Consider the following 922,746-nt stretch of genomic DNA (forward strand, 5'->3'; position numbering starts at 1 on the left):
AATAGTTCTTTTTCTTCATGATTATGTGTCATTTAATTGCCTTCCTTCATCATTTCAGTATATGCTCAATTATAGCGTGGAAAAGAATACATATGTGCGAATTTTTAGAATTTAAGGAGACGAGCATGAAAAAAAGATACAAACTACTTCTAGGCATTGTACTACCACTACTTATTCTGTATATCTCGACAATGCTGTTAACACGAGACACTGATTTTACAACAGAGGTAACAGAACGTCTCGACCTGGAGGAAATTCATGAGATTGAAATTATTCGTTCCTCAGATGAAAAAACAGTAACGATTACTGACGCAGCAGAAATCAATCAAATTATGCAGCCATTCAAGGACCTACCTTTAAAAAAGGTGTGGTTTTCGAATTCTGATTCTCATGAAGCATACTGGCTAACACTCTCAATTAATGACAACAGGGAAATTGGCTTGCGTTTAGATGATGACCAGCATTTATTTGTGTATTTATATGAGGAAAATTACATGAAAGATTATAAGCTCACTAAGGATATCGATACGACATTTATCAAACTATTGTTTCAGTAAACGTAAAAACCCGTGCATGTACGCACGGGTTTTTATATGTAACGATAATTTTGTTGCATAGCTTGTAAGGTCTCAATGATCTCTTCTCTCAGTTCAATTGGCTCTAATACCTCCATATCGGCTCCTTGACTTAACAACCACTCTTTCACGCCATATTCTAACACTTCTGCCTCAAAAACATATTCATGATTGTTTTGTGAAACTAGGTGGGCTGTTGGGAAACGATTGTAGACTATTTGAGGAGAACGGCCTTTATAGAGAAGACGGATATGAGTAAGGTCATTAGCGTCCTCTACTTGTAATGGATGGACAGATGGAAATTCAAAATGGATAGCCATTTCACGAAAATGCTGAATACGATCCATTCTGTAAACAGTTGGGGTGTCTTGATTATCTCCTATTAAATAAAAATAATGTGTTGAAAAGATAACAGCGAGCGGCTTTAAAATTTTTGCAGTTGGAATCGCTTCACCCTCCTGTAAATAATCAATTGTAATGACCTTTCTCTTTTGAATGGCTGTTGAAATTCCCCATATCAAGGACAATAATGACTTGTTTTGATGGATATCTTCATATACAATTTTTTCATTTAATAACAGTTGATCGTCTGCTACACGTGAGAGAAGTTGATAAACGATCTCACCGATATCCGATTTTACGAGAGCTTTTGAGGCAATGAGTATTTTAACGATGACTAGTACCTGTTCTTTAGATAAACGATTGTTTTTTGTATGCATTAATTTATACACTTTTTCTGTACGTACATATTGTAAATGGTAATCTTGCTTAGCCTTTTCCAGATACGTACGAATTTCATCGATATCCCGTTGTATGGTTTTTTCACCAACCTGATGTGTCAATGCTTCTTGCTTCTTGTTGATTCCTTGGCCATCCATCAATCGATCAAACATCGATAGAATGCGATAGCCTTTGCCTTGTTGTGAATCTACCATATATCCCACTCTTTCTTCTATCATGCCCAGCTCGCAATACATTGGACATAAATAGCCTTCCTGCTATTAATTACGCCTCAGCATAATTGCGTCCAGCTTGCTCGAAAAGCTCCATATGAGCGTTTTCTGCTGAATCAGGAAAAACTTCTACTTTATTGGTATAATTTGTACTATACGCATCCTATAAAAAATCACCATTCAAGCAGCACAATAGACCGTATTTTTGACATAATTAACTAAAATTTTACAACATTTTAGTTGAATGTGTCACTTTTTAACCATTGAAAAAGGACTTCCATTGAATGAATGAAAGTCCTTCTACTCTTTTATTTGAATTTTACAGCTGTTCCATATACCAATACTTCGGATGTACCATCCATGACAGATGAAGTAGCATAACGAACGCCTACAACTGCATCTGCCCCTAATTGTTTGGCTTCCTCTACCATTGCCTCTGTGGCAATTTCACGAGAGCGCACAAGCATTTCCGCATACTCCTTCATTTCTCCACCTACAATATTGCGAAGTCCTGCTATCATGTCACGACCAATATTTCTAGATTGAACAGAATTCCCTTTCACCAGCCCTAATGTTTCCGTGATATCTTTTCCTGCCACAATATCTGATGTAGCTAATAGCATCATGATGCCTCCCCGTTTTGTAGTTTTTGTATGGCTTCCACAGCCTCTTCAATAGAAGATGTAATCACGCCATTGCGTTTAATTAACCCCACAACAAATAAATTACGATAAACAAACTGATTCTCTAGCCCATCTCGGATCAGTGCCTCTATTTTTTGCATATTGTCCCGCCCCTGTTGACGAACATCTGTTAGCACACCAATAATGGGACGATTCAGCATAGAAAATGCACCTATCTCTGCGGCAACGCCTGAATCAATTTCCACCCCATCTAATACAGCTATCAGAACATCGCTACTTTGGAGCATCTCTAAATCTGCTTGGGCAATCGCTAAGCTATCTGCATAGGCAGATTTATCATTGATGGCCTCATTCTCCTGAGGTACGTATAATGCGATGCCTGGCACTGCCTCACGAATAGCTGCTGCCAATTGTTCATTTACAAAACGATCGCCTAACGAAAATAACCCATTTGCTAAATATGCTTTCATGTATAAAACTCCTTAACCAATTGTTTTTTCAAATATAATTTTATGTCTGCCTTTTTCATCAATAAATGTTGATCGTATATCGAAACCATGCTTGAGGTTGGTAATGAGCATGGCTTTGAATGTATTTCTACCGTATGTACGAACTTTGTGAAAGCCTAAAGTCTTGATATGTTCATGCTGTTGTTTCATTAATTGACTTGCAATTCCCTGACCTCGATATGCTACATGAACGCCACCCAACCAACTATAAAAAATACCATCTGGATGTGGGTAGCCTAATTTAAAGCCGATCAATGTGTCACCTTCCACTGCCAATATGCAAAGAAGGCCTTCTTTCTTTTCTAGCTTTTCGAGTGGCAAATTAGCTCCATCAAAAACGTGTGCGTGGATTTCCTGTAATTGCTCAAGCCAAGCATAGGGTATGCCTTCTATTGTCACAATATGCATATTCATCACCTCTGTCTGTCATTATAGCAGTTCTATAGCCTGAAGAAAAAGGTAGGCATCTGCTCCAAAAGCAATTATTATCACTGCATAAAAGTAACTATTTTCCATCTAAGCTATTTTCCACACCCATCAAATTCAGTATACTTGACCAAAATACAAAACAATAGCTAGGAGGAAATCCGATTGACACCATTTACTAGTTGGTTAACCAATTCATTGCGCCCCTATTTCGGCCTACATACTTTAGAAGCACATTGGGAAACAATTCAGATTCGAGAGGATTATTTTATTTGCCTTGAAGGTGATCTCATTAAAAAAAGAATTTTCGTGAATGAGCATAGCTACCAAGAAGCGGATGTCGACATTTTAACGCGTAAGCGTGAAGTCATCGTCCCTCAAACCGCGCGTGGAAAAGAAAAGAAATTGAATTACACCAATATCTCCGCTGTGAAAGCTGCAGGCGTTGTTTTTTCTGCTGGTCTAGGTAATGAAAACCATCCATCTAGCTATATCACGGCTCGTAACACTAAAACATATTATCAGCTACCATTAACAGGCTTTGAGCATTTAACGACTAAGTCCGCTCTCTTGAATTGGTTACAGCAATTTCCCTCCCAGCTACCTGCAGATTACACAGACAAGCTAGAAAAGCTAACTAAAATGAAAAGTCTACGCTATAAGACGGTACCAGGTGATATTTTTCGTGTAGAAATCGATTTATTTGTAGATGGCTATGTGCTTGTCATTGGCGACTTACGTCAAATGCAAAAGGATCATCTATTTGGAGAAGATAGTATTTGGCATAATGTAATGACAATGCCATTGTTTGTACGGCCCTATTTGTTGACAACGACAGAGCGCCTGCCTTCTCTTGAGGAAATCATATCTGCTCCATTGGCCCCTCAAACCCATATTGTGATGGATGACCATTTTATGCGAGGATGCTATGAAAAGATAGGCCATAAAATGTTAACAGAATCCGATATTGTATTTCCAATGGGCTATGGCGTGACACTAAACTATGGGAAAGAGCCTCGATATCGTCTATCCTGGGGGACAGGAACAATTAGTAAACCTGCACCTTCCACCTCCTATCAAACAGCTAGCCGTTTTACCAATCATGGTGTCTATGCAGGCGTTGCCAGTGATTGGTTGAAGCAAGAGGAAGGAATTGTAACAGAGTCGCTAGATCATCCACACTTCCGCGAAGATCGTCAGCGGGCACTCGCTGAATTTAGTTTTCCAGATGATATCTCCTACGATGACTTTAATCGCCAAACGGGTGGATTGACCCGCACCCAATATATTCATTACCTCAATAAAACCTATCATCGTACACAAAAAAAATAGAGGGAGCTTCTAGATGCTCCCCCTCCACTTTTTCATCGATGGTTGATTTCATCCAATAATTACTTATAATATAGAGATATCATTAACCAACTTCCATCACTAGAGATGCATTTTGTATGTATTTTGGCATTATTCCACTGATTCTTTTCATCGTTTTTCTTATTTCTTACTTTAAAGACCCAAGAAAAATGATCAACGGACTATTATTTAATCTATTTGTCTGTTCATTTCTGCTATTCTGCGTCATTCTATCTTTAGCATCTGACCATTACTTTTTAAGGCTTATTGTCATTATTCCACTGATTGCTCTTTTCATTTTAATTCCTTTTGGTATTGTTGCTTTAATGTTTGGTTTATTTTTAAATGCGAGAGTATTAATGAAGCGAGAAGGTAGACGTTTAGCCAATTCCTTAACATTACTTGTGGCGATTGGCATTTTACTTTTTATCCTATTACCGATTATCAATCCAGCGAGTTTGTTTTCAGTCCACCTCCAGCCCATTTTTGGTGGAATTTCACTCATTACGTTTTATTTTTTTATCCATTTATCCAATTTTTTATCTGCTTATTTTCTCTACCAATTCAATCGCCCTCGATTGAATCAAGACTTTATTATTGTACTAGGCAGTGGATTAATTAATGATAAGGTGCCTCCACTTTTAGCTAGTAGAATTCAAAAGGCAATTGACTTCTATCATAAGCAAGCAGCAGTGACTACTCCACCTACCATTATTTTCTCTGGTGGACAAGGTCCTGATGAAAATCTACCCGAAGCTGAAGCGATGCAACGATATGCAATAGAAAAAGGCATTCCCATTGAGCATACACTTCAGGAGAACCGCTCTGTGAATACCTATCAAAATATGTTATTTTCTAAGCAGCTCATGGATGATCGGAAACAGGGTGAGGCCTATAACAGTATTTTCACCACGAATAATTTCCATCTTTTTCGTGCGGGTATTTATGCAAGACTCGCAGGCTTAGATAGTCAGGGCATTGGCTCTAAGACAGCCTTTTATTATTGGCCTAATGCGATGATTCGTGAATATGTAGCGATTGTTGTAATGGCACGAAAACGACATATGAAAATGATTGGACCTATCGTGATCATTTCGATTGCGCTATCTCTATTCAGCTTTTTCTTTGTATAAGTTCTAGCAAAAGGATTCGTACACTTTTTATAGAAAGTGTTTCGAATCCTTTTGATGCTGTTATACCCAAAATTTCTTCATCTGTTGTTCATATAATGTCTCATAGTAAAATTTTCGAGGATAGCGTTGCTCTTGTAATACCTGATAGAGAATGGATTGACCTTCCTCATAGCGAATCCCCTCCTCACAATTATCAAACAGTTTTCGTGTTAGCTGTCTTACTAGGTGAACATCTTTCGTGTTCACTCTCCAGCCAAATTGAATTAAATCCAGTTGATCGAGCGGATCTCGTTAAGTATCAAGTACCACACAGACATGTGGCTGCTGCTTATTCGCAAATACTAAAACATGTCCTGTATGAATGGATTGACCAAAATAACGTTCGTAAATCTCCGCTATCGGTACTTGGATTTCAAGCACATTCATGATCGTCTGTAAAGTTGGTTGTGCTATATAGTCATCGCTTGTCTCATCTGGGTATTCAACCAACTCCATGATTGAAGCCATTATCCAAAAATCATAGGTCACTTCCAATCACTCCATCTATTTTTATTGTGGCAAACGGTTAATCGCTTGTTCCACGGTTTGAATAAGATAGGCTAAGTTGGACTGCCATTCAGGCCAACTCTTGGACTCTTGCCATAATTCTACAATCTCTCTACTACCATGTTGATCAGGTACTTCATCTCGAATGTCCTGTAAATACCGCAATATAAATGTCAAAGAGCTTTCATCTACTACCCATTGTATTTGTCTATCCTTATTTTCTTGACCATAAATGGTTCCCGTATTCAGATATTGACTATAAAGCTCTGCCAAAGCCAAGGCTTATATCGTAGAAAAAATCTATATCCTCCAATGTTTTACCAAAAAAGCCTTGCTGTTTCATTGCCTGTACAATACCCGATAATGGTAGCTGATTGGATTCCTTATGCTGTTCCATAAACTCCTGTAAAAACGCCACCACATCTAAACCTTCATCACTTTCCAATGCTTTGTATCCCCAAGCTCCCATCTCACTGCACCTCTCTTTTTTATTCTAGTAAAGCTCTGGTAAAAGTAAAATCTGTACATTATTAGTGCATGACCATGGCAGCAGTCCATTATGGTATGCGCTCTTAAAATGCCTTCGCTATATCAATAATCCTCAGCATCCTTTGGTCCATTTTTTGATCGAATACTGCTCCTTTTTATAGGTAGGAGCCAAAGTAAAACTTCATCTTTTCCTGTGAATAGCCATCCTGTCCTCTCCAAGTTGCCATTGACATAAAATCAGTTCCACGTCCACGCTCCTTGCGATAATCATCCTTTGATACGAGTAGTCCCGCATAACCCCAGATTTCCATGACCACATCTCGTTCATGTTGATTGGACTTGAAAACATCTTTCCAGCGCTTTTTTAGCTGTCTAGCTGCATCTGTGTCGTTACAGGATTCTATTGCTGCTACCATCTGTTGTAAGATGGCTACGTCATCCTCACTTACATTCAATGATTCTTGTTCTTTCACTAGGCATTCTAAGTCTAGTAAACAATAGATGAGCCAATTGAGCCGAACCCCTCCCCACTTGATGCGTTCAAAATTTAGCACATTTAAATCCTCATTGACATATGTAGCATTGGACATGATTTTCCGCTCATTACAGTAGCCACAGCCACTATAGGAGACCAATGCTACAGGTTGTTCGTAATACGTATGCTTCGGTAAATCCTGCGTAAGAGCCCAGCTCGATAAGGCACTGCGTAAATGTACTTTGCGCGTCGATAAGCTATGCAAAAATGCCTTTACCACAAGCTCCTTTGTTAAGTATTTCTCATGAAGCTGTTGCAATCTTTGTACACATTCATCATGGGAAATCGTTAATCGATCAAACATCAAGCCCTTACTTTTAGCATATTGAAAATCTACTTCTGTATAGGTATAACCACCTGAACGCCATCCACCAGATTGCCAATAGGTTTGCATTAATATTTTCTTTGCTTTTTGGTCCATTACTCTCTCCTCGCTAGCTAGCACTTTAATTTTTCTTGTAAGGTTAGTGCCATCTCTTTCCATGGTCGCTTCCAATCGGAACTCGCTATCTCTTCCTCTGTTAGTGCTAGCCAATATTCTCCTTCCATTAGCTCAAACATGTCTATCATGGTAATAGGGGCACAAACTGGATTAGCTAATGCTGCGAGCATCGGCTCGGGGCCATCATCCCAGTTATAGCTATTGACAATGGCATGTAAAATAACAGCTGATGATACATTGCTTATGCGCTGGCACATTGTATTGAGAGAATCCTCGTATAAAATGGCATCAGCTTGCTGTTGTTCTTCTGCATTCAAAGTTAGACGGATTGCACCTGGTGTATCTACCAATAAATCAGCTATTCTTGCATGCTCCCTTGCTGCAAACCAAGCTGTAGCGGTAATCCCCTCAGGCTCAGATAAATTTACACCCTTTGCAAGTAGTAAAGAAATCACTTCTTTCTGCTTAAACTTTACCGCTTTTTTAAGTGCTGTATCACCAAGCTTATCTCGTGCCTCCAAGTCTATATGCTGTGCCAAAAGAAGCTTGATTCCTTCATGTGGCATTCGATTTGTTATAAAAAGCATCAACGGTGTTCTCTCTCGTGCATCTCGCTCATTTACATCTAATTTACTGATGGCCTCCCGTACGACCTCTAAATCCTTGGATTTACTCACTTCCGTCCATTCCATTCATCTACCCCCTCTCAGGAATCCATCCATTGCAGTAATTTCTCAAGTTCTTCCCTTATTGGTGCTGATTCTTGCTTTAGTCGCTGAGCAAGCTTCTTGGAACTTCCAAATATTCGATATAAAACAAATGGACGCTGATAATCTGCTTTCTTTTCAAGCTCTTGTCCGAGTGCCACGAGCAAATCTAAATCCATGATGTCAATGTCCTTTATTGGCTTTGCTGATTCACTTGCACCAAGTAAAATAGCTACAAACACAGGCATCCTCTCTACTGATATGCCATGAGCTTCAAGAAAAGCTTCCGCATAAGCATCTTGCACGGATTGATGCTCTGTATCAACGAGTAACATATATCGTTGAACAAGCGGAAAATAATCCTTGCTATAAAGCCCTAATCCAAAAACCGCATAAGTGCTGGGCATAGCTGATTTTTCGCTCGGCTCAACATCCTGGTACCAAGCAAATTCCTCCATAGCGAGCTGGGCATAGTCCGCTAATAAAGGGAAAAGATTTGGATATTGTAGGCAATTGGCGAAAAATTGATGAAGCTTTGATTTTGCTACCTTTTTAATAGGAAGATAATTTTTCGCTTTACTCTTTAAAGTCAGCTTATAGCCCGTTGGAAAACCTTCTTCTAACAGTTGAATGATATAGTAAAGGGCTTCACGATAAGCGTTTTCCTCTTCCACCATCACTCGTATATCAATCGTTTGTAAAATATCATTTGCCTGTCCTTCGAATACATCCCGCTTTCTTATACTTTCAAAACTACCGCTTCCTTTTTCCAAATAATTAGCTGCCTGCTGCGAGCCAAGCTGCTTCGCAAGTTCCAAGTATTCTAATCGAGTGGCTGGCTCTTTTTGACCAATCTTCAACGCGATATAAAGAAAGAAATCTAGTTTTTCCTGCTCTAGTTGCTGTACCGAATCCTCTGTTTTCAATACCCACTCTTTTCTATAATCGCCTGCTTGTTCAAAATAGTGCGTTAAAAAATGCTCCTCTGCCCACTGCTTAAAAGCCATTGTATAATAATAAATCCATTTGTCTAAACGTTCTTTATTGGCCCGATGCTTTTCTTGAAGCCGATGAATAAGTGGTTCGACTTCCTCAGCTGTTTGATGGAAAAAATGTGGATTGACCAAATGCTGCGCAAGGAAAAATTCATCATTGTCACTTGGCCTAACTGGTAGCTCTGCCATCACCTTTGTTTCTATAAAGCTTGCCAGCACTTGTTTCATTGACGCTAGTTTACGATTATTCAACAGCTCCTTTTGATAATGAAGCACCGTTTTATCATGTTCAAATTCCAGCACAACCTCAAAGCGGTAATCAAAAAATCGGGGACCGTATTGCTCAGATTGAAATACTTCCTCTGTTTTAGTACATAAAGCACTAAAAAGCTCTTCAATATGCTGGACATCTGTAAATTCTTGTATGTATGAACCCGCTTCCACCTTATAGGAGCTATCACTCCAACTAAATGGCTCATAAACATCTATAAAGATTGTGCCATTAGAACTTTTTCCTTTTTTCCAGGCAACTTTCAAATATTGAAGGATGCCTGCTTGTAACCTACTTTGCTCTTTCAGCCCTGTTATTCGTTTACTCTCTTCTTGATAAACAGCCGTGATTTGCTCCCACACAGCCGCTAGAAAATGCTCTACACACTGCTTCACTGTACATCCTCCCTTTCTATTGTTAGAGAAAAATCTCCCGCTAAAGCCTTAGCGAGAGATCCATCTTATCCGATTGTTTTCACAACCGCTCCTTCTTGATTTTTAATATGTGTCTTCAAAATTTGAAAACTTACACCAGCTAAAGAAGAAATAGTGAATTGACTTTCTTGCGGTATCAGCCTCTGACTTAATTCTCCTACCGCTGCCTTGTTCAATGTGATCGTAATCTCTTGACCATTCTCTGAATAGCCTACCTGAGGGCCTGCTTTAAATATTATCGTTATTTGTTGACCGACTAAGGTAAGATCTTTATCTTTCAGAATACGTCCACGTAATAATTTACTAATGACAGCTGCTTGCTTTGCTCCAAGTTGAACAACATTAGACGGTTTGTTAAACCAGCTCTTTTTTTCTACTTCCCAAGCAAGTTGATCTACGAAAAGAAACCCCGTATTAGAGCCATCTTCCTCCATTCCTCGCACAACTGCCTCGGCAACTTCAGGATTTTGCAGGAGAGAAGTTCTTGTTAAATCCGTAGTATAGCTTGGTATTTGCTTCATGCCAGCCTGTAGTACACCAAGTGTATTCCATGTCTGCATCGCTTCTAACTCATCCTCTGAAATACCAACCATTTGGATAAACTCCATCTTGCCATTTGGTGTATCGATTTCAGCAAGCTCTGGATCATGTGTAAAGGCTAGTGCCGTTAATTGTGTGTCGGCATCGAGGCAAATCGGACCATTTGCATCCAAATAATCTCCCGCTCTAAATACATTACCACTATTAAACACATATCTGCCCATATTCTGTAGTAAATTCAATGCCCAAGCAGGTGGCTCTTCCTCATCTAGTTGACGTACTAGTCGAAATGTCAATTCAAATCCATATCCACTATAGTCCTTGTTTTCAAATTCCTTTTCATATAGTTCCGAGAAGCCATATGTAACAAAATGCCAATGTGGAATGGATGTTTCGCTTTTATAAACACTAATTCCATCTAAAGGATCTTGTCCTCCTAGTGAATAGGGAATCAAAGTTCCATAATGCTTTGGCTCCTGCTCACCATATACCTGTGCTAATGCCTGATCAATCGCATCCCAGCCAACTGCTGCTATTTCATCACTCATTTCAATATCCTCCTTGCTGATATCACTCGTAGAACGTACGTATCTATTATTTATGATAGCAATTTTATGGTGACTCTTTTAACAGGAATAGGACTCATTTTCCAGTTTCCAGCAACTAGGTTTATTGACATTCTATATGGGGTAAATATGACTAATATTGATGACGCCTTAGCTTGCTCGAAAAGTATTGGGACACCATTGAATCAAAAAGTACAATTTGTACATTCATCGCACCACTGATAAAGAAGGGCGTTTTCTGCTGAAAGATAAAAAGACAATCCTCTTGCAAAAGAGAAGATTGTCGCGTGAGTGTTTATTTTTCTATTTAAACGTCAGGTAGTGCATCTATTCATTAACCATATAGCATAGCTGGCTCACGAACTGTTTGTAAATAATCTGCCAGTTTCCCTGCAAATACTTTCTCTAAATACGGTAATTGCGCTAGGCAATGAGGCGTCATTAATGCTGGGTTTTGATATATTTTTAGCCCTCCCACCTTTAGTAGCGTCGCTACAAACTGGGAACAAAAATAAGCACGCTCACGTCTCACTTCCTTTTGCATCATCACACCAAAAAGTCCGATAAAATTATATTTATAGCGATCTCGATTCCAGTACATATAACGGACAATTTTCATCATGTCTAAATATTGATAATGTGATATACGACAGCGATAAATAACACAATCCGCACACTCAAATAGCCCTCTTTCTGCATCCTCTCGTAAAAAGCCCCCACTTAACGGATTGTTCAATTGCCTTCGACCAAAGCTATACATCTCAAATAGCCCCTCATCAAAGGCTATGGATGCATGATTCATCTCCTTGCCCGTATACATACCGATCGCTTTTGATAATAACGTCCCTGTTTTGGTTAATACTATGTAAATCGTATGTGCCATATCTTCACCTACTTCAATATTCTCTCCTACTACCAATACGTTTTAAATCTTCAAATGGTTTCGTAAATTTCCTTTTTTTATAATTATACATAGCGAATCTTAATTATTTCCTAGTAGAACCTGAAGATTTTCTTAAGATTTAATAGGCTGGAAGTGTTTTTAGTATTTGATTATGACGATGAAAGGATGTTGATTTTTTTACTACCTTTATTTATATGAGCTTACTTGTAGTGTTATGTGTGAGGGGATCGCGAAAATTTTTTCTAGGGGAAGGAATTCATTTATCCCTTTTATAATCAGAACCACCAGTATAACTGGTGGTTTGCTCTGCGCGTGAAACGCTGGGGTACTGGCCCATGTCTAAAGACATTCTGAATGGTCCGCCAACCGCACTCCGTTTTCACACAAACCGCTAAAGCGGCTTACTTATTTTTTCTTTCTCTTGATTTCTTCTCCTGTGAATGGGTCAATGAATTCTTTCATCGTCATTTGATCTTGCAGGATATCTTCTTGTAATTGATTTTTTATATACTCCTGTATCTTTTTCTTATTTCGGCCGACTGTGTCCACATAGTATCCTCGACACCAGAATTGACGATTACCGTATTTATACTTTAAATTTGCATGTCGGTCGAAAATCATTAGACTACTCTTCCCTTTTAAATAACCCATGAACGCAGATACACTCAATTTCGGTGGAATACTTACCAACATATGAATATGGTCAGGACAGGCTGTTGCCTCTATGATTTCTACATCTTTTCTTTCACATAATTGGCGCAATATTCTTCCAACATCCGCTTTAATTTGACCATAAATAATCTGCCTTCTATACTTTGGCGCAAAGACGATATGATACTTACAATTCCACGTTGTATGTGCTAAACTTTTATTATCCATTTATGGGGGCTCCTTTCGTACGAAGTCGGTTGACTAGACCTGACTTTATTGTACGTTTGGAGTTTTTTTATTGTCCATAGCTAAAAGCTTTCCGGAACCCCCTGCATAGCAGGGGGTTTTCAAAGCACACAAAAAGACGCTACTCAATATTGAGTAGCGTTCGCTGAGTAATCATGCATTTAAATCCGTTATGGCTGGGACATTAATTTCTTTTACACAGGAGACTGCTGATAGATTAATTACACATTGCACAAGAGATACAATATCCTGTACTGGGATTCGTGTACCTTCATATAAATGAATGGCTTTTTCTGCTCCCTCTTCATAGGGTACTTCTGCTGCCAGTTCACCAGGATTAATGCATGTGACAGAAATTTTATCTTTCCTTAAATGTTCACGCAGTGCATTTGTAATGCCCCTTACGCCGAATTTAGATGTGACAAAAGAAACTTGTGCATTGTTTGTGTGATCTAAGCCCGCTGTAGATCCAATTAAAATAACCTTTCCCTGCTTTGCTTGTCTTAGGTTAGGTAAAAGTGCCTGAATATATGTAATAGTAGAGGTTAGATTGATATTGATTAATTTTGAAATATCCTCTACTTCATCCCTATCAAATGTATAATTATCTTCAAAACCATGCTTTTCCCACACACCCACATTATAAATTAATACATCGAGCGGAATGCCTTGTAACACTTCTTTTAAAGTGGAAATTTGTTGTTGACTAGACAGATCAATGGATAGCCAATGACGATTTACTCCATCATTTAGTTCTAAACTATTAGGTCTCGTTCGTGCTACCATCCATACTGTATCTCCTTTGACAGGTAACCCCTTAACAAATGCATCTCCCAATCCTTGGCTAGCTCCAAATATAATAAAATTCCTACTCATATTATCACCCATTCTCATCACTAAAATGTAGTTAAACCTGTATCTTTTACTCTACCTAAAGCTTGGTATATCAATTATCTTTGAGTTAATGGAATTTCTGCCATTCAAACCTCTCATAACGGAAAAAATTCAATAACTTTCACCTTATTCGATCTTAACTTATTTAATGCTTTTAATCTCTTTTTATCACTTGTAAAGGTAACCTACAGTTAACCTTATTTTACTTTTTCACCACTCTCTATCTTACTTTATATTTAATCATAATTAATAAAATTTATAGGATTAAGCATGCTATCATTTTGTGGGTAGTGGTTAATACAGGTGAATGATGAAAAGAAACAATTACGTTCGTTTTATTTTGTTTTCATTTTTTTAGTGAATCACCTACCTGTCGTTGCAAATAGTTTTGAGAATATAAAAAAACTCCCAAATTAGCTGCAACAAGAAGCCATCGGATGTTGAAAAAATAACAACACCAGATGGCTTCCTCGTTTACAGGTTATTCATTAGCCCAAATCGGATAATATGACTCGTAGATTGGGTAGCTATAATAAGGTGGTCTTACGCCAATCGTTGGTGTTAACCAGGTGTCATTCAAATAATGGATCTCTAATGTAGACGCTTCATTTTCTAATAATCGTGTCACTTCTGGGAAAAATTCAACCTCCATTTTCAGTCCCCCTGTTTCCTTCACTGCTTGTTTGGATGTTTAACACAAAAAGCTAAGCTTTCATAGTATATGTTGAAAAGGAGGGATTGGTTATTACTAATCCGAATGACAAGGACTATCGTGAATTATTAGCACAAATCCACTTTTATCAAAAGTGGTTTGAGGACAATAAAAAGGAAGATCCGTACCCGCAATATCCTGTCTATGGGAAGATTACACAATATAAAGAAGTGCCACTTACTCAACCTGAACAAAGACAATTACGCCAACCGGGATTGGAAAGCTTAATGGTCCCTAAGCCCATCATTGAAAATCCTCATTATAAAGGGAGTGGTAAATTAAAGGGAAAAGTTGCGCTTATTACTGGGGGTGATAGCGGGATGGGTGCGGCTGCTGCCATTGCCTTTGCGAAAGAAGAGGCCGATGTGGCCATTGCTTATTTAGATGAGCATGAAGATGCGCTAAGAACGAAAAAAAGAATTGAAGAATTAGGACAAAAATGTCTGCTGCTTCCTGGAGATCTTCGCTTTAAAAAACAATGTGTAGACATTGTTTCCGAAACGATGAATACTTTTGGTCAATTGGATATTTTATGTAACCATGTTGGGATTCAATTTCAGCAAAATGAGCTGACAGACATCACGGATGAACAGTTTGATGAAACCTTTAAATTAAATGTATATGCTCACTTCTATACGACAAAAGCTGCTCTCCCTTATTTACGAGCAGGCAGCTCCATTATTGGCACTGCCTCCGTTGTTGCTTATGCAGGAGAACCTTTACTCATCGATTATTCCGCTACAAAGGCGGCAATCGTAGGCTGGACTCGTTCCCTAGCAAAAAGCGTTGCCAAAAAACAGATTCGTGTGAACGCGATAGCCCCTGGTCGTATTTGGACACCACTTATACCTTCTAGCTTCTCCTCTGATGAAAATGCCTTACATGGAACCAATTTATTTAACCGTATGGCTCAGCCCTTTGAAGTCGCCCCTACATTTGTTTATTTAGCATCAGATGATTCGAGACATGTTACAGGGCAAGTCTTGCATGTAGATGGTGGCGAATCAACCAATTCATAATTGACGTAATATGGTTTAATGGCAGGACTTTATAATGAAAATATAAATTCAACCATAGCAGACAAGGAAAAACCACCTGTTATTTATCCATGTGGCCTCGGATTATACCTTTAATTAAAAGCTTTACACCCTTATTTCAATTACTTTTCAATTTACTTACAGTGGTAATGTTCTTAAGTTCTTTCACATACATTAATGTCGGGATAGCACCTTTAACATCGCCCCCAAGATGTTTTTGTACAATGCTATCCCTTTTTACATACGCTGTTTAGTTGAAAATTTCCCCAAGATTTTATTCATTAATCAGCCGTTGCATTGTTCTTAAGAAGGTTCTCCTCATTCCATCAGGCTAATAGGACTGTGCGGCATTACTTAAGCCACTGCGATTTAAAACCGTAGTGACTTATTGTTTGTTTTTTCGATTGAGAAAGTCCTATCATTATGCTGCATGTTTTACTAGTTCATGTTGTAATTAGTAAAAGTGCTCTTTAATTTTGTACTCTCACAAATAAGTGTCATCAAAATAGTTATTGATAGTGTTCCAAGTATTTTCCTTCTTCGAAAATTTCTTGTGCACTTAAGGCTGTCCAATCCTCTGGTGTTTGATCAGGATGCAAGTCAAGATAGGATTTTACCATCTTATAGCCTTCACTGTAACCATAATTTTTCGGTAACCCTTTTCCACCATGGACAATCTCTAAGGAACGTTTTAAGTTAGACTTTTTTAAATCTGGTTCAATTTGAGTCCATAATTCCTTATTGTAGGTCAAGTTCACCGAAATCAGGTTGATGTCAGGAAATACAGACTTTTGGAACATGACGGCTTTTCCTTCGAAGACTATATTATCCAAAATCGAAAACGTGTTAACTTTATTTGTATGCTTCTCCGCCCAAACGCTGTGATGGTATTCATGGGCAATGGTTCCCTTTAAATATTCATCTGAACCACCTAGTGAATACGGAATGATGATTTTGCCCGCTCCAACTGCGAAGGGTATTCTATTATTGGTTGCTGAAGGGAATACACAAACGGCTACATCGCTTTGAGAGGGTAAGAGGTCTGCGGATTTCAAAAGCGATTCTTGAATGAGTTGATTGATTTCTGCTTTATGCGTCTCCATTTTTTCACTCACCACTTGTATTTCTGTTAGCCTGCTAGGAACCGTATTAAGCAGAGTTTCTGCCATATGATAGTATTCTCCATTTTCAAAACAATCCTGATAGATCGGTTGAATAACTTCCTTATTATACAAATCCAGAGTTTCCGAGCTTGAAAGATTCGGATTCTCTTTGACCTTTTCCATATACGGATAAAACAGTTGATTGGCATGAATGATTTTGTATTTTTGTTTGGTTTGAGGGTGCTCAAATGAGAACACCATCTCTTCATCATCTGTTATTTGCTTTTTCTCATGAAGTTGGCTCTCACTTTTTTCTGTTGGTGTACAGGCAGCAAGCATAAGTAGTAAGAGACCTAGAATAAAGGTGATTGCCTTTTTAAATTTCATCCATTCTCCTCCCGATCGTTAATAACTAAAAATTCTTTATAACCCCATATATAACTTATATTACCATAAAAATAATAATGAAAGAATGATTGATTTGTCAGTATTTAGTTAGCATCTCCAAAAACAGAGTGTACGATTTTGTGAAGATAAGAACCTCTAGCCACGCCTTTCATATATTATAGTGAAAGGAGTGGCTATTGTGCCTTGGCAACATAAAATTCCGTATTTAATCGGTCAGCCTGTTGGTGTTTCTTTTACAAATGGTCAAGGAACTTCTGGTGTTCTCTGTGGCGTATCAGGAGGAAAACTGCTTGTTCTTGAATATTTGTATCAAAGTCAATTTGCCTTAAAGCAGTACGACCTTCATATGATTCATGATGTGAACGGCTTTCCCCCTTGTCATACGCAGCAGCCGTTATACTAAAAAACATCCTAGAACGGATGTTTTTTTACATCGTGTTGAATTCCAAAACAATTAGTAGAATTTGTTTCATTATTCTTGATGCTATACAGGCTAACAACTAGCTCAAGCTACTATTCCATCATAATAATAAAGTAAAGCTTTCATCGCCTTATTCCGAATGAAGGGACAACTCAGTCATTTTTTCTAGTTGTAGCTTGGCTCACTAACGCTCCCCTTTTGTCCTATACATACTTTAGAAGAAGGAAAGGAGGTGTGTTTCATGAGTTACTGTAATTTCAATAGTTACTGTGGCGGGGACAATGGAGGCGGCAATAGCTCTACATTCGTGCTTATTGTTGTACTCTTCATCCTTCTTATTATCGTTGGTGCTAGCTTCATGTGTTAATTGATCGTCTCAGGCTTTAGCCTCTGTTCCATTACAGAAGCTAAAGCCTTTTTACCATGAATCGCTAACACAACTATTCAAATCTCCTCCCCTTTTCGTTTTTTTCTAGCTCATTTATTTTTACTCACAATTAAAAGTTAGTAATTTAGATAGATAACTATCTTAAACCGCTAGCTTCACATACTAATAGTAGTGTAAAGTTCTTGTAACTTTACTTTACACTCCTTTTGGTACTTGGGGTCACTTTCGTCCGAGTGACCCTATTCGAGCAACGACACATTTAGTTTCTCCTTTTCCCTATCAAGCGGAATCATCGGAACATTCCTACAACAAATTCGTTTTTATAGGAGGGAGGAAAACAATGGGAATTAATTTAAATCTCTGGTCATTTATCTTATCTTTGGGCTGTATCCTATTATTTTTTCTATCAGGTTCAATGAAAGACTTCTTTGACACATATCTTCATTTCCATCCATTACTATTGACACTGCTCTTGTCTATTGCCTGTTTCTACCTAAGCCTGGTCGGTATGAAAAATGTTAAAAATTTAACGACCTTGCTTCGAGGAATTTTAACAATGGTCATTACACTTATTGTGATGATTAGTATTTCTTTTATTTTACTTTTTGGGACCCTTTTAAGTTAAAATGACCTACCCCCAAATTATTTTAATACAAGCCTCCTTGACGAACGTTTGTTCTGTGGTTAAACTATTAGAAAAGGAGGCTTTTTTATGCAAGAAACAACGAATATTGAGTTAGTACATTTCTCTGAAAGCTATGTAGAGCAGTTAAATCGTTTTGAATTACCTGAAGAACAACACCAATTTACGGCACTTCCTAAAGAGATTTCAATCGAGAAGGTCGGACAGTATCCAATTGTGATTTTAAGTGGTGGCGTACCTGTTGGCTTTTTTGTTCTTCATGCAACGGACAGAGTACAAGAATATTCTAGTAATCCTCAGGCAATGTTACTAACTGCCCTGTCCATCGATCATCAACAGCAAGGTAGGGGCTATGCTAAAAGGGCTATGCTTGCACTTGCTGATTTTGTGAAGCAGGAATTTAAAGAATGTAATGAAGTAGTGTTAGTCGTCAATCAGAAAAATAGAGCGGCACAGAATTTATATATCAAAGTAGGCTTTGTGGATCATGGAGAAAGAAGAATGGGACCTATTGGTGAGCAAATCGTTATGAATTTGCCGCTATAAAGCAAGTATCACTCATTTCACCTACCATCTCTAAATTTCATTGTTACTCCTCCACGCTCTGGTATATAAGCTTTTCCTTCACGAATTGAACTGCTATGGGGCATGTTTGTACAGTATAATAAAGTCAATAAGCTATAGAAAAGGTGGCTCTCGACATTGAAAAAAGAGATGTGGCTATGGTTATTAGGAATTTCTCTACTAGCTGGATGTAGTGTTGCTGTTCCAAACGAGACAGTAAACACCCCTGCTGAACAGGTTTCATCACAGCTGGAGATACAGCATGAGGCTCCATTGATCGCTGTTTCCGAAGATGAGAAGGTGAAATTATTTGCACGGAATGAAGCACAAAATGAACTAACAGAGGTAACTTTAGATATTGATGGTAAGCGGAAAAATTTTGACTGGACAATCCCTGATACAGGAACTACGCCTCAGGTATTCTACACAGATCTGACAAATGATCATAAGGAAGAGGCTGTTATTATTATCCAAACTGGACGAGGGACAGGCCTCAATCACTATGAGATTCATGTTGTAAATGGAGAGGATTTATCGGAGATGAATGTCCAACATTATGAAGACATCGTTGCACATACTATTGAATCAACGATTACTAAAAAAAATGATGGCACATTAGCGATTACGATAAAAGCACAGGGAAAAGAATCTACATTTGATTATGACTTTGATCCAGCGCCAGATATCAAGCAAGCGCAACTTGCTTTCGGTGGTGTGGTCATTTATACAGTAGAAAATCAAAAAATAATGTTAAACATCCCTGGATCGATTGGCATCTCACCTATTTATGTAGCCGATGTTCGGATTGCCTATCAATTTAATCGTACTAACAATGAGTTTCTTGTTGAGCAAATTGATGTGAAACCTATCGAGAAATAAAGCCAGCCAAAAGCTGACCATTCCTGTCATCAGCTTTTGGCTTTTTCATCGTAGAGGTAAGCCTAGGCATTGTGTAAATGTTTATTTATTAGCTCTTCGACTTGGGTTTTTAACGCTTGATTGGCATAGCGTAGTACCTCATCATTACCTGCGGTAGCCACCTGCACATCACTAAAGTAGTCATCAATCCGATGCCAGCCAACTAATCGTATTTTTTGTTGGGCGAGCTGACGTTTTAATTGAAAATAATCTTTGTGTAGCTGCTTTAATAAGGCATCCATAGCAGGTAAAAATACACGCTTCATCTTAAAATGTTCCGCCACTGTTAGGTCGTGCTGCAAGGATTTCACAGCTAAATCAAGCAGCAAATATTGATGTAATAATCGCCGTTGCTCTCCATTAATCACATCCATCATCTTCTATACGAGCAGCATAAATGTATCTTAACGGGATGGGCTTCGTTGTGGTAATGGTTTCTAGTAACAGCTGCTCCTTGTTCATCGCTTGGATGGTACCTCCCCATTGCACATAGTTACCATGTTCCCATATAGTTAACATAATATAGTTATGCTGTGTGAATGCTTGTGTGATTGTTTGCTGTAATTCTTCAAGCTCCCATTCAGCATGTTCCCGTGGCAACTCTGTCAACATCTCTTGTTTCCATGCCTTCAAAAGCATTAAATGCTCTGGTAGCATCATCGCTGTCCATTTCATCGTTCCTCTATCTCTTATCATTTTTCCACTCCTTATGCTAAATGCCCGCCCACTAAGCGATTCCTTGAAATAGCGGTACCAGCGTTGGTATAGGAGGCTGCACGCAATAAGGCCACCACTCCATATTTTCTACGAATCGCATCCATGACATGACCAATGACCTGTCGCTGGTCCTTACGCTCATCAAATAAATCAAGCTGAATGCTACGCTCTGGCTCTAAGTTTGTCAGTCTAACAGATAATTGACGTGCTGGCTCACCCGCAAAATGCTCATCTAGTAAGGCCAGACAAGTCTGATACATAACAAGGGTCTCATTGGTTGGACTTTCGATGGTTCTTGAGCGATGGAACCCTTTCGTCATCGCATTGCGACTGTAAGAGAGCCCCAAGCTAACAGTCCGCCCGACATAGCCTGCTTCTCGTGTACGTCGCATCACATCCTCACACATTTCTAGGAGTACAACCGCAATATCCTTTCGTGTGTGATAATCCTTCATGAGCATTTGGCCCTTCCCAAAGCTTAACGCCGCATTGTTCACTAATGGCTCACCTAATGTGGAGAGATCAATGCCCCATGCATGGTAATAGTATTGATTACCCATAATACCAAAGCGCTTTTCTAATTCGGCTAAATCGGCATGGGCTAATCCACCGACTGTTTGAATGCCCATCGCATTTAAATTGGCTGCCATCTGTTTCCCAATCCCCCACATATCAGACAACGGACGTACTGGCCAAAGCTTTGTTGGCACATCGGCATAGGTCCATTTGGCAAAACCTGTTTTTTTTGCCTCTAAATCTAATGCTAATTTAGCCATCAGCATGTTTGGTCCCATGCCAATAGCGGACGGAATGCGGAACTTTTCATAGATGTCTTCCTGAATCAATTTGGCTACCTGCTCAGGCGAACCCCAAAGTTGCTCTGTGCCTGTTAGATCTACAAAGCTTTCATCCACACTATAAACATGGATCGCCTCTGGAGGGACATATTGTGCAATCAGACGCGTAATGGCCATGGACATCTCTAGAAAAAAGGACATTTTTGGTTCAAACAACTTAATGTCTGGATGTTTGGGAATTTCATAGCGCCGATTCCCTGTTTTAATGTTAAATTTTTCTTTCATCACTGGTGATGCAGCCAGTACAATACTGCCAGGTTGTTCAAAATTACCGATGACGGCAATTGGATCTGTCAGCACATCTAGCCCTTCTAGCATGGCAATACAGCTTGCATAAAAGCACTTCATATCAATACAAAAAATATCTTTCTGTGGGAAGTCGTTGTAATTCATATCACCTCAGACTCCCGTTGGAGAATGGGCAGAAGTGCTAGAACATTGTTAATACGAAACGTACGCTTCGCTAGCCTTGTAAAGCAAAAGGCGGTAAAGGAATCACCTTTAATATGGATGATTTTCACACGCCTTTTCGTAATGGCACCTGATTTCGCTATATACATCATGTGAACGATTTGGTGACGATGCATGGCTTTTATCAACTGTTCTTTCATGTTGAATGCTCCTTTACTGACTCTGTTTGCGTTCATGTTGAACAGAGTTTTTAATAACCAAGAACAAACGTTTGTGTTTTTATTATACGCACGTATGTTCTGAAATAGAAGTGGTAATTTTAGCTAATTTTCATCCTGACAGAGCTAGCTGTAGCTAGGCATTTGTGTAAGTCTAGGAGCACCTAAAACATAATCTATGATGATGAATAGCTCAATTACATGAGAAAGGATGTAAGTATCAGCTCAAATATCGATTATAGCTCCCCTTCTGCAGCGTTCACTTTTGATGTCAATAAAAGTACGCTTTTTAAAAAAGACTCCCGAAATTACATTAATATTCTCGGTGTGGAACAATTAAATACATTAGAAAATACATCTTTGCTTGATATTTTTTTAAGTAAGGACAATGTCATCGAGCCACATTACCATCAAAATGCAGCAGAGCTTGTCTATTGTATTGCAGGAGCAGCAACGGTTTCTCTATTGAATCCCTTTACCAAGAAAATTCAAAACTATCCCATCAAGCCTGGGCAGGTTGCCAATGTACCACAGGGCTGGTGGCATTATGAAGAAGCCACAGAAGATGACACGCATCTACTTGCTATTTTTGATGCGCCAACGCCAGAGGTCATTTTAGGCTCGGATATCTTAAAATTCACACCAGCCAATATTATGGCCCATACGTATTGTTTAGATGAAGAACAATGGAAGAAAACGATTGCACCGATTGTTCCTACGACTTATATCGGACCAGCAAAAGGCTGCAATCGTGTCCAATCAGCAACTGATCAAGCCCCTTATAAACCAACCATGCCACAGCAATATATGAAACCATGTCCATACCCTTCCCCATACCGCTACCCTTCTATGTATCCTTATGGCACCTACTATTAGCGACCTCTTATACATTTTTTATTGTAAAAGATGAATAGAATGTCATTTACTGCTCCATCCTAATCTTAAATCAACCTAAGAGTTAGGAAGTGTCAGGATGACAATGATAAATGAAAATCTAGCATCACTACGATTTAAGGAGATTTTTAAGCTTTGGTCACAGCTTGGGATCAATCAAGGCTATATTGCTTCAAGTCATGCTTTTTTTAAGCATACACGTGATAAAAACTTAAAAATCCTTACATTGGAATTTATTCAATGTTTAAAAGAGGAAAATAAACAGCTAACACTACTATTAAAGGAAAATGGTGTATTAGCACCAACAGCATCGATAGAATACGGTAAAATGAAAATAGCGGATATTCGCGGAAAATCTTTCATTAATGATGGCGAAATTAGTGCTATTTTATCGATGAATATTGCCTCCTCTTTAATTGCCGTAAGCCAAGCTTTAGAACTGGCAGTAAAGAAAACACATCTATCCAAATATGGTGAACTCCATATGCGTTATGCGCTACTTGGAGCGAAATTGATTGACCTAAGTAAGAGTAAAGGCTGGTTGTTAGCCTCTACACACTAAAAAGAAGCCTCCGTTTTATAACTAACGGAAGCTTCTTTTTTTAATCTTTATCGATTTCTCACGAACAATAGCTTATACCATTGATTGACTAGGAATGGTAACACCGATAGGCTATAAATAAAGCCTAGCTGTGCTAGTGTTAATGGAGCCACTTCAAAGACCGTTGTAAGCATCGGCATAAACAAAACAATGTGTAAACTTAGCACACCAATGATAAAGGCGAACCACGTATATTTATTCGAAAATACACCAATCGCAAAGATGGATTGTTTGGAGCGAGAATTAAAGCCATGCACTAACCTTGACAAGCATAGTGTTGTAAAGGCCATCGTGCTTGCTGTTAGCGTATCACCTGTCGATAAACCGATTTGAAACGCAATAATGGTGGAAATGGCGATTAATATCCCTTCAAGCACAACTTGTGTGGTAAATTTTTTATTTAATAAAGGGGTATGAATGTTTCTAGGCTTGTCCTTCATTGTTTTCTTATTATTTGGCTCTAAACCGATGGCAATAGCAGGCAGACTATCTGTTAATAAGTTGATGAATAGTAGATGGACAGGTGCGAAAGGAACAGGTAAGCCCAGAACCGTTGCATATAACACGACAAAAATAGCGCCTGCATTTCCAGATAATAAGAACAGAATAGCATTTTTAATATTTGTATAGATGCTACGACCATTGGCAATTGCCTTGACAATCGTTGAAAAATTATCATCCGTTAAAATCATGGATGAGGCATCTTTTGCAACCTCTGTGCCTGTCACGCCCATAGCCACCCCAATATCTGCTTGCTTCAAAGCAGGTCCATCATTGACACCATCTCCTGTCATGGCCACCACATGTCCTTTATCCTGCCATGCTTTAACAATTCGAATTTTTTGGGCTGGTGTAACACGGGCATACACAGAATAATCCTGTACTTTCTCTTGTAGCTCTTGATCAGTTAAGCCTTCGAGCGCATGTCCCTCTATAGCTTCAGCTGGATTTTTCAAAATACCAATTTGTTCGGCGATCGCGGTTGCTGTAATTTTATGGTCACCTGTAATCATGACGGGCTTAATGCCTGCCTTTATGCAGCTTTCCACAGCCTCTTTCGACTCTTTTCTTGGAGGGTCCATCATCGCTACTAAGCCGACAAAGATTAAATCTCGTTCCGCTCGTGGATCGACTTTTTGTAGAGGCAATACCTCCTTATAAGCAATGGCTAACACCCTTAAACCATTCATAGAAAAATCACGATTCACCGCCTCGATTTTCTGGCGATGCTGCGGGGTTATCTCAAAAATACCTGTTGATGTTTTGATTCGTGTCACTTTTGGTAAGAGTACATCCAGAGCCCCTTTGGTAATCATGATGGGCTGCTTGTCCATCTGATTGACAGTGCTCATAAGCTTCCTCGTCGAATCAAATGGAATTTCAGCCAATCGTGGATATTGCTCACGTATCTTCAATTCATCTAAACCATACTGTTTCCCCAATTTCACAAGCGCAATTTCTGTAGGATCACCAATTTCTTTGTGGTCACGCTCGACAGCATCACTACATAAAAGCGCTTTTACCATTAGCTCTTTTTCCACTGGGTTCGTTGGATTAAGCCAATCATGGGGAATCTTCTTCTGATCTACAAAAACTTCCTGTACCACCATTTTATTTTCTGTTAAAGTACCTGTTTTATCAGAGCAAATGACCGATACACTCCCCAAGCTTTCCACAGCATAAAGCTTGCGAATAATCGCATTTTCCTTCGCCATCTTTTGGGTGCCAAAAGCTAATACGATCGTCACGATGGAACTCAAAGCCTCTGGGATAGCCGCAACGGCAAGGGATACGGCAAACATAAAGGACTCTACTAAGGCTCGTCCTCGGATAAGATCAATCGTAAAGATTGCTAAACAAATCAGCGTAATCCCTAAGGCTAATTTTTCACCGAATTGATCGAGACTAATTTGTAATGGCGTTTTCTTTTCCTTGGCTGTATCGAGTAAGTTCGCAATTTTTCCGATTTCCGTCTGCATCCCAATTGCCGTAACCATCACGATGCCACGTCCATTGGTCACAAAGCTTCCTGAGTACACCATATTTTTCTTATCCGCAATGGTGATATTCTGCTTCCGAATGGGGTCGGTACTTTTTGCCACAGCAATCGATTCGCCTGTAAGAGAGCTTTCGTTGATGTGTAAATTATGGCTTTCTAGTAGTCTTCCATCCGCATTAATATAATCTCCCGCCTCCAACATCAGAAGGTCCCCTACTACAATTTCTTCAGAAGGAATTTCTACTAGTTGATTATGACGCATGACCTTGGCAATGGGAGAGGTCAATGCTTTTAGATTATCTAATGATTGTTCAGCCTTCACATGCTGCACTGTACCTAAAATGGCATTTAAAATAACCACGATCATGATCACAATGGTGCTTTCTACTTCTCCTAGTAGAAAGGAAACGAAGGCAGCAACGAGTAAAATGATGACCAATAAATCTTTGAATTGGCCCATAAAAACAGCCAACGTACTTGTCTTTTTCCCTTCCTCTAATACATTATAGCCATAGACTTGTTGCCTCTTTTGGACGTCATCATCAGTCAAACCTTGCGTGGTGACGTTCAATATCTTCATGACTTCAGCAGTTGATTGTTGATGATATTCAGTCATTGAGTTCTCCTTCCATTTACAAGATTTGAAAGTCTCCTACTATTTTTCTTAAAAATAATATTCGCTCTTAAAATCTCAAACTCCTCAAATCTGTAAATTCATTAACTACAACAATCTATTCCATAGGTAATTAGAGTATGCTAAGAAACCATAGAGAATTTAATTTTGGGAAGTGTACGAAAATAGATTCATGCAAACCAATTAAAAAGGTATTGGGATGGCTTTCCCAATACCTTTCAGGGCTATCGTTCGATTATGAATGATGATGTGCTGACTGATAATCTACGTGCTGCTCCTGTCCAAGAGGTGCCCTTTTAATAGAAAAGATCGCGCAGCCTAATGCACAAAGAACTAGAATCGTACCAAAGCTAGCTAGGTGCATAACAGAACCTGTCCAAGCAAACATTGCGCCACCAACTGCTGATCCGATAGAAATACCAATTTGCAGGGCAGCTGTATTTAAGCTTTGCTGAATATCCGATGATTGAGGATCCGCCTGAATTAAGTAATTTTGTAATGGCGGTGTCAGTGCCCAGCTCAACGCACCCCATAAAACCGTAAATACTAAAAACAGTGGAAGGGCAATAATTGTATAAGGAATACTAAATAAGACAATGGCAAAGGCTGAGACAATTAAAATAATGGCTTTACTTGTACCAATTTTATCACTCACCCAGCCACCTACAGCATTCCCACTAACAGAGGCAATACCAAAGATTAAGTAACAAATACTAACCCATGAAGCACTCATATCAAATGCCTCTACTAAAAATGGTGTTAAATAGGCGTACAGCATGTAATGACCAGCTAGCATAAACAGGGTAGTTAACTGTGCTGTCAGGATTTTCAAATTCGCCAGGGATTTGATTTGCGCCTTGAGTGGCACTACTTCTCCAATTGGCATTTTTTCAAGTAATAGGGCAATTAATATCATGGAAATCGTTGACAGTACACTAATACCTAAAAATACAGCCCGCCAGCCAAACGCTTCTGTAATAAAAATACCCATTGGCACACCGATCACAAGTGCAGAACTTACGCCCATAAAAACAAGCCCTAATGCTTTAGCACGATGGCGAGGCTCTACAATTTTAGTTGTAATCGTTAATGATAAAACAATTACTAACGCTGTACTCATAGCTGTGAAAATACGCGCAATTAGCACAATGATGAACGTTGTACTAAAGAAGGTCATTAGATTCCCTAACGTGAAAATAAATAAAGAAATAAGGAATAAGCGCTTCCGCTCCACCTTGGCTGTCAAGGACAGTAGAACAGGCGCAGAAATCGCATAAACAAGTGCAAAAATAGTAATTAATTGTCCCGCTGTCGCTAAAGATACATTTAAATCCTCTGCAATATTAGGCAGTATCCCACCAACAATTAATTCAACTAACCCTACTGCAAAGGTAGTCACAGCAAGAATATAAACTCTCCAATTCATCGTAATCTCCCCTTCGTTACACGCTCATTTTTGTAGGAGATTGTTTTAAAACAAAATAAAAAATCCTAACTACAAAAATGAAGCAAAGTTTTGTAGTCAGGATTTTATGGTTCCTGGTAGAGACCCTCAATCCATATTATTGAGGTTATACAGATCAAATATTTACTCTAGCTATAGTAGCACATCAAAATTTCATTGACAATAGCTTTTTTTCATAGAATTCATTGCATCTAAAAATCTTTTTGGCAAGAGAAAATTTCGATTTTCTGCTTATATTTCGACGAATTTGACCATATATATAAACATACAATAACTATTTTACGAGGTGATTGTTTGCGTATAGTAGGATTTGTCTGCTATTTTTTAATACTATTTTATGGCGTAGAATTAGTAGAAGAAGCGTTCACAAATGAAGAACCAGCAATGCAATCTCCCATGAAAAGTAAGCCATCGCCCATCAAGGAAACCGTTGAAAATTCAAGGATTTGTGTCTATTATCCCACTTATAAAAGCTGTACCGATTTACCCCAACAATAAAAAAGAGGCTACTCAATGGAGTGACCTCTTTTTTCATCATTTTGAGCCAATATGAAAATGACTAAATGGATATAGTATTAATTTCGATTCACCATATACAGCATCCTCTGAAATTAAACCATAATGGCGACTGTCACTACTTTTTAGGCGATTGTCACCAAGCACAAAATACATGCCCTCTGGCACTTCTTTTTCATTCACTAATTGTTCCAATGTAAAGTTTTCCGTAATGCGTAATTGATTAGGATCATCCGTTTGACGGTTCACATAATCTTCTTTATATGCTTTGCCATTGACGTACAATACATCATCTTTCATTTCCACTTTATCCCCTGGAAGACCGATAACACGTTTAATATATAACTCATCTTCGACAGGAGATTGGAAAACAATTTGATCAAAACGCTCGATTTTACTTGTTTTGCTTACAATAATAATATCCTTATCGTGATAAGTAGGATACATAGATGCTCCCTGTACTTTAATCGGCGCAAATAAGAATTGCTTACAGCCAAAAACAACAACAGCTGTAATGACAATAATTTTGATGTAGGATAATATTTCTTTTTTAAGATTGGATGTTTTTTCCGCTTGCATGCTCATTCCCCGATACTGTTTTTTTAATAGTATAACATTTTCTCACTATTATTGACGAATGAATCACACAAATTGTTTCCTATTCATAGAAAAATAGACAAGGCTACAAAGTAACATTGTCTAGAAATTGATATTTTACTGTTTCAACGTTATGAATGGTTAGTTTGTGTAGCAGAGTGATGCTGCTCGTTTAATAAATCTACTGCTAATACGATACCCACTGGTAATGCAAATGCTAATAAAATTGTGCCTACAATCATCACAATCACTCCTTTAACCATTTCTAATGTCAGTATACACTTAATTTTCTGATATTTCAAGAAATATCGAAAAATGATGAATAACAGCAAAAAAATCATTCAACTAGGCATGCACCCTACCTGAATGATTTTTTATCCCTTACATAAATAATTTTAAACATAATACTTGTAGGCCTCTAATTGTTGATTGGACTGGATTTTTTCGCACTTTACGTTTAGGTACATAGCTTTGCATGCAATGATTCAGCGCTGTATACCTCAGCACCTGGGTCCTCCCATTCATTCATCTCCCTCCCTTCGTGGCCAAAAAGTTTACAACTAGTATGCGACATTTGTAAGCAACTTGCTTACTTACTTTTGTAAATGGTTTTTTAAATCTGTTTGTATTTTTTGAAGCTCTGCCTCATTCGGAATATAGTACCAAATGCGGTTAATCCTTTCACCGTCTCCCTGTTCGAACGATAACTGCTCAATATCCTTATCCATTTTTTTATAAATACTTTGCAGCTGAATAAGATCCTTCACTGAAAAATTCATGCGAACATTGTCACCTAGTACATTCAACATATCGGTTGCTTTTAATAATGTTGATGGTGTGGAGGCTTTTTTCATCACCGCTTCAATGATTTGACGTTGTCGAATTTGGCGTCCAAAATCACCTCGAGGATCTTCATAACGAATACGAGAAAAAATAAGGGCCTCATTACCATCTAATGTGATTTCTCCCTTTGGATAATGGTAGTCGTCAAAGGTTAAATCCATATCATTATCGATTGTTACGCCACCCAGCGTATCAATAATTTGTAAAAAGCCCTCCATATTAATAAACACATAATAATCAATGGGTATATTTAAAAAATTTTCGACCGTATCCACAGCCATCGGGACGCCTCCAAAGGCATAGGCATGATTAATCTTATCTACTGTATCATGTCCAACGATTTCTGTTCGAGTATCACGGGGTATACTAAGCATTTTCATCGTCTGCTTTTCAGGATTCACAGTGATTACAATCATGGTATCGGAACGACCACTATCATCTTTTCGTTCATCGACCCCAAGCATTAGAACCGAAAAGGGATCTTTTTTAATCACTGTTTTTTCTTCTGGTTGTGCTGCATCTGTTGTTTGAATAAGTGGTGTATTTATTTTATTCATAGTTTTTTGGATGGTAAAGTAGGCAGTACCTATAAAAATTAAAAAAATTGCTAATAGGCTACCAACAATCCACAGCCATAATTTTTTCTTGCTCTTTTTCTCTTTTGAGCGTTTCATGTTTTTTTCCATACATAAGTCCTTTCTTGCTTAACAATTTTGCCCCTCTTTTTGACGTATTAAGTTGGAAAAAAGTTTATCTAGTCTACTTATATGCATAATGAACGAAAAAAAGACGTACACTAGTATTTACTAAATTTACAACATACTATTCCCTCATTTGTCAATTATCTTCCTTTTACATTCATTTCCCTCTATCAAAATGATGCTATCTTAATTTATTGAAAATTCATTATTGTTGATATATACTATTTTTCAGATACAACGTCTCTATAATAGAAACGTTTTTTTAGGAGGAATCACTCAATGTTTCAAAAAAGAAGAGAGCAGCTCGTTTCCCGTATGCAGCAACAGACAATTGATGTAGCAGTGCTAGTGCCAGGGTCAAACATGTATTATTTTACAGGTCTTCAGTTAAAGCAAAGTGAACGCCTAACAGTAGTCGCTATTACTGCTCATCATCAATTATACTTTCTCGTTCCACAAGTAGAATTAACAAAAGTTGACTTGGGTAATGGAGGGACAATCTTATCCTATTCGGATGAGGAAGGACCGTCACAGGCCATCCAGCAACTAAAAAAAGAGCTAGGAACAGCGCAGACACTTGCCGTTGAGTTTGAAACCATGCACGTGAAGGAACAGAAAGCTATCGAAAACCTTACATATGACACTTTATGTGATATCGGTGAAACCATTCGTGATATACGTATGGAAAAAGATGAACACGAAATAGCCCTCATGCGTCAGGCTGTACAGATTGTCGAAGAAAGTCTTGCAGCCACATTACCGATTATTCAAGCTGGTATTTCAGAGATGGAAGTCGCAGCCCAATTAGAATATGAAATGAGACGACGTGGATCAGAGGGAACACCTTTTGGAACCATTGTTGCTTCTGGTTATCGAGGTGCACTTCCTCATGGTAGAGCGAGCACAAAGAAAATAGAGACAGGTGAATTAATCGTCATAGATTTTGGCGCGATTTATAAGGGCTATGTGGCGGATATGACTAGAACAGTTGCTTTAGGAGAAGTTTCTCCAACGCTCAAAACAATTTATAGCATTGTGAAGCAAGCAAATGAAGCAGCCATAGCAGCCATAAAACCAGGTATGACAGCTCATGCCATTGATGATCTGGCAAGAGACATTATTCGCGATGCCGGCTATGGCAATTCTTTCACACACCGACTTGGCCACGGCATTGGTTTAAGTGCACATGAAGAGCCTTATATGATGCAGCGTAATCAGCTAGTGTTAAAGCCAGGCATGGCCTTTACCGTGGAGCCAGGTATCTATGTGCAGGATGTTGGTGGTGTTCGTATCGAGGATAATTTAATTGTTACAGAAGATGGTTACAAAAATTTAATGACCTATTCGAAAGAATTAATCATTTTATAAGGTTGGTGTGTACAATGATCGATATGAGGAAAATACAACAGGATATGCCGCTACTTGAACACTATATATATCTAAACACAGCTGCTGCATCTGCCATGCCACAGCCAGTCGTGGATGCAATGACTAGCTATCTCCAAAAACAAGCAAGTATTGGTCCCTACCTGCCCTCTTTTCGTCAAGAAACGTATGCGCAAGTAGAGCGTATTCGAGAAAAAGCCGCATTGTTCATCGGCGCAACAAAAGAGGAAATTGCCTTTGTGCCAAACGGTTCAGTGGCGATTAATTATGTCGCAGGGGGCTTGCAATGGAAACAGGGAGATGAGGTCATAGTGCTCGACACAGAAATGTTGAGTAACTATGTGCCTTGGCTTGCCCTTCAGCAGCAAGGGGTTCAGCTGAAAGTGTTAAAAACCAATGATGAATATATGGTAGATTTAAATGCACTTGAGCAACTCATCACACCACAAACAAAATTGATTGCCTTTGCCCATATGTCCAATGCTGCTGGGGCACTCCAGCCTGCCAAAGAAATATGTCAGCTAGCCCAGCAACACAATGTACTAACATTGATGAATGCCAATCAAACACTTGGTTTAACACCGATGAATGTTGCCGAGCTTGGCTGTGACTTTCTAGTTGCATGTGGACGAAAATGGCTACGCGGTCCTGAAGGATCAGGTATTTTATATGTACGAGAAGCACTCATTCCAACATTGACGCCTATTATGATTGGCTGGGGCAGCACCCAATGGGATTATCAGAACAATGCCTATTCATTTTTAGAAACAGCTAAACGTTTTGAGCCAGGTTGTCCGATCATTCCAAGTATTTTCGGATTAGGGGCAGCTATTGATTATGCGAACAATATTGGTATCCACCACATATATGATCGTGTAAAGCAGCTAACAAACTATTTAATTGAACAGCTTGCCACCATTCCAGGCATTGTCTTATATGGTCCTCAAAATAGTACTCATCGATTATCGATTACGCCGTTTAACATTGAAGGGCTGTCACCAGATGAGCTAACCAATGCTTTAGCAGAACAAGGGGTCATCATTGAAGCTGGCACATTTATGGCGAATACCATTATGGAACGCAATCAGATTACTAAAATGGCACGTTTTTCACCACACTATTTTAATACGTTTGAAGAAATCGACACAGCTGTATCCATCATGAGAGAAATCCAAGCAAAGGCTCAAGATAGACATTAACTATCTTGAGCCTCTTTTTCATGCTTATTCATGATATAATTTAAAGCTGTATTGATCGAAATACCGTTGAATATTCATCGCTCCATATTGAAGAACATTCACCATATCAGGTAACTTCTCCTCTGTTGGCTTACGATAAATAGGGCCAGCAATTGTTAAAGAGGCAATGACTTCTTTTTTACTGTTAAAAAGAGGTACACCGAGCCCAAATACGGAATGAGAGTACTCTCCCGTTGAAAAGCACCAGCCTTGCTGTTGTATTTTTTCTAAATCGGCTAACATTTTATCAGGGTCAGTAATGGTTTCAGGCGTTAACCTTTTCATCCCATGCTCCATGATTTCTTTTTTTCTCTCTTCAGGTAGATACGCCATGATGACTTTACAAGATGCCCCGATATGTAGTGGTGTCCGCGTGCCAATCGACACCGAAAACTTAATGGTTTGAGAGCTCTCAGCTATTTCCACTGTGACACCATCTGTTCCATCCAGCCATGTTAAAAATACGGATTCCTTGATGGTATCTGCAAGGTTGATCATAATTGGTAAAACAAAGTCAGAAAGATTTAATTTATCTTTAACCATCTGACCATATTCTAAAAAGCGAAGCCCTAATTCATATTTTTTTGACTCAGGATTTTGAATAAGAAAGCCTTGTTTTTCGAAGGTTGCTAAAATCCGATATATAATGGAGTGACTAATATCCATCTCTTTCGCTAGCTCACGAACACCCCATGTAGGATTTTCCTTATTAAAATATTTCAGTACCTCCAATGAGTTATCTAATGTTTTTAATGTCATTTCACACCTCAAATGTCTCTATAATAGAACCGTATTTTGATTATAAAATGAACACGGACAATTTTCAATAAATTCAACTATTTTACAATTAGATTTTAAATAAACTATTTAATTCAAGCAGTTCATATGAACATTCGGATTGTGCTGAGCATGGCTATCAAGCAAAAAAAGGAAGGCTATCCGCTAGAATCCTCTTTCTATCCGTCACATTTTGAGTTTTATCCGCCAGTTTGGACATTCTATCCACTTAGAGCCATTCTATCACGCAAAAAAGGAAGGCTATCCGCTAGAATCCCCTTTCTATCCGTCACATTTTGAGTTTTATCCACCAGTTTGGACATCCTATCCACTAAGAGCCATTCTATCACGCAAAAAAGGAAGGCTATCCGCTAGAATCCTCTTTCTATCCGTCACATTTTGAGTTTTATCCACCAGTTTGGACATCCTATCCATTTAGAGCCATTCTATCACGCAAAAAGGAAGGCTATCCGCTAAAATCCTCTTTCTATCCGTCACATTTTGAGTTTTATCCACCGGTTTGGACATTCTATCCACTTAGAGCCATTCTATCACGCAAAAAAGGAAGGCTATCCGCTAGATTCCTCTTTCTATCCGTCACATTTTGAGTTTTATCCACCAGTTTGGACATTCTATCCACTTAGAGCCATTCTATCACGCAAAAAAAGAAGGCTATCCGCTAGAATCCCCTTTCTATCCGTCACATTTTGAGTTTTATCCGCCAGTTTGGACATTCTATCCACTTAGAGCCATTCTATCACGCAAAAAAGGAAGGCTATCCGCTAGATTCCTCTTTCTATCCGTCACATTTTGAGTTTTATCCACCAGTTTGCGTACCTAATCCGCCTAAACAATGAAAAATCAACCCACCTCTTAAAAGGTAGGTTGATTTTTTACATGGCTATTTCTGCTGGATACCCTGTACTAATTTTTCTTGAATCCGCAAGTATTGGGCAATTTCCTCATCATCTAATACTTCAAAAAGCTGTACAAAGACCTCTTTCCCGATAGATTGAGCCTTTGCTAAAGCACTTTGACCCTCATCTGTAATTTGTAAGCGAATGGTGCGACGGTCGGATGGATCATATAGTCTTTCTGCTAATCCAAGCTTGACCAGCTTTTCAGCAATGCTCGTCATCGCACCTTTTGTATAGCCGATTGTTTCAGCTAATTCTGCCTGTTTTTGAGGGCCTTTGACATGTAGCTCATTTAAAACTAAAATTGGTGAAATTCCTAAAGGATATGGGAACGCTTTTGTAAAACGTATAATATTCGCATTGTTCACCTGTTCAATCATATGAATCAGTTTAAAAATATTTGTCTGTTTCAAAAAAATCCTCCTCAAACGCTGAGAATTAATGAAGCATTAGTGAGCCTCCATCCACCATAATCGTTTGACCCGTAATGTATTGAGAATCGTCAGAAGCTAAGAAAACAGCTACTCGACCGATATCTTGCTCAATATCACCAAAACGACCTAACGGAATTTTACTTCTCACCGCTTCATAATACTCTGGCTGTGCTTTTGCCCATGCTTGTACACCTGGTGAATCAGCAAGCGGACTAATGATATTGACATTAATACCAAAACGTCCCCATTCATTTGCGGCCACACGAGAAATACCACGAATGGCTTCCTTAGCAGCGGCATAAGCAGCCTGTGTTTCATGACCTTGAATGCCTGCTCCAGATGCAAAGTTAATAATATTACCCTTAGTTTCTTTTAAATGCGGTAGTGCTGCTTGCATTAAATAGAAGGTTGGATAAAAACCTGTCCCAAATGACAAGTCAAGATCTGCTTGTGTAGTTTCTTCTATTGTAACTTGTTTAGCAGCATGAGCGTTATTAACTAGCACATCTAGTTTACCGTATTTTTCTACGACTGTATCAATAATTTTTGGTAATTGGTCGCGTTCCATTAGATTAGCCTGTAAAAACCTAGACTTTGGCGACATTTCTTGTAATTCTTTTGCCATTGCCTCGCCTGCTTCTGCATTTAAGTCAACAATTGTAACAATCGCTCCTTCCTTTACCATAGCTTTTGCCATTCCACTACCAATACCACCTGCACCGCCAGTAATGATGACCACTTTGTTTTGTAGTTTACCCATTGCAACAACATCTCCTTCTTGTTTCTCTGTTAATAGTTTAACATTAAACTATTTATTTTTAAACTAAATTGCTTCAGATAAAAAAGCCTATTCTGGAGAAGGGTTCATCCAAAATAAGCTTTTTCTTAAATTGATCTTTCCTACATGATTGTGCCGATTACTCTTTTCCAGTGCTCTATTTCTGATTTGATATTACACCAAATATAGACCCTTTAATGTAGGTTTGTCCTTGTAATGACTGCAATTGCTCTTGAGTACCAGTGACTACAGCCCCAGTTATTTTCACATCGCTTTTCTCCAGGCTTCCATTTTCCCCTACTAAAGCTTGATAAACCTGGTTTGTTTCCCACTCAAAGTTCTTGCTTTTACGAAGAAGCTCAATGTTTCGAATAAAGGTCTCAACCTCGTCGTTTGAAGAGCGTCGGGGTTTTGGTTTGGATGACTCTGATTGGAAGCCGTAAATGTAAGGACCATTGGCTGCAATCGTATTCTGTCCTCGCTTAAAAAAATCTAGTGTATCATCTGTATAGGCATCCACCCACCACCAATCTACTTGTACTTCAGAAGGTAGCTTGCTTTTAATTTCATCTAAACTATAAGCATCATCAAAGGAAATAGCTATTTCTACTAAAGTATTTTTCTCCAATTGGCGCAGTTCACTAATCTTATCTTGATAATGGTCGTAGGAAATCTTTGGATGATAAAAAAACATTTCTCGGTCACCTGTGTAGTCATTAAACCGTTCGAATTGATATGTTTCTGCCAGTGATTCTGAACCTTCTATTTGGATGGGGCTAGAAATGGCAGTACGTGTAAGCGTTCCAAATAAATTATAATCGCTTTTGATAGGCTTCCAAATATAGGGCCGATGCTGCTCTCCAAGCACCTTATAGGTTGTTGTTGTTATTTTCCCTCCCAGCAAATGATCGTCATAAACCTGATTACTAATTTGGACATTGGGCCCACTTATTTCGTTAAATAAATGAATATCATCCATTACTTTTTGCGCACTATTTAACGATAAAGTTCTCAACCCATACCATAATGCTATTAGCACAATGGGGGTAACGATTAATGTAATCCCAATCATTTTGACTGTTGACCAAAACCTGGCCTTTCTCATTATTTTTTTCGTCTGTCTATCATCAAATACAAATTCATTTTCTTCTTTATTCATCATGAATATCCTCCTTAAATCGTTCAGTAAATTCTTCCCTAGCACGTCTGACATGCGTTTTGAGTGTGTTTTCATTCTTATTCATCAAGGCTGAAATTTCCTTATACGATAATCCCAGCTCATATTTCAGGATTAATAATTCCTGATGTAAAATGGATAGCGTTTCGAGCGTGTTTTGTATGTCCTTTAATTTTTCTTTTTTTAGCATTTGGATCTCAGGAATGTGAATCAATGATGTCAATTGAACTTCCTCTAATTCTGTTGTTGGATGACGTTTTTCTTGTCTCTTGAGATCATAAAATTGATTGGTTGCTACACGATATAACCAGCTCATTACTTTATCTGAATGAATTCCATTTTTATGTAATAAAAATTTATAACATGTATCTTGGACGATATCTTCTGCATCCTCATGGGCTAATCCACGTTTTCTCAAATAACGATATAGCAGCGTTCCTGCTTGCTGTAGAAACGCATTCATTGATTGTTGTACCATGTCTACCTCCCTTCTGCCTATACAACGCAGAACTCCATGAAAAGTTTACATATTACTAAAATTCACCATTAAATTTTTTAGTATAGTGAAAACCAACTACATTTATTTTCAAATACATACAAGCATCTTTTTAATTTGACAAGAATATACTGTAGCAGCTAGCTAAAATCACTTTCAAGAAAGGAGTTGTGGATAATGGGTGCTAAATGGATAAAGGTTTCAGTCTTTTATTTATTGATTGTTTTTGCTTTTGGCCTGTTTATGCATTATACGGTTCAACTTCAATGGAAAGCGACACATGCTCATATTGGTGTGGTAGGTTGGCTGACTACTGGATTCATTGGTTTAATTTATTCGATTTATAAAAATGCTGCGGAGACAGGTCTCGCTAAAGCACAATTCTGGCTTTACAATCTTGGTTTACCCTTCCTTTTTGTTGGCATGATGATGGTGTATTGGGATGTACCACGCTGGTTATTTGAGCTTTTTGTGTCCGGTGGTGGTATTGCTGTAGCGCTGTCTGTTCTGTTATTCTTTGTCAATGTCTTCAAATATGTAAGATAAATAGAAAAGCCCCGCTTCAGTTGAAGTGGGGCTTTTCTAGCTATTACTATTGTTGTAAGGAGTTCGCCTGCATTTGATACATCTTGTCATAAATTCCGCCAAGCGCTAGCAGTTCATCATGCGTGCCGTTTTCTACAATTTTTCCTCGATCAAGTACAAGGATACGATCTGCATTTTTAATCGTTGAAAGTCGATGGGCAATAATAAACGTTGTCCGTCCTTTTTTCAGGACATCCATTGCATGCTGAATAATTTCTTCCGTTTCCGTATCAATATTCGATGTCGCTTCATCCAATATTAAAATGGCTGGATCAAACGCCAGGGCACGTGCAAACGAAATCAACTGACGTTGTCCTGAAGATAAGGTACTGCCCTTCTCAATAACTGGCTCCTCATAGCCATTTGGTAAATTAGCTAAAACACGTTCTCCCCCGACAGCATTTAAGGAAGCTACTATTTTCTCATGAGAGATGCGCGGGTTGTTTAAGCTAACATTGGATGCAATCGTACCCGTAAATAAGTAAGGATCCTGTAGCACAATACCCATATGTTCACGCATCGTTTGACGTGGAACAGAGGTAATATCAATGCCATCAATGGTAATTTTGCCTTTTGACGGGTCGTAGAAGCGGAACAGCAAGTTCATAATGGAACTTTTCCCTGAACCTGTATGACCAACTAAGGCAATTGTTTCACCTTGATGTGCTTCAAATGACAGGTTTTTCAGCACATATTCATTATCTTTATAGGCAAAGGACACATCTTCGAAAACCACATTTCCTTTATATCGTGGGATACTCTTTTCAGAAACAGGTTCACCTTTCGTATCTAGCACCTCGAAGACACGCTTGCCTGCAATGAGTGAACGCTCAAGCTGTGAAAATTGATTTACAATATTTGTAATCGGATTAAATAGCTTTGTTAAGTAATCAACAAATGCATACAATGTCCCTGCTGTAATCACTTCAGTTGCTGTAAAGGAGCGTGTACCAAAGTAGAAGATAAAGACCGTAAACATGATAAGTCTTAGCGTATTCACAAGGTTAAAGGATGTAGCTGAATCAAGCACCAGCAGCTTACGCTCATACGCATAATGCTCATTATTCATGTCATCAAATTCCTTCGTCATTTGCTGCTCACGACGGAACGCCTGAATAATTGTCATGCCCTGAATGGATTCATTAATCATGGCATTAATATCTGCAATTTTTGTACGAATGACATCGTTGTATTTAGAGGCAAATTTTCGATATAAAATCATCCATACATAAACAATTGGAATCATGGTTAAAGCAAGCATTGCCATTTTCCAATTTAAAATAAAGAGCGCTATATACACCCCAAAAATAGAAATGAAGCTCGTCACAAAATTGGATAGAACCTGTACATATAAATTCCGAACTGCCTCTGTATCGTTTGTTACACGCGCAACAATTTTACCCGCTGGTAAATTGTCGAAGTATTGGATCGGTAAAGTTTGAATATGTTCAAAGACATCTTTACGTAATTTTTGGATGACACGGTTTGCCCCAATTTGCAAATAAATATACATAAAATATCGTAATATGGCTGTGGCAATGGCTAAAAGTAAATACACAATGAGCAACCATGTAATCGGTTTGATTTCTATATGACCGATTGTCATGTAATTATCAATAATATGTTTCGCAATAAACGGTCCAACAAGCTCCGTGAATACGGCAATTGTTAGGAAGAATAAGCCTAATAGTATCGGCTTTTTAAAATACATCGCATAGCGTGTTAAACGTTGACTCGTACTCATGAGGCACCTCCTTCTAGCTGCTGACGGTCAAATTGCTCTTTATACCATCCTTGTTGCGCAAGAAGTTCCTCATGTGTTCCCTGCTCTACAATTTGCCCATCATCCAGTACGATGATGACATCGGCATGCTGAATACCAGACAAGCGATGTGTCGTAATAATCGTCGTTTTACCTTGACGTTCACGCTGAATATTTTCAATAATTCTTGCCTCTGTCTTCGCGTCGACAGCGGAAAGCGAATCATCCAGCATTAAAATTTCAGGATCTTTAATTAAAGCACGAGCAATAGACACACGTTGCTTTTGACCGCCTGAAAGAGAGACACCCTTTTCTCCAACAAGTGTTTCAAGACCCATTGGTAGATTGTCTAAATCCTTTTCAAAATACGCGGCACGTATCGCCTGCTGCAACTCTGCTTGTGTTGCATCTTCTTTCCCAAATAATATATTTTCACGAATAGTGCGTGAGAATAGCACATGATCTTGTGGTACATAACCAATCCAGTCGAGGATCTGCTCCTTCGTTTGAGCCGTAATATCGATACCGTCAATGGAAAGCTGTCCCTGTCCGATTGGGTATTCTCGCAATAATTGGCGTAGGAAGGTTGTTTTACCTGCCCCCGTTTTACCAACAATGCCAAGGGTTTGACCTTTTTTCAAGGAAAGGGAAATCTGCTGTAGGTTTTTCACCTGACTCATCGGATATTGGAATGTTAAGGCATCAAAGCCAATCGCATTTGGTGTCGCAATCATTTGTGGATTCGGAATATTTCGAACATCCGCCTCGTAGTTCAAGGTTTCCTGCACACGATCTAGTGAGGCATTCCCCTGCTGCATAACATTGATGAGCTCACCAATCGCAAATATTGGCCAAACAGCCAAACCTAAATAAACATTAAACGTGACCAGTTGCCCAACCGTCATCGTCTCTGTTGCCACTAAATGAGCCCCGTAACCAAGTGCTACAACATAGCTAATGCCTGTTCCAACTTTTGTAATTGGGCCAAATAAAGCATTGATTTTTGCTGTATGAATATTTTTCGCATACACGACTTCACTCATCTCTGCAAAATTAGCCTCATCCTTTTTTTCCTGCACATAGGCACGCACTACTCGCACTCCTGCTACAGATTCCAGCACACTATCGTTTAGCTCCCCAAAAGCATCTTGTGCCTTCATATATCGCTCATGAACAATTTTTCCTAAATATTGAATGAGGATCGCCATAATAGGGACTGGTAACATGGCAAAAAATGTGAGCTTCCACGAAATCATATAGCCCATCGCAAAAATGATAAAGCCCATATAAATCGTTGAATCAATCAACGTCATAATACCAAAACCAGCTGTCATGGATACGGCATTTAAGTCATTTGTTGCACGTGCCATCAGGTCACCGGTACGGTTTTTCTCATAAAATGTTGGGGTCATGCGTAAAAAATGCTGCATTAAATTACGACGTAAAATTTTCTCAAGGTTGATAGCCCCTTCAAATAGTCGGAATTGCCACACAAAATTTAATAAATAGCCCCCAATAATAATTCCAATAAAAATCAAGACATACTTTGTTAAAATAGCTGGTGTCATTTCTCCTGCAGTCAATAGATCTATAATAGAACCGAGTAAATAGGGAGGGACAACCTCTAATCCACTGGCAATCATTAGTAAAACAATGGCCACCGTATATTGCTTCCAGTATTTTTTAAAGAACCAGCCTAATTTACTTAACACATCAAACATACATCATAACCTTCTTTCCTCCGTGCTGTTGTGGATAACTACCCACTTTCTAGAAATTCCTTTTTGAAAATCATTCGTCTAACTGTTTTTGTCATATACATACACTCCTTTTTTGTTTGCACTACAACCTTTTTTGCACAAAAAAAGACACATACCCTAAAAGAGTAAGTGTCTCTTATAAAAGGCAGGATAATTCCATACCTAGTTCTGCAATAGTAAATAAAGCGTTAGGCACGGACAATGTATGTAACTGTGATTGAATTTGATACTGATAAAATTAACATTGTCATGCCCTCCTTTAGTTTATTTGTTATAGTGTTCTTGAAGATTATCACACTATAGAAATATTTGTCAACTATCACCCTGTTATTTTTTATCATTTTCAGGAAATAGTTAGCGCTTTAAAGCATTAAAATGCTCTAAGGAAACAAAGGGAGAACATGCTTAAAATTACTGTGTTGTCTATAACCTTACAATAAATCTACGGCACAGACATTAACCTAAAGACTGAAATACAAGACTAGTGATTTTGATACCAAATAGCAGACAATAGAATATTCTCTTTGCGTCTGTTGCACTCCTTCAATATGCTTATCTCATCATCTTTATTTATTTAGTTAATTATTATTTAGTTAATTATTATTTAGTAGTGTCGGGTTTTCCGTTTATGGTTTAGCCGTCAGCGGGTTTTCCGTCAGCGGATTCACATAAGATGGATAAAGAAATGTCCATGTAATAAAATCTATTTCATTTTCCATATATAATATTTCGAAATATTATTTCGTGAGCATTTATACCTTTCTATACACTATATACATTTTAAAAGTCGATTTTGGGACATAACTTGAATTGAAATATTTCTAAAATTTTTGTCTCATGATACACTTTCTTTATAGTCATTTTCAGTAAGGGGTTTTTATGTTGAGGTCATTTCTAGCGGTGGGAATTGGTGGAATTCTTGGTGCCATCTGTCGATATAGCCTTAGTCTCGCCGTTCCAAATACAGAAGTATTTCCATTCACAACACTGTTTATAAATTTACTAGGCTGCTTTTGCCTAGCATGGCTTTTTACTTCTTTTATAAAACGCACACCTATTATACTAGGAATAGGTACAGGGTTTTGTGGAGCTTTTACTACCTTTTCGACATTTTCCTTAGAGACACTATTACTCCTAGAAAATAGCCAGTGGCTACAGGCTGTACTCTATGTTACAGTAAGTGTTTTAGGTGGATTAGCCTGCACATGGCTGGGAATACGATTTGCTAGGGGGCGTATTGCATGATGTTAGTCGGAATTGGTGGTTTTTTTGGCGCTCTTTCTAGATTTTATTTAGGAAAATTACTTGTACATCCCTATCCATGGGCCACTTTTATTATTAATTGTACAGGCTCCTTTGCGCTTGGTTTCTTATTTGCCCTACATCTTAGTGATTGGTTATGGCAATTAATTGGCATAGGTTTTTTAGGAGCCTACACAACTTTTTCTACTTTTGGATTTGAATGTCTACAGCTTATAGAACAACAAAAATGGAGACAAGCCATTAGCTATATTGCCAGTACCTTGCTAATTGGCATACTTTGTGCAGCTATTGGTTATCTAGTCGTATAAAAGAGGGTGAACTAGTGACACAGCCATCAAAGGAGTTACTACAGGAATTAGAAGTTGAAATAGAGCAAACGCTCTATTCATTGATTGACCTAGAATTAGAAGAAAATTACGCTACTATGAATACACAATTTGCCCAATTACTTGCCAAGGTTCAGGCTGCCCAGTTAATTGATTACAAGCTGGATGTTCTCGTTGAGCCTCAAGCTTTTGCAACTGAAACTTGTATTCTTTTACAGAGCCTCATAGAAGCAAAGGCGAGGCCAAATAAAAGACATAAGCTGTTAACACATCGCATGATTTTGAAAATATGGTTACGAAAAAATCAACGATTCATGAGGGAGTTTCTACCTCAAATGTTTTAGGCGCCACTTGAATTTGCAAGGGCGCCTTTTTTATATTTGTAGTTGTTGCAACACTTCTTTTATTTTTCCCTTCACTGTCAGATCAAATGGGGTGGTCTGCTGTGAAATATCTAAATTAATATAAACGGTTTTTCCTGTTGTCATCATAGGTAGTTGGTTGACGGGATATACCTCAAGGCTCGTTCCAATGACAAGGACAAGTTCAGCTGTTTTGATTGCCTCCATTGAACGGTGCCAACTTGCTTGTGGTAGGCTTTCTCCGAAGAGCACAACATTTGGACGAAGTTTCCCACCGCAATGGGCGCAACTAGCCTTATTCAAGAAGCTTGCCATGACAGCCGCCTGCTGGCAACGATGACAACGAATAGACCGGATCGAACCATGTAACTCCTCGACGGATTGACTTCCTGCCAATTGGTGAAAACCATCCACATTTTGAGTAGCGATTAGAGACACTAGACCTCTTCGTTCCCAATCAGCTAGTATATGATGTCCCTCATGGGGAGCCACCTTTTCTAGGTTTTCGATACGTGTTTTATAAAATTCATGAAATAATGAGTAATGATCTGTTAATGCTTCCGTTGTCGCGACAGTTCTTGGATCCATTTGTTTCCACCAACCAGATGCTGAACGGAAATCAGGAACCCCACTTTCCGTTGACATGCCCGCTCCTGTTAGAATCACTGTATTATTTGAGGATAGTAACCACTCACGTAAACGTTCTATTGCCATTTTACCCCTCCTTTTTCGAATTACAAAAGCTTCCTTCACCTATTTCGACAATCAACCTATTTTTCCTTTGCATCGTTATAGAAATGTTTAAAAGGAAGCTTCCATTTTAATTTATTATTCACCGATAACATGCGAATCACTACTATAAAAATAACTATGACCGACAATTCAAGCGGACTGTCCCACCCTAACCATATACAAAGGGCACATACAAATGTTAGGACAGCATGAATTTCTTCTCGTAATGCAAGCGGCGCTCTACCAGCTAACAAATCTCGCACCATACCTCCGCCAACACCAGTAAACATCGACGCTATAATAATAATGCCGAGGTCGTGATGCAAGCTTTTTGCTAACAATCCGCCTTGTATTGCGAAAGAAGCTAGGCCAATCGAATCAAAGAAATAGCCCCAGCGGTTCCAGTGATGAATCCAGTTCCTTTTGACAAATAAAATGGTCGTCAGCGTGACTAAAACGACTAATAAGGATTGCCGTTCCCATATATCTGACACAGGGATATCCAGTACAACGTTGCGGATAATGGAACCACCATAAGACGTTGTCAGACCAAGCACAAATATGCCAATAAAAGAATAGTTGGCCTGTAACGCTACAAATGCTCCACTAATGGCGTAGGCAATAATACCAATGATATGTAATACCGACCATGTCACATCATCCATCTCCTTTTTACTATACAAAAAAGCCCACCATAAAATAGTTGCGCATTGAGTACGCAAGCTATTTTATGGTGGGCTAATATCCTAGCAGTAGTACCTACTAATTTATCCATCTCACCATGTATCATAAAAAATATAGCGGCTGAGCCATACTAAATGACACAACGACCATAAAATTTCCTAGTTAGAATTGTAATTGATTTTTTTATTAAACTCAATATGAATTTTTGATTATAGCGTTTCATACATGACTTGGCCCATTAAAGAGACGTCATAATCTCCTAATGCAGCTACTTCAGCTTGGAAATCAGGTGTCTTTAAAATCTCCTTCACCATATCGATGAGTGGTTGATTTTCTGGTGTTTTTAATAAGACAATATCGTAACGTTCAGTGACCATTGGTATAAAATCTACCTGAATAAGCTTGGCAATTTTTTCAATGCCTATCCCAACATCTGCGCGTCCATTGGCAACAGCAGAGGCGACATCGAGGTGGCTCATTTCTTCATGGGCATAGCCTGCAATCGTGGATGGTGCGATACCGTGAATGCGCAATTGCTCATCTAACAGAGTACGAGCACCTGAGCCTTTCTCACGGTTGATGAATGTGAATGTCTTTGTTTGAAAATCTTCAAATGAACGAATTTCCAACGGATTCCCCTTTTGAACATAGAAACCCGCTTTACGTGATACAACATTGATGAGAACAAAGGCATGACTGACAAAGATTTTTTTTACATAAGGGGTATTATAATCTCCTGTATCCCCATCAAACATATGCAAGCTCGCAATATCACAGTCTCCATGATATAGTGCCATCACACCATTAAAACTACCTTCATGTGAGCGTAATACTTTTGAAGAACGCCGTTTCTCGATATATTTTGCTAAAATATCTAGCACTAAATCTTGCCCACTCACTATAATTTTCGCATGATTTTTAGTCGGAGTAGCTATGGAAGCCTGTGCAGCAGCTGGCGTACTACCTGTTTTCCGTTTTTGTATATAGGCTTGCAAGTCAGCACGATCTACCCGCATTTGCCGGCCTACGCGAAAAACTGGCAAATCACCCTTCTTCACTAAATCATAAATTGTTAATTTTGAAACCTTTAAAAATTGTGCAACCTCTTCAATCGTATAGGATTGTTCTTGTGACATGTAAAAGTTCTCCTCCTATAAGCCTCTATTTTCATGGTAACGTATTTATAGCCTTATGAACATCTTGACATTTTGTACCCTTACTAACTTTCTTTTTTATTTATATCTGATTATAATTAGTTATGTCTTGTTATAACGAGTTATAAAAGGAGTATATTTATAGTGAAAAAATTTTATCGTTTATTTGCGACACTGTTCGTACTAGTTGGTCTAGTAGCAGCCTGTGGTAACCAAGAAAAAGAGGCGGCAACAAACGAACCTGTGGAACTAACGATTTCTGCGGCAGCTAGTCTACAGGATGCCTTAGAAGAACTGAAAACAATTTATGAAAAACAACACGATACAATCAAAATCCTCTATAACTTTGGTGGTTCAGGTGCATTACAGCAACAAATTTTACAAGGGGCTCCTGCAGACCTTTTCTTTTCAGCGGCGGAGGATAAATTCGATGCGCTTGTAGAGAAAGAAATGATCGATCAAAAGCTAGGAACGGATCTTTTAGCCAATGACTTAGTATTAATCGTGCCTAAAAACAATGAAAAGCAAATTCAATCCTTTGAAGATTTACAACAAGCAGGAAAAATTGCACTTGGTACGCCCGAAACGGTTCCTGCTGGGCAATATGGTGTGGACACATTAAAAACGATGCAACTTTGGGATTCACTCGAATCAAAAGTAGTGTATACAAAAGATGTACGCCAAGTACTTACTTATACAGAAACAGAAAATGTGGATGCTGGGATGGTCTATAAAACAGATGCCCTTGTCTCTGATAAAGTCAATGTCGTGGCAACTGCCGATGAGGCGATGCACGCACCGATTATTTATCCTGTAGGTGTTCTAAAGGCAAGTAAGCATGCGCAAGAGGCGGAGGATTTTTATCACTTCTTACAAAGTAATGAAGCGATGGATGTCTTTGAAAAGTATGGATTTAAAGGGGCTCAATAAAAGATGAGTACCGATTTTTGGTCTCCACTTAGGCTTTCGATCGAAATTGCCTTTGTTGCAGGGATCATCGCTATTATAGCAGGGATTTTAATGGGTAAATGGATGGCAACTCATGATTTTAAAGGCAAGCTAGTGCTAGAAACGGTGCTGCTATTACCATTAGTATTACCTCCTACAGTAGTCGGTTTCCTGCTTATCGTCATGTTCGGGAAAAATAGTATGTTAGGAAATTTCATTATCTGGCTATTCGATCAACCTATCATGTTCACATGGTGGGCGGCCGTCATTGCTTCTACAATCGTTGCCTTTCCATTAATGTATCAATCGGCTAAAACTGGCTTTGCCTCTGTCGATCGAGATATTGAAAATGCGGCACGTGTGGATGGAGCAAATGAATGGCAGGTTTTTCTTTATGTATCCATTCCCCTTGCATCAAAGGCACTTGTTTCTGGTGGGATTCTAAGCTTCACACGAGCTTTGGGTGAATTTGGAGCGACTCTCATGTTTGCAGGGAATATTCCAGGGAAAACACAAACAACACCACTAGCAATATATATGGCCATCGATTCTGGAAACATGACCCTTGCCTGGGCATGGGTTTTGTGTATGATTGCTATTTCCTTCCTTTTGCTTCTTAGTATTCATATCCTGAAAGTATAAAAGAGGTAGTTGGCTCAAGCCAACTACCTCTTCTTGCTCATCCCCCACTGATCGGTGGAATAAAGGCGATTGTGTCGCCAGATTTGACAATCGTCGTATCCGTTGCAAATTCTTCATTAACCGCTGTCATGATCTGTTGTAATGATAGCTGAGGGTAGCGCTTTTCCATCCACTCTTTTAATTGCGCAACTGTCACATCTGACAGCTCTACTGATAGCTTTGATTCACCTAGTGCTTCCTGTAGGTGGGCAAATAATAAAATGTTAATCACAGGTTTTCCTCCTCCTGAATGGCTGGTTTCCCTTGCGGATAGGGAACATTTTCTAATTGATCACCAATCCACTCTGTCCCGTCCTCCCAATGTTCTTTTTTCCATATGGGCACGATTTGTTTTATGCGATCAATTGCATATTCATTCGCCATGTAAGCTATTTTACGATGCGGTGATGACACAGCAATCACTACGGCAATATCGGAAATAGCTAAATGACCGACACGATGGGTGATGGCCACTTTTGCTTCTGGCCACTCTTCTTGTATTTCCTTTGCAATCTGTTCAAACATTTTAATCGCCATTGCTGGATAGGCTTGATATTCCAAATGCATCGTTTTTTTACCATTTGTCATTTCGCGCACTGTGCCGATGAATAATGTAATGGCTCCAGCATTTCGACTAAGGACTTTTTGTCTTACTTCCTCCACATCTATTGGTTGATCGATAATTTCAAATAACGCTGTCGTCATCGTTTTCCCCTCATTTCTGCCAATAAAAATTCCATATATTGTGTTTCATCATGAATCGAAAAAGCAGGGATTGTTAGGAATGGATCGAGTGGATAGCTTGGCCAATAAATCACACAGAGGATATTGGTTACTTGCTGTAGCAGTATTTGGTCCTCAGGCGTGCGCAGCAATACAACCTTAGGATAATGTTCATTTTTATACCCTTCGATCAGCATGATGTCCATAGGAAGAGAATCATAGATCGCTAGTATTTCAGCCAATTGCCAGCTATTTTTGTGAATGCTCATACGTAAAGTACCCGCCCCCTCCACTGCTGTGACAACTGCGCCTGCTTGCTCATGACGACTGCTATCCTTCGAGGTTTCGATCATCGGTACACCGCCATGTCCGTGATGCTTTATGGTTCCTACTCTTAGCTCTTCCATTGTAGCCTGCTTGATCAATCGCTCCATCAATGTCGTTTTCCCACTATTTTGATAGCCAACTATCTGTAAGATTTTTCGATGTTGTCCCAAGGCCACTCACTTCCTTGCAAATCTTCTAGCAAAAGGACATCCACTTGCATACCCTTTTCATAGCCTCTAGAGCCGCCTGGTAAAACAATGAACGCATTGGCTGTCGCTAAAGATGAAACTGCACTCGATTTATCAAACCCAGATGGGACAGTTACAAGCTTCCCTTTTTCATAATCGATACGAGCTCGTACAAAGCGTGTAAAGGGATTTGGCTTTGTAAAATCAGCCCCTAAAATCGCTTGCTCTCTGCGTAAATGTGGTTGAGAATGCCCATATGCAGAACGTATAATCGGACGTACAAATAGCTCAAAGCCAACATAGCATGCTGAAGGATTACCAGAAAGGCCAAACAATAATTTGCCGTGGCGAGCAGCAACTGTTGTCACACTACCTGGACGCATCGCTATTTTATTAAACAATACCTTTGCATCAATCGCCTCGTAAATAGCTGGTAAATAATCATAATCACCTACAGAAACGCCACCCGTTGTAATTAAAATATCAACTTCCTGTAGGGCCTTTTCAACACGATCAATACATAACGCAAGATCGTCACTAAATTTGCCAAAATATTTTACTTCTGCGCCAGCACGCTCAATTTGCGCCATTATCATATAGGCATTACTATTGCGAATCTTACCTGGCTGTAAAGATTCACCTGGCTCTAGTAATTCGCTACCAGTGGCAAGCACACCAATAACTGTTTTACGATAAACAGGTACTTGCTCGTAGCCAAAAGTAGCAAGTAAGGCCATCACACCCGGGTTAATATATTGGCCTTGTTCAATGAGGACTGCGCCTTGCTGCACATCTTCCCCTTTATAGGAAATATTAGTACCTGCTTCAAAAGGTCGTTTAATCGACATATACTTTTGATGATTTTCTTCGAATGTTTGGGTTAATTCTAGCATGACCACTGCATCACATCCTTGTGGTATCGGCGCCCCGGTCATAATGCGGACTGCTTGATGATCGCCAACTACGTCTTCATAGACATAGCCTGCGCCAATTTCTCCAACAACTTGAAAGCGGACTGGTTGCTGTGATGAGGCTTCCTTACTATCGACGGAACGAATGGCATAGCCATCATACGGTGAACGATCAAAAGCAGGTACATCATGATCGGCTCTAATAGCTTGTGCTAGAAAACGTCCATGTGCTTGCGTTAATGGCACATGCTCCTTTTTTGCTTGAAAGGCATAGTCCATTACACGATGAACGGCTTCTGCCACAGGAATTGGTTGTCTTTTTTCTACCATTTGGCACACTCCCTTAACCTAATAAACGATAATAAATGCTTTTGGCTTTCTGAATATCTTGTATACCATGTATTACAACTCGCCCATCTTGGAAAATAACGATTCGGTAATCGTCCACTTGGCAAGATAGCAAATAAGGATTAACCTGGACTTCTCCGTAGGAACGGAGCTGATTTGCCAGCTGATCAAGCGAATAGTAAATGGGCTTTGGTGGTCGAATTTGTACCGCGTCTCGGCCACAAAGGATCTGTAATTTCGTTTGATTTTCATAGGAGAGATAAGGATAGGTCGGCTGATCACCACAAGATGGACAATCAGACTGCCTTATTTTCTCCACATTGATTTCATAGTGTTGATTTTGCCAAACATCAAACGTTAAGTAGCTTTTTCGTAAGGCTTTGTCATCTCCAACAAGCAATTTAAGGACCTCTGCCACTTGATAAGCTGCAACAATTTGAACTGCTGGACTAATAATGCCAACGGTATCACAAGTCATCGCTGTATGGGGCATCACCTTTAATAAGCAATGCAAACAGGGCGTTTTGCCTGGCACAACCGTGTAGGTCGCACCATAACTACCAACACAAGAGCCGTACACCCAAGGAATACGATACTTTTGGGCAAGGTCATTCATGACAAAGCGAACATCAAAATTATCGGTCGCATCGACCATCACATCTACATCTTCTAGTAATGGTAGCAAAGTCTCTGTGCAAGCATCCATAATGCCGACATGAATTTCTACCTCTGTGTTTATTTGTTGGAGGCGCTTTTTAGCTGCGATAACTTTGGGCATTTTTTCTTGTGCGTCTAGCTCTGTATATAATTGCTGTCTTTGTAAATTACTCCACTCTACATAATCACGATCAATGAGGGTCAGCCTGCCAATACCCGCTCGCACAAGCGCTTCTGCACTAGCACTCCCCAATGCCCCCGCACCTATGATAAGGACGTGTTTTTGTTGGAGGGATTGTTGCCCTGTTTGTCCGATAGGATGAAATAATTGTTGTCTAGAATATCTATTTTGCATACGTATGAGGCCTTTCTTTCTATGAATTTTCGTTTGACCTTTTCATTTATAGCATTATAATAAAAGCAATGTTTTTTAGCAAAAACGCATTTGAAGGAGGTCTTACTGTGCATCCAACACATCAGCAGCAACCAATTCAAGTTGCCATTTTAACGGTCAGTGATACACGCACAAAGACAGATGATCATGCTGGTCAGCGTATTCAGTCCTTTCTACAGGAAGCTGCATTTGAAGTTGTAGACTACCAACTAACAAAGGATGAACCGCTCGATATCGCTCGTCATGTTAAAAATTGGTGCAGCGATCCAACAATTAATACCATTATCGTTACGGGTGGAACAGGATTTACACCAAGAGACCAAACCTATGACACCATTCTGCCTCTGTTTGAAAAAGAAATGATGGGGTTTGGTGAATTATTTCGAATGCTCAGCTATGAAGAAATTGGTCCAAAGGCGATGTTTAGTCGTGCCACCGCTGGAAGTCTTCAGCAAACAGCCATTTATGTTTTACCAGGCTCCACAAATGCGGTGACTTTGGCTATGTCGAAGCTCATAGTACCTACTGTCCAACATTTTGTCGGAGAGCTGAAGCGCTTATGAAAATTGCTGGTATTGTGTTAGCTGGTGGTCAATCCTCTCGCTATGGTCAGCCAAAAATGTTTGAGATGTTTGCTGGACAGCCATTATATAAACATAGTCTCATAGCCCTGCAAAAAAATCAGCTAGATCCTCTTATTATCGCTACAAATGCGCACTTACAACATCAGTTTGGACAGGAAAATGTCCAATGGGTCATTGAAAAGCAGCCACATCAAGGCCCTCTTTTTGCTTTGCATCATATCATGACAGCCTATCCTGATGTGGAATGGTTTTTTGTCGTAGCAAGCGATATGCCTTATATGAATGCAGAATTTATCCAAAAAATGTTAGGGCTGATTAATGACACTTATGATGCCATTGTTCCGACGCAAGGGCTACGCGATCAGCCATTAGCTGCATTATATCGACGTACTGCTTTACCAAAGGCAACACAGCTAACGGCACAAAACAAACGGAGTATGAAAGTGCTGTTAGAGCAACTTCGTGTCTGTTATGTCCCTTTTGATGACGATAGCTCAACATTTATCAATATCAATGCACAACAAGACTGGTCACAAACAAGTAAAAAGGAGTTTAATAATGAATAATTTTACACACTGGAACGAAGAAGGTCGCCCTAAAATGGTCGATATCTCCGCAAAAGAAAGCACGACACGTACAGCCATTGCGCGCAGTACGATTCTTTTATCTGATGCGGTCTATGAAGCCATCCAACAAGGTGGCATTAAAAAAGGTGATCCGACGCAAGTTGCGCAAATTGCAGGGATTATGGGCGCTAAAAAAACAGCTGATATCATTCCCATGTGCCATCCCATCATGCTACAGGGCACGGATTTCCAGTTTGACTATGAAAAAGCAGAGAATGGCTATGAGCTCCATATTCAAGCCACTGTTAAATGCAGTGGAAAAACGGGTGTTGAAATGGAAGCGCTCACTGCTGTGTCTGTCGCTGCACTAACTTTTTATGATATGTGCAAAGCCGTTGATAAGACGATGGTCATCAAAGAAACTTATCTTGTTGAAAAAACGGGTGGGAAAAGTGGCACTTTTGTGCACAAATAAACAGAAAAAATTCGGCATTATTGTGCCGATTTTTTTCTGTTTTTTTACTCGCTACCCCCCAATATGAGACATTTCAATTTTTGAAGTTTTTCTTTTTGCCATCGTTTGTTCATTGCGTTCATCTGAATAACGATCATTTCTTGTTTCCCAAACGTTCGTAATGCACTTGATGATGGCAGCATCATCTTGCCCTGAACGTAACAATTCCCTTAAATCCGTGCCTTCTGTTGCAAATAAACAAGTGTATAATGACCCTTCTGCAGAGAGGCGAGCACGTGAGCAATTGGAGCAGAATGAATCCGTTACAGATGAAATTACACCAATCTCACCTTGAGCATCTTGATACTGATAACGCGTTGCCACTTCTCCTTTATAATTGGGCGCTACTGGTTGTAACGGCGTAAACTGATGGATTTGCTCAATGATCTCTTTTTTGGACACCACATCATCCAAGCGCCAGCCGTTCGAATTCCCTACATCCATATATTCAATAAAGCGTAGAATATGTTGCTTTTCTTTAAAAAACTGCGCCATGGTAACAATATCTTGTTCGTTTTTCCCTTTTTGAACAACCATATTAATTTTTACTTGTAAGCCCGCTTCTGCAGCTTTTTCAATTCCCTCTAACACTGGCAATACCTTGCCTCTATGACCATTCATCTCGAAAAATCGCTCATCATCAAGTGAATCTAAACTAACAGAAACTCGGGCTAAGCCTGCCTGTGCCAATGGCTGTGCGTATTTTTTTAATAGCGAGCCATTGGTTGTTAAAGCAATATCTTCTACCCCTTTTATGCGGTGAATACGGGCAATTAATTCGGGTAAATCACGACGTAGTAAGGGTTCCCCACCTGTAATCCGTATTTTTTTCACGCCCAATGAAACAAAGATTTTTACTAATCGTTCAATTTCATCAAAACTTAATATTTTATCAGACGGTAAAAATGCGTAATCTGGACCAAATACTTCTGCTGGCATACAATAGCGACAGCGAAAATTACAACGATCTGTCACGGATATTCTTAAATCTCTTAACGGTCTGTGTAATTGGTCTTGTAGATTCGTCATTTAATCTCCTTCTTTCAATTCATTAGCTGGTAATAGGATGCGTTGTGGGTGTGTATAAATATTCAATGTCTGTTGCCGAATAAAACCAACCGTCGTAATACCAAGCTGCTCTGCTAATTGCAATGCTAATTCGGTTGGTGCTGATTTAGATAGCACGATGGCACAGCCTATTTTGGAAACCTTTAGTAAAATCTCCGATGATATTCGTCCGCTAAAGACGATAATTTTATCTTCCATACGGATGTTGTTGCGTAGGCAAAAGCCGTAAATTTTATCCAAAGCATTATGACGCCCAATATCCATGCGACTTAGGACGATGCCATTTACATCACATAGTGCAGCATTATGCACGCCACCTGTTTTCTTAAAAATATCGGCACTCTCCTGCATCGCATGCATTAAACGGAAGCAATCCCCTGTCGTTATTTGCACATCGACTTGATCCATTTTTTTCGCTACTAATGCATCATTCGTAAACACAAACCCTTGTCGACTCATCCCACAGCAAGACGTAATATAGCGCTTGTTTTGCGTCTGTTGGTAATAAGGATTAATATGCTTTGTTTTAATATGCACAAAACCCTCTTTCTCTTGGTGCCAAATTTCCTCAATATCCTCAAAACTACGAATCACTCGTTCAGAAGCTAAGTAGCCAATCACCATATCTTCCACATACTCTGGTGTACATACCATCGTGACAAATTCTTGCTGATTAATTTTTACGGTCACAGCGTATTCTGAAACAATTAAATCATCCATTTCTGTCACTTGTTGTCCTTCAACACGCACAATTTTTCTTGTCATTGCTCGATCCATAAGGCATCCCCTTTATTCACTGATATGCTTTTCAAAAACAAAGACGGAAATCGCAAAATCCTCTTCAATTTTAATATCTGAAAATAAGTGAAGTAATTTGCTGCCCATCAGTTCTTCCATACCCTCTGGTGGCGATTGTCTATATAAATCTTGAATCATACTCGTCCTTGCAGCATGCACCATTTTTAGCCCTTCTGGTGTACTGGCAATAAATTTTTCTGTCGGAGTGATATTTCCGTATAAGGTAGATACAGCCATATTCTCGACAAAAACGGTATGAATACGTTCTGGACCTTTACCGAATACTTCCTTTCTTAACTTTCGAATCATGTCATTAAATTCATGGATTTTTTTAGACATAGCAACGATTCTCCCATCATAATTAAACTTTTTTAGGCAAATGGTTATGTAGGCCACCCTTACAGTTTGTTAATGATATAGCAACTTTTAAAAAAATAAAAGAGAAAATACTTTTTGATAATAATTCTCATTTAATAAATTTTATGATAAATATTGTTCATTTTGAAGGAAAGGGCTATAATATGCATATCAAATGGAATTAATTTATTTTGAACTCTATGTTACGATGTTGCATACTGTTTTTAATAGTTGAATTCTATTGTTATTAAAAAATAAAAGTAGATTGAGTTTTTAGCAAGACCTGCTAAGAATTTTATCCACCATGAATTATTAGCATGTCTAGGACATGTGATTTCATGGTGGATTTTTTTATTTTTTCAAAACCGAGACATGGATAACATGTTATGATCTAGCAATTTACCTATTTTGAGGTAGCTTCAAGAACCATTGGGAATTACAATGATAACAAGACAATCTTTTCAACAATCACCAACTCGATTTGTTATTCCCTTTTGTCTTAAGCTGTACCATGTTAGCCGTTTCGTCTCAAAGTGCAAAAGGAGGAAGTTACCTTGACTCAAATTAATATTAATGGCGTACCGTATGAAGTAAAAGAAGGAGCTACAATCCTTGATACCATTAATCAACATGACATTCCGCATCCACAGATTTGTCATGTGCCCGCTGTTGACCCAATTGAAACATGTGATACATGTATCGTGGAAGTGAATGGCCAATTAGTTCGTTCCTGCTCTACAAAGGCAGTAGACGGCATGAATGTATTCCTAACGTCTGACAAAGCAAAAGCGGCACAAACAGAAGCGATGGACCGTCTACTCGAAAATCATTTACTGTATTGTACAGTTTGTGATAACAACAATGGCAATTGTGCATTACACAACACAGCCGAAATGATGGAAATCGAGCATCAAAAATATCCCTATCAACCAAAAGTGGAACCTCATGAAGTGGACATGTCGCATCCGTTTTATCGATACGATCCTAACCAATGTATCGCTTGTGGTCAGTGCGTAGAGGTTTGTCAAAATCTACAGGTAAATGAAACATTATCCCTTGATTGGGAAGCAGAAAGACCACGTGTCATTTGGGATACAGGCGTTGCTATCAATGATTCTTCCTGTGTAAGTTGTGGTCAATGCGTAACCGTATGTCCATGTAATGCCTTAATGGAAAAATCCATGCTTGGAGAGGCTGGATTTATGACTGGCCTCAAACAGGATATGTTAGATCCGATGATCAGCTTGATTAAGGAAGTTGAACCAGGCTATAGCGGTATTTTTGCCGTTTCTGAAGTGGAAGCAGCCATGCGTAGTAAGCGCACCAAAAAAACAAAAACAGTATGTACTTTCTGTGGTGTAGGCTGCTCGTTCGAAGTTTGGACAAAGGGTCGTAAAATTTTAAAAGTACAGCCTTCCGATGGTCCAGTAAATGCGATTTCTACATGTGTCAAAGGGAAATTCGGCTGGGATTTTATCAATTCTGAGGAACGTATTACAAAACCACTCATTCGTAAAAATAATGAGTTTGTGGAATCATCGTGGGATGAAGCACTTGATTTAATTGCAACAAAACTAGGCGGCATTCAACAACAATATGGTCCAGGTTCTGTTGGCTTTATCTCCTCTTCTAAAATTACAAATGAAGAGAATTACTTAATTCAAAAAATGGCCCGTCAATTATTTGGCACAAACGATGTCGATAATTGTTCTCGTTATTGCCAATCTCCTGCAACTGATGGTTTATTACGTACAGTTGGCATGGGAGGAGATGCTGGTACGATCAAAGATATTGCTAAGGCTGGACTTGTCATTATTGTTGGGGCTAATCCAGCTGAGGGACATCCTGTTTTAGCAACACGTGTGAAACGTGCACATAAATTACATGGTCAGAAATTAATTGTTGCTGATATTCGTAAGCATGAAATGGCAGAGCGTTCCGACATCTTTATGCGTCCAAAGCAAGGTACTGACCAAGTTTGGTTAATGGCTGTTACCAAATATATCATTGAACAAGGTTGGCATGATGAAGCGTTTATTCAAGAAAACGTCCTTCATTATGATGATTTTAAACAAGTACTTGCAACCTATACACTTGATTATGCACAAGAAATGACTGGTATTAGTAAGGAAACATTGATCGAAGTAGCTGAAATGATTCGTGATGCAGATGGTACATGTGTTCTTTGGGGCATGGGTGTAACACAAAATACTGGTGGCTCCTATACATCCGCAGCGATTTCAAATTTACTTTTAGCAACTGGAAACTATCGTCGTCCAGGTGCTGGTGCCTACCCACTCCGCGGCCATAACAATGTGCAAGGTGCCTGCGATATGGGGACACTTCCAAATCTATTGCCAGGCTATCAAAGAGTCACAGATGACGAGGCACGTGCAAAATTCGAAAAAGCCTATGGTGTCCCTATTCAACCACAGCCTGGTCGAAATAATATGCAAATGTTAGATGCGATCATGGAAGGAAAAATGAAAGCGATGTATTTAGTGGGCGAAGATATGGCACTTGTTGACTGTAATGCCAACCATGTAGATGAGGTGCTTTCACAGCTTGACTTTTTCGTTGTCCAAGATTGTTTCCTATCACGCACAGCACAATATGCAGATGTGATTTTACCTGCTGCGCCTTCGCTTGAAAAAGAAGGTACATTTACGAATACGGAACGTCGTGTTCAACGCCTGTATCAAGTATTACCAACACTTGGTGAGTCGAAAGCAGATTGGGAAATATTGCAAGCGGTTGCTCGTCGTTTAGGGGCAGATTGGCATTATGATCACCCAAGCGACATTTTTGATGAAATGGCGAGCCTGTCTCCCCTCTTCTCACAAGCCAACTATGATGTTCTTGAAGGCTGGGGAAGCTTCTGTTGGGGTAGCCATGATGGTAAAGATACACCATTATTATATGAAGATGGCTTTAACTTCCCTGATAAGAAAGCTCGTTTTGCTTTAAATGATTGGGTGCAGCCTGTTGAGTTTGAAGCACAATACGATTGTCATATTAATAATGGCCGTATGCTTGAACACTTCCATGAAGGAAATCTAACAAATAAATCGAAAGGTATTCAATCGAAAGTACCTGAAATTTTCGTTGAAGTATCACCAGAATTGGCGAAAGAACGAGGCATTGCAGATGGAGCCCTACTTCGTTTAGTGTCTCCATATGGTGCCTTGAAGCTAAATGCTCTTGTTACAGATCGCGTACAAGGAAACGAATTATTCTTACCAATGAACTCTGTTAGCAAAGATTCAGCCATCAACTTCCTAACTGGCCCTGCAGCAGATGTGAATACGTCAACACCAGCTTATAAACAAACAAAAGTACGAGTAGAAGTGCTAAAAGCTAAAGGTAAATCACCACTTCCTCGCACAAACCCACGCTATAAAAAGCGTCATCCTCAAAATGGTGTTGAGGTACAACGAAAATGGAATCGTCCTGGCTACGTTCACTTAACAACCATAAACGAAAGAGAGTGAGAGCATGGCTGTACCCATTACAGGCATTAAAAAACAACAATTAACGGAAGAACAACTAAAGGAACAAAAATTAGACAATCTAAAAGAATTGCTTTCTGAAAATGAAGAAGCTGTCAATCAGGTGTTTAGTATTATGGCTGAATTAAATGAAATCGGTGCACTAGAAGCAGCAATGAAGCTACTTGAAGCCAAAGAGGAAGTAGCCCATATTGCACTAGGACAATTAACACGTAAGCCTGTAACCAATATCATTAACAATATAATGGGTGTTGCGGGAGCATTGACGGAGCTCAATCCTGAAACAACGACTAAGCTCATTGAAGGCTTAAATACAGGCGTAGATGAAGCAAGCAAAGCACTTGAATCGAATGAAAAAGTTAGTGCCTTTAAGCTCATGAAAATGTTAAATGATCCAGATGTCAATCGTGCGCTCAATTTTGGGGTTCATTTCTTAAAGGGACTCGGCAAAGGCTTAAAAGAATAAGGTGGTTCCTAAATGTTAACAAAAGAAAATGTTGTAAACGCATTGAAACAGGTGAATGATCCTGAACTTCATCAGAGTATTGTAGATTTGAATATGGTGCGAAACATCCAAATACATGACAACCATATAGCACTGGATATTATTTTGACCATACCTGGATGTCCGTTAAAGGCAAAAATACAGCAAGATGTGGAGGAGGCATTACAAGCGCTTGGTGCCTCCACTACCATTAGCTTTGGAGCTATGACAGATCAGGAGCGACGCACATTAACAGCCTCACTACAAGCAAAAAATGTAACTGAACAAGGAATGCCAAACATGCTACTGCCTAATTCTGGTGTTCAATTCATTGCCATTACAAGTGGTAAAGGCGGTGTTGGAAAGTCTACGGTGACCATTAATTTAGCGGTTGCACTTGCTCGTCTTGGCAAACGTGTAGGTATTTTAGATGCTGATATTTATGGTTTCAGTATCCCTGCCATGATGAAGATTGATCAAAAGCCTACCATGCTTGATCAAACGGCGATTCCAGTAGAACGTAACAGCGTAAAAATAATGTCGATGGGCTTTTTTACAAATGACAACCAGCCTGTTATGTGGCGTGGTCCTATGCTCAATAAGTGGATTCGCAATTTCCTTGTCAACACGCTATGGGGAGATTTAGATTACCTCCTCATCGATTTACCACCTGGTACAGGAGATGTTGCGATTGATATGGCTGCAATGATTCCACAAGCCCAAGAAATCATCGTGACAACACCGCATCTTGCCGCTTCTCATGTTGCATCTCGTGCAGGCTTGATGGCGCAACATACGAAACACAGGATTCTTGGTGTTGTTGAAAACATGGCCTATTTTGAAAGTGCTGACGGTCAAAAAAACTATCTATTTGGACAAGGTGGAGCCGAACAATTAGCAGATTTATTACAGACAGATGTAATCGCTCAAATTCCTTTTGCTCAACCTGAGGAAAATACAGGTTCCTCGGTCTATGATGAAGAGTCGATAATCGGTGAAGTGTTTACTCATTTAGCAGAAGATCTACTCTATAAATAATAGAAAGCCCTTGATTTGTTTTTACGCAAATCAAGGGTTTTTTCGATCACTTATAACCAGCTTTTTGTAACACCTGCATGAAATAAAAACGATACGTATTTTTTACAAATGTCTCGAGGGGTAGCCCTACATTCACTTGATATTTTGTAAATATAAAATAAAATCGTTTATCCCACTTTAGACGTAATAACTCGCCTGCTTCTTCGCCATACTTCATCGTAAATTCTTCAATCAACGGTTCGATCATCTCATAACAATAGTCTTTTAAATGGGCCGGTGCTTCAATATCCTTATCCCTTTGAAAGCGTATAATCCAATCCATTAATTGCTCATCCATATTTGCACGCCGTCCTTTTAATCAGAGTTTCTTCCTATTAAATTATACTCCTTTTTTGGCGAATCAAAAAAAGAACGATTTTTCCAATAGATTTCACTCATCAATAGGACGATTCCAACGTAGATGATAGTGAACAGACCTCTTATTCATTTTTTTGTCCAATACCAGTAATCTATCACCAGCTTGAATGACGTAGCTATTCTCTAATGTCCGAACAGTGGGCTGTTGTTGTTGGGAATTAATGATGCCAATATTGCGTTCCCACAATACCTGATGTTTGTTCATATCATAGAGCAATAACATGTGTTCAGCACTTTCTCGCTGTGTTTGTCGATATGAAACAAGAGCCGTTTTTTCTATGATATCTACATCCACCACTTTTGGTTGTAAATTTTCATAGGCTTGAATGGCTGGCTCGGTTAGGACAGCTTGACTAAAATCGCGAATGGTCTGATAATCCTCTACAGGCTGTGGATGTGTAGCAAAATAGCCCGGCAACTCTGTCTCGATGAAAAAACGGGCAGATAGGTAATCTGGAGCCTTCGCATCCTCACTTAATGTTTTACCATCAAAGCGATAGAATTTGCCATCAACCCCTTCCAAATATAAATGGTTCTCTAGGACAGCCATTTGATGTGCATTATTGCTCAATATCGCTATTAATGACGGATGTTGCGTTCGAAAATCTTTTTTAGAAAGTAGTTCTTTGCCTGTTTCCATATCTACCAAGGATAATTGACCAAACTCATCATCACGATGATGGACAAGAACACCCCCCATAAATTCCCCAAGCAGTGTTTCTTTATAGGAAGCTGATTTTGTCCATTGCTTTTCACCTGTTTGTAAATTCACAGCTACTAGGAGATGATGTGCAATTAAATGCGTAATCCCATTCGATGTCCCATTATTTTCTGAGCCTTGCACCATTTGAACAGCAATGCTTTGTGAATCATCTGTATAAATCGGCGAATCGGATTTGATGGGAAAGCCTCTCCCCGCTAAGCCAAAAACAATCATTAATAGATTACTGACCAATAAAAAAGCAATGAGCAAAATGCTAGAAGTAACGAGTCGTTTACGTTTCATGATGATAAACAAAACTAGTAGAAGTCCTATACCTAGCACGATGCAGAAAAAAATATCGTGGATAAACCAACCATTTAAACGCCATGAATCGATATATCGTTGTAGAAATTGTTCCACTTCCCTACCCCCTTAAACAACGATTAACTAAAATCTGAATAAAGCACATAACGGTCACATTCCAAGCATTGAAATAAATAGCCTTGATGATGACCTTTGTTCATTAAGGATGCAGAAAGTTCTTCTTTTGAAAAGCCGGTATAATTATCAAATTGATCCTCAATTCCTCGCTCTACTAAATCAGGCCAACCAACATAGCCGATAAACGCACAATAGTCGGAGCAATGTGCCACCCAATTATTGCCCTGCCAGCTTACATAGCCAGGCGTCCGAAAGAGCACTTCCTCGGCAAATGTGGGGTTCGTAACCTGGTCATCATCCATTAAGTCTTGCTGGAAAGAACCATCATATTTTTGAGCCGCTTCCCCACTATGGATGCAGGAAGGACAAAGATAATCTACTTCCTCAATTGCATAAATACCACCAGTATAATAGACATCCACTTCTTGCTCGCAACAATCACATACAACGATTTCATCTGTTTCAAAAATTTCAGCCTCTAGAGGGTTTGGTAGATATTTAAACGTTGGAATTTTCGTTTTAAGCTGATGATGGTCTCTAATTTTTCTTGGCAGCAGAGGATTCACCGCATTTGGTTGATCTATGTAGGTCTGGAGAACGCCATATTTTTTCCGATCCTTTTTATCGTCTTTATTCATAATGACAGTAAATAACTGATATGCCTCAGGATACATTCTAAGTAAACAGTAAACCTCTACTAAAATTCTTACTGTTTCTTCTGTTTGTTGAACCTGCTTTAATTGATCTTTAAAAATATGCATTTGATTAATGGTTATCGGATTGGAAGGATTAAATTTTTGTCTTAGTTCGTGCCATTCTTCCACAATCTTCATAAAAAATAGGCCTCCTTCTTGCTATTTGGCAAATGAATAATCCTTTATCATTTGGCAGATTTCCACTTTATAGTTTGTGTACCATTTGTCTTTACCCAATTGTTGTGCTGTTAAATGCTTGGCATTGTCTTTCCATGCTTGGATAGCCTCTAGTGATTCCCAATAAGACACCGTTATGCCCTTTCCTTCCTCGTTTCTAACACTTTCAACACGAATGAAACCAGGCTGGTGCTGTGCTAAGGCATCGATTAGGTCAGCCATCTTGCCATAGCCATCCCCATCTTGCTCAGTTCTTTGCGATGTAAAAATCACTGCATAATATGTTTCCATTTATTTCTCCTCCCTCTATTACTTTTATTGTAAACCATAATGACTTTGACTAAAATCTAAATATAGGAAACTGAAAGGATTGTGACAGAATGGGAATTAATCCAAACATGGCAGAAATAGCAGCACTTCTTGGTGAAACGTCAAGGGCAACCATACTTGCTAGTATGATGGACGGTCGTTTTCATACGGCTAGTGAACTAGCTTATATGGCTGCCATTAAACCGCAAACTGCTAGCTTTCATCTTGCTAAATTAGTAGAAGGAAAGCTGATAAAAGTTGAAAAACAGGGCCGTCATCGTTATTTTCAATTGGCTGGTGAGGACATTGCTCAATTTTTAGAATCATTCCTAGCCATCTCTCCACCACCTGAAGTACGTTCATTAAAGCAATCGAGCCAAATCAAGTTATTACAGGATGCTAGAACTTGCTACGATCACCTTGCTGGTAAATTGGGTGTCCAATTAACGGAATCGATGCTGAAGGCAGGCTATCTTACATTGGAGGGTAAACAATTTGTCCTGACAGATGAGGGCACATTATTTTTTACGACATTCGGAATCGATTTAACTGCTTTAAAGAGAAAACGGCGCTCCTTTTCCCATGCCTGTTTAGATTGGAGTGAACGGCGTTATCATTTAGCTGGTGCACTAGGCTGCGAGCTATTAAATCAATTTTTCAACCTTGGTTGGCTATTACGAGTTCCCTCTATTCGCGCCATTAAAGTGACGGAGAAAGGAAAATTAGGCTTTAAAGAGGTCTTTCATTTGGATTTATAAAAGAGGAAAGGGCACGGAGTTATCTCCTAGCCCTTTCTTCACTAAAAGTACGGTTTACTAAATAAATGCCCATGATGATGAGTAAGCCGCCAACCATTAGTGATGGTTTTAACGGTTCATCCAATAACACCCAGCCTGTTAATACGCCAAAAAAAGGAGCTAAAAATAAATAGGCACTTGTTTTTCCTGGATCACTATTTTGCAGAAGATAATACCACCCTGCAAATTGAATGATGGAGGAAAAAATACTAAGCCACAACAGAATCAATAACGATTGTGGATTCACAATAAAAAATGGCTGTTCTAACAATGCGCTTCCTAGTAATAAGAGTAAGCCACCAAATAGCATCTGATAAGCAGATAAAACCCACGTATCGAATAACACGCCCCATTTTTTCACTAATAGTGTGGCAGTAGCCCAAAAAACAGCTGATAGCAAGCCAAAAAGGATACCTACTTTCAATTCAACTTGTGCCCCCATTGTGTTGATCACGCCGATTAAGCCAAATAAAACCCCTATCCATTGATAGAAACGATAGCGTACTTTCATAAAAATGGTGGCAAAAATTACAACTAATAATGGGTTTGTAAATGTTAAAATAGAAGACTCACTTGCCATGATAGTGCGTAGACTTAAAAAAATACACCCCATCACACCTGCCGTTTGAAAGAGCCCGATCATGCATAACTTGAACCACTCCTTCCTCGTAATAGGATGAGGTCTCTTCAAGATGATAACAACGATAGCCATGATGATACCAGCCAATATAAAACGAAGTGCAGCCAATAATAAAGGAGAGGCATACGGTAAGCCTAATTTAACAATGGCAAATGATGAACCCATTAAAAAGGTCGTTACTACTAATAAAGCAATAAATTGATAGTTTTTCATATTCTGGCTCCTCATATAATTCATGTTATATGCTAATTATAAACGGAGAGTACTTCAATGCTTATCGAAATATGGATTACAATGTATAGCAAAGCCAAGCAACCTTGTAGCAGCTTATTACTACCCTTTTTTTAGTGTCGGGATCGAACTAAAAAAAATCTTACCTCTTTAAAAATGGAGAGATAAGATTTTATTTTTCATAAACGCCCTTAAGGTTTCAACAATTTTTGGTGATTTTGTATAGTGTAAATATTGTCCACTATCCAACGTGATTACTGTTCCATGAACTGAATGCTTGAAGGCCGTTTTGATTAAGCAATCAGTTTGGCAAACCACGCAACATAATGAGCACCTGGAATCAATAATAATTGTGCCATAATCGTTCCTAAAAATCTGGAAAACATCATCATAACAGACATTCTTTTCAGGTCTAGATAGCTTCCTCTCTTATTGATCACATCATCTGCTAGAATGGATATTTTCGGGTCAATAAATAAGATTAATAGTATTGTTGCAATGCCATTAATTAATCCAGATGCCATAACAGCAGTAGTCTTTAATTCTGGTACTAATAATGTGGCATACAAGGCTGATAAAACACCTATCGTATAAATAGCTGTAATAACAATATTGATGACAAATAATTTAATCGGTATATCCTGTAGACGAATGCCTTTTAAATAACTAAAATTTGGTGTATGAATATGCTTAATCCCTCGTCTTACATAGTCAAATGTAAAGCCCTTTTTCAATAAAGCCGGGATTGAACCTCTTTCCTCAGCCAAATGAACGATAGCTCTTGAAAAAATGGCTACAAAGGTAGGGATAAGTAAGATTCCTACTATTGTTCCAAGCGAAGCCGCTCCAATAATTAGTCGAAATTGATGTTCTACAAATGTCATCGCATTATCCGTAGGTGCTGTATCAACAAGGCTCCCAGTGAATGGTTGTTGCATCATATTTGCTAACCTCGACACCATGACCATTACATTAAAAAGAGATAAAGCCGAAGCTAGTAATTTGACACGTGCTCCTGATAAACGTACTGCATATGCAAGCGTTTCAATCGCATGAATGATTAAAATAAATAAAGCAATCATGATTAATTTTTCTGTTATTAAATCCATATAAGTACCTACTCTTCACTTTCTAACGATTTAATATTGTAACGCTTATTCAATAAAATTGTTCCAATTGAAAAAATGTGATGTCAACGGCAGAAAATACTATTTTAAAAGGTGAGGGGTTGATTTCCGTTCCGCCAGCGTCCGATGAGTCGCTAAATCCCCTAGGAGTGACGCTGGCTCCTCTCCAACCATTCTACAAAAGTAGCTTTTCCTCTTTCATACTGGCAGTAGTGATGAGTGACTACTCTAGCCATAAAGAGTAGTGAACACCTTTGTTTTATTTGATTTTCTAAAAAAGAAACATTTTAATGGATTGGAGTGGAAGCCTACTTGAATCTTCTGTGATAGCGATACAGGTAAACTCTAAACGGAGCTGTGTTCGCCCAGAGGAAAGCTGTAACCTGCACGGAAATTTTTCAACACTATGAAAAAACTTACCCTAAGAAAGGGTAAGTTTTTTGTTACTACAGTTGCTTTACCATTAATTTTAATAGATCATCCTTCCTCGGATAATAATTAGCTTAGCTTCCAATTTCCCCTTCGCCTTTTTAAACAGCTCTTCTAGACCAAATGACAACAGGAATCAATACTAACGACAATAGCCCTCCTGCTAAGGACAACGCTGCATAGCTTGAATTCGCCACTACCATACCTGATAGCGCACCACCTGATGCACCTGCCAATGCCACAAAGACATCCATTTTGCCCTGTGTTTTTGCACGGGTAGAAGGCTCCGTCGCATCAACAATTTGAGCAGTTCCACTAATTAAGCCGAAGTTCCAACCTAATCCCAGTAAAGAAAGTGCCACAATGAGTAACACCATGGAATCACTTGGTGCAAATGCAGCCACTACGCCAGCAAGAAGCAATGTAATACCTGAAGCTATACTCATTGCGGTACGGCCGATTTTATCAACAAGAATACCTGTGACGAGTGATGGCAGATACATAGCACCTACATGAAACCCTATCACAATACCAACCTCGGCTAATCCATGGCCATGATGTTTCATATGTACAGGTGTCATTGTCATGATGGCCACCATGACAATTTGTGTCAGGACCATAACTGTTGCTCCTACCGCTAGGCCCTTTTTATTGCCTGATGTTTGCATGGCTGGTGTTTTATTTGCTTTATTTTTGTGCTGGTGTGCTTCAATAGCTTTGGCAATTTCTAAAGGATCGGGACGTAACATGATAAATAGCACCAGTCCAGCGACCATAAAAGCAACTGCGGATAATATAAAGGGACCTGCAAGAGCTGGAATACCAATGGATAGTGCCACTGTGCCCATTACTTCGACTAAGTTTGGACCTAATACAGCACCAAACGTCGTCATAAGCATCGTCGTGCTAATCGCTGTAGCTCGTTGTTTCTCATTGGCTAAATCTGTACCAGCATAGCGGGCCTGTAAATTGGTCGCCGTGCCTGCACCATAGATTAATAGAGAAACAAACAATATAATTACACTATTAATCAATGCAGCTAGGACAACACCAATCGCTCCTAGTCCACCTACTATAAAGCCTGTTGATAAGCCTGTACGACGGCCATATCGCTGTGATATTTTTCCTACAATGAAAGCCGCTCCTGCCGATCCTAGCGTGAATAAGGCGGATGGTACGCCTGCATAGGCATCCGTTCCGAGCATTTGTTGAGCCAATAGGGCACCTACTGTAATACCTGCCGCAAGACCAGCCCCACCAAAAATTTGAGATAGACTGACAACTAGTAATACACGCCTATACAAGCTTTTCAGTTTTTCAGGTGAATCAATGTAGGACGATATTGTCTCTTGATCTTTTCCAACCATAATTTAACCTTCTTTCTCTCTATCACACACTCCACACATTAAAAGGTAACTATCTCGTCTCGATGTATCCAAAGTATATTCAAGGTACTTTATGCTTATCAGATTATTTTAATCTATGTGTATATGGTTTTTTACTAAGGTTCTCCATTCAATGAAGAAGGAACTGTCATATAGACAGCTCCTTTTATCTACCCTCACCGACATACCTCTATGGGGATTTCACCTAAGAAGCAGAGAATGAATGACATGAAATTATGTCGCATGCATAACGACTTTCTTTTTCTTTGAGAAAAACAAAAAGGTAGTTGTTAAACTTAAGCTAATAATCCCAAAAACAAGCCCCATGCCATTTAAGCCGATTAAATCGAGCATCATACCTGTCGACAACAAGACGATTTGAAAAACGACAGAATCAATCATATTTCGGAAAGAAAAAAAGCGTCCATGAAACTGTTTCGGTACTTGTTTTTGGAAAATAACCATCGTTGTCGGGAAAAAACAACCAACGGAAAAGCCAAAGACGCCAAAGGCTACTAGAGCAAAAAATTGAATATCTGCGAGTAACAACATGAGCTCCATTGAGCCGATAATAAAGGCTAATGAAAAGAGCAGTGTACCCATTTGTACACGTTCTGTTATGATTTTCAAGCCCGCTGCTCCTAGCATAAAGCCGATACCTTCTACTGTATATAACAATCCTGAAATGGTCGTCGATTGATGTATTTCTGAAATTTTCATAATGACTAAATTAAAAGAACCTAAAAATAAAGTAGGAATTAACATTAAGACTAGCGTCATCAGAACTATTGGATGCTCTTTCACCATCGGCAACACTTCTTTAAAATTCCCTTTTTCTTTGTTTGTCATTGTCTCATTCGACGTTTCATCTAGCTGCAGTAAGCTTGTAATGGCAAACATAATCACATAGACAATAAGTGAAATAATATATAACCATTTCAATTCAAAAAAGCTTAACATAAATCCAGCTGCTGCCGTGCCGACGATCCTTGAAATGGTTCTAGCATTCATTTGCCAAGCATTTAACGTAATTAAATCTTGTTCCTTCGCAATCATTGGAATAATAGATTGCAAGGCAGGCATATAAAATGCTGCTGCTATTTGTAAGGTAATTAAAAATAGAATCATCCATATAACTGAATTGCTATAAAGTGCAATAAACATAAATAATACACTGACGATTCGTCCAATACTGGCCATTTGGACAACTGTTTTTTTCCTAGATTGGTCAATGATTCGCCCTGCCATTGGACCGACAACCAAGCCCGCTAAAATTCCACAGGAAATAATTAATGATTTGTGAAAGTCTGACGGTACTACTTCTTGCATAAAGGCTAAATTGCCAATAATCCCTGCCCACAAGCCAAGACCAACGACAAATTCACCTAATAAAATAATCCATACGTTTCGATTTCTCCACATGCTGTTCTCCTTGTTGTTTCAATAAAATTTATCGTAACAAAATTTTAAATATTCGTACATATAAATATAGAAAACATTGTTAGTTTTTATGCCACTTCTTCCCTTCCTAGCATTACAACAAGTATACAGCCAAATGAGTAGAGATACCTTATATTATTATCTTATCACCCTTTGCGGCGAAAGGATGGTTTTGAGAATTGTCAAGCCTCCGATAACAACACTTAGTAGGACTAATGATGTTAGGATACTTCCAATAATCCAAAATTCCGGGAATTTCAATATAGTAAGGAATAAGAAGCCAGTTATGCTTCCTACGATCATTGTTATACCCGTCCATAAAAATACTTCCTTAAATAAATGCATCAAAATTTTAGCTCTCTTCCAGCCAATAATATGATACATTTCGAGCTCATTGCGCCTATTTTGAAATAAAGAATGTAAACATTCACTTAGCCCTAAAATTGATAAAATAAATGTAGAGAGTAAAATAGCTATTTGAAACCATAATGTTATATCTACAGTAAATTGTCCTAACGAGGATTTTTGAGCGTTAACAATCGTAGTTCCAATACTTGCAGTTTGAATAATTAAAAGTACCGTAGACATATATAAAACAACCATTGTAGGAATAAGAATTTTCCGATAATAAAGAAATGAATATGTTCTCTTATAAGCTATAAGCCTTTTCTTTTCCTGTTTATTGATTGCAAAAACAAAGCTAAGAATTATTATAAAAATAACAAAAATAATCGTTGCCATCCAATATGCACTTGTCTTTAAGGATAGGAATGGAATCAATAGAATGCTAAGGATATAAGCAACAAGTAGTAAAATATACTGTTCAATATAATTTCTTTGAATTATCTGTTTACGTTGCCAGCCTACTATACGCAACAAATCATCCTCATTTTGTAGTAGGTTCTTCTCAAATAAAAGTCGTGCCACAAACCACACAAAGGCAAAAACAATAAATAATATTGTGGTTATAAAGGTCAAGTGATTCCAATTCTCCTCCAACTCTTGTGCCACACCTAATGTAGTCCAAGGAGCTATCACCTTTCCAATCCCTTCAACATCTAACATTTGATTAACAAAAGACGAACCAGCTACAATATCCACTTCATAACCTAACTTAAGTAAATCGATTGCTACTTCTTCAATTTTTACTTGTGCCTCATTATTGTATTCATTAATGCCTGCTACTTTTATTCTAATTGCATCAATAGGCTTTGATCCCTTAATCATTTCAGCCGATTCTATCGAGATTAACGCACCTGCAGGCTGTGGAATAAAGCTACCTGGAATAGTCGTAGGTTTCAGTATATGGCCTTGCATTGTTTTAATGCTAGCTGTAGAATATATGCCTAAAGGACTGGAGGAAAGTTGATTGGATTCGGTTTTTGAAGGTAAAAATTTGCCTACTTGCTCCAATAGATAAGGTATTTCCTGGGATTCATATAAACTTCTTCCTTTTCGCTCTATTATCTTGTAGGATGGTGGACTTCCCTTTTCAACGATATTAATTTTGAAAATTTCATCTGAAAAGTCATATTCTAACTTTTGAGCTGTAAAGAACACAGGTATTTCTCCTCTACTTGCTACAAAATTATCTGTTTTTTCAGCCTTTAATTGATCATTTATTTTCACAGGAGTGCCATCAAATGGTTTTTGAAAAGAAGATAAGTCAATTTCCCGTTCAATAACCGTAACGGCTTCTTTTCTATTAAGTTCTGCTATAACTTGATGCTTAGCAGATGTGTCAGCAGCCATAAGCCAATCCTGCTGTGATAAGCCTAATTTTTGGCGATATTCTTCTATGTCAATCTCCAATGCCTCAGCTTTAAGCTTCAACGTTAATGGGACTTGTATATCCTCTCTTTGTATTACTTTTAAAATAGGTACATTACCAAAAGTATTATGAATGGCTTGTAGCTCCAATGGGTCTATTTCATTTTCCAATTGGGAAAAATCAATATTGGTTAACTTTTGTTCACTTTCAATATCAATTGCAGATAGTAAATGGTACGCTGTTGGTAACATAATTTCCATTGTAGCACCTGATGCTGATTCTCCTAAAGTCAAATCTTTTAAGTATTGGACATTGCCAGGCTGAGATTCTTTAAAATAAATAAGACTTCGAGGAGGGCTCAGAACGTAAGAATTAGAGCCATCCGTTGTATAAAACTCCCATGTAAACCTTGTTGATTGCTCTAGCTGCGGTAGCTCAACTGATAATTGTTTACCAGTGAAATAACCAATAGAGGCAACAGGTGCAGCAACTTCGATTTCAGGGTGCTCTTTTAAATTTTGCCATTCTTCAATTGAAATTCCACCTTGGCTATCGCCTATATAATTCTCTTCAACGATTCCTGCCTTCTGTTCTATAGTTGTTCTAGAATCCTTAGGTCGTACTAATAAATCATAGGAACCTCTTCCATGGACAGCAATTGAACTCTGAACAGCTAATTTAGTTTCCTTAGTGCTGTCAAGTCCTATAGGTATTAAAAGAAATACAGCCAGAAAAGCTAAAATAATTGTTATAGAGGCAAATTTTCTATTTTTTATACGATTCCAAGGAAAATGTATCATAGTTTATTTCCCCCGACTTCCTCCATTTGACCGTCGTTTAATCTATAAGTGACATCTCCTAGCTTTGCTACTTCCTCATCGTGCGTTACTAATAATATTGTCAAGCCTTTTTGCTTCAATTGTAAAAATATCTCCAACACTTTATTTCGATTTGCTACATCTAAGCTACCTGTTGGCTCATCGCAAATTAATACTTTTGGATTTGCCATTAAGGCTCGTGCGATGGCTACCCTTTGCTTTTCACCACCCGATAAACCCTCTGGTAATCTATTAAATAAATCTTCTGAAATACCTACTTGTGTTAAGAGATTTCTTGCCCTACTATATAATTCTCTTTTTGGCTCATCATAATATAGAGGAAGTATCACATTATCTAATACGGAATAATGCGGTAGCAATTTAAAATCTTGGAAAACAAATCCTATTTGAAATCTTCTATAATTATTTCGATCTTTTTCTTTCATGTTATATATGCTGACCTTTTCATAAAGAACCTCACCTTCATCAGGTTGTAGTAAACCAGCCACGCAATTTAAAAATGTTGTTTTTCCACTACCAGATGGACCGATAATCGAACACCATTGCCCATCATGAATTACTAAAGATATATCATCGAATACTCTGAACTTTTCAGAGGAAATAGTGGAATAGGTTTTCTTTAAATATTTAATCTCTATCATATATTTTCCCCCTAACACGTATGTACATTTTAAAAAAATAACATATAAAGTAATTGAATACTAATATGGTAATTCTAACCTATTTTATAATATAATCAACATCTAACAAACCCATAAAAATACTTTATATTCTATAATTAACAATATAAACCTTTTTATATATAACAAAAAATGACATCTAATATATTTATAGGATGTCATTTTACTATATCTTAAGGAGGGTTCATATTTATGAAGACAAAAAAGCTATTATTAGGTGCATTAACAGCAACATTCATTTTAGGAGCAGGTTATGCCACGGCTTCGGCTGAAGAAATCCCTGAATCTATTACACCACTTTGGGTTCCAGTAGATGCATATATTTCTCCTAGTAACACAACCTTAACAGCATCTAGCTCAAACGTAACTAAAACAATCGGTTGGGGGGGAGGTAATTCATCATACGATAATGTGTCATATAATGATGGATATACTACTCGAACTTTTACAGCTGATTTCTATAGCACTACTCATACTAGACTATATAGTTTGTCTATGAATGATAGTACGCGAACTTGGAATAACTATTTGTCGGTTACTAATGGTGATACTGCTTCGGCCACTGGATCAGTTACACTTAAAAGATAATAAAATATAGAATGGTCTAGATATATACCTTATTACTTTTAGGAGGGGATGATACTCCTCCTAAAATTTTGTATGCTATTGCAACAATGTACATTTTATGAACGGGTTGCAGCTGGCTTTCACGAATAATAGTATTTACGTATTTAATAGAAAATCTATTTCGAATCTATTTAACCTATCGACATAATTTTGCAAAACTCACTGTGCGTTGTGATTTTAATTTACCAAATTATTTGTCACCTTCAGATTGTACAGACGAAAAACCAAATGCTGTTTTTCCTACACTTTTCACTAACTGTTGAAAATTCATGAAAAACATCGCCTGAATTTATCAAACTATGTCTTTTACTCAATCTATTTTTAATTTATAGACAAGAAGTTTTTTCTATGTCCAACGATTTTTTGACAGATAAACGTCACGATAAAAATAAAGCCGACTGTTGTTGCCATCATACCTGCTATAGAGGTATCCCAGAATTTCGCTAAATAATAGCCAATGACGGAAGCAGCAGCTCCAAAGAGCATACTATAGACGAACATTTGCTTAATCGTCTTGCTGATTAAATAGGAGGTAGCAGCTGGCCCAATCAACATGGCAACCACTAAAATGGCCCCTACACTATCAAAAGCTGCCACTGTTGTAAACGAAATCGATGTCATAAAGCCATAATGAAGAAAGACAACGGGAATGCCAATGGTTGCTGCATACACAGGGTCAAACGTTGCAAGCTTCATTTCTTTAAAGAATAGGAGTAGGAACGCAATATTAATGACGAGGACGAGTAAGAGCATCCATACTGCCTTAGGCATTGCCAGCCCAAGCAATGTCCATTTATCCCAAGGAACAAAAGCAATTTCTCCCATTAAAACATGCTCAACATCTAAGTGCACATTGCCTGCAAATAAGGTGATGAGGAGAACACCTGCTGCAAACAGAGATGTAAACACTACGCCTATCGCTGCGTCTTCTTGAATACCAGAAGAATGTAATAATTGCACAAGATAGGCTGTTAAAATCCCTGCAAACGCAGCACCTACCAACATCCAAAAACCATTCAACGTTTGGGTAATAAGGTAAGCCATTACAATGCCAAAGAGCACTGTATGACTGATCGCATCTGCAATCATGGACATTCTACGCAAGATGAGGAAGACACCTGCAATTCCACAAGTTACCCCAACTAACAGTCCCGTGAATACAACCCAAAATTCGATCATCCTACATCACCCTGCTTTCGAAATTGCATTTTCCTACGATATTTACTAATTTGACCAGTTGGACTTATAAAATACGATAGAAAGAATATACCTGCTGCCACTAAGACAATTATCGGACCTGTCGATAACCCTGTTCGAATCGCACTAATAAAGGTTCCTGTTATGCCAGCGATACCTCCAATCGCAGCACTTAAAATGAGCATTGTGCTCAATTTTTTTGTCCATAACTTGGCACTGGCAGCAGGAATAATTAATAAAGCTGACATTAAAATAACGCCAACAGCTTGTATACCTGTAACAATTGTCATGACAATTAAAACCGTTAATGTTGCCTTTAAAGCCTCTATTGGTAAGCCAATCCCTTTTGCATAAACAGGATCAAAGATCAGTAGCTTCCATTCCTTATAAAGCAAGAGACTAACCACAATAATGATGGTTGCACTAATAAAGAGCCACATTAAATCTGCCTTGGTCATCGTCGCTGCTTTACCGAAAATAAAATTATTCAGACCACTCTGATTCCCCAGTGGGCTACGGTTAACCACTGTTAAAAATACAACACCAACACCAAAAAATACGGTGAGGACTAATCCAATGGCAGCGTCAGCCTTCATTTTTGAAAATGACACAATCCATTGAATACAATACACAGATAATGCAGATGTAATGCCTGCTCCTAGCATTAAAATTGGCAATTCCTTTTGACCTGTTAGCAGGAACGCAAGGGCAATACCTGGTAATGCTGCATGCGCAGCAGCATCCCCAACTAGACTTTGTTTCTGTAAGAAGGAGAACGTGCCTGTGATGCCTGCTGCAATGCCAAGTAACATCGTTCCACTCAGTACCCACAATAAGTTACCGCTTAACATTATGTCCCTCCTTACACATGCTGCATCATGAAAAGTTTACCACCATATGTTTTTTGTAATTGCTCTGGTGTAAAAACATCTTCCGTTGCGCCTGATGCTAAAATTGTTTTGTTTAATAGAATTGTATAGTCAAAGTATTCTTTGACGGTTTGAAGATCGTGATGCACAACAAAAATACTTTTTCCCTGTGCCTTTAAATCCTTTAAAATATCAATAATCGTTTTTTCTGTCGCAGCATCTACTCCTGCAAATGGTTCATCTAAAAAATATATATCTGCATTTTGTGCAAGGGCTCTAGCTAGGAATACACGTTGTTGCTGGCCTCCTGAAAGCTGCCCGATGGAACGCTCTGCAAAATCCTGCATCCCAACACTTGCTAAAGCTTGTCGAGCAACAATTTTATCCTGCTTAGACGGTCTTTTAAATAAGCCTGTATGGCCATAACGCCCCATGAGCACCACATCCAACGCATTTGTTGGGAAATCCCAATCCACCGCATTACGCTGAGGCACATAGCCTACGACTAAACTCTTTGGCTCAAACACCTTCCCTAAAATTTCTACCTTTCCCACTTTATTAGGAAGCTGATTTAAAATGGCCTTTAAAAATGTGGATTTCCCTGCACCATTTGGGCCAATAATGGCAGCTAGATGACCTGTAGGCACTGTTACACAGGCATTTTCTAATACTGTTTTTTTATCATACGCCACTGATAGATTTTCCACTGTTAATGCATACATATTCTTCACCTACTTTAATGCATCGACGATCGTGTCGATGTTATGTTGATACATACCTATATACGTACCTTCTGTTGTTCCTTCAGCTCCCATAGCATCTGAGAATAATTCCCCACCGATGACAATGTCGTGGCCTTTCTCCTTAGCCCCTTCAATGACAGCTTTCATCGCCTTATCGGACACACTGGATTCTATAAAAAGAGCCTTAATCTTATTTTCTACTAAGAAATCAACCATCTCCTGAACATCCTTCACACCATACTCTGAATCAGTACTCAGCCCTTGCAAGCCACGTACTTCAAATCCCTGACTTCTGCCAAAGTAATTGAATGCATCATGAGCCGTTACTAATATTCTTTGTTGCTGTGGTATTTCATTCACACGTTTTTCTGCGTAGCTTTGTAAATCATCCAGCTTTTTCAAGTAAGCTGCTTCATTTGTTTGAAAATCTTCTTTAAATTCAGGGTATTCTTCCTGAAGCTGCGTACTGATTGCCTTGACAACACCTTTCCAAAGCTCAACATCAAACCAAATATGTGGATCATGGAGCATGGCATCCGTATCACTGGCAAGCAGTTGCTTTTCATCTAATGTCTCGCCCACTGCCAAGACCGTTTTATCCTTCGCCATTTGTTCAAAGATATCGAGCATTTGTCCTTCTAAATGTAAGCCATTATAAAAAATGACTTCTGCTTTATCCAATTTCGATAAATCACTTTGAGTCGCCTTGTAGAGATGGGGATCTACGCCTGGACCCATCAATGCTGATACCTGTAAATGATCACCACTGATTTCTTTAATCGCATCTGCAATTTGTCCTGTGGTTGCAACCACAATGCCTTCTTTTTCACCCTCTGTTTCTGCTGAACAGCCAAATAATAGAAATGAGAGTGATAATACCATCACGCCTAACCATTGTTTCATTTTCCTACCTCGACTTTCTCATTTTTAAGCAATTGTTTGAAAAAAGTGCTAAACAACAACGTAACCAATCGGCGGACAAGCCGTATATTGTTTGTCATGCCCGCCCTCTAATGGTTTTGAACGCTAATCTCACAGCTTTTTTTCATACAATGCCTTAATTTATATTCATTTTCCTGATAAGCTGGCGCCAGCTCATCCAGAAAAGTATTAACATCATCCCTGCGCCTAATGAATCGGTCAGTTTCCATACGATTGCTAAAATAATTAAAATGACCATTGGAAGAATCGTCAGCTTGAAATCACCTAAATCTTTCATTCATGCACTCTTCTTTCTCCACAGATATTTTGTTTCCCTTAGGAAAAATATATGCTTAATGCAAAGAAAATTCAACTACTTTATGAAAATTTCTTTTAAAAAATTTTTTTCTTATGTAAAAATTAGTTTGGCCCAAACAAAAAATCCCCAATGCTAACATTAGAGATTTTTTAATACATAGATTTATGTGAATAAACGTTCATTCTTCTTTTTCTAACGGTTTCCCTATAAATTCAAATGCATAAATATGTGTTTTTGTTAATTCAATAATATCCTTGATTAAAGCTTCTTCTGATTTTTCATAGCCGCTTGCAATCCATTGCATCATCAATCCATAAAAGCCGTAGGAAGTATAATGCTTGAACATGTTCATGTTGACAGGCTGCTGATTGATCGTCTCAAATTTAAATTGCTCTTGATAAATTTTTGTGATCGTTAAGGGCATACGGGTGTGCAACCCAGGAATCGTATCTTCCACATTCAGCAGCTCGAAAAACAAACGGTGCTTATAAATGTAATGAATAATATTAAAGGATGGTGCTTTCAATTTTGTCGTGTATACCTTTTCTCCATATAGGTAGGGTTCACCTACTGCCACTTCCAGACCATTCAGCATTTGTTCTAGTAAATTCTCTGCCAGCTCAAATTTATCTTGAAAATGCACATAAAAGGTACTACGGTTATAGCCCGCTCGTTCTACAATATCCTTCACTGTAATGGCTTGAAAACCATGTTGTTTCATTAAATCGACAAACGCTTCATAAAAATGACGGCGGGTTCTTTCTTGTCTTTGTGTCCATTTTGGCAATTTTACTTCCCCCTTTTAGACATTCCAGGCACATATGTCTACTAGTTAGATATTTACTACGACATTAATGATTGTTTCCGTTTTCAGGCGTTTTACAATAAAAGTACACCGTGATTTACACAGTGTGCAAGAAAAAAGTTTGTTTAAGGGAGTGTCATGTATGGGGAAATTACAAGATAAAGTCGCAATTATTACAGGTGGTGCTTCTGGTATCGGTGCTGCAACAGCCAAATTATTTGTAGCAGAGGGAGCAAAAGTGGTGCTTGTGGACCTAAACGAGGAAAAAGGCCAAGCATTTGCAGCTGAACTACAGGCAACAGGAGCAAAAGCCATGTTTATCAAAGCAAACGTAACGGATGAACAGGAAGTAGCAGCTATTTATCAAACAACTATTGAGGCATTTGGCAAAGTCGATGTCCTTTTTAATAATGCAGGGATTGGTCGTGTTACGCCAACTGAGGAGCTTCCTTATGCGGAATGGCGTCAAACTGTAAATGTAGACTTAGATGGTGTATTTTTAATGGCGCAGGCTGCCATCAAAGAAATGCTAAAAGCGAATGGTGGTACAATCGTTAATACAGCTTCGATGTATGGCTGGGTTGGCTCGCCAGGATCAGCTGCTTATAATGCAGCAAAAGGAGGCGTGATTAATTTAACACGTTCATTAGCATTAGAATTTGCTACGCGAGGGATTCGTGTCAATGCCCTATGTCCAGGCTTTATTGATACACCAATTATCCCAGAAGAAAGTAAGGAGCCATTACGTCAGATCACACCTATGCAACGACTAGGACAACCAGAGGAAATGGCGAAAGCTGTTTTATTTATGGCATGTGACGATTCAACGTTTATGACAGGGAACACATTAACAGTAGATGGTGGCTACACAGCCCAATAACGACGTTTAAAATAATCGCTACCCGACAAAGGGCAGCGATTATTTTTTCACTAGAAAAATTTGCAGTTTTTATCCATTTCCTGCAAACTATTACTAAAGCGAGCAAGAAAGGATGAAGACAACAAATGAAAAAATTAATAGGTACATTATTATTTTCTATTCTGATTATAGCTAGTGCAGGCAATGTACAAGCTGCTGGCTTTCGGGACGTATCAAAGGATCATTATGCATATGAAGCTATTTTATGGGCAGAAGAATATGATATTGTTAATGGCTTTACAGACGGTACATTTAAACCGAATGCTACCATTACTGAACAGCAATTAGGAAAATTATTAGCCAATTTTTATGAGCTCGAAACGCCCATCGACGAATTAAAAAAGCAAACTCCTTCGGCAAACTGGTCGGATGATTTCTATAACCAGCTCGCAAGCTATGGGGTGCCTTTAAATGGCTATTTCGACAACCGAATCCGAGCGGCTACTGTGAAGCGTGGTGTAGTGGCACAGGCTATTGCTCATTTAGCTAGCGGTAAGAAGGGCTTAGATCAATCTATTCAATTTTTACTTGATACCTATATTTCTTCCGGGCTAAATCCACAGTATGAAGAGCGTAATTTACAAAAGTTTTATGGCGTGACAAGCAACATGACCCGTGCGCAAGTTGTCACGATGCTTTATCGTATGGACGAGCGAAATTATTATGAAATTTCAGCGGATGCACAAGCCATACACGAGAATGCCAACAATGTTTCATTAATGACAAGAGCTAAAAATGCCCAAAGTCAGCTCGATAAATCTTTGCAACAAGCAACACCTGGTAAAAGTGCTTGGGAAGGTGTCTATACGTATTATTACAAATGGGGTAAAGGTGCAAACGATTTTAACCGCCGCGATGCCGTCATTTCGAACGCTACAAGTAACAGCTTCTCTATTGCTTTAACAGCAAATGATGGGACAGCTTCAGGTAACGTCAATGGAACAGCCACGATAACAAGCAGCTCAAAAGCCTTAATGAATAAGTCCTCAAACGGCAATCGCTGTGTCGTTGAATTTGAACGTTTATCCAATAATGCCCTAAAGGTGTCCGAGATTGATTGTCGTGCTGAACGTAATGAAGGCACCAATTTTTCGGGTACCCTCAAGCAGCAATAATTTTAACAGAGTCTGATTCATTCAGGCTCCTTTTTTTAATTCCCCAGCGTTTGATACTTCTGCTTGGCAATAGCAATAAAATCGAGGAGGCATGGTTGCAAATGCTTATCTTTATGCCAAGCAATATCTGTATAAATAGGAGCTAGCTTTAATGTGGACGGTATCTCTGTTACATGTCCCAATGTCAGTTCTTTTTCTACGACCATTTTAGGTAAAAACGTCATACCTAGGCCTGCAATTACACATTGTTTAATCGCTTCAATACTGGCAAATTCAATCATTTGTAAAGGCCGAACCCCTTCTAGCTGAAGCAATGCTTCTAAATGATTACGATAAGAGCACCCTGTTTCAGTTAACAGCATCGTTTCATGTGCTAGCTGTTGAGCGGATAGCGGCTCCCTTCTTTCGATAGGTGCACTGACAAAAATAAGCTGCTCTTCAATCAATCGCTGTCGCTGTAACATCGATGTTTCCTGGTAGGTATCTGTAATAAAGGCAACATCTAGATCCCCTGCCTGTAATAGCTTTTTAGCAATGTCCGTTGTATGCACTGGCTTAAAAATGATTTTCACATGGGGGTGAACCTGTTGAAATTGCTGTAAAATGCTGGGCAATCGATAGACACACTGACTTTCCTGTGCCCCTATCTTCAATAGGACTTGCTCCTGCTCGTTGGATATAGCTTTTTTCATTTCACGGTCTAGCTCAAGCATTTTTTTTGCATAATGCTGTAGACGCTTGCCCTCTTCCGTGAGAATAATGCGCTTGCCAAGCCGCTCAAAAAGTTGAACACCCAACTCTTGTTCTAAAGTTTTGATTTGAGCTGTAATACTCGATTGAGCGTAGTCAAGAAGCTGGGCTGTCTGTGTAAAGCTTAATGTTTCAGCTGCTGTAAAAAACGTTTGAAGCTGCTTAATATCCATCACTTGAACCCCTTTATCTATTTCTTCGATAGTTTATTTTTAAACATTCATCCTTTTCGATAATAAAATCCAATATACACTAGTTTGTAACTGAAAGAAAGAAAGGGCTGCCAAATGTAGTGACTGGCATTTAATCCTTTTATCATATAAAAAGAAACGAATTTGGAGACTTCTTTCATCCAAATACGTTTCTGTGTATACTGCTATAAAAATAGTAAATAATCTAACAGCCAATAAGATCGTCTGATAGTTGGCTCGTTCTTTTCTATACCAGCACCTATTGCAATTCTTTTCTAAGATGGTCAGCTGCAGACAACGCTTTGAGATCTTTAACGATATCGCCTGGCTTGTTTCCTTCTCCTAGAATATACCCCTCAAAGGTTATCCCAACAAAATCAAAAATATGTTGAAATTGCTGAATCATTGGTAACCCCTTTATATAAGGCTCATCTCCACCAACTGCAATAACATATGCTTTTTTAGAAGACATTGAGGCTTTAAAATCAGGATAATTCGGGTCTCTTAAGGTTTGTGACCATCGATCTATAAAGTTCTTCATCGCTCCTGTCATACTATACCAATAAATAGGCGTAGAAAAAATAAGAATATCATGCGGAAGAATACGGTCAACGACGGCATTATAATCATCGCTGACATCTGAGAATCCTTCCTCAGCATGACGCTTATCGATTATTGGCTGAATGACACAATCCTTTAGATAAATTTCTTCAATCATTAGGCCTTGAGTGGCTAATTTTGTTAAAGTCTCTACATTCCCATTCGGACGATTGCCACCGTAAATAACTGCTATTGACATTTTGATGATCCCCGCTTCCTTGAAGTTTTTACTATTGTTCCCGGATACCTATATCTTATTATGTATTTACAATTCGATAAAGATGATTATTTCGATAAAATCAATCGAAAAAAGTGATTTTAAAGGAGATTGCTGTTTTGCCTTCCTTTGGCAAAATGTATAAAGCTATAAACACTTTTTTGGCTGTATTGAGATAGGCTGGGCGTGGCTAAAAATGTGGCCTCTATCCCCTATTCTGTATTAATTATCTTGAGGAAAATCAAAATATCTCTTGTAAGAGAGAAAAAAGAATACTGCCAATGCGCGTGATAAAGATGTGCTAAAGTTAAGGGAAGCAATAGTTGCTTTATTGATCCAAGCATTAAATTTGTTTAATTATTTGACGTATAATGATGCCTACTATTCTTGTTTTCTAAGAATTTGTCGTACATTGCAAGTTAGTAGTCACTGTTTGCTAGTTACAAGGCGTGATTGAAAAGATACTATATAAACTGTCCCGTTCAAACAAAGCAGGACAAAATTCACGATATGAACAATAAATATACATGATGAAGGAGCCTCATATTGATGATGTTACAGACCTCTAATCGCATTAAAATGCCGTTGGGATTTTGGGAAGGGTTACGTCAAGTAGGGATAGCCCCGCAAGACGTGGTTCGAAAAGCACGACTACCTATTACAATCATTAATGAACCTGTCGTCTCTATAACTCAATATTTTTCAATTTGGCAGGCTTATTCCGATATCATTGACGACACTGCTAAAGGAATCATCAAACTAGCGACTAGCTTTGAACCAAATCATTACCCCCCTACTGTCCTAGTAGCCTACCATGCACGTGATTATCGTGATGCCTTAAAGAGAATGGCACGGTACAAACAACTGTGTCCACCTGAAAGCTTGCGTATCACTGAGGAGGGTGAGGAATGTACAATCGAACTAGAATGGTCGTATACTGAGCAACCTGGTCCTCCTATGCTGGTTGGTATCACACTTGCATTTCTTCTTGAGCTTGGACGTCGGGGGACAGGTCAACCGATCGCAGCAAAGTTCGTTGAATTTTCACATGAAATGGGCGATGTACAGTCGCTTGAAGATTATTTCGGTTGCAGTATCCAAATTGGTGCAAAGTGTAACCGGTTGACGATACACCGCAGGGATCTGGATCGTCACTTTGCCTCATATAACTTGGAGTTGCTGGAAATGTTGACCCCTCTTCTGGATCAATCGTTGAATGTGCACCAACATAGCAGCTCCATCACTGAGATGGTTAAATGGATAATAAAACGTAGCTTAGCAGGAGGACGCCCTGACATACAGACAGTCGCGAGCGAGCTAGGAATGAGCGACCGTACCTTGCAGCGCAGGCTTACTAACGAATGCACGAGCTTTAAGTTTTTGTTAACACAAGTTCGACAGGATCAGGCCCGCGAGTATCTAGCAGACCCCTCGCTTGATATTAAAGATGTCGCCTTCTTGATTGGATACGAAGATCAAAACTCATTTTACCGTGCCTTCCACCTATGGGAAGGTGATACGCCTTCAAATTGGCGTTCTAAACATGTAGGAACAAATTAGATAAATATAAAATTTTGAAACACAAGACCAATAGTCAGACTTTCAAAAAAGTTGGCGTTTTTATTTTTACATCCAGAAAATCAAAATAGATAGAGGAGCAATGTAATATGGATATAGGATTGAACAATAAAACAGCTTTAGTGACCGGATCTACAAGAGGTATAGGGAAAGCAATCGCTATCGAACTAGCCAAAGAAGGTGTGAACGTACTAATAAATGGACGAAATGATGAAGAGGTACAACGCACTGTAAATGAAATTAAATTAACTTATCCATCTACTTTTCCACAAAATGCTACAGCCAATATTGCTGATTTACATCAAAGAGAAGCCTTATTTGAAAAATATCCCTGTATTGATATTTTAGTGAACAATATGGGTATCTATGAAATTATGCCTTATGAAGATGTTGATGATGATACATGGGAAAAATACTTTCGTACTAATGTTCTTGCGGCAAATGGATTATCTAAATTTTACTTGCCTAAAATGTTGGAAAATAATTTTGGTCGCATTATTTTTATTGCAAGTGAAGAAGCAATTATGCCCTCGGGACAAATGCCTCAATATTGCATGACAAAAACGATGCTATTATCTTTGTCAAAAAGCCTATCTAAATTAACAATAGGAAAAGAGGTTACAATTAATACAATCATGCCAGGACCAACACTCTCTGAGAATGTGTATCAAATAATTGATGGTATGTTTCCTAATAAAGACATGAGTTTTTCTGAGAAAGAGAGAGAATTTATGATGACAAACCTACCTCAATCAGAAATCCAAAGATTTATCAAACCAATCGAAATAGGGAGAATAACTACATTTGTATGTAGTCCATTTGCATCTGCATTTAAAGGTTCACCAATTCGTATGGATGGTGGTATGGTACCGACAATTTTTTAACATTCCCCTCGTCTCCATGACGATAAATCGCATGGCTGCATATTGCTCGATGAATGAGCAGAAGGAGCATCTGGGAAAATATATTTCCACGACGTAAAAAAAGATTTACCTTATTACGGTATACAGAATGATAATAAACGACCTAATTGCTTACCGCAATTAGGTCGTTCTACCGTCTATGCTTCTACTGAGATATGCTGGAAGGTTGTCACATCAAATAATCCTGTATCTGTTAGCTTTAAAGCAGGAATAACTGGTAATGCCACAAAAGAAAACGTCAGGAGAAAATGGAAATCTAATGTTGGATTAAGCGTCTTTAATGCACTGTGCAAGCCTGCTAGCTGCTCCTTTGCCTGTTGAGCTGGTACATCCGTCATCAAGCCACCAATGGTTAATGGCATCTCCGCTAGAATTTGGCCATCCGCAACGATCACAAAGCCCCCTTGGATTTCCTGAATGCGAGTAAGCGCCATGACCATATCCTCATCATTTGTTCCTACAACAAGGGCATTATGGGAATCATGAGCTACTGTTGTGGCTACTGCTCCTTTTTGTAAGCCAAAGCCTTTGACAATTCCTAAACCTGTCGTGTGTAACTGATGATGACGTTCGATTACGGCTAATTTTAATAGATCTTGTTCTACAGAAGGGACGAAAAAACCATCCTTTACAGGTACATCCATTATTACATGATTGGTAATTAGCTGATTCGGCACAATCTCCATTACATTCGCCTTTGTACCCTTTGTGAATGCTAGTTGTAGCCTATCCTTTGTAATGGTTGGTAAATGGACAGATTGATGGATATGAGCAGGCACAACTGGCTCTTGACGATTTGTCAGCATCTCACCATTTTCAGCCACTTTCTGCCCATTTTTCCATACAGCCTTTGCCTGCATCGTCGATAAATCCTCTATTAACACAAAATCTGCCTTATAGCCTGGTGCAAGTACACCTCGGTCCAATAAACGATAGCATTCTGCAGTGTTTACGGTTGCTAACTGGATTGCTTGCAATGGTTGCATCCCTTCAGCTATTGCCATGGCGATATCATAATTGATGCTGCCCTCATCGATTAACTCATCCACATATTTATCATCTGTACAAAATCCAAAGCGACGAGCATTGTGTGACTGGACAGCTGGCAATAAGTCACGTAAGTTTTTCGCGGCTGAGCCCTCTCGGATTAGTACATACATCCCCTGCTCTACACGGTCAATCGCTTCTTGAGCCGTTACACATTCATGATCTGTGTGAATACCCGCAGCTCGATAGCCTGTAATTTGTTTGCTTTGTAAGCCTGCACAATGCCCATCAATGACTAAATTTGCTTCCTGCGATAATAAAATTTTCTGAAGCATGTCCTCTTGCCCATTTAACACCGCTGGGAAATCCATCACCTCAGCTAATCCACGAACCTGTTCATGTTGTAGAAATGGTGCCAAATCCTTAGCTGTTAGTGTAGCGCCTGCATTTTCAAACTGTGTACCTGGCACACTTGATGGCAGCATCACAAAAATATCCATATCTGCCTTTTGTGCATCATCGAGCATAAATTGAATGCCTTCCGCTCCTGCGACATTGGCGATCTCATGTGGATCTGTCACCACGGTTGTGATACCATGAGGAAGTAAAACGCGACTAAATTCTCCAGGTGTCAACATAGAAGATTCAATATGTATATGACCATCAATTAATCCGGGAATGACATAGCCTCCTGCCGCATCCTCTTCCTGTTTAGCCTGAAACTTATTAGTGCGATCTAGAGCAACAATCATACCATTCTTCACAACGATATCTGCTTTTTGCCATGTTAACGAAAAAACATCCGCAATTTGCGCATTTCTCAGTATAAAATCTGCCTCTAATTTTCCTTGAGATGATAATACATTTTGTGTCAGCTGCTGTAATTTTATTGACATAACCTATACTCCTTTTTCTTTTAAGAACTATCATGCCAAAAAGCTACTAATCATTGCAACTATTTATCGTTACGTCAGTAAAAAAACGACCATTGATCAATGGTCGTTCGAAAATTCTAGCTCTTTGGGTGGTTGCCCTTTTTTATTCATCAAGCGCATACGAATAGGCTCAATTTTTAATGTCACCATTTCATCCTGATTGCCAACAAAGATACTTGTAAAAAATTCGGCTAGTTTATTTTTTATCCCTTCTTCATGTACTTCCGTAAGCTTGCCTTCTATTTCCACATACGTATCACCAAATCCACCATTTTCGTAGCCATATAAAATATGGGTATATGGATTTTTGCGTAGCTCTTCCATTTTTTCTGAATGTTTATTCGTCACTGTATACAACACAAAATCTTCATGCTGGAACGTCATGTAACGTGAGTACGGTTTGCCATTTTCTACAGTTGCCATTGTCCCAATCTTTTCTCGATTTAACACTTCTAAAATTTCATCACGTACAGAAGTCATTGTATCCCATCCTTTCATCTACATATCTATTTTGCCCTCTCCTAAGAAAGCTAACCGTCTTTTTTTGAAAAATGTGAAATGACAATCTTCGGGCATATTGAAAATCTATTGTTATAATAACTGGATGGACAACAGGAATTTTCGAATGAATGAGGGTTAAAAATGAAACAAGCTTTTTTTACGCGCTGTTTGTTTTTCATAACAGGCATTATCGTGCTTTCTTTTGGGATCACATTAACAATTAAAGGCCAACTTTTTGGTGTGGGCTCATGGGATGTACTACATATTGGCTTAACAAAAACATTGGGCTTATCAATCGGTTCATGGTCCATTATTTTGGGACTTGCTATTTTAGCGTTTGATATGCTGATTACGAAAAAGTTCCCTTTACCTGGAACGTTTATCGATATGTTTTTGGCAGGCATTTTTATTGATATTTTCAACTATTGGTTACCTGATATTGATGGTTTTTGGATGCAACTTATATCTTACCTTACAGGGTTAGTGTTACTAGGCTGGGGCTGTGGGATGTATATGGTGGCGAATTTAGGTATTGGACCACGTGATACACTTATGCTGATGATGGTCCATAAGCTTGGCTGGAGTGTGACCCGCTCTCGTACAACAATGGAAGTAACAGTTGCAATTATTGGCTTCCTACTTGGCGGTCCTATAGGCATCGGTACGGTGTTTATGGCATTTGGACTTGGACCAATCGTACAATTTGCCTTATCCTATAACGAAAAATTATTTATGCGATGGACAGGCGTGAAAAGCGCTGTTGTCTAAACTTTAATGACAATGCATTTTTGCATTGTCTTTTTTTACAGTTGAAATATACAGTGCAACTATATATAATCAAACTATATAGTCCAACTGTATATTTGAGGTGAAGATGTGAAAAAACATAAATTATTACCTTTATCCGAAACCATGCATTATATTCTACTCGCCTTACGTGAACCGCTACATGGCTATGCTATGATGCAAAAAATTGAGGAAATGAGTGCTGGTACAGTCCGAATTGCTGCAGGTACGATGTATGGAGCCATTGACAATTTATTGAAATATCATTGGATTACACCTGTTGAAACCCAGGATACAAGACGCAAGGTTTATCAAACGACAGAAGAGGGTCTAGAAATATTAGCCGCAGAGCAACAAAGATTGCAGCGCATTTTATCTTTATACGAGGGAGCTGGCGAACATGATAAAGTTTAAAATCTTTTTTGATATCGAAAAGGAAGAGCGTTGGTTAAACGAAATGTTAGCCAAGGGTTGGATATGCTCTAACATAAACTCAGCAGGTATTTATACATTTCAGCATACTGAAGATCTTGAACGAGTTATTCGGATTGATTGTCAGCAGGATCTTCGCAAAGAAAAGCAAGCGACCTATAAGCAATTACATGAGGATTTTGGCTGGCGTATAGTAAAAGAAAAAGCCTATGACGGCACCTACTATTGGTTAAAAAGAAAAGATGGCAATGATGAATTATTTTCAGATCATGATTCCCACATTGCGAAATATAAACGTTTAATGAAACAAGCAAGCAACTGGGCCATACTGTCATTTATCTTCTTAATGATTTTTTATGCCAACGATAGTTACTACTCCCTTTTCAGTATAAAAAATGCGTATTTTACACCTGATTTATGGGAGAAAGAAGGGTTTTCTTTCCTTTTTGCCTTTTTATTTGAAACACCCTTTGCCATCGGGCGCTTTATCCCACCATGGCTATTTTTAGTAACTTGTAGTATTTACATCACTTTATATTATCGTTACCGAAAATCGATACAGCAGTTTAACCAATAAACGGTAAGGAGCCACTTACGAAATGTAAGATGGCTCCCTCTTTCTCTATCCTCTTGTTTCATCCGTATTTTGGCCTGTCGCTTCAAGCACTTCAGGTGTATCGTCGACTGTATCATCTTCCTGTACATTTTCAGCAGCTGGTGGTGTGATGGTCACCAGTGTATAGTCATCCTCATGTAAAATTTCAAACGGAAACTGTTGGCGAATATCCCCTACATAAAGAGAAGTGCCAATCGCAACATTCGTGGCATCTATTTCAATGGTTTCTGGAATTTCAGTTGGCTTCACTTTAATGCGAACCTCACGATTAGGCTGAAGCAGGAAGCCTCCTTCTGCCACTCCTACAGCATCACCAATCACGGTTACCGGAATATCGACTTCTAGCTCCTCAGACATATTAATGGACTTGAAATCAACATGTTTTACATTACCCTTCAATGCACAGCGCTGCACTTCTGTTAAAACAGCATTGATGCGCTTTCCTTCCACATCGAGTTGAAAGACACTTTTCGTACCATGTGCAGCCAATATTTTCGCAAAAGCTCTAGCATCTAACGTAATGGCTGTCGGCTCCATTTGAAAACCGTAAACAACACCAGGAATAGCCCCATTTTGTCGAAGCTGTGTTAGTGACGAATGACGCCCTTTTTGACGTTTATTAGCAGTTAGAACCATATTCATCGAAGATTTCCCCTTTCATGGAAACTAGTCTCATAAAAGGTTTTGCCTTTTCCCCTATTTTTTATACCTTTGTCTATAATTAAAAATACCTCCTCGAAATGAACAATATACATTTGCACAGCAGATACATAGATGTTGTACGAAAAGGTAACAAACCTGACTCTGTGTCCGTTTTAGAAAGTGCTATTGTAGATTTAGAACGGTTCATGGATGTTAGAGAATCTAGATACCCAGGCGCTAAAAAATCCCCTTTCCTTTTTGTTAGCGTTTATGGTGGTGTTGTAAGACCTTTATATAGAAGAGCCATTCAAAACATCGTAAATAAATATACATCAGCTTTCTTTAGAAACGGTAAAAGTCCACATAAACTTAGATATTCATTTGCAGTAGATTTTACCCGGAGCGGTGGAGACATAATTTTATAAAGGGATCAATTAGGTCACTCAGCTATTAAAACTACTTCCTTATATACGAACATGTCTTCTAAAGATGGTGAAAAAGTGTTAAATGAGATGGATAAAAGAAGATAAATAATAAAAGCCCAAACCTCTGAACTATCAGTGGCTGGGCTTTATGTAAGAATCGCAGAGTAATTTAAATTTACTTGGTATTCTGGTGTAATTCAGTTTAGTCGTCCTACTGTTTTAACACTATTTCTCACACTAATATGTAAAGTAAACTAAATTAGAGCACTACTTGAACTCTATACCTATTAATTTATGTGTATTTTCCCCATATTGAATTGTACATTCATAATTGATTATTAATACTACCAGTCCATTTTTTGGGTTAGTCTGTTTGCAATATATAGTGCTATCACTGTAAATATAAAGGGAATAACTAAATGGACAAAAGGCACTGAGATTTATTTCTCATACCTTTTGTCATTTCTTATGCTTTATATTTATTAGTAATAAACCTTTTATTTTTTTAAATATTTATCCCATAATCTTATCCCTATTAAATATAATTATCACTGCTGTAAGAATAAAGAGGATTCGATATCCTAAAACTATATATTTACTTTCCTTCTTATATTCTTTTGAATTCAAGAAAACTTCTATCACCATAAAAAGAAAATATAAAGTTGCCAGAATATAAAAATTTAGTTTATGCCAACTCAATAATACTAGTAGAATAATACTATACAAAAGCATTCGTAGAAATTGATTTTTCATATTTAGTTCTCCATATATTAATTTAGATACTAATATCCATTAAAACTTGCATAGCGATAGGGATTAATAGTTGCTATATTACCTTTTTGGCTCATAATATTTCCCCACGTCCTAATACTTGTGATTTTTGAAACATTATCTATTATAGACAGACAATCACTATTAGGATGGTGCTAAACTAACCGTTTTAGGTAGTACATTATGGGAATTAATATATAAAAAGAACTATTTGTAAATACATATAAATGATTAAACCATAAATCCTATACCGCCTAAATTTTGATATTATGTATAGTTTGCTTCTAACTAAAAACCCCTTCATTCACACGAAATAGACTGCAAATAAATTGCACTATCGTGTAGATGAATGGGGAGTTCGGTTTTTTAAATTAACCAGGTTTTGTTCAAAATAAATACCTTAATTCTGATGCTTGTCTAAATATTCCTCTATCATCTTTTGTGCGAGCCTACTATCGGTTATGTTCTGGGTTTTCGCTAACTCGGATAGTTGTTGATGATATTCTTTTTCTAACACAAGTACAACACGTTTGTCATAGCTAATTACATGTAAGACATATCATTATTCGTTAAACAATATTTCAATTCGTCTCTGAACACCTGGGTTTCAATTTTTGATAATTAACTTTGAAATTGAATCTTTAAAAGTTTTGAGCACCTTATCACATATGTGTTTTTAGGCATATTAAAATAGTATCATGATGTTTCTTAGGAAAAGGCATAAAATAGCAAAGAATCCCATTAAAAATAAGTAGCAAGCATAAAAATTTGAGGCTTGTCGACTATAGAGACTGCTAGCAAGTGAACTCCCCTCTACAATTCTTATAATAAAATATGACATAATCATTAAGACTTGGATATTATTTTTTATGAAGTGATGTCATAATTGATGCCTTGATCAAAGCAGACAAAATTATGTAAAAGGATTTATTAGAAATGGCTATCTTTAAACCAGTGACAATGATAGAGGAATGATTAAAGAAACAGTTCAAATTTATGAAGTTTGGGTAAAAGTACAAGCATGAAATTGTAAAAAAACAATTTCATGCTTGTACTTAAATCTTTGTATTAATATAAAGTGGACATATCTTCCCAGCTATTTCATTCCATACATGGAAATAATTATCTTCTCTGTGCTCAATGATTTTTGATTTGGTCCAATAGTTCCACCTTGGTAGTACTAAACTAGCTGTTTATTCAATACTTCAAATAAGTCGTGTAATTTGTTAATTTCATAATGTGGCTTAATTTCACTTGTGTTTTCGATATTACGGATATTAAACCAGCATGTGTCGATACCTGATAGTAAACCGCCTTTAATATCGGATGTCAACGAGTCCCCAATAATCAGCGTTTTATCTTTATCAAAATCATCGATCCGTTCAAAAACATAATCGAAAAATGCTGGCATAGGCTTTTGATAGCCTGTTTGCTCCGAAATAAAAATGTCTTTAAAATGTGGCGCTAGCTTAGCATCCACAAGACGTTTATTTTGTGTAGCCGTGACACCATTTGACACCACATATAAATGATACTGGTCTGCAAGCTGTGCAATTACCTCATAGGCACCTTCTACATAATGGTGGGCCTCACACAAATATTTTTGGAACAGTGCTTCAAAGTAAGCTCCATCGACTTCTATGCCAAATTCCTTAAAGGCAACAGCAAATCGCGTATTATGTAATGTATTTTTTGTTAATTCCCCACGCTCAAAAGCACGCCACATGGACTCATTAATTTCTTTATATCGCGCAATCATCTCTGAAGTAACTGCTATATTTTCCTCTTTAAACATGCGGTCAAGTGCTGCGTTTTCAGCTAAATCAAAATCTAGTAATGTATCATCTACGTCAAACAATAATATCTCATATTTCGTCATGTTCATTCCCACTTTCTTCGATGCATTGTGACTATTTACTCTATATCATGATAACGTTTTTTATGAAAAATAACAGTAAAATGTCCTATGACAGAATATTAGAACATATAGGCGCTTTATACACATGCTTATCCGTCCATTGAAACTAGGGAACTTTTTCTATATTGGCAAAAAATGTTCGTCTAGCCCTAAAATAGCCCTTTCTGTAATTTCATATTTGAAATTATCGGTGAATATGAGACAATAGATTGCTAGAAAGGAAGATGTACGAAAGATGACGACCTTACAAAAAATAACACCTGTCTTTGATCCTTGGGAAGCTTATTTAGATGTGGAACAGCATGGACAAATGACACTATCAAATATTGAATTTACAACAACAACACTTTGTAATATGCGCTGTGCCCACTGTGCGGTAGGGTATACATTACAAAATAAAGATCCAGAGGCATTACCAATCGAATTAATTTTAAAGCGCCTAGAAGAAATTCCACATCTTAAAACGATTTCGATTACTGGTGGAGAACCGATGATGTCTAAGAAGTCCGTTCAAAACTATGTATTGCCTTTATTGAAATATGCACATGAACGAGGCGTGCGCACACAAATCAATTCCAACTTAACATTAGAACCTGAACGTTATTTACTGATTGCACCGTATTTAGATGTCCTACATATCTCACATAACTGGGGTACGATCGATGAATTCGTTGAAACAGGCTTTGCTATGATGGAACGCAAACCAACATACGACCAACGTGCAGCCTTATTCCAACGCATGATTGATAACTCAAAAATGCTAGCTGAACACGGCGTTATGGTATCTGCGGAAACTATGTTAAACAAAAAAACTTTACCATACTTAGAACATATCCATAACCAAATCATCCATGAGATGAAATGTGCACGCCATGAGGTGCACCCAATGTACCCATCCGACTTTGCAAGTGCACTCACTTCTTTATCACTAGAGGAAACACGTGAGGCCATTCATCACCTGTTAGATATTCGTGATGACAATACATGGATGTTGTTTGGTACACTCCCATTCTACCCATGTAGCCTGAATGAAGAGGATCAAAAGCTGTTACAACGTCTCCGCACAGCGAAGAATGTCACAATGCGTAATGACCCAGACGGTCGTTCACGATTGAATATCAATATCTTTACAGGTGATGTGATCGTTACCGACTTTGGTGATACACCAGCCCTCGGCAATATTGTACATGACGAACTACCATTGATTTTTGATAAATGGATGGCAACCGACTTGGCAAAATCGCTTAACTGCCATTGTCCCGCAGTCAAATGCTTAGGCCCAAATGTCCTTGTAAAAAATATGTATTATCAAAACACCGCTTTTGTGAGTGGCTCTGCTCGCGTATAGGTTAATGAGAGAAACACCATGTTGAACAACATGGTGTTTTCTTTTTACATATGGAGCTATAAAATGTAGGTTATCCGTATACCTGGTCTTTAATGCATCGTATATAATTGTTCGATCGTAAGTGAGGAATCCGCCTCTTGATTTTTCTTGTCTACGGAAATAATTATTTTCCCTTCATAAATCAATCCACCTGTACATAAATCAACGATAGACAACCACTGTCCATCAGAAACACGATATACTAAATAAAATTTTCCCTCTGCTATACGTAAATATGGAGCATCATTTTCATTCGCAATGCTTGAATATTGAAGGGTTAAGGGATCTTCCCACTGCTTCTTTTCAATATGATAACGATTCAATGTTAGACCATTGGCTGAATAAACAGGAATGTATATCGTTTCTTTATGAATCAGCATTGACTTCCGATAGGGTTTTAATTCTTCTGGCATAGTCCATTCCACTGCTTCATTCTTAGCATTATTATAGAGATATATTTGACTAGAGATAACTTCTGGCTCAGTATCTTCTTTTCGATCACTGTATTTTTCTACCATATATAAATAATAATTTTCGTTTTGAGTAGTAGTATTGTATTCATTAAAAATACGGATACTGGAAGTGCCTCTTTCTTCTGACACTAATTCTGCAAGGATGGCGTCCTTTACTAATTCCTTCTTGTTCTCATCAATCGAATAGACATGCAACTCTTCCCTACCTTCTATAAGATAATTGGCTGATAAATAGTTGGTTGTTAATATATTTATTTTTCCATTTCCCACGTAAACGTCATTCACATTAATCCAATCATAGCTTGCTTTAACTGGTATATCGATTTTAAAGGAAGAACTGTCATTTGTATTTTTATCAAGTGTATCAATTTGAAGCGTTACGACATTGCTAGCTTCTTTTCCACCCTCATCTAAAAACGTTGTGTAAATCAAACGTGATTTGTCTTCAAAATATTTTCTTGGATCAAATTCTTTCCCACGCATAAAATTACGGTGTTCCTCAATATATTTTCGAAGATTCATAGGTTCATTCGGTGCCATCAAATCTCTAAAAAAAGACTGATTATTGGGATTCGTGGAACCATCCTTTGATATGTACAACATATGATAAAGATTATTACTCTGATAACTTGTTTGAAGAATAAGATTTTCGATTTCTTCCTTATTTCCGCTGATCGTTTCAATTTTATAGGTTCTATCATTTTTAGAAGCCATTGCTGTTTTTTGGATATAGTAAGAACTGATAAACACCACGATGAAGAAACTAATACTGATTGTTTTCCAATATTTTTTCATTGTTATACCTCCTCTAGACTCTGATTTTATATTTTAGTAAATGATTCGCAATCCAAATGGCGATTCCTAAAACAATCATGCTCGTTACCAGTACCATCAAGAAAATTTCAAGTGGGTAAAAGTAATTTGTATAAACATTTACTAATAGGATTGGAGCAAAAAATACCCCCAGTGACAGTAAACAATAAAAAATAGCGTAAAAAACTCCTTTTAAACCATAACTTCGCTCAATTAAAATCGCGGTAAATATTACTGCCACGAAAAGTAACCCAAGTGCATAAACCAGGATAAACTCTGTAAAGCTAGTCGGATACAGCCACCTCCACATATTTAAAGTAGAACTAGCATAAATTGAGAAATTTGATTGGAGGTCTATTGGTATAATCTTATTCACTATTTGTTTTTCCATCAAAATTAGCAAGATTTGCAAAGCAATCAAGCCAAGAACTAAAAGCATAATCGTCGTTAATTTCGCAAAATAAATGGCGATTCTTTCAGTTGGTAACATGAATAATCTGTAAATAAACGTATTTTTACCAAACCAATCTCGATACCAAATAAAGAAAACATAAATCATCAACATGGCGATACAAAAAAAGATTGGCAGCAGAAACCATTCTGAATCAGTGAATCGATCGAAAGAAAAAGTCCCGTATTGCTCCACATACTGGCTCATGGATAACTGGTTTTCTGCCATCAACTGTTTAGCATTTTTCATATAGGTTTGTGAGATAATTCCCGCTCCTATAAGCTGGCTGAGCATGGTCAAGCCTATTAAAATCAAATACAATTTAAAAAATCGATTTACTTCAAAATTAACAAGTTTTAAATAGTTTTTCATGCTCGATATACCTCCCTCATCACATCAATCACTGATTTCCCTTCATTTTCACGTACTTCCTCCACGCTAAATTCCCTCAATACTGCACCGCCATCAATAAGGACTGCTTTATCAATCAAATGCTCAATATCACTAATTTCATGCGTTGTTATAATGACACCACGTTCTTCAATTAAATGGCTTGTAAACACCTCCGCAATCTGCTCACGAGAGAAAATATCAATGCCAGAGAATGGTTCATCCATCAGTAAATAATCGACATCAAGTGACAATCCCAGTAGCATATTCACTTTTGCTGTATTTCCTTTCGATAAGTTAGCAATACGTTCATTCGGATCAAGTTTAAAAAATTGTAGTAATTCTTCTGCCCTCTGAGGATTCCAGCTTTTATAAAAATCAGCCATGAACGCAAAAGCTTCATTGATTTTCATTTGTGGCAACATCGTTATTGTGTCTGGGATGAAGGTTATTTTTTCAAAACTTTCTTTTGTGATTTTTTCTCCATCCATTAAAATTTCACCACTATTAATTGGTGTGAGCGCCATAATAGCTTTCATAATGGTCGTCTTACCTACACCATTTATTCCTATTAAACAAGTAATCTCTCCTTTTTCTGCAGTAAAAGAAATGTCTTTTAAAACCTGTTTCCTGCCGTATTTCTTGTTAACATTTTTTACTTCTATCATTTCGATTCCTCCGCTTCTCCGCTTTCGGCATCATGTTTTTTCTTTACAAGTTCCAATACTTCGGCTAACGGCACATCGATAGATTTAATAGAGCCTAAAAATAAGTCAACCGCTTCGATAATCAATTCCTCACGGACATTTTTAAGGACTGCTTCATCTTTCGTAATGCAGCTAGGCATATTCCCCTCTGTAAAAATCAATCCTTGTTCCTCCATTTCCTTATAAGCTCGTTGCGCAGTATTTGGGTTAATCTTTAACTGATTGGCTAATTCCCTTCTGGATGGAATCTCCTGACCTGGCTCATAAAATCCCTTGGCAATTTGTTCTTTCAAATGCCGAATCACTTGGACATACACCGGGTCCCGATTATTAAAATTTATAGTCAAATAACTCAACTCCTCAAAAATTAATTCCGCGTATTAAACACTTAATACACAGTATGTAGAATGATGGGTTGCACCTATCAACATGAACATATTTTTTCTCTCGTTAACACCTCGGCGTATTAAGCGCTTAATACACCGACAATAAAAAAATGTATTAAACAGTTAATACACTTCTTGAAATGTATTATATGCTTAATACACATTTTAAGTCAACCACATTTATGGAAATATCTATCAATAATTAAAATCACAGCCATTTTTACAAGTAGCATACATCATGGATGCAAATATACTTTTCTTCAAACAGACGAGTGTTTTTATCTTCATTGTTAACTGGTAATGACTGTATGTTTTCTTGTAATTATTTTTTAGCACAAAAAATATTTTATGTTCCAAGAGGTATAAGAAATAGAAGTTGAGCTATACTATTAAAGATTTCACTTCAAATCCAATGACTAGGAGGGTTAACCCGATGAGTGCGATTGATCGATAACTCAGAAGGACCATCAAAACTGAATAAGCTAAAGTACAGATTTCTTAGGAATATCCTTAAGATCCTATGCGGAAGCGAGGCAGTGTGTCATGGAGCAAAAAATGTAAGTGGTAATCAGACCCGGAAATTAATTTCCGGGTTTTTCTCATTGTAAAGCCACTATTCGAATTAAATACACAAAAGCCATATTCAAATGATGAATATGGCTTTTCCACTTATCGAATTAATTCCTTTGCCAGGAATCTATAGGTATTTAAACGACTTTCTAATTCATATTGATTGCAATTTAGCATCACTTCATCAAAGCCATAGCGTTCTTGCTCAGCGCTTAAAAAAGAAGCAATGTCTTGTGGTGTTCCGACAAGATTCGCCTTGCGATTATTGTCAATCGTCAATTTATCCATTTCAGTTAATGGATAATCCTTCGCTTCTTCGGGTGACATTGTTTGAATGATTTGCCCCTTCATTAATTGAAGACGAGAAATATCAATCGGTTTAGCTAAATATTCCGCTTCTTCTAAGGTTGGGGCAACTGTTGCTGCATAGGTCACAATGATCTGTGGTTTATCCATATAATAGGAAGGCGTAAAATAGGCTTTATAGGCATCAAAGATATCCTTTGACATATTGCCCGTGAAAAATTGTGCATATGAATAGCCTACTCCCAGCTGACCAGCCTGCATTGCACTCTGACCACTAGAACCTAGTAACCAAGCCTCTGGTAATGAAATATGAGCAGGCGCTGCAACGACTTGATCATAGACATGTTCACCTGTTTTTTGATTATTCATTAGTTTTAATATGATTTCTAGCTTATCATACTGTTCTGTGAAGCGTTGTCGTCTTCCCTCTGCCAAGGCATAGATAGCGGCATGATCACCACCAGGAGCTCTCCCCACACCAAAATCAATACGATTGGGTGCCAGCCCCGATAATGTTTTAAAGACCTCTGCTAGCTTATAGGGTGAATAATGCATCATCATGACGCCACCCGTACCAATGCGAAGCCGCTGTGTTTTAGCAGCTAAAAAAGCAGCAGTTACTTCAGGAGCTGAACTCGCCAATGACTGGCTATTATGGTGTTCAGCAAGCCACATACGGTGATAGCCAAGCTCTTCACCTAGCAATGCCAGCTGTTCTGTACGTTGGAAGGCCTCTTCTGCAGAATGACCTTTTGGAATCGGCATTTGATCTAAAATACTTAATCTCATGTAAAACATCCTCTCTGTCTCTAGCTCCCCCTTTTACTGTAATACAGTTTGGATGATTTACAAAATAAAAAACCTTACTCATAAGCTAGTTGTTTCTTTTCCCAAGTGTGATAGACCATGCCAACAAGCTTTTGTTGTTGTTGCTGGTTTAATACGACATCTTTAAATTTCATTGCCTCTAGGGAAAATTGCTGCGTTTGTTCGTTCACGACAAATTGAAGAATAGCATGTCCTTTTTCGTCTTGAAACGTAATATCACCTGATAATTCTACAACTTGCTCCCCAGTTTTTGCTTCATAATAGCGCCAGTAAGGTTCAAAAAAAGCGTAATTAAACGCATTTCGAACTGTGACATCTGAAAAATTCTCCAAATAGCCTTCCTTTACGGTATCAATATACTCATGATCTGTTATATCTTTTTTTGCATTAAAGACATACCCTACAAGTACTCCCATAAACACAACACAGAGAAATACACGTATATGATTTCCTAAACTCATGTCATCACGTCCCCTTTACGTAAAAACATCATCACCTACATAATACATCAAAATAATGACTCCAAGTAGAATTATTTTGAATTATGCAGAAATTATCGTCATTTAGCATTGGATCACTTCATTTATTTCTATTAAAAAATAGCAGCTAGAGTATTTACAGCCTATTCTCAGTTCGCTACTATCAGATTATTATGATAGAAAAGAGATGACCTTTTGTGCCTTTTGATTTAGATATAAATATTTTATTAATTTTAATCCTCTTCGGTTTTTTAGCAGCCTTTATTGATTCAGTGGTTGGAGGAGGCGGGCTTATCTCATTACCAGCTCTTATGTTCGTTGGTCTTCCACCCTCTGCTGCAGTAGCAACCAATAAATTGGCAGGTACAATGGGTTCCCTTACTAGCACAGTGACATTTTATCGCTCTGGTAAACTAGATATTAAAGCCGTCTATAAGCTTTTCCCCTTCGTCTTTTTGGGCTCTATGCTGGGTGCTTGGATTGTTCACCTAATGGATCCAAGTGTACTAAAGCCATTAATGCTGATTATGCTTGCAGCCGTTGCCATCTATACCATCTTCAAAAAAGACTGGGGCAGTATGACCACCTATAAACAATTAACGCCAAAGCGTTCTATTATTTTTGTTTTCGTGATTACACTTATTGGCTTCTATGATGGCTTTTTAGGTCCTGGGACAGGCTCGTTTCTACTCTTTGCTTTTCTCATAGTTGGCTTTGATTTTTTACAAGCAGCAGGAAACGCCAAATTTTTAAATTTCGGCAGTAATGTAGCTGCCCTCCTTATGTTTATATACTTAGGACAAATCAATTATGCCTATGGACTACCAATGGGTCTTGCGCAAATTGCAGGAGCTATTGTTGGTTCAAAATTTGCCATTAAACGCGGCAGTGGCTATGTACGTAAATTATTTATCGTTGTGACCATTCTATTACTCTTGAAAAATACATATGACTATTTTTCATGATCAGTCGTTATACTAACGTATGCCAATACTATAGAAGGATCAAACTTATCTCAAATGGGGTAAGTTTTTTTCATGGCATCAACTTTTTCCCTCTCCTCGAACGTCTAGTAAATGTATACAATTTGATAATGTTAATAAAGGAGCTTCTTTGGACATGAGAACAAGAAATGCATTTCAACATGAAGAGGTGTTTGTCCAATTCATTCGAGAACAAAAAGAGCGTTTTTATTTGCTCGCGTATAGCTATACAAAAAATGAACAGGACGCACTAGATGTTGTACAAGACAGTATCCAAAAAGCCATGCTTTCATTAGATCGACTTGAAAATGTGACCTATATGAAAAGCTGGTTTTATAAAATAGTTGTCCGTACAGCCATAGATTTTTTACGTAAGCATAAACGCTTACAAGTGACAGATGATGATACATTACAATATTTGACGCCTGCTCAAGAGGATGTTTATGAGAACGTTGACTTGGAGCATGCGTTGGATGAACTCCCGCAAATGTATCGAGAGGTTGTCATTCTCCATTATTTCGAGGATTTAAAACTCGCTGACGTGGCGAACATCCTCGACATTAAGTTGAGTACAGCCAAATCGCGTCTTTATAAAGCATTAAAACTATTGAAAATACAATTGGAAGATGTGAAGGGAGAAACTGCACATGGATAAAAAATTACAGGAGTTAGAAAAACAATATATGAAAGTCCCGATTCCAAAAGAGCTAGACTTCGTGGTTGAAAAAGCACTTAAGCAAGGTCGAAAAAAGAAAAAAAATCGTACACCTCAATGGGTCCTTGGATCTGCCGCTGCAGCCATGCTATTTACAGCAGGTTTAAATGTAAGTCCTGCAATGGCACGCACACTCTCAGAAATTCCCGTGGTTGGTAGTGTGATAAAAGTATTGACTTGGACAGAATATGAAGTGGCTGAAGATAATTATGATGCCAACATTAAAGTACCTTCTATTGAAAACTTAGAAAATCAAGATCTGGCGAATACATTAAATGAAAAATATCGTGCAGAAGGTAAGACACTTTACGATGAATTTATGGCAGAAGTGGGCGATTTAAAATTAAATGGCGGTGGTCATTTAGGTATTGATAGTGGCTACGAAATCAAAACTGATAACGAACAAATTTTGTCGATTGGCCGCTATGTAGTGAATACCGTTGCTTCTTCTTCAACGGTGATGGAATACGATACGATCGATAAAGAAAACGAAATTTTAATTACTTTACCAATGCTCTTTAAAGATCAACACTATATTGAAACAATTAGTGAAAATATTAAAGAACAAATGCGTACACAAATAGCTGAATCGAATCAAGATAAAGTTTATTGGGTAAAGGGTGCTGGCCTTGCCGATGAAGAGTTAATGGAGGAATTTACAACTATTAAACCTGATCAGCAATTCTACATTTCTGATAAAGGCAAGCTTGTGATTTCCTTTGATAAATATGAAGTGGCACCTGGCTATATGGGCGTTGTAGAGTTTGAAATCCCAACAGATGTCTTAAAAGAAGATCTTGTAAGCACAAAATATATTCATTAATTTAGCTTACTTTTCCTATGACGAGGTATTGGATGATGGTGTCATCCAATACCTCTTTTTTTCATGAAACCATACCATTTTCTGCTTATAAAGCCGACTTTTTTTGTCAAAGCTAATATGTATCAATCAATGTTAGAGGGTTTTCAACATGAAAAGTGTAGGATCAATCAGTATTTTACATGTCATCTTCCTATCAATGACTGTTATTGGCTTAAAAAATCATGTAACCATTATTCCTCCACTACTAGATGTGGCCAAAAGAGATGGCTGGCTATCGGTATTGTTTGCTGGAGGAATTATTTTCTTTTGGCTATTTTTATTAGTATATATTCAATCAAAATCTAATCAGGAGCCCATCCGAGATTGGCTCGATTCAAAAATCGGGAAAATTGGCTCTACTATTGTTATTTATACAGTTGCTATTTTTTTAATGATTATCGCAGCTTTTACAATGGTTGAAACACTGCAATGGATTAATACTACATTTTTACCGCAAACCCCTGTAATTATCTTACTATTTATCTACGTCATTCTGTGTATTCTTCTTGTGACGACTAGCTTACAGACGCTCGTCATTTTAAACGTTTTTGTATTATTCGGAGTAGTTATCTTTGGCTTTTTCGTGGCCTTTACGAACATGCAGGTAAAAGATTATGAATTATTACGTCCATTTTTTGAACATGGATTCCAGCCTGTCTTGCGAGGTATGATTTTCCCTGCATCAGGGTTTATTGAGCTTTTAATGTTGCTATTTTTACAGCATCAATTTAAGGAACGTATTCGCTGGTACCACTTTGCTATTATGCTGGCCATTTTAGTAGGACTGACATTAGGACCTTTAATTGGAGCCATTACAGAATTTGGACCGAATGAAGCGACTAAGCAACGCTATCCTGCCTACGAAGAATGGGGATTAGTGACAATCGGTCGCTATATCGAGCATCTTGACTTTTTCTCCATTTATCAATGGCTGACAGGAACCTTTATTCGTGTTAGCTTCCTTTTGTACATTGTGGCCGATTTATTGAAGATGACAGGAGATCCCAAGCGTATATGGCAAATGCTTGCTCCACCCTTCTTTATTCTTTGTTTACCATTAATCATGCTAAATGAAAGCCTATTTTTAAAAGTAAAAGGACATTATATTCTTGCAGCCACTTTTATTTTTTTCTTTTTACTCTCAATATTTTTCGTAGTCGTAGCTTTCTTGTCGGATAAATCTTCTAAAAAGGGGAAAACTGAAAAACAAGATAGGAAAAGTGGTGAATCATAATGCCTCAGCAAGAACAGGCGCTAGATCTTAGTACGCTCAGAAAATTATTTCAAAAATCGGCAGATATTCAATTTCAGGAATATATGTTTAATCAGCAGAAAGTACACTTTATTACGTGTGATGCTATGATTGATCAACAAATGCTTAATGAAGTGATTATTCAACGTATTCAGTATTTATATGATCATTTGGATGAGGTCCCCTTTGAAGAGAATATCGCAAGGCATCTTCATGTTCCAAGTATGCAAAAAGTACAAGACAAGGAACAGCTGATAACTTTTGTCTATAGTGGCTTCTTGTTGTTGTATTTTGACGAAGACAATCTTTTATATGCAAGCAATATTGCCCAAAAGCCGAATCGCCAGCCTGAAGAAACGCGCATGGAGGTTCTTGTTAAAGGGCCCAGAGATAATTTCATTGAAGATATTCGCGTCAATATCGCACTCATAAGAAAACGTTTGCCGACCAATTCATTTTGTGTGGAAAAAGTGGAGCTTGGGAAACGATCAAAAACTACGGTAGCCATTCTTTATTTTGATGATATTGTGGATATGGATATTTTACATGGCATCAAAAAGCAGCTTGCTGCTGTTGATACAGATATTGTTTTTAGTGGCGATTTATTGATGGAACGGGTGAATAAAAATTCCAAGCTTTTTCCGAAGTTTGATTATACTGGACGACCTGATTATGCGGTTCAGGCCTTAGCAAGAGGACGTTTTATTATTTTTGTAGATGGCGTCGCCTATGCCATCATTACCCCTGTCAATTTGTTTCTCTTACTGAAATCAGCTGAGGATAATGAATATCCTATTATTTTCAGTTCACTCGAACGTTTATTGAGGATATTCGGTATTTTAATTGGATTACTACTCCCTGCATTCTGGCTTGCCCTAACAACCTATCATCAAAATCAATTACCCCTTCAACTACTCGCAACCGTGGTGCAAGCGAAGGTGGGCTTACCGCTCCCTTCTTCGCTTGAAATGTTGCTCATGTTACTGATGTTTGAATTGTTTCGTGAAGCCGGTTTGCGTCTACCCTCCGTTATTGGTGGGACCATCAGTGTTGTAGGCGGATTAATTATCGGGGATGCAGCCATTCGAGCAGGTGTAACGAGCCCTGAAATGATCGTTGTCATCGCTATTTCTACGATTGCCTCCTTTACATTGGTGAATCAGTCACTTGTTACTTCCGTCAGCATATTACGTGTTGCCTTTATCTTTGCTAGTGCCTTTTTCGGTTTGTTCGGTTTCTTTGTTTCTTTATATTTGACGCTGCTTTACTTAAGTAATATTCGAATTTATGGCTACTCTTACATGAACCTGGCAACAGATCTAAATTGGGCAACCATTAAAAAATCGATCTTTCGATTATCACCTAAGGGCTATACAGAACGTAATAAAGCACTTGCTCCACAGGATTATACACGAACATCAAAGGGGCATGAAAATAAGGATTCCCAAAATAAATAGCATCCCTTCAAAACTGAAAGGGGTGCTATTTTTGTCCGTTCAAATATTTTGTGCCCTTTCTTTAATAGCATCCAGTACCCTTTCCCAATGACCTTTCATTTCTTCTCGTACTGTCTGATCAGAAAGTTGTTCTTGATGAAAGCTAATGGTCGTTTTATTACGTTCTTTTGGTAAAATACGGATTTGTACGGTAGATGGTTTTGACCACTCTTCCTTTTGCCAAGTCAATCGAAGCTGCTCTAACGGTTTAACAATCCTGATTTCGCCTGTCCCTGTCTTTGAATGGTATTTGTACCCAGGTTCAAATATAACTGAAGTGCCTTCCCCCAGCCATGTACGTACCCCTTCTGTTGTCGTAATCAATGCCCATGCTTGCTCCTGCGAAATGGGTAACGTCCTTCTAACCCCGATTTGAAAACCCACACTTTTCGTTTGACCGATGATTTTTTCGTTATCCATTGCTTCACCTCTATTTTATGACCTTTATTGTGAACTGTAGTTCTATTCGATAAAATTGCTAAACATTCCTTCTATGTATTCATAAATGAATGTTCAATTTTCCCTATCCATGCCATAATGGATGATTTGATCTGGCACCCTTTGAATATTCGTTGGCATGAGCATTCAATCGTCCCCTCTTTCTACGTAACCTTTAATATGCATGTTAGTGTGCTTTGGCTACAATATGAGTACAGTAACTAAGGGAAACAACTAAAAAAAGGGAAATTGTTTAAAAACAATCTCCCTTTTCTTTATTTACGTCAATTCCACAAAATCTTTCTGAACGCTTTGTTCTGATTGTCCCTTGCGAAATTGAATATGATGAAGCTTTGCAAAAATCCCATTTTGAGCCACTAGCTCATCATAGGTACCATCCTCTTCAATGCCCTTTGGTGTCACAACTAATACACGATCAGCATTGCGAATAGTTGCCAAGCGATGGGCAATAACTAGCGTTGTACGATTTTCAGCAAGCTCTGTTAATGATTGCTGAATAATCATTTCTGTTTCTGTATCTAAGGCAGAGGTTGCCTCGTCTAAAATCAAGATCGGCGGGTTCTTTAGGAACATACGCGCAATCGCTAGTCGTTGCTTTTGGCCTCCTGATAATTTTAAGCCACGTTCACCTATTTGTGTATCATAGCCCTCGGGCAGCTCTGCAATAAATGCCTCTAGATGGGCTTTTTTCGCTGCCTCTTGAATTTCCGCTTCACTTGCATCTAATTTTCCATAGGCAATGTTTTCACGAATCGTACCTGTAAATAAAAAGACGTCCTGCTGTACGATACCAATTTGAGCACGTAATGACGCTTGTGTCATATTCCGTATATCGATACCATCAATCGTAATAGCGCCTTTTGTCACCTCATAAAAACGAGGAATCAATGAGCAGATTGTTGTTTTACCAGCACCCGAAGGCCCTACAAAGGCAATAGTTTGGCCAGCTTTTACATCAAAGGATATATCATGTAAAACCTGCTTGGATGCATCATAATTAAAATGAACATGATTGAAGGCAATATTTCCATCTAAATGTTTAATAGCCTTGGCATCCTCACGATCTTGAATTTCTGGCTCCTGTTCAATTAATTCACGGAAGCGCTTAAAGCCAGCCATTCCTTTCGGATAAAGCTCTAATAAAGCACTAATTTTATCAATTGGTTTAATCAGAACATTCGTATAGAGCACAAAGCTTACAAGCTCCCCATAAGATAGCTTTCCATTAAAGCTTAACCAAGCACCGACAACAAGCACAACTAGTGTTAAAAGACGCGTCATCATGTAGATACTGGAGTGTGTCCCTGCCATAATTTTATAGGCATATAATTTTGCCGCACGGAAAAATCCATTTTGTTCTTTAAATCGGCTAATTTCAAAAGCTTCATTAGTAAAGGATTTTACAACTCGTACACCAGATACACTATCCTCCACACGCCCATTGACATCAGCAATTTTGCCATACATCGTTTTCCAAGCATTGTTCATTTTTATATTACTAAATGTCACAAGCCATGTTAAAAATGGCACCATAATCGCTGCAATCAAGGCGAGTGTTGGATTGACATTAAACATAATGGCAAAGGCCCCAACAAAGGTCATGATCGCAATAAAGAGATCCTCTGGTCCATGATGGGCAAACTCACCTATATCAAACAAATCATTAGTAATGCGACTCATAATATGACCTGTTTTCGTATTATCAAAGAATCGGAATGATTGCCTTTGTACATGCGTAAATAATTCTTGACGCATATCCGTTTCGATATTTATGCCTAGTTTATGTCCTAAATAGTTAACGATAAAGTTCAATAATGTACTAATGGCATAAACAAGCAGTAATAGGACACTTATTTTCACGATCATGCCCCAATCCCCTGTTGGCAATAGCTCATCGATAAACCATTGAACAGCCAATGGAAACGCAAGCTCTAAGATTGCTACAATAATGGCACTCGAAAAATCGATGACAAACAATCGTTTATGTGGCTTGTAGTAGGAAAAAAATTTTCTATACATGTTTGTCTCCTCTCTAAGTTGTAAAAATTTTGCCTATCTTTTAATAGTACCATTTGTGCAAACGTAACGGAAAAGTATTTTTTCTCCATAGCAGTATATTTTTATTTACTTTTATATTGTTGCATGTTACTATGTTAGTAAGAATTGAATAGCTTTTGACTTTATTGTCAAAGGGGAGTAGCTAGCAGATGCGATCGATGCATCTGATTTCACATTCGTCATTACATGGTATATTACCATCGGGTGTGATGGCATTTCTTGTCACACAGAAACCTTTCTGTGCAACGAACAGTTAATTGCTTAGCAAGACCTTTGCCTATTTTTTAGGCAGGGGTCTTTTTCTTTTGCTTAAAATTAGGGAAAGAATAAGTTAGCAAGCCATTCATTTCTGTTCAACAATTAAAGGAGGCAATAAATTTGGAGGCAATATTTTTAGAATACGCATGGGTACTTGTCGTATTAATTGTACTAGAAGGTTTGTTAGCAGCAGATAACGCCGTCGTAATGGCTGTTATGGTTAAGCATTTACCAAAGGCACAACAACAAAAGGCTTTATTGTATGGATTGGTGGGGGCGTTTGTTTTCCGCTTTGCCGCATTATTCCTTATTACAACGCTTGTTAATTTCTGGCAGATCCAAGCGATAGGTGCAGCTTATCTTTTGTTTATGTCTATTAAGCATATTTATGATTCGCGGAAAGCATCCCAAAACTCCGAAGAAATCCAAGAGCCGAAAAAACAATCTGGCTTCTGGATGACGGTTGTAAAAGTAGAACTTGCTGATATCGCATTTGCTGTTGATTCTATTCTAGCGGCGGTTGCCATTGCTGTCACACTTCCACATATCGGTGATTTTGATATTGGCGGTATTAACGCAGGTCAGTTCGCAGTAATGTTCTTAGGTGGTATTATTGGTGTCATCATGATGCGTTTCGCAGCTCGTTGGTTTGTAAAGGTTCTCGACAAATTCCCATCACTTGAAACAGCTGCTTTCCTAATTGTCGGCTGGGTTGGTGTAAAATTAGCTGTATTAACATTAGCACATGAAAAATTAGGTGTGATTCCACACGAATTCCCCCACTCCACTCTTTGGAAAGCTATTTTCTGGATTGTCTTAATTGCTATCGCATTAGGTGGCTACCTAATCGGTGTCAAAAATCAAAAGAAACAAGAACAATAATAATGAAAAATCGCTTCGATTACGATCGGGGCGATTTTTTTATTTTCTTAAAAGTATAAAAGAAGGTATTTTCTAATTGAGAACGAATATCAATTATTTTTTGCATGAATTGCTTTAAAAATTAAATTTTTTGTATGTTACTGCCTCTAAGCTGTATACTAGTAAAGAAGTCATTTACTGCAAAAGGAGGAAAACTTTTATGTTATCTGAAAAACTACACACAGCTCTTAATGAACAAATGAATTTTGAATTCTACTCTGCGCATGCCTATATGGCAATGGCAGCCTATTGCACAGATCAAGATTATGATGGCTTCGCTAACTTCTTTTTAGTACAAGCAGAAGAAGAACGCTTCCATGCCATGAAATTTTATAATTTCTTAAGTGATATGGGCTACCGCGCAACAATTCAAGGTTTTGAAAGCCCAGGCAATCATTTCGAATCCATTTTAGATGCCTTTAAAACGGCTCTATCACACGAAAAAGAAGTAACACGCCGTATTTACAATTTATCAGACATTGCTTTAGATGAACGTGAGCATGCGACAATGGCCTTCTTAAAATGGTTTATCGACGAGCAAGTAGAAGAAGAATCTACATTTGATACATTAATTCGTAAAATCGAGCGTATCGAAACGGACTCAAACGCAATCTTTATGCTAGATGCAGAGTTGGCTACGCGTACATTTACACCAGATACAGAAGCATAATATTTCTTATAAAAAAATCTGCCATTAAGGCAGATTTTTTTAGGTATCTATCTTGCTTGTAGGATTTTCAAAAGATGCAATAAAAGAGAAACGTTGAAAAATCAACGTTTCTCAGGTTCTTTATGGTTCTCTTACCACTCCATCAAAGGCAGCTTGATAGATTTGATAGATATCTTCATGCTCTAATGGCATTGGACTTCGCGCTAAAATACGCGTTTGTTTTGTAGCATCCTCTGTTAGCTGTTCAAGTGCTGATGCAGGGATATTGAATCCTTGTAATGTTGAGGGAATTTTCACATCTTGAACGAGTTGTTGTAAGGCATCAACACATTTATAGGAAGCCTCTTCTTGCGATAAATAGGATGATGATATTCCCATGGCATCTAAAATATCTTTCATTCGTTTTTCACAGCTTTGACGAATATACCCCATGACATATGGTAATAGTACTGCATTGGAATCACCATGAGCTATATGGAACTGACCTCCCAGGGGATAGGCTAAAGCATGGACGCCTGCTACACCGGCATTGAAAAAGGCTAATCCTGCTAAATAGCTACCATAACTCATATCTGTGCGCGCTTGCTTGTCTTGTCCATTATGGACAGCTGTTCGGATTGACTGGCTAATTAATCGGATAGCTTGTAGTGCAAGTGCATCCGTTACTGCATTCGCATTTACTGATACGTAGGCTTCTATCGCATGAGTTAACGCGTCTACCCCAGTCGCCGCTGTCACCTTCGATGGTAAGGAAATCGTTAAGGCAGGATCTACAATCGCTACATCCGCTAATAAATAATCATGTGTCACAACATCCTTGGTTGTATCCAGTGATAGCACAGAAATATTTGTTACCTCCGAGCCTGTCCCAGAAGTGGTAGGAATTAAGATTTTAGGTAACCCTTTATTATCTAATGTTTTCGTTCCTGTTAGGTTTAAATAATCTGCAACTTTTCCATCATGTTTTGCTAATACGGCGGCAAGCTTTGCTAAATCCAGTGCACTGCCCCCACCTACACCAATCACCAAATCAAATGGATGCTTTCTCGTAAAATCAACCAGTTTTTCGCCAATTGCAAGCGGAGGCTCTGGTGCAATATCCGTATAAATGGTCGTTGTATAGCCTTTCTCAATCAAAGGCTTTTCAACATTGTCCGTTAGACCTATTTCTTTTAATAATGGATCTGTCACGATCAAAATATTGTGAGCGTTAAACTTCTTTACCTCTAGCAGAAGCTGACTCAAACAGCCCCAGCCAGTATAGCTAGCAGGCGTAAAGGTTAATTTATGCATGGCTTCTCTACTCCTATCTATTCATAATAGCCTTCCGTTGATTTTCTAAATGATTTAAATTGAATAGGATCATGGCCAAACCATACCTGTGAATTTGTTTCATGTGCTAGTCTTCGAATCCGTTCCACTGTTGAATTATAGCCTACAGAATCGTAGATAATGCCTGGTGGCTTGACAGGAGGCCCAAAGCTTTCTGCCGTATAAATGGCATCTGAGGCTAAAATAATACCACCTGTGTCAGGCATTTGAATATGCAAACCTAGCATTCCCCAAGCATGACCACTACCAAAATTTAATACTTGTATCCCTTCAGCTAGTTTTACATGATCCTCGCCACGTTTGATTAAGCGCCATTGTAGATTGTTTTTAATCCACATATCAATGTCACCCCAAACATAGGCACCGTCTTTCACGTTTCTAGCATATGTTTGTAATGTGCCATTAAACTCATCTTCCTGTACAATAATTGTGGCATTTGTAAAGAGTTCTAAGCACCCTGCATGGTCGAGATGCAAATGGGAAGCAACAACATATTTGATATCCTCTGGACGAACATTTAATTCTTCTAGACGATGATGTAAATAGCATTCTTCTGGCATATTAATAGGAAATGCTTTTTGCGTAAATTCACCCCATCGCCCTTCTGGACCCATCGAGTTTGGATTGCATGCAGTATCAAATAGAATTTTGCCTTCTGGATGATCAATCAATACTGTATAAACAGGGAATTCAACAAATTCATTTGGCTGGTTTGGATGATCGATGGTTGCGGGATTGTGCATCGCAATCATATAATTTTTATCCATTCGCATCGTACCATTGTCCATCACATACAATTTTGGATGTTGTTTAATCATTTTCATTTTCCCATCTCCATTCGTGATTATTAGTTATTGGTTATTCCAAATTACTAGCTTCATTTCCGTCATTTCTTCTAACGCATATTTAATGCCTTCACGGCCTGTGCCGCTTTCCTTTACACCACCATATGGCATGTGATCTACTCGATAAGTAGGTACATCATTAATGATGACTCCACCAACGTGCAATGCTTTTGTAGCCTGAAAAGCTGTCTGAATAGAAGGAGTGAAGATGCCTGCCTGTAGGCCATAGTGAGAATTATTGATAGCCGCTATCCCTTCATCAATGGTGGATACCGTATTAACGATAACAACAGGTGCAAAAATTTCTTCACAGGATACACGACTCTGTGGCTGAACATTATATAAAACAGTGGGCAATAAAATATGATTGTCAATGTGACCACCTGTAATTACTTGTGCCCCTTCAGCTACTGCCTCTTTAATCCATTGATAAGCACGCTGTTGTTCAGCTTGTGAAATCATCATAGCAAGATCTGTTTGATTATCCATTGGATCACCAATTGTAAGCTGCTCTATTTTTTCCTTCAGCCGAATTAAAAATTCCTCCACCATACTTTCCATGACATAGATACGTTGTAAAGAAATACAGACTTGACCTTGGTTGGAAAAGGCCCCCATCACAATGCGATCCATAATACGCTCTAGCTGTACCCCTTCATCGATAATTACGCCTGCATTGGAACCTAATTCTAAGGTTACTTTCTTCAAGCCTGCACGATTGCGTAGAGAAATCCCTACCGCTGGACTTCCTGTAAACGTTATCATCTTAACATTTGGATGTGCTAAAAATGCATCGCCTACTAATTTACCTTGTCCAGTTACAAGATTAAAGGCACCTGCTGGTAAATTTGTTTGCGCCAATAATTTTGCCAAAAAATGGGCGGATAATGCTGTTTGTGTGGCAGGTTTCAATACAATCGTATTGCCTGCAGCTAATGCTGGCCCAACTTTGTGTGCTACTAGATTTTGCGGAAAGTTAAATGGTGTAATCGCAGCCACAACACCGATTGGCTCTCTTAATGTATAAGCAAAGCGCCCCTCTCCATTTTTTGATGCATCCATTGGAACCATTTCACCAGTAAGTCGTTTTGCTTCTTCTGCCGCAAATTTATAGGTTTCAACTGTGCGATCAATTTCAGCGTAAGCATACTTTAACGGTTTGGCTGATTCCATTGCAATGATACTTGCTGCTTCATCTCTATTTTCTGCAAAAAGGGTGGATAACTGCTCTAAAATCTCTGCTCGTTGAAAAGCAGTTAATGCAGCCATTTGAGGAGCTGCAGCATGCGCACTTTCAATGGCCTCCTGTACATCTTTTTCAGTGGCCATCGCAAAGTGTGCCAATACCTCTTGTGAATAGGGAGATTGGATCTCCATCCATTCAGCAGTCATCTTCCATTCTCCATTAATCCATAAGCCCTTTTTCAATCGTAATTCACTCCTTTCTTTTTATGGTTACGTATTCATTTCAGAAAATAAAGAAATGAATACGTAACCATTTTGGTGTAAAAAATAAACTGATAGTCTATCAGTTTATTTTACACGTTGTATTTCTTGGGAAAATCTTAACAGACTCTGTTTGTCTAATGCAAGTACTTTTTTTCTCCATTACCTCAAATAATTTTTCGATAGCAATAAAACCTAAGTTCTCTTCTGATGTTAAACCTACAGTTGTTAAGGCAATAGAGTGATGTTTACTAAGCTCTACATTATCAATACCAATGATATTAAAATCTCTCGGAACCTGAAAACCTCTCTCTAAACAAAGATTCAATATTTCAATGGCAATGGCATCCGTAGCAGCACAAATAGCTGTTGGTCTTTTTTCGAGTTGTAAAAGCTCTGCAAACGCACGTTCAATATCCATTTTATTGGTGTTCGTTAAAAAAGTAGGCACTAATTTTGCATCTAGCCCATAATCCTGTAAAGCTTGTTCAAATCCCAGATAGCGTCCATAGAAGGTACTCATTTGATGTGGACCCCCTATCCAACATAAAGAGTCATGCCCTAATGATAGGACATGCTTGGTCGCAAGGTAACCTGCTTGAACATTATCAATTTCTACAAAATGTCTATTCTCTTTATGCTTACGGTTAAACATAATAAATGGAATAGCTAGTTTTTCTAGTTTATAAAATAAATCATCTTGATACAACATAGAAGACAATATAATTGCGTCTGCTTTCGTTTCTAAAACGGCATTGTAGATTGAATTAAGATTATCCTCTGTGCCAAAATAGACATTAACTTTATAGCCACGTGCATTAACATAATTCACGATGGCTGTAGTTGTATCAACAAAAAAAGGGTTGTGTAAGGGCCCCGAAATCAATGTAATAATACCTGTTTTTTTCTGAACAAGCGATCTTGCTATATCATTTGGCACATAGTTTAGTTCCTCTATCGCCTGCATTACTTTTTCAATTGTTTTTGGCTTTACAAGCTCTGGTGTATTCAATACTCTAGATACAGTTGTTTGTGAGACACCAGCATGCTTCGCCACATCTTTTGAAGATACCAAAAAAACCACCCATTTCATCATTGTGAAGCTATATTATATCATCTATAGAATAATGATTATAGTGATGATTCCTTCTCTACCTTAACGCTTTCGCTCATATGGCTTTGCAGCTTCACTCGCTTTAAAGTTATAAACAGGTTTAATAACTTTGACAATATCTACAGTTTCCCTAATCGCAGAAGTAATTTCTGTCATCGGCTTATAGGCCATTGGTGCCTCATCCAATGTTTCTTCATTGACTGATGTTGTCCAAATCCCCTGCATCGTATCTTTAAAATCGGCCATATTCAAAGCTTTTTTCGCTGCGCGTCGTGAAAACATGCGTCCTGCTCCATGGGGGGCTGAATAATTCCATTCCGCATTGCCTTTCCCTATACAAATCAGAGATCCATCCCGCATATTCATTGGAATAACTAGCTTTTCATCTTTATTTGCACGAACAGCCCCTTTGCGAAGCGTCATCGTTTCTGTATCGATATAGTTATGAATCGTATCAAACGTATCTGTAAAATGCCAATCCATCTGTTTAGCAATGGTTTCTGCAATGGTCCAACGATTCATCCGTGCAAATTGCTGTGCAATCTTCATATCATGGATATAATCATGGAAAGCTTCCCCCTCTAAATATGACAAGTCTTTCGGAACGAACGGTGTTTGTTCTTTATAGGCTTGTATCATGGATTGAATCTCTTGTTGTCGTCCTTGCTGTTTCATTGCCTCTATTTTTTCTGTCAAATCTTCTCGACGTAAATTTTCATAAGCTCTTTTTTGATGCCAATTAGCAACCTTTGCCCCTACATAGCGTGACCCCGTATGGATGAGCAAATAGTGCTGATCATCTTCATCTTTGGCAAGTTCAATAAAATGGTTGCCTCCCCCAAGTGTACCTAATGACAAGTTCGTATAGTCGTCTTTCAAGCCGCTTGCTCGAAATTGTTTACCTTCAAACTCTACAAAATGTCGGCTTGGCGATACTTCTTTATGAATATCCTGCCCACTTGGTACATATGTGCGAATGATGGCATCGAGTTGAGCAAAATCAACTGTTGTTACGTCAAGTTGTGCTACAAATACACCACACCCCACATCAATGCCGACAAGATTGGGTACAACACGGTCTTGCAATTGGATGGTCGTGCCAATGACACATCCTTTACCCGCATGATAATCTGGCATAATACGTACTTTAGTGCCTGCCATAAAAGCCTGGTCTGTTAATTCTTGAATCTGATCAACAGCTGTTTGTAATGCTGTTTGCGCAAAGATTTTTGCATTCGTGAAGCGTCCATTTATTTCAATCAAGTGTATCCCTCCTTACTACTTATACGTAAAACTGGAATGATTTGTTTCATATCATAAAGAAAACGTTCTAAAAGCATGCTACTTTTAGAACGTTTGGTGAAAACCTACTCTTCATATTGTACAACTAATTTTTTAGGTATTTCGGGTATATCATTTGATTTTACATCTTCTTCCCTTAAGTCAAGCATTTGCAGGGGATATTTTTCTTGCACCTCAAAAGGTATTGCAATACTTTCCATTTTATTATTCATTTGACTTCTTGCGAGTAAGCCATTGTTTGATAAATCAATGGCTAAAATAGCCTGCACAGATTCCTCAAGCATGGCAATATCCTTCGATTTCAACGGCATTTGCTCATTCATTAAAAATGGTTGAAGATGCTCTTTTATATAACCCTGTGCTTCGATTAAGCAAGAAAATTCATTTAATTTTTCAGCATAGCGCTTTAACTGACGCTTATCTTTTGCACGCTGTTGATTTAGTTTCTGTACCTTTTGTTCAATACGGCTCATGCGTACTTTCACTAAATCAATCAAAAAAGGCTGTGTATCTCGAATCGCCTGTAGCATTGAAACCTCTGCTTGTTGTACCTTGGCATATTGGGCGACACAAACCTCTTGCTGCTCATTGAGTTTTTGAACACGCTCTTTGAAAAATTCATTTTGCGTATGTTGGCCAAAAATAGCTTTCATAAGACCTTTCCCATGAATTTTTTTATGCTGTGCATCTAAACGCTCATATTCGCGTAAATACTCACTATGCATATTGCGGTATTCACGCAACATTTGTTGATAGTGCACAGCAATTTCAGTAAATTCTTCCACCTTGGAATCGTGTAAATAATCATGTTGCGCGATCGTTTGTAATAACTGATAGAGTGTTTGAACCTGTTTAAACGTATTCGCAACCTGTTCATATTCTTGCTCATATTCTTGGACAATCGCTAAGTCACGTTGATAGCGAGAATATTCATATTGGGTATCGCCTGCGTATTTTTCAATATTCTCGACAGCAGATTGAAAAGGATCTCGTTGTGGAATTACAGTTAATTCGAAGCGGAATCGTTCAAGCCATTGTAAGAAGCGGATTAGGATGGCATATGTTTTTTTATCACTATTTTCAGCTACACGATGAATGTGAGCAATTAATTGATCATACTGGCTTTTTTCCCAAAGCTCATGATTGTCTGTTTGTTTGGCTGCTAGTGCACTCCTTGCTGAAATTCCTATAAAATCACTCATCAAATGACCAATACGTTGTTGTTCAGAGTCCATAAATACTGCGGCATGCTCCTCATCATCGATGCCATTGATGACACATAAAGGTTCTACCCCTTTATTTTTTAATGTCTCGATCAATAGAAGTTCAGCATCCATTGCCATCGAACCAGCGCGTAACACCCAGAAAATTTCATCAACACGATTCATAAGTGCCTCTGAAAAATAAGCCATTTCTCCGCCGCCTGCCTCTAATGACACAGAATCAATAATAGTCACTGATTTTAATAAATCATTTTTCAAATAGACTTCTAGATAATCTAAATGTTCACGTAAAATCTGGGAAGCAAACGTATCGCCAGTTGTTAGTAGCTCTAATTTACTGAGATCAAATACAGCGACAACACCATCTAAAAAATAAGCTTTAATCTCTTCTTGCACGCCGTATCGTATAAACGTATTGACACTTGTTGGATGCTGATCATCTACCGATAATATTTCGCGTCCTAGAAGTCCATTCACAAGTGTTGTTTTGCCCACCCGCTCTTTTCCAACTATTAAAATCATCGTCTGGTTATTGGCATCTTGAATGATTCGATTTAAATGTTTTGCTGTATCTTTCACATATGTATTTTGGACAATGATGCCATGCAAGTGTCGTAATTGGTCAACAAATTGTGGCAAAATATTATTCGCTGAGGTTGTATTTTCGATTGGCGTATTGTCAATGTTCGTCATCCTCAAAACCTCTTTTCGTATGTATCTATAAGACCATTATAAATGAAACTATGGCTTTTCTAATACATGGATTGATGAAAAGAGGACAATATACTTATTCGTTTATACACTAAATAGGAATTCATCCTTACGCCTTTTTCCTAACTGCTAGATATGGGATTGTTACACAGACTAAAGGGAATGGTCCAAGCTATGAATTTAGAAGTATTAGGTTTGGTTATTTCTATTCAAGGTTGTCTAGTAGCCGACCTTTGTCCTATTCCTCCAAACCAGCCATACGAGCATAAACAGCTCCAAGTAATGGCATTCCACCTTGGGCACCTAATTTCTCTACAGATATTGAGGCAGCGATATTTGCAAAATATACAGCCTCATCCAACGATTGCCCTTCTACTAAAGCATAGGCTAAAGCCCCATTAAAGGTATCACCTGCCCCCGTTGTATCCACGGCTGTTGTCATATAACCTGGCACATGAATTGGGTAGGAGCCATCGAAATAACGTGCACCGTCACTTCCTAGCGTCACGATTAATTTATTAGGATATTTTTCTAAAACTTGTTCCACTGGCTCGTTAAAAATTTCAGCACATTCTGTCTCGTTCGGTGTTAAATAGGTAATATCCTCCATCCACTGCACATCAAAATTGGCTGCTGGAGCAGGATTTAATAGTACAGGGACACCTGCTTCTTTACATAATTGAATGGCATGGGCAGTCGTCTCTTTAGGGATTTCAAGCTGTATCATTACCAAATGGCTTTTTTGTATCAAGTCTTTTGAAGCTTCAAGATGTGATATGCTTAAGTCATAATTAGCTCCCGGTACGACAACAATTCGATTATCGTTATTGTAAATAAGTATATTAGCAATGCCTGTAGGAGCAGTGGTGCTTTTTACAAGGGCATCCGTCTGAATCTGCTCTTGCTGTAAAGCAGCATGTAATGTTTCACCAAAATGATCATTCCCTAAACAGCCAACCATCGCCACCTCACTGCCAAGACGAGCTGCGGCAACGGCTTGATTAGCCCCTTTTCCTCCTGGAACTGTTTGAAACGAGTTACCTAGAATGGTTTCCCCCTGCTTTGGAAAAGCATTCATTTGTACAACTAAATCCATATTTAAACTTCCTATAACTGTAATCATTGTATTCCTACCTTTCAGCTTTTGATCAAACAAAAAACAACTGAAATGAGCAGCATCATTTCAGTAGCTTAACAATTTAAAAATTCGTATAAACTTAAAAATTCCTAAATGTCTAAATTCTTTCACTTACTGCTTCTTTTAGTCGTTAAATGAAAACGATCTAGCCACTCAGGTTATCCTCCTGTACTTCATGCGAAGCAATGCTTAAGATGACGCTACCAAAAGCTGGATGGGCTTGCTCCTGTACTATACAAAAATTTTTACGATGGTCCCATAGTGCCACCTTTACATTTGATGTTTCCTTTATTATAAAGAATTTTATATGGGAAATGCACTACAAACACAAAAAAACTGAAGACAACATCAAGTTTGTCTTCAGTCATTTCAATTAATAGGCTACTCGCTTCGCCTCATATGCGGCGATATGGTCCTCATATTTAAAGGTTAAGGCGATTTCATCCCAACCATTCAGTAACGTTTCTTTATAGTACGGGTCAATTGTAAAATGATAGATTGTACCATCTTCCCCTGTTACGGTTTGCTCTGCAAGATTTACTTCCATCTTATAGGGCTGTGCTAAGCCTTTTGCTAAAATTTCATCACATTCCGATTCTGTTAGCTTAATCGGTAAGATACCGTTTTTATAGCAGTTATTATGGAAAATATCTGCAAAAGAAGGTGCAATCACAACGTTAAAGCCGTAATCTAAAATAGCCCATGGTGCATGTTCGCGTGAAGAGCCACAGCCGAAATTATCTTGTGCCACGAGAATTTTAGATTCTTTAAATTCAGGTTTATTTAATACAAAGTCAGCTATTTCGTTCCCTTGTGCATCGAAACGCCAATGGTAAAATAAAAACTGTCCAAAACCTGTACGCTCAATACGTTTTAGAAATTCTTTTGAAATAATTTGATCGGTATCAACATTTTTTCGATCAAGTGGTGTGATGACACTCTTTACGATATTAATTGGTTCCATTTTTCAATCATCCCTTCCCAGTAAAGCAAGACTTACACTGTTTCCTTCACAAATTCACGTACATCGACGAAGTGACCTGCAATCGCAGCGGCTGCTGCCATTGGTGGTGACACTAAATGTGTACGAGCTCCAGCGCCCTGACGTCCTTCAAAGTTGCGGTTTGAGGTAGAGGCACAGCGTTCTCCAGCTGGTACGACGTCATCATTCATCGCAAGACACATCGAGCAACCAGACTCTCGCCATTCAAAGCCTGCATCCATAAATATTTTATCTAAACCTTCTGCCTCTGCTTGTTTTTTCGTTGTATGTGAGCCTGGGACAACGATGGCTGTGACCTTGTCATGCACCTTACGCCCTTTGATGACATCAGCAGCTGCACGCAAATCACTAATGCGTGAGTTTGTGCAGGAGCCAATGAAGACATGCTGGATGTCAATGGATGTTAATGGCTGGCCTTCCTCTAAGCCCATATAGGCAAGTGCTTTTTGAAGTGCCGCCTTGTCTGATTCATCCTCATAATCTGCTTGTGTTGGAACATGCCCAGAAACACCAGTACCCATCGATGGGTTTGTTCCCCACGTAATGATTGGTTCAATTTCTTCAGCTTTTATAATACGAACCGTATCGTACGTTGCATCTTCGTCTGAAGCAAGACTTAACCAGTAAGCGGCTGCTTCTTCCAATTTTTCTCCCTGCGGTGCATATTTGCGTCCACGAATATAATCGACTGTTGTTTGGTCAGGTGAGATAAGCCCTGCTTTTGCGCCTGCCTCAATTGACATATTACAAATCGTCATGCGTTCTTCCATAGATAGTTTGTGGATAGCCTCTCCAGTGAATTCCACAATATGTCCTGTACCAACACCTATTCCGAACTTGGCAATGATGGCTAGAATAATATCCTTTGCCGCTACCCCAACTGGTAGCTCCCCTTCAACACGAATCTCCATCGTTTTCGGCTTATTTTGCCATAATGTTTGCGTCGATAATACATGCTCCACTTCAGATGTTCCAATACCAAATGCAATGGCCCCAAAGGCACCGTGAGTCGATGTATGAGAATCACCACAAACAATGGTTTTACCAGGCTGTGTTAATCCAAGCTCTGGCCCAATCACATGGACAATCCCTTGGTCAGGGTGACCCATGCCTGCTAACTCAACGCCAAATTCCTCAGCATTTTTAGCTAATGTTTCGATTTGATTGCGCGCAATGGGATCATGGATAGTTGGTAAATTTTTTGTTGGTACGTTATGATCCATTGTCGCAAAGCTTAAATCAGGACGACGCACTTTACGTCCGTTCATGCGTAACCCTTCAAAAGCTTGCGGAGATGTTACTTCATGAATTAAATGAAGATCAATATATAACAGGTCCGGTTTGCCCTCTTCCTGATAAACAACATGTTTATCCCAAATCTTTTCAATTATATTTTTACCCATTGTCTTCACCTATTTCTTTAAATATATGTTGTCATAATACTTTGTGATACAAAGCTAGTATCAATTTCGTTAATTACCTTATCTGTCCATTCATTAGTCGATAAAATACGACTGCCGTCACGAGCAAGATCTGCTGTAAAGTAGCCATCATCAAATACTGCACTTACCGCGCGTTCAATTTCTGCTGCTTCTTCTTTTAAGCCAAATGAATATTGCAGCATCATCGCTACGGATAAAATGGTTGCAGCAGGATTTGCTACACCTTGCCCTGCAATTTCTGGTGCGGAGCCATGTACTGGTTCATATAAGCCAAAATTATCACCACGAATGGATGCGGATGGTAAAACACCTAGAGAACCAGTAATAACAGATGCTTCATCACTTAAAATATCACCAAACATATTTTCAGTAACGACTACATCATAGTGTCCAGGATTTGTAATAAGTTTCATTGCGACAGAGTCTACTAGGTTATGTTCTACGATTACATCTGGATACTCTTTTTTCTTTGCTTCTACAACTTCACGCCATAAGCGACTTGTTTCAAGCACATTCGCCTTGTCAACAGAGCATAATTTGCCACCACGTAAACGTGCTAGTTCAAAGGCATTTTCAACGATACGCTCTACCTCTGCTTTAGAGTAAACCGTTGTATCAATTGCGCCATTTTCAGTACGCATACGTGGTTCCCCGAAGTATACGCCGCCTGTTAGTTCACGTACAATCATTAAATCAACGTTCTCAGCCACTTCACGCTTTAATGGTGAAGCATCTAGTAAACTCGGGAACGCCTTTACTGGACGTAGATTGGCAAATAAATCGAAGTGTTTCCGAATTCGCAGTAACCCTTTTTCTGGGCGCAATTCAGGAGGGTTTTGATCCCACTTTGGACCACCTACAGCTCCTAATAAAATCGCATCACTATTTTCACACATCTCGATTGTTTCATCAGGTAATGGATTATTGTGCTGGTCAATCGCAGCACCACCAATTGTTGCATATCCTAAATGAAATGTATGATTAAATCGTTTACCAATCACCTGTAATACACGTACAGCAGAAGCAACAACCTCTGGCCCAATTCCATCACCGGGAAGTACTGTAATTTTTCTCTCCATCGTCAAAACACCTTTCTTTGTATAGCGTATTCGCTAATTTAGTAAAGACGCTCACCTACCTTTTATCGAGGTGAGCGTAGTCATTACGTCTAAGCGTAATTTTTGGTTAATTGATACAATACGCCATGACATCATTGCATCCGACTTGTGAATGGTACTTCATACAATTCACTACCTCAGAAACCTATACAGGATGTGCGCGAAGGCTTGCTTGAATTAAATGACGGTTAATAGCATTTAAATAAGCTTTTGCCGATGCTTCTAAAACATCTTGAGAGGAATTACGGCCTGTAGTCGAAACCTCATCATAGCGAATATTAATAACCGCTTCACCCAGTGCATCTCGTCCTTTGCCAACCGATGTCACACGGTAATCAATGACATGTACAGCTCCAGGTACAAGTTGCTCCAGTGTATTAAAAATTGCTTCTACTGAACCCGAGCCAGTAGCTACAACGGTTTTTTCTAGTCCCTCAGGTGTAAGCACAATGGCTGTAGCTGTAGGAATATTTTCAGTACCATATTGCACCTGCACCATTTTCAACTCAAAGAGTGGTACATCTTCTACTTGAACTTGTTGCTCAGTAAGAAGAGTAAGTAAATCTTCCTCTGTAATTTCTTTTTTACGATCAGCCAATTTTTTAAATTCCACAAATGCTTTGTTCAACTTTTCATCAGAAAGATGGAAGCCCATTGTTTCCGCACGATCACGGAATGCTGCACGACCAGAATGTTTCCCGAGAACTAATGGAATCTCACCTTCGCCGATTAAAGCAGGTGAAATAATTTCATAGGTTTCTGGATTTTTTAAGACACCGTCTTGATGGATGCCCGATTCGTGTGCAAAAGCATTTCTTCCTACAATCGCTTTATTTGGCTGAATCACAACATTTGTCAATTTACTGACTAATTGAGACGTACGTTTAATTTCTTGCAACTGAATGCCCGTTTTCACCTGATAAATATCCTTGCGAATATGAAGTGCTACAGCAATTTCCTCGAGTGCTACATTACCTGCGCGTTCGCCGATACCATTGATTGTTCCTTCGACTTGTGCAGCACCATTTTCTATTGCGGCAATCGTGTTAGCTGTTGCCATCCCTAAATCATCATGACAATGGGCAGAGAATTTCACTTTGTCAGCACCTTTGACATTTTCCAGTAGGAACTTAAATAATGCACCATATTCTTGCGGGGATGCATACCCTACAGTGTCTGGAACATTAATCGTTGTTGCACCAGCAGCAACCACTTCGTTCATAATGCGCACTAAAAATTCACGATCAGAGCGGAATGCATCCTCAGCAGACCATTGTACAAGTGGGAAGAACTTTTTAGCGTATTTAACAGCCTCTACCGCTTGCTCCACCACTTGCTCAGGGGATTTTTTTAATTTGTATTCCATGTGGATAGGTGATGTGGCTAGAAAAATATGAATATGTGGCTGTTGTGCTACTTTTATCGCTTCCCATGTAGCATCAATATCCTTTTGGATACAGCGAGCTAGCCCCGTCACAATGGAATTTTTTACTGTACCTGCAATGCGATGGACCGCATCAAAGTCACCGGGTGACGAAGCAGGAAATCCTGCTTCTATAATTGTCACACCAAGGCGCTCTAACTGTTTGGCAATTTCAATCTTCTCGGCTGTGTTTAAGTTGATCCCAGCAGATTGTTCACCATCGCGAAGCGTAGTATCGAAAATATCAATTTTTCGCACTTGTCGCCACTTCTCTCACAACTTTTTCTTTACCTTCGTTGATGAATGGCATCATAGCACGTAGTTTTGCGCCTACTTCTTCGATTTGATGGTTCGCACCAGCTTCTTTGAATTTTGTATATTCTGGACGACCATTTTCATTTTCTTGAATCCAACGACGAGCAAATGTACCATCTTGGATATCTGTTAATACATCTTTCATACGAGCTTTTACAGACTCATCGATGATGCGTGGTCCTGCTACATAATCTCCCCACTCTGCTGTATCTGAAACTGAGTAGCGCATTGTTGCCATACCGCCCTCAAACATTAGGTCAACAATTAATTTAAGCTCATGTAGTGTTTCAAAGTAGGCTAATTCTGGTTGATAACCAGCTTCTACTAATGTTTCGAAGCCTGCTCTTACTAGCTGTGTTGCGCCACCACAAAGTACCGCTTGTTCACCGAATAAATCTGTCTCTGTTTCTTCTTTGAATGTTGTTTCAAGAAGCCCACCACGTGCAGCACCGATTCCTTTACCATACGCAAGCGCTAAATCTTTTGCTTGACCTGTAGCATCTTGGTGAATAGCGAATAGTCCTGGTACACCAGCACCTTCTTGGAATTGACGACGAACTAGATGTCCTGGTCCTTTTGGTGCTACTAAAAATACGTCAACGTCTGCTGGTGGTGTAATTTGACCAAAATGGATATTGAAGCCGTGTGCAAACATCAATGCTTTACCAGCTTGTAAATGTGGCGCAATTTCCGCTTCATAAACTGCTTTTTGGCGCTCATCTGGTAGTAGAATTTGGATAACATCTGCTTCTTGTGCTGCTTCAGCCACTGTTTTCACGTCAATACCATCTGCTTTTGCCGCATCGAAGGATCCACCTGGACGAACCCCTACTACTACGTCAAAACCTGATTCTTTAAGGTTTAACGCGTGTGCATGACCTTGTGAACCGTAACCGATAATTGCGATTTTCTTTCCTTTTAATACGTCCTCGTTGATATTTTGCTCATAGTACATTGTAGCCATAGTTAATTTCCTCCTAGAATATGTTTTGTTTTTATAGCTTTAGATACTTGCTCTGTCTATAAAGCTATTCATTTTTATATGCAAACTATTTTAAAATAGAGAGCTGCGGGTTTGAGACTTTTTGTGTTTCACGAACGGAGGCAGTTGCTCCTGTACGTGTAAGTTCTTTAATGCCATATGGTCGAATGAGTTCGATAAAGGCATCAATCTTCTCTGGATGTCCTACTACTTGATACGTCACAACATTTTTAGCTGTATCAATAATTTGGGCGCGGAACGGTTCAACAATTGAATTCATTTCCAAGCGTAAATTTGGTGGGGAAATCACCTTTACTAGTGCTAGCTCTCGCAGAACAATCGATTTATCGGTAATGTCATTGACCTTTAACACATCAATTTGCTTGGATAACTGTTTCACTAGCTGCTCAATTTTGCGTTCGTCCTCTATGTTGACAACGAAGGTCATCTTTGAAAAATTCGGTTGCTCCGTATGACCTACTGTAATCGATTCAATATTGAACTGACGCTTCATCAATAAACCTGTCAAACGGTTTAATACACCACTTTGGTTAATCACGGTTACGGTAATTACTCGCTTCAATTCTTTTTCACCCCAATCATTTCATGTAAGCCTGTGCCAGGTGCTACCATTGGGTAAACACATTCAAGCTGTTTCACTCGACAGTCAATTAATACTGGCTCATCAGACAGCAGTGCCTCACGGAAAATAGCCTCTGCTTCATCGATTGTGTTAATACGATAGCCTTTAATGTTATAAGCATCCGCTAACTTAACAAAATCTGGTTGGATCGGCATAAGTGATGATGAATAGCGCTCTTCATAGAATGTTTGCTGCCATTGACGCACCATACCTAGACAGCTATTATTCAAAATCACTATTTTTACTGGTAAGTTAAATTCCTGTAGGATGGATAGCTCCTGTGCCGTCATTTGGAATCCTGCATCTCCTACAATCGAAATAACTTTTTTGTCTGGCTTCGCAAATTGGGCGCCAATTGCGGCCGGGAAGCCGAAGCCCATCGTACCAAGTCCACCAGACGTTACCCATGCATGATCATTATTTAAATGATAATATTGCGCTGCCCACATTTGATGCTGCCCAACATCTGTCGTCACAATGGCATTCCCTTCAGTAATCTTGTGCACTAATTGCAATGCCTCTTGTGGTAGGATTTCTTGCGTATTTGTATCCTTGCAATACCATAATGGATATTCCATCGCATGATTCCTTAAATAAGCTAACCAATCAGCTGTATCAGGACCTTGGAAATCCTTTTTCAACAGTGCTTTTAAAGCCTCCTTGGCATCCGCAACAATTGGAATATCTGTCGGTACATTTTTGCCAATTTCAGCAGGATCAATATCGATATGGATAATCGTTGCATTTGGTGCAAATGTAGCTAGATTACCTGTTAGACGATCATCAAATCGTGCCCCAATATTGAGTAATAAATCCGATTTTGTGATCGCTGTATTTGCTGTAGCTGTACCATGCATCCCAGCCATTCCAAGGAATAAGTCATGTTCACCATGGATGGAGCCCAATCCTAGCAATGTGTTCGTTACTGGAATACGGTATTTTTCTGCGAAAGTCGTTAATTCCTCACGTGCATCCGCAAAAAGAACACCTGCACCTGCTAAGATGATTGGGTTCTTTGCCAATGAAATGGCTTGAATCGCCTTTTGAACTTGTAAATAATTTGGTTTATATGTTGGCTGATAGCCTGGTAAATAAATTTCATCAGGTGCTTGCGGTGGATTCTCTACATCAAACAACATTTGAGAAACGTTTTTTGGGAAATCCACGACAACTGGTCCCTTACGACCTGTGCTAGCGATATGGAAAGCTTCCTTCACAATACGAGGAATATCATTGACATCCTGCACCTGATAGTTGTGCTTTGTAATTGGTGTTGTAATCCCCATAATATCGGCTTCTTGGAAAGCATCTGTTCCGATCACAGATGTCGCAACCTGTCCTGTAAAAACAACCAATGGAATAGAGTCGATCATGGCATCCGCAATACCTGTTACAAGGTTTGTTGCACCAGGTCCACTTGTGGCGATAACAACGCCTGTTTTACCTGAAACACGAGCATAGCCTTCCGCCGCATGAATCGCACCCTGTTCATGTCTTGTTAAAATATGACGAATTGGGTTTTTATACATCGCATCGTAAATTTGTAATACGGCTCCTCCTGGATAGCCAAAGACGATTTCAACACCTTGATCGTGCAATGCCTGCACTAATACATCTGCACCGTCCTTCGCTTGATAGGTTTGGTCAGCTGTTGCTGTTGGAGCTAATTGTTCTTGTTCATTGATTGAAACATTTGCACTCATCAAATTTTGCCTCCTTCATTTCTTTCAAACTCACACATCAGTGTTGTAGATTAGTGAAGTGTCAATAGCTGGATTGACTATTCCTCTCATCCTTTTCGTTGAGAGGCTGTTCAATTGCATTGTGAAAATAATAAAAAGCCTTTTTCTCCACACGCAAAGAACTACCTTACGTAGGGATGAAAAAGACTTTCCATGGTACCACCCTTTTTTATAGCAAATAATTGCTACCTCGCGAATAAATGACAGCATTTATGCACCAATGCGAAAGACATCGCATCCAATATAGTGTCATAAAACATTTATTCATTAATAACGAGCACTTTCGATTATGCCCGGAGCTATCTAATGGTGTAAACACGTTTAATAGCCCACTCCGAGGGGATGTCGGACCTAGTTGTATCGCCGGCTTCCAGCACGACCGGCTCTCTGGTAGATACAAGGCTCTAGAACCTTTAACCTCATCAACGTTTTTATTTATCTAGTTGTTAAATTTTCATTACGCCGCCAGTGGAAGCGCTCGTCACTAATTTTGAATATCTTGCTAACCAACCACGTTTGATTTTTGGCTCAAAGACTGGTAATTTTGCACGACGTTCAGCTAAAACTTCATCTGAAACTTGTAAATTAATCGTACGATTTGGTAGATCAATTTCGATAATATCTCCGTTTTCTACTAAAGCGATTGGACCGCCTTCAGCAGCTTCTGGTGAAATATGGCCAATTGAAATACCACGAGATGCCCCTGAGAAACGACCATCTGTAATTAATGCAACCTTTGTACCAAGGCCTCGACCTTGAATTGCAGATGTTGGTGCAAGCATTTCTGGCATCCCTGGGCCACCCTTAGGTCCTTCATAGCGAATGACGACTACATGGCCCTCTTTCACCGTTCCATTATCAATGTTTTCCTGCGCTGCTTCTTGTGAATCAAAGACGATTGCCTCGCCCTTGAATACTTTAATAGAAGGATCAACTGCCCCTACTTTAATAACAGAGCCATCAGGTGCGATGTTACCGAATAAAACCGATAATCCACCTACAGCACTATATGGATTGTCTTTTGTTCGAATGACTTGATCATTCGTGATGTGATAATCTTTGACAAGCTCACCCATTGTAACGCCTGCTACGGTTGGACGGTCTGGATGAATAGCACCTGGAATAGATGTTAATTCATTGATAATGGCACTAACTCCACCCGCTTTATTAATATCATCCATTGAAATATCTGAAGCAGGCATGATTTTTGCTAAATAAGGCACTCTTTCTGCTACTTTATTAATATCTTCAATGTTGTAATCTATCTCGGCTTCATTGGCAATTGCTAATGTATGGAGAACTGTATTTGTGGAGCCCCCCATTGCCATATCAAGAGCAAAAGCATCATCAATTGCCTCTTTTGTAATAATATCGCGAGGTTTAATATCTTCCTTGACCATGCGGATTAATTGTTTAGCTGCTTCTTTAATCAGCTTGTGACGCTCTTCAGAAGTGGCAACGATCGTACCATTTCCTGGTAAAGCAACACCGAGCATTTCCATTAAGCAGTTCATAGAGTTTGCTGTAAACATCCCTGAACATGAGCCACATGTTGGACAAGCATTATTCTCAATATCCAGCAGCTCTTCCGCAGACATTTTTCCTGATTTGTGTGCTCCTACACCTTCAAACACAGATGTTAAGGAAAGCTGTTTCCCTGCTGCAGAAGTTCCCGCCTCCATTGGACCACCTGAAACAAAGATAGATGGTACATTCGTACGAACTGCTGCCATAAGCATTCCGGGTGTAATTTTGTCACAGTTTGGAATATAAAATACGCCATCAAACCAATGTGCATTAATAACTGTCTCAGCCGAGTCTGCTATAATTTCACGACTTGGTAAGGAATAACGCATACCTATATGCCCCATTGCAATACCATCATCGACGCCAATTGTATTAAATTCGAATGGAATACCACCCGCTTCAATAATAGCTTCTTTCACTACATCAGCGAACGTACGTAAATGAACGTGACCTGGTATTATGTCGATATAAGAGTTACAAACCCCAATAAATGGTTTGCCTAGATCTTTTGCTTTTACTTTGCCTGTTGCATATAAAAGACTTCGATGTGGCGCTCGATCTACGCCTACTTTAATCATGTCACTTCTCATTTTAAACGCCCCTCATTGCTATCCATACTATGTTCGTCGCTATAGACAAAATGTTCTGTCTTTTTAATTTTTGTTTATAGAGTAACAGTCTCTTAGATGATAACTGCTGTAACGAACGTGTTAAATTGTTGTTATCATAGTACGAAAAAAAGGTCTCGTCAACAGTATTTTTTGAATTGTTTAAACAATTCAAAAAATCTGTCAAAATTGAAATCGTTTACATGCTGATTAAGCATCAGTTTTATCTCGCTTTGATAAAAATTTTGACATTTCGTTCAAATTTTAATTTTTTAATAATAAACAAAAATGAGTAAATAAATATCTCCCATATATTTGAATAAGCTAAATCACAGAATCAGAGAGATAACGCTTACAATAGAAACAATTTTTTTAAGTATCCTGTAAAAAATACTTGTTCAGGATCATATTGGTGTCGAATGCTTAAAAACTTCTCAACCTCTGGATACAACGCATGAACCATTTGCGCTGTTAAATGATGTTGTTTTCCCCAGTGAGGACGACCTTCATATTTTTGCATCAATGTATGCACCCATTTAAAGTAAGGCTCTTCTGCCATTCCCTTATACATATGAAAGGCGATAAAAGCCGACTCACGCCCTTGTGTTGGACTAAAAAAACCTGCTTCACCTGCAGTTGTTCGACACTCTAAAGGAAAATGAACATTAAAAGTGCCTTTTTTAAAGGTTGCATGGATTTCCTCTAAACAAGCTTCAAATTGGGATAAAGGGATGGCATATTCACTCTCTTGGAACTTCACGCTTCGAGGTGAAGGATAAATTTCATAGCTTATCCCTACTTTTTCACTTTCTACCACATTGGCAGCCGCTATCTTGCTCATAGCACCACTTAAACGTGGTTTCCATTTACAAAGCTCTGACATCGCAAAGAAGGCTCCATTTTCTACTATTTGTAGCTTTAACGTTTCTATTCTTTTATTCCATTCACTTTGAAAGACAGGCGCGACTGCATTCATCCGTTTTACTTGTATTGTTTCACTACCAGGGAAATAAAACCACTCCACATGACGATGCTGACGAATATCCTCGGCAAATAGCGAGAGACCATTTGTCAATGTTTCTCTTGCCCCAATATAATGCAAACCATATAGTGGCATGACCTTAATCGTTACTTTGACAAGAACACCAAGCATTCCGAGAGATACATGCAGCGCTTCAGATAAATCATCCATCCCTCTCCTATGTTCCTGATAGGTCCCAGTGCCGTCTACAAACCCCCATGCCTCGACAGCTGACGAAAGAGAACCAAGTGTAACCCCTGTGCCATGTGTGCCAGTTGACACTGCACCTGCAATGGTTTGTTCCTGAATATCGCCCATATTGATTAACGCAAAGCCGTGTTTCGCTAGCATTGGTCCAATTTCATATAGGTAGGTCCCCGCCCATAATGTTGCCTCCTGTCTTTCCTCATTCACAGCGATTAATCCACGCAGATTATGTAAGGAAATAGCTATATGCTCAGGCATAGCTACAGCGCTAAAAGAATGTGCAGCACCTGTGACACGGATTGTCTTTCCTGATTGGCATGCATGCTTCACAATTGCTGAAACTTCATCAATAGAGTGTGGTAAATACATTTCACCCGGATAGGAAATGACATTACCAGCCCAATTTGTCCACTTTTCACCATTCCGCCAATTTTCTATAGAAAACATTGTCCATCCCCCCTATATGTTGTGTAAGGGCCTGCATACTTGTCCCCACGAATAGCATGCAGTACCTGAAAACGCTCACAAAGCTCTCCAGCCTTCGCATGTCGAAAATAAATGGTATCGCCAATATGGATACTTTTCCCTTTGACCTTAATTGGTGTTTGCACCTCTCCTGCGCCTTCTAGGCTAAGATATGCAAAAGTGGTAGGGTCATAGAATACAGGCAAACGATCCATCCCAATGGCTCCAGAAGCCGTATAGCCTCCCCCATGACAAACAACGATATTTTTTTCAGGCATTCTTGTTACACGTAAGGCAAATCCAGCAGCCTTTTCTAGCTGTAAATGTGTAAATTGATCGAACAATGCTGGCGCATAAAAAGCCGAGCCAACTGTCATTTCCGTTACTTCCTTTTGTTGATTGGTGTATGTCATACTTCCTGACCCACCGCCATTAACAAAGCGCAGATTTGGAAAATAGGCCTTGATATGGGCGATTGCTAATCGACGAAATTGTGTTACTTGCTTTTTGGCTTGTACCTGCATGGCTTCTATGACTCTACCTTTTAAAGCATTCGCTGGACGATTGCCAACACCTGCTATTTGAGCCTCATAGCCCATCGCTCCTACCACTTCAATCGCAGGAGTGTTTTGAATGGCTTTTAAAAAAGGTGTCAACGTTTCAAGAGAATACAATGAAGAACGTTTTGTTCCAAAATACAATACTTTAAAATCATTCGAAACATTAATATCAATACAAACCTGTACACGTACGCCAATCTCTTGTCCTAATTTTGCCAATAGTTCGATATGCTCTGGCCGATCTACCATAAAGGTGACGATTTTTCCTTCTTTCACAAAATGCAACAATCGACGAATCGGTGCTTCCTCCATTACTGGATAGCCGAGCAATAAATCATCAAACTGCTGCTCTAATAAAAAAAGGGTTTCTGCTGCAGTGAATGTCATAAACCCAACAACATTCTCAAGCTTTTTCTGGATATAACGAAGGACTTCAATAGAACGAATCGATTTTGTTGCAATACGAATTTGTTTTCCACCACAAGCCTCTTGAACCTTTTGTATATTTTTATCTAGTGCATCTAGGTCCAACCATGCAAATGGCCTTTCCAAATCACAAAATGCTTGATCCAATCTTGTCGTCATTTAATCACTCCCTTGTCTGTACTATGTATTTGACATTTAACAGAATAATTCCTTTTTTAATCACTTGAGCAAAATAAAACAACCGTGAGCCTGTTATTCAATAAGACTACACGGTTGTTTTAATATGGGATAAACATTTCATTCACCTTTCTATTTAATTGGTTACGATGCGTATAAAAAATCAGCTGCAAGATTTAGCATCACTAATAAATGCAAACCCGCAATTAAAAAGCCTTGACGATTTAAACGTTTCATAACAGCCATATTCATATGACCACGCTCCTTTTCTACATTATAATCCCTTTATACAGAATTTTCAAACTATTAAAAAGTGGAAATTTACCCATTTTTCTTTTTCGCAAAAAAAAATTTCACCCTCAGAAATATGTGACTGCACGGGGGATTGAAATTCTGCTTCAACAAATAGTGGACTTTTTTATGAATGAAAAGATGATTGTAGTAAATAATTTAGTTAAATGGCTAATTATTTTATTGCTGATGGAGATTGGGCATTGCAAGCATTTCTGGTACGAATTAAATGCATGAACATACTATAGAAGTAAGCGATAATTGGTCTATGTACAAAATAGAAGTAATTGTAGTTAATGTGGACATTTTCACAGTAATTTATGCAGTTGGATTAGCTATAAAGTGAGGACAGCAAAAGAGCCTGCATTCACTTGTCTACAGTCTCATTTACAACATGTAATAATTACTAAACAGCATCACAGTGTTTAATCTACTCCATTCAGGGTATAACTAAGTAATCGCCATTATATCTTAAATTTAAGGAGATGAAAGTAATGATTAGTTTCATTTGGTATTTAATTATCGGAGGAATTCTTGGATGGTTAGCTGGCGTCATTTTAGGTAAAGATGTACCTGGTGGCATCATCGGGAATATTATTGCAGGGATTGTCGGTTCTTGGATTGGTAGTATGGTTTTAGGGAACTGGGGCTGGAGAGTAAGTGATTTCTATGTGTTCCCAGCACTAATCGGTGCCATCGTGTTGATCTTTATCGTCAGCCTTATTTTAAAAGGTATGCGTAAAGCAACTTAAATATGTAATGAAGAGCCATCCATTGTGATGGCTCTTTATTTTTTTTCATTTAAAAGAACTGCTGCTTGGAGTTCATCGTGAAAATCATTATACAATTGGTAGTAATATAACACATCATCTACATATTTCTTGCTATGGTTGTATTGATAAACAGCTTTCTTAATATCCCCTGTCGCAGCACCGTATTTAGATAAGTAATTCGCAGCACTAAATACTGCATCCTCAATATCATAGGGGTCGGCTATTCCATCCCCATTGGCGTCAACGCCATATCCTCCGTATTTAGCAATTGTCTCAGGACTCATCAATTCAGTTTTCGTTATGCTTCCTTTTCCTAAACCTGAGCATGTGGGATGCTGCCAGCCAACGAATGTACAGGGCATGAAGTAGAGTAAGAACCCGGCGCCTTGGCATATTTCTATGCTAGGTTTCCAAGAACTCCTCTCCGAACCGTACGTACACCTCTCAGCGTATACGGCTCTCCACTTATCAATCTAGTTTACCGTTATGTAAGTCTAAGTGGCATTTCTTGCAAAGTGCCATTGTTTTACGGTTTCTTTCAATCATACGCTTTTCCCATCGTTTTTTGCCTTCGAGGTCTTTTAACTTCTTAATATGATGAATTTCTAAATCCACATTTGTGGCATAGCACCATTCACATACCTTTGCTACAAGTCTTTCAATAAGACCTGTTCGATTGTAAATAATGTTTCTTGTCTTAGAAATAACATCAACGTCGGCATGTGAAGATGGTAGTAGTTTCTTTTTAAATCCATCTTTATAGAAGAAGGCGATTTTACTGCCGTTGGCAGTTTCATATCTCACCGCAAATTCTCCGTTAATACTGTATTTTCTGTGGATTTTCCTCACGCTAGATTTATATTTGTTTGCGAAAGTTTTATACATACTATACTCCATGATGAATTTGAATCCATCCAGTTTATAGACATTATTCGCTAACTTGTAGTAATTATATAAACCTCTGATTTCTGCGTTGTAGATTGTCAATATTTCAAGGTCATCGTTTTGCAGAAGATGCGCTCGATGGATAGACTTCCATTTTTGTGTTTTTTCATCTATTTCTAACGCTTTGTACTCAATTAATTTATTTCGCCATGCTTCGTGTGGTAGAAGGAGTTCACAGCTCATTGTGCGTGTACGTTGTTTGTGTCCACTCGCTGTGTATTTTGTCGTTTTATTATCATGACTTATTTTAATATCATATCCCAGGAACCTCGCTCTTTTACTAGAATGTGTAATAAGTGTTTTTTCCTGTGATAGTTCAATTTTCAATTCTTCACTTAGGAATGTGCTAATGTCATGTTTTATTTGTTGACAATCTTCTTTGCTACCAATTACACCGATTAGGAAATCGTCGGCATAACGTACATACTGAATTCGCTTGTAGTTTTCGTCCATAGGGTCTTTATAGGGTAGTTCCATCATGTGATTTTTTAAATCGTCCAAGTGTTGAAGCGCTTGTTCTTTTTCTTCCTCGTTCATTTCTTCCCATTTTTCCTTGTACCTCGCATTCGCTCGGTATAGTCTGGCTTCTCTAGTGCGGTATTCTTTTAGGCGTTTTCTACCCTTACCTCTGTCAAATTTCTCTTTGTACGCTGATACGAAGTTGTCTAACTCATTGAGATAGATATTTGATAGGATAGGGCTGATAATTCCGCCTTGTGGAGTACCACTGTAAGTTTTGTGATATTGCCAATCTTCTAGGAAACCTGCTTTAAGGAATTTCCAAATTAAGTCAATGAATTTGTCATCATTAATTCTTCTTTTTAAAATCTCAATTAATTTGTGGTGGTCTATATTGTCAAAGAAACCTTTAATATCACCTTCCACAAACCATTTAGCTCCAGTAAATCTGTCTTTTACTTGCATCAATGCAGTGTGACAGCTTTTTTCTGGTCTAAAACCATGAGAGTATATTGAGAAAGTTTTTTCGTACATTGCTTCAAGTAGTGTTCTTACCACTTCTTGAACTAATTTATCTTCGAAAGATGGTATACCTAGAGGTCTTTTACCACCGTTCTTTTTTGGAATGTAAACCCTTTTGGACGGTTTAGGTTGATAGCTACAATCTTTTAGGCTTTCAATTAATCTTTCAATACGTTCTAGACTCATACCATCAATGGTTTGTCCATCGACACCTTGTGTCATATTGCCTTCCTTCGCATAAATCTTTGCGTAAGCCATTAAATAGAATTCCACATTGTACAGATTTCGATAGATTCGTTCGAATTTGTAATCTTCGCGTGTTGATTGTTTCGTTAGACTGTCTAACACAGTGTTTGGACTTCTCATAGAGCCTCACGCTCCTTTCCAATTTTAGTTAGACTTGATAAGCTGTTCTCCTTCGCCATGTGATGGGTTTTCCCCACCTCGGACTACTACGAGAACTCCGTTACCATATCAGATATTCAGATACATATTATCATAGCTTTTTGTTCAAAGCGTTCCGACGTAGGTAATCACCATTTAGCACATATAAGAACAAGCTCGATGTAATGTCGGATATGACGTTCGCCCTTTACTATTTATTATAGTTGGTCAGCGATAGACTACGCACTTTTGACATACAATTAATCAAAGTGTATTCAGAGATGGCTTCCAATTGACCATTCTGTTTCGCTGTATGACGTAAATAATCATCTTCCGTCATAGGTGGGCCAATAACCCCCTCGGACTGTCATTCAGGCAGTTTAGCTTTTATCCTCATTTACATCTTTTCATTTTGCTATTCAGTCGTATCGTGATGATTCGATAACTCATAGCTTTCCCAACATGCTACACTCCCCGATATTTGGTTTCCCTCACGGATAAGTTGGGTAATGATAGGCATTGTAGTCTCGCCTACTCCTTGCTAGTGGAGATTTCTCATATGACCTTATGGTCGCACTTGCATATGCCCCTCTGCCCCCGCAGATGATACCATTGATTTTACCGTAGAAAACCGCGTTTCAATACGATGATGCGCAGCAAGTAACGTCCATGGTACACCATATTTTTCTTCTGCAGCTACATATACGGGAATGTATTGCTCAGGAATATTCATATCGAAATGCTGTTGAATCTCCTCGATTGCCTTTTGCTGTACAAGCTTTTCAAAAATCGGTAATGTTTGAAGCTCCTTCCACGCAAAAAATGTGAGAACATACACGGTAATTGCAATGGGAATCAATAATGCTATCATACCCAATTTTGTCGCGGGTGATAACATGGGTTTCTTATTCTTTTTCTTAGCCATACGTCACACCTAATCTAGTATTCTTTTTCTATATTACCAAATTTTCCGTAATATGCAGTAGATCTTTTCAATTTTGAAAGATTGAAGTCATCCTCTTAGAAGAAACACATCATTTCCACCATGAAAGCAGTTGAAAGGTTTGGTAAAAATATAGTAAAATACAGATTGATTCATTTATTTGGATAATAATAGGGAGGAATTTATTTTGTGGAAAGACTTTAAAGAATTTGCGATGAAAGGCAATATTGTCGATCTAGCAGTAGCAGTAGTTATTGGTGGTGCTTTCGGTAAAATTGTTACCTCCTTAGTTGAAAATATCATTATGCCATTGGTCGGTGTTTTAACGGGTGGTATTGATTTAACAAAGAGTTTTGTTTTTGGCTCAGGTGAAGCCCAAATCAATTTTGGTGTATTTCTACAATCCATCATTGATTTTTTAATTATAGCATTTGCCATTTTTATGGCCTTACGAATTATGACGAAGCTCACACGTAAAAAAGAAGAGGCAGTCGTGGAAGAACCAACACCTGAACTCGATGCCAAAGAAGAGCTTCTCAAAGAAATTCGCGACTTGCTAAAAAAAGAACAAGCCTAACCTATTGTTAAAGCATCTGTCTCTCATCTGAAGGAGGCAGATGTTTTTATTTTGTTTCGTTCTATGCGCTGCTTCAGAACCTATCCCTCACTTTGCCTGCTCTATCCATCACTTTTCACGTTGTATCCGCTACTTTTCATGTTTTAACCGCTACTTCAGAATCTATCCCTCACTTTGCCTGCTCTATCCGCTACTTTTCACGTTGTATCCGCTACTTCAGAATCTATCCCTCACTTTGCCTGCTCTATCCGCTACTTTTCACGTTGTATCCGCTACTTTTCATGTTTTATCCGCTACTTTAGAGCCTATCCCTCACTTTGCCTGCTCTATCCATCACTTTTCACGTTGTATCCGCTGCTTTTCACGTTTTAACCGCTACTTCAGAACCTATCCCTCACTTTGCCTGCTCTATCCATCACTTTTCACGTTGTATCCGCTACTTTTCATGTTCTATCCGCTACTTTAGAACCTATCCCTCACTTTGCCTGCTCTATCCATCACTTTTCACGTTGTATCCGCTACTTTTTACGTTTTAACCGCTACTTCAGAGCCTATCCCTCACTTTGGCTGCTCTATCCATCAGTTTTCATGTTGTATCCGCTACTTTTTACGTTGTAACCGCTACTTCAGAATCTATCCCTCACTTTGGCTGCTCTATCCATCACTTTTCACGTTGTATCCGCTACTTTTTACGTTTTAACCGCTACTTCAGAGCCTATCCCTCACTTTGCCTGCTCTATCCATCACTTTTCACGTTGTATCCGCTACTTTTCATGTTTTATCCGCTACTTTAGAACCTATCCCTCACTTCGCCTGCTCTATCCATCACTTTTCACGCTCTATCCGCTACTTTTCATGTTTTAACCGCTACTTCAGAATCTATCCCTCACTTCGCCTGCTCTATCCATCAGTTTTCACCTTCTATCCGCTACTTTCTATCTTGTATCCGCTAACTAGAAACTATCCTCCACTTCTTTTAGCTCTATTTGAAACTGCTCATTCTTGCTAAGATCACTCCATTAGAAAATAACAGGAAGTAAATTAATCTCCTACTATTCCTAGGTGATTAACTTTAAATAATCTAGCTAATTTTCAGAAATCAACTTGTTCTTCTTTAGTATCCATGTTAAATTGGTAACAATTATTGAGAATACTATTAAATTGAAAGCAATATTAGTTGCTTTTAATAATATTGAAGAAAAGAGTGACGTCATGACATTAAACAGAAGTATTGAAACAAAGCTTGTACAACTTGGTAATTTAAGTGACCCAGCAACAGGAGCTGTGAGCCCACCCATTCATTTATCGACTGCTTATAAACATACTGGGATTGGTGAATCTACTGGTTTTGACTATACACGTACAAAAAATCCTACACGTGCTCTTTTAGAAGCAGGAATTGCTGATTTAGAGGGTGGCGATATGGGCTTTGCCTGTAGTTCCGGGATGGCTGCCATTCAATTGGTGTTATCCCTATTTAAACCAGGCGATGAATTAGTCGTGCCAGATGATTTATATGGTGGTACATATAGACTTTTTAATTTCTTCCAAGATACTTATAATATTAAGCCTGTTTATTCAAAATTTGAATCGGTTGAACAGGTGGAAGCATTAATGAATGAAAATACACGTGCAATATTTATTGAAACACCAACAAATCCACTTATGCAGGAGTTTGATTTACAAGTGTATGCGGAGTTAGCACATAAGCATGGGGCATGGCTAATTGTGGATAATACATTTTATACGCCATACTTCCAACGCCCTATTGAATTAGGCGCAGATATTGTGCTTCATTCTGCAACGAAGTATATTGGTGGTCATAATGATGTATTAGCTGGGCTAGTGGTTGCTAAAGGCACAGAATTAGCCGAACGCATTGGCTTTATTCATAATGGCAGTGGTATGGTGCTAGGAGCTATGGATTCATGGTTACTTATTCGCGGTTTAAAAACAATGCATCTTCGTCTAAAACAACATGATGCTAATGCGAAGGCGATTGCTGCTTACTTAGAGGAAGAAGAGTTAGTGACAGATGTCCTTTATACTGGAAAAGGTGGCATGCTGTCATTCCGCTTGCAAAAGCCTGAGTGGATTGACCCATTCCTTCGTAACTTAAAGTTAATTACTTTTGCAGAAAGTCTTGGCGGTGTCGAAAGCTTTATTACGTATCCTGCTACACAAACACATGCAGATATGCCGTATGAAGAGCGTGTGGAGCGTGGCGTTTGTGATCGTTTATTACGCTTCTCTGTTGGCATTGAGGAAGCTGAAGATTTAATTGCAGACTTACGACAAGTGTTTGATATCCTAAGAAAAGAGGCGTAATTGATGAAGCAACGTATTGAAACAAGCCTCATTCACGCAGGTGTTCGTGATGGCTATGGTAATAAAAAAGGGGCTGTTAACGTCCCAATGTATCTGTCCTCTACCTTCCATCAAGAAAGTATAGATGAATTTGGAGAATATGATTATGCTCGTTCAGGCAACCCTACAAGAGATGCGTTAGAAAAAGCTGTAGCAGAGCTTGAGGGTGGCGTTCGTGCCCATGCATTTTCATCTGGTATCGCTGCCGTGTCAGCAGCGTTAATGCTGTTATCGCAGGGAGATCATATCGTCATGACTGAGGATGTTTATGGTGGAACCTATCGTTTTGTCACAAAGGTGTTGCCTCGCTTTGGGATTTCCCATACATTTGTAGATTTTACGGATCTACAAGCTGTAGAAGCGGCAATTACGCCTGCTACAAAACTACTTTATATGGAAACACCATCAAATCCAACGTTAGGTATTACAGATATTCGTGGTGTAGTGGCGCTTGCCAAGCAACACCACTGCCTTACATTCTTGGATAATACCTTTATGACACCGTTACATCAACGCCCACTAGAACTTGGTGTGGATGTCGTTATTCATAGTGCAACGAAATTTTTATCTGGACATTCTGATATTATTGCTGGCTTAACGGTTACTGCAGATGAGAAACTTGGACAGGATCTCTACTTTATCCAAAATTCATTCGGTAATATTTTAGGTGTGCAGGATTCATTTACACTTCTACAAAACATTAAAACAACAGATGTACGTTTTAGTCGTTCTGCTGAATCTGCACAAAAAATTGCTGCCTATTTGGCTAGTAATCCACTAGTTGAGCAGGTCTACTATCCAGGACTTGCTTCACACCCTGGCTACGCTATTCATCAGCGTCAAAGCACGAGTCCTGGGGCTGTTTTATCCTTCCGACTACCAAGCTATGCTGCTGCAAAAGCATTGGTTGAGGCGATGACAATTCCAGTATTTGCGGTCTCTCTTGGAGGAGTAGAATCTATTCTGTCTTACCCTGCAAAAATGAGTCACGCTGCTATGGAGCCTGAGGAGCGTGCTAAACGTGGCATCACTGATGGCCTTTTACGTTTTTCTGTAGGACTTGAACATGTGGATGATTTAATTGCTGATTTTGCACAAGCCCTAGAGATTGCTGCCAAGGCTTAGTTGAATCAACGTAAAAACCGCGTCAACTAGACGCGGTTTAATTGTGATAGGTTCAATTTTTCACCTTTGCTAACAATCGGTATAAATAATCCCCATGCCCCTTTGCTAGCAAGGCATCTTGCTCAGCTGAAATCCAATAGAACGAAAAGAGTAAATCCCCTTCGTTTAAGCCAGTTGGATGATGCTGCCATGTATTTCGTGTTTCATCGGATGTTAAATGATAAAAATACCGTTTCTGTAAAACACCTGATGGATGATTAAAATAGTCCTGTGCTATTAACGCTTGAACGACAAGTGTGGTTAGACCTGTTTCTTCTAGCATTTCACGTTTCACAGCATCTAAAGGTGTTTCCCCTTCCTCTACCGTACCTTTGGGCACCTGGATACCTGCCCCAACTGAATTCTGTTCAAATACGAGTACCTGTAATTGATCCTCATGCGTTCTCGTGATATAGCCAAATGCTTTTTCAACTACTTGCATGAAAGTGACCCCCTTTGAATGATTAAATGTTACAATAAAGAAAAAAATTGGAATAGCAGGTGAAAAGTGTTGACACTTATTATACGACAGATGCAAGAAAATGACATTACTTTTGTACAAGAAATTGCTAGAATAAGCTGGCACTATACATATGAGGGAATCATTCCTCATGACATTCAAGATCGTTTTATACAACAAGCCTATAGTCGAGAACGTTTAATCGAACGTCTTATCAATAGTCCCTTTCTTGTTGCAATTTTTGATGAAAAGCTAGTAGGCTTTGCTAATTTTTCAAATGTAACACAAGGTGAGGCGGAGCTATATGCGATTTATTTACATCCTGATATGCATGGTAAGGGCATTGGTACTGCACTCTTACAGGAAGGCTTACGTATGCTCCCAAATCTATCGTCTTTATTTGTTTGTGTAGAGAAAGAAAATAAACTTGGTATGCATTTTTATCAAGCAAAGGGATTTGTATCGATAGAAGAATTTGATGAACAATTTGATGGTCATCTACTTAAGACAGTTAAATGGGTGAAGCAATACGAAAAAGTGTAACGGTTCTTGCAACTACCGTTACACTTTTATTTATGTAAGATTTATCTGCTCCGCTTGGATAACAAGTGCTGTTAGGCCAGTTATACTACCAGATTCATGTGCCTGTCCTTGTTGCCATAGCACGCCTTGCCCTGTTTTTAGCGTGATTTTTTCAGCATCTACACCACTAATCCATCCTTCTCCATTAATAACGATAAAGAGCTGTGGAACGGGGGCTTCATGCATACCAACCACTCCACCTGGCTCAATATAGATGAAACCGATCGTCGTAGGCATTTCCGTTTTCGTGATTTTTCTATAAAATGTATCGACGGATTTGTATTGATGTATTGGATTTGCTAAATCTTGTGTAAATTGTATGATTTGCATTTCGCGAAAATCCTTTCCTATTAGGCTAGCTCTTCTTCAGCAAATGCTAAAAGTGTTCCATCTTCTTTTTTGAAATAAAAAGCAAATGCATCATAGCCATTTCTTTTAATCGTTTCCCAGTTAGCGGTTTCTCCATTTATGAGCCGTACATTTTCTTGTTCATCTACCTCATAGTCGTCTATTTCTTCGTCATAGTCGATATTATAGAAAAATGATAATACCACTTCTGTTACAGGCAGAATATATTTCTCCAGTGGACGGTTGTCATGATGTGCCTCGGTATACGCCTCACAAAATAGCGCATTATAACCATGTAGCGTGGCATCAAAGAGCAAAATTTCCTCCGCTGTTAAAGGATCTTTGGCAACGATTTTAGCGGTTGAGCCTGTAATAAAAGGCATTTCCTCTCCTTCAATCATTAGCAAATCACCGTGATACCAAATTTCAAATTGTTTATTGCCTGCGCTAGATTGGAGCTGAAACTGTGATTCAACGCCATCTATAAACTGCACGTTTTCTGCAAATGGCTGTAGATAAATTGGAATAGGCGTAATCATAGCATTCCTCTCCTTTTCTGTTAGAAATTACTTATATTATACATCTTTCTCATTTTACTCATAAAGAAAAACCCAGAATTTTTTCTGGGCTTGATGACACTTACTTTTCTAGCATGATTAAAACTGACGGGCCTTTGCTTCACTTCGCAAGAGACGGTTATGGAGGGTAATCTCCGTTTCACCATTTACTTGCGATTTTGATCGCTTAATCCTTGACCAGTTGCGGTGGATTTTTTGAGATTTGGGGTCTAGTTGTTCGAACCTACTCATTTTTCATCCTCCTCATCATTATAGATTTCATAAGTGAAATCTTCTTTATTATGACCAGCTAAGGTGAATTTATACTAATTTCATAAGAAGCTTAGTTACTTCACTTTATTAGTTTTCGCTTAACCAAGTTAATGCATATTGTACATATAATTCGGCTCCAACGCGCAAACCATCTTCATCGATATTAAAATGACCGTTATGATGTGCCCAGCGTGTATCCTTTTCTGTATTGCCTGAGCCTACTAGGGCAAAGCAGCCAGGGACTTCATCTAAGTAAAAGCTAAAGTCTTCTCCACCCATTGTCGGATCATCAATATGATAAGCTTCTGCGCCAAAATGTTCAGCTGCAAGGCGCTCGACTAAGCTGGCACTCGCCACATCATTGTTGACGGCTTGTGTACCATATTCATAAACAACCTCTGCTGTGCCACCATAAAGTGAGGCAATCTGGTCAGCATAATGACGAATTTGCGCTTCGATATGTGAACGAACCTCTTTATCGAAGCAACGCACTGTCCCTTCTAAAATGGCATCTTCCGCAATTACATTAAAGCGTGTACCAACCTCCATTTTTCCAATTGTAAGAACGGCGGGTCGAAGTGGATTGACTGTACGTGCCACAACTGTTTGAACATTCAAAGCAAACGTTGAAGCAATCATCACGGCATCAATGGCATCATGTGGTACTGCGGCATGCCCGCCCTGCCCTTTAAAGCGTACTTTGAAAATATCAGCAGAGGCAAAGGCAGGACCTTTATTGCACTGAATTTTTCCTGTGTCAATTTGTGACCAAATATGAATACCAAAGACGTTATCTACACCTTTCATTGCTCCTTGCTCTACCATCGCTTTTGCGCCTGTAGCTACTTCTTCAGCTGGCTGGAAAATAAAACGAACTGTTCCCTCAATTTCTTCTTGTACCGTATGTAATGTCTTAGCTGCAATTAGCAACATGGCTGTATGTGCATCATGACCACAGGCATGCATCTTACCATCCGTTTTAGAGCGATACGGAATATCTTCTCGTATTTCATAAACTGACAATGCATCCATATCCGCACGTAAGGCAACGGTTTTTCCTTCCTTGCCCCCTTTTAACTCCGCAATAATGCCTGTTGGCTCTGTTCGTCTATACGGAATACCAAGGTTCTCTAAATACGCTGCTACATAATTCGTTGTTTCATACTCTTCCCAAGAAAGCTCTGGCTCGCTGTGCAATTTTTGACGAATCGTCACAAGCTCACTATTTAATTCTGCAATAATTTCTTTCATTTTATTCATGCTGACTCTCTCCTTCTTTATAGCCAATTGACAAAAATACCTGCTAGTATAACTGATGTTATCGTTACACTAATGAAACCTCCCACAAGCATCGGTGGCAACATATGACTTAACAGCATATCTCGTTCTTTTTGATCGATTGTGGACGATTTTACTACTTCATTCGTTAATATATAATCTGCCGGGAACCCATAGAGCGCTGTTAAGGATACAGCAAATGCTAAATTTGGGCTGACCTTTAAAACTTTCCCTGCGATGAAAGAGAAAATATACATACCAATGACCGCTAAGACAATTGACACAACTAATGGCACGATAATACGCATCAGCATTTCAGGGGATGCCTGTTTTAAGCCATCGAATATAAAGAGCATTAAGCCCATAATGGCAAAGCCGAAGCCATTTGCTTTTTGCAATGGTTGTCTTTCTAAAAAACCAAATGTCGATGCAAGCACACCAAACACTAGGCATAGCACTAATGCATTGACTGTCACTACAGGTGCTAATGCTGTAGATGTACCATACGCTAATAATCCAACAAGCGCTAAACGGAAAAATTTAAAGTATTCTGTATTGTACTTAGCAGGAATTTTCCTAAATAATTTCGGTTGCTCAGATAACTGTTCAGCATCTTCCTCTACCTCTGTAACCGATTGTAAATTCCCCTGATGGTGTTCCTTTAATAAACGTTTTGCTTCACGCTTCAATACAATGGACGTGATGGGGTATCCTGCAAAACCTTGAATGACGTAAATCACAATGGCAAAGACGGCTAAATCCTCTAAGCCAGCCGCAGAAGCGCCTTCTGACATCACTAGCGCTGCCACAACACCACCGACTAATGGTGGAACTGCAACAATCATCGTTTTTAAATCAAATAGCAAGGCGCCAATTGTAAATAATATGGCGATGATGCCTACAATACCAGCTAAAGAAATAACAATGGCTTTCCACTGGTTTTTCAATTCCTTAAGGGACAGAAGTGTACCCATGTTTGTAATTAGTAAATACATTAACATCGTGGCAACGACTGGACCAATCCCGGCAATACTCACAATATCTTTCGGGAAGAATGTCCAATAGCCGATTAAAAATAAAACCGCACAGACGAACACAGATGGAATCCACGCCTTCGTTCTTGTTGCTACAATATCTCCGATGTAAAGAATAGCAAGTACTATCGTCAGTGCTAACATTTGCGACATATCAAAGAATTCTCCTAACTTAGTAATTTTTTAATGTCATCTATAATAATACTAATTATTCTTAAAATTCTATTTTTACAGAAAAGAAGAAAAACAATGTAAGAACGAGCATATTCGCGACACTAAAATTACGGTTTTCCAAATATTTAGATTTTAAAGAATTTTCATAAAGCGCTTTCAAAAAAAATAGAACCATTATAAAATGGTTCTACCAGACTGTAGACAAAAGCCATCGAGAGGTTCACTCTCGATGGCTTTTGTCATTTTTCTTTCTATTTCTTTTTTAGATTTGGTCCTATACAACCAAATCTAGCATACTCTTCGAGCATAGTTGCTCTCTTAAGCTACTTGCCACGTCCAAGTAGCCAGTTTCTTTAAATTCATGGCAGCAAAAGTAAGCATCGCCTGCATGGACAATTTTTTTAGACCTCTTAAGGTTGTCCATCGCATACCATGCTTTTCTTTTGCATCTGCAAAGATACGCTCAATCGTTTCTTTGCGCTTTGCATAAATCTGTTTGATGTCATAGGAATGGCGTAAATGTTCAGCTTCCTCCACATACGACTCCCAAATATGGCGTTGAATGAGTTTTTGATGATGCTTACTTTCTGTACATTGGGAAAGGCTTGGACACTTCGCACAAATCAAAGGATTCGATTTATATTGACGATACCCTTCTTTAGTCGTTGTCGTATACTTCAATATCTGTCCTTGTGGACAAAGATAACAATTATAGTGCTCATCATATATATACTCATGCTTTCGGAAGAATCCATCTTTCGTTTTAGGACGTGTATAAGGAAGAACAGGCAACATTTGATTCTCTAATAAAAAATTCGTAATCGCTGGTGTTTTATAGGCTGCATCTGCCGCAACAGCTAATGGTTTTTGAACGTTTTCAATGACTTTTTCCACAAGTGGCTGTAATACATGACTATCGTGCACATTTCCCGGAGTTACAATGGCACCCAAGACAAAGCCCTTTTCATCTGACGCTGCATGAAAAGAATACGCAAACTGTTTCGTACGTTCATCCTTCACGTAATATCCACTTTCAGGATCTGTCGTGCTTTCCTTTATTTCTTTCCATTCTTCCTTTTCAAACTTCTCCGGGGGAAAGGGCTTTTTTCCGTGTTCCTCACGATCCATATTTAACTCTAATTGAAGTTTCTCTTCATAAGCCCGTGTTTCTTTTCGCACAACTTTTTTATCATACTTTCGTTTATTCGCACTCGCTTTCACATGCGTAGAATCGATAAATAAATGGTCTGCATGGAGGAGTCCTTGATGCATAATCTCCTTTAATATACGATAGAATATCTGCTCAAATATATCAGTGTCTTGAAAGCGACGGACATAATTTTTACCGAAGGTAGAGAAATGCGGGACTTCTGTATGGAAGCCAAATCCTAAAAACCAACGATACGCCATATTCGTTTCAATTTCTTTGATGGTTTGACGCATGGACCGTATACCAAAAACGTACTGAATAAACGTCATTTTAAAGAGAACAACAGGATCAATACTAGGGCGTCCTTTAGCAGAGTAGAGGTTTTCTACTAAAGGATAGATAAATGAAAAATCAATAGCCGCCTCTAGTTTTCGTACTAAATGATCTTGGGGAACTAATTGATCAATCGTTAGCATTTCTAATTGTTCACGTTCATTGATTTGATTTTTCGTCATCATGGTTAATCACCTCGAAAGTGTACTTTTTATCAATAGATGAATTAGGAATTCTTTATGTAGAAGTTGATTGGAACGAAGGGTGGCGACTCCTGCGGGAAAAGCGGGAAAGTCGAGATCCTGGACTGAGCGAAGCGAGGGAAGCAGCTCGACCCCGCCCGCGGAAAGCGTCCGCCCGTAGTGGAAATCAACGGCTTTACTTTATTTTATTGTAAAAGAAAAAAGACTGTAGTCAAACTCAAAATTTCATTGAGTTTGTCTACAGTCTGATAGAACCATTATAAAATGGTTCTACTTTGACTTACATGCTATTTTTTGAAACGATTACCTGTATTCGCATAGATCAATAAAAAAAGCGTGAGTGCGACAAAAAGCACAAGACCAACGTGAAATAACCATTGTGTATGGAATAATTCGTCTAGAATCCATAAAAGGACACAAAAACAGTAGCCATACATCATTTTTCCCATAAATCTTGCCAATGCCTTTTCATCATATTGTTCTTTATCTTCCTGTGCCATTGTATTAAAACCTGCAAGTAGAAAAGCTCCTTTACCTTGCGATAGAACAATGGCGAAGATGAGAAACGGCAGCATGATAATTAAATAGACAATAACTCCCAAGGTTAATCATCCTACTTTTCATTTTTAATAAATTGCTCAATTGCTGGTAATAATTCTTCATGCAGTGGCAGCGAAGGGTTTGCATAGGTTGCTAAGTTTTCTGCACGATCTGCTGGTGCCTTTTTCAATACGTGATTCATACCCTCTAGATAAAGTAATTTTGCCTCTTTTTTGCCTTTCTTTAACGCCTCGGCATCCGCTTCCTTCACTTGTAAATCTGTTGTTCCTTGTAACAGTAATACACGTCCTTTTACTTTGGCTAGCTCATCAGCAGGTTGATACTTTAGCAAGGAAATCAGGAAAGGCTGTACAGATGGACGGAAAAGGGCTTGTAGCTCTGGCGAAATGTTTTTCACTTGCTCCCCTTGCTTTAAAGCTGTCAAAATATTCGTGGATTCGTTGAAAAGCTTTGGTGCTAATTGACCCTTTAATTGCTCTAAAAGCACTTCATCCAATGGTCTACCTGCACCGGCAATGGAGACAAAGGATTCTACGCCTGTCTTTTGAGCCGCGAGCAAACCAATGAGTGAGCCTTCACTATGTCCAATCACATGGACACTTGTGTAGGTTTTATCAGCCATCAATGTTTGGATAATTTGCACAGCATCATCAACATATTGGTCAAACGTTCCATCCTCTTCCTTTGTTAAGAGCGCTTGATTATCTCCAAGTCCTCGCTTATCATAACGCACCGTCGCAATGCCCTGTTGTGCTAAACCTTCCGCTAACATTTTCAAGCTATTATTTTTTCCAGCTAAAGCGGAATTACCGTCTTTATCCGTTGGCCCCGATCCTGCTATTATCAGTGCCACTGGGGATGGAGATGGAGAAGCCTTTTGTACAGCTACTGTTAAGTTACCGTTTTGAACGGGAATTTTTAATGTGTCATAGGTAACAGGTTCCTCTTTATAAGCCTTTAGTGTTAAAGGATATTTTCCACCATTTTGTTGAAATGTAGCCTCTATTTGTTCATTTTTGATTGTGCCATTAATGGCAATAGCAGAGCCGTTTAAATTAATGGCCACTTTTACTTTATCACCTGTATACGTCACACTTTGGAATGGAAAATTAGATAAGCCCTGTGCTGGCACGGATAATGTACCACTTTCCTTCTTTAAATCGATTATAATCGGTAATGGTCCATTTGGCGTTTCAATAGTTCCTTCCCATTTTCCAATAAACTGTTCATTCATTGCATTTGTCCCCTTTGTTCCTTGATGTTGAGCAGTGACCTCTTTTTGCCCACAGGCAGCTAAAAGTAAAATTGTACAGCAAATCAATAACCATTTTTTCATCCAATCTTCCTTTCTATATGAAAATCACCAATAAAATTGGCAGTAAAGTAATAGCAATTAAGATATAGCACCATTTGTTCGCAAAATTAACAGTCCAACCGATCCCGAACTTTTTAGGCACTAATAAGGATGGATCATTTTTATTGCAATAAAAAACACCCCATTTCCAGTATTGATCATCTGTCACAGCTGTTTCATTTGTATGTACCTCATCAAAACGTTCATTACTTTTACTGAGCTTCCAAATGAACACTAGTAAACCACCCAACGTAACGACGTTAAAGACAAGAAAAAGTGGGAAAAAGTAGGGAGCCGTTTGATCTTGTAAAATAACGGTTGTATAGTGTAAAACAACAAATAGAATTGTCATACTAAAATTAATGGCAGCCAGATACCAGCTTCCGTATTTACGCTGAGTTAACTCCCGATGGATGGATGCTTCTTTGGCCTGTGCACTTAATTGGATTTTGGCACTTTTCATGCCTTGATTCATCATGAAAAAACTAATTTGAATTGCCAATAATATAAGCGGCATACTGATGACTGAGAGCCGTGATTTTTGAGTCCAACCATCGACCTCTCCAGCTCCATTCCAATGTGTCGCAAAAACCTCTGGGATTGACTCATAGTTCATGTACGTAAAAGCGATTAATGCAAGTGTGATGATGATGGGTACGCTAAAAAATATAGGTGACAATGTTTCTTCATTTTGGCGGATCGATAAATCTGTCACATATACTGCTTTAATTTGTGCCTCCCACTGCTCCTGCACCTTTAATTTTTTAGTTTTGACATGATAACTCATGTAAAGTCCTGATGATAAAAGAAGCATGACATACAATAGGATAAAGGATATTAAAGACGCCTTCTCCTCTTGTATAGGTGAAAGATAGAGAGCGATTTGACCTACTAAAAATAAGCCTGCAATCCCTGCGATGACTTGGCTATAATGCTTCTTCCACAGCTTTAATTGTGGATGTTTGACATAAGGTTCTGGGATGGAAACACCAAAGACAATCGTTTTTCTTGTTAAATGCGGTGTCATTGTTTCCAAAATCCCGACAATGATAAAGATGCCTAAGATTATAAGCATACTACCCCTACTTCCATTGTTTTAAAATTCGCTGGAACAAACTGGTCATTTGCTCTTTTTCGAGCCCTCGCGCAAAAGCCTCCGCCATAATAGGCTTCAAGGCATTTTCGACTTTTTCAACCTCCGTTTCTTCCAGCTCTCTCTTTTGACCACCAATAATGACCGCTTTTGCTTTCGGCTTTAATTCAATTAAGCCCTTCTCTTCAAGTTCATGATAACTCTTACTGACCGTGCTAACATTAATACCTAAATCGGTAGCCATCGCACGCACAGACGGTAAAGTATCACCATTTTTCAGCTCGCCACTTGCAATGCATTCAATTATTTGATTAGCCAATTGTTTATATAGCTGCAATTCACTGCTTGGATCTAATTGTATTTGCATAAAACCCCTCCAATCTGTATCGCTTATAGCCAAACAGAAATCTGTTATGTATAGAGTAATACAGATTTTCTCTGATGTCAAATGAAGGAATTTTTTATGGTGTTGAGTAGAGTTTTTTTCACAATAAGAGCGGGAGCCTTCCCTTAGTAGTGCTTTGAACTTCATTTAGAGCGGGTTCTCCTCCCCTAGGAGCACTTTGAACTCCATTTAGAGCGGATCCCCCTTCCTTAGGAGCGCTTTAATCTTCATTTAGAGCGGGTTCTCCTTCCTTAGGAGCGCTTTGAACTTCATTTAGAGCGGATCTTGTGAACTATAGAATAAGAAACAAAAAGGACCCAGAATAATTCTGGATCCATGGACACTTATTGCTTCTATTTGATTTTAACTGATATGGTTTACGCTTCTTCTTAATCTATAGCAAAACAGAATGTTCTGTTTCACCTTTAGGCTTAAGATTTAAAAAGCTTCAACCTTCAACAGTTGTGGCGGACTTTCCTGAGATTCTTGGTCTTTGGGTGTTTGACTATTACTACTCATTCTGCATCCTCCCCATCAGATTAGATTAATAAGTGGTTCCTCTCTTATTATGAGCCATTCCCTATTTTTTATACATGCTTCAGCTTTTTTCTGTAAAGACTTGTTGGGCTATCGTTAAAGCATTTTGCACTCTTGGAAAACCGATGTAGGGTACTAATTGTAAAAGTGCCTCGACCACTTCTGTCTGTGTCAAGCCTGCATGTAATCCACGCTGAATATGCGTTTTGGTTTGTGGTGCAGCACCTTGTGTAACAACTGCTGTGATTACGACGAGGGCTCGACTCTTTGCATCCAGCCCAGGTCGTGAATAGACATCACCGTAAGCAAATTCAATAATCATTTTGCGTAAATCGGGTGCTATATCGGCTAATGCATCGGATTCAATCATCCGTGCTGCTTCTTCCTCTGTCACATATTGTTTAATTGCTTCGAGCCCCTTTGTAAAACGTTCGTTCATTTCTTCATCCCTCCTACATTTACTTATACAAAAACCCCAATTCCGCGTCTCCAGAATTGGGGATTGTCCTTCACATATGTAAGGTTCTCTTCTTCACGTCACCCTCTGGCTCAGTTGAAAAAGGTTAAAGGTTTTCATAGTGCCTCACAGGACAGCTTTAATGAATATCTATGCAAAAAGTCACAAGGACATGCACGCAATAATTAAATGGCTACAAGACAGGCTTTCGCTTTCTCAATTTGGATTTTTACTTGTTCAAAGCCAGTACCACCTAAGGAGTGGCGGCGGCGAACAGCCGCTTCTGGCGCCAGTACATCATAAATATCCGCTTCAATTAACGCACTTTCTTGCTGCATTTCTTCCAATGGTAAGTCTAATAAATATATGCCCTTTTGAATACATGTAAAGACTAGCTTACCAGTCACCTCATGTGCCTCACGGAATGGCATCCCCTTTGTAGCAAGGTAATCTGCTAGCTCCGTTGCATTTGAAAAATCAGCGTGAACAGCCTGATGTAAACGTTCCGTGTTGACAGTCATTGTACGAACCATACCTTCAAAGATTTTAAGTGAACCAAGAATCGTATGAACTGTGTCGAACATGCCCTCTTTGTCCTCCTGCATATCTTTGTTATACGTTAATGGTGTACCCTTTAATACCGTTAATAAGCCCATTAGATTCCCATATACACGCCCTGTTTTACCACGAATAAGCTCTGCCATATCCGGGTTTTTCTTTTGTGGCATTATCGACGAACCTGTAGAAAAGGCATCATCCAATTCGATAAATTTAAATTCATCTGTAGACCAGATAATAATTTCCTCAGCAAAGCGCGATAAATGGGCCATAAGTAAGGAGGAATGACTTAAAAATTCCACGATAAAATCACGATCACTTACAGCATCCATGGAGTTTGCATAAACCTCGCTAAACCCTAATAGCTCTGCTGATTTTAAACGGTCAATCGGGAAAGTTGTCCCTGCCATTGCCCCAGCACCTAAAGGTAAAATATCAATACGTTTTATGGATTCTGTAAAGCGTTGTTTATCACGCTCTAGCATCCAAAAATAAGCCATTAGATGGTGTGCAAAGGATATTGGCTGTGCACGTTGTAGATGCGTATAACCTGGTGCAATCGTTTCAATATGCTCTTGTGCTTTATCTAATAGCGTTTGTTGGAACGTCACAATTAAATCAATGGCTTCCTGCACACGCTTTTTCAAGAAGAGATGCATATCCGTTGCTACTTGGTCATTTCGGCTACGCCCTGTATGTAGTTTGCCACCGACAGGACCAATTAAATCAATTAACATTTTTTCTAAATTTAAGTGTATATCTTCATTGGCAACGCTAAATTCAAGCTCACCTGCGATTGCCTTATCTTTTAACTGGGCAAGACCACCTAGTATGGCCTCTACGTCAGCTGCTGGTAAAATTCCTGTGGCACCAAGCATTGTGACATGTGCAACACTACCTTCAAGGTCCTCTAGCACAAGTTGCTGGTCAAAGCCAATGGATGCGCCAAATTCGTCTACCCATGCTTCTGCTGATTTTTGGAAACGTCCACCCCAAAGTTTTGTCATGTCAGCTCACCTTTTCCTCGATTACTTATCAAAAGGTGTAGTATAAGCACAAATGCCCCACCACACCTTGCTTGTTCAACATTACTTTTTATTCACAGATGAGTTCACTACAGTTGGTAGACCCCATAACTCGATAAAGCCTACAGCGGAAGCGTGATTGAATTGATCTTCCTTCGAGTATGTTGCTAGCTTTTCACTGTATAATGAATTTGGTGATTTACGTCCTTCTACAATCGCATGTCCTTTAAATAGTTTCACACGTACTGTACCATTCACATATTGTTGTGTTTGCGCAAGGAATGCTTCAAGAGCATCACGTAATGGTGAGAACCATAGACCGTCGTAAATTAATTCAGAAAGTTTTTTCTCAATTACTGGCTTGAAGTGTGCTAATTCTTTTACAAGCGTTAAATCCTCAAGTTCTTTATGCGCTGTTAACAGTACTTTAGCACCTGGAATTTCATAAACCTCACGAGATTTAATACCAACTAAACGATTTTCAACGTGATCGATACGTCCTACACCATGAGCACCTGCTACTGCATTTAATTCTTGAATTAAATCAGCAAGCTTCATTTCTTTTCCGTTTAATGCTACTGGTTTACCAGCTACAAACTCGATTTCCACATACTCTGCTTCATTCGGTGCATTTTCAACAGAGACAGTTAAGCCATAAGCTTCTTCTGGCGGCGACACCCATGGGTCTTCCATGATGCCAGCTTCATTCGCACGGCCCCATAGGTTTTGGTCGATTGAGAATGGTGAATCCAATGTCGCAGGAATCGGTACATTATGCTTCATTGCATATTCGATTTCCTCATCACGGCTCCAGCCCCACTCACGTACTGGTGCTAATACCTCTAAATCTGGATTTAATGCTTTAATCGATACTTCAAAACGAACTTGGTCATTCCCTTTACCTGTGCAACCATGCGCAACAGCATCTGCGCCTACTTGATTAGCAATCTCTACAAGTTTTTTCGAGATAAGCGGACGGGAAAGTGCTGATACTAATGGATACTTTTGCTCATACCAAGTATGTGCTTGTAAAGAAATTAATGCATACCCTTCAGCAAATTCGTCTTTCGCATCCACCATATAAGATTCAATCGCTCCTACTTGAAGAGCTTTATTTTTTACGAATTCAAGATCTTTCCCTTCGCCAACGTCAAGACATACTGCAATTACGTCCCAACCTTGTTCTTTTAACCATGGAATTGCTACCGAAGTATCAAGTCCACCTGAATAAGCTAATACCACTTTTTTATTTGCCATTAAAAATGCGCCTCCATTGCTCTATCGATATGTATGTTTATACATTCATTTAAAAGTTTATACACGAATAGTATCATGTTATAAAAATAAATACAAGTGTATTTTTATAAATTCATAGACTTTTATTTTTATTGTCAAAAGTAAGTCGTTCCTTGTATAAGGTTGACAAGAAATCCATGGCAATTCACTCGAAAAAACGTTTTTTTACTATATATATAAATGTATACTATATAAATTTAGCAACGGACGAAAAAAAGAATCCAATATACAAACTGGATTCTTTCTAGCTACTTGGCAGATTGTATCCTATACAATACTTTTTTAGGATTAATCAAAATAAGTAGAACGGCCACCGCCGAATATAAAATGGCATTATACATGATTAAATCAATTAGGTTTCCATTGATGGAGCCGATAAAAAAATTAAAGAGCTGATGAATAATAATAGGAATCATTAAATTCTGATTGATCGTATAAAATACTGTCATGATGATGGTCGTAGCTATAATCGATAACATAAAGAAGAAGCTATATTTGAGCAAATCCATTCCCATAAACCCTGTTGTTAGCCATATCGGTAAATGCCACATTCCCCACCAAAAGCCTATGATAATAGAAGCTAGTAATGGAGAATACTTCTTTTGAAGCTCCAGCAGTGCAAAGCCCCTCCATCCTAACTCCTCACCCAGTGGTCCTGACAAAAGCGTTTTAACAAAATAAAAACTGAGCATGCCCCATGAAGACAGCGTAAAAATAGAGTTTTCTTCATAATTATTCATGATTTGAAACAAAATCATGATAAAGATAGCTGTTTGTATCATCACGATTAAAACAATTACTGAAAGTGACAATTTGTTTTTGAATTTTTGTTTGACAAAGTGTATAAAACGTTGCCCAGGATAGATTCTTGGAAATAGTAACGCAAAGGCAAAGGTGGATGACCAAGCCGATAGACAGCGTACGGTATCAAATAGCCAAGTAGGATAGCCTAATAGCTTGACGGCTCCTACAACACAGAAAAGTGGCCAAAAAATAATATTGGTTAAAATAATAAAGCTTGCTACTGGTTTTTTTAATTTCTTTTTTCTACGCAAGTAGATCCCCCATTTCATCTGAATATCTTCAGCATAAACCTAGGGGTTGCTCACAGGTCAAACCCATTTTGCCTTTATTTTATCGGTACATACATTTCTAAAAAAATACGTTCAAGCCCTTCTTCATAAGTGGTAAGCAATAAGTTGATATAAACAAGCCCTAAAAGCTCATAGCCATTTTCCTTAGCTACTTTTCTTATACTAGCCTCTACTTTATTGTCTGTATTTTTGACCAACGCCCATCTTCAATAACTGTATAAAGACATTTGGGATGCGCTAAAACTTCACCTTTAATTGGATGATCGCTATTTTCTACTTTCCTGACAACCATAAATTTATTTTCTAGCATTCCGCTATCATTGAACCGAATAACTCTTCTTAAAGATGTGAGAATTACCGCTTTCTTTATACTGTCTGCATTTTCTTTTAACGAGTCATATTCATCATAGGCTGTATAATGATCTATTTCGCCCATTATTTCTAATGGTTTCATTTCCTTTATAGTATACGTTCCTAAAAATTGGCTAATTTTTTGACAATCCTCTTTTACAAGCTGGAGCTTTTTTAATTGGAGCTTTTTATAAGCTATTTCCTCTAATACTTCTTGTTCCTTTTCTACTAACATTGATTGGATGTCATCTATACGCTTGCCTTTTCTCAATTCCTGAATCTTTTTGATTTCAACATCAATTTCTCTATAAAAATTGATTGTTGTGATATCGTATATATCAAAATGATTGTATATTCTATAGCCATTCTCACTTTTTTGCTGGGGCTTTACTAATCCCTTTTCTTCGTAAAATTTTAAGGTATCTCTAGAAACTCCTAAAAATTTTGCAACTTGACCAATTGTATACATCAAAGTCTCCTTTTCATCGCTTCCTCTTCACTACTATATCTACACGTATGTATAAATATGAAAAAAACCGTAGACATGCCCTTGAAGCATGTTTACAGTTCGCTATTTCTTATGAAAAAATGATTTGCCCAACCATTCTATGGTCGCTGGGGCTAATGCATACAATTTACTCGATAATCCCATAATTCTAGGCAGATTAATCTCACGAACAGGACGATCAATCGCTTTCACTGTCTCTTGAGCTACTTCCTCCGCTGACAATAAAAAGCGCCCTAAGGATTCTCGGTAGCCACTTGTATCATTGGCTTTATCTAAAAATGGTGTATCAATGGGACCAGGATGGATGGCTGTCACTTTTACATTGTATGGAGCCAATTCCATACGCAATCCATTGGTAAAACCGACAATAGCATGTTTCGTCGCAGCATAGACACTCGCTTTTGGTGTGGCCACCTTCCCAGCCTGAGAACCAATGAATATTAAATGACCCTGTTTGCGCTCTATCATCTTAGAGGCTAATCGTTTGGCAAGATAAATCGGTACACTAACATTTAATTCGATCATTTGCGCAATATCCTCATCCTGTAAAGCAGGGGCTATAGCAAACTTTCCTACACCTGCTGAAAGAATCGCTACATCAATCGGTGGTAGTTGGGCACAAACATTATCAAGTGTATGTAGATTGGTTAAATCTGCTTGGATCACTTGAGCACCTAAACGCTCTAGCACCTTTAGTGCAACGGCATTGCGACCTGTGGCATAAACGGTATGCCCTTGAGCTACTAATAATTCAGTTATTTTTAAGCCAACCCCACTTGTAGCTCCTGTCACAAAGATCGTTTTGTTAGGATGTTTCATGTATAAACCTACTTCCTTTGAAATAAATAGATACCTGCTTCTGTCTTCGTTGACGTAATATACTCATTGGCCTCTAGATAATCTAAATGACCAAGTGTTTTAGATAAAGTTAAACCAAGCTGATGCTGGAAGATAGCCGGATACAAGCGTTTTGTTACTTGGACAACTGTTAATTGATCATCGCCTAACAATTCAAAAACCTTCATTGATTGTTGGTGCTGTCGCTCTAATCGTTTATCAATTAACGACGGAATATCCTCTAGCTCTGCTCCATGCCCTGTGTGCATCATTTTGACAGGTAATTGACGTAGAATTTCTAGGGATGCATTATATTGTAGTAAAGATTTTGTACGTCCTACAGTACGATCCAATGGTGGCTCTATTAATGGATTGGGCGTTATTTTTTCAAGCAATAAATCTCCACCAATCACATGATGAGTTTTTTCATCCCAAAAAATGAAATGACTTTGTGCGTGACCTAATGTTTCGATTGCCTTTAATCCTGGATGCCCAGGCACTTCATCTCCATCTGCCAAAATTTGCGTTAATGGTCGTTCCCCTACAAGCTCCAATTCACGACGAACATGGACACTTTTTGTAATATATTCTTGTGGTACTCCATGCTCCAATAAACGTTCACTGTAAAATTGTTCATGATAGCGTAAAAAGTCTTCATCGTGACGAAGCCATTTGTCATTATAGGCATGTCCTAAAATTTCTGCATGTGGAAAAGCATCGACCCATCCCGCATGATCTGGATGATGATGGGTTAACACAACCTGTTCAATATCATGCATGTCAAAGCCTGCTGCTCGAATCCCCCATTTTAAAGCATCATAGGCTTCCATTGTTTTTGGACCAACATCAAAAATGCTAAGTGCATCGCCTTTTACAATAAATGCATTGACATCTCCTACTGCATAGGGTGTTGGTATTTCTATTTTGTATATAGACAAAGTTGTTTCCCCCTTTTCACGCACTTGTGAATACTGATTCATTCTATTTTACAAGTTTTTTCTGTTTTCGTCATCCTCCTGTTGACAGGTTGCCTATTCCTCACTATAATTTTGAATAATCTAATTATTTATGTGCGTTGAAGAAGACGAGTACGTAACTGGTGAAGGTGTTAGAGAGTGTTACATTTGCTGAGAGTAACATCACCCGCTCCCATTACCGAACCTACTTCTGAGCAGTTATGCAAACATAACCGTTTCCCTTGCGATAAGAGGGCTAAGAGTTGTGCCAACAATTGGCAAACAAAGGTGGTACCGCGGAAACGAGAGCGTTTTCGTCCTTCTAGATAAGGACGAGAGCGCTTTTTTATTTTGAACTGGAGGTATTGTTCATGAAAAAAATTTTATTTATCGGTGCAGGCTCAATGGCGGAAGCATTGATGCAAGGCTGGATTAAACAAAAGGTGTTTACACCACAGGAAATTTATGTCACCAATCGCTCTGACAAAGAACGCTTACATTTCTTGCATGAAACATATGGTGTCCATTGTGTGTTTGATCATGCGATTTTTCAACAGGCAGATCTGGTTATTTTAGCAATGAAGCCGAAAGATGCTATTGCTGCTATGTGTGATTTAAAGCCTAAACTTACAGCGCACACGGCTGTATTATCTATTTTAGCTGGCATTGCGATTGATACGATCACAGAATTTTTAGGGAGTCGGCCAGTAGCAAGGGTGATGCCGAATACTTCCGCTACAATCGGTATGTCAGCAAGTGGCATTGCATTCAATAACGAGGTAGCTGCAGACCAGCGTATCCTTTTCCTCCAGTTATTAGAGGCTGTTGGCTCCGTTATTGAAGTTGATGAGGATCAGTTACATGCTGTCACAGCCCTTTCAGGTAGCGGCCCTGCTTATATCTATTATTTAATGGAAGCTTTTGAACGAGTAGGGACGAAGGTAGGCTTATCGAAAGATACGGTGCGCTTGCTAATGACTCAAACACTTGCGGGGACAGCTGAGATGCTCAAACAGTCATTAGATGAACCAGATGTCTTACGCAAAAAGGTGACGAGTCCTGGTGGCACGACGGAGGCAGGGATACAGGCATTAGAGCAATATCAATTTAATGAAGCCATCGAAGCTTGCATTAAAGAAGCCGAGGCACGATCTCGTTCACTTGCAAATGGGTAGCATTATGTGCAAAATAGAGTGTATCACTAGGAATTAGGAGGCTTTATTTTGAGTAAATTATTCGAACCATATACTTTGCAATCTATCACCTTAAAAAACCGTGTCGTGATGGCGCCGATGTGCATGTACTCAGCACAAGACGATGGCATGGTGACACCCTTTCATTTCGTCCATTATGCCACACGTGCAGCTGGTCAAGTAGGCTTAATCATTTTAGAGGCTACTGGTGTTGTACCAGAAGGTCGTATCTCAAATAAGGATTTAGGGATTTGGGATGATGCACATATCGAAGGATTAAGTCAATTAGTTGAAGGGATGAAAGCGTACGGCGCTAAAACAGGCATCCAGCTTGCACATGCTGGTCGCAAAGCAACAGTGGACGGTGAAATTTTTGCTCCATCAGCTATTGCCTTTAGTTCAGACTATAAAACCCCAACAGAAATGACGGAAGAGGACATTCACTATGTCATCGAGGCATTTAAACAAGCAGCTGTTCGAGCTGCAAAGGCTGGCTTTGATGTACTAGAAATTCATGGCGCACATGGCTATTTAATTAGCGAGTTTTTATCACCTGCTACGAATAAACGTCAAGATCAATATGGGGGCTCACAGGAAAATCGATATCGCATTCTACGTCAAGTCATCGATGCTGTTCGCAGTGTATGGGACGGTCCTTTATTGGTACGTGTCTCTGCGGAAGATTATGCGGAAGATGGTACAACAATGGATGACTTTATTGTTTTTAGCCGCTGGATGAAATCTCAGGGTGTTGATTTAGTTGATGTGTCAACAGGGGGCGTTGTACCAGCAGCCATCAATGTCTTTCCAGGCTATCAGGTACCACATGCAGAAGCGATTAAGCATGGGGCTGATCTACCTACTGGTGCAGTTGGTCTGATTACAACAGCCATTCAAGCCGAAGAGATACTCCAAAATAATCGTGCAGATTTAATATTCTTAGCGCGTGTTTTATTACGAGACCCTTACTGGGCACTACATGCAGCTAAAGAGCTTGGAGAAGACGTGCAGCCTCCCGTACAATACGTTCGTGGTTGGTAATTTCATTTCCATCAAAAAACAGCTTGTGATCCAGCAAGCTGTTTTTTCATTAGAAAAGTGGATTTTGTTTTAATTCTTCATCAATAGCCTGTACCAATGTCTCTGCGTCATCTGCTGTCACAACTTCTCCATTTACTATGGCAAAAATACCTTGCTCACAGATTTCACAATGGGATGTACAACCAGACTCCTCTATCTCAATATCATCCCGTTCTATTAATACATCATACGCATCCGCCGCACCAAGTGATAAATTAGTGATACAAAACTCCACTCTATTTTTTAGCTGCTGTGGTTCTTTCTTTTTTTTAAAAAGAGAAAATACCATGTTTATTACCCCCTACTCTCTAAAAACGATCATACCATAATTCGATAAACTCTATGAAAACCCTTACACAGAACACCATCATTTCATTATCATTTTTGACCATCTTGTGAATTATAAATAATTTCTAGTTTGTAATAAATCTAATAATCCATCTGGTACTTGTGTAGATTCCTTATAAAACAAGTATACGGGTACACTCGGTAATGGGAAATCTTCAAAAGGAACTATATTAAATCGGCCCTCCATGCGTTCTTTTCTTACAATCATACGAGGTAAAAACGACAACCCTAAACCATCCTTTATTAGCCTTTTCACCACATAGGATTGAGAAATGGATACTTGCTTCGTTAAAACATATTTTTCTCGTAATTTACGTAATAGCTCTCCCCAAATTGTTGGATGATGGTGCGTAAATAAAGTATACGTTTGAAATAACTCCTCATAATCAATATACGTGCCTGTTTCATCATCATAGGCATCAAGGGGAATTACTAACTCTAATGGGCTATCGATCAGAAGTTCTTGATGCCAATGTCGATAACGTGTTGGTAATAATGAAATGCCAATATGAGCTTGATCCTGATTGACTAAATCCTCTATTTTAGCTGAATCCTCTACTAAAATTGAGATCTCAATTGAAGGGTTATCATTGATAAATTGATAGATCACATGTGGTAGAATCGTTTCAACCATTAACGGGGTCATAGCAATTATAACCTTTTCTTGAATACCTTTACTTGCTAATCGAATCCGTTCAATGCTTAGTTCCCACTGTTTGACCATTTCCTGTGCCTCTACTTGAAAAAGCCTTCCAGTGTCTGTTAATTGCACACGATTTTTTTCACGCTTAAATAATTGTACATGTAGAAATTCCTCTAACTGCTGAATATGAACCGTTATACTTGGCTGGGATAAATGAAGTTGTTCCGCTGCTGTACGAAAATTACAGGTCTGGGCTGCGACGATAAAAGACTGTAACCATTTATATTCCAAAACCTCACCTCATTGATTAATAATCTTAATTAAATTTATTAAATATATTTAATTTACTAAATTATACAATAAGAATAGACTAATGATGAACTAGATTATGTATGCAAAAGGAGCGAAGCATATGCAGCACACGATATTAAGTCGTCAATTTCAGATGTTTGCACAACAGGAATGTCAAGGCTCAAGCCCGCTGTATGAACATTTAGCAAATAAAATTGCCGATGATGAAGATTTGTTAGATATTGCCTCCTTGATCCCACAGGGTCAGCCTGCACCCAATTTATTGTTAGCAGCAGTTCATTATTTATTAGCTACATCCAATGATCCTTTGACAAATTATTATGCATCTTTCACACCTTTCCCGCATCCAATACAGGAGGTGTTCCCTATTTTTAAAGCATTTGTACTGTCACATACAAATGAATTAACGACATTGTTTCAAGAAAAGCTGGTACAAACAAATGAAATTCGACGTTGTGCGTATCTCTACCCAATGATGACTGAAATCTATGCCAAACATCAACAACCATTGGCTTTCATCGAAATTGGCGCAAGTGCTGGGCTTCAGCTTGGCATGGATCACTACAATTATTGCTATAACCAACACGTAGCGATTACTAATACTAAGAATGATATCGTGTTGATCTCAGAAAATCGTGGTGAAACTTTGCCTGCCTCTTTGTCAAAGCCTCCTGTTGTTTGGCAGAGAATAGGGATCGATTTACACCCAATTGATCTTGGTAATAAAGAAGAAAGTCAATGGCTTCAAGCGTTAATTTGGCCTGAACATCATGAACGTAGAATGTTATTCAATCAGGCTCTTCCCATCATCAATCAATTAGATATTCAGTTGGTAAAAGGGGATGCGATTCAACTGATTAAAGAGCTCAGTCGAACAATAGAGCAAGAGGCGATGTTAGTGATTTATCATACACATGTCGCAAATCAAATACCAATTGAATTACGTCATACATTAATAGAGCAATTAAAAGAAATTAGCCTAGAGCGACCTCTTTATCATTGCTATAACAATTTATTTGATACAAAACTTCATCAAGATTTTATAGATCAAGGCACTATAGAATCCATTCGTACAATGGCGCGTCCAGATGGGCATGCACGATGGTTTGAATGGTCAAATAGCTAGCCTTGACACAAAAAGAAACGCTGTGTCAGACTACTTCACAGCGTTTCTTCTATTAATCTTTAAAAATCATATTCAGCATCTTTTTTGGCTCGAATTTCTGCAAAAGCCTCTGTAACCATCACGGTATCCTCCGCTAACCGTTCTAAACGAAAAAGGACATCATCATTGACAATTTCTTTACGTAAAAAATCCTTTTCTTCTATAAATACATAGGTCGGTACGATGTGCGCTTTCATATAAGCAAGGATCGGCTTTAGTTGCTGTTCCACCATTAAATAATGCTTGGATGTACCTGCTGTAACAATAACACTGACGACTTTATCGCGGAAGGCATTGACAGGTAAAAGGTCAAAGATGTTTTTTAATGTAGCTGGTATAGATGCTTGGAATGTTGGCGTCCCAATAACGATTGCATCTGCAGCCATAATGGTTTCCGTCACATATTTTGTATCGCCTTCATATTCAAAGTAATTACGTCCATCACTAAAAACTAGCTGATAGTCAGCAAGATCTAGTAATGTTACTTCATGCTGTGGGTATTTTTCTTGTAACATCTCGACCATTTTTTGCGTAGCTGTTCTTGTTTTTGAGCCGACAATAGAACCCGCAAGTGCGACAATTTTCATAATGAGCCACTCCTTATTTCGCTGTGTGTTTTTTTATCGCTGGAATTATATCATTACCAATGATTTCAATATTTTTCATCAATTTTTCGAATGGTACGCCACCAAAATCGATTTGTGCCATAAAGCGTTGCATGCCATATAGTTCGTATTGATAAAGTAGTTTTTCAATAATTTGCTCTTTACTGCCCACCATTAAAGCATCACGTGTATCAGGCGCTTGTGCAAATTGTTGCTTTGGATAGCCCCCACCACGAATAGCTTGGAAACCACCGTTTAAATGTGGATACATGCCCTGCAATGCCTCTTTTGTTGTGTCTGCTACATAAAACAAGCTTGTTGTGGCAATAGGTAATTCATTTGGGTCAAAACCTTTGCGCTCTGCCGCTTCGCGATAGGCATCCACAGATGGTTTAAAGTTGATAGCAGGGCCACCTAATGTTGTAAGCATCATCGGAATGCCCATATATCCTGCTTTAATGGCGCTGGCAGGTGGTCCACCCACCGCACGCCATATTGGCAACGAGCCGTTTTTTGGCTGCGGTAAAATTTGTGCATGGTGGAGTGGGGCTCTGAATTGCCCTTCCCAAGTCACAAGCTCCTCGTCATTGATTTTCATAAGAAGCTCTAATTTTTCCTCAAAAATTTCTTCATAATCTTGTAAATCAACACCTAGTAAGTGATAGGCACCGACACGGGAGCCACGTCCCGCTACAATTTCTGCACGACCATCTGATAATAAATCAATTGTGGCAAAATCCTCATATACTCGTACAGGGTCTGAAACACTTAATACCGTTGCGGAGCTAGACAATTTAATGGTCGAAGTTGCTTGTGCGATAGCACCTAACACGACCGTATGTGCCTGTGTTGTAAAATAAGACTGATGACTTTCACCTATACCAAATACATCAATTCCAGCTTGCTCTGCTAATTGACTTGCCTCGACTAGCTCTTTTAGTCGTTGTTGAGCAGAAATACGCTCGCCCGTTAGTGGATTAGGGATATGATCACCTAAAGAGTACAGTCCGAATTCGAGTCCTTGTGCTTGATCAATACGATATTTTTCCATCATGTGTTATCTCTCCTTATTCAAGCGGTTCTAAAATAGCTTCAATTTCTGAACGTCTCTCTTCTAAAAATGGCGGGAGGTCTAACTCTTTGCCAAGTTCTTCCACTGCTGAATCTACCGTAAACCCTGGCCCATCTGTCGCCATTTCAAATAAAATACCGTTACGATCTCTAAAATATAGACTTTGGAAATAATAACGATCAACCACACCAGTACTATCCAATCCAAGCTCCTTGATTTTGGTATCCCATTGCTGTAATTCTTCAACAGTTGCAACACGTAACGCAAGATGGTGAATACTGCCTTTACCAGGTTTCTCGCTTGGTCCTTCTAATTCTTTGACAACAATCTCGCCAAGTACTTCCCCTTCTATCGATTGTAGGACCGTTTCTTTGTCCTTTTCTGCAATAACTGTATAGTGAAATAAATCTTGTAATAAATTGACCGTTCTTGGTAAATATCGCACAGTGATTTCAATAGTCCCCATGCCTAAAATACGATGTTCCTTCGGTATATCATTTCCATCCCATGGTTGCCATTGAGCAGGCGTTTCTTGTCCTTGGTGGTTTAACAATACCATCCGTAAACCTTCATGATCTTCAAAAAATAAAGCCTCTTTGCCTGCATAAGTAGTGATATCGCTATGTTCTACCTCTAGCTGCTGAAAGCGTTCTTTCCAATATAGTAGGCTTTCGAAGCTAGGTACAAGTAAGCCAATACGTGTAATAACATTCGTCCCTCGCACTGTACGTCCTGCAACAGGCATTTCAAAAAATGTTAATTCTGTACCTGCTGCGCCTGTTAAGTCTCCATAAAATAAGTGATACATGGAAGGTGAGTCTTGATTCACCGTTTTTTTCACACGTCGTAACCCTAAAATAGTTGTGTAGAAATGATTATTCTGTTTACCATTTTTCGTTAGCATTGATATATGATGGTGTCCGCTTAATTTGTTCATCATAATTGTTCCTCCTCATTATTTTCACTTGACTAAGCAAGTGATTTCACAAAAAAAATTACACGGGCGGCAATTTTTTTTCTCGGCTATGTTTTTCAAGTTTTGTCATCGCAATATATAAAGATTTAATTTCTTCAGCTGATAATACTTCTTCAAAAAACGAAGACTGGAAGTGAAGTTGACTAGGTGTTGCTGCATCAATCATTTGCTCCCCTTTTGATGTCAATGAGATGGTTTTCGTCTTCCAATTTTGTTTACGCTCGATTAGTCCCTCTTTTTCTAGTCGGGCAAGCATGCGAGACATGCCACCTTGTGTTACAGTTACTTTTTCTGCTAATTGAGACTGTGTAATCGGGGCATATGTTTTAATCTGGATTAACACATCAAATTGTGCTGTCGTTAAGTCGAAACGTTTTAAAAATTCATTCGATAACTGATTACTTTGCGTTGTAAAGCGCATCATCCGAATCCACGTTAGGGTACCTAGTGTATGATTTCTCATGACTTCACCCTCCCTTCAGTTATCACTTTACCACGCAAGTGATACTTCCGCAAGAAAAATATCTCGAATTTAAGATATTTTTTTAACATAGGGAGACCCCCTATATGATGCCAGGTGTTGTAACAGGATATAAATTGCCCTTAAGAGCAAAAGATATTCTACCCGTTTCTTCTGATACAACCATTATCAGTGCATCACTTACTTCACTCAATCCCAGCGCAGCACGATGTCTTGTACCTAATTTCTTTTCCCCTGTATAACGCTCTGATAATGGCAGTACATTTGCTGCTGACTCAATTAGATTTTGATTGACAAGTACTGCGCCATCGTGAAGTGGATTACCAGGGAAGAAAATTGACTCTAATAAAGAATGGGTTAAATCTGCCCCAATATGAATACCAGGCTGAATCAGATTCTCTAAAGTATCCTGTCGTTGGATGACAATTAAACCACCATGTCTTCTCAAAGACATATTTTGCACACTGTGTGATAGCTCTGGATACTTTTCAGTAAACGGGGAAAGATAACAATTTAAATAGAACGTTGCAGCTTTCATTTCAATTGTCATAAACTTCTCTTTAATTTTCTCAAAATTACCGAGGAGACAATTTGTATCTGTATCCATTTCCTGCACACTGTGCTGTAAGGACAGGATCACTTGGAGAAGCTCATCTTTTAATGTTTCTTTCATTGGTGAAAAATCACAATTTGTTGGATTCACAAAAAGCACCTCTCTTTTTTCTTCTCTTAGTTTCTCTACATAGGTTATTTTTATGCATATTAGAAAAGAAGGTTATCGAGTTGGTTGTTCCTTCTTTACATACAGAGACAATAGTAGTCCAATGCTACTTAAAATCGTTGTGGCGATAAAAGCAGTTCGAATACCATTTAGCATCGCATCAGCTACTCCTAACTCATGTTGTAAAGTAGTCACAGTACTCATGATCGTTACAAGTAAGGCCGTTACTAATGCACCTCCAACCATACGCAATGTACTGTTCATCGCTGTTGCATGGGCCATTAAATGTGTAGGTAACGCATTCATGCCAGCCGTTGTCAGAGGCATCATAATCATTGATATTCCAAAGGAAATCATCGTAAACAGCCCTGCCAGTAGCCAAAGTTTCGTGTTCAATGAGATCGTTATCAGCAGACTTGTGCCAAGGAAAATACATGTGAATCCTACTACTGCTAAGCCTTTCCCTCCAACTTTATCAAAAATCTTACCCGTCACTGGAGACATAAAGCCCATCACTAGAGCACCAATTAATAAAACTAATCCTGTTTCAAGTGCAGAAAGTTGACGTACGTTTTGAATATAAAAGGTTAATAGTATTTGCGTACCAATCATAATGGCATAGACCAAACTTGATAGGAAGGTTGTGATCGAGAACATAGTAGATTGAAAGACACGAAATTCTAGCATGGGTTTGGGTAATCGTAGCTGACGCCTAATAAATAAAGCCAACATCGTCCCACCCATCCCTAATGTGACAGCAACCTGTATGGATTGGAAACCAGCTGTTCCTGCAATACTAAAGCCATATAACAAGCCTCCCCAACCTAATGAAGAGAACACGATAGAAAGAGTGTCTAACTGCTCTTCTTTTTTAGACGTTACATTTTTCATAAAAATCGTCGCTACTGTCAATACCACGACTGAAACAGGGAGGACAGTAAAAAATAAATGCCGCCATGTAAGATGTTCTAAAATCCAGCCAGATAATGTTGGGCCAACTGCTGGCGCAAAACCTGTGACTAGACCAGCTAGCCCCATAATCGAACCCCGCTTTTCTTTTGGATACATCGTTAATAAAATCGTTTGCATTAACGGCATAATCACCCCTGCTCCCGCTGCTTGAATAACTCTTGCGATAAGCAAAATTGTAAAGGTTGGTGCAAAGGCGCCTAAAAATGTACCGATACTAAATAAGGTGAGGGCAACGATTAGCAGCAATCGATTTGAAAAACGACCAATTAAAAAAGCTGTAATAGGTATGAGTATTCCATTCGTCAATAAATATACCGTCGTGAGCCATTGTGCTAAATTAGCATGAATCTTAAAATCTTCCATAATGGGCGGCATCGCTATGAGTAATAAAGTTTGGTTGAGAATAGACACAAATGCGGCGGATAGTAAAATTGCTACTATCACATTTCTTTTTTCCTTCATGTTGAATCCCCTTTAATTTGTTAGTTAGTTATAACTAACATTTTATTTAAAAAATATATAAAAGCTTTGAGAGTGGAGCATTAAATACAGACTCCACCCACAAAAGTAGCTACTAAATGATGAACAAAACTTTCCTTTTGTTTTTTTAAAAAATGTTCATCCCATAATGCATTGGATACAAAGAAACCAAAAAGGCTCGTTAAAAAAACAGTGGCCTGCCCATTTGTATCAATATCCTTCATCTTTCCCTGTTCGATTTGTGCTTGAAAATAACCTTCCAATAATTTTAGTAATTGTTTGGTTTGGTTATCCGAAATAAGATCCATTACTCCAGATAGTATACTTCTATCTTGTGTAGTAATGAGAAATATCGCTTTATTTTTTTCCATAAAAGCTAGATAAGCGTTAGCAATTTGCTGTAAGTCATTCACTAGATTTCCTGATAAATCTTGAGCAAATAACTGTTCAAAGTATGGAATATAAGAATGTCTATCGAGTACAGCTTGTAGAATCCCCATTTTTGTTTCAAAATGGCGAAAAACAGTCATTTCACTCACTCCAGCGGTTAAAGCAATGTCTTTCACAGAGACATTGGAGTAGCCCCTTTCAGTCATTAAGCTTGTTGCAGCAGCAAGAATTTTATCCTTTGTATCTTTTTTCATTTTACACGTCCTATAAATGTTAGTTATGACTAACAAAAATATAGAGGATTAAACCCAATTTGTCAAAAAAAATGTGTTGTTATTAGAACATCCTCTAATAACAACACTTGTGAGTTACATATGCCCTGCTCGAATTTTCTTTACGATGCTGAAAGTCGTGTAGGCAGCAGCGGGTGCTAATACGACAATAAAAATAATCCACACAGTTAAATTATTTGTCGCTTTTAATGTTTCATAATTTGTCATGACAAAAATAATTAGACCGAATAATAGTAAATAGCTCAGCACATTTGGAAAAATGACGATTAATCGCAATAATGCTGGCGGCATCTTTTGTTGATTCATTTAAACCACACCCCTTTTTTCAATTATACGGGAATCTAGTGATTTATCGTACTATATTTTTCCTTTTATACTTTATATTTGCCTGCTGATAGTTGGAGATTTTCCGCTGTTGTATTCAATTGATCGATAAATGCGGTCATACTTTCCATATTTTCCGCTTGATGCTTAGCCTTTTGGGCAACGGCATCAACACTTTGCGATGTTTGCTTAGCCAAGAGCGAAACATCTTCCATGGTAGCTGTTACTTCCTCTGTACTTGCAGCAATTTCTTCGGTGGAGCTTGATACTAAATCCACTTGTGTTGCTAACACCTGTACATCATTATGAATGCCTTCAAACGAGTGCTGTGCTTGTTGTACGATTGCACGTCCTGCATGTAGTACATCTGCTGTCGCTTGGATGGTTGCTACAATATTGGCTGTTTCCTTTTGGACATTTATCACCACCTGTGTAATTCTATCCGCCGCACTCTTAGAATCTTCTGCTAATTTACGAACTTCTTCAGCTACAACCGCAAAGCCTTTTCCCGCTTCACCTGCACGCGCCGCTTCGATAGATGCATTCAATGCCAGTAAATTCGTTTGATCAGAGATCCCCGTAATCACATTGGTAAATTCCCCAATCATAGTAGATAATTTTTCAAGTTCCTGTGTTCCAATCACCGCAAAATTTGTTTTCTCATGAATCGTCACTAATTGCTTTTGTAAGGACTGCATAATTTGTAATCCATTATCTGCGTTTTCCTCGGTATTACGCGAAATACTAGAAATTTCTGCTATAGATTCCGAAATATATTGAATACTGCGTGCCAATTCCTCCATTGAGTGTGCACTGTCAGCCGTATTATTTTGTTGGGCAAAGGAGGCCTGAGCGACCTGACTAGATTCTCCTTGGATAATTGTGGCTGATTCAAGTGTTTCATGAGCATTTTCTTGAATCGTATAGGTAGCTTCTTTTATTTGATTGGCCCCTTGCTTTAATTCATACATAATTTGTTGGAAATTATCCATCATCCCATTAAATGAAGTCACTAATTGGCCAATTTCATCCTTGGCATTGATCGGAATACGCTTTGTTAAATCCGCTTCACCTTTACTAATTTCCTCTAAAGAATTTCGCACGCTTAAAATACGAGCTACTTGTTTGGAAATAGATAGGCCTGTAGTGAAGAAAATCACACAAACTACGATCAACGAAGCCACAATTGTACCTACTAAAATATGCGATAGGACGGCATTGGATACAATAATCGCTAAGTATGTACCGTTCGATAATGGTTTCACATATTGCGTGACACGTGTGCCATCATAGCGCCCTGAAAATTCAGTCGACTTTTGTGCTGAAAATTGGGCTGGCTCAAAACCAATATCCGCTAAATTTTGTTTTGCTGTAGCGGCAATGGCTTGGCCTTTTTCATCTACAATAGCGGCGAATAATACGGTTGAGGATAAATAGTTGTTCAGTTGATCGATATAAGATTCACTGCCGATACTTGCTTCTAAATCTAGTAGCTGCTGTCCATGGCGAGCCACCTGTACAATTTGTGGAGTTGCTGGATTCCAGCTACCTACCCCGACAAATTTGAAAAATTGATCATCGACATCGCGAATTTGTGCTTTTTGGACAATTTCTTTCGCTCTTCCATCTAAAAGTTGCATATATTCGGCAGCTTGTCCGTTTGGATCAGCGCCAAAGTTAAAATCAACAGTTGGAGCTACTGATGTCACCGTTGTATTCCCTTTATTATCTGTACTCCAAATCTCATCGATGCCACCACGCTCAGCAATGGCCCTTAAATCCTCATATGTAGCACCTTTGTCAATGATGTAAGAAGCCATTACAGATTCGGCAATCATTTCTTTTTCCATAATTTCTTCTGCTTTTTCTCTAGATTGAATCGCTCCTTCCAACCCCATGACAATGGAGTTGGCGATTGCTTCTCCATTGCTTTTTTCACTTTTATATGTAGCTTGATAAACATAAATAGAAAATGCCGCTATAATGAACACCACAATGCCCATAATCTCCAGAAGCATTTTCCATTTCATTGACTTTCTCATGATGAGATCCCCCTAAAAATTACGATTATTTCCACTTCATCATACAATATGACTTCCATATATTTCATTAACTATTTATTAAATATAAAATAATAAGTTTTGAAGTAGTTTAAATTGTCATTAATTTGTAAAAATTTCGAAATAGCAGATCATTTAGGAAAAATTTAACTATTTTGTACGATTAGAGGCATGCAAAAAAGGATATTTCTCATGAGTGAACAGTAATATTTAAACAAAATTAGCTATAAACCTTTAGGACGATAAACTAAAAACATCTATTAGAAGAATCTCCTCTAATAGATGTTTTTTATTTTATAATTATATCAGAATAATTTATTGTGTTGCCATGTATAGACGGCTTGATCAGCTGTTAGGAATGTATTCGGAAAAATTTCCTGTGCTTCAGCTAAAAATTGAGGTAAGTCATATGGGAGAAAACGTGCGCTTAAATGATTTAATAATAAATAGTGTGCACCAGCTTGCTGTGCGACTTTTGCAGCCTCCACATTTGTTGCATGACCATAGCTTGCTGCTAAATCTGTTGTTGTACCATCAAAAGTCGCTTCATGGACAATGATATCAGCACCCATTGATAATTGGATCGCTTCTTCACAATATTTCGTATCACCTAAAACTGACAACGTAAAGCCCTTTTTGGCTGGTGCCACCACGTCTTTTGCTAGTACCACATCACCATTTTCAAGTACAATATCGTGGCCATTTTTTAATTGCCCTAGCAAAGGTCCCTTTGGAACGCCAAGTGCCTGCGCTTTGTCAATTAATAATTCGCCTGGTAAATCCTTTTGTTCAATACGATAACCATAGCAAGGTACAACATGGCGCAATTCCTTAGCATAAATTGTAAAATAAGCATCCTCATAAATAATGCCTTCTTGTACTTCTACAAAGCGCAAAGGATATGTTAAATGGGTTTTTGATAGGGCCAATGTTTGTTCAATCCACTGCTGTAAGCCAGATGGCCCGAAGATCGTTAGCGGCTCATCCCCACCCTGAAAGGAACGTGAGCTTAAAAAGCCTGGAAGTCCAAAAATATGATCCCCATGTAAATGTGTAATAAAAATTTTCGTCACTTTCCGTGGCTTTAACGACGTATGAAGGATTTGATGCTGTGTCGCCTCCCCACAGTCAAATAGCCACATTTCACTCACTTCATCTAATAGCTTTACCATCAGAGCACTTGTATTTCGTTCTTTTGAAGGCATGCCTGCGCCTGTCCCTAGAAAATGTAGCTGCACATATGCCACCTCACTTCTTATTTATATCGTTTTATTGTACCTTATCCATTCCCATAAGAAAAACCTTTGGTGTACAGTTTCTCCAAAGGTTTCTTAATCATTTTGGTTGCCATGACACAAGGGCTGCATGAAAATCATGACGATAATAATAACGTCCATCCTTTTTTTCGATAAAAGGTAGCAGTGATTCCTCTACATGGGCTCGCTGAAAATTCGTCGTTAGGATTTTTTTACTCTGTGTTGCCACAAGCTGCTCATAGCTTTCATATTCATAGACACGCTCGAGCGGGATAATCTGACAATCCGCGTAAATATCCATTTCATAGAGTAGATTCAAAAACTCGATATAATCTCTGCGCGGAAATTTAATGTCATAACCATATTTTTCATACAATTGTTCATAGTGTGGCTGGATGGGCCCTGTCGTCATCCCAATGATGGCCCGCTTCTTCGCCAGCCGATTCATGTGATATAAAGCTGCTTTGATTTCATACATGCGGTAAAAACAATTCACGCCCAGGACGATATCATGTGGTTCAATCTCATCATCCTCTAAGCTTTCCCACTTCGCATGAATATAGGAAACGTGCTCCTCCTGCGGCATACACTGTTGTAAGTAATTCAAAATGCTTTCAGAGCTATCCACACATGTAAGCTTGCTTACTTTATCAGCTAATGGAAATGTATAATTGCCCCATCCAGGACCAATTTCTAATACAGAATGCTGAGGTTCAATCTTTTTTTGAAGCTCCTGAAAAATCAATGCAGCATAAGGATCTGTTTGTCCCACTTTTTTACGTGCCACGGATTGCACCCAAAATTGCTCCTCTAGCTGATCATTCACCATTCGTTCAGGCATATTGCCATGCCAGTCCTTCATACCTTCCTGCCATAATGCCTCATAGTTAATGGCTAACGGCCCTTTTCTCGTCATATAGATACCTCTAAAGATAATAATTCATATATTTTTTTCATATCAAGATTTGCTCGTACATGGTCAGCTAACATATTATAGGCATCTTCTCTTCGTTCTGCGTCACTTTTTACATCACTTGGTAAAGCAGATAACCCTTTTTTCACTCGTATTTCATTGACAAGTTGACGGGTAAAAGTACGATTATGGAACAAGCCGTGAAAATACGTGCCAATCACTTGCTCATCTTGACTAACCGCACCATCTTCTCTTCCATCCTCTAACAGTAAAAACGGTGATACCGCATCACGTAAAATTTTCGTACGCCCTAGATGGATTTCATAGCCTGTCAATGTGTCCTGCCCTCTTACGCCTGTCATTTGCACCGTTTTTTTATTGCCTACAAAAATAGTTTCCATCGGCAATAGCCCAAGACCATCTGCAGATTCACCATTCCCCTCCACTGCTTCTGGATCAAGTAATGTTTCACCAAGCATTTGGAAACCGCCACAAATGCCAATAATTTTCGTACCGCATTCACGTAAATGTGTAATGGCTTGATCGAAGCCCTGTGCTTTTAGCCAAGCTAAATCATCCATTGTACTTTTCGTTCCTGGCAGAATGAGTAAATCGGGTGTACCTAGTTCATTGACATGACCAATTAAACGTACACCTACCTCTGGCTCATCAAAAAATGGATCAATATCGGTGAAGTTTGAAATACGTGGTAAACGAATCATGGCTACATCTACAGCAAATTCGCCTGGCTTTGGTTTTTTAAAACGAAGTGACGATAATGCAAGTGAATCCTCTGCTTCAATATTGACCTCGACATAAGGAATCACACCAAGTACTGGAATACCCGTTTCGCGCTCCACCCATGCCAAACCATCATCCAGTAACTCACGCATGCCTCTAAACTTATTAATAATTAATCCCTTAACACGTGCTCGTTCTTCCTCGTCTAACAATGCCAGTGTCCCAACAATCGAGGCAAAGACCCCGCCACGATCAATATCAGCAACGAGGACCACCGCTGCATCTGCTAAGTGAGCCATTCGCATATTAGCAATATCGCGATCCTTTAAGTTAATTTCTGCTGGGCTACCAGCGCCCTCTAGAACAATGACATCATATGTATTTTGTAGCGTGCGTACTGATTTTTCTACGATCGGCATCGCTTCTTGCACAAAATTATTGCGGTAGCTTTTGGCATCCATATTTAAAAAATGTTTACCATGAACGATAACCTCTGACATCATATCTTGCTTCGGTTTCAGCAGGATAGGATTCATATCAGTCGTTGCAACAACACGAGCCGCCTCGGCCTGTACCCCTTGGGCCCGGCCGATTTCACCGCCATCTTTCGTAACAAATGAATTAAGAGCCATATTTTGTGATTTAAATGGGACTACCTTCAGTCCATCATCTGAAAATATACGACATAGTGCGGTACAAATCATACTTTTTCCAACATCGGAAGCTGTTCCTTGTATCATGATTGATTTTGCTGGCATAGTCACTCTCCTCTGTAATGTTCGGCGTCGCTCCGCGGGTATATCATGGCAAAGCGCGGGTATTTCCCTTCACTCCGCGGGTATTCCATGGCGAAGCGCGGGTATTTCTCTTCACTCCGCGGGTATTCCATGGCAAAGCGCGGGTATTTCTCTTCACTCCGCGGGTATTCCATGGCGAAGCGCGGGTATTTTTCATTCAGCCTTGTAAAGGGCCTTAAAATTCGAGCCCTTTCACCGCTGGAATCCCTTCATCATAGTAATGCTTTGTCGCCTCAATGGTTGACACTAAATCAGCCATTGCTAGTAATGCTGGATTCGCACTTCGTCCTGTGACAACCAAATGCATTGTAGAAGGGCGGTGTTGGATTGCCTCGATGACTTCTGCTAGGGGAAGGACATCATCGATTGGAAACTTGGTGATCGCTAGGGCATTGTTCAGTTCATCTAAAACCAATAAATCAATGCTGGCATCCTGTAGAGCTGCCTTCGTTTTTTTCCAAGCCTTGGCTAATGCAGCTCGATGCTCCTCAGGTGTTTTTGTCCATGTAAAACCTATGCCCATTTGTTCCATTTCTACGCCTAGCTTACGAAGGGCAATTTGCTCTCCATAAGTACGTTCTGGGGATTTGATAAACTGCAGATAACGCACATGTAAGCCTCGACCAACTGCACGCAATGTAACGCCAAGAGATGCTGTCGTTTTGCCCTTACCCTCACCTGTATATACTAAAAACAAGCCTTTTCTTGCCATACTGATAGCCTCCTTACAGCCATGTTGTCTTTTCTGCAAACGGCGTTCGTTTCTTGTCGGTTTGTTCTTGCTCCTGTGGGTAGCCAATAAATATTGTACCAACTACTTTTTGAGCGTCGCTTGCACCAATAAACGTATGCATACGAGGATCATGTACGAGGCCAACACCACGTGTACGCCAAACAAAGCCAAGACCTAGCTCCTCTGCTGTCAACCACATAGACATAATGGCACTACATACAGCAAAGACATTATCTTCTGTCGCATCTGTGTCCCCTTCTACTATGTCAGCTGTCACCACAATGGCTACAGGGGTTGTTTGTACAACCTTTAATGAACTTTCCACTAAATTTGGCTTCGTGGGGAAGCGTTCTTGTAAATAAGCACTAGCCATTTCTTCATAACGCTTCATGGCTTCATCTTGAATGACATAAAAATGCCAGGGCTCACGCATCCGGTCATTCGGTGCATAGGTTGCTGCCTGTAAAATTTGTTCAATTTTTTCTTTCTCTACTGGTTGTGTCGTGTAATTACGAATTGCTCGACGTTTTTTTAATGCTTCAATGACAGTCATAGTGCTTCCTCCTTGTGACCTTATAAGAAATGATTATGAAAAGGTAAGTCCTTGCTCTTCAAACCATTGAATTTTTTCACGTACATTGACAACCTCGCCAACAACAATCATAGAAGGGTTATGGTACCCTTCACGCTCAATGATGCTGGCTATCTCATCTAGCGGCCCTGTAATTGTGCGTTGCTGAGCAGTTGTTCCCCACTCAATGACCGCTACTGGGGTTGTTGCCTTCCGTCCATTTTCGATTAATTTTCGAGCAATGTAGGCAATATTACCAACGCTCATATAAAAGGCAACGGTATCTATACCAGTAGCCAATGCGGGCCAATTCAAAAAATCTTGTCCTTTTTCTTCACGACCATGTCCAGTCACAAGGGCAAAGCTTGTGGCGAAGTCTCTATGTGTAACTGGAATTCCTGCGTATGCAGGAGCTGCAATTCCTGCTGTAATCCCCGGAACGATTTCATAGGCAATGCCATGATTTTTTACTATTTCAGCTTCCTCCGCGCCACGTCCAAAAACAAAGGGATCGCCACCTTTTAGGCGTGTAACAATTTTACCTTGTTGTGCTTTTTCAACGAGTAATGCATTTATTTCCTCTTGAATGAGATGATGCTTCCCAGGTAATTTGCCACAATAAACTAGCTCCGCATCCTTTTTTGCAAAATCAAGCAATTTAGGATTTACAAGACGGTCATAAGCAATTACATCAGCCTTTTGAATACATTCCAGTCCATACACAGTAATGAGCTTCGGATCGCCAGGACCTGCTCCCACGATATATACGATTCCATCCTTCATTGCGTTGCTCCCATCAATAGTTGTTGTAAATATGCTTCTCGTCGATCGATCTCACCATGACGTGTCCATTCAAGGATGTTTGGCTCTAGCAATGCTTGTAATGCCGCACGTCTTTGTGGACCTTTATCATACTTAGCAGCAATCATTAATCGAGCTTGCTGTAAAAAGCATACATAGTCATCATAAGCATCATCGAATTGCTCTTCTAAATCTGCTTTAATCTTGCGGGCTAGACTTGGGCTTGCTCCCGATGTCGAAACAGTTACCACCAACGGACCACGGCGAACAGTAGCAGGCGTAATAAAATCACTTTCACTTTGTTTATCTGTTCGGTTGATTAATTGCCAATGCTGTGCTGCTTCTTGAACGGCTTCGTTAACTGCTGTCACATTCGTTGCAGCGATAATGAGAATGGCGTCATCTAAATCACGAGGTTCAAATTCCTTTTGCTTCCAAGTAATTTGCCCTGACTCTGCAAGTGACTGTAATGTGTTATGTAAGGTTGGACTGACAATCACGATGTTTGCCTTTGCTGGTAACAGGGATGCTACCTTCTGCGTTGCCACGTGACCCCCGCCTACAATCACAACTGTTTTATATTCTAGATTGATATGAATAGGAAAATAATTAGTCATTACTTTTCACCTTCTTACAAGCTGTTAACCAATTGTCAACTAGCTTTGGGTTTGATACAAAATGGAAATGAGTATAGCCAGCCACTAAATTTCCTTCTTGATAGCCTTCTTTCTTTTTGCCAAAACGACCAATCGTTTCGTAGGCTGCTGTATTGTGAGAACCACTATATTTGGAGTAATGGAACTCATGGCCCTTCGCTTGTTCCTCAGCACCAATTAAGAAATTATCGGCTGTGCCAAAAATTTCACGATAACCAAGTGCTGCTAGTTTTGTTTGCATCGCCACTTCTCCAGGAATTACCCCTACCATGTCATAGCGGTCGCCATGGCTATTTGTAATGGCCTCTGTTAAATACATAAAGCCCCCACACTCAGCTAATGTTGGAAGACCTTTAGCAATGACTTGACGAATAGAGTCTTTAACGACGGTATTGGTAGCAAGTGACTCTGCAAATTCCTCAGGAAAGCCACCACCAATATACAAGCCATCTGCTTCAGCTGGTACAGGCTCATTCGCAAGCGGTGAGAAAAACTGTAGTGTCGCACCTTTCGCACGTAACAAAGCCAAGTTTTCTTCATAATAAAAATTAAAAGCTGCATCTCTTGCAACTGCTATACAAATATTTCGTGAAGGCTCCTCCCTAAATAAATGGCCTGATTCTTGCAAGATAGGAGCCTTTGTTAAATGTATTAATTGATCCAAATCAATCGTTTCCGCCATCAGGTTCCCTAGTTTATCAAAAAATGAATCTAGCTCTCCTCTTTCAATAGCAGGTACTAACCCTAAATGACGACTCGGGATATCGATCCCTTCCTCACGCTTTAGGTAGCCAATAACAGGTATGCCGCATTCTTGTTCAATAGCTGCCTTCGCAATTTCGTAATGACCGACACTACCAACCTGGTTCGCAATAACACCAACGATATTCGGCTTATCTGATAGTAATTGGAAGCCTTTCACAACTGCTGCTACGCTACGTGCCATGCTAGCACAATTGACAATTAAAATAACAGGACTCTCTGTCACTACGCTAATATCAGCAGCAGACCCAGCGTCAGATAAAGGGCTTTTACCGTCATAAAAGCCCATCACACCTTCAATAATAGATACATCTGCATCTATACTTGCACGTGCCACAATATCACGGACTGCTTCGTGTGAAAACATCCAGCTATCAATATTACGTGATACTCTGCCCGTTACAGCTGTATGATAGGTTGGGTCGATATAATCAGGACCGCATTTAAAGCCCTGCACCACGTTCCCTTTGTTTTGAAGTGCCTTCATCAGTCCAATGGTAAAAGTAGTTTTGCCTACACCACTACCCGTACCAGCTAGTACAAAGCGATTTGTTTGCATGGACTTCCTCCTTAAAATAGGTATCTAGCAACTGAAATCGTAGCATTACCCGATTTTTTCTTCTCTAATAGAAGTGATGGAACCTGTGCATAGCGCATAGCTGCTGGTTCACTCACTCCGTATGCACCTGTATATTTAAAGACTGTTTCAGAGGGTGATGGAAATTCGATTTCATTTAATTCATCCGGTGTATACGTAACGAACTCCCAATCATATTTCTTCGTAATCTCTAAGAAACATTGCTCATCTTTCTTCAAATCAATCGTGCATAAGGCTTTCACACTTTTTTTCGAAAGCTTTAGCTCTGCCAAGGTTTCATCGATTACTTGTTCAATTTCCTCTAAAGATGTACCACGGTTACAGCCCATTCCTAGCACAATGGATTTTGGGCGATAAATAACACCGTTTTCTAGAAGAACCTCTTCTTCAGGTTCAATGATTCGATCTGTTATTAATAATGTGGCATGGGGAGTAGCTTGGATGGCTGCCTGTGTTGATGGATAGATTTTAATTTGCTCTGGCATCGGTGTATCACGCATCCACCAATCACGTTCGCCTGTTTCCTGTACAATGGCTACATGTTCCTCATTTACAACAGATGCACTAACTGGTGTCAATTTATCCGCACTATCCCATACCCAGCCAAAGCGGGCTCCAAATAAATCAACTGGAATCGTCTTTTGTACATCAGAAGCCGTTGTAATAATCGGATTTGCACCAAGTGCAGCTGCCACCTCGTGTGTTAGCTCATTGGCACCACCTAAATGCCCTGATAATACGCTAATAACATTTTCCCCTCGATCATCAATCACCACAACACCTGGGTCTGTCTTTTTATCCTTTAAAATCGGCGCAATCATTCGTACAACTGCCCCTAGTGAAATAATTAAAATCAACCCTTTATATTGCTTAAAAAGTGTTGGCAATAGCAGGCGCACTGTTCCTGTAAATAGTTGAATATGCTTTTCTTCTTCATCGCCTTGTTCAAATTTACTCATATAATATAAATCACTTGCTGCAAAGGTTTGCTGCAGACGACGTCCTATTTGGACACCATGCTTCGTAATGGCTACAACGGCATAAGGATTACGTTGATCAACCTCTGGTAACACACCCTCTTGTAACTCAATCACTTGTCTTCACACCTTTTCTAAAGCCGTGTGTAAAGCTTGCATCATATAACTTCGAACGATATTGATCTTTATCATGAATGTTCGGGTCTAATGCCCAGCCCGCTAAAATCATCGCATGCTTACGAATACCATTCACACGCATCGCTTCATCTAATTCGATTAAAGTTGTTCGTACGATTTTTTGATCGGGCCATGAAGCTCGTTGAATAACTGCTACAGGCGTGTCATCAGCCCAACCAGCACTTTGTAGCTCTTTGACAATTTTTTTCGTCAGCGTTGCACTAAGGAATAAGGCAATTGTACAATGATGGCTCGCTAAATCACGCAGCTTTTCAAATTCTGGTACAGGTGTGCGCCCCTCTGCACGTGTTAGAATAAGGGTTTGTGTTAGATCAGGAATTGTTAGCTCAGCTCCGATTGCAGCGGCCGATGCAAATACAGAGCTAACTCCTGGAATGACTTCATACCCAATGCCTTCCTTTTTTAATAGCGCAACTTGCTCCATAATGGCACCATACATCGCTGGATCACCTGTATGCATACGTGCCACTGTTTTACCAGCATTGACTCGGTCCACCATCACAGCAACCATTTCCTCCAAATGCATACCAGCTGTACGAATGACCTCCGCATCTGGTCTAGCTTTCGCAATAAGGTCCTCACTCACTAAAGAATCTGTATACATGACAACGTCCGCTGTTTGTAACATATGTAAACCTTTGACTGTAATTAAATCCGGATCACCAGGACCAGCGCCGACAATATAGATTTTTTTCATTATTTACGCACCACCATTAATGTTAAATATTCTAAATCGACCCCATCCAACTCACGCACATCCCAAATGATTTCTTCATCAGATGTTACCTTTGTCACCACGGATGCTTTATCTAATAAATCTAAATCGCGTAGCACTTCAAGCATTAAATCAATCACTTTCGCCACTTTAATAAAAACAACAGCATCATGTGTTTCAATCGCTTCACGCATAGCTTCGTAATTGTCATACGCAGGAATAATCGCAACACGATCATCACCATCTGCTAACGCAATGCCTAAGCGTGATGCAGAGCCATTAAACGAAGAAATTCCTGGTACCGTTCGAATTTCGACATCTGGATGCTTGTCCTGCATTAACTTCATCATATGAATAAACGTACTATACAATAATGGATCGCCCTCTGTAACAAAGGCTACATCTTTGCCTGCTTGTAATTTTTCGTAGACAAGTTCTACTGACTTTGTCCATTCACGTTCTAGAACAGCCTCATCTTTTGTCATTGGGAATACAAGACCAAGCATATCTTTTTCTTCTGGATTAATATACACATCTACAATACGATGGGCATAGCTTTTACTGCCTTTTAGCTTTTTTGGGTAAGCAATAACAGGTGATTCCTGAATCACTCGAAATGCCTTTACTGTAATTAATTCTGGATCGCCAGGACCAACGCCCAAGCCATATAAAATTCCTAGATTACTCATGATTTTCTTCCTTTCGATAAGCGGAAATAATGTATATTGGATTTAATGGCACAAAGCGTGTCATATCTAAAATTGGTTTACTGCGTGCCAGCTGAGCCTGTAAAATGTCAACAGCAAAACCACAAGCTTTAAATGCCTCAACAGCTTTATATAAATTTTCAATAGTCGCCGCATTTAAGACAATGCGCCCATTGTGCTTTAAACGCTGACAGCATAACTGCAGTAACTCAACCATTTCACCACCAGTGCCACCGATGAAAATGGCATCAGGGTCTGGAAAGTTGTCTAAACCCTCTGGTGCTTTACTATGAATAGCTGTCATATCAACTCGGAATTTTTGTTGATTTTGAAGACAGTTTTCTAAATCATGGGCATTTTTTTCTACAGCAAAAACTTGTCCCTCAGGAGCAAGCTTACCTGCCTCAATAGCCATGGATCCCGTACATGTGCCAATATCCCAAATAACGCTATCCCGTTGAAGCTGCATGGCTTGCAAACTTAAAACTCGAATTTCTTTCTTTGTAATAAGTCCTTTATCTGGCTTTCGTTGTGAAAATTCCTCATCATCAATCCCGAGCGTGTAGCGTTTCGGTGCTATTGTTTGTTTTAAAATCACGACATTTAAAGGAGAAAAATGAGTAACTTCCATTTCATCGAGCGAGTACCAGCCACTTTTTTCGTTGTCGCCCTGTAAATTTTCGGCGACAAACGCACGATATTCCGTCATACCAAAATGCTTTAGATATTTAGCAAGAGCATTCGGACTATTCTCTGCATCGGTTAAAAGTGCCACTTTCTTTTTGCCATCAATTCGCTGTGCCAGGCCCTTCATTGGTCGTCCATGAATACTCGTTACGTAAGCATCCTGCCAGCTCTCTCCCATTTTCGCAAAGGCAAGCTGGACAGAGCTCATATATGGATAAACCTCTATTTGTAGCTTTTTTGCTAAATAGCCTCCGATGCCATAAAATAATGGATCTCCAGATGCAAGAATCACGGTATTTCTTGTTTCTTCAGACAATCTTTCAACAAGTGTTGAAAGACCTCCTTTTATCAGGATTTTTTCACCTTTAAAGTCTGGGAAAAAATCAAGTACTCGCTCACCACCAACAAGTACCTCACAGTCCTCAATCCACTGAAGGTATTGGGGTAATAAGCTTGCTAATCCGTTATCCCCGATCCCAATCAACTTCATCGATCGATGCAATGTCATCAGCCCTTCCTAATAATTGTCCCTGCATCGAATAGATCGATGTGGAAAGCGTTAAACCGCCCTTAATATGATGGATAGAGGAAAAGCAGCAGGCCTCACATAAACGATGGAAGAACGCATCATAGCCCTTCTCCATCATAATCTCACCCACTTGTGAAGCTGTATTTGCCTCCAGAACTTGTGCTATCGTTTCTTCATCTGCCCCTATATCCTCTGCCAATTGTGCTAAAAAATTAAAATCGATTGGTGCACTTTTGGAATGCACCATCATGACTCCTTGTGCGACTTTAGAAAATTTCCCCATCATCCCAACGAGTGAAACTTGTTTGATGCCTAGACGCTTACAATGCTTTAATGTAAAACCTACAAAGTCACCCATTTCAATAAACGCTTCTTCTGCTAGATGTGGGTATTGTTTCATCGCAAACTTCTCACTTCGCCCACCTGTTGTCACCACTAAATGCTCACAGCCAGCCTCTTTCGCTACACTGATGGCTTGGACAATACTAGCCATATAAGCAGAACTCGAAAAAGGCACGACGGTTCCCCTAGTGCCTAAGATTGAGATGCCCCCAAGTATACCGAGTCGTCCATTTAACGTTTTTTTAGCAATCTCCTCGCCCTTAGGGACAGAAATCACTACATTCACGCCTCGTGTAATGTGAAATTCGTCCAACACACCTTGGACCGTGCTATAAATCATTTTACGGGGTACAGGATTAATGGCTGCTTCTCCGACAGGCACTGGCAAGCCAGGCTTTGTGACACGCCCGACGCCAATACCTCCATCTAAATGAATCCCAGGTGTATCTGCCCAGCTCACTGTGCCAACGATGAGTGCCTGATGGGTCGCATCAGGATCATCACCAGCATCTTTAATCGTTTCACAGCTGACAGCATTTTCTTCAAATATGCATTTTTCAATTGTAAAGGTTGCATCTCGACCAATAGGTAAATGAATCGTGCTTGTCTCTTGCTCCTCCTTGGTAATAAGGGCAAGCAGTGCAGCCTTTGATACAGCAGTTGCACAGGCTCCCGTCGTATAACCGTGACGCATGTCCTTGGGGTCCTTTTTTGGCTTCCGCTCCATTATTTTTTCGCCTGTTCGTCCGCTAAAAGTGAGATGGCATTTAAAGCAGCAACCGTCACTGTACTACCGCCTTTACGACCAACATTTGTAATGTACGGAATCCCTTCTAGTTTAAGCAGCTCTTCTTTTGACTCAGCTGCTGACACAAAACCAACAGGCATACCGATAATTAAATCTGGTTTTGCTAGCCCTTCTTTAATTAAACGAATCAATTCCAGTAATGCGGTTGGTGCATTACCAATGGCATAAATACCACCTTCATGTAATTTTGAAGCCTTTTGCATCGAAATGATGGCACGTGTTGTATTTTGTTTTTTCGCTTCTATTGATACATCTTCATCCGCAATATAGCAATGCAAATCGCCACCATGTTTTTGGAAACGCTTTTTACCAGAGCCACTTTCAATCATTTGCACATCTGCAATGACATGACGTCCAGCAAGAATAGACTTGATACCCGCTTCAATAGCACCTGGTGTAATGATGACACTACGGCCTAGCTCGAAATCAGCGGATGCATGGATAATGCGACGTACAACTTTCCATTCATCTTCTGAGAAATCATGCTCGCCCATTTCCTCTGCAATTATCGAGAAACTGTAATCGTAAATTTTATCTGGGTCCACCGTTAATGGTTTGAAATCTGTTTTAAAATCCATGGAAAATGCCTCCTAAATTGTATGTTCAACAGCCTGTAATACTTCTTCAAATGTTGAATATTGTTGGCCGTATTGAATATTTGGTCGTGCAATAAGAATCGTTTCGATCTGGCATGCAAGGGCTGCCTCTAGCTTCTCATCAACTGAGCCAACTTTACCGCTTTCTTTGGTAATCATCAACGTCACTCCGTATTGACGAAATAGAGCTTCATTTAATTCCTTTGAAAACGGACCTTGAATGGCCACAATATCTCGCTGTGCCACGCCGAGCGCCTCACATTTTTCCATATTGTCCAGTCGTGGAAGCATACGAGCAATTACTCTCGTATTTTCTAAGCCGTGTAAAACCTTCGTAAATGTAGCGAGTGTTTTACTTCCAGTCGTTAGCATAATGACGCCACGTTTTTCTGCAGCTAGCTGAGCTGCCTCCTCATAATCCTTTACAACAGTAATTAAAGGATGGGCATAATGTTCATGAGCTCGCTCATAGCGAATATATGGAATCTGTGCCTGCTCTGCCGCTGCCATCGCATTTTTAGAGGCCTCTTCCGCAAATGGATGAGAGGCATCTACCACCAATTGATAGCCCTGCTCTGTCATGATGGTCGCCATTTCCTCAGCTGTCAGTCGACCGATTAAATGTGGCAGACCAACGTCAGCAAGACTAGAGGCTGCCGATTCAGTGACGACCGTAGCGGTTACCGCATGACCTGCACGTTGTAATGCAAGGGCTAGATCTCTTGCATCACTTGTCCCTGCTAACATGAAAATCATTTTACCGGCTCCTCTTCATGATGATGGTCATGGTCGTGATCATGGTGGTGGTGATGGTCATGCCCATGATCGTGCTCATGATGGTGATGATGATGCGCATGTCCATGTATTGCCGCATAGGCACGATAGTCTTCTAAATCTTGCATACCTGTAGATGTACCGTTGATCGCCTGTTCAATACGCTCTAATAAAACATTTTGTAAACGTTCATGGTAACCAAAATAGTTAGCAATTTGAATATCACACTCTGGATAAAGTTCCTTAAACTTCTCACACATGCCATGCATGCGTTCCATCAAAATGCCTGTGAATAAGAAGTATGGTAACATGATGATTTTTTTTGCACCTAATTTGACACAACGTTCAATTCCTTCTTCAACTCGTGGATCTGTGACACCCATAAAAGCACTTTCTACGTATTTCACAGGTAGTTTTTCCCATAAGAGTCGCGTGATTTTATAAAAATCACCATTAGCAGATGGGTCACTGCCACCTCGTGCAATCAATAAAATCGCTGTGTCTTCCTGCTCTTGTTCTGAATTAAAGCCAATTTCGGCTAGGCGATCTTGTAAAATGGCAAAGATTTCATCATGGATACCTATTGTTTGACCATATGTGAAGGTAATCGATGGATAATGCTCACGTGCATGCTCGATTTCCGCTGGAATATGCAGCTTTGAATGGCCTGCATGCAGTAAAATAATAGGAATTACATGTACCTCTGTTGCTCCCTTTTTCACACAGTTTGTAATACCTTCTTCGATGTTAGGTGAAGCAAATTCAAGGAAACAAGTTTCCACTAAAAATTGTTCATCAATACGGGGTGTCATTTGTTCGATAAATGTACGAACCTCATCATTTCCTGCTGCTAAACGGCTCCCATGGCCGACAAATAAAATAGCTTTCATCTCTCTACTCCTTACTAGTCGCCGCACGGAGCTGGCTCTACTTTTATTTTGGAAGACATATCTTGATACGTAAAATGCAGTATCTTTTTCACACGCTTAAAATATTTAAACAAACGTTCATTTGGATGAGCATTTGCTTTATATTCTTCAATAATATCTGTAATGAGTGGAATCAGTTGCTCAGGCTCCAGCCCTTCTACAACAGGCTGTGCCGCATGAGCTGTACGACCGACTGGCTTTGCTCCAATAAAGACATCGAATTTACTTTTGCGGTAGACGATGCCAATATCATCAAATACTGCCCGATAACAGGCCATCCCACAGCCATTAAAGCCAATATTTAATGTCTTCGGTAAGGATATACCGCCTAGTTTTTCTTGTATTTCCTCTGCATATGGTATCGAATCAGCCTTTTCACCGTAGCAAAAATCACAAGCCTTTAGTGATAACACATCACCAATCGGGGCTAATAAAAAGCCAACTTCCTGTAATTTCTCTGTAATCTGTTCAGGGACTGTCGTTGGTATTTTCAAGTGAATTTGATGATCTGGTGTATATTCCATCGTTCCCTCTTCCCCAACGACCTCTGCTAATGTCATCATTTGCTGGGGAGTAAAAAACTTATTAGCTACACCAGGACTAACTGCTAATTCAAAAATAGATTCTATTTTTTGCTGTACTAGCTTCGGTGTTACTTTGACTGCGCTTGTCCCTTTGACCATTGCGAGTGCCGCTGTAGCCATTTCAAGTGCTGTTTTTTTCGGCTTTGGCGTAGCGGCTATACTGGGTTTATTAAAACGCCCTGCATTAGGGTCAGCCGTAAAGTCATTTCGCGCTGTCCCTGTCTCTTGGTTCATTGCCCAAGGTTCATTTTCTTCGCGTAAACGTTGATGTGGACGTAATGGCTGTTTTTCTTCACCCAGGGTATATTTACGCTGGTAACCGCGGGGCGTAATCATCTTATTGTCATAGAAAAATGTTGATGAATTCCCGATAATGACAGTTGTCAGCATACCAATATCATGTTCTAGCATTTCTGCTAGTGTTGTCATGGTCACTTCTTGACGTTCCCGATAGGCACTTTTCACAAGCCCTACTGGTGTGTCTGGCGAACGATATTCTAAGAGAATTCGCTGAGCCTCGACAATTTGTCTTGTTCGACGCCCACTTTTAGGATTGTATAAAGCAATGACAAAATCCGCCATTGCAGCTGCCTCGACACGCTTTGCAATCAAATTCCAAGGTGTTAGATGGTCACTTAAACTGATTGTACAAGCATCGTGCATAATGGGTGCACCAAGTATACTAGCGCATGAATTAATCGCAGAAATACCAGGAACAATTTCTACCTCAATTCCTGTTGCTTCTGTCCAGCCTAGCTCAATTAACACCTCATATACTAATCCCGCCATGCCATAGACACCTGCATCACCACTCGAAATCACCGATACGATGCTCCCTGCCTCTGCTTGACGAACGGCTTCCTGTGCACGCGACACTTCTTCTGTCATGCCTGTACTAACAATTGATTTTGCACTTACTAAATCTTGAATCAGCTCTACATAGGTTTTGTAGCCTATAATCATCTCACTTTGTTGTAGTGCCTCTACTGCACGTGTCGTAATATGCTTAAAATCTCCAGGTCCAAAGCCTACTACGAAAATTTTTCCTTTTTGCGCCATGTTGTTACCCCTCTTTCACCTTTTCGATCCCTTTAATGGCAGTTGTTTGAGCAGTACGCTGTAATGTACCTTCACGAAGTGTAAAGACATGTTCGTTGTATAAGGATTCATGATGTAAATCTTGTACTAGTGTTCTAGCATGCTCTGTTGATGGCACACGATACCAATTCCCCTGGGGGTAGGCTATTACCACACAAGCATCCTTGCATCGTCCATTACAGCGCGTTCTTGTCGTATGTATTTCTTGATCGAGTGCTTGCCGTTGTATTTCATCTCGAATGGCTAAGGTAATTTCCTCACCATCCTTTTTCATACAGCTACTGCCATTGCAAATAAAGAGATGTGTTTTCATCCCCTCTAAATTCCAAGTTGTCATTTTCTGTCTCCCCTCATTTGCTTTTTGGAAAAAGAAAAACCTTTACTCTAGAACGAAGAGTAAAGGTTTTGTAGAAGCCAAATAAAAACGAATAGAATAAAATACAGGTACTCGCTTTCGCTTCAACTTCTCCCTCCGAAAAGTTTGCATGCACAATCAAATAAGCAGGTTTCCTGACTTAAGCTTCATTTTACTTTCGCGCCTTCCCAAGTTTGCCAGTGGCTTTGCGATTTCATCAGCTATTACAGTAGCGGGGGCTGTATTGGATTTTCACCAATTTCCCTATTATCTCGAGCTATTCGAGCACTTATTGACGTTTTATATGAAATTTTTATTAGAATTTTAAATAGAAAACTGTCTTTATCATATCTTATTATTTTAAAATTTCAATATTTCTTTAAAAATTTATGACAAATTTATCAATTATGAGGTGGACTAGGGTATAAAATTTATACAATCTACATAATTAGCACATGAAATATTATCAGAATATTCATCATTGACCTTTAATTAAAAAAATTTATAAAAGGTATAGCATATTTATGGAAATTCATGTTACACTTTGTCGTGAAATCTCACAATTTGAATGTTTTTCGGTGTAAAATGCTTGTCATTTTGCTTAAAAGGGAAGCCGGTTTGAGTCCGGCGCGGTCCCGCCACTGTAATAGGGAGCTTTATAGAAATGTCACTGTCCAACGGATGGGAAGACCTATAAAGCATTGAACTAGAGCCAGGAGACCTGCCGAAAAATAAGTGATCGTTTCAACCTACGAGGATAGGTGTGCGGCTTAGCAGATGAGAATGTTATTTGCTTTTTTAGCTATGCACTTTTCCACCACTGGAGAAGTGCTTTTTTTAATTACGCACGCAATATTCTAAAAATCTATAAATTAGTTAGGAGGAAAACTTTTGAAATTTTCTTGGTGGAAACTTAGTTATTTTTTACTGGCCTTTTTAATCGTGCCAAAACGTGCCTTTGCCATGCATATCATGGAAGGTTTTTTACCAATCGAATGGGCTATTTTTTGGTGGGTCATCTCTATTCCTTTTATCATTTTAGGATTGCGTTCTATTCGAAAAACCATTGAAGAAAATCCTGAAACAAAAATGCTTTTGGGACTTTCAGGTGCCTTTGCCTTTGTGCTATCCGCCTTAAAAATCCCTTCTGTTACAGGTAGCTGCTCTCATCCAACCGGTGTAGGTCTTGGAACAGTTCTCTTTGGCCCTCTAGCTATGAGTGTAATTGGAACAATCGTTTTATTATTCCAATCTTTATTATTAGCACATGGTGGAATCACAACTTTAGGGGCTAACGCCTTTTCTATGGCTATTGTAGGTCCTTTTATTGCTTACTTTGTCTTTAAAGGAGCACAAAAAATAGGCTTGTCATTTTCACTAGCCGTATTCTTTGCAGCCATGCTTGGTGATTTAGGTACATATGTTGTGACTTCTGTACAACTAGCACTAGCCTTCCCTTCTGAGGTTGGAGGCTTTATGGCATCCTTTACAAAGTTTGCAGGTATTTTTGCCTTAACTCAAATTCCTTTAGCCGTGAGTGAAGGCATTTTAACCGTCATTGTGATGAATTTCTTGAAAAAATACAATATTAGCGAATTAAAAACTTTACGTGTTTTCTCAACAAAGGAGGCACATTAAAGATGAAAAAAAATTTATTGCTGTTAGCCATTGTAGTGTTGTTAGCCATTATTCCCTTGTTCATACAAAAAGGTGCTGAATTTGGTGGTGCTGATGGTGAGGCAGAAGCAGCTATTGGTGAAATCAATGCGGAATATGAGCCATGGTTTGAGAGTCTATGGGAGCCACCTAGTGGTGAAATCGAAAGCTTATTATTCGTGCTACAGGCAGCTATAGGAGCTGGCTTTATTGGCTACTTCATCGGCTATATGCGTGGCAAACACAAAGAAGGTTAACCATTATGTTACTCATTGATAAGTATGCCTATCTGAATAAGCTAGCGTCCGTTCATCCGCTAGAAAAAATGATATTTTCACTTGGACTACTTCTCATAACGCTCATTATGAGAGATGAACGACTTTCACTCATTACATTTTTTGTAATGAGTGCTTTTATCATTGTAGGTGCAAAAATTCCGCTTACATACTATTTCAAATTATTATTGCTACCTGGCTTTTTCTTATTAACAAGCCTCGTTTCTATTTTACTTTCCTTTACATCATCAACGAATGCACTCCCTGCCCATATTTGGTCGTTTACCTGGAGCAATTGGACTGTCTTTATCGGGAACGCAAGTATGTTAGCAGCACAACAGCTGTTCTTTATAGTCCTTGGCAGTATTAGTTGTTTATACTTTTTAATTCTAACCACTTCTGTACAAGGCATATGTTATGTGCTACGACAATGGCGACTCCCCTCTTTATTGGTTGAGCTCGTCGAACTAACCTATCGTTTTATTTTTATGTTTTTAGCAAGTATGCAAAATATACATCTCGCGCAGCAAGCACGTCTCGGCTATCATTCACCGATACAATGGTTACGCTCTGTCTCCATGCTCATTGCGGCATTATTTGTGGAAATGTTTCAACATAGTCGGGAGCTCAACAATGCCATGCAATCACGAGGTGGCGAGGCCGTCTATTGGCAAGAGATGGGCTCCTATAGCAAGAAAAATTGGCTAGGCATGGCAGCTATATTACTAGTCCTCATCGTATACGGAGGGTATTTCACATGACAGCATTTTATTTTAAACTCAATCAATTATCATATGCCTATGCGGATGGTACGAAGGCGTTGTCTGATCTAACATTACACATTCCAAAAGGTAAAAAAATTGCCATACTCGGGCATAATGGCGCAGGAAAATCGACTTTATTTCAGCATCTTAATGGTATTTTGAAACCTACCACTGGAACAATTTTATTCGAAGGCAACAGGCTCGAATATAATCGAAAAGCTTTAAAGGCGCTACGTCAAAAAGTCGGCATTGTTTTCCAAAATGCAGATCATCAGCTTTTTTCTGGGACCGTCAAGCAAGATATAGCATTTGGCCCATTGAATCTCGGCTGGTCTCCTGAAAAAACGGAAGAAAAAATAGCATGGGCCGTTGCGCAAACCGAAGTGGAAGATTTGCTCGATAAGCCCATTCATTTTTTAAGCGTAGGTCAGAAAAAACGAGTAGCAATGGCAGGCGTTTTAGCCATGGAGCCCTCAGTCCTTTTGTTAGACGAACCAACAGCAGGTCTTGATAATTATTATGCTACACAAGTATTACAATACTTAGCCAAATTAGAAGATGGTGAGAGAACCATTTTACTAGCAACCCATGACATTCCTCTCGCCTATGAATGGGCCGATCTAATGATTGTGATGGAGGCTGGAAAAATTATTTATAACGGCGATCCAATCACCTTGTTTTATGAAGAAGAATTGTTAAATCGCGCGCACCTTGAGCGTCCATGGGTTTTTGAAATGGTCATAGCATTACAAAAAAAGAAGCTCTTGCCCGATAATATCAAAATCCCTCGTTCCAAGCAGGAGTTACAACAATTAATAGAACAGCTCTAAAGTCTTTGACAATACCAAGGTCACGAAAAACAGACAGTGTTTAACTGTATGGTTTTTCGTTCTACCCACCAAAAGTTAAATGAGGGAAGAAAAATTTTCCTTCATTACGAAACTTTTCTAATCTTTGTCCGTATTAATATAGTCGAGACTTAATTTATAACACCAAGGAGAGATAACAATTGAAAAGTTGGTATAAAAAATCAGTCGCTGTTGTAGCATCTGCTGCACTCATGGTTCCTGCTGCTTCTGCCTTTGCTGAGGCACCCCAGCATAAAGCGAAAAACATGCTGGCAAACAGTGCGAAGCAAACAGAGAAGAATGAAGAAAAATGGATGAGTAAGGATACAATTGTTATCAAGCATTCAGGTCTTGATAAAAACGTACATAAAAAAATTGGCTCCAAGGTCATCCGCTCCATTCCTTCATTAGGTTATGAGGTTGTACAACTAAATAAAGGCGTATCGATCGAAAAAGCCGTCTCTTACTATTTAAAGCAAAACGGAATATCAAGTGTATCTCCTAGTTACATCTATCATTCCTTTACTAAAGAAGCTGATCCTAAAAAACAAGAGATGTATCATTTAAACCTACTGCAAATGGATAAGGCACTAGAATTAGCAGGCAACCATGATGTTACAGTTGCTGTCATTGATTCTGGTGTAGATTTTAAACACCCCGATCTAAAGTCACAAGTACTCCCACCCTATAATGCAGCAGCACCCGCTAATACTACTTATTCAGGCGATCACGGAACACATGTGGCAGGTATTATCGCCGCAGCAAAAGATAATGGCGTAGGTGGGCACGGGATTAATCCGAATGCAAAGTTACTGCCAATTGATGTATTTAATGGCAATGAAGGTGCTAATGATTTCATCATTGCACAGGGTATTCTTTATGCAATTGAGCAGGGCGTAGACGTCATTAATATGAGTCTAGGAGGCTATGGTGAATCTCCCCTAATGAAGGAAGCCGTTCAGAAAGCGATTGATAGTGGTATTACAATTGTGGCGGCCGCAGGAAATGAATCGACAGATGAATATTCCTTCCCCGCTTCTTTTGAAGGTGTCATTAGTGTTGGTTCAACAAACGAACGCAACAAACTATCAAGCTACTCCAATTACGGTCCGTCTGTTGATATTGTTGCACCAGGTGAAGACATTTATAGCACCGTTCATGATGCGAAAAAAGGTTCATCCTTTGTCAAGTTTAGTGGTACATCCATGGCCTCTCCTGTCGTGGCAGGTATCGCCTCTCTTCTTAAATCAAAAGACCCATCTTTAAAACCGCATCAAATAGAAGCGATTTTAGAAATGACAGCACAAGATTTGGGCGAGAAAGGTTATGATCTTACTTATGGTCATGGATTAGTTGACCCTGTAAAAGCATTACAGTTTGATTTCAATAAATTGCCTAAGCATTATTCAGAAACAAAGGAAGATCGTATTAAAAACGCCAAGGTCCTTGCTAAAAATAAGCTAAATACTGAACAGGGTGCTTTTGAACAGCAAGACGAGAAGAAATGGTATAAAGTCGATTTAGAAGAAAATGAATATGCTCAATTAACATTAAAAGGCGCTGACAAATACGACTATGCCTTTGATTTATATTTCTACCCAAATAGTGGGATTGGTGATGTAGAGCCGATCCTTGTTAATGATGTTCGTGTAGGAAAAAAAGAAGGTTATTTATTTAAAGCAGATCAAAAGGGAACGCTTGTTATTGGTGTCAAAGATCATAATGGAAGCTATAGTTTAAAAGGCAAATCTACTTATATTTTCACAGCACAAACGACGAAGGACTTGCCAATAGATACAATAGACAAGTCTACGATGGAGCCTATTAAAAAGTTCCCATATAGTACAGCAGGTAAAAACTATACATTACTGTCAAAAGATCAACAACAAGATCAAGATTACTTCACGTTCTCTGTCAAAAAACCGACGACATTACAGTTTGATCTATCAGGAATTCCAGGTGTCACTGCCTCTATGGAGCTTTATCTAAAAGATAATTTTAATCCTGTACCACCAGAAGAAATCGATCAAGCTGAAAATGATGAAGGTGAAGAAGAGGAAGCCTATCCAATGCAGACCGCTTATGGTACAGCAAAAGGTGAACCTGTTCGTATGATTATCGATGCTGTTCCAGATCAAGAGTACGTTTTAAGTGTATCTAATGAAAGTAATAGCGAGTTTTCTATGGAGATGTTCTTTAGTGGCGGCATCGAAAAAGAAGAAACGATCAGTGAATCGATGATCCCTTACACATTAAAAGGTGAAGTAGTTACCCTTCCACCTGATGAGGATGGATTACCTGTAGATGAAGCCATGGCCGAAGAAAATGTTCCTGAGAGCCAATTACCGCTTATAGAAACTAACATAAAAAAACGTAATGCAATTGACAGCCTGATGAGTATGTTATTGAATTCTACAGGTGCAGGCAACCTAGAAAATGTTGATCCTATCATTAAGCAGGCGATCCGTTTTGAAATAGGCGAAGATCAAAAGGCTTATTTCCAAACAGATTATGATGAGGATTATTTCTTATTTAAAGCGAAGGAAGACGCCCTTTATAGCTTCAGCTTTTTGAAAGGCATGAACCAAATGCCAACAGGTACAGTGTTTGAATATGATGAAGAAACAAAAGAATTAATTCCCGTTTCATCCTTAACTAATGACCTTGGTATACTGGCACTACTACTTGGTTCTGCCGGTAACGAGGATGATGCAAAGGTCATACCATTGAAAAAGGACAAAACCTACGTGGTAGCCGTTGTCAATGCTGGAGAACGATCTGCCGAGCCTTATACATTGAAAACAAAGAAAATAGGCGATCTTCCAGCAGAGTACAATCCAGACAATCATGAGGAAGCAAAAGCGCTAAAAATTCAACCAGGTACTACTTATAGAGACCATCTGATTTATCAAGATGATGTAGATTATTATTACTATAAGCAACAAGGCAATGATGAGGTCATGAGTCTGCTTCTTTCTTCAGTTCCTTTTACAAATGAACAATTGGCTCAGCTACCTAAAGAACTGCAAAAAGACTTAAAATTTGCAGGAGCTATTATCGAAGATACGAACGGCAATATGAAGATTGATGCCAAAGAAATGGAAACAGAAATTCCATTTGGCTTAGGTGATAATATTCTTGAAATGTTACTTGGAATGATGGGTACAACAGATGTGAATACATCATTTAAGGCAAAGAAGGATCGAGGCTATTTTATCCTTGTTAACAGCATGGGGCTTGGCCAGGTATCTATTCAGCCCTATACATTAACATTGTTTGATCATAAGCATGTGGATGAAGATGCGGATTCAAAATTAGTAAATGGTGTACCTAGCAAGCCATCTGTTCTTGTGAAAAAGGACGAGAAATGGGTTGCAACGCAATATTTAAATGCAGGTATTCCATTTGGCGATAAAGACTATTTTGAATGGAATAACGACCAGAAGCGCGAAGTCTTCTTCTCTCTTCAAACAGAAAAAGCGTTGGATGGTGTTATTCGAGTGTTGGATGCAAACGGAAAAACCGTCAAAACATTCGATCTTTATGGAGCTGGTGACGCCGAGGTAGGTACGGTGGAGCTTGATGCAGGCAAATACTATATTGAAGTAAGTGAGTTTGATGGCAAAGCTAGCACACAACCCTATACGCTTGAAATTAAATAGATAGAATTAAACAAAATCCCCTAGACCATAACGTGAACTGCTCCCCAATTGTTAGACACATCTAACAATTGGAGGAGCAGTTTTTATATGGCTAAATATACATCAGAAGAAAAATTACAAGCAGTCCTACGCTACATAGAAGGTAAAGAAAGTTCACATGAAATTGCTAGATTAATTGGAACAGATCACAAAGCGATTCTTAATTGGGTGAAACAATATGAGTATAACGGCGTAGAAGCGTTTATAAAACGATATACAAATTATTCGGCACAGTTTAAACTAGACGTACTAAACTATATGATTGAAAACGGTACGTCCTTACTTGAAACGGCAGCTATCTTTAATATAGCTACTCCTTCTACACTTCGTTTTTGGAAAAAACAATTTGAAACAAAAGGATTCGATGCCCTTCAATCAAAGAAAAAGGGGCGTCCATCCATGAAAAAAGAAACAAATAAACAACCAAAACAAGCACCAGTAGAAGGCTCACCAGAAGCACTTCAAGCAGAAATCAATCGTCTACGTATGGAAAACGAATATTTAAAAAAGTTAAACGCCTTAGTTCAAGCCAAGGAAAAATCACCAAAGAAGACAAAGTAAACGTCATCTATGAATTAAGGCATAAATACTCGGTGAAGGCGCTTGTAGCGTTCGCAGAGATTCCACGTAGCACGTACTATGATTTAGTAAAGAAGATGAATTGTCCCGATCCAGATGCCGAGTTAAAGGCCGAAATTCAAGAAATCTATAAGGAACATGAAGGCCGTTATGGCTATCGTCGCATTCGTGATGAGCTAGCGAATCGTGGGCAAAAAGTGAATCATAAGAAAGTGCAACGCCTGATGAAAGCGCTAGGTTTAAAGTGCATCGTTCGTATGAAAAAATATAAGTCATATAAAGGGACAGTTGGCAAAATTGCGCCTAACATTTTAGATCGCCATTTTACAGCAAAAGCACCTAATGAGAAATGGGTAACAGATATTACGGAGTTTAAGTTATTTGGTGAAAAGCTTTATTTATCGCCTGTTTTAGACTTATTTAATGGCGAAATTATTACGTATACAATTGGCTCTAGACCTACATATTCGTTAGTTTCAGAGATGGTAGAAAAGGCTTTAGAGCGGTTGCCAGAAGAACACCAGCTCCTCATGCATTCCGATCAAGGCTGGCATTATCAAATGAAACAATATCGCCACGCCCTTCAATCAAGAGGGATTGTGCAAAGTATGTCGCGTAAAGGCAACTGTTACGACAATTCTGTCATGGAGAATTTCTTTGGCATCATGAAGTCGGAACTTCTCTATTTAAAGGAATTTGAAAGTGTCGAGCATTTTAAAAAGGAACTTGAAAACTATATAAACTATTACAACACGAAACGTATGAAGGCAAAATTAAAAATGAGTCCAGTGCAGTACCGAACTCATTTTACCCAAGCTGTCTAAACGAAATAACCGTGTCTAACTTTTAGGGGTCACTTCAACGATCTAGGGGATTTTTATGATAGGCAAGAAGCATTTTCATCCAACGATATGATGCTCACCAATTCAGATAAAATATTTAACATAATTACAATATTCATCTTGCTTCATTTGTAGCTTTTCATAAAGCTTGCGTGCATTTACATTATCAGCCGCCGTCTGTAACGTGACATAGCGAGCATATTGTTGCTCACAATAATGAAATACCTTTTCCATCAATGCCTTGCCCACCCCTAGGCCTCTAGCATCTTCTGTTACATAAATATCATTTAAAATATAGGCACGCTGTAAAGCAATGGACGAAAATGTTGGATATAATTGTGTAAATCCAATCATCTTGTTATCCACCAGTGCGATAAAAATGACGGATTCTTTCAAGGCTAATCGTAATTGTAAAAATGCCTTGGCACTGCTTATATCTGACTCAATTCCATAAAATTGACGATATTCATCAAACAGTTTTGATAAATCCTCTAGTTCATTCATTGTTGCTTGTCGTATTTCCATTCTAGTCTCCCCTTGTGTCTACCCATGATTGTCTAACTTTATAAAACTAGTTTTTATTATATAGGAAATACTGGTATAAAGAAAAGAATACTCCTCTCCATCCAGAAAAGGTTGATTTTTATTCACCTAAATAAGTGGCAATCTTCTTGACGATCTGCCTCCAATTTAATTCATTGCGGGCAAATGCTTGGAGCTGGACACAAGTATCTTCCAACAATGGTTCCTGTGCTGCAACTTGTTGCAATGTCCGACCCATTGCCTCCCAATCATGTGTAGGATGGATTGTTCCAAAACGCTGTTGTTGTGTAATATCAGCAGCACCATCCACATCTGTTGTCACGATATAGCAACCATTTTTAGCTGCCTCCGCAAAGACATGAGCATAGCATTCGACTAAAGACGTTAAGCAAAAAATTTTAGCCTTTCGATACTCCTCTTCTAGCTGGACCTTATCAAAAATAGGTCCTACCATCGTCACTTGAGCGGCAAACGGCTGACTATCTAGTAATAGTCTCAGCTCTTCTTGAAATGAGACTGACATCGGCCCTACTAAACGAAGCTCCCAATCTGGCAATTGTGCTGCTAGAAATGCCTTGACTGTCAAAATTGTTTGCTTCTCTGGTGCATCCAATCGCCCAACTGTTAGAATGCTATTTTTTTTCTCGTGAAACGGCACTGGCTCTGTGGGAAAATGTTCATAAAAACCATTGGGTATATGTTTCACATCCAATTGTGAAAAGTCTTTGATTGCTGTTTGAATAGATATACATTCAGAGGTTAGGAGATCACAAAGCTGCAACAACTCTAAAAAATAGGGATAGGTTTTTAATCGATTTAACCAAAATCGATTGACATCTAATTTCATATAAATTTTGCCATTTGGATTAAAGTGCTTATAGGCTTTCAAAATAGCTAAATAGGATGGATAGGGTCCAATAGCAAAGGCAATGTCGATGTCCTTTGCATGCTGGGCTAAATAGGCATTCATATTCGCCACATAATCATCTGCAAATGGTACAGACGCAAATTTTACAGTGGGAAAGACTTGTTGAAGAAGAGCTTCATTCATTTCTGTCGTGACAATAGTGACCTCATAGCCTAAATGTTCCCCCAGTAAAATAGGCACTAGACACAAATCTTTGAAAATATGAGCATCCGAAAGTTTGTAAGATTCCACGCTACAAATAAATGCGATCCTTTTTGTCATCATATCCCTCTTTCTAAAAAAGCGCTCTCGCTAGTTTATGACCTCCCCTGTTAAACGTGCTTATGTTAGTAAATTTTTGTCTTTCTTATGCCATTTTTCTAGTAAACATAAAATTCTATCTAAAAACGACTCTCTTAAAAACATCCTAAAATCAGCAATTGCCTACAGTAGCACTACGTCTACGCATATTGTATTAAAGGATCTACTCAGTCACATAGAACAACTCTACTAATGAACATAGAATGGAGGGATCAGATGAAGATTAGTTTTTTATCACCTGCATTTAATAGCGAAGAATGGATCGTAACGATGCTTGATAGTATTCCTAAAGAATATGCCTATGAAATTATCGTGGTGGATGATGGCTCTACAGACAATACGCTAGCCATTTTACAGGACTATCAGAAAAACTGTGCAGCTTTAAAAATCATCGTTCACCCAACGAATTTAGGTGCGAGTGTTGCCTACAATCGCTGCATTGCAGAAGCAACAGGAGATTATATAGCCATCATCGATAGTGATGACCACTATTTACCTGCTATTCGCAATGTACTAGCACAAGTGGATGGCACATTTGATATTTACTATTACAACATGATTATTAAAAATGGCTTTGCTTTTATTAAAGATGAATCCAACCGCTATTCCTTACCTGGACAATTTAAAATCATCAGAAGAAGTTTAATTGGAGATGCGAAATTTACAATACGCAAAGATATTGCAGGAGATTGGGATTTTAATTGCGCCCTAATGGATAAAAATCCGACAAGTAAATATACTAACGAATTTGCTTACTGGTACAACTACCCTAGAGAAAACTCTGAATGTGACCTACATCAAAGAGGATTGAAATAATAGCATGCAGGAGGTGAAACGAACTATACCATGTTTACAGATAAAATATTATTGATTACTGGAGGCACGGGCTCTTTTGGGAACGCCGTATTAAAGCGATTTTTAAATACGGATATCAAAGAAATTCGGATTTTTTCAAGGGATGAAAAAAAGCAAGATGATATGCGGAAACGCTATCAGCATACTAAAATCAAATTTTATATCGGGGATGTCCGCGATATTCAAAGCATTCACAATGCGATGTATAATGTTGACTATGTATTTCATGCCGCCGCTCTCAAGCAAGTTCCCTCCTGCGAATTTTTTCCCTTAGAAGCTGTGAAAACCAATATTTTAGGAACGGATCACGTCCTAACAGCCGCCATTCAAGCTGGCGTCAAGAAAATCATTTGTCTTTCAACAGATAAGGCGGCCTACCCTGTCAATGCGATGGGCATATCCAAGGCAATGATGGAAAAAACGTTTATTGCGAAGTCACGAATGGTTGATCCTCACCAAACCCTGATTTGCGGCACTAGATACGGCAATGTCATGGCTTCACGAGGCTCGGTCATCCCGTTATTCATCGAGCAAATAAAGGCTGGAAAACCTTTAACGATTACAGACCCTCATATGACACGTTTTATGATGAGCCTTGAGGAGGCGGTAGAATTGGTATTGTACGCATTCTCCCATGCTCAAAATGGGGATATTATGGTGCAAAAATCACCTGCTGCGACGATAGAAAATTTAGCACAGGCTTTACTTGAAATCTTTCAAGCGAACAATGCCCTACAAATTATTGGAACACGGCACGGAGAAAAAATGTATGAAGTATTATGTACAAAGGAAGAAGCGGCAAAAGCTATTGATATGGGCCATTTCTATCGAATCCCAGCGGATAATCGGGATTTAAATTATGGAAAATACCTTGATGAAGGCTCTCCAAAAATTACATTAACAGATGAATATAACTCTAATAATACAAAACAATTAAGTGTGGCTGACATCAAAGAAAAGCTATTAACATTGCCTCTTATACAAGAAGAGCTCCTACATTGGACAGGAGGAAAACCATGAAATTTTTAGTGCTCGGTGCTACAGGCATGGCTGGTCATACCATTGCCATCTATTTATGTGAACAAGGGCATGATGTCACAACATGCTCTAGAACCCCTTTTCCCTATGGCAATAATAGAACAGGTGATGTGACAGACGCCCATTTCTTAAGGTCGCTACTACTAGACAATGATGTAGATGTCGTTATTAATTGTATAGGTGTTTTAAACGATGCTTGTGAGGCTGATCCTGCCCAAAGTGTTTTACTAAATAGTTATTTACCGCATGCCATTGTTTCTCTCCTTGAAAATCAACAAACAAAGCTTATTCATCTAAGTACCGATTGCGTATTTTCGGGCAAAAGTGCTCCCTACTATGAAAAAAGTATCCGGGACGGTGAAACCTTTTATGACCGTACAAAAGGTTTAGGAGAAGTGAATCACAACAAGCACATCACATTTCGTAATTCGATTATTGGCCCTGATTTGAAAAAGGATGGCATCGGGCTCTTCAATTGGTTTATGCAACAAAAAGGCCCCGTCTTTGGCTATTTGGGTGCTATTTGGACGGGAGTTACAACGCTTACATTGGCTAAAGCCATTGAACGTGCTGCGCAAGAAGATTTAACAGGACTCTATCATCTCGTAAATACGACAAGTATTTCTAAACACGATCTATTGCATCTATTTAATAAACACTTCCTCAACAACAGCATTAAAATTCTTCCTCATCAGCTTGTTCATGTCAATAAAACATTAATAAATACAAGAAATGACTTCTCATTTAGTGTCCCTAGCTACGAGGAAATGATCATAGAAATGAAGGAATGGGTATTGCAGCATAAAGATTTATATCCTCACTATTTTCAATGATCCATACATCAACTCCATTATGGATGACGATTCGTAATGGGGTTCCCCTAAAGAATAACTGTCCCTTCAGGTAATTGACCATCCTTAATCCAATTCTCAACAAAGCGATTAAAAAATGCAGGCTGGGCTAATGATACGCCATGACCGATGTTCTTTAATAGCACGCCCTCACTATTTGGATGACTTCGCACAAGTGCTTTAGCGGACTTTTTCATGTTATTTTTCTCTTTGTCTCCCACTGTTATTAAAATCTTTCCTTGGGCTTTGTGAAAATCAGGGGGAATGGAAAACAACATATTTTCTCGCAAAATTTGAAGCAATGTATCTACTTTCATCGTGGCACTCTCTTGATAGTAACGCTCAAAATAGTCTTCTTGAATATATAGAGCTTTTGCTTGAAGTTTCGCAAATGTTTTATTTTTTATAAGCGGAAATGACAGCCGAATAAACGGTTGAAGCATCCTTTCTACAGTAGGAGAGGGTATCACGAGCGCACTATTGATAATCGTAAAATCGATTAAACTAGGCTGTAGACTTAGCATTTGAATAGCGATTTGCGCTCCTAAAGAGAAACCAATTACTATAACAGGCTTTCCATTGGCTTTTTTCTCAATAAGCAGAAGAAGCTCTTTAGCACTTTGTTCAATGGAAAATGGATTGTGTGACATTAGCTCAGGTATAACACAATGATAATGGGAAAAATGGTGAACTTGCTGATCCCACATCCACCCTCCAACGCCCCCTCCGTGAATAAACATCATGAAAGGATTGTTAGCATCCCCATACTCCTTGTATTGCATAGATACACCTACTTTCATTCTGTCTCATTCATGGTCATCTAAAAAATCTTTACTAAAGCTTGTTTGTGATTGATAGGAGGAACGTTTCCCTAAATCTACACCACGTTTGATAATCCCCTTGCCAAACCGTCCCTCAATTTCATCGACAAGCTTGAGAATCGGTTCATCTTTCGCATGCTCCTGAAAATCAAATATCGATAATTGCTGTGAATAATCTTTTCGATCCACCACATTGGAAACCGTTACACCAAGTAATCTTACAGGAGATTCATCCCAATGCTTATCAAATAAAGTACATGCAATGTCGTAAATGTCTTCATAACGATACAGGACATTGGACATTGTTTTTGAACGCGTATGATTATGCCAATCAGCATCACGAATTTGAATGCTCACAGTGGACCCTGCTAAGCGCTTGGCATCAAGACGCTCCACCACTTTCTTACATAGACCTTCGATTGTTTTATGAAGTGTACGAACATCTGTTACATCTTCTGGTAATGTTGTTGAATTCCCAACGCTTTTCGTATCAAAGATTGCCTCAGGATCGACCATGCGCTGATCCACCCCATTAGCTCTTGCTCGAAGCCGTACCCCATTCTTCCCTAAAATTTGCTTCATTTTAAATTCTTCTGTCTTAGCTAAATCACCTATTGTAAAGATGCCTTGTGCATTTAATTTTTTAGCAGTACTTGCGCCAATCCCATGCATGTTGACAACCTCACGATGCCATAATTGCTGTTCAATATCCCGTATTCGTAGTACGGTAATCCCCATTGGTTTCTTCATATCAGAGGCTGTTTTCGCTAAAAATTTATTCGGTGCAATACCGATGGAACAAGGTAAATCCAGCTCAGCTAAAATGCGCGCTTGTATTTCCTGGGCAATACTTAAGGCATGCCGTTCCTTGCTTAGCTCAGTCACATCCAAGTAGCCCTCATCAATCGAAACAGGCTCTACTAATGGTGTATAGCTGCGAAGAATGGTGAACATTTCTTTAGATGCTTGACGATACTTTTGAAAATCTGGAGGTAATAACAATAGCTCAGGACATTTACGCTTCGCTTCATGAACAGTCATCGTTGTATAAATGCCTAGCGCCCTTGCTTCATATGAACATGTTACTAAAATGCCACGCCGCTCCTTTGGGTTCCCTGCAATCGCGAGAGGCTTCCCCTTTAAACTTGGATCATGTGCTTGCTCCACTGAAGCATAGAAACTGTTCATATCCACATGCAAAATAACGCGCCCTTTATGCGCCATGTTCATCACCTCGTTTCTTTCTTAGCCTTATTATACGCCCCATAACCTCTAATCAACAAATGCATAATCACCATTACTTTCGAGGAGGTCCTTTAAAATAATTAACGCTTGCTCAAGTTGAGATTCTGGCGCTGCAATGGCTAAACGAACGGCATTGACAGGCTTAGCATTCCCTACTGCAAAGCGCTCTGCCGCATAGACTTGTACACCAGCCTTCGAAGCTAACAATTCAAATTGAACACCTGTAAACTTGTCAGGCAATTGGAGCCACCTAAAAATACATTCCTCATCCCCTAATATCTGATAATCCCCTAAATACTGATCGACAAGCGCATTTTGCTGCTTGGCATATGCTCGGTGTTTTTCTAAAATCGTTTGGGCAACACCTTCATGGATTAATCGTGCTGCAAGCTCCAGCATGATAGGAGAAACGGAAATGTTGATATTATAGAGTGTTTCCATTATTTTTTTTCGTAGCGCAGGAGGTGTCACAAGGAAGGATAATCGTAAACCAGGTGATAGTGTTTTAGATAGGCTAGCAATGTAAATAACCTTCTCGGGTGCATAAGAAGCAATCGGAGCAAGCGGTTGCTCCTTAAGAAAGCTATAGATAGCATCCTCGATCACAAGCAAATCCTTCTGTCTTGCCACGTCTGCAATCATTTTTCTTGTTTCTACTGACATCGTATGGGTTGTTGGGTTATGAAAATCAGGGATCACATAGATACCTTTGATATGCTCATTTTTACACGCATATAGTAATCCTTCTTTTGTCATTTCACCCTGACATTGTTGGATAGCCACAAGCTGGATACCAAGCATATTTGCAGCTGTTTTAATGCCAGCATAGGTAATTGGATCTGTACCAATGCGGTCGCCTGGCTGAAATAAAGCTGCAAGGGTTCCCACAATGGCATTTTGTCCGCCTGCTCCTAGAAGAATAGGCTGATCTGTTTGAAAATTTACTAGTTCGAGTAGCTTCATCACGGCTTCGTTTTGCCACGCATTGCCCTCAGGTCGTCCATATTGAAATAGCATGCTAAAACTAGGTTCGTTTATCATTTTCTTCATAAAGCGTGTAATATCATCATTAACAAAATTGTCTGGTAAAACAGAGCCCATTTCAATGATAGGTGTGGCATGGTTGGTTGGCAGTAACATTTTATTGCTAGCCGCATCTGTTGAAACGAATGTACCGCTGCCAATCGAGGCATAGATTAAGCCTTTTTGGCCACAAAGCTTAAAGGCTCTTGTAATCGTACTTAAATTCACATCTAAAAAATCAGCTAATTCGCGCTGCGGAGGCAATTTTGTGCCTGGTACTAGCTTTCCATCCTTGATATCTTGCTCTAGCTGTTGTGCGATGGCTATATATAACGGTGCAGAAATATTGCTAATATCCGGCTTCCAACTCATGGGATACTCGTCAAATGAATTAATAGGCATTCACTAGGCCCTTCTTTCTCTTAATTTGCATACAATAGTTTAATTGTCTTGCATACAATGATAATATTGTATGCACACGATGACAATGATATAATTTTTAAAAAATCAGAAAAAAAGGACCGATAATTATGCAATATTCTGAAAGAATCTTAAAAACACCATCCTCATTTATTCGAAATATTTTAAAAGTGACAGATGCAGAGGACGTTATTTCCTTTGCAGGTGGGCTTCCAAACCCTATCTCTTTCCCGATTGATGCATTGAGAGCATCCGTAGACCATGCTATTACAGTAAATGGCAGCAGGTTATTCCAATATTCATCCACACAGGGGTATGCACCATTGCGTGAATATATTGCCGCAAAATATCAACGTCTCCATGGACTTGATGTACATGCTGACGATGTCTTTATTACTACAGGCTCACAGCAAGCGCTTGAACTTATTGGTAAAGTACTTATTAATAAAGGCGATGGCATTATCATCGAAGAGCCGGGTTACCTAGGAGCCATCCAAGCCTTTACTTTAACAGAGCCAACTTTCCATGGTGTTACACTAGAAAATGATGGTCTTAACTTAGAAGAGTTAGAGCGTGCTCTACAACAACCAAATGTAAAATTCATTTATACGGTGCCGAACTTCCAAAACCCAACAGGACTCACATATTCGAAGGAAAAGCGTGAGCAAATTTGCGAAATAGTGGCAAAATACGATGTTGCTTTAATTGAGGATGATCCGTACGGGGAGCTACGTTTCCAAGGGGAGCCACTTCCATATATCGGTGCTGGTAAATTAGAAAATAGTATTTTACTAGGTTCTTTCTCTAAAACGGTCACACCAGGCATGCGTCTTGGCTTTATTATCACAAAAAACAAAGAGCTTTTACAGCATATTGAAACAGCGAAGCAAGCATCTGATCTTCATACGAATATTTTTTCACAATATGTTATCTACGATTACTTAGCAAGTAATGATTATACAGAACATGTAAAGAAAATTATTGCTTTATATAAAAATCAATCGGATGCGATGCTTGATGCGATGCAGGAGTTTTTCCCTGCCCATGTTGAATACACACGACCTGAGGGTGGCATGTTCATTTGGGCGACAATGAAGGACGGTACACCGGCCCTTGATGTATTCAATAAAGCGATGGAACAAAAGGTAGCCTTCGTGCCTGGCGATCCATTCTACACATCAAAAACGAATGTGAATACAATGCGCCTTAACTATACAAATGCAACACCTGAAGTCATCCGTGAGGGAATTAAACGTTTAGCTAGTATTTTATAAAACGAAAACGTATAAACGCTGTGAAAAGCGTTTATACGTTTTTTAATGTGGATAGTAAATAGTCATACTAAGTCGTGTTATTGTACTACCTGGATTGCTGTATGTGTGTGGACGGTCAGCCTTAAATCGTATGGCATCACCCTTTGTTAATCGATAATCCTGATCCTGTATATGGATGATTAATTCCCCATCAAAAACGGTTATATATTCCTCCGTTCCTTCTCTATGGGCCTCAGCGTCTAACGTTCCATTTGGTGTAATCATTACATTTAGTTGGGCGTTATGTGGTTCCGTTTTTCAAAAGGTTCTACAGCAATATCGAAAGCCGTTTAACATCATCATGGCACTATTATTACTGTACAGTGCTGTTTCCATTGTTGTACATTAAAAAAACAGCCCTCTGTCGGTAGAGGGCTGCTTTAGCAGCAACTTATTTTGTATACGTTAAAACGGCATTTTTCTTGAATTTTGCTAAAGCTTCTGTTGCCTCATTCTTGCTCGCATACTCAAAAATTCGAACGTCCTTTTTATCAAAAACTGTAATAACCCACATGTGAAAAGCTCCCTTCACTCATTATTTTTGTAATATAACAACCACTAAAATTTGTGATACGACTCATCAACTGTTTTATAACAATTCCTTACTTGATTCTTATTTTACGCTGATTTTTTCAAAAAGAAAGCTTTATGTGAAGGTCTTCACAAACTGTTCAATTTCAAAACGCTTTCATTGAACAATTTGTGAAAACCTTGATTTTATAGGTATATCAACAGCCAGTGATGTCAGGTCTATCCATCACTTTTCAATTTTTATCTACTACATTTCACAGCCTATCCGTCTCTTTTCATCTACAGCAAAAAACCGTACAAAAGTACGGTTTTTGCTGTAGTAGTAGATTTCTATTTCATAAGATTAACAAAATACTTCTTCTTGCTTATGTGTTAATTCAATTTCGAAGCCCAAATCCTCAAGCATGCGATAATCATTATTCGCTTCTTGTCCAGCTGTTGTTAAATAATCTCCTACAAAAATGCTATTAGCTGCATAGAGACCAAGTGGCTGAAGTGAGCCTAAATTAATTTCACGACCACCCGAAATACGGATTTCCTTTGTCGGATTGATGTAGCGGAACAACGCTAAAACCTTTAAACAATAGCGTGGGTTTAAATCCTTTGTCCCTTCTAGCTTTGTTCCATCAATTGCATTTAGAAAGTTTACAGGAATAGAATCAGCGTCCAATTGATGGAGAGCGCGTGCAATATTGACGACATCCTCTTTTGTTTCCTTCATCCCAATAATGGCACCTGAGCAAGGTGAAATGCCATGCCTTTTCACGATCTCTACCGTATTAACACGATCCTCATAAGTATGTGAGGTCGTGATGAAGGAATGATGACGTTCCGATGTATTTAAATTATGATTGTAGCGATCCACACCCGCTTCCTTTAATTGCTGTGCCTGTTCTTCTTTAAGTAAGCCAAGACAGGCACAAACCTTCAAGCCATACTTTTCTTTTATTTCAGCAACCGCCTCACTCACGACATTGACATCCTTACGTGTTGGCCCACGACCACTGGCTACAATACAATACGTCCCAATCTTATTGTCAAATGCTCGTTTTGCACCCGCTAAAATTTCCTCTTTTGTAATAAAGGGATATTTTTCAATAGGAGCCGTCGATTTAGAGGACTGGGAGCAATAACCACAATCCTCAGGGCAATAACCGCTTTTGGCGTTCATAATCATATTCAATTTTACTTTTTTACCATAATAATGACGACGAATTGCAAAAGCACCATCCATAAGCTGTAATAGCTCATCATCCTCACTATTTAATATGACGAGTGCCTCTTCATTGCTAATAACCTTCCCAGCAATTACTTCTTGTGCTAATTGGTAATAATTCATATTACATTCTCCCCCTCTACGTGTGAAAATTTCTCATTTCTTGCTGACTGAAATACTTTATACAAGCGCTCAGCTAATAGCGCAGATGTAATAGCTAAGCAAAAATCAGCGACAATACTACTTAAAAAGCCGACAACAAACACATGGGACCAGCTTGACTTCATATCTAACCAGAAATTTAATGCTACATACAAATAAGGTACAGCCACAGCATAAATAATAACCAGCCCAAAAATGGTTGCTGCGATAAAATGCTTTTTCGTCGGGGTCTCAATCCTTTCAATGATGAACCCAATCACATAGGCGGCTAGGGCAAAGCCAATCAAATAACCAAAAGTTGGCTGTAAGACATATGTGATACCACCACCCTGTGTAAAAACAGGTAAGCCTACTAAGCCCACACCGATATAGACAAGTTGACTATAAAAACCATTCCGACTACCCAATAAACAGCCTGCTAAAAATACAAAAACAATTTGTAATGTAAAGGGTACGACAGGCAATGGAATTTTAACAAAAGCACCGATTGCTGTTAGAGCAGCAAACATGGCAATCATAACAAGCGCTAATGTTTGATGTCGCTTACCCAACCTTAGCCCCCCTGTCCTGGAAAAATTGTTCGATTGTCTCTTTCGTTGTATGAATCATAAATGACATTTCCTCTTCAGAAATAATATAAGGTGGCATAAAATACAGAACATTGCCGAGCGGCCTGATGAGTAAGCCTTTCGTTAAAGCCCGTTGATAAATTTGATAGCCGATACGCTCCTCACTGGCGAACGCTTCCTTTGTCCGCCGGCTTTTCACTAGTTCAATCGCCCCCACTAAACCAACTTGTCGGTATTCACCCACATAAGGCATATCACAAAAAGCCTCCATGGCTAACGCTCGCATGTATTGTCCCTTGTGCTGAATCATCTCCATCACTTGTTCCTCTTGAAACATTGTTAACACTTCCAGTGCCACACGACAGGCCAATGTATTGCCTGAATAGCTATGCGAATGTAAAAAAGCCTTCATTGTTCCGTAATCATCATAAAAAGCGTCATAGATTTGCTGCGTCGTTAAGACAACAGATAAAGGTAAGTAACCACCAGTTAGCCCCTTTGATAAACACATAAAATCTGGCATGATATCCGCCTGTTCACAGGCAAACAATGTACCTGTCCGACCGAACCCTACAGCAATTTCATCTGCTATGAAGTGCACATCATAGTGTGAGCACAATGCCCGTAAGCGCTGTAAATAGACAGGCGGGTACATTTTCATACCTGCTGCAGCCTGAATTAATGGTTCAATAATAACTGCCGTGATTTCCTCATGATGAGCTTGAAGTTGTTCCTCGACAAATTGACTACATGGTGCCTTACAGCTTGCTGGGTCTTCCTGAAATGGACAGCGGAAGCAATCTGGCCCTTTGGCACGCACCGTATCTAATAACAGAGGCTGGTAAACTTCATTGTAAAGCCCTACCCCTCCCACAGATAAAGCACCAATGGTTTCTCCGTGATAGGCATCCGTCAAGGCTAGAAAGCGCTTTTTTGTTGGTTTCCCTGTCTGCATATGGTATTGAAAGCTCATTTTCAATGCGACTTCTATAGCAGATGAGCCATTATCGGCAAAAAAGACTTTATGTAATCCCTGTGGTGCTAGCGCGGTTAATTTTTCAGCCAATTGTATAGCTGGTTCATGTGTAAAATTAGCAAAGATCGTATGCTCCAATGTAAATGCTTGCTCACTTAAAGCCTGGCTAATACGCGGATTGGCATGCCCAAATAAATTAACCCACCAAGATGAGACAGCATCCAAATAACGCTGATCATGTTCGTCATAAAGCCACACACCTTGCCCCTTTTTTATGACGATTGGTGGAAATGCTTCATAGTCCTTCATTTGCGAGCATGGATGCCAAACATGACGTAAATCTCTTACCTGTAAATCAGTTAATGCTTGTTTCATAGTTAAATAGCCTTTCAAACAGTGTGGTGTGTGTGATGGCATAATCCATTAGCTGTGACAAATTTTGTAGCTGTGGAATAATTGCATAGGGTAAGGGATGGTACTGTAAAATCGTTTGTATATTATCTTGCTCCATACTGCTGCCCGTGTCCCCATTAAACACCATGCCAAGAACGTCAACTTGACGAGAGCGCAATGCCTCTATTGTTAATAATGTGTGATTGATCGTCCCTAGGGATGTCCTTGTAACAAGCACTACTGGCAGCTTGCTACTCACGATGACATCAAGCAGCGTCATTCCATTGGGGGCAGTAAGCGGAACAAAAAGCCCACCCGCTCCCTCACATATCACAACATCATAGGATGCTTGTAATAATTGAATACGCAATAATAGCTCATTGGCATCAATTTGCTGCCCCTCCAGTTGCGCAGCAAAATGTGGCGATGCAGCTTCTCTAAATGAATAGCTATTAAGATGCTCTTGTTGAAGCTTTTGTAAGGAATACTTTTCATACATGGCTGTATCATAATAATAGCCACGACCATTTTCGTATACCTCTCCTGTTTGCACAGGCTTGTATGGTGAAACTTTCAAGCCTTGTTTTTGTAAATGACACATCAACATGGTGGTGACAATTGTTTTCCCAACATCCGTATCTGTACCGACAACCCAAAAATGTTGCATTGTTAACCTCCCTCTTTTAAGTTAACCATTAACACTATTTAAGTTAACACATATATTTTTGTTTTGTAAATGCTATTTCTATATTTTTCTGAATACACTATTTTTGTTAATAAAAACAGCAAACTTTGTATTAAATTAAGAAAACGCTACACTCCCACCATTTAAGGCAAGAATCTAGCGTTCATTGATAGTTATGATAATAATCTCTCAAAATGATTTCATAGTCTGTTGGTTTCCCCTGTCCTTTATAAGCAATCGGCAATACTTGCACTAAGCGCCAACCTTGCTTAGCGTATTCTTCGATTGTTTTCCGATAGGTAGATTCCTGAAAAAAGCTACCTAATTGTGTTTGTACAAATTTATACGCATACATTGACTCACCCCCTGTAAATCTTTACGTAACTGCTGAGTCAAGGTTTCAATAATTAGTAGGTTCTCGCTTTTGAATATTATGATTATTTTAAAGGATTTTAATCTTCACTCGTAGTATTAAACTACATGGGGGTGGTAGTATGTTTGGCATTTTTAAAGAACCAGCGAAGATCATCGATACATATGAACAAGTGCATTCAATTTTAAAATCATTACTTACCTATGAACTAAGAGAATTACCAAATCGTTATGAATTTTGGTATCGTGTGGCCATTCGTCAGGAGGAGTTTCGAACATTACAGGCAGAGCATCGTGCAAAAATTTCAATGACTTCTGCCGTAGGACGTTTTCATCAAACACAATATGAAGTGTTGTCACAGAAATTAGCAAAGTTTGAACGCCTATCCGATATTTATAAACTATTTTGTATTGAAGAAGAACGAGAGCTATTAAACCATCGTCTCTCTTTTCATCAAGAAACGATTGCTGCTATCTATGACCATGTTCAACATAAAGAGCTTTATATGTACAGTGATAGTGTTCAACAGCAATTTTGGGAGGCCATCCGTGATGATCTACTCCATGCTATCGCACACCTAGATTAATTTTTTAGAGACTTCATTTTCTCATGGGAAATAGAAGTCTCTATTTATTTTGTAAACTCGCATGATTATTTTGACTAGGGCTATGAGGGATTCTAAAATCATTCGACTTCTAAGTCTTCTAATTCCCAACCTAGACAAAAGTTGGTATATTTGAAATAGGAAGGTGATAGATATGTCGAACGAGAAAATTTTAATAGTGGAAGATGATATAGATATTATGGAGGTTTTATCACTCACACTAGCAAATGCTAACTATAGTGTATTAAAGGCGTCATCTCTATCCAGTGGCTGGCACCTCGCTGTCACGCAGCAGCCAGATTTAATCTTGTTAGATGTTAATCTACCAGATGGAACAGGCTTCGAGTTAGCCAAAAGAATCCGGGATGTGTCGGATGTCATTATCATTTTTGTGACCGTCAATCATCTAATTGAACAGAAGCTTGAGGGCTTTGAGGTGGGGGCAGATGATTATTTGACAAAGCCATTTATTCCAAAAGAATTATTGGCCCGTATCCAAGCAAATTTAAAACGGAGAAACCCATCAAAGAAAAGTAATATTGTACATATTGATAATTTGTCCATACATTTAGATGAGAAAAATGTTTATAAGGATGGACAGCTTTTAAATTTATTTACGAAGGAGAAGCTGCTCCTCTTTTTTCTAATTGAGCATGCGAATCAAGTGATTAGTGTTGATCAACTCATTGATCATGTTTGGGGCTATGACGGTGTCACTGATTTGAAAACTGTATCTGTCCATATTAGTACGCTTCGTCGTAAAATTGAAGATATTCCCTCAAAGCCGAAATGGATTCAAACAGTGAGAGGTTTTGGCTACCAATTCGTCTATAAAAAAGAGAGTGGTGAGAAGTAAGAAAACACTCACCACCCCTTCTTAATTTTTTACCAATACCTTAACTAGTGGTAATGTAAAGCTAAATATGCTTCCTTCATTTTCAAGACTTTCAACAAAAATCTCACCATTATGCTGGTGAACAATATGTTTACAGATCGCTAAGCCAATGCCGTGCGAATGTGCTTCATGGATGTTAGTTGCACGATAATAGCTATCAAAAATAAAGGGAAGTTCACTCTCAGCAATTCCAATGCCACTATCTGCTATCGAACAAATCAAGTGCTTGTCCTCTACATGGATGGACACTTGAATTCCACCATTTGATGTATATTTCATTGCATTGGTCATGATATTTTCAATCACTTGATTGATTCGCGTTTTATCAATCAGTAACTGGGCTTCTTCATGACCATAAAAGTGCGCACTGTATGTTAATCCTGATTGTTTTACTTCATCCTCATAACGGGTTGCCATTTGTAAAAATTCCTTCGCCTTTACCTCTGTAAAAGAAAATTCTGCTCTACCAGCTTCTAGATTTGCTAAATCAAACAAATCTTGTATTAAGCTATTTAATGATAGTAGCCTTTCTTTGCTTCGTATTAAATATTTCTTTCTGGCTACTGGGTCAACTATCACGCCCTCTAGCATTAGTTCTATATACCCTAATGTAGAGGTTAGCGGTGAGCGTAATTCATGGGAAATACTATGCAAAAGTTTTTTACGTTCCAGTTCATTTTTTTCTAAACGTTCATTCATTTTTATCAAATGCCGATTCGTCTCATCTAGCTCCCTAGTACGCAACTGAACACGTTTTTCTAAATCTCCATATATTTTTGCATTTTCAAAAGAAACGGCAATTTGAGCAGCGATCACTTTCAATAGCTGAACATGAGATGGATGGAAGGCATTCGTCATTAAGGTATTTTCAAAATACAATATCGAAATAATTTTATTTTGATGGATAATTGGTAGGCAAAGAATAGATTTAGCCGTTGAATAGGAGAAAAAAGGATGCTGTGGTTTTTGTGCATTGTCGATAATCACATGCTCTTTACTATTATAAACATAGCGTATAATCGATTGCATATTCGCATTAAAATTCTCCATACTTTGTTGATCATACATCGTAAATGTTTTTTCCGCAGCTTCTGCCTTTGCTAACACCAATAATTCCTGCTGCTGTTTATGAATGAAATAGCCACTATTTGCCCCCACGTGCTTTAACAGGGAAAACAATATTTTATACAGTAATTCTTCCATACGGATGGCTGTTGCAAAAGATTGAGTCGTCTCAAAAACCGTCATCATATCAAACGAGAGTGATTCTCTGCTCTGATTTTCCAGTTTGCGATGCACTTGATAATCTCTCGCCCATCTTCTAGCAACTGTTTCTGCTCCCCAAGTTTCAATATTTTGAATACCATTTAGTATATAATGCCTTGCCGTTTTCTTTTGCTGTTTTGCGAGATAATAGTTTGCAGCTCGTTCATATGCTAGTGCTGAATCCTGGACAAAACCATTCATACTTGCTAATCGTATTGCTCGGTCATAATAGAGTTCTGCCTCATTGTCGTTGTTGTGTAAACGGTAATTCTCTGCCATTAATAAAGCATAGAGATGCTCATAGTTTTCTGGAGAATAAGCAGCCCATTTCTTAAATTTTTTGAGGCTTTGACGTATATCCGTTAAAAACAACCTCTGCTCTTGTACCTGACAATTTTGACTATGCAGAAAGTGAAATTGCCACATGGCTCGATAAAAATAATAGACCGTGGTGATTGGTAATGTATAAGTGTCCTTACTTAGCTTCTTTAATTCAACCAGAATCGCTTTCCCTTGTTTTTCATCAGCTAATAAAAAGGACATTTGTAAACGTACTGAATAATGCATGATTTTAATAGCTGGCTGATCCTGTATTGTGATAGGACAAGCCCAATGTACAGGATGGTGAGGATAGCGGAGGATATTCATCCATCTCCCCATTTCGGCTAAAAAGTCAATCGAAAGGGTACTTGCATGAATAGAAAATTCCTCTTGTTGTCGTCTAATTTCTTGTTGTAAATCCTCTAGGGCACCCCCCTGAATAAGTCGTATCGTGACAATAAAACATGAAGCTGAGGATACTAAATGATATAAGCCGAGCTCCTGGCTTTTTGCTTGAGCCTCGTTAATATATTGAATACTGGTTTCATAGGGCTCTGTCCAATGGCTGATAAACACGCCATACACATAATAAGTATGGCCCTTGATATATATGCTTTCTTGGTTATCGGCAACAATGATGGCAAGTTTGCCAAACCGAGTGGCTTCTTTTATATTGGTAAAGCCTGCATTTAAAAGCAAAGCATAGTTAATCAATACCATGCCGCTTTTCGATGTAGTGCCATACTTCAACTGTAAACGCAGCCCTTTCATTAAAAGAATACCTGTTAAGTTAGGGTTTAATAGGAAAGCACTTGCCGTCATATTAATAATTAAATGAATCAAAATATCAATTTCTTTACTATTCGTTGGTGGATGCTGCAACAAGTCTTGGTCAGACATATGTCGCAATGCCCATTTCAACAATAGATACTCTTTTAGAAGCTGTGACTTTTTAGGATAAGCTGAAATTTTAAGATTCGCAACTTGAAAACCTGCCAAGCCTGCTTCTAGACCAATAATAGGGTTATCGGACTCAATGTATAATACCGTTTTCAAATTGTTAATCATCAGTTTTTCTAATTTTGTCTCTGCATGATGCAAAGCCTCTGTTAAATGCCTTTCCGATTGTTCGTAGTGGCCAGTTAAATATTCACATTCACCTAAATTTGCATATAATTTAACCGACTGCTCTCTCCTAGTCTCCCAATGATCAGGCGTCAATAGTTCTTTACTAGTTGTAAAAAATTTTAGCGCATTATCAAAGAGCCCTATTCTTTTAGCCTCAATACCGAGTTGATAATTCCAGATAGCCAACTTTTGCTTTTCTTCCCCAGTCAATAAGTGTCGACTGTAATTGAAATGCATGACGATTTCGCTTAATCGATCATGATCTGCAGCTATTTGAGAGTCATCTGTTAAAAGCTGGCCAATTTGATAATGAAATTTTGCACGCAATTGCCCTGATAATTCCTGATAAGCTACTTGTTGAATACGATCATGGACAAATCGAAATTTGGTAGAAAATGTATGCAAAATACCTTCATGCTCTAATGTACTTGCCCATTTATAATGGGCATCTAATGGAATAATAAAGCCATTTTCAACAAGTGTTTCCAGGTGTTTTAATAACGCTTGAGCTGATAAGGACACCAGCTTTAAGACATCTGTAAATTCAAAGCGCTGACCAAAGCATGCAGCAATTCGTAAAATCTCATGGGCTTCTGCTGTTAAATTAGCCATTCTAGTTTCAATAAAGGCAAGTAGCTCGTTATTTAAACGCGATAAATTAAATTTCTTACGATTAAACTCCCATTCTTTTGTTGTTGCATTAAAATAAATCGTGTTATCTTGCTGGAGTGAACGAAACACTTCTTTCACAAATAACGGATTTCCTTTGGTCAAATTAAATAATTGCTTGGCGATGATCTGTATGGTATGTGGCTTTGCATGGAAAGACGCCTCTAACCATTGTTGAACATGTTGCTCCTGAAGCAAGGGTAAATGGATATGATGACCGTTCGAAAAACTAGGGGTTCTTTGTTGATTTTCCTCCTCAGCGCTGTCCTTATTCACCCGGAATGTACCAATCATCATAAAGTATCCTGCTCGGTGCTGCTCAAAAATTTGGGTCATAATTTCAATCGTACTTTGATTCGCCCAATGCAAATCATCTACAAACCATATAACTGGTTTCTTCTGCATAGCAAATGTTAATAAAATTTTTTGAATCGATATAAACGTATAGGAATGGAGCTGTTTTGTATTTTGGCGCACTTCTTTTTGAAAGTGTACTTCCTCCTTCACAAACCATTTGAGTTCAGGTAATAGATGGATAAGTTCATCTGTCACAACTAATTTAACCTCTTGAAATAATTTTTTCCATAAATGGACAGACCTTTCCCCTTCCATATAAATAAATTTCAATAAGCTCCTTAAAGGATGGATGACAATGGAATAATCATTTTCTAGTTGCAATTGCTCATACTTAGTCGTAATAAAATAGCCCTTTGCGGCCGCAATTTCACCCTTTAGTTCTTGAACTAACTTGGATTTTCCATACCCTGCTTGTCCTGATATAGTAACCATCTTTTTGTCACCTTTTGCAACCTGACGAAAAATAGAGGAAAGCTCTGCGAATTGCGATTCTCTCCCATACAGCTTAGTAGACAGTCCCATATTCAGATGCAAATCCTGTTCACCAAGCAGGAAATTTTCAAGCGGTTCGTTTACTAAAAGTTTCTGTTGGATATGTAGTAAATCCTCTCTCAAACCAATGGCACTTTGATAACGATCAGCTGGATTTTTAGCTAATAGCTTTTCAATAATTTCCCAAAGCAAAGAGTGATAGCGACTGTCTATACTCACCAATGCTTCTGGTTTTTTGGTGATGATTTCATAAATCAAATCGACGGCATCGTTTGCTTGAAAAGGCAATTGCCCCCCCAATATTTCGTAAAAAATGATGCCCAGTGCATATAAATCTGTCCGATAGTCTACCTCTAAATGAAGTCTGCCCGTTTGCTCAGGTGCATAATAGGGTAGCTGTTCTAGTCGTTCATAGGGATTTTCAATCACAACTGGAGATTCTACATCATATTTTGTACTAAATTCAGAGCTTAATAGTTTTATTTTTAAAGAATTAGGATTGATTAAGATTTGATTAGGATGTAGGTGTAGGTAAAGTAAACCACTTTGTTGCATTTTCATACAAATATTGACAAGGTCAATCGCAATCTGCAAAAATTGATGCAAAGAAATCAAGTTATTACTGAATTGCTTTAAGGGGACTCCATTAAAATTTTCATAGATGATCGCATATTGATCATCTATATAATCAATAGCAATTGGCTTTAATAACCAAGGATTTTGCTCATTCGAAAACAAAGAAAATTCATATTGTAGTTTGGCTCTTGTCTCTGCTGAATTATGATGAACACTTTTTACCAGTACCAGATTGTTAAATTTCTTCATATACATTCTTTGTAGATGCCAATCTTGACTAGACTGTAAAAGAATACAATCATTCACACACAAACCCTCCTCTTCAATGCTAGTTGTTTATTATCTTTGTAACCGCTTTATATTTTTGCAACGCTACCTTTATATTTATTTGTTTAATTGATTGTCCAGCAAAGCTAAAAACGAGACTCTCTAACTTCTTTGGTGTAATATGATAGAGCTCCAATTTTCGGTTTGTACCAATTAATGGGTTATATTCCTCTTCAAATGAACAGATGACAGTCGCTTCACAATAGTCTGCGATTCGCAATAACTCCTCTTTGCTTGTTGTAGTGTCTATCATAATAGGACAGATTCCCTTTACATAAAAAACACCTTCTAGTAAAAGTAAAGGAATACTTGCTCGTAGATTTTGATCGACTAGAAAGATGGCAGAGCTTTTTGTTTTCGTATCTTTTCGTAAATGGAATATAGCCTTGTTTAATAACCCTCTTAACTTTACTCGTACATTTTCTAACATTACTTGTTCTTTGAGCACATCAAAGATTTGGTATACGGGGATATAAATTTTTGTGATGCATTCAGAAATGGTGTGTTGCTCAACTAGCTTATTATAATATTTCTCCATTAAATGCGCTTCGCCTTTTATTAAATACTCAGAAAATTTTCGGAACAACTGATCCGGTGTTTCTACATAATATGTAATAAGCTTCTCAATTTTTATTTGAAGATTTACTGGTAACGCAAAAATTGTATTCGAATCTAATCTTCTAACCGTAGGAAGAAGCGGGAACATAAGATTGACATGTTCTACTAAAGCATGCGTTCCATCTGACAAAAGGACAATGGACTTTTCTGGATAGATACCAATAAAATCAACAAATTTAGCCAAAAGCTTTTCGTCTAATAAATGCTTTTCTTTATAGATAGTAGCTATAGCTTCTGCAGCCCCTATTTCCTGTTTATAGGGGCGATTCATCGTGATAGCCGAGTAGATATCAATCAGCTGTAGTAATAATACTACCTTTGGAATCTCTTTTCCTGCTAATCCATCTGGATAACCAGAGCCATCGATCCGTTCATGATGTAATTTTGCCAAAAAGGCAATGGATTCAAGTCCAAGTTCCTTTAATAGGTCATAGCCAAGCTGTGTATGCTTCTGCATGATAGTAAATTCTTCCACAGTTAGTTTCTCCTCTTTCGATAAAATTTCATGTGGAATATTTAATTTACCAATATCATGAAATAAAAAGCCTAATGCATAGTGCTCTAAATGAGAAATACCTTCTTTTTTCGCAAATAATGTACCAAGTGTAAATACGTCAAGCGCATGCATATAAGTATATTCATCATATTTTTTTAGTGTCTGCAATAGCCTTCGATAGCTTAGATTCTCCATATACGTTTCAAATAAATCTCGCACAAATACGATATCAGCCATATTTTTTAAAGCATGACCATATCGTCTCTCCGTACTCAATGCTGCTAGTGCTTGCAGAAATTTAGGCATTTCATCCCATTCACTACTTACCAAAGAATTTTGTTGCGGTTGTACTGTAATAGACTGTATTTGATTAACCTCTTTGTCTATTGGCACTTCAATATATACATGTTGAACATTACGGTTTTTTAATAATGTAATAATACGTGCTGTTAATACACTTCCCTTTTTCATTAGCATACGATTTTCAACATATAAATCTTTCCCTAAAACAAAGCCTTCCTGTAATTCAGCAATCTTTCTTGGAACTACCTTCAAAATAAACACTCCTTCTATTTTAGTACATTAAAACTATAAAATCCGAAGGTTAAAATTAGGTTAAATAGTATTCATCACTTTTACTAATACAGGATAAAATAATCATATTATAACGAATCACTAGGTCCTTTGTTGTTAAAATGCAATCTCCAAGCTAAGTAAATTGAATATTTTATTAAACTATAAGGAATGGATTTCTCCCTTTCCTAACAGATGAGATGATAATCAGAAGTAAAGACTTTTTATCCAGAAAGCATTGCTAAAAATCAATCAATAAAAAAATAGTCAATGTTTTGATCACAAAACATTGACTATTTCATGTTGTTAAATTAAGTTGATGTCAACGGCAGAAAAAGCAACTTTGCAAGGTGAGAGGTTGATTTCCTTTTCCGCAAGCGTCCGATATGCCGCTCCACTCACGTCCATTCGCTCCAAGGACTCCTCTGTGACGCTGGCTCCATTACAATCAGCCATTCTGCACAAGTGTTATTTTTATAGAGAAGTAATGCGTGACAAACCTCTCCATAAAGAGTCGCGAACACTTTACTTTATTTGAAAACCAGGGCAATATTTTTATGGGGTGAAGTGGAAGGCTACTTGACTCCCATAGGAAAACAAGTAGCCTGCAACGGAAATCCATTTCTACCTTTCAATTGACTATTTTGTTTTTTATCACTAAGAAATAGTCAATGATGTTGGCTCATTGCCATTCCTTGTACAAGCATTTGTCTAAATTCTTGAGCCTGGTCTGCTTTAATGGCTATGTGACTATAGCGCTTCTTGATTCCTAGCATAAACGTTACTTCCACAGGCTCTTTCATTTTCAAAATAAAATGCGGATAGGTCTCACCAAAATCACGTGCTATAAAGTCTATCGTATCTTTTGATAATTTTCCCTTTAGTTGCTCCTTGTCTTCGATGATTTCAGCAATATGATCAAAACGAATTTCAGTACGTTTCATTAATCCCAGAGATAAGTACAATGTATCATTTGTGACATAAACAGGATTTAGGCGAATAGCCTGCATATCCGCAAGAAAGAAGATTACTGAATAAATATTGAAAACAAGCAACACAACGGCAAGTATTATGGATTTTTCATGTAGCCACCAATGAATACCGATCGTTTCAATTGCAATCCCATGAATAATCATGAGCTGAAAAGCGATATAGCTGGAATTTTTATGCAAAGTTAAGCCTTGTCGTTCTTGTCTTTTCCAACTCGCGAAACCATAATAAAGCACTAATAAATCGGCACAGATCATCTGAATAACTGGGTGCTTGGGTGCATGTTTTTCTACAGCCTTAGAAAATGAAAAGAGGTCTGGTAAAGAGCTTTTACGCACTTCTCCTAGGATTTTTGGCAGGTATCGTACAAGTGTTGCCACTAGTATAATTTCTAATAGAATAATAGACCCTTCAATCGCAAATCCAGCCCATGTTACTGCCACATATGGCTGAAGGTGCTCCATAGGAATGATCAAACGTGCAGCAATACAGCCTGCTGCGGCTAATAGGATGGCTTGCTTGAACGAAAATTTACCTTTATAAAGCATAAATAGCACAGGCACCACCACAATACAATCAATCAATGAACCCATAACAACACCATTTGTTTCGATAGGTAAAATAGATGTGCCAAATCCTGTGTTATAGAGTGTATAGTTACTCGCTAACACCACTAATAATAAGGCCAGCCATATATTTTGCTTACTTTTTAAGACCACCATTCACTACGCCCCCTCTCTACTATTAATTTTACTTTATGCCAAATGGTTCATCTTGTATAGAATTTGCGTATAAAAGATGTTCCTATTTCCATTCACGTTCAATTATTTTTCACACTTAAAAACTTCTTACGATAAACATGTGGCGGGTAGCCAGTGTATTCTTTAAACTTTTCAATATAATAACTGACAGTACTAAAGCCTGTATCAACAGCTATTTCTGTTATCGATAGCTCATTACCTTTCAATAATTCTATGCTTTTGCGCAATCGATATTGGCATAAATAGGTAAATGGTGTCATGCCCACTATTTTCTTAAAAAAACGACTACATTCAGCGCGACTTATATACACATGGCTAGCTAAATCTTCTAATGCTATTTTCCGCTGATAATGTGCGTGTAAAAAATCTAGCATAGCCTTTGCTCGTTCATGCTGCACAATAGTGGCAGAATCCATTATTTGTTCTGTCAACAAGGATTGGGTTAGCATGGATTCCCAAATAAATAGAAGCTCTCTCCGTACCTTTAGCTCAAAAAAAGCAGCTTGCTCTCGCATTAATTCCGCAATCGTTGCTACCTTCTGTGCTAACTCTCCTGTTAGTTTGACATAAGGTATTCGATTTCTTGTAATATACGGTTCTACATATTTTGAGAAAAAGATACTGCCCTCATGCCCCCCCATTAACTTTGGATCTACATTCACACAATAAACGGTCGCTTGTTCAATTTGATAAGGCTTTGCTTCATGTAAACCTGAGGCATTAATAAAGAGTCCCTCGCCTTGCTTCAATACAAAAACGTCCGTCCCCACTCGATACTGTGCACATCCATTTTTTATAAAAACAAATTGTATTTCTTTATGCCAATGGAGAGGTAGAAAATCCATGCTTTCTAATCGCATAATCGTTTCATATAAGGCAACTGGAAATTCCTTTGTTCCATGCAATGTTAACTCCTGTAAATCCTTGGAAACTTTAATATGTGTTAGCGGCATCTATAACACCTCAATATATTGATATTTTATTGGATTAAATCGATATTTATTTCCACTTAATCACTTTATAATCATCTTATATTGATAGTTTAGGAGATGTAAACAGATGAATCAAATTATCCAAAATAAACGTACACGGGGCTTTCTACTAGTTATTCTTGGAGCAAGTTTCTGGGGAATCGGAGGGACCGTTGCCCAACGACTATTTCAGCAAGACAATTTAGAGGTCGGCTGGCTTGTTTCTAGTCGTTTACTTTTAGCAGGTCTGCTACTAATAGCTATTTATAAAATAACCCATCGGCATGAATCCATTTTCGTCATGTGGCGCACAAAGCAAAATGCTTTTAGACAAATTTTATTTAGCTTACTCGGCATGCTTGCTGTCCAATACACCTATATGATGTCAATCGCTATTGGTAATTCAGCTGTCGCCACATTATTGCAATATTTAGCACCACTGTTTATCATGGCTTATTATTTTCTAACGAGGCAAAGTCCATTGACAAAGCAGGATGGTATAGCTGTGTCACTTACACTTGTGGGGACCTTTTTATTATTAACAAACGGTTCTTTTTCAACATTGTCCGTTCCTTTTATGGCTGTGTTGTGGGGTATCTTATCTGGTCTCTCTGTTGCATTTTATACCATTTATGCCGTTCCACTTTTACAGCAATTCCATTCATTATTAGTTGTCGGCTGGTCAATGATCATCGGCGGTATAGTAATGAGTATAGCTCACCCACCATGGGCTATCGATCTATCAGATTGGACATTTTCAACCACTGCCTATTTTCTCTTTATTGTTATTTTTGGGACAATGCTCGCTTTTTGGTTTTATATTGCTAGCTTGCACTATCTTTCACCAAAGGAGTCGAGCCTACTAGGTAGTCTTGAACCATTAATGGCTGTCATCACAAGTGTTTGGTGGTTAAAAATTGCTTTTGGCGGCTATCAGTTTATTGGTACATTGCTAATTCTACTTATGATTTTATATCTCACAGTATTTCAGAAAAAGCAGCCTTGAAAACAGAAAATTAAGAGATTTATGATTTTAATAGTCAATACCTCCTATTACCGAGATAGTAATATATGAATTTATACATAAAATTTACATATTTCATCTATCTTTTCTCCTTATTTGTCTACTATACTGAACATAATAACAGATATAAGGAGGTATTTTATGGATAAAAAAGTTATTTTTTTCGAGGTGGAAGGCGGCACAGATAAAGGGCCAGATGGCTATCGCCCAGATACAATGCCAATGGTGGAAGCGCTAAAGCAACGTGGACAGGATGCAGAGGTACTCTTCTTTGATATCACAAAAAAGCAGGAAATCTTTCACTACGTGAAGGAACATGGTGTTGCCTATGTATCTCGCATTAACCCAGGCAACTTACAGCATGAGGAAGAGTACTTTGCTATGCTACGAGAGCTATGCCAAGCTGGCGTTATAGGCATGCCACATCCAGACGCGATGATTAGCTATGGCTCAAAAGATGTATTATCAAAACTGACGACAACAAATTTAGTACCTGACGATACATTTGCCTACTACACAATCGAAGCATTTAAAACACAATTCCCTACTTCCTTAGCCTTAACAGAGCGTGTTTTGAAGCAAAATCGTGGTTCAACGGGAGAAGGTATTTGGCGTGTAAAATTGGTGGAACCGCTAGCAGAGGGTATCACTGAAGTGCCACTTGATACACAAATCAAATGTACTGAAGCAAAAGATAATCATGTAGAATATTGGCAGCTTGGCGACTTTATGACATTTTGTGAGCAGTATATTACAGGAACGAATGGTATGTTAATCGATATGCGCTTTCTTCCAAGGATTACAGAAGGCGAAATCCGCTTATTCATGTTGCGCGATCATCCCGTACACGTCGTACATAAAAAACCAGCTGCTACCGAGGATGCCTTTAGTGCAACTCTATTCTCTGGCGCTCAATACCGCTATGACAAACCTGAAGACTGGCAAGAGCTGGTACAAAACTTTTTAAAGCAGCTCCCTCAAGTAACAAACCTACTAGGCAATTATGATTTACCGCTAATCTGGACGGCTGACTTTATGCTAGACACCAATGAAGTCGGAGAAGATTGCTATATTTTAGGTGAGATGAATTGTTCTTGTGTTGGCTTTACTTCAGAACTAGCATTAGCGCATGAAGTAGCAGAAGAAATTTTAGCCTGTATAAAAGAGCATACTGAGGCTATTGCGCAATAAAAAAAGTGCGATCTTTAGGGATCGCACTTTTCATATATAAATCTTAATTCCTTGTATAAATTCATAGATAAAATAACAAGCAAAACCAATTAATAAGAAGCCTGCGACAATTGTAAATGTCCGAATCATCTTCCGATTCATAGCTTTACGAGTAACCGAGACAATGGTGAGCAGACCGATATCGTGGAGTAAAATTCCACTTAATACACCAGCAGCAATAATTAAAAAGCTCGATGATTCCCCTTGTCCATATGATTTTGCTAGCACTACACCAAATACGTTGACCCAAAAAACAAGATTACCTGGGGAAACAGCCACTAGTAAGCCGTTAAAATAAGAGGCAAAAAACGATTTGGTTACTTTTTCTCCTGCCAATGTAATATCATGGTCAGCGTTCTTGATAGAATCATAGCCTAACAAGAATAAAAAGCCCGCTCCAATAATCCACATAGGTAGTTGAATCAAAGGCATAGCCAAGATGGAGGCTAGTCCCATATACAAAGCAAAAACCAATACAATATCAATGGTCATGCCACCAAGCCCAACTGCCCAGCCGTGCATAAAACCATTTTTGAGTCCTTGCTTTGTCATTTCTACTGTAATAGCTCCTACAGGCATGGCAATGGCAAGTCCTACCAATACATACGCTACATATAAACTCAAAAAAACACTTCTTTCATGTCATCGATAAGCTTCATACGTCCGTTTAGGGTTTCACTATAGCATAATTATACTTAAAAGGAAATAATTATTAATAGTTTCATGTCTTTTTACCTGTTAGAGCATTTGCTTTTTCCATTGCGCTAACAAATCTTTTGACTTCTCCAAATCCAATTTCAATGTGACTTGCTTAGCTGTACAACGTTTTTTAGCTTTCTCCCATGCTTCTTCCAAGGCAGGTAAATAGCTTAAATTTTTTGTCGCTGCTACTAGCTGGAAAAATATATTACCTTGTATATAGTGCCAACGAGGATTCATTCCATCTAGGAGAATTGCTTCTTCAATCAGTCTTAATGCCAAATAAGGGCTACCTTCGTGACGATTTAAAAACTGTGCAAATGCTCCCCAATACAATGCCTTATTAGGCTGCAATTTGATTGCCTCCGCATACTGCACTGATGCCTTGTCCTGTTCTTTTGCAAGGACATAATATTCCGCCATTGTATAATAGGCGTTAGCCTGCGCCTCTATAGGCCCTGCTAAAAGTTCATCGACCACTTTACCAAATTGCTCATCATCCTGACTACCTATATAAGCTGCAAGAACATCTCGTTCTGGATACGAGCCATCTGTACGTTCCACACTTTGCTTTACTTTGTCGTCAGTAGGCTGAGGCATATTTGCATACCCATTTGCCTCTAGCATTGCCACATGCTGCTGAATGACTTGATAAGCCTCTTCTTCGATCGCTGTATCATTGCCCAATATTTCTTTAGCTAGTTGATAACTTTCCTTTACTTGACCACTCAAAAATAGGTCATTGACTTGTTGTACTTGCTCGTTCATTTGTTTTACCACCATTAAAATCCTCACCTTCGCAAAAGAAAAATCTTATTGCTAGTTTACCATTTAAGAAGTATAAGCAAAAGCCAACATGTCCCAATCTTTTTATTATTCTTTTAATTTAAACGCTTTTACATGCTGTTCGAGTGTGTGTGCCATATGATTTGTTTCATTAGAGCCTTGTGCCACCTCATCAATGCTTGCAGTTGTTTGCTGTGCTGCGACGGTAATCATATTCATCGTTTCTTCTATATCACGAATAGATTCTGTTAATTGTTGAATCATTTGCACTATACGTGCAGATTTTTCGTTTTCAGCGGTCATAGCATTAGAAATGGTAATCATTTCTTCTACTGTTGCAGCCACTGCTGTCGAAATATTTCCTAAAGATTGTGCTGTTAGACGCACTGTCTCTGTTCCTTTTTCAATATATTGCGTATTATCATTCGTAGATGACATGACCTGCTGAACATGCTTCATTATATCCTGAATAAGCTGTTCAACTTGCAATACTTCTTGATTAGATTGTTCAGCAAGCTTCCGTACTTCCTCAGCGACAATAGCAAAGCCTTTGCCTTGCTCCCCTGCTCTAGCCGCTTCAATGGAAGCATTTAGTGCTAGCAAATTTGTTTGTGATGCGATGTTCGCAATAGACGTAGTAATCGTTTGAATTTTTGTTGCAGATGTAACCAAGTTTTCTACTGTTTGTTGTACCTCACCCGATCCGCTGTGGATTAATGCCATATCATTGCTTATATCTTTTGCTAGTCGCTCACCCTCTGTTGCTAATGCCATCGTTTGTCGAGCATTATCAGCACTGTTATTGGCATTACTTTGAATCAATTGAAGGTCCTGCGCTAAAGAAGTAAGAACATCTGTCGCATTTTCAGCATGGTGCATCCCTGCCGTTACGGCACTTGTTACCTCTTCGATATTATTGGCGACACCTTGAATGGTATTGCTCATATCGTTCAAGGTGGAAGCGGTTTCATCCGCGTTGTTTGTTAGCGTATTAGAAGTGGAACGCATCGTCATAATCATATTTTGTAAATTGGCTGTCATTCGATTTAATGTGTTCGCTAAATCCGCTACTTCATCTTTACTGTTAATTTTTGTTTCAGGTACAGCTAAATTACCATTGGCAATTTCTTTCGCCTGCTGAATCAGCACACTAATCGGTCTTACTTTACGACGGATTAAAAAGCCTGTAATGATGGAAGCGATTAGCATAGGGAAAATACTAATTAAAATCCCATTTCGTACAACATCCCATGTTCGCTCCTTAACAATATTGGCATCAAAGTCAATGACACTAATGGCAATAATTTCTTTACTGGAATCATGGTCTTTAAAAATAGGGGCATAGCCAGATAAACGGTCCATCCCTGCAAAGGTATAGGGCTGTGAGTATGTCGGATGCTTATGTGTAAGCAACATGTCAATAGCTTCTTCGTCTAAATAAAATTGATCACCAGGTGCATAGCCTTTCTCAGCCAAATGATCATCAAGTGCTATTAATGTGCCATCCAATGATAGTATATATTGTGTTTGGAAAATATCTTTATGACCGGTTGTCCAGTTCAAATCGTTCCCGATGCTTTCCTGTACAGCCTTGTCGCCTTGAATGGCCTTGTCCAATTGTTGAGGATTGATCAAACCTGTCGTAATATTGGCACAGCCATAGGCCTCAACACCAGCAGCATCATAAAGTTTATTGTAAGCAGTTATGTATGTAGCGAACGAAGTAATCCCTAGCATCACCACTAAAATACCAGCGATAATCGTCCCAAGTTGAAAAGTTAATGAATTGCGTAATTTCACGATCCATCCTCTCCCCTTTCTTGTAATAATCTATGAATATTCCTTTTGTTTTTCATCATACTACAAAAAGATGTATTAAAAAAGCATCTTTAATTATTCTAGTAAGATAAAACATTGGATAAAAGTTCTGAATTGTGCGATAATTGAAGTTAATTATCTTGAATCTTGAGCATTACCAATTCATCTAATAGGAGGGCTTGCTATGAACAAACGCTTTCATCTTATATCGATTGTGACAGGAAACTTGTTAACAATAGGGGCCATTTTTATTTATGCCATGCAAAGTCAAGTGGATGTAGCCCTCAGTACGTATGCTCTTGTGATGGGTTTTTTTAGTACTTTGCTTGTGGTTTTCTTCTATATATGGGGGGAAGAAAAACAACAAGTATCCAATCGTTTTCTGAAATAATATGTCTCATTTGCCATTACAAAGATAAAGGTAGCAAGTTTATTGTGGTTCCTTCCCTTTCTATATGCAAGGGATTTTTTTATGTAAAGGTCGGTAGAAATGATTTAGTAGCGTGGATCAAAAAGCAAATCGGAAGAGATACTAGAGTGTAGGAAGAATGGAGATTAAACCTTACAAATTATGTGGGTCTATACAACAGCTATTTCAAATATGGCTTCTTAGATTTATTCACGATTCCCTTCTTTTCCGAGGCATTCCCCTCCGTATACGTCTAATTGTTGTAGAAAAATAAAATTTTTTGTAGAAAATTTTAAAACAATGATTGAGTAGTATATCAATTTTCTGTATAATCAGCTTGTTTGACAATACTTTATATGAACTTGGGGGTAGACAATTGGGTAAAGCATTGATTATCGGAGCTGGCGGTGTTGCCAGTGTTGTGGTACACAAGTGTGTTCAAAATTCGGACGTATTTGAGGAAATTTGTATCGCAAGTAGAACTGTTTCAAAATGTGACGCTCTAAAAGAAAAACTAGACGGCGGAAAAACAAAAATTCATACTGCACAGGTAGACGCGGACAATACAGAAGAGGTGATTGAGCTTATTAAAGCTTTCGGCCCAGATGTAGTGATTAACGTAGCCCTACCTTATCAGGACTTAACGATTATGGATGCTTGCTTAGCGACAGGTGTGCACTATGTGGATACTGCAAACTACGAGCCACCTGAAACGGCAAAATTTGAATATAAATGGCAATGGGCTTATAAAGAGAAGTTTGAAAAAGCTGGCTTAACTGCATTACTTGGAAGCGGTTTTGACCCAGGTGTAACAGGCGTTTTCACAGCTCATGCACAAAAACATGAATTTGATGAAATCCACTATATCGATATCGTGGATGCCAATGCGGGAGATCATGGTTATCATTTCGCAACAAACTTCAACCCAGAAATTAACATTCGTGAAATTACAGCGAATGGTCGTTACTGGAAAGAAGGCGAGTGGATTGAAACAGCACCACTTGAGAAAAAAGAAGTGTATAACCTACCTGAAATCGGACCAAAAGATATTTACCTTCTATACCATGAAGAGCTTGAATCACTTGCAAAAAATATCAAAGGTTTAAAACAAATCCGCTTCTGGATGACGTTCTCTGAAAAATACTTAACACACTTAAAAGTATTAGAAAACGTAGGTATGACATCAATTGAGCCAATCGAATTTGAAGGACAAATGATTCAACCAATCCACTTCCTTAAAGCGGTATTACCAGACCCAGCTTCACTTGGACCACGTACAAAAGGTAAAACAAACATCGGTTGTATCATTCGCGGTCTAAAAGATGGCAAAGAAAAAACGTACTATGTGTACAATGTATGTGACCACGAAGAGTGCTACAACGAGGTTGGTTCACAAGCGATTTCATACACAACTGGCGTTCCAGCTATGATCGGTGCAATGCTTGTGATGAACGGTGAATGGCGTAAACCAGGTGTATGGAATGTGGAAGATTTCAATCCAGATCCATTCATGGATGCACTAAATAAATGGGGCCTACCATGGCAAGAAAGCCATAACCCAGAATTATTAGACCTTGATTTAGATGCAAAGGAAATAAGCCGATGAAACCAATTGATTTTTCAAAAGTTCCATCCCCTTCCTATGTAGTGGATGAGCGATTATTAACAAAGAATCTTGAGCTTTTAAAATCAATTCAAGAGCGTACAGGCTGCCGCATTTTATTAGCCCTTAAAGGCTTCTCAATGCATTCAACATTCCCTTTAGTCGGGGAATATTTAGCAGGCATTACAGCAAGCTCACTGCATGAGGCACGACTTGGCTATGAAAAAATGGGCAAGGAAGTGCATGTTTATGCTCCTGCTTATATTGAGCATGAAATGGACGAGCTTCTAGGCTATGTGGATCACATCGTCTTTAACTCATTTAACCAATGGGCACAGTACAAGGACAGAGTAAAATCTGCTGGTAAAACAATTGAATGTGGTATTCGTGTGAATCCTGAGTACTCTGAAATTGAAACAGCCCTTTATGATCCTTGCTACACAAACTCTCGCCTTGGTACAACATTGGCTAACTTTGATAAATCACAGCTTGACGGTATTGATGGCTTACACTTCCATGCGATGTGTGAACAAAATTCTGATACATTAGAGCGTATTATTGAAGTAGTTGAGGAAAAATTTGGTGATGTGTTACACCAAATGAAATGGTTAAACTTCGGTGGCGGTCACCATATTACGCGTGATGATTATGATGTAGAAAAACTTGTGAACATCATTAATTATATTCAAGAAAAGTATAACCTGCTTGTTTATCTTGAGCCTGGTGAAGCAGTAGCCCTTAATACAGGCTACTTAGTAGCAACCGTGCTTGATATTCAAGAAAATGGGATGGATCTTGCTATTTTAGATACATCAGCAACATGTCACATGCCTGATGTACTTGAAATGCCTTACCGTCCAATGATTATTGGTTCTGGACAAGCAAATGAATTAGCACACACATATCGCTTAGGCGGACTAACATGTCTAGCTGGTGATGTGATTGGTGATTATTCGTTTGAACAGCCATTAAAACCAGGTGATCGTCTTGTATTCACAGATATGGCTCATTATTCAATGGTGAAAAACCATATGTTTAACGGTGTCAACTTACCATCTATCGTTTCGTATAACGATGAAGAAGGCATTAAAGTGATCCGTGAGTTTAAATTTGAAGACTACAGTGGTCGTCTGTCTTAATAGCAATAGAAAAGCCCTTCCAGTTTTACACTGGAAGGACTTTTTTTATGGACGCATGGTCATCCAATTCTCCACATAATGAATGGCTACTCCATGAAAAGCATCGTTATTTGAAAAATGTTGCTGAACAAGTATAAGCTGTTCATTCATAAAGGCTTCTCCATTATCATAAAAAGTAATATTTTCCCCTTCCTCTGAAGCGCCTGTTTCTACACCAATTACGATTGATTTATTCACAGTGGAAGCATAAGCGATTTCATGTTCTACAATAGAGATAATATCTTTTGCAGCATCACGATAGGCCATGATCGTCACACTATCCACATGGTCAATGACCCAATCAGCTAATAACCCTTTTCCAAATTCGTTATTATACTGAACTTCATCAAACCAAAATGGCATGTCTACTTCTAAAGTAAGTTGTAACTGACTTGCTTTCTCACTTGCTTTCATTATTAGTGTTTGATAGGATTCTATCGTTTGTGCTTGATGTAAGCTCCATCCACTATTTAAATAAGGTTCTACATCAAGGTGCACTCCAGAAAATTGCTCAGATTCAGTTGAATTCTTATTATATATATGTAACCAATTAAACAATTCATCTTGGCTTCGGCTACCCTCAGCTGAAACCCAGCTTGCAGCACCATCCAATGCATAAATGCGAATACCTTTGTCAGAAGCGTTACTAATAAAATGCTTATAGTCATTGCTCGCTATGCCTTGATCGATTTGCAGATAAACTTTATTGACATCGTTATGTTCTAAAAATAATAATATTTTTTCTTGGTCATCCATGATGAGGGATGTATCCCACAGCCACGTAGCCTTTTCCTGTATAGACATTGCATCAACCTTTCCACTTGATAAAGCTAATGAACTAATCATGATGACGATTAGTGCGGTCCATACTTTTAATTGTCTCTTCATACGAACTAACTCCATTCTACTCGCCACGGCTCCTAGAACAGAACCTGGCAACCTGACAATCTTGCACTGAAATTATAGTGTTTAGACTCATGGCTTTGCGTCCCTCCCTTTCGGTGAAGTTTGCCTTTTTCAGTTTTTTCTTAATCATTATCATACGCGGTTAGCAATGGTTTGTCTGTAGGTATAATGCATAATTGTCACATGTATGATCAGGTAAAAACGACAAAATACAGGTTAAATTTACTATTCAAACATAAAAAAACGTAGAGTGTCTAAGACTCTACGTTTTCCTTTTCATTTTCAAGCATTTTGTGTAAATAATCGATAATTTCTCGAATGCCCTCTAATGAATTAACCAGTATTTTTGGATCAACATATGTTATCATTCGATTTTCAAGATTAGCTACCGCAGTAAAATAGCGTGTTTTACTATAATTGACTAGGCCCAATTGCTGAAGTACTGATTCATCGAAATCAAGAATTTCTCGTGCTTCTGTAACAAGTAATCCATAATTAACCACATCAGTATTCAACACAATGATACGTGCGGTTGATGGATTAGATGAGCGGTTATACAGTATGCGCTCAAAATCTAGAACAGGTACAAGCTCACCACGAATTCTTGTAAAGCCTAGAAGATAGTTAGGTAAATGAGGAATAGGTGTTACATGCTCTAATTTTTCAATTGAAATCGCTTGTTCCACAGGTACGGCGTATTCCTCTGTCCCACAAGCAAAAACGACTGCTTTGACACTTTCCATAGGGTTACACATCCTTACTCGACTGTTAATTTTTCGCCGATTCTTTGACGATTTCTACTAGTAAATCTGCTAATTTTTCAAGTTCTTCTACTGGTATCTTTTCATTCGTTGTATGAATATCCTCATAGCCAACAGATAAATTAACTGTAGGAATGCCAAAGCCTGCGATGACGTTTGCATCTGAGCCTCCACCAGAAATGCCTAGTGTCGGTGTACGATCAATATTGCGTGCAGCAGCCATAGCTACCTGAACTACTTTATCCGATTCCGTTACACGGAAGCCTGGATACATTAGCTTCACTTCTACCTCTGCACGTGCGCCTAAAGAAGCAGATACTTGTTCAAACGTATCTTGCATATGCTTTGTTTGCGCATCCAATTTAGCTTTGTCTATAGAACGTGCTTCTGCCAGGATTGTCACTTCGTCACAAACAATATTCGTCGCTTGTCCACCTTCAAAACGCCCAATATTCGCTGTCGTTTCTTCATCTAAACGGCCTAGCTTCATTTGAGCAATGCATTTTGATGCAACTGTTATGGCAGAAATACCCTTTTCAGGAGCAACCCCTGCATGTGCCGTTTTTCCAATAATCTTTGTAAAAATTTTCGCCTGGAAGGGTGCTGCTGTCACGATGCCACCAACTTTGCCATCGCTATCAACCGCAAAGCCATATTTTGCTTTAATGTTAGCTGGATCTAACTCTTTAGCGCCAACAAGGCCACTTTCTTCACCAGCCGTAATAATAAATTCAATATCGCCATGTGCAATATTTTGCTCTTTCAAACGTTTGACCATCTCAAATAGAGCTGCTAATCCTGCTTTATCGTCAGCACCTAAAATCGTCGTACCATCAGATACGATATAGCCATCCTCACGCAAAGACGGTTTGATGCCTTTTCCTGGCACAACGGTATCCATATGAGAAGTGAAATAGATTGGCTCCACATCCAATGTGCCTTTTAATGTGGCAATAATATTACCTGCCCCATGTCCATTACGCGTATGTGCATCGTCTTGAATCACTGAAAATCCAAGTGCAGTTAACTTCTCTACAAGAATGGGTGCTATTAGTTGTTCATGTTTTGTTTCTGAATCAATTTGTACGAGCTCAAAAAACTCTTCTACTAAACGACTTGTCATGTTGTAAAACTCCCTTAGTTTACGTGTTTTTCCACGTTATAGTATACGTATTATTTTAGCACAACGTCAGAAGAGTTGAAATCATTGAACAATACGACCAAAATAAAAAGTCTGAGAACAACTCAGACTTTCCTTAGTGATTGAAAATAAGCTCTTTTTCTTTTTCTAATGATTGTAGGTAGTTGACTGCTTTCTTATGTTTATCCTGTAAGCGCCAAATCGTATTATGTACATCATCCTGAACACGTGAGACCTGTTCCCTTGCTGTTGAAATTTTAGAATGAACAGACCATGCTGAAAAAATATCATCAAAAAAGTAGTCTGCAAACTTAACAAAGCCATCTGTTTCAACATGCAACGATTTCGTAGACATTTCTTGAACATCCAATAATTCATTATGAAAACGCTGTAACGCAATTTGAGCACTGTGTAAATAGTTTTCTGACTGATCGAGTGCATCATGCTTTAAGTGTGTTGCAATCAGCCCACCACCCAAAAACGTATCCCATGTGGAATACCCATTGGCCGAATGTAATGAAGCTGCTGCTTGCCCTAGCCTTGTAAGAGCTACTTCTCCCGCTTCCTCCGCCTCTTTAATTTCTCTAATGAGCTGCTTTGTTAGCATTTCCTCATGTGCTAAATGCTCTAGCCTTTCTGCTTGGGCAGCATCATGAATCTGTAAATACTTCTTCTTTTTAAGGTAGACCTGTTGAAGTGATTGCTGTAGTGCATTTTCATCAATCTGGGCAAGCTGATTCATCACTTGCACGTTATCCTCTGCTAAATCATTTTGCATTTTCTTTGCTTCATTCAGCTTTAATTCAAGTACTGCCGCCTTATCAATTTTTTCTGCCCTCAGTTCATCTTGTTGCCCTGTCCATGTACGAATCATATTCATAAACGAGAAACCATCCAATTTATCAAGTTTGGATCGAATTTGGTGGAGTGCTGCTGTATGAGTGTCTATTTCCTGTTGTGTATGTTTAATTTGCCCATCAATTAACTGATTTTGTTCGTTTAATCTAGATGCTTTTCTAAGTTGTGTATGAATCTTTTCTTGCTCTGTTTGTAATTGCTGCCATTCCATTCATCTCAACTCCTCATATCTATCAGTACGGATGACAAACAAAAATGTTTCACTTTTTGGCAATGAAAAACCTAGCAACTTTTGAGCTGCTAGGCTTGTATGACTATTATAGAGGAATATTACCGTGCTTTTTCTCTGGACGTGTTTCATGTTTGTTTGACAGCATATCAAGTCCTTGAATCAGCTTGATACGTGTATCTCGTGGATCGATTACGTCGTCTACCATACCGCGAGATGCTGCAACATATGGGTTAGCAAATTTCTCTTTATATTCTTCGATTTTTGCTGCACGAGTTGCTTCTGGGTCATCTGATTTTGCAATTTCACGGGCAAAAATGATGTTAGCTGCGCCAGCAGCACCCATAACAGCAATTTCAGCATTTGGCCATGCAAATACAAGGTCAGCACCAATTGATTTAGAGTTTAAGGCAACGTAAGCGCCTCCATAAGCTTTTCGTAAAATCACTGTAATTTTTGGAACAGTCGCTTCTGAATAAGCATAAAGAATTTTCGCACCATGACGAATAATACCACCATGTTCTTGTTTAACACCTGGGAAGAAGCCAGAAACGTCTTCAAATGTGATGATTGGGATATTGTATGCATCACAAGTACGAATGAAACGAGCAGCTTTATCAGAAGAATCGATATCTAAGCCACCAGCAAGAACTTTTGGTTGGTTACAAACAAGCCCAACTGATTCGCCAGCAATACGTGCAAAACCGACAACTACGTTTTTAGCAAACTCTGCATGTACTTCCATGAACGAACCTTCATCCACTACTTGCTCAACAACTTTACGTACATCATATGGACGTGTTGTTTCGATTGGTACTGTATCTACGATTTCTGGACGGTAGTCATCCCCTTCAGGTCTAGCTTGACGAGGTGCCTTTTCTTTATTGTTTTGTGGTAAGTAGCTTAATAGTTTTTTAATTTCATCAATCGCTGCCTCTTCAGAAGGAGCACGGAAATGAGCATTCCCACTGACCGCATTATTTACTTTCGAACCACCTAAATCTTCAGCAGAAATTTTCTCTCCTGTTACCGTTTCGATTACTTTAGGTCCTGTAATGAACATTTGAGATGTCTTATCCACCATTAGAATAAAGTCAGTAATAGCTGGAGAATAAACAGCTCCACCAGCACAAGGTCCCATAATCACAGAGATTTGTGGAATCACACCAGAATAAATGGCATTTCGGTAGAAGATATGACCATAGCCATCTAATGAAAGAACACCCTCTTGAATACGTGCACCGCCTGAGTCATTGATGCCGATAAATGGTGTACCATTTTTAGCAGCTAGATCCATCACTGTTGCCATTTTTTTCGCATGCATTTCTCCAAGCGCCCCACCAAACACTGTGAAATCTTGAGAGAATAAGTATACTGGACGTCCGTTAATTTTACCGAATCCAGTTACGACACCATCACCAGGTCCCTCCATTTTTTCCATGCCGAAGTCTACTGTACGATGTGTAATAAATGGATTGATTTCGAAAAATGTACCTTCGTCTAGCAACAAGTCTATACGCTCACGAGCAGTAAGTTTCCCCTTCTCATGCTGCTTATCGATGCGATCATAGCCACCACCAAGTTCAATTACCGTTTTACGGTCATACAAGTCATTGATTTTGTCGAACATATCCATACTAATCACTTATCCCCTTTTCCACTTTTATCACATAATTCATATAACACCCCAAATGAGGATTTAGGATGCATAAACGCAACCTCTGCCCCTCCAGCACCTGGCCCTGGCTCTTCGGATAAGAGACGTACACCTTTTTCACGAAGCTCTGCCATTCGTTCACGAATTCCCGTCACACCAAACGCAACATGATGAATTCCTTCTCCACGTTTTTCAATAAAACCATGGATGGCACTTTTATCACTCATTGGTTCTAATAGCTCGATTTTCACGTTCCCTGCATCGATAAATGCCACACGAACCTGTTGAGATTCTACTTCTTCCACTTTCATCAACTTTAAGCCCAAAGTTTCTGTATAATATGTAATGCGTTCATCAAGATCGCGCACTGCAATCCCAATATGGTCTACTTTCTCCATGGTGACATCTCCTTCTGTTATGGTACATACTCTATTTTACAGACTTTTTTGTCAAAACTCTACTACTTGAGAAATTTTTCAGATTTGCTAAACTATTTATAAGAAAAGAAGGAGCGAACGAGCATATGAGTAATAAAAAATTTCAAAAAGTCGTTATTTATAGTATGATCGCAATTATGCTAATCTCATCTCTAGCATTCGGATTATCTATGATAATTTAAGGCAAAGCACGAGGCGTCCACACTACTGTGGGCGCTCTTTTTTAACCTTTAACCCTTTAAATGACTGCTTTATTTCTAAATACCTGTCCATTTCCTCTATAAACTGATAGAGGGCTGCCTGAGCGATAAATTGCTCATGGCTTTGTGGTAAAGGAAGCTGAGAAAAATCGCGCTTAACATGTTCGAGCTTTTCGCGGTAATGACTAGCCGTATTCCCCGAATGAACATGCTCACCTAGGTCTTGTAAAAAATCTGCCACAATTTCAGCCTCTTGTACTATAACAGGTAATGTCGTCACTTTTGGTAGCACTCTTTCGATAATTTCTAGCTGCTGCTCTCGCATATCGAAATATACATAGTAATCATTTTTACGTCTTGTAAAATGGTTTTGAACATCTTTAAACGCCAATGATTTTGCCTCTTCTAGTGCTTTGATAGCATCGATAATTTCTTGACCGTTCCACAACGTATCTCCTTGCCGTAAATAGCTGGCAATTTCTAAAAAAATCTTACTATATAGCTCCTCTATTTTGACTCTGTAGTAATTTAATTCCTTTTGAATGTCTGGCATATACATATTAATGGCAATCCCTGTTCCATAACCGATAGCCATCAACGCTAATTCATTATAAACAAGTGTCAATGAGTACCCTTCAGCAGCGTAAATATGCATAATAATCACGACACTGGAGATAAATCCATCCGCAACCTTTAAAGATACAATGGTAGGAATAAAGAGTATAAGCATGCCTGCTAGTGTAAGTGGATGATAAGCAAATAACTCAAAGCTTACAAAGGCAAAAAGCATTGCTACAATACTTGCAATCAATCGTGTATAGGCTGCATAAATGGATTTCTTTTTTGTTGGTTGCACACATAATATGGTTAGAATACCAGCAGATGCATATGAGGCTAAATCAAAATACTGTGCAATGGCAATAGCGATGGCCGCACCAATTGCTGTTTTTAAAGTTCGATAGCCGATTGAAAACTTCTTCAGGCCGACTGCCTCCCATCCTTTAGTACTCTTCACGCATTCAGCTAATTATTTAGCCAATATTACAAAAATTTTAATAATAATGAAACTAGCTATACATGAGGATCAGTAGGAAGCCTACATAGATAGCATGATCTATGAGGCTTTTCTACTTGATTGAAAATGATTTTTCTTATGCAAGAATAGACTTAAAGCTCGTCACAATATTCTTCAAAGTTTGCTTGTAAATTTGTCACAACTGACATTGGGTCATGCCCTTCAATTTCATAGCGTCCCACTTCTGCGACAACTTGTCCGTCTTTTAATAGAACGAATGATGGTGATGAAGGTAGATGATCTTCTCCAAAATGGTAACGCGCTGCTGCAGTTGCTTCTTTATCTTGCCCTGCAAACACTGTTACTAAATGGTCTGGACGTTTATCATAATGAACGCATTGTGCTGCTGCTGGACGAGCGATACCACCCGCACAACCACACACTGAGTTCACCATTACTAATGTTGTACCTGGACGAGAAAACGCCTCTTCTACAGCTTCTGGTGTTGTTAATTGTTCATAACCAGCTGCCTCAATTTCAGCACGTGCTGTTTTTAAAATTTCCTGCATAAATAAATCGTAATCCATATTCATATAGCGATAGCTCCTTTCAAGTTCGCGCCAATTTAGTTATATTTCAGATAGTAGATTTTTGACGCTTATCCATCTCTTATCATAGCAGTTTGCAAGCAATTTGTGCACCTACTTGCTCAACACATTTCAGTTGAAATTACTACGATTTCAATAAGACTCGTTTACTTGTCTTCCTGCTCCTCGCTAAATAAACGATCCACACCTTGTGTAACTGTCAACTGTCCACTTAAAATTTGACGTTCAAGCTGTTGTACTTGTGCTTTACGTTGCGGGTTTCCATAAAAGAGATCTATTAAATGATCGGTAATCATCGATTGGAACCACTCTTTTGTTTGTTGCTGGCGTCGAGTAGCCCAATAGTGATTTGCTTCTACGATTTGCTTGAATTCCCCAATTGTTTCCCAAACCTTATCAAGTCCTCGATTTTCTAGTGAACTAACAGGCATGGCAGTTGACATCCAACCAGGTGTAGCAGGCTGTAAAAAGTGCAAAATTTGTTTGTACTCTGCAACCGTTTTTTTAGCTAGACGTACATTATCACCATCCGCCTTATGCACGACAATTGCATCTGCTAATTCCATAATGCCTTTTTTCATGCCCTGCAATTCATCCCCCGCTCCTGTTAAAACAAGAAGCAGGAAGAAGTCAACCATGCCACGGACATAGGTTTCACTTTGTCCAACACCCACTGTTTCAATTAAAATCACATCATAGCCTGCTGCCTCACAAACTAACATGGTTTCTCGTGTCTTTTTGTGAACACCCCCTAGGGTACCTGCCGATGGCGATGGACGCACAAATGCACTAGGCTTCTTAACGAGCTCTTCCATACGCGTTTTATCGCCAAGTATACTTCCTCCCGATAGAGAAGAACTTGGATCAATGGCAAGAACAGCAACTCGTTTCCCCATATCACAAAGCATAGTACCGAAAGCCTCTATGAATGAGCTTTTTCCTGCCCCAGGCACACCTGTTATGCCAATTCGGATACTATTGCCTGTATGTGGAAGAAGCTCCTGCAATAGTTCTTGTGCCTGTACTTTATGGGTAGCGTTTGAACTTTCAATGAGGGTAATGGCTTTTGATAAATGTGTGCGAGAGCCCGCACGTACTTGTTGTGCAAGCTCTCCTACATTTAGAGTGTCTGCCTTTTTCTTTCGGAACTTTTTGGGTGTACCATATTGCATCCCGTCGTGAGTCGCCTCTACTCCGTCCATGACAAATAGCGCACTTTCTTCCATTCCTTTATTTTTGTCCATTATTCAGACACTTCCTCATAGCCTAAACGTTTGTAGATTTCTTCAATAATTTTTTGTGCGGATACAGGAATCACTGTACCTGGTCCGAAAATAGCTACTGCACCGGCTTTATAAAGGAAATCATAATCTTGTGCTGGTATAACACCACCCACAATAATGATAATATCTTCACGACCTAGTTTTTCAAGCTCAGCTATCAATTCAGGCACCAATGTTTTATGTCCTGCTGCTAGTGAAGACACACCAATAACATGAACATCATTTTCAACAGCCATTTGAGCAGCCTCAGCAGGCGTCATAAATAATGGAGAAATATCTACGTCAAAGCCTAAATCTGCATAACCAGTTGCGACAACCTTTGCACCACGGTCATGTCCATCTTGTCCCATTTTAGCAACTAAAATACGCGGACGACGACCTTCATTTTCAAGGAATTCTTCTGTCATTTGTTTCACTTCCGCAATTTGCTCCTCATCAGAGAAGTTTGCAGAGTAAACACCTGAGATCGAACGAATGACCGCTTTATGACGACCAGAAACTGCTTCAATTGCATCAGATATTTCACCTAAAGAAGCACGAGCGCGCGCTGCATCCACTGCTACCGCTAGCAGGTTTTCTTCTCCATCTTGAGCCGCCTTCGTTAAGCGAGCTAAATGTTTTTGAACTTCCGCTTCATCACGAGCTGCCTTCATCGCTTCTAAACGTTCAATTTGTTTTTGACGAACAATGGTATTATCGATATCTAAAATATCAATTGGCTCTTCTTTTGCTAAGCGATACTTATTCACGCCAACAATCGTTTCTGTTTTAGAATCAATTTTCGCTTGACGTTTTGCTGCGGCTTCCTCAACCTTCATTTTTGGAAGTCCCGTTTCAATCGCTTTAGCCATACCACCAAGCGCTTCTATCTCTTCGATTAACGCCCAAGCAGATTTCGTAATTTCTTCTGTTAATTTCTCTACGTAGTACGAACCACCCCAAGGATCAATGACTTTTGTCATCGCTGTTTCCTCTTGTAAAAATAACTGTGTATTACGCGCGATACGTGCTGAGAAATCAGTTGGAAGTGCAATCGCTTCATCCAGTGCATTTGTATGAAGGGATTGTGTATGTCCCATCGAAGAGGCATTTGCTTCGATTAAAGTACGTGCAACATTGTTAAATGGATCTTGCTCAGTTAATGACCAGCCAGATGTTTGGGAGTGCGTACGTAATGCTAATGTCTTTGGATTTTTCGGGTTAAACGTAGACATCATTTGTGCCCAAATACGACGTGCTGCACGCATTTTAGCAACTTCCATGTAATAGTTCATACCAATTGCCCAGAAGAACGATAGGCGAGGTGCAAATGCATCAATATCAATGCCTGCTTTTAATCCTGTTCGAACATACTCCAAGCCATCTGCTAATGTATAGGCAAGCTCAATGTCATTTGTTGCGCCTGCTTCTTGAATATGGTAACCCGAAATTGAAATAGAGTTAAATTTTGGCATATACTTCGCTGTATATTCAAAAATATCTGCAATGATTTTCATTGACATAGCTGGTGGGTAAATATATGTATTACGCACCATGTATTCTTTTAAAATATCATTTTGAATGGTACCTGCTAATTGATCTGGCGTTACCCCTTGTTCTTCTGCTGCTACAATATAGAATGCAAGGACGGGTAATACGGCACCATTCATTGTCATTGAAACAGACATTTGGTCTAACGGGATTTGATCGAAAAGGATTTTCATATCCTCAACTGAGTCAATCGCAACCCCAGCTTTTCCTACGTCCCCTGTTACACGTGGATGATCAGAGTCATAGCCTCGGTGTGTTGCTAAATCAAACGCGACAGAAAGACCTTTTTGTCCCATGGCCAAATTTCGTTTGTAAAAGGCATTGGATTCTTCAGCAGTTGAGAAACCAGCGTATTGCCGAACCGTCCATGGACGTGCTACATACATAGTAGGGTATGGTCCACGTGTGTTGGGTGCAATCCCTGCCACATCATTTAGATGTTTAGCCTCTTTAATATCTTCTTTTGTGTAAATATCTTTAATTTCAATCCCCTCATTTGTCATGAACTTATCTTCAGACGCTTGAGGTGCTTCAGCTGTTAAAACCTTTTCTATTTCTACTGCATTAAAATTTGGCTTGCTCATCGTTGGACCTCCTTCATGCTCGCAAACACGGACTGTAATTTTTCAATGATGTTTTGTCCTGCGAAAATAAAGCCGTTTAAGCCATTTGCTAACCATGCTTCTTCTTCGTCTTTAAATTTGCCCGCTACATCTACAAGCACATTCGCTGGTTTTTCAGCTAAAATGGCCGATACAAATGCTTTTGTATCATCATCATTGCCTGCAATCACTACATACTTAGCCTCTGTCGCCTTCAGCCAAGCTACTGCCTCTTCTACAGTTGTCACTGGCTCACTTTTTTCTGGTACAAGACCAACTGTGTTTAAGAAGCCCGCTACAAAATCTGCGCGTGGTTTAGAGCTTTTTAATGATCCTAATGCTAAAATACCTGTTTTTACATCTGCTGCTGTCATGTCTGCACGTAAGTCCTCAAATGGAGCAGCGATACGCTTAATATCAGCAAATAATGGATTTGTATCCTGTTCAAGAATATCAGCTGGATTAGCATAAATATTCGTTCCAATTAATGATTGCTTACGTGTTTGGGCAGCTTTGATGCGTTTTTGATAGGATGCTTCCACTTCTTCTGCAAGCTTGCCAGAGGCTGTATATTCATCGATACCGCCGGCTGCCTGGATGTCTAAAAATAGTGCCCATGCTTCTTTCACAAAATCTGCTGTTAACGACTCGATAAAGTAAGAGCCCCCTGCTGGATCTTTTACTTTTAAGACATTTGTTTCTTCTCTTAAAATTAATGATACATTACGAGCGATACGAATGGATTGATCCGTAGGTTTTGTTAACACGTCATGTGGATGAACCGTAAAGAGATCAGCACCACCGATTAAACCAGAAAGCGCTTCATTTGAAGAGCGTAATAAATTTACATACACATCTAATTTAGAAAAGCTTCTTAATGATGTTTCAGCAACAGTAGGGATTTTGATATGATCTGTTACGCCATAAGCGGATGAGAACGCTTTCCAAAGTACTTTAAAAGCACGTAGCTTTGCAATCTCCGTAAAGAATTGTGTATCAATGGCAAATGATACAAAGAATTTCTTCGAGAACGCTTCAAAGCTTTCTTCTTGTTCTGCAAATTTGGCTGCTAATGCAAGTGCATAGGCTAATTCTTGTACAGCGTTAGCACCTTCATTATGATAAACTGTTGTGTCTGCACTGACTGAGCGCACGTTCGGAAATGCAGTCAAAGTGATAGGGTCTTTTGAAATAATGTAACCTTTAATGGCTTCTTGTTGATCTACTGGAATGTTGTCGAATACTGCTAATAATGGGTCTTTTGAATTTTCAATAGTAATTTTAAACGAATATTCTGAGAAATATGATGCTAATTTGACCAATACTTCTTCTGTCCAAGCAAAGCTCACTCGGCTATCAATTGTAATAACTTCATTGCCTCGAGCTAGACTATCCTCAAGCTGTGCAAAAAAAGCTTCGCTTGAATCAGCGTGAATTTGTTGTGCCACCTGAAATACTTGATCATTTTGTAGGGAACGGATTGTGGCAACTTGTAAATCAAGCTCTTCTCCAAGCTTAGCTACTAAACTTTCTTGCGTGTAAAGCGGCTGTAGTGTAACACCTTCATTTGTTTTTGTGAATAGTGACTCAAATGGTTTCCCTTTTAAAGCTTTGATTGCTGCATCTTGCCAGTCTGAATAGGCTGGTATTTCAAATTCAATATTTTTCATGTTGTTTGACATGCGGACGCTTAATCAGCTTCCCCCCTTAGTAGTTTCTATTTGTTATTCTACATGACAAATTGCGACTCGAAAAGCATAAAAAAAATCGGAAACCCTTATACAGCAGGTTTCCGACAAGTCATCAGTAGACTGACGTTGAAGATTTATTTGTATTTTCGAGTATTTCTTTTACTCTATTTAGGAATTTACCACAGACAAGTCCATCAAGCACACGATGATCTAATGATAAACATAAATTCACAATATCACGTGCAGCAAACATTCCACCTGGTAAAACAACAGGTTTTTTTACAATACTTTCCACTTGCAGGATCGCTGCTTGTGGGTAATTGATGATGCCCATTGATTGAACAGAGCCAAATGCACCTGTATTATTCACTGTAAATGTACCACCAGTAATGTCATCCATTGCTAATTTTCCTGTACGAACTTTGATAGCCAGTTCATTGATTTCTTTCGCAATTCCTTTAATGGATTTTTCATCTGCGTGTTTTATAACAGGTACAAATAAGGCATCATCCGTTGCTACTGCAATCGAAATATTGATGTCATGTTTTTGAATGATTTTATCTTCCGCCCACATCGAATTCAGCATTGGGAATTCCTTTAAAGCTTGAGCAACCGCTTTTACAAAGAAGGCGAAATATGTAAGATTAAAGCCTTCTTTTTGCTTAAATTCATTCTTTAAGCTATCACGATAAGTCACTAAATCTGTTACATCCACTTCCATCATCATCCAAGCATGTGGCGCTTCATGTACACTTTTCACCATATTATTCGCAATGGCACGACGGATCTTCGTCACTGGAATTTCGATATCTCCTGGATGAATAGGTTGTACAGGTGCAGCTGCTTTTTCCACTTGTTGCTGTGGTGCAGAAGCTGCTGTAGGTGCTGATGTCGTTTGAACGGTTGGAGCTGCTTGTGCTACATCATTTGCCGTTGGGATATTACCTGTTTCAATGAGCTTTAACAGGTCTTTTCGTGTAATACGACCACCCTCGCCAGTACCTGTTACAAGGTCTAAAGCTATATCATGCTCCTGTGCAAGTCGAAGAACAGCTGGTGAATAACGTACTTTACCCGTACGTGCCTCTTTTGGTGCAGATACTGGAGCTGCTACCTGCTGTGGTGCCTCCTGTTTCTTTTGAACACCTGCATTTAAAATAGCCGTACTTACCGTTGATTTTTTTTCAGGTGGCGGTGCTGGTAATTCACCTTCTCCCGCTATTTCAATCGAGCAAACGACTGCTCCAACTGGTAATGTCTGACCTTCTTGCGCAAGTAGCTCCGTGATAACCCCTTCAAATGATGACGGGATTTCAGCATTTACTTTATCTGTAACAACCTCTGCTAATGGATCATACTTTTTAACTGTATCTCCAGGCTTTACAAGCCATTTTTCAATTGTACCTTCTGTTACACTTTCGCCGAGCTGTGGCATTGTAATATTTTGAACCGACATCTTTTATTCCTCCCATCAATTAAGCCTAGGCGTCATTGTACCTGATGCAGCGCTAAAAACATTAAACGTAGACAGGCATTTAGACAGATTTTGACTTTCATATGTGCAAAGTCAAAATCTGTTGTTCCGTCTGAGGCTTTTATTTTTTCATTCAGCCTTGTTGTAATCTATTAGAACGCAGCAAGTTCTCGCATAGCACGTTCCACTTTATCAGGATTAATCATAAAATATTTCTCCATCGTTGGTGCATATGGCATGGCTGGCACATCAGGTCCCGCTAGACGTTGAATTGGTGCATCAAGCTCAAATAAACAATGTTCTGCAATAATTGCAGCAACCTCACTCATGATACTACCCTCTTTATTATCCTCTGTGACAAGCAATACTTTACCTGTCTTACTTGCAGCCTCAATAATCGCTTCTTTATCCAGAGGGTAAACTGTACGCAAGTCAAGGATATGAGCGGAAATACCATCCGCAGCTAGGCGTTCTGCCGCTTGTAAAGCAAAGTGGACTGCTAAACCATAGGTAATGACTGTCACGTCATCTCCTTCACGTTTTACATCTGCTTTACCAATTGGCAATGTGTAATCATCTAGTGGTACTTCCCCTTTAATTAAACGATAGGCACGTTTATGTTCGAAAAATAATACTGGATCTTCATCACGAATAGCAGCTTTCAATAAGCCTTTTGCATCATACGGTGTTGATGGAATGACAATTTTCAAACCAGGCGTACCAGCAAAAAGTGCTTCAACGGATTGTGAATGATAAAGTGCCCCGTGAATACCGCCGCCAAAAGGTGCACGGATGACCATTGGACACGTCCAGTCATTATTAGAACGGTAACGAATTTTGGCTGCCTCAGAGACGATTTGATTGACAGCTGGCATAATAAAATCAGCAAATTGCATTTCAGCAATCGGACGCATACCGTACATCGCAGCACCGATACCTACACCAGCTATCGCACTTTCTGCAAGAGGTGTATCGAGCACGCGGTATTCACCGAATTGATCGTATAGTCCAGTAGTGGCTTTGAATACACCGCCCTTACGACCAACGTCCTCTCCTAAAATGAAAACTCGTTCGTCACGTTCCATTTCTTCTTTCATTGCTAATGTAATCGCATCAATATAAGACATTACTGCCATTACATGTCACCTCCGTCCACTGGTGCATAAACATATTTAAGTGCATGCTCTGGTTGTGCATATGGAGCCGCTTCAGCATAATCAGTTGCTTCATTTACTTCTGCCATGACACGCTCTTCGATTTCAGTACGTATCGCATCTGTCATTACGCCAGCATCCATTAAATATTTTTCAAATAATACAATTGGATCCTTTGCTTTACCTTCTGCAATGTCTTCAGCCGTACGGTATTGACGGTCATCATCATCTGATGAATGGGCTGTTAAACGATAGGTTACCGTTTCGATTAAACTTGGACCTTCCCCATTACGTGCACGATCTGCGGCCTCTTTCACCACTTTATACACTTGTAACGGATTTTTCCCATCCACTGTTACCCCTGGCATTCCGTAGCCAATCCCACGATCAGATACTTTTGCACAGCCTAGTTGACGTTCTACTGGCACAGAAATCGCATATTGATTGTTTTCTACCATAATAATGACTGGTAGCTTATGCACACCTGCAAAGTTCGCTCCTTCATGGAAGTCTCCTTGGTTGGATGAACCTTCACCAAGCGTAACGAAAGAAACAAAATCTTCTTTTTGTAGACGTCCTGCAAGTGCAACACCCACTGCGTGTGGAACTTGAGTCGTAACAGGAGATGAACCTGTTAAAATACGGTTTTTCTTTTGGCCAAAGTGACCTGGCATTTGACGACCGCCAGAGTTTGGATCTTCTGCTTTAGCAAACGCAGATAACATCAGTTCTCTTGGTGTCATTCCAAAATGTAAAACAACACCCATATCGCGATAATATGGTGCAATATAATCCTTATTTTTATCAAGTGCAAAGGCTGCTCCAACCTGTGCTGCCTCCTGACCTTGACAGGAAATTACAAACGGAATTTTACCAGAACGGTTTAATAACCACATACGCTCATCTAATCTTCTGGCCATTAACATTGTTTCGAACATAGCAAGTACATCTTCATTTGACAAACCTAAATCTTCATGTTTGATTTGAACATCTTGCATACGAACACCCCTTTCGTATTATAGAGAAATAACTATCTTATCCTATATCCCCACTTTTGGATATGTTAGTTATGAAATTCAGAAAATTAAAAATGGATAGCGCGATCATCCACTGCGAGAGCAGATTCCACTAACACCTCATTTAAGGATGGATGTGGATGAATGGCCTGACTAATTTCCCATGGTGTTGCATCTAACACTTTTGCTAAGGATGCTTCACCAATTAAATCTGTTACATGAGGCCCTACCATATGAATACCCAAAATATCATCTGTTTCTTCATCAGCAATAATTTTGACAAAGCCTTCTGCTTCTCCATTTACTAATGCTTTACCAATGGCCTTAAACGGGAATTTACCAATCTTTAATGAAAAGCCTTGTTCTTTAGCAGCACTTTCTGTTAATCCAATGCTAGCAACCTCTGGATAGGAATAAACACATTTCGGTACTTTTAGTGCATCCAATGTCTCTGTTTTCCCTGTTGCTATATGCTCAATAGCTGAAAGCCCTTCATGAGAAGCGACATGTGCCAATTGTAAGCCGCCAATCACATCTCCTATGGCATACATATGAGACTCTTTCGTTTGATAGGAACCATTCACTTTAATAAAGCCGTTTTCCACTTCGATCTCTGTATTTTCTAAACCAATACCTTGCGTATTCGCCTCACGCCCTACACAAAGTAATAGTTTATCAGCCTCAAAAATTTCTTCTTTTTCATTCACTTTTGCAGAAATGAAAACGTTATCATTTTCGATTTTGAATGTATTTGTATCTAAGCGAGCATTCGTAACAATACGAACGCCTCGTTTTTCAAGCTGTTTCGTCACTTCTTTAACGATGTCCGCATCTTCTGCTGGTAAAATAGATGGACCATATTCTACTACTGTTACATATACACCAAAATCGCAAAGCATGGATGCCCACTCAATTCCGATTACACCGCCACCAACGATTAACAGTGACTTTGGTAAACTTTCTAACTGTAATGCGTGGTCTGAATTCAGCACATATTGCCCATCTATCGTTAACCCTGCCATACCACGAGGCTTTGAGCCCGTTGCAATGACAACATTCGTAGGCACAAGCATTTCATTTTCATCGCCATTGGACATTTCTACAGATATTGTACCTGGCATAGGTGAGAAAATAGATGGACCCAAAATTCGCCCTGTACCATGATAAACATCTATTTTTCCTTTTTTCATCAGTGTATTCACACCCTGACTTAATTGCTCAACGATTGCTTGTTTCCTAGCTTGAACTTTGTCAAATTGTAATGTCACACCTTCGATATCGACACCATATTCGCTAGCTGTTTTATTAGCCATACGATATACTTCGGCACTTCGTAGTAAGGCTTTACTTGGAATACAGCCTTTATGCAAGCAAGTACCACCTAAACGCTCACGCTCTACAATGGCTGTTTTCAAGCCTAGCTGAGCAGCTCGGATGGCTGCAACATAACCACCTGTACCTCCACCTAAAATGACAACATCATAATTTTGAGCCATGTTTATTCCCCCCTATTGAGAAAAGTGCTAAAGGATTCTATTAAACAATAACCAAGTGATTTTTTAACAGTCAGTGCTTTAGAAACTTTAGCTTTACTTCATGAAAGCCCTAATTTCTTGTTGAAAATTAGAAGAAGTCGACAATGCGACTTCTCTTCATGTATCAACCGTGTAAATTAGCGACCGTGTAAAATATTTTTTTCATTTTTTAAAAATTGGCTGCGAGATTTTGCTACGCGAGCGATACGTTCCTCTGCTAAGCGGTTCGCTGCCACATATGTTGGAATGCCATCTCGTTTTGAAATAGCAAAGATTTTTTCAATACTATCATAAATGCCATCTACGCGTTTCATTGCACGTTCACGATTATAGCCATATAATTCATCCGCAACGTTAATAACGCCACCAGCATTGATTACATAATCTGGTGCATAAACGATACCTAATTCATGTAGGTAGTCACCATGACGTGAATCTTTTAATTGGTTATTTGCAGATCCAGCAATCACTTTCGCTTTTAATTGTGGAATCGTTTCATCATTTAAAATTGCACCTAATGCACATGGTGAGAAAATATCAACTTCTTGCGCATAGATTTCATCTGGTGCCACTGCAATCGCGTCAAAGTCATTAACAACTCGATCAATTGCTGCCTGATTGATATCTGTTACAACAAGTTTTGCCCCTTCATTATGTAAATACTCGCAAAGCTTGTAGGCTACATTTCCTAGACCCTGTACAGAAATTTTTAATCCTTCTAGTGAGTCTGAACCGAATGCTTCTTTTGCAGCTGCCTTCATACCACGATAAACACCATAAGCCGTTACTGGAGATGGATTACCTGAAGAACCGAATGCAGGAGAAATTCCTGTTACATAATTTGTTTCCTCGTGGATTAAATCCATATCCGATACCGTTGTACCTACATCTTCAGCTGTAATATAGCGGCCATTTAATCCTTGGATGAAACGACCTAATGCACGGAACATCTCTTCGTTTTTATCTTTAAATGGGTCACCAATAATGACCGTTTTTCCACCGCCAAGGTTTAAACCAGCTGCAGCATTTTTGTAAGTCATTCCGCGTGCTAAACGTAATGCATCTTCAATTGCATTTTCTTCCGAAGCATACGTCCACATACGTGCTCCACCTAGTGCTGGTCCAAGTGTTGTATCATGGATAGCGATAACCGCTTTTAACCCTGATGCTTCATCTTGGCAAAATACCAATTGTTCGTAATCATACTTTTCCATATACTTGAAGATTTCCATGAAACTCGCCCCTTTGCTTTGGAAAGTGCATCCCCAAATGCCCATCCAATCAAGTTTTATCTAACAATCTAATCTTCGTAGCGTCCTCACTCAGCAAATTCTGAGCTCCTATTATTCAGTAGGTGTTTAGACCCTAATACTTAAAGAAGAAATTGTTTAGTAATGGATAATATTGCTCCACTTATTTTTACAATACTGACAAATTCACAATTTCGCAACTATTATTACATATTCTTATTTAAGTAAGAATTTTCTAAACATTCAGTTACAATTGCTACTTTCTGTCCTGCTACGTTTTTAGCTAAAAATATTATATTGGTTTATACCCTTCCTTGACATTCTACCATCCACAGGTAAAATTAATCATAGGAATAAGGAGGGGTATACATGGCCCGTTTAGCTGCATTTATTGTAATGCTTATTCCAGGTCTTATGGCTGCAGGTGGCATTAAATTTATGCGTGATACATTATTTGGTAAGCTCATTTCACCATTCCCATTTTTATGGCTGCAATTTATCGTTGGGGTCATTTTCTTCGTAATAGGCTTTGGGTTTTTCGCTGGATTTTTACTACATCGCGATCGAAAAAACGGAAAAGTAGCACCACGCTTCCAAAAAAAATAAAAAGAGCTATCCAAATAAGTCAGGAAAGACTTACTGGATAGCTCTTTTTATACCCGTTGCTGAGATCTAAGGACTTTATCAGGATAATCCGTAATCCAACCAATGACAGAAGGGTGCGGATTGGTTAAAAATGATTCTGTACCATCAATAGCATAAAAACGACATGCTTTTTCACTTGTAACACAGGCCTCCAAGTATCTTGGTTTGTAGTACCTTTTATGCATATGCACACTATCAGCCGCTTTATAATCAGCTAGAAGATCCCATTTTATTTTTTTCGTCGCAATAAGGGCCGTTTCAAATTCTGGTCTATGCTTTTTTACGATCTCTAAAAGCTCATAGTGAAAGGATGAAAAATGACTACCTTTTGGCAGAGCTAACCCACGAAGGAAATGAATTAGCCCACTCTTATTGTCCAAGATCGTTGATTTTAATTCAATATTCAACGGCATCTGCTGTGTATTTGCCCATGCTAAAACTGCCTCAAACGCTGGCATCTTATATGACGAAAATAAACGTCTCCAAGGCTTACCAAGTTTAAAGCGCAGAAGCTCCTCGATCGTACAATCGCTTACCAATTTATTGGTGCCTACTAACCTCGATAATTGTGGATCATGATACACTACAGGTAAACCATCTTTTGAGAATTGAATATCTAGTTCAATTCCATCAGCACCTAGCTCTAATGCCTTTTCAAAAGCTTTAAAGGTATTCTCTAATGCATAAGCAGAAGCACCACGATGTGCAAAAACAGGAATAAAAGCTGCCTTAGACATTTAACTCACCAAATTCTAGGATGAATTTACCATTCGTCATTTTGCTTAATAAAGATGATTTTCTGCCAATTTGAATATACGTTCCAGGATGGGCCTCTTTTGTCACAATAATCTCTTCTTTCCCTACATGACGCATTTCATCCATTAATAATTTGATTTCACGATCTAATGTAAGCGCTTCGCCCTTTAATTTAGTTAAGGCTTGCTTTGTCACTTCAAAGGACGCTGCTTGTTCTTTGGACATTTGATTGAGAAAAGGCAATAAATTTTTCATGCTACTCTCGTGTGCTGAAATCTCTGTTTGCAATTGTCTTAGCTGTGCTGCTTTTTCCTGCATCACGGTGTTATTCTCTTGCTTATTAATACTTTCTATTATCAAATCTGTTCGTCGCTCTAATCGGTTCCCAGAAATGGCCGTAACAATCGTATTTTTGGCTACTGCACGTCCCCCAATAATTTTACCTTTTCGTTCATCCACATAAATCGAATGAGCAGAAAGCTGTGATCCTAGTGCGTAAAAACCAATATGAATACTATTAGCTGCAAATAAATTTGCTTCATTCACATGTTTAACAAATATATTGCCACCTGCTTCTACCACTGTTGAACCAAGTCCAAAGATGCCACCACGAATATAGACATCACCCTCAATGGATTTAATAAGCTTGGCACCGCTTACACCCTCAGCTCCCTCAATGGAAATATCGCCAGTTGCAATAACCGTATAGCCACTTGTTACTGTACCTTTAATACTAAGTGAACCATTAAATTCAAGGTTACCTGTTTCCACTCCAACATCCCCATTTATAGGAAGGTGTCTGTTTACACCAATCATGCCTTTGACATCATCTAAAACACCAGCAATTTTCGAGCGAATGACGATTTTTCCGTCTTCTTCCACTTCATAGGCCGATTTTGTATCGTATTTGATTGGATAATCTCGACCAGGTACAGCAGCAACTTCTTGACCTAGCACATTTTTCCCCGGTTTACCTAATGTCGCAGGAATCTTTTCACCTAGCCAAGAGCCTTCTGAAATTTCCGAAATAAAATTCATATCATAGTAATCCGCTTTACCGTCTTCACGAATGACTGGCTTTCTCTCGGGTTTAGGTAAGTATGTAATTTGTGCATCTATTCCCGCTATAGGTTGCTCGCCTTGAGCAATTAAGAATGCTTTTCCTGGTTCAGCCTTCAATATATCAAAATCCAATATTCCGTGTACAATTCCATTTTCATTGAGTGTTTCTCGGATTTGTTGTGTTAATTTTTCTTTATTATTTTGAATATAATCATGCGTTTCATATATAAAAACAGAGGCTGACATCTTATCACGTGCCACTTCTGCTTCAATGTTCGGAAGCCAGCGTCCAATTTCAACAGGATTTGTATTCTGGGTTGATAACACATTTTTTAAAATTGAAAAATTAGATAATTTCAGTCGTGGATGACTACGTAGGATGCTGTCAAATTCTTTTAATGGGAAACCAGGGCTAAAAGTAAGCATAAATACCTTGCCATTTTCCTCAGAAATTTCGAAGTTTTCATTTCGAACTAGAATCAAGCTACCTCCTCCTTCCCTCTATATGTAAGTATATACAATCCACTTACATTTGTTTAGAGACCATTGTCACTACCGAGAAAGAAAATAGTACCACCTAATCATTAAAACATGAGCCAATATTTTATTTTTTATAAATAAAAATAGATAATTAATACCAATTAATTGTTTGTTTTTGAGTTTTTTTATTAAAATTACCGATAAATCCAAAGTAATTCCATTAGGCTATTTTAAATAAAACATCTCCCATTGACAGGTATTGAGGATTGCTTCTCACTAAACTATAGGTAATTTAGGTATTTTAGACTATTTTATTGATATTACTTTCGATTCGGAAAGTAGAACCTAGTTGTTTCAATTGCTGTCGATTCATATATTGCATACTTATTTTACCATCGAATACTAAACGCACCTCAAATAGCTCTTCCTCAATCTGAGTGATTTCGAGCGAATTCATTCCCTCTAATTGAATATTTACACTTTTTACTGTGATCACCTACCATGAGAATAATAACTCCATTGCCCTTCTTACATGTATTTCGTGTATTTTTATCTGATTTAGACGTTCTTTTAACGGTTTCAATGTTAAAGGACAGCCACAGAAATTTCCATAGTATTTGTTGAAGTAACAAAAAAAGCGCCCTTTAAACAATATGATTTAAAAAGGCGCTATACTATGCGAAGTATAATTGCTGTATATGTTAATGATTATATTGGTACTAGCTAGCCATCATATCAATGCGGATTTTGTCTGCGATCATGGCAATGAATTCGCTATTTGTAGGCTTGGATTTTAAGTGATGGACAGTATAACCAAACATTGACGAAATGGATTCATAATTGCCGCGATTCCATGCAACCTCAATGGCATGGCGAATCGCACGTTCCACACGAGATGGTGTCGTATTAAACTTTTTCGCGATTTCTGGATATAAAATTTTTGTTACAGATCCTAATAATTCAATATCCTCAAAGACCATTTGAATGGCTTCACGTAAATAGGAGTAGCCCTTAATATGTGCGGGTACACCGATTTCTTTAATGATAGCAGTAATCGTACTGTCTAATTGATGCTGATTTAATTTTTGAGGTACTGTCGGTTGTAGTACGCTTGTCTTTTTCGGAAGTGTCGCCTTCTGTCCAGCGCAATGTAAAATCTTTTGTACCAATTGGTCGAATTCAAAGGGCTTTAGCATGAAATAGGAAGCTCCTAAATCTACCGCTTGTTTCATGACATCCTCTTGGCCAAAAGCCGTTAGCATAATGACTTGAATTGATGACATTTTTTCATTTTGATACATGGACTCTAATACAGCTAAACCGTCAAGATGAGGCATTATTATATCTAGAAGTAAAATATCTGGTGTAAATTCCTCAAGCATTTGTAGACATACTTTTCCGTTTGAAGCAGTTGCAATAATTTCTATTTCGGCATGTCCTTGAAAATACTGCTCCATTGTTTTTAATAACTCACGATTATCATCTGCAATCGCTACTTTTACCTTTGTCATTTCAATTCCTCCTTCTGGACTTGCTTTGAACACCTCAAAGCGATAACCTAAACCCCTAAATGCCGTTTTTGGCACACTGTGGAATTTTCGACATTTTTGTTTTAAAAACCTTTTCTATTTCCAAAAATGAGTATGTAGTCCGATACTTTCTTTTAATATCGACAAGTTATGCTAAAGAACTGCGACCTGTCGAATGCTCTTATAACTTATTTTAGATAAATTTAGTAGATAAAACTACAGTTTTTTTAAATATCATGCCTTCTTCAGGAAATTATCGGAAATACATGTTGGATTCGATGAAATAAAGGTAAAAAATCCGTGTAGTTTCCCGCGGCTTTTGTCCTGCCTAGGGAAAATTAAACGGATTTTTACCTTTCATACCTTTTTATGAAGACCTTCTTAACATTTCCGCTACTGTTAGCGCTGCACCTTTTTTCGGCTCCTCCACAAACATATGTGTCACAGCACCGACAAAACGACCGTCTTGGATAATAGGACTGCCACTCATTCCCTGCAAAATGCCACCTGTTTTTTCAATGAGCTTCTCGTCAGATACTATAAATTCAAGGCGTTCATTTTCCACTTTGGTAATTTCTATTGAAAAGGTTTCCACCTTACTGCCTTCAATGGCTGTATAGATTTCAGCTTTCCCCGTTTTTATATCTTTTTCATGCATAATTTCTATCGCTTTGGGTAATCTTTGTTGATAACCGTCTTCCCAGCGGCCAAAAATACCATAAATAGTATTTTTATCTATACTGCCTAGGCGTTCTTGATGCTTTTCAATGGAGGAAATTTTATAGCCTGGTTGGCCTGGTGTGCTTTTTCGGATTTGCTGAATAGAAGCTAAAAAAATGGAGCCAGCTCTAAAAACAGGGGCTTCTTGTAGGGTTGAATCGACAATTTGATGACCTAGTGCACCGTAATTTTTTGTCTCTGGATCAATATAAGTCAGTGTTCCTACTCCATCTGTTTCATCTTTTAAAAAGGAAATGACATGCTCTGCTTCTTGGTTTTGTAATTCCAATGTAATTTGTTGGCCTTCACTATTGATCGTCCATTTTTGTTGGCCATCTTTTGCCACAGCCTGCTTGGCTTCAGCAAGGGATTTTACTGGTATATCGTTTATTTTTTCAATAACAGCGCCTCCTTTCATCCACTGATTGGAAGCTAATAGTACATCGTGTGCGACAAATACATGTGACAATTGAAGTTGAATTCCAATTGCTTCGCCCATTGGTATAAGCTTTTTGGCGGCTAAAGCTTGTATAGGCATTACTAATAAAAAGATGAGCATAGGCAAAATGACTAATTGACGCCAATGACGATTCATACGACACCTCCTTTTCATTTTTGTCTTTTTACTATGTGTTGTTGTGACGTTCTTATAAGCGGTAAATATTTGCGCAAAATGAAAAAAGCCAGAAACAGCTGAAACTGTTTCTGGAATAATGGTTAACGCATTTGTTTTTTTCGTTCATCTGCCATTTTTAAAAGCTCCGTCGCATGCTGAAGTGTCAAAGCTGTAATTTCCGTTCCAGACATCATACGGCTAACTTCCTCTATACGAGCATCTTGATCAATTTCTGATAAGGAAGTAAACGTTCGATCATGCTCGACTTCTTTTTTGATGAAGTAATGATGATCTGCCATCGCTGCAACTTGAGGTAAATGGGAAATACATAAAACTTGAGAATTAACAGAAATCGCAGCAATTTTCTCTGCAATTGCTTGCGCAACACGACCACTGACACCTGTATCCACCTCATCAAAGATAATGGAAGTAATGCCATTGGAAGAAGAGAAAATGGTTTTCAACGCTAGCATCATTCGTGATAATTCTCCACCGGATGCAATTTTCGGTAAAGACTTTGGTGGCTCCCCAACGTTTGTGGAAATGTAGAAGATAATTTGATCTTTCCCATTGGCGTCGAAATAGGGTAATTCATCGAAATTGACAATAAATTTTGCTTTTTCCATATGTAATTCACGTAGCTCTGCCATAATTGCTTCACTCAATTGTTGAGCCGCAGCTTTACGTACAGTTGAAAGTTCACTAGCCAGCTCATTGAGTACAGCTTCCATTTCTAACACACGCCGTTCTTTCACCTGCAAAATCTCATCACGGTTCAACAGCTCATTTAACTCGTTTTTAATTTTTTCATAATAAGCCAAGATCTCTTCCACTGTCGTACCATATTTGCGTTTTAAAGTTTGCAACAACGCTAAACGCTGCTCCACCTCGTTTAAACGTGCAGGGTCAAATTCCAATTCATCTAACACATTTTTAACCTGATAGGCTGCATCCTGTAATGCATAAAACGCACTTGTAACCGCCTCCGATGATTCTTTGAATTGCTCATCAACCATTGCAGCATCTTCTAAAGCACCCATTGCTGTTCCGATCCAATCAAGCCCTTTTGTTTCGCCCTGTATGGCCTCATAGGCTGCACTAGAACGTTCAAAAATTTTATTAAAATTCATCAGACGACGCCGTTCGTCTAGAAGCTCGTCTTCCTCACCTAACTTTAAATTAGCTTCGTCCAACTCTTTAATTTGAAATTGATACAAATCGATACGTTGTGCCATCAGCTGCTCATCAATGGATATAGAAGCTAAGTCTTTTTTGAGCAAACGGTATTCATCGTACTGGGCACGATACGTTTTTTGAATGGGCAATAGCTCTTCTTCTGCAAACTGGTCAAGCAAATTGATGTGTTGCTTTTCATCCATTAGCTCTTGATTTTCATGCTGACCATGAATATCAATGAGACTTGCCCCAATGTCTCTAAGCACCGATAAGGGCACAAGCTTTCCATTCACACGACAAATACTTTTACCAGTGTCATTTAAATCACGACGTAAAATAATCGTATCTTCTTCTATTTCAATGCCTGCTTCTTCTAACTTTTTCAGAACAGGATGAGCTGAACTCGAAATTTGAAATAAGCCACCCAATTCTGCTTTTCTTGCGCCATGTCGAATAAATTCAGTGTTGCCTCGTCCACCTGCAAGTAAATGCACCGCATCAATGATAATGGATTTTCCGGCACCTGTTTCCCCTGTGAGAACTGTTAAGCCTTCTAAGAAGCTGACAGTCAAATCCTCAATGATGGCAAAGTTTCGAATACTAAGCTCTCTTAACACAAAATGTCACCTCTAAATCAAATTAAAGCATATCTAATAAGCGATTTTTTGTATTTTCACGCTCATTTTCATTTCGACAAATAATTAAAATGGTATCATCTCCAGAAATCGTACCTAAAATTTCTGGCCAATCTAAATGGTCAAGTAGGGATGCAATCGCATTCGCATTCCCAGGAAGAGCTTTCATGACTAAAAAATGAGATGCTCCATCAATACTTACAAAAGCATCTGCTAATGCACGATGTAATTTTTGGACTGGGTTGAAACGCTGATCTGCGGGTAAGCTATATTTATAACGCCCATCCTGTAATGGTACTTTCACTAAATGAAGCTCTTTTATATCCCTTGATACTGTAGCTTGTGTCACATTATAGCCTGCATCTTTTAAAAAATCGACTAAATCATCTTGTGTTTCAATTTCATGATTGGCGATAATATCCCGAATCCGTATATGTCGTTGTCCCTTATTCAACGAAATCACCTCTTATAAATAATTGTATATGTGTATAATCACACTACCATTTTCAACAAAAAAGCACAAGAAAAAACACGGCTCTATAAGCGAGCACGTGTTATTTTAAAGAATTATGCGCTTCTTCAACGAGTGCATTAAAAGCTGTATATGCAGGTAGATCTTCTTGTCCAATAGGATTCACTAAATGGAATAAAAATTCAATATTTCCTTCTCCACCTGTGATTGGAGAGAAGGAAGCATCTTTCACTACAAAACCAATCTCTGTTGCCATTGCTGCCGTTTTTTCCAAAACTTCTAAATGGACTTTTTTATCACGAACAATTCCTTTTTTACCTACTTTATCTTTCCCAGCTTCAAACTGAGGTTTTACCAATGCCATAACATCCCCGCCTGGCAGCAATAATGTTTTTAATACTGGTAAAATCAGTGATAACGAAATAAAGCTGACATCGATTGTTGCAAAATCAGGTAAACCTTCCGATAAATCGGCTGCCGTTGTATAGCGAAAATTCGTTTTCTCCATTACTGTCACTCGTTCATCTGAGCGAATTTTCCATGCTAGTTGGTTCGAACCAACATCTAGTGCATAGCAATGTCTTGCACCATGCTGTAAGGCACAATCTGTAAAGCCACCTGTAGAGGAGCCAATGTCAAGCATCAGCTTCCCTTCTACAGACATATCAAAAATTTGTAGCGCCTTTTCTAATTTAAGGCCACCACGACTCACATATTTTAAATCTGAGCCCTTTACTTGTAGCGGTGCATCGATGGCAATTTTCTCGCCTGCCTTATCAATTCGTATTTCATTCGAAAAGACAAGGCCCGCCATAATGGAGCGTTTTGCTTTTTCTCTTGTTTCACATAGTCCACGCTCTACAAGTAAAATATCTACTCGTTCTTTTGGTTGTTTTGTCATTATTTATTTAAACCCACTTGCTGTTTTTGTTGAAGTAATACGTGCATACGTGCAACCGTATCCTCCGCTGTCATATGAATTTCTGCGAGTAGCTGATCTACGTTGCCATGCTCAATATATTGATCTGGGATACCCATTCGATCAATAAGCGCATTTAAATAGCCGTGGTCATGAGCAAATTCTAATACACCACTACCAAATCCACCTTGTAGAACAGCTTCTTCAATAGTTAAAATCGGTTTTTGGCTAGATAATATACGGTGGAGCATATCTTCATCCATCGGTTTGATAAAGCGTGCATTGACTACTTCAATATCGATCCCTTGTTGCGCAAGCATTTCTGCAGCAGCCATTGCCATTGGAATCGTTGTTCCAAATGTCAAGATAGAGGCGTCTTTCCCCTCACGTAAAACTTCCCAGCTACCAATTGGTAAAGCTACAAGCTCATCATCTAATGGTACACCAATTCCATTACCACGTGGATAACGAAGTGCAATTGGACCACCATCATAATCAATCGCTGTTTTTACCATATGTTGCCCTTCATTCTCATCCTTTGGCATCATGATTGTCATGTTTGGAATATGACGAAGGAAAGCAATATCAAATACACCTTGATGTGTTTCCCCATCTGCTCCCACTAAACCAGCACGATCAATACCAATAAAGACATTTAAATTCGGGCGAGCAATATCATGCAATACTTGGTCATATGCACGTTGCAGGAATGTGGAATAAATCGCTAAAAATGGTTTCATCTTTTGCGTCGCTAATCCTGCAGCCATCGTTGCCGCATGTTGCTCCGCAATCCCTACATCAAAGAAACGATTTGGGAAGTCCTTTTGAATACCTTGCAATTTTGAACCTACAGGCATGGCAGGTGTAATCGTTACCACTCGCTCATTTTCATGAGCAATTTTACGAACTGTCTCAGCAATTAAACTACTCCATGCTGGTCCAGTAGTCTCAGACTTCACAAAGGCACCATTTTCAATTTTATAAGGACCTGTTCCATGCCAATTCCCAATTGTATCATCCTCGGCTGGTTTATAGCCCTTTCCTTTTTTCGTAATAACATGAACAAGGACTGGCCCTTTTACTTTTTTCGCATGTGATAATGTCATTTCAAGCGCTTCAAAATCATGTCCATCAATTGGACCAAGGTATTTAAAGCCTAGCTCCTCAAAAAACACACCAGATACTACTAAATATTTTAAGCTATCCTTTACGCGTTCAACAGTAGAGGCAAGCTTTCCACCTAATACTGGAATCTTATTAATAAGTGATTCCAGCTCTTCCTTGGCTTTTGAGTATTCCTTGGCTGTACGTAGACGACCTAAAACATTGTGTAATGCGCCAACATTTGGTGCAATCGACATTTCATTATCATTGAGGATGACAATCATATTTGTTTTTGCATGGCCAATATGATTTAATGCCTCAAGTGCCATACCACCTGTTAAAGCCCCATCACCAATAATAGGGATAACAAAGTTGTTTTCTTTTTTTATATCACGTGCTGCTGCCATACCCATGGCTGCTGATAAAGATGTCGAGCTATGACCTGTTTCCCACTCATCATGTTCACTCTCCACGCGCTTTGGAAATCCACAAAGCCCTTTGAACTGACGTAGTGTGTCAAATTGACTCGCACGACCTGTTAAAATTTTATGCACGTAAGCTTGGTGGCCAACATCCCACAAAAACTTATCTTTAGGACTGTCAAACATTTTATGCAGCATCATCGTTAACTCAACTACGCCTAAATTCGGCCCGATATGCCCACCTGTGACAGAACATTTTTCGATTAAGAAGGTACGAATTTCTTGGGCAAGCTGCTCAAGCTCCTTCTTATTTAAGTTTTTTAAAAAGGATGGACTAGTTATTTTATTTAAATCCACCTTTCTCACACACCTTTTCAATAAAATATTCACCGCAATTGTGTTTCCACCATTATAGCAGTGTTATCAATATGCTAAAAGTACGAGCACTTCATTGTTTACATATTGCAAACGTTCCCACCTATTCTAGCATATTCTTTTCCTTCAACGCCTTGATTTTCTCTTAGTTTTTACGATGAACTATATAAGCAGCAAAGTCACGTAATAGGCTTACATCTATTGGTAATTGATCGAGTGCGTTAATGGCATGTTGATAATGCTCAGCAAGCTTTTCTTTTGCTCCCTCTAATGTTAGAAGTGCTGGATAGGTGCTTTTATCACTAGCGACATCTTTCCCAGCTGTTTTTCCTAGTTCTTCAGTCGTTCCCTCAATATCTAAAATATCGTCTTGAATTTGGAAAGCTAAACCAATATGATGCGCATACTCCTTCAATGTAGCACGGTCTTGTTCTGATACATCTGCAAGTACGGCTCCCGCTTCAATACTAAAACGCAATAAAGCACCTGTTTTATTGACATGGACTTGTTCCAATTCAGCTAAATTAAGCTGACGTTGCTCCCCTTCCATATCTAGTACTTGACCACCAACCATGCCTTCTGCACCTGCTGCAACGCTTAGCAACTGGACAAGCTCAATACGCTTTTCAGCAGAGATATCCATGCGTGCTAAAATGCCAAATGCCAGTGTGTTTAATGCATCACCAGCAAGCGTAGCCAGCGCTTCTCCATAAACTTTATGATTTGTTGGCTTGCCTCTTCTAAAATCATCATTATCCATGCTTGGTAGATCATCATGGATTAAAGAATATGTGTGAATGATTTCAATAACCGAACCGACAATCAAACCGTCCTGAAGATTTTCACGGTAAAGCTCTAGTACCGCTAACACAAAAAGCGGACGAATTCGTTTACCCCCTGCCTTTAATGAATAAAGCATGGATTCCTTTAAATCTGCTGGTGCATCAATTTGTTCAACAAGTGCAAACATCGTCTCTTCAATCTGTGGTGTATTGCTTTCAATAAAGTACTTTAATGGCTCATTCATTTCCTAATTCTCTCCCTTTAGTGGATCAAATGCTGTTGTTTCACCAGTCTCTTGGACAATTGATACAAGCTGCTCCTCAGCATGTTGCAGCTTACTATGGCAAAACTTTGATAGCTCCATTCCTTGCTTGTATAAATCAATCGCATTTTCCAATGGCACATCACCCTGTTCTAACTGGCGAACGATTTCTTCTAGTGCCGTCATGGCTTCTGCAAATGTTTGTTGTTTTTCAGTCACAACAATTCCCCCTCATTCTTTGGCAAGATATTCGTCACGTTAGCCACAACCTTTCCATCATGGAAAGTCAGTGTCAGTTGATCTTGCTTTTGCACCTCAGTGGATGATTTGATCATTTGCTGATCTTTATATGCTACTGTAAAGCCTCTTGTTAGAATGGACAGTGGATTTAAAGCTTCTAATGTTCTAACGTTTGACTCAAATTGTTGTTGCTGTTTCGCCACATAATACGTAGTCGCACGTGTTAATTGTTGGACGCGCGCTTCAAGCTCTCTCTGATGAAAAGCAAGTGCCTTTTTGGGTGAATGTTGCTCCACCGTACTATGTAATTGTTGAAGTTGGGCGGTTTTTTTCATCAAGCTTACTTGCATCGCTGTCTGCAATCCTGATTCAAGCTGTGCCAATCTTTCTGTAAAAGGGCGATAAAGTCTTTCTGGCATTGACAATGGATAAGACTGCTGGAGCTTATTTAGACGCTGTCGCTCTGCCATAAGTTGCGACCTAACCATTTGATGAAGCTGTGATTTCTGCGTAAGCACCCGTTGGTAGAGCTCCGCCTGATCTGGCACAGCCATCTCAGCAGCTGCTGTTGGAGTAGGTGCACGTAAATCAGCTACATAGTCGGCGATCGTCGTATCTGTTTCATGGCCAACCGCACTTATAATAGGGATTCGGCTTTCAAAAATAGCTCGTGCCACAATCTCTTCATTAAATGCCCATAAATCCTCGATGGAGCCTCCTCCTCGCCCAACAATCAACACATCACAGCTTGTCTCTTGATTAGCACGTTGAATATTTTGCACAATATTCGGTGCTGCTTGAGCTCCTTGCACAAGTGTTGGATAAATCAAAATTTCAGCAAGTGGGTAACGTCTCTTTAAGGTTGTACAAATATCCCGTATAGCTGCACCAGTAGTTGAAGTAAGCACACCAATCTTTTCAGGAAATTTTGGTATTGGTTGTTTCCATTCAGGTTTAAAAAGACCTTCTTTTTGTAATTGCTCTTTTAATTGATTAAAGGCAACAAACAGGCTGCCAATGCCATCTGGCTGCATTTCCTGTACATATAGCTGATAGGTTCCATAGCCTTCGTAAACGTTTACATCCCCACGGATAAATACTTGCATGCCTTCCTTTGGTTCAAACGCTAATTTGGTAGCTGCTGTTTTAAACATCGTAGCAGCTATTCGGGCACCATCATCCTTTAATGTAAAGTAAATATGACCGGATTGATGAATTTTCACATTCGATAATTCACCTTTTACATACACTTCACGCAAATGTGGATCTGCATCGAATTTTCGTTTAATATATTTCGTTAACGCTTTTACTGTTAAATAAGAAGCAGAGGACATGTTTTCGGCTCCTTTACTAAAATCAAGTTTTTCACAAAACTACACCTATCATAACATTTTTTACAGTCGTTGACGTGCTAAAATGCAGTTTCGCTAGAAAAAATGACTGTCTTTCTTCTATCGAAAAACAACTATAACACATTCCTACACGTTCTCACTATTAGAAACCGTATATTATGACAAATAACAAACAAAGCCTCATAACTTCATACGTTATGAGACTTTATATTTTAATAGAATAGTAATAAAAGAGTTCCGACAATAAAACAATAATACGTAAAGTAGCTAAGTTTGCCACTTTTCATAATGCCCATAAACCAACGCATTGCGAAATAAGTCATGATGAGTGTTGCCAAGAAAGTGGCGGCATAAGGAAGAGCTAAGGCACCTTTATTCGGCTCATCTAAAAAATCTGTAATGCCAAGGACTACCCCACCCAAACTTACAGGAATATAAAGCATAAAGGAAAAACGTAAGGCTGTATCCTGCTTCATCCCTACTGCTATGGCCGAAATAATCGTAGCACCTGAACGGCTAATTCCCGGCGTTAAAGCGACTGCTTGCCCCAACCCAACAATGATGGCATCTTTTGCACGCAAATCTGCATCTTTCTTCTTACCATGCATATTACGAATTAGCCATAACGCAGTCCCTGTCACAAATAGCATGAGCGCAATCGTCGTCATACTTACGTTATCTGCAATAACATCACTTAATAACACCCCTAAAATGCCAGCAGGGATTGAACCGATGACAATATAGAGAGCAAAGCGAAAATCCGCGTTATACCGCTTTTCTCTTGTTTTCAAGTAAAGAAAAAAATGGCTGATTAGACGAACAATATCCTTACGATAAATATACATAATAGCGAGTAACGAAGCTGTATTTGTTAAGATGGCAAAAGTAAAGCCTTGTTCACCTAGTCCCAGTATTTCGCTGGCAATCATCACATGTCCACTCGACGATACAGGAATTGGCTCTGTAAAGCCTTGTACAAGTCCAATAATGATATGCTTGACGATTAACATTATATCGATATTTTCCATAAAAACCTCCTTCTAAGTATGTATGTCCCAAACGTTACATTAGACGACCAAATCGAAGAAAAGTTCGGATTTTACACAACAAAAAAAGTCACCTCACACAATGTTGAGATGACTTATTTCAAAAGGTTTTTTTATTGTACAAGCGTATTTTCAGCTGCTTGCACTGTGTTGAATAGTAACATCGTGATGGTCATTGGTCCTACGCCACCTGGTACAGGCGTAATATGAGACGCAATTCCATCCACTTCTGCAAAGTTTACGTCGCCGCATAATTTATTGTTGTCATCGCGATTAATACCTACATCAATGACAACAGCCCCTTCTTTCACGTGCTCTTTCGTAATAAAATTTGCACGTCCAACAGCAGCAATTAAAATATCTGCTTGTCTTGTGAATGAAGGTAAATCTGGTGTTTTAGAGTGTGTATAGGTCACTGTTGCATCTTTTTGTAAAAGTAGTTGTCCCATTGGTTTACCAACGATATGACTGCGCCCAACGATTACAGCATGCTTTCCTGCGATTTCAATTCCTGAATACTCAAGAAGCTTCATCACGCCAAACGGTGTACAAGGTAAAAATGTTTCTTGGCCAAGCATCATTTTCCCAACGCTTACAGGTGAGAATCCATCGACATCCTTCTCGACAGCAATCGTTGCAATGACTGTATCCTCATCAATATGTTTTGGGAGTGGTAATTGAACTAAAATACCATGAATATCCTCACGCTGATTTAAAAGCTCAATTTGTGCTAGTAATTCCTCTTGTGTTGTTTCTTCTGGTAATTTAATGAGTTCTGAAAACATACCAATCGCTTCACAAGATTTTTGTTTATTTCTCACATATGTAGCTGATGCCTGGTTGTCTCCAACTAACACAACCGCTAAACCAGGTGTTAACCCTCGCTCTTTTAATCGAGTGACACGCTCTGCTACAGCATTACGAATTTCTTGACCAATCTCTTTACCATTAATAATTGCACTTGACATAAACCTTCGTTACTCCTTCCAATTCAACACATTATTCTTGTTCTGTAAATTTAGAAAGTACACCATTGACGAATTTAGATGAACTATCATCGCCAAATGTTTTACATAACTCGATTGCTTCGTTTAGTACTACTCTTTTTGGGGTTTCTGGCATGTATAACAATTCATATACAGCTAAACGTAAAACCGTTCTTTCAATTTTGGGTAGACGGGCAAGTGACCACTTTTCAAGATGCTGTTCTAAGGTAGCATCGATTTCCTCCAAATGTTCAGCTGTTCCATTCACGATCTTTTCGTAGAAGGCATTGGTAGGTTGACCTTTAATATGGCCCATTGCTTCTTCAACTGTTAGATCCGTATTGTCTAGCTGAAACAAAACTTGCAACGCTTTTTCGCGTGCTTCATGTCGTTTCATGTAAAGCTCTCCTTCTTAAGTGGCATTAAGGTTTATAATAGCATAAAATCACACGAGAATCACGATTTCAAGCAAGTTTTCAATAATCTGAACCTTTTTCAAGGAACTTTTTGTTTAAGCCTACTTCTCATCGAATAGTGGTATTCAAAAATGAATGTTTCCTGTTCGTAATGGTATAATAAAGAAAATGAAAAATCTTTAGAGGTGTTCACTATGCAACATGAAGCTACATGCCCTAGCTATAAAAAATTTAAATCAGTTGAAGGTGAAGAACAATGTAAACAAATGAAGGAACGCAAACCTCTCCTATTTTACTGGGAGGATTGCAAGCATAAAATTCGTTTTGATGCCTTTCAAAACGTCTTTAGCTTTTATTAGTGGAGGCCATTTATGAAGGAACATTATTATACGATAGGTGAGGTTGCCAAACTTTCAAACTTATCGGTTCAGACATTACGTTATTATGATCAAATTGATTTATTTAAGCCTGCTTATATCGATACCTTCACCAATTATCGGTATTATAAAGGCAATCAGCTCTTCTATTTAGACATTATAAAGTCCCTTAAATATATCGGCGTAACGCTTGATGATATAAAAAAAGCACTTAGATTAACCTCCGAGGAATTGCTTGATTTTTTAGCTCAGCAGGAGCTACGCATCAATGAAAAAATTTCACGTTTAAACGAAGCAAAAAATACTTTACTGAAAACAAAAAAGCAATTACAAGAGCAAATTGATATCCCAGTCTTCGGTGAGATTTATGTGCAGATTGAGGAAGCAATGCCTGTTCTTCAAGTAACCACTACTGAATTAACACCGACATCGAGCACGAGTACATACTATGCCACTTTAATTAAAATTATCGAAAAGGAAGGCAGTATCTTAAACAGTCGTTATGGCTGTATTTATCCACTAGAGCCTTATAAAGATGTCAATGACATCATTTATGATGCTATTTTTACTCCCCTATTAACGGAGCGCACATTTTCGCAGCTTTCACCAAACATACAACAAACCATTATTCCTGGTGGTAAATATGTATGCATTGCCTTTATTTACGACCCTGATACTTATTTTTTATACTATGAAAAATTGAGAAATCATGTATTGGCTCAGCAGGAGCTATTTGAGTCGCGAGTGTATGAGCTATATATGCCAGCAACGCTCACTATGGAGCAAGAAAAGAAATTTATAGTAGAATTAAAGATTAGGCAAAAACAAGAGACACAAAATTCCTCCGAAAAAGTAGTGGCGCATTCGTATAACTCTCAGCCAGAACTCCCACACTAAGAAAAATTTTAAAAAATAAAAACAAATCTTTTGACCCTATAGTTACTATAGGGTTTATCGTATTACATGGAAATATTCTAGTAGATTGAAAACATGTATCGCGAACCATTAGAAGGAGAAGTTTATGAGCAAGAAGCAAAATATAACCTTAGCTATTTTATTATCTAATCTTTTCATTGCCTTTTTAGGGATTGGTTTAGTCATCCCTGTTTTACCAACCATCATGAATGAGCTACATATTTCAGGCTCTGTTGTTGGTTATATGGTGGCAGCCTTTGCCATTACACAACTAATTGCATCACCAATTGCAGGTAAGCTTGTTGATAATATTGGCCGCAAAGTTATGATTGTTGCAGGTCTTTTTATTTTTGGACTTTCTGAGTTTTTATTTGGGTTTGGTCGTTCTGTTGAAATTCTTTTTGTCTCTCGTATGTTAGGTGGCGTGAGTGCAGCTTTCATTATGCCAGCCGTAACCGCCTATATAGCTGATATTACGACATTGGCACAGCGCCCTAAGGCACTTGGCTATATGAGTGCAGCCATTAGTACAGGTTTTATTATCGGCCCAGGGATCGGTGGATTTTTGGCTGAAATTGGTACACGTGTCCCATTTTATGCAGCTGGAGTACTTGGTCTGTTCGCAGCGATTCTGTCATTGCTGTTTTTAAAAGAGCCAACACGTGCTACAGACAATGAAGAGGCAACACCATCCATGTTAGGTAGTGTCAAGCGTGTGTTTAGTCCACTCTACTTCATACCATTCATTCTTATTTTCGTGTTATCATTTGGCCTCGCTGCATTCGAATCATTGTTTAGCTTATTCGTCGATCACAAATTTGCATTTACACCATCGGATATTGCCATTATTATTACAGGAAGTGGGATTGTAGGTGCACTAGCTCAATTAATACTATTTGATTGGCTGACAAAGAAAATGGGTGAGATTAATGTTATTCGTTACTCACTAATCCTTTCAGCAGTATTAACATTCGCCATGACGATTGTGAGTCATTATTTTGCCATCTTATTCGTTACATTCTTTATTTTCGTAGGCTTCGATTTAATTCGACCTGCTGTTACTTCGTATTTATCGAAAATTGCCGGAAATGAACAAGGATTTGTTGGTGGAATGAACTCTATGTTTACAAGTCTTGGTAATATTTTTGGCCCTATCCTAGGTGGTGTATTGTTCGATATCAATCTGAACTATCCATACTACTTTGCTACAATCGTATTGGTGCTTGGCGTCATACTTGCGTTATTCTGGAGAAAGCCAAAGCATATAGAATTATAAAAATAGCGATACACACATGAAACCTAGAGAAATCCATATAAAAAGGACTGCCCTTTGATGAACAAATCATCATCGGGCAATCCTTTTCTTTTTTATTCATGCACTACTGTTTCTTCTTTTTCAAAGTGAATACCTGTAATATGCACATTTACTTCTGCTGTTTCTAGTGCCGTCATATTAAAAATAGCCTGACGGATTTGCGTTTGAACTTCTTTTGCTACCTTAGGAATGGCATATCCATATTTCACAGAGCAAAATACATCAATCGCAATTTCACCAGTTTCCGTTACACCTGATTTAATGCCTTTATTGTGTACTTTTTTACCGAAACGTTCCACGACACCCGTCGCAATATTTCCACGAGTTGCAGCAATGCCTTCTACTTCATTGACAGCAATCCCAGCCACAACCTCGATCACCTCTGCCGCTACCTCAATTTTTCCAAGCTCTTCTTTCCCAGAAGGTGTTGGTTGTACGAAAGATTGTCCTACTTTCTCTGCCATACAAATATCATCCTTTCCCTTACACATCACAAACAAGTGCTGTACTTACATTTATTATACTATAAAAAGGAAGGTTTGGCTGTCGAAAGCCGTTTTAATTTAAAACCGACTTTACTGATCCACGACATCGATTAAATAAATTCCCTTTTCAAATCCCCCACGAGCTTTCTTCTTGTGTACACGGGTCGCTTCTAGCTCCTCAAAGCTTACACCTAGCACACCGATAGCCATATGAATGAGCTCCAGTATGTCTGCGAGCTCTTCAACACTATCTTCTTTATGCTGGGCTTCGTAAAATTCTGTAGCTTCTTCTATCATTTTAGCCTTTATTGCCTTTACCAGCTCACTAGGTTCTAAAATGCGTGCATGATAGGATAAACCCTTCGCTTCAATTACTTCTAAAATTTTATCCCTCACTAGCTTATTGTATATTGGCATCCATTGTTTCACTCCTTTTCAGGGGGATGACTATTTCTTTCTTCTATTATATAGTATTCTTTCTATAATATAGAATTGATTTGAGATAAAGTAGAGGTAGAGTATGTTACAAAAATGGTTGTTTGGCATCGGTGGGGTTGTCCTCATGTTTACAATGTTTTTTTTATTTTTTGGGAATAGTGCTAGTGAAGATACATTGCTTGCGAAAAATATAATGGAAAAAGCAAATAATGGTACAACTGTAGTTTCACTAAATAAATTAACGGATTTTGATTGGGAAAAAGCGCAAATTTTTGGACCTTATACAACGAAAGATGCGATTGAAGAAACAATGCACATACAGTTTAAAGGTAGTATTAGTGGATTAGATGTACGGGAAGATATTTTTCTTCTTGTATTTGCGAAAGAAGGCCATGCGATAAAGACAGCTGTGCTTTACAGAAACATAGGAGACTATTCAACAAAGAATGGTATGTTAACACCAGATAACGATCTTCTATCTATAAAATAGAACTTTTATACTCTTCACCACACTTCAATTATTAACGGTTTAAGCTTCTATAACGGTCAATCTTTCTTCTATGATTGATCTTCCTACCTGCAAGTAAGTCTTCTATCTAGTTATGCTTAGACATAAAAAACCTCCTAACTATAATAGCTAGGAGGTTTAAACTTGCGAACGCTTACTTCACTTTTTCTGCTACACCCAATACATCGTTCTCTTCAAGGAACTTCGTATTGAATTGTGCTGATTTGAAGACGTCATTGTTCATCAAGGCTTGGTGGAATGGAATAGTTGTATTGATTCCAGGACCAGATACTTCGAATTCACTTAAGGCGCGGTTCATTTTCGCAATCGCTTCTTCACGTGTATCCGCATGAACAATTAGTTTTGCTACCATTGAATCGTAATATGGTGGGATTGTATAGCCCGCATAGACAGCAGAATCAATACGTACACCATAGCCACCTGGTGTTATATACGTATCAACAGTTCCTGCTGAAGGCATGAAGTTTTTATAGGCATTTTCTGCGTTAATACGGCATTCAATCGCCCAACCATTTAATTTTATATCATCTTGTGTAAATGGAAGCTTCTCACCAGATGCAATTTTTAATTGTTGTTGTACAAGATCTACACCAGAAATCATTTCTGTTACTGGGTGCTCAACCTGAATACGAGTGTTCATTTCCATGAAGTAGAACTTGTCCTCTTGATAGTCATAGATAAACTCGATTGTGCCAGCACCTTCATAGTTACATGCTTGTGCCGCTTTTACTGCAGCTGCACCCATTTCAGCACGACGCTCAGAAGATAGGGCTGGAGATGGAGCTTCCTCTACTAACTTCTGCATACGACGTTGAACCGTACAGTCACGTTCGCCTAAATGCACCACGTTACCGTAGCCATCTGCTAAAACTTGGATTTCACAGTGACGGAAGTACTCGATAAATTTCTCTAAATATACGCCAGGGTTACCGAATGCTGCAGCAGCCTCTTTTTGCGTAATTTCAATACCTTTTACAAGATCTTCTTCTGTACGTGCTACACGGATCCCTTTACCACCGCCACCAGCAGTTGCTTTGATGATGACAGGGTAACCAATTTTAGCAGCCCATTCTTTACCTGTTTCGATATCTGGCACAATACCAGTACCTGGAACAAGTGGAACACCTGCTGCTTCCATTGTTGTACGTGCAACGTCCTTGATACCCATAATTTTAATAGAATCAGATGACGGACCGATGAATTTAATGCCAGCGTTTTCACACGCTTCAGCAAAATCAGCGTTTTCTGATACGAAGCCATAACCAGGATGGATGCCGTCAGCACCTGTTTTTTCAGCTACGCTAAGTAGTGCTGGGAAGCTAAGATAAGAATCTTTTGATAGCTTCGGTCCGATGCAATAAGCTTCGTCTGCTAACTTCACATGTAATGCGTCAGCATCTGCTTCAGAGTATACAGCAACCGATTGAATGCCTAACTCTTTACAAGCACGAATGATACGCACAGCGATTTCGCCGCGGTTTGCAATTAAAACTTTTTTCATTTGTTTTGCACTCCTTACTCAGCTTTTACAAGGAATAATGGTTGGCCGTACTCTACTAAGTCGCCATCTTTAACTAGAATTTCAACGATTTCCCCTTGCACTTCTGCTTCGATTTCGTTGAATAATTTCATTGCTTCTACGATACATACGATTGTTTCGTCCCCTACTTTGTCACCCACTTTTACGTAAGCAGGAGAATCTGGGTTTGGTGCTTGATAGAAAGTACCGACCATTGGAGATACAATTTTATGTAACGATGGGTCGTTAACTGATGGTGCCGCTGCAGCTGGTGCTGGCGCTTCTTCTTTCGCTGGTGCAGGTGTTACTGCTGGAGCTTCTGCTGGTGCAGATTGTTGTACAACAGGGGCTACTGCTTCTTTTTTAGGTGCTACAGTTTCTGTAACAACAACGTTATTCTTTTTAAGTTTTACTTTTGCGCCATCTACTTCATACACAAACTCGTCAATTGAAGAAGAATCCACTAATTTGATAATTTCACGAATTTCTTGAATTTTGAACATTTCTAACTCTCCTTATGAATTAAAATCTACTACAATAACTATTCTATATTTTTTCGTATCAATTTGAAATAGTTAAATGAAAATTAAGTAAATATGAACAAAATAAAAGGCTTTCCTTTACTAAGCGAAAGCCTTTTCATGAAGCTGATATATAACAACCTTTAATGAATTAACTAAAAATTTATTTTTTTCTCTATTTTTTAATAATTATTTGCACTGAACTTTACTTGCACATCATTTGCGCCTTCCATCTCTGTTTTTACCAAATAAATAATTTCGTTTGCTTGTGCTTTTGACAATTCCTCTGCCATCACTGTCACCGACACTTTTTCTCCCTCAGCACGAACAAACGCATCCGAGTAGCCTAATGATTTAACGAGCATCTCCAGCATAGCTTCCGCTGATTCTCGTTTAATCAGCCCATCCATTTCATTAAATGCCTCATTTTTTTCTTCAGCAGAAGCTTCCTGAGAAGCAATTTTTTGTGTTAACTGTTCACGAAGCTGGCTTCTCTCATCACTAACCTGCATACGCATTTCTTCGAATAAGTGACTTGGTGAAGATACTTCTTGTGTTATATCATTTGTTGCTTTCTGATCTGTAACACCTGTGACAGCTGTTTGTTGTAGTGTATCATCTGTAAAAATAGTAAGACCATTGAATTGCTTTGCTGGATCAACCAAATAATACACTGAAATGACTGCTACTAAACTTAATAATGTCATAAACCAAACTGTTCTTCTACGTACGCGCATTTACTTTTCCTCCTTATTTTCCATTGGAACGATAATAATTCGATGAATCGGTAATTGCATCACTTGACTGACGACAGCACGAATTTCATTTTTCACAAAGATATCGGAAGCACCTTCTGACACAACGAGCATTCCTGTTACGTTTTTCGTGCCTTGCTCAGTCCCTCGAAAATATTGGCTGAATAGTTTATTGGCATCCTGATCATCTGTCATCTCTCCATAATAAAAGTAGACTTTAACCTCCCCAACACCTTGCATTGCCTTCAGTGTTTGCTCAAGTTTTTCTTCATTCGTGAGCGGTGAACCATTGTCGCTTGTTGAATTCGTTTGATACATAGGTAAAATGATGAATATTCCCACGGAGGCAGCTATCAAAATTAAAACCATCAATGACGTTGTTTTTTTTCGTGTCTTTTCCACATCACTTGTACATTGCCTCCTTTCATCTTCTCTTTTTCAAGTGTATGTACGCTTGTTTCTTCCTATGAATTGATAAATGGAATCTTTAATAGCAATTGCAAAAATACTAACGTGATGACCAACTTTGTTAGAGAAATTATTTCCTTATCATCCGTTAGAAACACAAAAATCTGACAGACAAAGAGCAATGCCAATAAAAGAATCAATCTATCTACCCCCTGCCATAACTTGTACGAACACAATGAGGAAAAAACAAGAAAACATAAATGAAAAAGCAATTAAAAATGATACAGCACATAAAGTAAATAGCGATTTGCTAACTTGATCTAGTAGTCTACAAATATCATCAAAGGCAATCGGTTCTAAAATAGCAGCGAGCATTTTCAAAGAATAGGCACTAACTACAAGCTGCACGGTTGGGATAAAAGACACCGTAATGACGGCGATAAAAGCGCTAATACTTGTAAGAGAAGATGTAAATTGAGTCATATGCTGAAACATCGAAAAACTATCCACAATAAAAGAACCAACAACTGGAATATTTTCTTCAATTAATTTTTTGACGGGCTCTGCTACAGCCGCATTGACACTAAATGCTGCTACACCACTTGCGGTCATCAGTAAGACATAGCAAATAACTGAGGCCGAAACGATGCTCATAATTGTAAAGCGAATCAATTCAGCTATTCGAGTAAAGGATATTTCCTTTACGATCACACTGCATACATCAAAGACAATGGCCAAAAGCACTCCAGGAATAAGCCACTTACTACTGATAATGGTGAGGACTTGTACAAAAAACAGTAAAAAAGGCTGCCAGGAAGCAATCGCTGTAATACTACTGGATAATAAAAAGCTTGATGTAAGAATCGGATAAAATGCCGTAAATAGATGGGCTAGTCCTTGTGCAATTTCATCAATTAATGTAAAGGAGTTGACAACAACAGGACCGATTGTTGCTAAAACGATAAGAAAAAAAAGTATCCTTGTCCCTTTTTCAAACTCTGGTAATAGCATATTCACAATCAAAATGATGATGACGTAGCTGCAAAGCATGAGCGTCATCTTGAGCAAGAGAAAGAATGGGTCGATTAAAAACGATAATATTTGCTCCTGCAATGGCTTCGCTCCTTAGTTTAGCCTTTTTAAAATGGCCGACACCTCCTGTAGAACAGCCAGAAATTCTTTAAACCAATACAGCAAAATCACAATTTTCACCGCAGCAAAAACGATGTTCCCGAGCACTTTATAATTATGTTCTGCCAAAAGCAATGCCACCCACTGCCCGACATAGAACATACTTGCACTGATTAAAATAGCCTTCGCATAAGGTAAAAACGCAAGTGTTTCTAACAATTGTTTGGCGAAAGGCAATAAAAGTGTCGAGAACAACATGCCAAAAAGCAAAAAAGAAAACATCACACTGATTAGCGCATGGAGTGGCTGTATAACTTCTTTTATCAGCAATAATAAAAGCAGCATGACAACAGCGACGATGACAATTTCCATTCACATTACCCGGATGAGGTAAGCCATTGGAAGAAGGTTAAAATCTCATTAAAGAATAGACGTAAAAATCGAAGTAATTCTGCTGTCATATATAAATAAGCAATGAAAAAGAGGAAAAATGAAAACTCCTTCTTCCCTGTTTGATCAAAGAAAACATGAAGAAGCGCAACGACTAGTCCCACTCCAGCAACTCTTAATACGTCTTGTAATTCCATTCCTACGCCCCCTCGTGTACAGCAATATATGTCGCTCTTCAAAAAAAAAGACCTCTATACAGATGTATAGAGATCTTCTACGATAAAAAATTATAATAGTTTGCTCACAATGTTTTTCACCGTATCCGTTTGCTGTATGAGGTGACTATTTTCACCCATCCACATGGATAAATATTCTGCATTACCTTGCTCAGCACTTTCCTTACGAATGGTAGTCGTTAGATAATTTTGTAGTGGATAGGGTGCTACTGTCGCATCCTCCATACGTTTAGTGAAATCATTTGCTAAACCTCTTGCTGGTTTACCAGTAAATGCAAGCGTAATCGTCGTTTGTTGTTCTTTTGATGCCAATACAGCATTTTTATAGAGTGGCGAAATTTCGCATTCATCTGCCACTAGTAAAGCCGTCCCAATTTGAACTGCCTGTGCCCCACTTTCAAGTGCCTTTTGAATATCCTCTTTGGTTACAAGGCCTCCCGCAGCTATAATTGGAATCGCAACTTTTCCCACTACTTGTTGTAGTAAGTCATGCAATGGAATTAATTGCAGAGGGTCAGTAAAAGAGCCTCGATGACCGCCAGCCTCTCCCCCTTGTAATACAACCGCATCCATTCCTGCTTGCTCCACCAGTATGGCTTCCTCTAATGTGGTTGCAGTACCAATCGTATAGACGCCATGATCTTTTAATTGTTTAAGTACAGCCGGAGATGGCAGCCCAAATGTAAATGAACAAACTGCTACCTTTTCTTCAATCACAGCTTGAACCTGTCCCGCAAAAACTTCCTTTGATGTTACGCTCTGTACAGGGGATAATCCTAATTCATCATAAAAAGGTTGCAGTGCCATTCTGGCTTGTTGTAAAACTTCGACATCAATTTTGGGTTCTTCTTGCACAAATAAATTGACCGCAAAGGGCTTTGTCGTTAATTTCTTCACTTCTTGAATAAACTGCTTTGTTTGTTCACCATCTAAGTAACCTGCACCAATTGAACCTAATAGGCCTGCCTCAGCACAAGCCGCCACAAATTTAGGTGATGTCACGCCTGCCATTGGTGCTTGTATAATTGGATATCGCATATCAAATGTTGTTTGTAGCATACCTTTCACTCCTTACTCTGATTGTAAACAATTCTACCAGTAATGACCATCTATCTGATGATAGAAACTTGATAGTACCTCAATAAAAATTAAATAGTGCTTCTATCTATTATCACATTAAATGAACGATTTGACAGTATATGTATAAGAAAAAAATAAAAACCTACTCTTTAATGAAAAGAGTAGGCTGATCATTATGCACGTGAAACGTAAGAACCTTCATCCGTGTTAATGATTAAAACGTCACCTTGGTTAACGAAGAATGGTACTTGTACGATTAGACCTGTTTCAAGAGTAGCAGGTTTTGTACCGCCAGAAGCTGTATCACCTTTGATTCCTGGTTCTGTTTCTGTTACTTCTAATTGAACAGTGTTTGGTAATTCAACACCTAACATTTCACCTTGGTAAGATTGAATATGCACTTCCATGTTTTCTTTAAGGAATTTTAATTCATACTCAATAGCAGATGAAGCTAGTTCAGTTTGCTCATATGATTCCAAGTCCATAAATACATGCTCGTCACCTTGTGCATATAAATATTGCATTTTACGATTATCGATTTGTGCCTTTTCAACTTTTTCACCAGCGCGGAATGTTTTTTCATTCACTGAGCCGTTACGTAGGTTACGTAATTTAGAACGTACGAACGCAGCACCTTTACCTGGTTTTACGTGTTGGAAATCTAACACGCGGTATAATTGGCCATCAACAATAATTGTTAGACCTGTACGGAAATCGTTTACTGAGATCATTTGTGTTCCTCCAAAGTTTATAAAATAATGAGTTCTTTTGACGAATGTGTTAGTAGTTCATTACCCGTTTCTGTGATTAAAATATCATCCTCGATACGGACACCACCGATTTCAGGTAAGTAAACACCTGGTTCAATCGTCACGGCCATACCTGGCTCTAGCACTGTATCAGAACGCATCGATAAGCCAGGGCCTTCATGTACTTCAAGACCAATACCGTGTCCTAAAGAATGACCAAATGCTTCGCCATATCCTTTTTCTTTTAAGTAGTCACGTGCAATCGCGTCCGCTTGAATACCTGTTAATCCAGGACCCACTTTTTCAAGTGCTAACAGTTGAGAAGCAAGGACTGTATTGTACATATCTACCAATTTTTCAGATGGTTCTCCCACAGCCACAGTACGTGTAATATCCGAAATATAGCCATTATAAAGCGCACCAAAGTCTAATGTAACAAAGTCGCCTTTTTCAATCACTTTATTCGTTGCAACGCCGTGTGGTAATGCTGAACGAAGACCAGACGCAACAATCGTGTCAAACGAAGACTGAGTTGCTCCTTGTTTACGCATGAAAAATTCTAATTCATTCGAAACTTCAAGCTCGGTTTTACCAGGCTTGATGAAGCCTAAAATATGTGTAAATGCGTGATCTGCAATTTCACACGCAGCCTTAATAATATTAATCTCTTGTTCCGTCTTAATCAAGCGAATTTTTTCAATTAGCCCAGAAATCGGCACTAAATCTGCTTGAATCTTCGATTTATACAGTTCATAAGTGCCATAGCTTACAGTATCTTTCTCAAAGCCCAATAATTTGATACCCATATTATTTACTTGAGTAGCAATTTCTTCAATAATTGTGGCTTCATGCTTGACAATACGGAAGTCCTGAATTTGTGCAGCAGCCTGCTCTGTATAACGGAAATCTGTAATAAATACAGCATCATTTTGAGACACAATTGCTACGCCTGCTGTCCCTGTAAAACCTGTCATATAGCGACGGTTGTACCCATTCGTAATTAAAATACCATCGATGCTTTGTTCTTGAAGTGCTTTACGTAGCTTTTGTAATTTCAACATAATCAATTCTCCCTCTCGATAAATGTACGTAGTGCCAGTTCATAGCCTTTCGTACCTAGTCCACAAATTTGACCAAGGCAGGCCGGAGCAAGATAGGAATGATGTCGGAAAGCCTCACGTTTGTGGATATTGGAAATATGTACTTCGATAACTGGCACAGAAATACCTGCTATTGCATCATGCAATGCGATGCTTGTATGGGTATATGCACCAGGATTAAAGATAATACCATCATATTTTTCGTCCTCTGCTTCATGCACCCAATCTACTAGTACCCCTTCATGATTGGATTGACGAAATTCAACTGTAGCACCTAAAGAAGCCGCAAGATTTTGAACATTTTCTCGAACATCATCCAATGTTTCATGTCCATAAATATGTGGCTCTCGTTTACCAAGTCGATTTAAGTTCGGTCCATTCAAACATAATAACTTCACGCTTCTATTCGCCTCTTTCTATGTACTTGCCATTTATTTTATCATACACCGTGCATTCAGCAACTAATTTCAACTAGTGGTGCCATAAATATCCCCTTAAACGAAGGGGATATTTTGTACCTTCAACTTTGTTTTTGTGCTGTATGTTCCTTCTGATGGAAATTGGCGGTTTCAAGCAAGAAACGTAATAAACAAATAACGGTCACCATAAAGGGAATCGACAGTTTTTTAAAAGACGTAAGCTGTAATGGTAAATCTAAAGCAATCCATTCCAATGAGATGGTCACCAACAGACCTAATAAAAGGGAAGAAAAAACAGCTGGGATGATATATACATAGCGCATAGTCATGTATAAAAATAAGCCGATAATAAATAGTAGAAAAATAAAAAAGGTCCATTGAAATAATTTGGAGCTTTCTTCAAACCAATTCCATTTTTTATAAAACCCTATCGGATGCCATTTAATGAGATGGAAATAATGTAAACCTTTTAAGCACAGCGCTAAAACAAGCGCATTGACAAGTGCTGTAATTGTCGCTACTTTCACCCTATACCTCTCCTTTATGCACACTAATTATTTCCTAAAATGTACGATTAGTGTAGCCATATAGAAAATTTACTATGCGTAACGGTAGAGGTTTTTCACTAAATTTAGTACAATGGTACAGTTGAAATATATAAAGAGAGTGGTGTTAGCCTTGAGCAATTCACCTGTATACGGGGGACAAGCACAATTAGAGGGTGTGATGTTCGGAGGAAAGGAACATACTGTTACAGCCATTCGTCGTAACGATGATTCCATTGATTATTATCATTTCAAAAAAGTACAAAAACCTTTGTTACAAAAGCTTAAAAAAATCCCATTTGTACGAGGCGTTGTCGCGCTAATTGAATCCGCTGGCTTAGGTTCTCGTCACATGCAATTTGCTGGGGATCGCTATGATGTGACACCTGGTGAAGAGGAAGATCATAAAGAAGAAGGCTCTAAACTTCAAATGATACTGGGCGTTGCTGTAGTAGGTATTCTTTCCTTTCTATTTGGAAAATTTGCCTTTACATTAATTCCTGTTTTTATAGCTGATTTTTTCTCAAAATGGATTGAAGGAAAAACGGGACAAATTTTACTGGAAAGCGGTATTAAATTATTGTTACTGCTAGCCTATTTATATTTTATCTCGTTAACCCCCCTCATTAAACGAGTATTTCAGTACCATGGTGCAGAGCACAAGGTGATAAATTGCTATGAAGCTGGATTAGACATTACTGTAAAAAATGTTCAAGCTCAATCACGCCTACACTATCGTTGCGGCAGTAGCTTCATATTATTCACAGTGTTCGTTGGGATGTTTTTATATTTCTTTGTGCCTACAGATCCACTGTGGCTTCGTATTTTAGATCGCATTCTATTAATTCCTGTTGTTCTGGGGATCTCATTTGAAGTCTTACAAGCGACAAATGCCTGCCGTAATATTCCAGTGTTACGCTTCCTTGGCTACCCTGGCTTATGGCTCCAATTACTAACAACTCGTGAACCGAAGGACGATCAAGTAGAAGTAGCGATTGCTTCCTTTAATATGCTACGCCAAGTAGAGCAGCAACCTGAAATCGCTGCGACATTAAATCATGATTAATAAAAAAGGCAGCCCAACGTTGATATGCTCCCCATTAGGTAGACAGATTAAAAAATAAAATCTGTTTATCTAAGGGGAGTTTTTTCATGGCTCGAAGTAAGCATACAATTGAAGTGAAATTAAACGTTCTTCATTTATTAAATGAAGGCTATTATTCTATCAACGAATTATGTGAAAAATTCTTAGTAACTAAGCAAACTATTCAAATTTGGAAGATTAAATATGAAGTACACGGAGTAGAGGGACTTATCGAAGCAACCTCTTGGACGAAGTATTCCAAAGAATTAAAACTAGAAGCGGTAGAAGATTATCTTAAAGAAAGGTTAACTTTACTGGAGATTCTCGCTCAATATAAGATTAGCAGTATCTCTGTTTTAAAAAGCTGGGTGAAAAAGTATACTAGTCATAGTGAAATAAAAGATTCGGGTAAAGGAATGAGCCAAACTATGACTAAAGGAAGAAAGACAACGTTTGAGGAACGTATTCAAATTGTCAACTACTGTTTAAAGAGCCAGAAAAATTATCAATTAGCAGCACAAGCCTATGATGTTTCGTATCAACAGGTATACCATTGGGTGAAGAAATTTGAAGCGACTGGTGAAGAGGGATTACGTGATCATCGCGGTCGAACAAAAAATGAAGTTGAATTAACAGCCGAAGAAAAATTAAGGTTAGAAATCAAACGAATCGAGCGTGAAAATGAACATTTACGTGCTGAAAATCTATTTTTAAAAAAGTTAGAGGAAATCGAAAGGAGGAGTCACTAAGCCAAATTCGCTTACAACAACGCTATTTAGCAATTCAAGAATTACACCAAGAGGAGAAACTTGCGATTCTTTTATTATGTGAAATCGCGGGTGTTTCGCGCGCTGCTTACTATAAGTGGCTAAGTCGCAAGCCATCTAACAGAGAAGTTGAAAATGAAGCCATTTCAAAGGATATTGATCTCCTTTACCACCAAGTAGATGGCATTTACGGCTATCGTCGTATGACGTTGACAATCAATCGTCAACGAAAAGAAAATAATCAAGCGACGGTTAACGAAAAGCGTATTTATCGTTTAATGCAGGTGAGTGGATTGAAGTCCGTTATTAGGCGAAAGAGAAAGCCTTATCGTAAATCCCCAGCACATCATGTGGCGGAGAACGTATTAAATCGGGCATTTACCTCGGAAAAGCCAAATGAAAAATGGTGTACAGATGTCACAGAGTTTAAGTATGGAAACGGGAAAAAAGCTTATTTAAGTGCAATTATCGATTTATATGATGGTTCAATTGTAAGTTATGTGTTCGGTCATTCGAATAATAATTCCCTTGTTTTCAAAACAATAAAATCAGCTATTCAATCATTACAATCAGGCGAGCAGCCATTAATACATAGTGATCGAGGTTTTCAATATACATCGAAGGGATTTAAACGAATTGTGGAAACAGCCAATATGACACAAAGTATGTCCCGTGTTGGTCGATGTATTGATAACGGACCAATTGAATCATTTTGGGGCACATTGAAGTGTGAGAAGTATTATTTGCATAAGTTCGATTCATATGAAGAGTTAAAACTAGCGATTGATGATTATATTCATTTTTATAATTACTATCGTTATCAGAAACGATTAAACGGCTTGAGTCCTTTAGAATTCAGGGCTCAAGCCGCTTAATACATTTTTTATTATTTCCACTGTCTACTTGACAGGGAGCAGTTCACGTCGGAGCTGCCTTTTTTTCATTTTGTACTGCCTTGCATTTTCTGCTTAAACATAAAGATGGCGAGAATTGTCATAATTATTGTATAACCAATGACAATAATAAGTGAATAAAACACATTCGCATACTCTGCATGTAAGATAGCCCTAGCTGCATTGACTGCGTGCATGAAAGGTAAAAGTTGCGCAATCTTTTGAAATGTTCCACCAATCATATCTAATTCGAACCATGTTCCACTTAACCAAGTTGTCACATTAACAAAGATGGCAAATATCCCTCCTACCTGCTTATCTGTAAATAATGTCCCAAATAATAATCCACAACTAATATAGAGTGGTGAAATTATTAGAAGTACAAGAATCATAAAGAGGATAGACTTATTAAATGGCAACCCTAAAAACATGGCGGTAGCTAAACAAACAAAAATTTGTAGCAGAGCTATTGGTAGTAAAGGTATCATATACCCTAAAATGTAATCAGCGGCAGACAAAGGAGAAACAAAAATCCTCATTAAAAAGGATGAACTTTTATCTTTTCCTAGTAGCATTCCTGAAAACAGTGTGAGAAAAGAAAAACTAAATACAATGACGCCCGGTGTTAGGTTATTCATTTCATATAAAGCAAATGGCATATTTTTTTGCATAACAGAAAATAAGCCCAATAAAAGAATTGGTAAGCCTATACCAAATAATAAAGTGATTGGATCGCGGACAATCTCTTTATGATTCCTTGTTGCAAACGCAGCTACCCTCACAATAACGCCTCCTCTGTTTTTTCCAAGAATACCTCTTCTAAAGAATGCTTGCCTGTTTCACTGATCAATTGTTGGATCGTGCCTAGTGCACATATTTGCCCATGGTGCATAATTCCTACACGATCAGCTAAAGCCTCTATCTCTTCTAAATAATGGGAGGTCAAAATAATCGTGACATGTCCTTTTAAGTGCTTCAATATGTTCCATACATCATTCCTTGCCCGTATGTCCATCCCTAAAGTCGGTTCATCGAGGAACAATACCTTTGGGTTTGACATTAAAGCCATTGCTACACTTAAACGACGCTGGTAGCCGCCAGATAGTGTCTTAGCCTTGTCATGCTGATGTGGAGTCAGTCCGAATAAGGCCATTTTGTCATATACTTGTTGTTGTGCTTTTTCTTTTTCGTAGCCATAAATCTGACTGAATAATAATAGATTTTCATATACCGTTAAATTAGGCGCAACGGCCGTTTCTTGGGGAGAAATATTAATAACTTGTTTTACAGCCTGTGGATTTTGCACAATGCTTTTTCCATCTATTGTGGCATCCCCCTCTGTAGGTGAAAGGAGCCCACACAACATTTTGATTGTGGTTGTTTTGCCAGCGCCATTTTGTCCTAAAAGAGCAAAAAGTTCACCTTGATGGATTTGTAAATTTAATTGATTAACGACTACACGCTCTTTATAAAGCTTTGTTAAATCTCTTATGTTAATCATCCTGCTCTTCACCTCGATTGGTAAGAATCGCATTAATTTTTTCTATGTCACGTTGTGAAAATCGATATTGTAAAACCCATGTCACAATATAAGTTCCGAGAAAGCTGGCTACGAGAGAAAAAATATTAGCCATTGTTTTTGGCATCCATAGTAGCGTTACAATCGGTATCCAAATCATTGCCGTTATGAAAAAGTGGACCAAATATTGCTTCAACATTCCCCAGCTAGCCATTTCAAAAATAAGTGCTGCAAGAGCAAAGGTAATGCCAATGACACCCGTTAATAGAATTTGAGTAATTATTGCACTTATTTCATCTGTAAAGTAAGCACGAAATTCTGGCACCACCCAAACATATTTTCCTTGCCCTATGCCCATTGATACAAAGAATTGCACAATTTGTCCCATTACTATACCGATCAAAAATCCACCAATAATACGTGTTAAAATGTCTTTTCGCATATTTATCACCTCAGATTCCTAATTGCTTCTTAATTTTGCTTACATAACGCCTAGAAGCGTATGTTTTCGTGCCATTCTTCAATTCAACTCCGATTGTACCTGTTCTACTAATGTCCATATGCTTGATCATGTAGCGATTGACTATTTCAGCATTTGAAATACGGAGAAACATTTGAGGATTGAGCTTTTCCTCCAGCTCATAAAGACGCAAACGTACCGTATAAACACCGTGAATGCTCTGGACACAAACCTTTTTTTGCTCTGTATAAATACGCACGATCTCCTTACTATCGATCAATTCAACGCCTTTATGGGAGAAAGCTAATAAAGTGCTTTCTGCTGTCGTAGTAATAATTTGCATAAGATGCTCAATGTCATCAGTCATTTTATCTGTGAGAATGATTACTTTGGGTTCTTTATATGTAGGGTCAATCGATATTTCCACCTTCATATGATCACTGTCCTTTCTACGCCTCACTATAAATTTTTCCATACATGTTGTAAATGGATTATCGACAACTGGTCGTTATCAAGGAATAAGTGGTAATCTCAAAGATTCTGGCGAACAATAAAAACACCCTTTAGATAGGCCTATCCAAAGGGGTTAAACGTACAATTTAGCTTACTTAGAATCTTTTTTTACTTACGTAAAAACACCCATCATATTCAGGAGCTTTTAAAATATTGGAGGTAAGCTCTAATGATTGATTAAATTTTCCCAAATCAATTGCAATGATTGATTGTTTTGAGACACCAACTAATTTTGACAAATCCTTCTGCGATTTCTGCAATTCACAAATTTTATTTTTCAAACATCTACAGATAAATAAACCTTGCTAAAAATGTACATAGAAAAAAACGTGTTTTGAATGGAGCAAAACACGTTTTTCTGTGAATTATTTACTTAGGATATTGATAATCTTTTGTTGCGCATCCACTGCCTCAGGGATCGGCATCACAACAAACACATGATTCATCTTAGGATAAACAAAGGTATTGATTGCAACGCCTTGTTCTGTTAGCTTTTCATCAAACTGTATTGCATCTGGATATAAGCTTTCGTGGGACCCAATAAAATGAGTAATCTTGCCAACTCCTTGAAAATCGCCGTAAATTGGACTAATTATTGGATCCTTTAGAGCTTTATCAGCTGCCCATATTTTTGTTATGACTTCCATTCCTTCACTAGCTAACATGGGATCGTTTTCTTCATATTCCTGAATAAGTGGATTTTCTAAACTCATATCAACACATGCCGACAATAAAATAATATCTTGTGGTTGAGGCAGACCGTCTTGCTTCAACAGTTGAATTAGACCAAGTGCTATATTTCCACCTGCTGAATCTCCTATAATGGTTAATTGATTGGAGCTTTCAATAGATGCTAGAATCTCTTTATATAAGCTGAGCATCTTTGGGTACGTATCTTGATAGCTAAAATGAGGGACTTTTGGATAGATAGGCGCAATAACTTTTGCATTTAAGGCTTGTGCCATTTTATCCATGAACAACCAGTGTAAATTTAAAGGTTGATTCGTCCAAGCTCCACCATGAATATAAAGAATCACCATTTGTGATGAAGACTTTTGGTCATTTAAAATAAAAACCTGCATATCCTCGAATGTTTGCTCCTTCAAATCGCTTAAAAGATTGACATCCTCCCCAATCACATAGGGGTGAATATTTTCTGTTCCTCTTTGCTTAATAAATTGTTGAGCATTTTCAATACTAGAAAAGCTCTTTTTATTACTTTGTGAAAACAATAATTTTTCAAATTGCACACTCTCTACAGATCGTTCTCCATTAAAAATTTCTATACTCATGTTTTTCTCTCCTTTTATTGTTCATTCTGTTTCCAAACATGTAATGATTAATAAAGTGATGTGCCAAACCACTAAAACTGAGTATCGACGATGGTAAAATGCATCTTTTTAGCGAACTTTATTTTAATTCCACATTTTGAACAATACTCCTTCCAAAATCTATCATCAAATAAAAAGACCTTCCTGTTGTAATCCCTAAATGTAAAGAGCATTGATTGTGCTGTATATAAAAAGCTGCCATTTTGAAACGAAATGACAGCTTTCATGTTGTTGAAAAAAGATGATGTCAACAGCAGAAAAAGTAACTTTGCAAGGTGAGAGTTTGATTTCCGTTCCGCCAGCGTCCTTTCCAGGGGGCGTCCGATGAGCCGCTTCACTCACTTCCGTTCGCTGCAGGGTCTCATCTGTGACGCTAAATCCCCTAGGAGTGACGCTGGCTCCACTCCAATCAACTATTCTGCAAAATGTCTTTACTTTTTTCATAGTAGTGGAGCGATCAAATCGTCCATTATCTATATTCTTGGGTTATTTTCAATGTGGAGATGTGATGCTTGACAACACCACTTCATAAAGAGTAGTGAACACCTTCAATTTACTAAAAAACTTTCGCTAAAAAGGTAACACTTTGGTGGTTGGAGTGGAAGGCTACTTGACTCCCGTGGGATAGAGAGACAGGCGAGCCACTAAACGGAGCGGTAGCGGAGGAAGCGGCTTGGCGGTCGCCCACAGGAAAGCAAGTAGCTTGCAACGGAAATCCATTTCTACCTTTCAATTGACTGTTTTATTTTTCAACACTAAGAAAGCTGCCATTTTGAAACAAAATGACAGCTTTCGATTAGGTATCTGTTCCCTCCAACCTACCGCTATATTATTGGAGGTGGATTTGATAATGGCGAGTAACTATACCTATCCCATTTTCTAACCTCTTCCACTCTGTGAATGGGGCTAATCAATTTTGTCTTGCTAACATGTAGATAGTGAAGATTAATCATCCTGAAATAATTCATCTACTTCTTCTGATAAAATTTCTACCTCATCTTCTAAATTTGGAAATAGCGCTTGATTTGCCTCATCATCTATTGCTTTATGTTTTTGCTTGTCTATTATGTGGAGTTCCATCATTCAGAGGTAGCTATACAAAAGCGACACGTATGTATTCCTCGTTCTTTAAGCTTTCAAGGTGATGCAATTCAAGGTCTTCCATCGTGATACGACGGCTTTTTAGTTTTTTATCATAATCCCCTGCCCAGAACCTAATTAATTCAGCACCTTGCTCTGGTTGTATATGCTCCTTCAAATAACTTAAAAAATCTTCTAAAAATTGAGGACCCCAATTTCCCTCGATGCCGTATACAAAGGATTTTTCATTATAAAACTCTAAGTCGTAAGGTGGATTATTCCATTCGAATATATTCAAATTTCCAAAAGCCGATTCATCTGCTGCATGTAAAACTCGTGCATCATCATCCATCAAATGCCACGGCTGTGTTGGTGTACTCTCTGTAATTGGATATAATTTTTTTAATTCTCTTACTGTTATTTCAGCAATTCCTGTACAATCAACTGTTTGTAAAGCACTGTTCGCCACTAGGACAGAATATAACGTCATATGCTTGTCTCCTTAAGCTTTATTCTAATATTCGCTTCATAATGTTCTTCATTTAGTCTGACTACTTCAAGTTCTTTTTTATTGTCATTCAATTTTAATGCTAAACTTTGAATGCCAAAGAATTCTGTGAAGGTATGGCTTCCAATGATAAGATTTATTCCTTTAAATTGAGCATATTGAATTGTATATAAATTACATTCTCCTGTAATGTATACATCACATTTATTTTCAACTGCTTCCTTCAGGCAAACTGTTGTGCCTCCATTTCCACAGACTAAGCCTACTCGATTCACCATTTTGTCATTGAACTGCCAAAATCTAACGGGTTCTTCAAGTAAATATTCAAGTTTTGTTACGAAATCTTTAAATTCAATTTCTTCCTCATATTGAGCGATTCTACCGAAAAACAGCCCTTCCCATTCATGGGTTCTTTTAATAATCTCTAAATTCAATTTTTTTAATAAACTATCATTTGTGCCAAAGTTACAGTCATCAAGTGGTAAGTGATTATAGTAATGGCTTATACCATACGCTGCTAGTTTTTCAATGCATGCCTCTTTTAATCCGTATATTTCATCCCATGCATCATGGTGTGTTATCATCATGTCCACTCCATGAATTCTTGCTTCCTCTATCGTTTCAAGCGTTAGGTTAACACAGTATCCTATTTTCTTCACTTCTTTATCTGCATGGTATGTAACCCCGGATTCACTAGCATAGATTTCCTTATTTGTTACATTAAAAAGCTCATTAATTCTTTCAACTATTTGTGAAACATCCATACTTACATCCCCCTCAACATCTATTCTCAATTCAACACTTCGCATCCAAATTACTAGGTAAATATTTACATTTATACAAAAATACCCCTTTAGGTTATCTTATCTAAAGGGGTAAAATGTTACAACTGTTATTAAATTTAATTTATAGACCGCATTTCAACTGTGCGCCACAGTTTGTACATGTATTACAGCCGCCCATTTCTTCGACTGTGCCTTTACGGCATACTGGGCATGTATTCCCAACGTCTGAGCCAATAACAGTTGTTGACTCTAACGCTTGAATCGTATCTACTAATACGACAGGACGTTTTGTATGTTCTTCAACTAATTCCTCTTCAAATGAAAGTTGATCCATATCATTTTCTTCTGCTTTTAGTGTAAGTACTTGTGAATCACGGCTACCGTCAACATAGACCGTACCACCTTTAGCGCCACCTTTGTATAATCGCTCGTACACTTTTTCAACTTGCTGTACTGTATAGCCTTTTGGTGCGTTTACAGTTTTAGAAATAGATGAATCGATCCATTTTTGAATAATACATTGCACATCAGCATGCGCTTCTGGTTTTAGCTCCATTGCTGTAACGAACCATTCTGGAAGCTCTTGCTCATTTACCTCTGGATGACGGTTCAAATATTCTTGGACAATTTCGGCTTTTACTTCAATGAATTTACCTAGACGACCAGAACGATAGTACGTGAAGGAGAAGTATGGCTCAAGACCTGTTGCTACCCCTACCATTGTACCTGTTGACCCTGTTGGTGCAACCGTTAATAAATGTGAGTTTCGGATACCAGTCGCTAAAATTTGCTCTTTGATATGAGCAGGCATTTTTTGCATAAAGCCTGTCTCTGTAAAGGCTTTACGTAAACGAGCTGTTTCTTCGTCTGTAGCACCTACTAAGAATGGGAAGCTACCACGCTCTTTCGCAAGCTCTGTAGACGCCTCATACGCAGTTTCAGCGATTGTTTTAAAGATTTCATCGACTAACGCATTACCTGCTTCTGAACCGTATTCTTTTTCACAGTAAATCAGCAAATCGGCTAAGCCCATAACACCTAATCCGACACGACGTTCACCAAGAGCTTGTACACGGTTTTCTTCTAAGAAGTAAGGTGTCGCATCAATCACATTATCCTGCATACGAACACCAACACGAACTGTTTCACGTAGTGCTTCGTAATCAACTGATTGATTTTCTTTATTCGCAAACTGTGCTAAATTCACAGCAGCTAAGTTACACACAGAATATGGTGCAAGTGGTTGCTCGCCACATGGGTTCGTCGCTACAACACTTTGACCGTATGCCTTTGCATTTGTCATGTCATTGGCGTTGTCAATGAAGAAAATACCTGGCTCTGCTGAGTATGTTGCACATACATTAATTAAATTCCATAACTCTTTTGCTTTAATTGTACGGTATGTGCGGACTTTATAGCCCATTTTCTCCCATTCACGAACATCACCAACTTCATGCCATTTCGTGTTGTAAACGCTCATTTCTTCCTTTGTATATTCTTCAACAGCTGGGAAACGAAGCTCGAAGTCAGCATCTTTTTCAACTGCTTCCATAAATTCTTTTGTTAATGTCACAGAAATGTTGGCACCTGTTAAAAACTCTGGGTTATGAACAGTGTACGTGCCACCATCACGTAATTTATTTTCAGCCTCACGAATGATCGCTGTATCAAATCCACCTAAGCCTTCAATGTTTTTATAATTCACGATGCCTTGATACATCGCTTCTTCTTGCATAGAAAGTGGCTTGAAGTTTAATTTTTCTTTGGCTAGACGGATGATTGTTTCATCCGTTGTATTTTCGATCAGGTAACGCAGAATACGTGGATTTTGCATTTTGGAAATAATAAACTCCACAATATCTGGATGCCAATCTGCTAGCATAATCATTTGTGCGCCACGACGTGATCCACCTTGCTCCACTAGATGTGTCAATTTAGCAATGTCATCTAACCAGGAAACAGAACCAGATGATTTACCATTTACACCACGAGCTAATGTGTTGCGTGGACGTAATGTTGAACCATTTGTTCCTACACCGCCACCACGGCTCATAATCTCCATTACTTGCTTACGGTGATCACTGATACCTTCACGAGAGTCAGCGACAAATGGCATCACGTAACAGTTAAAGAAAGTTACATCTGTTTCAGAACCAGCTCCATAAATCACTCGTCCAGCTGGAATGAATTTCAAGGATACTAATTGCTCATAAAATTTTTCAAACCATTCTTGACGTTTTTCTGGTGTTTTTTCAACAGCGGCAAGGCCCGTTGCATTTCGTTTTGCAATTTGTTCATAAAATATCTCAAGAGGCTTTTCTAACACGTCAATTGAACGCGTAATCACACCCGTTTCTTGCTCTTGCGGATCGTCTAATGCGCTACGATAATCCTCTTCAATCAAAATCTCTGCTGTTTTTGTAGACATGTCCAATTTTTGAATTGTCCCTAAACCACGTGCAGGAAATTTCGGATCAGCTTTTACCGTTAATACAACAAAGTCGCCGGCTTTCAATGTTTTCTTTTCTGTGTCTTTAAACGAATAGCGATCGATCATGACAAGTCTTGATACACCTTTGTGTGTAATATGCATATCAGATGTTACGGGGTGTACCTGCGGGAATTGTTCAATATCTTTGTTTAACTGTTCAAATTGATTGTTTACTTCGGGTTGATGATTTGTGAGTACCATCGTTTAGCCTCCCTTGTTTTCTTCATTACAAAATAAATACACAATATCTTGTGTCGTTAAACACTACATATTGTGTATATGTCTTTAAAAAAGATACTATATATAGTTTTTTAATTCAACTCTTGCTTTTTTTAATAGATTCAGAACTACTTGTTATGACTAGGATTGAACGTTAAAAAATATTTTTTTCATACCATTTTTTACTTTTTAAAGTTCCACTCATCTGAAGCATATTTTTTTTCTTCTAAAGCTTGGACATATTCTAATTGCTCCTCAGAAAGTGTAAATGGTTTTAATTCAATTTGCAACGATTTTGCAAAGCCATCTCTAAAAGCTGTCACACATTGTTCAACTGTCACTGGCTCTTTTACAAGACTGTTGATGGCAACAGCCTTTTCTGGTAGCTTTCTACGCATACGATTCTTCGCTTCTTCACTGGAGAAATTAAATACGGATAATAATTTCTCTTGATCCAGATCTAATAAAATGGCGCCATGCTGTAAAATGACACCCTTTTGACGTGTTTGAGCACTTCCAGCTATTTTTTTCCCCTCTACGACAAGTTCATACCAACTTGGTGCATCAAAGCAAACAGCACTTTTTGGACTCTTCAGGTCCGCTCTTTTCTCCTCTGTATCAGGTACACTAAAATAGGCATCCATACCTAGGTTATGGAAACCTTGCAAAATTCCCTCACTTAACACACGATATGCCTCTGTCACAGATTCTGGCATATTCGGATAGCTTTCCGTCACAATGACACTATAAGTTAGCTCATGTTCATGTAGGACAGCTCGTCCACCAGTTGGTCGACGTACAAAACCTAAGCCTTGTTCACGCACAGCATCTAAATTAATATCTCTTTTAGCTTGTTGAAAATAACCAATGGATAATGTCGCAGGCTCCCACTCGTAGAAACGAATTACTGGTGGAATTAACCCCTCACTATGCCAATCAAGTAAGGCTTCATCTAGTGCCATATTAAAAGAAGGACTACATTTCCCTGAATTTAAAAAATACCAAGTTGTCATATGCTCATCTCCTACAAATATAAAATGATCCATCAGGCCCCACCTGTGGGTCAACTTTAACGAATATTATACTACAGTTCAAATTGCGAACGATTGCTTGTGTAACGAAAAAAGCGATTTCGCTACAACCTAGTTAATTTTATCAAACTCATTGGACTATCGCTAGCGCATCTTTTATAATAATAGAGAAGATAGAAAGGGGTAAGAAAATCTTGGACATACTTATCACAATCGGTGTCGTTTTAGTAGTCACAATTGCATATATCGGAATTAATGCACTACGACTCAAAAAAGCCGTAACCAACCTAACACAAGAGCAATTCATAGAAGGCTATCGTAAAGCCCAGCTGATCGATGTTCGTGAGCAAAAAGAATTTGATGCTGGTCACATTCTTGGTGCACGAAATGTGCCTTCGACAACACTACGTCAACGTTATAAAGAAATCCGCCCAGATTTACCAGTATATCTATACTGTCAAAATACAGGCCGTAGCTCACGTGCTGCACTATTTCTTAAAAAACGTGGGTACAACCAAATTTACCAACTTCAAGGTGGTTTCAAAACTTGGACAGGTAAAATAAAAGCAAAAAAATATTAATGCTCTCATCAAAAAAAGTCGTCTCAAAGTACTATGAGACGGCTTCTTTTTTAAAAAATTCAGAGTTTCTACTATATTATATCTATTTCAAATGATGCTGTTCGAGCTTCATGTCATTAAAATAAAAAAGTAAAGCAACAAAACGCATTATAGTCCCCTATTTGATACAAAATCTACTTTGAACGAGTTCGCTACTTGAGTCGGGTCCCATAAAAATGAGCGCTTTGATGTCTTTTTGGAGCGGTTTTCACTTATGTTTGAGCACTTCGAAAGCTACGTTGAACAATCTTCCAATAAACCACCTCATATTTAAAAACTCCTTCACGAAACACTTTGTATGACCAAAAATACTATTTTTCGTTAGAGATATGCCAGTTACGAACCCTATTCTTCTATTTTTCTGAAAATAGTTAAAATTTATTGTTGAATAATTTTAGAAGCACTGTTAGGATGTATAATATCTTACAATAATAATTGATTATCAAGTTAATAAGCTATGAATGCTATGGATCAAACTATAGCAGGAGCAGTTCTGGAGAGAGCGCACATTGCGTCGCCGAAGGGTTCACTATCTCAGGCAAAAGGACAGAGGAGTAATACAGCTTTTATAAGCGATGCTACACCATTTCATGTAGACATCTGCGAATAAATGGTATTTGTTATTCTGACGTTTTTCCGAGACTAGTGTCACAACTAGTCTCTTTTTATTTTTCCAGTCATAGTTTTTTATGCATCTTTGAGGGGGATTAACGTGGAACAGCAACAATTAAAACGAGATTTAAAAAATCGCCATGTACAGCTTATTGCCATTGGTGGAACAATTGGGACTGGTTTATTTTTAGGCTCTGGAAAAGCTATTGCCTTAGCAGGGCCTTCGATCATCCTAGCCTACTTAATTGTAGGGACAGCGCTATTTTTTGTGATGCGTGCCTTAGGTGAATTGTTACTATCCAATGCAGGCTACACTTCATTTACGGATTTTGCATCCGAATACATAGGGCCTTGGGCAGGTTATATCACAGGTTGGACATACTGGTTCTGTTGGATTATGACGGCGATGGCAGACATTATTGCGGTGGGGGTTTATACACAATATTGGTTTGATATCCCACAATGGGTGCCAGCCATTGGTTGCCTCGTATTGTTATTACTACTAAATCTATTAACTGTTAAGCTTTTTGGTGAGCTAGAATTTTGGTTCGCTATTATTAAAGTTATTACAATTGTAGCACTTATTATTATTGGTCTTATTATGCTAGTAACTGGCTTTCAAACTAGCTCAGGAACAGTATCAGTTGAAAACCTGTGGGCACATGGAGGCATGTTCCCAAATGGAATATACGGCTTTTTGATGGCCTTCCAAATGGTTGTCTTTGCATTTGTTGGTGTGGAATTAGTGGGGGTTTCAGCAGCTGAAACAGCAGATCCTCAAAAAAATATTCCTTCTGCCATTAATAAAATTCCATTTCGCATTTTACTTTTCTATGTAGGGGCATTATTTGTCATTTTATGTATTAACCCATGGTATGAGATGTCTGCTTCAAGCAGCCCCTTTGTCCAAGTGTTTACATTAGCAGGTATACCGATTGCTGCTGGTATTATAAATTTTGTTGTGCTTACTTCAGCGGCTTCAGCAGGTAACAGTGGGTTATTCTCCACAAGTCGGATGCTCTATAATCTTGGTAACAATAAACAGGCATCTCCAGCATTCTCCAAACTCAACAAAAACAGTGTACCAAGTAATGCACTCGTTATTTCTACTATTGTTGTATCAGCTGGTGCTCTGTTAAGTAAGTTGATGCCAGAGAACGCCTTTAGTGTTGTGACGACGATTAGTGCAATTTGTTTTATATGGGTGTGGAGCATTATCATCATTTCGCACATTATCTACAAACGAAAAAAACGTGCTTTACATGAAGCTTCAATCTTCAAAGCACCACTGACACCTTTTATCAACTACGTTGTGCTTGCGTTTTTCGCCTTTTTATTAATAGTGATGTTTATTTCTGAGGCTACGCGTACAGCACTGCTGTTAACACCAATTTGGTTTATCGTTTTATTTATTATTTATAAAATGAAAAAAAGATGACTTCAGACTAAGCGCTGAAATCATCTTCACTTATTAAAAAATAGTCATATCCCATTCTGTTGCTAGCTGTTTCAGCAACTGTACACCTGCAACACTGTTTCCTATTGGATCAATCGCTGGGCCGTAAATTCCGATACCACAGCCAGTAGGAAACGGCGAGTGTAGGCCTGCATGTCCTGGAACAGCCGCAAGAATCGCACCTGATACACCACTTTTGGCAGGGAGACCAATAAATGCTGCAAACTTCCCTGAGGCATTGTACATACCACACGTTACCATCAAAGCCTTCGCTAATTTTGCCACTTGTTTTGGGAATAGCTGTTTCTTTAACAGTGGGTGATAGCCATCATTCGCAATAACTAGGCCAATCATGGCTAAATCTGATACATTGACTTCAATTGCACATTGCTTCAAATAAACCTCAAGCGCCGCCTCTACTGGACAATCTAAAAACCCTGAATCCATTAAGTAATAGGCCAATGCTCGATTACGATTAGCCGTTTGCCACTCTGACTGGAATACTTCTTCATTGATACTCAATTGCTTGCCTATGATTTGCTCTAAAAATTGTAGAATCTTTGTGACCTTCTCTTGTGGAGAATGACCAGCCAACATGGAGGATACCGTAATAGCCCCAGCATTAATCATCGGGTTAAAGGGTTTACCTGGCTGATGACTTTCTAAGCGAATAATTGAGTTAAAGGTATCTCCTGTTGGTTCAACATCTACTCTTTCTAAAACATATGGTAAGCCTCGATCCATACAGGCTAAAATAAAGGTAATAACCTTGGAAACGCTTTGCAGGGTAAATAGTTCTTCGGTATCTCCCGCTTTGATTTCGTGGCCTTCAGTCCCAACAATCGCCACAGCTAATTGATTAGGATCTTTTTTGGCTAAAGCAGGGATATAATTAGCACATTGCCCTTCTTTGGTAGCTGCACGATACTGTGATACCCACTGTGCTAGAAGATGATGCTGATGATTGGGTTGTGTTGACATGTCGCGTTCTCCTTTCAAAATGAGGCAAAAACAGAGCCTTCATAGTTCTCCTATGAAGACTCTATCCTGTTAGCGCTTAGGTGGCTGTGTTCCCTCTGGAATTAAAGATTGATATGTTTCACCATCTAGACGTTCTTGCCATTCCTTTTTCGCTTTTTCAATGTATAGAGGATTATCCAGCAACGCTAAGGCTGTACAAGCCATAATTTTAGCAGCCTGTAGCATTCCTTTATGCGCTATTGGGGTCACTCCCTGAGACACTACCTGCCATGTATGTAATGGTGTCCCTAATGCCATGCATACAGTTGTACACTGTACGGTTGGTACGTTCCAGCTAACATCTCCAACATCTGTAGAGCCACCCATAATAAATTCAGGTAGCATGCCTGGAACATGATCAGCAATCACTTTTCCTTGTAATAGCTTGGCATCTTCTTTACGCAAGCCCACTAATGAAGCTGCTTGTACTTCTGGTGTAAACGTATTGAAAATAGCCTGCGCATACTGTTCATCCTCTATTGTATAGTCTGGCATACCAATTTCAAGTATTTGTTGATACATCACATCATAAAGTGTTTTATTTGTAATAAGATTCGAAGCAGCACCTTCAAACTCGATGTCCACTGACGTCCCTGTCATCATTGTGGCACCCTTTGCAATGTTCTCAACGCGTTGATAAATTTCCTGTACTTGCTGCTTTTTAGGTGCCCTAACTAGATACGTTACCTCTGCATATGGTTGAACTACATTTGGCGAAGTTCCACCAGAATTAGTAATGGCATAATGCACACGCGCTTCTGGAATGATGTGTTCTCGTAAGTAGTTTACCCCAACATTCATAAGCTCAACAGCATCTAAAGCACTTCGTCCAAGATGTGGTGCAGCTGCGGCATGAGCACTTTTGCCCGTAAACTTAAACGTTGCGGCATAGTTTGCTAGAGAACTACACGTCATCACAGTCGAAAACGTACCTGGATGCCAAGAGATCGCGATATCAACATCATCAAAAAGGCCAGCCTTTGCCATATAAGCTTTACCAGATCCATTCTCCTCTGCAGGGCAACCGTAAAAACGGATTGTTGCTGACCGATGATTTTGCTCTAAATAATCCTTTACAGCAACAGCAGCTGCGAATGCGCCAGTACCTAATAAGTTATGACCACAGCCATGTCCACTTCCACCATCCACAACAGGCTCATGTTGTGTCGCCCCACCTTTTTGACTCAAGCCTGGAAGCGCATCATATTCACCTAAAAAGGCAATTACAGGCTTGCCAGAACCATAAGTTCCAACAAGCGCTGTGTCAAGACCCGCAACACCGACTTCTGTTTGAAAACCCTCTTTTTCTAGTGCCTGTTTCATATATTCCATCGATTTCTTTTCTTGAAAATGAAGCTCAGGCACAGCCCAAATCGCATCGCTTAATGCTACTGTAGCTTGCTGTTTTGCTTCAATTAACGTTGAAATTTTCTCATGATAACTCATATTTGTCCCTCCAAATTCATTATGCTTTTAACAATGTTCCTTTTTGGTCGTTTAGTGTGACAAGCGACACAATACAGATAAGCGCAAAGCCAATTAACATCCAAAAGGCTGCATCAAAGGAGCCATTAAAGGCATCCACCATAAATCCAATTGCCATCGGTGTAACAAACCCTGCTAATTGTCCCCCTGTATTGGCAATTCCCATTGCAGAACCTGTAATAGAAGAAGGTAATTTCTTGAGTACAATAACAGGTAGTAATGTAATGACAAACGCAATAAATATCGAAACGACTGTTTGGTAACCAATAAATAACGTCACTGTTTTGGCAGTAAACATTAAATACAATAAAAGACCAATGACTGCGCAGGAGATGGAGCCTAACACTTTCTCCATACCTTTTGGTAGCTTATCAATGATATAGCCACTACCATATACACCAATTATCGTTGTAATGGCAGGTATTGTTTGCGCCCAACCAATGGACATTAAATCCAAGCCTCGATTTTTTTGAAGATATGTTGGAATCCAAGAAACTAATCCCCAGTTCACTGCATAAATACAAAAATAAGCAATGATTAAATTCCACATTAGGGGTGTTTTCAGTAACTCTTTAAAATTCACTTTGTTCGTAGTATTTTCTGTTCCAGCTGTAGCTGCCTCATCTTGCGGGAGTTGAATGTATTTCCAATATATAAAGGCAATTATTGCCCCTATTGCCCCAATGATGATAAACATCATGCGCCAGCCAATCGTTCCTAATAAATAAGCAGCTAGCAAAGGGACGATGAGTGAAACAATGCCACCAGAAGTAAGCATGATGGACATCGCTCTACCTCTTTCCTCTTTTGGGAAAATCGTAGCAATAATTTTAGAGCTTGATGGCTGAAAACCACCCTCACCAATGCCAAATAAAAAACGAATCACAATCATCGCTGTTAAAGACCAAGCAATGGCTGTTAGACCAGTAAAAATAGACCACGTGATAACAGCCATCAATAAAACTCGTTTTGCGCCAAACTTATCGGCAAGCCAGCCACCCGGTATTTGCATAATGGCATAGCCTAAAAAGAAAGCGCTTAAAATAATACCCGTTGAAGATGCATCCAGTTGCAAATCCCCTGTAATCGAAACTACTGCGTAGTTCATAATATAGCGATCTAAATTCCCTAAAGACCAGCCTAAAAATAAAAGTGCAAGGATGACATTTCTAGATTTCTTCGTTATTTCATTTGTTGTCATTCATATCCCTCCCATATATAGAAATCCTCTCTTTATTGCCACGACTATTCTTGAATATGCTTGCCCCCTTGTCCGTAAATCCCCTTTTATATACCGACATTTTCGTTATATATTCGTATAATAATCAAAGTTCAATAAAAAGACAATATTTTTTTGAAAATTTTTAATAGATAATCGTCTTCGTAAATCCATATTATTTACCTAAATAACCGCTAAATTCATTAATTTATCAGTATTTAAGGCTTCAAAAAGCATAAAAAAATGTCCCACACCATTTATTGGTTTGGGACATTTTTGTTTTTAGACAAGTTGATACATTTTAATAGGTCTGCCTCGAGTATGCTGTAATTCTTCCCCACAAATTCTCGCTAAATCTACATTACATAAATCAGCTACGATTCGTTGGGCATTTCTCTCGCTCATTTGCAGTTGTGACGCCAAATCCTTTGTCGTAAAATGCTTCCAATGCATTTTTTGTACAAGTGCATGGATTTTCATATAGGTTTTAATACTAATATTCCCTTTTTTTAGTTTTTCTAAAATATAAGGGTCTTCTGCTCGGTAGGAATAGGATAGCTCTTCTACATTCCCTACCGATTCAATAATGGTGCCATCATCCTGTATCATCACGATGTCAATAGCCTCGTTTTCCTTCGTCTGTCTTAGTCCTCGGTGAGCATGTAACTCAGCATTGAACACTGTTTGAGCAAAGCCAATGCCTGCTGTCACCTTCGTCTCCATTTCAATCGACAACTGATACATTTTTTCCTGTAAAAATCGTATTTGCCCTTCAATCGCACCTCTTGTACTAAAGATCGTATATTTACCATTCCCCTCTTCAATAAGAGAGCCATCAATCTGTTCACAGAGCTGTAGTAGATTTTCCTTCGTACGCAATTCTAAATATTGAATACGATAGCCTTGCTTCATGCGCTCTTTTAATGAATCAAAGTCCTTAATTTCAAGCATGACTGCACCAATTTGTGTCTCTTTATAGTAGGACGTTTTGATCTTCTCTGTAAAAAGCTGAACTGTATGATAAATTTCTGTTTTTGTCGGGGAAACCCAATAAGATGCAACGCCTCGTTTCTTCAGTTCTTCATCAACAGAGGGATAACAAGTAATCGCAAAATCAATTTTGCCCGCCTGCCAAAGACTATAGTGGAAATCAAATAGCTCTTGTGGATCAATAGCGACATCAAATTCCTTTAAATACATATGATGGACATTATGCTGAATCTCTGCAAGACTTTCTGAAGCCATTTGAGAAGGCGAAGGAATAATATCGATACTAACATTTTCTATAAACTTTTTTTGCTGATAGGATTGCTCTAAAAAACCCCGATAAATAGCCGCTTCGGAAAAAATAATATGGGTCAATTTATCTTTGGATACATTCGTTTGACTGGCAAGCTTATAAGGGATGTAACCAGAAAACAACCAGAAATCGACAGCCTGATTATGTGTCTCCACAAGATGCTTTGTTTCTGTCGCCACTTCATATATATACGGAATAAATTCCATATCCTGTTCGATTTCTCGTGCTAAGGCAATAATTCTTTCAACGGATTGAATGGGACCAACAACACCTATTTTATACATCTTTTGTTCCTACCTTCTTTGTGAAACTACAATCTTTATGTAAAAAATTTCTTCCTTTGTTGTACATAGTATAGCGGACAATCAAATTACTAGACAAATCTTATGTATAAAGAAAAGCCTCGAAAAATGTTCGAGGCCATCTGGAAGTAATAATTATTGCTCGGTTGGATACATGTTTGTATAGAGTAACTCTAATCTTTTAGAGAGCTTTCCATAGGCTGTTTGCCATGCTTTACGTGCAGCATTATTACTGCTCCCTGCTGGTTCGTATATAGCATGCACCTCTTCAACCTTCTTCAAATCACCCTCTGCTTGCGTGAGCTTCGAATAATTTTTAACAACCTTCTTATCAGCATCACTCAGAGCATCATAGGCTTTACGGATTTCACTTACTTTCTCCTGTAAACCATCGATATACTCACCTTTTACAAGAAGTGAATTGATGGATTCAATTAATGACAATGCATTTTCATTCGTTTGCTGTTGTCCTTTTTGCTTATCAATGATCAATTGTCTAGTTCCTGCATCAATCAGGCTCACTTGTTTAGATGTAAGCTTTTCATATGCCTTGATCACAGTGCTTGGATTTGAAGCAAAGGATTTCTCATAGGTCTTCATAAAGCTTTCCACTTTTTTCACGTCTGCAAGCGCAGTTTTTAAAATATCATAGTTCGTAATCAGTTTTTTCTCACTTGAACTAAGGCTACTATATTGTGTAGAAAGATTTTTAATACGTTCAATCGTTACGACATAGAGATTATTGGAAACAATTGTGGCAATATCATTATTTAGCTGTGTAATTTTCGATGCATTTTCATCTATATTTTGATTTTTTAATAAAGCTTCATATTGTTCTTTTGCTAAATGCTGCTGATTCGCAGGTAATTTCGCATAAGCTTTTTGCACTGTTTCAATTTTTTTAGCCTTTTTCGCAGCATCTGTTTCTTCTCTAGCAGTCTGTATTTTTTTATAGAATGATTTTACTCCTGTAATATCCTTATTTGCTGCTGTTAATAAATAATAATTTGTCACGTATTTTCTTGCAGCTGAAGACAATTTTTTATAGGATTCAGAAGCTGTATTAACAGCGGTTTCTAATTGATTGAATGAATATTTCGTAACATCCGCAAATTTGGCTATATCCGCCTTTAACGTCTCTGCTGCTGCTTTATCAGTAGGCACTTTACCATTGCCATCAACTGAAATCTTTGGCGTGTTTAGTAAAAATTCTTCAGCATTATATACAAGTGATTGCTGTAAATTTGTAAGATTATTATAAGCTTTTAAAGTACTTGTATAGCTTGAATTTAGTTTACTTTCCGTTACACCAGTTGTTGCAGATAATTTTTGATAGGCATCCATATCTTTAATTACTTTCTCAGCTGCTTTTAAATCTTTCTGTAAGGTAACAAGACTATCGTAGCCATTAATTTGTGCTGCGGAGGCTTTTGTTAAGCTCTTATATTCCTTGATCATTTGATTAACATTATTGACATGACTTTGCCATGAACCAGCAGACGGATTGAACGGATAAACATCATCGCTAATATAGCTATCTATAACATTATTTAAATTTATAATTTGACTTTCTTCTGCACGTTCTGCTGTAGTCAAACGCTGCACATACACATCTGGCACTAATTTTAATTGTTTATACGTTAATTTTTCATAGGCTGTACGGATTGATTTAGCAGTCGTCACTTGTTTATTAGGCGTACTATTTGTAGCTAATTTATCAAATGATTTAATGAATTGCTCGACCTTTTTAATATCCGATTTAGCCTCAGACAAAATTGCTTGGTTTTGAACAGCGGCTCGGTAGCTTTGTGATAATTTCTCAATATCCGCTTCGATTGTCTTCACGCTCGCTTGTAAGGAATCAACATCCGAAGCTACATATTTCACAAGTGAATTCTCATAGGATAATAAATTAATAATAGCTTGATTGAGTTTTCTGACTTCTTTTATCTCTTCAAGATCATTTGGCTCGTTTAATAGTTTTTTAATGCTCGTATATAGGGTCTCATCTACATCTAAGCTACGCTGTAACAGATCTAGCTTATTATAAGCCTCTTCTAGTTCCTTTATTTCTTTTTCATTACTAGTCTCTATTTTGCTCCATTTTTCATTTAACTTAGTTATTAATTCAACATCAGCAAGTGCTCGCTTTAAGACATCATAATTAGACACATTACCTTTAGCTGCCGCTGATAAGGATTGATAGTTTTTTTCTAGTTCCGCAACTTTAGCACTAAATTCTGCTAAGCTTGATACATTGTATTTATTATCATTGACCAGTAAAGCTTTAATCTCTTTCGTTAAAGTATCAGTGGGTTGTTTAGAGACTGTGATGGTATCAGATAGTTTAGATTCCGCAAAAGAAAGACCCACTTTTGCTTTGACAGTAACAGCAATATTTTTAATATCCTTTTCAATGGCATCCTTCGGAATCGTATATGTACTACCTGCAGCTCCCTCTATGATAGTAAAGGAGTTATCGCCTAATTTATAAAACCATTGATAACTATATGTAATTTGATCACTTTGCAATTTTGCACCATTCTTATCAGTTACAGTAATACCAGCTACTTTCACTGTTTCTCCAGGTGCTACAAAATCAGCGGATTGACCTTCTAACGTTGGAATGGTGATATCGAGCTCTAATGGCTGAATAGTGCGCGGTGCACTTTTAAATTTTTTACCATCTGTCGTCGTTGCTTCCACAAAAATGCTTTTTCCAGCTGCTTCAACAGGCACTTTTAAGGAAATAGATGTTGCTCCAGAGATGGGCTTATTTGTTGAACCCTCTTCACCAGTAATTTCCTCTAGATAATACCATTGATAGGCATTGACAATTGTATCATTCGGTAATTTATCCACTTTTAATGTTGCGTTAACAATATTATCTCCCGTGACTGAAACTGTTTCAGCCGCACTTGCTACAGTGGGAACAATAAGTGTAACAGGAATGGCTGCTGCTGTTAAAAATAATTTTTTATTCAAATCTATTGACCTCCTCAATCCTTCTCATGAATTATATCGGTCATATGGCCATAATTTCCTTGAATATTAGATAAATACTCCAAAAAGTGTATTTCTTCCTGATTTACTATTTATCAAATAATATACTTTTGATAATATTTTATTATTTTTGATTTATTCATATATATAAATAAACTCAATTTCAAACAAAAGCCTTCTAATCAACATTCGTAGCATCTACGAAGAGATTAAAAGGTGTTAAAAAAATGTATGCACTTATGCTTCCGCTTCATCTGGTTATCCTCGTATCATATAAGTTGGTCGGGTCAGGGTCTTATAGGTATAGGGATTCGTATGTTGGGTTTCACTTACTTGGATACGAATCGTCATCCCTTCTCCTACTTTGCTATCTAATGCGAATTTTCCATTAAAAGCTTGAACTCGTTCCTGCATTCCTTGTATGCCCATCGAATCAGCAAGTAGAATATCATCTATATTACAGCCTACACCATCATCGTTATACAAAATTTGGAACCCCTCTTCAGTACCCAGTAAATGGATTTCAACTGTATTAGCATAGGAATGTTTTAACGCATTGTTTAATAATTCTTGGAACAGTCGATAAATCATTAAATTTAAACGCTCATCCTCTAAATAGAGGCGGTCAATCGTATATATCAAAACAAAATTAGCTCGTTTATGAATTTTTTGGATTAATTTTTCAAGGGCTGCATTTAAGCCCAATGTATCTAATAGAGGTGGCTTTAAGTTTTCGCAGTAGCCCCTCAAGTCATTCAGTGAGATAATCATATGTTCATGAAGCTTTATAAGTTTAGATGGGATCTCCTCTTTTTCTTTGGTATGCATGAGGACATCCATTTCCCTTGCAATGTGCAGTTGTTCTTGCAAAATCGTATCATGAAGTTCCTGTGCTAACTGATATTTTTCTTCCTCGAACCGTAGCCAGAGTAATTTATTGAGCCATGGTAGCTGTCGATTATCGGCCTCTTTCATATGTTTTAACTGATTTAAAAGCTCCTCAACCATTTTTGTGTTTTCGATAAAATTATTTAAATAGAGCAGCAATAATTCTAGCCATAGCAGCTCCTCATCCTTGAGATAAATTGTTTTATTATGGTCCACAACAAGGATCCGTTTATAGTTCACATCCTGATGAATAAAGGCGATATAGAAATGATCTGTCTTTTTAATATCCCCTAAGCCTAATCGTTCGACTAGCACCTCATCTATTTGATGCTGTGTATATTCTTTGGATTTATTTGTTAAGGTAACTTGATGTGTTTGAAAATCGTAAGTGAGCACATACACACTTTCCATTTCAAGCTGAACCACAACCTCCTGTACAAATTTCTCCAATAAATCCTCAATCTTCACCACTCTACCAATACTCTCAACGGTCGTATACAAGCGGTGGATGTAGTCGCCTTTTGTAGAAAATAAAATTTTCCGCTTACGATAATCAATCCGCTCTTTAATGTAGAACAACGCCAATAACGACAGAAAGGCAAAAAAGAAAATCTCCGTCATGCGCGAAACTGATAAATCTGCAAATAAATATAAACCGATTAACAGCCATATCGTAAAGCCAAATGAGAAATTAAAATAATAACGTAATCGGGAAATGAAATATTCCATATCGAAAATACGTTCAGTGAGTTGAGTGAAAATGAAGCTATATGGGATAAGCATTAAAAATAAAGAACATATATCTGCAGAAATTACATATTGATTCAACAAAATTACGGGTATAGCATATAAAAAGAGAAATGGTAAAAAAGGTGTTATAACACTTATTAACAATATTTTCAATTGAGAGGATTTATATCTATAGTACCCTACAATCAAAATACTTAGATTGGAAATTAATAATACAAAAAACGTCCATAATATAACAGTAGAAAGTAATGGATTTATGTTGGGAGAAATTATGCTAATAACACTTAAAAAGATTGCTATTAAAGGAAAAATATAAATAATAGTAATATTTTCAATGAAAACCCATTTTAAATTCAAAAAGGAAAAATACTTTTTTAAAAAATGAATTAATATTACTAAACAAAGTAACATACTCCCACGATTTATAATCATACTTAGATTATCTAATCGTCCAGATGCCCCGCTACTTACATAAGCTAGTGAAATAACTAACATAAAATACATTAGTAAATTTAATAGAGTAGTCTTTTTTTGTGTTATTTTTAAATAAAAAGTAATCAATAACGTAAGAAAAAAAAAGCATGCAGGAAAAATAAAGAGATAATAAAATTGTTGGGGAATATCTAAGTGATTTATTTGAACATAAAGAATATCACCGTTTTGTTTTAAAATCTCCAATGTATTAGCTGCTCGAATTTTGGAATCATATGTAATATTTGAAACTTCGTCGACTTTGACTCCATCTACATTTATAACAATATCTCCAACAGATATTTTTTGATCAGTTGCCCATTCTTTATAATATGGCTCTTTAATAATCCAATGTCCATTTTCTTCTTGTATTTTTATACTTACAAAAGGCGTGCTGTAGGTAACATAAAGGACATAAATGCCTAGAGTTAAATAAATTCCTACAGCAAGCCAAAACCATTTCTCTTTAATTAATGTCAATACCAAATTCCATTTTCTAAACATACATCTTCATCAAACGAATCCAAAATTGCCTTTTGCTCTAATGCTGTTACACCAATGAGAGAAGCTTTTTTTTCTTTTAACAATGTCACCAACGTCGGATTTTGCTCTAAATATTGAATCATGTTAATCATTAAATCGCCTCATTTCTTCATTTTATAATTTTATAGTCACTATAAATTACCAATAAATCCTTCTATAAAGGAATTATTAACCATATATGTAACTATATTTTCATTATACTACCACTCTCCAATAATTCAACATTATTTTCTAAAAAATTCAAAAAATAATAGAATACGTAATAATTTTGCTTTATTTTCAATTATTTTTCTCCAAGAGTAGACATAAAAATCAAATGAAAAGCCTCTTCCTTATAGTAGGAAGAAGCTTTTCATTTATATCTCTTACTCATATTGGCATCCTTCTTGTAGCCACTTGCTTAAATCAGAAGTAATCAATGTTGCATGCTCCGGGGTCATATCTCCACTATCTACTGCAAAAACACGAAAATCCTCTGCCTTTATCGCCATTAAAAAGATCATTCCTCCACTATCATCCCCAATAGCAATATAGCCTTTTGCATATTCCGCCACTTCCCAAGTCTCGTTTCTTTCTACAATTTCCTCCGTGCCATAAATGAACACACCATTCGTAAACGATAAACCGTTACTTTCCTTTAATACAAGTGTATACGCACTCGGAAGTTGGCAATTCAACTTATTTTCTATGTGTAAAATTTGGCGATCTGTTGCTGGAGGATATGCCGTATAGCTATTATGTATAGGTAACATTTCGTCACCGTCCTTTCCTCTATATTTTTTTCACATCTGGGCTGTGCAAAATTCATAAAATGCTAGGATTAAGTCATCGACCTTTTGTTTATTGACAATTTTACCCAACCATTCTTCTGGAATTTCATCCAACTGTTTATACATACCCGCTATCGATCCTGTAATCGCTGCAACTGTGTCCGTATCTTCTCCTAAATTAACTGCCTTCAGAATGGCGTCTTTAAATGTTGTAGAATTACCTACACACCAAATGGCCGCCTCTAATGAATGAACAATATAGCCGCTTGATTGAATCTCGTCTTCAGGCGTATTGAAAAAATTTTCATGAAAAATCCGTGTGTAAGCATTTAACTCCGCTTTCATTTCATGTTGTAAATGATTTTGCAGTAAGTCAAAAACCTCTTTTAAGGCCACTTCTAGTGAATTATTTCGGTATAAGCTTAATAATAGCTCAATGTAAATAATGGATCCTACTATGGAACGTGGATGACCATGAGTAATCTCTGTATATTGATGTACTAATTCTTTTCTTTTAGCAAAATCTAACTCATGCATGACCACGAATACTAAAGGAGCTATCCTCATTAGTGTACCATTGCCATTATCAAACTCGCCCGTTTTACCACATTGTGCTGGCGGAACACCTTTTTTATAGTTCGAAACGGCTTCCGCTGTAGTAATTCCAATATCAAACATTTCGCCAAATGGTGTAAGATAGCCCTGCTCCATGTATTGTACAAATTTGTTCATTAATGTTTTGGTATTACCATTTTCAATAATGTTTTCTACCAAGCAGAGTGTTAGAGAAGTATCGTCAGACCAAGTGCCAGGTGGCTGATTATAAGTACCATACCCCATCACATCTTGCACATGGAAAGTCCCTCTTTGTTTAAACTCAACAGGTACGCCCATTAGATCACCAATAATCCCGCCGTATAAAGTGTCAAACACCCGCTCCCTCAATTTTGTATCTACCATTGATGCCACCCCTAACTTTTATTTAATTTATCACAATTCAAAAACAGTACATTTAATTTTATAATAAATCAATTCCTCATTTATTATTTTTTCAATCTCTCTCCAATCACCTCCAGCTAAACCTGAACCAATTTTAGGCATCTGTATCGATAATCGATTTTTTAATGCAAATCTCGCAACTTTTCTTAAACATAAACGAAGCGCATCATAATCAATATAGGTTGTACGATCTTTATCATTTTTCCTCAAACCGTGTTGTGCAAGCATATTGGCAACAAAAGTAGCTTTCTGCTGGTCTACACATACAAACTGAACTTCTCCTAACCCAAAAGTTTCTTTATCCTTCGACCATTTTATATATTCATTTTTGGCAAAAGGGAATTGCTTTGATAAAGATAAAACAAAGCCTTTTCCCCATTTTCCTAAAATATTAACAACATGAATGATGAGTGTATGTTCTTCGAAAGGAAGAGAAGCATCACCCTTTAAGTAGTTTATGTGAGAATTGTTAGCTACAATTCCTTCCTGCCATTTATTCTCAAATTCTAATTGAGTAATAGGTACACTCTCGCTTAAATCTAAACTCTCGATATGTCCGTCATACAATAAAGATCCAACATCTTCGTTCCAATCGTGCAATGATGAAGAACTATATATATCATTATTTATTATGTTGATCTGCCTAGTTGCAACGCCATCATCAAATTCTGTATATAATTGTCCATAACCTTTTAAAAATTCAATATTATCACATTTATAGTATAATAGACTATTACTAAACTTGATATCTTCTTCCACCACTTTAACCCCCTTTTTGGAATATTTAATAAAATTATATCTTCATTAAACTAAAAAATTACTATGCTTGAAAACTATACATTTTTCTTTTGGAATATTTCGGATTATCGTTAGATTAAAGGGCGATATATATTTTTCCAATGGGGAATCATTTCTTCTGCAAAAACATAAACAAAATCATTAGAAGAAAGGTTTCCTAAATTGTCTAATGCAATTCCAAATTTAAAATATATTTTATAGTTTCTGTTTATAAAATACTCTTCATTTTTTAAAATATCCAAATTAGACCCGAATTTTGATAACATTTTATTATCAATAAAAACATCCTCTTTACAATTTAAAGCTAGTTGAATTAACTGTCCTTTTTCATTATACATTGCTTGACTATTCGTCCTGTTTTCTGTAGTTATACCCTTTTTACTATTCGTGCTTATTTTTAATGGTGTTCCCCATATTTTCCTAACTTCACTTGATTGCATGCCGAATTTTAATAATCCTACAGATTGATACGGATTTATTTCATATTTTAAGTTTATTGGCTGATTTTCAATACTTCTGAATTGAAAACTGAATTTTATATTTTTCTCGTAAATATGTTTTTGGTTATCAGAATAAATTGTTAGTTGAATTCCCTCATCAGGAAAATCCAAACCGTAAATTGACATGTTATGCTGAGGGAATAAATAACATCCTTCTACAAAATACGGATTTTCTTTAAATAAAAATTGCTTTGTTTCATCTATTAAGTCATATTTTTTTTCACTTAAGAAAATAGTCTTTGGATTGTTCACAGAAATACTTACTAAAACATTATCTACTAGATGAAATACATAATCATCATGATAAAGATAAAATTCTTTTTCATTGATATTTTTCTTATTCAATTCACCTATAATATTGTTTAAGTCTGAAGATGTCATAGATAGCTTCACTTCGTTTATCCCGATTTTGGGTAATATTTTTAACTCTCTTCTCATAACTTCTACCTCATCTACAATATTTTATTGTTAATCTTTTTTGTTCTGCATTGGTTATATATTGTTTATTTATAAACGATTGCATGTTTTCGTAGTCTTGCTTTCTGATATCAAAAAGATTATCTAAGATTAAAATAGTAAAACAAATAAAACTCTGTCTATAATAAAAAAACATATGTAAAGAAAGAGCTTAAGACAATTTCTTTACATATGCTTTTAAACTTTAATACCTTTAAATCAAGCTAACGCTAAGATAATATACTGTTAATTATAGTTCTTTGGGGTATTATCTTATTCAAACTCTTATTTTAAAATTTTGGTTATATATTAGGTTTTGACATTAGGTTAATTTCTATATTTCGACAAAATCCGGTCTTTGCGTACTTCCTTCTTTAACAAACATTATTCCTTTTATCTTTTCTTCTTTACATGCTCTTATAAATATATCATCAACAATAATATTTACTGTATATTCTTTCATTCTTACAATATGATGCCCAATTAGAGAATTGGGTACATACTTTATAGACAATAGTTTGATTGGCCCATCAGGTAAGGATTTTATCAATGGTCTGTATTCCGATTTCTCCATATCTAAACAAGGAACTAAATTTAATACATTCATAACAAAAAAGGATTCGTTGATTTCACCAGTATTAGTTGATGTTATAACTGCAGGAATGAACTGACAATCTGTACCTAGTCTCTCTATCAACTTTTTTAGTTTTAAACTAACTAATTCTCCACCTATCGTAGGCAAAATATCATACTTGTCTAAATAACTATCAAATTTATCTATTGAATAATAAAGTTTCTCATTCGAAGGATACTCAATACCTTTTTCTAGGTCAAACCTTACAAACGTATTATTATCTGCATAAGAAAAAAAGACATCTCGTTCGTAAACGTTAGCTAACTTATAATAACTCATTATATCACCCTTCACAATGTAGTTTTGTTCTACCTTTTCTTAAATCTTGCCTTTGGTCATTTATTAATTCTTGTATAGCATCATGATATTGCTGAGTGGTCCATTTATTTTTATCTCCAACTTCTAATAAGATATCTAATTCTTGACGAATGTCCCGATTATATTGAGCATGGAAACTATTATATCCTCTATGAATAGACCTAGTTGGGTGATTATCTCTTCTAGTAGGTAAGTATATCGTATTTCTTATATTATCTATATCATATCCACTTAATTTAAAAATTTCATGCGGATTAGCACCTTTAGCTAAAGATTTTGGAATAATATGGTGTAGTTGATATCCATCAGGCTTCGGCATATTTCCGTAATTCCAACCACTTGCTGGCATTGACTTACCAAATGCTAACCCATATGGATCTGTTTCAATATGCGGATTATATACATACCCATAAAGCGTAGGATTCCCACCCGCAAGTCCAATCGGGTCAATTTGAGTATAATTCCCTTGCTCTGGGTCGTAGTATCGGAATCGGTTATAATACAATCCGATTTCTACATCCTCATACTGCCCCTGATATCTAAATGGAATAAAGTCTCTTCAGAACCAGATGGATCTCGCTCAAGCTTGAAGATTGCATGTATGTTTATTCTCAGTCTCTATTAACAGACTGTTTTCTCAAAACATTTCTTAAATGCAACTGAATGAAAACTGTTCGCTTACGCGATGATATGAAAAAAGAAGGCTTAAGCGCCTTCTTTTTTATATTTCTACTATTATTTATCTAACTATGATATTGCCAATATTATAATCTTTCTCTTATTATATTTTTAAAAATTACCACTTTACCCCCTATATTAAAGTTATACCTTCCATCTTCCCATAGATTATTAAGCCTTCTAATTCATTAATTGCACCAATATCTTCAATAGTCCTTATCTTCCCATTCAACTTCAGATAACTGTTTACAATTTTCATGTTTAAGGTAAAAAGGTAAATACTACTTTAAAACAAAAAAACGATTATGATTAACTTGAAATTTTTCTGAATTTTCCAACCTATCTATTTCGGGCTTTATAAGCCTCTTTTTCATAAATTAAATTCCTCTATATTTTAGTTTCTAATGAATACACTATAATGATTTATTTCTGCTCAATCCTCACTTTTGCACCTAAAGAAATAAAGTATTCAGCTAAAACTAAAATATTTTCTCCATATCCCGCAGCTATTAGAAATCCTTTATTATTTAAACCGTTTCGTATCTCATTTACATATTTCAGAATCAATACTTGCATTAATTTTTCTTGGTACATTTCAAACCAAGTAACAATTTTTCTAGCAAATATTAAAATCCTCTAAGTCGGCTAGTTTAATATCATATTCTTTCTTAATCGGTAGAAATAAATATTTAAGAGTTTTATGGTTCATTAAATTTTTTATTTTCCCATCCCCTATACTTGTTGTTCCAATAATACGAACTTCTTGTAAATTAGGTAGCTGATGAAGGAAATCTAATGAAGGAATTTCACCGCAGCTCTCAATTATTATTTTTTCTATGCTAGAGACATTTCCTATTGAACTCCAATCCTCAATGTTTTTACAATTTTGAAAACCTATTGAAGTTAATGATTTTCCCTCTTCAACCCACTTTAAAGAAGTCATTTTAGAATTATAACTTATTCCTAGGTGCTCTAAGGAAGGCATGTACTTAAGAGCTTCAAATTCTAATATTTTAGTTTTTACTAACCCTATTCTTTTAGCTTCTGTAAATATATTGAACTCTTCAGATGAATCGCCACTATAATTATCAATAAATAAGTACTCTATATTCTTGTTTTGAAAAATTGAACTACATGTTTTTTTATCGTAATTTAAGTATACACACCATAATGAATTTAATTCCGAAAAAGGAATTACTTCATCAGTTTTCCCCAAAAAATTAAAGTATTCTAATGAACTATAATTTTTAAGTTCATTTAAGGATTTATAATCATAAGAGTTTAATCTAAGCCCTCTAATATTTGATATGCCATTAAGATTTTTTATATTCTCAAACTTGTGTTTTATTGTATCATGTGACACTGACACACTGTCTATTTCTTGCCTTCTTATATCCTCGATATCAACTACCTCTATATCTGGATTTATGTTAATAAATCTAAAGCTCCTATTGAAATAAACTTTATCAAAAACCATAATATCCTCTCCTTGAACCCCTTATTTTGTACAACCGCGACTTTTTATTTTATTTGCAAGATCTTCGCCTGCATCTTCAAAAGCTTTTATTATATCAGCCTCTGTTTTGAAAAAGTCTGATTCTTTACCATATGGAACTACCAGTACTTGTAAGGATTCCAACTGTGAAGATGTTAATTTACCTGTACCTAAGTGTTGTCTTAATCTTGTATATAGGTTATTAGCTTTACCAACATACCATTTAGTAATACCATCCCTTACATCAATTGTTCTAAACATATATGCTCCACCAGATTTTTTACTTGCTCCCAGTATTTCTTTTAAATAAGCTCTATCTATCGGATTTGTAGGGGCTAATCCAAAAGCATCAAATAAAATATTTGGATCTTTTACGTACGCGTACAAAGTAGGATTTCCACCCGCAAGTCCAATTGGGTCAATTTGAGTATAATTCCCTTGTTCTGGGTCGTAGTATCGGAATCGGTTATAATACAATCCTGTTTCTACATCTTCATACTGCCCTTGATAACGGAATGGAATAAAGTCTTTCTCACCAGTGAACTCTTTCACTCGTCCATAAATATCAAGCTGAGCAGACCAAACCCTATTACCCTCTTCGTCATATGCCTCAACAGGTGTTCCAAGATAATCACTAATAATACTATAATGACCTTCACTCGTAATCTTTGCAGAAGGGACGAAGCCGTCATTGAACACCCATGTAACAAGATCATCTGCTATATCGGTATCAGTCTGTGAAGAATTCAGATTGTCTAAAGTATCTGCAACATTCTGTGTGGAGTACTCATGCAGAATCGTATTGCCATCCCATACAAAATGCGTTGCCTTATCCTCAGAACGCTTCTCTATTCGCCTACCTAATGAATCATACTTAAAAGTAACTTCCGTATGATCTGGCTTAATGGCCTTCGACATCATGCCATTGCCATAATACTCGTACTTCCACGTATCACCATTCTTTTCGACTTTCTCTATGAGATTTCCTTCTTCATCATAAGAGAATTGGGCATCTTGTGTTTCTAGTAATCTACTGCCAGCACCATAAACACGATCTTTTTTGTCTTTTGTTTCATATAGATTGCCGACATCATCGACGCTACGGTATAAGAAATCAAATTTACTGTCTTGATTGGCCCAGACGAGGTTACTGAATTCGTCGTATCCATACGTTACTTTTACACCAGTTAGCTCATTGACCATGCTGCGTAATTGGTGATTCACATCCCAAATAGTAATTCTATTTCAGATGTGTTATGTGAGGTGACATCAAGTCATTTCAATATCTTTCTTCAATAATTAACAATAAATTCTTTAAAATTAAAATTCTAGCGGTTTTTGCTTTTTTAAAGCTTCAGTGTTGACTATATTTACTGGAAACTGATGAGAGTCCTTGCACTATAATAAAAGAGTAGCAATAATCCAAATTCTATGGATTTATGCTACTCTCTTTTAATTAGGTTCGAAATATATTCAAGATACTTTTTGGTCAAATGCTCAATCTTCTAACCTTCTGAAGGAGAGTACCTTCAAATCATAAAGAATATTGCCTCTCTCGTTTCAAACAATTTCTAATCTTCTTTTGTCTTTATTTAATGCCCTTTTTATCTTTTTACTAATCCTGTTGGAAGTACTCAGGATCTTCAATGATCTTGGATAAAAATTCTTCAAGAGAGCTGGCAATCTTCTTTTTGTTTTCATAAATAGGACTTTATTCACTATCTGTTAATTCTATTGAAAAAGGCACAGACTCCCATCCATTAAAAAGATTAGTTTATTCTCTTCATCATAGGGTGGGTAAGCTTCAAAAAATCCTTGTCTTAATCGAAAGTCTCTTATTAATTCAGGACTTAACACACAAGTCTTCATAGCCATCATGATAAAACTTTTCTAAAAAACTCCCAAGTGCTCCAAGACACCAAAGGGCGTCTTTCATCTAATAGAAATATAGGTTCTAAATAATCAAATGCATTATCTAACGCTTCAATTTCATCCATTATTTCATATGATGGGTCTGGAATAAATATTTATCTTTTTTAATATCAGCTAGTTCTATTAATCGAGCTAATTTATCAATAAATCTTTAATTTTCTTTTCCATATAAAACCTCTCCTCATTAATTGATTTATCTATCCAAGTTTATTACAAGTTTCTTTACCTCTTGGAAGATCCCCTGCTTTTATTTTTCTTTTTGTACTCTTTTAATAGTTGCGTCATCATTTATTCCTGGTTTCCATCTACTTTTTATTTTATTCACTTCTTGCTTCTATCTTTGTGTTTGCTTCCTGTAAGTATCATTAACACAAAAAACATAGGTAAAGAAGTGTTAAAAATTCTTCTTACCTATGTTTCGATATTTTCCCAATTATCATCTATTATTACGATGTATGACTAAAATTTCTACTTCTACTTGAAGATATATTTTAATACAAAAAATTCCGGCCTTCGTACATTTCATCCCATTACCAACAGAACAACTTTAATTTATGCCATGAATTGTTTGCTTTCGGCAGGCGAATCATTCGTCTAAGTGATTAGAGCTATTGAAGCATCTTACAACGGAAAAATATATTTCTATTCAAGAAGTCTTAATGAGAAATAGGTATTGTCATTATTTAACTGTAATATTTATTCCTTTGTACTCATGTTGCTACCCCAACTTTATCAAAAGATAAACCTTTAATTTGATTATTTTCAATAAAGTCAATAAACTTTTGAGTACAATAATAAAAATTAATTTTAACATCTCTAAAGAGAATTTGATTGGATATTTCGTTTAATTTGAACTTAATTTCTTTATTTCTTAGTATACTAAGAGATTGTTGCGTATCTAAACCATCAAAATCAATAGCAGGAATTACTTTAAGTACATTTATATATATGAAATCCTCCGAAATATTTTTTATCCTTACAGGAAACATTTCAATTTCATTTGGCAGTAATTTTTTAAATTGATTTTCAAATTTCTTTTTCACAATTAAAGTAGAACCAAAACAACGTGCATCAAAATCTAAAAGCTCATTTTTTTGTAAATTATCTTTTGATATTGCAAAAATATCTTCTTTCCATTCTAAAGTAATTTTTTGTCCTTTAAAAGTTGAAAAAAGTCTCACGTCTTTTTCATCAAGAAAAGTCAAATCAAAATAGTCAAAATCATTTCCTATTTTAAATATATCCATATTAATCCCTCGCCTTGTTTTATTACCATATTTTTTTATTAAATAGTAAATCATTTCGTATTAATTCTAATTCAGCTTTTACTAACGCTCTTCCTCCTAACATCTCAGCAAATTCTAATCTTTGAGCAACATTTTCAAAATATTCTTTGGTATGAATTATTCTATGATAAGCCCCTGGTTGTTTACTATTTGGATCCATATGTTTTAAATAAATTCCATTATGAGCACTATTGATATCAATATCTACTCTTTTTAGTACATCTCTTGCCCTCTGAGCTGCTTGGTTTGAATGATCTCCCGCCACAATATGATGAGCTGCTGAACCTTTATATTTATGCCAAGCACGTTTCATGTACCCTTCATTCTTTCTTAACTCACGATTAGCTTTGTTCATATTTTTCTTTAACTCTTTAGTACAAGAAAGACCAAAAATATCTATTGAGTTATTTGTATCTTGTACATAGCCATATAAGACCAAACCTCCATTAAGCCCAATTGGATCCTTTTGCGTATACATACCCTCAATTGGTGAATAATATCTAAATCTGTTGTAGTAAAGGCCAGTTTCTTCATCCTCGTATTGCCCTTGATATCGGAATGGTATAAAATCCTTGTCACTGTTAAACTCTTTTGACTGGCCATAAATATCTAACTCATTGGACCAAACCTTATTACCATCAGTATCGTAGGCTTCAGAAGGTGTACCTAGATAATCACTAATAATACTATAGATCCCTTCTCTTGTAATTTTTGCAGAAGGAATAAATGTACCTTCATTGAAAATCCAAGTTATAAGACTATTATCAATGTTAGTTTTGCTTGAAGATATATTCTCAATATTAGTTTCACAAGCACTGCTACCTTCTAGCCACTCATGCAGAATCGTATTGCCATCCCATACAAAATGCGTTGCCTTATCCTCAGAACGCTTCTCTATTCGCCTACCTAATGAATCATACTTAAAAGTAACTTCCGTATGATCTGGCTTAATGGCCTTCGACATCATGCCATTGCCATAATACTCGTACTTCCACGTATCACCATTCTTTTCGACTTTCTCTATGAGATTTCCTTCTTCATCATAAGAGAATTGGGCATCTTGTGTTTCTAGTAATCTACTGCCAGCACCATAAACACGATCTTTTTTGTCTTTTGTTTCATATAGATTGCCGACATCATCGACGCTACGGTATAAGAAATCAAATTTACTGTCTTGATTGGCCCAGACGAGGTTACTGAATTCGTCGTATCCATACGTTACTTTTACACCAGTTAGCTCATTGACCATGCTGCGTAATTGGTGATTCACATCCCAATTATACACACGTCTTCGCGTATTTCGGCTTTGACTACTTACGCGATGGTGTGTTGGTCTACCTGTGATGTCATATTGCCATTTACTGATGACATCCCCTGGCAGGATTCGCTCAATCTCTTGCCCGAGTTCATTGTATTGCATCGAGGCTGTCCACTGGGCTTGCTCGGAGCGAGAGGCAGTCATTTGTAAGATATTGCCCAGCTCATTACGCATGACATCGATTTTGGCACCGAGGCTGCTTGTTATTTGGGAGCGATTGCCTAACTCGTCATAGCTACTGGCAATCCACTGGTCATTTTGCCACTCCTTGATGACTTGGCCGGATGGGTCTCGTTCTAGTTTGACGGTTACATGGTCGTTTTCCGTTTCTTTTAGCGAGCCGTTTTTGTCATAGGCAAACGTTTCCCATGTGCCATCATAGTAGTCTGATCGTATGACATTCCCTAGATCATCATGCTGATACGCTGTCCAACGATTTCCTGGACGTTGGATGCGCTGAACCAATCCTGCTGGACTTCGCTCATACGTTTTTTCCATATCATCAAAGCCGATTTCCTTGATGATATGGCCTTTCGTATCACGTTCAAACGTATATGCTTCGCCTCTTTCATTGATCACAGCGGTTAATTGCTCCTCTGTATCATAAGTGAATTGTACTTTCTTACCACCTTGTTTTCGAGACGTTAGGCTACCAAGAATCGTGTAATCAAAGGCAACTTGCGTATGGTTATCTTTCGCAAAAATAATATCGTCATAGGCATTGTACTGTAATTGCACATCGTTACCATCTGAAAGATTTGCGCGAACAAGGCGATTCAAGTGATCGTAACGGAACTTCTCTGTCGCCCCTAATGGATTGGTTGTAGTAATGCAGTTACCTCGGCGGTCATATGTCCAAGTGGAGCTTGTCCCGTCTGGTAATGTCACTTGGCTCAAGTTCAAATCTGCATCATACGCTAAGCTTACCATATGACCTTGCGCATTTGTCACTGTGTCAATTAAACGATGCTCATTATAGGAAAATTCAGTCTTTGTACCGTCTTCTAACATAATTGCCTGCAATGTACCGTCTTCATTATAGATCCACTGACGACTTCCGCCCTCTGCGTTAACTGCTTGAATGAGCCTATCCTTAGTATCATACTGTGAGGATAATGTACTGCCATCTGCAAGAGTGATGGTTACCAGATTTGCCCATTCATCATAGCTGAATGTTGTTGTGCGGCCATCTTCATCTACTTCTTGGAGTAATTCAAAGTCCTCATTATATTGATAGCTGACTTCACTGCCATCTGGATAGACAATTTTCGTACACAAGTTATCTTCATTAAAATAGTAATAGCTTGTATGTCCTAAACTATTAGTGATTTCATTATAGCCGTCGAAATAGGCAAGCTCACCTGCTAGAACATTGCCATCTCCCCATGTTTTGATTACTCGTGCCCCTGTTGTTGGGCCATCGTAGCGCCAGAAGAAGCTATTTTTATTGCGGTCGATTTTTTGCATCATTAAGTGATTCACATAGGTTATATGCGTGCTCTGACCTAATGCATCCTGAATTTCGATTAGATCCTGAACATCATTATAAACATAGCGCACCAATACTTCACGATTGTTCTGATTACGTAAGGCAACTTCTGTCATTCTTCCTGCCTCATTGGTCGTAACATCTAGAATTCTGCCAACGCTATCTGTTACTTGAGATAGGAAACCTTTATTGTTATAGGCGAATTGAAGATGGTGCTCTTGCTCATTTTTTACTTCTTTTAATCGGTATGTTGAGGTTGTTACTTGTTCGAATGCATAAATTAATCGTGTATCATGCTCAAACAAATGATACTCTTCCCCTGTATTCATCAGGGTCATTCTTTCTTTTTTATTAAAATATGGCAAATTTATTGGTAAAATTGGAAACCCAACTGCACGACCATCTGTTACTACAATCCCAATCAAGTCTTCTTCCTCAAATATCTCTAAGTCAAGATCGTAGATAAAGTGCATACCATGACCTGACAAGCCAACCCTGCTACTATCACTGTACCAAGCTCGTTCCCATGAAAGAGGGATTGGTCCAGGTAGCTCAAAGTCTACACCTTCATATATCATTCGTCCTGTAATTAAATCAACAGGTTCAAAGCCTTTTTTACAGAATTTATCACTTAACCCTTTTGTACAATTAAATTTCTTTAATACCCCATGGTTAAATTTCGTTAGCTCTGTTTTGGCCATTGCTTTCATACCGTCTACTGCCTTCGAAACAGCTAGCACTTCGTCCATCGAGGCGATGACTTTATCTGCTGCTGTCTTGACGCTCTTTGAGCCCTTGTTGGCTACCGCTGATACGGTATCTAGCGTCTTGGATACTTTTGTGTAAGCTGCTTTCATCCCTTTAACTGCTTTTGAGGCATCAACTGCCTTATCCGCAGCCTTTGCAGTTTTACTCGCTGCCTCTGCCACTTTTGCTGCTTTCTTGGCCTTGTATGCTGTTTTTGCTGCATCACCAACTATTGGAACCGCCCCCACTAAGTTCATGGCTGCGCCCATATAGTCTCCCCGAGCTAAACTAATACCTGCATTCGCAATATCTGCAATTGTCCCTATACCAGGAATGAATCCAGCTACATCCAGTGCCAAACTTACACCATCTAATAAACTACTAAAAAAGCCTTTTTTCTCTTTTTTCACCTCTGCCTTTTGGGGGAAAATGACGTCAACTTTCGACGTAGCTTCGATTGCTTCTTCATTTAACTTCGGAGGTTGGCTTTTCTTCTCTGTACCTTCCTGATCAATAAGTGTACTAATTAACTGTGTGTCAGCAGCAAGGATTACATGACTTTGCTCCTTTGCTGAAATGGCAATCCACTCTTCCGCCTCTACAGATAGCTCTTTCATACCGCTAATGTCAAGTGTTTCGTCCGCTGCAAGCATGATGGTACTGTTACTAAGAAATGTTACACCTTCTCCATCATCCATCTTTAAGTCCAATACCCCATCTACTGCACTAAAGGTAATATCCCCAACACCTAATGTCACATCTTTCCCAGCATTGGTCGCTAATGATTTAACGGTCGTGTCCGCCATTTTCTTCGTCTGCTTTTGACCACCCTCAGGTGTGACTGGGTCAACCCGGACAGAGCTAATAACGATAGCCTCTTCTTCCACTGCACTCGGAAAATGTAATTGGGCACGTGCTCCTATTTGAGGCATTAAATACATAACCCCATTCGCATCGGCAGAATAAGCAAACCAATGGGCCTTTGCTTTATCCTGTTTTTTATCGATATCCAAATGAATTTTCACCGTGTTCTGTGTGACATCGATGATCTTTCCTGTAAAAGCTGCCCCAATAAGATCTAAATTGCGTACCAATCGCTGGCGAATACTTTTCTCTGGTTGGGCAGTATAGTGAAACGTTAAGACACCACCCTCAAGACAGACTTCCCGAGCCGTAATAACATAGGATCTTCCTTTTAATTGGACTGTAGTGCCTAGCTCATAGGCCTCTGTGCTTTCAAACTCACAAAAAGTATAATCGATTTCGCTTACATCAGTGCCATCGTTTTCAGTAATCAGCCGATACGTATCGATATCCATTCGTAATGTGGAAGGTAAATGGTCGATTGATATGCTTTTCCTACTTTGCGGTGTACCCAACCAAAATCGCGGCCCTTTTCCTTTTAAATCTGGGAAAACAACCGCATTTAGATTTGAGGCCATTCTTTTAATAAATGCCCAATCTGTTTCTAAGTATTGAATGGAAATATGACCAATGGCTTGGCTATTAGAAGCATGGTCGATGTAATCACCATGAGGGTAGGCTCCCACAATATGATTCATTAACTCTACATACGTCATAGTCGCATCTTGGAAAGAACGGGAGCGTTTCTCAATATCCATGTTTGCTGTAAACGATACCGCTTCAACTAAGACATAATGCACCCCTTGAACAGCCTGTAACTCTGCATTTTCTATTCGTCCTGAAAACAAAATACCTTGCTCTCGTCCAAATTTCACAACCACTTCATCAGTATGACTGACCCTTTGAATATACTTTTGTGCTTGCTCTTCAGCAATCATTCCTGTAAAGTACAATCTCGCATGGTCATTGCCTTTATGTTTAATGGTTAGTTTATCTAAATGAATAAGAGGATAAGGCCATTCAAGCACAAGATCCTCATACGTACTAATCATGTGGACTTCCTTTTTTTCTAGCGTTGTCATTGCTTACCTCCTTTCAAGCAATTTATTTTTTTAAAAACCTTGTTTTGGTATTTCCAAATCCTCTTGTCCATCATGAACTATATCGATTTTGCCTCCGCCTGCAGAGCATTGCGTATGACAACGGTTTAATAATGCTTGCTTCCCCTCGATATTGACATTTTCCATCCCTTCCATCCAGTCGATGGAACATGCTGGCGTACACGGCTTTTTTAATTTCAAGCAAACACCAAAGGTTGGGATATTTTCAGGGTTTCGATCGCCTACATTCATAACGGCTTTGCCTTTTATATAAACGCCATGATCCTGTGGTAAATTTAAATAATTCAGATGGCTACCATGCTCACAGGAAATGATTGCTCCATGTACCACATAACTAAATTGCTCTTGTCCCGAACCCTCTGTCTCCAAATTTTCTACAACTTGAGCCATTTGCTATCCTTCCCTTCAGATTATTTGTGATCATTTTCGCGTTTACACTGTAGCTACAGTGTTTCATAATTTATCGTTTCTCTAGCTTTACTCGCTGTAGCTGAATTCCAAGAAATGATCGCCTTAAGAGACTTTCTGCCACATCCAAATTAACGATGGTAAAAGATTCCCTTTTGCCATCAACCTGAAAAATACAATCCAATTCCACACTTTTGGGGTTAATCACAAGCTCCTTTATGCGTCCGTCTGGATAATACGTCGTTTCATGTGAAATACAATGCTTTTTCACAATGTCCAAAAGCCAATAGATGCGCTGTGTTCCTTTCATAACATCCGTAAAAACAATGGCCGTAAATGCTAAGTTATCCTCGTATTTTACTAATAACTTTTTTAATTGTTCAGACACGATTCTCCGAGGCTTTTCTAAATAATCCAAATAGAGTGCATTCTCTTTTTCTATCACTTCTCCAAAAACAGACGAACAGACAAAATCATCATCGAGGTCTGTCTTCATAGGAATAATTGGATTAGTAATACTTTGATCTTGTCGAAGAATAAAATACTCCATCTTTTCCTCCTGTAACCACCATTGCTTCCCTTCATCACTTTTGTACAAAGTTAATGAATCCAATGAATGTCTTTTATCTGTTCTGGGCTGAATAGATACTTTTCTTGATCGCGTTTAAAGAAGGTTGCACCTTTTAGATTGGCACCTGTAAAATTGGCACCTGCCATCTGCGCAAACTCAAATCTTGCATTTTCTAAATTCGCATTACTGAAATCTGTGCCAAGATAGCTCGCAACTTCATAATTGGAAAGCCTTAGCGTTTTTCCCTGCGCATGAGTAAAATTCGCGCCTGCTAAATTAGCCTGTCGAAAATCAGCATCTTGAATGGCTGCATATGAAAAATCAGCATTGGCTAATCTACACTGTTGAAAACTAGTACCAATGCATACACTGTGTTTCCATAAGGAGCCTTCTAAATTACTCTCTTTGAAATTCGCATAGGAGAAGTCCAGCTGATTGAAATCTTTCTGCTGTAAGGGAAGGTTCGAGAAGTTTTCAAACGTATACGATTGGTCGGTCTCTTTGTTCTCTAACCATAAAAGAAGGTTCTTCTCCTCACGTTCCCGTTCGTCGATGATTGCAACATCTTCACTGAACCCTTTATATTCACCGACACGAAAACGTAAGCACGCTGTTCGTTGAAAATTGATTTTTGGTACGCATTCTTTTTGATAGCGAAAGAGATAGCGTATCAATTGAATGATAAAGTGATGAAATAGGATAACTGTCTGCTGAATAATGACTCGAACGTCCGCTGCTTGAATGCTGAGATAGGGTTTTCTTTCTTTTTCAAGTATTGTTTGTAACTCTGTAATTGCCTCACTCAGCCAATCCGCTTCATACTGTGCCGTGCATTCTGTCCATTCGTAATACCAAGCTTCTCCATAGGCTTCTAGCAAATACGTAAACTTGTTTTCTAGCAAAGACGTTCTTAGCAATGAAAAATGAATAAAAGCAACAGATGCTAATCTTCCCTGCCTTTGCTGCTCTCTAATATTCGCAAACAACTGTTCAAGGGAGTGAATGATTGGCTGTAGCAAAAGTTCCTTGTTTTGGCGAAACCGTCGAACAACTTTCTCTTGCAATCGGCTGACATGAACTGACACGCATTCATCCATAAAATGCTGTAATGCTTCTTCTCGTTTCATGCATCCACTTCCTCACTAATTTGCTCGTACTTCCGTTCCCTTAATTTCCATTTTGTCTTCCATCTTGATGGAATTATCTTTACACGTCATCTCAATTTTCTCATTTGCATTAATCATAATTTGCTTCGCATTGATGACGACTTTATCTGTTGCTTTTAAGTTAATATTTTTATCACTTATGATTGAAATACCATTATCATCCATAAGTGAAATCATTAATCCCCCACCAGAAATGACAATCCGATCAGGAGCTAGTAGAATTTGTTTCCCATGCTTCGTTCTCAGTGTTTTCACATCTGGGTCAGCCATTCGCATCGGGTCTTGGCGACTATCTTCTGGCGCTGTAGCACCTGATTGCCCACCACCATCTTGACTAGTAGGATTCGTTGCTGCTAACATTGCTCCAGATTGGGGAGGTGCTTTTGATACGGAGCTAATGGCAATCCCTTCATCCTCACGATTGCTTGGGAAATAAATTCTAACGTTGTCAGATAGCTCAGGCATAAAATACCATCCTGTATTATCTTCCGATGCATAGATTGTTGAATATGGAAACCAATAGGCCGTGTCCTTTTCTTGCCCCTCATCAAAATTGACATGAATACGAATTTTGTCCCCAGCCACATCAATTACTTTTCCTTGAATAGAGGCACCAATAATAGCTTGATTGTAAGTCGTGTGAACACTAAAGCCATTTTGTGGTGTTAACGTATAGATATGCTTTAATAAACCATTTTTTAGCTTTGAGACAATTTTATAAACATACAATTTCATTGATTGGAAAGTAACTTCATTACCTATTTTGAATGATTGAGTCGACTCCACCTCATAGTACATGTAGTCACTATCCGTAATGCTATCGAGATGATTTTTACTAGAGATTAGGAAGTTGCCGATTGCTTTTTTAACTCGGTAATTAAGGGCATCCATTTTTGGTGTGTTGCCCGGTTGAAACGGTACACCGAAGTAGAACTTTGCCGCCCCATGAATGGTATCTGGCACCAAGCCTGTATGAAATCTCGATGCCATTCGCTTAAGAAATTCCCAATCGGTCTCTAAATATTGCATCGTGAAGCTACCAAGACTAGCCCCCTTTGTGACATGGTCCATAAAGTCCGCGCCTGGTTGATCGGCAATACATACATTGATTAATTCACTATAGGGCATGCTTGCATTTTGATATGTTTGATTTTTCTTCTTCACATCTAACTTATACGTATGTGAAACGGCTTTAACCTCCAAATAATACGTACCCATAACCATTTTCACTTGGACATCTAACGCAAGCCCATTAAATATAGGTGTGGATTGTCCATAGCTACCAATTTGTAATACTTCAATGGCTGTTTCTGCATCTGTCATATAGACGTAGGAATCTTCAAGTTCATCTGGAATCACGCCTGTTAAACGCAATGTTGCATGCTCGTTCATTTGTTGTGTAATTTCGATTTCACTAACGCGGATATTATAGGGCATCACAACCATATCTTTATACGTTAAAGCTGTTTCCTTATTTACTCGCTCCATCAAACAACACCTTCTCCATCTAATGATTTGTTTTCGATTGAGATTGATTCCATCATGCCGTATGCAATGGGTTGCCAAATAGGCATTTCTGATTTCAAGCAATTGACCGAGCCTGTTGCTACATTATCGCCTACCATAAACAAAAACATTAAATTGTAAATTTTAGAATCTAGAGCCTTCGTAATGAAATCAAAATAGCCGATTTGACGACCATCCACTTCTTTTATGCCAATATCTAACATATCAGCATCTGGCTGTAATTTTTGAAGGATATTCATCATCGTATGTGTGAAATCTTCTAATTCCTCTTCTTGAATCTGTTGCTCCATCATTTTCATCGTGATGTTAATAGATGTACTTTCACTTGTGTAGATATAATCGGGTCTACGGCTTGATGGATATTTAATATCCATTAATTCAGGTTCCATCTCTTCAAAAGCTGTAGGGATAAACATCCGAATTTGGTCCTCATAAAAACTACTCTCTGCAAATTCAATCATTTCATCTTCAATCGTTAGCTGGCCTTCTTTAATGGCTTGAACGATGTCAGTATGTAACAATTGGTTTTCGATGTTCTCCAGTCGTTTCTTCTGCCTTGCATGCTTCGTCATCTCAATGACTTCTTCATCCATGAAATTCATTTTTTCCCCTCCTTTGTTATTCGTATTTCTTATCTTCCTCTAACTAGCCAACCTCTTAATTCACTAGTAGACTATTAATCAACTATCATGCGCTTAGGTCGCCCTTGACCGACCCCTTTCATCCGACTACTGCCCTTAGATTCCAACAAAATGCGATTTAAATATTTATGAATTTGGCTATTAGATAAAGATTGATAGTCCAACTCTAGCCGGTTGCAAATATAGAAATCAATTACATCTCGTTGCACTCTCTCCTGATTTAAGCACTCTAAGGCAAAGGCAATATCATACGGATTAGTGGGTCGATTTTTTAAAAGCTCTCGCGAAAAGTATTGCAAAATGAGTGGATGGTAGGTGCTTTTTTCTAGCCCTGCATACTGACAATGAAGATAATTAACAGTATTATATTCTGTCGCAAAGTCGAAAAAATCGGTATGCTGTGAGCGTAATTTGGCACCTAATTTTAATTTAAAGCGCGCTAATTCTAGTTCATTATGAGCAAGCTCTAACGAATCGTCTAAGACAATCTCTGTTCTGTAATTGCTAAAGTCTAAGTCATTTGCTTCTTCAGCAAATCGCACTTTTAAAATCGTTTCACTTCCTGTAGCTTCATAAGGAAGCTCATAGCTACTATCTAGCATATAGAGCCTTCCTTTATGCTTAATAATGCCTTTTGTAATGATAAGACGTGTATCCGCTACAATAATATGGACACCAGCAATGATGCCGTTTGAATAATCTTGAAAATATAAATCTAAAAAATCTCTTGGGTAATCTCGCAAATTCTCCAGCATTTCTCGCTTTAAAATGCGACCTTTATGAAAATGTGGATATTGATTAGCAAACAAGCTGTCACCCACCTCTTTTCTTTTTTATCACGTGAGCTTGCTCTACTTTAATCCGTCAAAGAAATCTAGTTCCGATAAATCAACTTCAAAGGCGAAGAATTCCTTCTTTCCAATAAACAGCTGTTCGTCTTTTCGTGCTACTGGCACCACATGGAAGCCCCAATGATCTTCGCCTGCAAAAACAAAGAATTTCACTTCGCCATTCATGATAGAATCCGTCTCGTCTTGTGGAATTTTATCGTAATAGTTTGCCGCAATATTTTCATAAAGAACAGGCTTAAAATTCTCAGGACGATTAAAGTAAGTGTATTTATAGGATGACTGATTGTCGCTGCCAGTTAGGAAAAACTCCACCTCTGTTACACCCCATGGACGGGAAATAGTACCATGAATTTGGTTTAGCCTTTCTAAGCTACTAATAAGTAATTTTTCCTGGCGATTATGTGTAAAGGCACTTACAGCATAAGGTACAACAGGAGCATGATTTGTCACTTTTGTTTCAATCATGCCTATCTTTTTCGCATTTAAATAGCGCAGTGCTCCTCTAAGGCAAGCAAGCTTTAATTCTGGCACTTTACCAATATTTTCAGCTTTTTGCCTAAATTCAATGCTTCGTCCGGGTACAAATTCTTTTAAGGCCTCACGAAATGCATCAATCTTACAGGACTGTCCAGTTAATTTAATAATAGAGTATTCGCCCAAAAGGCCACTCTCATAAAATTCCTCTAAAAACTCACGCACAATATCATAAATATCAGCCTTGATAAGATGATTAATTTCTTTTATGTTGAAAAAGACATTTGGATAATCATAAACTTCCTTAAATTGATTGTTTTCAAGCAGAGATAGGCACCATCGATCTACTGCTGTCACATTTAAATCGCTATCGTGCTGCATATCACTGTCCGAATAAAAGCGGCTTCTTAAAATGCCTGTTTTACGGAAAAATTCCTTCTTCATTTCCTCTGCCATTTCCCATAAGAAATAATAATTATTTCGGACACGTAAGTATTCATCACGTGTGCGATTTTCATATTCCTTAAAGCGAGTTGGAATGATATACTCAGCATCTGAAAAGGCTTTTTCAAATTGTTTGTATACCTCGTCAACCCCATGATCGTCTACATATCGATAAATATCCTTGCCTGGAATATCAATGAGTGCATCAATATCATAAGCACTTTTTCCCCGACTATAGTAATTGGCAAAGACAATCTTCATAAATTGGAAAATACGATAGGTAATATTGTTGCCACCAAAATTGGTATCTCCATTTTCATAGGTTGTATGAATATCAATTTTGTATGAAATATGTCCATCCTCTATTCGAAACTTACAGGAGGAAAGGTCGGTTGTTCCACCACCACAATCAATGACCAGTGCCTTATATTCCTTCCCATCCAAGAAGCTATTATTCTCTATTTGATTGGCGATTGTATTATAAAGAACCGCCATCCCTTCATCGAGAGCATGTTCTGTTTCGATGTTGTATTCAGGTAAAATTGTCTGAAACATATCTAAAAATTGATTTTTCAGCTTTACAGGACTGGAAATATGTAAATGCTTGAAGCGACATTTAAATTGATGCTCTGCCATTTGAATAATATAAAGCATAAACTCTCTTAATATCTGACTTCGCGGAACAAGTGCTGTATTTCCGTTCGCATCCATTATCTCTTCCAATTTGGCATAATTACTAACCCAGCGTTTAATGCCTTGGAATTTCGTTGCCAATGAAGTGTAGCTATTTTTTTTCATCATTTTTAACGCTTCATAGCCATAGTAATAGCTCACTTGATCTTGATTTGAGCAATCTGCCACTGTCATGACTGTCGGCACTACTTCGATCCATTCATTTTGGTGAAGCGAATCTGGAAACTGGACAAAATTAATGCTATTTAGCTGAATTCTGTCATTTAATAGGTCATGGCTACAAGGAGAAGAGACATAATCACTTTCTAAGTAAACACCAGCCGTTGTATTGGTAGTTCCAAAATCAATGGCAAGAATCGCATCGGTTGTTTCCAGCTGTTTAATCTCTAAATCTGGTATTGGAACCTTATAGTAGTGAAGGTTTGTAGGCGGAAGTGGGGTCTCCTGATAGTAAGTCTTATAGATATACTCAGAATCTTGCTTTCGTAAAAATATAAAGCTGTAGTTTTTATTGTTAGTCTTTCGAATTTCTAGTGCCTCATCTGCCGCAAAATAGTACTTGTTTGGCTGCTGATCGTCTTTTATAACATGAAGGATGCCGCAAAGATCTAGCTGCTCATTGACTAGCAGTACATTGGATTCAACTAGAAATCCTCCTGTTTCTACGAAATACTGATCTGGCTTATCAATTTTCATACCGCTATATAAGCTCATTTTGGCAGGAATTTTTATCTCACCATTGTCAGACAGTGGTGTTTTTAAATACTGCTGCACGGCCGCTTCTACTCTTTCGAATCCCCCATCCTTACTTTCTTTAATTAGAGGGTTTTCTTCAGCGCCACGATATCGTAAAATTTTGTCGATTAACTCGTCTCTGGTTAATGTATTAATAAGCCCTGTCACAAGTTTTTCCTTATAACAAATATTCCTCAGCTGGAAGGTTGTCATTTCCATTAATTCTACTCGTGTATAGGTCATAAACTTTTTTTCTGTATAACGCTTATTCGCATACAGTTTATATGAATATTTAGTCGTCATTACGAATCCCTCCTCTGCCCTGTTTAGTAAAGAGCTATTCGATCTAGCTTCATTGTTTCCTCTGCATCGATTATGCCGAAGTGATATTGCCAATAAACCTCTATATGGTAGCTGATAGGCAAAAATATTTCCTGTATGAGCTGTACCTTTTGCTCATTCTGCTCTGTCTTCTTCTGACGTATATATAAAAGCAACTCATCTTGCTCCTCTGATTTTACATAGATGAAACAACCTTTAAAGAGCCTTTTTAGCGTATCCTTTAATAAGTAAATTTCATCCCCGGTCTGGTACAGTCTCAGCATGTTCAGGACCACGATTTCTTGTTCCTTTTTTGAAAACGAACAAATATTATGACGTACTACATTGCCAAATACATTGGCTTCGATATCTTTTAAAATAAAGCGAATAAAAAACTCTTTTTTATTCATCCCCTGCATACGATCAATGTCAGCTAAGAAATGCAGTACGATGTCAAAAAAATATTCCCTAAACGCTCTATCAGATGTATTATCCGGGTGAAAAAGATGGTTAAAAATATCAAAGTAGCGATAGTACGGATTTACTTCGACGTGCTGCTCAACCAACTGTGTATTTAAAAACTGTGGACTAAGCTCCATATAGGGCGAATATGTCTCGGCAAGGTGAAAATTTATATCCTTTTTAGAAAGTCCTTCATCCTCGGCTTTAATGAGCAAATCCCAAATATAATTCATAGCCACACACCTACACATTTATATTCAAAGAAATGTCGCTGTACCTCGGATACTAAAAAGCTCAAAATATCATTTGCTATAAAATCTTTTTTCTCTTTTGCCTTAAACTTTAGTAGCATCGTTTTTTTATGACTATTTTCACCTATCATTTCTGTTAAGAAAGGGTTTACTGAATGCGTAAAACCTGCCCTTGAAAAAGAGTCCACTATCTCCACATCTACTAGCTCAACGCTAACAGCTGCCTCGAAGGAGTTAATCATCCTAGTAATCTCCCCCTTCGTTTTAACATTTGCAGTATACTTACTAGCAAATTTGTGCATAAAATGCTCTATTCGTCGATTGGAAACAAGCTCATAATGAAGCTTTCCAATTTTTTCATCTTCCATTTTTGCAATTTTGATTAACTGCCAAACCCCTGATTTGTCTTGTGGTGAAACAATGGTTAATTCATTATCTGAACGTTTAACGTAGCGAACATTCTCCTCATCCGCTTCAACAAGATACCCATGCTCGTTGCCAATTTTGCGGATTGAAAGGACATGCTCATAATTGACCTTATCGATAGCAGGAATGGGGAAGCCCACATTCTTGACCTCATGTCGCTCAATATTCCATAGTGGAACCATGTCCAGTCTCTTTTTTGGCTCGTATTCCTCTAAATCAACTATTATCTCAATGATTTCAGTATCTTCATTGAAAGGTGGACAATCCACTAAATGTACATCCAAAAATTTATAGGCGTATGGGTGATTAATGGTTTTCCATGGCAATCCATTAATTTGGAATATCGGATATAGCTGATCGATTTCTTGCAAATAGTCTGAATTTCTTGAAAGGCTTACCTTTATCTCTAGTTGTCCTTCAGTTGTGACGAGAGTTCCGTTAAAGCGTCGCTTCTCAACTAATAACTGCTGAATTTGTATCGAGTCACACTCTAGAAATAAAGTACACAGGACAGCTTGTTCTTTGTTTTTTAACGATTGAAGTAATTTGGCTGTATCGATTGCTTTCGTTTCTAAATCAGTTGGTCGCATCGGAAATAAACATTGATGAATCGGGTCAACATCCTCCTTTGAACTAAGCGTGACATAAATGTCAAACCTATTCTCAACATCTTCTATTTCGTTAAATACTCGCTCTTCAAGCTTTCTATTCATTTCATCCTGATAGTCAATTAAATTTACAAAAACGCCACTGACAATATCTTTTAGCAGTTGACGTTGCTCTAAATCCTCTATTTTGCGTAACCGTTCAAACATGAGCTCTTTTATCACTTTACTTTCCCTCTTTCATCACTTCAGCATCAGATGACTCATTAGCAGCTGCTCCTTCTTCAAATGGTATTGCCGCTTCGTAAGATGGGTCTATATCAGTAGCCGGTGCCTGAGGAGGTGGATTTAATTTATCATTGGCGTTCATAACCTTTCGCTCAAGACCTAAAACCTTTGACAGTAGCTCTGTCTCCTGATAAATTTCCTGTGCAAGTGTATAATATTCAATCGCTTTTCCGTACTCTTGACGTGCATAGCTCTGATCTCCACTTTTTTCTAAACCTTCTGCCTTCAATTCCTTCTGGGCCTTTTTCAATTCAGCAATTTTAGCCTCTGTCTCTTCTATTTTTGTCTTTATTTGAGGCTCGCCCGTATAGGAGATGGTGAGGGCCTTTTTCCTTGCCTTTTCATATGTTTCAAGTGCCCCATTGTAATCTTCTGCTTCAAATCGAAAATCTCCATCCTTCACAGCTTCAGCAATTTGAACAATCGTATCCATATTCGCTATTCTTTGCTCAGTAGCTTCCTTTCCAAAGTTCTTAATGAGCTTTCCTTCTTTTTTAGCCTTTTCATATTGCTCAAGAGCATCTGTAAATTTTCCTGCTTCAGCTGATTTATCTCCATTTAAGATGAGATCAGTAATTCTTAACTTTTTAGCCAGTAAATTTCTATGTATTGGATCCTTCAATTTTTTGGCTGCATTTCTGCCCTCACTATATTCCAGAAGCGCTTTTTCATAATTTCCATCTTGAAAATAAAGATTTCCGCTCTTTTCATGGTCCTTCATTTCAACGGTTAATTCTGCCATTTTTTTGGCTTGCTTCGCTTGATAAAAAATAGTACTGCCCCCAACGACTAACGCTACGATTAATGCGGCAGCAATCATTTTAATGTACTTCATTTTTTTCTTATTTGTTTCCTGATAAACCTTATTAGCAAATATAGTGGCAATTGTATAATTATTTACAACCTTCCTTTGCCTACTTAGAAGCACCTCTTCCAATAAATCCGTGTATTGCTCAGGGTCTTTCGTGTCCTCCAGTGCGTCGGCCATTTCAATCTCATTAACATCCTCCCAAAAGCCCGCCGTACAAAGCACTAACACATCGCCATCCAATAACTTCATTTTCTTAGACACAAAGGGCTTAAAATCTTCAGGTTTACCAAGATAATTTAGTAGGTTGCTTCTTTCCTCGTGCTGGCTTATATCCAGTGAACGATTTATGCTGTTAACGATCTCCTGCGCTAAGCTTTGATCAGTAGTTTTATACGATAAAGTACCATTTCGAAAATGATATAGCCTCGAATTTCCCGCGACTGCAACAATCATTTTTGAGTAATCTGATATGACGATAACAATACTTGCCTTTAATCTCACCCTTAAGCTTTGAGCCTGAAGTATAGCTTGCGCATTTTTTAGATATTTTTTAATATTTCTTCTGGACATAGATGGTTTTTCCATAAACTTTTCCAAAATTGCCTTCACAGCAAGTTCTGCGCTGCTTATTTCCTGATCAGAATCTAACCCTTTTACAGCTACCCAGCAGGCTACATCGTCGAGCTCTGTATAGGCAAAGTAATCTTTGTTCTGCAAAAATGAACCAGCTTCAGATAGAAAACTAGTTTTAAAGTCGCTGTTTTCTTTTCTCATGATTACTCCTCCTTAACATGTAAAATGTTTACCATGTTTTTTCTAGAATAACGATGGTTGCATTATCTTGATTTTTTAAGCGTTTTTGTTCAACAGCTTTAATAATGTCTTGAGCAATATCATAGGGAGGAGTTGGCTGTGAGAGAATTTTTTCCATTTCAACCTCTGTTAACGTATCATAGACTCCATCGCTAAATAGACATACCTTATCGCCCCTATTTAGCTGAATAGGGCTCTTCCCTATATCTAAATTTTTAAAGCCTTCATACCCTAAATAATTGATAAGTCTCTTTTTCAGAGGATTTTCTTGTACCTCAAGCTGAGTTATTTCACCAGAAATATATCGCTCTGTTAATACTGATTCAAAAATATGCTTTTGGTTAACCGCTATAAATTCGCCATTTCTAAAAATTTTGATAACACTATCTCCTACAGCCCCCCAATGGAGTAAACCTTCCTTGTCGATAATGGCCGTGACTAGGGTAGTTCCTCCGTTCGAGCCATTTAAATTTTCTAAAATCATATGATTACTTGCTATGGCTGCTTCCTTAAAATAGTTAGGTAGATTTTTTAAGGTAGTAAGCTTTTTAAATTCTTCTATAAATGTCGTTACAGCGATAGTACTGGCCATACGACCATTGGCTAAACCACTTATACCATCTGCAAGCACTGCAATTGTGCCATGCGTTGTTTCGGTTGTGGAGAAATAATCATCCTGTTCATCACGTCTTCCAATCGTTTGACCATTCCCAATATAAATTTTCCCTTTATCCATTTTTTGAGCTAGAATAAATCTGATAATTAGCAAAACGATGAGTATAATGATGAAAATTAAGGCAATTATGTAAGGCACTAAATTTTGGTCCATATATCATCATTCCTCACTTTGATTGTTTTCCCATTCAAAGTGAACGCCACATAATGGAATAAATAAAAACATACTTCTCCCTAACTGAATAACATCATAAGCTGCTAATTCAGTTGGGGTATAAACGGCTTCATTATTCAGATAAGCTAATCCCGAGGCATCACCTGGTAATAAATAAAAATTACGCTTTTTCGGATCATATACAATGACAGCATGATTACGATTCGAGATGGAATTATCTCCTGCTATCCGGATATGCATGTCTTCTGCTCTACCTATAAAATTCTTTTCAGATAAGATGCGATAATCTCTCCCCATTTGAGGGCCTTCAATACAAACCAACCAACCTGTTACTGGATCAATTCCATCCATTTCTCCTAAATAGGGCAATGTTTTATCTTCTGATTCAACGACAGGAGCTGTTGGGCTATTTTGTCTGTGCTCTTGCTCCACCATCACGTTACAATATGGACAAATATTGCGATGTCTCCTTGAACTAAACATGTGACCATTTGTACATCTTATCAAACTCATTTCGTTATCCCCCATCTATGTTCCGAATTTCTTTCTCTATTTCACCAAAATTCGCGTATTTGCTATGTATATCGTGTCACCATTACCTAATGGGTAAGGGATCTCTTGTTTTAATCTATTTTTAACGCGCTTATTAGCTTTTTTTAAGCCAACACCATTTACTGAATCAATATCCTCTATATACCAAATACCAGCTACACAATTTAATACAGCATGCTCATAATTCACAAGAGATTCATATTCCGTTCCACATAAATCAATATCTGCCTTATGTTCAGCTGTACTTTTCCCGATAAGCAATGAAATTTGATCACCAAGCTCCCATTCATCTACTTTCATCCCGCGTTCATTAAGTAGTACAAGCTTTGAAATGTCGTTGTTTGTTTTCGCTTGAGTGAGTGATTTTGCCTCGTATTTGAGAGAACCATAAATAATGGCAAGTATCACCATTACGGTTCCGATAACAAATTTTAAAAGGACTTCCTGATTCATAACAAAAACATATAGGATAAAAAAGAAGGCAATTGTGATAATAATAATATCGATGAGTCTTATAAACATTTTTTTCCTTGCATTGTTACTATAATCTTTACTTGAATATGGTTCCTGCATATAATCACACTCCCTCTTGCCATTTTGAATTATTTATTAAAGAAACGTTCGAATAAATCTGTAGTATCAAGAGGATTCTTCTTATTTTTCTTATGTAACGTTGAGGACGTTTCCTTTGTTTTAGGATTAAAGCCAAAGAAATGTTCAAAGTTTTTTTCAATATTGTTCATATTAAAATCTGGCCTTTTTGCAGTCGATTGTTGACTTGTCGATTGCTTGTTAGCTGAGTGTTCATGATTCCAGCTTTGCGCGCCATCTAGTCGAGCATCATATGCCTTCCTAGCCGCTTCATCCTTCAAAACTTTATATGCCTCTGTTACTTCTAAGAAAATTTTTTCAGATTCTTTGTTTCCTCCGCTTACATCAGGATGATGCTTTTTTGAAAGCTTTCGATAAGCGAGCTTTATTTGATCTTGTGTCGCGTCTTTACTAATACCTAATGTGTCATAATGTGTTTTCATTTTTTCATCCCCAGTACTAGGATTATTCAAAAATTATCTAAGGAGCTATATTAAGCCCCTTAGATAATTTTTAGTGTGCTATCTCACTCTTAGACAGCGTAGCCGCCTTCGATTTTTGCCAAATCTGTTTTGTCTTTCTTTTGTTTAACAAATAAGAAGAATTCACCAATACCTTCTGTGTCACCATATCTTTCTGTATAATCCACCACAAAAGCATTTGGGAAATGAATTTTTCTTACTACTTGATCTGCTGAAACAACCTCTAATGTCACTTTACGGTAACAGTCAGCCTTTTCAGCTGGTACTAATGACCATAAACCTAATTTCATCGTATCATCAGAATTATCACCATCAGTTGCTGTAAGAATTTTACCTCTTACTTTTAAAGTGGCTCCAACATCTGTAGAGCGAGCGTTCGAATCATTTGGCGTATCTGTTTCATATTCAACAGACATAATGCTTTCTAACCCTAGTTCAATTGCCTCTGATCCTTCTACTTTTAATACAAAACCCATTCTAATTCCCTCCTAATATTTTTTGAATCTCCTGTTCATAAGATGAAAGTTTTTAACACTTGCTGTTTTCATTTCTCAATAAAACATCGAGAAATATGTAACACTCCACCTTAATGAAGATTCTTATTTATGTTAAAAGATTTAAAAAATCTTAAACATACGACTGAAAAATTGAATAATTGTATGTTTAAACTTGTTAGGCTTTAACAGCACTTGTCCCTTTTGTAATCATTACTTCTAAATTCTTCACATTGCCATTAAACACAAGGTCAATTTGACACGTGCTCGTTTTCTCGTCGATAATGTAGCCGATATCATCTCCATCATGGATAATGGAGTTGACATAGCCTTTATCATTCAGCCATTTACTTTTTTGACTGCTTGGATTATTACTGAAGAACCTAACAATATTTTCATGCTTAAAGTCACCTGATTGGAATCGAAGTATTCTTTCAATATACGTACTCACCTGTGTTTTGTAGATAGAATCGAATCCATCCTCTTCCATCGCTAAGCTTCTAGCTTTATAGACAGTAATACGTTTAATATCTTTATCTTGGAGCTGGGCATTTTCTGACGAGAACACAAAGCCAAAGCTTCTGCTGTTAATCGCATCTTTAATATTATTCGTAAAGCCTGAGATTTCCTTTGCCATCGTTGTAACAGCTCTAAGCGAGTTTTCACCGGCTTCAATATCGAATCGTACGCCAGGATAATTACGTTTTACATTTCTGAAGGACTCCTTTAAATACTCAGGGCATTGGTAGGCGGAAACAATGCCTGCGGCTACATAGCTAGCCCCGACATAGACCCCTTCGATCCATAGCTTTAAAATATCCTCCTTTTCTTTAGATAAACGGGCGCCATTTTCCGTCGTGTACATTCTCGCATCAATAACGACACCTGATTTATCCTTTGGAATTATGGTGAAGTTCGGTAAGCACGGTATCGCAAACTCACTATAGTCTTTTCGAACAAGCACGGCGCATTTATCAATCAGACGATCTATCCCTGCGGTTGCAATCCCATTGAATGTTGTTTCTTCCTCCGCCATGAAGTTAAAGAAAACCTGCACTTTGTAATCTTTTATCGTATCTAGAAGAATCGATAGGGATTCCATTGTATTGCCTTCTTGTTTGGCAACCTTTTCATTCCCTTTAAATCTAGATCGGCTGACCTTCATTTTTCCAGTAGCCTCTAGCTCCAGTGCAGGAACAATGCCGTACCACACCGTATCCGTAAAGTCATTTTTAGAGTTTACAGTATTTAAATACGTCCGTAATCGTGGTAGGTTATTACTTTTCACGAGCATATCGAGCTTAGTGTTTGTCACAAGCAATGATGGCTGCATCCCTTTATTTTTCGTTGTGTACTGATCAAAGTACATTTTAATGCCTAGGAGCTTTTCCACTAGAGGCTTGACCGTTTTTACAAATTCATCCTTCGCATTCTTATAGAACTCAAGGTATGTATTGTAATTTTGAACCTCTGTTTCCACATCAAATTCCGCCTTCACAGCTGGTAGAGGAGAGAACGTTCTTACAACTAAATCTTTTACATAGGAAGAAGGAGACTCTGTAATGGCCTCATAATCTTCTTCAAAAACAGTACTTAAACCATAGTTACTATTTTCTTCAATCACCATCAGTTCCGAGCTATTGTTTTGAGGTGCCTCAATAATTTTCAACTCGCCATTATCACCAATAGAAAGGGTCCCAATTTGTAATTTTTCGGATTCTCCTTCATCCTGATTAACGCCTAACAATAATCTAGTTTTAATATCTTCGATTGCTAAAGGTAGCATGGCCATGACATTGTTGTAATTTTTACTGGCTACTTCAAACATCAGATTCAGCTTGTCACCAGTATCTAATTTTTTCGGATCACCCTCATCTAGCTTCTCATATTCACCGTAAAGGTAATGAATTTCCTTACGAACTTGGCGAATGTCGTCCATGACTTTCTTAGGAGAGATCATATCAAGTAGATTTTCGAATTTAAAATCTACATTTGTGATGCCCTGGCTTCTTTTGGTATCAATGAGGGTGAAGAGCATCTTTAAAAAATCATTATTTTGATCGATTGCTATTTCAGAAATACAATCATCTTGAATACCTTCAGGTTTCTTCAGGGTATACATTACCTTTTGATTAGCGGCATTGTAGAATGAATAAACCGTTGGAGAAAACTTATCTAAAAATTCGTCAAAGCTTTTGACAAGAAGATATTGATGAATTTCTTTAATCTTTTCATCACTTAGACTGTCGATCCCCTTTACATCTCCAACAAGCGTAATTAAGTCCATCTTTTCAGGATTAATTTCTTCAAATAGCATAGTTCTGTTTGTTTGACTAATAATATCCATTCATTCGGCTGTATTATTATACAGCCATCCCTCCTTTTTACATCGGATTTCGAGTAAGCACAATCATCTGCGAGCGTTAACTTAAAATTAACTTTTTAGTTATAAAATTCCATTTAAAGAAAAAGAAACTGCAGTTTAGCTAAACTGAAGTTAAAATTTTATAACCATTTTATCTACATCACAAATGACATTATGTATCACAACGTAACTATACAATATCTTATTTTATTGTCAATATTTACATTAGAATATTTTGTTAATTAAAATGTAAATTAGTAGTTTAATAGGAAAAATTAAACATACCTAATTTTATGATATTTTTTAAAAAAAAATGTGTTTTTCCACTTTTTTTTAATAAAAAAAGACAGCCTAGGGTGAATTTTTTAATCCTCTTAGGCTGTACAGAGCGCTGATCTTACACTACAAAATGATAAGAATGGATTACTTTTTCTAGATAATTGGTCATTTAGAATTATTTACCTTTAAATAGTTCCTTATCCTATTGACAAATTCTTCAACTGTTATTACCCACTTCATGATTTGTAGGGAAGGACATCGTTTTTTTACTTGTACTGCCAACCCCCACATAATGATGTAGGATAAAAGAAGACTTACACTATTATTATGTTCTTTTACTTGTTCAATTTTATCCTCAATAAGCCGCTGGGAAACATCAGGAGGAATACTATCTGTCATTGAAAAGTAAAATGTTGCAGCAAAACTATATACATCAGTATAGACACCTTGCGCGGACTTATTAGAATATTGCTCAAGAGGAGAGTAACCTGAGCTTGTAAAAATTTGATTATCTTTAGCTGTTTTATAAAAAATTGCTGACCCAAAATCTAGTAAAAATGGATTACCTTCTGAATCTATCAAAATATTACTTGGCTTAATGTCACGATGGAGAATCCCCAGTTTATGTACATAGCACAGTGCATCTATTAAAGGAAGAAAGATACTTTTGTATAAATGGTCTCGATCCTGGACAGGAAAATCCTTTAGATATTGATCTAATAGTTTTCCTTCATAATAATCCATAATGATATAAATCGATCCATTTTCCTCAAAATGATCAGTATATTTGACTATATTACGATGATTTATTTGCTGCATAATAAATGCTTCATTTAGAAAAATTCCTTTTAGATCCTTGAATTTTTGCTTTGTTGAAGGCAAACGATTGATGATTGTTCTATTATCTAAATCCCGTATAGCCATTTCTTTTGGAAAGAATTCTTTAACAATTAGTCGCTCTGCATTGTTAATATTTTCCGCAAGGTAGACGATGGATAATTTACTAGTCGCAACAACTTCTTTTATTTTATATGTATTATTCAGAACACTATTTATCGGTAAGCTCAATTCACATTGAGTTGCTTGCATTTTTGCTCCTTCCCCCTTATAAGCTTTGAAAACCTGTATGCAAATATAGATCAAATTATCTACCTTTTAACTAAAATACAAATTAATGTAAGTATACCAATTTATATCTTTTTATTAAATAGTGATCTTCTTTCCATTTGAGGTTTGGTACATCTATTTGACATTTTGATTTTTTATCCATCTCTCGTTAAGAATTTCTTATTATATTAGAAAGTCGAATTAACACTAACCTTTATTCATAAAAAAAGCTTAAATCACATTTAAATAGGTGATTCAAGCAGTTGATTTCAAAAGATAATCTAGCAATATATTTTTGTGAGATATTTATTTTATGTAGATTATATATATTTATAAAAAAACAGATTCCTCTTTACATGAATCCAGTCCTAAAGGGTCTTGATGTGTTTTATCATAAACTCCCAATGTGTATTTGAAAAAAAAACTTTTATTTACTAAGTTTATAACGTTGTAGGGTGATTTCTTAATCGATTGTACGACACCTTTTATATCACATAACCTCTAAATCTATGAGTAACCAAAAACTCCTTCTTATACCCTAACAAATATGTTTACCTGTTAATGAATCTATTGAGTATATTTCCTTCTACTCTCATGAGTAGCTAAATCTGCATAACGTGTCGTAATTGGTAATCGACTATTTTTTTCTACAAAATGTAGAGTTATTTTTATTGAAGTCTCTAAATCGATCCAGTTACCGCATGAAATAAAAATGGGCTTTACATCCTTTCTCGTTCTCAATACTGCTCCATATACTTCTCCATCAACCTTAATATAAGTAAAATTTCCTGTTTCATTTTTTGGCATTTGAAAATCCGTGTCTTTTATCTTTAAGTAGCTTTTTGCAACGCCTATTGTGGGTTTCTTCAAATAAAATGAGGCATGTGTTGCGATTCCCATATGCCTATAATGTAAATAACCATTTCCATCAAACATATAAAGATCTGGTTCACATTGCAGCTTTTTCACTGCTTCTATCACCATCGGAAGTTCCCTAAAAGCAAGATATCCTGGAATATATGGCACATCTATTTGACCCCAATATTCTACTTCTTCGATAATTTGTTTGGTAATATAATCGATTACGACAATACAACAAACCCCATAATCTTGCTTCCCCTCTGTCCAATATACAATGTCAATTCCAGCTACCCGACGAATAGCTGCTAACTGAAAATTGTTTTCTAATGAAATCTTAGAAATCCATTTTTCTTGTTCAATCTTAAACAATTCTTCCTTTTTCATTTTCCACCATTCATCCATTCTTTCACTTTTTTTACTTGTCTTTTATGCTTTTCTTTCTTTGCCCATTAAAATAGCTAACTATATCTAATTCTCTCTCGTTTTAAAAAATTTTCAAACCTTTTCATTATATCTTCATGCGTAGTTGGAAGTTCTTGGGGCATATAATTAACCAATATTGTGCTTTCTTCATTTAACTGAGGAAAATAATTAGTTCTTATAGCTAACATGAGTTTATCTAAATCTTCACTAGATACTACCCAAGCAAGTTCATGAACAAATTCACTTTCGTCACCATTTCCATCAATTCTACTGCATAATGAGAGATAATCCCTTTATTAAAATATTTCCCGTAAACCAAATGTTGCGCATCTTATCTGCTCTACCTTTGGCTCCAGACCAAATACCATCTACTGCACCTAGAGTTAGATAATTTGCAAAATTATATGGAGAATCGAGTGCTTTATCTGCTCTTTTGTCCAGACCACTTTTGAAATCTTTGCCGATTTCTTTGAAGCTATTAAGTGACTTGACAACTGGTTTTTTGATGTCCTTTATCACCGCTTTTGCAGCTGAATTCGTTTTGATGGCTAGTTCCTTCGTTGTTTGTTTTACTTCCTTTACCGCTTGCTTTGTCTGGTTATAAACGGCTTTCGTTTTGTTTACTGCTTGTTTATAGGTTTTCTTTCCCGCTAGGACAGCTCTTTTTACTACTTTTTTAAATTGCTTTGCTATTTTACTTTTGCCACGAGCTTTGTCATTATCGTTTATTTAGTCACTATTCCATACAAAACTACCTCCTGCAAGTAAAATGTCATCTCGCCTAATTCTCACACTTTTCTTCCTAGACCAAGGTTTACATAGAACTCCTTGATGGCCCAGCCTTCATGAGTTTTCGAATCAAATATCAGATTACTTTTTAACCACAAACTTCTTTGGGTTAAGAAAAAACCTTGAAAGGCATATAGTCGCCAGTCAAGGTATGATAACAATCACATTATATCCTTCTGATTTATCAATGATAATATCCTAATTGTTCTATATATTCTTTCTAATACAATTAGGATATATTAAAGTAACTCCACTCGAACTTGTTTATAAAATTTAACTTTTAGTCTCTCTTCTTCTCCCACATTCATTACCAAAGCTTTGTCATCTTTTTTTAAACTTGTTACATTATTAAAATCACCTGTAAATACAATCATTAATTGTAATACTTAGAATACTCGTTTGTTTATAAAGTTAAAATCACCTTAAAATTTTGGTCATCTTTGTAAGTATAAATTAATTCTCCATGTCTATATTGCCTGTTATACTCACCGGCTCACTTTGAAAAGGTTCAAAAAGATGAAATTCATTATACTTTATCTTCACAATAAACTTGCAATCTATCAACTTTCAAATAGACATATCGTCCCACTAAATATCGGTAATCTTCAAATAAATCACTCGTAATAAAAAAGCCTACATCTAAAGTATTATCCCCTAGCATTTTCCCCCAAAGAGCATAACTATAATTATTAATGTGTTCAATTTTTTTCAAATATTGATTCTTTTGTTCCTCTATCTCTAAAACGTCATTTACAAATATATCTATTTCAGCCTCATATATTTTACCTATTTCTTGTTGTTGGGGGGACACATTAAATCCTATAATTTTTTGATTGTTAACCAAAAAATATATTTCTTCCTCAATAAGAGAGTCAAATTTACATATTTCTATTTTATTATTCATAATTTCTCCTCTATTCAACAGGGTTAATAACAGGAATATTCTCTCCATTATTCATCATTTTCCAAAAAGTTTTACCACTTTCAACATGATATGTTGTAATTTCCCCCAAATTATTTGTTCCTACAAATTCAAACTTAGCATAACTTTTTATAGGAACACCAGCAGCATTAGTTAAGCCACTATTTTTCATAAATTTAACATAACCTGTCCTTAGTTCTCCCTTATATTCGTATTGAACTTTTATTCCATTTTCTATTACATTATTGGCTCCTGCTAGGTACTCATTAGCATTAGAATATGCCCCTCCGAATTCACCACCATGTTTTCCAAAATGTGATTCTAATTTTTCAGTACTTCCAAAATTCATTCTGCTAACATTCTTACTGTTATTACCCGTACCCTTATTCTCATCAGGCTTTTTATTCGAGCCATTTTGTGGTGGTTGGGAATTAGATGGCTTCGGACTCGAGGATGACGTATTTTTTCCAACCGTTCCTGTATCCTCTATGCGTCTGACGTTTACACCTGCTCCTGCTAACTCCATCTCTGGTGGTCGCAGTTGACGCAGCTGTTGTTTGACTTCGTCTACTTTGGCTTGGATCTGCGTTTTTACATTTGAGACTTGCTTGTTGACTTTTTCTTTTACATTGCCTAAAAGACCTTTATTCGCTTTTTGAGCACTTTCACTGATACCCTTCGCTGCCTTCGCACCTTTATTGACCCATTTACCAGCTGTTGCCGCATTGCCCACTACTGGGATCATAGCGCCAAAGGAGAGAGCCGCATTGACCTTGTCACCTCTTGCCGCATAAATAATACCATTCACACCATCTGCTACTTCTCCTACAACGGGGACCATCCCGACTATATCTAAGCCCGTTTGTAGCGTATTTAACAGATTTTTAGGTTTTACAGCATTTTTCACTGCTTTGGTCGTTGCTTGCGCAGCCTTTTTCACGACTGGTAGTACTTGTTTCCTCACTACCTGCTTCGTTTGTTTGACTGCGGTCTTTACCTGTTGCTTGGCCTTCGACACGGTGGCCTTTGTTTTTTTCACAACCTTTTTCGTGGTCAGAACAGCTTTTTTAATTGCCTTTTTCGCCCGTTTAACCAATTTACTCTTGGATAAACTATTTTTCAGCTTCCGTGCCTTGGTAAAGAATTTACCCCACTTCTTCTTTTTCTTCTTGCGTTTTTTCTTCTTTTTATTGGATTTTCTTTGTTTTTTCTTCGTAGAGCTCTTCTTTTTGGAGGATTTCTTAGTGCTCTTTCCTTTTGATCCGCCGCTCTTTCCTTTTTTCTTTCCACTTGGGGAGCCTACTTTCGGAATCATCCCTAGTAAGCTTCCTGCTAATCCTAATAGACCCATTAAGCATCACCCCCACCAACAGGGATCATCCCCATGACGTCTAGGGCTGCCTCCAGGTCTGCTTCCTCTTCTTGCGCAGCGACAGATACAGGGGCTTTAATGGAGCCATCCATCGTCACTACCTGTCCCTGAATATCGGTATTGCCATCAAATACAAGACTGCTTGAGCCGCATGTGAAACGCATCGACTCCGCTGCACTCATGGACACACGTTTTCCGGCAAAGGTGATCGTGTCGTTGGCTTTGACCAGCAAGGAGGGCTTACTATGCACAGTGATGCCGCTATCCTGATGGAGCTGCAGAAAGACGGCACCCTCCTTGGCGGTAAATGTCACGGACTGTGGGTCTAGCTTCATTTCCTTCCCTTTCGGTGTACCCCAGTAAGACGTTTTGGGATCAGCTGTTTTCGGGTTGGACTCGCCACCCTTTCGTACACTATGACGAACAAACGCTGCTTCCTCTCGATGTGTTGGGAAGGTTAGGTGGACGCTATCTCCTTCCTCTGGTGGGCTGTAAAAGCCACTATTCCCTTGCCGTATATGGTTAGCCAATCCATTTTTATGGTTTTACCCCTAGCGTTGTTTGTTTAACTTCTTATATAATTTCTTTTTTGAATGTATCCCTTTTTTATTCACGTATTATATGAAATTAAAAAGGTAGAAAAGCTGTTAGAACAACGTTTCTACCTTTAACTATTTGTTTTGACAAAGTGTCCTATTAGGACATGGAAGTAAGACAAAATTCATAGCTAGTCATACAACTGTATATACCTTTCATTTAAAGGTATATTGACATTCTCAACTAATTCAATTTTTAGTAGCTCTATTTTATTTGATAGAATCGAAATGAACAATGCATAATAATCTCCTGTAGTTGGATAAGAAAATAAGCCATACCCTTTAGATGAAATAATTTTGTTCACTTCCTTTATTTTTTCTGGTAAAAACTCATATTCCAATTTACCAAGTTGCTCAAGTTCTTTTTCTGTGGCTAACTCAATATCATATTTAAATTCATAATCCAAGATGTAGTTAACTATCTCATTATCTTCTTCCCCTCTGTAATCAAGATAGAGAAACCTCTTAGTGGACATCCCATACTCTAATATCCATTCATAAAGATTTACCTTTATGTCTGAATAATCTAGACCCTTTAAATCGCTCTCATTAAAGATAACGGACACTATATCATTGAATAACAATTTTAATTTCCTCCCAGTAGCATTTAATTTTGAAAAAGTTCTCCGTGTTTATTAGGAATATAGTCTGGATAATTTTTTCGATAAAAGCTATCAATAAGTTTTAATAAAGGATCCCATTCAGGGTAAGGCTCAGGATCCTTGATTCGCATTTTTGCTTCTGGTGTATTCATTAAGAAATCATTGAATTCTTCTGGGATTGGTAAACCATGTTTCTTCCTCACAAAAAGTAAAAACAAAATTTCATAGGGGTAAAATCCATAACCAAAATCTCCAAATTCGATGGATTCCCCTAACTCTGAAGCAAACACCGAATGTATTATAGACATTTGGTTAATTAAAGGCTCTAATTCTTCTAATTTAGTCGTTGTCCATTGTTTTAAAACCTCACTATAAATTTCTAAATCTTCAGGTATTAAGCCGTATTCTAAGTTGTCTACTTTCAGTTGCTCTCTCACTGCAACATTCAAGTGTTGATTTGTCCCCCAAATTTTTTTATCTCTAAACTGAAGATATAACTCTAAAAGAAACCATGTATGTTTATTAAAATTATTCGCATCCATCCAACGAGTTCCTAAATGCTCTACAATAAAATTAAATAATATATTCTCCTCTTTCTCCCAGCCAAACACTGTAAAATGAATTAATGTCATAATAACATCTTTAAAGGAATATTCTAATGACATTTTAGGATATCTACTTTTATAAAGATATTGCCCCATACACTGATGAAAAATAACCATCATTACTTTTTTAAGTTCTTCTGTATTTTTCTGATGATTTACTAATACATCTTGTTTCCATTTTGACAAATAATAGGATTCTATTGAATCTAAATTAATTAATAGAATATGATCCTTTTCAACATCATTGAGCTCAACAATATGAGTACTTTCATTTAAACTATCTATATACTCTTCTTCTACATCTTCAAACTTTATTCCCTCTACAAAATTTTTATAGTACCTATTATATGATAATTCCAATTTTTTGGGATTCAACATTATATTCACCTCGATTAATCAAGTTGTTTATTCCAATCTTTTATTTTTAATTCCTCTACACCAAAGCCTTTTTTCGTAATTTTAATATCTGTTTCTACCCTTATAAAATCTAATTCTAACCCTGGATTCTCCTTTTTAAGTTTCTTATATTGCTTTTTAAATTCAGAATATCTTGAGTCATTGCTATTTAACATCCCTTCAAAATATTCTTTTCCTCCTAATTTTTGTTTTTCAGAGTAACTAAACAGTGCAGAATCTGAAGCCTTAGATTCTATCATAGTCAACTTAGGTGGCGGTCCTTTAGATAAAAACGTACCATCAATACCGTTTCGGCCTACTTGGAATATTTCTGATATATCTTCCCCTAATTCATTTTTCTTAGCTACTATCTTCGAAACTTCTTCTCCAAAATCCCCCTTTTCATGAGAGAAATATTTAGTATTATCAATTTTTCTTTCGTAGTCTTTTGCCTCTGTCAAATTATAATTCTTGCTTATATCATCAGGGGTATCAAGTTTATTAGCTAATTTGTTTCTTTGACGCTGTAATTTTTTTATTTCATCTCTATTTCCTACTTTTTTCAAGTTCGCTATTTTTTGATCTAATGAATATATTTCTTTTAAAATAGTGTTAGCTTTATTAGAATTATTAGTTGGCTTCGGACTCGAGGAGGACGTATTTTTTCCAACCGTTCCTGTATCCGAAATCCTTCCAACGTTCACACCTGCCAACTCCATTTGCGGTGCTCCTAGTTGACGCAGCTGTTGTTTGACTTCGTCTACTCTGGCTTGGATCTGTGTTTTGGCGTTCGCTACTTGCTTGTTGACTTTTTCTTTTACATTGCCTAAAAGGCCTTTATTCGCTTTTTGAGCACTTTCACTGATACCCTTCGCTGCCTTCGCACCTTTATTGACCCATTTACCAGCTGTTGCTGCATTGCCCACTACTGGGATCATAGCGCCAAAGGAGAGAGCCGCATTGACCTTGTCACCTCTTGCCGCATAAATAATACCATTCACACCATCTGCTACTTCTCCTACAACGGGGACCATCCCGACTATATCTAAGCCCGTTTGTAGCGTATTTAACAGATTTTTAGGTTTTACAGCATTTTTCACTGCTTTGGTCGTTGCTTGTGCAGCTTTTTTCATCGCTGGTAGTACTTGTTTCTTCACTACCTGCTTCGTTTGTTTGACTGCGGTCTTTACCTGTTGCTTGGCCTTCGACACGGTGGCCTTTGTTTTTTTCACAACCTTTTTCGTGGTCAGAACAGCTTTTTTAATTGCCTTTTTCGCCCGTTTAACCAATTTACTCTTGGATAAACTATTTTTCAGCTTCCGTGCCTTGGTAAAGAATTTACCCCACTTCTTCTTTTTCTTCTTGCGTTTTTTCTTCTTTTTATTGGATTTTCTTTGTTTTTTCTTCGTAGAGCTCTTCTTTTTGGAGGATTTCTTAGTGCTCTTTCCTTTTGATCCGCCGCTCTTTCCTTTTTTCTTTCCACTTGGGGAGCCTACTTTCGGAATCATCCCTAGTAAGCTTCCTGCTAATCCTAATAGACCCATTAGGCATCACCCCCACCAACAGGGATCATCCCCATGACGTCTAGGGCTGCCTCCAGGTCTGCTTCCTCTTCTTGCGCTGCGACAGATACAGGGGCTTTAATGGAGCCATCCATCGTCACTACCTGTCCCTGAATATCGGTATTGCCATCAAATACAAGACTGCTTGAGCCGCATGTGAAACGCATCGACTCCGCTGCACTCATGGACACACGTTTTCCGGCAAAGGTGATCGTGTCGTTGGCTTTGACCAGCAAGGAGGGCTTACTATGCACAGTGATGCCGCTATCCTGATGGAGCTGCAGAAAGACGGCACCCTCCTTGGCGGTAAATGTTACGGACTGTGGGTCTAGCTTCATTTCCTTCCCTTTCGGTGTACCCCAGTAAGACGTTTTGGGATCAGCTGTTTTCGGGTTGGACTCGCCACCCTTTCGTACACTATGACGAACAAACGCTGCTTCCTCTCGATGTGTTGGGAAGGTTAGGTGGACGCTATCTCCTTCCTCTGGTGGGCTATAAAAGCCACTATGTCCCTCTGCCGTATAAGGCGTAGCAAGTGGGAACCACGTAGCTTCTTCCTTTTTTTGTGTCTCATCGATACTGAGGTGGACTCGAACCTGATCCTTTTTGACCTCTAATACCTTTCCTTCAATCGCTGTGCCCGGTAGGAACGGAATACTGCGCCTATCTTGACGTATGCCTTTTTCGAACAGCAGATGATACTCATAGGTAAGGATGCCTTGCTTCATGCGGGCGATAGACTTGGCTACTACCAGCTCCTTGCCCTGGAGCAGAACGCGATCACCCAGTTTCAATGTTTTTCTAGATTCTATCACGTAGGCAACTGTATCCCGCTCTTCAATTGGCTGCTCGATGTCATTATGCTTACTATGTAAAAACTTAGAGCGATCCTTTAAGATCGTATAATTTGCCACGGAAAGCTTTTGCATTCGCCCTTCAGGTAGGCCAAACCAAAACTTCGGCTTATCAGCATCCATTGCGGCGACTAATACAGCCCGAAAATGGGAGGCCATACGTTGTAAAAATTGCCAATCCGTCTCCTTATATTGTAATATAAATTGCTTAAGAGGAGTAGCTTTCGATACAGTATCAATAACATCTGCACCTGAATAATCTTCTAGCACCTTTTTTAACATCGCCTCATAAGTCATTTTATGATGCTGAAAGGAGCGGTATTTTTGTTTACAATCCAAGGTGAATGTAGAAGAAACAGCCTGTAATTCAACTTGATATACACCCCTTGTCATTCGTACCGCAATTTCTGTTACCTGCCCTTTAAAAAGCGCATGCAGCCGTTGACCTTTGTGTTTTTGATAGAGCTCTATTCGATCTGTCGTACTGGCAAGCTGCATACAACTATCTTTCTTTTCCGCAGGAATAAATCCCGTTATTGCTAATCTTGCATGGTCGTTCACTGTTTGAGTCAACGTGAGATTATGCAATGTTTGGATTTCATAGGGGGATACGAGTTCAAGCTCACCGTATCCGATTACTTCCTCGTATGTGTTCACATGAATTCCCTTCTTTCCTCAGGGGACAATCGCTTATTCTTGCCCATCATCTTCTACTTTTATCGTTCCACAATACATACACATATTAATCGATTGACTAACTAACGCTGGATGATTTTCAATTAATTGATCATCCTTCCCATTAATCCAGGGCATTGTAATCACAGGTGTACAGGGCATGGGCTTTAAGACACCATTATTAGCAGCTGTAGCTGCCGCAACAGTTGGATTCGCTAATGTCTGGCATAAGCCAAATGGTTGAATATTGACATAAGGCTTATAATCCATCGTATTCATCTGCGCCTTATTTTTCGTATAAACACCGTGACTGACTGGCATTTTTAAAATACTCGTTTGATCTCCTTGTGAACAGGATAATTTGGCACCAGCTACGACATAACTCCGTTGGTCGCCACCCTTTGTCTGCAATTCTTCTGACATAGAAAAACCATCCTTTCGATACGTAAGGTGTTACCACTTTTGCTAAACATAAGACTTAACTGTAATACTTACGTCTGACGACTCTTTCTTCAAATTGCTCTAATTTTAATCTCGCTATTTTCTCCCTACCATTTATCTAAAGCACCTTCCATCATGTGCTTTAATCCTTTTTCAAGCACCTCATCTATTTTCCTACAGAAAGAATGTCGTTCCATCTTCCTTCAGTTTGTATTTTTTGTAATCGTATTCCCCGAAAATCTCTGCGTAGAATACTCTCTGCTAATTCAATATTCACCACTATAAACTGTTCTTTAATGCCCTCGATTTGAAAGAATGAATAAGGAGCAGCCAACTGCTCATCTATGACTAGCTTCTTCAACGTACCATCCAGATGAAATTCCGTTTGAGCGGAAAGACAACGCACTCTTGGTGGGATCACCAGCCAATATAAGGTTTGCATTAATTTAGGCATATCCGTGAGAACAACTGCTTTAAATGGCATATTTGGGACATACTTTTCCACTAATTGTTTAACAGCATCAGAAATAAGCATGATTGGCTTTTCTATGAGATCGGTATACACCATCTCGCCTTTTTCTAATACAGGAAATTGCCGTTCAAGTTCCTCTAATTCTTCCATTCTTTCAATAGTTAATAGCTCTTTTTTAATCACTTGGGCGATACCAACAGGTTTCACAGCATTTGTGATACGTTCATCTTGAGATAGAATAAAATAGTTCATCTTTCGTCTCCTTTTTTCACACTGTCTACTTCCAAATGACACTAGCAGCCTGGAATGGATCTAGCTTTACATATTCCTTTGCTTCCTTAGAGAAAATAGCCATTTCTAAATTGGCTCCCGCAAAATTTGTATTTCTAACATTTGCCCCCATAAAGCTGGCCCCTCGTAAATTCGCTAGCTCAAAATCGGCGCCTTCTAAATTCGCATCGGTAAAACGAACCGGTAAATAGCCAGGTATTTCCCATTTCTGACGATCTAGTAGACCACTCGCTCCTTGTACCTGTTGAAAATTCGCTCCCTGTAACTGACTATTACTAAAATCCGCCTCATAAATTGTGCTAAAGCTCAAATCCGTGTCCATTAGCTGACTCTCCCGAAAGCTAGTACCAATCAACAGACATTCACGCATATGACAATTGGTTAAATTGGCTTTGTGGAAAAAGGCATAGCGAATATCCAAGCCTTCATATCGCCCACCTGCTAAATTTAAATGGCTAAATACCTCGTATGGATATTCCTCCTCTAATTGTTCATCTAGCCAAGCCTTTATTTCTTCACTATCCTTCGCTGAAAAATCCTCGCTATAGACAACCTCATTCATATCCATAAACTCGCCTACACGTATCTCGACAGCCACATCCCGATCTAGCGCCAAATACTCTGGACATCGAATAATGTCAGGTAGCGCATATCTAGCGAGACTTATTACATATTGGTGAAAATGTTTGGCGTCCTGAAGTCTAATGCGATCTATATCTGCTTGAGTAATTGCCCCCATAAAAGTTTTGCTATACAAACTTAATTCTTCAATGTATTGCTCTAAAAAATGATGCGCCCAGCCTGCATCATAAGTAGTTAAAAGTGGATGAATATCAAAAAACCATTCCTCATCCGTAGCTTCTACTAAATAGTGAGGGTTGCTCTCTAGTAGCTCTGTGCGTAGCATTGAAAACGTAATATGTGCAATTGGTCCTTTCTGTTGAAGCGTTTGCTGTTGTTTGAGTTGCTGACATATTTTTTGAAAAGACATCCTAAAATCATCAGCGAGCCTATCCTTGGAGGCTTGAAAAAAATCCTCAAGCAATAAGAGATATTTCAACCTTCTTTTTTCTACTTCGTTATCATAAAAATGCTGTAAAACTCCCTGTGTCTGCATATAAGTCTCCTTCCTTCTCATTCACACGCAACCATTTTAATTTGCCTTTACTTCCTTCCCAAAAATCTGCACACTGCCATTCATCGTTATTTTACTTTCTTTGCATTGTAAAGAAATTTCTTCCTCCGCAGACAAAAGAATTTTCTTACTCGCATTCACTGATATATCTGCCTCAGAGATTAGTTTAATTTCTTTTTTACTAAATATTTCAATACCATTTGCTTCATTTAGCCGAATAAAAATATCCCCATCCTGTGCAGTAATAACCACTTCAGTTGGACTCATTTTAATTTCTTTACCAAAGGCTGTACGATAATATTTGGTTGAGGGATCATCTAGTTTGTTCGTTGCTGAAGTATCTAAATTTTTTCGTATGGAGCTGCTAGAAATTCCTTCCTCCTCCCGATGTGAAGGAAAATAGACATGAACAAAATCATTAATTTCAGGCATACAATACCAACCACTATGTCCCTCTGCTGTATAGCCTGTAGAATAAAGAAACCAATGTGCTTTGCCTTTATCCTGCTTCTCATCAATCGCTAAATGCACCTTAATATGATCCTTTGCGACTTCTAATACTTTTCCTTCCAGTGATAAGCCTGAGATCGCATCGTTAAATAGTTCACTTTTATTCATGCCATTTTTCGTTGACAGCGTATAATAATGTTTCAGCAAGCCATCCTTCATGGTTGTGTATGCTTCACATACATAAAGTGTTTGTTGATGAAAGGTGACATGATCTCCTATTTCCATTACCTTATCTGTTTCCACCTCATAGTATAGAAAGTCATGCTCTCCCATACCTCCATTACCATTCTCTGTATATAGAAGGTAATCTGCTAGTTTTTTTCGGGTCGTATAATGGTAATCTTCTAGCTTGCCTTTAGCTCTACCAGCAGGCACACCAAAATGGAACTTTGGCTTATCAAAGGTAGCAGCAGGCACTAGCCCAGTGTTAAAACGGGAGGCTAGTCTTTTTAAAAATTGCCAATCTGTCTCTCGATATTGCAGCGTAAACTTGTCTAATTTAGCACCCTTTGTTGCTTCATCAATAATGTCAAGACCAGGATAAAAAGGATGTAATAGTTTGAATAAAGACGAATAGGTCATTTCCTTATCCTGATAGGAGCGATTTTTCTTTTTAATGTCTAGCTGGTAGGTGCTTGAAGCCGCTTCTACTTCAATATAATAAATGCCACGAACTGAACGAACCTTCACATCTAAAATTACACCTTTAAATAAGGGTGAAGGGATACCAAGATGATTAAGCTGATTTACTTCAATTGCTGATTTTGCCTCCGTCATTTCCACATATGTGTCTCTCGCTACTTCAGGCACAATACCAGTAAAACGTAACGTAGCATGTTCATTCATTTTTTTTACGATAGTAAGCTCTTGAATACTAATAAGCTCAAAAGGTAGAATTTGAATATTATGATAAGCTGTCACGACACTACTCACCGTATTCCCCCTCCGTTCCTACTATTTGAAGCAAATCGCAAGGATTCCATCATAGCTCTCGCAATCGGACGCCAAGTTTCAAGATCCTCCTCCATACAATTGAAGGTTCCAATAAGTGCTATTCCTTCGATAGAGGCAAAGAACATTAAATTAAAAATGTCGCCATCAATAGCCGGTGTAATAATCTCTAAAAAGCCTACTGTCTTTTCGTCAATCTTCAGAACATCCGTATCAAGCCAATCAGCTGAAGGTTGAGCTTGTTCAAGGATATCAATCATATTTTCTTGAAAAGCAGCAACTCCCTCCTCCTGTAATCGATGTGGAGTCAGGTTGAAGGCAAGATTAATCGATGAGGATTCATCTGTATAAATTAGATTTGGTCGACGGTCCGATGGGTACTTTAAGGCTGCTAATTCAGTAGACATCTTAGAAAATAGTTTTGGCATACGAATCGTCATTTTACCATCCAATAACGACTGCTCCATCACCCCTATCTTCTCATCATCAATGATGATGTAGCTTTGATAGATATTTACTTTTTCTAGGTCTTGTTCCTCCTGCTTAGATGCCTGCTCAGGCTCCTGTTCCTTTTGTATGGCTACTTGTCGCTGGGCTAGCTCATGTTGCTCCTGCTCTCTCATTTCATTTCTTAATGCAATAATTTTTTCATCTATAAACTTCATCCCAATCACCTTCCGTTTTTTAACCGTTTTTCACCAACTATATTTCAACCTATCAACTATTATTTGCTTAGTCCCTACACATCCTTCATGACACAGAATTTGAAATCTGATCCTTCCATTGCCTCAACCATCTCATCAAAGGCATACCTGTTGGCAATGCTTCTCTCTACTTCTTCCTCACAAAAATATGAGTTTGAGTGCTATCTTTTCTATGTATAGGATCTTTTATTTCCGCCTTTAAAGTAATTTTAGGGAGATTAAAAATAATCTAAGGAACTATAAAAGTTCCTTAGATAATTAGTAGTGTTTTATCCTGCTGCAATCTTAGACAGCGTAGCCGCCTTCGATTTTTGCCAAATCTGTTTTGTCTTTCTTTTGTTTAATAAATAAGAAGAATTCACCAATACCTTCTGTGTCACCATATCTTTCTGTATAATCCACCACAAAAGCGTTCGGGAAATGAATTTTTCTTACTACTTGATCTGCTGAAACAACCTCTAATGTCACTTTACGGTAACAGTCAGCCTTTTCAGCTGGTACTAATGACCATAAACCTAATTTCATCGTATCATCAGAATTATCACCATCAGTTGCTGTAAGAATTTTACCTCTTACTTTTAAAGTGGCTCCAACATCTGTAGAGCGAGCGTTCGAATCATTTGGTGTATCTGTTTCATATTCGACAGTCATGATGCTTTCTAAGCCTAGTTCAATTGCCTCTGAACCTTCTACTTTTAATACAAAACCCATTTTCTTACCCCCTAAAATTTGTTAAATCAAGACATCTAACTGTTCTGCAGAATATTAGCAATTAGTCTCTCGATTCTTATTTATGTTAAAAGATTTAAAAAATCTTAAACATACGACTAAAAAATTGAATAATTGTAGGTTTATACTTGTTAGGCTTTAACAGCACTTGTCCCTTTTGTAATCATTACTTCTAAATTCTTCACATTGCCATTAAACACAAGGTCAATTTGACACGTGCTCGTTTTCTCGTCGATAATGTAGCCGATATCATCTCCATCATGGAATTTCTTTAATCTTTTCATCACTTAGACTGTCGATTCCCTTCACATCTCCAACAAGCGTAATTAAGTCCATTTTTTCAGGATTAATTTCTTCAAATAGCATGGTTCTGTTTGTTTGATTAATAATCTCCATTCATTTGGCTGTATATTTCTACAGCCGTCCCTCCTTTAGATAACGAATTTCGGGTAAGCATAAACATTTAGTGATAAAAATACAGGATTAGAATTATATAACTACTTCTTATAAAGAATATTTCAGGAATAAAAATCAATTTGAGGCTAAGCTATGTACTAGAAACTCTAATTCTACTTTTATGCATTTTTTATTCACTAATGATAGGATGTATCACAAAAGTAACTATACAACACCAAAAATTAATGTCAATATTTTCTATAGAAGATATTGTAATTAAAAACAATTTAAAGTATTTTTAGTAAAAATGTTACATATAATAATTATGATATTTTTTCAGTTAATATAGGATTAATCCTATTTTTTTATAAAAAAAAACTAAAGGTTCAATTACTCTTGGGCCCAAAGCTGTTTTTTAAAATAATCTTCTATATAGGAAAAATGAATAAAAAGTATTAATCATATAACGACATTAGTCTTTTAGGATGAATATATATAAAATAGTTCTTTAAGCATTTGTACTTTTCTTTCAGGATATTATGAATTTCAAAAAGGAAAGTCCAACCTCCAAAAATAGTTAGGAGAAATAGCATTGTTCGCCTCTTCATTTACAACTTCACCCTCTTATCCTTGAAAAGTTACATCTAAACAAAATAATCGAAAACCTTGCTTTCCTTTTATGATTTTCTTCCCAAAAGTCATGAGGCAGTAATCAGTCACACTTTTATTTGGCTTTATATTACGTCGCCAGCACGCTAAAATCCAATGTTCATTCATTCAGCTTGTAATTTAAGGTGCAAAAAAAACCGCTCACCTAAACGTGAACGGTTTTGTAGACTATGCTTTTTGATAACGAAGCACTGGTGTACGAGCAGCGCGTGTTTCGTCTAGACGAGATACGACTGTTGTATGAGGTGCTTCTTGAACGATTGATGGATTTTCTTCTGCTTCTTTCGCAATTTGAATCATTACATCACAGAATGCATCTAATGTTTCTTTAGATTCTGTTTCAGTTGGCTCGATCATTAACGCCTCTTCCACATTTAATGGGAAGTATGTTGTTGGTGGATGGTAGCCAAAGTCTAACAAACGTTTTGCGATATCTAATGTACGAACGCCTAGCTTCTTCTGACGACGACCTGATAAGACAAATTCATGTTTACAGTGACGGTTATATGGTAGATCGTAGAATGGCTCTAAGCGACGCATCATATAGTTGGCGTTTAATACAGCATATTCTGTAACAGCTTTTAAGCCATCTGGACCCATTGTACGAATATACGTATAAGCACGAACATTGATACCAAAGTTACCATAGTAAGGTTTTACGCGTCCAATTGATTGTGGACGATCGTAGTCAAAGTGGTATGTGCCTTCTTCAGTTCTTACTAATACTGGTTTTGGTAGGAATGGAATTAAATCTGCTTTTACACCTACTGGACCAGAACCTGGACCACCGCCACCATGTGGGCCTGTAAATGTTTTGTGTAAATTTAAATGCACACAGTCAAAGCCCATATCGCCAGGACGTGCTTTACTCATTACAGCATTGAGGTTCGCACCATCATAGTACACTTTACCGCCTACAGAATGAATTAGCTCTGCCATTTCGATAATGTTTTCTTCAAATAACCCTAGTGTATTCGGGTTAGTTAACATGAGTGCTGCTGTATCAGAACCTACTACTTTGCGAAGGTCTTCGATATCAACTAAGCCATTTTCATCCGATTTGACAGTGATTGTTTCAAAGCCCGCTACTGTCGCTGAGGCTGGGTTTGTACCGTGAGCTGAGTCAGGCACGATTACTTTGTTACGGTGACCTTCACCATTTGCTTCATGGAAGGCACGAATCATCATTAACGCTGTCCATTCACCATGAGCACCTGCTGCTGGTTGTAATGTAACTTCATCCATCCCTGTAATTTCTACTAAAGACGTTTGAAGATCATAAAGAAGTTCCATTGCCCCTTGGACTGTTGATTCATCCTGTAATGGGTGAACATTTGCAAAGCCTGAAAGACGTGCAACTGTTTCGTTAATTTTCGGATTATATTTCATCGTACAAGAGCCAAGCGGATAGAAGCCCGAGTCTACCCCATGGTTTCTACGAGAAAGTGCTGTATAATGACGCATAATATCCAGCTCAGATACTTCAGGTAGTTCTGCTGCCTCTGAACGTACTAGGTTTGCAGGTAATAAATCTGCTAGGTCTACTTCAGGCACATCTAGTGCTTCTAAATTATAGCCAACGCGACCTTCTTTTGAAATTTCAAAAATGAGTGATTGATTTTCGTTATGCATTAAGAGCCCCCATTTCTGCAACAAGTGCATCAATTTCTTCCTTCGTGCGTAATTCAGTTACTGCGATTAGCACATGATTTTTCAGAGAGTCATAATTTTGACCTAAAGGATAGCCACCGATAATACCCTTTTCGATTAAGCCTTTATTGATTTCCTTCACACATTTATTCGTTTTCACTACGATTTCGTTAAAGTGTGCACCTTGGAATGCTACTGTAAAGCCTGCTGCTTCAAAGGCATTTTTTGCATAACGTGTTTTCGCAATATTTTGAGTAGCCATTTCACGGATACCTTGTTTTCCTAGAGCTGTCATCGCTACAGAAGCTGCAAGTGCAAGAAGTGCTTGGTTTGAGCAAATATTTGAAGTTGCCTTATCACGACGGATATGTTGTTCACGTGCTTGTAGTGTTAAAACGTAACCACGACGGCCTTCACCATCAACTGTTTCACCAACAAGACGTCCTGGGACCTTACGCATTAATTTTGTTGTTACTGCAAAGAAACCACAGTGTGGGCCGCCGAAGGCTTCAGAAATACCGAATACTTGCGCATCACCTACACAAATATCAGCGCCAAGCTTGCCAGGAGGCGTTAAGATTCCTAATGCAAGTGGGTTAGAAGATACAACAAGTAAGCTTTTTGCAGCATGTGCAATATCCCCGATCACTTGGATGTCTTCCACTTGGCCGAAGAAGTTTGGATATTGTGCAATAACAGCTGCTGTGTTGTCATCGATCAACTCTTTTAATGCATCCACATCTGTCACACCATCTTTTTGCGGGATAGTCACAATCTCAATGGATTGACCGTAGGCATATGTAGCAACAACATCGCGATATTCTGGGTGCACTGCTTCAGACACTAAAATTTTCTTGCGACGCGTATGACCAGCTGCCAGCATACCTGCCTCTGCTAAAGCTGTACCACCGTCATACATAGAAGAGTTTGCAAGATCCATACCCGTTAGCTCGGCAATCATCGTTTGGAATTCAAAGATGGCTTGTAGCTCACCTTGTGAAATCTCAGGCTGATATGGTGTATAAGCCGTATAGAACTCTGAACGAGAAATAACATGGTCCACGATCACTGGTTTATAGTGGTTATAAACACCTGCGCCTAAAAATGATACATTGGCATTTGTATCCTTATTTTTAGCAGCAAGTGCCGTTAATTCTTTTAATAAAGCAGATTCTGATTTAGCTTCTTTAATATCATAAAGGCCTTTAAAACGGACTTTCTCAGGAATATCCTCAAATAACTCATCGACTGAGGATACACCGATTACGTCTAACATTTCTTTTTGATCTTGCTCCGTCATAGGTAAATAACGATGTTTCATAAATGTAGGTCCCTCTTTTCAACTATTATTTTGAACGCTTGTAAAACGGTGTTTCTACTGTTATTACCTTTAAGTGTTTACCGCGAATTTCGATTTCTAGCTCAGTTCCGATTGTTGCGAATTGACTGTCAATTAATGCGTGACCAACATTACGTTTAGATGAAGGAAGCTGTGTACCAGTTGTCACTTCACCGATTTCTTGACCATCCTTAAACACTTTGTAGCCATGGCGTGGAATGCCTTTATCAATCATTTCAATGCCTACAAGTTTGCGTGGTAATCCATTTTCCTTTTGAGCTACTAATGCTTCATGACCAATGAAGCCTTCTTTATTTAATTTCACAGCGAAGCCAATACCAGCCTCCAGTGGAGAAATTGTTGCTGATAGCTCTTGACCATATAGTGGTAGCCCCGCTTCAAAACGAAGTGTATCACGACATCCTAGTCCAGCTGGAACAACACCTTTTTCTTGACCTGCCTCTAAAATTTTCCCCCAAAGCGCTTTGATGTCTTCTGGAGCGCCATATAATTCAAAGCCATCTTCTCCTGTATAGCCACTGCGAGAAACTAATACTTTATGTCCTGCAACCTCAACATTCTCTTGGAAGCGGAAAAATTTAATGGCACTTACATCAGTTGAAGTAAGGGATTGAAGAACTTCTTCTGCTAATGGTCCTTGCAGAGCAATTTGTGCGTAGGCATCTGATTGGTTATCAATCGTCACATCATATTGATGCTGATTTTCCATCATCCAATCATAGTCTTTTTCAATGTTGGCTGCATTGACACATAATAAATAGTGATTGTCAGCTAATTTATATGTTAATAAATCATCAACAACGCCACCATCTTCATAGCACATTGCCGTGTACTGTGCTTGACCGTCGACAATTTTTGAGACATCATTCGATAACAGATTTTGTAAAAAATCTAATGCATCGGGACCAGTTACTAAAATCTCTCCCATATGTGATACATCAAATAAGCCTGCACGATTACGCACTGCATCGTGTTCTTCTTTAATAGAAGAGAATTGAACTGGTAATTCCCATCCACCGAAGTCAACTGTTTTTGCACCATATTTCGCGTATTCTTCAAATAGAGGTGTACGTTTTAATTCATTCGCCATTCTTTTTTGCCCCCTTATTGTTAGTTACATTTTTACTGGTAGTAGTTCGTCTGCTTTTTGTATTCCTACAGTCAATCGCATAAACCAGGCTATAGACATAAAAAAAGACAGACGAACCCCTTTTCGGGATTCTCTGTCCTTGCACCTGAAAGTTACACCAGACTGGCTCGCAAGCTTCACTATTGCCAATCAGTCGGCTTTCCCCTTTGGTGGCTGTTATTGTTATACTACAGCTCTCTCCAGAGTTGCGTCTTGTACGAGTCCTTTTACCTGAGAGATTCATAGCCCATTGCTACTTGCTCCTTCGGTGGCGTCTCCACGCTCTCTCCCCGCACAATCATCCGCCCAAGATAAATCTTGGTACTATTTAGTATTCAATGAACATTTAGTTACTTATTTGTCTATATCCTAACATTAAATGCATTGGAAAGGCAATCATTTTTTAAAAGATAATAAAAGACGAACATTAAAGTAGCAAAAAGTGATTATCGTTCGTTTTTCAACCTTTTTACTTGAAATACTAAATACTCTAGAATTTGGCGAATCGTCCTACCTTCTGTCAGTACCTGAATATGACCTGCATCACGGTAAAACTTCCTTCTGTAGTGATACAGACCTTCTAGCTCCTCCTTTGTAGAGCTCTGTACAATGGGTCTATTTGGATCATGCTGAACTCGTTTATAAATATCCTCAAACGACGCATCTAAAAAAAATACCAGTCCACTGCGTCTCATAATTTTTCGATTTTCAGCATTGATGGCAACGCCACCACCAGTCGAAATAATACAAGCCTCGTCCCTAAAATTTTTCAAAAATTCTGTTTCTATTTCTCGAAAGTGGGCCTCACCGTATTTTTCAAAAATCTGTGGAATTGTCATCCCCTGCTGTCGCACAATCTCATGATCCATATCATAATATGGCATCTTCAATAAATAGCTTAAGCGTCTTCCTAACGCACTTTTTCCACTACCCATAAAACCAACTAAATATATTTTTCGCAATTCGATTCACCTTCTTATAACTACGATTCTACACTGTCTGACAAAATTTGTCCCAATAAATTTATCGTAGCTCGAACATTCAATTTTTCTAGCCCATCATATGTTCGATACTGCATTTCATAAGACATATAATACGCAAGAACAAAAGTAGTTACAAAAAATAATAATGCAATTGCGATCAAAAAAATAGCCCCTCTGTCATTTTTCAATAATTGGCACATAAAAGGTTCGCTCCTTTTGAATACCACTAGTCATTTTTACAGCCACCGTCAGCTTATTTTCGGAATAGCTAAATTGACATTTATTGATTCCTATTAGCATGGGAACATGTCCACCCTTTACCTGCTCACGAATAATATTCGAGTAGCAATCAATATGATGGAGCGTATCGGCTGTTTGGAAAGTCATTCTTTTTTGATCGTCTCGAACGGAAAAGGTGGAAATATCTTTTAGAGAGAGATTTAAATCAGAAACAAATAGTTCCCACTTTGTTTGTTCATCTGTTAGCATCGTGAATCTCATTTCAGCAAACCACAGCATGATAAGGACAAAAAAATGAGAAATAAGCACAAAAACAACTAATTGAAACATAGCTTCTATTAATGTATAGCCCTTCTCATTCATGTACTTCACCTGTCACTTGGATACATTTTTGGCGTGGCTCCTGTAAATTTTGAAATTCGACACAAACTTGTTGTTCATCAACTATCCAGTGATAAGCAACCTGTTCAATGGTCCGAGTGCCCTCTGTTACTTGAATCGCAAGATACTGTTTTAAACCTTCATATGCTGTTTCAGCTGCAACTAGCTCCATTTTTTTATTAGCAAGATTTGTTTTCATCGTATAGGTAATGGGAATTAACGAGGTACAAAGTATCATTAAAATCCCCACACCTAAAATAGTTTCTACAAAAGAATAGCCTGACTCATTCAATCCTAGCTCTCCCTCGCCCTAATGTTATGATTACTTTTTTCTTACCCTGTGGAGTTTTAAACGCCATAGTACCAGCGGACATCACATTGCCGCTGTAATTATAGACAAGTGTTTGAATGGAACTCTCTGCGGGCAAAAATTCAACCCCCTTCGGAAAAGAGCGTTCATATAAATGGGTAAAAAAATCTTTTTGAATACTATAACGATTTGTTGAACCTTCCACTTTCAGGGCTATATATTGCCGTTGGCTCATACTATAGGTTTGAATATATTGAATATCGAGTTGTAATTGCGTAAAAAATCGTTCTATTTCCTTGGTTTCTGCTATTTTCAATGAAAATTTACTAACAATCGCTGTTAAACTCATAACAAGAAATAAGACAATCAGCATTTCAAGAATTGTAAAACCACCATTTTTATGAACATTCATTAGCTATCCGTACCTGTTTCCAAGTTGACATTGGCTGGACGTACCTCTCCCTCATTAGTAATCACTATTTCTTCTTTATTGGGGCAGGTTGTTTCATTTTCCTTTAAATAGCCTTTTGCCACTAAATCATCTAAGGTAGGATAGGCCATATTATCTACACGATAAGCCTCTACTTGACCTTGCACCATGGATATATAAGCCGTACAGCCTTTCTTATCTATTGTGGCGAAATGTTTTGTAACATTTGGGATTGTAATTAAAATGAGGATAGATATAATTAGCAAAACTATAAGCATCTCTATTAAAGTAAAACCAGCTTGTTGGTTGATACGTTTCATCATTTACCTCCTAAACTAATTCAATCATGTGATAGATGGGTAATAATAAACTGATATAAGCTGCTATTATACAAGCAGCTATAAGGATAAAGAAGCTAGGCTGCACAAAAGCTAATATTTTTTGTAAAAGCTGCTCCTGCTTTTCCATTAATAAATCACTATACAATACTAATTCTTTTCCTAAATATCCGCTGTGCTCGCCATGCTCAACGAACATTGGAAAATCTTTTTGAAAAACGGCCATTATCGTTACCGCCTGTGTCAGTGATTCTCCAAAGATGACTCTTTCTTTTATACGCTGTGAAAGAACTTGGAGAAATGGTTGTAGCTGCTGTTCCTCTAATAGCTGAAGGCTTGCTTGTAATGAAAATCCACTTTGTAGTAAGCTGCCTAAATAAGCAGCAAACTGCCTTGTCAATGCCAGCCTAAAATAGCGCTGTATAAAGGGGATTTTTAATAAAATTGTTAGTTGATGCGCAACAGCTTGTCGTTTGAGATAGAATCGAAAAATGATTAAGCTGCCTATTACTATGAACATGGTCAAGATGACTACATCTGGGACATGTAATAACATATTGGACAATGCAATACTTGTCTCTTCTGTTTCAGAGGTACGACTGACGACCATTCTTTCAATGTTCGGTAAAAAAAATGTACGAAACACAAAAAATAACAACAATAAAAAGAACATCAGTGTGACAGGGTAGATCAGCAGCTTGATTAGCTTTTTCTTAGTCTTTTCACTTACTGTTATCTGCTTAGCCACACCTTTAAACGCTTCTATCATATGACCATTGTTTTCTGCCACCTTAATTGCCATTAAATAATGATTCCCTAGCTGTAAGATTTCAAATATCTCTGCAACACCTACTCCTTGTCTGAGCTTTTCATCAATTTGCAGCTGTATGTCCTCATGAGCTTCGATATGATGAGGTAGTAGCATGGAAATAGCTTGTGGAAATAAATATCCTTCCTGCATTAACACACATAATCGATTGAAAAGCTGAGCTTGCTCCTTTACCCGCCATTTCGTAGCCCGATTGTAAAAAAGAACAATTTTATCGATGTATGTTTGTAACTGCATATAGGCTCTCCACTAAATCTTTTTGCCCCCTTAATGTTAAGTCATAAGGAAGTTTGTAATTTCCCTTATCCTGAATGGCGGTGATGGCTCTTGATAGATGATCATCATGTAATATTTCATAGACAGCTCGACGTTCTTCATGTAGACCTGAAGTCTGAACAAGCATTTGGGCAACTATGCCGATAACCGTTTGACGAAGCTCATCTATCGACACACCTAAATCCATTAAACGATAGAGACAATTAATGGAGTCTTTTGCATGAATAGTGGAGACTACTAAGTGCCCTGTTAGGGAGGCTTGGATGGCAATATTCGCTGTTTCTTTATCGCGAATTTCACCAATCATAATGACATCAGGTGAATGACGTAAAATGGCTTTTAGTCCTGTAGCATATGTAACGCCCGCTCGCTCGTTTACTTGAATTTGAAGTAAATTCGCTTGGCTGTTTTCTACAGGATCTTCTAAAGAAATCACATGTCGATTCAATTCTGTGGAACAGTAGTGGATTAGGGAATAAAGTGAAGTAGACTTGCCAGAGCCTGTTGCTCCCGTAAAAAATAGAAGACCTTGTCTGTTTTGTACTAGCTCCATGAGTTGGTGAGCAGCGCTTTTGGAAAAGCTTAGGGAAGTTAGTGGAAATGCATGATTTTGGAGAAGTAAACGAATAATTAAGCTTTCTTTTAAAAATGCAGAAGGCAGTGTGGATACTCGAAACGAATATGAATTTTGCTCCATTGCTTTTTGAAACGCGCCGCTTTGAGGTTTACGACGCTCACTAATATCTAATTGAGCAAGAAATTTATAATAAGAGATCATTCTTTCTGCAAGTTCATTTTGTAGCTCACCCGCGTGGAGAAGTTTATCATATTTCCGAAAATAGATCCGATACTTTATGTTTCCTGGAACCAGCAATAAATCGGATGCTCCAAAATGATAGGCCTTTAGTAAAAGTTGCTCACATTTTTGTTCGACAACTGTTTCAAAACTCTGCATATATGCACCTCTCTTTTAGTTCATTCGAATAGGACCGCTCTATTCGTTATTTCCTAGTATAAGGAGGAACTCGCCACGAGAAAAGCCCTTTTCAGAAAATAAAAATTTATAAGATAATTTTCTACCAATAATGTTTTTTGCTACAAAAATGTGGATAAAGTGCAATTTTCCACTAAAAAAGAATATAAATACATGAAAAAATTAATATTTATGCCGAAATGAACTGTATCTTTTTCAATAATACAATATAATAGTATCAACATGATTATTTTCCTAACACTTGGTAGACGAACATAATTTTTATAATAATTTAAAGAGGTGAAGCTCATGATCCATCCATTAAAAATTACTAGTACACTAGCCGATGAAACAAGATACTCTATTTATGAGTACATATTGCAAGAGAAAAAAACAGTTACTGTGCAACATATTGCTGATAAATTCGGTATCCATCCAAACGTTGCTCGACTTCATTTAACGAAGCTTTCAGAAATAAACATTATTACAGCTGACTATGTAAAAACAGGTAAAGGTGGCAGACCTGGACGTGTTTATAAAGCTTCAGAAAAGGGTGTATCTCTCACTTTTCCAAGACGTGAGGAAGATCGTTTATTAAAATGGACGATTCAATTAATTGAAGACTTTGGTCCATCTGCATTAACAAAGTGCCAGGAAATTAGCTACCAAGACGGCTACCAGCAAATGAAAAATTATATGAGTGCTGAATTGACATTAAGTAATTCTCTTTCCTTCGATGAAAAACTTCAGCTATTAACGGACAATGCCGCATTAATTGGCTATATTCCACAAATTCAACAAACTGAGCATGGAAAAAAAGTAATCTTCTCCATTTTCAATTGTCCATTCCAGGAGCAACTGACATCCTATTCTGAAATTGTTTGTTCATTACATGAATCCTATTTAAAAGGGCAATTAGATGCATTGTTTACGAACAATGAATTTGTGCAAATGGAAAGTATGATACATAATTGTGATTTATGTAAATATGAAATAAACGTGACAGAAATCGATAGCTAGATTAAAAATCCATTTGTTTGTCACAAACATGGAGAAGTTCCAGTTTACAGACACCTTTCATATCATTTATAATGAGTAAGAGATTATTGTGTCGTGGGCAAAAGGAGGGGAAATTTCATGGATAATATGTATAAAGTTATGGCATTCTGGACAGGTATTTTTGCCGTTATGTTCTACCTTGGAGGTATGAACGAGGTATCGCTATTATTCTTAGGTAATACAGGTTTATTCTTATTATTAGGCTTCTTAAACCTTTCAGAACGTATGTACATGTACATTTTCGGAGCATATTTAACTGTATTCTTCGCTGGCTTCACGTACTATACAACATTCATTCACGTACCTGGTGGCGGTCATTAATACAAACAAAATCGCGTATCTCACTTTCGGTGAGATACGCTTTTTTATGTGCTAAAACAGTTTATTAGTCAAATTTTAAAATCCATTTAAAAAAGGATTTGTCTCCATTTCTGCGCCTACAGTAGTATAATTACCGTGTCCAGGATAAATAATAGTATCCTCAGGTAATGTCAACAGTTTATTATGGATAGATTCCAATAAGATTTTGGTTGATCCACCTAATAGATCTGTACGTCCTACACCCTGTTCAAATAATGTGTCTCCAACGATGGCAAAACCGTCCTTTTCAAAGATATAGGAAATACTCCCAGGTGAATGCCCTGGTGTAAAAACGGCTTGAAAAACAAAATTACTTATTTCAAATTGCTGTTCTTTTTTGATGATTGTGTCTTGTGCTGGTGCAGCTACCCTATAATCTGGTAATGCAGCATATTTACTAGAGCCATTCTTCGTTGGATCCGCTAGCCAACTAACTTCCTTTTCATGAATCCATACAGGCACATCAAATACCTCACGCACTGCATCCACTGCCCCTATATGATCAAAATGGGCATGTGTTAAAAAGATAGCAAGAGGTTTTAAGCCGTTGCTACGGATTGTTTTAATGAGACGCTCCGCTTCCTCGCCTGGATCAAATACGATACATTCTTTTTCTTTATTCGATACGATATAGCAATTCGTTTGGACGGGACCAAGAGAATAACTTCGTACGTTCATCATAGTTATCACCTCAACTTCCTATTATACAGACTTTGCCACAATTTGACGATAAATGTTCATAGTTTGCAGTATTTTAGTCCTCGACAAAAACAAGTAGAACGTTTACAATTAAGGAGGAATATTGTTTGCGACATTCATTTTCTGATGTCGAAAGGAGTGTCTATTTTTAATGAACTTATTAATGGTTATTTTTGGTCTAGTAGCGATTTTAGCTGTAGTTGGTACATTCCAAGCAATTAAAGAAAAGAACCTATTAAGCGTTGTTTTCAACTTATTAAGTGCTGCTGTATTCGGATGGTTCGTCATCATGACGATTGTTCACAGCGGTTACCCACCAAAATTACACTAAAATTCAGACAAAAAAAGAGCAGTCTCCTCGGAGATTGCTCTTTTTTTGTTTGTTATTACTTATTGAGTTGAAGAAATCGTTTCTTGCCCAATTGTAGGACATCATTATTCATTAATACTTGCGATAAATCATCCATCGCTATCTTTTCTCCATTCAAGGAGACTCCATTTTGCTTGATTAACCGCAAAAACTCACTCTTACTATGAATAAAACCTATTTCCACTAGTTGTGGAATGATATCCATTATTCTTTCCTTATCAATTTCTAAGAGCAGTATGGGAATGTTTTTGGGTATTTCCTTTCTTTGAAATGCTGCTTCAAAATAAGCTCTTGCTTCCTCCATTGCTGTAGGTCCATGATATAAAGCCGTTATAATTTCTGCTAATAGAAATTTCAAATCGCGGGGATTCTCTCCCCTTTGTAGTCTCTCTTTAATAGCCTGCACTTTTAGTGGATGCTCATCTGTTGCTAATTCGAAATATTTGATAATTAAAGTATCTGGTATTTCCATCACTTTTTTAAACATAATCTCAGGTGCTTCATTGATACCAATATAATTACCTAAGCTCTTACTCATTTTTTCAATGCCATCTAATCCCTCTAGTAGGGGCATAAAAATAGCAATTTGTTTTTCTAATCCTCGATGCTTTTGTAAGGTGCGCCCCATTAGAATATTGAACGTCTGATCCGTTCCACCTAACTCTATATCTGCCTCAAGCTCTACCGAATCATACGCTTGCATAAGTGGGTAGAAAAACTCATGTATGCCAATTGGTATGTGCTGTTGGTAACGTTTCTGAAAATCCTCGCGCTCTAAAAGTCGAGCAACAGATGTTGTGGCTGCTAGCTTGATGACTTCTTCAAAGGACAGTTTTGCTAACCATTCACTATTAAAACGAACCGTTGTCTTGTTTATATCTAACACTTTAAAAATTTGCTCACAATATGTTTGGGCGTTTTTCTTTACTGTATCGTCGTTTAAGGCTGTTCGCCCCTTTGCTTTACCTGTAGGATCGCCAATTCGTCCTGTAAAATCACCGATCACAATAACTGCTTGATGGCCTAAATCTTGCATTTGCTTGATTTTTCGTAGAACAACAGCATGACCTAAATGAATATCTGGTGCGGACGGATCGAGCCCTAGCTTAATCGTTAAAGGCAGCTGTTCCTTATACGATCGCTCTAATTTTCCAAGTAAATCCTGCTCATCTACGATCTTGCTAGCGCCTTTCTTGATAATCGCTATTTGCTCCTTTGGTGTTAAAAACATACGAAACATCTCCTTGTAATATTAAATATTAATATTGCAAGCTCTATAAGAGTTCATGAGGTACTGACTGTTGACAAGGCTTTACTAACTTTTATCTAAATCCACTGCTTAAAAGGCATAAAAAAAAACGCCTTTAGGAAATTCCTAAAGGACGTAGATAAACGTGTTACCACCTTTTTTCGAGAGCTATTCACATAGCCCTCCTCAACAAGTACAGCCGTAGCGATACTTCTGCAATGATTACGGATGCAACCCCGTCGTAGCCTACTTAAGTTTCGGTACGCAGCTCCAAGATGTATTCACTTTAATATCCCTTGCGCCTCTCAACAACCGGCTACTCTCTGTCAGTTCCATTAAAGTTACTCGTTCTTTTCGATGCCTTTCACTCTTATACTCCGAAATGCGAAAAACAAATCTTCGTTATGCAGATATTTACACTTATTATAATCATCTCTTTTTCTTTGTCAATAGAGAAAGGTCAATAAAGCGTTTTCACTTGCCTAGCGTAGTAACATTGTGAAGGGTGTTTTCTTAAGCATAAGATTCACAAATAAATTTTATAAATGGTTGCGTGTGACTAATTCCTTTTTATCTGCAATATAAAAAGAGGCTGGGACAGAACTAGCTTCGAATAAGGAGAAAGGAGAATTTGAGTTCGCTCAAATTCTCCTTTCTCCATTTTTTACTATTTAATTTTATATGTTCTTGTTTGTTGGCCGTGTATTTTCGTAAATTCACGGCCAGTAATGCGAGCCCCATTTCGTTTTCTACCTTCGATTTTCCTCGTACAGAAAATCGAGTGAAACGCAAATTAGCCTTCAAGAATCCAAAAACTGGCTCCACGTCAATTTTGCGTTGACGATAAATGGTACGCGTTTTTTCTTCTGAAAGCTTTGTTCTTATATATTCTTTTTGTTGTTCCCATTTTTCATTCACCATCATTTTTCGATTGGTGCCTTCTTTTGCTTTTGTACATGATGAACGGAATGGACATCCTGAACAGTCCTCGCATTCGTAGATGTTGAACGTATGTTGGAAGCCTGTCCGATCATTCCGTACAGTTTGATTTTTCCATTCGAGACGTTTCTGATTCGGGCATGTATAGGTGTCTGTTTCTTTATCATATGGCCAGTTATCGGTGTTAAATTGGTTTTGTTTGTACTTTTTCTTTTGCTCCTTCTCATACATGGTATAGGGAATCAGTGCTTCTCGTTTTCTGTTCGAAAGGATCTCCTCATAGTTTTGTTCACTACCATAACCTGCATCTGCGACAATGTATTGCGGTAACTCGAAATAATGCTGCTCGATTTCATTTAGAAATGGAATGAACGTACGTGTATCCGTTGGGTTCGGAAAAATGCTGTAGGCAAGCGCATACTGACCTTCTGTTGCGATTTGTACGTTATAGCCTGGTTTTAGTTGTCCATTCTGCATGTAATCGTCTTTCATTCGCATAAACGTCGCATCTTTGTCCGTTTTTGAATAGCTGTTGCGTGTGTCAAAAATCTCAAAATCTTTTTCGTACCTCTGCTTACGAATCAGCCAGTCATGTACTTGTTTTAACAGTTGCTTTGGCGTTTTTCGTTCACTACGCAGCTGTTTCCGCATCCCGACATCATCCGTACTATCGATTTTTTGTGTATAGTCCTCGACCACTTCCTCTAACTTTTCAGCGATTTGCGTGAGTTCTTCCATAGAAAGCTGCTCCTCATCTTCACGTTGCAATGCTGGTATAATTTGTTTTTCAAGTAGCTCATTATACAATTGATTCGATTTTTCAACGAGATTGTGATGATGTTTTTCCACTGCTTTCTTCCAAACGAACGTGAATTTATTGGCATTTGCTTCAATCTTCGTACCATCAATAAAAATGGCCTCTTGATCGATGATTTTTTCTTGGACAAGCTGGACACGGAACTGCACAAAACACTGGCGAATGAGCTCTTTCATATCGGGATGAACACGGAAACGATTGATCGTACGGTAGCTTGGTTCATACCCTTGGGCCAGCCACATCATCCGTATACTGTCTTTGGTTAGGTCTTCTATTTTACGGCCAGAGAAAACCGATTGCGTGTAGCCACATAAAATAATTTTAAGCATCATGCGTGGGTGATAAGATGGGCAACCTGTTTGGCGTTGAAAGGAGTCGAAGGTTCTCTCAGGAATACTTTCGACTAAATGATGGATGGCAAAAGCAATATCATTTTCTTGTAATGGAACTTCTAAATCTAGAGGCAAAACTAATTGATTCATGTTATAATTTTTGAACATAAGGATCCTTCTTTCCTGTAAAATTTTGTGTGGTAACTTTATTTTATCAGAAGTGGTCCTTATTTTTATTCAATAATTATTGAAAGCCGTTGAAATTTTACTCATCGTAAAATTTCAACGGCTTTTTCAGCTCAAAGGTGGGTTTTGTCCCACCCTCTTTGATTATTTTACTGAATCCTGCTTTAAATTACCTGTTTTTTCGTCATAGAAGCGAAGTAAGTCTCCATTGATGATGGCATCGGAGTTTTCTAGCTCCATAGTGGCACGATCAGCATAAGGCTGACATGGCTCAACATCTATTTCTTCGCCAGTTGCTTTGTCATAGCAAGCTTCACCAGCATAGACGTATTTATCTGTAATAAAGCGTCCATCACGGAAGACTACAAAGTCCTCATGCTCTGGAGAGAATAAATCTGCACCCATTTGCATATCTTTGGACGTTTCAACGCCAAGAAGATGTAAGATCGTTGGACGTAAATCCATTTGTCCTGAAATCTCAGTCATTTCTTTTCCATCGCCAGCTCCTGGGATGTGGATGAATAAAGGTACTTCTTGAAGCATTGCATTATCCATTGGTGTAATTTGATCTTTTCCTAAATATTGTGCCATTGCTTTATTATGGTTCTCAGAAATACCATAGTGATCCCCATACATCACGATAATAGAGTTATCATAGACACCTTGATCTTTTAACTGTTGGAAGAAGTCTTTTAAAGCTTCATCCATGTAGCGTACAGTTTGGAAGTAACGATTTAATGTACCTGAATTTGAATCATATTCAGGAATCATAATATCTTCTGGGTCCAATGTAAATGGATAATGGTTCGTTAATGTAATAAGTCTAGAGTAGAATGGCTGTGGCATATCTTTCATTAAAGCAGCTGATTGCTCTAAGAATGGAACATCTTTCATTCCCCAGTTTACAGCTTGCCCCTCTTCCACAGTATATGAATCTATATCGTAGAATTTATTAATTTTTAACGATTGGTACATCATGTCACGATTCCAGAATGATTTATTATTAGGGTGCATGACATTTGTAAAGTAACCATTTTCTCCAAGGCGTTCAGCCATTGAATTATACGTATTTCCACCATGCGTGAAGAATACAGCACCTCGACCTAAGCCAAACAATGAGTTTTCAACAATAAACTCAGAGTCAGATGTTTTTCCTAAACCTGTTTGGTGATAGAAGTTACTGAAATAATACGTATCTTTATCTTTTGTTAAAGAGTTTAAGAATGGCGTAATCTCATGACCATTCATGTCATTATTGATGACAAAGTTTTGTAATGACTCCATTGACACAACAATTAGGTTACGACCTTTAAATTTGCCAAACATCTCTGGATTCACAGCAGCCTGATTAGAGCGTATATAGTTGTTTACTTCTACTAGCTCACTACCATCGGCTAACGCACGTTGTGCAGATGATTTAGATTGAATATAAATGTCATACAAGTGGTAATTGTACGTACCAATGTTTTTTACTAATAATTCGCGGTCAAAACTACGTGTTAGTAATTGTGGACGCTCCGTTTCTGCTAATCCTAAATTTAAGAATGTCATTGCTATTGCAAGCACAAAAAATGCACGACGGAATTCAATATTCACTTTAAATGCATCTTTCATTCTCGGTAAAAATTTATTCGCTAAGATTAAGATAACGACATCAACGAAATATAATACATCCCAAGGCTCAACAATGGCTGCTACTGATGTTCCTAAGTCACTAAAGTTACTTGTTTGGAATAATACTGGTAGCGTAATAAAATCATTGTAGAATCGATAGAACGCTACATTACCGTATAAAACTATGGATAAAATAACGCTGACTGTAATCAGATAACGATTTCTAGCTTTTGCTGATTTAAAGAATAGTGATAAACCATACGTAAATAGCAAGAAGCTTAATGGATTAATAAATAAAATAAACTGTTGCATTGCATTTTCAATTTTCATTTCAAAGCTTGTGTGGTAAACAATGACCGTTTTGATCCAAGTTGCTATAATTGCTAGTATCATAAATGAATGTTTAGGCCACTTTATTGATTTCATTCCTAACATCCTCCCTACTTCCTTACAAAAAAATAATAATTATTTACATTTTGTTACGGAAACAAAATATATATTAATCCTTTTTTAACAGATAATCAACACATATCTTATGGAAAATTTTTTCTCTTTGCTCTTTCTATGCACCAGATATCTATATATACGTTTTGCATTGTAAAAAGTTTCGTAAAAACATAAAAACAGCGGAAACCCACTGTTTTTCAGAATATTACATACATGTTACATTAATTTTACAATACCCAATTACATTATATTTCAAACATTACTTTTTATGCTCTTCCATACGAAGTCTTGTTGTTTCTTGTCGAATAAGTAGCAAGGCCATTTGATAATCTTTTATATCTAGTACATTCGCTTTATAGAGCTCACGTATTTCATCCTCCATCAACATCAAATCGCCAATTGGATCACGTGTATAAATATAGGTCCCATATGTTTTCAAGAGTTCATAAATATCTAGCATTTTATCCATTTTCATTCGCTCCTCGTTGTGCAACACAGTCAATACGTTTTGTGGGCGTCACCATGATATCTACTGGGCAATCATGTGCTTCAGTAGGAACACAATCAATGATTTGCTCATCAAAGAGCAGCGACATTAGCTTACCCTTATTATAGTTTAATACATAGCGGTCATAATAACCACCGCCATAGCCGATTCGATAACCGTATGGATCAAAAACAACGCCTGGTACAACAATGATATCCATCTCATTTGCGTCAACAAACTCACATATTGCTGGAATGGGCTCACGCAAATGCATATATACAGTTTCAAGCTGTGAAAATGATTCAATGACGTAAAATGACATTTCTCTTGTTTTCGGGTGACACTTAGGAACTGCGACCTTTTTACCTAGTTTCCATAATTCCTCAATTAAAAGAATTGTGTCGACTTCTGGCATATTTGAAATAGTCATGCCAATTGTTTTTGCTTCTATTATATATGGTTCCTGTAGCACCTTTTTTAACACAGCTAATGATTGATGATGATAGTCTTCATCCGTCATAGTTGCAAGGGCTTGACGTACCGTGTTTCGTAAGGTTGTTTTATCCATTTAGGCTACCTCCTCTATCGGAAAACTTCATATCCTCTTGGAATCGTTTCATCGAATGATTTCATAAAATGTAGAAAGCCAAAACCACTTGTGGTTTTGGCTTAATGAGCGATTACTTAGTTTCACGGTGAAGAGTGTATTTCTTCTCGCGAGAGCAATATTTTTTAAGTTCAAGACGCTCTGGATTGTTACGCTTGTTCTTTTTAGAAATGTAGTTACGTTCGCCGCAATCTGTGCAAGCTAAAGTAATATTTACGCGCATCATTAACCCTCCCACTCTATATCAAGAATTTAAATTTGAGCATGATTTATACGACTAACCTATTATAACATAAACTGAAAAAAAATCTACCTTCATTTCATATTAAGTTTGCATATGGTAAAATATCTTATAATTACATACTACATTGAGGTGAAACTATTGGATTTATCCATCGTATTAATGAGTATTGGCATTTTACTGATTATTATTTCGTTCTTTTTCAAAAATAGCTCGAAAAAAATCGAACAAGATGTCGAAGAATTATCTATCTCCATTTTCCAAGAAACGAATAATTTAAAGCGTCGCCTTAAGATTGTCGAGGAAGAACTTTTACTAGAGCCCGAGTTCCAAGTGAAATCAAAAACAAGTATACCTCCAAAAGGTCAAGATCCTAAAGTGCACCAAGTCATGCAGGCTGTTCAACAGGCTGCACAGGCTTCAAAAGTTGGACAAACAACAGCACCAGCAAAACCGATTCATCAAATCATCATTAGTCAGGTACTGGAATTAAATAAACAGGGTCTTTCTGTAGCAGATATTAGTATACGCTCAAATTTAACAGAAGAGCAAGTTCGGCAAGTGATTGCAAACGGGGGGCGTTGATTGATGAATAAGTCTGCCATTCGTGCATTTGGCATAGCTATTTTTCTTGTTGGGGCATTACTCGCACTCGCAAGTCGCTTCGATGTAAATATCGGTCTTCCTACCAAGGAATTTTCCAATCAACAACAGGTAGAAGAACTACAAAACAAGCTAAAGAAGGCCAATCAAGAAATTGCCTCGTTAAAGGATCAATTAAAGCAAGTACATACGACTGAAAAAACTTCTACGACAGATGCAACTGAACAAGCTGGTGAAGAAACGAATACGGATGTTACAACGATGTCACTGCAAATCTATAGTGGTATCACACCGTATAGTGTGGCACAAAAGCTTGAAGACGGTGGCATTATTACTAATAGTGTGGAAATGGAGTTACTACTCGCTAATCCTAAATATGCGAGAAGCTTACAAATCGGCTCCTATGAGGTCCATTCTTCCATGACTTTAGAAGAAATAGCTAATTTAATTACAGGCAAGAAACAATAACTTACAAAGCTGTCGCCCATTATATTAGGCGACAGCTTTTTTATTACGCTATACTTTCTAGGAAGGCTCGCATCATACTACTGCCTTCTTTTGTACCGATTGATTCGGGGTGAAACTGCAGCCCATAGAGAGGATAATCTTTATGTTGAATGGCCATAATCTCCCCGTCATCACCCGATGTTGCAAGTATCTTAAAATCCTTGTGTAATGTTTGCTCTTCAATAATAAGTGAATGATACCGCATAACCTCGATATCTCCATCTAATTGGGCAAATAAACCAGTTTTCTCATATTGTAATGGGGACAGCTTTCCATGCATAATGTTTGTGGCTTGCACAATATTTGCGCCAAAAGCCTGCCCTATAGATTGATGTCCAAGACAAATACCTAAAATAGGGAATTTTTGATAGAGTTCCTTGATGACCTCTATCGTTATACCTGCGTCATCTGGCGTTCCTGGTCCTGGTGATAAAATAATGGCTTCTGGCGATAATTTTTGAATTTCTTCTATAGTAATGGCATCATTTCGCACAACCTTGACGCTTTTTCCAAGCATACTGATTTGTTGAAATAAATTATAGGTAAAAGAATCGTAGTTATCAATTAATAAAATCATTTTTTTACCTCCAATAGGGCACGGGCCTTATTCAGCGTTTCTTCATATTCTGACAATGGAATCGAATCGTAAACAATACCTGCTCCTGCCTGCACATGTGCCTTTTGATCTTTGATGAGCATCGTGCGAATCGCGAGGGCCAAGTCCATATCACCAGTTGTCGAAATATAACCTACTGCTCCCGCATACACCCCACGTTTTACTGGTTCTAATTCATTAATCAATTGCATGGCGCGTATTTTAGGTGCCCCTGATACTGTACCAGCAGGTAAACAAGCGCGAAGTACATCCAGTACATGGAGGTCATCTCGTAATTCGGCAATAACCTCAGACACCATATGCATCACATATTTATAGCGCTCAATATTCATGTATTTGACTAGCTTGACGGAACCGACTTTAGCAATACGTCCAAGATCATTACGACCTAAATCCACTAACATACGGTGCTCAGCTATTTCCTTGCTATCTTCTAACAAGGCATTTGCGATTGCTTCATCCTGTTCTGTTGTCGTGCCACGTGGCTTTGTCCCTGCTATTGGGTTGGTTGTCACTTTTCGATTTCTTACTTTTACAAGACTTTCTGGGGATGTTCCTAAAATAACATAGTCTCCATAATCCATATAGAACATATAGGGTGACGGATTGGATGTGCGTAATTGACGATAAAGTGAGAAGGGCGAACCTGTAAACGGTGCTGAAAAGCGTTGCGATAACACAATTTGGAAAATATCGCCTCGTAAAATATGCCGCTTTGCACGTTCTACTAAGGTCACAAACCGCTCCTTTGAAATCATTGGCTTAAACTGTAGCTCATCCACCTTTAATGCCTCAAAGGTCGTACCTGCACAAAGCTGTTGCTCCATTGTCGCAATAGCAGCTTCCATCTCCACTAAGGAACGTCCCTCCTGAAATAGGTCAATTGAAGCTAGTGTAATTTCCTGTGTTACATGATCAAAAACAATAAATGTATCATAGAAAAAAACATGAACATCAGGCATCGCTAAATCATCCTGTAAATAGTCACCAATTTTTTCTGTGTAAAATGCCGTTTCATAGCCAAAGAAACCTATGGCTCCTCCAAAGAAAGCAAAAGGATAGTTTTCTTCATGAAAGGGTATTATGGCTTTTAATCGATCAAGCACATTGCCTTTAACCTTGTCATTTTCTGCTCCTTTTGAGAAAACGAATTCTTCGTTATTTCCTTTTATCTCAGCCACTGGATTGATGGCGATAAAGGAATAGCGCCCACTTTCCTCATGTTTAGCTGAGGATTCGAACAACATTTTATGCTGCCCTTTAAGTGATTGATACACAGAGATTGGGGTCATCATATCCCCCTGCAATACTTTCATAGCAAACTTTCTAAGCTCAACTGTCATACTCTTCTCTCCTTCTCTAAGCTCTGCTCTTCTACACCTCATCTATCTTTAGCAACAGTGATCTGCCAAAGTCTTTCTCTTCATTCAGCTAAAACATTTGCTATCTAAAGATAAAAATATAAAAAGGCCTTTCCATCACAAAAGGACGGAAAAGCCGTGGTGCCACCTTCATTGGTCTCCTGATAAGAAGACCCTCTTTAAGCCTTATAACGTAGGCATCCGCTAATCCATACTGTTTTCAGGATTAGAGCTCCGAAGTCCATTCACTAAACATTTGTACTAGTTTCCACCAACCACTAGCTCTCTATGACAAATTGTACTAGCTACTACTCTTCATCAAAGCTGATTTCTTGGTAATATTGTAAAGCAAAGTATCTTACAATTCAATTTATTTCTTTCGTAGATTTTCATCTTCATGATGGCTAGCTAACGTAATCGATAACTCCCCCATTATTTGACGAATGGCAAATAAAATATCCTGCCGCACTTCCAGCATAACAGCGGTATCATTTGTCGCAACAAAGAATCGAACAAGCACGCGATACGAATCATGATGAAATTCATCTATAAATACATGAATCATGTCTTTCTCTGTTTTAGCATGTAAATAAATTTCCTTATGAATAGCCGTTAAAGCGCTGCGTAGATCATCCTCGTCGTTATCGGCAGCGACATATAAAAATTGCTCACATTTCCGTTTTTCTCGTTTAGATAAATTATACAGTGGACGATTCACTAAATAGGAGTTCGGCACATACACAAGCCCTTTGTCTCCTGTTTGAATTAAGGTACTTCTTAAATTGATATCCTCAATCGTTCCTTCAATTTTTTGATCCTCTGTCGCGATCCAATCTCCTATTTGGAATGGATTATCTAAGGCTACGGACATACCACCAAATACATGCGCTAGTGTATCGCGAATCCCAAAGGCAATCGCTACTCCGGTTAAACCAATGCCTGTTAAAAAGCCATTCAGATTAAAATCCCAAAAGGAAGCAATGGTAAACATAGCAAAAATCATGATAAGTACTTTACCAATTCGTAGGAAAAACGGTAATAAAACATTCTGATCCTCTTCGCTCGTTAATTCAAATGGTTGTTTCGTATAAAAATTTAACACATCATAAATTCCTTTAAAAGCAAAAAACACCATAATAGACAATACAAAATTCTTTGTTGATGGCTGCGTAAATAAAGGAACTTTTATTAAATAAGATAAGCTTAGCACAATGACCGTCGTCATAAAGGCATAGCCAATTGCTTTACTAAATTGCGCAAGGACATTTGCCTGAAAATTGCGCTGACGATCTTTTAAAAATATTACGACACGATGAATAATTTTTTTGATAATGAAACGTTGAATAAGCCACCCGACTAAACAAATCATGATGGCAATTAAGCCATCTAACCAAGTTGGGACTGTAAATTTAGGTAATAACCAATGTAATGAATCCATGTATTTCTCCTTTAACTACCTATGTATCGCCAGCAAAAAGGAGCCGACCTTCAGTAATGGTTAGCCCCTTTTTGTTATTGTATGGCATCATCTGCAAAAAAAGCCTTGCTAGCAAACCAAAATTGCTGTTTATTAAAATTATGTTCATGCATGGCAATCACCGAAAATTCAGCATGATATTTTTGCTTCATTTCCTTTAGCATACTTTTAGCTTGCTTGCCAACGAGATGCTGCCCATCAATAGGTGTTCCTTCTGTAAAAATAATGACATCTGCCTCTGTGCCTAGTTGATTTTCCTGTAACAATGCTTTCACAAACTGTAAAACAGGTAAAATGGCTGCCTCTCCCTTTGCCTTATATTCGATAAAACTTTTAAAATCAGCTAAATTTAAATGACCATTTTCAAAGCGGTAGTGGACATGAATTTGTCGATCATACGGTATGATATATAAATCACGGCCTTCTCGATGTGCACTCATAAATAACGCTAAAATCATACTTTTACAAATCTCAGAATAAGCAGCCATGCCTGTCGTTTGTTCTAAACAAATAATCATCGGACCAGGGTCTTGTTGATAATCATGAAAGGGTACATAGTAAATATTTCCGCTTTTTGTTGTCTGTTGCTTGAGCTTTTGACGTCTGAGCTCTGACCATTTTCGTTCATAGTACTGGCGTTGCTCTTTGCCGTTTGCTAGGCGTTCAGCCTGCTCAATTGCAGGGATATTCTCTTGGATTTCATGCATTATATCTGTCAATTCTAGAGCAAATGCTGCCATATTTCGTAATGGCTCACTCTTGAAAAAATAATCGATAAAATAATGTTGTTCCCCTTCACTTAACTCCTCTATATGCAGGTTTTCATAGAGAAAACGTAAATAGTCAAGTTGTTCTATTGTCAACTGCTTGTCAAATTGCTTGATGAGGGTTTCCATTGCATCATTCATATAGCAGCACCTCCTAAGCACCACATTTTTTGGATAATGTCTATAGTATAACCAAATTTTTTTTTTGACAATACAAAAACGCTCGCTATAAAGACGCAACAACAAAAGACAATGTTGCTCCTTCAGGGAATATTTTTATGCAAATGAAAAAAAGAGCTAAAAAACAGCTCTTCTCTCTTAATTATTTAACTCATAATGTTTGCCTTTTACTAAGTAAAATAGATGCTCTGCAATATTTGTTGCATGATCAGCAGAACGTTCTAAATAGCGGCAAATAAATGTTAGGTGCGTAATCTGTGAAATATGGGATGGGTTTTCTACCCCAGCACGAAGTAAAAGTGTAATCGTTGCCCCGTATAAATCGTCCACATAATCATCTAATTCTGCAATCTCTTTAGCGCGTACCGTATCTTCCTCAGTAAAGGCCTTCATGATACTTTCTAGCATTTCTACTGTTTTATTGCACATGGTTTGGAGATTCGTTATAGGAAAAATCATCGGTTCTTTGCCAATTCGAATTGCTTCTTTAGCTATATTAACCGCATAGTCGCCTACTCTTTCCATATCCGATGCTGCCTTTACAAGAACCATGAGACGGCGTAAATCCGTTGCTACTGGTTGTTGCTTGGCAATCATTAGGATTACATGGTCATTAATTTCTTCTTCAAGCCGATTAATGATTAAATCGTCTTCTAAAATTTTTAAGGCCTTTTCTAAATCCTGCTCCACCAATGCTTCAAACGCTGTTTTTAAAGCTATGATACTACTGTTGGCAATTGCAAGAAATTGTCCCTGTACCTCTTTTAACTCTTGTTCAAAACGTTCACGTACGATCATTCATTGCCCTCCTTAGCCGAAACGTCCTGAAATATAGTCTTCTGTACGTTGATCTGCTGGTGTTTGGAAAATAACATCCGTTTTATCGTACTCGACAACCTCTCCACTTAGGAAGAATGCTGTACGATCAGAAATACGTGCCGCTTGCTGCATATTATGTGTCACAATGACAATGGAATAATCCTTTTTCAGCTCTTGTACAAGCTCTTCCACTTTCAACGTAGAAATCGGGTCCAAGGCAGATGTTGGCTCATCCATTAAGATGACATCAGGCTCAATCGCTAAGCAGCGTGCAATACAAATACGTTGTTGCTGACCACCTGATAATCCGTAGGCATTTTGATTCAAACGATCTTTTACCTCATCCCAAATGGCTGCCCCTCTTAGTGATTTCTCCACAATTTCATCTAGAATTTTTTTATTTTTAATGCCATGAATTCTTGGTCCATAGGCAATGTTATCATAAATAGATTTTGGGAATGGGTTTGGCTTTTGGAACACCATTCCCACACGTGTTCTTAATTCCTCTACCGTATAGTTTTTATCTAAAATATTACGCTCACGATATAAAATTTCTCCTGATGTACGAACAATTGGTACAAGTTCAACCATGCGGTTTAATGTTTTTAGATACGTAGATTTCCCACAGCCAGATGGCCCAATAATCGCCGTTACTTCATTTTCATAGATGCTTAAATTAACATCTTTTAAGCCATGGTGATCACCATACCATAGGTTTAAATTTCGTGTATCGTAGACAATATTTTTCGCCACATCTGTTATAGACTTCGTCGTTGCTTGATTCCTTTTGACAATTGTTTTTTCCTCTTTAAAATCTAGTACCATAAGGTCACCTCATTAATAACGTTTTTGGAATTTATTTCGAATATATATGGCAATAGAATTCATCAATAACAGCACTGTCATAAGCACTAAAATACCTGCTGCTGCTACATACTGAAAGGCTTCTTGTGGTCGTTTTGCCCAATCATAGATTTGCATCGGTAGTGCTGTAAATTGACTCAATAAACCATTCGGTAAAAACTGCAGGATAACTGGAATTCCGATTACAACTAGTGGAGCTGTTTCTCCGATGGCACGAGACAAGGCTAAAATACTTCCTGTTAAAATACCTGGAATTGCTGCTGGTAAGACAACACGCAAAATCGTTTGCCATTTCGTTGCACCCATGCCATACGAAGCTTCACGTTGTTCATTTGGCACTGCACGAATGGCCTCTTGAGCCGCTACAATGATAACAGGTAAAATTAACAAACTCATTGTAAAACCAGCTGCTAAAATACTTTTTCCTAGACCCATCATACGTACGAAAATTGTTAATCCAAGTAATCCAAAAACAATGGAAGGAACACCTGCTAGATTCGATATATTCATACGAATAAAGTCATTGATTTTATTTTTCTTTGCATACTCTTCTAAATAAATCGCAGTACCTACACCTAAAATAATCGATACGGGTGCCACAACTGCCATTAACCAAAGCGAACCGATTAAAGCAGCTTTGATACCTGCCTTATCCGCAAATCGTGATGCAAAATTCGTCAAAAAATCGATGTTTAAGTAATCAATTCCCTGTGTCACAATGCGGTACAGTAAAACAGCTAGAGTAACAAGTGCAAATGTAGTAGCTAAGAAAAATAGGGTTTTCCAAACTTTATTTGCTGTAATACGCTTTGTCATTCGTTTCATGACGACCGTGTCATCCATATAGCGCATGCTAGTAAACCTCCCTGAAGCGTTTCGAAATATAATGAGCAAGTAAATTCATTACTAGTGTAAAGATAAATAGTGTGAATCCTACTGAATAAATAGAGTAATAAATAGTTGTACCATAGCCCGCATCACCAGTTGAAACCTGTACAATGTATGCAGTCATTGTTTGAATAGAGTCTGTCACACTGAGGTCAAATTTCGGTGTCGAACCACCTGCTAGTGATACAATCATTGTTTCTCCAATTGCCCGGGAAATAGCTAACACAACAGAAGCCACAATCCCTGAAAGTGCAGCGGGTAGTACTACTTTGATTGCTACCTCAAATTTCGTCGCACCTAGAGCTAAAGCTCCTTCACGCATACTATTTGGTACTGATGACATGGCATCTTCTGAAAGAGATGTAATCATTGGTAAAATCATAATTCCTACAACAATACCAGGACTTAAAGCATTAAATAGTTTGAGTCCAGGTACAATTTCTTGTAAAACTGGTGTGACAAATGTTAAGGCAAAGAAGCCATAAACAATTGTTGGCACACCTGCTAATACCTCTAAAATTGGTTTCACTATACGTCTTGTCTTCTCACTTGCATATTCACTTAAATAGATAGCTGAAGCTATTCCAAATGGTACAGCTACTACAACTGCAATAAGTGTCACTTTTAATGTACCAGCGATTAATGGCAATATCCCAAACAACGGTTCGTTACCTGAAAATGGTAACCATTTTGTACCGAAAAGGAAATCCGTAATCGACACACGTTTAAAGAATTCAAACGTTTCAAAAATAAGGGTGAAAACAATGCCAAATGTTGTTAATATCGAAATAATTGCTGCAGAAAATAATAGAGCTGGCATGGCTTTTTCCACTATTTTCTTCGTTTTTTGATTGCGCGAATTTGCAATTAATTGCTGCACAGATGATGTCTTATCTTCCTTTTGAGAAACCATTGGGAGCTCCTTTCAAATAAGTGAGGGAAAGAGCATACATCTCTTTCCCTCTATGCATGTCTTCTTATTTTAAGCCTTCTAAAGTTTTTAAGCCTTCAGTATATTTTTCTTCAGGTAAACGAACATAGCCAACTGCTTCAGCCATATCACCTGCGTTTTCAAGTGTAAATTTAATGAAGTCGTATGCTGCCTCATTGTCCTTCATCGCACTATTTTTCACGTATGTGAATAGTGGACGTGAAAGTGGTTTATATTCGCCACCTTCAATTGTTTCACTTGTTGGCTCTACGCCATTTATTTTTACAATATTTAATTTATCTTTATTTTCAAGGTAGTAAGCATAACCGAAGAAACCGATAGCGTTTTTATCACCAGCCACACCTTGCACTAGCATATTATCATCCTCTGATAATGTTGCTGAGCTTACTAGATCTGCTCCATCTAAAATCACTTCATCAAAGTAGTCGTATGTGCCTGAATCAGTACCTGGTGAATAGTAAACGATTTTTTCATCTGGCCAAGATGGATCAATATCAGACCATTTTTTCTCTTTCCCATCTTCAATCCAAATTTTTTGTAGTTGTTCTACAGTTAAATCCTTCGCCCAATCATTTTCTGGATTCACTACTACTGATAATCCGTCATATGCTAAAGCTAACTCTGTAAAATCAATGCCCGCTTCTTCTAATTTCTTTTTCTCTTCATCTTTTATATTACGAGATGCATTTGAAAAGTCTGTTTCACCTGCGATGAATTTTTCAAAACCACCACCAGTACCAGAAACCCCCACTGATACTTTGACATCTGGTTGTGTACCTGCATACTCTTCAACAACTGCCTCAATGATTGGTGCTACTGTTGATGAGCCATCTCCAGCTACAGCCCCTTGTAGCTTTTCATCAGCAGCTTCTTGTCCTGAGCTTGCTGGTGCGTTCGTTTCTGCATTGTTTCCGTTTTGTGCAGAATCGCTACCACATGCACCTAGCATTAATGCAGAACCCATTACTGCTGTCATCGTTAAGTACTTCCACTTTTTCATCTCATTTGCCTCCGTCATGAACTGTTTTATAGTTATTTGTCTTACAATCTTTACTATAATGACTGAATGTTGAAGTCGTATAAACGGTTCGTAAAAGAGATGTAAAGGAATGTAATGCTTTGTAAACGATTGTAAAGATGCATTTACAATTGAAGAAACTTGCTTCCTATTAGAAAGGTGTTATAATAAGCAATTGTGTCAGGAAATATTTATTTTAATGATAAGGAGAGTTTGACCTTTGTCATGAAACATGCAAAAGTACAAAATGCTGATTATTTTAAAACATATTTATCATTAGTAATGGAACATCGGGACTACACACTTCAAGAGGCGATTGATTTTATGCTAGCTTCTTATTTCTATAACAATATAGAACTTTATGGGGTAAAACCAAGAGAGCAATTTGAATTAGCCATTCAGCAATTATCCGCATAAAGGCACTTAATATTTTAAAGGGGCGTTTTGCTATGCAAACGCCCCTTTCACTACGTAGTACAGTTTAAATTTCGCAACTGACTGATTGAGTTCATCAATTTTGACAAGTTCCTTTGAATTATGCACAATGTCTTTCCCGCTACATTTAAAGATTCTTCAATACACTGAAGAACGATAAGTCGACCATGCTATCAATATAGAAATAATGAACACTACTAAAAAAGTAGAGCGTCATCTTTTTCTGTATACGCCCCGCATCTCAGCAACCCTTGTTGTTTTTATAGTTAATGAATTAGCCCATCATTTAAAATTAATGATTCGTCTTGAAAAGGTTAAAATAAAAACAGATTTGGAAAATAAATTTTCCAAATCTGTTTTTTGTATTAGAGCATACCCCATGCCCTTTATTCCTGTTCATCCTCACCAATTTTTTCTTCTGTAATCGCTGGTAAAATTGGCTGTTTTACATTACTATCTGTCACTTTTTCAGCTTGATATTTGGCTTTTAATTCAAAGTATTTATCTAAAGAACGTCTAGCGATGACATTATTTTGATAGTAGTGTGGAGCTAAATTTGTATTAACCCATGGGATCACAACTGCATAGGCAATTTCAGGATTTTCATATGGTGCAAAACCAACATGCGTTAAGTTAATCGTGTTTGTACCAAAGTATTCACGTAGTGGACCATAGTATACTACCTCTGCAGTACCAGTTTTCCCAGCAGCTGTATATGGAGTATCCGCAAATTGAGCTCTTGCTGTACCTTGATTACCAGTATATACTCGACGCAATCCTTGTTTTACATAATCGATTTCCTCTTTTGGATTATCAATTTGATTTAAAATAGTTGGTCCTACTTCTGTCACTAATTGGCCTAATTGTTTGCCATCCTGCGATGGGTCACGAACCTCTTTTACAACATGTGGCTGAATACGATAGCCACCATTAGCAACTGTTGAAATATATTGCGCAAGTTGAAGTGGTGTATACGTATCATACTGACCAATCGCCAAGTCAAGTGTTTTACCACCCATTGTTGGACCTGATGGACCACGCACTCCGCTAAATTCATTTGGTAAATCAATGCCTGTTTTCACACCTAAACCAAATTGCGCATAATTATTACGCATTTTTGAGAACGTATCGTCCTTTAAGCGTAATGGCATACCATAACTATAAGGTGTTCCATTAAGCAGCAACGCAATTTTAAACATATAGGAGTTGGAAGAACGTTCTAATGCCAACAAGTCATTCATCGGGATATATCCACCCCTGTTAAAAATAGACGTTTTCGGATCCGTGCTAGCCAATTTAATCGGCTCGTCTCCCATTGAAGTACCCATCGAAATTACACCTTGGTTGTAACCAGTAAGAACTGTCGCTGCTTTAACGGATGAACCTGCTTCATAAGCCGTTGTAAATGATCCATAAGCATAGTCAACGATCATATTTTTTCCTGTGTCAGGATCTTTTTCTATTTTCTTACCAACCATAGATAAGATGTCCCCAGTATTCGGGTCCATCATAATTAAAAAGGCGCGATCTAATAAATACGATCCAGGAAGTGCCTTTAAATTAAGCAGTTCTTCTTCCACAATCTTATCTGTTTCCGCCTGTAGCTCACTATCCAATGAAAGGATTAAATCTTTACCTGGCTCCCCTTCATAGGTTGTTACTGTGTCGACTACCTGGCCTTTTTTATTGGTAATGTTTTTAACAACGGTTTTTTGACCTTGTAGTAATTCTTCATATTGTGCTTCAATGTAACTTTCTCCTACACGGTCATTACGCGAGTAGTCACGTGCTAAATAATAATTGAGCTTCTCTTTCGGTATCCCTTTTGTTGGAACCGTTGTACGTCCAAGAATAGATAAAGATGATAATTTGACACGTTTCCAGTCTGTTGTTGTGTTAACACCTGGTAGTTCAGTTAAACGCTCAGATACACGTGCAAATTCATCTGCTGATACATTCTCACTTTTAATGATTTGAGGAGATAGATTATAGCCAGATACCATTTCACGATAAATCGCTAATACCTCTAAATCTGCCTCTGTTAATTGTAAAAGTTCATCATTTGTTATACGTTCGCGTACCAGTTTATCAATCTCTGCATTGATTTGGCTTGTTGTAATATTTTCTTGTGCTCGGATTTTATCCTCTTCTGCCTTGGTGATTTTTGCATAGGCAGCATCGTGATTTTGTAGTATCCAAAAATCCTGTTTATCACGCAATGTGACACGCTTTGTTGGCTGTTCAATTAATTGTGCCAGCTTTTTCGCGATATCAAGCATTTCCTCTGTTGTGGTTGTTTGCATCTTCGTATACGTAATGGCATTCTCTGGGTGATTATCTACTAAAATACGCCCGTATCGATCATACATACGCCCCCTTGGCACACTTGTATTAACAGGTACCTCTTCTTTACGTTCTAAATCACGTACATAATCTTCCCCTTTGACGATCTGCATATAGCCAAGTCTAAAAATTAACATTGAAAATACGATAAATATTGCAAAGAAAAGGATATTCATACGAAATGTTAAATTAGAATGATGTTTTGCTTTAACACTCGCCGCGCGATTTTTCCCGGGTGCTTTGCGCATATGTATTCCCCTCCTCATCTTCTGATCATTTCAATACACGATACCTAGTATACCATTCGACGGTATGACAGAAAAGCACGCACTTACGATTTCTTATGTAAAACATCATTTATTTGACGGTACTTTATGTAGAAAGGTTGCCCTATTTTATGCTCTCCATATATTTCGGCTTCTCTATCCATAAATCTCTAGCTCCCATCCCTTAATTTGCTGTTTTATCCAATAAAAAAAGGCTATGCCTCCGTGATTGCTCACTTTAGGCATAGCCAAGTATTCGTTATTATTTTGCAGCTTGGAATTTAGCTTCTACTACATCCCAGTTTACTACGTTCCAGAATGCACCGATGTAATCTGGACGACGGTTTTGATAGTTTAGGTAGTATGCATGTTCCCATACATCTAAGCCTAAAACTGGTGTTTTGCCTTCCATTACTGGAGAGTCTTGGTTTGGAGTAGACGTAACAGCAACTGAGTCACCATCAACGATTAACCAAGCCCAACCTGAACCGAAGCGAGTTGTAGCAGCTTTAGCAAATTCTTCTTTGAAAGCATCGAAAGAACCGAATTTAGCATCGATTGCTTTTGCTACTTCACCAACAGGTGTATTTGAACCGCCTGGAGCGATTACTTCCCAGAATAATGTATGGTTAGCATGTCCGCCACCGTTGTTGCGTACAGCAGTTTGTTTGTCAGCTGGAAGAGCATCTAGATTTGCGATTAAGTCGTTGATGTCTTTTTCTGCAAACTCAGTACCTTCTACTGCTGCGTTTAAGTTTGTTACATAAGTATTGTGGTGTTTAGAATGGTGAATTTCCATTGTTTTTGCATCGATATGTGGTTCTAATGCGTCATAAGCGTAAGTTAATTGTGGTAATTCGTAAGCCATTGTTAAGTTCCTCCCTAAAATAAGAAATAATTAGTACATCCTTAGATTATCAAAATTGGTCAAACCATTCAACGAAAAATACTTCAATTTGAAGATTTCAGCCTTTTGACCGAAATACCGATACGTTTACTATCTTACCCCTTCATCCCTCACACTAAACCTTAAAAATGAGACATTAAATGGCGATAAAAAATACAATAATCATCACGATTTGAATTACAGCCTTTGCAATAGTAGAAGTTAAAAAGCCTACCAATGAGCCAACGCCACTTTTCACAGCCTCACTAAATGTTCGCTTCTCTACAATTAATTCAGCGATCACTGCCCCTAAAAATGGGCCAATTAAAATCCCAGCCACAGGGATGACAAATGGACCGAATAATAAGCCAATGGTACTTCCCCACATTCCTGCGGTGGAGCCACCAAATTTTTTTATACCAAATGCATTTGCCAGTGTGTCCGCACCAAATAACAGCACGACAAATAATATTTCAATAATCCAGAACCACCAGCTTAACTCTGCGAATGAGAAAAATAAGCCATAGAGCAAAAATCCACCAACTAAAAACAGTACACCAGGAATGATTGGATACACTAAACCAACAAATGAAATAATAAAGCAGGCAATCACTAAGATCCAGCCAACAACTTCCATAAAGTTTCTCTCCTTTTAACGTGCATTGCCTTTCATACGGAATAACAAAGTGAAAAGTTTCATTAATGACGAATACCTAAAATAGAATCTGCAATATTTACTGCATGGTCTCCTATCCGTTCTAGGTTGCTCACAATATCCATATAAACAATCCCAGCAGCCCCACTACACTCATTCGTATTTAATCGTGCAATATGCTTTTGACGTAGTTTATCTTCCATATCATCAATCAAGCTTTCTAGCTCTGTTACTTCTTGAGCTAAGCTTAAACTTGCCGTATCTAATGCTTCTATACTTTTACGTACTGCCTCAATGGCTAAACTAAACATCCCTATCAAGTCCTGTCGCGCTGATTTACTTAAGCTTACCTCGTGGTGATCCTTATACTGTAAAAGCTCTAATATATTTTCAAAATGATCTCCAATTCGTTCAAAGTCTCTTACATTTGTTAATAAAGTATGATGTCTTACTGAGTCTGCACGAGAAAGAGGCTGCTTAGACACCATTACTAAGTAATCAGTAATTTCATTGTCTAGATGATTAAGCCCGACTTCTAGCTGTAGCACCGTTGGAATATGCTCTGCCTCTCCAGATTTCATATATAAAAACGTTTCTTCCAACCCTCGCAATGCATGTTCACCCATTCGTAATACTTCTTCTTTAGCTTGCCCCAGCGCAATGGCAGGAGAGGAATCAATGAATGATGGATCTAAATGCTTTGTTGTTACATTGATATTGCCATCATGTCCTGGAAGTAGCTTTGTAACCAATGCTGCGAGTCCAGCAATAAAGGGCAGTTGAATCATCATATTAAATACATTGAATGAGCCATGAGCAATGGCTATTTGCATGCGAGGCTCCAAATGAAATACGCCACTGATCAACTGTACATATTGCATAAACGGTGTAAACAATAACATGAAAATAATCGTCCCAATCACATTAAATAGTACATGAGCCGCTGCTGCTCGCTTAGCGTAAATAGAAGCTCCAAGAGAAGCTAAAACAGCTGTAATGGTCGTGCCAATATTTTCACCAAACAAAATCGGTAAGGCACTATTTAAACCAATTAACTGTTCTGCATATAAACCTTGCAGCACCCCCACTGTTGCAGTAGAGCTTTGTACAAGTAAGGTGAAAATGGTTCCTAAAAATATGCCTAATATCGGCTGATTACTTAAATGAAGCGTTAACGATGCAAAATCTGCAAGCTGGTGTAATGCCTGCATACTAGCACTCATCAACTCTAGCCCTAAAAATAAGCCACCAAAGCCAAATAGAATTTGACCAATATGTTGATACGTTGCTTTCTTTAAGAAAAATAAACAGGCCGCACCAATTGCCAATAAAGGGTAAAAATAGAGTCCAATATTAATACCAATAATAAATGCTGTAATAGTTGTACCGATATTTGCCCCCATAATGACGCCGATTGCTTGACGCAATGTTAAAAAGCCAGCACTCACTAACCCTACAGTGATGACTGTTGTGGCAGAACTTGATTGTATGCAAATCGTTACAAATATACCTACCAGGACACCCATAATTGGGTTTGTGGTAAAGCGATTTAACCATTCGCGTAGCCGATCATCCGCTGACTTTTGAAGCCCATCCCCCATGAATTTAATGGAAAATAAAAAGACCCCTAACCCACCTAAAAACTGAAAGAGAATGCTTTGCCAATCTATTGTCAATTGTTTTCGCTCCAATTCCTACATCTCTACTACTGTTCTAATCATTAAATGATTCCAAACAAAAAGTAAAGAAATCCTTTAACTTCTTTACATAATGTTAACATTTTAACATCACGACCCTCCTCATTTATACTTCTTTCATATCTTGTCCTCTTTGAACATGTTAAAATATCGATTGGAGGAGATATAGCATGAAACACTCACAGCTTTTTATTGATAGTCTTATACATCCTAAAAAACTAGCAGCCTATCGTTTGTTACCTATTGGAAAGGTTATTCAATATACTTTTCTACTGATTACCATTGTGTCCGTATTCTCTTTAGGTCGTTTTGCAGCAGGTATGTCAGTTGATACATTTGATATGGATAGTTTAACTGGTTTAACTGATTACATAGAGGGCATTAAATGGCTCTTGTACCCTTTCACTTTCCTAATGCTTTTCGTTATGACAACAATGCTTATTTTTGCACAAATTGCCCTTTATGCTTTAGCAGGTTTATTTATCTTGAAAGCGATGAAGCGTCGTGGTGAATATCGCCACATCTGGAGAACAACTACCTTTGCTATCACTTGGGCTACGTTACTTTCGATGCTAGCAGACTATTTGCCCGTTAACAGTACTGTTATCACTGTACTATCTTTATTTTTAACCATTACTCTATTAATTGTGGCCTTTACAAAATATCCAAAACAACCAAATATAAAATAATGTGCATGAATCCCCTCTCTTCTCAATATAGTGTAGAAAAGGAGGGGATTTTTTGCGAGCATTCATTTTAACTACGATCATCATCGTAATTGCCTTTGTCGTCAAAGTAGATTTAACAGAAGGGTCCATCCCACTTGCGGCTTTATCCACAAAGAGCTCAGAAAACGGACTTTGTGAAAAACAACGTGAGCCAAATTATATTACCGTACAAACGATTGAAGGAGATACCATTCATAGTTTATTTGCCCTACACCCTGCTAAAGTTCCCATGACCTTTCCAGAACGCTTACAACTTTTTTACAACTTAAACCCACACTTACAATTACAAGCACTAGTTCCAGGTGAAAATATCAAGCTTCCTCTCTCATTTGAACTTGAAAACAAATGCGGAAAATGAAAAGTTAGCGTTTCTTCCTTGTCCTTATTTTCTTACACTGCTAAAATAAATGACAGTGACGGCTGAAAATAGAGGCCCGAAAAGGAGAGAAAGTTAATGAGTGAAATTTGTCACCGTTCAAATACACGCCCTGTGCGTGTCGGTAACTTAACAATTGGTGGTAGTAATGAATTATTCATTCAAAGTATGTGTACAACCAAAACACATGATGTAGAAGCAACAGTTGCAGAAATTCTTCGTCTTGAGGAAGCGGGCTGTCAAATTGTTCGTGTTGCTGTACCAGATGAACGCGCAGCGGACGCGATTGCCGAAATCAAAAAACGTATTCATATTCCATTAGTAGCTGATATTCATTTTGATTATAGATTAGCATTAAAAGCCATTGAAAATGGTATTGATAAAGTACGTATTAATCCAGGTAATATTGGTCGTAAAGAAAAAGTGGAAGCTGTTGTTAATGCAGCCAAAGCGAAAGGTATACCAATTCGTATTGGTGTAAATGCCGGTTCATTAGAGCGTCATATTTTAGAAAAATACGGCTATCCTACAGCTGATGGGATGGTAGAATCTGCTCTACACCATATTAAGATTTTGGAAGACTTGGACTTCCACGATATTATCGTGTCAATGAAGGCATCTGACGTTAATCTTGCCATTGAAGCCTATGAAAAAGCGGCTAAAGCCTTTAATTATCCGCTCCATTTAGGGATTACAGAATCAGGGACATTATTTGCTGGTACTGTAAAATCAGCAGCAGGTCTTGGAGCTATCCTCTCAAAAGGTATTGGAAACACATTACGTATCTCCCTTTCTGCTGACCCTGTAGAGGAGATTAAAGTAGCACGAGAATTATTAAAATCCTTTGGTCTAGCTTCTAATATGGCCACACTGATTTCTTGCCCAACATGTGGACGCATTGAAATTGATTTGATTTCTATCGCCAATGAAGTAGAAGAATATATTTCAAAATTAAATGTACCGTTAAAAGTAGCTGTTCTAGGCTGTGCAGTAAACGGTCCTGGAGAAGCACGTGAGGCTGATATCGGGATTGCTGGTGCTCGTGGTGAAGGATTGTTATTTATGAAGGGGAAAACAGTTCGTAAAGTGCCAGAAGAAACAATGGTAGAAGAACTGAAGAAAGAAATTGATAAATTAGCAGCAGAAATGGAAGAAAAACGTGCAGCGGAAGAAGCTCAAAAAGCGAATGCCTAAGGAGGTGCTAGCATGAAAAAGCCCCGCTTTGGTATTGATATTGATGGGACTGTGACATGTCCAAGTACACTCATTCCACATATTAATAAACAATACAATGTAAATATTACACTGGATGATGTTTGTGAATATGATTTCTTATCTGCTTTTCCACACCCTATTGACCGAAGTGCCTTTAATACTTGGTTTAAGGAAAATGAACCTTACATGTACGAGGTCTCTGAGGTCGCAAAAGATGCAAAAAATATTCTAACCGCTTGGAAAAATAATTTTGAGCTGTATTATATTTCTGCACGAGGTGAAAATGTAGCAGACATCACAGTCAATTGGTTTAAATCGCAAGCTATACCGTACGACCATATCGAGCTTCTCGGCAGCCATGATAAACTAGCTGCTGCAAAAAAACATCATGTAGAAGCTTTTTTTGAGGATAAGCATGATAATGCAGTGATGCTGGCAGAGGAGTTAAAAATACCTGTTGTGTTATTTGATACACCTTATAATCGGCTTGCCGTTCCTAATAATGTTGTAAGGGTCTATAACTGGCAGGAAGCAAATCAATTTATTACACAATTTTTTAAATAAGTCGAAGAGCTGTAGGCAAGGTTGGATGGAAACTTCACCTTCCCTACAGCTCTTTTAATTTACTATTGAAATTTAGCTAGTGCTGCCTGAAAGAGTCGGTCATAGCTGCTCATTGTGGGTCTTGCTATTGATGTTATGAACCGCGATGTTTCGCTGCTCCATCGTTGCCAATAGCTCCTCCGCTCCTGCTGAGGACTGTTCGCTCATAGCTGTCATGTCTCTACGGCTCGTACTACCTCTACTGTTTCCCTTTTGAATTAAATAAGAGGTAGTTGTCACTTTGTCACTTTGCTCTACAGTCTCAACGATATGCTGTAAGATGGCATCGAGTGCTTGTTTATTAAATTTGAATCGTAGGTTTATCAGATGTCTTTGCCTGTTCCATTTTTGGAGCTGTTTCTATCGTTAAATTTTTTGTTTGGACAGTGCGAGAATTTTCTTCATATACTTCATCCCCTTTAGATAGAAAGTAATATCGCATCAGTCATCATGAATAAAGTATCTAAACAAGGTTAATAAATGTCTTTTTTATAGATAAAAACTCCTGTTTCCAGGAGTTTTTAAAGTCCAGCTCGCTATATGTCAAGTATGCCTCGTAGCCAACGCTCCACAAAGTTTTCAAACGTAATGCCATAATTATCATAAACAGCATGATATACAAAATATGTTCCTAATCGATCAAGCATTTCATCATTAATTTTCACCACAAACCGCTCCCCTTCTCTTAATATTTTACTAAATTTTCAGACTTCTATACTTCCAAAATGCCGAACAATCAAGTGGAGGTCGCATCGTTGCAAAACCGTCACAATCTGCCGCCTTCATGCCCTTTCTTCGTATTTTTCTTTTCGATAAGATAGTAATAACAACTTACTAGACTGGAGGGACTACTTGTGAAATGGATGACAAAGATTGCTTGTATCACATGCATCTGCGCGCTACTTTCTGGCTGTGGTGATCGATTTTCCGAAATTAAAGATGCTGCTTCAGGCATCAATTCAGCTGCTAATTCCGCAGCAAGTGCAGTTAGCCGAGATGTCCATGCAATACGTGCTCTAGACATTAACTATAAAGATACGTCGTTTACGGTTAATGACCTATTTAAAACTATTTTACGTGACATACGCTGGGATTATGACCCCGAAAAAAATGAGCTACATGTGAGAGGTACTTGGCAGCCCCCACTATTTTCTGATCAGGCGTGGCGTGAAGACATGAAAGAAAAGCTTGCTGAATCAGGCTTTGTGACTATTACCTGTAAAATAATTGACGACAAAATTGATAGCGAGCAAACGAGCATAACACTTACATATAATGAAGAAATTCTCTTACAAAAAAATGGTGAGGAAGCACTCCATCACCTATATGATACTTATTTACTTCCGTAAACCTAGGAACGTCTCTACCATTTAATTAATGGCAGAAACGTTCTTTTTTTTGAAAAAATTCTTATCATTTCGAAATATCAAAGGCTATCATTTGAATAAACTAAAACCATCACGTTATAATCAAAGTATCACGTGATGGTTTGGAGGTGTTTGCATTGGGACAGAAAAATTAAAGATTGGCGAGCTTGCAGAAAAAACAGGCATTACTAAACGAACAATCGATTACTATACAAATATTGGTTTGCTAGATGCAGAACGTTCTGCAGCAAATTATCGCTACTATGATCCAGCCATGATTAAACGGCTTCAATTTATTGAACAGCGCAAACAACAAGGGCTTTCACTTGTACAAATCCAACATGAGTTAAACATCACACCCTATGAAGAAATCGATGTACAGGTGCTTCGTTTAAAAATGCAAGATTTAGAGCATGATGTTACATCTCTGCTAGCACAAATGAACAAGCAAGATGATAAAAAAATTGAAACGATTAAGAAAAATGTTTCACCCGAAAGTATTGCATTAATGCAATCCTTATTATTACTCATTCATAATTAGGAGGTGACGTTCTGTTTTTACAGAACGACTATTTGGAGACCATAATAAACCTATCGATTTTTACCATTTTATTAGCTTTAACAGGCTTTTTCGTGGCAACAGAATTTGCCATTGTAAAAGTACGTTCCTCAAGACTCGATCAGCTGGTGGCTGAAGGCAATAAAAAAGCAATTGCTGCTAAACATGTTGTTCAACACTTAGACGAATACTTATCAGCCTGTCAATTAGGAATTACTGTAACCGCTCTTGGTATCGGGATGGTTGGTGAAAAAACTTTTGAATTTATGCTTCACCCGCTATTCGAAATGATCGGCATTTCTGATAAATATATGACGATTTTTACAATTGGAACAGCCTTTGCCATCGCTACGTTTTTACATGTAGTGGTCGGCGAATTAGCCCCAAAAACAGCTGCCATTCAAAAAGCTGAATCCATTACACTTCTTTTCGCAAAACCGATTATGTTTTTCTATAAGATCATGTATCCATTTATTTGGTTCTTGAACGGTTCTGCACGCGTGTTAGTTGGCATATTCGGTATGAAACCTGCTAGCGAACATGAGCTATCTCATACAGAGGAAGAATTGCGGTTATTACTGTCTGAAAGCTTTAAAAGTGGTGAAATCAATAAATCTGAGCTCAAATATGTCAATAACGTCTTTGAATTTGACGAACGTATTGCTCGTGAAATCATGGTTCCCCGAACAGAAATTGTTGGAATTGAACAAAATGAATCTTTTACAAACATTATTCATTACATCGCTGCTGAAAAATATACGCGTTACCCGATCTATGATGGGGACCGAGATAATATACTAGGTTTCATCAATGCGAAAGAACTATTAACGCACGGTTTACTTGAACAACTTACAGACGACTCTTTAGTTCTAGAAGATTTCATTAATCCTGTCATTCGAGTAATTGAAACAATTCCAATTCAAGAATTACTTGTACGCATGCAAAAGGAACGAATCCATATGGCCATCTTAATGGATGAATATGGTGGTACATCTGGTCTTGTAACGGTTGAAGATATTTTAGAAGAAATTGTTGGTGAAATACGAGATGAATTTGATGATGATGAAATTGCGGATATTCGAAAAATTACAGATCATCATTATTTATTAAATGCAAAAATGCTTGTGGAAGATGTGGAAAATCTATTAAACATTACACTAGATGCTGAGGAAGTGGAAACATTAGGTGGTTGGTTCTTAACTGTGAATAACGGTATTAAAGCATCAAAAAATATTGAGCTGGGCTCCTATATCTTTAGCATCTATGAGCAGCAAGGTCATCAAATTCATTATATCGAGGTTCGTCCTCTTCGAAAAAGTCTACCTCTCCAAACAGAGGTTCAATCGTAAAGGCAAGAAACCTTATTCCATTATTAGCCATTTCACTATATAATGATAGAGAAAAATGATTTTAGTTGCAGGGGGCCATATACATGACATTATTTAAGCTATATCATTCAGATGGTATTCACATTATTACTGATGTAAAAAAACACAAAACAAATATTGAGTTAAAAACAATCACGGGGGAAGTTCTATTTATTATCGTGGTCACAGATGAAAATTACACAGTCTACGATGATCGTTTTGCAGGAGCTTCCAAGCAATTAAATTCAGTTGAAGCTTTCGATATTGATGGGAGTTTTCGTAGTTTAGATTTCGATAATATGCGCTCTCTGTTTAAAGAATCTTTTACAAAGCTATTACAAGAGATTGCTGTGTGTGTTAAAAATAAAGAAGAGCTTGTGGATATTGATACACTTCGCCATAAAGTAAGCGCTCAGATTAAAGGCATCCACTTCAGGGTGATCTCTGATACGAAAAAATATGAAATCTAACATGGAACAGACTGTCCACTATGGGCAGTCTGTTTCAATTTTACACGACGATCTCTTCCCTTTCCCAAGTTGAAAGAAAAACACGCTTCTTTACTTTCATGTATAATGGAACTTAACAATCTGAAAATAAGGGGTGTTAGGATGAATCGTGAACAATTAATCACACTCGTTTCAGAAAAGCTGAAATTAATCCGTACAGAAAAAGCTTTCACACAGGATCAAATGAGTGATTTACTAGGATTATCAAAAAAAACACTTGTCCAAATTGAAAAAGGCCGTATACTAGCTGGCTGGACAACCACTGTTACAGTTTGCACATTGTGCCGAGACAGTACGATATTACAGCATGAACTTGGTGGTGATCCATTAGAGGTTGTGGATTTAATCGCGAATAATGGAACATTGCAGCCAAAAGAGAAAACAATGGGTGGATACATATGGTGGAAAAACATTCAGGAATATGGTGGTTTTCGGCTACAGCAAAACGTCATCAGTCAGCATTATCGTATATTAGACAGCAATAATTTTCGCCTAATTTCTACATTTGATGAACAAATAGCAAAGCAAGCATGGGAAAACTACAGCTATAATCTTTCAATCAAACAGTAGGAGCATTGCTATTTGCTTCTGCTGTGTTTCCCTTTCCCTTCCTCTCATAAGTCATCCTCTCTAGACAAATGAATAAAGATATAAAATCACCTATCATATGATAAAAAGAGTAGTATGAGAATTGTTTCTTTCAAAGTCCTATGAAAAAGGCCAGAAGAAGCTGGAAAAGTCGAAATTTGTAGAATAATTCTCTATACTTAAGGGTAAAGCTGTACTATTAGAAAGGATGCTCGTAAATGAACCGAATACTAGCAATTAGTGACATACATGGAGAATTAGGGCTACTAGAAGAATTATTATTAAAAGTAAACTATGACCCAATGAACGACCAGCTTTTTCTTCTTGGTGATTATATTGATAGAGGGCCCTCTTCTAGTGGTGTGTTAAATTTAGTGAGTGAACTACAGGCAAAGGGTGCTCGCGTTTTGCTAGGTAATCATGAGGCGATCATGCTCAATGCATGCCGTTCAGGTCTTGCAAAACCATGGAACCATTGGGTAGGGCTTTGTGGTGGTGAGGCAACATTAGCAAGCTATGGCTATCAATTGGAAGACTTTGAGGAAGCTATCGAAAGTAATACTCTGCCTAGCTTTATTAAAACGCTCCCTAAGCTCGAAGAACATTTACAGTTACTTGAGACGTTTGAAATATATATTGAATTAGAAGATGCTATTTTCGTTCATGGTGGCGTTGTACCAGGTGTTACAATAGCCGAAACTGACCCCATGCGCTTACTTTGGATTCGCGATGAATTTCACGCAGGCTATCAAGGGGAAAAAACAATAATCTTCGGCCATACCCCTACCTTTAACCTACATCATAATCCAACTGATTATCGTGTTTATTTCGGAGAAAATAATATTATTGGCATTGACGGTGGAGCAGTGTTTGGCGGACAGTTACATGCATTCGAGTGGCCAAGTCGTCAAATCGTTTCAGTCGAAAATAAAAAACCAACAAGTAACGAGTAAACTTGTTGGTTTTATTTTCGTCATTATAATTTTTGAATAAATAAAGAGGAAAATTAATAAAGCTTAAAGATAACTCCTACGAGAGAGTACACAATGACTGTTGAGAATAGTATCGTCATATGGAATAGTGAAAAAACAAACATTTTGGTAGCCCATTTTACTTGATCTGTATTACTATGATAGCCATAAATACTCATCACTAGCCAAGCAACGCTTAAGATTAATGCCACAAGCATGATCCCTACACTTAACGAGCCAAATAAGAAGCTTGATAGAATCAATAGTATTAAATAGAAGTTGGTTTGATAATACGTTCGACGCATCCCTTTGATAACTGGTAACATAGGCACACTGGCTGCTTCATAGTCTACACGTTTGCGAATAGCAATCGCATAGAAATGTGGCATTTGCCAAATGACCATCACAAAAAATAATCCAAGTATCGCTGGGTGTGTAATATCTGTAGATACAGCAGACCAACCGATTAATGGTGGTACCGCACCACTTATACTACCGATTTCTGTATTATAAATCGTACGACGCTTTGTCCACATTGTATATGGGACTACATATAGGAATACCCCTAATAAACCAAATGCCGCTGCTAAAGGTGACGCAAGTGCCAACACAGCTACTCCAATAATTAACATTACGACAGCTAGTGATAAAGTCGATTTCGCTGACATTTCACCTGTTACAGTTGGTCGGCTTTGTGTACGAGGCATAATCGCATCAATATCACGATCATAGACATTATTAAAGGCCCCTGCAGCTCCAATGACAAGGGCGGAACCGATTGTTGAAAAAATGATTTCAGGTATATTGTCTACAAACGTCATTTTATTTTTGTACATGCCTAGCGTTAAACCAGCCCACATAGGTATTAAATTGGATTTGATAATCCCTGTTTTGACGGTTTGCGCTAAAATAGAAGAACGTGATGACTTCCCTCTTGTTTTTTCGGAGGCTAGTGGTTTATGCTCCGTTTTCAGATTTTGTTCCATTCAGCTTAATTCCTTTTCTCCATAATTTCTACACGCTTCCATCGATAGAAAGCGACAAAATTTGCATCTAGCACATCAAATTATTATTTTACCCCTTTTAGATCTGTTCTGTCTCTCTTTTCACATAAAGTACATGTTTTATCTAACAAAGCACGCTCATTCACAACATCTTCTATGATACCACCGACTGACGTGAAATTGAACCTTCTTGCCTCGATTCTTCCAATCACTATTGGAGAAAAATAATTTGATAATATGTCATATTACAGTACCCAAAAAAACCGAGACAAATTTTTGCCTCGGATTTCCTTTTATTGAATTTCTTCCTGTAGTTGCTGCGCTAAAAATGCCACTAGATCACGAAGATTGTCAGGTGTTACACCATGTCCATCTGGGTATTGCTTAAAGGTCACCTTAGCACCAAATTGTTCAAAGATCTCTTTACTTTCCATACCCCATTGAGAAGGTATTACATAATCATAATCGCCGTGCGATATAAAAGCATGTAAATGTTCTACAGAGCGAATAGCATATTCCTCTGTCACAAACTTTGGCATATACCCACTTAATGCAACAATCCCTGTCACTAAATTCCCCATGACAAAGGCAAGTGATTGTGCTAAAACCGCGCCTTGGCTAAAGCCTAAAACAAATACTTTATGAGGATCAATTTGATATTCATCGATGGCCTCTAATATAAATCGTTGCAATGCTACCAACACTTTATCGAAGATAGCACGATCTGGTTGCCCTACGTCTTGAATAGTAAAAAAAGCATAGCCAGGATGTTGCGTAATTGGCCCTCGTAAACTAAATATATGACATTGCTCTTGAAAATCCTGCACTAATTGTGGTAAATCATCCTCATTACTGCCCATGCCATGAAGCAAAAAAATAGCGGGGTATTTCTTCGTAGGGTCCATATTTGTTGGTTGTGTATGGTTAAAAGTAAATGGTGTATTCATTCAATCAAATTCCTTTCGCGTAAAGCTTCGTAACAAAATCAGCATAATTTTGTTCTATTAATTAATCCATCTGTATGGTAGGCAATATAGCCATTAACAATTCGTATCGTTTCTTGAGGGTCTGCGTCAAAGAGTATTTTTGATTGCTCTGGCGTGGAAACAAGCACGGTTAATAAATCCATGCGCATGGAATGCCCAGCAGAGCTATAGGCATAATCGTAAATAATCGCTTCCTCTGTCATCTCTTCCGACTCATATTGCTGATGGAATAAATCCTTTGCAGCATCCAATTGCTCTGCTACTTGTTGACGAATTCGCATCTGATGCATTAATAATTCCTCTTCAAGAGCTGATGGCTTTAGCCATTCTTTAGCTCGAAGCATTTTTAGAAATTCTTGCTCCCAAGCCTGTTCATTCTCAGTAAAATAGAGCATATTAATCATCAACATGTCCCAAAAGTCTACAGATGTTGAAGCTGATTGTCGCTGCATGGCAATCGTTTCCTTAAAATGCTCTTCCACTTTTGTAATATTCATATTGCGAACTAAATGGTTACATACGTTTTCTATAAACTTATTTGCCACTTCTTGTGCCATAAAAAATCCGTCCTTTATATCAACAAATCAATTTCTTTCTTATCATACCATGATTGTGAAATATGGCAACGAACCTCGCTCACTAGATTTTTAAGTAAAAAGGATGACTCCATATACTTTGGAGACATCCAATTATCTTATGAGAAAACATAGCTATCCATATTGTCGATTGTATTTTGAATAGCAGCTTTCAACGATTTTTGCTCTTCACCACAAGAAGCTAGCGCATCCTCCAATGTCAGTGCAGCATTCGCTATAAATGGAGCCATTTGCAAATCTTTTGCCAATTGAATAAGTACGAGGGCTCTATTCCATTTCCAACGAGGATTTGTTGGATCTAGCTGAATCGCTTGCTCCAAATAACCGAGGGCATCAAATGGCATCCAGCCAAAGCGGTGCATCGTCTGCCCTGTTATCCCCCAGTAGACAGCCTTATTTGGGTTTTCCTTTACTGCTTGCTGAAAGCAGTGAACACTTTCATTGTAATGATGTGCGAATAAGAACAGCTCTCCTTGTGTAAAAAAGGATTGCGCTTTGTCAGCTGATGCTCCAGTTTTTGCGACTTCCTCCAATTGCTGAATACGCTTCGCAAATGCCTCTTCATCTTTTATTGCTCGTATATCTACCACTAGATCTGATTCTGGATAGCTTTCATCAGCTCGTTCCACATGCTGTACTTCGATATGAGCAGTTGGCTTTGGATAACGATCATATTCATATTCTTCTAATAATCGAATATATTTTTGTGCCAATACTTTGTCCTCTTCGTTTGTCACCTGCTTCGCTAATTCATAGCATTTCATCAGTTCACCATTATAAAAATAATCATCCATTGACATTTATATTTCCTCCAGTGTACAACTATTCAGTATTTTTAGTATACACCACAAAAACAAAAGAGACCGTATCTAAATAATTTTGATACAGTCTCTTCCTTTTCTATTTATTTAACACAACCGTATTTAAGAACGTTCGTAAATCTTCTTCTTTAAGAGCTCCTACAAAGCGATTTACTTCTTTACCATCTTCGAAACGAATGAATGTTGGTGTTGCCTTAATATTATATTTTTCCCATAGATCATCGTATTCATAGACATTCAATTGAGCAATATCAACACCAAGCTCATCGGCCATTGGCATTAATACTGGTGTAAATGCTTGACAGTGTACACAGATTGGACTGAAGAAGTAAGCATTAACCGGTTCGCCCGCTTTAATTTTAGCTTCTAGTTCGTCTGGTAACATAATGTTTTGATAGTTTTCATCATCCAATTGATCAATTGTTTCTTGTTTTAGCTTTTTATCGCCATAAGGATTGTTTGCGCTTTCTAATTTACTTTTGTTTGAGATGTTGGTAAGCACAATAATTGCTGCAAATAAAACAACAATCACTGAACCAATAATTAATAGTTTTTTCACTAAAGCAGTGACCTCCTTTTTTACACTAAAAGCCCTAGTTTTAGTGCATTCGCGATTGATTATAAATTCTTTTGAAAACCTAGTAAACTAATTCGCCTTTAAATGAAGATATTTCACATTTATAACATAATTTTAAGTATATTTGGGAACATACATAATGAGAGTTCATGCAAATTTGAATGTGGGGTGATTATGATGAAAAACTCGTTCCAGCATGTTTTTCAAATTTATACAAAAGATATCCGTAATATTGTTACAAACTGGGTCGTAGCTGTTATTATAGGTGGACTAATTTTTCTTCCTTCTCTTTATGCCTGGCTAAATATTTATGCCTCTATGGACCCTTACGCCCACACCTCTAATATGAAAATCGCAATTGTTAATGAAGATACGGGAACCACCGTAAGAGATGAAGCAATTAATGTCGGGAATGAGGTTATTGAGACTTTACGTACGAATAAAAGCTTTACTTGGGTGCTACAGACGGAAAAGGAAGCTAAGGAGCATTTGAAAAATGGTGATTACTTTGCAGTCATTGTCATTCCAAATGATTTTTCGCAAAAACTAACATCCATTCTTACCGATCAACCAACGAAGGCGCATATTGATTATTATGTAAACGAAAAAAAGAATCCTATTGCCCCTAAAATTACAAGTAAAGGAGCGAGCGTACTTACACAGCAAGTTTCCAATGAATTTGTATCGACCGTCAATGGGACACTTTTTTCGATTTTTAATACAATTGGCATTGAAATGGAACGTGACATTCCTGATTTCCGCAAATTCGAAAATTATGTTTTTACTATCGAACAGCATTTACCTGATATTAATTCATTTTTAACGCAAGCCTCTACTCAAGGAAAAGAGGCAAATCAATTACTTAATCAGGCACTGACACAAGTTCCACAGGTGGAACAACTAACAACAGATGGTTTAACTACCATTCAAAGGGGTTTACATTTAGTGAATGAAGCAGATGCTTTATTTAATGAACTATCTCCTGTCATCAAAAAGGATGTCACAACTGTTCAAAATATTGCCCAACATTTTACAGATATCATCAATAAGCTCAATAACATAAATTTTGACCCTGCCTCTATTACACAAACGAAAGAGGCACTTAAAAATCAATTGTCTACTTCCAAAGACAGCATAACCAATAGTATTCAGACGCTGGAGGCACTGCAAAAATTAATTCAGGCAGATGCTTCGACTCGTAAGCAATTAGAAGACTCTTTAACAACCATTATCGGTTCTTTGCAGGAAAGTAATGCGGAAGCGAATCAGCCAATCATTGAACAGCTTACAGCCATTCGCGAAGCCTTGGAGCATCCTCCAAACTTCATTGATTCAACGTCAAATGCGCTTAACTCATTACAACAATTACAGACTCTACATGACGATTTACTAAATAAAATGGATCAATTAAAGCCCATTGATAAAGATGTCATTAAGCAGGATATTACAGCTATACAACAAATCGCACAAAATGCTACAGCTAACTTACAAAAATTCTTATCCTACTATAACGAAAGTCTAGAGCCACAAATTCGTTCCACCCTATCGAGCGCGAAACAAACTTTAACTAACGCTTCTGCCATGCTGACAAAGGTAAAACAATTCATACCTCAGGCAACAGATAAATTGACACAGGCCAAAAACACGCTAGGAACAGCGAATCATGCTATTCAAAAGATACAAACTGAATTTCCAACTTTAAGTGCTAAAATCAAAGAATTAGCGAATAAGCTACGAACGTTAGAAGAAGAAGCAGATATAGCAGAGATTGTGCAATTACTAAAAAATGATGTCAATGCCGAACGTGATTTCTTTGAGGAGCCTATTAAATTGAAGGAACATCGCGTATTCCCTATTGCGAACTACGGAACAGCCATGACACCGTTTTACACAGTACTATCTATTTGGGTAGGCTGTCTATTATTAATTTCATTATTGTCTGTGAATCTTCATGGAGATACGCCATATAGTATTCGAGAAATTTACTTTGGTCGACTCTTAACCTTTGCAACTTTTTCATTTATTCAAACCCTTATTATTACCATTGGAGATATTTTCTTAGTAGACGGCTCCATTCAAGCACCTGCCTACTTTATCTTATTTGGACTTTTCATTAGTCTCGTATTTGTAACAGTTGTCTATACACTCGTAGCCGTCTTCGGTAATGTAGGAAAAGCATTAGCGATTGTGATGCTTGTGTTACAAATTGCAGGTTCTGGTGGAACCTATCCTGTCGAGTTATTACCAAGGTTCTTCCAACTAATCAATCCATTTTTACCTTTTACGTATGCGATTGAAATGATGCGTGAAGCAGTCGGTGGAATTATCTGGTCAACTGTCTGGATGGACCTCATCTTCCTATTAGGTTTCTGGTTCATTTTTATCCTGTTCGGATTCTTCTTAAAAAAATTATTGAGCGAGAAAATGGAACATTTCATGAACAAAACACGTGGATTAGATATATTTCACTGATTTTCAACGTTGTGCCTGTAAATGTTTAAGAAAACGATGTTATAATGGAAGCATTGTAAACATGTAGGAGGCGCTATTTTTGAAGAAATCGATTACTATTTTTGTTGTATTGGCGTTACTGTTATTAAGTGCTTGTGGAGAAAATAAGAACAGTGCTGAAACCACTCCTAAAGCAAATGATGCTTCACATGAAGGCCATGACCATGCGGAGGCATCTGGTGATATCCAAGAGGAAACTGCTTCTGCTGATGTCCTACCGACCTTTTTAGAGGGCAAACAAGAAAATATTCGCTTGGTCTATCAAATAGCTGGACAATCGACAGAGATTCTTGAATGGATGCCGTGCTACTGCGGCTGTGGTGAATCTGCTGGCCATAAAAGTAATTTAAATTGCTTTATTCAGGAAAAACGTGAGGATGGTTCGATTGTTTGGGATGATCATGGGACACGCTGTTTAGTGTGCTTAGAGATTGCTGTCCAATCAGCACAACTGCACAAAGAAGGCAAGAGCTTAAAAGAAATTCGTCAGTTCATTGATGACACGTATAAAGAGGGCTATGCAAAACCAACACCAACGGACATGCCTGCATAAAAAAGCAAAGTCGCACATTCGCGACTTTGCTTTTATTGTTTCAGTTGATTTTTCTTTCGTTTACGAAGGATGATAAACAATATGACTGCGATGACAAGGATGAGCCCAACAAATTCTGCAATTAAAACATAGGATATGTCGCCTTTTTTCGCTACTTTCCCATCTTCCTTATCAGCATTTTGATTTACGGCTACAACAAATTGCCCTTCTTTTGTTTCAATCGCAGCGTCTGCCTGTGAATTCGTCTCCTTCAAGTAAGTATAAAAGTCACCTTTTACAGAAGTATTTTCTAATGAATGAATCCATAATAAAGGCTCTTTAAGCTGCCAGAAATTTTTGGTTATAAACACATATTGGCCAATTGCCTCAGGTAAAAACCCTTGTGAGATAAGCTGCTCAGATGTATGAGGGATTTGTGCAGCTTGCTTGGAAAGCCATGTTAGTTGCTCCCTTTCGCCCATAAAAATGACTGCATGCTCTTGTAAAGCTTCCTCTGTCACATTCTTATCCTTCATCAGCAAAGTTTTCGCCATTTTACCATTCGTCATTAACGATTTATAAAGCGATACCATTGTTGTATCGTTAATTCCTCCATTATCAGGTATAACGATTAATGTATTTTCATGAAAAGCATTAGGAAAATCACGTAAGGTAAACGTTGGTTCAGCATTATCTTTTGTAATCGATAATGTACTATCACTATCAATGTAGATCCAATAGCGTTCATTGGTTGTTTCGCAAGGATCCTCCAGTTGGAAGCCTGTTACTTCAAACTGAATATCGGTCATTGACAGTTTGTTGAGCACATTTGTTTGGATCGGTATAATGGCCTCATACATATCTGTTGTCGTTTGTTCTAATTTTCGTAAATCTACTGCATGAGGAACATTATTGATATATACGATCAATTCTAATTTTCGGTCCTCATCCTCTTTACTGTCAGGTATTGTTGCTGATTTTTTAACGACCAAGCGCATAATAGCTTCCTTGTTTGCCTCTAACTTTGGCAATGACACATAATAATGAGGTGTCATTGTCGCTTGGCTGGATAAAAGTCGATCCTCAAAGCCAAATTGCTTAAATGAAATCGTCGTATCAGATCGATCTTCTATTTTAGGAACATCCTTAATTGCTAATGTATCACCAATTAATTGCTCGAATAAGCTTGCTTCGGTTAAAAAAGAAAGTCGATCCTCAATAGCTTGGCCATTTGAAGAGGTTACAGCTAAAAGAGGCACTTTTCGATTCGAGTTTGTATTCAGCAACTCCTGCATCGTAAGTGTCATGGCATCTTGCTCAACGTTTATATTTGCTAACATCCTTTTTAAGAGGCTTGTACTAAACTCATTCTTTGCCCCTACAATGATGATAGGACCTGTTAGCTTATTAATAGCATCTTCACGCTCAATCTGTACATCTGAGTCGCCATGTTCGGATAAAAAGGCTGCGAGCTGATACCCACTGTTTAAAGTAGCCTCAGAGGCTTGCTTTGGTACAATAATCGTCGTAGCATATCCCTCATAGCTCAAAAACGCAGCAGGATAGCTATTTAATGACCAAGCTTGACTCTCCTCGCTAAATGCTGAAATAGACGATAGTATTTCGATACGTAGCCAATTTCCTGCATTGCCAGGAGGCACACAAATCCCTTCCTTAAGAATTCCATAAAAACTAGCTGTGATTTTATGAGAGCCCTTTAGTAGTGCTTCTTTTGGAAGGTTAACGGTAACAGTCTGTTTTAATAAATCTGCTTTCAATGGAACTGTTTTAATCGCTACATCATCCACTTTCACTGTGAAGGAGGATGGAGCTATAAGTAGCTCAGAATGCTGGATTTGAAATGTCACTTGCTGGTTATTGGACGATACATCCTCATTTAGATTGTAATAAAAATCCCTTGACGAGGAAGGTCCCTGTAATTCGATTGGCTGTGCTAATAACGGCTTCTTTTGCTGCTGATTGCCTTCTATTGCAATTATGTTGTCATCTACGGTAATGGTAGCTGCAACTGCATCGTTAGCAAAACATAAAAAACCAATACAAAATAAACACAAATAGAAGAATTTGGTTCTCATTATTCTGCTCCTTTATCTGATTGCTTGGAAAAACGCTCTGTTTTATACCATTGAACTTCTTGACCAGTAAACATGCGCTTTACTTCTAATAGTAATGACCAAACGACTAGCACAATCCACATTTGAGAGTAGGTAAAATACATAAGTATGACATAGAAGAAATTTTTTCGATTCATTTCTGTTTTTTCAATACTTAAGGTTATCATTACTTCTCCTAAAAATAGTAAAAAGGCTAAAACCCATAAAACAAGGGCAATGTCACCAACGGTCAATCCAATATCATAAAATAAATTAATAATAAACAGGGCATTGGATAAAATGACTCCAAAGAAAAATAAAAAATACGTAAAAAAGAAATAAAATAAATCAAACATGATACTTTTTCTTTTGAGGGTGAAGAATTGACTTAAAAACTTCAGCACTACATATTGATTACCTCTTGCCCATCTAGTGCGTTGCTTCCACCATACTTTTAACGTTTCTGGTTCTTGCTCCCACGTAATGGCTTTTGGGAAAAAACGAATATGGTAGCCTAAATTATAAACACGGATGGTTAGCTCTGTATCTTCAGCCAATGCTTTTACATCCCAACCGCCTAATTGCTCCAAAACCGTCCGTCGGATTGCGAAATTGGTGCCAGGTATAGTTGCCACCTTAAACCATTTCCAACGCCCGCCTTGAGCCATCCACTGGAAACAAATTGTTTCTATATTAATAAAACGAGTTAACCATGTTTCTGCCGCATTAATAACGCGAAATTTCCCAACAGTGGCAGCTGCTTTTGGATCATTCATGAGCCCCATTACTAAATACCAAACGGCCATCCGTTCAGGTGTATTATCAGCATCATAAACAACAACAATATCCCCTGTGGAATCAGCTAGTGCCGAATTTAGGGCAGAGGATTTACCCTTCCCTTTGTTTGGCTCTACCGTTTCAATGACACGAATAAATGGGAATTTCTCTGCATACCGCGCTGCAATAGCACCAGTTTCATCCGAGGAATTATCATTAATGACAATCACCTCTAGTTGATCTTTCGGATAATATAGTCGTGACATAGCTCGGAGCGTCTGTTCAATCACAAGTGCTTCATTGTGCGCCGGTATAAAGACACTGACAGAGGGAACCTTGTCCATTTTTTTAGCCCAGTCATCAATTGGCTTTTCAAAAGTACGGAAGTGTAAATAACCCCCCTCCATTAAAAACATATGGTAAAGCAGCATGATCCAAATGAGGAAAAGTGATATAAAAAATAAGGTATTAGCCATTTGTTTTCCTCTCCTCAAATAATCTCTTACGTAAGGTAATACGTAAACGCAAGGTGCTAATAAAAAATAATGTAACAAACAGTGAAACAATCAAGATAAGCGCCCATAAAATTAATTCAACTGGTCGTTCTTCAAATAATATTTTTAAACGTTCGATTTTTGTAAATGCTAATTGTATTGTTTGTTCACCGTTTTCATGTTGCTTAATCGAAACATTTTTGGATGTTACTTGTTGCTTCGTCTGTCTGAGATTAAGTAGCTCAATTTGTGGATGTTCACTTAAACAAACGGCAAGCTCCTCAACATAGGAAGCGTTAAAATAGGCAGGATATTGAATACCGATAATAGAACTAGGAACTTTTAATAACAGTTTTATTTTCTGTTTAACAGGATACAAAGGATTATTGTCCGTATTGGCAATAGTACCTACTGTCACCGGGTAAATGGTGCGACTGTCGATTTGCGATAAATATAGCTGTTGACTTCCTTGTTGAATACTGCCCTTAAATAAAGGACTGTCCCCACTAATTATCGTTGGATAAATTTTACGAAGCACTAAATAATCGAGATTCTTTTCAGTTTGACTAGCAGTAGAAGAAGAAAGGACGAATGGATATCCTTCCTTTTGCAATTTTTGTAAATAACTTAATAATTTTTTGTTATCGTGTAAGTAATAGGTTTCTTTTTCAAATTCATCTTGTAAAATCGGTGTGATTTCAAGAGCTATAGGGATTCTTTTTTCTGAAAATTCCATCACTACGTCTTCTAATTGTTGAACTTCTGTTTTCATATTAATATCCGTTAAAACAATATAGGCAGGATGTATTTGAGGCTTGGATAAATGCAAAAGTTCACCTATCATAGCTGGCCATTGATAGAGTAATAAATCTTTATTGATGAAATCTCCAATAAATGACCAATTATCCTTTGTGACGATAAAAGGATAGGATTGATTCAAAGAAGTGGCACTCTTTACAATTTCCCAGTCTGCAGATGGTTGTATACTTTTCCAACGAACAGGGTTACTTAAACTTTCTTCACCTATAGCTCGAAGTTCCACTGTAGGTCCTTCATGCCAAGTTGAAAAATTTTCAAATTGAAGTGCATTCTCACCAATCAGCAAGACAGGTCCTTGAAATTGATTTATTGAAGATAGTGCATTTTGAGGGATTTTTGTTTGGTAGGAGCTCAAAATTACAATGCGTTTATATTGTTGGAGATTGCGTTCATTGACATCCTCTATAAAAACAACATCCACGGACGTAGATGTTTGTAGCATCTCTTGCAATGCGAATACATCTTCATTTGGCTGCTGATTACTTGTGATATAAATCAACGCCACATCCTTGTCAGCTTCTCCTGCATATGCGATTTCCTTATTTATGAAAGTATAAAAACAAAGCAGTCCCATGGCAAACCATAATTGATAGTTAGAGCGCACTTGTTTTCATCTCTCTTTCCAGATCTTTTAATAGTTCATCAAATGATGATTCTTGCAGTGGCTGATAGGTGAAATAGCTCGTTTTATAACTTATCGTCACCCATTTACCTTTTAACAATTGATGATTTTTCAGGGCTTGGTCCAATTTGGCATAGATGACTTCCATATGTTTATCTGTCGTATCAATAAGTAGCAACCCAATATGATCTTCACGAAAACGAAATTTTTTATCTGTTAGTCTGATCGTTTGTTGAATTTTTTGCGAAAGCTGTTGCCAAAAATGTTGTATTTCTTTTGCTCCATAAAGCTGTTGGAATTTTCGATAATTCTCAATTTTTAACACCATGAAAACAAAGGTTTGCTTCTGTCGATCTGCTCTTCGCATCTCCTCATTGACACTTATTTGCATACGTGTTTCATTTTCAAAACCGGTTTCAACATCAATCGCTACATATTTCCTTACGTCTTCTTGCAGTTTTTTTATATAGTTTTCCTGTTTTTTCATTAATTCATGCAATTTACCGGTACAAAGTATGAGGATTAATAACATAATGCCATAGAGGAAAAATAGCTGCATGGAGAAGGACGGATTTAGAAATGTCATAGATCCTGATATTCCTGAATAAAGCAGTGTGGAACCTGTAATAAAAATTAATACTAAACTACTTATAAGTCCAAATACGATCCCTCTCCAAAGTGTCAGAACAATTAATAGCAACAAAAGAGCGTATAATAACAAGCCTTCAGCATCCAAACGCAATAAAAAATAAGTAGGTATTTGTAAGAGTAAAATAAGGATAGTTCCATAGACAAAAATAGCTCTATTTCTAGTCATTGTTGTGTGCATTTTTTACCTCCCTTTCGGCTAATAGTGGTAGCAAATTATCAAAACTATGCGTTGACCTTGTTTTTTTATCAACATAACCTGTTGTAGGGTCCTTTAAGTTTTCCATTTTCTCAATAAACTCCTGTGCTATTTGCTGTTCGTCTATTGCAAGCATATATCGCGCTGCCATGGCGTAAACAGCTGGTGACTCATAGTCAACAGTTGGTTGATTCGTTTGAGGATTATAACGACCATATAATTTATTGTCTCTTTTCAGAAGGTTTAATAGCCAGTCTTTAAATACTGCAGTGTCCCCATCGATAGAGGCAAGATGATAAGCTGTATATAATTGATCAATCATGTGTAATTCTTTGTCAAATACATATTTTTCAGTGGTAATATCATAATATTTTGGAAAAAACCCTGCGTTAGCTCGTGGCACATTTTGTATAATAGCTAACTGATGTTGGACTTGCTGTTGGGATAAAAGACCGTTTTCTTCCATCTCATGAAAAGCTGAAGGCATGATATAGCTAATCGTTAGCGTATTGGCTTTGTTATGACTGTCAACATCGACAAAGTCAACAAACAGTTCTTCATTCATTCCATACCGAACTAAGTTTTCTCCAATTTTTTTACCCAATTGTAAGTAAGTTGAATCTTGCCACTTTTCACCTGCTGACAGTAAAACACGAATGATTCGCAAATCATCAATTAATGCATTAACAGAAGCCTTTCTAGTCCCCTCTATACGCCAGACAATAAAATCATTTGCTAAAAAGTATGATTTCATAACATTTATCTGCTCATTAAAACGAACCTGATCATCTTTTTCTAATAAATACGCCAACCATAACCCTACCGACTCTGATAAAAATATGTCCTTTTGGTTTGTTAAATCTGTCCTTAATAGTCCCTTATCATTCAGTAAATCTTCGATAACAAATTGTTCCGTTGATGAAAGAGGAGCTTTTTCTACTTTTACTTCTTTACCTGTACAACTGATTGAAAGAAAAACTACACTCACGATTAACAGCCACCATCTAACATTTCTTATCATCGTCATCATCCTCATTAATAGTTATTTCCCTATAATGAATCCCGGTTTTTTATTATAGTATACAACATTTAGAATGGCTAAGTTTTTATATGAGTAATGTCACACTTTATGCAGATTTAATAAAAAAAGATGCTTAGACAAGGTCTATTGACCCATCAAACATCTACTGTTTTTTATATAAAATCAATATATTTTTATACATTTCTATTGAAAGCAAAATTGTTATTACATTGAATGGAATACACAGACCAATTGTTTCAATTTTAGCTTCATGTCACTTAACAAGCTTCAAAATGGTTTTAAAATGTTCATGATCTGCACGTTGTAATAGCTCATACAAGATCATTTCGGTGCTAGTTGGATAAATACCAAGGGCATTCATCTTCATAAGCCCAATTTCTTTATTTGCCTTTGTTCGAGAAGATACGGCGTCTACAACAACCTCTACTTCAAATCCTTGTTCTTTCAGTTGTCTAGCCGTTTGATACACACAAATATGTGTTTCGATACCTGTGACAATGAATTGAGAACGTCCATTTTCCTTCATCGCTTCTACAAATGCCTCTTCTTGGCACGCACTAAAGGCCATTTTGGCAATAGGTTGCCCTTGTAAATGCTGTGCAATATCAAGTGCCGTTCCACCTAATCGACTTGGATTTTGTTCTAGCCACAAAATAGGTACTTCGAGTGCCTGCATCGCTTGTACTAGCTTTGCTACATTTTCAATTACCGTTTCACTGTCATCAACTATTGTTGCTAACTTTCCTTGCACATCTACAACTACTAAACAAGCTTTCTCTACAGTAAACATCCTGAACACCTCTTTTTCTTTTCTTAATAATATTATACAAAAACTTGCTTACCTCTCGTAAAGTAATAAGGAACTTTCCCTAACAATCGATTGGATAGTTTTGCTTTAGCCTGTCCGTTTCACGCTTCTACCAAGGAAATATTTACAAGCAAAAACACGAACAATATCATTTTTATTGCAATGAAAAATATTTAATATACGGAAAATATAACTTAATTTCAAAAATACCCTTCTGTTTGTTCGTTTTTAATGAAAAATACCTGCTTAAATGTGTACATTTTGTTGCGAGCCTGTCGCCATTCTGCTCAAATATTAAGAATTTTATTTTTCCTCTTGAAAATTAGGTTATAATCCAGTAAAGTTCTGTTATTAACCAAACAAGGAGTGTACCACTTTGACACAACGTGCATACAATTTCAACGCAGGTCCATCTGCTCTACCACAAGAAGTATTAGAAAATGCTCAACAGCAATTAGTAAACTTCCGTGATTCAGGTATGTCCATTATGGAAATGAGTCACCGAAGTGCCATTTTCGATGAAGTACATAATGAAGCTATTACTTTATTAAAAAAACTTTATGCTATTCCAGAAAACTATGAGGTACTATTCTTACAGGGTGGAGCAAGCCTTCAGTTTACAATGGTGCCTATGAACTTCTTAACAACTGAGCAAAAAGCTAGCTATGTATTATCAGGCTCATGGTCTGAGAAAGCTTTTAAGGAAGCTAAATTATTTGGGACACCTGTTGAAGCTGCAAGCACAAAAGAAAACCAATACCGCAATATTCCTGCTTTAGAAGATATTCAATTCAATGAAGATGATGCATATGTTCACATCACATCCAATAATACGATATATGGTACACAATGGAAAAATTTCCCTAGCACAGGAAATGTTCCATTAGTGGCGGATATGTCAAGTGACATCCTATCAAAACCAGTGGATATTGAAAAATTCGGTATCATCTATGCAGGAGCTCAAAAAAACCTTGGCCCTTCAGGTGTAACGGTCGTGATTATTCGCAAAGATTTACTTGAAAAAGCAAATAAAAATATACCAACGATGTTAAAGTATACAACACATGCTGATAGTAATTCCCTTTATAATACACCTCCGACATTCGGGATCTATATGCTCGGCGAGGTATTAAAATGGGTAGAAGCTAAAGGCGGCGTAGCAGCAATTGAAAAACATAATGAATTAAAGGCAAAAGTGATTTATGATGCCATTGACAATAGTAATGGTTTCTACAAAGGCCATGCCACACCTGAAAGCCGTTCTTTAATGAACATTACATTCCGTGTTGCAGATGAGGAGCTGGAAAAACAATTCCTTGCAGAGGCAAAGGCAGCAGGTTTTGTTGGGCTAAATGGACATCGTTCTGTTGGCGGCTGTCGTGCTTCCACTTATAATGCAGTGCCACTTGAGGCTTGCGAAGCTTTACGAGATTTCATGGTAAATTTCCAACAAAAACATCAATAAACTTCTATTTAAAAGATGAGTCTTTCCATTTCGGTAAAGACTCATCTTTTTTTCGCGCTTGTCGAAGGAAATAAGAAATCTATCCCCATACAATTAGCTTGATTAGATGTTTATAGCAATATTTCAGCTTAGGGCTTTACACATTGCAAAAGTTTTTGAGAAAAATATAGATTTTTAAGCTGCCTATCGGACATATCGCCAGTCTCTGGCTATGCACCAAACATAGATTATTACTGTAAGGGTTACCTTTACGAAACTAGAAGAAGGGAGGTCTAGGCAATGGAAGATAAAAGATATATGTCACATATGAACTGGCAAGGCTGTAAATGTCCTAAAAAAGAGGAAAAATGCTGTCAACGTAAAGTTGAAAAATGTCATTGCCAAAAAGAGGAAAAATGCCATTGTAAAAAAGAAGAAAAATGTACACCAAGAATGAGCAGCCACTGTAGAGGCTGTATTTGCCACCAATTAAGAAAATTAGAGCTAGCTACTACACTAGATATCTTCTTATCTGGAGGTGTTAGCTTCTTAGGTGTGACTTTCATTTCCCTCGATCCAAGAAATTGCTGTGCATACTTCCTTGAGCCAGGTGCAGCTGCTGCTTCTCCTTTAATCGTAGATTGCAATAAAATTGTTGCGATTCGTCGAGTGGCTGTAGCTTAATTAATATAGAGGGTAGCCTTATACAGGTACCCGAAAAAACGCTGTCATATTTAATGTGACAGCGTTTCATGCTTACAATCCGGGCATTTACCATATATTTCAAACTTATGATTTTCAATTTCATAATCAGGTAATTTTTCACCTAACATTTCCATTGGACAAAGATTAAGCTCTTTGACGTTGCCACAATCCATACATATAAAATGATGGTGATGATGTGCAGATTCACAGTGCATACGGAAATTACGTTCCCCTGATAGCTCTGTTTCTTCTAATATCCCAAGTTTCACAAAAGTAGCAAGGTTACGATAAATGGTATCAAAACTCATTCCCGGAAAATCCTTTTTTAGAACATCCAATAAATCACGGGCTGTTAGATATTTATCTGTTGCTGCAAACATATCTAATATTAACTCCCGTTTATCTGTTTTTTTATAGCCATTTTCCTTTAATATTTCCCACGCTCTTGAAATATTCATTGCGCTACCTCCCCCTGCTTTGCAGCCATTTTAAATGCTACTTTCTTTCCTAGGATTACAAGTAACAAAATCAAAATAGAAGTGACAACAATTGTGCCTCCCGGTGCTAAATCCATATAAAATGCACTAATTAGACCAATTAGTACAGCAGTTTCTCCAAAAACAATAGCATAAATGATGGTTTGCTTAAAGCCCTTTGCCAAGCGCATTGCTGCTGCGACAGGTAATGTCATCAGAGATGATACAAGTAAAATACCTACTATGCGCATACTTGCCGCAATGACAAGCGCAGTCACAATCATAAATAAAAGATGAACCCAACGAGCTGGAAGTCCACTAGCTTTTGCATATTCCTCATCAAAAGACAAAACAAATAATTCTTTAAAAAATAAAAACAAAAAAATAATTACAATGGCAGCAATTCCGATCACCACCCATAAATCTTGACGAGATACAGCAGAAACCGAGCCAAACAAATAACTCATTAAATCTGTGCTAAAGCCACTGGCAAGTGAGATAAAGATGGCGCTAATCCCAATACCACCTGACATAATGATTGGAATGGCAAGCTCCTCATAGTGCTTATATAAACGTCTTAAACGCTCAATCAAAATAGAGCCACTAACAGAGGCTAGTATACCTAAATAAATAGGATTGAGCATTGCTAAGGCTGATACAGATTGACTGATGTATAAACTCCCAGCGATTCCAGCGAGTGTTACATGTGACAAAGCATCGGCAATCAAGGACAGCCTACGTACAACAATAAACACCCCCAGCAGTGGTGCAAGTATGCCAATTAATAATCCAGAGAAAAAGGCATTTTGTAAAAATTCATAATGTAAAATTGCTTCAATCATGTGCCTACTCCTTCTAATGAATCTTTCTCACGGAATGGCCATACCAAGCATCTAGCGCGTCCTGAGAAATATTATCAAATTCATTTTTATAGCCGTGGAAGTGAATGGTTTGATTTAAACATGCCACATGACTAATACGATTTGATACCGTATCGACATCGTGTGTGACAAGAATCATCGTAATTCCTTGTTCCCGATTTAATTTCGCCAGCATATCATAAAATGACTGCACGTTCTCGTGATCAATGCCGACAGTTGGCTCATCTAAAATGAGCAGTTTGGGATCACTGACTAAAGCTCTTGCAATAAAAACACGTTGTTGTTGTCCACCAGATAATTCTCCAATATTGCGATTCATATAAGCATCCATGCCAACTGCCTTTAAAGCTTCTTGAACTTTGTCTTTGGCGTCTCGGCCAGGTCTTTTAAAAAGCCCTAATTTTTTTGTTAATCCACTTTTCACGACCTCTTGCACGGTTGCTGGGAACCCAGAATTAAAGGCATTGGATTTTTGTGAGACATAGCCAATCCATTCACGGTGCTTAAAGTTTGCGCTTGTTTCACCAAATAGCTTTATTTCACCGGATAAAGGTTTCAACAAACCTAAAATAATTTTTAATAATGTTGATTTTCCCGAACCATTTGGACCGAGAAGTGCTAAAAAATCTCCCTCTTCTACACGAAAAGAAATGTTTTTTAAAACTTGCGTATAGTCATATTGAAATGACACATTTTCAATGTCAATAAGTGTTGTTTTCATGCATGATCGCTTCTTTCTAATTCAAAATCATTACGATTTACAAATTGTAAGTATAAAGGAAAGTGCAGTTTTTGTAAAGAAAAGAAGATGGATGCTTTTTCGAATAGGCTGATGGCAAGTGTGTAAATGATTTCGTGAAAATAAAATGGGATAAAGGAGGATTGACTTTGAGTATTCAATTTTTACAGCAATTAGCACAAAGCACGGATAAGGAAATTGTCGCGATTGCTCGTGAAGAAGGTTTTAGCATTACGACTTCTGAAGTAAAAAAACTTCGACCTTATTTGGAGCAATTCTCATTTTCTTGGCTATTTTTAGGTATTCCTAAAGATATTCTTGTTGAAGTGGAAGCTGTTTTAGGGAGAAAGCGCTCTCGCCAACTGATTGCCTTGTTTACAAAATAAAAAAAGCCCGAAATCAGAACCAGCCTGATTTCGGGTTAGTTATATTAGCCCTTTAAAGCTTCAATATGCTCAGGCTTAAATGTACCGTTTCGTAACATATCGATTTCCACTTTATACGGAGCTACCTTAGATTTAGCGTCACTAGTGAGAGGGACAAACGGTGTCTCTAAAATTTTAGGAACATCCATTAATTGTGGATGGTGTACTACATAGTTGAGGGCATCAAAGCCAATATGACCAAAGCCAATATTTTCGTGGCGATCCTTACCTGCACCACGCACATTTTTGGAGTCATTGATATGCAATACTTTAATGCGTTCCACACCTATTATTTTATCAAATTCGTTTAATACCCCATCAAAATCTTCCACAATATTATAGCCAGCATCATGTGTATGACAAGTATCAAAGCATACAGAAAGTCGCTCGTTATTTGTTACACCATCAATAATTTTAGCAAGCTCTTCAAAGGAACGTCCACATTCTGTCCCCTTCCCTGCCATGGTTTCTAATGCAATTTGAACGGGATAGTCTTGAGATAAAACCTCATTTAAACCTTCAATAATTTTAGCAATACCAGCATCAGCACCAGCTCCTACATGGGCACCAGGATGTAACACAATTTGCGTTGCCTCCAGTGCTGCAGTACGTTCAATTTCCGATTGTAGGAAATCTACACCGAGACGGAATGTTTCTGGTTTTTCTGTATTGCCAATATTAATAATATAAGGTGCATGTACAACAATATTGGTCATACCATGCTCTTTCATATGCAGGAGTCCATTCATGATGTTTAAGTCAGCAATGGCTTTGCGACGCGTATTTTGCGGTGCTCCAGTATAAATCATAAATGTATTGGCTCCGTATGACAGTGCCTCTTTACTAGAGCCAAGTAGCATTTCTTTCCCGCTCATCGAAACATGTGAGCCAAGTAACATGTTAAAGCCCCCTTATTTTTTACCTCGTGCTTTTAAGCGACGTTCACGTTTTTTAATTTTTTCCATTTCCCACTTCATATTACGTTTGTAGCCAGGTTTTACCTTTTTAGGCTTACGTACCAACGCTTTTGCTTTCACATCAATTTCATTTTCTTGCTTCACACGATTTTTACGTGCATGACGCTCTTTTAACTCTGTCCATTCGCCATCTTTTACATCTTTTTGTACAAAAGGAATGCCCATTTTTTCTACGCGAACTACTGCATCCTCGTCTGATGGCTCAAATAATGTAATGGCTGTCCCTTTATTGCCTGCACGCGCTGTTCGACCAACACGGTGAATAAAGAATTCTAAGTCTTCTGGAATCTCGTAGTTAATAACATGAGAAATGCCTTGGATATCAATACCACGAGCAGCTAAGTCAGTTGCTACAATGTATTGGTAGTCAAGCTCACGGATTTGCTTCATCATTTTTTTACGATCACGTGGACTTAAGTCACCATGAATTTGACCACAACGGATACCATGCTCATTTAAGTAGCCAGCAACGTGTTCTGCTGTTTTACGTGTGTTGGTAAAGATAACAGCTAAAAAGGGATTAATGCCCTCAATGACTTCTAATAAACGTTTATTACGCGATTTTGAGCGCACTGGTACAAGCACAAAATCGATGCCTTCTGCCACTGGTCGTTTATCATTCATATGGACGTGCACTGGCGCTTCCATATATTTCTTTAAAAATGGCTGAAGTTTTTCTGGAATTGTTGCAGAAAAAACATACATTTCAAGCTTTTCTGGCATCTGTGAAGCAAATCCATCAATCTCTTCAATGAAGCCCATATCAAAAGCTAGATCCGCTTCATCAACAACTAAGATTGGTGCTGTATGCACAAATAACGCTTGTGCTGAAACAAGGTCACGAATACGTCCTGGTGTTCCAACAACAATTTGTGGCTGTGTTTTTAATTTATCAATGGAGCGTTGTTTGTCCGTACCCCCAATAAATAGTTTTGCTTGAATCGCAGTTCCTTCTATTAATTGATTTAATGCATCAAAAATTTGTTGTGCTAACTCTCGAGTAGGAGAAGTAATAACAGCCTGTACTTCCTGTTTTTCTACATCAATACGTTGAACAATCGGGATTAAAAAACTATGTGTTTTCCCTGTTCCTGTATGTGCCTGTCCAATAGCACTTTTTCCTTTTAATAAAAGCGGAATAATTTCTTTTTGAATTGGTGTCGGTTCTGTAAAGCCTAGATTTGCAATGGCGTCCTGCAAAAATGGCTGAAAATTATAATCAGTATATTTTGACATCATTCGTTCCTCCTAACATCTTTTTCATTGTACCATGATTCGAACTTTAAGGTATATTTACGTTCTATTTCTTACTAGCATAAACATATTTTTAATGTTTTATTATCACCGTAACAAAGCCCTTATCAAAGGTACTTGAAATACGCAGAATATGCAATCAAAAAAGCGCTGCAACAATGTTCGAAAACGCTTGTAATATGTAATTTTTATGTCAATTTATAGGGAACTAATGATTAGCAGATTTCCCACATGTTATGATAGAGCTGTAATATATTATGGGAGGTTGGTAGATTATGAAAGCAGCAAGATGGTATAAAGCAAAAGACATCCGTGTAGAAAACATTGAAGAACCAGTCATCGCACCTGGAAAAGTAAAAATTAAAGTACATTGGACAGGGATTTGTGGCAGTGATTTACATGAATACGCAGCTGGGCCAATCTTTATTCCAGTGGAGCAACCTCACTATGTAAGTAAAGACATCGCACCCATTGTGATGGGACATGAATTTTCAGGAGAAGTAGTTGAAATTGGCGATGGTGTAACATCTGTTCAAATAGGAGATCCTGTAGTAGTAGAACCAATCCTTGCATGTGGCGAATGTGCTGCTTGTAAAAAAGGTAAATATAATATTTGTAAACATTTAGGTTTCCACGGTCTTTCAGGCGGTGGCGGAGGATTCTCCGAATATACAATGGTAGATGAAAAAATGGTTCACAAAATGCCAGAAGGGCTTTCTTATGAGCAAGGAGCACTTGTAGAACCAGCGGCAGTCGCTTTACATGCCGTGCGTCAAAGTAAATTAAAAGCCGGTGACAAAGCTGCCGTCTTTGGAACAGGACCAATCGGGCTTCTTGTTATTGAAGCATTACGTGCAGCAGGCGCAGCAGAAATCTATGCTGTAGAGCTTTCAGCAGAGCGTGCCGCAAAAGCTTTAGAACTTGGTGCAACAGCCGTCATTAACCCTAAAGAGGAAGATGCCGTTGTGCGTCTGCATGAATTAACAAATGGTGGTGTAGATGTTGCCTTTGAAGTAACGGGCGTTCCTGTGGTTTTACAACAAGCTATTGACTCAACAACTTTTGAAGGTGAAACAATCATCGTGTCGATTTGGGAGTCTACAGCTGCTATCCAACCGAACAATATCGTTCTATCAGAGCGAACAGTCAAAGGAATTATTGCCTACCGCGATATTTTCCCAGCCGTAATGGAGCTGATGACCCAAGGTTACTTCCCTGCAGACAAGCTTGTTACGAAACGAATTGCTCTTGATGAAGTGGTAACAGAAGGCTTTGAGGCATTAATGAAGGAACGTAATCATATTAAAATTCTTGTAAATTCACAAGCATAAAATAGCATCCATAACGCCTCAGTGTAATGGTGTCCAGATTTTTTGAGCTTGCTTAAAAAGCCCCTCTTCAAAATCTGTGCCATCAGTAGTGGGCTTTTATCTTAATCCAGTCAGTGTTTGAACACCAGCTGAATCAAGAGAAAGAAAACGTCGAGTAATTGCTCGGCGTTTTTTTTAAGGTTCACTTGTGGCACAATTTTTTGGACTACATATAATACGTTCACAAGCAAAAAGTAATATGTCACTTCTGTGAATTTCCATATAAGGATCGTGGGTTGTTGTTGTTTTATTGATCTTTATCGAACCCTCCTATTAGCCTTTGCATATCATAGCTATAGTCAGGTATGTCATCAATGAAAAACAAGTAGAAAGGAGATCATTATGGTATTTCGACCACCTTATCCATACCCAATGTATCCGGGTGGCATGAGAATGCCCATGCCCATGCAAACACCTCCACAGATGTCGCCACAGTCCTTTTTCCCGCCTGGAGGCTTCCCTGTTCAACCACGAATTCCAGGCGGCTTTCCAATGGCTAATGGAATAGGTTCATTTGGAGGGCAAATGCCGATGCCACCTGTGCAAGAAGCTTCGAAAGTCGGCTCATTTTTACAGCAAGCCAACAGTTTATTTAATACAGCCAAAACCTATACCCCTTATATCCAACAAGCTATGCCGATGGTGAAAAATATTCCATCACTCTTAAAATTATATAAAGGATTCCAAGGACTTCCTTCCGCTGGCGGTGGAGCAACTGAAGCAGCAGGAAGCGATAGTAAGGCTGCTGGAGGCAATAGTAAGACTGCTGGAAGAAGACGGTCATCTAGGCAAAGTGCATCATTTACGCCTCCCGAGCCACTTCCATCTAAACCACGTATTTTCCAACCACCAATGTAAATGAACGTTTCTTTGTATTCACAGTCACTGTCCGTTATAATGTAGATAGGTAAGCTTGAAAGGAGTCACAACCACCATGCAAGTATTAAAAATTAATCCACGTGGCTATTGCTACGGTGTTGTAGATGCGATGGTGATCGCTCGTAACGCCGCACTTGATAAAACATTACCAAGACCTATCTACATCTTAGGGATGATTGTGCATAATAAACACGTCACAGATGCGTTTGAAGAGGATGGTATCATCACGTTAGATGGTGACAACCGCCTAGAAATTATTGAACAAGTTGAAACAGGTACTGTCATTTTTACAGCACATGGTGTTTCACCGGAAATTCGTGAGATTGCGAAGCGAAAAGGCTTAGTGTCCATTGATGCTACATGTCCTGATGTAACAGTTACCCACGATTTAATTCGTGAAAAATCAGCAGAAGGCTATGACATTATTTATATTGGTAAAAAAGGACATCCCGAACCAGAGGGTGCTATTGGCGTTGCCCCGGATCATGTCCACTTAGTACAGTCTTCTAACGATATTGATGCTTTACAATTAACGAATGATAAATTACTTGTCACAAATCAAACGACAATGAGCCAATGGGATGTCGCCCATTTAATGGATAGTTTAAAAGAAAAATTCCCACATATTGAGGTACACAAAGAGATCTGTTTAGCTACACAAGTACGTCAAGAGGCTGTTGCACAGCAAGCAGGTGAAGCGGATTTACTTATTGTTGTAGGTGATCCTAAATCCAATAACTCGAACCGCTTAACACAAGTTTCTGTAGAAATTGCAGGAACACCATCCTATCGAATTGCAGATGTTTCAGAGCTAAAAGTAGAATGGTTAAAAGGTATCAACATCGTTGCTGTAACAGCAGGTGCTTCTACGCCAACCCCAATTGTAAAAGAGGTTATTAACTTCCTTGATCAATTTGATGAAAATGATCCATCTACACACGAGATTAAGCGTACAGTGACACTAGATAAAATTCTGCCAAAGATTAAGACAGCAACACCTGTTGATAAAATCATGCCTTATTAATTACTCGCAAAAAATCCTGATTGCATAATGACAATCAGGATTTTCTTTATTTACTAAAGTAATAGTTTATAGGACGCCCAATGCCACCATAATGGACATCCATTGTAATTTCCTCTTGTTTTTCAAGATAATCTAAATATCTTCTAGCTGTTACGCGGGCAATGCCAATTCCACTGGCTACTTCTTCTGCTGAAGCACCATCCACCGATTGTAAAAAGTGCACAACCTTTTCAAGTGTTGTACGATTAAAACCTTTTGGGAGATTTTTCTCGGATTTCAATGTAACAGATTGATCCAATAGGGTTTGTCCATCACGATAATGAAATAACTGATCTAATTCTCCCTGTGTGAGCTCACGTTCTGTTTGAGTTTGCTTGTTAAAGCGTAAATAATTGTCAAGTGTCCCTTTAACACGTTCAAAAGAAAAGGGCTTCATAATATAATCAAAAACACCTAGATGTAGTATCTGTTTCACTGTCTCCATATCATTTGCAGCCGTCACGGTAATAACATCTACTGGTAGATCGAGCTCACGTATTTTGCGTAAGCTTGTAATACCATCTTGCTCTGGCATAAAAATATCCATAAAAACTAAATCAGGCTTCAGTTGACAAATTTGCGTAATGCCTTCTAACCCATTAGGTGCCTGTCCAACCACTTGAAAATGCTCTACCTTTTCAATAAATTGACGATTTACCTCTCGTACCATTGGATCATCCTCAATTAATAATACTCTAATCTGTGTCACTGCTAGCCCTCCATCCCATTATGAATAATAAAAGGTGATTAAAAAACTTGTTCCTTTGTTAGGCTCACTGATGACTTCGATGTCACCCTGCCCTTTTTCGACAATTTCCTTTATTAAAAATAACCCTATTCCACGGTAGTTTTTCTCTTTTGTAGAATAACCATTATCAAAAATGTGCTGCTTGACCTCTTCCGTCATGCCAACACCATTATCGGTTACTAATATGGCTAATACGTCATCATCTTCATCCACAGAAACATGAATCACCTTCTCCTCGACCTGTACATCCTTTAATGCATCAAACGCATTTTCTATCAAATTACCAAAGAGAATGACGAAATCATGATGATCCAAATTAGCTGGAAATGATGTAAATCGGCTTTCACGGTCAATTTCCAATCGAATTCCTTGTTCCTTCGCATAGGAAATTTTACTGAGCAATAGCCCAGAAATATTTTCATTTTTTATTCGTTCGTTTAAAAAGTTAGTGATTTCATCATGCTCTTCCTTCACTTGTGTTAAGTAAGAAAGTGCCTGTTCATGATGACCTAGCTGTAAAAGACCCGCTATCGTATGCAGTTTATTTTTATGTTCATGTGTTTGTACACGAAGGGCTTGGACAAATGCTCTAACGCCTGTTAATTCTTCGGCAAGCTTTTTCACTTCCGTACGGTCTTTAAACATGGCCACTGCCCCAACAGTTTCGCCATTAACCTGTATCGGAATTCGATTACTCATAATACTATGATTATTAATATACAGCTCACGATTAAATAACGGCTGATCCAGCTCTAAAATTTCAGGAAGTCGTGTATCTGGCAAGACATGAAAGATTTTCTGTCCAATCAATGTAGAGGGTTTTTCATAAACGCCTAAGATATCACAGGCTTTTTCATTAAAAATCGTAATGGTCAAATCATTATCGATAGCAATGATGCCTTCGTGCATGGCATTAAACGTTTCTGTCCGTTCTACATACATTTTGGCAATTTCATGCGGCTCTAACCCAAACATTTGCTTTTTCATATGAAGCCCCAATGTTCGTGCTCCCCATACACTAAATAGTAACGATAATAGTACAGTAACCATTAGTTCGGTTTGCATTGTTTGCAGTAACTCCACTACCGTAAGAACACTGTACCCTACTACTGTAACACCTATTTGTTGTCCTTCATGGTTCATAATCGGAACAAACGCACGAACCATATTACCGTGTTCTCCACGTGCAATCGACGTATAGTAATGCTCTGAAAAAGCGGCGTTTAAATCTCCAGATTGAGATATTCGACCAAGTTCCTGGCTATTAGGATGGGAATATTTTCGTCGTTGCATATCAAGAACAACAATATATTTTGCCCCATTGATATCACGGATTTCCTCTACAACAGGATTAATATGCTGTACGGCATCATAGTAATTTTCACTAGCAATATATGTTTTTATTTCAGGAAGCTGAGAGACGGTTTTTGCTACAAGGAGTGCTTGATCACTTAGTTTGGTCTTTTGCTCATTCATGACAAAACCTAACAAAAAAGTACCGCCAATGCTAAAGGAAAGCATGAGAATAAAAAAAGTCAGAGACATAATTTTTCTTTGCATGGATAACTTCTGAAATTTCAACTGACCGCCTCCCTCCTACTATATTTTAGCTTACTCCATATGTTAGAATAACAAAAACATCAGAAAATACGAATTAATTGGGTGTATACAATGAAAAAATTTATTATTGGTACGATTATAACTGTGCTTGTGTTAATCCTCACTATCAGTGTTCAACAAGGATTACTATTCGCCAAGCCACTTCCCTATGATGATGAGCAAAAGGGTTTAGACACACAGATAACAATTCATTTAAGTCATGTCGTCGCTGAAAATACCCCTAAAGGCCAAGATGCCAACAAATTTGCTGAGCTAGTAGAAGAAAAAACAAACGGGAAGGTCAAAGTACATGTCTACTCCAACTCCTCTTTATTTAATGATGAAAATGAATTTCAGGCATTGCAAAAGGGAGAAGTGGAAATGATCATCCCTACTTTTTCTAAAATGACAGCTTATGTTCCTAATTGGCAGGTGCTTGATTTACCCTTTCTATTTAATACAAATGAGGAAGTAAAGGAAGTCCTAACGGGTTCTATTGGTGAACAATTGGTTAATGAGCTAGAGCCGTTCCATATTAAAGGGCTTGGCTTTTGGTACAATGGGTTTAAGCATCTAACCTCTGTTGAGCAGCCTATTCATACTTTTGAAGATTTACAGGGCTTACGAGTGCGTACGATGCCAAGTAAAACATTAGAAAAGCAATTTGAAGTGGTCAAAGCAACACCTATACCTATTTCTTTTAGTGAGGTCTTTTCGGATTTAGAGAAGCATGCAATAGACGCACAAGAAAATACCGCTTCTAATATCTATTCAAAGGGTTTTTACAAAGTACAAAAGCATATGACTATCACTCAGCATGGGATTTTAGGCTATGCTGTGCTAATGAATGAAACCTTTTGGAATTCTCTACCTATCAAAATTCAGCATCAGTTGTTAGATGCTATGAAAGAAACAACCGATTGGCAATTTGAGCAGGCTGAACTTATGAATGAACAAGATATGGACAAGCTGAAACAGCTAGATGATTTTGATGTGTATACAATGAGTCCCCAAGAAAGACAGCGCTTTAAGGAACAACTTGCACCTGTTTATGATTTTTATAGAGCCCATATTCAAAACGATCAAATCTTAGCAGAGATTGAAAAAATCGTTGATCCCTAATACTTTTGTTCATTAATAAAAAATCCTTACAAAACGTAAGGATTTTTTCTATTGTATTATAATAGATTCGCGAATCTCATAACTACTATAAAACAGCTTAAAACCCTTGATATTACTAGCCTTAATACCCCTTTCTCTCAGAATGAACAAAATGAACAATACAACCATTACGGTCATAAACACTATTGTCGGAAAATTTCAGCTATGATAACCACATGAAAGCGTTCACACAATATTCATAGATGTTGTAGGGGGAGAACTATATGCGGATAAATTTTAAAAACTTAACAGTACAAGTATTGATTGCAATTGTACTAGGGATTATCGTCGGAGCAACATTCCCAGAATTCGGGGCAAAGCTCAAAATCTTGGCGGATATATTTATTAAACTTATTAAAATGTTAATAGCACCCATTATCTTCTTAACAGTCGTAATCGGCATTGGTAGCATGGGGGATGTCAAAAAGGTTGGTAAAATTGGTGGAAAAGCTTTAATCTATTTTGAAATTGTTTCAACTTTTGCCCTTGCAATTGGCTTAATCGTTGTCAATATTGTTCAACCAGGTAAAGGTTTTAATACAGATGCAGCAAGCGGTGCTGATGTTTCACAATATACAGACGCGGCGGCTGCAGAGCATGGTTTAGGTGCATTTATTATGCAAATTATTCCTGAAAATGTAGTTGGTGCTTTAGCAAATGGTGAATTATTACCAGTCTTGTTCTCAGCTGTTTTATTTGGACTAGCTGCGGCGGCGATTGGTGAACCAGCTAAACCTGTTATTAAATTTTTCGAGCAAGTTGCAGATATTTTCTTTAAAATCGTTAACATGGTGATGAAAATTTCTCCTATTGGTGCGTTTGGTGCCATGAGTTATACAATCGGAAATTTTGGACTTAAATCATTAGGAAACTTAGGATTTTTAATGCTATCTGTTTACATTACAATGTTCATTTTTATTGTTGTGATCATTGGATTGATTACCCATTATTTTGGCTTTAGTATTTTTAAATTTATCAAGTACATTAAAGATGAAATCTTTATCGTTATCGGAACATCTTCATCTGAATCTGCATTACCTTCCATGATGCGTAAGCTTGAAAACTATGGTTGTTCAAAGCAAGTGGTTGGGCTAGTGATTCCTACAGGCTATTCATTTAACTTAGATGGAACATCCATTTACTTATCAATGGCTGCTATCTTTATTGCTCAAGCCTATGGTGTGGATTTAGATGTTTGGCATCAAATTACGTTATTAGCCATCTTAATGCTTACTTCTAAAGGGGCAGCTGGTGTAACAGGCTCTGGCTTTATTACACTTGCAGCAACATTAGCAGCATTCCCGATGATCCCAGTAGAGGGGATTGCCCTTTTAATCGGCGTAGATCGTTTCATGTCAGAAGCACGTGCAGTTACAAATCTAATTGGTAATGGTGTAGCAACAGTGGTCGTGTCAAAAATGGAAAAAGAATTTGATACAGAGCAGGAAAAGCGTGCTCTATCCGGTCATACCCAAATATCATAAAATGAACAGGCTGCTGAAAGCGGCTACTTTAGCAGCCTGTTCATTTATTTATAAAGAGGCATGTAGATAAAAAACACCGTAGAGCTAGTTTCTTGAAACCTCCTCGACTACCTACTCGTATAAATAATGACTGGAGGTTTCTTTATGGCAACTTTTACACTTACCTATCCGAAGGGCTTTAAAAGCTTCACTGATATTCCAATCGTGAATGAACAGAACGAAACAGTATGTGTACTTCAAAAAATGGAGCGTACCTCTGCTGGTAAAGTACTGAATGCTGTCTTGCTGGTAGCTGCACAGCAAACATTACCGTACCGTTATGAGACACGAACTACATTAGGTGCACCCCTTTTTCAAGTACAATCTACCCTGTTAACAAAAGGAGTCAGCCATCAAATTGTTATGCCTGATGGCAGCTTGATACCCATTCAACGGAAAACAGTGCAATTATTAGAATCCTCTTATTCATTTACAATGGACGATTTAGAATTTCGTTTTGAAAAGGATTTTACCTCTACTGCTTATTTATATTGCAATGATGAAAAGATTGCTAGTGCAAGCTCTATTGAAACTGAACTAGTACAGACAGGCATACAGTTTAAGCTTTTCCAAGCGGATGATATGCACTTTGTTGCACTCCTAGCAACCCTTTATCAAGCACTCTTTGCATTCACTACATAGCCATAACAAAGGCATCGAGCGTTATTTCTCGATGCCTTTGTTATGACTTAAGATCGCTAATTTAGTTTTTCCCGCTGTGTATTTAATATGTTAATGACATAAGACTGATTTGGTGATGCATTTGTTTGTAAAATCTTCTTAATGGCCTGTTCCATCCTCATAGCTAACTGTAAATCTTCATGAGTGGTGCTCTTGATCGTTGTTTGAATCGTAATGGTTGTTCGATTTTCAATGACTAAATATTCGTATACATCAAAAGCCTCTAAACCTGTGATTAAATCTTCCATCAACAGGTTAATATCAGCCCCCAGCATTTTGTTGTCATCAAGCAATGAAGTAAACTCCCATCTTTCAAAAACAATTGGATAGTCTTTTAATGTCGAGGTTTTAATCACATTTTTTGCAATGGATTCCATGTCTTTTTTGACGGACTGAAAATAGTCTTCTTCGCCTACAACCTGGATCACCAATTCCTTTTCTGCAGTCGTTTTGACATCAATGCCAACATACTTTTCAAGAAGCTTATCCTTCAATCTAGATAGGCTCAACTCTTCATTTGTAATAAGCGGTTGTCCCTCTTTTGTTGTTTCTGATTTATTATCTATTTTTATTTTATCAAACAGGATCAATAGAGATATGATGACGACTAACAATCCTATAACGAACCCAAATCGTTTGACCATTGAATCCCTCCTGTTACGAAGGTATGACCCCATTCAAAACAATATTCACTGTTTTCATGGTCCTGTTCTATCAAATTTATCTCATCGAACAGCTTGTCATTGGATTGCTTATTTTCACCCACATATTCCGGGACACGAAATAAATTTGCTTGTTTTTGTCCTTTCTGTGCCATGCTTCTCAAAAAGGAGTACACTTAAGAGGTAGTAATTCTATCATTTTGGAGGGTTTTATATGGAATCAAAAGCAGCGGATATTAAAAATATGCTTACATTAAATCTGCTCATACAAATTTTAGAAGAACGTGGCATTATGACTGATAAAGAATTAAAGGAACGCCTCACAAATACAGTAAAACTATCTTCTATGGAGAATGATTTAAAAGAAAAAGTCATTGAAGAAATCAAACATTAATGGTAGCTGTCTCATCCAAAAGGACCACTTTCATGTTGATAGTATTACTGAAAGTGGCCGTTCTATTAATTTGAAACTCATAGGAAAAATCTCTACTCCTATTACGATTTCCATTATAAAGTTGCATTTTATTTTAATATGGAACTACCATCAAAAATGATCCTCCAGTATCCTTTGATTGATCCCTAATCCGATAGATTATTTCCTGTAAATTGATCAGGGGCCACTTGTTTCTTTACTTTCATTGCGATTAAATAAATAACGATCGAAACAAATAAAGATAGTACTGCAGGTAAGCCCATTGGATTCACATATTGGAAATAGTACCCAATCATAACAGCTGCAACGACAGCAATCGTAGCCATCCAATTCCATCCTTTTATTTCAACCCATTGTCTTTTACGGATTAAAAAGAAGTCAGCAAACATAACACCTGCTATAGCTGGATAGAGCAAAGCCGTTAAATATAGGAAGTCTGTAAAGTAATCTAGAATGCCCATTAAAGCAATAATTATGGCAATTATTGTACCAATAAATGTGAGTAACGCACGTCCCTTACCTGATGTCACATTTAAAACATTGGCTAACGCTAATCCCATACTATAATTGTTAACCAATTGAGATGTCCAAGTAGCTAACCATAAGATGAGGAAACCCCAAACTGGAAAACCTAAATTCATCATAACATTCACGATATCAGGATCTCCCACACCCACAGACATGATGGCTCCTACAATAAATAGAGGGAATCCAATTAAAACTATCCCACTTGGAATAATAAAATTGTCTTTCCAAGTCGGCTTTGCGTAACGAGTGTAGTCAGAAGCAATTACCCATTGTGACACATTGACACCAATTACAAGGCTAATAGCTGCCATTATGGTCATCGATGGTTCAGGACTCCAAGATGCAATTGTCTGCCAGCCCGTATTTTTTAATGCTAAATAAATACCACCAACAATTAACAATAAACCCGATGGGACAGCTAAATAATCTGTCCACTTCATTGAACCATAGCCAATAATGGAAGGTACAGCAAAAAGAAGACCTGCCACTGTCGTGACTATTGCCCAAGCTAACCAGTCATGTTTATAGTCAATCCCAAACATAGCAGCAATGGCATTTCCAGCAACAGCCGTCTGTAATGCCCACCAGCCAAGTGAAACAATAAATATTGTCAATCCAACTATTAACTTAGCTTGAACCGTTCCAAAGCTTGTTTTGGCAATAACTGAAGAAGGTAGCCCTGTTTTTGCACCGATATATCCTTGTAATGCATTACCAAGCCATTGAAAAACAAATAAAGCAATGATCAATATTAAAAAAATCTTACCTAATCCGAAACTAGCTGATAAACTTGCTCCTACCATTAAAACAGGAATGGTAAATTCAAGCCCACCAAATATCATTGTTGGTGTAATCCAATGTTGACGATCATTCTCTGGTATTGGTGTTAATGCAGGATCTTTCCCAAGCATAGATGTTTTTTCTGTCTTGACTTCATTTTTCATTTTACTTAACCCCCTTACTGTATGTGTTTATTTGTAGCTTGTTTTCTATTAAATCTCTTTATCTTATATCCAATAGCGCATAGACAAGTTCAACCATTTCATCACTATCATTTTTACACCAATGAGGTTCTCCAGCAGGAATATAGGAAGCTTCTCCTTGTGAAATTCGGTAATTTTCCCCACCGGATTCTCCAGTTAAAGTACCTTTTACAATAAAGGAGTACTCATTTTCTAAATGAGAAGTTGTCCCTTCTAATGGTAACCGCTCTCCTGGTTTTATTTGGACAAAGCCAAACTTTATTTGGCTATCGTTGTATTTGTCTTGAAATAGATTCTGTTGAACAATATCTTTCTGTGATACTTCTTTAATAATCATAGTTATTCTCCCTTTACTACTAGATTTCTTTCTGGCATTTCTTCAAAGCTGTAGTCTGACTCATCTACAAGAACATGAAAAATAGCTTCTGCTTCTTTTCTTGAAAAATAGCCATTTTTCACATCATGTGCTACCTGTTCCGCTGGACGTTTAAGTGGATTTCCATAGCCTCCACCCGTGCCAGTCATTAATTGAACCACATCATTTTTATCTAGTTTATATCTTGGATAGACCCCGAATGGTCCATCTACCTGGCCATTCGCTTTTTTTACATAAAATTCATTCGGCGAACCTTCATGTCCATTGTTAATCCCCCATGGTAAAAACTTATTCCTACCAAAGGTCACTGTTATTGCTTGATTGTCCGTCATGGCTCTATAGGATCTGATTACTCCTTTACCCCCAATGTATTCTCCAGCCCCTGCTCCATTTCTATCTTCTCTTAAACAATATTCATCAATTAACACACCGTAGCGAGTTTCCGCTACCTCAATTGGCACATTATACGTCTCACCATCCGAAAAACAGAATTGACCAGAGGCTCCATCAGCATCGTTTCCACCACCCCATCCACCTACTGATGGTTCAACAATTAAAAATGGCTCTCCTGTATCATGATGTGTACCACTTAACGTTACAGCACAAACGGATAAAAACTGACCAGCAGTTAATCGACTCGGTATATGCGGTGCCAAGGCTTTCCATACTAAATCTAAGCTGCCAAGCAAGGTCTCAAAATAATTGGACACAGGTACTGGTCTTTCCGCAGACATAATTGATTGAGGATCAACAATTATTTTTAGTGGTCTAAACACACCATCATTTACATCCTGCGCTGGATTTGTAATAGCTAAGAAGATTGCACGTACAGCTGATGCTAAACCTGTATAGGAACAATTCATTGGTCCAGGTACTTGAGGAGAACTTCCCCTAAAATCACAAATAAATTCATCGTCTGATATTGTCACTTTCACTTTTATTGGAAATGGTCCGTTACCAATCCCATCCGTATCAATAAAATCTTCTGCGTAAAATTCTCCTTTAGGTAAGCTAGCAAGCTCCTGCTTGGCCATTGCTTCGCCATGATCTAAATGATATTCAATTGCTGCCAATATGGTAGCTAATGTGTATTTATCACACAATTCCCTTACTCGTTTTTCTCCTGTTCGAAGAGCTGCAACTTGTGCAAACATATCTCCTAAAGATAGATCTGGGAACCGCACATTTGAACGTATTATTTCAACAAGTGCTTCATTCAATTTACCTTCGTCATAAAGTTTGATACATGAAAACTGTAGCCCTTCTTGAAATATGTCAACAGAATCGTTAGTAAATGAACCTGGATCTTTCCCTCCAACTTCAGTCCAATGAGCTTTATTAGCTGAAAAAGCAATTAATTGACCTTTATAAAAAATTGGCATTACGAGTCCAACATCTGAAAGGTGTGAACCACCGCCTTGATAGGGATCATTAATTATAATGATATCTCCCTCTTTTAATTTATCTCCTGGATATTTATTTAACGTTTCTTTTACCATAAAAGTGAGCATGCCGATAAAACCTGTCACACCATTACCCTGAGTTAATAAATTACCTTCTGAATCTGTTAAGCCACTCGCATAATCTAATACTTCATAAATAATGGGACTCATTGAAGTTCGTGCTAAAGCTACAAACATTTCATCTCCAGCAGATAGCAATGCATCCTTCACAATTTCTAAAGTAAATGGATCAATTTGCGGATTGATTACAGTCATTACGCTTCCTCCTTTTCAATGACAATATTTCCATAAGCATCTATATAGAGTGATTGATTATGATAGATTACAGTAGCTGCAGCTCTTTCTTCCACAATAGCAGGACCATTTATCTTCATTTCAATAGGTAATAGCTCACGATCATATATATTTGTTCTCACCCAGCCGTCATTTTCAAAATAAACATTGCGTTGTTCTATTAATGCATCTTGTAAGCTAGTTTGACGCTCAATCGTTTTTAATTTAGGTTTACCAACCTTCCCAAAGGCCGTCACATGGATATTAACGATTTCTGTCTCCGCTTCTGGTAGTTTAAATGTAAAATTCTTTTCATGTAATAAATTAAAATCTGCAATCGCTTTATCTAACACTCGTTGATTCCATTCACCGCCCTCTACAGGTACCTTCACAGTATGCTCCTGACCTAGATAACGCATATCTGCATAGCGTTGGAAAAATACATGATCTTTGTCCATACCTTCTTCTTGGAAATGTTGGAATGCCTGATGTTCAATATTTGCCCATATTGAATTCATTTTTGTTAAATCAAGATTATTCATACGTTTAATGTATGTTTGAATATAATCATGACGTAAATCTGTCATGAGCATCCCCCATGCGGAAAACACTGGTGATGCAATTGGAATAATAACCTTTTTAACACCTAATTCCAAAGCTAAAGCAGGTGCGTGCATCGAACCTCCCCCACCAAATGCAATCAAGGTAAAGTCTTGAGGGTTATGACCTTTACGAATAGAAATCAACTTTAGAGCATTTAACATATTGGAATTGGCGATACGAATAATTCCAAGTGCAGCTTCTTCAGCAGACATATGAAAATGTTTCCCAATTTTTTCTTCAATCGCATTTTTTACATTGTTCAAATTCACCGAGTAATCAAAGTTCTTCGGTGATAATCTACCAGTTAATAAATTTGCATCCGTTGTAGTCGGCTCTGTTCCACCTTGACCATATGCAACTGGTCCTGGTCGAGCACCCGCTGACTGAGGCCCTACTTTTAATGAACCTGCACCATCAATCCATGCAATGGAACCACCACCGTTACCAATCTCAACAATATCAACAACTGGTGTTTTAATTGGATAACCTGCACGTCGAGTATCTTTTTCGATATAGTAATCTGTTGAAACTTTTACTTCGCCATTTTCAATCAATGAACATTTTGCTGTTGTTCCACCAATGTCGAAAGCAATAATATTTTTTTCTCCTAGTAATTCACCGAGTACCGCTGCACCTAAAATACCAGCAACTGGGCCTGATTCTACCATATTAATTGGTAAACGCTTCGCATTATCAAATTTAGTGGTACCACCATTTGACTGCATAATATAACTTTGCTCTATTTCAATAGTATCTTGTAATTTTTGCTCAAGTCGATCAATATAAGTTGTTGCAGTTGGTTGTACATAAGCATTTAAAACCGCTGTATTAGTGCGTTCATATTCACGCCACTCTTGTGTAATTTCACTGGAAGCGGATACCTGAACTTCTGGCCACAATTCCTTTATTTTTTCTACAGCTGCTTTTTCATGCTCGTTATTAACATAGGAGTGTAAAAAAGAGATTGCAATGGCCTCAACCTGTTCCTTCTTAAAATATTCAACTATTTCTTCTAGTTCATTAATTTCCAGAGCTGCTAATACTTGTCCTTTATAATTAAGTCTTTCAGTTACTTCTCTGCGTAAATACCTTTCTACAAATGGCTGTGGTTTTTGATACTTAACATTAAATAAATCAGGTCGATTTCCACGAGCAATTTCCAACACATCCCTAAATCCCTTAGTTGTAATTAGACCCGTCTTTGCCCCTTTACGCTCAGTTAAAGCATTGATAATAACCGTTGTGCCGTGGATAAACATTTCTAAATGCTGTTGATCCACTCCACTTTTCTTAATAACATCAATGACTCCTTGTTCAAAATTTGGAGGAGTTGTATTACTTTTTTCATAGCCGAAATTTCCATGTTCATCAACATACACTAAATCTGTAAATGTACCCCCAATATCTGTTGCGACTCTCATTCCATTCACCCAACCTTCCTTTTTTTAGAAAATAACTGGCGTTAACACACTTAAAACAATACTCTCTTCATTCAAAGGATTTTCCCATGAATGTGGAACTTCAGAAGGATAATGAATTGTTTCACCTTCTCTAAGAAAATATTCTTGCCCATCAACCTTAAATAGGACAGCACCCTTTAATACGTAATAAAACTCTTCCCCTGGATGACTCGATTCTTGATTTTTGTCCATTTGACCTGGGGCCAGCTTCACAAGCAACGGTTCAAGATTTCTTCCGTTAAAATGTCCATTAAGTCGCGTATATTCTATCGAAGATGCTTCTAATTTAAATGGTTTGCGATCAGTTTCTTTTACGACATACGTATTATTTGAATCGGACTCGAAAAAGTAGGTGATCGGAACTCCAAATGCATCAGCTATTTTTTTTAGAGATGTAATAGCCAGTGAAGATGACCCCCTTTCTATTTGTGAAAGAAAACTAATCGATAAGTTTGTTTTTTCACTTAAATTCTTTAATGTCATGCCTTGATCAATTCTTGTTTTTTTTATGGTTTGATGAATATCTTCCAAATTGCCACCTCTTTTTTTGATTACACTGTATTTTTTGAAGTATAACCATATTTTTTTTAATAGTATCATATTATTTTCCGAATTAAAAGAATATTTTTAATTTTATTATTTTCACAAAAATAAAAAAGCCCCATTCACCGTACTAGTGAATGGAGTAGAGTAATTTTATTAACACATTTAAGCAAAAAAACAATATGCATATAAAAAGTGCATATTACTATGAAATTATGATCGAATTGTTTTCAAAGCCGTTGACCATGGTACAAGCTGATCTAACATTTGATGAACAGAATCTGCTTGCACCTCTTTTGGTTTAAAGACAGAGCCGTTTTCAAAATCAGTAAATAATGATAATGCTGGATGCACTCGAACATCAGCAACTAGCAATTCTCCGAGAATTCCTCGTAGATGCTCTGCTGCACGCGCTCCTCCAACAGAACCATAAGAGACGATACCAGCAGCTTTATTGTTCCATTCCACACGTAAATAATCTAATGCATTTTTTAATGCACCTGTAATGGAGTGATTGTACTCCGCAACAATAAAGACAAAGCCGTCACAAGCTGCTATTTTTTCTGACCATGTCGCTACCCCAGAAGTATCTCCACCTGGTTCACCTAAAAATGGTAATTTAAATTCAGCGATATCAATTATTTCATATTCCGCATCACGACGTTTTTCCGCAACTTCCTTTACCCAAGTTCCAACTTGTGGGCTTACACGACCTTCTCGCGTACTTCCTAAAATAATACCGATTTTTAACATATGACGCCTCCTCTTATCATCCATTCTTGTGACTCCATCACGGTTCTTCGTACGTGTTCGCCACTCGTAACCATTTTGGTCAGGGAAATATCCCTTTATTCATCACCTGATAATTAGCTCTGAATAGTTAGAATTGAATTATCTCTAATTCAAGATTAAGGTATCATCAACCATTCTTACCTGTCAAATATTTGAACTAGAGGGAAAAGGAGGATTATTTTATTTTAATGGGCTGCTCCAATGCCTCTAATTCCTCTTCAATAGAGGCGTATTGTCTTTCCACAACATATTTGGCATCTGACAAGGCAGCATTATAAATATAGGGGGCAATATGCTCCTTGATAAAATCTAACATACGTTCAGCTTCAAATTCACTAATGTCTTCATCACGCTGATTATAAAAAAACCGTTGGATATCAGCAAGAATTATTTCCTGCTGATCTTTAGATAAACGAATAAACAAGACAACTCTCTCCACTTCTGTTAATCAATTTTTTCTTCATCTTATCACTGTTTATAGATTTCTTGCATTCAAAAAGGCTGAAACACTAGTACTGCTAGCGTTCAGCCTCCATCTCATTGTTTACATTCAAATGAGTAGCTAGTGGATAAAAAGTTTTTCTCCTTTGCTACAATTGCTTGTCCACCATCATCTTCACATTGCTGTGTCATTGCATCGATTTTCTTATCATTGACCATATTGGTCATCACCGTCATACCAATACCAAAAACAACGATGAATAAACCAATCATGATCCATAGCTTGCCGGCTTTATTACCAGCTGGTCTTTCATTAGCCATATTTGTTCCCTCACTTATATAAATAAAAATGGTTCCGTATGGATCGTTGATTGGATGAATTCAACCAAGTATTTTTTATCCTCACATAGTTCAGCCATTTTTTTTGCTACTCCTGCAATCATTACCTTTTCTACATGATGACCAGGATCTACTATTTGCAGATCAATCGCTTGTGCGTCCTGAGCTGTATGGAAGTACATATCGCCTGTCAAGAAAACATCAGCTCCTGCACGTTTTGCCGCATAGATATATTTATTACCATCTCCACCAACAAGCGCAACCTTGCTGACCTTCGATTGTAAATCACCCACTACACGCACAGCTGGCACATCTAGTTGCTGTTTAACGAATTCAGCAAATTGCTGTAACGTCATTTCCTTTGTTAAGTAACCTACACGCCCTAATCCCATCACATTTGTTTGCTGCTCAAGACGTATCACATCATAGGCAGGCTCCTCATAAGGATGACTAGTAAGCATGGCCTTTAACACGCGGCCTTTAATGGATTCAGGAAAAACAACTTCTACCTTTACTTCTTCCTCCACATGTAATTCGCCAACAGAGCCTACGAACGGATTCGCTCCTGCTAATGCACGGAACCGACCTTCTCCAGTCGTTGTATAACTACATGCTTCATAATCGCCAATACGACCCGCCCCAGCATTTGCAAGCGCCTCACGTAATGCTTGTGCATTAGCAGTTGGTATAAAGACTGCTAGCTTCAATAAATTCTCTGCATACGTTTCTTCTAATATAGAACGGTTTTTTAGCTGTAGGGCATCTGCTAATAAATCATTTACCCCACCTTCGGCTACATCTAAATTTGTATGAGCGGCATATACAGCAATATCGTGTTTAATGAGCTTTTCATATAAGCGCCCTGCTGGATGATCTGTGCGGATATTCGCTAGGCGTCTAAAGATTGGTGGATGATGTGCGATAATCAGCTCACAGCCTTTTTCTATTGCCTCATTTGCCACGGCTTCATTGACATCTAACGTCACCAATACTTTACTTACTGGTTTGTTGAGGGTCCCTATCGCTAGTCCAATTGGATCATTGTCCATACAAGCTAGTTTTTTGGGTGACCATGTTTCGAACACTTGAATAACTTCTTGGCCATTTACCGTTTTCATCTTACAAAACTCCTTCTACTAAACGTATCAGAGCCGTTAACTCTGCACGTTTTTCTTCAATTTCAGGTGTTTGTTCTGCTCCTTCAATGGATTGTAGTACACGTTGCCAATTGTCTTTTTCACGCAACCATTTTTTCGTAAATGCTGGTGATTTACGCAGGCTTAGCTTAGGTCCAAACAAAATCTCTGCTGTAGAGAGCTCCATTTGCCCTCTTTGTAACACAAGGATTTCATAGATTTTATCATCTTCCTCTAAAATCTCTTCATCAAGAATCGCCCATTGATGTGCTAAAGCCCACTCACGGATAACCTTGGCGTGAATATTTGGCTGTAGGATTAGACGTGTGACACCTTGAAGCTTTTCTGGATGCTTCTCTAGAATGGAAACAATTAATGGTCCACCCATGCCAGCTATTGTCACCGTATCCACATGGTCAGCTTCTTCGATCGCTGCTAATCCGTCTGCAAGGCGTACTGTAATTTTTTCAGTTAAGCTTTCCTTCTGTACCTGTCCTACCGCTGATTCATAGGGTCCTTTTACAACTTCCCCTGCTATGGCATAGGAGGCAGTCCCTTTGTGAATTAAATAGCATGGTAGATAGGCATGGTCACTACCAATATCCGCCATGACTGCTCCTGTAGGAACAAATTTCGCTACTGCTTCTAATCGCTTTGAAAGTTTTTGTGCGTTCATTTTTATACCGCCTATCTTCAATAGAGTCCATTAATAGTATGGATGATGTCGTGAAAAAAAACAAATGGAGTTGTCTCACATTTCTATGTGGACAACCCCATCTTCATGATGCTTAAATCTAAAAAGTAGCTGTACTATTTCAGTACAGCTACTTGTCAGTTTTACTATTCTAAAGTAGAAATGTATTCAGCGATTGCTTTTGCTTCCTCTTCAGTTTTCATGTTTGGTTGCATTGGAGTACCTTCGATACCCTTTGTTAAAACTTCTACGATACGTGCTTCATCTAAGCCATGTAGATTTGGACCCATACTACCAGTTAAGTCACCACCATGACAACCGATACAAGATTGTACTAGTGCTGAACCATCAGCTTCTGCATCTGTTGTTTCTGTAGTAGTTTCGCCACCACCCTCATGTTCAGCAGCAATTTCTTTCTTGTTATCTGCACCTTGTAAAGACATGAAGAAAATAAGACCAATACCAAATGCCAGAATTAAGATGTAAGGAACGACTGGATTGTTTTTCATAAGTTTCCCCTCCTCATTTTAAGTCTACTTCTATTATAATATAGAATCAGTCAACATCTAATATTGTACTTCATTAACAAAGAAACGAAAAGCCCTATTCGCTAAGTTTTCCTTTGTTTGTAACAAATTCGACATTTCTGTATCTATTGGATAAAATATGTCTTGCCAACATCCAAAATTGGTCAAATTTATCCTTTTATACAATTTCTTTTTCATTATATTTATGCTGTTATCATACCCTTTTCACTCATTCATATACCCAAAATTAAAAAATCTGTACGTTTTTAATTAGCGTACAGATTTTGAATCTTCTGACGGTAAAAACTTTAACATGATACTGACCCTATTATAGATAAATTGTCACAAATTATGGTTTTATATAAACACTAAAGTTCAATTAAGTTTCTAACCTGATTTAGTAGATGGAGTTCCTTGTACATCGATAGAAATACCATTTGCTAAATCAGGATAAATTTATGATATAGTACCCAACTAGTGCTATTAATCCTAAAGCACCTGAGACTGTGAAATATAGAAGTTTCATTTTAATACCTGACAACAGCCAAATGACACAATTTGCTGCAATCAAGCAAAATAAAACCGTATTATTTCCACTAAAATATGTAGTACAAATGCGGATCGACATACTAAATAACAGGATGGCCGCTAGTACATGAAAAATGGGAGCTAGTAGATGTTTTTTTCGAGCCATTTGCCACGCAGCAATAAATAGGATGCATGCGCCTACTCCCACGATTACTGTAAAAATCAATGTTAAAGATTGCATTGTAAAATAGAGTGCCAAAACAGCCATTATGGCGATACATAGACCTACTACCAATAGGATCATTTTTCTTTTTTCTGATGGCAAGACCGCTTGTTTAGGATGTTGCACTGGTTCTAACTCCTCTATGTCAGCCCCCTCCGTATAAAGAGCTGCTAAAAAGTCACAATAGTGCTCAGGTAAAAGTTTATTTTGCTTCCAAAACAAAATTTCATTAAGGATTATTTTTTTGCGAGGATTTGTCATAGTGTTAGCTCCAAACATTGCTTAATAATGGTTGTATTACAATTTTATCTCACACTATTTGAAAACACATCTGTATAAAGTCGCAAATCTAGCATTTCCCTCATTCTAATTATCTATGATTGCATAGCATCGATAGGTGAATAGCAGGGCTAATTTCTTTTTGTTGACTTTTCAATTCTATAAAAAAGGAGCTATACCAATTAGTCATTTTCTCACTACTTGGATAGCTCCAGCTATTTTAAATTTTATTCTAAGAAGTCTTTTAAACGTTTACTACGAGAAGGATGGCGTAATTTTCTTAGTGCTTTCGCCTCGATTTGACGAATACGTTCACGCGTTACGCCAAAGACTTTCCCAACCTCTTCTAATGTACGTGTGCGACCATCGTCTAACCCAAAACGTAAACGAAGTACGTTTTCCTCACGGTCTGTTAACGTATCTAGTACATCTTCTAATTGTTCTTTTAACAGTTCATAGGCTGCATGGTCGGAAGGAGATTGTGCTTCTGAGTCCTCGATAAAGTCTCCTAAATGGGAATCATCTTCTTCTCCAATTGGTGTTTCAAGAGATACTGGTTCTTGTGCAATTTTTAAAATTTCACGTACTTTTTCAGGTGTTAAATCCATTTCTTCTCCAATTTCTTCTGGAGAAGGCTCACGACCTAAATCTTGTAAAAGTTGACGTTGTACACGTATTAATTTATTAATGGTTTCGACCATATGAACAGGAATACGAATCGTACGCGCTTGGTCAGCGATTGCGCGTGTAATCGCCTGACGAATCCACCATGTAGCGTAAGTCGAGAACTTAAATCCTTTACGATAATCGAATTTTTCAACAGCCTTAATAAGACCCATATTTCCTTCTTGAATTAAATCAAGGAATAGCATTCCACGACCAACATAGCGTTTTGCAATCGATACAACTAGACGTAAGTTCGCTTCCGCAAGGCGTTTACGCGCTTCCTCGTCCCCTTGCTCAATACGTTCAGCAAGTGCAATTTCTTGCTCAGCAGATAATAAATCTACTCGGCCGATTTCTTTTAAATACATACGTACAGGGTCATTGATTTTAACACCTGGTGGCACACTCAAATCATTTAAGTCGAAAGTTTCTTCGTTCGCTTCTTCTTTCATTAGACTTTCTTCTTCAAATTCTTCTTTTCCAATGATTTGAATATCTTTATGCTTTTCAAGATCCTCAGCAAAATGGAAAATTTCTTCGTTTTCCAATTCATAAGGTGTTAGTTTCTCTGAAATTTCTTTCATTGAAATTTCACCCTCTGTTTTTGCTTTTTCTTGTAGGAATTTTTTTGCATCATCTAATGTAATTTCTACTTCTATCTCTTTTGAACGTTCTGACTTGTCCGCCATAAACCTTCCTCCTTCTAAACAACCGAATCGGGTTAAATCGCCGATAACGATTTTCTTAAATGAATAATCTGTTGGGCGATTTCAAGTGCACGTGCATACTCATGCATCTTCTCCGCTTCCTTTGACTCATGCATCTTTTGATAAATTTCTTGCTCAATTCTATATTTTTGAAGCTGACGGATGGAGTCCATAACCTCTGCCTCTGCTTGATCAGGATCTCGCTCAACTAAAGCCGCTTCCATGACAATTTTCCGTAATTCAGCGTCATCCAAAATTTCCACAAAACGTTGATAATCAGGATGACCATACTCCTCATAAAATCCAACTAAGCGAACAAAAACTGCCATATAGGCATCTCGTACAAATGGCTCTTTTTGCTCACTACGTAATACCCTGTCCACTACATCTATATTATGAAGCATATGAGCCAGTAATAAACGTTCGGCACGTTCGGCTGCGTCCATAGGCTTTTGTTGTTGCGTGACTGGCATTGAAGGTATCTGTGTAGGCATTTCTACTTTAGCAGAACGTACCTGATTAGCCTCCAGTTTTCGGAATTGGGCATAAATGGCTTCTTCCGAAATATTTGTTTCATTTGATAGCTGTCGTATATACAAATCTCGTTCAACTGGTGAAGATCTTCCCACTAGCTGCTCAAGAACTTCTTGAATATATTGAAGCGTATCATTTTCAAATTGAAAGTTCTTATTGCGTCTAGCATGCATCATCATAAAAGCAATATACGCATGAGGTTTTTCCAAAATTTGTTCCTTAAATGCTTGTCCACCTAAAGTGTGAATGTATTCATCAGGATCTAATTTTTCTGGCAACACGGCAATATCGACTTTCATTCGCTCTGTATGCAGTAGCTGCGCCGCTCGTTTCGCTGCATCAAATCCAGCATTATCACCATCATAGCAAATCGTAATTTGCTCTACTAAGCGCTTTAGCTTTGTGATATGCTGATTTGTTAACGAAGTACCCATTGTCGCAACAACATTCATTACACCTACAGAGTTGGCTGCTAAAACGTCCATAAATCCTTCCATCAATACTATTTGACGATTTTTTCTGATAGAAGTTCGTGCTTTATCTAGGTTATACAGCACTTCACTTTTTTGGAAAATTGGTGATTCTGGACTATTTAAATATTTTGCTTCCTCACCATTGGATGAAAGGATACGTCCTGAGAAGGCAATAATTTTACCATTCTCATCTCGAATAGGAAACATGATACGTCCTCTAAAACGATCAAAATAACGCTCTTCTCCCTCTCTTTTGATGATTAAGCCACTTTCGGCAATTTCTTGTAAGTTATAACCTTTTCTTTCAAGCAATATTGTTAATGCATCAAAGCTTGGGAGAGACCAACCAATGTTATTAGATTCGATAAGTTCCCTTGTAAATCCTCTTTCTAGCAAATAATTTAAAGGTTCTTCACCATCTTCTGTATTCAACAGTAAATGATGAAAAAAATCTGCTGCAAAAGCGTGTGCTTCTTTCATCCTTTCTTCCGCTTTAGATATCTTTTTCGTTCCTCCAGGGAAACTTGGCTCAACATCTAAGTGTATGCCAACACGTTCCCCAAGTTTCACAACTGCATCAGGAAAAGAAATGCCTTCAATATCCATTACAAAAGTAATGGCATTGCCCCCTGCACCACAACCAAAGCAATGAAAAATTTGCTTGTCTGTAGATACAGAAAAAGACGGTGTTTGCTCTCCATGAAATGGACAGAGACCAAACCAATTTCGCCCACGCTTAGTAAGCTGCATGTATTCACTAATAACATCAACGATATCTGATTGTGTGCGAATCTGCTCAATTACTTCTTCTGGAATCTTCCCTGCCAAATCCATCACCATCTTTAATATTTGCGTTCTAGAAACACAATTCGCTATTCGTTTTAAAATTCCTTTATTTCTCGACAAAAAATTAGGATTTTTCTCTTATAAATATTTTTACCACAATTTTATTATTATAAAACAAAAATTAGTTTTTATCTATACCATTTTCAAAATCCACTCAAAAAAACCGCCTCTGCTAACCGAGGTGGTTTAAAATTCTATCCTTATTTACAGGTCAAAATATGTTCGATAATCGTATTTGCTGTCTCTTCAACAGCTTTATTTGTCACATCGATAACTTGACAACCTATTCTACCGACAATTTTTTCAAAATGCTGAATCTCATCAAGAATTCTTTCATGCTGTGCATAGATAGCATCATCATTCAAGCCGAGAGACATTAACCTTTCTTTCCGGATTGAGTTTAACTTCTCAGGGGAAATAATTAAACCAAAGCATTTTTTAGGGTCTATCTGTAATAGCTCTTCTGGTGGTTCTACCTCTGGCACTAAAGGTACATTCGCCACTTTATATTTTTTATGGGCTAAATATTGTGATAGTGGTGTTTTAGAAGTTCTTGATACACCAACTAGTACGATATCAGCTTGTAATAGTCCTCGTGGATCTCTACCATCATCATATTTTACCGCAAATTCAATCGCTTCAATTTTTTTGAAATAATCATCATCCAGCAGATGAACAATGCCAGGTGTTTCTAATGGATTTTCTTCCATAAAAGCTGCCATTGATTGTAAGGCTGGCCCTAAAATATCAACAGCCTGAATTTTTTCTTGTTCACATAAATCATGTAATAATTTACGCATTTCTTGGCGAACAAGTGTATAAACAATAAACGCTCGCTGTTGCGAAGCAAGAAAAACAATTTTACGGATAAGCTCCTCTGATTGAATATGTGGAAATCGACGAATCACAGTATTTTCAAGACCCGGTCGGAACTGGCTAATAACCGCTTTTGCAACTTGATCACCAGTTTCACCAACAGAATCAGACACAACAAATACGCGTAGTCTTTTCATGCAGCTCTCCTTCATTTAGACATTTTGTGCAAGAGATAAGAAAGCCCGTGTAATCGTTGTTTTTGTAAGACGACCAACAATCGTTAAACCACCCTCTTGCGGTTCAACTACTGGTAGTGAATCAACCTCACGTTCAATAAGTTTGTTCGCTGCAACAATTAAAGAATCTGATCTTTCACAGTACGAAATATTTGGCATACGCGTCATAATAATATGTACTGGAATTTTATTTAAATCCTGCGTGCCAATACTTGTACGCAGTAAATCTTTGCGAGATAGTACGCCTGTCAAAAACTCATTCTTATCTACGACAAAGAGTGTACCAACATCTTCTGAAAACATAAAGCAAATTGCATCATAAACCGTCATTGTTTCAGGGACAACTACTGGCCCTGAATGAAAATCCTTCACTTTTAAATTGTGAATACTATCTATTAATGTAACAGATGCCTTCTTACCTGAATAAAAATAACCAACCCTTGGTCTTGCATCCAGAAATCCTGCCATTGTTAGGATTGCTAAATCCGGTCTTAGAGTTGCTCTTGTCAGATTGAGACGTTCGGCAATATGTTCCCCCGTAATAGGGCCATTTTCTTTCACAATTTGTAATATGTCTTCCTGACGTTTATTGAGTTCGATTGGACTCACCGCCTCAAATCTAATAGTGTTATACTTATGCTCAATTATTATATACTATTTTAATAATTATTGCGAATTAAAGAACTACATGCTACAATATTGACACATACGCTTGCTCTATCTGTATTTTCGAGCAAATTGCGTTATACAGGCGATGATGGGAAAAAAGTATCTGTTCCATTCTATAGCGAGTAGAAGATGGTGAAAGTCTACACAGCAACAGAGAAAAGGCACTCCCTGAGCTAACTTTTTGAAAAGAGGTTTTAAACTACTCGTTTAAAACAATCAGGGTGGAACCGCGGGTATTAGCACTCGTCCCTGGGCATACAATGTGCCCGGAGACGGGTGCTATTTTCATTTAGTTGCAACTGAATGAAAAAACTATGGCGTTTTTACCGCTAAAACAACGTATTAAAAATTTAAAGGAGGCTATTTTATGGCTAACAAATCAATGGAAACCATCGTATCTTTAGCGAAGCATCGAGGCTTTGTCTTCCCTGGTTCTGAAATCTACGGAGGTTTAGCAAACACGTGGGATTATGGTCCACTAGGTGTCGAATTAAAAAATAATATTAAAAAAGCATGGTGGCAAAAGTTTGTTCAGGAATCTGAATATAATGTAGGTATTGATGCTGCTATTTTGATGAATCCAAAAGCTTGGGTTGCTTCTGGTCACGTAGGAAACTTCAATGACCCAATGATCGACTGTAAATCATGTAAGGCCCGCCACCGTGCAGATAAAATTATCGAAGACGCTGCATTAGCGAAAGGCGATGAAATCATTGTTGATGGTATGACATTCGACCAAATGAAAGAAACAATGATTAAATATGACGTAGTATGCCCTGATTGCGGAAAGGCTGATTTCACAGATATTCGCCAATTCAACCTCATGTTTAAAACATTCCAAGGTGTAACGGAATCCTCTACAAATGAAATTTATTTACGCCCAGAAACGGCACAAGGTATTTTCGTGAACTTTAAAAACGTTCAACGTTCTATGCGTAAACGTACACCATTTGGTATCGCACAAATCGGTAAATCTTTCCGTAACGAAATTACACCGGGTAACTTCACATTCCGTACACGTGAATTCGAACAAATGGAGCTTGAATTCTTCTGTAAACCTGGTGAAGACCTTGAATGGCATGCATATTGGAAAGAATTCTGTAAAAATTGGTTACTAAACCTAGGCATGAAAGAAGATTCGATGCGCCTTCGTGACCATGAGGATGATGAGCTATCTCACTACTCTAACGCTACAACAGATATCGAATTCAAATTCCCATTTGGCTGGGGAGAGCTTTGGGGTGTAGCAGATCGTACAGATTACGACTTAAAACAACATATGGAGCACTCTGGTGAAGATTTCACTTACATTGATCCTGTATCAAATGAACGTTATGTTCCTTATTGTATTGAACCATCATTAGGAGCTGATCGTGTAACATTAGCTTTCTTGTGTGATGCCTATGATGAAGAGGAATTAGAAGGTGATGATAAACGTACGGTTTTACGTTTCCACCCTGCTCTGGCTCCATTTAAAGCTGCTGTGCTACCACTTTCTAAAAAATTATCTGATGAAGCTACAGATGTTTGGGCTGAACTGCGTAAAGCCTTCCCTGTTGATTTTGATGAATCACAATCAATTGGTAAACGTTACCGTCGCCAAGATGAAATTGGTACACCATTCTGTATCACATATGATTTTGATTCAAAAGAGGATGGCCAAGTAACAGTACGTCATCGTGACTCTATGACACAAGTTCGTATGCCTATTGCTGAAGTAAAAGCATATATTGAAAAACACCTACAATTCTAATCACTTAAAAAAAGAGGGGGTAGCCAGCAGGCAACTCCCTCTTTCTTATGCTTTAAATGTTGAAAATAAGCGCTCCTGCATTTTTTCCTCGAATGAAAACTTTTTCATGCTCAAACCTATTAAGCTCACTAATAGCTCCTCAATATCCGCTAGTGAGTAATAAAGGAATGTACCTTCTCGCATTGGACGAACCCGTTTGTCAAAAGTTAGTTCATCTTCAATAAAGTAAGCGACATTAACGTCACAATGTTCCATCAATTGTGTAATACGTTGATCATCACCTGGGTTTATAAAGAATGGCACAATTTTATCAATATACAAAATACTTTGAACAAGCTTAATGAAGAAATTTTCACGTAGCGATGTCTCCACAACTAATATGGTCGTTTGCTCATGTTGATAATCCATATATAAAACGTTTAATTGCTCCTCTAGTAGCGATTTTAAAATACCAATAGAATTGCGATACTTTGTCATATCCGTTTGGATTTCCCTTGTTAGTAAACGTAAAATACGAAAGGCTGGCAGAAAAATTTTTAAGACAATTTCTTTAGGATGTAAATGGTCAATTAATTTATTAAAATGAATTCTCAGATTATTTTCGTCACAGCGGATTAATTGCTCTACAAATAAGTTGAAAATCTCTTCAAAGCTATTAGCTCGATAGTCGATCATTTTCGCAATTCTCACACTGTAGTTTAAAGGTAAGTTCATTGATTTCTGCTCATCTAACAACCTTACTTTTGGTAATGTAGGAAATAAATCATAAACAAGTTCTACTTGTGCACTGCGATTATCGGATAACATAACTACAGAGTTTACTGGGTAAATCCCTAAACATTCTACAAATTTATGCATAAAGCTCTCATTATATAAATGTCGATCTCTGTATAAGACAGCTAAAGCATCTGTAGCACCATAGCCAACATGATAGACTCTCTTGGATGTCATCGCTGAATATACATCAACAATTTGTAATAATTGTACACCCTCACTCATATCATCCGCACAAAGTTGATTTGGATAGCCCTTTCCCGCAAAACGTTCATGATGATCTCGTGCCAAATAGGCAATGTCTTCCTCGTTATGTTCCATGAGTAGCTCGTAGCCTTTTGTTGTGTGCGTCTTTACAATATCGAACTCATCTTCAGAGAGTTTGCGTTTCAGATTTAATATTTCTTGGGGTATAAAAACCTTCCCGATATCATGGAACAGGTAGCCCCTAGCTAATGTTTCAATATCTGTTAAACCTAGGTATCTAGCAAAAATTGTACCTAATACAAACACATCAAATGAATGGACAAATGAATACTCGTCCCATTCCTTTAAACGCATAAGTAGCTCATAGCGATGTTTTTTTTCCAAAATCTTTTCAAAAACACCTCTTACATAAGCCGTATCCTGTATGCTTTTAAGAATTTGTCCATAGCGTAATTCGTGCACGACATTCTCCAACGTTGTCATAAAAAGCTGACTAACTGTCTCTTTATAATCATCCACAGGATCTCTTTTTTCAATTAATGGGGCAAATAGATCTTCATATTCTCTTGTTCGTTGAGCACTTAAATCATGGACAACTCGAACTGAATCAGATTGCAAATAGACAGATAATTCATCTACTTTACGAAGTTTAAGTAAGGCAATAATTCGCTCCGTTAAAACTAAATCCTTTTTAGCCAATAAACGATACTCTGAAAAAATATCTTCTGCTAATATATCATTTGCTTCAACTTCATGAATACTTAAGGTTACTTTTCGTAGCATATATTTTGCCACATACGCAATGTACTAAGCACTATGTGACTCCCTCCTTCTTCCATAGGACTGCGCTATTCTGATAAACGTATAACAATACGTTTTGCTGATAGAGGCTTTTATATTTCATAGGCATGTCTAAAGTGATCTAGCGTACATCAGTTTCGATGGAGATTAAACGACTTAATTATATTTAAAAAATATAATTACCATTATCTATACCATTTACAATATCATAGGTTAAAATGCCTTTTCAACTAGTATATGGGTCTCGAATGAACAGTTTCTACCACTTATATAATGAAAACTAAACAAAAATACAAATCTTTTTACCTATTAAAATACTTATAAATATATAGATAAATAAAAATATAGATAAATAAGACTTCATATTATTCATTTAAAGACGGAAAAATAACAAATAAAATTAAATTTACGCAAAAATTTTATTTTGTAAAAATTGAAATTTATTCATTAAAAAGAAAGGTAATCTAGTTGCATCCTCCTATAAAATCAAAGGTATTTCTTTTTATTTAAAAGATAAAATGAAGCGAGTTCTGCGCTATGCAAGTTAATTAGTTTTAGCTCCCCCTTTTTACATAAGGTATAATTGATTACCGAACAGTCATGATATGGATGAAATTCCCTCTATGCGTTGTTCCATCTTTTTGGTATAAATAAGTTATTATAGTTAGTATTAGCTGTTAAATAATGAATAATTGACAGGCTAAAGACACATCACCTTTTAACATTCATTCGTCCGGAAGTTTGAACTGATACATAGGAAGGTCTGACCAGAAATATATATACTATAAAATTTTCTATTGTACTTTTTGGAGGAATTTAATTGCAGTCTCAACGTTTATTTCAACTAGCTATGGCTTCTGCTTTAGCAACAAGTGCGATTATTATCGCACCACCCGCACATGCAGCATCATTTTTTCCTGATATCAACCCAACCAATGAAGAAGGTAAGGCTATTATTCAATTAGCAGAGCGTGGCATTATTTCAGGCTATATGGATGGGACATTTAAACCCGCTAATCCTATTACACGTACACAGGCTGCGAAGATTTTAGCAGGTATTTTAAAGTTAGATACAGTTCACGTAAAAAATCCCCAATTCAAAGACATCAAACCTGGCGATGAAAACTACGGAGCCATTGCAGCATTAGCAAATGCTGGCATTATTAATGGTGCAAATGGTTATTTCTACCCTACTCAAAATATCACTCGCGAGCAAATGTCTAAAATGATTGCGAAAGGCTTTGGATTAATAAGTACGAGTAACACGCAATTACCATTTACAGATGTTAAAAAGGGGAATGAATTTGAGCCTCATATTAAAGCATTGTTTGCAAATGGGATTACCAAAGGAACATCTGCAACGACTTTCGGCCCAAAAAGCAATGTAAAGCGCTCTCAGCTTGCTGCTTTTGTTGTACGAGCTGAAAAGTTGCTAGGCAATGCAACCGTCTATGCAAGTCAATTTAAACAGGACTATATTTTTGCTTCTTATGGTGGTCTTGAGCCAGCAGAGGATATTTTCACATGGAATGAAGAGGAAGATATGACAGAGTCTATCACGATTACCCCTATAAAAGAAGGTACGGGTAAATTAGTGATTACTGGATTGACTGATGATTCAGAGGACTTTATTGACATTTTTTATTTAGTACATGTCAAAAATGTAAATGGTAAGCTGAAGGTAACACTTGAAGAAGTAAAAGAAGATGATTATATCGAAAATTTACCACTCGATTTGTCTGAGAGCAAATTACCATTCATGCCAACAGAGGTGACGGTTCAAAACGCGAATGGACAGCCACTCGCTTCAAATTTCTATAACTTTAATCAACAAGATCAAACACTGTCCATCTCGCAAAATGGACAATACATTGTTACATTTTCAGATGGGACGCAACAACAAAAGATGGCCGCAGATGTGTATTCCTATGATTTTGTTCGCAGCATTGATTTATATCATTTGACAGATGAATTAATACTGACAGCGCAAGAATTACCTTTCGAACCAACACATGTAGCACTCGAAAGCTTTGGTTTTGAGCCAGTGCCTGTAAAAGCGACAATTCTTGACGGGCAACTACATATTACGCCAAAAGCTGAAGGTCTAGCGATTCTCCATTTAACAGGTAAAGACAATGAAACAGCATACCTTTATATTGAAAGTAAAAAAATTGCTGGACAGTGGGCCTTTTTAGTGACAGAGGATGAGGATGAATTTTAAATAACGTGAAATGCCAGATGAACATTATGATTCATCTGGCATTTTGTCTTTCGAGCGTATTTGCAGTTCAGGGGTACGTTCTAGTTGCTCTATAAATTTTCTCGTCTTAAACCGAATACCGGTTTGTTCTTCATAGATGGTTGTTATAATTTTTTTAATGAAATATTTTGTTTCTTTTTTCAGCTCTATTTTTCCAATTTGGTCGATAGGAACAGTGTAGAACATCCTTATAAGTTTTAGCTGTGTTGGCGTTAAGCGAATGATATAGGGGTCATGCTGATAACAACGATGGCATAAGAATCCTCCTTGAGCAAAGGAAAATGCAAATTCCCCATCAACAGCACCACACGCAGCACAGGCATGTAAAATAGGTTGTACACCTGTATAGGGCAACATTTTCCATTCAACAAATAGCGTAATGGCTTCAGGATCATAGCCATCCTCAATTGCTTGTAGTGCATGTAGTAAAACATCGAACGCAAATGGCTCTGGCTTTCCTTCTTCCACAACTCGCTCCACTAATTCCATAATGTAGCTAGCATAAGCAGTAGCCATAATATCCTCACGAATATGGCGCATTGAATTCAAATGTTCTCCCTGTTGCAAAGTTCCCATGCCCGTATGATGTTGAACCATAAACATGCCATAGGTAAAGGGTTGCGTGACGGAAGCCAATCTACTAGAAGGTTTTTTTGCCCCTCGAGCCATCGTAGCCACTTTGCCAGCTTCCCGCGTAAGCAAAATAACAATCTTATTGGATTCGCCATATGCGCGAACCTTTAATACAATACCTTCCCATTTATGAAGCATAATCCCCCTCCTTTCTTAAAAGAACTATCCATGAAAAGAGGTTCTAAGTCAAATGTTGGGGTGGTGTAATCTTTTAACACATTAACCCAGATGAACTCCGATTTCTTTATACTTTAAATTTAATAAGATTTTTGCTCGAAAGTGATCGAAACGCTGAAAGCCATATGCATTCCGTTTCATCACTTTTGTTTTATTATTAATGCCTTCCAAGAAGCCATTGGAATAACCAAAACTAAAGCTATTTAAGATTTCTACTTGCCAGTTCTTCAATGTTTGAATGGCTTTTAAGAAAGCTGGTAATTTTGTCTCTTCTACCTTACGGTAAAAAGCTAGTAATCGCTTCTTCACTTCTACAACATCATTTTTTGTCTTTGCCCAATCAAACCATTCACAATAGGCTTCCTTTAATTCATGAGCTACTTTTAATGTTTCAGACATTTCTGTATAACGCTGTAAGTACCACTGTTGTTTCGGTGATAATTTAGATGCACGTTTATACAATACATGACGCATACGTTTACACTTTGTACGATTGTATTTGTCCCATTCTTTTTGTACTTGTCGGCGCACTTCATCCATTGCCCAATAGATATAACGGCTAAAATGAAACCGGTCTGCCACAATAACAGGTCGACCTAGCGCTTGACGAACAGCTGCTTTAAAACTTGGATTCATATCCATGACCACTATCTCAACATCTGCTCCATACTGACTTAGGTAATTTTTTATGGTTTCTTTTTTACGATTCGGTAAAATATCAATCGGTTCGCGCGTCTCCGCATTCGCAATGATTAACTGATACGTACCTGCATCTGTATCGCCTTTATACTCATCAATCGCAATTGCTTTTGGTAAACGTACACCCTCTACTAATTGTTTTTTCGCTACCTTTTTAAAACGGCGAATAACCGTCGTGGTTGATGTACCTAGCACTTCTGCAGCTTCTTTAAATGTTTTAGCTTTAATAGCACGTATACTCACTACTTGATTCCATTCCTTTGAGTAACGTTGATATTTATCTACGAAGGGGGATTTTTCAGAGAAACGCTTTCCACAATCACAAACATAACGACGACGTTTATAGAAAAGAATAGTTAAACGTTCAAACCATTTTAAATGATTGATCTTTTGTATACGGTAATCGTGAACCTTCGATGTTTTTTTTTCACAAACTGGACATGGATGCGTGCACTTAGGCAATTGCACATACAATGCGATTCGATCGCCTACTTCTTCTACTTTCGTAATCTCTACATCTTTTAATCCTGGGATATTCATGTTAAAATTCATTTGCACAGTTCACCTTTCTATTACTTGTTTCTCGACAATTCAAGTATATATAAATCAGTGAATCTGTGCTTTTTTTATGCGTGTAATTGTGTAAATACCCCAAAAAATATTATAGAACCTGAAAAGAGAGCTGCCCAAATAATTTTGGACAGCTCAAAAATAAAACGATCAAATACTGCCAGATTTTGTGCTTACAGAAGAAGCTAACCTAAAACCGTCACCTCAAAATCTGGCGTCTATATCCTGATCCACCAGGCACTAAACACCTGCTGAAAAAACTTATGTTCATCTCCCGAATAAGTGGGAGTCTTCTGTATCTGACGCTTCGCTTTCGATACAAATCAGGAAAAGAACTTAATATTCATCATCACGGAATCCGAAATCACGTAAATGTGTTGATTTATTGCGCCAATCCTTTTGTACCTTTACCCATAGCTCTAAATAGACTTTAGAACCTAATAGCATTTCGATATCCTTTCGCGCACGTGTCCCTACTTCCTTTAGTAAGGCTCCACGTTTCCCAATAACAATCCCTTTTTGAGAATCACGCTCTACAATAATGGTTGCCGCTACATGGATTTTATCCTCATTTTCTTCATCACGACGAATTTTATCAATTACCACTGCGATCGAATGAGGAATTTCCTCACGTGTTAAATGCAGGACTTTTTCACGAATAAGTTCTGATATAATAAATCGTTCAGGATGGTCTGTCACTTGATCTGCTGGGTAATACTGTGGTCCTTCTGGTAAGTACTTTTCTAATGTCACTAATAAATTTTCTACATTATTACCTTGTAGAGCCGAAATTGGTACTATCTCAGCAAAATCATAGCGCTCTTTATAGCTCTCAATAATGCCTATTAGTTCATCTGGATGAATGGCATCAATTTTATTGATGACTAAAAAGACAGGTGTTGGATTTCCTGCTAGCATTTCTAGAATAAATTCATCACCTTTACCGAGTTTTTGCTCAGCATTGACCATAAACATAATAACGTCCACTTCACGCAATGTGTTTTTAGAAACCTTCAGCATGAAATCGCCTAGTTTATGTTTTGGCTTGTGAATCCCTGGTGTATCAATAAAAATCATTTGGCTATCATCTGTTGTCAGTACGCCCTGTACTTTATTTCGTGTTGTTTGCGGCTTATCACTCATGATCGCAATTTTTTGGCCAATGACACGATTTAAAAATGTCGATTTGCCAACGTTTGGACGACCAATAATGGAGATAAAGCCTGATTTATAGCCATTTTTAGTTTCCTGCATTCTCTAAATCCTCCGTCGTAAATGCAAACGGTAGTAATTCGCCTACTGACGTTACCGTCACATCACCTTTTAAGTTCGTTAAATAGACAGGCATAGTTGGAGCACAAAACTCCATCATGACCTGACGACATGCTCCACATGGGGCGCAGGGCCCGTCCGTATCAGCTACAATGGCAATGGCTTCGAAATCGTAAATTCCCTCCGATACTGCCTTAAAAAACGCTGTACGCTCAGCACAATTCGTCATACTATAGCCTGCATTTTCAATATTACAGCCGTGAATAACTTCTCCATCTTTCGTTAATAGAGCTGCCCCCACTTTAAATTTTGAATAAGGAACATAGGCTTTTTCACGCGCCTTTTTTGATTCCTCTAATAATGCATGCATATCCATTGTCATCTATACTAATTCTCCCTCACATTTATGGTTTATTTTCATTTAGAAGACACTCATTTCCATTAAAACCATTTTGGCAGAAAGATGAGTAATCCGATTATAGCACTGAATAGCGCAAATACAAGCACTGCACCTGCTGCAATATCTTTTGCCTGCTTAGCAAGTGGATGTATCTCTGGGGAAGCTAAATCGACTACCCGCTCGATAGCTGTATTCATCATTTCCAGCGCAAACATTAGTGCTATTAATAGTAGCACAATATACCATTCCATACGAGATAAACCTGTCAAATAACCAGCCAGTATCACAATGATTGCACTTACTATATGTGATTTTAAATTTTGTTCTTTACTTGCAGTTATGATGCCTTCAAACGCATAGCCAAAAGATCGCAAGTATTTGCGCAAATCCATCTAGTCTCGACCTAAGCCAAAAGTTTGGAGAATCTCATCTTGCTTTGCAAACATCACTTTCTCTTCTTCTGGCTTCATATGGTCATAACCAAGTAAATGTAAAAAACCATGTACTGCTAAAAAGCCTAATTCTCGCTCAAAAGAGTGATTATATTCCTCAGCCTGCTCTTTGGCACGGTCTGTTGAAATAATAATATCACCTAATATACGTGGCATTCCTTCAAAAGTTACTTCCATTTCCCCTTCCCCTAGCTCCTCTAGTGCAAAGGAAATGACATCTGTTGGCTGATCCTTACCACGATATTCACGATTAATATCTTGAATGGCCTCGTTCGTTACAAACGTCACCGAAACCTCTGTTTCTGGCTCAATGTTTTCTACACTTGCAGCATGCTGTAATAGTTTTTCTACAAGCTCGATATGTTGTGCTCCCACTTCATTTGTTTCATCCGTAAAATCAATTGTTAAAATCATAGATCCTCCTACTTATCTGCCTTTGGATATTCAATACGTGAATGGAATATCCCATTCAACGTTTCGCAAAGTACTCTCTCTATACATTTTAACTCTTTTATTGAAATATCGCATTCATCAAACTGATTATCTTGGACACGATCATCGATAATCGCTCGTACTAGCTTCTGAATTTTCTCTGCATTTGGCTCTTTCATAGAACGTACTGCTGCCTCGACACTATCCGCAACACTTATAACAGCTGCTTCTTTTGTTTGTGGTTTGGGCCCTGGGTATCGGAACTTTGCCTCATCAATATTTTTTCCTTCTTCCTTTGCTTTAAACAAGAAGAATTTTAACAAACTTGTACCATGATGTTGTAAAGCGATATCAATAATCTCTTGAGGCATTTTATAACGTTTTAACATATTGGCACCATCTGTCGTATGGGCGATAATAATCTCTGCACTTGTTTCAGGTGGTAACGAATCGTGCGGATTGATGCCCGACATCTGATTTTCAATGAAAAAGGACGGTCGTTTGGTTTTACCAATATCATGATAATAACAACCTACACGTGCTAATAAACCGTCAGCACCAATCTCTTCACAGGCAGCTTCCGCTAAGTTCGCTACCATCACACTATGATGATATGTCCCTGGAGTTTCCATTAATAATTTTTTTAATAATGGATGGTTGGGATTGGATAACTCAATTAAACGTAAAGACGAAAGCAAGCTAAACGCCGATTCAAAGAATGGTAAAAGTCCCATCGTTAATGCCCCTGAAAGCAAAGCAGATAACATCGCTGCTATTAAGTAAAATACTAATTCTGGTAGGCCATAGGATGATTGCGTCATTAACAAATAAAACGCGATAAATGCCATGTTTACAAGGGAAATCACACCAACCGCATGTAAAATATGTGAGCGTTTTTCCACACTACGCAAAAAGAATAAGCTGGCAAACCCTCCGAATATGATATACAGCGTAATTTCCATTTGCATAACAGACGAATAGCCTTCTTGAAAAATAACCCCTGCTGAAGCAGCCGTCATAACGGTAATTAATACAGCCGCTCGCTCATCTGCTAGCAATCGTACAAGCATCGTAGCTAGTGCTGTCGGGAATAAAAAGGCAATCGTCACATCAAAGCCACCAGAAATTAAGCTAATAAATTTCATTAGCAAAATAGACAAGCTATAAACAATCACTGTCACTAACAGTGCATTACGTTTTTTTCGTTCGTTAGCCTCCCAACGCTCAAATAAAATATACATAAACATCATTTGCAGTAGCGTTAAAATAATAAGTCCTGCAATAGGCTTCAAGGAGGCCTTATTACTAACCATCCCCAATAGCTCTAATTGTCTAAAGGCCTCATTGTCAATAATTTGACCTTCCTGAACAATAATCTGTCCTTGTAAAATGCGTGTCGGCTCTACACTTTCTTTGGCCTGCTGTTTTCGAATCTTTGTTTGTTCTTCATTAATTGTTTCATTTTCTATAATGCTTGTACGTCCTATTAACACGACTGTATTGAATATTTTATCGGGATATCCGCGTTGTCCACGAATTTTTGTCTCAAAATCATTTTGAGCAACAAAGACGTTCTCTGGTCGGATGGATTTTTGTAAATATTCCTCTACAAATTTGGATAATTGCGTACTTGTTCTAGTTAAATCTTCTTCACTTTGCACTAACAGACCTTCCAGCTGGGAATCTGTAAAAATTAACGGCATCTGGTCTTCGTCTATGGATTCAAATTTTTTGCGAAGCTGTGTAACCTGATCTGCAATAGGTATAGGTTCCTTACTATTTGCAACATCCTTTTTCACTTCTAAAACATAATCAAATAATGATGTTACAATCGCTGCTCTTTGCTTGGCGACATCCTCCGAAAATTGATAGACCGAATCCACTGCATTAGCAGCTTTTTCACGCTCTAGCTGTGTTTTATAAGTGTCTTCGATCGTTTTAGTAGATCGTACGGTTTCAGGCGCAAGCTGTAATGGTTTGAAATCATATGTAACTCCTTTAACATTGCCATACATGAATGCAAATTGTAGGCCACCTGTTAAAATGAGAATGATGATAAGAAAGTAGCGAAAACCGATAAGCTCTGTAAATTTTCGAAGTTGTTTCTCCATTTGGCACCTCCTCTATCTACCTACTATCATACCAATTCAACATACATTTTTCTCGAAAAATGTATAAGAAAGCAAAAAACAGCTATGCTTTTTCGCATAGCTGTCACATTTTTTTCCATATTTTGATTCAGTTCGTGCTTTAGGTTTTAGCTATATGGATGTTTAAGTCTGCCCTTGCTTTCGGGGCAGACTTTAAAACCTTGTTGCCCCTGTCGCTTCGCTTTCAGAGTATACTTTAAAACCTTGTTGCCCCTGTCGCTTCGCTTTCGGGCAAGACTTTAAAACCTTGTTGCCCCTGTCGCTTCGCTTTCGGGCAAGACTTTAAAACCTTGTTGCCCCTGTCGCTTCGCTTTCGGGGCAGACTTTAAAACCTCGTTGCCCCTGTCGCTTCGCTTTCGGGGCAGACTTTAAAACCTCGTTGCCCCTGTCGCTTCGCTTTCGGGGCAGACTTTAAAACCTCGTTGCCCCTGTCGCTTCGCTTTCGGGGCAGACTTTAGAATTGCTACGCAATTCTAAAGTTGCTGTTCTTCGTAGGCTTGGATGATTTTGGCTACGATTGGATGACGTACGACATCGCCTTGTTCTAATACTTGGAAATGGATGGATTTAACATACTTTAATGTACGCTCTGCTACAATCAAGCCAGATTCTGTATTTTTAGGTAAGTCGATTTGCGTTTTATCACCAGTGATGACCATTTTAGAGCCGAAGCCCAGACGTGTTAGAAACATTTTCATTTGTTGATGAGTGGTATTTTGTGCTTCATCTAAAATAACAAAGGCATCATCTAATGTACGGCCACGCATATAGGCTAAAGGGGCGATTTCAATCGTTCCACGTTCAATTAGCCGCTGTGTTTGTTCGGAGCCGTAGATGTCGTTTAAAGCGTCATAGAGAGGACGTAGATATGGATCGACCTTTTCCTTTAAATCCCCTGGAAGGAAGCCTAGAGACTCTCCAGCTTCAACGGCAGGGCGAGTTAAAATAATTCGCTTAACATGGCCATTTTTAAGTGCCTGTGTTGCCATAACTACCGCTAAATACGTTTTCCCAGTACCGGCTGGACCAATACCGAAAACAACGTCTTTATGACGGATTGCTTGTATGTATTCTCGTTGACCAATTGTTTTTGCACGAATAGACTTTCCTTTCGTCGTGCGTGCTATTTCTTCATCATATAGTTCTGCAAAATATTCGATAGTTCCTTTTTGTGTCATTTCAATAGCTGTAGTGACATCACGTTGATCAATATTAATTCCTTTGCGAATGACCTTCAATAAAGCATGCAGAAGAAAGGTTGCCTGTTCCTTAGCATTTTCTTCACCCGCAAGTTGAATTTGTTCACCACGCGTAATGATATGAACATTAAGTGCTTCTTCAACTAATTTCATATTTGCATCGGAAATACCGAGTAGCATAACCGCTTCGTTTGGATTATCCACCTGTAATACAGTTAACTGTTCTGACATAATCATTCTCCTTGTAGGCCTTGTATTGGACTTGCAATGTTTTCATTGACTAAAAATAGAACTTTCCCTTCAACTGTACCATTCCCCCACTTTGCCTGTAAAAGGTTTTCTTTCTTGATGATTGTTTTTGCAGGTAACGAGCGTAATACTTTTTCATGCAATAAAGGAATAAGCAATGTCTCAATTTTCGATTCATCCAACTCCACTTGCATGGTTTTCGTCTGTTGCTCCTCCACAATCGAAACATAGGGGGCTAGCCAATTCGGTAAATCCTTTTTTTGAACATAATCCACCTTTTCCTCATGTATACCCTTTATCAACACCCGCCATTGCTTTTGCTGCAAGGTTTCCACGGTAATTTTTGTTGGAATTTTAAATGAACATTCAAGCCAATAATCTGCATAAACCTCACCTTTCGCCCCAACAAAAACTTGATCTGTGCCACTTTCTAATACACCACTTACGAGGACGTCACCCTCATAGGCTGTATCATTCACTGAAATCTTTCGCTCACCATGCTGTATATTGAAGTGGGTAATGACACCACTTTTCGTTGCTACAATATGGGAGGCTAATTTGTCAGTTGTTTGCTCTGTTTGTTTCGGTGATTCTTGTGGTCTCAAAATTACTCGTCCGCCGTGTTTATCAATATGAACCCATGATAGTTCTCGGTGTTGCTCTAACAGCTTTTGTCGTATAACCGTATTAGAAGGTAACTTTTTTTGAGATAAAGGGGTTTCTAGTTGAAAGGTTTCATGAAAGGTCTTACCTAAACGCTCCTCCAGTTCTGGTGTCGCGGCTTCAATGTCCACTCGCCATATGACTTGTGCACAAAGGATTGGAATAGCAATCATGAAGGCTAAGCCCAATAGAGTCCAAATTTGTGCACGAAAAACTTGAAGCTCATCTGCATAAAAAACAGCCATTTTTAAGCGAAAACGTCTTCGTACACGGCGAATTTTTGGTAGGTAATGCATTGTCGTTTCAAAGGAAACTTCCTGCTCACGAAAGACAACACGCTTTAATGGGACATGTTGAGCGTGCAATGCTTGAATAAAAGGATGAACATTTTCATGGCGCTTTATACGTATAATAATTGGCCGATTATTCCACATTTTAGCTCACACCCATATTCTTTGTCATTTTCATATGAAGTTCCTGAAGATTGTTAACAGATAGATGTAGCATTTCTTCTTTAAGCGCATTGATTGTCACTGAATCCGCATTGACAGTAATATGATAATCTGCATAGACAAACGAACAGGTCGTCGCATCTGCATGAATAAAACGGTAAGGTCCAATAATTTTTAATGATTCGTATTCTAACAACTCAAGTAGTGGCGTTAATTGAAATAATTTTTTCATAAAAAATGCCTCCTTCTTCGGCAATATATGCATCGAAAAAGGAGGACATGCTAGTTATTTTCTTTTTGATTTTGGTGGCCCTAATATTTCGGCCATCACAATTGCTTGCACAAGATCATTTTTAGATTGAGGTAGTTGTAAAGTCGAATGAGCGCCAACAGATTGCACTTCCTTTTTTCCAGCAGCTAATCGTCCCCGACTTTCTCGATTAGAAGAACGGCTAGGAATATCAGTTGGAATGACAGCTGGGGCAACATAGCTTGGTATTTCCTTTTTCACTTGTTCTTCAACAAATTTTTTAGGCTCCTCAACTTTCTCATTTTCTGGAATCCAATCTCCGATAAATTCTCGTGCAAAGTCTTCAAAACTTTGTGCTTTCCCACTACGATGTGGCGCTTTCTCCGTAACTGGAGGCTCCACCGCGGTGTCTTTATTAAAAGGAGGCATCTGCTTCTGAGGCTTTTTATTTTTTGATTTTCCGAAAATAGAGCTGACTATGGCAATTATGGCGAAGATTATTAACTGTTCCATATGTTAGTTCCGCTCCTTTCCGTTATTAAGCATTGGGTTCATTTTTTTCAGGCTTATCATTGCTTACTTTTGAAATAGAGTCACGCATTGCTGTATCCGCTTGGATATTGCGATAGTTCATATAATCCATAATACCAAGATTACCAGAACGTAAGGCTTCAGCCATCGCTTGCGGTACTTCTGCCTCTGCTTCTACTACTTTTGCCTTCATCTCTTGAACACGTGCAATCATTTCTTGCTCGTTTGCTACAGCCATTGCACGACGTTCCTCAGCTTTTGCTTGCGCAATGTTTTTATCCGCTTGTGCTTGTTCAATTTGTAATTCGGCCCCGATGTTTTTACCGATATCTACATCCGCAATATCAATGGATAAGATTTCAAAGGCTGTTCCTGAATCTAACCCTTTAGATAATACTGTTTGCGAAATCATATCTGGATTTTCTAAAACTTCTGTATGATGTGTCGCTGAACCGATAGTTGAAACAATCCCCTCACCAACACGAGCAATAACTGTTTCTTCACCAGCACCACCGACTAAACGCTCGATGTTGGCACGCACGGTAATACGAGCCTTTGCTTTTACTTCAATCCCGTTCATTGCTACACCTGAAATGAAAGGTGTTTCAATAACTTTTGGATTAACAGACATTTGAACAGCTTCTAATACATCACGCCCAGCTAAATCAATTGCTGCACAACGTTCAAATGACAGCTCAATATTGGCACGGTGAGCCGCAATTAAGGCATTCACTACACGGTCAACATTACCACCTGCTAAATAGTGACTCTCTAACTGGTTAATCGTTACAGGTAAACCTGCTTTATGTGCTTTAATCAACGGATTAACAATTCGAGACGGAATAACACGACGTAAGCGCATCCCAATTAATGTGAAAATACTAACACGTACACCTGCTGCTAATGCAGAAATCCACAGTGCTACGGGTACAAAGGTAAAGAATACCGCAAGCACAATGAATAAAATAACTAGTCCGGCAATAGGACCAATCAAAGCTAAATCAAAACCCATTTTCTATTCCTCCATCTCTTTATCTGTTTGTCTCACAACAATGCGTGAGCCTTCAACTTTAATAATTTCTACATGTTGATTGGCATCGATATAGCCACCTTCTGATACAATATCAATGCGTTCACTACCAAGTACCATAGTTCCAGATGGACGAAGTGGCGTAAGCGTTTTCCCAATTTTTCCTAACAGTTCTGTGCGATTCACATTGGATACATACCCTTCTTCTGTCGTCGTTGCATCCATTAACACAAGCCTGTTTAAGACATGCAGTTTTTTTCCGAAAAATTTCATCAGAATCACCATTCCTATCATCGCTATCACAAGCGCAATGAGAATTGCTACTATCATTTGCATCATATTTGCACCTGCCAGTATCAGACTTAGTACTATTAAGACACCACCTAAAATACCAACAATTCCACCAGGGACAAAAAACTCTGCAATTAAAAGGGCTAAGCCAATAATAAATAACAATAACGTTTCATATCCCGCAAAGCCGGCCACCATGTGTCCAAAGAAAAATAAACCAAGTGCTGATAAGCCCATTATACCTGGAACACCAAATCCTGGCGAATAAAGCTCCATCACAAGTCCTAAGCTAGCGATTGACAACAGTATAGGTACAATGATGGGATTTGTAATAAAACGAGCTAATTTTTCAGAAAAGGTCGGTTCAATTGAAACAACATCACTACCATTCAAGTTGGTTACTTCTAGAAGCTCCTGAAAATCCTTAACCGTCCCTTCAGAATATTTAACCTTTAATGCCTCTGAGGCGGATAGGGTTAACAGATTCTTTCCGCCAGCACGGTATTCTGGTAGTTCATAGTTGGTATCTGCCATTGCTAATGCATACTTAGGGTCGCGCCCTGACGTTTCTGCTGCTGCTTTCATTTGAGCAAGCCAAGCGCTATTGGCCTTAAGGTCGGCTGCATTACCTGCTGAATCGATAACTGCCGCTGCACCAATTGTTCCATTCGGAACCATGTAGATCTTATCCGCATGTAAGGCTAAAAAAGCTCCTGCTGAGTGCGCATCCTTATTAATATAAGCAATCGTTTTTATTTGCGTTGCATCCATAAGCATAGCGATATCGCTTGCTGCATTCACAAAACCGCCAGGCGTATGTATTTCTAAGATAATCGCCTCTGCATTGTTTTCTTCAGCCTCTTTAAAAGCTCGTTCTAAAAATGCATGAAGTCCTCGCTCTACTTCATTATGAATCGGAACATGATAGACCTTATTACTGGCAAAAGCCGAAGTTAATGGAAACGCTAACAAAAAAGTCATCCATATCACTAGTAAATAGCTGAGGATTCTCCGTTTTCGCATCTTTTTCCCTCCCTTCTAACATGCCTCTCCTCTGTATATACGGTCAATCATGCGAAAAGTTTCGCAAATCTTAAAAATTTATTAACTTATTTATCATTCGATCTAATGCCAATTACCAACACTTAGTATGTGCAAAAAAGCCGAATGAATCAAATAGATTTCATTCGGCTTTTTCATATGTACGTAAAGTTGAGCAATGTAAAATACCTGAAATTAATCAAAAATGTGATTAATTTCAGGTATAACTTTGTCTGCTCAGTGAATCATACAATTGCGTGTTATGAACGTAGGGATTTTTAATGGGAAATTAAATTACCACTTACGTTTACGTGCAGCTTCTGATTTCTTTTTACGTTTTACGCTAGGTTTTTCGTAGAACTCGCGCTTTCTAACTTCTTGAATTGTACCACTTTTTGATACAGTACGTTTGAAGCGGCGAAGAGCATCTTCAAGCGATTCGTTTTTGCGAACGACAGTTTTTGACATCTCTCTTTCCCTCCCTCCGAACACACGTCAATACACAATTAGGCAAATAACCTTCTGTTGTGTACTAAAAAATTATATCGTATTGTCTAATAATGGTCAATAGAAAGTATGCGAAATTATCAAGTGAATTTTTGGTTTTATTTTTGTGTGAATTATTCATACCCAATTCACCCACAATAAAAATAATTACATTTTCCTAACAATTAAAGGGTTTACAAAAAATAGAATAAGGGCGTAGAATAATCACATTCAATTTCAAATCGGCCAAATCTCAACTATTTGAGAACGGAGGAACCAATCTTTTGGGGTTAATTCTGCAGTAGCAGAAGGGATGAGAAAGCTCTTTCGCCATCCTACCCGTCAGCTAACTTCGTCGGCTAAAGCGAAGGAGGTCGTTATTGACCACCATTATTAGCATGCTTTCTGCCTTTTTCATGCTTTTATCGTAGGTCTTTTTATTATGCCATTTAACAACCAGTTGTTTACTTACAGAATTGAGGTAAATTAAATGAACAATTTTAAAAGAGCATTAAACCCTCCCAAAGTTCTCGTTTTGGGCTTTGCCCTAATCATTGCCATAGGGACGTTTCTTTTAACAATGCCATTTTCTACTGAGGATGGGAAGGGTTTGACCTTTTTAGATGCCTTATTCACTGCTACTTCAGCTACTTGTGTCACGGGTTTAATCGTAGTTGATACAGGTGATACCTTCTCTATTTTTGGCGAGGTGGTCCTTTTATTCTTGATCCAAATTGGTGGTTTAGGATTCATGACATTTGCCACATTATTATTTTTACTGCTCGGAAAGAAAATTTCATTAAAAGAAAGACTGCTGCTTAAAGAGGCCTTTAATAATATCTCCATTGCTGGTCTAGTTCGATTAGTGAAAAGAATATTACTCTTTACAGCATGTATTGAAATAATCGGTGGTCTTATTCTATCGATTCGTTTTTCTTTTGATATGCCTATTGGAAAGGCCCTTTATTTTGGATTTTTTCATGCCATATCCAACTTCAACAACGCGGGCTTTGATTTAATGGGTGGTTTTAACGGAATGACTGCCTATGTTGATGACCCCTTTGTTGTTTTCACCATCTGTGCTCTTATTACTATCGGTGGATTAGGCTTTATTGTTATGAATGAATTGTATGAATATCGTGTGACTAAAAGGCTTTCTGTCCATTCAAAAATTGTCTTAGTAACGACACTTTTGCTAACCGTTAGTGGAACCATTTTGATATTTCTGTTTGAGTATGGCAACGAAAAGACACTTGGACCATTATCAGAATGGGGTAAAGTGTTAGGCTCCCTTTACCAAGCGGTTACACCACGAACTGCTGGCTCCAATACACTGGCTATTGGGGACTTAACGCATTCTACATTATTTTTAATGATACTTTTGATGTTTATTGGGGCAGGCTCTGGATCGACTGCTGGAGGGATTAAAATCACAACCTTTGCCGTTTTAGTAGCTACTATGTGGTCACAAATTCGAGGAAAAGAAGATGTCGTTCTCTTCAAACGTAGAATTGTCACTGAAACTATTTTAAAGGCATTGACGGTTACAATGTGCGGTGGATTAATTGTAGTAGTCGTGACGATTATTCTTAGTATAACGGAACAACATCATAGCTTTATGATGTATTTATTTGAAGCTACCTCTGCATTTGGTACTGTTGGTCTTTCGATGGGCCTAACCCCAGAGCTAACACCTGCTGGTCGTCTTCTTCTGATTATTACAATGTTCGTAGGAAGAGTTGGACCACTAACCATTGCTTTTGCCATTGCAAAACGAAGAAAAAAAGAGAGTTTCCGTCACCCAAAAGGAAATATTATGATTGGCTAACCAAATGAGAGGGGTTTAAAACGCTATGACCATTAAACAATACGCTGTTATTGGCTTAGGTAGGTTCGGAACAAGCGTCGCACGCAGATTGCATGAAGCTGGACAGGAAATATTGGGAATTGATATAAATGAAGAAAGAGTAGAGGATGCAGAACCCTATGTGACTCACGCTGTCGTTGCTGATACAACAGAAGAAAAAGCTTTAAAATCAATTGGTATTGGTAACTTCGATTGTGTCATCGTGGCGATCGGTAATGATATGCAGTCTAGTATTTTAACCGTCTCTTTATTAAAAGAGCTAGGGATCAAAAAAGTGATCGCAAAGGCACTAGGTAAAAGACATGGGCAAGTGTTAGATAAAGTTGGAGCTGATTGGATTATTTATCCTGAAAGAGATATGGGTGAACGTGTGGCTAATCAACTCCTATCCCCAAACATGTTGAATTATATCGAATTATCAAAGGAATACAGCATTGAAGAAATTATGATTCCTTCTAAAATGGCTGGACAAAACCTTCGCGATTTAGACTTGCGCGCAAAATATAACGTCAGTGTAATTGCAATTGTGCGCGAAGGGGAAATTATTATTTCCCCTTCTCCTGAGCAGATTATTGAAAAGGAAGATTTATTAGTAATGATTGGGCATCGAAAAGATCTTACATTATTCTCAAATATTCAGTAATCACAAAAAAGCTGTTTCAAGTTCTACTTGATACAGCCTTTTTCGTCTTAGAAAACTTTCTTTTGATCTCTATCATCTTTTAAAATTTCAACAGCCTCTCTAAATCGCTGGGAATGAACAATTTCTCGCTCACGTAAAAACTTCAAGCTATCATTTAAATCCGTGTCATCTGATAAGTCAATAATCCATTGATATGTGGCACGTGCCTTTTCTTCAGCCGCTATATCCTCATACAGATCCGCGATAGGGTCACCCTTAGCTTGAATATAGGTTGCTGTGAATGGTACCCCTGAGGCGTTTTGATAAAAGAGAGCACGATCGTGATTTACATAATGATCACCCAAGCCAGCTTCTTTCAGCATTTCTGGTGTTGCATCTTTTGTTAGCTTATAAATCATCGTGGCAATCATTTCTAAATGTGAAAATTCCTCAGTTGCTATATCGGTCAATAACCCTACTACTTTGTCAGGAATCGTATAGCGTTGATTCATGTAGCGTAGAGCTGCTGCCAGTTCCCCATCCGCCCCTCCATATTGCTCAATTAAAAACTTTGCAAGCATTGGGTTACATGTACTAACTTTTACCGGATACTGGAGTTTCTTTTCATAATACCACAAATATTATTCCTCCTAGTCTTTTGTTTAGACTTGCCATGGCCATGGTGTATCAATCCAGTTAAAAGGATAATTCGAATAGCTTCTCCCAAAATTCATGAGTGGTCCATATTTTTGCTCAAAATCAATTTTAAGTTTCATACTTTTCTCTGTATTTTCATTAAATTGCTGAATGGCGTCATAATCGTGTGGATGAGTGTCTAAATAGAGGTTTAATTCAACAATGACGAAATCAATTGCTTGAATTTCTTCTAATTGCTTATAAAATTCGGGCGGCATCTTTTTAGTCATGCTTCCTCCCTCCTTTTAGGGGAAATGGGTATGGGCTAAACAACTGTGGCCATAGCGTGCCTGCCTTCAGCGCTTCTCTTGCGGTTGGAAATTGTGGTAGTCCAGGTGGTTGAAAACCCATATATAATTGTGGGGGTGTTGCATAATACTTAACTTCTATAGGCTTACAAGGATCAAAGGGGCTAATATAGGGCCTCCAAGACTTATACTGTGTAAACATGACATCCTCCTTTCTGTATTTACATTCATCAGTGGAGTATATGTGCACAGAAAATTATTATGCTGATTAAACACAAAGAAGCCATAAGCTCATGTGTACATTGACATGAGCTTATGGCTCTATAAAAGGATAAAATTAATAGTTGGAGTCGGCAATTAAACCATTCATAATAGCTACACCAGAGCTAGCCCCAATACGAGTCGCACCAGCTTCTACCATTTTTTTCATGTCCTCTAAGCTACGAACACCACCTGATGCTTTTACACCAAGTTCTGGACCTACAGTTTTACGCATAAGTGCGATATCCTCTGCTGTGGCTCCACCAGTAGAAAAACCTGTAGATGTTTTCACATAATCTGCACCCGCTGCTACAGCTAACTCACATGCTTTCACTTTTTCTTCGTCTGTTAGTAAGCATGATTCAATAATGACTTTTACAAGTGCGCTATCTTTAGCCGCTTCTACTACTGCGGCGATATCTGCTTGTACAAGTTCATAGTCTTTATCTTTTAACGCACCGATATTAATAACCATATCTACTTCTTTTGCACCGTTAGCAATAGCATCTTTTGCTTCAAATGCTTTGACTGCTGGTGTATTGGCACCAAGTGGGAAGCCGATAACCGTACAAACTAACACGTCTGTACCCTGTAATAATTCACTGCTTCGCTTTACCCAAGTTGGATTTACACAAACAGAAGCAAAGTTAAATTGTTTAGCTTCAGCACATAATTTTTCAATTTGTTCTTTTGTTGCCTCAGCCTTTAATAATGTATGATCAATCATACGTGCAAAATTTTTTTCCATTGTTAAACGCTCCTTCATTAAATAAGATGTACGTACCTCTTCGAATCATATCATTTTTTCGCGATGGCGTCTAATTTCTTTCTATATAATGAACACCCAAATATAAACATTACAGAACGAGTCATGTTTATCTGAAGTCCTCAAAAGATTATATAGAAATTGATAACTTAATTATTTCACAAAAAAATCTTATATGTACTGATTTTATAAGGATTATGTTATCATAAATCACGTATCTAAAATATGTACAACGAAAAACTTATTAAATGTTTGGAAACACAAGGTAATGTGAATTGAAAGGATGATATATATCATGAGTAACGAGCGATCAAAAATCGTGAGTTTTCATACTCTAGGTTGTAAAGTAAATCATTACGAAACAGAAGCAATTTGGCAGCTGTTTAAAGAAGAAGGCTATGATCGAACAGAATTTGATCAACAAGCAGACGTTTACGTCATTAATACATGCACAGTTACGAATACTGGAGATAAAAAATCACGTCAGGTTATTCGTCGAGCAATTCGCCAAAATCCGGATGCAGTTATTTGTGTAACGGGATGCTATGCACAAACATCCCCTGCAGAAATTATGGCAATCCCTGGTGTTGATATTGTTGTTGGAACACAAGATCGTACGAAATTACTTGGTTATATTGAACAATATCGTGCGGAACGACAACCGATTAATGCTGTACGTAATATTATGAAAAACCGAGTATACGAAGAATTAGATGTACCAGCATTTACAGACCGTACACGTGCTTCGTTAAAAATCCAAGAAGGCTGTAACAATTTCTGTACATTTTGTATTATTCCATGGGCACGTGGTTTAATGCGTTCTCGTGACCCACAAGAAGTGTTACATCAAGCACAGCAATTAGTAGATGCTGGTTATCTTGAAATTGTCTTAACTGGTATTCATACAGGTGGCTATGGTCAGGATTTAAAAGATTATAATCTTGCTCAATTACTACGTGATTTAGAGGCCAATGTAACAGGCTTAAAGCGTCTTCGTATTTCATCTATTGAGGCTAGTCAATTAACAGATGAAGTAATTGAAGTACTACGTGAATCAAAGATTGTCGTGAATCATTTACACATCCCTATTCAATCTGGTTCTGATACGGTATTAAAACGTATGCGTCGTAAATATACAATGGAGTTCTTCGGTGAACGTTTAACAAAATTACATGAGGCTTTACCTGATTTAGCTGTTACTTCTGATGTAATCGTTGGTTTTCCAGGTGAGACAGAGGAAGAGTTTATGGACACATATAACTTTATTCGCGATCATAAATTTTCTGAGCTGCACGTTTTCCCATTCTCTCCTCGTACAGGAACCCCTGCTGCACGTATGGAAGATCAAATTGATGAAGACATTAAAAATGAGCGTGTGCATCGACTCATCTCTTTAAACGATCAGCTAGCAAAAGAGTATGCTTCTCGTTTTGAAGATCAAGTGCTAGAAGTTATCCCTGAAGAATTTGTGCATGATGACAGTGAAGAAGAAGGCCTTCTAACAGGCTATACAGACAATTACTTAAAAGTAGTTTTTGAGGGTCCAGAAAGTCTAATCGGACAACTTGTAAAAGTAAAAATTACACAAGCAGGCTACCCTCACTCAAAAGGACAATTTGTACGCGTTTTAGAAACAGTGAAATAAATAGTGAAAAAACATACTAACATTAGTAGTACAAACCAAGGCCATGGTTTGTGCTACTATTTTTTTATAGTAGAAGTGAAGAAAAGCCGACCAGCCTCTGGGACCATTTGTGAGTCCGTATATAAAACCGGCTACCTTCATGCCCTTATATGAATCAGCTTAGTATGTTGGGTCCTAAGAGATCGTGTATAAGAAAGTGGAATCGATAAGGTACTGTGAAGGCTTCTATGATTGGTCAAAAGGAGAAGAATGAGATGAAACATGTCATTGCGTTAGATGTCAGTAAAGGAAAAAGTACCGTTACGATTTATAATAGTCATCGCCAATGCGAGTTTGAAGGTGTGCTACATCATACACGGGATGATTTTGAGAGGTTACACGAACGAATGGAAGAGATGACAAAGCAAGATGGACAAGCGCCAGATATCGTATTTGAAGCAACAGGCATCTATTCAAAACCTGTCGAAGCTTTTTTCAAAGATTACGGCTATGCATACTGTCGCATGAATCCACTTGAAGCGAATTTACAGATGGCAACGATGCGTCGCAATAAAACCGATATCAGTGATGCCCATGAACTCGCAAGAACACATTTCAAAATGGAACGCGAAATAACGTACATACAAGACGATTATTATGAACAGATGCGTGCATTGACTCGTTATTACGATGAAATTGACGAAGAAATCATTTTACTCAAAAGTAGAATGCATGCCATTTTACAGCTGAGTTTTCCAGAATTAGAAAAGTTGATTACACCGAATTCAGCACTATTTTTAAATATTGTACAACTATATCCGCACCCCGCACTTTTACAGGCCCATTCAAAAACGATTATTAAAAATCGTTTAAAGGTCAATACGCGAAAAAACCTATCGCTAATGCGTGCGGAGGCTAAAGCTATTACATTATTAGAAGCAGCTGAAAATAGTTACCCAGCGATTAAATCCACAGATATTCGTTGTGATCAAGCACGAGATTACGCAGCTCGCATTGCGGATTTACTAGAGAAGAAAGCAACGCTTGTGAAACAGATGGTGGAATTGTCAGAAGGACGAAAAGAATATCTAGTATTGCGTTCGATTCCTGGGATTGGCGATTCAACGGCGTGCCGATTAATTGGAGAGATTGGTGACATCCGCCGCTTTCAAAACGCGAAACAACTGAACGCTTACGCAGGCATTGATATTATGCGGTACCAGTCTGGGAATACGCAATATCGAGACAGGATTAATAAACGAGGAAACAAACATTTACGGAAGATTTTATTTTTTATGGTATGCGCCATGCTTATGGCAAAAGGAAAACCAAATCATTTTGTGGACTATTACTATAAATTAAAAAAGCAACCTCAGAGGAAGCCTCATAAGGTTGCGATCATCGCCTGCATCAACAAGTTTCTGAAAGTGACATTTCAGTTACTGACGCGTGGCATTCTTTACGATTATGAGTCCGCACTACCAGCTCAGAAATCGTAATCACCTATATAGAACTATATCATAATGACCTTTCGAAAAAAATAAAAATCGTCAGGTCTTTTTGGCGTATCTAAAAAATGAGTGTGAAGTGGTGAGAGATATCCTTCACTACTTCACACTCATAAAAATAGAAATTATTCTCTAGATAAGGTTGACTAATCGTAAGAAAGAGGCTGGGACAGAACTAGCTTCGAATAAGGAGAAAGGAGAATTTGAGTTCGCTCAAATTCTCCTTTCTCCATTTTTTACTATTTAATTTTATATGTTCTTGTTTGTTGGCCGTGTATTTTCGTAAATTCACGGCCAGTAATGCGAGCCCCATTTCGTTTTCTACCTTCGATTTTCCTCGTACAGAAAATCGAGTGAAACGCAAATTAGCCTTCAAGAATCCAAAAACTGGCTCCACGTCAATTTTGCGTTGACGATAAATGGTACGCGTTTTTTCTTCTGAAAGCTTTGTTCTTATATATTCTTTTTGTTGTTCCCATTTTTCATTCACCATCATTTTTCGATTGGTGCCTTCTTTTGCTTTTGTACATGATGAACGGAATGGACATCCTGAACAGTCCTCGCATTCGTAGATGTTGAACGTATGTTGGAAGCCTGTCCGATCATTCCGTACAGTTTGATTTTTCCATTCGAGACGTTTCTGATTCGGGCATGTATAGGTGTCTGTTTCTTTATCATATGGCCAGTTATCGGTGTTAAATTGGTTTTGTTTGTACTTTTTCTTTTGCTCCTTCTCATACATGGTATAGGGAATCAGTGCTTCTCGTTTTCTGTTCGAAAGGATCTCCTCATAGTTTTGTTCACTACCATAACCTGCATCTGCGACAATGTATTGCGGTAACTCGAAATAATGCTGCTCGATTTCATTTAGAAATGGAATGAACGTACGTGTATCCGTTGGGTTCGGAAAAATGCTGTAGGCAAGCGCATACTGACCTTCTGTTGCGATTTGTACGTTATAGCCTGGTTTTAGTTGTCCATTCTGCATGTAATCGTCTTTCATTCGCATAAACGTCGCATCTTTGTCCGTTTTTGAATAGCTGTTGCGTGTGTCAAAAATCTCAAAATCTTTTTCGTACCTCTGCTTACGAATCAGCCAGTCATGTACTTGTTTTAACAGTTGCTTTGGCGTTTTTCGTTCACTACGCAGCTGTTTCCGCATCCCGACATCATCCGTACTATCGATTTTTTGTGTATAGTCCTCGACCACTTCCTCTAACTTTTCAGCGATTTGCGTGAGTTCTTCCATAGAAAGCTGCTCCTCATCTTCACGTTGCAATGCTGGTATAATTTGTTTTTCAAGTAGCTCATTATACAATTGATTCGATTTTTCAACGAGATTGTGATGATGTTTTTCCACTGCTTTCTTCCAAACGAACGTGAATTTATTGGCATTCGCTTCAATCTTCGTACCATCAATAAAAATGGCCTCTTGATCGATGATTTTTTCTTGGACAAGCTGGACACGGAACTGCACAAAACACTGGCGAATGAGCTCTTTCATATCGGGATGAACACGGAAACGATTGATCGTACGGTAGCTTGGTTCATACCCTTGGGCCAGCCACATCATCCGTATACTGTCTTTGGTTAGGTCTTCTATTTTACGGCCAGAGAAAACCGATTGCGTGTAGCCACATAAAATAATTTTAAGCATCATGCGTGGGTGATAAGATGGGCAACCTGTTTGGCGTTGAAAGGAGTCGAAGGTTCTCTCAGGAATACTTTCGACTAAATGATGGATGGCAAAAGCAATATCATTTTCTTGTAATGGAACTTCTAAATCTAGAGGCAAAACTAATTGATTCATGTTATAATTTTTGAACATAAGGATCCTTCTTTCCTGTAAAATTTTGTGTGGTAACTTTATTTTATCAGAAGTGGTCCTTATTTTTATTCAATAATTATTGAAAGCCGTTGAAATTTTACTCATCGTAAAATTTCAACGGCTTTTTCAGCTCAAAGGTGGGTTTTGTCCCACCCTCTTTTTCCTTTTAATGAAGCTAATCATTCACTTGTATTTGATTTTTCATAATATTGATAAATGCTTTTAAAGAATGACAGCTCCTATAAGAAAATTAGTAGTACAAACAAAATATCCATCTGTACTACCAGCTTTGTTAATATATTATAATACTCTACTGTCCTCTAAACTAGCATTTATCAAGGACTAGGAGGAGGTGTAAGTCCTAAAAGAACAGGCGTTATTACGCTACTGCCAGCACCAAGGCGGATTTGTTGAACTTGCAATACTTTTACAGTAAGTTCTAAGACAATTTTTTCACGTAATGTGCTGAATGTCCCTTCAGGAGCTGCCATAATCGGTGAAAAATCAAGTTCAAAGAAGTTGGCAGCTACTAATTCACCAAATGGTTGTTCATTGTATTTAACAAGATTTTGGAAGAAAGCCTTATCTAATCGAGCATCCATTTGTGTTCTTTCGTTAAGGAAGTTCGCTTCAGCAAACTCGGAAATGCCTAAGATTGGTGTTGTGCCTCCAGGTGTTTGTGGGAAAATAAGATCTGTAAAACCAGAAAACGGAACGTCAGCAATTCTATCTCGAAGTGCCCCATTACATGCTGATGAAGCATATTCTATATTTTTCCGAATATGTCCTGCTACAAATAATTTAGCTCGTGTTACTCTAAAGAAATCAGTGCCACCAATACGTGCAAAGCTGACTGGTACAAGTTTCACTTGATTTAGGAAGACATTCTTTTTCACTCGTTTAATCTCTGTCGCTGCAGGGCTAAGTGTAATATCCGACTCAACAACGATTTGCAGTGTTGGTTCTGCCAATACAACTGGAACTTTGATAGTTGGCGTTGTAACTGGTGTAGTGACTACTGGTGTAATCTCATTCGTTAATGGAATTTGTTCAGTTGATGTTACAGGACAAGGTTGAAATTGGCTTTCTAATTGATCGCTCAAAAAATTCCCTCATTTCATTTTTTTAGTATTAGAGAGCTCTCCTATCGCTAGAATATGTAGCATTTAAATCTATACATGGACGTATATATTAGTTTTATTTTTTATTTGAATTAAGGGATAAATTTCTATAATCCTCCATTACCTTGCCAGTCAAACAGTACTTTAATTTTTTGTACTTGTAACATTTGGATAATTAATTCTAATACTATATTTTGACACAATCGATTGGGATGAATGGCTGACTTATTTTGCGTATTAGATACCCTATACTCAATATTATGCTGAATGTAGCCTTCTATAAATAAATTCCCCTTTAATACAGTTCTTGTTCCATTTCCCAATGACTGGGATCTACGAATAGGTACAAATCTACAATCGGATAGTACTACCTCATTTGTGATCTCTTTAACCTCTTCAATTCCTTTATCAAAAGCAATTTTTTCCTCCATACATATTTCTATTTTGTATTCCCCTAGCACAACAGGAACTCGTATATGTATAAAAGGCTCAGAGGAGTTAATTTCTCCTTTTTTAATTGCTTGTGAGTTATGTAAGGGAACTACTACTGATTTAAACGGATGCTGCTCACTACCATTTTTTTTATTAGTATCCGTTCTCATTAAAGAAATCATTTGATTAATGTTGGAGCTAACCAAACGACAATCTGGTTGTTCAGGGTAAATCGAAATCGTTTGGAGTAGCTTCGTCTGAAGTTGGGGAGATAGGTTATCATTTAAATCAAGAAAATCAAATATTGTATTTTGAACATTTTCACCATAAATAGGAGCATGAAGAAAATCGGAAATTTCTACATAAGTAGAAAAGGGACTTTTTTGGATAATGGTGCATACTTCTCCTTGTAAAGTCTTTGCAATCTCTTTATTACGATTTGGAGGATTGTTTTTCTCCTTTTCTGCTATATCATCCAAATGCATATTATTTTCAGCCTCTGACAGAGCTCTATTGAAAGATTTTGGATTATTGTCTGATTGGGCTGTTGAATTTTGTTCTTCAAGGGAGTTCTCATCACTATCTAGTAGATGGTCAATTTCTACCTTTGTTGGACTGGGTACAATTTGATTGCATGCTATCTGGTCTAAAGTTAATTCCTCTACATGGTTCTCATCCATATGTCGGAAATTTTCTTCGTTCTCCTTAACATTCGCTTCTATAGGTATGGGTATGGACGCTAATTGCTCTATTAAGGTCACTTTTGTGTGACTCTCATCGATATCTAGAGGATGTTCGTTTTCTTGCTCAACATTTGTTTCTTTAGATATAGGTAGATCTTCATTAGATGCTAATAGCTCTGCTAAGCTAGCATCCTCCCTGAAATTCTCAAAATTTGGGTGATGTTCGTTTTCTTCCTCAATAATCGGCTCCATAGGTTCGGGGAGCTCTTCATTAGAGATTATATGGTCTGTTAAAGTTGATTCCTCTGTAATTGGTTTATCTTCTATTTCATCAAGCAGATTATTATTTCCATTAAAAGTCTGTTCAAATGGAGATTCGTCATCTATTTTAGTTTGATACCTCCACTCAGTGTATTTATTTTGTTTAGAGGATATTTTTTTCATCTCTCTAAAATTAATCCATGGAGTTGCCATTCATTCACTCCCAAATAATGATTTGACAAAAAAAGCATAACAATCAATTTTTAATCCATTAGCTAATTCTTCTGATGCGATTATGTTAGGACAATTGAAAATCTACAATACTAATTACAATCCATATTATGCAATATTTTTACTTTTGTCACAGTCCCCACCATGAGATACAATTGGAAGGCGCATGTCCTTATCTTGCCAAAAAAAGCAGTTAAAAGTTCGTGTAAAAGTGAACTTTCAACTGCCCAACAACATATTTGATTTTATATCAGTATTATTGTTACCATCTTTGCTCCACTACATATAAAAATTAACAAGGCTCAGTAGGTGGAATAATACCAGGAACAATTGGTGTTGCTGGTGGAGTAAGCCCTTGAAGAACAGGTGTTACTACACTACTTCCAGCGCCCAAACGGATTTGTTGGACTTGCAATACTTTTACAGTAAGTTCTAATACAATTTTTTCACGTAATGTGCTGAATGCTTCTTCAGGAGCTGCCATAATCGGTGAAAAATCAAGTTCAAAGAAGTTGGCTGCTACTAATTCACCAAATGGTTGTTCATTGTATTTAACGAGATTTTGGAAGAAAGCCTTATCTAATCGAGCATCCATTTGTGTTCTTTCGTTAAGGAAGTTCGCTTCGGCAAACTCAGAAATTCCTAAGATTGGTGTAGCGCCTCCTGCTGTTTGTGGAAAAGTAAGATCTGTAAAACCAGAAAACGGAACATCAGCAATTCTATCCTGAAGTGCCCCATTACATGCTGATGAAGCATATTCGATATTTTTCCGAATATGTCCTGCTACAAATAATTTAGCTCGTGTTACTCTAAAGAAATCAGTGTTAGCAATACGTGCAAAGCTAACCGGTACCAATTTCACTTGATTTAGGAAGACATTCTTTTTCACTCGTTTAATCTCTGTCGCTGCAGGATTAAGTGTAATATCCGACTCGACAACGATTTGCAGTGTTGGTTCTGCCAGTACAACTGGAATTTTAATAGTTGGCGTCGTAAGCGGTGTAGTAACTAATGGTGTAATCTCATTCGTTAAGGGGATTTGTTCAGTTGATGTTACTGGACAAGGTTGAATCTGATTAATAAATTGTTCACTCAAAAAATTCCCTCATTTCAATTTATAGTATTAGTGAGCTCTCCTATCGCTAGAGTATGTCGCAATTAAATCTATGTATGGACATTGAACTTGTTCTTTTAATTATTTTATTTGGAATGTTTGAGGTTGTGATTTTCCCCGTTACCTTACACGACGGGGTAAAACTCCATTTAAGCAGGGATTTAACGCAGACCCACTTCAAATATGATTTAAGTAAAAAAACCCCCGTAAAAGTTAGATTGATGTCTAACTTTTACGGGGCAGTTCAAATATTATGTGGTTTTTCTAGGTTATGTTGATAGTAAATTATACATAGCTGTTATTCAAATTCATACGATATGGCAGACAGTGCGTATAATGGCGCTGTTTCTGCTCGTAAAATTCTCGGTCCTAATGACATCGTCTGAGCGCCTGCTTGTAATAGCGCTTCTGACTCTTGACGAGAAATGCCCCCCTCAGGACCAAAGATAATAAGCATTGATTTCGACTTCTTATCATACACGTTTTTTAGCTTCTCCGCAAACCTTGTGCGCTTTTTTGCTTTTGCATCCTCTTCATCAGCAATAAAAACGGCATCGAAATGATCTATTTGTTGTACTAGCTGTTTAAATGATATGGGTTCAAAAACTGTTGGAATATGTGTGCGGTGAGCTTGTTCCGCAGCTTCCTTAGCAATTTTCTGTAATCTTTCTTGCTTTTTTGCCCCTTTTTTCTTGTCCCATTTTACAATGGAGCGTTCAGCTTCAAAGGGTAATAAAGCAAACATCCCCAGCTCTGTGGCTTTTTGGGTAATAAGCTCCAGCTTATCACCCTTCGGTAAACCACAGGCTACTGTTACTTGAATGGGTAACTCTGGAGAGGGGATTGTTTGACCTGTCGCTTCAATGACGACCTCATCCCCTTCAAACCCTTCAATTGTACATATATGCGCAGTGTTTTGTGCAACAACTACAATTTTGTCGCCTTGCTTCATACGCATCACTCGTTCAATATGCCGTGCATCTTCTCCATTAATACGTGCATTTTCTATAGCTGTCTCAATAAAATAACGTTGCATGCCACACAGTCCTTTCTAGCAAGAAAGGAAAACGCCAAATCACAAGCAACAGGCACACGGCTCACGATTTGGCGCTTCCTCAGTCATGTTATAGTGGACGACGGGCAATAATGGCTACCCAATCTTCCATTAATAATACTTCTTCGATCACAAAACCTGAAGCTTCTAGTGCTACTTTAACATCATCACGTTTTGCACCGATGATGCCCGAAGTGACATATAATCCACCTGGTTTTACAATTGTATACGCGTCATCTGTGAAGGACATGATGATTTCAGCCAAAATATTAGCGACTACCACATCTGCTGGCTCTTTTACAGTATCCAATAAATTACCATGGAATACTGCCACCTTATCTTCCACTTTATTTAATGCTACATTTTCTCGCGCTGAACGTACAGCAACCTCATCTAAATCGAGCGCATGCACACTTTTGGCACCAAGTAATGCTGCACCAATAGACAATACACCTGATCCTGTACCAATATCAACAACTGTATCCCCTTCTTTAATGACCTTTTCAAGTCCTTGTAAACACATCACCGTCGTCGGGTGGGTACCTGTACCAAATGCCATACCAGGATCTAATTCGATAATTAGCTCATCTGTTGAAACAGGTGTGTATTCCTCCCATGTCGGTACGATAGTAAAGCGTTCAGAAATCTTAACAGGATGGTAGTATTGCTTCCAGGCAGTTGCCCAATCTTCTTCATTGACTTCCACAATGGATACCACATTCTCGCCGATATCAATGTTAAAGTTCGTTAAATTTGTGATAGCTGCTTTAATTTCTTCGACTGTTTCATTTAAAAAACTAGACTCCGATAAATAAGCTTTAATAATCACGCCATCTTTCGGAAAATCATCTTCATTTAGCGCATAAATTTCACCATATTGATCTTCACGTGGCTTCGCAAACTCTGCAGAATCTTCGATGACAACACCACTTGCACCTGCTTCATGCAAAATATTCGAAATTGCTTCTACCGCATCATTTTTTGTATGAATGGATAATTCTGACCACTTCACGTAGCTCTTCAGCTCCTCTAATTATTCACCTTGGAATTTTTTCTTAATTTTATCGAATAGTGAACTACCTTGTTCTTCAGGGATATCGCCACTAATTTCGGCAAATTCTCGTAGTAATTGTTTTTGTCTTTCCGTTAATTTTTCTGGTGTCATAACTTTTACTGTCACATACTGATTACCCATACCATAACCATGAACATTTTTCACACCTTTATCTTTTAGACGGAATTGAGCACCTGACTGTGTTCCAGCTGGAATACGTAATTTTACTTTCCCATGAACTGTCGGTACTTCAATTTCATCCCCAAGTGCAGCTTGAGGGAATGTTAATTTCAACTCGAAGTAAATATCGTCTCCATCTCGTTCGAAATCCTTGTGGCCTTGAACGCGGAACATAATATATAAATCCCCTGCAGGCCCACCGTTTATACCTGGCTCACCTTGACCAGATACACGAATTTGTTGTCCATCATCCACACCTGCTGGAATCGTCACTTTAATTTTCTTACGTTTTTGGACTTTTCCTTCCCCACGACAAGTCGTACATTTTTCTTTAATGATTTTACCTGTTCCATGACATGTTGAGCATGTACGACGATTCATCATACGACCAAATGGTGTATCCACTGCTTGATTGATTTGTCCAGCACCTTTACATGTTGAACATGTTTCAGGTTGCGTTCCTGGCTTTGCTCCTGAACCGTGACATGTTTCACACGTTTCATCTTTTGGGATTTCTATTTCTGTTTCTTTCCCAAAAATAGCTTCCTCAAATTGGATGTTCATACGATATTGCAGATCATCCCCTTTACGTGGAGCATTTGGGTCTTGACGGCGACCACCACCGCCAAAGAATGAACTGAAAATATCCTCGAAGCCGCCAAAGCCGCCTCCTCCAAAGCCACCACCAAAACCAGCATTCGGATCCTCATGACCAAATTGGTCGTAGCGTGCTTTTTTCTGGTCGTCACTTAATACTTCATATGCTTCAGCGATTTCTTTGAATTTTTCATCTGCACCCGGCTCTTTATTAAGATCAGGGTGATATTGTTTTGATAATTTACGGTATGCTTTTTTAATCTCGTCTTTTGTAGCCGATTTTGTTAAACCAAGCACCTCGTAATAATCGCGTTTCTCCATGATTCACACTCCGCTCTGTTTGCATAAAATCTATTGTAACATGCAGTTGAAAAAACTGCCTCTTTTTTTAGATTAAAGGTTCTATAAGTTCCATAAGATTGAAGATACTCACTTCCTAGCAGCTAACGTATGCAACTAACCCATAAATGGTGCCATTTACGTGAAGTGACCTCACATCATGACAAAAGCCAAAGCCGCAAGCGGTCTTTGGCTTTATCACTTAACTGTGCTACTTCTTATTTATCGTCTTTTACTTCTTCGAATTCAGCGTCTACAACACCGTCATCTTTTTTACCAGCGCCAGTGTCTGCACCTGCATCGCCACCTTGAGCTGCTTGAGCAGCTGCTGCCGCTTGTTCATAAACTTTCATCACTAGTGGCTGTAATACGCCTTCTAATTTTTCTTTAGCTGCTTTAATACCTTCTAATTCACCAGCTTCAAGCGCTTTTTTCAATTCATCACGAGCATCTTCAACTGACTTTTTCTCATCTTCTGTAATTTGCTCACCTAGGTCAGCAATTGTTTTATCCACTTGGAATACTAATTGGTCTGCTTCGTTACGAAGATCTGCTTCTTCTTTACGTTTAGCATCTGCTTCAGCATTAGCTTCAGCGTCTTTTACCATGCGTTCAATTTCTTCCTCTGATAAACCAGAATCAGATTGAATTACAATTGTTTGCTCTTTGTTCGTACCAAGATCTTTTGCTTTTACAGATACGATACCGTTTTTATCAATATCGAATGTTACTTCGATTTGAGGTACACCACGTGGTGCTGGTGGAATATCCGCTAATTGGAAGCGACCTAATGTTTTATTGTCAGCTGCCATTGAACGCTCACCTTGTAGAACATGAATATCTACTGCTGGTTGGTTATCAGCTGCTGTAGAGAAAACTTGAGATTTTGAAGTAGGAATAGTCGTGTTACGGTCGATTAATTTTGTGAACACGCCACCCATTGTTTCAATACCAAGTGAAAGAGGTGTTACGTCAAGTAATACAACATCTTTCACATCACCTGTTAATACGCCACCTTGTACTGCTGCACCCATTGCAACAACTTCGTCAGGGTTTACACCACGGTGAGGCTCTTTCCCCGTTTCTTTACGTACCGCTTCTTGTACCGCTGGAATACGTGTTGAACCACCAACTAAAATAACTTGGTCAATTTCAGAAGTAGAAAGACCTGCATCAGATAATGCTTGACGTACTGGACCTACTGTACGATTTACTAATGGTAAAGTAATTTCGTCAAATTTCGCACGAGTTAAAGAAATTTCTAAGTGCAATGGTCCTGCTTCGCCAGCTGTAATAAATGGTAAAGAGATTTGAGTTGATGTTACACCAGATAAATCTTTTTTCGCTTTTTCAGCTGCATCTTTTAAACGTTGCATTGCCATTTTATCTTTTGATAAGTCAATGCCATTTTCTTTTTTGAATTCAGCTACAAGATATTCGATAACTGCGTCATCGAAATCATCTCCACCTAGTTTGTTATCACCAGCTGTAGCTAGTACTTCAAAGACACCGTCACCTAACTCAAGGATCGACACGTCAAACGTACCGCCTCCAAGGTCAAATACTAATACTTTTTGATCTTGATCTTGTTTATCTAATCCATAAGCAAGAGCTGCAGCAGTTGGTTCGTTGATGATACGCTCTACTTCTAGACCTGCGATTTTACCAGCATCTTTTGTTGCTTGACGCTGTGCATCGTTAAAGTAAGCAGGAACTGTAATAACTGCTTTTGTCACTTTTTCTCCTAGGTAGTCTTCAGCATAGCCTTTTAAGTATTGAAGAATCATCGCAGATACTTCTTGTGGTGTGTAGTCTTTATCTTCTATTGTTACTTTTTCAGCCGTACCCATTTTTGATTTAATAGAAATGATTGTGTTAGGATTTGTTACTGATTGACGTTTCGCCACTTCACCAACTTGACGTTCACCATTTTTAAAGGCAACAACAGATGGTGTTGTACGGTTTCCTTCTGGGTTTGGAATTACTTTTGGTTCTCCACCTTCAAGTACAGAAACGCAAGAGTTTGTTGTTCCTAAGTCAATACCAATAATTTTGCTCATTAAAATTTCCTCCTATTATGTCAACGCAAGGGATGCGTTTTCTAACTAATTTTAATTGACTAAATAGCGCAAAGACTATTCGTTCACAGATACCATTGTTGGGCGTAATACACGATCCTTTAAGATATACCCTTTTTGTAGCTCGCGTAAGACAATACCCGTTTCTTTTTCACTATCTTGTTCTTGCATAACAGCTTGGTGAATCGTTGGATCAAATTGCTCACCTTCAGCTTTAATCACTTGCAGACCTTCTTTTTCTGTTGCTTCAATTAAAGAGCGATACACCATTTCAATTCCTTTAATAATCGATGCAGTCTCTTCAGAAGTTGTCTCTACTTGTAAAGCACGCTCAAAATTATCAAGGACTGGTAATAAATCAGATAGTAAGCTTTGTGCGCGGTACTTTTCAGCTGCCTCACGGTCTAACTGATTACGACGGCGCATATTATCGAAGTCGGCACGTAAACGTAGGTGACGATTTTCTTCGTCAGCTAGCTTTGCCTGTAGTTCAGCCAGCTTAGCCTCATACTGTTCTTCAATTGTTAACTCTACTTCTTCCTGAACCTCTGTTTGCTCTACTTCCTCAGTTGCCGTTTCAGCTTGTACATCTTCTTGAACTAAATCTTTGTTTTCCGTTGTTTCCGTCACTTGAATCCTCCTCATTATCATTCACTACGATTCTTCATAAAGGCTTGTGTTAAATCCAAGCGCATTATGTCTAATAAAGCCACAACACGTTTATAATCCATGCGTGTAGGACCAATAATAGCAATGGCTCCCTGTTGATCATCACCAATGGAATAGGTAGTGGTAATGACACTGCAATTTTCCATTTCTAGCTGTTTATTTTCTGAGCCTATCCGAATATGAATACCTGATTCGTTTGGATGGAAAAGTGACTGCACTTGGCTAGTCGTCTCCATTAAGTCCAAAATCATCCTGACTTTATTTAAGTCATGGAATTCTGGTTGGTTGAACATATTCGTTTTCCCACCATAGAATATTTTACTTTCTGAATTATGCATTGTTGCTGTGACAAGTGCATGAATAAAATCATCCGCTGATCGAACATGTTGCTGTAACACTGCTAGCACTTCAGCTTCAAGGCTTTTATGGAGATCTTCTAATGAAACACCAATAAGACGCTCATTTAAGATATTCACCATTTTCTCTAAATCAGAAGCGGTAAAGTCAGGCGGTAGATTGAACATGCGATTTTCTACATGCCCATTATTCGTCACGATAATCGCTACTGCTGTGTCGCTAGAAAGGGGGACAATTGAAAATCGTTTAACACGATGCCTTTGGACATCAGGTCCTAAAAGTATGGAAGTATACGATGTCAGCTCTGATAAAATGTTGGCTGACTTTCGGATAATATGCTCTACTTCTACTAGTCGATCATTAAAAATTGATTGAATTTGTTGAATGTCCTTGGAATTAATACCCTGAGGACTCAACAAATGATCTACATAAAATCTGTAACCCTTTTCCGAAGGCACTCGACCAGAGGAGGTATGCGTTTTTTCTAAAAAGCCTAATTCCTCTAAATCCGCCATTTCGTTTCGAATAGTGGCTGGACTAAATGTAATCCCTTGTTTTTTGGAGATTTGGCGAGAACCTACCGGCTGAGCAGACACAATAAAGTCGTCTACAATGACTTGCAATATCTGTAACTGCCGATTTGTTAGCATGATTATCACCTCTGTTAGCACTCAACTAAGAGGAGTGCTAATACTATTATTAAGTTATCAAATCCCACATTTTATGTCAACGATATCGCTCAATCTTCTAGCAAAAATTGTTGAAATACTTCATTGCCCACAAAACGTCCTTTTCTTGTCAGGCGTACACCAAGCTCATCCAGTTCTAAAAGCCCCTTTGACACAAGATCTTTTATTACCACATCATAATGGGCAGACATAGATGTTTTAAATTTCTCTTCATATATAGAGTGCATAACGCCCTCTGTTTTTCTTAACCCTAAAAACATTTGTTCTTCTCTTTTTTCCACCTGGGTTACTTCATGTGCGTGGACAATTGGTAGCTCATTTGCCTCAACAGCTTCCATATACTTTTTTAATGGACCATGATTGGAATAGCGTATACCTGCTAAATACCCATGAGCACCTGCGCCAAACCCCGCATACTCATCATTATCCCAATAAATCTTATTATGCTCTGAATGATACCCAGGCTTTGCAAAATTACTAATTTCGTATTGTTGAAGCCCCTGTAAAGCCATTTGTTGCATCAGCACATCATACATATCCGCTTCTAGATCTTCTGTCGGTAAATACAGTTTCCCTTTTGCGTACTGATTATAAAAAATCGTTTTCGGTTCCACAATAAGAGAATAAGCAGAGAAATGTGGCAAATCAAGAGTAAAAGCTTTGGCTAATGAATCCTTCCATTGAGCCATCGTTTGCCCAGGCAAACCATACATTAAATCAATGCTGATATTATAGAAGCCAATTTTTCTAGCCAAGGCGATTGTTTCATAGACATGATCATTACTATGCGTGCGTCCAATCTTCTGTAGCAATCCTTGGTCAAAAGATTGAACCCCCATGCTTAAACGATTAACACCACCGTCAAACAATACCTGCAATTTCGCAGCAGACAATTCATCAGGATTTGCCTCTGATGTAAATTCTGTCACACTCTTCATTGGAATATACGTATGAATATACGTTAGTAGTTTGTCCAATTGCTCAGGTGATAAAGCTGTCGGTGTTCCGCCACCAAGAAAAATCGTCTCGATGTTACGGAATTTTTCAGGATGTTTTTCTGTTGTCAGGGCCATTTCTTTTCCAAGCGCTTCTATATATTCATCCACTGGTTGATTTTTAAAATAAAATTTATTGAAATCACAGTAATTACAGATTTGATGACAGAAAGGAATATGAATGTAAACACCTCGTGCCATAGCAATCCCTTCTTTCGCGTTAAGTCTTTTCCATTTCTACATTATAACGAATCCTTAGATGGAACGCTATGAAACCCATTGGTCCTTTTCATTAATATTGATTCTGTAATTACAAAACAAACTGCACCTCCGATTATTAGTAAGAATCTAACAATCGAAAGTGCAGATTTTTTTCATGTATAAAAAATGACGCCCACAGCAATTCCTAACAGCACCAATAAATAAGGCTGTATTTTCCATCGAATTAAACACCATAAAAAGATAGCCACTATGAAAATATCTAACACGCTGAGGATGGTTTGTGTCACAATTGGATGAATAAAAGCAGCGGCTAGAATACCAATGACCGCCGCATTTGCGCCTGCCATCGCACCTCTCAGACGGGCAATACGACTTAGGCTAATCCAAAATGGTAGCGCCCCAACTACTAGCAAAAATGCTGGTAGAAAGATTGCGAAAGTAGCAATAATAGCCCCTGGAACGCCAGCAATGACCATACCGATATATGCAGCAAATGTAAATAAAGGACCCGGAACTGCCTGTGTCATACCATAGCCAGCTAGAAAATCTGAGGTACTTATTTGACCACTTTGAACAAATTGTGTTTCCAGTAAAGGTAAGACAACGTGACCACCACCGAATACTAAGGCACCTGCAAGATAAAATTTCTCCATCAATGAAAACCACTCATGATGCCATAAAGCGCTTAATATAGGTAAACCTAGGAGTAGCATGAAAAAGAGCGCTAGTAAAACAATGCCAGTAGTTTTTGAAATCGGTATATATACTAATTTTGAGGTATTGCCCTCGTCGGTTTTTTTTAGTAGTTGAAAGCCAAAGCAAGCAGCTATTAATATTGCTGCAATTTGTGCAAGTGGATGTATCCACATCAATACTGTTATCAATGCCAAGAAAGCAATCAACCAATGCCATTTTGTTGACAGTAATTTTTTGCTCATGTCCCAAATAGCATGGGCGATAATCGCTATTGCTACTAACTTCAAACCATGAATCCAATCCATCTTCAGCTCTGTAAACATGGAGAAATAGGCAAAAAGAATAAGTATCAGCACAGATGGTAATGTAAAACCAAGAAATGATAGAAAGCTTCCTAAAACTCCACCTCTAAGTAAACCAATCCCCATCCCTACCTGACTGGATGCAGGTCCAGGCAAAAATTGACTTAACATAACAAGTTGACCATAATCATGTGCAGAAAGCCATTTACGCTTCTGTACATATTCCTGTTGAAAATAACCTAGATGAGCTGTTGGGCCTCCGAACGAGGTACAGCCCAATTTTAAAGCAACAAAAAAAATCTCCCAAAGCCTTTTCAAACTCTCAACTACTTTCCATATCTTTTATTTCATCTTACACGGAAAGCTATTTTTTTTAGATTAAGAGTTTGTAAAATTTCCTTCACTATTAATCTTTCTTTATTTTAATTGCAGAATCTACTTTACTGCCCTCACTATTGATTGGAATTAATGTATAATTTCTTTCTGTTAGGTATAGTGCATCTACACGGCTCCCCCACCTTGTACCCTCTTTATTTAATGGATAGGGTGTTGCAAAGCTCCATGATTGTCCTGATTTTGATTGGATTTTGAAGTGCAACGCATCATTGACCACACTTTGTTCAGCATGAAAATAAATCGTTGTCGAAATAGGGGTGGAGACAATTTTGTCAATGGTTATTTCTTGCTGATCAACATGCTTCACTTTTTTATTAACGGAAAAGGTTTCACGGTCTTGTTGTAATTGCTCTTGTGAAGCATCTACCTGAAATTCCCATGGCTTATCAATTGGTGTTTCCACATTCCAATCTTTATAACGAATATCTAATTCTAATTGTTCATCTGACGGAAAATCATCCATTTTAATGCTATTGTATATCGTATAAACGTTGGCAGACTTCGCTATGGACTGTCCTCCATTACGAACCATATAATCTTGACCATTAACGAGAATTTGCGGAAAGAAAAATACTTGATGGCCTGGCTTAAACTCTTTTCCAGGCTCGAAAGTTGCATTCAATAAAATTTGATTGTCATCTATAATCACTTCATTTAATGTTAACCGCCCTAAGCTATTGCTAGCTGTTTTTCCTACATCCGTTTTATAGGCTTCAAAATTCACATCCTGATCCCACCACAAATACAGCATCGATCCACTAGCAATCATTAATAAAAGGATTACAACAATAAACCATTTCTTACTTCTCCGATTTTCCTTATCCAAATCCACAACTCGAATCATATCATTGGACAACCGTACACCTCATTTTTATAAAAATCATTATGATTTATTGTAGTGCTCAATCATGCATTATATAACCTTCTATGTTGAAGATTCATTATGTATAAAAGGATATTACATCCCTTTATGTAGATGACGAACTTTATTGACTTCACGCATTAAATAGTCCACAAAGAGATCATCTCTGACTAGCCACACTTGATTGTTTCGCTTTAAAAACCATTCCGCTTCATTAAAGCTTGCAAAAGTTTGTGTTAGTGGCGTGTTATTTTTTTCAATTATCCAGTCAACTTTATCGTTTGAATAGAGCATAAACATTTCATCTTGCTGGTTTTTATAGAAAGTCCCAAACGTAGACCCCTTTACGTTATAACGATTTCTTTTTGCATCTTCTGGAATAGGCTCTATATGGAAGGTGTCCACTACAAACTGCTTGTATGCATCCAGCGTTAATGAGCAGCCAGCAGCCTTTTGATGACCACCTCCACCATATTTGGCGGCAATAGCTGACACATCAATATGATCATGGATTGTTCGAAAGGATATTTTTTTACTGCCCATATTGATCATCGCAATATAATCAAGATGCGTATTTTCCTTTCCCAATTCATTGCCAAGCTCAGAAAGATAGGATTCTGCATAGACAACCCCAGCATAGAAATCGCCCAAATTTGTTTGAATAAGCTCACGTTTCTTACGCCGAATGTAACGCTCTGTTTTTTCTTCTTCCATGCTTAAAATTTTCTTTTCGAATTCATCGAAGTCAAAATGATCGCTTGTTTTTAAACGCTCAAGCATTTTCTCTTCAAACTCTTCAATTGACACTAGAAAAAACAGTGCATTTAATCTTTGCGCTTGGAAATTTCCATTCTTTTCCCATTCCCATGTATCGTATTGTCTTACTAACTCTACAAATTCTGAAATGGCGGCTGTTTTTTCTAATAGTCCATGGGTCATTAGGTATTGAAAGAACAGAGATGTAGCTGACGTTAAAGCGCCTTGCTCATCCTCAATTAACACCTTTCCCCATTCATATTGATTGAAATGGAGTGCTGTCTTATGATGATCTAGCAATTGCACATTACCCGTCGCCAGATAATAATCATGAAGCTTTTCTTCATTCTCTTTATTCGGAGAAAGGTCCGTAATAAACAAAAATGTTTTCTGTTGGTCGTTTTCCAAAAAGAATTCGATTTCACGATCAAGTGCCGTAATGGAGTTGTAGCGTACCTTCACTTTATCGTTAAAAGCAAGCTTGGCTAATATCCCACACCCAACTCCGTCTAAATCGTTATGTGATAATAATTTATACATATTCTCACCTCCACTGTAGTATGGTTATTTTTTTGGTATTCAAACAGATAATTGACGTTCAAAACGTAACACCATTGATATTGTATTCGAGATAACATACATTAACACCATACATCTTTTATGGTGAAAAAGAGAGGAGACAGTGAATGAAAAGGAAACTATCTTATATCGGCATCGGACTTTTCTTTATTCTTGCATTCGCATTTTCAGCCTATAAATTAATGAATGCACGTGACTATCAATTGTTTGGTTCTATTACCTCTCGGGTTGAAACGCAGGAAAAGGTCGTGGCATTGACATTTGATGACGGACCAACTGATAATACTGGCGCTATCCTATCGTTACTGGATGACTACCAAGTAAAAGCCACATTTTTTCTCATTGGTCAGGACATCGAACAACATCCTGAAGAGGCTAAAAAAATAGTGGTAGCCGGACATCAAATTGGTAATCATACGTATTCTCACCAACGTATGGTATTAAAAAGCCCTTCCTTTATTAAAAATGAAATAGAAAAAACCGATGCCCTTATTGCCAATATCGGGGATCAAGAAAAACCTGCTGTAAGACCACCATATGGTAAAAAGCTAATCGGCTTTCCCTATTACTTAAATAAACATCAACGTAAGACCATCACATGGAATTTAGAGCCTGATACCTTCTTTACAAAGGCAGCGGATAAAATCAATTATGTAAAAGAAAATATTCAACCAGGCTCCATCATTTTAATGCATCCTATGTATGATCAAACTGACAATGAACTACAGGCAATCGAAGGAATTCTTCAGTCCCTTACGGATGAGGGCTATACCTTTGTCACGGTAGATGAACTGCTCAAATATTCCGAATAATACATGCCCGCTAAGAATCTGCACTCCCTTTTGTGCAGATTCCTACAATAGGATAAGGATAGTTAAAAAGCATCAGTTTATTAATAGTATCATCATTATAATTTATATAATTCCCCACACTCCTCTAATTATTGCTTCCTACATCGCATAAACCCCTGCACTCCTTAATTAAAACATCACAGTTATATAATGCCATTAGATGTTTAATTTTTCAGAAATGTCTATAAATATTTTTTCAGTAAAATATAATCACCATCTCTGCTAAAATATGCTATTATACCTTTAGTATAATGTCCTATTTTTATTAAGGTAAAAATAGAGGAAATATGAACTATAAAGGATGATGAATATGCAAAATATCCAACAATTATTCCAAAGCGAGGATGGAAATATCCAACAAAGAGAGAATTTTTTATCCCTATTAGAGAAAATTGTTTCCTCATTAGATGAATTAAAGAATCCAAACAAGACAACTCTTGGCCCAATAAAAGAGCGATCTGCTAATTTTTATCAAGAGCTAATGCAAGAGCATCAAGTGCCAACAACTGGGATTGGACTCGATCAAGTTGTAAAAGAATTGACGCATTTAATGCAAGGACATCCTTATCATACACGTAACTTTGTTACGAATGTTTTACCAATGGCAAGTATTCCTGGAGTGTTAGGACAGTTTACCAACGCCCTATTGAATGGCAATAATTTATGGGATGTTTATGGTCCTGCTGCCGCTGAGTGTGAGGTTAAAGTAGTAGCCATGATGTCTAAATTAGTAGGCTATGATTATACAAAAAGCTTTGGCTATACAACGTGGGGTGGACAAGGTGCCGTTTTCAGTGGACTTCGTCTTGCCATTGCAAAACAATTCCCTCAAGCAAAAGAAGATGGTGTCCCTACTAATTTATATTGCTTTGCTTCAGAGAATGCCCATTACAGTCTTTTAAAATCAGTAGAAGCAGTGGGGATCGGCAGTAAACATTTAGTGCGTGTTAAAGCGGGCAAAGATCATTCGATGGATGTGGAAGACTTACGTGCACGTATGACAGAAGTCATCGAAAACGGTGGCATTCCTGTCTATGTAGTCGCGACAACAGGTGCTACCGATCAATTTGGTATTGATGATGTCCAAGCCATCAAAGAAGTCACAACAACGCTTGAGAAGAAATACAACTTACAACCAGTACATATTCATGCTGATTCGGCTTTAGGTGGTTTTTATGCCTTCTTCAATGATTATGATTTTAATAAAAATCCACTCCAATTCGAGGAGGAGGTTTTACAAGGATTAGCACAAATCCATGAACGTATGCAACATCTAGCCATTGCGGATAGCCTTTGCTTTGACTTCCAAAAGCTTGGTCAAACACCTTATTTAACTAGTCTATTCTTAATTAAGGAAGGTAAAAGTTTACAGCTACTAGATATTGAGGATTTTGATACGCCATATGTAGGCAACCGTGGTTATGGCTCCTATCATACTGGCTATACATTAGAATGTTCTCGAATGGGTAGCTCCATTGCTATTTTTGCTGCATTGCAGGCATTTGGTAAGGAAGGCTATCAACAACTATTAGCTAATTATGTACGTGTGAATTTAGCATTCCGTGCTCAATTAGCTGCGAAAACGCCAATGCTACAGGTGGTTAATGAATCCAATATCGGACCAGTCACAGCGTTTCGTTTATATCCAGATGGCATGAATTGGCAAGCTGAACAAGCTGGTCACTATACACAAGACCAAATAGAACACATAAACGGTATCAATGCTTCATTCTTTGAAATTATTGGAGAAGGTCGAGACGAAGTGTTCTTTGGTGACACAACGCGTGTTTGCACGGTTAGTACAAGTGATACAACACAACAAGTACCCGTTGCAGCGGCAAAGTTTTTCTCTATTTCACCTTATACGGAGACAGAACATATCTCTACTATGATTCATTTCTTACAGCAAAAGCTTAAAGTACTGGAGGCGTCACACATTGCGTATCGTCACTAAATTTAAGAGTTCTTTACTCTACAAATATATTGCCAGTTTCACCATTCCAATAGCGATTATTTCCTTGCTCTTTAGTATTGTGTTATTTGCCGTTTCTTACCGTATTATTGACAATTTTGTTATTAAACAATTTGAATCTACTTTAGAGATTACATCGACCACGATTTTTGAAGATATTGAGAAAAATGATGTAAAGGCAGCGGATAATGGTAGCCCTGACAAATACAAAAAGCTTTTAGATCAATTGAATACAACGGTTAAAAAATATGATGTTGAAAATGCCTATGTCCTTTCTAAAGCAAACGGTAAGGAGCATATCGTCGCTCTAAGTAATACCGACAATCATCAGCAAGATTATGTATTTAGTGAAGAAATGCATGAAGCCGTAGCTACTGGTAACACACAAACAAGTGATATTTACAAGGATGAGTATGGTATCCATAAATCCATTTTTATCCCATTTAAAGATACAGATATTATTTTCGGTTTAGATATGGATGCTTCCTTCATTTCTAAGCTACAAACGGAAACACTTTGGATTTGTATTATTTTAACGATCGTCTTTGTAATTTTTGGTATAATCGTTGCTTACTTTATTAGTGTGGGCATTACGAAGCCAATCAAAAAAATGACGCGTTATGTTGGTCAAGTTGCACAGGGAGATTTGGCTGTCGAACCTCTTCAAATAAAAGGTTCCAATGAAATTGCACAGCTTTCATCAGGCATTGAAAACATGACGGAAGATTTGCGTTCGTTAATCACACAAATCGCACAAAATGCTGAACAAGTGGCCGCCATGTCGGAGGAACTAACAGCAAGCTCTGAACAGACAAGTGCATCCATTCAGCAAATAACCTCTTCTATGCAAGAGGTGGCAGCGGGTTCAGAAAAGCAAACCTCTTCGATTGAAGAAGTGGATAGTCATATTACAACCATCTCTAGCAAAATGTCAGAGGTAGTGACAAGTGTAACCGATGTTACAGATAAGGCATTCCAAGCATCTGCTATATCAGAAAAGGGCAACACAACGATCCAAGATGCTACTGAAAAAATGGCCGTAACATCTCAGGCTATTCAAGAGTCAGCAGCTGTAGTAGAACGTTTAAGCACATACACAAATGAAATTGGGGATATTGTGACACTGATTACCCAAATTACAGATCAAACGAATTTACTTGCATTAAATGCTTCGATTGAGGCAGCGCGTGCAGGCGAACACGGTAAAGGCTTTGCAGTTGTAGCGGAGGAAGTCCGTAAATTAGCCGATCAATCTTTAGAGGCAACTAACAGTATTCGTACACGCATTGAAACGATTAAAGAAGAATCTGCACAAGCCGTCAAATCAATGGCTATCAGTAGCAGTAATCTTGCCGAAAGCTCAACAACATTCAATGCATCCGGAGAGGCATTTGCAGAAATTTATACCCAAGTCACTGCACTGACGAGAGAAATGGACCATGTCAATAACGTGATGTCCAATATCAATGAAGGTGTTAGCAGTATTGCTAGTTCTGTTGAACAAGTGGGGGTCGTAGCTGTTCAAGCTTCAGGCAATATTCAAAACGTAGCTGCTGCCTCTGAGGAGCAATCTGCAAGTATCGAAGAAATAACAGCTTCCTCAAATAACTTAGCTGAAATGGCTCAACAGCTCCGCAATATCATTCAAAAATTCCAGTTATAAAAATAACAAATCCGCTATGCACATTTTCGGCATAGCGGATTCTTCTTTCCATAAAAACTCTCCTACCAAAATGGTAAAAGTTTAGGCAATAATATTTTTCACAACTTTTGAAATAACGGCACCTTCAGCCTGACCTGTCAGCAATGGTTTTGCAATTTTCATGGCTTCTCCCATGTTCATTCCTTTTCCAACACCCGCTGCCACTAATTTCTCTGCAATTTCTTCTTCTGATAATTGCTTTGGTAAAAAGGATCTCAAAAGTGTCAATTTGGCTTCCTCTTTTTCAATCAGGTCTGCTCGCCCAGCCGTTTGTGCACCTTCTAAAGCCTGATTTGTTTGTTTGACCTCTCGATTAATAATAGCTATTTCTTCGTCAGCTGTTAAAGCCTCTCCCTTTTCTTTTTCAGCTGAATCTAATGCTGACTTTAAAAGAGATAATACACCCTTCGCTAACGTATCTTTTTCTCTCATTGCCGTTTTTAATTGTTCAAATACTTCTGTTTTTAACAATGATCTCACTCCTTCTAACCGTCTATATCAAAAAAATTATATCATAAAAATCATGAAGGATTATAGTTCGTTGCATCTGCTAACTTTACTTTATAGTGTAATATTCCCTTTAACTCACCTTCATAAGAAAAAATGCCTTGCTGAATTAATTGACGCAGACGATAGTCAATCCATTCAGCCTCTCTCAATTCCTCCATATGCCCCAGTACCTCTCCAATTAACCTAGCTGCAACTTCGTAATGAATTTCCTCTTGTTCTTCCTGTAAACGTTTAGCACAGGTAATGATCAAGTCATCCTCTCTATCCTCATTATTATTTCCCCAAAGTTCATGATATTTCCATGTATGTATGCAATCGTAATCATCCATTAACAGATTTAGCCCTTCTTTGCATAGGGAGTGCCTCAATGCTTCTTTTAATGGCCATCTTTGGAAATGTTCATAAAAGTAAAGTAAATCCTCTGTGTTGACCTCTCCAGTCGATCTTGGATAATGATCCTCTGCTAACTGTGGTAAAGTATATAACTCATGAAATAACTGAAAAGTATCTAATACATAGATATCATTTGTTTTCTGTTCGAGCATCGCCAAAACGAGTCGAAGCCCTATTTGCTCATGAGCATTTTGACAAGTCCAAATCAGTATATCCTTATGAGGGGGGATATTTTTAATTTTCTCTATGGCTTCCTTCATCTCCCGCTCACATATGATCAATCCATCATCTTCTATTAGATAGCGCTGTTCCAACCATTGAAAACGAGCTTCAATTCCGTCCCTTGTATGTACATCTTTCAAAGGACCAACAGAAAAATTACCTGGCACAACAATAATCTCCTCGGACTTAGCATAGTCAGGATTACGAAAGGCTGCTTTCAAGCTCCCCCCAGGTGAATGACCGAATACAATATGCACCGTTTGTACCGTTGAAGAATCCCGCTCCTCAGCTTGCTGTAATAAAAACTCTAACATGCTATCTCTTGACTGTTCATTTATTAAAGTTAAAAGAAGCATCGACTTCGCATCAGCTTCACTCAATCGTTGTATTGACTGTTTTAGTTGGTTGATCTTCTCCATCATCTGTACTCCTTTATTTAAAAACACCTAACCTTATCATACCTCTTTATTACCTCAAATTACTAATTTAGTTAGTTTTAAAGATATGTTACTACTATTGCTAGTGAATTCTTTAATCTGGGCGGAGGCTCACTTCTTTTGAGCGACTTGCTCACTTTTTGGGGCAGGACAATGTATGAACTATTTTCTCCAGAGCTAAAAACACTCATGTCCCTATAAAAAAACATACTACACGTAGTAGCTCAACTACGACGGTAGTATGTTATTTAATCAACATTCGTTAAAAATACTTTTCCTTTTTTAGTTCCCTCAACAGCATCGATTGCCTTATGGATATCCAATAATGGAAAACGAGCATGTACATTCATCATTTTTAAGGAGCCATCCTGTACAAGGTGTATAAGTTGTTGCATCGTTTGTTGCCATTTTTCAATTGACGTCTGACGTTGCCAATGACGTAAATGAAAGATCCTCGCTTGCACCTTTGCTTCCTTCACAATGTTTGTCCAATTTACCTGAATACCCGATAAAAGACCAATAGCTAAAAAAATACCCTCGGGCTTTACGCAGAAGGCAAGCTGATTGCCGGCCTCTCCGCCAATCGAATCAATTGCTGCATCTGCTCCCTTACCATTTGTTAATGCCATAACGGTTTCGTAAAGTGGCATTTGAGAGGTATCAATGACAAAAGCTGCCCCAAGTTGCAGTAATTCTTCAGTATGCTGATTACTTCGTGTCACTGCAATAAGCTGATAGCCTAGCAATTTCGCAAGTTGAGCATAGAGATGTCCAATGGCAGAACCACAGGCATTTACTAATAAGACATCGTTTGATTGTAAATTAAGTACCTCTGAGCATGTTACGAAAGCTGTGATTGGATTAATATACATTTGTGCGGCTGTAAAATCATCCATTGTGTCAGGAATAGTCACTGCAAAATCTGCTTGCGTTTTCACTATTTCCTGCCAAGTTCCCTCTCCCCGTAAAGGTAATACGCGCTGGCCAATAAGCCTTGGTGAAACAAGCGGTCCAACCTCTTCAATAATTCCTACACCCTCATAGCCAGGTATAGTTGGTAAAGTGATTCTATGAGCATATTTCCCCCATATTGGTATTAAATCTGAAGGATTGATCGGTCTGGCTAGCATGCGAACAAGAATTTCTTGACCTTGAGGAGGCGCGATGGTTTTATTCTCTAGCCTTACAACCTCTTGCGGATTTCCAAATTCATAAATTTTCAGGCATTTTGCTTTCAACGATTCTAGCTCCTTTATTCATTACGTATAAAACAACATCATACCAGGAGCATCTATTTCACGTTCCTTAAATCCAAGCTTCTGATAGAAAGTTTGTTTACCTTTAGCACAAAATAATTGAACCCATTTTATATTTTCCTTCTGACATTGCTCTAAAAGAGCATCCATCACCATTGTGCCAACTCCTTTTCGTTGATAATCAGGGTGCACCATCACATCACAGATAAATGTTTGATAGATACCATCAGAGATAATACGTCCATAGCCAATTAGATTGCCTTCATCATATATAGATGTACTGAACCAGCTATTACAAATAGCCTTGTATAATTGTTCATACGTATACTGCCCTTTTGCATTCCAGCCAGTTGTTTGGTGCAATGCTTTATACGAGTCTATCGTCGGATTTGTTTCTTTGATTATATACATCTAACAGACTCCTTATATTGAATAAATATACAAAACAATAAATATTTAATCAATAATAAGTTTATGATGCTAGAGTTGGATAAGGGTTAGTTGACCTTTTTCATCCATATTTAATTGTAACGCTTCGTCTATTTCAATACAAATCGGGCTGATTACCGCTTTTTTATCAGAAAAATACCAAAGACGTTCACTCGGCCCTAATAGTATATTGGCCCCGTCTTCATAGTTTCCTAGAAAATTAAGACCATCTAGTTGGATTTCCTTGTTTGCCATAGGTTTTATAGTAAATTTCGTTAACTTTTCAGCAATTGTTTGAATGTTATCTGACGTTAAATTGATTTCCCCAATATGTAACACTTGCTCTACAGAAAAATTAACGTCAGCATGTTTTGGATTTATTTCTTGTCTGGCAATAAACTCCACTATATTGCCTTCAGGATCGTAGAAATAACATGAGTAAGCTTTTAAAAATTCAAAATAGACGTCATCCTGCCCCTCTGAATCCAGCAAGCCTACATGCTCCTTTGCCCAAATCTTTGCCTGTTGAAATAGGTTACTAGGAATATTTAATGCAAAATGATATTGCTTTGGGATCTTAGAAGAAAGCTTCTCAAATGTCATCCTGCTTTCCCCCATGGCTATTGTAAAATGGTCAGCAGTTCTTTCTAACAAAGCAAAGCCTAACAGAACAACATAAAATTGCTGCATTTTTTGCACATCGTGAACATATAATTTGACCTTCGTAATCTTCATCTTTAAGCACCCCTTTACACTCCCTACTATACAAGTAGCTGATAAGAATGGCTTCATGCGAAAGAATGAAGTTTACTTTAGTGCAGTTAAAGTAGCTCTCGGTCTCCCTTGCTATTTGGCTGTGATATCACGAGGAATTCTACATCTTCTTGTGAATCGTTTCGCATTTGATGTGGTAAATTTGGAGGAATTTCTATTCCCTCATGTTGCTTTAACTCAATTCTTTGATCATTCAGTTCTATTGTAGCTGTGCCTGAAAGAATAAAGAAAAACTGCTGTGCATGATGGTGGTAATGATTTACCTCAGCTGTTTGAGCAGGCATACGTTCATGTATAACACTAAGGTCCGTATTTTGTACAAGATGCCAGCCATCACACTGTGCTCCCCATTGATAGTGTGGTGCTAATGCTTTGTTAATTTTCATCCATACTCTTCCTTTCTTGTGAAATATATTTGAGAGGAGGAATGTCCATGATTCTTGTTAATTTCCCTCATCCAATAAATTCAGCTAAGCTAATTTTCCTTTTTTGGTAATCTGCACGGATATGCTGTAACTCGGCCTCTAACTTTAAGGCACCCGCTTCAACTCCCCTATAAATCACTAGTGGGGGTTGCTCTAAAGCCTCTCTTGCTTGCGAATAATCATAAGATAGAATTTTTTTTAGCAACAATAATGTCTTTAGTTTCTCTTTTCCTTCCCCAGTAATCGTTAGTTCATAGTACGCTACAGGAATGTCTACAGGCAACATATCCTCACAACTAGATGGAATTAGTACACTTTCCAGGAACATAATTAGATTGTCGTAAGCCATTGTAAAATGCCAACTGCCTGTCCCATGAGGAGCAGTAAAAATAGCTGTATCTCCTCTTGATAAATCCAGACAATAGGGATCACCTTCATCTGTTGCGATAACTAAATAATTCTGTGGCCAATCCTCAATCATCTCATCTGTCACTGGATTATAATTATAGCCCTCCTGTCCACGTATTAAATCCCTTGCTCCATAGATCTTTAGATTAATATAATCACCTGTATCCCATGTAACCCTTTCAACGACATAATGTCTCAAAAAATAGACATACTCCGCTGGCAATAACCACCCACTATCCACAAAATGGCTAATATCCTCTTCAGGTTGATGATAAAAAAACATTGGATAGGCCGACCCCTGCTCGTGAATCCCTTCGATATAATCACGCATTTGCTCTAATACTGCATCGAGTTTCTCCTCTAAATCTTTCAATGGAATTCTCTCCTTTTCGTTATCAAGTGTTTTTCTTAGTATTTTATCATATCCCATCATTAACCAATTTAGGGGAACATGATATAATCATTAAAATAGACCTGTAGTAGGCATAATTGAACAAAAATAACGGATGGGAGCGATTTGTCATGTCACAACATTTGAATGAACAGACAATACAGCAAGCCAACACGGAATTTTTGAAAGCACTTCGGTATTTAGATTATGGCAAGGTATCACAGGCGGAAGAATGTCTCAAACAAGCCATCCATTTAGCAAAGCTGGTGAATGACCATATCACATTTATTCGTGCTGCGATTTGTTATGGAGAGATGCTATGGCATGCTGAAAAATATGATGCCTCCGATCATTGGTTACAGCTGGCACTTGATCGATCGACCGCACTACAGCTAGAAATGGGTGATTTACTAAATGTTGAAGTGGGACGAGCTCAATCTTTATTAAAAAATAGAAGACGTTCATCATAAGGAGCAAGCAATCATGAAATTACTTATTAGACGTCCAGAACAATCGGACATCCAGGCGTTACACCAATTCTTTTATCTTGTCATTCAGGATACTTATGCAAAGGAAGGGATTGCCGAGCTAGTGGACGATCAACAGCATGAATGGGAAACGAAAAAACAGTACGTAGCAATGGACTTAGAGAGCCAGGGCGAAAAAAGATTTTTCTGGTTAGCTTTGAACGAAGAAACAAATGAAATAATAGGCACTATCGAATATGGTGAAGCCAACGAAATCATTCAACAGACGATTAAAGAAAATCTATTCGATTGTCCAGAAATCGGTACCGTATTTGTTCATCCAGATTACCAAAATCGCGGTATTGGCACCATGCTACTACAGAAAATGCTAATGACGTTAGAAAATCGAAGGGTTCCTGCTTTTTGTTTAGATAGTGGGTATAAACAAGCACAAGTCATCTGGCAGAAAAAATTTGGCCAGCCAGATTTTGTACTTGAAAACTATTGGGGAGCAAATAATCATCATATGATATGGAAACGCGCATTACCCTTTGGATTTTAGAAGTAAATGCTCTATCAGAATACACATGTAAAAACAAATCTTTAGACAATAACATGCTTTTTGCATACAATATAAAACACTTTCCCAAAAGATTTACAGGGTCGTTATTAGGAATTACACACAAGCTTCGTGGTTAGGGTATGACAAATTACAATGAATACTCAGTGTGACTTCATTAAAGTTGACACACTTAGCTTTCAAGCGTTACCATCTGATGAAAATCATTCTAATAAAAATTTACGTGACTCTCGATTAAGTGGATTAAGACTCTAAAAAAGACGTTGAATCAATGATGATTGATAAGCAATAAAGAGATTAAAAATGCTAATACTTATTATGTTTGGAGGGAAATGAAATGTTAAAATTCATTGATGATTTAGCCGGTGCGGTTTTCGATGTTTTTATGTTGTTTTGTTATTTCTTTGCAGGCGTAATAATTGTAGGAGTCCCCATTTTTTTATTAGCAAAGTTTTTCCTATTGTTTCAATAAGGTTCAAACAGAATGGTCAACTATAAAAGGAATTAGTATAAACAGTGATTCCTTTTATAGTTGACGGCTATACTCAATATTAATCTAAATATTTTAATCCTCAGGTACTCATGCTTACAGTTCTATTATTTAATAAATTTATCATAGAAACGTTTAAGCATTGATAACTCTACTTAACTGTGACCATACCTAATTGCGATAAGCTGCAAGCTAAGGTAGAAACAGTTATCCAAATAGTACACATCCCTTCGTTCCAGCCTAATAAAGAAATAGATATAAAATATATTATAGTTGATGCCAAACTAACGTTTGAAGTAGTGGGTGCCTATATACCATAAAGCTCCATGTAATGTAAGAGAGAGTGAGAGAAACTCAGGACATACTGTTGCTTCGTTAGTTTCTACACCATTACTTTTATATAATTGAAAATGAAGAACCTCGAATTACCAAAAACCAGCTACTCAGTTTTAAATGAGCACTTGGTCTTTACTATTCAATTTCAAAAATGACCCAAACTTTATATCTACCTTCAATACTACTTTCTGTATAAATCCTACACTCTTTCATAGAAGCTAATCTAAAAGCAAGCGAATATGCTATTTTGTAATCTGGAGTATCATATCCGTTATAAATTCTTCCGTATATTTCATTTGCTATTGAATCTGCCCAAGTATCGGCTTCATATAGAGTATCGAAAAGTATTTCTTCTCTGTGCCATTTAATAGTCATGTCATAAACTCCTACATAGTAATAGAAATAATCTGGATGAATAATTGCATTTGCAAATAATTCATTTTTTTAAAAATTAGGGAGATTGCAATTAAAAAGGGATATTAATATAAAATTATATGAAAGACTATAAAATTATTTCTAGTATTAAGAAAAGGTGGAAGTAATATGAATTCAATATGCAAATCATTAATTTTAGCAGTGGTAGTAGGGTTATACGTATACATAGCCAGTAAAAATGAAAATAGTGTGCTTCTAAATTTTGTTATACTTTATATTATAATTTCAACAGTTTATTTATTATTCAGAAAGATTGAAAAAGAAAAAGAGTAAGGAAAGATAGCTTAATTAAAAGCAGGCGATTCGAGACCTTTGAAAAGATTCACTGTAAATTATCTGAAAAGAAAGCAGTTGATGGTAGCCAAAACAAAAAATGCCCTGGTACTTAATAAAAACGAGTAACTGGGCATTATTATTACTAATTACTACGTTGTGTACCATTCTTTACGACATACATGATAATGGAAACAATAAAAACTATTCAAAAAAGATTAGGACACAGCAGATCAGCTATTACTGAAAACTGCTATGTCCGTTTATCACAGAAGATAGATACTTCCGATATTTTTGATTCCATCGCTAAAGATTTATAAATTGCTGGCACAATTTCAATGCAGTCGCAAATCGGTGGCAATCTCCACTCAACTGCTACAAAACTATTTGCTTAAACCCCTATAAACCCTGTTATATCGATATTACTTCGAATCATCCATCTTCAGCACAGCCATGAATGCCTCTTGAGGGACTTCAACTGAGCCTACTTGTTTCATACGTTTTTTACCTTCTTTTTGTTTATCAAGAAGTTTTCGTTTACGAGAAATATCTCCACCGTAACATTTCGCTAATACGTTTTTACGGATGGCTTTAATTGTTGAACGCGCCACGATTTTTTGTCCAACTGCTGCTTGAATTGGTACTTCAAATTGTTGGCGTGGGATTAATTCTTTTAATTTTTCTACGATGATTTTGCCTCGATCGTAGGCAAAGTCACGGTGTACGATAAAGCTTAGTGCATCGACTTGCTCACCATTTAGTAAAATATCCATTTTCACTAACTTAGATGGCTGGTAACCAATAAGCTCATAGTCGAATGATGCATAGCCCTTTGTATTTGATTTTAAATAGTCAAAGAAATCATAGACAATTTCTGATAATGGCATTTCATATATAATACTTACACGCGATGTATCAATATAATCCATCGTCATGAAATTACCACGCTTCATTTGACAAAGTTCCATAACCGCTCCCACATAATCATTTGGTACCATGATTGTTGCTTTCACATATGGTTCCTCGACACGATCAATTTTTTGCGGATCTGGCATAAAGGATGGATTATCGACTTTAAGCTCAGTACCATCTGTCATATGAACATTGTAAATTACGGAAGGTGCTGTTGTAATTAAGTCGATATTAAATTCACGCTCAATACGCTCCTGAATAATTTCCATATGTAGTAATCCTAAGAATCCACAGCGGAAACCGAAACCAAGTGCTTGCGATGTCTCTGGCTCATATTGTAGAGCAGAATCATTTAACTCTAGCTTTTCTAACGCTTCACGTAAATCATTGTATTTGGCTGTATCGATTGGATACAAACCGCAGTATACCATTGGGTTTAAGCGACGATAACCAGCTAATGGCTCAGCTGCAGGACGATTTGCATAGGTTACAGTATCCCCTACCCGTGTGTCACCTACATTTTTGATAGATGCGGTTAAGTAACCTACATCACCCACTGTTAATTCAGCCTGTGGCACAACTTTTGGTGTATGTACCCCAACTTCAATAACCTCGAATTCCGCACCTGTTGCCATCATGCGAATTTTATCGCCAGGCTTAACAGTACCATTGATGACACGAATCGAAATGATAACACCTTTATAGGCATCGTAAACAGAGTCAAAAATTAAAGCTTGTAGTGGTGCATCTGGATCACCAGTTGGCGCTGGTACCTTCTCTACGATTTGCTCTAGAATATCCTCGATACCAATACCTGCTTTCGCAGAAGCTAATACTGCTTCAGAGGCATCTAATCCAATAACATCTTCTACTTCTTGACGTACACGTTCAGGGTCAGCTGCAGGTAAATCAATTTTATTGATTACAGGTAAAATTTCTAAATCATTGTCTAGTGCTAAGTAAACATTTGCTAGTGTTTGTGCTTCAATACCTTGTGCTGCGTCCACAACTAAAATGGCACCCTCACAAGCAGCTAAACTACGTGATACTTCATATGTGAAATCGACGTGTCCTGGTGTGTCGATTAAATGAAATGTATACACTTCGCCGTCTTTTGCTTCGTACTTTAATTGAACTGCATTTAACTTAATTGTAATGCCTCGCTCACGCTCTAAATCCATTGAGTCGAGGAGCTGTGCCTTCATCTCACGGGAAGTTAAAGATTTTGTTTGCTCTAAAATACGGTCAGCAAGCGTTGATTTCCCATGGTCAATATGTGCAATAATAGAGAAATTTCGTATATTCTCTTGTCGTTTTAAACGTGCTTCTCGGTTCATCTTTTCCACTCCTAATTAAACTATAATGAATTATACTATGAACATAACGCAAAGTACAACAGCAACTAGACTTGAAAGCCTATAATATCAATACTTTCAGTGTTTCATGTCGTTTTTAAATTTTACAGTATTAAGTATATAAATGCAGACAAATCAGCTATAGAATAAATATAGCTAGTGCAAATAGTTCCCCTTCCAAAGATATAGAAAAAGTCAGCTACGCAGAAAACACTGTGTATACTGACTTTTTTCATTTTATTTGTTTAAGGATTGTTGAATTAGCTTTGTTAAAACTTCTACCCCTTTTTTCTCTAAATGTACACCGTCAGGGGCAAAATATTCAGGGTGATTGATTGCTGCTGCATGCCAATCAATGAGTGTAATTCGCTCATGTTCCTGTGCTTTTTGCAGTAAAGCTTCATTCACTTTTGCTTCCCATGAACGCGGCACACGTGTATTCACTAAATATATATCAGCATTTGAAAAAGCGCCAAGGAGTGCATCCATTTGGTCAGTGGTAAAAAAACCATTTGTCCCCAATTGTAGAATGACTGCATAATTAGGTTGATTAAAACTTGCATAATTTGGTGCAAGTTTGACAGCTTGTGAAACTTGACGACCTATTTTTCCATCGATTGTAATGGTCGGATACATATTATGTAAGCTCGGTGCAATATCAATCATTAGGGAATCGCCAATGGCTAGTATGCCACGATAAAAATCATCCTTTTCAGGCTCTATAATGGTGTTATTTTCTTCTTGTTTAGGCGTTTCTATGTCCTGAACATCTTCTACTCCCTCTTCCTTGCTTGGAGAGGGCTTGTCGGTTGAGGCTTCAGCTTGTTTGTCATGCTCGTTCAACTCGGCTGTGGGCTCATCGCCATTAATTTTTATCGTTGTTGGAAACGTTTTAGATGGGTTTTGCTGGCTTTCACCCACTACACCTGTCATTCCTGTGAAAAATACAAGCAGAAAAAGTGGAGCCATAACCGTTGATATTTTTCGTGGGAAAGTTAGGCTTCCCCATTTATTTTTATTACAAATCAGATATTTTTGACAATAGACTCGGAATCCTTCTTTCCGGATGGGCATCTCAATGAAGCGATAGGATAGCTCTGCAATCATCAGGATTAGTAAAAGCTGCAGGAAGATTCGCCAATAGGAGGCATTACCAATTTCATGAATGGGTGTCCCTAAAACCATGACAGGATAATGCCATAGATAAATGCCGTAGGAACGAGAGCCTATCCAACATAATGGCTTCCATGCTAATATTTTTCCTAGTATGCTGACTGGATGACAAATACATGCAATCAACACGGCAGCATTTAAGCAAAATAAAAACATACCGCCTCTATAAAGAAAGGATTGATATTCATCAACATACACTATGCTTACTAAAAAAATAGTAAGTGCAATGAAACTCATCGTATTTAGTTTCTTCACATGGTTTGCTGCTAATTTTTGAGAAGATAGTCTTTTCATTGGCCAAACAAGGGCTAGCCAGCAGCCTATTAATAATTCAAAACAACGTGTGTCCGTTCCATAATAGACACGACTAGGATCAGCACCTGGCTGATAAAGTACCGCCATTACGAATGCTGAACAAAGGGCACCACAAAAGACAATATTTGCTAGTTTACTTTGTTTTTTAACAATAAAAAGTCCAATCATTAAGAGTAATGGCCAAATCAAGTAAAATTGTTCTTCAATAGCTAATGACCATAGGTTTTTTAAAGGTGATGGAGAACCGAAACTATCAAAATAAGAGAGTTTATGAAAAATGAACCACCAATTACTTGAATAAAAAATAGAGGACAGTGCATCCCCTCGCAAAGTATGGAGAAGCTCTTTATGAAAGAGCATTGCCCAAACAAATGATGTAACAATCATAACGTAGGCTGCTGGTAGTAGCCTTCTAAATCGTCCCACCCAAAATTTCTTTAGGCTGACTGTTAATTGATTGCCCTTTAAAGGTAAGATGGTAGAGGTAATTAAATAGCCTGATAATACAAAGAAGATATCTACTCCTAAAAAGCCACCTCTAGCCCAACTGAAGTTAAAATGATAAGCAATAACTGCTAAAACGGCTAATGCTCGAATCCCGTCTAGTCCAGGAATATAACGATGATTTAATGACTTGCCTGACATACTATTCCTTCCTTCAATAATCTCTCAATTTCGTTTCGGTAAAATGTGGTTTTTCTAGCTGTTCAGTGAGAAATTAATCTAAAAGCCGTCACGATCTCTGACAACCGCCCAGGAATTTGGAGAGAAGATGTTAGTTACATCTAATGCCACAAGAAGTAACGCTTTTTGAAGGTATTCCCTTCTGCATCAAGATAAAACCTGTTGTCACGTAGAACTTTTTAATTGATAACCATCCCCTCTCTATTATTTTTTGCTTGTTCACTTATATGTTTGACGTTTGAAATACGATAAAAGTTTGAGAGAAAAATGAAACGTTATCACTTTTTGTCTTTTAAAAATTCATATGTATGTTTGCTATAGACTTAAAAAGGCATTCCCAAAAATGGTATATACTTCAAAAGTATGTTTGCTTTATTTGCATATGCCTTCATTTAACGTTTTATCATGAAATTCGAGAGCCAACTTGAAAATTATAAGACAAGAATGGAGCAATGGAAAGACAATTAATGAGAATTATTTCTGGAAATTTTATTATCATACAATATTAAAAAAGTGAGCCCACAAGAGTCCCACTTTTTAATATGATTGATCTATTTTTTTGAATCATTGACAAACGCTTTTGAGATAGCCTTACCAATTACAGCAATCGTACGATTAACCTCTTCCTCTGTATTACCAATTCCACCTATTTCAATAATCATCATTTGCTTTGCTAAATCCTGATTGTATCGACCATCAACACCATCACCACTTTTAGAAATAACCCCTTTAGAAATTTTGGGAACGATGGCATTTAGTGTGGATGATAAACTTTCAGCATAGGCTGTATTCCAGCGGTAATTAGCATGCTCTGCACCAACGACAATAGCGATTTTCGCATAGTTTTCCCCATTATATGAGATCGTTGTAAGATCATGTTTTAATGAGTCACGATGTAAATCAAGTATTAAATCATAATTATTTGTTTCTAAATGCTTACTTAAATATGGCCTCATCACATTATAAGACTCATGATAGCCTTTACCCTCTTCTTGTAATTTCTTCATAATATCTACATCAAGAACATCCGTCTTTAAACCATTTACATTAAAATGATTCACAATCTTATCCTTCAGGCTCATAATATTGACCGTTTCATGAGAAGTCGCTACCTTACCACTCACTGCTTTTACCATCGGTTCGTATGCTTCATGCGTATGAGTAAATAACACTAACACTTTAAATGGATCCGGGTCTAGGGCTTGATCTGGTTCAGGTTCTTTCGTTTGTTCCAGTACACTTTGTTCAGCTAAATTGGTAGCAGCAAACACGACTTGCTTATCTTCTGATTGTTTGATCGGAGTCGATGCTTGCTTGTTGAACGGAAGTTGCCCAGCAATGACAGGTAATACGAAAAAGAACAATAATATACCAAATGACCATTGTAGTTTTTTTAGCAAAGTCACACCCTCCTCCCCATATCGTATGGAGGGGGAATGTTAATTAGAACGAAAATAATTTTCTTGTTTTACGCATAAATAGGCGTGTTTTAGGAGGACTACTGCTTCTTAATTTTTTATAAATCACTTGCCCAATCCATTAGCATAGAAGCCACTAATTTTGCATAGCGATCAATCCAATAGTCTGCTTCTTTTGGTGTAACCATCAATTGTGTGTGGGAGCCAGCGAAGGTTTCCTCAAACAGCTGCTGCCGCTCCTCCTTCGTCCATGTCGCCCATTCTCCAAATATAGGTTGTACTAATGTCATATCCAGTTCCTTGTTGATATCTGGTTGCCATGAGGATAATGAAAGCTTCGATGACGGTTTACTGCGTTCAGCTACACGAGCAGCTATCGAACGTAGCATTGTTTCTACCGCATCCGCAATTAATACAGGTGCATCTACTACAGTAGGGATACCAATTGCTGTTACGGGAATGCCAAGCATCTCATAGGAAATTTCTTGCCGTTGATTGCCTACTCCTGAACCTGGATGGATGCCTGTATCAGTTAATTGAATGGTTTTACAGAGTCGATTACTCGCTCTTGTAGCAAGTGCATCTACTACAATGATTAATTTCGGTTGCAGACGCTCAGCAATAGCAGCCACAAACTCACCTGTTTCGTAGCCTGTTTGTCCTGTTACCCCAGGAGCATACATGACAAATTTTTCATCAATGACATCTAAACCATGCAAATGGTCAATTAAATAGGGACCTATTGCATCGGGTGTAATGGTGCGATTACCTAAACCAACTATTAAAATTTTATCGTCCTCTTGCCAAGAAAGTGCCTCATGCATTTTTTTGAAATTTACTAGCAATTCTTGCTCAAGTTGTGCAAAGCCTTCTTGATCTTCTAATGTTAGCGTTGGGACAGACAGGGTAATATACTGCCCTTCCTTTTTGCCAATTTGCTTTTCTCCTTCAGCGTCTACTAGAACATCTGTAATTTTTACCCTACCAGCATTCCGATCTTCAATTTGAATGCCACTTGATTGTTCAAGCTTTTCTTTTTGCTCTTTGGTCTGATGGACAACTACCTCTTCTGATTCATCGATTAAATCTGTTCGTTGCCAATTAAAATTTTGCATACAGTTCACCTCAAGCTGTAGTTTGTTCAAACTGTCAAGTAAATATTCTTTGCATTTATCTATTGCAATTTAGCCAAGCGTTTGTTAAAATGATTTTTGTTGTATTGACACAAGAAATCAATGAGAAGATATCATCTCGTACCTAATTTAGGAGGTGAAATATATGCCAAACATTAAATCTGCGATTAAACGCGTAAAAGTTAACGAAAAAGCTAACATTGCTAATTCTCAAGCTAAATCTGCAATGCGTACTACAGTGAAAAAAGCTGAAAACGCTGTTGCTGCTAACGCTGAAAACAAACAAGAACTTTTACAAGCAGCTTTCAAATCTTTAGATAAAGCAGCTTCAAAAGGACTTATCCACAAAAACGCGGCGGCTCGTAAAAAGTCTCGCCTTGCTAAAAAAGCGTAATTGTTTAAAGGATCAGATACTCTATTAGGAGTAGCTGATCTTTTTAATTTTATAGAGAACCGAACATAAAAAGCTGCCCTTATCGGACAGCTTTTGTTGCCTATAATTGGCGCAATAAAAATAGCTCTAGATAGCGCTCTCGATTCCCACCAGTCGATTTTAGCTGTAAATCAACCTCTGCTAATTGATATAATGCCCGTAGCAAATTTTCTTCTGAAGGCCGATGTCGTTGCTCAATCATAAGTTTGACGCGATATGGATGAATTTTTAGATTTTTAGCGATTTGTTGTGGGTGATAACCTTTTTTTAATAAATAAAAAACATTTGACATGGTACGAACATTGGATGCTAGCAAGCCCACTAACATAATAGGCTCTTGTTTTTGTCGCAATAAATCATGATAGATGGCCAAGGCTCTGACAGAGTCATTAGCCAAATAGGCATTGAGCATTTTAAAGGCATCTTGCTCTAATGTTTTTGCCACCAAATCCTCCACTAAAGAAGTTGTAATTTCGCCACCATCACCTAAATAAAGAGTTAGCTTGTCAATTTCCATCTGTAATTGTAGCATGTTGGCTCCGACCATCGTAACAAGCAATTCAATAGCATCTTGTGTAATGCTATTACCTTGAGCTTTGACAATGCCTTGAATCCATACAGCTAAATCCTGCTCTTTTGGTGTTTCTGCTTGTATAAATAGTGCATGCTCTTTCATCATTTTAGTCACTTTTTTGCGCTCATCCAATTTTTCATAAGGAGCAATAAAAACCGTTACGGAAAAATCAGAAGGATTCGACAACCATGTTTCCAATCGTTTCACATCATGATCGATTTTTTCCTTCCCTTTCTCGGTTGCTTTTAAAAACGAAGCATTTTTAGCAATAATAAGCTTACGTTCTGAGAAAAAAGGAATGGTATCTGCTTCATCCATGACTGCATCTACTGGTACTTCTTCTAAATCAAATGTCGACATCTCCAGATCTTCTTCTGGACCCATTGCCTCTTTTAAACGTTTAATAGTTTCATCTATAAAATAGCTTTCTTCACCAACAAGCAAATATACTGGTGCAAGCTCACCTTTTTTTATTGTATTCCAAACCGTTGAAATCATAATTTCCCCTCCATCTAGCAATACTATTAGTATACATGATTTCATAGTCCTTTGTGTCTTTGACCGAATTGTGTCGATTCCTTGCCAGACGGGGAAATCACCTTTTCGATATAGCTTTTATGACCATGTTGTCTTATAATAAATAACAGAATTGGAGGGATAACAATGAATCCATTTGAAGGAAAAAACATACAATGTCGACGTAACGATGCCATCGATTCTGGTGTTGGCTTCGGTGTATCATTTGGCGTTTTCACGCTTATGTTTATTATTGCAACTATAGTAGAATTTGTATCACAGTAATTGGACTTATGCAGGAGAAGGGCCTTGGTCATTGGACAAGGCCCTTTTCATTTACGCTAACGGACCAGCGATTATCACGAATACATATTTCGATTGATCCATTCACCCCTGTTGTCCATGTCACTAAATCTCTACTGACAAAACGTTGTACTACTTCTTCATGTGGATGACCATAACGATTATGGAGACCTGCACTAAAAACGGTTAATTGGGGCTGTAGCAGCTCGACAAATTCTTCTGTGCTTGATGTCTTACTCCCATGATGCCCTGCCTTCAGCAATGTGAGATTGGCCAATAAAGGTCCATAACGCTTGATCAGCTGTTGTTCGCCATATTGCTCCAAATCCCCTGTAAATAACGCTGTAAACGCCTTTTGCTGCATGTACAGGACAAGAGAATCATCATTTCCCTCATACAAGGCGTCATCAGGCCATAAGTAATAAAAATCTGTATCCCCTACATGCCACGAAGTCCCCTTCATTTTTTCTTTAATAGGAATATGTCGCTTATTTGCTTCTCGCAATAAATCATCCATTAAAGGCTCATTCAATGAACCAGGTGTAACGTGTATTTCCTTCATGTTAATCTCTTGTAAGACTTCCTCTGCTCCTTCAATATGATCTGCGTCTGCATGCGAAGCAATAAAAATATCGATAGTTCGTATACCCTTGCCTTTTAAAAATGGGACCACGACTTGCTTCCCTACCTCATATGGACTATCTGCTTTCTTCCACGATGCCTGCTCAAAGCGCAATACTCCACCTGTATCTATAACATAGACAGCTCGTCTAAAAGGCAATTCAATGACAATACTATCTCCTTGCCCTACATTTAAGAAGGTAATCTTTGTTTCGTTATACAACATGGGTGCCAAATGAATCCAAATAACAGGGATGACAAGGATCAAAATAGCTTTCCTGAATCTTTTTATTTCCAAATAATAGAAGCTCGCTAAAACACTTAACATCGCCACGCAGCTCAGCCAAATAGATGGTTTGCCTGGTGACCATAATTGCCAAGGAAGCTCTTGCATATAAAAGATTACTTCGGTCAGCCAATTACGCAGCGGTTCATAGCCAGCAAATAGGACATTAGCAAGTGGTAAAGAAAGATAAGATAGCACAAAGGCAATCATGTTAAAGGGTAATATAATAAAGGAAAACAGTGGAACAAAAACAATATTGACAAAAAACGAGGATAAAGATAATTCATAAAAATGATGGAGTAATAGTGGGTAAACGAGCAGTTGGCACACGAATGTGATAAAAAAAGAACGACCTAGCCAAGTTCTTGTCTGCTTAAAAATAATACCAGAATAAAGAAGACTAGCGGTTGCTAAATAGGATAGCTGGAAACCAATTTGGAAAATAACACCTGGCTCAAGCAAAACAAAGCCTATAAAGCTAATAGCTAATGCATCATCGATCGAAAGAACCCACTTAAAAAAGCGCAGTAACATCATCAATTCTACTACAGAAACAGCACGCCATACGGAAGGTGCTCCCCCTGCAATAACTCCATAAACCGGTAAGAGGATCAATAGCACGATAGTAGCCATTTCCTTGCGAACTCTTATTCTAAGTAATCCTTCAAAAAAGAGCCAAGACATCAGCGCGACATGTAGCCCAGAAATCGCAAATAAATGGGTAATACCAAGCTTTTGATAGGCACGCTGCAGTTCATCCTCCATCTGATCTTGCACCCCTATTAAAAGTGCTTGAGCCTCTGCTACAAGTGATTTTGGAAAAGTCCTCTCTATATGCTTTTTCATTTTGTGTCTTACTTCGGCAAGAATCGTGAAGATGGAGGTTCGTTTTCCTACATAATGCCAATTCGTGATTTCAACAACGCCTGTTGCTCCTTTGCTCGTTAAATAGTTTGACATGGAAAAGGCATAAGCATGTGCAGATGGAGAGGGAGTCACGAGTTCACCTTTTGCAGAATACGTCATTCCAGTTAATGAGGTATTTTCATAAAAATTTTTCTCTTGTTCCGAGGAAAAAGTATAAACTACGTAAAGTTTTTGGCCATTTGTTGTTGTAGCAAACCCACGGAGTTTTTGCCCGTTTATTTTATAGTCACTTGACCAAGTTATAGGGAAGGTTGACGGTAAAGGGGAAGGTTCCGTCAGATGATTGATAGAAAGGAAAAAATAAGTTAGTAGACCACTAGTTAGCACAAAAATTGCAAGAAAACGTGACTCACCTTTTATGGTGAGCCACAGGACTAGTAGCAGTAAAAAAATGAGTAGCCATGCTGATTTGTATACTGCAATAGCAGCTATCAATACAGCAAGAGCTACCATAATCCATCTATGCTTTAAAGCTTGATGCCAAATAATGCACTCACCTTCTGTTCATATGGGAGCAATTTTTCAGCAGATACCCCACTCTCGCGAAGCTCGTGCAGCATTTCTGTATACAAAGCTAGTTTGTCATCTCGTAAAAAATCAATTTTACGTTCATCAAAGGGTACATGAACTACTTCCACTCCAGCTTTTGCAAATAACTCCTGTGCATATGGATTATTTTTATAATCTGTTGCGTAATACACACGTTCTATGCCAGCTTGAATGATAGATTTTGTACATGGTAAACATGGAAAATGTGTTACATACAAATCAGCACCTTTTGTCGGTGTTCCATATTTAGCACATTGCAGTAAGGCATTCATTTCAGCATGCACGGTACGGACGCAATGATTATCAACCACATAGCACCCTTTTTCGATACAATGCTCGTCCCCTGTAATGGAACCGTTATAACCACCTGCAATGATGCGTTTGTCCCGTACAACAGTTGCTCCTACAGCTAGTCTTGTACATGTACTACGTAATGCGAGTAAATGGCTTTGTGCCATAAAAAATTGATCCCAAGTAATTCGCTCCATATGACTACCTCCAAAAATTGTCTAACTAATTAACTTTCTCTTGCTTTTCTACTATAGTGTAGCCCTTTTAGAAAAGGGGCGTCAATATACCATCCTGTAAAAGCATTACTTTACAGTAATCGCATCCTTTAGCTTTTCAAATGTTTTATCACCAATACCACTAACATTTTTTAAGTCATCTATGGTTTGAAACTGCCCATTTTCCTCTCGATACGTAAGGATACTTTGTGCTTTAGAAGGACCGATTCCTGGCAATGTTGCTAACGTTGCTACATCAGCTTTATTGATATTAATCTTTTGCTCCTTATTAGTCTCAGTAGGTAACGTTAACAAAGAAGAGGCTCCTTCCTCTAGCTGTTCGCCCATGATAGGAATATAGATTACCATTTCATCCTGTACCTTTTGGGCATGATTGATAAATTGTGTGTCAGCATTCTCTGTATAGCCACCAGCAAGCTGTACAACATCTTTTATACGTTGGTCTTGCTCAAGTTCATAAACGCCTGGATACATTACAGCACCCTTTATTTCCACAAATACCTGCTGCATAACCGCTTCCTCAGCAGATTCACTCAAATTTTTTTCTTCAATAGGTTGGATTGTTTCGATGAGCTCTTCTTGGGGAGGTGAAGAGTCAGAACTCGAAAAATAGAAGTAACAAAGTCCACTGACGACTAGTATGCTGGGGAATAACATACTTTTTTTGTACTTTTGCCATAAAGATTGTAGCACAGTACCATCCTTTCCTTGCGAAAGGTCATCATATGGAGTTATATATATCTTACACTATGGATGGGTGGTTGAAAATGATAAAAAAACGTCAGAAGTTTCAATTTACCTGTTGAAGAGAGCTATCTTCTTAGTTATATCCAGTTTTATCCGACAATTTAGCCTCTTTATCCGCCTGTTTAAGTGTTCTATCCGCTACTTTAATCTTTCTATCCACTACTTTAGCTTTTCTATCCATCAAAAAAGCCACACTGCGTATTACACAGTGTAGCTCCCTTTTCTTTATTTCAGCGCACGAATAAAAATGCGTTCACTTTCCTCGTCAGGTGCCTCATCTGTAAAGTCTGCTGTAATTTCCACATGACTAAAACCGATGGCATGCAACCAAGCCATATACTGCTCGATAGTGTAAGTACGTTGCACGTGCTCCTCATCAAAGCGTTCATATAATTCACTTGCGTCATCTCGTACATAAAAGGTCATTTGATGAATAACCGAATGTTCAAAGTCGGCAGGCTCCGTATGCCATATATAACTAATGTCACCATCATCATACGTGAACGGACCATCTAAAAAAATCTCATTCATTTTAAATAACGAGTGAACATCAAAAAACAGCTGACCTCCATCACGCAACGACGTATAGATACGTTCTAATGTCGTATAAACAGAGTGCTCCTCTACCACATAATTCAAGGAATCAATTGTGATTGTGACAACATCGATTTCCTCAAAGCCATCTAGTTCGACCATAGACATACAGTATAATGGTGCATGGTAGCCTGCACCAGCAAAGCGTTCTGCGGCAATGGACAGCATCTCTTCTGATAAATCGATTCCACTGACTTGATAACCAGACTTTGCAAATAACAAGCTAAGTACACCAGTGCCACAACCAATATCCAACAGTTTTGGGTACTGGCTGCTTGGTGCATGCTGTACAACCCAATCTACATAAAGATTGTAAGGAATATCCGTTTGCAGCTCATCATAGACATGAGCAAAGCGTTCGTAACTCACTTAGGCCTCTGGCATGTCTAGTTGCGGTGCATCGCCCCAAAGACGCTCTAAATTATAATAAGCACGCTCATCCTTATGGAATACATGTGCCACAACATCGCCTAGGTCAACTAGTACCCAACGAGCTCCATCAAATCCTTCGACACGGCGAATTTCATAGCCTTGTTGTTCAGCTACATCCTGTAATTCGCGTGCAATGGCTTGCACTTGGCGATCTGAGTTACCATGAGCAATGATAAAATAATCTGCTAAAAGGGAAATTCCTTGCATATTTAAAACGACAATATCCTCACCATGTTTGTCGTCAATTGCTTTGTATGCTGCTTGTAATAAAGTTGAAGTCATCCTTCACTATCCTCTCTGTTCATCATATCGTTATAACATTCTATAGATAAAGGATAAATCGGCTGCTTTGTGTCAATTAAAAATGCCAAAGTATGGCGTACACATGCACTCATCGCCTTATCCAAATTTTTTTGTGCTTTTTTGCGCAGACGATCAACTCCATCAAAACGACGGTTCGGTTCAATCATATCTGCGACAAAAATAATTTTTTCTAAACGGCTCATATTAGCCCGCCCAGTTGTATGGAAACGAATAGCATTCAACAGCTCTTCGTCTGTGATACCAAACTCACTTTGTGCTATATATGCACCTACTGGACCATGTAGTAATTCACTACCCCATCCAATTAGTCTTTCATCTAATTTTTCATCACGAACGATATTTTCCATCCACTCAATATCAGCATATTTAGCAATATCATGGAGGATAGCTGCTGTTTCAGCTTTTTTTACGTCCTCGCCATATTTATGAGCTAGGTTGATGGCCGTTTCCATCACTCCGACTGTATGAATATAACGTTTTTCAGGCATTCTTGGCTTAATCGCCGCTAAATACTGTTCGCGTTCCATAAAGACCTTCCTCTCGTATGAACGTCTCTACAGCTTCTGGTAGTAGAAATGTCACCGTTCCTCCTGTAGCCAGGCGTTCACGAATCAGTGTGGACGATAAATCGATTTGAGGTATTTCCACCATACGTATAGGGTACTCTGTTGCCGCGGCTGTCCCTGGACGCTTTACTCCGACAAACTGAACAAGTTTCACTAAATCATCTATACAATGCCATGTATGTAGCGAATCAATCATATCGCCACCGATGATAAAGTAAAATTTCACATTCGGCTCTCTTCTACACAATGCAGAAAGTGTCTCATAGGAATAGGATACGCCACCCTTCTCAAGCTCATACGACTCTACTGAAAAATAAGGAAATGGACGAATCGCACGTTTTACCATTTCAAGTCGTTCAACATTACTAGCATCAAAACGTGCATGCTTATGTGGTGGGATGGCATTAGGCATAAAGCGGATTTCATCAAGTTCTAGCGCATGAAATACTTCATTTGCCATTAAAAGATGACCCAAATGTGGTGGGTTAAATGTACCTCCAAGTAAACCGACCCTTTTCATCGTCTCACCTTATTTCGTTACTTTTGGTAATACAATCTTTTTATGATTGCGTGACTCTTTATATAAAACAACTGTCAGACCGATTAATTGGACAAGCTCCGCATGAGCGCCTGTGGCTAATGCTTCTGCGACTTCATGTTTATCCTCTTCACAGTTATCTAAAATACGTACTTTAATCAATTCACGTACTTCTAATGCCTCGCGAATTTGCTTTGTCATTTCATCATTAACGCCACCTTTTCCCACTTGGAAAATAGGTGTTAAATGGTGTGCTTCTGCACGTAAAAAACGTTTTTGTTTACCTGTTAACATAAAAATTAGTTTCCTCCTAATTGCGCCTTCAGTTGCGCAATCATTGAATTTGTATTTGGATAGTTTCCTAACCAGTGTTCAAAAGCGATGGCTCCTTGATGGACAAACATTCCTAAGCCAGTGACAATCGTTGCTCCTTTTTCTTCAGCCGCTTGTAAAAAAGGCGTCATTAATGGATTATACACAATATCCGCAACAATTGCTTCTTTCATCAGCCGATCTAATGAAAATGGCATTGAAAAATTGCCCGTGGAAAGGCCAGCTGATGTCATTTGCACAATAATGCTGAAATCAGCTAGCGTTTCTTCCGCTTGTTGTAATGAAATGGCACGTCCCATACCCATTTCATCAATAATCATTTGTGCATTCGTCACCGTACGATTGGCGATGGTTACATGACGATAGCCTTGTTGCTGCATAGCAAAGGCAATGCCTCGAGCAGCACCTCCAGCACCGACAAGTAATACAGGCTTGTCTTTATGAGAAACCCCAACGGCTTCTTCCAGTGATCGAACAAATCCAATACCATCTGTATTATAGCCTTTCAGCTTTCCTTCTGTTGTTCGTACGACTGTATTCACTGCGCCCATTTTTTGTGCCAGCTCATCTAGCTCGTCTAGATACGGAATGATTGCTGTTTTATGAGGAATGGTCACGTTCCAGCCACTTGCCCCTAATGTCTTCAAACCAGCAACAGCAGATTCTAATTGATCAGGCGTTACATGTAAAGGAATATATGTCGCATCAATTGACATGTCCTCAAACCAAGCATTGTGCATGGCAGGTGATTTTGAATGTTCAATTGGATCACCCATAACTGCAAACCATTTCTTCATTTCCTAGTCCCTCTCTCTACTATGTCCTCCATTTAGATCAGCGAAGGACGAATTGAAACTTGTACACCTTTTGGTGCGTAAGCTGCTACTACTACATTCGCATGTTGAACGGTAATCCAGCCAAGCCCAGAAAATACTACATCTGTTTTCGCTTCTTTGATGGAAAATTCGTGACGAACCAATGGCGGTAACTGGTCGATAAAGTCCGCAGTTGGGGGGGCCAATAATTCTCCTTTATGCTCTTCATATAACGCATCTGCCTTCTCAAGCTTTGTACGATGAATTGGTAAATCATTAGCCACATGGATGGTAAAGGCAGAACGATCACCCTGAATAAAATCAAATCTTGCTAATGCACCAATAAATAGAGTTTGCCCAGCATTTTGTTGATAGACTTTCGGCTTAATTTCTTTTTTCGGCATAATATATTTTAATTCACTGGCATCAATATGATGAGCCATTTGATGATGATTAATAATACCTGGCGTATCATATAATGCACTACCATCATCCAATGGAATATCAATCATGTCTAAAGTAGTACCTGGGAAATGTGAGGTTGTAATCACTTCACCCTCACCTGTTGCCTGCTTAATAATTCGGTTAATGAACGTAGATTTCCCAACATTTGTACAGCCAACAACATATACATTTTGTCCTTTACGATATTCATCGATGGCTTCCATTGCTTCTGCCATCCCTTTGCCTTTATGGGCACTGACTAATAGGACATCGACAGGCTGTAGTCCAAGAGCCTTTGCTTCACGTTTCAGCCAGTTGATAACTTTTTTTGGCTTCACAGACTTTGGTAATAAATCAGCTTTGTTGGCAATCAATAGGACAGGATTCTTCCCTACAAAACGATGAAGCCCTGGTAGCCAACTGCCATTAAAATCAAATATATCAACAATTTTTACGATTAAGCCTTGCTGTGTGCCAAGACCATTTAAAATACGTAAAAAATCGTCATCTGTTAACGATACTGGTTGAATTTCATTGTAATTTTTCAAACGGAAGCAACGCTGGCAAATGACCACATCCTTTTCTAATGATGATGGGGGTGCATACCCAACTGCTGTTTTATCTTCTGTTTGAATTGTTGTACCACAGCCAATACAATTTGGCATTTCAATCATTCTTGTTCCTCCCAAGTTATAATTCCTTTTCGTTTCAAATCATTAAATACGCGACGTTCAATGAAACGATTCAATTTTGTTACAAGCCCATCTGATTGTGCAACAGGCTTCACGAGCACTGTGTGTAAGCCTAAGCGATTTGCGCCCATTACATCCGTAAGGAGTTGATCTCCTACCATTACTACTTCATTTGGACGTAAGCCTAGTTGAATCAGTGCATTATAAAAAGCATTACGAAGTGGCTTTTTCGCCTTGTGAATATAAGGGATACCTAACGGCTCAGCAAAATGCTTTACACGAGCTTCCTTGTTATTTGACGCAATAATAACACGAATACCTGATTCTTTCATAATGCGTAACCAAATGATTAGCTCTTCTGTTGCATCTGGACGATCCCATTCAACAAGCGTATTATCTAAATCCGTAATGATTCCTCTAATCCCTAATTCTTGTAACTTTTCCGGCGTAATTTCAAAAATATTCGTCACAAATTCGTTCGGTAATAAAAAATTATACAAAATAGCGACCCCTAATCTTAACGTATTATTCGACCATTATAGCATATTTGCAAAGGCTTCACCCATTCGAATTGGGCTTCCTTTTACAACATTATCCGTAAATTTAATTGTATCCTTTTCAAACAGCATCACAACAGTGGAACCAAATGAGAAATAACCAACTTCCTGCCCTTTCTGCCATTTCGTTGTTGTATTGGTAAGTACAATGGAATTCACAAAGGTTGCACCTACTTTGATAAATGCAACATGCTGATTATTTGCTGCTTTCAGCTCAGTCACTAAACGATAATTATGAGAAATTGGTTTTTTACCGTATGTAAGACCTAACTGATTCACAGGATAAGATTTCTGACCAAGTGTATATTGTCGTAAGACTTCTCCATCTATCGGGCTATGGATACGATGGTAATCAGCAGGACTTAAATAAAAAACAATAAAATGTCCGTCTGCATATTGTGCAGCTCGTTCTGTATTGCCGAGTAAATCTTGTAATGCATAAGGCTTACCCTTCACAAGAAATGTCATATCCCATTCAATACGTCCAAAGGATTCCACTTTTGCGTCCACTGGGCTGGCATAGACAGTTGGATTTTTTTCAATAGGTCGAGCTTCTTCAATAAGTTCTCTTGTAAAAAAATCATGTAAACATGAAAATTGTTGTTGTTTTTTTGAAACTTCTTCAAGGTTAATATCGTATAACTTCATGTAGCTTGGTATTATACGTTTACTCCACTTCGCTTTTGCTATTGTCTGCAAAAGATGGGAAGATTGCTTACCATTCGTTAGTTCTATCAAGCGTTGATATAGTTTTTCTTTCATACAGTAAAACCCCTATCCATTAATTTAGACTGTCAATTTTTTCGCATTCGAAGTATAATGGTACAATATCTTAAGTGCAAAGGAGTGATCCCCCTTGTTTTTTTATCACAAGTTGGTGGATACCACGGTTAAGAAAATGAAATCGCACGCAGCTAACTTCATAACAATTAGTAATATGTCCTTTGGAGGCGCGGCTATTATGGCCACTCTACATGAATACTATAGCTATAGTGTCTTGTTTATCTTTATAGCAGCTCTTCTTGATCGCTACGATGGTAAGGTAGCGAGAGCGCTCGGACAAGTGTCAGAATTAGGTAAACAATTAGATTCTATGAGTGATATTATATCATTTGGTGTGGCGCCTGCATTATTAATGTATGAAGTTGTTCTAGTTGATTTTGGTTTTGTCGGCATGATGATGGCCGTATTATTTATCGTCTGTGGCGCGATGCGTTTAGCTCGCTTCAATATTAGCGAAGCGAACGGTTATTTCACAGGTTTACCAATTACAGCCGCAGGTACGTTCTTAACTTTAACGTATTTCGCAGCTTATACGTTCCATCCGGCATTTTATCTTTTCCTTTTCCCCATTTTAGCTTTACTCATGATTAGTACATTTACGTTAAAAAAAGTGTAACAGCACATTTGCTGTTGCACTTTTTTCATTTCCCACGGCTTTTAAACATATACTGTCGAAAAATGGGGAAAGGATGAAATCATTCAATGAGCGGAATTTTTACATCGATGTTGCAGTTATGGCTTGAAATCCCTGCGTTGCTTGGCTATTTAAAGGGGCAAACATTCCATAAACCCTTTTCAAAAGAAGAGGAAGCTGCTTGTATTGAACGATTTTTAGGTGGCGATGAGCAAGCGCGTCTTGATCTAATAGAACGTAATATGAGGCTTGTCGCACATGTCGTTAAAAAATTCCATCCAAAACATGAGCAACTCGATGATTATATTTCTATTGGAACAATTGGACTAATGAAAGCCGTTGAGAGCTATACCCCTGATAAAAAAACTAGACTTGCCACATATGCAGCTCGTTGCATTGAAAATGAGATTTTAATGCATCTACGCACCCAAAAGAAAGTGCAAAAAGACGTTTCGCTATTTGAGCCGATTGGAACTGATAAAGATGGGAACGCACTGCAAATTCGCGATTTACTTCAGTGTGATGAAGAAAGTGCCACAGAGAAGCTAGAGCATAAAGAGCATGTAGCACAACTATACCACTATTTGCATATGCTCGATGAACGTGAGCTCGAAATTGTGACACTCCGTTATGGCTTAAATCAACAGGATGCACTTACGCAAAAGGAAATTGCAGCACGCTTAAATATTTCACGTAGCTATGTATCTCGCATTGAAAAACGGGCACTTATTAAACTCTATCAACTATATAAACGAGACCAAAAAACTATTGAATAATATATTGTAAAATGGTTATGAAAAAAATTCAATCCTTCAATGACGGAAGAATATGCCTATTTCATGGCATATAAAAAGCTCCCCTGCGACATGACTATGTCGCAAAGGAGCTTTCCCGTCATACTAGTGTGCTGATTCAGAGAGTTCTGCTGAAATCAACGTACCTATTAAAGTTGTAATAATCACTACACCTGCTGTTAAAAATAACATCATGAATGCCTCCCATTCTATTATGAAGAGATTTATTAATGTCAGTGTAGCATTTGTTTTTTGTATCAACTGTGATTTTTCTCACAGAATAAACCACACATTTTGACCATTCTGTGTAGTTTATAGTGAGGAAATTGCTTTTAATACGACTTGTGTCGAATGTTTTGCAGCAACTGGTAAAAATTCATCAAAGCTAATATTCGATTCTTTACCTGCAATATCTGATAATGCACGAATGACTACAAAAGGTGTAGCAAATTGATAACAAACTTGTGCAACTGCAGCCGCTTCCATCTCTACAGCTTTCATTTGAGGGAAATGGCGACGAACAGCCTCTACACGTTCAGGATCATTCATAAAAGCATCCCCAGAGCAAATTAAACCAACGCCATACTGGTGCTCTCCAACTGCCTTTACAGCCTCCTCAGCTACCTTCATCAATTTCTCATCTGATTTATATGCTGCTGGCATACCAGCCATTTGTCCAATTTCATAGCCAAAGATTGTGACATCCACATCGTGGTGACGAACTTCATCAGAAATAACGACAGCGCCTACCTCAAGAGTTTCATCATATCCACCTGCAGAGCCTGTATTAATGACAACATCTGGTTTAAACTCATGTAAAAGAATTGTCGTAGACATAGCAGCATTTACTTTACCAATACCGCTTTTTAATAATACGACTTCCTTGCCTTCAAAAGTTCCTGTTGTATACTCACTACCTGCAATCGTTGTGCTGTGTGCATCGTCTAATGCTGCTCTTAGAAGCTCCACTTCCTCTTCCATTGCGCCAATTACTGCAATTTTCATGTACTGTTACTTCCCTTCTTTTATCAACTCTATTAAAAATAATCAAAAGAGTGATTTTCGTCAATAGGCGCCTTCTAATGTATTTAGTTGCTCTAGCTTCACAGGCTTCCACCCTTCATTATCAACCCATTCCATGCTTACACGATACATTTGAGATTTATCATTGGTCGAAACAGTTGCAATGGATGAATTAGGACCACCATTATTTTGCATACGCCAGATGATCATATTGCTTTGGTCAATACCTGTCACAGTAGATACTGTTGCTACTTTCTCAGCCCAGTCTACAGACGTGTCGTCATATGAAGACACATGCTGACCTGTTTGAGTTGTAGGTGTTGGTTGCCAATTTTTATTCGTGATGACCTTCTCAACAATAGGATTATCTGATGCTGATTCTTCTGCTGTGCCTTGTTCTTCCTGGGATGTCTCAGGTTCTGATTCTTCTTCTGAAGGTTTATCTTCTTCTACAGCAAGATCTTCTTTTTCTTCATCCGTCGGTTCTTTTTCTACTTCTTTTTCATCATCACCGCTCTGTTCTTCTTGAACGGGTTCCTCTTTCACTGCTTGATCTGCATCATCTTGCCATTTAAACACATAGGTTGCTGTGATAATAATGAGTACAACCACAACACCAATTAGAACATTCAATAGTTTATCTAGCTTTTTATTACGAGATGGCTGCAAATGACGACCACTTCGAGTTTGTCGTTCACTCATAATGTCTCCCCCTCTCTAGGCAATATTCTATCAAGTTCGACAGCACTTGCAAAATAATTCTACTCACTATTTTACTACATAGTTATCACGCTAAAAATGGTACAAGCAGTCAGCCAAAGGCTAACTGCTTGTACATATACATATTATTTAATTGAGACAATTTTCACTTTCATTTCGCCGCCAGGTGTTTGAACGACAACCTCTTCACCTTCAGCACGACCAAGTAGACCTTTTGCAATCGGTGATTCATTCGAAATACGGAATTCCATAGGATCTGCCTCAGCAGAACCAACAATTGTATAAGATTCTTCATCTGTTGATGGCTTACCATTGATGATTTCTACGAATGTAACCGTTTTCCCTAGTGATACTACACTGTTATCTGTCTCGTCTTCAGAAATAATCACTGCATTGCGAATCATTGATTTTAATGTTGAAATACGACCTTCTAAAAAGGCTTGTTCTTCTTTAGCAGAATCGTACTCAGCGTTTTCAGAAAGATCTCCAAAATCACGTGCTATTTTAATGCGTTCAACGATTTCTTTTCGTGTTTCAGTTTCTAATTTTACTAATTCTTCTTCTAATTTACGTTTTCCCTCAGCTGTCATAGGGTATTGTTTTTCATTTGCCAAAGTCCTTCACTCCTTGTTTCTTCAATATAAAAACATAAAACTCGACTAAATGCACGGAAGATGCATTTAATCGAATTTTATTATTTTTAAACGTTTTCAAATTACGCTTTGACCTAATAGTATGCATGCTTTTTCAAAATATGCATGTAAATATTGTCAATACCACTCTATCTTATTACAATACGTTGTCGGTTTCAAGAATAGTTTTAATTTTCGTTACCATTAAATCAATCGCCACCTCATTATCCCCACCTTCAGGAATAATGATATCAGCATAACGTTTTGTTGGTTCAATAAATAAATTATGCATCGGTCGAACCGCTGATAAATACTGCTCAATCACCGAATCCGTTGTACGTCCACGCTCTTTAATATCACGCATAATACGGCGAATAATACGTAAATCTGAATCTGTATCCACAAATAATTTAATATCCATTAAATCACGTAAATCAGCATCCTCAAGGACTAGAATACCTTCTAGTATAATAACATCTACTGGTTCAACATGTATAACTTCTTCTGCCCTTGTATGCTGGACGTAATCATACACAGGTTTTTCAATTGGTTGACGCACTAGCAACTTTTTTATGTGCTCAATTAATAAATCATTATCGAAAGCTAACGGATGATCATAGTTAGTTCCTAAACGTTCTTCAAATGTTAAATGACTTTGATCCTTATAATAAAAATCTTGTTCAATTACCACAACAGAATGCTCACGGAAAACATCATAAATGGCGCGCGTCACACTCGTTTTTCCCGAGCATGAGCCACCTGCGATTCCGATGACAACAGGGCGCTTCACTGCCATTAGTTATTCTCCTTTCGCATCATGTTATGCGGCTTCAATGGTGTATCACATTTAAATTTCACAATTTGTAATGGATGACGAGCTGCATCTAGGCTATTGCCATCCTCGTCCCAAATTTCACCCATTGTTAAACGGAAATTCTCAATTTCAGGACCAAAGAATTCTACTTCGTCACCAGGTTTAAAATAATTACGCTGTTGCATTGTCACTATTTTTGTCTCTGGATCATGATCTAAAATAAGTCCAGCAAATTCATAGGTTGTTTTACGACCATGCACACCAAACATCTGCTCCTCAAAGCCAGGTGCATCATGGAAGAATGCTTCAGCCGTATCACGGTTAGCACATTTGTCTAATTCCTCTAGCCATTCACGTTTAATTTTAAAATTATCAGGATCTGCACAATAAGCATCAATCACTTTACGGTACACAGAAACAACTGTCGCTACATAGTGAATGGATTTCATACGACCTTCAACTTTTAATGAGTCGATACCTAGCTCAATCATATGAGGAATCGCTTCAATTAATTTTAAATCTTTTGGACTCATCGCAAAAGGTGCATGGCTCTCATCGAAAAGTGCTTTTTCTTCCCCATCTTCTAATTCATATAGATCATAGTCCCAACGGCATGATTGGCAGCATCCCCCTCGGTTTGAGTCACGAGCCGTCATATGATTAGAAAGAACGCAACGACCAGAGTAGGCAATACACATTGCTCCATGAACAAAGGCCTCAATTTCAATGTCGACCTTTTCCTTCATCAGCTTCATTTCTTCTCCGCCCACTTCACGTGCTAATACAACACGATGTAAACCTTCTTCTTTCCAGTACTGCACGGCCTTCCAGTTGGACAATGATTGCTGAGTAGAAAGGTGAATTTCAAGCTTAGGTGCTGCTGTACGACATGTTTCAATAATGAGCGGGTCTGCTACAATAATACCAGTTACGCCCACTGATTCAATATCCTTTAAATAACGCTCTAAGCCATCCATATTTTCATTGTGGGCAAAAATATTTGTTGTTACATATATTTTCGCACCATATTGATTGGCAAATTCTACACCTTCACGCATCTCTTCAATTGAAAAGTTATCCGCATTCGATCGTAGACCAAACTCTCGCCCACCGATAAATACAGCATCTGCTCCGTAATGGACAGCTATTTTTAATTTCTCTAAACTACCAGCTGGTGCAAGTAGCTCTGGTTTTTTAGTAATGACACGTTTACCGTTGACAATCTCACGGATTTTGTCATTTTGCTCTAACGCTAATGCCATGTTATTGTCCCCTCCTAGTAAACTGTTTCCTTGAAGATAAAGCCAGTATCTAATGGTCTAATAGCTGGTTGAATATCTTCAATTTTTGCTAATAAATCGTCTTTTATTTCTTCATATGCCTCTTCTGATTCGTCAAAATACGTATCGATTGCTTTTCGATAAGCTTCTGTTACCACGACTACATAGTCTGGCGCTTGAAGTACACCTTCAATTTTCAGAGCATCGATGCCACCTTCAAATAATTCGCCTAGTTCATCAATAATACACATATCATTTGGACTGAAAATATGTGTACCATTTACATCTTCATATATTGGATATTTATTATTTCGTTCATCATCATGTAGGAACATATTACGATTTTCCTGGCGATTTTCAATAGCCATTACTTTATCTTGATATAAGAAATAATGGCCGAGTAATGGACGTTTTGATTGGAACATACATGTCATGCCATGTACTTGTACTTCAATTTCCATTTCGGTATTTTCTTTAATTTCTAATACTTCATCAAGAGAAAGCTCACGCGCTAACACTGCACGCGTTGCACCACGTTTCCCCCAGTAATTAGCCGTAAACCAGTTTGTAGCTGTCGTTTCTGGATTCCAATGTAACGGAATCGTAACACCTTGCTCTCTACGAATAATGAGAACCGCTGGATCACCGTAGATTAAACGGTCCACACCGATACGTTGCATTTCATTTAAATAATCAGCAAGTGCCTCTAGCTTCTCATTATGGAAAAGTGCATTGACTGCAACATATACCTTTTTACCCGCTTCATGAATAAGCTTTGTCGCTTCTTCTACTTCTTCAACGGAGAACTCTCCTGCTAGACGTAGACCAAATTGTTGTTCACCAATAACAAAAGCATCTGCTCCAGCGACTAAAAGTGCTTTTATATGTTCTAATGATTGTGGTGTCACAAGCAATTCTGGTTTTTTCATAGTAGTCACCTCTTCAAACATAGTAATAAACCATCACCGACTGGTAAAAAAGCACTTGTATAATCTGGGTGCTGCATAATCCAATCCGTGAAGTTTTTTAAATTGCGAATCATTGTTCGCTTACGACGTGGAACATCCTTCAACTCTAAATCAGACAAACCATGCATGTACATATTATCGATATACAATACCCCACCTGATTTTACTAAAGGTGCATATTTTTCAAAAAAGCGTTGGTATTGTCCCTTCGCAGCATCAATAAAGACCGCATCGAATGTTGTGTTAATGGCCTCGTCATCCACTTCTAAAGCGTCACCCTCAATGACCGTAATTCGATCGGATACAGTCGACCGTTTAATATAGGCTTTTGCCCTTGCTACACGATCTTGATCACGTTCAATTGTAACAATTTGGACATAAGGCAATGCCTCTGCCATACGAATAGCAGAGTAACCAATTGCTGTACCTATCTCTAAAATTTTTGACGGATTTTGAATACGCAACAGTTGATTTAATGCATCAATACCTGCCAGCTGCATGATCGGTACGTGATGCTCCTCCGCAAATGCTTCCATTTCTAAAAGCAATTCATTACGTGGCTGTATAAATGATTGTATATATGCATCTGATAATTCCATTGTTTCCACCCTCATTTAAAAGGCAACGAGCGTTTGCCGTTGTCTGTACTTCATCATTTATCAACAAAAAGAAAAAGACCAAACGTGATGTCTTGGTACTTTGCCATACAAAAATGAGCAATTGCTTCGATATGCTCAAACAATTGCCACCACGCATATTTGTCCCGCATAAATGAACGGATTGATCAAAAATCACACTTTATAATAGCATGAAAATAGAAGGAAAGCTATTTTTCTTTCCTTCTATCCATCTGTTTGCTATATGATTTTTGCTCTTCCTATACGTTTACTCTTCTTTTCGTAAATATTTTTCTACCTTCTGCAAATGCTCATCATAGGTTTTTGAGAAGTGGTTGACACCCTCTTTATCTGCTAGGAAGTAGAAATAATCTGTTTGACTTGGATTTAATGATGCCTCAATCGAAGTTTTACCTGCACCTGCTATTGGACCAGGTGGTAGACCTTTATTTTTGTAAGTGTTATAGGCATTATCCACTTCTAAATCTTCATATAGAACACGATCCTTGTGATCACCCAGTGCATAGAGCACGGTTGGGTCTGTTTGGAGTGGCATCCCTTCATTGATTCGATTATAGAAGACACTTGCAATAGTCTCTCGATCCGTTTGAGCAGTCGCTTCTTCTTCCAATAATGAAGCAAATGTTAATAGCTGATGTACGGACATTTGTTTTTCAGCTAAAACATCACTATAGTTCTTCACCACATTGTTCATGGCTGCTACCATCTCTTCTACAATCGCTTGTAAAGATGGTTTTTCTTCATAATAAGAATACGTAGCTGGATATAAATAGCCCTCTAAGTCATAGCGAATGTTGTCAGCTAAAACAGCCTCTGTAACTAGCTCAGGATAATTAGCCATCATTTGTTGAACAAATGTGTCACTCGTCACAAGATCCATAAATTCTTTTTGTGTGTACGGTGTTTTCTTTTCAATCACTTTCCCAATTTGTTCAAGTGTTAAGCCTTCTGGGACTGTCATCGTAAAGACAGGCTTACGATATACCTTCCCTGTTTTCAAGCTTTCAATGAGTTCATCAAATGTCATTGCCTGTGTTAAATCATAATTTCCCGCTTGAAATTGTGATTCATTTTTAAATTTTGCATAGTATTTAAAAACACGTGCATCTTTTATGACACCTTTTTTCTCTAGTAGTGTTGAAATGGAGGACAAACTAGAGCCAATTGGTACTTCTACCGCAATTGTTTTCGTTGCATTAGGGTCCAGTGGTTTTAAAGCACCTTTTACATAATTGTACCCAAATAAACCAACAACCCCAATTATTAGTACGAAAACAATGGCAATAAGTGCGACGATTTTTCTCACGATCTTTACCTCAGATTTTCTTTCTTGCATTTTTGAAAACATTTCTTGTTTTTTAGAACCGTTATCCACGGGTTTCCCCCCTATCACTATTCAATATCATACTAGAAATCAACTTTCACGACAAACAGAAATCGACAATTCAGGAGAAATTACATATGTAAAAAATCTGCCAACAACTTTCGTTAGCAGATTTTTGAGCATTCTAGAAATAGTTCATTCTATAAAGTGTTTAATACTTCTTCTACAAATTCCCATTCTTCATCTGACTCAATCGGGTATAGCTCTTCAATTTGACCTTCATTTCCAGCTATATATTGGGCAGCAAAAATATCACGCTCATCAATCGGTTCTTCTGTTGCTGGCACATATAATACATACGATTTACCGAAATGCTCAGATGAAAACGTATGAATGACTTCGCACACTTGATCTTTTCCTTCTTCATCCGTCACAGTAATTAGCTGTGGTTCTTCTTCAAATTCATCTAGTAATGTTAATACCACTTCATTAATCATTTCCCATTCTGCATCTGTTTCAACAGGCTGTAAATTGGTCATCTCACCTGTATTATCATCGTAATCAAAAGTCATCGCCGAAAGGTCTCCTGGGATTTCTTGACCTGTTTCATCTACAAGGGAAAATAACACATAGGACTTGTCCTCCGCATCAAAGGTAAAGACCACACGACACTGCTGTTCCTTACCATCTTTCCCAATGATCATAAATTCTTGCGTTTCTTCATTCATACAGTTTCCTCCTTTATGACAATTTGATGTCATTTATTAAATCGTTTTTTGAGGTTAGGCACTTTTTAGATAGCTTCTCCAATTTTTGAGCGGTTTTCCCTGTTTAGGAGCGCTTTTTCTCTACTTTTGAGCGGGTTCTCACATTCTTAGAGCACTTTCACTCTATTTCTGAGCGAATCCCCTCACTTTATGAGCAGGTCCCAACAATTCTTCTACATATAGAAGAGTGTCAATAAAAAAGGAACAAGGACTGCAAGCTGCGATCCTTGTTCCAAGCTTTGAGTTAGAAGTTTAGTCTTCGTATTCATCCTCTAAAGCGTTTAAAACGTCCTCTACCATATCCCACTCTGCTTCAGTTTCGATTGGTGTTAATTCACCATCTTCACCATTTTCAGATGGTACAAATGAAGATACGAAGATTTCAACGGAGCCATCTTCGTCTTCCTCTGCGCCTACCATTGAGTAAAATACATATGATTTGCCAAACTCTGGAGATTCATGAACGTGAATCACTTCACAAAGCTGCTCGTTTCCGTTCTCGTCAATCACTGTAATGTGTTGAACATGTAGTTCTTCTTCATGGTTATGCTCGTGTGCCATGCATTGTCACCTCATCAATTAATTTTTGCTATCTAAGTAGCCTTGTAAAATCATCACAGCTGCCATTTTATCAATGACCTGCTTGCGCTTTTTGCGACTCACGTCCGCTTCGATCAGCATACGTTCTGCAGCCATCGTCGTTAAACGTTCATCCCATAACTTGACGGGTAGTGAAAATGTTTCTTCCAACAACTTTTTATAGTTCTCGGATGCTTCACCACGCGGTCCTACCGTATTATTCATGTTTTTTGGGTATCCTACAACAAATTCTGTTATAGTATATTCCTTTACTAGCTCGGCGATACGGTCAATACCGAACTCACCATTAGCCTCATCAATTTTTACGGTTTCAATACCTTGGGCGGTCCAACCAAGTGCATCACTTACAGCAACACCCACAGTTTTTGACCCAACGTCTAATCCCATAATTCTCATTTCTAGTCCTCGTTATTCTTTTTAATATAAAATTTAACAAGCTCCTCTAGAATTTCGTCACGCTCAAGCTTGCGAATTAAATTACGAGCATCCTGATGGCGAGGAATATACGCCGGATCACCAGAAAGTAAGTAACCAACAATCTGATTGATAGGGTTATATCCCTTTTCCTCTAATGAAGAATGAACTTTCAACATTACCTGCTTGACTTCCTGTTCCATTGATTCTTCTGGAAAATTAAATTTCATCGTTTGATCAAATGAACTCATGACCAGCACCTCGCTTTCAGAAATAAGGAGATGTGCAAACAAGCTCATCTCCAATTTCTCTTTATTATAACATGTTTTGGTGAATTAATTAAATGGATTTAACATAATCATACACAGAAAGTAGTGCTTCATCAAGTTTTGATGCATCTTTTGCACCTGCCATCGCCATATCTGGACGACCGCCACCTTTACCACCACATGCTTCTGCAACCATTTTCACAATATTCCCCGCATGGTAATTGCCACCAACTAATTCTTTTGAAACGCCAGCACATAACATAACTTTTTCACCATCAACTGCTCCAAGAACAATGACTGCTTTTGGCATCTTCGCTTTCAGGTCATCCATCATTTGACGAAGTTGATTGTTATCCTTCGCTTCCACTTTTGTAGATAGCACTGTTACATCTCCAATTGTTTGAGCGGCATCCACAACTGCCCCTGCCTGTGCATTGGCAATTTTTTGAGATAATGCTTCGTTTTCACGTTGTAATTCTTTGTAGTCGGCTTGTAATGCCTGTACTTTTGTGACAATATCTTTCGCATTTGCTTTTAGTAATGCTGCTGCATCATTTAATAATGCTTCTTCTTCTTTTACTGCTTCATAAGCCACTTTTCCTGTAACAGCTTCAATACGACGAGTACCTGCACCGATACCACCTTCTGAAACAATTTTGAAGAAGCCAATTTCAGAAGAGCGTTTAACATGGATACCACCACATAGCTCAATTGAATAATCTCCAATTGATACTACACGTACAACATCTCCATATTTTTCACCGAATAATGCCATAGCACCCATTGCTTTTGCTTCATCAATGCCTTTTTCTTCAATAACGACCTCTATATCATCCCACACTTTTTCATTTACAATACGTTCAATTTGTTGTAATTCTTCTTTTGTAACTTGACCAAAGTGAGAGAAGTCAAAGCGTAAACGATCAGGGCCTACATATGATCCAGCTTGGTTCACATGATCGCCTAGCACATCTTTTAATGCACGTTGCATAATATGTGTCGCTGTATGGTTTTTAATGATTAAATTACGATCATCACGATTGACCACTGCTTGCACTGCATCTTCCACATGCATTTCACCAGATTCAACTACTACCGTATGAAGCGGTTGACCATTCGGTGCTTTTTGAACATCTTTTACAATAGCCGTAAAGCTATCATTTGAAATTGTCCCACTATCGGCAATTTGGCCACCCATTTCAGCGTAGAATGGTGTCTTCGCTAAAATAACCAATGCTTCTTGACCTTCTGAAGCGACTTTTGCTACTTGACCATTGACGATCATTGCAGCGATTTCAGTACTAGCTGTTAACGTATCATAGCCAACAAATTCACTTTCCACCGTTAAGTTTGCTAATACTTCATTCTGTACTTGCATAGAGTCAACATCTTGACGAGCAGCACGCGCACGTTCACGTTGTTCTTCCATTGCTGCCTCAAAACCTTCATGATCTACTTTCATGCCTACTTCTTCTGCATATTCTTCCGTTAACTCGATTGGGAATCCGTAAGTATCATATAAACGGAAAGCATCTGCTCCTGGAATGTAATCATGACCGGCTGCTTTTTGAGATTCCACTACTTCATTAAAGATAGTCAAACCACCATCTAATGTTTCATGGAAACGAATTTCTTCATTTTTAATGACACGTTGAATAAATTCGCATTTCTCCGTAACTTCTGGATAGAAGTCTTCCATAATTTTACCCACAGTTGGTACAAGTTCAAACATAAATGGTTTTTCAATACCAATTTGTTTAGCATAACGAACAGCACGTCGTAGTAAGCGGCGTAATACATAGCCACGGCCTTCGTTTGATGGCAGGGCACCATCGCCTATTGCAAATGCTACTGTACGGATATGATCTGCAATCACTTTAAATGGTGTATTAATATCTTCTTCTGAGCCAAAGATTTCATTTAAATCTACTTCACCAGGACGCTTATATTTACGGTTGGCAAATTCCTCGATTTTTTCAATGATTGGCATGAATAAATCTGTATCAAAGTTCGTTGGTACATTTTGAACGACTGATACAATACGCTCTAAGCCCATACCTGTATCAATATTTTGCTTTGGTAGTGGCGTGTAAGTACCGTCAGGATTATGGTTAAATTGAGAGAACACAAGATTCCAAATTTCAAGATAACGCTCATTTTCCCCACCTGGATACATTTCAGGATCATTCTCATCTGAGCCGTATTCTACACCGCGATCATAAAAAATCTCAGAGTTTGGACCAGATGGACCTTCTCCGATATCCCAGAAGTTTCCTTCTAAACGAATTAAACGTTCTTCTGGAATACCAATCTCCTGATGCCAAACATCATATGCTTCCTGATCTTCTGGGTGAATCGTAATGGATAATAACGCTGGATCAAAGCCCATCCATTTTTTATCTGTCAAAAATTCCCAAGCGTAATGAATTGCTTCTTTTTTAAAGTAGTCACCAATAGAGAAATTTCCTAACATTTCAAAGAATGTATGGTGTCGAGCTGTTTTCCCAACGTTTTCAATATCGTTGGTACGAATCGATTTTTGTGCATTTGTAATACGTGGATTATCAGGAATAATACGTCCATCGAAATATGGTTTCAATGTTGCAACACCTGAGTTGATCCAAAGGAGTGATGGGTCATTTATCGGCACAAGTGGTGCTGATGGCTCATGATGATGCCCCTTTTCTTTAAAAAATTCCAAATACATACGGCGAATATCTACTGCTTTCATTGGATAAATTCCTCCTATTTAATATTGTAAAATCACGATACGAATCCTGCGATTTACCGAAGAAAATAAAAAAAGCCCTCATCCCCAAAAAAGGGACGAGGACTTGTCATTAGTCTCGCGGTACCACCCTAGTTGTAAGTAAAAATTTTTACTTACCTCTTTAGCACTTGTAACGTCAGTGAACGGCAGGGATTAGCTGCACTCTGGAGTAGCTTTCGGCATTTGCTGCTGTGAGGATTTTTTCAGCCTAGAAATCCCTTTCTTGTCCACACACAAATACGTACTTTTTCCATCATCGTTTTTACTTTTTCTATCGAAAATTATAAAAAAAATCTATTGCGCTGTCAATTAGTACTAGTATGACTAACACAAACTAAGCAATCATTTTTTTGAAATATGCCCACATACCCCACGTGAAAATGACTAAAAAGGCGCTGATAGCAATAGTTGTATAGGGTGAATCCTGATAAGGTAAAGGTACATTCATACCAAAAAAGCTAGTAATTACAGATAGCGGCAACATAATTGTCGAAATGACCGTTAATAAATTCAGCTTTTCAATAGATTTACCACTGATTATTGAAAAATACGTATCAAGCGTGCTGTTAACTAAATCGCGGTAAGTCTCTGTAGAGTCGACAATCCGTTCTAGATGGTCATTCAAATCTTTATAGAATGGAATATTTTCTTCTTGAATATCAAATTTCCACTGGCCATTGGCTGTTGAAAAAATTCTTCTTTGTGGCATTATGGCCTGACGAATTAAAATAATTGTCCGCTTCAGTGCAAGAAATTCCTCAGTCACCACTTTCGGTTGATAATCATAAATCTCTTCTTCCAGTTCATCTATACGTGCTCGAATTCGTTCTAATACGGGGAAGTATTCGTCTGTAATTCCATCAATAATGGTATGCAATAAAAAATCAGTACCCTTTTCCAAATATTTTGGACTATTGATACAAACATTCTCCATGTTGCCTAGCCATTGCAACTTTTGTTTATGCACAGTCACAATATAGTTTGGACCCATAAAAATATTTAATTCAACGGTTGTAATTTCATTGTTACTTTTTTCATTATAGATTGGTGCATGAAGCACAAAAAATTTATAATCACCATAACTATCCATTTTCGGACGTGAGCCCTCATGTAAGCAATCCTCCACAGCTAGTGGATGAAAGCCAAATACATCTGCTATATTATTCAATTCATTATAACTATACGCATATAAATCTACCCATAATAAGTCTCCGTTATGAATAGGAAGTTGGAAATCCATCATATTGAAATCATGTTGGACTGTCTTGCTGCCGCTATTATAATAGTGGATTTTAATCATTGCATTTCACCTCGTGTTTTGTTATTGAGGGAAACAAAAGGTCATCCTTTATCACCTTTTGTCTGCGTCGGTGATCAGAAATCGATGACTTTTTATGTGTTTCCGTTTGCCTAAATGATACTTATTCGGTTCAGGACTACTATCCATTTCTCATCACCTTCCTTTCATAACAAAAACACGCCTTCTACGAATGAAGGCGTGTTGAATACACATATCAAAAAATAGCAATTAAAAACATTGCATGCTTGTTACCTTCAAACGTTGAGTTTTAGCACTATGCGGCATAGGAATATGTCCAGCTACGTTAAAAAACACCTTATTTCGATGATTTCTGTTGACCCATTGGCGTCTCTCGACATTTTTGGGTAGTAGCGTATCTCCAGCATAGGAGCCTCACCTAACGAAGGGATGTTATTTTTTTGTTCCTACACATCATAGCGGATTGCCTCAAAACTGTCAATCAATCATTTTTCAAAAAGTCTTCCACTCGTTGCACTAAATGCTCTCGTTGATAAGATTGATAGAGCAGGCTAGATAAACGCACAGGATCACCAAAGAAAAAGCGTTCGTACAATGTTTGCCTTGTGCCAAAACTACTCATCGTTAAATCCCAAGCTAAACGGAATTTCTTTACTCGCTCCTCACCTTTATCTTTGAATGATTGCAAATAATGTTCAAGGTCACCCTCATCTGCTGCAAATGCATGTTCAGTTGGTATGGACATCAAGCCACTTGCCCCTAGTTGCTGGATAATTTCCGTAAAAGTTGGATATACTTTCGGGAAAATTTGAATAGCCACTTGTAATGTTGAGAGATCAGGTCGAATAAAGCCAAACATATCCCTATGTGCATCCACTTCTGATTTGATTAACAATGCTTTCATCGTTTCTAATGGCACAATTACGTCCACTACTTTTTGTTGTACATGTTGGTAGTCACCGATATTAATAGTGTCCACAATCGATTGTACAACCCCTAGTACAAATTCAGTCTTGGCAATTTGACGAGACAACACTTGATGTAAACCGTAAGCCTGGAAGCCACTGACATTCATAAATTGATTTGCAACGTCGACATTTTCATAATAAAAAACGCGTTCCCATGGAACAACTACATCATCAAATACAACGATCGCATCCATTTCTTCAAAACGAGCACTCAAAGGATGATCAAAAGTAGAAGGTCCACCTACAAAAGACTGTCGACATAAAAATTTTAACCCCTTCGTATTACTCGGTATAGAAAAGCCAAATCCCTTTCCTTCATCATAGCCATTTGTAGATAAAACAAGAAGCTCATCTGTTATGCCACCCTGTGTCGCTAGTAATCTTGCCCCTTTAATGACTAAGCCCTCACTTGTTTTCCCAATGATTTTAGCAGCAATGGTCACTTCTTCATCCTCATAGTAATAGCGCTTGCGATTCACCTGTGGTTCGATAAAGGTATGTGTCATCGTAATATCATTCTCGCGAGCATACTCATAAAACTTTAGCAAATGCTCTGGAAAACAATTTGGCTTTTCTTTTAAAAAGTCTGCTGCTGATGCCAGGGCCATTAATGTTGTATTCATATAATCAGGACTTCTTCCCATAAAGCCATGGGAAGATAATGCCCATTCCCTTGCTGCATGGCGCCTTTTCACAAGATCTTCTGGCGTCATTACTTGAAGAAAGGACATGCCAACTCTCTGTTTACTAGTTGGCGATTCATAGGTCATTTTTTCAAGAAGTGCCTCTTGATGTTGTAAATCAAAAAGTTTCGCTTGACTCTGCATAATTCCTTTAAAGGCAGGATGTTCTGACACCTTTCCTGTTACGACTTTCCCATCTAGCGAAATATACGTTTTTAAAGCATCAATTCGTTCAATATACTGCTGCCCTGTCATTATTGGCATTCTGTCACCCCTATACATTCCCTATGTTTTTGTACTTATCTAGTATATGAAATGTCCAAATATTAGGTGACGATATGATCAATTAGAAAAACCCGATTAGACAGTCTAATCGGGTACTTATAGATAGATATATATTTTAGTCATCCAAAAAATCATATGGAGAGACATCATTCATACCAATCATTGGATGAATATAAGGGGCTGTTTCTACTGTTAGCTTTTGTTCAACGGAAACAGGCTCCTGCATCCCTTCATTATCTACTGGCACTGCCTCGACTTCCACAAGTTCTTCCTCAATTTCCATTGGGTTAAGTCTTGCACGTAAAGAGGTGAAACGCTGAAGGTCATCTGTACGTTGTAAACCATCCGCAAGCACATCTGGTTCACCACATAAAATCAAAAAGTTTTTAGCACGTGTAATACCTGTGTATAAAAGATTACGCCGTAACATTTTGGAATACCCTCTAACCACTGGCATAATGACCGTTTGAAACTCAGAGCCCTGTGATTTATGGATGGAGCAACAATAAGCTAGTGTCAATTGATTGAGGTCGCTTCGTTGATAGGTCACTTCAATGCCATCAAAGGATACGATCAGTAAATCTTGTTTTTCGATCGTCTCTTTCGCCTTAATAATACTAATGACCTCACCCATATCTCCATTAAAGACATTGCTTTCAGGTTGATTGACAAGCTGAAGAACTTTATCCTTTATTCGATAGGTGACATCCCCAAAGACTAGCTCTTTTCGTGTGCCAGTATCATTTGGGTTAATAAGCTCTTGAATCATTTTATTTAAATTATCTATACCAGCTGTTCCTTTGTACATGGGCGCCAACACTTGAATATTACGGATTTCCTGGCCCTTTGCGACAGCACTTTTGACAACTTGAGTTACAACGTTGGCAACTTGGTCTGCTGAAGCCTTAATAAACGAACGATCAGAGGTTTTAGCTGTTAACTCTTGTGGAATCGTTCCTTTTTTTATTTGATGCGCAAGTTCAATAATCGTTGAGCCTTCTGCTTGTCGATAAACATCTGTTAGCTCGACAGTTGGTAGCTGCTTGGATGCTAATAAATCCTTTAACACCTGTCCTGGACCTACTGGTGGAAGCTGATCCTGATCTCCAACAAAGACAACTTGAACATCTTCATGTAAAGCTTTTAATAATTGATGGGCAAGCCATGTATCAACCATTGACATTTCATCCACGATAATTAGCTTACCTGTTACTTCCCGCTCTGTTTCTTCCTCTTTTTCTTGCCCTGTAAAACCGAGCAGTCGATGGATGGTCATCGCAGGAAGCTCTGTTGATTCGGCTAATCGTTTAGCAGCACGTCCAGTCGGCGCACAAAGAATAATCGGAAAAGGCTCCTCTTTTTGAGCATACTCTTTTGGATTTAAGGATAGCCCATGAAGCTTTGCATAAACTTCTACGACTCCCCGTACAACAGTGGTTTTCCCCGTACCAGGACCACCCGTTAAAATCATAACAGCTGAATTTAAAGCCTGTTCGATGGCATTCGCTTGTGTTTCTGCATAGGTAACATTGAGTAGCTCCTCTGTTTCTCCAATGGCTTTTCGAATTTCATCTTTACTAAAATGTTCAGCCTTATTATTCCGCTCGATAAGCGATAAGATTTTCGATGCAATCCCTACCTCCGAAAAATAGAGTGATGGCAGATATAACCTTGTCTCTTCACCACAAATTTTGCCTTCTTCACGGAGTCCGATACAGGCTTGAGAAATATCCTCGAATGGTATCTCCTGTCGTTGGCTTTGTTCAAGCATTTCCTTAACGAGCGGTAAAACCTGTTCTGCATCTAGATAAACATGTCCATCCGATAAAGCTGCTGTATTTAAAATATGTAAAATCGCTGCTTTGACACGATCAGGATGTTTACCAGTTATACCTAATTTCGCACCTAGCTCGTCGGCTCGAAAGAAACCCACCCCTTCCACATCTTCAATCAAGCGGTATGGATTTTCTGTCAGTAATTCAATGGCTTCTGTTCGATAGGTTTGATAAATCTTCATCCCAAGCTGTGGACCAAATCCCCACTCATTCAATTGAATCATGACCCGCTCTAAGCCTAAGTTTTGCTCAATGGTGCGGTGAATGACTTCTTTTTTTTCAGCGGATAGACGCGGAACAGCATCGAGGGCACTAGGATCTTCTAAAATAACACGGAGTGCATTAGCACCTAGTTTTTCAACAATCGTTTCAGCTGTTTTTTTCCCGATCCCTACGAAGAGGTCACTAGATAAATAATGAATAATTCCTTGCTCAGTTGCAGGTACCTCTTTTGTAAATGTCTCAATTTGAAATTGAGCACCGTATTTAGGATGCTGTTTTAAAATACCAGTAAATCGATATTGTTCATCCATTTGTAGTGGGGGAAAATAACCAACAACAATAATCTCTTTATCTTCATATTGCAAATTCGTCTCTTGAATTTTCACACGTACAATCGAATACATATTTTGCGCATTATGAAAGATAGAGACGATCGGACGTCCGAGTATAAAAAATTTATTGAGTTCAAATAAATCTAAATGATCTGTCATGTTCGGTCCGTCCTTTCTTATAGTTTTCAATCCTTTTATTTTACCATAGCCACATGAAAATATCGCAGACAAAAATATATTCACATTGTTATTTTTACACTATTTTGACAAATGACAATTCTCTGCCTTTATCCTCCGTTCCATGCTATGATTAATATGAATTAGTTGCACGGAAGGATTGTGAAATTATTGGAATTTAGACCTTGCATCGATTTACACGATGGCAAAGTAAAGCAAATTGTAGGTAGCACTTTGGGATATACAAATCAAGCAGTTGTAGAAAACTTTATTTCTCAACATGATGCTAGCCACTATGCACAAATGTTTGCCCAAGATCGTTTAACAGGTGGACACGTTATTATGCTAGGCTCTGGTAATGAAGAAGCTGCCCTATCCGCTTTAACAGCCTATCCTCAAGGCTTGCAAATAGGTGGTGGCATTACGGCTGACAATGCTCAAAAGTATATAGACGCAGGTGCTTCGCATGTCATTGTCACATCCTATATTTTTCATGATGGTCAGCTCGATTTAGCGCGTTTAAAGCGCTTAAATCAATTAATTGGTAAAGAACACCTTGTCATTGATCTCAGTTGTAAGATGCGTGACGGAAAGTGGTTTGTCATGACAGATAAATGGACTACATTTAGTCACTTCGAAGTTAATGCTGCGTCGATTGCCTATATTGAAGATTTTTGTGATGAGCTGTTAATACATGCTGTCGATGTTGAAGGAAAAAAGGGTGGTATGCAGGAAAGCTTGGTACAGGATTTAGCTGCCTGGACATCTATTCCAACTACCTATGCAGGTGGCGTTCGTTCAATCGAAGACTTAGAAAAATTTAATCAATTAGCCCACGGAAAACTTCATGTAACCATTGGAAGTGCGCTCTCAATTTTTGGTGGCGATTTACCTTATACAGATGTAGTCGAATATTGTAAAAAAGGCGGGATCTTGTGAAGCTCATTTATAAAGATTATGTTTTTCCATTTCAAGAAACTAATTTAGAGAGAATCATAGATGGTAAGTATTTTAAAGTGAATAAAAAGGATCATTCTCTTGCAATTCATGTACAACTTGACAACGAACAAATGTTATTGGAATTTTCAAAATCACTAAAGGCAACATGTGGGTTCTTACGCGATCAAGAAACAGAGCCTTATATTGGAACCTATATTGATTTACAAATTTTCGTTGATGAGTTTAATAAGCGCTATAACTTAAATGCTGAAATTATTAGTTAAAACAAGGGGACAAATGGTTCCCTTTGTTTAACCTCAAACCCTCTTCTGCATTTCTTCCTTGCCCCTATTTCTGAAACCTTTTCATTGTCATGTGAGTTATATATTGTATAGCATAAACCACAGGGGGCTTACATGACTAAACTACATATTTTTTTCCTACCTTATTTTTATGCTTTCCGCTCTTCTTATAGAGATGATCACCGTGATCCCCTATGGTGTAGGCTTTCATAGTGGATACAGAACATGGTGGATAACTTTTGGTCCGTTTAATTTTTATATAGCTCGTATTAGTTTGCCTATATTAATTGTTTATTTATGGAAGCTTTCAATCAATAAAAATTTATCATTGACGATAGGATTGAAGTTCCTCATAGAAGGTATATTATTAATGAATCAGATGCAGGGCAAATCATTACGTTTGCTTGTGCATCAAACATTCTTTTATGGAGAGCTATAGAAAATTCCATTTTGAAGTATCTCGTTGCCATCACAGCTATACAAAAAATAAAAATTGAACAAACCGTAAAAGAAAGGATTTACAAACGATGAAAACTGAACTAGAAGTAAACACTTTAAAATCTTTTCAAACTGAATTAACACGCTTCTTTTTAGCTTACAAATTTGCTCTACAGGAAGTGGAAACGAAAATTAATATATTACAAGAAGAATTTAAGTTAATTCATGAATATAATCCAATTGAGCATGTATCTACACGTGTAAAATCACCTAAAAGTATTTTAACGAAGATGATGAAAAAAGAGCTTCCTCCATCAATAGAGGCTGTGCGTGAAAATATCCGCGATATAGCTGGTGCTCGCATCACCTGTTCCTTTGTGGAGGATATTTACAAGGTAAGTGCCATGTTACAAGCACAGCATGACATGGAAGTTGTTGAGGTGAAGGATTATATAGCCAATCCAAAAGAAAATGGCTACCAAAGCTTACATCTTATTATTAAAATTCCTATCTTTATGTCAGACCATATGGAAAAGGTCTATACAGAGATCCAAATTCGTACAATTGCAATGGATTTCTGGGCAAGCTTAGAACACAAAATTTATTATAAGTATAACAAAGAAGTACCAGAGCATATTCGACATGAATTAAAGGAAGCCGCACTACAAGCAGCTGAATTAGATCGAAAAATGGAGCGACTGAATAAGGAAATCAATATTTTAAAAGAAAATGAAGCCGAGCCTTCATTGCTAGACAGTACCCCCATCGCACATTTAGCGAAATACTTAACGGAACTACCTGGCAATCAAATAATTGATGACACTCTATTCAAAAAGTAAATTTATTCTATGGTTTAGTCGTCAAATGAAAAACCCACCTCACACGCTGCTTGATCACAGAATGTGAGGTGGATTTTACTTTTTGTTCACTATTGCGCTTTCCTTGTAGATTTCGTTGCTACAAAAAAGGAGAAAATAAGAGCACCAATAGCAAAAATAAAGGTAGCTATATATACATAACTGACGCCATTCGCAATAGTATCCTTTAAAAAGCTTACTTCTTCTAATTTAAACCCACCTTTTGCAAATTCACCATTTAATTGAATTTCACCTTTTCCTAATGAAGCCATTTTTTCACTCGTTGCTAGGTTGAAAATCATACCAAATAGTGCTGCACCAATCGCTTGGCTAAATGTATTTGTAAAAGAGTTCAAACCAATTGAAATACCAAGTTGCTTTGGATCTGCCACCTTTTGTATGGAAATCATCAACATCGGCATAATAAAGCCCATCCCTAGTCCAATTAATGATGATGCGAAATAAACGCTGAAATCACTAGAATCTGAAGATAGTCTTGCCAACAATAGTGTACCCGTAACAAGTAAAATCGTACCCATTTGGATAATGCGTTTATTTGTTAAACGACCGATTAAATAACCTGCCATAATCGAGTTCACCGTCCAAAAAATAGACATTGGTGTTAATAATAAACCAGCCTGCGTTGCATTTTTGCCTAAAACACTTTGAGCAAATATAGGAATATAAACGGTTACACCAATGACAATAGACATACCGCTTAAAGTTAATGCATTAATGACCATTAGTCGTCCATTTTTAAATAGTGTTAACGGAATAATTGGCTCCTCTGCTCGTAACTCCACCCAGATAAAAATACTTAAGAATACAAGAGCAACACCATACATTAGCAGCGATTGACCTGATAACCAGGTTTGTGTTTTACTGTTTTCGATAATAACAAACAGTAACGCAACCATGCCAATTGTAAAAAACACTGCACCTAGGTAGTCAATTTTACGCTTCACTGCCTCTAGTTGTTCTTTATAATGTTTAGCAATTAAATAAATAGAGGCTAAACCAAACGGTACATTAATGAAGAAAATAAAATGCCAAGATACTTGGTCAACTATAAAGCCTCCAAATAACGGACCTACTACACCAGAAACGCCCCATACCATACTTAAATAGCTTTGTCCTTTGGCACGCTCTTTTTCAGTCTTAAACAATTCACCAACCATTGTTAATGTAATCGGTAAAATTGAACCTGCGCCAATACCTTGAATTGCTCGAAAAACAATTAATTGCTCCATGGATTGAGCTAAACCACATAACATAGAACCTACTAAAAAAATAATGATACCAGTAATAATCATCCGTTTACGACCAAATAAATCGGCTAATTTACCAAAAATAATCGCCGCTATGGCTGAAGCTAGTAAATAAGCAGAATAAATCCAGCTTATTAAGTCTACACCTAATAAATCAGCCGTAATACTCGGAATAGCAGTACTAACAATAGTTCCCTCAATTGCAGCAAGTGCTGTTACAAGTAATAGTGCAATAAAAACTTTATTCATTCTGTCACCTTTTCCTTTCCTGCATGACATACATTACCAAGTTTGAACTAGAATTAAAAGAGAAAGAGAATCAATTTATGAAAAAATAAACAATTTTTTCTGTTTTACTAGATAAAATCAATAAAAAAGCAGCAAGAATGTTAATCAACATTCACTCGCTGCTTATTATCTATCAGTTAAATCGTTGAGCAATCATATCGTAAATATAACGCGCTTGGTCATATTCAGGTTGTAATGTAAAGGCTTGTTTCAAATGATACATTGCATCCTCTGTTTGTTCGGTAGACACGGCATATAGTACGCCTAAATTATAATGTGCATCTGCATTATTCCAATCCTGTTCAATTAAGAGATCTAGTTCCTTCTTCCCTTCCTCAAACATTTCTAATGCACATAACACTATCGCATAGGCTAAACGAATCTGTGTATCTTCTGGAGCAATTTCTACCGCACGTTGTAAATAAGGTAATGCCAATTTTGAGTTATCCAACCGTTCAAAGCATTTCCCCATCATATAATAGACATCGGCACCTTCAATATGATGTTTTAGCGCTTGCTCATATAGCTTCACGGCCTCGGCATAGCGTTCAGCATTGTAATATAAATTCGCTAGACCGTAATAGGCTGTAGCTGCTGATTCATCTACAGTGATTGCCTTTTGGAAGAAACGCTCTGCACGTTCAGTATCCTCTAATACGGCTAATAAATTGCCGAAATTTACATAGCCAAGAGCATTTTCAGGCTCTGCCTCTATTGCTTTTGTAAATAGTTGAGCAGCATCCTCATAACGTTTTTCTTGAAATGCTTGGATGCCCTGTTCATTATAATTCATTTGTTCTTCACCTCTATGTAGCGAAAGACTGCTTTTAGGAAGCCAAGAGGCCATAAAAGCAGTCTTAACGCAATTTATCCAACATATGTTAGTTTTTCATTACTTTTAAAGACTTCGTCAATTGTTCCGCCACCCATACATTCTTCTCCATCGTAGAGAACAACAGCTTGTCCTGGAGTGATAGCACGGACAGGCTCTGCAAAGGTAATATGGGCACGCCCATCTGGTAAAATTTCTACTTCTACTGGTGTATCGGTTTGACGATAACGGAATTTTGCTGTGCAAGAAAATTTCCCAGGCAATTTTTTTGTCGAAGTATAGTTCATTTTCACTGCTGTTAATGATGTTGAATACGAATATTCATTGTCAAAGCCTTGTCCGACAAGTAGAACATTACGCGCTAAATCTTTTCCTAGCACAAACCAAGGCTCGCCGTCCCCACCAATACCAAGCCCGTGTCGTTGACCAAGTGTATAGTACATTAAACCATCGTGTTGGCCCATTTCAACGCCATCCATTGTTTCCATTTTCCCAGGTTGAGCTGGTAAATATTGACTTAAGAACTCTTTGAAATTACGTTCACCAATAAAGCAAATGCCTGTTGAATCTTTTTTCTTGGCCGTAGCAAGTCCTGCTTCTTCTGCAATTTTTCGTACTTCTTTTTTCTCTATATCACCAATTGGGAACATTACATGCGCCAATTGCTCTTGTGATAATTGATTTAAAAAGTATGTTTGATCTTTATTATCATCAACGCCACGTAACATTCTAACTTCACCATCACCACTACGATCAATTCGTGCATAGTGACCTGTCGCTAAATAATCAGCACCAAGGTTCATGGCATGCTCTAAAAATGCTTTAAATTTAATTTCTTTATTGCACATAACATCAGGATTTGGTGTACGCCCTGCTTTATATTCTTCTAAAAAGTATGTGAAAACTTTATCCCAATATTGTTTCTCGAAATTGACAGCATAGTATGGGATACCAATTTGATTACATACTTTTATCACATCGTCATAATCTTCAGTAGCTGTACAAACACCGTTTTCATCCGTATCATCCCAGTTTTTCATAAAGATCCCGATTACTTCATATCCTTGTTGTTTTAACAAGTATGCCGCCACCGATGAATCTACCCCACCTGACATGCCGACAACAACTCGAATTTGAGAGGGGTCACGTGTTTCTTTCATTGTGGTCACCTTTTCTTTTATCTAATTACAGTTTATGTTTCAATATTCTACCGAAACATAACATTGGTATTTTGCAAATTATTTTTTAGCTAGCTTTTTCACAATTTGAGCCGTTTTTTCTGCCGCATCTCGAATATCCTTTTCCGTTAAACCCTGCCCAAAGCTGAATCGGATGGAGTTTCGTAGCTCCTCTGCACTTTGTCCAAACATTGCTACTAACACATGAGAAGGATCAATCGATCCTGCAGTACATGCCGAACCACTCGAAACATAAATACCTGCCATATCAAGGTTCACTAAAAACGATTCTACCTCCATGCCCGCAAAGCTAATATTTAAAACATGAGGCAACGAATGTACCTCATCACCATTTACATGAAATGCTAGCTTTTGCTGTGAAAAAACAGCAAGCATAATTTGCTTAAAGTGATTGTATAGTGAACGCTTTTCTTCACGCAACTCATTTGCAACTTGCACTGCTGTCGCAAAAGCAATAATGGCAGGTATATTTTCAGTACCTGCACGACGTTTTTTCTCTTGTGCGCCTCCAAGAGCATAACTTGCTAACGGTGTTCCTGATTTTTGATAAAGGAATCCAACACCTTTTGGACCGTTGATTTTATGAGCAGATACACTCAATAAATCCACCTGTAATTCATTTACATCAATGCGCTCTAAGCCATAAGCCTGAACCGCATCTGTATGGAAAGTGGCAGGATGCTCACGCAATAGCTCACCAATTTCCGCAATTGGCTGAATCGTTCCAACTTCATTATTTCCATACATAATTGTCACTAGAATAGTATCTTCACGAAGGGCTTTTTGGACATCCTCAACCGCGACACGCCCTCTTTGATCGACAGGTAAATAGGTCACCTCAAAGCCATCACGTTCAAGTTTTTCACAAGTATGTAATACTGCATGATGCTCTACTTGCGTTGTAATGATGTGTTTTCCTTCCTTTGCACGGGCATAGACAGTCCCTAAAATTGCCATATTGTCAGCTTCTGTGCCACCACTTGTGAAAATAATTTCCCCTGCTTGCGCACCAATTGATTTCGCCAATAGCTCACGTGCATCATCTAGATATTTTCTTGCCTCTCGACCTGCTTTATGAATACTCGATGCATTGCCAAATACCTCCTGCATAGCAGTCGTCATCGCCTCTATTACTTGGCCATTCATTGGAGATGTGGCCGCATGATCGAGATAGATATATGAATTCATGTTGAAAACTCCTTTTTATCAATTACACCTCGGCATAATTAAGTCAGGATTTTTTCGAGCTCGCTCGAAAAGCCCTTTTCAAACTCTGTGACATCCGCCAGAGGCTTTCGCTTGATTCAGTTAATGCTTGCAAAATCAATACAAGTATACCTCGCTCCTCTATGAGAGGGGAGTCTTCCGTACTTGGTGGTTCATTTTAGGACAAAAAACATTTCTGAATCGAGATAAAAGCACAAAACCCACATCACTCATCGTAAAATAGTTATTGAGATGTGAATCGTTCACAATCTCCCTAAAAGATGAAGTGAATGCAGGAGTAGCGCTTTAGCTTAAACTATTTTAAATATAGAACATGTAGCCTTCCACTACATTTTCTTCTGTATATTGTGCTAAATCTTCAATGGTCGTTGTATCTAACACATTTTTTACTGCATCGCGAATACGTAGCCATAACTCACGTTGAGGTGCTTCTTCATTTTCAATGCCCTCTACTGGTTGAATAGGTCCTTCTAGCACACTAATAACATGGGCCGCTGAAATTTCGCTAGGTGGATTAGCTAGCATGTAACCACCATAAGCACCACGTACACTTTTTACTAGGCCTGAATTACGAAGCGGAGATACTAATTGCTCTAAATATGCTTCTGAAAGCTCCTTTTCCGCAGCAATTTTACGCAAAGGAATTGGTCCTTCTCCATAATGCTTTGCTAATTCAATCATAATTGTAAGCCCGTAACGGCCCTTTGTTGAAATTTTCATTTTATCACCCTCAATTAGTCTAGTCAAAATACTACCAACAGTATATCATAATCTCCTCTTGATGAACTCGGAAATACACCTAGAAGGATATGATATACTAATTAAAGCGATATAAAATCGTTCAAAAGCTATATGAGTGCTTTATTTTAGCGTAAAAAAATGGATGAAGCAAAAAAATGACAACGACTGAAAGGGGAAGTTATTTTGCACAATGAACCACTCGCTTTTCGAATGCGACCTTTAACCCTTGATGAGATTGTTGGTCATCAGGATTTCATTGGTCCCAACACCGCCCTTTATAAAATGATTCAAAATGAACATGTCCCTTCCATGTTGCTATATGGAGAACCTGGAATCGGTAAAACATCCATTGCCAATGCCATTGCAGGAAGTTCCAAGCTCCCTTTCTTCGCACTTAATGCCACACGAGCTGGCAAAAAAGATGTGGAAGATATTGTCCAAGAAGCCAGAATTTCAGGGAAAGTGCTTCTTTTTTTGGATGAAATTCATCGCTTCAATAAATTACAGCAGGATACGCTGTTACCACATGTAGAAAATGGATCGATTGTATTAATTGGTGCCACGACAGAAAATCCGTATCATGATGTTAATCCAGCGATTCGTTCACGCTGTGGCGAAATTTATCAGCTAAAACGCTTAACGAAGGAAAATTTAATCGAATTAATCGAAAAAGCATTAGCTGATGAAAGACGGGGACTAGGCAAATATCATTTTGCCTTAACACCATCACAAATTGAACAAATTGCAGCCGCAGCAAACGGAGATGCGCGAAAGGCATTAACTTTGCTTGAATCCATTTATTATGCCAGTGACGAGGTGGATGGGCAAACGATTGCTGCCGACCATGTCATTGAACATCTCATCAGTCGAATTGGTGTATATGGCGATAAAAAAGGATCACATTTTTATAATTTACTATCAGCCCTGCAAAAATCTGTGCGTGGCAGTGATACCAATGCTGCTTTGTATTATTTAGCGCATTTATTGGAAACAGGCGATTTAGTGGCTGTCAGCAGACGCCTCCTTGTTATGGCCTATGAGGATATTGGTCTGGCTAATCCCGAAGTCGGACCTCATATGTTAGCTGCTATTCAAGCAGCCGAACGACTTGGATTACCAGAGGCACGTATCCCACTTGCAAGTGCTGTCATCGAAATGTGCCTTGCCTCAAAATCCAATTCAGCCATTGTGGCAATTGATGCTGCCATTAAGGCTATTCATGAAGGCAAAACAGGCGATATTCCACATCATTTGCGAGATGCTCATTACGAGGGTGCCAAAGATTTAGGACATGTTGGCTATCAATATCCTCATAACACACCGATTGGTACTTTTGGTGGTTGGGTAAACCAGCAATACTTGCCAGACGAACTTGTAGGCACTGAATTCTACAAGCCTGTTATTGCTGGTGAGGAAAAACGCATGGCCAGTATCTACGACAAACTCAAATCATTTCAATATAAGAAATAATAAAACAAAAGCAAAGTCACTATCTCAAGGAATTGAAATGACTTTGCTTTTTATCTAACAACAGGATAGGCTGCTCTAGCAATCATCCTGTAAAGCTCGGGTTATTTGTTGTGTAGCGTTCTTGGTAAAACAAATTTAATGGTTCTGCTAAATGTCGAAGTGATGGCAAAATGGATTCTTTTACATCTCCTTTATCTGCCTTACTATGCAAAAAGACAATTAAATTATACGACTGATACAATAAGCTCGCGAACTCTTGATTGTTTTCTCTTACCTCAAAGCGAATTGCTTTTACAGCAATTGCTTGTGCAATTTTTTGTTCTCTTGTTTCACAGGAGGGGTCCGTACTTAATTCATCATCCGACACTCTGTATAACCGTTTTAATGCACCATAGACCTCTTGATTTCCACTAAATCGATCTTTTAACCACTGCAAGACAAATTGCAAAAGAATCACTGCATAGATAAGGGAAAGACATTCATCGCCACGTGATTTTTTTGCCAAGCGTTGGAAATATTCTGCTTGTGTGACTAGTTCAAAAAGAATTAAACGAATTGGATAAAGCATGGCATGGCCGCTATTGATGTACAGCTTTTCCCGATCTCTATACATAGCCAACCAAATATCTTTGACCAATGAAATAGATTTCCTTGTTGAGAGCGCTAATTGACATTGAATAAGCTCCTGTTCAATTGTCGGTTGGATAAGCTGTTGAAATAATAGTTCATCTTCCTCACTAACTAATAAAAGAGGTTTTTCCAAATTCGCCAAATCTATTTCTATTCCATTTACAATCATTGCTTAGCCCCCTTCCAATAAGTTCTTACAGCGCGAGCACATATATTACCAATTTTCTAACTATAATTCGACAAAAATACATAAATACCTTTCAAGAAAATATGTCTTTTTACTTTCCCCACAATAAAAAAAAGAATCCACGCCACTAAAAAAGCAAGTAAATCACTCTCTTTCCACATCGAACATTGTAGAAAAAACTGATTTATTTACAATTAGTTACGTAGATTCTTGACGTATAGGCTATTTTCAGAAAATAGATAGTCTATTATTGTCTAAGGTCTAAGAAGAAAGTTCCTGATCAACAAATAATTTAAACTGTTGGAGACATTGCTTCACTTCACCTTTCTGTGACAGCACCTCGTTGCGTATGATTGTTGCTTGTTCTTCATCCTCTAGCACTTCAGTTAAAAGAGCAATGATATCTTCTAATAATTGCTCATTCTCTTCCTGCTCAATACTTGGTAAGGAATAGGCTGCTATTTTTAATAAATGCTCTACTTTTTCAGGCGTTTTTTGTAAAGCATTCGAAGAATAATAGGTCGATGCAGCTAAAAAGTAGCATAATTTTGCACAACAATCGATAAATAAATGCCAATACGTATTCGCTTTTGGTAATTCCCCTGCCCGCTGATTAACATATTCCTTATAATAGGTTGTGACTTGTATATATAAAGGATTCAATTCTCTCATGGCTTTCGGATAATTGTTGGATGTATCCAAATAGTCAAATACAATGGCATTCATTTTCTCTTGAAGTTTGACAATATCTAAATGATCACGAATTACTTGAATTTCCATTTCCCCACTCTCCCATATGTCATTTGCTGTTTAACTTCCTGGCTATTCACTGAGTAGCACCAAGCAAACCAAACAAACTGATCGATTATCTAATGGATGATTTAAATTATAGCAATAAACCATATGAAGTAGTGTGGACATGAAAAAAATAAGACAATTTCGTGAATTAATAGCATTTTATGTACATAAGAGAACTATTTTGGTAAAATTATACCCTTTGTACATAATCATCAAATAAGCATGGTTCGTTTGCTCGATCGATAATTTCAATAATACTTCCATGCACATATTTTTTAATGCGCTTTTGAGGTATATAAAAATAAGCATTGTTCATAATTAACCATTCACTTAATGTTAAATCACTACCTGATTGTTGATTCGTTAAGATTTTTTTGTGTCGCAGAACATCAGCCATTTTATAAAAACCATCTGACAATTCGTAGGCTGATACATCAAAATTAAAAATGGGGCTGACAACCTGTCCAACATCAAAAATATGTATAGTTTGGTTTTCTTCATCTATAGCTAACTCTACTGTGCTAATCTCGTCGAAAAGATTTAAACCTCTATATTCCATTTGATAAATTTTTTCCATTTGTATACGCCTCCTTTTTTACAACGGTCTAATTGTAACATAGAAAAAGTAGCTACCTCTAAATACAATTAAGGCAGCTACTTCTACGAATATGAACATTTATGCTGTTTTTTGACTATTACCAAAGCACGTAAATGGTATTAACCTTGTACGCGCGTAATTTTTACATCCTTTAGGATGGTATTGATTACCCAGCTTGCTGCAATTAAACCCGCTACGGACGGGACAAAGGCGTTAGATGAAGGCGGCATCTTTGCTTTGCGAATTGCTGCATCAGGCTTACCTACATGTTCGACAACATCTGGACGTACGACAATTGGACTTTCATCTGAAAATACAACCGTAACACCTTTATGAATTCCTTCTTTACGTAGCTTTGTACGAATGATTTTAGCCAATGGGTCTGTATGTGTTTTTGAAATATCTGCAATTTGGAAGCGAGTAGGGTCCATTTTATTTGCTGCACCCATGCTTGAAATAATAGGGATATTACGCTTTAAGCATTCCTTCATTATATGAATTTTATACATCACTGTGTCACTTGCATCGATCACATAATCAATGCCTTGTGCAAAAAATTCTTCATAGGTTTCTTCCGTATAAAACATGTGCATGTCAATCACTTCACATGCTGGGTTAATATCTGCAATACGCTCTTTCATGACAGCTGATTTTGATTGACCAACTGTTGATAGGTATGCGACAAGTTGTCTGTTAACATTTGTGATATCTACATTGTCCTTATCAACTAAAATTATACGGCCGATTCCGCTTCGTGCACATGCCTCAGCAGCAAATGAGCCAACGCCCCCTACACCAAGTATAGCAACCGTTGTATTTTTTAATTTCTCGAGACCCTCTGTACCTACTGCGAGCTCGTTACGTGAAAATTGATGTAACATCCTGACACTCTCCATCTATGAAATTTTATTAGTAAACCTAGTTATATACTAAGATAAAATCAAAACCTATCTTACATTTTATCATGTTATTGTTCAAGAGAAAAATATAAAGAAAAAATCAAAATTGCCTACGGAATATGTAAGACCACCATAAAGAAAAGAGATTGATGACTCAATCTCTTTTTCACTCTTCTTTACTTTGTAAATCCAAATGTTGACCATGGTTGAATATGTGTCAATAAAAATTGTTCTTCCTCCACAATGCGAGCTACGACATTACTCGATCCTGTATTCGGAATGTCCTTTAGCACAATCTGTAGCTCTCCCTTATAACGAACATCTAAATTATTATCAATCGTGACATCTCCTGTTTTTATTGGCCGTATATCATGCACAGGAAAATCTCCATTTTTATATTTCACACGGGATTGGGTGCTCCGAATCACGTATTCAGACACATCACCTCGATTAAAATGAGGCTCTTTATAAAGAATCGTCTCCTCTAAAATGCTCGTGTCTTCAGACTGGACAACCCTTAACTCAAGCTTATTACGATTTAATTGTCCTAATGCATGTAGTTCTTCCTCAGAAGCAAACATATTGCCAATAATACAATCGTCAATTAACCCCGTATGCCATAAATCTTTCGCCTGTACAGTGATTGGGAGATGACGGTGTTCCTCTAATGTAGGTAACCCGTGCTCTGTTTGCTCCCAAGGTCCAAATTGACCATGTTGCGAGGAGATCATCGCTGCTGTCCTCACATTGTGTGCTTTAAAGTGTTGAGACGTTTGTAAAAAATGCTGACAAGATAGCCCAGTAAAGCGTCTTGGATAAAAATTATGACAGCCAATAATGTTCTCCTTATTGGGCTGATAAGAGAGAATATTATCTACATACTTCGTACCATTACTAATGTTTAATTCTATTTTTAGATTACTTGCATCAAGCGACATCAATGCTTCTTCCTGACCTGAAAACCCCATATCTAAACGTAAGGCTGCCAAATAATAATGTTCTTTTAAATAGCCAATATCCCTATAGGTTAACCCTAAATCATCAAAAACACCTGGTGCAATATCAGCGGATATGTCAAAGCCTAGGCGTTGGGCAAATTCATTGATTTGCTGTAACTTTTGACGCTCCTCATCCTGTTTTAATGACATTAGGCATGTGAAAATACGATCAAAGCCATTGTCATGAGCCAGCTGAACATAGCGCTTCATTTCCTCTAGCGTACTATGCTGCGGATATAGCGAGATTCCTAATCTTTTCACTTCAAACCCTCCGTTAATTTGACGCTTATACTTCTACTTTTTGTCCTCTGGATTCCACTACAGATTCCTCACTCTGTGCCTCTAAAGCAGCTTTTTGCTCATTCTGCCTTGCCATACGGTTTGCCATCGAGATAAATGGCAGATAAATACAAACAGCGATGACAATTAAGGCCATACTCAAAACAGCACCACGCCAAGATTGAGTTGCTAAAAATCCATTAATAATTGGCGGTGTTGTCCATGGTGGTGAGACGGTAGCAGCTGGCACCCAGCCCCATTTCGTTGCAAAGAATGCGATGGTTACATTTATCATTGGTGTCAAAATGAACGGTACGAATAAAACCGGATTTAATACAATTGGTAACCCAAAAAGTAATGGCTCATTAATATTGAAAATCCCAGGTGCTGCAGATAATTTCCCAACTGTATTATATTGCTTATTCTTTCTAGCAAATATGAAAATCGCAATAATAAGTGCTATTGTCGTGCCAGAGCCTCCCATATTAATAAAAGCATCAAAGAATGGTTTATTGACAATGTAAGGCGCAACTTTACCAGCAGAGATAGCTGCAACGTTTTCGTTTATAGCGGGTAAATTAATCGTTTGCATGAATGGTTCGATGATATTTGCTCCATGTACGCCAAGTGTCCATAAAAATGTAGGTATAAATGCCAAAATTAAAGCGGCTAGCCATGTATTTGTTAGACCCATAAATGGCTCTTGAACCGCAGAGTAGAAGGATCCGACAATATCAGGTATATCAAAACCTGCTGAAATAATTGTACGTACTATAGCAAATATTCCAATCGTAATAATGGCAGGAAGTAACGCAGCAAATGATTTGGCAACAGCTGGTGGTACACCCGTAGGCATTTTAATTAGTAGCTTAGGATTGCCAGACAATCTACAAAACAATTCTGTAGAAAGTAGTGCAACAATCAGAGCAATAAATATTCCACCCGTACCTGTTGTTAAGCCGGTTAATCCGCCTTCCCCGAAAGTCCCAAATGTCATATAGCTTGATAGACTAATGACCCCAGCAGACAGCCCATCTTTTTGATAACTTTTTGCAAGATGATAAGCAACGGTAAAGGCAAGTAACAGTGAAATGATATTAAATGTAGCACTCCAAATATTACCGCCGAATTGAGTCCATGTCTCATGTTTCCAAATGGCATCGAGTGCATTTTGATAAAAATCGATAGGCAAATTGTTAATAAGTACAGCCAAAGATCCCACAATCGTTAAAGGCATAATCGTAATAAATCCGTCACGAATGGCAACTAAATGACGCTGATTCCCTACCCTAGCAGCAACCGGTACAAACTTTTCTTCTAAAAAACGGAACACTCACATATAAACTGTACCCTATAAGATAGACACTTTGAAAAAAGTCTATCCTATAGGGTACTTTTGTTTATAATGAGAAAAAAGATGTTGGGGTAGAGTGAAATGACCAAAAGATATTTTACGAAAATGGAACAAGAACAACTAAAATGTAATCCAAATGTGCAAGCAGTTAGCGAGAAAGCGATCACATATACTGACGAATTTAAACGTCATTTTATTGCGGAAAATGAAAAAGGTAAATTCCCAAGAGAAATTTTTGAAAATGCGGGTTTAGATGTTGAATTAATCGGTATAAAACGAATCGAATCTTCAGGCAAACGCTGGCGAGCTTCTTATCGTAAAGCAGGTGTCGGAGGTTTACAAGATACACGTAAAACAAATTCAGGTAGACCTTCCGAACGCGAATTGACATTAGAAGAAAAATTGAAGCGTTTAGAGGCGAAAAATCGGTTACTTGAAGCAGAGAATGAATTGTTAAAAAAGCTCGATCTACTCGAAAGGCAGATGTTGAAGAAGAAATAAAAATCGCTACGACACTAAAATTTGAACTCATCCATCACACGATGAAAAAGTATAAATTAAAGCGTTTAGTCAGCTATTTATGTGATGTGATGGGTATATCTCGGTCTGGCTATTACAATTATTTTTTAGAAAAATCAGCTCAGAAGCGTGTGGAGCAAGAACAAGCAGATGAAGTGGTAAAGGAAATCATTTTAAAAGCGTATCATTTCAGAGGGCGAAAAAAAGGAGCACGTCAAATTAAAATGACGTTAGAAAATCAATATGGAATTACGTACAATCTGAAACGTATTCGCCGTGTGATGAAAAAATATCAGATTATCTGCCCGATTCGAAAAGCGAATCCAACTCGACGTATGGCAAAAGCAACGAAAGAACATCGTACGTGCCCAAATGAATTACAACGCAACTTTAAACAGGGTATGGCCGGAAAAGTGTTACTGACAGATATCACCTATTTAACGTATGGAAGCAGTAAACGCGCTTATTTATCAACGATTAAAGACGCTGAAACGAATGAAATTTTAGCGTATGAAGTGTCGTCTTCATTAAGTATTGATATTGCCCTCAATACGCTTCATCAATTGAAGAAACACCGCCATTTAACGGAAGATGCCTTTATTCATTCGGATCAAGGATTCCATTATACCAATCCACAATTCCAAAAACTTGTGAAGAAAATGGGGTTAGGACAATCCATGTCTCGCCGTGGAAACTGTTGGGACAATGCGCCACAAGAATCATTTTTTGGACATTTTAAAGATGAAACAACTATCGAGAAATGTGAAACATTAGAAGAAGTCAAACGAGAAATTAAGAGTTATATGATGTATTACAACCATTATCGAGGGCAATGGCATTTGAAAAAGCTGCCGCCTGCAAAATACAGACAGCAGCTTCAACAAGTTACCTAGCTTTTTTTAAAATGTCCTTTACAAAGGGTACAGTTTAATACACTCCCTTTGCTTTTTATTTATAACATCAAAATTTGATGTTACTCCCCTTTGATTCGTTCATATAGCTCAATCATTTCCTGTGCTAAATCGCGAAAAGTAATGGCATTCATTAAATGATCTTGCGCATGAATTAATAACATCGAAACCTCTACTTTTTCTCCCCTTGCTTCTTGAGACAGTAAGCCCGTTTGGGAATGATGTGCATCAATTAATGACTCATTCGCTAGGTTAATTTTTTCTTTTGCTGCCTCAATGTGCCCCTTTTTTGCTAGTTGAATAGCTTCCATACACTCACTTTTCGTATTTCCACTATGCACAATCAGTCCCATAATGGACTCCATTAATGCTGTATCTTCCATTCCCCTTTGCCCTTCTTTCATCCAATTAGTAGTAGTGCCTGTTTCAGGACATTTTCACCGTTCATCATGCCATAATCCGCCATATTGATCACATCGATTGGAAAGCCCTTATCCTTATATTTTGTTTCAAAGGATCCTTTTAAATATCGAACCTGTGGGCCTAATAAAAGAACATCAGCCTTCTTTGTCGCTAGGATCTTTTCAACCTCTCCCTCAGCAATGGCGAAAATATCGGCTTCAATATTTTGCTCTTGAGCTGCTTTTTGCATCTTGGACACTAATAAACTAGTACTCATACCCGCTACACACACTAACATGATGTTTTTCATTCGATACACTCCTTTTATTTTCTTCGATTGTGTAATCGCTTACTTATTTTGAGAATAGCACCTATTGGTATATACCACAATATAAATTTTACATTAAATTTATATTAATCAAGTTATTTACAAAATTGGGCTACGTTACTTTTATCGTAAAATTAATGGTTATACTCAACTGGTATAGTCCAGAAAAAAAGCCAAAAAAATTTCAAATTTTCTTATTATTCACTACCTAAAAATACTCATAAAATGCTGGCTTTTCAGTAGGGAGTGCCCGTTGCCACTGTTCGATAATTTTTTCTGCCGTAGGTTGATTAGCATAGACAACCGTTTCTTTGACGGAAAGATATCCTACCATCATCGCAGAAAAAAGATTAATTGGTAGTGTTAGCATATGCTTGTCAGAGACTGAATTTGTCTCAATTATTGAGACCTGACCATTTTTATTTATTTGATAAACATGCTCATTCCAGAGACAAAATGGATCTTCAATACGAATGGTTAATGTTTCTTGAATATCCTTCCACGGATACTGCTGCATAAATGCGAAAACATCTACTACTCTAATCATCACATCCTGTTTGACTTCTCTTTTGAATTGTGGCTCCTTGAAATAAAAGCCAAAAGGATAATGATTACTAGTAACCCCGGTTATGCTACTGACACTCGCTGCATGAGATGTCACATAACGCCACATAGCTTGTTCGGCTAAGTGATTTGCTACAACAAAATCTTGGATAGTAAATATCCCATCTTGAATCGTATAACGAATATAGCCCTCTATATTATTGTCTTGAAAATAGACTGCAAAGTGACTATCTGGGCTCCTTCTCTCAATTCTTTTCCACCATCCTTCATCCCTTACCATGCCACCATTTTGAACAATTGCCAGTGCATTATGAAAATCTTTAATCATCTGAAAAAGTGCAGGATCTAACCATTCAAAGCTCATTCTTTTCATGACGTCTACTTGTTTCCCTAAAGAGGGAAAAAGCGTCTGAGGAATTGTATAATGGAGCTTCTCAAAAAATAATTCCCAACCAAAATAACGATAGAAGGACACAGAAAATGGTGCTAATACTGAAATCGTTTGTCCATTGTCTCGCATTTTTTGTAGCGCTTCTGTCATAAGCCTTTTGATAATACCCTGCTGTCGATACTCAGGATACGTTGCAACAAAGCCGATGCCTCCCATTTTATAAGAAACCCCATGAACCGTTATATTTAACGGCAATATTAAAAGCTGACCAACAACTTTATTATGATCATAAGCACCTAATGTCGTGCTTTGCTCAATCCAATAATGAAAATCTTCTCGACGAGCCCCTGTATACTTATTTGGAAAGCAATAGTCTCTCAGTCGATGAATCTGCCCATAATCATTAGGCGAGACGATGTGAATGTCCATTTAACCACCTCTTAATTTCCAATATTCAGACAATTAGTTATAAGATTCTGTTGCAGTGGTATGATCGTAACCACTGCAAGAATCTTTTATTCCTCTTGCCATTCTTCTCCTATTGCGTTAGACAACATGACTTCGGTAACAGTTTGAAATAATGTTGCCACATCTGGCCCCTCTGCTGAAATTTCCACTACACTTTCTGGTTTAACACCTAATGACATCACGCCCATAATAGACTTTAAATTAACGGATTTTTCTTTGTATGTTAATTTAATATCATTTTGGAATGGTGTCACTGCAGTAACAAGTAATGCAGCAGGTCTGGCATGAATACCTTCAGGAGATGTAATCTTATACATTTTCTTCATTTACCATACCTCCTTTCTTTCAAGTAAAGTTAATCCGATGTTGATATTTGGCAATCATTTTCTCATTATGCGTCCAATCGGAATCAACATTATTGCTGACAAATATCGGTAACTCTATGGAGGACTTTGCTAACGTTTCTATGATTTCACTGAATAAAGCATTTAATAGTAATGAGCCAATAACAGTGGATGCTGGCGCATACTGCATCTCATGTATATTTAGTACACCATCGCCAATCGGTATATGGGTATTGATGACGAAATCTACCACATCTTCTAGCCGTAGCCCACTGTGATGCCGTGTAGACTGTTCCTTATAGAGGAGTGACTGGAGGGATAGCACAAATATCCCTGAGTCCTTTGCTAATAAAGCGACGTCAATAGGTGCTGCATTTCTCCCTGAGGTTGAAATGACGATGCAAACATCATTTTCACGAAAGTCAAACTGTTCCTTATGCTGTTCAATAATAGTTGGATCTTTTTCATTGATTGAAGAAGCTAATGCTCCAGCATGTAAAGCTAAAGGTTCAATAAATATAGGACGTACGGGTACTAAACCACCTGCTCGATAAAATGCCTCCTGTGCCAATAGCTGTGAATGACCACAACCAAATAATTGAATTATCCCACCTTTTTGGAGACGTTGGACAATGAGTTGTGCCGCCTCACCTATATGTGATGCCTCCTGCTCCTTCACAATCTGGATAAGCTTTTCGATTTCAGAAAAATATGCATGCATAAAATCACCTTTTAATTTCACTTATGAATTTATAACGATCAGCTCGATACGTACTGCGTACAAGCTCAAAGGGCTTACCATCTGATAAATAACTTGTACGTTTAATAATTAAAACTGGTGCTGTTTGATTAATTTGTAGAAACTTACTATCCTCTTTCGATACGATGGCTGCCTCCATCTGTTGTACCGCATTTCCAATTTTTTGATGGAACTTTGCTTCGATTAAGGCATAAAGCGAACCCATTATTTGCTTTTCATCCAACTCTGGATAAATTTTAACTGGGATATATGTTCTTTCGATTGCCATTGGTTGCGCATCTGCATTTCTTATGCGCACTACAAAAAATACTTCTTCACCAGGCTCTATCATTAAATCTCTTGCAATATCCACTGGTGGTATGATTTTCTCAAATCGTAATACCTTACTGCTTGGTTCCATTCCTCTTGCTCGCATATCTTCCGTGAAACTCGTTAAGCCTTTTAACGGTTGCTCTAATTTTGGATTTGCAACATATGTACCTCTCCCTTTTTCTCGATATAATAGACCACTATTTACTAGATTGGTAATGGATTGACGAACAGTCATTCTACTTACATCAAATTGTGCAGAAAGTTCTCGTTCTGATGGGATGGTCTCACCAATTCTGTATTCTTCTAAATAAATTCGTTGTTTAATAATCTCTTCTATTTGTATATAAATAGGTATATGAGAATTTTTCTCTAACAATTCTTGCACCTTCCTTATCGCCTTTATGATTTCTCAATACAACTTTACCTCTTCAGATCGCTTTTTGTATATCGCATTGTTGATTAAGTAAAGCTCAATTATGTCCACTAACAACATCTGCATGACAGTGTGAAAAGGACATATTTACATCCTCGCTTGTTGTATGCTAATGATGGCATGCTGAACGCCCCTCTATCATTGTAGCATCTGCGTTCAATCGTTGTACCCATTATGTTCTCTACTGACAAATCATCGACTCGTAATATTGATACAATTTACTTTCTCTTAAACAGTTACTTCCGCATCCATAATTAAAACGCTTTCAAAAAAGTTCATCCAAGGATTATCCACCTAAAGGATAACCATAACTTAGAAGATTATTAATCTTTAGAACAGATAGCCTCTTCATAAAGGTATAGTTGTCTATACCAATTATATGATGCTTCATCAGAAATAAAAAGTAATCTTTTGTATTTTCTAAATATTTATTTAAAATTCTATACTCGTTCTTAGCAACCTTGATCCTGTTTAATTTGATATAAAAAAGGAGCTATGATAAGCTCCTTTCAATCCTATGTATAGGACGAATCCCAATTGTGCCGTAATGCCAAGAAACATTCGTTTTGAACCCGCAATTCGCAGGTGGGTGCCCGCTTTGCAACTTTAAACGTCCCGCTCCGTTAGGGGCATGTTTGCGACTACAAAATGAAGGCTCCCGATTCTATAATGTTCGGTCAAAACTGTGAAGTAGAGTTAGCAGTTAGACAAACACATCAGGATTCGTATTACAGTTATCATACCACCACTTTTCTGATAATTCAAACGATTTTCTCTAATAATCTATAATTTCTTAAGAAAACGCAAAAAATACCTAGATTCCCAACAGTATTTGCTAGGAAGTCCAGGTATTTTGTATTACACATTATTTTCTAAATGGTTTGATGGCCAGGCTTAATTCACTTAGTTGCTCAGGAGATACTTCACTTGGTGCTTCTGTCATCAAGCAGCTTGCACTAGCTGTTTTCGGGAATGCAATTGTATCACGTAAATTAGTACGACCTGCTAATAGCATGACGAAGCGATCAAGACCAAATGCAAGACCTGCATGTGGTGGTACGCCGTATTCAAACGCTTCTAATAGGAAGCCGAATTGTGCTTGTGCTTCTTCTTCTGAGAAGCCAAGTAATTCAAACATTTTCTCTTGTAGGTCACGTTCGTAAATACGTAATGAACCACCACCAAGTTCGTAGCCGTTTAAAACGATATCATATGCTTGTGCACGTACTGCTGCAGGATCTGTGTCCATTAACGCTATATCTTCATCAAACGGACGTGTGAATGGATGATGTGCTGCATAGTAGCGTCCATCTTCCTCAGAGTATTCGAATAACGGCCAGTCAGTAATCCAAAGGAAGGCAAATTGTGATTCATCGATTAGATTTAAATCTTGTCCTAATTTCGTACGTAGAGCACCTAAAGAAGCTGCTACAACAGCGGCTTTATCTGCTACAAATACTAGAATATCGCCAACTTCCGCTCCCATACGCTCGATTAAGGCTGCAGCTAATGCTTCATCAAAGAATTTAGCGATTGGACCATTTAAGCCTTCTTCTGTTACCTTTAACCAAGCAAGACCTTTTGCTCCATAAATCCCAACGAATTTTGTTAACTCGTCCATGTCTTTACGAGAATATTTGTCAGCTGCACCTTTAATATTGATACTTTTCACTTGTTTTCCTTGTGCAACCGTATCCGCAAATACTTTGAAGTTACAGCCTTCAAAAATATCATTTAACGCCACTAGCTCTAATCCAAAACGTACATCTGGCTTATCTGAACCATAACGATCCATCGCTTCTTGATATTTCATGCGCTGGAACGGTGCAGGAATGTCGATTCCTTTTACTTCTTTCATAACCGCTTGAATCAAGCGCTCGTTCATTTCTAATACTTCTTCTTGTGTTAAGAAGCTCGTTTCAATGTCCACCTGTGTAAACTCTGGTTGACGGTCAGCACGTAAATCCTCGTCACGGAAGCAACGCGCAATTTGGAAGTACTTTTCAAAACCAGCAACCATTAATAATTGTTTAAATAATTGAGGTGACTGTGGTAAAGCGTAAAATTCACCTTCATGAACACGTGAAGGGACTAAATAGTCACGAGCACCCTCTGGCGTTGATTTTGTTAAAATTGGTGTTTCAACTTCTAAGAATCCTTCATTTTGTAGGAAGTTACGAATTGTACGTGTGACATCAGAACGCATTTTGAAAGTATCGAACATAACGGGACGACGTAAGTCTAGATAACGATATTTTAAACGTAAATCTTCTGATACATCTGTACGATCTTCGATTTGGAATGGCGTTGTTTTTGCCGTATTAATTACGACTAATTTTGTTGCTTCCACTTCAATTTTACCGTTTGGTACATTCGGGTTGATTTGATCTTCTGTACGAAGGATGACAGTGCCTTCCACTTCGATCACATATTCACTACGCACTTTATCCGCTAATGCATGTGCTTCTGCAACGTCTGGACTAAAAACAACTTGCGTAATACCTGTACGGTCACGCAAATCAATGAAAATTAAACCACCAAGGTCACGACGACGCTGTACCCAACCTTTTAATACGACTTTTTCGCCTTGTAACGCTTCTGAAAGCTCGTTACTCGCATGTGTTCTTGTAGCCATTGTTAAATTCCTCCAAAATATCTTCAATTTATGTAGCATTTCACTAGGAATGCCCTCTGTCTGATTTATGCCTGTTGTGTTAAATAGTTCACTAGCTCTGAGAATGCCACTTTGTGCTGCTCCCCAGATTCCATATGTTTGACAGCTGCTGCCTGCTCTTCAAGTTCCGTTTCACCAAGAACAAGGGTATATTTTGCACCTAGACGATCCGCTGATTTCATTTGAGCCTTCATTTTACGGTCTAAATAATCCATCTCTGTCGCAAGTCCCTTCGCTCGGAAAGTGCTTGTCAGCTCAACAGCCTTTTGCTTCGCCTCATCGCCCATTGCAATAATGTAAACATCTAGCCCTGAAGCTGTGTCTAATTCAACACCCTCTGCTTCAAGTGCCAGCAACAAACGTTCAATACTTAATGCAAAACCTATACCTGGTACATCAGGACCGCCAATTTCTTGCACTAATCCATTGTAGCGTCCACCACCACATAATGTTGTAATCGCTCCAAAGCCTGATGCTGTGGACATAATTTCAAATGTTGTGTGATTATAATAATCAAGTCCTCGCACGAGATTTGGATCAACCTCGTATGAAATAGCCAATGTATCTAAGTACGTTTTCACTTGAGCAAAATAAGCAGCTGATTCTTCTGTTAAGAAATCAGTTAACGCTGGAGCCGTTTGCATTAACGGATGCTCACGATCTACCTTACAATCTAAAATGCGCAATGGATTTTTTTGCAAACGATTTTGACAGTCTGAGCAAAACTCATGAATATGTGGCTCAAAATGCTGTAATAAAGCAGTACGATGTGTATCACGTGTTTCTTTGTCGCCAAGTGAATTAATCACTAATTTTAAATCCTTTAAACCAGCTGATTCATAGACGTCCATAGCAAGAGCAATGACTTCTGCATCAATCGCAGGATCTGCTGAACCAATTGCTTCTACTCCAAACTGTACAAATTGACGATAACGACCCGCTTGTTGACGCTCATACCGGAACATTGGTCCTAAGTAAGAAAGCTTAACTGGCTGATCTGGAGCACCAAACATTTTATGCTCCACATAGGCACGTACGACACCAGCCGTATTTTCTGGACGTAGTGTTAATGAACGCCCTCCACGATCTTCAAATGTATACATTTCCTTTTGTACAACATCAGTTGTTTCCCCAACCCCACGTGCAAATAGATCCGTTTGCTCGAAAATTGGTGTGCGAATTTCGTTATAGCGATAAACACGACAAATATCACGAATAATCGCTTCAACCTTTTGCCATTTTTCAGATTGACCTGGCAAAATATCTTGTGTCCCTCGTGGCACTTTAAAACTCATGTAATTCCCTCCTATATTGATTGCTTATGATAGAGCAGCTGTTGTACCACTTTGAGCGAATGCATGCTTTGATTGAGCGGATTTCTGGCCGTTCTGAGCGGGTTACAACCTCTGATGAGCGCTTTTCACACTAGTTGGAGCGCCTTCCCCTCTTCTCTGAGCAAAAACAGCAATCCCTCGAAAAACTCATTACTTTTTGGGCAACAAAAAAAGCCCTCGTCACCTTGCTAATGCAAGGGACGAGAGCTGTATAAGCTTCCGCGGTTCCACCCTAGTTGACACAAAATAATTACATGTGTCCTCCTCTTAATCGGATAACGGCCGATTCCGTTTTTTCCTACTAGGCACTGCTTTTCAGAAAAAAGCCTCTCAAGTGTTATTCACGTGATACATTTTTGTAGGAAAGATTGCAGCCTAAGTCTTTCCCTCTCTTTTCCAATAGTGGTATACGCTACTTGCTTGGTCATAAGCGATTAATCATTTTTCGATTACCCTTTATGTTAGTCACTAGCTAAAGCAATGTCAACTATTTTTGTATTTTTCACCCGTCTATCTTGAAAATAACTAATTCTGTTACCATTTTACCACGAATTTTATGATAAAAGCATGGTAAAATAGCACAAGGAATAGGAGGAATCTGATGAGGACAAAAATTTTACATAGTATAATCATCTTCGTACTAATGGTAACGATGGCGATTCCAAATAAGAACTTTGTTCAAAGAGCTTCCGCTGACACCAGTGATCTAAAAGTCGCTGGAACGATTCTTCATTTGCGTGAGGGTCCTGGATTGTCTTATCCCATTATTACGACTTTAGAAGAAGGTGACCCTTTAACCTCAATCGGTCGAGAAGGTGATTGGTACCAAGTCAAAGCAGGTAATTACGAAGGATGGGTTGCCTCTTGGCTGACAGCACCTACTAATGCTAAACAAGTGATCGACAAAACCGTCATTTCACAAGTTGACCGTTTAAATATTCGAACAGAACCAGATATCTCTTCAGCTGTTCTTGGTCAACTTTCTACAGGTAACCAAGCAAACCTCGTTGAAGAAAATGGAGAATGGGCAAAAATCGATTGGAATGGACTAACAGGATGGGTGTCGAAGGATTATGTCACGATCAACGATAACCCAAAAAAAGAAACGGAACCCAAGGAAGATGCTGTAGAAGTAACTACTACAACCACGGCATCCGCTAATAAAGATGCAACCTTCACCATTTTAGTGGATACCCTTAATGTTCGTAAGAAGCCAGATTTGAACGCTAAAAAAATCGGCACCGCAACAAAAGGACAAGCCTTTAAAGTACTCGCACATGAGCATAATTGGGTACAAATTCAGTACAATGATAAAAAAGTTGGTTGGGTCTATAGTTTTTACGGTACATTCTCCAATAAAGTAAAAAGTACCTCAAAAACATCATCTTCCAAAGAGTTAGAGTCTGTTACGATTATCTATAATGGGACAAACCTACGAACGGATGCCTCAACAGCAGCAGAGGTGGTTGAACGTGTAGATGCTGGTGGAAATTACCCGATAGTAGGCGTTAAAAATGATTTTTATGAAATACAAATAGACGACGAAAAAACAGCCTTTGTCGCGAACTGGGTGGTCACAACAAGTTCCAATAAAGCGACAAATCCACAGAAAGAAATAGAAGAACCCCGTAAAAAAGGTACTTTAAGTGGATTAACGATCGTTGTTGATGCTGGTCATGGTGGAAATGACCATGGTACAACTGGTCAACGTGGTACTGAGGAAAAGGGCATAACTTTAAAAACGGCCACTTTGCTAGCTTCCAAGCTAAGTGCTGCTGGCGCAAACGTTGTCATGACAAGAGAATCGGATGAATATGTGGCATTGCGTAAGCGTGTATCGATTGCCCATCAATATGAGGCAGATGCCTTTATTAGCCTTCATTACGATGCAACAGATGATAGCTCCATTAACGGCTTCACGTCCTATTATATGAATAGCAATCAAAAAGGGCTTGCTGAAGCAATTCATGACGGCCTTTCCAGTAAACTAGATTTAAGAGACCGTGGTACACAACAAGGGAATTATTTAGTATTACGAGAAAATCGTCAAAAGGCCGTCCTTATTGAGTTAGGCTTTTTAAGTAATTCAAGTGAGGAGCGCGTTATTACAACAGCTAAATTCCGTGAACAAGCGACTCTTGGTATTTATCAGGGAATTCTCAACTACTTTAATGAACAAGATGAATAAGCAAAACATACTAACATTAGTAGTACAAACCAAGGCCATGGTTTGTGCTACTATTTTTTTATAGTAGAAGTGAAGAAAAGCCGACCAGCCTCTGGGACCATTTGTGAGTCCGTATATAAAACCGGCTACCTTCATGCCCTTATATGAATCAGCTTAGTATGTTGGGTCCTAAGAGATCGTGTATAAGAAAGTGGAATCGATAAGGTACTGTGAAGGCTTCTATGATTGGTCAAAAGGAGAAGAATGAGATGAAACATGTCATTGCGTTAGATGTCAGTAAAGGAAAAAGTACCGTTACGATTTATAATAGTCATCGCCAATGCGAGTTTGAAGGTGTGCTACATCATACACGGGATGATTTTGAGAGGTTACACGAACGAATGGAAGAGATGACAAAGCAAGATGGACAAGCGCCAGATATCGTATTTGAAGCAACAGGCATCTATTCAAAACCTGTCGAAGCTTTTTTCAAAGATTACGGCTATGCATACTGTCGCATGAATCCACTTGAAGCGAATTTACAGATGGCAACGATGCGTCGCAATAAAACCGATATCAGTGATGCCCATGAACTCGCAAGAACACATTTCAAAATGGAACGCGAAATAACGTACATACAAGACGATTATTATGAACAGATGCGTGCATTGACTCGTTATTACGATGAAATTGACGAAGAAATCATTTTACTCAAAAGTAGAATGCATGCCATTTTACAGCTGAGTTTTCCAGAATTAGAAAAGTTGATTACACCGAATTCAGCACTATTTTTAAATATTGTACAACTATATCCGCACCCCGCACTTTTACAGGCCCATTCAAAAACGATTATTAAAAATCGTTTAAAGGTCAATACGCGAAAAAACCTATCGCTAATGCGTGCGGAGGCTAAAGCTATTACATTATTAGAAGCAGCTGAAAATAGTTACCCAGCGATTAAATCCACAGATATTCGTTGTGATCAAGCACGAGATTACGCAGCTCGCATTGCGGATTTACTAGAGAAGAAAGCAACGCTTGTGAAACAGATGGTGGAATTGTCAGAAGGACGAAAAGAATATCTAGTATTGCGTTCGATTCCTGGGATTGGCGATTCAACGGCGTGCCGATTAATTGGAGAGATTGGTGACATCCGCCGCTTTCAAAACGCGAAACAACTGAACGCTTACGCAGGCATTGATATTATGCGGTACCAGTCTGGGAATACGCAATATCGAGACAGGATTAATAAACGAGGAAACAAACATTTACGGAAGATTTTATTTTTTATGGTATGCGCCATGCTTATGGCAAAAGGAAAACCAAATCATTTTGTGGACTATTACTATAAATTAAAAAAGCAACCTCAGAGGAAGCCTCATAAGGTTGCGATCATCGCCTGCATCAACAAGTTTCTGAAAGTGACATTTCAGTTACTGACGCGTGGCATTCTTTACGATTATGAGTCCGCACTACCAGCTCAGAAATCGTAATCACCTATATAGAACTATATCATAATGACCTTTCGAAAAAAATAAAAATCGTCAGGTCTTTTTGGCGTATCTAAAAAATGAGTGTGAAGTGGTGAGAGATATCCTTCACTACTTCACACTCATAAAAATAGAAATTATTCTCTAGATAAGGTTGACTAATCGTAAGAAAAAGAGGCTGGGACATAACTAGCTTCAAATTGAAAGCCGATGAAATTTTACTGATCGTAAAATTTCACCGGCTTTTTAGTTTAGAGATGGGTTTTGTCCCAGCCCCTTTTTCATATTTAAGATATTCCTAATGCTACCGCAGCAATTAGCGCCAGACAGGCAATCACTGCCCACCCAAGAATCATCTTCCAGATAAACTTAATCCACTTTTCATAAGGGATACCTGCAACAGCTAAATACGCCATTAATGCAGACGAGGTAGGAATAATAGAGTTCGTTAAGGAATCTCCATATTGGAAGGCTAAAACAGCCACTTGTCGCTCTAATCCTAATAAATCAGTGATTGGAATCATAATCGGCATTGTTGCTGCTGCCTGTCCACTACCAGATGAAATAAATAAATTTAAAAGAGCTTGTATAAATAACATACCGATTGCACTAATAGCATGTGGCAAATGTCCAATTGTTTCTGAGGCTGCATAAACGATTGTATCAATAATTTTCCCCTGCTCTAAAACAACCGTAATAGCACGGGCAAAACCTACAATTAAAGCACCAAATGTTACAGCCTTGGCTCCCTCAATAAAGGAATCAAAGATAGTAGCAGGTTTTAAACCACCAATTAATCCTGCAACTAATCCCATAATTAAAAAGGATGCCGTTAGCTGCGTTAAGAACCAGCCCCAATTAAAGACACCATAAATATTAAAGCCAATTCCACAAGCCATGACAATAAATACAAATTTATGCTTTCCAGTTAATGTAGGAATGTCAATCGCAGAAACATTGGATTTAGCTTTTTGCTCAATATCATAAATGACACTTGCCTGTGGGTTCTTTTTCACCTTAAAAGCATAGCGAGATACATAGAAAATAGCAAAACCTAATACAAAAACATAGACAACAGCACGGAAGCCAATCCCTGAGAATAATGGTACATCAGCTAATGATTGTGCAACACCTACCGTAAAGGGATTAAGCATTCCTCCGAAAAATCCACTGGCGGCACCAAGTGTAATCATAGCTGTTCCTGTTACAGCATCAAAGCCCATCGCACGTGCAATGGCCACACCAATCGGTACGAAAATAATTGTTTCTTCCGCCATCCCCATTGTAAAACCACCAACAGAGAATAAAATCATCGATAAAGGAATCAGTAATTTCTCTCTGCCCTCTAAAGCTTTTACTCCTTTATAGACACCTGCCTCAATAGCACCTGTAGAACGAATAATACCAAAAACACCACTGACTAAAAAAATGTAGAAAATAATTTGAGCCCCTTTTTCGAGACCCATTGGAATCGCTGTAAACATTTCAAAAAAGGAAACTGGTTCACTCTCAATATGATGATAGCTTCCATCTACAACGAGCATTCGCCCTTCTTCATCCTCTACACGTTCAAACTCACCCGCTGGTATGATATAGCTTGCAATACCTGCTAAAAAAATAATAGCAAAAATAATCGTATATGTATGAGGTACTTTCAACCAGCTTTTCTTCTTTACCCCCTGCTCATTTTCCATTAAATCACGCTCCTTTTTCTGATTTAGACATTAGCAGTATATTGTCGCTATTTGTCGCTAATTGAAAATAAATATACATGAGTTTAAATTTATTGTAAAGTATTAATTTTCTATTATTTCAGAAAGCACACGCTGCCGTTCCTTATTAAACCTCTTATTCCTCTCCTACAAAAACGGAATGTTATATACACATAATCGATTACTAAAGTGCATTTCCATCGTCATATTTTGTTTTCTAAAATAATAATTATATCTTGATTTCACAAATTGTTTCTTATTAAGACAGAAGCAATGTGCAGTGGTGTTGGAGAAGTTAGAGTTGATATGATTGTCCTTCGATTTTTTAACCATGAACTTCAGGAGAAAAATCAATCATGAAAGGCATCAAAGGTTGTATGTAGGATGAAAAAATTGGAGGTTAGCTATCAATGAGGAATCAAATGATTTATTATTTTTAGAAAATAATATTCAACTGTTTTGATAATTTTTAGTTTCTGGAACTACATTTACTATTATGAGATTACTATTTGCAATAAACAGATAAAAAAAGAAAAAGAACCTTCTATCATTTATTATGATTTGAAGGCTCATATTTTTTCATTTTTTTGTAGTTTCCAATGTAACCCATACAATTTCCTCCATTCGAATGAAGAAAGGCGTACGATTCATCTCAAGAACCATATGGTCAGGTAGTATGGATAATAAAATACCTTGTTGAATATTTTTTGCTGTTTGCACCACTACTGCCTGACCAATCATCATGCTAAGAGTTTCGTATAAATATGGATTTGTTATACTTCTCGTCTGCGTCATGTTTAAGACACTCCTTCCTATAAAACTAACCATACTCTTTAGTATATGAAGGAATTATAGGAAATGTTCCATTATTTTGACTCTAGAAGAATTGTGACTGGACCATCATTAATTAGTGCTACATCCATCATTGCACCAAAAATACCTGTTTCCACATGTAAGCCATGCTCGCGTAATGCCTGATTAAAAGCCTCCCACAGTGGCTCAGCTGCTTCTGGTCTAGCTGCGTTGATAAAACTTGGACGATTCCCCTTTTTTGCATCCCCATACAACGTAAATTGTGAGACGGATAAAATAGCGCCCCCATGCTCTAAGATCGAATGATTCATTTTTCCATCTGCATCTTCCCAAAGACGTAAGTTAGCTACTTTTTTTGCTAAATAGGCAACATCCTCTTGTGTGTCTTCATGTGTAATTCCCACTAAAAGAACATAGCCATGATCAATTGCTCCTGTAACCGTTCCGTCCACTGTTACAGAGGCAGCTTTACTGCGCTGTAATACTACTTTCATGTACTAAACCCCAATTCTATATTGCCTATCAATTAGTTAATGACACGCTGCACCGAATAAATATCAGGTGTTTGTTTAATTCGCTCAACAACTTTATGCAAATGTGAAATATTTGAAATAGAAATTGTTAAATGAATTGTTGCCATTTTATCACGGTCAGCACGACCACTTACTGCTAAAATATTTGTTTTCGTTTCACTAACAATTTGCATGATTTCATTTAAAATGCCAGGTCTGTCAAAGGCTGAAACTTCAATATCAACAGGGTATTCCTTTTTCTCAGGAATGACACCATGCTCCCATTCCACTTCAATTAAGCGCTCCTGCTCATCCTCAATTTGAATATTTGGACAGTCCTCACGATGGACAGAAACACCTCTACCCTTCGTAATAAAGCCTACAATATCATCGCCAGGAACGGGCGTACAGCAGCGAGAAAGTCGAATGAGCATATTATCAATACCCTTTACAATAACGCCCGATTCCGTACGTTTTTGTGGAATTGGATTTTTCATTTTTTGTTCGATTTTTTCTAGTGCTTCTTCCTGCTCACGTTCTTTACGACGTTTTTCAGCTAAACGATTCACAACCTGCTGTGCAGTAATCCCATTCACACCAACTGCCGCATACAAATCTTCTTCATTCGTATAGTTAAATTTGTCGCATACCCGTTTTAGGTTTTCAGAGGACAGCGTTTCCTTTAAATCGAAATCCTGAGCACGGATTTCTTTTTCAATCATTTCTTTACCTTTGACAATATTTTCTTCACGCAGGTGTCGTTTAAAGAATTGCTTTATCTTATTCTTTGCCTGCGAGGATTGAGCTATTTTTAGCCAATCGCGACTCGGACCAAAGGATTGTTTCGAAGTTAAAATTTCAATGATATCACCCGTTTTTAATGGCGTATCAAGCGGTACCATCTTCCCATTAATTTTCGCTCCAATCGTACGATTTCCCACTTCGGAATGAACGCGATAGGCAAAATCAATAGGAACAGAACCTGCTGGCAGTTCAATGACATCGCCTTCAGGTGTAAAGACATAAACCATATCAGAGAATAAATCAAATTTTAAGGATTCCATAAATTCCTCTGCGTTGGAAGATTCATTTTGGAACTCTAAAATTTCACGGAACCACGTTAATTTTTGATCGACATTCTGCTTTTGATGATCGACGTTTTTGCCTTCTTTATACGCCCAGTGCGCCGCAATCCCGTACTCTGCAATTTTGTGCATTTCCTTTGTACGAATCTGTACCTCCAACGGGTCACCATAAGGCCCAATAACAGTCGTATGTAGAGACTGGTACAGGTTTTGTTTTGGCATAGCAATATAGTCTTTAAAGCGTCCTGGCATTGGTTTCCATAGTGTATGCACGATTCCTAATACGGCATAGCAATCTTTAATACTATCGACAAGAACACGAATGGCTAATAAATCATAAATTTCATTAAACTGTTTCTTTTGTAACACCATTTTTCGATAGATACTGTAAATATGCTTTGGTCGACCATAGACATCTGCGTCAATTTCAACCTCATTCAGTTGTGATTTCATCTCAGCCATCACATTTTCTAAATAAGCTTCACGTTCATCACGTTTTTTCTTCATCAGACTGACAATACGATAATATTGTTGTGGGTTTAAATAGCGCAGTGCTGTATCTTCAAGCTCCCATTTTACAGTCGAAATTCCAAGACGATGAGCAAGTGGTGCAAAAATCTCGAGCGTCTCTTTCGAAATGCGTCGTTGCTTCTCAGCAGGTAAATGCTTTAACGTACGCATATTATGAAGACGGTCTGCTAGCTTAATGAGAATAACACGGATATCTTGCGCCATAGCCACAAACATTTTTCGATGATTTTCTGCCTGCTGCGCCTCTTTTGATAAATATTTAATTTTCCCTAGTTTGGTAACACCATCAACAAGTACGGCTACCTCTTCGCCAAATTCACGTACCAAATCATCCCGCGTAAAATCCGTATCTTCGACAACATCATGTAAAAAACCTGCTGCTACAGTTTCCGGGTCCATTTGTAATTCAGCTAGAATACCTGCTACTTGTACTGGGTGAATAATATACGGTTCACCAGAGCTACGGAATTGCTCAATATGGGCATCCCTTGCTAATTCATATGCTTTTTTCACGAATGCGACATTTTCATCATTCATGTAGGATTTGACTAACTCAAAAACGTCCTCAGGAGTCAAAATTTGCTCTTTCGCCATAACATGTCCACCTTGCTCGTCAAATTTTTCAGATTAGATATAAACTTAATTGTATAAAATATTGTGGCCTATTGTAAAGAGACTGTATCATTTAGTTTAGTTAATCTCGTGAACAGATCGAAAAACGGAAAAAATATCCTTTTTTTTAATAAAAAAGACCCTTTGCGACTTCACGTCACAAAGAGTCCTTGTTTCGACAAATGGATTAGTGTAATTGATTGTAAGCTACAGCAATTTTCGCGCCGACAACTGCATTGTTTTTCACTAATGCAATGTTGGCATCAAGACTTTTACCTTCTGTTAATTCTTTAACTTTGCCAAGTAAGAATGGTGTAACGTTTTTACCTTGAATGCCATTCTCTTCTGCTTCAACTAAAGCTTTTTCAATAATGTTTGTAATAAATGCATGCTCTAATGCTTCCGCCTCAGGAATTGGATTTGCAATGACAGCGCCACCCTTTAAGCCTAATTGCCATTTCGCAGATAGCATTGCTGCAATTTCTTCTGGCGTATCTAACTGGAAGTTTACATCGAATCCACTTTGACGTGTGTAGAACGCTGGTAATTCATCCGTACCATAACCAACCACTGGCACACCTTTTGTTTCAAGATATTCTAATGTAAGACCGATGTCTAAAATAGATTTTGCACCTGCACAGATAACGGCAACATTTGTTTGAGCTAATTCTTCTAGGTCAGCAGAGACATCCATTGTTGTTTCTGCCCCGCGGTGTACACCACCAATACCACCTGTAACAAAGATTTCAATACCTGCAAGCTCTGCACAGATCATTGTCGCTGCAACTGTTGTAGCACCTAATTTTTTCGTTGCTAGTAAGTAGCCTAAGTCACGACGTGAAGCTTTTGCAACACCTTGAGCATTACCGAACATTTCTAGTTCTTCATCTGATAGACCAATTTTAATTTTTCCATCAATTAATGCAATTGTTGCTGGGACTGCACCATTATCGCGAATAATTTGCTCAACTTCACGCGCAGTTTGCACGTTTTGTGGGTATGGCATACCGTGTGAAATAATTGTTGATTCTAACGCAACGATTGGTAGACCTTTTGCTTGTCCTGCTTTTACTTCTTCTGATAATACGATGAATTCTTTCATGTTGTTATTCCTCCATTTCATTTTTCAACAAATCTACTGATAATTCAGGTCTTACTGTATAAGGAGATGCCAATGTATTTTTTGCATTGGTTAATCCAGCATCAATACATGTCTCAAAAGATTGTCCAGTCAGCCAGCTGTGAATGACAGCGCTAACAAAGGCATCTCCTGCTCCTGTCACATCTTCAATTTTGTCAATCACTTTAGCGGCAACATGACAAGGGGCAATCGTTGTAGATGCTGCATAAACGCCCTTGCTACCAGCCGTGATAATGACATGCTCCGCACCTAATTGTAGGAGCTGTTGTAAAGCTTTTTCATAATGGGTAGCGTTTTCAATTTTATGTCCAACAATCGTTTCCGCTTCATCTGTGTTACAAATAAACCAAGTTACGCCTTGTAATGTTTCAGGTAGTCGATTCATTTTTGGCGAAGATACTGGCACAATGACAAGTGGAATATCACGAGCAAGGGCTACTTGCTGGATATACGCCACTGTTTCTTTTGGACAGTTTAAATCCAAAATAAAACAGCCCGCGTTTACAAGCATTGTTTCATGTTTTTTCAACAAGCTCGGTAACAGAAGGTCGTAAACTTCCATATTTGCTACAGCTAGTGCTAGCTCACCCTGTTCATCCATGATGGCAGTATAAGAACCTGTGGAAGCCTCTGCAAGCTGCTCTACATAACGTAGATTCATAAAGGATTCCGAAGCCTCTTGGATCACTTGCCAATCAGCATCCTTACCTGCCGTTGTCAGTAACGTCACTTGGTGGTTTAATCTGCCTAAGTTTTCAGCAATATTTCGACCAACGCCACCTACACTAAAGGAAGAACTGGCAGGGTTAGATGTTCCAAATTGAACATTGCCCTTGACATGGAATTTGCGGTCTAAATTAGCTCCACCGATGCAAATAATTTCATTTTCTTCGGGTAATATATAAGCACGACCTACAATTTTTCCTTGCTTCGTTAAACTAGACACTAAATTAGCAAGCACAGGACGCGACAGATTCATTGCATCTGCCATTTCTTGCTGAGACATAAACGGATTCTGGCGAATTAAAGCAAGCACCGCCTGTTCTCTTTCATTCATAGCATCACCTTTTATTATATTTGTTTATATTATAAACTTTTGTTTGTGTTATGTCAAAAGATTCTTTATTAAAAAAGTTGAACCTCATCTTACTGAGGTTCAACTTTTTTTGTTTATGCTTGCTGAGGTGTTTGTTTTTTAACAATGATGACGAATAAACTGGCCATTGCACAAAACATTCCTGCAAGAAAAAAAGCCCATGTATAAGAGTTAAAAAATTTATAAATTAACCCTCCACCATACGCTGCAACCGCCGCTCCTGCTTGATGTGAAGCAAATATCCACCCATAGATAATACTGCTTTTTTGCATACCAAAAATTTGTCGTGTAATACTGATGGTTGGTGGCACTGTAGCAATCCAATCTAGTCCGTAAAAGATCGTGAAAATCGTTAATAAAACAAATGATCCTTGTGCAAGTGCATAAGGGAGCAATAATAGAGATGCGCCTCTTAACAGGTAATACCAAAACAATAACCACCGATTATCGAAGCGATCAGACAACCAGCCTGACGCAGTTGTACCTAATAAATTAAAAATGCCCATAAAAGAAAGGAATGATGCGGCAGTGACTAAAGGAACGCCAAAGCTAATACAATAAGAAACAAAATGAGTACCAATTAATCCGCTTGTCGATAGCCCACAAATAAAAAAGCTACCTGCTAAGAGCCAAAATGCTTTAACCTTAATCGCCTCAAATAAACCTTTAAAAGCCATAGCTATTGGATTCTTCTTTTGCTGTATTTGTTGTTCCTCTATAGCCTCCTCTTGTCCATAAGGAGTTAACCCCATATCCTGAGGTCTATTTTTTATAAAAAGCGCAATCATGAAAAACATTATGATACTAAGGAGTAGCATTAATGTGATAGCCCATCGCCAAGAATAGTGTTCAATAATGACAGCTAGAACTGGTAATAAAATTAACTGGCCCGTGGCTGTACTTGCCGTTAAAATACCAACCGCTAATCCTCTGCGTTTTACAAACCAATGATTCGCAACATATGGGCTAAGGACAGTTAAAAAAAGACTTGCTCCAAGACCAATAATGCCCCCCCAAATAACGATTAGCTGCCAGGATTCACTCATCAAAAATGTTAAAGTCATTCCTAATACTAAAGTTGCCATAGCACCTAGCATCATTTTCTTTAGGCCAATGACTTCAAGCAACGCAGCCATAAATGGTCCAGATATGCCATATAAAAACAAACTTACAGCAAAAGCTAAAGCAATGGTTGAACGATCCCAGTGAAATTCTTTTTCAAGAGGGTCGATAAACACGCCAGATGATGACATTGTAATTCCTGCGACAATTATCGAGAAAAATGTGACGATTAAAATAAACCAACTATAATGAACACGCTTCACCTCAACACCTTCTTTTCTTTGATAGACTACAAAACATGTATATACATGTTTAAGTCTACTTATTTCATTTATATGTATATACATGTATAATCATAGTAATCGTTCATAAAGCTGTCAAGAAGTAATTTCTAGTTATTGGGTGTATACTTATAATTAGTAGAATCCCCTTAAAGGAGTACTGTCGATGAAGAATCAACTTAAAAATATTGATTATACACAAATTTGTGTTTGTGCTAACCTTAGAAAAAAAACAAGGGTAGTCACACAATTATATGATAAGCTGCTACAGCCTACAGGTTTAAAAGTTACACAATATTCAATGCTTGCACATATCGACCTTCAACAAGCTGTCTCAATCAGCCGTTTAGGTGAAATTTTACAACTGGATCAAACCACTATAACACGTAATATTAATCTATTAAAGCAACATGGCTATGTTGAGTTAAAGCGAGATACCAATGATGCTCGTACCAAAAAAATAACGCTCACTGAAAAAGGTTTAGAAAAGCTGCATGAAGCAGCACCTATTTGGCAAGGCATTCAAGATAGAATTATCGAGGATATTGGAACCGAAAAATACGCAGATTTCTACGATACCTTGCGAACAATGCAAAAAATTATTCAAGCCTATGACGAAGTATAAAAAAAGCGCCCACAGTGTAGGGCGCTTTTTGCCATGCTCTTAATATTGAATAAGTGTTTTAATATTTAAATCGCCAAGCTTTTCGCGACCATTTAATTCTAGAAGTTCAATCAGGAATGCACAGCCTACTACCTGACCACCTAATTGTTCTACTAAACGAACCGTTGCTTCAACTGTACCACCAGTCGCTAGTAAATCATCACAGATTAAAACTTTTTGACCAGGCTTAATTGCATCATGATGCATTGTTAACGTATCTTTACCATATTCAAGACCGTAGTCTGCACTAATTACCTCACGTGGTAATTTACCAGGTTTACGAACAGGGGCAAAGCCGATTTCAAGTGCATAGGCAACTGGACAACCGATAATAAAACCACGTGCCTCAGGGCCAACAATAATTTCAGCGCCCACTTCTTTTGCATATTCTACGATTTGGTCTGTTGCATATTTGTATGCAGGACCATTATCCATAATTGTTGTAATATCTCTGAAGGTAATTCCCTCTTTCGGCCAATTTTCAACCGTTGTAACGTATTGCTTTAAATCCATGTTATTGCTCCTCCTACGAAACGTTATTCGTCCGCTGATGTTAAACGTTCATCAAACCATTGTTTTAATTCTATATAAGGAGCATAGACAAGCTTTTGCTCCATTTCAATCTGTTCTGAACGTTGTTTGTAAGACGGTGCCTCTGTTAGTGCTTGTTTTGGAGCATTCACGTTGACAGTCGTCAGTCCACTCTCCATTTTAACAAAATCAAGCTCAAAAAACACCTGTGTCATAAATTTTAGTGTATCTAATGGCCACCCCGTATGCTTCGCTAAATCTGCGATATGCATATCAAGCGGAAAGGCTGGTCGATTTTTCAAGAACTTATAATACCAAGCAAATTGCTCACGAGTAGGTAGACCACTGAAGTATTGCGAGTCAGGCATATAAAAATGAGCATAAATACGTGAAGGGGCTGTCTTCTGTAAAACGTCCTCTAGCTTTTGAACATTGTGTGGCAAGTCTAAGAGCACGATGTAATCACTTTGTTCAATATTTGAAAGGGCTGGGTCAACCAGTGTAATAGGTGCACCGATTAATGATTGATAATAGGTCATCGTTTCTGGACGAAAGGCGATAAACCGGGCCACGTCCTTCGGTACCGTATTCAGCCATCGAGCTGTTTGACGAATACCACGAATATCAAATAACTGCCATTCTGTAGTTTGGACATCCTCGATCATAAATTGGGCTTTTTTACGTCCCTGCCATTCGTTAATTTGCAAATCGCCTATAAAGGAAACTTTGATGCCATACGTTAATTCATCATGTAAATGCCCTTTATTAAAACCAACACTATCCAATTTATCATAGCCGTTTGTTATTTCCATTTTAATATGATTCTCGCCCGCTCCAATTTTACGCATGGAGGCGATTTCTACATCCTCCAGCACATACACAGGCTTAGGGAAATCTGTGCCAAATGGTCCTAGTGTTGAAATTTCCTCAATAGCATCCGCTGAAATTTCGTCTATGCTGAGCGGTATATCAATATGCACTACAGGTGTTAATTGCTCCTCTGTTAAACAGGCTCTTGCCTGAGCATCTAAGCGAGTACGTAGTTCATCCACATGCTCTAATGATAAGGTCATACCTGCAGCCATAGGATGTCCACCAAAATGCGGTAAAATATCTCGATTTTTAGCTAGTTCATTATATAGATGAAAACCTTCAATACTTCGAGCAGAACCTTTTGCTATGCCCTTTTCGGGATCGAGTGACAGCACAATCGTTGGGCGGTAATACAGTTCAACGAGACGTGAGGCTACAATTCCTACAACACCTGCGTTCCAGCCCTCGCCAGCAACAACAAGAACTAAGGAATTGCCGATTTTTTCATCTGCTTCAATCAGTGCGATGGCTTCATCTGTAATACTTTTCACAATATCTTTGCGCTCGGTATTGCAGGCATTTAGCTTTTTTGCCAATGCGGTTGCTTTAGCATTATCCTCCGCCATTAATAATTCGACACCAGGAGCTGCTTCACCTAGACGACCAACAGCATTCAATCGTGGACCAAAATAAAAGCCAATCGTTTCTTCTGTAATTTTCATCTGCTCTGTACTGGCTATGTCACACATCGCTTGTACCCATGGACTAAGGGAACGACGCATTTCTTGTATGCCCCTCTTCACGAGATAGCGATTTTCATCCACCAACGGAACCAAATCTGCTACAGTGCCAATCGCCACAAATTCTATTAGATGGCTTGGTAGTTCACCATAAAGAGCATGTGCCAGCTTAAAGGCTACCCCTACTCCTGCTAGCTCGCCAAATGGATATTGCCCTTCTGGTATTCGGGGATGAAGAATAATATCTGCTGGTGGTAGCTCCTCACCTGGCTCATGGTGATCTGTCACAATGACATCCATACCAAGCTCCTTTGCTACTCGAATAGGCTCAATACCAGATATACCATTATCCACTGTAATGATTAACTGTACACCATCTTCATAGGCCTCCCGAAATAGGGCTTCATGCGGACCATAGCCATGGATAAAACGATTCGGAATTTTAAAGGAGACGTCTGCTCCAAGATCTAGTAAAACATGTAACATAACGGTTGTGCTTGTCACACCATCCGCATCATAATCACCATACACTAAAATTTTCTCACCATTTTCTAGTGCTTGTTCAATTCGTGCTACCGCTTCAGCCATACCATGCATAAGAAATGGGTCATGGATATTTGCCTCAGTCATATTTAATAAGCTTTCTGCCTCAGCCGTTGTTTCGCAGCCTCGTGCTGCTAAAATTTTTGCTGCAATCGCAGAAAGTTGTAAGTCATTTTGTAATGCTTGTACAAGTGTTGCGTCAGGACGCTCCACCTGCCATCTTTTTTTCGATAGAATCATCTGCTCACTTCCTTACGAAAGCTATTATACCGAATTTCTATAGGTTGCGCACTATCCGTTAGATTGATAGTTTTATCCATCGATTTTTAATTTCTATTCGTCACTTTTCCATTTCTTTCATCATCAAAAAAGCCTACTCTTCTAAAGAGTAGACTTTTCTAACATACCTTTTGAGGCGGCTACTAATGCTTCCACTGTTGCCAAATCTCCTTGATGCAATGCCGTCACAATGGCACTACCGACAATTACACCATCTCCCAAAGCCCCCATCTTTTTCACTTGCTCTGGTGTTGAAATACCAAAGCCTGCAAGCACAGGGATTGGACTTGCTTGACGTAAGCTTGCAAAATGCTGTTCTAAATTATCGGCAAAACGCGATCTTGCTCCTGTGATCCCATTAACGGTCACTGCATAAACAAAACCCTGACTAGCTGCTGTGATGCGTGCTATACGCTCTGGAGGGCTTGTCAATGAGATAAGCTGTACCACATCAATGCCATATGGATTTAATGCATCACGTAACAACTCGCTCTCTTCCAAAGGGACATCTGGTACAATTAATCCCTTAACTCCTCCAGCTACACAGGCTTGCGCAAAAGACTTTAAGCCATATGCTAATACTGGATTGAAATAAGTCATGACTACGAGAGGCACTGTTATTTCATCTCTAAATGACGCGAGTGTTTGCAACACTTTTCTTAATGTCACACCAGCTTTGAGTGCACGTTCTCCTGCTCGTTCGATTGTTGGACCATCGGCAACAGGATCTGTAAAAGGAATCCCTACTTCAATAGCTGTTACCTCTAATTGCTGCAGTTTTAAAATAGTTGGCTTAATGGTCTCTAGCCCTCCGTCACCTGCCATGATATAAGGTATGAAAGCTTTATGACCTTCAGCTTTTGCCAAATCGATCGCTTGCTGTAAAGTTGTCATTTTACATCCCCTCCTAGTGCTGCTCGAACTGTGTGAACATCTTTATCTCCTCGACCAGATAAGCACACAACAATGATCTGATCTTTTGCCATGGTCTTTGCAAGTTTTGCCGTATAAGCAATGGCATGAGAACTTTCAAGTGCAGGCAGTATCCCTTCTGTTCGGCTTAATAATTTTAGTGCCTCCAGTGCTTCAGCATCTGTGATGGAGTCAAATTGAGCTCGACCAATATCATGTAAATAACAATGCTCTGGTCCTTTCCCTGGATAATCTAACCCAGCTGAAATAGAATGTGCTTCTTGGACAAAGCCGTTTTCATCCTGTAATAAATACATGTAGGCGCCATGTAATACACCTAATTTTCCACCTGCGATGGCAGCAGCATGCTTCCCAGTTTCAAGACCACTTCCTGCTGCTTCAACACCGTATAAGGCAACTGATTCATCATCAACGAATGGGTGAAACATACCGATTGCGTTACTGCCACCTCCAATACAGGCAACAACTGCATCAGGTAAACGCCCCTCTTTTTGCACGATTTGCCTTCTTGTTTCTACTCCAATGACACGCTGAAAGTCCCGAACAATTTTTGGGAATGGGTGAGGACCTAAGGCAGAGCCTAAAATATAGTGGGTATCCTCAACATTTGTCACCCAGTAACGTAGGGCAGCGTTCACAGCATCCTTTAATGTTTTAGAACCACTTTCCACCGATTGAACCTTTGTGCCAAGCAACTCCATACGAAAGACATTTAACTGCTGACGTTTTATATCTTCTGCTCCCATAAAAACAACACATTCTAGATTTAATAATGCACATGCAGTAGCTGTTGCCACACCATGCTGACCAGCTCCTGTTTCAGCAACGATTTTCTTTTTACCCATGCGTTTGGCTAGAAGTGCTTGCCCAATCGCATTATTAATTTTATGTGCACCTGTATGGTTTAAATCTTCACGCTTTAAATAAACCTTTGCTCCATCTAGCGCCTTCGTTAAATTTTCTGCGTAATAGAGCGGTGTTTCGCGGCCAACATAGTCTTCTAAATAATAGGACAGCTCCTCTGTAAATGCAGGGTCTAGTAATGCTTGCTCATAAGCAGCTTCTAATTCAAGCAAGGCTGTCATTAATGTTTCGGGCACAAACCGACCACCAAATTGTCCAAAACGCCCTTCTTTTGTCGGTACACTATTTGCTATTGATATTCCCATCATCTGCTCCCCCTCTTTACTGCCTGTAAAAAAGCTTGTATTTTGGTAGAATCCTTGCTTCCATTTGTTTCTACACCACTTGAAACATCCACCATAAAAGGCCCTACATCCGTAATAGCCGCTTCAATATTGTCTACATTGAGACCACCCGCTAATAGTAATTTTTCTTTGGGAATCCCTACTTGCTCAAGGAGTGTCCAATCAAAAGTGTGACCACTCCCGCCTTTAAACTCTGTACCAGGCGCGTCAAATAAGTAATAATCTACCTGATAGTTGGCAGCCGCTTGAACATCCTCTTTTTCTCGTATCGATAATGCCTTTATGGCGGGATAACCTTGCTCCTGAATAAATGCTGGCGTTTCCTCCCCATGATATTGCACATAATCTAAGGGCACTCGCTCTACTGCTTCCTTTAATTCGGCTGACGTTGGATTCACAAAGACACCTATTTTTAAAACGCCTTGTGGTACATGCTTCGCTAACTGTTGGGCTTTCTCAATGGATACACGACGTTTACTCGGTGCAAAAACAAACCCTATAGCATCTGCACCAGCATGAACAGCTGTTTTGACATGTTCTTGCTCCTGTAGACCACAAATTTTGACCTTTGTCATACCGATGCCCCCTCTTTACTTACTTGCAAATCTCGTAGTGCTTGCCCCGCATCTCCACTCCTCATCAAAGCTTCACCTACAAGGACACCACTAACCCCCATCGAGGCTACTTGCTTCGCATCTTCTCGTGTCCATATGCCACTCTCACTAATTAATACTCGATTCTCATCAAATGGAAACGTATTAGCAATTTCTTTTGTACGCTCTAGGCTTACTTCAAAGGTACGTAAATCACGATTATTAACGCCAATTAACTTTGCATCTACTGCAAGAGCGCGTGCAAGCTCCTCACTATCATGTACTTCCACTAAAACTTCTAGGCCTAAGCCCGTTGCATAGCTATATAAATCACGTAAGGCATCGTCCGTTAAAGCAGCCACAATTAATAAAATAATGGATGCACCTGCTGCCTTGGCAAATCGAATTTGTACCCGATCGATCATAAAATCCTTACAAAGAAGGGGTGTATCGACTGCACCAGCAACTGCTGCTAAATCTTCAAAGGAGCCTTTAAAAAATTCCTTATCGGTTAAGACCGAAATAGCTGCTGCCCCCGCTCGTGCATAGATTTGTGCTTGTGCAACTGGGTCTGCCCCGCCAGCTATTAACCCTTTGGAAGGCGAAGCACGCTTCATCTCAGCAATGACTTGCAGTGTATGGGCTTGTCGCAATGACTCAATTAACGAGCGACGTGGCGTATCTGTAAAGTTTGCTAAAGGGTCTGGCTGCTCTAACAAAGCGCCCACCTCAATCTTTTTTTGCTGCAAAATTTTATTGAGTATATTCATTATCCTACCTCCACTTCTTTAATTTGCTTGCTATACGTAACAACCGCCTCTAATTTTTGTTGTGCTCTCCCACTAAAAACACTTTCCTTTGCCATGGCTACACCCTCTTTGATGGTTTCCGCTTGACCATAACCAAATAAGCCGATACCAGCATTTAATACTACTGTATCTAAATAAGGACTCTGTTCCCCAGCCAATATTTTTTGCATAATCACCGCATTTTCATCTGCATTGCCACCACGGATGGCCTCTAAAGGTGCCGTTTGAAGACCAACATCTTCGGCAGTTAGGAAAAATGGAATTAAATCACCTTTATCTACTAAAACCAATGTATTTTGTCCTGCTAATGAAGCCTCGTCCAAGCCCTGTGGTCCTGAAACGACAATCGCCCGCTCACGTCCAAGCATTTGTAAGACTGAGGCATATTCCATGACAAAATTCGGACGATTAATACCTGTAAATTGTGTGGATAATGGGACCGGATTTGTTAAAGGACCAACAAGATTAAAGATTGTCGGTTTACCTAATGAACGGCGAATTTCACCAATCCTCTTTAATTTGGGATGGACATTCGGTGCATAAATAAAAGCGATCCCCTCTCTCTCTAGCAAATGAGCTGTTTGTGGGATAGAAATAGCTGTATGAATACCTAGTGCCTCTAGCACATCTGAGCTACCAGAGGAGGAAGAGATTTTACGGTTCCCATGCTTGGCAATTTTGACACCCGCTCCAGCTAACACAAAAGCAGAAGCTGTACTGATGTTAAAGGTATGAAGACCATCTCCACCTGTACCGCAATTATCCATATAGCTACCTTCTTTTACGGCTATATCAAGAGCAAAAGATCGCATAATAGTTGCTAATGCGGCTACTTCATGTGCAGTTTCTCCCTTCGCCGATAAAGCTGTTAAAAAGCTTGCTATTTCTTCTTTAGGTGTATCATCTTGAAATAACCATTGCGCTGCCTGTAACATTTCTTCGTACATGAGATGTGTTCCCTGCAGTACTTTCCTTTGTAATCGTTCCATTAGCTTTGCCCCCCATTGTTCACCAGTAACTGTAAAAATGCCTGTTCTTCCTCTTGCACTTGGTGTAAAACGTCTTGCACATTTGTATATTTGGTAACAGTTATTGTTGCTTGTAAAGTCATGCTATCCTGTTTAACTACAATAGATTTCCCTGTTAAAGCAAAATCCAAATGACCATTAAATCCAATAAAGCCAAGGGCACCAAAATTACCAGCTGTATGCGGAAGCTTCGTAGCTGAAAGTGGAGATATGGTTGCTGCTAAAACATCAAGGGCATGAAGCATTGGTAAAAGCTTTCCTTCCACCCTAGTCGTCATGTGCAGTGCCTTTTTGGACCGCTGGATACGCATTGCCTCCATGACCTGAACAGAATCTCGGAAACAAACCGACTGTAATTCTTGCTGAACAGCACTAACAAGTAGTGCATGTGATTGTCTAATGCTTTCATGGTTGTATAATTTGTGTTCATTTTCTAGGTCTTCATTTTTTGTTTCCCCTCGCGGATATGTTCCCTCTGTAGGAGTCGCAATAACTCTTTCACCTTTTACTTGAATTAGACTTTCAGGAGAAGTACCTAACACAACATGCTCCTCAAATTCTATATAATACATATGGGCTGCAGGCCTTTTTTTGCGTAGCTGCCGATACAAAGCAAACGTATCACCTTGAAAATTTGCTACATAATGATTCGGCAAAACTACCCTTGTTATATCATCATGTAAGTTAGCTTGCATTGTCTGTAAAACCTTTGCAAATGATTCATTTGTTGTAGCATCAAGCGGTTGATAACGATAAGATGCTTCGTCACTGATATACCCGTTTACTATTTGTTGAGCCAATTCTTCCAAATCAGGTTCTTGCTTTTCTGCATCAATATTTGTATGAATCAATGTCACTTCATCTGTTTGATGATCGAAGACAATAATCGTTTCATAGACATGAAAATAAGCATCAGGCAATTCTATTTTTTTATCTACGAACATCGTTGTACCGCCAAAGCCTATATACCCAACGGCACCACCTGAAAAAGGAAATTGTGTCGTATTGGAAATACGTGGCATAAGGCGTTTAAGAAGAACAAAGAGTTCTCCTTGATGCACATATGTTTTTCCAGTTTTATAGGAAACCTCCTGAATTTCTTGGCCCACACCTTTATATGTTTTTCGGGGATTAGCCCCAATAAAGGAAAACCTTCCCGTTCCTTCATGTTGAGCAGAACTTTCCAATAAAAATTTATGTTTTCCCTGTAAACGTCTGAAAATCAAAATAGGTGTTAAAGAATCGCCATTGATCGTTTTCATTTTTGTTCTTGAACTCGTTGTTTGCATAGCTATTTTGCTCCTTTTTCAAAGATTCCTTTAGCTAATGTCTAGACGAATGCTGACTGAAAATAAAAAAGCCCTCTGCAAAAGGATTATTCCTAATTGCAGAGGACGATTATGACCGCGTTGCCACCTCATATTAGAGCATATGCTCTCACTTTTGTGCTTTTCATTATGGGTATGGTGAACCACACCTTGAAAGCACCCCTATAACGTGGGGAATTACGTTCGCTTTTTATAAGCGACTCTCATAAGTCCATTCACATAAGCTGTAAATCAGTTTACACCATCCACTGACTCTCTTTATTACACACTTATGCTACTACTCTTATTCAACAATTTCTCAGCTATTCTCATCTAAACTCAGCTCATCTGTTCTTCGGCTGACCTCGCTCCCGAGACCTTCTACCTTGACCGAACAAAAAGTTAGCCTTAATTCTATGCCAATCCAATACTATTGTCAATCAATTCTGACGAAAAAAGTTGAAATTCCTATTTTATCAGAAGAATCAAAAGTAGGTATATTATCCTTCTATAAAAACTTATTGGAGAATAAGATTTCCTACGATTGAAAATTCCTTGACTATTGACCATGTAAATATATCAAGTTATAGTAATTTCAGAACATCAATTTTTTCCATATAATAAAAGAAAGTAGGAAGTTTATGTCCGTTCGCAAAAAATTAAATATAGGATTCATTTCCTTAACATGTTTACTTTTTATCTCAAGCATCGTATCATTTATTCAATTTAAAACAACTCAGAATGATTTAGAAGAAGTATTGAATCATCGGATGGTGCAAATCCAATTAACAGATAAAATCCAACAACAACTTGCTTCTCAAGGTTTATTTTTACGCTCCTATATTTTAAATAAAAAGGACGAAACAGCTAAGGCCAATTTAGATCGCTATGAAAAGTTGTTACCTGAAACAGTTCATGAACTTTCTACTATTGTTCGATCAGATTATACAAAAAATATTATGCAGCAAATCACGGAATTGCAAAAAGAGTTACTATCATATTCACAGAAAGCTTTACAAGCGTTTAATAGTGGCAACACGGATCTAGCACTCTCTATCATCAATAATGATGTTACAAAATACAATAAGGACATTTTTAAGTTAACAACTGAATTATTAGCTTATCACGATGAACAGCTTCAAAATGTTGACCAATCTGTTAATCAAACCGTTTCACGCGCTATTATCATTGCTATTAGCCTTCTCCTTGCAAGTATTATTATTGGTTTATATTTTATGCATATGGTCAAAGCCTCCATTGTCCTGCCCCTACGCAAGGTTATTGGAGCAGCAGATACATTAGCACAAGGTGATTTAACAATTGCTGAGCTTGACCATCAATCAAAAGATGAGATCGGTACACTTGCCAATGCAGTCAATACATTAAAACAAAATCTAGCTGGTTTAATGACTAACATTCAAGATAGTGCATCCCATTTATCGGCTGTTTCAGAAGAGCTTTCTGCTAGCACTGAAGAAGTAACTGCAACTTCCGATAATATTGCTCAACGAATTCAAAATAATGTAACACATATCACTTCTTCTGCTAGTGCCTCTCAGCAAAGTGCTGTGGCAATGGATGAAACTGCATCAGGTGTCCAACGCATTGCAGAGGCGACTCAAAGTCTTCATCACAATGCAGAAAATCTGAAGCAGCTTGCCCATACAGGTGGTGCAACGATTGCAACAGCAAAAGAACAGATGAATATGATCGCACTAGCAACTTCTGATATTGCAACATTAACGCAAAAACTAAGTAAGCAATCAGAAGAAATTGGGCAAATTACAACAGTGATTACAGCAATTTCAGAACAAACAAATTTACTGGCACTAAATGCAGCTATTGAAGCAGCAAGAGCAGGAGAACATGGGAAAGGCTTTGCAGTCGTAGCGGATGAGGTACGAAAACTTGCTGAGGAATCGAATCAATCTGCCAATCAAATCGTTGCTATTACAAAAGAAATTCTAACAGATACACAAAATGTTGCAGCATCAGTAAATAATGGTTTAGCTTCTGTAAAGGATGGTGTAGCCAAAATTCATGAGGCTGGAGATGCTTTCTACTCCATCACCTCTGCTGTTGCAGCATTCACAGAGCAAATTGAAGAAATTTCTGCCACATCTGAAGAAATCTCTGCTAGTGCAGAGCAGGTTGCAGCTTCTGTCACGGAAATTGCCAATGTTTCTAACGAATCAGCAACGAATTCTCATATGATTGCAGAATCTGTTGACGAGCAAGTTGCGACCATGCAGCAGGTAAATACTGTCGCAGAAGAATTAAGTGAAAATGCGCAACAGCTACAAGGCTTAATCCAGCAATTTAAATTGTAAATACTATATGAAAAATCTGCTGCTTTTTATAAAAGGCAGCAGTTTTTTTTGCATGAAAAAAGCAGAGAATAGAAAACCATATGTTTTCCATTCTCTGCTCATTATATTATACAGTAGGCTCGTCTGTACCCCATTGTTTCTTCTCTTTTTTACGTAGCTTCCCATCTGATTTTTTCATTTCACGAATTTTTAATGAATACCAGATTTGAGCTGCGATACAGATTGAAGAATACATACCTGTAATCAAACCAATCAATAACGCGATAGAGAAGTTTTGAATAGATGGTGCACCAAAAATTAATAGGGCTACAACAACAATAATTACAGTTAATACTGTATTAACCGAACGACCCATTGTTTGGCGTAGCGATTTATTCACGATATTCGCCAATACTTCACGGTCATTAATTGTATCATAACGATCTAAGTTTTCCCGCATACGGTCAAAGGTAACAATCGTATCATTGATGGAATACCCAACAATTGTTAATACAGCCGCAATAAACGTAATATCTACTTCTAAACGCATGAAGCTAAAGACGGCAACAATTAAGAATACATCATGCAATAATGAAACAATTGCACCAATACCCATGCGCCATTCAAAACGAACTGCTACATAAATGATAATCCCTATTGCTGCAAGAGATAAAGCCTTAATCGCATTTTTTACAAGTTCCTTACCAACTGTAGGCGATACAGTACTTACAGCTGGTTCATGACCATATTTTTCGCCAGCTTCTTTTTTAAATTCTAAAATTTCTGCTTGTGTAAGGTCATCTTTATAGCGAATGACTGCTGTATTACTTTTCTCACCAGAGAGTATGATATCTTCTGATGAAAAATCAATGCTATCTAGATATTTGGACACTTCTTCTTTTGTTAATGTTTGATTCGATTCAATTTGGACACGAGTACCGCTTGAGAAATCGATACCTAGGTTAAGGCGGAAGATGCCAAGAACCACTAAACCAGCCACTAAAATGGCTAATGAGAACGTATAGAATTTCTTACGGTTGTGAACAAAGTCAAATCGATCGAATTTCGTTGATAAATCTAATGTACCAATATTTTCATCTAGACTATGCTGTTTAGATTTTGCAATACCAAACCATGCAGGACTGTTGAAATAGCCACTGTTTACAAGTAGTCCTAATAGGACACGTGAGCCCCAAACTGCTGTTAAGAAGCTCAATAAAATACTAATAATTAATGTTGTAGCAAATCCTTTAACAGAGCTTGTTCCCCATTGGAACAATACTGCTGCAGCTAATAAAGTTGTCAACTGCGCATCGACAATGGCTGATAAAGATTGTTTAGAACCAATTTGGAAGGCTTGTTTAGCGGAATAACCCACTCGTAGCTCTTCACGTATACGTTCTGCCGCTAAAATATTGGCATCTACTGCCATCCCTATACCAAGGACAATGGCCGCAATACCTGGGAGTGTTAATACCGCATTAATCCAGTCAAAGACCACTAATACTAGGAATGTAAACACAACCAGTGTAATGATGGAAATAAAGCCTGGTAAACGATAGTAGAATAGCATAAATAAGAAAATAACTATTACGCCGACAATACCAGCAAAAATAGTACTTTTCAGTGCTGCATCACCAAATTGAGCACCAACAGAAGTTGAATAAATTTCATCTAGCTTTACAGGCAATGCCCCAGCATTTAAAATATCTGCTAAATTTTTTGTTTCTTCAACAGAGAAATTACCGCTAATCATAACATCTGTTGTATTTAACGTTTGACTAACTGTTGCTGCAGATGCATAGCGAGGCTTTGCTTTTTGTGATTCCGCTTTATAGGAATCGACTCCCTCTTCAAAGTCTAACCATACAACCAGTAAATTTTGACCTGCGGGTTTTGCCGCAATTTTACTTGTGATGTCAGCAAATTTTTTCGCATCTTTTAAAGTTAAGGATACAATCGGACGATTTTGTTGGTCAAAAGAGCCTTTAGCTCCGTTGGCTTTCAAATCGTCTCCATCTAATAATAAATTATCATCCACATCACGGAATGTTAAATTCGCAGAAGTAGACAATAACTTACGTGCCGATTCCTGATCCTCAACACCAGCTAATTGCACACGAATACGATTTTTGTCCTCAACCTGAATACTCGGTTCACTAACCCCCATCGTATTTACACGTTCACCAAGTGCAGTGGATGTTGCTGTGACAATTTCTGGTGTAATTTTTTGTCCTTCTTTTAATTCATTTACCTCGTAAAGCACTTCAAACCCGCCTTGTAAGTCAAGACCAAGCTTGATGTCCTTTAAGACGCCGTTTACAGTCGTACTAATACCTGCTGCCAATAGCACGATAATCAGTAGGAATGCAACTATACGACTTTTTAGTTTCATCAATAAATCCTCCTCGAATTGGTGTAAGGGCTGTCCTTACACGCCAAACAAGTAACTAGCAATACCTTTTGAAACGTTTAATCCTCCTTTTCATCTAGAATCGTGTTACCTGTGCTTCAAAAAGGTTGCTATACTTATTTCAATCGTTCATAACGCGCAAGTTTATCTTAGTATTATTAGGTACTAGCCTTCTAAATGTCAATAAAAGCAATGAAGACTTATGTAAGTAAGAACTTATTCAAAATAAAAAAAGCGCAACACACTTATTATGAAACAGGTTGCGCTTGGTGTCAATTCAACACGTATAGGATTCTTAGAATTATTGTAAAATTTGACACATCATTGATTACGTTCTGACTGGACCAAGCAGTAATTGTAACTCGTCTGTATTGACTTCTTCAAACCAATTATTACTTTGTAAAAACTCTACTTGATTAAATGAGACGATATCAGATGGTGATACCGAAAAAATGGTAGAAATGACTTCATGTAAACGTAGTTGCTCAACTTTCTTTTTACGCCATTTTTTTTCAATACAGTAGCGCCAGAGTTCTTCGGCTGTAATAGCATTATATTGATAATGCTGGAACTCTGCTATCTTACTATCAATTGCCGGACGAATCTTTTCAAATAGTTGCTCATATTGCATACTCATTTTGAATCATCTCCAATCAAAGTCGTAACGTAAGACATGCTTGCATACAAATAGTGTAAATGAATTTTTGCGGCTTGAGAAGGGACGGATGGCATGAGTTCTTTTGTACGAGGTACATTATTTTTAATGTTTGTGATTTTTTTATCTAAACTTTTTGGCTTCTTTTATAGAATGCAATTTATGCGGATTGCTGGTGAAGAGGCTGTCGGTATTTATATGACCGTCTATCCAGCGTTTATTTTCTTCATCTCACTCATTCAACTAGGACTACCTATCGCTGTGGCTAAAATAGTGGCTGAATTACTAGCAAAAAATAAACGTGAGAACATCTTTGGTGTCATGCGTACAGCCATTCTTTGGTCATTCATTGGCATGATCATTTTTATGCCACTCGTTGCACTAACAATACCATATATTTCAACAACTCTATTACATAATGAACAGACAACATTTACACTATGGATTGCACTCTTTGCTGTACCAGTATCAGTTGGATCTGGCTTATTACGTGCCTATTTACAAGGTGTTGCAAAGATTACACCGACAGCATGGGCACAAATGATCGAACAAATTGTACGTATTAGCTTCATTACTTTAATGCTACCCTATGTGGCTAATTACAATAATGCTGCTGTCACGGCTGCGGCGGCAATGGGCATTACACTGCTAGCCGAAGTTGTAGCATTCTTGTATTTATGGCTACACTATATCGTTTCCAAAAAGAAATTATTGACACGAAAAACTAAAATTGAAGGGTATCCTGCATCACCAATGTTGCGTATTGCCCTTCCCTCTGCAGGCAGTAAGCTTTTTGGTTCTTTCACTTGGTTTTTAGAGCCGATTATCTTTTTAAAGGCTTTAACTGTGGCCGGTTTAACCGCTTCTGCTGCCACTATTTTATATGGTGTCATCTCCGGTGTTTTGGTGCCATTACTGTTATTTCCTGCGTTTGTATCAACAGCCTTATCGATTGTGCTCATTCCAGCTGTTAGTGATGCCGTCGCTCGTCAGCACATCCCGCTATTACAGGAACGAATTTCGGTGTCCCTAAGATTGTCTTCGCTAGTGGGTTGCTTTGCTGCTACGTATTTCTTTGTGCATGGAGATGAATTAGCGATGAAGCTTTTCCATTTAGAAGAAAATCGTGGGTACGTTAAAATTTTAGCACCTATTTTTTATTTTTATTATATTCAAAGTCCTCTACACTCCATCTTACAGGCAATTGGTGAGGCAAGAGCTGCCATGATGAACTCCATCTATGGTGGGCTAGGTAAACTTTTCGTGATGTTTGTACTTGCCTCTCAACCAGGTATCCAAGAAAAAGGAGCCGTTGTAGCTATTGGCTTTGGGGTATTACTAACGTCATTCTTGCATATTGCAACAGTTAGACAACGTAAAAACCTGCGTGCTGGCTTCAGAATGTTTGTCGTGCCTTATAGTTGTTTTATTGCTGTTTGCGTCGCCCAGTATTTCCTTATTCCAATACTATCACTACCATTTATTTTAAGTAGTGGTGTGACATTATTTTTGCTATTTACCTTTTTATTATTTACCAATCAGTTGCGCATTACAGATTTCCGTTACATCAAAAAATTGGCGAAGAAAGTTTAATATTCCTTTAATTGGATATGCAATTTACTGTCTTCCCAAATACAAAAAAATACCGTTTCACTGTCAGTAATATTATTTTTTGCTAGCTCACCCATTAGCCATTCCACATCTTTATGCATGGTAAATAAATGTCTTTCTTGGATATCACCGTCGATAATCAATGGATACACAAAGGCTTTTTCATCTTTTTTATAGACAGAAAGATTGCCTGAAGGCTCTAAATACGCAAAGGCTACATCTGTCACAGATGCAATTCCGTTTTCTCGTAATTGCTGACATAAATCATCTAAATTATAGCGGTGTTTTCTCATCTCACTCTCTAAAATAACACCGTCTTTTACTAATAAAGCAGGGTCACCATCCACTAGGTCACGTATTTTTTTGAACTTTAATGACAAAAAGGCACTTAAAATTTGAATAAAGAGCAAAATAATGATAGGTAGTATGGCATTAAAGAGAGGATTTTTATAATCGTCTAGGGCAAAGGCTGCCACTTCTGCAATTAATACAAAAACGACTAAATCGATGACAGATAATTCACCCACTTCTCGTTTACCCATTAAACGGAAAACGATGATGATAAACACATACAAAAAGCAAGTTCTAAAAATAATATGGTAATATTCTTCCATAAAAAACACCCCCATACTATCAAGGTGACCTTACTTATTGTTTTTTATACAATTTACAAGGAATAGTCCCAAATAGTTCGTACACACTAACAAGGAGCTAGATGCTTACCACTATAAAATGCAAACAAGGTGAGAACATGACAAGGAAAATAATTGTTTTCGTTTTTGTTTATATCCTTTTTCTTATTAGGCCTTATCCTATTTACGGGTATCAAGAACAGGAAATACCTATTCTTATGTACCATCATTTAGAGGACAATATAAACAATAATACAGTTATTTCACCCGAGAACTTCGAAAGCCAAATGAAATTACTTAAAATGGAAGGTTACCAGGCCATTTCTGTTCAGCAATTATATGATTACTTAAACGACCAAGCGCCGTTACCTCCAAAGCCTGTTTTAATTACCTTTGACGATGGGTATTTTAGTAATTATGAAAAAGCTTACCCTATATTGAAAAAATATAATATGCATGCAGAAATCTTTGTTATTGCAAGCCGAATCCTAGAGAAGAATGGTAACAATTATTATCCAAATGAAACAGTAAAGATGAGTTGGGATCAATTGAAGGAAATGAAGGATTGTATTACAATCCAGAGTCATACTTGGAATTTACATTATAAATTACCTTCAAAAAGCGGTAAACCTATTGGCGCTGTATTTGGCCCTAGTTTTGTGAATGGGCAACTAGAGAGTCAGGCTGAGTATGAAGAAAGGGTAAGAAATGATTTTATTCATTCAAGAAAACGAATCAAAGAAAAGTTAGGGTATGAGCCAATAGCAATAAGCTATCCTTATGGGATTTATTCACCCTCCACCATCAAATTAGCCAAGGAAGCTGGTTTTAAGATGGCCTTTGTCATACAAAATAAGCATGTGAAAAAGGGCGATTCCATATTTACGTTAAGTAGAATCACTATTAACGGCAATGATACTGGTGAGACATTTATTCAAAAATTAAAAACTGCTAAAAACACGTAAGCACAGCCATCCAATATTGTATAAAAAAGGCCTACAATATAGCTATTGCCTATTGTAAGCCTTTTCTTCTGTATTACTGATTGTCATTGACAATTCGTCCAATTGCTTGACGGTCAAATTTCACTCGTACATTGTCAGCAATTTTTAATGTCACTGCTGTGTCTTCAATTGCATCAATAACGCCGTGTAAACCACCAATTGTAATGACTTTATCTCCACGTTGCAAACTACTTTGCATATTTTGTGTTTCCTGCTGTCTTTTTTTAGCTGGACGGATTAAGATAAACCACATTGCAACGAACATTAATAATATTGGTGCTAATCCTAATAATTGATCCATAATAGCATCTTGCCCCCTTTCCAAATCTCACTTTTTTAGTATAGACTATTCCACCATTAAAAAGCGATGGACAAGCCCAAAAATTTTCTCAATTACTAATATTTTTTCTATGATTGACAATATTTTGCTAGAAATATTCACTTTTTACAAAGTTTTGAATGATTTGCAAAACAATTGCTATTGATGATGGGACATTAGGGGATGCCTAATGTCCTTTTTTAATTATGCGCATGTAATAATCCGTCTAGATTAAAAGTTTTTTGCATCTGGCCCATTAAAGCCGTACTTTTCAAAGAACTCTTCACGGAAATCACCAAGACGATCTTGACGAATTGCCTCACGTACTTGCTCCATCAATTTTAATAGGAAGTGTAGATTATGATAAGATGTTAAACGAATACCGAACGTTTCTTCCGTGCGAATAAGGTGACGAACATAGGCACGGGAATAATTTTTACATGTATAGCAATCACAGTTCGGATCAATTGGACCAAAGTCACGTGCATATTTTGCATTTTTCACCACAAGACGTCCTTCTGATGTCATCAGTGTTCCATTACGTGCAATACGTGTTGGCAATACACAGTCAAACATATCAATACCACGAATTGCCCCGTCAATTAAAGAATCTGGTGAGCCTACACCCATTAAATAACGTGGTTTATTTTCAGGCATCATTGGCGTAGTAAATTCTAAAACGCGGTTCATCACATCTTTCGGTTCTCCAACAGATAATCCACCAATGGCATAGCCTGGGAAATCTAGTTCTACTAACGCTTCTGCTGAGCGACGGCGTAAATCCTCGTACTCTCCGCCTTGAATAATCCCAAATAAACCTTGCTCTTCTGGACGCTGATGTGCTTCCTTACAGCGTTTTGCCCAACGAGTTGTACGATCAACTGATTGCAGCATATAGTCATGTGTCGCAGGATATGGTGGACATTCATCAAAGGCCATCATAATATCAGAGCCTAAATCATTTTGAATTTCCATTGCCTTTTCTGGGCTCAAAAATAATTTATCTCCATTGAGGTGATTACGGAAATGAACACCTTCCTCCTCAATTTTTCGGAATTGACTAAGTGAAAATACTTGGAAACCACCTGAATCCGTTAAAATTGGACGATCCCAGTTCATAAATTTATGAAGTCCGCCTGCTTCTTTGACAATATCATTACCAGGACGTAGCCATAAATGGTACGTATTGGACAAAATAATACCTGCATTCATCTCTTTTAATTCTTCTGGCGACATGGTCTTAACCGTTGCTTGTGTGCCAACAGGCATAAATGCGGGTGTTTCAAAGGAGCCGTGCGGTGTATGCACGATGCCAAGGCGTGCTCCTGTTTGTTTACATGTATGAAGTAGTTCATATCGAATTGCTGGTTGTGTCATAAAATAAATAATCCTCTCTTATCTGAAGTAAAAACAGTACTCCGATTTTATCCCTATTATTTTTTCGGACGTATAAACATAGCATCACCAAAACTAAAGAAGCGATATCTTTCCTCTACGGCTTGCTGATAAGCACTTAAAATGGTCTCTCGAGTGGCTAGCGTACTAACAAGCATGACCAATGTTGATTTTGGTAAATGGAAGTTTGTGATTAACCCATCTACCACCGTAAAATTGTAGCCTGGATAAATGAAAATAGACGTCCAACCTTGTTCTGCTCGCACTTCTCCCCCATATTTAGAACCAATTGTCTCTAATGTGCGAGTAGAGGTTGTCCCAACAGCTATTACCTTGCCACCATTACGTTTTACTCGATTAATCGTATCTGCTGCTTGTTCTGTAACACTATAGAATTCCGCATGCATTTCATGATTCTCAATCGAGTCAACACTAACGGGACGGAAAGTGCCGAGACCTACATGTAGCGTAATAAAAACAACCTCTACGCCTTTAGCCTTCACTTGTGCTAATAGCTCCTCTGTAAAATGCAGTCCTGCTGTAGGCGCTGCAGCCGAACCACGCTCTTTGGCATAAACGGTTTGATAACGATCTTTATCCTCTAGTTTTTCCCGAATATATGGAGGTAATGGCATTTCACCAAGTTGCTCTAATATTTCATAAAAGATACCATCATACTGAAATTCAAATGTACGTCCGCCATGTTCAAGCTCACCTGTACAAGTAGCTGTTAATAAACCATCTCCAAATGTGATGACTGTTCCTACCTTTACACGCTTTGCTGGTTTTACGAGTGTTTCCCACTCATCTGTACCAGCCAATTGCTTCAATAGCAATACTTCTATATGTGCACCAGTTTCTTCTTTTACACCCATTAAACGAGCAGGTAAGACTCTTGTATCATTTAGTACAAGACAGTCTCCAGCATGTAGCTCCTCTAGTACATGGGCAAAATGGTGGTGCTCCACTTTATTTGAGCCTGGTGTTACGACCATTAATCGACTCGCTGTACGATCGACTAATGGTGTTTGGGCAATAAGCTCCTCTGGTAATTCAAAATCAAAATCTTCTACACGCATGAAAAAAACTTCCTTCTTTATGTTTGTTGGGGATACTCATATCCAAAATGTTCGTAGGCTAAATGTGTGGCTACTCTTCCTCTCGGTGTACGTTGGATAAGGCCAATTTGCATCAAATAAGGCTCGTATACATCTTCTATCGTAACCCGTTCCTCACCAATCGATGCAGCAAGCGTATCTAAGCCTACTGGACCTCCTCGGAATCGCTCAATCATATTAGTTACAAGTTTATGATCAATATGATCAAGCCCTCTAGGATCTACTTGTAGCAGCTCTAATGCTTGCTGTGCAAGGCCCTCCGTTATCATACCATCTCCAAGCACCTGTGCATAATCTCGCACTCGTTTCAATAAACGATTGGCAATACGGGGGGTTCCACGTGAGCGTCTCGCCATTTCCATTGCTGCTACTTGCTCAATTTGCACCTCAAATAAATGAGCACTTCTGACAACAATTTCAGCAAGTGATTGGTCATCGTAATATTCTAGGCGCAGCAACACACCAAAGCGATCTCTTAGAGGAGCTGATAAGGCACCCGCTCTTGTCGTTGCACCTACAAGGGTAAAGGGAGGTAAATCAAGTCGTACAGAACGTGCTTCAGGACCCTTCCCTACCACAATATCTAAACAGAAGTCTTCCATTGCTGGATATAATACTTCTTCAATAGCACGGGGAAGTCGATGAATTTCATCAATAAATAAAACATCCCCTGGCTCTAGTGAACTTAAAATAGCTGCCAAATCTCCTGGACGCTCAATCGCAGGGCCACTTGTCATCCGTACGTTGACATTCATCTCATTCGCAATAACAGCAGCTAAGGTCGTTTTACCAAGTCCTGGAGGTCCGTATAACAACACATGATCTAAACTTTCTTGGCGAAGCTTTGCTGCTTCAATGAATATTTGTAAGTTTTCCTTTACTTTATGTTGCCCAATATACTGTGCTAATTTTTGAGGACGTAAAGATAACTCAAACTGCTCATCATAGCTACCTGCCTCACTTGCCATCATACGTTCAGACATGTACCTTCCCTCCTTTCCTTATTTTAGTTTTAGCAGTAGTTGCAATGCTTGTTTCATAAAGGCATCTGTCGTTTCTAGTTTGTCGTTATCTTCTAGCTGTGGTTTAATTTTTTCGAGCTCTTTTTCAGAATAGCCAAGTGCCATTAAGGCAAGTAAGGCTTCTTCTAATTCATGTTTATAAGCATTCACACCAAACAAAGGTAACTCATCTTCTGCACTAGGTAACTCCAATGTATCTAATAATGAACCAAGCTTGCCTTTCAAATCGAGGATCATTTGACGTGCTGTTTTTTTACCAACTCCGGGGAACTTCACTAAAAATGCTTCGTCCTCCCGTTCAATTGCGCTAATAACCTGCTGTGGATTCCCTGTCGCTAAAATAGCTAATGCGCCCTTTGGTCCTATACCCGACACTAAAATAAGCTTACGGAATAACTCACGCTGATCTAAATTAGGGAAACCATATAAAACTTGTGCATCCTCTCGCACATGCAAATGAACATATATCTGTTGTTCAAGGGCAGATGTCCGAAAAGCAAACGGATTGGGCGTATTAAGTTGCCAACCAATCCCCTGTTGTTCTAGCACAATAAATTCAGGCGTAATACGAGTAATTTGTCCTTTTAAATAATCATACATCTATAATCCCTCACAATCATCGTCTTCGATTATAGCATATAGCGAACGAATGCTCGACAAAAAGTAGCGCCGAAACGCCGTTCGCAGACAAAAATGACCGCCAATTGACGGTCATTTCTTGACAAATCTATCAATATCGTACCACAGTTTTGGCCAATAGGTGAGGGCTCGTTTTGTAAATGGCACTAAATAATCTAAAAATACTAGCTGCTGCTCGAGTGGTAAATCTATAGCAAACAGCCATTCTCGTAATAACTCATTCGGATATTTCAAGCGATGAAGCTTTCTTTTATCTAGTCTTTTCAGCTCAGGTAACTCTGCAAAAATCTTTCCAAGATCATAATCTACAGCAGGCAACACACGATGTAACCATAAAATATACTCGTCATCCGCTTCACCAAGGTGTGCTAAATCAAAATCAATTAAACGTAATTGTCCATCAGAGCACCATAAAAAATTATGATGGACTACATCCCCATGCAATAGCGTAATCTCTTTTTCAGGTGCATCTTCCAATGCAATCAATTGTAATGATTTATCACTATAATGCAGTATTTGATCAATTTCTTCTTTTGTTAAAAATGTTCGAAATTCATTTCTTCTACTTTTAAAACGCATATGACGCATTTGCCATTTTAAAAGCTGTGAGTAGGTATGCAAGCCTGGCATTCGCTGCCAAGCAATTTTTTTATGTGTGTCGTGTAAAGCAATTAATAGTCTTAGAGATTCCTTACGATCTTTTTTATGTGCGAAGTTAGCACCGTGGCTTCCTTCTTGCCACATTTGCACAATTAACTGCTCATCATCGCTCTGAACTAAAGGTAAGATTAACGAAGGCTCCATACGTCCTAATTGGCGATGAATGGTTTTTACCTTCTCTGCAATTTCCACTTGCTTTGCACGTTTGACAAAATAATTTTTCGATTGATACTTATATTTCCAAATATTTGGCTTTACTTCTTCTACAATATACGCTTTTTCACCATCGATAAGGCGTCATCCCGCCTGGGAAATAATGCGGTGACATCCAAGGACCTGCTGCTGATGGGCATGGTGGTGGACAATGTGTCGGACATGGTGGTGGCGGGCAATGACAAGGGTCCATTTGCCAATTTGGCATCATCATTGGTTGTGTGCCACAGCCACAAGATTGACCCATGTTCATATCAGGCATCATCATTGGTTGTGTGCCACAACCACAGGATTGCCCCATATTCATATCGGGCATCATATCCATTTGTGGCTTTTGGTGATCTTGCGTATGGAAGAATGGTGATGTGGACTCTAAAAAGTCTTCCATTCCACCTACTTTATGATCTGGCATGTCATAGGACATTGGCTGCTGTGGCATCGTATAATGCTCAACCTGCGGCTGCATTGGCATCGGCCACCACATCTGATGATAGATTGGCTGATGGCAACTTGAACAATGTGGTACGGCAGGCATTTGTGGCATGATATGCATTGGTGGATGTGGTGCTGGTTGTGGCATTGGCATTGGCTTTGGTTTAGCTACAGGCGGTGGTGGCGGTGTAGGTGCTGGCGGTGGTGGTGGCTGTATTTGTACAGGTGGTGTTGTAACATTTTGCTCCATTTGTGGCATCACCAATTGCTGGTGCCAATTCATTTCCACAGGCTGCGGTACCCACATCGGCTGTTGTGGCATCTGCATTGGCATTGGCATCGGTATTGGTATCGGTATCATTTGTGGTTCTGGCATTGGCATAGGAGCTGGTGGTGGCGGTACAATTGGCGGTGGTGGTGGCATTGGTCGCTGTACCTCTTTTTTAGGACTTTCCTTTGGTGTCTCCTTATGCACTTGTGTTTCCTTTTTCGGCATTTCTTTATGTGAATCTCTATGCGGCTCTTTGTTTATTTTTTCAGGCAATATAATTTCCATGCCTGGAACAATATAATCTGGGTTGGCAAGATGGACATTGAGCCGCTTCAAATCTTCAAACGAAATGCCGTACTCTTTCGCAATCTTCCACAATGTATCTCCCTTTTGAACAATATGAATACGCAATTTTTTCCTCCCTTCCTCTCTACGTATCATATGTTCAATGTTTCATTTGGATACAAAAATTTCAGCAAGTTCGAAAAGCTTCATGGTACACTAATTCATAAGGAACGCTGATTCCTTTATTACGAGCAGGGGTGATCTCTTATGAAAAAAATGTTAGGCGAAGAACGCCGACTGCAACTATTAGCGCAATTAAAAAAAAATAAAGCACCTATAACTGGGACAGACTTAGCAAAGTTCGCCAATGTTTCTAGACAAGTAATCGTCAATGATATGACTTTATTAAAGGCAAGAAATGAGCCTATTATTGCCACAAGCCAAGGTTATCTTTATATGCATCAGGAACAAATACAGCAAACCGTTGAACGAACATTCCCTTGCTTGCATACATCAGAGCAAACGGAAGATGAATTAATGACGATTGTTGACTGTGGCGGAACCGTCAAAAATGTCATTGTCGAACATCCAATATATGGTGAACTGACAGCCTCTATCATGGTATCCAACCGCCATGAGGCGAAACAATTTATCGAACGTGTGAATGCAACACAGGCCAACTATTTATCTGCTCTCACTGGTGGCATCCATCTACATGTCATCACAGCACCCTCTGTAGAAGTTTTAACATTAATTGAGCAAGCTTTACAGAAAAAGGGCTACTTAGTGTCAGATCAATGAATAGCAAAAGCACCGTCTGAAAAATTGATTTCAAACGGTGCTTTCTGTTTTTTAATGCAAGTATTGTCTCATCAAGCGTGGGCTTCTGTCCGTAACTATCGTTCCCTTAGGCCCTATCAGGAAAGAAATCTTTGTCGTTGAGCAGGCGTAGGCAATAAGCATTCACTTTTTTTTCCAAACAAACGATAGCGTTGCTTTGCAAATAATCGATATAATGCATTGCGAATAAATGGTGGGACAAGGATGAAGGCATAGAAACAAGGCCACAATCCATCAAATTTACGGCAAATGTTTAACGCAGCGGTAGATTCAACAGACACTTTCCCTTGCTCAATAAGAATTACACTATCAATATTCTTTGGTATATGATATTGAGTGAGAAGCGATTGACCAACCTCGCTTTGCAGCGATGCAAATTGAAAATAGCCAGCTTGATCATGTTTGATGATAAATTGAACAGTGCTATCACAAAAATTACATACACCATCGAATAAAATAATCCCACCCATCTTCTTTCCTCCTCCTTCACATTACTATGCTTCGTCTGATGTTACATAAGTAAAATAGGTACCCAGAGATTTTACTTTGCAACCTAGCGCAGCTAATTCTTCCATTGCCCCACGCATCATCGGTTCCTTTTCATCTGCTAATACATCAATCATAAAGAAATAATCACCTAATCCTGTTTTTAATGGACGTGATTCAATTTTACTTAAATTTAGCTGACGCCATGCAAAAACAGAAAGCACCTGATGTAATGCACCTGAACGATCTGTTGGTAAAGTAATCATAAATGTTGTTTTTGCTTGCCCATCTGATAGCTCTTGTGGCAATCGTTTATTTTGCTTAGACAGTACATAGAATCGTGTATGATTAAAATGAAAATCATGGATATTCTGCTCCACTATTTCAAGACCATACTTTTCCGCCGCGGCTGCATTACCGACTGCCGCTATACACTCTTGTGGATTCTCTGATACATATTTCGCTGCTGCTGCAGTTGAAGTTGTTTGATGTAATGGTACATGACTAAAACGATAAAATAAATATTTATGACATTGAGCTAGTGCATGCGGATGAGAAAAAACACCTTCGATTGACTGCCAATCATCCTTCTGCGCTTTATTGACCATTAAATGCTGCTGAATTTTCAGCAATAACTCTCCAGTTACATAAAGTGTTGCCTCATGGAATAAGTAATCTAATGTTAATGATACAGAGCCCTCTAGCGCATTTTCTAGCGGCACGACAGCTAAATCTACCTTTCCCTCTGCAACAGCCTCTATACATTCTGGAATCGTGGCACACGGTACAAGCCACTCATTTGGAAAAGTAGCCTTTGTTGCTAAGTATGTAAATGATGCTTCTGGTCCTAGATAGGCGATTCGATTTTCCCATTGTTGCTTTGTCATTGCAATTACCTCCTTTATGGCACAATAAGGAGCAGTCCCTCGTGATGAATCTCTTTTGGGACAGCTCCTTATTTGAGCTTTGTTATCGTATCTTTACCCATTGGGCTTATACAACACGATGTTTGTCATTTTGTCAAAAATTAAAGGATTGAACACTCACTGTGATTATAATGCTCCAGAACTAATCACTTCCGCAGATTCTACAAAATCTAAGCGTTTTAATTGCTGGATAAGATCATCAAGATCACAGGTCATGCTTGTTACATCTAATGACAATGTAACATTTGCACGTCCCTGAATAGGGATTGTTTGATGAATCGTTAAGACATTACAATGTGTAATTGTCACAGTTTCTAAAAGCTTGGCAAGTGTTCCTTTTCTATCTTGAAGCTGTAAAAAGACTGTTAAAATGCGTTCCTGCACAATTGAATGAAAAGGAAAAACCGCATCACGATATTTGTAAAACGCACTTCGCGATAAATCCACCTGCTTTACCGCATCCCAAATGGAAGATACTGAACCACTTGATAGTAAGTGTTTCGCCTCCAAAGTTTTTTGCATTGCATCCGTTAAAACATCCTCACGAACTAAATAATATCGCTGATTCGCAACATTCTTCATACGCTTCCCCCTAAAACTCATGTCTTAATCGACAAATTCAAATTCAAACTCTTGTAGGCGTACTGTATCGCCATCCTGTGCTCCACGCTCACGTAGAGCCTCATCCACACCCATTGCACGCAATTGACGAGCAAAACGACGTATACCATCTTCACGGCTGAAGTCTGTCATTTTAAATAAACGCTCAATTGCATAACCACTAATAATAAATGTACCGTCATCATCACGTGTGATTTCGAAATCTTCACCTTTTGCCTCATGCTTGTACATTACGGTTGCGTCTGATTGCTCCTCTAGATCATCATATAGCGGGAATTCAGGCGTTACTTCTAATAGATCCGCAATGGCAAACAGAAGCTCTTTTAATCCTTGACGTGAAACAGCAGAAATTGGGAAAATTTGTACATCTTCTCCTACCTTCTGACGGAATGCTGTTAAGTTCTCTTCTGCTTCTGGCATATCCATTTTATTGGCTACTATAATTTGTGGACGCTCTGTTAAACGAAGATTATATTGTTTTAGCTCTTCATTAATTGTTAAATAATCTTCATATGGATCTCGACCTTCCATCCCTGACATATCAATGACATGAACGATTACACGTGTACGTTCGATATGTCGTAAAAATTGGTGACCTAATCCAACTCCTTGATGTGCTCCTTCAATAAGCCCAGGTAAATCAGCCATCGCAAAGCTTCGATGATCATCCGTTTCAATCATGCCTAAGTTCGGTACAATTGTTGTGAAATGATAAGCACCAATTTTTGGCTTAGCTGCGGAAACAACAGATAAAAGTGTTGATTTACCAACACTTGGGAAACCAACTAACCCTACATCTGCTAATACTTTTAACTCTAATATAACATTTAATTCTTGTCCTGGCTCACCTTTTTCAGAAAGTTCTGGCGCCGGGTTGGCAGGTGTAGCAAAGCGAGAATTACCTCGTCCACCTCGGCCTGCTTTCGCAATAACTGCTCTTTGCCCATGCTCGACTAAGTCTGCAATAACGGCATTTGTTTCTTCATTCATAACCACTGTGCCTGGTGGTACTTTAACAATTAAATCCTCCGCATTTTTACCATGCATGCCTTTACTCATCCCATGCTCGCCACGAGGTGCTTTAAAATGGCGTTTATAGCGGAAATCCATTAATGTACGTAAGCCCTCTTCTACTTCAAATACGACGTTACCGCCATGTCCGCCATCTCCACCAGCTGGACCACCATTAGGTACATATTTTTCTCGACGAAAGGCAACCATACCATCTCCGCCGTCGCCACCTTTAACATAAATCTTTACGTGATCGACAAACATTTAATTCACTCCCTATTTGCACTCAAGACATATTGCCAGCGTGTAGTTGTCTGCTCAATTGTTTGAATGTCGAATTGTTTCAAACCTTTTTCGGTGAATGCATCAGCACTCCATAACCCATTTAGCGTGAATGTCACGGCAAATGTATGATCGTCAACACGTACATCAAGCGTTAGGATCTGCTCTGTAAATGGATCTAATGTATCATAAACATGCATAACTGTTTTGTTTAAATAATCTACAACTTCCTGATCAATATCATTGGTCACAGGCTTTTTTATCTCACCGTTTAGCTTCCATGCTAATGATGGGTAACGCCATCCTGCTGTTTGAAGCCATTCAATTGTTTGTGGTAATTGTAGTCGATTGAGGATAGAAAACACTCGTAATTGTTCTGAATAATGTTGAATAAGTTTTTTCGATTCCTCGATTCTACCTAAATCTAAATTCATGCGAATCAGTTGCAGTTGATTCACATAATCATGATTTGCAAAACGTAATACTTCACTAATGGTTAGTGATTGATTGTTCATCCCATTCACTCCAATAAAGTTATCCTTACTAGTATAACAAGTTTTGCTGTATTTTTCCCTTAATTCTTTAATCAATTATACCTTGGTGTCATTGCGTCCAAAATCGGCTGTGTTGAAATTTAGCCAAAAAAAGGACTGCAATAAATGCAGTCCTCCGCTTTATGTTATCTTATAAAAGATTAAGCTTCTTGTGTTGCTGGGTATACAGATACTTGTTTGCGATCGCGACCTAAACGTTCGAATTTAACAACGCCGTCAACTTTAGCAAATAGTGTATCGTCACCACCACGACCTACGTTTGTACCTGGGTAAATTTTTGTACCGCGTTGACGGTAAAGAATTGAACCACCAGTTACGAATTGGCCATCAGCACGTTTAGCACCAAGTCGTTTAGACTCAGAGTCACGTCCGTTTTTAGTAGAACCTACCCCTTTTTTCGATGCGAAAAGTTGAAGATCTAATGCTAATAATAATTTCATCGAGTTCCACCTCCTACTTGGTTGTAGTTGATTTGGATGTATTGTCCGTAATTTTGCACCATAGAATACACTTGGGCAGTCATTACTTGAACAATTAACTGTAGTTTTGCATCTACTTCAGGCTCTAAATCTGATGGTAAATCTACCTTGAGATAGCCTCCACCTTCAGCAGCTTGTTCGATTTCTGGTTGAATTTGTAATAATGCATAAATAGCATTTACTGTACCAATGGCAATAGTTGATGCTCCTGCACATACTAAATCCTTACCAGATTCATCATAACCAGCATGTCCTGAAAATTCGAATGCTGACACATGTCTATTTTCATCGTGATGAATCGTAACTTGTATCATTCGCTATACCTCACAATTAAGCGTTGATTGCTTCAACAACTAATTTTGTGTAAGGTTGACGGTGACCTTGTTTACGACGGTAGTTCTTTTTAGCTTTCAATTTGAAAACAACGATTTTTTTCGCACGGCCTTCTTTAACAACTTTAGCTGTTACAGTAGCGCCTTCTACGAATGGAGCGCCAACTTTAACGTTTTCGCCACCTACGAATAATACTTTATCAAAAGTTACAACCTCGTCAGCTTCTACGCCTAATTTTTCAACATAGATTTCTTGACCAGCTTCTACTTTGACTTGTTTACCACCAGTTTCAATAATTGCGTACATTTTACTGCACCTCCTCTTAGACTCAGACTCGCCTGTTTCATAAGGTGATCTTACTAGACACTTAAACCTTTACAGAGCGGTTGTAGTAGCACGGGTGCTACAAACAATAACATTAAAATATTACCACATGATTTTTTTCAAGTCAATCTATTCATAACATATTTTTCAAAGGCCACTCGATATTTTCGATAACGCCATTCTTTCAATACTTGCAACCAAATGAATAAATTTATGATGGCTAAAAAAATAGATTGTGGCAAGAACTTGAAAGTAACTAGTAATAGTATAGTAGCTATGATGAAGGATAACCAATAATAAAGCTCAACAATAGGAGCTCTTGGATATTTTAAAAATAGCCCGGCTAACAATATCCTTCCACCATCTAACGGTATGATGGGTACAAGATTTACAGCCAATAACACGAATTGTACATTTATAAGCTTAGTAGCGAGTAAATCAGGCATAAAAAAAGCGAGGCCAATCCCAATAATCGTAGCGATTGGTCCTCCTAATGCAATCCATAGGAGTGACGAAGCTTGCACAACCGCTGGATTTTCAAATTGAATTTCTCCCCCGTATGGTGTAATTACGCAGGATTTCACCTTTACTCCGCACATTACTGCCGCAACTAAGTGACCTGCCTCATGCCACAGTAAGGAAAACAGAATGATCGCGTAATAGGCTAACTGGCCACTAAAAATCATGACAAATACGAGAGGGATACACAGAAGATGTAATTTAATCCTCATTGGTCTCCGTCGTTTCAAGCCATTGTACAATTTGCTCTAAATCATAATGGGCATCTCCCTTTTCGATGGACACATAAAGTTGACCCGCTTCTTTCATGCCAATTAAATCATTTGCTTGAATAGATGTGTATGGTAGTTGAGCTAAACTATCTAACATACCATAGGAAACGGTTGTACCATCTTCATAGCTGATGGTCATGGTCTTACCTGTGTACTTTGTATGGCCAGTAAAAACGACTAATCCATTTTGACCAGCATAGATAGGTAAGCCAACATCATACTGCAATAGATAGCCTTCTTTAAATACTTGGGCATTCGCAAATGTTAAAAGATCTGCTTGCCCTACATCACTAGAAACCATGATGGTCTCTTTTTCTTTTTCGAACCAGCTTTGCCCGAGCTCACTTAAATACGTTAAATCAGCAGAGGTTGTAACAAGCTTCCGAACAGGTGTATCCACTACACCCTGGTCCTCTAAACGAATTACAAGCATGATCGCCGCCACAAGAAGTATCGTGACAAACCATTTCCATTTTTTAAACAAGCCCTCATCCTTTTTTCCTCACTATATGTGATTGCATGTCCAAACATGCACAAGAAAAAACCTTCTCGTACAATTGCACGAAAAGGTTTTAATTTATTTTGAGAAAAGGGCTTTAAGTTTTGAAAACATCCCTCTTTGCTCATCTTGAATAGCCATTAATGGCACGGACTCACCAAGGATACGACGGGCAATATTTCGATAGCCCAATGACGCTTTATTTGAAGGGTCCATCACAATTGGTTCACCTTTATTAGAAGATGAGATAACGCCTTCACTGTCTATAATAATGCCTAATAAATCAATAGATAAATGAGTTGTAATTTCATTGACATCCAGCGTGTCACCGCTCTTCATCATATGTTGTCGAATACGATTAATGATGAGCTTAGGTGCTGTGATCTCCTCCTGCTCCAGTAAACCGATAATTCGATCAGCATCACGAACAGCAGAAATTTCAGGTGTTGTGACTACAATCGCATGATCTGCACCTGCAACAGCGTTACGATAGCCTTGTTCAATTCCCGCAGGGCAATCGATTAATACATAATCATAGTCTCTTTTCAATTCCTCTACTAAGCTCTTCATTTGCTCAGGGGTAACAGCATTTTTATCTGTTGTTTGAGCAGCAGGTAATAAAAATAGTTTTTCGTCTACGCGTTTATCCTTAATCAATGCTTGATGAATTTTACAGCGTCCCTCCACCACATCAACTAGGTCATAAATAATACGATTTTCAAGGCCTAAAATCACATCTAAATTACGTAGGCCAATATCTGTATCCACTAAACATACTTTTTTACCTTGTAGAGCCAATGCAGTCCCAAGGTTAGCCGTTGTCGTTGTTTTACCGACACCGCCCTTACCAGAAGTTATGACGATCGCTTCTCCCACACTAGCTTCCTCCCTTAGACACATTTAACAATGGTCGAATATTTTTTAAGGCATGAATTTGATCGTACGTAATGCGTCCATCGTAGCCAATAAATGCACAAGTCATTTCTACTTGATTTATCGCTTTTACATGTTCATCTGACATGACCTGAACTTGATCGGCAATCATGATATGCGTAGCTTCAAATCGAGATGCTGCAATGATTGCTTCTTTATTGCCTTGCACACCCGCATGTGCAATCCCTTTAAGTCTACCTAGGACATATACATTACCTCCAGCCTCAACACGACCGTTTGGATTCACATTTCCTATGATGGTAATGTCTCCTGATGAACGCAGAATTTGTCCTGATCTGACCACTCCTATATATGTATCTTGTTGGCTTTCAAACATCTTCTGGTTGCTTTCGTGGACAGTCAGTACTTCACTTTGCACCTTCGATACAATAAGCTGCTCTGTTTCTTCAATAATTTTTATAAGTTCATTTAATTGTTCTTCAGTACAGTATCGATAGCCTAAGTATAATTGTACATCAACTTTACCATCGATACCGCCCTCTAAAACCTTATTCTTTAATTCTTCCACTAGTTCACCATACGCACATTGGTCGTCTAGGCGTAGTACAAAACCGTCCTTCGTTCCCTTCATATTAACTAACTGTTTTTTCATGAATGCCTCACCTCACGTTGTTCTTTGTTAAGAAACCTCACGTGCTCTCTGTAAGACACGCGCATTAATTAGATACTTGAAGGCCCAACCAAGAATCATTAAAAATAAAGCATTCGCAATGATTGTTGGGAGTAGTCGTGAACGTAAGAAATCCGCTAAAGGAATTGCTGTAAAATCGATTAGGAAAAAGAATTGATAGAGAATAAATTCTAAAATCGCTACTAGTACAACTGAAATTGTAGTTGTTACAACTAAGTGCTGATGTATAACTTTCACGATAGACCCTGCCAAAAAACATATAAGTGGATAAAGTACTGAATATAATCCAATAATATCAATGTAAAACACATCATACAAGACACCAAAAAAAAGTCCATACATTACCGCACGTTGACGGCTGTAATAGATGGATATAAAAATAAGGTATAAGATTAAAAAACGCGGTACCAGAAAATAGACTTCCCCTTTAATTTCAATCGGGGAAAGCATAGCAAATTCTGGTTCTAACAGGAATAGTAAAACCGCTACAGAGGGGATGAGAAATCGAACCATCACTCCGCCTCCTCTTCACTTGCCTCTTGCGGATTCGATAAATCCTCATTCGTTGCATTGCCATCTGATCCATCAATACTTGTGGATGTTCGCTTGGCAATCACAACATGCTCTAAAATTGAAAAATCAGCAGATGGTTTGACATACGCCATTTTCGTTAAACCAAAGTCATCTGTACTAACTTCCGTAATTTCTCCTATCGGCACTCCCTTAGGGAAAATACCACCAAGACCTGAAGAAACTACTTGCTCGCCTTCTTTCACCTTCATGCTAGAATCGATTCGCTTCATAATGAGTTCATTACGTTCTTCATCAAAGCCCTCGATTAAACCGTATGCTTCTTTTTCTCCTAGCACCATCGCGGAAACACGATAGTTTGGATTATTTGTATTTAAAAGCTCTACCTCAGATGTGAAAGGTGTAACTAGGGTAATTTTCCCCACTAACCCTTTCGCGGTCATAACTGCCATATTTTTTTTGACTCCATGAGAAGACCCTTTATCTAAAATAATTTTCTCTTCCCACTGGTCAGGATTTCTAGCAATCACTGTTGCTTGAATTGGATTAAATGCCTTTAAGCTCTCAGTTTTATCCAAAAGCTCTCGAAGCTTGTTATTCTCTGATTTTAAATCCGTAGCCTCAGCTTGTACAACTGCAAAATCTTCTAAGCGTGCTTTTAAACGTTTATTTTCTTCGTACGTGTTTAAGAGGGAGTCAATACTATTAAAAACACCATTAATATAATTCGCCGGCTTCGCAACAAGCGATTGTGCGAAACCGACAGTATCTTTAATAATTTGCTCTGGTAAAGTTGCATTCGTCCGATCACGTAATGAGAAGCTAATCAATGCCACAAGAAAAACCATGCCTATGAGCAGCAAAATTACTTTCTTATTGAAAAAAAAGTGTGGCATTGCCTAAACCTCCTTACCCTTTAACTTGTTGTTGACGAATTAAGTCGATATGATCTAATGCCTTACCTGTACCAATCGCTACACAGTCTAAAGGATCTTCTGCAATGAATACTGGCATATTTGTCTCTTGACTGATTACTTTGTCTAAGTTTGTTAGCAGTGCCCCACCACCAGTTAATACAATACCGCGCTCCATTACATCAGCAGATAATTCTGGAGGTGTTTGTTCTAATGTTTTACGAACACCGTCAATAATAGAGGAAACCGCTTCACGTAATGATTCAGAAATTTCCTGTGAAGAAATTTCAATTGTTTTCGGTAAACCTGTTAACAGGTCACGTCCTCTAATATCCATTCGTGCTTCTGGTCCTTCTGCCAATGCCGTACCAATTTCCATTTTTACGGCTTCCGCTGTACGTTCACCAATTGTTAAATTATACGTTTTACGGATATACGAAATGATGGATTGATCCATTGCATCACCACCAACACGTACAGATTCACTCGTTACAATACCACCTAATGAAATAACGGCAACTTCTGTTGTACCTCCACCGATATCAACAACCATTGACCCTGTAGGATCCCATACAGGAAGATTTGAACCGATTGCTGCTGCAAATGGCTCTTCGATTGTGAACGCCTCTTTTGCACCTGCTTGTCGTGCAGCATCAATAACAGCACGCTGCTCCACTGAAGTAATACCATAAGGTACACAAATCATAACATTTGGTTTTTTCCAGTTGCCTCCAGAGTTTTTACATGCTTCTTTTAAATAATACTCAATCATTGCTGTTGTAATATCGAAGTCAGCAATAACGCCATCTTTCATTGGACGAATCGCTACGATTGAGCCAGGTGTTCGACCAATCATATTTTTCGCATCATTACCAACGGCAACGATATCCCCTGTTTTTGTATTTTTTGCTACAACTGAAGGTTCACGTAATACGATTCCCTTTCCTTTAATAAACACTAATGTATTCGCTGTGCCAAGGTCAATCCCGACATCTTTGCTTCCTAGTCCAAACAAATTGTGTACTCCCTTTCTATATAAGCCATACTTTCGTTGACATCCAATATATTTGACGACAATGTATAGGAAATTGAATTGTGTAAATACACAATTGACTCCTTTCAAAGTCCATAACATCTGTCAAAGTTTTTTCATCTTCATCAGTTGGTGGTTTACACCCTTGAAAAAACTACACACTCATTCACCTCACCACCAATTTCGATGGGAGTCCTCCCTGAAATAAAGATAAAATTCATACCGTTCATTATAACGGAAAAACGCAAGAATTTGTAGTATCACATACTTCATCTCACAGAAAAGATACTATTTTAATTCCCTCTTAAACTAAAAATAGTACGTATAGATTAGCATATAATTTTTATTCTCATAAGACAATGTGTATCAGGCTACCAATTTTTGTGAAGATAATTGCTTTTCTATGAATACATTAACGTTATGTAAGAAAAAAGGTTCGCCAATATACCACAAAAAAGTACAAAATTTTTATGACTGATTGTAAATAAGGTCATTATAGCAATAAAATCTTCAATACAACAAAATGAATTCATCATAAAAAACTCTGCATATTGTATGCAGAGTTCAGACTGTAGACAAAAGCCATCGAGAGGTTGAACTGCCCCGTAAAAGTTAGACACCAATCTAACTTTTACGGGGGTTTTTTTATGGCAAAAGTAAGTGCTGAACAACGTATTCAAGCAGTTCAACGATATTTAAATGGAAATGAAACTTTGATCGAAATTGCGAAAGATATCGGTGTGACAGCTCAGATCGTCAGTGAATGGGTTCGCCGTTATCAAAAAAATGGCGTAGAGACTTTCTTAAAGTCCTATACAAACTATTCAGCTGACTATAAAATGAATGTACTTAATTATATGAACGAGACAGGTACATCTTCGAGAGACACAGCTGCACTATTCAATATTTCATCTCCTGGCATGATTCGGAATTGGAAGTTGAAGTTTGAAGTTGGTGGTTATGATGCCCTTGTTTCTAAGAAAAAGGGGCATCCATCTATGAAAAAAGAGACAAAAAGAACAACGAAATCAACACCAGCTGAAGGATCTGTTGAGGCGTTAGAAGCACGAATTAAACAATTAGAAATGGAGAATGCGTACTTAAAAAAGTTGAATACTTTAGTTCAAATGCAAGAAAAATTACCAATCAAATCAAAGCGCAAGTAATTTATGAACTGAAGGAAATCTATGAAGTAGTGGAATTAATCAAAGTCGCTGATATTCCACGTAGTACGTATTATTACTGGGAAAAGCGTTTGAATCGTCATGATAAATACGCTGATGTGAAAGTCGCAATTCAGTCCATTTATCATGAACATAAGGGACGTTATGGTTATCGTCGGATCACCAAAGAATTAAAAAAATTTGGTATTCATCACGATCCAAAAACGATTAACTGCTTGATGAATGCCATTGGCATAAAGTGTGAAGTCCGCATGAAGAAATATCGTTCGTATAAAGGTAACGTCGGAAAAATTGCCCCAAACATATTACAACGCGATTTTACAGCGGAAAAAATGAACGAGAAATGGGTAACAGACGTGACAGAGTTCCATCTATTTGGTGAGAAACGCTATTTATCACCCGTCCTTGATCTATGTAATGGCGAAATCATTGCATACACGGTAATGAAGCGTCCAGTGTATAAACTAGTCCATAATATGTTAGAACAAGCATTGGAGCGCCTCGAATCAGGTGATCAAGTCATTCTTCATTCAGATCAAGGTTGGCATTATCAAATGAAAAAGTATCAACAAACATTAAAACAACACGGGATTACGCAGAGTATGTCCCGTAAGGGCAATTGTTTGGATAACGCAGTTATTGAAAATTTCTTTGGCTTATTAAAATCTGAACTCCTGTATCTACAAGAATTTGAATCCATGGCACATTTTGAACAGGAACTCCATGACTATATTTACTATTACAATCACAAACGAATAAAGGCAAAATTAAAAGACCTAAGTCCGGTGGAATACCGAATTCAGGTCTTAGAAGTTGCTTAACTAAATATGTCTAACTTTTTCGGGTCAGATCAGGTTCACTTTCGATGGCTTTTGTCATTTTTCTTCCTATTTCTTTTTTAGATTTGGTCCTATACAACCAAATCTAGCATACTCTTCGAGCATAGTTGCTCTCTTAAGCTGCCTGCCACGTCCAAGTAGCCAGTTTCTTTAAATTCATGGCAGCAAAAGTAAGCATCGCCTGCATGGACAATTTTTTTAGACCTCGTAAGGTTGTCCATCTCATACCATGCTTTTCTTTTGCATCCGCAAATACACGCTCAATCGTTTCTTTGCGCTTTGCATAAATCTGTTTGATGTCATAGGAATGGCGTAAATGTTCAGCTTCTTCCACATACGACTCCCAAATATGGCGTTGAATGAGTTTTTGATGATGCTTACTTTCTGTACATTGGGAAAGGCTTGGACACTTCGCACAAATCAAAGGATTCGATTTATATTGACGATACCCTTCTTTAGTCGTTGTCGTATACTTCAATATCTGTCCTTGTGGACAAAGATAACAATTATAGTGCTCATCATATATATACTCATGCTTTCGGAAGAATCCATCTTTCGTTTTAGGACGTGTATAAGGAAGAACAGGCAACATTTGATTCTCTAATAAAAAGTTTGTAATTGCGGGTGTTTTATAGGCTGCATCTGCCGCAACAGCTAATGGTTTTTGAACGTTTTCAATGACTTTTTCCACAAGTGGCTGTAATACATGACTATCGTGCACATTTCCCGGAGTTACAATGGCACCCAAGACAAAGCCCTTTTCATCTGTCGCTGCATGAAAAGAATACGCAAACTGTTTCGTACGTTCATCCTTCACGTAATAGCCACTTTCAGGATCTGTCGTGCTTTCCTTTATTTCTTTCCATTCTTCCTTTTCAAACTTCTCCGGGGGAAAGGGCTTTTTTCCGTGTTCCTCACGATCCATATTTAACTCTAATTGAAGTTTCTCTTCATAAGCCCGTGTTTCTTTTCGCACAACTTTTTTATCATACTTTCGTTTATTCGCACTCGCTTTCACATGCGTAGAATCGATAAATAAATGGTCTGCATGGAGGAGTCCTTGATGCATAATCTCTTTTAATATACGATAGAATATCTGCTCAAATATATCAGTGTCTTGAAAGCGACGGACATAATTTTTACCGAAGGTAGAGAAATGCGGGACTTCTGTATGGAAGCCAAATCCTAAAAACCAACGATACGCCATATTCGTTTCAATTTCTTTGATGGTTTGACGCATGGACCGTATACCAAAAACGTACTGAATAAACGTCATTTTAAAGAGAACAACAGGATCAATACTAGGGCGTCCTTTAGCAGAGTAGAGGTTTTCTACTAAAGGATAGATAAATGAAAAATCAATAGCCGCCTCTAGTTTTCGTACTAAATGATCTTGGGGAACTAATTGATCAATCGTTAGCATTTCTAATTGTTCACGTTCATTGATTTGATTTTTCGTCATCATGGTTGATCACCTCGAAAGTGTACTTTTTATCAATAATTCTTTATGTAGAAGTTGATTGGAACGAAGGGTGGCGACTCCTGCGGGAAAAGCAGGAAAGTCGAGATCCTGGACTGAGCGAAGCGAGGGAAGCAGCTCGACCCCGCCCGCGGAAAGCGTCCGCCCGTAGTGGAAATCAACGGCTTTACTTTATTTTATTGTAAAAGAAAAAAGACTGTAGGCAAACTCAAAATTTCATTGAGTTTGTCTACAGTCTGAACTCTGCATATTGTATGCAGAGTTAAAAATATCCTTTTTCCTTTAAACTAATATATTGATGATCGCCGATAATAACGTGATCAATTAACTCTATCCCTATAATATAGCCTGCTTCAACAATTCGCTTTGTTACTTCAATGTCCTCTGTGCTTGGTGTTGGTACCCCACTTGGATGGTTGTGGGCACATATAATGGAAGCGGCAGACCTTTTGACAGCTTCTCGATAAATTTCCCTTGGATGAACGATGGAGGCGTTTAAACTGCCAATAAAAATCGTCTGCTTATGAATAATTTGGTTTTTAATATTCAAAAAAAGCACAACAAAATGCTCCTGATTAAGCGAAGTCATATCAGGCATTAAATAAGTTGCTGCATCTTGAGGAGAACGTATTGTGAATTTCTCATCATTATGTTTTTGAGCCAGTCTTCTACCAAGTTCAATGGCAGCTATTAATTGAATGGCTTTCACCTCACCTATTCCTTTAATAGCCACCATTTCTTCGATGGTTGCGTGCTTCAAATGATGGAGTCGTTCAAAAACATTTAATACCCTGTTTGCAAGAACAAGCACAGATTCTTCCTTTGTACCTGTCCTCAATAAAATAGCGAGTAGCTCTTGATTGGATAAACTTTCAGCCCCTTGTCGTAATAGCCGTTCACGGGGGCGATCCTCTATATTGACATCACGTATCATCAAAGTTGGTAAAGCGTCTTCCAGCAAAAATATTCACTCCTTCGCAAATTGGACTATCTGTAGATCCACCAATTGCGAAAACAAAGCTGCAAGTGGTAGACCTACAACATTGTTATAATCTCCTTCAATTCGTTTAACTAATAGTGTGCCAATCGTTTGAATGCCATAACCACCCGCTTTATCAAAAGGATCTCCTGAATCTACATAAGCTTCGATTAATTCCTGCGATAGGCGGTGGAAAACAACTGTGGTTTCTTCCACAAAGGTCGTTTCCTTTCCATTCGGTTCGATTATGGCGACGGCTGTCATCACACTATGTTTGTTATTTGACAAACGTAATAAGTGAGAAATAGCTTCCTCACGCGTCTTTGGTTTATGTAGTAGCTCTTGATTGTAAACAACAATCGTATCTGCACCAATAATCGTGGCATTAGCTGCTTTTTTGGCTACATCACGCGTCTTCAATAAAGCTACTTCTTTTACATAATCCTGCATTGTATTAGCTTGTACACTTGTTTCTTCCACTTCACTTGTCAAGACTTCAAAGGGAAGCGCTAGCATGCTTAGCAATTCCTTGCGCCTAGGGGAAGCAGAAGCAAGGACAAGCTTATGATTTGTTTTCAACATTATCTGATCATTCCTCCTTATCCTTATGATACAGAAGAATGGACAATTTGAAAATTTTCAAAAAAACAAGATAATGATGATTTCGCTATTATTTGACGTTAAAATTTCACCTGAAGACACGTATTTTTAGATTGATAATGTGCAAAAACATGCAGACGAATGATGTTGATATCGTTGGAAATAGTAGAGGCCGCTGCTCCAATGGACTGCCAATCCTCTGGTAGTGTTGAGTCCTTGCCATTTTCCTTAAAATTTAATTTTGCTGCATTTTTATCTGCTAAAGCAGTTGGGATTTCTGCAAGGGTCGGCTCTTTACAGCTTTCACCACTGATGCTAAATGCCTTTTTAAAGGTAGCAGGGTCCTGTAAAAATTGGAGCTGACTTTCCTCCGTCACCATGCTTGTCCAAACATAAAACTTGTCATCAACTTGAACAATCGCGCTCTCTTTTAAGGCAGGATACTCAGCAACAAATGAACTAGCGCTCTCATAGTTTGAATACACGCCAGCCTGGCTAGCATAAAACATTGATGCATTAGATGTATTGGTTGTCTCACCGGCAGTTGGAATCGTTTCTGTTTGTGATTGATTATTTGCCACTTCACTGCCATTTTTCTTTAATGGTAACTGTGTACTGGCTTGTAAAACGCCCAAAAAAATGGCTACACCTAATAGACCAACAAATCCACCAATAATCATTGCTCGAAATATTTGTTTTTTCATCACATGACTTACAATTTTCATTCAACTATCACCTCATCCTTCCACCTATCTATGCACTAGTAACGTTGCCAACTTCATATGGTATAAGTATATGTAGATTCCGAAGGGTAAATGCGAATTTATTATTTTTTGATAAAGGCTCCTTTATAAAAAAAACTAGGACTCACTATCAAGAGTCCTAGTCGTTTCATTGTTTTAATCTATTACGAACCTCTGTTAATAAATATAACGAGCCTGATACAATGGTTCTTTGCTGTCTATGTGATTGTGCCTGTATAAAGGATGCATAGTCAACCAAGGTTGTTTTCGATGCTGCATGAGAAAGTTTGACCATTTGATGGGCTGGCATTGCTCGTGAATTAGCAAAATCAACGAAGTAAAAATCATCACTCACCTGCTCTAAAAGCCTGAGAATCTGCTGGACATCTTTATCTGCTAGTATGCCAATGACAAATGTTATCTGCTCATTTGGATATTCACACTGGATCGTTTCTACTAATTTTTCGGCACTTGCAGGATTATGTGCACCATCCAAAATAACGAAAGGCATTATTTCTTCAAAGCGTCCCAAAATAGAGGCCTTTTGCACAGCTTGACGAATAGCTGTTTTATCCATAGACACGCCTAATACTGACGCCACTTCGAAAAATGCTGTAATGGCGAGTGCCATATTGTTCCCCTGATGTGCTCCCTTCATCGAACGAGTTAGGTTCGCAATTTGGAACTGCTGTACGTCATTCGTGTAGCTTTCTCCATCAGTTGTCGGCTTTATGGCAAAATGCTTACCTAATGCAAATAGCGTGGCATTTTTTTGATTGGCTACTTCATCCACAACACGCATCGCCTCATCTGGCAAATCACCAATAATAACTGGACGTTGTTGCTTAATAATACCTGCTTTATGGTGTGCAATGCTTTCAAGCGTATCCCCTAAAAACTTTGTGTGTTCTAAAGCAATACTTGGGATAATAGAGACAATGGGTGTTACCACATTTGTGCTATCCAATAAGCCACCCATTCCCGCTTCAATCAGTGCAATATCCACCCTGCCATTCACAAAATGTAAAAATGCCGCCACCGTCAGCAATTCAAAATCGGTTAGTTTACTACTAAGCCCAGCCTCATGCATCTGTTGAAAAACTCGATCCATTTCAGCTTCTTTAATAGGTTGACCAGCTATTTGAATTTGGTCATGAACATCTACGATACAGGGTGACATAAATTTGCCCACACGTAAGCCATGTTCTTGTGCAATTGCCTCTAGAAACGTTAACGTAGAGCCTTTGCCATTTGTACCTGCTAAGTGGACGACATGCAAAGTTTGTTCAGGATTACCTACTAACGATAAAGCCTCTTCAATCGCTGTAAGACCTGGTTTAATTACATCATCACTTTTAACCTGCCATTTCTCTTTATAATGATCAAAGTTTGGGATCATTGTCCTTCCTCCTGTAGCCACTGTCGAGCTTGTGCTATAAAGTATAAAGAGCCTGTTATGACAATAATATCCTCTTTATGGCGTCCTTGTAATATGGTTTGAAGGCTTTTTAGCCACTCTTGATGATATGTTTTATTTGCATGTGTCGACAACTTTGCTAAGCTTTCAGCAGGCATTGCATTCGGTAGGTCTATTTGTGTAAAAGTGATCGAGGTAGCAACAGCATCCATTAGTTCTATACTGTTGGCATGATCCTTGTCTGCTAATGCCGCATAAATAAAGTGATAATTGTTTCTTGGATAGACGTTTTTTAGTGTTTGGATAAGAGCAGCTGTACCCTCGGAATTATGAGCACCATCTAGCACAATTTGATTCGGCCATTGCTCGAAGCGGCCTGCCCATTGCGCACATTGTAGACCCTGACAAATAGAATCATCAGCAATGGCAATTGCCCCCTGTTCACGTAATGTTAGCATGGCTGTGATGGCCAAACTTGCATTATTTATTTGATGTTGACCAGCCATTTTTAATGGTACATCCTTCATCAAGACATGAGCATTTTCATATGTAAAGTGCTGATAGTCAGTGCTCTGCCAACTATTTGTCACTGTGAAGTCTTGTCCTAAAACAAAGCATGATGCATGTCGTTCCTCTGCAGTAGCTTTAATAACAGCCAATGCCTCCTCATTTTGAACGCCTACAACAACTGGAATGCCTTCTTTGATGATACCAGCTTTTTCAGCGGCAACCTTTGCGAAGGTATCACCTAAAAAGGCTGTATGCTCTAGCGAAATCGTTGTAACAATAGATAAAAGCGGCCTTACGACGTTTGTCGCATCCAAACGTCCTCCAAGCCCTGTCTCAATAAGTGCTATATCTACTCCTTCATGTGCAAAATATTGAAACATAATCAATGTAACTACCTCAAAAAAGCTTGGAAAATCGCCATTGTAGTGTTCTTCTATAATTTTCGCAAGTTTATTGAAATAGTAGAGAAATTGCTCATCTGAAATTTGGCGGCCGTTAATGGTCATACGTTCATTGACTCGCTCTAAATGTGGAGACGTAAATGCCCCTACTGTGTAGCCTGCATGTTGTAGCATTTCTCTTAATGCGTTCACCGTAGAGCCTTTACCGTTTGAACCTGCTACATGGATTACTCTTAGTTTGTTGTGAGGCTCATCTAGATGTCCTAGTACTTCACGCATAAGGACAAGTGGTGCACGTTTATGATCAACTGCTTTTAATGTAAAAATAAATTTTGTACATTCGTTCATTGTGTGAAACAAAATAAACACTCCCTCTTACTGCAATATCTTTATTTTAGTACAAGTAACGTTTAATAACATAGCAAAATGGTAAAATACAAAAAACACGCAGCTAGCGACTGCGTGTTCATATTAATATTATATTAGTGTACCTTGTGAGCACCTAATAAAGCACCCATATTGTTTAAAATAGTTTTTGCATCACTATTTAATAACGGATGTACATCTGGACGTTGCACTAATTCAAAAGCGTTTTTTAACGTTCTTTTTAGCATAGATATATCAAAGTCTGAGCAATACTCATTAATTTTTTGGATTGTTAATAAATCAGTCCTTGATAATTTAATGCTATCCTGCTGAGGATTACTATTTGCTAATATGTGCTTAATAAGGACACGGCCACTTGTATTCAATAAACGATAATACTTTGCTTCGGATAATTTTAAGAGATTCGTTTCGATCAATACTCTCGCGCTTACAAAGTCTAGTTCATCACATGCTTTGTTGACTTTTGTAATAATGGTTGCAATATTTCCTGACATTCCCAACACCCCCATTGGCTCTTATTTTTTTAATGAAAAAGACTGTCTATCTAAAAAACCGTCCATTCTCCCAAGCTTTTTTCACGGCTAAATAATACGGAATTAGGTTTTGTTTCCTACCAAATCAACCCTATACACCATCTATTAGTCTAATTTATTTTAAATAATACTATATATTTTTTCCTAATACAATGCATATCTTTAGATCTATAAAAAAAGCAATGGATGACTTTTTCGTCATCCACTGCTTCAACTTTACATTTGTTTCAATTCTTCTAAACGTTTTAACACAACTGCATGCTTGCTTTCATAATCTGCTAATTTCTCACGTTCTGCGTTAACTAACGCTTCCGGCGCTTTCGATACAAACTTTTCATTCGATAACTTACCTGTAACAAGCTTCACTTCTTTTGCCCATTTCTCTAATTCTTTTTCAAGGCGAGCAATTTCTTCCTCTAGATTGATCAGTCCAACAAGAGGTAGGAAAACCTGTGCTCCTGTCACAACAGCCGTCATTGATTGTCCTGGAGCCTCTAAACCTTCACCAATTGTTAAAGTGTCAGGATTACAGAATTTTTCTAAATATGCTTGATTCTCTTCAAGTACAGCTGCTGTTGCTGCATCTTTCGCTGAAATAAACAACGGTACTTTTTTGCTCATTGGGGTATTTACTTCCGCACGAATATTACGTACTGAACGTATAATATCCATTAGGAGCTTCATATTATCTGCTTCATCAGCAAAATGAAGATCTGTACGTACTGTTGGCCATGCTGCCACTGTAATAGATTCACCTCCATGTGGTAAATGCTGCCAAATTTCTTCTGTAATGAAAGGCATAAATGGATGTAATAGACGCATTGTTTGATCTAGTACGTAAGCTAAAATAGAGCGAGTTGTCTTTTTAGCTGCTTCATCCTCACCGTAAAGAGGTAATTTTGCCATTTCAATATACCAAGAACAGAAATCATCCCAAATGAAATTGTATAATTCACGGCCAACTTCACCGAATTCATAACGCTCTGCAAGAGAGGTAACGCGTTCAATCGTTTCATTTAAGCGCGTTAAAATCCATTTGTCAGCTACTGATTTTTCACCAGTTAAATCGATCTCATCATATGTCATGCCATCCATATTCATAAGCGCAAAACGTGATGCATTCCAAATCTTATTGGCAAAGTTCCATACTGCTTCTACTTTTTCAGTTGTATAGCGTAAATCTTGACCAGGTGATGAACCAGTAGCTAAGAAGTAGCGTAATGAATCTGCACCGTATTGTTCAATAACATCCATTGGATCTACACCATTGCCAAGTGATTTACTCATTTTACGCCCTTCACCGTCACGTACTAAACCATGAATTAGCACATCTTTAAATGGACGTTGCTCTGTAAACTCAAGGCCTTGGAAAATCATGCGAGAAACCCAGAAGAAAATAATATCATAGCCTGTTACTAATGTATTTGTTGGATAGTAACGTTTATATTCTTCATTTGCTTCATCTGGCCAACCCATAGTAGAAAACGGCCATAGCGCTGAAGAGAACCACGTATCTAGTACATCTTCATCTTGCGTCCAGTTTTCTGCATCTGCTGGGGCTTCTTTACCTACGTATATTTCGCCTGTTTCATTATGGTACCAGGCTGGGATTTGATGGCCCCACCATAATTGACGAGAAATACACCAATCGCGAATATTCTCCATCCAACGAGAATATGTGTTTTCAAAACGAGCAGGAACAAAGTTTACTTTCCCTTCTTCGTCCTTTTGTAGCTCTAGGGAAGCATCAGCAAGTGGTTGCATTTTAACGAACCATTGTGCTGAAAGGTATGGCTCAACAACGGCACCAGAACGTTCAGAGTGTCCTACTGAATGCATATGCTCTTCAATGCGAATTAACACTCCTGCTTCTTGTAAATCAGCAACAATTTGCTTGCGGCATTCGAAGCGATCCATTCCTTTATATTTGCCAGCAAGATCATTCATTGTGCCGTCTTCATTCATTACTAGAATGCGCTCAAGATTGTGACGATTACCAACTTCAAAGTCGTTCGGATCATGGGCTGGTGTCATTTTTACAACCCCAGTACCAAATTCCATATCAACGTAGTCATCAGCAACAATCGGAATTTCGCGACCTACAATCGGTAAAATAACGGTTTTACCAATTAAATGCTGGTAACGCTCATCGTTCGGGTGAACAGCTACCCCAGAGTCACCAAGCATTGTTTCAGGACGTGTTGTAGCAACTTCTACATAGCCTGAGCCATCAGCTAATGGATATTTCATATGATAGAAGGCACCTTGCACATCCTGATAAATTACCTCGATATCAGATAATGCTGTTTTTGCTGCTGGGTCCCAGTTGATAATACGCTCACCACGATAAATTAAACCTTTTTCATATAACTGAACAAAAACGGTTTTTACCGCATCTGAAAGACCTTTATCTAGCGTGAAACGTTCACGCGTATAGTCTAATCCAAGACCAAGCTTTGCCCATTGATCACGAATATGTCCAGCATACTCTTCTTTCCATTCCCATGTTTTTTCAAGGAATTTTTCACGTCCTAAATCATAACGTGTAATATTATCCTCACGCAGCTTTGCTTCTACTTTTGCCTGTGTTGCAATACCTGCATGATCCATACCTGGCAACCAAAGGGCATCATAGCCTTGCATGCGTTTCATACGGATGAGGATATCTTGTAATGTTGTATCCCAAGCATGGCCAAGGTGTAGTTTACCTGTTACGTTCGGTGGTGGAATAACGATTGAATAGGGCTTTTTCCCACTTTCAGGCTGCGCCTCGAAAAACTTCCCTTGTAACCACCATTCATAGCGACCAGCTTCAATGGACTGTGGGTCATACTTAGTTGGCATTGAAATGTTTTCTGTCATATTGACTCCTCCTATTGTTTGAAAACTGTAGGTAAAGAAATGCTGTTCATTTTTTACCCAATAAAAAAACTCCTCTCGTCTAAAAGGACGAAGGAGTTTTAGTTCGCGGTACCACCTTTAATTCCAGCAGTGGTTAAGATAAATGTTCAATGACATATTTTCTCAGCCTACCCTACTGGCTCTCAATTCGGTAACGGTGTTTAACCGGCTTTAACTACTATTAGTTCACTAAAGCTGCTCAAGGGCTACCTTCAATTCCGTACAAATAGAAACTTCACAGCTACCGTTTCTTCTCTGAAAATGTAGACAAAATTTACTCTTCCCTATCATAGCATCTGTATTTGATTTTCCTAATTGTACCGCAGGATCGTGTCATTTTTCAAGTGATTTAGTCATCTTTTAGTAAGAGGAAAGTAAATAGAAAAGGAAGTGACAATTCAAATGCGACGACGCAAGTATAACCCTTGGCTTTTACCACCTTGGCTACGGCAAGTTCGTTTTTATTGTAGAACCATTATCGTGCCGATTTGTGCTTTTCAGTTTATCCGTGTCATTATTGTGCCAACATCAGGTGATTTAATCTTCTTATTACTTCTGCTACTTCTCTGCTATTTACTTTTGAAAGATATCATTTGAAACACGAACTTTCAGCGGTGTATATTCTTCTGTTAGATCCCAAATCATAGAAGGCACTTCATGCCAAGTACTGGATTCACGTACAACAATATGGCTTGAGGATTCTCTTAATACAGCTTTTTGGTCAACTGTTGTAGAATTCTCTTGGCGTGAAGCTGCTGCTACTGCGGCAGGTTGTTTCACTTGAACACTTTCTTCGATTACGGCCATTGTTTCCTCTTGTTCGAAAGCATGTGTTGATAGGTGCGGATTGTCTAACACAGCTTTTTCATCAACAGGTTCATATTCATTAAAAACACTTGTAACGGTCCACTCAAGCTGACACATCTGATTTGTTAGACTAGGGCGAATATCCTTGACCATTAAATCTTTGACATCGGATTCCTTTGGTAAATCCACATGTAAAGGTACAGCATACTCAAAATAACCAGTATCTCCTTGGATGTCTAGAGCATCAATTGTAATTAAATCTTCATTTTCTGCAAATGCTTGCATATCTTGAAAATCAAAGCGAACGTGTGCGGTGATATGATAGATGCCCATAAGTCGCAAAGAATCTTCTAATTGCATTGCCTGCCATTGTGGCTTAATTTGTACAGCTGCTATTTCAGTTGGGCAGCCATATCCAGGAAAACAAAATGCTTCGCGCATATTCCAAGTTTTGTGTTCGATAATAATCCCTCCCTTTGCATCATATGACGATTTAAAGGAGAGTATGCTAGGGTGTTGCCATTTGAACACATTTAAAAATAGATACTACTAAAAAACTGGCATGCTAGAAGCAATATTCTAGCATGCCAGTTTCATGAATGTTCATATCTTTAAACATTTACTAATTTAATTTTATTCGCTACACGATCTGTTAGCATTTGCGTTGCTTTTGGTACAATCGGTTTGAAAATAGGATTTAAAACAGGGCCAGCTAACCCGCCCGCAACGACTTCTAAGAATCCTGTCATTTTTGTATTTTCAGGATCAATACTTTCTGCGAGGAAATAGCCATTTCCTGTGAAGTTATCAGAAAGCCCCTTTAATTCGAATGTAACTTTTGATGGTGCTAACCATTCTAAGATTGTAATTTCTACTTCAACTGTTTTTTTCAAAACGCCAACATTGCCTTTAAAAGTCCAAGTGGAGTGTTTTTCATCAATCATTTCATGTGCATTATAACCTGGGACAAGCTTTGCCCATTTTTCCATATCACTAACGAAATCCCATACATGCTCAATCCCTACAGGAACTTCGACCGTGTGTGTGCCTGTTGCCATATCAATTCACTACTTTCTTTTATGAATAGCTATATTATAAACGATATCGCCCACAATTTGGCTATGCTGAAAGATGTAATTTTGACAAAAGCAGGTCCTTCATCCAGTATAGAAGATCTTGTTTACTAGTAAATATATGCTATTCTCTCTTTTTGTCCTTACATTTCTCTAGCACTATAATGCTTTCTGCTTGATCCATTAAAAAAGTACAACGGTAGAAAAAGCAAGTTTGACGGGCGAAGGGCTTTGTTTTTCAAAAATATGAGAGCATGCTAGAAATAATTCTAGCATGCTCTATCAAATTTTATTTGGCTAATTGCGCAAATACTTTATGGAATGCAGCCACTGTTTTCGCAATATGCTCTTCCGTATGGGCTGTTGAGATGAATAGTCCTTCAAATTGAGAAGGAGGTAAGAAAACACCTTCCTCTGCCATTAGACGGAAGTATTCAGCGAATAATTGTAAATCAGATGTTTTAGCAGAAGCAAAATCAATGACATTTTCATTTGTAAAGAAGAAGCCAATCATAGAGCCTGCACGATTGACAGTGTGCGGGATATTATATTTTGTTGCTGCTTCACGGAAACCAGCCTCAAGCTGATCTCCTAATTTTTTGAAGTAATCATACGTACCATGGTCTAAACGGGATAACGTTTCATAACCGGCTGTCATCGCTAGTGGATTCCCCGATAATGTTCCTGCTTGATAAATTGGTCCAGCAGGGGCTACTTGCTCCATAATTTCTTTTTTCCCAGCGAACGCACCTACAGGGAGACCCCCTCCGATTACTTTACCTAAAGTAGTCATATCTGGTGTTACCCCAAAATACCCTTGTGCACAGCCATAATCTACGCGGAAACCTGTCATAACTTCGTCAAAGATTAATAATGCACCGTGCTCTGAAGTAAGCGCACGTAAGCCTTCTAGGAAACCGGGCTGTGGTGGAACAACCCCCATATTTCCTGCGACTGGCTCCACAATGACTGCAGCTAACTCTGCGCCAAATTTCTCGAAAATCACTTTTGCCCCTTCTAAATCATTATAGGCAACTGTCAACGTATTCCGTGCGATATCTGCAGGTACACCAGGGCTATCAGGAAGGCCTAATGTGGCAACACCAGAACCGGCTTTAATTAATAAAGAGTCACCGTGACCATGATAAGACCCTTCAAACTTTAAAATCTTATCACGCCCTGTAACACCACGTGCTACACGTAATGCAGACATAGTAGCCTCTGTTCCTGAAGAAACAAAGCGGATCATTTCCATTCCTGGTAGACGGTCTAATACTAATTGGGCTAAGCGATTTTCTGTATAGCTTGGAGCACCGAAGGAAGAACCCTTCGCAGCTGTATCTGCAATTGCTTTCACTACCTCTGGATGTGTATGTCCTAAAATTAGCGGACCCCACGACAATACATAATCAATATATTCATTGCCATCAATGTCTTTAATGATTGCCCCATGACCAGATTCCATGAAAATCGGGTCCATATTTACTGATTTGAATGCACGTACTGGGCTACTTACACCCCCCGGCATTAATTGAACAGCTTCAGCATAGGCTTGTTTTGATTTTTCGTAAGAACGTGTCATTTATTTCTCCTCCAACCAACGTGCAACATCTTTTGCATGATACGTAATGATTAAATCAGAGCCTGCACGTTTCATACCTAATAATGTTTCAAGCACAACTTTTTTCTCTTCAATCCAACCATTTATAGCAGCCGCTTTAATCATTGCATATTCACCTGAAACATTATACGCAACAAGCGGTAATGGGTAGTTATTTTTCATATCTCGAATAATATCTAAATAGCTAAGAGCAGGTTTGACAATTAAGAAATCTGCGCCCTCTTCAATATCTGACTCTGCCTCACGGAATGCCTCTAGACGGTTTGCAGGATCCATTTGGTAGGATTTACGATCACCAAATTGTGGAGCGCCATCTGCAGCGTCACGGAAAGGTCCATAGTAACTGGATGCATATTTGACTGCATAGGACATAATCGGAATATGTTCAAAACCAGCTTCGTCTAGACCAGCACGAATTGCCGTTACAAAGCCGTCCATCATATTAGAAGGAGCAATAATATCAGCACCAGCTTTTGCTTGTGATATCGCCGTGCGGGCTAAAACATCTAATGAAGGATCATTCAAAATTTGATCGCCCTCAATTAAGCCACAATGTCCATGATCCGTAAATTCACATAAGCATGTATCCGCGATGACTAATAACTCAGGATGACGTGTTTTAATGAGTCGAGTTGCTTCCTGCACAATCCCATGATCATGAAATGCACCTGTTCCAACCGCATCCTTTTCAGCTGGCAAGCCAAATAAAATAACCGCAGGAATACCTAAAGCTACAACCTCATCCACCTCTGCCTCTAGATTATCCAATGAAAATTGAAAAACGCCAGGCATTGACTGTACTTCATTTTTAATATTTTCGCCTTCTATTACAAAAATAGGATAGATCAGGTCCTCTTTATGTAAGTATGTTTCTTTTACCATTGATCGCATCGTTGCATTGGCACGCAAACGACGATGTCTTTGAAATTGTAGTTTTGTCATGATTTGTCCCCTACTTTCATAATTTCTTCGATGACTGCTTGCATTGTATAAACACTTGGCATAATATCCACAGTAGCACCGTATTGTTCAAGAGCCGCTTCCGTAATATGGCCGATGGCTGCAATGCGAGCTGCATGCCAGCCGATATGTGGCACAACATCCCTTGCATACACGTCAACTGCTGAAGGACTAGCAAAAATCACTGTGACATTTTGATGTTGCTGGATGCAATTGACAATAACAGATGTTTGATCATGTCGTTCTATTGTTTCATAGACTGTCCATTCTTTTAACTTAAAAGGCAGTCCATCCTTCAGCGTACTTTTCGCCTTTTCGCCTCGAATAAACAGACATCTCGGATGATTACCCGCTACGCTTGGAAATTCTTTAACGAAAATATCAGCACTAAATACGGAAGGCATAAAGCTTACTTGAAATCCTAAATTTTCTAATGCTGTCGTTGTTTTTGTGCCAATGGAAGCTATTTTTCCTTGGAAGTGATCCGCATTCAATTGATGTCGAAGCATTTTACTAGCAAAAGCTTCTACAGCATTTTGACTAGTAAAAATCAACCAATCATATTGCTTCGCGTGATTCAATAGTTCAGCATCCTTACTATCTAATCGTTCGCAAGTTTCAATTAATGGGGCTATGATGGCATGGCCACCTAAAGATGTTATGTTTTCGACAATGGTTGTTGTCTTAGATGTGCCTGTTAAAAGTATGGTTTTACCCTTTAGAGGTAAATTACTTGGCATCTTGCTCTGCCTTTACACGCTGAATTAAATCGAAAGCACCTTGTTCTGTTAAAATTGCAGCTAGCTCTTCTCCAATTTTTTGTGCATCTGTGCCAACTACTGTTTCCTTATATACAACAGATGCGTCTGGAGCAGCAACAAGGCCTGTTAATGTAATTTCTTCCCCATTTGAAGTAGCATACCCTGCGATTGGTACTTGACAACCACCATCCATTGCTGCCAAAAATGCACGTTCTGCATGTGCTTCTTGCCATGTAAATGAATCAGTCAGCTTACCTAATTCGGCTAAAAGCTCCGCATCATCGGCACGACATTCGATGCCTAGAGAGCCTTGTGCTACAGCTGGCAGACAATGTTCTACAGGTAAAAATTCAGTGACTACATCATCACTCCAACCAAGGCGTTTCAAACCAGCTGCAGCTAAAATAATAGCATCGTATTCTTCTGTTTCAAGCTTCGCTAAACGTGTGTCAACATTTCCACGAATCCATTTAATTTCGATGTCAGGACGTACTGTTAAAAGCTGTGCACTACGACGTAAAGAACTTGTACCAACGACTGCTCCTGCAGGAAGGTCAGCAAATTTAACATGCCCTTTCGAAATAAATGCGTCACGCGCATCTTCACGTGGTGGAATACAACCAATCACTAGCCCATCTGGCAATACAGCAGGCATATCTTTCATAGAATGAACAGCAAAGTCAATTTCTTTATCGTAAAGGGCTTGTTCAATTTCTTTCACAAACAACCCTTTCCCACCTACTTTTGAAAGCTGAACATCTAAAATTTGGTCACCTTTGGTTACAATCTCTTTTACTTCAAATTCGAATGGTACACCAGCCGCTTTTAATTCATTAATAAACCAATTTGTTTGCGTTAGCGCTAGCTTACTTCTCCTAGAACCTACAATAATTTTTCTCAACAGTCTCCAACCTTTCTTCTAATACCATAAATGGAATCGCGATAAACTACTTCCTAGGAAGAAGTTCACAACAACTAATAGATAGGCATAAATATGTACCCATGCATAAGTTGTACCTGTCAGCTTGCTTTTGCGATTCACATATAAGATAAAACAATACAAAATTAAAATAATGAAGGACCCTATGATTTTCGCATCGAAAATCGAAAGACTCTCTAATGTTAATAATGCCCATTCAAAGCCTAATATTAAACTTATAAATAACATCGGAATCCCAATAAAAAAAGAAATATTCATCCAGCTACTTGTCTGCTGCAAGGAAGGCAACCTAGTCCATAAATGCGACCATTTTTTCTTTTTCAGCAAACGATATAGCACGAGATACAAAATGGCAAACACAAATGTTAAAGTAAATGCTGCATAAGACAGTATTGCAAATGATATATGAATAAAAAGCAACTCCGAAATTAAAGTATCCCCGACAGCTCCTGTAGGACGTTTCGGCATAAAAGTAAATATACTAGCGAACAAAAATCCTAGTATATTAATAATAAACACAGGTAAATCCACCCTTGCTATGCAATGAAGGATAATGGATAACGTCACGAGTAACCAGGAATAAAAAAGTATTCCCTCAGACAAGGATAAAATCGGAAAACGCTTCGTTTCCACAAACGTTAAAATGATAATGGCACTTTGAATCATCCATACAAATGAAACAAGCCAAAAAGCAATGCGCCTTGCACGTACTTGCTTATAAAAATAATCAGTAAAGTAAAAAACTAGACTGATCGCATACAAGACGATCATCACTTCATAGAGCCTCGTCATGGTCAAATCAGCCAATAGACATCCCTTCTTTGTCGTGAAATTAATAAACTATTCTAATATAGAAAACAAAAAAACGTTTTCGTATCCTTAGTTTACCATACAGATACGAAAACGCCTCGTGTAATATCAGTAGAAAATCCAATTGCGCACAATACCTCTGTACAACCATGGCTATCTATATGAGCGCAATAGATAATTTAGAAAGAGTACTTTGGTTCAGTAGAAGTCTGAGATACCTGTGAGCGTTCTTTGCGCTCAAGCTCTTGCTTTGTCATCTCATGAACTTCAGCTTCCACAGCATCCTCTATACCAAAAATTTGTTGGAATAAACGTAACTGTTCATTTGCTTTTGGAGAATTAGCCATTTCTTTAGCTTGCAAGATTGGCTCTTTTAACAATTGATTGATAATAGATTTTGTATGTTTACTTAAAATTTTACGTTCACGTTCCGTTAAATCAGGCATTTTATTTTCGATACTTGTCATTGTCTCTTCTTGGATACGATTTGCTTTTTTACGTAATGCTGAGATGACTGGCACTACCCCAAGCGTTGCTACCCAGTCTTTAAATTGCACAACTTCTTTGCCAATCATATCAGTAATATCAGCAGCAGCACGTTCACGCTCTGCTAAATTCGCTTCGACAATACCTTGTAAATCATCGATATCATATAGAAAAACATTTGATAGGTCGCCAACTCGTGGATCAATATCACGAGGAACCGCTATATCTACCATGAATAATGGTTTTCCTTTTCGTAAACGTTCCACGAATTGCATTAGCTCGTAATCAATAACATAATCTGTTGCACCTGTTGAAGTAATTAAAATGTCCGCTTCTAGCAAAGAACATTGTAATTCCTTCATTGATTTAGCTTCACCATGGAATTTAGCCGCTAAGCTTTCTGCTTTTTCAAATGTACGGTTGATGACAGTAACTTTCCCTACACCACTACCGTAAAGGTTTTCAATCGCAAGTTCCCCCATTTTCCCTGCACCTAAAATAGCTACATGCTTGCGTTGTAATGAGCCAAAAATTTTCTTTGCTAATTCTACGGCAGCATAGGAAACAGATACCGCATTCTCACCGATTGCTGTTTCATTATGAGCACGCTTTGCAAATGTTACTGCTTGTTTAAATAGCTGATTGTATACCGTTCCTGTTGTGCCAATCTCTTGTCCACTTAAAAAGCTTTTTTTTACTTGCCCTAAAATTTGTGTTTCACCTAGAACCATTGAATCGATTCCAGCTGTCACTTTAAATAAATGTTCGATTGCCTCATCCTCTTCACGAATCGTTAAATATGAAGAAAATGTCTCCACAGGCAAATCAAACCAGTTGGCTAAAAATTGTTTCACAAAATGACGTCCAGTATGCAATTGATCCACAACAGCATATATTTCTGTACGATTACATGTCGAAACAATTACGTTTTCTAATATACTTTTTTGCTTTTGCAGCGCTTCCATTGCTTGTGGCAGTTCACTCTCAATGAATGATAACTTCTCACGTATTTCAACAGGCGCTGTTTTATAATTCAAGCCTACTACGATGGTATGCATGAATAACACCTCACACGTTCTAATTCACAAATCTCATTATAGCACAGTTCGACAATAGTTCATCAATAATTTGTGAACATGTCATGAAGAACTGCAATTCGTCATCTACATTAGAATTATTATAAACTAAGTGTAACAAATTATACGTGTTGTTTCAAATTAAAAAACTGCCCCACAATCGGAGGCAGTTTTCTCATTAATTTGTTATTGTAACAGTCTTTATTGCAATTATATTTCCATCTTTATCGTATGCAATAAACTCAATCTCATCATTGACTTTAAAGTCCTGCATAGTTTGAACAGTTTTCGTTAACATATAAACTTGATCACTACGCTTTTGCAAATCAAATTGGACATCTCCACTGATGGAATTAAAACGTACATTCATCTTTGCAACATTTGGGCAGTTACTATCAACACGAGCGCTCATTGTAATATAACCTTTTCGTAGTGAAACACTTGTTTCTTCAAATAAATCTTCCGGATTGATACAGCTTGAAGCTGACGTTTTACATAAAATTGTATCAATTAGCTTCAGGAAGACTTGATGCAATTGTAAATTATCAATCGCATGGAAGTACGTTCCGCCTGTTTCTGAAGATAATTGCATTAAAGTGGCGTCATTTACTTGTGATTTCTTGCCCATACTTACTGTGTATACTTTGACACCTTGCTTTTTCGCTTCATTTATAACTTTTGTCATTTTTGATTTACTTGTTTTACCATCAGATACAACGACAATCGCTTTGGATGTTTTCGAATCATTCGAGAATTTTGTTAAAGCAATATCAATGCCTGCAAAAATATCAGTTGCACCCTTCTCTTTTGATGCTTTATAAAGATCTTTTTTTAGCACATTTTCTGTTGTACCTTCTCCAAGCACCGTTGCTTTTGTATTCGTTTCAATGACTATGTTATTTTTAGCCTTTAATTGATTGATTAGTTCAATCATTTTCTTTCCACGATAATTTGTTGGATCAACGGCCTTCATGGAAGAGGAATAATCCACTACATAGGCAATTTCTGTTGCTAAAGAACAAGAATTTTTACTGAAGTATGGATTAGCAAAAATGTCTTTCGTTACTGTTTTATCTTTTAAACCCTTCAAGGATGTTGCGTAGCGTGGGTCTATTGGATTGACAAGTATTGCTTCCACTTTAGATTTTCCATAAATAATTGAATCAAAGTAGGCTACGGCAGTACCTGGATTCCCTGTATTATTCAATGGGTCTGAAGTGTTCGTAATGAATGAAGCTGTTTTTTCCACTCCATCATACTTAATTTTGACTGTCCCTTGATAATCCGTAATAGGCTCTCCACCTGGGCGCACTAAAGTCACCATCACTTTTGTATAACGATCTTTTCCTGATGGTCTTGATGCCGCATCGGCACTTTCCTTTAATGCCTCTACTCGTTTTTTATAGGCCTCTACTTGCCCAAGTAATTTACCGCCTTGATATTTTAATAATACTGTACGGTCATAGTTACTTAAGTTTGTGAAGATCGTATAAATCTTCATAACACTATCATAATGCTCTAATGTTAAATCCTTTTCGTCTGGCATCTTTTTCATAAGTTGAATAATAGCGCCGACTGGATTAATGTTTTCTACCTGTGAGGCAATATCATCATCAATGCCTTGAACGCGATAAATAGGACGACCATCGTCAGCAATCATATACATGATTTCCGTTATAGCTGTATTATCTTTAGTTGTAACAGAGTTTTGGAAACGCGTCTTTAAAAGTTCCTCAAATAAGTGAACAGAAATATCATAGTTTTCAAATTGTAGAATAGCATTTTCATAACCTAAAGCCGGATATTTAGGATCAGATCCACCGTAACGTAAATAGATGTTTTGCACATTCCCTAAAACGTCCTTCACATTTGTTTGCTGCCCAATACTAAATAATTTTTTATCTGAATTGGGGTCTAAAGGAACTGGGCGATAGACATCAATTAAGTTTTGCGTAAAGAACTCTGGAATATCTTCACTTTTCGGAAATTCAGGTATCACACTGCCATTATCATCTGTATTTCCTGGGTCGTATACTTGGTAATCAATACGCAATTCAGGCTGTGGTGCATAACGTACTTCTGCATTTAGCTTCTCTCCAACAAGACACTTCATTGCTGGGTCTGTATTATTAATTAGCTCAAAAGTAATGGTATCACGTACTGATTTAGTTAATTTTGGTGCTACAACGATAGCGGATACAGTTGAACCATCCGATTGAACAATATCAACTGCTTCACCTGCAGTATCAACAATATTTCCGTAGGATGCTTTCACGCGGAATGAATAGGATTTATCATCTGCGATAGGGTCACCATTACAAGCCTTTAAAGACACCGTAACAAGTGTTGTATCAACGTTATTTGCAATTAAATCAGGCTTTTCCACCACAATACTTTGCAATGCATTATTCACATTATTGGGTCCAGTAAAATCATTGGAATTATCCTTTGGCTCTTCAAAATCAGCACTACTTGAACCCATAAAACCAGGAGGTAACGTAATGCTATCATTATCACGACCAGCTGGACTACGTTTTAATCCTTGTACTGCGAAAGTGCTATTTTGAACAGCACGATATAAAAATACAGCAACATCACCACGTGTTAATTTTGTAGATGGATTGAAGCTAGCAAATGTCTTTTTGTCTGTAGAACTTGTAGATAAATCATTTGAATATAAATATTGCACTGCCTGTGGCTCATCTAAATCTAAGCCTTTAAAAGCAGCGTAAATTCGGGCAAATTGGCCACGTGTTACAGCTTTTGTTCGATTCGTATTCACATGTGTACCGTTAAATGGTAAATAAAAATCACTATAGAAATTATAAGCAACACTATCAACATAAGATAACGCATAGTTACGATCTAGCTTGGCAAACATTAGTACAAGATCGCGATCTGTCACTTGATCATTTGGTAAAAAATTATTTGCGCTATTTAAGGACATGAGATCATTATCGACCGCCCAGGAAATAGCTTTATAATTATTGCTATTTGTTGGAACATCTCTAATTGTTGTAGCTGCTTGCGTGACAGTAGGTGTCGCTGTCATCAGTAGAAGCATGAAGCAAAGCATAGCAAGCAATGCTTTTTTTACATAGGTCATTTTTGTTCCATCCTTTCTTTAGTTAAAGAACAATATGTCATCACGATAGTTTTGTTTTAAGTCATCCTCTAAATATTTCAAGAATCGTTCTAGAACAACTGACGCCTCCGCACGCGTTAGCGGTTTATTTGGATTAAAACGACCAGCAGAATCACCAATCATTAGGCCAAGCTCATTTGCAATATAGATGCCATCTCGTGCATAATTTGGAATCTGATTGTCATCTGTAAATTTAGTTAAGTAGCCAGGATCAGGGGCTCTATTTTCAAGTCCTAGAGCACGAACAAAGATAGTTGCAGCCTGTGCTCGATTAATCGCATTATCTGGCTTAAAGTAATCAGCTGATACACCTTTAATTATCCCTTTATTTAACGCTGATTCAATATAGCCGTAATCCTTGATAGAACGCTTCAAGTCTTTAAAAACACTTGTAGTAGGTGTCTTTTTTGATTTCTTTTCTTCAAACACACGTAAATCAACTGCTTTACCAATAGCCGTCGTAAAATCAATACGCTTCATTGGTGTATTAGGAGAAAAGAAGTTACTTGAATCTGAGTAAATACCTAGAGAATAAAGTTTTTCAATTGCTTCTTTCGCGTAATGGGTTGTTAAATCTCTGAATTTAGGAATGATAAGACGTTCAATTGTTGGCATGTACTCTGTATCTAAATCAAGTGTACCTTTTTGTCCTGAAGATAGGTCGTATGTATATTCAGAAATAACATCCTTTTCACTTACAACTGCATATCCACCTTCAAAACTTCCTAAGCTACCGAGATTTTCCTCATAATTTAAAACACGTGACTTACTTGTAGATAAACGATTTTTCACATGACTTGTTTTACCATCACTATAGGAATAAACAGACTCCGTGATTTGAGTTTCAGTCGCACCCCAGAAGTTCTCATAGCCTGCATGTCGGCTATCTGTTTCAATTGTTACTGTGTTTTGAACAGCATTTTTTCCTTTTCCTGTTTCAAAGGCATAGGTTTTTCTAGAAATAATATTTCCTGAGTAATAATCAGAGGCTGCACGATTATCAGTAACAGTTCCTTGTGAAAATTGATAATCGACTAACGTATAAGTAATGGCACCGATTGTAATTTTTTCAGTGTATTTCTTTACTTCACCATTGGATGTTTTTTGACCAAGAACTGCATAATCCACTACATCTGATTCATAGGCAATATTTCTTGTCAATGTAGCGCCATTGCTTGCAGTTAACTTCATGTTATACGTTTCAGTTAATTTACCTTTTGATTCTTTTTGTGCAATTTTAATATCTTTACTTGTCCCTTTAAAAATAACAGGTGTCCCAGACAGGAACACGGCTTCTTCATATGTATACTCGTTTTTTACAGCACCCGTTGTTTCTAATGAAGCAGCTGATGCATTGAACGGAATAGTAGTTCCAATCAAAAAAATAGTCAGAACTAGAAGCATTACTTTAGATAATTTTTTTTGCATTCGCTTTTCCTCTCTTTCACTGTGCATTTGCGTGCATAATGAAGCTTGTTTCTACTATCACTAAAAAAATCTGCTCGTCTTGCGAATGTATTCAAAGTAACTTTTTCATCTTTAGCTTATGAAATATATTCGCTTAAGACTCGCAAATTTTTTTAGTTTCATATTCATACTAATCTACCAAAATAAAATGAGCTTTAACAAATCGATCTGATAATACAACTAAACGATCAGATGACTGTAAGTCAGAAGCTTGAATCACCTTACCTGCTTTTATCAGTGTCGCTTGGTCAATATTCATATTAACCATTTCACCTGCTTCATACCAACGACCATTTTGCCATTGACTAACACTCTTGACATTAATAACAGCAGGATACGTAGATTTCACAGACTGTAGCTTCCCTGCGAGCATTAGAGGGGCAACAGGTTTAGCATTGTCTAAAATATGAAGAGCTTGTACATGGCCATTCTTCACATAGAAATAACCATAGTCACCCTCTGATAAGTAAAGTTCAATATCTGGCATGACACTATATGTTTTATTGCCGTCATCTACCATAGCTTTTGTGGAATTACTAACTGACAATACAGTACGATCTGCTTTTTTGAAAACATTTGATTCAATCTTCATCGCATCATCAATTTCAATTACATATCCATCAGCTTGAGATAAGCGTCCATAATATAATTCATGACCAGCAAGATTAGGTGACATAAAACTATCACTTGTTACTTGTATTACTTGAGCATAGTGATCGCGTGTAGCACCATCAGCCACGACAAAAGCAGTACCATATGCCATAAGACCAGTAGGTTCGATTAATCGCCCATTTCGAATTAAAATCGTCCCATTATGGAAATACATTGTTCCTGCTGTTTTCAGTTTCAATAGTTGGTAATCTGTATCTACAGACAGCATTGGTTCGTAATATGTTCTTTCATTATTTTTCAATACGACAATTTTCTCGATTACTTCCTTACCAAATTGTTTAACGGTCGCATAGTATGCTTCGCTACCTATATAATTTTTTAGCTGACCTTTCTCGACTTTCGTATTCCCAACATATATTGGTACTTTGGATGTAAAAGGCATAGTGGAAAGTTCATTTGTTGTTTGAGAGCCAAATTGCCAGTTAACAAAGGCATGTTGATTTTTCACGGTAAGCTTATTGGCATTAGGATTGACCGCTTGTATCTCACCTTTATATAAATTTTCTACTAGTGTACCTGTTTCACTGATAGCTACCTTTGAGATGACCGAGGAAGTTTTATTTTTAAAGCTTAATTTAACTCGATCCCCGACGTATAATGCACTAATATCCGTTGCAGAAGAACCTTTTTGATAATTGGTTTCTTTGTTTAAATAGTACGTCGTTTCTGCACCAACATCTGGTTTGACCATAATAAATAATCCATTTGGATCAATACTCGTTACGACACCAGCCATCGTTTTACCGTTGCTACTTCCAGTTGATGGTACATTTGTTTCTGTTGGTGTATTAGAGGCACCGCGAAGTTCAACAACACTTCTGAGAGAAATGTCCGCCTCGACTTCCATACCCATCTTAAAGCCCTCAATCGTTGTAGACGTATTATTAATATATAATCTAGTATTTTTATTAATATTAAACGTCACTGTTCGTCCACGATCATTTTCCAATGTAATTTTACTAAGTTGCTTTTCTATCGTACCATCAGGCTTCGTATATTCCGAAAACGTTACATCAACAAATGTCCCTGTCACTAGTTGGGCTGCTTTAGCAGATTGATTAAAGGAAAAACCAACTATCATCAGTAACGTAATCATCAGTATGTATAAATATTTTTTCAAAAAACCTGCCTCCTTACTAATTATTAGTATATCGTATTATTGGTAGTTTTTCTTATTCGAAAAGTTACATTTTAGGCCTTCTTGAATTTATTTCTAAAAACAAAAGTTGAGGTAGCTTTTAACTTCAAGCTACCTTGCCTACTTCATACTTGAATATCAATTGTATGTCCGGCTGTTGGATGTGGAGCATCTAACATTTCAACTAACTGTTCTGTATTTTGCTGTTGCATTTCCATTGCCTGTTTCGTAACAGCTAAAGATACATTTTGCATAAGTGTTGCTTGGTTCATTGCCATCGATAAAGCTGCGATATCCATCTAGTCCACCTCCTATCTAATTTATCGGACAAATAGTTTCATCATCAAGTATTTTCCCTAATTTTCTACACCACTCGATTGAAAATACAAAAACATCTATTGTCCTAACGGTTTAGATACAATAGATGTTTTTTATTACATTTTATTTTCGATTGTTTTCCAAGCTTCCTCAAAGCCAAGACCCGTTTCTGATGAGAAGACAATAAGTGAATCACTTTTTTCCATCTCCAGTGTCTCTTTGACAATTTTCTTATGTTTATCCCATTTACCTTTTGGAATTTTATCTGCCTTCGTTGCAATGACAATGCAAGGAATATTGTAATGCTTTAAAAAATCATACATCATACGATCATCAGCTGTCGGAGGATGTCGCAAATCTATAATTTGTACGACTGCTTTTAACTCCTGGCGTCCTGTAAAATAGCGCTCGATCATTTTTCCCCATGCCTCACGCTCTGTTTTAGAAACCTTTGCATAACCATACCCTGGAACATCTACAAAAAATAGCTGTTCTTCAATCTTATAAAAGTTAAGGGTTTGTGTTTTACCAGGCTTAGATGAAATACGTGCTAAAGCTTTACGTCCGATCATTCGATTTATGAAGGAAGACTTTCCTACATTCGAACGACCTGCTAATGCAAATTCTGGCAGTCCATCTTCTGGATATTGGTCTGGTCGTACCGCACTAATGACCATTTCGACATTATGGACTTTCATTTTTTTAAAAACCTCCGTCCAGCGCATAGGCTAAAACTTCATCAGCCGATGTCACTAGTTTAAATGTTAGTTGCTCGCGTACACTATCAGGAATATCCTCTATATCACGTTCATTATCCTTTGGACAAATGATTGTCGTTAATCCTGCACGGTGAGCGCTTAATGTTTTTTCTTTTAAGCCGCCGATTGGCAATACACGGCCACGCAAGGTAATCTCACCTGTCATACCTACCTCGCGGCGAATCGGGCGATGTAAAATAGCCGAAACGATAGCTGTTGCCATTGTAATACCAGCTGAAGGTCCATCTTTAGGTACTGCACCCTCTGGCACATGGATATGAATATCATGACTATCAAAAAATTCGGCATCCACATTAAGGTGTTCCATCTTCGTACGAACATAGGATAAGGCTGTTTGAGCAGATTCCTTCATTACCTCACCAAGCTTACCAGTTAGTTGTAACTTCCCTTTACCTGGTGTTAAAGAAACTTCAATTTGTAATGTATCTCCACCAACTGTTGTATAAGCAAGTCCAGTAGCGACACCCACTTGATTTTCCTTTTCAGCCTGTCCATAGCGGAAACGATGTTTACCAAGTAAATCTTGTAATGATTTTGAGCTAACCGTTACACGTTTTTTCTCACCAGATACAATTACTTTGGCAATTTTACGGCAAAGCGTAGCAATTTGTCGTTCTAAACCGCGCACTCCTGCTTCCCGAGTATAATAACGTATAATATCAGTGACTGCTTCATCTTTGATTACCACTTGCGTTTTTTTCAAGCCATGCTCTTTAAGCTGCTTTGGTATAAGATGATTTTTTGTAATTTGAGCTTTCTCGATTTCAGTATAGCCTGCAATAGATATTACTTCCATACGATCTAATAATGGTCCTGGGATGCTACTTAAATCATTGGCAGTTGCAATAAATAACACATTAGATAGATCATATGGTTCCTCAATATAATGATCACTAAATGTATTATTTTGTGCAGGGTCTAAAACTTCAAGCATGGCTGCTGCAGGGTCACCTCTAAAATCATTCGACATTTTATCGATTTCATCTAATAAAAATACTGGATTAATGGTACCTGCTTTTTTCATTCCTTGAATAATACGTCCTGGCATTGCACCAACATACGTACGTCGATGTCCGCGAATTTCCGATTCATCTCGAACACCACCTAAAGAAATACGAATAAACTTTCGATCTAAACTTTCGGCAATGGAGCGAGCTAATGATGTTTTACCAACACCTGGAGGCCCTGCTAAGCATAAAATAGGTCCTCGCAGTGAATTTTTCAGCTGACGTACTGCTAAATATTCTAGAACACGTTCTTTGACTTTTTCTAATCCATCATGATCTCGGTTTAAAATATTTTCAGCATGGGCAATATTCATGCGATCCTCTGTAGCATTTGTCCACGGTAATGAAATAAGCCAATCAATATAATTGCGAATAACACCGCTCTCAGCACTAGCTCCAGGTATTTTTTCATAGCGATCTAATTCTTTCAGTGCTGCTTCCTTTGTTGTTTCTGGCATACCAGCTTCGTCGATACGCTTCCGTAATTCTGCAACTTCTCCAGTTTTCCCTTCGCGATCTCCCAGCTCCGTTTGGATAGCTTTCATTTGCTCACGTAAATAATATTCCTTTTGCGTACGCTCCATTGACTGCTTTACTTTGGAATTAATCTTCTTTTCCAGATCCAATACTTCCTGTTCATCATGCAAGCGAATAATTAAATGATCTAGTCGTTTTTTAACGCTTAGCATTTCCAAAACTTCTTGCTTGTCGGCAATTTTAAACGGCAAATGAGAAGCAATAATATCAGCTAAACGGCCAGGCTCTTCAATATCCGTTACAGTATTGATCGTCTCAGTTGTAATTTTATTGGAGGATTTTGCATATTTTTCAAAATACGTCAACAATGTCCGCATCAATGCTTGTGTTTCTACATCTTTTTCCGTTGACTCCTCTTTAATTTCAATATCGACAACCGTATACTTCTCTAACGCACGATAGTTTTTCCACGTTGCACGAGCAACACCTTCTACAAGGATACGTAACGTGCCATTTGGTAATTTAAGCATTTGTTTGACATAAGCAATTGTACCAACTGAATACAAATCTTGCTCTTCAGGTTGTTCATCGTGCATTTCTTTTTGTGTTACCAATAAAATCATTTGGTCCTCTAACATTGCCTGCTCAAGCGCCGCTACAGAACGATTTCTACCCACATCAATATGTAACACCATCGATGGGAATACTAAAAGTCCACGCAAAGGCAATAATGGTACATTTGTTGTTTTTTGTATTGTCACCATGCGGGCATTCACCTCCGTCAAAATTTTCATGTTAACATCCCGCGCTACTAGTATGTGTTTAAAAAGTTGATTCACACTAGATATTGAAGCGAGCCAAAAATTTCTTCAAGTTACAGCTGGCTTTATGTAGGAATGAATAAAAAGCTGACTGTCGATATGTGCGAATATTGCACAATCGAAGTCAGCTAATTACTCTCTATCTCACAACGGTAGACAGCCACGTCTATTCATTATGCTGAAGTTTTAGTGTCGCTACCTTCATCGAGTTCAGTGCCATCTTCAAGAAGCAATTTCGGTTTTTCTTTATCCGTAATTGTTTTTGCTGTAATGATACATTTTTTCACGTCTTCACGTGAAGGTAATTCGTACATTACATCAAGCATTGTTGACTCAATAATTGAACGAAGACCACGCGCACCTGTTTTACGTTCAATTGCTTCCTTAGCAATTGCCACAAGAGCATCTTCATCAAATTCAAGCTCAACGCCATCTAATTCAAGCATTTTTTGATATTGCTTGGCTAGTGCATTTTTCGGCTCTGTTAAAATTTGTACTAGTGCTGCTTCGTTTAATTGCTCCAGACTCGCAAGTACAGGTAATCGACCAATGAACTCTGGTATTAAACCAAATTTCAATAAATCCTCAGGAATCAGCTTGGACATGATAGAACCTTCATCTACATCTACCTTATTCGGGTCTGAACCGAATCCTATTACTTTTTCACCCTGACGTCGTTTAATGATGGTTTCAATACCATCAAATGCACCGCCAACAATGAAAAGAATATTGGTTGTATCGATCTGTAAGAATTCTTGATGAGGATGTTTTCGTCCTCCTTGTGGTGGAACACTTGCAACTGTTCCTTCAAGAATTTTTAGGAGTGCCTGCTGAACACCTTCGCCGGAAACATCTCGTGTAATAGATGGATTTTCCGACTTACGTGCAACCTTGTCAATTTCATCAATATAGATAATCCCTTTTTCAGCGCGTTCGATATCATAATCAGCTGATTGGATTAACTTTAATAAAATATTTTCAACGTCCTCACCAACATAACCTGCTTCAGTTAAGGAGGTAGCATCCGCAATAGCGAATGGAACATTTAAAATACGTGCTAACGTTTGAGCTAATAAAGTTTTACCGCTACCAGTTGGGCCGATTAACACAATGTTCGATTTTGCTAATTCAATATCATCAATTTTACTATTCGTATTGATACGTTTATAGTGATTGTAAACTGCGACTGCCAATGCTTTTTTAGCACGCTCTTGTCCAATTACATACTCATCTAAAATCGTTAAGATTTCTTTCGGTTTTGGGATATCTTGGAATTCGATCTCCTCTTCTACACCTAGTTCCTCTACAACGATCTCTGAACAAAGCTCGATACATTCATCACAAATATAAACACCTGGACCTGCAACTAATTTACGCACTTGTTCTTGTGGTTTTCCACAGAATGAGCATTTTAAATTGCCTTTTTCATCATTAAATTTGAACAATATGTTTCACCCCTATTCAAGCAACAATCTTACAAGATTATTGAACCTTTATCAAATAAATTGTCTGCATCATTTACGCCTCAGTAATTATGCATGTGTAGATTATAACGCATCGTCATGTACTTTACTTCATTTGTCTTTCGAAGCATGCTATAGGAACCTGCTTACTTCGCCACCTTATACTGCTATAAAGTTACATTTATTCACTTCCGACACACTACAAACTACTGATCTCTATTTATAAATCTACTACATTCATCAACCAAGGGTATATCACTCAAAAAATAAATTTTATTTAGTTAGAACCTTTCTGAATGAAGTTAAGTTTAGCATCGTATCAATTTCGCCTTGACTCTAATAGCGCCAGGACTTCATCTAAATCCTTGCCGCCTGCCAGCAGGCACTATCTTCATTCAGTCGTGGTTTAAACACACACTAAAAAGGTTAAAAGGCTTACAGCTCGCCATCTATGTGAGATGGGAGTTTTTTGTACCTGACATAATACTTTGGATACAAAAACATCTGCTGAATGAAGATAAAAACTAAAACAATACTATGTATAAGTGAAGTATAAAGTGAATTAAATGTTAAGGGGACTGATTGCTAAGAGTTTATGTGATAAAACAAGGCACGGATGAATGCCGTACCTTGTTTTTTTTGGGCTATCTAATTACACAAAATCTTATTCAGTAATTTTAGCGTTTTCTACTAAAAATTCAACTGTTTTTTGGATTTTGATGTCATTTTCAAGTACTGCTGTTCCACCTAAAGCACTTGTGATTTGATCTTTTGTCATGTTAAATTGAGCAGCCATTTTTTCTAATTCTGCTTCAATATCAGCTTCAGATGCTTCAATTTTTTCAGCTTCAGCAATTGCTTCAAGTGTTAATGATACACGCACACGGCTTTCAGCTTCTTCTTTCATTTGGCCACGTAAGTCTTCTTCTGATTGACCAGAGAATTGGTAATAAAGGTCTAGATTCATACCTTGCATTTGTAAACGTTGACCAAATTCTTGTAACATACGATCAGTTTCAGAGTTGATCATACCTGCTGGTACTTCAAAATCCGCATTTTCAGCTGCTTTTTCTACAAGCTCATCACGAAGAGCTGCATCTGATTCTGTTTCTTTTTGAGCTGCAGTTTGTTCTTTAATTTTAGCGCGTAAAGCTTCAACGCCTTCAACTTCTGGATCTAATTCTTTTGCAAATTCATCATTTAACTCAGGAAGAACTTTTGTTTTAACTTCTTTCACAGTTACTTTGAAAGTAGCTTCTTTACCAGCTAATTCAGCTGCATGATATTCTTCTGGGAATGTAACAACAACATCTTTAGATTCGCCAGCTTTAACACCAACTAGTTGCTCTTCAAAACCTGGAATGAATGAACCTGAACCGATTTCTAGTGGATAGTCTTCACCTTTACCACCTTCAAAAGCTTCTTCGCCAACGAAACCTTCGAAGTCGATCACAGCTGTATCACCTTCTACGATTGCTTCGTCTTCTTTGATTTCAAGCTCTGCTTTACGAGCTAATTGATCTTGAATTTGTGCATCAACTTCTTCATCCGTTACTTCTACTGGAAGTTTAGATACTTCTAGACCTTTATAGTCTCCTAGCTTTGGTTCTGGTTTCACTGTTACTTGTGCAGTGAATGTGAAATCTTGGCCGTGTACAAAGTTTTCTGTACCAGCGATTTCTGGGTAATCAACTGGCATAATTCCAGCTTCATCAATTGCTTTTGCATAAGATTCAGGAACGATGATTTCTAATGCATCTTGGTATAGAGATTCGATACCAAAACGTTGTTCGAACATTTTACGAGGCATTTTACCTTTACGGAAACCTGGTACGTTAATTTGTTTTACAACTTTTTTGAACGCTTGGTCCATTGCTGCGTCTATTTCTGCAGCAGGTACTTCGATTGTAAGAGTACCGATATTACCTTCTTGTTTTTCCCATTTTGCTGACATGTATAAATACCTCCAAATAAATAATCAAGTTTAGATGTTAGACAATTCATTCGTAACTACGATTTTGACAACCATTTTAGTATAACATAGATGTGTATAGTTTCAACTTATTTCATACCTAATGTAGTTCTGTTAGCTTTTCTAACATTTGTAAAAAGTCAATGATTTCATAGTCCATTTCTTGTACATTTCCAAGCATTGCTAAGACAAAATCAATATAACTATAGGCAACATCATCTGCTTCGAACGGGTGCCATTCAAATGGATACGTTACAATGGCATGCTTTGCCATTAAATATTGTACCATTTCCAAAGTCGATGGGTCTTGTTCTAGCTTCACTTCTAGTATATTTTTTATTTCTCCATACTGCGGTAGCTGGTTAGGCAATACTAATTCAGTAGGATTAACAACTTTGGTTTGATTGAATTTGGCTACTGTAACATTGATAGCTACTTCTTGTTCTACTAATAATATAAGTGCTAGACTCTGGACAAACGGATGGATCGTGGAACATTCAATAATCTCTTTCAACGGCTCTTTTAATTGTCTTACATTTGTATCCATAAGTCGATGTAAGCGAATGGATTGCTCATTTGGACTAAGTGCCCTAAATTTCTCAAGGTCATATTCTTGTTCTTCTATTAAACGTTGTGCATTTTCTTTTTTTTCTAGATTCTTAGACACTTCACTATTCAAATTTTTTAAGCGTTCAAATTTTTCAATTTGATCCTGAGGCAAAACATTTTCTTCAAGTAGCGTTGAAATTAATGACTCTACTTGATGGTATTCTTTTAACTGCATGCATACGGTAATGTACAATTCCATGATTTCTACATAAAATGACGTACCCATTGAAAATAATTGCTCACAAACATCCTTTGTCTTGCTATAGTCCTTTAATTCATACAAAGCGAAAGCATAGGCACTAAGAGCAAATTCATCTCCAGCTTCGTACACAAATGCCTTTTCAAAGCTTGCCACCGCTTTTTCATACTGAAAATTTTCAGCAAACATATGTCCTTCACGTATTAAAGTTTGGACAGCGCCCGGAAAAACAACAACATTGTCATGTTTAATGACATGACGCTTTCTTTTTGTCATTTTTCTCACCTCATTGTTCTAATTTTTCATTTCTGCTATTTACTAAAAAAATCCACAAGTTTCTTGTTTTTAACAAAAAATTATTGCTTTTGCATTCATATTTTGTAATAAATTGTATTATAATTAGAATAGTCTAAAATTTATCACAATAATTCGCAGACGCTTCCCCTTTGTTGTCTGCATCAAGAAAATCAAGTTCTTAACAAGGAGTGGAATCCATGCAATTACTTGATACAATTACAGAATTTGATCATTGTATCTCATCTGCATTCGAGGCATTATCGATTAAAGTCATTTCAATTTCTACAACGGACGGCCCTTTTCAAGATAAGCCGATAGAATTTGAACTTTTAACACGCACCAAAATAGATGTCTACACACAAGAAGCCAGCACCTATATTTTAAAAATTCAAGGGTGTATTCCTGGATCTATTGCACTTGGTCATCAAAACGAGTCTCTTTCCATTATTCCTCAAAAAGTAAACATTGAATGTAACTACAAGCTGCTACATGTTGATAAAAAAGATATGCATCAGATTTTACAACATCCTGAACCAAATCGTCACTATAGTGAATGGCTCATTGATGCAATCAAAAATGCCAATATTCTTGTCGAGTTAAAGACAAATCAACACACGCTCACTGAATGGCCAATTGGCATTAAATCAGCAGTCATTATTTAGCTAGACAAAGACATACTTAAATAGGTATGTCTTTTTTATTGTTCACATTTTAGTTTTACCATTTTATTGCGTTTCTATCATAACAACTTTCTATAGTTTCTGGAAATAATATTGTAAAAATTATGTTTTAAAGAGGACATTCTAACTGTGCTTGATTAAAATGAAGGTTTCAAATTTATCCCTTCGAAATGAAATGGCGCTATAATATAAAATACAAAAATAAGTTGGGGGCTTTTTTACATGGATATTAAAGAAACATTACAGTCTTTTTCTACAATGACACTGTCTGAGCGTCAGACATTTATGTTCGAACATAGTGATTGGCTATTACAGGAGATGTTAGCCCATATTGGCTCAGTTGATGCCGAATTACGAGACCAGCTCATTTATCGCACCTTTGTTGATTTACTAAGTGATAATTTATTGAGTTCTCAACAAATTCAATATTTGTTTGATACAGTTACAGGTGAGGATTTTTTATATTTACATATCGGAGATAAAACAGAGGATAGTGTCTTTACTCGTTCGTTTTCTGCTTTACTAGTTGCAGGTCTTCTTGCAAAGGACGCTGAATTACTTGTTTTAAGAGATGAAGATCTACAAGTGTTCTTTAAAAAAATTGGCCGTTATTTGTTATTAGAACAGGATACGAGAGGATATGTTCAGGGAAAAGGATGGGCACACAGTATTGCACATGGTGCAGATTTAGCTACAACAACAATAAAACATCCAAAATTCGATTTACAGTATGCACCATCCATTTTACATGCATTAAAACTTGTCACTTGGAAAGAAACAGTCTTTGTTAACGATGAAGAGGAACGTTTAATTAATATAGTGGATGCATTATTGCTTCAAAATTACTCAGAGGAAGCACTGATCGAATTTGTTGAGCAGGCTTTTGATAAATTTGAAATGCATTTAATGACACAAGGTTATAATGAGCTCTTCTTTAGTGGAAGAACTTGTACCTTAAACTTTATGAAAACACTGTATTTTTCTTTGAAAATGAATAATAAAGCTCCACAGCTTCAAAATACGATTTATGGACAAGTAGCCAAATGGCTGAAGCTTGGTGATTGACAGGTAATTTTAAAAATGCTGAATTACACCACTTAATTCTTGATAACATAAATTTTTTCTAAAACACTAGCAAACTAAGAACTGGCTTAGTTTGCTTTTTACTTTTCAAATAAAACAAATGAAGTAAAAATATGGATATTAAAGAAAACCAGTTATTATATTAACATAATTAATATTTCGCTCCATTTATTCCCTCCTCGCTCATTCCTTTCATTGAAAATTCAACCTATTGTTTCCATAAAACGTCATTGCATCTACTCCTTTTTTGGATAAAAGGCAAATAAAAAATCCCAATAGGTCTGGTTTGACAATGATTTTATTACAAAACAGCGTCTAAAATGTGAAATACCATTTTTCACATTTTAAATTATTTACTTAGGTAAACATCAGGAATGCAGTATTTTCAACGTTTACACAGTGTTTAATAAATAAAACCTATAAATACCAATACTAAAATAACGATTTTTGTTCAAAAAATGTTCAAATTCAATACCGCTATACTATCATTTTCATAACAAAATTATGTTTTTTCTTAAAAACAGAGCGTATAATCCAATGTGCAAACAACGAGAGATTGTGACAATCGTAGTTAACCAAGTATGTATTTAAACGATTGCGCAAATCATTGATTTTGCTAACGCTTGCATCAGATCAATCAACACTAGATTTTATGTTTCATATTGAACCATGCCATTGTAATTTCTTAAGTTGTTGATTGATACGCCAAGATAAAAGAGGTGACCTCAGTATCAACTATTTGTAAATGTGACACTGACAAAAAACACATGAATTTTATGAATAGCCGTTCTATAGAAAGGAGTCAAACATGAAGAAAAAATTAAGTTTAATGTTAGTAGCATTGAGTGCGATTGCTCTTCTTGCTGGATGTGAACCATTAACAGTGTTCAATCCAAAAGGACCTAATGCTGAAACATTATCAAACACAATTATCTTATCCATTATTACAATGGCCTTTATATTGCTAGTCGTGTATGTGCTTTTAGCCTTTATGCTTACAAAATATCGTGCATCAAAAGCAGCTGCAGATTATGAGCCTCCTCATGAAGAAGGAAGTCATCTGCTTGAAATTACATGGACAGTAATTCCAATTATTATCGTAGCATTTTTAGCTGTAGTGACAGTAAGAACAACATCTACAGTAGAAGCTCAACCAGCAGGTTATGACGATAAGGAGCCTTTAGTGATTTATGCATCATCATCAAACTGGAAATGGCACTTTAGTTATCCAGAAGAAGGTGTTGAAACAGTTAACTATGTAAACATTCCGGTGGATCGTCCAATCGAATTTAAGCTTTACTCATTTGGTCCAATTACAAGTTTCTGGATTCCTCAATTAGCAGGTCAAAAATATGCTATGAGTGATATGTTAACAACAATTCACCTTGCAGCAGATGAAGTTGGTTCATTTATGGGACGTAACTCTAACTTTAATGGACGTGGCTTTGCAGAAATGGAATTTGAAGCACAATCTATGACACAAGAAGACTTCGATAAATGGGTTGCTGATGTTAAATCGAAAGAGGCACCATTAACAGAAGAAAAATTTGATGAGCTTTTAGAGGCAGAACATGTTGGGCGCCAAAGCTTCTCATCTACACACTTAGACTTTAGACCAGCTCCAATGGAACATGGTAAACACATGAATATGGATGAAATGGATCATGGGGACATGTCTGAAGAAGACATGAATAATGAACATTCTGGTCATTAATTTGATTTTATCGTTGAACGAATCGAGACATTAATTTTTAATTCTGAAAGGAGCGCATCCAATGAGTATGGAAGAATTATTCCATCCAATGCAAGAACCGATGATTTTAGCGGCAGCTATTAGTATCGTAGTTGGTGCAGTGGTTATCGTAGCAGGCCTTACTTATTTCAAAAAATGGGGCTATTTCTACAAAAACTGGCTATCAACTGTTGACCATAAAAAAATCGGGATTATGTATATCGCAGTAGCTTTATTAATGCTATTCCGCGGTGGTATCGATGCACTATTAATGCGTGCACAAACAGCCGTTCCAGATAACGGACTTCTTGATGCACAACACTATAATGAAATTTTCACAACACACGGTTTATTAATGATTCTATTTATGGCGATGCCATTTGTTATCGGCTTAATGAACATTGTCATTCCACTTCAAATCGGTGCACGTGACGTTGCTTTCCCACGTCTAAATGCTGTCAGCTTCTGGCTATTTGCAGCAGGTGCTGGTTTATTAAACTTATCATTCATTATCGGTGGTTCACCAGACGCTGGTTGGACAGCCTACTTCCCTCTTGCAAGTACGGATTTTAGTCCGACTGTAGGGAATAACTATTATTCTTTAGCCCTTCAATTATCAGGTATTGGTACTTTAATGACAGGTGTTAACTTTATCACGACGATCATTAAAATGCGTGCTCCTGGTATGACATTAATGAAAATGCCAATGTTTTCTTGGTCAATTTTAATTACAAACATTATTATCGTATTCGCGTTCCCAGTATTAACTGTAGCGCTTGCTCTTATGATGTTTGACCGTCAATTCGGCACAAAATTCTTTGCGATGCAAGACGGTGGTATGGATATGCTTTGGGCCAACCTTTTCTGGGTTTGGGGACATCCTGAGGTTTATATCGTTATCCTACCTGCTTTCGGTATTTTCTCAGAAATCATTGCAACATTCGCACGTAAAAACTTATATGGTTACAAATCAATGGTGATGAGTATGGTGGTCATTTCCCTACTATCATTCGTAGTTTGGGCCCACCACTTCTATACAATGGGTCATGGTGTAATGGTAAACAGTGTTTTCTCTATTACAACAATGGCAATCGCCGTTCCTACTGGGGTTAAAATATTCAACTGGCTACTCACAATGAGGCACGGGAAAATTCAATTTACAACACCGATGCTTTATGCACTTGGCTTTATTCCTATCTTCACAATTGGTGGGGTTACAGGGGTAATGCTAGCGATGGCAAGTGCTGACTACCAATATCATAATACGATGTTCTTAGTTGCCCACTTCCACTATGTATTAATTCCAGGTACAGTATTTGGTGTCCTTGCAGGTTACCACTACTGGTGGCCAAAAATGTTCGGTTTCCGTCTAAATGAAAAATTAGGGAAAGCTGGTTTCTGGTTCATTGCCATCAGCTTCAACGTAACGTTCTTCCCACTATTCATTTTAGGTTTAGATGGATATGCTCGTCGTATGTACACTTATTCTGAGTCTACTGGTTATGGTCCATTGAACATGTTATCGTTCGTTGGTGCTCTAGGACTTGCAGTCGGCTTTGCATTAATCGTCTACAATATTTACTATAGCTGGAAGCATATGCCTCGTAATGAAAAGGCAGATGTTTGGGATGGTCGTACACTTGAGTGGGCTACTCATTCTCCAGTACCAGAATATAACTTTGCCGTAGTGCCTACCGTTACTCGCTTAGATGAGTTCTGGTTCGCGAAAAAAGAAGGTCGCGATATTACGGCAGGTACAATCGAAAAAATTCACATGCCAAATAATACAGGCACACCATTCTGGATGAGTGGATTCTTCTTCCTTGCAGCATTCTTCGCTGTATTTAATCTATGGATTCCAGCCATCATCAGTATGCTTGGTGTATTTGGCTTCATGATCCATCGTTCATTTGAAAAAGATCATGGTCGTTACATTTCAGTTGAGGAAGTAATGGCAACTGAGAAAAGCTTGAGAGGTGATAAATAATATGAAAATCGATTCTTCACTTCCATTAGAATATAGTACAGAGGAAAACCGTCTAAAAATCTTTGGTTTTTGGATTTTCCTTGGCGCCGAAATCGTGTTATTTGCCACTTTATTTACTGTGTATTTCACACTTCATACACGTACTGGTAGTGGACCAAATGGTGCCGAGATTTTCGAATTAACTCCCGTTCTATGGGAAACATTCTTATTATTAACAAGTAGTTTCACAATTGGTCTTGGTGTTCATGCAATGCGTATTGGTCGTAAAAAAGCGATGATGACATTCTTTATCATCACTCTATTACTAGGCCTTGGCTTCTTAGCTATTGAGATTGATGAATTTGTCACATATGTACACGAAGGTGCGACGATTCAAACAAGCGCATTCTTATCGTCATTAATGACTTTACTTGGAACGCACGGTGCCCACGTAACATTTGGTTTCTTCTGGGGCGTAGCTATTTTAATCCAAGTAGCGAAACGTGGCTTAAACCCACAAACGGCTAATAAAGCGTTTATCTTCTCACTGTACTGGCATTTCCTAGACGTTGTTTGGATTTTCATCTTCAGCTTCGTCTACTTGAAAGGACTGATTAGCTGATGAAGGAATTATTCCCAAAACAACATGTGATGGGCTTCGGCTTCTCACTATTACTAACAATCGTAGCTTTAGCAGTTGTAAAATTTGATATGTCTCTTAATATGGCATTTGGAATTTTACTAGTAACTGCTCTTGCACAGGCAACTGTACAATTAGTATTATTCATGCACATCGGTGAATCTGAAGATAAAAAAACGTTATATACGACAATTTTATACTCAGTATTCGTAGGTGTTGTGACAATCATTGGTACATTATTTGCTATGATCTGGGGTTATAATTGATCCATTACACTATGGTGTAAGCAAAAGGCTGTCTGTACTTATCGTCCTTGTACGATAAGTTCATGACAGCTTTTTTGTTTTATCCCTATTCATTTGGTAATTATCGCGTTTAACACTTATAAAAGTAGGAGTAATGTTATTTTCTTAATAAAAAAGTAGTTCTTTTCTAACAATTTATGAAACTTTTCCTTTTCTAGTGCGTATAGTAGTAGATAGTGTTTTTTACCAAGAATAGGAGATGAAAGTAATGAAGAAAATTTTTAAAGTATTAGCAGTTGGAACACTAGCGTTGACACTAGCCGCTTGTAATTCAAGCGCTACGCCTACGAAAGACACAACTAATAAAAGCAAACTCACTTTAGAACAAGTGTATGACAAAGCAGTAGATCGCCAGGCTGATATTCAAAGTGCAAGTGCTAAAATGGATATGACACAGGTGACAAAGGTTGGGTCTGGTGAAGAAGCAATGGAGTTTTCAATCGACTCCAAAATGGAGATGGATATCATCGTTGATCCACTTGCAATGCATTTATCAGGATCTATGACAATGCCTGATATGATGAATGAAGGTAAAGAAACAATGGACATGCCAATTGAAATGTATATGAAAAAAGATGCAGGCTTATTTATGAAGGATTCGACAACAGATAGCTGGTTAAAGCTCCCTAATGAGAACTTTGATGCTATATTAGATCAAACGGCGGCTTCTGCTGATGCGAAGGAACAGCTAGAACAATTGAAAAAATTCATTAAGGACTTTACATTTGAACAAACGGATGATGAATACGTCCTTACATTAGATGCAAAAGGCGATAAATTCAAAGAACTAATCGATTCTGAGATTAATAAGTCTATGCAAGAAATGGGTCTAGAAGAAAATCCAATGGATCAGCTATCAATTGAAAAAATTAACTACGTACTACACATCGATAAAGAGACTTTCGATACGAACAAAATGGATATGAATTTTGACTTAAAAATGGCCGTAGAAGGTGACGAATTGTTAATGAATACAAAATCAGTCGTTACGTATACTGAATTTAATCATCTAAAAACAATCGATATACCTCAAAGCATTATTGATAACGCTCAAACAATCCAATAATAAAAGAACCTGCTTGTCTACTAGCACAAGCAGGTTCTTTTACTCTAAACTATTTTAACAACTAACGAACAATCAACACATCACAAAGCGCATGACGTACGACTTTCTCTGCCACAGAGCCTAACATCATTTTCTCCATACGATTTAATCCAGTTGCACCGCAAACAATTAAATCAACCTGAGGTAACTGTGTTAAAATGCCTTTTGGTGAACCTGTTTCTACAATGGATTCGACCTCTTTGACTCCTGTCTGTAATGCCTCTTTTTCTAGCTTTTCCATTTTAAGAATGTTTTCCTTCTTCAATTCCTCGGCATATTTTAAGTCATATGCTGAAACTGCTCCAAACGATTTTGTATCAATGACATTCACCAATTGCAAAATAGCATTGTGTTCCTTTGCTAATTGACTAGCTCTATCCAATGCTTTTAATGATTGTTCTGAGAAATCAATTGCTACTGCGATCTTAAGATAGTTTGCCATGTTTGTCCTCCCCATTCATCCTACCATTCCATGTTTTCTCAAATATTATATCACAATGGCGTTCGATATAGTTTATCATCCTGAGGTTGCGGATTTCCACGGCCATCTGTATTATTGCTAATAAAATAAAGAAATTTTTCATCCACAAAGACATCACGAATTCTACCAAATTCTGATAGTAATTCATTGTGTTTGTTCTTATTTATATCAAAAGCTAGGACTGCTGTGCCTCTTAAGGCAGCGACATATAATTGATCATTTACAATAGCAATGCCTGATGGTGCCCATGTGTTAGAAGAACCGGATGTAAAAAGAGGTGTTATCATTCCCTGCTCTTTCTCCATTCCTTCAATAAGAGGCCAGCCATAATTCTTCCCCTTCTCAATGATATTAATTTCATCATTTCCTGCATTGCCATGCTCACTGGCATACATCGTACCATCATTAGACCATGTTAAGCCTTGTGGATTTCGATGTCCATAGCTGTATATATAGGATTGAGGAAAAGGATTATCATTCGGTATGGTGCCATCCAAATTGATGCGCAAAATTTTCCCTTCTAAAGCTTCCACATCCTGTGCTAAAGAAGGTTGTGTTGCATCTCCTACCGTTGCATACAGCTTGCCGTCAGGACCTATTTTCAAACGTCCCCCATGATGGTATGTACCACTCTTTATTCGATCCATAATAAGATTCTGTTCGAGCCATTTATTATCGTTAAACGTTAACGTAACAATTCGATTAAATTGTTCCTCTTCCTCGACATACGTATAATACGCATAGGCAACTTGACTAGTAGGAAAATTAGGTGCTAACACAAATCCCAACATACCAGCTTCTGGAGCAGTTGATAGCTCCTTTTTCAGGATAATCTGCTGCCTATCAACGCCCCCTTCCGCAATCTTTACAATACTTCCTGGCCTTTCTGCTATATAAAAGACATCTCCACTTTTTTGAATCGACCAAGGTGTCTGCAATTGATCTGCTATTATTTCGATAGAGGAATTCATGGCATCTATAGCGTGATTTTCCTCACTTTCTAACCTATTATCGTTATTATCCTTCGTTGACGTACAAGCAACACATAGAATCATCGTTAGCAGTATTAAAGGTATGTAACGTCCCATGATTAATCATCCTCTCATTTATGAAAAATAGAAAGAGACGCCACCTAGACGCCTCTTTTACTTTTTATACTTTCAAACAGGATTATTTCACCAAATGTTCTTGTTTTCTCTAACACCTCTAGAAAGGCTTCTTTACGATGGATGAGTCGTTCTTGGTGCAATTTCTGATAGGAATGCTGAAAATCATCTATAGCTATTTTATCCATAAACTCACCTCATATAGTAGTACGTGCTAATATCATTATAATGTTGGAAAATTCTTACGACAATTCTATTTATATTTTTGATTATATGTTCCCAAAATAATAAGGATAAAAGACATATAATTTCTTGCAGCAACCATTTAAATTTATCTAACTAATGAATGAAAAATGGTAGTACTTTCTCTTCCACAGCTTGTTCACCCGCTTGAATCCATCTACTTTTGTCATGAATGTAGCCATCTTTATCAAGCGGGGTTTGGAATTGGCTAGCACCAGTTGCATCTAGTAAGGAACCCTCATCATAATCTAGACCAATATTCTCAACATGCTTAATGACAAATGGCTTTTGAAAACGAATTTGAGCATCTTCATTATCAAGCTCCCCTGATGTGACGATAAAGGGGACACGCAAATAAATCGTTTCTCCTGCCTCTTTCCACAATACCGAGTCAAAGCTACCTTTATAATACTCCCAATTTCCGCCGATCGTGAAACCTCGATTAGCAATTTTATCTCGTAAATAGCCAAAACCTATCTCTTTACCAACAATTTTTGAATCAAATTGTAGCATTTTATATTCTCCTCCTTTCACTCGATAAAAGTTTAACCTAAAAGACGCTATTACAAACTTGCTATAAAATCCTTTTTGCTTAACAAAAAAATCCCGAAACCTGAGTAAATTATGGTTTCGGGATTTTCGTAAGTTTTTTTATAAAGGCACTGAAATCTTTCGATGCAACACATATTTAGCGGCTTCTACATACTCTGTGACAGCTCTTTGACTGACTGCGGCTGTCGGAACAATACTCTCAAAGCCATGATAGCAGCCTGGGTATAAGTGGAATTCGACATCTACTCCAGCCTGACATAGCTTGGTTACATATTGTAAAGTCTCATCACGAAACGGATCAAGTTGACCAACACATGTATAAGTAAATGGTAAACCTGATAAATCATCCGCTCTAGCTGCTGCGGCATATGGTGGCACATTGTCGCTACCATTTGCTCCATTCAAATACATTTCCCAGCCCTTCTGATTGAGTGAGTGGTTCCAGATCATATGACCCTTAATTTCTAATGAAGACGGTGTATTATTGCGATCATCAATCATTGGATAGAGCGGCATTTGGAAACTAAGCTTCGGATAATTTCGATCACGTGTAAGTAATGCAAGTGCAGCTGTGAGTCCACCTCCAGCACTAGCTCCAGCAATTCCTAAGCGGGTAGGATCAATTCGTAATTCATCCGCATGATCCGCGACCCATTTTAACGCTGCATAGCAATCTTCAAGCGGAGCTGGATAAGGATGTTCAGGTGCAAGTCGATAGTCTACAGATACCACCACACAATTCGCGTCATTGACAAAGCGCTGACAAAGCACATCATCTCCCTCGGGAGCTCCTAAGACATAGCCCCCACCATGAATCCATAGCAGGCCTGGATATATTTCCTTTTGCTCTTTTGACTTATAAATACGAAGACGAAGAGAATGATTATCATCAGGCCCTTGAATGACTTTATTTTCTACTATGATGTGCTCTTCAATTGGAGCTGGTACAGCAACGGCTGCCATTCCTTCTCTTGTAGCTTGTACATTATCCAAATCTAATGGGGGAAAAATTGCTAACGTTTCTTTTAGTTCTGAATCAATACGATGTTCCATTAAAATCCTTCCTCTCTTATTTAAAATGTTTTTACGATGTTAAACCGCCATCAATTGGGACGACAGCACCATTCACATAAGAAGCTTCCTGCGAAATTAAGAAAGCGATTACATTTGCGATTTCAGTAGGGTTTGCTAATCTACGTAATGGTCCATTTTCTTCTGGACTTGATGCCAATCCCTTTGTCATGTTTGTCATCACGCCACCGGGACAAATTGCATTCACTCGAATCCCTTTAGGTCCATATTCCATGGCTGCCGTTTTAGTTAACCCAATTACACCATGCTTACTTGCCGCATAACCACCTAGATAGGGTTGTCCCTGTATACCAGCTGCTGAGGATGTATTCACAATAACACCTGATTGCTGTTGCTCCATTTCTTTTAATACATACTTTAAGCCGAGAAACGCCCCTTTAAGATTGACCGAGATTATTCTATCAAACGTTTCCTCTTCTAAATCTCCCAGTAGTGTAGGTGGGCTTAAAACACCTGCATTATTGATAAAAGCATCAATCCTGCCAAATGTTTCTTTTGCAGCGTCCACATATTTTTTGACATCATTGCTTTGTGAAACATCAGCTTGGACAAAAATTGCTTGTTGGTGATATTCCTTAACAGCATGTAGTGTGTCTTGTCCAATTTTATCATCAAAATCCACTAAAACTAATGCTTTGCCCATAGTGGCAAGCAATTTTGCTGTCTCTCTTCCTATACCACTTCCAGCACCTGTAATAATGACTACTTGTTGCTCCATATTGATATATGCTCCCCTCTCACAAACTATGATATTGATTTTAATTTCATTAACTTAAAGCCTACATAATTGTTTTGAGCCACCTCATTACAATGTTTTGTGTAATAATCAAATCCTCCTAGATAGATTAAAAAACTTCGAGGTTTGCCCTCAATATTGGCTCCCGTATACCAGGAATCACCTTTGACGTAGAGTGTTGCATTAGCGACATCTCGACAATGTGTGCTCCAAGCTTCCTCTGCTTCTATTGTTGGTTCCACAAGATCAATGTCATGCTCACGCAAATAATGCATGCACTCGGCAATCCATTCGACATGCTGCTCAATAGCAATCGGCATGTTCACGAGAACAGAAGGGCTTTCTGGTCCCGTAATCATAAATAAATTAGGAAAACCTGCTGTTGTGAGTCCAAGATAGGTTTGAACAGCTGCCCCATCCTTCCACTTCTCTTTTAATGACACGCCATTCCTTCCTCGGATATCAATCTTAAATAATGGCCCTGTCATGCCATCATAGCCTGTCGCAAAAATGATGATCTCTAAATCAAAATGGTTATCCGCCGTTTGAATACCTTCTCCTGTTATTTTTTGAATAGGTGATTCTTTGACATCAACCAGTAAAACATTCTCCCTATTATAGGTTTCAAAATAATTGCTATCTAAAACCTGTCTTTTCGTTCCATACATATACTTAGGACATAGTTTTTCTGCAACCACAGGATCTTTCACAATCTGTCTTATTTTGGAGCGAATAAATTCTGCCGCTTTTTCATTGGACTGTTCATTCGTTAACAAGTCATGATAAGTAGCTGAGAAGGCAAAGCCACCTTGTGCCCAAGCTTTCTCAAAAACCGCCTGCCTCTTATCATCAGGTTCTTCCATTGCAGATTGCTGATTTTGTGCAAAAGGTGTACCTGAAACCGAATTTCTCATGGAACGTTTTATCGCTTCAAAATTTTTCTTCGTTTCTTTGATAAAGTCCTCTTCATATGCATGGTTACGAGCGGGAATCGTATATTGTGGAGTGCGTTGAAACACCGTTAACTGCTCTGCTTCTTTTGCAATAACAGGTATTGCCTGAATTCCGCTTGAGCCTGTCCCAATAATTCCTACACGCTTCCCAGTAAAATCAACCTTTTCATGTGGCCAATGCCCCGTGTGATACCATTTTCCGTTAAATTGTTGCAACCCCTGGATGTTAGGAACATTTGCTGCAGATAGACAGCCTATTCCTGTAATAAAATACTTTGTTAAAATGTACTGGCCATCGTTTAGATAAATCATCCATTTATGTCGTTCTTCATCAAAATGAGCTGCAGTGACTCTTGTGTTAAATTGAATATCTGTTCGCAATTGAAAACGATCGGCTACATAATTTAAATAGCGTAATATTTCCGCTTGCTCTGGAAATCTAGATGTCCAAGTCCATTCTTCATATAATTCTTTTGAAAAGGTGTAGTTATAGTAGATACTTTGAATGTCACATCTTGCACCAGGATAACGATTCCAATACCAAACACCTCCTACACCATCCCCAGCCTCGTATACAATGGTCGAAAAGCCTTTACTCCTCAACTGATGTAGCATATACAGACCTGCGAACCCAGCACCTAGAACAACTGCATCCACCTCTTTAATTGTTTGACTACTCATCTGCTGCTCCTCCTCACATCAAAATAGGAAAATATGGATTTACTTAACTTAAATACTACAACTTACAGAAAATATTGAAAATTCCTTATTTTAAGCGTAGTATATACTTAAAAAAGGGGATAGGTCATGTCCAATCTTTATACCATTCAAAAACGTTTCGACACGGTACAAAGTTATGCCACCCATGAAGAGTTGTTGATACACATTTTGCAGGTATATTTAGATTCTTTTCCTATCAAGGATGCCTATTTATTAAGGTATTCTCCAATAGGCTTTGTCGCTGAAGGAATCATTTTTTTGAATGAATCGGGTGGTAGTCATATTGGTGAAATTCGTGAGGAGATTCGTAGCTTCCCTATTATTTATGCTGCTATTGAAGATAAAAAGGCTAAATTTTGTACAGGTATGGACTATTTAAAAAATATCAGTATTAAATATTCTATTCCCTCGCAAAATAATTCGTTTTTAATTGTCCCGATTTACATTGGGCAATATGTTTTTGGTTATATTTGTAGTACTCAATTAGAAGAGGAAATCGATATAAATGAAAAGCTGTTAGATGACATGACAACCTTTGGAAACATGATTGGGCAGCTTATCATGCAAGCTAGAAATAGCAAAAAAGAGGGTTTTCTTAGCAAGCGTGAGCTAGAGGTAATGAGACAGGTAGCGCAGGGAGATAGTACAAAGGAAATAGCAGATGCTATGAATTTAAGTGAATTAACCATTACACAATATGTAAAATCTGCTATTAAAAAATTGCGTGCCAAAAATCGCTCTCATGCCATTAGCATTCTTTACCAAGAGGGAATCATTCTTTAAAAAATTAGGGGAGCACGCTACTCCCCTTCGCAAGAAATCCACAATTGTCTTCGTATGAACAATGTTATTACCCCCAGTAAGCCTTCATTAAATCTACTGACCATGCGGGCTGTTTAACATCCTTCTTAGGTAAAAATTCTTTCATCACAGGCTTTATATCTAGTATAGGTGTGCCATCTATGGCATCTAGCCCTTGAACGATTAATGCTCTAGGTTTGACCTCTAACAACGCAACGGTTGTACTTCCTAATTTATTAGGTCTATTCTTACCCCTTTGAGCGAAAATGCCTACCTCAGGATAATCTTGATTATTTCTAGGATGTCTAGCCTTATATTGGATTTGATCGTCTGTAACCTTATCAAAATAAAAAATAATTTCTAGATGAGAAAAATCTTCTATTCCTTTTAAGGATGCCTCATGGATATGATCAGCAAGTTCAATAGTTGAAATAATCTCTCCCCAGTGATCATCTTGTATCATTTGTCGATTGTTATGAACTGTAGCGATTGATTGAATGGTAAATTGCATGCCTTTATCCCCCATCTTTTCGAATATCTACTATCCTACCTTTAATTCCAGTATATACTTAAATGGACAGAAAAAAAGATGATTAACGATGTTAATCACCTGACGTGCCATAATCCTTAATGGAAACATTCACTTCACATGTAATAGGAACCTCACTAAACGTTTGATCCCATTCTTTTTTTCTTTTTTGCCATACTTTCGGGTAATCGATTCTTAGTTTATTGCCAAACCCAGAAACATCTGTTTGAAATTCATGTTGCGTTTTATCTAGTGCTTTCCTCACTAATCGCTCTATCTCTTTTTCAAATACTTTCTCTGCTTTTTTCAAAAATTGATTGTCAAATGCTTTATCGGAGAGAACCCAATGTTCAGCAATTCTTCCCTCTGATTGAATTTTTATCGTAAAGGAGATTTGATCCCCTTTTACATGTGGAATAATTTTACTTTTAGCTGAAATAATTTCATACACAATAGGTGCTCCTGACTCCTCATCAAAGCCTTTGACTAGGCCACCTTTCGCATCGCCAGACATCCATGCAATTCCTTCTAGGTCACTCTCATTTAAAAATCCTCGTAGCTTTTTGGTTTTTCCTTCAATGATAGCAGCGCCTGCAAATTTTACTTCTCCATTTTCCGTACTCACATTTTGCAATAAAAAGCTAGAGTCTGAATACAGCTTCCCCTCTAGTTTGGCTACGGTCATCGGAGGCAAAATTTTTGTCGTCCTTTCATGTCCCTCCATCATTTCTACTAATTGAAAGGCAGGAATTTTAGTTGGTTCATTTGTTTCAAGTGCCTGACTTGCCTGATCCTGAGCAATAAAGAGCAGTCCACTCGGCCGTATTTCTAATTCTCTTAGAAAAAAATCCAACGTTTGTTGGAGATTGATAGTACTAGCTAATTCCTCACCGATAATAATTACTTTGGAATGTTCAGCAAAGGAACGTTTATCAACCTTTAACAGCATATTTCGTAAAGTTGGTAACACCGCATCACCTGTCTCAGAAACATTTTTATACGCTTTTTCTGGCAATGCTCCCTCTTTTGTTCCAGAAACCGTAGTCTCTGACGTAACAAATTGATTGGTAATTGTTAGCAACTGTCTGTTTGCATACCTAGCATCTTGTTGCTCTTCAGAGGAAACATCACCCGTCTCTAAATCCAATGATGTACCTACAATAAGGCCTAAATCCTCAATCTCTTTACTACTCCAACATCCAGTAAGAAGCAAGGTTACCGTTGCAACTAGAAGTAAACGTACACAACACTGTATTCGCTTCATGCTTTCTTTCCTTTCAATTTCGAAATAAGGAGTAAGGTTATCGGTACTACACCAAATAAAATTAATGCAGCATGACCAATCTTATCGCCAAATGTAAATAGATCGTTAATATTTTTAGGTGTCATCGCAATAATGTAAATAATCGGAAGTAGCCCATATAAGAAGGGATGCATATTTTTCTTAAACAGTTGGGCTAATCCTAAAGTAGCGGCATAATAAGTAATCGTAAAGGTAGCAAAGATTTGCATAATCCAAATTACAAGAAGAAATGACTCAAAGCGTTCAAAAATTAAACCAGGGATTTCAAAACTTCGCATTAATTCAATTGTTGGCCAAGTCCTTGTCAAAACCCCCTCAATGGATAGAGCACCAATGACCATCACAACCGTGATGACATAAAAGAGTAAAGGTATGGCTATACCCGCCAGTACAACCTTTACGGCCTTTGATTTATCTGAGGGGTACATAAATGCCACAAGTAGTAGCATAATTTCAGGCCCTAAAAATGCCAGTGTCGCTGTTTTTATTCCCTTTAACATCGGAACAACGCCCAGACCGAGTACTGGTCTTAAATTATCGATTTCAAAAATCCCTAAACTTAAAAAGGCCACAAGTAAAAAAATAACAAAGGTAATAGGAAAAATGATTTCAAATAAACGAGCGATTGTGTTGATGCCACCGCTTATTAAGTAAAGTCCAACCCATAAAAAAGGCAAAATAATCGCCCAAGTGGGGGTTCCTTCTAATAAGAAGAGAGAAGTTACTTCAGCCATGATGCGAACTTCAAAGGCAGAAATGGTAAAAAAGTAGGCAATTACACACGCACTTATAAACCAGCCTAACCACTTCCCTATGATATCTTGATTATATTGATAAAATGTTTTGTCAGAGTATTGTTGGCTTAGCTTCACAATGATTACACCTGCAATCATTGCAACGACTCCACCTAAAAATACACTAATCCAAACATCTGGCGTTTTAACTTTTTCTACAGATGCACGAGGTAAAGTAAGAATCCCAGTGGCAAGAATATAGTTAATAATAATAACAACTGCTTGTGACGTCGTTATTTTATCTTTCATACTGCTGTTCATGGCTGTTTTGCTCCCTTTCTCTTATTCCCCTTTGCGGACCGAATCTTTTGGCTTTAACAATCTAGGACGATGCTTCATCATCTTTAACGGCATTCGCACCATAAAATCTTTCCAATCACCTGCTCGATACGGAATAGTTGGGCTCAAATATGATACACCGAAGCTCTTTAGCTTTACCAAATGACTGCAAAGGAATAAGAAAAATAGAATGATGCCATATAGTCCAAATAAAGCTGCGGAAAACATCGCCACAAAACGTAGCATTCTTAGCGTGATACCAGCATTATATTGAGGGATAGCAAAAGAGGAAATTGCTGTTAATGCAACCACAATGACCATGATTGGACTCACAATTCCTGCCTGTACGGCGGCTTCTCCAATAACAAGTCCTCCAACGATCCCCATTGTCGGACCAATCGGCTTTGGTAGACGAAGTCCTGCTTCTCGTAATATCTCAATAGCGACTTCCATAATGAGGGCTTCAATCAATGCTGGAAACGGTACCCCCTGCCTTGTTGCCATCATGGACAGCGCTAGTTTAGTGGGAATTAAGCCTTGATGAAACGATACAAAAGCAATGTACAGGGATGGGCCAAATAAAGAGATGCCTGCAGCAAAATAGCGAAGCAAGCGAATAAGTGAGCTCGATAACCAACGTTCATAGTAATCCTCTGGTGATTGCAGTAGCATATTAAACGTGACTGGCACAATTAATGCAAAGGGAGTTCCATCTAAAAGAATTGCGACTCGTCCCTCTAGTAAAGCAGCAATAACCCGATCAGGACGCTCGGTACTTTGCACTTGCGAAAATGGGCTGAGATAATCATCCTCAATCAATTGCTCAATATATCCCGATTCAGCAACATCATCCAAATGGATTGTTTCAATTCGTTCCTTCACCTCTTTGACAAGATTAGGCTGCACAATTTCATCTATATAGGCTAAAACCAACTCTTTTTTCGTACGCTCGCCCACTTCCATCTCAATAATCGATAAATTTCGATTCTCACCATGCTGTCTTAATAAAGAGGTATTTACACTTAATTTTTCCGTGAAGCCCACTCTAGGCCCACGTACTAATGCCTCAGAAACAGGCTCCTCAAGATTACGAGTTTTGCCATGTGACGTACCAATGATCAATACATGCTGTATGCCATCCACAATTAATACAGTGGAACCCGTTAGTACTTTCCCAACAGCTTTCATAACTTTCTTTTCCTCTAACAGATCACTCACTGGTAGCATTTCATTAATAATCGATTGCTGTAGTTCATGCCCTCTTAAAACTGATGACTTTTCTGTATGTCCATTCATTAATGATTTCAAAATATGTTTGTCAATCAATTCTTTATCGCATAATCCTTTAAGAAAAACGATCGCTGCACGAGTATCCGTATTCCCTATTTGAAATTCTCTAAAATGAATATCCCAATTATGGCCAAGTTCTTTCCTCATTTGTAAAAGATCTTTATTATAATCGCCTGTAAATTGCTCTAACGTTTTTTGAACAGGTATGTGTATCATCTCACCTTGTTCACTATTTTCTATCATCTCAATTTTGCCATTGCTCTTATTAACAAATAAAAAAACATGAAATAATTTATAAATTAAATATGGAATAAAAAATGCTAAAAAGCCTTGTAAAAAAACTTGCCAATGTGGCATGTAGGAAATAACCTTTTCCCACATATTGATCACCCTCTTTAGTACACTTGTACAGAGTATCCCTACATGTTTTTATCTTTATCTAAGCAACAGTATTTTAAACTTCCAACCCTCAACATTCTTTCATAACAAAACACTAACATTCGGTGGTTATAAAAATCTGCCTCCAATGAGTACTGGTGCTTATAAAAGCAATCTTTAAGTTATGGTATACTAGCTACTATGAAAAATTAGAAGGTGAGATTTATGCTAGAAGTCAGTGAAAGTAAATTAGCACACTATAGTCTGCATTTTTTGAGCGAGACGCTTATTTTAGGAGAAGAAGTTTTTACACAACCTGAGGTCATGTTAGAAGCAGCCTTTACACAGCTTGCTTTTAATAAAATTGACATGGAACAGCAATATGAATTTTTCCATGAAAGCAATATTGCACTCAATGAAGTTTTTACGTATTCAAGAGCGATTTTCGAGCAGGAAAATAACTTCCTAGAACAATCACAAAATATAGCCAAGCACTTACATAGTGTGTCACAGCATCCAAACATCAAAAGCGGAGAACTCTTTATTGGCCTATTTGAAAATTGTTTACTATTGAATGAGGCTAAAAAAATCCTCGCTATTGTCAAAATTGATGAAAAGGAAATGTTTTTAGATGTGAAAAATGAACACAATCAAATGATCGTGCACGGTGTGGATGGCATTAACGTGAAGAAGATTAATAATATGGCTATTATTGTTGATATGGGACCAGATCAATCTCCTGCCGTGTATATTAAAACAAAGCGTAAAGAAGATATCGTTTATTGGCAAGAACGATTTTTAAAAATACAAGCAGCAGATGAGCATTATTATAAAACCAATTTAGCACTAACAGAATGCAAAAAATTCATTTTAAAGGAAGAAAATTATACAAGCACAGAAAAACTTGGGCTTTTGAACAAAACACTGGATTACTTTAGAAATGAAGAGGAGTTTCAAGTAAATCATTATATTGAAACAGTTTTTGAGCAAGCGGACACTACTCAAAAAGATATCATCATTAATTCGGTCAAACCCTATGAGACTATCATTTCTGATAGTGCGCTAGAAAAAGCTGAAAAGAAATACAAACGTAAAATCAAACTGGATTCCAATATTGAAATCCAAGTAAATATTCAACATATCGACCAAATAGATGAATTAATTGAAGTTGGCTATGATGAGGCAACGAATCGCAAATTCTATAAAATCTATTTCCAGGATGAACAGTAGAAGAGCTTGGATTAAACGGATGCAAGTTATCTTATGAGATTAAACATTAGAATGACAGCGTCTCTCCTAAAATCTTCAATAAGGAGAAAAAGAGCTTAAAACAGTATCAGCTGCAATAATGCCTTAGTTCGTGCCCATGAATTTTCTCTGGAAGCGCACTAATCCTTGTAAATCTTTGCTTCGATAATCAACCCTTTGCATGGTCTGTGCTGTAAATAATAGCTATTTTTCAAAGACTACAGATACGAAAACAGTGTGTCTTATCATGAATCCTCCACTCTTTAATTTCTTAAAATTTTTTTCAAAAAGTTAAAACTTTTTCAATTGGTAAAACGTCTAATAATTGGTAACAGAAGTTAACCTAAAGGAGAATTGATAAATATGAAAAAACCTGCTAAAAAAACATGGCTATTAGCTTCAGCATTAACACTTGGGATGGCTGTATTAACACCGCTTCAAGCTGGTGCAACAGCTGTTGATACAACAAATAATGTAACGATTCAAATAGAACAAAAAATAACAGGTACCATTAAATATTTTGATGGTAGCAGCATTACCCTTAAAGGAACAGATGGAAAAAACTACTACATCAGTTTACACAATTTCTCAGATAAACAAATTGAGCAGTTAAAGCTAGCAGAGGGGCAGGAAATTTTAGTTGAGGGTAGTATTGTGAAAGATTACTCAGATTTCTTTACCTTTGCCGTCTATAAAAAAAGCTTACCTAAAGAAGTAACAAAAGAAGAATTAGTCCAACTAGAGAAACTCTTTTCTGACATGAAAAAGGCTGAAAAAGAAGAGAATTATGAGGAAATGGAACGAATCTATGAGGCGATGGATAACATCACAAGACCTTACGAATTAGCAAATTGGCAACCTGAGCCTTTTGAAGAATTTATTAATGAAGCCGCATTCGCTGAAAAAAATATTGTTATCAAAGCACAAGATAAAGAACAGCTAAAAACACTTTATAGTAACTGGATTAAGTATGTAAAAGAAAATAAAACGGATGAGGCATCAGAAAACATTGATAAAATTTTCACTATTCTTGAACCTTATTACCAAGAATTATATCCACCTTTAACTTTTGAAGAGTATATGGCGGATATGAACGTCGATTTAACAAAAGAGGAACTTGCAAAACTTAAAACAATCTATGAAGAGGCACAAAAAGCTGAAAAAGATAAAGACGAAGAATTGGCTATGAAGAAATGGGATGAATTCTATGAAATACTTCGCCCACACTTTAAACCAGTTCCCTTCGAGGAATATATGGAAGATATCGAATTCAGCATTAGTAATGCAGATTACGCAAAATTAAAACAACACTATGAAGAAGCAGTTGCCCTTGAACAAAAGGGTGAAGATGAAAAAGCTGGCGAGCAATGGGAAGCCTTTTATAAAGTTTTAGACCCTTACTACGAAGCGAACAGAGAAATTCTTATCTCACCATCTAAATTAACATTTAACGGTCAAGATTTTACGCCAGAGCCAGAAACAAATTAAATAAAATTTCAAGGGCCCTCCTATTGGTTTTAGGAGTGGCCCTTTTTGAAGTGACAAATTTGTCATGTTATCCCGGAAATAGTCATGTTAATCGATGGTTTACCCTTATTTTTCTTGTTACAGTAAACCATGTTGTCACAAGCACATTACGTTCTAAGGAGAAAAACAACATGACATTATTCATGAAGAAATCGGTGATGATGACAGTAATGTTACTATTTTTTACGTTCACACCCGGATTTGGACACGCAGCATCAAATAATACAATTAGTAAAATTGATCAGTTTATTAAGGAGCAGCAAACCATTAGTAAAATCCCAGGAATTTCAGTAATTATTGTTGATAAAGGGAAAACCGTCTATCAACGGGGCTTTGGCTTTGCAGATACGAAAACAAAAACGCCTGTTACCTCTGATACTCTTTTTGAGTTAGGCTCCACGTCTAAGGCATTTACAGGACTCGCTATTTTACAATTAGAAAAACAAGGTTTGTTAAAACGATCAGATGATGTCCGAAAGTATATCCCTTGGTTATCATTAACCTATAAAGGCGAGGATCAGGCTGTGACAATACAGCAGCTATTGTCTCATACTAGCGGAATTCCCTCAAATTCCATTACTCAAATCCCAGAAAGCACAGCGGATAATGCCCTTGAATTAACAGTTAAAACACTGCTGGATCAATCACTAAATCGTCAACCAGGGAGTTCTTTTGAATATGCAACCATCAACTATGATGTCTTAGGCCTCGTCATTGAACAAGTTGCAAAACAGCCATTCGATCAGTATATTCAACAGAAAATTTTACAATCTGTTGGTATGCATCAATCTTTTGTAGGAATTCACCAAGTACATTCCACACATATGGCTTCTGGCTATAAAATAGGTCTAATGAGAGAGCAGCGATACATACCACCTATCTATCGTGGCAATATCCCCGCTGGTTATATCATCAGTAACGCTAATGATATAGCCAGATGGTTAAAATTACAGGTAGGAAACAGTGATATCTATTCAATCAGTAACAATTTAATTCAAGAATCGCATACTCCAGATCTAACAGTGGAGCCTTTTGATACGAATCCTTACTATGCAAACGGTTGGGCCGTTGTGAAAAAGGACACAAAGTCATATATCTACCATGCTGGTGAGAATCCAACCTTTTCCTCGTATTTCATTTTGCAACCTGACGAACAAATCGGCGTGGCTATTTTAGCCAATATGAATACAAGCTCTACAACAGCGATTGGACAAGGTGTCATGGATTTATGGGAGGGCAAAACGATTGACATGCAACATATCAGCAGCTATCAAAAGCTAGATAAAATTGTAACAATCATATGTGCTATCATCATCGCAATCAGCATTATTTTCTGTTATCTATTCGTTCAAATTATACGCAGCCTTTATAAAAAACAACGTAGTATGGCAAATCTAAATTACAAAAGAATATTGTTATTATCTGCCCATACTATACTTGTGGCGACAATGCTGACAGCACTATTTATCACGCCTAACATAGTACTTGGCGGCTTAAATTGGACATTTATTAAAGTTTGGGCACCAACTTCTATTACATTCCTGTTGTATAGCTCCATTTCGGCCAGTCTTCTATATTTATTATTAGGCTTTATGATGATTGGTACTAAAAGGAAGAATTAAAAATTTAATAGCTTAAAAGATATTTAGCTACAATTAATAGCTCTATTTTGACTGAACACTGCGTAATATGAGCTAATGGTAAAGATGCTGACCTATATCATTCATTGCTAACACATCCATCTTTGAAGGTAAGAATTGATTCCTTCAGCCCTTTGAAAACAAGTTGTAGGAACAGACCATATCATTTTAGAGAAATATTAATACTTGGGAGCGGAACAAGCTCTTTCCGCTCTAATGTTTTTTCATCAACAATTCTTATAGTTGGCGTAATGATTAGCGTTCGAATATCAGAATCAGGTATAAAAACCTCAACATAACCATTTACTCGCCCAGAACCGCTTTTAATAGTTGTTGCTCCTACCTTTTCATATACATTTCCAAGATTATCTTCTATGTCTACCATTAAAAATTCTGTATCCCAATCTAGATTTCCCTCAAAGTAAAGAGTTGTTATATATTTCCCCTCTGTAATTTGATTACATAATAACTGATATTGTTCATTACCAAATGGTTTATTTATTTTTCTTGAATAGGCTCGGGTTGGTGTAAGTTCTAATTGAAAGTTCCATGCCCCTTCCACAAGAGTCGTATTCTTCATACCTTTAAAATCTTTAGGACGCCATTGAAGATTTATCGTTTCATCCATCGCTTTGTCTGAAATTCTCGCCGTAAACATACCAATCCAAGTAGCATCATTCTTTTTAATGATTTGATGACTAAGTACGTCTAATTTGTTTCCGTTGACTTCTAAATCACCATTCCAAAATAGCGGGGGTTCATCTATCGGTTCTTCGTGTTTCATTTCATAACTAACCGATACAATCGTTCCATCGAAAAAAGCCTCAGCTAATTCAATGGAGGTTCCGTTACTTTCGTCTATTTGATTGATGGTTGATGCATTATCACTAAATACTTGTAATTGGGGATTATCATTGCTATTTAATAGTTGCTGTACAATTGGTACTCGATTAGCCACTACAGGTAGCCAAATGCTGCTACTAGCAAAAATAAATGTGAGCATGGCGACAATACTAACCCACTTCCATTTTTTAAATACATACTTCTTGGTTGAAGATGACCGTAAAACACTTTTTTCAATATTAATCTTTTCCCAATCAGATAATTCAATTGGTTCAATCTCTTCAATATCTATTTCGATGAAGTCCTTTTCGTTCATTTAGATACCTCCCAGCTCTTCTGTTAACTTTAACTTACCTCGATATAAACGATTTTCAACAGCTGATTTAGATAGACCAAATAGCTCTGCAATTTCTCCGTTGGAATATCCTAAGTAGTATTTCAAGAGAAAAATTTCCTGATCGTTTTTACTTAAATTTAAAATACTGATAAATAGCTGCTCTTTTTGTACTCTTTGTTCTATGATGCTTTCTGGAAGATCCTTGCTATTTGAAATGGATGGAAGTAACTCGACTGTTTTTGGCTTATTTTGAAGGCTTCTATATGTATCAATCGCTTTATATTTTGCAATAACGCCAATCCATTTTTTAAAATCAATCTCATCGCCAGTAAATTGAATACTCTTTTGCCAAATGGTTAGAAATACATCGTTGATACATTCTTCAATAGCTGTTTGATTGGGCTGTAACACTTTCACTACAATGGCTTTAACATAACCTCCATATTTGTTAATCACTTCTCTTAAAGCTTGTTCATCCCTTTTTTGTAGCTGATTAATTAATGAATACACGAAGTTAGAAAACCTCCTTTCTTCTCTACAAGTAATAACGAGCGAATGAAAGAAAACTCTCACATTATTTTTAGTTAAATGATTCCATTGTGCCATGTAATTAAAAATAAACGGGATAGCATAGTTTTTCCTGCTTAAAACTTGTTCCACAGCATTCATAAAAAAATATTTTCAATTCCTCATGCATTTAAATTAAAAGCTACAGAAAAAAAAGATGAAGTGGATTGGCAACGACGTTCTTATTCACAATGGTAGGCTAAATGAAAAAGACATTATCATGGAATACAATTATTCTTCATGCTGTAACAAGCGCCTTTGAGTTTCATCATATCAGGTGTTTAGTGAAATTTACCTTTCACCCAAGATCCTTTTTAAAATTATCTAAATACGATTCATTAGACGAATACCCTTTTCTCTTTCAACGGCATTCATACAATAAACTGAAGAAAGGAGAGATCTTGATGGGATACTTTGGAAACATGGGTAATTTCAATTGTTGTTATGGAGGCTATGGTAATGACTATAGCGGAGGTTATAGCATGAGTTGTGGCATGGACTACGGCGGCAAGAATAATAGTTCAACATTCGTTTTAATCGTTGTTTTATTCATTCTTCTCATTATTGTAGGCGCAGCATTCGTACAAAAAGAATATTAATATTTATTGATAAAACATGAAAAAGGGATGATCTTCATTATTGGCAGCTAACAATAATGTCAATACATCCACACATTCAATAGCAAAAGAGGGTCACTACAAGCCTAGTGGCCCTTTTTAACCCTGTATACCCTTCCCCTTGTTCCATTTCATATCACCATCTACCACATCTTCGGCTTTACAGATCGCTGGGAAAAATATAATTATCCTACGCTTTTACTCCATAAAGTACTTAAAATGAAACCAACTAAAACATTGAACCGTATATATATCAAGCTATTTTTGAAAAAGGGGTCGAGTAATATGAAGGAATGGTGGCAAGGAAGGAAAAACAAAAAGAGAAGAGATATGCGACGTAATGATCAATATTCATTAATTGACTTATTTCTTGACGTACTAGTTTGGATACCAGAATTGCTTCTCCTCCCATTTAGAATCATTTATTGGCTGTTGAGAGGGGTTGGAAGGCTTATTGGAGAAGGTTTTAATTAAATATAATTGAGGCCCTGACCTCCCTACACAGGTGGAATTTTCCGTTAAATTAGTATTAATTCGAGATAAACGGTGCCTTTTGTACATACTTTTGATTTTCAATTTGGCTAATGATAAATGAAGCTATATCTCGACTATTTAGCCCTCTACTATAAATGGAAGGCTAATTAGAGTCCATTTGATTAGTTGATTTTGGCTAAGGCTATGCCCTTTTTTCTTATCCATCATCATTTATGAATAAAGAATGTTAAATATCTTTGCACCCCTTTTATCTATAACACTCTTTGTATCTCCAGCAATGGTTAGATCCATCCGTAACCCTATGTAAATCAGACATGACTTCCAATATATTTTCCGTTACTTTACTATCAATTGGCTTTTCTGGTTTCTCACAAACATACGCATGTGATACCCTTTCTCTGATGCTTTTGAAGCAATGTAACGCCCCTCTTTATCTGTTCCCCCCGATTATTCCAATCTTTTTATAAACGTCCATGGTACCTCACAGATTAACTATACAGACACATCATGTTTTGGGATTCAATAAATCTATTATACACGTCTCTTAACCAATACTCCGTGCACATCTATTATATGTATTTGAAGAGTGAGATGAAGAAGTAGTAATTTTGTTCATGCTACGACAGCTTGTTTCTATACAAAAGAAAAAGAACCATTCTCTTAAAAGAAAATGGCTCTGTCAACTATCATCGTCATTACTTGAGAATTAGATTTTTCTATTGTTTTTCGCTTCATAATTCTAGGTGACTTTTGTATAAAAGTTATATATCAATGGTTCATATGATTTACTAACTCTTTATTATATGCAATCCACTTTTCCATTTCTCTTTCCACAGCTCGATTTTGCCATTCAAACCAAATACCTGTACATTCACTGCAATGACTATCAACACCCTTTTTTTCATGCGTATCTTTACATGTAAACACAGTCTTTTTACGACAACTGTAACAGTAAATTACTGTATCCTTATAAAACTCCATCACGATCAACTCCTACAATTTACACCTATTTCTTTCCTTTTTTCATATAGATTATTCTTTAAAATGAAATAAGTTAAAATAAAGAGTGCCGTAATGGTTCCTCTTACCTCTCCTTAATAAAAGCGATTCAAACCCTTACTATTAAAGGATTTGAATCGCTTTTTCAATTAGCCCAACTTTTCTCTTTGAACCTCGAAACGTCCAGAATACAAAATCTTAGTAATACCATACTTATTTAAAAATGACCTTTAAAAAAGCAATTCAAGGAGATGGTAAGATATCCTATACACTCTGATATCTTACATAGCTCCTTGAACTGCCAGTAAATTACTTAAATTATTTAGATTCTACATTCTCATCTTGAGAGTAATTATATTTAGAAGGATCAACTGGCGTATAACCTGTTGGCGTATAGAATCTCAATAAGTCACCATTTACGACTCTATCAGATAACGCCAATTTATGATCTACTTCATTTTTAATCGTTTTTGCTTCCTCTAATTGACTCTCGTCTAATGGTAAGCCTGTTTTATTATCATAATATTTTTCATTAATTGAATAAATAGTAGGACTGACAAAATCGCCATTTCTAAATGGAACAATTTCATCATGCTCTTCTGATAATAAGTCTGAACCAAATTGAACAAATTGCTGTGAATCAATTCCAAGTAAATGTAATAATGTTGGAAGAAGGTCTGTTTGCCCACCATACGTATGGTTAGTACCACCCTCCATACCCGGAACATGTATAAATAATGGAACGCGTTGTAAATTAGCACTTTCATATGGTGTAATATCTTTTCCTATTACTTGGCTCATTGCAGCGTTATGATTATCTGAAATACCATAATGGTCACCATAAAGAACAATCATTGAATGATCATATAAACCTGATTCTTTTAATTGCTGGAAGACCTGTTGAATTGCTTCGTCTGCATAACGAGCTGTTTGGAAATAATTATCAACGCTTGCATCTCCCGTATTGGCTTTATCAATTGTCACTAAATCTTGATTCATTTTATATGGATAGTGATTCCCTACCGTAATTAATTTTGTATAAAAAGGTTGTGGTAAGGAGCTTAAAAGATTTTGAGATTGTGCAAAGAATGGTTTATCTAATAAACCATATTCAGCCATGTCCTCTGAAGTACCTGTGTTATAGTAGCTAGCATCAAAGAATTTATCGAATCCAAATGATTTATAAATCACATTTCTATTCCAGAAGCTTCCGTTATTACCATGGAATACAGCGGATGTATAACCATAATCTTTTAAAATACTAGGAGCTGCCTGATACGTATTTTGTGCTTTTGTAATATAAGCAGATCCTTGTGGTAATCCAAATAAAGAGTTTTCAAGCATAAATTCTGCATCAGACGTTTTCCCTTGACCTGTTTGATGGAAGAAATTATCAAAATACAAGGTATTCTTATCTTTTGCTAATGAATTTAAAAATGGTGTTACTTCTTCACCGTTTAATTTATAGTCGATTAAAAAGTTTTGGAATGATTCTAAATGTAAATAGATAACGTTCATTCCCTTTGCTGCACCAAAATATTGGGCATTCGGTTTGGCATAATTTGATTTTGTATAGTTAATTACTTCAGTAATATCACTACTATCCGCCAAAGCTCTCTGAGACGATGCTTTCATCGTTTCAACTGAGTCATAAATCGTATAGTTATACATTCCTAGATATTTCACAATATAGTTTCTATCAAAACCTCGTGTTAATAGTTGAGGACGATTAGTTTCAGCTAGTCCTAAATTAAGGACGGATACTGCTAATGCAATAGCAATGATTGCCATTCCTTTTTTATAGCCATAACGTTTCGTATCTTTTTGAATTTTTTTAGAGAATCGTAGATAAAACATAACAAGAACATCTACAAAGAACAAAATATCATAAGGCTTTAGTAAAGAAAGAACACTACCACCTAAATCACCGAAATTCTGTGTTTGAGAAAGTGTAGGTAATGTAATGAAATCACTAAAGAATCGGTAATAAACAATATTGGCATATAAAAGAATAGACATCAAAGTATAAATTATAACGAGTGATGTGTATTTTCTTTTTCCTTTAAATAAAAATGAAAATCCTAGAAATAGCATTGCTGAGCCTAGTGGATTTATTAGTAAAAGGAATTGTTGCATGACTCCTTCTACACCTAAGTCAAATTGTGATAGTTGAGAGATGTATGTTTTACTCCATAACATTAATACTGCTACTATATAAATTCCTAAAAAGTTTTGTAATAGGTTATCTTTTTTATTTACTAGATTTTTCATTTCTGCACCTACCTTTTACTGATTAAATTAAAATCTAGATATATTTGAACTTAACTGATAAGTACTGTATTGCACTTTAAAAAATGTTACGTTACAATAGTTTTTTTCGCGACCAATGTATAGTACTCCCCATTTAAACTTCTGTCAAGTTGTTAGCTATTCTTCATATAAATATTTCTAATTAACCTAAATATTGTCCAAAAAATACCCAGTAAACATTAGCTTTTAACTAATATTTACTGGGTATTTTACGCCATAATAGAGATGGTTGGTTCTTTAAATATCTATATGAAATTTACCTCGCAATTTCTCTTATTTGGGCATCAAAAAATCTTCCATTTCAAATGAATTGGAAGATTTTCTGGAACACTATTTAGACGTTTCTATATTTATTTGAGCACCTACTGAATTTTTCAATGATGAAGAAAGACCTCGTCTGATTAGATTCGCTGAAACAGGCGCTCTCCCCATCTCCCTTGCCCAAATTGATAATTGTCCTATATGGTGAATTTCATGTGCAATGGTATGACGAATGATCTCACCCCATGTATGCGTCTCAATGCTACCATCGGCTAACGAATTATGAAGTATACGCTCTTCCATACTGTCGTCCCATTGATTTACAAAGCTTTCGACTTCTAAATGAAATGCTGCTTCCAATTTACGAACCTTTTCCAAGCTATTATATTCATCAAAGCTCTCCTGAAAATCAGTTTTCCCTTGTAATAGACGAATCCAACTCCATTCAACATCAATGATATGGAAAAGTGTGTGCAAAATACTGCCCATCCCACCAGTTCTGTTTTGCAAAAGTTCTTCTTCAGTCAACTCTTCACACCAACGAAACCAGTCTTCCCTAACTAGCCAATTATATTTAAAAAATGTTTGCAAAAAAGCACCTCCGTAGTTGTTGAAAAACATTATAACTCACTATTTATTCATTAAAGTGAGGAATCCTTCTTTGCTCTTTCAGCTATCCAAATAAGCACTATAAGTATCCTAAGCTAAATGTTTAGTAATTACCACTTCTGGTTACTCTTATGAATTTTTCTATAAACGTAATCTGCATTATCTAGGTTTTTCCAGCTACTAATAAAATTTAGTATTAGCATAAAAATTCCAAATAAAATAAATGCCAACATATATTTACCTATGAAAAATAAAACAAACGTTGCAACCAAAAGTAATATCATTAAAATTATTACGAGGATTTGTAATTTCCCCTTCTTCTTCTCATCCACCTGTTCAACCTCCAATCAAAGCGCCGATACTTTTCTAAAATGTTTTCTTTGGTTTATTTTAACATAAAAATTCATTTTTTCTAAATAATCAATTATTTTATGCAAAATCCAAACATCAGAAATTTCCTACCAAATTTTCCTTACATAATCTTGGGATGATCTGAAATATTTAAATAGGAAGTAGAAATAAACAAGGGATATTTTATTGGATAAGATAAATAATATCTTTAGGAGGTGTCGACATGAAACGAGACAAAAAAAATACAGAGTTTGCAACAGACGAGCCAACAAAACAATCATTTACTAGTGGAGCAGACCCAAAAAAACCTAATGGGCGTACGGAAGCCCCTCGCCCACAACGTGAAGAAGACCTTATTGTGGATGAGAAAAAAGGTAAGTCAACTTCATTATAATGTAAGACAAGTTAGTATTTTTGACCACTCTATTAGAGATGGTCTTTTTTAATTTTCTCCACATCATGTAACGCTATATAATGATTGAGACCACCCATCATGGAGTGGTCTTTCTACTATTATTAAATACAGATTATTTTAATTAACTTATCTCATCGCCAGTATATTATATATTAAAACAAAAAAGTAAATTTATGTTTTTTAACCTAATTTTAACCTTTTATTGATAATCTATAGTTGTTTCAACAATTAAATTACTAGGAGGAATAATTATGACAGTAGCAGTAAAAAATTTTAGTAGTATTATGAATCAAATGAGAGATGCTTATACGGGAGAGCAAACCAATGAATTTTCTTTAGCAGCGTTCATTGGACTTCAAGCTCCTTCATTATCAGACGCACCTGATGAATTACAAAAACTAACACAAGAATATCAGGAGAACGTTAATAGTTTTTATGTGCAAGAAGAATTAGACTTAAAAGAAAATGTTAAGCAGTTAGAGAATGATAAAAATCAAACAGCTTTTTTTGAAAATATGCGGAAGAAAAAAGAGGAAGCTTTAAAAAAATCGGAAGACATGATCAATAAATACTACGATTCGTTGATAGATTTTGGTGAAGAGCATCCTGCAGCTCAAACACTAATCCTTACTATTGCTGATAAAGTCGGTGCCTTTATACAAGATATTATGGATAAAGTTTTAAATGTTTTTGTTACTGTTGTGGAAACTGTAAAAAATGCAATAAGTGCTGCTATTAATTTCATTTCCTCTACTTTTAATTCAATTGTTAGCACTACGAAAAATTTCTTTTCTAGTTTATTTTAAAAACATTCTTAGCAGGACTGTCTCTGGACTATCTTGTTTCACATTTAATACCACTTTACAAGAAACAGATCAACGAGCTAGTTCTCATTTTGATAAACTTTTCGATGAAAAAGACTGATTTTGGCACCTCTTAGGCACTATCGAGAGACTTATACATCAATGTATAAAAATAAAAAGGCTTACAACCGTTGTGGCTGTAAGGCTTCGCTTGACGTCCCAGGAGGGATTCGAACCCCCGACCGACGGCTTAGAAGGCCGTTGCTCTATCCAGCTGAGCTACTGAGACATGATGTCGTTTCTTATGTATTCCATAGGAAGGACAATATTTATTATATGTACTTTATAGCATAATGTCAACATTAATTTTACTATGCAGGCAAGGTTTGCCTCATATTTTTTATCATATGTTGCTACAGCATCCATTATACCATTTCCTCACCCACTTAGCAGGACGGATAGCAAAATATTTGCTACACTATTGGCGATAAAAAAGTAGGAGGTATGAGGATGTTTAAAGATTTAGTCGTTATTGTCACTGGTGGTGCACAAGGGATTGGAAAGGGCATTACACTCGCATATGCACAACAAGGCGCAAAAGTGGTGATTGCTGATTTGAATGCAGGCTTAGGTCAACAGTTAGAACAGGATATGCTTGCTCAAGGCTACTCTGCATTATTTGTTCCAACGGATGTGACAAAGGAACAGGATATAATTCATTTGATGCAGCGAGCTGTTGAGCAATATGGGACCATTCATATATTAATTAATAATGCTGGGAAGTTTCAGCATCAATCTCCCTATGAGGTGACGTTTGATGAGTGGCAGGATTTGTTGCAGACGAATTTAACGGGTACCTTTTTCTGTGCCAGAGAGGCTGCAAAAGTGATGCGGCATAATGCAAAGGGTGGTTCTATTGTTTCGCTGGCCTCTACGCGTGCTGAAATGTCGGAGCCTCATACAGAAGCTTATGCGGCTACAAAGGGTGGTATCATAGCGTTAACACATGCTTTAGCGCGATCTTTAGGGCCAGATCAAATTACGGTGAATTGTATTTCACCTGGGTGGATTGAAACAGGTGATTACGAGGCACTACGGCCAATCGATCATGCGCAGCATTTGTCAGGAAGGGTTGGTCTGCCTGAAGATATTGCACAGGCTTGTCTCTATTTAACAAACCCGATGAATAACTTTGTAACAGGTATTAATCTTACAGTTGATGGTGGCATGACGAAGAAAATGATGTATGAAGCGTAATTTTGTCGTCTGTTCTTTTCTTTCTTGTTCTTCATACTCTGAGATTCCTTGGAGTATGCTACTGTAGGAGATAGAACAAGAAGGAGTGAAGCCTTGTACCCCTATTCAAATGGTTTTTCATTAAGCCAGCTGTATCATGCCCCCTATACGCAGTATACGGCTCCGATTCGTCACTTTTTACAGTCAAATGATTACCGACGCTGTATTAGTAAAGGCGAAGCAGACTTTATGGCTATGAATCGCTTACTTTGGATGGAGCATGTAAATTGGACACGGATGACTATTATTAGCATTGTGTTTAATTTGCCTGATTTACCCTTTGTGCAGCAGCGTTTGCTACGCAATGCAACCGATTTAGGGAATTGTTTACGCCCCTTTTATGGGGACTCCGTGGCGGATCGTTATGCAGCTTTAATTAAAGAGCATCTGGTAATTGCGGCTCAATTAGTGACAGCTGCTGCGAAAGGTGACGCTACCACAGCAGAAGCAAAAGAAAAGGAATGGTATCGTAATGCAGATGATATTGCTTTCTTTTTGCATACAATCAATCCATACCTAAGTAGAGAGGCAGTACAAAAAATGTTTTATACGCATTTAGCTTTAACGAAAAATGAAGCTGTCACGATGATACAAAAAGATTTTCAGGCAGATGTAGACGTATTTGATGAAATTGAAGCAGAGGCACTTGCGATGTCAGATATGATTGCCAGTGCCATCGTGATGCAATTTTGTTACCTCTTTTAATGTAAAAATCTTGATGCATTTATGACCATTTTACGCTCAACTGCTGGAGGAAAAACTCTCGCCGTTTTGTTTTTGGCATAATGAGCATGAGGCTGTATGCCCTGAAGACTACCCTTCATAAAAGAGGCTAATGTATTGCTTTGAATCGTTACGTTGGCTCGCTTTAATTCCCATGTGGAGTGGTGAATATCAATGCGAAAAAGTGTATCCTTCCATTTCGCCCATGAATGGTAGCGCTCTACAATCCATCGGTCAAAATTAGTATTGGTCTTGTCTCCTATTGTATAAATAACCCTCAATCTTTCGTCACATGCTTTGTAATGGCTTGTGTATGAATAGTGATTTCCTCTTTGTTTTACTAGGATGTTGGAATGGCGATATGGCAAGCTACCTATTGCCGTAATTTTTGATAAGAAATTATTCGTCACATCTAAATGAAAAAAATAGATGCCTTTCATGCCGTTATACTCCACATATGTTCGGACATTCAATTGTAAATAGGTATTCATCCCCGGAAGAGGTGGTAGAAAGCGTAGCCGATGTCGATAAACTTTAAAAACTACAGCACTAAGCCAGGCATTTTGTTCAAAGAGATCGAGCTTCAGTTCTTTAGGTACATGTTTTTCGAGTTCTTGAGGGTCTATCGGCCAATGTAAAAATAGAACATCTTGCCATGTTTGAGTCATCATCCACATCGTAAAACTCCTTTCTAATCACTAGTTTTTCCTAGAAAGGAGTTATTCAAACAAACGGTCTATTGATTTTGCTCAGCAGACTCTATTTCGACATAACGATAATATAAATTTCGTAATTCAGATTCTTTATATAAGCCTAAATGACTTTTAAATTGAGGATGAACCATTATTCCATGAGCACGCAATACTTTGACAAACCAACCCTTTGAATACTTATGCACCGACCCTATTCTCCTTTATCTTTATTCATACATAGAATATGCGTTTGAATACGGTAGAGTGCCTTTATACAAATAAAAAACGAGAGAATAAATAACTCTCGTTTTTACTTATGTGCCACAAAACGTACGATATGGTTGATTCGTCGGTTCAGGTAATGAAGCGTATGCTTGTTGCTCTTTCGTATGGGCATAAGGCTGAGCTAGGACTTTTAGTAAGTTGTTCATCACACTATAATCGCCTCGTTCTACAGCCGCTTCCAAAGCTTCTTCTACCCTGTGGTTACGCGGAATAATAGCTGGATTATGTTGACGCATTAATTGCTGTGACATGTCTTTTGTTTGCTGCTGTCTCGCTAATCGAGCTTGCCATTTGTGATGCCAGTCCTTAAAAGCTGAGGCGTTAAATAAAGGCGAATCCTCCAATTGCTCAAACGTTAAGGCAATAAATGTATTCGTATAATCTGCTTGGTATTGCTGCATAAGCTGAAGAAGCTCTTCAACAAGCTTGATGTCCTCTTGCTCCTCATTAAAAATGCCTAGCTTTGCACGCATTCCTTCCAACCAATTTTCTACATATAATTTTGGATACTGTTGTAGCGTTTCTTGTGCCAGTTGAATGGCTTTTTCTTGATCATCATCAATTAAAGGTAGTAAGGACTCAGCTAAGCGCGTTAAATTCCAGCCACCAATGTTGGGCTGATTTCCATAAGCATAGCGTCCTTGGCGATCAATCGAGCTAAACACAGTCGCTGGATCATAGACGTCCATGAATGCACAAGGACCATAATCAATGGTTTCACCACTAATGGTCATATTATCGGTATTCATGACGCCATGAATAAAGCCCACTAACTGCCACTTTGCTATAAGGGTCGCTTGTTTCTTTATGACTTCCTGTAGCAAATAAAGATAACGATTTTGATCGCCACTATTAGCTGGGTAATGTCGTTCTAATGCATAATCAGCTAAGAGCTGTAGCTCCTCATCTGTCCCCCATTGCGCAGCATATTGAAATGTCCCTACCCGCAAATGACTACTTGCAACTCGTGTGACAATAGCGCCTGGTAGTTCCGTTTCTCGAATAATCATTTCACCTGTAGTGACTACTGCTAGACTACGTGAAGTGGGAATCCCTAGCGCAAACATCGCTTCACTAATAATATATTCCCTTAGCATTGGACCTAAGGCGGCTCGCCCATCTCCACCCCGAGAATAAGGTGTTCTACCCGATCCCTTTAGAGCGATGTCATACCGTTCATTTTGAGGTGTGATTTGCTCCCCATATAATAGAGCTCTACCATCACCTAGCATATTAAAATGACCAAATTGATGCCCTGCGTAAGCCTGTGCAATCGGTTCGCCACCCTCTGGGATTGTATTACCAGCTAAAACGGCTAATGCTTCCTCACTCTTTAAAGTCTGAATGTCTAACCCAAGTGATGCTGCAACTGACTCATTTAATAAGATCAATTTTGGTGAACGGACAGGATTTAACGAAATGTCGGAATAAAAAATACTTGGTAGTTGAACGTAACTATTATCAAAATGCCAGCCAATTGTTTTTTTCATGTTTTCTCCTTTATTGCCTTTACGATTTATTTTTGCTATTTCAGCATTAATCATTCATAGGCAATTTTACCATTATCAGCAGCCCAAATAAAAATCCGCATACTTTGTAGTCATGCGGATTCCCCCTATTATTGTCGCTCAAATGTATATGTAGCCATACATTGATTGTCATCTGTCATGCAATCAACTTTAAAAGATGTTGCATTGATTTCCACAACAGCAAAGCTTTTCTCTTTACGGCCTCGTGGTTTTAATAAGCTGCCCGGATTTAAAAATAAGATGCCATCCATCATTTCGGCACCGAGTATATGAGAATGACCGAAACAAACGATCTGTGCTCCTACTTCTTTTGCACGATAGGACAATGACAAGATGGAATTTTTCACATTGAATAAATGACCATGTGTTACATAAACTTTCACATCCTGGACAGTGAAAATTTCTTCTTCAGGGAAAGCTTTTTCACGATCACAGTTTCCACGTACTTTTTTCAATCCTTCTAATGCCTCATGTGAATAGGGAAGTTCACTATCTCCACAATGAACCACAACATCTATTTCAGGATAAAAACCTTTAACCTTTTCGATGACATGGCTATCACCATGTGTATCGCTCATAACAAGCATTTTCATGGATATCACCTCTTATTTGATAAGATTCGGTAATTGCTCCTTTAACTTGCGGATGGCATTGCCTCGGTGAGAAATTGAGCCTTTTTCCTCTGGTGAAAGCTCAGCCATCATTCGATTTAAGCTTGGCACGAAAAAGATTGGATCATAGCCAAAGCCGTTCGTTCCACGCTTTTCATGGGCAATAACGCCTTCACATGTACCAAATACTGTTGTTGTTGCAAAATCAGGTCCTGCAATTGCAATACAGCAGCAAAAACGTGCTGTACGTTTGTCATCTTCGACACCTTGTAAATTTTCTAATAGTTTAATCATATTTGCTTCATCGTCATGGTCACCAGCATAGCGAGCGGAGTACACACCTGGCTCACCATTTAATGCATCTACTGCTAAACCACTATCATCTGCAATAACAATGGTTCCAAGCTCCTTCGCTAATGCTTCTGCTTTTAGGATGGCATTTTCTTCGAATGTTGTTCCTGTTTCTTCTATTTCCATATCTGGGGCCACTTCAAACATTGTCACGACTTCATAACCAAGTGGTCCAAATAATGCTTCAAAGTCTTTTGCTTTCCCTTTATTTTTTGTGGCGATGACTACTTGTTTCATATTATTGATTCCCTCCAATTTTGTTTGCCATTTCACCAAGCGTTATTTTTTGAAGTTCAACTAATTGTTGTATGCCTTTTTCACCTAATGCTAACAATTCATTTAGTTCTTCTCGAGAAAAGGTAGCTTCCTCTCCAGTACCTTGTAATTCGACAAATCGTCCTGCACCTGTCATCACAATGTTCATATCAACAGCTGCAGCCACATCTTCTACATAATTTAAATCAAGAATAGCACCTTGTTCCACTACGATCCCAACACTTGTTGCTGCCAAAAAGTCTGTTACCGGGAATTTTTCGAATGGCTTCTCTTCAGCAAATTTAGCAATGGCCTGTGTCATGGCCACAAATGCTCCCGTAATGGATGCTGTACGTGTACCCCCATCCGCTTGAATGACATCACAGTCAATCCACACAGTACGTTCGCCTAGCGCCTCTAAATCGACTACAGCACGCAATGCACGTCCAATTAAGCGCTGAATCTCCATAGTACGTCCATTGACTTTCCCACGAGAGGATTCACGTGGTGTACGTTGAGCGGTTGCACGAGGCAACATGGAATACTCGGCTGTAATCCACCCTTTCCCTTGCCCACGTAAAAAGCCAGGTACCTTGTCTTCCATCGTTGCTGTACAAATTACTTTTGTATTACCTACTTGAATTAACACAGAGCCTTCTGGATGTAATAAATACTCACTATCTATTTTCACAGGTCTTAGCTCATCTGCATTTCTACCATCAAATCTTGTCATTTAATTTGTTCCTCCTAAAAACTTTCGCGCCCTCATCTTAACATAATTTATGTCATTGAAAAAGTACTCGATAGTGGTTTATGTACAATGCTAAAAACGGCAAAAATCAGCCTAGCCTGTTGCTAAGCTGATTTTTTATTTTAATGTGATACGTTTTATGTCAAGAGTACCTTGCTCTAACCAATTCTCAGCAATCGAACGGAAAATTGGTACAGAACCAGTTGCAAAAAATTTATGAGCAGGCACCGCATTTACATTCGCTAAAGTGCCATTATACGCTAGCATTTCCTGAACATCCTTTGCTGTTTCCTCCGCAGAAGATAGTACATTTACATCTTCTCCGACAACAGCTTCAATTTGTTTTTGTAAAATAGGATAATGTGTACACCCTAAAATAACCGTATCAAATTGTCGATTTTTCAACGGCTTTAAGCCTTCTGCTATTAAATTATTTGCAAAGTCACCTTTATATTCGCCACTTTCTACAAGTGGTACGAATGTTGGACAAGCTAGTGGAATAATATGTGTTGACGTATTGAGTGACAATAAGGCTTCTTCATAAGCCCCACTTTTAATTGTTCCTTCTGTTGCAAGCACAACGACTTCATGTCGCTTCGTTTTTTTTACAGCTGCACGTGCGCCAGCATTGATAACACCTAGTACTGGAAAAGGCATATTTCTTTGTAAACTTTCGAGTGCTACTGCAGTCGCTGTATTACAAGCTATAACGAGCATCTTAACATTCATTTTTTCGAGTGCTTTTGCCATTTGCCAAGTAAAATTCCGTACTTCCTGACGACTTCTTGGACCATACGGACACCTTGCTGTATCGCCAATATAATAAATCGTTTCGTTTGGCAATCGCTTCATGATTTCTTTTGCTACGGTTAAACCGCCTACTCCTGAGTCAATAACGCCTATCGGGGCATTCATACTTTCCGCCTCAATCCTGTTTCATGTGTACATGTAGTTTTTCTAAGTAGCTTGATAATTGCGCGACTTCTTGTTCATTAAAACCAACAAGCATCTCTTGCAAGTATTGCTGTCTTTTTTCAATAACTTCTTGAATAATACGTTCGCCCTTTTCGAGAAGATGAACGACAACGACACGGCGATCATTTTCATCACGCACACGCTTGACTAATTCATTTTTCTCCATTCGGTCCACTAAATCTGTTGTTGTGCTAAAAGCTAAATATAAACGGTTTGATAATTCGCCAATTGTAATATCACCAAGCTCTTCTAACCACTGTAATGCAACAAATTGTGGCGGCGTAATCGCATAATCGGAAACAATTTCTCTTCCCTTTTGCTTCACGATGGCCGCTATATAGCGTAATTCCTTTTCAACCGTTGCAACGGTTTCAGGTGAGTGCTTTGTTACTTCATCCGACATATAACTATTTCACTCCTAAAAATACGTTGAATAGTTCTATTTTGTCGGTTTTTTCACGAAATAGCAAGTGTCCATTAGTTTAATTTAAATTCTTCCAAGCGTAACAGCTCAATTAACGCCTGAGATCGATTCGTTACACCTAGCTTTTGAATTGTATTGGAAATGTGATTTCGCACTGTTTTTTCACTAATACCAAGCTGCTCTGCAATATCTCTCGTTGTTTTTTCAGCTAATAAAAGCGCAAATATTTCACGTTCTCGGTTTGTTAAAAGAGAACGATGATGAGAGCCATTCATTCAGTTACACCCTCCTCCCCCGCACGTATTGTAACTTATGTTAAGGGGCAGGAAGCGGTGACGGCTATTTGCATGATTATTCCATGTTTCCTTAAAAATTTCGAAAATTATATTGATACATTCGTAAATTTTACGTAAAATGCAATTCCTACTATTTTAATAAATTTACATACAGTTACATATTGAGCTAGTGAGGTAGCATAGCCAACTGATTTAATTTCGTTTTTTCTTCCTCTGAAATCGGTACACTTTTGCCTGTGCGAGGATCCATTTGCACAATCGTTCCACGACCAGTGAAACAAATTTCGTCCTTTTGATTTTTTGCTAGATAATGAATGTCCATCGATGAATTCCCAACTTGCGCGATTTTTGTATAAATTCGTAGAACGTCATCAAAGAAAACCTGCTTTACATAATCACATTGTAAATCGGCTACGATTGGTATAGATTTCACATCCTCTTCTCCAACTGAGGGCATTAAAATTCCTAAATGACGGAAATAATCAATTCTTGCTTGCTCAAAATATGTAAAGCTAATCGTATTGTTCATATGACCATACATGTCTGTTTCTGAAAATCGTACTCGTACCTCACTAAAAAATGAAAAACCCTTTTCCCACTCTTGAAAATTATCGATATAATTTGCCTTCATGATATACCATCCCCTGTCATGTAATTGCCCGTCTTTTATCAATCGACGGTAAACAAAATGAATACATATTCATTATAAAAGAAAATGCTATATTATCATAGAAAAAACGCGAATATTCAATTTGATAACTATTCATTTCTATAACTATAAAAAACTCCCTCACACGAAGTGTAAGGGAGTTCTTGTCCGTATATTAGTCTACATAGTGGTCAGAACCGAAGAAGTTACGGAACATTTGCACAGTAGTTGCACGGTTTAATGAAGCGATAGATGTTGTTAAAGGAATACCTTTTGGACATGCAGCAACACAGTTTTGAGAGTTACCACAGTTTGCAAGGCCGCCATCACCCATAATCGCATTTAAACGTTCATCTTTAATCATTGCACCTGTTGGGTGAGTGTTGAAAAGACGTACTTGTGATAATGGAGCTGGTCCGATGAATGAAGCTTTTTCAGACACGTTTGGACATGCTTCCATACATACACCACAAGTCATACATTTAGATAATTCATAAGCCCATTGACGTTTACCTTCTGGCATACGTGGACCTTCACCTAAATCATACGTACCATCGATTGGTACCCATGCTTTCACTTTTTTAAGAGCGTTGAACATACGTTCACGGTCAACTTGTAGGTCACGAATAACAGGGAATGTTTTCATTGGCTCCAATTTAATCGGCTCTGTCAATTGGTCTACTAGTGTAGAACATGATTGACGTGGACGGCCATTGATCACCATTGAACATGCACCACAAACTTCTTCTAAACAGTTCATATCCCATGATACTGGTGATGTGTTTACACCATCTTCAGTAACAGGATTTTTTTGAATTTCCATTAAAATTGAAATTACGTTCATACCATGACGGTAAGGCACTTGGAATTTTTGCCAGTAGCTATTGCCGCCTTGTGTATCTTGACGTAAGATTTCCACTTTGACCATTCTTCCAGTATTAGCTGCGATTTGCATAACTTTTAGTCTCCTTTCGCAGAGTAGTCGCGTTTACGTGGTGGGATTAATGAAACGTCGACTTCTTGGTACGTGATGATTGGATTACCAGTAGCTGGGTCAAACTTCGCCATTGTTGTTTTTAAGAAGTTCTCATCATCACGGTTAGGGAAATCAGGTTTATAGTGTGCACCACGAGATTCATTTCGTAATAGTGCACCTTTTGTCATTACTTTTGCAAGCACTAACATATTTTTAAGCTGACGTGTAAAGTGTGCGCCTTGGTTGCTCCATTTTTGCGTATCATTGATGTTGATATTATTCCAACGCTCAGTAAGCTCATCAAGTTTTTTCAATGTATCTTTAAGCTGATCATTGTAACGTACTACAGTCATTGTAGCAGTCATCATTTCACCAAGCTCTTTATGCAGTAAGTAAGCGTTTTCTGTGCCTTCCATTTTCATGATAGCATCCCATTTCGCTTGTTCCTCTTTTACACGTGCATCGTAAATCTCTTGTGGAAGATCTTCAGCATGCTTTTTAAGATGTTTTACATAATCTACTGCGTTTGGTCCTGCAACCATACCACCGTAGATAGCAGATAATAGTGAGTTTGCACCAAGACGGTTTGCACCATGTTGAGAGTAATCACATTCACCTGCTGCAAATAGACCAGGAATTTCAGTCATTTGATTGTAGTCAACCCATAATCCACCCATTGAATAGTGAACTGCTGGGAAAATTTTCATTGGTAATTTACGTGGGTCATCACCTACGAATTTTTCGTAAATCTCGATGATACCACCAAGTTTAACGTCCAATTCATGTGGATCTTTATGAGAAAGATCTAGGTATACCATGTTTTCGCCATTGATACCAAGTTTTTGGTTTACACAAACGTCGAAAATTTCACGTGTTGCAATATCACGTGGTACTAAGTTACCATAAGCTGGGTATTTCTCTTCTAAGAAGTACCAAGGTTTACCGTCTTTATAAGTCCAAATACGACCGCCTTCACCACGAGCTGATTCTGACATTAGACGGTTTTTGTCATCTCCAGGAATCGCTGTTGGGTGAATTTGAATGAATTCACCATTCGCATATGAAGCACCTTGTTGATAAACGATAGAAGCAGCAGAACCTGTGTTAATAACAGAGTTTGTTGTTTTACCGAAGATAATACCAGGGCCACCAGTCGCCATAATAACAGCGTCTGCACGGAATGATTTAATTTCTTCTGTACGCATATCTTGCGCTACGATACCACGACAAACGCCGTCTTCATCGATAATAACACCAAGGAATTCCCAGTGTTCATATTTATTTACTAAACCAGCTACTTCATGAGAACGAACTTGCTCATCTAGCGCATATAGTAATTGTTGACCAGTTGTTGCACCAGAGAAAGCTGTACGGTGCATTAAAGTACCACCAAAACGACGGAAATCTAAAAGTCCTTCTGGTGTACGGTTGAACATAACACCCATACGGTCCATTAAGTGAATAATGCCAGGTGCTGCATCACACATACCTTTTACTGGTGGTTGGTTCGCTAGGAAGTCTCCACCATATACTGTATCATCAAAGTGGATCCATGGAGAATCCCCTTCACCTTTAGTATTTACCGCACCATTAATTCCGCCTTGCGCACAAACAGAGTGTGAGCGTTTTACAGGAACTAATGAGAATAAATCAACTTCAGTACCAACTTCAGCTGCTTTAATCGTTGCCATCAGACCGGCAAGACCACCGCCGACAACAATTATTTTGCTTTTCGCCATGATTATTTCTCACTCCTCTTAAAAAATTGCAATGATTGCATGTGCTCTATCGTAGCTTCTATTGAATTATACGAAAGCTAAAATAGCAGCCACACCAACTACACTTAGAATTACGAAAAGAATGTTTGTTACGTAAGTAGCGATCTTTTGAGACTGAGGAGATTGTGTAATACCCCAGCTTACTAGGAATGCCCATAAACCGTTAGATAAGTGGAAAGTTGCTGATAAAATACCAACAATGTAGAATCCAAGCATGAATGGATTAGCAACGATATTCGCCATCATGTCGTAATCAACGTGTGTGCCAAGTGCTTTTTGAATACGAGTTTGGAAAATATGCCATGCAATGAATATCACTAAGAATACACCAGTAAAACGTTGTAAAGAGAACATCCAGTTACGGTACGTGCTGAAACGTCCTGTGTTTGGTGTAGCAGTGAATGCAATGTAGACACCATAGAATGCGTGGAACATTAATGGAATATAGATGACAATCCATTCAACTAGGATAAGGAATGGAATCTTTTCCATTACTGCGGTAGCATCGTTGTAACTTTCTGCCCCGCCTGTTGCTGTAAAGTTAATGAACAGGTGCATCGTTAAAAACAGACCTACTGGAATGATCCCAAGTAGAGAATGTAAGCGACGCCATAAAAACTCTCGATCTTTCGACAAGACTGTTACCCCCCTTAGTACTTAAAATAGCACAACAAAAGAAGTCATCATTTTGTAAATGATACTTCATTGACTGTGTATTTCATCATGGTACAATATTATGACATGTTTATTGTACTCTCAAGAGCTACGAGCGTCAAGGCAACTCGGAGTTTTTCATAGAGCTTATTAAAGAACTAATCTAGTACATGATGCGTCGTTTTTTCTCGAAAAATCTATCATTACTTTATTACCGTTAAATTTTAAGAAAATTCTAAGAAAGAAGGATAACAATGTTAAACACTCCATCTCCTACAATCTCATCATTTGGCTATGAGATCATTCGTGATCATATTCTATCTTCTATACTCGGTAAACATGAAGATGATGTCCTTTATTGGGCAGGTAAGGAGCTTGCTCGCAAGTTCCCATGTAAAAGTCAAGATGAACTTATCGCATTTTTCGCAGATGCCTGCTGGGGTACATTAGAACTCATAAAGGAATCAAAAGATGGACGCATTTTCCAGTTGACAAATGACCCTGAAATTCTGCAAATTAAGCAACGTAGCTTTAAACTTGAAGCAGGATTTATAGCAGAGCAAATTCAACTAGCGAAAGGCTACCTGACAGAATGCTATAATGAAAAACGGGAAAAGCAACAATACGTCATGTTTACAGTCAAATGGGATGTTAAAGAACGTATTATGAATACCATTCCCTTAGAATAATTAAAAAGGATTGTCTCCCATTAAAGAATGGGAGGACAATCCTTCTTTTTTCTTCCTTTTATTTCGGTCAATTACATAAAATGCTGTTTCTTCTATTATTATATGTAAAGTGCTTGCTCTAAATTAAACTCATCATGGAGAGCATTAGCTGCTTTGATCATATCATCCTGTGGGACAACAACGGACACTTTTATTTCAGAGGTACTTACCATTTTTACAGGGATATTTTCACGACGTAACCGATCAAACATACGAGCAGCAACGCCTGGATTAGAAGCCATGCCTGAACCTATGATAGAAACTTTTGCTAGCCCAATTTCGAAGTCAGCAAAACTAAATCCGAGTGATAATTTACTATCCTCTAACACACGTAATGCTTCCGCAAATTCCTCTTTTAAAATAGAAAACGATACAGTTGGCTTCAACCCATCAATAATGGCTTGGACAATAATATCTACATTAATACGGTTCTCTGCAAGAACCGTAAATATGTCTGCTAATGAAGCATTGGAAAAAGCATCATACCCTACTGTTAAACGAATAATATCCGATTCAAATGCCACACCACGAACGACTAAATTTTTTTCCATTTCTACTTCCTCCTTCAATAAAGTGCCTACTGATTCAACTAAACTTGAGCGTATAATAACAGGCATTTGAAATTTCTTCGCTAACTCCACCGCACGTGGATGTATGATATGAGATCCTAAGTTAGATAATTCCAACATTTCATCATAGGATATTTCCTGTAGCTTTTGGGCATTTGTAACATAACGTGGATCTGCTGTATAAACACCGTCCACATTTGTATACATATCAACTCTCTCCGCTTCTAACGATACAGCAAGTGCTACAGCTGCTGTTTCAGCTCCACCTTTCCCAAGCATGGTAATATTGTGCTCTTCGTCAATCCCCTGTTCTCCAGCAATGACTACAATTTGTCCCTGTGTAAAGTGTTCTTCCATTCGACTAACATCTATATAGTCGATACGTGCATGTCGATACATACCATCCGTATGTATACCAGCTTGCCATCCAGTTAGAGACACAGCAGTATAGCCTGCTTCCTGTAAGGCGATGGCAAATAAAGCACTAGATAATTGAGAGCCTGTTGACAAAACCGCATCTAATTCTCGTTTCGATACATCATCTGTTAGTTGATGTACCATCATTTTCATCTCTTTCACAGTGTGTCCCATCGCTGCAACGACCACCACTACATCAAAACCTTTGTCCTTTTCAGCAATCGCTTTCCGAGCAGCCTCTTGGATTTGTTCAGTGGAACCTAATGCAGCTCCTCCAAACTTCATCACGATTTTAGCCATTTCTTTCGTTCTCCCTTCCAGTTCATGTATTTCACCTAATTATGGGTTTCTAGAAAAACTAAAAGGCAGCCTCCACATAACGTGAAAGCTGCCTATAACATGTACAATAATCGTAACTTGCGCATGTGTGATAGCTCTCCGAAACGTTTAGAATCGACAGTCTTACATTTCTTAAATGCAAAACCAGTACAGCAATGGAACAACAATACTGTACTTCGGCAAGCTCCCCTTTCACACAATATCTTTGGACTTGTCCATCCTCCATCGTGTTACTCTTGAACCTTGCACCTCTATCATCACTTTAAAGTGAATGTATTCAATTCATTAAGCCTTAGCGTAAACAAACTAGTCACGCAGTTGGCTCTCCATAACATTGAAAACAATGTTATTTATAACCATAGCACATGCCTATTCCTTTGACAATGATTGTTGCTGAAAATAGCTAAAAATTTGGCTTGCTAAATTAGCGGGCATCCCAGCCTCCTGTAATGCTAGCTCGCTCGCCTCTCGAATTTTTTTGACTGAACCGAAATGTTTAAGCAGCTGTTGCTTTCGTTTTGGTCCTACCCCTTCAATATGATCTAATACAGATTGAATGGCATGCTTCTCATGCTGTTGACGCAAGAAGGTAATAGCAAAGCGGTGAACTTCGTCTTGAATTCGTTGTAATAAATAAAAGCCATCACTTGTACGTTTTAAGCTAATCACTTCTGGTGGATCACCAAACAAGAGCTGAGATGTATTATGCTTATCATCCTTGGCTAAACCAGCAATCGGTATAACAAGGCCAAGCTCATCTTCTAGTACTTCACGGGCTACTTCCATTTGTCCCTTACCACCATCAATTAAGACTAAATCTGGTAATGGGAGACCTTCCTTTAAAACACGTATATAGCGACGACGTATAACCTCCTGCATTGCACCGTAATCATCATGCTTGGCTGCTGTACGTGTTTTATATTTTCGGTATTCCTTTTTCGCAGGCTTCCCATCAATGAACACTACCATGGCAGATACTGCATCCGTTCCATGCATATGACTATTATCAAAAGCTTCAATTCGTAAAGGTGTACTAATACCCATTGCTTCACCAAGTGCCTCACAAGCACCAATGGTACGTTCCTCCTGGCGTTCTATTAGCTGGAATTTAGCTGCCACAGCAATTTCGGCATTTTTGGTTGCTAATTCAACCAATTCCTTCTTTTGACCTCTTTTCGGTGTGAGCACTTTGATCTCTAATAATTCAGTTAAGATAGCTGCATCAATGGCTTGTGGAATAAAGATTTCTTTTGGCTTAATATGCTCTGGTTTTTCATAAAAGCGTCCAACAAAAGTTAAAAATTCATCCTCTGCATCTTGATAGATCGGGAAAATCGAGACATCACGCTCTATCAGCTTACCTTGGCGCACAAAGAAAACCTGAACACACATCCATCCTTTTTCCACTGCATAGCCAAATACATCTCGATTTGTTGTATCACTTGAAACTATTTTTTGTTTCTGCATAACCGTATCAATATGGGCAATTTGGTCTCGGAATTCCTTCGCTCGCTCAAATTCCAGATTTTCTGCAGCTGCTAGCATTTTAGCTTCAAGCTCTTTTTTGACTGCCTCCACACCACCATTTAGAAACTTCGTCATATCCTCAATCATATCTTGATAAACCTGACCATTAATTTCCTTCACACATGGTGCTAAGCATTGACCCATATGATAATACAGGCAAACCTTAGATGGTAATTGTACACATTTACGCAGCGGATACAATCGATCCAATAGCTTTTTTGTTTCACTTGCTGCATAGGCATTTGGATAAGGACCAAAATATTTAGCCTTATCCTTTTTTACCTTCCGTGTCGTAATTAGACGAGGATGTTTTTCATTCGTAATTTTTAAATATGGATAGGTCTTATCATCCGTTAACATGACATTATATTTTGGATCATGTAATTTGATGAGATTCAGCTCTAAAATAAGTGCTTCAATATTGGATGACGTCACAATATACTCAAAATCTTCTATTTCACCTACAAGCCTTTGCGTTTTCCCTTCATGTGTTCCAGTAAAATAAGAGCGGACACGGTTTTTCAGAACTTTTGCTTTACCGACATAAATGATTGTCCCTTGTCGATCCTTCATCAAATAGCAGCCAGGCTGATCTGGTAAAATATCCAGTTTTCGTTTGATTAAATCATTCATTACCTACCTGCCCCCTAAGTAAAAATTCCCCTCATTAGAATAATGTTAGTTATTTTCTTTATTATATAACGAAAAAAAGCCGAACACATCTATTGATGGCTCGGCTTTGTGAACTTCATTCATTACGCATGTTTTGCGATAAATGCTTCTAAAGCTTCTTTTGGTTGGAAGCCTACTGTTTTGTCAACTAATTCTCCATCTTTAAATAATAGTAAAGATGGGATTGACATAATTTGATACTGAGCTGCAGTACCTTGGTTATTGTCAACGTCAACTTTTACAATTTTAGCCGCACTACCCGCAGCGTCCATTTCTTCAAGAACTGGCCCAATCATTTTACATGGTCCGCACCAAGCAGCCCAAAAGTCTACTAGTACTAACCCTTCTTTAATATCGTCCTGGAACGTAGCATCTGTTGCATGTACAATTGCCATTTGAAATCCTCCTTAAACTTACTATGACTGTAGTATAGCATGGATAAATTCACTTGAGCGAACAATCTGCCTGCAATGTATTTTTTATGCAAATCTATGTCGAAAAATCAAATCACAGCCATTAATTGTCTTGATAACGACCTTTCAATACATAGGTTAACGTAATAAAAAGGTAAATAGCTAACGTAATGCCTGTCACAATAATTGATGTGGTAAAAATAATCCCGATGAGAATCGCACTTAACGCTAGTATAGCTACCCAAGTTGTATAGGGGAACCATTTTACTTCATAGGCACTTGTGTGCTCTGCTTGTTTTTTACGTGATTTTAAATGTGCAATCGCAATAATTAACCAAATAAATAACACAGTATAACCAAGTGATCCCATTAGAAAATCAAATGTTTTGCTTCCCGCATATAAAGATAAAATGACCCCTAAATACATCGCTAAAGTACACATTAAAATAGCATATACTGGTACTTTTCGTTTCGATAAATAAGCAAAGATTTTAGGCACCCGTCCATCTACAGCCTGTGTATAGAGTACGCGTGATGAACCATACAGTCCAGAATTCATTGATGAAATAATGGCAAGTAAAACAACAGCGTTCATAATATGGTCTGCCCCTGGAATACCCACCATTTTAAAAACCATGACAAACGGGCTTTCAGGAACCCCATTTACTTCATTCCAAGGAATCAAGCTTACGATAATAAAGAATGGCAGTAAATAAAAAGTAACAATACGTACTAATGTACTGCGAACAGCTTTTGGAACTACTTTTTCAGGATTTTTCGTTTCAGCTAATGTAATCCCGATGATTTCTGTCCCGCCATAAGAGTAGATAACTACAAGCATAGCAGCAATTAATCCCGTCGAGCCATTAGGGAAAAACCCACCATGCTCTGTTAAGTTAGCAAAACCAACAGCATTATGATTTCCAAACGTAACAAGCAATAAAATAAGTCCTGCAATGATAAAGACAATAATAACGGTAATTTTGATTAATGCTAGCCAATATTCTGTTTCTGCAAATATTTTTACGGATAGTAAATTAATGGCTGTTACTAACACTGAAACAGAAAGTGCGAGTATCCAAATTGGACAATCTGGTAGCCAATATTGAATAAAGATAGCTGCAACGACAGATTCTGCCGCAATATTTAAAACCCACATTTTCCAATAAATCCAATCCAGGAAATAAGCGGGGTATTTGCCTAACACTGATTGCACTAAATCTCTAAAGGTTCTTGCTTCTTTATTACGTACAGCCATTTCTGCTAAGCCTTGCATGACAAATAATAAAATAATGCCTCCGATTAAATACGCAATCAGCACAGATGGTCCTGCCATATCAATGGCTGCACTACTTCCTTTAAATAATCCCGCGCCAATGGCACCACCTAACGCCATCATTGTGATATGACGCGAGGTCATTGTTCTTGTCAATTGTTGCTTGTTTTTTTCCACTTTCTTACCTCCTAAAAAATCAAAAAAGCATACCATCTCTTCCTTCATCATCAAATGAAAGAAGAGACGATATGCTATCAGCAAACCGCGGTACCACTCTAATTGGTTCATGAGAACCCAGCTTAAAACCTTGTAACGAAGGTTAATCGTCAAACAAATGGAATAATCTGATAATTACATTTGTGTTACCACTCCTAGGCAAGTTCAAAGTCTTATTGGTCTGCGTTGCACCAACCCGCAGCTCTCTTCACCGAATAATGAGCTTTTACTACTCCTAATCTTTGCGTTTCAAATCATTAATGTATCCATCACTATAATGTCTATCGTTAATTATGTCAATATTTTATTTTGCGATAATTTTCAAATAGTGCTTCTTGAAAAGGAAACCAATATAAAAAAGCAGGAAGGGTATCCCTTCCTGCATCTGCATTATGCGTTCACTTTTAATGCTTTAAATTCTTCAATTAGAAGCGGAATAACTTCAAATAAATCTCCAACGATACCATAATCCGCTACTTTGAAAATATTTGCTTCTGGATCTTTATTAATGGCAACAATCACTTTTGAATTGGACATTCCAGCTAAATGTTGAATTGCGCCTGAAATACCTGCTGCAATATAAAGATCTGGTGTTACAACCTTACCTGTTTGTCCGATTTGAAGCGAGTAATCACAGTATTCAGCGTCACATGCACCACGTGATGCGCCAACTGCACCGCCTAGTAAATCCGCTAGCTCTTTTAATGGCTCGAAGCCTTCTTCTGACTTCACGCCACGACCACCAGCAACAACTACTTTTGCTTCTGAAAGATCTACACCTTCTGAAGACTTACGAACAACTTCTTTAATAATTGTGCGCAGGTTTGTAATCTCTACAGTGACTGCAGAAACATCACCTGTTTTACCTTCTGCTTTCTCTAAAGGCGTAATGTTATTAGGACGAATAGAAGCTAAAACAATACCATCTTTCACTTTTACTTTTTCAAAAGCTTTACCAGAGTAAATTGGTCGGATGAATACCACATCATCGCCTGCACCTTCAATAGCAGTGACATCAGATACTAGACCTGCTTGCAATTTGCTTGCAATTTTTGGCGATAAATCTTTCCCATTTGCTGTATGACCAAAGACAATACCTGCTGGTTGTTCTTGCTCGATAACAGCTAATAGTGCTTGACTATAGCCATCAGATGTATATTGTTTTAAATGCGGGTGTTCCACTGTTACTACTCGATCAGCACCATATTCAAATAATGGACCTGTTAAACCTGCTACAGCATCCCCTAACAGTACCCCAACAACTTCGCCACCATCAGCGATTTGTTTTGCAGCTGCAATTGCTTCGAAAGAAACATTACGTAAGCTTCCTTCACGAACTTCACTTAATACTAATACTTTTTTTGACATAGCATATTCCCTCCGTTACCCTTTAAGATTCGATTGACATCCAATAATTAAACAACTTTTGCTTCTGTGTGAAGTAGATTTACCAGTTCTTTTGCTTGTGCAGAAAGGTCACCCTCTAAAATACGACCTGCTGCTTTTTGAGCTGGTAAGAAGATGTCAACTGTTTCAATCTTCACTTCTACATCATCTTCATCGATATCTAAATCATCTAACTCAAGCTCTGCAAGCGGTTTCTTTTTCGCTTTCATAATACCTGGTAGAGATGGGTAACGAGGCTCATTTAAACCTTGCTGAGCAGTTACTAATAACGGTAAAGAAGTTTCAATTACCTCTGAATCTCCTTCAATATCACGAACAATTTTCGCAGTTGTTCCGTCAATTTCAAGTTTCGTAATCGTTGTTACATAATTTATATCCAATAAATCAGCAACACGTGGACCAACTTGCCCTGAACCACCATCAATCGCAACATTTCCTGTTAAAATTAAATCTGCATCTTTATCTTTTAAGTATTCTGCTAGTAGATAAGCTGCTGCATTTTGGTCCAGCTCATCTAAATCATCTTCTGTATTAATAAGCACTGCTTCGTCTGCTCCCATAGCAAGTGCTGTACGTAATTGCTTCTCTGCATCCTCGCCACCAATTGTCACTACTGTTACTTTCCCACCAGCAGCATCGCGAACTTGGATCGCCTCTTCAATGGCATATTCATCGTAAGGGTTGATAATGAATTCTGCGCCATCCTCTTGGATTTTACCACCCGACACAACGATTTTTTCTTCTGTATCAAACGTACGTTTAATTAATGCAAAAATGTTCATATATCCATACCTCCTGGAACGTTTTATAATTCTAAGTAAACTTATAAATATTATATATTTTCAGTTTCGATAACGCCGATAACATACTGAACGTTGCTATCGACATTTGGAAAATTATTTGCCAGTAAACACAGGCTCACGCTTTTCAATGAATGCTTGAATTCCCTCTTTGGCATCTTCTGTAACAAATACTGTTCCAAACGATTTCGCCTCTGCTTCAATGCCTTCATAGAATGATGCATGTTTTGCATATTGCAATGTTTGAATAGCCGCTTTTAAAGCGATTGGACTTTTCTTAGCAATGCCCTTAGCGATTTTTAACGTTTCTTCTAGCAGTGCTTCATCTGAGAATGCACGGTTCGCTAAGCCCCACTGAACAGCTTCGGTACCAGAGATTGGTTCACTTGTAAACATCATTTCAGCAGCCTTTGCTACACCAACATAGCGTGGTAAACGCTGTGTACCACCAAAACCAGGAATAAGCCCTAATTGTAATTCAGGTAAACCAAGTTTTGCAGATTCAGTGACATATCGCATATGACAGCTCATCGCTAACTCTAGGCCTCCGCCTAATGCCGCACCATGGATAGCTGCAATGACAGGCTTAGAAAACGATTCAACACGCTCAAAAACCTGTTGCCCGTTGCTAGCTAGCTTTGTAAATTCCTCTCCAGATTCTACCCCAATAAATTCTTTAATATCTGCCCCTGCAGAGAAGAAACGGCCTTCACCATGAAGTACAAGGACTCTTACAGCATCATCGTGTTCTACAGCATCTAGTACAGCGTTAACTTCTGCAATAATACCGCGAGATAATGCATTTGCTGGTGGACGTGCAATTGTAATAATCGCTACTCCATCTTCTACTTTCCAACTTAGAAATTCCATTTCTCCACATCCTTTTAAGCTTTAATGCCGTTCAGGATTAACGCCTGAACCTTTGGAACCTGTTCCATCAAATCATATCGATAGTCATTCATAACCCACGACGTAATAGTTTCATCAATTGTTCCAAAAACCATTTGTCGTGCCAAGCGTACATCCATCGTCTGATTGAACTCACCTGTAAGCATACCCTCGATTAAAATTTGATCAAGTAGCTGTAAATACTCACGCAATACTGAATTAATTTTTAATCGTAAGTCTTTGTTTGACTGGCGAAGCTCTAATTGTGTGACAGTTGCTAGGTATCGATCTGTCGCTAGAACATTAAAATGATTTTCTATCATTCGTGAAAGTTTGTCTTTAGACGTACTCCCATTTTCTATTATATCTTGTAATGACTCTACAAAAACAGCCATTTTTTCATTAAAGACAGAAATTAATATATCTTCTTTATTTTTAAAATATAAATAGATTGTTCCATCGGCCACCCCTGCCTGTTTGGCGATTTTCGATACTTGCGCTTGGTGATACCCATTCTCCGCAATAACGATGACAGCTGCATCAATAATTTGTTTATATTTTGGCTTATCTCGTTTCACTTTTATATCACCACCTAAAAAACATGCGCACGTCGATATGACGTGTGAACCTAAAAAAATATGAAAATATGAATGGTCATTCATTCATATTTTCATATTATATTTTACAGCATTGCTTGTCAATACTTTCACACGTATTTATTTCGCTTCTTTATTCGCTAATTTTGTTTTTTCTTCTTCAACTAACGTACGACGCAAAATTTTTCCTACAGCTGTTTTTGGCAGCTCTTCTCTAAATTCATAATAACGCGGAACTTTAAAAGCTGCTAGATGCTGACGGCAATATTTATTTAATTCGTCCTCAGTAATCGAATATCCTTCTTTTAATACAATATAAGCTTTAACTGTTTCACCACGATACGGATCAGGTATGCCTGCTACTACGCACTCTTGGATCTCTTCACGTTCATATAACACTTCTTCTACTTCACGTGGATAAATATTAAAGCCGCCTGCTATTATTAAATCTTTTTTACGATCTACTACATAGAAGAAGCCTTGCTCATCCATATAACCAAGATCACCTGTTAAAAACCAACCGTCAGCAAATGTCGCAGCTGTATCCTCTGGACGGTTCCAGTAGCCCTTCATTACTTGTGGTCCTTTAACAGCAATTTCACCAACTTCACCAATAGGTAGCTCTTCTGTATCACCTGTACGTAAAATAACCGCTTCTGTATTTGGCCAAGGTAAACCAATCGAGCCAATCACCCGCTTCCCCCAAATTGGCGTAGCATGTGTTACAGGTGAGGTTTCTGTTAACCCATATCCTTCTACTAGCTTTCCACCAGTCACTGCCTCAAACTTCTCTTGCACTTCAATCGGCAATGAAGCAGAGCCACTTAGGCATGCCTTAATGGATGATAAATCATAATTCGCAATGTCTGGGTGATTTAAAAGGCCGATGTATAAGGTTGGTGCGCCGGGGAACAGTGTTGGTTTCTGTTTATCAATCGTTTTTAAAGCCGTCTCTGCATCAAACTTCGGTAAAAGCACCATTCTATTTTGAGTAAATACAGATAAAAGCATAACAGTTGTCATGCCATAGACGTGGAAGAATGGTAGAATGCCCATAATGGTTTCTTCACCATGAACACATTTATACATCCAAGCATCACACATTGTTGTATTGGCAATTAAATTTTTATGTGTCAGCATAACGCCTTTTGGGAAACCTGTTGTCCCACCCGTATATTGAAGGAGTGCTAGGTCTTCTTCAAAATCACATGGCATATTGTCAATTAGCTTAATCGGTGCTGAGCGCATTATTTCTGTAAACAAGTGATTTTGACCGCTATGTTCAACCTTGACACTAAAGCCATACTGCTTTTTTTGAATAAATGGATAGACTAAATTTTTTGGGAATGGTAAATAATCTTTAATAGCTGTCACAATGACATTTTCAAGTGCTGTCTCTTTCATAATTTTCATGACTCTTGGATATAAAATATCCATTACGAGAATAACCTTTGCTCCTGAATCAGCCATTTGATATTGAAGCTCACGTTCAGTATAAAGTGGATTTGTTTGTACTACAACAGCACCTGCATACATGGCACCATAGTAAGCGATTACACTTTGTGGCGTGTTTGGCAGCATAATGGCTACTCGATCTCCCTTTTCCACACCTAGTGTTTGTAAATAGTTTGCGAACCTTAAAGCTGACTCATATAGCTCGGTGTACGTCAAATCCTTTCCCATAAAATGAATCGCTACTTTGGATGGATTCTTTTTATAGGCACGTGTCAAAAACTCTTGCACTGGAATTTCCTCAAACGTTAAAGACGATGGTACTTCTTCAGGATAATTTGCTAGCCATGGTTTTGCTGTCATACGTCCTCTCCCCTTTGTCCCAAACTTTGTCAATTCTTATATTTATTATAATGAAAAAGAAATACAGTTTCAAACAGAAAATAGAAAATAAATGCATTTTCGATTAATTATTATGCATTTTACAACATTAATATGATTGGTATTTATCGGGATTTGTTTGAATAGACCTTATGAATACTCATTCATTCTTGACTTACTCCATAAAAAAATGATCAGCATATTCCTATATTATAAAAATAATTTGTTCAACCCTTTAATAGCGTTATATGAGAGAAAATTAATAGGTTGTAGTAGAATTTTATGCGATGTTTAATAAATAAAAAACGCATCCTCATAAAGAGAATGCGTTTTTTTAAACCGTTAACATATAGTAGACACCTACTGCCAAAAATGCAATACAGACAACGATTAGTACTTTTGCTAATTTTTCCATGTCATGACACTCCTATGCAATACTTGCCCCAATTACAAACGAAAGACCGACTGAAATGGTAAAGGAAATGAAACCAACTGAGCGATTATCATTGGCAATCTCTTGATCAACGTTAAAGCGAGGTGTCATAAATTCAAATAAGAAATACGCTACAATTAATAATGTAAAGCCAAAAAGGCCCCAGCCGATCATTTCACTTAATGTGCTATGACGTGCAATGGAAAAGCGGAAGATATTACAAATCCCTAGTATTTTCCCCCCCGTTGCAAGAGCCACAGCGACATTGCCTTTTTTAATTTCTTCCCAATTTTTATATTTCGTAACGACTTCGAACAATGCCATCGAGACGACTAAACATAATACTACAACACTAAAATATCCTGCCGTTTCGATAATTGGATATCGCCAAAAGCCAGAATTCAGCATTTTTCTCCGTCCCCTTTATAGCTTATTTCAATTCAACAACTGTGACGCCTAAGCCCCCTTCGCCGGCTTCACCAAAACGGAAGGATTTTACGCGCTTATGCTTTTTCAAATAGCTTTGAATACCTTGACGTAACGCCCCTGTACCAACTCCATGAATAATGGATACACGACCATAATTAGAGAGTAATGCATCATCAATATATTTCTCTGTTCTTACGATTGCATCCTCATAGCGTTCACCACGTAAATCTAATTCTAATTTCACATGACTATTTCTATTTTTCACACCAGCTGTTCGTAATACAGGCTCTTTTTCAGGTTTAATATACTCCAAATCACTATCTGAGATTTTCATTTTTAAAATCCCCATTTGGACAACCCATTCGGTATTCGACACCTTTTCTAACAAAGTACCTCGTTGACCATAGCTTAACACCTTTACCTCGTCTCCGACAACTAAGTTTTGTGCCCGAGCTTTAACTTGCGCCGCCTTTTTTAACACTTTATTGTCTTCAAGTGGTGTTGCTTCATCCAAGCGTTTACGTGCTTCAATCAATTCATGCTCCTTGACAACTTGATCCGCATTTTTACGCATTTCTCGAAGCTCCGCAATAATCGCTTCTGCTTCACGTTTCGCTTCATCAACAATTTTACGCGCCTTTTCCTTCGCCTTCTTATCAAGCGCCTCTTTGCGCTCCTCATAGGCTTGCAATTTATCTTGAAGCTCTTTACGCAATGTCTCTGATTCTAATAGTAATGCATGCGAACGCTCTGCATCATCTTCGGATTGGCGACGTGTTTCTTCCAATGAGGCAATCATCGATTCAACCTCATGTCGATCGGTTCCAGTAAAGCCTTTAGCACGATCAATAATGGATTCAGGTAAACCGAGACGACTGGAAATTTCAAATGCATTTGAGCGCCCAGGCACACCGATAAGTAGACGGTAGGTCGGGCTCAAAGTTTCAATATCAAATTCTACACTGGCATTGGCTACACCTGGTCGATTATAGCCATAAGCTTTTAGCTCAGGATAGTGAGTTGTAGCCATTACACGAGCACCGCGCCCATGTACTTCGTCTAAGATTGAGATGGCTAAGGCTGCCCCTTCCTGTGGATCAGTACCTGCCCCTAACTCATCAAAAAGAACAAGTGATTCGTGATCAAATTTTTGTAGGATGTCTACAATATTGACCATATGGGACGAAAACGTAGAAAGTGACTGCTCAATTGATTGCTCATCACCAATATCGGCAAATAATTGCTCAAATACAGCAAGTTCTGAGCCATCTAATGCTGGCACTGGTAATCCTGCTTGCGCCATTAATGTACACAAGCCAACCGTTTTTAATGTCACCGTTTTACCACCTGTATTCGGACCTGTAATGACAATAGCTGTAATATCTTTACCAAATTCAATATCATTGGGAATAGCTGATTCTATAGGTAACAGTGGATGACGCGCACGTATTAGTCGGATATAGCCATTCTGATTCATTTTAGGCATTGTACATTTATTGGCTTGGCCATATTTGCCCTTTGCTAAAATGACATCGATATCACCTAATACCTTCACTAAGTTAAATAAATCTGATGCTACTTCTTGCACCATTGCACTTAATGCTAGTAAAATACGTTCAATTTCTGCCTGCTCTTTCATTTTCAAGCGATGTATTTCATTGTTTGCTTGGACAACAGAATCTGGCTCAATGAATAAGGTTTGACCAGAAGAAGATTGGTCATGGACAATCCCGCCATAATGGTGACGGTATTCTTGCTTTACAGGAATAACAAAGCGATCATTACGAATTGTCACAAGTGTATCCGAAAGCATTTTTGATGCATTACTTCCACGAATTAGACTTTCCAGCTTAGAGCGAACTTTCCCTTCTTCAGCACGCAAAGATTGGCGAATAGAGCGCAATGTTTGACTAGCAGAATCTAAGACAGCTCCATTGTCGTCAATACAGTTATTGATTTCATGTTGCAGCCCTGTTAAGACAGGCATTGCTTCCTTTTTGGAGATGAAATGAGGAATAGCAATCACTTCATCGGCTTCTAAATCTTCAATAAAATTGCGCAAAATTCGGCTTGCTCGAATCGTGCTCGAAATTTCCATTAGTTCTACTGCTGCTAACATGCCTCCTATTTGAGCACGTCTGGCAGAGGGACGGACATCGAAAATGCCTCCCATTGGTACATTACCTTTCACACGCAAAATGGATAATCCTTCATCCATTTCCTCTAATAATTGTACTACTTTATCAAAATCTGTTTGTGGCACAAGCTCCTCAATGGCAGATTTACCAATGGAGGAAGTACAATAGGAAGCCACTTGTTGCCTAACTTTATCGTATTCTAGTGTTTTCAATGCGCGATCTGCTATCACTGAGAACACCTCCTCAGCCTATTTATTTCGTCGTATGAACGCTTCAAACTGTTCACGCGTCCATGTATTCACAATCATATCTTTCGGTAACCATGCTCTATTTGCATAGCGAACACCAATATCCATAAAACGTAAATGCGTAATATCATGAGCATCTGTGTTGATGGCTACCGGCACACCTGCAGCGCAGGCCATTTCTAAATGTTCTACACATAAATCGAGACGATACGGATTTGCATTTAACTCTAAAATTTTACCATATTCCTTGGCCCAGGCAATTAACTGTTTCATATCAGGATTATAACCATCACGGTCTTCAATAATTCGACCAGTCGGATGGGCAATCATATGAACATAGGGATTTTGCATTGCTATTAGTAAACGTGCCATAATTTTATCTTGTGATTGTGTAAAACTAGAATGAATGGAAGCAATAACAAAATCGAGCTCTTTTAACACCTGATCTTCGAAATCAAGGGAACCGTCTGGTAAAATATCCATCTCCGTCCCTTTAAACAAATGAAAATCTGGATGTGCCGCATTAAACGCCTCAATTTCTCCACGCTGCTTTTCTAAGCGCTCTGGCGTTAATCCATTTGCTACTTTTAGGAATTGCGAATGGTCTGTAATAACGCTATATTGATAGCCCCGTGCTAGTAACGCCTCGCCCATTTCTGCAACAGAGTATGCACCATCCGACCAAGTCGTATGCATATGCAAATCAGCTTTAATATCCTCTAGTCGAACTAATTTTTGAATTATATTTGTTTTATCAAATTCTGTTGCTCCAGTACGCAAGCTTGGTGGAATCCAAGGTAGATTAAAATGAGCAAAAAATGCCGCTTCATCTTGAAACGTTAAAACAGTACCATCTTCTTGTTCCACACCATATTCACTTATTTTTTCACCACGGGCTTTGGCAATTTGCCGCATACGAACATTATGATCTTTTGAACCTGTGAAATGATGCAACGCAGTCGCATATTCATTGTCCTTCACTAAACGAAAATCAACGCTAACTGGTTCATCTAAGTCTAAAATCACCGAAATTTTTGTATCCCCCGCCGCCACTACTTCTTGAATGGCCAAGCTATTTAACAACTTTTCTCGTACTTCCTCAACTGCTTCTGTCACAACAATAAAATCAATATCTTTGCTAGTTTCTAACGCTCGACGGAAACTCCCAGCAACTGAAAACCGGTCTACTTCCTTCATACTACCTAGAAGCGCCTCAATTTGTAAAACCACAGGCTCAAGCTGCCAAATTGGTAGTCGTTCTGAACGATTTGCTAAATTGGCTAGCTCCTTTAAAATCTTCTCCTCCGTTTTTACAGCAAACCCAGCTAATTCACGTACTTTCCCTGCCTCACAAGCAGCCTTCAAGCTTTCGGCAGAGTCAATACCAAGCTCTTGGTGTAGTTTCGCAATTTTTTTTCCTCCCAAACCAGGTAATTTTAGCAATGGCAGTAACCCTTTAGGTACAATCTCTTCTAGCTCCTTTAACAAACTCGATTCACCTGTTGCCATTAAGTCCTCTATTACAGCCGCAGTACCCTTGCCAATCCCTTTGAGTTTTGTTACATCATCCATTTCGCTTAATGAACGCTCGTCCCCCTCTAGTGCTGCCGCTGCCTTTCGAAAGGCTGATACCTTGAATGGATTTTCTCCCTGTAGTTCCATATATAAAGCAATTTTTTCGAGTGTGCGAATAATTGTTTTTTTATTCATTGGTAATTCCTCCTATCGTAAAAACACTTCCCTCAAGACAGAGAGAAGTGCACAGTTACTATTGCATATAAATATACCACCAGTTTTGGAACATCTTTGTAATAATCGGTGTATGCTCCAACATCAGACCACTTAACAATGACTTCGACATTAAATTTTGTATGGCATCTATTGGTAATAAGGCGCACACATATAGCAAAATAAACATAATTAAATAGTTTTCAATCATGCCAAGTAACGCCCCAAGCCAACGATTCACTGTATTTAGTACAGGCAAATAAGCGATAAAATCAAATATCGATGCCACGATTTGCAACGTTATTTTTACTGCAAAGAAAATAACAGCAAAGGCAATTACCCGATAAAAGGTACGGTCTAAATCTAGACTATCAATGACAACGCCAAGGCTACCTGTGTCAGTGACGCCTGGATATGGAACCCAAAATACAAATTTTTGTGCTAATGGCTTATAATAAATATACGCAACAATTAGGGCTACTACAAAGCTGACAATATGCATCATCTGTACAATAAAACCTCGTTTTGCACCGACGCCTATACCAGCTAACAGTACCACTAATATGATTAAATCTAACATTCTCTTCAACCCTTTAACTTTTTCAATTCTTCTTCTAATTGCTCCATTCGTTCTTTTAATAGTAAATAATCATGAACTGTATTTACTGCTGTCAGAACAGCAAGTTTTGTGCTATCAAGTGAGGGATTATGTACGTTCATCTCGCGCATACGGTCATCAACAATCGAAGCAACAAGTCGCATATGGCCAATGGATTCAGAGCCGACCATTTTGTATGTATGACCATATATTTCAACAGAAATTTTATTCTTTTCTTGTTTTTCCATAGTCGCACCCTCCTATAAATTCGATGCACACATGATTTTAGAGGCATGTGAGCACCATCACACAAAAAAGCTATTTATTATCATACCATGAAAGGTATAAAATTGTGAACAATGAGGACAGAAAGGAACGATTAAATGGCAAATATTGTGCTTTCCATTTCAACAAATATTCAAAAAGAGGTGATGGCTTACTATGGACCGCACTTTATAGAACGAAAGGCTCCAGGAGTCATTTTTGCGGCAAAACTACCAGATACAGCCATAACTATGTATAAATCAGGAAAATTAATGTTCCAGGGGGGCGGTGCTGAACGCGAGGCGGCGCGCTGGGGAACTATTGAAAAAGCTGCTACTCCACCCTCCTCTATCGGGGCAAAAGGGGATGTACTGCCTAACAATTTCGCAACAATGTCTGTCTTAGGCTCAGATGAAACAGGCACAGGTGATTATTTCGGTCCAATAACAGTAGCGGCAGTATATGTGCCTACCTCCAAAATTGAACTCATAAATGAGCTTGGCGTAAAAGATTCAAAAATGCTAACAGATGATTATATGCGAAAAATTGCGCCTGATTTACGTGCAGCCTGTGTTCATAGTGTTCTCGTCTTACGCAATGAGAAATATAACAACTTACAAGCGAAGGGCTATTCTCAAGGTAAAATGAAAGCCATGATGCATAATAAGGCCCTACAAAACACCCTGTCTAAATTGGCACCTGAAAAACCTGAATTTATTTTAATTGACCAGTTTGCAGAACGTGGTGTCTATTATAATTATTTAAAAAGTGAACGTGAACTAGTACAAGAAAATGTCTACTTTTCTACTAAAGCAGAACAATTACATGTAGCTGTGGCTACAGCATCTATTTTAGCTCGTGCTGCCTTTTTAAAGGAAATGGACCGTTTGAGTGATATTGCAGGGCTTACATTAATGAAGGGCGCCTCTAACAAGGTAGATGTGCAAGCAGCCCGAATCTGGCGTAATCAAGGAGAAGAATTTCTACGCTCCATTACAAAATGGCATTTCGCCAACACCGATAAAGCACGCAAGATGAAGTAAATCGTAATACTGGTTGCTTAAAAAAGATTTTTTGGGGTTCCTAAGGAGCGTGAGCGCGCTTTAGGAACCTTTTTAAGCGGTTTTATATTTGGGGGAGCGCTTCTGGCACCTTTTGGAGCGCTTTCCTATTTGGGATGAGCGCTTCTAACACCTTTTGGAGCGCTTTCCTACTTGGGATGAGCGCTTCTAACACCTTTTGGAGCGCTTTCCTACTTGGGATGAGCGCTTCTAGCACCTTTGGGAGCAGATCTCCAATTAGATAAACCGCTTCTAGTATTCTTATAAAGGTCATAAAAAAATTTGATAATCTCTTGATCTTTTTAATTCCGATTCCCGATAACAACTAGCCATTAGCATTCTTTTTATTGTATGGCGATTGTTTAACTGTAAAAAATGCTGGGCTTGTGCATTCGTAATCTTTTTATTGATGAGCATCCCATAATCTTGCAGAGCAGATAAATGTGCCTTTTTACTCGTATAATGACAGCTGGAACAGGTCCAATTCATCTTAAGCCAATGCATCTGTCCAAATTCGCATTTTGGACAGATAACGCCTGTTTGAATCGCATCAACCTCTATCCCATAGTATCGACTTAGAGGAAACCTCTCATACGGTTTGTTGTGTTGCACAAGTAATGCACTAATATATTGACAATCTATAGTTTTTGTCTTCATTGGACGTTGTTGCAAAAAGCTCGTTAACTCTCTTGCCATCAATACTGGAAATAATCCATCTTCATAATTGATTCGTGCATTATTAAAAGGAAAAACAATGATACCGTTGACAGGTACTTCAATTTGATGTTGCTTGAAAAATCCCTTTAAATTATATACATATTCCTCGAGCTGCGCTTCAGGATGATGAAATACACGCTGTTCACCTGTTTCAAGAGTCCGAATCATTTGACGTGGTCGATTTTTTAATTCTACTTCTCCTCGAATATTCTTACTTTCAATAATTATTACTTCATATTGTGTTATCACCACAACATCTAACTGTAATGAGTATGGATGCTGAAAAGTGATATTATGTAAAACTTGAAAATTCTTCGTAAAAGTTAATTTCTCCAGTTGTTTCATAATAAATTTTTCACCGTATTCGCCTGCTTCCGCCTGTAATAACTCCCTCTTCATTTGATCAAGAGATGGATGATTTGGTATGAGTCTTCTCACTAAAGCTCGCAAACCTAATGTCATTTTCGCTTCCTCATATGGTTTAATAAACATTTCATCACTCCTTTTTCAAATGACTATAGCAAGGAAAATTATCCATTCCTAGACTATTTACGAAACTAATTATTTGATCAACTTTGCCGCACTAAATTTAGTTTTTTAATAATTTTTGTGAATATCTTTCAGTCTATATTTTTTTAGTAGATTCGATTCTGGTAGAATTGTCTAATCTCTATGACTGTATTATTCCTTTTTGTAGTTCCCCATATGAGCACTTTCCTTATTTTTTTGGATCACTCCACACTTTCTTTTGAGCAGATTCTTCACCTTTTAGATCATCATCTTCACCATTCTCAAACAAAAAAAGACTGCCTCATTAGACAGTCTTTTTTCATATATTAGCGTACTTCTGTGCCTGCAATCGTAGCAATGGCTTTTAACACTTTGTTATGTGCAGCCACTACTTCTTCGTCCGTTAAAGTACGTTCTGGATCAAAGTATGTGAGAGAGAAGGCAACCGATTTTTTACCTGGTTCCATTTTCTCCCCTTCGTAAACATCGAATACGCGAATATCTTTTAATAATTTCACACCCGCTGTATCGATAGCTTCCATTACTTCGCCCGCTGTTGTAGTACGGTCCATAATAAGTGCGATATCACGAGACATAGCTGGGAAACGAGGTACTGGTGTGTAAGCAAGTGGTGCTTCTTGTGCCGTTGCATTTAATAGCGCCACTAAATTCATTTCCATCACATACGTATCTTTTACACCCCATGCTTTTTGTTCAGCAGGGTGAAGTCCACCGATAATGCCGACTTGCTCGCCATCTAATAAAATGCTAGCCGTACGTCCTGGATGTAAGCCATCCACTTGGGATTTCACAAATGTCATGCGATTTTCTAAGCCAAGTTTGCCAATGACACCTTCGACGATACCTTTTAGCACAAAGAAATCTACGGCTTTTTTCTCGCCTTGCCAAGCATGGTCTAGCCATTTGCCAGTTAGTACAGCTGCCACATGCTCTTCCTCATATGGTTGCCCCTCATCTGATTGACCAAGGAATACGGAACCAATTTCATATAAAGCCACGCCTTCAGCTTGACGAGCAACATTATATGCGGCTGCTTCGATTAAATGAGGAATAAGGCTTTGACGTAATGTAGAACGCTCCTCACTCATTGGCATAAGTAAACGAGTTACTGGCTCTGCTTTTAAGGCAAAGCGTTGTGACAATGCATCTGATGTTAATGAATATGTCACTGCTTGATACAAACCAGCACCTTCCATGTAATGACGAACAACACGGCGATTTGCCTGGTAAGGTGATAAATTACCTACTTGTGTTGCACCTTCTGGTAATGTCATTGGGATTTCATCATAACCGTAAAGACGTGCAATTTCCTCCACGATATCCTCTTCAATTTTAATATCTTGACGGCGTGTTGGTGCATCGATGATTAATAAACCATTTGCTGCCTCTACACCAAATTTTAAACGCTCTAAAATAGAAAGCATATCTTCTAATGCAATCTTCATACCTAAGCGCTCATTAATAAAATCTGGGGAAACGACTACTCGCGCTGGTGTTTTATCTAACTCATCTACTAAACATGTACCTTCTAATACTTCACCGCCTGCTAATTCAGCAAGTAGAGCGGCAGCACGTTCAGCAGCTGGTAAGACACGATTTGGGTCTACCCCTTTTTCGAAACGTGCGGATGCATCTGAACGTAGGCCAAGATGACGAGACGTTTGACGAACTGTTAAACCATCAAAATAGGCTGACTCAATGACAACAGTCGTTGTTGAATCTGTTACCTCTGAATTAGCACCACCCATTACACCAGCAATTGCTACTGGCTCTTTGCCATTTGTAATGACTAAATCTGAAGCTTTTAATGTACGTTCTTGATCATCTAATGTTGTAATTTTTTCACCTTCTGTTGCTTTACGAACAACGATTTCACCTGTTGCTAGGCTATCATAGTCAAAAGCATGTAGAGGTTGACCATATTCCATTAATACATAGTTCGTTACATCTACCACATTATTGTGTGGACGGACTCCTGCAGCCATTAAACGATTTTGAAGCCACATTGGTGATTCACCGATTTTTACGTTTTTCACTACTTTTGCCACATACATAGGATTTGCTTGTAAATCTTTTACATGAAGCTTCAGGTAATCCTGTGCTTTTTCACTAGCAGTTTGATAGGAAATTTCTGGATATTTAATTTCCTCTGAAAGAATAGCACCTACTTCATAGGCTACACCAAGCATTGAAAGAGCATCTGAGCGGTTTGGTGTTAAACCTAACTCCAATACGGTATCACGTAAGCCCAATATAGCCAGTGCATCTGAGCCTACTTCTGCATCTGCTGGTAGGACGAAAATACCTTCTGAGTATGCCTTAGGCACAAGCTTTCCTTCGATTCCAAGCTCTTGTAAGGAACAAATCATTCCGTTCGATTCATGGCCGCGAAGTTTTGCTTTTTTAATTTTAATGCCACCTGGTAAATGTGCACCTGGTCGAGCAACAATGACTTTTTGGCCAGCATCAACATTTGGTGCACCACAAATAATTTGTTGAGGCTCTGCTTCGCCAACGTCAACTTGGCAAATATTTAACTTATCGGCCTCTGGATGTTTCTCCTTAGAGACTACATAACCAACCACAACTTTATCCATAGCATTAGCACGATCAATTACTGCATCTACTTCGATCCCAGAGCGTGTAATTTTTTCTGCTAATAGCTCAGGTGCTAAGTCCTGTGTATTGATATAATCTTTTAACCATTCTAATGATACTAACATGTTTTATCCCCCTTACGCTTCTGTTCGCTCGAATTGTGATAAGAAGCGAGTGTCACTTGTATAGAAATGACGAATATCGTCAACACCATATTTCAACATCGCAATACGTTCTGCACCAATACCAAATGCAAATCCAGAAACTTTCTTTGGATCATAGCCAGCCATTTCTAATACGTTTGGATGCACCATACCTGCTCCTAGAATCTCAATCCAGCCTGTGCCCTTACATACGTTACAGCCTGCTCCGCCACACTTGAAACAAGAGATATCCATTTCTACTGATGGCTCAGTAAACGGGAAGAAGCTCGGACGCAGTCGAATTTCGCGGTCTGCACCAAACATTTTTTTCGCTAAAGTATCTAATGTTCCTTTGAGGTCACTCATGCGAATGTTTTCGCCAATGACTAAACCTTCAATTTGCATAAACTGATGTGAATGTGTTGCATCATCATTATCACGACGGAATACTTTACCAGGACAAATTATGCGAATCGATTCGCCTTTTTTGGCTTCCATAGTACGAGCCTGCACTGGTGAAGTATGCGTACGTAATAATATTTCCTCGGAAATATAGAACGAATCTTGCATATCACGAGCAGGATGTCCTTTTGGTAAATTTAGTGCTTCAAAATTATAGTAATCCTTCTCAACTTCTGGGCCTTCAGCAATTTCATAGCCCATTCCGATAAATAAATCTTCAATTTCTTCAATGACACGAGTTAAAGGGTGACGGTTCCCCACTTTAATTTCACGACCTGGTAAAGTGACATCAATCGACTCACTTGCTAATTTTTCAGCAATAGCTGCCTCTTCCAACACGGTTATCTTTGTTTCTAATACCGCCGTTACGTTTTCACGAACATTATTCACTAAAGCACCCATTTTCGGACGTTCTTCAGCTGATAATTTCCCCATCCCTTTTAGTAAATCTGTGATAGGTCCTTTTTTTCCTAAGTACGCAACACGTACTTCATTCAATTCTTTTAAATTTGCAGCTGCTTCAATTTTAGCAAGTGCTTCTTGCTCTAATTGTTTTAATTGCTCTTCCATGTTAAAACCTCCTTAGAAAATAAATGCCTGCATTTTAGGCATAAAAAAACTCGCCCCTAAAAAGGGACGAGGACATTTTCGCGGTACCACCCTAGTTATTGCAAGACAAATCCTTACAATCACTTCATTAACATAACGACTTGATAAAGCCGGCTTACCTTTACAGCATCACACTGGTCCCGGTAGCTGCTCGCGAGCTGAATTCAAAACTGCATTGGTACGGCGCTGGCTCTCAATCTGTGGCCGACGCTCCCTGTTGTCCATTCACAATCTTTACTACTTCTCGGTCAAAGCATTTATTATTTAAACATACATTTTAGAATAAATTATACAATAATGGACTGTGGCAAATCAAGAGACAACTGCCTCAATCCCATAAAGTTCTGTCAATTACTTAGCAAAGCCATATAAAACAATACCTGTTGCTACTGCTACATTTAATGATTCAGCCTGTCCAAAAAGAGGAATGATCATATTTTGATCTGTCATTGCTAATAACTGAGGCTGAATGCCACTTCCTTCATTCCCCATGATAATCGCAAATGCACCTGTATGCTGAATATCGCTATACGGCACCGCCTCCTCATCCAAGGCAGTACCAAATACTGGTACACCTTGATCCTGTAGTAAATCAATCCATTCTGCTAAATCTCCACGCACTACTGGAATATGGAAATGTGAGCCTTGAGCAGCACGTAGTGTTTTAGGATTATAAATATCCGCACTGCCTTTTCCTAAAATTACAGCATCTAAACCTGCTGCATCCGCTGTACGAATCATTGTTCCGATGTTTCCAGGATCTTGGACAGCATCAATTAATAACACTTTTCTCCAAGTGGTCATCACATTATCCTCTAAGACTGGCTGTTTACATACAGCAAAAACACCTTGAGAGGTTTCTGTCTCTGCAAATTCCTTTGCTACCGCAGTCGATACCTCTACAATAGCTACATCATCAATTGGCCATAACATTGGCAAATCGATACCTTCACGCACTATAATTTGTAATACTTGGTTTTTATTTTTTAATGCTTCTTCAACAAGATGAAAGCCCTCTACTAGGAATTCACCCGAACGTTCACGCTCTTTTCTTGTTGTCGCTAACTTTTTCCAATATTTCACTAACGCATTTTGCGTAGATTCAATTCTCTTCATCGCTACCTCTTACCGCCTTTTTCCTATATATTGACCACTATTATACCCTACGAAATGGCAAATTTCATAGCTAAGTAAGAAAACTGTTATTTTCCTGTGGTGGCAAGTGGCGTACAACTTAAACATGCTATAATCATACACATCTAATGAAGACACAAAGTGAGGTATATAATGAAAAAAACAATACATGTAGTAGGGGCTATTATTGAAAATGAGCAACAAGAAATTTTCTGTGCTTTAAGAAATCCCCAAATGGTATTAGCAAACTATTGGGAATTCCCTGGCGGTAAAATAGAGCAGGGTGAAACACCTGAACAGGCACTTTATCGAGAAATCCTTGAGGAATTTAACTGTCTGATTCAAGTAGGTAAACTAATGGCTGTAACACTCCATGAATACGAACAATTTTTTGTTCATTTAGAAACATACAAAGCTTCAATTATAAAAGGCACACCCCAAATTCTAGAACATGCTGAAGCAAGATGGGTTCCCCGCAACCAATTGCTTGACCTCCCATTTGCCCCAGCAGATCTTCCTTCTATTCAAAAATTAATAGCCGAATTGTAAAGGCTATTCACTTTATCTCATGAAAATGAGTGACTTTGTTTCGTCCATGCGCTTTCGATCCATACAATGCTTTATCTGCTTTTTTTATCAATGTCGTCTCTGTATCTTCTGAAGTTACTGTGGCAATTCCCATACTGATCGTAAGATGACCTGTTGGCCAACCATCCTGCTCCACGGTGTGCCTAATTTTTTCGCCGATTTCTTTTGCAACAGGTATCTCGGTCTCTGGTAAGATGATCATAAACTCCTCCCCACCATAACGAGCGACGATATCTTCCAGACGTACTTGTATTTGTAATAGTTGTGCCAATTGAACGAGGACATCGTCTCCAATTTGATGACCATATGTATCATTGACCTTTTTGAAATGATCGATATCTAAAATGCATAACGAAAAAGGTACTGCTGTCTCATGAAAACGATTAAAATGTTGTTCGAGTTGTTCCTGGAAAAATCTCCTGTTTTTCAAGCCAGTCAGTTTATCAGTCATTGATAATTCTACTAAAGCAGCATTCATTTCCAATAATTTCGCCTGTTGAAGTTCTATTTCTACATGAATTTGCTCCAAATTAGCTAATGCACGATCCTTTTCTTGGTAGGCAGCCTCAAGTAGTTTTTTGGCTGATCGTAATTCCTGTTCATAATCGATGCGCTTTTTCATCTTTACTAAAATACAATCAATGCGCTCTACCATATCCTCATTGTACAATTTAGCATTCATTAAAAACGGAAGAGACATTCCGTCCTTCTGTTTGAGATGAATGAATAATTCCTCTACTTGCCCCTCTAGATTAATCATTGGATAAAAATAAGAATGAAAAATCATCTTATTGGGCGTAGATAGAAGAATTTCTAGATGCCTATGTAATAATTCCTCTTGCTCATAGCCAATCCAATCTACCAGGGTTTGATTGATTTCTGAAATAAGCCCTTCATGTGTGATGGAAAGAAATCCACATGGTGCATTGTTGAGTCGTTTTTCCATTGTTGAAAATCCTTTCATTTTTCCCTACAAAAAATCTGCGATACATTGTATCGTTTCATTTGGGTGACTAATATGTGGGTAATGACCCTTTGCTTCCAGTAATTGTAACGTGCTATTTTTGAGATGCTGATGCAAATAGTCTCCCGCACCAATTGGCACAATACTATCTTCCGAGCATTGGATAATTAACGAAGGAACTGAGACCTTTGGTAATTCACTTCGATGATCAGATAAAAAAGTAACCTCAGCAAATTCTTTTGCAATGATAGGGTCTGCTGCTATAAAGGTTTGCTTCAGTTCCTGTGTTAATGCTGGCTGTTCAGGATTACTCATTGCAATAGGTGCCATATAGCTAGCCCAACCTGTAAAGTTCATTTCCATCATGTCTAATAACTCCGCTATATCACTTCGCTCAAATCCCCCTCGATAACCATCATCATTTAAATAACACGGAGAAGGACCAATCATAATCAATTTCTTAAAATAGTCAGGGTGCTGGATAGATGCGAGCAATCCTATCATGGCACTAATGGAATGCCCTACAAAAATACTCTTTTGTAATGATAGCGTTTCAATAATGTCCAATAAATCTTGTACATAGCCCTGTAACGATTGATATTTTTCTGATGAATAGGCATTTATATCTGAGTTACCTGAGCCTACATAATCGAATAATATAATCTGGTATTTGTCCATAAAAGCAGGCGTAATGAAACGCCACATATTTTGATCACAGCCAAATCCATGTGCAAAAATAAGCGGTTGATCTCCTTGTCCGAGTATTGTTACATTATTACGAACAACAATATTTTCCATCCCAATCAATCCTTTTAGAAATATATGTAATAGTTTTATTGTGACCCCTTAAACAGTATTTATCAAGCTAAAACGTGAAAATCAAAAAGGAGCAGGAGTGCCGCTTCACCTGCCCCTTTCTCCATCTACAGCCACTTTCTAATAGGTGGGATACTCTGCGGAAATTGAAATACATTATACGGATCATATTTTGTTTTCACTTCACGAAGCCTTCTAAAATTACGTCCGTAATAGGCTGTATGCCAGTCCTGAATAAATCGATCCGGAAAATTGACATAATCACCAGCCGTATAAGGTGATAAAGCTCGACGTAAATTTTCTACCCACCTAATATTTTGCTCTTCCTCTTTCGGGTTTTTCCAGGAAGTATTATATTCTTGGGCTATTATCGCATTGCGATAGTAATAGGCAGTATGCTGGGGAGCAATTTCACCGACCGCTCCTCTTAAAGACTGTTGCCAGATCGTTGTATTTAAATTAGGTGCATGGGCTAAAAATTCTTTCATTCGTTGAATCGCCTTATATGGAAACGGTCTCTCCAAAAATGAGCCAGATCTTTTTCGAAGAGCAGGCTGATTGCCACTTGGTAAATCAAAAAATTCTACTGCCTTGATATATGGCACTTCCTTTATCCAAATACTTGTTGGCATGCCTGTCTTCCTAAGAGGGCGAAGCAATTTCTTTAATTCAGCTGCTGTTCCTATGAACTCACCTTGTGCGACTATTTCCCCTACTTCCTTTGTTTTTAGTTCAATCTGTGAGGTTAGACGCTTATCTGTATAGGGAGCCCATTTTTGCCATGCATCAAAGGCCACTTCAAAATCATCCCATCCCCATGTAATAGAGAAAAGTGATACCTCATTAATCGCATGAAGCCTGAATGTCAAAGAAGTAACTATACCAAAATTGCCCCCACCTCCACCACGACTTGCCCAAAACAGATCATGATGTTGTTGCTTATTGGCTCTGATTACCTGAGCACCCTCATGTTCACTAGCAACCACCGTTTCGATTTCTATAAGATTGTCACAAGTTAACCCAAACGGTCGTGATAGCATTCCAATCCCCCCACCAAGTGTCAAACCGACCACCCCAACACTACTTTCTGTACCAGCAGGAATGGTAACACCATGCGCCCATAATGTACGATATACATTTCCCATATTAGCTCCAGCATCAATCCTAGCCGTCATTTCTGAGAGATTTACCGAAATATCGTTCATATCACTTACATCAATAACAAGCCCTTTATTTACTAAAGAAAAATTTTCATAGCTATGACGACCGCTTCGAATTCTGAATGGCTCATTGTTTTCTCTAGCCCATTTTAAGGCATTAACCACATCTTTCGTTTCTTGACAAAACACAATGACACTCGGATATTTGGGATTATTTAAATTATTATTCGTTCTCGCTTGTTCATAATCCAAATCTTCAGGCGTGACGATTCTTCCTGTGAGCTTCGCTTTTTTCAACATCAAGCCCCTTTCTCACAATGATACTTATCCTATGCAACTCATTGAGAAAGAATTTGACATTTCAACTATTTTACTGGACACACACTAAAATACTCTTTTTCACACTTGAAACATATGATGCACTAATAAGATCGTGATGGAGGTGTTCTATGCTTATCCACGTGGTAAGTGCTGGCGAAACACTGTGGCAAATCGCTAATCGTTATGCTGTACCCGTTCAATCTATTAGTCAATTAAATGCATTAGCTACTCCTGATCAATTAGCCATCGGACAATCACTGGTTATCCCTTCTCCTTATACAATTTATACGGTTCAAAAAGGAGATACTTTATGGTCCATCGCACAGAAATTTAGCGTTCCCTTGCAATCTATCATATTAGAAAATCATCTAACAAATCCCGATCAATTAACACCAGGAACGAAATTAATTATTCCACCCATTGTTCATATCGTGCAGCCCGGAGAAACTTTATGGCAAATAGCACAGCGCTATGGTACGACCGTTCAAGCCATTGCTGTAGAAAATAAAATAAACAATCCCGATATGCTTTATGTCGGTTCCCAATTGATGATCCCAAGAAAATTACCAATGATTGAAGTCAATGCTTATTCCTACCAACCTTCAGAAGAAGCTGTAGACTCCATTAATGCTATTGGTCATCTACTGACTTATTTTAGCCCTTTTGCTTATAAAATGAAGGAAGATGGGACATTACAGCCCATTAATGATGAAAATATGATAGCGGCAGCAAAGGCTAAACATATCATCCCTATGTTAACGCTCACTAATTTTACTTCTACAGAAGAAGGCTCTAATTTAGCACATGTCGTCTTGTCCAATGCAGAGTTACGTAAAAAGGTCATGAATAATGTGTTACAGGTGATGCAAGATAAAGGTTATCAAGTATTAAATATTGATTTTGAAAATGTTTTACCTGCTGATCGCGAAAATTTCAATGCCTTTATTCAATTGGCTGTGGATACACTTCATCCAAAGGGCTATTTGGTTTCAACAGCGCTCGCACCTAAAACAAGTGCTTCACAAAAAGGGACATTATATGAGGCACATGATTATGAAGCACATGGGAGAATAGCAGATTTTGTTGTATTAATGACATATGAATGGGGCTATCGTCTCGGCCCCCCACAAGCCATTTCCCCCATTAATGAAATGCGCAGAGTCGTGGAATATGCTTTAACTGAAATACCAGCTGATAAAATTCTATTGGGTTTTGAGCTGTATGCGCGTGATTGGCTCTTACCTCATGTCAAAGGCCAAGAAGCCGAAACGTTTAGCCCGCAGGAAGCGCTCAATAGGGCTATCAAGTACGGGGCAACAATCCAATATGATCCAACTGCACAATCTCCCTTTTATCGATATGTTGATGAGCAAGGAAGGCAGCACGAGGTATGGTTTGAAGATGCGAGAAGCGCACAAGCCAAATTCGATATGACTAAACATTACAATTTACGTGGCATTAGTTATTGGGCATTAGGATTCCCGTTTCCTCAAAATTGGGTTTTATTAAATGATAATTTTTCTGTTAAAAAATCTTAATACTCATTATTATTCGCAATAAACAAAGAGCTATGCGAATTTTTCCTTGTGAAGTGCTATCTGTGATGACGGGATAAAAAGTTCATTTCAAAGCCATATTAATTTATATCAACAGGAAAGGAGCAACTCACATGGGAAGAGACAATAAACAAGGTCAAAGCAATAATAAAGGCTCGTTACCTCAAACGCCAAAAAACCAAAAGATTGCACCAAACAAGGTGAGTGAGGAATTTTCTCAAGAGTTTATGGAGCTAATTAATACAGTCACGCAAAATAAAAATAAGCAGAAAAAATAAGGGGGGCTTCAGTTGGATTTTCAGCGTGCACAAGAAATTGTCGCCTCACCTTTAGAATTTGAAGTGAGCTATAATGGCGTTTCCATCTGGATCGATCAGCTCCACGATGATGAAAAAACAGCGACAGTTCATCTACGCCGTTCTTTAGAAGAGCGATCTGAAGTAGCTATATCCGAATTAAAAGAAGAATATCTCATTCATTAAACAGCAAGAACCTGCTTACTCAAAAGGAATAAGCAGGTTCTTTTTTATATAATATAATCCTCAATATATTGAAGTTGTGTTAATACTTCATCCACATGATGGTGTAAATCTTTATAGGTATCCGTGATTTGCTGTGGAGAGATTGGCTTACTAAATAGATAGCCTTGAATATAATCACAGCCACCATCTATTAGAAATGATAACTGATCCACTTCTTCAATGCCCTCTGCCACAACCTTCAACCGTAAATGTTTAGCCATCGAAATAATCATGGAAACAAGTGCTTCATCATTTGGATTATGTGGCACGTTTCTTACAAACGTTCGGTCAATTTTTAAACAATCAATTGGAAATTCCTTTAAATAGGATAGAGAAGAATAGCCTGTTCCAAAATCATCTACAGCAATTTGAATGCCTAATGCCTTTAACTCATGTAATAGCTGTGTCATTTGATCAATGTTCATCGTCATGCTTTCTGTAATTTCTAATTGTAAAAATGTCGGATCTAATTTGGTACGTTGTAAAATATCTTGTACCATTTCTACTAAATCCTGCTGAAATAACTGGCCAAGTGATAAATTCACTGCCACTTTCATTGGAGGTAAGCCTTGTTTCTCCCATATTTTTGCTTGAGTGCATGCGGTTTCTAAAATCCATTTACCTAGCGGGATAATAAGGCCACATTCCTCAGCAATAGGAATAAAGACATCAGGTGGAACAAAGCCCCGAGTTGGATGACGCCAGCGTACCAAAGCTTCGACCGATTCAATGGTGCCTGTTTTTAAGTTGACCTGTGGTTGATAGTCTAAATAAAATTCATTATTGGCTAACGCATTATGTAGGTCTTGCTCTAACAATATTCGATCTGCAATACCTTTAGACATATACGGTTTATAAAAAAGAAATCTTTGAGGTATTTGTCTAGCCTCTCGCATTGCTAACTGTGCATGCATTAATAGCTCTTCACCTGTCCATTGATCCTCGTAGAGGGCTATACCTATATTTAGATTGCCGTTCAATGAAAATAACTGAACCTGTAAAGGATCGGTCATGGCACTTTTGAGATTTAAGCAAAATTGTAGTAGTTCTTCAATGGTCTTTACATGGTCAATATAAATAACAAATTGTCCCTCACGAAGTTTAGTTGCAAAATAATGAGGTGGTACAATCGCTTGAATACGCTCTGCTACAAGTTTCATCATTTTATTAGAGTTACTTATCCCAATGGACGAATGAATCGCCGCAAAGCGATCAATTTCTATGGCAATGATAGCCTTTTGCTCTTTATTATTATGTAAATTTTCTTTTAACGTCTTTAGTAATAAATGTTCATTTGGCAGCAATGTAATGTCATCATGATAAGCTTGAAATCGAAGCTCCTGTTGTGATTGTTCAAGATCCTTCTTAATTTTCAACAGTTGCTGAAATGGTTTTTCCACAGATGTATAATAAATCGCTTTTAGGAAAAAATAGAATGCTAAAAACTGATAGATTAATGCCGAGAAATCCCATATTGCACTTTGATCATGACTAACGATAAAGAAGACATCACTCACAATAAGGGAAATAGCTGCGCTGATTAACCACATAGAACGCTTCGGTAATTTTTTTACATATGTACTAACAATAGCAATGGTTAAAATTTGAAGAATAATAGCAATTAGGTGTACCATAGTATCAATCGTATCTAACCAATTTTTAGGCAATATTTTGGTTGAATTATAAGCCAGAAAAACGCTTCCTAGAATGAAAAGCATCGAACAACCATATGTCAGTATCCGATGATTCATGGTTAATCGCTTTTTAGGATTTAAAATAATAAGTATAAATCCAATGGCTAAGTATAAACGCATTAATATATGTAGGGGCTCGTTCATAAAGTTCCATTCTCTCGATTGGCTAAAAAACAAGCTAACTAATTCTAATAAGGCAATAATGAAAAACATGTTTCCTATGTATAAAGTTTGATTGGATAATAAGTGTGAAAATACTAAATAGGATTGGATCGCAATTGCCATTGTAAAAACAATGATTAATATTTGTATCACCAATTTTATATCTTGATACATGTCACCTTGGAAAACACCATATATTTGATTGCTAAAGCTCAGTAATGGTATGACAAGTAATAAGGGTAATACCATGTACGAAATCTCTTTTTTCTCTATCTGATTAAACCATCTCTCCACTCCAAACCCTCCATACTACTATATAAACATTCACTAGGAAATTTTATCTATCTATTTCGATTATTTAAATTTGAATTGTATATTTCTTTGACTTCTTACAAATCATAACACTTTTATCGGAATTTGTATGCACCTATGTGAAGTATGCTAATATTCATTTTATTTCAATATTAGCATACTTTTGATATTTTTAGTTCTTTATTCCACTCTGAAAAGTTGATGTTTCAGCCTTTGGATGATTCTAGCCCTTCTTTTTTTGATAGCAACAACAGATAGATCTAGTGCATTGGCTATTTCTAGATCACTGTAACCTTCTACATAATAAAGTAGTAATATTTTCCTTTCTATCTGCTTTAACTCGGCTAACATCATTTCAAGAAAGTTAGAATTTTTTTGATTGTCTCTTTCCTCCTGCTCACTAAGTATATAATTCATTGTTTCATCATCCACAACAGTCATTCGTTCTCTATAGTTTTTTTCTTTTGATAACTCATTTAAAATCTCTCCTTTTATCGAAGAATATAGATAAGCAGAAAATTGTCCTTTTGCTGAATCTGCTTTTAGCCATGCTCTCCATACAGCAATGGAAGCAATATGACGATAGTAATCAAAATCCTTGTAAATATGAAGCTGCGTAAGAATGGCTGTAATCATTGGTTGCACTGCCTCTAAAATTTCTTCAAAAGATTGTGTGAATGAAAGCTTTTGATTGTTCTGAATGGACATGCTACTCTTCCTATCAACTGTGCACAGTTCAATATTCCTAGGTAACATAATCTTAGTCCGTCATGTTGCTTGAGAGCTAATGCCCATTCTCATCATTTCCTCGTGCATAATGAATAAAATGCTTGTCATATTTAGTCATAATTCCCGCAAGTTATTGCAAAAATTATCTATTTTCTTTGGTATTTCATACATATTTAAATGATAGTTGGACAAATTACTACTAAGGAGGCGATATAGATGAATTTTCAAATAAGAGACGCAATCACAGCGAATGTACATGGTCAATCTGCCGCAGAATTCAAAGATATTGTGGAAGATGCTATTAATCGTGGAGAAGAGCATTTACTGCCAGGGCTGGGGGTGTTTTTTGAAAAATGGTGGAAACAATCCAGTCCATCTGAACAAGATGAATTTGTTCAAAAACTAGAAAAAGTATTTGCTAACTGATTTTTAATGAACAGTGCATTCCATTTCCAATAAATGCGTGATAAAGTTTTATTTATCAGAAAATTTGGAGGGATTGGAATGACTGTTGCAGTAGAATTACTTGTCAATCAACTCAAACAGGTTTTATTAGAAGAACAAGTGTCAACAAACGAAACGGTACGACAGCTACACGGTAAGGATGAATCTCATCATATGATGAGCTTACCTGATATCGTAGTCTTTCCCCGTTCCACAGCTGATGTCAGTGCCATCTTAAAAATTGCACATGCACAACGTGTACCAGTTGTACCATTCGGTGTTGGCTCCAGCCTAGAAGGAAACGCGATACCCATTGCACATGGTATTTCTATCGATTTCTCTGAAATGAATACGATTTTAGAAGTTCGCCCTGACGATCTTCTTGTAAAAGTTCAGCCTGGCGTCACACGCTCTCAACTGAATAAGGAGTTAAAAAAACACGGACTACAATTCACAGTAGATCCAGGTGCAGATGCAACACTAGGTGGGATGGCTGCGACGAATGCTAGTGGTACGACTGCTGTGCGTTACGGTGTTATGCGTGATCAGGTTCGTGATTTAGAGGTTGTCCTAGCAGATGGCTCTGTCATCCATACAGGTAATTTAGCCGCGAAATCCTCTTCTGGTTATCATTTAAATGGTCTATTTGTCGGCTCAGAAGGAACACTTGGCTGCTTTACGGAGTTAACGTTAAAAGTATATGGTATACCCGAATTTGTGACAGCGGGGCGAGCTGTTTTTGACACAGTTGGAGATGCTGTTAGTGCTGTTACAGCCTTATTACAGGCTGGTATTTCAATTGGTCGAGTGGAATTGATCGATGAATCCTCTATGAAGCAAGCTAATGTCTATAACGATACATCCTTTAGCGAAAAACCAACATTGTTTTTAGAATTCCACGGAAACGAAGCGGGTATGCATGCGGACATCGCATTTGCTACAGAAATTTTTGAGGACTACAGCTGTCTATCCGTCGAATTCGAACATGATAATGCTGCTCGTAATAAGCTCTGGGAAGCACGACATTCTTTAGCCTATGCATATATTCATGCTTATCCTGGTAAGAAGCTCATGTCAACGGATGTCTGTGTACCAATCTCTGTACTTGCCGAAACCATTTTATATGCACGAGAACAGCTTGATCATGTTGGACTCGCAGGTGGGCTTGTTGGCCACGTGGGCGATGGAAATTTCCATGCACTTTTAATGTTAAATCCAAATGACACCGAGGAGCAGGCAAAAGCGGATCGCTTCAATGAACAAATCGTGCAATATGCATTACTTCGAGGTGGCACATGTACGGGCGAGCATGGTGTTGGCATTGGCAAAATGAAATACCAAGCCACTGAGCACGGTAGCTCTTTAGTCGTCATGAAAAGCATAAAAGCAGCACTTGATCCACTTAACATTATGAATCCAGGAAAGATTTTCACTCTATAATTAACATTAAACCCGCTGATTGACTAGAGCATCAGCGGGTTTATCATTATAAATCATAACGGAAGCTCTTGACTAAAATATCTCCCTTGTAAAATTCCTTCGACTCATCTCGCACAAAACCTAATGATAAGTAAAGATTAATGGCAGCCTGCATCATATCACCTGAATGTAAATAAAGTGCCTGATCCTGTCTCTTTCTAGCAAAGGCAAAACTTTCATGCAATAATTTCTTAGCAACCCCTTGCCCTCTTCCTTTTGGATGCACACCTAATAAGCGCACAATCGTCGATTGAATATTGAGCTCTGGCAAGCCATACGCTTTCCCTGCATCAGTAAATAGTTGTAATCCACCTAATATGTCATCACCGCGTTTTGCAATCAGAATTGTTTCTGCATTCGGATTACCAACCGAAGCACGGATATCACTTAAATATGATTGCCAGTGCTCTGGGTCCTTATAGTCCTTTTCATATTGCGCATAGCTCTCAACTAAAACTTTAAGATAGCTTGCATAATCTTCCTCTTGTAAATGTTCAATCACAATGTCCGCTACTGTCATTCTAATTTCCCCTTTCTATGATGAAAAACCGCCCTTACTATAGGCTGTTACTCTTTTTTCAATACGGTGTGAAACCCATTCTACTATGATTGAAATTCCCCAATAAATAATACCAACAGCAATAAATGACTCTAAAAACTTTAAGTTCATGGAAGCAATAATATTTGCTACACCCGTCAATTCTTTAATGGATAGGAAAAATGCTAATGATGTGGCATGTAAAAAACCGATAAAGACATTCGTCAAGTTGGGAATAGATTGCCCAAATGCTTGTGGTAAAATATAACGTCGCATCGCTTGAGGAAATGTTAATCCAATCGCATATGCTGCTTCTAATTGTCCTTTAGGTACAGCTAATATCCCTGAACGAATAATTTCTGAGGCATAAGCCCCTGCACTAAGTGTTAAGGCTAGTATGACAAAAAATAAAATAGGAATAGAATTTGATTGTATCTTTAAATAAAGCAAATTAGCTACACTATCAACTAGCATTGGCAAGCCAAAATAAACGAGCATGATATGCATAATGACAGGTGTTCCTCTGAAAAATGAAACATAAAAATTAAGTACAGATGAGACTATTTTTATCTGTTGAATGCGCACGAAAGCTACAATGATGCCAATAGCAATCCCTAATAAAATAGGTGTCATGGTCATGAATAAGGTTAACGGTATTACTTTACTAATTTCTCGTAATGCTTCTACTATAAAAGCGATATCAATGGTCATGGCATATTCCCCCTATTGTGAAGCAAGCTCCTTTGGCATATAGCGATTAAAATAGCGTTCATTAAATTTAAATACTTTTTCAAGGATAATCACGATGACATAGTAAACAATTGACAAAGCTACATAGATTTCAAACGCTCGTGTTGTAGAAGCAATCAAGGTTTCTCCCCGCCCCACCATATCCATTACACCGACGGAGAATGCTAACGATGTATCTTTTAATGAACTAATCATTGTATTCGCTATATTTGGAAAAGCAACACGTATTGCCTGGGGAAAAACAATTCGCATAAAAGCCTGTGATCCTTTTAAGCCTACTGAATAGGCCGCCTCCATTTGACCTCGATCAACGGTTAAAATGGCTGCACGAAATATTTCGGCAAAGGCTGCCGCATTGCTGAATGTGTACGTAATAATAACAAAATACATCGCATCCATTCGTGTCACATCAATATGAATGAGCTTTAACAATGCGGGTATACCGTAAAATACTAAGAACAACTGCACTAAGATGGGTGTGCCACGAATAAAGGATATATAGATTGTAATAATTTGCTTCAATATCGGTATGTGAAGTAGCTTTGGTATGGCTAGCACAATCCCAAGCATCATACCAAAAAGTATGGAGAATACTAGAATCTCGAAAGTTATGGGTAAATACTGAAGCAATGTTGGAATGACCTTCGCAATTAGCACGACATCAAAGTTATTTTCCATACTGCCATCTTCCTTTCCTGTTCATTAGAAGTCTACTGTATAATCATCACCCAACCACTTTTTACTAAGCTCACTCACTATCCCCTCATTCTTTAATTCAACGATGGCTTCATCTAAGCGCTGCTGTAACTTCACTTCATCTTTATTGAGTAGAAAATAGACCTTTGAATTTAATAATGCATCACCTACAACCTTTTGCTGTGCCTCATTGCTTTCGTTATAGTATCTTACAGCAAACGGTGTGGTAATAATGGCATCAATTCGTCCCGTTGCAAGTTGATTGTTAACATCAACTGAGCCAGAAGAATAAACGATATTTGCTCCTAAATTGTGCTCTTTATTATATTTTTCAATAAAGACAGCTGAGTTACTTGTTGGCGAGACACTCACATTTTTCCCTTTTAAATCCTCAATGGATTGAATTGCATTATTTTTCTCGTTGACTGTCACCTTTAATGGGAAAACATTATACGGCTCTTTATTAAATAAAAACTTCTCTTCACGCTCACTATTAACTTCCATTTGATGGGCAATAAAATCTATTTTTCTTGTTTCTAAACTTAGTAATAAATTGGAGAATTCCATTGTCTTAAATTCAAACTCATACTCTGGTAGCTTCTCATCAATTGCACGAACAAGCTCCACATCATAACCAGTTAAATTTCCCTTGTCATCTAAAAAACAGATGTTTGGAAACTGTGTTCCTGTACCAACAATAATTTTTTGAACATCCTTGCCGCTCTGTGCTGTTTTTTGAGCACTTGCGTCACCAACTGTTTTTTCTGAGTTTGCACATGCTGTTAATAGTGCTGCTAGCACAAGTAGCAAATAAAATGATATTTTTTTCATAAAATTCCTCTCCTTCTGTTATGCATATGAGGGTAGATTCACAGCAAGTGCCTTCTGTAGATGCTCTAAACCAATTGCTGTTACGGCTCTATAGATACCTGTTTCACTTGAACCAATTTCTACAACGGGTACATGTCGAACACCATACTTTATATCAAGGATGTCTCTAAAATTATCATTAGACGTGACATCAACTGTTTTGTAGGAAATATGTCGTTCTTGTAGATATGCTTTTATTTCCTCGCAATAACTACAACCTTGCTTCGACCAAATGATTATATCTAAACTTTTTGTCATATCATGACCTCCTTAGATTACCTTCACCTTGTGCTGTAACTGCAAATGGACAGGACTTAAAAGCTCAAACGAACGTTGACGTTCAAATTCCTTCAAGATGGGCGTATGCAAAATAAATTCATTAATTTGGAATCGTACATGGTAATCATCTAAATTGGCTCTAATGTCTTCTGCTGTACCGTATAAAATATCAGCCTCATACTGCTCCACCGTGTATTCCTCTCCAGATTCCTGACCAAATTTTTCTGCTAGCTCTACTGATTGTAATGTCAAGCTTCTCCCACTTGCTAAATGGACCTTTGTGATTTTTTGATCTCCAATTAGCTCTTTCGCTTCCTCTTTGCTTGGAGCAGCAAGCGCGGCAATGGAAAGTGCAAAAGTACCGTTTGGATGATGGCTACGATAGGTTGAAGCCGCTTGTGCCAAAACCTTATTGTCGCTATTAATAAATCGAGCAAAGACAAAGGCAATGCCAAGTTTCCCTGCAAGAGCAGCACTTTCTGGGCTTGCACCTAGTAAAAATAAAGCTGGCTTTGTCTGCGGTATCGGTGTTGCTTGTATGCCATAGAGTTCGTGCTCTTTTGGTATGGTTTGCTCGATCAATTGCTGTAAGAATGTTAGTCTCTCTTCAAAATCTTCCCCCTGATTGAGTGTGCCATATTGTAGAGCCTTTGTTGAAAGTGGTAAGCCGCCAGGGGCTTTACCGATGCCCAATTCTACACGTCCTGGCTCCAATGAGGCTAGTACGTGGAAATTTTCTGCAACTTTATAGGAGCTATAATGCTGTAGCATAACCCCTCCTGATCCAATTTGAATGGATTTGGTTTTGGCAAGTAAATAAGAAACTAATACTTCTGGAGAAGAGCCTGCTAATGACTTTGTATCATGATGCTCCGAAACCCAAAAACGTGAATAGCCTAACTGCTCAGCTCGTTGTGCTAAGGCCACCGTTTTTTGTAATGTTTGTTCATTGCTTGCTCCTTCAATAATAGGACTTTGATCTAATATGCCTAATGTATAACTCATACAACCCCTCCTAATTTCTTTTATTCAAATAAATTTACTAGGTTTTTAGACAGACTGTTTAACATAGCGACTTTCCTTGAATGGTAAACCTAAATTCCCGCGTAAAGTATCCGCCTCATAGTCTTTACGATAAAGCCCCCTTGCTTGCAAAATTGGCACTACTTTATCAACAAAATCTTCGAGAGCACCAGGAACTGTTACACCAATAATAAAGCCATCTGCCGCTTCCTTTTCAAACCATTCTTGTACAAGATCTGCTACTTGCTCAGCTGTCCCAAAAAAGGCTGTTTTTGGTGTCGCCTCGCGTAAAGCGACTTGACGTAATGTCAGACCCTCCTGCTTAGCATATCGTTTAATATAATCGGTTGTGCTTCTAAAGCTATTGGCTCCAATATCTCCTAGCTCAGGGAACGGTGCATCCACATCGTATTGAGTAAAATCATGATGGTCAAAGTAACGCCCAAGATAAGCAAGAGCACGGTCTATGGAAACTAACTCAACAATTTCTTGATATTTCGCCTCTGCTTCCTCCACCGTATCGCCAATAATTGGTGATATACCTGGAAAAATCTTTACTTCTTCGGGATTTCGTCCAAATGCTGCCACCTCTTTTTTTACTCTTGAGTAAAATTTCCGTGCCTCTTCAATAGATGCCCCATGTGTGAAAATGGCATCTGCATCTTTTGCGGCTAATCGAATGCCTGCATCAGACGACCCAGCCTGGAAAATAACGGGCTGACCTTGCTTTGTTCGACCAATATTGAGTGGTCCTTGGACTGAAAAATATCGCCCTTTATGATGTAATGTGTGTAATTTTTCTGGATCAAAAAATTGATCTTTGTTGACATCTGCAATAAACGCATCATCATCCCACGAGTCCCATAAGCCTTTGACAACCTCTAAGTATTCTTCCGCAATTTGATAGCGCTCTGCATGGCTAGGATGTTCGTCAATTGTTTTGTTATAGTTCAAAGCAGTACTTTCTAATGGTGTCGTTACAACATTCCATCCAGCACGGCCAGCACTAATATGATCTAATGAAGCGAATTGTCTTGCTACTGTAAATGGTTCGCTATAGGAGGTTGACACTGTTCCAACTAACCCAATGTTTTTCGTCGCTACTGCTAAAGCCGATAAGATTGTAATCGGTTCAAATCGATTTAAAAAATGAGGAATGGATTTTTCGTTAATAAATAAACCATCCGCAATAAATGCTACATCAAATTTCCCCTGCTCTGCTTTCTGAGCCTGTTGAATATAGAAAGGCAAACTTACACTTTGATTGCTCGCCACCTTTGGATGACGCCAACCAGAAATATTTCCTCCTACCCCATGAATAATTGCTCCAAATCGAATTTTATCCTGTCTAGCCATGTCAATTCCTCCTCAATTTTTTATTTTACTAAACATAGTGGTTAAGTATGTTTTATTGGATTGAGAATGATCTTACCGTTCCTTTAGCTGATATGCAATAGGTACAGTAATAGAAAAAATTTTATGTGGTGATAAAATATTTTATCAATACGTGTCTCCCATGCCTTCAAAATGCTTAGCTGTTTCACAAATTGTCTGCCAAAAGGCTGATGGCAACGTCTCTTTCTCTTTATAGGTTAAAAATATATGTTGATTCATATCCAGCAAATGCTTGACGTCTATCTCCACAAATTCACCGCTTTCCAGTTCCTTTTTGACACAAAGCTGTGGTAAAAAGCTTAGATAGTCTTTTGTCCGGATAAATTCTTTGGCAACTTCTAAATGATCTGTTCGTACTTCAATATTGGCTGCTACTCCCTCTACCTCGAACATTTTATGCACATAATTCCAATCAAACGCTCCACATTCAAAAAACACCATTTTCTGTTGAGCTAATTCTTTTGCTTGAATGAGTTCATGTAGTTGTAAAGGGTGATCACGATGTTTAACAAGTTTTACTGTATTGTTCAATAAAAGCTCGTTCTCAATGTCATCCCCATGTACATATTGAATAAAGCCTAGATGAATTTGGTGGCTTTGTAGCTTTTCTAAAATGTTTGCTGTGGAACCTGTAAATAATTGAAAACGCAAATAAGGGAATTGCTCTTTCCATTTAGGCAATGCATAGGCTAAGAAATACTGAGCTGTTACACCGTTTGCACCAATACATACCTCATCAGTCTCCTGCGTTTCTTCTAATTGCTTCTTTCCTTGCTGAAATGTTTGCACAATTTGCGTAGCAAATGGTAAAAAATCTTTCCCTTTCTCTGATACGCTCACACTTCTTCCATCTCGGTAAAATAACTCAACACCTAGTTCTCGTTCTAATGACTTAATACGTGCAGTTACAGTTGGCTGTGAAAGAAATAATGCATTGGCTGCTTTATGGATACTTTTGTAATGGACAACATATAAAAATGCCTCGATATGGTCTATATTCACGAGGAGTTCACCCCTTCATTACTTATTTAACCTATTATATAAATAATTCCTTATATTCTCTATAACTTATAAGAAAACTATGTTTTATATTTTTTGACAAAGAAAAAAAGCAACCCAGCGTCTCCCAGGTTACTTTGCTATGTAGCGATGTAGCCATCCATCTTGACAACAAACATCGCACGTGGTGAACATCCCTCTGTCTGCCTACCACTTGTATGTTATTCACATGAACACCCTCTGTTGTCCATGTAAACTCTATCTATCGTACTTCTCAACTTGAGAAAGCATATGTCTAAATTTAAGCTAAAATCGATGCTAATACTGCCTTTTGTGCATGCAATCTATTTTCGGCTTGCTCAAAGATGTAAGAATTAGGTCCGTCAATAACAGAAGTCGCAACCTCTTCCTCACGATGTGCTGGTAAGCAATGCAAGAACATATAATTTGGTTTTGCATAGGCTACTAGCTCATCATTAATTTGATAGCCAGCAAAGTCTTGTATGCGTTTTGCTGCCTCTTCCTCTTGACCCATAGATGTCCAAACGTCTGCATAGACAACATCTGCATTTAATACGGCTTCAACAGGATCATTTGTGATCATAATCGTACTGCCATTTGCTGCTGCAATCGCCTGTGCTTTAGCGATGACTTCCCCATCACATTCATAACCTACAGGAGTCGCAACGGCTACATTCATGCCAACGTGTGCTGAAGCTACTACGAGTGAGTGTGCTACATTGTTGCCATCTCCTACATAGGCAATTTTAAGCCCTTTTAACATGCCTTTATTTTCTGCAATCGTCTCTAAATCAGCTAATGCCTGGCAAGGATGATAAATATCCGTTAATCCATTGATGACAGGAATTACTGCATGCTCTGCAAGCTCCTTCACCATCTCATGAGAGTTTGCACGAATCATAATACCATCTAAATAGCCCGATAATACATGGGCTGTATCATAAATCGATTCGCCACGACCAATTTGTAAATCGCGAGCATGCATAAACATGCCTTTTCCACCTAATTGATTCATACCAACTTCAAATGAAATACGTGTACGAGTTGAATGTTTCTCAAAAATCATACCAAGCGTTTTACCTTCTAGTAATCTTGGACATTTCCCCTCTTTTGTAATCATTTTAAGCTGTGTTGCTAATTCTATAAGATCTTGAACCTCTTGACTTGTATAGTCTAGCAAAGTTAGTAGATCTTTTCCTTTTAAACTAGACACTAACTTTAACTGTACTTCTTCGAGTAATTTCATAGCCTTCGCTCCTTATATCGTTGCTGTTGAAATTAGTATAACATGCATAAATATAAAATCAACTGAATTTTTATAATTAATCTTAATTATTATTCGTTTGTTATAAAATGTGACAAAAATTCGTCGAAACGAATATTTATGCATAAATGACCATTTTAGAATACCCGCTATTTAGGGATAGTATTGTCACCATTAGTATTAGAGGAAGAAATTTTAATACTGAAAACAACGAAAAGCCCCCTAACAAATTTGTTAGAGGGCAAGTCCATTTCTTCTACTTAATCAAAAGTAATTTTATTGACCGCATCACGGTCTAATTTTTTAATGACTTCTACCATTAATTTAACAGCATTATCATAATCATCACGATGTAGGATACCTGCATGTGAATGGATGTAGCGTGTTGCAATACCGATAGATAGTGCTGGTACGCCATTTGCTGTTACGTGGATGGAGCCAGCATCTGTACCACCGCCAGCCATCGCTTCAAATTGATATGGAATATTGTGCTCATCTGCTACATCTAGTACGAATTCACGTAAGCCACGGTGTGAAACCATCGATGCATCATACACAACGATTTGAGGGCCTGCACCCATCTTACTTGTTGATTCTTTTGCGGTAACTCCAGGAGTATCTCCTGCTACACCTACGTCCACTGCAAATCCAATATCTGGTTGGATTTTATGTGTAGCCGTTTTTGCACCACGAAGTCCAACTTCTTCTTGTACATTCCCTACAGAATAAAGAATATTAGGGTGCTTTTCATTTTGTAACGCTTTCATAACATCAATCGCGATTGCACAGCCGATACGGTTATCCCACGCTTTAGCTAATAGATACTTATCATTTTTCATTACATTAAATTCAAAGTACGGTGTTACCATATCGCCAGGACGTACGCCCCACTCAAGTACTTCATCTTTAGAAGCTGCACCAATATCGATAAACATATCTTTAATGTCTACTACCTTATTACGTACATCAGCAGGTAAAATATGAGGTGGCTTTGAACCAATAACCCCAATCACTTCATCGCCCTTACGTGTAGTAATCGTTACTCGCTGTGCAAGCATAACTTGGCTCCACCAGCCACCTACTGTTTGGAATTTGATAAAGCCTTTGTCATCAATTTGTGTAACCATGAAGCCTACTTCATCTAAATGTCCTGCTACGACAATTTTAGGACCGTTTTCATCGCCAACTTTTTTAGCAATGACACTACCTAAGTTATCTGTTTCTACAGTGTCTGCATATGGTGCAATGTATTTTTTCATGACCTCACGCGGTGCACGTTCATTACCTGCGATACCATTCGCATCTGTCAAATCTTTAAACATTTGTAATGTTGGATCTAGTTGTGTCATCCTTTTTCCTCCTACTTCTTGTATCTATTTTATTATACTTCGTTTACCGAAATATTCCTAGCTTAATCGTCTGAAAATTGGTGTATTTCTTAATTTAATAACCTGATCGCTGCCGATGATAATTTTCTTGATTTTTTTCAAGATAAGCACCAACCACATCCTCAAATGTAAAACCGAGATTATACGCTAGTAATCCATAGTATTGCCAAATAGCTAAATAACGCTCCTCTGTAGGTTGATGAATAAATGCTAAAATAACACTTTGTGTTTCTAAAAAAGTAGCCGTTAAATCCTTCATCTCTTCTACAAAAGGCCACATGTCAATCGATGTATAGCCCTTTAATAAGCCAAGAGATAAGATAAAATGAATCGAATCCACATATTCTTCTAGAATGACCTCACGTGCTGATGGTCCCTTTGTGCTCCAAAATTTAAAGCAACGCGTTTCATTAGCAAGCTCAGCTAGCTCCACTAGTAAGGCTAAGCCCTTTTCCTGAAACACATCTTGCTGAATATTTTGTGTTTGCTCGATAAAATCATCAAGCTCTTTTTGCATAGTAAACAATTGTTGTAAATTCATTTTTTTCTCCTAAATTTCTAAAAAATATTTTATAAAAAGTGAAACTATTTGACCCTTCTAATCGTATAGGAAAGAATAACCTTTCTTCAAGGGGGAAATTTAAACATGTTGCCGTTACTAATTCGACTTGCTGTAATAGCGCTTATTATCTATGTATTTTACAAAGCGATTCGTTATATAACCGATCCTAAACGCAAACTTGATGAAGCCTATGAAAAAGGCCAGTATTATTTCTATGATGACGTTAAAAATGTCCGAAAAAATTTCTTTATTTCCTATAAGGGTGCTCTTTTTGAAGGGGAAAAATACCTAGGCACAACAGAGGATGCATTTGAGGTTGTAACCATTTTCGTCGGCGCGCGCGATGCTGCAACATTACAAGGCTTCAGCAAAAGCGACTTTGAATATTTACAGCAAGAAATATTATTGAACTATCCAAGCGCTAAAATCAATTGGAAGCAGCCTATTGAACAGCTTATGCGAAACACATCCCCATCATGAGGATGTGTTTTAATTATTCTCATTTATGTCCAGAGCTGCACAATGATAAAAATTTGTATGGCTGCAAGTAGGGGAAAACCAAATGCAAAACGATTATGACGTGTTTTGTGGCGGAATAAATACATACCCAATACACCCCCAGCTGCCCCTCCTGCTATGGCTAGTGTAAATAATGTACGCTCTGCTATACGCCATTCATGATTCCTTGCTCGTGATTTATCCATCCCCATTAAAATGAGCAATACAATTGATACAATGCTTATATAAGCTAATAATGCTTGTCCCATTTCTTACTCCTTTAAAACCGTGATACTATTAATCTAACACAAAAAAGACTGATGGAAAAACCCATCAGTCTTTTTATTGCACTTATGATATTTCACACCTGTCGCTAAGCTTTCGGTGCAGAAATGATAGTGAATGTTGTCAGCTATTATTTAGCTACTGCTTTTTTAGCAGCGTCTGCTAATTGAGTGAATGCTGCAGCATCAGTTACTGCAAGGTCAGCTAACATTTTACGGTTAACTTCAATACCAGCAACTTTTAAACCGTGCATTAAACGGCTATAAGAAAGACCGTTCATACGAGCAGCTGCGTTGATACGAGTGATCCATAATTTACGGAAATCACGTTTTTTCTGACGACGGTCACGGTATGCATATTGACCTGATTTCATTACGGCTTGGTTAGCAACTTTGTATAATGTATGTTTTGAACCATAGTAACCTTTAGCTAATTTCAATACTTTTTTACGACGTTTGCGCGTCACTGTTCCGCCTTTTACGCGTGGCATATGAATTACCTCCTGCTTTTCATTAAAAAATGAATGTTAGTATTTTTTTGTAGTCAATTATTTCATGTAAACAAGTAAAGATTTGATGCGTTTGAAGTCACCAGATGATACGATGTTCGCTTTACGTAGGTGACGTTTTTGTTTCGTAGATTTGTTTGCGAATAAGTGGCTTCCATAAGCACGGTCGTATTTTAATTTACCTGAACCCGTTTTTTTGAAACGTTTCGCAGCTCCACGGTGAGTTTTCATTTTTGGCATGTCGAATTCCTCCTAAACTGTTCGTCTAATATTATTTCTCGTTCTTTGGTTGAAGAACTAAGAACATGCTTCGGCCTTCCATCTTCGGTTTTTGTTCTACCGTTGATACTTCAGCACAAGCTTCAGCAAAACGATCTAACACACGTTGACCAATCTCTTTGTGTGTGATCGCACGACCTTTGAAACGTAGGCTACATTTTACTTTATCGCCTTTTTCAAGGAATTTAATCGCATTACGTAACTTCGTTTGGAAATCATGCTCATCGATTGTTGGGCTCAAACGAACCTCTTTCATTACGATGACCTTTTGATTTTTACGAATTTCACGGTCTTTCTTTTGCTGTTCAAACTTAAATTTACCATAGTCCATGATACGAGCGACTGGCGGCTTGGCTTGAGGGGCCACAAGGACAAGATCCAAGTTTACACGAGCGGCGATTTCTAGCGCTTCATTACGTGTCTTTACACCAAGCTGGTCACCATTGTGATCGATTAATCGAAGTTCACGTGCGCGAATGCCTTCGTTTACATACATGTCTTTGCTAATAGTAATCCACCTCCAAGTAGTTGTCGCGAATACATGGTTTGGGCAAAGCCTTGCCCGGTTGAACGGTACATCCTCTCGTCATGTCCATAAAAAAAGGACGGACATTTTTGAAGATGTCCGCCCGCTATATGTGCATGCGCAAGTCTACGCAAAACAATTCAACGTGTCATACCTGTTCACAGCCTTTAAAGCGTTGTATCAGGTGAGAAGCGGGCAGCCTCTACTTCAACCACAAACTTTGTATTCATTAACCTTAATTATATTAGCATGTATATGATAAGCTGTCAAATATTTATTTTCTTATCAGTGCTAACATAACCAAAATGAAGCTATTCTATACAAATGCAAGATTTATTTTATACAGAAACCCTCACTTTGGCAAGCGAGGGTTTCTAGTTAAAGCTTATTTTGTAATTTCTGTTTTTATAGCTGCTAGGAAATCCTCAAAGCTAATTGTTTCGGAATCTTTCGAGCCATAACGTCGAACATTTACGCCATTTGCCTCAACCTCTTTATCCCCGATAACAAGCATATAAGGAATCTTTTTCATTTGTGCCTCACGGATTTTATAGCCTAATTTCTCTTCACGATCATCCATTTCCACACGTAAACCAGCCGCTGTAAGTTGCTCTTCAATTTGCTTTGCATAGTCGAAGTGAGCTTCATTCGATACTGGAATAACTTCAACTTGTACCGGTGCTAACCAAGTTGGGAATGCTCCTTTGTATTCTTCAATTAAGAAGGCAACAAAACGTTCCATTGTTGATACAACACCACGGTGGATAACAACTGGACGATGAGGCTTACCATCTTCCCCAACATAAGTTAGGTCGAAGCGTTCTGGTAATAAGAAATCTAATTGAACTGTAGATAAAGTCTCTTCTTTACCAATCGCTGTTTTTACTTGAACGTCAAGTTTAGGACCATAGAATGCAGCCTCACCTTCCGCTTCAAAGTAGTCTAAGCCAAGTTCATCCATTGCTTCTTTTAGCATACTTTGTGCTTTTTCCCACATTGCATCATCATCGAAGTATTTCTCAGTATCTGCTGGGTCGCGATAAGATAAACGGAATGAGTAATCATTAAGGTCGAAATCTTTATAAACCTCTAAAATTAACTGTACTACTTTTTGGAATTCCGCTTTAATTTGATCTGGGCGAACAAAAATATGGGCATCATTTAATGTCATCCCACGAACACGTTGTAAGCCTGAAACAGCCCCTGACATTTCGTAACGGTGCATAGTGCCAAGCTCTGCAATACGCAATGGTAGGTTACGATATGAATGCATGCTGTTTTTGTACACCATCATATGGTGAGGGCAGTTCATTGGACGCATAATTAATGTTTCATTATCCATTTCCATTGGTGGGAAAATTGAATCTTGATAATGATCCCAGTGACCAGAAGTTTGATAAAGCTCTTTAGAACCTAATACTGGTGTATAAACGTGCTTATAGCCAAGTGATAATTCTTTATCGACAATATAACGTTCAATAACACGACGAATTGTTGCACCATTTGGTAACCAAAGTGGTAAACCTTGGCCAACCTTTTGGGAAGTTGTAAACAGTTCTAATTCTTTTCCGATTTTACGGTGATCACGTTCTTTTGCTTCTTCTAGCATTTGAAGGTGGTGTTTTAATTCCTCTTTTTTGAAGAACGCTGTACCATAAATACGTTGTAACATTTTGTTATCAGAGTTCCCTCTCCAGTAAGCACCCGCTAATGATAAAAGCTTGAATTCACGAAGTTTACCCGTAGATGGTACGTGGATACCACGGCAAAGATCAAAAAACTCGCCTTGATAATAAATAGATACTTGCTCATCTGCAGGAATGGCTTCAAGTAATTCTAATTTATACTCATCGCCAACTTCTTCATAAAGGGCTTGTGCTTCTGCACGGCTTACATTTTTGCGTTCTACCTCAAGGTTTTCAGCAATAATTTTCTTCATTTCTTTTTCAATGGCTGGTAGGTCTTCAGCAGTGATTGGTGTTGGTGAGTCGATATCATAGTAGAAACCACCTTCAATTACTGGACCAATCCCAAGCTTTACATCTGGGAATAGACGTTTAATAGCTTGCGCTGTTAAATGGGCAGTTGAGTGACGTAAAATTTCAAGTGCTGCCTCATCATCTTGTGTAATGATTGCAATTGTTGCATCCTCTTCAATTGGTGTTTTTAAATCCACTAACACACCATTAATTTTACCTGCATACGCTTTTTTCCGTAAGCCAGGGCTAATAGATAATGCTACGTCATCAGTTGATGTGCCTTTTGCAAATTCCTTTACAGCGCCATCTGGGAAAGTTAATTTAATCATTTCTGACATATCCTTTGCACTCCTTTGTTTTTGATAAATACATAATGCTTGATGATTGGCTGGAGCAATGTTTGTGTGACTCTACGGCTTGGTTTGAGCGGAGTCATTGCTTTTTTAAGCATTTCTCTGTTCAATCGGAGCGGCATCTTCATGTTTCTGAGCGGTTTCTTACTCTCTATGAGCGAATTTACCACTTTCGCGAGCGACTTATCTCCCTATATGAGCGGATCCACCACTATTTCAATGAAATCTGAGAAAAATAAAAAAAGCTCCGTCCCTCACAAAAGGGACGAAGCGTATGCTCGTGGTTCCACCCTTCTTCCTTCCGACTTACATAAAGTCAGACGAAGCTCAAGGCTAGCTAACGGGCTAGGGACCGGCGAAAGATTATCCCTTTCGCTGCTCAGTAGGTAGTAAATAATGTGCCCATACTAGGAAGTTTTCAGCCGATGACTTCCCTCTCTTAAAGCTGATACACAAAATTCATGTCCTCATCAATGCATATTGATATTAAGTATATGAGTCAGTATACGCTCGATTGTCGAAAAATGCAACTATCAATGTTACATCCGACGATTTTTACCCCGCATTTCGATCGGCACTGTTAGGGCTTTAATTCGCTCCATAATTCGTCCCGCTTTGACAACCTCAATATCACCTTTTTGTGACTGTGCTAAGTGATGCTCTAATTCTTCATAGTTAAAATTAGACGTAATAAAAGTTGGCAATTGCTCTGCCATACGATAATGGAAAATAGTCCCCAAAATTTCATCACGTGTCCAGGCAGTCATCGTCTCCGCGCCTAAATCATCTAGCATTAAGACAGGTGCTTTTTTAATATAATCAATTTTCTCATTCAATGTATTATCGCCAATAGCATTTTTCATTTCTCGTAAAAACTCTGGAACGAAAACTACTACAGAGCGGATTTTAATAGATGCTAATTCATTGGCCAATGCACCAAGTACAAAGGATTTCCCTACACCAAATTTACCATATAGGTAAAAACCTTTTGCAGGTAATTGACCAGTTTCTTTTGTTAATTTAACAAATTGAGCTGCTTTTTGTGCAATCGCCACACGTGATTCATCATCAATACTTAAATCATGAATTGTTGCTTGTAGCACATCTTTTGGCATATGCATACTTGCAATCATATTCGCAACATCTCGGCGTTCTTCTTCCCTGATCTTTTGCTCACAGCGCACATAGTCCATTTCAATAGAGTTCCGAACAACCCTTAATGTCGGGAGGAACCCTTTTAAATAGTTTGTACAATGTTCTGTATTATCACACCCACAGCACTCAGTAGATTGACTAATAAATTCATGTAGTTTAGGTAAATTTCGCTCAACATTGTCATAGTTTAATTCATCTGCATGCTGTGCTAAAAATTCCTGCACATGTGGGTGCTCTAAAATTTCACGTCGCATGGCTTCATAGCGTTCTTGAAACGAGGGTACATTAATTGCTCGCTTTAGTGGTCCATTTATAGGTTCGATTACTGCTCACCTTCTTTACTATTCGCTTTTTCCTAGCATCTCTAATATTTTTTGTCGCTCTTTTTCAAAATCTATAGTACTAGTGGTAGATTCCTCTTGATTTTCATTTCGTTTATAGAACCATTCAGGCACTTTTTCTTCACGTTGATATCTTGAACGTCCCTTTGACTGTTGACTCGTTTTATTGGGAGTTTGCGGCTTGTTTTTCCAAGCTGTATATTTATCATGCTCTTGGCGTGCAAGTTCCATTGCTTCCTTAGCAGTCTGGACATTTTTACGTACCCAATGATCAGCAATCGTTTCCACATATTTTTTAGGGAGCTTCATATCTGTTGTTAGCATAACGTATTCTAACAATGCATTAACCACTCCAATTGGCATGCCATGTTGAACGATTAAATTTTCTGCAAGCTGGACAGAGGTTTGTAATGGTTCTTTACCATTATTTATATCTCTTAAAACTTGGACAGGTGCCGTTGTTTCTAAATAGTGTTGAAGCTCCTGATCCTTGGTTTTTTGTCCAGCTTCTGCTACTGGTAAAGGATCAGTGACACGCGCAAGTTTTGGCGGCTCCTTGGATACGGTTAATTTATAAAAATCAGCAGCAGCCTTTCGTAAACGTTCCTGAGAAATTCCTAGATCATCATCTAAAGCAAGTATTACTACTTTTTGCATATCAAGGGCTGTTAAATGATATAAAAATGCCAATTTGGCTATAGCTTCACGCACTTCAAATGTCAACAAATTGGAAGGTACCAATTGCTCAGACAAACCAGCTTGCAATAAATCAAAATCGAATTGCTCCAAATAAAAAGGATATACTTTTTGCTGTTTATCCTTATGACTCGTATCCACTTGTAAATCTGATGGAATATTGGCATGAACAGGCTTATAGACATCAATAAAAGCACGAGATACATCCTTAAACGCCGTGTCCTTTACAGGTGACATAAAGCGCTGACGTAAGTTGCGATAAGCCTGCTCTCCAATTTTACTAAACAAAAACATCGACAGTAGCGGGTCTTTCATAAAGCTATCTGCATCTAATGGGCGCTGTAGCTCATATAAAAAACTACGCTCACCAGCATTTTCTTTTTTCCATGTACGCAGCAAACCAATAGCTTCTAATGCAATACGAGCCTCAAACACTTTACCAATTGGTAGCCCTAGCACATTCATTAAATAATAATGTGTCATTTGCTGCTTTGGCATTTGCTCTGCTTCTGCCCATAATGTTAAATAGAGGCTAATTGGCTCTGATCCCGTTAATGGTTGATAAAATAATGTAACTAATTGACGCTCTTGCGTAGAAAATGCATGAGGTAGACGAATGTCGAAAGGATCGCCAGGCTGCAATTCCTTATATAAATGAATCAACGTCATTCATCCTCTCTTTTTGCTATGATTTCTTCTCCGTTTGACGTTGAATAATGTCCTTTATTTCCTCAATAAAGACATTGATATCTTTAAACTGACGGTAGACCGACGCAAAACGCACATAGGCAACCTCATCAATTTTGGCTAAGCGGTCCATGACCATTTCGCCAACATCTTCTGAGCGTACTTCCGAATTTCCAATACGACGAAGATCTTTTTCAATGGACAAAACAAGTTCCTCCAGCACATCAAGTGCCACTGGACGTTTTTCACAAGCACGAATAAGCCCACGAAGTACCTTCTCACGGCTAAACTCTTCTCGTGAACCTTCCTTTTTCACAACGACTAATGGCGTCTCTTCAATTTTTTCAAACGTTGTAAAACGGAAGCCACATGACTCACATTCACGACGTCTACGAATTTCTTTATTATCATCTACTGGCCTCGAATCCACAACACGCGTTCCGTTAAATTGGCAAGATGGACATCTCATATAATTACTCTCCTGGTTTACAACAATTTAATATATCTATTATAACAAATTTCCTACATGTAAGAAAAGTGCATTCACGTTTGTGAGCTCATGATAAATCTAAAGCACCTGAAGAATAAGGAAAGCTATTGCAAAAAAGAGCACATTGAAACCTTTTCGATTTCAATGTGCTCTCTATAGAAATTATTATGCGTTTACTGTTTCTAAAGCATTTGCCACTTTTTTCACAAGGTCAACAACACGTGCAGAGTAGCCCCACTCGTTATCATACCAAGCAAGTACTTTTACTTTGCGATTACCTAACACCATTGTAGAAAGTCCATCAACTGTTGAAGAATAAGTTGTTGTATTGTAATCAGCAGATACTAATGGTTCTACAGAGAAATTAAGAATACCCTTCATTGGACCTTCAGTTGCTGCTTTTACAAATGCAGCATTGACAGCATCAACTGTTACATCTGTATTTAAATCTACTACAAGGTCAACTAAAGATACGTTTGGTGTTGGAACACGAAGAGCCATACCATGAATTTTACCTTCTAATTCAGGTAAAACTAATTTTAATGCTTTTGCTGCACCTGTAGATGTTGGGATAATGGATTGGGCGCATCCGCGTGCACGTCGTAAATCTTTATGCGGATTGTCTAAGTTCTTTTGGTCATTTGTATAAGCATGAACTGTTGTCATTAAGCCATTCTCAATACCAAATGTGTCATTCAATACTTTTGCTACTGGCGCTAAGCAGTTTGTAGTACAAGAAGCATTTGAAATAACATCATGTTTAGCAATATCCAATTTGTCATCATTTACACCTAAAACAATTGTTACATCCTCGTTTTTACCTGGTGCTGTTAAGATTACCTTTTTCGCGCCAGCTTCTAAGTGCATGGCTGCTTTATCACGTTCATTAAATTTTCCTGTAGCTTCAATCACGATATCTACACCCATTGTAGACCAAGGTAATTTTAATGGATCACGTTCACTAATAATTTGAACACGTTTACCATTTACAACTAAAGCATCGCCTGCTGGTTCTACCGTACCTTCAAAAGTTCCGTGATTTGTGTCATACTTAATCAAATGTGCTAACGTTTCTGCAGGATAGCTTGCGTTAATCGCAACAATGTTTAAATCTTGTTGTACGATAGCCTGGCGGAAAACCATACGTCCGATACGCCCGAAACCATTAATAGCAATTGATACTGTCATTTATAATATCCTCCTGTGAGTACATACTCAGATTAATTAATTATATACTTTATGGTGATTAGTATAACACAATTTTAAAAAAGATGAACATTATATATTGAGAATATAAAAGTTCTTATTTTCTGAAAAATTATTCTTTATTATGGCGTTTCACCATAAAAAAATGCGCAGCAAGGTCGGCTTGCTACGCATCATAAAAGAACTCATTAAATAACATCCCAATAATGTAGGATTTTTTTTAATTGTTCTTCTGTACTTTCTATATTTTCATTATTATAAATGACCGCATGTGCTCCTTTTTCTTTGACAGACATCGGCAGTTGAGAGTGCATACGTGCCAATGCATCTTCTTTAGATAAATTATTTCGTTCCATTAAACGTCGAAGCTGAACTTCTTCACTGACCGATACCACAATGATACGTTCCACAAAATGTTGAAGCTTACTTTCGAATAACAACGGGATGTCCATCACAACATGCTCATGTCCTGCTTCTAAATAGGCATCACGCTGACGTAACATTTCTTTTCTGATTGCTGGATGCATGATATCATTTAACGTTTTGCGTTTGGCAGGCTCATGGAATATGATATCTCCCAGCATTGTTCGATTCAAATTGCCATCCTCAAGCAAAATAGCTTGTCCGAAGCTTTCAGCAATCAATGCTAATGTCTCTGTTCCAGGTTCTACGACATCTCGTGCTACAACATCTGCATCAACAATCGGTAAACCCAGTTCGCTCATCATTTTAGCTACTGTACTTTTTCCACTTGCAATACTTCCTGTAAGTCCGATAATCATTGCTAAATCCCCTTTAATGTTGACAATTTGGGCAAAAGACAGAGGTACGCCCTCCAATTGTCATTTGACTTGTTGCCATTTCACATGCTGGACAAACCTTTTTCCCATACATTTTTAATCGATTCTGCATACTCCCGGCTTCTCCATTAATATTCCGATAATCAGAAATAGTCGAACCTCCCGCTTCAATGCTTTGACGTAGGACAGCAACAATCTCCTCAAATAATGCCCGCTTCCGCTTTTCACTAATGCGGTTCATTTTGCGTGCAGGGTGAATTTTCTGAGCAAACAATGCCTCCGTTGCATAGATATTGCCACAGCCCGAAATGACTTGCCCATCCATAATTACTTCTTTTACAGCTTTATTTTCATATTTCGGTAGCTTAGATTTTGTTATAAAAAAATCACATGCACGTTCATCAAATGGCTCTGGTGCCATTTTGGTCAATGGCGCATGATCTTCAATTTTTGTCAGAAAACGAAGTTCACCGAAACGGCGAATATCTGAATAGATCAAGCATCCCCCATCTGCCATTTCAAATGTCGCATGGATATGCTTTTGAAATTTCGCCTCATTAATTTCTTCGGGTGAATTCACAACAAACCAAGCACCTGTCATCCCTAAGTGACTGACAAGAACATATGGAGCATCATCCTTCAGCAAATGAAAGAAAATATATTTTGCTCTTCGTTCAATTTTGGTAATGGTCATCTGGGACAAAGTACTTTCAAAAGTATCTGGCTCTGCTTGTTTAACAATACATTGTTTCCCCTCACTAAAAGAGAAATGTACTCGTTCAGACAGCTGTACCTGATGAATGGTACGTCCTTCAACCTTTGGCTTCAATGCCTGGACGACACCTTCTACCTCTGGTAATTCAGGCATTTGAACCCCTCCTTATTTTGCCTCGTACCAAGTTGAGCCATGGTTAAAATCTACTTTAAGCGGTACAGCAAGCTCAATAGCGTTTTCCATGACTTCTGGTACAATCTTTTCTAGTAAGGCAATCTCTTCCTTTGGTGCCTCAAAGATTAGCTCATCATGCACTTGAAGTAGCAGTTTTGCCTGCATCTTTTCTTTTTTCAATCGAGCATCCATATCAATCATTGCCTTTTTAATGATATCCGCTGCACTACCCTGAATTGGCGTATTCATTGCTGTACGCTCAGCAAAGCTTCTTAAATTAAAGTTAGAGCTTGTAATATCCGGTAAATAACGGCGTCTATTTAATATCGTTGTCACATAACCATTAAATTTCGCATTTTGTACAATATCATCCATATACTGTTTTACGCCAGGGAAACTTGCGAAATATTTTTCAATAAAATTGGCCGCTTCCTTACGTGTAATATCTAAGTTTTGTGAAAGTCCATAATCACTAATACCGTAGACTATTCCAAAGTTAACAGCTTTCGCTGCACGACGCATATTACTATCAACCTCATCTTCCGACACATGGAATACATCCATAGCTGTACGTGTATGAACGTCCATTCCTTCTCGGAAAGCCTCAACAAGGTTTTTATCTTCTGACATATGTGCAAGAACTCGTAATTCAATTTGCGAATAGTCAGCAGAAAATAGGATCCAATCCTCTTTTGAGGGTACAAAGGCTTGACGAATTTTGCGGCCCTCCTCTAAACGGATCGGGATGTTTTGCAAATTGGGATCTGTTGAGCTTAGACGCCCAGTCGCAGTTAAAGCTTGCTGGAAGCGTGTATGCACTTTGCTATCTGATTCATGAATCTCCTTTAATAAGCCCTCAATATATGTGGATTGTAATTTTCCAAGTTGACGATACAACAGAATATGCTCAATGATAGCATGCTCTGACTGTAATTTTTCTAGGACATCTGCAGCAGTTGAATAGCCTGTTTTAGTCTTTTTAATTACAGGTAACCCTAACTTATCGAATAAAATTACACCTAATTGTTTTGGTGAATTAATATTAAAGGTTTCTCCAGCTTCCGCATAAATTTCTTGCTCAATTACCACAAGCTTATCATTAAGCTCTTGCCCCATTTTCTCTAACGTAGCACGGTTAACCGTAATCCCTTCGCTTTCCATTTCAGCTAAAATTCCTGCCAATGGTAGCTCTAGGTTTTTATAAAGATCGAATTGTTCATTTTCCTTTAATAATGCTTCCAGCTTCGGCTGTAATGACCATACTGCAAAAGCTTTACGACTAACATGCTGTGCAAGTTGATCTAAGTCAGGTATTGCACGCTTGGCACCTTTTCCATAAACCGCCTCATCTGCTTGGACATCATAGTAGCCTAATTCCCTTGCAAGTGTGGCAATATCATCGCCACTTAATGCTGGATTATTAATATAAGAAGCAAGTAGCAAATCAAAGTCAACACCAGCTAATTGAATCCCTGCTCGCTTCAATGATGCTTGAGCGGCCTTGGAATCGGACATATATTTTATTTTTGTGGCATCTTCTAGCCAACGACGGAGAGGATCTGACTTTGCTGCTTTATCAAATGGAATATATTGCGTCTTTACGCCATCTGATAAGGCAATTCCCAGCTGCTGACAAGTATGATAGTGCTCGTTTTCAAGCTCTACATGCACAGCCATCACATCTTGTAAGTCCTCAGGCTGAATTTCCTGAACAAGGTCATAGTCGAAAGGTGCCTGCTCTTCTTCATGCACTATAAAGTCACTTTTATCAAGCAGCGATTTGAAGCCAAGCTCACGCCACACACTGATTAATTCATCTTCTTTTGGCCCATTATACGCAAGATCATCCAGTGAAATCGTGATTGGAGCATCCGTATAAATCGTTGCCAGCTTCTTACTCATGATGGCCTGCTCCTCATTAGCTACTAGCTTTTCCTTCATTTTAGAAGCCTTCAATGTATCCATCGCTTCATAAAGCGCTTCAACAGAGCCATGCTCTTTTAATAATTTTACAGCCGTTTTTTCCCCGACGCCTGGTACACCAGGAATATTATCGGAGGAATCTCCCATCAAGCCTTTCATATCAATAATTTGGAGCGGCGTTAACCCATATTTTTCTGCAATAAAGGCTGGTGTATTTTTCTCTATTTCGGTAATACCTTTTTTCGTTATATAAACGGTTACTTGCTCTGTCGCCAATTGTGTTAAATCACGGTCTCCAGAAACGATGATGACATCCATATCCTGTGTTGAAGCCTCTTTAGCAAGCGTTCCAATAATATCATCGGCTTCATATAATTCCTGCTCATATTGCTTAATGCCATACGCATCAATGAGCTTTCGTAAATAAGGAAATTGCTCTGATAATTCTGGAGGTGTCTTTTGACGTCCTCCTTTATATTCTGTAAAGGTTTCATGGCGGAAAGTTGTTTTTCCAGCATCAAAAGCAACCAATATTTTAGTTGGCTGTTCTTCCTCTAATATTCTTTGTAGCATTGTTGTAAAGCCGTATACAGCATTAGTATGAATGCCACTATCATTCGTTAGCAATGGCAACGCAAAAAACGCGCGATACGCTAAACTATTACCGTCCAATAATAGTAATTTTTCCTTGGTCATGATTTTATCCTCCTGCGTTGTCTTCTCCTTCTACTTTAACATAACAATACATTTCAAGTAAAAAAAGCAGGCGTCCATTCACAAGGTTATCCGTTACTTTTAATGGTTTATCCACCACTTTTAAGGCTCTATCCGCCACTTTAGCATTCCTATCCATACAAAAAAGCCAACCGCGCGCACTGCGGTTGACTTGTTTAAAATATTCCAACATCCTTAACGCATATTCCCTATAATAGATGAACGACTATCCTGCATTTTTTTCGCAAAATTAGTCATTACATCAAAAGCCTCATTCCGTTTATTATTCATGCTTTGAAAACGGAGCATATCCATTTGCTGTGTATTCAAATCAACTAGCTGTTGATTTCGTTGTTGAACAACCTCTAGCTGATCCTTCAGTTGATTTTCTAACAGTTGTGCTCGCTGTGATTGAACTGCCTGTAATGCCGATTCTAAATCCATACCTTGAATATCAATTGGTTGAATTTGGCTATTAGCAGAGGATTGCCCTACCCCGCTAAATAATAATCCAACTGCTAAAGCACTTCCAAACACTACCTTCTTCATCCCGATTACCTCCTATTAAAATGAATCTTTGCTTATCATACATATTAAAGGTTAAAACAAGGTTAAAAAATATGATTTTTAATATAGTATGTAGCATATCTGCTTATCAAGTTTAGTCATTGACTATTCTCAATATCTTGACTGTACTACAGATTAAATAAGAGCAATACTGACAAATGTTAATAATTTACGTGTTAACAAGGCATAAGACGTATTCCATCACTTACTAAAAAGCAAAAACTTTCATTCGAGGACAAGGTCCCTGTGAATGAAAGTTCCTAATAGATGTTATTGATTTGAAGTACGATAAAAAACTTCTTCATATATGACCGTTAATATAAATGCATTCATAAAAGCAAATACAAGGAATAACGGCATGCCACCTAATTGTGGATGTGTTAGCTCTTGATTAAATACCATTACTGTACTAATTTGTGCCAAAAAGAAGATTAAGCCAATTCCAACTTGCCAAATAGGACGCTTGACCTTTCTTTTTTCATACCAAAATAATTTCTTAAAAAGGTTTCTTACATCATCTGCAATAATGATACTGATTAAAAAGATACAAACAAAAAATACTGGTATATGATAAACACTTTTCGTCACCCACGAAAAATCGGATAGACGGTAGAAAAGTGTTAATATCGAAGCTATACTACAAGCAATCCCTAAATTTTGGAGCCATTTGCTAATTTGTAATTTCAAAGCCCTTACCCCCAACTATTCTTTTTTAAACATTATCATTCTATCAAATTATAGTTGATTCGGGAATACAAACTTATAAATTTCTATTATTTTCATACTATAATAATTCGATTTCATGGATAGTTATAATTCTAGTGCAACAAAAAAGTCGTCTCCTTCAAGACAGAGACGACTTTAAACTGCGTTTATTTAATATAACCAGACAAGATGTTGGCATATGGTGAAGTAGCTGGCAAGATAATAACCGTATCTTCCCCAACCGTTTTCTTATAGGATTCTAATGTGCGGTATAAAGAATAAAATTCAGGATCTTGAGAGAAAGATTTATTGTAAATCTTTGCAGCCTCTGCTTCTCCTTCAGCTTGAATTAAAGCAGCTTCTTTACTTGCTTTAGCAAGCATTTCTTGTACGTGTTGATCCGTTTGTGCCTCAATACGACGTTTCTGTGCATCTCCCTCTGAAAGATACTTTTGTGCAATTGATTCACGATCTGAAATCATATTCGTAAAAACGGATTGTTCATTTTCAGTCGGTAAATCAATGCGACGTATACGTACATCTACTACTTCAATACCATAGTTATCGTTGGAAAGAAGTTCATTAACACGTTCAGTTACTTGATCGTTTATGCTGCCTCGAGAAGAATCCTCATCATTTATAATCTCCGTATAGTTAATTCGGCCAAGTTCAGAGCGAATAACAGAATAAATGAACTCTTCCATACGTGATTCAACTTTTTCTATCGTACCAGCATTCGAAATCAAGAGCTTAGGATCCGTAATACGCCATACAGCATAATTATCAATAATAATTCGTTTTTTATCCTTTGTATTAATTTCTTCTTCCGAAATCTCATACGTCATTTGGTTTTTTGGTAACTTTGTGACACTTTGAATAAAAGGAATTTTCATATTTAAACCTGGTTCACGCTCAAACTTAACAACCTCTCCAAACTGCCGAACAACAGCATACTCTGATTCTTTAACTATATAAATATTCGTTAATAAAGTAATCACTAGAGCGAATATGACCGTTAAGGTTACAGCTAGAGAGATATATTTTTTAGGATTCTTCGGTCCTTTCTTCGACATTTTAACTACATTGTCTCCCGAATCACCTTCTGAAGGAGCAGCTTTTTTACTTTTGCCAGATAAGAAATTGAGGAATTTTTCTAGATCCTTATTTTTTTGGTCCATTAGTTACCGCTCCCCTCTTTTTTCTCTGTTTGTGTCTGTTGCGACTGTTGAGGCTGTAGTTGCTGTAGTGGTAAATACTTCATCGTACTACCATCATCATTCATAATGTAAATTTGTGCTTTCGGTAGGACATTTTCAAGCGTCTCTATAATTAACCGCTCTCGTGTAATTTGCTGATTGCCCTTGTATTGCTCATACATTTTATTAAAGACCGCTACATCCCCTTGTGCTTGCTCGATACGGGCTGTTTTAGTTCCTTTTGCTTTCGACATAATAGCATCACGTTCGCCTTCAGCTTCACTAATGCGTTGGTTTTCATATTTTTCAGCTTCATTTATTTTTGTATTTTTCATTTCACGTGCATCTGTTACAGCAGTGAATGCTGCACGCACATCTTTATTTGGCAATTCTACATCTTGCAATTTCACACCTAAAACGCTTATTCCAATATCGTATTTTTCAATAAGAGAAACTAATAATTGGCGAGTATTTGCTTCGATGTCAGCTTTACCTTCTGTTAACGCTGCATCGATAGAAGAGCTTCCGATTATAGAACGAATGGCACTCGATGTCGCGCTATGTAATATTCTTTCTGGATCCTGCGAATTAAATAAAAACTTATTAGGCTCTGTAATTTTCCATTGAACAACAAGGTCTGTTAAGACAATATTTTCATCCCCCGTAATCATTTTTGTTTCGGCATCGTATGCCTCTAACTCACCTGCTTTATTTTGCTTATAACCAAATTGCAGACTAAACGTTTCTTTTGACAAAATTTCTACGGATTGGACGGGCCAAGGTAATTTAAAATGAAGACCTGGATTTGTTACTGTATCATCGGCACGACCAAATGTAATAACCACAGCTTGCTCTGATTCATCTACCGTGTACCATGAAGTAAAAACTGTAATAAGTGCAATAATTCCAAATATTCCAAGTCCAACAATCATTAGTGTCCTTTTCACACTCATGTCTGTTCCTCCTTTTGCTTAGTACTATTGTTTACGGTGAACCCTTATAAAAAGTTTCAAAATATTTTCATATAATGATTGTAAAGGACAGAATCCTCTGTATCTCACTCTTAACAAAAGCTTATCAATGCAAAAAAATCCTGTTACCTTTAGGGCAACAGGATATTGATAACCAGATGTTCAAATACTGGGAAAATGGTAGTGGATAATACAATACTAATTAATGCAGCAACGATCATCGCTAGACTAGCAAATGTGCCTTCTAGCTCTCCAAATTCAAATGCTTTTGATGTACCCGTTCCATGAGCACCCATACCAAGCATTAATCCTCTAGATGAAGGTCTGTGAAAACGACATACTTTGATAACGATTGGTGCTAACAAGCTTCCTAAAATACCAGTCGTCATAACGAAAACAGCTGTAAGCGTAGGAGAACCACCAATCATATTAGAAATATCCATCGCAATAGGTGTTGTTACAGAACGTGGCACTAAACTATGCACCAACTCATCATTTAAGCCCACCAATAGAGCCATCATAAAGGATGACACAATAGCAACCGCTGAACCAACAGCAATGCTGATGAAAATTTCAAATGCGTGTTTTTTTAATAGGTTGACATTTTTATATATAGGAACGGCAAACGCAACGGTTGCTGGTCCTAGTAAATTTGTTAAGACACTCGCTCCAGAATTGTAGGAATTATAAGATACACCTGTCAGTAGTAAAATACCTATAATGACTAAAGGTGTAATCAGCATAGGTGTCAGCCATTCTTTTTTATATTTTTTATAAAACATTTTACAAATATAAAAAATAGCAACGGTCCCAAGTAAGCTGACAATGGCGATTAATAAAGTCATATCGCATCACCCTTCTTTCGCCGCTCTAGCCATTGTGCTGTATACCCCGTTACAAACATTACCACAATGGCACTCACAACAATGACAAGCACAACCTTCATTCCTTGCACACCAAATAAGGCATGATAATCAATAACACCAATGGCAGATGGAATAAAGAATAATAAGAGTTCACTTAATAGTACGGCTGCTCCTAATTCAATCCATTCAAGCTTGATTATATGAAACTGTAACAGCAAAAATAATAGGACAAGTCCTATTATACTCCCTGGAATCGGCAAGTGAAGTAGGCGTGCAATAGTATTTCCGATTAATAATAGGATATAAAGATAGCCGATTTGCACGATACTTTTGACGATTTTCATGGTCATCCTTCTCTCATTTTTTTCTCTGCCTCAACAGTCAGGAAAACACGATTCGAATGATAAGAAGGTTGATTCACTGACTGTCAAAGCGTTCGTCTAACAGACAATCGCGGGTAAGATGGTTGTTAAACTTTATGCTACTATACTTTACACCTATTTACGTTCCCTGTAAAACAGAAAAAGAACCTAGTGTCTAAAAAACACTAAATTCTTTCTGTGGGGAATATAAAGCAGTTAAAAATCTTCTATTAGATTTTTATGGTCATCGTCTTAACAATCATATTGGGGGTTTCTAGAAATAAGTATAGTGCCCAAATATGAATGTAACATGTTGTTCATGTAAAGGATTTGTTAATTTTTCGGAATCATGACAATCATTTTAGTTCCTATGCCGACTTCACTCTCTACTTGAATTCGGCCATGATGCGCCTCGACTAGATGCTTAACAATCGCTAAGCCTAAGCCTGTTCCACCAGAATTACGACTTCTCGCTCGATCCACCCGATAAAATCTTTCAAAAACGCGCGCTATTTCATGTTTTTCAATACCAATTCCTTGATCCTCTATTTCGATAATGCCATGTGTTTCATTTTCCTTTAATCGAATAGAAACAGTCGTGTTTTCAGGTGAATATGTAATCGCATTGGTAATTAAATTCGTCACAATCTGAATGATACGATTGGCATCCCCCATAACCTGAACATCTCGTTCGATATCCACCTGGAAGCTCATATTTTTTTCATCCAATCGCGGAGCTGTCAATTCTGCTCCACGAATTAGAACATCCTGTAAGCCCATCGGCATAATATTGACAGTAAAACCATGCTGCTCGATCTTTGAGAGCTCTAGTAAATCTTGAATCAGCATTTGAAGTCGATTACTTTCTTTATATATAATCTCCAAAAAGGAAATCAGCATTTTTTCGTCTTTATAGGCCCCATCCAATAAAGTTTCTGAAAAGCCTTTAATAGATGTAATAGGTGTGCGTAATTCATGTGATACATTCGCAACAAAGTCTTTCCGAATTTGTTCTAATCGAACTAGTTCCGTTATATCATGCATAACGATAACAACGCCTAGCCATCGTCCGTGGTCCCCGATGACCGGTGCCCCATAAACTTCTTTGTTATAAAGTTCTTGCTGTACTTCCATTTTAATTTGTTGTCGATAAGGCATTTCTGTCAGAAAAACATGATCGATAAATTGCTCTAATGATTTAGGTAAGCCTATTGTACGAAAAACCTTTCCTTGTACATCATCAAGCTGCATTCCAAAGCGCTCCAGAAATACTCGATTTACAATGGAAATATTCCCCTCACGACCAATCATCATAAGGGAGCTCCCCATATTTTCAATTAAGGTTTTCAGTCTTTCTTCCTCTACTTCACGTATCGTTGTAATATCTTGCAAATTTCGTGCCAATATGTTTATGGAATGACTCAGTGGTATCATCCGTTCATGCTCATTTTCTTGAGCACGCGCACGATAGTTACCCTTTGCAAGCTCAAGGGCAGTGTCTGTCACATTATCAATCGGTGCAGTAAAGTTACGTATCATATAACGACTTATAATTGCTATTAATATCAACGTGATGGTAAAGAGAATAGCCAGTACTCCGTAAAGGCGAGCACGCACATAGTTCAATAAGGATTCGTCTCGTTCCATAGCCTGAGCTGCGTACAAAGCTTCCTGATCTTCCTTCGTTAAATCCATTTTGCGTTCATCGATTACTTGGTCCATTGATGTCCGTATCTCAGTGGTTGCTTGCTCGTTATATTGCTCGATATAAACAGGAAAAAGCTGACCTATAACAATCATTAGGACAGCTAGTATCGTTCCAAGTAAAAGCATGAATGTCAAGAATAAGCGGTTGCTCATCGATTTCATGTCGTTTTCGGCTCCTCAAATTTATAACCAAGACCTCTAATTGTTTTTATAAACATCGGCTTGCGGCTATTTTCTTCAATTTTATCGCGAAGGTGGCTAATGTGTACATCCACAATTCGAGTATCGCCAGCAAAATCATATTTCCATACAGCACTTAATAGCTGATCACGTGTTAATACACGATTTTTATTTTCAAGTAAATAGATGAGTAGCTCAAACTCTTTTGGTGTAAATTCCAGTGCCTCATCCTGTAAAAATACTTCAAATCGCTCTGGGTACACTCGCAATTGTCCAAACTCATACATTTTTTCCTGCGCCTCATCCTTATCATCTGCGACAACATTTTGCGTGAAACGTCTTAATACAGCCTTGACACGCGCTAAAACTTCACGAGGACTAAAAGGCTTTGTCATGTAATCATCTGCTCCCAACTCAAGACCAAGAACTTTATCAAATTCGTCATCTTTAGCAGTTAGCATAATAATTGGCGTATTCATACGTTGTTGTCGTATTTGTTTACAGACCTCCATGCCATCTAGTTTTGGAAGCATCAAATCTAAAAGAATTAAATTTGGCTGTAAGTCGATTGCTTTTTCAAGCCCTTCCTGACCATCAGCAGCCGTTTCCACTACATAGCCTGCCTGTTCTAAATTATATTTCAATAATGTTGCAATCGAAAATTCATCTTCAATTACTAAAATCGTTTTTGTCATGTCTAATGCCTCCGTTAGTGATTTGAAACCCCCATTTCAAATCTCAAGACGTCTATAGCGCAAGTGGTGGAGTCACAAGCAATAAACCTTCAATTACAAGCTGCTTCTGCTCATTATATGAGTGGACAGATACAGTGATGGTATTGTCATATTTATTGATTGCTGTAACCTCTAATAGCGTATCGAACAATTCATAATGATAGAGAGGTCCTAAATATTTCAAATGTTGCTCAATAATTCGTGCACCTGGTCCTGGAATATACTTTGACACAGCTGATGTAATAATACCATTTAACATAATTGTCGGCACAATTGGCTTTTGAAAAGGTGTCATAGCCGCATAATCATGTTGAATATAAAGCGGGTTACTATCGTTTGTAAGGCCTAAATAAAGCAATAGATCCCTATCTTCAATTTTTTCAGTGATATGGATTTTCTCGCCAACTGTAATTTCATCGATTGTGAGACCAAGTTTACTATTTTTTTGAAGCAAAGATACGCCAACCCCTTTTCTATCATACTACATTCATAGTATCAATTTTATGCTAAAAGTACAATGAAAAGCAGAAGAACCTTACCTTTCTCAACCCTGGAAACATAAAAAAACGAGCAGGAACATTCCCTACTCGTTTTAAGACTTAGACTGATATTCTACACTAAAATTTTCATCACATTACGAACTGCTTCTGCCGATTGATCTAAAGCTGCTTTTTCTTTGTCCGTTAATTCTAGCTCAAAGATTTTTTCAATACCGTTTTCGCCAAGTAATGTAGGAACACCTAAGTATAAATCATGATAGCCGTACTCGCCTTCTAAATAAGCAATAGATGGTAAAATACGTTTTTGGTCTTTTACAATAGCTTCAGCCATCTCTATTAGTGCCGCAGCAGGCGCATAATAGGCAGAGCCGTTACCAAGTAAGTTGACAATTTCTGCTCCACCATTACGCGTTCGGTCAACAATTTCTTCTAAACGTTCAGCAGAAATAAGTGTTTCTAACGGAATACCACCAGCAAATGAATAACGTGTTAACGGTACCATTGTGTCACCGTGACCACCTAATACAAAACCAGTAATATCTTTCACTGAAATCTTAAGTTCTTCTGCCACAAATGCACAGAAACGAGCCGTATCAAGAACACCTGATTGACCAATTACACGGTTTTTAGGGAAGCCAGTTTCTTTGTATACTGTGTATGTCATGGCATCAACTGGGTTTGTCAGTACAAGGATTGTAGCATTTGGTGAATGCGTAGCAATCTCTTTTGAAACAGTTTTCATAACACTCTGATTGATTTGAACAAGGTCATCACGGCTCATACCTGGTTTACGTGCAACACCAGCGGTAATGATCACTACGTCAGAATTCGCCGTATCTGCATAATTGGAAGTACCTTGCACATAAGAGTCAAACCCTTGTATTGGTGCTGCCTCCCACATATCTAGCGCCTTACCCTTTGTTGGGTTTTCTGCTTGTGGAATATCCACTAATACGACGTCACCAAGTTCTTTCTGAGCTGCTAAAAATGCTGCAGTAGCGCCTGTAAAACCGCCACCGATAACTGAGATTTTTTTTCGTTTCAGAGACATTTGAATACGCTCCTTTAAAATTAGGTTATATATTTTAAAAGAGGGAGGAGACTTCCATCTCACTCCCTCAATTAAACAAGTTTATCGTAAATATTCAATTAAAATTTACTGTCACCCTAATTATATCGGCAGAAAAAAGCATCCGCTTTAGCGATAAATTCTATTGTAGAATAGAAAATTATAGGTTTTTGATTAACTCATTAGCGAATTCTGAACATTTCACTTCTGTAGCGCCGTCCATTAAACGTGCGAAGTCATAAGTAACAACTTTAGAAGAAATTGTTTTCTCAACAGATTGAGTGATCATGTCAGCAGCTTCTTGCCATCCTAAGTGTTCAAGCATTAATACACCTGAAAGTAATACTGAAGATGGGTTTACTTTATCTAAACCAGCATATTTTGGAGCTGTACCGTGAGTAGCTTCGAAGATCGCATGGCCAGTAACATAGTTAATGTTAGCTCCTGGAGCGATACCGATACCACCAACTTGTGCAGCTAAAGCATCAGAAATATAGTCACCATTTAAGTTCATTGTAGCTACTACATCGAACTCAGTTGGACGAGTTAAGATTTGTTGTAAGAAGATATCAGCGATAGAATCTTTCACTAAGATTTTGCCAGCTGCTAAAGCATCAGATTGAGCTTTGTTTGCTGCTTCTTCACCTTGTTCAGCTTTGATAGCATCGTATTGGTTCCAAGTGAAAGTTTGATCAGCAAATTCTTTTTCTGCTAATTCATAACCCCATTTTTTGAATCCACCTTCAGTGAATTTCATGATGTTACCTTTATGAACTAAAGTAACAGATGGGCGTTTATGTTTAATTGCGTATTCGATAGCAGAACGTACTAAACGCTCAGTACCTTCTTTAGATACAGGTTTAACACCGATACCAGAAGTTTCTGGGAAGCGGATTTGATTTACACCAAATTCAGATTGTAGGAAGTTGATGATTTTTTGAGCTTGTTCTGAACCAGATTCGAATTCAATACCAGCGTAGATGTCTTCTGTGTTCTCACGGAAGATAACCATATCAACGTCTTCTGGGCGTTTAACTGGAGAAGGCACTCCATCAAAGTGACGTACTGGGCGTAAGCATACATATAAGTCAAGTTGTTGACGTAATGCTACGTTAAGAGAGCGGATACCACCACCGATTGGTGTAGTAAGAGGACCTTTGATTGCAATTAAGTATTCATTAATTTTGTCTAAAGTTTCTTGTGGTAACCATTCACCAGTTTGGTTAAATGCTTTTTCACCAGCTAAAACTTCTAACCATTCAATTTTCTTTTCACCGTTATAAGCTTTTTCTACTGCTGCGTCAATTACGCGTGATGCTGCTGCCCAGATATCTGGACCAATTCCATCACCTTCGATGAAAGGAATTACTGGATTGTTTGGTACATTAAGTACGCCATTTTCAACTACAATTTTGTTTGACATTCTGTTGCCTCCTAAATTCATAATCATAGGACTGTGTTAGTGATAACACAGTCCCAAACATTCTAGCATATTTTCCAAATTAGCGCTCGCTGATTGGAACATATTTTTGCATGCCTGGTCCAACATACTCAGCACGTGGACGGATTAGGCGGTTATTAGCATATTGCTCAAGGATATGTGCCACCCAACCTGAAGTACGTGATACTGCGAAAATTGGTGTGAACAGGTCATGATCAATACCTAAAGAATCATACACTGACGCAGAGAAGAAATCTACGTTTGCAGGTAATTTCTTTTGTTCTACGATCATGTCATGGATTTTAACTGACATTTCGTAAAGCTCTGGTTTACCAGTTAGCTCAGTTAATTTTTTAGACATTACGCGTAAATGCGGAGCACGAGGGTCGCCTTTACGATATACACGGTGACCGAAGCCCATGATTTTTTCTTTGTTGTCTAATTTATTTTGAATATAAGATTCAACATTTTCAAGTGAGCCAATTTCAGTTAACATTTTCATAACTTGCTCATTTGCTCCACCGTGAAGTGGTCCTTTTAATGCACCGATCGCTGCAGTTACACCTGAATAAACGTCAGATAATGTAGCTACACATACACGTGCAGTGAATGTAGATGCATTTAACTCATGGTCAGCATGTAATACTAATGCTTTGTCGAATGCTTCAATTTCAATATCTGCTGGCTCTTCGCCTTTAAGCATGTATAAGAAGTTTGCCGCATATCCTAGTTCAGGTTTTGGTGAAACTGGTTCTAAACCTTTACGAACACGTGCAAAAGCAGTTACTACTGTAGCAATTTTAGCTTGAAGACGAATTGCTTTACGGTAGTTTGCTTCTGGATCCATAACATCCGCTTCTTCATCGAATACACCAAGTAAAGATACTGCAGTACGCAATGCAGCCATTGGATGTACAGTTGAAAGTGGGTATGTTTTAAATTGGTCGACAATCGCTTGCGGAATTGACATGTTGTCTGCCAATTGTTGTTTTAATTCAGCTAGCTCGTCCTCTTTTGGTAAACGAGTATGCCATAACAGGTAAATTACCTCTTCGAATGACGCATTTTCTGCTAAATCATCAATGTTGTAACCAACATATGTAAGTGTGTCATCGATAATTGAACTGATTTTAGATTCCGCTGCTACGATACCTTCTAAACCTTTAGTTGCTGACATAAATTATCGCTCCCTCATACTTATTTTTTTGTTGCAAATGCGTTTTTTATGTTGCATTTACGAATTTTGCTCATATGAACCATTAAGTAAATCGCTTACATTGCTATTATAATCATTTTTGACAGCTTTGTGAATGAAAATCCTCCAAATAAAGAAAAAGACGTCCGAACGACTATATAATTGTCCTAAAGAGATTTTTTTGTATATTTTGACATTAATTTATCAAATGGTTTGGGGTGAATTTGTAAAAATGAGGAATTTAAAGTATTTTTCATACGAAAGAACTACGAGCGTTTTGCTATTTATTTTTTATTTAGTCATACTTTGGTTTGTATTACCTGTGTCACTGGCAATTTTTTTATCATTTTCAACGTATCCTATCATAAATTTTTTACACAAATATTGTAGGATTACGTATTGGATTGCAGCAATTATTGTGGAAGTATTAATATTAACCTGTATTTTTCTACTAGTTGTCATATCTATTAACAGTATTATCGTCATTTTCCCAGAAATTCGAGAGACTTTACAAAATTTCCCGCTTATCAGTGAATATGAATCCATGTTTGTACAAGTTTTAAAAGAAAAATCACTGTCCATTTTCGATTCCATCATCGTATATACAGCAGATCTTTTCCAATTATTAATGAAGCATGTCATTGAGGTTTTCATCTTTTTAGTCGCTTATTACTTTGCGCTTCTAGAAACACGTAAATCACGCTATTGGTTCTTTCAATATGTGCCTAAAAAATATCGTCAAGAGTGGCAATCTCATTTTGCAAAAATCATGCAACTTTTTCATTATTTCTTATTTGTAGAGTTTCAATTATTTACGATTACCCTACTCATTCTTTGTGCTGGCTTTATGATCCTTCAATTTGAACAAGCCATTATTAAAGCATTTATTGTAGCATTTGCAGATGTACTACCGTTTTTCGGAATTGGCGTTTTTCTTGTGCCAATGAGCATTTATTTTTATTTCAATGGCAATACCTTTTTATGTGTGGCCATTTTACTACTCTATTTATTTGTACAATTAACAAGGCAGCTAGCCGATTCGATGCTTTGGTCCAATACGCTTCAGCTACGCACATTCCATACATTCTTTATCAGCGCTGCCTCTATTCTATTATTTGGCTTTTATGGTATATTACTGAGCCCTATCTTTTTATTTCTAGCTGTAAAACTGAAAGAAAACGCTATCTTTGAACGATGATGAATTGACCTTTTTTCATTTTTTTACGCATCCAGTAATAGACAATGGGTTGGAACATTTTTCGAGAAAATGGCATGAGTAGGAATAAACCTAGGACATTTGTTAAAAATCCAGGTAACGCTAAAAGCAAACCACCACCAAAAGTTAAAAAAGTATCCACTAATGCAGCTCCTGGCGCTTCTCCGCGTGCCAATGTATTTTTCACATTTTGAACAGAGTTCATACCTTTATTTTTCATGACATAAATCCCAATCACACTCGTAGCAATAATGAGCAATAATGTACTTAAAACACCAATATTTTGTCCAATGACTATTAATAACGTCAATTCGGCTAATGTGTAGACAATGAAACCAAGAAAAATTTTTCGCATATTTTTCTCCTTTCTACTTGAAAAGCTATACCTTCTATACGTTATTATAGCCCGTTTAGTTTCATAAAAAAATGAATAGACCTATTCTAAGAGAAAGCAACTTCTGTTAAAGAAAGAAATTAATAGTTTCCATAAAGTGTGTGTACAACCTTTATGAAAAAGCTCTAGTACAACAAACCGCACTAGAGCTTTTTGTTAATTATTAAAGAACGCTTGCATGTCCTTTGTATATCACACCTGTTTCAGCGTCCATTGTAATTTCTTGACCATGACGGATTAATGTAGTTGCTTCTTTTACACCAACGATTACTGGAATACCTAGGCTTAACCCTACAACTGCTGCATGGCTAGTAAGTCCACCTTCTTCAGTAATTAGGCCAATACAATTTTCTAAAGCAGGCATCATATCACGATCTGAACCGACTGTAACAAGGATGCATCCGTCTGTATCGTAGGCAAGTGCCTCAGCAGCATTTTTAGCAACTACTGTTTTACCAACAACTGATGCTTTTCCGATCCCTTGTCCACGTGCAAGTAAATCTCCAATAATGTGAACTTTCATTAAGTTTGTTGTACCCGCTTCACCTACAGGTACACCTGCTGTAATGACAACTGCGTCTCCATGTGTAACAAAACCATGCTTCAAGCTTTCATCCACAGCTAGTTCTAAAATTTCATCTGTTGTTGTCACGCGTTGACACACAATTGGGTATACGCCCCATACTAGTGTTAATGTATGAGCTGTATTTGTAGAGCCTGTTACGGCAACAATTGGCACTCCAGGTCGATATTTTGCAATCATTCTCGCTGTATTACCACTTTCAGTTGGTGCCAATACGGCTTTCACCCCTAAATTGATAGAAGTATAAGCTACAGCTTGTGAAATTGCCTCTGTCATATTTGCTTCTTTCTCACGACTACGTGTAGAAACAATTGATCGATAATCTAATGAATTTTCAGTGCGTTGTGCAATTTTATTCATCGTTTGTACCGATTCAACTGGATAAAGACCTGCGGCAGTTTCACCAGATAACATGATAGCATCTGTTCCATCAATAATTGCGTTGGCTACATCACTTGCTTCTGCACGTGTTGGTCGTGGGTTACGCTGCATGGAATCTAACATTTGAGTTGCCGTAATTACCGGTTTACCAACTTGATTACATTTTAAAATTAATTTCTTTTGTACAAGTGGTACTTCTTCTGCTGGAATTTCAACACCAAGATCTCCACGAGCAACCATTAAACCGTCAGATACTAGGATGATTTCATCGATGTTATCGACACCCTCTTGGTTTTCAATTTTTGGGATGATTTGAATATGACTACCACCATTTTGTTCAAGCAATTCACGAATTTCAAGAACATCTTTTGCACGACGAACAAATGAAGCAGCAATAAAATCAACACCTTGTTCGATACCAAATAAAATATCTTGTGCGTCTTTTTCTGTGATACCTGGTAGTTGTACAGAAACACCTGGTACGTTAACACCCTTTTTATTTTTTAGTACGCCAGCATTTTCAACAATTGTATGAATTAATCCTTTTTCCATATCCGTTGCTAATACACGTAGTTGAATTAGTCCATCATCAAGTAAAATAATTGAATTTTGCTCAACGTCTTCAATTAAGCGCTCATATGTGACAGAAAAGCTCGTCTCAGTACCTTCTACTTCTGTCATTGAAATATCAATTACTTGACCTGCTGACAAATGAAGCTCGCCATTTTTCATGTTATGTGTACGAATTTCTGGTCCCTTTGTATCAAGTAAAATTCCCACTGGTTTATTTAATTTTTGTGCCACTTCACGAATTAAATGAATACGCCCTGCATGTTCCTCATGTGATCCGTGTGAAAAATTCAAGCGGGCTACATTCATACCTGCTTCGATTAATTTTTCTAAAATTTCTGGTGACTCACTTGCAGGTCCAATTGTACATACGATTTTTGTTTTTCTCATTTTTGCCCACTCCGTTTTATAACAAATTATATTGATAGTTCTTTCATTAGTGTATATAGGCTTACATCAGCCTCATGATTCTTTTCAAAAGCCTCTGGCATATCATAATCAATGACTTGATGATTGCGAATACCTACTGCTCGACCAGCCTTGCCTTCCATAAGTAATTCAACTGCATGTGCGCCAAACTGACTCGCTAATACGCGATCTCTTGCTGTAGGTGATCCACCACGTTGGATATGACCTAATACTGAAACACGTGTTTCTTTTCCTGTTTTTTCTTTTAACAGTTTTGCCAGCTCACTTCCTGACATAACACCCTCTGCCACAATAATAATACTATGCTTTTTACCACGTGCTGCACCACGATCTAAGCGTGCGACAATATCATTTAAATTATAATCTTCTTCTGGAATTAAAACTGTTTCAGCACCAGCAGCAAGACCTGCCCATAAAGCGATATCTCCTGCATCACGTCCCATGACCTCTACAATGAATGAATTTTCATGCGATGTAGCGGTATCTCGGATTTTATCAATGGATTCTACGACTGTATTTAGGGCTGTATCAAAGCCGATCGTATATTCCGTTCCTGGAATATCATTGTCGATTGTCCCAGGTACACCTACAACAGGGAAGCCTTTTTTTACTAAATCCATGGCTCCTCGATATGACCCGTCACCACCAATGACAACAAGTCCTTCAATACCAGCAGCTCGTAAATTCTCAATTCCTCGTTGCTGGACAGCATCCTCTTTAAATTCTGGGCATCTTGCAGAATTCAAATGCGTTCCACCGCGTTGAATAATACCACCAACTGCACCTAAATCAAGTTCTTCCATATACCCTTTTACTAAGCCTTCATAACCATGCTTAATTCCGACAACATCGATTCCATGAAATGCTGCCTTACGAACAACCGCTCGAATAGCTGCGTTCATTCCAGGCGCATCTCCACCACTAGTTAATACAGCAATTTTTTTCATTGTCGAACCTCCTGCAGTTACTATTATTATTCACATTAACATGAAAAAACAAACTATGTAAGGGTTCTGAGGATACAAAAACATAACTTTTACATAAAAAATGAAAAGAATGCGCTTTCACACACTCTTTCCACCTAAAAACATCCTAAATCTAACATTTTTTCAAGAAGTCTGGCGTTCATTATGCGCTATTATCTTCTTTAATTTTTATAGCTTTTTAATATGTTAAGATACAAATTTTGTCTCTTAACGAGCAAATTTATTGCTTTAGATTTTTATACACTGTAAAGGTAAAGAACAATCATCTGTTAACAAACAGATTTACACTTCTGTATACTGTCCAATTTTTTTAAATTTTTCATAGCGATCTTCAACTAATTGTTCTCCATTTAAAGAATTTAATGCATGAAGTGTGTCACTAATGCATTCTTTAATAGAAAGGGCCTGTTTTGCTACATTGCGATGTGCTCCACCAATAATTTCAGGAATAATGCCATCAATTACACCAAGTTCTTTCAAATCGGGTGCTGTGATACGCATTGCTTCTGCTGCCTGCTTAGCCAGACTACCGTCACGCCATAAAATAGATGCTGCTCCTTCTGGCGAAATAACAGAGTAAGTCGAGTTTTCGAGCATAAAGACACGGTTTGCTACACCTAATGCTAGTGCACCACCACTTCCTCCTTCACCAATAACGATACTAATTACAGGTACAGTTAAGCCAGCCATCTCTACAAGATTTCTAGCGATTGCTTCACTTTGACCACGTTCTTCAGCAGCTTTCCCTGGGTAAGCACCTTTTGTATCAATAAAACAAATAATTGGTCGTTTGAATTTTTCAGCTTGCTTCATCAAGCGTAGTGCTTTTCGATACCCCTCTGGATGAGGCATACCAAAATTACGACGTATATTTTCCTTAGTAGACTTACCACGTTGATGTCCAATAATTGTTACTGGTTGCCCTTCGAAAATGGCAATCCCACCAAGAATGGCTGCATCATCACCAAATGTACGATCACCATGTAATTCAATAAAATCTTCACACATTGCTTCAATATATTGAAGCGTTGTAGGTCTTTCTGGATGTCTTGCTACTTGCACACGATCCCACGGCTTCATATTGGCATAAATCGATTGCTCTAATTGTGATAAACGTGTTTCAAGCTTTTCGATTTCACCAGACATATCTACTTCTGCTTCAGCAGCAATTGTTTTTAATTCATCAATTTTCTCACGTAATTGTACGACTGGTTCTTCAAATGCTAAATTTTTAGACATGTTGCACGCCGCCTTTCGTATGCATTTTTACAAGTAAAGAAACTTGTTTACGTAAATCCTTGCGATGGAAAATGGCATCAAGCTGACCATGCTCTAATAAAAATTCTGCTGTTTGGAAATCACTTGGCAGTTTTTCTCGTACCGTTTCTTCAATTACCCGACGCCCTGCAAAGCCAATTAATGCCTGTGGCTCTGCAATATTTATATCACCAACAGAAGCAAAGCTTGCGGAAACTCCACCTGTTGTTGGATGTGTTAGGATAGAAATGAATAATAAGCCTTGATCACTGTGGCGTTTTAATGCCACACTAGTTTTCGCCATTTGCATTAACGATAATACGCCCTCTTGCATACGGGCACCACCACTAGCGGTAAAGATAATAAATGGTACACCTAGTTCTGTAGCCTTTTCTACTGCTCTTGTAATTTTTTCACCAACAACAGAGCCCATTGACCCCATACGGAAGTGCGAATCCATAATCGCTACGACAATTTCTTCACCATCTAACGTACCAACACCTGTTAGGACAGCCTCGTTCAAGCCTGTTTTCTCTTGGTCTGCTGAAATTTTTTCAACATATGCTGGGAAATTAAGGGGATTACTTGTTTGTAAATGATCATCCATGGATTCGAATGAACCTTCATCTAAGAAATATGCCACACGCTCTTGTGCTGTCATTTTGAAATGATGACTACATTTTGTACATACTTTATGATTTTTTTCTAATTCCTTTGTTAATTGAATGTGACGACATTCAGGACATTTCGTCATTAATCCTTCTGGAAATGCCTTTTCTTGCCCGTCCTCTTTCTTTTTTCGATTACCACTAAATAAGCTACGTATTGCCATGTTCGACTCCCCCTTTGTTGTTGTTTAAATGCTCTGTACAGTACTCATCCACTGCTCATAAGCTTTTAATGCTTCTTTTTCGTAACCAAGCTGCATCGATTTCAACATCGTTTGAATGATTAATTTTTCATCTTCTGTTGAGTTTCGATTTAAACGGTCGCCATCATAAGCTGCTAATTGAAACCAGATTTTTAACGAAAGACGATTACCTGTCGTAATTAATAGTTCTCGTAAAATATCTCGACAATTAATTGTACCTTCTATCTCTAGTTTCACAAAAAAACTATCCCACACAGGCAGTGTGCGAAGAGTCTCTGTACAACTTATTACGCGAATTGCTTCCATTTCATGAATTTGTCGCGTCAATTCGACATCTTTTTTTGATTTTTCATCTTCTAATATAAACATCGACAGTATTTCTACGAGCTGATGCTTATGTGTGGACGCAAGAAAAGTACCACCACCATGTCTCGTTTCAATAAGTCCTAGCAACTCTAAGCTTCGCAAAGCCTCTCTCACAGAGGATCGCCCGACACCTAGACGCTCTGATAGAACTCGTTCTGAAGGTAGTTTCTCACCTGCTTGAATTTTTTCCATTTTAATGAGTTGACGTAGTTGTTGGACGATTTCTAAAAACACTTTTTTTTGTTCGGTTTTTTTATCCATACGACTAACTCCCCTTATCAAAAAAGTGGTCTGACCACTTTTTAACGTTGACTCTAGCTTACAAAATAACTGTTCAAAAGTAAAGAAAAAACTGCATAAAATTTAATGCAGTTTCTAAATTCTTGTTTTATTTTATATCTTTTTCGTCGTTTGCGCATGTTTTACTTTGATTTGTGGCTTACCAAAACGTCTTTCTAAAACACCATCAATCAACAGCATTTCCTCCTCTAACAGCAGGTCTTGGACCAATTGAAAAGTTTGTGGAAAAAATGTAATAGAAACCGTACCAAACTCATCCTGTAGCTGAACGAAGGCCATTTGCTCACCTTTTTTTGTACGGATTTTCTTCACTTCTTCAATCAGACCAAGCATTTTTATGGAGGAGCCATCACGCTTCTGCTTTAACTCTCGGCAAGTACAATTGATATCCGCCCAGTATAGTCTTTCCTGCGCGACTGGATGGGTAGAAATATAAAAGCCCAAGCTCTCTTTTTCATGCATCAATTTTTCCTTCTCGGACATTGCTTCTGCCTGCATATATTTTGGCTTCCCAAAACTAAATGCCATTGCTGATGCCAAATCGATATCTTCAGTGGGCCTTAAAAGTTCCGCGTGTTTCAAAGCTGCATCTACTGTCATGATGAGGACTGCTCTATCCTTTTCTAGATAATCAAGCGCTCCAGCATATATCAATGATTCCAACACTTTTGGCTTAAAATGCTGCGCACTTAAGGCAACAGCCAGATCAAATAGGTTATTTAATACTTCTGGATTTGTTTGACGGAGTCCATGCATTTTTTCTATAAATGTGTGAGGCACACCCTTAATTCCTGATAAGCTGTAGCGAATGCCTTCATTTTCTACAGTAAAATACTTCGTACTATTTTTTAAAGAAGGTGGATAAAATGGGATGCCCTTATCTTTCGCCTCATGGACAAGTTGTTGAATCTTTTCTATATTTCCCGTTGCACTCGATAATAACGCTGCATAAAAACTTTGAGGGAAATGTGCCTTTAAATAAGCCATTTGATAGGAAATAACACTATAGGCCACAGCATGACTTTTAGGGAAACCATAATCCGCAAAGCGTACGATCAATTCGTAGACCTCTTCAGCTACACGCTGGTCAAAGCCTTGACGTAGTGCCCCCTGAACAAATGCAGTACGTTGCTCCTCTAAAACTTGTCGATTTTTTTTACTCACTGCACGGCGAAGTAAATCTGCCTGTCCCATAGTAAAGCCAGCCAGTACTGATGCAATTTTTATAATTTGTTCTTGATAAACGATCACACCAAAGGTCTCTTGTAAAATAGGCTCTAGCACTGGATGTGGCATCGATACCATTTCTCTGCCAGCTTTCCGTTTTGCATAGACAGGAATAAAATCCATTGGACCTGGACGATAAAGCGCATTTACAGCAACAATATCTAAAAAGCTCGTAGGACCGATATCACGTAAGGCTTGCTTCATACCGTCTGATTCTAATTGAAAGATCCCCAACGTATCCCCTCTTTGTAATAGCTGAAACGTCTTGTCATCATGCATAGGGATTCGTTCAAATTCTATCCAAGGACCACCGGCTTTATAAATTGACCAACGTATTTGCTCTAAAATAGTGAGATTGCGCAAGCCTAAAAAATCCATTTTAACGAGACCACATGCTTCAATATCTCCCATTGGCCATTGCGTACTATAAATACCATCATGCCCTTCTTCAATCGGTACAGTATTCACTAAAGGCGATGGAGCGATGACAATACCAGCTGCATGTGTAGAGGAATTTCTTGGTAGCCCCTCCAATTTTAATGCTACCTCGTACCAACGCATATGCTTATCATTCTCCGCTAGCCAGCCTTGAAAGACCTGTGACTCAGCTACAGCTCTTTGTAATGTAATTCCCGGCTTATTTGGAATCATCTTCGAAATTTTTTCTAGCATCTCTGCATCAAAGCCAAATACCCGCGCAACATCTCTGGCTACTGCTTTTGCAGACAATGTTCCAAATGTAATAATTTGCGCAACATTTGCTTTACCATATTTTTGGGCAACATACTGAATGACTTGATGTCTTTTACTATCAACAAAATCGATATCAATATCAGGTAAGGTGATTCTTTCAGGATTTAAAAAGCGTTCGAATAATAAACCATAGGCAAGTGGATCTACTTGTGTAATCGAAAGACTATATGCCACAAGGGAACCTGCTGAGGAACCACGTCCTGGTCCCGTCAAAATTCGATTTTCTTTAGCATAACGCATGAAATCCGCCACAACTAAAAAATAGTCCGCAAAGCCCATAGAGCAAATAATTTCAAGCTCATATTGTAGTCGTTCATGATAAGCAACAGGTATTGCCAGTTGCTTAAATCGCTCTTCTAATCCAGTAAATGCTTCTTTAGCAAGCAAGCGTTCAGCCGTTTCCCCTTCAGGTACAGGAAATTTAGGCATTTGAACAGGCATTTTTGGTATATCAGCTCTACAGCAAGCGAGCATTTTCGTACTGGCATCAAGCCAATCTGGACGATCAGCAAACCAATGTTGCCATTCGTATGCTGTTGGGGCAAAATAGCCCTGTACATCAGCTGTTTGCATAGTAGTACCAAGTTTTTCTCCTGTATCAATTGCTCTTGCTACTTCATAAGCAAAATGATCTTCTGGACGCAAAAAATAACAGCTTTGAGAGGCTACAAGTGTAATGGCCTGTTCTTCACACCAGAAAACGATATCATCTTCCTGTTCAGCCTTTATCCCTCCAGGTCTAGCAATCCCCATATAGAAATGATGGTTAAATAGCTGGACCAAAGCAGAAACCATTGCCTGCCAGTCATCTAGACCTGCTAAATCGTCTGAAGAAAGTAGAGCTATACAGCCTGCTGAATACCCCTCAAGCCACTTCCAAGGCAGCACATCATCTTGTCTAATTGAAATCGCACTACTAATCTTTAATAAATGTTGATAGCCTTCCTGTGTCTGCGCATACAGGACGAGGGGAAGGGTTTTGTCACGCCATTGAACGTTAACCGAAAGCCCAATGACCGCATGGATATTTGCTTGCTGCAATGCTTTACAAAAAGGCAAAAGCCCGTACAATTTCGTATTAACGATTGCACAGGCTTGTGTCTTTTGTTCTTGTAAAAAAGGAATCAATTGTTCAAGCCGAATTGTGCTTTTCAATAAATCCGCGCTCGTATGCATCTTTGTATATACATGTGTCAAATGAATCCCTTCCTTTTCTTTGTTAATGATACGCTTTACAAATCTCTTTTAATCTTGCAATAACGAGGTCTGCTTCTTCCCATGAATAGGCAGTAGCACCAGAAGCAAGCGGATGTCCGCCACCATTAAATTCTTTCGCTAAAGTATTGATAACGGGCCCCTTTGAACGTAAACGTACACGGATTTGATCCCCTTCTTCAATGAAAACAACCCACGAGCATATATCTTTCACACTGCCAAGGCAGCCTACTAATAAAGAGGCCTCAGATGGCACAGTATCATGCTCTGCTAGTAATTCTTTTGTTAGCTTCACATAGGCAGCTCCATGCTCATCCATTGTAAAGTTTTGATAAATATAGCCTTGTAAATTAAGTAACTTTTGCTCCATTTCGTACATGCCATCAAATAGTTGATTTCGATCAAAATCATATGTAATCAGGTCCGCAGCAACTTTAAATGTTTTAGCTGTTGTACTCGGGAATTGGAATCTACCTGTATCGCCTACTATTCCTGCAAATAATAAGCGTGCAGCAGCATCTGAAAGTTTCCAGTTTGCTACTTCCTTGCCTTCTTCATATAATTCATAGATCATTTCACTACAAGAACTTGCTGTTGTATCCACCCATAAAAGATCACCATAAGCATCATCATTTGGATGATGATCAATTTTTATCACCATTTTCCCTTTTGTGTAGCGTTGGTCGTCAACACGTTCTGTATTAGCAGTGTCTGTGACAATGACTAATGCATTGTCATACACTTCATCCGCTATTTCATCAGGTTGCGCCATAAAAGATAACGAGGCATCATGTTCCCCTACAGCAAAAACCTTTTTCTCTGGATAATTGGCTAAAATAATCTCTTTTAAACCTTGCTGTGAGCCATAAGCATCAGGATCTGGACGTACATGACGATGAATAATGATGGTTTCATTGGCCTCAATTGTGTCGATGATTTGTCTTTTCACAATAATTTCCCCCAAAATGATAGTAAGAACCGTTAGCATTTTTACATAATTATCGTTACAATAATGTCTAGTTATGCTAGGAGGTTTACTATGCTCAATTTAATATTTGTGTTTGCGATAATCATATCTTTTGTTTTTTATTTTTATTTTAAAACAAAACAGTTCCGTTCTCCATTACCAATTGCCAAAAATTGGTATAAAAGCAAGGCGAACATCGGCTTAGGTTCCTTAATTTTGTCATTTGCTTTAAATCAAGCTTATTTATTCCCGGGCTTATTTACATTTATTATTGTAGCAATTCTTGTCGCGCTCGGCATCTTAGTTATTGTAGAAAATATAAAAAAAGCACGCCATTATGGACAATTTGTTGAGGAAGAATTCCGCATTAATCAATAATATATGTAACAAAGGGATGACCAAGCAATTGCGCTAGGCCATCCCTTTTCATTACTTAACGTTCTAATAGTTGGAACATCATCATTGCCTTACCAACAAGTATTTGTTGATTATACACTTCAAAATCCATTTTCACAAACTTACGACTCATGTCTAAAATCCGAGGCTTAACAGTAAGCGTACTTTCCATTTGAACTGGTTTAATAAAGTAAATAGTCATATTCTCCGCCACTGCATCTCCACGTTTTCGACGTTTTAATGCAAATGAGCCGACCTCAGCAAGCAAAGTTGTAAAAGCTCCGTATGAAATTGCCCCATATTGATTGGTCATTTGTGGTGTGACTTTAAATTCAACAATGAGTTCTTCATCGCCTAGTACTTTCATTTCATTTTTCACTAAATCATCAATCGTTTCACCATGCTGTGGCTGTCTTTGTGCTAATTGCAACGCCTTCAGTACATCTTGACGGCTAATAACACCCTGTAAAATATTATCATCATCTACTATTGGTAAGAGATCAATCCCCTCCCAAATCATTCGATGCCCTGCAGAAGCGACACTCATTTTCATGGAGCCTGCAATCGGATTTTTCGTCATTACTTTTTCAATAAGCTCATTTTCTTCACGACCAATGACGTCTTTTACAGTGATCATACCGACCAGTTTATTTTGATGCGTGACAACAGGAAATGCACCATGGGTCGTACGTTCATTCAACTTGTGGAAATGATGAATTGTTTCATCATTTTTTAATGCTGCAGTGTCAGTCATTGGAACATAGATGTCTTCAATAAATAGAATATCTTTTTTGATTAATTGGTCATAGATTGCCCGGTTAATCATCGTTGCTACTGTAAACGTATCGTAGCTTGTTGAAATGATTGGTAAATCTAATGAATCTGCAAGCAACTTATTATCTTCCGTCGTATCAAAACCGCCAGTGATTAAAACAGCTGCACCCGCGCGAAGGGCATTTTCGTGCGCTTTAATACGGTTACCAACAATTAATAAGCTACCTGCATCTGTGTAGCGCATCATGTCCTCTAATTGCATAGCACCGATAACAAACTTTGTTAGTGTTTTATGTAGACCTGATTTTCCACCTAAAACTTGGCCATCTACAATATTGACAATTTCTGCAAAAGTTAAGCGCTCAATATTTTCTTTCTTTTTTTTCTCAATACGAATTGTTCCAACACGTTCAATAGAACTTACTAAGCGACGATTTTCAGCTTCCTTTATGGCACGATAAGCCGTCCCTTCACTCACTTGCATTTCTTTTGCTATTTGACGTACTGAAATTTTATCGCCCACGGGTAGTGATTCGATGTATTGTAAAATTTTCTCATGTTTTGTAGACAAAATATCACCTATTTCCTAAGCTTCAATTCTGCTCTTAGTGTACCATATTTTTTAAGAAAATATTTAATATAAAGTGATGATATTGTTTAACTTTCCCCATCATTTCAACTACCAGCGTGGTGTCAATTCATATAGTACAGCATTACCAACGATTAGAAACAGTTTACTTTTTCTCCAGCTTTCAAAATTTGAACTTCTGTATTTTGCACTAAATCTGCAAAAATTTGTGGATCTTGCTCAATTGGTGGGAATGTATTGTAATGAATCGGTACAACAATTTTCGGCTTTAAAAACGAAACTGCGCAGGCTGCATCCTCTGGCCCCATTGTAAAATTATCACCAATAGGTAAGAATGCAATATCAATCGGATGGCGTTCACCAATGAGTTTCATATCACCAAAAAGAGCCGTATCGCCTGCATGATAAATCGTTAATCCTTCAATAAATAATAAAATTCCAGCAGGCATGCCCATATAAATTATTTCGTTATTTTCTGTTACATAAGAAGATCCATGAAAGGCTTGTGTAAATTTTACTTTACCGAAGTCAAATTCCTTCGCTCCACCTATATGCATTGGGTGTGTTTTTACACCTTGCCAAGAAATCCAATTAGCCAGTTCATTTGGCGCAATGACTAACGCATCTTTTTTCTTCGCTAATTCTACTGTATCTCCAACATGATCATTATGCCCATGTGTAAGTAAAATAATATCTGGTGCTTCGTCAGCCACTTTTAAATCTGTTTGCCCATTGCCATTAATAAAAGGGTCAATTAATATCGTTTTTCCATTTGTTTGAATTTTGACAACTGAATGCCCGTGATAACTTATTTTCATCTAAAATCCTCCTCATTTAACAAAGTACAGTCCAACATTTTAATTCGCTACCCATGCGCTTTTTCCCTTTTTTTGATATGCTTGTACAGAGAATAATCGTAGTATTCTCTAACAGCCTTATACCCCGTTAGAGCACAATTATTCAGTACTAGATAAGAATCCTCGCTACTTTTTTAGGCAGTCGAAGCTTTCTTACGTAAAATTTCCCATGCAATAAAAGGAGGACATATTGATGTCAAAGGTTGAAGAAATCCAACGTTACTTGCAGCAAAATCATATCGATGCAGCATTCGTAACAACACCTGACAATGTTTTTTACGTTTCAGGCTTTAAAAGTAATCCACATGAAAGATTACTAGGCGTGATGATTTTTAAAGATGCGGAGCCTTTTCTAATTTGTCCACAAATGGAGATTCCAGATGCAAAGGCTGCTGGATGGTCCTATGAGGTAATCGGCCATCAAGATACAGAAAATTCGATGGAAGTTCTTGCTCAAGCGATCGTAGCACGCCAAATCACCCCAGCTACATTTGCAATTGAAAAAGCTCAACTCATTGTTGAGCGCTTGGAAGCTTTACAGCAATCTTTCCCTCAAGCTAGCTTTGTGCGTCTTGATGAAAAGATTAATGCGATGCGCGTAATCAAAGATGAAAGTGAATTAGAAAAATTACGTAAGGCTGCAGAGTTGGCTGATTATGCAATTGAAATCGGTTGCAAGGAAATTGCTGAAGGTAAAACAGAAATGGAAATCCTAACAGCGATCGAAAGTGCCATTCAAGATAAAGGCTGTAAAATGTCTTTTGAAACAATGGTATTGAGTGGTCCAAAAACTGCCTCTCCTCATGGGAAGCCAGGTGCACGTAAAATTGAAAAAGGTGATATGGTACTATTTGACCTTGGCGTTATTTACGATGGCTATTGCTCAGATATTACACGTACTGTTGCTTTTGGTGAGCCAAGTGAAGCTCAAAAAGAAATTTATCAAACTGTTTTAGCTGCCAACACAAATGCTGTCGCAGCAGTAAAGCCAGGTGTTCGTGCGATGGACTTAGACAAAATTGCACGTGATACAATCACAGAGGCTGGTTATGGTGACTATTTCACGCACCGCCTTGGACATGGTCTTGGTATTTCTGTGCATGAATTCCCATCTGTTACAGGTGCTAATGAGATGACGATGGAAGAAGGTATGGTCTTTACGATTGAGCCTGGCATTTATAAATCAGATGTAACAGGCGTACGTATTGAGGATGATGTTGTCGTAACAAAAGATGGCGTTGAGGTATTAACAAAATTCCCGAAAGATTTAATCATTCTATAATGCAAAAAAGGGTTCTATAATATTTTTTGGGGTATTTACACAATTACACGCATAAAAAAAGCACAGATTCACTGATTTATATATACTTGAATTGTCGAGAAACAAGTAATAGAAAGGTGAACTGTGCAAATGAATTTTAACATGAATATCCCAGGATTAAAAGATGTAGAGATTACGAAAGTAGAAGAAGTAGGCGATCGAATCGCATTGTATGTGCAATTGCCTAAGTGCACGCATCCATGTCCAGTTTGTGAAAAAAAAACATCGAAGGTTCACGATTACCGTATACAAAAGATCAATCATTTAAAATGGTTTGAACGTTTAACTATTCTTTTCTATAAACGTCGTCGTTATGTTTGTGATTGTGGAAAGCGTTTCTCTGAAAAATCCCCCTTCGTAGATAAATATCAACGTTACTCAAAGGAATGGAATCAAGTAGTGAGTATACGTGCTATTAAAGCTAAAACATTTAAAGAAGCTGCAGAAGTGCTAGGTACATCAACCACGACGGTTATTCGCCGTTTTAAAAAGGTAGCGAAAAAACAATTAGTAGAGGGTGTACGTTTACCAAAAGCAATTGCGATTGATGAGTATAAAGGCGATACAGATGCAGGTACGTATCAGTTAATCATTGCGAATGCGGAGACGCGCGAACCGATTGATATTTTACCGAATCGTAAAAAAGAAACCATAAAAAATTACCTAAGTCAGTATGGAGCAGATGTTGAGATAGTGGTCATGGATATGAATCCAAGTTTTAAAGCAGCTGTTCGTCAAGCGCTAGGTCGACCTGTTATTGTGGCAGACCGGTTTCATTTTAGCCGTTATATCTATTGGGCAATGGATGAAGTGCGCCGACAAGTACAAAAAGAATGGGACAAATACAATCGTACAAAGTGTAAACGTATGCGTCATGTATTGTATAAACGTGCATCTAAATTATCACCGAAACAACAGTGGTACTTACAGCGTTATACAGAAATGTCTGAAACATTAAAAGTAGCTCATGAATTAAAGGAAGCCTATTGTGAATGGTTTGATTGGGCAAAGACAAAAAATGATGTTGTAGAAGTGAAGAAGCGATTACTAGCTTTTTACCGTAAGGTAGAAGAGACAAAATTACCAGCTTTCTTAAAAGCCATTCAAACATTGAAGAACTGGCAAGTAGAAATCTTAAATAGCTTTAGTTTTGGTTATTCCAATGGCTTCTTGGAAGGCATTAATAATAAAACAAAAGTGATGAAACGGAATGCATATGGCTTTCAGCGTTTCGATCACTTTCGAGCAAAAATCTTATTAAATTTAAAGTATAAAGAAATCGGAGTTCATCTGGGTTAATGTGTTAAAAGATTACACCACCCCAACATTTGACTTAGAACCCAAAAAAGGAAGCAACTAGTGTGCTTCCTTTTCCTATGTCTAGCAAAGTTTATTGAATTAACTCATCCACATTGACAAATGGTAGTCCCTGTGAATCTGCCACTGCTTTATAAACAAGTTGTCCATCTAATGTATTCACGCCTTTTTTCAGTGCTGCATTATCAAGGCAAGCTTGTTTGTAGCCTTTGTTGGCAATTTGAAGTGCATATGGAATTGTATTATTTGTTAAAGCAATTGTAGAAGTACGTGGTACCGCACCAGGCATATTTGCAACTGCATAGTGTACAACGCCATGCTTCACGTATGTTGGATCATCATGTGTTGTCACACGGTCAGATGTTGCAAAAATACCACCTTGGTCAATTGCGATATCGACTACAACAGAGCCGGCTTGCATTGATTGAATCATTTCTTCAGATACAAGTTTCGGTGCTTTTGCGCCTGGGATTAATACCGCACCAATAACTAAATCTGAATCTTTCACTGATTCTGCAATATTATATGGATTAGACATTAATGTTTGAACATCACGTCCAAACATATCTTCCAATTGACGTAAACGCTCTGGGCTTAAATCAATAACTGTCACATCCGCACCCATACCAACAGCGATTTTTGCAGCATTTGTACCTGCAATACCACCGCCGATTACTGTTACTTTCCCACGTTGTACACCTGATACACCGCCTAGTAAAATACCTTTACCAGCATGGTTTCTTTCTAAGAACTGTGCACCAATTTGTGTAGCCATTTTACCAGCAACTTCACTCATTGGTGTTAGCAATGGTAATGAGCCATTTGCTAATTGTACTGTTTCGTAGGCAATCCCTACAACTTTTTTATTTAAAAGTGCCTGAGTTAATTCAACCTCTGGCGCTAAGTGTAAATACGTGAATAAAATTTGACCTTCGTAGAAGTAATCATACTCAGAAGCTACAGGTTCTTTTACCTTCATAATCATTTCTTGTGACCAAGCTTCTTTAGCTGTTTGAACAATATGAGCACCAGCTGCAATGTAATCAGCATCCGTAAAGCTTGAGCCTAGCCCCGCTCCAGTTTCAATGTACACTTCATGACCTGCATGTGTTAAAGTGACAACTCCTGCTGGTGTCATTGCTACACGGTTTTCATTGTTTTTAATTTCCTTTGGAATACCAATCTTCATTGTTTCCTATCCCCTTCCATAACGTAAGAAATAAGCATCATTTATGTAACTAAATTTGATGCACCCCTTGCACTTCCATATTACCAAACAATTGCAAAAAAAGCTTTAACTAATGCAAATACAGATAAAATTTATAAGATTTCCAAAATAACAAATATTCTAACGTTATAAACCATTATAAATTACTATATTAAAAAACTAAAAAGGCGAATAAATAGTTGTTAAGGAAGCTAATTCATGAGCAGTTTCAAATGAGCAAAAGAGGTTTACACACTGCAAATAGTGGGAATTGAGTATTTATATTTAATTCACATATCTACATGAAATGCCTTCACATTTTCATAATTTTTCTTGCGGAAAGTATTTCCTTTAGAAAATCATTTGGTATAATCAACATATACAAATCAGGGAGGTTTTTCAAATGGCTAATCATTATAAAAGCATTGTTGTTGCAGTAGACGGTTCAAAAGAAGCTGAATACGCGTTTCGTAAATCGATTGATGTGGCAAAACGAAACGAAGGTGCAGTATTAAATCTAGTAAATGTAATCGATACTCGTTCATTTGCTGCTATCGAAGCATATGACCGCTCCATCGCAGAACGTGCTCAAGCATTTTCTGAAGAACTATTAAATGGTTATAAAAAGCAAGCTGAAGATGAAGGTTTAACGAATGTTAATCTTATCATCGAGTATGGCTCTCCAAAAAATATCATAACAAAAGAGCTTTCTAACATCGTAGACGCAGATTTAATCATTTGTGGTGCAACTGGTCTAAATGCAGTAGAACGCTTCTTAATCGGTTCTGTATCTGAGGCTATCGTTCGTTCAGCTAAATGTGACGTACTAGTTATCCGTACACCAGAAAATTAATTTTGTAATACATAAAAAGGTATCCTTGTATAGGATACCTTTTTACTTGCACTTAATAGCACTTACTTGCCCTCTTTCCACATCTTCACTTTTTCAAAGAATAGTGCAAGAGCCTGCTTATTCTGCATATTTGGGACTTTAGCTAATAGAACTTCTTTAGGTGCTTTCAATTCCTTCGATTGTTTTTGTAAAATCACCAGACTCTTCTCTAATGACTTATTAGCAAACATAGAGTCAGGTAATTGTATAATCGCTTGAATCCACGCATGCTTTTGAATGTACTTGTGTAATTGCTTAGACTGCTCTGACTCAAAAAGATGAGATGGTGCAAGGAAAAATAAATAGCCGCCATCTTTTGTATAATTCATTGATTGCTCAATGAATAAATGATGGGCATAACTCATCCCCTCTGCTGGACATAATTCATAATTGAGTGCCACTTCTTCATTTGGATAATAACCGACAGGTAAATCACAAATAACTGCATCAACTGGATTGACCAATAAATCTTCTAAGGCATCTTGACGGTATAAAGAAATAGGCTGTTCTATTAAATCAGCAGTTGCCGCAGCGAGGCGAATAAGTAGCTCATCAACCTCTACACCTGTTGCTTCCACTTTTCCATCTAATAAATTCATAACCGTCAGTAATAAATTACCTGTGCCTACTGCTGGGTCCATGATCGAGATCTTTTCATTTTCAAGACTCTCTGCAAAAATTTGCTCCACAAAGTAGCCCACTAATAACCCTAACGTATCAGGAGTCATTTGATGATTCGGCTGTGAGCCTTTGCGCATTCCTTTTAAAATAGCAATTTGAATAGCTTTACGTATATCCTCTTTTGTTGCATCTTTTTGAGAAAAATCAACTTCGCCATCAAGCCATGCCTCTAACCCATCTAATAACCCTTCTAGTAACGTTATATTCTGTTCTTTTTCGATTTTTTCGGCATGCTCATTTAGCAAACCAAATAACTTTTCGATATTTTCCATATCTAACTTCCTTTCACGCAGAAAAGAGCCGTGACAAACACTTGTCACAGCCCCTTTGTCTAGTATTATCTTAGCCTAAATGCAGCTTATTATGCTAGTGCTTTGACAGCTGCAATGGCCGCTTCATAGTTTGGATGATCTGTAGCTTCAGGTACATATTCAACATATGTTACTTTATTGTTTGCATCCACAACGAATACTGCACGTGTCAGAAGACGTAATTCTTGAATGTATACGCCATATGCCTCACCAAATGAAAGATCGCGGTGATCTGATACAGTTTGGACTGCATCAATACCTGCTGCACCACACCAGCGCTTTTGAGCGAATGGAAGATCCACAGATACAGTATAAATAACTACATTATCACCTAAGTTAGCAGCTTCCTCATTGAATCGGCGTGTTTGCGCATCACATACACCAGTATCTAATGATGGTACAACACTAAATAAACGAATTTTTCCTTCTGAATCATTTAATGTTACAGGTGATAGGTCATTTGCTAATACCGTAAAATCTGGAGCTTGATCGCCCACCTTTACTTCATTGCCTACTAGTGTCACTGGACCATTTTTAAATGTTACTTGTGCCATATAAACGCCTCCTAATCATCATATGTACATAATATTACTAAATGGAGGGAATTAATTGCAACTATCATAGCTTACATACTTAGAAATAGATAAGACTGTCTCAAATTAGGAGACAGTCTTATGTTTATTGTTCATTTTTTTCCTCTAGCTTGGCTAGATCTATTTTTTCTTCTTGCACAAAAGCTTCTATTTGCTCTTCTTGTTTTGGTAAAGTAGTCGGTGTTGAAGCCTTTTCAATAAAGATTTTTTCATGCACCACTGTTGTATCAGCAAAATAATCATGTAAACCTTGATTTTCTGGCAAAATCACTACCAAAATATACAGTGGCATAAAAATATTATTGATGATACGACCAATCCAATCACGGAATAACACATCTGACCAAGTTAGCTGATCGTGCTTTAATGAAATTACACGTAATCCAAACACCATTTTCCCTAGTGTTTGCCCAAAGAACTTTGTCATCAGCACAAAGTAGCTATAGTAGAAGATTGCTGTAATAATAGAAATCGGCGCATACCAAACAGAATCAGATAGGGACCAATCCATTAAATAGAAGATTGGATTAACAAGTATTCCACCTATAGCAGAAATGATGAATCCATCTAATAAAAATGCCCAAAATCGTACCCAAAAACCAGCAGTTTTTAATGCATAGTTTTTATCATTTGCTGATTCTCCTGATATATTCATAAGAAAGCCATTTTCCATAGAGGGTGAACCTTGCATAACAATTTCATTGTTTGTCATTGTGCTCCCCCCTTAGTATTCCCCATAAAGATACATCATTTTCGGTGCGCTATAGTCCGTCATGATTTTCATTAGCATTTTTTCTTCTGCAGATGGACCAAACATGGAGCCAATTTTCATACCAACATATGATTGCCAGCCGCCCATATCGTATGAATACTCAAATAAAGCCGCATCTTCAAGTCCATAATCTTCACGAAGAGCTGCAATGGTCGCTTCTTCATCACCAATCTCATCAATTAATCCTGCTTCAAGCGCTTTTGTACCGCCAAGGATACGACCATCTGCAACCTTCTTCACTTCTGCTTCAGACATATTACGTCCCTGTTCTACAATATCTACAAATTCTTCGTACGTTTCATTAATCATATCTTGCATCATTGCACGTTCCTCTGCTGTCACTTCACGCATTGGACTTAACATATCTTTATGCTCTCCCGATTTAAACGTCTCAAATTTGACCCCTACTTTTTCAGCCAGCTCTTGATAGTTAATAGATTGCATGATGACACCAATAGAACCTGTTATTGTATCACGATGGGCAAATATTTTATCTGCTGGTGCCGAAATATAATAACCACCTGAAGCTGCCATAGAATCCATCGATACATAAATCGGAATTTGTCGTTCCTCTTTAATTCTTAGTAGCTTTTTATAGATATCTGCTGATTCCTTTACACCACCACCTGGTGAATTAACGCTTAAAACAACCCCCTGTATGGTCTCATCATATAAAATATTATCCAATTGTTCTAAGAAAAATTGATGGTCATAGGCAACTGGTTGCCACAATGTACTTGAGCCGATATCTTGAATCGTTCCATCTACCTTTAAATAAGCAATTCGCTTATCAAAATTTTCCCCTTCAATGACATTTTCATATACATCTAAGCTATTACCTGCCATTAAGCTATCAAAATTACCTAGGAAATCTGCTTTAAATAGCGCAAAAATGGTATTAATTCCTAACGAAAATAGTAAGAGAACACCTGCCACTACTAAAGCAACCCACCTTTTTACATTCATGTCTTTCCGCCTCCTCAACACGTAATACGTATGACTTGCTTATTTGTTTCATTTTTTTGCAATAATTAAATGCAAAAAGCTTTAAGCTGTTTATTTCCTCATATTACCTTACCTAAAAAAATTTAAAAAATCAAAGTCCATACCATTGATGAACTTTGATTTTCGACATCATTTCCTAGGAAATGATTAAGATTGGAGGTTTTTAATTTCTTGTTGTCGTAATTCGACACGTCTAATTTTCCCGGAAGATGTTTTGGGTAGCTCCTCTACAAATTCAATAGCACGTGGATATTTATAAGGGGCAGTCAGTGATTTTACATGACTTTGAAGTGTTTGAATAAGCGCTGCATCACCTTTTTCACCATTGTGTAGAACGATAAATGCCTTGACGATATTCCCACGGACTTTATCAGGACTCGCAATGACAGCAGCCTCTTTTACGGTTGGATGCTTCATTAAAGCATCCTCTACTTCAAAGGGGCCAATTGTATAGCCTGAGGATATAATGACATCGTCTCCTCGACCATCAAACCAAAAGTAGCCATCTTCATCTTTATAGGCCCGATCTCCTGTAATATACCAATCCCCACGAAATTGTAAATTTGTACGTTCAGGATCATTTAAATATTTTTTAAAGAGGGCTGGTGTTTCACGATGTACAGCAATATCACCCACTTCTCCGATTGTAACGGGTTTGCCCAAATCATTAATAATTTCAACAGTGTTGCCGGGAGTAGGTTTCCCCATAGAGCCAACTCTTGCTTCCATCCCTACCATTGTGCCTACCAATAATGTATTTTCCGTTTGTCCATAGCCATCTCGTACTTGTAATTTGAATGTTTCCAAGAATACTTTAATGACCTCACTATTTAATGGCTCACCAGCTGATACAGCTTGGCGAATGGCACTTAGATCATATTCATGTAAATTTTCAAGGGCTGCCATAAAACGATATTCAGTTGGTGTACAGCATAGTACATTAATTTTGAATTTCTCAAGCAATGCTAGATAAGAAGCTGCATCGAATTTACCTTTGTAGACAAATGCAGTAGCACCACTACCTAAAGTAGCTAGAAACGGACTCCATATCCATTTTTGCCATCCTGGTGCTGCAGTTGCCCAAACAATATCATTTTCTTGTACACCCAACCAATGTGGTGCTGTTGTTCGTAAATGTGCATAGCCCCAACTATGCGTATGCACTGCTGCTTTGGGATTTCCTGTTGTTCCACTTGTATAGGCTAAAAATGCATTGTCTGTGCTTTTTGTTGGGATAGGATTTATGTAGGTTGTAGGTTGATTATGCATTTTTTCAAGTATGTTCTGCCAAGGTTTGTGTGCATTTCCTATGACAAATTGCAGTAAGCCTTGTAAATTTCCCACTTGATCAAACTGTTCAATATAGGGTTCAAATGCAATAACTGCTTTAGCATTTGCATGATGAATTCGATACTCAATATCCTTTGTTCTTAACATTTCAGAACTTGGAATAATGGTTAAACCCGCTTTCAATGCAGCAATATATACAATATATGCTTCCACAGAGCGTGGGACCATCACTAAAATGACATCACCTTTCCTTAAGCCTTGCTTGGTGAAAACATGTGCTGCTTGATTTGCCTTTTCCAATAAATGTGCATATGTAATACATTGGATGTCTTGGTTTTCTTCATAAATGATTAAAGCATTTTTGGTTGCATCCTGAGCATATTTTTCAATTTCCTCTGCTATGTTATACCATTCTGGTGCAATTAAATCTTGTCTTTTCATGGCAATTGCCTCCCTTTTGCTATGACACATTATAAAACTCTTTTTTCAGCATTTTCAATGGTTTGTGCTTGATTTCGGTAAAGTCATGACAACTATCATACTCTCCTATATGGCATCGGTCACATTTTATCCATAGGAAAACTTGCTATTGAATACAAATGAAAAGTATGGTACATTTTGGTCAACTAAAAGCAAGATTGCAGGGGGACTCGTAAGAGTTGAGAAGGTAAAACCTGACCCTTTGAACCTGTTAGTTAATACTGACGTAGGGAGCAATAACATCGTTTTTTCAGATGAAAGGCTCTTTTTCGTGCATTTTTACACAAAAAGGGCCTTTTTTGCATGCTTACGTCCATCCCAAAAGGAGGACTACAATGATTTTTCAAACAATTCGTCAACAGCAACCACTTATCCATTGCATCACCAATTATGTAGTGGCAAATTTTCAAGCAAATGGTTTATTAGCGATAGGTGCTTCACCAGTAATGGCCGATGACTGTCAAGAGGTAGAGGAAATGGTAGCGATTGCTCAAGCATTATTAATTAATATCGGAACACTCAATGATCGCACAAAAAGTGCCATGTTATTAGCAGGTATAAAAGCCAATGCACTTGGTATTCCTGTTATTTTAGATCCTGTCGGAGTTGGAGCCACAACTTATCGTAAGGAAACCGTAAGACATTTACTTGAGAATATACAATTTGCCGTGATTCGCTGTAATCTCGGCGAGCTTGCAGCAATAGCTGGTGTAGATTGGCAACAAAAAGGTGTCGATAGTGGGCAAGGCACTATCGCAATGGAAGTAGAAGCCACATCATTAGCTCAACGCTATCAATGCATTGTTATTGTAACGGGAGAGCGTGATTTTATAACTGATGGCAAGCATAGCCAATGGATCGCTGGTGGTCATCCACAAATGACAGAAGTTACGGGTACAGGTTGTTTACTTAGCGCAATTTGTGGTGCAGCCTATAGTGTAAGCCATAGCCCTTACCAACAATTAATGGAGACCCTTACTTACTATAAAAAAGCAGGTGTACTAGCATCAGCATTTACTGCAGACATTGGTGATTTTCAAATAGCTTTCCTCAATGCTATACATCGTTTGTCAAAGGATGGTGCAGCTTCATGCATATTGTAACGACAATCGCCGGGTCAGATTGTGGGGGCGGTGCAGGTATACAGGCTGATTTAAAAACATTTCAGGAAATAGAAGTGTTTGGTACTTCTGTGATTACTGCTTTAACTGCACAAAATACATTGGGTGTATCAGGTGTTTGCCCAATTGACGTTTCCTTTATAAAAAAACAATTTGAAGCCTTAGTAGAAGATTTTCCAATAGCTGCGATTAAAACAGGAATGCTTTATTCGGCGGATATTATCAAAGCCATTGCACGCATGATCGATGAGCTAAACATTCCACTGATTGTTGATCCAGTGATGATCGCAAAAGGAGGAGAAAGCCTGTTACAGCAAGAAGCTATCAATGCCTTATGCTCAACTTTACTACCACTTGCTACGGTTGTTACGCCCAACATACCCGAAGCAGAGACACTTACAGGGAGAACTATTCAGCATTTTGAAGACATAAAAGACGTAGCTCAAAGCTTGTTACAGCTAGGTGTACAATGTGTCATCATTAAAGGTGGTCATTTAGCAAATCCACTTTATGCTATTGATTACGTATTTATCAAAAATGGACCTTCTTTTTCGATGCAGTCTCCTCGAATCCAAACAAAAAATACGCACGGTACTGGATGTACATTTTCGGCAGCACTTACTGCTTTTCTTGGGCGAGGATTTGCTATGGAAGAAGCTATTATTGAAGCTAAAAAGTTTATCCAATTAGCAATTATGTATGATTTATCGATTGGAAATGGTCATGGACCCACTAATCATTTTGCTTACCAACAGTATAAGGATGCCTGTGAGGTGATGATTCATGAAACGTGAGGATTTGCAGCTTTATTTTATTATGGGTACCAGCAACGTGTCTCCTCAACAACAACCTATCTATATCCTAGAAAAAGCCTTACAAGCAGGCATTACAATGTTTCAATTTCGTGAAAAAGGTCCTCACGCGTTAACAGGACTTGCCTATGAACAATTTGCACGCCAATGTCAAAAACTATGTCATCACTATCATGTGCCCTTTATCATTAATGACGATGTTGATCTAGCGATACGACTAGGAGCTGATGGTGTTCATATCGGACAAGATGATTTACCTGTAAGTGTAGCACGTAAAAGAATCGGGAACATGATTCTTGGTGTATCTGTCCATTGCGAGGAAGAATTGCAAATAGCTATTAACCATCAAGCTGATTATGTTGGTATCGGTCCAATCTTTCCAACATCCTCTAAAAGTGATGCACAACCACCATGTGGTACATCTTTTTTACAGGAGGCACATTCATTACATCCCGAATTACCAATTGTAGCAATTGGTGGAATAAATTTCACAAATGTACATTCTGTATTTCAAACGGGGGTTGATGGTGTTGCTGTTATTTCAGCTATTTGTCAAAGCAAAGATGTTGATCATACAGTAGCTACATTTAGATCCTTATCTCGTATAAATAAATGATCAATAAACAAACTAAAACCAGTGCCTTTTACGGTCACTGGTTTTAAGTTTATAAATGCTTAATCAGCATTTATTGGTTGTTGTTTGGCATACCTTTTAATTGAGATTCTGCCATTTGTACAAGACGTTTAGTGATTTCACCACCAACGGAACCGTTGGCACGAGCTGAAGCTTCAGCTCCTAATTGAACACCAAATTCTTGTGCAATTTCGTATTTCATTTGATCTAGTGCTTGTTGTACACCAGGTACTGCAAGCTGGTTTGAACTACGGTTGTTGTTTGAAGCCATGTTTCTCACCTCCTTGTGAATATAGAATGTGCGATATTAGATTTTTAATACAAAAAATTTAGAGGTAAATTGTACCTCTATTGGAATAACAATATCCATACAAAAAAGCCGTCTCAAAATGGGCTTTGAGACGGCTTTTGAATCCTTATAGTAGATCTGCAAATTTATCTTGTTGTTCTTCTTTCTTAGGGAAAATATAGACCTCGCGATTCTTCACTGCTCGCTCGATCAATTCATCAAAGTCAGAGAAGCTTTCATAATGCTCAACCTTTTCAAGCTTCGGTTTTGTTTTTGGACTTGCTGGTGTAAAAATCGTGCAGCAATCTTCAAATGGCTGAATAGATGTTTCGTATGTGCCGATTTTTTCTGCAATATCAATAATCTCTAATTTATCAGTTGAAATCAGCGGACGAAGGATAGGTGTATTTGTTACTGCGTTTATTGCTGTTAAACTTTCAAGCGTTTGACTCGCCACTTGTCCAAGACTTTCGCCCGTTACAATAGCAAGTGCACCAATTTCCTCACGCACCTGATCAGCAACCTTCAACATCATTCGGCGTGTTGTCGTCATCGATACATTAGAAGGTACTTTTTCTTTAATAAGAACTTGTATTTCAGTAAAAGGAATGACATGCAAGCGAATACTAGCACCAAATTTTGTTAATTCATTGGCAAGCACCTTAACTTTTTCCAATGAATTTTGGCTTGTATAAGGTGGACTAAAGAAGTGAATTGCCTCTAATCGCACACCACGCTTCATCATTAAATAACCTGCGACAGGGCTATCAATACCGCCAGATAGCATTAATAAAGACTTGCCATTTGATCCTACAGGCATTCCACCTGCACCAGGAATGACTTGTGCCATCATATAAGTTGCATCATGGCGAACTTCTACACGTAGCTCAATATCAGGCTGCTTCACTTTAACAGATAAATTTTGAAATTGTGGTAAAACATAGCCACCGATCTCACGTTGGATGGCATGAGATTCTAAAGGAAATGTTTTATCAGTACGTTTTACCTCTACTTTAAATGTATGTGGCTCATCTTTAAATGTCTCCATAATCGTGATAGCGAGCTTTTTCATACTGTCCATATCTTTTTCGCATGCAGCGACAGGGCTAAATGATTGAATACCAAAAATTTTAGGTAAACCTGTAATTAGCATTTGCATTTGTGCTTCGTCTTCTATGGCAATAAACATACGGTCACGTTCTGTGCGAATATGCAGTTGTCCTAAATCTGCAAAGGCATGACGAATATTTTCACGTAAACGGCGGATAAAATCCATTTTGTTGCGACCTTTTGTAGAAAGCTCACCATATCTAATTAAAATTTCTTTCCAAATCATTTACTTATTTTCTCCTTTGAGTTCCAACATTACTTCTGCTAGTACTTGTTTAAAGTTTTCTATATCTTCTATTGTGTTATGTGCGCCAAAGCTAAGGCGAATCACGCCTTTTTTATAATGCTCATCAAGGTGAAGCGCCTCGACGACATGACTTGTTTTCGTTTGCTTGGAAGAACATGCACTTGATGTCGACACAATGACACCACGTTTTTGCATAGCATTAATAATGACTTCCCCTTTTAAATCACGAACACTAAATGACACAATATGCGCAGCTCCCTGTGGCGTTGATAAAACATGGACTGCTTCGCCATAACTTTCTAGCTGAGTTCGGATTTCATCGTGCCATTGACGGTATTTATTTGTGCGTTCGTTCATTGTTTCAACAGCAAGTCGAGCCGCTTTCGCTAAAGCAACAGCTTGCGGAACTGCTACAGTACCACTACGCATACCAAATTCCTGACCTCCACCAAGAGCAAAGGGCTGCCATCTTATGGGTTTACGGAATGCTAACACTCCTGAGCCTTTAAAGCCATGAATTTTATGACCAGAGATAGAAATACAGTCAGGTCCTTCTTCTTTAAAGGATATTGCTAATTTCCCAAAGCTTTGCACAGCATCAACATGAAAGGCAGCACGACTCATTTCATGAATCATTTTTGCTGCTTCCTTAATAGGCTGAATTGCACCCATTTCATTATTCACATGCATGATGCTAACTAAAATTGTTTCTTTTCGTATTTTAGTACGAAGCTCATCTAGAGAAATCACTCCATTTTGATCAACACGAAGATACTCAACATCATAGCCTTCCTTTTCAAGTTGCTTCATTGTTTCTAACACGGATGGATGTTCAATTTCAGTCGTTAAAATATGCTTTCCTATATGCGTATTACTACGTGCTATGCCAAAAATAGCTGCATTATTTGATTCTGTACCACCTGAAGTAAATAGCACATTTTTTGCCTCTGTCTGCAAAATATCTGCTACTTGCTCACGCGCACGTATTAATAAATCATTTGCTTCAACACCCATAGCATGGATGGAAGCAGGGTTGGCATAATACTGCTCATTTACAACCATAAAAGCCTGCATAACCTCTTTTAAAGGCTTCGTTGTTGCACTATTATCCAAATAAATTGTATTAACCATAACTTTTCACACACTTTCAAAACGTTGATTTAACGGTATTTATCATAACGCAATCTTTGGCGATTGACCACTAACTTTAACAATTATTTAAATTTTAATTGATATCCTACATTTTTTTCACCATCGTGACAAACTCTGTTGGTGTACTAAATTCAATTGCTTTAAGAAAACCAAATTTTTCATAAAGATGGATTGCTCTCTTATTAAATAGTGCAACTGTTAAACGTAATGGCAGCTGATATTCTTCTTGAACTGTTTGAACAATAAACGAAAAAAATGCCGTTCCTAATCCTTGACCCGTTAGATTTGGCTTCAACCCAATTCCAATATCTATACAGTACTCTTCATACGCCCCAAAACCTTGCCCTTTTGGCACTTGGGCTGCTTTACCTGTACAATAATAGCCAATTAATTCACTATGATTATTAAAGATCGCAAAGTAAGGATTATCAAGCATTTCTTGTACATTTTCACCCGATAATTCATTATTGTAAAAATCGTAAGGTGCTACATATTGCCATTGTAAAATTTCACTCGCGAAATGTTCATTCATTTCTTTGATTGACAATTTCATACTGAATCACATCCTAATCTAAGCATAAATAGAAAGCTGTCTAAAAAGTAATCGCTATACTTTTTAGACAGCTCAAAATGTTATTTGAATTATTTTGCTATGAATTCTTCGGCAACCATTTCTTGAATACGCTTTAAGGCACCTGGCTCCATTTCTTCCACTGCTGTACCGGCTTCTTCTAAAGCCTTTGCATAACGGAATTGATGGAAAGCCTCTTCTGCTTCTCTTAAACGTCCGTTCAATTTTGGGTTCGATGCGCGATGGCGATTACCGTACTGAATAATACGCTCAATGAGCATCACATTTTCTATTAACTCATGTGCCTTTACTTTAACATCCTCTACACAGAGTGTTGCTGCATTTAGATTATTATGAACAGTACCCATATTAAGTGGTACTTCTTGCAAGCTTTGCATGACAACATAGATGTGCTCTGCTGCCTCATCAAGCCGTGCATCCATCTCCTCAGGAATTCCTGGAATATTTGCCTTGTTCAATAAACGATCAGTATCCTGTAATATTTTCTTTAAGTTTTCGACTTGAGCGCGTGCCTTATTTTCATCTATTCGAAGTTTCTTCATTGTATTCGATAGATGACCTTGTTCTTCGTGAATTCGTTCAAGCTCTTCACTAATTTCGATTAACTCTTCCTGTAAGCTAGAATAAGCTGATTTTTCTTCCCTAACTCGCATAGCTAATAGATCATAGCGACGTTGCAGTGCTTCCAATTGTTTTAAAGCGGCTTTTGGAATTTCGGCATCTTTTTCATTTAAATGATAACTTTGCTGTACATACGTTGCCTCGTCATTCACTAATTTTGTTGAAGAAATGACATTGGTAATAGAACTTAATAAACGATCACAATTTTGATCTACATAATTTTTAGCAATAACCTCTTTTTCAAGTAAATCATAAAAATGGTCGATTTCTTCATTTATTTCTGTCACACGCGGTTTAACAACTTTTAAATTCAGCTCTGCAAGTTCGAGTTTTAATGCCTCAAATTCTTTTTCATATTTATTAAGTGCATCTGTCAATTCTAAATGCTGTAAATAGTAAGATTGGTCTTCCATTTCACGCTGACCATTACGCAATTCCTGAACCGCACCTGGTAGCTTCACTTGAATTTCCGTTAAGATGGTTGGAACATCATTAATATATTCGAATGTCTGCTGCGATTCTTGATTTAAGCTAATGACAATTTCTCGCGCTTGCAAATAATTACCTTCATTCGTTAGGACATCGAACTCTTCAAATTTTTGAACAAATGTCTCTAGCTTCTTCTCTAATGCAGGTAATGCTACACCGAATGAATGCTGATGAGCCAGCAATGTCTTTCTTGCAGAGCGATAGTATTCTTTTAATTGTTCGATTTCAATTCGATTTTTTTCTTCGCTGCCAATTAATTCATTCAGTTCTTCTAAAATTTTATTTTTATCTTGGTCGCATTTCTCAATGTAATCTTCAATTTCACGTTCTATTAAAGTTGCCCTTTTAAAACGAAGTCGATTAATTTGATCCTCAGCATCAAATAGAAGAGAATCGATTTTAGTCATATGTACGTCGATGACTTCATCCCAAGTATTGCGCCATCGTTCAAACATTTCTTCCGTTTCACCGTTCATGTTTAAAGATTTTACTTTTGAAATTTCTTCATTTATAGGATTATGTTGTATTTGTAATTTTTCATTTTCTAGTTTTGCAATAATTGCAACATGTTTTCTTCGCATCATAAATCCTACTATGGCTAAAATTAATAGTAGGATAATCGGAATGATGATATACTCCATCGTAAGCCTCCTATTCTACAATAAACGAATTGGCTAGTTGTATTTATTATATACTATGTTTTCGCCTTTTGTACTAAAATTTAAGTGTTTTTCAGAAAACCGTATTTTCGCTATTGTGAAATATTTAAATAGCGTATCTATAGAGCTAAAGGAGTGGTAAATTATGAAACGTGATGGGCATATACATAGTCCTTTTTGTCCACATGGCACTACGGACTCATTCAAGCAATATATTGAAAAAGCAATTTCTCAACATTTCACAGATATAACATTTACAGAACACGCCCCATTGCCCAAAAGTTTTGTCGATCCAACCCCGCAACAAGATAGTGGCATGAATCCTGATGATCTCATGTCTTACATTGAAGAATTGCAACATCTACAACAACAGTATGCACAAGATATTCGTATCCGCATCGGACTAGAAGTTGACTACATCCAAGGCTACGAACAAGAAACTCGTCAATTCCTTGATACCTATGGACATCTTTTAGATGACGCTATTTTATCAGTCCATTTTTTAAAATGGCAAGATACCTTTGTATGTATCGACTTTTCTTCTGAATGCTTTATTGATTTTTCAAAAAAAGTTGGCTCTGTTGAACTGGTATATGATTTATATTATGATACTGTCCTACAATCGATTAGAGCAGATCTTGGACCATACAAACCAAAACGGATTGGACATCCATCACTTATTCATAAATTCCAACTAGCGCACAACGAAAAAATCAATGACACCCCACGTATCAAAGAAGTATTAGACAGCATGAAATTCGCGGGCTATGAATTAGATTTAAATAGTGCAGGTTTAAGTAAACAATATTGTCAGGAGCCTTATCCACCATTTGCCCTTATCAATTATAGTCAAACTATTAAACTACCATATGTATTTGGTTCAGATGCACATTGCGCAGAAGATTTACATCAACACTATAATGTTATATTACCAATTTAAATAACTTTTAAACGAGGTGCTTAGTATGTTTACACAAATTAATTACGAAGGATCAATTGCTGACCAGTATCTGACATTATCAAAACAATTAGATGCACTATTAACTGGCGAAACCAATCAAATCGCCAATTTAAGTAATGCCTCTGCTCTGTTAAATCAATTTTTAACGAACATTAACTGGGTTGGTTTTTATCTCTTGCAGGATAATGAGCTTGTGTTAGGACCATTCCAGGGTCTTCCTGCCTGTGTTAGAATTCCTATTGGGCGTGGTGTTTGTGGTACAGCTGTGGCAACAAGAGAAACAGTTGTTGTAAAAGATGTACATGATTTTCCAGGGCATATTGCCTGTGATGCTGCATCGCAGTCTGAAATTGTTATACCGCTAATGAAGCAAGGTGAAATTATTGGTGTGTTAGATATCGATAGTCCTATCGTGAATCGCTTTTCAGAGGAAGATCGTAATGGCCTAGAGGAATTTGTTAAAACACTCCTTAACCATTTATAATACAATATTAAAAATTGCCCTGAAATGTTTTATATTGTCATTTCAGGGCGATTTATTTAAACAACCATTTACGTTTTGCTTTATAATCCTATGAATTCGTTTGGAACGATCCATTGTGAGTACAAAAGCGATTTTTCCCGCTGTTTTTCGCCTCATACAAGGCTGTATCTGCATGTAAAAACACAGATTGGAATGCTGGTCGATCTCGCTCATCCCATGTTATAAGACCCGCAGAAATGGTTACTTGTGGATCTGTGGCACTTGGGATGACTTCCACAATGGTTGATGCTAATTCTAAAGCTTCTTTTTCATCGATGTTAGGCACATAGACAGACATTTCTTCTCCACCCCATCTTGCACATATCCCACGACTTCCAATAGTCTCTTTTAATTGAACCGCAATCTGAACAAGAATTTTATCTCCAACTTGGTGACCATACGTATCATTAATACGTTTAAAATTATCAATATCAATTAACAAAAACATACCCGATTGATCATATTCAAGTGATTTTTCTACAAACTGATCGAGGTAACTGCGGGCATACAGTTTCGTTAAATGATCCAAATCGACCATTTCCTGTAGCTGTGTTCGTAAAATTGAGTTTGCAATGGCTAATGATGAGTGGTGAATTAAAGATTGCATTAATTTGAAACTATCGAATGAAAAGAAATATGGCTCTTTATGTAAAACAATACTGAAACCATTAATCTTTTCCTCCATAAGTATAGGAATCGCCATAATCGAGCGATACTCAATTTGATTAGGAGTTAGACGGCTGAAATCGGCAACAAATAGTGGATCATTCGTTTGAGCAAAGTGCTGTTCAACATGTTTTATATAACTTTGACCATTTTCTGAATGGAACAGGGAGGTACTTGCACCTGTTATTTCAAATGTATCATGTTTTTTAAATGCGAAACAAACTTCCATTGGCTGAAAGGATTTCAGTAACTGCTTTTGTAGGAAAAGTAACATTTCATGAATGTCAATTCGCATATTTAAACGATGCGAAGTTTCATTGATGAGTTGTAAATCACTTACGAGGCGATGCGATTGATGATATAATTTTGCATTTTCAAGAGCATTTCCTGAAGCTTGTGCAAGCATCCGTACAAAATCTTTTTCGGTTGTTGAAAAAAGATAAGTGGTGGGAGCACTTACTTGCAAGATGCCATAAATAGCTTGCCTGCCCTTAATCGGTACATTTAACAACCGACAATTTAAATCGCTCACTAGCTCTGTGGTTAACTCTCCTGATACAAAGGCTTCAATTGTAGCAGGTCTTTCTGATAAATAATCAAAAAGCTTAATATCGATGGTCGTGTGTCGATCTTGATCATTCGATAAAATAAGCTCCACATTAAACTCAGGAAAATTATCCCGTATATTTTTTAATACATTTTCTAAAATTAAATCAATATCCATTGTTGAATGAAATAAATCAGTCATGTTATATAGTTTTCTATATTGGTCTTCATTTATTTTGACATCTAAATTGTCTTTAATCATTTGAAGAACCTTTGAAAGTATTTCTATACACTCTTCACCATACTCCGAGGTCATAAAGTCTGTCCAAGACTCTGTTGCCTCCACAAGTAATACACCAATGGGATTTTTGCCCTCTGCTTGGAAAAGCACCATATCTGTCATCATTGAATAGGCCTGTCTTGCTTTCAATATATAAGGAATTTTCACTACTTTTTGTTGATAAAAACTAGCTTCGATCATCAGCCATGACACAGCATTTAGCTTTGTTTCAATTGTTAATGAAGCCATCTCTTCTATTGGGATTAAGGAATTACCTTCAAAACTAAGAAAAGCAGCATTATCAATTTTCAAGCGCTTCTTTAGAAACTGTTTCAATGAACAAAAATACCCATTAAAACTAGTTTGTTCTTCATAAGAACTCACCCAAAAGCTCAAAACATCAGATTTTATATATTTTAGCGTTTGTAAATGGTCTGTCATGAAATCACCTTTTCTATATAACGTCCAAATCAATTACTATTAACTTATAATATATTATACATAATTTGTGTCATTTTGACTATGTAATTATCCCTTAGTTTTACAATTTACATAACACAGCGTATCATTAACTATTCCCATATTATTTAAAATAGGTAGTGAGGAATTTCCTACTATGTTCTTTTATATTTTTTTACTAGCTAATAATTGACGTCCTTGTCCTAAGCAGTTACAATGGAGGTTGTGTAAAATAAACGCAGCAGTGGTATAAGCTTATGATTGTATTTTATTCCTCTATTTTCTGATATACAACTACTTAGATGATCAGTAATGAAAATTAGATGGTGTATTGTGTAACCTAACGGCTGCATAGGCGAAAGTACATGAAAATAAAATGCGTGTAAGAACGGGTACTACTGGTTTTTGTTTTACAACAAAAAAACCAAATTTAAAGGAGGAGACAACAATATGTCTCGTTATACAGGTCCATCTTGGAAATTATCACGTCGTCTTGGTATCTCACTAAGCGGTACAGGTAAAGAAATCGAAAAACGTCCTTACGCACCAGGACAACACGGTCCAAACCAACGTAAAAAATTATCAGAATACGGTTTACAACTTCAAGAAAAACAAAAACTTCGTCATATGTATGGTATGAACGAACGTCAATTCCGTACTCTATTTAACCGCGCTGGTAAAATGAAAGGTGTTCACGGTGAAAACTTCATGATCCTTCTTGAAACTCGCCTTGACAACTTAGTTTACCGTTTAGGTTTAGCTCGTACTCGTCGTGGAGCTCGTCAATTAGTTAACCACGGTCACATCTTAGTAGATGGCAAACGCGTTGATATCCCATCATACAGCGTAAAACCAGGTCAAACGATTTCTCTTCGTGAAAAATCTCAAAACCTTGCTGTAGTAGTAGAAGCAATCGAAGTAAACAACTTCGTACCTGACTACTTAACATTCGATGCTGACAAAAAAGAAGGTACATTCACTCGCCTTCCAGAGCGTTCTGAATTATCAGCTGAAATCAACGAAGCATTCATCGTAGAGTTCTACTCTCGTTAATCAATTTGCTCTGCAAATGATGCCAACAAAATCCCTGAAATCCCTTGTATATCAAGGTTTCAGGGATTTTTTATTTTTTAGGTTCTATAATATTTTTTGGGGTATTTACACAATTACACGCATAAAAAAAGCACAGATTCACTGATTTATATATACTTGAATTGTCGAGAAACAAGTAATAGAAAGGTGAACTGTGCAAATGAATTTTAACATGAATATCCCAGGATTAAAAGATGTAGAGATTACGAAAGTAGAAGAAGTAGGCGATCGAATCGCATTGTATGTGCAATTGCCTAAGTGCACGCATCCATGTCCAGTTTGTGAAAAAAAAACATCGAAGGTTCACGATTACCGTATACAAAAGATCAATCATTTAAAATGGTTTGAACGTTTAACTATTCTTTTCTATAAACGTCGTCGTTATGTTTGTGATTGTGGAAAGCGTTTCTCTGAAAAATCCCCCTTCGTAGATAAATATCAACGTTACTCAAAGGAATGGAATCAAGTAGTGAGTATACGTGCTATTAAAGCTAAAACATTTAAAGAAGCTGCAGAAGTGCTAGGTACATCAACCACGACGGTTATTCGCCGTTTTAAAAAGGTAGCGAAAAAACAATTAGTAGAGGGTGTACGTTTACCAAAAGCAATTGCGATTGATGAGTATAAAGGCGATACAGATGCAGGTACGTATCAGTTAATCATTGCGAATGCGGAGACGCGCGAACCGATTGATATTTTACCGAATCGTAAAAAAGAAACCATAAAAAATTACCTAAGTCAGTATGGAGCAGATGTTGAGATAGTGGTCATGGATATGAATCCAAGTTTTAAAGCAGCTGTTCGTCAAGCGCTAGGTCGACCTGTTATTGTGGCAGACCGGTTTCATTTTAGCCGTTATATCTATTGGGCAATGGATGAAGTGCGCCGACAAGTACAAAAAGAATGGGACAAATACAATCGTACAAAGTGTAAACGTATGCGTCATGTATTGTATAAACGTGCATCTAAATTATCACCGAAACAACAGTGGTACTTACAGCGTTATACAGAAATGTCTGAAACATTAAAAGTAGCTCATGAATTAAAGGAAGCCTATTGTGAATGGTTTGATTGGGCAAAGACAAAAAATGATGTTGTAGAAGTGAAGAAGCGATTACTAGCTTTTTACCGTAAGGTAGAAGAGACAAAATTACCAGCTTTCTTAAAAGCCATTCAAACATTGAAGAACTGGCAAGTAGAAATCTTAAATAGCTTTAGTTTTGGTTATTCCAATGGCTTCTTGGAAGGCATTAATAATAAAACAAAAGTGATGAAACGGAATGCATATGGCTTTCAGCGTTTCGATCACTTTCGAGCAAAAATCTTATTAAATTTAAAGTATAAAGAAATCGGAGTTCATCTGGGTTAATGTGTTAAAAGATTACACCACCCCAACATTTGACTTAGAACCATTTTTTACCATTTAATCTAAATGATTCTAACTCCTCTGAACAATTCAAACCTACGTTTTTTGCTTTGAATCATTAATGCAGAAACGAATATAGCAGCGGATGGAGTCGCTCGTTTAACTTCATGTAGAGTCAGCAATAATAAGAAGTCTAATTTACTTTCTGTAATGCCCAAAGAAGCTAACTCATTGTTTGCTACATCCAACACATAATCACTTAACCATAACAACATTAATCACAGCTTGGCATCTTGATTTGTATCACTTGAAGAAGACATCTGAATATACGGCCCTACCCCTAATACTGGTAAATCATCTTTATGTGTGTACGTTTTCTTGCTTTTTGTCAATAAAATCACCTTTTAATTAGATTATCGAATGCAAGAATTTTTATTTATTTCCACTAATTTCTCCAAAATAATGCACTACTTTTTTAGCGCAGACGCATTGCCCCAATTATAACCAACAATAATTTTTCTCTCTTACTATTGTGACAACTTTATGTACTTTAAAATAGCAATTACATAGTTTCAAAATAACATAATCACTACCTTTATAATAAAAACAAAATATCAGTTATTTACTATTCATTAGATCATCAAAATAGAACTGTTTTCCAAAAAATATATTTTACTTTCATAATAAAATATTTTTAAAACCTTTTTAAATTCAATATTCTACTACAAAACAACATTCCATACCCCTTTCATCGCTTTAACTTTTTTGTAAAATAATAACATGAAGAAAATTAACATTTTTAATAAAAATACGAGTTGAACTTTTACAAAAAATAGAATACGATGAATTGCGAAAGGTGGTTCACCATCATTCAAGCAATAATAATTTTTTAAAAGGGGTTGGAAATATGTCAGACGTTCTAAAGCAATTTGTTATGCCGAAAACAAACTTATTTGGACCTGGAGCAATTCAAGAAGTTGGTAAGCGCTTAAATGATTTAGAAGTGAAAAAGACATTAATCGTAACAGATGAGGGCCTACACAAATTAGGTCTCTCAGAACAAATTGCAAACATCATTACAGCTGCTGGAATTGATGTAGCAATTTTCCCTAAAGCAGAACCAAATCCAACAGATCAAAACATTGAAGATGGTATTGCAGTGTATCATGCTGAAAACTGCGATTCTATTGTTTCTCTTGGAGGAGGTAGCGCACACGATGCAGCAAAAGGTATCGGACTTATTGCTTCGAATGGTGGACGCATTCATGATTATGAAGGCGTTGATAAATCACAAAATCCACTTGTGCCATTAATTGCAATTAATACAACGGCAGGCACTGCAAGTGAAATGACTCGTTTCACCATTATTACGGATACAGCTCGTAAAGTAAAAATGGCCATTGTGGATAAACATGTGACTCCGTTACTTTCTATTAATGATCCAGAACTAATGATTGGTTTACCTCCTGCTCTTACAGCAGCTACTGGCGTTGACGCATTAACACATGCCATCGAATCATTCGTTTCTACGAATGCTACACCAATTACAGATGCATGTGCTGAAAAAGTACTTCAACTGATTCCTGAATTTTTACCACGTGCCTATGCAAATGGAGCTGATATAGAAGCTCGTGAACAAATGGTATATGCACAATTTTTAGCGGGAATGGCCTTTAATAATGCATCACTTGGCTATGTTCATGCAATTGCTCATCAATTGGGTGGTTTCTATAACCTACCGCATGGCGTGTGTAATGCTATTTTATTGCCACATGTTTGTCGATTTAATGTTACAGCACGTACAGAGCGCTTTGCTCGTATCGCTGAATTATTAGGAGAAAACGTAGAAGGTTTAAGTAAGCGCGATGCCGCTGAAAAGGCTATTACAGCTATTGAGAAATTATCACAAGATTTAAATATTCCTAGTGGCTTCCGTGAATTAGGGGCAAAAGATGAGGATATTGAGATCTTAGCAAAAAATGCATTGTTAGATGTGTGTGCTGAGACGAACCCTCGTAAAGCAACACTAGAGGATATCAAACAAATCATCACAAATGCAATGGGACCTATTGTGAAAAAAGAAGAGTCACTCGAGGCAGTTGCCCTTTCTTAATCGACGGTTTCCTATAAGTCTATGACATAGGGTGGAGAAAACAAATGTTTTCTCCACTTTTTTATGGGCTCGAAATACACACATTGTCTATCATGGAAACTCTCGCTATACTTTTCTTAAAAAGGATGGGAGAATACGATATGCGCTTAATTTCAATTTGTCCTAGTAATACAGAATTAGTTGCCTATTTAGGGCTGACAGACCAGCTCGTTGGAGTCGATGATTATTCCGATTGGCCATCAACAGTTAAAGATCTGCCACAGCTTGGGCCAGATTTATCAATTAACATGGATGCGTTAGAGGCATTACAGCCTGATCTTGTTCTGGCTTCTTTGAGTGTACCAGGTATGGAAAAAAACATTGAGGCACTAAAAGAAAGAAATATTCCTCATATTATTTTTAATGCAAACTCATTAGAAGAAATTGCGCAAGATCTTCTGACACTTGGGCAAGCTTGTCAAGTAGAGGAACAAGCAAAGACAATTGCTGAAGAGTACATGCATTCCATCGGAAAAATGTATTCCATTGCACAAACAATTCCGAAGAAACCTACCCTCTATTGGGAATGGTGGCCTAACCCTATTTTCACTCCTGGGAAAATAAATTGGCTAACAGAAATTAGCGCTCTTGCTGGTGGCACTAATCTATTTCAAGATGTTGAGCTTGCTAGTGTTCAAACAGATTGGACAGATGTTGTTAAACGCCAGCCTGACTATATCATGATGGCTTGGGTTGGTGTAGCATTTGAGCGTATCCAACCTGCTAATTTATTAAAACGTCCATATGCCAAAGAGTTACATGCCATTCAATCGGAACAGCTCCATGTAATGGAAGAATGGCTGTATTGTCGCCCTTCTCCACGACTTATTGAAGGTGCTATAAAGCTTGCAAAAATACTGCATCCTAAAGAATATGAACAAATAAAACCTCCAAGTTTCTTATGATTAAAAAACCACATCCAACTTTTTATGGGATGTGGTTTTGCAAATAGAAATTATATAAATTTCACCATATGATATTTTTTCTTACCTCGACGGACAATGCTAAATGCATCATCTAAACGATCCTTCGCATCGACTACATATTCTAAATCCGTTACCTTTTCACCGTTTACACTAATCGCACCATTTGATACATCTTCACGTGCTTGACGTTTGGAAGAGGAAATGCCTGCCTCCACAAGTAGGTCCACAATGTTTTTATCATCTTTAGCCATTTCAATAGAAGGAACATCTTTAAAAGCATCCTTCATTTCTTCAGCTGAAAGTGCTTTTAGATCTCCTGAGAATAATGCAGCTGTAATACGGATGGCTTGCTCTAATGCCTCTTGACCATGTATTAAACGAGTCATTTCTTCAGCTAGTGCCTTTTGTGCCTTACGTAAATGTGGCTCCTCCTCTACAGATACGGCTAAAGCTTCAATTTCTTCACGAGATAGGAACGTGAAGATTTTTAAGTATTTTATGACATCTGCATCAGCTGCATTGATCCAGAATTGGTAGAACTCATATGGAGATGTTTTCTTACTATCTAGCCAAACAGCACCACCTGCTGTTTTACCAAACTTTGTGCCATCTGCCTTGGTTACTAATGGAATCGTAATTCCAAAGGCTTTCGTTTCTTCCTCGTGTGTTTTACGAATAACCTCTAACCCTGTTGTAATATTACCCCATTGGTCAGAGCCACCTACTTGAATACGGCAATTGTAGTGATTGTATAAATGATTGTAATCAATACCTTGAATTAACGTATAGGCAAACTCTGTAAATGAGATTCCTGTATCAAGACGAGAAGCAATCGTATCTTTTGCTAACATGTAGTTTACGTTAATTAATTTCCCATAATCACGTAAAAATTCAATTGTGTTTATATTACCAATCCAGTCACGATTGTTCACAAGCTGAGCACCATTGCCATCTTCTGCAAATTCGAAAATACGTTCTAATTGACTACGGATTCCTTGAACGTTTTTATCGATTTGCTCTACTGTCTGTAATTGGCGCTCTTCTGAACGGCCAGACGGGTCACCGATCATCCCTGTTGCACCACCAACAAGTAAAATTGGACGGTGGCCTGCTTTTTGGAATCGACGAAGTGTTAACAATGGAACAATATGTCCAATATGCATGGAGTCAGCTGTTGGATCTACCCCACAGTATAAAGATACGGATTGTTCATTTAATAATTTTGCCATGCCTTCCGCATCTGTTTGTTGGTATAGCAAACCACGCCATTCTAAATCTTGTAATAATTCGTTTGTCATGTTCATTCCTCCTAAAATGGTTAAATTCGTTACGTGCATGGACATGTTTAAATAAAAAAAGTCCCTACACGCAAACAATTGCATGCAGGGACGTTAAGTTGCAAACTAACGCGGTACCACCCAGCTTGAAGATGTCATCCACCTTCCACTTCATTCAGCCGCCTTTATCGCAGGCGCGCACGTCTAAGCTCCAAGTACGTAATTCGTCTCTACATTATGACCAGTTTTCACCAACCACTGGCTCTCTAAACAGGGAATATAGACACTACTGCAAACTCTTCATCACCAGAAAACTATAAACATAATTTTATACGATTCTTTTTCAAAGTCAATAACTATGTTCGTGCTAAAACAATATGTGCTATAATAGACAAGATTTTAGGAGGTCGATACATTGAAAGATTGGATTGAAAAAATCAATGCAAAGATCGATGAATTACTTGAACAAAAATGGATGAAGAAATTACGTATTTCAGGTAGTGTTACCTGGAACTTATTTTTACTATTTTTAGTCTTTGCATTGGTTGGCACTGTATTTGTCGGTTCAGTTGGAGCTGGTTATTTTGCTTCTCTTGTCAAAGAAGAACCATTACGCTCAAAACAAGAGTTAAGGGATCAAATTTTTAGCTATGAAGAAACCAGTGAGATTTATTTTGCCAACGATATTTATATTGGGAAATTAAGGACAGATTTAGATCGACGTGAAACTTCGCTTAGCAATGTTGCACCAGAGGTCGTGAATGCTGTTCTGGCAACAGAAGATGAATATTTTCGAGAGCATAACGGAATTGTTCCTAAAGCGGTTGTTCGTGGGTTATTACAAGATGTCACTAACTCTGCAACGCAGACAGGTGGTTCTACACTTACCCAGCAGCTTATTAAAAACCAAGTACTAACTAATGAAGTATCATACGAGCGTAAAGCTAAGGAAATTTTACTGGCGATGCGTTTAGAACATTTTATGACGAAGGAAGAAATATTAGAGGCTTATTTAAATATCATTCCCTATGGTCGTAACTCTTCAGGACGAAATATTGCAGGTGTTGAAACAGCTGCGGAAGGAATTTTTGGCGTAAAAGCAAAAGAATTGTCTCTTCCTCAAGCTGCGTACATAGCTGGTATTCCACAGGCACCATTTGCTTATACACCATTTACAAATACAGGTGAACTGAAAAGTGAAGAAGCTTTGAAACCAGGTATTGATCGTATGAAAACAGTACTTTATCGTATGAAAGAAGCTGGTTATATTGATGATGCACAGTATAATGAAGCGTTAAACTATGATATTGCTGCTGATTTCCGTGGACCAGAAATGCGCGCGGAGGATCGTTATCCTTGGTTGACTTATGAGCTTGAAGCTCGTGCAAAAGATATTATTGCTGAAAAACTAGCAAAAGATGATGGGATTGACCCAGAGCGCTTAAAGTCAGAAAAGAAATTAAAGGATAAATATACGATTTTAGCAGATCGTGATGTTCGTTCAAAAGGCTATCGTATTTATTCAACCATTAATAAAGATATGTATGATGCAATGCAAAAAGCAGCAAAAGACTTCCAGTATTATGGTCATACGTATACTGGTAAAGGGAAAGACCCTGTTACTGGTGAAGAAATTGATATTGAGATGCCAGTACAAGTAGGTAGTATTTTAATAGAAAATACGACAGGTCGCATTTTAAGCTTTGTTGGTGGTCGAGACTTTAAAACCACTCAAGTAAACCATGCAACACAAGCTTATCGTTCTAACGGTTCTACAATGAAACCATTACTTGTTTATGGACCTGCCATTGAGTATGGCGTAATCGGTGCGGGTAGCCCATTAGTTGACGTGAAATTCTCAGTCGGTTCTTGGAGTCCAAGTAACTATATTACGAGTGATGAGCGAGGTCTTATCCCAGCACGTGAAGCTTTAGCAGATTCTCAAAACATTTCAGCACTACGTTTATATAATGATATTATTAGTAGACGCCCTGCAGATTTGTTAGTAAAAATGGGATTCTCAAAATTACATCCCGATGATTTTACTAACCTAGCAACTGGGATCGGCGCTTTAAGAGAAGGAACTACTGTTGAAGAAAATACAAATGCCTTTGCTACCTTTGCAAATGGTGGCCTATTCATTGACGCTTATATGATTGATCGAATTGAAGACCAAGAAGGAAATATTGTTTACCAACATGAAGTAGAACCTGTTCAAGTATTTAGCCCAGAAACATCTTATATCGTGACAGATATGTTACGTGATGTTCTCACTAAAGGAACAGGGACAATGGCACGAAATACATTAAAGTTCTCTTCTGATTTTGCTGCAAAAACAGGGACTTCTCAAGAATATAAAGATGTTTGGTTAGTTGGTTATAACCCTAATGTATCTCTTGGTGTTTGGATGGGTTACGATCAACCTCGTACACTTTATGCATTTAACAACACCTATTTACAGCCAAGCGTTCGGGTGAATAAGCTATGGGGTACTTTAATGAATGCCGTTTACGATGCGGACCCTCAGCTAATTGACCCACCAACAAGTTTTAAGGCGCCTAAAAATGTTGTGACTGCGTCATTCTGTGGCATTTCCGGCATGGCCCCTTCTGCAGCTTGTGCTAGCGCAGGTCTTGTACGCTCAGATTTATTTAATGCGAAAGTATTTTTACCCTCACAACCTGATGATAGCTTAGCCTCTTCAAGTGTTGTGACGATTAAAGGAAAAACTTATAATGCGTTGCCAAATACACCAGCCGAGTTTGTAAAAGCAGGTGGCGCAGGCATTAATCAAGACTTTATTAAACGAATGTTAGGTAGACTTGGCGGGAACCCTGCTAGTCTGTTACCAAAGAATTCTACATTGTCGAATTCATCTGTATCAGCTGTTGATTTCCCAGCAGATGGTAGCCCTCCAGCAGCTGTCTCAGCTTCAGTAAATGGCTCTACATTATCATGGTCAGAGTCATCGAATGATGTTGTTGGTTATCGTATCTACAACGTTACGAATGGCGGTAATACACTTGTAACGTCCGTACTAGAGTCAACACAAAGCATTACGGTTGCTAGTGGACAAGCTTATGTAGTGGTCGCTGTAGATATTACAGGTTTAACATCACCACACTCCAATGTTGTGTCTACTGGCGGTAGTGAAAACGAACCTGATCCAGAGGAAAACGACCAAGAACCAATACCACCTACAACGCCACCTACTAATGGCAATGGCAATGGTTCGGGTAGTAACGGCAATGGCTCCAATAACGGGAACGGGTCTGGTAATAACGGCAATGGCTCCAATAACGGTGATGGTTCTGGTAGCAACGGCAATGGCTCCAATAATGGAAATGGATCCGGAAGCAATGGTGATGGATCTGATAACCCTGGAGATGGCACAAACGGAGGAGACAATGGTAATACCACTACTCCAACTGAAACGTCAAGGCGCTAATCCATTATGCCTTAGCAAGCATTTGTAGTAGATAATCAATTAAACAGACTTACTGCATTTTACTTATGAATTGTAGTTAGTCTGTTTTTTTGTCATTATTAAGAGGACTACTATTTTGAAGGGGTGAAAATATATGAACATATTGATTTTAGGAGGCACGCGTTTTTTTGGAAAAAAGCTAGTTGATCTTTGTATTCAAAATGGACATAATGTAACGATTTTAACACGTGGTCAAAGTGGCAATCCCTTTGGTACACATGTTAAGCAATTAGTAGTAAATCGTAATGATCGTGATGCTTTAGAACAGGCACTAGCCAATACAACATGGGACATTGTCTATGATAATATTTGCTATGCGCCCAACGAGGCACAAGCGATTTGCGAGATATTAAAAGGGAAAACGAAAAAGCTGGTCTTTACTTCTACTCTTTCAACCTATGAGGTAGATGGTAAAATGAAAAAGGAAGAAGAATTTGATCCATACCAGTATCAAATTCGCATGGGACATCAAGAGCAATTTTCTTATGGAGAAGGAAAACGACAAGCGGAGGCAGTATTATTCAAAGAAGCTTCATTCCCAGTCGTAGCTGTACGTTTCCCAATTGTGATGGGTGAAGATGATTATACTCGACGTTTACATTTCCACGTTGAACATATTTTACAGAATCAGCCGATTACTTTACCGAACATTGATGCAAAGATGAGTTATATTACAGATGAAGAAGCAGCTGAATTTTTATACTTTGCGGGTGTTACTCCTATTGAGGGACCATACAATGCTACCGCATCAGGGGCAATGTCTCTCAAAGATCTAATTGCTCTAATCGAAGAAGCGAGTGGTCAGCGCGCAAAAATTTCCCTCATTGGTGGTGATGAGGAATCACAGTCTCCTTATGGGGTGCCTGCTGATTGGTATATGTCCAATGCAAAGGCCGAGAAGGCAGGATTTACGTTTAGTCAGCTTGAAGATTGGCTACCAAAATTAGTGACAACATTAGTAAAACAGCTACAGTAGCATTTATAGCGCAAAGAATCTGCTAGATACTAGCAGATTCTTTGTTCATTCCTAATTTCAAAGGGATTTTTGCCGCTGGTGCCTCACTTTCATTGCTTAAGTGTATCACGGTAATATGTTCTTTAAAATAGTTACTGCTTTATCAATCTCTTCCTTTGTGACCGTTAATGGAGGCAAGAGACGAATAACTGTTGGCCCTGCCCCTACTAATAAAAGACCACTTTCTTCCGCTGCCGCGATATAAGGCGCTATTTCCGTGTCCCCACAGCCAATCCCTAACAAGAGACCCTGACCTTGAACAGTATAGCTAGAAGGTAAATGAGACCTTAGTTGTGCCACAAAATAGGCAGATATTTCTCGTACATGCTGTAAAAAATCCGGCTCAAACACATGATTCAAAACAGCTTGTGCCACATTCATCGCAAGAGGGTTTCCACCAAATGTTGTACCGTGTGTTCCTGGACTAAATGTAGCATGAAGCTCAGCAGTTCCGAGCATTGCACCAACAGGGAAACCACCACCTAAGCCTTTTGCCAAAGTTATGATATGTGGCTTTAATACCGTTTGTTCAAATGCATAGCGTGTTCCTGTTCGCCCAATGCCCGTTTGCACTTCATCAACAATTAGTAGTATACCTTGCTCCTCACAGACTTTTGCAATAGCTGCTGCAAATTCTGCCGATACACTATTAACGCCACCCTCTCCCTGAATCATTTCTAACATTATAGCTGCCACAGAATCATCAACGGTTGCTTCAAGTGTAGCAGCATCATTAAAGGGCAAAATCGAAAATTTTTCTACGAGTGGTCCAAAGCCATTATGTACTTTGCCTTGACCTGTTGCAGACATTGCTCCAAAGGTACGACCATGGAATGATTTTTCAAATGTAATAATATGATGTTTGCCTGTATGCTTACGAGCTAATTTAATGGCCGCTTCATTAGCCTCAGCCCCGCTATTACAAAAAAAGGCATGTGAAAAGTGTGTATTAGCAATTAATTTTTCTGCCACCTTTTCCTGACCTGGTATTTCAAAAAGATTTGAAATATGCCATAGCTTTTCGCTTTGCTCTTGAAGTGCCTGTACAATAGCTGGATGGGCGTGACCAAGACTCACCACAGCAATGCCACTAGTAAAATCCAAGTATTGCTTCCCTGTTGAATCCTCAACAATTGTCCCTTGACCTTTGACAATTTGTGCACGACGCTTGCCGTAGTTCTCGAATAAAACACTCATGTTATCATCTCCACTATCATTTAAAATAGTTTCTTTCAACAACTATACTTCTCAAGCTATCCTATTAGAACACTAGAAAGAATGAAGTTCACTTGAAGCTACAATCGTTGTACCAATTAATGTTGCGCCCACGATTTGTACGGAAGGAATCCCAGCTCTTAAACAGTCGATCGCTCCTTGTACTTTCGGAATCATTCCACCGTAAATATGACCCTGCTCTGTCCATTGATCTATAAGAGTAGGTGTAGCTATTGCTTGATATTCATCCTGAATACGGATTCCACTCACATCCGTAACAAGTAATAGGCTATCTGCTCCGACCGCTAAAGCAACTTCACTTGCTACCGTATCGCCATTAATATTAAGAGCCTGACCTGCTTCGGTCGCACCTACGCAGGCAATAACAGGTACAATCCCTACACCCATTAAAGCTTCCAATAAGGAAGTATTGATATTTTTAATAGCTCCAACATAGCCATAAGTCTCTTGATCTAAAAAATCTACGACCATCAACTGACCATCAAAGCCATTTAATCCGATGGCTGCTATACCGGCTGTTGTTAACTCATGAACTAATGCAGTGTTCACTTGGCCTATTAGGGTCGACTGGACAACCTTAATAGCAGCCTCATTCGTGACACGTATTCCATTTAATGTATGCGATTGTATGCCTTGAGCAGCTAGTTCTCGATTTATGGCTGGCCCACCCCCATGGGTAATAATCAGCTCTACTCCACTCTCTTGTAATCTTTTAAAATTATCAAAGAAAGCCTCATTTAAACCTTCCAGTGTACTGCCCCCAAGCTTTATGACCATACGTTTACGAGCGGTATGATGCATTGATTTGGACATAGTCATATGTTAAGTCACATCCCCAAGCATGCCCCTTACCATCACCCACGCCAAGAGACACATAGATTTTTACCTCATGCATTTTTAAAATTTGAATTAACTCATCCTCAGAAAAAGGAATTGGCTCACCGTTTTCTACCATAGTAGCACCACCGATTTGGATGGTAATTTTATCTGGATCCACTGTTGCGCCACTATACCCTACTGCTGCAATAATACGCCCCCAGTTAGCATCACAGCCGAAAACAGCAGTCTTTACAAGTGGTGAACCAACGACTGTTTTTGCAATTTTACGTGCCTCCTCGTCTGAAATTGCACCAACAACCTCCACTTCGATAAGCTTCGTTGCCCCTTCACCATCTTTGGCAATCATTTTTGCTAAATCTTCCGCTACTGTTTGTAAAGTGTAATAGAAATTTTGCCAATCTGGATGCTCTGGTGTTAAAGAATCATTCCCTGCCAAGCCATTAGCCAATACTACCACTGTGTCATTAGTAGATGTATCCCCATCAACTGTAATTGCGTTAAATGTTAAATTAGTAATCGTCGATAAAGCTGCCTGCAATACATCAGATTCAATGTTGGCATCTGTTGTAATAAAGCCTAGCATTGTTGCCATATTAGGTTCAATCATACCTGAGCCTTTTGCTACACCTGCAATAATAACTTCCTTGCCATCCACAGTTGTACTATAGCTTGTGTTTTTCATGACAGTATCTGTTGTCAAAATAGCCTGCGCAAAGTCAATAGCACTTTCTAAATTGTCCTTTGGCTCTAACTGTAGAATACCGTTTGCTACTGGCTCTAATTTCATCATTTCTCCAATAACACCTGTCGAGCAAACACCCACCAAATCTGGCGCAATCCCTAATTTTTCAGCAGCTAGCGCTTGCATTGTTTGGGCGTCTTTTACACCTTGTTTACCTGTACAAGCATTCGCATTGCCTGAATTGACGATCATCGCTTGCATTTTCTTAGTTGCATAAACAACTTCCTTCGTGACTTTTAATGGCGCTGCTTGCACAGCATTTGTTGTAAAAACACCTGCAACACTTGCTGGGACTTCACTTACTAAAATAGCTAAATCCTTTTTCTTATGCTTTAAACCACAGTGTAATCCTGCTGCCTTAAAGCCTTTTGGTGAAACAATATTTTTACTTGATAGTTTTTTCATTACATTCGTTGAAGTGGTAACTGTCATCCGAAATTCCTCCTTAGATTAATAAATAAGAGAAGCATACAGTTTCCTGCATGCTGTTAAATAAAGAACGGTACGACATCTAGCCCTGTCGTTTGTGGTAAGTCAAATTGCACATTCATATTTTGGATAGCTTGCCCTGCTGCTCCTTTGACAAGATTATCAATTACGCTAACAATTGTGGCGCGATTTGTACGAGAATCTACTTTTACTAGAATGTCACAATAATTTGATCCCTTGACACGATTTGTCCCTAAACTAGATGCATCCGTAACGATTCGAACAAATGGATGATTTTCATAGGTTGCCTGTAAGCAAGAGATCAATTGCGCCTCTGTAATTCCCTGCATTACCGGTGCATAGGATGTCGCCAAAATTCCCCTGGTCATTGGAACCAGATGCGTATTAAAAGTAATTGCTGTATCTGCTTGAGCAAACATGGAAAGTGCCTGTTCAATTTCGGGAATATGTTGATGTGTATTTACTTTATAGATCGAGAAATTCTCATTTGTCTCACTAAAATGGGTAGTTTGTGAGGGCTTATTGCCAGCTCCTGAAATGCCACTCTTTGCATCAATAACTAGAAAACTAGGATCAATTAAACGCTCTTTTACAAGTGGCAGTAAGGATAATAAAACTGCGGTTGGGTAGCAACCCGGGTTGGCAACGAGTGTTGCTTGACGTATAAGCTCTGTATTCCATTCTGTTAAACCATACACACTTTGTTGAACACTATGGAACGGTGCAGCCTTTTTGCCATACCAGGTTTCATAGCTTGCGAGATCTTTTAAGCGAAAATCACCAGATAAATCGATTAACTTTGGTCCTTTCCCAACCAAAGGCGGTAATAGCTCACTTGTCACCCCAGATGGTGTACTTGTAAAAACAACATCAAATTTTGCTAAAGTGTCATACGCTATCTTTTGTAACGGTGTATCAGCTATCTTAACAAGATGACCAAATTTGGAAGAAAATTGAACACCCTCTTCTGAAGAAGTAAATAAATCAATCTGCTCTACAGCTGGATGATTATGTAAAAAACGAATAAGCTCTAGTCCACCATATCCAGTTGCTCCAACAATACCTACTTTCACTGCACTCACCTCTGAAATAAGTTAAAAATAGTATACGTCTGCATATTTATTAAGTCAACTGAATTTTTATTAAATTAACTATTTTTTTAAATAGATATTATTCGACCTTACACCACTTCTATATCATTGTAATTTCAGAAAAAAGAAGGCAAGAATCCTTTCGTTCATCGAATGAATCCCTGCCTTCTTTTTATGCACATGTTGTATAAATATCAATTGTTGTCTTAGATAGTTATTTAATCTTCCATGGTTGATAAATCACCAGTTGGTAAATTTAATTCCCAAGCTTTCAATACGCGACGCATAATTTTACCACTACGTGTTTTTGGCAATTTATCTTTAAATTCAATTTCACGTGGTGCTGCATGTGCAGATAAACCTTTTTTCACAAAATCACGTATATCTTCAATTAATGCATCAGAGGGTTCAACCCCCTCACGTAAGGATACAAACGCTTTAATGATTTCCCCACGCACTGGATCTGGTTTCCCAATAACACCTGCTTCAATGACATCTGGGTGCTCAAGTAGTTTACTTTCCACTTCGAATGGTCCTACGCGTTCTCCCGCCGTCATGATGACATCATCCACACGCCCTTGGAACCAGAAGTAACCTTCATCATCCATATAGGCTGAATCTCCAGATACATACCATTCTCCTTTGAGGAAATAAGATTCATAGCGCTCTGGATTGCCCCAAATTTGGCGCATCATGGCAGGCCAGCCACGACGAATAGCTAGATTCCCCATTGTAAAAGGTGGCACCTCATTACCTGCATCATCTACAATCGTCGCATGAATACCAGGAAGAGGTTTCCCCATTGAACCTGGCATAATATCCATTGATGGATAATTACAAATCATATGGGCTCCTGTCTCTGTCATCCACCATGTATCATGTATACGATGCCCTAATTCCTCTACTCCCCAGCGAATAACTTCTGGATTCAAAGGCTCACCAACAGATAGCACATGGCGTAAAGATGTTAGATCATAGCTTTCAAGCAAGCCACTCCCTGCCCCCATCAGCATACGGAACGCTGTTGGTGCACTATACCAAACTGTCACACTATAATCTTCAATAGCCTGATACCATGCTTGTGGTGAAAATCTTCCTCCGACGATTAACATTGTTACACCGTTTAACCACGGACCAAAGATGCCATAGGCTGTTCCTGTAACCCATCCAGGATCAGCAGTACACCAATAAATATCATCTTCACGTAAATCAAGTACCCATTGTGTCGATTGATATTGCTGAATCATTGCATTATGGACATGCAATACGCCCTTTGGAGCACCTGTTGAACCAGAGGTATAGTGAAGAATCATCCCATCTTCTCTGTCTACCCACTCTATTTCAAAATGAGCTGAAGCTTCTTTTAAATGTTTACTAAAGTCAAGGATTTGAGCTGTTTCCTCAACATCCTCCCCTACTAAAAAGATATGCTCCAGTTTAGGCAATTTTGCTAAAGGTACACGTTCCAGTAATGCTGGTGTCGTGACTAATACTTTCGCCTCACTATCTGCAAGTCGATCATACACCGCGCCTTCCATAAAAGCTTCAAACAATGGTCCAACAATTACCCCCATTTTCAACGCACCTAATAATGAAAAGTAAAGCTCAGGTGAACGAGGCATAAAAATAAATAAACGATCACCTTTCTGCAGATTAGTAGTGGTTTTAAAAACGTTCGCTGCTTTGTTTGTTAACCTTTTCATTTCATTAAATGAATATGCCTCTTTCCGTTTACCATCATTAAAATACAGTGCCACCTTATTTTTGCGATGTGTTTCTGTATGGCGATCAATAGCCTCATATGCCATATTCACTAAACCTGTTTCGCTCCAACTAAATGCCTTTTCCGTATCTGCCCAATTATGAGATTTTGCCACTTCTTCATAATTTGTTAAATGATGTTGACCAGGTAAAGCCATTAACTTCTCTTTCATTTTCATCCCCATGAAAATACCCCTTTCTTTGCTTTTGTTTTTGACTAAATTTCAACAATCCCCCCTGTTGAAATTCAGAGAATTCTTCAAAAGCAAAATTGATATGTAGCATTTGTTATATAACAGTTAGCCGTAGTATTAATGTTCGAATCCCTTATAGCACTACTTTTAGCTGTTAAATAACAGAAGCAATATAATCTTATTTTACACGAATTTGGATAGATTGTCTCAATATTTTTATTTTTCCAAAAATACAGGTATATTTTGCAAAAATAAGCGTTTTTACGCAAGAAATCAGCTATAATGGAATTATTAAACTCAGGTGGTGTAATTATGGAACATAAAAAAACTTTTTTTTCTGTCACAAAGGAAACAAAGCATGGTACTGTGTATGTGGAAGGACCTGTGCCTCCAGAAAAATTAGCTACATATTCATTCCATGAAGGCTTGGTTGCCTTCAGACCTCCAAAACAGCAACAGCAGGCCATTATAGAAATTGCAGGACTACCCGAAGGCCGAATTATTATTATTCGAAACGAAGATATTATTGTAGGCTATGTTACCTATCTCTACCCTGATCCACTTGAACGATGGGCAGAAGATCGTATCGATGACATGATTGAATTAGGTGCCATTGAAGTCATTCCAGACTACCGTGGTACCGGTGCTGGTAAGGCACTACTAGCCGTTTCATTTATGGGGGATGAAATGGAAGATTATCTTGTGATTACTACCGAGTATTATTGGCATTGGGATTTAAAAGGCACAGGTTTAAATGTTTGGGATTACCGCAAAATGATGGAGAAAATGATGAGCTCCGCTGGTTTCGAATATTTTGCAACAGATGATCCTGAAATTACATCACATCCAGCCAATTGCCTGATGGCACGCGAAGGAAAACGGGTGCCTCCTGAGACAATGGAAAGATTTGATAGACTTCGTTTTAGAAATCGTTTCATGTATTAAAACTAATACAAAGGGGATGCATATATGATTGTAGAAGAAATTATGAATGATGAGCCTTATACATTAGCTCCTACCAATACAGTGCAGGAGGCACTAAAGTTAATGCGTGAAAAGAAAGTTCGTCATTTACCAGTTGTAGATGAAGAACGCCACGTTTTAGGTGTAATTACTGAACGAGATATTAAAGAGGTCTTGCCCTCATCTTTGCAGGATGAACCAAACTCTCCTATTTTTAATGCAAAAGTAGAGGATATCATGGTGAAAGACCCCCTGATAGGTCATCCACTAGATTTTGTTGAAGAGGTAGCACTTACGTTTTACGAATCGAAAATAGGCTGTTTACCTATCGTCTCTGGAGGAAAATTGGTAGGCATTGTTACGACAACCGATTTACTCTATACATATATAGAGCTGACTGGTGCTACAGAGCCTGGGTCAAAAATCGAGATTCGGGTATCCGATACACCGGGAGTTTTATTTGAAATCACAAAAATATTTCATCAACATCATGCCAATGTTCAAAGCGTCTTAGTTTATCCTGACTCTGAAAATACACAAAACAAAATTTTAAGCGTCCGAGTAAAAACACTAAATCCTTTAGCAATGATTGAAGATCTACGCAAAGAGGGCTTTGATGTCCTATGGCCAAATTTACCGGGTGTTTCGCTATAATGAAAAAGGCCGTATTCGTATACTCGCCAGAACAACTCGGATATAAATTTTCAGATACACATCCTTTCAATCATAAACGCTTGACGCTAACTATGGATCTACTAAAAAATATTAATGCTCTCGATGATGTAGATATTGTACCGGCACGTGTTGCAACGGAAGAAGAGCTATTGCTTGCACATGATTCAAAATATATAGATATCGTAAAAAAAGCAGGGCATGGTGAATTATCAGAAGCTCAATGTCAAAGCTATGGAATTGGCACTGAAGATACTCCCATTTTTGAAAATATGCATGAAGCAAGTGCACAGCTAGTTGGTGGAACTTTAACGGCTGTTGATTATGTAATGGAAGGAAAAGCCGAACATGCCCTTAACCTTGGTGGAGGACTCCATCATGGTTTCCGTGGTCGTGCATCAGGTTTTTGTATTTACAATGATAGCACAGTGGCTATTCGTTACTTGCAGGAAAAGTACAACGCTCGTGTACTTTATGTAGATACAGATGCTCATCATGGGGACGGTGTCCAATGGAGCTTTTATGAGGATCCTACTGTTTGTACACTGTCCATTCATGAAACTGGTCGTTATCTATTCCCTGGAACCGGAAATATTACCGAGCGTGGCAATGGTCAAGGCTATGGAACCTCCTTTAATTTTCCAATGGATGCATTTACTGAGGATGAAAGTTTCCTAGAGATCTATGAAAAGTCAATGCGAGAGATTTTTGAATTTTTCAAGCCAGATGTTGTATTAACGCAAAATGGGGCAGATGCCCATTATTTTGATCCATTAACACATTTACATGGAACAATGAATATTTATCGTGAAATTCCTAAGCTTGCTCATCAATTAGCACATGAGTATTGTGAAGGTCGATGGATTGCAGTTGGAGGTGGTGGCTACGATATTTGGCGAGTGGTGCCTCGTGCTTGGTCCATGTTATGGTTGGAAATGACAGACCAAGCGTTACCAATGGGGCCACTCCCTCAAGCATGGCTTGATCGCTGGCAACCAGAAGCTCCTGTTCCTTTTATTCCAACTTGGGAGGACCCGATTCCTTTATATGAGCCGATTCCTCGTAAAGCAGAAATAGAAGAAAAGAATGCTCAAATGTTAGCCAAATCGCTACATATTATTCGGAATGAAAGACGGGATTAATTTCTTGGCCTCACGATATTCGTGGGGCTTTTTTATTGGATGAAAGAGCTTTCCACTGCTTTTGGTCGTTTATCCATCTATTCTTTTGTTCTATCCCTCACTTTTGAAACACTATCCTCTATTTTTGACGTTCCATCCAGCAAATAAAAACACGCAAATCCTTCATAAGCGATTTACGTGTTAGGTATCATTATTTACTTTTGACAGATTGTCGATGTTCAATACGGTGTGGTAAAATGACCGCCTCATCCTCGACAGGTTCCTTACTCATTAATTTTGTCAGCAGGCGCATTGCAACAGCCCCAATATCGTAAAGCGGTAGCGCGACACTTGTTAGCTGTGGGCGAACCATTCGTGCTAACTTAGAGTTCTCAAAGCTGATAACTTCAATATCCTCTGGAACATTTTTGCCCGCATCTTGAGCGCCATGAATTAAACCGATGGCCAATTCATCACTTCCTGCAAAATAAGCAGTTGGTGGCTGTTCAAGAGCAGATAAAATCTCCCAAGCCTCTAAGCCCATATCATAGCTGGACTCTTCTGCGGCAATTAATGCCTCGTCTATTGGTAAACCAGCATCCTGCAATGCTTTCTTATAGGCTGCTAGCTTGAATTTTCCGTTAATTGTATACGAAAGTGGGCCAGTTACGAAACCAATCCGTGTATGGCCATTTTGAATAAGTAATGAAATAGCTTCATAAGCCGCCTGGAAATAATCGATATTCACAGTTGCAATTGTTTGAGATTCATCCACAGAGCCTGCAAGCACAATTGGTACTGGCGAATGATCCATCGTTTGCTGCATTTTTTCTGTAACCTCATCACTCATCATCACAATACCATCAACCTGTTTTCCAAGCATGGTATCCAGTAGCTGTAACTCTTTATCTTCATGTTGATCTGAGTTGGCTAAAATAATATTATAACGATACATTGTGGCAATATCCTCTACACCACGAGCCAGCTCCGCATAAACATTGTTTGCAATATCTGGGATAATCACGCCAACTGTTGTTGTTTTCTTACTTGCTAAACCTCGCGCTACTGCGTTTGGTCGGTATTCTAATCGTTCAATTACTTCTAATACTTTTTTTCGTGTTGCTGGTTTTACGTTTTGATTACCATTGACTACACGAGAGACCGTTGCCATAGAAACATTTGCTTCTCTTGCAACATCATAAATTGTAACAGTCATCGTACGTGCCTCCCTTTTTTCCTATTATAGCCTTATCATACGATAATTTTCATATTATTTTCAAGAAGAACTACGTAAAAACCAAGTACTAATAGTCCTATTCTAGACATTATTTTGTCACGATATAACAAACACCGCCTGCCGAAGTAAGCAAGCGGTGTTCGCTGTTAACAATTAAGCATGAATTTCATGATTTTTCATGAATTTTTGTAGTGTTTCATAGAATGCGTCAAATGTTGGGATGTCCATTTGTTGTTGTGAGTCAGACAATGCAACAGATGGATCTGGATGCACTTCTGCCATGACGCCATCAGCACCGATTGCAATAGCTGCTTTGGCACATGGTAATAATAAATCACGACGTCCTGTTGAATGTGTAACATCTACGAATACTGGCAAATGCGTTTCTTGTTTTAAAACTGGTACGGCTGAAATATCTAATGTATTACGAGTTGCTTTTTCATAAGTACGGATACCACGTTCACAAAGGATAATGTTTTCATTTCCTTTAGACATAATGTACTCTGCTGCATGAATGAACTCATCAATTGTTGCAGCTAAACCTCGTTTTAATAGAACAGGTTTATTTGTTGCACCTGCTGCTTTTAATAATTCAAAGTTTTGCATATTACGTGCACCGATTTGGATGACATCAATATAATCCAATGCTTCCTCTAAATGACCTGGTGTCACGATTTCTGTAATAACAGCTAAACCATATTCCTCTGACACACGTTTTAAGATTTTCAGACCTTCTAATCCAAGACCTTGGAAGTCATAAGGAGAAGTACGAGGCTTATAAGCACCACCCCGAATTAGCTTTTCACCTTTTGCTTTAATAGAAGCGGCAACTGCTGCTACTTGCTCATACGATTCAACCGCACAAGGACCGAATACGAAAGATGGCTTTCCTTGTCCAATTAATTCACCATTGATATTAATAATTGTATCTTCTGATTTCTTTTTACGAGATACTAGCAACTCTTTCTTTTTATCAGCTTCAAGTTGTTTTAAAGCTGTTTTAAAGATTTGCTTAAATATATAATCAACCGTCATTTGGTTTAATGGACCTTGATTGTGTTCTTTAATAAGATCAAGCATGTGTCTTTCACGCAGTGGATCATAGCGATTCACACCTTGTTTTTCTTTAATTTTACCGATTTCATCAACTACAGCTGCACGTTCATTAATTAGACGAAGAATTTCTAAGTTTAAACCGTCTATTTGACTACGTAAGCTTTCTAAATCTTTTTGGCTCATGCTTTCTTGCTCCTCTCCTCATGACAGACACTTTCAGAACTCTGAAATGTATGTTACATTTTTAGATAATAGCATTATTATAATCAATGTTGTTCAGAATGTCACGCATTTTTAATTTAGCGCTTCAACTCGCTAAATTATTTTCAAGTATGACGCGAAAGGAAGCGATTACATTGAGTTCTAAATTATTCGCACTTGATATTGGCACACGCTCAGTGGTCGGGATTATTCTCCAAGAAGAAAATGACCATTTTCATGTGGAAGATATTTTAGTAAAAGAGCATAAAGAACGTGCCATGGTAGATGGACAAATACATAATGTCATGTATGTGGCAGATTTAATTAATGAAATAAAACGTGAACTTGAAGAGAAACACGGACCGCTCACAAAGGTAAGTGTTGCTGCAGCAGGTCGATCTTTGAAAACTGAACAAGCGAGTGTGACCATCAATATACGTAATCGACCTATTTTTACTGAAGAAGATATTAGTCGCTTGGAACTTCAGGCTGTTCAACAAGCACAGCAGCAACTTTTGCAACAGAAAGAGGATGCAAAAATTAGCCATTATTATTGTGTAGGCTATTCAGTCCTGTATTATCGCTTGGATGGCGAGGAAATTGGAAGCCTGTTGGATCAACAAGGTGATGAAGCCCAAATCGAAGTGATTGCAACGTTTCTGCCTCGGGTAGTGGTGGAATCACTGATTGCCGCTCTTAAACGAGCTGATTTAGAGATGGAAGCATTGACGTTAGAACCGATCGCTGCCATTAATGTGTTGATTCCTCCAACGATGCGTCGCTTAAATGTGGCACTTGTTGATATAGGAGCAGGAACATCGGATATTGCCATTACGGATAAAAGTACAGTTGTGGCTTACGGCATGGTACCAACAGCTGGCGATGAAATAACAGAAGCTTTAAGCGACTACTATTTGCTAGACTTCCCTGTAGCCGAAGAGGCTAAACGTCAACTACAAACCTCTGAAGAGATATTGATTCAAGATATTCTAGGCTTTGATCAGTTCTATCCTAAGGAAGAAGTTTTTTTAGCAATTGAACCTGCAGTAAAACAGTTGGCGAAGTCTATCGGAGAAGAAATTTTACGACTCAATAACCGAGTAGCACCCAAAGCCGTTATGCTGGTTGGTGGAGGTAGCTTAACACCCAACCTAACTACAGAACTAGGTCAAGTTCTAGATTTACCAGCTAATCGTATTGCTGTTCGAGGTATTGATGCTATTCAAAACTTAACAAAAGAAGAACACATTAAAGCCTCACCTGAATTAGTCACGCCTATTGGCATTGCCATTGCTGCTAAAAAGATGCCAATTCAATATATGAGTTTAACAGTCAATAATCAAGTGGTTCGCCTTTTTGAACTAAAAGAAATGACTGTGGCTGATGCCTTCCTAGCTGCAAATATTCGCGCAAAGCAATTATATGGAAAACCAGGGCATGGGCTATCGATCAGTGTCAACGGACAGGACATTTTTATACCAGGTGGGCATGGCCAGCCTGCTGAAATATTGGTAAATGGGCAACAGGCATCAACAAAAAGCCTGATTAAAAATGGAGATGCCATTCAGTTAATAGAAGGCCAAGATGGGCAGCAGGCGACAGCTACAGTAAGAGATCTTATCGATGATGCAGCAATAAAGACAGTGACAATCCAAAACACCAAATATGTGATTGAGCCAAAAATTACAGTCAATAGCTCTTCTGCATCACTCGATACAGTTTTAAATGATCGTGATACCGTCGTTTTTGATATAGCCGAAACAATTGAGGATGTATTTAAAATCACTAATAATTGGCATTTATTAAAGCAATTTGAATCCTATACGATTCAAGTTGATGGACAACCTTTATATTTACCAGAATTTTCACCACAGCTAATGATTAATGGAAAGATAGCCAAATTGAGCTATGCTGTAAAAAATGGGGATGTGATAAGCTTCCACCAACCAACTCTACCAACCGTACAACATATCGCGGACCACATGAATCTTTTGCTAGAGGATAAAATCATCATTCATTTCCAACAGGAAGTTTTAGAATTAAAGAAGACTGCAAATGAAGCGATTGTTAATAAAATGGTTGTGTCACCACAGTCCACTGTACACAATGGAGCGACTTTAGTATTTAAAGAAAAGGATCGCAGTCGTTGGATCTATCAAGATGTTTTCCGCTTCTCTAATTGGCAGCTACCAAGTGCCTTTAAGGGGAATTTTACGATTTTAAGAAATGGTCAGCCAGCGAGCTTTGATACAGAAATATTTGGTGGAGATCAATTAGAAATAATATTAGAAGCTACACCTATCATTTAAAAAAGGGATACGTTACAACTTTATCTTGTAACGTATCCCTTTATATTATGCATTATGCACGAACTTCTTCATTTGTTTCTTCTTTTTGATCTGCTTTTTCTGTCTTTTCTTCAGCTTTAGGTTCGTCACTTGGCATGTAATCCTCTAATGGTTCTTCCCCTTCAAAGGAAACCGTACCATCATCAAAAACAGTTGGTGCTTTTGCCGTTTTTAGTGTTTTTACTTTCTCTACTAATTGTGTAGATTGCTCTTGAATTTGTTTAGAAAGTTGAACTGTTTTATCTTTTGCAGTTGTCGAGAAGTCTGCGCTCTTATCTTTTAGCTGAACAGCTTGTACTGCCACATCACTGCGTAAATCTTTTCCTGATTTTGGAGCTAACAGTAGACCTGCCGCGGCCCCTACGATTCCACCAACTAATGCGCCAATCACAAAATCCTTCATGTTTACACGCTCCTCTTCATAAATAGAGTCTTGCGGATGATAAAGCTGAGGCAAAGAACTTTCAAGCTGCTGTTCCTTTACTTCGTTAAAATTTGGCTTTTGAGTTGTCATGCAACAATTCCTCCCCATCTAATTATCAAATTTGTCTAGACTGGTTGTCCATCTACTTTCACAGATGCATCTTCAACTTATATGTCTAAGACTTTATTTTTATTCAGCCAGCATGGAATACTCACTGAATAATTATCATTTTTTACGACCCCATTTTCTTTTTGGTGTTTCTTCTACTTGCACAGTTTCAAATGCATAGGCATCTGGTGATACCGATTCCTGCTCGATGATTTTGCGTTTTTTCCATTTATCCGCAATACCCATCGCAACATTACTCCATTGTACAACTTGTGCAATTTTTTCTTCGTTTTGTTCTACGCTTTTAGAAACAGAAGTAGTAATCTGCTGAACAGAATTATTTAAACCATTAACGGAGTCACCAATACCTTTAACAGCTTGAACCACTGAATTTAATTGTTCAGATTTATGTTGAATATCCTCTGCTAAGCTATTTGTTTTTGATAATAAGGACGTTGTTTCGCGTGTAATGCCTTCCATTTGGCCTTCAATCCCAGATAATGTTCCAGCTAAGCTGTTTAGGATGGACTTAAGCGAGAATAATGTCATGCCCACGCTCACACATAAAATTAAAAAACCGATTGCAGCAATAATGGCTGCAATATACAAAATCACTTCCATAAGTTGACCTCCTGCTAGTAAATTGTCTTTACTATTACTTTCCCTATCTTCGACAAAAAAAACGGAATTCCTGCTTAAATTTGAGAAAAAACAGCTTAACCCCTACGGACTAAGCTGTTTCATTGTTTTTAAGCACGTTTTCAAAAGCATCTTGGAACTTGTGAACATCACCAGCGCCCATAAATAAGAATACAGCGCCATTATGTTTTGTTAATATATCAATTCCTTCAGTGGTAATCACTGCACTGCCTTCAATAAGTGACGCTAAATCATGGATAGAAAGCGCGCCTTGCGTTTCTCTCGCAGAGCCAAATATATCACATAAATAGGCTGTATCTGCAAGGCTCAAACTATCCGCAAAATCTTGTAAAAAAGCTTGTGTACGTGTAAATGTATGTGGTTGGAATATCGCAACTAGCTCACGGTCAGGGAATTTTTGGCGTGCTGATTGAATCGTCGCGCGAATTTCCGTTGGATGGTGTGCATAGTCATCTATTAAAACATTATCCCCTATATCGGTCTCAGTAAAACGTCTTTTTACACCTTTATATGTGTGTAAACGCTCCTGAATAATATCTGGAGAAATGCCTTCATATTCACATAGCGTGATAACCGCCAATGTATTTAAAACAGCATGATCTCCAAATAATGGGATAAAGAAAGTACTATAAAATTCATTACGTACAAAAACATCAAATGTTGTACCCTCAGTTGTTTTTTCAACATTACGTGCTTCAAAATCATTTTCAGCACCAAATCCATAATACACAACTGGTACTTTTGCTTGAATACGCTGAAGCTGTTCATCATCACCACATGCTATAATTGCTTTTTTCACTTGTAATGCTAATGATTGAAATGCAGAATATACGTCCTCTATGTTAGCAAAGTAGTCTGGATGATCAAAATCGATGTTCGTCATCACAGCATAATCAGGATTATATGCTAAAAAGTGACGGCGGTATTCACACGCCTCCATCACAAAGAAATCAGCATTTTCATGACCTGCACCAGTACCATCACCAATTAAATAAGATGTTGGTTTATAGCCACCTACCACATGTGCCATTAAACCAGTCGTAGATGTTTTACCATGTGCACCTGTGATGGCAATGGATGTATAGTTGCCAATATATTCACCTAAAAATTTATGGTAACGAATGACTTCTACACCGATTTCTCGAGCACGTACTAATTCAGGATGATCATCAGAAAATGCATTACCTGCGATCACTGTCATACCTTCTTTAATATTATCTGCATTAAATGTAAAAATTGGAATATTACGTTCACGTAACGGTTGCTCCGTGAAGAAATATTTATCGACATCTGAGCCTTGTACTTGTTCACCAGCATCAAATAAGATTTGTGCAAGCGAACTCATGCCAGAACCTTTAATGCCTGTGAAATGAAAAACTGTCATTAATTAAACCCCCCGGGAATTTCAATATCCCATCTATCATCTATTAGGTGTATCGTATTATTTCACGAATGGTTAGGTATTAATACCTTCACAAGTGTTAAAAAATACGTACTATTCAACACATCTTGTCTATTATAGCACTTTTTATGCACAAGGATAGATGTGTAACTTTTCTAAAAAAACTAAATTCGACGTAAATTAGATAATCTAGACGAAAACAATGCAATTCTTATTCAAACATAGTAATTAAATCTTCTTCTGTAATGTAACTTTCACGTGGCTTACTTCCTCTTGCTTCTGAAACAAAACCATGTGATTCTAACATGTCAATTAAACGAGCAGCACGATTATAGCCAATATGATACTTTCGTTGAATCAATGAGGTAGAAGCCCCCCCTTGCTCATAGACAAATCGGCAAACATCTTCAAATAAATCGTCCTGTTCTGCAGACACCTCTGTTTTCTTTAATAATTCCTCTTGATCGAAAATATAATCAGGTTCACCCTGTTCACGAACATGCTCAATAATCGATTCAATTTCATCATCTGTAACAAAAGTTCCCTGTAAACGCACTGGCGCTGACATACCATTACCTAAATATAGCATATCCCCTCGACCAAGTAACCTTTCTGCTCCCTGCCCATCTAAAATGGTACGAGAATCAATTTGAGAGGAAACAGCAAAGGCAATACGTGTAGGGATATTTGATTTGATTAACCCTGTAATAACATCCACAGAAGGTCTTTGCGTTGCAACAATTAAATGAATACCACATGCACGTGCCTTTTGAGCAATACGGCAAATGGCCTCCTCTACATCTGCTGGAGACATCATCATTAAATCAGCTAACTCATCAATGACAATTAAAATATAAGGCAACTTTAGGCTATGTTCCTTATTTTTATCCGCTATGGCGTTATAACGTGTAATATCACGTGCACCTGCATGAGCAAAGAGCTGATAGCGACGCTCCATTTCCTCTACTGCCCATTTCAGCGCAGCCGTTGCCGCCTTTACATCTGTAATGACAGGACTAACTAAATGCGGAATATGGTTAAATGGCGCCAGCTCTACCATTTTAGGGTCGATCAGCATGAGTTTTAGCTCGTGTGGTGCAGCTTTATATAATAAACTAACCAAAATAGAATTAATACAAACGGATTTACCTGAACCCGTTGCACCAGCAATTAAACCATGTGGCATTTTACGTAAATCTAACGTAACAGGCTTTCCAGTCAAATCAAGTCCTAATGCTGCTTCTAATGGTGAATCTGACTCAACGAAGGAGGCACTATTTGTTACCTCAGATAAGCGAACAGCTCGTGATACTCGATTTGGAATCTCAATACCGATCGAGCTTTTCCCAGGAATGGGTGCTTGAATACGAATATCCTTTGCTGCTAAGGCAAGTTTTAGATCATCTGCTAAGTTTCGAATTTTACTAACCTTTGTACCATGGCTCACCGTTATTTCAAATTGAGTAACAGCAGGGCCTTGCATAATCGATTCAATTTGCGCAGAAACTTGGAAATAAGATAGTGCTTCGACTAATGTGTCGCCCTGTTGCTCCATCCAATCCGTATCCTGTGTTTTTTCCTCTGGTGGCTCTAGGTATTCATCCGTAGGCTTTTGATAGACGTGTACAGGCTTTGCTGGTATCTCAGCTTCCACTACTTCTGGTTCTACGTGATTCTCAACAGATTCTACTGGAACATACTCTACAATATCTGAAACTACTTCAGGTTCGATAGCTAGTTCTGGTGCTGGTTCTGATACTTGTTCCAGTTCTGAAGCTAGTTCAAGTTCTGAAGCTAGTTCATGTTCTGGTTCTAACTCGAGCTCTGGTTCTAACTCAAGCTCTGGCTCAATAGTTGCAGAAATTTCAGCAGCAGTTGCTTTTTCGATTTCTATTCGTTCATTTGTTGAGATATCTGGCATTGATGTAACAGGAGCCATTGTAATCACAGCTACAGGCTCTTGAGTACTGCTTTTTGAAGTAACATTTTCTACATCATCAAGTTGCACTGGTAAATCTATTTTCGATTGAACATTCTCTGTCATATGCAAATCATGATCATCTTCTGGTTGTGAGACGTATATTTCATTTGTTGTCATGCTGTCTAAGGACGAAGATTTTTCTACCGTCACATCCACTAGTTTGTTTTTCTCTGTTTCTGGCTCGCTCTCTACACGTAGAGGCTGCTGAGCCATCTTCAATTGCTGTTGGATTCTCCATTTTTCTTTATCTGTTTTTAACATTAGTACATTAAATGGAATTCGACTTTTTTCTTCTCTCGATGCAGTATCAGGAGATTGGTCATCCATTGACGGTTGAACGACAGTAACTTCTCCAATATGGATCGTAGAATTTTCAATTTGAACTTGTTCCACAATCATTTCTTTAACATGGATTTCAGACTGATCTGCTGAAAGCTGTTGAACTGTTTGATCTTGCCCAACAGCTTCCTTCACTTGCTCGTCAAACTCCATAGCAAAAGAAGTCGTTTGAGGTACAGCTACATTTGACAATAAATTTTCCTTATCATCGTTCTCTTCAACCAACACTTCTTCCTCAAAAATAATTGGTTCATTTACTGTCGATAGCTCTTTCGGTTGAATGATTGCATGGTGCTCTGTTACAACCGTTTGGTTTGTGCTAGCCGGCTCTTTTTCTTCTAGTATATTTTCATTTACCTCATTTGTTGTCGCTTCTTTTAAAGGCTTTGTAACAGTTACCTTTTCAACTGCCTGTACATCGGTTTCTTGCTTCTCATATTCTTCTTTTCTTTTATCTAATAATTCTTTGATTGGACTTGGTTTTGCAAAACCATAGACAGGTGAAGGTACATCTGTTGGAACAAATCGTTTGCGATTCTCAGGCATAATATTTTCAACTTTTTGTTCTTTTCGCTGACTCTTTTCTTTTGGTGCAGGTGCAGTCATAGGACTTATAGTAGCTGTTTCATTTTGTGCATCTCGAAACACTAAGCTTGCTCTTGAACGAAATTCTTGTTCTGAAGGCTGACTTTTCATCATTGTTTTTCTACCTGTACGTTTAGAGCGATTTGCTAGTAAATCTCGAATTCCTGAAACCTCAACATCATAAACACTAGAATCGACAATATGATGATTTAAATGTTTTGGTAACGATAAATCCCCAATTTGTCCATAATCATCATCTTCCATTTGATCAAACATTTCTTTTGAGTGCGTATAGGATGCTTCACCTTCATCATCGTCAATCAAAGGGAAACGGAAAGTCTTTTGCTTAGCGATTGGTGGTTCTTTTTGTGTATGTAATTGCTCCGACTGAACTTCTCCATAATCCTCATAATATTCTTCATACTCATAGTCTTCATCTTCTTTATTAATAAATTTACTAATTTGTTTTTTAAACCAGTTCACTTCGTTTCACTCATTTCTCTTACACTTCATTTATAGCATTGTCTAGTTTTAAATTTATCAATAGCTCAATGTCTACATCAAAAAGCATACCATAAAAACGGTCTTGAAACTTGCATTTAGAGGCTCATTCTAAACAAAAAAATCGTTATGCTACTAGCATATTAGTAACATAACGATTTAGGGCATTTCACCTTGACATAAGGAATAATATCATGATAAAACATTTAAATTTTAATAATTTCTTTTTTAAATAGGGGAATTTTTATTTAGTTGGTGATTCAAAAGCACTACCAACTATAGCATCCTCTGGTAATACTAAAATTCCTTTTTCAGATGGAGCATTAGGAATCGCTAATTCACGTGCTGAACAAAGCATGCCGTAAGACTCAACACCGCGTAAATTTCCTTCTTTAATAAGCATTCCCGAAGGCATTACGGCACCAATTTTCGCAACAACTACCTTCTGACCTGCTTCTACATTAGGAGCTCCACATACAATTTGTAGTATCTCATCTCCTACATTGACTGAACAGATACTCAATTTGTCAGCATTTGGATGCTTGTCCTTTGTTTCTACATAACCAACCACAAATTTTGGTGAAAAATCAACATCAAGATTAATATTAGCTCCATTTTTTTCGATTGCCACCGCTAGCTGTGCTACTAATTCTGGTGTCACTTCTACTAAGCCTTTAGCATCTGTTTGGATGTAACTGCTCGCATTAAATAAATTGAAGGCTTTAATTTCTCCCGTTAGAGCTTCCCTTAAAATAGCAATATCACCAGCACGTTCTACTTCTGTTTTCACAATAGCCTCCGTTGCTAGTTGAACTAGTAAGACATCTCCTACATGCTCTTTGTTGTAAAATACGTTCATTGTTATTCTTGCTCCTTTTTCACTCTGTTTTTTGCTAAGATAAAGATCGGTTCTAGTTCCCCATCTTCATAAATAAAAGATAATGACGTAATCGGTACAGTCCCGACTGCAAAGAAATGCATGGTCATCTGTGCTAATACATCATACCCTGTTTCATTACGAATATCACCTATAATTAATACATCTTGATGCGGCACAGATAGTGTCATATCGCCCTCCACTTGTGCCTGCATTTCTTTTAAGAAGCTCTCATTTAAAATCCGGCTAGCATCATAGCCATCATTCACATTGACAAAATAAAAAATATTACCTGCTACCTCATCTTTTTTATAGGCGGTTGGTAGTTGTTTCACCGAAAAGCGTGCCATTTCTCGAATTTGTTCTACAGTTAATTGTAAGGCTTCTAGCATGGATTCATCAATAAAGCGATAGGTTTTACCTAAATCGAGCGCATAAAAGACGCGCGTTTCAGCTGTATGCTCAGTTGTAATAAAGGCATGCCCTTCTTTCGATGCCTGTGGATAAGAAGTGGCACGAATTACGGGATAAATATGTGTAGTCGTTTGGAAACCCTGTTCCTTTTCTTGTACCATCGCATTAAAGGTTTGCTCAATTGTATATAAAACTTCTTCAATCGCCGACTCTTGCTTCTCATTATATTTTGCTAAGATCCCAGGTAAGGAGAGCTCCATCCCTTTTCCAATCGTCTTATGATTCAAGCGTAATTTATCGTACTTTTTATCAAAATGAAATTCATATTTCTCTTCAGTTAATTGCTTTTTTAATAGCTCGACTAGTTGTTCAGACTTCATTTGCTTCATCTTTTTCACATCCTAACTTCAAAATGAAACGGCTCACATGTTTGTGAACCGTTCTGTTCAATCCTTCTATTTACTTCATCTTAACCGAATGAACGATTTTCGTCATCTCACGCAAATTATTTTCAATTTGTTTAGCCTTTGAAATGGTTGACATCTTCACACCACCGCTACTAACAATGAGCTCCATTTCATTTTCTTGGTCCGTTTTTAGAACCGCTGTGAAACCAAAACGACCATCCTTATCAAAAGTCGACTCTTCGATAATTTTGTCCGCCTCATTTTCTTTTAAAAGACTATAATAAAGTTTACTGTCTTGTGCTTCACGATCATTGATAAAAAGAATGTAGCTTTCTTTTCCTTTTGAAATTACAATATTATAAGCATCTGAACTGTCTTCAACTTTAAAGTTTGAAGGTAAGTATAATTTGATATCCCCAATTTCTACTGTATGTTCTTCTGGCTCTTCAGCAAAAACCTTCTCCGTTAATTGCAGCCCATTAGCAATTTGATCATCAATAGATTGATTGCAGCCAGAAAGGACAAGAAGTAAAAGCATTAGGCCAATTGCTCTTAGCCATGAAAATAGCATATCTCTCTTCCTTTCACTACTAACTTTTTTCTATTTTAAAAAAATTATTCATAAGATGCAACCTAACTATCCTCTTACCACTAATTCCATTTAACTATTTTTGTGAAAATGTGAACAAATATTGACCAACTAAAAGCGAGACAATATGCTCAAACATCATCTGTCTACTTACTAAACCTTGCGTAAAAATACCTACAGCACCTGCACCCTGACGAATATCTCGACGCTTTGTATATTGCTCCATAATCGGTCCAAGTTCTCCACCAGTTCTTATTTCCTGGGCAATTTCTTTGGGCAGTATAATTTGTGCGCCAGCAGCTGTAAATGTTGTTCCGTCTGACACTGTTAATGCACCCCAGTTACAAACATACATTTCATCATCAATTTCAGTTACGCCACCTTCTAAGCCAAATGATAATTCTGCATCCGTTAAAATCAATGCGTTTTTAGCACGATTCATTGCTCCTAATCTAGTTTCTTCATTACTGATCGGTTGATCTGATACTTCTGAAGCAGCTTTGACATGAGTAAAGAGAGAATCCTCAAAGTATTTTCGAGCAATTACTTCAACTGCTTCTGTTTTGGCTTTATTAGTTGTGCCAATTGCTATCTTCATCTAATCCCCACTTTCTTTCCATAGAAAAAGATGCCTCTAAAAGGCATCTTCCTTGCTTCTTATACATTAGCGTGAATTGTCTCTAATGTCGAACGATCTGCTTTTTTCACTAATTCTACAATTAATGCTTTTGCAGCAGCATAATCATCAATGTGAATAATTGACGCTGATGTATGAATATAACGTGAGCATACACCAATAACTGCACTTGGAACGCCATCGTTTGCCGTATGCACTCGACCAGCGTCTGTTCCACCTTGGGAGACAAAGTATTGATAAGGGATATGATTTGATTCGGCCGTATCTAAAATAAATTCACGCATACCACGATGTGTAACCATTGTACGATCTAAAATACGAAGTAAAGTGCCTTTGCCGAGCTGTCCAAATTGACTTTTTTCACCTGACATATCATTGGCAGGAGAAGCATCTAGTGCAAAGAATAAATCTGGTTTAATCATGTTTGCTGATACTTGTGCACCGCGTAAGCCAACTTCCTCCATCACATTTGCACCTGAGTATAAATGTGAAGCTAATTTTTCGTGCTGTACTTCTTTCATTAATTCAATCGCTAGGCCACAGCCATAGCGATTATCCCAAGCTTTAGCCATAATTTTCTTCGGATTTGCCATTGGTGTGAATGGACAAATTGGTATGATGGATTGTCCAGGACGAACACCCATAGACATAGCATCTTCTTTATTATCAGCACCAACATCGATAAGCATATTTTTTATATCCATTGGCTTCGCTCGTTCTGCATCTGTTAATAAATGTGGTGGGATGGATGAAACAACACCAGGAATTGCCCCATTTTTCGTATATACTTCTACTCGCTGTGCAAGCATAACCTGATTCCACCAGCCGCCCAATGTTTGAAAACGGATCATTCCATTATCTGTGATAGAAGTAACCATAAATGCTACCTCATCCATATGACCAGCAACTAATATTTTCGGTGCATCCACAACATCACTGTGCTTAACACCAAAAATACCCCCTAAATTATCTTGAACGATTTCATCCGAGTACTTTTCTAACTCAGAACGCATGAACGCGCGTACTGCATGTTCATTACCCGGAGCGCCTGGTAATTCTGTTAATGTTTTAAATAATTGTAATGTTTCCTCATTCATGATGACTCTCTCCCCACGAAGTAGAATATTCTTCCTTGCCTATTGTAACACAATTATTTCCGAATTCGAAATATTGATACATTTCCTAAATCTGCTTAATTGTGAACGTGCATTCACTCTATAGGCTATGCTAAAATAAAGGTATAGAAAAAGGAGGAAAAAAGTATGAAATTACGTGATTTTTTAATTGGTGTCGCAACTGGCTTAGCTGCCGCAGTCATTATTAAAGAAGCTAGTGAAAAAGTTTCTCCGTTCGTACCTGCAGGACAAGTACTTGAAAACATAAAAAGAGAATTTAAAAAGGATTCACCGATTGATGGTTCTTGGATTTTTATGAAAACTGAAGATTTCACAAACGGTATTATTACTATCCCAGTATATCGCGGAGGGATTTCGCGTATGCATGAAGGTAAGATGCAGACATTCGAATTTGCTGCCGATGCACGCTCTGGTGTTGTCGTGGAGCTAACAGAAGTTTAATTATGTATATACAAGAAAAGCCATCTCATGAATTGAACTGCTCCCTGTCAAGTAGACAGTGGAAATAATAAAAAATGTATTAAGCGGCTTGAGCCCTGAATTCTAAAGGACTCAAGCCGTTTAATCGTTTCTGATAACGATAGTAATTATAAAAATGAATATAATCATCAATCGCTAGTTTTAACTCTTCATATGAATCGAACTTATGCAAATAATACTTCTCACACTTCAATGTGCCCCAAAATGATTCAATTGGTCCGTTATCAATACATCGACCAACACGGGACATACTTTGTGTCATATTGGCTGTTTCCACAATTCGTTTAAATCCCTTCGATGTATATTGAAAACCTCGATCACTATGTATTAATGGCTGCTCGCCTGATTGTAATGATTGAATAGCTGATTTTATTGTTTTGAAAACAAGGGAATTATTATTCGAATGACCGAACACATAACTTACAATTGAACCATCATATAAATCGATAATTGCACTTAAATAAGCTTTTTTCCCGTTTCCATACTTAAACTCTGTGACATCTGTACACCATTTTTCATTTGGCTTTTCCGAGGTAAATGCCCGATTTAATACGTTCTCCGCCACATGATGTGCTGGGGATTTACGATAAGGCTTTCTCTTTCGCCTAATAACGGACTTCAATCCACTCACCTGCATTAAACGATAAATACGCTTTTCGTTAACCGTCGCTTGATTATTTTCTTTTCGTTGACGATTGATTGTCAACGTCATACGACGATAGCCGTAAATGCCATCTACTTGGTGGTAAAGGAGATCAATATCCTTTGAAATGGCTTCATTTTCAACTTCTCTGTTAGATGGCTTGCGACTTAGCCACTTATAGTAAGCAGCGCGCGAAACACCCGCGATTTCACATAATAAAAGAATCGCAAGTTTCTCCTCTTGGTGTAATTCTTGAATTGCTAAATAGCGTTGTTGTAAGCGAATTTGGCTTAGTGACTCCTCCTTTCGATTTCCTCTAACTTTTTTAAAAATAGATTTTCAGCACGTAAATGTTCATTTTCACGCTCGATTCGTTTGATTTCTAACCTTAATTTTTCTTCGGCTGTTAATTCAACTTCATTTTTTGTTCGACCGCGATGATCACGTAATCCCTCTTCACCAGTCGCTTCAAATTTCTTCACCCAATGATATACCTGTTGATACGAAACATCATAGGCTTGTGCTGCTAATTGATAATTTTTCTGGCTCTTTAAACAGTAGTTGACAATTTGAATACGTTCCTCAAACGTTGTCTTTCTTCCTTTAGTCATAGTTTGGCTCATTCCTTTACCCGAATCTTTTATTTCACTATGACTAGTATACTTTTTCACCCATTTTTTTAAAACAGAGATACTGCTAATCTTATATTTAGCGAGAATCTCCAGTAAAGTTAACCTTTCTTTAAGATAATCTTCTACCGCTTCTAGTTTTAATTCTTTGGAATACTTCGTCCAAGAGGTTGCTTCGATAAGTCCCTCTACTCCATGTACTTCATATTTAATCTTCCAAATTTGAATAGTTTGCTTAGTTACTAAGAATTTTTCACATAATTCTTTGATAGAATAATAGCCTTCATTTAATAAATGAAGAACGTTTAGTTTCACTTCAATTGTATGCTTACTTCGAGCCATGAAAAAACTCCCCTTAGATAAACAGATTTTATTTTTTAATCTGTCTACCTAATGGGGAGCATATCAAATTGGAGATGGCTTTTCTATGTTATTCAGATAAACCTTTATTATTAAAGTACTTTTTATACTTACGATAATAATTTAAATTATTAAGTGTTAGTTTCACCCAACGCTTCGCATTCATATCCTCATTAAAGTAAAGAGAATTTGTATATTTCCCTTCACTAATTAATTTTTTTGCCTCTAGTTTGAGCTTTTCATTCGATGCATATTTGAACAATACACCTTTAGGAATAATCATCCATAAATGCTTGTCCTGCACATATGTGACATCTTGCTCGATATTTAACATATGGTCATCCGCTACATACTTCATTAAGTTATGACCACTTGCCGTTACATAATAGCTAGAACGTCCATTACGTAAATTGATTTCAAAAAGTTTATATTGCTTGTCTCGAATATCAAATTTCATATCAAAATTCGCAAAACCTGTATAGCCGATATCCTCTAGGAAGAAACGTACTTGATCCATTAATTCTTTATCATAGGTTGTCACGATGGCTGCATAACTTCCGATTCCTTCAGGAGAATGTTCTTCTAGAATAGGATTACCGAGACACATCAGCTTCACTTTTCCATCCTTCCCTACATAGGCATTTAACACACGCATATAGGAATCGTCCCCAGGAATAAATTCTTGAATAATCATTGTATCCTGATAAGTCGAGCTATAAATAGCTTTTAATATAGCCGTTTTTTCCGCTTCATCATGAGCAACAAATACTTTTTTCTTCCCAGGGAATTTACAAGCCCAATACTCTACTGAGTTTGAAGCCTTTAAAATAATCGGGTAAGCAAATGGTGGTGTAAAGTTTTCATAGTTATCAGCTGTCACCGTTGTTGTACCTGGATATTTAAAATTATATTGATCACACATTTTATAGAAATTTTCTTTCAATAAAATTTCATCCATCAACGATTCATCGATATACGGTACGGTAAAATGCTCTTGTAACGCTGGCTTATTTTTGATAATCAGCTTAGCATAATCGTCCCCACATGCTAAAAGTAATAGTTTTTTATCAGCATATTTTTTTGCAACTTCTGCAAGGGCAGGTGCAAAAACATCTTGTTCATTTAAACGGTCTATTTCTTGAAATTGTAGGATATGGCTATCTTGTGTTGCTGTTAAATGAGAACGTCCTAAGACAAGTGGTTTAATACCGTATGCTTCATAAAACGCACGTGCCATACCATATGCATTCATATCTGATCCAAGTAAAACGGGTAAAAATGGTTGTTCAGTTGCCATGTTTATTTCAACTCTCTTTTGTATTTTAGTATCGTGTTAAGTGTATCATATTTTCTATCCTGTTCACGAACAAAAACGCGAGGTATTGACATTTTATATGCCAACTACCTCGCCTTTGCTTACTCTATTAAAATGTAATAACAGCTTGTCTACTACGCTCTAGTTTATCCACAATCTCTTTGCCTGACTCATCCCATCGAATCATACGATAATAAGCATCGTGATAGAAAATAAAGCCATAGTTATTTGCAAGGGCTTCTTTCATCAGTCGCTCTTTTGCAAATACACTTGTCATTGGATAATCGTCATAGGCTAATACCCACAATGGATTTTGATGAGCATGAGTCGGCATAATATCTGCCATATGCAATAACACTTCATCATTTTGCGTTAGCTTGATGACAGCATGTCCCTCACTATGACCACCAGTATGAATCATTTCGATTCCAGGTACTACTTCCAATGACCCTTCGTAGGTTTCAACTAAATGCTGAACTGGTTCCCAATTTTCTTTCCAATAAGTATTTTTAGAACGGATATTAGGGTTACGCATTTCATCCCATTCAATTTGTGTTACAAAAATTTTGGCATTTGGGAAAGTTGGTACAAGTACATCCCCTTCCCACTGCGTTAAACCACCAGCATGATCAAAATGTAAATGCGTCATTAATACTGCATCAATATCTGATGTCGTTAATCCTAACTCTTGTAAGCTATCTGCTAACGAAGATTCTTCTGTTACACCAAAGTTTCGAAGCTGCTTTTCATTTAATTTGTTAAAGCCTACACCCGTATCAATGAGGTAGTTTTTGCCCTCATATTGAATAAGGATAGGTTCTGTTGGTAATTCAATTTGATTTTTTTCATTGACTGGATATTTGCGAGACCAAAGTGGCTTTGGTACAACACCAAACATCGCACCACCATCTAGGCACGTAACACCCCCGTTTAGCCATGATAATGACATATTGTGAAACTGTAACTGATCCATCCATACTCCCCCTACAATTTAGTGATAAATTGCGATTCTAAGCGATAAATCGGCTGCCCTTTTGCAGAAAACTTCTCTTCATATTCTGTCATCACATTATCCTCTGGCATATTTGCATGTAGGTCGAGAGATACATACTTTAATAACATCCCATATTCAGACATACTGATTAAAGAATACTCGAACAGACCTCGGTTATCCGTTTTAAAATGGACTTCCCCATTATCCACTAAAATCGACTCATATAATTTCAAAAAATCCCCGTGCGTTAAACGTCTTTTAGCATGTCGTGTTTTTGGCCAAGGATCTGAGAAATTCAGGTATACACGTGATACATCGTTTTTGTCAAAGAATTTATATAAATCTGCGCCATTTACTTTTAGCAAACGTAAATTCGCTGGAGACTTTGCCTCTAACACTTTTTCTAATGCACAAACAATCACACTATCATAAAGTTCAATGCCGATATAATTGATCGTAGGATTTTGCAAAGCCATACCAGTCACAAATTGTCCTTTTCCAGAGCCTACTTCAATATGGATAGGGTTGTCATTGCCGAAAACAGCCTGCCAATTTCCTTTAAAGTCTTCAGGATTTGGAATAATCACCTCTGGGTGATCTGTAATCATTTCCTCTGCCCAAGGCTTATTTCTTAATCTCAATGTTGTTCCTCATTTCTTTCCTGTGAAATTATTGATTTTTTAATAGTATAACGTATTCCCTTATAATTCGCATGAAATTATTGCACAATGATATTTTTTATGAATCCTTGACAATAACCTGCCAAGCATTTTGTTGTATTGTACAGTGAATATTTGTCCCTTGATTGACAATGCCAATATAATTACCATCCGCATGACAGTCAACCTTATTTGCTACGATAAGATCAAAGTCCTGCCCCTGTAAAAAAGTAACTTCTTTAAATTTTGTATGCTTTTCAAAAAAGACAGTGACAAATACAAGTAATAATTTGATACGTGAAATACCATGTACAATCGTTATATCAACTTTACCATCATCCGCTTTTGCGGCAGGTGATATTTTCATGCCTCCTCCAAAATAAGGTTGATTACTCATCGCCACAAACCATGTCTGCTGAAATTGCCATTCATGTTCCCCTGAACGTATCATTACATCAAAGCGTTCAAAGCGAAATAATCCTCTAATTACAGCGACAGCATACGAAAGTTTCCCTAGCCCAATCTTATTGAGATAAAACTTAAGACGAGAAGTGTTAATTGATTTTGTCACATATGCATCGAAGCCTATGCCAGCATTATTAACAAATATTTCTGTTCGTTGATTACCAATCTGAACGATCCCTGCATCCATTCTCGCATTAGCCAAGGTAGTTTTTACATAATCCTCGATTTGCTGGGCATTGGAAAAGGTGTGAAAATAACGTGCAAAATCATTACCAGAGCCAGCCCGAACGACACCAATTAGGATGTATTCATTATGTACAACACCATTAACCACTTCATGAATGGTGCCATCTCCACCAACAACGACTAGTAACTTTTTATCCTGCTGCTGTTGTGCCCATTGTTGTGCGATTTCCTGTCCATGTCCTGCATATTCAGTAAAAGCCACTTGATAAGGAATCGTGAGTTGCTGTTGAAGTTGCAGCCAAACCTTTTTCCCTTTTCCATTTCCTGCGGCCTCATTGACAATAAATAGAGTGTTCATAATCAGTCCTCTGTTGGCTGTGGAGCTTGCTGCCAAATATCTCGGTTAAAGGAGGTCGTTTGGACTGTATTTAAAATGGTCTGTGCAGCTCGGATTTGCATATGCTTCATAGGGGAGGAAACTTTTCTTAAATGCTCTATCCATTCATGGTAATTTCGACGATCAACAAAGCGAACCCCAAATGGTGAACCAGGATAATCAAAATACCCATTACGAGATAGCACAACCTTACGGATGGGCATATCAATATCCTCCTGTTTAAATAATTGTGACAGTACAGATTCCATCCGCCCTAAGTTAATTGTTGGATTCAAAACTTTAGAATCCTTCGTCCCTACTTTTTTAATCCAGAAGCGATCACTGCCACCTACATATACAGCTTGATTTTCAGCCTCTAAGACCGTAATACAAATACACTCTGTCGGCGACATTAACACTACATCTAGCTCTATAGGGGCTTTTCTAATTTGTAGTATCGGATAATAAAACAATAGATAATTATCTGGCAATGTTTGCAATAACATACGGAGCAATGAGTCACGCATGAAGCGAGGATCTACATATGATTTTTCCCGTAATGTTGAACTGGCCCATTTCATTTGAAAATGAAAGAACTGATCAATAAACATTCGTTTCAACTCATGGATGGATTGTGGTGCATACACAATTTTAGGTTCAAATGTGAGCGTCGTTTCTTCTTCAGGAATTATATCCTCATCGCTGACAAGCTCATTTGATATTTCTACTTCTTCAACATCCTCTGTTGTTTCCTTTTGCCGTCCAGCAAACCATTTTTTTATGAAGGTAAAACGTTCTTTTTCCTCGTAAGCCTCCGCTTCCACCTCATTGTCGACATGTTGCCACTCGCTAATATCTTCTCCCAACTCCCACTGTCGCTTAATGCGCTCCCATTGGTTTTTCTTCAAGCGCACAAATTGTGTTGGGTATCTCGCTAAATCAATTTGATAGCGTGAAATGTAATCTTGTAATTTCACCAATTGTGCCATGTAAAGGTCACTCCATTCTTACTCACCATATCTATAGTTCTCTTTTTATCTAGATTGCTTTGGTAGAAAAGAGGCATTGTATTCAATACATCGACAATTATTCTACAAATTTCAATCTGTAAAATTATTCATTACTATCCTTTTTATTTTACATGACGATACCAAACATTACATCCATAAAAAAGAGAACTACCCTTATCGATAGTTCTCTTAAACGGTTCTTTTATTTTGAATTCAAAGAAAGTGGTAATTTCGCCTCAAAAGCTTGTTGCAATTTACGCGTCCATTCACCTGGCACACCAGTACCGATTTGGTTTCCATCCACATCAATAACAGGAGTAACTTCTGAAGATACAGAAGATACAATAATTTCATCCATTGTTAATAAATCAGCTTTTGTCATTGGTTCTTCAACTACAGGTAAACTAATCTCCTCTGCACATTTTAAAATGACCTGACGAGTAATACCGTTTAAAATGAAGTTATTTGCTGGGTGTGTATAAAGCTTACCGTCTTTAATCCCATAAACATTTGCTGATGAACATTCTGTTACGATATCCCCGCGATGTAAAATTGCTTCGTAGCAGCCCTTTTCAGCTGCCTCTTGTTTTGCTAATACTGCACCAAGTAAGTTTAAAGATTTGATATCACAGCGCAACCAACGAATATCCTCTACAAACGTAGCCTTAACCCCTTTTTCAAAGTTTTCATATGCACGTTCACCAGCTTTCACATTACCCGTTAATACAGCTGGAACACTTGCATCTGGGAAAACGTGATTACGTGAATTGGCACCACGTGTAATTTGGAAATAAACATGCCCTGTATCAAGATTATTTTTTTCAATCAGCTCATGTAATAATTTGTGTAAAACGTCTTTTGTATAAGGAATAACAAGACGAATTTTTTCGGCGCTTGCATAGAAACGATCAATATGCTCTTGTGCTGTAAACATATTTCCGTTATAAACTTTGATTACTTCATAAATACCGTCACCAAATTGATAGCCTCTATCTTCTGGTGATACTGCAATGGATCCTTCTTCAACAATTTGATCATTCCATAATGAATATGCCATGTTTTGTTCATCCTTTTCGTCTTTGAGTTATTTTTTTCCTGCAAGTTCAACAATTGCTTCAGCATAAATTGCCGCTGCTTTTACAAGGTTTTCAACGACAACAAACTCATCCGCTCGATGCGCTACATCTGGCTCCCCTGGGAAGAGCATGCCAAATGCCACGCCTTTTTTCATCACACGTGCATACGTCCCACCACCAGTTGATAATAAAGGTGTTTCTGTATCTCCCGTTTGACGTCTATAGATAGCTGCTAATGTCTGGATGAATGGATCATCTTCGCTGACATAATGTGGCTTGGAGTCGTCTTGTATATCTAGAGAAAACCCTTTTTCTACCGTTAAGCGTTGTGCTGCTGTTATTTTTTCATCGAATGGATAGGAAACTGAATAGCGCATACTAATTACTAAACTGCCGCCTTTATGGACATCATAGCTTACGATCCCTGGATTTAATGTTGTTTGTCCTGACATTGTATCCTCAAACTGCAGATCGAGCTGACTACCATAATGATCCTGATAAAAAACATCTGCAATAAAGTCGACAAATTGTTTACTTGCTTCTGTCGTCAACTCTTGTTGTAAAAATGCTGCAAGATAAACAGCTGCATTGATACCTTTATCTGGTTCCATTGCATGGGCTGCTTTACCTTTGATAGTTATTATATAGCGAGACTCCTCCATTAATAAAGAGCCTTCTAGCTGATTTTTACTTAAAAATGTTTGAAAATTCTGTTCGAATGATGCTGTTACGTGCTGAATTATTGCTTTTGCAAAATCAGGTACCATATTTGGGCGCTTTCCTGCATTAAATAGTAGTAGTTGTTCTTTCGTTGCATCACCCACTTTATTTTGAGAGAACACAAGCTCTGCAATGCCTTTTTCTGCATTGATGAGCGGGAAATCCGCATCTGGTGCAAAACCAATTGTCGGCATTTCCTCCTGTTTAAAATAGTGGTCGACACAGCGGAATCCTGTTTCTTCGTCTGTACCAATAATCATTCGTACTCTTTTTTCTAACGGAATACCTGCATCTTTCACAAGTTTCATGGCCATCCATGCCGCAATCGTAGGCCCTTTATCGTCAATCGCACCACGTGCAAATAATTTACCATCAGCTACTGTGCCGCTGAAAGGAGGGTAAGTCCAATCTGCTTCTTCTCCAATTGGGACAACATCAACATGACATAAAATACCAAGTAAATCTTCACCAGTTCCCATTTCAATATGTCCAGCATAATTATTAACATTTTTCGTGAGCAGGCCTTCACTTTGACCTTTTGCTAGTAACCATTCAAGCGCTTGAAGTGGACCATCCCCAAAAGGTACTTCAGTAGTTATTGTATCCTCATCGAGCACACTATTTATTTGCACAAGCTCCTGTAACTCTTGTATTAATTCGTCTTGCCTTTCTTTTGCAGCTTGTAACCAATCCATACCATGTACCTCCTTCAAAGTATTAGCATTATTCTACACCTTACAACATATATGACAATCAGCTTTCTGACAACTATTTTCAGTAACTTCTACTGTCACTACCATATATAGCACGTTTTTCACGTATTCCCACAAAATACAGTATAAATTTTATATATTAATTGTAAATTTCTCTTGCATTCACTAGAAAATTAAGTAGTTTTTCTATATAATAAAGTTATCAGAATAATTGTTCTGACTATAAAATTAGAAAAGGGGATGTCTAAGGCAGCTACTTATTAGCCTAAGTGCACTCCGCACATATTGTCGTCCGCTAGTCTTTGCCAAGAGAATTAAGATGAAGGAGTGGTTCATTTAATGAAACCAACTACTGATCGAATGCTTAATCGTATTAAAGACGTGTACATGTTTATTTTAGACAAAGGAACCGTGTCTACACAGGATTTAGTCGAAGAGTTTAGTATCACTCCTCGCACCGTTCAAAGAGATTTGAACGTGTTAGCCTTTAACGATTTGGTGACGAGTCCAAGTCGAGGCAGATGGACAACGACGAAGAAAAAAGTAAAATTAACGTCTTAGTTTTACGTTTTGTACGTAAAGCATTGTGTATGGAAAAAGAATGACCTTTCGTCGGGGTCATTCTTTTTTGTCATTAGAAGATTATTAGATTTTTTCCCACTTTACTTACTGACTTCTATAGGGGGAGAGTGAGTTCATCTATCTGATAAAGCGATCATTTACATAATCCTTCCGCTCACCTACCAAAGCATTCACTTTTGCCCTACAATCTGTGCTTCACATTTTAGCAGAGCGACAAAAATATACGCGCCATTATCTGCGTTGTTCTCGTTCAAGATTATTTTGACTATTTACAGTTGCTTAACAATCCGTTAAACTCGAAACATTCTAAATGTTGAGAGGAGGATTTTCTATGACTTTGTCGAAGTTGTTTCATCCATTAGTTTGGATTATTTTAGGTGGAACAATCTTTACGCGTATTGCAAGTTTTATGGCAATGCCTTTTTTAGCTATTTATTTACATAATGAAATTCAAGCCTCTCCATTACAAATTGGATTGACAATTGGTATCGCGCCACTCATCTCCACAGTAGGTGGATTTTTCGGGGGTTATCTAACCGATCGTTTTGGTAGAAAAAGCGTTATTCTATTAACAATTATTGTTTGGAGTCTTGTGTTCTTTGGCTTCGCAACGGTTCATGTTGTTTGGCTATTTATCCTATTCAATGCTTTGAATGGACTTTGTCGTTCATTTTTTGAACCTTCTACACAGGCATTGATGATTGATTTTACACCTGCTGATAAACGAAAAAGACTATTTTCCTTACGTTACACAGCCATCAATATTGCAGCGGTTATTGGTCCAATTATTGGCGTGTATATCTCACAGCTATCCAGTCCAAGTATCCCTTTTATGCTGACAGGGATGATGTATATTATTTACGCAGTCTTTTTATTTTTTGTGTTAAATCGCTATCAAATGCAGCAGCCCAAAGCAGTTACACAAACAAAAATACTCAGTACATTCACGATTCTTTTGACAAATCGTGTGCTGCTTAGCTTCATATTGGGAGCCATTTTAATCAATATTGGTTACTCGCAATTTGACTCAACGCTACCACAAATTATCGAATTAAAAATTGATGAAGGTGCGAAACTTTATTCGTTATTAATCTCTCTCAATGCAGCAGTTGTGTTATTACTACAATTACCTATTAGTATAGTATCAGAGCGCTTTTCATCTACAGCAACATTATTAGTAGGTGTACTGTTCTTTGCTATTGGATTATGTATGTTTGGATTCTCCAATAATTATACGCTCTATATCATTGCCATGATTATTTTTACCATAGGTGAAATCTTTGCCTTCCCTACAATGAATGTCATGATTGATGAAATTGCGCCAGATACTCAAAAGGCAACCTATCTAGGTGCTGCACAATTTAAAAATTTAGGTGGTTTTATTGGTCCAATAATAGGCGGTTGGCTCTTGACTCATTATATGAACGCTATGTTTCCAGTCATCGCTGTTCTTGTTTTATGTAGTTGTATCTTTTATAGAACAAAAATAGCTGCTCATTAATAAACGCCCCATTGCTATCAAAATAGCTAATTATGCTATCGATAGAATGGGGCGTTTTTTAACTAATATAATCCTCGTCAGCAGCGACCTCTGCAAAACTAGAATATTGATCCTTACCAGCATTTTTGGATTGATAAAGCGCTTTATCGGCCCGTTCAAATAAGCTCATTTCTGTATCCTCAGCATGATTATAAATGGCTCCGCCCATGCTCACAGACAACACAGACCATTTCTCGCTAGCTTGGCCATCATATCTAACTGACCTTATTTGAGTCAAAATATCCTCTGCTATGTGCTGCATCTGTTCCTCTGTTGTATCGTATAAAACAATGGCAAATTCATCCCCACCGAAGCGTACAACAAAGCCACTTTGTTTCACAACATGCTTTAAAATTTTCGCTGTTTCAATGAGGATATGATCTCCTTCTACATGACCAAATTGATCGTTTACTTGTTTAAAGTTATCTAAATCAATTAACAATAAACCTGGCACATTCAATTTTCTTTTTCTTAATAAATTATCAATTTTCCTAATATATGTAGCACGGTTAAAGACACCAGTTAACGGATCGAAGGTAGCTAGGTGTATTGTTTTAGATAAAATTTTATTAATAACTAACAGCATAATAAAGGATGTTAGTAGGGCAATAGACAGTAGAATCCAAAATTGTTTCGTATTTTTTTGGAGAGCTTCCATTTTAGTGAAATTGATAAATTTCACATAGACAATTCTTTTGGATGACTCCCCTCTCACTGTCTCTGCTTCATAGGGCAGAAAACGATGTGTTTCTATATAACCATTGTCTAAAGCCTTTTCATACTCAACTGGCTCCATTGTTTTCTTTGCTAGCTCGAAGTATTCTTGAAATTTCTTAGATTGCTCCTGTACAGTGATTCTCTTCGATCTCGAATCATTAAAGAAAACGCCACCTGCATTAATAGCTTGCACATCCACTAAATCAATATACTTACCTATTAAGTACTGTGCAGTTTTCTCAAAATTAAAGGTTTGGAAGACAGGATCATTTAGTAGGTCTATACCTAACTCAAGCAAATATTTCTTATCATGTGTTGCCAGATAGCCAAATTTTCTATATTCTCCTGTTGATGTTGAAATATCAATTCCATCTGTAAAAAATTCGCCACTAGCGCGCCGTTCATCCAATAAAGCAGAAAAACGTTGACAGCAACGCGAGAAATCCAAGCCAATATCTTTGGCAAAAGTCGTGTAAACCACTGTATTAGATTGATCCACTATGTAAATATCCATACCATGTTTCTTTTTCATTTGCTGTAAATCCCAAGTAGCTATATTAGGATTTTCATGGTAATAGTTTTTTAACTGTCTAAGCTCCTGTTCCATTTTATCTGAAATATTATTATCAAAATAAAAATGGGCATTATCGACAGTTTGCATATCTGTCAAAATATGATTTTCAATTAATATTTTATTCATGCTCACTTGCTTTTCTATCTCTGTTACCAATATTTGTCGGTTTACATATGAAATAACAGCAACAAGTATGACTGCAAATGCTATTAAAGATAGTAATAATTTAATACGCAGGTTCTTCATTTAATTGTCCTCTACTTATTTTATACCATCGTCTTTTCGGAAACATTTCAAATATGATACATTCTATGACTATATCACAATAACTCATTTCATATTATACAGTTACAGTTATATTACTGTATATAAAAATCCCCGATGCTATGTGAGGCATCGAGGAATAATATGTTTAATGATTGTTTTGTAAACCGTTTAGCTCTTCAGTAGTAAGCTCACGATATTCACCTAACGCTAGATTTTCATCTAATGTCAGGCTTCCCATAGAAATACGCTTTAAATATGTTACACGCTTTCCTACCGCCTCAAACATTCGCTTTACCTGATGAAACTTGCCTTCTTGAATCGTTAGCTCTATTTCAGATAGCTGTGCAGACTTTAAAATCACAAGCTTTCCAGGCTTTGTAACATAGCCATCATCTAGTTCAACACCATTTGCAAATTTCTCGGCATCTCCTTCTGTCACAACGCCTTCAATCTGTGCGTAATAAACTTTTGGCACATGCTTTTTGGGAGACAATAAATTATGAGCTAATTGACCATCGTTTGTTAATAAGAGCAATCCTTCTGTGTCTTTATCTAATCGACCAACAGGAAACGGTTGAAAATGCTGATGTAATGGCTCTAATAAATCAATAACTGTTTCATCTCTTAAATCTTCAGTGGCAGAAATAACACCAGGCGGTTTATTCATCATAAAATAAACAAACTCTGTATAAACAACGCGCTCTCCAAACACTGATACAATTTGCTGTTCTGGGTCTACGTGTAAAGCTGCATCCTTGACGTAAGCACCGTCTACTGAGACAGCTTTTTGTTTTAATAGCTGCTTCACTTCCTTGCGAGAGCCATACCCCATATTTGCTAGTAATTTATCTAAACGCATCGTTCCACTCCTATTTCAATCCCAGTTTACTCATAATACGGGTTAATCGTTCACCTAATAGCTTTTGGGCTAAGCCTAGGCGTAATGATAAAAAGCCATAGACAGCCGCACCCACACCCGCACAAATAATTGAGAATAGTAATGCTGAGAATTTACTATCAACTGGACCCATTAGTAATTCTAATAATTTATGCACAATCAGCACGCTTATGGCCATCGCCATTGTCAATAAAGCAATTAGCATGACACGACGCACAACCATTTCTGATCGATAATTTAACGTTTTTCGTAACACAAGCATATTAATGATAATTGAAACACTATAGCCAATAGCTGTAGCAACTATAGCACCATCTGCCTCTAACCAGCGAATTAAAGGAATATTTAATGCTAGCTTCACGAAAATCCCAGATAATAAACTGAAGACAATCCACTTTTGAAAATCAATTCCTTGAAGTAAGGCTGCTGTCACTTGGAATAACGCAAATAAAATCGCAACAGGTGCATAATGCGCTAAAATGGTTGCTCCCATTTCACTTTCCGAATAAAGCATAAAATAAATTTCATTGGCTAACAGAGAAATACCAACAACAGCTGGCAATGTAATAAAGATTAAAATTTGATAGGTCTTATCCATTGCATGGCGGAGCGCTAAATACTCTCCCTGTGTAAAATACTTTGTAATCGTTGGTACAAGCGCCATCGAAAATCCAGTCGCTAGCATAACAGGGATGATAACCACTTTATGTGTCATAAAGTTAATCATCGATAAATAAGTATCTGTTACTTCTGCTAAACCAATAGACGTCATTGCTCCATTAAACGTAAGCATGTCGACTAATTGGAATAACGGATTTGCCACCCCTACAAACACCATTGGAATGGAATAGGTAATCACTTCTTTATAAATATTGGACATTGGTAGCTGTGTGGAAGTCACACTTTGACTACGTAATAAGTTAAATTCAGACTGATATTTTTTCCAGTAATAATAAAGAACACCTAATCCACCGATTGCCCCGATAAATGCAGCAAACACAGCAAAGGAGATGGCTGTCTCTGGTTTCCCTTTAAACACAATAACCACTAAGAACGATCCGCCAAGTAACACAACAATTCGCACAATTTGTTCCACCAATTGTGAAACGGCGGTAGGTTCCATTTTGTCGTAGCCTTGGAAGAAGCCACGCCATAGACTCATAAATGGTACTACGATTAGTGCAAAACTAACCCATCGTATTACGGAAGCAATCTGTTCAACAGTAAAGACCTGTTCCTCACTCTTAATAACAAGCCCTGCTATTGGCGTTGCAAGTAGAAAGAGGGCAATAAATGCTGCGAAACCTGTCACCATCATAATTAGAATGCCGGATTTCATCAGCTTGCGACCTGATTGATAATCCCCCATGGCATTATATTTGGAAACAAATTTAGAGACGGCTATTGGCGCACCTGAAATGGCAATTGCCAACATAATTGAATAGGGAATATATGCATATTGGTAAAGCGCAATGTTTTTCTCGCCAACAATTGCATAAAACGGAAAAATATAAATTAATCCGAGTACCTTCGATAAAAACATCCCCATTGTTAATATCGCAGTACCTTTCATTAAATTGGACATCATACCCATCCATTCATTGTAAAATCAATATTATTATCGTAACACTTCAAAGAATACTTATAAAACTTTTTCTTTTGAAACAACACCTATGCAAGCGCTGTCACTCTAAGAGCAATAAAAGTAAACCAACTGTAATCTTAACATATTTATAGGAAATGAGACGCATAAATACATCAAAAAGTTCATTCCAAAGAAAATCTGATGAAAAAAGGCCTTAAAATAATCGGTGAGGAATTGAACATCCCCACCGATTAAGGTATTTCTTTATACCATGTCCACAAAGAACTTTTTATACCATACTAGGAATACATAAGCCGTCCAAATATAGCGACCACGATTTGCTTTCCCTTCGTAATGCTCATCTAGATAGCCAACTAATTGTTTGGTATCAAAAAATTCATTTGCAAAGTCAGTTGTAAACATTTCTTTTACCATGTTGTAATACTTTTCTTCACGTAACCAGTGACGGATTGGCACTGGGAATCCAAGTTTTGGACGCTTTGCCCATTCTTCTGGCAATTCCTGATGTGCGGCTTGACGTAGAACATACTTTGTATCGATATCATTCACACGGTATCTTGATGGAATATTTTTAGCTAACTCCATTACTTCTTTATCTAAAAATGGTACACGTAATTCAATTGAGTGCGCCATACTCATTTTATCTGCCTTTAATAAAATATCACCAGGCATCCAAAGATTTAGATCTAGATACTGCATTTTTGTCACATCATCATCGCCAGGTACTTCATCATAAATACGTTTTGTAATCGATTTTACAGATGGGGCATTTTTATAAGCTGGCTTTAAAACATTAATAGCATCCACTTCATCCCAAACTACCGCTTCCCCAATAAACCGTTCTTCTACTGTTTGAGCACCTTTAATAAGGAAATTCGTGTATTGATTTTTCGGTAGGGCTTCTGCCATTCCACGTAATGTTTTTCGAAGACCTAATGGTAATTTTTCGTATTTTTGCATTCTTCCTGAGTTTTGATACCAAGCATACCCACCAAAAATTTCATCGGCACCTTCACCTGATAGGACAACCGTTACATCTTTTGAAGCAAGCTCTGATAGGAAGTAAAGTGGCACTGAAGATGGATTGGATTGCGGCTCATCCATATGCCATTGAATTTTAGGTAGCGCTTCGAAACACTCATCTGCGGTAATGTATCTACGTTCATTTTGAATATTCAACGTATCTGATAAATCTTTTGCAAGATTTGTCTCATTGAACATATCTTCATAGTCCGCAAACCCGACTGAGAAGGATTTATCTGGGCGTAATAAAGACGTAATATAACTAGAGTCAATACCACCCGATAAGAATGAACCAACCTTTACATCACTAATTTTATGAGCCTCTACAGACTCTTTCACAGTGGAACGAATATCTTCAATATATTTTTCGATCGGTGCTTCTTTTGCATGGAATTTTTTATCCCAATATTGCACGATTTGCTTTTGTCCATTTTGAATCAGCATATAGTGTGCTGGTGGTAATTTAAAGACACCTTTAAAGAATGTTTCATCCATAGATGAATACTGGAATGTTAAATAGGGGCGAAGTGCCTGTTTATTTAACTCTTTAATAAATGATGGGTGTGGTAAAAACGATTTAATCTCAGAGCCAAAAATAAACGTACCGTCTGTTGTATGCTCAGAGTAATACAACGGCTTGATTCCAAAGCCATCGCGCGCAATGAATTGTAAATCATTCTTTTTATCCCAAATACAGAAGGCAAACATCCCACGCAGTTTCTTCACAAATTCTACGCCATATTCTACATAGCCATAAATAATGACTTCACTATCTGACTGCGTTTTAAACGTATGACCTTTTTCAATAAGATCTGCACGTAGCTCTTGGAAGTTAAAAATTTCTCCATTAAATACAAGCACAATATTTCCATCTGCACTATATAATGGTTGATTTGCTACGTCTGATAAGTCAATAATACTTAATCGACGGAAACCTAACGTCACTTTATCGTCACTATGAATACCACCGCTATCTGGTCCACGGTGAATAATTGTATTCATCATATTTTCTATCGTCTGATGATGATCAATCACATTTGTTCCATTAATATAACCTATAAATCCGCACATTCTATTTTTCACCTCATAATTTAGTGCATAACCTTTACCATAATAGCACGAAAAGACATACATTTCATGCTGACAATGCTAATAAAGGAAAACTTTCATTCATCCATTTGTATAACAAAGAATATTGTGTTTCATTCTACTGTATAAGCTCTTCATCTCAAAAGATGAGATAAAGAATTATAAAACACTTTTCTATTATTTTCAATGTCAAAGAAAGTCCCTCTCTATATAGACTTCATGTATAATAGGAAGGATTCCTAATTTGAACAGAAAGTGAGTTTCTAACTATGTATGATGTAATCGTGATCGGTGGTGGCCCATCTGGTTTAATGGCGGCGATTGCTGCTGGAGAGCGTAAAAAGAAAGTGTTATTGTTAGAAAAAGGCACAAAACTAGGCAAGAAATTGGCCATTTCTGGCGGAGGACGCTGTAATGTTACAAATCGTTTGCCTGTTGAAGAAATCGTGAAGCATATACCTGGTAATGGTCGTTTTCTCTATAGTCCTTTTACCGTTTATAATAATGAAGATATAATTGCATTTTTTGAAGGGCTTGGTGTCGCCCTAAAGGAAGAGGACCATGGTAGAATGTTCCCTGTATCCAATCGCGCCCAAGACGTTGTGGATGCGCTGATTAGACAGCTACAACGTCTTCATATTGAAGTTCGTTTACACACAGCTGTCAGTAAGCTTCTAATGGATGAAGATAAAATTTTGGGTGTACGTCTTGCTGATGGCACCGAAGTCCGTAGTCAAGCAGTCGTTGTAGCGGTTGGTGGCAAGGCGGTTCCACAAACAGGCTCAACAGGTGATGGCTATCCTTGGGCTGAACGTGCGGGTCATACAATCACAACCTTATTCCCAACAGAAGTCCCTGTTATTTCAAAAGAAGATTTTATTCAAGCGCGTGAGCTACAAGGACTAGCACTTCGTGATGTTGCTGTCTCTGTGCTAAATAAAAAAGGCAAGACACTCGTCACCCATCAAATGGACATGCTCTTTACCCATTTTGGTTTAAGTGGTCCTGCTATTTTGCGTTGTAGTCAATTCGTTGTGAAAGAATTAATGAAAACAGGCTATGAACCCGTGACAATGCGTATTCAAACACTGGTACATGATAATGAAGAAACATGTCTACAATATTTAAATAAATTAATAAAAGAAGATCCGAAAAAAGCTGTGAAAAATGTTTGGAAAGGCATAGCACCTGAACGATGGCTCTTGTTCTTATGTGAACGAGCACATATTGATGTTCAATTGACGGGCGCTGAATTATCCCAAGAGAAAATTCGGCAGCTAGCACGTTTACTAGTAAACTTCACGTTAACAGTGAGTGGCACACAGTCACTTGATAAGGCATTTGTAACAGGTGGCGGTGTCTCTGTAAAAGAAATCGAGCCAAAAACAATGGCCTCAAAGAAAAAAGAGGGACTGTTCTTTTGTGGAGAAATTCTTGATATTCATGGCTATACAGGCGGCTATAACATCACTTCAGCCCTCGTAACAGGACGTATTGCAGGAATGCATGCGGCATTATAATAGAAGAAAAAGCGTGTCCGTGGAAAACGGACGCGCTTTTTTAGCTTTCACTAGCCATATACACTTCTTCAAATGGTTGAATAATAACAAAGCCCTCACCAGAAAACGCCATCTGGATGGATTCTCCACTGCCTCGGCCGATAAATGTACGGAAGCTAATATCTGTTTTAAATTCAGGTGATAGGTTGCCTGACCATGCGACAGTAGCATGTGGATCAGTATATACGGTTTCACCTGGTTTCACTAATAATGTCAGTGGTTCAAAATGGGTTGTAATCGCAACCTTCCCTGTTCCTTGAAGTGTGACATTAAATAAACCACCTGACATGATGCCAGCCATTTTACGCATCAAACGTATATCCCATTCGATGCTAGGCTCAAAGGCAAGTAAATCATTGCCATTGACACAAATACTGTCGTTTTTCAAATCAAAAACAGTTACTTTCTTTCCTTGGTCTGCTAAATAGAGTCTGCCCTTTCCGCTAGCTTTCATCAATTGCGTACCTTCACCCGTTAAAGCCTTTTTAAACATTTTGCCAAGACCATGCTCCAAGACGCGCTCACGTTCAAATTTAATATCACCTGTATAGGAAATCATAGCGCCCATTTTTGACCACACTTCACCGTTGAGATTAACCTCTAATACACGTTCAGTTTCCAATTCAAAATAATCATTGTCATTATCGTCCTGCTGTGTTTTATGAACAAATTCATCTAAAGAAAATTTCCCCATGATTGATCCCTCCCTAATTACTTTATATACGTTGATCTTTGAGAAAAGATTCAATTTTTAACGGATTGTCCCTCATTGTGCATTTCGTTACAAAATTTCTCTTTTAATAACGAAATCACTTTATTTCCAGTAATGTTATTGACATCAGACATGTGCTGTTATACATTAAACAAAGAAATAACGATTGTTATATAACAATCACTTCAAAAAAATAACTATATAAGTGCCATTTACGAAATGACACCTATATAGTAAGAAAGTTCATATTATTGTGTAGCAGAAACATCTCCAACATTTTGCGCTGCTTTTAAAGCTGTTTGCTTACGTACATCTGCACGTAACGTTAAGGAAATAATCAACGAAGCTGCGATTAAACCTGCGAATACATAGAATACAGGAATATAGCTTCCATACGCATTTTTGATTGCACTTACTAACAATGGTCCAAAAACTCCACCCAATGACCACGTTGTTAATAAATAACCATGTATCACACCAAGTTGCTTTGTGCCAAATAAATCACTTGCAAATGCAGGTAGATTTGAGAACCCACCACCATAGCAACTAACAACTAAGAAGATAAGTGCTTGGAAAATAATTACGTTAGTTGTATGTGGTAAAACGATAAATGTGATTAGCTGTGCAGTAAAGAAAATAACGAAAACGTTAGAACGACCGATATAATCAGACACAGCGGCCCAGATTAAACGACCACCACCATTAAATAACCCCATAATTCCTACCATTGCGGCAGCACCTGCTACTGATAGACCGACAATTTCCTGGGCCATTGGTGAAGCAACAGAAATCATCATAATCCCTGCTGTTACATTAACTAAATGCATGGACCAAAGCATCCAGAAGTGCTTTGTTTTAACAGCTTCTCGTGCTGACATAACAGCTAAATCTTTCTTAACTACGTCCTTACCATTATTGGCAGCTGCTTTCATATTAGCAGGCATATAACCTGGCTTAGGTGGTGCTATATATGAAGCCCCTAAAATCATTAACGTGAAGTAACTTGCCCCTAGAATAAAGTATGTTGTAGAAATGCCAACTGCCTCCATTAAGTTGGCTGCGACTGGTGCTGTAATAAGTGCACCCGATCCAAAACCAAGTACGGCCATACCTGTTGCTAGACCACGACGGTCTGGGAACCATTTTACAAGTGTTGATACCGGTGCAATATAGCCAATCCCCATTCCTAATCCACTAAGAACACCATACGTTAACCAATACATAACAACAGAATCCATCGAAATGGCTACACCTGCCCCAGCTTGTCCTGCTCCAAATAAGACAGCTGCTACCATCGCCGATTTACGTGGTCCCATTTTTTCTACTAAACTACCAAATAATGCAGCTGAGAAACCAGCTAATCCCATCATAATGGTAAAGGCAATCGTTACCTTTGTTTCACTCCATCCCATTTCTGTGACAATCGGTAGCTTGTATACACTGTATGCATAGGCTCCACCGATCGAAAGGTGAATAGCGATTGCAGATAATGCAATTAACCATCTATTTTTATTCATAAATTCTCATTTCTCCCCTCTTTTGCTACCTGTGAAAATTCTATGAACGTCCATGTAAAACAATTTACCACTTAGAATTATTCAAATGCAAGATGTTTTTCTAAAAAATATTATTTCTCCAAAAAGTTTTTCTCCTTTTTATTAATATGTTATATCCCACAAACCTTACAGTCTCTAAGTATAACTACGTTTATTTTACAAAAAACATAACACCATTTAGCTAATATTACTTTTCTGATCTATTCCTCAAACAATATTTAATTATATTAAAATAATAAAATTTGTGCATATTTTCACATTCAATAAATGTATACGTCTTATTTTACCAGGAGTATTATTATGTGTATCTCTCATAAAAAGAAGCACAGTAAATATGTAGTATATAGAAATTTATAGAACAAAAGAGCATTTTATAAATGTAATAGACAAAATTTTTATATTTAGTAATGGTCAGAATTTTTTATAAAAAAATTTAATTTTACTTAAATTGATAAAATAATAAATTATTTACAATACACCGGATGAATATTTTATAAAATGCTTTCAATACAACAAGATTTTTATTATCCAAATATATATTTTTTATACAAAGAATAAGAGATAAAATTCTGTTAACTCAGTATCAATTGCTTCTACATGATGGAAATATTCTAAAAGAGGATTTTTTTGAAGTAATATTATTTTTGCACAAAAACAATACATACAATCTACAGAAAAACAGCATGCTAGAAATCATTTCTAACATGCTGTACAGAAAAGTGCATTTTTTAATTTGCTTTTCTTTTCAGCAAAAGCAAAATTTTAATTTCTTTATAATATATACATAGCAAAATTCCTACTAAAATTAATAAAGAACCATATATTTGAACACTTGTAGGGAATTGTTTTAAAAATAATGCACTTAATAGCATAGCTATAGCTGGCTCAAAGTTTAACAACAGTGACGCATTCGTTGAGCCAATCTCCTTCATTTGTTGATTCCACATTAAATTACTCACCCCGTGAATAATAATTGCTGATAAAATGAGCAATAACCAGTAGGGCATTGCAACTTGCCAATTCGTCTGCGGCAAAATAGTAAATGAAAATGGCACAAGCACCAGTAAACCTATTAAATTTGTATAGAACGTTATCGACTGGGCAGACATTTTCAGACTAAGATGATTGACAATAATGAGGAACAAAGCAAAGCTTAGCATTGTAATTAAGCTCAGCACCTCACCCTTACCGATTGAAATGGTGATAAGTGCCCCCTTTGTAATGATGAGGCCAACACCAACAAATGAAAGTATCGCACCTAGCCAAAATATGCCGTTACGTGATTCATGATAAATCATTTTATTCAGTAGAGATGTGACAATCGGTGCACAGGCTAAGATTAAGGCAGCAGTGATAGGAGAAGTATGCTGGAGACTAGCATAAAAGCTATAGTGATTAATAGAAACGCCCAATATTCCTGCAAGGATCAATAACAATAGATCATTTCTCGTAAATGTTGTTTGGCAAATTGCTTTCCAACTAATCCACCCTAAAAATAGAACTATGACAATTAATCTAAAAACGGCGACCGTTAAAGGATCCCAATGTTCAATTAAAATAGAGCCAATAATGAAATTACTGGCCCAAAAAAATACACAGCTAAATAAAATCATATAGATTGTTAATTGCTTCATATTTTATCGCACCTGCATATAAAGAGATTTCTACATAAGTAATGACAAATCTACTTTCCTTTCCTTTATTCATCTTTTCTATTAAAACATAAGTATAGCAAACTAGAAATTTTCTAGTTTGCTATGTTATCTAAATAAGGGGGATTTAGATTGATACTTAGTTAATAAACTTACCTTTAGACATAACCACTCGGTTGGATGGTTTACGTGCAATAACTTCAGCGCTTGAAACTGCGTCAAAGAATACAAAACTTGCTTCATCTTTCACATTCGGCCAGACCTTCTGACCATTTGCATCTAATGGCGTGACACCACTTGTAATATATTTTAATGTTTGTCGAATAGAGCGTTCGTCAAGTTTACGAGAAATGTCTGCAAAAGTAGTCGCTTTTTCTAAAATATCTCCTGAGCCATTAGGACTCCAAGAATCATAAAAGCCGTCACAACCAAAGTGGACATCCACACCGTGCTCTGATAGTAATTCAATCGGTGGAATTAATCGTCGCAAATCAAATGGCACCGTTGACATTATTTTTACTTGTTGTTGTGCTAAACGATCTGCAATTTTATGTTGCTCCATGATTGATACATCACCAAGTGAAAAGGCATGACTTATTGCCGTTCTCCCCTGATATTTGGCATCCTCCACGATGTCTATCCATTTATCGATTGTATAATACCCAACATGTCCACCATCATGTAAATGAATATCGACATCAACATTAAATTCCTGTGCAATATCCATCACTTCATAAAGAGAAGGCTCGATCGAGTTATCGATGCCAGCTGGATCTAGGCCGCCAATCATCGTCGCTCCATTGCGTAAAGCTTCACGCAATAATTTAGGGACATCATCTCTTAGTAGACCATGCTGTGGAAAGGCAATGACTTCTGATGTCACGACATCTTTATAATCGTCCAATGCCGCTAGTACACCTTCTAAATTTTTTAATCCAATGTATGGATCGATATTGACATGTGTACGAATATGATTCGCACCATTCTTAAGGATTTTTTCAATCATTGCAGCCGCACGTTGTTTACCTGTTGTAGCAAGTACGGATAACTCTTGTGCTTCACGATCAAGTCGTTCCTTTAAATTCTTTACGGGCACACAAGCCTTCCACGGTAAAGATAAGTATGTTTTATCTAAATGATTATGCATTTCCTTAAAGGCAGGTAATAGCAGCTTCCCTTTCATATCTGTGACTTCGTTTTGAGAATCGATTGCGTCTGTTGCGGGTACAATTTGCGAAATGAAGCCATCTGTAATTTCAAGGTGAAAAAGCTCCACTTTCGTTCCAACTGTATCATTTTCCTTTAGATATTCTCCTGTTTCAAGTAGAACATTTGTAAGCCAGTGCTTCATCTGAATTCTCCTTTCAACTCTCCTACATCCTGTTGGTGAATCATTTTGCCTTGTGAAATGACCGTAGTAATTGGGCATCTTCTTGCTATCACATGGGCAGTGCTCACGCCATCCACTAACAGCATATTCGCTTTATCACCAACTTGTGGCCAAACACGTTCTCCTACATCATTCAATGGTGTGATACCGCCAGAGGCGTATTTCCAAGCTCGACTTAATGAATATTCATCAATAAAACGGAATCTCTCCGCCATGACATTTAATTTCATAATCGTATTACCAGTACCATATGGTGACCAATGATCTGTTAAGCTATCATGTCCCACAGATACCTTTACACCATTGTTATAAAGATAAGGAATTGGTATTGTCGAACGGTTCAAATCGATTGGTACAGTTGTTGTTACATCCATTTGTACCTCAGCCATGGCTTGAACTAAATTTTCTAAACGTGACTGTTCTAAATCAGCAAGTGCCATCGCATGGCTAATTGTGACTTGACCTTCTTTTTTCGCCTGTTTCGTTAACTCAATCAGTTTATAAAATTCAAATTCGCCTAGCGTGTTCGCTGTGTGAATATGAATATCGATCCCTGCATTATAGTCTTGTGCAATACCCATCGTTGTTTGCAATGACTTTTCGATATTGCGATCTACAATGGATGGGTCAACGCCTCCAACAAGCGTTGCTCCCATCGCCATTGCCTCACGGATTAGTCCCTCTACATTGGAGCGTAATAAGCCATGCTGTGGAAAGGCTACAATATCATAGGTGATTTGATCTTGATAGTTTGCTAAAACCTGTTTTGTAATTTCAATATGCTTTGTCCCAATTTGTGGGTCAACATTACAATGTGAACGAATATGTGTGTGTCCTTGGGAAATGAGCCACTTCACCATTTCCTCTGCTCGATAAGCAGCTGTCGGCAATTGTTTAGGTAGTAGTGTTCTTTCTTCTTCAATGCGTGTTAAAATCCCTTTAGTAATGGGTCTTGGTGCCTGCCATTCTCCGCCGAAATACGTTTTATCAATATGAATATGCATTTCACGGAATGAAGGGACTAATAGTTGCTGTTGTGCATCTATTACTTCTACATCTTCATCAGCCACTATATCCTTATCTACTTGTTGAACATGTCCATCTTCGATTAGAACATCATAAATACCTGTACGAGTAGCAACAATGTGTTCATTTTCGCGCTCATATGCTTCTTCTAATCTCACATTTTTCAGCAATAGTTTACTCATAGTTTCCTCCCAATTGGTATTTTTTCGTCTATCACCAAATTTGATTACTCTACAATTTCAACGCCACTGATCATCGTGTAGTTAGATGCATCTAACCAGAAACCTTTTACAGCATTGCTGTAAACTGCTAAATGCTCATAGTTACGCACTGGAATATACACAGCTTCGTCTAACTCGATTTGCATTGCTTTTTTGTAGATTTCATTACGTGCCTCTTGGTTTGCTTCAGAACGCCCTTGCTCAATTAGCTTGTCTACTTCTGGATTTGAATAGTAGAAATGGTTTCCTGGAGGCCCCATAGATGCAGTGTGGAATAGATTGTATTGGTTATAATCAGCATCACCCGTTGCATTACCCCAACCACTAATAAAGATTTGATGCTGTTCTTTCGTAATTTCAGAAATAAATGCACCATACTCCATTACTTGAATATCAACATCTAATCCGATTCCTTTTAATTGAGATTGAATAACCTCCGCCATGTTGATACGCTCTTTACGGTCACTTGTCAGTAATTTAACTTTTGTTCCCTCTTGAACGCCAGCTTCTTTTAACAATTCTTTAGCCTTCACTACATCATAGTCATACGGTTTCGTTTCACTAGAATATCCAATAATTTTTGGACTCATTGCAGAATTTGCAAGTGTTCCTACATTATCATAAATACCGCTAATAATTGCTTCACGGTCGACAGCATAGCTAATAGCTTGACGTACTTTTACATCAGATAATAACGTATCTTTCACGTTGAAGCCGATAAATTCTACTGCTAGTCCTTCTGCACGGAATAAATTCATCGTTGAAGAATTTTCAATACGATCAATCTCTGTTACAGGTACTTGTTCAGCAATATGTGCTTCTCCACTTTCAATCATTGCTAGACGAGTAGAATCCTCTGGTACAACTTTAAATGTTACTTTATCTACTTTCGGTACAGTCCCCCAATAATCTTTATTCGAAATTAAAGTGATTTCTTGACCAGATTTCCAAGTTTCAAATACAAATGGGCCTGTCCCTACTGGATGAGTTGCTAATTCGTCCGCTGCTTCAGCAATTGCTTTAGGGCTCATCATACTACCCTCTTGACTTGCTAAAATAGAAAGAAGTGGAGCATACGGTTCTTTTAACTTCAACGTTACAACATACTCATCATCTACTACTACTTCATTAATCATCGATAATTTATCACGCTGTGGTGATCCAGTTGCAGGATCTAGAATTCGGTCAAATGTCGCTTTTACAGCTTCTGCATTAAAATCTGCTCCATCATGGAATTTAATGCCTTCATTCAATGTAAATGTCCATGTGACTTCATCTTTTTGCTCCCACTCTTTTGCGAGTAATGGAACAATTTTACGATCTCTATCAAAAGCGACAAGTGTTTCATATACCTTGCCATGAATAATATTCGCTGATGGAATATCTGTAATAAAATGAGGGTCAAGACTTGTCGCATCTGCTGCTCTTAGAACGACTAATTCTCCTCCTACGCTTTTTGATCCTTCTTTGGAACCCTCCGTACTATTATTGCTAGCGGTAGAGCATGCTTGCAGGATAAGTACAGTCATTAGTGCTAGGAATAAAAACAACTTCATTTTCTTCATCAACATTTCCTCCTTGTGTGATTTGTTCCTTACATTTCGAATTATAAAGAAATAAAATTCACTTGTTTTTTAAAATATTTACGTGTTTTTTAAATTTTCTGACTAATAAGCCATAAAATATTTACATTCTTTACGCTTTTCACTAAATTGAAATCAAATCAAATAGAAAAGGAGTATTCGATATGAATAAAGTAACAACTACTATCGATCATTCTGTTTTAGTGAATGCACGCAAGGCATCTAGAAAAAAGAATCTTGTTTCTTTCCTAAACAAAATCAAGAAAAATAAAGCAGCTGTCGCAGGAGGCATCATCATTCTTCTATATATATTGATGTTTCTGATTGGGCCCATATTAGCCCCTTATGATCCATACGACGTACAGTTAGATCAAAAATTACAAGGGCCAAGTTTTGATCATCTAATGGGAACAGACGACAAAGGGCGAGATATTTTAAGCCGTATTTTATATGGATCACGTTTATCCATTGGTGTTGGTATTTCAGCTGTTTTATTCGGTGGTACAATCGGTACCTTCTTAGGCCTTATTTCTGGCTATTATGGCAAATGGGTTGATTCTATTATTAGTCGAATTTTAGATATCATGCTTGCCTTCCCGGGTATTTTACTAGCTTTAGCTATTGTCAGTGCATTGGGGCCAAGCCTTATCAATGTCACAATTGCTGTTGGTTTTTTCTCTATTCCTATGTTTGCTCGTATTGTACGTGGCTCAACAATGGAAGTTAAAAAATTAGAATATATCGATGCAGTCAAAACACTTGGAGCAAATGATATGACCATTCTAATCAAGCATATTTTTCCAAATATTTTATCACCCATTATTGTACAAGCATCCATGCGCTTAGCAACAGCTATTCTATCTGCAGCAGGTCTATCATTCTTAGGTTTAGGTGCTCAGCCACCATCTCCTGAATGGGGTGCCATGCTTTCGAACGGACGTGATTTCCTATTTACTGCTCCTTATATGGCGCTATTCCCAGGTATTATGATTTCTATACTCGTATTAGGCTTTAACTTATTTGGTGATGGTTTACGCGATGCACTAGATCCAAGAATGAAAAATTAAAGGAGAGAAGACACATGACATTATTTATCTTAAAACGACTAGCTCAAATTATTCCTGTGACACTTGGTGTAACGCTTGTTGTTTTTCTAATTATGCAGATGATTCCTGGGGACCCAGCGATTATTTTAGCAGGAGAAGGAGCTTCTCAAGAAACAGTTGCAGAATTACGCGAGAATTTAGGGCTCAATAAACCATTAGCAGTTCAATATACAGACTATATTAAAAATCTTCTACAAGGAGATATGGGTAACTCTTTAAAAAATAATCAACCAGTATTCGAGGAAATCACCTCCCGATTACCAATTACAATAGAGCTAGCCTTTTATAGTATTTTAATTACCATTGTTCTGGGGCTTATTGCTGGTATTATCTCTGCTATCCGTCCTTATTCGTTTATGGATGTAGGCTTAATGGTTGTCGCTTTATTAGGAATTTCCCTTCCAAGTTTCTGGTTAGGAATTTTATTAATGTATGTATTCTCTGTACAGTTACACTGGCTTCCTGTAGCAGGCTGGGATAGTGCCAAACATATTATTCTACCAGCTATCACACTTGGTGCTGGTGGAGCTGCTATCGTCGCTCGTATGACTCGCTCTAGTATGTTAGAGGTTGTAAATCAAGACTATATACGAACAGCGAAAGCAAAAGGCTTAAAAGGGTACATCATCATTTTAAAGCACGCATTACGCAATGCCTTGATTCCAGTTATTACAGTAGTAGGCTTACAGTTTGGTAGTTTACTTGGCGGAACAGTTTTAGTTGAATCTGTTTTCGCTGTAAACGGATTAGGACGAATGATTGTAGATGCCATTCGAACACGTGATATACCAGTCGTACAAGGTGGCGTACTTGTTGCCTCATTAATATTTGTTTTCATTAATCTTTTTGTAGACATTTTGTATCGATTCTTTAATAAACGAATGGATTTAAACTAAGGAGGGGAAAAACGGATGAAACAAGAAAACGTGTTGGAAGTAAAAAATTTACAAACCTATTTTTATTCGAGTGAAGGGGTTGCCAAAGCTGTAGATGGGGTGTCCTTTACTCTTAAAAAAGGAGAAACACTGGGCATTGTTGGTGAATCTGGTTGTGGGAAATCCATGACTTCGCTGTCATTACTTCGTTTAGTACCGTCGCCTCCTGGTAAAATCATCAATGGCGAAATTTTATTAAATAATACTGACATCTTGAAGCTCTCAGATGAAGAGTTACGTAAAATTCGGGGCAATAAAATATCGATGATTTTCCAAGAGCCTATGACAAGCTTAAATCCTGTATTATCCGTTGGAGAGCAAATTGCTGAATCCATTCGATTGCACCAAGGCTTATCACGTAAAGAAGCATGGCAAAAGGCTGTCGATATGATTCGCCTAGTTGGGATTCCTGCACCAGAAAAAAGAGCGAAGCAGGAGCCTTATCAGTTAAGTGGTGGGATGCGACAACGCATTATGATTGCCATGGCACTAGCCTGTACACCAGATGTGTTAATTGCTGACGAACCGACAACTGCTTTAGATGTAACCATTCAAGCCCAAATTATTGATATTATTCAAAACCTGCAAAAACAATTAGGCATGAGCATTATCTTCATTACCCATGATCTAGGTGTTGTAGCAGAAATTTGCGATAAGATTGCCGTTATGTATGCAGGTCAGGTTGTAGAAGAAGGCACAACAGAAAGTCTTTTTGAAAAACCGTTACACCCTTATACAAACGGATTAATTCAATCATTACCAAAGCTATACGAAGACCAAGAAGAACTATCTACTATTCACGGAACTGTCCCAAGTCCCTATAATTACCCAATTGGCTGCCGTTATGCAGAACGTTGTCCATTTGCTACAGATTTATGTCGTGACCAACAGCCAGAACTTTTGACTGTCGAGCAAGGAAAAAAGGTAAGATGCTGGATGTACAGTAATGAATGGCAAGGAGAAACACTTATGAAGGAGCTGACAGTATGACAACAGCACAACACACCCAACCACTATTACAAGTAAATGATTTAAAGCAGCATTTTTTCTTAAAAAAAGAAAAGCTTTTCGGTCCACAGCAAGTTGTAAAAGCTGTGGATGGTGTTTCTTTCGATATCATGCCTGGTGAGACACTCAGCATTGTTGGAGAATCTGGCTGTGGTAAATCAACGACTGGTCGTTCTATTTTAAGATTAGATGAGCCTACTGCTGGAGAGGTATTGTTATTTGGTAAAAGTTTAGTGAATATGAACAAAAAAGAGCTTCGTGCTGCACGCAAGGACATTCAAATTATTTTCCAAGATCCCTATGCATCCCTTAACCCACGAAGAACCATTCGTAAAATGTTAACAGAGGCCATGTCTATTCAAAAAATTGTACCACCTGAGCAGCAAGAAGCACGCATGCTCGAATTAATGTCCCTTGTTGGGTTACGTCCTGAGTACTTAGAGCGTTATCCACATGAATTTTCTGGTGGTCAGCGTCAGCGGATTGGCATTGCAAGAGCCCTTGCTGTTAATCCTAAAATTATTATTTGTGATGAGTCTGTTTCTGCCCTAGATGTTTCCATTCAAGCTCAAATACTCAATTTACTGAAGCAACTACAACGAGATTTAGATTTAACCTTTTTATTTATCTCACACGATTTAAGTGTTGTTCGACATATTTCAGACCGTATTATGGTGATGTATCTTGGAAAGGTTGTAGAAATTGCTGATAAGCATTCCCTTTTCACACAGCCACATCATCCTTATACAAAAGCACTATTTTCTTCTATACCAGTCATTGATAAGCAGCATCGTAAGGAGCGCATTATTTTAAAAGGTGACCTACCATCACCTCTTAATCCTCCTACTGGCTGTAGCTTTCACACACGTTGCCCATTCGCAACAGATAAATGTAAAGCAGAAGTGCCAGCTTTACGAGCGATCACTGCAACACATAAGGTAGCTTGCCATTTCGCAGAAAATTTAGTTTAATGTATCTTACACTTATAAAATAATCGGAGAGGTCATTATGTTACAACCAGAAACCTTCAACATATATATTCTCCTATGTGTAATTGCTCCAATTATTGGAGCTTTTCTGCTTACTTTTATCTTTATTTTCGAAAAGCAAATCGATAGCCTTGAGGAGGAAAAAAGAAATTTAGAGCTTGAGCAGGATTTACAAAGAGCGAATATTCTCCAGTTGAATCAGCAAATACAGCCACATTTCTTTTTTAATGCATTAAATTCATTATTAAGCCTAGCTCGCATCAATCGAAAGGAAGATTTGGTTGCGGGCATTGAGGCTTTGGCAACATTTTTTAAATTTAAATACAATAATCACGAGGTGTTAATTGCGTTAAAGAACGAGGTCCAATTTGTCGATAGTTATTTAAATATTCAACAATTGCGATTTGGCCATCGTTTGACTGTAAATAAATATATTGATGATGAAGCTCTATCTGTCCAAATACCTCCATTTATTCTGCAGACCATTATTGAAAATGCATATAAACATAGCTTTGAAAAACATATAGGACCTGCAGAGCTTTCCATTATAATCAAAAAAATGGAAACTAGCTTATTAATTGAAATTAAAAATACACAGCCATTAGAAAAAATTGAACAGGTAGTAGACGAATTGCAGCAAGGTTATGGTCTCGAAAATATTAGAAAACGACTTGAGCTCATTTATGGGCTTGAAAATATTTTATTCTCGATTCAAAACAATGAACAGCATTACACTGTTACAATCCATGTTCCCGCATAGGCTTTCTATCAACTGGAAGGAGAAAGGAGAATCTCACCATGAATATTTTAATCGCAGATGATGAGCCATTAGAGCTTGAGCAAATGATTTATTTATTAAAGCCACATTTTCCAAATTGGACCTTCCATACTGCCCAAGATGCCTCACAGGCTCTGCAATTAGCTAAAAAGCATCGTATGACTATCGCCTTTTTGGATATTCAAATGCCTGGGAAAGATGGTATCTCGTTGAGCAAGGAATTAAAAGCGCTTTATGAGGTAGACATCATCATGGTAACAGCTTATCAAACCTTTGAATATGCCCAACAGGCATTGCGTATCGGGGTAAAGGATTATCTTACAAAACCGGTCATTGCAAGTGAATTAGATGCTATCGTGGAGAAATATAAGGTGTGGAGTTCTAACCATGATGCGATTCAAAGCGCACTTTCCTATATTCATGAAAACTATTATGAAAAACTAAGTCTCAATATTATTGCTGAAAAAATTCATTTGAATCCGAGCTATTTAAGTCGTAAATTTTTGGAGGAGCAGTCTATTGGCATTAATGAGTATATTAATAATTATCGCTTAGAAATGGCCGTAAAGAAAATCAATGAAAATCTAGACACAAGTATGTCTGCGATTGCTGAGAGCTGTGGTTTTAATAGTCAGCACTATTTTAGTGTTGCGTTTAAGAAAAAATACAATCAATCACCACGTCAATATAAATCCTCTAAAATGAGTAAAGGTCTTTAATCGTATGTTAAGGAAATTAGCAACAGCTCTTTCGTTTATTATACTTGGCTCATTGCTGAATAAGAGCGATTACACACAAAATCAGCATACACAAAGTTTTTTGCTCTTTACCATACAGCGTAAATTGTCTGGTATGAATTTAAAGGTTATACGGCTATTTTACCTGCTGACAGGTATTGAAATTTGGCTTATTCAATTAATAAGCATTAGTGTATTATCTGAAATAATGTTAAATATTCCAGTGCCTATTACACTTTTTTTCTTTTTAATCGGCATCTTATTTCTTGATCGCATCATGTCAGTGAAAAGTATACTCTGGTTGGAAATTTTATTTATTATTGCTCTTTTTTCACTACTTATTTTTATCCCTATTTATTACTTTGTTCAAAATGGGGCAAACACTGTATATGAGGGGATTCGCTTATATCACCCTTATTTATTTTATTTTAAAAATAGCGAAATTCTGCTATTCTATGTCATTATTCAACTAGCCGTTTTAGGACAAGTATTTTTTGATAAATCGACATGGTATTTAATTGCCTTTATAAAACCTAAAAAAGTACGCCGCAGTCTGTTTTCCTCAGGTTTAATTTTAGCGTTATTAACGCTATCATTTACAGCGATTTTAATGATTGCCCTATACAGCGGATCATTTGGCCAGTTCCAAGTATTGATTTTTACGTTTTTATATGAAGTGCAGCCAGGCTTCCTTACATTTGCTTTTCTCGTCATTGTCCTATTAGCCATTGTCACAACCTTGCTTGTAGACATGCGGGCAACGAAACGTTTTTTTGTGACGAAAAGACCCTATTATTTCTATTTGATTGGTCTGATGATAATTTTATTTACCTGTTTCTTATCTATCGATTTAACGATTTTAGGTGTTATTTATTCTTTTGCCTTCCTGCACATTACCATGTTACCGTTTATGTTAATCCTTTTATTTACGAATCGCCATATTCATAAACATAGCTGGCTTGTCATTTTTCTATCCATCATCATTGGAATTGGTATTGGTTTAAGCTTTAATACGCTATATGGTTTAGCTACCAGCTTTATCATATCAAGTATTTATCAATTAATGCTTCAGACTGAAACGATAGAAAAAAATACCTGAACTCGAGATTATTTCGGGTTCAGGTTTATACGTTTATTTAACTGATATAAAAGAAGAATAGGATGAGTGATAGCAATCCAACAATGGCCGAACTAATGGAAAGATAATGTCTTTTTTCCTCTCGACCATAGTAATAGTCAATAAATATAGAGCTGAAAAGGATGACCGCTAAATATCCTCCAATGATAACAGTAAATAAAATCCACCCTTTAATTACGATCACCAGAAGCATAATGATATTCAACATTTTAATAGCCCAAACAGCACGTCGATGTCCACTATTAACATATTCCTTTGGTATATTAAATTTTTTCCTCATTAGTTTATCGACAAGCATTTGGATAGCTATGATAAAAACTAGCATAACGAGTAAACCTGACATTCCAAATTTAGCATCATCATTGAGAGCAAGATCTATATAAGCCTTTGCCAGATCTTTATTTTCTACTTTGTAAGATGATTTGTTGTTATAATCAACAATTATGATATACTCTTCGCCGATGAACATTTTTAGCTTAATTATCTGCCCCTTTTCAAACTCTACCCAGACATCACGTTGTAATCTAAATCGAATATCCTCATTCATATGCGTCATAGTAGCTTGCTGTAATAATTGTTGTAAAAGCTCTTTTTCTGAACTTTGCTCCATTAATTGCTGACCAATAACCCACCCAGGTCTCCCAGCCTTAAAAATCTCCTCATCCGAATTGTAAATCATTGTATATTTTTTTATTGATTGCTGCTGTGCTAATTGAACAATTGAAGCATGTTGCGTTTGCTCTATCTGCCCTAATGGACCGATTTCTATTATTAATAGAAACATGATGATCGTGCCTACGATGATCAATGGATAAGACCAGCGTTTTGCTTTTTTTTCATGTTGCACTTGCCGTAAAATATCCTCCTGTAAGGATTCCGTAAATCGTGGTGCTTCGCCAAGTTCTTGATCCAATTTTTCTTTAAAAGCTGTCATCCATTAACACCTCCCACTCACTAGTCGCTAATTTCTCCTGTAACATTTTCCTTGCCCGATGCAATCTGGTTTTAACTGTATTTTCTGCACATGTAAGAATATCTGCAATTTCTCTAACCTTTAATTCTTGATAATAATAAAGAATGACGACTTCTCTATAAGTAATAGGTAGCTCAAATAACGCATTCGTTAATGTTTTCCGCTCATCCTGTGCTATTAACATCGTTTCCGGTGTCCGTTTACTTGCCCCAATATGTAATTTTTCCAATAGCAGATGGCGTTTATTTTTCCAACTTCGTAGATAATCATGGCTTTTATGTACCGTGATTTTAACTAAATAGGTCTTTAGAGATGCTCTATGTTCAAAGCGATCCTGCTGCCGATAATAAGAAAAAAAGACATCTTGTACAATTTCTTCAGCAATTGCCCAGTCCTTTACATAAAGATAAGCCACTCGTAAGCAATATTCTCCGTGTTCTTCCATAATGGCTACTAAATGCTCACTCACCCAAACACCTCCTCTAAACATTCACCCTATAGTCGTCATTCGATCTTAGTTGGTTTCAAAAAAAATCAAAAAGTTTCATGAACACGATCGTCATAAATTGAGAAAAACTTCACACAATAAAAGAGTATTTTATAATGAATTATTCTGGCAACCTTAATTATGAATAGTCACTCCTAAAGAAATAATGTACATTTTTAGACTGAATTTATTTGTATGCTGTGTTGCATACTTTTTTTCTATTATCTATTGAATACCTAGCGAAAAAACTGTTATAGTGAGATTGTTTGTCTGACGTCTGACTAATTAAGATCTTTAGCTGTTCTTCTGAAATTGGAACATCAGGACAAAATATCACAGATACTTATGGAGGAACTTATGAGATACTTAATATCCTTTTGTGGATTGTTACTTGTTTTTGCCTTAGCTTTATTAATGAGTAAAAACAAAAAAGAAATAAAATATAAATATATAGTGATTATGTTGATCATCCAATTTTTATTGGCAGCTTTACTACTCAATACAACGGTTGGCTATGTGCTAATTAAAGGAATCACCAAAGTATTTGATCACTTATTGTCCTATGCAAATGCGGGTATATCATTTGTTTTTGGAGGCTTAGCAAATGAAGGAGAATCACCCTTCTTTTTAGCTGTTTTATTACCGATCGTCTTTATATCTGTTCTGATTGGGATCTTGCAGCATTTTAAAATACTTCCTTTTTTAATGAAATGGGTAGGTTTATTTTTAAGTAAAGTAAGTGGCATGGGGAAATTGGAATCCTATAATGCTGTTGCTTCTGCTATGGTTGGCCAATCTGAAGTATTCATCACTGTTAAAAAGCAATTAGATAAGATTGCACCACAACGTATGTATACGTTATGCGCTTCTGCTATGTCGACTGTTTCGATGTCAGTAGTTGGTGCTTATATGACGATGATTGAGCCAAAGTATGTCGTAACGGCCATTGTATTAAACCTGTTTGGCGGATTTATTATTGTTTCTATCATTAATCCATATACTGTGGATGAAAAAGAAGATATCTTAACGATTGAAGATGAACAGAAGCAAGCGTTCTTTCAAATGATTGGCGAATATATTATGGATGGCTTTAAAGTAGCCATCATTGTTGGAGCAATGCTTATTGGTTTCGTTGCATTAATGGATTTAATCAATTCATTATTCGATATGATTATTGGTATATCCTTCCAAGAAATATTAGGCTATATCTTTGCGCCAATCGCTTTCCTAATGGGTATTCCATGGGCAGATGCTGTGGCTGCTGGCGGTATTATGGCAACTAAATTAGTAACGAATGAATTCGTTGCCATGATTAACCTTGGCGACGTCTCAGCGTCCATGAGTGAACGTACACTAGGCATTATTTCTGTATTCCTTGTATCCTTTGCCAACTTTTCATCCATCGGTATTATTTCGGGTGCTGTAAAAGGTTTGAATGAAAGACAAGGTAATGTCGTTGCCCGCTTTGGCTTAAAGTTGTTGTACGGTGCTACACTCGTAAGTATCCTAACAGCTATTATTGTGGGATTGATTATTTAAATTGTATTGAACTGCACTCAGTTAGATGGGTGCAGTCCTTATTTTATCGCTTATATAACGCCAAATTAAAAAATGTACATTACTAAAATTGAATTTAGTAATGTACATTTTTACTTTATAGCTCTTTATTTTACGACAATATTGACAAGTTTGCCTGGAATAACGATGATTTTCACTAAGCTCTTTCCTGCCATATATTCTTGAACCTTTTCATCAGCAAGTGCTACTTTTTCGATGTCCTCTTTTGACGCATCTTTTGCTACAACGATCTTCGCACGTACTTTACCAGCAACCTGTACAGCAATTTCGACTTCATCATCCACAAGCTTTGCTTCATCATAGGTTGGCCATTGCTCGTAAGAAAGTGTTGAATTGTGACCTAATAGTTGCCATAGTTCTTCTGCAATATGCGGAGCGATTGGTGCAAGCATTTTCACAAAGCCTTCAGCATAAGCCGTTGGAATCACATCAGCTTTATAGCAATCATTAATAAAGACCATCATTTGTGAAATAGCTGTGTTAAAGCGGATGCCTTCATAATCCTCTGTCACTTTTTTCACTGTTTGGTGGTATGATTTTTCAAGTGATTGATCGTTAGACACTTGGATTTTTGCTGAAATTGCGCCATCTTCTTCATTGACAAATAGACGCCAGATACGGTCTAAGAAGCGGCGTGCTCCATCTAAGCCATTTGTAGACCATGCAACAGAAGCCTCTAGTGGGCCCATGAACATTTCATATAAGCGTAATGTATCGGCACCATGTGACGTAATGATTTCATCTGGGTTGACGACATTGCCCTTAGATTTAGACATTTTCTCGTTACCTTCACCTAGAATCATTCCCTGGTTAAATAATTTTTGGAATGGCTCTTTTGTATGAACAACGCCTAAATCATATAGAACTTTATGCCAGAAGCGAGCGTATAGTAAATGCAATACTGCATGCTCCGCACCACCAATATATATATCAACTGGTAACCAGCGTTTTAGTAACTCTGGGTCTGCAATTGCCTCTGTGTTTGTCGGGTCGATATAGCGTAGGAAGTACCAGCTCGAACCTGCCCACTGCGGCATTGTATTTGTTTCACGACGTCCTTTTTTACCTGTCTCTGGATCGACAACATTTACCCATTCTTCAATATTTGCTAATGGTGATTCACCTGTACCTGATGGTCGGATATTATCTGTTTTTGGTAGCATTAATGGTAATTCTGATTCTGGAACTGGCGTAATTGTGCCATCTTCCCAATGAATCATTGGAATTGGTTCTCCCCAATAACGTTGACGGGAGAATAACCAGTCACGTAGACGATAAGAAATTTTCTTCTCCCCTACACCTTTTTCCTCTAACCATTCAATGGCTTTCGCAATGCCATCTGCTTTATTTAAGCCATTAAGGAATTCAGAGTTAATATGTTGACCATCACCTGTAAATGCTTCTTTGCTGATGTCTCCACCTTCAAGTACAGGAACGATGTCTAAGCCAAATTCAGTTGCGAATTCATAGTCGCGTTCATCATGTGCTGGCACCGCCATAATAGCACCTGTACCATAAGACACTAACACATAATCAGCAATCCAAATCGGCACTTTTTTACCGTTTATCGGATTTACTGCATAAGCACCTGTAAATACGCCTGTTTTTTCTTTCGCTAAATCTGTACGCTCTAGATCAGATTTCATTTTAACTTTCTCTAAATAAGCCTCAACAGCTTGGCGTTGGTCAGCTGTTGTAATTTGTTCCACTAATTTATGCTCTGGTGCAAGCACACAGTATGTAGCACCAAACAATGTATCAGGGCGTGTTGTGAAAACTGTGAAGTTTTGATCAGAACCGTCAATGGCAAATGTCACTTCAGCCCCTTCTGAACGGCCAATCCAATTGCGTTGCATATCTTTAATAGACTCAGGCCAATCAACTTCTTCTAAGTCATCGATTAAACGATCAGCATAGGCTGTAATTTTAAGCATCCATTGCTTCATTGGTCTGCGTTCTACAGGATGACCACCACGCTCTGATTTCCCATCAATTACTTCTTCGTTCGCTAATACCGTGCCAAGTGCTGGACACCAGTTAACAGCTACTTCATCCACATAAGCTAAGCCTTTTTTATAAAGCTGGATAAAAATCCATTGTGTCCATTTATAATACTCTGGATCCGTTGTGTTAATTTCACGATCCCAATCATAGCTAAAGCCTAGCTCTTGAATTTGACGTTTAAATGTCGCAATATTTTTAGCTGTAAATTCAGCCGGATCATTCCCTGTATCGAGTGCATATTGCTCAGCTGGTAAACCAAAAGCATCCCAGCCCATTGGATGAAGTACATTATAGCCTTGCATACGTTTAAAGCGTGATAGAATATCAGTTGCCGTATACCCCTCTGGATGGCCAACATGAAGTCCTGCGCCAGATGGATATGGGAACATATCTAATGCATAAAATTTAGGCTTTGCTGTTTCATTTTCAGTTTTAAATGTTTTGTTATCAGCCCAATATCGCTGCCACTTTTTTTCAATTTGTTCATGATTAAAACTCATTTCTTTTCCTCCTTCGATTGATCGTGTTGCTCTCCATCATAATTGACAAAATATTTAAAAAATAAAAAAACTCGCCCCTTTCTTATAGAAGGGACGAGAGAATTTGTACTCCCGCGGTACCACCCAAATTAGTGATTACACTCGGCTCAAGCTTCCTTAACGCGGAAGAAACGACACACGCTGTTTCACGCGGGCAGACTCAGAAGGCGAGTTCAATTTGCATTCTTACTAGCTCCCACCAACCGCTAGCTCTCTAAAAAGAACCACAAATCTACTATTCCTCATCACAGTCTTTACATGATATTGCATTTATTCTAATGGAAAGTATTGAAAAGCACAAGCCTTTGTTTACAGCTTACCCATTACTGAACAATTAAATCCTTTTCTCCCTTAGACTTTGATAAATCCTGACATTCATGAAAAGCAAAATGCTGACAACCAATACATTGATTGGCGTTCAAATAATGGAAAGCTTTTGTAATCGCTTCTCCTGTATGCTGAAAAAAATGTTGCGCGCCTATTTTATCGTAAAGACCATTGTGTTCAAGAGCATCCTGTAAATCACCTTGCACACCTGTTACCAAGATAGTACCGCCCTGTGCTTTATAATTTTCTATGATATTGTTAAAATATGCTTCTCCAGTAGAATCCATAAAGGGCACTTTCCCCATCCGTAATATCAAAACTCTTGGTTGCTGATGCAAAGTACTTTCAATTGTTTGTTCAAACATTTGTGCAGCGCCAAAAAACAACGGCCCTTCAATTGTGTACATACTAATCTGCGGGCAATCATGCTGCTGATGCACTACATGTGGCTGTACCTTCTCACTTTTATTTGAATGATCCGGAAGTACTTTTGTAACAACAAGCTTTTCACTCATACGTTTCGCAAATAATAGCACAGCCAGCACAAGCCCTACCTCAACTGCTAATGTAAGACTAGTGAATACCGTTAATAAAAAGGTAATCAATAATACCAGTGAGTCGCCTGATTTTAATTTTACGATATGTGAAAAATGATGTCGTTCACTCATATTCCAAGCTACGACCATCAGTACCGGAGCCATGCTTGCTAACGGAATATGAGATGCATATGGAGCTAATAACAATAATGTGATTAGAACAAACACACCATGAATGATACCCGACATAGGGGATACTGCGCCTGTTTTGATATTGGTCGCTGTGCGTGCAATGGCGCCTGTTGCTGGAATACCACCGAATAAAGGCGTCACAATATTAGCAATCCCCTGCCCAATTAGCTCACGATTACTGTTATGCTTACTATTTGTCATCCCATCCGCCACCACTGCCGATAATAGAGACTCAATACCACCTAGCATTGCAATAACAAACGCTGGACCAATAAGTTGTTGTAATCGTTCGAGCGTGATATTCGGTAAGGCGAAATGAGGTAATGTATTAGGAATTTGACCATAAGCCGTTGCAATGGTAGCAACTTGTCCTGAAAAGAGGAAAGTTGCCATAAGTGTAGAGACAACAATACCCGCTAATGCTCCAGGAACCTTTGGAAAAAACTTTGGTGTTATCACTATTGTCACCAAGCATACGACAGCAGTAAGAATACTATACGTATTTGTCGTACCTAGCTGCTTAATGATTTCCTGTATGTTGGCGATAAAATATTCATGCCTTTTAACATTTGTCAGCCCTAGAAAGTTAGCGATTTGACCTGTAAAAATAATCACTGCTATCCCTGCTGTAAAGCCAACTGTTACAGGTCGTGGAATAAACTTAATTAAAGTCCCTAGCTTAAAAAAGCCCATGATACAAAGCAATACCCCTGCCATTAAACCCGCAAGTAATAAATCTTCATAGCCATAGGTAAGAACAATCCCCAATAGAATTGGCACAAACGCCCCCGTAGGCCCACCTATTTGATATTTAGAACCTCCAAAAAGAGAAATAAGAATACCTGCAATGCAAGCCGTATAAATCCCATATTCAGGTTTCACACCTGATGCGATGGCAAAGGACATGGCAAGTGGAATAGCAACGATTCCGACAATAATCCCTGACAATAAATCCTTTTTTACATGATGAACTGAATACCCTTCAAAGCGTCCTGTAAACAGTGACTTCATAGATAAATCTTCCCTTCGAAATAATACGCAAAGCCCAATTTTTCATCATCATTGATTTACTTATTCTCTTCGTCACCTTCATTATTTGTCATTTCCTCTAATCTCGAAATGGTATGAACCAAATGGTTATTAAAAATATCCTTTGCCACCCCAAGTAATGCACCAATCATTGGGTCACTTAAAGAATAATAAACTTTTTTTCCTTCCTTCACCCCATAAACAATATTTTTAGCACGCAATACACTTAATTGCTGAGAAACAGCGGAACCCTCTTTCTCTAAGCAATCTTGAATCTCATTGACACTTTTCTGACCATCTACAAGGAGTTCAAGTATTCTGATGCGTAACGGATGTGCTAATGCTTTGAAAAAATCCGCTTTAAACTGTTGTAAGCCCTCTTCCATAAAAAAACCCCTCCATATAACTACATATTCAAATATTTGAATATGTATGATTGTAATCCTGTCACAGCAATTTTTCAATATCTACTATAAAAAAAGAACAAAATCAAGTGACTTGACACTCGATTTTGCTCTTTGATTGCAACATTATTAATCTGCTACTATTTTGTTCTTCTTTAAAGGATAATCGTATGTTAAACATGGAATAATCGCCAATAGTACGATGACCACCAATGTTAAAACGAGAGGAATCATGCCAAATTGATCTACCATAATACCACCAAATAGTGGACCAATCATCCGTCCTCCAGTAGCAGCACTATTGATAATCCCCTGATAGAATCCTTGTCGACCTTTTGGTGCCAATTGATTAGCAATCGTTGGTAATGCTGGCGTATAAAACATTTCGCCAAATGTTAAGACAAGCATCGCTGCTCCAAACATTTTAAAATCGTTTGCAAAGGCAATAATGCCAAAGGAAAGAGCAATCAGCGTTACACCAAATACTAATTGACGTTTTAAATTGTGTTCCCATCGCTTTACGAGCGGTGCAATGAGTGGTTGCCCAATGACAATTAGAAGACCATTTATTGTCCAAAGTAGGCTATATTGCTTTAATCCTAACCCTAAATCTTGTGTATAGGATGAAATGGTTGCACTCCATTGAGAATATGCTAGCCAGCATAAAACGGAGGATGCACTAATTATTAACAAAGCATAAAAAGGTGCCTTGTTTACGATTCGTTTACTTTCGCTCAAGACATTTTTAGGTGCAATACTGCCCACTTCCAAACGCTTAAATGTAAATAAGGCAATGAAAAAGAATAAAATATACATACCTAAATTCACTTTAAACACATAGTCAAATTGATAATCTGCCACAATACCGGCAAGGGCAGGACCTACGGCAACACCGACATTTTGTGCTAAATAGATAGTATTAAAAGCCTTACGTCCACCTTCTGGCCAGGCAGCCCCAGCTAAGGCAAACATACCTGGGAAAACAATGCCTCCACTAAAGCCTAGTATCGTTAAAAACCACACATAATGTGGCCAGCCGTGCCAAATTGTTAAGCCAATTAATGAAGCAATCGTTAACAGGATGCCAAGCATAATAGCTTTATAGCCACCAATTCTATCAAATAAGTAACCACCTAATAGATTACCTAATACTCCAGCAGCAGAATTCAGCATTAAGACAAAACCAGCCATTGCTAAAGATTTGCCTAAATAATCATGCATATAAATGGCATTCAAAGGCCATAAAAAAGAGTTGCCTGTTGTGTTCACAAGCATTCCGATAATTAAAAACCAAACACGTTTTGGCATAGGATGACCTCCATTATTTCGCTTCTCTAAATAGTTAGTGTATGCTGAAATACTTAAAAGCACAAGGAAAATAATTTTACCTTTTTTTCAAGACTTCTACCCTATTTTCAGTCGTTTTTATTTTTGTTTCTTACCATTTTTCTGCATCCATAACATGATAATACCCTTCCCCCATGACGGAACGAAAAGCACATGATAGAATAGAGCGTTAGAGGAGTGAAATAAATGACAGAGACAAATTTTCCTTTTCCCTCAGAGGGGAAAAGATACTATACATGGAATCGCTATTTACGTGACCAATTTGGTCATAAAGTATTTAAAGTGGCGTTAGATGCAGGCTTTGATTGCCCTAACCGTGACGGCACAGTCGCTTTTGGTGGCTGTACATTTTGTAGTGCTGCAGGTTCCGGTGATTTTGCTGGCAATAAGGTAGATCCAATTGATGTACAATTTGCTGAAATCCGAGACAAAATGCATCAGAAATGGAAGGATGGCAAATACATGGCTTATTTCCAAGCCTACACAAATACACATGCCCCGCTGCCAGTTTTAAAAGAAAAATTTGAAGCAGCTTTGGCGCAAGAAGGTGTAGTAGGTCTTTCTATTGCTACTCGTCCTGATTGTTTACCAGATGATGTTGTCGAATATTTAGCGGAATTAAATGAGCGAACATATTTATGGATTGAGCTTGGTCTTCAAACGGTGCATGAGAAAACTGCCAATCTTATTAATCGCGCCCATGATTATGCAACGTATGTGGAAGGCGTTGAAAAATTGCGTAAGCATGGCATTCGAGTTTGCTCACATATCATTAACGGATTGCCTCTCGAAGACTATGACATGATGATGGAAACGGCACGCGCAGTTGCACAATTAGATGTCCAAGGCATTAAAATCCACTTACTTCATCTATTAAAAGGAACGCCTATGGTGAAGCAATATGAAAAAGGTATGTTAGAATTTTTAGACCAAGATGTGTATACAAAACTAGTAGCAGACCAATTAGAAATCCTGCCACCTGAAATGGTCATTCATCGTATTACAGGCGATGGACCGATTGATTTAATGATTGGACCAATGTGGAGTGTCAATAAATGGGAAGTTTTGAATGGTATTGACGCTGAGCTTGAACGTCGAGGTAGTTGGCAAGGGAAGTTGTATAAGGCAGAGGTTACGAAATGAAATTACAACGTGTTTTACAATATGCCCAGCAGTTATTAAAAGATAGTATAGAAGAGGGAGATACGGCTGTTGATGCGACTGCAGGAAACGGTCATGACACATTATTTCTGGCACAGCTTGTTGGGGATGAAGGACAAGTTTATGCCTTTGATGTCCAAAAAGAGGCGGTTGATGCGACACTCCTTCGACTTTTAGATCATGGTTTAGAACATCGGGCAGTCGTTTTAAATAAAGGGCATGAGGAAGTCATGCAATATGTACACAAGCCAGTAGCTGCAGCTATCTTCAATCTCGGCTATTTACCTGGCAGCAACCATGATATTATTACAAGGCCTCATACAACAATCCAAGCTATTGAAAATATATTAAAGCTCTTAAAAGTGGGAGGATTGATTGTTCTTGTTATTTATCATGGTCATCCAGGTGGAAAAGAAGAACGTGATAAGGTCATTGATTATGTAAGTCAACTTCCGCAAAAATATGTCCATGTCTTAAAATATGCATTTCTTAATCAACAAAATGATCCGCCTTTCGTCATTGCATTAGAAAAAATGAAAGAATACCCTATTTAATAGTATTGTTGAGGACAAGCTAAAAGGCGACCAACTAGTAAACTAGCTGATCGCCTTGCACTTTATCTATTTATTATTACGTTTTTCATTATATTCAACCCAGAAATCTGCACCTTTAATGCCTAGTTTACGAGGATCAAAGACTGGATCTTTTCCTTCTTTTTTCTGTTTCTCGTAATCTTTTAATGCAACAATAGCTGGTTTCATAATAATTAAAATAGCCAGAACGTTAATCCAAACCATTAGACCAAGACCTACATCTCCCATTGCCCATGCTAGACCAGACGTACGGATTGTACCATAGAAGGCTGCAACTAAAATAGCAATCTTTGCAATCCAAATGAAAATCTTTTCTGTGCTACCTCTAAATAAATAAGCGACATTTGTCTCTGCAATATAGTAGTAAGCCATAATTGTTGTAAAGGCAAAGAAGAATAACGCAATGGCTACAAATGGAGCACCAAAGCCAGGTAATGATGAGTCAACTGCATATTGTGTATAGGCTGCACCTGCTTCAATACTTTTCGCAAAGGTCATTTGCTCATCGCCTGCTAATCCACCACTATTAAATTGTCCAATATGGATAAATGGATCTGCTCCTTCAGCTGCCTTTTCATCTTGTACATTGTACATACCTGTAAATAAAATCATAAATGCCGTAGCAGAACAAATTAGTAATGTATCAATATACACAGACGCCGCTTGAACAATTCCTTGCTTAGCAGGATGCGATACTTCCGCTGCTGCTGCAGGGTGAGCACCCGTTCCTTGACCAGCTTCATTGGAATAAATTCCACGTTTAACACCCCAAGCAATGGCAGAACCAATAATGCCCCCAAAAATCTCTTGGGCACCAAAGGCACTTGAGAAAATCAATGCAAATACTGTTGGTACTTCAGAGATATTCATAACAATAATGATAATAGCCATAATGATGTATGCTAATGCCATAAAAGGTACAATGATTTGGGCTGCATTTGCAATAGATTTAACACCACCGATAATAATTGCGCCTAATAAAACAACAATAATAAGACCTGTAATCCAAGTTTCCAAACCGAAAGCGTTTTCAACAGCACCTGCAATGGCGTTTGATTGGACGCCAGGCATTAAGATTAACATCGCAATCAAAGCAGCCACAGCAAAAATAACTGCAAACCATTTTTGGCCCATTCCTTTTTCTATGTAAAAGGCCGGTCCACCACGATATTCAGTATCTTTCTCTTCTTTATAGATTTGAGCTAATGTTGACTCTACATACGCGGTTGCCGCACCTATGAAAGCGATTGCCCACATCCAAAAGACAGCACCAGGTCCTCCCATTCCAATCGCTGTCGCAGTACCAGCAATATTACCTGTACCTACACGTCCTGATAATGCGATAGACATTGCTTGGAATGAAGATATTCCCTTTTCCGATTTCTCCCCTTTAAACATTAAAACAAACATATCTTTAATGTGCCTTACTTGTAGGAACCTTGTAATAATTGAGAAAAATAACCCAATTAATAAGATGCCATAAATAAACCATGGTCCCCATAAAATACCATTCAACTTCTCCACAATTACATCCATTTTACCCCTCCAATTTGAATTACCTTACTTTAAGTCATTATAGTATTACACTTTTCAGAAAATTACAATATTATTTTTAAGTAACAATATTTAAGTAAGTAACCTAGTAAATGGAAGGGGGTAAAACTATTTAATTATATAACCAATTCTTCGAAGAGCATTATTAATAAAATCTCGTATATACATAAAAATCTCTTCCCGCTCTCCCTCATGAAATAAATTATGATAACAATTTGCCCATTCTTTAAACTGAAATTCCGTGAATTCCTGTTGATGAAGCCAATTTCGAGTTTGGCGGGTGTCCGTAATTTTATCCTTCTCAGCTGTCATAATGAGCATAGGCATATTTGGCATTTCACCTTTAGGCAGCATCACTAAATTTTTCATCATCTGCTGAAGCTCTCGATACCATTTCACAGAAACAACAGACATGAGCGGAACCTCATCTTTCATTTCTTCTCTACCTTCAATACTACGTGTTAATTTCTCTAATGTAATGTCATGTGTCAATTTCACATTCGCTGTTAACGCACTTAGACTTGTTAAAGCATTTGTTAATTTACCTGGTAATAGCTTTAGTTGCAACCAAGGTGATGTTAAAATTATGCCTGCACATTCATATTGTCTCTTTTGCAGTGTATGAAGAATTAATGTTGCACCTAGTCCATGACCTATTACAAAGGTTGGTAAATTATATGAAAAAGCATTTTCAATCAGGTTTCTTGTATATTTATTGTACAATTTGAAGTCCTCATCATGGACACGAGCAAACCTTGCATTCACCCCATGATTCGGTAAATCCCCCATGACTATGTGGAAGCCTTCTAATCTTAATTTCTCTATCAGCCATGCATACCAACGGTGATTTTCATAAGCACCATGAAGAATAGCAATCACAGCTTTTGCTTGTCCATCAGCTTCCCATTTCCACATTTACATAGTCCTCCTAAAAAATAATTACTCTTTGATTATATCGAAATAAATAGCACATTTTAATTTTATATTTCCATAAAGTTGCGTATTTGATACGATAATACTACATTATAGAAAGAAAAGAGGCGATTTTCATGATTTATCCATTTAGAGATAAAACGCCAAAGATCGATCCATCTGTTTTCATTGCTGATTACGCAACTGTTACGGGTGATGTAACAATTGGCGCTGAAACAACCATTTGGTTTAATACAGTTATTCGTGGTGATGTTTCCCCAACGATTATTGGTAAACGTGTCAGTATTCAGGATCTTTGCTGTTTACACCAAAGTCCAAAATATCCACTCATTATTGAAGATGAGGTAACAGTTGGACACCAAGTCACTTTACATAGTTGTACAATTCGCAAAAATGCCTTAATTGGTATGGGTTCCATTATTTTAGACGGAGCTGAGATTGGAGAAGGTGCATTTATTGGAGCAGGAAGCCTAGTACCTCCTGGTAAAGTCATTCCTCCAAATAGTTTAGCATTAGGTCGTCCAGCAAAAGTTGTCCGAGAATTAAATGCTGAAGATAAAGAGGACATGGAACGCATTGTACGAGAATACGCAGAAAAAGGTCAATATTATAAGTCACTTCAGAAATAAATAAGATACACAAAAAATCAATACTAACGAAAAAATCCCTCGCGTTTTCGTGTACCGATTATGTTCACGAATTCTAGCGAGGTATTTTTTGTAAAAAAACAAAAGGAGCAATGTTGCCCCTTTGCTTATTAATACATTAGAATAATTTTCTAATGACTTCATTACTTTAGTTCAATAGTTTATAAACGTGCTTTTTCTCGTAGTGCGTCGGCTTTATCAATTTGCTCCCATGGTACATTTAAATCTGTACGACCAAAATGTCCATACGCAGCAGTTTGTTTATAAATTGGACGACGAAGATCAAGCATTTTAATAATACCTGCTGGGCGTAAATCGAATAGCTCGCGTACCCATTCAACGATCTCGCTTTCTTTTACTCTACCTGTGCCAAATGTATCGACAGCAATGGAAACAGGCTGAGCAACGCCAATCGCATAGGCAAGTTGTACTTCAGCACGCTCTGCTAAGCCAGCTGCTACGATGTTTTTTGCTACATAACGTGCCGCATATGCTGCTGAGCGGTCTACCTTGGTTGCATCCTTACCTGAGAAGGCACCACCACCGTGACGTGCATAACCACCGTATGTATCAACAATGATTTTACGTCCTGTTAATCCAGCATCGCCTTTTGGTCCACCAATTACGAAACGGCCAGTTGGGTTGATGAAGTATTTAGTGTTAGTATCTAATAATTCACTCGGTACAACGGGTGCAATAACAAATTCTTTTAAATCCGCTTGAATTTGTTCAAGTGTTGCTTCTTCATCATGCTGTGTTGAAATAACAATTGTATCCACGCGAACGGGTACATTATTGTCATCATATTCAATCGTTACTTGCGTTTTACCATCAGGACGTAAATAGGCAAGTTCACCTGATTTACGTACTTCTGTTAAACGGCGTGCTAATTTGTGAGCCAAGCTAATTGGTAATGGCATAAGCTCTGGTGTTTCATTACATGCATAGCCAAACATTAAGCCTTGGTCACCAGCACCGATTGCTTCAATATCAGCATCTGTCATAGAGCCTTCACGTGCCTCTAATGCCTGATCAACACCCTGTGCAATATCAGGTGATTGTTCACCAATCGCCACAAGCACCGCTAAGTTTTCTGCATCGAAGCCATATTTACCACGTGTATAGCCAATTTCTGCTACAGTATCACGAACGATACCTTTAATATCAACATAAGTAGAAGTTGTAATTTCTCCTGCTACTAATACTAATCCTGTTGTTACGGTTGTTTCACATGCTACACGCGCATTTGGATCTTCTGCTAAAATAGCATCTAAAATGGCATCCGAGATTTGGTCACAAATCTTATCTGGATGTCCTTCTGTTACACTCTCTGATGTAAACAGTCGACGGTTTGTCATTTGGTTTTCCTCCTAAATACTCTTACAATAAGTAGTTGTGTATGAATACGGTACTCATTACCCATGTCAAGTCCGCTCCTAAGGATTGAACTCTCAAGCCGTTACTGCTGCTTTTAACACGAGGATTTCGAAAGATCCGTCATTATAATAAGGAAAGAACTACATATACTTACCTTTACATTGATTTTTAACAATAAAAAAATCCTTTTCTCACGTTACTTTACATGAGGAAAGGAATAATGACTGCGTAACCTTTCACTCTTATCGTTCAAGGGATGTTCCCTTGCATCAGGTTGGCACCAGCGCATGTCGTGAAATAGTTCATGCAGGTTGCCGGGTTTCACAGGGCCTGACCCTCCACCAGCTCGGGATAAGAGTATCCGTTCAATTTCATGTTACTCAAAAGGTCGAACGTTGTCAAATATTTTCTTATGTATTACTGTATAGAAAGGAAAGAACCTATTACACAAAAACTTTTCATACTTGGATGATGATGTAAATAGAAGCAAATTAATCCCTACAACATACCTAGCTACTTGTGGTAACATATGTGTGGCTCAATTTTCATGCCTAATTACAGTAGGATTGATGGTATTCTACTCGAAAAACATTATTTTTTGTCAGTTTATTGAAAAGTGGTAAAAACTCTAAAATAATTTCTTAATTAGTATAGATTATTTAAGCAATTGTGTTATACTATTTTTGAAATTAAGAAAAAATCCCTCTAAATCAAGGGAATACTATAAAAAAGGATGGTATTTAATCGATGAATTCAGTAGAAATTGCAAACGAACTGAAGGAATTATTAAACGGCGGTAACATTAATGTTCAACTTTCAGTACCACAATTAGCAGAAAAAGCTACATCTCGTGGTGAAGCAATGTTAACAGTAGATGGCGCAGTTCGTGCAGAAACTGGCAAATACACTGGTCGTTCACCTAAAGATAAATATACGGTAGAAGAAGAAAGCACAAAAGATCAAATTGACTGGGGTAAAGTCAACCAACCAATTTCTTCTGAAGTGTTCGATAACCTATATGTAAAAGTAATAAAATATTTAAAAGAACGTGACGAGTTATTCGTATTCAAAGGCTTTGCAGGTGCTGACAAAGATTCACAATTAAGCATTCAAGTTATTAATGAATACGCATGGCACAATCTTTTTGCTCATCAATTATTTATCCGTCCAACAGCAGATGAATTAGCTTCTCATGTTGCCGACTTCACTGTCATCTCAGCTCCGAACTTTAAAGCAGATCCTGCGGTTGATGGTACTGCCTCTGAAACATTCATTATCGTATCACTTGAAAAGAAAATTATTTTAATTGGTGGTACTGAATATGCTGGTGAAATGAAAAAATCTATTTTTGGTATCATGAACTACTTATTACCACAACAAGGTATCCTTTCAATGCACTGTTCAGCAAACGTAGGTGAAGCTGGCGATGTGGCATTATTCTTCGGTCTATCTGGTACTGGTAAAACGACGTTATCAGCTGACCCAGATCGTAAGCTTATCGGTGACGATGAACACGGTTGGTCTGATAATGGTGTGTTCAACATTGAGGGTGGTTGCTATGCAAAAACAATCAATCTTTCTGCTGAAAAAGAACCAGAAATCTACAATGCAATTCGCTTCGGCTCTGTATTAGAAAATGTAGCTGTTGATCCAGAAACTCGTATTTGTGACTATGATGACGGTTCTCTAACAGAAAATACACGTGTAGCTTACCCAATCCAATATATCGAAAATATCGTTGATCCTTCTGTTGCAGGTCATCCAAAAACAATCATCTTCCTAACAGCTGATGCATTTGGCGTGTTACCTCCAATCAGTAAATTAACAAAAGAACAAGCAATGTATCACTTCCTAAGCGGGTTCACTTCTAAACTTGCAGGAACAGAACGTGGTGTAACTGAGCCAGAACCAGTTTTCTCTACTTGTTTCGGTTCTCCATTCCTTCCACTTCCTGCTACAGTATATGCAGAAATGTTAGGACAAAAAATTGACGAGCACGGTGCACAAGTATTCCTAGTGAACACTGGTTGGACTGGTGGCGAATATGGCACAGGTAGCCGTATGAAACTTTCTTACACACGTACAATGGTTCGTGCAGCAATTGATGGTAAATTAGCAGATGTTGAAACGACACAAGATGCTGTGTTTGGTTTACACATTCCAACAGCAGTTGAAGGTGTACCTTCAGAAGTGTTAAACCCTCGTGAAGCATGGGCAGATAAAGCTGCATACGATGCAAAAGCTGCTGAGCTTGCAGGCTTATTCAATGAAAACTTCAAGAAATTCTCAAACGTTTCTGAAGCCATCACTACACTTGGTGGCCCATTAAAATAACGACTAAATAAAAGACAAAGGGAACGAATACGTTGTTCCCTTTGTCTTTTTTGTATTCTCTAAGCTTTATTGTTGCTTCATCCACTTGCAAAGAGCACTGACAGTTTCACGATTTTTTGCTGGTGGATATTGATGTGCGTAGTTAAGATCATACCAAGTTTCGAATGATTTATTTGCATCCTCTAAAAAAAATGCCAATTGTCTGGCATGTTCTATATCTACATTTTCATCACGATAGCCATGAATGATAAGTACAGGGGCTGTTATCCGCTCTATCTCAAAAAGCGGTGTTCTTGCATCATACGCTTCTGGTACACGATTCGGTGTTCCTCCAATAACGCGCTTCATCATCCTGCGCATATCTGTACGTTCCCAATAAGTGGCCGTTGCATCAGAAACACCTGCCCATGTTACAACAGAAGTAATATCCTTTCTTAAAATGGCTGTCCACAGAGCCATAATACCACCTCGCGAAAAACCAAAAACATGGATATTGTCATTGCAAAATTGTTTCAGTACATCTACTGCGTAGACCGCATCGTAACGGTCTGCCCCTGCAAATTCGTCACGTCCCTCTCCCCCACGATTCCCACGATAGTATGGGGCAAATACGATAAAGCCCTGCGCAGCAAATTGTGCAATACGAGAGGGTCTTACCATCCCAATGCTTTGCATACCGCCTCTTAAATATAAAAAGCCATCATATGTACCTTCTTTTTTTGGTTCCGCTAATAACCCTTTTATACGCAAGCCCTGTGATAGATAGGTTATTTCTGTTAGTCGTATTGCTGGATTGGGTGAGGGATAGGCACGTTTTTCCACAATTTCACCATTGTATGTCACGGTCTTTCAACTCCTCCAGCATTTTCTTCATCCCCTCATCCTTCATGTGAAAGCTCAAGTTAGGATGCTGAGCAAATTCTTCATCGGTTAACCAAAGCATGCCTGATGTCTCTAAATCAAATTCTATGTCCTCTTGCGCTAAAAATTGTGCCGTGTAAACGGTTTTACAAAAAACGATTTCATCATGCACTGCATACTCTGCGAACCATTGAAGATTTTTTACATGAACACCCGTTTCTTCAAAAACTTCTCGAATTGCCGCCTCCTCTAATGTTTCACCTTCTTCTAACTTCCCCCCTGGCACTTCTACACCTCGTCGTTTATGGACAGTACATAACCATTTATTCTTATGCTTTAAAAGGACAAGGACGTGTTTAGGTTCTACTTTAAATTCACCTCTTGTAAAACTCAAATCTACTTGTAGGCCATGTAAATCTGTAAATGTTAACATCTATTCAACCTCACGTTCTTTCTTGTTGCAAAACAAAAGTTACTTTTTTTCATCATTGCTTCTATTTTATGGACAGAATTTAATCATCATTCCTATTCCTATCTATATTAACTATAGTGTAATCCTACAATGACAAGCAACTCTTAACTACAGTCTTGTAAAGCATGAAAAAAGCGTGCTTCAAAAGAAGACACGCTTTTCTTTAGATGACTTGCTGACCGTCAAAGTAGACAATTGGGCTTTTTACAACACAATCGATATGAACATCTGACGCATTGGCTCCTCCGAATGGTGCATTACTGCCAAAAGCAATATGTATTGTCCCAAATACCTTCTCATCCTCTAATACATTGCCGCATAGGATGGCACTTTTATTGGCCCCAATGCCAAACTCGGCAATAATTCTACCATTACCTTCCCCAAGTAAAGCAAGTAGACGTGCACCATCAGGACCGATTGCCTCTTCTAAGCGACCATTCTTAATTTTTAATAATAATGGCTCCTTTAAGACACCAATATTTGCAATAGAGCCATCTACTAAAATCTCTCCATTCGCAGATGTTTCTATTGGCGCAATATATGATTCTCCTGAAGGAATATTTCCATACTCACCTGGTTGACGAATAACACCAGTGGAACGAATTCCTAAACGGCCTTCTACACTAAACGTGAGCTCATGGCCATCCTTGACAATACGAATACCTTTTGCCGTATCAAGTAAAAGGACATATTTTTCTACCATAGCTTCGATCTCCTCTGCATCAGCATGAAGAGCACCTTGCTCTAGCATCTCCAATGTCACACCTGGCATTGTTGCTACACGCCCGCCCTTTTCACAGGCATGTTTACGAGCCATTGTATGCGTTAAGGAATGGGAGGTAATACACAGTGTAACATCGGCATTCGCCATAAGCTCAGAAACTGCTTGGATTGGCTCTTGACCAGATTTCTCTAACAGGGGCATCACCATGAACATTGTATTTGCTGTAATTGATAGTCCAGCTTCATAAAAAATTTTCGCGATGTCTTGTTTGTGATGATCTGTCAAAATTAATAGTGACTCTGATGATTGAACATTTAAATTGCCTTTTAAAACATTTAGTGCAATGTCATGTAAATGCTGCATAACAGGACTCCTTAATTAAAATTCAAATGATATCTACGAATAATTCCTTCTATTTCATTTCTAGCTTCCGTTAAAGGTCCCAAAAACTCCGGAACACGTTGCTCTGTAAAACGATAAATTGGTCCAGAAACGGTAATGGATGCTACGACCTGTTCCTCACTATTGAATATAGGCATAGCTAGCGCCAATACATCGACCGAATACTCACTATTACTAAGTGCATAGCCACATGATCTAATTTTTTCTAGCTCTGCCCGTATTTCTGTGGCATCTGTCATTGTATTATTTGTATAAGCTGTTAATGGTTCATCAATAACCTTTGCAATTTGCTCTTCATTTAAAAAAGCAAGCATTGAACGGTAAGATGCTCCTACATAAAGTGGCGATCTACTACCTCTTGAAACTGTAAACTTCACCTTATTTACAGGCTCTGCTTTCAGTAATGTTAACGCTTCCAGTCCATTCAGTACGGTAAAAATAGCTGTTTCACCAGTGACATCCTTTAATTTCTCAAGAACTGGCATACATAGCTGATCTATGTTTAATGAATCATACATATTCATACCTATTTCCCATAATGCAATACCAAGAGAATATTTTTTTGTTATAGGATCTTTTGTAATAAACCCATTATTTTCGAAGGTTTCAAGAATGCGATATAAATTTGTATGATTCATATTCATCGCCAGTGCTAACTCTCGACCACCCCATGTGGGCTTTTCCTTTGTAAACATTTTTAAAACCGCAATTGATAAATTTAATGTCTTTAGCATATCTCTCATCCTTCTGATCTATTTATCTGTACAAACGGCTGCAAATCTCTCTCTTAAGGGGGAAATAATCGATAGATTTAGCAGCCGTCAGCACCTGATATCACTTTATCAAAAGTAAGAGAGTAGCTAATCTCTTACTTTTGATATAGGAAATCAACAGCAGCAGTTATATAAACTTTTGCACAGCGTACGATATCCTCAACACGCACTTTTTCATTATAACCATGAATACTTGGTAAATAAGCTGGGCCGTATTGCAATACAGGAATATCATACTGTCTGAAATGACGAGCATCACTGCTTGCCCACTGCATGACACCATATGCCTCTTGCCCCGTAACATAAGAAATATTTTCCACTATCGATTGGCATATAGGATTTTCAGCAGGTGTATAATTGGCTACACTTTTGAAGCCAAAACGTTGGATTGAATAATCGATAGCCAAACCATCTAGTTTATTTGTCAAGATTTCTGTTACTTCCTCTTGTGTAATGCCAAATGGTAAACGACAATCGACCTGAACCTTACAGTAATCTGGGATTACGTTTGACTTCGTACCTCCCTCAATTGTACCAATATTTACAGTAATTTTCTCTAAAACTTCTTGATATTTCAAGCGATCTTTTTCCACTTCACGCATGTATTTTTTTGATACCTCGATAAGTGGCTGTACCTCTTCAGGAATCGTAATTTCTACATCCCATAGTGTACGAATCTCTTGAATAGCTCGAATTGCATCGACAATGGCATTTCGTCCAGCCAATGGTGATAGACTTCCATGTCCAGGTTCCCCACGCACTTCTAATTCAAACCAATAAGAGCCCTTTTGTCCAATTGTTGGGTTTAAAGGTGAAGAGGGCTCAGCGATTAAACAACCATCTCCCTGCACATAGCCTCTCTCTAACAGCCAAGGAACACCAAATTCGCCGCCTGTTTCTTCATCTGGTACGATTGCCAAAGTTAATTTTCCTGGTAGTTCGATGTCCAGTTTCTTTAATAGCTTTGTTGCAAAAATAATACCCGCTAAACCGGCTTTCATATCACTTGCCCCACGGCCAAGCATCCAGCCATCCTTCACTTCTCCTGAAAATGGATCAAAATCCCATTTCGATAGATCACCAACAGGTACAACATCGGTATGACCACAATAAACGAGTTCTCTTCCTTTCCCATTTCCAATGGATGCTACTAGATTAAACATTTTATCTGCAGCTTCATATTTTTGATAAGTAATGCCTACATCATTTAAATAGTTTTCGATAAAAGCTGTTATTTCAGTCGTATCCCCTGGAGGATTGACACTTGGGATTTGAATGAGCTTTGAACAAAACGCTAACAATTCCTCTTGATGATTTTCAACTGCATCTACTAATTGAGCTTTAAGTGCTTGTAAATCATTCATGTGTGTGTACCTCGTTTCCTTTCGTTTGTAAATGACTCATGCTACCATATAAGCCTTTCATATGTGAAAATTGTGTTTCATCAAAGAAAGAGCATTTTTTAGCACCATAAGTTTTTGCTACCTCTAACACAAATCGCACAACATTTTCTACATCTGTGACATGTGTTGCACCTGTTGCACAGCCTGCTACAACAGATTCAGTTGTAATCGCCACACCTACAACAGGGCTAGATGTTGCAACAGCCGGTTGTAAAATACTATTGATATGGAATAATCCATTACCATATGGTGTAATGTCTTGCATCGTGATCGGTAGGACAACTGGAGAAATACCAGCAGATTGTGTATATACGTGCAATAAATCATCACTAATTTTTAATATGTAACCTTCTTTAACAGTTGGCGTTATAGCAAATCCTTTATGGTTACATACTTGATTGCCTTTTGTTGTATCAATGGATAGAATAGCATCCATTGTATCTTCTACTTCATTTTCGTTCATGACACTAATATCCACTGGCGAGTTCATAAATGGCACTGGCTCATGTGGTAAGGTTGGAGCTGTTGGACAAATATGTGTGGAGAAAATAACGTCACCCTCTAATTGATCGCCTTTTAAGGCCATATCAATAGCTTTTGCTGCTCCTGCCAGACAGGCCAGTGCGCCGTCTCCATCTGATACAAAGCCTGTCATTTCAGGGCGCGCTCCAATACCACCTAATCGCCCAATAATTCCCAATGTCGGTGCATTCCCGCCTGAGGACTTGCCGTTCTTTCCTTTCACAAGGACGCGAACAAAATCAGTTGAGCCGCTTTCGCCTTGAATAGTTTTTACCTTGACATCTGCTGCGGAATCAATATTGTGTAAATACTCTTTAATCGTGTCTCCGTTTACATAAATACTATCCATTACCTCGTATAATTCAATAACATGCTTCAATGACATAATCAGTCCGCTCCTTTTTCTGCTTCAATAAATTTTATCTTTCGTTAAATGGATGATACTTCTTGCTCTATCGACTTAAATAAATGACACGATACTTGATGTGTAGCTGATACTGTATCAAGTGTCGGTTGGACGTCTGCACATTTTTCTGTAGCAAAACGACAGCGCTTATGGAATGCACAGCCACTCGGGGGATTTACTGGGCTTGGAACATCACCAGTTAAAATAATGCGTTCCTTTTTATCAAAAGGATTTTCCTTAGGAATGGCTGACAACAAGGCTTGTGTATAAGGATGCTGAGGGTTTTCATAAATTTCCTTGTATGAGCCAATTTCCACTATTTTTCCTAAATACATGACAGCAATCCGATCACACATGTAGTTCACGACATTCAAATCATGTGAAATAAAAATATAGGTTAAGCCGAATTCTTTTTGTAAATCTTTTAATAGATTGATAACCTGAGCCTGTACAGAGACATCTAGTGCGGAAACAGGTTCATCACACACCACAATATCTGGATTCAGTGCAAGAGCCCGAGCAATATTAATGCGTTGTCTCTGTCCACCAGAAAATTCATGTGGATGGCGTTTTGCATGGTAGGCACTTAATCCGACTGTTTCAAGTAATTCAACCACTCGCTTTTTACGGGATGCCTCATCACCAATCCCATGGATCACTAATGGCTCAGCAATAAGATATTCAATCGTTTTACGAGGATCGAGTGATGCATAAGGATTTTGGAAAACCATTTGGATGGATTTTCGAGCAGAGCGGATATCTTTTGAATTTAAGCTTGCTAAATCCGTTCCCTTAAATTCAACTATTCCCTCTGTTGGTGAAATTAGCTGGTTGATTAAACGGGCAACCGTCGATTTACCACACCCCGACTCTCCCACAATCCCCAGTGTCTCACCTTTATATAACTCAAAACTTACACCATCTACCGCCTTCACAAATTGTGTTGGTTTTTTAAAAGGAATTGAACTTTTAATGGGAAAATGCTTTTTTAAATTGCTTACCTTTAAGACAAGTTCATTGTACTGTTGCATTAAAAATTCCCTCCTTCCTAGGAACAATTTGATCTTTTGCTTGTAAATGGCAGGCTACAAAATGGTTGTCCTGTACTTCCACTAAGTCAGGCACAGTACTACGACAAATATCTGTCGCTAAAGGACATCGTGCTGAGAAGTGACAGCCACTATGTGGCATTGTTAAATCTGGTGGACTACCAGGAATAGCCGGCAGCCTTTGTTGCTCTTGTGTCCCCATTGTAATTTGAGACTCTAATAATCCCCACGTATAGGGATGTAAAGGTTTCTCATAGAGCTGTCTTGTTGTAGTAGACTCTACTGTGCGACCTGCATACATAACATTTACTTTGTCACATAGCTCCCAAACCACACCTAAATCGTGCGTTATCATAATGATGGCTGTATCGTGTTCTTGTTGTAATTTTTTCATTAAATCAAGAATTTGAGCTTGTACAGTTACATCCAGTGCAGTTGTTGGCTCATCGGCAATGAGTAGTTTCGGATTACAAGCAAGGGCAATAGCAATCATGACACGTTGGCGCATCCCTCCTGAAAATTCGTGAGGATACATTTTTAATCGTTTCTCTGGCTCAGGAATCCCAACCATTTTTAACATATCAACGGCTTTGATAGCTGCATCTTTCTTCGATATTGTTTCATGTGCTTGAATGACTTCAATAATTTGATTGCCCACTGTTAATACTGGATTCAAACTTGTAATAGGATCTTGGAAAATCATTGAGATGTCATTGCCTCGGACATTGCGCATTTCCTTTTCAGAAATTTCTATTAAATCGCGGCCATTAAATAGAATTTTTCCATTCGTTATTTTTCCTGGCGGAGATGGAATTAAACGCATGAGAGCAGTTGCTGTGACACTTTTTCCAGATCCTGACTCTCCCACAATACCTAGTGTTTCCTTCTTATTTAATTGTAAATTTACTCCATTAACAGCTTTCATTGTAGAGCCGCCACTTTTAAATTCTACTGTTAAGTTTTCTACATCTAGTAAACGTTCAGTCATGACTCCACCCCCTTCCATTAAACTTTCATTTTCGGATCTAATGCATCGCGTAATCCATCCCCTAATAGGTTAATTCCAAGAACTGTTAATAAAATACAAATGCCTGAAAATGTCGCCATTTGGGGATTTAATACTAAAAAGTCTTTGCCATCTTTTAAAATACTGCCCCATGAAGCTGTCGGTGGTTGAACGCCTAATCCTAAAAAGCTAAGGGCAGCTTCTGAAATAATAGCGCCAGCTGTACTCATCGTTCCATAGACAATTAAAGGGGCTAAACAGTTCGGTAATATATGGCTAAAAATGATCCTCGTATGTGTAGCACCTAAAGAATGCGTTACTTCAACGAATTCTTCCTCTTTTACACTTAACACCTGTCCTCGAACAAGTCGTGCGAAACCTGGAATATTAGCAATACCAATCGCAACAATAACGTTGACAAGTCCTTGCCCTAATACCGTCATCAATGTAATAGCCAGTAAAATAAACGGGAAAGCGAAAAGACCATCCATTGTGCGCATGATAATCGAATCAATGCGTCCACCAAAATACCCTGCCACTAAGCCTAACAGTGTGCCAAATACAGCACCAAATAGCACTGCCGCAATCCCAACAATCATCGATATTCGTGTACCATAAACTAAGCGACTAAACAGATCACGACCATAGTTATCTGTTCCTAATAAATGTCCTTCTGTATTCATCGGTAAAAACGATTTACCGACAATCATTTCATTCGGTGGATGGGTAGCAATCAATGGGGCAAAAATAGCAACAATACCCATTAAAGTGACAATGATTAACCCAATTGTCGCTAATTTATTTTTTAGCAACTTGCGCAATAACGTATTCCTTTTTCTCGTTTCATTGACGATTGCTTGAGTCATTGTTATTTTTTCCCTCCATCCGATTCTAAATTGACCTTAGGATTGACCACTTTATAAAGTACATCGACCACTAAGTTAACAAGCACAAAGATAAACGCAATGAAAATAACAGTACCTTGTACGACTACAAAGTCACGTTTATCAATGGCATCTACAATTAATCGACCCATACCAGGCCAACTAAAAATCGTTTCTGTTAAAACCGCTCCGCCCAGTAAATTAGAAATCTGCATTCCTAACACGGTTAAAATCGGTGTCAGTGCATTTTTAAATGCATGTTTACCAATTACTAAATATTCTTTAATACCTTTAGAACGAGCAGTTTTAATATAATCTTGCGAAATAACCTCTAACATACTTGAACGGGTAATCCGTGCAAATGTCGCCATTGGAATCGTTGCTAAAGCAAATGCTGGCAATATTAAATGCTTCAAATAGGTCCATAGGCCATCGCTGATATTCCCCATTCCAGTCGCAGGGAACCAACCAAGGTTAACACTAAAGAATAAAACAAGCATGATGCCCAACCAGAAAATTGGCATAGATACACCAACTAATGACACAAGCATTACAACATAATCAATGATGGTATTTTGCTTTCTCGCTGCAAATATTCCTGCTGGGATGCCAATCACGACTGCTATTAACAGCGCTGCCAATGCCAATATCACTGTATTAGGGAACCTTTCGAGAATAAGTCCGATGACAGACTCACTATAAGAATAGGAATATCCTAAATTTAACTGTGCTAGATCTCCTACATATGAAATAAATTGCGAAGGCATGGATTTATTTAATCCTAGCTCTTCTCTTAAATTCTCTACATCTTCTACACTCGCCTGTGGTCCAAGCATGACTGAAGCCGGGTCACCAGGAATCATTCGCGTAATAATAAAGACGATAATCCCTACTACTAGCAGTGTGGGGATGAGGTTAACTAACCTTTTTAAAATAAATGAGCCCATCTTAGCAAGACCTCCTTTTCATTATTAGAATCAGTGGTTCATATTGTGAATAACCACATAGTACACCACTTAATAATTGTTTGTAAATATATTTTTTCTGAATCTTTGTAATTTTATATTTACTTTCTATTTACAAGTGTGCTAATTTTAATCTCGAACCTACCATTTTTGAATCAACGGTTCATATTGTGAAACAAAAACTAAGGAGGCTAGTGCATATGAAGAAATTAAACGTAAGAAAGTCTTTACTACTACTCTTTTTAACTTTACTAATTGGTGTTTTAGCTGCTTGTGGTGGAAACAATGAGAAAAGTACTTCAACGGATGAAAAAGAGGGAGAAGCTACTTCTGGAGGCACATTAAATATTGGTCTGTCAGCCAATGCAAAAACATTTGATCCTATCAAATATACAGGGGTTTATGAATCACAGGTGATGCGCCAAATGGGTGATACGTTAGTTGTTTATAACAAAGATCTATCTGATATCATCCCTTCGTTAGCGACTGAATGGAATGTATCAGAGGATATGTTAGTCTACACATTCAAATTACGCGAAGGTGTTAAATTCCAAAAAGGTCAGTATCAGGATGGCCGTGAAATGACAGCTGAAGATGTGAAATACTCTTTAGAACGCTCTGCTAAAGAATCTGCTATGAATCGTTTAAGTGGTGTAACAGAAGTGAAAGTGTTATCGGATTATGAAGTAGAGATTCACTTAGCTACACCAAATGCTGCCCTACTTGCTATGCTAACGGATGCAGGGAATATTATTATTCCAAAAGAAGAAGTTGAAGGATGGGGCGATAATTTTTCTGAACACTTTGTTGGTACAGGTCCATTCCAACTAACAGAATGGAAAAAAGACCAAGAAGTAAAATTAGTTCGTCACGAGAATTACTGGGGCGATAAGCCAAATGTCGATAACTTAACATTGAAGTTTATCTCCGATCAAAATATGATGACAAACGCATTACGTTCTGGTGATATTGATATTGCCATGGACGTTAAAGGTCAAAACCGAGAAATCATCAACCAAGATAGTAACCTTGAGCTTTTAACAAATCCAGGTCTATCGATTGTTTATCTTGATCTTAATAACAAAGTAGGTCCAACTGCTGACAAACGCGTTCGTGAAGCGATTTATATGGCAACAAATGTAGAGGAAATTATTTCTGGCGTTAACCAATGGGGTGGCGGTGATGTCTCTTATTTACCATTACCACCAGGTTCATGGGGATATGATCAATCGTTAGTTGATATGGTACCAAAATATAATCCAGAAGAAGCAAAAAAATTACTAGCAGAGGCTGGTTACGCTGATGGCTTCAAGACAGAGATTTTCGTATCAGAAGCACGTGTTCCTTACGCAACGATTTTCCAAAGTCAGTTAAAGAAAAACTTAAATATTGATGTGGAAATAAAAGTGCTTGAATGGGGTACTTACAGTGATACTGTGGCAAAGGGTAATGCGCCAATGAATATTGGTGGCTGGACTTGGTACCCAGATCCTTACTTCTTCCTTTATCAATTATTCCACACAAATCAAATTGGTGCGTTAGGAAATGGTAAAGGCTACAGCAATCCAGAAGTGGATAAATTATTAGAACGTGCCGTATCAGAAACAGTGGTGCAAGAGGAACGTGCAAAATTATACCAAGAAGCATTAAAGCTGATTTTAGCCGATGTTCCACGTATTGAATTAGAGGCAACACAAACGGTTGCAGGTGTAAACAAAAAAGTACAGGGCTTTGAGGTTTCTGCTGATAACTCCGTACAAATTGTACATCCAAACGGCACAAACGTATCCATTACTAAATAATTAAACTGGAAAAGTGGAGATTCTAGTCTCCGCTTTTCTCTTCATAAGGAGAGATTTGATCCGATGACTCGCTATATAAATGGACTTGTTTTTAATTCTGAGACTCGTAGCTTTAATAAGCAATCTTTTCAAGTGCAAGGGCAATACTTTGAACCCGCTACTAATACACCCGAAACAGAGTTAGATTTAGATGGCTACTATATTACACCAGGTTTTATCGATAGCTGCTCACAAATCGGTCTAGCTGAAATAGGAATTCGTTGGGAAGGTGATGATAGCTATGAATTTGACTCACATTTGCAATATTCTGTAGTTGATGGCATATACCCATTTGATACTGCTTTTCAAAAGGCTGTTTCTCATGGGGTGACAGCATCTCATATTGTTCCATCTCCTAAGAGCCTGATTGGTGCAAAAACGGCTATTATTCACCATACACATACAACGGTTGATGAAATGGTTATTTCAAAAAATGTGGCATATTCCTTCTCTATTGGACATCAGGCAAAAAGTACATTTTTCGCTGAAAAGAAAAAACCACTCACGCGTATGGGCATCGCCAAAATTTTAAGAGAAACATTACAACAAATTCAGCAACAAGAGCCGTCCATTACGAAAATCGTTATTCGAGCGCACAAAGCCGTTGATCTTGAATTCATTAGCCGCCTTCAAGAAGAATTTGGCTCAACTTTTGATTTTCATATTATCCATGGCACTGAAGTTACATTCCTTCATGAAACATCCTTTAATACGGTTATAGCTGGGCCTACATTTCGATATATTGAGCACAATGAGATGATGGCACTATCACCAAAACTGTATCATCAACTGTTTAAGCACAATGTTCCCTTCGTTTTTTGTACGGATCATCCTGTTAGTAGCACCTCTCATCTAACATTAGAAGGTTGCTTAGCTGTAAGAGAAGGTATGGCACGCCAGGACGTGCTATATGCTCTCACAACAGGGGCTGCAAACTTTCTAGGGATCGCCCATAAAACAGGCGCGATTCGTGATGGTCTTCTTGCTGATTTTGTTATTTGGGATAAGCATCCATTAAATCTAGATGCACAGGTTATCGCAACCTATATTAAAGGAACAAAAGTTTATGCACGGGAAGAAGGGTTGACACAATGATTATTTATCATCATGCAAAGTTTCTTACAGTCAATGAGCAAAACGATACTTGTGAACAGTTATGGATCGAAGATGGACGAATTGTCTATATTGGACCAGCCAAAGAATTTCCCCCACAAGCAGAGCTAGTTGATCTACAGGGAGCCTATGTTACACCGGGGTTAATTGATATTCATGCTCATGTTGGAACATGGGCTGAAGTCACCGAAGACATTAATGATGCCAATGAATATAGCGAACCCTTTACACCTCTTATGCACGCTTTAGACAGTGTAGATATCCGACATTTTTCCTTTCAACATGCATTAGAAGGTGGCGTAACCACTGTGCAAACTGGTCCAGGTAGTGCCAATGTTATTGGTGGCATTTGGAGCATTCTTAAAACAGCAGGACCTACCCTTTCCTCTCGTGTTTTAGTAGAGCGGAGCGGTTTAAAGGGGGCCCTAGGGGAAAATCCGAAAAACGTCTTTGGCAATCAGTATAAACGCAAGCCGATGACTCGCATGGCCATTGCACAGCTTTTACGGGATGGTTTCCAACGTGCAAGTCAACTAAATGAACAACAACAAACTGAGCAGATTAAACAAAATGCTGAGTTACGCCCGTTTATTGAGGTACTTCGAGGCGACATGCCCCTTCGCCTTCACTGCCATAGAGCAGATGACATTATGACAGCTATTAGAATTGCCAAAGAATTTAATGTGAAGCTTCATTTAGAGCACTGCACAGAAGGCTATCTCATTGTGGATGCCGTTAAAGATAGTGGATTCCATGCGACGCTTGGCCCTTATATGTTAACGCCGTCTAAATATGAAACACGTCATTCTACACCAGCAATTGCTGCCATTTTTAAAGAACATAATATTCCGTTTGCTATCATGACAGATCATCCATTTGTACCAATTCAATACTTAAAGTATTGTGCGACAGAGGCGATTCGTTATGGTTTAGATGAAGACACAGCCCTCAAAAGTATTACGATCAATGCAGCTAAGCTCGTACAGCTAGATCACCGCATTGGTAGCCTTGAGGAAGGCAAAGATGCTGATTTTGTTGTTTGGTCGCACCCTATTTTTGAAACAGAAGCAAAGGTTTTACAAACTTATGTAAATGGACAAAAATATTACGAAGCGGAGTGAGCGCAATGCAACATTCGAAAATTGCCGTTGTAACAATTGGTCAGGCACCACGTAAAGATATGGCAGAGGATATACAGCAATTAAGAGAAGCTGGTTTACACGTACATGAATTCGGTGTACTGGACTCACTTTCCTCAGAGGAAATTGCCACCCTTTCGCCTTCTCATGAGGACTCAGATGTGTTAGTAACACTACTTACTAATGGTCGACAAGTAAAGCTCAGTAAACAAAAACTCATGCCTTATATTCAAAGATGCATTGATGATCTACATGAATTCACTTGGATACTACTTATGTGTACAGGAGATTTTACGAATAAATTATCCTATAAAAATCTTTTATTACCTGATCGTATGATGACGAATTTAGTGAAGGGGTTACATACAAAATTAGCCATTGGTTTAATAGGTCCCGAACCCGAACAACAACGAACGGTTGCAGAGAAATGGCAAAAAGCACAGTTCGATGTAACTTTTTCAGCAAGCTCCCCGTACCACTTTGATAACCAACATTTATTGTCAAAAGCACAACAATTAGAAGAGCAAGGAGCCGATTTGCTTATTCTTGATTGCATGGGCTATTCCACAACGATGAAAAACATGATTAAAGATCAACTGACTATCCCCATCATTGTCCCTCGAGAAGCAGTTTTTACAATTTTAAAAGCCATTTGTTAATAGACGAAAAGGTCACTTCTAAAGCAGTGACCTTTTCCCTCATTCACTAGACACGCTTATTAAAATAAGGAAGCTGCTCAACGAATGCCTTCGTATCATCATCCCCATATTCATGAACAAGTGCATAGATTTTCATTAATCTTTTATCTATTTCATCATTTTCTCTATCCAAGTGATACTGTATATACGGTAACTGTGCACGCCATGCATTCGAAATTTCTAACAGTTGCATTTGCTGAAAGATCCTCTCAAATACATCTAATGCTTGTCGATCTACATTCAGTTCGAAATTCCACGGTCCTGCATATGGGTTGGTATAATACGTTCTATTAGCAAGTGAAAAATATACGCGCTGACGATCCATCTTTACGATTCACTCCTTTTTCCATAGTATGGAGTGATAGGTGCTGTTTTATTCGCTTTTATGTCAAACTTCCTTCACAATTAATAGGACCAGATAATTTATAATAGGTATGATGAATAAAGAACGGAGTGGATACTATGAGTTTAACTACGCTCTTAATAGTCGCAGTTATCATCGTTATCTTTATCACGGTTGCGACGATTATCAGTGTCAACCGTGCCTATGCCTTTAAACATACTGTTGATGAAAAACCGAAGCAAAGCTATCATCAAGAAGAGAATTAATTATCAATACTTAAATTTGGAGTGAAAGAAATGGGCGTACCTTTACCAATTATCATTATGATTGCGATGATGATGCTAATGTTTGGTGTTTCTGTCATTATCATTATGAAGAAAAAAAATAATATCTTTACACAAACAATTGATCCAAAGCCTGAACAACTTACGTCTCAGCAAAAGGAAGAGCAGCGATGAAATACCCCTTTATTTGGCTCATCCAATTTTATAGAAAATTCATTTCACCGATGACGCCACCAACCTGTCGTTTTCATCCTACTTGTTCTTCTTACGGGCTCGAAGCTTTTCAAAAGCACGGTGCATTCAAAGGCTTCCTCTTAACCATTACACGTATATCTAAATGCCATCCATTTCATCCTGGTGGCTTTGATCCTGTGCCTGAAAAATGGCCTTCGAAAAAGAATTAATTTTCGGAGGGCATTTTTTTCTTGTACTTTTTTAAGTTGTGCGTTATCATAATAACTGTTCTAAAAAATAAATCGTAATGATTACTATTTAAGAGAGGTATCTTACTTATATGAAAAAACTGTATTTATTATTGTTAGTAGCAGTTCTCGCTTTATTTACTGCTGCTTGTGGAGACAAATCGTCTACATCACAAAAGACTGAGGAAAAAGATAAGTTAAGTATTTATACAACAGTTTATCCGTTAAGCTATTTTGCACAGCGCATTGGTGGAGATGCTGTTGAAGTAGCTTCTATTTATCCAGCTGGTGCGAATGAACATACCTTCGAGCCAACTCAAAAAGATATGATGAAATTAGCAGATGCTGATATCTTTTTCTATATTGGCTTAGGACTTGAAGGATTTGTAGAAAACGCTAAAAAAACTTTAGCGAACGAAGATGTCACAATGGTGGCAACTGCTGATGATGTTTCAGATGAAAAATTAGCGGTAAGCACAGGACATGTTCATGCAGAGGATGAAGAACATGAAGCAGACGCTCATGACGATCATGAGCATGGTGCCACAGAAGACGATCATGAACATGAAGCTGAAGAACATGGACATGATGAGCATGAGCATGGCGATATCGATCCGCATGTTTGGTTATCTCCTACAATTAGTCAAGACTTAGCACTGGCTATCAAAAACACACTCGTTGAAAAAATGCCAGCTCAGGAGGCAACTTTTAACACAAATTATGAGGCATTAGTAAAAGAATTACAGGATTTAGATCAAGATTTCAAAGCAATGACTGACAAAGCACAAAATAAAACATTCTTTGTATCCCATGCTGCATTTGGCTATATTGCTGGTCAATACGGCTTAACTCAAGTGCCGATTGCTGGCTTGAATTCACAAAATGAGCCATCTCAAAAAGAATTAACAAAGATTGTAGACAAAGCAAATGAATTGCACATTCATTATATTTTATTTGAACAGAATGTCTCTTCCAAATTAGCAGAGGTTATTCAAAAAGAAGTTGGTGCAGAATCGCTTGTCTTGCATAATTTAAGCGTATTAACAGCTGATGATGAAAAAAATGAGGAAACCTATTTCACATTGATGCAAAAAAATATTGACACATTAGAAAAAGCTTTAAGCGTTCAATGATATGAGTAAGGAGGTGCCCCGCAATAGATGGGACACCTCCTTTATTATGACGTATTTTTCTTGTGGCATTCGTTTTTCCGTTCGATAAAAAGACGCTAGCCACTTCATTGTTTTTTGCTTAGTCACATGCTTAACTTTTGGCTGAATTGTAACAAAAGCCGTTATACTACTTTCTACTAGCATCGGTGCCCATTCAGTAAAGTCAAACTGAACTAGATTGTCTTGTTTATCTGTTTTTTGTATAACAAGCTTCATCGGCTGTTCCACTAATTGTTGTACGGCTAACCTATTTTCTCCAATGATTGATAATCCCATATTTTGATTGAAACGATGTTGTATAGGTGTTGCTAAACTTTGTCTTTTCGTTTCTTCCTGCAAATCTATATATTTCTCGCTTGTTGCAGCAGGGAAACTTGCATAATCCCAGGTATGATCTTGTGCTAATTGGCGATCCGACACTAAAAAATATTGATAGCGCACTTCCCCTTTACGATCAGGCAAAGGGTCATCCCATGTCACATCAATATGATACCAAGCATGATCAAGTTTCACTAATACCCAGGCATGTAGCTGTTCTCCTACTTTTCCAGGTACATATTGTACCTCAAAGCCCAACATTTCTAACATTCGGTATAACACTAAAGCATATGCCTGACAGACGCCCTTATTCTCCGTTAATAATGTATAAGGAGAATATTGACTTCCTTCCGTTTCCTTAGAGTATTCCGCGGACAAGACAATAAAATCATGTGCAGCCTGTAGTTTTTCTATGTCACTTAATCCATGCATAGGTGCAATAATATTCGCCAACGTTTGCTCTACAAATAATGCCTCCGTTTGGGATAGATGGTACGTAAATGCAAATGCAATGACAATATTATTGCTATAACCTTCGTACTTCCATTGGAAACTTGAAATATTAGTATAAATATAAGAGTTTTCAATTGCATCTTTAGTAATTTCTGTTAGTTCATCTTTTATCTCGGCTATGTCGCCAGTATAACGAATCGAGAATTCGGATGATAGTTGCATAACTTCTTTATTAATGAGAGATTGTAGTGTTTCAATTGAATGAGCTGTTGCTACATCTTCTTTTTCATAGTTTGCAAATACTTGCACATGACTCATTTGTAGAACAAATAATATAATGACAACATTATATATATATTTCCTCATATGAGTCATTCTCCTTTACTAAATAGTTTATGCCTCTCTTTTTTTATTATGTTAATAAATGATTAATTTCATGCTAAAAGTTTAAATAAAAAAGAAGCCTTCCTTTTAAGAAGACTTCTTTCACAAGATTTTTATTGTAATAATTTCCGTCTCAACAATTTATCCGCACCATTGCGTGGTAGACTGTCTGTGATAATAATTTCCTTAGGCACTTTATATTTAGCAAGTTTCTGTAAACAAAAGGCTTGTAATTGCTCAACAGATAGCTGCTCATTTAGCACGATAAATGCAATTGGCACCTGCCCCCATTGTTCATCAGGCATCCCACATACACCCGCTTCTTTGACAGCTGGATGTGTGAGTAGCACGTTTTCTATTTCTGCAGGATAAATATTTTCTCCCCCTGAAATGATTAAATCTGCCCTTCGATCAATGACGAATAAATAACCCTCTTCATCCACATAACCAATATCACCTGTATGAAGCCAGCCAGCCTTCGTTGCATTTTTTTGTGCAAAACGTCCAATATAGCCAGGTGTGACATGGGGCCCTCGAATGCAAATTTCCCCTTCACCCTTAGCATTTGGCTCAGCAATCATTATTTGATTAAAAAATAAAGGCTTTCCAGCAGAACCAATTTTCCGCATAGCATCTTCACTTGCCAATGTAGCTGTTTGCGAGGAGGTTTCAGTCATTCCATACGTTTGTGCGACAGCTAAATTTAATGCATGTGCTCTTGCTAAATAATCAACGGGAACAGGCCCACCTCCTGCTAACATCAGCTTAAAATAAGAGGAAGCTTTCGCATTGCGTTGCTCTAGCGTATGTAGAATTCGTTCCAAGGTCACCGCTACAACAGACATATGGGTGACATCCCCATCCATAATATTTTGTGCGATAGCTTCCACATCAAATTGATCATATAAAAAGATTTGATTACCATATAGTAGTGATCGCACTAGTATGGAAAATCCACTAATATGGAATAAAGGTACCGCACATAGCCAAACATCCTGAGCCTGTAGCCCAATATTTAAAACAGAGGCAGTCGCACTAGCCTGATGATTTCCAACTGTTTGGCGAACACCTTTAGGAAAGCCCGTTGTACCCGAAGTATACATAATTGTTGTTGTTTGATGAAGAGGCCATTCCTTGACAATATCTACTGCACCCTCTGCACCCCCTTCAATTGCTGAAAATAAATGATAGGTTGTTTCAGATGGTAGCTTTTCTACATCCTCATCGGCAATCAACACTGCTACAGCCTCTGAATCCTTTAGCTGATAAGCTAGCTCATCCTGTGAAAGTCTGCGATTAAGCATGACCATCTCACATTGCAAATGCATGCAGGCATACATCATGATAACTAATTCAGGCTTACTTGGCCCCATGATAGCAATTCGATCACCCTGTTGTATACCGAGTGTTACTAATTGTCGGGCACGCTTTATCGATTCATCACTTAATTCTTGAAAAGTCCAGCTTTGCTTTTTAAAAGTAAGTGCCTTGCGTAATGGTGTTAAATAAGCTCGTTGTAAAATCCAGTTAGGATACATCTTTGTCACTCCAATCACCTACATCTTAACGTTTTATCATATATTTTGTCCATTTGCATGTCAGTCTGTTACTTTAGGAATGCTACTCCTATCGCAAGCCCTACAATATCCTTCACATTTTAGGTGCTATCCGCTAGTTTAAGCCTTTTATCCACCTCTTAGCTGCTTCTATCCCCTTCTTTTAGCATTCTATCCACCAATCTTCTCTAGACATATAAAAAGCTCGTATCTCCAAAAAGATACGAGCTTTAAATCCTCTATTAATCAAGGGAATCTTGGGAATTGACCAAAATCTGGTTGACGTTTTTCTTTGAATGCGTCGCGACCTTCTTTTGCTTCATCAGTTGTGTAGTAAAGAAGTGTAGCGTCTCCAGCCATTTGTTGAAGACCTGCTAAACCGTCTGTATCTGCATTCATCGCTGCTTTTAAGAAGCGTAGTGCAGTTGGTGACATTTGAAGCATTTCTTCACACCATTGAACTGTTTCATCTTCCAATTGCGCATAAGGCACAACCGTATTGACTAAGCCCATATCAAGTGCTTGTTGTGCATCGTATTGACGGCAAAGGTACCAAATTTCGCGTGCCTTTTTATGACCAATAATACGAGCAAGATAGCCTGAGCCATAACCAGCGTCGAATGAACCTACTTTTGGTCCAGTTTGTCCAAAGCGAGCATTGTCAGCAGCAATTGTTAAGTCACAAACAACATGTAAAACGTGACCTCCACCAATTGCATAGCCAGCTACCATTGCTACGACAGGTTTTGGAATGACACGGATTAAACGTTGTAAATCAAGAACGTTTAGACGTGGTATTTCATCTTCCCCTACGTAGCCACCGTGACCGCGAACTTTTTGGTCTCCGCCTGAGCAGAAAGCATGTTCACCTTCACCAGTTAGAATAATAACACCGATATTTTTATCATCGCGTGCACGTGAGAATGCGTCAATCATTTCCATAACCGTTTTTGGGCGGAATGCATTACGCACTTCTGGACGGTTAATCGTAATTTTTGCGATACCGTTATAGAACTCATACTTAATGTCTTCATAAGTATGTAATGTAGTCCATTGACGTGTCATTGAATTGCCTCCTATATCATTAAATTCGTCTCGTTTCTAGCGAGGCGCTAACGTAATCATATATTACGTTAAATACTCCTCTACTATTGTAGCAAACTCAGCGGGATTTTCCACATGAATTGCATGTCCAGCGTCATTTACTGTTAAATGCTTAACAGTATTTAATAGCGCTTTCATTTCTAGTGCAATTTTACAAAATTTCTCATCCAATGAACCAGTAATTAGCAGGACAGGTATTTCTAGTTGCGCCAGTCTATCCCAATTTGAGGGCTGAACGCCTGTCCCAACACCTCTCAAGCTACCAGCGAGTCCCTCTTCCTTCTGTGATAGTCGCTCTTCTCGAATAGTTTCTCTTACAGTTTTAGGTAGACGTTGCTGTGAAGCAAAAAGCGGTATGTTTTCCCATGCATTGACAAAGGACAGTATACCATTTGTCATTATTTTTTGCGCCAATGCTTCATCTCGCTTACAACGTTCATTTTGCTCTTCGATTGTTCGTAGGCCAGGAGATGCACTCTCTAAAATGAGTCGATGAATGCGATCTGGATACGTAATAGCATAGGATAAAGCGATTCTTCCACCCATTGAATAGCCTAACAGCGTAAATTTCTCTAAATGGAGTTGGCAAAATAGTTCTTCTAAATCCTGTAATTGCTCTTCCATAGAAAAACGCTGTACATACTGTGGAATAGCTGTTTGTCCATGTCCGATTAAATCAACGGCAATAACACGAATATGGGGTAGAGTTTTCGCTAGATTATGCCAAGTTGCCGAGCTACCAGTAAATCCATGTAACGCAACGACTGTGTACTCACCGTCTTCATTCCATATATCCACATGGGTTTCAAGACCACGAATCATCCACTTTGTCATGCTTTTAACTCCGCATTAATTCGATTCCATAGAGCTCGATGTGCATTCACATTCTCGGTTCTATCTGTAAATATTTCAACTAATCGTAAAGAACGGTTTTTACTTGCTGAAAATTTCTCAGAAAGCTCAGAGATTGTTTCGACGCGTATATAGTCCATTTCATACATATGTGCAATATCACGGAATTCAAGGGCTGTTGGTGTGCCAAATAAATCCTCATAGTGATCTTCAACAGTTGACTGTGGTAAATATGAAAAAATACCACCACCATCATTATTCATCACAATAATCGTTAAGTTACATTCCTGATATCTGGAAGCAATGAGTCCATTCACATCATGTAAAAAGGCTAAATCACCAATTAGTAAATAACTTTCTCGATTATTTCCTTGACTGAAACCGATTGCTGTTGATACGACACCATCTATCCCGTTCGTTCCTCGATTGGCAAAAACACGTAAATCTTTCGGGGTAGCCAATAAAAATGTATCAATATCTCGTACTGGCATACTACTGCTAACGAAAATATCACTACCGTCAGGAATCATTTTGAGTAAACGACTGACTATAGCCCCTTCATCCTTTTCTACCTCTGCGTATTGCTCAATATACATAGAGGCAAGCTGATTCGCTTTTTGCCATTCAGCTAAGTATGCTTCCTCGATAGCTGTTTCAGTGATAGCTAATTCTGTTAGCCACTGATCGACATTCGCATGAATAAAATGCGTAGATACGCCTGTAGCATCTCTAAACATCGGGTCTTCATCGATAATCACATACGCATTTGGACGTGACTTTGTGATAAATTGCATCATAAATTTTGAAACCGGTTGTGCCCCTATTCGGATTACTGTATCTGGTCGCACCAGTGCTTTGAAGTCATCACTCTTCATAATAGCATCATAGGTTGTCACGATATATGGTAAACAATCCTCTGGTACGGATGTACGCATATTCGATAAACTTTCAATAATGACAGGCCACTTCAGCTGACGAACAAATTCCCAAACAATGGATAATTCTGTACCAAGAGCTAACTCACCAATGATCATAAAGCCTCTTTTAGTTGATTGTATAATAGAGGCTAGTTCCTGCTGATCCACGCGTGTTGGGATTAATTGTCCCATACTGCTGTGCTTAAACGACACTGCTGGTAGGTCCTGCTGCAAATCAATTAATAATGGCTCACGGAAAGGTACATTGATATGTACTGGTCCAAATGGTGCGCTTGTTGCAATGGCTACCGCACGAGCAAGATGACGCTCAATAAAAGGCAATGTTGGTTCAGCACCATCTGCTAACGGAAAGTCAACACTCCACTTCACATGTGAACCATATAAATTGGGTTGGTTGATAGCCTGTGGAGCGCCTACCTCACGTAATTCATGTGGGCGATCAGCTGTTATAATGATTAATGGTACACGTGCATAGCTTGCCTCCACAATCGCAGGAAAATAGTTAGCTGCTGCTGTACCAGATGTACATAAAAGAACCACAGGCTTAGTAGTTGCCTTAGCAAGCCCTAGCGCAAAGAATGCTGCTGAGCGCTCGTCTACCTGCCGATACATTTTTACTTGTTTAGTAGAAGCAACCGCATAAGCAAGCGGTGTTGAACGTGAGCCTGGACTAACGACAACATTTTCTACACCAGCTTGCACTAGCGATGCGACCATTTTATAAACATAATCTGTTAGTATTTTTCGTTCACTCATGTAATTGTCCCCCCTAGCGTACGAAGCATTGGACGGAATTTTACTAATGTTTCTTCATATTCAGATTGCGGTTCTGAATCTGCGACGATTCCACCGCCTGCATATAAATAAGCTTTATCATTTAGTAAGGCTGCTGAACGTATGGCAACTGCAAATTCACCGTTACCCTCTGCATCTAGCCAGCCTATTGGCGCAGCATACAGTCCCCGATTCATCGGCTCATATTTCCGGATGGCTGCCAATGCTTCTTTGCGTGGTACACCACCTAAAGCGGGTGTTGGGTGTAATGATTTAGTCAATTGTAAGATTGTTGCATCCTGATTTAACTGACCTTCAACAGGCGTATACAGATGTTGAATATCTCGTATTTTTAACAAGCGTGGTCTATCTGGCACCGTCATGTCCACACAATTTTTACGGAATGTTTCCGCAATCATATCCACAACATACTGATGTTCTCCGCCATTTTTAGGGTCATTTAATAGACTTTGTCCAAAAGCCTCATCTTCCTCTGCAGTCTTACCTCGCTTAATTGAGCCAGCAATACAGGATGAAAATGCTCGACCATCTTCTACCTTCACAAGTCGTTCGGGTGATGCTCCGAAAAACAATAAATGTCTATGCTCTAAACCGAATAAATAGCTTTCTGGTTGCTCATGAATAATTTGAGAAAGTACTTGTGGTGCGGATACATACTCTTTAAATTGCAAAGCAAGTGATCGTGCAATGACCACTTTATCTGCCTTTTTCTGTTTAATTAATGCTGTCACTTGATCAATTGAAGCTAAATAAGGTTCCTTATATGGCTCAAAATAACTTGTGATTTCAGGTTTTGTATACGTTTTCACTTCTTTAACCTGAGCTGCATGGATTAAATGATCGCGCTCTTTTCTTAGCGCTTCAAACTGATCCTCAGCCTGTTGGTCTTGTGTCAAAAGATGAATACTCACGTATGCTTTATCATCGCGTATCACCAGTTGAAAAGTTGCTAATGCAAAATAAGCCTCTGGGAAATCCGTCCATTCCCCATCTACATTATTTTGAGGATCAAATGTAAAACCGCCAAACAAAATTGGTTGTAACGCTTGTTGACCCTTTGGACAGTTTTTCGTTAAGTTCTTCCATTCCGCTTCAACTGCATCAAAGCGGTTTTCTTTAGCGTTGTTTTGAATAGTATGAGCATGTCCTAGCCCAACTAATGTCATTGTTTTTTCTCTATTTTGCCAATAAAATCGTTCACCTTTATAATATTCCTCGCCAGCTGCATAGAACGCCAGTGCAGATAGGCGACTTACTTCAATTGTTTCCATATAAAAATGAAGGCTTTGGCCCAAAGAGTCCACTTCTACTTCTGTGGCTTGGTACCACTTCTGTTGCATGAAAATTACCTCCGTTGTTGCAATGTACATAATGAATGATGGTTAAATAACACATCATATTTTGGCTGGCAACACGTTATTCGTACTGTTGCTAATCGTTCTTTTTTATTTTCAGTTCATAAATGCATGTTCTATTGTATCACTTTTTTTCATTAAACAGTATGTAATAAGCTGTGAACCTACCCATTTTCTCAATCTTCGTTTAAAATAAGAAGAGTCGACAACATTTGAAGGAGAGAAAGACCTTATGACCAAAGTCATTGAAGCTGATAGGGGTTTTAAAGTTTGGTGGCATTTAACACGTCCACATACTTTAACCGCTTCATTTGTTCCAGTATTTCTAGGAACAGCAATTGCCTTAGCAATTGAAAAAGAAACAATTGATTTTGGACTATTTTTTGCTATGCTCATTGCAAGTATGCTTATACAAGCAGCAACGAATATGTTCAATGAATATTATGATTACAAATTAGGATTAGATAACGAGCATTCCGTCGGGATTGGCGGAACAATTGTCCGTCATGGTGTACAGCCAAAAACAATTATGATGATTGCATTAAGCTTTTATGCTATTGCCATGCTTCTTGGCATTTACATATGTGCCTCCACATCTTGGTGGTTAGCTGCTGTCGGACTTGTTTGTATGCTTATTGGCTTTTTATATACAGGTGGACCGTACCCAATCGCCTATTCGCCATTTGGTGAAATTGTTTCTGGCGCAGTAATGGGGATGGGCATTGTATTAATTGCCTTCTATATTCAAGCGCTTACAGTAACATTGGATGCTGTCTTGCTTTCTGTACCAAGCATGATTTTAGTCGGTGCCATTATGCTATCGAACAATATACGTGATATTGTTGGCGATACAGAAGGCGGACGAAAAACCTTGGCTATTTTGGTAGGACGAGACAATGCAATTTCCGTATTATCAGGCTTTTTTATCGTCTCCTATTTATGGGTGATTGCTCTTGTAGCCGTTGATGGCATTACGTTTTGGGCATTAATCATCTTCCTAAGCATTCCAAAACCATTACGTGCCATTCAAATTTTCCGAGACAAAAAAGAAGCCAAAGAGGTAATGCCTGCGATGAAATATACAGCGCAAACAAACACATTCTTCGGCTTCCTATTAGGAATCGGTTTATTAATTCATTATTTCTTTTATTAAGATGCAGCAACCTTAACGGGTTGCTGCTTTTTTTACATAGCATCGGAAATTTTGGCTTGCAATACCATACACTTCTTCATCTGAAAAGCGTGTACGTAATGCCTCTAGTAAATTTTGTGCCTCTCCTGCATGTGCTAAGCCACTGACAGTCCTATCAATCCCATCAAAATCGGAGCCTAATCCTATATGCTCCACGCCTACCAGTTTCGCTAAATGCGCTACATGCCCCACTAGATGGTCTAGTGTTGCATCTTCGCCAATAAAGAGTGGGAAATAAACAACATGGATATGTCCTCCAGCCTCTACAAGTGCCTTTGCCTGTGCATCTGTTAAGTTACGCGGGTGGTCACATAGTGCACGTGCATTACTATGACTTGCAATAATATGCTTCGCAAGCGGCAAGACATCCCAAAAGCTTTGCTCATTTAGATGGGACACATCAATAATAATATCGCGTTCATTTAATAATTGTATAACTTCTTTACCAAATGGCTTTAATCCAAGAGTTGCATCCTGTTCAGCACCATGGGCCACAGCATTTTCTTCATTCCACGTTAAACCTACTAATTTCACCCCTGCATCAAGTACAGCTGTCAGCTTTGTTAAATCTTCGCCAATGGCACTACAGCCCTCTAGGCTTAAAATGGCTCCTATTTCGTGTGGAGCTAATCGATCTAACTGTGCCCAATCTGTAATATGCACCATGCCCTCTGTTTGTAAGACGTGAGTATGGAACGCTTCGATTTGGCGCATGACCTCAAGAAATTGTAGACTTTGTGGGATTGTTGGGTCAATAAAGATAGCGAACACTTGAGCCTCTACTTGCCCTAATTGCAATCTTTTTTGATTAGCATGTATTCGCACATCATCAGCAAAATTGGCCGTTTCAAGAGTAGTTAACTTTAAAAGCGCATCACAATGTAAATCAATAATCTTCATATCCTCACCTCTACAGTTATTATACTGCTTCTGCGAGGAAAAACTTACTAAATTTTATCCTGTGGTGTATCAGAAGAGCCGAATTCCTCCAGCTCAATAAAATCATCTGATTTTGGTGTTGAAGAAAGAACATCTTCTTCCACTGGGCGTAAATTGTCTTCTTTCTTTTCTGCATGCTCCACACATGTCAGAGCTTGTGGCATTGCCTCTAAGCGACCAATCGGAATTTCTTTACCACAGACTGCACACTTGCCATATGTACCGTCTGCCATTGCCTGAAGAGCTTCTTTTATTTCTTCAGCATTATCACCACGATGCTCATCTATAGCCATTTCTGTAAGCTGATCCGTTAAATCACTAGCATTGTCTGCTGGATGATTATCATAATTTGATAGTTCTGTCGCTTGTGGTCGCTCTGATTGCTCTATTCGTTGTTCTATTTCTTGTAATTCTTGCTCTAGTTGTCTTTTTAATTGTTGCATTACTTGTTGATTCACAATAATCTCCTCCTCATGCTTTCATTTTTTCCTAATTTACGATTTCTAAAACATGTCAGCATAAGGAAGACCTATCTATTAACTTGTATAAGCTATAATCGCGTCATGTAAAAATTGCGCTGCTCCTGTTTCACCACGCTCATCATAATAAGCTGTAAAACGATCATCAGCAATATACATTTGTGCCAGCCCTGCATGTGCCTCCTTGGAATACTCTTTCCACGTAAAGTTCAGCCAGCGTTTATGCAACTCTGCAACTTCCATTGCAATGTCACTTGTAGGATCTCCAAGTTTCATTGCCTCTGCTAAGCGTTCAAACATTTGCTGTTCTAGCTGTTGCATCGCTTCATATTGTTGCTCCGTCATGTTCATAAGCTTAGCATTGGATGCATCCACTGTTTCATTCCCATATTTCTCACGGATTTCTTTGCCGTACTGCTTTTCGTTATTCTCAATTAACTTTTCTTTAAAGCCTTTAAATTTTTCTTCATTAGACATTGGTTGTTCCTCCTCAATGGATTGTATTGTTTTTTCTACTGTCTGTAAGATCGTTTCCAACTGCTCTTTGCGTTGAAGCAAAGCAGCTCTATGTGTTTTGAGCGCCTCAGCATGCTGAAAGTTTGGTGCTTGAATAATAGCCTGAATTGTCGCTAATTTCATATCCAAAGCACGGTAAAATAAAATCTGCTGCAACATATCGACCTCCCATTGGCCATAAAATCGATAACCTGCCTCATTGGTTCTTGCTGGTTTCAGCAATCCAATTTCATCATAATAACGCAATGTTCTTGTACTAACACCCGATAGTTGAGCAAGCTCCTGAATGGTATATTCCATCTCATCACCTCCACTAATGCTACTGTAAGCTTTGACGCAACGTTAAGGTCAAGAGCAAAATAAAAAAATTTAATTAAACTTAATTATACTTTCAATTCCTTTTACAAAAGTAAAAATAGCAAACTAGTAAATCACTAGTTTGCTATTGATTCGCATATTTCCCATGCCATACTATTTGTTGATAACTCTCTTTATCTGTATCACCCTCTGTATTAATAAACAGCACCCTCGCCTGTTCATTTAGGTGCAAGGCTTGTTTTAATTCTTGATATTGATCATTTACCATTATTTCATAAAAGCAACCAAATGGCGCCGCTCCTGATTCACCTGCTATAATGCGAGTGTCTGTAGCTAAAGGATTTCCTAGAACGCGCATACCTGTTGCTGCTATTTCTTCCTCACAGGAGATACTTATTTTTGTGTAGGCTTTTAAGATTTGCCAAGCCTGTGGATTCGGTTCACCACAAGCAAGACCTGCCATTATAGTTTGCATCTCCCCACCAACAGTGACAAATTGATCTGTATTTTTCTTAAAGCTTTCATAATAGCAATTAGCGACATGTGGCTCAACCAAGACAAATGTAATTTCTTGCTCATAGAATTGTTGTAAAAATGCTACAACCGATCCTGCAAAGGACCCAACACCAGCTTGCAAAAATACATGTGTTGGGGCTTGCTGAATCTGTTCAACAATCTCCTGTACAAGGGTTGTGTACCCTTGCATAATCCATAATGGAATTTCATCATAGCCCTCCCACATTGTATCCTGAATCAATACCCAACCATTTTCTAGTGCAAGCTGTGAGGTATAACGAACAGTATCGTCATAATTCATTGTCGTAATTTCAGCAAAAGCCCCTTCATTTTTAATATGCTGTAGACGCTCAGCCGCGCTGCCAGCTGGCATATATATTCGCGCTTGAAAACCCAGTTCTCTGGCTGCCCATGCCACACCACGACCATGATTACCATCTGTCGTTGAAATAAATGTTAAATTGCCTACTTGCGCTCTTACTTCTGGAGATTTTAACTGTTCAAACGATAGCTCCTCTATATTCCTCCCAAGCTTATTGGCAACATATTGCGCAATTGCATAAATACCGCCTAAAACTTTAAAGGCATTTAAACCAAATCGATAAGATTCATCTTTAACGAAGATCTTTTCTACATCCATACATGAAGCAAGTGCATCAAGTTGATGGAGAGGTGTCTTCTCAAATTGATCATATGTACGCTGAAACTGACTAACCCTCTTTACTTGGTCCAGTGAGAAAAAGGGAAGTATTGCTGTTGCTTGTTTTACATTGTCTTGCTCTAAATAATGCTGATTATAAACCCACCTTAATTTTTCGTTCATCGATATCCCCCCTCAATTTACGGTCAATATCTACATCATAGTCTATCTAACTTTAAAGTACCAGGAGAGTATATATTAGGAAGTAAAAAAACTATACATTCATCGAACACCGATAAATGTATAGTTTATGAGAAAATTATTTAACAAAGATTTCTTCCACTTGATCTAGCATAATATTCGCAGCTAAAATGCCTCCAGCCGTATTCCAAATGACATCATCCACTTTATGTGCATTGCCTTTTTGGACAGCCGTTAGGTTTTTCCATAGTGGGTCTTGTGTCCACTCTTGTTCAGTTGCTAATGCTGAGTCATCACCTGTTGGCATGTACGTGAAGTAGAAAATAACATCCCCATCCATTTGAGGGATCGCTTCTTTCCCTACTTCAATCGCTAAGTTTCCTAGTTTTGCATTATCTTTAAATAAATCTGCTTGCGCTGCAACACGTTTAAATCCTAAAGCATCAAAAATCACACCTGAGAATGAATCTGTGTAATAGATACGAGATTTATCAGCCATAAAGCGTACAAATGAAACTTCTTGGTTTGTTTGTTCTCCAAGTTCTTCTTTCAGTGCTTGTAGCTTATCTTCGTAAGCTTTTAGCACTTCTTCACCTTTTGTTTCTTGGTTTACTGCTTTTGCGTATAATTTAAAATTCTCTTTCCAGTCACCGCGTAATGTATCAGAAAATACAGTTGGAGCAATTTTGCTAAGTTTAGCATAATCTTTTTCTTGTCGTAATTTATTGCCAATGATTAAATCTGGCTTCAAAGAAGCTATTTTTTCGATATTAATTTCATGTTCAATACCGACAACCTCCACACCTTCCATTTGATCCTTAATGTGATCATACCATGGATCGCCTGTCCAAGATTGTACCGCACCTACTGGTTTAATTCCTAGAGCTAATAATGCTTCTGTTCCCTCATTAGTTAAAACAACAATACGTTTTGGTGTGTCTTTTACTTCAGTTGTCCCCATTGCATGGTCAACACTGTAAGCATTGCTTTCTTTTGTACTTTCTTCTTTGGTATCATCCTTAGAAGTACCGCAAGCTGCCAGAACAAAAATAGCAACCACAGCCAGCAAAACTAATAGTTTTTGAAATGCTTTTTGCACCTTTTCTTCCTCCATTGTATATGATAAAATGTTTAAGCATATCAGACGAGAATGAAAATCACTTTCATTTGTCTGAGAACGATATTAATCGTATTGGATGTATCTATCAATGTCAATAACTAATTTAATAATTTCCCAAGAAAAGAGTACACGTTAAATATGATATTACAAAATAATTATTCCAAGATGATTGCTTTACTAGTAGGAGTTTTACTATTACTTCTTTGTATGGGGATCAGTATTGTGTACGGTTATGCAAATACCTCTATTCAAACTACGTATGAATCTTTTAAACAATTTAACAATTCAAATGAGCATCTTATTATTCAAAATGTTCGAATTCCAAGAGCTCTTATAGCCAGTTGCGTTGGTGCTTCGTTAGCCATTACAGGCGTGCTTATGCAGACCTTAACGAAAAATCCATTAGCCTCTCCTGGAATTTTGGGCATTAATGCAGGAGCAGGCTTTGCTGTTGTTTTTGCTATGATTTTTTTCCACATTTCAAGCTTGCAATCTTTTGCATGGATTGCATTTCTTGGTGCAGCAATCGCTGCATTATCCGTTTATGGGATTAGTTTCTCAGGTAGAGATGCTGTTACTCCAGTGAAAATAACTTTAGCTGGTGCTGCCATTAGTGCCCTATTTGCATCATTTACACAAGGTTTACTCGCTACAAATGAAGCAGAGCTTGATCAAGTTTTGTTTTGGTTAGCAGGCTCTGTACAAGGTAGAAAACTTGAAATTTTACTTTCTGTTCTACCTTATTTAGTAATTGGGTGGATTGCTGCTCTCATCATTTCCCCTAAAATGAATATTCTCGCTCTAGGTGATGATGTAGCAAGAGGTCTTGGTTTACGTTTAGGACTTATGAAGATATTAGTAGGTCTTATTGTTATTTTTTTAGCTGGTGGAGCAGTTGCAATTGCTGGCCCCATTGGTTTTATAGGGATTGTCGTTCCCCATTTTGCGCGCAAGTTTGTCGGCACCGATCATCGATGGCTTATTCCTATGGCTGCTTTACTTGGGGGGATCCTTTTATTGCTGGCTGATGTTGCGGCTCGTTATATTATCATGCCTCAAGAAGTTCCAGTAGGAGTCATGACAGCTATGATTGGCACACCATTCTTTATTTACCTTGCGCGAAAAGGTGGAAAAAAATAATGAAACATGTAAAAACAATTCGTCTACTTCAACAAAAAATTTCATTTTTATTAGATGTACAAGCTATAAAAAAATTAATAGTGATTTGCCTACTAGCTCTTGCTGTTTTCTTTCTTAGTGCATCATTTGGTGATTCATTCATCAATCCATTAAAAGTTTTACAAGCTTTTTTTGGTTACGGCTCAGATTTTGATCAACTGATCATTATTGATTTTCGAATGCCTCGAATTTTCATGGCTTTGTTTGCTGGAATGGCATTAGCCGTAGCAGGTGCAGTTTTACAAGGAATCATTAAAAATCCACTTGCCTCACCTGATATAATCGGCATATCTGCTGGTGGTGGGGCAGCGGTTGTTGGTTTCTTAGCCATTTTCAGTGATTCCAATCACTCTTTAACTGTTAGTATAGAATGGTTGCCATTAGCAGGATTTACAGGGGCTACTATCGTCGGATGTATAGTTTACCTATTTGCTTGGAAAGATGGTGTCACACCACATCGTCTTGTCTTAATCGGTATTAGCGTGTCGGCATTCATGCAAGCAATTACTACAATGCTAATGATTATCGGCCCAATTTATCAAGCAAGTGAAGCGAATAAGTGGATTACCGGGAGTGTCAAAAGTGCAGATTGGGATCAAGTACAAATCGTTGTTCCTTTGATCATCATGCTTCTACTTATCACTTTATTTATCACACGACAGTTAAATGTTCAAGAATTAGGTGATGATACAGCATCAAGCCTAGGGCAATCTGTCCAAAAAACTCGCCTTTATTTAATTCTATTATGCTCCAGTCTTGTAGCGAGTGCTATAGCATTTGCTGGCGCCATTGGGTTTGTAGGATTAATGGCTCCTCATATCGCACGACGCATCGTTGGTTCATCATTCGGTGTACTTATTCCAGCATCCGCAGCAATTGGTGCATTACTTGTAATGGTTGCAGATATTATAGGTCGCACAGCATTTAGCCCATTAGAAGTACCCGCAGGCGTCTTTACTGCTGCCATCGGTGCACCTTATTTTATCTATTTATTATTTAGAAACCCAAATAAATAAAGGAGTCTATACTACATGACTGAATCTTTATTAACCAAATCCCTAACATTAAGTTATGGTGATTTCAATATTATCGAAGATCTCAATTTATCTATTCCTTTGAATGAAATTACTGTATTAATTGGAGCGAATGGCTGTGGTAAATCCACACTCTTGCGCTCCATTGCTCGATTATTAAAACCTAAAAAAGGCTCCGTTTTATTAAATGGTGAGGATATTTTTAAATTATCAACTAAACAAGTGGCTAAAAACCTCTCTATTCTTCCCCAATCTCCTGTTGCACCAGAAGGCTTAACTGTCTTACAACTTGTAAAACAAGGCCGCTACCCTTACCAAAATTGGCGTCAACAATGGACTGAAAAGGATGAAGAAATCGTTTTAAACGCTTTAAAAGCTACAGGTACCGAGCATTTACAAGATAGACCAGTAGACGAGCTATCAGGAGGACAACGTCAACGTGCTTGGATTGCTATGACACTTGCTCAAGATACAGATATCATTCTTTTAGACGAGCCTACGACATACTTAGATTTAACCCATCAAATAGACGTATTAGATTTACTATATGACTTAAACCAACAGCAAAAGCGAACAATTATTATGGTATTACATGATATTAATCTTGCATGTCGCTATGCCGATCATATTATTACAGTGCGTGACCGTGGTGTCTACCGTCAAGGGAAACCAGAAGAAATTATGACAACTGATTTAGTTAGTCATGTGTTTGACCTTGATTGCCAAATGACGGCAGATCCCATATTTGGTACACCTCTTTGCATTCCATATGGAAAAGGACGAAAAATTTAATCGCTAATTTGAAAAACAACAAGCCTACACAGAATGATTAATCTGTGTAGGCTTTCATTTAATAGAGGTATGTTATTAATCTAAGTATCTAGTAAATTAAAAAGTGCAGTAGATGTAAATTCATCTACTGCACTTAGTATGACCCGTACGGGATTCGAACCCGTGTTACCGCCGTGAAAGGGCGGTGTCTTAACCACTTGACCAACGGGCCCATGGCGGAGAAGGAGGGATTTGAACCCTCGCGCCGGTTACCCGACCTACACCCTTAGCAGGGGCGCCTCTTCAGCCTCTTGAGTACTTCCCCAAAATAAAAAATGGCTCCGAAGGCAGGACTCGAACCTGCGACAACCTGATTAACAGTCAGGTGCTACTACCAACTGAGCTACTTCGGAATAATGGTGGGCCTAAATGGACTCGAACCATCGACCTCACGCTTATCAGGCGTGCGCTCTAACCAGCTGAGCTATAGGCCCTTGGAGCGGGTGATGGGAATCGAACCCACGACATCAGCTTGGAAGGCTGAGGTTTTACCATTAAACTACACCCGCATAAATGGTGGGTCAGGACGGAATCGAACCGCCGACACTTAGAGCTTCAATCTAATGCTCTACCAACTGAGCTACTGACCCATTTCGTCCATGCTAAGCTTGCTCACTCTTTTGCTTCTCATGACTTTGATTTTAAAAATGGCGGTCCCGACCGGGATCGAACCGGCGATCTCCTGCGTGACAGGCAGGCATGTTAACCGCTACACCACGGGACCTTTTGGTTGCGGGGGCCGGATTTGAACCAACGACCTTCGGGTTATGAGCCCGACGAGCTACCACTGCTCCACCCCGCGATAATTTTATGCTGTTTCGAGTTTTTAAAGCACCATTTATAAAAATTTAAAACTGGAGGAGGTAGAGGGATTCGAACCCCCGCGCGGTGTTACCCGCCTGTCGGTTTTCAAGACCGATCCCTTCAGCCAGACTTGGGTATACCTCCGTTACAATATATAAATGGTGGACCTTGCAGGACTCGAACCTGCGACCGGACGGTTATGAGCCGTCTGCTCTAACCAACTGAGCTAAAGGTCCTTTAAGATGGCGGCAGAGGGGATCGAACCCCCGACCTTACGGGTATGAACCGTACGCTCTAGCCAGCTGAGCTACGCCGCCAGGATCTTTATACTGGTTAATTTACTTATGGTGGAGCCTAGCGGGATCGAACCGCTGACCTCCTGCGTGCAAGGCAGGCGCTCTCCCAGCTGAGCTAAGGCCCCATAATTTTTGGAAATGGTCGGGAAGACAGGATTCGAACCTGCGACCCCTTGGTCCCAAACCAAGTGCTCTACCAAGCTGAGCTACTTCCCGTTGTTCTTTTGGCGCGCCCGACAGGAGTCGAACCCATAACCTTCTGATCCGTAGTCAGACGCTCTATCCAATTGAGCTACGGGCGCATTTAAAAATGGTGCCGAGGACCGGAATCGAACCGGTACGGTAGTCACCTACCGCAGGATTTTAAGTCCTGTGCGTCTGCCAGTTCCGCCACCCCGGCACATTTGGAGCGGAAGACGAGGTTCGAACTCGCGACCCCCACCTTGGCAAGGTGGTGTTCTACCACTGAACTACTTCCGCATGTGCATAAGTTTTTTATCTGGCAATGAAAATAATGGTGCGGGTGAAGGGAGTCGAACCCCCACGCCTTGCGGCGCTAGATCCTAAGTCTAGTGCGTCTGCCAATTCCGCCACACCCGCTTATTATTATTTCTAAATGGTGAGCCATGAAGGACTCGAACCTTCGACCCTCTGATTAAAAGTCAGATGCTCTACCAACTGAGCTAATGGCTCGAAAAAATGGTGCCGGCTATAGGAATCGAACCCACGACCTACTGATTACAAGTCAGTTGCTCTACCTGCTGAGCTAAACCGGCATATGGTGGAGGATGACGGGCTCGAACCGCCGACCCTCTGCTTGTAAGGCAGATGCTCTCCCAGCTGAGCTAATCCTCCTGGGTGTTATGCCTAGCGACGTCCTACTCTCACAGGGGGAAGCCCCCAACTACCATCGGCGCTAAAGAGCTTAACTTCCGTGTTCGGTATGGGAACGGGTGTGACCTCTTTGCCATCATCACTAGACTTTGTTATGTATCTTGTTTTGAAGTTGTTTACCTGTCCTTCAAGACAAGAATTATTGTATAACGTTTTCTAACATTGTGCAATACTTTTTTATAAAAAAAAGAAATTATTACTTTTAAAAGATATTTTTGTTAAGTAAGAGAAAATATTGCCCTGCAAAATATTATAGCAATTGTTGATTCAAAAGAAAACATTTATTTTATTTCACCTATATTCTTAGCTTATAATCTATTTCAAAACAAGTGAAGAATATAGATAATCCTTCACTCGTCCTCTCATTAAATATTTGCAAGCTCTCTTTTTAATTTTGCAATATCATCAAGTGTAGTAGAAGGACCAAAAGATATTCTAAAAAATTGGCGTGCCGCTTCAAAAGAAAAACCCATTGATAGAATGGCCTTTGTTCCAGATTCACTATGAATATCACATGCACTACCTGTAGAGATACAGATTCCCGCCTCATTTAACTTTAAAAGAACATATTGCCCCTCTACTTTCTCCATCATTACCCCACAAATATTAGGTAGTTGCTGTTTACACTCAACGATCTGACATGTTTCAGGTAAGTTATTTTCGAAATAATTTCTTAAAGTTTCATAATGTTGCAATTCATATTGATAGTTTTCAATTGCCGCCGCAAAGGCCACGATTGCAGGAGTATCTAATGTCCCTCCTCTGAGCCCCCTCTCATGTGTCACACCTGGTGTTAATGCAGGTACTCGGATTGCGGGGTTAATATATATGGCCCCACATCCCTTTGGCCCACCTATTTTATGAGCCGAGATGGTAATTGCATCTGCTCCTTTTGGTATAGCTAGTTTGCCAAATGATTGTACACAATCAACATGACAGAAAATATTTGATTTTCTTGCTATCTCTACGATTTTCTCCACGGGCAGGATAGAACCAATTTCAGAATTGACATGTTGAATGGTAATTAAAGCAGTATCTTCACGGATTGCTTGTTGCAATTGCCTCAGATCAACGCAGCCATCCCTCTGCAAAGGTAATTTTGTTACAGTAAAGCCCTTTTTCTCAAGTGTATTCAAAGCTGCGTGCACTGAGGTATGCTCAGCTTGGGATGAAATAATGTGTTTTCCTTTTTTTGAGGCTAGTGCTAACGACAAGATGGCTATTAGATTTCCTTCTGTGCCACTACCCGTAAAAATTACGCCATCACTACGTACACCGAGGGCATGGGCTACAACCTCTCTTGAATGCTGGACAAAATAAAGGGCTTGTCCCCCTAGATCATGCAAGCTTGCACTATTTCCATAATAACGTTGTGCTACCTCTACATATGCCTCAAGAGATTCTCTCATCATTGGTGACGTTGCAGCATAATCCATATAAATCATCATCTTCTTCCTCTCTTGTTCATAGGGTCTTGTTTTCTTTTTTATTTTATGTAAAGATAGGTGTCAAGACAACTGTAAAGAAGGTATAACTATGGATGTAAAGACAGACGTCCTTATAATTGGTAGTGGCATTGCTGCACTTCAAGCTGCTTTACTGCTTGAAGAACATTTTCAAATACAAATTGTTACAAAATCATCTATATATATGAGTAGTTCTTATCGTGCACAAGGTGGTATTGCTGCTGTTATAAGTGAGGAGGATCATATTCAACACCATATGGCTGATACATTAAAAGCTGGAGAGTATCATCATGAGAAAAGGCATGTTAAAACACTTATTAAAGATGGCACGGAGATTATGCAAAACTATCTAAAGAATGGCCTCCCTGTTGATCGGCAGGTCGATGGAAAACCTGCTCTAGGACTTGAAGGAGCACATAGTCATCATCGTATTCTACATGCAGGTGGTGATCGTACTGGTCAGATTTTCATAGATTACTTGCTTCATAAACTCTCACCCAAAACAAAGATCAATTGCTATGAAATGGCATATGAGCTTTTACGAAATACAGATGGTGACTGTGTAGGAGTACTAACTAAAGGAGAAAAAGGTACAAAACGTTACTTGGCTCATCATGTTATTTTAGCGACAGGTGGTGCAGGTGCCCTTTATTCAAGCACATCTAATTTTCCAACCAATACAGGCGATGGGATCGCATTAGCATTTCGAGCAGGCGCTGCCATTAGTGATATGGAATTTATGCAATTTCACCCGAGTCTTCTTTGGTGTAAAAATGAAGCAAAGGGATTAGTTTCTGAAGCTGTCAGAGGTGCTGGGGGTATTTTTGTGAACGCACAGCATCAGCCCATTATGACAGGTTTACATGCTCAACTTGACCTAGCACCAAGACATATTACGGCACTTGCCCTATTTACAAAACGTGCAGCTGGTGAAGAAACGTTTATTGATATCACTAACATTCAAGACTTTGAAGCAAAATTTCCAACAATTGCTCAGCTGTGCCATGATAATCACGTTCATTTACAGGATGGCCTTATCCCCGTGGCTCCAGGAAGTCATTTCTTGATGGGTGGTGTTATTGCTGATGACAAAGGAAGAACTACTATACCTAACCTATATGCAGTCGGTGAGGTTGCCTGTACAGGCGTACATGGAGCAAATCGTTTAGCAAGTAATTCACTATTGGAAGGTATTACATTTGGTCAAAAAATGGCACAGTTCATCATTCAAAAAGGGTGTCATCAAAAAAATTTTTTACTTGAAAACCCTCATTGTACTGATAAAATGCCATCTTTATTTAGCAAACCACAATTACAGCAACACATGATGCAGTTCCTAGGTATTGTTAGAAATATTGATGACTTGCAGCATTTTGTTCAGCAATTGCCCTCCTTGCAATCACTTCTTCACGTTAATTTAAATGGTCTCGAACTAGCTGAGTTGGAATTATTTATGATGCATGTAGTCGCCACATTAATGGCACATGCAGCAATTACGCGAACGGAAACACGAGGAGCTCATATTCGGACGGATAAACCCGAAATGGAAGCACAATGGGCAAGCCGATGGATTATTTTTTCGCAAGGACAAATGAAAGTGAGGAACTCATTGTATGAATATCATCAAACTCGAGGAAATGCTCAAACAATTTTTTAATGAGGATTTAGGAGATGGGGATTTATCGAGTGAATTTATCTTTTCAGCCGATCAACTAGGATCTTTTTCTTTTTACGCGAAAGAAAGCGGAATTTTTTGCGGGGCACTCATTATTGAGCATGGCTTTCTCTTACTCGATCGATCAATCGAAGTCAACCTTCATAAAAAAGATGGAGAGATGGTTAAGTCAGGTGATGTGCTTGCTGTGATTAAAGGTCCCTTACAAAAGTTATTAATAGGTGAGCGTGTCATTTTAAATCTTATTCAACGAATGTCTGCTATTGCAACGGCGACCAATCGTGCCGTTCAAGAAACAGTAGGTACTCATGCAAAAATATGTGATACCCGTAAAACAATACCAGGACTGCGTATGTTAGATAAATATGCTGTTCGAATTGGTGGTGCTTTTAATCATCGTAATGGCCTGTATGACGCAATTATGCTAAAGGATAATCATATTGCCTTTGCTGGTAGCATAGCAAACGCAGTTCAAGCCG

At 38.0% G+C, this 922,746-nt stretch carries 878 protein-coding genes, 21 tRNA genes, 1 rRNA gene, 1 other RNA gene, 5 pseudogenes, 11 riboswitches and 11 other annotated features (2 of these 928 only partly in view); of the genes and pseudogenes, 210 read left to right on the forward strand and 696 right to left on the reverse strand.

Going from position 1 to position 922,746, the window contains the following annotated elements:
• Positions 1-32, reverse strand: the 5' portion of a protein-coding gene (locus MHB39_RS13130) for an AAA family ATPase (RefSeq protein ID WP_342544047.1). The gene continues 1,657 nt to the left of window position 1, outside the view; only the first 32 of its 1,689 coding nucleotides appear in the window; it begins with the start codon at positions 30-32; its stop codon lies off the left edge, out of view.
• Between the two features lie 93 nt (positions 33-125).
• Between MHB39_RS13130 and MHB39_RS13135 the strand changes: the two genes are divergently transcribed.
• Positions 126-557, forward strand: a complete 432-nt coding sequence (locus MHB39_RS13135; protein ID WP_342544048.1) for a hypothetical protein — start codon at positions 126-128, stop codon at positions 555-557.
• 32 nt (positions 558-589) lie between these two features.
• Here the strand turns inward: MHB39_RS13135 and MHB39_RS13140 are convergent, their stop codons facing one another.
• The 4 genes from MHB39_RS13140 to MHB39_RS13155 form a co-directional block, all read right to left on the reverse strand.
• Positions 590-1,510, reverse strand: coding sequence for a WYL domain-containing protein (locus tag MHB39_RS13140; protein WP_342544050.1), 921 nt, complete (start codon positions 1,508-1,510; stop codon positions 590-592).
• Between the two features lie 326 nt (positions 1,511-1,836).
• Positions 1,837-2,151 carry a YbjQ family protein gene (locus MHB39_RS13145; RefSeq protein WP_016993283.1) on the reverse strand — a complete coding sequence of 105 codons (315 nt, stop codon included), beginning with the start codon at positions 2,149-2,151 and terminating at the stop codon, positions 1,837-1,839.
• Positions 2,151-2,642, reverse strand: coding sequence for a nucleoside 2-deoxyribosyltransferase (locus MHB39_RS13150; RefSeq protein ID WP_036076455.1), 492 nt, complete (start codon positions 2,640-2,642; stop codon positions 2,151-2,153). The genes MHB39_RS13145 and MHB39_RS13150 overlap by 1 nt, the downstream gene beginning before the upstream one ends.
• A gap of 12 nt (positions 2,643-2,654) precedes the next feature.
• Positions 2,655-3,089 carry a GNAT family N-acetyltransferase gene (locus MHB39_RS13155; protein WP_312124792.1) on the reverse strand — a complete coding sequence of 145 codons (435 nt, stop codon included), beginning with the start codon at positions 3,087-3,089 and terminating at the stop codon, positions 2,655-2,657.
• 183 nt (positions 3,090-3,272) lie between these two features.
• Here MHB39_RS13155 and MHB39_RS13160 point away from each other — a divergent pair, with 183 nt between their 5' ends.
• Positions 3,273-4,439 (forward strand): immunity 26/phosphotriesterase HocA family protein, encoded by a 1,167-nt coding sequence (locus MHB39_RS13160; RefSeq protein ID WP_342544053.1) that lies wholly within the window; start codon positions 3,273-3,275, stop codon positions 4,437-4,439.
• A 116-nt stretch (positions 4,440-4,555) separates the two neighbouring features.
• The gene (locus MHB39_RS13165) at positions 4,556-5,590 is read left to right on the forward strand and encodes a YdcF family protein (RefSeq protein WP_048392508.1); all 1,035 of its coding nucleotides are present in this window, start codon (positions 4,556-4,558) and stop codon (positions 5,588-5,590) included.
• A 60-nt stretch (positions 5,591-5,650) separates the two neighbouring features.
• Here MHB39_RS13165 and MHB39_RS13170 read toward each other — a convergent pair whose 3' ends face one another.
• From MHB39_RS13170 to MHB39_RS13225, 12 genes are all read right to left on the reverse strand, one after another.
• Positions 5,651-5,836, reverse strand: coding sequence for a hypothetical protein (locus tag MHB39_RS13170; protein WP_342544055.1), 186 nt, complete (start codon positions 5,834-5,836; stop codon positions 5,651-5,653).
• A gap of 45 nt (positions 5,837-5,881) precedes the next feature.
• Positions 5,882-6,118: a hypothetical protein gene (locus MHB39_RS13175; protein WP_342544056.1), complete on the reverse strand. Its 237-nt coding sequence runs from the start codon at positions 6,116-6,118 to the stop codon at positions 5,882-5,884.
• A 21-nt stretch (positions 6,119-6,139) separates the two neighbouring features.
• On the reverse strand, positions 6,140-6,409 hold the full coding sequence (locus MHB39_RS13180) for a hypothetical protein (protein WP_342544057.1): 270 nt from the start codon (positions 6,407-6,409) through the stop codon (positions 6,140-6,142).
• Positions 6,393-6,605 carry a hypothetical protein gene (locus tag MHB39_RS13185; protein WP_342544058.1) on the reverse strand — a complete coding sequence of 71 codons (213 nt, stop codon included), beginning with the start codon at positions 6,603-6,605 and terminating at the stop codon, positions 6,393-6,395. The genes MHB39_RS13180 and MHB39_RS13185 overlap by 17 nt, the downstream gene beginning before the upstream one ends.
• Positions 6,606-6,780: 175 nt before the next feature.
• On the reverse strand, positions 6,781-7,581 hold the full coding sequence (locus MHB39_RS13190; RefSeq protein ID WP_342544060.1) for a hypothetical protein: 801 nt from the start codon (positions 7,579-7,581) through the stop codon (positions 6,781-6,783).
• A gap of 17 nt (positions 7,582-7,598) precedes the next feature.
• On the reverse strand, positions 7,599-8,294 hold the full coding sequence (locus tag MHB39_RS13195; protein WP_342544062.1) for a DUF4274 domain-containing protein: 696 nt from the start codon (positions 8,292-8,294) through the stop codon (positions 7,599-7,601).
• Positions 8,295-8,308: 14 nt separating this feature from the next.
• Positions 8,309-9,970 carry a DUF6138 family protein gene (locus MHB39_RS13200; RefSeq protein ID WP_342544063.1) on the reverse strand — a complete coding sequence of 554 codons (1,662 nt, stop codon included), beginning with the start codon at positions 9,968-9,970 and terminating at the stop codon, positions 8,309-8,311.
• A gap of 65 nt (positions 9,971-10,035) precedes the next feature.
• The gene (locus MHB39_RS13205) at positions 10,036-11,097 is read right to left on the reverse strand and encodes a suppressor of fused domain protein (RefSeq protein ID WP_313869864.1); all 1,062 of its coding nucleotides are present in this window, start codon (positions 11,095-11,097) and stop codon (positions 10,036-10,038) included.
• Between the two features lie 352 nt (positions 11,098-11,449).
• A complete protein-coding gene (locus MHB39_RS13210) occupies positions 11,450-11,998 on the reverse strand; it encodes a hypothetical protein (RefSeq protein ID WP_026023421.1) in 549 nt (182 codons plus the stop codon).
• Positions 11,999-12,424: 426 nt separating this feature from the next.
• A complete protein-coding gene (gene tnpA, locus MHB39_RS13215; RefSeq protein ID WP_036129052.1) occupies positions 12,425-12,898 on the reverse strand; it encodes an IS200/IS605 family transposase in 474 nt (157 codons plus the stop codon).
• A gap of 171 nt (positions 12,899-13,069) precedes the next feature.
• Complete coding sequence (locus tag MHB39_RS13220; protein ID WP_342544066.1) at positions 13,070-13,792, reverse strand: SDR family NAD(P)-dependent oxidoreductase; 723 nt, start codon at positions 13,790-13,792, stop codon at positions 13,070-13,072.
• A gap of 499 nt (positions 13,793-14,291) precedes the next feature.
• Positions 14,292-14,462, reverse strand: coding sequence for a hypothetical protein (locus tag MHB39_RS13225; protein WP_016993274.1), 171 nt, complete (start codon positions 14,460-14,462; stop codon positions 14,292-14,294).
• A gap of 137 nt (positions 14,463-14,599) precedes the next feature.
• Here MHB39_RS13225 and MHB39_RS13230 point away from each other — a divergent pair, with 137 nt between their 5' ends.
• Positions 14,600-15,541, forward strand: a complete 942-nt coding sequence (locus tag MHB39_RS13230; RefSeq protein WP_342546914.1) for an SDR family oxidoreductase — start codon at positions 14,600-14,602, stop codon at positions 15,539-15,541.
• 527 nt (positions 15,542-16,068) lie between these two features.
• On the opposite strand, the gene MHB39_RS13235 is transcribed toward MHB39_RS13230, so the two are convergent.
• Positions 16,069-17,049, reverse strand: a complete 981-nt coding sequence (locus MHB39_RS13235) for a DUF2268 domain-containing putative Zn-dependent protease (protein WP_342544067.1) — start codon at positions 17,047-17,049, stop codon at positions 16,069-16,071.
• A 199-nt stretch (positions 17,050-17,248) separates the two neighbouring features.
• Here MHB39_RS13235 and MHB39_RS13240 point away from each other — a divergent pair, with 199 nt between their 5' ends.
• From MHB39_RS13240 to MHB39_RS13260, 5 genes are all read left to right on the forward strand, one after another.
• On the forward strand, positions 17,249-17,473 hold the full coding sequence (locus MHB39_RS13240) for a hypothetical protein (protein ID WP_004224247.1): 225 nt from the start codon (positions 17,249-17,251) through the stop codon (positions 17,471-17,473).
• A 259-nt stretch (positions 17,474-17,732) separates the two neighbouring features.
• Positions 17,733-17,858, forward strand: coding sequence for a YjcZ family sporulation protein (locus MHB39_RS13245; RefSeq protein WP_016993272.1), 126 nt, complete (start codon positions 17,733-17,735; stop codon positions 17,856-17,858).
• A 361-nt stretch (positions 17,859-18,219) separates the two neighbouring features.
• Positions 18,220-18,504, forward strand: a complete 285-nt coding sequence (locus MHB39_RS13250; protein WP_036076476.1) for a hypothetical protein — start codon at positions 18,220-18,222, stop codon at positions 18,502-18,504.
• Positions 18,505-18,591: 87 nt separating this feature from the next.
• Positions 18,592-19,068, forward strand: coding sequence for a GNAT family N-acetyltransferase (locus MHB39_RS13255; protein ID WP_342544069.1), 477 nt, complete (start codon positions 18,592-18,594; stop codon positions 19,066-19,068).
• A gap of 156 nt (positions 19,069-19,224) precedes the next feature.
• Complete coding sequence (locus MHB39_RS13260) at positions 19,225-19,965, forward strand: hypothetical protein (RefSeq protein WP_342544071.1); 741 nt, start codon at positions 19,225-19,227, stop codon at positions 19,963-19,965.
• A 62-nt stretch (positions 19,966-20,027) separates the two neighbouring features.
• On the opposite strand, the gene MHB39_RS13265 is transcribed toward MHB39_RS13260, so the two are convergent.
• The 4 genes from MHB39_RS13265 to MHB39_RS13280 are packed head-to-tail and all read right to left on the reverse strand — an operon-like array spanning position 20,028 to position 22,189.
• The gene (locus MHB39_RS13265; RefSeq protein ID WP_312124764.1) at positions 20,028-20,381 is read right to left on the reverse strand and encodes an aconitate hydratase; all 354 of its coding nucleotides are present in this window, start codon (positions 20,379-20,381) and stop codon (positions 20,028-20,030) included.
• Entirely contained in the window at positions 20,365-20,700 is a 336-nt protein-coding gene (locus MHB39_RS13270) for a YolD-like family protein (RefSeq protein WP_342544073.1), read from the reverse strand. The genes MHB39_RS13265 and MHB39_RS13270 overlap by 17 nt, the downstream gene beginning before the upstream one ends.
• Before the next feature lie 11 nt (positions 20,701-20,711).
• The gene (locus tag MHB39_RS13275) at positions 20,712-21,971 is read right to left on the reverse strand and encodes a UV damage repair protein UvrX (RefSeq protein ID WP_036077214.1); all 1,260 of its coding nucleotides are present in this window, start codon (positions 21,969-21,971) and stop codon (positions 20,712-20,714) included.
• Positions 21,968-22,189 (reverse strand): transcriptional regulator, encoded by a 222-nt coding sequence (locus MHB39_RS13280; protein WP_036077216.1) that lies wholly within the window; start codon positions 22,187-22,189, stop codon positions 21,968-21,970. Before MHB39_RS13280 ends, MHB39_RS13275 begins: the two co-directional genes overlap by 4 nt.
• A gap of 237 nt (positions 22,190-22,426) precedes the next feature.
• Between MHB39_RS13280 and MHB39_RS13285 the strand changes: the two genes are divergently transcribed.
• Together MHB39_RS13285 and MHB39_RS13290 are read left to right on the forward strand one after the other, a co-directional pair.
• Positions 22,427-23,083: a cupin domain-containing protein gene (locus MHB39_RS13285; protein WP_342546916.1), complete on the forward strand. Its 657-nt coding sequence runs from the start codon at positions 22,427-22,429 to the stop codon at positions 23,081-23,083.
• 97 nt (positions 23,084-23,180) lie between these two features.
• On the forward strand, positions 23,181-23,663 hold the full coding sequence (locus tag MHB39_RS13290) for a DUF3231 family protein (RefSeq protein WP_342544075.1): 483 nt from the start codon (positions 23,181-23,183) through the stop codon (positions 23,661-23,663).
• Between the two features lie 47 nt (positions 23,664-23,710).
• Here the strand turns inward: MHB39_RS13290 and MHB39_RS13295 are convergent, their stop codons facing one another.
• The 5 genes from MHB39_RS13295 to MHB39_RS13315 all read right to left on the reverse strand — a co-directional run bounded on the left by MHB39_RS13295 (position 23,711) and on the right by MHB39_RS13315 (position 30,442).
• Positions 23,711-26,317, reverse strand: coding sequence for a cation-translocating P-type ATPase (locus MHB39_RS13295; RefSeq protein ID WP_342544077.1), 2,607 nt, complete (start codon positions 26,315-26,317; stop codon positions 23,711-23,713).
• Between the two features lie 253 nt (positions 26,318-26,570).
• The gene (locus MHB39_RS13300; protein ID WP_258860589.1) at positions 26,571-27,761 is read right to left on the reverse strand and encodes an MFS transporter; all 1,191 of its coding nucleotides are present in this window, start codon (positions 27,759-27,761) and stop codon (positions 26,571-26,573) included.
• A gap of 73 nt (positions 27,762-27,834) precedes the next feature.
• A riboswitch (purine riboswitch) is annotated at positions 27,835-27,934 on the reverse strand.
• A gap of 400 nt (positions 27,935-28,334) precedes the next feature.
• On the reverse strand, positions 28,335-28,895 hold the full coding sequence (gene lepB / locus MHB39_RS13305; protein ID WP_048392477.1) for a signal peptidase I: 561 nt from the start codon (positions 28,893-28,895) through the stop codon (positions 28,335-28,337).
• Between the two features lie 149 nt (positions 28,896-29,044).
• Complete coding sequence (locus MHB39_RS13310) at positions 29,045-29,155, reverse strand: hypothetical protein (protein WP_004230560.1); 111 nt, start codon at positions 29,153-29,155, stop codon at positions 29,045-29,047.
• 351 nt (positions 29,156-29,506) lie between these two features.
• Entirely contained in the window at positions 29,507-30,442 is a 936-nt protein-coding gene (locus MHB39_RS13315; RefSeq protein ID WP_342544079.1) for an LCP family protein, read from the reverse strand.
• Positions 30,443-30,736: 294 nt separating this feature from the next.
• Between MHB39_RS13315 and MHB39_RS13320 the strand changes: the two genes are divergently transcribed.
• A complete protein-coding gene (locus tag MHB39_RS13320) occupies positions 30,737-31,825 on the forward strand; it encodes a Xaa-Pro peptidase family protein (protein ID WP_342544080.1) in 1,089 nt (362 codons plus the stop codon).
• Positions 31,826-31,839: 14 nt separating this feature from the next.
• Entirely contained in the window at positions 31,840-33,042 is a 1,203-nt protein-coding gene (locus MHB39_RS13325; RefSeq protein ID WP_342544081.1) for an aminotransferase class V-fold PLP-dependent enzyme, read from the forward strand.
• 24 nt (positions 33,043-33,066) lie between these two features.
• Here MHB39_RS13325 and MHB39_RS13330 read toward each other — a convergent pair whose 3' ends face one another.
• The 5 genes from MHB39_RS13330 to MHB39_RS13350 all read right to left on the reverse strand — a co-directional run bounded on the left by MHB39_RS13330 (position 33,067) and on the right by MHB39_RS13350 (position 37,642).
• Positions 33,067-33,840, reverse strand: a complete 774-nt coding sequence (locus tag MHB39_RS13330) for an IclR family transcriptional regulator (protein WP_342544083.1) — start codon at positions 33,838-33,840, stop codon at positions 33,067-33,069.
• 919 nt (positions 33,841-34,759) lie between these two features.
• Positions 34,760-35,155 carry a MarR family transcriptional regulator gene (locus MHB39_RS13335; RefSeq protein WP_175400760.1) on the reverse strand — a complete coding sequence of 132 codons (396 nt, stop codon included), beginning with the start codon at positions 35,153-35,155 and terminating at the stop codon, positions 34,760-34,762.
• A gap of 58 nt (positions 35,156-35,213) precedes the next feature.
• Positions 35,214-35,969: an SDR family oxidoreductase gene (locus MHB39_RS13340; protein ID WP_342544085.1), complete on the reverse strand. Its 756-nt coding sequence runs from the start codon at positions 35,967-35,969 to the stop codon at positions 35,214-35,216.
• A gap of 175 nt (positions 35,970-36,144) precedes the next feature.
• Positions 36,145-37,149: an anti sigma factor C-terminal domain-containing protein gene (locus MHB39_RS13345; RefSeq protein ID WP_342544086.1), complete on the reverse strand. Its 1,005-nt coding sequence runs from the start codon at positions 37,147-37,149 to the stop codon at positions 36,145-36,147.
• On the reverse strand, positions 37,139-37,642 hold the full coding sequence (locus MHB39_RS13350) for an RNA polymerase sigma factor (protein ID WP_016994584.1): 504 nt from the start codon (positions 37,640-37,642) through the stop codon (positions 37,139-37,141). Before MHB39_RS13350 ends, MHB39_RS13345 begins: the two co-directional genes overlap by 11 nt.
• A 195-nt stretch (positions 37,643-37,837) precedes the next feature.
• On the opposite strand from MHB39_RS13350, the gene MHB39_RS13355 reads away from it, so the two are divergent.
• The gene (locus MHB39_RS13355; protein ID WP_016994585.1) at positions 37,838-38,206 is read left to right on the forward strand and encodes a hypothetical protein; all 369 of its coding nucleotides are present in this window, start codon (positions 37,838-37,840) and stop codon (positions 38,204-38,206) included.
• Between the two features lie 46 nt (positions 38,207-38,252).
• Here MHB39_RS13355 and MHB39_RS13360 read toward each other — a convergent pair whose 3' ends face one another.
• Both MHB39_RS13360 and MHB39_RS13365 read right to left on the reverse strand, forming a co-directional pair.
• Positions 38,253-39,989 (reverse strand): ABC transporter ATP-binding protein, encoded by a 1,737-nt coding sequence (locus tag MHB39_RS13360; protein ID WP_016994586.1) that lies wholly within the window; start codon positions 39,987-39,989, stop codon positions 38,253-38,255.
• On the reverse strand, positions 39,986-41,728 hold the full coding sequence (locus MHB39_RS13365; RefSeq protein ID WP_036077244.1) for an ABC transporter ATP-binding protein: 1,743 nt from the start codon (positions 41,726-41,728) through the stop codon (positions 39,986-39,988). The genes MHB39_RS13360 and MHB39_RS13365 overlap by 4 nt, the downstream gene beginning before the upstream one ends.
• Before the next feature lie 918 nt (positions 41,729-42,646).
• Here MHB39_RS13365 and crcB (MHB39_RS13370) point away from each other — a divergent pair.
• The 3 genes from crcB (MHB39_RS13370) to MHB39_RS13380 are packed head-to-tail and all read left to right on the forward strand — an operon-like array spanning position 42,647 to position 43,700.
• Positions 42,647-43,012 (forward strand): fluoride efflux transporter CrcB, encoded by a 366-nt coding sequence (gene crcB / locus MHB39_RS13370; RefSeq protein ID WP_339280046.1) that lies wholly within the window; start codon positions 42,647-42,649, stop codon positions 43,010-43,012.
• Positions 43,009-43,338, forward strand: coding sequence for a fluoride efflux transporter CrcB (crcB, locus tag MHB39_RS13375; protein ID WP_312124737.1), 330 nt, complete (start codon positions 43,009-43,011; stop codon positions 43,336-43,338). Before crcB (MHB39_RS13370) ends, crcB (MHB39_RS13375) begins: the two co-directional genes overlap by 4 nt.
• A gap of 14 nt (positions 43,339-43,352) precedes the next feature.
• The gene (locus tag MHB39_RS13380; RefSeq protein ID WP_016994590.1) at positions 43,353-43,700 is read left to right on the forward strand and encodes a hypothetical protein; all 348 of its coding nucleotides are present in this window, start codon (positions 43,353-43,355) and stop codon (positions 43,698-43,700) included.
• A gap of 30 nt (positions 43,701-43,730) precedes the next feature.
• Here MHB39_RS13380 and MHB39_RS13385 read toward each other — a convergent pair whose 3' ends face one another.
• The 3 genes from MHB39_RS13385 to MHB39_RS13395 all read right to left on the reverse strand — a co-directional run bounded on the left by MHB39_RS13385 (position 43,731) and on the right by MHB39_RS13395 (position 46,270).
• Entirely contained in the window at positions 43,731-44,432 is a 702-nt protein-coding gene (locus tag MHB39_RS13385) for an NAD-dependent deacylase (protein WP_342544090.1), read from the reverse strand.
• A gap of 56 nt (positions 44,433-44,488) precedes the next feature.
• Positions 44,489-45,133 (reverse strand): TRIC cation channel family protein, encoded by a 645-nt coding sequence (locus MHB39_RS13390; RefSeq protein ID WP_016994592.1) that lies wholly within the window; start codon positions 45,131-45,133, stop codon positions 44,489-44,491.
• Positions 45,134-45,343: 210 nt separating this feature from the next.
• Positions 45,344-46,270 (reverse strand): helix-turn-helix transcriptional regulator, encoded by a 927-nt coding sequence (locus MHB39_RS13395; protein WP_016994593.1) that lies wholly within the window; start codon positions 46,268-46,270, stop codon positions 45,344-45,346.
• A gap of 162 nt (positions 46,271-46,432) precedes the next feature.
• Here MHB39_RS13395 and modA point away from each other — a divergent pair, with 162 nt between their 5' ends.
• Together modA and modB are read left to right on the forward strand one after the other, a co-directional pair.
• Entirely contained in the window at positions 46,433-47,218 is a 786-nt protein-coding gene (gene modA / locus MHB39_RS13400) for a molybdate ABC transporter substrate-binding protein (protein ID WP_342544091.1), read from the forward strand.
• Positions 47,219-47,221: 3 nt separating this feature from the next.
• Positions 47,222-47,878: a molybdate ABC transporter permease subunit gene (gene modB, locus MHB39_RS13405; RefSeq protein ID WP_036077255.1), complete on the forward strand. Its 657-nt coding sequence runs from the start codon at positions 47,222-47,224 to the stop codon at positions 47,876-47,878.
• Positions 47,879-47,915: 37 nt separating this feature from the next.
• Here modB and moaD read toward each other — a convergent pair whose 3' ends face one another.
• The 5 genes from moaD to MHB39_RS13430 are packed head-to-tail and all read right to left on the reverse strand — an operon-like array spanning position 47,916 to position 51,426.
• Positions 47,916-48,149, reverse strand: a complete 234-nt coding sequence (gene moaD / locus MHB39_RS13410; protein ID WP_004230585.1) for a molybdopterin converting factor subunit 1 — start codon at positions 48,147-48,149, stop codon at positions 47,916-47,918.
• Positions 48,146-48,622: a molybdenum cofactor biosynthesis protein MoaE gene (locus MHB39_RS13415; protein ID WP_004230586.1), complete on the reverse strand. Its 477-nt coding sequence runs from the start codon at positions 48,620-48,622 to the stop codon at positions 48,146-48,148. The genes moaD and MHB39_RS13415 overlap by 4 nt, the downstream gene beginning before the upstream one ends.
• The gene (mobB, locus tag MHB39_RS13420) at positions 48,619-49,137 is read right to left on the reverse strand and encodes a molybdopterin-guanine dinucleotide biosynthesis protein B (protein ID WP_342544095.1); all 519 of its coding nucleotides are present in this window, start codon (positions 49,135-49,137) and stop codon (positions 48,619-48,621) included. Before mobB ends, MHB39_RS13415 begins: the two co-directional genes overlap by 4 nt.
• Positions 49,107-50,396, reverse strand: a complete 1,290-nt coding sequence (gene glp, locus MHB39_RS13425) for a gephyrin-like molybdotransferase Glp (RefSeq protein ID WP_342544096.1) — start codon at positions 50,394-50,396, stop codon at positions 49,107-49,109. The genes mobB and glp overlap by 31 nt, the downstream gene beginning before the upstream one ends.
• A 13-nt stretch (positions 50,397-50,409) precedes the next feature.
• A complete protein-coding gene (locus MHB39_RS13430; RefSeq protein WP_342544097.1) occupies positions 50,410-51,426 on the reverse strand; it encodes a thiazole biosynthesis adenylyltransferase ThiF in 1,017 nt (338 codons plus the stop codon).
• A gap of 107 nt (positions 51,427-51,533) precedes the next feature.
• On the opposite strand from MHB39_RS13430, the gene MHB39_RS13435 reads away from it, so the two are divergent.
• Genes MHB39_RS13435 through moaC form a run of 3 tightly spaced genes read left to right on the forward strand, consistent with a single transcriptional unit; the run spans position 51,534 to position 53,090 of the window.
• A complete protein-coding gene (locus MHB39_RS13435; RefSeq protein ID WP_036077264.1) occupies positions 51,534-52,028 on the forward strand; it encodes a molybdenum cofactor biosynthesis protein B in 495 nt (164 codons plus the stop codon).
• Positions 52,025-52,615, forward strand: coding sequence for a molybdenum cofactor guanylyltransferase (locus tag MHB39_RS13440; protein ID WP_342544098.1), 591 nt, complete (start codon positions 52,025-52,027; stop codon positions 52,613-52,615). The genes MHB39_RS13435 and MHB39_RS13440 overlap by 4 nt, the downstream gene beginning before the upstream one ends.
• Positions 52,608-53,090, forward strand: coding sequence for a cyclic pyranopterin monophosphate synthase MoaC (gene moaC, locus MHB39_RS13445; RefSeq protein WP_016991651.1), 483 nt, complete (start codon positions 52,608-52,610; stop codon positions 53,088-53,090). The genes MHB39_RS13440 and moaC overlap by 8 nt, the downstream gene beginning before the upstream one ends.
• 51 nt (positions 53,091-53,141) lie before the next feature.
• Here moaC and moaA read toward each other — a convergent pair whose 3' ends face one another.
• Genes moaA through MHB39_RS13460 form a run of 3 tightly spaced genes read right to left on the reverse strand, consistent with a single transcriptional unit; the run spans position 53,142 to position 55,334 of the window.
• Positions 53,142-54,158 (reverse strand): GTP 3',8-cyclase MoaA, encoded by a 1,017-nt coding sequence (gene moaA, locus MHB39_RS13450; RefSeq protein ID WP_312124721.1) that lies wholly within the window; start codon positions 54,156-54,158, stop codon positions 53,142-53,144.
• On the reverse strand, positions 54,159-54,974 hold the full coding sequence (gene fdhD / locus MHB39_RS13455; RefSeq protein WP_036077271.1) for a formate dehydrogenase accessory sulfurtransferase FdhD: 816 nt from the start codon (positions 54,972-54,974) through the stop codon (positions 54,159-54,161). It lies immediately after the preceding gene.
• 12 nt (positions 54,975-54,986) lie between these two features.
• Complete coding sequence (locus tag MHB39_RS13460; protein WP_004230595.1) at positions 54,987-55,334, reverse strand: DUF2294 domain-containing protein; 348 nt, start codon at positions 55,332-55,334, stop codon at positions 54,987-54,989.
• Between the two features lie 572 nt (positions 55,335-55,906).
• On the opposite strand from MHB39_RS13460, the gene fdhF reads away from it, so the two are divergent.
• Genes fdhF through MHB39_RS13475 form a run of 3 tightly spaced genes read left to right on the forward strand, consistent with a single transcriptional unit; the run spans position 55,907 to position 60,383 of the window.
• The gene (fdhF, locus tag MHB39_RS13465) at positions 55,907-58,843 is read left to right on the forward strand and encodes a formate dehydrogenase subunit alpha (RefSeq protein WP_083225381.1); all 2,937 of its coding nucleotides are present in this window, start codon (positions 55,907-55,909) and stop codon (positions 58,841-58,843) included.
• 4 nt (positions 58,844-58,847) lie between these two features.
• Entirely contained in the window at positions 58,848-59,327 is a 480-nt protein-coding gene (locus MHB39_RS13470) for a DUF1641 domain-containing protein (RefSeq protein WP_016991653.1), read from the forward strand.
• 12 nt (positions 59,328-59,339) lie between these two features.
• Complete coding sequence (locus MHB39_RS13475; RefSeq protein ID WP_333003917.1) at positions 59,340-60,383, forward strand: Mrp/NBP35 family ATP-binding protein; 1,044 nt, start codon at positions 59,340-59,342, stop codon at positions 60,381-60,383.
• A gap of 46 nt (positions 60,384-60,429) precedes the next feature.
• Here the strand turns inward: MHB39_RS13475 and MHB39_RS13480 are convergent, their stop codons facing one another.
• The 4 genes from MHB39_RS13480 to MHB39_RS13495 form a co-directional block, all read right to left on the reverse strand.
• The gene (locus MHB39_RS13480) at positions 60,430-60,720 is read right to left on the reverse strand and encodes a hypothetical protein (RefSeq protein ID WP_016991654.1); all 291 of its coding nucleotides are present in this window, start codon (positions 60,718-60,720) and stop codon (positions 60,430-60,432) included.
• Between the two features lie 93 nt (positions 60,721-60,813).
• Positions 60,814-61,923 carry a PA2928 family protein gene (locus tag MHB39_RS13485; protein WP_342544102.1) on the reverse strand — a complete coding sequence of 370 codons (1,110 nt, stop codon included), beginning with the start codon at positions 61,921-61,923 and terminating at the stop codon, positions 60,814-60,816.
• A gap of 23 nt (positions 61,924-61,946) precedes the next feature.
• Positions 61,947-62,777: a CbrC family protein gene (locus MHB39_RS13490; RefSeq protein ID WP_342544104.1), complete on the reverse strand. Its 831-nt coding sequence runs from the start codon at positions 62,775-62,777 to the stop codon at positions 61,947-61,949.
• A 21-nt stretch (positions 62,778-62,798) separates the two neighbouring features.
• On the reverse strand, positions 62,799-63,107 hold the full coding sequence (locus MHB39_RS13495; RefSeq protein WP_312124713.1) for an antibiotic biosynthesis monooxygenase: 309 nt from the start codon (positions 63,105-63,107) through the stop codon (positions 62,799-62,801).
• Between the two features lie 89 nt (positions 63,108-63,196).
• Here MHB39_RS13495 and MHB39_RS13500 point away from each other — a divergent pair, with 89 nt between their 5' ends.
• On the forward strand, positions 63,197-63,883 hold the full coding sequence (locus MHB39_RS13500) for a helix-turn-helix domain-containing protein (protein WP_016991658.1): 687 nt from the start codon (positions 63,197-63,199) through the stop codon (positions 63,881-63,883).
• Between the two features lie 19 nt (positions 63,884-63,902).
• Here MHB39_RS13500 and MHB39_RS13505 read toward each other — a convergent pair whose 3' ends face one another.
• The 6 genes from MHB39_RS13505 to MHB39_RS13530 all read right to left on the reverse strand — a co-directional run bounded on the left by MHB39_RS13505 (position 63,903) and on the right by MHB39_RS13530 (position 72,425).
• A complete protein-coding gene (locus MHB39_RS13505) occupies positions 63,903-64,775 on the reverse strand; it encodes a DMT family transporter (RefSeq protein ID WP_342544107.1) in 873 nt (290 codons plus the stop codon).
• Between the two features lie 311 nt (positions 64,776-65,086).
• Positions 65,087-65,902 carry a lipid II flippase Amj family protein gene (locus MHB39_RS13510; protein ID WP_016991660.1) on the reverse strand — a complete coding sequence of 272 codons (816 nt, stop codon included), beginning with the start codon at positions 65,900-65,902 and terminating at the stop codon, positions 65,087-65,089.
• A 548-nt stretch (positions 65,903-66,450) separates the two neighbouring features.
• Positions 66,451-67,716 (reverse strand): MFS transporter, encoded by a 1,266-nt coding sequence (locus MHB39_RS13515; protein ID WP_312124711.1) that lies wholly within the window; start codon positions 67,714-67,716, stop codon positions 66,451-66,453.
• A 252-nt stretch (positions 67,717-67,968) separates the two neighbouring features.
• Positions 67,969-69,156: an MFS transporter gene (locus tag MHB39_RS13520; protein WP_312124710.1), complete on the reverse strand. Its 1,188-nt coding sequence runs from the start codon at positions 69,154-69,156 to the stop codon at positions 67,969-67,971.
• 156 nt (positions 69,157-69,312) lie between these two features.
• On the reverse strand, positions 69,313-71,745 hold the full coding sequence (locus MHB39_RS13525; RefSeq protein WP_342544110.1) for a hypothetical protein: 2,433 nt from the start codon (positions 71,743-71,745) through the stop codon (positions 69,313-69,315).
• Positions 71,742-72,425, reverse strand: coding sequence for an ABC transporter ATP-binding protein (locus MHB39_RS13530; RefSeq protein ID WP_258860475.1), 684 nt, complete (start codon positions 72,423-72,425; stop codon positions 71,742-71,744). Before MHB39_RS13530 ends, MHB39_RS13525 begins: the two co-directional genes overlap by 4 nt.
• A 231-nt stretch (positions 72,426-72,656) precedes the next feature.
• On the opposite strand from MHB39_RS13530, the gene MHB39_RS13535 reads away from it, so the two are divergent.
• Positions 72,657-73,052 (forward strand): hypothetical protein, encoded by a 396-nt coding sequence (locus tag MHB39_RS13535; RefSeq protein WP_258860474.1) that lies wholly within the window; start codon positions 72,657-72,659, stop codon positions 73,050-73,052.
• 360 nt (positions 73,053-73,412) lie between these two features.
• Here the strand turns inward: MHB39_RS13535 and MHB39_RS13540 are convergent, their stop codons facing one another.
• The 6 genes from MHB39_RS13540 to MHB39_RS13565 form a co-directional block, all read right to left on the reverse strand.
• Entirely contained in the window at positions 73,413-74,270 is an 858-nt protein-coding gene (locus tag MHB39_RS13540; protein ID WP_342544114.1) for a metal ABC transporter permease, read from the reverse strand.
• Positions 74,267-75,139 (reverse strand): metal ABC transporter permease, encoded by an 873-nt coding sequence (locus MHB39_RS13545; RefSeq protein ID WP_054550447.1) that lies wholly within the window; start codon positions 75,137-75,139, stop codon positions 74,267-74,269. The genes MHB39_RS13540 and MHB39_RS13545 overlap by 4 nt, the downstream gene beginning before the upstream one ends.
• Positions 75,140-75,150: 11 nt before the next feature.
• Entirely contained in the window at positions 75,151-75,879 is a 729-nt protein-coding gene (locus MHB39_RS13550; RefSeq protein WP_048392425.1) for a metal ABC transporter ATP-binding protein, read from the reverse strand.
• Between the two features lie 9 nt (positions 75,880-75,888).
• On the reverse strand, positions 75,889-76,803 hold the full coding sequence (locus tag MHB39_RS13555; RefSeq protein WP_342544117.1) for a zinc ABC transporter substrate-binding protein: 915 nt from the start codon (positions 76,801-76,803) through the stop codon (positions 75,889-75,891).
• A 154-nt stretch (positions 76,804-76,957) separates the two neighbouring features.
• Entirely contained in the window at positions 76,958-77,119 is a 162-nt protein-coding gene (locus MHB39_RS13560) for a hypothetical protein (protein WP_312124700.1), read from the reverse strand.
• Between the two features lie 199 nt (positions 77,120-77,318).
• The gene (locus tag MHB39_RS13565) at positions 77,319-77,927 is read right to left on the reverse strand and encodes a TetR/AcrR family transcriptional regulator (protein WP_066037768.1); all 609 of its coding nucleotides are present in this window, start codon (positions 77,925-77,927) and stop codon (positions 77,319-77,321) included.
• A 160-nt stretch (positions 77,928-78,087) separates the two neighbouring features.
• On the opposite strand from MHB39_RS13565, the gene MHB39_RS13570 reads away from it, so the two are divergent.
• Positions 78,088-78,825 carry an SDR family NAD(P)-dependent oxidoreductase gene (locus MHB39_RS13570; protein ID WP_259950777.1) on the forward strand — a complete coding sequence of 246 codons (738 nt, stop codon included), beginning with the start codon at positions 78,088-78,090 and terminating at the stop codon, positions 78,823-78,825.
• 125 nt (positions 78,826-78,950) lie between these two features.
• Complete coding sequence (locus MHB39_RS13575) at positions 78,951-79,979, forward strand: S-layer homology domain-containing protein (RefSeq protein ID WP_342544122.1); 1,029 nt, start codon at positions 78,951-78,953, stop codon at positions 79,977-79,979.
• Positions 79,980-80,014: 35 nt separating this feature from the next.
• Here MHB39_RS13575 and MHB39_RS13580 read toward each other — a convergent pair whose 3' ends face one another.
• Both MHB39_RS13580 and MHB39_RS13585 read right to left on the reverse strand, forming a co-directional pair.
• Positions 80,015-80,902, reverse strand: a complete 888-nt coding sequence (locus MHB39_RS13580) for a LysR family transcriptional regulator (protein ID WP_258860468.1) — start codon at positions 80,900-80,902, stop codon at positions 80,015-80,017.
• A 277-nt stretch (positions 80,903-81,179) separates the two neighbouring features.
• Positions 81,180-81,719: a flavodoxin family protein gene (locus tag MHB39_RS13585; protein WP_342544123.1), complete on the reverse strand. Its 540-nt coding sequence runs from the start codon at positions 81,717-81,719 to the stop codon at positions 81,180-81,182.
• Positions 81,720-82,286: 567 nt separating this feature from the next.
• Here MHB39_RS13585 and MHB39_RS13590 point away from each other — a divergent pair.
• Together MHB39_RS13590 and MHB39_RS13595 are read left to right on the forward strand one after the other, a co-directional pair.
• Positions 82,287-83,297 carry an AraC family transcriptional regulator ligand-binding domain-containing protein gene (locus MHB39_RS13590; RefSeq protein WP_342546918.1) on the forward strand — a complete coding sequence of 337 codons (1,011 nt, stop codon included), beginning with the start codon at positions 82,287-82,289 and terminating at the stop codon, positions 83,295-83,297.
• Between the two features lie 107 nt (positions 83,298-83,404).
• The gene (locus tag MHB39_RS13595) at positions 83,405-84,199 is read left to right on the forward strand and encodes an SDR family oxidoreductase (protein WP_342544124.1); all 795 of its coding nucleotides are present in this window, start codon (positions 83,405-83,407) and stop codon (positions 84,197-84,199) included.
• Between the two features lie 176 nt (positions 84,200-84,375).
• Here MHB39_RS13595 and ade read toward each other — a convergent pair whose 3' ends face one another.
• Together ade and MHB39_RS13605 are read right to left on the reverse strand one after the other, a co-directional pair.
• Entirely contained in the window at positions 84,376-86,121 is a 1,746-nt protein-coding gene (gene ade / locus MHB39_RS13600) for an adenine deaminase (RefSeq protein ID WP_342544125.1), read from the reverse strand.
• Positions 86,122-86,217: 96 nt separating this feature from the next.
• A complete protein-coding gene (locus MHB39_RS13605; RefSeq protein ID WP_016991674.1) occupies positions 86,218-86,640 on the reverse strand; it encodes a pyridoxamine 5'-phosphate oxidase family protein in 423 nt (140 codons plus the stop codon).
• Between the two features lie 162 nt (positions 86,641-86,802).
• On the opposite strand from MHB39_RS13605, the gene MHB39_RS13610 reads away from it, so the two are divergent.
• The 3 genes from MHB39_RS13610 to MHB39_RS13620 all read left to right on the forward strand — a co-directional run bounded on the left by MHB39_RS13610 (position 86,803) and on the right by MHB39_RS13620 (position 88,456).
• Entirely contained in the window at positions 86,803-87,429 is a 627-nt protein-coding gene (locus MHB39_RS13610) for a YitT family protein (protein ID WP_016991675.1), read from the forward strand.
• Between the two features lie 144 nt (positions 87,430-87,573).
• Positions 87,574-87,861 carry a PadR family transcriptional regulator gene (locus MHB39_RS13615; protein ID WP_036077461.1) on the forward strand — a complete coding sequence of 96 codons (288 nt, stop codon included), beginning with the start codon at positions 87,574-87,576 and terminating at the stop codon, positions 87,859-87,861.
• Positions 87,848-88,456 carry a DUF2812 domain-containing protein gene (locus MHB39_RS13620; RefSeq protein ID WP_342544126.1) on the forward strand — a complete coding sequence of 203 codons (609 nt, stop codon included), beginning with the start codon at positions 87,848-87,850 and terminating at the stop codon, positions 88,454-88,456. The genes MHB39_RS13615 and MHB39_RS13620 overlap by 14 nt, the downstream gene beginning before the upstream one ends.
• A gap of 45 nt (positions 88,457-88,501) precedes the next feature.
• Here the strand turns inward: MHB39_RS13620 and MHB39_RS13625 are convergent, their stop codons facing one another.
• Together MHB39_RS13625 and MHB39_RS13630 are read right to left on the reverse strand one after the other, a co-directional pair.
• Positions 88,502-89,137 (reverse strand): 50S ribosomal protein L25/general stress protein Ctc, encoded by a 636-nt coding sequence (locus MHB39_RS13625; protein ID WP_016991678.1) that lies wholly within the window; start codon positions 89,135-89,137, stop codon positions 88,502-88,504.
• 2,376 nt (positions 89,138-91,513) lie between these two features.
• Positions 91,514-92,212, reverse strand: a complete 699-nt coding sequence (locus tag MHB39_RS13630) for a YjjG family noncanonical pyrimidine nucleotidase (protein ID WP_342544128.1) — start codon at positions 92,210-92,212, stop codon at positions 91,514-91,516.
• A 274-nt stretch (positions 92,213-92,486) separates the two neighbouring features.
• Here MHB39_RS13630 and yfkAB point away from each other — a divergent pair, with 274 nt between their 5' ends.
• Positions 92,487-93,599 (forward strand): radical SAM/CxCxxxxC motif protein YfkAB, encoded by a 1,113-nt coding sequence (yfkAB, locus tag MHB39_RS13635; RefSeq protein ID WP_274769412.1) that lies wholly within the window; start codon positions 92,487-92,489, stop codon positions 93,597-93,599.
• An 89-nt stretch (positions 93,600-93,688) separates the two neighbouring features.
• Here the strand turns inward: yfkAB and MHB39_RS13640 are convergent, their stop codons facing one another.
• The 6 genes from MHB39_RS13640 to MHB39_RS13665 form a co-directional block, all read right to left on the reverse strand.
• Positions 93,689-94,906: a hypothetical protein gene (locus tag MHB39_RS13640; protein ID WP_342544132.1), complete on the reverse strand. Its 1,218-nt coding sequence runs from the start codon at positions 94,904-94,906 to the stop codon at positions 93,689-93,691.
• Between the two features lie 13 nt (positions 94,907-94,919).
• Positions 94,920-95,747, reverse strand: coding sequence for a hypothetical protein (locus MHB39_RS13645; protein WP_342544133.1), 828 nt, complete (start codon positions 95,745-95,747; stop codon positions 94,920-94,922).
• Positions 95,744-96,433, reverse strand: a complete 690-nt coding sequence (locus tag MHB39_RS13650) for an ABC transporter ATP-binding protein (RefSeq protein ID WP_342544135.1) — start codon at positions 96,431-96,433, stop codon at positions 95,744-95,746. The genes MHB39_RS13645 and MHB39_RS13650 overlap by 4 nt, the downstream gene beginning before the upstream one ends.
• Positions 96,430-96,819 carry a GntR family transcriptional regulator gene (locus MHB39_RS13655; RefSeq protein ID WP_004230719.1) on the reverse strand — a complete coding sequence of 130 codons (390 nt, stop codon included), beginning with the start codon at positions 96,817-96,819 and terminating at the stop codon, positions 96,430-96,432. The genes MHB39_RS13650 and MHB39_RS13655 overlap by 4 nt, the downstream gene beginning before the upstream one ends.
• 708 nt (positions 96,820-97,527) lie before the next feature.
• A complete protein-coding gene (locus MHB39_RS13660) occupies positions 97,528-98,523 on the reverse strand; it encodes an LLM class flavin-dependent oxidoreductase (protein WP_036077325.1) in 996 nt (331 codons plus the stop codon).
• A 74-nt stretch (positions 98,524-98,597) separates the two neighbouring features.
• On the reverse strand, positions 98,598-99,023 hold the full coding sequence (locus MHB39_RS13665; RefSeq protein WP_036077327.1) for a hypothetical protein: 426 nt from the start codon (positions 99,021-99,023) through the stop codon (positions 98,598-98,600).
• Positions 99,024-99,238: 215 nt separating this feature from the next.
• Here MHB39_RS13665 and MHB39_RS13670 point away from each other — a divergent pair, with 215 nt between their 5' ends.
• The 5 genes from MHB39_RS13670 (at position 99,239) to MHB39_RS13690 (ending at position 104,310) form a co-directional block, all read left to right on the forward strand.
• A complete protein-coding gene (locus tag MHB39_RS13670; RefSeq protein ID WP_016994669.1) occupies positions 99,239-100,006 on the forward strand; it encodes a TSUP family transporter in 768 nt (255 codons plus the stop codon).
• Between the two features lie 154 nt (positions 100,007-100,160).
• Positions 100,161-100,679, forward strand: a complete 519-nt coding sequence (locus MHB39_RS13675) for a sigma-70 family RNA polymerase sigma factor (protein WP_004230723.1) — start codon at positions 100,161-100,163, stop codon at positions 100,677-100,679.
• The gene (locus tag MHB39_RS13680) at positions 100,672-101,562 is read left to right on the forward strand and encodes an RsiV family protein (RefSeq protein ID WP_054550465.1); all 891 of its coding nucleotides are present in this window, start codon (positions 100,672-100,674) and stop codon (positions 101,560-101,562) included. Before MHB39_RS13675 ends, MHB39_RS13680 begins: the two co-directional genes overlap by 8 nt.
• Positions 101,563-101,710: 148 nt before the next feature.
• A complete protein-coding gene (locus MHB39_RS13685; protein ID WP_342544140.1) occupies positions 101,711-102,835 on the forward strand; it encodes an endospore germination permease in 1,125 nt (374 codons plus the stop codon).
• Entirely contained in the window at positions 102,835-104,310 is a 1,476-nt protein-coding gene (locus MHB39_RS13690; protein ID WP_016994672.1) for a spore germination protein, read from the forward strand. Before MHB39_RS13685 ends, MHB39_RS13690 begins: the two co-directional genes overlap by 1 nt.
• 39 nt (positions 104,311-104,349) lie before the next feature.
• Here MHB39_RS13690 and MHB39_RS13695 read toward each other — a convergent pair whose 3' ends face one another.
• Together MHB39_RS13695 and MHB39_RS13700 are read right to left on the reverse strand one after the other, a co-directional pair.
• Complete coding sequence (locus tag MHB39_RS13695; RefSeq protein WP_312126397.1) at positions 104,350-104,769, reverse strand: SRPBCC domain-containing protein; 420 nt, start codon at positions 104,767-104,769, stop codon at positions 104,350-104,352.
• 297 nt (positions 104,770-105,066) lie between these two features.
• On the reverse strand, positions 105,067-106,827 hold the full coding sequence (locus MHB39_RS13700) for an ABC transporter ATP-binding protein (RefSeq protein ID WP_339280061.1): 1,761 nt from the start codon (positions 106,825-106,827) through the stop codon (positions 105,067-105,069).
• A gap of 417 nt (positions 106,828-107,244) precedes the next feature.
• Between MHB39_RS13700 and MHB39_RS13705 the strand changes: the two genes are divergently transcribed.
• Both MHB39_RS13705 and MHB39_RS13710 read left to right on the forward strand, forming a co-directional pair.
• On the forward strand, positions 107,245-108,006 hold the full coding sequence (locus MHB39_RS13705) for a TerC family protein (RefSeq protein WP_016994674.1): 762 nt from the start codon (positions 107,245-107,247) through the stop codon (positions 108,004-108,006).
• Between the two features lie 199 nt (positions 108,007-108,205).
• Positions 108,206-108,715: a ferritin gene (locus tag MHB39_RS13710; RefSeq protein ID WP_048392396.1), complete on the forward strand. Its 510-nt coding sequence runs from the start codon at positions 108,206-108,208 to the stop codon at positions 108,713-108,715.
• 120 nt (positions 108,716-108,835) lie between these two features.
• Here MHB39_RS13710 and MHB39_RS13715 read toward each other — a convergent pair whose 3' ends face one another.
• The 17 genes from MHB39_RS13715 to MHB39_RS13795 form a co-directional block, all read right to left on the reverse strand.
• Positions 108,836-110,008 carry an iron-containing alcohol dehydrogenase gene (locus MHB39_RS13715; RefSeq protein WP_342544147.1) on the reverse strand — a complete coding sequence of 391 codons (1,173 nt, stop codon included), beginning with the start codon at positions 110,006-110,008 and terminating at the stop codon, positions 108,836-108,838.
• A gap of 17 nt (positions 110,009-110,025) precedes the next feature.
• A complete protein-coding gene (locus MHB39_RS13720) occupies positions 110,026-110,871 on the reverse strand; it encodes an N-acyl homoserine lactonase family protein (protein ID WP_342544150.1) in 846 nt (281 codons plus the stop codon).
• A gap of 27 nt (positions 110,872-110,898) precedes the next feature.
• A complete protein-coding gene (locus MHB39_RS13725) occupies positions 110,899-112,320 on the reverse strand; it encodes an aldehyde dehydrogenase family protein (protein ID WP_115673340.1) in 1,422 nt (473 codons plus the stop codon).
• A gap of 100 nt (positions 112,321-112,420) precedes the next feature.
• A complete protein-coding gene (locus MHB39_RS13730; protein WP_231595618.1) occupies positions 112,421-113,422 on the reverse strand; it encodes a LacI family DNA-binding transcriptional regulator in 1,002 nt (333 codons plus the stop codon).
• A 72-nt stretch (positions 113,423-113,494) separates the two neighbouring features.
• Complete coding sequence (locus MHB39_RS13735; protein WP_054550473.1) at positions 113,495-114,715, reverse strand: RtcB family protein; 1,221 nt, start codon at positions 114,713-114,715, stop codon at positions 113,495-113,497.
• A 104-nt stretch (positions 114,716-114,819) separates the two neighbouring features.
• Positions 114,820-116,670: a dynamin family protein gene (locus MHB39_RS13740; RefSeq protein WP_342544155.1), complete on the reverse strand. Its 1,851-nt coding sequence runs from the start codon at positions 116,668-116,670 to the stop codon at positions 114,820-114,822.
• A gap of 256 nt (positions 116,671-116,926) precedes the next feature.
• Positions 116,927-117,811 carry a ribokinase gene (gene rbsK / locus MHB39_RS13745; RefSeq protein WP_342544156.1) on the reverse strand — a complete coding sequence of 295 codons (885 nt, stop codon included), beginning with the start codon at positions 117,809-117,811 and terminating at the stop codon, positions 116,927-116,929.
• A gap of 388 nt (positions 117,812-118,199) precedes the next feature.
• Positions 118,200-118,790, reverse strand: a complete 591-nt coding sequence (gene leuD / locus MHB39_RS13750; RefSeq protein WP_016994681.1) for a 3-isopropylmalate dehydratase small subunit — start codon at positions 118,788-118,790, stop codon at positions 118,200-118,202.
• Positions 118,791-118,822: 32 nt separating this feature from the next.
• Complete coding sequence (gene leuC, locus MHB39_RS13755; RefSeq protein ID WP_048392387.1) at positions 118,823-120,232, reverse strand: 3-isopropylmalate dehydratase large subunit; 1,410 nt, start codon at positions 120,230-120,232, stop codon at positions 118,823-118,825.
• A gap of 17 nt (positions 120,233-120,249) precedes the next feature.
• On the reverse strand, positions 120,250-121,350 hold the full coding sequence (gene leuB, locus MHB39_RS13760; RefSeq protein ID WP_004231422.1) for a 3-isopropylmalate dehydrogenase: 1,101 nt from the start codon (positions 121,348-121,350) through the stop codon (positions 120,250-120,252).
• Positions 121,351-121,534: 184 nt separating this feature from the next.
• Positions 121,535-123,070, reverse strand: coding sequence for a 2-isopropylmalate synthase (locus MHB39_RS13765; RefSeq protein ID WP_342544159.1), 1,536 nt, complete (start codon positions 123,068-123,070; stop codon positions 121,535-121,537).
• The gene (ilvC, locus tag MHB39_RS13770) at positions 123,057-124,091 is read right to left on the reverse strand and encodes a ketol-acid reductoisomerase (RefSeq protein ID WP_016991908.1); all 1,035 of its coding nucleotides are present in this window, start codon (positions 124,089-124,091) and stop codon (positions 123,057-123,059) included. The genes MHB39_RS13765 and ilvC overlap by 14 nt, the downstream gene beginning before the upstream one ends.
• Positions 124,092-124,176: 85 nt before the next feature.
• Positions 124,177-124,692, reverse strand: a complete 516-nt coding sequence (ilvN, locus tag MHB39_RS13775) for an acetolactate synthase small subunit (RefSeq protein WP_016991907.1) — start codon at positions 124,690-124,692, stop codon at positions 124,177-124,179.
• Positions 124,689-126,455 carry a biosynthetic-type acetolactate synthase large subunit gene (gene ilvB, locus MHB39_RS13780; RefSeq protein WP_333003981.1) on the reverse strand — a complete coding sequence of 589 codons (1,767 nt, stop codon included), beginning with the start codon at positions 126,453-126,455 and terminating at the stop codon, positions 124,689-124,691. Before ilvB ends, ilvN begins: the two co-directional genes overlap by 4 nt.
• Before the next feature lie 485 nt (positions 126,456-126,940).
• On the reverse strand, positions 126,941-128,611 hold the full coding sequence (gene ilvD, locus MHB39_RS13785) for a dihydroxy-acid dehydratase (protein WP_036077358.1): 1,671 nt from the start codon (positions 128,609-128,611) through the stop codon (positions 126,941-126,943).
• A gap of 370 nt (positions 128,612-128,981) precedes the next feature.
• A complete protein-coding gene (locus tag MHB39_RS13790; RefSeq protein WP_342544161.1) occupies positions 128,982-130,304 on the reverse strand; it encodes a D-arabinono-1,4-lactone oxidase in 1,323 nt (440 codons plus the stop codon).
• Positions 130,292-131,467: an amino acid deaminase/aldolase gene (locus MHB39_RS13795; RefSeq protein ID WP_342544163.1), complete on the reverse strand. Its 1,176-nt coding sequence runs from the start codon at positions 131,465-131,467 to the stop codon at positions 130,292-130,294. The genes MHB39_RS13790 and MHB39_RS13795 overlap by 13 nt, the downstream gene beginning before the upstream one ends.
• A gap of 803 nt (positions 131,468-132,270) precedes the next feature.
• On the opposite strand from MHB39_RS13795, the gene MHB39_RS13800 reads away from it, so the two are divergent.
• Positions 132,271-132,528, forward strand: coding sequence for a GlsB/YeaQ/YmgE family stress response membrane protein (locus tag MHB39_RS13800; RefSeq protein WP_004231402.1), 258 nt, complete (start codon positions 132,271-132,273; stop codon positions 132,526-132,528).
• A 35-nt stretch (positions 132,529-132,563) separates the two neighbouring features.
• On the opposite strand, the pseudogene MHB39_RS13805 reads toward MHB39_RS13800, so the two are convergent.
• From MHB39_RS13805 to MHB39_RS13815, 3 genes and pseudogenes are all read right to left on the reverse strand, one after another.
• Positions 132,564-132,914: pseudogene (locus MHB39_RS13805) on the reverse strand (lytic murein transglycosylase); the annotation flags it as partial.
• A 103-nt stretch (positions 132,915-133,017) separates the two neighbouring features.
• Positions 133,018-134,841 (reverse strand): reverse transcriptase domain-containing protein, encoded by a 1,824-nt coding sequence (locus MHB39_RS13810; protein ID WP_342544165.1) that lies wholly within the window; start codon positions 134,839-134,841, stop codon positions 133,018-133,020.
• Positions 134,842-135,424: 583 nt separating this feature from the next.
• Positions 135,425-135,784, reverse strand: coding sequence for a hypothetical protein (locus MHB39_RS13815; protein WP_342544167.1), 360 nt, complete (start codon positions 135,782-135,784; stop codon positions 135,425-135,427).
• A 205-nt stretch (positions 135,785-135,989) separates the two neighbouring features.
• Between MHB39_RS13815 and mscL the strand changes: the two genes are divergently transcribed.
• The 3 genes from mscL to MHB39_RS13830 all read left to right on the forward strand — a co-directional run bounded on the left by mscL (position 135,990) and on the right by MHB39_RS13830 (position 139,871).
• Positions 135,990-136,379: a large conductance mechanosensitive channel protein MscL gene (gene mscL / locus MHB39_RS13820; protein WP_036077369.1), complete on the forward strand. Its 390-nt coding sequence runs from the start codon at positions 135,990-135,992 to the stop codon at positions 136,377-136,379.
• Positions 136,380-137,591: 1,212 nt separating this feature from the next.
• Positions 137,592-138,707: a methionine biosynthesis PLP-dependent protein gene (locus tag MHB39_RS13825; protein ID WP_026023403.1), complete on the forward strand. Its 1,116-nt coding sequence runs from the start codon at positions 137,592-137,594 to the stop codon at positions 138,705-138,707.
• A 3-nt stretch (positions 138,708-138,710) separates the two neighbouring features.
• Positions 138,711-139,871: an aminotransferase class I/II-fold pyridoxal phosphate-dependent enzyme gene (locus tag MHB39_RS13830; RefSeq protein WP_036077371.1), complete on the forward strand. Its 1,161-nt coding sequence runs from the start codon at positions 138,711-138,713 to the stop codon at positions 139,869-139,871.
• Between the two features lie 52 nt (positions 139,872-139,923).
• On the opposite strand, the gene MHB39_RS13835 is transcribed toward MHB39_RS13830, so the two are convergent.
• Positions 139,924-140,352, reverse strand: coding sequence for an NUDIX domain-containing protein (locus tag MHB39_RS13835; protein ID WP_036077373.1), 429 nt, complete (start codon positions 140,350-140,352; stop codon positions 139,924-139,926).
• Between the two features lie 69 nt (positions 140,353-140,421).
• Here MHB39_RS13835 and MHB39_RS13840 point away from each other — a divergent pair, with 69 nt between their 5' ends.
• Complete coding sequence (locus MHB39_RS13840) at positions 140,422-140,913, forward strand: GNAT family N-acetyltransferase (protein ID WP_036077375.1); 492 nt, start codon at positions 140,422-140,424, stop codon at positions 140,911-140,913.
• A gap of 30 nt (positions 140,914-140,943) precedes the next feature.
• On the opposite strand, the gene MHB39_RS13845 is transcribed toward MHB39_RS13840, so the two are convergent.
• The 17 genes and pseudogenes from MHB39_RS13845 to MHB39_RS13925 form a co-directional block, all read right to left on the reverse strand.
• Positions 140,944-141,282: a cupin domain-containing protein gene (locus tag MHB39_RS13845; RefSeq protein WP_036077377.1), complete on the reverse strand. Its 339-nt coding sequence runs from the start codon at positions 141,280-141,282 to the stop codon at positions 140,944-140,946.
• A 20-nt stretch (positions 141,283-141,302) separates the two neighbouring features.
• Positions 141,303-141,839 (reverse strand): hypothetical protein, encoded by a 537-nt coding sequence (locus MHB39_RS13850; RefSeq protein ID WP_339280082.1) that lies wholly within the window; start codon positions 141,837-141,839, stop codon positions 141,303-141,305.
• A gap of 117 nt (positions 141,840-141,956) precedes the next feature.
• A complete protein-coding gene (locus MHB39_RS13855; protein ID WP_004231380.1) occupies positions 141,957-142,109 on the reverse strand; it encodes a YpzG family protein in 153 nt (50 codons plus the stop codon).
• Between the two features lie 108 nt (positions 142,110-142,217).
• A complete protein-coding gene (locus MHB39_RS13860; protein ID WP_342544171.1) occupies positions 142,218-143,390 on the reverse strand; it encodes an amidohydrolase in 1,173 nt (390 codons plus the stop codon).
• 17 nt (positions 143,391-143,407) lie between these two features.
• On the reverse strand, positions 143,408-144,595 hold the full coding sequence (locus MHB39_RS13865; RefSeq protein WP_333006850.1) for a hypothetical protein: 1,188 nt from the start codon (positions 144,593-144,595) through the stop codon (positions 143,408-143,410).
• A 339-nt stretch (positions 144,596-144,934) separates the two neighbouring features.
• Complete coding sequence (locus tag MHB39_RS13870) at positions 144,935-146,284, reverse strand: IS1182 family transposase (RefSeq protein WP_342544174.1); 1,350 nt, start codon at positions 146,282-146,284, stop codon at positions 144,935-144,937.
• Between the two features lie 305 nt (positions 146,285-146,589).
• The gene (locus tag MHB39_RS13875) at positions 146,590-146,904 is read right to left on the reverse strand and encodes a DUF3784 domain-containing protein (RefSeq protein WP_036077384.1); all 315 of its coding nucleotides are present in this window, start codon (positions 146,902-146,904) and stop codon (positions 146,590-146,592) included.
• Positions 146,905-146,915: 11 nt separating this feature from the next.
• Positions 146,916-148,199, reverse strand: coding sequence for an alpha/beta fold hydrolase (locus tag MHB39_RS13880; protein WP_342544176.1), 1,284 nt, complete (start codon positions 148,197-148,199; stop codon positions 146,916-146,918).
• A 13-nt stretch (positions 148,200-148,212) separates the two neighbouring features.
• Complete coding sequence (locus MHB39_RS13885) at positions 148,213-149,292, reverse strand: DUF5808 domain-containing protein (protein WP_342544178.1); 1,080 nt, start codon at positions 149,290-149,292, stop codon at positions 148,213-148,215.
• A 7-nt stretch (positions 149,293-149,299) separates the two neighbouring features.
• Entirely contained in the window at positions 149,300-149,677 is a 378-nt protein-coding gene (locus MHB39_RS13890; RefSeq protein ID WP_342544181.1) for a GntR family transcriptional regulator, read from the reverse strand.
• Positions 149,678-150,293: 616 nt separating this feature from the next.
• A complete protein-coding gene (locus MHB39_RS13895) occupies positions 150,294-150,671 on the reverse strand; it encodes a carboxymuconolactone decarboxylase family protein (RefSeq protein WP_036077386.1) in 378 nt (125 codons plus the stop codon).
• A 203-nt stretch (positions 150,672-150,874) separates the two neighbouring features.
• Positions 150,875-152,254, reverse strand: a complete 1,380-nt coding sequence (gene argH, locus MHB39_RS13900; RefSeq protein ID WP_016992885.1) for an argininosuccinate lyase — start codon at positions 152,252-152,254, stop codon at positions 150,875-150,877.
• 81 nt (positions 152,255-152,335) lie between these two features.
• Entirely contained in the window at positions 152,336-153,529 is a 1,194-nt protein-coding gene (locus MHB39_RS13905; protein ID WP_004231366.1) for an argininosuccinate synthase, read from the reverse strand.
• Between the two features lie 287 nt (positions 153,530-153,816).
• Positions 153,817-154,623, reverse strand: coding sequence for a type II CAAX endopeptidase family protein (locus tag MHB39_RS13910; RefSeq protein WP_342544186.1), 807 nt, complete (start codon positions 154,621-154,623; stop codon positions 153,817-153,819).
• Positions 154,624-154,697: 74 nt separating this feature from the next.
• Positions 154,698-155,482, reverse strand: a pseudogene (locus MHB39_RS13915) (MerR family transcriptional regulator).
• 102 nt (positions 155,483-155,584) lie between these two features.
• The gene (locus MHB39_RS13920; RefSeq protein ID WP_342544187.1) at positions 155,585-156,340 is read right to left on the reverse strand and encodes an SDR family NAD(P)-dependent oxidoreductase; all 756 of its coding nucleotides are present in this window, start codon (positions 156,338-156,340) and stop codon (positions 155,585-155,587) included.
• Positions 156,341-156,348: 8 nt separating this feature from the next.
• Complete coding sequence (locus tag MHB39_RS13925) at positions 156,349-157,338, reverse strand: MBL fold metallo-hydrolase (RefSeq protein WP_176408510.1); 990 nt, start codon at positions 157,336-157,338, stop codon at positions 156,349-156,351.
• A 347-nt stretch (positions 157,339-157,685) separates the two neighbouring features.
• On the opposite strand from MHB39_RS13925, the gene proC reads away from it, so the two are divergent.
• On the forward strand, positions 157,686-158,489 hold the full coding sequence (gene proC, locus MHB39_RS13930; RefSeq protein WP_258859954.1) for a pyrroline-5-carboxylate reductase: 804 nt from the start codon (positions 157,686-157,688) through the stop codon (positions 158,487-158,489).
• 48 nt (positions 158,490-158,537) lie between these two features.
• Positions 158,538-159,548 carry an NADPH dehydrogenase NamA gene (gene namA / locus MHB39_RS13935; RefSeq protein ID WP_258859953.1) on the forward strand — a complete coding sequence of 337 codons (1,011 nt, stop codon included), beginning with the start codon at positions 158,538-158,540 and terminating at the stop codon, positions 159,546-159,548.
• A gap of 49 nt (positions 159,549-159,597) precedes the next feature.
• Here the strand turns inward: namA and MHB39_RS13940 are convergent, their stop codons facing one another.
• Together MHB39_RS13940 and MHB39_RS13945 are read right to left on the reverse strand one after the other, a co-directional pair.
• A complete protein-coding gene (locus MHB39_RS13940) occupies positions 159,598-159,876 on the reverse strand; it encodes a DUF1450 domain-containing protein (RefSeq protein WP_312125338.1) in 279 nt (92 codons plus the stop codon).
• 111 nt (positions 159,877-159,987) lie between these two features.
• Positions 159,988-160,869, reverse strand: a complete 882-nt coding sequence (locus MHB39_RS13945; RefSeq protein WP_342544196.1) for a LysR family transcriptional regulator — start codon at positions 160,867-160,869, stop codon at positions 159,988-159,990.
• 121 nt (positions 160,870-160,990) lie between these two features.
• On the opposite strand from MHB39_RS13945, the gene MHB39_RS13950 reads away from it, so the two are divergent.
• Positions 160,991-162,016 (forward strand): DUF2332 domain-containing protein, encoded by a 1,026-nt coding sequence (locus tag MHB39_RS13950; RefSeq protein WP_258859951.1) that lies wholly within the window; start codon positions 160,991-160,993, stop codon positions 162,014-162,016.
• Between the two features lie 59 nt (positions 162,017-162,075).
• Here the strand turns inward: MHB39_RS13950 and MHB39_RS13955 are convergent, their stop codons facing one another.
• From MHB39_RS13955 to MHB39_RS14085, 27 genes are all read right to left on the reverse strand, one after another.
• On the reverse strand, positions 162,076-162,642 hold the full coding sequence (locus MHB39_RS13955; protein WP_112118365.1) for an NADPH-dependent FMN reductase: 567 nt from the start codon (positions 162,640-162,642) through the stop codon (positions 162,076-162,078).
• Positions 162,643-162,655: 13 nt separating this feature from the next.
• Positions 162,656-163,711 (reverse strand): LLM class flavin-dependent oxidoreductase, encoded by a 1,056-nt coding sequence (locus tag MHB39_RS13960; RefSeq protein WP_036218710.1) that lies wholly within the window; start codon positions 163,709-163,711, stop codon positions 162,656-162,658.
• A 16-nt stretch (positions 163,712-163,727) separates the two neighbouring features.
• Positions 163,728-164,669 (reverse strand): ring-cleaving dioxygenase, encoded by a 942-nt coding sequence (locus tag MHB39_RS13965; protein WP_342546919.1) that lies wholly within the window; start codon positions 164,667-164,669, stop codon positions 163,728-163,730.
• Between the two features lie 58 nt (positions 164,670-164,727).
• A complete protein-coding gene (locus MHB39_RS13970) occupies positions 164,728-165,171 on the reverse strand; it encodes a MarR family transcriptional regulator (protein WP_048392361.1) in 444 nt (147 codons plus the stop codon).
• Between the two features lie 100 nt (positions 165,172-165,271).
• Positions 165,272-165,892: a sporulation-specific diadenylate cyclase CdaS gene (gene cdaS / locus MHB39_RS13975; RefSeq protein ID WP_342544204.1), complete on the reverse strand. Its 621-nt coding sequence runs from the start codon at positions 165,890-165,892 to the stop codon at positions 165,272-165,274.
• 72 nt (positions 165,893-165,964) lie between these two features.
• A complete protein-coding gene (locus tag MHB39_RS13980) occupies positions 165,965-167,344 on the reverse strand; it encodes a DHA2 family efflux MFS transporter permease subunit (protein WP_016993128.1) in 1,380 nt (459 codons plus the stop codon).
• 80 nt (positions 167,345-167,424) lie between these two features.
• Positions 167,425-168,006, reverse strand: coding sequence for a TetR/AcrR family transcriptional regulator (locus MHB39_RS13985; RefSeq protein ID WP_036077407.1), 582 nt, complete (start codon positions 168,004-168,006; stop codon positions 167,425-167,427).
• Positions 168,007-168,120: 114 nt separating this feature from the next.
• Positions 168,121-168,351, reverse strand: a complete 231-nt coding sequence (locus tag MHB39_RS13990) for a hypothetical protein (protein WP_009370265.1) — start codon at positions 168,349-168,351, stop codon at positions 168,121-168,123.
• Between the two features lie 65 nt (positions 168,352-168,416).
• Entirely contained in the window at positions 168,417-170,411 is a 1,995-nt protein-coding gene (locus MHB39_RS13995; protein WP_342544206.1) for a methyl-accepting chemotaxis protein, read from the reverse strand.
• Positions 170,412-170,734: 323 nt separating this feature from the next.
• A complete protein-coding gene (gene rnz, locus MHB39_RS14000) occupies positions 170,735-171,667 on the reverse strand; it encodes a ribonuclease Z (protein WP_342544207.1) in 933 nt (310 codons plus the stop codon).
• 97 nt (positions 171,668-171,764) lie between these two features.
• Positions 171,765-172,601, reverse strand: a complete 837-nt coding sequence (locus MHB39_RS14005; protein ID WP_342544208.1) for a class I SAM-dependent methyltransferase — start codon at positions 172,599-172,601, stop codon at positions 171,765-171,767.
• The gene (locus MHB39_RS14010) at positions 172,598-174,097 is read right to left on the reverse strand and encodes a cobyric acid synthase (protein WP_342544210.1); all 1,500 of its coding nucleotides are present in this window, start codon (positions 174,095-174,097) and stop codon (positions 172,598-172,600) included. The genes MHB39_RS14005 and MHB39_RS14010 overlap by 4 nt, the downstream gene beginning before the upstream one ends.
• 214 nt (positions 174,098-174,311) lie before the next feature.
• A complete protein-coding gene (locus MHB39_RS14015) occupies positions 174,312-174,848 on the reverse strand; it encodes a cob(I)yrinic acid a,c-diamide adenosyltransferase (protein WP_342544212.1) in 537 nt (178 codons plus the stop codon).
• A gap of 13 nt (positions 174,849-174,861) precedes the next feature.
• Positions 174,862-175,422: a nitroreductase gene (locus tag MHB39_RS14020; protein ID WP_048392353.1), complete on the reverse strand. Its 561-nt coding sequence runs from the start codon at positions 175,420-175,422 to the stop codon at positions 174,862-174,864.
• 33 nt (positions 175,423-175,455) lie between these two features.
• A complete protein-coding gene (cobA, locus tag MHB39_RS14025; protein WP_342544214.1) occupies positions 175,456-176,223 on the reverse strand; it encodes a uroporphyrinogen-III C-methyltransferase in 768 nt (255 codons plus the stop codon).
• Positions 176,220-176,858: an NAD(P)-dependent oxidoreductase gene (locus MHB39_RS14030; RefSeq protein WP_009370253.1), complete on the reverse strand. Its 639-nt coding sequence runs from the start codon at positions 176,856-176,858 to the stop codon at positions 176,220-176,222. Before MHB39_RS14030 ends, cobA begins: the two co-directional genes overlap by 4 nt.
• Positions 176,851-178,218, reverse strand: coding sequence for a cobyrinate a,c-diamide synthase (locus MHB39_RS14035; protein ID WP_048392351.1), 1,368 nt, complete (start codon positions 178,216-178,218; stop codon positions 176,851-176,853). The genes MHB39_RS14030 and MHB39_RS14035 overlap by 8 nt, the downstream gene beginning before the upstream one ends.
• Positions 178,219-178,229: 11 nt before the next feature.
• On the reverse strand, positions 178,230-179,351 hold the full coding sequence (locus tag MHB39_RS14040) for a cobalamin biosynthesis protein (protein WP_048392350.1): 1,122 nt from the start codon (positions 179,349-179,351) through the stop codon (positions 178,230-178,232).
• Positions 179,344-180,129: a precorrin-4 C(11)-methyltransferase gene (gene cobM, locus MHB39_RS14045; RefSeq protein ID WP_004231312.1), complete on the reverse strand. Its 786-nt coding sequence runs from the start codon at positions 180,127-180,129 to the stop codon at positions 179,344-179,346. The genes MHB39_RS14040 and cobM overlap by 8 nt, the downstream gene beginning before the upstream one ends.
• Entirely contained in the window at positions 180,129-180,836 is a 708-nt protein-coding gene (gene cobI / locus MHB39_RS14050; protein ID WP_004231310.1) for a precorrin-2 C(20)-methyltransferase, read from the reverse strand. Before cobI ends, cobM begins: the two co-directional genes overlap by 1 nt.
• Positions 180,829-182,049, reverse strand: a complete 1,221-nt coding sequence (gene cbiE, locus MHB39_RS14055; protein ID WP_342544218.1) for a precorrin-6y C5,15-methyltransferase (decarboxylating) subunit CbiE — start codon at positions 182,047-182,049, stop codon at positions 180,829-180,831. The genes cobI and cbiE overlap by 8 nt, the downstream gene beginning before the upstream one ends.
• Positions 182,006-183,139, reverse strand: a complete 1,134-nt coding sequence (locus MHB39_RS14060; RefSeq protein ID WP_036077439.1) for a cobalt-precorrin-5B (C(1))-methyltransferase — start codon at positions 183,137-183,139, stop codon at positions 182,006-182,008. Before MHB39_RS14060 ends, cbiE begins: the two co-directional genes overlap by 44 nt.
• The gene (locus MHB39_RS14065) at positions 183,139-183,798 is read right to left on the reverse strand and encodes a precorrin-8X methylmutase (protein ID WP_004231303.1); all 660 of its coding nucleotides are present in this window, start codon (positions 183,796-183,798) and stop codon (positions 183,139-183,141) included. The genes MHB39_RS14060 and MHB39_RS14065 overlap by 1 nt, the downstream gene beginning before the upstream one ends.
• A 12-nt stretch (positions 183,799-183,810) precedes the next feature.
• On the reverse strand, positions 183,811-184,572 hold the full coding sequence (gene cobK, locus MHB39_RS14070) for a precorrin-6A reductase (protein ID WP_016993831.1): 762 nt from the start codon (positions 184,570-184,572) through the stop codon (positions 183,811-183,813).
• Entirely contained in the window at positions 184,569-185,480 is a 912-nt protein-coding gene (locus tag MHB39_RS14075) for a sirohydrochlorin chelatase (protein ID WP_036077441.1), read from the reverse strand. The genes cobK and MHB39_RS14075 overlap by 4 nt, the downstream gene beginning before the upstream one ends.
• 14 nt (positions 185,481-185,494) lie before the next feature.
• Entirely contained in the window at positions 185,495-187,162 is a 1,668-nt protein-coding gene (cobJ, locus tag MHB39_RS14080; protein WP_036077443.1) for a precorrin-3B C(17)-methyltransferase, read from the reverse strand.
• A 4-nt stretch (positions 187,163-187,166) separates the two neighbouring features.
• Positions 187,167-187,538 (reverse strand): (2Fe-2S) ferredoxin domain-containing protein, encoded by a 372-nt coding sequence (locus MHB39_RS14085; RefSeq protein WP_004231296.1) that lies wholly within the window; start codon positions 187,536-187,538, stop codon positions 187,167-187,169.
• A gap of 145 nt (positions 187,539-187,683) precedes the next feature.
• Positions 187,684-187,864: riboswitch (cobalamin riboswitch) on the reverse strand.
• Between the two features lie 251 nt (positions 187,865-188,115).
• Positions 188,116-188,300, forward strand: a riboswitch (cobalamin riboswitch).
• A gap of 147 nt (positions 188,301-188,447) precedes the next feature.
• Between MHB39_RS14085 and MHB39_RS14090 the strand changes: the two genes are divergently transcribed.
• From MHB39_RS14090 to MHB39_RS14115, 6 genes are all read left to right on the forward strand, one after another.
• Positions 188,448-189,194 (forward strand): energy-coupling factor ABC transporter permease, encoded by a 747-nt coding sequence (locus MHB39_RS14090; protein ID WP_342544223.1) that lies wholly within the window; start codon positions 188,448-188,450, stop codon positions 189,192-189,194.
• Positions 189,195-189,196: 2 nt separating this feature from the next.
• Positions 189,197-189,469 carry an energy-coupling factor ABC transporter substrate-binding protein gene (locus tag MHB39_RS14095; protein ID WP_009370241.1) on the forward strand — a complete coding sequence of 91 codons (273 nt, stop codon included), beginning with the start codon at positions 189,197-189,199 and terminating at the stop codon, positions 189,467-189,469.
• Between the two features lie 5 nt (positions 189,470-189,474).
• Positions 189,475-190,248, forward strand: a complete 774-nt coding sequence (gene cbiQ, locus MHB39_RS14100) for a cobalt ECF transporter T component CbiQ (RefSeq protein WP_312125376.1) — start codon at positions 189,475-189,477, stop codon at positions 190,246-190,248.
• Complete coding sequence (locus tag MHB39_RS14105; RefSeq protein ID WP_342544225.1) at positions 190,245-191,081, forward strand: ATP-binding cassette domain-containing protein; 837 nt, start codon at positions 190,245-190,247, stop codon at positions 191,079-191,081. Before cbiQ ends, MHB39_RS14105 begins: the two co-directional genes overlap by 4 nt.
• A gap of 179 nt (positions 191,082-191,260) precedes the next feature.
• A complete protein-coding gene (locus MHB39_RS14110; protein ID WP_342544227.1) occupies positions 191,261-194,761 on the forward strand; it encodes a S8 family serine peptidase in 3,501 nt (1,166 codons plus the stop codon).
• Between the two features lie 87 nt (positions 194,762-194,848).
• A protein-coding gene (locus MHB39_RS14115; protein ID WP_342544229.1) for an IS3 family transposase occupies positions 194,849-196,203 on the forward strand; the annotation gives its coding sequence in 2 pieces (ribosomal slippage) (positions 194,849-195,317 and positions 195,317-196,203; 1,356 coding nt in all).
• 102 nt (positions 196,204-196,305) lie between these two features.
• On the opposite strand, the gene MHB39_RS14120 is transcribed toward MHB39_RS14115, so the two are convergent.
• Together MHB39_RS14120 and MHB39_RS14125 are read right to left on the reverse strand one after the other, a co-directional pair.
• Positions 196,306-196,746 (reverse strand): GNAT family N-acetyltransferase, encoded by a 441-nt coding sequence (locus MHB39_RS14120; RefSeq protein ID WP_258859936.1) that lies wholly within the window; start codon positions 196,744-196,746, stop codon positions 196,306-196,308.
• A 118-nt stretch (positions 196,747-196,864) separates the two neighbouring features.
• Entirely contained in the window at positions 196,865-197,953 is a 1,089-nt protein-coding gene (locus MHB39_RS14125) for a glycosyltransferase family 4 protein (RefSeq protein WP_016993847.1), read from the reverse strand.
• 255 nt (positions 197,954-198,208) lie between these two features.
• On the opposite strand from MHB39_RS14125, the gene MHB39_RS14130 reads away from it, so the two are divergent.
• The 3 genes from MHB39_RS14130 to MHB39_RS14140 are packed head-to-tail and all read left to right on the forward strand — an operon-like array spanning position 198,209 to position 200,718.
• Positions 198,209-198,808, forward strand: coding sequence for a glycosyltransferase family A protein (locus tag MHB39_RS14130; protein ID WP_016993848.1), 600 nt, complete (start codon positions 198,209-198,211; stop codon positions 198,806-198,808).
• Between the two features lie 30 nt (positions 198,809-198,838).
• Positions 198,839-199,867, forward strand: a complete 1,029-nt coding sequence (locus MHB39_RS14135; protein WP_342544234.1) for a polysaccharide biosynthesis protein — start codon at positions 198,839-198,841, stop codon at positions 199,865-199,867.
• Positions 199,864-200,718: a sugar nucleotide-binding protein gene (locus MHB39_RS14140; protein ID WP_342544236.1), complete on the forward strand. Its 855-nt coding sequence runs from the start codon at positions 199,864-199,866 to the stop codon at positions 200,716-200,718. Before MHB39_RS14135 ends, MHB39_RS14140 begins: the two co-directional genes overlap by 4 nt.
• Positions 200,719-200,765: 47 nt before the next feature.
• Here the strand turns inward: MHB39_RS14140 and MHB39_RS14145 are convergent, their stop codons facing one another.
• From MHB39_RS14145 to MHB39_RS14155, 3 genes are read right to left on the reverse strand one after another with little or no spacing between them, the layout of a single operon-like run.
• Positions 200,766-201,518: an alpha/beta hydrolase gene (locus MHB39_RS14145; RefSeq protein WP_342544238.1), complete on the reverse strand. Its 753-nt coding sequence runs from the start codon at positions 201,516-201,518 to the stop codon at positions 200,766-200,768.
• 24 nt (positions 201,519-201,542) lie between these two features.
• Complete coding sequence (locus MHB39_RS14150; RefSeq protein ID WP_342544241.1) at positions 201,543-202,781, reverse strand: DNA polymerase IV; 1,239 nt, start codon at positions 202,779-202,781, stop codon at positions 201,543-201,545.
• A gap of 48 nt (positions 202,782-202,829) precedes the next feature.
• Positions 202,830-204,227 (reverse strand): PLP-dependent aminotransferase family protein, encoded by a 1,398-nt coding sequence (locus MHB39_RS14155; protein WP_342544242.1) that lies wholly within the window; start codon positions 204,225-204,227, stop codon positions 202,830-202,832.
• Between the two features lie 128 nt (positions 204,228-204,355).
• Between MHB39_RS14155 and MHB39_RS14160 the strand changes: the two genes are divergently transcribed.
• Positions 204,356-205,519, forward strand: a complete 1,164-nt coding sequence (locus tag MHB39_RS14160; RefSeq protein WP_004231267.1) for a PLP-dependent aminotransferase family protein — start codon at positions 204,356-204,358, stop codon at positions 205,517-205,519.
• Positions 205,520-205,561: 42 nt separating this feature from the next.
• Here the strand turns inward: MHB39_RS14160 and MHB39_RS14165 are convergent.
• From MHB39_RS14165 to MHB39_RS14195, 7 genes and pseudogenes are all read right to left on the reverse strand, one after another.
• Positions 205,562-205,768: pseudogene (locus tag MHB39_RS14165) on the reverse strand (cupin domain-containing protein); the annotation flags it as partial.
• A gap of 181 nt (positions 205,769-205,949) precedes the next feature.
• On the reverse strand, positions 205,950-206,072 hold the full coding sequence (locus tag MHB39_RS14170; RefSeq protein WP_004231260.1) for a hypothetical protein: 123 nt from the start codon (positions 206,070-206,072) through the stop codon (positions 205,950-205,952).
• Between the two features lie 360 nt (positions 206,073-206,432).
• Positions 206,433-207,428: a biotin synthase BioB gene (gene bioB / locus MHB39_RS14175; RefSeq protein WP_342544244.1), complete on the reverse strand. Its 996-nt coding sequence runs from the start codon at positions 207,426-207,428 to the stop codon at positions 206,433-206,435.
• The gene (locus MHB39_RS14180) at positions 207,425-208,018 is read right to left on the reverse strand and encodes a biotin transporter BioY (protein WP_342544246.1); all 594 of its coding nucleotides are present in this window, start codon (positions 208,016-208,018) and stop codon (positions 207,425-207,427) included. The genes bioB and MHB39_RS14180 overlap by 4 nt, the downstream gene beginning before the upstream one ends.
• On the reverse strand, positions 208,011-209,387 hold the full coding sequence (bioA, locus tag MHB39_RS14185; RefSeq protein WP_258859927.1) for an adenosylmethionine--8-amino-7-oxononanoate transaminase: 1,377 nt from the start codon (positions 209,385-209,387) through the stop codon (positions 208,011-208,013). Before bioA ends, MHB39_RS14180 begins: the two co-directional genes overlap by 8 nt.
• A complete protein-coding gene (bioD, locus tag MHB39_RS14190; protein WP_258859926.1) occupies positions 209,368-210,072 on the reverse strand; it encodes a dethiobiotin synthase in 705 nt (234 codons plus the stop codon). Before bioD ends, bioA begins: the two co-directional genes overlap by 20 nt.
• 181 nt (positions 210,073-210,253) lie before the next feature.
• Positions 210,254-210,445, reverse strand: a complete 192-nt coding sequence (locus MHB39_RS14195; protein WP_342544250.1) for a DUF4177 domain-containing protein — start codon at positions 210,443-210,445, stop codon at positions 210,254-210,256.
• A gap of 139 nt (positions 210,446-210,584) precedes the next feature.
• Between MHB39_RS14195 and MHB39_RS14200 the strand changes: the two genes are divergently transcribed.
• Positions 210,585-211,049, forward strand: coding sequence for a hypothetical protein (locus MHB39_RS14200; RefSeq protein WP_342544251.1), 465 nt, complete (start codon positions 210,585-210,587; stop codon positions 211,047-211,049).
• A 172-nt stretch (positions 211,050-211,221) separates the two neighbouring features.
• On the forward strand, positions 211,222-211,923 hold the full coding sequence (locus MHB39_RS14205) for a response regulator transcription factor (protein ID WP_016993859.1): 702 nt from the start codon (positions 211,222-211,224) through the stop codon (positions 211,921-211,923).
• Between the two features lie 21 nt (positions 211,924-211,944).
• Here MHB39_RS14205 and MHB39_RS14210 read toward each other — a convergent pair whose 3' ends face one another.
• The 4 genes from MHB39_RS14210 to MHB39_RS14225 all read right to left on the reverse strand — a co-directional run bounded on the left by MHB39_RS14210 (position 211,945) and on the right by MHB39_RS14225 (position 221,489).
• Entirely contained in the window at positions 211,945-217,077 is a 5,133-nt protein-coding gene (locus MHB39_RS14210; protein WP_342544255.1) for an ATP-binding protein, read from the reverse strand.
• A gap of 22 nt (positions 217,078-217,099) precedes the next feature.
• Positions 217,100-218,767 carry an HD domain-containing phosphohydrolase gene (locus MHB39_RS14215; RefSeq protein ID WP_342544257.1) on the reverse strand — a complete coding sequence of 556 codons (1,668 nt, stop codon included), beginning with the start codon at positions 218,765-218,767 and terminating at the stop codon, positions 217,100-217,102.
• A gap of 686 nt (positions 218,768-219,453) precedes the next feature.
• Complete coding sequence (locus MHB39_RS14220) at positions 219,454-220,497, reverse strand: beta-carotene 15,15'-monooxygenase (RefSeq protein ID WP_342544259.1); 1,044 nt, start codon at positions 220,495-220,497, stop codon at positions 219,454-219,456.
• Positions 220,498-220,595: 98 nt separating this feature from the next.
• A complete protein-coding gene (locus tag MHB39_RS14225) occupies positions 220,596-221,489 on the reverse strand; it encodes an AraC family transcriptional regulator (protein ID WP_342544261.1) in 894 nt (297 codons plus the stop codon).
• A gap of 106 nt (positions 221,490-221,595) precedes the next feature.
• Here MHB39_RS14225 and MHB39_RS14230 point away from each other — a divergent pair, with 106 nt between their 5' ends.
• Together MHB39_RS14230 and MHB39_RS14235 are read left to right on the forward strand one after the other, a co-directional pair.
• Entirely contained in the window at positions 221,596-222,513 is a 918-nt protein-coding gene (locus MHB39_RS14230; RefSeq protein WP_016993867.1) for a DMT family transporter, read from the forward strand.
• A 159-nt stretch (positions 222,514-222,672) separates the two neighbouring features.
• Positions 222,673-223,722: a Cj0069 family protein gene (locus MHB39_RS14235; RefSeq protein ID WP_342544263.1), complete on the forward strand. Its 1,050-nt coding sequence runs from the start codon at positions 222,673-222,675 to the stop codon at positions 223,720-223,722.
• A gap of 30 nt (positions 223,723-223,752) precedes the next feature.
• Here MHB39_RS14235 and MHB39_RS14240 read toward each other — a convergent pair whose 3' ends face one another.
• The 3 genes from MHB39_RS14240 to MHB39_RS14250 form a co-directional block, all read right to left on the reverse strand.
• Complete coding sequence (locus tag MHB39_RS14240) at positions 223,753-224,385, reverse strand: LysE family transporter (protein ID WP_016993869.1); 633 nt, start codon at positions 224,383-224,385, stop codon at positions 223,753-223,755.
• Between the two features lie 114 nt (positions 224,386-224,499).
• The gene (locus MHB39_RS14245; protein ID WP_016993870.1) at positions 224,500-225,243 is read right to left on the reverse strand and encodes a hypothetical protein; all 744 of its coding nucleotides are present in this window, start codon (positions 225,241-225,243) and stop codon (positions 224,500-224,502) included.
• Positions 225,244-225,333: 90 nt separating this feature from the next.
• Entirely contained in the window at positions 225,334-227,046 is a 1,713-nt protein-coding gene (locus MHB39_RS14250) for a methyl-accepting chemotaxis protein (protein WP_342544266.1), read from the reverse strand.
• Positions 227,047-227,248: 202 nt separating this feature from the next.
• Between MHB39_RS14250 and MHB39_RS14255 the strand changes: the two genes are divergently transcribed.
• The 3 genes from MHB39_RS14255 (at position 227,249) to nspC (ending at position 230,215) form a co-directional block, all read left to right on the forward strand.
• On the forward strand, positions 227,249-227,455 hold the full coding sequence (locus MHB39_RS14255) for a hypothetical protein (protein WP_016993871.1): 207 nt from the start codon (positions 227,249-227,251) through the stop codon (positions 227,453-227,455).
• Between the two features lie 394 nt (positions 227,456-227,849).
• Positions 227,850-229,079 (forward strand): saccharopine dehydrogenase family protein, encoded by a 1,230-nt coding sequence (locus MHB39_RS14260; RefSeq protein WP_036076596.1) that lies wholly within the window; start codon positions 227,850-227,852, stop codon positions 229,077-229,079.
• Positions 229,076-230,215, forward strand: coding sequence for a carboxynorspermidine decarboxylase (gene nspC / locus MHB39_RS14265; RefSeq protein ID WP_016993872.1), 1,140 nt, complete (start codon positions 229,076-229,078; stop codon positions 230,213-230,215). Before MHB39_RS14260 ends, nspC begins: the two co-directional genes overlap by 4 nt.
• A 45-nt stretch (positions 230,216-230,260) precedes the next feature.
• Here nspC and MHB39_RS14270 read toward each other — a convergent pair whose 3' ends face one another.
• The 6 genes from MHB39_RS14270 to mce all read right to left on the reverse strand — a co-directional run bounded on the left by MHB39_RS14270 (position 230,261) and on the right by mce (position 236,204).
• The gene (locus MHB39_RS14270; protein ID WP_339280124.1) at positions 230,261-231,142 is read right to left on the reverse strand and encodes an amidase; all 882 of its coding nucleotides are present in this window, start codon (positions 231,140-231,142) and stop codon (positions 230,261-230,263) included.
• A 43-nt stretch (positions 231,143-231,185) separates the two neighbouring features.
• Positions 231,186-231,277, reverse strand: a riboswitch (cyclic di-GMP riboswitch).
• A 137-nt stretch (positions 231,278-231,414) separates the two neighbouring features.
• Complete coding sequence (locus tag MHB39_RS14275; protein ID WP_342544271.1) at positions 231,415-231,903, reverse strand: CheW domain-containing protein; 489 nt, start codon at positions 231,901-231,903, stop codon at positions 231,415-231,417.
• Positions 231,904-231,928: 25 nt separating this feature from the next.
• Complete coding sequence (locus tag MHB39_RS14280) at positions 231,929-233,044, reverse strand: M20/M25/M40 family metallo-hydrolase (RefSeq protein WP_036076594.1); 1,116 nt, start codon at positions 233,042-233,044, stop codon at positions 231,929-231,931.
• Positions 233,045-233,177: 133 nt separating this feature from the next.
• Positions 233,178-234,131, reverse strand: coding sequence for a hypothetical protein (locus tag MHB39_RS14285; protein ID WP_342544273.1), 954 nt, complete (start codon positions 234,129-234,131; stop codon positions 233,178-233,180).
• Between the two features lie 106 nt (positions 234,132-234,237).
• The gene (locus MHB39_RS14290) at positions 234,238-235,785 is read right to left on the reverse strand and encodes an acyl-CoA carboxylase subunit beta (protein ID WP_009370220.1); all 1,548 of its coding nucleotides are present in this window, start codon (positions 235,783-235,785) and stop codon (positions 234,238-234,240) included.
• Positions 235,786-235,790: 5 nt separating this feature from the next.
• Positions 235,791-236,204, reverse strand: a complete 414-nt coding sequence (gene mce / locus MHB39_RS14295) for a methylmalonyl-CoA epimerase (RefSeq protein ID WP_004231207.1) — start codon at positions 236,202-236,204, stop codon at positions 235,791-235,793.
• Between the two features lie 125 nt (positions 236,205-236,329).
• On the opposite strand from mce, the gene prli42 reads away from it, so the two are divergent.
• A complete protein-coding gene (prli42, locus tag MHB39_RS14300) occupies positions 236,330-236,425 on the forward strand; it encodes a stressosome-associated protein Prli42 (protein WP_009370219.1) in 96 nt (31 codons plus the stop codon).
• Positions 236,426-236,447: 22 nt separating this feature from the next.
• On the opposite strand, the gene MHB39_RS14305 is transcribed toward prli42, so the two are convergent.
• The 10 genes from MHB39_RS14305 to MHB39_RS14350 form a co-directional block, all read right to left on the reverse strand.
• A complete protein-coding gene (locus MHB39_RS14305; protein ID WP_342544276.1) occupies positions 236,448-237,458 on the reverse strand; it encodes an aromatic acid exporter family protein in 1,011 nt (336 codons plus the stop codon).
• A 152-nt stretch (positions 237,459-237,610) separates the two neighbouring features.
• Positions 237,611-238,051, reverse strand: coding sequence for a BrxA/BrxB family bacilliredoxin (locus tag MHB39_RS14310; protein ID WP_112118327.1), 441 nt, complete (start codon positions 238,049-238,051; stop codon positions 237,611-237,613).
• A 161-nt stretch (positions 238,052-238,212) separates the two neighbouring features.
• Positions 238,213-239,310: a methylmalonyl Co-A mutase-associated GTPase MeaB gene (gene meaB, locus MHB39_RS14315; protein WP_048392309.1), complete on the reverse strand. Its 1,098-nt coding sequence runs from the start codon at positions 239,308-239,310 to the stop codon at positions 238,213-238,215.
• Entirely contained in the window at positions 239,310-241,463 is a 2,154-nt protein-coding gene (gene scpA, locus MHB39_RS14320; RefSeq protein ID WP_342544279.1) for a methylmalonyl-CoA mutase, read from the reverse strand. The genes meaB and scpA overlap by 1 nt, the downstream gene beginning before the upstream one ends.
• A complete protein-coding gene (locus tag MHB39_RS14325; protein WP_103118407.1) occupies positions 241,460-243,163 on the reverse strand; it encodes a methylmalonyl-CoA mutase family protein in 1,704 nt (567 codons plus the stop codon). The genes scpA and MHB39_RS14325 overlap by 4 nt, the downstream gene beginning before the upstream one ends.
• Before the next feature lie 121 nt (positions 243,164-243,284).
• Positions 243,285-244,628: a dihydrolipoamide acetyltransferase family protein gene (locus MHB39_RS14330; protein ID WP_048392306.1), complete on the reverse strand. Its 1,344-nt coding sequence runs from the start codon at positions 244,626-244,628 to the stop codon at positions 243,285-243,287.
• Positions 244,629-244,798: 170 nt separating this feature from the next.
• Positions 244,799-245,782, reverse strand: coding sequence for an alpha-ketoacid dehydrogenase subunit beta (locus tag MHB39_RS14335; protein ID WP_016993882.1), 984 nt, complete (start codon positions 245,780-245,782; stop codon positions 244,799-244,801).
• Complete coding sequence (locus MHB39_RS14340; RefSeq protein WP_016993883.1) at positions 245,782-246,798, reverse strand: thiamine pyrophosphate-dependent dehydrogenase E1 component subunit alpha; 1,017 nt, start codon at positions 246,796-246,798, stop codon at positions 245,782-245,784. Before MHB39_RS14340 ends, MHB39_RS14335 begins: the two co-directional genes overlap by 1 nt.
• A gap of 86 nt (positions 246,799-246,884) precedes the next feature.
• Positions 246,885-248,312, reverse strand: a complete 1,428-nt coding sequence (gene lpdA, locus MHB39_RS14345) for a dihydrolipoyl dehydrogenase (protein ID WP_016993884.1) — start codon at positions 248,310-248,312, stop codon at positions 246,885-246,887.
• Positions 248,313-248,488: 176 nt separating this feature from the next.
• Positions 248,489-249,583 (reverse strand): Glu/Leu/Phe/Val dehydrogenase, encoded by a 1,095-nt coding sequence (locus tag MHB39_RS14350; protein WP_036076580.1) that lies wholly within the window; start codon positions 249,581-249,583, stop codon positions 248,489-248,491.
• Positions 249,584-249,970: 387 nt separating this feature from the next.
• Between MHB39_RS14350 and MHB39_RS14355 the strand changes: the two genes are divergently transcribed.
• The gene (locus MHB39_RS14355; protein ID WP_016993886.1) at positions 249,971-250,207 is read left to right on the forward strand and encodes a DUF2627 domain-containing protein; all 237 of its coding nucleotides are present in this window, start codon (positions 249,971-249,973) and stop codon (positions 250,205-250,207) included.
• A 47-nt stretch (positions 250,208-250,254) separates the two neighbouring features.
• On the opposite strand, the gene MHB39_RS14360 is transcribed toward MHB39_RS14355, so the two are convergent.
• From MHB39_RS14360 to nusB, 15 genes are all read right to left on the reverse strand, one after another.
• Positions 250,255-250,983 carry a glycerophosphodiester phosphodiesterase gene (locus MHB39_RS14360; protein ID WP_036076577.1) on the reverse strand — a complete coding sequence of 243 codons (729 nt, stop codon included), beginning with the start codon at positions 250,981-250,983 and terminating at the stop codon, positions 250,255-250,257.
• Positions 250,976-252,547 carry a FapA family protein gene (locus MHB39_RS14365; RefSeq protein WP_312124230.1) on the reverse strand — a complete coding sequence of 524 codons (1,572 nt, stop codon included), beginning with the start codon at positions 252,545-252,547 and terminating at the stop codon, positions 250,976-250,978. The genes MHB39_RS14360 and MHB39_RS14365 overlap by 8 nt, the downstream gene beginning before the upstream one ends.
• A 298-nt stretch (positions 252,548-252,845) precedes the next feature.
• Positions 252,846-253,001, reverse strand: a complete 156-nt coding sequence (locus MHB39_RS14370; protein WP_342544282.1) for a hypothetical protein — start codon at positions 252,999-253,001, stop codon at positions 252,846-252,848.
• 262 nt (positions 253,002-253,263) lie between these two features.
• Positions 253,264-254,055, reverse strand: a complete 792-nt coding sequence (spo0A, locus tag MHB39_RS14375; protein WP_016993890.1) for a sporulation transcription factor Spo0A — start codon at positions 254,053-254,055, stop codon at positions 253,264-253,266.
• 385 nt (positions 254,056-254,440) lie between these two features.
• On the reverse strand, positions 254,441-255,388 hold the full coding sequence (locus tag MHB39_RS14380) for a SpoIVB peptidase S55 domain-containing protein (RefSeq protein ID WP_016993891.1): 948 nt from the start codon (positions 255,386-255,388) through the stop codon (positions 254,441-254,443).
• A gap of 122 nt (positions 255,389-255,510) precedes the next feature.
• A complete protein-coding gene (recN, locus tag MHB39_RS14385; RefSeq protein ID WP_036076572.1) occupies positions 255,511-257,202 on the reverse strand; it encodes a DNA repair protein RecN in 1,692 nt (563 codons plus the stop codon).
• A 22-nt stretch (positions 257,203-257,224) separates the two neighbouring features.
• A complete protein-coding gene (argR, locus tag MHB39_RS14390; protein WP_016994727.1) occupies positions 257,225-257,674 on the reverse strand; it encodes a transcriptional regulator ArgR in 450 nt (149 codons plus the stop codon).
• A 100-nt stretch (positions 257,675-257,774) separates the two neighbouring features.
• The gene (locus tag MHB39_RS14395) at positions 257,775-258,593 is read right to left on the reverse strand and encodes a TlyA family RNA methyltransferase (RefSeq protein ID WP_016994728.1); all 819 of its coding nucleotides are present in this window, start codon (positions 258,591-258,593) and stop codon (positions 257,775-257,777) included.
• Complete coding sequence (dxs, locus tag MHB39_RS14400) at positions 258,593-260,494, reverse strand: 1-deoxy-D-xylulose-5-phosphate synthase (protein ID WP_016994729.1); 1,902 nt, start codon at positions 260,492-260,494, stop codon at positions 258,593-258,595. The genes MHB39_RS14395 and dxs overlap by 1 nt, the downstream gene beginning before the upstream one ends.
• A 163-nt stretch (positions 260,495-260,657) precedes the next feature.
• Positions 260,658-261,539: a polyprenyl synthetase family protein gene (locus MHB39_RS14405; RefSeq protein ID WP_342544287.1), complete on the reverse strand. Its 882-nt coding sequence runs from the start codon at positions 261,537-261,539 to the stop codon at positions 260,658-260,660.
• A gap of 3 nt (positions 261,540-261,542) precedes the next feature.
• Complete coding sequence (gene xseB / locus MHB39_RS14410; RefSeq protein WP_008179899.1) at positions 261,543-261,776, reverse strand: exodeoxyribonuclease VII small subunit; 234 nt, start codon at positions 261,774-261,776, stop codon at positions 261,543-261,545.
• Entirely contained in the window at positions 261,773-263,131 is a 1,359-nt protein-coding gene (xseA, locus tag MHB39_RS14415) for an exodeoxyribonuclease VII large subunit (protein ID WP_342544289.1), read from the reverse strand. The genes xseB and xseA overlap by 4 nt, the downstream gene beginning before the upstream one ends.
• A 230-nt stretch (positions 263,132-263,361) precedes the next feature.
• Entirely contained in the window at positions 263,362-264,177 is an 816-nt protein-coding gene (locus MHB39_RS14420) for an undecaprenyl-diphosphate phosphatase (protein ID WP_342544292.1), read from the reverse strand.
• A gap of 131 nt (positions 264,178-264,308) precedes the next feature.
• Positions 264,309-265,163, reverse strand: coding sequence for a bifunctional methylenetetrahydrofolate dehydrogenase/methenyltetrahydrofolate cyclohydrolase FolD (gene folD, locus MHB39_RS14425; protein ID WP_016994733.1), 855 nt, complete (start codon positions 265,161-265,163; stop codon positions 264,309-264,311).
• 31 nt (positions 265,164-265,194) lie between these two features.
• A complete protein-coding gene (gene nusB / locus MHB39_RS14430; RefSeq protein ID WP_004231146.1) occupies positions 265,195-265,578 on the reverse strand; it encodes a transcription antitermination factor NusB in 384 nt (127 codons plus the stop codon).
• A 213-nt stretch (positions 265,579-265,791) separates the two neighbouring features.
• Between nusB and MHB39_RS14435 the strand changes: the two genes are divergently transcribed.
• From MHB39_RS14435 to MHB39_RS14445, 3 genes are all read left to right on the forward strand, one after another.
• Positions 265,792-265,956 (forward strand): hypothetical protein, encoded by a 165-nt coding sequence (locus MHB39_RS14435; protein ID WP_016994734.1) that lies wholly within the window; start codon positions 265,792-265,794, stop codon positions 265,954-265,956.
• A 12-nt stretch (positions 265,957-265,968) separates the two neighbouring features.
• Positions 265,969-266,871: a MerR family transcriptional regulator gene (locus tag MHB39_RS14440; RefSeq protein ID WP_342544294.1), complete on the forward strand. Its 903-nt coding sequence runs from the start codon at positions 265,969-265,971 to the stop codon at positions 266,869-266,871.
• 124 nt (positions 266,872-266,995) lie between these two features.
• A complete protein-coding gene (locus tag MHB39_RS14445; protein ID WP_258859904.1) occupies positions 266,996-268,165 on the forward strand; it encodes an MFS transporter in 1,170 nt (389 codons plus the stop codon).
• Positions 268,166-268,257: 92 nt separating this feature from the next.
• Here MHB39_RS14445 and MHB39_RS14450 read toward each other — a convergent pair whose 3' ends face one another.
• Both MHB39_RS14450 and MHB39_RS14455 read right to left on the reverse strand, forming a co-directional pair.
• The gene (locus MHB39_RS14450; protein WP_004231142.1) at positions 268,258-268,668 is read right to left on the reverse strand and encodes an Asp23/Gls24 family envelope stress response protein; all 411 of its coding nucleotides are present in this window, start codon (positions 268,666-268,668) and stop codon (positions 268,258-268,260) included.
• Positions 268,669-268,779: 111 nt separating this feature from the next.
• Positions 268,780-269,106: a nucleoside triphosphate pyrophosphohydrolase gene (locus MHB39_RS14455; protein WP_048392290.1), complete on the reverse strand. Its 327-nt coding sequence runs from the start codon at positions 269,104-269,106 to the stop codon at positions 268,780-268,782.
• 103 nt (positions 269,107-269,209) lie between these two features.
• Here MHB39_RS14455 and MHB39_RS14460 point away from each other — a divergent pair, with 103 nt between their 5' ends.
• Positions 269,210-269,617: a hypothetical protein gene (locus tag MHB39_RS14460; RefSeq protein ID WP_333879728.1), complete on the forward strand. Its 408-nt coding sequence runs from the start codon at positions 269,210-269,212 to the stop codon at positions 269,615-269,617.
• A 172-nt stretch (positions 269,618-269,789) separates the two neighbouring features.
• Here the strand turns inward: MHB39_RS14460 and accC are convergent, their stop codons facing one another.
• From accC to MHB39_RS14525, 13 genes are all read right to left on the reverse strand, one after another.
• Positions 269,790-271,157, reverse strand: coding sequence for an acetyl-CoA carboxylase biotin carboxylase subunit (accC, locus tag MHB39_RS14465; protein WP_004231135.1), 1,368 nt, complete (start codon positions 271,155-271,157; stop codon positions 269,790-269,792).
• 14 nt (positions 271,158-271,171) lie between these two features.
• Complete coding sequence (gene accB / locus MHB39_RS14470) at positions 271,172-271,678, reverse strand: acetyl-CoA carboxylase biotin carboxyl carrier protein (protein WP_339280136.1); 507 nt, start codon at positions 271,676-271,678, stop codon at positions 271,172-271,174.
• Positions 271,679-271,878: 200 nt separating this feature from the next.
• Positions 271,879-272,433 carry a SpoIIIAH-like family protein gene (locus tag MHB39_RS14475; protein WP_016994738.1) on the reverse strand — a complete coding sequence of 185 codons (555 nt, stop codon included), beginning with the start codon at positions 272,431-272,433 and terminating at the stop codon, positions 271,879-271,881.
• Positions 272,434-272,853, reverse strand: coding sequence for a hypothetical protein (locus MHB39_RS14480; RefSeq protein WP_339280137.1), 420 nt, complete (start codon positions 272,851-272,853; stop codon positions 272,434-272,436). It lies immediately after the preceding gene.
• 62 nt (positions 272,854-272,915) lie between these two features.
• Positions 272,916-273,059 (reverse strand): hypothetical protein, encoded by a 144-nt coding sequence (locus MHB39_RS14485; RefSeq protein WP_004231124.1) that lies wholly within the window; start codon positions 273,057-273,059, stop codon positions 272,916-272,918.
• Between the two features lies 1 nt (position 273,060).
• On the reverse strand, positions 273,061-273,972 hold the full coding sequence (locus MHB39_RS14490) for a stage III sporulation protein AE (RefSeq protein ID WP_004231121.1): 912 nt from the start codon (positions 273,970-273,972) through the stop codon (positions 273,061-273,063).
• Positions 273,973-273,984: 12 nt separating this feature from the next.
• Complete coding sequence (locus tag MHB39_RS14495) at positions 273,985-274,362, reverse strand: hypothetical protein (protein ID WP_016994741.1); 378 nt, start codon at positions 274,360-274,362, stop codon at positions 273,985-273,987.
• A 5-nt stretch (positions 274,363-274,367) separates the two neighbouring features.
• Entirely contained in the window at positions 274,368-274,577 is a 210-nt protein-coding gene (locus tag MHB39_RS14500; protein ID WP_012295089.1) for a hypothetical protein, read from the reverse strand.
• A 90-nt stretch (positions 274,578-274,667) separates the two neighbouring features.
• Entirely contained in the window at positions 274,668-275,675 is a 1,008-nt protein-coding gene (locus MHB39_RS14505) for a nitronate monooxygenase (protein WP_048392287.1), read from the reverse strand.
• 194 nt (positions 275,676-275,869) lie between these two features.
• Entirely contained in the window at positions 275,870-276,427 is a 558-nt protein-coding gene (gene efp / locus MHB39_RS14510) for an elongation factor P (RefSeq protein WP_004231115.1), read from the reverse strand.
• A gap of 17 nt (positions 276,428-276,444) precedes the next feature.
• Positions 276,445-277,506: a Xaa-Pro peptidase family protein gene (locus MHB39_RS14515; protein WP_342544298.1), complete on the reverse strand. Its 1,062-nt coding sequence runs from the start codon at positions 277,504-277,506 to the stop codon at positions 276,445-276,447.
• Between the two features lie 2 nt (positions 277,507-277,508).
• Entirely contained in the window at positions 277,509-277,943 is a 435-nt protein-coding gene (gene aroQ / locus MHB39_RS14520) for a type II 3-dehydroquinate dehydratase (RefSeq protein ID WP_004231111.1), read from the reverse strand.
• 122 nt (positions 277,944-278,065) lie between these two features.
• Positions 278,066-278,491 (reverse strand): hypothetical protein, encoded by a 426-nt coding sequence (locus MHB39_RS14525; protein ID WP_048392286.1) that lies wholly within the window; start codon positions 278,489-278,491, stop codon positions 278,066-278,068.
• A gap of 151 nt (positions 278,492-278,642) precedes the next feature.
• On the opposite strand from MHB39_RS14525, the gene MHB39_RS14530 reads away from it, so the two are divergent.
• Both MHB39_RS14530 and MHB39_RS14535 read left to right on the forward strand, forming a co-directional pair.
• Entirely contained in the window at positions 278,643-279,575 is a 933-nt protein-coding gene (locus MHB39_RS14530) for a DUF1385 domain-containing protein (protein ID WP_016994746.1), read from the forward strand.
• Between the two features lie 86 nt (positions 279,576-279,661).
• A protein-coding gene (locus MHB39_RS14535) for an IS3 family transposase (RefSeq protein ID WP_342544302.1) occupies positions 279,662-281,235 on the forward strand; the annotation gives its coding sequence in 2 pieces (ribosomal slippage) (positions 279,662-280,304 and positions 280,304-281,235; 1,575 coding nt in all).
• A 65-nt stretch (positions 281,236-281,300) separates the two neighbouring features.
• Here MHB39_RS14535 and MHB39_RS14540 read toward each other — a convergent pair.
• From MHB39_RS14540 to MHB39_RS14590, 11 genes are all read right to left on the reverse strand, one after another.
• Positions 281,301-282,035 carry an ABC transporter permease gene (locus tag MHB39_RS14540; protein ID WP_342544305.1) on the reverse strand — a complete coding sequence of 245 codons (735 nt, stop codon included), beginning with the start codon at positions 282,033-282,035 and terminating at the stop codon, positions 281,301-281,303.
• Positions 282,032-282,754, reverse strand: a complete 723-nt coding sequence (locus MHB39_RS14545; RefSeq protein ID WP_342544308.1) for an ABC transporter A family member — start codon at positions 282,752-282,754, stop codon at positions 282,032-282,034. The genes MHB39_RS14540 and MHB39_RS14545 overlap by 4 nt, the downstream gene beginning before the upstream one ends.
• A complete protein-coding gene (locus tag MHB39_RS14550) occupies positions 282,747-283,214 on the reverse strand; it encodes a DUF3021 domain-containing protein (protein ID WP_342544310.1) in 468 nt (155 codons plus the stop codon). The genes MHB39_RS14545 and MHB39_RS14550 overlap by 8 nt, the downstream gene beginning before the upstream one ends.
• A gap of 10 nt (positions 283,215-283,224) precedes the next feature.
• Entirely contained in the window at positions 283,225-283,665 is a 441-nt protein-coding gene (locus MHB39_RS14555) for a LytTR family DNA-binding domain-containing protein (RefSeq protein WP_048392281.1), read from the reverse strand.
• 175 nt (positions 283,666-283,840) lie between these two features.
• Entirely contained in the window at positions 283,841-284,026 is a 186-nt protein-coding gene (locus tag MHB39_RS14560; protein WP_342544313.1) for a transcriptional regulator, read from the reverse strand.
• Between the two features lie 84 nt (positions 284,027-284,110).
• The gene (locus tag MHB39_RS14565; protein ID WP_342544315.1) at positions 284,111-285,037 is read right to left on the reverse strand and encodes an alpha/beta hydrolase; all 927 of its coding nucleotides are present in this window, start codon (positions 285,035-285,037) and stop codon (positions 284,111-284,113) included.
• A gap of 984 nt (positions 285,038-286,021) precedes the next feature.
• Positions 286,022-286,159: a hypothetical protein gene (locus MHB39_RS14570; protein WP_313870017.1), complete on the reverse strand. Its 138-nt coding sequence runs from the start codon at positions 286,157-286,159 to the stop codon at positions 286,022-286,024.
• A gap of 10 nt (positions 286,160-286,169) precedes the next feature.
• Positions 286,170-286,646: a hypothetical protein gene (locus MHB39_RS14575; RefSeq protein ID WP_342544318.1), complete on the reverse strand. Its 477-nt coding sequence runs from the start codon at positions 286,644-286,646 to the stop codon at positions 286,170-286,172.
• The gene (locus tag MHB39_RS14580; protein WP_342544319.1) at positions 286,643-287,428 is read right to left on the reverse strand and encodes a Nif3-like dinuclear metal center hexameric protein; all 786 of its coding nucleotides are present in this window, start codon (positions 287,426-287,428) and stop codon (positions 286,643-286,645) included. The genes MHB39_RS14575 and MHB39_RS14580 overlap by 4 nt, the downstream gene beginning before the upstream one ends.
• A 142-nt stretch (positions 287,429-287,570) precedes the next feature.
• Positions 287,571-290,141, reverse strand: coding sequence for a vitamin B12-dependent ribonucleotide reductase (locus tag MHB39_RS14585; protein WP_048392276.1), 2,571 nt, complete (start codon positions 290,139-290,141; stop codon positions 287,571-287,573).
• Between the two features lie 200 nt (positions 290,142-290,341).
• A complete protein-coding gene (locus MHB39_RS14590) occupies positions 290,342-291,121 on the reverse strand; it encodes a biotin/lipoate A/B protein ligase family protein (protein WP_081010955.1) in 780 nt (259 codons plus the stop codon).
• A gap of 263 nt (positions 291,122-291,384) precedes the next feature.
• Between MHB39_RS14590 and MHB39_RS14595 the strand changes: the two genes are divergently transcribed.
• Both MHB39_RS14595 and MHB39_RS14600 read left to right on the forward strand, forming a co-directional pair.
• A complete protein-coding gene (locus tag MHB39_RS14595) occupies positions 291,385-291,771 on the forward strand; it encodes a rhodanese-like domain-containing protein (protein WP_004231073.1) in 387 nt (128 codons plus the stop codon).
• Positions 291,772-292,293: 522 nt separating this feature from the next.
• A riboswitch (glycine riboswitch) is annotated at positions 292,294-292,370 on the forward strand.
• A gap of 152 nt (positions 292,371-292,522) precedes the next feature.
• Positions 292,523-293,860 (forward strand): amino acid permease, encoded by a 1,338-nt coding sequence (locus MHB39_RS14600; protein ID WP_342544322.1) that lies wholly within the window; start codon positions 292,523-292,525, stop codon positions 293,858-293,860.
• Between the two features lie 33 nt (positions 293,861-293,893).
• Here the strand turns inward: MHB39_RS14600 and MHB39_RS14605 are convergent, their stop codons facing one another.
• The 63 genes and pseudogenes from MHB39_RS14605 to comGA all read right to left on the reverse strand — a co-directional run bounded on the left by MHB39_RS14605 (position 293,894) and on the right by comGA (position 363,307).
• On the reverse strand, positions 293,894-294,859 hold the full coding sequence (locus MHB39_RS14605; protein ID WP_048392274.1) for a glutaminase: 966 nt from the start codon (positions 294,857-294,859) through the stop codon (positions 293,894-293,896).
• A 69-nt stretch (positions 294,860-294,928) separates the two neighbouring features.
• A complete protein-coding gene (locus tag MHB39_RS14610; RefSeq protein WP_342544324.1) occupies positions 294,929-296,344 on the reverse strand; it encodes a M20 family metallopeptidase in 1,416 nt (471 codons plus the stop codon).
• Between the two features lie 19 nt (positions 296,345-296,363).
• On the reverse strand, positions 296,364-297,584 hold the full coding sequence (locus MHB39_RS14615) for an MFS transporter (protein WP_115674076.1): 1,221 nt from the start codon (positions 297,582-297,584) through the stop codon (positions 296,364-296,366).
• 300 nt (positions 297,585-297,884) lie between these two features.
• Complete coding sequence (locus MHB39_RS14620; RefSeq protein ID WP_315061374.1) at positions 297,885-299,186, reverse strand: hypothetical protein; 1,302 nt, start codon at positions 299,184-299,186, stop codon at positions 297,885-297,887.
• A gap of 153 nt (positions 299,187-299,339) precedes the next feature.
• A complete protein-coding gene (locus tag MHB39_RS14625) occupies positions 299,340-302,189 on the reverse strand; it encodes a hypothetical protein (RefSeq protein WP_342544331.1) in 2,850 nt (949 codons plus the stop codon).
• Between the two features lie 276 nt (positions 302,190-302,465).
• Positions 302,466-304,796 (reverse strand): ATP-binding protein, encoded by a 2,331-nt coding sequence (locus tag MHB39_RS14630; RefSeq protein ID WP_342544332.1) that lies wholly within the window; start codon positions 304,794-304,796, stop codon positions 302,466-302,468.
• Positions 304,793-304,951, reverse strand: coding sequence for a competence pheromone ComX (gene comX / locus MHB39_RS14635; RefSeq protein ID WP_205444302.1), 159 nt, complete (start codon positions 304,949-304,951; stop codon positions 304,793-304,795). Before comX ends, MHB39_RS14630 begins: the two co-directional genes overlap by 4 nt.
• Before the next feature lie 273 nt (positions 304,952-305,224).
• Entirely contained in the window at positions 305,225-305,611 is a 387-nt protein-coding gene (locus MHB39_RS14640) for an SMI1/KNR4 family protein (RefSeq protein ID WP_016993977.1), read from the reverse strand.
• A 30-nt stretch (positions 305,612-305,641) separates the two neighbouring features.
• A complete protein-coding gene (locus tag MHB39_RS14645; protein ID WP_342544334.1) occupies positions 305,642-306,589 on the reverse strand; it encodes an ADP-ribosylglycohydrolase family protein in 948 nt (315 codons plus the stop codon).
• A gap of 30 nt (positions 306,590-306,619) precedes the next feature.
• Complete coding sequence (locus tag MHB39_RS14650) at positions 306,620-307,387, reverse strand: macro domain-containing protein (RefSeq protein WP_342544335.1); 768 nt, start codon at positions 307,385-307,387, stop codon at positions 306,620-306,622.
• A gap of 110 nt (positions 307,388-307,497) precedes the next feature.
• On the reverse strand, positions 307,498-308,364 hold the full coding sequence (locus MHB39_RS14655) for a hypothetical protein (protein WP_342544337.1): 867 nt from the start codon (positions 308,362-308,364) through the stop codon (positions 307,498-307,500).
• Positions 308,365-308,716: 352 nt separating this feature from the next.
• Positions 308,717-309,295 (reverse strand): DUF1629 domain-containing protein, encoded by a 579-nt coding sequence (locus tag MHB39_RS14660; protein WP_342544338.1) that lies wholly within the window; start codon positions 309,293-309,295, stop codon positions 308,717-308,719.
• Between the two features lie 4 nt (positions 309,296-309,299).
• Positions 309,300-309,884 (reverse strand): AHH domain-containing protein, encoded by a 585-nt coding sequence (locus MHB39_RS14665; protein WP_342546920.1) that lies wholly within the window; start codon positions 309,882-309,884, stop codon positions 309,300-309,302.
• A 744-nt stretch (positions 309,885-310,628) separates the two neighbouring features.
• Positions 310,629-311,489, reverse strand: a complete 861-nt coding sequence (locus MHB39_RS14670) for a hypothetical protein (protein ID WP_342544339.1) — start codon at positions 311,487-311,489, stop codon at positions 310,629-310,631.
• 21 nt (positions 311,490-311,510) lie between these two features.
• Positions 311,511-312,731 (reverse strand): RHS repeat-associated core domain-containing protein, encoded by a 1,221-nt coding sequence (locus MHB39_RS14675; RefSeq protein ID WP_342544341.1) that lies wholly within the window; start codon positions 312,729-312,731, stop codon positions 311,511-311,513.
• Positions 312,732-314,149: 1,418 nt separating this feature from the next.
• Positions 314,150-314,686, reverse strand: coding sequence for a hypothetical protein (locus MHB39_RS14680; RefSeq protein ID WP_342544342.1), 537 nt, complete (start codon positions 314,684-314,686; stop codon positions 314,150-314,152).
• Positions 314,687-314,708: 22 nt separating this feature from the next.
• Positions 314,709-320,225, reverse strand: a complete 5,517-nt coding sequence (locus MHB39_RS14685) for an RHS repeat-associated core domain-containing protein (RefSeq protein WP_342544344.1) — start codon at positions 320,223-320,225, stop codon at positions 314,709-314,711.
• A gap of 30 nt (positions 320,226-320,255) precedes the next feature.
• Positions 320,256-320,654 (reverse strand): DUF4280 domain-containing protein, encoded by a 399-nt coding sequence (locus tag MHB39_RS14690; protein WP_036075055.1) that lies wholly within the window; start codon positions 320,652-320,654, stop codon positions 320,256-320,258.
• A gap of 70 nt (positions 320,655-320,724) precedes the next feature.
• A complete protein-coding gene (locus MHB39_RS14695) occupies positions 320,725-321,222 on the reverse strand; it encodes a hypothetical protein (protein WP_036075054.1) in 498 nt (165 codons plus the stop codon).
• A 50-nt stretch (positions 321,223-321,272) separates the two neighbouring features.
• A complete protein-coding gene (locus tag MHB39_RS14700) occupies positions 321,273-322,370 on the reverse strand; it encodes a pentapeptide repeat-containing protein (RefSeq protein WP_342544350.1) in 1,098 nt (365 codons plus the stop codon).
• A 15-nt stretch (positions 322,371-322,385) separates the two neighbouring features.
• Positions 322,386-323,897 carry a phage baseplate assembly protein V gene (locus MHB39_RS14705; protein ID WP_342544351.1) on the reverse strand — a complete coding sequence of 504 codons (1,512 nt, stop codon included), beginning with the start codon at positions 323,895-323,897 and terminating at the stop codon, positions 322,386-322,388.
• Positions 323,897-324,538, reverse strand: a complete 642-nt coding sequence (locus tag MHB39_RS14710) for a hypothetical protein (RefSeq protein ID WP_342544352.1) — start codon at positions 324,536-324,538, stop codon at positions 323,897-323,899. The genes MHB39_RS14705 and MHB39_RS14710 overlap by 1 nt, the downstream gene beginning before the upstream one ends.
• A 74-nt stretch (positions 324,539-324,612) precedes the next feature.
• Positions 324,613-325,386 (reverse strand): hypothetical protein, encoded by a 774-nt coding sequence (locus MHB39_RS14715; RefSeq protein WP_036075048.1) that lies wholly within the window; start codon positions 325,384-325,386, stop codon positions 324,613-324,615.
• A 42-nt stretch (positions 325,387-325,428) separates the two neighbouring features.
• Positions 325,429-328,077 (reverse strand): molecular chaperone, encoded by a 2,649-nt coding sequence (locus MHB39_RS14720; protein WP_342544354.1) that lies wholly within the window; start codon positions 328,075-328,077, stop codon positions 325,429-325,431.
• A gap of 23 nt (positions 328,078-328,100) precedes the next feature.
• Positions 328,101-328,796: an iron-dependent peroxidase gene (locus MHB39_RS14725; protein ID WP_342544356.1), complete on the reverse strand. Its 696-nt coding sequence runs from the start codon at positions 328,794-328,796 to the stop codon at positions 328,101-328,103.
• Entirely contained in the window at positions 328,787-330,064 is a 1,278-nt protein-coding gene (locus tag MHB39_RS14730; RefSeq protein WP_342544358.1) for a normocyte-binding protein, read from the reverse strand. The genes MHB39_RS14725 and MHB39_RS14730 overlap by 10 nt, the downstream gene beginning before the upstream one ends.
• Before the next feature lies 1 nt (position 330,065).
• Positions 330,066-331,712, reverse strand: coding sequence for a serine/threonine protein phosphatase (locus tag MHB39_RS14735; protein WP_342544359.1), 1,647 nt, complete (start codon positions 331,710-331,712; stop codon positions 330,066-330,068).
• A 28-nt stretch (positions 331,713-331,740) separates the two neighbouring features.
• Positions 331,741-332,580 carry a protein phosphatase 2C domain-containing protein gene (locus MHB39_RS14740; protein WP_131520633.1) on the reverse strand — a complete coding sequence of 280 codons (840 nt, stop codon included), beginning with the start codon at positions 332,578-332,580 and terminating at the stop codon, positions 331,741-331,743.
• A gap of 6 nt (positions 332,581-332,586) precedes the next feature.
• Complete coding sequence (locus MHB39_RS14745; protein WP_036075044.1) at positions 332,587-333,114, reverse strand: FHA domain-containing protein; 528 nt, start codon at positions 333,112-333,114, stop codon at positions 332,587-332,589.
• Between the two features lie 36 nt (positions 333,115-333,150).
• Positions 333,151-333,726, reverse strand: a complete 576-nt coding sequence (locus MHB39_RS14750; RefSeq protein ID WP_036075043.1) for an FHA domain-containing protein — start codon at positions 333,724-333,726, stop codon at positions 333,151-333,153.
• Positions 333,727-333,755: 29 nt separating this feature from the next.
• Positions 333,756-334,187, reverse strand: a complete 432-nt coding sequence (locus tag MHB39_RS14755; RefSeq protein WP_342544360.1) for a DnaJ domain-containing protein — start codon at positions 334,185-334,187, stop codon at positions 333,756-333,758.
• A gap of 89 nt (positions 334,188-334,276) precedes the next feature.
• A complete protein-coding gene (locus MHB39_RS14760; protein ID WP_036075041.1) occupies positions 334,277-334,702 on the reverse strand; it encodes a hypothetical protein in 426 nt (141 codons plus the stop codon).
• A gap of 196 nt (positions 334,703-334,898) precedes the next feature.
• Positions 334,899-337,067, reverse strand: a complete 2,169-nt coding sequence (locus tag MHB39_RS14765) for a transcriptional regulator (RefSeq protein ID WP_036075040.1) — start codon at positions 337,065-337,067, stop codon at positions 334,899-334,901.
• A 462-nt stretch (positions 337,068-337,529) separates the two neighbouring features.
• The gene (locus tag MHB39_RS14770; RefSeq protein ID WP_342544364.1) at positions 337,530-338,453 is read right to left on the reverse strand and encodes a serine/threonine-protein kinase; all 924 of its coding nucleotides are present in this window, start codon (positions 338,451-338,453) and stop codon (positions 337,530-337,532) included.
• Between the two features lie 585 nt (positions 338,454-339,038).
• Positions 339,039-339,734: an endonuclease V gene (locus MHB39_RS14775; protein WP_342544366.1), complete on the reverse strand. Its 696-nt coding sequence runs from the start codon at positions 339,732-339,734 to the stop codon at positions 339,039-339,041.
• A gap of 56 nt (positions 339,735-339,790) precedes the next feature.
• Positions 339,791-340,059, reverse strand: a pseudogene (locus MHB39_RS14780) (DUF2247 domain-containing protein); the annotation flags it as partial.
• Complete coding sequence (locus tag MHB39_RS14785) at positions 340,023-340,274, reverse strand: hypothetical protein (protein WP_342546955.1); 252 nt, start codon at positions 340,272-340,274, stop codon at positions 340,023-340,025. The pseudogene MHB39_RS14780 and the gene MHB39_RS14785, both read right to left, overlap by 37 nt.
• 796 nt (positions 340,275-341,070) lie before the next feature.
• Positions 341,071-341,448: a hypothetical protein gene (locus MHB39_RS14790; RefSeq protein ID WP_036074844.1), complete on the reverse strand. Its 378-nt coding sequence runs from the start codon at positions 341,446-341,448 to the stop codon at positions 341,071-341,073.
• A 10-nt stretch (positions 341,449-341,458) separates the two neighbouring features.
• On the reverse strand, positions 341,459-342,817 hold the full coding sequence (locus MHB39_RS14795; RefSeq protein WP_342544370.1) for a hypothetical protein: 1,359 nt from the start codon (positions 342,815-342,817) through the stop codon (positions 341,459-341,461).
• Positions 342,817-343,020, reverse strand: a complete 204-nt coding sequence (locus tag MHB39_RS14800; protein WP_237898250.1) for a hypothetical protein — start codon at positions 343,018-343,020, stop codon at positions 342,817-342,819. Before MHB39_RS14800 ends, MHB39_RS14795 begins: the two co-directional genes overlap by 1 nt.
• Before the next feature lie 545 nt (positions 343,021-343,565).
• Positions 343,566-344,018, reverse strand: a complete 453-nt coding sequence (locus MHB39_RS14805; RefSeq protein ID WP_342544373.1) for a hypothetical protein — start codon at positions 344,016-344,018, stop codon at positions 343,566-343,568.
• 23 nt (positions 344,019-344,041) lie between these two features.
• Entirely contained in the window at positions 344,042-345,019 is a 978-nt protein-coding gene (locus MHB39_RS14810) for a hypothetical protein (RefSeq protein ID WP_342544375.1), read from the reverse strand.
• 14 nt (positions 345,020-345,033) lie between these two features.
• Positions 345,034-346,581, reverse strand: a complete 1,548-nt coding sequence (locus MHB39_RS14815) for a hypothetical protein (RefSeq protein ID WP_342544376.1) — start codon at positions 346,579-346,581, stop codon at positions 345,034-345,036.
• The gene (locus tag MHB39_RS14820) at positions 346,581-348,110 is read right to left on the reverse strand and encodes a contractile injection system protein, VgrG/Pvc8 family (RefSeq protein WP_342544378.1); all 1,530 of its coding nucleotides are present in this window, start codon (positions 348,108-348,110) and stop codon (positions 346,581-346,583) included. Before MHB39_RS14820 ends, MHB39_RS14815 begins: the two co-directional genes overlap by 1 nt.
• 33 nt (positions 348,111-348,143) lie before the next feature.
• Positions 348,144-348,551 carry a DUF4280 domain-containing protein gene (locus MHB39_RS14825; RefSeq protein ID WP_036076149.1) on the reverse strand — a complete coding sequence of 136 codons (408 nt, stop codon included), beginning with the start codon at positions 348,549-348,551 and terminating at the stop codon, positions 348,144-348,146.
• A gap of 184 nt (positions 348,552-348,735) precedes the next feature.
• On the reverse strand, positions 348,736-349,293 hold the full coding sequence (locus tag MHB39_RS14830) for a serine protease (protein ID WP_259419289.1): 558 nt from the start codon (positions 349,291-349,293) through the stop codon (positions 348,736-348,738).
• Positions 349,294-349,318: 25 nt separating this feature from the next.
• Entirely contained in the window at positions 349,319-350,449 is a 1,131-nt protein-coding gene (locus MHB39_RS14835; RefSeq protein ID WP_342544380.1) for a pentapeptide repeat-containing protein, read from the reverse strand.
• A 36-nt stretch (positions 350,450-350,485) separates the two neighbouring features.
• Positions 350,486-351,910, reverse strand: a complete 1,425-nt coding sequence (locus MHB39_RS14840) for a hypothetical protein (protein WP_342544382.1) — start codon at positions 351,908-351,910, stop codon at positions 350,486-350,488.
• Positions 351,907-352,593, reverse strand: a complete 687-nt coding sequence (locus MHB39_RS14845) for a hypothetical protein (RefSeq protein ID WP_245188805.1) — start codon at positions 352,591-352,593, stop codon at positions 351,907-351,909. The genes MHB39_RS14840 and MHB39_RS14845 overlap by 4 nt, the downstream gene beginning before the upstream one ends.
• A 324-nt stretch (positions 352,594-352,917) precedes the next feature.
• Entirely contained in the window at positions 352,918-353,343 is a 426-nt protein-coding gene (locus MHB39_RS14850; protein WP_036076155.1) for a hypothetical protein, read from the reverse strand.
• Between the two features lie 149 nt (positions 353,344-353,492).
• On the reverse strand, positions 353,493-353,648 hold the full coding sequence (locus MHB39_RS14855) for a hypothetical protein (RefSeq protein WP_176408523.1): 156 nt from the start codon (positions 353,646-353,648) through the stop codon (positions 353,493-353,495).
• The gene (locus MHB39_RS14860; RefSeq protein WP_156113261.1) at positions 353,620-353,757 is read right to left on the reverse strand and encodes a hypothetical protein; all 138 of its coding nucleotides are present in this window, start codon (positions 353,755-353,757) and stop codon (positions 353,620-353,622) included. Before MHB39_RS14860 ends, MHB39_RS14855 begins: the two co-directional genes overlap by 29 nt.
• 837 nt (positions 353,758-354,594) lie before the next feature.
• Complete coding sequence (gene gcvPB / locus MHB39_RS14865; protein ID WP_342544383.1) at positions 354,595-356,058, reverse strand: aminomethyl-transferring glycine dehydrogenase subunit GcvPB; 1,464 nt, start codon at positions 356,056-356,058, stop codon at positions 354,595-354,597.
• Entirely contained in the window at positions 356,051-357,397 is a 1,347-nt protein-coding gene (gcvPA, locus tag MHB39_RS14870) for an aminomethyl-transferring glycine dehydrogenase subunit GcvPA (RefSeq protein WP_016993971.1), read from the reverse strand. The genes gcvPB and gcvPA overlap by 8 nt, the downstream gene beginning before the upstream one ends.
• Positions 357,398-357,422: 25 nt before the next feature.
• Positions 357,423-358,526 carry a glycine cleavage system aminomethyltransferase GcvT gene (gene gcvT / locus MHB39_RS14875; RefSeq protein WP_237898257.1) on the reverse strand — a complete coding sequence of 368 codons (1,104 nt, stop codon included), beginning with the start codon at positions 358,524-358,526 and terminating at the stop codon, positions 357,423-357,425.
• A 248-nt stretch (positions 358,527-358,774) separates the two neighbouring features.
• A riboswitch (glycine riboswitch) is annotated at positions 358,775-358,867 on the reverse strand.
• 144 nt (positions 358,868-359,011) lie between these two features.
• Positions 359,012-359,527 (reverse strand): shikimate kinase, encoded by a 516-nt coding sequence (locus MHB39_RS14880; protein ID WP_016993969.1) that lies wholly within the window; start codon positions 359,525-359,527, stop codon positions 359,012-359,014.
• A gap of 20 nt (positions 359,528-359,547) precedes the next feature.
• Positions 359,548-359,709, reverse strand: coding sequence for a hypothetical protein (locus MHB39_RS14885; RefSeq protein WP_225340350.1), 162 nt, complete (start codon positions 359,707-359,709; stop codon positions 359,548-359,550).
• A 16-nt stretch (positions 359,710-359,725) separates the two neighbouring features.
• A complete protein-coding gene (gene comGF, locus MHB39_RS14890; RefSeq protein WP_016993967.1) occupies positions 359,726-360,151 on the reverse strand; it encodes a competence type IV pilus minor pilin ComGF in 426 nt (141 codons plus the stop codon).
• Complete coding sequence (locus tag MHB39_RS14895; RefSeq protein WP_036076164.1) at positions 360,144-360,461, reverse strand: hypothetical protein; 318 nt, start codon at positions 360,459-360,461, stop codon at positions 360,144-360,146. The genes comGF and MHB39_RS14895 overlap by 8 nt, the downstream gene beginning before the upstream one ends.
• Entirely contained in the window at positions 360,454-360,891 is a 438-nt protein-coding gene (comGD, locus tag MHB39_RS14900; RefSeq protein ID WP_036076166.1) for a competence type IV pilus minor pilin ComGD, read from the reverse strand. The genes MHB39_RS14895 and comGD overlap by 8 nt, the downstream gene beginning before the upstream one ends.
• On the reverse strand, positions 360,891-361,229 hold the full coding sequence (comGC, locus tag MHB39_RS14905) for a competence type IV pilus major pilin ComGC (RefSeq protein WP_016993963.1): 339 nt from the start codon (positions 361,227-361,229) through the stop codon (positions 360,891-360,893). Before comGC ends, comGD begins: the two co-directional genes overlap by 1 nt.
• Positions 361,230-361,239: 10 nt before the next feature.
• Complete coding sequence (comGB, locus tag MHB39_RS14910; RefSeq protein WP_036076168.1) at positions 361,240-362,313, reverse strand: competence type IV pilus assembly protein ComGB; 1,074 nt, start codon at positions 362,311-362,313, stop codon at positions 361,240-361,242.
• A complete protein-coding gene (gene comGA, locus MHB39_RS14915; RefSeq protein WP_016993962.1) occupies positions 362,288-363,307 on the reverse strand; it encodes a competence type IV pilus ATPase ComGA in 1,020 nt (339 codons plus the stop codon). The genes comGB and comGA overlap by 26 nt, the downstream gene beginning before the upstream one ends.
• Positions 363,308-363,634: 327 nt before the next feature.
• Between comGA and MHB39_RS14920 the strand changes: the two genes are divergently transcribed.
• Both MHB39_RS14920 and MHB39_RS14925 read left to right on the forward strand, forming a co-directional pair.
• Complete coding sequence (locus tag MHB39_RS14920) at positions 363,635-364,345, forward strand: helix-turn-helix domain-containing protein (RefSeq protein ID WP_036076172.1); 711 nt, start codon at positions 363,635-363,637, stop codon at positions 364,343-364,345.
• 117 nt (positions 364,346-364,462) lie between these two features.
• Positions 364,463-364,705 (forward strand): DUF2626 family protein, encoded by a 243-nt coding sequence (locus MHB39_RS14925; protein ID WP_004231035.1) that lies wholly within the window; start codon positions 364,463-364,465, stop codon positions 364,703-364,705.
• Between the two features lie 75 nt (positions 364,706-364,780).
• On the opposite strand, the gene MHB39_RS14930 is transcribed toward MHB39_RS14925, so the two are convergent.
• Positions 364,781-365,425 (reverse strand): MBL fold metallo-hydrolase, encoded by a 645-nt coding sequence (locus MHB39_RS14930; RefSeq protein ID WP_312124277.1) that lies wholly within the window; start codon positions 365,423-365,425, stop codon positions 364,781-364,783.
• 169 nt (positions 365,426-365,594) lie between these two features.
• On the opposite strand from MHB39_RS14930, the gene MHB39_RS14935 reads away from it, so the two are divergent.
• Positions 365,595-365,774: a DUF2759 domain-containing protein gene (locus MHB39_RS14935; protein ID WP_016993959.1), complete on the forward strand. Its 180-nt coding sequence runs from the start codon at positions 365,595-365,597 to the stop codon at positions 365,772-365,774.
• Between the two features lie 55 nt (positions 365,775-365,829).
• On the opposite strand, the gene tyrS (MHB39_RS14940) is transcribed toward MHB39_RS14935, so the two are convergent.
• From tyrS (MHB39_RS14940) to rpmG, 6 genes are all read right to left on the reverse strand, one after another.
• The gene (gene tyrS, locus MHB39_RS14940) at positions 365,830-367,044 is read right to left on the reverse strand and encodes a tyrosine--tRNA ligase (RefSeq protein ID WP_342544389.1); all 1,215 of its coding nucleotides are present in this window, start codon (positions 367,042-367,044) and stop codon (positions 365,830-365,832) included.
• Positions 367,045-367,188: 144 nt separating this feature from the next.
• Positions 367,189-367,429: a binding site (T-box leader), on the reverse strand.
• Between the two features lie 236 nt (positions 367,430-367,665).
• On the reverse strand, positions 367,666-369,318 hold the full coding sequence (locus MHB39_RS14945; protein ID WP_339280866.1) for an IS1182 family transposase: 1,653 nt from the start codon (positions 369,316-369,318) through the stop codon (positions 367,666-367,668).
• A 162-nt stretch (positions 369,319-369,480) separates the two neighbouring features.
• Complete coding sequence (locus MHB39_RS14950) at positions 369,481-371,376, reverse strand: LTA synthase family protein (RefSeq protein ID WP_026023461.1); 1,896 nt, start codon at positions 371,374-371,376, stop codon at positions 369,481-369,483.
• 280 nt (positions 371,377-371,656) lie between these two features.
• The gene (locus tag MHB39_RS14955; protein ID WP_004231021.1) at positions 371,657-371,866 is read right to left on the reverse strand and encodes a YqgQ family protein; all 210 of its coding nucleotides are present in this window, start codon (positions 371,864-371,866) and stop codon (positions 371,657-371,659) included.
• Positions 371,859-372,452, reverse strand: a complete 594-nt coding sequence (locus tag MHB39_RS14960; protein WP_312124280.1) for a 5-formyltetrahydrofolate cyclo-ligase — start codon at positions 372,450-372,452, stop codon at positions 371,859-371,861. The genes MHB39_RS14955 and MHB39_RS14960 overlap by 8 nt, the downstream gene beginning before the upstream one ends.
• 112 nt (positions 372,453-372,564) lie before the next feature.
• The gene (gene rpmG / locus MHB39_RS14965; RefSeq protein WP_008408521.1) at positions 372,565-372,714 is read right to left on the reverse strand and encodes a 50S ribosomal protein L33; all 150 of its coding nucleotides are present in this window, start codon (positions 372,712-372,714) and stop codon (positions 372,565-372,567) included.
• A 150-nt stretch (positions 372,715-372,864) separates the two neighbouring features.
• On the opposite strand from rpmG, the gene MHB39_RS14970 reads away from it, so the two are divergent.
• Positions 372,865-373,317: a hypothetical protein gene (locus tag MHB39_RS14970; RefSeq protein WP_258859755.1), complete on the forward strand. Its 453-nt coding sequence runs from the start codon at positions 372,865-372,867 to the stop codon at positions 373,315-373,317.
• Positions 373,318-373,320: 3 nt separating this feature from the next.
• Positions 373,321-373,803: a hypothetical protein gene (locus MHB39_RS14975; protein WP_312124286.1), complete on the forward strand. Its 483-nt coding sequence runs from the start codon at positions 373,321-373,323 to the stop codon at positions 373,801-373,803.
• A 43-nt stretch (positions 373,804-373,846) separates the two neighbouring features.
• Here the strand turns inward: MHB39_RS14975 and MHB39_RS14980 are convergent, their stop codons facing one another.
• From MHB39_RS14980 to MHB39_RS15020, 9 genes are all read right to left on the reverse strand, one after another.
• A complete protein-coding gene (locus MHB39_RS14980; RefSeq protein WP_342544392.1) occupies positions 373,847-374,419 on the reverse strand; it encodes an aminodeoxychorismate/anthranilate synthase component II in 573 nt (190 codons plus the stop codon).
• Positions 374,416-375,801 (reverse strand): anthranilate synthase component I, encoded by a 1,386-nt coding sequence (gene trpE, locus MHB39_RS14985; RefSeq protein WP_036076187.1) that lies wholly within the window; start codon positions 375,799-375,801, stop codon positions 374,416-374,418. The genes MHB39_RS14980 and trpE overlap by 4 nt, the downstream gene beginning before the upstream one ends.
• Positions 375,802-375,939: 138 nt before the next feature.
• Positions 375,940-376,150 (reverse strand) — a binding site (T-box leader).
• Between the two features lie 39 nt (positions 376,151-376,189).
• The gene (locus tag MHB39_RS14990; RefSeq protein ID WP_342544394.1) at positions 376,190-377,257 is read right to left on the reverse strand and encodes a mechanosensitive ion channel domain-containing protein; all 1,068 of its coding nucleotides are present in this window, start codon (positions 377,255-377,257) and stop codon (positions 376,190-376,192) included.
• Positions 377,258-377,331: 74 nt separating this feature from the next.
• Positions 377,332-378,204 carry a hypothetical protein gene (locus MHB39_RS14995; protein ID WP_016992369.1) on the reverse strand — a complete coding sequence of 291 codons (873 nt, stop codon included), beginning with the start codon at positions 378,202-378,204 and terminating at the stop codon, positions 377,332-377,334.
• A 177-nt stretch (positions 378,205-378,381) separates the two neighbouring features.
• Positions 378,382-379,041 (reverse strand): phosphate signaling complex protein PhoU, encoded by a 660-nt coding sequence (gene phoU, locus MHB39_RS15000; RefSeq protein ID WP_036076190.1) that lies wholly within the window; start codon positions 379,039-379,041, stop codon positions 378,382-378,384.
• 12 nt (positions 379,042-379,053) lie between these two features.
• Positions 379,054-379,887, reverse strand: a complete 834-nt coding sequence (gene pstB, locus MHB39_RS15005) for a phosphate ABC transporter ATP-binding protein PstB (protein WP_036076191.1) — start codon at positions 379,885-379,887, stop codon at positions 379,054-379,056.
• A 12-nt stretch (positions 379,888-379,899) separates the two neighbouring features.
• On the reverse strand, positions 379,900-380,778 hold the full coding sequence (pstA, locus tag MHB39_RS15010) for a phosphate ABC transporter permease PstA (protein WP_016992372.1): 879 nt from the start codon (positions 380,776-380,778) through the stop codon (positions 379,900-379,902).
• Between the two features lies 1 nt (position 380,779).
• Positions 380,780-381,727: a phosphate ABC transporter permease subunit PstC gene (gene pstC / locus MHB39_RS15015; RefSeq protein ID WP_339280159.1), complete on the reverse strand. Its 948-nt coding sequence runs from the start codon at positions 381,725-381,727 to the stop codon at positions 380,780-380,782.
• Positions 381,728-381,791: 64 nt separating this feature from the next.
• A complete protein-coding gene (locus tag MHB39_RS15020; protein ID WP_036076192.1) occupies positions 381,792-382,766 on the reverse strand; it encodes a PstS family phosphate ABC transporter substrate-binding protein in 975 nt (324 codons plus the stop codon).
• A 243-nt stretch (positions 382,767-383,009) separates the two neighbouring features.
• Here MHB39_RS15020 and MHB39_RS15025 point away from each other — a divergent pair, with 243 nt between their 5' ends.
• A complete protein-coding gene (locus MHB39_RS15025; RefSeq protein ID WP_131520597.1) occupies positions 383,010-383,201 on the forward strand; it encodes a hypothetical protein in 192 nt (63 codons plus the stop codon).
• A 404-nt stretch (positions 383,202-383,605) separates the two neighbouring features.
• Here the strand turns inward: MHB39_RS15025 and MHB39_RS15030 are convergent, their stop codons facing one another.
• The 4 genes from MHB39_RS15030 to MHB39_RS15045 all read right to left on the reverse strand — a co-directional run bounded on the left by MHB39_RS15030 (position 383,606) and on the right by MHB39_RS15045 (position 389,045).
• Entirely contained in the window at positions 383,606-385,810 is a 2,205-nt protein-coding gene (locus tag MHB39_RS15030) for a penicillin-binding protein 2 (RefSeq protein WP_342544397.1), read from the reverse strand.
• A 280-nt stretch (positions 385,811-386,090) separates the two neighbouring features.
• Complete coding sequence (locus tag MHB39_RS15035) at positions 386,091-386,696, reverse strand: superoxide dismutase (protein ID WP_016995356.1); 606 nt, start codon at positions 386,694-386,696, stop codon at positions 386,091-386,093.
• A gap of 175 nt (positions 386,697-386,871) precedes the next feature.
• Positions 386,872-387,351, reverse strand: coding sequence for a DUF456 domain-containing protein (locus MHB39_RS15040; protein ID WP_016995357.1), 480 nt, complete (start codon positions 387,349-387,351; stop codon positions 386,872-386,874).
• A 62-nt stretch (positions 387,352-387,413) separates the two neighbouring features.
• Positions 387,414-389,045, reverse strand: coding sequence for a Na/Pi cotransporter family protein (locus MHB39_RS15045; RefSeq protein ID WP_342544399.1), 1,632 nt, complete (start codon positions 389,043-389,045; stop codon positions 387,414-387,416).
• Positions 389,046-389,236: 191 nt separating this feature from the next.
• Between MHB39_RS15045 and MHB39_RS15050 the strand changes: the two genes are divergently transcribed.
• The 4 genes from MHB39_RS15050 to MHB39_RS15065 all read left to right on the forward strand — a co-directional run bounded on the left by MHB39_RS15050 (position 389,237) and on the right by MHB39_RS15065 (position 391,949).
• Positions 389,237-389,755, forward strand: coding sequence for a DUF1189 family protein (locus tag MHB39_RS15050; protein WP_342544401.1), 519 nt, complete (start codon positions 389,237-389,239; stop codon positions 389,753-389,755).
• A 52-nt stretch (positions 389,756-389,807) separates the two neighbouring features.
• Positions 389,808-390,152, forward strand: coding sequence for a hypothetical protein (locus tag MHB39_RS15055; RefSeq protein WP_016993487.1), 345 nt, complete (start codon positions 389,808-389,810; stop codon positions 390,150-390,152).
• 96 nt (positions 390,153-390,248) lie between these two features.
• A complete protein-coding gene (gene ispG, locus MHB39_RS15060; RefSeq protein WP_036076197.1) occupies positions 390,249-391,364 on the forward strand; it encodes a flavodoxin-dependent (E)-4-hydroxy-3-methylbut-2-enyl-diphosphate synthase in 1,116 nt (371 codons plus the stop codon).
• Between the two features lie 12 nt (positions 391,365-391,376).
• Positions 391,377-391,949 carry a nucleotidase gene (locus MHB39_RS15065; protein WP_016993488.1) on the forward strand — a complete coding sequence of 191 codons (573 nt, stop codon included), beginning with the start codon at positions 391,377-391,379 and terminating at the stop codon, positions 391,947-391,949.
• A 575-nt stretch (positions 391,950-392,524) separates the two neighbouring features.
• On the opposite strand, the gene MHB39_RS15070 is transcribed toward MHB39_RS15065, so the two are convergent.
• Positions 392,525-392,656 (reverse strand): hypothetical protein, encoded by a 132-nt coding sequence (locus tag MHB39_RS15070; RefSeq protein ID WP_016993490.1) that lies wholly within the window; start codon positions 392,654-392,656, stop codon positions 392,525-392,527.
• Between the two features lie 195 nt (positions 392,657-392,851).
• Between MHB39_RS15070 and MHB39_RS15075 the strand changes: the two genes are divergently transcribed.
• The 6 genes from MHB39_RS15075 to MHB39_RS15100 all read left to right on the forward strand — a co-directional run bounded on the left by MHB39_RS15075 (position 392,852) and on the right by MHB39_RS15100 (position 397,331).
• Complete coding sequence (locus MHB39_RS15075; RefSeq protein ID WP_312126970.1) at positions 392,852-393,337, forward strand: hypothetical protein; 486 nt, start codon at positions 392,852-392,854, stop codon at positions 393,335-393,337.
• 175 nt (positions 393,338-393,512) lie between these two features.
• Positions 393,513-393,896: a MerR family transcriptional regulator gene (locus MHB39_RS15080; protein ID WP_081977454.1), complete on the forward strand. Its 384-nt coding sequence runs from the start codon at positions 393,513-393,515 to the stop codon at positions 393,894-393,896.
• A gap of 32 nt (positions 393,897-393,928) precedes the next feature.
• Positions 393,929-395,263 carry a hemolysin family protein gene (locus MHB39_RS15085; protein WP_036076200.1) on the forward strand — a complete coding sequence of 445 codons (1,335 nt, stop codon included), beginning with the start codon at positions 393,929-393,931 and terminating at the stop codon, positions 395,261-395,263.
• A gap of 83 nt (positions 395,264-395,346) precedes the next feature.
• Positions 395,347-395,751, forward strand: coding sequence for a hypothetical protein (locus tag MHB39_RS15090; protein WP_004227282.1), 405 nt, complete (start codon positions 395,347-395,349; stop codon positions 395,749-395,751).
• Positions 395,752-395,892: 141 nt separating this feature from the next.
• A complete protein-coding gene (locus MHB39_RS15095) occupies positions 395,893-396,360 on the forward strand; it encodes a helix-turn-helix transcriptional regulator (protein WP_342544402.1) in 468 nt (155 codons plus the stop codon).
• 236 nt (positions 396,361-396,596) lie between these two features.
• Positions 396,597-397,331, forward strand: coding sequence for a metallophosphoesterase (locus MHB39_RS15100; protein WP_016993496.1), 735 nt, complete (start codon positions 396,597-396,599; stop codon positions 397,329-397,331).
• A gap of 53 nt (positions 397,332-397,384) precedes the next feature.
• Here the strand turns inward: MHB39_RS15100 and cyoE are convergent, their stop codons facing one another.
• From cyoE to MHB39_RS15125, 5 genes are all read right to left on the reverse strand, one after another.
• The gene (gene cyoE, locus MHB39_RS15105) at positions 397,385-398,335 is read right to left on the reverse strand and encodes a heme o synthase (protein ID WP_016993497.1); all 951 of its coding nucleotides are present in this window, start codon (positions 398,333-398,335) and stop codon (positions 397,385-397,387) included.
• Between the two features lie 311 nt (positions 398,336-398,646).
• Positions 398,647-399,300 carry an alpha/beta fold hydrolase gene (locus MHB39_RS15110; protein ID WP_016993498.1) on the reverse strand — a complete coding sequence of 218 codons (654 nt, stop codon included), beginning with the start codon at positions 399,298-399,300 and terminating at the stop codon, positions 398,647-398,649.
• Between the two features lie 38 nt (positions 399,301-399,338).
• A complete protein-coding gene (locus tag MHB39_RS15115) occupies positions 399,339-399,896 on the reverse strand; it encodes a hypothetical protein (protein WP_016993499.1) in 558 nt (185 codons plus the stop codon).
• Between the two features lie 137 nt (positions 399,897-400,033).
• The gene (locus MHB39_RS15120) at positions 400,034-400,735 is read right to left on the reverse strand and encodes an O-linked GlcNAc transferase (RefSeq protein ID WP_342544405.1); all 702 of its coding nucleotides are present in this window, start codon (positions 400,733-400,735) and stop codon (positions 400,034-400,036) included.
• Positions 400,736-400,835: 100 nt separating this feature from the next.
• Complete coding sequence (locus tag MHB39_RS15125) at positions 400,836-401,315, reverse strand: thioredoxin family protein (protein WP_016993501.1); 480 nt, start codon at positions 401,313-401,315, stop codon at positions 400,836-400,838.
• A 192-nt stretch (positions 401,316-401,507) separates the two neighbouring features.
• Between MHB39_RS15125 and MHB39_RS15130 the strand changes: the two genes are divergently transcribed.
• On the forward strand, positions 401,508-403,805 hold the full coding sequence (locus tag MHB39_RS15130) for a YhgE/Pip domain-containing protein (protein ID WP_342544408.1): 2,298 nt from the start codon (positions 401,508-401,510) through the stop codon (positions 403,803-403,805).
• A gap of 79 nt (positions 403,806-403,884) precedes the next feature.
• The gene (locus MHB39_RS15135; protein ID WP_016993502.1) at positions 403,885-404,397 is read left to right on the forward strand and encodes a PCYCGC motif-containing (lipo)protein; all 513 of its coding nucleotides are present in this window, start codon (positions 403,885-403,887) and stop codon (positions 404,395-404,397) included.
• Between the two features lie 32 nt (positions 404,398-404,429).
• Here the strand turns inward: MHB39_RS15135 and MHB39_RS15140 are convergent, their stop codons facing one another.
• The 6 genes from MHB39_RS15140 to MHB39_RS15165 form a co-directional block, all read right to left on the reverse strand.
• A complete protein-coding gene (locus MHB39_RS15140; RefSeq protein ID WP_342544410.1) occupies positions 404,430-406,472 on the reverse strand; it encodes a cellulose biosynthesis cyclic di-GMP-binding regulatory protein BcsB in 2,043 nt (680 codons plus the stop codon).
• Positions 406,472-407,743: a glycosyltransferase family 2 protein gene (locus MHB39_RS15145; protein WP_342544411.1), complete on the reverse strand. Its 1,272-nt coding sequence runs from the start codon at positions 407,741-407,743 to the stop codon at positions 406,472-406,474. Before MHB39_RS15145 ends, MHB39_RS15140 begins: the two co-directional genes overlap by 1 nt.
• Entirely contained in the window at positions 407,736-409,184 is a 1,449-nt protein-coding gene (locus tag MHB39_RS15150; protein WP_342544412.1) for a hypothetical protein, read from the reverse strand. The genes MHB39_RS15145 and MHB39_RS15150 overlap by 8 nt, the downstream gene beginning before the upstream one ends.
• On the reverse strand, positions 409,174-410,031 hold the full coding sequence (locus MHB39_RS15155) for a diguanylate cyclase (protein WP_036076208.1): 858 nt from the start codon (positions 410,029-410,031) through the stop codon (positions 409,174-409,176). The genes MHB39_RS15150 and MHB39_RS15155 overlap by 11 nt, the downstream gene beginning before the upstream one ends.
• Positions 410,012-411,070 (reverse strand): hypothetical protein, encoded by a 1,059-nt coding sequence (locus MHB39_RS15160; protein WP_342544415.1) that lies wholly within the window; start codon positions 411,068-411,070, stop codon positions 410,012-410,014. Before MHB39_RS15160 ends, MHB39_RS15155 begins: the two co-directional genes overlap by 20 nt.
• A gap of 274 nt (positions 411,071-411,344) precedes the next feature.
• Complete coding sequence (locus MHB39_RS15165; protein WP_339280164.1) at positions 411,345-411,881, reverse strand: hydrolase; 537 nt, start codon at positions 411,879-411,881, stop codon at positions 411,345-411,347.
• 394 nt (positions 411,882-412,275) lie between these two features.
• Between MHB39_RS15165 and serC the strand changes: the two genes are divergently transcribed.
• Positions 412,276-413,364: a 3-phosphoserine/phosphohydroxythreonine transaminase gene (gene serC, locus MHB39_RS15170; RefSeq protein ID WP_333005803.1), complete on the forward strand. Its 1,089-nt coding sequence runs from the start codon at positions 412,276-412,278 to the stop codon at positions 413,362-413,364.
• Between the two features lie 279 nt (positions 413,365-413,643).
• Entirely contained in the window at positions 413,644-414,027 is a 384-nt protein-coding gene (locus MHB39_RS15175) for a hypothetical protein (protein ID WP_016993505.1), read from the forward strand.
• Between the two features lie 50 nt (positions 414,028-414,077).
• On the opposite strand, the gene MHB39_RS15180 is transcribed toward MHB39_RS15175, so the two are convergent.
• From MHB39_RS15180 to MHB39_RS15190, 3 genes are read right to left on the reverse strand one after another with little or no spacing between them, the layout of a single operon-like run.
• Positions 414,078-414,506: a Fur family transcriptional regulator gene (locus tag MHB39_RS15180; RefSeq protein WP_004227247.1), complete on the reverse strand. Its 429-nt coding sequence runs from the start codon at positions 414,504-414,506 to the stop codon at positions 414,078-414,080.
• Entirely contained in the window at positions 414,503-415,366 is an 864-nt protein-coding gene (locus MHB39_RS15185; RefSeq protein WP_016993506.1) for a metal ABC transporter permease, read from the reverse strand. The genes MHB39_RS15180 and MHB39_RS15185 overlap by 4 nt, the downstream gene beginning before the upstream one ends.
• A 13-nt stretch (positions 415,367-415,379) precedes the next feature.
• Positions 415,380-416,126 (reverse strand): ABC transporter ATP-binding protein, encoded by a 747-nt coding sequence (locus MHB39_RS15190; protein ID WP_036076215.1) that lies wholly within the window; start codon positions 416,124-416,126, stop codon positions 415,380-415,382.
• Between the two features lie 167 nt (positions 416,127-416,293).
• Between MHB39_RS15190 and MHB39_RS15195 the strand changes: the two genes are divergently transcribed.
• Positions 416,294-416,530: a Nif11 family protein gene (locus tag MHB39_RS15195; RefSeq protein ID WP_004227236.1), complete on the forward strand. Its 237-nt coding sequence runs from the start codon at positions 416,294-416,296 to the stop codon at positions 416,528-416,530.
• Positions 416,531-416,574: 44 nt separating this feature from the next.
• Here MHB39_RS15195 and MHB39_RS15200 read toward each other — a convergent pair whose 3' ends face one another.
• Positions 416,575-417,468 carry a deoxyribonuclease IV gene (locus tag MHB39_RS15200; RefSeq protein WP_016993508.1) on the reverse strand — a complete coding sequence of 298 codons (894 nt, stop codon included), beginning with the start codon at positions 417,466-417,468 and terminating at the stop codon, positions 416,575-416,577.
• Positions 417,469-417,480: 12 nt separating this feature from the next.
• On the reverse strand, positions 417,481-418,782 hold the full coding sequence (locus MHB39_RS15205) for a DEAD/DEAH box helicase (protein ID WP_016993509.1): 1,302 nt from the start codon (positions 418,780-418,782) through the stop codon (positions 417,481-417,483).
• Between the two features lie 293 nt (positions 418,783-419,075).
• Between MHB39_RS15205 and MHB39_RS15210 the strand changes: the two genes are divergently transcribed.
• The 3 genes from MHB39_RS15210 (at position 419,076) to MHB39_RS15220 (ending at position 422,073) form a co-directional block, all read left to right on the forward strand.
• Positions 419,076-420,131 carry a 2,3-butanediol dehydrogenase gene (locus MHB39_RS15210; RefSeq protein ID WP_036076217.1) on the forward strand — a complete coding sequence of 352 codons (1,056 nt, stop codon included), beginning with the start codon at positions 419,076-419,078 and terminating at the stop codon, positions 420,129-420,131.
• A 381-nt stretch (positions 420,132-420,512) separates the two neighbouring features.
• The gene (gene vrrA, locus MHB39_RS15215) at positions 420,513-421,028 is read left to right on the forward strand and encodes a VrrA/YqfQ family protein (protein ID WP_036076218.1); all 516 of its coding nucleotides are present in this window, start codon (positions 420,513-420,515) and stop codon (positions 421,026-421,028) included.
• A 76-nt stretch (positions 421,029-421,104) separates the two neighbouring features.
• Complete coding sequence (locus tag MHB39_RS15220; protein WP_004227216.1) at positions 421,105-422,073, forward strand: 4-hydroxy-3-methylbut-2-enyl diphosphate reductase; 969 nt, start codon at positions 421,105-421,107, stop codon at positions 422,071-422,073.
• A gap of 46 nt (positions 422,074-422,119) precedes the next feature.
• Here the strand turns inward: MHB39_RS15220 and MHB39_RS15225 are convergent, their stop codons facing one another.
• Positions 422,120-422,821 carry a response regulator gene (locus MHB39_RS15225; RefSeq protein WP_339280165.1) on the reverse strand — a complete coding sequence of 234 codons (702 nt, stop codon included), beginning with the start codon at positions 422,819-422,821 and terminating at the stop codon, positions 422,120-422,122.
• An 18-nt stretch (positions 422,822-422,839) separates the two neighbouring features.
• Positions 422,840-424,381 (reverse strand): sensor histidine kinase, encoded by a 1,542-nt coding sequence (locus tag MHB39_RS15230; protein ID WP_167444839.1) that lies wholly within the window; start codon positions 424,379-424,381, stop codon positions 422,840-422,842.
• A 150-nt stretch (positions 424,382-424,531) separates the two neighbouring features.
• Here MHB39_RS15230 and MHB39_RS15235 point away from each other — a divergent pair, with 150 nt between their 5' ends.
• From MHB39_RS15235 to MHB39_RS15245, 3 genes are all read left to right on the forward strand, one after another.
• Positions 424,532-425,581, forward strand: a complete 1,050-nt coding sequence (locus MHB39_RS15235; protein WP_342544422.1) for a TRAP transporter substrate-binding protein — start codon at positions 424,532-424,534, stop codon at positions 425,579-425,581.
• Between the two features lie 263 nt (positions 425,582-425,844).
• The gene (locus tag MHB39_RS15240) at positions 425,845-427,104 is read left to right on the forward strand and encodes a dicarboxylate/amino acid:cation symporter (protein WP_257960665.1); all 1,260 of its coding nucleotides are present in this window, start codon (positions 425,845-425,847) and stop codon (positions 427,102-427,104) included.
• 144 nt (positions 427,105-427,248) lie between these two features.
• On the forward strand, positions 427,249-427,785 hold the full coding sequence (locus tag MHB39_RS15245) for a hypothetical protein (RefSeq protein WP_342544424.1): 537 nt from the start codon (positions 427,249-427,251) through the stop codon (positions 427,783-427,785).
• Between the two features lie 56 nt (positions 427,786-427,841).
• On the opposite strand, the gene MHB39_RS15250 is transcribed toward MHB39_RS15245, so the two are convergent.
• Positions 427,842-428,468, reverse strand: a complete 627-nt coding sequence (locus MHB39_RS15250; RefSeq protein WP_004227202.1) for a hypothetical protein — start codon at positions 428,466-428,468, stop codon at positions 427,842-427,844.
• 232 nt (positions 428,469-428,700) lie between these two features.
• Between MHB39_RS15250 and MHB39_RS15255 the strand changes: the two genes are divergently transcribed.
• On the forward strand, positions 428,701-428,880 hold the full coding sequence (locus tag MHB39_RS15255) for a hypothetical protein (RefSeq protein ID WP_004227198.1): 180 nt from the start codon (positions 428,701-428,703) through the stop codon (positions 428,878-428,880).
• A 185-nt stretch (positions 428,881-429,065) separates the two neighbouring features.
• Here the strand turns inward: MHB39_RS15255 and MHB39_RS15260 are convergent, their stop codons facing one another.
• The 16 genes from MHB39_RS15260 to MHB39_RS15335 all read right to left on the reverse strand — a co-directional run bounded on the left by MHB39_RS15260 (position 429,066) and on the right by MHB39_RS15335 (position 444,994).
• Entirely contained in the window at positions 429,066-430,391 is a 1,326-nt protein-coding gene (locus MHB39_RS15260; RefSeq protein ID WP_004227197.1) for a cytosine permease, read from the reverse strand.
• A 58-nt stretch (positions 430,392-430,449) separates the two neighbouring features.
• Positions 430,450-430,767, reverse strand: a complete 318-nt coding sequence (locus MHB39_RS15265) for a cupin domain-containing protein (protein ID WP_004227194.1) — start codon at positions 430,765-430,767, stop codon at positions 430,450-430,452.
• Positions 430,768-430,769: 2 nt separating this feature from the next.
• Positions 430,770-432,524: a hydantoinase B/oxoprolinase family protein gene (locus MHB39_RS15270; protein WP_004227191.1), complete on the reverse strand. Its 1,755-nt coding sequence runs from the start codon at positions 432,522-432,524 to the stop codon at positions 430,770-430,772.
• A complete protein-coding gene (locus tag MHB39_RS15275; RefSeq protein ID WP_342544426.1) occupies positions 432,524-434,566 on the reverse strand; it encodes a hydantoinase/oxoprolinase family protein in 2,043 nt (680 codons plus the stop codon). Before MHB39_RS15275 ends, MHB39_RS15270 begins: the two co-directional genes overlap by 1 nt.
• A gap of 24 nt (positions 434,567-434,590) precedes the next feature.
• Positions 434,591-435,136 carry an XRE family transcriptional regulator gene (locus MHB39_RS15280; protein WP_036218593.1) on the reverse strand — a complete coding sequence of 182 codons (546 nt, stop codon included), beginning with the start codon at positions 435,134-435,136 and terminating at the stop codon, positions 434,591-434,593.
• A gap of 225 nt (positions 435,137-435,361) precedes the next feature.
• Positions 435,362-435,901: an NADPH-dependent FMN reductase gene (locus MHB39_RS15285; protein ID WP_004227183.1), complete on the reverse strand. Its 540-nt coding sequence runs from the start codon at positions 435,899-435,901 to the stop codon at positions 435,362-435,364.
• Positions 435,902-436,115: 214 nt separating this feature from the next.
• Positions 436,116-436,364: a DUF2164 domain-containing protein gene (locus tag MHB39_RS15290; RefSeq protein ID WP_004227180.1), complete on the reverse strand. Its 249-nt coding sequence runs from the start codon at positions 436,362-436,364 to the stop codon at positions 436,116-436,118.
• A gap of 113 nt (positions 436,365-436,477) precedes the next feature.
• Complete coding sequence (locus MHB39_RS15295) at positions 436,478-436,702, reverse strand: hypothetical protein (RefSeq protein WP_048392200.1); 225 nt, start codon at positions 436,700-436,702, stop codon at positions 436,478-436,480.
• A gap of 14 nt (positions 436,703-436,716) precedes the next feature.
• Positions 436,717-437,838, reverse strand: coding sequence for a Nif3-like dinuclear metal center hexameric protein (locus tag MHB39_RS15300; protein WP_342544434.1), 1,122 nt, complete (start codon positions 437,836-437,838; stop codon positions 436,717-436,719).
• 1 nt (position 437,839) lies between these two features.
• Positions 437,840-438,532, reverse strand: coding sequence for a tRNA (adenine(22)-N(1))-methyltransferase TrmK (locus MHB39_RS15305; RefSeq protein WP_036076227.1), 693 nt, complete (start codon positions 438,530-438,532; stop codon positions 437,840-437,842).
• A gap of 164 nt (positions 438,533-438,696) precedes the next feature.
• Complete coding sequence (gene cccA / locus MHB39_RS15310; RefSeq protein ID WP_312126506.1) at positions 438,697-439,059, reverse strand: cytochrome c550; 363 nt, start codon at positions 439,057-439,059, stop codon at positions 438,697-438,699.
• A 463-nt stretch (positions 439,060-439,522) separates the two neighbouring features.
• Positions 439,523-440,089 carry a hypothetical protein gene (locus MHB39_RS15315; RefSeq protein WP_004227167.1) on the reverse strand — a complete coding sequence of 189 codons (567 nt, stop codon included), beginning with the start codon at positions 440,087-440,089 and terminating at the stop codon, positions 439,523-439,525.
• A 245-nt stretch (positions 440,090-440,334) separates the two neighbouring features.
• Positions 440,335-441,462 (reverse strand): RNA polymerase sigma factor RpoD, encoded by a 1,128-nt coding sequence (rpoD, locus tag MHB39_RS15320; protein ID WP_004227165.1) that lies wholly within the window; start codon positions 441,460-441,462, stop codon positions 440,335-440,337.
• 32 nt (positions 441,463-441,494) lie between these two features.
• A complete protein-coding gene (dnaG, locus tag MHB39_RS15325) occupies positions 441,495-443,327 on the reverse strand; it encodes a DNA primase (protein WP_305193083.1) in 1,833 nt (610 codons plus the stop codon).
• Positions 443,328-443,533: 206 nt separating this feature from the next.
• Positions 443,534-444,346, reverse strand: coding sequence for a pyruvate, water dikinase regulatory protein (locus MHB39_RS15330; protein ID WP_004227157.1), 813 nt, complete (start codon positions 444,344-444,346; stop codon positions 443,534-443,536).
• Positions 444,347-444,361: 15 nt separating this feature from the next.
• Positions 444,362-444,994 (reverse strand): helix-turn-helix transcriptional regulator, encoded by a 633-nt coding sequence (locus MHB39_RS15335; RefSeq protein WP_004227151.1) that lies wholly within the window; start codon positions 444,992-444,994, stop codon positions 444,362-444,364.
• A 427-nt stretch (positions 444,995-445,421) separates the two neighbouring features.
• Here MHB39_RS15335 and MHB39_RS15340 point away from each other — a divergent pair, with 427 nt between their 5' ends.
• On the forward strand, positions 445,422-446,807 hold the full coding sequence (locus MHB39_RS15340) for a glycine--tRNA ligase (protein WP_004227145.1): 1,386 nt from the start codon (positions 445,422-445,424) through the stop codon (positions 446,805-446,807).
• A 45-nt stretch (positions 446,808-446,852) separates the two neighbouring features.
• On the opposite strand, the gene MHB39_RS15345 is transcribed toward MHB39_RS15340, so the two are convergent.
• Positions 446,853-448,571: an HD domain-containing phosphohydrolase gene (locus MHB39_RS15345; protein ID WP_342544436.1), complete on the reverse strand. Its 1,719-nt coding sequence runs from the start codon at positions 448,569-448,571 to the stop codon at positions 446,853-446,855.
• Positions 448,572-449,409: 838 nt separating this feature from the next.
• Here MHB39_RS15345 and MHB39_RS15350 point away from each other — a divergent pair.
• Positions 449,410-450,810: an S-layer homology domain-containing protein gene (locus tag MHB39_RS15350; protein WP_342544438.1), complete on the forward strand. Its 1,401-nt coding sequence runs from the start codon at positions 449,410-449,412 to the stop codon at positions 450,808-450,810.
• A gap of 24 nt (positions 450,811-450,834) precedes the next feature.
• Here MHB39_RS15350 and recO read toward each other — a convergent pair whose 3' ends face one another.
• The 14 genes from recO to rpsU form a co-directional block, all read right to left on the reverse strand.
• Positions 450,835-451,620: a DNA repair protein RecO gene (gene recO, locus MHB39_RS15355; RefSeq protein ID WP_312126515.1), complete on the reverse strand. Its 786-nt coding sequence runs from the start codon at positions 451,618-451,620 to the stop codon at positions 450,835-450,837.
• An 81-nt stretch (positions 451,621-451,701) separates the two neighbouring features.
• The gene (locus MHB39_RS15360) at positions 451,702-452,916 is read right to left on the reverse strand and encodes an ISL3 family transposase (protein WP_333007013.1); all 1,215 of its coding nucleotides are present in this window, start codon (positions 452,914-452,916) and stop codon (positions 451,702-451,704) included.
• Positions 452,917-453,264: 348 nt separating this feature from the next.
• Entirely contained in the window at positions 453,265-454,182 is a 918-nt protein-coding gene (era, locus tag MHB39_RS15365) for a GTPase Era (protein ID WP_016993542.1), read from the reverse strand.
• Complete coding sequence (locus MHB39_RS15370; protein ID WP_016993543.1) at positions 454,169-454,582, reverse strand: cytidine deaminase; 414 nt, start codon at positions 454,580-454,582, stop codon at positions 454,169-454,171. The genes era and MHB39_RS15370 overlap by 14 nt, the downstream gene beginning before the upstream one ends.
• A 59-nt stretch (positions 454,583-454,641) precedes the next feature.
• Positions 454,642-454,992, reverse strand: coding sequence for a diacylglycerol kinase family protein (locus tag MHB39_RS15375; RefSeq protein ID WP_016993544.1), 351 nt, complete (start codon positions 454,990-454,992; stop codon positions 454,642-454,644).
• Positions 454,993-455,466, reverse strand: coding sequence for an rRNA maturation RNase YbeY (gene ybeY / locus MHB39_RS15380; protein WP_342544445.1), 474 nt, complete (start codon positions 455,464-455,466; stop codon positions 454,993-454,995).
• A gap of 8 nt (positions 455,467-455,474) precedes the next feature.
• Positions 455,475-457,595, reverse strand: a complete 2,121-nt coding sequence (locus tag MHB39_RS15385; RefSeq protein ID WP_036076233.1) for an HD family phosphohydrolase — start codon at positions 457,593-457,595, stop codon at positions 455,475-455,477.
• Positions 457,596-458,107: 512 nt separating this feature from the next.
• Positions 458,108-459,064 (reverse strand): PhoH family protein, encoded by a 957-nt coding sequence (locus MHB39_RS15390; protein WP_016994096.1) that lies wholly within the window; start codon positions 459,062-459,064, stop codon positions 458,108-458,110.
• Between the two features lie 2 nt (positions 459,065-459,066).
• Entirely contained in the window at positions 459,067-460,179 is a 1,113-nt protein-coding gene (locus tag MHB39_RS15395) for a sporulation protein YqfD (protein ID WP_016994098.1), read from the reverse strand.
• 1 nt (position 460,180) lies between these two features.
• Positions 460,181-460,429: a hypothetical protein gene (locus tag MHB39_RS15400; protein ID WP_016994100.1), complete on the reverse strand. Its 249-nt coding sequence runs from the start codon at positions 460,427-460,429 to the stop codon at positions 460,181-460,183.
• A 54-nt stretch (positions 460,430-460,483) separates the two neighbouring features.
• Positions 460,484-460,960, reverse strand: a complete 477-nt coding sequence (locus tag MHB39_RS15405; protein WP_342544447.1) for a hypothetical protein — start codon at positions 460,958-460,960, stop codon at positions 460,484-460,486.
• A gap of 25 nt (positions 460,961-460,985) precedes the next feature.
• Positions 460,986-461,990 (reverse strand): flotillin-like protein FloA, encoded by a 1,005-nt coding sequence (gene floA / locus MHB39_RS15410; protein ID WP_112118215.1) that lies wholly within the window; start codon positions 461,988-461,990, stop codon positions 460,986-460,988.
• A 3-nt stretch (positions 461,991-461,993) separates the two neighbouring features.
• A complete protein-coding gene (locus MHB39_RS15415; protein WP_016994104.1) occupies positions 461,994-463,322 on the reverse strand; it encodes a nodulation protein NfeD in 1,329 nt (442 codons plus the stop codon).
• A gap of 312 nt (positions 463,323-463,634) precedes the next feature.
• Positions 463,635-463,808, reverse strand: a complete 174-nt coding sequence (gene rpsU / locus MHB39_RS15420; RefSeq protein ID WP_004227078.1) for a 30S ribosomal protein S21 — start codon at positions 463,806-463,808, stop codon at positions 463,635-463,637.
• A 252-nt stretch (positions 463,809-464,060) separates the two neighbouring features.
• Positions 464,061-464,202: riboswitch (cyclic di-AMP (ydaO/yuaA leader) on the forward strand.
• A 114-nt stretch (positions 464,203-464,316) separates the two neighbouring features.
• Here rpsU and MHB39_RS15425 point away from each other — a divergent pair.
• Both MHB39_RS15425 and MHB39_RS15430 read left to right on the forward strand, forming a co-directional pair.
• On the forward strand, positions 464,317-465,654 hold the full coding sequence (locus MHB39_RS15425) for a Trk family potassium uptake protein (RefSeq protein WP_016994105.1): 1,338 nt from the start codon (positions 464,317-464,319) through the stop codon (positions 465,652-465,654).
• A 25-nt stretch (positions 465,655-465,679) separates the two neighbouring features.
• Positions 465,680-466,336 carry a TrkA family potassium uptake protein gene (locus tag MHB39_RS15430; protein WP_016994106.1) on the forward strand — a complete coding sequence of 219 codons (657 nt, stop codon included), beginning with the start codon at positions 465,680-465,682 and terminating at the stop codon, positions 466,334-466,336.
• A gap of 47 nt (positions 466,337-466,383) precedes the next feature.
• On the opposite strand, the gene MHB39_RS15435 is transcribed toward MHB39_RS15430, so the two are convergent.
• From MHB39_RS15435 to deoC, 4 genes are all read right to left on the reverse strand, one after another.
• The gene (locus MHB39_RS15435; protein ID WP_004227065.1) at positions 466,384-466,953 is read right to left on the reverse strand and encodes a manganese catalase family protein; all 570 of its coding nucleotides are present in this window, start codon (positions 466,951-466,953) and stop codon (positions 466,384-466,386) included.
• Between the two features lie 24 nt (positions 466,954-466,977).
• Positions 466,978-467,241: a spore coat protein CotJB gene (locus MHB39_RS15440; protein WP_016994107.1), complete on the reverse strand. Its 264-nt coding sequence runs from the start codon at positions 467,239-467,241 to the stop codon at positions 466,978-466,980.
• The gene (locus MHB39_RS15445; protein WP_016994108.1) at positions 467,234-467,461 is read right to left on the reverse strand and encodes a spore coat associated protein CotJA; all 228 of its coding nucleotides are present in this window, start codon (positions 467,459-467,461) and stop codon (positions 467,234-467,236) included. The genes MHB39_RS15440 and MHB39_RS15445 overlap by 8 nt, the downstream gene beginning before the upstream one ends.
• A 135-nt stretch (positions 467,462-467,596) precedes the next feature.
• Complete coding sequence (gene deoC / locus MHB39_RS15450) at positions 467,597-468,268, reverse strand: deoxyribose-phosphate aldolase (protein WP_016994109.1); 672 nt, start codon at positions 468,266-468,268, stop codon at positions 467,597-467,599.
• Between the two features lie 313 nt (positions 468,269-468,581).
• Here deoC and mtaB point away from each other — a divergent pair, with 313 nt between their 5' ends.
• Positions 468,582-469,931: a tRNA (N(6)-L-threonylcarbamoyladenosine(37)-C(2))-methylthiotransferase MtaB gene (gene mtaB / locus MHB39_RS15455; protein ID WP_048392185.1), complete on the forward strand. Its 1,350-nt coding sequence runs from the start codon at positions 468,582-468,584 to the stop codon at positions 469,929-469,931.
• A 254-nt stretch (positions 469,932-470,185) separates the two neighbouring features.
• Positions 470,186-471,409, forward strand: a complete 1,224-nt coding sequence (locus MHB39_RS15460; protein ID WP_258860335.1) for an IS110 family transposase — start codon at positions 470,186-470,188, stop codon at positions 471,407-471,409.
• Between the two features lie 155 nt (positions 471,410-471,564).
• Here the strand turns inward: MHB39_RS15460 and MHB39_RS15465 are convergent.
• The 14 genes and pseudogenes from MHB39_RS15465 to MHB39_RS15530 all read right to left on the reverse strand — a co-directional run bounded on the left by MHB39_RS15465 (position 471,565) and on the right by MHB39_RS15530 (position 488,874).
• A pseudogene (locus MHB39_RS15465) lies at positions 471,565-473,246 on the reverse strand (IS1182 family transposase).
• 335 nt (positions 473,247-473,581) lie between these two features.
• Positions 473,582-474,349, reverse strand: a complete 768-nt coding sequence (locus tag MHB39_RS15470; protein WP_342544452.1) for a CsxC family protein — start codon at positions 474,347-474,349, stop codon at positions 473,582-473,584.
• Between the two features lie 125 nt (positions 474,350-474,474).
• Positions 474,475-475,956 (reverse strand): BC_2427 family protein, encoded by a 1,482-nt coding sequence (locus tag MHB39_RS15475; protein WP_342544454.1) that lies wholly within the window; start codon positions 475,954-475,956, stop codon positions 474,475-474,477.
• A 310-nt stretch (positions 475,957-476,266) separates the two neighbouring features.
• Complete coding sequence (locus MHB39_RS15480; protein WP_258859837.1) at positions 476,267-477,070, reverse strand: CsxC family protein; 804 nt, start codon at positions 477,068-477,070, stop codon at positions 476,267-476,269.
• A gap of 316 nt (positions 477,071-477,386) precedes the next feature.
• Complete coding sequence (locus MHB39_RS15485; RefSeq protein ID WP_312127178.1) at positions 477,387-478,124, reverse strand: 16S rRNA (uracil(1498)-N(3))-methyltransferase; 738 nt, start codon at positions 478,122-478,124, stop codon at positions 477,387-477,389.
• 88 nt (positions 478,125-478,212) lie between these two features.
• Positions 478,213-479,154 carry a 50S ribosomal protein L11 methyltransferase gene (gene prmA / locus MHB39_RS15490; protein ID WP_016995415.1) on the reverse strand — a complete coding sequence of 314 codons (942 nt, stop codon included), beginning with the start codon at positions 479,152-479,154 and terminating at the stop codon, positions 478,213-478,215.
• A gap of 21 nt (positions 479,155-479,175) precedes the next feature.
• Positions 479,176-480,294 carry a molecular chaperone DnaJ gene (gene dnaJ, locus MHB39_RS15495; protein ID WP_016995416.1) on the reverse strand — a complete coding sequence of 373 codons (1,119 nt, stop codon included), beginning with the start codon at positions 480,292-480,294 and terminating at the stop codon, positions 479,176-479,178.
• A gap of 236 nt (positions 480,295-480,530) precedes the next feature.
• Positions 480,531-482,372, reverse strand: coding sequence for a molecular chaperone DnaK (gene dnaK / locus MHB39_RS15500; RefSeq protein WP_036076287.1), 1,842 nt, complete (start codon positions 482,370-482,372; stop codon positions 480,531-480,533).
• 75 nt (positions 482,373-482,447) lie between these two features.
• Positions 482,448-483,020, reverse strand: a complete 573-nt coding sequence (gene grpE, locus MHB39_RS15505) for a nucleotide exchange factor GrpE (protein ID WP_016992465.1) — start codon at positions 483,018-483,020, stop codon at positions 482,448-482,450.
• A gap of 17 nt (positions 483,021-483,037) precedes the next feature.
• Complete coding sequence (gene hrcA / locus MHB39_RS15510; RefSeq protein ID WP_016992466.1) at positions 483,038-484,066, reverse strand: heat-inducible transcriptional repressor HrcA; 1,029 nt, start codon at positions 484,064-484,066, stop codon at positions 483,038-483,040.
• 89 nt (positions 484,067-484,155) lie between these two features.
• A complete protein-coding gene (hemW, locus tag MHB39_RS15515) occupies positions 484,156-485,301 on the reverse strand; it encodes a radical SAM family heme chaperone HemW (RefSeq protein WP_016992467.1) in 1,146 nt (381 codons plus the stop codon).
• A gap of 173 nt (positions 485,302-485,474) precedes the next feature.
• Positions 485,475-486,638 carry a chromate efflux transporter gene (gene chrA, locus MHB39_RS15520; protein ID WP_339280169.1) on the reverse strand — a complete coding sequence of 388 codons (1,164 nt, stop codon included), beginning with the start codon at positions 486,636-486,638 and terminating at the stop codon, positions 485,475-485,477.
• Between the two features lie 88 nt (positions 486,639-486,726).
• Positions 486,727-487,572 (reverse strand): DUF4179 domain-containing protein, encoded by an 846-nt coding sequence (locus MHB39_RS15525; protein WP_339280170.1) that lies wholly within the window; start codon positions 487,570-487,572, stop codon positions 486,727-486,729.
• Positions 487,573-487,674: 102 nt separating this feature from the next.
• Complete coding sequence (locus MHB39_RS15530; RefSeq protein WP_342544458.1) at positions 487,675-488,874, reverse strand: oligoribonuclease; 1,200 nt, start codon at positions 488,872-488,874, stop codon at positions 487,675-487,677.
• Positions 488,875-489,020: 146 nt separating this feature from the next.
• On the opposite strand from MHB39_RS15530, the gene MHB39_RS15535 reads away from it, so the two are divergent.
• The 3 genes from MHB39_RS15535 (at position 489,021) to MHB39_RS15545 (ending at position 493,399) form a co-directional block, all read left to right on the forward strand.
• Entirely contained in the window at positions 489,021-489,725 is a 705-nt protein-coding gene (locus tag MHB39_RS15535; protein WP_342544461.1) for a polysaccharide deacetylase family protein, read from the forward strand.
• Positions 489,726-490,074: 349 nt separating this feature from the next.
• Entirely contained in the window at positions 490,075-491,718 is a 1,644-nt protein-coding gene (locus MHB39_RS15540) for a pyridoxal-dependent decarboxylase (protein WP_036076283.1), read from the forward strand.
• Positions 491,702-493,399: a methyl-accepting chemotaxis protein gene (locus tag MHB39_RS15545; RefSeq protein ID WP_342544464.1), complete on the forward strand. Its 1,698-nt coding sequence runs from the start codon at positions 491,702-491,704 to the stop codon at positions 493,397-493,399. Before MHB39_RS15540 ends, MHB39_RS15545 begins: the two co-directional genes overlap by 17 nt.
• A gap of 81 nt (positions 493,400-493,480) precedes the next feature.
• Here the strand turns inward: MHB39_RS15545 and MHB39_RS15550 are convergent, their stop codons facing one another.
• From MHB39_RS15550 to MHB39_RS15580, 7 genes are all read right to left on the reverse strand, one after another.
• Positions 493,481-493,909 carry a GatB/YqeY domain-containing protein gene (locus MHB39_RS15550; RefSeq protein ID WP_048392170.1) on the reverse strand — a complete coding sequence of 143 codons (429 nt, stop codon included), beginning with the start codon at positions 493,907-493,909 and terminating at the stop codon, positions 493,481-493,483.
• A 50-nt stretch (positions 493,910-493,959) separates the two neighbouring features.
• Positions 493,960-494,982, reverse strand: a complete 1,023-nt coding sequence (locus MHB39_RS15555; protein WP_339280173.1) for a DUF1835 domain-containing protein — start codon at positions 494,980-494,982, stop codon at positions 493,960-493,962.
• A gap of 266 nt (positions 494,983-495,248) precedes the next feature.
• Positions 495,249-496,238: a zinc-dependent alcohol dehydrogenase family protein gene (locus MHB39_RS15560; RefSeq protein WP_339280174.1), complete on the reverse strand. Its 990-nt coding sequence runs from the start codon at positions 496,236-496,238 to the stop codon at positions 495,249-495,251.
• A 21-nt stretch (positions 496,239-496,259) separates the two neighbouring features.
• A complete protein-coding gene (locus tag MHB39_RS15565) occupies positions 496,260-496,667 on the reverse strand; it encodes a GNAT family N-acetyltransferase (protein WP_339280175.1) in 408 nt (135 codons plus the stop codon).
• A gap of 69 nt (positions 496,668-496,736) precedes the next feature.
• Positions 496,737-497,420, reverse strand: coding sequence for a VOC family protein (locus MHB39_RS15570; protein WP_339280176.1), 684 nt, complete (start codon positions 497,418-497,420; stop codon positions 496,737-496,739).
• Between the two features lie 86 nt (positions 497,421-497,506).
• Positions 497,507-497,845 carry a cupin domain-containing protein gene (locus MHB39_RS15575; RefSeq protein WP_016992478.1) on the reverse strand — a complete coding sequence of 113 codons (339 nt, stop codon included), beginning with the start codon at positions 497,843-497,845 and terminating at the stop codon, positions 497,507-497,509.
• 67 nt (positions 497,846-497,912) lie between these two features.
• Positions 497,913-498,665 carry an SMI1/KNR4 family protein gene (locus MHB39_RS15580; RefSeq protein WP_339280177.1) on the reverse strand — a complete coding sequence of 251 codons (753 nt, stop codon included), beginning with the start codon at positions 498,663-498,665 and terminating at the stop codon, positions 497,913-497,915.
• 149 nt (positions 498,666-498,814) lie between these two features.
• On the opposite strand from MHB39_RS15580, the gene MHB39_RS15585 reads away from it, so the two are divergent.
• From MHB39_RS15585 to MHB39_RS15595, 3 genes are all read left to right on the forward strand, one after another.
• Entirely contained in the window at positions 498,815-499,153 is a 339-nt protein-coding gene (locus tag MHB39_RS15585; RefSeq protein WP_016992481.1) for a hypothetical protein, read from the forward strand.
• A gap of 10 nt (positions 499,154-499,163) precedes the next feature.
• Positions 499,164-499,712: a GNAT family N-acetyltransferase gene (locus MHB39_RS15590; protein WP_339281019.1), complete on the forward strand. Its 549-nt coding sequence runs from the start codon at positions 499,164-499,166 to the stop codon at positions 499,710-499,712.
• Between the two features lie 355 nt (positions 499,713-500,067).
• On the forward strand, positions 500,068-500,202 hold the full coding sequence (locus tag MHB39_RS15595; protein WP_016992482.1) for a hypothetical protein: 135 nt from the start codon (positions 500,068-500,070) through the stop codon (positions 500,200-500,202).
• A 489-nt stretch (positions 500,203-500,691) separates the two neighbouring features.
• Here the strand turns inward: MHB39_RS15595 and MHB39_RS15600 are convergent, their stop codons facing one another.
• The 5 genes from MHB39_RS15600 to gpr all read right to left on the reverse strand — a co-directional run bounded on the left by MHB39_RS15600 (position 500,692) and on the right by gpr (position 508,236).
• On the reverse strand, positions 500,692-500,931 hold the full coding sequence (locus tag MHB39_RS15600) for a hypothetical protein (protein WP_016992483.1): 240 nt from the start codon (positions 500,929-500,931) through the stop codon (positions 500,692-500,694).
• A gap of 755 nt (positions 500,932-501,686) precedes the next feature.
• Positions 501,687-503,513: a translation elongation factor 4 gene (lepA, locus tag MHB39_RS15605; protein ID WP_004226914.1), complete on the reverse strand. Its 1,827-nt coding sequence runs from the start codon at positions 503,511-503,513 to the stop codon at positions 501,687-501,689.
• Between the two features lie 255 nt (positions 503,514-503,768).
• Positions 503,769-505,664, reverse strand: a complete 1,896-nt coding sequence (locus MHB39_RS15610; protein WP_312126002.1) for an acyltransferase family protein — start codon at positions 505,662-505,664, stop codon at positions 503,769-503,771.
• 590 nt (positions 505,665-506,254) lie between these two features.
• Positions 506,255-507,109 (reverse strand): stage II sporulation protein P, encoded by an 855-nt coding sequence (gene spoIIP / locus MHB39_RS15615; protein WP_312126003.1) that lies wholly within the window; start codon positions 507,107-507,109, stop codon positions 506,255-506,257.
• Between the two features lie 110 nt (positions 507,110-507,219).
• Positions 507,220-508,236: a GPR endopeptidase gene (gene gpr, locus MHB39_RS15620; protein ID WP_312126005.1), complete on the reverse strand. Its 1,017-nt coding sequence runs from the start codon at positions 508,234-508,236 to the stop codon at positions 507,220-507,222.
• Between the two features lie 163 nt (positions 508,237-508,399).
• Here gpr and rpsT point away from each other — a divergent pair, with 163 nt between their 5' ends.
• Entirely contained in the window at positions 508,400-508,648 is a 249-nt protein-coding gene (gene rpsT, locus MHB39_RS15625; RefSeq protein ID WP_004226906.1) for a 30S ribosomal protein S20, read from the forward strand.
• A 100-nt stretch (positions 508,649-508,748) separates the two neighbouring features.
• On the opposite strand, the gene holA is transcribed toward rpsT, so the two are convergent.
• The gene (gene holA / locus MHB39_RS15630) at positions 508,749-509,759 is read right to left on the reverse strand and encodes a DNA polymerase III subunit delta (protein ID WP_342544477.1); all 1,011 of its coding nucleotides are present in this window, start codon (positions 509,757-509,759) and stop codon (positions 508,749-508,751) included.
• Positions 509,760-509,924: 165 nt separating this feature from the next.
• Here holA and MHB39_RS15635 point away from each other — a divergent pair, with 165 nt between their 5' ends.
• The gene (locus MHB39_RS15635) at positions 509,925-510,062 is read left to right on the forward strand and encodes a YqzM family protein (protein WP_004226902.1); all 138 of its coding nucleotides are present in this window, start codon (positions 509,925-509,927) and stop codon (positions 510,060-510,062) included.
• A gap of 28 nt (positions 510,063-510,090) precedes the next feature.
• Here MHB39_RS15635 and MHB39_RS15640 read toward each other — a convergent pair whose 3' ends face one another.
• The 12 genes from MHB39_RS15640 to MHB39_RS15695 form a co-directional block, all read right to left on the reverse strand.
• Positions 510,091-512,367: a DNA internalization-related competence protein ComEC/Rec2 gene (locus tag MHB39_RS15640; RefSeq protein ID WP_342544478.1), complete on the reverse strand. Its 2,277-nt coding sequence runs from the start codon at positions 512,365-512,367 to the stop codon at positions 510,091-510,093.
• 14 nt (positions 512,368-512,381) lie between these two features.
• Positions 512,382-512,951, reverse strand: a complete 570-nt coding sequence (locus MHB39_RS15645; RefSeq protein ID WP_004226897.1) for a ComE operon protein 2 — start codon at positions 512,949-512,951, stop codon at positions 512,382-512,384.
• Between the two features lie 105 nt (positions 512,952-513,056).
• Positions 513,057-513,683, reverse strand: a complete 627-nt coding sequence (locus tag MHB39_RS15650) for a helix-hairpin-helix domain-containing protein (protein ID WP_066036470.1) — start codon at positions 513,681-513,683, stop codon at positions 513,057-513,059.
• A gap of 279 nt (positions 513,684-513,962) precedes the next feature.
• Complete coding sequence (locus MHB39_RS15655; RefSeq protein ID WP_048392154.1) at positions 513,963-514,700, reverse strand: class I SAM-dependent methyltransferase; 738 nt, start codon at positions 514,698-514,700, stop codon at positions 513,963-513,965.
• Entirely contained in the window at positions 514,701-515,045 is a 345-nt protein-coding gene (gene rsfS / locus MHB39_RS15660) for a ribosome silencing factor (protein ID WP_004226890.1), read from the reverse strand.
• Positions 515,042-515,614, reverse strand: a complete 573-nt coding sequence (yqeK, locus tag MHB39_RS15665; RefSeq protein WP_048392153.1) for a bis(5'-nucleosyl)-tetraphosphatase (symmetrical) YqeK — start codon at positions 515,612-515,614, stop codon at positions 515,042-515,044. Before yqeK ends, rsfS begins: the two co-directional genes overlap by 4 nt.
• Complete coding sequence (locus MHB39_RS15670; protein ID WP_103118468.1) at positions 515,583-516,173, reverse strand: nicotinate-nucleotide adenylyltransferase; 591 nt, start codon at positions 516,171-516,173, stop codon at positions 515,583-515,585. The genes yqeK and MHB39_RS15670 overlap by 32 nt, the downstream gene beginning before the upstream one ends.
• 9 nt (positions 516,174-516,182) lie before the next feature.
• The gene (gene yhbY, locus MHB39_RS15675; protein ID WP_048392151.1) at positions 516,183-516,485 is read right to left on the reverse strand and encodes a ribosome assembly RNA-binding protein YhbY; all 303 of its coding nucleotides are present in this window, start codon (positions 516,483-516,485) and stop codon (positions 516,183-516,185) included.
• A 5-nt stretch (positions 516,486-516,490) separates the two neighbouring features.
• Positions 516,491-517,321, reverse strand: coding sequence for a shikimate dehydrogenase (gene aroE / locus MHB39_RS15680; RefSeq protein ID WP_054550070.1), 831 nt, complete (start codon positions 517,319-517,321; stop codon positions 516,491-516,493).
• Between the two features lie 32 nt (positions 517,322-517,353).
• Entirely contained in the window at positions 517,354-518,457 is a 1,104-nt protein-coding gene (yqeH, locus tag MHB39_RS15685) for a ribosome biogenesis GTPase YqeH (RefSeq protein ID WP_054550069.1), read from the reverse strand.
• Complete coding sequence (locus tag MHB39_RS15690; RefSeq protein WP_016994153.1) at positions 518,454-518,975, reverse strand: YqeG family HAD IIIA-type phosphatase; 522 nt, start codon at positions 518,973-518,975, stop codon at positions 518,454-518,456. Before MHB39_RS15690 ends, yqeH begins: the two co-directional genes overlap by 4 nt.
• Before the next feature lie 36 nt (positions 518,976-519,011).
• Positions 519,012-519,794: a phosphatidylserine decarboxylase gene (locus tag MHB39_RS15695; RefSeq protein WP_048392148.1), complete on the reverse strand. Its 783-nt coding sequence runs from the start codon at positions 519,792-519,794 to the stop codon at positions 519,012-519,014.
• A gap of 136 nt (positions 519,795-519,930) precedes the next feature.
• On the opposite strand from MHB39_RS15695, the gene pssA reads away from it, so the two are divergent.
• A complete protein-coding gene (gene pssA / locus MHB39_RS15700) occupies positions 519,931-520,431 on the forward strand; it encodes a CDP-diacylglycerol--serine O-phosphatidyltransferase (RefSeq protein ID WP_048392670.1) in 501 nt (166 codons plus the stop codon).
• 86 nt (positions 520,432-520,517) lie between these two features.
• The gene (gene sigK / locus MHB39_RS15705) at positions 520,518-521,225 is read left to right on the forward strand and encodes an RNA polymerase sporulation sigma factor SigK (RefSeq protein ID WP_004226867.1); all 708 of its coding nucleotides are present in this window, start codon (positions 520,518-520,520) and stop codon (positions 521,223-521,225) included.
• 123 nt (positions 521,226-521,348) lie between these two features.
• Here the strand turns inward: sigK and MHB39_RS15710 are convergent, their stop codons facing one another.
• The 17 genes from MHB39_RS15710 to MHB39_RS15790 all read right to left on the reverse strand — a co-directional run bounded on the left by MHB39_RS15710 (position 521,349) and on the right by MHB39_RS15790 (position 539,225).
• Positions 521,349-521,504, reverse strand: coding sequence for a hypothetical protein (locus MHB39_RS15710; RefSeq protein ID WP_026023469.1), 156 nt, complete (start codon positions 521,502-521,504; stop codon positions 521,349-521,351).
• Between the two features lie 51 nt (positions 521,505-521,555).
• Positions 521,556-522,248, reverse strand: coding sequence for a 5'-methylthioadenosine/S-adenosylhomocysteine nucleosidase (mtnN, locus tag MHB39_RS15715; protein ID WP_259948179.1), 693 nt, complete (start codon positions 522,246-522,248; stop codon positions 521,556-521,558).
• Positions 522,249-522,308: 60 nt separating this feature from the next.
• Positions 522,309-522,968 carry a YrrS family protein gene (locus MHB39_RS15720; protein WP_048392147.1) on the reverse strand — a complete coding sequence of 220 codons (660 nt, stop codon included), beginning with the start codon at positions 522,966-522,968 and terminating at the stop codon, positions 522,309-522,311.
• 143 nt (positions 522,969-523,111) lie between these two features.
• Positions 523,112-523,600: a transcription elongation factor GreA gene (gene greA / locus MHB39_RS15725; protein WP_016994160.1), complete on the reverse strand. Its 489-nt coding sequence runs from the start codon at positions 523,598-523,600 to the stop codon at positions 523,112-523,114.
• Between the two features lie 175 nt (positions 523,601-523,775).
• Positions 523,776-524,414 carry a uridine kinase gene (gene udk / locus MHB39_RS15730; RefSeq protein WP_004226858.1) on the reverse strand — a complete coding sequence of 213 codons (639 nt, stop codon included), beginning with the start codon at positions 524,412-524,414 and terminating at the stop codon, positions 523,776-523,778.
• A complete protein-coding gene (locus MHB39_RS15735) occupies positions 524,414-525,694 on the reverse strand; it encodes a U32 family peptidase (RefSeq protein WP_342544490.1) in 1,281 nt (426 codons plus the stop codon). The genes udk and MHB39_RS15735 overlap by 1 nt, the downstream gene beginning before the upstream one ends.
• Positions 525,695-525,708: 14 nt before the next feature.
• Positions 525,709-526,641, reverse strand: a complete 933-nt coding sequence (locus tag MHB39_RS15740; RefSeq protein WP_342544492.1) for a peptidase U32 family protein — start codon at positions 526,639-526,641, stop codon at positions 525,709-525,711.
• Between the two features lie 5 nt (positions 526,642-526,646).
• The gene (locus MHB39_RS15745; RefSeq protein WP_054550064.1) at positions 526,647-527,279 is read right to left on the reverse strand and encodes an O-methyltransferase; all 633 of its coding nucleotides are present in this window, start codon (positions 527,277-527,279) and stop codon (positions 526,647-526,649) included.
• A 286-nt stretch (positions 527,280-527,565) separates the two neighbouring features.
• Positions 527,566-528,693 (reverse strand): endolytic transglycosylase MltG, encoded by a 1,128-nt coding sequence (gene mltG, locus MHB39_RS15750; RefSeq protein ID WP_342544493.1) that lies wholly within the window; start codon positions 528,691-528,693, stop codon positions 527,566-527,568.
• A gap of 149 nt (positions 528,694-528,842) precedes the next feature.
• Positions 528,843-529,370: a DUF1292 domain-containing protein gene (locus MHB39_RS15755; protein WP_016994164.1), complete on the reverse strand. Its 528-nt coding sequence runs from the start codon at positions 529,368-529,370 to the stop codon at positions 528,843-528,845.
• A gap of 291 nt (positions 529,371-529,661) precedes the next feature.
• A complete protein-coding gene (locus MHB39_RS15760) occupies positions 529,662-529,970 on the reverse strand; it encodes a DUF1292 domain-containing protein (protein ID WP_016994165.1) in 309 nt (102 codons plus the stop codon).
• Positions 529,971-529,988: 18 nt separating this feature from the next.
• On the reverse strand, positions 529,989-530,405 hold the full coding sequence (gene ruvX / locus MHB39_RS15765) for a Holliday junction resolvase RuvX (RefSeq protein ID WP_016994166.1): 417 nt from the start codon (positions 530,403-530,405) through the stop codon (positions 529,989-529,991).
• A gap of 2 nt (positions 530,406-530,407) precedes the next feature.
• Positions 530,408-530,674, reverse strand: coding sequence for an IreB family regulatory phosphoprotein (locus MHB39_RS15770; protein ID WP_004226839.1), 267 nt, complete (start codon positions 530,672-530,674; stop codon positions 530,408-530,410).
• 88 nt (positions 530,675-530,762) lie between these two features.
• Entirely contained in the window at positions 530,763-533,423 is a 2,661-nt protein-coding gene (gene alaS / locus MHB39_RS15775; RefSeq protein ID WP_339280185.1) for an alanine--tRNA ligase, read from the reverse strand.
• A gap of 88 nt (positions 533,424-533,511) precedes the next feature.
• Positions 533,512-533,728: a binding site (T-box leader), on the reverse strand.
• A 68-nt stretch (positions 533,729-533,796) separates the two neighbouring features.
• The gene (locus MHB39_RS15780; protein ID WP_342544495.1) at positions 533,797-534,762 is read right to left on the reverse strand and encodes a magnesium transporter CorA family protein; all 966 of its coding nucleotides are present in this window, start codon (positions 534,760-534,762) and stop codon (positions 533,797-533,799) included.
• A gap of 246 nt (positions 534,763-535,008) precedes the next feature.
• Positions 535,009-535,174: riboswitch (M-box (ykoK) riboswitch) on the reverse strand.
• A 48-nt stretch (positions 535,175-535,222) separates the two neighbouring features.
• Complete coding sequence (hpaB, locus tag MHB39_RS15785; protein WP_339280186.1) at positions 535,223-536,656, reverse strand: 4-hydroxyphenylacetate 3-monooxygenase, oxygenase component; 1,434 nt, start codon at positions 536,654-536,656, stop codon at positions 535,223-535,225.
• 136 nt (positions 536,657-536,792) lie between these two features.
• A complete protein-coding gene (locus MHB39_RS15790) occupies positions 536,793-539,225 on the reverse strand; it encodes an ATP-dependent RecD-like DNA helicase (RefSeq protein WP_315056825.1) in 2,433 nt (810 codons plus the stop codon).
• A 189-nt stretch (positions 539,226-539,414) separates the two neighbouring features.
• Here MHB39_RS15790 and hisA point away from each other — a divergent pair, with 189 nt between their 5' ends.
• From hisA to MHB39_RS15805, 3 genes are all read left to right on the forward strand, one after another.
• The gene (gene hisA, locus MHB39_RS15795; protein WP_048392137.1) at positions 539,415-540,182 is read left to right on the forward strand and encodes a phosphoribosylformimino-5-aminoimidazole carboxamide ribotide isomerase; all 768 of its coding nucleotides are present in this window, start codon (positions 539,415-539,417) and stop codon (positions 540,180-540,182) included.
• Complete coding sequence (locus MHB39_RS15800) at positions 540,179-540,466, forward strand: hypothetical protein (protein WP_048392136.1); 288 nt, start codon at positions 540,179-540,181, stop codon at positions 540,464-540,466. Before hisA ends, MHB39_RS15800 begins: the two co-directional genes overlap by 4 nt.
• 545 nt (positions 540,467-541,011) lie before the next feature.
• Positions 541,012-541,761, forward strand: a complete 750-nt coding sequence (locus MHB39_RS15805; RefSeq protein ID WP_048392669.1) for a GTP pyrophosphokinase family protein — start codon at positions 541,012-541,014, stop codon at positions 541,759-541,761.
• Between the two features lie 89 nt (positions 541,762-541,850).
• Here the strand turns inward: MHB39_RS15805 and MHB39_RS15810 are convergent, their stop codons facing one another.
• From MHB39_RS15810 to MHB39_RS15830, 5 genes are all read right to left on the reverse strand, one after another.
• Positions 541,851-543,296 carry an MDR family MFS transporter gene (locus MHB39_RS15810; protein ID WP_066036483.1) on the reverse strand — a complete coding sequence of 482 codons (1,446 nt, stop codon included), beginning with the start codon at positions 543,294-543,296 and terminating at the stop codon, positions 541,851-541,853.
• A 172-nt stretch (positions 543,297-543,468) separates the two neighbouring features.
• The gene (locus MHB39_RS15815) at positions 543,469-544,128 is read right to left on the reverse strand and encodes a tetratricopeptide repeat protein (RefSeq protein WP_342544500.1); all 660 of its coding nucleotides are present in this window, start codon (positions 544,126-544,128) and stop codon (positions 543,469-543,471) included.
• A 74-nt stretch (positions 544,129-544,202) separates the two neighbouring features.
• A complete protein-coding gene (gene mnmA, locus MHB39_RS15820; protein WP_036076246.1) occupies positions 544,203-545,327 on the reverse strand; it encodes a tRNA 2-thiouridine(34) synthase MnmA in 1,125 nt (374 codons plus the stop codon).
• A 78-nt stretch (positions 545,328-545,405) separates the two neighbouring features.
• Positions 545,406-546,554, reverse strand: coding sequence for a cysteine desulfurase family protein (locus MHB39_RS15825; RefSeq protein ID WP_016991616.1), 1,149 nt, complete (start codon positions 546,552-546,554; stop codon positions 545,406-545,408).
• Between the two features lie 339 nt (positions 546,555-546,893).
• Positions 546,894-547,313, reverse strand: coding sequence for an Rrf2 family transcriptional regulator (locus MHB39_RS15830; RefSeq protein ID WP_004226809.1), 420 nt, complete (start codon positions 547,311-547,313; stop codon positions 546,894-546,896).
• 204 nt (positions 547,314-547,517) lie between these two features.
• On the opposite strand from MHB39_RS15830, the gene MHB39_RS15835 reads away from it, so the two are divergent.
• Entirely contained in the window at positions 547,518-548,804 is a 1,287-nt protein-coding gene (locus tag MHB39_RS15835; RefSeq protein ID WP_016991617.1) for a replication-associated recombination protein A, read from the forward strand.
• Positions 548,805-548,886: 82 nt separating this feature from the next.
• Here the strand turns inward: MHB39_RS15835 and MHB39_RS15840 are convergent, their stop codons facing one another.
• The 6 genes from MHB39_RS15840 to MHB39_RS15865 all read right to left on the reverse strand — a co-directional run bounded on the left by MHB39_RS15840 (position 548,887) and on the right by MHB39_RS15865 (position 554,526).
• On the reverse strand, positions 548,887-549,603 hold the full coding sequence (locus tag MHB39_RS15840) for a hypothetical protein (protein WP_016991618.1): 717 nt from the start codon (positions 549,601-549,603) through the stop codon (positions 548,887-548,889).
• 279 nt (positions 549,604-549,882) lie between these two features.
• Entirely contained in the window at positions 549,883-550,401 is a 519-nt protein-coding gene (locus MHB39_RS15845) for a hypothetical protein (protein WP_016991619.1), read from the reverse strand.
• A 208-nt stretch (positions 550,402-550,609) separates the two neighbouring features.
• Positions 550,610-550,996, reverse strand: coding sequence for a hypothetical protein (locus MHB39_RS15850; protein WP_112118171.1), 387 nt, complete (start codon positions 550,994-550,996; stop codon positions 550,610-550,612).
• A 140-nt stretch (positions 550,997-551,136) separates the two neighbouring features.
• Positions 551,137-551,898 (reverse strand): tRNA threonylcarbamoyladenosine dehydratase, encoded by a 762-nt coding sequence (locus MHB39_RS15855; protein ID WP_016991621.1) that lies wholly within the window; start codon positions 551,896-551,898, stop codon positions 551,137-551,139.
• Between the two features lie 194 nt (positions 551,899-552,092).
• On the reverse strand, positions 552,093-553,175 hold the full coding sequence (locus MHB39_RS15860) for a MupG family TIM beta-alpha barrel fold protein (protein WP_342544505.1): 1,083 nt from the start codon (positions 553,173-553,175) through the stop codon (positions 552,093-552,095).
• Between the two features lie 25 nt (positions 553,176-553,200).
• On the reverse strand, positions 553,201-554,526 hold the full coding sequence (locus MHB39_RS15865) for a PTS sugar transporter subunit IIC (RefSeq protein WP_016991622.1): 1,326 nt from the start codon (positions 554,524-554,526) through the stop codon (positions 553,201-553,203).
• 102 nt (positions 554,527-554,628) lie between these two features.
• Here MHB39_RS15865 and MHB39_RS15870 point away from each other — a divergent pair.
• Positions 554,629-555,959 (forward strand): IS3 family transposase gene (locus MHB39_RS15870; RefSeq protein ID WP_339280167.1). Its coding sequence is split into 2 segments (ribosomal slippage): positions 554,629-555,010 and positions 555,010-555,959, totalling 1,332 coding nucleotides; the frame shifts between segments, so codons are not numbered across the junction.
• 80 nt (positions 555,960-556,039) lie between these two features.
• Here the strand turns inward: MHB39_RS15870 and MHB39_RS15875 are convergent.
• The 9 genes from MHB39_RS15875 to hisS form a co-directional block, all read right to left on the reverse strand.
• Positions 556,040-556,360 (reverse strand): PTS lactose/cellobiose transporter subunit IIA, encoded by a 321-nt coding sequence (locus MHB39_RS15875; RefSeq protein WP_016991623.1) that lies wholly within the window; start codon positions 556,358-556,360, stop codon positions 556,040-556,042.
• A 17-nt stretch (positions 556,361-556,377) separates the two neighbouring features.
• Positions 556,378-556,689: a PTS sugar transporter subunit IIB gene (locus tag MHB39_RS15880; protein WP_258859811.1), complete on the reverse strand. Its 312-nt coding sequence runs from the start codon at positions 556,687-556,689 to the stop codon at positions 556,378-556,380.
• A 226-nt stretch (positions 556,690-556,915) separates the two neighbouring features.
• Positions 556,916-558,091, reverse strand: coding sequence for a GNAT family N-acetyltransferase (locus MHB39_RS15885; protein WP_312127210.1), 1,176 nt, complete (start codon positions 558,089-558,091; stop codon positions 556,916-556,918).
• An 86-nt stretch (positions 558,092-558,177) separates the two neighbouring features.
• Complete coding sequence (locus tag MHB39_RS15890; protein ID WP_258859809.1) at positions 558,178-558,456, reverse strand: HPr family phosphocarrier protein; 279 nt, start codon at positions 558,454-558,456, stop codon at positions 558,178-558,180.
• 19 nt (positions 558,457-558,475) lie between these two features.
• On the reverse strand, positions 558,476-559,195 hold the full coding sequence (locus MHB39_RS15895; protein ID WP_258859808.1) for an SIS domain-containing protein: 720 nt from the start codon (positions 559,193-559,195) through the stop codon (positions 558,476-558,478).
• Positions 559,196-559,199: 4 nt separating this feature from the next.
• Positions 559,200-559,922 (reverse strand): GntR family transcriptional regulator, encoded by a 723-nt coding sequence (locus tag MHB39_RS15900; RefSeq protein WP_016991628.1) that lies wholly within the window; start codon positions 559,920-559,922, stop codon positions 559,200-559,202.
• Between the two features lie 583 nt (positions 559,923-560,505).
• Positions 560,506-560,705: non-coding RNA, 6S RNA (ssrS, locus tag MHB39_RS15905), on the reverse strand.
• 139 nt (positions 560,706-560,844) lie between these two features.
• Positions 560,845-562,614: an aspartate--tRNA ligase gene (aspS, locus tag MHB39_RS15910; protein WP_004226768.1), complete on the reverse strand. Its 1,770-nt coding sequence runs from the start codon at positions 562,612-562,614 to the stop codon at positions 560,845-560,847.
• A gap of 65 nt (positions 562,615-562,679) precedes the next feature.
• Positions 562,680-563,948 carry a histidine--tRNA ligase gene (gene hisS, locus MHB39_RS15915; protein ID WP_036076240.1) on the reverse strand — a complete coding sequence of 423 codons (1,269 nt, stop codon included), beginning with the start codon at positions 563,946-563,948 and terminating at the stop codon, positions 562,680-562,682.
• 232 nt (positions 563,949-564,180) lie between these two features.
• Positions 564,181-564,424 (reverse strand) — a binding site (T-box leader).
• A 164-nt stretch (positions 564,425-564,588) separates the two neighbouring features.
• Here hisS and MHB39_RS15920 point away from each other — a divergent pair.
• Both MHB39_RS15920 and MHB39_RS15925 read left to right on the forward strand, forming a co-directional pair.
• Positions 564,589-566,175, forward strand: a complete 1,587-nt coding sequence (locus MHB39_RS15920) for an SH3 domain-containing protein (protein ID WP_036076239.1) — start codon at positions 564,589-564,591, stop codon at positions 566,173-566,175.
• A gap of 248 nt (positions 566,176-566,423) precedes the next feature.
• Complete coding sequence (locus MHB39_RS15925; RefSeq protein ID WP_258860335.1) at positions 566,424-567,647, forward strand: IS110 family transposase; 1,224 nt, start codon at positions 566,424-566,426, stop codon at positions 567,645-567,647.
• A 284-nt stretch (positions 567,648-567,931) separates the two neighbouring features.
• Here MHB39_RS15925 and MHB39_RS15930 read toward each other — a convergent pair whose 3' ends face one another.
• From MHB39_RS15930 to MHB39_RS15960, 7 genes are all read right to left on the reverse strand, one after another.
• Complete coding sequence (locus MHB39_RS15930) at positions 567,932-569,338, reverse strand: AbgT family transporter (RefSeq protein WP_036075835.1); 1,407 nt, start codon at positions 569,336-569,338, stop codon at positions 567,932-567,934.
• Between the two features lie 597 nt (positions 569,339-569,935).
• Positions 569,936-570,151 carry a DUF2642 domain-containing protein gene (locus MHB39_RS15935; protein WP_016991632.1) on the reverse strand — a complete coding sequence of 72 codons (216 nt, stop codon included), beginning with the start codon at positions 570,149-570,151 and terminating at the stop codon, positions 569,936-569,938.
• A 71-nt stretch (positions 570,152-570,222) separates the two neighbouring features.
• Positions 570,223-570,663 carry a D-aminoacyl-tRNA deacylase gene (dtd, locus tag MHB39_RS15940; protein ID WP_036075831.1) on the reverse strand — a complete coding sequence of 147 codons (441 nt, stop codon included), beginning with the start codon at positions 570,661-570,663 and terminating at the stop codon, positions 570,223-570,225.
• Between the two features lie 32 nt (positions 570,664-570,695).
• A complete protein-coding gene (locus MHB39_RS15945) occupies positions 570,696-572,891 on the reverse strand; it encodes a bifunctional (p)ppGpp synthetase/guanosine-3',5'-bis(diphosphate) 3'-pyrophosphohydrolase (protein ID WP_016991633.1) in 2,196 nt (731 codons plus the stop codon).
• Positions 572,892-573,096: 205 nt separating this feature from the next.
• On the reverse strand, positions 573,097-574,011 hold the full coding sequence (locus tag MHB39_RS15950) for a pseudouridine-5'-phosphate glycosidase (RefSeq protein ID WP_009373752.1): 915 nt from the start codon (positions 574,009-574,011) through the stop codon (positions 573,097-573,099).
• Between the two features lie 4 nt (positions 574,012-574,015).
• The gene (locus MHB39_RS15955; RefSeq protein WP_009373750.1) at positions 574,016-575,107 is read right to left on the reverse strand and encodes a carbohydrate kinase; all 1,092 of its coding nucleotides are present in this window, start codon (positions 575,105-575,107) and stop codon (positions 574,016-574,018) included.
• Between the two features lie 113 nt (positions 575,108-575,220).
• Positions 575,221-576,471, reverse strand: a complete 1,251-nt coding sequence (locus MHB39_RS15960; protein WP_342544514.1) for an MFS transporter — start codon at positions 576,469-576,471, stop codon at positions 575,221-575,223.
• A gap of 184 nt (positions 576,472-576,655) precedes the next feature.
• On the opposite strand from MHB39_RS15960, the gene MHB39_RS15965 reads away from it, so the two are divergent.
• The gene (locus MHB39_RS15965; protein ID WP_009373748.1) at positions 576,656-577,114 is read left to right on the forward strand and encodes a MarR family winged helix-turn-helix transcriptional regulator; all 459 of its coding nucleotides are present in this window, start codon (positions 576,656-576,658) and stop codon (positions 577,112-577,114) included.
• A 39-nt stretch (positions 577,115-577,153) separates the two neighbouring features.
• Here MHB39_RS15965 and MHB39_RS15970 read toward each other — a convergent pair whose 3' ends face one another.
• From MHB39_RS15970 to MHB39_RS16005, 8 genes are all read right to left on the reverse strand, one after another.
• Entirely contained in the window at positions 577,154-577,666 is a 513-nt protein-coding gene (locus MHB39_RS15970; protein ID WP_004226730.1) for an adenine phosphoribosyltransferase, read from the reverse strand.
• A gap of 23 nt (positions 577,667-577,689) precedes the next feature.
• Entirely contained in the window at positions 577,690-580,020 is a 2,331-nt protein-coding gene (gene recJ / locus MHB39_RS15975; protein WP_048392109.1) for a single-stranded-DNA-specific exonuclease RecJ, read from the reverse strand.
• 141 nt (positions 580,021-580,161) lie between these two features.
• Positions 580,162-580,953, reverse strand: coding sequence for a tryptophan synthase subunit alpha (trpA, locus tag MHB39_RS15980; RefSeq protein WP_342544517.1), 792 nt, complete (start codon positions 580,951-580,953; stop codon positions 580,162-580,164).
• Positions 580,950-582,161, reverse strand: coding sequence for a tryptophan synthase subunit beta (trpB, locus tag MHB39_RS15985; protein WP_342546924.1), 1,212 nt, complete (start codon positions 582,159-582,161; stop codon positions 580,950-580,952). The genes trpA and trpB overlap by 4 nt, the downstream gene beginning before the upstream one ends.
• On the reverse strand, positions 582,161-582,775 hold the full coding sequence (locus MHB39_RS15990) for a phosphoribosylanthranilate isomerase (protein ID WP_315056752.1): 615 nt from the start codon (positions 582,773-582,775) through the stop codon (positions 582,161-582,163). Before MHB39_RS15990 ends, trpB begins: the two co-directional genes overlap by 1 nt.
• Positions 582,772-583,563 (reverse strand): indole-3-glycerol phosphate synthase TrpC, encoded by a 792-nt coding sequence (trpC, locus tag MHB39_RS15995; RefSeq protein WP_258859800.1) that lies wholly within the window; start codon positions 583,561-583,563, stop codon positions 582,772-582,774. The genes MHB39_RS15990 and trpC overlap by 4 nt, the downstream gene beginning before the upstream one ends.
• Positions 583,563-584,591, reverse strand: a complete 1,029-nt coding sequence (trpD, locus tag MHB39_RS16000; protein ID WP_342544521.1) for an anthranilate phosphoribosyltransferase — start codon at positions 584,589-584,591, stop codon at positions 583,563-583,565. Before trpD ends, trpC begins: the two co-directional genes overlap by 1 nt.
• Positions 584,591-585,919, reverse strand: coding sequence for a chorismate-binding protein (locus tag MHB39_RS16005; protein WP_342544522.1), 1,329 nt, complete (start codon positions 585,917-585,919; stop codon positions 584,591-584,593). The genes trpD and MHB39_RS16005 overlap by 1 nt, the downstream gene beginning before the upstream one ends.
• 98 nt (positions 585,920-586,017) lie before the next feature.
• Positions 586,018-586,258: a binding site (T-box leader), on the reverse strand.
• Between the two features lie 320 nt (positions 586,259-586,578).
• Between MHB39_RS16005 and MHB39_RS16010 the strand changes: the two genes are divergently transcribed.
• Positions 586,579-588,267 (forward strand): methyl-accepting chemotaxis protein, encoded by a 1,689-nt coding sequence (locus MHB39_RS16010; protein ID WP_342544523.1) that lies wholly within the window; start codon positions 586,579-586,581, stop codon positions 588,265-588,267.
• Positions 588,268-588,373: 106 nt separating this feature from the next.
• Here the strand turns inward: MHB39_RS16010 and secDF are convergent, their stop codons facing one another.
• Positions 588,374-590,641 carry a protein translocase subunit SecDF gene (gene secDF, locus MHB39_RS16015; RefSeq protein ID WP_066036503.1) on the reverse strand — a complete coding sequence of 756 codons (2,268 nt, stop codon included), beginning with the start codon at positions 590,639-590,641 and terminating at the stop codon, positions 588,374-588,376.
• A gap of 346 nt (positions 590,642-590,987) precedes the next feature.
• A complete protein-coding gene (locus MHB39_RS16020; RefSeq protein WP_004226703.1) occupies positions 590,988-591,296 on the reverse strand; it encodes a post-transcriptional regulator in 309 nt (102 codons plus the stop codon).
• A gap of 93 nt (positions 591,297-591,389) precedes the next feature.
• On the opposite strand from MHB39_RS16020, the gene MHB39_RS16025 reads away from it, so the two are divergent.
• Positions 591,390-592,907: an oligosaccharide flippase family protein gene (locus MHB39_RS16025; RefSeq protein ID WP_004226701.1), complete on the forward strand. Its 1,518-nt coding sequence runs from the start codon at positions 591,390-591,392 to the stop codon at positions 592,905-592,907.
• Here MHB39_RS16025 and MHB39_RS16030 read toward each other — a convergent pair.
• Complete coding sequence (locus MHB39_RS16030) at positions 592,904-593,539, reverse strand: DUF421 domain-containing protein (protein ID WP_342544527.1); 636 nt, start codon at positions 593,537-593,539, stop codon at positions 592,904-592,906. The two genes, MHB39_RS16025 and MHB39_RS16030, sit on opposite strands and share 4 nt — an antisense overlap.
• A gap of 137 nt (positions 593,540-593,676) precedes the next feature.
• Between MHB39_RS16030 and MHB39_RS16035 the strand changes: the two genes are divergently transcribed.
• Complete coding sequence (locus MHB39_RS16035; RefSeq protein ID WP_342544528.1) at positions 593,677-594,522, forward strand: polysaccharide deacetylase family protein; 846 nt, start codon at positions 593,677-593,679, stop codon at positions 594,520-594,522.
• Positions 594,523-594,595: 73 nt separating this feature from the next.
• Here MHB39_RS16035 and yajC read toward each other — a convergent pair whose 3' ends face one another.
• The 7 genes from yajC to MHB39_RS16070 form a co-directional block, all read right to left on the reverse strand.
• On the reverse strand, positions 594,596-594,862 hold the full coding sequence (yajC, locus tag MHB39_RS16040) for a preprotein translocase subunit YajC (protein ID WP_004226696.1): 267 nt from the start codon (positions 594,860-594,862) through the stop codon (positions 594,596-594,598).
• A gap of 249 nt (positions 594,863-595,111) precedes the next feature.
• Positions 595,112-596,257 (reverse strand): tRNA guanosine(34) transglycosylase Tgt, encoded by a 1,146-nt coding sequence (tgt, locus tag MHB39_RS16045; protein ID WP_036075815.1) that lies wholly within the window; start codon positions 596,255-596,257, stop codon positions 595,112-595,114.
• Positions 596,258-596,313: 56 nt separating this feature from the next.
• Positions 596,314-597,354 carry a tRNA preQ1(34) S-adenosylmethionine ribosyltransferase-isomerase QueA gene (gene queA / locus MHB39_RS16050; protein WP_016991900.1) on the reverse strand — a complete coding sequence of 347 codons (1,041 nt, stop codon included), beginning with the start codon at positions 597,352-597,354 and terminating at the stop codon, positions 596,314-596,316.
• A gap of 17 nt (positions 597,355-597,371) precedes the next feature.
• Positions 597,372-598,376, reverse strand: a complete 1,005-nt coding sequence (gene ruvB, locus MHB39_RS16055) for a Holliday junction branch migration DNA helicase RuvB (RefSeq protein ID WP_016991899.1) — start codon at positions 598,374-598,376, stop codon at positions 597,372-597,374.
• Positions 598,377-598,394: 18 nt separating this feature from the next.
• Positions 598,395-599,015 (reverse strand): Holliday junction branch migration protein RuvA, encoded by a 621-nt coding sequence (gene ruvA / locus MHB39_RS16060; RefSeq protein ID WP_004226690.1) that lies wholly within the window; start codon positions 599,013-599,015, stop codon positions 598,395-598,397.
• A 111-nt stretch (positions 599,016-599,126) separates the two neighbouring features.
• On the reverse strand, positions 599,127-600,005 hold the full coding sequence (locus MHB39_RS16065; RefSeq protein WP_312124334.1) for a phosphotransferase: 879 nt from the start codon (positions 600,003-600,005) through the stop codon (positions 599,127-599,129).
• Positions 599,995-601,041 carry a LysM domain-containing protein gene (locus tag MHB39_RS16070; protein ID WP_048395169.1) on the reverse strand — a complete coding sequence of 349 codons (1,047 nt, stop codon included), beginning with the start codon at positions 601,039-601,041 and terminating at the stop codon, positions 599,995-599,997. The genes MHB39_RS16065 and MHB39_RS16070 overlap by 11 nt, the downstream gene beginning before the upstream one ends.
• A 141-nt stretch (positions 601,042-601,182) precedes the next feature.
• On the opposite strand from MHB39_RS16070, the gene MHB39_RS16075 reads away from it, so the two are divergent.
• Entirely contained in the window at positions 601,183-601,716 is a 534-nt protein-coding gene (locus MHB39_RS16075) for a transcription repressor NadR (RefSeq protein WP_342544532.1), read from the forward strand.
• Positions 601,717-601,832: 116 nt separating this feature from the next.
• Here the strand turns inward: MHB39_RS16075 and MHB39_RS16080 are convergent, their stop codons facing one another.
• From MHB39_RS16080 to MHB39_RS16150, 15 genes are all read right to left on the reverse strand, one after another.
• Positions 601,833-602,225 carry a thiol-disulfide oxidoreductase DCC family protein gene (locus MHB39_RS16080; RefSeq protein WP_004226682.1) on the reverse strand — a complete coding sequence of 131 codons (393 nt, stop codon included), beginning with the start codon at positions 602,223-602,225 and terminating at the stop codon, positions 601,833-601,835.
• Positions 602,226-602,249: 24 nt separating this feature from the next.
• On the reverse strand, positions 602,250-603,128 hold the full coding sequence (gene pheA, locus MHB39_RS16085) for a prephenate dehydratase (protein ID WP_004226680.1): 879 nt from the start codon (positions 603,126-603,128) through the stop codon (positions 602,250-602,252).
• Positions 603,129-603,293: 165 nt separating this feature from the next.
• The gene (locus MHB39_RS16090) at positions 603,294-603,749 is read right to left on the reverse strand and encodes an ACT domain-containing protein (protein WP_004226679.1); all 456 of its coding nucleotides are present in this window, start codon (positions 603,747-603,749) and stop codon (positions 603,294-603,296) included.
• A gap of 24 nt (positions 603,750-603,773) precedes the next feature.
• Positions 603,774-605,063: a GTPase ObgE gene (gene obgE / locus MHB39_RS16095; RefSeq protein ID WP_016991894.1), complete on the reverse strand. Its 1,290-nt coding sequence runs from the start codon at positions 605,061-605,063 to the stop codon at positions 603,774-603,776.
• Positions 605,064-605,068: 5 nt separating this feature from the next.
• Positions 605,069-605,596, reverse strand: a complete 528-nt coding sequence (locus MHB39_RS16100; RefSeq protein WP_016991893.1) for a Spo0B domain-containing protein — start codon at positions 605,594-605,596, stop codon at positions 605,069-605,071.
• A 179-nt stretch (positions 605,597-605,775) separates the two neighbouring features.
• On the reverse strand, positions 605,776-606,075 hold the full coding sequence (rpmA, locus tag MHB39_RS16105; RefSeq protein ID WP_024363181.1) for a 50S ribosomal protein L27: 300 nt from the start codon (positions 606,073-606,075) through the stop codon (positions 605,776-605,778).
• A complete protein-coding gene (locus MHB39_RS16110; RefSeq protein ID WP_004226670.1) occupies positions 606,072-606,428 on the reverse strand; it encodes a ribosomal-processing cysteine protease Prp in 357 nt (118 codons plus the stop codon). The genes rpmA and MHB39_RS16110 overlap by 4 nt, the downstream gene beginning before the upstream one ends.
• Before the next feature lie 16 nt (positions 606,429-606,444).
• A complete protein-coding gene (rplU, locus tag MHB39_RS16115; RefSeq protein ID WP_004226667.1) occupies positions 606,445-606,753 on the reverse strand; it encodes a 50S ribosomal protein L21 in 309 nt (102 codons plus the stop codon).
• A 14-nt stretch (positions 606,754-606,767) separates the two neighbouring features.
• Positions 606,768-606,845, reverse strand: a sequence feature (ribosomal protein L21 leader region).
• A gap of 45 nt (positions 606,846-606,890) precedes the next feature.
• Positions 606,891-607,502: a stage IV sporulation protein FB gene (locus MHB39_RS16120; protein ID WP_036075802.1), complete on the reverse strand. Its 612-nt coding sequence runs from the start codon at positions 607,500-607,502 to the stop codon at positions 606,891-606,893.
• Positions 607,492-608,046: a peptidoglycan DD-metalloendopeptidase family protein gene (locus MHB39_RS16125; RefSeq protein WP_016991889.1), complete on the reverse strand. Its 555-nt coding sequence runs from the start codon at positions 608,044-608,046 to the stop codon at positions 607,492-607,494. The genes MHB39_RS16120 and MHB39_RS16125 overlap by 11 nt, the downstream gene beginning before the upstream one ends.
• 93 nt (positions 608,047-608,139) lie before the next feature.
• Complete coding sequence (gene minD / locus MHB39_RS16130; RefSeq protein WP_004226660.1) at positions 608,140-608,937, reverse strand: septum site-determining protein MinD; 798 nt, start codon at positions 608,935-608,937, stop codon at positions 608,140-608,142.
• Position 608,938: 1 nt separating this feature from the next.
• On the reverse strand, positions 608,939-609,607 hold the full coding sequence (gene minC / locus MHB39_RS16135; RefSeq protein WP_036075798.1) for a septum site-determining protein MinC: 669 nt from the start codon (positions 609,605-609,607) through the stop codon (positions 608,939-608,941).
• A gap of 27 nt (positions 609,608-609,634) precedes the next feature.
• Positions 609,635-610,159, reverse strand: coding sequence for a rod shape-determining protein MreD (mreD, locus tag MHB39_RS16140; protein ID WP_004226656.1), 525 nt, complete (start codon positions 610,157-610,159; stop codon positions 609,635-609,637).
• Positions 610,159-611,073 (reverse strand): rod shape-determining protein MreC, encoded by a 915-nt coding sequence (gene mreC / locus MHB39_RS16145; protein WP_048395155.1) that lies wholly within the window; start codon positions 611,071-611,073, stop codon positions 610,159-610,161. The genes mreD and mreC overlap by 1 nt, the downstream gene beginning before the upstream one ends.
• 13 nt (positions 611,074-611,086) lie before the next feature.
• Positions 611,087-612,106 (reverse strand): rod shape-determining protein, encoded by a 1,020-nt coding sequence (locus MHB39_RS16150; RefSeq protein ID WP_048395153.1) that lies wholly within the window; start codon positions 612,104-612,106, stop codon positions 611,087-611,089.
• Between the two features lie 665 nt (positions 612,107-612,771).
• Here MHB39_RS16150 and MHB39_RS16155 point away from each other — a divergent pair.
• A protein-coding gene (locus MHB39_RS16155) for an IS3 family transposase (protein WP_128568261.1) occupies positions 612,772-614,129 on the forward strand; the annotation gives its coding sequence in 2 pieces (ribosomal slippage) (positions 612,772-613,225 and positions 613,225-614,129; 1,359 coding nt in all).
• Positions 614,130-614,262: 133 nt separating this feature from the next.
• Here the strand turns inward: MHB39_RS16155 and MHB39_RS16160 are convergent.
• The 25 genes from MHB39_RS16160 to MHB39_RS16280 all read right to left on the reverse strand — a co-directional run bounded on the left by MHB39_RS16160 (position 614,263) and on the right by MHB39_RS16280 (position 646,975).
• Positions 614,263-615,612 (reverse strand): IS1182 family transposase, encoded by a 1,350-nt coding sequence (locus MHB39_RS16160; protein WP_339280244.1) that lies wholly within the window; start codon positions 615,610-615,612, stop codon positions 614,263-614,265.
• Between the two features lie 277 nt (positions 615,613-615,889).
• A complete protein-coding gene (gene radC / locus MHB39_RS16165; RefSeq protein ID WP_176408531.1) occupies positions 615,890-616,561 on the reverse strand; it encodes a DNA repair protein RadC in 672 nt (223 codons plus the stop codon).
• A gap of 33 nt (positions 616,562-616,594) precedes the next feature.
• On the reverse strand, positions 616,595-617,188 hold the full coding sequence (locus tag MHB39_RS16170; RefSeq protein ID WP_036075793.1) for a Maf family protein: 594 nt from the start codon (positions 617,186-617,188) through the stop codon (positions 616,595-616,597).
• 98 nt (positions 617,189-617,286) lie between these two features.
• Positions 617,287-617,931 (reverse strand): hypothetical protein, encoded by a 645-nt coding sequence (locus MHB39_RS16175; RefSeq protein WP_333004857.1) that lies wholly within the window; start codon positions 617,929-617,931, stop codon positions 617,287-617,289.
• 166 nt (positions 617,932-618,097) lie between these two features.
• Positions 618,098-619,348: a folylpolyglutamate synthase/dihydrofolate synthase family protein gene (locus tag MHB39_RS16180; protein WP_342544546.1), complete on the reverse strand. Its 1,251-nt coding sequence runs from the start codon at positions 619,346-619,348 to the stop codon at positions 618,098-618,100.
• Positions 619,345-620,625, reverse strand: coding sequence for a folylpolyglutamate synthase/dihydrofolate synthase family protein (locus MHB39_RS16185; RefSeq protein WP_342546928.1), 1,281 nt, complete (start codon positions 620,623-620,625; stop codon positions 619,345-619,347). Before MHB39_RS16185 ends, MHB39_RS16180 begins: the two co-directional genes overlap by 4 nt.
• Before the next feature lie 134 nt (positions 620,626-620,759).
• Positions 620,760-621,158 carry a hypothetical protein gene (locus MHB39_RS16190; RefSeq protein ID WP_016991882.1) on the reverse strand — a complete coding sequence of 133 codons (399 nt, stop codon included), beginning with the start codon at positions 621,156-621,158 and terminating at the stop codon, positions 620,760-620,762.
• A gap of 255 nt (positions 621,159-621,413) precedes the next feature.
• Positions 621,414-624,059, reverse strand: a complete 2,646-nt coding sequence (locus MHB39_RS16195) for a valine--tRNA ligase (protein ID WP_342544548.1) — start codon at positions 624,057-624,059, stop codon at positions 621,414-621,416.
• Positions 624,060-624,139: 80 nt separating this feature from the next.
• Positions 624,140-624,398 (reverse strand) — a binding site (T-box leader).
• A 273-nt stretch (positions 624,399-624,671) separates the two neighbouring features.
• Positions 624,672-625,436, reverse strand: a complete 765-nt coding sequence (locus MHB39_RS16200; RefSeq protein ID WP_312124308.1) for a valyl-tRNA synthetase — start codon at positions 625,434-625,436, stop codon at positions 624,672-624,674.
• Positions 625,437-625,516: 80 nt separating this feature from the next.
• Entirely contained in the window at positions 625,517-625,963 is a 447-nt protein-coding gene (locus MHB39_RS16205) for an SRPBCC family protein (RefSeq protein ID WP_016991879.1), read from the reverse strand.
• A gap of 304 nt (positions 625,964-626,267) precedes the next feature.
• On the reverse strand, positions 626,268-627,560 hold the full coding sequence (gene hemL, locus MHB39_RS16210; protein WP_036075785.1) for a glutamate-1-semialdehyde 2,1-aminomutase: 1,293 nt from the start codon (positions 627,558-627,560) through the stop codon (positions 626,268-626,270).
• On the reverse strand, positions 627,561-628,541 hold the full coding sequence (hemB, locus tag MHB39_RS16215; RefSeq protein WP_016991877.1) for a porphobilinogen synthase: 981 nt from the start codon (positions 628,539-628,541) through the stop codon (positions 627,561-627,563).
• Positions 628,538-629,299: a uroporphyrinogen-III synthase gene (locus MHB39_RS16220; RefSeq protein ID WP_342544552.1), complete on the reverse strand. Its 762-nt coding sequence runs from the start codon at positions 629,297-629,299 to the stop codon at positions 628,538-628,540. Before MHB39_RS16220 ends, hemB begins: the two co-directional genes overlap by 4 nt.
• Positions 629,289-630,221: a hydroxymethylbilane synthase gene (gene hemC / locus MHB39_RS16225; RefSeq protein ID WP_016991875.1), complete on the reverse strand. Its 933-nt coding sequence runs from the start codon at positions 630,219-630,221 to the stop codon at positions 629,289-629,291. Before hemC ends, MHB39_RS16220 begins: the two co-directional genes overlap by 11 nt.
• A gap of 18 nt (positions 630,222-630,239) precedes the next feature.
• Complete coding sequence (ccsA, locus tag MHB39_RS16230; protein WP_016991874.1) at positions 630,240-631,067, reverse strand: cytochrome c biogenesis protein CcsA; 828 nt, start codon at positions 631,065-631,067, stop codon at positions 630,240-630,242.
• A 182-nt stretch (positions 631,068-631,249) separates the two neighbouring features.
• Positions 631,250-632,614, reverse strand: a complete 1,365-nt coding sequence (hemA, locus tag MHB39_RS16235) for a glutamyl-tRNA reductase (RefSeq protein WP_036075782.1) — start codon at positions 632,612-632,614, stop codon at positions 631,250-631,252.
• 196 nt (positions 632,615-632,810) lie between these two features.
• Positions 632,811-635,738 (reverse strand): VWA domain-containing protein, encoded by a 2,928-nt coding sequence (locus MHB39_RS16240; protein WP_342544553.1) that lies wholly within the window; start codon positions 635,736-635,738, stop codon positions 632,811-632,813.
• A gap of 18 nt (positions 635,739-635,756) precedes the next feature.
• The gene (locus MHB39_RS16245; RefSeq protein WP_258859788.1) at positions 635,757-637,205 is read right to left on the reverse strand and encodes an S-layer homology domain-containing protein; all 1,449 of its coding nucleotides are present in this window, start codon (positions 637,203-637,205) and stop codon (positions 635,757-635,759) included.
• 169 nt (positions 637,206-637,374) lie between these two features.
• A complete protein-coding gene (locus tag MHB39_RS16250; protein WP_342544556.1) occupies positions 637,375-639,036 on the reverse strand; it encodes a hypothetical protein in 1,662 nt (553 codons plus the stop codon).
• A 143-nt stretch (positions 639,037-639,179) separates the two neighbouring features.
• Complete coding sequence (locus MHB39_RS16255; RefSeq protein WP_081011007.1) at positions 639,180-639,353, reverse strand: YjfB family protein; 174 nt, start codon at positions 639,351-639,353, stop codon at positions 639,180-639,182.
• A gap of 135 nt (positions 639,354-639,488) precedes the next feature.
• Complete coding sequence (gene yihA / locus MHB39_RS16260; RefSeq protein WP_048395121.1) at positions 639,489-640,070, reverse strand: ribosome biogenesis GTP-binding protein YihA/YsxC; 582 nt, start codon at positions 640,068-640,070, stop codon at positions 639,489-639,491.
• 4 nt (positions 640,071-640,074) lie between these two features.
• Complete coding sequence (gene lon / locus MHB39_RS16265) at positions 640,075-642,399, reverse strand: endopeptidase La (protein WP_342546930.1); 2,325 nt, start codon at positions 642,397-642,399, stop codon at positions 640,075-640,077.
• Positions 642,400-642,629: 230 nt separating this feature from the next.
• Positions 642,630-643,901, reverse strand: coding sequence for an ATP-dependent protease ATP-binding subunit ClpX (clpX, locus tag MHB39_RS16270; protein ID WP_036075657.1), 1,272 nt, complete (start codon positions 643,899-643,901; stop codon positions 642,630-642,632).
• A 682-nt stretch (positions 643,902-644,583) separates the two neighbouring features.
• Positions 644,584-645,873, reverse strand: a complete 1,290-nt coding sequence (gene tig / locus MHB39_RS16275) for a trigger factor (protein WP_048395116.1) — start codon at positions 645,871-645,873, stop codon at positions 644,584-644,586.
• Between the two features lie 118 nt (positions 645,874-645,991).
• Positions 645,992-646,975, reverse strand: coding sequence for a hypothetical protein (locus tag MHB39_RS16280; RefSeq protein ID WP_048395114.1), 984 nt, complete (start codon positions 646,973-646,975; stop codon positions 645,992-645,994).
• A gap of 218 nt (positions 646,976-647,193) precedes the next feature.
• Between MHB39_RS16280 and MHB39_RS16285 the strand changes: the two genes are divergently transcribed.
• From MHB39_RS16285 to MHB39_RS16315, 7 genes are all read left to right on the forward strand, one after another.
• Entirely contained in the window at positions 647,194-647,658 is a 465-nt protein-coding gene (locus tag MHB39_RS16285; protein WP_048395112.1) for a hypothetical protein, read from the forward strand.
• Positions 647,659-647,898: 240 nt separating this feature from the next.
• On the forward strand, positions 647,899-648,741 hold the full coding sequence (locus tag MHB39_RS16290) for a DUF2785 domain-containing protein (protein ID WP_112118086.1): 843 nt from the start codon (positions 647,899-647,901) through the stop codon (positions 648,739-648,741).
• 826 nt (positions 648,742-649,567) lie between these two features.
• Complete coding sequence (qoxA, locus tag MHB39_RS16295) at positions 649,568-650,473, forward strand: cytochrome aa3 quinol oxidase subunit II (protein ID WP_048395109.1); 906 nt, start codon at positions 649,568-649,570, stop codon at positions 650,471-650,473.
• A 61-nt stretch (positions 650,474-650,534) separates the two neighbouring features.
• Positions 650,535-652,478: a cytochrome aa3 quinol oxidase subunit I gene (gene qoxB / locus MHB39_RS16300; RefSeq protein WP_048395108.1), complete on the forward strand. Its 1,944-nt coding sequence runs from the start codon at positions 650,535-650,537 to the stop codon at positions 652,476-652,478.
• Position 652,479: 1 nt separating this feature from the next.
• Positions 652,480-653,079: a cytochrome aa3 quinol oxidase subunit III gene (gene qoxC / locus MHB39_RS16305; RefSeq protein ID WP_004226587.1), complete on the forward strand. Its 600-nt coding sequence runs from the start codon at positions 652,480-652,482 to the stop codon at positions 653,077-653,079.
• Positions 653,079-653,363 carry a cytochrome aa3 quinol oxidase subunit IV gene (gene qoxD / locus MHB39_RS16310; protein WP_004226585.1) on the forward strand — a complete coding sequence of 95 codons (285 nt, stop codon included), beginning with the start codon at positions 653,079-653,081 and terminating at the stop codon, positions 653,361-653,363. Before qoxC ends, qoxD begins: the two co-directional genes overlap by 1 nt.
• Positions 653,364-653,610: 247 nt before the next feature.
• On the forward strand, positions 653,611-654,468 hold the full coding sequence (locus MHB39_RS16315; protein WP_328024248.1) for a DUF6612 family protein: 858 nt from the start codon (positions 653,611-653,613) through the stop codon (positions 654,466-654,468).
• Positions 654,469-654,529: 61 nt separating this feature from the next.
• Here the strand turns inward: MHB39_RS16315 and MHB39_RS16320 are convergent, their stop codons facing one another.
• From MHB39_RS16320 to MHB39_RS16350, 7 genes are all read right to left on the reverse strand, one after another.
• A complete protein-coding gene (locus MHB39_RS16320) occupies positions 654,530-654,949 on the reverse strand; it encodes a universal stress protein (protein WP_054550012.1) in 420 nt (139 codons plus the stop codon).
• Between the two features lie 50 nt (positions 654,950-654,999).
• Complete coding sequence (locus MHB39_RS16325; RefSeq protein ID WP_279495633.1) at positions 655,000-656,076, reverse strand: PQQ-dependent sugar dehydrogenase; 1,077 nt, start codon at positions 656,074-656,076, stop codon at positions 655,000-655,002.
• 44 nt (positions 656,077-656,120) lie between these two features.
• A complete protein-coding gene (locus MHB39_RS16330; protein ID WP_167444838.1) occupies positions 656,121-656,282 on the reverse strand; it encodes a hypothetical protein in 162 nt (53 codons plus the stop codon).
• 151 nt (positions 656,283-656,433) lie between these two features.
• A complete protein-coding gene (locus MHB39_RS16335) occupies positions 656,434-656,850 on the reverse strand; it encodes a YugN family protein (RefSeq protein ID WP_016991855.1) in 417 nt (138 codons plus the stop codon).
• A gap of 138 nt (positions 656,851-656,988) precedes the next feature.
• Entirely contained in the window at positions 656,989-657,942 is a 954-nt protein-coding gene (locus MHB39_RS16340; protein ID WP_342544561.1) for an alpha/beta hydrolase, read from the reverse strand.
• Between the two features lie 31 nt (positions 657,943-657,973).
• Positions 657,974-658,705 carry an SDR family NAD(P)-dependent oxidoreductase gene (locus MHB39_RS16345; RefSeq protein WP_342546932.1) on the reverse strand — a complete coding sequence of 244 codons (732 nt, stop codon included), beginning with the start codon at positions 658,703-658,705 and terminating at the stop codon, positions 657,974-657,976.
• A 20-nt stretch (positions 658,706-658,725) separates the two neighbouring features.
• Complete coding sequence (locus MHB39_RS16350) at positions 658,726-660,351, reverse strand: NAD(P)/FAD-dependent oxidoreductase (protein WP_342544563.1); 1,626 nt, start codon at positions 660,349-660,351, stop codon at positions 658,726-658,728.
• A 126-nt stretch (positions 660,352-660,477) separates the two neighbouring features.
• Here MHB39_RS16350 and MHB39_RS16355 point away from each other — a divergent pair, with 126 nt between their 5' ends.
• Positions 660,478-661,173 (forward strand): helix-turn-helix transcriptional regulator, encoded by a 696-nt coding sequence (locus MHB39_RS16355; protein ID WP_036075641.1) that lies wholly within the window; start codon positions 660,478-660,480, stop codon positions 661,171-661,173.
• A gap of 67 nt (positions 661,174-661,240) precedes the next feature.
• Here the strand turns inward: MHB39_RS16355 and MHB39_RS16360 are convergent, their stop codons facing one another.
• The 4 genes from MHB39_RS16360 to MHB39_RS16375 all read right to left on the reverse strand — a co-directional run bounded on the left by MHB39_RS16360 (position 661,241) and on the right by MHB39_RS16375 (position 665,767).
• Positions 661,241-661,702: an SAM-dependent methyltransferase gene (locus MHB39_RS16360; protein ID WP_016991850.1), complete on the reverse strand. Its 462-nt coding sequence runs from the start codon at positions 661,700-661,702 to the stop codon at positions 661,241-661,243.
• Between the two features lie 91 nt (positions 661,703-661,793).
• Entirely contained in the window at positions 661,794-662,984 is a 1,191-nt protein-coding gene (locus MHB39_RS16365) for a Ger(x)C family spore germination protein (RefSeq protein ID WP_279495638.1), read from the reverse strand.
• Positions 662,981-664,078 carry a spore germination protein gene (locus tag MHB39_RS16370; RefSeq protein ID WP_342544565.1) on the reverse strand — a complete coding sequence of 366 codons (1,098 nt, stop codon included), beginning with the start codon at positions 664,076-664,078 and terminating at the stop codon, positions 662,981-662,983. The genes MHB39_RS16365 and MHB39_RS16370 overlap by 4 nt, the downstream gene beginning before the upstream one ends.
• A 21-nt stretch (positions 664,079-664,099) precedes the next feature.
• Positions 664,100-665,767, reverse strand: a complete 1,668-nt coding sequence (locus tag MHB39_RS16375; RefSeq protein WP_342544566.1) for a spore germination protein — start codon at positions 665,765-665,767, stop codon at positions 664,100-664,102.
• 222 nt (positions 665,768-665,989) lie between these two features.
• On the opposite strand from MHB39_RS16375, the gene MHB39_RS16380 reads away from it, so the two are divergent.
• The 3 genes from MHB39_RS16380 to MHB39_RS16390 all read left to right on the forward strand — a co-directional run bounded on the left by MHB39_RS16380 (position 665,990) and on the right by MHB39_RS16390 (position 670,161).
• Positions 665,990-666,994, forward strand: a complete 1,005-nt coding sequence (locus MHB39_RS16380; protein ID WP_342544568.1) for a hypothetical protein — start codon at positions 665,990-665,992, stop codon at positions 666,992-666,994.
• Between the two features lie 381 nt (positions 666,995-667,375).
• On the forward strand, positions 667,376-668,500 hold the full coding sequence (locus MHB39_RS16385; protein WP_342544570.1) for a hypothetical protein: 1,125 nt from the start codon (positions 667,376-667,378) through the stop codon (positions 668,498-668,500).
• 170 nt (positions 668,501-668,670) lie between these two features.
• Entirely contained in the window at positions 668,671-670,161 is a 1,491-nt protein-coding gene (locus MHB39_RS16390; protein ID WP_342544571.1) for a serine hydrolase domain-containing protein, read from the forward strand.
• A gap of 181 nt (positions 670,162-670,342) precedes the next feature.
• Here the strand turns inward: MHB39_RS16390 and MHB39_RS16395 are convergent, their stop codons facing one another.
• A complete protein-coding gene (locus MHB39_RS16395) occupies positions 670,343-671,338 on the reverse strand; it encodes a DUF4179 domain-containing protein (RefSeq protein ID WP_342544572.1) in 996 nt (331 codons plus the stop codon).
• Positions 671,339-671,869, reverse strand: coding sequence for a sigma-70 family RNA polymerase sigma factor (locus MHB39_RS16400; protein ID WP_342544574.1), 531 nt, complete (start codon positions 671,867-671,869; stop codon positions 671,339-671,341).
• A gap of 551 nt (positions 671,870-672,420) precedes the next feature.
• Between MHB39_RS16400 and MHB39_RS16405 the strand changes: the two genes are divergently transcribed.
• Positions 672,421-672,525 carry a YjcZ family sporulation protein gene (locus tag MHB39_RS16405; protein WP_225341045.1) on the forward strand — a complete coding sequence of 35 codons (105 nt, stop codon included), beginning with the start codon at positions 672,421-672,423 and terminating at the stop codon, positions 672,523-672,525.
• A 303-nt stretch (positions 672,526-672,828) separates the two neighbouring features.
• A complete protein-coding gene (locus MHB39_RS16410; protein WP_016995025.1) occupies positions 672,829-673,017 on the forward strand; it encodes a hypothetical protein in 189 nt (62 codons plus the stop codon).
• Positions 673,018-673,806: 789 nt separating this feature from the next.
• Here the strand turns inward: MHB39_RS16410 and MHB39_RS16415 are convergent.
• The 3 genes from MHB39_RS16415 to MHB39_RS16425 form a co-directional block, all read right to left on the reverse strand.
• A complete protein-coding gene (locus MHB39_RS16415) occupies positions 673,807-674,019 on the reverse strand; it encodes a hypothetical protein (protein ID WP_016995027.1) in 213 nt (70 codons plus the stop codon).
• Between the two features lie 336 nt (positions 674,020-674,355).
• Positions 674,356-676,308: an LTA synthase family protein gene (locus tag MHB39_RS16420; RefSeq protein WP_342544577.1), complete on the reverse strand. Its 1,953-nt coding sequence runs from the start codon at positions 676,306-676,308 to the stop codon at positions 674,356-674,358.
• A gap of 369 nt (positions 676,309-676,677) precedes the next feature.
• Positions 676,678-677,199, reverse strand: coding sequence for a DinB family protein (locus MHB39_RS16425; RefSeq protein WP_258859773.1), 522 nt, complete (start codon positions 677,197-677,199; stop codon positions 676,678-676,680).
• Between the two features lie 592 nt (positions 677,200-677,791).
• On the opposite strand from MHB39_RS16425, the gene MHB39_RS16430 reads away from it, so the two are divergent.
• Entirely contained in the window at positions 677,792-677,962 is a 171-nt protein-coding gene (locus MHB39_RS16430; RefSeq protein ID WP_339280205.1) for a hypothetical protein, read from the forward strand.
• A gap of 272 nt (positions 677,963-678,234) precedes the next feature.
• Positions 678,235-678,789, forward strand: coding sequence for a hypothetical protein (locus MHB39_RS16435; RefSeq protein WP_103118523.1), 555 nt, complete (start codon positions 678,235-678,237; stop codon positions 678,787-678,789).
• A 212-nt stretch (positions 678,790-679,001) separates the two neighbouring features.
• Here MHB39_RS16435 and MHB39_RS16440 read toward each other — a convergent pair.
• A tRNA-Arg gene (locus MHB39_RS16440) sits at positions 679,002-679,075 on the reverse strand.
• A gap of 221 nt (positions 679,076-679,296) precedes the next feature.
• On the opposite strand from MHB39_RS16440, the gene MHB39_RS16445 reads away from it, so the two are divergent.
• Positions 679,297-680,043, forward strand: a complete 747-nt coding sequence (locus MHB39_RS16445; RefSeq protein WP_258859400.1) for a glucose 1-dehydrogenase — start codon at positions 679,297-679,299, stop codon at positions 680,041-680,043.
• A gap of 93 nt (positions 680,044-680,136) precedes the next feature.
• Positions 680,137-680,787: a hypothetical protein gene (locus MHB39_RS16450; protein WP_016991536.1), complete on the forward strand. Its 651-nt coding sequence runs from the start codon at positions 680,137-680,139 to the stop codon at positions 680,785-680,787.
• Here the strand turns inward: MHB39_RS16450 and MHB39_RS16455 are convergent.
• From MHB39_RS16455 to MHB39_RS16515, 13 genes are all read right to left on the reverse strand, one after another.
• Positions 680,784-681,482: a DUF2071 domain-containing protein gene (locus tag MHB39_RS16455; RefSeq protein ID WP_339280206.1), complete on the reverse strand. Its 699-nt coding sequence runs from the start codon at positions 681,480-681,482 to the stop codon at positions 680,784-680,786. The two genes, MHB39_RS16450 and MHB39_RS16455, sit on opposite strands and share 4 nt — an antisense overlap.
• Before the next feature lie 59 nt (positions 681,483-681,541).
• Positions 681,542-681,703 carry a DUF2639 domain-containing protein gene (locus MHB39_RS16460; protein ID WP_016991537.1) on the reverse strand — a complete coding sequence of 54 codons (162 nt, stop codon included), beginning with the start codon at positions 681,701-681,703 and terminating at the stop codon, positions 681,542-681,544.
• A 108-nt stretch (positions 681,704-681,811) separates the two neighbouring features.
• Positions 681,812-683,272, reverse strand: coding sequence for a YdiU family protein (locus tag MHB39_RS16465; protein ID WP_339280207.1), 1,461 nt, complete (start codon positions 683,270-683,272; stop codon positions 681,812-681,814).
• 128 nt (positions 683,273-683,400) lie between these two features.
• Entirely contained in the window at positions 683,401-683,904 is a 504-nt protein-coding gene (locus MHB39_RS16470) for a metallophosphoesterase (protein ID WP_016991539.1), read from the reverse strand.
• Between the two features lie 12 nt (positions 683,905-683,916).
• On the reverse strand, positions 683,917-684,510 hold the full coding sequence (locus MHB39_RS16475; RefSeq protein WP_016991540.1) for an XTP/dITP diphosphatase: 594 nt from the start codon (positions 684,508-684,510) through the stop codon (positions 683,917-683,919).
• A 1-nt stretch (position 684,511) separates the two neighbouring features.
• On the reverse strand, positions 684,512-685,261 hold the full coding sequence (rph, locus tag MHB39_RS16480) for a ribonuclease PH (RefSeq protein ID WP_016991541.1): 750 nt from the start codon (positions 685,259-685,261) through the stop codon (positions 684,512-684,514).
• A 135-nt stretch (positions 685,262-685,396) separates the two neighbouring features.
• Positions 685,397-686,194 carry a glutamate racemase gene (racE, locus tag MHB39_RS16485; protein WP_036078269.1) on the reverse strand — a complete coding sequence of 266 codons (798 nt, stop codon included), beginning with the start codon at positions 686,192-686,194 and terminating at the stop codon, positions 685,397-685,399.
• Positions 686,195-686,204: 10 nt separating this feature from the next.
• Positions 686,205-686,657 (reverse strand): MarR family transcriptional regulator, encoded by a 453-nt coding sequence (locus MHB39_RS16490; protein ID WP_016991542.1) that lies wholly within the window; start codon positions 686,655-686,657, stop codon positions 686,205-686,207.
• A 74-nt stretch (positions 686,658-686,731) separates the two neighbouring features.
• Entirely contained in the window at positions 686,732-686,953 is a 222-nt protein-coding gene (locus MHB39_RS16495; protein ID WP_339280208.1) for a LuxR C-terminal-related transcriptional regulator, read from the reverse strand.
• Between the two features lie 187 nt (positions 686,954-687,140).
• On the reverse strand, positions 687,141-687,605 hold the full coding sequence (locus tag MHB39_RS16500) for a thioesterase family protein (protein ID WP_036078272.1): 465 nt from the start codon (positions 687,603-687,605) through the stop codon (positions 687,141-687,143).
• A gap of 193 nt (positions 687,606-687,798) precedes the next feature.
• Positions 687,799-688,578 carry a succinate dehydrogenase iron-sulfur subunit gene (gene sdhB / locus MHB39_RS16505; RefSeq protein WP_004226431.1) on the reverse strand — a complete coding sequence of 260 codons (780 nt, stop codon included), beginning with the start codon at positions 688,576-688,578 and terminating at the stop codon, positions 687,799-687,801.
• Between the two features lie 5 nt (positions 688,579-688,583).
• Positions 688,584-690,338 carry a succinate dehydrogenase flavoprotein subunit gene (sdhA, locus tag MHB39_RS16510; RefSeq protein ID WP_339280209.1) on the reverse strand — a complete coding sequence of 585 codons (1,755 nt, stop codon included), beginning with the start codon at positions 690,336-690,338 and terminating at the stop codon, positions 688,584-688,586.
• Between the two features lie 66 nt (positions 690,339-690,404).
• Positions 690,405-691,013, reverse strand: coding sequence for a succinate dehydrogenase cytochrome b558 subunit (locus tag MHB39_RS16515; RefSeq protein ID WP_004226428.1), 609 nt, complete (start codon positions 691,011-691,013; stop codon positions 690,405-690,407).
• A 272-nt stretch (positions 691,014-691,285) separates the two neighbouring features.
• Between MHB39_RS16515 and MHB39_RS16520 the strand changes: the two genes are divergently transcribed.
• Positions 691,286-691,720 (forward strand): YslB family protein, encoded by a 435-nt coding sequence (locus MHB39_RS16520; RefSeq protein ID WP_016991545.1) that lies wholly within the window; start codon positions 691,286-691,288, stop codon positions 691,718-691,720.
• 98 nt (positions 691,721-691,818) lie between these two features.
• Here the strand turns inward: MHB39_RS16520 and MHB39_RS16525 are convergent, their stop codons facing one another.
• The 14 genes from MHB39_RS16525 to zapA all read right to left on the reverse strand — a co-directional run bounded on the left by MHB39_RS16525 (position 691,819) and on the right by zapA (position 708,534).
• The gene (locus MHB39_RS16525; RefSeq protein WP_312123698.1) at positions 691,819-693,045 is read right to left on the reverse strand and encodes an aspartate kinase; all 1,227 of its coding nucleotides are present in this window, start codon (positions 693,043-693,045) and stop codon (positions 691,819-691,821) included.
• Between the two features lie 123 nt (positions 693,046-693,168).
• Positions 693,169-693,346: riboswitch (Lysine riboswitch) on the reverse strand.
• Between the two features lie 107 nt (positions 693,347-693,453).
• Entirely contained in the window at positions 693,454-695,244 is a 1,791-nt protein-coding gene (gene uvrC, locus MHB39_RS16530) for an excinuclease ABC subunit UvrC (RefSeq protein WP_016991547.1), read from the reverse strand.
• 122 nt (positions 695,245-695,366) lie between these two features.
• Positions 695,367-695,678, reverse strand: a complete 312-nt coding sequence (gene trxA, locus MHB39_RS16535) for a thioredoxin (protein WP_004226420.1) — start codon at positions 695,676-695,678, stop codon at positions 695,367-695,369.
• Between the two features lie 121 nt (positions 695,679-695,799).
• The gene (locus MHB39_RS16540; RefSeq protein ID WP_342544584.1) at positions 695,800-697,149 is read right to left on the reverse strand and encodes an amino acid permease; all 1,350 of its coding nucleotides are present in this window, start codon (positions 697,147-697,149) and stop codon (positions 695,800-695,802) included.
• Between the two features lie 59 nt (positions 697,150-697,208).
• Positions 697,209-697,440 (reverse strand) — a binding site (T-box leader).
• A gap of 138 nt (positions 697,441-697,578) precedes the next feature.
• Positions 697,579-698,556: an electron transfer flavoprotein subunit alpha/FixB family protein gene (locus MHB39_RS16545; protein WP_342544585.1), complete on the reverse strand. Its 978-nt coding sequence runs from the start codon at positions 698,554-698,556 to the stop codon at positions 697,579-697,581.
• Between the two features lie 47 nt (positions 698,557-698,603).
• Positions 698,604-699,377 (reverse strand): electron transfer flavoprotein subunit beta/FixA family protein, encoded by a 774-nt coding sequence (locus MHB39_RS16550; protein WP_016991549.1) that lies wholly within the window; start codon positions 699,375-699,377, stop codon positions 698,604-698,606.
• Positions 699,378-699,491: 114 nt separating this feature from the next.
• Positions 699,492-700,265, reverse strand: a complete 774-nt coding sequence (locus MHB39_RS16555; RefSeq protein ID WP_016991550.1) for an enoyl-CoA hydratase — start codon at positions 700,263-700,265, stop codon at positions 699,492-699,494.
• Positions 700,266-700,279: 14 nt separating this feature from the next.
• The gene (locus tag MHB39_RS16560; RefSeq protein ID WP_309484743.1) at positions 700,280-700,900 is read right to left on the reverse strand and encodes a TetR/AcrR family transcriptional regulator; all 621 of its coding nucleotides are present in this window, start codon (positions 700,898-700,900) and stop codon (positions 700,280-700,282) included.
• A gap of 99 nt (positions 700,901-700,999) precedes the next feature.
• Positions 701,000-702,694, reverse strand: a complete 1,695-nt coding sequence (locus tag MHB39_RS16565) for an AMP-binding protein (RefSeq protein ID WP_342544586.1) — start codon at positions 702,692-702,694, stop codon at positions 701,000-701,002.
• Positions 702,695-703,139: 445 nt separating this feature from the next.
• Complete coding sequence (locus MHB39_RS16570; protein WP_008179180.1) at positions 703,140-703,553, reverse strand: DUF350 domain-containing protein; 414 nt, start codon at positions 703,551-703,553, stop codon at positions 703,140-703,142.
• Between the two features lie 22 nt (positions 703,554-703,575).
• A complete protein-coding gene (locus MHB39_RS16575) occupies positions 703,576-705,942 on the reverse strand; it encodes an endonuclease MutS2 (protein WP_342544587.1) in 2,367 nt (788 codons plus the stop codon).
• An 18-nt stretch (positions 705,943-705,960) separates the two neighbouring features.
• Positions 705,961-707,670 carry a DNA polymerase/3'-5' exonuclease PolX gene (gene polX, locus MHB39_RS16580; RefSeq protein WP_342544589.1) on the reverse strand — a complete coding sequence of 570 codons (1,710 nt, stop codon included), beginning with the start codon at positions 707,668-707,670 and terminating at the stop codon, positions 705,961-705,963.
• Between the two features lie 58 nt (positions 707,671-707,728).
• Positions 707,729-708,268 carry a CvpA family protein gene (locus MHB39_RS16585; RefSeq protein WP_016991553.1) on the reverse strand — a complete coding sequence of 180 codons (540 nt, stop codon included), beginning with the start codon at positions 708,266-708,268 and terminating at the stop codon, positions 707,729-707,731.
• A gap of 5 nt (positions 708,269-708,273) precedes the next feature.
• Positions 708,274-708,534 (reverse strand): cell division protein ZapA, encoded by a 261-nt coding sequence (gene zapA, locus MHB39_RS16590; RefSeq protein ID WP_016991554.1) that lies wholly within the window; start codon positions 708,532-708,534, stop codon positions 708,274-708,276.
• A 135-nt stretch (positions 708,535-708,669) separates the two neighbouring features.
• On the opposite strand from zapA, the gene rnhC reads away from it, so the two are divergent.
• Entirely contained in the window at positions 708,670-709,593 is a 924-nt protein-coding gene (rnhC, locus tag MHB39_RS16595; protein WP_342544591.1) for a ribonuclease HIII, read from the forward strand.
• Between the two features lie 288 nt (positions 709,594-709,881).
• On the opposite strand, the gene MHB39_RS16600 is transcribed toward rnhC, so the two are convergent.
• From MHB39_RS16600 to MHB39_RS16615, 4 genes are all read right to left on the reverse strand, one after another.
• Entirely contained in the window at positions 709,882-710,820 is a 939-nt protein-coding gene (locus MHB39_RS16600; RefSeq protein ID WP_342544592.1) for a nuclease-related domain-containing protein, read from the reverse strand.
• A gap of 344 nt (positions 710,821-711,164) precedes the next feature.
• Positions 711,165-713,582, reverse strand: coding sequence for a phenylalanine--tRNA ligase subunit beta (gene pheT / locus MHB39_RS16605; RefSeq protein ID WP_342544594.1), 2,418 nt, complete (start codon positions 713,580-713,582; stop codon positions 711,165-711,167).
• A 12-nt stretch (positions 713,583-713,594) separates the two neighbouring features.
• Positions 713,595-714,632, reverse strand: coding sequence for a phenylalanine--tRNA ligase subunit alpha (pheS, locus tag MHB39_RS16610; RefSeq protein ID WP_004226385.1), 1,038 nt, complete (start codon positions 714,630-714,632; stop codon positions 713,595-713,597).
• A gap of 390 nt (positions 714,633-715,022) precedes the next feature.
• Positions 715,023-715,787, reverse strand: a complete 765-nt coding sequence (locus MHB39_RS16615; protein ID WP_016994876.1) for an RNA methyltransferase — start codon at positions 715,785-715,787, stop codon at positions 715,023-715,025.
• 171 nt (positions 715,788-715,958) lie between these two features.
• Between MHB39_RS16615 and MHB39_RS16620 the strand changes: the two genes are divergently transcribed.
• Complete coding sequence (locus MHB39_RS16620; protein WP_342544597.1) at positions 715,959-716,354, forward strand: (deoxy)nucleoside triphosphate pyrophosphohydrolase; 396 nt, start codon at positions 715,959-715,961, stop codon at positions 716,352-716,354.
• A 7-nt stretch (positions 716,355-716,361) separates the two neighbouring features.
• Here the strand turns inward: MHB39_RS16620 and MHB39_RS16625 are convergent, their stop codons facing one another.
• The 3 genes from MHB39_RS16625 to MHB39_RS16635 form a co-directional block, all read right to left on the reverse strand.
• On the reverse strand, positions 716,362-717,339 hold the full coding sequence (locus tag MHB39_RS16625; RefSeq protein WP_342544599.1) for a diguanylate cyclase: 978 nt from the start codon (positions 717,337-717,339) through the stop codon (positions 716,362-716,364).
• A 24-nt stretch (positions 717,340-717,363) separates the two neighbouring features.
• Positions 717,364-718,155, reverse strand: a complete 792-nt coding sequence (locus MHB39_RS16630; protein ID WP_342544600.1) for an alpha/beta hydrolase — start codon at positions 718,153-718,155, stop codon at positions 717,364-717,366.
• Between the two features lie 125 nt (positions 718,156-718,280).
• Entirely contained in the window at positions 718,281-719,630 is a 1,350-nt protein-coding gene (locus MHB39_RS16635) for an FAD-binding oxidoreductase (protein ID WP_342546933.1), read from the reverse strand.
• A 152-nt stretch (positions 719,631-719,782) separates the two neighbouring features.
• Here MHB39_RS16635 and MHB39_RS16640 point away from each other — a divergent pair, with 152 nt between their 5' ends.
• From MHB39_RS16640 to MHB39_RS16650, 3 genes are all read left to right on the forward strand, one after another.
• Positions 719,783-721,192, forward strand: a complete 1,410-nt coding sequence (locus tag MHB39_RS16640) for a LysM peptidoglycan-binding domain-containing protein (RefSeq protein ID WP_036078306.1) — start codon at positions 719,783-719,785, stop codon at positions 721,190-721,192.
• Positions 721,193-721,323: 131 nt separating this feature from the next.
• Positions 721,324-721,488: a YfhD family protein gene (locus tag MHB39_RS16645; RefSeq protein WP_004226371.1), complete on the forward strand. Its 165-nt coding sequence runs from the start codon at positions 721,324-721,326 to the stop codon at positions 721,486-721,488.
• 12 nt (positions 721,489-721,500) lie between these two features.
• Positions 721,501-721,692: an H-type small acid-soluble spore protein gene (locus MHB39_RS16650; protein WP_016994871.1), complete on the forward strand. Its 192-nt coding sequence runs from the start codon at positions 721,501-721,503 to the stop codon at positions 721,690-721,692.
• A 44-nt stretch (positions 721,693-721,736) separates the two neighbouring features.
• Here MHB39_RS16650 and MHB39_RS16655 read toward each other — a convergent pair whose 3' ends face one another.
• Both MHB39_RS16655 and MHB39_RS16660 read right to left on the reverse strand, forming a co-directional pair.
• Positions 721,737-723,881 (reverse strand): EAL domain-containing protein, encoded by a 2,145-nt coding sequence (locus MHB39_RS16655; RefSeq protein ID WP_342544605.1) that lies wholly within the window; start codon positions 723,879-723,881, stop codon positions 721,737-721,739.
• 198 nt (positions 723,882-724,079) lie between these two features.
• A complete protein-coding gene (locus MHB39_RS16660) occupies positions 724,080-724,607 on the reverse strand; it encodes a sigma-70 family RNA polymerase sigma factor (RefSeq protein ID WP_342544607.1) in 528 nt (175 codons plus the stop codon).
• A 237-nt stretch (positions 724,608-724,844) separates the two neighbouring features.
• Here MHB39_RS16660 and sspI point away from each other — a divergent pair, with 237 nt between their 5' ends.
• The gene (sspI, locus tag MHB39_RS16665; RefSeq protein ID WP_004226361.1) at positions 724,845-725,054 is read left to right on the forward strand and encodes a small acid-soluble spore protein SspI; all 210 of its coding nucleotides are present in this window, start codon (positions 724,845-724,847) and stop codon (positions 725,052-725,054) included.
• 78 nt (positions 725,055-725,132) lie between these two features.
• Positions 725,133-726,512, forward strand: a complete 1,380-nt coding sequence (locus tag MHB39_RS16670; RefSeq protein WP_258859381.1) for an FAD-linked oxidase C-terminal domain-containing protein — start codon at positions 725,133-725,135, stop codon at positions 726,510-726,512.
• Positions 726,513-726,558: 46 nt separating this feature from the next.
• Here MHB39_RS16670 and MHB39_RS16675 read toward each other — a convergent pair whose 3' ends face one another.
• The 11 genes from MHB39_RS16675 to MHB39_RS16725 form a co-directional block, all read right to left on the reverse strand.
• Complete coding sequence (locus MHB39_RS16675; RefSeq protein ID WP_258859380.1) at positions 726,559-727,071, reverse strand: GNAT family N-acetyltransferase; 513 nt, start codon at positions 727,069-727,071, stop codon at positions 726,559-726,561.
• A 15-nt stretch (positions 727,072-727,086) separates the two neighbouring features.
• The gene (locus MHB39_RS16680) at positions 727,087-727,800 is read right to left on the reverse strand and encodes an amino acid ABC transporter permease (protein WP_342544611.1); all 714 of its coding nucleotides are present in this window, start codon (positions 727,798-727,800) and stop codon (positions 727,087-727,089) included.
• A gap of 12 nt (positions 727,801-727,812) precedes the next feature.
• Complete coding sequence (locus MHB39_RS16685; protein WP_342544612.1) at positions 727,813-728,517, reverse strand: amino acid ABC transporter permease; 705 nt, start codon at positions 728,515-728,517, stop codon at positions 727,813-727,815.
• A 24-nt stretch (positions 728,518-728,541) separates the two neighbouring features.
• Complete coding sequence (locus MHB39_RS16690; RefSeq protein WP_016994861.1) at positions 728,542-729,366, reverse strand: transporter substrate-binding domain-containing protein; 825 nt, start codon at positions 729,364-729,366, stop codon at positions 728,542-728,544.
• Between the two features lie 18 nt (positions 729,367-729,384).
• The gene (locus MHB39_RS16695; protein ID WP_004226351.1) at positions 729,385-729,663 is read right to left on the reverse strand and encodes a glutaredoxin family protein; all 279 of its coding nucleotides are present in this window, start codon (positions 729,661-729,663) and stop codon (positions 729,385-729,387) included.
• 12 nt (positions 729,664-729,675) lie between these two features.
• The gene (locus MHB39_RS16700; RefSeq protein ID WP_342544614.1) at positions 729,676-730,689 is read right to left on the reverse strand and encodes an LLM class flavin-dependent oxidoreductase; all 1,014 of its coding nucleotides are present in this window, start codon (positions 730,687-730,689) and stop codon (positions 729,676-729,678) included.
• Positions 730,690-730,734: 45 nt separating this feature from the next.
• On the reverse strand, positions 730,735-732,063 hold the full coding sequence (locus MHB39_RS16705) for an LLM class flavin-dependent oxidoreductase (RefSeq protein ID WP_342544615.1): 1,329 nt from the start codon (positions 732,061-732,063) through the stop codon (positions 730,735-730,737).
• Between the two features lie 144 nt (positions 732,064-732,207).
• Positions 732,208-733,104: a LysR family transcriptional regulator gene (locus tag MHB39_RS16710; RefSeq protein ID WP_342544617.1), complete on the reverse strand. Its 897-nt coding sequence runs from the start codon at positions 733,102-733,104 to the stop codon at positions 732,208-732,210.
• A gap of 298 nt (positions 733,105-733,402) precedes the next feature.
• Positions 733,403-734,368 (reverse strand): ornithine carbamoyltransferase, encoded by a 966-nt coding sequence (argF, locus tag MHB39_RS16715; RefSeq protein WP_342544619.1) that lies wholly within the window; start codon positions 734,366-734,368, stop codon positions 733,403-733,405.
• Positions 734,369-734,646: 278 nt separating this feature from the next.
• Positions 734,647-735,735 (reverse strand): M42 family metallopeptidase, encoded by a 1,089-nt coding sequence (locus tag MHB39_RS16720; protein WP_016994857.1) that lies wholly within the window; start codon positions 735,733-735,735, stop codon positions 734,647-734,649.
• A gap of 94 nt (positions 735,736-735,829) precedes the next feature.
• Positions 735,830-736,315: a dUTP diphosphatase gene (locus MHB39_RS16725; protein ID WP_016994856.1), complete on the reverse strand. Its 486-nt coding sequence runs from the start codon at positions 736,313-736,315 to the stop codon at positions 735,830-735,832.
• Positions 736,316-736,420: 105 nt separating this feature from the next.
• Here MHB39_RS16725 and MHB39_RS16730 point away from each other — a divergent pair, with 105 nt between their 5' ends.
• A complete protein-coding gene (locus MHB39_RS16730) occupies positions 736,421-736,816 on the forward strand; it encodes a hypothetical protein (RefSeq protein WP_004226335.1) in 396 nt (131 codons plus the stop codon).
• Between the two features lie 23 nt (positions 736,817-736,839).
• On the opposite strand, the gene MHB39_RS16735 is transcribed toward MHB39_RS16730, so the two are convergent.
• From MHB39_RS16735 to citZ, 25 genes are all read right to left on the reverse strand, one after another.
• Complete coding sequence (locus MHB39_RS16735; protein WP_342544621.1) at positions 736,840-737,103, reverse strand: DUF1294 domain-containing protein; 264 nt, start codon at positions 737,101-737,103, stop codon at positions 736,840-736,842.
• A 146-nt stretch (positions 737,104-737,249) separates the two neighbouring features.
• Positions 737,250-737,609 carry a 50S ribosomal protein L20 gene (gene rplT, locus MHB39_RS16740; protein ID WP_004226314.1) on the reverse strand — a complete coding sequence of 120 codons (360 nt, stop codon included), beginning with the start codon at positions 737,607-737,609 and terminating at the stop codon, positions 737,250-737,252.
• 57 nt (positions 737,610-737,666) lie between these two features.
• Positions 737,667-737,867 carry a 50S ribosomal protein L35 gene (rpmI, locus tag MHB39_RS16745; RefSeq protein WP_004226312.1) on the reverse strand — a complete coding sequence of 67 codons (201 nt, stop codon included), beginning with the start codon at positions 737,865-737,867 and terminating at the stop codon, positions 737,667-737,669.
• A 31-nt stretch (positions 737,868-737,898) separates the two neighbouring features.
• A complete protein-coding gene (gene infC / locus MHB39_RS16750; RefSeq protein ID WP_016994853.1) occupies positions 737,899-738,402 on the reverse strand; it encodes a translation initiation factor IF-3 in 504 nt (167 codons plus the stop codon).
• Positions 738,403-738,497: 95 nt separating this feature from the next.
• Positions 738,498-738,646 (reverse strand) — a sequence feature (ribosomal protein L20 leader region).
• A 171-nt stretch (positions 738,647-738,817) separates the two neighbouring features.
• Positions 738,818-740,749 (reverse strand): threonine--tRNA ligase, encoded by a 1,932-nt coding sequence (gene thrS, locus MHB39_RS16755; RefSeq protein WP_319839472.1) that lies wholly within the window; start codon positions 740,747-740,749, stop codon positions 738,818-738,820.
• 554 nt (positions 740,750-741,303) lie between these two features.
• Positions 741,304-742,233: a primosomal protein DnaI gene (gene dnaI, locus MHB39_RS16760; RefSeq protein WP_258859410.1), complete on the reverse strand. Its 930-nt coding sequence runs from the start codon at positions 742,231-742,233 to the stop codon at positions 741,304-741,306.
• A gap of 27 nt (positions 742,234-742,260) precedes the next feature.
• Positions 742,261-743,625, reverse strand: a complete 1,365-nt coding sequence (locus tag MHB39_RS16765) for a DnaD domain protein (protein WP_036078322.1) — start codon at positions 743,623-743,625, stop codon at positions 742,261-742,263.
• Positions 743,626-743,641: 16 nt separating this feature from the next.
• On the reverse strand, positions 743,642-744,112 hold the full coding sequence (gene nrdR, locus MHB39_RS16770; protein WP_004226277.1) for a transcriptional regulator NrdR: 471 nt from the start codon (positions 744,110-744,112) through the stop codon (positions 743,642-743,644).
• Between the two features lie 186 nt (positions 744,113-744,298).
• The gene (locus MHB39_RS16775; protein ID WP_016993198.1) at positions 744,299-745,321 is read right to left on the reverse strand and encodes a glyceraldehyde-3-phosphate dehydrogenase; all 1,023 of its coding nucleotides are present in this window, start codon (positions 745,319-745,321) and stop codon (positions 744,299-744,301) included.
• 206 nt (positions 745,322-745,527) lie between these two features.
• Positions 745,528-746,121, reverse strand: a complete 594-nt coding sequence (gene coaE / locus MHB39_RS16780; protein WP_036078324.1) for a dephospho-CoA kinase — start codon at positions 746,119-746,121, stop codon at positions 745,528-745,530.
• A gap of 13 nt (positions 746,122-746,134) precedes the next feature.
• A complete protein-coding gene (gene mutM, locus MHB39_RS16785; protein ID WP_342544628.1) occupies positions 746,135-747,007 on the reverse strand; it encodes a bifunctional DNA-formamidopyrimidine glycosylase/DNA-(apurinic or apyrimidinic site) lyase in 873 nt (290 codons plus the stop codon).
• 12 nt (positions 747,008-747,019) lie between these two features.
• On the reverse strand, positions 747,020-749,647 hold the full coding sequence (polA, locus tag MHB39_RS16790) for a DNA polymerase I (protein WP_342544629.1): 2,628 nt from the start codon (positions 749,645-749,647) through the stop codon (positions 747,020-747,022).
• A 4-nt stretch (positions 749,648-749,651) separates the two neighbouring features.
• Positions 749,652-749,858 (reverse strand): hypothetical protein, encoded by a 207-nt coding sequence (locus MHB39_RS16795; RefSeq protein WP_342544631.1) that lies wholly within the window; start codon positions 749,856-749,858, stop codon positions 749,652-749,654.
• Between the two features lie 2 nt (positions 749,859-749,860).
• Positions 749,861-750,214 (reverse strand): hypothetical protein, encoded by a 354-nt coding sequence (locus MHB39_RS16800; RefSeq protein ID WP_342544632.1) that lies wholly within the window; start codon positions 750,212-750,214, stop codon positions 749,861-749,863.
• 288 nt (positions 750,215-750,502) lie between these two features.
• A complete protein-coding gene (locus MHB39_RS16805; protein ID WP_342544634.1) occupies positions 750,503-750,919 on the reverse strand; it encodes a DNA polymerase I in 417 nt (138 codons plus the stop codon).
• A 185-nt stretch (positions 750,920-751,104) separates the two neighbouring features.
• Positions 751,105-752,115, reverse strand: coding sequence for a protease modulator HflC (hflC, locus tag MHB39_RS16810; protein ID WP_048393593.1), 1,011 nt, complete (start codon positions 752,113-752,115; stop codon positions 751,105-751,107).
• A complete protein-coding gene (gene hflK / locus MHB39_RS16815; RefSeq protein WP_048393591.1) occupies positions 752,115-753,086 on the reverse strand; it encodes an FtsH protease activity modulator HflK in 972 nt (323 codons plus the stop codon). The genes hflC and hflK overlap by 1 nt, the downstream gene beginning before the upstream one ends.
• Before the next feature lie 149 nt (positions 753,087-753,235).
• The gene (locus tag MHB39_RS16820) at positions 753,236-753,949 is read right to left on the reverse strand and encodes an LrgB family protein (protein ID WP_048393589.1); all 714 of its coding nucleotides are present in this window, start codon (positions 753,947-753,949) and stop codon (positions 753,236-753,238) included.
• Positions 753,946-754,314 (reverse strand): CidA/LrgA family holin-like protein, encoded by a 369-nt coding sequence (locus MHB39_RS16825; RefSeq protein ID WP_103118651.1) that lies wholly within the window; start codon positions 754,312-754,314, stop codon positions 753,946-753,948. The genes MHB39_RS16820 and MHB39_RS16825 overlap by 4 nt, the downstream gene beginning before the upstream one ends.
• A 351-nt stretch (positions 754,315-754,665) precedes the next feature.
• Positions 754,666-756,201 (reverse strand): ATP-binding protein, encoded by a 1,536-nt coding sequence (locus MHB39_RS16830; protein WP_048393584.1) that lies wholly within the window; start codon positions 756,199-756,201, stop codon positions 754,666-754,668.
• Positions 756,198-756,914 carry a response regulator transcription factor gene (locus MHB39_RS16835; RefSeq protein WP_016993215.1) on the reverse strand — a complete coding sequence of 239 codons (717 nt, stop codon included), beginning with the start codon at positions 756,912-756,914 and terminating at the stop codon, positions 756,198-756,200. The genes MHB39_RS16830 and MHB39_RS16835 overlap by 4 nt, the downstream gene beginning before the upstream one ends.
• Before the next feature lie 52 nt (positions 756,915-756,966).
• Complete coding sequence (locus MHB39_RS16840) at positions 756,967-757,407, reverse strand: MaoC/PaaZ C-terminal domain-containing protein (RefSeq protein WP_004226245.1); 441 nt, start codon at positions 757,405-757,407, stop codon at positions 756,967-756,969.
• 158 nt (positions 757,408-757,565) lie between these two features.
• Positions 757,566-758,504 (reverse strand): malate dehydrogenase, encoded by a 939-nt coding sequence (gene mdh, locus MHB39_RS16845; protein WP_004226243.1) that lies wholly within the window; start codon positions 758,502-758,504, stop codon positions 757,566-757,568.
• Positions 758,505-758,682: 178 nt separating this feature from the next.
• The gene (gene icd / locus MHB39_RS16850; RefSeq protein WP_048393581.1) at positions 758,683-759,945 is read right to left on the reverse strand and encodes an NADP-dependent isocitrate dehydrogenase; all 1,263 of its coding nucleotides are present in this window, start codon (positions 759,943-759,945) and stop codon (positions 758,683-758,685) included.
• 79 nt (positions 759,946-760,024) lie between these two features.
• Positions 760,025-761,140: a citrate synthase gene (gene citZ / locus MHB39_RS16855; protein ID WP_048393579.1), complete on the reverse strand. Its 1,116-nt coding sequence runs from the start codon at positions 761,138-761,140 to the stop codon at positions 760,025-760,027.
• Between the two features lie 250 nt (positions 761,141-761,390).
• On the opposite strand from citZ, the gene MHB39_RS16860 reads away from it, so the two are divergent.
• Positions 761,391-762,356 carry an AI-2E family transporter gene (locus MHB39_RS16860; RefSeq protein ID WP_342544642.1) on the forward strand — a complete coding sequence of 322 codons (966 nt, stop codon included), beginning with the start codon at positions 761,391-761,393 and terminating at the stop codon, positions 762,354-762,356.
• On the opposite strand, the gene MHB39_RS16865 is transcribed toward MHB39_RS16860, so the two are convergent.
• From MHB39_RS16865 to MHB39_RS16900, 8 genes are all read right to left on the reverse strand, one after another.
• Positions 762,340-762,729, reverse strand: a complete 390-nt coding sequence (locus MHB39_RS16865) for an FxsA family protein (RefSeq protein ID WP_342544644.1) — start codon at positions 762,727-762,729, stop codon at positions 762,340-762,342. The two genes, MHB39_RS16860 and MHB39_RS16865, sit on opposite strands and share 17 nt — an antisense overlap.
• A 202-nt stretch (positions 762,730-762,931) precedes the next feature.
• Positions 762,932-764,692: a pyruvate kinase gene (gene pyk, locus MHB39_RS16870; RefSeq protein ID WP_048393575.1), complete on the reverse strand. Its 1,761-nt coding sequence runs from the start codon at positions 764,690-764,692 to the stop codon at positions 762,932-762,934.
• 26 nt (positions 764,693-764,718) lie between these two features.
• Positions 764,719-765,678, reverse strand: a complete 960-nt coding sequence (pfkA, locus tag MHB39_RS16875; protein ID WP_342544646.1) for a 6-phosphofructokinase — start codon at positions 765,676-765,678, stop codon at positions 764,719-764,721.
• 321 nt (positions 765,679-765,999) lie between these two features.
• Complete coding sequence (locus tag MHB39_RS16880; protein ID WP_004226227.1) at positions 766,000-766,956, reverse strand: acetyl-CoA carboxylase carboxyltransferase subunit alpha; 957 nt, start codon at positions 766,954-766,956, stop codon at positions 766,000-766,002.
• The gene (gene accD / locus MHB39_RS16885; RefSeq protein WP_016995344.1) at positions 766,949-767,806 is read right to left on the reverse strand and encodes an acetyl-CoA carboxylase, carboxyltransferase subunit beta; all 858 of its coding nucleotides are present in this window, start codon (positions 767,804-767,806) and stop codon (positions 766,949-766,951) included. Before accD ends, MHB39_RS16880 begins: the two co-directional genes overlap by 8 nt.
• A gap of 24 nt (positions 767,807-767,830) precedes the next feature.
• Entirely contained in the window at positions 767,831-768,472 is a 642-nt protein-coding gene (locus tag MHB39_RS16890; RefSeq protein ID WP_036078346.1) for a GntR family transcriptional regulator, read from the reverse strand.
• A 132-nt stretch (positions 768,473-768,604) separates the two neighbouring features.
• Positions 768,605-771,688: a DNA polymerase III subunit alpha gene (gene dnaE, locus MHB39_RS16895; RefSeq protein ID WP_342544649.1), complete on the reverse strand. Its 3,084-nt coding sequence runs from the start codon at positions 771,686-771,688 to the stop codon at positions 768,605-768,607.
• 22 nt (positions 771,689-771,710) lie between these two features.
• The gene (locus tag MHB39_RS16900; protein ID WP_026023552.1) at positions 771,711-772,655 is read right to left on the reverse strand and encodes a bifunctional oligoribonuclease/PAP phosphatase NrnA; all 945 of its coding nucleotides are present in this window, start codon (positions 772,653-772,655) and stop codon (positions 771,711-771,713) included.
• Between the two features lie 90 nt (positions 772,656-772,745).
• On the opposite strand from MHB39_RS16900, the gene MHB39_RS16905 reads away from it, so the two are divergent.
• Entirely contained in the window at positions 772,746-773,051 is a 306-nt protein-coding gene (locus MHB39_RS16905) for a YtpI family protein (protein WP_036078350.1), read from the forward strand.
• 55 nt (positions 773,052-773,106) lie between these two features.
• On the opposite strand, the gene MHB39_RS16910 is transcribed toward MHB39_RS16905, so the two are convergent.
• Positions 773,107-774,414, reverse strand: a complete 1,308-nt coding sequence (locus MHB39_RS16910) for a DRTGG domain-containing protein (protein WP_016994817.1) — start codon at positions 774,412-774,414, stop codon at positions 773,107-773,109.
• 152 nt (positions 774,415-774,566) lie between these two features.
• A complete protein-coding gene (locus MHB39_RS16915) occupies positions 774,567-775,250 on the reverse strand; it encodes a metal-dependent hydrolase (RefSeq protein WP_016994815.1) in 684 nt (227 codons plus the stop codon).
• 232 nt (positions 775,251-775,482) lie between these two features.
• Between MHB39_RS16915 and MHB39_RS16920 the strand changes: the two genes are divergently transcribed.
• Both MHB39_RS16920 and MHB39_RS16925 read left to right on the forward strand, forming a co-directional pair.
• On the forward strand, positions 775,483-776,571 hold the full coding sequence (locus MHB39_RS16920) for a Xaa-Pro peptidase family protein (RefSeq protein WP_016994812.1): 1,089 nt from the start codon (positions 775,483-775,485) through the stop codon (positions 776,569-776,571).
• Positions 776,572-776,694: 123 nt separating this feature from the next.
• A complete protein-coding gene (locus MHB39_RS16925; protein WP_333007013.1) occupies positions 776,695-777,909 on the forward strand; it encodes an ISL3 family transposase in 1,215 nt (404 codons plus the stop codon).
• 91 nt (positions 777,910-778,000) lie between these two features.
• Here MHB39_RS16925 and ald read toward each other — a convergent pair whose 3' ends face one another.
• Positions 778,001-779,116, reverse strand: a complete 1,116-nt coding sequence (gene ald / locus MHB39_RS16930; protein WP_004226195.1) for an alanine dehydrogenase — start codon at positions 779,114-779,116, stop codon at positions 778,001-778,003.
• A gap of 421 nt (positions 779,117-779,537) precedes the next feature.
• Here ald and MHB39_RS16935 point away from each other — a divergent pair, with 421 nt between their 5' ends.
• Positions 779,538-779,987, forward strand: a complete 450-nt coding sequence (locus tag MHB39_RS16935) for a universal stress protein (RefSeq protein WP_004226191.1) — start codon at positions 779,538-779,540, stop codon at positions 779,985-779,987.
• A gap of 62 nt (positions 779,988-780,049) precedes the next feature.
• Here the strand turns inward: MHB39_RS16935 and MHB39_RS16940 are convergent, their stop codons facing one another.
• From MHB39_RS16940 to MHB39_RS16960, 5 genes are all read right to left on the reverse strand, one after another.
• Entirely contained in the window at positions 780,050-780,979 is a 930-nt protein-coding gene (locus MHB39_RS16940; protein WP_036078357.1) for a class I SAM-dependent methyltransferase, read from the reverse strand.
• Between the two features lie 89 nt (positions 780,980-781,068).
• Entirely contained in the window at positions 781,069-781,572 is a 504-nt protein-coding gene (gene tpx, locus MHB39_RS16945; RefSeq protein WP_004226187.1) for a thiol peroxidase, read from the reverse strand.
• 124 nt (positions 781,573-781,696) lie between these two features.
• A complete protein-coding gene (locus tag MHB39_RS16950) occupies positions 781,697-782,323 on the reverse strand; it encodes an RDD family protein (protein ID WP_016991567.1) in 627 nt (208 codons plus the stop codon).
• Positions 782,324-782,335: 12 nt separating this feature from the next.
• On the reverse strand, positions 782,336-783,349 hold the full coding sequence (gene sppA, locus MHB39_RS16955; protein ID WP_036078362.1) for a signal peptide peptidase SppA: 1,014 nt from the start codon (positions 783,347-783,349) through the stop codon (positions 782,336-782,338).
• A gap of 186 nt (positions 783,350-783,535) precedes the next feature.
• A complete protein-coding gene (locus MHB39_RS16960; RefSeq protein WP_036078364.1) occupies positions 783,536-785,119 on the reverse strand; it encodes an acyl--CoA ligase in 1,584 nt (527 codons plus the stop codon).
• 191 nt (positions 785,120-785,310) lie between these two features.
• Positions 785,311-785,408, forward strand: a riboswitch (TPP riboswitch).
• A gap of 85 nt (positions 785,409-785,493) precedes the next feature.
• Here MHB39_RS16960 and thiM point away from each other — a divergent pair.
• Genes thiM through thiE form a run of 3 tightly spaced genes read left to right on the forward strand, consistent with a single transcriptional unit; the run spans position 785,494 to position 787,707 of the window.
• The gene (thiM, locus tag MHB39_RS16965) at positions 785,494-786,261 is read left to right on the forward strand and encodes a hydroxyethylthiazole kinase (protein ID WP_036078367.1); all 768 of its coding nucleotides are present in this window, start codon (positions 785,494-785,496) and stop codon (positions 786,259-786,261) included.
• A complete protein-coding gene (thiD, locus tag MHB39_RS16970) occupies positions 786,249-787,073 on the forward strand; it encodes a bifunctional hydroxymethylpyrimidine kinase/phosphomethylpyrimidine kinase (RefSeq protein WP_342544655.1) in 825 nt (274 codons plus the stop codon). The genes thiM and thiD overlap by 13 nt, the downstream gene beginning before the upstream one ends.
• Entirely contained in the window at positions 787,063-787,707 is a 645-nt protein-coding gene (thiE, locus tag MHB39_RS16975) for a thiamine phosphate synthase (protein WP_342544657.1), read from the forward strand. Before thiD ends, thiE begins: the two co-directional genes overlap by 11 nt.
• 70 nt (positions 787,708-787,777) lie before the next feature.
• On the opposite strand, the gene MHB39_RS16980 is transcribed toward thiE, so the two are convergent.
• The 5 genes from MHB39_RS16980 to ezrA form a co-directional block, all read right to left on the reverse strand.
• Complete coding sequence (locus MHB39_RS16980) at positions 787,778-787,996, reverse strand: alpha/beta-type small acid-soluble spore protein (RefSeq protein WP_004226165.1); 219 nt, start codon at positions 787,994-787,996, stop codon at positions 787,778-787,780.
• 145 nt (positions 787,997-788,141) lie between these two features.
• Positions 788,142-789,350 carry a tRNA uracil 4-sulfurtransferase ThiI gene (gene thiI, locus MHB39_RS16985; RefSeq protein WP_048393538.1) on the reverse strand — a complete coding sequence of 403 codons (1,209 nt, stop codon included), beginning with the start codon at positions 789,348-789,350 and terminating at the stop codon, positions 788,142-788,144.
• A complete protein-coding gene (locus MHB39_RS16990) occupies positions 789,351-790,502 on the reverse strand; it encodes a cysteine desulfurase family protein (RefSeq protein ID WP_342544659.1) in 1,152 nt (383 codons plus the stop codon).
• A 106-nt stretch (positions 790,503-790,608) separates the two neighbouring features.
• Positions 790,609-791,076, reverse strand: a complete 468-nt coding sequence (locus MHB39_RS16995) for a GNAT family N-acetyltransferase (protein ID WP_048393534.1) — start codon at positions 791,074-791,076, stop codon at positions 790,609-790,611.
• 89 nt (positions 791,077-791,165) lie between these two features.
• Positions 791,166-792,866 (reverse strand): septation ring formation regulator EzrA, encoded by a 1,701-nt coding sequence (gene ezrA, locus MHB39_RS17000; RefSeq protein WP_054549944.1) that lies wholly within the window; start codon positions 792,864-792,866, stop codon positions 791,166-791,168.
• A 163-nt stretch (positions 792,867-793,029) separates the two neighbouring features.
• Here ezrA and hisJ point away from each other — a divergent pair, with 163 nt between their 5' ends.
• Both hisJ and MHB39_RS17010 read left to right on the forward strand, forming a co-directional pair.
• The gene (gene hisJ / locus MHB39_RS17005; RefSeq protein WP_066037559.1) at positions 793,030-793,824 is read left to right on the forward strand and encodes a histidinol-phosphatase HisJ; all 795 of its coding nucleotides are present in this window, start codon (positions 793,030-793,032) and stop codon (positions 793,822-793,824) included.
• 25 nt (positions 793,825-793,849) lie between these two features.
• Complete coding sequence (locus MHB39_RS17010; RefSeq protein ID WP_048393529.1) at positions 793,850-794,329, forward strand: GAF domain-containing protein; 480 nt, start codon at positions 793,850-793,852, stop codon at positions 794,327-794,329.
• An 88-nt stretch (positions 794,330-794,417) separates the two neighbouring features.
• Here the strand turns inward: MHB39_RS17010 and MHB39_RS17015 are convergent, their stop codons facing one another.
• Complete coding sequence (locus tag MHB39_RS17015) at positions 794,418-796,301, reverse strand: GGDEF domain-containing protein (RefSeq protein ID WP_342544662.1); 1,884 nt, start codon at positions 796,299-796,301, stop codon at positions 794,418-794,420.
• Between the two features lie 468 nt (positions 796,302-796,769).
• Between MHB39_RS17015 and rpsD the strand changes: the two genes are divergently transcribed.
• From rpsD to MHB39_RS17035, 4 genes are all read left to right on the forward strand, one after another.
• Entirely contained in the window at positions 796,770-797,372 is a 603-nt protein-coding gene (gene rpsD / locus MHB39_RS17020; protein WP_016991579.1) for a 30S ribosomal protein S4, read from the forward strand.
• A gap of 193 nt (positions 797,373-797,565) precedes the next feature.
• Positions 797,566-798,780 carry an ISL3 family transposase gene (locus tag MHB39_RS17025; RefSeq protein WP_333007013.1) on the forward strand — a complete coding sequence of 405 codons (1,215 nt, stop codon included), beginning with the start codon at positions 797,566-797,568 and terminating at the stop codon, positions 798,778-798,780.
• 904 nt (positions 798,781-799,684) lie between these two features.
• Positions 799,685-800,890: an iron-containing alcohol dehydrogenase gene (locus MHB39_RS17030; RefSeq protein ID WP_036078383.1), complete on the forward strand. Its 1,206-nt coding sequence runs from the start codon at positions 799,685-799,687 to the stop codon at positions 800,888-800,890.
• A 140-nt stretch (positions 800,891-801,030) separates the two neighbouring features.
• Positions 801,031-801,834: a cobalamin-binding protein gene (locus MHB39_RS17035; protein ID WP_342544663.1), complete on the forward strand. Its 804-nt coding sequence runs from the start codon at positions 801,031-801,033 to the stop codon at positions 801,832-801,834.
• Between the two features lie 50 nt (positions 801,835-801,884).
• Here MHB39_RS17035 and tyrS (MHB39_RS17040) read toward each other — a convergent pair whose 3' ends face one another.
• A complete protein-coding gene (gene tyrS / locus MHB39_RS17040; protein ID WP_342544664.1) occupies positions 801,885-803,153 on the reverse strand; it encodes a tyrosine--tRNA ligase in 1,269 nt (422 codons plus the stop codon).
• Positions 803,154-803,236: 83 nt separating this feature from the next.
• Positions 803,237-803,445: a binding site (T-box leader), on the reverse strand.
• Between the two features lie 102 nt (positions 803,446-803,547).
• On the opposite strand from tyrS (MHB39_RS17040), the gene MHB39_RS17045 reads away from it, so the two are divergent.
• Positions 803,548-806,580 carry a transglycosylase domain-containing protein gene (locus MHB39_RS17045; protein ID WP_342544665.1) on the forward strand — a complete coding sequence of 1,011 codons (3,033 nt, stop codon included), beginning with the start codon at positions 803,548-803,550 and terminating at the stop codon, positions 806,578-806,580.
• A gap of 133 nt (positions 806,581-806,713) precedes the next feature.
• Positions 806,714-807,595: an NAD-dependent epimerase/dehydratase family protein gene (locus tag MHB39_RS17050; protein ID WP_342544666.1), complete on the forward strand. Its 882-nt coding sequence runs from the start codon at positions 806,714-806,716 to the stop codon at positions 807,593-807,595.
• A gap of 105 nt (positions 807,596-807,700) precedes the next feature.
• On the opposite strand, the gene MHB39_RS17055 is transcribed toward MHB39_RS17050, so the two are convergent.
• From MHB39_RS17055 to acsA, 5 genes are all read right to left on the reverse strand, one after another.
• Entirely contained in the window at positions 807,701-808,831 is a 1,131-nt protein-coding gene (locus MHB39_RS17055) for an acetylornithine transaminase (RefSeq protein ID WP_342546935.1), read from the reverse strand.
• A gap of 72 nt (positions 808,832-808,903) precedes the next feature.
• On the reverse strand, positions 808,904-809,689 hold the full coding sequence (argB, locus tag MHB39_RS17060) for an acetylglutamate kinase (RefSeq protein WP_036078391.1): 786 nt from the start codon (positions 809,687-809,689) through the stop codon (positions 808,904-808,906).
• The gene (gene argJ, locus MHB39_RS17065) at positions 809,652-810,884 is read right to left on the reverse strand and encodes a bifunctional glutamate N-acetyltransferase/amino-acid acetyltransferase ArgJ (RefSeq protein WP_036078393.1); all 1,233 of its coding nucleotides are present in this window, start codon (positions 810,882-810,884) and stop codon (positions 809,652-809,654) included. Before argJ ends, argB begins: the two co-directional genes overlap by 38 nt.
• Positions 810,885-810,940: 56 nt before the next feature.
• Positions 810,941-811,975: an N-acetyl-gamma-glutamyl-phosphate reductase gene (gene argC, locus MHB39_RS17070; RefSeq protein ID WP_258859348.1), complete on the reverse strand. Its 1,035-nt coding sequence runs from the start codon at positions 811,973-811,975 to the stop codon at positions 810,941-810,943.
• A 236-nt stretch (positions 811,976-812,211) separates the two neighbouring features.
• Complete coding sequence (gene acsA, locus MHB39_RS17075) at positions 812,212-813,933, reverse strand: acetate--CoA ligase (RefSeq protein WP_333005460.1); 1,722 nt, start codon at positions 813,931-813,933, stop codon at positions 812,212-812,214.
• 327 nt (positions 813,934-814,260) lie between these two features.
• Between acsA and MHB39_RS17080 the strand changes: the two genes are divergently transcribed.
• Genes MHB39_RS17080 through MHB39_RS17090 form a run of 3 tightly spaced genes read left to right on the forward strand, consistent with a single transcriptional unit; the run spans position 814,261 to position 816,725 of the window.
• The gene (locus tag MHB39_RS17080) at positions 814,261-814,893 is read left to right on the forward strand and encodes a GNAT family N-acetyltransferase (RefSeq protein WP_036078398.1); all 633 of its coding nucleotides are present in this window, start codon (positions 814,261-814,263) and stop codon (positions 814,891-814,893) included.
• Positions 814,894-814,917: 24 nt separating this feature from the next.
• The gene (locus MHB39_RS17085; RefSeq protein ID WP_016994384.1) at positions 814,918-815,565 is read left to right on the forward strand and encodes an acetoin utilization AcuB family protein; all 648 of its coding nucleotides are present in this window, start codon (positions 814,918-814,920) and stop codon (positions 815,563-815,565) included.
• A complete protein-coding gene (locus MHB39_RS17090) occupies positions 815,565-816,725 on the forward strand; it encodes an acetoin utilization protein AcuC (RefSeq protein WP_342544668.1) in 1,161 nt (386 codons plus the stop codon). The genes MHB39_RS17085 and MHB39_RS17090 overlap by 1 nt, the downstream gene beginning before the upstream one ends.
• A gap of 190 nt (positions 816,726-816,915) precedes the next feature.
• On the opposite strand, the gene ccpA is transcribed toward MHB39_RS17090, so the two are convergent.
• Entirely contained in the window at positions 816,916-817,920 is a 1,005-nt protein-coding gene (gene ccpA / locus MHB39_RS17095; RefSeq protein WP_008176748.1) for a catabolite control protein A, read from the reverse strand.
• Between the two features lie 174 nt (positions 817,921-818,094).
• The gene (locus MHB39_RS17100) at positions 818,095-819,180 is read right to left on the reverse strand and encodes a bifunctional 3-deoxy-7-phosphoheptulonate synthase/chorismate mutase (protein WP_036078406.1); all 1,086 of its coding nucleotides are present in this window, start codon (positions 819,178-819,180) and stop codon (positions 818,095-818,097) included.
• Positions 819,181-819,353: 173 nt separating this feature from the next.
• Here MHB39_RS17100 and pilM point away from each other — a divergent pair, with 173 nt between their 5' ends.
• Complete coding sequence (pilM, locus tag MHB39_RS17105; RefSeq protein ID WP_342544670.1) at positions 819,354-821,507, forward strand: pilus assembly protein PilM; 2,154 nt, start codon at positions 819,354-819,356, stop codon at positions 821,505-821,507.
• Between the two features lie 52 nt (positions 821,508-821,559).
• Here pilM and MHB39_RS17110 read toward each other — a convergent pair whose 3' ends face one another.
• The 9 genes from MHB39_RS17110 to MHB39_RS17150 form a co-directional block, all read right to left on the reverse strand.
• Positions 821,560-822,060, reverse strand: a complete 501-nt coding sequence (locus MHB39_RS17110) for a YtxH domain-containing protein (RefSeq protein ID WP_258859346.1) — start codon at positions 822,058-822,060, stop codon at positions 821,560-821,562.
• A gap of 135 nt (positions 822,061-822,195) precedes the next feature.
• Complete coding sequence (locus MHB39_RS17115; protein WP_016995594.1) at positions 822,196-822,699, reverse strand: DUF948 domain-containing protein; 504 nt, start codon at positions 822,697-822,699, stop codon at positions 822,196-822,198.
• 109 nt (positions 822,700-822,808) lie between these two features.
• A complete protein-coding gene (murC, locus tag MHB39_RS17120; protein WP_312123731.1) occupies positions 822,809-824,122 on the reverse strand; it encodes a UDP-N-acetylmuramate--L-alanine ligase in 1,314 nt (437 codons plus the stop codon).
• Between the two features lie 229 nt (positions 824,123-824,351).
• Positions 824,352-827,528: a DNA translocase FtsK gene (locus MHB39_RS17125; protein WP_342544673.1), complete on the reverse strand. Its 3,177-nt coding sequence runs from the start codon at positions 827,526-827,528 to the stop codon at positions 824,352-824,354.
• 262 nt (positions 827,529-827,790) lie between these two features.
• Positions 827,791-828,405: a YtpR family tRNA-binding protein gene (ytpR, locus tag MHB39_RS17130; protein ID WP_342544675.1), complete on the reverse strand. Its 615-nt coding sequence runs from the start codon at positions 828,403-828,405 to the stop codon at positions 827,791-827,793.
• A 2-nt stretch (positions 828,406-828,407) separates the two neighbouring features.
• Positions 828,408-829,226 carry a DUF1444 domain-containing protein gene (locus MHB39_RS17135; protein WP_016991775.1) on the reverse strand — a complete coding sequence of 273 codons (819 nt, stop codon included), beginning with the start codon at positions 829,224-829,226 and terminating at the stop codon, positions 828,408-828,410.
• Positions 829,227-829,296: 70 nt separating this feature from the next.
• A complete protein-coding gene (locus tag MHB39_RS17140; protein ID WP_016991776.1) occupies positions 829,297-829,815 on the reverse strand; it encodes a hypothetical protein in 519 nt (172 codons plus the stop codon).
• A gap of 94 nt (positions 829,816-829,909) precedes the next feature.
• Positions 829,910-830,431: a DUF84 family protein gene (locus MHB39_RS17145; protein WP_016991777.1), complete on the reverse strand. Its 522-nt coding sequence runs from the start codon at positions 830,429-830,431 to the stop codon at positions 829,910-829,912.
• Between the two features lie 59 nt (positions 830,432-830,490).
• Positions 830,491-831,567 carry a M42 family metallopeptidase gene (locus tag MHB39_RS17150; protein ID WP_036078412.1) on the reverse strand — a complete coding sequence of 359 codons (1,077 nt, stop codon included), beginning with the start codon at positions 831,565-831,567 and terminating at the stop codon, positions 830,491-830,493.
• A gap of 165 nt (positions 831,568-831,732) precedes the next feature.
• Between MHB39_RS17150 and MHB39_RS17155 the strand changes: the two genes are divergently transcribed.
• Positions 831,733-832,047 carry a hypothetical protein gene (locus MHB39_RS17155; protein WP_016991778.1) on the forward strand — a complete coding sequence of 105 codons (315 nt, stop codon included), beginning with the start codon at positions 831,733-831,735 and terminating at the stop codon, positions 832,045-832,047.
• 79 nt (positions 832,048-832,126) lie between these two features.
• Here the strand turns inward: MHB39_RS17155 and MHB39_RS17160 are convergent.
• The 8 genes from MHB39_RS17160 to pepV all read right to left on the reverse strand — a co-directional run bounded on the left by MHB39_RS17160 (position 832,127) and on the right by pepV (position 841,214).
• Positions 832,127-833,700 (reverse strand): IS3 family transposase gene (locus MHB39_RS17160; RefSeq protein ID WP_342544679.1). Its coding sequence is split into 2 segments (ribosomal slippage): positions 832,127-833,058 and positions 833,058-833,700, totalling 1,575 coding nucleotides; the frame shifts between segments, so codons are not numbered across the junction.
• An 88-nt stretch (positions 833,701-833,788) separates the two neighbouring features.
• A complete protein-coding gene (locus tag MHB39_RS17165) occupies positions 833,789-835,015 on the reverse strand; it encodes a hypothetical protein (protein WP_016991779.1) in 1,227 nt (408 codons plus the stop codon).
• Positions 835,016-835,142: 127 nt separating this feature from the next.
• A complete protein-coding gene (locus tag MHB39_RS17170) occupies positions 835,143-836,006 on the reverse strand; it encodes an MBL fold metallo-hydrolase (RefSeq protein WP_016991780.1) in 864 nt (287 codons plus the stop codon).
• An 11-nt stretch (positions 836,007-836,017) separates the two neighbouring features.
• On the reverse strand, positions 836,018-836,668 hold the full coding sequence (gene trmB / locus MHB39_RS17175; RefSeq protein WP_016991781.1) for a tRNA (guanosine(46)-N7)-methyltransferase TrmB: 651 nt from the start codon (positions 836,666-836,668) through the stop codon (positions 836,018-836,020).
• Positions 836,669-836,765: 97 nt separating this feature from the next.
• Positions 836,766-837,695, reverse strand: a complete 930-nt coding sequence (locus MHB39_RS17180) for a diacylglycerol kinase family protein (protein WP_258860321.1) — start codon at positions 837,693-837,695, stop codon at positions 836,766-836,768.
• Between the two features lie 2 nt (positions 837,696-837,697).
• A complete protein-coding gene (locus MHB39_RS17185) occupies positions 837,698-838,702 on the reverse strand; it encodes a nuclease-related domain-containing protein (RefSeq protein ID WP_339280226.1) in 1,005 nt (334 codons plus the stop codon).
• Between the two features lie 223 nt (positions 838,703-838,925).
• Positions 838,926-839,780 carry a D-amino-acid transaminase gene (dat, locus tag MHB39_RS17190; protein ID WP_103118672.1) on the reverse strand — a complete coding sequence of 285 codons (855 nt, stop codon included), beginning with the start codon at positions 839,778-839,780 and terminating at the stop codon, positions 838,926-838,928.
• Positions 839,781-839,807: 27 nt separating this feature from the next.
• The gene (gene pepV / locus MHB39_RS17195) at positions 839,808-841,214 is read right to left on the reverse strand and encodes a dipeptidase PepV (protein WP_115674511.1); all 1,407 of its coding nucleotides are present in this window, start codon (positions 841,212-841,214) and stop codon (positions 839,808-839,810) included.
• Between the two features lie 357 nt (positions 841,215-841,571).
• Between pepV and MHB39_RS17200 the strand changes: the two genes are divergently transcribed.
• Together MHB39_RS17200 and MHB39_RS17205 are read left to right on the forward strand one after the other, a co-directional pair.
• Positions 841,572-841,793, forward strand: a complete 222-nt coding sequence (locus MHB39_RS17200; RefSeq protein WP_004226074.1) for a DeoR family transcriptional regulator — start codon at positions 841,572-841,574, stop codon at positions 841,791-841,793.
• 352 nt (positions 841,794-842,145) lie between these two features.
• Positions 842,146-843,315 (forward strand): MFS transporter, encoded by a 1,170-nt coding sequence (locus MHB39_RS17205; protein WP_342544685.1) that lies wholly within the window; start codon positions 842,146-842,148, stop codon positions 843,313-843,315.
• A 58-nt stretch (positions 843,316-843,373) separates the two neighbouring features.
• Here the strand turns inward: MHB39_RS17205 and MHB39_RS17210 are convergent, their stop codons facing one another.
• The 4 genes from MHB39_RS17210 to asnB all read right to left on the reverse strand — a co-directional run bounded on the left by MHB39_RS17210 (position 843,374) and on the right by asnB (position 849,510).
• Positions 843,374-844,891, reverse strand: coding sequence for a diguanylate cyclase (locus MHB39_RS17210; RefSeq protein WP_342544688.1), 1,518 nt, complete (start codon positions 844,889-844,891; stop codon positions 843,374-843,376).
• A 166-nt stretch (positions 844,892-845,057) separates the two neighbouring features.
• Positions 845,058-845,771: a pseudouridine synthase gene (locus MHB39_RS17215; RefSeq protein WP_342544690.1), complete on the reverse strand. Its 714-nt coding sequence runs from the start codon at positions 845,769-845,771 to the stop codon at positions 845,058-845,060.
• A gap of 10 nt (positions 845,772-845,781) precedes the next feature.
• Positions 845,782-847,395 carry a polysaccharide biosynthesis protein gene (locus MHB39_RS17220; RefSeq protein WP_016991790.1) on the reverse strand — a complete coding sequence of 538 codons (1,614 nt, stop codon included), beginning with the start codon at positions 847,393-847,395 and terminating at the stop codon, positions 845,782-845,784.
• A gap of 264 nt (positions 847,396-847,659) precedes the next feature.
• The gene (gene asnB, locus MHB39_RS17225) at positions 847,660-849,510 is read right to left on the reverse strand and encodes an asparagine synthase (glutamine-hydrolyzing) (protein ID WP_342544691.1); all 1,851 of its coding nucleotides are present in this window, start codon (positions 849,508-849,510) and stop codon (positions 847,660-847,662) included.
• A 287-nt stretch (positions 849,511-849,797) separates the two neighbouring features.
• On the opposite strand from asnB, the gene MHB39_RS17230 reads away from it, so the two are divergent.
• Positions 849,798-851,048, forward strand: a complete 1,251-nt coding sequence (locus MHB39_RS17230; RefSeq protein WP_016991792.1) for an NAD(P)/FAD-dependent oxidoreductase — start codon at positions 849,798-849,800, stop codon at positions 851,046-851,048.
• Positions 851,049-851,088: 40 nt separating this feature from the next.
• Here the strand turns inward: MHB39_RS17230 and MHB39_RS17235 are convergent, their stop codons facing one another.
• From MHB39_RS17235 to MHB39_RS17260, 6 genes are all read right to left on the reverse strand, one after another.
• Positions 851,089-851,781, reverse strand: a complete 693-nt coding sequence (locus tag MHB39_RS17235; protein ID WP_016991793.1) for an AIM24 family protein — start codon at positions 851,779-851,781, stop codon at positions 851,089-851,091.
• A 266-nt stretch (positions 851,782-852,047) separates the two neighbouring features.
• On the reverse strand, positions 852,048-853,316 hold the full coding sequence (locus tag MHB39_RS17240) for an OFA family MFS transporter (protein WP_004226054.1): 1,269 nt from the start codon (positions 853,314-853,316) through the stop codon (positions 852,048-852,050).
• A gap of 767 nt (positions 853,317-854,083) precedes the next feature.
• Positions 854,084-854,989: a DMT family transporter gene (locus MHB39_RS17245; protein ID WP_342544693.1), complete on the reverse strand. Its 906-nt coding sequence runs from the start codon at positions 854,987-854,989 to the stop codon at positions 854,084-854,086.
• A gap of 157 nt (positions 854,990-855,146) precedes the next feature.
• The gene (locus MHB39_RS17250; RefSeq protein ID WP_342544695.1) at positions 855,147-856,358 is read right to left on the reverse strand and encodes an amidohydrolase; all 1,212 of its coding nucleotides are present in this window, start codon (positions 856,356-856,358) and stop codon (positions 855,147-855,149) included.
• The gene (locus MHB39_RS17255) at positions 856,355-857,605 is read right to left on the reverse strand and encodes an amidohydrolase family protein (protein WP_066038087.1); all 1,251 of its coding nucleotides are present in this window, start codon (positions 857,603-857,605) and stop codon (positions 856,355-856,357) included. Before MHB39_RS17255 ends, MHB39_RS17250 begins: the two co-directional genes overlap by 4 nt.
• A gap of 44 nt (positions 857,606-857,649) precedes the next feature.
• The gene (locus tag MHB39_RS17260) at positions 857,650-859,209 is read right to left on the reverse strand and encodes a glutathione ABC transporter substrate-binding protein (protein ID WP_342544696.1); all 1,560 of its coding nucleotides are present in this window, start codon (positions 859,207-859,209) and stop codon (positions 857,650-857,652) included.
• Between the two features lie 182 nt (positions 859,210-859,391).
• On the opposite strand from MHB39_RS17260, the gene MHB39_RS17265 reads away from it, so the two are divergent.
• From MHB39_RS17265 to MHB39_RS17295, 7 genes are read left to right on the forward strand one after another with little or no spacing between them, the layout of a single operon-like run.
• Entirely contained in the window at positions 859,392-860,294 is a 903-nt protein-coding gene (locus MHB39_RS17265; RefSeq protein ID WP_016992565.1) for an ABC transporter permease, read from the forward strand.
• A 14-nt stretch (positions 860,295-860,308) separates the two neighbouring features.
• Positions 860,309-861,229, forward strand: a complete 921-nt coding sequence (gene nikB / locus MHB39_RS17270; protein ID WP_016992563.1) for a nickel ABC transporter permease — start codon at positions 860,309-860,311, stop codon at positions 861,227-861,229.
• A 15-nt stretch (positions 861,230-861,244) separates the two neighbouring features.
• A complete protein-coding gene (locus MHB39_RS17275; RefSeq protein ID WP_016992562.1) occupies positions 861,245-862,258 on the forward strand; it encodes an ABC transporter ATP-binding protein in 1,014 nt (337 codons plus the stop codon).
• Positions 862,255-863,247 carry a dipeptide ABC transporter ATP-binding protein gene (locus tag MHB39_RS17280; protein WP_258860395.1) on the forward strand — a complete coding sequence of 331 codons (993 nt, stop codon included), beginning with the start codon at positions 862,255-862,257 and terminating at the stop codon, positions 863,245-863,247. The genes MHB39_RS17275 and MHB39_RS17280 overlap by 4 nt, the downstream gene beginning before the upstream one ends.
• A gap of 37 nt (positions 863,248-863,284) precedes the next feature.
• Positions 863,285-864,025 carry a histidine kinase gene (locus MHB39_RS17285; RefSeq protein ID WP_342544699.1) on the forward strand — a complete coding sequence of 247 codons (741 nt, stop codon included), beginning with the start codon at positions 863,285-863,287 and terminating at the stop codon, positions 864,023-864,025.
• A gap of 38 nt (positions 864,026-864,063) precedes the next feature.
• Positions 864,064-864,762 carry a response regulator gene (locus MHB39_RS17290; RefSeq protein WP_016992558.1) on the forward strand — a complete coding sequence of 233 codons (699 nt, stop codon included), beginning with the start codon at positions 864,064-864,066 and terminating at the stop codon, positions 864,760-864,762.
• Between the two features lie 4 nt (positions 864,763-864,766).
• Positions 864,767-865,879, forward strand: coding sequence for a permease (locus tag MHB39_RS17295; protein ID WP_342544701.1), 1,113 nt, complete (start codon positions 864,767-864,769; stop codon positions 865,877-865,879).
• Positions 865,880-865,916: 37 nt separating this feature from the next.
• Here the strand turns inward: MHB39_RS17295 and MHB39_RS17300 are convergent, their stop codons facing one another.
• Together MHB39_RS17300 and MHB39_RS17305 are read right to left on the reverse strand one after the other, a co-directional pair.
• Positions 865,917-866,852 (reverse strand): DUF4181 domain-containing protein, encoded by a 936-nt coding sequence (locus MHB39_RS17300; RefSeq protein WP_312123748.1) that lies wholly within the window; start codon positions 866,850-866,852, stop codon positions 865,917-865,919.
• Positions 866,839-867,360, reverse strand: coding sequence for a sigma-70 family RNA polymerase sigma factor (locus MHB39_RS17305; protein ID WP_016992555.1), 522 nt, complete (start codon positions 867,358-867,360; stop codon positions 866,839-866,841). Before MHB39_RS17305 ends, MHB39_RS17300 begins: the two co-directional genes overlap by 14 nt.
• Before the next feature lie 375 nt (positions 867,361-867,735).
• Between MHB39_RS17305 and MHB39_RS17310 the strand changes: the two genes are divergently transcribed.
• Complete coding sequence (locus MHB39_RS17310; RefSeq protein ID WP_036078450.1) at positions 867,736-868,917, forward strand: nucleoside transporter C-terminal domain-containing protein; 1,182 nt, start codon at positions 867,736-867,738, stop codon at positions 868,915-868,917.
• Positions 868,918-869,042: 125 nt separating this feature from the next.
• On the opposite strand, the gene leuS is transcribed toward MHB39_RS17310, so the two are convergent.
• From leuS to MHB39_RS17330, 4 genes are all read right to left on the reverse strand, one after another.
• On the reverse strand, positions 869,043-871,460 hold the full coding sequence (gene leuS, locus MHB39_RS17315; protein ID WP_036078453.1) for a leucine--tRNA ligase: 2,418 nt from the start codon (positions 871,458-871,460) through the stop codon (positions 869,043-869,045).
• Positions 871,461-871,546: 86 nt separating this feature from the next.
• Positions 871,547-871,757, reverse strand: a binding site (T-box leader).
• A 65-nt stretch (positions 871,758-871,822) separates the two neighbouring features.
• Positions 871,823-873,565 carry a sulfate permease gene (gene sulP / locus MHB39_RS17320; RefSeq protein WP_258860399.1) on the reverse strand — a complete coding sequence of 581 codons (1,743 nt, stop codon included), beginning with the start codon at positions 873,563-873,565 and terminating at the stop codon, positions 871,823-871,825.
• A gap of 56 nt (positions 873,566-873,621) precedes the next feature.
• Positions 873,622-873,969 (reverse strand): metalloregulator ArsR/SmtB family transcription factor, encoded by a 348-nt coding sequence (locus tag MHB39_RS17325; RefSeq protein ID WP_026023572.1) that lies wholly within the window; start codon positions 873,967-873,969, stop codon positions 873,622-873,624.
• A gap of 147 nt (positions 873,970-874,116) precedes the next feature.
• Positions 874,117-875,295: an MFS transporter gene (locus MHB39_RS17330; RefSeq protein WP_016995609.1), complete on the reverse strand. Its 1,179-nt coding sequence runs from the start codon at positions 875,293-875,295 to the stop codon at positions 874,117-874,119.
• 225 nt (positions 875,296-875,520) lie between these two features.
• Here MHB39_RS17330 and MHB39_RS17335 point away from each other — a divergent pair, with 225 nt between their 5' ends.
• Together MHB39_RS17335 and MHB39_RS17340 are read left to right on the forward strand one after the other, a co-directional pair.
• Positions 875,521-876,477, forward strand: a complete 957-nt coding sequence (locus MHB39_RS17335; protein WP_036078458.1) for a TIGR01212 family radical SAM protein — start codon at positions 875,521-875,523, stop codon at positions 876,475-876,477.
• Entirely contained in the window at positions 876,474-877,049 is a 576-nt protein-coding gene (locus tag MHB39_RS17340) for a class I SAM-dependent methyltransferase (RefSeq protein ID WP_016994479.1), read from the forward strand. Before MHB39_RS17335 ends, MHB39_RS17340 begins: the two co-directional genes overlap by 4 nt.
• A 66-nt stretch (positions 877,050-877,115) precedes the next feature.
• On the opposite strand, the gene MHB39_RS17345 is transcribed toward MHB39_RS17340, so the two are convergent.
• Positions 877,116-878,624: an alanine/glycine:cation symporter family protein gene (locus MHB39_RS17345; RefSeq protein ID WP_016994476.1), complete on the reverse strand. Its 1,509-nt coding sequence runs from the start codon at positions 878,622-878,624 to the stop codon at positions 877,116-877,118.
• Between the two features lie 126 nt (positions 878,625-878,750).
• A complete protein-coding gene (locus MHB39_RS17350) occupies positions 878,751-879,557 on the reverse strand; it encodes an alpha/beta hydrolase (RefSeq protein ID WP_016994475.1) in 807 nt (268 codons plus the stop codon).
• A 134-nt stretch (positions 879,558-879,691) separates the two neighbouring features.
• Here MHB39_RS17350 and MHB39_RS17355 point away from each other — a divergent pair, with 134 nt between their 5' ends.
• Positions 879,692-880,204 carry a gamma carbonic anhydrase family protein gene (locus tag MHB39_RS17355; protein WP_342544706.1) on the forward strand — a complete coding sequence of 171 codons (513 nt, stop codon included), beginning with the start codon at positions 879,692-879,694 and terminating at the stop codon, positions 880,202-880,204.
• 179 nt (positions 880,205-880,383) lie between these two features.
• Here the strand turns inward: MHB39_RS17355 and metK are convergent, their stop codons facing one another.
• Positions 880,384-881,580, reverse strand: coding sequence for a methionine adenosyltransferase (metK, locus tag MHB39_RS17360; RefSeq protein WP_258860400.1), 1,197 nt, complete (start codon positions 881,578-881,580; stop codon positions 880,384-880,386).
• Between the two features lie 258 nt (positions 881,581-881,838).
• A riboswitch (SAM riboswitch) is annotated at positions 881,839-881,957 on the reverse strand.
• A gap of 389 nt (positions 881,958-882,346) precedes the next feature.
• On the opposite strand from metK, the gene pckA reads away from it, so the two are divergent.
• On the forward strand, positions 882,347-883,933 hold the full coding sequence (pckA, locus tag MHB39_RS17365; protein ID WP_016994468.1) for a phosphoenolpyruvate carboxykinase (ATP): 1,587 nt from the start codon (positions 882,347-882,349) through the stop codon (positions 883,931-883,933).
• A 66-nt stretch (positions 883,934-883,999) separates the two neighbouring features.
• Here pckA and MHB39_RS17370 read toward each other — a convergent pair whose 3' ends face one another.
• From MHB39_RS17370 to MHB39_RS17415, 10 genes are all read right to left on the reverse strand, one after another.
• Positions 884,000-884,776: a prolyl oligopeptidase family serine peptidase gene (locus MHB39_RS17370; protein WP_342544709.1), complete on the reverse strand. Its 777-nt coding sequence runs from the start codon at positions 884,774-884,776 to the stop codon at positions 884,000-884,002.
• Positions 884,760-885,227 (reverse strand): NUDIX domain-containing protein, encoded by a 468-nt coding sequence (locus MHB39_RS17375; protein WP_342544711.1) that lies wholly within the window; start codon positions 885,225-885,227, stop codon positions 884,760-884,762. Before MHB39_RS17375 ends, MHB39_RS17370 begins: the two co-directional genes overlap by 17 nt.
• A 202-nt stretch (positions 885,228-885,429) precedes the next feature.
• The gene (locus MHB39_RS17380) at positions 885,430-886,353 is read right to left on the reverse strand and encodes an aminopeptidase (RefSeq protein ID WP_342544713.1); all 924 of its coding nucleotides are present in this window, start codon (positions 886,351-886,353) and stop codon (positions 885,430-885,432) included.
• An 11-nt stretch (positions 886,354-886,364) separates the two neighbouring features.
• The gene (locus MHB39_RS17385; RefSeq protein ID WP_258860403.1) at positions 886,365-887,126 is read right to left on the reverse strand and encodes an IclR family transcriptional regulator; all 762 of its coding nucleotides are present in this window, start codon (positions 887,124-887,126) and stop codon (positions 886,365-886,367) included.
• A 134-nt stretch (positions 887,127-887,260) separates the two neighbouring features.
• Positions 887,261-888,529, reverse strand: a complete 1,269-nt coding sequence (locus MHB39_RS17390) for an ArgE/DapE family deacylase (protein WP_342544717.1) — start codon at positions 888,527-888,529, stop codon at positions 887,261-887,263.
• The gene (locus MHB39_RS17395) at positions 888,522-889,475 is read right to left on the reverse strand and encodes a DUF1177 domain-containing protein (RefSeq protein WP_342544719.1); all 954 of its coding nucleotides are present in this window, start codon (positions 889,473-889,475) and stop codon (positions 888,522-888,524) included. The genes MHB39_RS17390 and MHB39_RS17395 overlap by 8 nt, the downstream gene beginning before the upstream one ends.
• 44 nt (positions 889,476-889,519) lie before the next feature.
• Positions 889,520-890,527, reverse strand: a complete 1,008-nt coding sequence (locus MHB39_RS17400) for a dipeptide ABC transporter ATP-binding protein (protein ID WP_342544721.1) — start codon at positions 890,525-890,527, stop codon at positions 889,520-889,522.
• The gene (locus MHB39_RS17405; protein ID WP_016995144.1) at positions 890,511-891,533 is read right to left on the reverse strand and encodes an ABC transporter ATP-binding protein; all 1,023 of its coding nucleotides are present in this window, start codon (positions 891,531-891,533) and stop codon (positions 890,511-890,513) included. The genes MHB39_RS17400 and MHB39_RS17405 overlap by 17 nt, the downstream gene beginning before the upstream one ends.
• A 17-nt stretch (positions 891,534-891,550) precedes the next feature.
• Positions 891,551-892,417: an ABC transporter permease gene (locus MHB39_RS17410; protein WP_205445122.1), complete on the reverse strand. Its 867-nt coding sequence runs from the start codon at positions 892,415-892,417 to the stop codon at positions 891,551-891,553.
• A gap of 2 nt (positions 892,418-892,419) precedes the next feature.
• On the reverse strand, positions 892,420-893,382 hold the full coding sequence (locus MHB39_RS17415; protein ID WP_004225947.1) for an ABC transporter permease: 963 nt from the start codon (positions 893,380-893,382) through the stop codon (positions 892,420-892,422).
• Positions 893,383-893,600: 218 nt separating this feature from the next.
• Here MHB39_RS17415 and MHB39_RS17420 point away from each other — a divergent pair, with 218 nt between their 5' ends.
• The 4 genes from MHB39_RS17420 (at position 893,601) to MHB39_RS17435 (ending at position 898,152) form a co-directional block, all read left to right on the forward strand.
• Positions 893,601-895,202, forward strand: a complete 1,602-nt coding sequence (locus MHB39_RS17420) for an ABC transporter substrate-binding protein (protein ID WP_333005399.1) — start codon at positions 893,601-893,603, stop codon at positions 895,200-895,202.
• A 63-nt stretch (positions 895,203-895,265) separates the two neighbouring features.
• Positions 895,266-896,336: an amidohydrolase family protein gene (locus tag MHB39_RS17425; RefSeq protein WP_342544725.1), complete on the forward strand. Its 1,071-nt coding sequence runs from the start codon at positions 895,266-895,268 to the stop codon at positions 896,334-896,336.
• On the forward strand, positions 896,333-897,475 hold the full coding sequence (locus MHB39_RS17430; RefSeq protein WP_342544726.1) for an amidohydrolase: 1,143 nt from the start codon (positions 896,333-896,335) through the stop codon (positions 897,473-897,475). The genes MHB39_RS17425 and MHB39_RS17430 overlap by 4 nt, the downstream gene beginning before the upstream one ends.
• A gap of 5 nt (positions 897,476-897,480) precedes the next feature.
• Positions 897,481-898,152, forward strand: a complete 672-nt coding sequence (locus MHB39_RS17435; RefSeq protein WP_016992525.1) for an AroM family protein — start codon at positions 897,481-897,483, stop codon at positions 898,150-898,152.
• Positions 898,153-898,198: 46 nt separating this feature from the next.
• Here the strand turns inward: MHB39_RS17435 and MHB39_RS17440 are convergent, their stop codons facing one another.
• Positions 898,199-898,516 carry a hypothetical protein gene (locus MHB39_RS17440; RefSeq protein WP_016992524.1) on the reverse strand — a complete coding sequence of 106 codons (318 nt, stop codon included), beginning with the start codon at positions 898,514-898,516 and terminating at the stop codon, positions 898,199-898,201.
• 137 nt (positions 898,517-898,653) lie between these two features.
• Here MHB39_RS17440 and ytzI point away from each other — a divergent pair, with 137 nt between their 5' ends.
• The 4 genes from ytzI (at position 898,654) to MHB39_RS17460 (ending at position 900,373) form a co-directional block, all read left to right on the forward strand.
• Positions 898,654-898,800, forward strand: a complete 147-nt coding sequence (ytzI, locus tag MHB39_RS17445) for a YtzI protein (RefSeq protein ID WP_016992523.1) — start codon at positions 898,654-898,656, stop codon at positions 898,798-898,800.
• Positions 898,801-898,830: 30 nt separating this feature from the next.
• Positions 898,831-898,992: a hypothetical protein gene (locus MHB39_RS17450; RefSeq protein ID WP_016992522.1), complete on the forward strand. Its 162-nt coding sequence runs from the start codon at positions 898,831-898,833 to the stop codon at positions 898,990-898,992.
• The gene (gene yidD, locus MHB39_RS17455) at positions 898,989-899,222 is read left to right on the forward strand and encodes a membrane protein insertion efficiency factor YidD (RefSeq protein ID WP_016992521.1); all 234 of its coding nucleotides are present in this window, start codon (positions 898,989-898,991) and stop codon (positions 899,220-899,222) included. Before MHB39_RS17450 ends, yidD begins: the two co-directional genes overlap by 4 nt.
• A gap of 110 nt (positions 899,223-899,332) precedes the next feature.
• Entirely contained in the window at positions 899,333-900,373 is a 1,041-nt protein-coding gene (locus tag MHB39_RS17460; protein ID WP_342544727.1) for a zinc ABC transporter substrate-binding protein, read from the forward strand.
• Here the strand turns inward: MHB39_RS17460 and MHB39_RS17465 are convergent.
• The 6 genes from MHB39_RS17465 to MHB39_RS17490 all read right to left on the reverse strand — a co-directional run bounded on the left by MHB39_RS17465 (position 900,359) and on the right by MHB39_RS17490 (position 908,152).
• On the reverse strand, positions 900,359-901,549 hold the full coding sequence (locus MHB39_RS17465) for a transglutaminase domain-containing protein (protein ID WP_342544728.1): 1,191 nt from the start codon (positions 901,547-901,549) through the stop codon (positions 900,359-900,361). The two genes, MHB39_RS17460 and MHB39_RS17465, sit on opposite strands and share 15 nt — an antisense overlap.
• Before the next feature lie 131 nt (positions 901,550-901,680).
• Positions 901,681-903,105: an o-succinylbenzoate--CoA ligase gene (locus MHB39_RS17470; RefSeq protein WP_342546937.1), complete on the reverse strand. Its 1,425-nt coding sequence runs from the start codon at positions 903,103-903,105 to the stop codon at positions 901,681-901,683.
• A gap of 264 nt (positions 903,106-903,369) precedes the next feature.
• Positions 903,370-904,188 carry a 1,4-dihydroxy-2-naphthoyl-CoA synthase gene (gene menB / locus MHB39_RS17475; protein WP_004225917.1) on the reverse strand — a complete coding sequence of 273 codons (819 nt, stop codon included), beginning with the start codon at positions 904,186-904,188 and terminating at the stop codon, positions 903,370-903,372.
• Positions 904,189-904,251: 63 nt separating this feature from the next.
• Positions 904,252-905,061: a 2-succinyl-6-hydroxy-2,4-cyclohexadiene-1-carboxylate synthase gene (gene menH, locus MHB39_RS17480; protein WP_342544730.1), complete on the reverse strand. Its 810-nt coding sequence runs from the start codon at positions 905,059-905,061 to the stop codon at positions 904,252-904,254.
• A complete protein-coding gene (gene menD, locus MHB39_RS17485) occupies positions 905,058-906,773 on the reverse strand; it encodes a 2-succinyl-5-enolpyruvyl-6-hydroxy-3-cyclohexene-1-carboxylic-acid synthase (RefSeq protein ID WP_342544732.1) in 1,716 nt (571 codons plus the stop codon). Before menD ends, menH begins: the two co-directional genes overlap by 4 nt.
• Entirely contained in the window at positions 906,770-908,152 is a 1,383-nt protein-coding gene (locus MHB39_RS17490; RefSeq protein WP_342544734.1) for an isochorismate synthase, read from the reverse strand. Before MHB39_RS17490 ends, menD begins: the two co-directional genes overlap by 4 nt.
• A gap of 247 nt (positions 908,153-908,399) precedes the next feature.
• On the opposite strand from MHB39_RS17490, the gene MHB39_RS17495 reads away from it, so the two are divergent.
• On the forward strand, positions 908,400-909,320 hold the full coding sequence (locus MHB39_RS17495) for a 1,4-dihydroxy-2-naphthoate polyprenyltransferase (protein ID WP_036078494.1): 921 nt from the start codon (positions 908,400-908,402) through the stop codon (positions 909,318-909,320).
• A 12-nt stretch (positions 909,321-909,332) separates the two neighbouring features.
• On the opposite strand, the gene MHB39_RS17500 is transcribed toward MHB39_RS17495, so the two are convergent.
• The 5 genes from MHB39_RS17500 to MHB39_RS17520 form a co-directional block, all read right to left on the reverse strand.
• Complete coding sequence (locus MHB39_RS17500) at positions 909,333-910,259, reverse strand: dipeptidase (protein WP_036078495.1); 927 nt, start codon at positions 910,257-910,259, stop codon at positions 909,333-909,335.
• Positions 910,260-910,306: 47 nt separating this feature from the next.
• Complete coding sequence (locus MHB39_RS17505; protein ID WP_036078497.1) at positions 910,307-910,756, reverse strand: TraR/DksA C4-type zinc finger protein; 450 nt, start codon at positions 910,754-910,756, stop codon at positions 910,307-910,309.
• Positions 910,757-910,834: 78 nt separating this feature from the next.
• Positions 910,835-911,593 (reverse strand): MerR family transcriptional regulator, encoded by a 759-nt coding sequence (locus tag MHB39_RS17510; protein ID WP_036078498.1) that lies wholly within the window; start codon positions 911,591-911,593, stop codon positions 910,835-910,837.
• Between the two features lie 142 nt (positions 911,594-911,735).
• Positions 911,736-912,950: a diaminopropionate ammonia-lyase gene (locus tag MHB39_RS17515; protein ID WP_342544735.1), complete on the reverse strand. Its 1,215-nt coding sequence runs from the start codon at positions 912,948-912,950 to the stop codon at positions 911,736-911,738.
• 136 nt (positions 912,951-913,086) lie between these two features.
• Positions 913,087-914,082 (reverse strand): iron-siderophore ABC transporter substrate-binding protein, encoded by a 996-nt coding sequence (locus tag MHB39_RS17520; protein ID WP_342544736.1) that lies wholly within the window; start codon positions 914,080-914,082, stop codon positions 913,087-913,089.
• Positions 914,083-914,226: 144 nt separating this feature from the next.
• On the opposite strand from MHB39_RS17520, the gene MHB39_RS17525 reads away from it, so the two are divergent.
• Genes MHB39_RS17525 through MHB39_RS17535 form a run of 3 tightly spaced genes read left to right on the forward strand, consistent with a single transcriptional unit; the run spans position 914,227 to position 917,093 of the window.
• Positions 914,227-915,228, forward strand: coding sequence for an iron ABC transporter permease (locus MHB39_RS17525; RefSeq protein WP_342544737.1), 1,002 nt, complete (start codon positions 914,227-914,229; stop codon positions 915,226-915,228).
• On the forward strand, positions 915,228-916,283 hold the full coding sequence (locus MHB39_RS17530) for an iron ABC transporter permease (protein WP_333005385.1): 1,056 nt from the start codon (positions 915,228-915,230) through the stop codon (positions 916,281-916,283). Before MHB39_RS17525 ends, MHB39_RS17530 begins: the two co-directional genes overlap by 1 nt.
• A gap of 15 nt (positions 916,284-916,298) precedes the next feature.
• The gene (locus MHB39_RS17535) at positions 916,299-917,093 is read left to right on the forward strand and encodes an ABC transporter ATP-binding protein (protein ID WP_036078508.1); all 795 of its coding nucleotides are present in this window, start codon (positions 916,299-916,301) and stop codon (positions 917,091-917,093) included.
• 139 nt (positions 917,094-917,232) lie between these two features.
• Here MHB39_RS17535 and MHB39_RS17540 read toward each other — a convergent pair.
• From MHB39_RS17540 to MHB39_RS17645, 22 genes are all read right to left on the reverse strand, one after another.
• A tRNA-Glu gene (locus MHB39_RS17540) sits at positions 917,233-917,304 on the reverse strand.
• 2 nt (positions 917,305-917,306) lie between these two features.
• Positions 917,307-917,397, reverse strand: a tRNA-Ser gene (locus MHB39_RS17545).
• 11 nt (positions 917,398-917,408) lie between these two features.
• A tRNA-Asn gene (locus tag MHB39_RS17550) sits at positions 917,409-917,485 on the reverse strand.
• Between the two features lie 4 nt (positions 917,486-917,489).
• A tRNA-Ile gene (locus MHB39_RS17555) sits at positions 917,490-917,566 on the reverse strand.
• 1 nt (position 917,567) lies between these two features.
• Positions 917,568-917,641 (reverse strand) — tRNA-Gly (locus MHB39_RS17560).
• A gap of 5 nt (positions 917,642-917,646) precedes the next feature.
• Positions 917,647-917,722 (reverse strand) — tRNA-Phe (locus MHB39_RS17565).
• Between the two features lie 58 nt (positions 917,723-917,780).
• Positions 917,781-917,856: transfer RNA gene (locus MHB39_RS17570), tRNA-Asp, on the reverse strand.
• Positions 917,857-917,859: 3 nt separating this feature from the next.
• Positions 917,860-917,934 (reverse strand) — tRNA-Met (locus MHB39_RS17575).
• A 53-nt stretch (positions 917,935-917,987) separates the two neighbouring features.
• Positions 917,988-918,080 (reverse strand) — tRNA-Ser (locus MHB39_RS17580).
• 15 nt (positions 918,081-918,095) lie between these two features.
• A tRNA-Ile gene (locus tag MHB39_RS17585) sits at positions 918,096-918,172 on the reverse strand.
• Positions 918,173-918,179: 7 nt separating this feature from the next.
• Positions 918,180-918,253: transfer RNA gene (locus MHB39_RS17590), tRNA-Met, on the reverse strand.
• A 28-nt stretch (positions 918,254-918,281) separates the two neighbouring features.
• Positions 918,282-918,357 (reverse strand) — tRNA-Ala (locus MHB39_RS17595).
• A gap of 14 nt (positions 918,358-918,371) precedes the next feature.
• Positions 918,372-918,448: transfer RNA gene (locus MHB39_RS17600), tRNA-Pro, on the reverse strand.
• Between the two features lie 9 nt (positions 918,449-918,457).
• A tRNA-Arg gene (locus MHB39_RS17605) sits at positions 918,458-918,534 on the reverse strand.
• 9 nt (positions 918,535-918,543) lie between these two features.
• Positions 918,544-918,632, reverse strand: a tRNA-Leu gene (locus MHB39_RS17610).
• Between the two features lie 5 nt (positions 918,633-918,637).
• A tRNA-Gly gene (locus tag MHB39_RS17615) sits at positions 918,638-918,712 on the reverse strand.
• A gap of 35 nt (positions 918,713-918,747) precedes the next feature.
• Positions 918,748-918,832: transfer RNA gene (locus tag MHB39_RS17620), tRNA-Leu, on the reverse strand.
• A gap of 17 nt (positions 918,833-918,849) precedes the next feature.
• A tRNA-Lys gene (locus MHB39_RS17625) sits at positions 918,850-918,925 on the reverse strand.
• A gap of 7 nt (positions 918,926-918,932) precedes the next feature.
• Positions 918,933-919,008: transfer RNA gene (locus tag MHB39_RS17630), tRNA-Thr, on the reverse strand.
• Positions 919,009-919,011: 3 nt separating this feature from the next.
• A tRNA-Val gene (locus MHB39_RS17635) sits at positions 919,012-919,087 on the reverse strand.
• Positions 919,088-919,097: 10 nt separating this feature from the next.
• Positions 919,098-919,213: ribosomal RNA gene (gene rrf / locus MHB39_RS17640) — 5S ribosomal RNA — on the reverse strand.
• A 278-nt stretch (positions 919,214-919,491) separates the two neighbouring features.
• Positions 919,492-920,574, reverse strand: coding sequence for a cysteine desulfurase family protein (locus tag MHB39_RS17645; protein WP_016995535.1), 1,083 nt, complete (start codon positions 920,572-920,574; stop codon positions 919,492-919,494).
• An 88-nt stretch (positions 920,575-920,662) separates the two neighbouring features.
• Between MHB39_RS17645 and nadB the strand changes: the two genes are divergently transcribed.
• Positions 920,663-922,249: an L-aspartate oxidase gene (nadB, locus tag MHB39_RS17650; protein WP_312127318.1), complete on the forward strand. Its 1,587-nt coding sequence runs from the start codon at positions 920,663-920,665 to the stop codon at positions 922,247-922,249.
• On the forward strand, positions 922,206-922,746 hold the 5' portion of the coding sequence (gene nadC / locus MHB39_RS17655) for a carboxylating nicotinate-nucleotide diphosphorylase (protein WP_036074902.1). Its footprint extends 320 nt past the window's final position; 541 of the gene's 861 nt are visible here — the first part of the coding sequence; its start codon is at positions 922,206-922,208; its stop codon lies off the right edge, out of view. Before nadB ends, nadC begins: the two co-directional genes overlap by 44 nt.

The sequence above is a fragment of the Lysinibacillus sp. FSL K6-4013 genome, from assembly GCF_038630435.1.
GTDB lineage: Bacteria > Bacillota > Bacilli > Bacillales_A > Planococcaceae > Lysinibacillus > Lysinibacillus boronitolerans.

Excerpts from the sequence above, each read along its gene's own strand:
- trpA (WP_342544517.1), bottom strand. The coding sequence starts at position 580,953 with ATGACAACTTTACAGCAAGCGATCGATTTGGCAAAAGCTGAAGGTCAT.
- MHB39_RS13850 (WP_339280082.1), bottom strand. The coding sequence starts at position 141,839 with ATGATTACGCCTATTCCAATTTATCTACAGCCATTTGCAGAAAACGTG.
- MHB39_RS13955 (WP_112118365.1), bottom strand. The coding sequence starts at position 162,642 with ATGAAAATTGTCGCACTTGCGGGTTCTATTGTCGGCTCAAAAACAAGA.
- metK (WP_258860400.1), bottom strand. The coding sequence starts at position 881,580 with ATGACAAACCGTCGACTGTTTACATCAGAGAGTGTAACAGAAGGACAT.
- MHB39_RS13315 (WP_342544079.1), bottom strand. The coding sequence starts at position 30,442 with ATGGAAAAAAACATGAAACGCTCAAAAGAGAAAAAGAGCAAGAAAAAA.
- MHB39_RS15850 (WP_112118171.1), bottom strand. The coding sequence starts at position 550,996 with ATGGAAAAAATTTATCAAATGGAATATAGAGGTTTAAATCTTTTCGAC.
- MHB39_RS14825 (WP_036076149.1), bottom strand. The coding sequence starts at position 348,551 with ATGTCAGAAGAATTGCAGACAAAGGGTGGCGACCAACGGAGTTATGTC.
- MHB39_RS17055 (WP_342546935.1), bottom strand. The coding sequence starts at position 808,831 with ATGAGTGTTTTATTCGAGAACTACGGCAAGCGTCGTGCACAAATTGTC.
- MHB39_RS14370 (WP_342544282.1), bottom strand. The coding sequence starts at position 253,001 with ATGAATTCGCTCGAAATCACTCAGATTGAGGAAGAGCTATTTGAGGTG.
- menD (WP_342544732.1), bottom strand. The coding sequence starts at position 906,773 with ATGAGTGAACGAAAAATACTAACAGATTATGTTTATAAAATGGTCGCA.
- tyrS (WP_342544664.1), bottom strand. The coding sequence starts at position 803,153 with ATGACAAACGAATTATTACAAGATTTAGAATGGCGTGGTTTGCTATAC.
- MHB39_RS15210 (WP_036076217.1), top strand. The coding sequence starts at position 419,076 with ATGAAAGCAGCAAGATGGTATAAAGCAAAAGACATCCGTGTAGAAAAC.
- MHB39_RS16640 (WP_036078306.1), top strand. The coding sequence starts at position 719,783 with ATGCTTATCCACGTGGTAAGTGCTGGCGAAACACTGTGGCAAATCGCT.
- MHB39_RS13525 (WP_342544110.1), bottom strand. The coding sequence starts at position 71,745 with ATGATACATTTTCCTTGGAATCGTATAAAAAATAGAAAATTTGCCTCT.
- comGF (WP_016993967.1), bottom strand. The coding sequence starts at position 360,151 with ATGAATGAGAAGGGCTATACATTAATAGAAGCTATGTTTCAATTAGTT.
- MHB39_RS15670 (WP_103118468.1), bottom strand. The coding sequence starts at position 516,173 with ATGAAAAGGGTCGGTTTACTTGGAGGTACATTTAACCCACCACATTTG.
- MHB39_RS17200 (WP_004226074.1), top strand. The coding sequence starts at position 841,572 with ATGAAACCAACTACTGATCGAATGCTTAATCGTATTAAAGACGTGTAC.
- MHB39_RS14750 (WP_036075043.1), bottom strand. The coding sequence starts at position 333,726 with ATGCAGGAACCATATTCAAGTAAAGATTATAGTAACAATGCAAGGAAA.
- MHB39_RS16625 (WP_342544599.1), bottom strand. The coding sequence starts at position 717,339 with ATGGAAAAACGACTCAACAATGCACCATGTGGATTTCTTTCCATCACA.
- ccpA (WP_008176748.1), bottom strand. The coding sequence starts at position 817,920 with ATGACTGTTACAATTTATGATGTTGCAAGAGAAGCAAATGTTTCTATG.
- MHB39_RS13950 (WP_258859951.1), top strand. The coding sequence starts at position 160,991 with ATGCAGCACACGATATTAAGTCGTCAATTTCAGATGTTTGCACAACAG.
- MHB39_RS15965 (WP_009373748.1), top strand. The coding sequence starts at position 576,656 with ATGAAGAATCAACTTAAAAATATTGATTATACACAAATTTGTGTTTGT.
- MHB39_RS15810 (WP_066036483.1), bottom strand. The coding sequence starts at position 543,296 with ATGAATAAAGTTTTTATTGCACTATTACTTGTAACAGCACTTGCTGCA.
- MHB39_RS17345 (WP_016994476.1), bottom strand. The coding sequence starts at position 878,624 with ATGGATGTAATTGTGGAGAAGTTGAATGGTATTTTATGGGGACCATGG.
- sdhA (WP_339280209.1), bottom strand. The coding sequence starts at position 690,338 with ATGGCGAAAAGCAAAATAATTGTTGTCGGCGGTGGTCTTGCCGGTCTG.
- uvrC (WP_016991547.1), bottom strand. The coding sequence starts at position 695,244 with ATGAATGATTTAATCAAACGAAAACTGGATATTTTACCAGATCAGCCT.
- MHB39_RS13855 (WP_004231380.1), bottom strand. The coding sequence starts at position 142,109 with ATGAGTAGGTTCGAACAACTAGACCCCAAATCTCAAAAAATCCACCGC.
- MHB39_RS13710 (WP_048392396.1), top strand. The coding sequence starts at position 108,206 with ATGTTATCTGAAAAACTACACACAGCTCTTAATGAACAAATGAATTTT.
- argH (WP_016992885.1), bottom strand. The coding sequence starts at position 152,254 with ATGACAAAACTTTGGGGTGGACGTTTCCAAAAATCAGCAGAAGCATGG.
- MHB39_RS17085 (WP_016994384.1), top strand. The coding sequence starts at position 814,918 with ATGATTGTAGAAGAAATTATGAATGATGAGCCTTATACATTAGCTCCT.
- MHB39_RS15955 (WP_009373750.1), bottom strand. The coding sequence starts at position 575,107 with ATGAATGAAAGAGAACAGGCGGTGCTTGCTTTAATTCGCCAGAATCCG.
- MHB39_RS16960 (WP_036078364.1), bottom strand. The coding sequence starts at position 785,119 with ATGAAAAGACAAGATTTAATTGCACCAGAATGGTATAACATAGCAGAG.
- tgt (WP_036075815.1), bottom strand. The coding sequence starts at position 596,257 with ATGACACAACCAGCAATTCGATATGAACTACTTCATACATGTAAACAA.
- MHB39_RS16670 (WP_258859381.1), top strand. The coding sequence starts at position 725,133 with ATGACTGTTGCAGTAGAATTACTTGTCAATCAACTCAAACAGGTTTTA.
- mutM (WP_342544628.1), bottom strand. The coding sequence starts at position 747,007 with ATGCCTGAATTACCAGAGGTAGAAGGTGTCGTCCAGGCATTGAAGCCA.
- rpmG (WP_008408521.1), bottom strand. The coding sequence starts at position 372,714 with ATGCGCGTAAATATTACTTTAGCTTGCACAGATTGCGGCGAACGTAAC.
- yidD (WP_016992521.1), top strand. The coding sequence starts at position 898,989 with ATGAAATACCCCTTTATTTGGCTCATCCAATTTTATAGAAAATTCATT.
- MHB39_RS14500 (WP_012295089.1), bottom strand. The coding sequence starts at position 274,577 with ATGGAATTACAAGACGTATTAAGAGTTGCTGGAGTGGGACTAGTCGTT.
- MHB39_RS14685 (WP_342544344.1), bottom strand. The coding sequence starts at position 320,225 with ATGACAACGCTAGAAAAAAAGGAAGTCCACATGATTAGTACGTATGAG.
- minC (WP_036075798.1), bottom strand. The coding sequence starts at position 609,607 with ATGAAAAAACAGTTAGTTAATATGAAGGGAACGAAGGACGGTTTTGTA.
- MHB39_RS14145 (WP_342544238.1), bottom strand. The coding sequence starts at position 201,518 with ATGCAATACAAGGAGTATGGGGATGCTAACAATCCTTTCATGATGTTT.
- crcB (WP_312124737.1), top strand. The coding sequence starts at position 43,009 with ATGATGTTAGTCGGAATTGGTGGTTTTTTTGGCGCTCTTTCTAGATTT.
- cbiQ (WP_312125376.1), top strand. The coding sequence starts at position 189,475 with ATGTTACTCATTGATAAGTATGCCTATCTGAATAAGCTAGCGTCCGTT.
- thiD (WP_342544655.1), top strand. The coding sequence starts at position 786,249 with ATGCATATTGTAACGACAATCGCCGGGTCAGATTGTGGGGGCGGTGCA.
- mtnN (WP_259948179.1), bottom strand. The coding sequence starts at position 522,248 with ATGAAAATTGCAGTAATTGGCGCAATGGAAGAGGAAGTGGAGCTTCTA.
- MHB39_RS14270 (WP_339280124.1), bottom strand. The coding sequence starts at position 231,142 with ATGAAGAGACAATTAAAAGTATGGACCGCACTAATCGTCATCATGATT.
- hflK (WP_048393591.1), bottom strand. The coding sequence starts at position 753,086 with ATGAGTGTGAAAAGGACACTAATGATTGTTGGACTTGGAATATTTGGA.
- MHB39_RS17375 (WP_342544711.1), bottom strand. The coding sequence starts at position 885,227 with ATGTTAACATTTACAGATTTACATGGCCTACAAGTAGATTTGAGTTTT.
- MHB39_RS14035 (WP_048392351.1), bottom strand. The coding sequence starts at position 178,218 with ATGCAAACAAATCGCTTTGTACTAGCTGGTACGGGTAGTGGTGTAGGC.
- MHB39_RS15120 (WP_342544405.1), bottom strand. The coding sequence starts at position 400,735 with ATGTCAATGGATGATTATTTTTATAATGGTGAACTGATGAAATGCTAT.
- MHB39_RS13135 (WP_342544048.1), top strand. The coding sequence starts at position 126 with ATGAAAAAAAGATACAAACTACTTCTAGGCATTGTACTACCACTACTT.
- MHB39_RS16570 (WP_008179180.1), bottom strand. The coding sequence starts at position 703,553 with ATGCTGAATTCTGGCTTTTGGCGATATCCAATTATCGAAACGGCAGGA.
- MHB39_RS17285 (WP_342544699.1), top strand. The coding sequence starts at position 863,285 with ATGTTACAACCAGAAACCTTCAACATATATATTCTCCTATGTGTAATT.
- MHB39_RS14245 (WP_016993870.1), bottom strand. The coding sequence starts at position 225,243 with ATGGTGGTAAAACAAATGAACGAGCAAGTACAACAAGTCAATGACCTA.
- MHB39_RS16820 (WP_048393589.1), bottom strand. The coding sequence starts at position 753,949 with ATGACTTTATTAATCGCCATTGTCAGCTTACTTGGGACCGTTGCTATT.
- MHB39_RS14655 (WP_342544337.1), bottom strand. The coding sequence starts at position 308,364 with ATGAGAAGAGAGTTAAAAATATTACCCAAAATCGGGATAAACGAAGTG.
- MHB39_RS17235 (WP_016991793.1), bottom strand. The coding sequence starts at position 851,781 with ATGGGGAAATTTTCTTTAGATGAATTTGTTCATAAAACACAGCAGGAC.
- MHB39_RS16490 (WP_016991542.1), bottom strand. The coding sequence starts at position 686,657 with ATGTCGGATGAAGTAACAAAGCACTCACCTGAAACCGTTGCAACGGTT.
- MHB39_RS13980 (WP_016993128.1), bottom strand. The coding sequence starts at position 167,344 with ATGAAGGAAAAAAGAAATGTGATAGTAGCAATTTTACTATCCGCCGCA.
- crcB (WP_339280046.1), top strand. The coding sequence starts at position 42,647 with ATGTTGAGGTCATTTCTAGCGGTGGGAATTGGTGGAATTCTTGGTGCC.
- MHB39_RS13325 (WP_342544081.1), top strand. The coding sequence starts at position 31,840 with ATGATCGATATGAGGAAAATACAACAGGATATGCCGCTACTTGAACAC.
- MHB39_RS16555 (WP_016991550.1), bottom strand. The coding sequence starts at position 700,265 with ATGGAATTTCTAAGTTGGAAAGTAGAAGATGGAGTAGCGATTATTACA.
- MHB39_RS13430 (WP_342544097.1), bottom strand. The coding sequence starts at position 51,426 with ATGCAAAATAGATATTCTAGACAACAATTATTTCATCCTATCGGACAA.
- MHB39_RS15175 (WP_016993505.1), top strand. The coding sequence starts at position 413,644 with ATGGAAGATAAAAGATATATGTCACATATGAACTGGCAAGGCTGTAAA.
- MHB39_RS16030 (WP_342544527.1), bottom strand. The coding sequence starts at position 593,539 with ATGGAAGAATATTACCATATTATTTTTAGAACTTGCTTTTTGTATGTG.
- MHB39_RS14950 (WP_026023461.1), bottom strand. The coding sequence starts at position 371,376 with ATGAAATCAATAAAGTGGCCTAAACATTCATTTATGATACTAGCAATT.
- MHB39_RS17050 (WP_342544666.1), top strand. The coding sequence starts at position 806,714 with ATGAACATATTGATTTTAGGAGGCACGCGTTTTTTTGGAAAAAAGCTA.
- MHB39_RS13255 (WP_342544069.1), top strand. The coding sequence starts at position 18,592 with ATGCAAGAAACAACGAATATTGAGTTAGTACATTTCTCTGAAAGCTAT.
- MHB39_RS14555 (WP_048392281.1), bottom strand. The coding sequence starts at position 283,665 with ATGAAGGTGGAAATATCGATTGACCCTACATATAAAGAACCCAAAGTA.
- MHB39_RS17535 (WP_036078508.1), top strand. The coding sequence starts at position 916,299 with ATGACTGAATCTTTATTAACCAAATCCCTAACATTAAGTTATGGTGAT.
- MHB39_RS16020 (WP_004226703.1), bottom strand. The coding sequence starts at position 591,296 with ATGAGTATGCAATATGAGCAACTATTTGAAAAGATTCGTCCGGCAATT.
- MHB39_RS15815 (WP_342544500.1), bottom strand. The coding sequence starts at position 544,128 with ATGAATTATAATGAACAGGGCATCCAAGCATTTCAAGAAAAACGTTAT.
- MHB39_RS16550 (WP_016991549.1), bottom strand. The coding sequence starts at position 699,377 with ATGAACATTTTTGCATTAATTAAACGTACGTTTGATACAGAAGAAAAA.
- MHB39_RS17220 (WP_016991790.1), bottom strand. The coding sequence starts at position 847,395 with ATGTCCAATTTAATGAAAGGTACTGCGATATTAACAATGGGGATGTTT.
- MHB39_RS14235 (WP_342544263.1), top strand. The coding sequence starts at position 222,673 with ATGGATAAAAAAGTTATTTTTTTCGAGGTGGAAGGCGGCACAGATAAA.
- MHB39_RS17035 (WP_342544663.1), top strand. The coding sequence starts at position 801,031 with ATGCGCTTAATTTCAATTTGTCCTAGTAATACAGAATTAGTTGCCTAT.
- MHB39_RS14065 (WP_004231303.1), bottom strand. The coding sequence starts at position 183,798 with ATGGATTTTAAAACAGATTTCAAACCATTAACGGTGGACCCAGATAAA.
- MHB39_RS14545 (WP_342544308.1), bottom strand. The coding sequence starts at position 282,754 with ATGATTAACATAAGAGATTTAACAAAGCTTTATAAAGAGCGTGTAGTC.
- MHB39_RS14690 (WP_036075055.1), bottom strand. The coding sequence starts at position 320,654 with ATGGCTCAAGTTGTAGAAAATTTGGAGACAGAGGGTTCGGGACAAGAG.
- MHB39_RS14740 (WP_131520633.1), bottom strand. The coding sequence starts at position 332,580 with ATGGACCAAAATTTAGTGCCTTACATAATTGCCTTAATTTTCATCATT.
- MHB39_RS14125 (WP_016993847.1), bottom strand. The coding sequence starts at position 197,953 with ATGACAAAAAGGATCGCATTTATTTGTAGCGTGGAATCTTACAAACTT.
- MHB39_RS16405 (WP_225341045.1), top strand. The coding sequence starts at position 672,421 with ATGGACTACGGCGGCAAGAATAATAGTTCAACATTCGTTTTAATCGTT.
- MHB39_RS14310 (WP_112118327.1), bottom strand. The coding sequence starts at position 238,051 with ATGAATATGGATTACGATTTATTTATGCAGGAAATTTTAAAAACAGCA.
- MHB39_RS16690 (WP_016994861.1), bottom strand. The coding sequence starts at position 729,366 with ATGAAAAAAATATCATTTTATTTGCTACTTGTGCTAGCAGCACTATTA.
- MHB39_RS17355 (WP_342544706.1), top strand. The coding sequence starts at position 879,692 with ATGATTTATCCATTTAGAGATAAAACGCCAAAGATCGATCCATCTGTT.
- MHB39_RS13360 (WP_016994586.1), bottom strand. The coding sequence starts at position 39,989 with ATGAGTACGAGTCAACGTTTAACACGCTATGCGATGTATTTTAAAAAG.
- MHB39_RS16205 (WP_016991879.1), bottom strand. The coding sequence starts at position 625,963 with ATGGCAACAGGCACACACACGGTCGAAGTTCCTGTAGGGATTGAGCAT.
- MHB39_RS16285 (WP_048395112.1), top strand. The coding sequence starts at position 647,194 with ATGCAATTACTTGATACAATTACAGAATTTGATCATTGTATCTCATCT.
- holA (WP_342544477.1), bottom strand. The coding sequence starts at position 509,759 with ATGATTTCAACGGTTTGGAATACAATAAAAAAAGGTGAGCTTGCACCA.
- MHB39_RS17030 (WP_036078383.1), top strand. The coding sequence starts at position 799,685 with ATGTCAGACGTTCTAAAGCAATTTGTTATGCCGAAAACAAACTTATTT.
- MHB39_RS14610 (WP_342544324.1), bottom strand. The coding sequence starts at position 296,344 with ATGAGTTATCATGAGAAAATTTCAACGTTAATTGAAGCAAAACAGCAA.
- MHB39_RS13570 (WP_259950777.1), top strand. The coding sequence starts at position 78,088 with ATGGGGAAATTACAAGATAAAGTCGCAATTATTACAGGTGGTGCTTCT.
- MHB39_RS14420 (WP_342544292.1), bottom strand. The coding sequence starts at position 264,177 with ATGGAAAATATCGATATAATGTTAATCGTCAAGCATATCATTATTGGA.
- MHB39_RS16220 (WP_342544552.1), bottom strand. The coding sequence starts at position 629,299 with ATGCCAAGTAATTTACCTCTAAAGGGTAAAACCATACTTTTAACAGGC.
- MHB39_RS15200 (WP_016993508.1), bottom strand. The coding sequence starts at position 417,468 with ATGTTACTTGGCTCACATGTTTCGATGAGCGGGAAAGAAATGCTACTT.
- MHB39_RS16340 (WP_342544561.1), bottom strand. The coding sequence starts at position 657,942 with ATGGAACATCGTATTGATTCAGAACTAAAAGAAACGTTAGCAATTTTT.
- MHB39_RS15235 (WP_342544422.1), top strand. The coding sequence starts at position 424,532 with ATGAAAAAATTTATTATTGGTACGATTATAACTGTGCTTGTGTTAATC.
- zapA (WP_016991554.1), bottom strand. The coding sequence starts at position 708,534 with ATGGAAAAACAAGAAAAGAATAAAATTTCTGTTGAAATATATGGTCAT.
- pheT (WP_342544594.1), bottom strand. The coding sequence starts at position 713,582 with ATGTTAGTATCATTAGAATGGTTAAAAGATTATATCAATACACAGGAC.
- MHB39_RS15050 (WP_342544401.1), top strand. The coding sequence starts at position 389,237 with ATGAAACACTCACAGCTTTTTATTGATAGTCTTATACATCCTAAAAAA.
- nspC (WP_016993872.1), top strand. The coding sequence starts at position 229,076 with ATGAAACCAATTGATTTTTCAAAAGTTCCATCCCCTTCCTATGTAGTG.
- MHB39_RS14835 (WP_342544380.1), bottom strand. The coding sequence starts at position 350,449 with ATGCAGACACAGGGAGTTTTACAGCATTTTTATGATAACGAAGTAGAA.
- MHB39_RS17430 (WP_342544726.1), top strand. The coding sequence starts at position 896,333 with ATGATTATTTATCATCATGCAAAGTTTCTTACAGTCAATGAGCAAAAC.
- MHB39_RS17530 (WP_333005385.1), top strand. The coding sequence starts at position 915,228 with ATGAAACATGTAAAAACAATTCGTCTACTTCAACAAAAAATTTCATTT.
- MHB39_RS14355 (WP_016993886.1), top strand. The coding sequence starts at position 249,971 with ATGGCCCGTTTAGCTGCATTTATTGTAATGCTTATTCCAGGTCTTATG.
- MHB39_RS16680 (WP_342544611.1), bottom strand. The coding sequence starts at position 727,800 with ATGACCATTGATATCGCTTTTATAGTAGAAGCATTACGAGAAATTAGT.
- MHB39_RS13205 (WP_313869864.1), bottom strand. The coding sequence starts at position 11,097 with ATGAGTGATGAAATAGCAGCAGTTGGCTGGGATGCGATTGATCAGGCA.
- MHB39_RS13355 (WP_016994585.1), top strand. The coding sequence starts at position 37,838 with ATGGGTGCTAAATGGATAAAGGTTTCAGTCTTTTATTTATTGATTGTT.
- MHB39_RS13415 (WP_004230586.1), bottom strand. The coding sequence starts at position 48,622 with ATGACGACAGCGTTATTTGAAATTATCGATCAACCAATAGATGTGGAG.
- comGA (WP_016993962.1), bottom strand. The coding sequence starts at position 363,307 with ATGCAGAGTTTTGAAACAGTTGTCGAACAAAAATGTGAGCAACTTTTA.
- MHB39_RS14225 (WP_342544261.1), bottom strand. The coding sequence starts at position 221,489 with ATGCCGCTAACACATATTAAAGTTTCCAAGGATTTACAGGAGTTAACA.
- polA (WP_342544629.1), bottom strand. The coding sequence starts at position 749,647 with ATGACCAAGGAAAAATTACTATTATTGGACGGTAATAGTTTAGCGTAT.
- MHB39_RS13275 (WP_036077214.1), bottom strand. The coding sequence starts at position 21,971 with ATGAATTACAACGACTTCCCACAGAAAGATATTTTTTGTATTGATATG.
- MHB39_RS15745 (WP_054550064.1), bottom strand. The coding sequence starts at position 527,279 with ATGGAATTATCAGATGCATATATACAATCATTTATACAGCCACGTAAT.
- MHB39_RS16765 (WP_036078322.1), bottom strand. The coding sequence starts at position 743,625 with ATGACGTTGATTCATTTATATAAGGAATTGCAGCCTGGCGATCCTTTC.
- MHB39_RS17510 (WP_036078498.1), bottom strand. The coding sequence starts at position 911,593 with ATGGAATATACCATTCAGGAGCTTGCTCAACTATCGGGTGTTAGTACA.
- MHB39_RS14505 (WP_048392287.1), bottom strand. The coding sequence starts at position 275,675 with ATGCTACAAACAACATTTGATATGCGATATCCAATTATACAAGCACCA.
- argJ (WP_036078393.1), bottom strand. The coding sequence starts at position 810,884 with ATGACAGTTACCACTTCAACGAATGTAATGAAAAAACTATCAAGTAAA.
- MHB39_RS15425 (WP_016994105.1), top strand. The coding sequence starts at position 464,317 with ATGAACAATTTTAAAAGAGCATTAAACCCTCCCAAAGTTCTCGTTTTG.
- yajC (WP_004226696.1), bottom strand. The coding sequence starts at position 594,862 with ATGGATCAATTATTAGGATTAGCACCAATATTATTAATGTTCGTTGCA.
- MHB39_RS16430 (WP_339280205.1), top strand. The coding sequence starts at position 677,792 with ATGAAACGAGACAAAAAAAATACAGAGTTTGCAACAGACGAGCCAACA.
- MHB39_RS17420 (WP_333005399.1), top strand. The coding sequence starts at position 893,601 with ATGAAGAAATTAAACGTAAGAAAGTCTTTACTACTACTCTTTTTAACT.
- MHB39_RS17100 (WP_036078406.1), bottom strand. The coding sequence starts at position 819,180 with ATGAGCCAAAAAGATTTAGAAAGCTTACGTAGTCAAATAGACGGTTTA.
- leuB (WP_004231422.1), bottom strand. The coding sequence starts at position 121,350 with ATGGAGAGAAAAATTACAGTACTTCCCGGTGATGGAATTGGGCCAGAG.
- MHB39_RS14975 (WP_312124286.1), top strand. The coding sequence starts at position 373,321 with ATGAATAAGTCTGCCATTCGTGCATTTGGCATAGCTATTTTTCTTGTT.
- MHB39_RS13300 (WP_258860589.1), bottom strand. The coding sequence starts at position 27,761 with ATGAATTGGAGAGTTTATATTCTTGCTGTGACTACCTTTGCAGTAGGG.
- MHB39_RS13610 (WP_016991675.1), top strand. The coding sequence starts at position 86,803 with ATGAAACAAGCTTTTTTTACGCGCTGTTTGTTTTTCATAACAGGCATT.
- gpr (WP_312126005.1), bottom strand. The coding sequence starts at position 508,236 with ATGCAAAATTTTAATTGGCAACGAACAGATTTAATCGATGAATCAGAA.
- MHB39_RS16905 (WP_036078350.1), top strand. The coding sequence starts at position 772,746 with ATGCTCAATTTAATATTTGTGTTTGCGATAATCATATCTTTTGTTTTT.
- lon (WP_342546930.1), bottom strand. The coding sequence starts at position 642,399 with ATGGTGACAATACAAAAAACAACAAATGTACCATTATTGCCTTTGCGT.
- MHB39_RS16100 (WP_016991893.1), bottom strand. The coding sequence starts at position 605,596 with ATGAACAATCAATCACTAACCATTAGTGAAGTATTACGTTTTGCAAAT.
- thiE (WP_342544657.1), top strand. The coding sequence starts at position 787,063 with ATGAAACGTGAGGATTTGCAGCTTTATTTTATTATGGGTACCAGCAAC.
- MHB39_RS15695 (WP_048392148.1), bottom strand. The coding sequence starts at position 519,794 with ATGAAAGAAAAACTATATCAACGCTTGATAGAACTAACGAATGGTAAG.
- MHB39_RS14290 (WP_009370220.1), bottom strand. The coding sequence starts at position 235,785 with ATGGATATGTTCGACAAAATCAATGACTTGTATGACCGTAAAACGGTA.
- MHB39_RS17310 (WP_036078450.1), top strand. The coding sequence starts at position 867,736 with ATGAGATACTTAATATCCTTTTGTGGATTGTTACTTGTTTTTGCCTTA.
- MHB39_RS14830 (WP_259419289.1), bottom strand. The coding sequence starts at position 349,293 with ATGAACTATTTTATTCTATCTCAAGATGAACGTATCACAAATGCTGTG.
- gcvPA (WP_016993971.1), bottom strand. The coding sequence starts at position 357,397 with ATGAAACATCGTTATTTACCTATGACGGAGCAAGATCAAAAAGAAATG.
- MHB39_RS16360 (WP_016991850.1), bottom strand. The coding sequence starts at position 661,702 with ATGCAATTTACCATTCAATCAATCGCTACAGTTCATAACAATCGACAA.
- MHB39_RS13365 (WP_036077244.1), bottom strand. The coding sequence starts at position 41,728 with ATGTTTGATGTGTTAAGTAAATTAGGCTGGTTCTTTAAAAAATACTGG.
- MHB39_RS14620 (WP_315061374.1), bottom strand. The coding sequence starts at position 299,186 with ATGTATAAAATAGGTGTTGTTGGTCCCATTCAATCCGTTGAAAGAATT.
- MHB39_RS14945 (WP_339280866.1), bottom strand. The coding sequence starts at position 369,318 with ATGTTCAAAAATTATAACATGAATCAATTAGTTTTGCCTCTAGATTTA.
- fdhD (WP_036077271.1), bottom strand. The coding sequence starts at position 54,974 with ATGGATCGAGCAATGACAAGAAAAATTGTGCGTGTTGAAGGACAACAA.
- meaB (WP_048392309.1), bottom strand. The coding sequence starts at position 239,310 with ATGGACAAAAATAAAGGAATGGAAGAAAGTGCGCTATTTGTCATGGAC.
- qoxD (WP_004226585.1), top strand. The coding sequence starts at position 653,079 with ATGAAGGAATTATTCCCAAAACAACATGTGATGGGCTTCGGCTTCTCA.
- thiM (WP_036078367.1), top strand. The coding sequence starts at position 785,494 with ATGATTTTTCAAACAATTCGTCAACAGCAACCACTTATCCATTGCATC.
- MHB39_RS13500 (WP_016991658.1), top strand. The coding sequence starts at position 63,197 with ATGGGAATTAATCCAAACATGGCAGAAATAGCAGCACTTCTTGGTGAA.
- MHB39_RS17165 (WP_016991779.1), bottom strand. The coding sequence starts at position 835,015 with ATGGCAACTGAACAACCATTTTTACCCGTTTTACTTGGATCAGATATG.
- MHB39_RS17015 (WP_342544662.1), bottom strand. The coding sequence starts at position 796,301 with ATGACAGACCATTTACAAACGCTAAAATATATAAAATCTGATGTTTTG.
- MHB39_RS15460 (WP_258860335.1), top strand. The coding sequence starts at position 470,186 with ATGAAACATGTCATTGCGTTAGATGTCAGTAAAGGAAAAAGTACCGTT.
- nusB (WP_004231146.1), bottom strand. The coding sequence starts at position 265,578 with ATGAAACGACATGAAGCACGCGAAAAAGCGTTGCAAGTTTTGTTTCAG.
- MHB39_RS16800 (WP_342544632.1), bottom strand. The coding sequence starts at position 750,214 with ATGAAGAAGGTAGTGTTTGGAAGTGCTTTAGCAGTTGGATTATTATTT.
- MHB39_RS14705 (WP_342544351.1), bottom strand. The coding sequence starts at position 323,897 with ATGGAGCGAGTAAATAAGGAAACAGCTTTAACGTATAAAGATATGGTT.
- MHB39_RS14930 (WP_312124277.1), bottom strand. The coding sequence starts at position 365,425 with ATGATGAACGTACGAAGTTATTCTCTTGGTCCCGTCCAAACGAATTGC.
- MHB39_RS16370 (WP_342544565.1), bottom strand. The coding sequence starts at position 664,078 with ATGAACAGCAGTATGAAAGATAAAATAACGACGTCACAAGCAGTTGTT.
- MHB39_RS13350 (WP_016994584.1), bottom strand. The coding sequence starts at position 37,642 with ATGGTACAACAATCAATGAATGCGTTTCTACAGCAAGCAGGAACGCTG.
- MHB39_RS17155 (WP_016991778.1), top strand. The coding sequence starts at position 831,733 with ATGAAATTACGTGATTTTTTAATTGGTGTCGCAACTGGCTTAGCTGCC.
- MHB39_RS13590 (WP_342546918.1), top strand. The coding sequence starts at position 82,287 with ATGATGTTACAGACCTCTAATCGCATTAAAATGCCGTTGGGATTTTGG.
- MHB39_RS15130 (WP_342544408.1), top strand. The coding sequence starts at position 401,508 with ATGATGAAAAACTCGTTCCAGCATGTTTTTCAAATTTATACAAAAGAT.
- MHB39_RS16010 (WP_342544523.1), top strand. The coding sequence starts at position 586,579 with ATGTCCGTTCGCAAAAAATTAAATATAGGATTCATTTCCTTAACATGT.
- ilvD (WP_036077358.1), bottom strand. The coding sequence starts at position 128,611 with ATGAGAAGTGACATGATTAAAGTAGGCGTAGATCGAGCGCCACATCGA.
- MHB39_RS13920 (WP_342544187.1), bottom strand. The coding sequence starts at position 156,340 with ATGAAACATCCTAACAAAACGATCTTTGTGACAGGAGCTACAAGTGGG.
- MHB39_RS13520 (WP_312124710.1), bottom strand. The coding sequence starts at position 69,156 with ATGTGGAGAAATCGAAACGTATGGATTATTTTATTAGGTGAATTTGTC.
- MHB39_RS17465 (WP_342544728.1), bottom strand. The coding sequence starts at position 901,549 with ATGAGGAAATATATATATAATGTTGTCATTATATTATTTGTTCTACAA.
- MHB39_RS16175 (WP_333004857.1), bottom strand. The coding sequence starts at position 617,931 with ATGAAAATTGTAAGTCATGTGATGAAAAAACAAATATTTCGAGCAATG.
- rplT (WP_004226314.1), bottom strand. The coding sequence starts at position 737,609 with ATGCCACGCGTAAAAGGCGGAACAGTGACGCGCAAACGTCGTAAAAAA.
- MHB39_RS15600 (WP_016992483.1), bottom strand. The coding sequence starts at position 500,931 with ATGACTATTAAATGGCACAGAGAAGAAATACTTTTCGATACTCTATAT.
- MHB39_RS14680 (WP_342544342.1), bottom strand. The coding sequence starts at position 314,686 with ATGGATATATTTAAAATAGGAAATGATTTTGACTATTTTGATTTGACT.
- MHB39_RS17350 (WP_016994475.1), bottom strand. The coding sequence starts at position 879,557 with ATGTGGAAATGGGAAGCTGATGGACAAGCAAAAGCTGTGATTGCTATT.
- MHB39_RS16090 (WP_004226679.1), bottom strand. The coding sequence starts at position 603,749 with ATGAAGAATGTTGCGAATCAGCGATATTATTTAGTTCGTGAGGATGTT.
- MHB39_RS15645 (WP_004226897.1), bottom strand. The coding sequence starts at position 512,951 with ATGGAGCGAATTACTTGGGATCAATTTTTTATGGCACAAAGCCATTTA.
- MHB39_RS13335 (WP_175400760.1), bottom strand. The coding sequence starts at position 35,155 with ATGATTGAACAGGTGAACAATGCGAATATTATACGTTTTACAAAAGCG.
- leuS (WP_036078453.1), bottom strand. The coding sequence starts at position 871,460 with ATGAGTTTTAATCATGAACAAATTGAAAAAAAGTGGCAGCGATATTGG.
- MHB39_RS16700 (WP_342544614.1), bottom strand. The coding sequence starts at position 730,689 with ATGAGTTATACATTAGGCATATTAGATCAAAGTCCTATTATTGAAGGA.
- MHB39_RS14475 (WP_016994738.1), bottom strand. The coding sequence starts at position 272,433 with ATGCGCGTACGTAGAAGAACAGTTTGGTTTATGACATTATTAAGTTTA.
- MHB39_RS16330 (WP_167444838.1), bottom strand. The coding sequence starts at position 656,282 with ATGGATAAAATAGCTATAGATGATTTTCAGCATTCCTATCAGAAATTG.
- citZ (WP_048393579.1), bottom strand. The coding sequence starts at position 761,140 with ATGTCAGCAACTAAAGGTTTAGAAGGTATCGTAGCAGCGGAATCTAAA.
- MHB39_RS15315 (WP_004227167.1), bottom strand. The coding sequence starts at position 440,089 with ATGACAAATCCTCGCAAAAAAATAATCCTTAATGAAATTTTGTTTTGG.
- MHB39_RS16735 (WP_342544621.1), bottom strand. The coding sequence starts at position 737,103 with ATGGGACAAGCATTATTAGCTTATATAAGCATTGTATCAATTGTATTG.
- MHB39_RS13220 (WP_342544066.1), bottom strand. The coding sequence starts at position 13,792 with ATGAGTAGGAATTTTATTATATTTGGAGCTAGCCAAGGATTGGGAGAT.
- MHB39_RS15305 (WP_036076227.1), bottom strand. The coding sequence starts at position 438,532 with ATGAACGCACAAAAACTTTCAAAGCGATTAGAAGCAGTAGCGAAATTT.
- MHB39_RS16935 (WP_004226191.1), top strand. The coding sequence starts at position 779,538 with ATGGCTAATCATTATAAAAGCATTGTTGTTGCAGTAGACGGTTCAAAA.
- MHB39_RS15115 (WP_016993499.1), bottom strand. The coding sequence starts at position 399,896 with ATGGCACAAGAAGTGGCAAATAAGTTTATAGAAAACGTATGTAACCAT.
- MHB39_RS14495 (WP_016994741.1), bottom strand. The coding sequence starts at position 274,362 with ATGGAAATTGTCATCGTCGCTGTTGTCATGCTGCTTTTATTATTGCTG.
- MHB39_RS13835 (WP_036077373.1), bottom strand. The coding sequence starts at position 140,352 with ATGCAAGTAGTTGAAAAAGCATTTGGCTATATCACGAGAACGCATGAG.
- MHB39_RS15020 (WP_036076192.1), bottom strand. The coding sequence starts at position 382,766 with ATGAAAAAGTGGAAGTACTTAACGATGACAGCAGTAATGGGTTCTGCA.
- alaS (WP_339280185.1), bottom strand. The coding sequence starts at position 533,423 with ATGAAAGCAGTAGATATTCGCCGTATGTATTTGGAATTTTTTAAAGAA.
- MHB39_RS16980 (WP_004226165.1), bottom strand. The coding sequence starts at position 787,996 with ATGGCTTCAAACAACAACCGTAGTTCAAACCAGCTTGCAGTACCTGGT.
- MHB39_RS17495 (WP_036078494.1), top strand. The coding sequence starts at position 908,400 with ATGACCAAAGTCATTGAAGCTGATAGGGGTTTTAAAGTTTGGTGGCAT.
- MHB39_RS14220 (WP_342544259.1), bottom strand. The coding sequence starts at position 220,497 with ATGGTGGTCTTAAAAAGTAAGCAAAATATATGGCTGGCCTTATTATTA.
- pstC (WP_339280159.1), bottom strand. The coding sequence starts at position 381,727 with ATGGTTTCTCAAAAGGAAGATAAGACATCATCTGTGCAGCAATTAATT.
- secDF (WP_066036503.1), bottom strand. The coding sequence starts at position 590,641 with ATGAAACTAAAAAGTCGTATAGTTGCATTCCTACTGATTATCGTGCTA.
- MHB39_RS16730 (WP_004226335.1), top strand. The coding sequence starts at position 736,421 with ATGTTGCCGTTACTAATTCGACTTGCTGTAATAGCGCTTATTATCTAT.
- MHB39_RS16880 (WP_004226227.1), bottom strand. The coding sequence starts at position 766,956 with ATGTCTAAAAATTTAGCATTTGAAGAACCAGTCGTACAATTACGTGAG.
- MHB39_RS14695 (WP_036075054.1), bottom strand. The coding sequence starts at position 321,222 with ATGGAGTATTTTATTCTTCGACAAGATCAAAGTATTACTAATCCAATT.
- MHB39_RS16865 (WP_342544644.1), bottom strand. The coding sequence starts at position 762,729 with ATGCGAAAAATTTTTCTTGGTTTCATTGTCTACACATTAGCCGAATTG.
- MHB39_RS13555 (WP_342544117.1), bottom strand. The coding sequence starts at position 76,803 with ATGAAACAATGGTTAGGCGTGATGGTATTATCACTCTCATTTCTATTA.
- queA (WP_016991900.1), bottom strand. The coding sequence starts at position 597,354 with ATGCGTGTAGAAGATTTTGATTTTGAATTACCAGAGGAGCTTATTGCC.
- MHB39_RS17300 (WP_312123748.1), bottom strand. The coding sequence starts at position 866,852 with ATGACAGCTTTTAAAGAAAAATTGGATCAAGAACTTGGCGAAGCACCA.
- MHB39_RS13880 (WP_342544176.1), bottom strand. The coding sequence starts at position 148,199 with ATGAAAAAATGGTTATTGATTTGCTGTACAATTTTACTTTTAGCTGCC.
- rbsK (WP_342544156.1), bottom strand. The coding sequence starts at position 117,811 with ATGATTACAGTTATAGGAAGTTTAAATATGGATTTAGTTGTACAAATG.
- MHB39_RS13985 (WP_036077407.1), bottom strand. The coding sequence starts at position 168,006 with ATGAAAAAAGATACAAAGGATAAAATTCTTGCTGCTGCAACAAGCTTA.
- MHB39_RS14380 (WP_016993891.1), bottom strand. The coding sequence starts at position 255,388 with ATGAATCGTCATTGGCGTCAATTAGTCATTTTGCCTATGCTCATCTTT.
- MHB39_RS15090 (WP_004227282.1), top strand. The coding sequence starts at position 395,347 with ATGACATTATTTAAGCTATATCATTCAGATGGTATTCACATTATTACT.
- ytzI (WP_016992523.1), top strand. The coding sequence starts at position 898,654 with ATGAGTTTAACTACGCTCTTAATAGTCGCAGTTATCATCGTTATCTTT.
- mnmA (WP_036076246.1), bottom strand. The coding sequence starts at position 545,327 with ATGAAAGAAACACGTGACCCCTCTCAAATTCGAGTTGTTGTCGGCATG.
- MHB39_RS17645 (WP_016995535.1), bottom strand. The coding sequence starts at position 920,574 with ATGATGATTTATATGGATTATGCTGCAACGTCACCAATGATGAGAGAA.
- MHB39_RS13550 (WP_048392425.1), bottom strand. The coding sequence starts at position 75,879 with ATGTATGCATTAACAGTGGAAAATCTATCAGTGGCGTATGATAAAAAA.
- MHB39_RS15740 (WP_342544492.1), bottom strand. The coding sequence starts at position 526,641 with ATGAAAAAACCAGAATTGCTTGTGACACCACAATCATTAGAACATATA.
- MHB39_RS15570 (WP_339280176.1), bottom strand. The coding sequence starts at position 497,420 with ATGAAGATTACGAAGGTCAAATTATATGTTCACGATGTGCAAAAAATG.
- phoU (WP_036076190.1), bottom strand. The coding sequence starts at position 379,041 with ATGATCGTACGTGAACGTTTTGAACAAGAGTTAAAAGAGGTACAGGGA.
- MHB39_RS15370 (WP_016993543.1), bottom strand. The coding sequence starts at position 454,582 with ATGACAATGGATATGCATGCATTATTAGAGGAATCAAAAAAGGCGCGT.
- dnaK (WP_036076287.1), bottom strand. The coding sequence starts at position 482,372 with ATGAGCAAAATTATTGGTATTGACTTAGGAACAACAAACTCTTGCGTT.
- MHB39_RS17170 (WP_016991780.1), bottom strand. The coding sequence starts at position 836,006 with ATGGATCAGTTACAGTTTCACAATATGTCATTATCATGGCTAAACGGG.
- qoxB (WP_048395108.1), top strand. The coding sequence starts at position 650,535 with ATGAGTATGGAAGAATTATTCCATCCAATGCAAGAACCGATGATTTTA.
- MHB39_RS17090 (WP_342544668.1), top strand. The coding sequence starts at position 815,565 with ATGAAAAAGGCCGTATTCGTATACTCGCCAGAACAACTCGGATATAAA.
- MHB39_RS16675 (WP_258859380.1), bottom strand. The coding sequence starts at position 727,071 with ATGACAGTAGCGGACATTGTGATTGAACATTTACAAGAGGAAGATTAT.
- MHB39_RS14670 (WP_342544339.1), bottom strand. The coding sequence starts at position 311,489 with ATGGTTTTTGATAAAGTTTATTTCAATAGGAGCTTTAGATTTATTAAC.
- MHB39_RS13700 (WP_339280061.1), bottom strand. The coding sequence starts at position 106,827 with ATGTATAGAAAATTTTTTTCCTACTACAAGCCACATAAACGATTGTTT.
- MHB39_RS14325 (WP_103118407.1), bottom strand. The coding sequence starts at position 243,163 with ATGTCAAACAACATGAAAAATATTGAATTTGAAATACCAGCCTATTCA.
- MHB39_RS14850 (WP_036076155.1), bottom strand. The coding sequence starts at position 353,343 with ATGGGTTTTGTATTAAAAGTAGAAGGTTCAGAGGCAATTGAACTAGGC.
- MHB39_RS13320 (WP_342544080.1), top strand. The coding sequence starts at position 30,737 with ATGTTTCAAAAAAGAAGAGAGCAGCTCGTTTCCCGTATGCAGCAACAG.
- MHB39_RS16455 (WP_339280206.1), bottom strand. The coding sequence starts at position 681,482 with ATGTGGATGATGACTCAAACATGGCAAGATGTTCTATTTTTACATTGG.
- MHB39_RS15935 (WP_016991632.1), bottom strand. The coding sequence starts at position 570,151 with ATGACGCAGACGAGAAGTATAACAAATCCATATTTATACGAAACTCTT.
- MHB39_RS16725 (WP_016994856.1), bottom strand. The coding sequence starts at position 736,315 with ATGAATTTACAACAATTGTTTACTATGCAAAAAGAGCTTGATGATTTT.
- MHB39_RS15025 (WP_131520597.1), top strand. The coding sequence starts at position 383,010 with ATGAAACATGCAAAAGTACAAAATGCTGATTATTTTAAAACATATTTA.
- MHB39_RS14955 (WP_004231021.1), bottom strand. The coding sequence starts at position 371,866 with ATGGATAAAATGCTAGATATTTATGAACTCTTGAAAACATATGGGACC.
- MHB39_RS13195 (WP_342544062.1), bottom strand. The coding sequence starts at position 8,294 with ATGGAATGGACGGAAGTGAGTAAATCCAAGGATTTAGAGGTCGTACGG.
- MHB39_RS17440 (WP_016992524.1), bottom strand. The coding sequence starts at position 898,516 with ATGGATCGTCAGCGCGTATATTTTTCACTTGCTAATAGAACGTATTAT.
- MHB39_RS14455 (WP_048392290.1), bottom strand. The coding sequence starts at position 269,106 with ATGCCAATATACAATAAGCTAGTGAGGGATAAAATTTTAGAAGTAATT.
- rpsT (WP_004226906.1), top strand. The coding sequence starts at position 508,400 with ATGCCAAACATTAAATCTGCGATTAAACGCGTAAAAGTTAACGAAAAA.
- MHB39_RS16630 (WP_342544600.1), bottom strand. The coding sequence starts at position 718,155 with ATGGAAAATATTGTTGTTCGTAATAATGTAACAATACTCGGACAAGGA.
- MHB39_RS14060 (WP_036077439.1), bottom strand. The coding sequence starts at position 183,139 with ATGGAGCGGAAGCCAAAAAAGGACCCCAAGGACATGCGTCACGGTTAT.
- MHB39_RS15230 (WP_167444839.1), bottom strand. The coding sequence starts at position 424,381 with ATGCTTTCCTTTAGCATTGGCGGTACTTTTTTGTTAGGTTTTGTCATG.
- MHB39_RS15840 (WP_016991618.1), bottom strand. The coding sequence starts at position 549,603 with ATGATTGTAAATGGAATAGAAATAGATTTGGCGAATTTGGAAAAACCT.
- MHB39_RS15535 (WP_342544461.1), top strand. The coding sequence starts at position 489,021 with ATGAAAAGGAAACTATCTTATATCGGCATCGGACTTTTCTTTATTCTT.
- MHB39_RS14960 (WP_312124280.1), bottom strand. The coding sequence starts at position 372,452 with ATGGATAAAACAACCTTACGAAACACGGTACGTCAAGCCCTTGCAACT.
- MHB39_RS14230 (WP_016993867.1), top strand. The coding sequence starts at position 221,596 with ATGAATCAAATTATCCAAAATAAACGTACACGGGGCTTTCTACTAGTT.
- leuC (WP_048392387.1), bottom strand. The coding sequence starts at position 120,232 with ATGGGTAAAAATATAATTGAAAAGATTTGGGATAAACATGTTGTTTAT.
- MHB39_RS13970 (WP_048392361.1), bottom strand. The coding sequence starts at position 165,171 with ATGAGAAATCATACACTAGGTACCCTAACGTGGATTCGGATGATGCGC.
- hisJ (WP_066037559.1), top strand. The coding sequence starts at position 793,030 with ATGAAACGTGATGGGCATATACATAGTCCTTTTTGTCCACATGGCACT.
- MHB39_RS13460 (WP_004230595.1), bottom strand. The coding sequence starts at position 55,334 with ATGTCTAAAAAAATCCATGAATTTAATGACATGATTCGAAAGTTAAGA.
- comGD (WP_036076166.1), bottom strand. The coding sequence starts at position 360,891 with ATGAATGTTCATAAAAATGGTGGTTTTACAATTCTTGAAATGCTGATT.
- recJ (WP_048392109.1), bottom strand. The coding sequence starts at position 580,020 with ATGATTCTATCGAAAAAAAGATGGCAGGTGGAGCGTCCTGACGCAACA.
- MHB39_RS13605 (WP_016991674.1), bottom strand. The coding sequence starts at position 86,640 with ATGACTTCTGTACGTGATGAAATTTTAGAAGTGTTAAATCGAGAAAAG.
- MHB39_RS17010 (WP_048393529.1), top strand. The coding sequence starts at position 793,850 with ATGTTTACACAAATTAATTACGAAGGATCAATTGCTGACCAGTATCTG.
- trpD (WP_342544521.1), bottom strand. The coding sequence starts at position 584,591 with ATGGAACGATTACAAAGGAAAGTACTGCAGGGAACACATCTCATGTAC.
- MHB39_RS14815 (WP_342544376.1), bottom strand. The coding sequence starts at position 346,581 with ATGGGTCTATTAGGATTAGCAGGAAGCTTACTAGGGATGATTCCGAAA.
- MHB39_RS13470 (WP_016991653.1), top strand. The coding sequence starts at position 58,848 with ATGGCTGTACCCATTACAGGCATTAAAAAACAACAATTAACGGAAGAA.
- ispG (WP_036076197.1), top strand. The coding sequence starts at position 390,249 with ATGAGTGAAATTTGTCACCGTTCAAATACACGCCCTGTGCGTGTCGGT.
- MHB39_RS15565 (WP_339280175.1), bottom strand. The coding sequence starts at position 496,667 with ATGTATATAATCAAAGAAACAAATCCGACGATAGACTCGTATAAAGCA.
- hemW (WP_016992467.1), bottom strand. The coding sequence starts at position 485,301 with ATGGCACGAGGTGTTTACATTCATATTCCTTTCTGTCATCAAATCTGT.
- tpx (WP_004226187.1), bottom strand. The coding sequence starts at position 781,572 with ATGGCACAAGTAACATTTAAAAATGGTCCAGTGACACTAGTAGGCAAT.
- dtd (WP_036075831.1), bottom strand. The coding sequence starts at position 570,663 with ATGAAAGTAGTATTACAGCGCAGTAAAGCTGCCTCTGTAACAGTGGAC.
- cyoE (WP_016993497.1), bottom strand. The coding sequence starts at position 398,335 with ATGGAACAAAATCTGAAAACGGAGCATAAACCACTAGCCTCCGAAAAA.
- MHB39_RS17395 (WP_342544719.1), bottom strand. The coding sequence starts at position 889,475 with ATGTCATTGAAGCATGTTATTGAATTATACGAGGTAATGGATAGTATT.
- MHB39_RS17150 (WP_036078412.1), bottom strand. The coding sequence starts at position 831,567 with ATGAATGAGGAAACATTACAATTATTTAAAACATTAACAGAATTACCA.
- nikB (WP_016992563.1), top strand. The coding sequence starts at position 860,309 with ATGACATTATTTATCTTAAAACGACTAGCTCAAATTATTCCTGTGACA.
- MHB39_RS13865 (WP_333006850.1), bottom strand. The coding sequence starts at position 144,595 with ATGTCGCAAATGTTAGCACTGACGATAGTACTTGCTATTCTTTACATC.
- thrS (WP_319839472.1), bottom strand. The coding sequence starts at position 740,749 with ATGTCAGAAATGATTAAATTAACTTTCCCAGATGGCGCTGTAAAGGAA.
- MHB39_RS17325 (WP_026023572.1), bottom strand. The coding sequence starts at position 873,969 with ATGGAAGAGGGCTTACAACAGTTTAAAGCGGATTTTTTCAAAGCATTA.
- MHB39_RS13190 (WP_342544060.1), bottom strand. The coding sequence starts at position 7,581 with ATGGACCAAAAAGCAAAGAAAATATTAATGCAAACCTATTGGCAATCT.
- MHB39_RS17425 (WP_342544725.1), top strand. The coding sequence starts at position 895,266 with ATGACTCGCTATATAAATGGACTTGTTTTTAATTCTGAGACTCGTAGC.
- MHB39_RS16525 (WP_312123698.1), bottom strand. The coding sequence starts at position 693,045 with ATGGCTAAAATCGTGATGAAGTTTGGAGGAGCTGCATTAGGTTCCACT.
- MHB39_RS16320 (WP_054550012.1), bottom strand. The coding sequence starts at position 654,949 with ATGGCAAACTATCTTAAGATCGCAGTAGCAATTGATTTCTCAGAACAA.
- gcvPB (WP_342544383.1), bottom strand. The coding sequence starts at position 356,058 with ATGCATAACGAAAATCAATCACTCATTTTTGAAATTTCAAAAGAAGGT.
- ruvA (WP_004226690.1), bottom strand. The coding sequence starts at position 599,015 with ATGTATGATTATTTAAAAGGACAAATTACTCGTATTACGCCTGAATTT.
- MHB39_RS13530 (WP_258860475.1), bottom strand. The coding sequence starts at position 72,425 with ATGATAGAGATTAAATATTTAAAGAAAACCTATTCCACTATTTCCTCT.
- rpsD (WP_016991579.1), top strand. The coding sequence starts at position 796,770 with ATGTCTCGTTATACAGGTCCATCTTGGAAATTATCACGTCGTCTTGGT.
- MHB39_RS13660 (WP_036077325.1), bottom strand. The coding sequence starts at position 98,523 with ATGAGATTAAGTATTTTAGATCAAATGCCGATTCCAAAAGGTCATTCT.
- bioD (WP_258859926.1), bottom strand. The coding sequence starts at position 210,072 with ATGCAACATTTTTGGGTTGTCGGTACAGATACGGATGTTGGGAAAACA.
- MHB39_RS16835 (WP_016993215.1), bottom strand. The coding sequence starts at position 756,914 with ATGACAAAAACGATTTTAGTAATTGAAGATGAATTTTCGATTGCAACA.
- MHB39_RS14735 (WP_342544359.1), bottom strand. The coding sequence starts at position 331,712 with ATGAGAAAAGAAAACAGCGACTTTAAAACTAGTTTTCTATCTGAAGCT.
- MHB39_RS14350 (WP_036076580.1), bottom strand. The coding sequence starts at position 249,583 with ATGGAAATCTTCAAGTATATGGAAAAGTATGATTACGAACAATTGGTA.
- rpoD (WP_004227165.1), bottom strand. The coding sequence starts at position 441,462 with ATGGCGGACAAGTCAGAACGTTCAAAAGAGATAGAAGTAGAAATTACA.
- MHB39_RS15300 (WP_342544434.1), bottom strand. The coding sequence starts at position 437,838 with ATGAAAACGGTAAATGGCCAAGAAGTTATTCAAGTGTTCGAAACATGG.
- MHB39_RS14605 (WP_048392274.1), bottom strand. The coding sequence starts at position 294,859 with ATGTCAACACAACCCAATCATCAGCATCATCTTCTAGCACAGTGGGTA.
- MHB39_RS14395 (WP_016994728.1), bottom strand. The coding sequence starts at position 258,593 with ATGACAAAACAACCAAAAGAACGAGTAGATATTTTACTTGTAGAGCGT.
- sdhB (WP_004226431.1), bottom strand. The coding sequence starts at position 688,578 with ATGCAAATCGCAGCTAATACTGGAAGAATGGTCAAAGTGGAAATCTTA.
- MHB39_RS14275 (WP_342544271.1), bottom strand. The coding sequence starts at position 231,903 with ATGGAAAGTGTCAAAGCAGTCGTTTTTGCTTGTGGGACAGAGGAATAC.
- MHB39_RS13545 (WP_054550447.1), bottom strand. The coding sequence starts at position 75,139 with ATGTTAAGCGGTAACTTATTGTGGGTACTGAGTGGAACGATGTTACTT.
- MHB39_RS16620 (WP_342544597.1), top strand. The coding sequence starts at position 715,959 with ATGAAAAAAACAATACATGTAGTAGGGGCTATTATTGAAAATGAGCAA.
- trpC (WP_258859800.1), bottom strand. The coding sequence starts at position 583,563 with ATGAATATACTCAATAAAATTTTGCAGCAAAAAAAGATTGAGGTGGGC.
- infC (WP_016994853.1), bottom strand. The coding sequence starts at position 738,402 with ATGTATGTAAACGAAGGCATTCGCGCACGTGAACTTCGATTAATCGAT.
- MHB39_RS17110 (WP_258859346.1), bottom strand. The coding sequence starts at position 822,060 with ATGACAACTCAAAAGCCAAATTTTAACGAAGTAAAGGAACAGCAGCTT.
- rsfS (WP_004226890.1), bottom strand. The coding sequence starts at position 515,045 with ATGACTTCAACTTTATTACAAGCAGCATACAAAGCAATTGACGACAAA.
- MHB39_RS15970 (WP_004226730.1), bottom strand. The coding sequence starts at position 577,666 with ATGGATTTAAAGCAATACGTTACAACGGTTGAAAATTGGCCGAAAGAG.
- MHB39_RS17260 (WP_342544696.1), bottom strand. The coding sequence starts at position 859,209 with ATGAAGAAAATGAAGTTGTTTTTATTCCTAGCACTAATGACTGTACTT.
- MHB39_RS13540 (WP_342544114.1), bottom strand. The coding sequence starts at position 74,270 with ATGATCGAATTTTGGGTTGTATTCACGGGACTGTTAGTTGGGGTAACT.
- MHB39_RS14575 (WP_342544318.1), bottom strand. The coding sequence starts at position 286,646 with ATGACGTTATATTCTGTCCTAGTGGCGAACAGTGCTTTACAAACAGTT.
- acsA (WP_333005460.1), bottom strand. The coding sequence starts at position 813,933 with ATGAAAATGAAAGAGAAGTTAATGGCTTTACCTGGTCAACATCATTTA.
- murC (WP_312123731.1), bottom strand. The coding sequence starts at position 824,122 with ATGACAGTTTTTCATTTCACAGGCATTAAAGGTTCTGGCATGAGTTCG.
- MHB39_RS14795 (WP_342544370.1), bottom strand. The coding sequence starts at position 342,817 with ATGGGTCTATTAGGATTAGCAGGAAGCTTACTAGGGATGATTCCGAAA.
- MHB39_RS13330 (WP_342544083.1), bottom strand. The coding sequence starts at position 33,840 with ATGACATTAAAAACATTAGATAACTCATTGGAGGTACTGAAATATTTT.
- MHB39_RS16915 (WP_016994815.1), bottom strand. The coding sequence starts at position 775,250 with ATGAAAATAAGTTATCACGGGCATTCAGTTGTCAAAATTCAAACAAAT.
- MHB39_RS14935 (WP_016993959.1), top strand. The coding sequence starts at position 365,595 with ATGAACTTATTAATGGTTATTTTTGGTCTAGTAGCGATTTTAGCTGTA.
- MHB39_RS16495 (WP_339280208.1), bottom strand. The coding sequence starts at position 686,953 with ATGAATGGCTCTCATCATCGTTCTCTTTTAACAAACCGAGAACGTGAA.
- leuD (WP_016994681.1), bottom strand. The coding sequence starts at position 118,790 with ATGGAACCAATTAATATCGTAAAGAGTGTCATCACACCACTTGATCGA.
- MHB39_RS15755 (WP_016994164.1), bottom strand. The coding sequence starts at position 529,370 with ATGAATGAAGAAACGCAAGAATTTATGATCATTGGGAAAGATGGTAAG.
- lepA (WP_004226914.1), bottom strand. The coding sequence starts at position 503,513 with ATGAACCGAGAAGCACGTTTAAAACGACAAGAGAATATACGAAATTTC.
- MHB39_RS14135 (WP_342544234.1), top strand. The coding sequence starts at position 198,839 with ATGTTTACAGATAAAATATTATTGATTACTGGAGGCACGGGCTCTTTT.
- obgE (WP_016991894.1), bottom strand. The coding sequence starts at position 605,063 with ATGTTTGTCGATCACGTAAAGATTTATGTTAAAGGTGGCGACGGCGGA.
- MHB39_RS15160 (WP_342544415.1), bottom strand. The coding sequence starts at position 411,070 with ATGATAAGAAATGTTAGATGGTGGCTGTTAATCGTGAGTGTAGTTTTT.
- bioB (WP_342544244.1), bottom strand. The coding sequence starts at position 207,428 with ATGAATTATTACCAATTAGCACAAGAAGTAATTGCTGGGAAGGTTATT.
- MHB39_RS17490 (WP_342544734.1), bottom strand. The coding sequence starts at position 908,152 with ATGCAACAGAAGTGGTACCAAGCCACAGAAGTAGAAGTGGACTCTTTG.
- MHB39_RS17215 (WP_342544690.1), bottom strand. The coding sequence starts at position 845,771 with ATGCGTTTAGATAAATTACTAGCAAATATGGGGTATGGCTCTCGCAAG.
- MHB39_RS16465 (WP_339280207.1), bottom strand. The coding sequence starts at position 683,272 with ATGAAAAAAACAATTGGCTGGCATTTTGATAATAGTTACGTTCAACTA.
- mreD (WP_004226656.1), bottom strand. The coding sequence starts at position 610,159 with ATGGTTCGATTTCTCATCCCCTCTGTAGCGGTTTTACTATTCCTGTTA.
- cobA (WP_342544214.1), bottom strand. The coding sequence starts at position 176,223 with ATGAAGGATGGAATCGTATATATCGTGGGAGCAGGTCCTGGCGATCCG.
- MHB39_RS14140 (WP_342544236.1), top strand. The coding sequence starts at position 199,864 with ATGAAATTTTTAGTGCTCGGTGCTACAGGCATGGCTGGTCATACCATT.
- MHB39_RS15635 (WP_004226902.1), top strand. The coding sequence starts at position 509,925 with ATGAATCCATTTGAAGGAAAAAACATACAATGTCGACGTAACGATGCC.
- MHB39_RS13695 (WP_312126397.1), bottom strand. The coding sequence starts at position 104,769 with ATGGATAACGAAAAAATCATCGGTCAAACGAAAAGTGTGGGTTTTCAA.
- MHB39_RS13185 (WP_342544058.1), bottom strand. The coding sequence starts at position 6,605 with ATGGGAGCTTGGGGATACAAAGCATTGGAAAGTGATGAAGGTTTAGAT.
- MHB39_RS14085 (WP_004231296.1), bottom strand. The coding sequence starts at position 187,538 with ATGACAACTTGGAATTTAGAGGGGATGAAAACACATCTCTTTATTTGC.
- MHB39_RS15095 (WP_342544402.1), top strand. The coding sequence starts at position 395,893 with ATGAATCGTGAACAATTAATCACACTCGTTTCAGAAAAGCTGAAATTA.
- MHB39_RS17210 (WP_342544688.1), bottom strand. The coding sequence starts at position 844,891 with ATGAAGAACCTGCGTATTAAATTATTACTATCTTTAATAGCATTTGCA.
- MHB39_RS16645 (WP_004226371.1), top strand. The coding sequence starts at position 721,324 with ATGGGAAGAGACAATAAACAAGGTCAAAGCAATAATAAAGGCTCGTTA.
- MHB39_RS16335 (WP_016991855.1), bottom strand. The coding sequence starts at position 656,850 with ATGCTACAATTTGATTCAAAAATTGTTGGTAAAGAGATAGGTTTTGGC.
- MHB39_RS14340 (WP_016993883.1), bottom strand. The coding sequence starts at position 246,798 with ATGCAAGATGTTCAAATCAAACATGAAGATTTAGGTTTGTCAAATGAA.
- radC (WP_176408531.1), bottom strand. The coding sequence starts at position 616,561 with ATGATACGTGATGTCAATATAGAGGATCGCCCCCGTGAACGGCTATTA.
- MHB39_RS15895 (WP_258859808.1), bottom strand. The coding sequence starts at position 559,195 with ATGCATGCATATTTTTCTGAAATCGAAAAGCTTATCCAGATTGTGAAG.
- accC (WP_004231135.1), bottom strand. The coding sequence starts at position 271,157 with ATGAAAAAAGTTTTAATTGCAAACCGCGGCGAAATCGCTGTGCGTATC.
- aspS (WP_004226768.1), bottom strand. The coding sequence starts at position 562,614 with ATGGCTACAAGAACACATGCGAGTAACGAGCTTTCAGAAGCGTTACAA.
- udk (WP_004226858.1), bottom strand. The coding sequence starts at position 524,414 with ATGGCAGTGAAGCGCCCTGTTGTCATCGGAATCGCAGGTGGCTCATGC.
- MHB39_RS15185 (WP_016993506.1), bottom strand. The coding sequence starts at position 415,366 with ATGATTGAAGCAATTTTACATTATGAATTTTTACAAAATGCCTTTTTC.
- MHB39_RS17265 (WP_016992565.1), top strand. The coding sequence starts at position 859,392 with ATGAATAAAGTAACAACTACTATCGATCATTCTGTTTTAGTGAATGCA.
- MHB39_RS17140 (WP_016991776.1), bottom strand. The coding sequence starts at position 829,815 with ATGCTATTTTCATGGCTAAGAGCAATTGGCCTAATGCTTTTACTTCTT.
- mreC (WP_048395155.1), bottom strand. The coding sequence starts at position 611,073 with ATGCCACACTTTTTTTTCAATAAGAAAGTAATTTTGCTGCTCATAGGC.
- MHB39_RS14645 (WP_342544334.1), bottom strand. The coding sequence starts at position 306,589 with ATGGTAGATACAAAATTGAGGGAGCGGGTGTTTGACACTTTATACGGC.
- ytpR (WP_342544675.1), bottom strand. The coding sequence starts at position 828,405 with ATGAACGTATTTTACAACAAAGAGCATGTAGGAGATGTCTTACTAGTT.
- MHB39_RS14775 (WP_342544366.1), bottom strand. The coding sequence starts at position 339,734 with ATGGATGAATGGTGGAAAATGAAAAAGGAAGAATTGTTTAAGATTGAA.
- MHB39_RS15415 (WP_016994104.1), bottom strand. The coding sequence starts at position 463,322 with ATGCGAAAACGGAGAATCCTCAGCTATTTACTAGTGATATGGATGACT.
- MHB39_RS13150 (WP_036076455.1), bottom strand. The coding sequence starts at position 2,642 with ATGAAAGCATATTTAGCAAATGGGTTATTTTCGTTAGGCGATCGTTTT.
- MHB39_RS13990 (WP_009370265.1), bottom strand. The coding sequence starts at position 168,351 with ATGAATCAACAAAAGATGCCGCCAGCATTATTGCGATTAATCGTCATT.
- MHB39_RS16695 (WP_004226351.1), bottom strand. The coding sequence starts at position 729,663 with ATGACAAAAAGTTTAGATATAATCATTTGGTCGAAGCAAGGTTGTAGT.
- MHB39_RS14120 (WP_258859936.1), bottom strand. The coding sequence starts at position 196,746 with ATGGAAATACGACAAGCAACAATGAATGAACTAGAGGATTTATCAAAA.
- MHB39_RS16005 (WP_342544522.1), bottom strand. The coding sequence starts at position 585,919 with ATGCAAACAACGAGTTCAAGAACAAAAATGAAAACGATCAATGGCGAT.
- MHB39_RS14200 (WP_342544251.1), top strand. The coding sequence starts at position 210,585 with ATGTTTGGCATTTTTAAAGAACCAGCGAAGATCATCGATACATATGAA.
- MHB39_RS17525 (WP_342544737.1), top strand. The coding sequence starts at position 914,227 with ATGATATTACAAAATAATTATTCCAAGATGATTGCTTTACTAGTAGGA.
- argF (WP_342544619.1), bottom strand. The coding sequence starts at position 734,368 with ATGAAATTACTCGAAGAAGTACAGTTAAAGTTAGTGTCTAGTTTAAAA.
- MHB39_RS17145 (WP_016991777.1), bottom strand. The coding sequence starts at position 830,431 with ATGAAGATAGCAATTGGCACAACTAATAAAGCCAAAACAGAAGCAGTT.
- MHB39_RS13165 (WP_048392508.1), top strand. The coding sequence starts at position 4,556 with ATGTATTTTGGCATTATTCCACTGATTCTTTTCATCGTTTTTCTTATT.
- MHB39_RS13680 (WP_054550465.1), top strand. The coding sequence starts at position 100,672 with ATGGATAAAAAATTACAGGAGTTAGAAAAACAATATATGAAAGTCCCG.
- mce (WP_004231207.1), bottom strand. The coding sequence starts at position 236,204 with ATGGAGAAAGTAGACCATATTGGGATTGCAGTGCGCGATCTTGATGAA.
- MHB39_RS17390 (WP_342544717.1), bottom strand. The coding sequence starts at position 888,529 with ATGAATGATTTACAAGCACTTAAAGCTCAATTAGTAGATGCAGTTGAA.
- MHB39_RS13270 (WP_342544073.1), bottom strand. The coding sequence starts at position 20,700 with ATGATAAGAGATAGAGGAACGATGAAATGGACAGCGATGATGCTACCA.
- MHB39_RS17385 (WP_258860403.1), bottom strand. The coding sequence starts at position 887,126 with ATGCTAAAGACATTAAATTTATCAATTGCGGTTTTAAAAATGTTTACA.
- MHB39_RS14335 (WP_016993882.1), bottom strand. The coding sequence starts at position 245,782 with ATGGCAGTAATGTCTTATATTGATGCGATTACATTAGCAATGAAAGAA.
- MHB39_RS16190 (WP_016991882.1), bottom strand. The coding sequence starts at position 621,158 with ATGTCAGGAAATATTGCAACCATTATTACAAAAGTCAACAAAGCATGT.
- MHB39_RS13560 (WP_312124700.1), bottom strand. The coding sequence starts at position 77,119 with ATGAAAGATTTAGGTGATTTCAAGCTGACGATTCTTCCAATGGTCATT.
- yqeH (WP_054550069.1), bottom strand. The coding sequence starts at position 518,457 with ATGATTGAAATGCCAAATTGTATTGGCTGTGGTACAACAATTCAAACA.
- rpsU (WP_004227078.1), bottom strand. The coding sequence starts at position 463,808 with ATGTCAAAAACTGTCGTTCGCAAAAACGAATCGCTTGAAGATGCTCTT.
- MHB39_RS13140 (WP_342544050.1), bottom strand. The coding sequence starts at position 1,510 with ATGGTAGATTCACAACAAGGCAAAGGCTATCGCATTCTATCGATGTTT.
- MHB39_RS16075 (WP_342544532.1), top strand. The coding sequence starts at position 601,183 with ATGAAAAAAATGTTAGGCGAAGAACGCCGACTGCAACTATTAGCGCAA.
- MHB39_RS13740 (WP_342544155.1), bottom strand. The coding sequence starts at position 116,670 with ATGACGAACATTGACAATACGCCAATCGAAAATACAACCTCAGCGAAT.
- mdh (WP_004226243.1), bottom strand. The coding sequence starts at position 758,504 with ATGTCTCTGAAACGAAAAAAAATCTCAGTTATCGGTGGCGGTTTTACA.
- MHB39_RS14800 (WP_237898250.1), bottom strand. The coding sequence starts at position 343,020 with ATGAGTGCAGCGGAGTCGATGCGTTTCACATGCGGCTCAAGCAGTCTT.
- asnB (WP_342544691.1), bottom strand. The coding sequence starts at position 849,510 with ATGTGCGGATTTATAGGTTATATTAATGGAACAAATGTGATTGATCAT.
- MHB39_RS17115 (WP_016995594.1), bottom strand. The coding sequence starts at position 822,699 with ATGGAAGTGATTTTGTATATTGCAGCCATTATTGCTGCAATCGGTTTT.
- MHB39_RS15540 (WP_036076283.1), top strand. The coding sequence starts at position 490,075 with ATGCAAAATATCCAACAATTATTCCAAAGCGAGGATGGAAATATCCAA.
- MHB39_RS13580 (WP_258860468.1), bottom strand. The coding sequence starts at position 80,902 with ATGGATATTAAGCAGCTTCAAACGTTTTTTACAGCAGCTGAAACATTA.
- MHB39_RS13290 (WP_342544075.1), top strand. The coding sequence starts at position 23,181 with ATGACAATGATAAATGAAAATCTAGCATCACTACGATTTAAGGAGATT.
- MHB39_RS14105 (WP_342544225.1), top strand. The coding sequence starts at position 190,245 with ATGACAGCATTTTATTTTAAACTCAATCAATTATCATATGCCTATGCG.
- MHB39_RS16950 (WP_016991567.1), bottom strand. The coding sequence starts at position 782,323 with ATGACAAACAATGAAATTGTTATGCAAGGTTCACCCTCTATGGAAAAT.
- MHB39_RS15930 (WP_036075835.1), bottom strand. The coding sequence starts at position 569,338 with ATGGAAAATGAGCAGGGGGTAAAGAAGAAAAGCTGGTTGAAAGTACCT.
- yihA (WP_048395121.1), bottom strand. The coding sequence starts at position 640,070 with ATGAAAGTCCATAATGTCGAAATGGTCATTAGTGCGGTACGACCAGAC.
- MHB39_RS16940 (WP_036078357.1), bottom strand. The coding sequence starts at position 780,979 with ATGGAAAATATCGAAAAGTTATTTGGTTTGCTAAATGAGCATGCCGAA.
- MHB39_RS16660 (WP_342544607.1), bottom strand. The coding sequence starts at position 724,607 with ATGTCCATTCAGAACAATCAAAAGCTTTCATTCACACAATCTTTTGAA.
- MHB39_RS13685 (WP_342544140.1), top strand. The coding sequence starts at position 101,711 with ATGAAAAGTGTAGGATCAATCAGTATTTTACATGTCATCTTCCTATCA.
- MHB39_RS14030 (WP_009370253.1), bottom strand. The coding sequence starts at position 176,858 with ATGACTAATTATTTTCCTATTCATATCAATCTAGAATATAAAACAGTT.
- MHB39_RS13895 (WP_036077386.1), bottom strand. The coding sequence starts at position 150,671 with ATGAACGAACGTTTTACAAAGGGGCTCGAAGCAATTAAACAATATGTG.
- MHB39_RS14360 (WP_036076577.1), bottom strand. The coding sequence starts at position 250,983 with ATGTCTAAGGCAGCTTTTATTCCTGTTTTTGCACATCGTGGTGCTTCT.
- trpB (WP_342546924.1), bottom strand. The coding sequence starts at position 582,161 with ATGGGAATATCAATAGCAAATAGTGTACCGACAAAAGAAGGGCGTTTT.
- cbiE (WP_342544218.1), bottom strand. The coding sequence starts at position 182,049 with ATGACATTGCATCGATCGATGAAGTTGATTGGGATCGGGGATAACGGA.
- MHB39_RS16350 (WP_342544563.1), bottom strand. The coding sequence starts at position 660,351 with ATGAGTAGTCAAACAATTAAAGAGGTGGATGCAGTTGTTCTAGGTGCT.
- hisS (WP_036076240.1), bottom strand. The coding sequence starts at position 563,948 with ATGAGTTTTAAAGTGCCACGAGGGACACAAGATATTTTGCCAGGTCAA.
- MHB39_RS13510 (WP_016991660.1), bottom strand. The coding sequence starts at position 65,902 with ATGGATTTAATAACAGAAAAATTAATCATGATTGCTTTATTTATTTTA.
- polX (WP_342544589.1), bottom strand. The coding sequence starts at position 707,670 with ATGAATAAAAAAACAATTATTCGCACACTCGAAAAAATTGCTTTATAT.
- moaA (WP_312124721.1), bottom strand. The coding sequence starts at position 54,158 with ATGACGAATCTACAAGACCAATTACACAGACCGTTAAGAGATTTAAGA.
- MHB39_RS13675 (WP_004230723.1), top strand. The coding sequence starts at position 100,161 with ATGAGAACAAGAAATGCATTTCAACATGAAGAGGTGTTTGTCCAATTC.
- tyrS (WP_342544389.1), bottom strand. The coding sequence starts at position 367,044 with ATGTTTTTAACACCAAAGGAGCAAATAGCGATTATCAAGAAAGGCGCT.
- era (WP_016993542.1), bottom strand. The coding sequence starts at position 454,182 with ATGCAGGAAACTAAAAATGGCTATAAATCAGGCTTTATCTCCATTATT.
- MHB39_RS15875 (WP_016991623.1), bottom strand. The coding sequence starts at position 556,360 with ATGGAAGATACAGCATTAATGGAGTCCATTATGGGACTGATTGTGCAT.
- MHB39_RS15790 (WP_315056825.1), bottom strand. The coding sequence starts at position 539,225 with ATGACAGATCATTTAGATTTATTTGAACTCAATAAATTTTTTATACTC.
- MHB39_RS17255 (WP_066038087.1), bottom strand. The coding sequence starts at position 857,605 with ATGAGTAAACTATTGCTGAAAAATGTGAGATTAGAAGAAGCATATGAG.
- MHB39_RS16600 (WP_342544592.1), bottom strand. The coding sequence starts at position 710,820 with ATGTTTATTAAACCATATGAGGAAGCGAAAATGACATTAGGTTTGCGA.
- MHB39_RS16195 (WP_342544548.1), bottom strand. The coding sequence starts at position 624,059 with ATGACAGAAAACATTTCAATGCCAACTAAGTATGACCCACAGTCCATT.
- MHB39_RS13715 (WP_342544147.1), bottom strand. The coding sequence starts at position 110,008 with ATGCATAAATTAACCTTTACGCCTGCTAGCTATACTGGCTGGGGCTGT.
- MHB39_RS17470 (WP_342546937.1), bottom strand. The coding sequence starts at position 903,105 with ATGTATCCTAACTGGATTTTACAACGAGCTTATTTAACACCATTACGC.
- MHB39_RS17275 (WP_016992562.1), top strand. The coding sequence starts at position 861,245 with ATGAAACAAGAAAACGTGTTGGAAGTAAAAAATTTACAAACCTATTTT.
- MHB39_RS13280 (WP_036077216.1), bottom strand. The coding sequence starts at position 22,189 with ATGAAAGAACAGTTGATAAAAGCCATGCATCGTCACCAAATCGTTCAC.
- prli42 (WP_009370219.1), top strand. The coding sequence starts at position 236,330 with ATGAGTAATAAAAAATTTCAAAAAGTCGTTATTTATAGTATGATCGCA.
- MHB39_RS17330 (WP_016995609.1), bottom strand. The coding sequence starts at position 875,295 with ATGCCAAAACGTGTTTGGTTTTTAATTATCGGAATGCTTGTGAACACA.
- racE (WP_036078269.1), bottom strand. The coding sequence starts at position 686,194 with ATGAATGCCCCGATAGGCGTTATTGACTCAGGAGTAGGCGGTTTAACC.
- MHB39_RS16255 (WP_081011007.1), bottom strand. The coding sequence starts at position 639,353 with ATGGATATCGCAGCTTTATCGATGGCAATGAACCAAGCAACACTTATG.
- MHB39_RS16240 (WP_342544553.1), bottom strand. The coding sequence starts at position 635,738 with ATGACCTATGTAAAAAAAGCATTGCTTGCTATGCTTTGCTTCATGCTT.
- MHB39_RS14995 (WP_016992369.1), bottom strand. The coding sequence starts at position 378,204 with ATGAATGATGCAATGGAAACCCTCATCAAGCAATTTGACAAGCAGTTG.
- MHB39_RS16025 (WP_004226701.1), top strand. The coding sequence starts at position 591,390 with ATGAGTTCTTTTGTACGAGGTACATTATTTTTAATGTTTGTGATTTTT.
- MHB39_RS16380 (WP_342544568.1), top strand. The coding sequence starts at position 665,990 with ATGCTAGAAGTCAGTGAAAGTAAATTAGCACACTATAGTCTGCATTTT.
- MHB39_RS16160 (WP_339280244.1), bottom strand. The coding sequence starts at position 615,612 with ATGATGACGAAAAATCAAATCAATGAACGTGAACAATTAGAAATGCTA.
- MHB39_RS13225 (WP_016993274.1), bottom strand. The coding sequence starts at position 14,462 with ATGGAGGTTGAATTTTTCCCAGAAGTGACACGATTATTAGAAAATGAA.
- MHB39_RS15065 (WP_016993488.1), top strand. The coding sequence starts at position 391,377 with ATGAAAAAGCCCCGCTTTGGTATTGATATTGATGGGACTGTGACATGT.
- MHB39_RS15190 (WP_036076215.1), bottom strand. The coding sequence starts at position 416,126 with ATGAAAACAACACTTATTGACATTGAAAATGTGTCATTTCAATATGAC.
- hflC (WP_048393593.1), bottom strand. The coding sequence starts at position 752,115 with ATGGACCAAAAAAATAAGGATCTAGAAAAATTCCTCAATTTCTTATCT.
- pstB (WP_036076191.1), bottom strand. The coding sequence starts at position 379,887 with ATGGTACTAGATTTTAAAGAGGAAAAAACAATTGTCAAAAGGAATCAA.
- MHB39_RS14435 (WP_016994734.1), top strand. The coding sequence starts at position 265,792 with ATGCAACATGAAGCTACATGCCCTAGCTATAAAAAATTTAAATCAGTT.
- MHB39_RS16990 (WP_342544659.1), bottom strand. The coding sequence starts at position 790,502 with ATGGTTAATACAATTTATTTGGATAATAGTGCAACAACGAAGCCTTTA.
- MHB39_RS14585 (WP_048392276.1), bottom strand. The coding sequence starts at position 290,141 with ATGGTACTCACAAATCATCAACCCGAAGTAAACAATCAATTTGAACAG.
- MHB39_RS13625 (WP_016991678.1), bottom strand. The coding sequence starts at position 89,137 with ATGAATATGGTTCTAACTGCTAATAAACGTCAAAAAGGGCGTCATTCG.
- MHB39_RS16355 (WP_036075641.1), top strand. The coding sequence starts at position 660,478 with ATGTCCAATCTTTATACCATTCAAAAACGTTTCGACACGGTACAAAGT.
- rnhC (WP_342544591.1), top strand. The coding sequence starts at position 708,670 with ATGGCAAATATTGTGCTTTCCATTTCAACAAATATTCAAAAAGAGGTG.
- MHB39_RS13155 (WP_312124792.1), bottom strand. The coding sequence starts at position 3,089 with ATGCATATTGTGACAATAGAAGGCATACCCTATGCTTGGCTTGAGCAA.
- MHB39_RS15950 (WP_009373752.1), bottom strand. The coding sequence starts at position 574,011 with ATGAAAGAATTCATCGTATTATCAGAAGAAGTAAAAGCAGGACAAGCA.
- MHB39_RS16545 (WP_342544585.1), bottom strand. The coding sequence starts at position 698,556 with ATGTCAAAAAAAGTATTAGTATTAAGTGAAGTTCGTGAAGGAAGCTTA.
- MHB39_RS14925 (WP_004231035.1), top strand. The coding sequence starts at position 364,463 with ATGGATAATATGTATAAAGTTATGGCATTCTGGACAGGTATTTTTGCC.
- MHB39_RS15345 (WP_342544436.1), bottom strand. The coding sequence starts at position 448,571 with ATGCTACGAAAAGTAACCTTAAGTATTCATGAAGTTGAAGCAAATGAT.
- MHB39_RS15440 (WP_016994107.1), bottom strand. The coding sequence starts at position 467,241 with ATGACTAAAAAGATGCCGCCCGAATTTTATAAGCAATTAGAAGAAATT.
- bioA (WP_258859927.1), bottom strand. The coding sequence starts at position 209,387 with ATGAAACAAGCATTAACTGATTTACAGGTAAGAGATTTACGTCATGTT.
- MHB39_RS17250 (WP_342544695.1), bottom strand. The coding sequence starts at position 856,358 with ATGAAGCACTGGCTTACAAATGTTCTACTTGAAACAGGAGAATATCTA.
- MHB39_RS15375 (WP_016993544.1), bottom strand. The coding sequence starts at position 454,992 with ATGGATTTGCGCAAATACTTGCGATCTTTTGGCTATGCGTTTGAAGGC.
- MHB39_RS13505 (WP_342544107.1), bottom strand. The coding sequence starts at position 64,775 with ATGAAAAACTATCAATTTATTGCTTTATTAGTAGTAACGACCTTTTTA.
- MHB39_RS15770 (WP_004226839.1), bottom strand. The coding sequence starts at position 530,674 with ATGAGTTCATTTGATCAAACGATGAAATTTAATTTTCCAGAAGAATCA.
- hpaB (WP_339280186.1), bottom strand. The coding sequence starts at position 536,656 with ATGCCAATAATGACAGGGCAGCAGTATATTGAACGAATTGATGCTTTA.
- MHB39_RS14810 (WP_342544375.1), bottom strand. The coding sequence starts at position 345,019 with ATGTTGAATCCCAAAAAATTGGAATTATCATATAATAGGTACTATAAA.
- MHB39_RS13940 (WP_312125338.1), bottom strand. The coding sequence starts at position 159,876 with ATGGTATTTTCTCTTTTTAAAAAAAAGAAAGAACCACAGCAGCTAAAA.
- MHB39_RS15990 (WP_315056752.1), bottom strand. The coding sequence starts at position 582,775 with ATGACAAAGGTCAAAATTTGTGGTCTACAGGAGCAAGAACATGTCAAA.
- MHB39_RS16280 (WP_048395114.1), bottom strand. The coding sequence starts at position 646,975 with ATGACAAAAAGAAAGCGTCATGTCATTAAACATGACAATGTTGTTGTT.
- MHB39_RS14170 (WP_004231260.1), bottom strand. The coding sequence starts at position 206,072 with ATGTGGGTTATTACAGTTTTTGATAAAAAGGACGTTCGAATTTTTGAG.
- ybeY (WP_342544445.1), bottom strand. The coding sequence starts at position 455,466 with ATGATTTTAACAATTGATTTTACGGATGAAACAAATGAAGTGGGAGCA.
- MHB39_RS16385 (WP_342544570.1), top strand. The coding sequence starts at position 667,376 with ATGAAAAAACCTGCTAAAAAAACATGGCTATTAGCTTCAGCATTAACA.
- MHB39_RS15075 (WP_312126970.1), top strand. The coding sequence starts at position 392,852 with ATGACAAAGATTGCTTGTATCACATGCATCTGCGCGCTACTTTCTGGC.
- MHB39_RS13965 (WP_342546919.1), bottom strand. The coding sequence starts at position 164,669 with ATGAACAAATTAAGCGGACACCATCATATATCAATGCTAACGAAAAAT.
- MHB39_RS15295 (WP_048392200.1), bottom strand. The coding sequence starts at position 436,702 with ATGGCTAATGAAAGACCAGCTGGTAATAAAGCCGGCAAGCTATGGATC.
- MHB39_RS16720 (WP_016994857.1), bottom strand. The coding sequence starts at position 735,735 with ATGACACAACTAGATCCAACATTACAAATGTTTAAAGATTTGACAGAT.
- MHB39_RS15400 (WP_016994100.1), bottom strand. The coding sequence starts at position 460,429 with ATGAAAAAATTATTTCAATTAACGCCACTACTTGAGTTGTTAGAATAC.
- MHB39_RS15145 (WP_342544411.1), bottom strand. The coding sequence starts at position 407,743 with ATGGCTAATACCTTATTTTTTATATCACTTTTCCTCATTTGGATCATG.
- MHB39_RS15205 (WP_016993509.1), bottom strand. The coding sequence starts at position 418,782 with ATGTCAAAATATACTGATTATAATTTTCAGCCATTTTTGCAGGACGCC.
- MHB39_RS14005 (WP_342544208.1), bottom strand. The coding sequence starts at position 172,601 with ATGACGAGAAAAGGGCCGTTAGCCATTAACTATGAGGCATTATGGCAG.
- qoxC (WP_004226587.1), top strand. The coding sequence starts at position 652,480 with ATGAAAATCGATTCTTCACTTCCATTAGAATATAGTACAGAGGAAAAC.
- MHB39_RS16375 (WP_342544566.1), bottom strand. The coding sequence starts at position 665,767 with ATGTGGGAAAAGGTTATTTCCTACATGCCACATTGGCAAGTTTTTTTA.
- MHB39_RS15265 (WP_004227194.1), bottom strand. The coding sequence starts at position 430,767 with ATGATTATTAAAGAAGTATCACAGAAAGATATTGTTCAACAGAATCTA.
- rpmA (WP_024363181.1), bottom strand. The coding sequence starts at position 606,075 with ATGAAATTATTATTAGCATTAGATCTTCAACTTTTCGCATCGAAAAAA.
- MHB39_RS17135 (WP_016991775.1), bottom strand. The coding sequence starts at position 829,226 with ATGAAGCAAATGAAGTCTGAACAACTAGTCGAGCTATTAAAAAAGCAA.
- accD (WP_016995344.1), bottom strand. The coding sequence starts at position 767,806 with ATGGCAATACGTAGCTTATTTAGTGGTAATCGAAAAAAGAAAGAGGAC.
- vrrA (WP_036076218.1), top strand. The coding sequence starts at position 420,513 with ATGGTATTTCGACCACCTTATCCATACCCAATGTATCCGGGTGGCATG.
- comGC (WP_016993963.1), bottom strand. The coding sequence starts at position 361,229 with ATGAAACGTATCAACCAACAAGCTGGTTTTACTTTAATAGAGATGCTT.
- icd (WP_048393581.1), bottom strand. The coding sequence starts at position 759,945 with ATGTCAAACAAAATTGTAGTTGAAAATGGCGTACTTAATGTACCAAAC.
- MHB39_RS13515 (WP_312124711.1), bottom strand. The coding sequence starts at position 67,716 with ATGGTTGGAAAAGATCAAGAGACAATATCGTCCTACATTGATTCACCT.
- MHB39_RS15780 (WP_342544495.1), bottom strand. The coding sequence starts at position 534,762 with ATGATTAAAATCCACTATTATAATAGCGGCAGCAAGACAGTCCAACAT.
- menB (WP_004225917.1), bottom strand. The coding sequence starts at position 904,188 with ATGACACGTCAATGGACTACATTACATACTTATGAAGACATTAAGTAT.
- nrdR (WP_004226277.1), bottom strand. The coding sequence starts at position 744,112 with ATGAGATGTCCATCTTGCCAATTTAACGGAACGCGTGTTGTGGATTCG.
- ade (WP_342544125.1), bottom strand. The coding sequence starts at position 86,121 with ATGTCAATAAAATTACAGCAGCTGACACAAAATGTATTATCATCTCAA.
- MHB39_RS14255 (WP_016993871.1), top strand. The coding sequence starts at position 227,249 with ATGAACAAACGCTTTCATCTTATATCGATTGTGACAGGAAACTTGTTA.
- MHB39_RS15390 (WP_016994096.1), bottom strand. The coding sequence starts at position 459,064 with ATGTCAGAACAGTTAACTGTATTACAGGTGGATAATCCAAACGAAGCG.
- proC (WP_258859954.1), top strand. The coding sequence starts at position 157,686 with ATGAAAAAAATTTTATTTATCGGTGCAGGCTCAATGGCGGAAGCATTG.
- MHB39_RS13235 (WP_342544067.1), bottom strand. The coding sequence starts at position 17,049 with ATGAAATTTAAAAAGGCAATCACCTTTATTCTAGGTCTCTTACTACTT.
- MHB39_RS16705 (WP_342544615.1), bottom strand. The coding sequence starts at position 732,063 with ATGGCTAGACAGGATAAAATTCGATTTGGAGCAATTATTCATGGGGTA.
- dnaG (WP_305193083.1), bottom strand. The coding sequence starts at position 443,327 with ATGGTGATGGATTTGGCAGGGAAGATTCCAGAAGAAGTAATTGAGCAG.
- MHB39_RS13265 (WP_312124764.1), bottom strand. The coding sequence starts at position 20,381 with ATGATGGATGTGATTAATGGAGAGCAACGGCGATTATTACATCAATAT.
- thiI (WP_048393538.1), bottom strand. The coding sequence starts at position 789,350 with ATGATTTGGAAAGAAATTTTAATTAGATATGGTGAGCTTTCTACAAAA.
- MHB39_RS15110 (WP_016993498.1), bottom strand. The coding sequence starts at position 399,300 with ATGAATACACCATTTACTTTTAACCATACACAACCAACAAATATGGAC.
- yfkAB (WP_274769412.1), top strand. The coding sequence starts at position 92,487 with ATGACGACCTTACAAAAAATAACACCTGTCTTTGATCCTTGGGAAGCT.
- MHB39_RS14745 (WP_036075044.1), bottom strand. The coding sequence starts at position 333,114 with ATGAGTTTGATAAGATGTACAAATGGTCACATGTTTAGTTCAAGGAGA.
- MHB39_RS17415 (WP_004225947.1), bottom strand. The coding sequence starts at position 893,382 with ATGGGCTCATTTATTTTAAAAAGGTTAGTTAACCTCATCCCCACACTG.
- dnaJ (WP_016995416.1), bottom strand. The coding sequence starts at position 480,294 with ATGGAGAAACGCGATTATTACGAGGTGCTTGGTTTAACAAAATCGGCT.
- pckA (WP_016994468.1), top strand. The coding sequence starts at position 882,347 with ATGAATTCAGTAGAAATTGCAAACGAACTGAAGGAATTATTAAACGGC.
- hemA (WP_036075782.1), bottom strand. The coding sequence starts at position 632,614 with ATGCATACCATCGTAGTAGGCTTGAATTATAAAACAGCGCCTGTTGAA.
- MHB39_RS15830 (WP_004226809.1), bottom strand. The coding sequence starts at position 547,313 with ATGAAAATTTCAACAAAGGGCCGTTACGGGCTTACAATTATGATTGAA.
- MHB39_RS15920 (WP_036076239.1), top strand. The coding sequence starts at position 564,589 with ATGAGGACAAAAATTTTACATAGTATAATCATCTTCGTACTAATGGTA.
- MHB39_RS13295 (WP_342544077.1), bottom strand. The coding sequence starts at position 26,317 with ATGACTGAATATCATCAACAATCAACTGCTGAAGTCATGAAGATATTG.
- MHB39_RS13615 (WP_036077461.1), top strand. The coding sequence starts at position 87,574 with ATGCATTATATTCTACTCGCCTTACGTGAACCGCTACATGGCTATGCT.
- MHB39_RS14095 (WP_009370241.1), top strand. The coding sequence starts at position 189,197 with ATGAAAAAAAATTTATTGCTGTTAGCCATTGTAGTGTTGTTAGCCATT.
- pssA (WP_048392670.1), top strand. The coding sequence starts at position 519,931 with ATGAAATCGCACGCAGCTAACTTCATAACAATTAGTAATATGTCCTTT.
- MHB39_RS14755 (WP_342544360.1), bottom strand. The coding sequence starts at position 334,187 with ATGAAAACACATTATGACACATTAGGTATTAGTAAAGACGCGACACAA.
- MHB39_RS14980 (WP_342544392.1), bottom strand. The coding sequence starts at position 374,419 with ATGATTTTATTAATTGATAACTACGATTCTTTTACCTATAATTTATTT.
- MHB39_RS13210 (WP_026023421.1), bottom strand. The coding sequence starts at position 11,998 with ATGGCACATACGATTTACATAGTATTAACCAAAACAGGGACGTTATTA.
- MHB39_RS15825 (WP_016991616.1), bottom strand. The coding sequence starts at position 546,554 with ATGAATTCATATATCTATCTCGATCATGCGGCCACATCTCCAATGAAT.
- floA (WP_112118215.1), bottom strand. The coding sequence starts at position 461,990 with ATGGGTTTTGATTTAGCTTTGATTGGTCCTATTGCCGGACTAGTTATT.
- MHB39_RS15885 (WP_312127210.1), bottom strand. The coding sequence starts at position 558,091 with ATGGACATTCACATCGTCTCGCCTAATGATTATGGGCAGATTCATCGA.
- MHB39_RS14660 (WP_342544338.1), bottom strand. The coding sequence starts at position 309,295 with ATGAGTTATTATAAGTTAGCTAACGTTTACGAACGAGATGTCTTTTTT.
- MHB39_RS14155 (WP_342544242.1), bottom strand. The coding sequence starts at position 204,227 with ATGCCTATTAATTCATTTGACGAGTATCCCATGAGTTGGAAGCCGGAT.
- MHB39_RS13860 (WP_342544171.1), bottom strand. The coding sequence starts at position 143,390 with ATGAATAAAATGAAAGAAATTATTGCAGAATTAAATAGTGAGCTTGTG.
- cobI (WP_004231310.1), bottom strand. The coding sequence starts at position 180,836 with ATGAGTAATCTAGGAATTTTATATGGCTTGGGCGTTGGTCCTGGCGAT.
- MHB39_RS15945 (WP_016991633.1), bottom strand. The coding sequence starts at position 572,891 with ATGGCGAAAGAGCAAATTTTGACTCCTGAGGACGTTTTTGAGTTAGTC.
- recO (WP_312126515.1), bottom strand. The coding sequence starts at position 451,620 with ATGCTTCATAAATGGGAAGGTATTGTATTAAAGGTTCGCGCATATGGC.
- MHB39_RS14550 (WP_342544310.1), bottom strand. The coding sequence starts at position 283,214 with ATGCGAAAAGACATTTTAACACGTATTATTGGTGGATTTTTGATCGGT.
- MHB39_RS16395 (WP_342544572.1), bottom strand. The coding sequence starts at position 671,338 with ATGAACGAAAAGGACTTCATCGAAATAGATATTGAAGAGATTGAACCA.
- MHB39_RS16565 (WP_342544586.1), bottom strand. The coding sequence starts at position 702,694 with ATGACAGCAAAACCATGGCTAGCAAATTATCCTGAAGAAGTACCATCG.
- tnpA (WP_036129052.1), bottom strand. The coding sequence starts at position 12,898 with ATGGATAATAAAAGTTTAGCACATACAACGTGGAATTGTAAGTATCAT.
- ilvB (WP_333003981.1), bottom strand. The coding sequence starts at position 126,455 with ATGAGTGCAAATGTTTCAATCAATGAACAAGAACAATTAGCTCCAACA.
- MHB39_RS17380 (WP_342544713.1), bottom strand. The coding sequence starts at position 886,353 with ATGCAGCATTTACATGACATTGCACTAAATGTTTTAAAAGGCAATTTA.
- MHB39_RS14150 (WP_342544241.1), bottom strand. The coding sequence starts at position 202,781 with ATGGCGCATAAAGGGCGCGTTATTTTGCATGTGGATATGAACAGTTTC.
- MHB39_RS14450 (WP_004231142.1), bottom strand. The coding sequence starts at position 268,668 with ATGGCAGAGAAAGTAGGACAATCTTTCGTACAACCAACACCTTCTGGG.
- MHB39_RS15555 (WP_339280173.1), bottom strand. The coding sequence starts at position 494,982 with ATGGAGAAGATCAACCAACTAAAACAGTCAATACAACGATTGAGTGAA.
- MHB39_RS16475 (WP_016991540.1), bottom strand. The coding sequence starts at position 684,510 with ATGAAACAAGTAGTCATCGCCACAAAAAATAAAGGGAAAGCAAAAGAC.
- cccA (WP_312126506.1), bottom strand. The coding sequence starts at position 439,059 with ATGAAAAACAATCCAGTCGTTCCTTACATCTTAATTCTGGCATTTGGT.
- MHB39_RS13870 (WP_342544174.1), bottom strand. The coding sequence starts at position 146,284 with ATGATGACGAAAAATCAAATCAATGAACGTGAACAATTAGAAATGCTA.
- rph (WP_016991541.1), bottom strand. The coding sequence starts at position 685,261 with ATGACAAGATTTGATGGTAGAAATGCAGATGAGCTAAGACCTGTGAAA.
- MHB39_RS15220 (WP_004227216.1), top strand. The coding sequence starts at position 421,105 with ATGCAAGTATTAAAAATTAATCCACGTGGCTATTGCTACGGTGTTGTA.
- xseA (WP_342544289.1), bottom strand. The coding sequence starts at position 263,131 with ATGTCCTCTGCTTCTTATTTAACAGTAAAAGCGTTAACGAAATATATT.
- MHB39_RS14760 (WP_036075041.1), bottom strand. The coding sequence starts at position 334,702 with ATGGGTTTTGTATTAAAAGTAGAAGGATCAGAGGCAATTGAACTAGGG.
- MHB39_RS16410 (WP_016995025.1), top strand. The coding sequence starts at position 672,829 with ATGAAGGAATGGTGGCAAGGAAGGAAAAACAAAAAGAGAAGAGATATG.
- MHB39_RS14205 (WP_016993859.1), top strand. The coding sequence starts at position 211,222 with ATGTCGAACGAGAAAATTTTAATAGTGGAAGATGATATAGATATTATG.
- modB (WP_036077255.1), top strand. The coding sequence starts at position 47,222 with ATGAGTACCGATTTTTGGTCTCCACTTAGGCTTTCGATCGAAATTGCC.
- MHB39_RS16315 (WP_328024248.1), top strand. The coding sequence starts at position 653,611 with ATGAAGAAAATTTTTAAAGTATTAGCAGTTGGAACACTAGCGTTGACA.
- MHB39_RS17180 (WP_258860321.1), bottom strand. The coding sequence starts at position 837,695 with ATGAACACTCTATTTATTGTCAATGAGGCCGCAGGAAATGGAAAAGGG.
- MHB39_RS13620 (WP_342544126.1), top strand. The coding sequence starts at position 87,848 with ATGATAAAGTTTAAAATCTTTTTTGATATCGAAAAGGAAGAGCGTTGG.
- MHB39_RS15285 (WP_004227183.1), bottom strand. The coding sequence starts at position 435,901 with ATGTTAAAAATCGGTATTATTTTAGGAAGTACGCGAGAAGGTCGTGTA.
- MHB39_RS17410 (WP_205445122.1), bottom strand. The coding sequence starts at position 892,417 with ATGACTCAAGCAATCGTCAATGAAACGAGAAAAAGGAATACGTTATTG.
- pepV (WP_115674511.1), bottom strand. The coding sequence starts at position 841,214 with ATGGATTGGTTACAAGCTGCAAAAGAAAGGCAAGACGAATTAATACAA.
- MHB39_RS14770 (WP_342544364.1), bottom strand. The coding sequence starts at position 338,453 with ATGCAAGCAACTCAATGTGAATTGAGCTTACCGATAAATAGTGTTCTG.
- lpdA (WP_016993884.1), bottom strand. The coding sequence starts at position 248,312 with ATGGCTCAAAATTATGATGTTGTCATTTTAGGTGGAGGTACAGGTGGT.
- MHB39_RS13630 (WP_342544128.1), bottom strand. The coding sequence starts at position 92,212 with ATGACGAAATATGAGATATTATTGTTTGACGTAGATGATACATTACTA.
- MHB39_RS16245 (WP_258859788.1), bottom strand. The coding sequence starts at position 637,205 with ATGCAAAAAAAATTATCTAAAGTAATGCTTCTAGTTCTGACTATTTTT.
- MHB39_RS16325 (WP_279495633.1), bottom strand. The coding sequence starts at position 656,076 with ATGGGACGTTACATACCTTTAATACTGCTAACGATGATTCTATGTGTT.
- MHB39_RS17405 (WP_016995144.1), bottom strand. The coding sequence starts at position 891,533 with ATGACTGAACGTTTACTAGATGTAGAAAACTTAACAGTAGAATTTAAA.
- MHB39_RS15250 (WP_004227202.1), bottom strand. The coding sequence starts at position 428,468 with ATGGTCAAACGATTTGGGTTCGTTATAGGATTGTTAGTCGTCATCATA.
- MHB39_RS14330 (WP_048392306.1), bottom strand. The coding sequence starts at position 244,628 with ATGTCGGTTCAAAATATTACAATGCCACAGCTCGGCGAAAGTGTAACA.
- MHB39_RS13310 (WP_004230560.1), bottom strand. The coding sequence starts at position 29,155 with ATGATTGTAGGCACAATTTTATTAGCATTTGCATTACCAGTGGGTATC.
- MHB39_RS17450 (WP_016992522.1), top strand. The coding sequence starts at position 898,831 with ATGGGCGTACCTTTACCAATTATCATTATGATTGCGATGATGATGCTA.
- glp (WP_342544096.1), bottom strand. The coding sequence starts at position 50,396 with ATGGTAGAAAAAAGACAACCAATTCCTGTGGCAGAAGCCGTTCATCGT.
- trxA (WP_004226420.1), bottom strand. The coding sequence starts at position 695,678 with ATGGCAATTGTACATGCAACAGATGCTACGTTCCAGGACGATATTAAA.
- MHB39_RS17335 (WP_036078458.1), top strand. The coding sequence starts at position 875,521 with ATGACAGAGACAAATTTTCCTTTTCCCTCAGAGGGGAAAAGATACTAT.
- moaC (WP_016991651.1), top strand. The coding sequence starts at position 52,608 with ATGAATAATTTTACACACTGGAACGAAGAAGGTCGCCCTAAAATGGTC.
- MHB39_RS17080 (WP_036078398.1), top strand. The coding sequence starts at position 814,261 with ATGGAACATAAAAAAACTTTTTTTTCTGTCACAAAGGAAACAAAGCAT.
- ruvX (WP_016994166.1), bottom strand. The coding sequence starts at position 530,405 with ATGAGAATTATGGGATTAGACGTTGGGTCAAAAACTGTGGGTGTTGCT.
- MHB39_RS17515 (WP_342544735.1), bottom strand. The coding sequence starts at position 912,950 with ATGAACGAAAAATTAAGGTGGGTTTATAATCAGCATTATTTAGAGCAA.
- MHB39_RS15180 (WP_004227247.1), bottom strand. The coding sequence starts at position 414,506 with ATGAATATTTCAAGAGCGTGGGAAATATTAAAGGAAAATGGCTATAAA.
- MHB39_RS15240 (WP_257960665.1), top strand. The coding sequence starts at position 425,845 with ATGCGGATAAATTTTAAAAACTTAACAGTACAAGTATTGATTGCAATT.
- nadB (WP_312127318.1), top strand. The coding sequence starts at position 920,663 with ATGGATGTAAAGACAGACGTCCTTATAATTGGTAGTGGCATTGCTGCA.
- MHB39_RS15405 (WP_342544447.1), bottom strand. The coding sequence starts at position 460,960 with ATGGAACAGTTAATAATCTTCGCCATAATTGCCATAGTCAGCTCTATT.
- MHB39_RS16585 (WP_016991553.1), bottom strand. The coding sequence starts at position 708,268 with ATGTTAGATTTAATCATATTAGTGGTACTGTTAGCTGGTATAGGCGTC.
- MHB39_RS17280 (WP_258860395.1), top strand. The coding sequence starts at position 862,255 with ATGACAACAGCACAACACACCCAACCACTATTACAAGTAAATGATTTA.
- MHB39_RS16795 (WP_342544631.1), bottom strand. The coding sequence starts at position 749,858 with ATGTTGGAATATTTTAAACAAGTCAACCGCAGTGCGCGCGGTTGGCTT.
- MHB39_RS16435 (WP_103118523.1), top strand. The coding sequence starts at position 678,235 with ATGACAGTAGCAGTAAAAAATTTTAGTAGTATTATGAATCAAATGAGA.
- MHB39_RS14580 (WP_342544319.1), bottom strand. The coding sequence starts at position 287,428 with ATGGATGTTTCACAAATAGTTGAAAGAATTAATGAGCTTTTTAATGTA.
- MHB39_RS13480 (WP_016991654.1), bottom strand. The coding sequence starts at position 60,720 with ATGGATGAGCAATTAATGGATTGGATTATACGCTTTCAAAGGGATAAG.
- MHB39_RS16035 (WP_342544528.1), top strand. The coding sequence starts at position 593,677 with ATGACAAGGAAAATAATTGTTTTCGTTTTTGTTTATATCCTTTTTCTT.
- MHB39_RS14640 (WP_016993977.1), bottom strand. The coding sequence starts at position 305,611 with ATGTTACCTATACATAATAGCTATACGGCATATCCTCCAGCAACAGAT.
- pyk (WP_048393575.1), bottom strand. The coding sequence starts at position 764,692 with ATGAGAAAAACAAAAATCGTATGTACAATTGGACCTGCAAGTGAGTCA.
- MHB39_RS14765 (WP_036075040.1), bottom strand. The coding sequence starts at position 337,067 with ATGGATATTATTAGTCAAACAAACAGAACTATGCTATTTGAAGAAATT.
- MHB39_RS13490 (WP_342544104.1), bottom strand. The coding sequence starts at position 62,777 with ATGAAGATTGTGGAAGAATGGCACGAACTAAGACAAAAATTTAATCCT.
- MHB39_RS13245 (WP_016993272.1), top strand. The coding sequence starts at position 17,733 with ATGAGTTACTGTAATTTCAATAGTTACTGTGGCGGGGACAATGGAGGC.
- MHB39_RS15585 (WP_016992481.1), top strand. The coding sequence starts at position 498,815 with ATGTCACAACATTTGAATGAACAGACAATACAGCAAGCCAACACGGAA.
- dat (WP_103118672.1), bottom strand. The coding sequence starts at position 839,780 with ATGGCATATTCATTATGGAATGATCAAATTGTTGAAGAAGGATCCATT.
- MHB39_RS16415 (WP_016995027.1), bottom strand. The coding sequence starts at position 674,019 with ATGGAGTTTTATAAGGATACAGTAATTTACTGTTACAGTTGTCGTAAA.
- MHB39_RS13790 (WP_342544161.1), bottom strand. The coding sequence starts at position 130,304 with ATGTTTTCTATAGAAAATTGGCGGAATGGTGAAAAGTGGACAAATTGG.
- MHB39_RS17185 (WP_339280226.1), bottom strand. The coding sequence starts at position 838,702 with ATGGCACAATTGGTGAAATTACAAGATTACATTTCACGCTATCAAATT.
- MHB39_RS17435 (WP_016992525.1), top strand. The coding sequence starts at position 897,481 with ATGCAACATTCGAAAATTGCCGTTGTAACAATTGGTCAGGCACCACGT.
- MHB39_RS13340 (WP_342544085.1), bottom strand. The coding sequence starts at position 35,969 with ATGGGTAAACTACAAAACAAAGTGGTCATCATTACTGGCGGTGCAGGT.
- sigK (WP_004226867.1), top strand. The coding sequence starts at position 520,518 with ATGAGCGGAATTTTTACATCGATGTTGCAGTTATGGCTTGAAATCCCT.
- MHB39_RS15255 (WP_004227198.1), top strand. The coding sequence starts at position 428,701 with ATGGAATCAAAAGCAGCGGATATTAAAAATATGCTTACATTAAATCTG.
- MHB39_RS14195 (WP_342544250.1), bottom strand. The coding sequence starts at position 210,445 with ATGTATGCGTATAAATTTGTACAAACACAATTAGGTAGCTTTTTTCAG.
- MHB39_RS14570 (WP_313870017.1), bottom strand. The coding sequence starts at position 286,159 with ATGATGGAACTCCACATAATAGACAAGCAAAAACATAAAGCAATAGAT.
- efp (WP_004231115.1), bottom strand. The coding sequence starts at position 276,427 with ATGATCTCAGTAAACGATTTCCGTACAGGTCTAACAATTATTGTTGAT.
- MHB39_RS16995 (WP_048393534.1), bottom strand. The coding sequence starts at position 791,076 with ATGAAATTGTCAATCAAAGAAATGAATGAACATTTCGCGAGTGAAATT.
- MHB39_RS16365 (WP_279495638.1), bottom strand. The coding sequence starts at position 662,984 with ATGAAGCGAATACAGTGTTGTGTACGTTTACTTCTAGTTGCAACGGTA.
- MHB39_RS14020 (WP_048392353.1), bottom strand. The coding sequence starts at position 175,422 with ATGACTGTCATTGAAGCATTAAAAAAACGTCGAGCAATTCGTAATTAC.
- MHB39_RS15485 (WP_312127178.1), bottom strand. The coding sequence starts at position 478,124 with ATGCAACGTTATTTTATTGAGACAGCTATAGAAAATGCACGTATTAAT.
- MHB39_RS13795 (WP_342544163.1), bottom strand. The coding sequence starts at position 131,467 with ATGACGACAAGATTGGATCAAGCATTTTGTGATTTGGAAAGGCCATTT.
- MHB39_RS15595 (WP_016992482.1), top strand. The coding sequence starts at position 500,068 with ATGTTAAAATTCATTGATGATTTAGCCGGTGCGGTTTTCGATGTTTTT.
- MHB39_RS14285 (WP_342544273.1), bottom strand. The coding sequence starts at position 234,131 with ATGGAATGGCAGCAATTACAAACAGAGCAAGAAAAGATTCATACACAA.
- MHB39_RS16860 (WP_342544642.1), top strand. The coding sequence starts at position 761,391 with ATGAGGAATTTAAAGTATTTTTCATACGAAAGAACTACGAGCGTTTTG.
- pfkA (WP_342544646.1), bottom strand. The coding sequence starts at position 765,678 with ATGAAAAAAATTGCTGTATTAACTAGTGGTGGAGATGCGCCTGGAATG.
- cobJ (WP_036077443.1), bottom strand. The coding sequence starts at position 187,162 with ATGGCGCAAAAAGGAAAAATTTTCGTAGTAGGCTTTGGACCTGGAGAT.
- sppA (WP_036078362.1), bottom strand. The coding sequence starts at position 783,349 with ATGAATGTAAAAAGGTGGGTTGCTTTAGTAGTGGCAGGTGTTCTCTTA.
- MHB39_RS15165 (WP_339280164.1), bottom strand. The coding sequence starts at position 411,881 with ATGTTTACTGTAGAGAAAGCTTGTTTAGTAGTTGTAGATGTGCAAGGA.
- MHB39_RS14710 (WP_342544352.1), bottom strand. The coding sequence starts at position 324,538 with ATGAATTTCATGGATGAAGAAGTCATTGAGATGACGAAGCATGCAAGG.
- MHB39_RS15880 (WP_258859811.1), bottom strand. The coding sequence starts at position 556,689 with ATGAAAAACATCATGTTAGTGTGTGTAGCGGGTATGAGTACTAGTTTA.
- MHB39_RS17240 (WP_004226054.1), bottom strand. The coding sequence starts at position 853,316 with ATGAATAAAAATAGATGGTTAATTGCATTATCTGCAATCGCTATTCAC.
- MHB39_RS14565 (WP_342544315.1), bottom strand. The coding sequence starts at position 285,037 with ATGAGTATAGAAATTTTTAATGGAGAACGATCTGTAGAGAGTGTGCAA.
- accB (WP_339280136.1), bottom strand. The coding sequence starts at position 271,678 with ATGTTCAAAATTCAAGAAATTCGTGAAATTATCAAATTAGTGGATTCT.
- lepB (WP_048392477.1), bottom strand. The coding sequence starts at position 28,895 with ATGCAAGCGGAAAAAACATCCAATCTTAAAAAAGAAATATTATCCTAC.
- MHB39_RS15640 (WP_342544478.1), bottom strand. The coding sequence starts at position 512,367 with ATGGTAGCTCTTGCTGTATTGATAGCTGCTATTGCAGTATACAAATCA.
- MHB39_RS14615 (WP_115674076.1), bottom strand. The coding sequence starts at position 297,584 with ATGACAACAAATGAAATAACGAAGAAATCTAGAAATGTCATCCTTGCA.
- MHB39_RS14700 (WP_342544350.1), bottom strand. The coding sequence starts at position 322,370 with ATGAAACGAGAAGAAGCATTACAGCATTTTATGGATGAATGCGTGTCA.
- MHB39_RS14515 (WP_342544298.1), bottom strand. The coding sequence starts at position 277,506 with ATGTTGAAATTACAAAAGCTACGTAAAGCACTTCAAGAACAAAGCATC.
- pstA (WP_016992372.1), bottom strand. The coding sequence starts at position 380,778 with ATGCGCTATATGGATGACACGGTCGTCATGAAACGAATGACAAAGCGT.
- MHB39_RS13815 (WP_342544167.1), bottom strand. The coding sequence starts at position 135,784 with ATGGCTAAGAAAAAGAATAAGAAACCCATGTTATCACCCGCGACAAAA.
- MHB39_RS15610 (WP_312126002.1), bottom strand. The coding sequence starts at position 505,664 with ATGTCAGGCAAGTCATTAAATCATCGTTATATTCCTGGACTAGACGGG.
- MHB39_RS15445 (WP_016994108.1), bottom strand. The coding sequence starts at position 467,461 with ATGTTTACACAGTATAAGTCTTGGAGGCCCTATATTAGCCCCTTTGAT.
- MHB39_RS17500 (WP_036078495.1), bottom strand. The coding sequence starts at position 910,259 with ATGAAGATTATTGATTTACATTGTGATGCGCTTTTAAAGTTAACTACT.
- MHB39_RS13345 (WP_342544086.1), bottom strand. The coding sequence starts at position 37,149 with ATGATGAATAAAGAAGAAAATGAATTTGTATTTGATGATAGACAGACG.
- MHB39_RS16890 (WP_036078346.1), bottom strand. The coding sequence starts at position 768,472 with ATGGATAAAAAAACCGAACAAAAAAAAGTGTTTTTAGAAATCGTCCAA.
- MHB39_RS15925 (WP_258860335.1), top strand. The coding sequence starts at position 566,424 with ATGAAACATGTCATTGCGTTAGATGTCAGTAAAGGAAAAAGTACCGTT.
- MHB39_RS13575 (WP_342544122.1), top strand. The coding sequence starts at position 78,951 with ATGAAAAAATTAATAGGTACATTATTATTTTCTATTCTGATTATAGCT.
- sspI (WP_004226361.1), top strand. The coding sequence starts at position 724,845 with ATGAATTTTCAAATAAGAGACGCAATCACAGCGAATGTACATGGTCAA.
- MHB39_RS14015 (WP_342544212.1), bottom strand. The coding sequence starts at position 174,848 with ATGGCAAGAAAAGGCTTGTTTTTAGTATATACAGGTGAGGGTAAGGGC.
- MHB39_RS15330 (WP_004227157.1), bottom strand. The coding sequence starts at position 444,346 with ATGAAAAGACTACGCGTATTTGTTGTGTCTGATTCTGTTGGTGAAACT.
- hemL (WP_036075785.1), bottom strand. The coding sequence starts at position 627,560 with ATGACACGTTCTTACGAAAAATCAAAACAAGCCTATGCTGAAGCTGTT.
- MHB39_RS14860 (WP_156113261.1), bottom strand. The coding sequence starts at position 353,757 with ATGGAGATTATTAATCAAACAAACAGAACCATGCTATTTGAAGAAATT.
- MHB39_RS13395 (WP_016994593.1), bottom strand. The coding sequence starts at position 46,270 with ATGTCACAAGAACAATCCTATACGATTGAAGAGGTTGCACAATTTTTA.
- MHB39_RS15720 (WP_048392147.1), bottom strand. The coding sequence starts at position 522,968 with ATGAGTGAACGACAAACTCGAAGTGGTCGTCATTTGCAGCCATCTCGT.
- MHB39_RS13650 (WP_342544135.1), bottom strand. The coding sequence starts at position 96,433 with ATGATAGAAGTAAAAAATGTTAACAAGAAATACGGCAGGAAACAGGTT.
- aroE (WP_054550070.1), bottom strand. The coding sequence starts at position 517,321 with ATGAAGAAATGGTTTGCAGTTATGGGTGATCCAATTGAACATTCAAAA.
- tig (WP_048395116.1), bottom strand. The coding sequence starts at position 645,873 with ATGTCAGCAAAATGGGAAAAACAAGAAGGTAATATCGGTACTCTTACA.
- MHB39_RS15530 (WP_342544458.1), bottom strand. The coding sequence starts at position 488,874 with ATGTATAAATTATTATCACATAACGATTTAGACGGAGTTGGGTGTGGG.
- ilvC (WP_016991908.1), bottom strand. The coding sequence starts at position 124,091 with ATGGCTACAATGTACTATGAGCAAAATATCAACGAGGACGTATTAAAA.
- MHB39_RS14405 (WP_342544287.1), bottom strand. The coding sequence starts at position 261,539 with ATGAATGAGCCATTAAAGTACTTTATTGAAAGCAATACACCACAGATT.
- MHB39_RS16920 (WP_016994812.1), top strand. The coding sequence starts at position 775,483 with ATGTCAAAGGTTGAAGAAATCCAACGTTACTTGCAGCAAAATCATATC.
- MHB39_RS15805 (WP_048392669.1), top strand. The coding sequence starts at position 541,012 with ATGAAAACTGAACTAGAAGTAAACACTTTAAAATCTTTTCAAACTGAA.
- yqeK (WP_048392153.1), bottom strand. The coding sequence starts at position 515,614 with ATGGAACGCGAACAGTATTTAGCGGCGATTAAGCCAAGAATGCCTGAA.
- MHB39_RS17460 (WP_342544727.1), top strand. The coding sequence starts at position 899,333 with ATGAAAAAACTGTATTTATTATTGTTAGTAGCAGTTCTCGCTTTATTT.
- MHB39_RS13495 (WP_312124713.1), bottom strand. The coding sequence starts at position 63,107 with ATGGAAACATATTATGCAGTGATTTTTACATCGCAAAGAACTGAGCAA.
- MHB39_RS13645 (WP_342544133.1), bottom strand. The coding sequence starts at position 95,747 with ATGAAAAACTATTTAAAACTTGTTAATTTTGAAGTAAATCGATTTTTT.
- MHB39_RS14010 (WP_342544210.1), bottom strand. The coding sequence starts at position 174,097 with ATGCCAGCAAAATCAATCATGATACAAGGAACAGCTTCCGATGTTGGA.
- qoxA (WP_048395109.1), top strand. The coding sequence starts at position 649,568 with ATGAAGAAAAAATTAAGTTTAATGTTAGTAGCATTGAGTGCGATTGCT.
- hrcA (WP_016992466.1), bottom strand. The coding sequence starts at position 484,066 with ATGCTAACAAATCGGCAGTTACAGATATTGCAAGTCATTGTAGACGAC.
- MHB39_RS17520 (WP_342544736.1), bottom strand. The coding sequence starts at position 914,082 with ATGGAGGAAGAAAAGGTGCAAAAAGCATTTCAAAAACTATTAGTTTTG.
- MHB39_RS13830 (WP_036077371.1), top strand. The coding sequence starts at position 138,711 with ATGAAGCAACGTATTGAAACAAGCCTCATTCACGCAGGTGTTCGTGAT.
- MHB39_RS17295 (WP_342544701.1), top strand. The coding sequence starts at position 864,767 with ATGTTAAGGAAATTAGCAACAGCTCTTTCGTTTATTATACTTGGCTCA.
- MHB39_RS17245 (WP_342544693.1), bottom strand. The coding sequence starts at position 854,989 with ATGAAGCAATTAACAATCTATATGATTTTATTTAGCTGTGTATTTTTT.
- MHB39_RS15245 (WP_342544424.1), top strand. The coding sequence starts at position 427,249 with ATGGCAACTTTTACACTTACCTATCCGAAGGGCTTTAAAAGCTTCACT.
- MHB39_RS16110 (WP_004226670.1), bottom strand. The coding sequence starts at position 606,428 with ATGATACAAGTTACGATTCATCACGATGAAAATAGACATGTGTCAGCA.
- MHB39_RS14460 (WP_333879728.1), top strand. The coding sequence starts at position 269,210 with ATGTTACAAAAATGGTTGTTTGGCATCGGTGGGGTTGTCCTCATGTTT.
- yhbY (WP_048392151.1), bottom strand. The coding sequence starts at position 516,485 with ATGTTAACAGGTAAACAAAAACGTTTTTTACGTGCAGAAGCACACCAT.
- MHB39_RS16180 (WP_342544546.1), bottom strand. The coding sequence starts at position 619,348 with ATGATCCCAAACTTTGATCATTATAAAGAGAAATGGCAGGTTAAAAGT.
- MHB39_RS16080 (WP_004226682.1), bottom strand. The coding sequence starts at position 602,225 with ATGGGTGGGATTATTTTATTCGATGGTGTATGTAATTTTTGTGATAGC.
- MHB39_RS16685 (WP_342544612.1), bottom strand. The coding sequence starts at position 728,517 with ATGGAAAATAACTTTGATGTCGTGCTAATTGCGAAGGTCATTCCAACA.
- MHB39_RS13960 (WP_036218710.1), bottom strand. The coding sequence starts at position 163,711 with ATGGAAAAATATCGTATTGATCAAGCACAAGGACTCGAATTCGGACTG.
- trpE (WP_036076187.1), bottom strand. The coding sequence starts at position 375,801 with ATGACAGTTGAGCTTAGAAAGTTTGCTATGAAAGTATTGCAGGGGGAT.
- MHB39_RS14990 (WP_342544394.1), bottom strand. The coding sequence starts at position 377,257 with ATGGATTCATTACATTGGTTATTACCTAAATTTACAGTCCCAACTTGG.
- MHB39_RS15100 (WP_016993496.1), top strand. The coding sequence starts at position 396,597 with ATGAACCGAATACTAGCAATTAGTGACATACATGGAGAATTAGGGCTA.
- MHB39_RS13905 (WP_004231366.1), bottom strand. The coding sequence starts at position 153,529 with ATGGCAAATAAAAAAGTGGTATTAGCTTATTCAGGTGGACTTGATACT.
- MHB39_RS13925 (WP_176408510.1), bottom strand. The coding sequence starts at position 157,338 with ATGAATCAGTATTCACAAGTGCGTGAAAAGGGGGAAACAACTTTGTCT.
- MHB39_RS13885 (WP_342544178.1), bottom strand. The coding sequence starts at position 149,292 with ATGCTTATAATCTTAGGCATCTTTATCATTGTCGGGATTTTGGAAACA.
- MHB39_RS13720 (WP_342544150.1), bottom strand. The coding sequence starts at position 110,871 with ATGAAAATGATTAAACAACATCCAAAATTGTATGTGATGGACAATGGT.
- MHB39_RS13810 (WP_342544165.1), bottom strand. The coding sequence starts at position 134,841 with ATGAGAAGTCCAAACACTGTGTTAGACAGTCTAACGAAACAATCAACA.
- MHB39_RS15760 (WP_016994165.1), bottom strand. The coding sequence starts at position 529,970 with ATGGCACACGAGCATAACCATGAAGAAGAACTACATGTTCAACACATT.
- MHB39_RS15270 (WP_004227191.1), bottom strand. The coding sequence starts at position 432,524 with ATGACTGTAATCAATCCGCAAATTGATCCATTTACTTTAGAAATTGTG.
- MHB39_RS16420 (WP_342544577.1), bottom strand. The coding sequence starts at position 676,308 with ATGAAAAATCTAGTAAATAAAAAAGATAACCTATTACAAAACTTTTTA.
- MHB39_RS16445 (WP_258859400.1), top strand. The coding sequence starts at position 679,297 with ATGTTTAAAGATTTAGTCGTTATTGTCACTGGTGGTGCACAAGGGATT.
- MHB39_RS16500 (WP_036078272.1), bottom strand. The coding sequence starts at position 687,605 with ATGAAGGCAAATTATATCGATAATTTTCAAGAGTGGGAAAAGGGTTTT.
- MHB39_RS16825 (WP_103118651.1), bottom strand. The coding sequence starts at position 754,314 with ATGAAAATCGTCAAAAGTATCGTGCAAATCGGCTATCTTTATATCCTA.
- MHB39_RS15030 (WP_342544397.1), bottom strand. The coding sequence starts at position 385,810 with ATGCGCAAAGCACCCGGGAAAAATCGCGCGGCGAGTGTTAAAGCAAAA.
- spo0A (WP_016993890.1), bottom strand. The coding sequence starts at position 254,055 with ATGACAAAGGTAAAAGTAGCGATTGCAGATGATAATCGTGAGTTATTA.
- MHB39_RS14075 (WP_036077441.1), bottom strand. The coding sequence starts at position 185,480 with ATGAAAGCTATTTTATTTGTCGGCCATGGGAGCCGTTTAGCAGCAGGA.
- cobK (WP_016993831.1), bottom strand. The coding sequence starts at position 184,572 with ATGATTTTCATGTTAGCAGGGACAAGTGATGCAAGAGATCTAGCCCTT.
- MHB39_RS15890 (WP_258859809.1), bottom strand. The coding sequence starts at position 558,456 with ATGAAGAAAATGTATAAGATTACATCTCCTGAAGGTATTCATGCCAGA.
- MHB39_RS14440 (WP_342544294.1), top strand. The coding sequence starts at position 265,969 with ATGAAGGAACATTATTATACGATAGGTGAGGTTGCCAAACTTTCAAAC.
- sulP (WP_258860399.1), bottom strand. The coding sequence starts at position 873,565 with ATGAAGTCACTGTTTACAGGACGCTTTGAAGGGTATTCAGTTCATCAT.
- MHB39_RS13145 (WP_016993283.1), bottom strand. The coding sequence starts at position 2,151 with ATGCTATTAGCTACATCAGATATTGTGGCAGGAAAAGATATCACGGAA.
- MHB39_RS13250 (WP_036076476.1), top strand. The coding sequence starts at position 18,220 with ATGGGAATTAATTTAAATCTCTGGTCATTTATCTTATCTTTGGGCTGT.
- mtaB (WP_048392185.1), top strand. The coding sequence starts at position 468,582 with ATGAGTAACGAGCGATCAAAAATCGTGAGTTTTCATACTCTAGGTTGT.
- MHB39_RS14845 (WP_245188805.1), bottom strand. The coding sequence starts at position 352,593 with ATGAAGTTTATAGATGAAAAAATTATTGCATTAAGAAATGAAATGAGA.
- MHB39_RS16390 (WP_342544571.1), top strand. The coding sequence starts at position 668,671 with ATGACATTATTCATGAAGAAATCGGTGATGATGACAGTAATGTTACTA.
- folD (WP_016994733.1), bottom strand. The coding sequence starts at position 265,163 with ATGTCAAGTGCAATTATTAATGGTAAAGAGATTGGTCAAGAAATTCGT.
- MHB39_RS13535 (WP_258860474.1), top strand. The coding sequence starts at position 72,657 with ATGAAGACAAAAAAGCTATTATTAGGTGCATTAACAGCAACATTCATT.
- MHB39_RS14720 (WP_342544354.1), bottom strand. The coding sequence starts at position 328,077 with ATGACGACTAAATATTCATATAAACTGTATGCGAATAAGCGTTATACA.
- MHB39_RS15395 (WP_016994098.1), bottom strand. The coding sequence starts at position 460,179 with ATGTGGAATAATCGGCCAATTATTATACGTATAAAGCGCCATGAAAAT.
- rplU (WP_004226667.1), bottom strand. The coding sequence starts at position 606,753 with ATGTACGCAATTATTGAAACTGGTGGTAAACAAGTCAAAGTAGAAGCT.
- MHB39_RS17340 (WP_016994479.1), top strand. The coding sequence starts at position 876,474 with ATGAAATTACAACGTGTTTTACAATATGCCCAGCAGTTATTAAAAGAT.
- MHB39_RS16470 (WP_016991539.1), bottom strand. The coding sequence starts at position 683,904 with ATGAAAATGCTTGTTATGAGCGATACACATGGTGATAGCCATGTCATC.
- MHB39_RS16775 (WP_016993198.1), bottom strand. The coding sequence starts at position 745,321 with ATGACAGTATCAATTGCTATTAATGGTTTCGGGCGTATCGGACGTATG.
- MHB39_RS13475 (WP_333003917.1), top strand. The coding sequence starts at position 59,340 with ATGTTAACAAAAGAAAATGTTGTAAACGCATTGAAACAGGTGAATGAT.
- scpA (WP_342544279.1), bottom strand. The coding sequence starts at position 241,463 with ATGAGCAAGCCAAATTTTAATGCAGTAGAAATAGAAAAGGTTTTAACA.
- MHB39_RS13595 (WP_342544124.1), top strand. The coding sequence starts at position 83,405 with ATGGATATAGGATTGAACAATAAAACAGCTTTAGTGACCGGATCTACA.
- MHB39_RS14790 (WP_036074844.1), bottom strand. The coding sequence starts at position 341,448 with ATGAATAATAAAATAGAAATATGTAAATTTGACTCTCTTATTGAGGAA.
- MHB39_RS13665 (WP_036077327.1), bottom strand. The coding sequence starts at position 99,023 with ATGAGTTTAGGAAATCATATACGTGTATTTCTCTGTGTTGTGTTTATG.
- MHB39_RS17290 (WP_016992558.1), top strand. The coding sequence starts at position 864,064 with ATGAATATTTTAATCGCAGATGATGAGCCATTAGAGCTTGAGCAAATG.
- MHB39_RS15035 (WP_016995356.1), bottom strand. The coding sequence starts at position 386,696 with ATGGCTTACGAATTACCACAATTAACTTACGCTTATGACGCATTAGAA.
- MHB39_RS13385 (WP_342544090.1), bottom strand. The coding sequence starts at position 44,432 with ATGGCAATAGAACGTTTACGTGAGTGGTTACTATCCTCAAATAATACA.
- comGB (WP_036076168.1), bottom strand. The coding sequence starts at position 362,313 with ATGCAGTTACAAACATACATCGATAAAATTGTTCTTTTTTACAATCGG.
- MHB39_RS13825 (WP_026023403.1), top strand. The coding sequence starts at position 137,592 with ATGACATTAAACAGAAGTATTGAAACAAAGCTTGTACAACTTGGTAAT.
- hemB (WP_016991877.1), bottom strand. The coding sequence starts at position 628,541 with ATGACAAAACTACAATTTCAAAGACATCGTCGTTTGCGTGCCAATGCA.
- MHB39_RS17205 (WP_342544685.1), top strand. The coding sequence starts at position 842,146 with ATGACTTTGTCGAAGTTGTTTCATCCATTAGTTTGGATTATTTTAGGT.
- MHB39_RS16830 (WP_048393584.1), bottom strand. The coding sequence starts at position 756,201 with ATGAAATCGATGAGCAACCGCTTATTCTTGACATTCATGCTTTTACTT.
- MHB39_RS16120 (WP_036075802.1), bottom strand. The coding sequence starts at position 607,502 with ATGAGGATTAAATTACATCTTCTGTGTATCCCTCTCGTATTTGTCATG.
- MHB39_RS14590 (WP_081010955.1), bottom strand. The coding sequence starts at position 291,121 with ATGGCACTAGATGAAGCCTTACTTGATTGGCATAGTGAGGGGTTAATT.
- MHB39_RS15275 (WP_342544426.1), bottom strand. The coding sequence starts at position 434,566 with ATGAGAGTCGCAACAGATATTGGGGGTACATTTACAGATTTAGTGTAT.
- coaE (WP_036078324.1), bottom strand. The coding sequence starts at position 746,121 with ATGATTATCGGACTTACAGGAAGTATTGCAAGTGGAAAAAGTACAGTA.
- MHB39_RS14130 (WP_016993848.1), top strand. The coding sequence starts at position 198,209 with ATGAAGATTAGTTTTTTATCACCTGCATTTAATAGCGAAGAATGGATC.
- gcvT (WP_237898257.1), bottom strand. The coding sequence starts at position 358,526 with ATGGCGAATGAATTAAAACGTACACCTCTATTTGAAGAATACGCGAAA.
- MHB39_RS13585 (WP_342544123.1), bottom strand. The coding sequence starts at position 81,719 with ATGTCAATAGCAGTTATTTACGGTGGCAATCGTCCGAATGGGAATGTA.
- MHB39_RS15140 (WP_342544410.1), bottom strand. The coding sequence starts at position 406,472 with ATGAGAACCAAATTCTTCTATTTGTGTTTATTTTGTATTGGTTTTTTA.
- MHB39_RS15430 (WP_016994106.1), top strand. The coding sequence starts at position 465,680 with ATGACCATTAAACAATACGCTGTTATTGGCTTAGGTAGGTTCGGAACA.
- cobM (WP_004231312.1), bottom strand. The coding sequence starts at position 180,129 with ATGAAAAAAATCTATATTGTCGGCGCTGGTCCTGGTGATCCGGATTTA.
- menH (WP_342544730.1), bottom strand. The coding sequence starts at position 905,061 with ATGACAAAGTGGATGATTCGTGGTCTTGAAACCCATGTGGATATATGG.
- MHB39_RS15845 (WP_016991619.1), bottom strand. The coding sequence starts at position 550,401 with ATGGAAATTCAAGTAATTCGTGATCATTTAGATATTGTCAAACTTCAA.
- MHB39_RS13440 (WP_342544098.1), top strand. The coding sequence starts at position 52,025 with ATGAAAATTGCTGGTATTGTGTTAGCTGGTGGTCAATCCTCTCGCTAT.
- MHB39_RS13845 (WP_036077377.1), bottom strand. The coding sequence starts at position 141,282 with ATGCAAATCATACAATTTACACAAGATTTAGCAAATCCAATACATCAA.
- MHB39_RS13690 (WP_016994672.1), top strand. The coding sequence starts at position 102,835 with ATGCCTCAGCAAGAACAGGCGCTAGATCTTAGTACGCTCAGAAAATTA.
- argB (WP_036078391.1), bottom strand. The coding sequence starts at position 809,689 with ATGACTATGTCCAAATCAATGCATCATACCGCTCGTAAACGTATGGTC.
- MHB39_RS13800 (WP_004231402.1), top strand. The coding sequence starts at position 132,271 with ATGATTAGTTTCATTTGGTATTTAATTATCGGAGGAATTCTTGGATGG.
- ald (WP_004226195.1), bottom strand. The coding sequence starts at position 779,116 with ATGAAGATTGGTATTCCAAAGGAAATTAAAAACAATGAAAACCGTGTA.
- pheA (WP_004226680.1), bottom strand. The coding sequence starts at position 603,128 with ATGACAAAGCAACAATGGGAAAATCGAATCGCCTATCTAGGACCAGAA.
- rpmI (WP_004226312.1), bottom strand. The coding sequence starts at position 737,867 with ATGCCAAAAATGAAAACTCACCGTGGAGCTGCGAAACGTTTCAAAAAA.
- MHB39_RS16185 (WP_342546928.1), bottom strand. The coding sequence starts at position 620,625 with ATGAACGAATGTACAAAATTTATTTTTACATTAAAAGCAGTTGATCAT.
- MHB39_RS15475 (WP_342544454.1), bottom strand. The coding sequence starts at position 475,956 with ATGGCAACTCCATGGATTAATTTTAGAGAGATGAAAAAAATATCCTCT.
- MHB39_RS16170 (WP_036075793.1), bottom strand. The coding sequence starts at position 617,188 with ATGTTGAAAACAAATCATAAGCTTGTCCTTGCTTCTGCTTCCCCTAGG.
- pheS (WP_004226385.1), bottom strand. The coding sequence starts at position 714,632 with ATGGAAGAGCAATTAAAACAATTAGAGCAAGAAGCACTTGCTAAAATT.
- MHB39_RS15735 (WP_342544490.1), bottom strand. The coding sequence starts at position 525,694 with ATGGCATTAGCGTTAGAGCAAAATGACAAAATCCGTGAGATTGTCAAC.
- deoC (WP_016994109.1), bottom strand. The coding sequence starts at position 468,268 with ATGGAAAAAAATTTTGCACGTATGATTGATCATACATTATTAAAGGCT.
- MHB39_RS15385 (WP_036076233.1), bottom strand. The coding sequence starts at position 457,595 with ATGGAGAAACAACTTCGAAAATTTACAGAGCTTATCGGTTTTCGCTAC.
- MHB39_RS15040 (WP_016995357.1), bottom strand. The coding sequence starts at position 387,351 with ATGGAAGTTGTTGGCTGGATCTTAGTGATTGCCTGCTTTATTATTTCA.
- MHB39_RS16290 (WP_112118086.1), top strand. The coding sequence starts at position 647,899 with ATGGATATTAAAGAAACATTACAGTCTTTTTCTACAATGACACTGTCT.
- MHB39_RS15340 (WP_004227145.1), top strand. The coding sequence starts at position 445,422 with ATGGCTAACAAATCAATGGAAACCATCGTATCTTTAGCGAAGCATCGA.
- MHB39_RS16615 (WP_016994876.1), bottom strand. The coding sequence starts at position 715,787 with ATGAAGAGAATTGAATCTACGCAAAATGCGTTAGTGAAATATTGGAAA.
- ruvB (WP_016991899.1), bottom strand. The coding sequence starts at position 598,376 with ATGTCTGAACGTATGATGGCAAGTGAGGCAGGTAGCTATGATGAGCAG.
- MHB39_RS15855 (WP_016991621.1), bottom strand. The coding sequence starts at position 551,898 with ATGTTACATCAATTTTCACGTAACGAGCTCGCAGTAGGTACAGAGGGT.
- MHB39_RS14160 (WP_004231267.1), top strand. The coding sequence starts at position 204,356 with ATGCAATATTCTGAAAGAATCTTAAAAACACCATCCTCATTTATTCGA.
- MHB39_RS14445 (WP_258859904.1), top strand. The coding sequence starts at position 266,996 with ATGAGCAAGAAGCAAAATATAACCTTAGCTATTTTATTATCTAATCTT.
- comX (WP_205444302.1), bottom strand. The coding sequence starts at position 304,951 with ATGATTAACATGATTCAATATTTAGAGCAAAATCCGACGTTGGTGACA.
- MHB39_RS15260 (WP_004227197.1), bottom strand. The coding sequence starts at position 430,391 with ATGAAAAATGAAGTCAAGACAGAAAAAACATCTATGCTTGGGAAAGAT.
- MHB39_RS15155 (WP_036076208.1), bottom strand. The coding sequence starts at position 410,031 with ATGCACACAACAATGACTAGAAATAGAGCTATTTTTGTCTATGGAACT.
- MHB39_RS13640 (WP_342544132.1), bottom strand. The coding sequence starts at position 94,906 with ATGAAAAAATATTGGAAAACAATCAGTATTAGTTTCTTCATCGTGGTG.
- MHB39_RS15575 (WP_016992478.1), bottom strand. The coding sequence starts at position 497,845 with ATGAAAATTAACAAAGCATTAGCACCACACTATCAATGGGGAGCACAG.
- MHB39_RS17230 (WP_016991792.1), top strand. The coding sequence starts at position 849,798 with ATGTATGATGTAATCGTGATCGGTGGTGGCCCATCTGGTTTAATGGCG.
- MHB39_RS14920 (WP_036076172.1), top strand. The coding sequence starts at position 363,635 with ATGATCCATCCATTAAAAATTACTAGTACACTAGCCGATGAAACAAGA.
- ezrA (WP_054549944.1), bottom strand. The coding sequence starts at position 792,866 with ATGGAGTATATCATCATTCCGATTATCCTACTATTAATTTTAGCCATA.
- MHB39_RS13890 (WP_342544181.1), bottom strand. The coding sequence starts at position 149,677 with ATGCAAATACAATTAGATCCAAGCAGTGAATTGCAGCTATATAAACAA.
- MHB39_RS17400 (WP_342544721.1), bottom strand. The coding sequence starts at position 890,527 with ATGCAACAGTACAATGAACTTGTCTTAAAGGTAAGCAATTTAAAAAAG.
- MHB39_RS13995 (WP_342544206.1), bottom strand. The coding sequence starts at position 170,411 with ATGAGAAAGTCAATGAAATGGAAAATGCTTCTGGAGATTATGGGCATT.
- MHB39_RS14280 (WP_036076594.1), bottom strand. The coding sequence starts at position 233,044 with ATGACAAGTCGTTTAGTAGAAGAGTTTTTTGAGCTCGTACAAATTGAT.
- MHB39_RS16520 (WP_016991545.1), top strand. The coding sequence starts at position 691,286 with ATGTTAAACACTCCATCTCCTACAATCTCATCATTTGGCTATGAGATC.